The 922,746-nt window shown below is 43.9% G+C and carries 883 protein-coding genes, 5 tRNA genes, 3 rRNA genes, 2 other RNA genes, 62 pseudogenes and 2 riboswitches (2 of these 957 only partly in view); of the genes and pseudogenes, 551 read left to right on the forward strand and 404 right to left on the reverse strand.

What is annotated here, in order from left to right; genetic code table 11:
• The 3 genes from ACUN2T_RS02780 to ACUN2T_RS02790 form a co-directional block, all read left to right on the forward strand.
• On the forward strand, positions 1-575 hold the 3' portion of the coding sequence (locus ACUN2T_RS02780; protein WP_445496136.1) for an integrase. The gene continues 1,417 nt to the left of window position 1, outside the view; only the last 575 of its 1,992 coding nucleotides appear in the window; the start codon falls outside the window, past its left edge; it ends in the stop codon at positions 573-575.
• Between the two features lie 25 nt (positions 576-600).
• Entirely contained in the window at positions 601-1,005 is a 405-nt protein-coding gene (locus tag ACUN2T_RS02785; RefSeq protein WP_445496137.1) for a hypothetical protein, read from the forward strand.
• A 185-nt stretch (positions 1,006-1,190) separates the two neighbouring features.
• The gene (locus ACUN2T_RS02790; protein ID WP_445496138.1) at positions 1,191-2,402 is read left to right on the forward strand and encodes an AAA family ATPase; all 1,212 of its coding nucleotides are present in this window, start codon (positions 1,191-1,193) and stop codon (positions 2,400-2,402) included.
• A gap of 257 nt (positions 2,403-2,659) precedes the next feature.
• On the opposite strand, the gene ACUN2T_RS02795 is transcribed toward ACUN2T_RS02790, so the two are convergent.
• Positions 2,660-3,421, reverse strand: a complete 762-nt coding sequence (locus ACUN2T_RS02795) for an IS5 family transposase (RefSeq protein WP_445496139.1) — start codon at positions 3,419-3,421, stop codon at positions 2,660-2,662.
• 96 nt (positions 3,422-3,517) lie between these two features.
• Between ACUN2T_RS02795 and ACUN2T_RS02800 the strand changes: the two genes are divergently transcribed.
• A complete protein-coding gene (locus tag ACUN2T_RS02800; protein ID WP_445496140.1) occupies positions 3,518-4,633 on the forward strand; it encodes an AAA family ATPase in 1,116 nt (371 codons plus the stop codon).
• A gap of 479 nt (positions 4,634-5,112) precedes the next feature.
• The gene (locus tag ACUN2T_RS02805; protein WP_445496141.1) at positions 5,113-5,295 is read left to right on the forward strand and encodes an AbrB/MazE/SpoVT family DNA-binding domain-containing protein; all 183 of its coding nucleotides are present in this window, start codon (positions 5,113-5,115) and stop codon (positions 5,293-5,295) included.
• 282 nt (positions 5,296-5,577) lie between these two features.
• Here ACUN2T_RS02805 and ACUN2T_RS02810 read toward each other — a convergent pair whose 3' ends face one another.
• The 4 genes from ACUN2T_RS02810 to ACUN2T_RS02825 all read right to left on the reverse strand — a co-directional run bounded on the left by ACUN2T_RS02810 (position 5,578) and on the right by ACUN2T_RS02825 (position 8,720).
• Positions 5,578-6,003: a hypothetical protein gene (locus ACUN2T_RS02810; RefSeq protein ID WP_445496142.1), complete on the reverse strand. Its 426-nt coding sequence runs from the start codon at positions 6,001-6,003 to the stop codon at positions 5,578-5,580.
• Positions 6,004-6,266: 263 nt separating this feature from the next.
• Complete coding sequence (locus tag ACUN2T_RS02815) at positions 6,267-6,938, reverse strand: PP2C family protein-serine/threonine phosphatase (protein WP_445496143.1); 672 nt, start codon at positions 6,936-6,938, stop codon at positions 6,267-6,269.
• Positions 6,925-7,812, reverse strand: coding sequence for a nucleotidyl transferase AbiEii/AbiGii toxin family protein (locus tag ACUN2T_RS02820; protein WP_445496144.1), 888 nt, complete (start codon positions 7,810-7,812; stop codon positions 6,925-6,927). Before ACUN2T_RS02820 ends, ACUN2T_RS02815 begins: the two co-directional genes overlap by 14 nt.
• 14 nt (positions 7,813-7,826) lie before the next feature.
• The gene (locus ACUN2T_RS02825) at positions 7,827-8,720 is read right to left on the reverse strand and encodes a type IV toxin-antitoxin system AbiEi family antitoxin domain-containing protein (protein WP_445496145.1); all 894 of its coding nucleotides are present in this window, start codon (positions 8,718-8,720) and stop codon (positions 7,827-7,829) included.
• A 680-nt stretch (positions 8,721-9,400) separates the two neighbouring features.
• On the opposite strand from ACUN2T_RS02825, the pseudogene ACUN2T_RS02830 reads away from it, so the two are divergent.
• Positions 9,401-9,721 (forward strand): annotated as a pseudogene (locus ACUN2T_RS02830) (deoxygluconate dehydrogenase); the annotation flags it as partial.
• Between the two features lie 176 nt (positions 9,722-9,897).
• On the opposite strand, the gene ACUN2T_RS02835 reads toward ACUN2T_RS02830, so the two are convergent.
• Positions 9,898-10,659: an IS5 family transposase gene (locus tag ACUN2T_RS02835; RefSeq protein WP_445496146.1), complete on the reverse strand. Its 762-nt coding sequence runs from the start codon at positions 10,657-10,659 to the stop codon at positions 9,898-9,900.
• A gap of 295 nt (positions 10,660-10,954) precedes the next feature.
• Here ACUN2T_RS02835 and ACUN2T_RS02840 point away from each other — a divergent pair, with 295 nt between their 5' ends.
• The 3 genes and pseudogenes from ACUN2T_RS02840 to ACUN2T_RS02850 form a co-directional block, all read left to right on the forward strand.
• Positions 10,955-11,104 (forward strand): hypothetical protein, encoded by a 150-nt coding sequence (locus ACUN2T_RS02840; protein WP_445496147.1) that lies wholly within the window; start codon positions 10,955-10,957, stop codon positions 11,102-11,104.
• Between the two features lie 150 nt (positions 11,105-11,254).
• Complete coding sequence (locus ACUN2T_RS02845) at positions 11,255-12,169, forward strand: Rpn family recombination-promoting nuclease/putative transposase (RefSeq protein ID WP_445496148.1); 915 nt, start codon at positions 11,255-11,257, stop codon at positions 12,167-12,169.
• Positions 12,170-12,527: 358 nt separating this feature from the next.
• Positions 12,528-12,617 (forward strand): annotated as a pseudogene (locus ACUN2T_RS02850) (IS1595 family transposase); the annotation flags it as partial.
• Positions 12,618-12,663: 46 nt separating this feature from the next.
• On the opposite strand, the gene fghA reads toward ACUN2T_RS02850, so the two are convergent.
• The 6 genes from fghA to eptB all read right to left on the reverse strand — a co-directional run bounded on the left by fghA (position 12,664) and on the right by eptB (position 21,981).
• Entirely contained in the window at positions 12,664-13,512 is an 849-nt protein-coding gene (gene fghA / locus ACUN2T_RS02855) for an S-formylglutathione hydrolase (protein WP_445496149.1), read from the reverse strand.
• 117 nt (positions 13,513-13,629) lie between these two features.
• Entirely contained in the window at positions 13,630-14,739 is a 1,110-nt protein-coding gene (locus ACUN2T_RS02860) for an S-(hydroxymethyl)glutathione dehydrogenase/class III alcohol dehydrogenase (RefSeq protein ID WP_445496150.1), read from the reverse strand.
• Between the two features lie 96 nt (positions 14,740-14,835).
• Positions 14,836-15,168, reverse strand: coding sequence for a hypothetical protein (locus ACUN2T_RS02865; protein WP_445496151.1), 333 nt, complete (start codon positions 15,166-15,168; stop codon positions 14,836-14,838).
• Between the two features lie 564 nt (positions 15,169-15,732).
• Positions 15,733-17,553 carry a hypothetical protein gene (locus ACUN2T_RS02870; RefSeq protein ID WP_445496152.1) on the reverse strand — a complete coding sequence of 607 codons (1,821 nt, stop codon included), beginning with the start codon at positions 17,551-17,553 and terminating at the stop codon, positions 15,733-15,735.
• On the reverse strand, positions 17,550-20,075 hold the full coding sequence (locus ACUN2T_RS02875; protein WP_445496153.1) for an AAA family ATPase: 2,526 nt from the start codon (positions 20,073-20,075) through the stop codon (positions 17,550-17,552). Before ACUN2T_RS02875 ends, ACUN2T_RS02870 begins: the two co-directional genes overlap by 4 nt.
• Before the next feature lie 241 nt (positions 20,076-20,316).
• On the reverse strand, positions 20,317-21,981 hold the full coding sequence (eptB, locus tag ACUN2T_RS02880; protein ID WP_445496154.1) for a kdo(2)-lipid A phosphoethanolamine 7''-transferase: 1,665 nt from the start codon (positions 21,979-21,981) through the stop codon (positions 20,317-20,319).
• A 261-nt stretch (positions 21,982-22,242) separates the two neighbouring features.
• On the opposite strand from eptB, the gene ACUN2T_RS02885 reads away from it, so the two are divergent.
• The 5 genes from ACUN2T_RS02885 to ACUN2T_RS02905 all read left to right on the forward strand — a co-directional run bounded on the left by ACUN2T_RS02885 (position 22,243) and on the right by ACUN2T_RS02905 (position 28,173).
• Positions 22,243-22,995 (forward strand): sulfite exporter TauE/SafE family protein, encoded by a 753-nt coding sequence (locus ACUN2T_RS02885; protein ID WP_445496156.1) that lies wholly within the window; start codon positions 22,243-22,245, stop codon positions 22,993-22,995.
• Positions 22,996-23,107: 112 nt separating this feature from the next.
• Positions 23,108-24,265 (forward strand): MFS transporter, encoded by a 1,158-nt coding sequence (locus ACUN2T_RS02890; RefSeq protein ID WP_445496157.1) that lies wholly within the window; start codon positions 23,108-23,110, stop codon positions 24,263-24,265.
• A gap of 485 nt (positions 24,266-24,750) precedes the next feature.
• Entirely contained in the window at positions 24,751-26,097 is a 1,347-nt protein-coding gene (locus tag ACUN2T_RS02895) for an NCS2 family permease (protein ID WP_445497790.1), read from the forward strand.
• A gap of 271 nt (positions 26,098-26,368) precedes the next feature.
• Positions 26,369-28,018, forward strand: coding sequence for a Na+/H+ antiporter (locus ACUN2T_RS02900; RefSeq protein ID WP_445496158.1), 1,650 nt, complete (start codon positions 26,369-26,371; stop codon positions 28,016-28,018).
• A gap of 32 nt (positions 28,019-28,050) precedes the next feature.
• Positions 28,051-28,173, forward strand: coding sequence for a hypothetical protein (locus ACUN2T_RS02905; protein WP_445496159.1), 123 nt, complete (start codon positions 28,051-28,053; stop codon positions 28,171-28,173).
• Positions 28,174-28,211: 38 nt separating this feature from the next.
• On the opposite strand, the gene metR is transcribed toward ACUN2T_RS02905, so the two are convergent.
• Positions 28,212-29,168, reverse strand: coding sequence for an HTH-type transcriptional regulator MetR (gene metR / locus ACUN2T_RS02910; protein WP_445496160.1), 957 nt, complete (start codon positions 29,166-29,168; stop codon positions 28,212-28,214).
• Between the two features lie 109 nt (positions 29,169-29,277).
• Here metR and metE point away from each other — a divergent pair, with 109 nt between their 5' ends.
• Both metE and ACUN2T_RS02920 read left to right on the forward strand, forming a co-directional pair.
• Positions 29,278-31,554, forward strand: a complete 2,277-nt coding sequence (gene metE, locus ACUN2T_RS02915; protein ID WP_445496161.1) for a 5-methyltetrahydropteroyltriglutamate--homocysteine S-methyltransferase — start codon at positions 29,278-29,280, stop codon at positions 31,552-31,554.
• A gap of 240 nt (positions 31,555-31,794) precedes the next feature.
• Positions 31,795-32,634, forward strand: coding sequence for an intradiol ring-cleavage dioxygenase (locus tag ACUN2T_RS02920; protein WP_445496162.1), 840 nt, complete (start codon positions 31,795-31,797; stop codon positions 32,632-32,634).
• 243 nt (positions 32,635-32,877) lie between these two features.
• Here the strand turns inward: ACUN2T_RS02920 and pcp are convergent, their stop codons facing one another.
• Entirely contained in the window at positions 32,878-33,534 is a 657-nt protein-coding gene (gene pcp / locus ACUN2T_RS02925) for a pyroglutamyl-peptidase I (RefSeq protein WP_445496163.1), read from the reverse strand.
• 783 nt (positions 33,535-34,317) lie between these two features.
• Here pcp and udp point away from each other — a divergent pair.
• From udp to hemB, 11 genes are all read left to right on the forward strand, one after another.
• Complete coding sequence (udp, locus tag ACUN2T_RS02930) at positions 34,318-35,073, forward strand: uridine phosphorylase (protein WP_445496164.1); 756 nt, start codon at positions 34,318-34,320, stop codon at positions 35,071-35,073.
• 93 nt (positions 35,074-35,166) lie between these two features.
• Positions 35,167-35,949: a tyrosine-protein phosphatase gene (locus ACUN2T_RS02935; RefSeq protein ID WP_445496165.1), complete on the forward strand. Its 783-nt coding sequence runs from the start codon at positions 35,167-35,169 to the stop codon at positions 35,947-35,949.
• A gap of 74 nt (positions 35,950-36,023) precedes the next feature.
• Positions 36,024-36,554 carry a DedA family protein gene (locus ACUN2T_RS02940; RefSeq protein WP_445496167.1) on the forward strand — a complete coding sequence of 177 codons (531 nt, stop codon included), beginning with the start codon at positions 36,024-36,026 and terminating at the stop codon, positions 36,552-36,554.
• 150 nt (positions 36,555-36,704) lie between these two features.
• The gene (rmuC, locus tag ACUN2T_RS02945) at positions 36,705-38,015 is read left to right on the forward strand and encodes a DNA recombination protein RmuC (protein WP_445497791.1); all 1,311 of its coding nucleotides are present in this window, start codon (positions 36,705-36,707) and stop codon (positions 38,013-38,015) included.
• A gap of 72 nt (positions 38,016-38,087) precedes the next feature.
• On the forward strand, positions 38,088-38,843 hold the full coding sequence (gene ubiE / locus ACUN2T_RS02950) for a bifunctional demethylmenaquinone methyltransferase/2-methoxy-6-polyprenyl-1,4-benzoquinol methylase UbiE (RefSeq protein ID WP_445496168.1): 756 nt from the start codon (positions 38,088-38,090) through the stop codon (positions 38,841-38,843).
• A gap of 1 nt (position 38,844) precedes the next feature.
• The gene (gene ubiJ, locus ACUN2T_RS02955; RefSeq protein WP_445496169.1) at positions 38,845-39,495 is read left to right on the forward strand and encodes a ubiquinone biosynthesis protein UbiJ; all 651 of its coding nucleotides are present in this window, start codon (positions 38,845-38,847) and stop codon (positions 39,493-39,495) included.
• Positions 39,482-41,122 carry a ubiquinone biosynthesis regulatory protein kinase UbiB gene (gene ubiB / locus ACUN2T_RS02960; RefSeq protein WP_445496171.1) on the forward strand — a complete coding sequence of 547 codons (1,641 nt, stop codon included), beginning with the start codon at positions 39,482-39,484 and terminating at the stop codon, positions 41,120-41,122. The genes ubiJ and ubiB overlap by 14 nt, the downstream gene beginning before the upstream one ends.
• A gap of 83 nt (positions 41,123-41,205) precedes the next feature.
• Positions 41,206-41,466 carry a Sec-independent protein translocase subunit TatA gene (tatA, locus tag ACUN2T_RS02965; RefSeq protein ID WP_445496172.1) on the forward strand — a complete coding sequence of 87 codons (261 nt, stop codon included), beginning with the start codon at positions 41,206-41,208 and terminating at the stop codon, positions 41,464-41,466.
• A 3-nt stretch (positions 41,467-41,469) separates the two neighbouring features.
• On the forward strand, positions 41,470-41,913 hold the full coding sequence (gene tatB / locus ACUN2T_RS02970) for a Sec-independent protein translocase protein TatB (RefSeq protein ID WP_445496174.1): 444 nt from the start codon (positions 41,470-41,472) through the stop codon (positions 41,911-41,913).
• Between the two features lie 21 nt (positions 41,914-41,934).
• Positions 41,935-42,711: a Sec-independent protein translocase subunit TatC gene (gene tatC, locus ACUN2T_RS02975; protein ID WP_445496175.1), complete on the forward strand. Its 777-nt coding sequence runs from the start codon at positions 41,935-41,937 to the stop codon at positions 42,709-42,711.
• 109 nt (positions 42,712-42,820) lie between these two features.
• Positions 42,821-43,834 carry a porphobilinogen synthase gene (gene hemB, locus ACUN2T_RS02980; RefSeq protein ID WP_445496177.1) on the forward strand — a complete coding sequence of 338 codons (1,014 nt, stop codon included), beginning with the start codon at positions 42,821-42,823 and terminating at the stop codon, positions 43,832-43,834.
• Positions 43,835-43,883: 49 nt separating this feature from the next.
• On the opposite strand, the gene rfaH is transcribed toward hemB, so the two are convergent.
• On the reverse strand, positions 43,884-44,372 hold the full coding sequence (rfaH, locus tag ACUN2T_RS02985; RefSeq protein ID WP_445496178.1) for a transcription/translation regulatory transformer protein RfaH: 489 nt from the start codon (positions 44,370-44,372) through the stop codon (positions 43,884-43,886).
• 491 nt (positions 44,373-44,863) lie between these two features.
• On the opposite strand from rfaH, the gene ubiD reads away from it, so the two are divergent.
• Positions 44,864-46,336 (forward strand): 4-hydroxy-3-polyprenylbenzoate decarboxylase, encoded by a 1,473-nt coding sequence (gene ubiD, locus ACUN2T_RS02990; RefSeq protein WP_445496179.1) that lies wholly within the window; start codon positions 44,864-44,866, stop codon positions 46,334-46,336.
• A gap of 10 nt (positions 46,337-46,346) precedes the next feature.
• Complete coding sequence (gene fre / locus ACUN2T_RS02995) at positions 46,347-47,048, forward strand: NAD(P)H-flavin reductase (RefSeq protein WP_445496180.1); 702 nt, start codon at positions 46,347-46,349, stop codon at positions 47,046-47,048.
• Between the two features lie 90 nt (positions 47,049-47,138).
• On the opposite strand, the gene fadA is transcribed toward fre, so the two are convergent.
• The gene (gene fadA / locus ACUN2T_RS03000; protein WP_445496181.1) at positions 47,139-48,305 is read right to left on the reverse strand and encodes an acetyl-CoA C-acyltransferase FadA; all 1,167 of its coding nucleotides are present in this window, start codon (positions 48,303-48,305) and stop codon (positions 47,139-47,141) included.
• An 11-nt stretch (positions 48,306-48,316) separates the two neighbouring features.
• Positions 48,317-50,503: a fatty acid oxidation complex subunit alpha FadB gene (gene fadB / locus ACUN2T_RS03005; RefSeq protein WP_445496182.1), complete on the reverse strand. Its 2,187-nt coding sequence runs from the start codon at positions 50,501-50,503 to the stop codon at positions 48,317-48,319.
• Between the two features lie 274 nt (positions 50,504-50,777).
• On the opposite strand from fadB, the gene pepQ reads away from it, so the two are divergent.
• The 14 genes from pepQ to gntU all read left to right on the forward strand — a co-directional run bounded on the left by pepQ (position 50,778) and on the right by gntU (position 66,742).
• On the forward strand, positions 50,778-52,112 hold the full coding sequence (gene pepQ, locus ACUN2T_RS03010; protein WP_445496183.1) for a Xaa-Pro dipeptidase: 1,335 nt from the start codon (positions 50,778-50,780) through the stop codon (positions 52,110-52,112).
• Positions 52,112-52,723 (forward strand): IMPACT family protein, encoded by a 612-nt coding sequence (locus ACUN2T_RS03015; protein ID WP_445496185.1) that lies wholly within the window; start codon positions 52,112-52,114, stop codon positions 52,721-52,723. Before pepQ ends, ACUN2T_RS03015 begins: the two co-directional genes overlap by 1 nt.
• Before the next feature lie 38 nt (positions 52,724-52,761).
• Positions 52,762-54,213, forward strand: a complete 1,452-nt coding sequence (trkH, locus tag ACUN2T_RS03020; protein WP_445496186.1) for a Trk system potassium transporter TrkH — start codon at positions 52,762-52,764, stop codon at positions 54,211-54,213.
• Between the two features lie 23 nt (positions 54,214-54,236).
• Positions 54,237-54,773, forward strand: coding sequence for a menaquinone-dependent protoporphyrinogen IX dehydrogenase (hemG, locus tag ACUN2T_RS03025; RefSeq protein ID WP_445496187.1), 537 nt, complete (start codon positions 54,237-54,239; stop codon positions 54,771-54,773).
• Positions 54,774-55,149: 376 nt separating this feature from the next.
• A 16S ribosomal RNA gene (locus ACUN2T_RS03030) occupies positions 55,150-56,694 on the forward strand.
• Between the two features lie 82 nt (positions 56,695-56,776).
• Positions 56,777-56,852, forward strand: a tRNA-Glu gene (locus ACUN2T_RS03035).
• Between the two features lie 190 nt (positions 56,853-57,042).
• Positions 57,043-59,953 (forward strand): 23S ribosomal RNA (locus tag ACUN2T_RS03040).
• A 121-nt stretch (positions 59,954-60,074) separates the two neighbouring features.
• Positions 60,075-60,190: ribosomal RNA gene (gene rrf, locus ACUN2T_RS03045) — 5S ribosomal RNA — on the forward strand.
• The 16S, 23S and 5S rRNA genes sit together here with 1 tRNA gene alongside, the layout of an rRNA operon.
• Before the next feature lie 580 nt (positions 60,191-60,770).
• Positions 60,771-61,073 carry an IS66 family insertion sequence element accessory protein TnpA gene (tnpA, locus tag ACUN2T_RS03050; RefSeq protein ID WP_445496188.1) on the forward strand — a complete coding sequence of 101 codons (303 nt, stop codon included), beginning with the start codon at positions 60,771-60,773 and terminating at the stop codon, positions 61,071-61,073.
• Entirely contained in the window at positions 61,067-61,402 is a 336-nt protein-coding gene (tnpB, locus tag ACUN2T_RS03055; protein WP_214089177.1) for an IS66 family insertion sequence element accessory protein TnpB, read from the forward strand. Before tnpA ends, tnpB begins: the two co-directional genes overlap by 7 nt.
• 63 nt (positions 61,403-61,465) lie before the next feature.
• The gene (tnpC, locus tag ACUN2T_RS03060; RefSeq protein WP_445496189.1) at positions 61,466-62,971 is read left to right on the forward strand and encodes an IS66 family transposase; all 1,506 of its coding nucleotides are present in this window, start codon (positions 61,466-61,468) and stop codon (positions 62,969-62,971) included.
• Positions 62,972-63,702: 731 nt separating this feature from the next.
• Positions 63,703-64,698: a gluconate operon transcriptional repressor GntR gene (gntR, locus tag ACUN2T_RS03065; RefSeq protein WP_445496190.1), complete on the forward strand. Its 996-nt coding sequence runs from the start codon at positions 63,703-63,705 to the stop codon at positions 64,696-64,698.
• 167 nt (positions 64,699-64,865) lie between these two features.
• On the forward strand, positions 64,866-65,405 hold the full coding sequence (gene gntK, locus ACUN2T_RS03070; protein ID WP_445496191.1) for a gluconokinase: 540 nt from the start codon (positions 64,866-64,868) through the stop codon (positions 65,403-65,405).
• Positions 65,405-66,742 (forward strand): gluconate transporter, encoded by a 1,338-nt coding sequence (gene gntU / locus ACUN2T_RS03075; protein WP_445496192.1) that lies wholly within the window; start codon positions 65,405-65,407, stop codon positions 66,740-66,742. Before gntK ends, gntU begins: the two co-directional genes overlap by 1 nt.
• Before the next feature lie 160 nt (positions 66,743-66,902).
• Here the strand turns inward: gntU and ACUN2T_RS03080 are convergent, their stop codons facing one another.
• The 13 genes from ACUN2T_RS03080 to ACUN2T_RS03140 form a co-directional block, all read right to left on the reverse strand.
• Complete coding sequence (locus ACUN2T_RS03080; protein WP_445496193.1) at positions 66,903-67,826, reverse strand: GNAT family N-acetyltransferase; 924 nt, start codon at positions 67,824-67,826, stop codon at positions 66,903-66,905.
• 207 nt (positions 67,827-68,033) lie between these two features.
• Complete coding sequence (locus ACUN2T_RS03085; protein WP_445496194.1) at positions 68,034-69,254, reverse strand: SGNH/GDSL hydrolase family protein; 1,221 nt, start codon at positions 69,252-69,254, stop codon at positions 68,034-68,036.
• On the reverse strand, positions 69,241-70,377 hold the full coding sequence (locus ACUN2T_RS03090) for an SGNH/GDSL hydrolase family protein (protein WP_445496195.1): 1,137 nt from the start codon (positions 70,375-70,377) through the stop codon (positions 69,241-69,243). Before ACUN2T_RS03090 ends, ACUN2T_RS03085 begins: the two co-directional genes overlap by 14 nt.
• The gene (locus tag ACUN2T_RS03095; protein ID WP_445496196.1) at positions 70,364-71,785 is read right to left on the reverse strand and encodes an MBOAT family O-acyltransferase; all 1,422 of its coding nucleotides are present in this window, start codon (positions 71,783-71,785) and stop codon (positions 70,364-70,366) included. The genes ACUN2T_RS03090 and ACUN2T_RS03095 overlap by 14 nt, the downstream gene beginning before the upstream one ends.
• Positions 71,786-71,980: 195 nt before the next feature.
• A complete protein-coding gene (locus ACUN2T_RS03100) occupies positions 71,981-72,769 on the reverse strand; it encodes a protein bax (RefSeq protein WP_445496198.1) in 789 nt (262 codons plus the stop codon).
• A gap of 1,275 nt (positions 72,770-74,044) precedes the next feature.
• Positions 74,045-75,124: a fimbrial protein gene (locus ACUN2T_RS03105; RefSeq protein ID WP_445496199.1), complete on the reverse strand. Its 1,080-nt coding sequence runs from the start codon at positions 75,122-75,124 to the stop codon at positions 74,045-74,047.
• Positions 75,125-75,135: 11 nt separating this feature from the next.
• On the reverse strand, positions 75,136-77,610 hold the full coding sequence (locus tag ACUN2T_RS03110) for a fimbria/pilus outer membrane usher protein (RefSeq protein WP_445496200.1): 2,475 nt from the start codon (positions 77,608-77,610) through the stop codon (positions 75,136-75,138).
• A gap of 22 nt (positions 77,611-77,632) precedes the next feature.
• Positions 77,633-78,334: a fimbrial biogenesis chaperone gene (locus tag ACUN2T_RS03115; protein WP_445497792.1), complete on the reverse strand. Its 702-nt coding sequence runs from the start codon at positions 78,332-78,334 to the stop codon at positions 77,633-77,635.
• Between the two features lie 67 nt (positions 78,335-78,401).
• The gene (locus tag ACUN2T_RS03120; protein WP_445496201.1) at positions 78,402-78,980 is read right to left on the reverse strand and encodes a fimbrial protein; all 579 of its coding nucleotides are present in this window, start codon (positions 78,978-78,980) and stop codon (positions 78,402-78,404) included.
• Positions 78,981-79,787: 807 nt separating this feature from the next.
• A complete protein-coding gene (locus tag ACUN2T_RS03125; RefSeq protein ID WP_445496202.1) occupies positions 79,788-80,909 on the reverse strand; it encodes a DUF4056 domain-containing protein in 1,122 nt (373 codons plus the stop codon).
• A complete protein-coding gene (locus ACUN2T_RS03130; RefSeq protein WP_445496203.1) occupies positions 80,906-82,051 on the reverse strand; it encodes a BamA/TamA family outer membrane protein in 1,146 nt (381 codons plus the stop codon). Before ACUN2T_RS03130 ends, ACUN2T_RS03125 begins: the two co-directional genes overlap by 4 nt.
• On the reverse strand, positions 82,051-83,037 hold the full coding sequence (locus ACUN2T_RS03135; RefSeq protein ID WP_445496204.1) for a hypothetical protein: 987 nt from the start codon (positions 83,035-83,037) through the stop codon (positions 82,051-82,053). Before ACUN2T_RS03135 ends, ACUN2T_RS03130 begins: the two co-directional genes overlap by 1 nt.
• 147 nt (positions 83,038-83,184) lie before the next feature.
• A complete protein-coding gene (locus tag ACUN2T_RS03140; protein WP_445496205.1) occupies positions 83,185-84,378 on the reverse strand; it encodes a benzoate/H(+) symporter BenE family transporter in 1,194 nt (397 codons plus the stop codon).
• Positions 84,379-84,649: 271 nt separating this feature from the next.
• Between ACUN2T_RS03140 and ACUN2T_RS03145 the strand changes: the two genes are divergently transcribed.
• Entirely contained in the window at positions 84,650-85,318 is a 669-nt protein-coding gene (locus ACUN2T_RS03145) for an epoxyqueuosine reductase QueH (RefSeq protein ID WP_445496206.1), read from the forward strand.
• Between the two features lie 73 nt (positions 85,319-85,391).
• On the opposite strand, the gene ACUN2T_RS03150 is transcribed toward ACUN2T_RS03145, so the two are convergent.
• On the reverse strand, positions 85,392-85,508 hold the full coding sequence (locus tag ACUN2T_RS03150; RefSeq protein ID WP_081704206.1) for a DUF3761 domain-containing protein: 117 nt from the start codon (positions 85,506-85,508) through the stop codon (positions 85,392-85,394).
• Positions 85,505-85,714: a hypothetical protein gene (locus ACUN2T_RS03155; RefSeq protein WP_445496207.1), complete on the reverse strand. Its 210-nt coding sequence runs from the start codon at positions 85,712-85,714 to the stop codon at positions 85,505-85,507. Before ACUN2T_RS03155 ends, ACUN2T_RS03150 begins: the two co-directional genes overlap by 4 nt.
• Positions 85,715-86,714: 1,000 nt before the next feature.
• On the opposite strand from ACUN2T_RS03155, the gene ACUN2T_RS03160 reads away from it, so the two are divergent.
• Together ACUN2T_RS03160 and ACUN2T_RS03165 are read left to right on the forward strand one after the other, a co-directional pair.
• On the forward strand, positions 86,715-88,319 hold the full coding sequence (locus ACUN2T_RS03160; protein WP_445496208.1) for a toxin: 1,605 nt from the start codon (positions 86,715-86,717) through the stop codon (positions 88,317-88,319).
• Positions 88,320-88,410: 91 nt separating this feature from the next.
• Positions 88,411-88,545 (forward strand): hypothetical protein, encoded by a 135-nt coding sequence (locus tag ACUN2T_RS03165; protein ID WP_445496209.1) that lies wholly within the window; start codon positions 88,411-88,413, stop codon positions 88,543-88,545.
• On the opposite strand, the gene ACUN2T_RS03170 is transcribed toward ACUN2T_RS03165, so the two are convergent.
• The 6 genes from ACUN2T_RS03170 to ACUN2T_RS03195 all read right to left on the reverse strand — a co-directional run bounded on the left by ACUN2T_RS03170 (position 88,514) and on the right by ACUN2T_RS03195 (position 96,552).
• Positions 88,514-88,675, reverse strand: coding sequence for a hypothetical protein (locus tag ACUN2T_RS03170; protein WP_445496210.1), 162 nt, complete (start codon positions 88,673-88,675; stop codon positions 88,514-88,516). The two genes, ACUN2T_RS03165 and ACUN2T_RS03170, sit on opposite strands and share 32 nt — an antisense overlap.
• 63 nt (positions 88,676-88,738) lie before the next feature.
• Positions 88,739-93,205, reverse strand: a complete 4,467-nt coding sequence (locus ACUN2T_RS03175; RefSeq protein ID WP_445496211.1) for a SpvB/TcaC N-terminal domain-containing protein — start codon at positions 93,203-93,205, stop codon at positions 88,739-88,741.
• A 136-nt stretch (positions 93,206-93,341) separates the two neighbouring features.
• Positions 93,342-93,467, reverse strand: coding sequence for a hypothetical protein (locus tag ACUN2T_RS03180; RefSeq protein ID WP_445496212.1), 126 nt, complete (start codon positions 93,465-93,467; stop codon positions 93,342-93,344).
• A 508-nt stretch (positions 93,468-93,975) separates the two neighbouring features.
• Positions 93,976-94,563 carry a hypothetical protein gene (locus tag ACUN2T_RS03185; protein WP_445496213.1) on the reverse strand — a complete coding sequence of 196 codons (588 nt, stop codon included), beginning with the start codon at positions 94,561-94,563 and terminating at the stop codon, positions 93,976-93,978.
• A 649-nt stretch (positions 94,564-95,212) separates the two neighbouring features.
• Complete coding sequence (locus tag ACUN2T_RS03190; protein WP_445496214.1) at positions 95,213-96,232, reverse strand: fucose-binding lectin II; 1,020 nt, start codon at positions 96,230-96,232, stop codon at positions 95,213-95,215.
• Between the two features lie 92 nt (positions 96,233-96,324).
• A complete protein-coding gene (locus ACUN2T_RS03195; protein WP_445496215.1) occupies positions 96,325-96,552 on the reverse strand; it encodes a fucose-binding lectin II in 228 nt (75 codons plus the stop codon).
• A gap of 122 nt (positions 96,553-96,674) precedes the next feature.
• Here ACUN2T_RS03195 and ACUN2T_RS03200 point away from each other — a divergent pair, with 122 nt between their 5' ends.
• The 14 genes and pseudogenes from ACUN2T_RS03200 to ACUN2T_RS03265 all read left to right on the forward strand — a co-directional run bounded on the left by ACUN2T_RS03200 (position 96,675) and on the right by ACUN2T_RS03265 (position 111,751).
• On the forward strand, positions 96,675-97,880 hold the full coding sequence (locus tag ACUN2T_RS03200) for an MFS transporter (RefSeq protein WP_445496216.1): 1,206 nt from the start codon (positions 96,675-96,677) through the stop codon (positions 97,878-97,880).
• 391 nt (positions 97,881-98,271) lie between these two features.
• On the forward strand, positions 98,272-98,706 hold the full coding sequence (locus ACUN2T_RS03205) for a hypothetical protein (protein ID WP_445496217.1): 435 nt from the start codon (positions 98,272-98,274) through the stop codon (positions 98,704-98,706).
• Between the two features lie 740 nt (positions 98,707-99,446).
• Positions 99,447-99,678 (forward strand): annotated as a pseudogene (locus ACUN2T_RS03210) (type VI secretion system tube protein Hcp); the annotation flags it as partial.
• 160 nt (positions 99,679-99,838) lie between these two features.
• The gene (locus ACUN2T_RS03215) at positions 99,839-100,021 is read left to right on the forward strand and encodes a hypothetical protein (RefSeq protein WP_445496218.1); all 183 of its coding nucleotides are present in this window, start codon (positions 99,839-99,841) and stop codon (positions 100,019-100,021) included.
• 370 nt (positions 100,022-100,391) lie between these two features.
• Entirely contained in the window at positions 100,392-101,168 is a 777-nt protein-coding gene (locus tag ACUN2T_RS03220; protein WP_445496219.1) for an SDR family oxidoreductase, read from the forward strand.
• Positions 101,169-101,170: 2 nt separating this feature from the next.
• Positions 101,171-101,884: a 4'-phosphopantetheinyl transferase family protein gene (locus ACUN2T_RS03225; RefSeq protein ID WP_445496220.1), complete on the forward strand. Its 714-nt coding sequence runs from the start codon at positions 101,171-101,173 to the stop codon at positions 101,882-101,884.
• Entirely contained in the window at positions 101,877-102,704 is an 828-nt protein-coding gene (locus tag ACUN2T_RS03230) for a cyclase family protein (protein ID WP_445496221.1), read from the forward strand. The genes ACUN2T_RS03225 and ACUN2T_RS03230 overlap by 8 nt, the downstream gene beginning before the upstream one ends.
• 475 nt (positions 102,705-103,179) lie before the next feature.
• The gene (locus ACUN2T_RS03235; protein WP_445496222.1) at positions 103,180-104,466 is read left to right on the forward strand and encodes a beta-ketoacyl-[acyl-carrier-protein] synthase family protein; all 1,287 of its coding nucleotides are present in this window, start codon (positions 103,180-103,182) and stop codon (positions 104,464-104,466) included.
• A complete protein-coding gene (locus ACUN2T_RS03240) occupies positions 104,459-105,568 on the forward strand; it encodes a beta-ketoacyl synthase N-terminal-like domain-containing protein (protein ID WP_445496223.1) in 1,110 nt (369 codons plus the stop codon). Before ACUN2T_RS03235 ends, ACUN2T_RS03240 begins: the two co-directional genes overlap by 8 nt.
• A gap of 33 nt (positions 105,569-105,601) precedes the next feature.
• Positions 105,602-105,850 carry an acyl carrier protein gene (locus ACUN2T_RS03245; protein WP_445496224.1) on the forward strand — a complete coding sequence of 83 codons (249 nt, stop codon included), beginning with the start codon at positions 105,602-105,604 and terminating at the stop codon, positions 105,848-105,850.
• Positions 105,851-105,873: 23 nt separating this feature from the next.
• Complete coding sequence (locus tag ACUN2T_RS03250; RefSeq protein WP_445496225.1) at positions 105,874-107,418, forward strand: ANL family adenylate-forming protein; 1,545 nt, start codon at positions 105,874-105,876, stop codon at positions 107,416-107,418.
• The gene (locus ACUN2T_RS03255; protein ID WP_445496226.1) at positions 107,418-108,860 is read left to right on the forward strand and encodes an SRPBCC family protein; all 1,443 of its coding nucleotides are present in this window, start codon (positions 107,418-107,420) and stop codon (positions 108,858-108,860) included. Before ACUN2T_RS03250 ends, ACUN2T_RS03255 begins: the two co-directional genes overlap by 1 nt.
• A gap of 19 nt (positions 108,861-108,879) precedes the next feature.
• The gene (locus ACUN2T_RS03260) at positions 108,880-110,031 is read left to right on the forward strand and encodes an alpha/beta hydrolase family protein (RefSeq protein WP_445496227.1); all 1,152 of its coding nucleotides are present in this window, start codon (positions 108,880-108,882) and stop codon (positions 110,029-110,031) included.
• Positions 110,032-111,049: 1,018 nt separating this feature from the next.
• Positions 111,050-111,751, forward strand: coding sequence for a helix-turn-helix transcriptional regulator (locus ACUN2T_RS03265; protein WP_445496228.1), 702 nt, complete (start codon positions 111,050-111,052; stop codon positions 111,749-111,751).
• 682 nt (positions 111,752-112,433) lie between these two features.
• On the opposite strand, the gene ACUN2T_RS03270 is transcribed toward ACUN2T_RS03265, so the two are convergent.
• The 3 genes from ACUN2T_RS03270 to ACUN2T_RS03280 all read right to left on the reverse strand — a co-directional run bounded on the left by ACUN2T_RS03270 (position 112,434) and on the right by ACUN2T_RS03280 (position 114,581).
• Complete coding sequence (locus ACUN2T_RS03270; RefSeq protein ID WP_445496229.1) at positions 112,434-112,778, reverse strand: hypothetical protein; 345 nt, start codon at positions 112,776-112,778, stop codon at positions 112,434-112,436.
• A 1,331-nt stretch (positions 112,779-114,109) separates the two neighbouring features.
• Entirely contained in the window at positions 114,110-114,400 is a 291-nt protein-coding gene (locus tag ACUN2T_RS03275; protein ID WP_445496230.1) for a hypothetical protein, read from the reverse strand.
• 16 nt (positions 114,401-114,416) lie between these two features.
• On the reverse strand, positions 114,417-114,581 hold the full coding sequence (locus tag ACUN2T_RS03280) for a hypothetical protein (protein ID WP_445496231.1): 165 nt from the start codon (positions 114,579-114,581) through the stop codon (positions 114,417-114,419).
• 220 nt (positions 114,582-114,801) lie between these two features.
• Between ACUN2T_RS03280 and ACUN2T_RS03285 the strand changes: the two genes are divergently transcribed.
• Positions 114,802-115,260, forward strand: a complete 459-nt coding sequence (locus ACUN2T_RS03285; RefSeq protein WP_445496232.1) for a hypothetical protein — start codon at positions 114,802-114,804, stop codon at positions 115,258-115,260.
• Between the two features lie 86 nt (positions 115,261-115,346).
• On the opposite strand, the gene lhgO is transcribed toward ACUN2T_RS03285, so the two are convergent.
• The 10 genes and pseudogenes from lhgO to ACUN2T_RS03335 all read right to left on the reverse strand — a co-directional run.
• Positions 115,347-116,537, reverse strand: coding sequence for an L-2-hydroxyglutarate oxidase (gene lhgO / locus ACUN2T_RS03290; RefSeq protein WP_445496233.1), 1,191 nt, complete (start codon positions 116,535-116,537; stop codon positions 115,347-115,349).
• 169 nt (positions 116,538-116,706) lie between these two features.
• Positions 116,707-117,807: a DegT/DnrJ/EryC1/StrS family aminotransferase gene (locus ACUN2T_RS03295; RefSeq protein WP_445496234.1), complete on the reverse strand. Its 1,101-nt coding sequence runs from the start codon at positions 117,805-117,807 to the stop codon at positions 116,707-116,709.
• Between the two features lie 16 nt (positions 117,808-117,823).
• Positions 117,824-119,038: an MFS transporter gene (locus tag ACUN2T_RS03300; RefSeq protein WP_445496235.1), complete on the reverse strand. Its 1,215-nt coding sequence runs from the start codon at positions 119,036-119,038 to the stop codon at positions 117,824-117,826.
• On the reverse strand, positions 119,035-121,095 hold the full coding sequence (locus tag ACUN2T_RS03305) for a glycosyl hydrolase family 65 protein (RefSeq protein ID WP_445496237.1): 2,061 nt from the start codon (positions 121,093-121,095) through the stop codon (positions 119,035-119,037). Before ACUN2T_RS03305 ends, ACUN2T_RS03300 begins: the two co-directional genes overlap by 4 nt.
• 206 nt (positions 121,096-121,301) lie before the next feature.
• Complete coding sequence (locus ACUN2T_RS03310) at positions 121,302-122,348, reverse strand: NAD-dependent epimerase/dehydratase family protein (RefSeq protein WP_445496238.1); 1,047 nt, start codon at positions 122,346-122,348, stop codon at positions 121,302-121,304.
• A gap of 9 nt (positions 122,349-122,357) precedes the next feature.
• Positions 122,358-123,008: a hypothetical protein gene (locus ACUN2T_RS03315; RefSeq protein WP_445496239.1), complete on the reverse strand. Its 651-nt coding sequence runs from the start codon at positions 123,006-123,008 to the stop codon at positions 122,358-122,360.
• A gap of 14 nt (positions 123,009-123,022) precedes the next feature.
• On the reverse strand, positions 123,023-123,505 hold the full coding sequence (locus tag ACUN2T_RS03320) for an adenylyltransferase/cytidyltransferase family protein (RefSeq protein ID WP_445496240.1): 483 nt from the start codon (positions 123,503-123,505) through the stop codon (positions 123,023-123,025).
• Positions 123,506-123,515: 10 nt separating this feature from the next.
• Entirely contained in the window at positions 123,516-124,013 is a 498-nt protein-coding gene (locus ACUN2T_RS03325) for a GNAT family N-acetyltransferase (RefSeq protein WP_350307414.1), read from the reverse strand.
• Positions 124,003-125,322 (reverse strand): aspartate aminotransferase family protein, encoded by a 1,320-nt coding sequence (locus ACUN2T_RS03330; RefSeq protein WP_445496241.1) that lies wholly within the window; start codon positions 125,320-125,322, stop codon positions 124,003-124,005. Before ACUN2T_RS03330 ends, ACUN2T_RS03325 begins: the two co-directional genes overlap by 11 nt.
• A gap of 726 nt (positions 125,323-126,048) precedes the next feature.
• Positions 126,049-126,198 (reverse strand): annotated as a pseudogene (locus tag ACUN2T_RS03335) (IS630 family transposase); the annotation flags it as partial.
• A 1,169-nt stretch (positions 126,199-127,367) separates the two neighbouring features.
• Here ACUN2T_RS03335 and ACUN2T_RS03340 point away from each other — a divergent pair.
• The 4 genes from ACUN2T_RS03340 to ACUN2T_RS03355 are packed head-to-tail and all read left to right on the forward strand — an operon-like array spanning position 127,368 to position 133,126.
• Entirely contained in the window at positions 127,368-128,498 is a 1,131-nt protein-coding gene (locus ACUN2T_RS03340) for a LuxE/PaaK family acyltransferase (protein ID WP_445496242.1), read from the forward strand.
• A gap of 1 nt (position 128,499) precedes the next feature.
• A complete protein-coding gene (locus ACUN2T_RS03345; protein WP_445496243.1) occupies positions 128,500-130,905 on the forward strand; it encodes an acyl-CoA reductase in 2,406 nt (801 codons plus the stop codon).
• 29 nt (positions 130,906-130,934) lie between these two features.
• The gene (locus tag ACUN2T_RS03350) at positions 130,935-132,206 is read left to right on the forward strand and encodes a phenylacetate--CoA ligase family protein (RefSeq protein WP_445496244.1); all 1,272 of its coding nucleotides are present in this window, start codon (positions 130,935-130,937) and stop codon (positions 132,204-132,206) included.
• Positions 132,203-133,126 (forward strand): GNAT family N-acetyltransferase, encoded by a 924-nt coding sequence (locus ACUN2T_RS03355; protein WP_445496246.1) that lies wholly within the window; start codon positions 132,203-132,205, stop codon positions 133,124-133,126. The genes ACUN2T_RS03350 and ACUN2T_RS03355 overlap by 4 nt, the downstream gene beginning before the upstream one ends.
• A gap of 562 nt (positions 133,127-133,688) precedes the next feature.
• On the opposite strand, the gene ACUN2T_RS03360 is transcribed toward ACUN2T_RS03355, so the two are convergent.
• On the reverse strand, positions 133,689-134,654 hold the full coding sequence (locus ACUN2T_RS03360) for a GlxA family transcriptional regulator (protein WP_445496247.1): 966 nt from the start codon (positions 134,652-134,654) through the stop codon (positions 133,689-133,691).
• A 242-nt stretch (positions 134,655-134,896) separates the two neighbouring features.
• Here ACUN2T_RS03360 and ACUN2T_RS03365 point away from each other — a divergent pair, with 242 nt between their 5' ends.
• The 5 genes from ACUN2T_RS03365 to ACUN2T_RS03385 all read left to right on the forward strand — a co-directional run bounded on the left by ACUN2T_RS03365 (position 134,897) and on the right by ACUN2T_RS03385 (position 146,650).
• Positions 134,897-136,336 carry a beta-ketoacyl synthase N-terminal-like domain-containing protein gene (locus ACUN2T_RS03365; RefSeq protein ID WP_445496248.1) on the forward strand — a complete coding sequence of 480 codons (1,440 nt, stop codon included), beginning with the start codon at positions 134,897-134,899 and terminating at the stop codon, positions 136,334-136,336.
• A 110-nt stretch (positions 136,337-136,446) separates the two neighbouring features.
• Positions 136,447-136,857, forward strand: coding sequence for a CorA family divalent cation transporter (locus ACUN2T_RS03370; protein ID WP_445496250.1), 411 nt, complete (start codon positions 136,447-136,449; stop codon positions 136,855-136,857).
• 36 nt (positions 136,858-136,893) lie between these two features.
• Complete coding sequence (locus ACUN2T_RS03375; RefSeq protein WP_445496251.1) at positions 136,894-137,721, forward strand: hypothetical protein; 828 nt, start codon at positions 136,894-136,896, stop codon at positions 137,719-137,721.
• 56 nt (positions 137,722-137,777) lie between these two features.
• Complete coding sequence (locus ACUN2T_RS03380; protein WP_445496252.1) at positions 137,778-145,628, forward strand: aminotransferase class III-fold pyridoxal phosphate-dependent enzyme; 7,851 nt, start codon at positions 137,778-137,780, stop codon at positions 145,626-145,628.
• On the forward strand, positions 145,628-146,650 hold the full coding sequence (locus ACUN2T_RS03385) for an arylesterase (RefSeq protein ID WP_445496254.1): 1,023 nt from the start codon (positions 145,628-145,630) through the stop codon (positions 146,648-146,650). The genes ACUN2T_RS03380 and ACUN2T_RS03385 overlap by 1 nt, the downstream gene beginning before the upstream one ends.
• A 78-nt stretch (positions 146,651-146,728) precedes the next feature.
• On the opposite strand, the pseudogene ACUN2T_RS03390 reads toward ACUN2T_RS03385, so the two are convergent.
• Positions 146,729-147,161 (reverse strand): annotated as a pseudogene (locus ACUN2T_RS03390) (DDE-type integrase/transposase/recombinase); the annotation flags it as partial.
• A pseudogene (locus tag ACUN2T_RS03395) lies at positions 147,161-147,642 on the reverse strand (tyrosine-type recombinase/integrase); the annotation flags it as partial. The pseudogenes ACUN2T_RS03390 and ACUN2T_RS03395, both read right to left, overlap by 1 nt.
• Before the next feature lie 95 nt (positions 147,643-147,737).
• Here ACUN2T_RS03395 and ACUN2T_RS03400 point away from each other — a divergent pair.
• The 7 genes from ACUN2T_RS03400 to ACUN2T_RS03430 all read left to right on the forward strand — a co-directional run bounded on the left by ACUN2T_RS03400 (position 147,738) and on the right by ACUN2T_RS03430 (position 153,558).
• Positions 147,738-149,174, forward strand: coding sequence for an ATP-binding protein (locus ACUN2T_RS03400; protein WP_445497793.1), 1,437 nt, complete (start codon positions 147,738-147,740; stop codon positions 149,172-149,174).
• Between the two features lie 7 nt (positions 149,175-149,181).
• Positions 149,182-149,517, forward strand: coding sequence for a hypothetical protein (locus tag ACUN2T_RS03405; RefSeq protein ID WP_445496255.1), 336 nt, complete (start codon positions 149,182-149,184; stop codon positions 149,515-149,517).
• Positions 149,514-150,776 carry a group II intron reverse transcriptase/maturase gene (gene ltrA / locus ACUN2T_RS03410; protein WP_445496256.1) on the forward strand — a complete coding sequence of 421 codons (1,263 nt, stop codon included), beginning with the start codon at positions 149,514-149,516 and terminating at the stop codon, positions 150,774-150,776. Before ACUN2T_RS03405 ends, ltrA begins: the two co-directional genes overlap by 4 nt.
• Positions 150,777-150,800: 24 nt before the next feature.
• Positions 150,801-151,838 carry an ATP-binding protein gene (locus tag ACUN2T_RS03415; RefSeq protein ID WP_445496258.1) on the forward strand — a complete coding sequence of 346 codons (1,038 nt, stop codon included), beginning with the start codon at positions 150,801-150,803 and terminating at the stop codon, positions 151,836-151,838.
• Positions 151,838-152,461: a condensin complex protein MksE gene (locus tag ACUN2T_RS03420; protein ID WP_445496260.1), complete on the forward strand. Its 624-nt coding sequence runs from the start codon at positions 151,838-151,840 to the stop codon at positions 152,459-152,461. The genes ACUN2T_RS03415 and ACUN2T_RS03420 overlap by 1 nt, the downstream gene beginning before the upstream one ends.
• The gene (locus tag ACUN2T_RS03425; RefSeq protein ID WP_445496262.1) at positions 152,461-152,982 is read left to right on the forward strand and encodes a hypothetical protein; all 522 of its coding nucleotides are present in this window, start codon (positions 152,461-152,463) and stop codon (positions 152,980-152,982) included. The genes ACUN2T_RS03420 and ACUN2T_RS03425 overlap by 1 nt, the downstream gene beginning before the upstream one ends.
• A 72-nt stretch (positions 152,983-153,054) precedes the next feature.
• Positions 153,055-153,558, forward strand: a complete 504-nt coding sequence (locus ACUN2T_RS03430) for a DUF7281 domain-containing protein (protein ID WP_445496263.1) — start codon at positions 153,055-153,057, stop codon at positions 153,556-153,558.
• 50 nt (positions 153,559-153,608) lie between these two features.
• Here ACUN2T_RS03430 and ACUN2T_RS03435 read toward each other — a convergent pair whose 3' ends face one another.
• From ACUN2T_RS03435 to ACUN2T_RS03445, 3 genes are read right to left on the reverse strand one after another with little or no spacing between them, the layout of a single operon-like run.
• The gene (locus ACUN2T_RS03435; RefSeq protein ID WP_445496264.1) at positions 153,609-155,804 is read right to left on the reverse strand and encodes a DEAD/DEAH box helicase; all 2,196 of its coding nucleotides are present in this window, start codon (positions 155,802-155,804) and stop codon (positions 153,609-153,611) included.
• On the reverse strand, positions 155,801-157,117 hold the full coding sequence (locus ACUN2T_RS03440) for an ATP-binding protein (RefSeq protein WP_445496265.1): 1,317 nt from the start codon (positions 157,115-157,117) through the stop codon (positions 155,801-155,803). Before ACUN2T_RS03440 ends, ACUN2T_RS03435 begins: the two co-directional genes overlap by 4 nt.
• A 3-nt stretch (positions 157,118-157,120) precedes the next feature.
• The gene (locus tag ACUN2T_RS03445; protein ID WP_445496266.1) at positions 157,121-159,274 is read right to left on the reverse strand and encodes a tellurite resistance TerB family protein; all 2,154 of its coding nucleotides are present in this window, start codon (positions 159,272-159,274) and stop codon (positions 157,121-157,123) included.
• A 36-nt stretch (positions 159,275-159,310) separates the two neighbouring features.
• Here ACUN2T_RS03445 and ACUN2T_RS03450 point away from each other — a divergent pair, with 36 nt between their 5' ends.
• Positions 159,311-159,529 (forward strand): hypothetical protein, encoded by a 219-nt coding sequence (locus tag ACUN2T_RS03450; protein WP_445496267.1) that lies wholly within the window; start codon positions 159,311-159,313, stop codon positions 159,527-159,529.
• Positions 159,530-159,619: 90 nt separating this feature from the next.
• On the opposite strand, the gene ACUN2T_RS03455 is transcribed toward ACUN2T_RS03450, so the two are convergent.
• Positions 159,620-160,378 carry a nucleotidyl transferase AbiEii/AbiGii toxin family protein gene (locus ACUN2T_RS03455; protein WP_445496268.1) on the reverse strand — a complete coding sequence of 253 codons (759 nt, stop codon included), beginning with the start codon at positions 160,376-160,378 and terminating at the stop codon, positions 159,620-159,622.
• Positions 160,379-160,404: 26 nt separating this feature from the next.
• Here ACUN2T_RS03455 and ACUN2T_RS03460 point away from each other — a divergent pair, with 26 nt between their 5' ends.
• A complete protein-coding gene (locus ACUN2T_RS03460) occupies positions 160,405-161,760 on the forward strand; it encodes an aminotransferase class III-fold pyridoxal phosphate-dependent enzyme (protein WP_445496269.1) in 1,356 nt (451 codons plus the stop codon).
• A complete protein-coding gene (locus tag ACUN2T_RS03465) occupies positions 161,750-161,992 on the forward strand; it encodes a hypothetical protein (protein WP_445496270.1) in 243 nt (80 codons plus the stop codon). The genes ACUN2T_RS03460 and ACUN2T_RS03465 overlap by 11 nt, the downstream gene beginning before the upstream one ends.
• Here the strand turns inward: ACUN2T_RS03465 and ACUN2T_RS03470 are convergent.
• Positions 161,961-162,722 carry an IS5 family transposase gene (locus ACUN2T_RS03470; protein WP_445496146.1) on the reverse strand — a complete coding sequence of 254 codons (762 nt, stop codon included), beginning with the start codon at positions 162,720-162,722 and terminating at the stop codon, positions 161,961-161,963. The genes ACUN2T_RS03465 and ACUN2T_RS03470 overlap by 32 nt on opposite strands.
• An 88-nt stretch (positions 162,723-162,810) precedes the next feature.
• Between ACUN2T_RS03470 and ACUN2T_RS03475 the strand changes: the two are divergent.
• A pseudogene (locus ACUN2T_RS03475) lies at positions 162,811-163,014 on the forward strand (GNAT family N-acetyltransferase); the annotation flags it as partial.
• A 462-nt stretch (positions 163,015-163,476) separates the two neighbouring features.
• Here ACUN2T_RS03475 and ACUN2T_RS03480 read toward each other — a convergent pair.
• The 3 pseudogenes from ACUN2T_RS03480 to ACUN2T_RS03490 form a co-directional block, all read right to left on the reverse strand.
• Positions 163,477-165,316 (reverse strand): annotated as a pseudogene (locus ACUN2T_RS03480) (toprim domain-containing protein).
• A gap of 224 nt (positions 165,317-165,540) precedes the next feature.
• A pseudogene (locus ACUN2T_RS03485) lies at positions 165,541-165,742 on the reverse strand (helix-turn-helix transcriptional regulator).
• A 61-nt stretch (positions 165,743-165,803) separates the two neighbouring features.
• Positions 165,804-166,133 (reverse strand): annotated as a pseudogene (locus ACUN2T_RS03490) (tyrosine-type recombinase/integrase); the annotation flags it as partial.
• A gap of 401 nt (positions 166,134-166,534) precedes the next feature.
• On the opposite strand from ACUN2T_RS03490, the gene ACUN2T_RS03495 reads away from it, so the two are divergent.
• Complete coding sequence (locus tag ACUN2T_RS03495; RefSeq protein WP_445496271.1) at positions 166,535-167,677, forward strand: Fic family protein; 1,143 nt, start codon at positions 166,535-166,537, stop codon at positions 167,675-167,677.
• A gap of 90 nt (positions 167,678-167,767) precedes the next feature.
• Here the strand turns inward: ACUN2T_RS03495 and ACUN2T_RS03500 are convergent.
• Positions 167,768-168,448: pseudogene (locus ACUN2T_RS03500) on the reverse strand (IS3 family transposase); the annotation flags it as partial.
• A gap of 17 nt (positions 168,449-168,465) precedes the next feature.
• Here ACUN2T_RS03500 and ACUN2T_RS03505 point away from each other — a divergent pair.
• Positions 168,466-169,410 carry a tyrosine-type recombinase/integrase gene (locus ACUN2T_RS03505; protein ID WP_445496272.1) on the forward strand — a complete coding sequence of 315 codons (945 nt, stop codon included), beginning with the start codon at positions 168,466-168,468 and terminating at the stop codon, positions 169,408-169,410.
• 777 nt (positions 169,411-170,187) lie between these two features.
• On the opposite strand, the gene ACUN2T_RS03510 is transcribed toward ACUN2T_RS03505, so the two are convergent.
• Positions 170,188-171,117 carry a nucleotidyl transferase AbiEii/AbiGii toxin family protein gene (locus tag ACUN2T_RS03510; RefSeq protein ID WP_445496273.1) on the reverse strand — a complete coding sequence of 310 codons (930 nt, stop codon included), beginning with the start codon at positions 171,115-171,117 and terminating at the stop codon, positions 170,188-170,190.
• A complete protein-coding gene (locus ACUN2T_RS03515) occupies positions 171,104-171,886 on the reverse strand; it encodes a type IV toxin-antitoxin system AbiEi family antitoxin domain-containing protein (RefSeq protein WP_445496274.1) in 783 nt (260 codons plus the stop codon). The genes ACUN2T_RS03510 and ACUN2T_RS03515 overlap by 14 nt, the downstream gene beginning before the upstream one ends.
• A gap of 148 nt (positions 171,887-172,034) precedes the next feature.
• Here ACUN2T_RS03515 and ACUN2T_RS03520 point away from each other — a divergent pair, with 148 nt between their 5' ends.
• From ACUN2T_RS03520 to ACUN2T_RS03530, 3 genes are all read left to right on the forward strand, one after another.
• Positions 172,035-172,904: a hypothetical protein gene (locus ACUN2T_RS03520; protein ID WP_445496275.1), complete on the forward strand. Its 870-nt coding sequence runs from the start codon at positions 172,035-172,037 to the stop codon at positions 172,902-172,904.
• Positions 172,905-172,944: 40 nt separating this feature from the next.
• Positions 172,945-173,307 (forward strand): hypothetical protein, encoded by a 363-nt coding sequence (locus ACUN2T_RS03525; RefSeq protein WP_445496276.1) that lies wholly within the window; start codon positions 172,945-172,947, stop codon positions 173,305-173,307.
• Positions 173,308-173,594: 287 nt separating this feature from the next.
• Positions 173,595-173,744, forward strand: a complete 150-nt coding sequence (locus ACUN2T_RS03530; protein ID WP_445496277.1) for a hypothetical protein — start codon at positions 173,595-173,597, stop codon at positions 173,742-173,744.
• 80 nt (positions 173,745-173,824) lie between these two features.
• On the opposite strand, the gene ACUN2T_RS03535 is transcribed toward ACUN2T_RS03530, so the two are convergent.
• The 8 genes and pseudogenes from ACUN2T_RS03535 to aspA form a co-directional block, all read right to left on the reverse strand.
• Complete coding sequence (locus ACUN2T_RS03535) at positions 173,825-174,010, reverse strand: DUF3732 domain-containing protein (RefSeq protein WP_445497794.1); 186 nt, start codon at positions 174,008-174,010, stop codon at positions 173,825-173,827.
• 112 nt (positions 174,011-174,122) lie between these two features.
• On the reverse strand, positions 174,123-175,916 hold the full coding sequence (locus tag ACUN2T_RS03540) for an AAA family ATPase (protein WP_445497795.1): 1,794 nt from the start codon (positions 175,914-175,916) through the stop codon (positions 174,123-174,125).
• A gap of 201 nt (positions 175,917-176,117) precedes the next feature.
• A pseudogene (locus tag ACUN2T_RS03545) lies at positions 176,118-177,358 on the reverse strand (tyrosine-type recombinase/integrase).
• A 163-nt stretch (positions 177,359-177,521) separates the two neighbouring features.
• Positions 177,522-177,597, reverse strand: a tRNA-Phe gene (locus ACUN2T_RS03550).
• Positions 177,598-177,726: 129 nt separating this feature from the next.
• Positions 177,727-178,299: a division control transcriptional repressor DicD gene (dicD, locus tag ACUN2T_RS03555; protein WP_445496278.1), complete on the reverse strand. Its 573-nt coding sequence runs from the start codon at positions 178,297-178,299 to the stop codon at positions 177,727-177,729.
• A gap of 16 nt (positions 178,300-178,315) precedes the next feature.
• Complete coding sequence (locus ACUN2T_RS03560; protein WP_445496279.1) at positions 178,316-180,043, reverse strand: protein-disulfide reductase DsbD; 1,728 nt, start codon at positions 180,041-180,043, stop codon at positions 178,316-178,318.
• 179 nt (positions 180,044-180,222) lie between these two features.
• Complete coding sequence (locus ACUN2T_RS03565) at positions 180,223-181,524, reverse strand: anaerobic C4-dicarboxylate transporter (RefSeq protein ID WP_445496280.1); 1,302 nt, start codon at positions 181,522-181,524, stop codon at positions 180,223-180,225.
• A gap of 224 nt (positions 181,525-181,748) precedes the next feature.
• Positions 181,749-183,173: an aspartate ammonia-lyase gene (gene aspA / locus ACUN2T_RS03570; protein WP_445496281.1), complete on the reverse strand. Its 1,425-nt coding sequence runs from the start codon at positions 183,171-183,173 to the stop codon at positions 181,749-181,751.
• A 377-nt stretch (positions 183,174-183,550) separates the two neighbouring features.
• Between aspA and ACUN2T_RS03575 the strand changes: the two genes are divergently transcribed.
• From ACUN2T_RS03575 to ACUN2T_RS03595, 5 genes are all read left to right on the forward strand, one after another.
• Positions 183,551-184,042, forward strand: coding sequence for an FxsA family protein (locus ACUN2T_RS03575; RefSeq protein ID WP_445496282.1), 492 nt, complete (start codon positions 183,551-183,553; stop codon positions 184,040-184,042).
• Between the two features lie 197 nt (positions 184,043-184,239).
• On the forward strand, positions 184,240-184,533 hold the full coding sequence (locus ACUN2T_RS03580; protein ID WP_011148251.1) for a co-chaperone GroES: 294 nt from the start codon (positions 184,240-184,242) through the stop codon (positions 184,531-184,533).
• 49 nt (positions 184,534-184,582) lie between these two features.
• Positions 184,583-186,229, forward strand: a complete 1,647-nt coding sequence (gene groL, locus ACUN2T_RS03585; protein ID WP_445496283.1) for a chaperonin GroEL — start codon at positions 184,583-184,585, stop codon at positions 186,227-186,229.
• A 722-nt stretch (positions 186,230-186,951) separates the two neighbouring features.
• The gene (locus tag ACUN2T_RS03590; protein WP_445496284.1) at positions 186,952-187,824 is read left to right on the forward strand and encodes a LysR family transcriptional regulator; all 873 of its coding nucleotides are present in this window, start codon (positions 186,952-186,954) and stop codon (positions 187,822-187,824) included.
• Positions 187,825-188,609: 785 nt separating this feature from the next.
• Positions 188,610-188,954 (forward strand): DUF4156 domain-containing protein, encoded by a 345-nt coding sequence (locus tag ACUN2T_RS03595; protein ID WP_445496285.1) that lies wholly within the window; start codon positions 188,610-188,612, stop codon positions 188,952-188,954.
• 59 nt (positions 188,955-189,013) lie between these two features.
• On the opposite strand, the gene epmB is transcribed toward ACUN2T_RS03595, so the two are convergent.
• Positions 189,014-190,042, reverse strand: a complete 1,029-nt coding sequence (epmB, locus tag ACUN2T_RS03600) for an EF-P beta-lysylation protein EpmB (RefSeq protein WP_445496286.1) — start codon at positions 190,040-190,042, stop codon at positions 189,014-189,016.
• 39 nt (positions 190,043-190,081) lie between these two features.
• On the opposite strand from epmB, the gene efp reads away from it, so the two are divergent.
• Both efp and sugE read left to right on the forward strand, forming a co-directional pair.
• Positions 190,082-190,648, forward strand: coding sequence for an elongation factor P (gene efp, locus ACUN2T_RS03605; protein WP_021324340.1), 567 nt, complete (start codon positions 190,082-190,084; stop codon positions 190,646-190,648).
• 249 nt (positions 190,649-190,897) lie between these two features.
• Positions 190,898-191,212, forward strand: coding sequence for a quaternary ammonium compound efflux SMR transporter SugE (gene sugE / locus ACUN2T_RS03610; RefSeq protein WP_445496288.1), 315 nt, complete (start codon positions 190,898-190,900; stop codon positions 191,210-191,212).
• 423 nt (positions 191,213-191,635) lie between these two features.
• Here the strand turns inward: sugE and frdD are convergent, their stop codons facing one another.
• Genes frdD through frdA form a run of 4 tightly spaced genes read right to left on the reverse strand, consistent with a single transcriptional unit; the run spans position 191,636 to position 194,935 of the window.
• Positions 191,636-191,989: a fumarate reductase subunit FrdD gene (frdD, locus tag ACUN2T_RS03615; protein WP_445496290.1), complete on the reverse strand. Its 354-nt coding sequence runs from the start codon at positions 191,987-191,989 to the stop codon at positions 191,636-191,638.
• A gap of 19 nt (positions 191,990-192,008) precedes the next feature.
• Positions 192,009-192,401, reverse strand: a complete 393-nt coding sequence (gene frdC / locus ACUN2T_RS03620) for a fumarate reductase subunit FrdC (RefSeq protein ID WP_445496292.1) — start codon at positions 192,399-192,401, stop codon at positions 192,009-192,011.
• A gap of 16 nt (positions 192,402-192,417) precedes the next feature.
• Complete coding sequence (locus tag ACUN2T_RS03625; RefSeq protein WP_445496293.1) at positions 192,418-193,152, reverse strand: succinate dehydrogenase/fumarate reductase iron-sulfur subunit; 735 nt, start codon at positions 193,150-193,152, stop codon at positions 192,418-192,420.
• Positions 193,145-194,935, reverse strand: coding sequence for a fumarate reductase (quinol) flavoprotein subunit (frdA, locus tag ACUN2T_RS03630; RefSeq protein ID WP_445496295.1), 1,791 nt, complete (start codon positions 194,933-194,935; stop codon positions 193,145-193,147). The genes ACUN2T_RS03625 and frdA overlap by 8 nt, the downstream gene beginning before the upstream one ends.
• Before the next feature lie 1,173 nt (positions 194,936-196,108).
• Here frdA and ACUN2T_RS03635 point away from each other — a divergent pair.
• From ACUN2T_RS03635 to epmA, 3 genes are all read left to right on the forward strand, one after another.
• Positions 196,109-196,522 (forward strand): fascin domain-containing protein, encoded by a 414-nt coding sequence (locus ACUN2T_RS03635; protein WP_445496296.1) that lies wholly within the window; start codon positions 196,109-196,111, stop codon positions 196,520-196,522.
• A 291-nt stretch (positions 196,523-196,813) separates the two neighbouring features.
• The gene (locus ACUN2T_RS03640) at positions 196,814-197,011 is read left to right on the forward strand and encodes a hypothetical protein (protein WP_445496297.1); all 198 of its coding nucleotides are present in this window, start codon (positions 196,814-196,816) and stop codon (positions 197,009-197,011) included.
• A 243-nt stretch (positions 197,012-197,254) separates the two neighbouring features.
• Positions 197,255-198,232, forward strand: coding sequence for an elongation factor P--(R)-beta-lysine ligase (gene epmA, locus ACUN2T_RS03645; RefSeq protein WP_445496298.1), 978 nt, complete (start codon positions 197,255-197,257; stop codon positions 198,230-198,232).
• Positions 198,233-198,269: 37 nt separating this feature from the next.
• Here the strand turns inward: epmA and glpQ are convergent, their stop codons facing one another.
• The 4 genes from glpQ to ACUN2T_RS03665 form a co-directional block, all read right to left on the reverse strand.
• Entirely contained in the window at positions 198,270-199,346 is a 1,077-nt protein-coding gene (glpQ, locus tag ACUN2T_RS03650; RefSeq protein WP_445496299.1) for a glycerophosphodiester phosphodiesterase, read from the reverse strand.
• Between the two features lie 183 nt (positions 199,347-199,529).
• Positions 199,530-200,882 (reverse strand): glycerol-3-phosphate transporter, encoded by a 1,353-nt coding sequence (glpT, locus tag ACUN2T_RS03655; protein ID WP_445496300.1) that lies wholly within the window; start codon positions 200,880-200,882, stop codon positions 199,530-199,532.
• Positions 200,883-201,262: 380 nt separating this feature from the next.
• Complete coding sequence (locus ACUN2T_RS03660; RefSeq protein ID WP_445496302.1) at positions 201,263-202,363, reverse strand: glycerol dehydrogenase; 1,101 nt, start codon at positions 202,361-202,363, stop codon at positions 201,263-201,265.
• Between the two features lie 248 nt (positions 202,364-202,611).
• A complete protein-coding gene (locus ACUN2T_RS03665; RefSeq protein WP_445496303.1) occupies positions 202,612-203,286 on the reverse strand; it encodes a 7-cyano-7-deazaguanine/7-aminomethyl-7-deazaguanine transporter in 675 nt (224 codons plus the stop codon).
• Between the two features lie 185 nt (positions 203,287-203,471).
• Here ACUN2T_RS03665 and tusA point away from each other — a divergent pair, with 185 nt between their 5' ends.
• The gene (gene tusA, locus ACUN2T_RS03670) at positions 203,472-203,726 is read left to right on the forward strand and encodes a sulfurtransferase TusA (RefSeq protein WP_021324325.1); all 255 of its coding nucleotides are present in this window, start codon (positions 203,472-203,474) and stop codon (positions 203,724-203,726) included.
• A gap of 189 nt (positions 203,727-203,915) precedes the next feature.
• On the opposite strand, the gene ACUN2T_RS03675 is transcribed toward tusA, so the two are convergent.
• Positions 203,916-206,189 carry a zinc/cadmium/mercury/lead-transporting ATPase gene (locus ACUN2T_RS03675; protein WP_445496304.1) on the reverse strand — a complete coding sequence of 758 codons (2,274 nt, stop codon included), beginning with the start codon at positions 206,187-206,189 and terminating at the stop codon, positions 203,916-203,918.
• Positions 206,190-206,766: 577 nt separating this feature from the next.
• On the opposite strand from ACUN2T_RS03675, the gene ACUN2T_RS03680 reads away from it, so the two are divergent.
• Positions 206,767-207,957 (forward strand): MFS transporter, encoded by a 1,191-nt coding sequence (locus ACUN2T_RS03680; RefSeq protein WP_445496305.1) that lies wholly within the window; start codon positions 206,767-206,769, stop codon positions 207,955-207,957.
• Positions 207,958-208,076: 119 nt separating this feature from the next.
• Here the strand turns inward: ACUN2T_RS03680 and ACUN2T_RS03685 are convergent, their stop codons facing one another.
• Positions 208,077-208,340, reverse strand: coding sequence for a DUF1145 family protein (locus tag ACUN2T_RS03685; RefSeq protein WP_445496306.1), 264 nt, complete (start codon positions 208,338-208,340; stop codon positions 208,077-208,079).
• Positions 208,341-208,363: 23 nt separating this feature from the next.
• Positions 208,364-208,948 carry a 16S rRNA (guanine(966)-N(2))-methyltransferase gene (gene rsmD, locus ACUN2T_RS03690; protein WP_445496307.1) on the reverse strand — a complete coding sequence of 195 codons (585 nt, stop codon included), beginning with the start codon at positions 208,946-208,948 and terminating at the stop codon, positions 208,364-208,366.
• A 227-nt stretch (positions 208,949-209,175) separates the two neighbouring features.
• Between rsmD and ftsY the strand changes: the two genes are divergently transcribed.
• From ftsY to ACUN2T_RS03715, 5 genes are all read left to right on the forward strand, one after another.
• The gene (ftsY, locus tag ACUN2T_RS03695; RefSeq protein ID WP_445496308.1) at positions 209,176-210,702 is read left to right on the forward strand and encodes a signal recognition particle-docking protein FtsY; all 1,527 of its coding nucleotides are present in this window, start codon (positions 209,176-209,178) and stop codon (positions 210,700-210,702) included.
• Positions 210,703-210,707: 5 nt separating this feature from the next.
• The gene (gene ftsE, locus ACUN2T_RS03700) at positions 210,708-211,373 is read left to right on the forward strand and encodes a cell division ATP-binding protein FtsE (RefSeq protein ID WP_445496309.1); all 666 of its coding nucleotides are present in this window, start codon (positions 210,708-210,710) and stop codon (positions 211,371-211,373) included.
• Complete coding sequence (gene ftsX / locus ACUN2T_RS03705) at positions 211,366-212,340, forward strand: permease-like cell division protein FtsX (protein WP_445496310.1); 975 nt, start codon at positions 211,366-211,368, stop codon at positions 212,338-212,340. Before ftsE ends, ftsX begins: the two co-directional genes overlap by 8 nt.
• A 247-nt stretch (positions 212,341-212,587) precedes the next feature.
• A complete protein-coding gene (gene rpoH, locus ACUN2T_RS03710; protein WP_445496311.1) occupies positions 212,588-213,445 on the forward strand; it encodes an RNA polymerase sigma factor RpoH in 858 nt (285 codons plus the stop codon).
• Positions 213,446-213,559: 114 nt separating this feature from the next.
• Positions 213,560-214,699, forward strand: a complete 1,140-nt coding sequence (locus ACUN2T_RS03715) for a glycerate kinase (protein ID WP_445496312.1) — start codon at positions 213,560-213,562, stop codon at positions 214,697-214,699.
• Here the strand turns inward: ACUN2T_RS03715 and panM are convergent.
• On the reverse strand, positions 214,687-215,085 hold the full coding sequence (panM, locus tag ACUN2T_RS03720) for an aspartate 1-decarboxylase autocleavage activator PanM (RefSeq protein ID WP_445496313.1): 399 nt from the start codon (positions 215,083-215,085) through the stop codon (positions 214,687-214,689). The genes ACUN2T_RS03715 and panM overlap by 13 nt on opposite strands.
• A gap of 388 nt (positions 215,086-215,473) precedes the next feature.
• Here panM and ACUN2T_RS03725 point away from each other — a divergent pair, with 388 nt between their 5' ends.
• The 5 genes from ACUN2T_RS03725 to livF all read left to right on the forward strand — a co-directional run bounded on the left by ACUN2T_RS03725 (position 215,474) and on the right by livF (position 220,331).
• A complete protein-coding gene (locus ACUN2T_RS03725; RefSeq protein WP_445496314.1) occupies positions 215,474-216,586 on the forward strand; it encodes a branched-chain amino acid ABC transporter substrate-binding protein in 1,113 nt (370 codons plus the stop codon).
• Between the two features lie 61 nt (positions 216,587-216,647).
• Positions 216,648-217,574 carry a high-affinity branched-chain amino acid ABC transporter permease LivH gene (gene livH / locus ACUN2T_RS03730; RefSeq protein WP_445496315.1) on the forward strand — a complete coding sequence of 309 codons (927 nt, stop codon included), beginning with the start codon at positions 216,648-216,650 and terminating at the stop codon, positions 217,572-217,574.
• Positions 217,571-218,857 (forward strand): high-affinity branched-chain amino acid ABC transporter permease LivM, encoded by a 1,287-nt coding sequence (locus ACUN2T_RS03735; protein ID WP_445496316.1) that lies wholly within the window; start codon positions 217,571-217,573, stop codon positions 218,855-218,857. Before livH ends, ACUN2T_RS03735 begins: the two co-directional genes overlap by 4 nt.
• The gene (gene livG / locus ACUN2T_RS03740; protein WP_445496317.1) at positions 218,854-219,627 is read left to right on the forward strand and encodes a high-affinity branched-chain amino acid ABC transporter ATP-binding protein LivG; all 774 of its coding nucleotides are present in this window, start codon (positions 218,854-218,856) and stop codon (positions 219,625-219,627) included. The genes ACUN2T_RS03735 and livG overlap by 4 nt, the downstream gene beginning before the upstream one ends.
• A gap of 2 nt (positions 219,628-219,629) precedes the next feature.
• Positions 219,630-220,331 carry a high-affinity branched-chain amino acid ABC transporter ATP-binding protein LivF gene (gene livF, locus ACUN2T_RS03745; protein WP_445497796.1) on the forward strand — a complete coding sequence of 234 codons (702 nt, stop codon included), beginning with the start codon at positions 219,630-219,632 and terminating at the stop codon, positions 220,329-220,331.
• A 521-nt stretch (positions 220,332-220,852) separates the two neighbouring features.
• Here the strand turns inward: livF and ACUN2T_RS03750 are convergent.
• Together ACUN2T_RS03750 and ACUN2T_RS03755 are read right to left on the reverse strand one after the other, a co-directional pair.
• Complete coding sequence (locus ACUN2T_RS03750; protein ID WP_445496318.1) at positions 220,853-221,332, reverse strand: helix-turn-helix domain-containing protein; 480 nt, start codon at positions 221,330-221,332, stop codon at positions 220,853-220,855.
• 131 nt (positions 221,333-221,463) lie between these two features.
• Positions 221,464-222,243, reverse strand: coding sequence for an AraC family transcriptional regulator (locus ACUN2T_RS03755; RefSeq protein WP_445496319.1), 780 nt, complete (start codon positions 222,241-222,243; stop codon positions 221,464-221,466).
• 104 nt (positions 222,244-222,347) lie between these two features.
• On the opposite strand from ACUN2T_RS03755, the gene ACUN2T_RS03760 reads away from it, so the two are divergent.
• From ACUN2T_RS03760 to ACUN2T_RS03775, 4 genes and pseudogenes are all read left to right on the forward strand, one after another.
• On the forward strand, positions 222,348-223,511 hold the full coding sequence (locus tag ACUN2T_RS03760; RefSeq protein WP_445496320.1) for an MFS transporter: 1,164 nt from the start codon (positions 222,348-222,350) through the stop codon (positions 223,509-223,511).
• A 464-nt stretch (positions 223,512-223,975) separates the two neighbouring features.
• Positions 223,976-224,587 (forward strand): papain-like cysteine protease family protein, encoded by a 612-nt coding sequence (locus tag ACUN2T_RS03765; RefSeq protein WP_445496321.1) that lies wholly within the window; start codon positions 223,976-223,978, stop codon positions 224,585-224,587.
• A 9-nt stretch (positions 224,588-224,596) separates the two neighbouring features.
• On the forward strand, positions 224,597-225,205 hold the full coding sequence (locus tag ACUN2T_RS03770; protein WP_445496322.1) for a hypothetical protein: 609 nt from the start codon (positions 224,597-224,599) through the stop codon (positions 225,203-225,205).
• A 309-nt stretch (positions 225,206-225,514) separates the two neighbouring features.
• Positions 225,515-225,875, forward strand: a pseudogene (locus ACUN2T_RS03775) (Arm DNA-binding domain-containing protein); the annotation flags it as partial.
• Between the two features lie 55 nt (positions 225,876-225,930).
• On the opposite strand, the pseudogene ACUN2T_RS03780 reads toward ACUN2T_RS03775, so the two are convergent.
• Positions 225,931-226,956: pseudogene (locus tag ACUN2T_RS03780) on the reverse strand (IS630 family transposase).
• A gap of 470 nt (positions 226,957-227,426) precedes the next feature.
• Here ACUN2T_RS03780 and ACUN2T_RS03785 point away from each other — a divergent pair.
• The 9 genes and pseudogenes from ACUN2T_RS03785 to ACUN2T_RS03825 form a co-directional block, all read left to right on the forward strand.
• Positions 227,427-227,885: pseudogene (locus tag ACUN2T_RS03785) on the forward strand (Hcp family type VI secretion system effector); the annotation flags it as partial.
• A gap of 289 nt (positions 227,886-228,174) precedes the next feature.
• Positions 228,175-228,819 carry a hypothetical protein gene (locus ACUN2T_RS03790; protein WP_445496323.1) on the forward strand — a complete coding sequence of 215 codons (645 nt, stop codon included), beginning with the start codon at positions 228,175-228,177 and terminating at the stop codon, positions 228,817-228,819.
• A complete protein-coding gene (locus tag ACUN2T_RS03795) occupies positions 228,753-229,346 on the forward strand; it encodes a hypothetical protein (RefSeq protein WP_445496324.1) in 594 nt (197 codons plus the stop codon). Before ACUN2T_RS03790 ends, ACUN2T_RS03795 begins: the two co-directional genes overlap by 67 nt.
• 89 nt (positions 229,347-229,435) lie before the next feature.
• Positions 229,436-229,750: a hypothetical protein gene (locus tag ACUN2T_RS03800; RefSeq protein ID WP_445496325.1), complete on the forward strand. Its 315-nt coding sequence runs from the start codon at positions 229,436-229,438 to the stop codon at positions 229,748-229,750.
• A 577-nt stretch (positions 229,751-230,327) separates the two neighbouring features.
• Positions 230,328-230,732, forward strand: a complete 405-nt coding sequence (locus tag ACUN2T_RS03805; RefSeq protein ID WP_445496326.1) for a DUF6201 family protein — start codon at positions 230,328-230,330, stop codon at positions 230,730-230,732.
• A 122-nt stretch (positions 230,733-230,854) separates the two neighbouring features.
• Positions 230,855-231,459, forward strand: a pseudogene (locus ACUN2T_RS03810) (phage major capsid protein); the annotation flags it as partial.
• A gap of 101 nt (positions 231,460-231,560) precedes the next feature.
• A pseudogene (locus ACUN2T_RS03815) lies at positions 231,561-232,136 on the forward strand (terminase large subunit domain-containing protein); the annotation flags it as partial.
• 25 nt (positions 232,137-232,161) lie between these two features.
• On the forward strand, positions 232,162-232,293 hold the full coding sequence (locus tag ACUN2T_RS03820) for a hypothetical protein (RefSeq protein ID WP_445496327.1): 132 nt from the start codon (positions 232,162-232,164) through the stop codon (positions 232,291-232,293).
• A gap of 22 nt (positions 232,294-232,315) precedes the next feature.
• A complete protein-coding gene (locus ACUN2T_RS03825) occupies positions 232,316-232,651 on the forward strand; it encodes a helix-turn-helix domain-containing protein (protein WP_445496328.1) in 336 nt (111 codons plus the stop codon).
• 344 nt (positions 232,652-232,995) lie between these two features.
• Here ACUN2T_RS03825 and fis read toward each other — a convergent pair whose 3' ends face one another.
• From fis to ACUN2T_RS03855, 6 genes are all read right to left on the reverse strand, one after another.
• Positions 232,996-233,292, reverse strand: a complete 297-nt coding sequence (gene fis / locus ACUN2T_RS03830) for a DNA-binding transcriptional regulator Fis (RefSeq protein ID WP_010847912.1) — start codon at positions 233,290-233,292, stop codon at positions 232,996-232,998.
• A 25-nt stretch (positions 233,293-233,317) separates the two neighbouring features.
• Entirely contained in the window at positions 233,318-234,283 is a 966-nt protein-coding gene (gene dusB / locus ACUN2T_RS03835; RefSeq protein WP_387465424.1) for a tRNA dihydrouridine synthase DusB, read from the reverse strand.
• 282 nt (positions 234,284-234,565) lie between these two features.
• On the reverse strand, positions 234,566-235,456 hold the full coding sequence (prmA, locus tag ACUN2T_RS03840; protein ID WP_445496329.1) for a 50S ribosomal protein L11 methyltransferase: 891 nt from the start codon (positions 235,454-235,456) through the stop codon (positions 234,566-234,568).
• Between the two features lie 40 nt (positions 235,457-235,496).
• On the reverse strand, positions 235,497-236,942 hold the full coding sequence (gene panF / locus ACUN2T_RS03845) for a sodium/pantothenate symporter (protein WP_445496330.1): 1,446 nt from the start codon (positions 236,940-236,942) through the stop codon (positions 235,497-235,499).
• Positions 236,932-237,174, reverse strand: a complete 243-nt coding sequence (locus tag ACUN2T_RS03850; protein WP_445496331.1) for a YhdT family protein — start codon at positions 237,172-237,174, stop codon at positions 236,932-236,934. Before ACUN2T_RS03850 ends, panF begins: the two co-directional genes overlap by 11 nt.
• Before the next feature lie 155 nt (positions 237,175-237,329).
• Entirely contained in the window at positions 237,330-237,500 is a 171-nt protein-coding gene (locus ACUN2T_RS03855) for a deaminase (protein WP_445493764.1), read from the reverse strand.
• A 1,420-nt stretch (positions 237,501-238,920) separates the two neighbouring features.
• Here ACUN2T_RS03855 and ACUN2T_RS03860 point away from each other — a divergent pair.
• The 4 genes and pseudogenes from ACUN2T_RS03860 to ACUN2T_RS03875 all read left to right on the forward strand — a co-directional run bounded on the left by ACUN2T_RS03860 (position 238,921) and on the right by ACUN2T_RS03875 (position 244,535).
• Positions 238,921-240,583 (forward strand): annotated as a pseudogene (locus ACUN2T_RS03860) (ShlB/FhaC/HecB family hemolysin secretion/activation protein).
• 48 nt (positions 240,584-240,631) lie between these two features.
• Positions 240,632-243,519: pseudogene (locus ACUN2T_RS03865) on the forward strand (two-partner secretion domain-containing protein); the annotation flags it as partial.
• A complete protein-coding gene (locus ACUN2T_RS03870; protein WP_445496332.1) occupies positions 243,479-244,273 on the forward strand; it encodes a DUF4258 domain-containing protein in 795 nt (264 codons plus the stop codon). The pseudogene ACUN2T_RS03865 and the gene ACUN2T_RS03870, both read left to right, overlap by 41 nt.
• On the forward strand, positions 244,263-244,535 hold the full coding sequence (locus tag ACUN2T_RS03875) for a hypothetical protein (RefSeq protein WP_271868210.1): 273 nt from the start codon (positions 244,263-244,265) through the stop codon (positions 244,533-244,535). The genes ACUN2T_RS03870 and ACUN2T_RS03875 overlap by 11 nt, the downstream gene beginning before the upstream one ends.
• Before the next feature lie 46 nt (positions 244,536-244,581).
• On the opposite strand, the gene ACUN2T_RS03880 is transcribed toward ACUN2T_RS03875, so the two are convergent.
• Positions 244,582-244,809, reverse strand: a complete 228-nt coding sequence (locus ACUN2T_RS03880; RefSeq protein WP_011147858.1) for a SymE family type I addiction module toxin — start codon at positions 244,807-244,809, stop codon at positions 244,582-244,584.
• A gap of 72 nt (positions 244,810-244,881) precedes the next feature.
• Complete coding sequence (locus ACUN2T_RS03885) at positions 244,882-245,244, reverse strand: helix-turn-helix domain-containing protein (protein WP_011147857.1); 363 nt, start codon at positions 245,242-245,244, stop codon at positions 244,882-244,884.
• 132 nt (positions 245,245-245,376) lie between these two features.
• On the opposite strand from ACUN2T_RS03885, the gene ACUN2T_RS03890 reads away from it, so the two are divergent.
• From ACUN2T_RS03890 to ACUN2T_RS03905, 4 genes are all read left to right on the forward strand, one after another.
• A complete protein-coding gene (locus tag ACUN2T_RS03890; RefSeq protein ID WP_445496333.1) occupies positions 245,377-248,691 on the forward strand; it encodes a CHC2 zinc finger domain-containing protein in 3,315 nt (1,104 codons plus the stop codon).
• Entirely contained in the window at positions 248,678-249,808 is a 1,131-nt protein-coding gene (gene xerC / locus ACUN2T_RS03895) for a site-specific tyrosine recombinase XerC (RefSeq protein WP_445496334.1), read from the forward strand. Before ACUN2T_RS03890 ends, xerC (ACUN2T_RS03895) begins: the two co-directional genes overlap by 14 nt.
• An 860-nt stretch (positions 249,809-250,668) precedes the next feature.
• On the forward strand, positions 250,669-251,436 hold the full coding sequence (locus ACUN2T_RS03900) for a DUF4258 domain-containing protein (protein ID WP_445496335.1): 768 nt from the start codon (positions 250,669-250,671) through the stop codon (positions 251,434-251,436).
• Entirely contained in the window at positions 251,426-251,698 is a 273-nt protein-coding gene (locus ACUN2T_RS03905) for a hypothetical protein (protein WP_271868210.1), read from the forward strand. Before ACUN2T_RS03900 ends, ACUN2T_RS03905 begins: the two co-directional genes overlap by 11 nt.
• A 46-nt stretch (positions 251,699-251,744) precedes the next feature.
• Here the strand turns inward: ACUN2T_RS03905 and ACUN2T_RS03910 are convergent, their stop codons facing one another.
• The gene (locus ACUN2T_RS03910; protein ID WP_011147858.1) at positions 251,745-251,972 is read right to left on the reverse strand and encodes a SymE family type I addiction module toxin; all 228 of its coding nucleotides are present in this window, start codon (positions 251,970-251,972) and stop codon (positions 251,745-251,747) included.
• A 72-nt stretch (positions 251,973-252,044) separates the two neighbouring features.
• Positions 252,045-252,407 (reverse strand): helix-turn-helix domain-containing protein, encoded by a 363-nt coding sequence (locus tag ACUN2T_RS03915; RefSeq protein ID WP_011147857.1) that lies wholly within the window; start codon positions 252,405-252,407, stop codon positions 252,045-252,047.
• 132 nt (positions 252,408-252,539) lie between these two features.
• On the opposite strand from ACUN2T_RS03915, the gene ACUN2T_RS03920 reads away from it, so the two are divergent.
• On the forward strand, positions 252,540-255,857 hold the full coding sequence (locus tag ACUN2T_RS03920) for a CHC2 zinc finger domain-containing protein (protein WP_445496336.1): 3,318 nt from the start codon (positions 252,540-252,542) through the stop codon (positions 255,855-255,857).
• Positions 255,844-256,974, forward strand: coding sequence for a site-specific tyrosine recombinase XerC (gene xerC / locus ACUN2T_RS03925; RefSeq protein WP_445496337.1), 1,131 nt, complete (start codon positions 255,844-255,846; stop codon positions 256,972-256,974). Before ACUN2T_RS03920 ends, xerC (ACUN2T_RS03925) begins: the two co-directional genes overlap by 14 nt.
• Before the next feature lie 356 nt (positions 256,975-257,330).
• Here xerC (ACUN2T_RS03925) and ACUN2T_RS03930 read toward each other — a convergent pair whose 3' ends face one another.
• Positions 257,331-257,546 carry a hypothetical protein gene (locus ACUN2T_RS03930; RefSeq protein WP_445496338.1) on the reverse strand — a complete coding sequence of 72 codons (216 nt, stop codon included), beginning with the start codon at positions 257,544-257,546 and terminating at the stop codon, positions 257,331-257,333.
• Between the two features lie 399 nt (positions 257,547-257,945).
• Here ACUN2T_RS03930 and ACUN2T_RS03935 point away from each other — a divergent pair, with 399 nt between their 5' ends.
• The 8 genes from ACUN2T_RS03935 (at position 257,946) to ACUN2T_RS03970 (ending at position 265,614) form a co-directional block, all read left to right on the forward strand.
• Positions 257,946-258,470 carry a hypothetical protein gene (locus ACUN2T_RS03935; RefSeq protein WP_445496339.1) on the forward strand — a complete coding sequence of 175 codons (525 nt, stop codon included), beginning with the start codon at positions 257,946-257,948 and terminating at the stop codon, positions 258,468-258,470.
• Between the two features lie 538 nt (positions 258,471-259,008).
• Positions 259,009-260,229 carry a multidrug effflux MFS transporter gene (locus tag ACUN2T_RS03940; RefSeq protein WP_445496340.1) on the forward strand — a complete coding sequence of 407 codons (1,221 nt, stop codon included), beginning with the start codon at positions 259,009-259,011 and terminating at the stop codon, positions 260,227-260,229.
• Positions 260,222-260,560 (forward strand): hypothetical protein, encoded by a 339-nt coding sequence (locus tag ACUN2T_RS03945; protein WP_445496341.1) that lies wholly within the window; start codon positions 260,222-260,224, stop codon positions 260,558-260,560. Before ACUN2T_RS03940 ends, ACUN2T_RS03945 begins: the two co-directional genes overlap by 8 nt.
• Positions 260,561-260,605: 45 nt before the next feature.
• Positions 260,606-261,160 (forward strand): hypothetical protein, encoded by a 555-nt coding sequence (locus ACUN2T_RS03950; RefSeq protein ID WP_445496342.1) that lies wholly within the window; start codon positions 260,606-260,608, stop codon positions 261,158-261,160.
• Positions 261,157-261,900, forward strand: coding sequence for a hypothetical protein (locus ACUN2T_RS03955; protein ID WP_445496343.1), 744 nt, complete (start codon positions 261,157-261,159; stop codon positions 261,898-261,900). The genes ACUN2T_RS03950 and ACUN2T_RS03955 overlap by 4 nt, the downstream gene beginning before the upstream one ends.
• Positions 261,897-264,062: an isocitrate/isopropylmalate family dehydrogenase gene (locus ACUN2T_RS03960; protein WP_445496344.1), complete on the forward strand. Its 2,166-nt coding sequence runs from the start codon at positions 261,897-261,899 to the stop codon at positions 264,060-264,062. The genes ACUN2T_RS03955 and ACUN2T_RS03960 overlap by 4 nt, the downstream gene beginning before the upstream one ends.
• A complete protein-coding gene (locus ACUN2T_RS03965) occupies positions 264,062-264,739 on the forward strand; it encodes an RraA family protein (RefSeq protein ID WP_445496345.1) in 678 nt (225 codons plus the stop codon). Before ACUN2T_RS03960 ends, ACUN2T_RS03965 begins: the two co-directional genes overlap by 1 nt.
• Positions 264,736-265,614 carry a DUF6282 family protein gene (locus ACUN2T_RS03970; protein ID WP_445496346.1) on the forward strand — a complete coding sequence of 293 codons (879 nt, stop codon included), beginning with the start codon at positions 264,736-264,738 and terminating at the stop codon, positions 265,612-265,614. Before ACUN2T_RS03965 ends, ACUN2T_RS03970 begins: the two co-directional genes overlap by 4 nt.
• A gap of 1,268 nt (positions 265,615-266,882) precedes the next feature.
• Here the strand turns inward: ACUN2T_RS03970 and accC are convergent.
• From accC to acuI, 4 genes are all read right to left on the reverse strand, one after another.
• Positions 266,883-268,232: an acetyl-CoA carboxylase biotin carboxylase subunit gene (accC, locus tag ACUN2T_RS03975; RefSeq protein ID WP_445496347.1), complete on the reverse strand. Its 1,350-nt coding sequence runs from the start codon at positions 268,230-268,232 to the stop codon at positions 266,883-266,885.
• 12 nt (positions 268,233-268,244) lie between these two features.
• The gene (accB, locus tag ACUN2T_RS03980) at positions 268,245-268,715 is read right to left on the reverse strand and encodes an acetyl-CoA carboxylase biotin carboxyl carrier protein (protein WP_445496349.1); all 471 of its coding nucleotides are present in this window, start codon (positions 268,713-268,715) and stop codon (positions 268,245-268,247) included.
• Between the two features lie 29 nt (positions 268,716-268,744).
• On the reverse strand, positions 268,745-269,197 hold the full coding sequence (aroQ, locus tag ACUN2T_RS03985) for a type II 3-dehydroquinate dehydratase (protein WP_445496350.1): 453 nt from the start codon (positions 269,195-269,197) through the stop codon (positions 268,745-268,747).
• A 208-nt stretch (positions 269,198-269,405) separates the two neighbouring features.
• Entirely contained in the window at positions 269,406-270,383 is a 978-nt protein-coding gene (acuI, locus tag ACUN2T_RS03990) for an acrylyl-CoA reductase (NADPH) (protein WP_445496351.1), read from the reverse strand.
• Between the two features lie 646 nt (positions 270,384-271,029).
• Between acuI and mreB the strand changes: the two genes are divergently transcribed.
• The 8 genes from mreB (at position 271,030) to tldD (ending at position 282,137) form a co-directional block, all read left to right on the forward strand.
• On the forward strand, positions 271,030-272,073 hold the full coding sequence (mreB, locus tag ACUN2T_RS03995; protein WP_445496352.1) for a rod shape-determining protein MreB: 1,044 nt from the start codon (positions 271,030-271,032) through the stop codon (positions 272,071-272,073).
• 110 nt (positions 272,074-272,183) lie between these two features.
• On the forward strand, positions 272,184-273,218 hold the full coding sequence (gene mreC / locus ACUN2T_RS04000) for a rod shape-determining protein MreC (protein WP_445496353.1): 1,035 nt from the start codon (positions 272,184-272,186) through the stop codon (positions 273,216-273,218).
• Entirely contained in the window at positions 273,218-273,706 is a 489-nt protein-coding gene (gene mreD / locus ACUN2T_RS04005; RefSeq protein WP_445496354.1) for a rod shape-determining protein MreD, read from the forward strand. Before mreC ends, mreD begins: the two co-directional genes overlap by 1 nt.
• A gap of 216 nt (positions 273,707-273,922) precedes the next feature.
• Complete coding sequence (locus ACUN2T_RS04010) at positions 273,923-274,510, forward strand: Maf family protein (protein ID WP_445496355.1); 588 nt, start codon at positions 273,923-273,925, stop codon at positions 274,508-274,510.
• Positions 274,507-275,976: a ribonuclease G gene (gene rng, locus ACUN2T_RS04015; protein WP_445496356.1), complete on the forward strand. Its 1,470-nt coding sequence runs from the start codon at positions 274,507-274,509 to the stop codon at positions 275,974-275,976. The genes ACUN2T_RS04010 and rng overlap by 4 nt, the downstream gene beginning before the upstream one ends.
• 42 nt (positions 275,977-276,018) lie before the next feature.
• Positions 276,019-279,831 (forward strand): AsmA2 domain-containing protein YhdP, encoded by a 3,813-nt coding sequence (gene yhdP, locus ACUN2T_RS04020; protein ID WP_445496357.1) that lies wholly within the window; start codon positions 276,019-276,021, stop codon positions 279,829-279,831.
• A complete protein-coding gene (nit1, locus tag ACUN2T_RS04025; protein ID WP_445496358.1) occupies positions 279,828-280,679 on the forward strand; it encodes a deaminated glutathione amidase in 852 nt (283 codons plus the stop codon). Before yhdP ends, nit1 begins: the two co-directional genes overlap by 4 nt.
• Before the next feature lie 12 nt (positions 280,680-280,691).
• Positions 280,692-282,137 (forward strand): metalloprotease TldD, encoded by a 1,446-nt coding sequence (gene tldD, locus ACUN2T_RS04030; protein ID WP_445496360.1) that lies wholly within the window; start codon positions 280,692-280,694, stop codon positions 282,135-282,137.
• Positions 282,138-282,247: 110 nt separating this feature from the next.
• Here tldD and yjgA read toward each other — a convergent pair whose 3' ends face one another.
• A complete protein-coding gene (gene yjgA / locus ACUN2T_RS04035) occupies positions 282,248-282,787 on the reverse strand; it encodes a ribosome biogenesis factor YjgA (protein WP_445496361.1) in 540 nt (179 codons plus the stop codon).
• A gap of 201 nt (positions 282,788-282,988) precedes the next feature.
• On the opposite strand from yjgA, the gene pmbA reads away from it, so the two are divergent.
• Positions 282,989-284,329 (forward strand): metalloprotease PmbA, encoded by a 1,341-nt coding sequence (gene pmbA / locus ACUN2T_RS04040; RefSeq protein ID WP_445496362.1) that lies wholly within the window; start codon positions 282,989-282,991, stop codon positions 284,327-284,329.
• 151 nt (positions 284,330-284,480) lie between these two features.
• Here the strand turns inward: pmbA and ACUN2T_RS04045 are convergent.
• A pseudogene (locus tag ACUN2T_RS04045) lies at positions 284,481-284,630 on the reverse strand (site-specific integrase); the annotation flags it as partial.
• Positions 284,631-285,119: 489 nt separating this feature from the next.
• Here ACUN2T_RS04045 and dinQ (ACUN2T_RS04050) point away from each other — a divergent pair.
• On the forward strand, positions 285,120-285,191 hold the full coding sequence (dinQ, locus tag ACUN2T_RS04050) for a damage-inducible type I toxin DinQ (RefSeq protein ID WP_445497797.1): 72 nt from the start codon (positions 285,120-285,122) through the stop codon (positions 285,189-285,191).
• A gap of 469 nt (positions 285,192-285,660) precedes the next feature.
• On the opposite strand, the pseudogene ACUN2T_RS04055 reads toward dinQ (ACUN2T_RS04050), so the two are convergent.
• Positions 285,661-285,929 (reverse strand): annotated as a pseudogene (locus ACUN2T_RS04055) (helix-turn-helix domain-containing protein).
• A gap of 68 nt (positions 285,930-285,997) precedes the next feature.
• On the opposite strand from ACUN2T_RS04055, the gene ACUN2T_RS04060 reads away from it, so the two are divergent.
• Complete coding sequence (locus tag ACUN2T_RS04060) at positions 285,998-286,348, forward strand: hypothetical protein (protein ID WP_445496363.1); 351 nt, start codon at positions 285,998-286,000, stop codon at positions 286,346-286,348.
• Between the two features lie 120 nt (positions 286,349-286,468).
• Here the strand turns inward: ACUN2T_RS04060 and ACUN2T_RS04065 are convergent, their stop codons facing one another.
• The 13 genes from ACUN2T_RS04065 to ACUN2T_RS04125 all read right to left on the reverse strand — a co-directional run bounded on the left by ACUN2T_RS04065 (position 286,469) and on the right by ACUN2T_RS04125 (position 295,360).
• Positions 286,469-286,657 (reverse strand): hypothetical protein, encoded by a 189-nt coding sequence (locus ACUN2T_RS04065; RefSeq protein WP_445496364.1) that lies wholly within the window; start codon positions 286,655-286,657, stop codon positions 286,469-286,471.
• Positions 286,658-286,800: 143 nt separating this feature from the next.
• Positions 286,801-287,211, reverse strand: coding sequence for a nucleoside diphosphate kinase regulator (rnk, locus tag ACUN2T_RS04070; protein ID WP_036842109.1), 411 nt, complete (start codon positions 287,209-287,211; stop codon positions 286,801-286,803).
• A gap of 186 nt (positions 287,212-287,397) precedes the next feature.
• Positions 287,398-287,670 carry a PTS phosphocarrier protein NPr gene (gene npr, locus ACUN2T_RS04075; RefSeq protein ID WP_445496365.1) on the reverse strand — a complete coding sequence of 91 codons (273 nt, stop codon included), beginning with the start codon at positions 287,668-287,670 and terminating at the stop codon, positions 287,398-287,400.
• Entirely contained in the window at positions 287,670-288,521 is an 852-nt protein-coding gene (gene rapZ, locus ACUN2T_RS04080) for an RNase adapter RapZ (protein WP_021323560.1), read from the reverse strand. Before rapZ ends, npr begins: the two co-directional genes overlap by 1 nt.
• Positions 288,522-288,598: 77 nt before the next feature.
• On the reverse strand, positions 288,599-289,066 hold the full coding sequence (gene ptsN / locus ACUN2T_RS04085; protein ID WP_445496366.1) for a PTS IIA-like nitrogen regulatory protein PtsN: 468 nt from the start codon (positions 289,064-289,066) through the stop codon (positions 288,599-288,601).
• Positions 289,067-289,189: 123 nt separating this feature from the next.
• Complete coding sequence (gene hpf, locus ACUN2T_RS04090; protein WP_015835763.1) at positions 289,190-289,477, reverse strand: ribosome hibernation promoting factor; 288 nt, start codon at positions 289,475-289,477, stop codon at positions 289,190-289,192.
• A gap of 23 nt (positions 289,478-289,500) precedes the next feature.
• Positions 289,501-290,940 (reverse strand): RNA polymerase factor sigma-54, encoded by a 1,440-nt coding sequence (rpoN, locus tag ACUN2T_RS04095; RefSeq protein WP_445496367.1) that lies wholly within the window; start codon positions 290,938-290,940, stop codon positions 289,501-289,503.
• A gap of 27 nt (positions 290,941-290,967) precedes the next feature.
• Positions 290,968-291,693 carry an LPS export ABC transporter ATP-binding protein gene (gene lptB, locus ACUN2T_RS04100; RefSeq protein ID WP_445496368.1) on the reverse strand — a complete coding sequence of 242 codons (726 nt, stop codon included), beginning with the start codon at positions 291,691-291,693 and terminating at the stop codon, positions 290,968-290,970.
• A 6-nt stretch (positions 291,694-291,699) separates the two neighbouring features.
• Positions 291,700-292,233, reverse strand: coding sequence for a lipopolysaccharide ABC transporter substrate-binding protein LptA (lptA, locus tag ACUN2T_RS04105; protein ID WP_445496369.1), 534 nt, complete (start codon positions 292,231-292,233; stop codon positions 291,700-291,702).
• On the reverse strand, positions 292,214-292,792 hold the full coding sequence (lptC, locus tag ACUN2T_RS04110) for an LPS export ABC transporter periplasmic protein LptC (RefSeq protein WP_445496370.1): 579 nt from the start codon (positions 292,790-292,792) through the stop codon (positions 292,214-292,216). Before lptC ends, lptA begins: the two co-directional genes overlap by 20 nt.
• 20 nt (positions 292,793-292,812) lie before the next feature.
• Positions 292,813-293,376 carry a 3-deoxy-manno-octulosonate-8-phosphatase KdsC gene (gene kdsC / locus ACUN2T_RS04115; protein ID WP_445496371.1) on the reverse strand — a complete coding sequence of 188 codons (564 nt, stop codon included), beginning with the start codon at positions 293,374-293,376 and terminating at the stop codon, positions 292,813-292,815.
• 17 nt (positions 293,377-293,393) lie between these two features.
• Positions 293,394-294,362 carry an arabinose-5-phosphate isomerase KdsD gene (gene kdsD / locus ACUN2T_RS04120; RefSeq protein WP_445496372.1) on the reverse strand — a complete coding sequence of 323 codons (969 nt, stop codon included), beginning with the start codon at positions 294,360-294,362 and terminating at the stop codon, positions 293,394-293,396.
• 23 nt (positions 294,363-294,385) lie between these two features.
• Positions 294,386-295,360 carry a calcium/sodium antiporter gene (locus ACUN2T_RS04125; protein WP_445496373.1) on the reverse strand — a complete coding sequence of 325 codons (975 nt, stop codon included), beginning with the start codon at positions 295,358-295,360 and terminating at the stop codon, positions 294,386-294,388.
• 228 nt (positions 295,361-295,588) lie between these two features.
• Here ACUN2T_RS04125 and mlaF point away from each other — a divergent pair, with 228 nt between their 5' ends.
• The 7 genes from mlaF to murA all read left to right on the forward strand — a co-directional run bounded on the left by mlaF (position 295,589) and on the right by murA (position 300,366).
• Entirely contained in the window at positions 295,589-296,392 is an 804-nt protein-coding gene (gene mlaF, locus ACUN2T_RS04130) for a phospholipid ABC transporter ATP-binding protein MlaF (RefSeq protein WP_445496375.1), read from the forward strand.
• 10 nt (positions 296,393-296,402) lie between these two features.
• Positions 296,403-297,185, forward strand: coding sequence for a lipid asymmetry maintenance ABC transporter permease subunit MlaE (gene mlaE / locus ACUN2T_RS04135; protein WP_445497798.1), 783 nt, complete (start codon positions 296,403-296,405; stop codon positions 297,183-297,185).
• Between the two features lie 4 nt (positions 297,186-297,189).
• Positions 297,190-297,705 (forward strand): outer membrane lipid asymmetry maintenance protein MlaD, encoded by a 516-nt coding sequence (gene mlaD / locus ACUN2T_RS04140; RefSeq protein ID WP_445496376.1) that lies wholly within the window; start codon positions 297,190-297,192, stop codon positions 297,703-297,705.
• Positions 297,706-297,727: 22 nt separating this feature from the next.
• Positions 297,728-298,357, forward strand: coding sequence for a phospholipid-binding protein MlaC (gene mlaC / locus ACUN2T_RS04145; RefSeq protein WP_445496377.1), 630 nt, complete (start codon positions 297,728-297,730; stop codon positions 298,355-298,357).
• 1 nt (position 298,358) lies between these two features.
• Positions 298,359-298,652, forward strand: a complete 294-nt coding sequence (gene mlaB / locus ACUN2T_RS04150) for a lipid asymmetry maintenance protein MlaB (RefSeq protein ID WP_445496378.1) — start codon at positions 298,359-298,361, stop codon at positions 298,650-298,652.
• Between the two features lie 142 nt (positions 298,653-298,794).
• Positions 298,795-299,049, forward strand: a complete 255-nt coding sequence (gene ibaG / locus ACUN2T_RS04155; protein ID WP_011148158.1) for a BolA family iron metabolism protein IbaG — start codon at positions 298,795-298,797, stop codon at positions 299,047-299,049.
• A 51-nt stretch (positions 299,050-299,100) separates the two neighbouring features.
• On the forward strand, positions 299,101-300,366 hold the full coding sequence (gene murA, locus ACUN2T_RS04160) for a UDP-N-acetylglucosamine 1-carboxyvinyltransferase (protein ID WP_445496379.1): 1,266 nt from the start codon (positions 299,101-299,103) through the stop codon (positions 300,364-300,366).
• A gap of 176 nt (positions 300,367-300,542) precedes the next feature.
• Here murA and degS read toward each other — a convergent pair whose 3' ends face one another.
• The 5 genes and pseudogenes from degS to zapG form a co-directional block, all read right to left on the reverse strand.
• On the reverse strand, positions 300,543-301,604 hold the full coding sequence (degS, locus tag ACUN2T_RS04165; RefSeq protein WP_445496380.1) for an outer membrane-stress sensor serine endopeptidase DegS: 1,062 nt from the start codon (positions 301,602-301,604) through the stop codon (positions 300,543-300,545).
• A 1,189-nt stretch (positions 301,605-302,793) separates the two neighbouring features.
• Positions 302,794-302,913 (reverse strand): annotated as a pseudogene (locus ACUN2T_RS04170) (VapC toxin family PIN domain ribonuclease); the annotation flags it as partial.
• Entirely contained in the window at positions 302,910-303,140 is a 231-nt protein-coding gene (vapB, locus tag ACUN2T_RS04175) for a type II toxin-antitoxin system VapB family antitoxin (protein WP_445496382.1), read from the reverse strand. The pseudogene ACUN2T_RS04170 and the gene vapB (ACUN2T_RS04175), both read right to left, overlap by 4 nt.
• Positions 303,141-303,488: 348 nt before the next feature.
• Positions 303,489-304,865, reverse strand: coding sequence for a serine endoprotease DegQ (degQ, locus tag ACUN2T_RS04180; protein WP_445496383.1), 1,377 nt, complete (start codon positions 304,863-304,865; stop codon positions 303,489-303,491).
• Between the two features lie 241 nt (positions 304,866-305,106).
• Positions 305,107-305,511 carry a Z-ring associated protein ZapG gene (gene zapG, locus ACUN2T_RS04185; protein WP_132355377.1) on the reverse strand — a complete coding sequence of 135 codons (405 nt, stop codon included), beginning with the start codon at positions 305,509-305,511 and terminating at the stop codon, positions 305,107-305,109.
• Between the two features lie 220 nt (positions 305,512-305,731).
• Between zapG and zapE the strand changes: the two genes are divergently transcribed.
• The 5 genes from zapE (at position 305,732) to sspB (ending at position 309,398) form a co-directional block, all read left to right on the forward strand.
• Positions 305,732-306,862, forward strand: coding sequence for a cell division protein ZapE (gene zapE, locus ACUN2T_RS04190; RefSeq protein WP_445496384.1), 1,131 nt, complete (start codon positions 305,732-305,734; stop codon positions 306,860-306,862).
• A 254-nt stretch (positions 306,863-307,116) separates the two neighbouring features.
• Positions 307,117-307,545: a 50S ribosomal protein L13 gene (gene rplM, locus ACUN2T_RS04195; RefSeq protein WP_445496385.1), complete on the forward strand. Its 429-nt coding sequence runs from the start codon at positions 307,117-307,119 to the stop codon at positions 307,543-307,545.
• A gap of 15 nt (positions 307,546-307,560) precedes the next feature.
• Positions 307,561-307,953, forward strand: coding sequence for a 30S ribosomal protein S9 (gene rpsI, locus ACUN2T_RS04200; RefSeq protein WP_445496386.1), 393 nt, complete (start codon positions 307,561-307,563; stop codon positions 307,951-307,953).
• Positions 307,954-308,243: 290 nt separating this feature from the next.
• Entirely contained in the window at positions 308,244-308,885 is a 642-nt protein-coding gene (gene sspA / locus ACUN2T_RS04205) for a stringent starvation protein SspA (protein ID WP_021323579.1), read from the forward strand.
• A gap of 3 nt (positions 308,886-308,888) precedes the next feature.
• On the forward strand, positions 308,889-309,398 hold the full coding sequence (gene sspB, locus ACUN2T_RS04210; RefSeq protein ID WP_445496387.1) for a ClpXP protease specificity-enhancing factor: 510 nt from the start codon (positions 308,889-308,891) through the stop codon (positions 309,396-309,398).
• A 50-nt stretch (positions 309,399-309,448) separates the two neighbouring features.
• Here sspB and ACUN2T_RS04215 read toward each other — a convergent pair whose 3' ends face one another.
• From ACUN2T_RS04215 to gltB, 3 genes are all read right to left on the reverse strand, one after another.
• A complete protein-coding gene (locus tag ACUN2T_RS04215) occupies positions 309,449-309,961 on the reverse strand; it encodes a hypothetical protein (protein WP_445496388.1) in 513 nt (170 codons plus the stop codon).
• Between the two features lie 226 nt (positions 309,962-310,187).
• Complete coding sequence (locus ACUN2T_RS04220; RefSeq protein ID WP_445496389.1) at positions 310,188-311,606, reverse strand: glutamate synthase small subunit; 1,419 nt, start codon at positions 311,604-311,606, stop codon at positions 310,188-310,190.
• A gap of 9 nt (positions 311,607-311,615) precedes the next feature.
• Positions 311,616-316,073, reverse strand: a complete 4,458-nt coding sequence (gene gltB, locus ACUN2T_RS04225; RefSeq protein ID WP_445496391.1) for a glutamate synthase large subunit — start codon at positions 316,071-316,073, stop codon at positions 311,616-311,618.
• A gap of 745 nt (positions 316,074-316,818) precedes the next feature.
• Here gltB and arcB point away from each other — a divergent pair.
• The 3 genes from arcB (at position 316,819) to mtgA (ending at position 320,781) form a co-directional block, all read left to right on the forward strand.
• The gene (gene arcB, locus ACUN2T_RS04230) at positions 316,819-319,161 is read left to right on the forward strand and encodes an aerobic respiration two-component sensor histidine kinase ArcB (RefSeq protein WP_445496393.1); all 2,343 of its coding nucleotides are present in this window, start codon (positions 316,819-316,821) and stop codon (positions 319,159-319,161) included.
• Between the two features lie 236 nt (positions 319,162-319,397).
• Positions 319,398-320,051 carry an isoprenoid biosynthesis glyoxalase ElbB gene (elbB, locus tag ACUN2T_RS04235; protein ID WP_445496394.1) on the forward strand — a complete coding sequence of 218 codons (654 nt, stop codon included), beginning with the start codon at positions 319,398-319,400 and terminating at the stop codon, positions 320,049-320,051.
• Between the two features lie 4 nt (positions 320,052-320,055).
• Entirely contained in the window at positions 320,056-320,781 is a 726-nt protein-coding gene (gene mtgA, locus ACUN2T_RS04240) for a monofunctional biosynthetic peptidoglycan transglycosylase (protein WP_445496395.1), read from the forward strand.
• 147 nt (positions 320,782-320,928) lie between these two features.
• Here the strand turns inward: mtgA and dolP are convergent, their stop codons facing one another.
• Genes dolP through ACUN2T_RS04260 form a run of 4 tightly spaced genes read right to left on the reverse strand, consistent with a single transcriptional unit; the run spans position 320,929 to position 324,313 of the window.
• A complete protein-coding gene (gene dolP / locus ACUN2T_RS04245) occupies positions 320,929-321,504 on the reverse strand; it encodes a division/outer membrane stress-associated lipid-binding lipoprotein (protein WP_445496396.1) in 576 nt (191 codons plus the stop codon).
• Between the two features lie 10 nt (positions 321,505-321,514).
• Complete coding sequence (gene diaA / locus ACUN2T_RS04250) at positions 321,515-322,105, reverse strand: DnaA initiator-associating protein DiaA (protein WP_036842149.1); 591 nt, start codon at positions 322,103-322,105, stop codon at positions 321,515-321,517.
• A gap of 24 nt (positions 322,106-322,129) precedes the next feature.
• Positions 322,130-322,510 (reverse strand): YraN family protein, encoded by a 381-nt coding sequence (locus ACUN2T_RS04255; RefSeq protein WP_445496397.1) that lies wholly within the window; start codon positions 322,508-322,510, stop codon positions 322,130-322,132.
• Between the two features lie 60 nt (positions 322,511-322,570).
• Positions 322,571-324,313: a penicillin-binding protein activator gene (locus ACUN2T_RS04260; protein WP_445496398.1), complete on the reverse strand. Its 1,743-nt coding sequence runs from the start codon at positions 324,311-324,313 to the stop codon at positions 322,571-322,573.
• A gap of 63 nt (positions 324,314-324,376) precedes the next feature.
• On the opposite strand from ACUN2T_RS04260, the gene rsmI reads away from it, so the two are divergent.
• Positions 324,377-325,243, forward strand: a complete 867-nt coding sequence (gene rsmI / locus ACUN2T_RS04265) for a 16S rRNA (cytidine(1402)-2'-O)-methyltransferase (RefSeq protein WP_445496399.1) — start codon at positions 324,377-324,379, stop codon at positions 325,241-325,243.
• A gap of 76 nt (positions 325,244-325,319) precedes the next feature.
• Positions 325,320-325,694: RNase P RNA component class A (gene rnpB / locus ACUN2T_RS04270), an RNA gene on the forward strand.
• A gap of 43 nt (positions 325,695-325,737) precedes the next feature.
• Here rnpB and ACUN2T_RS04275 read toward each other — a convergent pair.
• Positions 325,738-326,439, reverse strand: a complete 702-nt coding sequence (locus ACUN2T_RS04275) for a pirin family protein (protein WP_445496400.1) — start codon at positions 326,437-326,439, stop codon at positions 325,738-325,740.
• 110 nt (positions 326,440-326,549) lie between these two features.
• On the opposite strand from ACUN2T_RS04275, the gene ACUN2T_RS04280 reads away from it, so the two are divergent.
• Positions 326,550-327,446 carry a LysR family transcriptional regulator gene (locus ACUN2T_RS04280; RefSeq protein WP_445496401.1) on the forward strand — a complete coding sequence of 299 codons (897 nt, stop codon included), beginning with the start codon at positions 326,550-326,552 and terminating at the stop codon, positions 327,444-327,446.
• Between the two features lie 1,244 nt (positions 327,447-328,690).
• Here the strand turns inward: ACUN2T_RS04280 and ACUN2T_RS04285 are convergent.
• The 6 genes from ACUN2T_RS04285 to ACUN2T_RS04310 all read right to left on the reverse strand — a co-directional run bounded on the left by ACUN2T_RS04285 (position 328,691) and on the right by ACUN2T_RS04310 (position 331,642).
• Positions 328,691-329,086 (reverse strand): DoxX family protein, encoded by a 396-nt coding sequence (locus ACUN2T_RS04285; RefSeq protein WP_445496402.1) that lies wholly within the window; start codon positions 329,084-329,086, stop codon positions 328,691-328,693.
• A 204-nt stretch (positions 329,087-329,290) separates the two neighbouring features.
• The gene (locus tag ACUN2T_RS04290; protein WP_445496404.1) at positions 329,291-329,563 is read right to left on the reverse strand and encodes a YqjK-like family protein; all 273 of its coding nucleotides are present in this window, start codon (positions 329,561-329,563) and stop codon (positions 329,291-329,293) included.
• Positions 329,556-329,957 (reverse strand): phage holin family protein, encoded by a 402-nt coding sequence (locus tag ACUN2T_RS04295; RefSeq protein ID WP_445496405.1) that lies wholly within the window; start codon positions 329,955-329,957, stop codon positions 329,556-329,558. The genes ACUN2T_RS04290 and ACUN2T_RS04295 overlap by 8 nt, the downstream gene beginning before the upstream one ends.
• Before the next feature lies 1 nt (position 329,958).
• Positions 329,959-330,264 carry a DUF883 family protein gene (locus ACUN2T_RS04300; RefSeq protein WP_445496406.1) on the reverse strand — a complete coding sequence of 102 codons (306 nt, stop codon included), beginning with the start codon at positions 330,262-330,264 and terminating at the stop codon, positions 329,959-329,961.
• Between the two features lie 192 nt (positions 330,265-330,456).
• A complete protein-coding gene (locus tag ACUN2T_RS04305) occupies positions 330,457-331,128 on the reverse strand; it encodes a DedA family protein (protein ID WP_445496407.1) in 672 nt (223 codons plus the stop codon).
• Between the two features lie 304 nt (positions 331,129-331,432).
• A complete protein-coding gene (locus ACUN2T_RS04310; protein ID WP_445496408.1) occupies positions 331,433-331,642 on the reverse strand; it encodes a hypothetical protein in 210 nt (69 codons plus the stop codon).
• A gap of 90 nt (positions 331,643-331,732) precedes the next feature.
• Here ACUN2T_RS04310 and ACUN2T_RS04315 point away from each other — a divergent pair, with 90 nt between their 5' ends.
• Positions 331,733-332,695, forward strand: a complete 963-nt coding sequence (locus ACUN2T_RS04315; protein WP_445496409.1) for a TerC family protein — start codon at positions 331,733-331,735, stop codon at positions 332,693-332,695.
• Between the two features lie 289 nt (positions 332,696-332,984).
• Positions 332,985-334,232, forward strand: coding sequence for a serine/threonine transporter SstT (gene sstT, locus ACUN2T_RS04320; protein WP_445496410.1), 1,248 nt, complete (start codon positions 332,985-332,987; stop codon positions 334,230-334,232).
• A 129-nt stretch (positions 334,233-334,361) separates the two neighbouring features.
• On the opposite strand, the gene ACUN2T_RS04325 is transcribed toward sstT, so the two are convergent.
• The gene (locus ACUN2T_RS04325) at positions 334,362-336,383 is read right to left on the reverse strand and encodes an oxidoreductase (RefSeq protein WP_445496411.1); all 2,022 of its coding nucleotides are present in this window, start codon (positions 336,381-336,383) and stop codon (positions 334,362-334,364) included.
• Positions 336,384-336,652: 269 nt separating this feature from the next.
• Here ACUN2T_RS04325 and ACUN2T_RS04330 point away from each other — a divergent pair, with 269 nt between their 5' ends.
• Positions 336,653-337,240, forward strand: coding sequence for a GNAT family N-acetyltransferase (locus tag ACUN2T_RS04330; protein ID WP_445496412.1), 588 nt, complete (start codon positions 336,653-336,655; stop codon positions 337,238-337,240).
• Between the two features lie 59 nt (positions 337,241-337,299).
• Here the strand turns inward: ACUN2T_RS04330 and ACUN2T_RS04335 are convergent, their stop codons facing one another.
• Positions 337,300-338,226 carry a VirK/YbjX family protein gene (locus ACUN2T_RS04335; RefSeq protein WP_445496413.1) on the reverse strand — a complete coding sequence of 309 codons (927 nt, stop codon included), beginning with the start codon at positions 338,224-338,226 and terminating at the stop codon, positions 337,300-337,302.
• Between the two features lie 409 nt (positions 338,227-338,635).
• Between ACUN2T_RS04335 and idi the strand changes: the two genes are divergently transcribed.
• Complete coding sequence (gene idi / locus ACUN2T_RS04340) at positions 338,636-339,082, forward strand: isopentenyl-diphosphate Delta-isomerase (protein WP_445496414.1); 447 nt, start codon at positions 338,636-338,638, stop codon at positions 339,080-339,082.
• A gap of 163 nt (positions 339,083-339,245) precedes the next feature.
• On the opposite strand, the pseudogene ACUN2T_RS04345 reads toward idi, so the two are convergent.
• Positions 339,246-339,454: pseudogene (locus ACUN2T_RS04345) on the reverse strand (transposase); the annotation flags it as partial.
• Between the two features lie 162 nt (positions 339,455-339,616).
• Here ACUN2T_RS04345 and ACUN2T_RS04350 point away from each other — a divergent pair.
• Positions 339,617-339,789 (forward strand): annotated as a pseudogene (locus tag ACUN2T_RS04350) (type II toxin-antitoxin system HicA family toxin).
• 53 nt (positions 339,790-339,842) lie between these two features.
• Entirely contained in the window at positions 339,843-340,253 is a 411-nt protein-coding gene (locus ACUN2T_RS04355) for a type II toxin-antitoxin system HicB family antitoxin (RefSeq protein WP_445496415.1), read from the forward strand.
• Positions 340,254-340,600: 347 nt separating this feature from the next.
• Here ACUN2T_RS04355 and ACUN2T_RS04360 read toward each other — a convergent pair whose 3' ends face one another.
• The 5 genes from ACUN2T_RS04360 to ACUN2T_RS04380 all read right to left on the reverse strand — a co-directional run bounded on the left by ACUN2T_RS04360 (position 340,601) and on the right by ACUN2T_RS04380 (position 343,599).
• A complete protein-coding gene (locus ACUN2T_RS04360; protein WP_445496416.1) occupies positions 340,601-340,870 on the reverse strand; it encodes a helix-turn-helix domain-containing protein in 270 nt (89 codons plus the stop codon).
• The gene (locus ACUN2T_RS04365; protein ID WP_445496417.1) at positions 340,867-341,097 is read right to left on the reverse strand and encodes a hypothetical protein; all 231 of its coding nucleotides are present in this window, start codon (positions 341,095-341,097) and stop codon (positions 340,867-340,869) included. The genes ACUN2T_RS04360 and ACUN2T_RS04365 overlap by 4 nt, the downstream gene beginning before the upstream one ends.
• Positions 341,098-341,700: 603 nt before the next feature.
• A complete protein-coding gene (locus ACUN2T_RS04370) occupies positions 341,701-342,738 on the reverse strand; it encodes a phage integrase (protein ID WP_445496418.1) in 1,038 nt (345 codons plus the stop codon).
• A gap of 32 nt (positions 342,739-342,770) precedes the next feature.
• Complete coding sequence (locus ACUN2T_RS04375) at positions 342,771-343,010, reverse strand: hypothetical protein (RefSeq protein WP_065823419.1); 240 nt, start codon at positions 343,008-343,010, stop codon at positions 342,771-342,773.
• A gap of 4 nt (positions 343,011-343,014) precedes the next feature.
• Positions 343,015-343,599, reverse strand: coding sequence for a phage repressor protein CI (locus ACUN2T_RS04380; RefSeq protein WP_445496419.1), 585 nt, complete (start codon positions 343,597-343,599; stop codon positions 343,015-343,017).
• A gap of 150 nt (positions 343,600-343,749) precedes the next feature.
• Between ACUN2T_RS04380 and ACUN2T_RS04385 the strand changes: the two genes are divergently transcribed.
• From ACUN2T_RS04385 to ACUN2T_RS04425, 9 genes and pseudogenes are all read left to right on the forward strand, one after another.
• Positions 343,750-343,983 (forward strand): regulator, encoded by a 234-nt coding sequence (locus ACUN2T_RS04385; protein WP_445496420.1) that lies wholly within the window; start codon positions 343,750-343,752, stop codon positions 343,981-343,983.
• 30 nt (positions 343,984-344,013) lie between these two features.
• Positions 344,014-344,524, forward strand: a pseudogene (locus ACUN2T_RS04390) (phage regulatory CII family protein).
• Positions 344,525-344,670: 146 nt separating this feature from the next.
• Entirely contained in the window at positions 344,671-345,024 is a 354-nt protein-coding gene (locus ACUN2T_RS04395; RefSeq protein ID WP_445496421.1) for a DUF5347 family protein, read from the forward strand.
• Between the two features lie 79 nt (positions 345,025-345,103).
• On the forward strand, positions 345,104-345,307 hold the full coding sequence (locus ACUN2T_RS04400; protein WP_445496422.1) for a DUF2732 family protein: 204 nt from the start codon (positions 345,104-345,106) through the stop codon (positions 345,305-345,307).
• Positions 345,300-345,530 (forward strand): TraR/DksA family transcriptional regulator, encoded by a 231-nt coding sequence (locus ACUN2T_RS04405; RefSeq protein WP_445496423.1) that lies wholly within the window; start codon positions 345,300-345,302, stop codon positions 345,528-345,530. Before ACUN2T_RS04400 ends, ACUN2T_RS04405 begins: the two co-directional genes overlap by 8 nt.
• Positions 345,523-345,786: a hypothetical protein gene (locus ACUN2T_RS04410; RefSeq protein WP_065390416.1), complete on the forward strand. Its 264-nt coding sequence runs from the start codon at positions 345,523-345,525 to the stop codon at positions 345,784-345,786. Before ACUN2T_RS04405 ends, ACUN2T_RS04410 begins: the two co-directional genes overlap by 8 nt.
• Positions 345,737-346,039 carry a DUF3850 domain-containing protein gene (locus tag ACUN2T_RS04415; protein ID WP_445496424.1) on the forward strand — a complete coding sequence of 101 codons (303 nt, stop codon included), beginning with the start codon at positions 345,737-345,739 and terminating at the stop codon, positions 346,037-346,039. The genes ACUN2T_RS04410 and ACUN2T_RS04415 overlap by 50 nt, the downstream gene beginning before the upstream one ends.
• Before the next feature lie 25 nt (positions 346,040-346,064).
• Positions 346,065-348,080, forward strand: coding sequence for a replication endonuclease (locus ACUN2T_RS04420; RefSeq protein WP_445496425.1), 2,016 nt, complete (start codon positions 346,065-346,067; stop codon positions 348,078-348,080).
• Positions 348,077-348,283: a hypothetical protein gene (locus ACUN2T_RS04425; RefSeq protein ID WP_445496426.1), complete on the forward strand. Its 207-nt coding sequence runs from the start codon at positions 348,077-348,079 to the stop codon at positions 348,281-348,283. Before ACUN2T_RS04420 ends, ACUN2T_RS04425 begins: the two co-directional genes overlap by 4 nt.
• A gap of 281 nt (positions 348,284-348,564) precedes the next feature.
• On the opposite strand, the gene ACUN2T_RS04430 is transcribed toward ACUN2T_RS04425, so the two are convergent.
• The 3 genes from ACUN2T_RS04430 to ACUN2T_RS04440 are packed head-to-tail and all read right to left on the reverse strand — an operon-like array spanning position 348,565 to position 351,700.
• Positions 348,565-348,834 carry an ogr/Delta-like zinc finger family protein gene (locus tag ACUN2T_RS04430; RefSeq protein ID WP_146748120.1) on the reverse strand — a complete coding sequence of 90 codons (270 nt, stop codon included), beginning with the start codon at positions 348,832-348,834 and terminating at the stop codon, positions 348,565-348,567.
• 35 nt (positions 348,835-348,869) lie between these two features.
• Positions 348,870-349,922 (reverse strand): phage portal protein, encoded by a 1,053-nt coding sequence (locus ACUN2T_RS04435; RefSeq protein WP_445496427.1) that lies wholly within the window; start codon positions 349,920-349,922, stop codon positions 348,870-348,872.
• Complete coding sequence (locus tag ACUN2T_RS04440) at positions 349,922-351,700, reverse strand: terminase large subunit domain-containing protein (protein ID WP_445496428.1); 1,779 nt, start codon at positions 351,698-351,700, stop codon at positions 349,922-349,924. The genes ACUN2T_RS04435 and ACUN2T_RS04440 overlap by 1 nt, the downstream gene beginning before the upstream one ends.
• 158 nt (positions 351,701-351,858) lie before the next feature.
• Here ACUN2T_RS04440 and ACUN2T_RS04445 point away from each other — a divergent pair, with 158 nt between their 5' ends.
• The 23 genes from ACUN2T_RS04445 (at position 351,859) to ACUN2T_RS04555 (ending at position 368,962) form a co-directional block, all read left to right on the forward strand.
• Positions 351,859-352,689: a GPO family capsid scaffolding protein gene (locus ACUN2T_RS04445; RefSeq protein WP_445496429.1), complete on the forward strand. Its 831-nt coding sequence runs from the start codon at positions 351,859-351,861 to the stop codon at positions 352,687-352,689.
• Between the two features lie 32 nt (positions 352,690-352,721).
• The gene (locus ACUN2T_RS04450) at positions 352,722-353,753 is read left to right on the forward strand and encodes a phage major capsid protein, P2 family (RefSeq protein ID WP_445496430.1); all 1,032 of its coding nucleotides are present in this window, start codon (positions 352,722-352,724) and stop codon (positions 353,751-353,753) included.
• Complete coding sequence (gene gpM / locus ACUN2T_RS04455; protein ID WP_445496431.1) at positions 353,753-354,457, forward strand: phage terminase small subunit; 705 nt, start codon at positions 353,753-353,755, stop codon at positions 354,455-354,457. Before ACUN2T_RS04450 ends, gpM begins: the two co-directional genes overlap by 1 nt.
• 119 nt (positions 354,458-354,576) lie before the next feature.
• Positions 354,577-355,029: a head completion/stabilization protein gene (locus ACUN2T_RS04460; RefSeq protein WP_445497799.1), complete on the forward strand. Its 453-nt coding sequence runs from the start codon at positions 354,577-354,579 to the stop codon at positions 355,027-355,029.
• Positions 355,026-355,523: a phage tail protein gene (locus tag ACUN2T_RS04465; RefSeq protein ID WP_323840738.1), complete on the forward strand. Its 498-nt coding sequence runs from the start codon at positions 355,026-355,028 to the stop codon at positions 355,521-355,523. Before ACUN2T_RS04460 ends, ACUN2T_RS04465 begins: the two co-directional genes overlap by 4 nt.
• Positions 355,520-356,197, forward strand: coding sequence for a hypothetical protein (locus ACUN2T_RS04470; RefSeq protein WP_445497800.1), 678 nt, complete (start codon positions 355,520-355,522; stop codon positions 356,195-356,197). The genes ACUN2T_RS04465 and ACUN2T_RS04470 overlap by 4 nt, the downstream gene beginning before the upstream one ends.
• Positions 356,198-356,217: 20 nt before the next feature.
• On the forward strand, positions 356,218-357,342 hold the full coding sequence (locus tag ACUN2T_RS04475) for a DUF2586 domain-containing protein (protein ID WP_445497801.1): 1,125 nt from the start codon (positions 356,218-356,220) through the stop codon (positions 357,340-357,342).
• Entirely contained in the window at positions 357,339-357,794 is a 456-nt protein-coding gene (locus ACUN2T_RS04480) for a phage protein (protein ID WP_065390430.1), read from the forward strand. The genes ACUN2T_RS04475 and ACUN2T_RS04480 overlap by 4 nt, the downstream gene beginning before the upstream one ends.
• Before the next feature lie 12 nt (positions 357,795-357,806).
• Positions 357,807-358,100: a phage holin family protein gene (locus tag ACUN2T_RS04485; protein WP_046975131.1), complete on the forward strand. Its 294-nt coding sequence runs from the start codon at positions 357,807-357,809 to the stop codon at positions 358,098-358,100.
• Positions 358,097-358,435, forward strand: coding sequence for a M15 family metallopeptidase (locus ACUN2T_RS04490; protein WP_445496432.1), 339 nt, complete (start codon positions 358,097-358,099; stop codon positions 358,433-358,435). The genes ACUN2T_RS04485 and ACUN2T_RS04490 overlap by 4 nt, the downstream gene beginning before the upstream one ends.
• Positions 358,432-358,824 (forward strand): hypothetical protein, encoded by a 393-nt coding sequence (locus ACUN2T_RS04495; protein WP_445496433.1) that lies wholly within the window; start codon positions 358,432-358,434, stop codon positions 358,822-358,824. The genes ACUN2T_RS04490 and ACUN2T_RS04495 overlap by 4 nt, the downstream gene beginning before the upstream one ends.
• Positions 358,745-358,942, forward strand: a complete 198-nt coding sequence (locus ACUN2T_RS04500) for a hypothetical protein (RefSeq protein ID WP_323840742.1) — start codon at positions 358,745-358,747, stop codon at positions 358,940-358,942. The genes ACUN2T_RS04495 and ACUN2T_RS04500 overlap by 80 nt, the downstream gene beginning before the upstream one ends.
• Positions 358,926-359,195 (forward strand): putative phage tail assembly chaperone, encoded by a 270-nt coding sequence (locus ACUN2T_RS04505; protein ID WP_445496434.1) that lies wholly within the window; start codon positions 358,926-358,928, stop codon positions 359,193-359,195. Before ACUN2T_RS04500 ends, ACUN2T_RS04505 begins: the two co-directional genes overlap by 17 nt.
• 50 nt (positions 359,196-359,245) lie before the next feature.
• Positions 359,246-359,386, forward strand: coding sequence for a DUF6890 family protein (locus ACUN2T_RS04510; RefSeq protein WP_323840655.1), 141 nt, complete (start codon positions 359,246-359,248; stop codon positions 359,384-359,386).
• Positions 359,383-361,488, forward strand: a complete 2,106-nt coding sequence (locus ACUN2T_RS04515) for a phage tail tape measure protein (RefSeq protein ID WP_445496435.1) — start codon at positions 359,383-359,385, stop codon at positions 361,486-361,488. The genes ACUN2T_RS04510 and ACUN2T_RS04515 overlap by 4 nt, the downstream gene beginning before the upstream one ends.
• Positions 361,481-361,828: a DUF2590 family protein gene (locus ACUN2T_RS04520; protein WP_445496436.1), complete on the forward strand. Its 348-nt coding sequence runs from the start codon at positions 361,481-361,483 to the stop codon at positions 361,826-361,828. The genes ACUN2T_RS04515 and ACUN2T_RS04520 overlap by 8 nt, the downstream gene beginning before the upstream one ends.
• The gene (locus tag ACUN2T_RS04525) at positions 361,806-362,990 is read left to right on the forward strand and encodes a baseplate J/gp47 family protein (RefSeq protein WP_445496437.1); all 1,185 of its coding nucleotides are present in this window, start codon (positions 361,806-361,808) and stop codon (positions 362,988-362,990) included. The genes ACUN2T_RS04520 and ACUN2T_RS04525 overlap by 23 nt, the downstream gene beginning before the upstream one ends.
• The gene (locus tag ACUN2T_RS04530; protein ID WP_445496438.1) at positions 362,983-363,639 is read left to right on the forward strand and encodes a phage tail protein; all 657 of its coding nucleotides are present in this window, start codon (positions 362,983-362,985) and stop codon (positions 363,637-363,639) included. Before ACUN2T_RS04525 ends, ACUN2T_RS04530 begins: the two co-directional genes overlap by 8 nt.
• A 9-nt stretch (positions 363,640-363,648) precedes the next feature.
• Complete coding sequence (locus ACUN2T_RS04535; protein WP_445496439.1) at positions 363,649-365,457, forward strand: phage tail-collar fiber domain-containing protein; 1,809 nt, start codon at positions 363,649-363,651, stop codon at positions 365,455-365,457.
• Entirely contained in the window at positions 365,457-366,077 is a 621-nt protein-coding gene (locus ACUN2T_RS04540) for a tail fiber assembly protein (protein WP_323840649.1), read from the forward strand. The genes ACUN2T_RS04535 and ACUN2T_RS04540 overlap by 1 nt, the downstream gene beginning before the upstream one ends.
• Positions 366,077-366,805 carry a hypothetical protein gene (locus ACUN2T_RS04545; RefSeq protein WP_445496440.1) on the forward strand — a complete coding sequence of 243 codons (729 nt, stop codon included), beginning with the start codon at positions 366,077-366,079 and terminating at the stop codon, positions 366,803-366,805. The genes ACUN2T_RS04540 and ACUN2T_RS04545 overlap by 1 nt, the downstream gene beginning before the upstream one ends.
• A complete protein-coding gene (locus ACUN2T_RS04550) occupies positions 366,777-367,313 on the forward strand; it encodes a baseplate complex protein (RefSeq protein WP_445496441.1) in 537 nt (178 codons plus the stop codon). The genes ACUN2T_RS04545 and ACUN2T_RS04550 overlap by 29 nt, the downstream gene beginning before the upstream one ends.
• Positions 367,313-368,962 carry a hypothetical protein gene (locus ACUN2T_RS04555; RefSeq protein WP_445496442.1) on the forward strand — a complete coding sequence of 550 codons (1,650 nt, stop codon included), beginning with the start codon at positions 367,313-367,315 and terminating at the stop codon, positions 368,960-368,962. The genes ACUN2T_RS04550 and ACUN2T_RS04555 overlap by 1 nt, the downstream gene beginning before the upstream one ends.
• Before the next feature lie 256 nt (positions 368,963-369,218).
• Here ACUN2T_RS04555 and ACUN2T_RS04560 read toward each other — a convergent pair whose 3' ends face one another.
• On the reverse strand, positions 369,219-369,431 hold the full coding sequence (locus ACUN2T_RS04560; protein ID WP_445496443.1) for a hypothetical protein: 213 nt from the start codon (positions 369,429-369,431) through the stop codon (positions 369,219-369,221).
• Here ACUN2T_RS04560 and dinQ (ACUN2T_RS04565) point away from each other — a divergent pair.
• Positions 369,424-369,495, forward strand: coding sequence for a damage-inducible type I toxin DinQ (gene dinQ / locus ACUN2T_RS04565; protein WP_369293964.1), 72 nt, complete (start codon positions 369,424-369,426; stop codon positions 369,493-369,495). The two genes, ACUN2T_RS04560 and dinQ (ACUN2T_RS04565), sit on opposite strands and share 8 nt — an antisense overlap.
• A gap of 481 nt (positions 369,496-369,976) precedes the next feature.
• On the opposite strand, the gene ACUN2T_RS04570 is transcribed toward dinQ (ACUN2T_RS04565), so the two are convergent.
• Positions 369,977-370,246 (reverse strand): helix-turn-helix domain-containing protein, encoded by a 270-nt coding sequence (locus tag ACUN2T_RS04570; protein ID WP_323840890.1) that lies wholly within the window; start codon positions 370,244-370,246, stop codon positions 369,977-369,979.
• A 30-nt stretch (positions 370,247-370,276) separates the two neighbouring features.
• Positions 370,277-370,402 (reverse strand): hypothetical protein, encoded by a 126-nt coding sequence (locus ACUN2T_RS04575; protein ID WP_323837047.1) that lies wholly within the window; start codon positions 370,400-370,402, stop codon positions 370,277-370,279.
• Positions 370,403-370,460: 58 nt separating this feature from the next.
• Here ACUN2T_RS04575 and ACUN2T_RS04580 point away from each other — a divergent pair, with 58 nt between their 5' ends.
• Complete coding sequence (locus ACUN2T_RS04580) at positions 370,461-370,757, forward strand: hypothetical protein (protein ID WP_445496444.1); 297 nt, start codon at positions 370,461-370,463, stop codon at positions 370,755-370,757.
• A gap of 147 nt (positions 370,758-370,904) precedes the next feature.
• Here ACUN2T_RS04580 and ACUN2T_RS04585 read toward each other — a convergent pair whose 3' ends face one another.
• The 5 genes from ACUN2T_RS04585 to rpsU all read right to left on the reverse strand — a co-directional run bounded on the left by ACUN2T_RS04585 (position 370,905) and on the right by rpsU (position 375,923).
• Positions 370,905-371,201, reverse strand: coding sequence for a helix-turn-helix domain-containing protein (locus tag ACUN2T_RS04585; protein WP_445496445.1), 297 nt, complete (start codon positions 371,199-371,201; stop codon positions 370,905-370,907).
• 210 nt (positions 371,202-371,411) lie between these two features.
• A tRNA-Ile gene (locus tag ACUN2T_RS04590) sits at positions 371,412-371,488 on the reverse strand.
• 331 nt (positions 371,489-371,819) lie between these two features.
• Entirely contained in the window at positions 371,820-373,670 is a 1,851-nt protein-coding gene (rpoD, locus tag ACUN2T_RS04595; protein WP_445496446.1) for an RNA polymerase sigma factor RpoD, read from the reverse strand.
• A gap of 170 nt (positions 373,671-373,840) precedes the next feature.
• Positions 373,841-375,586 (reverse strand): DNA primase, encoded by a 1,746-nt coding sequence (gene dnaG, locus ACUN2T_RS04600; RefSeq protein ID WP_445496447.1) that lies wholly within the window; start codon positions 375,584-375,586, stop codon positions 373,841-373,843.
• Positions 375,587-375,707: 121 nt separating this feature from the next.
• Positions 375,708-375,923, reverse strand: coding sequence for a 30S ribosomal protein S21 (gene rpsU / locus ACUN2T_RS04605; RefSeq protein WP_001144069.1), 216 nt, complete (start codon positions 375,921-375,923; stop codon positions 375,708-375,710).
• 307 nt (positions 375,924-376,230) lie between these two features.
• On the opposite strand from rpsU, the gene tsaD reads away from it, so the two are divergent.
• Positions 376,231-377,244, forward strand: coding sequence for a tRNA (adenosine(37)-N6)-threonylcarbamoyltransferase complex transferase subunit TsaD (tsaD, locus tag ACUN2T_RS04610; protein ID WP_445496448.1), 1,014 nt, complete (start codon positions 376,231-376,233; stop codon positions 377,242-377,244).
• 70 nt (positions 377,245-377,314) lie between these two features.
• Here the strand turns inward: tsaD and plsY are convergent, their stop codons facing one another.
• Entirely contained in the window at positions 377,315-377,965 is a 651-nt protein-coding gene (gene plsY, locus ACUN2T_RS04615; protein ID WP_445496449.1) for a glycerol-3-phosphate 1-O-acyltransferase PlsY, read from the reverse strand.
• Positions 377,966-378,071: 106 nt separating this feature from the next.
• Between plsY and folB the strand changes: the two genes are divergently transcribed.
• Together folB and bacA are read left to right on the forward strand one after the other, a co-directional pair.
• Positions 378,072-378,422: a bifunctional dihydroneopterin aldolase/7,8-dihydroneopterin epimerase gene (gene folB / locus ACUN2T_RS04620; RefSeq protein WP_445497802.1), complete on the forward strand. Its 351-nt coding sequence runs from the start codon at positions 378,072-378,074 to the stop codon at positions 378,420-378,422.
• 180 nt (positions 378,423-378,602) lie between these two features.
• Complete coding sequence (gene bacA, locus ACUN2T_RS04625; RefSeq protein ID WP_445496450.1) at positions 378,603-379,421, forward strand: undecaprenyl-diphosphate phosphatase; 819 nt, start codon at positions 378,603-378,605, stop codon at positions 379,419-379,421.
• Positions 379,422-379,514: 93 nt separating this feature from the next.
• On the opposite strand, the gene ACUN2T_RS04630 is transcribed toward bacA, so the two are convergent.
• On the reverse strand, positions 379,515-380,741 hold the full coding sequence (locus ACUN2T_RS04630) for a multifunctional CCA addition/repair protein (RefSeq protein ID WP_445496451.1): 1,227 nt from the start codon (positions 380,739-380,741) through the stop codon (positions 379,515-379,517).
• 14 nt (positions 380,742-380,755) lie between these two features.
• A complete protein-coding gene (locus ACUN2T_RS04635; protein ID WP_445496453.1) occupies positions 380,756-381,376 on the reverse strand; it encodes a TIGR04211 family SH3 domain-containing protein in 621 nt (206 codons plus the stop codon).
• 269 nt (positions 381,377-381,645) lie between these two features.
• Between ACUN2T_RS04635 and ACUN2T_RS04640 the strand changes: the two genes are divergently transcribed.
• The 3 genes from ACUN2T_RS04640 to hldE all read left to right on the forward strand — a co-directional run bounded on the left by ACUN2T_RS04640 (position 381,646) and on the right by hldE (position 386,965).
• A complete protein-coding gene (locus ACUN2T_RS04640) occupies positions 381,646-382,596 on the forward strand; it encodes a CYTH domain-containing protein (RefSeq protein WP_445496454.1) in 951 nt (316 codons plus the stop codon).
• 16 nt (positions 382,597-382,612) lie between these two features.
• Positions 382,613-385,456, forward strand: a complete 2,844-nt coding sequence (gene glnE, locus ACUN2T_RS04645; RefSeq protein WP_445496455.1) for a bifunctional [glutamate--ammonia ligase]-adenylyl-L-tyrosine phosphorylase/[glutamate--ammonia-ligase] adenylyltransferase — start codon at positions 382,613-382,615, stop codon at positions 385,454-385,456.
• An 84-nt stretch (positions 385,457-385,540) separates the two neighbouring features.
• Positions 385,541-386,965, forward strand: coding sequence for a bifunctional D-glycero-beta-D-manno-heptose-7-phosphate kinase/D-glycero-beta-D-manno-heptose 1-phosphate adenylyltransferase HldE (hldE, locus tag ACUN2T_RS04650; protein ID WP_445496456.1), 1,425 nt, complete (start codon positions 385,541-385,543; stop codon positions 386,963-386,965).
• 412 nt (positions 386,966-387,377) lie between these two features.
• Here the strand turns inward: hldE and ACUN2T_RS04655 are convergent, their stop codons facing one another.
• From ACUN2T_RS04655 to ubiK, 4 genes are all read right to left on the reverse strand, one after another.
• Positions 387,378-387,521 carry a hypothetical protein gene (locus ACUN2T_RS04655; protein WP_445498002.1) on the reverse strand — a complete coding sequence of 48 codons (144 nt, stop codon included), beginning with the start codon at positions 387,519-387,521 and terminating at the stop codon, positions 387,378-387,380.
• A 36-nt stretch (positions 387,522-387,557) separates the two neighbouring features.
• Positions 387,558-388,703, reverse strand: a complete 1,146-nt coding sequence (locus ACUN2T_RS04660; RefSeq protein WP_445497803.1) for a DUF3396 domain-containing protein — start codon at positions 388,701-388,703, stop codon at positions 387,558-387,560.
• A 15-nt stretch (positions 388,704-388,718) separates the two neighbouring features.
• Positions 388,719-390,068 carry a VRR-NUC domain-containing protein gene (locus ACUN2T_RS04665; RefSeq protein WP_445496457.1) on the reverse strand — a complete coding sequence of 450 codons (1,350 nt, stop codon included), beginning with the start codon at positions 390,066-390,068 and terminating at the stop codon, positions 388,719-388,721.
• 618 nt (positions 390,069-390,686) lie between these two features.
• On the reverse strand, positions 390,687-390,974 hold the full coding sequence (ubiK, locus tag ACUN2T_RS04670; RefSeq protein ID WP_350305373.1) for a ubiquinone biosynthesis accessory factor UbiK: 288 nt from the start codon (positions 390,972-390,974) through the stop codon (positions 390,687-390,689).
• Between the two features lie 135 nt (positions 390,975-391,109).
• Positions 391,110-391,287, forward strand: a riboswitch (FMN riboswitch).
• A 153-nt stretch (positions 391,288-391,440) separates the two neighbouring features.
• Between ubiK and ribB the strand changes: the two genes are divergently transcribed.
• The 4 genes from ribB (at position 391,441) to ACUN2T_RS04690 (ending at position 394,588) form a co-directional block, all read left to right on the forward strand.
• Positions 391,441-392,094, forward strand: coding sequence for a 3,4-dihydroxy-2-butanone-4-phosphate synthase (gene ribB, locus ACUN2T_RS04675; protein ID WP_445496458.1), 654 nt, complete (start codon positions 391,441-391,443; stop codon positions 392,092-392,094).
• A gap of 194 nt (positions 392,095-392,288) precedes the next feature.
• On the forward strand, positions 392,289-393,074 hold the full coding sequence (gene ygiD / locus ACUN2T_RS04680; RefSeq protein ID WP_445496459.1) for a 4,5-DOPA-extradiol-dioxygenase: 786 nt from the start codon (positions 392,289-392,291) through the stop codon (positions 393,072-393,074).
• A 435-nt stretch (positions 393,075-393,509) separates the two neighbouring features.
• Positions 393,510-394,175, forward strand: coding sequence for a hypothetical protein (locus ACUN2T_RS04685; RefSeq protein WP_445496460.1), 666 nt, complete (start codon positions 393,510-393,512; stop codon positions 394,173-394,175).
• Positions 394,176-394,240: 65 nt separating this feature from the next.
• A complete protein-coding gene (locus ACUN2T_RS04690) occupies positions 394,241-394,588 on the forward strand; it encodes a hypothetical protein (RefSeq protein ID WP_445496461.1) in 348 nt (115 codons plus the stop codon).
• A gap of 38 nt (positions 394,589-394,626) precedes the next feature.
• On the opposite strand, the gene ACUN2T_RS04695 is transcribed toward ACUN2T_RS04690, so the two are convergent.
• From ACUN2T_RS04695 to ACUN2T_RS04705, 3 genes are all read right to left on the reverse strand, one after another.
• Positions 394,627-395,106, reverse strand: coding sequence for an Hcp family type VI secretion system effector (locus ACUN2T_RS04695; protein ID WP_445496462.1), 480 nt, complete (start codon positions 395,104-395,106; stop codon positions 394,627-394,629).
• A 114-nt stretch (positions 395,107-395,220) separates the two neighbouring features.
• Positions 395,221-396,381, reverse strand: a complete 1,161-nt coding sequence (locus ACUN2T_RS04700) for a glutathionylspermidine synthase family protein (protein WP_445496463.1) — start codon at positions 396,379-396,381, stop codon at positions 395,221-395,223.
• A 6-nt stretch (positions 396,382-396,387) separates the two neighbouring features.
• Positions 396,388-397,104 (reverse strand): DUF1190 family protein, encoded by a 717-nt coding sequence (locus tag ACUN2T_RS04705; protein ID WP_445496464.1) that lies wholly within the window; start codon positions 397,102-397,104, stop codon positions 396,388-396,390.
• 428 nt (positions 397,105-397,532) lie between these two features.
• Between ACUN2T_RS04705 and ACUN2T_RS04710 the strand changes: the two genes are divergently transcribed.
• On the forward strand, positions 397,533-397,934 hold the full coding sequence (locus tag ACUN2T_RS04710; RefSeq protein ID WP_445496465.1) for a DUF2628 domain-containing protein: 402 nt from the start codon (positions 397,533-397,535) through the stop codon (positions 397,932-397,934).
• Positions 397,935-398,056: 122 nt separating this feature from the next.
• Here ACUN2T_RS04710 and tolC read toward each other — a convergent pair whose 3' ends face one another.
• Complete coding sequence (gene tolC / locus ACUN2T_RS04715; RefSeq protein WP_445496466.1) at positions 398,057-399,448, reverse strand: outer membrane channel protein TolC; 1,392 nt, start codon at positions 399,446-399,448, stop codon at positions 398,057-398,059.
• A 217-nt stretch (positions 399,449-399,665) separates the two neighbouring features.
• Here tolC and nudF point away from each other — a divergent pair, with 217 nt between their 5' ends.
• The 7 genes from nudF (at position 399,666) to ftsP (ending at position 408,859) form a co-directional block, all read left to right on the forward strand.
• Positions 399,666-400,307: an ADP-ribose diphosphatase gene (nudF, locus tag ACUN2T_RS04720; RefSeq protein WP_445496467.1), complete on the forward strand. Its 642-nt coding sequence runs from the start codon at positions 399,666-399,668 to the stop codon at positions 400,305-400,307.
• Between the two features lie 99 nt (positions 400,308-400,406).
• On the forward strand, positions 400,407-401,246 hold the full coding sequence (cpdA, locus tag ACUN2T_RS04725; RefSeq protein ID WP_445496468.1) for a 3',5'-cyclic-AMP phosphodiesterase: 840 nt from the start codon (positions 400,407-400,409) through the stop codon (positions 401,244-401,246).
• Positions 401,247-401,377: 131 nt separating this feature from the next.
• Positions 401,378-401,986 (forward strand): esterase YqiA, encoded by a 609-nt coding sequence (gene yqiA / locus ACUN2T_RS04730; RefSeq protein WP_445496469.1) that lies wholly within the window; start codon positions 401,378-401,380, stop codon positions 401,984-401,986.
• A 72-nt stretch (positions 401,987-402,058) separates the two neighbouring features.
• Positions 402,059-403,954, forward strand: coding sequence for a DNA topoisomerase IV subunit B (parE, locus tag ACUN2T_RS04735; protein WP_445496470.1), 1,896 nt, complete (start codon positions 402,059-402,061; stop codon positions 403,952-403,954).
• Positions 403,955-403,997: 43 nt separating this feature from the next.
• A complete protein-coding gene (gene parC / locus ACUN2T_RS04740; protein ID WP_445496471.1) occupies positions 403,998-406,259 on the forward strand; it encodes a DNA topoisomerase IV subunit A in 2,262 nt (753 codons plus the stop codon).
• Between the two features lie 55 nt (positions 406,260-406,314).
• Complete coding sequence (locus ACUN2T_RS04745) at positions 406,315-407,058, forward strand: 1-acylglycerol-3-phosphate O-acyltransferase (protein WP_445496472.1); 744 nt, start codon at positions 406,315-406,317, stop codon at positions 407,056-407,058.
• 379 nt (positions 407,059-407,437) lie between these two features.
• A complete protein-coding gene (ftsP, locus tag ACUN2T_RS04750; RefSeq protein ID WP_445496473.1) occupies positions 407,438-408,859 on the forward strand; it encodes a cell division protein FtsP in 1,422 nt (473 codons plus the stop codon).
• Between the two features lie 77 nt (positions 408,860-408,936).
• On the opposite strand, the gene dkgA is transcribed toward ftsP, so the two are convergent.
• The 5 genes from dkgA to metC all read right to left on the reverse strand — a co-directional run bounded on the left by dkgA (position 408,937) and on the right by metC (position 413,845).
• Positions 408,937-409,800 carry a 2,5-didehydrogluconate reductase DkgA gene (gene dkgA, locus ACUN2T_RS04755; protein WP_445496474.1) on the reverse strand — a complete coding sequence of 288 codons (864 nt, stop codon included), beginning with the start codon at positions 409,798-409,800 and terminating at the stop codon, positions 408,937-408,939.
• 290 nt (positions 409,801-410,090) lie between these two features.
• Positions 410,091-410,762 (reverse strand): DedA family protein, encoded by a 672-nt coding sequence (locus ACUN2T_RS04760; protein ID WP_445496475.1) that lies wholly within the window; start codon positions 410,760-410,762, stop codon positions 410,091-410,093.
• A gap of 185 nt (positions 410,763-410,947) precedes the next feature.
• Positions 410,948-411,868 carry a nucleotidyl transferase AbiEii/AbiGii toxin family protein gene (locus tag ACUN2T_RS04765; RefSeq protein ID WP_445496476.1) on the reverse strand — a complete coding sequence of 307 codons (921 nt, stop codon included), beginning with the start codon at positions 411,866-411,868 and terminating at the stop codon, positions 410,948-410,950.
• Entirely contained in the window at positions 411,861-412,397 is a 537-nt protein-coding gene (abiEi, locus tag ACUN2T_RS04770) for a type IV toxin-antitoxin system AbiEi family antitoxin (RefSeq protein WP_445496477.1), read from the reverse strand. The genes ACUN2T_RS04765 and abiEi overlap by 8 nt, the downstream gene beginning before the upstream one ends.
• A 254-nt stretch (positions 412,398-412,651) precedes the next feature.
• The gene (gene metC / locus ACUN2T_RS04775; RefSeq protein WP_445496478.1) at positions 412,652-413,845 is read right to left on the reverse strand and encodes a cystathionine beta-lyase; all 1,194 of its coding nucleotides are present in this window, start codon (positions 413,843-413,845) and stop codon (positions 412,652-412,654) included.
• A gap of 353 nt (positions 413,846-414,198) precedes the next feature.
• Here metC and exbB point away from each other — a divergent pair, with 353 nt between their 5' ends.
• Positions 414,199-415,170, forward strand: a complete 972-nt coding sequence (exbB, locus tag ACUN2T_RS04780) for a tonB-system energizer ExbB (protein WP_445497804.1) — start codon at positions 414,199-414,201, stop codon at positions 415,168-415,170.
• A gap of 3 nt (positions 415,171-415,173) precedes the next feature.
• Positions 415,174-415,599 (forward strand): TonB system transport protein ExbD, encoded by a 426-nt coding sequence (gene exbD / locus ACUN2T_RS04785; RefSeq protein WP_445496480.1) that lies wholly within the window; start codon positions 415,174-415,176, stop codon positions 415,597-415,599.
• Between the two features lie 95 nt (positions 415,600-415,694).
• Here exbD and ACUN2T_RS04790 read toward each other — a convergent pair whose 3' ends face one another.
• A complete protein-coding gene (locus ACUN2T_RS04790) occupies positions 415,695-417,035 on the reverse strand; it encodes an MATE family efflux transporter (protein ID WP_445496481.1) in 1,341 nt (446 codons plus the stop codon).
• Positions 417,036-418,131: 1,096 nt separating this feature from the next.
• Positions 418,132-418,563, reverse strand: coding sequence for a bleomycin resistance protein (locus ACUN2T_RS04795; protein ID WP_445496482.1), 432 nt, complete (start codon positions 418,561-418,563; stop codon positions 418,132-418,134).
• An 827-nt stretch (positions 418,564-419,390) separates the two neighbouring features.
• On the opposite strand from ACUN2T_RS04795, the gene tnaC reads away from it, so the two are divergent.
• The 3 genes from tnaC to mtr all read left to right on the forward strand — a co-directional run bounded on the left by tnaC (position 419,391) and on the right by mtr (position 422,340).
• Complete coding sequence (tnaC, locus tag ACUN2T_RS04800) at positions 419,391-419,489, forward strand: tryptophanase leader peptide (protein WP_071789441.1); 99 nt, start codon at positions 419,391-419,393, stop codon at positions 419,487-419,489.
• A 127-nt stretch (positions 419,490-419,616) separates the two neighbouring features.
• Positions 419,617-421,017, forward strand: a complete 1,401-nt coding sequence (gene tnaA, locus ACUN2T_RS04805) for a tryptophanase (RefSeq protein WP_445496483.1) — start codon at positions 419,617-419,619, stop codon at positions 421,015-421,017.
• A 78-nt stretch (positions 421,018-421,095) separates the two neighbouring features.
• Positions 421,096-422,340 carry a tryptophan permease gene (gene mtr, locus ACUN2T_RS04810; RefSeq protein WP_445496485.1) on the forward strand — a complete coding sequence of 415 codons (1,245 nt, stop codon included), beginning with the start codon at positions 421,096-421,098 and terminating at the stop codon, positions 422,338-422,340.
• A gap of 396 nt (positions 422,341-422,736) precedes the next feature.
• Here mtr and ACUN2T_RS04815 read toward each other — a convergent pair whose 3' ends face one another.
• The gene (locus tag ACUN2T_RS04815; RefSeq protein ID WP_445496486.1) at positions 422,737-423,951 is read right to left on the reverse strand and encodes a Tm-1-like ATP-binding domain-containing protein; all 1,215 of its coding nucleotides are present in this window, start codon (positions 423,949-423,951) and stop codon (positions 422,737-422,739) included.
• Between the two features lie 238 nt (positions 423,952-424,189).
• Here ACUN2T_RS04815 and ACUN2T_RS04820 point away from each other — a divergent pair, with 238 nt between their 5' ends.
• On the forward strand, positions 424,190-424,810 hold the full coding sequence (locus tag ACUN2T_RS04820) for a TetR/AcrR family transcriptional regulator (protein WP_445497805.1): 621 nt from the start codon (positions 424,190-424,192) through the stop codon (positions 424,808-424,810).
• A gap of 114 nt (positions 424,811-424,924) precedes the next feature.
• Here the strand turns inward: ACUN2T_RS04820 and ACUN2T_RS04825 are convergent.
• The 9 genes and pseudogenes from ACUN2T_RS04825 to ACUN2T_RS04865 form a co-directional block, all read right to left on the reverse strand.
• Positions 424,925-425,143, reverse strand: a pseudogene (locus ACUN2T_RS04825) (transposase); the annotation flags it as partial.
• 1 nt (position 425,144) lies between these two features.
• A pseudogene (locus ACUN2T_RS04830) lies at positions 425,145-425,375 on the reverse strand (IS630 family transposase); the annotation flags it as partial.
• A 168-nt stretch (positions 425,376-425,543) separates the two neighbouring features.
• On the reverse strand, positions 425,544-425,801 hold the full coding sequence (locus ACUN2T_RS04835; RefSeq protein ID WP_445496487.1) for a bacteriocin immunity protein: 258 nt from the start codon (positions 425,799-425,801) through the stop codon (positions 425,544-425,546).
• 67 nt (positions 425,802-425,868) lie between these two features.
• Positions 425,869-426,912 carry a ferric ABC transporter ATP-binding protein gene (fbpC, locus tag ACUN2T_RS04840; protein WP_445496489.1) on the reverse strand — a complete coding sequence of 348 codons (1,044 nt, stop codon included), beginning with the start codon at positions 426,910-426,912 and terminating at the stop codon, positions 425,869-425,871.
• A gap of 15 nt (positions 426,913-426,927) precedes the next feature.
• A complete protein-coding gene (locus ACUN2T_RS04845) occupies positions 426,928-429,006 on the reverse strand; it encodes an ABC transporter permease (RefSeq protein WP_445496491.1) in 2,079 nt (692 codons plus the stop codon).
• Between the two features lie 131 nt (positions 429,007-429,137).
• Positions 429,138-430,169 (reverse strand): ABC transporter substrate-binding protein, encoded by a 1,032-nt coding sequence (locus tag ACUN2T_RS04850; RefSeq protein WP_445496492.1) that lies wholly within the window; start codon positions 430,167-430,169, stop codon positions 429,138-429,140.
• A 17-nt stretch (positions 430,170-430,186) separates the two neighbouring features.
• A complete protein-coding gene (gene uhpC / locus ACUN2T_RS04855) occupies positions 430,187-431,518 on the reverse strand; it encodes an MFS transporter family glucose-6-phosphate receptor UhpC (protein WP_445496493.1) in 1,332 nt (443 codons plus the stop codon).
• 88 nt (positions 431,519-431,606) lie between these two features.
• Positions 431,607-433,151, reverse strand: a complete 1,545-nt coding sequence (locus ACUN2T_RS04860) for an MASE1 domain-containing sensor histidine kinase (RefSeq protein ID WP_445496494.1) — start codon at positions 433,149-433,151, stop codon at positions 431,607-431,609.
• Entirely contained in the window at positions 433,148-433,780 is a 633-nt protein-coding gene (locus tag ACUN2T_RS04865) for a response regulator (protein ID WP_445496496.1), read from the reverse strand. The genes ACUN2T_RS04860 and ACUN2T_RS04865 overlap by 4 nt, the downstream gene beginning before the upstream one ends.
• A gap of 272 nt (positions 433,781-434,052) precedes the next feature.
• Here ACUN2T_RS04865 and ACUN2T_RS04870 point away from each other — a divergent pair.
• Positions 434,053-434,130: pseudogene (locus tag ACUN2T_RS04870) on the forward strand (bacteriocin immunity protein); the annotation flags it as partial.
• A gap of 74 nt (positions 434,131-434,204) precedes the next feature.
• Here the strand turns inward: ACUN2T_RS04870 and ACUN2T_RS04875 are convergent.
• From ACUN2T_RS04875 to ACUN2T_RS04890, 4 genes and pseudogenes are all read right to left on the reverse strand, one after another.
• Entirely contained in the window at positions 434,205-434,342 is a 138-nt protein-coding gene (locus tag ACUN2T_RS04875; RefSeq protein WP_445496498.1) for a hypothetical protein, read from the reverse strand.
• A gap of 14 nt (positions 434,343-434,356) precedes the next feature.
• Positions 434,357-434,536, reverse strand: coding sequence for a hypothetical protein (locus ACUN2T_RS04880; protein WP_445496499.1), 180 nt, complete (start codon positions 434,534-434,536; stop codon positions 434,357-434,359).
• A gap of 27 nt (positions 434,537-434,563) precedes the next feature.
• Complete coding sequence (locus ACUN2T_RS04885) at positions 434,564-434,761, reverse strand: hypothetical protein (RefSeq protein WP_445496500.1); 198 nt, start codon at positions 434,759-434,761, stop codon at positions 434,564-434,566.
• 57 nt (positions 434,762-434,818) lie between these two features.
• Positions 434,819-434,968 (reverse strand): annotated as a pseudogene (locus ACUN2T_RS04890) (hypothetical protein); the annotation flags it as partial.
• A 45-nt stretch (positions 434,969-435,013) separates the two neighbouring features.
• Between ACUN2T_RS04890 and ACUN2T_RS04895 the strand changes: the two are divergent.
• Positions 435,014-435,793, forward strand: a pseudogene (locus ACUN2T_RS04895) (reverse transcriptase domain-containing protein); the annotation flags it as partial.
• A 334-nt stretch (positions 435,794-436,127) separates the two neighbouring features.
• Positions 436,128-436,376, forward strand: coding sequence for a hypothetical protein (locus tag ACUN2T_RS04900; RefSeq protein ID WP_445496501.1), 249 nt, complete (start codon positions 436,128-436,130; stop codon positions 436,374-436,376).
• A gap of 186 nt (positions 436,377-436,562) precedes the next feature.
• On the opposite strand, the pseudogene ACUN2T_RS04905 reads toward ACUN2T_RS04900, so the two are convergent.
• Positions 436,563-437,057 (reverse strand): annotated as a pseudogene (locus ACUN2T_RS04905) (peptidase T); the annotation flags it as partial.
• 393 nt (positions 437,058-437,450) lie between these two features.
• Between ACUN2T_RS04905 and ACUN2T_RS04910 the strand changes: the two are divergent.
• From ACUN2T_RS04910 to ACUN2T_RS04935, 6 genes and pseudogenes are all read left to right on the forward strand, one after another.
• On the forward strand, positions 437,451-438,122 hold the full coding sequence (locus tag ACUN2T_RS04910) for a CsgG/HfaB family protein (RefSeq protein ID WP_445496502.1): 672 nt from the start codon (positions 437,451-437,453) through the stop codon (positions 438,120-438,122).
• 21 nt (positions 438,123-438,143) lie between these two features.
• Positions 438,144-438,503, forward strand: a complete 360-nt coding sequence (locus ACUN2T_RS04915; RefSeq protein ID WP_445496503.1) for a DUF4810 domain-containing protein — start codon at positions 438,144-438,146, stop codon at positions 438,501-438,503.
• Positions 438,500-439,174, forward strand: a complete 675-nt coding sequence (locus ACUN2T_RS04920; RefSeq protein WP_445496504.1) for a DUF799 domain-containing protein — start codon at positions 438,500-438,502, stop codon at positions 439,172-439,174. Before ACUN2T_RS04915 ends, ACUN2T_RS04920 begins: the two co-directional genes overlap by 4 nt.
• Positions 439,175-439,393: 219 nt before the next feature.
• Positions 439,394-440,278, forward strand: a pseudogene (locus tag ACUN2T_RS04925) (IS5 family transposase); the annotation flags it as partial.
• Positions 440,279-440,946: 668 nt separating this feature from the next.
• Positions 440,947-442,701, forward strand: coding sequence for a GH39 family glycosyl hydrolase (locus ACUN2T_RS04930; protein ID WP_445496506.1), 1,755 nt, complete (start codon positions 440,947-440,949; stop codon positions 442,699-442,701).
• Between the two features lie 269 nt (positions 442,702-442,970).
• Complete coding sequence (locus ACUN2T_RS04935) at positions 442,971-444,719, forward strand: GH39 family glycosyl hydrolase (RefSeq protein ID WP_445496508.1); 1,749 nt, start codon at positions 442,971-442,973, stop codon at positions 444,717-444,719.
• A 137-nt stretch (positions 444,720-444,856) separates the two neighbouring features.
• Here the strand turns inward: ACUN2T_RS04935 and ACUN2T_RS04940 are convergent.
• From ACUN2T_RS04940 to rdgC, 3 genes and pseudogenes are all read right to left on the reverse strand, one after another.
• Positions 444,857-445,322 (reverse strand): annotated as a pseudogene (locus tag ACUN2T_RS04940) (Fic family protein); the annotation flags it as partial.
• Between the two features lie 129 nt (positions 445,323-445,451).
• A complete protein-coding gene (locus ACUN2T_RS04945) occupies positions 445,452-446,303 on the reverse strand; it encodes a class I SAM-dependent methyltransferase (protein ID WP_445496510.1) in 852 nt (283 codons plus the stop codon).
• Between the two features lie 499 nt (positions 446,304-446,802).
• The gene (gene rdgC / locus ACUN2T_RS04950) at positions 446,803-447,714 is read right to left on the reverse strand and encodes a recombination-associated protein RdgC (protein WP_445496511.1); all 912 of its coding nucleotides are present in this window, start codon (positions 447,712-447,714) and stop codon (positions 446,803-446,805) included.
• A gap of 211 nt (positions 447,715-447,925) precedes the next feature.
• Here rdgC and ACUN2T_RS04955 point away from each other — a divergent pair.
• The 16 genes and pseudogenes from ACUN2T_RS04955 to ACUN2T_RS05030 form a co-directional block, all read left to right on the forward strand.
• Positions 447,926-448,237 (forward strand): annotated as a pseudogene (locus ACUN2T_RS04955) (ROK family protein); the annotation flags it as partial.
• Between the two features lie 214 nt (positions 448,238-448,451).
• Positions 448,452-448,625: a hypothetical protein gene (locus ACUN2T_RS04960; protein ID WP_445496513.1), complete on the forward strand. Its 174-nt coding sequence runs from the start codon at positions 448,452-448,454 to the stop codon at positions 448,623-448,625.
• A 171-nt stretch (positions 448,626-448,796) separates the two neighbouring features.
• A complete protein-coding gene (locus ACUN2T_RS04965) occupies positions 448,797-450,752 on the forward strand; it encodes a bifunctional 2',3'-cyclic-nucleotide 2'-phosphodiesterase/3'-nucleotidase (protein WP_445496514.1) in 1,956 nt (651 codons plus the stop codon).
• Between the two features lie 86 nt (positions 450,753-450,838).
• Positions 450,839-451,609, forward strand: coding sequence for a ribonuclease T2 family protein (locus ACUN2T_RS04970; RefSeq protein ID WP_445496515.1), 771 nt, complete (start codon positions 450,839-450,841; stop codon positions 451,607-451,609).
• Positions 451,608-451,833, forward strand: a pseudogene (locus ACUN2T_RS04975) (bifunctional metallophosphatase/5'-nucleotidase); the annotation flags it as partial. The gene ACUN2T_RS04970 and the pseudogene ACUN2T_RS04975, both read left to right, overlap by 2 nt.
• A 332-nt stretch (positions 451,834-452,165) precedes the next feature.
• On the forward strand, positions 452,166-452,771 hold the full coding sequence (locus ACUN2T_RS04980; protein WP_445496516.1) for a DUF1062 domain-containing protein: 606 nt from the start codon (positions 452,166-452,168) through the stop codon (positions 452,769-452,771).
• A 50-nt stretch (positions 452,772-452,821) separates the two neighbouring features.
• Positions 452,822-454,300 (forward strand): MFS transporter, encoded by a 1,479-nt coding sequence (locus ACUN2T_RS04985; protein ID WP_445496517.1) that lies wholly within the window; start codon positions 452,822-452,824, stop codon positions 454,298-454,300.
• Positions 454,301-454,945: 645 nt separating this feature from the next.
• Positions 454,946-456,262: a condensation domain-containing protein gene (locus ACUN2T_RS04990; RefSeq protein WP_445496518.1), complete on the forward strand. Its 1,317-nt coding sequence runs from the start codon at positions 454,946-454,948 to the stop codon at positions 456,260-456,262.
• Between the two features lie 156 nt (positions 456,263-456,418).
• Positions 456,419-458,170 carry an SDR family NAD(P)-dependent oxidoreductase gene (locus ACUN2T_RS04995; RefSeq protein ID WP_445496519.1) on the forward strand — a complete coding sequence of 584 codons (1,752 nt, stop codon included), beginning with the start codon at positions 456,419-456,421 and terminating at the stop codon, positions 458,168-458,170.
• A gap of 113 nt (positions 458,171-458,283) precedes the next feature.
• On the forward strand, positions 458,284-461,562 hold the full coding sequence (locus ACUN2T_RS05000) for a non-ribosomal peptide synthetase (RefSeq protein ID WP_445496520.1): 3,279 nt from the start codon (positions 458,284-458,286) through the stop codon (positions 461,560-461,562).
• A complete protein-coding gene (locus ACUN2T_RS05005; RefSeq protein WP_445496521.1) occupies positions 461,555-465,628 on the forward strand; it encodes an SDR family NAD(P)-dependent oxidoreductase in 4,074 nt (1,357 codons plus the stop codon). Before ACUN2T_RS05000 ends, ACUN2T_RS05005 begins: the two co-directional genes overlap by 8 nt.
• Before the next feature lie 42 nt (positions 465,629-465,670).
• On the forward strand, positions 465,671-467,371 hold the full coding sequence (locus tag ACUN2T_RS05010; protein ID WP_445496523.1) for a beta-ketoacyl synthase N-terminal-like domain-containing protein: 1,701 nt from the start codon (positions 465,671-465,673) through the stop codon (positions 467,369-467,371).
• A 50-nt stretch (positions 467,372-467,421) separates the two neighbouring features.
• A complete protein-coding gene (locus ACUN2T_RS05015) occupies positions 467,422-469,170 on the forward strand; it encodes an aminotransferase class III-fold pyridoxal phosphate-dependent enzyme (RefSeq protein ID WP_445496524.1) in 1,749 nt (582 codons plus the stop codon).
• 129 nt (positions 469,171-469,299) lie between these two features.
• Complete coding sequence (locus ACUN2T_RS05020; RefSeq protein ID WP_445496525.1) at positions 469,300-469,794, forward strand: hypothetical protein; 495 nt, start codon at positions 469,300-469,302, stop codon at positions 469,792-469,794.
• An 82-nt stretch (positions 469,795-469,876) separates the two neighbouring features.
• Entirely contained in the window at positions 469,877-470,740 is an 864-nt protein-coding gene (locus tag ACUN2T_RS05025; protein WP_445496526.1) for a dihydroorotate dehydrogenase, read from the forward strand.
• Between the two features lie 23 nt (positions 470,741-470,763).
• Positions 470,764-471,510 (forward strand): creatininase family protein, encoded by a 747-nt coding sequence (locus ACUN2T_RS05030; RefSeq protein ID WP_445496527.1) that lies wholly within the window; start codon positions 470,764-470,766, stop codon positions 471,508-471,510.
• A gap of 275 nt (positions 471,511-471,785) precedes the next feature.
• Here the strand turns inward: ACUN2T_RS05030 and ACUN2T_RS05035 are convergent.
• From ACUN2T_RS05035 to sbcD, 3 genes and pseudogenes are all read right to left on the reverse strand, one after another.
• Positions 471,786-472,382: pseudogene (locus ACUN2T_RS05035) on the reverse strand (transposase); the annotation flags it as partial.
• A 735-nt stretch (positions 472,383-473,117) separates the two neighbouring features.
• On the reverse strand, positions 473,118-476,804 hold the full coding sequence (locus tag ACUN2T_RS05040; RefSeq protein ID WP_445496528.1) for an AAA family ATPase: 3,687 nt from the start codon (positions 476,802-476,804) through the stop codon (positions 473,118-473,120).
• Complete coding sequence (gene sbcD / locus ACUN2T_RS05045) at positions 476,801-478,036, reverse strand: exonuclease subunit SbcD (protein ID WP_445496529.1); 1,236 nt, start codon at positions 478,034-478,036, stop codon at positions 476,801-476,803. The genes ACUN2T_RS05040 and sbcD overlap by 4 nt, the downstream gene beginning before the upstream one ends.
• Before the next feature lie 261 nt (positions 478,037-478,297).
• On the opposite strand from sbcD, the gene phoB reads away from it, so the two are divergent.
• From phoB to brnQ, 3 genes are all read left to right on the forward strand, one after another.
• Positions 478,298-478,987 (forward strand): phosphate regulon transcriptional regulator PhoB, encoded by a 690-nt coding sequence (gene phoB, locus ACUN2T_RS05050; protein ID WP_445496530.1) that lies wholly within the window; start codon positions 478,298-478,300, stop codon positions 478,985-478,987.
• A 23-nt stretch (positions 478,988-479,010) separates the two neighbouring features.
• The gene (gene phoR / locus ACUN2T_RS05055) at positions 479,011-480,348 is read left to right on the forward strand and encodes a phosphate regulon sensor histidine kinase PhoR (RefSeq protein WP_445496531.1); all 1,338 of its coding nucleotides are present in this window, start codon (positions 479,011-479,013) and stop codon (positions 480,346-480,348) included.
• Positions 480,349-480,697: 349 nt separating this feature from the next.
• Positions 480,698-482,029 (forward strand): branched-chain amino acid transport system II carrier protein, encoded by a 1,332-nt coding sequence (gene brnQ, locus ACUN2T_RS05060; protein WP_445496532.1) that lies wholly within the window; start codon positions 480,698-480,700, stop codon positions 482,027-482,029.
• A gap of 159 nt (positions 482,030-482,188) precedes the next feature.
• Here brnQ and ggt read toward each other — a convergent pair whose 3' ends face one another.
• The 3 genes from ggt to ACUN2T_RS05075 form a co-directional block, all read right to left on the reverse strand.
• On the reverse strand, positions 482,189-483,952 hold the full coding sequence (gene ggt / locus ACUN2T_RS05065) for a gamma-glutamyltransferase (protein WP_445496533.1): 1,764 nt from the start codon (positions 483,950-483,952) through the stop codon (positions 482,189-482,191).
• A 265-nt stretch (positions 483,953-484,217) separates the two neighbouring features.
• Entirely contained in the window at positions 484,218-484,820 is a 603-nt protein-coding gene (locus ACUN2T_RS05070; protein WP_445496534.1) for a peroxiredoxin C, read from the reverse strand.
• Between the two features lie 157 nt (positions 484,821-484,977).
• Positions 484,978-485,598, reverse strand: a complete 621-nt coding sequence (locus ACUN2T_RS05075) for an acyl carrier protein phosphodiesterase (RefSeq protein WP_445496535.1) — start codon at positions 485,596-485,598, stop codon at positions 484,978-484,980.
• A 104-nt stretch (positions 485,599-485,702) separates the two neighbouring features.
• Here ACUN2T_RS05075 and queA point away from each other — a divergent pair, with 104 nt between their 5' ends.
• From queA to ACUN2T_RS05165, 18 genes are all read left to right on the forward strand, one after another.
• Positions 485,703-486,770 carry a tRNA preQ1(34) S-adenosylmethionine ribosyltransferase-isomerase QueA gene (gene queA, locus ACUN2T_RS05080; protein ID WP_445496536.1) on the forward strand — a complete coding sequence of 356 codons (1,068 nt, stop codon included), beginning with the start codon at positions 485,703-485,705 and terminating at the stop codon, positions 486,768-486,770.
• Between the two features lie 59 nt (positions 486,771-486,829).
• A complete protein-coding gene (gene tgt, locus ACUN2T_RS05085) occupies positions 486,830-487,954 on the forward strand; it encodes a tRNA guanosine(34) transglycosylase Tgt (protein WP_445496537.1) in 1,125 nt (374 codons plus the stop codon).
• Positions 487,955-488,048: 94 nt separating this feature from the next.
• Positions 488,049-488,381, forward strand: a complete 333-nt coding sequence (gene yajC / locus ACUN2T_RS05090; protein ID WP_021323460.1) for a preprotein translocase subunit YajC — start codon at positions 488,049-488,051, stop codon at positions 488,379-488,381.
• 27 nt (positions 488,382-488,408) lie between these two features.
• Positions 488,409-490,256, forward strand: coding sequence for a protein translocase subunit SecD (gene secD / locus ACUN2T_RS05095; protein ID WP_445496539.1), 1,848 nt, complete (start codon positions 488,409-488,411; stop codon positions 490,254-490,256).
• A 10-nt stretch (positions 490,257-490,266) separates the two neighbouring features.
• Entirely contained in the window at positions 490,267-491,235 is a 969-nt protein-coding gene (secF, locus tag ACUN2T_RS05100; RefSeq protein ID WP_445496540.1) for a protein translocase subunit SecF, read from the forward strand.
• A gap of 114 nt (positions 491,236-491,349) precedes the next feature.
• A complete protein-coding gene (gene nrdR, locus ACUN2T_RS05105) occupies positions 491,350-491,799 on the forward strand; it encodes a transcriptional regulator NrdR (protein WP_445496541.1) in 450 nt (149 codons plus the stop codon).
• A gap of 6 nt (positions 491,800-491,805) precedes the next feature.
• Complete coding sequence (gene ribD, locus ACUN2T_RS05110) at positions 491,806-492,915, forward strand: bifunctional diaminohydroxyphosphoribosylaminopyrimidine deaminase/5-amino-6-(5-phosphoribosylamino)uracil reductase RibD (protein WP_445496542.1); 1,110 nt, start codon at positions 491,806-491,808, stop codon at positions 492,913-492,915.
• A gap of 122 nt (positions 492,916-493,037) precedes the next feature.
• Positions 493,038-493,508 (forward strand): 6,7-dimethyl-8-ribityllumazine synthase, encoded by a 471-nt coding sequence (gene ribH / locus ACUN2T_RS05115; protein WP_445496543.1) that lies wholly within the window; start codon positions 493,038-493,040, stop codon positions 493,506-493,508.
• A 26-nt stretch (positions 493,509-493,534) separates the two neighbouring features.
• Positions 493,535-493,951, forward strand: a complete 417-nt coding sequence (gene nusB, locus ACUN2T_RS05120) for a transcription antitermination factor NusB (RefSeq protein WP_445496544.1) — start codon at positions 493,535-493,537, stop codon at positions 493,949-493,951.
• A 102-nt stretch (positions 493,952-494,053) separates the two neighbouring features.
• The gene (gene thiL, locus ACUN2T_RS05125) at positions 494,054-495,043 is read left to right on the forward strand and encodes a thiamine-phosphate kinase (protein ID WP_445496545.1); all 990 of its coding nucleotides are present in this window, start codon (positions 494,054-494,056) and stop codon (positions 495,041-495,043) included.
• Positions 495,036-495,527 carry a phosphatidylglycerophosphatase A gene (pgpA, locus tag ACUN2T_RS05130; protein ID WP_445496546.1) on the forward strand — a complete coding sequence of 164 codons (492 nt, stop codon included), beginning with the start codon at positions 495,036-495,038 and terminating at the stop codon, positions 495,525-495,527. The genes thiL and pgpA overlap by 8 nt, the downstream gene beginning before the upstream one ends.
• 23 nt (positions 495,528-495,550) lie before the next feature.
• Entirely contained in the window at positions 495,551-496,147 is a 597-nt protein-coding gene (locus tag ACUN2T_RS05135; RefSeq protein ID WP_445497806.1) for a hypothetical protein, read from the forward strand.
• A gap of 51 nt (positions 496,148-496,198) precedes the next feature.
• Positions 496,199-497,383 carry a cysteine desulfurase family protein gene (locus tag ACUN2T_RS05140; RefSeq protein WP_445496547.1) on the forward strand — a complete coding sequence of 395 codons (1,185 nt, stop codon included), beginning with the start codon at positions 496,199-496,201 and terminating at the stop codon, positions 497,381-497,383.
• Positions 497,384-497,412: 29 nt separating this feature from the next.
• Entirely contained in the window at positions 497,413-498,606 is a 1,194-nt protein-coding gene (locus ACUN2T_RS05145; protein WP_445496549.1) for an MFS transporter, read from the forward strand.
• Positions 498,607-498,858: 252 nt separating this feature from the next.
• Positions 498,859-499,734 (forward strand): JmjC domain-containing protein, encoded by an 876-nt coding sequence (locus ACUN2T_RS05150; protein WP_445496550.1) that lies wholly within the window; start codon positions 498,859-498,861, stop codon positions 499,732-499,734.
• 7 nt (positions 499,735-499,741) lie between these two features.
• Complete coding sequence (locus tag ACUN2T_RS05155; protein WP_445496551.1) at positions 499,742-500,542, forward strand: JmjC domain-containing protein; 801 nt, start codon at positions 499,742-499,744, stop codon at positions 500,540-500,542.
• Positions 500,543-500,567: 25 nt separating this feature from the next.
• Positions 500,568-501,242, forward strand: a complete 675-nt coding sequence (locus ACUN2T_RS05160) for an MFS transporter (protein ID WP_445496552.1) — start codon at positions 500,568-500,570, stop codon at positions 501,240-501,242.
• 8 nt (positions 501,243-501,250) lie between these two features.
• On the forward strand, positions 501,251-501,754 hold the full coding sequence (locus ACUN2T_RS05165) for an MFS transporter (RefSeq protein WP_445496554.1): 504 nt from the start codon (positions 501,251-501,253) through the stop codon (positions 501,752-501,754).
• Here the strand turns inward: ACUN2T_RS05165 and ACUN2T_RS05170 are convergent.
• The 4 genes from ACUN2T_RS05170 to xseB all read right to left on the reverse strand — a co-directional run bounded on the left by ACUN2T_RS05170 (position 501,737) and on the right by xseB (position 506,804).
• Complete coding sequence (locus tag ACUN2T_RS05170) at positions 501,737-502,762, reverse strand: IS630-like element ISPlu3 family transposase (RefSeq protein ID WP_445493927.1); 1,026 nt, start codon at positions 502,760-502,762, stop codon at positions 501,737-501,739. The genes ACUN2T_RS05165 and ACUN2T_RS05170 overlap by 18 nt on opposite strands.
• An 855-nt stretch (positions 502,763-503,617) precedes the next feature.
• A complete protein-coding gene (gene dxs / locus ACUN2T_RS05175; RefSeq protein WP_445496556.1) occupies positions 503,618-505,483 on the reverse strand; it encodes a 1-deoxy-D-xylulose-5-phosphate synthase in 1,866 nt (621 codons plus the stop codon).
• Between the two features lie 120 nt (positions 505,484-505,603).
• Entirely contained in the window at positions 505,604-506,521 is a 918-nt protein-coding gene (gene ispA / locus ACUN2T_RS05180; protein ID WP_445496557.1) for a (2E,6E)-farnesyl diphosphate synthase, read from the reverse strand.
• A gap of 4 nt (positions 506,522-506,525) precedes the next feature.
• A complete protein-coding gene (gene xseB, locus ACUN2T_RS05185; RefSeq protein WP_445496558.1) occupies positions 506,526-506,804 on the reverse strand; it encodes an exodeoxyribonuclease VII small subunit in 279 nt (92 codons plus the stop codon).
• A 195-nt stretch (positions 506,805-506,999) separates the two neighbouring features.
• Here xseB and thiI point away from each other — a divergent pair, with 195 nt between their 5' ends.
• Positions 507,000-508,448 carry a tRNA uracil 4-sulfurtransferase ThiI gene (gene thiI, locus ACUN2T_RS05190; RefSeq protein ID WP_445496559.1) on the forward strand — a complete coding sequence of 483 codons (1,449 nt, stop codon included), beginning with the start codon at positions 507,000-507,002 and terminating at the stop codon, positions 508,446-508,448.
• Positions 508,449-508,525: 77 nt separating this feature from the next.
• Here thiI and panE read toward each other — a convergent pair whose 3' ends face one another.
• Positions 508,526-509,437 carry a 2-dehydropantoate 2-reductase gene (panE, locus tag ACUN2T_RS05195; protein WP_445496560.1) on the reverse strand — a complete coding sequence of 304 codons (912 nt, stop codon included), beginning with the start codon at positions 509,435-509,437 and terminating at the stop codon, positions 508,526-508,528.
• 134 nt (positions 509,438-509,571) lie between these two features.
• Here panE and ACUN2T_RS05200 point away from each other — a divergent pair, with 134 nt between their 5' ends.
• Positions 509,572-510,063, forward strand: coding sequence for a YajQ family cyclic di-GMP-binding protein (locus ACUN2T_RS05200; RefSeq protein WP_445496562.1), 492 nt, complete (start codon positions 509,572-509,574; stop codon positions 510,061-510,063).
• A gap of 151 nt (positions 510,064-510,214) precedes the next feature.
• Here the strand turns inward: ACUN2T_RS05200 and ACUN2T_RS05205 are convergent, their stop codons facing one another.
• The 9 genes from ACUN2T_RS05205 to ACUN2T_RS05245 all read right to left on the reverse strand — a co-directional run bounded on the left by ACUN2T_RS05205 (position 510,215) and on the right by ACUN2T_RS05245 (position 519,962).
• A complete protein-coding gene (locus ACUN2T_RS05205; protein WP_445496564.1) occupies positions 510,215-511,573 on the reverse strand; it encodes an MFS transporter in 1,359 nt (452 codons plus the stop codon).
• A 156-nt stretch (positions 511,574-511,729) separates the two neighbouring features.
• The gene (cyoE, locus tag ACUN2T_RS05210) at positions 511,730-512,614 is read right to left on the reverse strand and encodes a heme o synthase (RefSeq protein ID WP_445496565.1); all 885 of its coding nucleotides are present in this window, start codon (positions 512,612-512,614) and stop codon (positions 511,730-511,732) included.
• 13 nt (positions 512,615-512,627) lie between these two features.
• The gene (locus ACUN2T_RS05215; RefSeq protein ID WP_036842421.1) at positions 512,628-512,960 is read right to left on the reverse strand and encodes a cytochrome o ubiquinol oxidase subunit IV; all 333 of its coding nucleotides are present in this window, start codon (positions 512,958-512,960) and stop codon (positions 512,628-512,630) included.
• On the reverse strand, positions 512,960-513,574 hold the full coding sequence (locus tag ACUN2T_RS05220; RefSeq protein ID WP_036836957.1) for a cytochrome o ubiquinol oxidase subunit III: 615 nt from the start codon (positions 513,572-513,574) through the stop codon (positions 512,960-512,962). Before ACUN2T_RS05220 ends, ACUN2T_RS05215 begins: the two co-directional genes overlap by 1 nt.
• The gene (gene cyoB, locus ACUN2T_RS05225) at positions 513,564-515,555 is read right to left on the reverse strand and encodes a cytochrome o ubiquinol oxidase subunit I (RefSeq protein WP_445496566.1); all 1,992 of its coding nucleotides are present in this window, start codon (positions 515,553-515,555) and stop codon (positions 513,564-513,566) included. The genes ACUN2T_RS05220 and cyoB overlap by 11 nt, the downstream gene beginning before the upstream one ends.
• A 4-nt stretch (positions 515,556-515,559) precedes the next feature.
• Positions 515,560-516,486 (reverse strand): cytochrome o ubiquinol oxidase subunit II, encoded by a 927-nt coding sequence (gene cyoA, locus ACUN2T_RS05230; protein ID WP_445496567.1) that lies wholly within the window; start codon positions 516,484-516,486, stop codon positions 515,560-515,562.
• Positions 516,487-516,849: 363 nt separating this feature from the next.
• A complete protein-coding gene (locus ACUN2T_RS05235) occupies positions 516,850-517,611 on the reverse strand; it encodes a nucleoside-specific channel-forming Tsx family protein (RefSeq protein ID WP_445496569.1) in 762 nt (253 codons plus the stop codon).
• A gap of 241 nt (positions 517,612-517,852) precedes the next feature.
• A complete protein-coding gene (gene ampG, locus ACUN2T_RS05240) occupies positions 517,853-519,331 on the reverse strand; it encodes a muropeptide MFS transporter AmpG (protein WP_445496570.1) in 1,479 nt (492 codons plus the stop codon).
• A gap of 52 nt (positions 519,332-519,383) precedes the next feature.
• A complete protein-coding gene (locus ACUN2T_RS05245) occupies positions 519,384-519,962 on the reverse strand; it encodes a lipoprotein (RefSeq protein ID WP_445496571.1) in 579 nt (192 codons plus the stop codon).
• Between the two features lie 244 nt (positions 519,963-520,206).
• Between ACUN2T_RS05245 and bolA the strand changes: the two genes are divergently transcribed.
• From bolA to ACUN2T_RS05290, 9 genes are all read left to right on the forward strand, one after another.
• Positions 520,207-520,518: a transcriptional regulator BolA gene (gene bolA, locus ACUN2T_RS05250; RefSeq protein ID WP_445496572.1), complete on the forward strand. Its 312-nt coding sequence runs from the start codon at positions 520,207-520,209 to the stop codon at positions 520,516-520,518.
• Positions 520,519-520,894: 376 nt separating this feature from the next.
• A complete protein-coding gene (gene tig, locus ACUN2T_RS05255) occupies positions 520,895-522,199 on the forward strand; it encodes a trigger factor (RefSeq protein ID WP_445496573.1) in 1,305 nt (434 codons plus the stop codon).
• Positions 522,200-522,472: 273 nt separating this feature from the next.
• Positions 522,473-523,096: an ATP-dependent Clp endopeptidase proteolytic subunit ClpP gene (gene clpP / locus ACUN2T_RS05260; RefSeq protein ID WP_445496575.1), complete on the forward strand. Its 624-nt coding sequence runs from the start codon at positions 522,473-522,475 to the stop codon at positions 523,094-523,096.
• Positions 523,097-523,233: 137 nt separating this feature from the next.
• Positions 523,234-524,505 carry an ATP-dependent protease ATP-binding subunit ClpX gene (clpX, locus tag ACUN2T_RS05265; RefSeq protein WP_445496576.1) on the forward strand — a complete coding sequence of 424 codons (1,272 nt, stop codon included), beginning with the start codon at positions 523,234-523,236 and terminating at the stop codon, positions 524,503-524,505.
• Positions 524,506-524,714: 209 nt separating this feature from the next.
• Positions 524,715-527,069, forward strand: a complete 2,355-nt coding sequence (lon, locus tag ACUN2T_RS05270) for an endopeptidase La (RefSeq protein ID WP_445496578.1) — start codon at positions 524,715-524,717, stop codon at positions 527,067-527,069.
• 230 nt (positions 527,070-527,299) lie between these two features.
• Entirely contained in the window at positions 527,300-527,575 is a 276-nt protein-coding gene (gene hupB, locus ACUN2T_RS05275) for a nucleoid-associated protein HU-beta (protein WP_445496579.1), read from the forward strand.
• A 177-nt stretch (positions 527,576-527,752) separates the two neighbouring features.
• Positions 527,753-529,624 (forward strand): peptidylprolyl isomerase, encoded by a 1,872-nt coding sequence (gene ppiD / locus ACUN2T_RS05280; protein WP_445496581.1) that lies wholly within the window; start codon positions 527,753-527,755, stop codon positions 529,622-529,624.
• A 150-nt stretch (positions 529,625-529,774) separates the two neighbouring features.
• Complete coding sequence (locus ACUN2T_RS05285; RefSeq protein WP_445496583.1) at positions 529,775-530,149, forward strand: ComEA family DNA-binding protein; 375 nt, start codon at positions 529,775-529,777, stop codon at positions 530,147-530,149.
• A gap of 153 nt (positions 530,150-530,302) precedes the next feature.
• Entirely contained in the window at positions 530,303-530,710 is a 408-nt protein-coding gene (locus ACUN2T_RS05290) for an acyl-CoA thioesterase (RefSeq protein WP_021323860.1), read from the forward strand.
• Positions 530,711-530,738: 28 nt separating this feature from the next.
• Here ACUN2T_RS05290 and queC read toward each other — a convergent pair whose 3' ends face one another.
• Together queC and ACUN2T_RS05300 are read right to left on the reverse strand one after the other, a co-directional pair.
• Positions 530,739-531,437, reverse strand: coding sequence for a 7-cyano-7-deazaguanine synthase QueC (gene queC, locus ACUN2T_RS05295; protein ID WP_445496584.1), 699 nt, complete (start codon positions 531,435-531,437; stop codon positions 530,739-530,741).
• Positions 531,438-531,469: 32 nt separating this feature from the next.
• The gene (locus ACUN2T_RS05300; protein WP_445496586.1) at positions 531,470-532,522 is read right to left on the reverse strand and encodes a PLP-dependent cysteine synthase family protein; all 1,053 of its coding nucleotides are present in this window, start codon (positions 532,520-532,522) and stop codon (positions 531,470-531,472) included.
• A 126-nt stretch (positions 532,523-532,648) separates the two neighbouring features.
• Between ACUN2T_RS05300 and ACUN2T_RS05305 the strand changes: the two genes are divergently transcribed.
• The 5 genes from ACUN2T_RS05305 to amtB all read left to right on the forward strand — a co-directional run bounded on the left by ACUN2T_RS05305 (position 532,649) and on the right by amtB (position 538,565).
• Positions 532,649-533,110, forward strand: coding sequence for an Lrp/AsnC family transcriptional regulator (locus tag ACUN2T_RS05305; RefSeq protein ID WP_445496587.1), 462 nt, complete (start codon positions 532,649-532,651; stop codon positions 533,108-533,110).
• 86 nt (positions 533,111-533,196) lie between these two features.
• The gene (locus tag ACUN2T_RS05310) at positions 533,197-534,966 is read left to right on the forward strand and encodes a SmdA family multidrug ABC transporter permease/ATP-binding protein (RefSeq protein WP_445496588.1); all 1,770 of its coding nucleotides are present in this window, start codon (positions 533,197-533,199) and stop codon (positions 534,964-534,966) included.
• Positions 534,959-536,743, forward strand: a complete 1,785-nt coding sequence (locus ACUN2T_RS05315) for a SmdB family multidrug efflux ABC transporter permease/ATP-binding protein (protein ID WP_445496589.1) — start codon at positions 534,959-534,961, stop codon at positions 536,741-536,743. The genes ACUN2T_RS05310 and ACUN2T_RS05315 overlap by 8 nt, the downstream gene beginning before the upstream one ends.
• Positions 536,744-536,920: 177 nt before the next feature.
• Complete coding sequence (gene glnK, locus ACUN2T_RS05320; protein WP_445496590.1) at positions 536,921-537,259, forward strand: P-II family nitrogen regulator; 339 nt, start codon at positions 536,921-536,923, stop codon at positions 537,257-537,259.
• A gap of 22 nt (positions 537,260-537,281) precedes the next feature.
• Positions 537,282-538,565, forward strand: coding sequence for an ammonium transporter AmtB (gene amtB, locus ACUN2T_RS05325; protein WP_445496591.1), 1,284 nt, complete (start codon positions 537,282-537,284; stop codon positions 538,563-538,565).
• 72 nt (positions 538,566-538,637) lie between these two features.
• Here amtB and tesB read toward each other — a convergent pair whose 3' ends face one another.
• A complete protein-coding gene (gene tesB, locus ACUN2T_RS05330) occupies positions 538,638-539,501 on the reverse strand; it encodes an acyl-CoA thioesterase II (protein ID WP_445496592.1) in 864 nt (287 codons plus the stop codon).
• 251 nt (positions 539,502-539,752) lie between these two features.
• Between tesB and ACUN2T_RS05335 the strand changes: the two genes are divergently transcribed.
• Both ACUN2T_RS05335 and ffs read left to right on the forward strand, forming a co-directional pair.
• Positions 539,753-540,199 carry a YbaY family lipoprotein gene (locus tag ACUN2T_RS05335; protein ID WP_445496593.1) on the forward strand — a complete coding sequence of 149 codons (447 nt, stop codon included), beginning with the start codon at positions 539,753-539,755 and terminating at the stop codon, positions 540,197-540,199.
• 130 nt (positions 540,200-540,329) lie between these two features.
• Positions 540,330-540,426: signal recognition particle sRNA small type (ffs, locus tag ACUN2T_RS05340), an RNA gene on the forward strand.
• A gap of 79 nt (positions 540,427-540,505) precedes the next feature.
• Here ffs and ACUN2T_RS05345 read toward each other — a convergent pair.
• The 4 genes from ACUN2T_RS05345 to ACUN2T_RS05360 form a co-directional block, all read right to left on the reverse strand.
• Positions 540,506-540,709 (reverse strand): HHA domain-containing protein, encoded by a 204-nt coding sequence (locus ACUN2T_RS05345; protein ID WP_011147992.1) that lies wholly within the window; start codon positions 540,707-540,709, stop codon positions 540,506-540,508.
• A 204-nt stretch (positions 540,710-540,913) separates the two neighbouring features.
• Positions 540,914-540,988, reverse strand: coding sequence for a hypothetical protein (locus ACUN2T_RS05350; RefSeq protein WP_445497807.1), 75 nt, complete (start codon positions 540,986-540,988; stop codon positions 540,914-540,916).
• A gap of 778 nt (positions 540,989-541,766) precedes the next feature.
• Positions 541,767-544,916 carry an efflux RND transporter permease subunit gene (locus ACUN2T_RS05355; protein ID WP_445496594.1) on the reverse strand — a complete coding sequence of 1,050 codons (3,150 nt, stop codon included), beginning with the start codon at positions 544,914-544,916 and terminating at the stop codon, positions 541,767-541,769.
• An 18-nt stretch (positions 544,917-544,934) separates the two neighbouring features.
• Positions 544,935-546,125 (reverse strand): efflux RND transporter periplasmic adaptor subunit, encoded by a 1,191-nt coding sequence (locus ACUN2T_RS05360; protein WP_445496595.1) that lies wholly within the window; start codon positions 546,123-546,125, stop codon positions 544,935-544,937.
• Between the two features lie 129 nt (positions 546,126-546,254).
• Between ACUN2T_RS05360 and acrR the strand changes: the two genes are divergently transcribed.
• From acrR to ACUN2T_RS05380, 4 genes are all read left to right on the forward strand, one after another.
• Positions 546,255-546,896 carry a multidrug efflux transporter transcriptional repressor AcrR gene (gene acrR, locus ACUN2T_RS05365; protein WP_445496596.1) on the forward strand — a complete coding sequence of 214 codons (642 nt, stop codon included), beginning with the start codon at positions 546,255-546,257 and terminating at the stop codon, positions 546,894-546,896.
• 415 nt (positions 546,897-547,311) lie between these two features.
• Positions 547,312-547,986 carry an energy-coupling factor ABC transporter ATP-binding protein gene (locus ACUN2T_RS05370; RefSeq protein WP_445496597.1) on the forward strand — a complete coding sequence of 225 codons (675 nt, stop codon included), beginning with the start codon at positions 547,312-547,314 and terminating at the stop codon, positions 547,984-547,986.
• Entirely contained in the window at positions 547,983-548,612 is a 630-nt protein-coding gene (locus tag ACUN2T_RS05375) for an energy-coupling factor transporter transmembrane component T family protein (RefSeq protein WP_445496598.1), read from the forward strand. The genes ACUN2T_RS05370 and ACUN2T_RS05375 overlap by 4 nt, the downstream gene beginning before the upstream one ends.
• A 40-nt stretch (positions 548,613-548,652) precedes the next feature.
• On the forward strand, positions 548,653-549,201 hold the full coding sequence (locus tag ACUN2T_RS05380; protein WP_445496599.1) for a biotin transporter BioY: 549 nt from the start codon (positions 548,653-548,655) through the stop codon (positions 549,199-549,201).
• 74 nt (positions 549,202-549,275) lie between these two features.
• Here ACUN2T_RS05380 and ACUN2T_RS05385 read toward each other — a convergent pair whose 3' ends face one another.
• Positions 549,276-550,040, reverse strand: a complete 765-nt coding sequence (locus tag ACUN2T_RS05385; protein WP_445496600.1) for a 2OG-Fe(II)-dependent halogenase WelO5 family protein — start codon at positions 550,038-550,040, stop codon at positions 549,276-549,278.
• 129 nt (positions 550,041-550,169) lie between these two features.
• Between ACUN2T_RS05385 and ACUN2T_RS05390 the strand changes: the two genes are divergently transcribed.
• Entirely contained in the window at positions 550,170-550,607 is a 438-nt protein-coding gene (locus tag ACUN2T_RS05390) for a DUF1284 domain-containing protein (protein ID WP_445496601.1), read from the forward strand.
• A 118-nt stretch (positions 550,608-550,725) separates the two neighbouring features.
• On the opposite strand, the gene rsmS is transcribed toward ACUN2T_RS05390, so the two are convergent.
• Complete coding sequence (gene rsmS, locus ACUN2T_RS05395) at positions 550,726-550,893, reverse strand: pleiotropic regulatory protein RsmS (RefSeq protein ID WP_323834899.1); 168 nt, start codon at positions 550,891-550,893, stop codon at positions 550,726-550,728.
• Between the two features lie 21 nt (positions 550,894-550,914).
• Positions 550,915-551,457: a primosomal replication protein PriC gene (gene priC, locus ACUN2T_RS05400; RefSeq protein WP_445496602.1), complete on the reverse strand. Its 543-nt coding sequence runs from the start codon at positions 551,455-551,457 to the stop codon at positions 550,915-550,917.
• Positions 551,458-551,601: 144 nt separating this feature from the next.
• On the opposite strand from priC, the gene apt reads away from it, so the two are divergent.
• The 16 genes from apt to ACUN2T_RS05480 all read left to right on the forward strand — a co-directional run bounded on the left by apt (position 551,602) and on the right by ACUN2T_RS05480 (position 569,558).
• The gene (gene apt, locus ACUN2T_RS05405) at positions 551,602-552,153 is read left to right on the forward strand and encodes an adenine phosphoribosyltransferase (protein ID WP_445496603.1); all 552 of its coding nucleotides are present in this window, start codon (positions 551,602-551,604) and stop codon (positions 552,151-552,153) included.
• A gap of 96 nt (positions 552,154-552,249) precedes the next feature.
• Positions 552,250-554,235 carry a DNA polymerase III subunit gamma/tau gene (gene dnaX, locus ACUN2T_RS05410; protein WP_445496604.1) on the forward strand — a complete coding sequence of 662 codons (1,986 nt, stop codon included), beginning with the start codon at positions 552,250-552,252 and terminating at the stop codon, positions 554,233-554,235.
• 55 nt (positions 554,236-554,290) lie between these two features.
• Complete coding sequence (locus tag ACUN2T_RS05415; RefSeq protein ID WP_445496605.1) at positions 554,291-554,620, forward strand: YbaB/EbfC family nucleoid-associated protein; 330 nt, start codon at positions 554,291-554,293, stop codon at positions 554,618-554,620.
• Complete coding sequence (gene recR, locus ACUN2T_RS05420) at positions 554,620-555,225, forward strand: recombination mediator RecR (protein ID WP_445496606.1); 606 nt, start codon at positions 554,620-554,622, stop codon at positions 555,223-555,225. Before ACUN2T_RS05415 ends, recR begins: the two co-directional genes overlap by 1 nt.
• A gap of 282 nt (positions 555,226-555,507) precedes the next feature.
• Positions 555,508-557,400: a molecular chaperone HtpG gene (htpG, locus tag ACUN2T_RS05425; protein ID WP_445497808.1), complete on the forward strand. Its 1,893-nt coding sequence runs from the start codon at positions 555,508-555,510 to the stop codon at positions 557,398-557,400.
• A gap of 184 nt (positions 557,401-557,584) precedes the next feature.
• A complete protein-coding gene (gene adk / locus ACUN2T_RS05430; protein WP_445496607.1) occupies positions 557,585-558,229 on the forward strand; it encodes an adenylate kinase in 645 nt (214 codons plus the stop codon).
• A 177-nt stretch (positions 558,230-558,406) separates the two neighbouring features.
• Complete coding sequence (gene hemH, locus ACUN2T_RS05435; RefSeq protein WP_445497809.1) at positions 558,407-559,390, forward strand: ferrochelatase; 984 nt, start codon at positions 558,407-558,409, stop codon at positions 559,388-559,390.
• 169 nt (positions 559,391-559,559) lie between these two features.
• Complete coding sequence (gene wzz(fepE) / locus ACUN2T_RS05440) at positions 559,560-560,666, forward strand: LPS O-antigen length regulator Wzz(fepE) (protein ID WP_445496608.1); 1,107 nt, start codon at positions 559,560-559,562, stop codon at positions 560,664-560,666.
• A 97-nt stretch (positions 560,667-560,763) separates the two neighbouring features.
• Positions 560,764-562,074 carry an inosine/guanosine kinase gene (locus ACUN2T_RS05445; protein ID WP_445496609.1) on the forward strand — a complete coding sequence of 437 codons (1,311 nt, stop codon included), beginning with the start codon at positions 560,764-560,766 and terminating at the stop codon, positions 562,072-562,074.
• Between the two features lie 626 nt (positions 562,075-562,700).
• Complete coding sequence (locus ACUN2T_RS05450) at positions 562,701-564,251, forward strand: amino acid adenylation domain-containing protein (RefSeq protein WP_445496610.1); 1,551 nt, start codon at positions 562,701-562,703, stop codon at positions 564,249-564,251.
• The gene (locus ACUN2T_RS05455) at positions 564,241-564,492 is read left to right on the forward strand and encodes a phosphopantetheine-binding protein (RefSeq protein WP_445496611.1); all 252 of its coding nucleotides are present in this window, start codon (positions 564,241-564,243) and stop codon (positions 564,490-564,492) included. Before ACUN2T_RS05450 ends, ACUN2T_RS05455 begins: the two co-directional genes overlap by 11 nt.
• 26 nt (positions 564,493-564,518) lie before the next feature.
• Entirely contained in the window at positions 564,519-565,460 is a 942-nt protein-coding gene (locus ACUN2T_RS05460) for a chlorinating enzyme (protein WP_445496612.1), read from the forward strand.
• Positions 565,461-565,479: 19 nt separating this feature from the next.
• On the forward strand, positions 565,480-566,163 hold the full coding sequence (locus ACUN2T_RS05465) for a hypothetical protein (RefSeq protein ID WP_445496613.1): 684 nt from the start codon (positions 565,480-565,482) through the stop codon (positions 566,161-566,163).
• A gap of 88 nt (positions 566,164-566,251) precedes the next feature.
• Entirely contained in the window at positions 566,252-567,061 is an 810-nt protein-coding gene (locus tag ACUN2T_RS05470; RefSeq protein ID WP_445496614.1) for a DMT family transporter, read from the forward strand.
• A 1-nt stretch (position 567,062) separates the two neighbouring features.
• On the forward strand, positions 567,063-567,776 hold the full coding sequence (locus ACUN2T_RS05475; RefSeq protein WP_445496615.1) for a thioesterase II family protein: 714 nt from the start codon (positions 567,063-567,065) through the stop codon (positions 567,774-567,776).
• A 1,311-nt stretch (positions 567,777-569,087) separates the two neighbouring features.
• Positions 569,088-569,558: a LysE family translocator gene (locus ACUN2T_RS05480; protein ID WP_445496616.1), complete on the forward strand. Its 471-nt coding sequence runs from the start codon at positions 569,088-569,090 to the stop codon at positions 569,556-569,558.
• Positions 569,559-569,765: 207 nt separating this feature from the next.
• Here ACUN2T_RS05480 and ybaL read toward each other — a convergent pair whose 3' ends face one another.
• Both ybaL and ACUN2T_RS05490 read right to left on the reverse strand, forming a co-directional pair.
• Entirely contained in the window at positions 569,766-571,472 is a 1,707-nt protein-coding gene (ybaL, locus tag ACUN2T_RS05485; RefSeq protein WP_445496617.1) for a YbaL family putative K(+) efflux transporter, read from the reverse strand.
• 241 nt (positions 571,473-571,713) lie between these two features.
• Positions 571,714-572,931 carry an MFS transporter gene (locus tag ACUN2T_RS05490; RefSeq protein WP_445496618.1) on the reverse strand — a complete coding sequence of 406 codons (1,218 nt, stop codon included), beginning with the start codon at positions 572,929-572,931 and terminating at the stop codon, positions 571,714-571,716.
• Between the two features lie 251 nt (positions 572,932-573,182).
• Between ACUN2T_RS05490 and ushA the strand changes: the two genes are divergently transcribed.
• Entirely contained in the window at positions 573,183-574,841 is a 1,659-nt protein-coding gene (gene ushA, locus ACUN2T_RS05495) for a bifunctional UDP-sugar hydrolase/5'-nucleotidase UshA (RefSeq protein ID WP_445496619.1), read from the forward strand.
• A gap of 70 nt (positions 574,842-574,911) precedes the next feature.
• Here the strand turns inward: ushA and ybaK are convergent, their stop codons facing one another.
• On the reverse strand, positions 574,912-575,388 hold the full coding sequence (gene ybaK, locus ACUN2T_RS05500) for a Cys-tRNA(Pro)/Cys-tRNA(Cys) deacylase YbaK (RefSeq protein WP_445496620.1): 477 nt from the start codon (positions 575,386-575,388) through the stop codon (positions 574,912-574,914).
• 183 nt (positions 575,389-575,571) lie between these two features.
• On the reverse strand, positions 575,572-576,384 hold the full coding sequence (locus tag ACUN2T_RS05505) for a TraB/GumN family protein (protein ID WP_445496621.1): 813 nt from the start codon (positions 576,382-576,384) through the stop codon (positions 575,572-575,574).
• A 293-nt stretch (positions 576,385-576,677) separates the two neighbouring features.
• On the opposite strand from ACUN2T_RS05505, the gene ACUN2T_RS05510 reads away from it, so the two are divergent.
• A complete protein-coding gene (locus ACUN2T_RS05510; protein ID WP_445496622.1) occupies positions 576,678-576,995 on the forward strand; it encodes a type II toxin-antitoxin system PrlF family antitoxin in 318 nt (105 codons plus the stop codon).
• A complete protein-coding gene (locus ACUN2T_RS05515) occupies positions 576,995-577,444 on the forward strand; it encodes a type II toxin-antitoxin system YhaV family toxin (protein ID WP_445496623.1) in 450 nt (149 codons plus the stop codon). The genes ACUN2T_RS05510 and ACUN2T_RS05515 overlap by 1 nt, the downstream gene beginning before the upstream one ends.
• A gap of 180 nt (positions 577,445-577,624) precedes the next feature.
• On the opposite strand, the gene copA is transcribed toward ACUN2T_RS05515, so the two are convergent.
• Positions 577,625-580,360 carry a copper-exporting P-type ATPase CopA gene (gene copA / locus ACUN2T_RS05520; RefSeq protein WP_445496624.1) on the reverse strand — a complete coding sequence of 912 codons (2,736 nt, stop codon included), beginning with the start codon at positions 580,358-580,360 and terminating at the stop codon, positions 577,625-577,627.
• A gap of 140 nt (positions 580,361-580,500) precedes the next feature.
• Here copA and cueR point away from each other — a divergent pair, with 140 nt between their 5' ends.
• Positions 580,501-580,902 carry a Cu(I)-responsive transcriptional regulator gene (gene cueR, locus ACUN2T_RS05525; RefSeq protein ID WP_445496625.1) on the forward strand — a complete coding sequence of 134 codons (402 nt, stop codon included), beginning with the start codon at positions 580,501-580,503 and terminating at the stop codon, positions 580,900-580,902.
• Here cueR and ACUN2T_RS05530 read toward each other — a convergent pair.
• The 5 genes from ACUN2T_RS05530 to tesA all read right to left on the reverse strand — a co-directional run bounded on the left by ACUN2T_RS05530 (position 580,896) and on the right by tesA (position 584,693).
• Positions 580,896-581,351: an NfeD family protein gene (locus tag ACUN2T_RS05530; protein WP_445496626.1), complete on the reverse strand. Its 456-nt coding sequence runs from the start codon at positions 581,349-581,351 to the stop codon at positions 580,896-580,898. The two genes, cueR and ACUN2T_RS05530, sit on opposite strands and share 7 nt — an antisense overlap.
• 2 nt (positions 581,352-581,353) lie before the next feature.
• Complete coding sequence (locus ACUN2T_RS05535) at positions 581,354-582,274, reverse strand: SPFH domain-containing protein (protein ID WP_445496627.1); 921 nt, start codon at positions 582,272-582,274, stop codon at positions 581,354-581,356.
• A gap of 22 nt (positions 582,275-582,296) precedes the next feature.
• Positions 582,297-583,154, reverse strand: a complete 858-nt coding sequence (locus ACUN2T_RS05540) for a co-chaperone YbbN (RefSeq protein WP_445497810.1) — start codon at positions 583,152-583,154, stop codon at positions 582,297-582,299.
• A 70-nt stretch (positions 583,155-583,224) separates the two neighbouring features.
• A complete protein-coding gene (locus ACUN2T_RS05545; protein ID WP_445496628.1) occupies positions 583,225-584,010 on the reverse strand; it encodes an SDR family oxidoreductase in 786 nt (261 codons plus the stop codon).
• Positions 584,011-584,060: 50 nt separating this feature from the next.
• Entirely contained in the window at positions 584,061-584,693 is a 633-nt protein-coding gene (gene tesA, locus ACUN2T_RS05550; protein WP_445497811.1) for a multifunctional acyl-CoA thioesterase I/protease I/lysophospholipase L1, read from the reverse strand.
• Here tesA and ybbA point away from each other — a divergent pair.
• Together ybbA and ybbP are read left to right on the forward strand one after the other, a co-directional pair.
• Complete coding sequence (gene ybbA / locus ACUN2T_RS05555; protein WP_445496629.1) at positions 584,664-585,350, forward strand: putative ABC transporter ATP-binding protein YbbA; 687 nt, start codon at positions 584,664-584,666, stop codon at positions 585,348-585,350. The two genes, tesA and ybbA, sit on opposite strands and share 30 nt — an antisense overlap.
• Positions 585,347-587,779: a putative ABC transporter permease subunit YbbP gene (ybbP, locus tag ACUN2T_RS05560; protein ID WP_445496630.1), complete on the forward strand. Its 2,433-nt coding sequence runs from the start codon at positions 585,347-585,349 to the stop codon at positions 587,777-587,779. The genes ybbA and ybbP overlap by 4 nt, the downstream gene beginning before the upstream one ends.
• A 105-nt stretch (positions 587,780-587,884) precedes the next feature.
• Here ybbP and ACUN2T_RS05565 read toward each other — a convergent pair whose 3' ends face one another.
• Genes ACUN2T_RS05565 through ACUN2T_RS05575 form a run of 3 tightly spaced genes read right to left on the reverse strand, consistent with a single transcriptional unit; the run spans position 587,885 to position 591,219 of the window.
• Positions 587,885-588,943, reverse strand: a complete 1,059-nt coding sequence (locus ACUN2T_RS05565) for an LLM class flavin-dependent oxidoreductase (protein ID WP_445496631.1) — start codon at positions 588,941-588,943, stop codon at positions 587,885-587,887.
• Between the two features lie 58 nt (positions 588,944-589,001).
• Entirely contained in the window at positions 589,002-590,276 is a 1,275-nt protein-coding gene (locus ACUN2T_RS05570) for an MFS transporter (protein ID WP_445496632.1), read from the reverse strand.
• Between the two features lie 55 nt (positions 590,277-590,331).
• Complete coding sequence (locus tag ACUN2T_RS05575; RefSeq protein WP_445496633.1) at positions 590,332-591,219, reverse strand: outer membrane protein OmpK; 888 nt, start codon at positions 591,217-591,219, stop codon at positions 590,332-590,334.
• 836 nt (positions 591,220-592,055) lie between these two features.
• On the opposite strand from ACUN2T_RS05575, the gene ACUN2T_RS05580 reads away from it, so the two are divergent.
• Positions 592,056-592,679, forward strand: a complete 624-nt coding sequence (locus ACUN2T_RS05580) for a riboflavin synthase subunit alpha (protein WP_445496634.1) — start codon at positions 592,056-592,058, stop codon at positions 592,677-592,679.
• A gap of 102 nt (positions 592,680-592,781) precedes the next feature.
• Here ACUN2T_RS05580 and purK read toward each other — a convergent pair whose 3' ends face one another.
• From purK to ppiB, 4 genes are all read right to left on the reverse strand, one after another.
• Positions 592,782-593,849: a 5-(carboxyamino)imidazole ribonucleotide synthase gene (gene purK / locus ACUN2T_RS05585; RefSeq protein ID WP_445496635.1), complete on the reverse strand. Its 1,068-nt coding sequence runs from the start codon at positions 593,847-593,849 to the stop codon at positions 592,782-592,784.
• A complete protein-coding gene (gene purE / locus ACUN2T_RS05590) occupies positions 593,846-594,376 on the reverse strand; it encodes a 5-(carboxyamino)imidazole ribonucleotide mutase (RefSeq protein WP_445496636.1) in 531 nt (176 codons plus the stop codon). The genes purK and purE overlap by 4 nt, the downstream gene beginning before the upstream one ends.
• 147 nt (positions 594,377-594,523) lie before the next feature.
• The gene (gene lpxH, locus ACUN2T_RS05595; RefSeq protein WP_445496637.1) at positions 594,524-595,246 is read right to left on the reverse strand and encodes a UDP-2,3-diacylglucosamine diphosphatase; all 723 of its coding nucleotides are present in this window, start codon (positions 595,244-595,246) and stop codon (positions 594,524-594,526) included.
• Between the two features lie 10 nt (positions 595,247-595,256).
• Positions 595,257-595,751 (reverse strand): peptidylprolyl isomerase B, encoded by a 495-nt coding sequence (gene ppiB / locus ACUN2T_RS05600; RefSeq protein WP_445496638.1) that lies wholly within the window; start codon positions 595,749-595,751, stop codon positions 595,257-595,259.
• Between the two features lie 269 nt (positions 595,752-596,020).
• Between ppiB and cysS the strand changes: the two genes are divergently transcribed.
• On the forward strand, positions 596,021-597,406 hold the full coding sequence (cysS, locus tag ACUN2T_RS05605) for a cysteine--tRNA ligase (protein WP_445496639.1): 1,386 nt from the start codon (positions 596,021-596,023) through the stop codon (positions 597,404-597,406).
• 69 nt (positions 597,407-597,475) lie between these two features.
• On the opposite strand, the gene ybcJ is transcribed toward cysS, so the two are convergent.
• Complete coding sequence (gene ybcJ / locus ACUN2T_RS05610; RefSeq protein ID WP_445496641.1) at positions 597,476-597,688, reverse strand: ribosome-associated protein YbcJ; 213 nt, start codon at positions 597,686-597,688, stop codon at positions 597,476-597,478.
• Entirely contained in the window at positions 597,688-598,563 is an 876-nt protein-coding gene (folD, locus tag ACUN2T_RS05615) for a bifunctional methylenetetrahydrofolate dehydrogenase/methenyltetrahydrofolate cyclohydrolase FolD (protein WP_445496642.1), read from the reverse strand. Before folD ends, ybcJ begins: the two co-directional genes overlap by 1 nt.
• Before the next feature lie 196 nt (positions 598,564-598,759).
• On the opposite strand from folD, the gene ACUN2T_RS05620 reads away from it, so the two are divergent.
• Positions 598,760-598,836, forward strand: a tRNA-Arg gene (locus ACUN2T_RS05620).
• Positions 598,837-598,851: 15 nt separating this feature from the next.
• On the opposite strand, the gene ACUN2T_RS05625 is transcribed toward ACUN2T_RS05620, so the two are convergent.
• The 18 genes from ACUN2T_RS05625 to ACUN2T_RS05710 form a co-directional block, all read right to left on the reverse strand.
• Positions 598,852-600,015, reverse strand: coding sequence for a tyrosine-type recombinase/integrase (locus ACUN2T_RS05625; protein WP_445496643.1), 1,164 nt, complete (start codon positions 600,013-600,015; stop codon positions 598,852-598,854).
• Between the two features lie 256 nt (positions 600,016-600,271).
• Positions 600,272-600,535 carry a hypothetical protein gene (locus ACUN2T_RS05630; RefSeq protein ID WP_445496644.1) on the reverse strand — a complete coding sequence of 88 codons (264 nt, stop codon included), beginning with the start codon at positions 600,533-600,535 and terminating at the stop codon, positions 600,272-600,274.
• A gap of 446 nt (positions 600,536-600,981) precedes the next feature.
• Positions 600,982-601,533 carry a phage N-6-adenine-methyltransferase gene (locus ACUN2T_RS05635; protein ID WP_445496645.1) on the reverse strand — a complete coding sequence of 184 codons (552 nt, stop codon included), beginning with the start codon at positions 601,531-601,533 and terminating at the stop codon, positions 600,982-600,984.
• The gene (locus ACUN2T_RS05640) at positions 601,530-601,799 is read right to left on the reverse strand and encodes a hypothetical protein (RefSeq protein ID WP_445496646.1); all 270 of its coding nucleotides are present in this window, start codon (positions 601,797-601,799) and stop codon (positions 601,530-601,532) included. The genes ACUN2T_RS05635 and ACUN2T_RS05640 overlap by 4 nt, the downstream gene beginning before the upstream one ends.
• A complete protein-coding gene (locus ACUN2T_RS05645) occupies positions 601,792-602,406 on the reverse strand; it encodes a hypothetical protein (RefSeq protein WP_445496648.1) in 615 nt (204 codons plus the stop codon). The genes ACUN2T_RS05640 and ACUN2T_RS05645 overlap by 8 nt, the downstream gene beginning before the upstream one ends.
• Positions 602,399-602,848: a zinc-finger-containing protein gene (locus ACUN2T_RS05650; protein WP_445496649.1), complete on the reverse strand. Its 450-nt coding sequence runs from the start codon at positions 602,846-602,848 to the stop codon at positions 602,399-602,401. Before ACUN2T_RS05650 ends, ACUN2T_RS05645 begins: the two co-directional genes overlap by 8 nt.
• Before the next feature lie 57 nt (positions 602,849-602,905).
• Positions 602,906-603,295 (reverse strand): DUF1317 family protein, encoded by a 390-nt coding sequence (locus ACUN2T_RS05655; RefSeq protein WP_445496650.1) that lies wholly within the window; start codon positions 603,293-603,295, stop codon positions 602,906-602,908.
• Positions 603,286-603,969: a YqaJ viral recombinase family protein gene (locus ACUN2T_RS05660; protein WP_445494631.1), complete on the reverse strand. Its 684-nt coding sequence runs from the start codon at positions 603,967-603,969 to the stop codon at positions 603,286-603,288. Before ACUN2T_RS05660 ends, ACUN2T_RS05655 begins: the two co-directional genes overlap by 10 nt.
• Positions 603,956-604,720 carry an ERF family protein gene (locus tag ACUN2T_RS05665; protein WP_445494630.1) on the reverse strand — a complete coding sequence of 255 codons (765 nt, stop codon included), beginning with the start codon at positions 604,718-604,720 and terminating at the stop codon, positions 603,956-603,958. Before ACUN2T_RS05665 ends, ACUN2T_RS05660 begins: the two co-directional genes overlap by 14 nt.
• Before the next feature lie 16 nt (positions 604,721-604,736).
• Positions 604,737-605,084, reverse strand: coding sequence for a hypothetical protein (locus tag ACUN2T_RS05670; RefSeq protein ID WP_445494629.1), 348 nt, complete (start codon positions 605,082-605,084; stop codon positions 604,737-604,739).
• A 209-nt stretch (positions 605,085-605,293) separates the two neighbouring features.
• Entirely contained in the window at positions 605,294-606,196 is a 903-nt protein-coding gene (locus ACUN2T_RS05675; RefSeq protein WP_445494628.1) for a hypothetical protein, read from the reverse strand.
• Between the two features lie 69 nt (positions 606,197-606,265).
• A complete protein-coding gene (locus tag ACUN2T_RS05680; protein ID WP_445494006.1) occupies positions 606,266-606,661 on the reverse strand; it encodes a hypothetical protein in 396 nt (131 codons plus the stop codon).
• 3 nt (positions 606,662-606,664) lie between these two features.
• Positions 606,665-607,288 (reverse strand): Nmad5 family putative nucleotide modification protein, encoded by a 624-nt coding sequence (locus tag ACUN2T_RS05685; RefSeq protein ID WP_445494007.1) that lies wholly within the window; start codon positions 607,286-607,288, stop codon positions 606,665-606,667.
• Between the two features lie 174 nt (positions 607,289-607,462).
• Positions 607,463-607,654: a hypothetical protein gene (locus ACUN2T_RS05690; protein WP_445496651.1), complete on the reverse strand. Its 192-nt coding sequence runs from the start codon at positions 607,652-607,654 to the stop codon at positions 607,463-607,465.
• A 4-nt stretch (positions 607,655-607,658) separates the two neighbouring features.
• Positions 607,659-607,919, reverse strand: coding sequence for a transcriptional antitermination N peptide (locus tag ACUN2T_RS05695; RefSeq protein ID WP_445496652.1), 261 nt, complete (start codon positions 607,917-607,919; stop codon positions 607,659-607,661).
• Between the two features lie 616 nt (positions 607,920-608,535).
• Complete coding sequence (locus ACUN2T_RS05700) at positions 608,536-609,291, reverse strand: DUF1828 domain-containing protein (RefSeq protein ID WP_445496653.1); 756 nt, start codon at positions 609,289-609,291, stop codon at positions 608,536-608,538.
• Entirely contained in the window at positions 609,288-609,848 is a 561-nt protein-coding gene (locus tag ACUN2T_RS05705; protein ID WP_445496654.1) for a hypothetical protein, read from the reverse strand. The genes ACUN2T_RS05700 and ACUN2T_RS05705 overlap by 4 nt, the downstream gene beginning before the upstream one ends.
• Before the next feature lie 151 nt (positions 609,849-609,999).
• Positions 610,000-610,365, reverse strand: a complete 366-nt coding sequence (locus tag ACUN2T_RS05710; RefSeq protein WP_445496655.1) for a hypothetical protein — start codon at positions 610,363-610,365, stop codon at positions 610,000-610,002.
• Positions 610,366-610,459: 94 nt separating this feature from the next.
• On the opposite strand from ACUN2T_RS05710, the gene ACUN2T_RS05715 reads away from it, so the two are divergent.
• The 12 genes from ACUN2T_RS05715 (at position 610,460) to ACUN2T_RS05770 (ending at position 617,124) form a co-directional block, all read left to right on the forward strand.
• The gene (locus ACUN2T_RS05715; protein WP_445496656.1) at positions 610,460-610,687 is read left to right on the forward strand and encodes a transcriptional regulator; all 228 of its coding nucleotides are present in this window, start codon (positions 610,460-610,462) and stop codon (positions 610,685-610,687) included.
• A gap of 165 nt (positions 610,688-610,852) precedes the next feature.
• Positions 610,853-611,179, forward strand: a complete 327-nt coding sequence (locus tag ACUN2T_RS05720) for a CII family transcriptional regulator (protein ID WP_445496657.1) — start codon at positions 610,853-610,855, stop codon at positions 611,177-611,179.
• A complete protein-coding gene (locus ACUN2T_RS05725; RefSeq protein ID WP_445496658.1) occupies positions 611,176-611,556 on the forward strand; it encodes a hypothetical protein in 381 nt (126 codons plus the stop codon). The genes ACUN2T_RS05720 and ACUN2T_RS05725 overlap by 4 nt, the downstream gene beginning before the upstream one ends.
• 276 nt (positions 611,557-611,832) lie before the next feature.
• Complete coding sequence (locus ACUN2T_RS05730; protein WP_445496659.1) at positions 611,833-612,303, forward strand: helix-turn-helix domain-containing protein; 471 nt, start codon at positions 611,833-611,835, stop codon at positions 612,301-612,303.
• A 72-nt stretch (positions 612,304-612,375) separates the two neighbouring features.
• Positions 612,376-613,914, forward strand: coding sequence for a DEAD/DEAH box helicase family protein (locus tag ACUN2T_RS05735; RefSeq protein ID WP_445496660.1), 1,539 nt, complete (start codon positions 612,376-612,378; stop codon positions 613,912-613,914).
• Positions 613,877-614,848 (forward strand): primase-helicase zinc-binding domain-containing protein, encoded by a 972-nt coding sequence (locus ACUN2T_RS05740; RefSeq protein ID WP_445496661.1) that lies wholly within the window; start codon positions 613,877-613,879, stop codon positions 614,846-614,848. The genes ACUN2T_RS05735 and ACUN2T_RS05740 overlap by 38 nt, the downstream gene beginning before the upstream one ends.
• Position 614,849: 1 nt before the next feature.
• Entirely contained in the window at positions 614,850-615,170 is a 321-nt protein-coding gene (locus ACUN2T_RS05745) for a phage protein NinX family protein (RefSeq protein WP_445496663.1), read from the forward strand.
• Between the two features lie 14 nt (positions 615,171-615,184).
• Positions 615,185-615,628, forward strand: coding sequence for a YbcN family protein (locus ACUN2T_RS05750; RefSeq protein ID WP_445494615.1), 444 nt, complete (start codon positions 615,185-615,187; stop codon positions 615,626-615,628).
• Complete coding sequence (locus ACUN2T_RS05755) at positions 615,625-615,819, forward strand: ClpX C4-type zinc finger protein (RefSeq protein WP_445496664.1); 195 nt, start codon at positions 615,625-615,627, stop codon at positions 615,817-615,819. The genes ACUN2T_RS05750 and ACUN2T_RS05755 overlap by 4 nt, the downstream gene beginning before the upstream one ends.
• Complete coding sequence (locus tag ACUN2T_RS05760) at positions 615,779-615,970, forward strand: NinE family protein (RefSeq protein WP_445496665.1); 192 nt, start codon at positions 615,779-615,781, stop codon at positions 615,968-615,970. The genes ACUN2T_RS05755 and ACUN2T_RS05760 overlap by 41 nt, the downstream gene beginning before the upstream one ends.
• Complete coding sequence (locus ACUN2T_RS05765; protein WP_445496666.1) at positions 615,942-616,541, forward strand: recombination protein NinG; 600 nt, start codon at positions 615,942-615,944, stop codon at positions 616,539-616,541. Before ACUN2T_RS05760 ends, ACUN2T_RS05765 begins: the two co-directional genes overlap by 29 nt.
• 196 nt (positions 616,542-616,737) lie before the next feature.
• On the forward strand, positions 616,738-617,124 hold the full coding sequence (locus ACUN2T_RS05770; RefSeq protein ID WP_445496667.1) for an antiterminator Q family protein: 387 nt from the start codon (positions 616,738-616,740) through the stop codon (positions 617,122-617,124).
• Positions 617,125-617,282: 158 nt separating this feature from the next.
• On the opposite strand, the gene ACUN2T_RS05775 is transcribed toward ACUN2T_RS05770, so the two are convergent.
• Genes ACUN2T_RS05775 through ACUN2T_RS05785 form a run of 3 tightly spaced genes read right to left on the reverse strand, consistent with a single transcriptional unit; the run spans position 617,283 to position 618,844 of the window.
• The gene (locus tag ACUN2T_RS05775) at positions 617,283-617,678 is read right to left on the reverse strand and encodes a hypothetical protein (protein WP_445494024.1); all 396 of its coding nucleotides are present in this window, start codon (positions 617,676-617,678) and stop codon (positions 617,283-617,285) included.
• Positions 617,675-617,917, reverse strand: a complete 243-nt coding sequence (locus ACUN2T_RS05780) for a hypothetical protein (protein WP_445494025.1) — start codon at positions 617,915-617,917, stop codon at positions 617,675-617,677. Before ACUN2T_RS05780 ends, ACUN2T_RS05775 begins: the two co-directional genes overlap by 4 nt.
• A gap of 24 nt (positions 617,918-617,941) precedes the next feature.
• Positions 617,942-618,844: a hypothetical protein gene (locus ACUN2T_RS05785; RefSeq protein WP_445494026.1), complete on the reverse strand. Its 903-nt coding sequence runs from the start codon at positions 618,842-618,844 to the stop codon at positions 617,942-617,944.
• A 338-nt stretch (positions 618,845-619,182) separates the two neighbouring features.
• Between ACUN2T_RS05785 and ACUN2T_RS05790 the strand changes: the two genes are divergently transcribed.
• The 23 genes from ACUN2T_RS05790 to ACUN2T_RS05900 all read left to right on the forward strand — a co-directional run bounded on the left by ACUN2T_RS05790 (position 619,183) and on the right by ACUN2T_RS05900 (position 635,909).
• The gene (locus ACUN2T_RS05790; protein ID WP_445494027.1) at positions 619,183-619,518 is read left to right on the forward strand and encodes a phage holin, lambda family; all 336 of its coding nucleotides are present in this window, start codon (positions 619,183-619,185) and stop codon (positions 619,516-619,518) included.
• Entirely contained in the window at positions 619,505-619,930 is a 426-nt protein-coding gene (locus ACUN2T_RS05795) for a lysozyme (RefSeq protein WP_445494028.1), read from the forward strand. The genes ACUN2T_RS05790 and ACUN2T_RS05795 overlap by 14 nt, the downstream gene beginning before the upstream one ends.
• 29 nt (positions 619,931-619,959) lie before the next feature.
• A complete protein-coding gene (locus tag ACUN2T_RS05800) occupies positions 619,960-620,184 on the forward strand; it encodes a hypothetical protein (protein ID WP_445494029.1) in 225 nt (74 codons plus the stop codon).
• A complete protein-coding gene (locus tag ACUN2T_RS05805; protein WP_445494030.1) occupies positions 620,181-620,630 on the forward strand; it encodes a lysis protein in 450 nt (149 codons plus the stop codon). The genes ACUN2T_RS05800 and ACUN2T_RS05805 overlap by 4 nt, the downstream gene beginning before the upstream one ends.
• A 164-nt stretch (positions 620,631-620,794) precedes the next feature.
• Positions 620,795-621,373: a BRO-N domain-containing protein gene (locus tag ACUN2T_RS05810; RefSeq protein ID WP_445494031.1), complete on the forward strand. Its 579-nt coding sequence runs from the start codon at positions 620,795-620,797 to the stop codon at positions 621,371-621,373.
• A gap of 261 nt (positions 621,374-621,634) precedes the next feature.
• A complete protein-coding gene (locus ACUN2T_RS05815; RefSeq protein WP_445496668.1) occupies positions 621,635-621,820 on the forward strand; it encodes a hypothetical protein in 186 nt (61 codons plus the stop codon).
• 182 nt (positions 621,821-622,002) lie between these two features.
• Positions 622,003-622,485 (forward strand): DNA-packaging protein, encoded by a 483-nt coding sequence (locus ACUN2T_RS05820; protein ID WP_445496669.1) that lies wholly within the window; start codon positions 622,003-622,005, stop codon positions 622,483-622,485.
• Positions 622,466-623,689 (forward strand): PBSX family phage terminase large subunit, encoded by a 1,224-nt coding sequence (locus ACUN2T_RS05825; protein WP_445496670.1) that lies wholly within the window; start codon positions 622,466-622,468, stop codon positions 623,687-623,689. The genes ACUN2T_RS05820 and ACUN2T_RS05825 overlap by 20 nt, the downstream gene beginning before the upstream one ends.
• Positions 623,689-625,062 carry a phage portal protein gene (locus ACUN2T_RS05830; protein ID WP_445496671.1) on the forward strand — a complete coding sequence of 458 codons (1,374 nt, stop codon included), beginning with the start codon at positions 623,689-623,691 and terminating at the stop codon, positions 625,060-625,062. The genes ACUN2T_RS05825 and ACUN2T_RS05830 overlap by 1 nt, the downstream gene beginning before the upstream one ends.
• On the forward strand, positions 624,971-625,834 hold the full coding sequence (locus ACUN2T_RS05835) for a phage head morphogenesis protein (RefSeq protein WP_445496672.1): 864 nt from the start codon (positions 624,971-624,973) through the stop codon (positions 625,832-625,834). The genes ACUN2T_RS05830 and ACUN2T_RS05835 overlap by 92 nt, the downstream gene beginning before the upstream one ends.
• 2 nt (positions 625,835-625,836) lie before the next feature.
• The gene (locus ACUN2T_RS05840; RefSeq protein ID WP_445497812.1) at positions 625,837-626,997 is read left to right on the forward strand and encodes a DUF2213 domain-containing protein; all 1,161 of its coding nucleotides are present in this window, start codon (positions 625,837-625,839) and stop codon (positions 626,995-626,997) included.
• Between the two features lie 2 nt (positions 626,998-626,999).
• On the forward strand, positions 627,000-627,485 hold the full coding sequence (locus ACUN2T_RS05845; RefSeq protein WP_445496673.1) for a structural cement protein Gp24: 486 nt from the start codon (positions 627,000-627,002) through the stop codon (positions 627,483-627,485).
• A 1-nt stretch (position 627,486) separates the two neighbouring features.
• On the forward strand, positions 627,487-628,458 hold the full coding sequence (locus ACUN2T_RS05850; protein ID WP_445496674.1) for a DUF2184 domain-containing protein: 972 nt from the start codon (positions 627,487-627,489) through the stop codon (positions 628,456-628,458).
• A 14-nt stretch (positions 628,459-628,472) separates the two neighbouring features.
• Positions 628,473-628,835: a DUF4054 domain-containing protein gene (locus tag ACUN2T_RS05855; protein WP_445496675.1), complete on the forward strand. Its 363-nt coding sequence runs from the start codon at positions 628,473-628,475 to the stop codon at positions 628,833-628,835.
• Positions 628,832-629,407 (forward strand): hypothetical protein, encoded by a 576-nt coding sequence (locus ACUN2T_RS05860; protein WP_445496676.1) that lies wholly within the window; start codon positions 628,832-628,834, stop codon positions 629,405-629,407. The genes ACUN2T_RS05855 and ACUN2T_RS05860 overlap by 4 nt, the downstream gene beginning before the upstream one ends.
• Positions 629,400-629,735, forward strand: coding sequence for a hypothetical protein (locus ACUN2T_RS05865; protein ID WP_445496677.1), 336 nt, complete (start codon positions 629,400-629,402; stop codon positions 629,733-629,735). Before ACUN2T_RS05860 ends, ACUN2T_RS05865 begins: the two co-directional genes overlap by 8 nt.
• Positions 629,707-630,153, forward strand: a complete 447-nt coding sequence (locus tag ACUN2T_RS05870; protein ID WP_445496678.1) for a phage neck terminator protein — start codon at positions 629,707-629,709, stop codon at positions 630,151-630,153. The genes ACUN2T_RS05865 and ACUN2T_RS05870 overlap by 29 nt, the downstream gene beginning before the upstream one ends.
• A gap of 2 nt (positions 630,154-630,155) precedes the next feature.
• Positions 630,156-631,667: a DUF3383 domain-containing protein gene (locus tag ACUN2T_RS05875; protein WP_445496679.1), complete on the forward strand. Its 1,512-nt coding sequence runs from the start codon at positions 630,156-630,158 to the stop codon at positions 631,665-631,667.
• 8 nt (positions 631,668-631,675) lie between these two features.
• Positions 631,676-632,110 (forward strand): phage protein, encoded by a 435-nt coding sequence (locus ACUN2T_RS05880; RefSeq protein ID WP_445496681.1) that lies wholly within the window; start codon positions 631,676-631,678, stop codon positions 632,108-632,110.
• On the forward strand, positions 632,110-632,505 hold the full coding sequence (locus ACUN2T_RS05885; protein WP_445496682.1) for a phage tail assembly chaperone: 396 nt from the start codon (positions 632,110-632,112) through the stop codon (positions 632,503-632,505). The genes ACUN2T_RS05880 and ACUN2T_RS05885 overlap by 1 nt, the downstream gene beginning before the upstream one ends.
• Before the next feature lie 144 nt (positions 632,506-632,649).
• A complete protein-coding gene (locus ACUN2T_RS05890; RefSeq protein ID WP_445496683.1) occupies positions 632,650-634,635 on the forward strand; it encodes a phage tail protein in 1,986 nt (661 codons plus the stop codon).
• A 68-nt stretch (positions 634,636-634,703) separates the two neighbouring features.
• The gene (locus tag ACUN2T_RS05895) at positions 634,704-634,991 is read left to right on the forward strand and encodes a DUF6694 family lipoprotein (RefSeq protein ID WP_445496684.1); all 288 of its coding nucleotides are present in this window, start codon (positions 634,704-634,706) and stop codon (positions 634,989-634,991) included.
• Between the two features lie 111 nt (positions 634,992-635,102).
• Complete coding sequence (locus tag ACUN2T_RS05900; protein WP_445496685.1) at positions 635,103-635,909, forward strand: OB-fold protein; 807 nt, start codon at positions 635,103-635,105, stop codon at positions 635,907-635,909.
• Positions 635,910-635,919: 10 nt separating this feature from the next.
• On the opposite strand, the gene ACUN2T_RS05905 is transcribed toward ACUN2T_RS05900, so the two are convergent.
• Positions 635,920-636,195: an Arc family DNA-binding protein gene (locus ACUN2T_RS05905; RefSeq protein ID WP_445496686.1), complete on the reverse strand. Its 276-nt coding sequence runs from the start codon at positions 636,193-636,195 to the stop codon at positions 635,920-635,922.
• Between the two features lie 116 nt (positions 636,196-636,311).
• Here ACUN2T_RS05905 and ACUN2T_RS05910 point away from each other — a divergent pair, with 116 nt between their 5' ends.
• The 12 genes from ACUN2T_RS05910 (at position 636,312) to ACUN2T_RS05965 (ending at position 644,596) form a co-directional block, all read left to right on the forward strand.
• Positions 636,312-636,485 (forward strand): hypothetical protein, encoded by a 174-nt coding sequence (locus tag ACUN2T_RS05910; protein ID WP_262978437.1) that lies wholly within the window; start codon positions 636,312-636,314, stop codon positions 636,483-636,485.
• 172 nt (positions 636,486-636,657) lie between these two features.
• Positions 636,658-637,416 carry a BRO-N domain-containing protein gene (locus tag ACUN2T_RS05915; RefSeq protein WP_445497813.1) on the forward strand — a complete coding sequence of 253 codons (759 nt, stop codon included), beginning with the start codon at positions 636,658-636,660 and terminating at the stop codon, positions 637,414-637,416.
• Positions 637,417-637,654: 238 nt separating this feature from the next.
• On the forward strand, positions 637,655-637,804 hold the full coding sequence (locus tag ACUN2T_RS05920) for a Hok/Gef family protein (protein WP_350304896.1): 150 nt from the start codon (positions 637,655-637,657) through the stop codon (positions 637,802-637,804).
• Between the two features lie 127 nt (positions 637,805-637,931).
• Complete coding sequence (locus tag ACUN2T_RS05925; protein ID WP_445496687.1) at positions 637,932-638,651, forward strand: phage baseplate protein; 720 nt, start codon at positions 637,932-637,934, stop codon at positions 638,649-638,651.
• On the forward strand, positions 638,648-638,986 hold the full coding sequence (locus tag ACUN2T_RS05930) for a phage baseplate plug family protein (RefSeq protein ID WP_445496688.1): 339 nt from the start codon (positions 638,648-638,650) through the stop codon (positions 638,984-638,986). The genes ACUN2T_RS05925 and ACUN2T_RS05930 overlap by 4 nt, the downstream gene beginning before the upstream one ends.
• Positions 638,961-639,806 carry a phage protein gene (locus ACUN2T_RS05935; RefSeq protein WP_445496689.1) on the forward strand — a complete coding sequence of 282 codons (846 nt, stop codon included), beginning with the start codon at positions 638,961-638,963 and terminating at the stop codon, positions 639,804-639,806. Before ACUN2T_RS05930 ends, ACUN2T_RS05935 begins: the two co-directional genes overlap by 26 nt.
• A complete protein-coding gene (locus tag ACUN2T_RS05940) occupies positions 639,781-640,452 on the forward strand; it encodes a Gp138 family membrane-puncturing spike protein (RefSeq protein ID WP_445496690.1) in 672 nt (223 codons plus the stop codon). Before ACUN2T_RS05935 ends, ACUN2T_RS05940 begins: the two co-directional genes overlap by 26 nt.
• Positions 640,449-640,808, forward strand: a complete 360-nt coding sequence (locus ACUN2T_RS05945; RefSeq protein ID WP_445496691.1) for a hypothetical protein — start codon at positions 640,449-640,451, stop codon at positions 640,806-640,808. The genes ACUN2T_RS05940 and ACUN2T_RS05945 overlap by 4 nt, the downstream gene beginning before the upstream one ends.
• On the forward strand, positions 640,792-641,925 hold the full coding sequence (locus ACUN2T_RS05950) for a baseplate J/gp47 family protein (RefSeq protein WP_445496692.1): 1,134 nt from the start codon (positions 640,792-640,794) through the stop codon (positions 641,923-641,925). Before ACUN2T_RS05945 ends, ACUN2T_RS05950 begins: the two co-directional genes overlap by 17 nt.
• Positions 641,918-642,574, forward strand: a complete 657-nt coding sequence (locus tag ACUN2T_RS05955; RefSeq protein ID WP_445496693.1) for a DUF2612 domain-containing protein — start codon at positions 641,918-641,920, stop codon at positions 642,572-642,574. Before ACUN2T_RS05950 ends, ACUN2T_RS05955 begins: the two co-directional genes overlap by 8 nt.
• Positions 642,561-643,970, forward strand: a complete 1,410-nt coding sequence (locus ACUN2T_RS05960) for a phage tail protein (RefSeq protein WP_445496694.1) — start codon at positions 642,561-642,563, stop codon at positions 643,968-643,970. Before ACUN2T_RS05955 ends, ACUN2T_RS05960 begins: the two co-directional genes overlap by 14 nt.
• Complete coding sequence (locus tag ACUN2T_RS05965) at positions 643,970-644,596, forward strand: tail fiber assembly protein (protein ID WP_445496695.1); 627 nt, start codon at positions 643,970-643,972, stop codon at positions 644,594-644,596. The genes ACUN2T_RS05960 and ACUN2T_RS05965 overlap by 1 nt, the downstream gene beginning before the upstream one ends.
• 29 nt (positions 644,597-644,625) lie before the next feature.
• Here the strand turns inward: ACUN2T_RS05965 and ACUN2T_RS05970 are convergent, their stop codons facing one another.
• The 32 genes from ACUN2T_RS05970 to ACUN2T_RS06125 all read right to left on the reverse strand — a co-directional run bounded on the left by ACUN2T_RS05970 (position 644,626) and on the right by ACUN2T_RS06125 (position 668,284).
• The gene (locus ACUN2T_RS05970; protein ID WP_445496696.1) at positions 644,626-645,828 is read right to left on the reverse strand and encodes a phage tail protein; all 1,203 of its coding nucleotides are present in this window, start codon (positions 645,826-645,828) and stop codon (positions 644,626-644,628) included.
• Positions 645,829-645,838: 10 nt separating this feature from the next.
• Entirely contained in the window at positions 645,839-646,495 is a 657-nt protein-coding gene (locus ACUN2T_RS05975) for a DUF2612 domain-containing protein (RefSeq protein WP_445494449.1), read from the reverse strand.
• A 2-nt stretch (positions 646,496-646,497) separates the two neighbouring features.
• Positions 646,498-647,685, reverse strand: coding sequence for a baseplate J/gp47 family protein (locus tag ACUN2T_RS05980; RefSeq protein WP_445497814.1), 1,188 nt, complete (start codon positions 647,683-647,685; stop codon positions 646,498-646,500).
• Positions 647,682-648,035, reverse strand: a complete 354-nt coding sequence (locus ACUN2T_RS05985) for a hypothetical protein (RefSeq protein ID WP_445494451.1) — start codon at positions 648,033-648,035, stop codon at positions 647,682-647,684. Before ACUN2T_RS05985 ends, ACUN2T_RS05980 begins: the two co-directional genes overlap by 4 nt.
• The gene (locus tag ACUN2T_RS05990; RefSeq protein WP_445494452.1) at positions 648,032-648,790 is read right to left on the reverse strand and encodes a phage baseplate assembly protein V; all 759 of its coding nucleotides are present in this window, start codon (positions 648,788-648,790) and stop codon (positions 648,032-648,034) included. The genes ACUN2T_RS05985 and ACUN2T_RS05990 overlap by 4 nt, the downstream gene beginning before the upstream one ends.
• Positions 648,791-648,850: 60 nt before the next feature.
• Positions 648,851-649,213 (reverse strand): hypothetical protein, encoded by a 363-nt coding sequence (locus ACUN2T_RS05995; protein WP_445494453.1) that lies wholly within the window; start codon positions 649,211-649,213, stop codon positions 648,851-648,853.
• Entirely contained in the window at positions 649,206-649,637 is a 432-nt protein-coding gene (locus ACUN2T_RS06000) for a hypothetical protein (RefSeq protein ID WP_445496697.1), read from the reverse strand. The genes ACUN2T_RS05995 and ACUN2T_RS06000 overlap by 8 nt, the downstream gene beginning before the upstream one ends.
• On the reverse strand, positions 649,634-649,894 hold the full coding sequence (locus tag ACUN2T_RS06005; RefSeq protein WP_445496698.1) for a hypothetical protein: 261 nt from the start codon (positions 649,892-649,894) through the stop codon (positions 649,634-649,636). The genes ACUN2T_RS06000 and ACUN2T_RS06005 overlap by 4 nt, the downstream gene beginning before the upstream one ends.
• A 173-nt stretch (positions 649,895-650,067) precedes the next feature.
• A complete protein-coding gene (locus ACUN2T_RS06010; protein ID WP_149616212.1) occupies positions 650,068-650,253 on the reverse strand; it encodes a hypothetical protein in 186 nt (61 codons plus the stop codon).
• A 61-nt stretch (positions 650,254-650,314) separates the two neighbouring features.
• Positions 650,315-650,734, reverse strand: a complete 420-nt coding sequence (locus ACUN2T_RS06015) for a type II toxin-antitoxin system YafO family toxin (protein WP_445494386.1) — start codon at positions 650,732-650,734, stop codon at positions 650,315-650,317.
• 2 nt (positions 650,735-650,736) lie between these two features.
• Positions 650,737-651,321, reverse strand: a complete 585-nt coding sequence (locus tag ACUN2T_RS06020) for a hypothetical protein (protein ID WP_445494388.1) — start codon at positions 651,319-651,321, stop codon at positions 650,737-650,739.
• A 138-nt stretch (positions 651,322-651,459) separates the two neighbouring features.
• Positions 651,460-652,584, reverse strand: a complete 1,125-nt coding sequence (locus tag ACUN2T_RS06025; RefSeq protein WP_445496699.1) for a hypothetical protein — start codon at positions 652,582-652,584, stop codon at positions 651,460-651,462.
• Positions 652,585-652,607: 23 nt separating this feature from the next.
• Positions 652,608-653,669: a baseplate hub protein gene (locus tag ACUN2T_RS06030; RefSeq protein ID WP_445496700.1), complete on the reverse strand. Its 1,062-nt coding sequence runs from the start codon at positions 653,667-653,669 to the stop codon at positions 652,608-652,610.
• A 9-nt stretch (positions 653,670-653,678) separates the two neighbouring features.
• The gene (locus ACUN2T_RS06035; protein WP_445496701.1) at positions 653,679-653,984 is read right to left on the reverse strand and encodes a phage baseplate plug family protein; all 306 of its coding nucleotides are present in this window, start codon (positions 653,982-653,984) and stop codon (positions 653,679-653,681) included.
• On the reverse strand, positions 653,984-654,598 hold the full coding sequence (locus tag ACUN2T_RS06040) for a phage baseplate protein (protein WP_445496702.1): 615 nt from the start codon (positions 654,596-654,598) through the stop codon (positions 653,984-653,986). Before ACUN2T_RS06040 ends, ACUN2T_RS06035 begins: the two co-directional genes overlap by 1 nt.
• The gene (locus ACUN2T_RS06045; RefSeq protein ID WP_445496703.1) at positions 654,598-656,610 is read right to left on the reverse strand and encodes a lytic transglycosylase catalytic; all 2,013 of its coding nucleotides are present in this window, start codon (positions 656,608-656,610) and stop codon (positions 654,598-654,600) included. Before ACUN2T_RS06045 ends, ACUN2T_RS06040 begins: the two co-directional genes overlap by 1 nt.
• Entirely contained in the window at positions 656,600-656,752 is a 153-nt protein-coding gene (locus tag ACUN2T_RS06050) for a DUF6889 family protein (protein ID WP_149616278.1), read from the reverse strand. The genes ACUN2T_RS06045 and ACUN2T_RS06050 overlap by 11 nt, the downstream gene beginning before the upstream one ends.
• A 35-nt stretch (positions 656,753-656,787) precedes the next feature.
• Positions 656,788-657,213 carry a phage tail assembly chaperone gene (locus ACUN2T_RS06055; RefSeq protein WP_445496704.1) on the reverse strand — a complete coding sequence of 142 codons (426 nt, stop codon included), beginning with the start codon at positions 657,211-657,213 and terminating at the stop codon, positions 656,788-656,790.
• A gap of 2 nt (positions 657,214-657,215) precedes the next feature.
• Positions 657,216-657,656, reverse strand: coding sequence for a phage structural protein (locus tag ACUN2T_RS06060; protein WP_445494399.1), 441 nt, complete (start codon positions 657,654-657,656; stop codon positions 657,216-657,218).
• A gap of 9 nt (positions 657,657-657,665) precedes the next feature.
• A complete protein-coding gene (locus tag ACUN2T_RS06065) occupies positions 657,666-659,129 on the reverse strand; it encodes a DUF3383 domain-containing protein (protein WP_445496705.1) in 1,464 nt (487 codons plus the stop codon).
• 3 nt (positions 659,130-659,132) lie between these two features.
• Positions 659,133-659,678: a phage neck terminator protein gene (locus tag ACUN2T_RS06070; RefSeq protein WP_445494403.1), complete on the reverse strand. Its 546-nt coding sequence runs from the start codon at positions 659,676-659,678 to the stop codon at positions 659,133-659,135.
• Entirely contained in the window at positions 659,668-660,057 is a 390-nt protein-coding gene (locus ACUN2T_RS06075) for a head-tail adaptor (protein WP_445496706.1), read from the reverse strand. Before ACUN2T_RS06075 ends, ACUN2T_RS06070 begins: the two co-directional genes overlap by 11 nt.
• The gene (locus ACUN2T_RS06080) at positions 660,044-660,562 is read right to left on the reverse strand and encodes a hypothetical protein (RefSeq protein ID WP_445496707.1); all 519 of its coding nucleotides are present in this window, start codon (positions 660,560-660,562) and stop codon (positions 660,044-660,046) included. The genes ACUN2T_RS06075 and ACUN2T_RS06080 overlap by 14 nt, the downstream gene beginning before the upstream one ends.
• Complete coding sequence (locus ACUN2T_RS06085) at positions 660,559-660,969, reverse strand: DUF4054 domain-containing protein (RefSeq protein WP_445496708.1); 411 nt, start codon at positions 660,967-660,969, stop codon at positions 660,559-660,561. The genes ACUN2T_RS06080 and ACUN2T_RS06085 overlap by 4 nt, the downstream gene beginning before the upstream one ends.
• Positions 660,938-661,333 (reverse strand): STY1053 family phage-associated protein, encoded by a 396-nt coding sequence (locus tag ACUN2T_RS06090; protein ID WP_445494411.1) that lies wholly within the window; start codon positions 661,331-661,333, stop codon positions 660,938-660,940. Before ACUN2T_RS06090 ends, ACUN2T_RS06085 begins: the two co-directional genes overlap by 32 nt.
• Positions 661,334-661,371: 38 nt before the next feature.
• Positions 661,372-662,319 carry a DUF2184 domain-containing protein gene (locus ACUN2T_RS06095; protein ID WP_445494413.1) on the reverse strand — a complete coding sequence of 316 codons (948 nt, stop codon included), beginning with the start codon at positions 662,317-662,319 and terminating at the stop codon, positions 661,372-661,374.
• 11 nt (positions 662,320-662,330) lie between these two features.
• Positions 662,331-662,837 (reverse strand): structural cement protein Gp24, encoded by a 507-nt coding sequence (locus ACUN2T_RS06100; protein WP_445494414.1) that lies wholly within the window; start codon positions 662,835-662,837, stop codon positions 662,331-662,333.
• 10 nt (positions 662,838-662,847) lie between these two features.
• The gene (locus ACUN2T_RS06105) at positions 662,848-664,104 is read right to left on the reverse strand and encodes a DUF2213 domain-containing protein (RefSeq protein ID WP_445494416.1); all 1,257 of its coding nucleotides are present in this window, start codon (positions 664,102-664,104) and stop codon (positions 662,848-662,850) included.
• Between the two features lie 15 nt (positions 664,105-664,119).
• Positions 664,120-664,653 carry a phage head morphogenesis protein gene (locus ACUN2T_RS06110; RefSeq protein WP_445494418.1) on the reverse strand — a complete coding sequence of 178 codons (534 nt, stop codon included), beginning with the start codon at positions 664,651-664,653 and terminating at the stop codon, positions 664,120-664,122.
• Positions 664,654-664,723: 70 nt separating this feature from the next.
• Positions 664,724-666,199: a DUF1073 domain-containing protein gene (locus tag ACUN2T_RS06115; protein ID WP_445494420.1), complete on the reverse strand. Its 1,476-nt coding sequence runs from the start codon at positions 666,197-666,199 to the stop codon at positions 664,724-664,726.
• Positions 666,200-666,201: 2 nt separating this feature from the next.
• Positions 666,202-667,725: a phage terminase large subunit gene (gene terL / locus ACUN2T_RS06120; protein WP_445496709.1), complete on the reverse strand. Its 1,524-nt coding sequence runs from the start codon at positions 667,723-667,725 to the stop codon at positions 666,202-666,204.
• A complete protein-coding gene (locus tag ACUN2T_RS06125) occupies positions 667,679-668,284 on the reverse strand; it encodes a terminase small subunit (protein ID WP_445494422.1) in 606 nt (201 codons plus the stop codon). The genes terL and ACUN2T_RS06125 overlap by 47 nt, the downstream gene beginning before the upstream one ends.
• Positions 668,285-668,538: 254 nt before the next feature.
• Here ACUN2T_RS06125 and ACUN2T_RS06130 point away from each other — a divergent pair.
• Together ACUN2T_RS06130 and ACUN2T_RS06135 are read left to right on the forward strand one after the other, a co-directional pair.
• A pseudogene (locus ACUN2T_RS06130) lies at positions 668,539-668,640 on the forward strand (hypothetical protein); the annotation flags it as partial.
• On the forward strand, positions 668,624-668,692 hold the full coding sequence (locus tag ACUN2T_RS06135) for a KTSC domain-containing protein (protein WP_445497815.1): 69 nt from the start codon (positions 668,624-668,626) through the stop codon (positions 668,690-668,692). The pseudogene ACUN2T_RS06130 and the gene ACUN2T_RS06135, both read left to right, overlap by 17 nt.
• Before the next feature lie 50 nt (positions 668,693-668,742).
• On the opposite strand, the gene ACUN2T_RS06140 is transcribed toward ACUN2T_RS06135, so the two are convergent.
• Genes ACUN2T_RS06140 through ACUN2T_RS06150 form a run of 3 tightly spaced genes read right to left on the reverse strand, consistent with a single transcriptional unit; the run spans position 668,743 to position 669,928 of the window.
• Positions 668,743-669,195 carry a lysis protein gene (locus ACUN2T_RS06140; protein WP_445494423.1) on the reverse strand — a complete coding sequence of 151 codons (453 nt, stop codon included), beginning with the start codon at positions 669,193-669,195 and terminating at the stop codon, positions 668,743-668,745.
• A gap of 6 nt (positions 669,196-669,201) precedes the next feature.
• The gene (locus ACUN2T_RS06145) at positions 669,202-669,606 is read right to left on the reverse strand and encodes a structural protein (protein WP_445496710.1); all 405 of its coding nucleotides are present in this window, start codon (positions 669,604-669,606) and stop codon (positions 669,202-669,204) included.
• Positions 669,596-669,928 carry a phage holin, lambda family gene (locus ACUN2T_RS06150; protein WP_214085827.1) on the reverse strand — a complete coding sequence of 111 codons (333 nt, stop codon included), beginning with the start codon at positions 669,926-669,928 and terminating at the stop codon, positions 669,596-669,598. Before ACUN2T_RS06150 ends, ACUN2T_RS06145 begins: the two co-directional genes overlap by 11 nt.
• A gap of 150 nt (positions 669,929-670,078) precedes the next feature.
• On the opposite strand from ACUN2T_RS06150, the gene ACUN2T_RS06155 reads away from it, so the two are divergent.
• The gene (locus ACUN2T_RS06155) at positions 670,079-670,264 is read left to right on the forward strand and encodes a YdiH family protein (RefSeq protein ID WP_445494426.1); all 186 of its coding nucleotides are present in this window, start codon (positions 670,079-670,081) and stop codon (positions 670,262-670,264) included.
• Here ACUN2T_RS06155 and ACUN2T_RS06160 read toward each other — a convergent pair.
• From ACUN2T_RS06160 to ACUN2T_RS06180, 5 genes are all read right to left on the reverse strand, one after another.
• Positions 670,254-670,463 carry a hypothetical protein gene (locus tag ACUN2T_RS06160; RefSeq protein WP_445494427.1) on the reverse strand — a complete coding sequence of 70 codons (210 nt, stop codon included), beginning with the start codon at positions 670,461-670,463 and terminating at the stop codon, positions 670,254-670,256. The two genes, ACUN2T_RS06155 and ACUN2T_RS06160, sit on opposite strands and share 11 nt — an antisense overlap.
• 25 nt (positions 670,464-670,488) lie before the next feature.
• The gene (locus ACUN2T_RS06165) at positions 670,489-670,953 is read right to left on the reverse strand and encodes a hypothetical protein (RefSeq protein ID WP_445494428.1); all 465 of its coding nucleotides are present in this window, start codon (positions 670,951-670,953) and stop codon (positions 670,489-670,491) included.
• Positions 670,954-671,350: 397 nt separating this feature from the next.
• Entirely contained in the window at positions 671,351-671,770 is a 420-nt protein-coding gene (locus ACUN2T_RS06170) for an antiterminator Q family protein (RefSeq protein WP_445494429.1), read from the reverse strand.
• A 368-nt stretch (positions 671,771-672,138) separates the two neighbouring features.
• The gene (locus ACUN2T_RS06175) at positions 672,139-674,388 is read right to left on the reverse strand and encodes a VapE domain-containing protein (protein ID WP_445496711.1); all 2,250 of its coding nucleotides are present in this window, start codon (positions 674,386-674,388) and stop codon (positions 672,139-672,141) included.
• A gap of 2 nt (positions 674,389-674,390) precedes the next feature.
• A complete protein-coding gene (locus ACUN2T_RS06180) occupies positions 674,391-674,567 on the reverse strand; it encodes a Cro/CI family transcriptional regulator (RefSeq protein WP_149617097.1) in 177 nt (58 codons plus the stop codon).
• A 115-nt stretch (positions 674,568-674,682) separates the two neighbouring features.
• Here ACUN2T_RS06180 and ACUN2T_RS06185 point away from each other — a divergent pair, with 115 nt between their 5' ends.
• The 13 genes from ACUN2T_RS06185 to ACUN2T_RS06245 all read left to right on the forward strand — a co-directional run bounded on the left by ACUN2T_RS06185 (position 674,683) and on the right by ACUN2T_RS06245 (position 685,323).
• Positions 674,683-675,387 (forward strand): S24 family peptidase, encoded by a 705-nt coding sequence (locus ACUN2T_RS06185; RefSeq protein ID WP_445496712.1) that lies wholly within the window; start codon positions 674,683-674,685, stop codon positions 675,385-675,387.
• A gap of 474 nt (positions 675,388-675,861) precedes the next feature.
• Entirely contained in the window at positions 675,862-676,485 is a 624-nt protein-coding gene (locus tag ACUN2T_RS06190) for an Nmad5 family putative nucleotide modification protein (RefSeq protein ID WP_445496714.1), read from the forward strand.
• Positions 676,486-676,488: 3 nt separating this feature from the next.
• Entirely contained in the window at positions 676,489-676,899 is a 411-nt protein-coding gene (locus tag ACUN2T_RS06195) for a hypothetical protein (RefSeq protein WP_445496716.1), read from the forward strand.
• 160 nt (positions 676,900-677,059) lie between these two features.
• Positions 677,060-677,194 carry a hypothetical protein gene (locus ACUN2T_RS06200; protein ID WP_445494434.1) on the forward strand — a complete coding sequence of 45 codons (135 nt, stop codon included), beginning with the start codon at positions 677,060-677,062 and terminating at the stop codon, positions 677,192-677,194.
• Between the two features lie 14 nt (positions 677,195-677,208).
• The gene (locus ACUN2T_RS06205; protein ID WP_445494435.1) at positions 677,209-677,934 is read left to right on the forward strand and encodes a hypothetical protein; all 726 of its coding nucleotides are present in this window, start codon (positions 677,209-677,211) and stop codon (positions 677,932-677,934) included.
• A 2-nt stretch (positions 677,935-677,936) separates the two neighbouring features.
• On the forward strand, positions 677,937-679,211 hold the full coding sequence (locus tag ACUN2T_RS06210) for a DUF2800 domain-containing protein (RefSeq protein ID WP_445494436.1): 1,275 nt from the start codon (positions 677,937-677,939) through the stop codon (positions 679,209-679,211).
• Between the two features lie 19 nt (positions 679,212-679,230).
• Positions 679,231-679,782, forward strand: coding sequence for a DUF2815 family protein (locus ACUN2T_RS06215; protein ID WP_445494437.1), 552 nt, complete (start codon positions 679,231-679,233; stop codon positions 679,780-679,782).
• Positions 679,783-679,831: 49 nt separating this feature from the next.
• Positions 679,832-681,889, forward strand: a complete 2,058-nt coding sequence (locus ACUN2T_RS06220) for a DNA polymerase (RefSeq protein WP_445496717.1) — start codon at positions 679,832-679,834, stop codon at positions 681,887-681,889.
• A 115-nt stretch (positions 681,890-682,004) separates the two neighbouring features.
• The gene (locus tag ACUN2T_RS06225; protein ID WP_445496718.1) at positions 682,005-682,847 is read left to right on the forward strand and encodes a phosphoadenosine phosphosulfate reductase domain-containing protein; all 843 of its coding nucleotides are present in this window, start codon (positions 682,005-682,007) and stop codon (positions 682,845-682,847) included.
• 28 nt (positions 682,848-682,875) lie between these two features.
• Entirely contained in the window at positions 682,876-683,091 is a 216-nt protein-coding gene (locus ACUN2T_RS06230; protein ID WP_445494440.1) for an ANR family transcriptional regulator, read from the forward strand.
• 4 nt (positions 683,092-683,095) lie between these two features.
• Positions 683,096-683,365, forward strand: coding sequence for a VRR-NUC domain-containing protein (locus ACUN2T_RS06235; RefSeq protein ID WP_445494441.1), 270 nt, complete (start codon positions 683,096-683,098; stop codon positions 683,363-683,365).
• Complete coding sequence (locus ACUN2T_RS06240; RefSeq protein ID WP_445494442.1) at positions 683,365-683,763, forward strand: dATP/dGTP diphosphohydrolase domain-containing protein; 399 nt, start codon at positions 683,365-683,367, stop codon at positions 683,761-683,763. The genes ACUN2T_RS06235 and ACUN2T_RS06240 overlap by 1 nt, the downstream gene beginning before the upstream one ends.
• A 168-nt stretch (positions 683,764-683,931) precedes the next feature.
• A complete protein-coding gene (locus tag ACUN2T_RS06245; RefSeq protein WP_445497816.1) occupies positions 683,932-685,323 on the forward strand; it encodes an SNF2-related protein in 1,392 nt (463 codons plus the stop codon).
• A 438-nt stretch (positions 685,324-685,761) separates the two neighbouring features.
• On the opposite strand, the gene ACUN2T_RS06250 is transcribed toward ACUN2T_RS06245, so the two are convergent.
• Positions 685,762-686,313: a recombinase family protein gene (locus ACUN2T_RS06250; RefSeq protein ID WP_445496720.1), complete on the reverse strand. Its 552-nt coding sequence runs from the start codon at positions 686,311-686,313 to the stop codon at positions 685,762-685,764.
• A gap of 84 nt (positions 686,314-686,397) precedes the next feature.
• Between ACUN2T_RS06250 and ACUN2T_RS06255 the strand changes: the two genes are divergently transcribed.
• Entirely contained in the window at positions 686,398-687,237 is an 840-nt protein-coding gene (locus tag ACUN2T_RS06255) for a phage tail protein (RefSeq protein WP_445496721.1), read from the forward strand.
• A complete protein-coding gene (locus tag ACUN2T_RS06260) occupies positions 687,237-687,863 on the forward strand; it encodes a tail fiber assembly protein (RefSeq protein ID WP_445496722.1) in 627 nt (208 codons plus the stop codon). The genes ACUN2T_RS06255 and ACUN2T_RS06260 overlap by 1 nt, the downstream gene beginning before the upstream one ends.
• A 34-nt stretch (positions 687,864-687,897) precedes the next feature.
• Here ACUN2T_RS06260 and ACUN2T_RS06265 read toward each other — a convergent pair whose 3' ends face one another.
• On the reverse strand, positions 687,898-689,115 hold the full coding sequence (locus tag ACUN2T_RS06265; protein WP_445496723.1) for a tyrosine-type recombinase/integrase: 1,218 nt from the start codon (positions 689,113-689,115) through the stop codon (positions 687,898-687,900).
• A 95-nt stretch (positions 689,116-689,210) separates the two neighbouring features.
• Between ACUN2T_RS06265 and ACUN2T_RS06270 the strand changes: the two genes are divergently transcribed.
• The 4 genes from ACUN2T_RS06270 to ACUN2T_RS06285 all read left to right on the forward strand — a co-directional run bounded on the left by ACUN2T_RS06270 (position 689,211) and on the right by ACUN2T_RS06285 (position 691,396).
• Positions 689,211-689,301 (forward strand) — tRNA-OTHER (locus ACUN2T_RS06270).
• 165 nt (positions 689,302-689,466) lie between these two features.
• The gene (locus ACUN2T_RS06275; protein WP_445496724.1) at positions 689,467-690,681 is read left to right on the forward strand and encodes a tyrosine-type recombinase/integrase; all 1,215 of its coding nucleotides are present in this window, start codon (positions 689,467-689,469) and stop codon (positions 690,679-690,681) included.
• 224 nt (positions 690,682-690,905) lie between these two features.
• Positions 690,906-691,121, forward strand: coding sequence for a helix-turn-helix transcriptional regulator (locus ACUN2T_RS06280; RefSeq protein WP_046973901.1), 216 nt, complete (start codon positions 690,906-690,908; stop codon positions 691,119-691,121).
• Positions 691,121-691,396 carry an AlpA family phage regulatory protein gene (locus ACUN2T_RS06285; protein WP_445496725.1) on the forward strand — a complete coding sequence of 92 codons (276 nt, stop codon included), beginning with the start codon at positions 691,121-691,123 and terminating at the stop codon, positions 691,394-691,396. Before ACUN2T_RS06280 ends, ACUN2T_RS06285 begins: the two co-directional genes overlap by 1 nt.
• 201 nt (positions 691,397-691,597) lie before the next feature.
• On the opposite strand, the gene ACUN2T_RS06290 is transcribed toward ACUN2T_RS06285, so the two are convergent.
• Entirely contained in the window at positions 691,598-691,789 is a 192-nt protein-coding gene (locus ACUN2T_RS06290; protein WP_071880964.1) for a hypothetical protein, read from the reverse strand.
• Positions 691,790-691,838: 49 nt separating this feature from the next.
• Between ACUN2T_RS06290 and ACUN2T_RS06295 the strand changes: the two genes are divergently transcribed.
• From ACUN2T_RS06295 to ACUN2T_RS06360, 14 genes and pseudogenes are all read left to right on the forward strand, one after another.
• Entirely contained in the window at positions 691,839-692,033 is a 195-nt protein-coding gene (locus ACUN2T_RS06295; protein ID WP_071880965.1) for a hypothetical protein, read from the forward strand.
• Positions 692,023-692,430, forward strand: a complete 408-nt coding sequence (locus tag ACUN2T_RS06300; protein WP_445496726.1) for a hypothetical protein — start codon at positions 692,023-692,025, stop codon at positions 692,428-692,430. Before ACUN2T_RS06295 ends, ACUN2T_RS06300 begins: the two co-directional genes overlap by 11 nt.
• A 2-nt stretch (positions 692,431-692,432) precedes the next feature.
• The gene (locus tag ACUN2T_RS06305; protein WP_445496727.1) at positions 692,433-694,847 is read left to right on the forward strand and encodes a primase-like DNA-binding domain-containing protein; all 2,415 of its coding nucleotides are present in this window, start codon (positions 692,433-692,435) and stop codon (positions 694,845-694,847) included.
• A gap of 525 nt (positions 694,848-695,372) precedes the next feature.
• Positions 695,373-696,338 carry a hypothetical protein gene (locus ACUN2T_RS06310; protein ID WP_445496728.1) on the forward strand — a complete coding sequence of 322 codons (966 nt, stop codon included), beginning with the start codon at positions 695,373-695,375 and terminating at the stop codon, positions 696,336-696,338.
• Positions 696,335-696,730, forward strand: a complete 396-nt coding sequence (locus ACUN2T_RS06315; RefSeq protein ID WP_445496729.1) for a DUF1240 domain-containing protein — start codon at positions 696,335-696,337, stop codon at positions 696,728-696,730. Before ACUN2T_RS06310 ends, ACUN2T_RS06315 begins: the two co-directional genes overlap by 4 nt.
• A gap of 124 nt (positions 696,731-696,854) precedes the next feature.
• Entirely contained in the window at positions 696,855-698,009 is a 1,155-nt protein-coding gene (locus ACUN2T_RS06320; RefSeq protein ID WP_445496730.1) for a phage major capsid protein, read from the forward strand.
• A gap of 44 nt (positions 698,010-698,053) precedes the next feature.
• The gene (locus ACUN2T_RS06325; protein ID WP_445496731.1) at positions 698,054-698,602 is read left to right on the forward strand and encodes an HK97 family phage prohead protease; all 549 of its coding nucleotides are present in this window, start codon (positions 698,054-698,056) and stop codon (positions 698,600-698,602) included.
• Between the two features lie 2 nt (positions 698,603-698,604).
• On the forward strand, positions 698,605-699,822 hold the full coding sequence (locus ACUN2T_RS06330; protein ID WP_445497817.1) for a phage portal protein: 1,218 nt from the start codon (positions 698,605-698,607) through the stop codon (positions 699,820-699,822).
• Positions 699,819-700,151 carry a phage head closure protein gene (locus ACUN2T_RS06335; RefSeq protein WP_445496732.1) on the forward strand — a complete coding sequence of 111 codons (333 nt, stop codon included), beginning with the start codon at positions 699,819-699,821 and terminating at the stop codon, positions 700,149-700,151. Before ACUN2T_RS06330 ends, ACUN2T_RS06335 begins: the two co-directional genes overlap by 4 nt.
• Entirely contained in the window at positions 700,151-700,453 is a 303-nt protein-coding gene (locus ACUN2T_RS06340) for a head-tail connector protein (protein ID WP_445496733.1), read from the forward strand. Before ACUN2T_RS06335 ends, ACUN2T_RS06340 begins: the two co-directional genes overlap by 1 nt.
• Complete coding sequence (locus ACUN2T_RS06345) at positions 700,453-700,875, forward strand: HNH endonuclease signature motif containing protein (protein WP_445496734.1); 423 nt, start codon at positions 700,453-700,455, stop codon at positions 700,873-700,875. Before ACUN2T_RS06340 ends, ACUN2T_RS06345 begins: the two co-directional genes overlap by 1 nt.
• 128 nt (positions 700,876-701,003) lie before the next feature.
• Positions 701,004-701,357 (forward strand): phage terminase small subunit P27 family, encoded by a 354-nt coding sequence (locus ACUN2T_RS06350; RefSeq protein ID WP_445496735.1) that lies wholly within the window; start codon positions 701,004-701,006, stop codon positions 701,355-701,357.
• Complete coding sequence (locus ACUN2T_RS06355; protein ID WP_445496736.1) at positions 701,354-703,015, forward strand: terminase large subunit; 1,662 nt, start codon at positions 701,354-701,356, stop codon at positions 703,013-703,015. Before ACUN2T_RS06350 ends, ACUN2T_RS06355 begins: the two co-directional genes overlap by 4 nt.
• A gap of 274 nt (positions 703,016-703,289) precedes the next feature.
• Positions 703,290-703,433: pseudogene (locus ACUN2T_RS06360) on the forward strand (helix-turn-helix domain-containing protein); the annotation flags it as partial.
• Positions 703,434-703,453: 20 nt separating this feature from the next.
• Here the strand turns inward: ACUN2T_RS06360 and ACUN2T_RS06365 are convergent.
• The 3 genes and pseudogenes from ACUN2T_RS06365 to ACUN2T_RS06375 form a co-directional block, all read right to left on the reverse strand.
• Positions 703,454-703,927 (reverse strand): annotated as a pseudogene (locus ACUN2T_RS06365) (IS1634 family transposase); the annotation flags it as partial.
• Between the two features lie 15 nt (positions 703,928-703,942).
• Positions 703,943-705,208, reverse strand: coding sequence for an IS4 family transposase (locus ACUN2T_RS06370; protein ID WP_323840803.1), 1,266 nt, complete (start codon positions 705,206-705,208; stop codon positions 703,943-703,945).
• Positions 705,209-705,317: 109 nt separating this feature from the next.
• Positions 705,318-706,466 (reverse strand): annotated as a pseudogene (locus ACUN2T_RS06375) (IS1634-like element ISPlu4 family transposase); the annotation flags it as partial.
• Positions 706,467-706,600: 134 nt separating this feature from the next.
• Here ACUN2T_RS06375 and ACUN2T_RS06380 point away from each other — a divergent pair.
• Positions 706,601-706,735, forward strand: a pseudogene (locus tag ACUN2T_RS06380) (helix-turn-helix domain-containing protein); the annotation flags it as partial.
• A 239-nt stretch (positions 706,736-706,974) separates the two neighbouring features.
• Here ACUN2T_RS06380 and ACUN2T_RS06385 read toward each other — a convergent pair.
• The 5 genes and pseudogenes from ACUN2T_RS06385 to ACUN2T_RS06405 all read right to left on the reverse strand — a co-directional run.
• Positions 706,975-707,979: a hypothetical protein gene (locus tag ACUN2T_RS06385; RefSeq protein ID WP_445496737.1), complete on the reverse strand. Its 1,005-nt coding sequence runs from the start codon at positions 707,977-707,979 to the stop codon at positions 706,975-706,977.
• Between the two features lie 157 nt (positions 707,980-708,136).
• Positions 708,137-708,757: pseudogene (locus ACUN2T_RS06390) on the reverse strand (SIR2 family protein); the annotation flags it as partial.
• A gap of 481 nt (positions 708,758-709,238) precedes the next feature.
• The gene (locus ACUN2T_RS06395; protein WP_445496738.1) at positions 709,239-709,904 is read right to left on the reverse strand and encodes a CoA transferase subunit B; all 666 of its coding nucleotides are present in this window, start codon (positions 709,902-709,904) and stop codon (positions 709,239-709,241) included.
• Positions 709,904-710,566 (reverse strand): acetate CoA-transferase subunit alpha, encoded by a 663-nt coding sequence (gene atoD / locus ACUN2T_RS06400; RefSeq protein ID WP_445496739.1) that lies wholly within the window; start codon positions 710,564-710,566, stop codon positions 709,904-709,906. Before atoD ends, ACUN2T_RS06395 begins: the two co-directional genes overlap by 1 nt.
• A gap of 497 nt (positions 710,567-711,063) precedes the next feature.
• Positions 711,064-711,955: pseudogene (locus ACUN2T_RS06405) on the reverse strand (RNA-guided endonuclease InsQ/TnpB family protein); the annotation flags it as partial.
• 509 nt (positions 711,956-712,464) lie between these two features.
• On the opposite strand from ACUN2T_RS06405, the gene cspE reads away from it, so the two are divergent.
• Positions 712,465-712,680 (forward strand): transcription antiterminator/RNA stability regulator CspE, encoded by a 216-nt coding sequence (cspE, locus tag ACUN2T_RS06410; protein WP_323834810.1) that lies wholly within the window; start codon positions 712,465-712,467, stop codon positions 712,678-712,680.
• A 310-nt stretch (positions 712,681-712,990) separates the two neighbouring features.
• Here cspE and ACUN2T_RS06415 read toward each other — a convergent pair whose 3' ends face one another.
• The 23 genes from ACUN2T_RS06415 to sctN form a co-directional block, all read right to left on the reverse strand.
• Positions 712,991-713,383 carry a CesT family type III secretion system chaperone gene (locus ACUN2T_RS06415; protein ID WP_445496740.1) on the reverse strand — a complete coding sequence of 131 codons (393 nt, stop codon included), beginning with the start codon at positions 713,381-713,383 and terminating at the stop codon, positions 712,991-712,993.
• Positions 713,380-714,315 carry a YopT-type cysteine protease domain-containing protein gene (locus ACUN2T_RS06420; RefSeq protein WP_445496741.1) on the reverse strand — a complete coding sequence of 312 codons (936 nt, stop codon included), beginning with the start codon at positions 714,313-714,315 and terminating at the stop codon, positions 713,380-713,382. Before ACUN2T_RS06420 ends, ACUN2T_RS06415 begins: the two co-directional genes overlap by 4 nt.
• A gap of 287 nt (positions 714,316-714,602) precedes the next feature.
• Positions 714,603-715,214, reverse strand: a complete 612-nt coding sequence (locus tag ACUN2T_RS06425; protein WP_445496742.1) for an HrpE/YscL family type III secretion apparatus protein — start codon at positions 715,212-715,214, stop codon at positions 714,603-714,605.
• Positions 715,193-715,819 (reverse strand): Yop proteins translocation protein K, encoded by a 627-nt coding sequence (locus ACUN2T_RS06430; protein ID WP_445496743.1) that lies wholly within the window; start codon positions 715,817-715,819, stop codon positions 715,193-715,195. Before ACUN2T_RS06430 ends, ACUN2T_RS06425 begins: the two co-directional genes overlap by 22 nt.
• A complete protein-coding gene (gene sctJ, locus ACUN2T_RS06435) occupies positions 715,819-716,514 on the reverse strand; it encodes a type III secretion system inner membrane ring lipoprotein SctJ (protein ID WP_036842581.1) in 696 nt (231 codons plus the stop codon). The genes ACUN2T_RS06430 and sctJ overlap by 1 nt, the downstream gene beginning before the upstream one ends.
• 48 nt (positions 716,515-716,562) lie before the next feature.
• The gene (gene sctI, locus ACUN2T_RS06440) at positions 716,563-716,901 is read right to left on the reverse strand and encodes a type III secretion system inner rod subunit SctI (RefSeq protein WP_445496744.1); all 339 of its coding nucleotides are present in this window, start codon (positions 716,899-716,901) and stop codon (positions 716,563-716,565) included.
• Entirely contained in the window at positions 716,901-717,467 is a 567-nt protein-coding gene (locus ACUN2T_RS06445; protein WP_445496745.1) for a YopR family T3SS polymerization control protein, read from the reverse strand. The genes sctI and ACUN2T_RS06445 overlap by 1 nt, the downstream gene beginning before the upstream one ends.
• On the reverse strand, positions 717,460-717,813 hold the full coding sequence (locus tag ACUN2T_RS06450) for a YscG family type III secretion system chaperone (protein WP_445496746.1): 354 nt from the start codon (positions 717,811-717,813) through the stop codon (positions 717,460-717,462). The genes ACUN2T_RS06445 and ACUN2T_RS06450 overlap by 8 nt, the downstream gene beginning before the upstream one ends.
• 2 nt (positions 717,814-717,815) lie before the next feature.
• Complete coding sequence (gene sctF, locus ACUN2T_RS06455; RefSeq protein ID WP_445496747.1) at positions 717,816-718,070, reverse strand: type III secretion system needle filament subunit SctF; 255 nt, start codon at positions 718,068-718,070, stop codon at positions 717,816-717,818.
• Entirely contained in the window at positions 718,054-718,275 is a 222-nt protein-coding gene (locus ACUN2T_RS06460) for an EscE/YscE/SsaE family type III secretion system needle protein co-chaperone (protein ID WP_445496749.1), read from the reverse strand. The genes sctF and ACUN2T_RS06460 overlap by 17 nt, the downstream gene beginning before the upstream one ends.
• On the reverse strand, positions 718,272-719,543 hold the full coding sequence (sctD, locus tag ACUN2T_RS06465) for a type III secretion system inner membrane ring subunit SctD (RefSeq protein ID WP_445496750.1): 1,272 nt from the start codon (positions 719,541-719,543) through the stop codon (positions 718,272-718,274). The genes ACUN2T_RS06460 and sctD overlap by 4 nt, the downstream gene beginning before the upstream one ends.
• Positions 719,540-721,390 carry a type III secretion system outer membrane ring subunit SctC gene (gene sctC / locus ACUN2T_RS06470; RefSeq protein WP_445496752.1) on the reverse strand — a complete coding sequence of 617 codons (1,851 nt, stop codon included), beginning with the start codon at positions 721,388-721,390 and terminating at the stop codon, positions 719,540-719,542. The genes sctD and sctC overlap by 4 nt, the downstream gene beginning before the upstream one ends.
• Positions 721,378-721,800 carry a YscB family type III secretion system chaperone gene (locus ACUN2T_RS06475; RefSeq protein ID WP_445496754.1) on the reverse strand — a complete coding sequence of 141 codons (423 nt, stop codon included), beginning with the start codon at positions 721,798-721,800 and terminating at the stop codon, positions 721,378-721,380. The genes sctC and ACUN2T_RS06475 overlap by 13 nt, the downstream gene beginning before the upstream one ends.
• A gap of 14 nt (positions 721,801-721,814) precedes the next feature.
• Positions 721,815-722,651, reverse strand: coding sequence for a T3SS regulon anti-activator ExsD domain-containing protein (locus tag ACUN2T_RS06480; RefSeq protein ID WP_445496755.1), 837 nt, complete (start codon positions 722,649-722,651; stop codon positions 721,815-721,817).
• A gap of 114 nt (positions 722,652-722,765) precedes the next feature.
• On the reverse strand, positions 722,766-723,584 hold the full coding sequence (locus ACUN2T_RS06485) for a helix-turn-helix transcriptional regulator (protein ID WP_445496757.1): 819 nt from the start codon (positions 723,582-723,584) through the stop codon (positions 722,766-722,768).
• Positions 723,585-724,416: 832 nt separating this feature from the next.
• Positions 724,417-725,472 (reverse strand): type III secretion system export apparatus subunit SctU, encoded by a 1,056-nt coding sequence (gene sctU / locus ACUN2T_RS06490; RefSeq protein ID WP_445496758.1) that lies wholly within the window; start codon positions 725,470-725,472, stop codon positions 724,417-724,419.
• Positions 725,469-726,254, reverse strand: coding sequence for a type III secretion system export apparatus subunit SctT (gene sctT / locus ACUN2T_RS06495; protein ID WP_445496760.1), 786 nt, complete (start codon positions 726,252-726,254; stop codon positions 725,469-725,471). The genes sctU and sctT overlap by 4 nt, the downstream gene beginning before the upstream one ends.
• Positions 726,251-726,517, reverse strand: a complete 267-nt coding sequence (gene sctS, locus ACUN2T_RS06500; protein WP_021323784.1) for a type III secretion system export apparatus subunit SctS — start codon at positions 726,515-726,517, stop codon at positions 726,251-726,253. The genes sctT and sctS overlap by 4 nt, the downstream gene beginning before the upstream one ends.
• A gap of 2 nt (positions 726,518-726,519) precedes the next feature.
• Positions 726,520-727,173 (reverse strand): type III secretion system export apparatus subunit SctR, encoded by a 654-nt coding sequence (gene sctR / locus ACUN2T_RS06505; RefSeq protein ID WP_445496762.1) that lies wholly within the window; start codon positions 727,171-727,173, stop codon positions 726,520-726,522.
• Positions 727,170-728,090 carry a type III secretion system cytoplasmic ring protein SctQ gene (gene sctQ, locus ACUN2T_RS06510; protein WP_445496764.1) on the reverse strand — a complete coding sequence of 307 codons (921 nt, stop codon included), beginning with the start codon at positions 728,088-728,090 and terminating at the stop codon, positions 727,170-727,172. Before sctQ ends, sctR begins: the two co-directional genes overlap by 4 nt.
• Positions 728,087-729,487: a type III secretion system needle length determinant gene (locus ACUN2T_RS06515; protein WP_445496766.1), complete on the reverse strand. Its 1,401-nt coding sequence runs from the start codon at positions 729,485-729,487 to the stop codon at positions 728,087-728,089. The genes sctQ and ACUN2T_RS06515 overlap by 4 nt, the downstream gene beginning before the upstream one ends.
• 10 nt (positions 729,488-729,497) lie before the next feature.
• The gene (locus ACUN2T_RS06520; RefSeq protein ID WP_445496768.1) at positions 729,498-729,959 is read right to left on the reverse strand and encodes a type III secretion protein; all 462 of its coding nucleotides are present in this window, start codon (positions 729,957-729,959) and stop codon (positions 729,498-729,500) included.
• The gene (gene sctN, locus ACUN2T_RS06525; RefSeq protein ID WP_445496770.1) at positions 729,956-731,281 is read right to left on the reverse strand and encodes a type III secretion system ATPase SctN; all 1,326 of its coding nucleotides are present in this window, start codon (positions 731,279-731,281) and stop codon (positions 729,956-729,958) included. Before sctN ends, ACUN2T_RS06520 begins: the two co-directional genes overlap by 4 nt.
• Positions 731,282-731,602: 321 nt before the next feature.
• On the opposite strand from sctN, the gene sctW reads away from it, so the two are divergent.
• From sctW to ACUN2T_RS06610, 17 genes are all read left to right on the forward strand, one after another.
• Positions 731,603-732,475, forward strand: a complete 873-nt coding sequence (gene sctW, locus ACUN2T_RS06530) for a type III secretion system gatekeeper subunit SctW (protein WP_445496772.1) — start codon at positions 731,603-731,605, stop codon at positions 732,473-732,475.
• A complete protein-coding gene (locus ACUN2T_RS06535; RefSeq protein ID WP_445496774.1) occupies positions 732,456-732,743 on the forward strand; it encodes a TyeA family type III secretion system gatekeeper subunit in 288 nt (95 codons plus the stop codon). The genes sctW and ACUN2T_RS06535 overlap by 20 nt, the downstream gene beginning before the upstream one ends.
• Positions 732,740-733,111 carry a type III secretion chaperone SycN gene (gene sycN / locus ACUN2T_RS06540; protein WP_445496776.1) on the forward strand — a complete coding sequence of 124 codons (372 nt, stop codon included), beginning with the start codon at positions 732,740-732,742 and terminating at the stop codon, positions 733,109-733,111. Before ACUN2T_RS06535 ends, sycN begins: the two co-directional genes overlap by 4 nt.
• The gene (sctX, locus tag ACUN2T_RS06545; RefSeq protein WP_445496778.1) at positions 733,108-733,473 is read left to right on the forward strand and encodes a YscX family type III secretion system protein SctX; all 366 of its coding nucleotides are present in this window, start codon (positions 733,108-733,110) and stop codon (positions 733,471-733,473) included. Before sycN ends, sctX begins: the two co-directional genes overlap by 4 nt.
• A gap of 2 nt (positions 733,474-733,475) precedes the next feature.
• Positions 733,476-733,805, forward strand: coding sequence for a type III secretion system chaperone SctY (gene sctY, locus ACUN2T_RS06550; protein WP_445496780.1), 330 nt, complete (start codon positions 733,476-733,478; stop codon positions 733,803-733,805).
• The gene (gene sctV / locus ACUN2T_RS06555; protein ID WP_445496782.1) at positions 733,802-735,919 is read left to right on the forward strand and encodes a type III secretion system export apparatus subunit SctV; all 2,118 of its coding nucleotides are present in this window, start codon (positions 733,802-733,804) and stop codon (positions 735,917-735,919) included. Before sctY ends, sctV begins: the two co-directional genes overlap by 4 nt.
• Positions 735,916-736,350: an LcrR family type III secretion system chaperone gene (locus ACUN2T_RS06560; RefSeq protein WP_445496784.1), complete on the forward strand. Its 435-nt coding sequence runs from the start codon at positions 735,916-735,918 to the stop codon at positions 736,348-736,350. The genes sctV and ACUN2T_RS06560 overlap by 4 nt, the downstream gene beginning before the upstream one ends.
• 40 nt (positions 736,351-736,390) lie before the next feature.
• Entirely contained in the window at positions 736,391-736,669 is a 279-nt protein-coding gene (locus tag ACUN2T_RS06565) for an LcrG family type III secretion system chaperone (protein WP_445496785.1), read from the forward strand.
• Positions 736,670-736,679: 10 nt separating this feature from the next.
• Complete coding sequence (locus ACUN2T_RS06570) at positions 736,680-737,642, forward strand: virulence-associated V antigen (protein WP_445496787.1); 963 nt, start codon at positions 736,680-736,682, stop codon at positions 737,640-737,642.
• A gap of 9 nt (positions 737,643-737,651) precedes the next feature.
• Positions 737,652-738,161 (forward strand): SycD/LcrH family type III secretion system chaperone, encoded by a 510-nt coding sequence (locus tag ACUN2T_RS06575; RefSeq protein WP_350305453.1) that lies wholly within the window; start codon positions 737,652-737,654, stop codon positions 738,159-738,161.
• Entirely contained in the window at positions 738,142-739,338 is a 1,197-nt protein-coding gene (gene sctE / locus ACUN2T_RS06580; protein WP_445496789.1) for a type III secretion system translocon subunit SctE, read from the forward strand. Before ACUN2T_RS06575 ends, sctE begins: the two co-directional genes overlap by 20 nt.
• 11 nt (positions 739,339-739,349) lie before the next feature.
• Positions 739,350-740,222, forward strand: a complete 873-nt coding sequence (locus ACUN2T_RS06585; protein WP_445496791.1) for a YopD family type III secretion system translocon subunit — start codon at positions 739,350-739,352, stop codon at positions 740,220-740,222.
• A 412-nt stretch (positions 740,223-740,634) separates the two neighbouring features.
• Positions 740,635-741,078, forward strand: a complete 444-nt coding sequence (locus ACUN2T_RS06590; RefSeq protein WP_445496793.1) for a type III secretion system chaperone — start codon at positions 740,635-740,637, stop codon at positions 741,076-741,078.
• Positions 741,075-741,308 carry a T3SS regulon translocated regulator ExsE family protein gene (locus ACUN2T_RS06595; protein WP_445496794.1) on the forward strand — a complete coding sequence of 78 codons (234 nt, stop codon included), beginning with the start codon at positions 741,075-741,077 and terminating at the stop codon, positions 741,306-741,308. The genes ACUN2T_RS06590 and ACUN2T_RS06595 overlap by 4 nt, the downstream gene beginning before the upstream one ends.
• Positions 741,305-741,694 (forward strand): YscW family type III secretion system pilotin, encoded by a 390-nt coding sequence (locus ACUN2T_RS06600; protein ID WP_445496796.1) that lies wholly within the window; start codon positions 741,305-741,307, stop codon positions 741,692-741,694. The genes ACUN2T_RS06595 and ACUN2T_RS06600 overlap by 4 nt, the downstream gene beginning before the upstream one ends.
• Before the next feature lie 127 nt (positions 741,695-741,821).
• On the forward strand, positions 741,822-742,706 hold the full coding sequence (locus tag ACUN2T_RS06605; RefSeq protein ID WP_445494444.1) for an IS982 family transposase: 885 nt from the start codon (positions 741,822-741,824) through the stop codon (positions 742,704-742,706).
• 475 nt (positions 742,707-743,181) lie between these two features.
• Entirely contained in the window at positions 743,182-743,628 is a 447-nt protein-coding gene (locus ACUN2T_RS06610; protein WP_445496797.1) for an alpha/beta fold hydrolase, read from the forward strand.
• A gap of 13 nt (positions 743,629-743,641) precedes the next feature.
• Here ACUN2T_RS06610 and ACUN2T_RS06615 read toward each other — a convergent pair whose 3' ends face one another.
• Positions 743,642-746,881, reverse strand: coding sequence for a Tn3 family transposase (locus ACUN2T_RS06615; protein WP_445496799.1), 3,240 nt, complete (start codon positions 746,879-746,881; stop codon positions 743,642-743,644).
• Between the two features lie 351 nt (positions 746,882-747,232).
• Positions 747,233-751,057 (reverse strand): YobI family P-loop NTPase, encoded by a 3,825-nt coding sequence (locus ACUN2T_RS06620; protein ID WP_445496801.1) that lies wholly within the window; start codon positions 751,055-751,057, stop codon positions 747,233-747,235.
• Between the two features lie 169 nt (positions 751,058-751,226).
• Between ACUN2T_RS06620 and ACUN2T_RS06625 the strand changes: the two genes are divergently transcribed.
• The 3 genes and pseudogenes from ACUN2T_RS06625 to ACUN2T_RS06635 all read left to right on the forward strand — a co-directional run bounded on the left by ACUN2T_RS06625 (position 751,227) and on the right by ACUN2T_RS06635 (position 753,928).
• A protein-coding gene (locus ACUN2T_RS06625; RefSeq protein ID WP_445496803.1) for an IS1 family transposase occupies positions 751,227-751,924 on the forward strand; the annotation gives its coding sequence in 2 pieces (ribosomal slippage) (positions 751,227-751,476 and positions 751,476-751,924; 699 coding nt in all).
• Between the two features lie 49 nt (positions 751,925-751,973).
• A pseudogene (locus tag ACUN2T_RS06630) lies at positions 751,974-752,937 on the forward strand (condensation domain-containing protein).
• Between the two features lie 196 nt (positions 752,938-753,133).
• Positions 753,134-753,928, forward strand: a complete 795-nt coding sequence (locus ACUN2T_RS06635) for an AMP-binding protein (protein ID WP_445496804.1) — start codon at positions 753,134-753,136, stop codon at positions 753,926-753,928.
• A gap of 4 nt (positions 753,929-753,932) precedes the next feature.
• Here the strand turns inward: ACUN2T_RS06635 and ACUN2T_RS06640 are convergent, their stop codons facing one another.
• The gene (locus tag ACUN2T_RS06640; RefSeq protein ID WP_445493697.1) at positions 753,933-754,973 is read right to left on the reverse strand and encodes an IS630-like element ISPlu16 family transposase; all 1,041 of its coding nucleotides are present in this window, start codon (positions 754,971-754,973) and stop codon (positions 753,933-753,935) included.
• Between the two features lie 165 nt (positions 754,974-755,138).
• Complete coding sequence (locus ACUN2T_RS06645) at positions 755,139-755,309, reverse strand: deaminase (protein ID WP_445493764.1); 171 nt, start codon at positions 755,307-755,309, stop codon at positions 755,139-755,141.
• A gap of 219 nt (positions 755,310-755,528) precedes the next feature.
• Between ACUN2T_RS06645 and ACUN2T_RS06650 the strand changes: the two genes are divergently transcribed.
• Positions 755,529-756,893: a non-ribosomal peptide synthetase gene (locus ACUN2T_RS06650; RefSeq protein WP_445496805.1), complete on the forward strand. Its 1,365-nt coding sequence runs from the start codon at positions 755,529-755,531 to the stop codon at positions 756,891-756,893.
• A 95-nt stretch (positions 756,894-756,988) separates the two neighbouring features.
• On the opposite strand, the gene ACUN2T_RS06655 is transcribed toward ACUN2T_RS06650, so the two are convergent.
• Positions 756,989-757,597, reverse strand: coding sequence for a pentapeptide repeat-containing protein (locus ACUN2T_RS06655; RefSeq protein WP_445496806.1), 609 nt, complete (start codon positions 757,595-757,597; stop codon positions 756,989-756,991).
• Between the two features lie 327 nt (positions 757,598-757,924).
• Here ACUN2T_RS06655 and ACUN2T_RS06660 point away from each other — a divergent pair.
• The 10 genes and pseudogenes from ACUN2T_RS06660 to ACUN2T_RS06705 form a co-directional block, all read left to right on the forward strand.
• A pseudogene (locus ACUN2T_RS06660) lies at positions 757,925-758,405 on the forward strand (IS701 family transposase); the annotation flags it as partial.
• Positions 758,406-758,570: 165 nt separating this feature from the next.
• Positions 758,571-758,756, forward strand: a pseudogene (locus ACUN2T_RS06665) (transposase); the annotation flags it as partial.
• Positions 758,757-758,817: 61 nt separating this feature from the next.
• Positions 758,818-759,515 (forward strand): IS1 family transposase gene (locus tag ACUN2T_RS06670; RefSeq protein ID WP_445496807.1). Its coding sequence is split into 2 segments (ribosomal slippage): positions 758,818-759,067 and positions 759,067-759,515, totalling 699 coding nucleotides; the frame shifts between segments, so codons are not numbered across the junction.
• 72 nt (positions 759,516-759,587) lie between these two features.
• A complete protein-coding gene (locus ACUN2T_RS06675; RefSeq protein ID WP_261440460.1) occupies positions 759,588-760,532 on the forward strand; it encodes an Rpn family recombination-promoting nuclease/putative transposase in 945 nt (314 codons plus the stop codon).
• Positions 760,533-760,566: 34 nt separating this feature from the next.
• Positions 760,567-761,181, forward strand: coding sequence for a DUF2913 family protein (locus tag ACUN2T_RS06680; RefSeq protein ID WP_445496808.1), 615 nt, complete (start codon positions 760,567-760,569; stop codon positions 761,179-761,181).
• A 37-nt stretch (positions 761,182-761,218) separates the two neighbouring features.
• A complete protein-coding gene (locus tag ACUN2T_RS06685) occupies positions 761,219-761,779 on the forward strand; it encodes a hypothetical protein (protein WP_445496809.1) in 561 nt (186 codons plus the stop codon).
• 123 nt (positions 761,780-761,902) lie between these two features.
• Positions 761,903-763,000: a hypothetical protein gene (locus ACUN2T_RS06690; protein WP_445496810.1), complete on the forward strand. Its 1,098-nt coding sequence runs from the start codon at positions 761,903-761,905 to the stop codon at positions 762,998-763,000.
• A gap of 156 nt (positions 763,001-763,156) precedes the next feature.
• A complete protein-coding gene (locus ACUN2T_RS06695; protein ID WP_445496811.1) occupies positions 763,157-763,933 on the forward strand; it encodes an MBL fold metallo-hydrolase in 777 nt (258 codons plus the stop codon).
• Positions 763,934-763,948: 15 nt separating this feature from the next.
• Positions 763,949-764,938, forward strand: a complete 990-nt coding sequence (locus tag ACUN2T_RS06700; RefSeq protein ID WP_445496812.1) for a GlxA family transcriptional regulator — start codon at positions 763,949-763,951, stop codon at positions 764,936-764,938.
• A gap of 8 nt (positions 764,939-764,946) precedes the next feature.
• Positions 764,947-765,348 carry an ester cyclase gene (locus ACUN2T_RS06705; RefSeq protein ID WP_445496813.1) on the forward strand — a complete coding sequence of 134 codons (402 nt, stop codon included), beginning with the start codon at positions 764,947-764,949 and terminating at the stop codon, positions 765,346-765,348.
• A 108-nt stretch (positions 765,349-765,456) separates the two neighbouring features.
• Here ACUN2T_RS06705 and ACUN2T_RS06710 read toward each other — a convergent pair.
• Positions 765,457-765,774 (reverse strand): annotated as a pseudogene (locus tag ACUN2T_RS06710) (recombinase family protein); the annotation flags it as partial.
• A 62-nt stretch (positions 765,775-765,836) separates the two neighbouring features.
• Between ACUN2T_RS06710 and ACUN2T_RS06715 the strand changes: the two are divergent.
• Positions 765,837-766,532: pseudogene (locus ACUN2T_RS06715) on the forward strand (IS1 family transposase).
• A 27-nt stretch (positions 766,533-766,559) separates the two neighbouring features.
• Here the strand turns inward: ACUN2T_RS06715 and ACUN2T_RS06720 are convergent.
• A pseudogene (locus ACUN2T_RS06720) lies at positions 766,560-766,889 on the reverse strand (recombinase family protein); the annotation flags it as partial.
• Between the two features lie 167 nt (positions 766,890-767,056).
• Between ACUN2T_RS06720 and ACUN2T_RS06725 the strand changes: the two are divergent.
• Positions 767,057-767,356 (forward strand): annotated as a pseudogene (locus ACUN2T_RS06725) (DUF4158 domain-containing protein); the annotation flags it as partial.
• 10 nt (positions 767,357-767,366) lie between these two features.
• Here the strand turns inward: ACUN2T_RS06725 and ACUN2T_RS06730 are convergent.
• Both ACUN2T_RS06730 and ACUN2T_RS06735 read right to left on the reverse strand, forming a co-directional pair.
• Positions 767,367-768,749, reverse strand: coding sequence for an IS4-like element ISPlu9 family transposase (locus tag ACUN2T_RS06730; RefSeq protein WP_445496814.1), 1,383 nt, complete (start codon positions 768,747-768,749; stop codon positions 767,367-767,369).
• Positions 768,750-768,802: 53 nt separating this feature from the next.
• On the reverse strand, positions 768,803-769,042 hold the full coding sequence (locus ACUN2T_RS06735) for a hypothetical protein (protein ID WP_445496815.1): 240 nt from the start codon (positions 769,040-769,042) through the stop codon (positions 768,803-768,805).
• A gap of 108 nt (positions 769,043-769,150) precedes the next feature.
• Between ACUN2T_RS06735 and ACUN2T_RS06740 the strand changes: the two genes are divergently transcribed.
• The 6 genes from ACUN2T_RS06740 to ACUN2T_RS06765 all read left to right on the forward strand — a co-directional run bounded on the left by ACUN2T_RS06740 (position 769,151) and on the right by ACUN2T_RS06765 (position 772,421).
• Positions 769,151-769,390, forward strand: coding sequence for a hypothetical protein (locus ACUN2T_RS06740; protein ID WP_445496816.1), 240 nt, complete (start codon positions 769,151-769,153; stop codon positions 769,388-769,390).
• The gene (locus ACUN2T_RS06745) at positions 769,387-769,638 is read left to right on the forward strand and encodes a hypothetical protein (protein WP_445496817.1); all 252 of its coding nucleotides are present in this window, start codon (positions 769,387-769,389) and stop codon (positions 769,636-769,638) included. Before ACUN2T_RS06740 ends, ACUN2T_RS06745 begins: the two co-directional genes overlap by 4 nt.
• Before the next feature lie 6 nt (positions 769,639-769,644).
• A complete protein-coding gene (locus ACUN2T_RS06750; RefSeq protein WP_445496819.1) occupies positions 769,645-770,082 on the forward strand; it encodes a hypothetical protein in 438 nt (145 codons plus the stop codon).
• A complete protein-coding gene (locus tag ACUN2T_RS06755; protein WP_445496820.1) occupies positions 770,075-770,548 on the forward strand; it encodes a hypothetical protein in 474 nt (157 codons plus the stop codon). The genes ACUN2T_RS06750 and ACUN2T_RS06755 overlap by 8 nt, the downstream gene beginning before the upstream one ends.
• 295 nt (positions 770,549-770,843) lie before the next feature.
• A complete protein-coding gene (locus ACUN2T_RS06760; protein ID WP_110147515.1) occupies positions 770,844-771,095 on the forward strand; it encodes a helix-turn-helix domain-containing protein in 252 nt (83 codons plus the stop codon).
• A 3-nt stretch (positions 771,096-771,098) separates the two neighbouring features.
• Entirely contained in the window at positions 771,099-772,421 is a 1,323-nt protein-coding gene (locus tag ACUN2T_RS06765) for a type II toxin-antitoxin system HipA family toxin (RefSeq protein ID WP_445496821.1), read from the forward strand.
• A 2-nt stretch (positions 772,422-772,423) separates the two neighbouring features.
• Here the strand turns inward: ACUN2T_RS06765 and ACUN2T_RS06770 are convergent, their stop codons facing one another.
• Positions 772,424-773,308, reverse strand: coding sequence for an IS982 family transposase (locus ACUN2T_RS06770; RefSeq protein ID WP_445494444.1), 885 nt, complete (start codon positions 773,306-773,308; stop codon positions 772,424-772,426).
• 194 nt (positions 773,309-773,502) lie between these two features.
• On the opposite strand from ACUN2T_RS06770, the gene ACUN2T_RS06775 reads away from it, so the two are divergent.
• The 18 genes from ACUN2T_RS06775 (at position 773,503) to ACUN2T_RS06860 (ending at position 786,645) form a co-directional block, all read left to right on the forward strand.
• Positions 773,503-773,775 carry a hypothetical protein gene (locus ACUN2T_RS06775; protein WP_445496822.1) on the forward strand — a complete coding sequence of 91 codons (273 nt, stop codon included), beginning with the start codon at positions 773,503-773,505 and terminating at the stop codon, positions 773,773-773,775.
• 40 nt (positions 773,776-773,815) lie between these two features.
• A complete protein-coding gene (locus ACUN2T_RS06780; RefSeq protein WP_445496823.1) occupies positions 773,816-774,205 on the forward strand; it encodes a hypothetical protein in 390 nt (129 codons plus the stop codon).
• A gap of 185 nt (positions 774,206-774,390) precedes the next feature.
• The gene (locus tag ACUN2T_RS06785) at positions 774,391-774,744 is read left to right on the forward strand and encodes a hypothetical protein (protein ID WP_445496824.1); all 354 of its coding nucleotides are present in this window, start codon (positions 774,391-774,393) and stop codon (positions 774,742-774,744) included.
• Between the two features lie 214 nt (positions 774,745-774,958).
• Positions 774,959-775,486, forward strand: a complete 528-nt coding sequence (locus ACUN2T_RS06790; protein WP_445496825.1) for a hypothetical protein — start codon at positions 774,959-774,961, stop codon at positions 775,484-775,486.
• Positions 775,486-775,824, forward strand: coding sequence for a hypothetical protein (locus tag ACUN2T_RS06795; protein ID WP_445496826.1), 339 nt, complete (start codon positions 775,486-775,488; stop codon positions 775,822-775,824). Before ACUN2T_RS06790 ends, ACUN2T_RS06795 begins: the two co-directional genes overlap by 1 nt.
• On the forward strand, positions 775,814-776,122 hold the full coding sequence (locus ACUN2T_RS06800; RefSeq protein ID WP_445496827.1) for a hypothetical protein: 309 nt from the start codon (positions 775,814-775,816) through the stop codon (positions 776,120-776,122). Before ACUN2T_RS06795 ends, ACUN2T_RS06800 begins: the two co-directional genes overlap by 11 nt.
• A 553-nt stretch (positions 776,123-776,675) precedes the next feature.
• Complete coding sequence (locus ACUN2T_RS06805) at positions 776,676-776,960, forward strand: hypothetical protein (RefSeq protein WP_445496828.1); 285 nt, start codon at positions 776,676-776,678, stop codon at positions 776,958-776,960.
• Positions 776,961-777,081: 121 nt separating this feature from the next.
• On the forward strand, positions 777,082-777,252 hold the full coding sequence (locus tag ACUN2T_RS06810; protein ID WP_445496829.1) for a hypothetical protein: 171 nt from the start codon (positions 777,082-777,084) through the stop codon (positions 777,250-777,252).
• A 174-nt stretch (positions 777,253-777,426) separates the two neighbouring features.
• Entirely contained in the window at positions 777,427-777,666 is a 240-nt protein-coding gene (locus ACUN2T_RS06815) for a hypothetical protein (RefSeq protein ID WP_445496831.1), read from the forward strand.
• A 61-nt stretch (positions 777,667-777,727) separates the two neighbouring features.
• On the forward strand, positions 777,728-777,949 hold the full coding sequence (locus tag ACUN2T_RS06820) for a hypothetical protein (RefSeq protein ID WP_445496832.1): 222 nt from the start codon (positions 777,728-777,730) through the stop codon (positions 777,947-777,949).
• Between the two features lie 163 nt (positions 777,950-778,112).
• On the forward strand, positions 778,113-778,451 hold the full coding sequence (locus tag ACUN2T_RS06825) for a hypothetical protein (RefSeq protein WP_445496833.1): 339 nt from the start codon (positions 778,113-778,115) through the stop codon (positions 778,449-778,451).
• A gap of 949 nt (positions 778,452-779,400) precedes the next feature.
• A complete protein-coding gene (locus ACUN2T_RS06830; protein WP_445496834.1) occupies positions 779,401-779,616 on the forward strand; it encodes a hypothetical protein in 216 nt (71 codons plus the stop codon).
• Positions 779,617-779,753: 137 nt separating this feature from the next.
• Entirely contained in the window at positions 779,754-780,911 is a 1,158-nt protein-coding gene (locus ACUN2T_RS06835) for a hypothetical protein (protein WP_445496835.1), read from the forward strand.
• 161 nt (positions 780,912-781,072) lie between these two features.
• Positions 781,073-781,624 carry a hypothetical protein gene (locus ACUN2T_RS06840; protein WP_445496836.1) on the forward strand — a complete coding sequence of 184 codons (552 nt, stop codon included), beginning with the start codon at positions 781,073-781,075 and terminating at the stop codon, positions 781,622-781,624.
• Between the two features lie 206 nt (positions 781,625-781,830).
• Entirely contained in the window at positions 781,831-783,024 is a 1,194-nt protein-coding gene (locus ACUN2T_RS06845; protein ID WP_445496837.1) for a hypothetical protein, read from the forward strand.
• Between the two features lie 94 nt (positions 783,025-783,118).
• Complete coding sequence (locus tag ACUN2T_RS06850) at positions 783,119-784,771, forward strand: AAA family ATPase (protein WP_445496839.1); 1,653 nt, start codon at positions 783,119-783,121, stop codon at positions 784,769-784,771.
• Positions 784,758-785,375 carry a hypothetical protein gene (locus ACUN2T_RS06855; protein ID WP_445496840.1) on the forward strand — a complete coding sequence of 206 codons (618 nt, stop codon included), beginning with the start codon at positions 784,758-784,760 and terminating at the stop codon, positions 785,373-785,375. Before ACUN2T_RS06850 ends, ACUN2T_RS06855 begins: the two co-directional genes overlap by 14 nt.
• Before the next feature lie 49 nt (positions 785,376-785,424).
• Positions 785,425-786,645 carry a hypothetical protein gene (locus ACUN2T_RS06860; protein WP_445496841.1) on the forward strand — a complete coding sequence of 407 codons (1,221 nt, stop codon included), beginning with the start codon at positions 785,425-785,427 and terminating at the stop codon, positions 786,643-786,645.
• 113 nt (positions 786,646-786,758) lie between these two features.
• Here the strand turns inward: ACUN2T_RS06860 and ACUN2T_RS06865 are convergent, their stop codons facing one another.
• The 4 genes from ACUN2T_RS06865 to ACUN2T_RS06880 are packed head-to-tail and all read right to left on the reverse strand — an operon-like array spanning position 786,759 to position 790,725.
• A complete protein-coding gene (locus ACUN2T_RS06865) occupies positions 786,759-789,809 on the reverse strand; it encodes a Tn3 family transposase (RefSeq protein ID WP_445496842.1) in 3,051 nt (1,016 codons plus the stop codon).
• Between the two features lie 31 nt (positions 789,810-789,840).
• A complete protein-coding gene (locus ACUN2T_RS06870; RefSeq protein ID WP_023043805.1) occupies positions 789,841-790,155 on the reverse strand; it encodes a type II toxin-antitoxin system RelE/ParE family toxin in 315 nt (104 codons plus the stop codon).
• A 5-nt stretch (positions 790,156-790,160) separates the two neighbouring features.
• A complete protein-coding gene (locus ACUN2T_RS06875; protein WP_338885770.1) occupies positions 790,161-790,439 on the reverse strand; it encodes an arylsulfatase regulator in 279 nt (92 codons plus the stop codon).
• 25 nt (positions 790,440-790,464) lie between these two features.
• Positions 790,465-790,725, reverse strand: a complete 261-nt coding sequence (locus ACUN2T_RS06880) for a type II toxin-antitoxin system Phd/YefM family antitoxin (protein ID WP_023043807.1) — start codon at positions 790,723-790,725, stop codon at positions 790,465-790,467.
• A gap of 200 nt (positions 790,726-790,925) precedes the next feature.
• Between ACUN2T_RS06880 and ACUN2T_RS06885 the strand changes: the two genes are divergently transcribed.
• Both ACUN2T_RS06885 and ACUN2T_RS06890 read left to right on the forward strand, forming a co-directional pair.
• Positions 790,926-791,507, forward strand: a complete 582-nt coding sequence (locus ACUN2T_RS06885) for a recombinase family protein (RefSeq protein ID WP_445496843.1) — start codon at positions 790,926-790,928, stop codon at positions 791,505-791,507.
• A 25-nt stretch (positions 791,508-791,532) separates the two neighbouring features.
• Positions 791,533-792,285 (forward strand): annotated as a pseudogene (locus tag ACUN2T_RS06890) (ISKra4 family transposase); the annotation flags it as partial.
• A 28-nt stretch (positions 792,286-792,313) separates the two neighbouring features.
• Here the strand turns inward: ACUN2T_RS06890 and ACUN2T_RS06895 are convergent.
• A complete protein-coding gene (locus ACUN2T_RS06895) occupies positions 792,314-795,280 on the reverse strand; it encodes a Tn3 family transposase (RefSeq protein ID WP_445495555.1) in 2,967 nt (988 codons plus the stop codon).
• A 259-nt stretch (positions 795,281-795,539) separates the two neighbouring features.
• Between ACUN2T_RS06895 and ACUN2T_RS06900 the strand changes: the two genes are divergently transcribed.
• Positions 795,540-796,589 carry an SIR2 family protein gene (locus ACUN2T_RS06900; protein ID WP_445495556.1) on the forward strand — a complete coding sequence of 350 codons (1,050 nt, stop codon included), beginning with the start codon at positions 795,540-795,542 and terminating at the stop codon, positions 796,587-796,589.
• Complete coding sequence (locus tag ACUN2T_RS06905; RefSeq protein WP_445495557.1) at positions 796,586-797,107, forward strand: hypothetical protein; 522 nt, start codon at positions 796,586-796,588, stop codon at positions 797,105-797,107. The genes ACUN2T_RS06900 and ACUN2T_RS06905 overlap by 4 nt, the downstream gene beginning before the upstream one ends.
• Here the strand turns inward: ACUN2T_RS06905 and ACUN2T_RS06910 are convergent.
• A complete protein-coding gene (locus tag ACUN2T_RS06910) occupies positions 797,021-798,286 on the reverse strand; it encodes an IS4 family transposase (RefSeq protein WP_445497818.1) in 1,266 nt (421 codons plus the stop codon). The two genes, ACUN2T_RS06905 and ACUN2T_RS06910, sit on opposite strands and share 87 nt — an antisense overlap.
• A gap of 106 nt (positions 798,287-798,392) precedes the next feature.
• Here ACUN2T_RS06910 and ACUN2T_RS06915 point away from each other — a divergent pair, with 106 nt between their 5' ends.
• The 3 genes from ACUN2T_RS06915 (at position 798,393) to ACUN2T_RS06925 (ending at position 800,674) form a co-directional block, all read left to right on the forward strand.
• Positions 798,393-799,745 carry an ATP-binding protein gene (locus ACUN2T_RS06915; RefSeq protein ID WP_445495558.1) on the forward strand — a complete coding sequence of 451 codons (1,353 nt, stop codon included), beginning with the start codon at positions 798,393-798,395 and terminating at the stop codon, positions 799,743-799,745.
• Positions 799,739-800,296, forward strand: coding sequence for a recombinase family protein (locus tag ACUN2T_RS06920; RefSeq protein WP_445495559.1), 558 nt, complete (start codon positions 799,739-799,741; stop codon positions 800,294-800,296). Before ACUN2T_RS06915 ends, ACUN2T_RS06920 begins: the two co-directional genes overlap by 7 nt.
• A 126-nt stretch (positions 800,297-800,422) precedes the next feature.
• Positions 800,423-800,674 carry a hypothetical protein gene (locus ACUN2T_RS06925; RefSeq protein ID WP_445496845.1) on the forward strand — a complete coding sequence of 84 codons (252 nt, stop codon included), beginning with the start codon at positions 800,423-800,425 and terminating at the stop codon, positions 800,672-800,674.
• 153 nt (positions 800,675-800,827) lie between these two features.
• Here the strand turns inward: ACUN2T_RS06925 and ACUN2T_RS06930 are convergent, their stop codons facing one another.
• The 5 genes from ACUN2T_RS06930 to ACUN2T_RS06950 all read right to left on the reverse strand — a co-directional run bounded on the left by ACUN2T_RS06930 (position 800,828) and on the right by ACUN2T_RS06950 (position 802,723).
• The gene (locus ACUN2T_RS06930; protein ID WP_445496846.1) at positions 800,828-801,328 is read right to left on the reverse strand and encodes a GNAT family N-acetyltransferase; all 501 of its coding nucleotides are present in this window, start codon (positions 801,326-801,328) and stop codon (positions 800,828-800,830) included.
• A 4-nt stretch (positions 801,329-801,332) separates the two neighbouring features.
• Positions 801,333-801,611: a type II toxin-antitoxin system TacA family antitoxin gene (locus ACUN2T_RS06935; protein WP_445496847.1), complete on the reverse strand. Its 279-nt coding sequence runs from the start codon at positions 801,609-801,611 to the stop codon at positions 801,333-801,335.
• Positions 801,612-801,692: 81 nt separating this feature from the next.
• Positions 801,693-802,073, reverse strand: a complete 381-nt coding sequence (locus ACUN2T_RS06940; RefSeq protein ID WP_445496849.1) for a type II toxin-antitoxin system VapC family toxin — start codon at positions 802,071-802,073, stop codon at positions 801,693-801,695.
• Positions 802,073-802,276 carry a type II toxin-antitoxin system VapB family antitoxin gene (locus ACUN2T_RS06945; protein ID WP_445496851.1) on the reverse strand — a complete coding sequence of 68 codons (204 nt, stop codon included), beginning with the start codon at positions 802,274-802,276 and terminating at the stop codon, positions 802,073-802,075. The genes ACUN2T_RS06940 and ACUN2T_RS06945 overlap by 1 nt, the downstream gene beginning before the upstream one ends.
• A 186-nt stretch (positions 802,277-802,462) precedes the next feature.
• On the reverse strand, positions 802,463-802,723 hold the full coding sequence (locus ACUN2T_RS06950) for a type II toxin-antitoxin system Phd/YefM family antitoxin (protein WP_023043807.1): 261 nt from the start codon (positions 802,721-802,723) through the stop codon (positions 802,463-802,465).
• 160 nt (positions 802,724-802,883) lie between these two features.
• On the opposite strand from ACUN2T_RS06950, the gene ACUN2T_RS06955 reads away from it, so the two are divergent.
• The 3 genes from ACUN2T_RS06955 to ACUN2T_RS06965 are packed head-to-tail and all read left to right on the forward strand — an operon-like array spanning position 802,884 to position 806,441.
• Positions 802,884-803,039, forward strand: coding sequence for an arylsulfatase (locus tag ACUN2T_RS06955; RefSeq protein WP_445496853.1), 156 nt, complete (start codon positions 802,884-802,886; stop codon positions 803,037-803,039).
• A gap of 5 nt (positions 803,040-803,044) precedes the next feature.
• Entirely contained in the window at positions 803,045-803,359 is a 315-nt protein-coding gene (locus ACUN2T_RS06960) for a type II toxin-antitoxin system RelE/ParE family toxin (protein ID WP_023043805.1), read from the forward strand.
• A 31-nt stretch (positions 803,360-803,390) separates the two neighbouring features.
• Positions 803,391-806,441, forward strand: a complete 3,051-nt coding sequence (locus tag ACUN2T_RS06965; RefSeq protein ID WP_445496855.1) for a Tn3 family transposase — start codon at positions 803,391-803,393, stop codon at positions 806,439-806,441.
• A gap of 13 nt (positions 806,442-806,454) precedes the next feature.
• Here ACUN2T_RS06965 and ACUN2T_RS06970 read toward each other — a convergent pair whose 3' ends face one another.
• A complete protein-coding gene (locus ACUN2T_RS06970; protein WP_445496857.1) occupies positions 806,455-806,619 on the reverse strand; it encodes a hypothetical protein in 165 nt (54 codons plus the stop codon).
• Between the two features lie 161 nt (positions 806,620-806,780).
• Between ACUN2T_RS06970 and ACUN2T_RS06975 the strand changes: the two genes are divergently transcribed.
• From ACUN2T_RS06975 to ACUN2T_RS06995, 5 genes are all read left to right on the forward strand, one after another.
• Complete coding sequence (locus ACUN2T_RS06975) at positions 806,781-807,410, forward strand: recombinase family protein (protein ID WP_445497819.1); 630 nt, start codon at positions 806,781-806,783, stop codon at positions 807,408-807,410.
• A gap of 61 nt (positions 807,411-807,471) precedes the next feature.
• Positions 807,472-807,660, forward strand: coding sequence for a hypothetical protein (locus tag ACUN2T_RS06980; protein WP_445496859.1), 189 nt, complete (start codon positions 807,472-807,474; stop codon positions 807,658-807,660).
• Positions 807,657-808,070 carry a regulatory protein RecX gene (locus ACUN2T_RS06985; RefSeq protein ID WP_445496861.1) on the forward strand — a complete coding sequence of 138 codons (414 nt, stop codon included), beginning with the start codon at positions 807,657-807,659 and terminating at the stop codon, positions 808,068-808,070. Before ACUN2T_RS06980 ends, ACUN2T_RS06985 begins: the two co-directional genes overlap by 4 nt.
• A 796-nt stretch (positions 808,071-808,866) precedes the next feature.
• The gene (locus ACUN2T_RS06990) at positions 808,867-809,568 is read left to right on the forward strand and encodes a hypothetical protein (RefSeq protein ID WP_445496863.1); all 702 of its coding nucleotides are present in this window, start codon (positions 808,867-808,869) and stop codon (positions 809,566-809,568) included.
• Positions 809,569-809,769: 201 nt separating this feature from the next.
• Positions 809,770-810,747, forward strand: coding sequence for a hypothetical protein (locus ACUN2T_RS06995; RefSeq protein ID WP_445496865.1), 978 nt, complete (start codon positions 809,770-809,772; stop codon positions 810,745-810,747).
• A gap of 293 nt (positions 810,748-811,040) precedes the next feature.
• Here the strand turns inward: ACUN2T_RS06995 and ACUN2T_RS07000 are convergent.
• Positions 811,041-811,574 (reverse strand): annotated as a pseudogene (locus tag ACUN2T_RS07000) (Tn3 family transposase); the annotation flags it as partial.
• A gap of 64 nt (positions 811,575-811,638) precedes the next feature.
• Positions 811,639-812,949, reverse strand: a complete 1,311-nt coding sequence (locus ACUN2T_RS07005; protein ID WP_445495243.1) for an IS4 family transposase — start codon at positions 812,947-812,949, stop codon at positions 811,639-811,641.
• 74 nt (positions 812,950-813,023) lie between these two features.
• Between ACUN2T_RS07005 and ACUN2T_RS07010 the strand changes: the two are divergent.
• Positions 813,024-814,016 (forward strand): annotated as a pseudogene (locus ACUN2T_RS07010) (Tn3 family transposase); the annotation flags it as partial.
• A gap of 20 nt (positions 814,017-814,036) precedes the next feature.
• Here ACUN2T_RS07010 and ACUN2T_RS07015 read toward each other — a convergent pair.
• A pseudogene (locus ACUN2T_RS07015) lies at positions 814,037-814,249 on the reverse strand (DUF4277 domain-containing protein); the annotation flags it as partial.
• Between the two features lie 344 nt (positions 814,250-814,593).
• On the opposite strand from ACUN2T_RS07015, the gene ACUN2T_RS07020 reads away from it, so the two are divergent.
• The 3 genes from ACUN2T_RS07020 (at position 814,594) to ACUN2T_RS07030 (ending at position 818,362) form a co-directional block, all read left to right on the forward strand.
• Complete coding sequence (locus tag ACUN2T_RS07020; RefSeq protein ID WP_445496867.1) at positions 814,594-815,805, forward strand: hypothetical protein; 1,212 nt, start codon at positions 814,594-814,596, stop codon at positions 815,803-815,805.
• Between the two features lie 205 nt (positions 815,806-816,010).
• Positions 816,011-816,589 carry a hypothetical protein gene (locus tag ACUN2T_RS07025; RefSeq protein WP_445496869.1) on the forward strand — a complete coding sequence of 193 codons (579 nt, stop codon included), beginning with the start codon at positions 816,011-816,013 and terminating at the stop codon, positions 816,587-816,589.
• Positions 816,590-816,718: 129 nt separating this feature from the next.
• Complete coding sequence (locus ACUN2T_RS07030; protein ID WP_445496871.1) at positions 816,719-818,362, forward strand: hypothetical protein; 1,644 nt, start codon at positions 816,719-816,721, stop codon at positions 818,360-818,362.
• Positions 818,363-819,226: 864 nt separating this feature from the next.
• Here ACUN2T_RS07030 and xerC (ACUN2T_RS07035) read toward each other — a convergent pair.
• A complete protein-coding gene (gene xerC / locus ACUN2T_RS07035; protein ID WP_445497820.1) occupies positions 819,227-820,261 on the reverse strand; it encodes a site-specific tyrosine recombinase XerC in 1,035 nt (344 codons plus the stop codon).
• A 715-nt stretch (positions 820,262-820,976) separates the two neighbouring features.
• Positions 820,977-823,841, reverse strand: a complete 2,865-nt coding sequence (locus ACUN2T_RS07040; protein WP_445495251.1) for a CHC2 zinc finger domain-containing protein — start codon at positions 823,839-823,841, stop codon at positions 820,977-820,979.
• 113 nt (positions 823,842-823,954) lie between these two features.
• Between ACUN2T_RS07040 and ACUN2T_RS07045 the strand changes: the two genes are divergently transcribed.
• From ACUN2T_RS07045 to ACUN2T_RS07055, 3 genes are all read left to right on the forward strand, one after another.
• A complete protein-coding gene (locus tag ACUN2T_RS07045) occupies positions 823,955-824,347 on the forward strand; it encodes a helix-turn-helix domain-containing protein (protein ID WP_271867415.1) in 393 nt (130 codons plus the stop codon).
• 77 nt (positions 824,348-824,424) lie between these two features.
• Positions 824,425-824,745, forward strand: coding sequence for a SymE family type I addiction module toxin (locus ACUN2T_RS07050; RefSeq protein ID WP_445495252.1), 321 nt, complete (start codon positions 824,425-824,427; stop codon positions 824,743-824,745).
• A 14-nt stretch (positions 824,746-824,759) separates the two neighbouring features.
• Positions 824,760-824,951, forward strand: a complete 192-nt coding sequence (locus ACUN2T_RS07055) for a DUF7706 family protein (protein WP_445495253.1) — start codon at positions 824,760-824,762, stop codon at positions 824,949-824,951.
• A gap of 58 nt (positions 824,952-825,009) precedes the next feature.
• Here the strand turns inward: ACUN2T_RS07055 and ACUN2T_RS07060 are convergent, their stop codons facing one another.
• Both ACUN2T_RS07060 and ACUN2T_RS07065 read right to left on the reverse strand, forming a co-directional pair.
• Entirely contained in the window at positions 825,010-825,465 is a 456-nt protein-coding gene (locus tag ACUN2T_RS07060; RefSeq protein WP_149617355.1) for a hypothetical protein, read from the reverse strand.
• Positions 825,465-825,830 (reverse strand): toxin C-terminal domain-containing protein, encoded by a 366-nt coding sequence (locus ACUN2T_RS07065; RefSeq protein WP_445496873.1) that lies wholly within the window; start codon positions 825,828-825,830, stop codon positions 825,465-825,467. The genes ACUN2T_RS07060 and ACUN2T_RS07065 overlap by 1 nt, the downstream gene beginning before the upstream one ends.
• Here ACUN2T_RS07065 and ACUN2T_RS07070 point away from each other — a divergent pair.
• Entirely contained in the window at positions 825,824-828,640 is a 2,817-nt protein-coding gene (locus ACUN2T_RS07070) for an RHS repeat-associated core domain-containing protein (RefSeq protein ID WP_445496875.1), read from the forward strand. The genes ACUN2T_RS07065 and ACUN2T_RS07070 overlap by 7 nt on opposite strands.
• Positions 828,641-828,678: 38 nt before the next feature.
• Here ACUN2T_RS07070 and ACUN2T_RS07075 read toward each other — a convergent pair whose 3' ends face one another.
• Complete coding sequence (locus ACUN2T_RS07075) at positions 828,679-829,989, reverse strand: IS4 family transposase (protein ID WP_445493835.1); 1,311 nt, start codon at positions 829,987-829,989, stop codon at positions 828,679-828,681.
• Positions 829,990-830,407: 418 nt separating this feature from the next.
• Here ACUN2T_RS07075 and ACUN2T_RS07080 point away from each other — a divergent pair, with 418 nt between their 5' ends.
• The 7 genes and pseudogenes from ACUN2T_RS07080 to ACUN2T_RS07110 all read left to right on the forward strand — a co-directional run bounded on the left by ACUN2T_RS07080 (position 830,408) and on the right by ACUN2T_RS07110 (position 835,395).
• Entirely contained in the window at positions 830,408-830,668 is a 261-nt protein-coding gene (locus ACUN2T_RS07080) for a type II toxin-antitoxin system Phd/YefM family antitoxin (protein WP_023043807.1), read from the forward strand.
• Positions 830,669-830,693: 25 nt separating this feature from the next.
• Complete coding sequence (locus ACUN2T_RS07085) at positions 830,694-830,972, forward strand: arylsulfatase regulator (protein ID WP_338885770.1); 279 nt, start codon at positions 830,694-830,696, stop codon at positions 830,970-830,972.
• Positions 830,973-830,977: 5 nt separating this feature from the next.
• A complete protein-coding gene (locus ACUN2T_RS07090) occupies positions 830,978-831,292 on the forward strand; it encodes a type II toxin-antitoxin system RelE/ParE family toxin (RefSeq protein ID WP_023043805.1) in 315 nt (104 codons plus the stop codon).
• Between the two features lie 31 nt (positions 831,293-831,323).
• Positions 831,324-834,374, forward strand: a complete 3,051-nt coding sequence (locus ACUN2T_RS07095) for a Tn3 family transposase (protein ID WP_445496877.1) — start codon at positions 831,324-831,326, stop codon at positions 834,372-834,374.
• Positions 834,375-834,431: 57 nt separating this feature from the next.
• Positions 834,432-834,734, forward strand: a pseudogene (locus tag ACUN2T_RS07100) (ISKra4 family transposase); the annotation flags it as partial.
• A gap of 149 nt (positions 834,735-834,883) precedes the next feature.
• Positions 834,884-835,108 (forward strand): type II toxin-antitoxin system RelB family antitoxin, encoded by a 225-nt coding sequence (gene relB, locus ACUN2T_RS07105; protein ID WP_445496879.1) that lies wholly within the window; start codon positions 834,884-834,886, stop codon positions 835,106-835,108.
• Positions 835,109-835,119: 11 nt separating this feature from the next.
• Complete coding sequence (locus ACUN2T_RS07110; RefSeq protein ID WP_054481487.1) at positions 835,120-835,395, forward strand: type II toxin-antitoxin system RelE family toxin; 276 nt, start codon at positions 835,120-835,122, stop codon at positions 835,393-835,395.
• A gap of 303 nt (positions 835,396-835,698) precedes the next feature.
• On the opposite strand, the gene ACUN2T_RS07115 is transcribed toward ACUN2T_RS07110, so the two are convergent.
• From ACUN2T_RS07115 to ACUN2T_RS07135, 5 genes and pseudogenes are all read right to left on the reverse strand, one after another.
• Positions 835,699-836,703, reverse strand: a complete 1,005-nt coding sequence (locus tag ACUN2T_RS07115) for an IS110 family transposase (RefSeq protein WP_445496880.1) — start codon at positions 836,701-836,703, stop codon at positions 835,699-835,701.
• A 206-nt stretch (positions 836,704-836,909) separates the two neighbouring features.
• Positions 836,910-837,725 carry a hypothetical protein gene (locus ACUN2T_RS07120; RefSeq protein ID WP_445496881.1) on the reverse strand — a complete coding sequence of 272 codons (816 nt, stop codon included), beginning with the start codon at positions 837,723-837,725 and terminating at the stop codon, positions 836,910-836,912.
• A gap of 109 nt (positions 837,726-837,834) precedes the next feature.
• Positions 837,835-838,260: a hypothetical protein gene (locus ACUN2T_RS07125; protein ID WP_445496882.1), complete on the reverse strand. Its 426-nt coding sequence runs from the start codon at positions 838,258-838,260 to the stop codon at positions 837,835-837,837.
• A 289-nt stretch (positions 838,261-838,549) separates the two neighbouring features.
• Positions 838,550-838,852: pseudogene (locus ACUN2T_RS07130) on the reverse strand (ISKra4 family transposase); the annotation flags it as partial.
• Positions 838,853-838,909: 57 nt separating this feature from the next.
• A complete protein-coding gene (locus ACUN2T_RS07135) occupies positions 838,910-840,172 on the reverse strand; it encodes a Tn3 family transposase (RefSeq protein WP_445496883.1) in 1,263 nt (420 codons plus the stop codon).
• A gap of 286 nt (positions 840,173-840,458) precedes the next feature.
• Between ACUN2T_RS07135 and ACUN2T_RS07140 the strand changes: the two genes are divergently transcribed.
• The 3 genes and pseudogenes from ACUN2T_RS07140 (at position 840,459) to ACUN2T_RS07150 (ending at position 842,095) form a co-directional block, all read left to right on the forward strand.
• On the forward strand, positions 840,459-841,625 hold the full coding sequence (locus ACUN2T_RS07140) for an ISAs1 family transposase (protein ID WP_445494376.1): 1,167 nt from the start codon (positions 840,459-840,461) through the stop codon (positions 841,623-841,625).
• A 47-nt stretch (positions 841,626-841,672) separates the two neighbouring features.
• Positions 841,673-841,873: pseudogene (locus ACUN2T_RS07145) on the forward strand (recombinase family protein); the annotation flags it as partial.
• Positions 841,847-842,095, forward strand: a complete 249-nt coding sequence (locus tag ACUN2T_RS07150; RefSeq protein WP_445497821.1) for a helix-turn-helix domain-containing protein — start codon at positions 841,847-841,849, stop codon at positions 842,093-842,095. The pseudogene ACUN2T_RS07145 and the gene ACUN2T_RS07150, both read left to right, overlap by 27 nt.
• Here ACUN2T_RS07150 and ACUN2T_RS07155 read toward each other — a convergent pair.
• The gene (locus tag ACUN2T_RS07155) at positions 842,073-842,690 is read right to left on the reverse strand and encodes a DUF4158 domain-containing protein (RefSeq protein WP_445496884.1); all 618 of its coding nucleotides are present in this window, start codon (positions 842,688-842,690) and stop codon (positions 842,073-842,075) included. The genes ACUN2T_RS07150 and ACUN2T_RS07155 overlap by 23 nt on opposite strands.
• Before the next feature lie 183 nt (positions 842,691-842,873).
• On the opposite strand from ACUN2T_RS07155, the gene ACUN2T_RS07160 reads away from it, so the two are divergent.
• The 3 genes and pseudogenes from ACUN2T_RS07160 to ACUN2T_RS07170 form a co-directional block, all read left to right on the forward strand.
• Positions 842,874-843,704 (forward strand): KilA-N domain-containing protein, encoded by an 831-nt coding sequence (locus ACUN2T_RS07160; protein ID WP_445496885.1) that lies wholly within the window; start codon positions 842,874-842,876, stop codon positions 843,702-843,704.
• 7 nt (positions 843,705-843,711) lie between these two features.
• Positions 843,712-844,329 (forward strand): recombinase family protein, encoded by a 618-nt coding sequence (locus ACUN2T_RS07165; RefSeq protein ID WP_323839596.1) that lies wholly within the window; start codon positions 843,712-843,714, stop codon positions 844,327-844,329.
• A gap of 55 nt (positions 844,330-844,384) precedes the next feature.
• Positions 844,385-846,622 (forward strand): annotated as a pseudogene (locus ACUN2T_RS07170) (Tn3 family transposase); the annotation flags it as partial.
• A gap of 35 nt (positions 846,623-846,657) precedes the next feature.
• Here the strand turns inward: ACUN2T_RS07170 and ACUN2T_RS07175 are convergent.
• Positions 846,658-847,077 (reverse strand): type II toxin-antitoxin system VapC family toxin, encoded by a 420-nt coding sequence (locus ACUN2T_RS07175; RefSeq protein WP_445496886.1) that lies wholly within the window; start codon positions 847,075-847,077, stop codon positions 846,658-846,660.
• On the reverse strand, positions 847,074-847,307 hold the full coding sequence (gene vapB / locus ACUN2T_RS07180; protein ID WP_445497822.1) for a type II toxin-antitoxin system VapB family antitoxin: 234 nt from the start codon (positions 847,305-847,307) through the stop codon (positions 847,074-847,076). Before vapB (ACUN2T_RS07180) ends, ACUN2T_RS07175 begins: the two co-directional genes overlap by 4 nt.
• Before the next feature lie 582 nt (positions 847,308-847,889).
• Between vapB (ACUN2T_RS07180) and ACUN2T_RS07185 the strand changes: the two genes are divergently transcribed.
• The 5 genes from ACUN2T_RS07185 to ACUN2T_RS07205 all read left to right on the forward strand — a co-directional run bounded on the left by ACUN2T_RS07185 (position 847,890) and on the right by ACUN2T_RS07205 (position 851,180).
• On the forward strand, positions 847,890-849,194 hold the full coding sequence (locus ACUN2T_RS07185) for an IS4 family transposase (protein WP_445494738.1): 1,305 nt from the start codon (positions 847,890-847,892) through the stop codon (positions 849,192-849,194).
• Positions 849,195-849,302: 108 nt separating this feature from the next.
• The gene (locus ACUN2T_RS07190) at positions 849,303-849,620 is read left to right on the forward strand and encodes a hypothetical protein (RefSeq protein ID WP_445496887.1); all 318 of its coding nucleotides are present in this window, start codon (positions 849,303-849,305) and stop codon (positions 849,618-849,620) included.
• Positions 849,621-849,983: 363 nt separating this feature from the next.
• Positions 849,984-850,316, forward strand: a complete 333-nt coding sequence (locus ACUN2T_RS07195) for a phage holin, lambda family (RefSeq protein ID WP_046973759.1) — start codon at positions 849,984-849,986, stop codon at positions 850,314-850,316.
• Positions 850,317-850,319: 3 nt separating this feature from the next.
• Complete coding sequence (locus ACUN2T_RS07200) at positions 850,320-850,721, forward strand: structural protein (protein ID WP_445497823.1); 402 nt, start codon at positions 850,320-850,322, stop codon at positions 850,719-850,721.
• Positions 850,722-850,727: 6 nt separating this feature from the next.
• On the forward strand, positions 850,728-851,180 hold the full coding sequence (locus ACUN2T_RS07205; RefSeq protein WP_445496888.1) for a lysis protein: 453 nt from the start codon (positions 850,728-850,730) through the stop codon (positions 851,178-851,180).
• A 76-nt stretch (positions 851,181-851,256) separates the two neighbouring features.
• Here the strand turns inward: ACUN2T_RS07205 and ACUN2T_RS07210 are convergent, their stop codons facing one another.
• Positions 851,257-851,652 (reverse strand): VOC family protein, encoded by a 396-nt coding sequence (locus ACUN2T_RS07210; RefSeq protein ID WP_445496889.1) that lies wholly within the window; start codon positions 851,650-851,652, stop codon positions 851,257-851,259.
• Between the two features lie 691 nt (positions 851,653-852,343).
• Between ACUN2T_RS07210 and ACUN2T_RS07215 the strand changes: the two genes are divergently transcribed.
• From ACUN2T_RS07215 to tehB, 4 genes are all read left to right on the forward strand, one after another.
• Positions 852,344-853,489 (forward strand): polysaccharide export protein, encoded by a 1,146-nt coding sequence (locus ACUN2T_RS07215; RefSeq protein ID WP_445496890.1) that lies wholly within the window; start codon positions 852,344-852,346, stop codon positions 853,487-853,489.
• The gene (locus ACUN2T_RS07220) at positions 853,489-853,917 is read left to right on the forward strand and encodes an arsenate reductase/protein-tyrosine-phosphatase family protein (RefSeq protein WP_445496891.1); all 429 of its coding nucleotides are present in this window, start codon (positions 853,489-853,491) and stop codon (positions 853,915-853,917) included. Before ACUN2T_RS07215 ends, ACUN2T_RS07220 begins: the two co-directional genes overlap by 1 nt.
• A 71-nt stretch (positions 853,918-853,988) precedes the next feature.
• Positions 853,989-856,130 (forward strand): polysaccharide biosynthesis tyrosine autokinase, encoded by a 2,142-nt coding sequence (locus tag ACUN2T_RS07225; protein WP_445496892.1) that lies wholly within the window; start codon positions 853,989-853,991, stop codon positions 856,128-856,130.
• Between the two features lie 237 nt (positions 856,131-856,367).
• Positions 856,368-857,225: an SAM-dependent methyltransferase TehB gene (gene tehB, locus ACUN2T_RS07230; RefSeq protein WP_445496893.1), complete on the forward strand. Its 858-nt coding sequence runs from the start codon at positions 856,368-856,370 to the stop codon at positions 857,223-857,225.
• Between the two features lie 120 nt (positions 857,226-857,345).
• On the opposite strand, the gene ACUN2T_RS07235 is transcribed toward tehB, so the two are convergent.
• Entirely contained in the window at positions 857,346-858,935 is a 1,590-nt protein-coding gene (locus ACUN2T_RS07235; protein ID WP_445497824.1) for an FGGY-family carbohydrate kinase, read from the reverse strand.
• A gap of 535 nt (positions 858,936-859,470) precedes the next feature.
• On the opposite strand from ACUN2T_RS07235, the pseudogene ACUN2T_RS07240 reads away from it, so the two are divergent.
• Positions 859,471-860,109: pseudogene (locus ACUN2T_RS07240) on the forward strand (alanine/glycine:cation symporter family protein); the annotation flags it as partial.
• Between the two features lie 11 nt (positions 860,110-860,120).
• Here the strand turns inward: ACUN2T_RS07240 and ACUN2T_RS07245 are convergent.
• Positions 860,121-860,962, reverse strand: a protein-coding gene (locus ACUN2T_RS07245) for an IS5 family transposase (RefSeq protein WP_445497825.1) whose coding sequence is annotated in 2 segments (ribosomal slippage) — positions 860,121-860,620 and positions 860,620-860,962 — 843 coding nt in all. Because the reading frame shifts where the segments join, the coding sequence is not laid out codon by codon here.
• A gap of 66 nt (positions 860,963-861,028) precedes the next feature.
• Between ACUN2T_RS07245 and ACUN2T_RS07250 the strand changes: the two are divergent.
• Together ACUN2T_RS07250 and ACUN2T_RS07255 are read left to right on the forward strand one after the other, a co-directional pair.
• A pseudogene (locus tag ACUN2T_RS07250) lies at positions 861,029-861,760 on the forward strand (alanine/glycine:cation symporter family protein); the annotation flags it as partial.
• Between the two features lie 106 nt (positions 861,761-861,866).
• Positions 861,867-862,016, forward strand: a pseudogene (locus tag ACUN2T_RS07255) (type VI secretion system contractile sheath domain-containing protein); the annotation flags it as partial.
• Positions 862,017-862,341: 325 nt separating this feature from the next.
• Here ACUN2T_RS07255 and ACUN2T_RS07260 read toward each other — a convergent pair.
• Positions 862,342-862,713: a helix-turn-helix domain-containing protein gene (locus ACUN2T_RS07260; RefSeq protein ID WP_445496894.1), complete on the reverse strand. Its 372-nt coding sequence runs from the start codon at positions 862,711-862,713 to the stop codon at positions 862,342-862,344.
• A 294-nt stretch (positions 862,714-863,007) separates the two neighbouring features.
• Between ACUN2T_RS07260 and ACUN2T_RS07265 the strand changes: the two genes are divergently transcribed.
• Complete coding sequence (locus ACUN2T_RS07265) at positions 863,008-863,277, forward strand: hypothetical protein (protein ID WP_445497826.1); 270 nt, start codon at positions 863,008-863,010, stop codon at positions 863,275-863,277.
• Between the two features lie 518 nt (positions 863,278-863,795).
• Positions 863,796-864,242, forward strand: a complete 447-nt coding sequence (locus ACUN2T_RS07270) for a helix-turn-helix transcriptional regulator (protein WP_445496895.1) — start codon at positions 863,796-863,798, stop codon at positions 864,240-864,242.
• Between the two features lie 386 nt (positions 864,243-864,628).
• Here the strand turns inward: ACUN2T_RS07270 and ACUN2T_RS07275 are convergent, their stop codons facing one another.
• Together ACUN2T_RS07275 and ACUN2T_RS07280 are read right to left on the reverse strand one after the other, a co-directional pair.
• Positions 864,629-866,113: an aldehyde dehydrogenase family protein gene (locus ACUN2T_RS07275; protein ID WP_445496896.1), complete on the reverse strand. Its 1,485-nt coding sequence runs from the start codon at positions 866,111-866,113 to the stop codon at positions 864,629-864,631.
• A 331-nt stretch (positions 866,114-866,444) separates the two neighbouring features.
• Positions 866,445-867,581, reverse strand: a complete 1,137-nt coding sequence (locus tag ACUN2T_RS07280; protein WP_445496897.1) for an ABC transporter substrate-binding protein — start codon at positions 867,579-867,581, stop codon at positions 866,445-866,447.
• A 506-nt stretch (positions 867,582-868,087) separates the two neighbouring features.
• Here ACUN2T_RS07280 and ACUN2T_RS07285 point away from each other — a divergent pair.
• From ACUN2T_RS07285 to ACUN2T_RS07310, 6 genes and pseudogenes are all read left to right on the forward strand, one after another.
• A pseudogene (locus ACUN2T_RS07285) lies at positions 868,088-868,552 on the forward strand (hydroxylamine reductase); the annotation flags it as partial.
• A 226-nt stretch (positions 868,553-868,778) separates the two neighbouring features.
• Positions 868,779-869,105 carry a DUF6694 family lipoprotein gene (locus ACUN2T_RS07290; RefSeq protein ID WP_445496898.1) on the forward strand — a complete coding sequence of 109 codons (327 nt, stop codon included), beginning with the start codon at positions 868,779-868,781 and terminating at the stop codon, positions 869,103-869,105.
• Between the two features lie 165 nt (positions 869,106-869,270).
• A riboswitch (M-box (ykoK) riboswitch) is annotated at positions 869,271-869,442 on the forward strand.
• Positions 869,443-869,516: 74 nt separating this feature from the next.
• Positions 869,517-870,587: a magnesium transporter gene (locus tag ACUN2T_RS07295; protein ID WP_445496899.1), complete on the forward strand. Its 1,071-nt coding sequence runs from the start codon at positions 869,517-869,519 to the stop codon at positions 870,585-870,587.
• Positions 870,588-871,398: 811 nt separating this feature from the next.
• On the forward strand, positions 871,399-871,644 hold the full coding sequence (locus ACUN2T_RS07300) for a hypothetical protein (protein WP_445496900.1): 246 nt from the start codon (positions 871,399-871,401) through the stop codon (positions 871,642-871,644).
• Between the two features lie 224 nt (positions 871,645-871,868).
• The gene (locus ACUN2T_RS07305; RefSeq protein WP_445496901.1) at positions 871,869-872,363 is read left to right on the forward strand and encodes a CesT family type III secretion system chaperone; all 495 of its coding nucleotides are present in this window, start codon (positions 871,869-871,871) and stop codon (positions 872,361-872,363) included.
• Between the two features lie 33 nt (positions 872,364-872,396).
• A complete protein-coding gene (locus ACUN2T_RS07310) occupies positions 872,397-873,695 on the forward strand; it encodes a phospholipase (protein WP_445496902.1) in 1,299 nt (432 codons plus the stop codon).
• Positions 873,696-873,776: 81 nt separating this feature from the next.
• Here ACUN2T_RS07310 and ampC read toward each other — a convergent pair whose 3' ends face one another.
• On the reverse strand, positions 873,777-874,934 hold the full coding sequence (gene ampC, locus ACUN2T_RS07315; protein ID WP_445496903.1) for a class C beta-lactamase: 1,158 nt from the start codon (positions 874,932-874,934) through the stop codon (positions 873,777-873,779).
• Between the two features lie 399 nt (positions 874,935-875,333).
• On the opposite strand from ampC, the gene agaR reads away from it, so the two are divergent.
• The 10 genes from agaR (at position 875,334) to ACUN2T_RS07365 (ending at position 884,958) form a co-directional block, all read left to right on the forward strand.
• Positions 875,334-876,107: a transcriptional repressor AgaR gene (gene agaR / locus ACUN2T_RS07320; RefSeq protein ID WP_445496904.1), complete on the forward strand. Its 774-nt coding sequence runs from the start codon at positions 875,334-875,336 to the stop codon at positions 876,105-876,107.
• Positions 876,108-876,172: 65 nt separating this feature from the next.
• Positions 876,173-877,468, forward strand: coding sequence for a D-tagatose-bisphosphate aldolase, class II, non-catalytic subunit (locus ACUN2T_RS07325; protein ID WP_445496905.1), 1,296 nt, complete (start codon positions 876,173-876,175; stop codon positions 877,466-877,468).
• A complete protein-coding gene (locus ACUN2T_RS07330; RefSeq protein ID WP_445496906.1) occupies positions 877,465-878,646 on the forward strand; it encodes an AgaS family sugar isomerase in 1,182 nt (393 codons plus the stop codon). Before ACUN2T_RS07325 ends, ACUN2T_RS07330 begins: the two co-directional genes overlap by 4 nt.
• A 2-nt stretch (positions 878,647-878,648) precedes the next feature.
• Complete coding sequence (agaV, locus tag ACUN2T_RS07335) at positions 878,649-879,131, forward strand: PTS N-acetylgalactosamine transporter subunit IIB (protein ID WP_445496907.1); 483 nt, start codon at positions 878,649-878,651, stop codon at positions 879,129-879,131.
• 11 nt (positions 879,132-879,142) lie between these two features.
• Positions 879,143-879,928 (forward strand): PTS N-acetylgalactosamine transporter subunit IIC, encoded by a 786-nt coding sequence (agaW, locus tag ACUN2T_RS07340; protein WP_445496908.1) that lies wholly within the window; start codon positions 879,143-879,145, stop codon positions 879,926-879,928.
• Entirely contained in the window at positions 879,918-880,811 is an 894-nt protein-coding gene (locus ACUN2T_RS07345) for a PTS system mannose/fructose/sorbose family transporter subunit IID (protein ID WP_021323155.1), read from the forward strand. Before agaW ends, ACUN2T_RS07345 begins: the two co-directional genes overlap by 11 nt.
• Before the next feature lie 21 nt (positions 880,812-880,832).
• A complete protein-coding gene (gene agaF, locus ACUN2T_RS07350) occupies positions 880,833-881,267 on the forward strand; it encodes a PTS galactosamine/N-acetylgalactosamine transporter subunit IIA (RefSeq protein WP_445496909.1) in 435 nt (144 codons plus the stop codon).
• A gap of 9 nt (positions 881,268-881,276) precedes the next feature.
• On the forward strand, positions 881,277-882,131 hold the full coding sequence (locus ACUN2T_RS07355) for a tagatose bisphosphate family class II aldolase (protein ID WP_445496910.1): 855 nt from the start codon (positions 881,277-881,279) through the stop codon (positions 882,129-882,131).
• A 58-nt stretch (positions 882,132-882,189) separates the two neighbouring features.
• Positions 882,190-884,082, forward strand: coding sequence for an enterotoxin (locus ACUN2T_RS07360; protein ID WP_445497827.1), 1,893 nt, complete (start codon positions 882,190-882,192; stop codon positions 884,080-884,082).
• A 336-nt stretch (positions 884,083-884,418) separates the two neighbouring features.
• A complete protein-coding gene (locus tag ACUN2T_RS07365; protein WP_445496911.1) occupies positions 884,419-884,958 on the forward strand; it encodes a cysteine hydrolase family protein in 540 nt (179 codons plus the stop codon).
• Between the two features lie 130 nt (positions 884,959-885,088).
• Here ACUN2T_RS07365 and speD read toward each other — a convergent pair whose 3' ends face one another.
• The 3 genes from speD to ACUN2T_RS07380 form a co-directional block, all read right to left on the reverse strand.
• Entirely contained in the window at positions 885,089-885,883 is a 795-nt protein-coding gene (speD, locus tag ACUN2T_RS07370) for an adenosylmethionine decarboxylase (protein WP_445496912.1), read from the reverse strand.
• 28 nt (positions 885,884-885,911) lie between these two features.
• Positions 885,912-886,775, reverse strand: coding sequence for a polyamine aminopropyltransferase (speE, locus tag ACUN2T_RS07375; protein WP_445496913.1), 864 nt, complete (start codon positions 886,773-886,775; stop codon positions 885,912-885,914).
• A gap of 111 nt (positions 886,776-886,886) precedes the next feature.
• Entirely contained in the window at positions 886,887-887,234 is a 348-nt protein-coding gene (locus ACUN2T_RS07380) for a YacC family pilotin-like protein (protein ID WP_118986483.1), read from the reverse strand.
• Between the two features lie 208 nt (positions 887,235-887,442).
• Between ACUN2T_RS07380 and cueO the strand changes: the two genes are divergently transcribed.
• The 4 genes from cueO to hpt all read left to right on the forward strand — a co-directional run bounded on the left by cueO (position 887,443) and on the right by hpt (position 891,173).
• Positions 887,443-888,987 (forward strand): multicopper oxidase CueO, encoded by a 1,545-nt coding sequence (gene cueO / locus ACUN2T_RS07385; protein ID WP_445496914.1) that lies wholly within the window; start codon positions 887,443-887,445, stop codon positions 888,985-888,987.
• A 264-nt stretch (positions 888,988-889,251) separates the two neighbouring features.
• Positions 889,252-889,476 (forward strand): hypothetical protein, encoded by a 225-nt coding sequence (locus tag ACUN2T_RS07390; protein WP_445496915.1) that lies wholly within the window; start codon positions 889,252-889,254, stop codon positions 889,474-889,476.
• Positions 889,477-889,482: 6 nt separating this feature from the next.
• Positions 889,483-890,256: a hypothetical protein gene (locus tag ACUN2T_RS07395; RefSeq protein ID WP_445496916.1), complete on the forward strand. Its 774-nt coding sequence runs from the start codon at positions 889,483-889,485 to the stop codon at positions 890,254-890,256.
• Between the two features lie 380 nt (positions 890,257-890,636).
• Positions 890,637-891,173 (forward strand): hypoxanthine phosphoribosyltransferase, encoded by a 537-nt coding sequence (gene hpt / locus ACUN2T_RS07400; protein WP_445496917.1) that lies wholly within the window; start codon positions 890,637-890,639, stop codon positions 891,171-891,173.
• Positions 891,174-891,336: 163 nt separating this feature from the next.
• Here hpt and ACUN2T_RS07405 read toward each other — a convergent pair whose 3' ends face one another.
• The 3 genes from ACUN2T_RS07405 to can form a co-directional block, all read right to left on the reverse strand.
• The gene (locus ACUN2T_RS07405) at positions 891,337-891,678 is read right to left on the reverse strand and encodes a type II toxin-antitoxin system ChpB family toxin (protein ID WP_445496918.1); all 342 of its coding nucleotides are present in this window, start codon (positions 891,676-891,678) and stop codon (positions 891,337-891,339) included.
• Positions 891,678-891,932 (reverse strand): AbrB/MazE/SpoVT family DNA-binding domain-containing protein, encoded by a 255-nt coding sequence (locus ACUN2T_RS07410; protein WP_036782605.1) that lies wholly within the window; start codon positions 891,930-891,932, stop codon positions 891,678-891,680. Before ACUN2T_RS07410 ends, ACUN2T_RS07405 begins: the two co-directional genes overlap by 1 nt.
• Before the next feature lie 290 nt (positions 891,933-892,222).
• A complete protein-coding gene (can, locus tag ACUN2T_RS07415) occupies positions 892,223-892,876 on the reverse strand; it encodes a carbonate dehydratase (RefSeq protein WP_445496919.1) in 654 nt (217 codons plus the stop codon).
• A gap of 188 nt (positions 892,877-893,064) precedes the next feature.
• Between can and ACUN2T_RS07420 the strand changes: the two genes are divergently transcribed.
• The gene (locus ACUN2T_RS07420) at positions 893,065-893,991 is read left to right on the forward strand and encodes an ABC transporter ATP-binding protein (RefSeq protein WP_445496920.1); all 927 of its coding nucleotides are present in this window, start codon (positions 893,065-893,067) and stop codon (positions 893,989-893,991) included.
• On the forward strand, positions 893,988-894,758 hold the full coding sequence (locus ACUN2T_RS07425) for an ABC transporter permease (RefSeq protein ID WP_445496921.1): 771 nt from the start codon (positions 893,988-893,990) through the stop codon (positions 894,756-894,758). The genes ACUN2T_RS07420 and ACUN2T_RS07425 overlap by 4 nt, the downstream gene beginning before the upstream one ends.
• 98 nt (positions 894,759-894,856) lie before the next feature.
• On the opposite strand, the gene panD is transcribed toward ACUN2T_RS07425, so the two are convergent.
• The 8 genes from panD to sfsA form a co-directional block, all read right to left on the reverse strand.
• Entirely contained in the window at positions 894,857-895,237 is a 381-nt protein-coding gene (panD, locus tag ACUN2T_RS07430; RefSeq protein WP_133814230.1) for an aspartate 1-decarboxylase, read from the reverse strand.
• Between the two features lie 79 nt (positions 895,238-895,316).
• A complete protein-coding gene (gene panC, locus ACUN2T_RS07435; protein ID WP_445496922.1) occupies positions 895,317-896,171 on the reverse strand; it encodes a pantoate--beta-alanine ligase in 855 nt (284 codons plus the stop codon).
• 53 nt (positions 896,172-896,224) lie between these two features.
• On the reverse strand, positions 896,225-897,016 hold the full coding sequence (panB, locus tag ACUN2T_RS07440) for a 3-methyl-2-oxobutanoate hydroxymethyltransferase (protein WP_445496923.1): 792 nt from the start codon (positions 897,014-897,016) through the stop codon (positions 896,225-896,227).
• 67 nt (positions 897,017-897,083) lie between these two features.
• The gene (folK, locus tag ACUN2T_RS07445; RefSeq protein WP_445496924.1) at positions 897,084-897,599 is read right to left on the reverse strand and encodes a 2-amino-4-hydroxy-6-hydroxymethyldihydropteridine diphosphokinase; all 516 of its coding nucleotides are present in this window, start codon (positions 897,597-897,599) and stop codon (positions 897,084-897,086) included.
• A gap of 6 nt (positions 897,600-897,605) precedes the next feature.
• Positions 897,606-899,108: a polynucleotide adenylyltransferase PcnB gene (pcnB, locus tag ACUN2T_RS07450; RefSeq protein WP_445496925.1), complete on the reverse strand. Its 1,503-nt coding sequence runs from the start codon at positions 899,106-899,108 to the stop codon at positions 897,606-897,608.
• A gap of 151 nt (positions 899,109-899,259) precedes the next feature.
• Positions 899,260-900,183 (reverse strand): tRNA glutamyl-Q(34) synthetase GluQRS, encoded by a 924-nt coding sequence (gluQRS, locus tag ACUN2T_RS07455; protein ID WP_445496926.1) that lies wholly within the window; start codon positions 900,181-900,183, stop codon positions 899,260-899,262.
• 27 nt (positions 900,184-900,210) lie between these two features.
• Positions 900,211-900,666 (reverse strand): RNA polymerase-binding protein DksA, encoded by a 456-nt coding sequence (gene dksA, locus ACUN2T_RS07460; RefSeq protein WP_445496927.1) that lies wholly within the window; start codon positions 900,664-900,666, stop codon positions 900,211-900,213.
• Positions 900,667-900,858: 192 nt separating this feature from the next.
• Complete coding sequence (sfsA, locus tag ACUN2T_RS07465) at positions 900,859-901,569, reverse strand: DNA/RNA nuclease SfsA (protein WP_445496928.1); 711 nt, start codon at positions 901,567-901,569, stop codon at positions 900,859-900,861.
• 91 nt (positions 901,570-901,660) lie between these two features.
• On the opposite strand from sfsA, the gene hrpB reads away from it, so the two are divergent.
• The 4 genes from hrpB to ACUN2T_RS07485 all read left to right on the forward strand — a co-directional run bounded on the left by hrpB (position 901,661) and on the right by ACUN2T_RS07485 (position 908,065).
• A complete protein-coding gene (gene hrpB / locus ACUN2T_RS07470) occupies positions 901,661-904,102 on the forward strand; it encodes an ATP-dependent helicase HrpB (RefSeq protein WP_445496929.1) in 2,442 nt (813 codons plus the stop codon).
• A 92-nt stretch (positions 904,103-904,194) separates the two neighbouring features.
• The gene (gene mrcB / locus ACUN2T_RS07475) at positions 904,195-906,657 is read left to right on the forward strand and encodes a bifunctional glycosyl transferase/transpeptidase (protein WP_445496930.1); all 2,463 of its coding nucleotides are present in this window, start codon (positions 904,195-904,197) and stop codon (positions 906,655-906,657) included.
• A gap of 538 nt (positions 906,658-907,195) precedes the next feature.
• Complete coding sequence (locus tag ACUN2T_RS07480; RefSeq protein ID WP_445496931.1) at positions 907,196-907,339, forward strand: hypothetical protein; 144 nt, start codon at positions 907,196-907,198, stop codon at positions 907,337-907,339.
• 48 nt (positions 907,340-907,387) lie between these two features.
• Positions 907,388-908,065 (forward strand): O-methyltransferase, encoded by a 678-nt coding sequence (locus ACUN2T_RS07485; RefSeq protein ID WP_445496932.1) that lies wholly within the window; start codon positions 907,388-907,390, stop codon positions 908,063-908,065.
• Positions 908,066-908,540: 475 nt separating this feature from the next.
• On the opposite strand, the gene ACUN2T_RS07490 is transcribed toward ACUN2T_RS07485, so the two are convergent.
• On the reverse strand, positions 908,541-909,128 hold the full coding sequence (locus ACUN2T_RS07490; protein WP_445496933.1) for a beta-class carbonic anhydrase: 588 nt from the start codon (positions 909,126-909,128) through the stop codon (positions 908,541-908,543).
• 328 nt (positions 909,129-909,456) lie between these two features.
• Here ACUN2T_RS07490 and ACUN2T_RS07495 point away from each other — a divergent pair, with 328 nt between their 5' ends.
• Together ACUN2T_RS07495 and ACUN2T_RS07500 are read left to right on the forward strand one after the other, a co-directional pair.
• Complete coding sequence (locus tag ACUN2T_RS07495; protein ID WP_445496934.1) at positions 909,457-909,717, forward strand: antitoxin; 261 nt, start codon at positions 909,457-909,459, stop codon at positions 909,715-909,717.
• Positions 909,714-910,112 (forward strand): type II toxin-antitoxin system VapC family toxin, encoded by a 399-nt coding sequence (locus ACUN2T_RS07500; RefSeq protein WP_350305216.1) that lies wholly within the window; start codon positions 909,714-909,716, stop codon positions 910,110-910,112. The genes ACUN2T_RS07495 and ACUN2T_RS07500 overlap by 4 nt, the downstream gene beginning before the upstream one ends.
• Before the next feature lie 160 nt (positions 910,113-910,272).
• On the opposite strand, the gene hemL is transcribed toward ACUN2T_RS07500, so the two are convergent.
• Positions 910,273-911,556 (reverse strand): glutamate-1-semialdehyde 2,1-aminomutase, encoded by a 1,284-nt coding sequence (gene hemL / locus ACUN2T_RS07505; RefSeq protein ID WP_445496935.1) that lies wholly within the window; start codon positions 911,554-911,556, stop codon positions 910,273-910,275.
• Between the two features lie 51 nt (positions 911,557-911,607).
• Positions 911,608-912,405: a DUF1460 domain-containing protein gene (locus ACUN2T_RS07510; protein WP_445496936.1), complete on the reverse strand. Its 798-nt coding sequence runs from the start codon at positions 912,403-912,405 to the stop codon at positions 911,608-911,610.
• Between the two features lie 243 nt (positions 912,406-912,648).
• On the opposite strand from ACUN2T_RS07510, the gene erpA reads away from it, so the two are divergent.
• Complete coding sequence (gene erpA, locus ACUN2T_RS07515) at positions 912,649-912,993, forward strand: iron-sulfur cluster insertion protein ErpA (RefSeq protein ID WP_445497828.1); 345 nt, start codon at positions 912,649-912,651, stop codon at positions 912,991-912,993.
• A gap of 79 nt (positions 912,994-913,072) precedes the next feature.
• Here the strand turns inward: erpA and btuF are convergent, their stop codons facing one another.
• Positions 913,073-913,900, reverse strand: a complete 828-nt coding sequence (gene btuF, locus ACUN2T_RS07520) for a vitamin B12 ABC transporter substrate-binding protein BtuF (protein WP_445496937.1) — start codon at positions 913,898-913,900, stop codon at positions 913,073-913,075.
• A 109-nt stretch (positions 913,901-914,009) separates the two neighbouring features.
• Positions 914,010-914,711, reverse strand: coding sequence for a 5'-methylthioadenosine/S-adenosylhomocysteine nucleosidase (gene mtnN / locus ACUN2T_RS07525; RefSeq protein WP_445496938.1), 702 nt, complete (start codon positions 914,709-914,711; stop codon positions 914,010-914,012).
• A 126-nt stretch (positions 914,712-914,837) separates the two neighbouring features.
• Here mtnN and dgt point away from each other — a divergent pair, with 126 nt between their 5' ends.
• Positions 914,838-916,364 carry a dGTPase gene (gene dgt / locus ACUN2T_RS07530; RefSeq protein WP_445496939.1) on the forward strand — a complete coding sequence of 509 codons (1,527 nt, stop codon included), beginning with the start codon at positions 914,838-914,840 and terminating at the stop codon, positions 916,362-916,364.
• Here the strand turns inward: dgt and ACUN2T_RS07535 are convergent.
• Entirely contained in the window at positions 916,348-918,699 is a 2,352-nt protein-coding gene (locus ACUN2T_RS07535) for an ATP-binding protein (protein ID WP_445496940.1), read from the reverse strand. The genes dgt and ACUN2T_RS07535 overlap by 17 nt on opposite strands.
• Before the next feature lie 53 nt (positions 918,700-918,752).
• On the opposite strand from ACUN2T_RS07535, the gene rlmD reads away from it, so the two are divergent.
• The 3 genes in view from rlmD to mazG are tightly spaced (at most 26 nt apart) and all read left to right on the forward strand, a layout consistent with a single transcriptional unit that may run on beyond the window.
• Positions 918,753-920,084, forward strand: a complete 1,332-nt coding sequence (rlmD, locus tag ACUN2T_RS07540) for a 23S rRNA (uracil(1939)-C(5))-methyltransferase RlmD (RefSeq protein WP_445496941.1) — start codon at positions 918,753-918,755, stop codon at positions 920,082-920,084.
• A gap of 26 nt (positions 920,085-920,110) precedes the next feature.
• A complete protein-coding gene (gene relA, locus ACUN2T_RS07545) occupies positions 920,111-922,342 on the forward strand; it encodes a GTP diphosphokinase (protein ID WP_445496942.1) in 2,232 nt (743 codons plus the stop codon).
• Positions 922,343-922,365: 23 nt separating this feature from the next.
• Positions 922,366-922,746 carry the 5' end (the start) of a nucleoside triphosphate pyrophosphohydrolase gene (gene mazG / locus ACUN2T_RS07550; RefSeq protein ID WP_445496943.1) on the forward strand. 405 nt of this gene lie beyond the right edge of the window, so the window shows 381 of its 786 coding nt (coding positions 1-381); its start codon is at positions 922,366-922,368; its stop codon lies beyond the right edge, outside the window.

The following is a 922,746-nucleotide window of genomic DNA, read 5'->3' on the forward strand; positions in this document are numbered from 1 at the left end:
GGTCTGGACGAACCAATATCCATCAAAACCGCACCTATAACCATATTTCTGAATATGAAGTATTGGATAAGGTGAAAGCTATTCCTAGTGTTGTGGCTATGATGGGCCCACTCGATAAGGTGAAAAGCCATATACCCGTGACCCTCATGGATCTGGATGCTATTGGAGAGGGCATTGCCCATGTCACGAAATATGGGTTTTGTGTTCATGATTTTTCAATGATTCCTTGCCAGAAGCATCTCGACTGTATCAATTGTACTGAGCAAGTATGTGTAAAAGGTGATAGAGAAAAACTTAATCGTCTCATAATGCAAAGAGATAAGACCATAACCCAGTTAACGAAAGCGTCTACAGGAATGGTAGAAGGTTTTTATGGAGCTGGACGATGGTTTGAGCACCAAAAGAGAACTTTAGAACGAACGGTGGAATTGATCCGACTTCTTGAGTCAAATCATATAGAAGACGGTTCCGTGATTCGTTTACGCAATGAGACAGAGTTTAGCCCGTTAAAGCGCGAGTTGGATGCAAAAATTACGCAGCAGAAATTAGAGTCTGAAGTGCGGATTAAAAATTAAATGAGAGCTCTTTTGGGAGGAGATTTTGGCTAAGCATTTAACCCAATTAGATATAGAGAAAATCCTTGGAGCCTTGGACGGTTGGCAAGGTAAACTGACATGGGACACCCTTTGTGATGCTATAGTTAAGCACATTGGCAAACGTCCAACGCGGCAGTCACTCAATTCTAATAAACAGATTAAACTGGCATTTCAGAATAAGAAATCAAGGTTGAAAGGCGACCCCGAGGATATAAAGATACCGCCTTCATTGGCTATCGCGGGTCAGCGTATAAAGCGTCTTGAAGAAGAAAACTCTAGGTTGAGAGCAGAAAATTCCCGGCTTCTTGAAAAATATATTATTTGGCAATACAACGCATATCGACATGGTTTAACTGAAGAAAATCTAAATATGCCCTTGCCCGCGATAGACCGTGAGAGTTCCAAATAATTTTTTAATCTTGTGAGCTTTATCACCTTTTTACTGTCATCTTTAGATTCAAATATTACATAGCATAGTTTAGACATTAATTCGAAAATGTTATTAATAATGGGGATTAAGATAATAAGTAAGAATTTTACGATACATCTTAAAATCCCAGTTAGGTCCTGGATAATATATAGTGAGGGAGTGAAATGCTAAAGAAATTCAACCACATTAAAAAACTGGGAGTATTCGATAACTTCATTTGGGATACTCAGGTTTTAAGTAAAGGAGGTGCAGTTCAAAGCTTTGTCGATATTAATATAATATATGGTAGGAATTACTCAGGAAAAACAACACTTTCCCGCATTATTCGTGCTTTAGAAAAGGGAGAGATTTCTAATAAATATGGCACGCCTTCATTTAATTTAAAATTCGCAGACAATGTTGAAGTTACTAATCTTAACTTATCAACACATGATAAAAAAATACGTGTTTTTAATGAGGACTTTATTCGAGATAACTTGCGATTCATCAGTAATCCTGAAGAGAGTATTGAGTCTTTCGCTATCCTTGGTGACGATAATAACAAAATAGAAATGGAAATATTGGAATTAAATTCTGAATTAGGAACAAATGAAGAAGGAAAAGAAACAGGTCTATATGCAAGAAAAAAAACGGCAACTGTAACCTATGATACTGCTTTTATGAAGCATAAAAGTGCTAGCGATAACTTGGATAAGCAGCTAACAAATAAGGCTACAGGAAAAGATATTGGAATAAAATACAAACCAGAACGTTTTGGTGACCAGAATTACACTATAGTAAAGCTTAAAAATGAAATTGCGGAAGTTAATAAAAGTAGTTATAAACCACTAACAGAAGAACAGTTGGTACAATACGATAAGTTGATTACAGAGCGAGTATTGCCAAATTTGCCTCAATTTAAACCGCCTACTCTTAATCTCAAATCATTTGAGATAGACGCTGAGAAACTAATTACAAAAATAATTAGTGCGTCTGATAAGATTGAGGAATTAGTTAAAAATGCAATCTTAAATAGATGGGTGAATGAAGGTCGAACACATCATAGAGATCACCATGATAAATGTGCATTTTGTGATAATGTCATTTCGCAGGAACGATGGATAAAACTAGACAAACATTTTGATGAAGAGTCAGAACAACTGGAAAAAGATATTGATGTTCTGACCAAGAAAATTGCAGAAGAAAGAAAATCAATAAAAACGGTGTTGTCAGTCAATAAATCGTTCTTTTACTCTAGGCTGTGTCCCGCAATTCATTTGGACTGGCTGAAGGTGAAGAGAAAACGTCAATCTCGTTCATTTTTTGAACCATTAATCTGCATTTTTGCTATCAATCACCGAGAAAACTGCATGGTTTTCCACTGTGCAGACAATTGAGGGACACAGCCTAGGTTTCATAATGAATTAGATGAATTAGATTTAAATCTTGAAACTGCCGGTAAAAATTATGAGGTATCGCTGGATAGTCTTATTCAGCAACTTCATGATAGAAAGAAGGATACTTTAAATGCCAAAAAATTTGATATTCCTCTCGACTCTACATCTGAGTTGATTGATGTATGGGACAAGTATTTAGATATTTGTAGTAAGAATGATACATTTACTAGGGGCTGTTGATGTTTTAAAGTCATTATTCAATCAACCCACATCGGCAACCAGACAATGATGAATGCGAGTGCCACCATACTGGTATAATTCTGTTCAAGTTTATCGTATCTCGTTGCTATTGCTCGAAAATGCTTAATTCGAGCAATAGCATTCTCGACTAAATGGCGATAACGGTATAAGCACTTATCAATACCCTGGTCTGTTTTTCGACTATTTTTACGATAAGGGAGCACTGGAGTCGCATCCCGTTGTTTAATAAACATCCTGAAACGCTGACTGTCATATCCTTTATCAGCAATAACTGCTTCGGAAGTGGGAGACTTGGAAATAAGGCTTTCTGCGTGAACACTGTCATGAACCTGCCCCCCCGAAAGTTCAAAATGAACGGGCAAGCCTCCGCTGTCTACCGCTAAATGGATCTTGGTTGAACGTCCACCACGACTTTTGCCTATCGCCTCGTCGTTATCTGAAGCAGCTCCAGCACTATGTTGATGAGCCCGAACGATAGTCCCATCAATGAACAACCACTCTGTATCTGCAATCGCAGATAACCCTTTGAAAATAATCTGTAAAATACCTCTCTTTGACCAAGCGTTGAAACGCGAAAAGACCGTATTCCATTTGCCGAATTCTGTGGGTAAATCGCGCCAGGGGATGCTTGTTCTCATCCGATAAATAATGCCTTCCAAGGTCAAACGGTGTTCAGGTTTATCATAAATCCAACCGGTGTGTTGCATGAATGCGGATAGCTTATTCCAGTAGAGATCTGTTAACATTGTTCTCGGCATGATGGTGAGGTCTGGTTGTTTTTTGGCGAAAGTAATTATATCAAATCATCATGCTGTCTAATAATCCCCCGAAAAACATCAACAGCCCCTAGTTCCTTGAGTTCTGAAAAAACTAAGGCGATGAAACTCCTTAGATATAACGAGGTTTTTAATTATCTAATTACGATAGATTACCAAAATCTGACCAGTTCAATAGCTGGATTGAAAAATAAGTCCGATGAAGCAAGTAGTGAACTTTCACTCATTACCGGGATGATTTCTCAAAAGCAATCATTGATCATTGAAAAGAAACGTGAGTTAAATGATGAGGAAAAAGGGGCAAAAAAAGTTAATGAATATTTAAATAATTTTTTTGGTCATAAGTTTCTATCTCTTGAAGCCCAAAAAGGTCAGAACGATGATATAAACTCCACTAAAATTCGATTTGAAGTAATGAGAGATGGAAAAAAAGCTTACCATCTCAGTGAAGGTGAATGCAGTCTTTTGGCATTTTGTTATTTTCTTGCAAAATTGGACGATATTGAAACACGTGATTCCAAGCCAATTATTTGGATTGATGATCCAATTTCCTCACTTGATGGTAATCATATATTTTTTATTTATAGTTTGTTAAATACTGAGATTGTATCTACTGGAATATTTAAACAGTTATTTATCTCGACACATAATTTGGATTTTTTGAAATACTTGAAAAGGTTGAAAGACAGCTTTATTGATAATGTTGGCAGGAAAATTAGTTTCCAAAAATCTTACTTTATTGTTGTAAGGAGTGAAAAAACGTCTACTATTCAAATTATGCCATCGTATTTGAAGGAATATGTTACTGAATTCAATTATCTTTTTCATCAAATATATAAATGCTCTACTATTGATGTCATTGATGATACTAATTACATTACGTTCTATAATTTTGCTAATAACGCTAGAAAGTTCTTTGAGATATATTTGTACTATAAGTACCCTGACCAGGGTATGAACGAATCAACACTCAATTTATTTTTTGGGGAAGACAAAATTCCGGCCATTCTATCTGACAGAATTAATAACGAATACTCACATTTGTGTGGTGTATTTGAACGAGCTGCAACGCCTGTGGAAGTGCCTGAGATGAAAACAGCAGCATGCCAAATAATCGAAAAGCTTAAGGAAGATGAAGGCCAGTACTCAGCACTGCTTAAAAGCGTTGGAGAGTATATAGAGCAAGAGGAATAAATAATTTCTATTTAATTATTTTAATATAACAATTTTATTTTTCATTGCAGACCCGAGAGGAAGAGAAATAGTGTGTCATTCCTATAATTTATTCTAAAAAGGAATGATACTCGTCTCAATTCTTAGATATCTATAATGCACTGAAAACGCTACAGAAGCTGGTTATTCCTGATTATGAATGGATCACATACGGGTGTAGCTGAGCAGGCGAGAAGCCCTGCTGTAAGTACCCCGCTACAGCACATCAACGTTTGGTATTCAGTTTTAGTTAAAAATATATTTTAATCAATGATATGTGAGCATTCTTGTACAGATGTGCTGGAGAGGGATCCTATATGACTTTTAGTCCAGTGATTCAGCTCACTGCTGCACCTGCAAGATTATCGAAACTCTGTATACGGATACCCATGAGGAGTTATAATGGTTCGTAATATTGAAAATGGAGGAACAGTTCGGTGGTTAGAGTCCCGGAGTTTGGTATGAAAAAAGTTGGCTTAGATGCAAATGATATTATTGATATTAAAGACCAATATGGTTGCATCATCATTGGCCATACGGAACTAAAAATGTATTCCTTGGGTACTCTCTTGGAAGGAATTTCCGCAGTTAATCTTCACCAAAAAATTGGCTTCGGTTTACCAACAGGTAAAGAGCAGCTCTAATTTTTTCACGCTGTTCCGAAAGCTTTTTATGTTCTTCCAACCTGCTGAAAATTTAGAAGGAGGGGCAGAGAATCCAGCACTGAGTGTGGTCGGCAATTGTCATCATGCGTTAATCATTTTATGTACAATAACATTGAACCGCGTTCATTCAGATATTCGTAGCGAAACGTTCGTTAAAGCTCTCAATACACATATTATGTGTCGGCTTACCGGGATGCTTACAATTTAATTAACCACTTTATTTGTAATGGTATTTTGCTCTCAAGACTCAATATTTTCCTTCTAATTTACAGTGGAAGTTTCTTGAAAAACCTTGGTGTACGCTGGTTCATTCGAGACCCATTCTCGTTCACCTCGCGTAATGAAATCTGCGATAGCAGATTCAATGACGTCGCGGCTCAAAACGTCAACATCAACGATGATCTGTAAACCAATACCATTTGCATAGCCGGGTAGGATACGATAACCACTGTGAACTACTGGTGGGTTTTCTCGGGCTATTTCCTGTTCTCGCTTCTCAAGATATTCCATCCATGTCAGCCCTGCGAATTGGGAGAGTGCTGGTTTATTGCACAAATCACAGAGCCGTTCGCCATCATCCAGCATCGACCATGCTTCATTGAATGCGATTGATTCGGCTCTATCACTAAATTCTACACTGGCCGTAATTATCTCCGCATTCCAGAAAACCGCAGAGTCACTTCCCAAGAAAAGTATGTCGCTATGATGCAATAAACCGGTTAATCGCGAGCGGCAGCTCCTGGAGCCAAGTACAGAGGGTTCTTGGCTGTAGCAGGGTGACGATCAGCAACGCGGTTAAACTTAAACAATGTGGCAATGGGAAGACATCGGGTAAGGTGGAAACGTAGGAATAGTTAATTTTTGTCCGTTCAGCGTGCTGTGCTAATGTCCGTATACATTAGCACCAGCAGGCCCGTTTCTCACTCGATACGTAGGATGCGCTGCAGCTGCTACAGGGCTGGGGCTGACCGTAAAAGCACAACGGAAAGATTATCTGCCAGCGGTGTAGTCATAACTTGATCGAGCAGGCGTGTTAGACCAGCATTGTCTGTAATCCTGAAGATATCCTTATCGTCCAGCTGGCTCCAGAAGCCATCCGAGCAGACAAGAATGCATTCATTATTGCTCACAGGTTTGCTTTCCCAGTCAGGCAAATACTTTAATCCTTGGCCAGCATGCCGTGTGAGTTTATTGCGATAGGGGTGGAAGCGAATTTTTTCTGCGATACAACGCCCGCTTTCTACCGAAAATTGTGCAATAGAGTGATCTTCCGTACGGAGATTTTCTGCAGGCCAGTAAATTCGCGTATCTCCCAGTGTGGTATATCGATAATTCGCCGCATCCGATACGACAAAGGCTAGGCTGGCTTTACCCGGATAGCAGTCAGTTTGCTGCAATAACCGGACGATCTCATCGCAGATATCATCACAGTCAATCCCGGAATCCTTCAGCAGTGAAAGCTGTTCCGTCAGCCAGTCTACATAGTGTGGTTTTGCTGAACAGCTGGAATAACCATCTGCAAGCATAAAAAACCTGCAACGGCCTGTTTCTACAGCAATATAACGATCAAGCTGCTCTTCCCGTGATCCTTGATTACAGTAGAAAAAATCAGTGCTGAACATTCTGCCACCCGGAGACTATATCCCACGGTAGTGAAGCATAAAACGCACGCAGTCGATCGTAAGCCTGGTTGAAATCCGGGAGCTCTCCCTCTATTTCATCTATAAGACGCTCATATTCTTTCGACGACCGTTCCCGAATGTCAGGATTGTTTAACGTGTCTGGATTCACAGTGCCAGCAGGAAGACGACCTACTGATTTATCCAGTAAAGTGGTCAAAATGGTAAGTTTTTCTTTTTCATCTGGGGTAACGGTTTTCAGAAGCAGATTGAGATCATAAACGTCCTGTCGGCGTGCGCGGTTACGCTCAACCTGCTGGATGACAGAACGGATTTTCTCGGCAACCAGATCTGTAAAACTGTAGGCCTGGATTTCTTCCTCGTCTGTCAGCGTGATGTGATCAACTGCGTGGCTGTTCTCATTGAAGCTATAGTCAATTTTGACCGTATTAGGTGATTGTCCGTTTTTGAAACGGTTCATTTCGGCTTCATAAGTGCGGCGTGCATATCCGATTGTTAGTTTAAAAGAGGGGAATGTGGCGTTTTCGACATCCTTTGGCTGTATTGCAAGTTTCTGCACGCCGCAGATTACCTGGTAAGGCAGTTCGTCAGAAGCAATCTGCAAGGCTTCTTCCAGTTCTTGACGAAAATGAGCTTCATCAATATCGGCATAACGCATGCTGGTCGAAAAATCGATGTCTTCAGTAAACCGCGAACTCTGATAGCGTAGACCTAACAGCATACCGCCTTTCATGATCATACGAGGTTTCAGATATTCACTTGAGGCAATGGCCTGTAGCACGATATGTACTGCCTGACGAAACGTTACACGATCCTTGGGCGCAGCAGCTATCCAGTCTTCAATTGAATATTCCATAGTACTTAATAAAGTCAGTTGTTAATTGAGATACACCATATCTCGGAATATTCATTTTTGTAAGGATTTGACGCTACCAACTTTCTACTTCCTCCACGCTGTACGCTAGCCTTCCAGCTATCAATAGTCCGGTGCGACAAGCTGCATATCTCTTCCAGTACATAGCCGGTTCGTGCCTTATCGATACTGGTTCCTTTTTTATCCACGGTTTTGACAATCACTGGTAAATGTTCTGCCGCATATTCCTGAAAAATGTCCTGTACGTGTGCATATCCGCCACACATATCTGGCTCACGAAGCATATCGAGAAAGGTCTCGCCAATAGTGGTAACTCGTATTCCTCCGGAAGCATGAAGATCAGCCCTGAGTCGGTAATTTCTACGGGTATGCTGATGCAACTCCTTACCGTCAATTTTTTCGTGCGAAGTGAATCCGCGAACCATTAAAGGTTGTTCGTTCTGCAGATCGGGAAACTTTTCCTTCAGTTGCGTCAGCTGCTGATTTCTGGCCGTACTCAGTGGAGCCTGAATAAGGTGAAGGACATGAGGAATACGGTCAGTGATCCCATGCCATTCCATTGCTGAAAGATAGGCAAGATGTGACCACGGAGTAAGGTTGCAGACGATCTGCTGCGCGGTAGCCGCATCCCGGTTACTCAGCTGCCAAACGTAGCCTGAAATAACAGGTGAGAGGATGCCCTGCTCGATGATACCCGCCAGATTATCTGCAAGCACACGGGAATCTGGCTCGGGTGACTGTATTTTCCCAATCCTGCTACCTTCAAATGTTTTGTCACGGTACAACGCATAAAGATAAGCATTGAACTCATGGAGGGCGATGACAGGTTTAGGATGATGGTTTAACAGCGTCAGCCTCATGGCTTCGCGTAAAGAAATTGTTTTGCTCATGATGTATCAGCCAATGTATAAGTCCTGAGGACTTATACATTGGCTATGGTGTATTGTCAATGAATTTTTGAGCATAGTTGTAGATAACTTACTGAATTGAGAAGTCTAAAAAATTAAGCTTGACAACAAGTAGCTGTCACCATAACAATGTCCTTAGGACATTGTTATGGTGACAGTTATTGGTTTTTATTTTAATAGAACAGTAGCAACTCATATCACCTGACATTGATATCAAAATCTCCCGCCGTAAATCAGGTCGTCGCATCAGTGGTTTATTGAGTCTTTCTTGCAGACTTTATCAGGGTGAGAAACAAGGAGTCTGAAGTCCAAACTATGAGCAGCGGTGGGAACGGCAGAAACAAGGAATAGCCAGAGCAAGGAAGGAAAGTATAGGTCGTCAGCCCGATCAGTCCCGGTACGATGCAATCAATGAACTGCTTATTGGCCCAATGGGAGCGAAGCTGCGATTTGCGACATTTTAGCCCTGTCCGCAACCGGACGGTATCGGACAGCCATAATGATACCGTCCGAAACTAAGCAAAATGACTTTCGGACGCACCATCCCATTCGTACACCATTTTCGGACAATTAAGTGTCTCAAACGAAATATGACTAAAATTTAGTTATAACAATGAGTTGTTATAGATGTCGCATTTTTCAGCTTCGCTCCCACTAGGCCATGTGGGATTCCGAATTTTACGGATTCAATTGCACATCCCACTTTTTTCGCAAGCAAACATGGGCTTAGCGGGTTTACAACTAAGCTGTCCCAGCAGTTGTCCGAAGAAAACATACGTGTTACTGGGCTGTACCCACCGGATTTCGAACTTACTGGGTTAGATACAATTGTCGATAATCAATCCAGAATGGGGGAGCATCTGATGAATGGGCGATCGGTCTGCGAAACGATTCGTTTTGTGCTGGCTCAACCTCGTAGTTGCCATATAAGTAGCATCTACTTTCAAGGCCCAACGCGCGAAGACCTGAATGTTAGGGGCTGAATCTGGTGACGTTGAACAGAATAGTCAACGTCCGCTCCTCGCTCAATGCGGACCATCAACGACCGAAGAAGAGAAAAGTAAAGTTTGGCGTGCTTAGTTGACGAATTTTTTACGATAAATTTTACGAAAAGAATCCTGACAATTACTAGGGGCTGTTGATGTTTTAAAGTCATTATTCAATCAACCCACATCGGCAACCAGACAATGATGAATGCGAGTGCCACCATACTGGTATAATTCCGTTCAAGTTTATCGTATTTCGTTGCTATTGCTCGAAAATGCTTAATTCGAGCAATAGCATTCTCGACTAAATGGCGATAACGGTATAAGCACTTATCAATACCCTGGTCTGTTTTTCGACTATTTTTACGATAAGGGAGCACTGGAGTCGCATCCCGTTGTTTAATAAACATCCTGAAACGCTGACTGTCATATCCTTTATCAGCAATAACTGCTTCGGAAGTGGGAGACTTGGAAATAAGGCTTTCTGCGTGAACACTGTCATGAACCTGCCCCCCCGAAAGTTCAAAATGAACGGGCAAGCCTCCGCTGTCTACCGCTAAATGGATCTTGGTTGAACGTCCACCACGACTTTTGCCTATCGCCTCGTCGTTATCTGAAGCAGCTCCAGCACTATGTTGATGAGCCCGAACGATAGTCCCATCAATGAACAACCACTCTGTATCTGCAATCTCAGATAACCCTTTGAAAATAATCTGTAAAATACCTCTCTTTGACCAAGCGTTGAAACGCGAAAAGACCGTATTCCATTTGCCGAATTCTGTGGGTAAATCGCGCCAGGGGATGCTTGTTCTCATCCGATAAATAATGCCTTCCAAGGTCAAACGGTGTTCAGGTTTATCATAAATCCAACCGGTGTGTTGCATGAATGCGGATAGCTTATTCCAGTAGAGATCTGTTAACATTGTTCTCGGCATGATGGTGAGGTCTGGTTGTTTTTTGGCGAAAGTAATTATATCAAATCATCATGCTGTCTAATAATCCCCCGAAAAACATCAACAACCCCTAACTATTTAATAAATAATGGTTTATCATCTTTGTGATGCCTAAGAGGTGGTTATAACCTTTTTAAGTGCGCCGTTTTGCTTTGTAAATCAAGTGGTTAATTCGAGTTGTTGAGTTAATCATAGGCTGTTGGAGTGCCTATTGCAAGCCTGACTTATCCTTATCCAGTAATGGGTTTGAACCTCGAAAGAGGGAGGGGAGTGTAGCATGTCAGGAAAAGGCTGGTTGCGGGGAAATAACCTACTTTGCGTTAAGCAGCCTTTAACTCTTCCACGATTAGCATGCCAGCAAGCGTGGCATGCTAGGCGAGAGGGCGATCCGGCATTGCTGGTTGTGTGGGGCCATACTGACGTGTAGCTAATCAACCTGAACTTCACTAAAGAAGGAAATTAAAGTACCTGAGGCGCGATCAACGTTTTTGTCAAAGAACATTCAAGACATTGCAGTCTGCTCGATTTTTTGCTTAATATTCCTTCAGTATAAAAAAAAGTATGTTACCATTCGCCAATGAAGAGAAAAAATACACCAACGCCCCATGATGCTGTTTTTAAACAGTTTTTAAGTCATGTTGATACTGCCAGAGACTTCCTGGAGATACATTTGCCTGCTAAATTACGGGCCGTTTGTGATCTGGATACACTGCGGTTGGAATCAGGGTCGTTTATTGAAGACAATCTGCGTGCGCATTATTCCGACATTTTATATTCATTGAAAACGGCACGGGGTGACGGTTATGTGTATTGCGTGATAGAGCACCAAAGTTCCCCGGACAAGATGATCGCATTTCGATTGATGCGTTATGGGATTTCAGCAATGCAACGGCATCTGGAACAGGGACATGAAAAATTGCCGCTGGTCATTCCGGTGTTGTTCTATCACGGGAAAATACAGCCGTATCCCTGGAGTACCAATTGGCTCGACAGCTTCGATGATCCGGCCCTGGCGAAGGAGATCTATTCCGGTCCCTTCCCGCTGGTCGATGTGACGGTCATTCCTGATGATGAGATCCTGACGCACAAACGGGTCGCGCTACTGGAAATGGTGCAAAAGCATATCCGGCAGCGAGATATGGCGGAGCTGCTGCAAGAGTTGGTCATACTGCTGACGTATGATTACTATACAGATGAACAGTTAAAAAGCGTGCTAAACTACTTATTACAGGCGGGAGATACCGCCGATCCAGAGGGTTTTATCCGGCGACTGGCAGAACAGTCCCCAAGGTATGAGGAGGTACTGATGACAATAGCACAAAGATTGGAACATAAAGCCCGTCAGGAAGGGCGTCAGGAAGGATTGCAGGAAGGCGAAAAACGGGGGGTTCTGAAAGTCGCGTGGGCGATGATGGACATGGGTATCGACCGTGAAACGATAATGAAAACGACTGGGTTGAGCCAGAACGAGCTTGAGCAAATACGCCACTAAACCCGTGCTGAGAGTTCTTAATCAGCATTCAACGATCCGTGTTAAAGGTAATGCTCCGTTCTAGATCCTGGACGCGAAGCACGATGTGATCAATGTGTTTTACAGTAAATGGTCTCATGGGTGCCCTCTTGATGTGGGTTTCCTTTTAGCCAGCAAGGTAAGACGATTCTGGCTTCAACTATGAAAAGCAGTGCTTATCGAATCGTTAGGATGTCGATAGGCACTAAGTTTGATACTCAGGTGAGTTGGATGAAACGCCCCCTGGCTACTTCACTTTGTCGAGTAGTTTCGGTGTATTGCCCGAGAAGTCAATCCAAGGATTGGTGTTAAGCCATTGCGCGTGAAGGACGCTGGGCTCTTTCTCAAGGAATGTGAGTGGAGATTTAACACACCATATGTAAAAGACAAATTTAATATTATAAAACAGATAGTTAAATGGAAAATATAATCTTTATCTAGGACAGCCCCAACATATTAATGGATTCGTATGTGATTTATTTATTATCAGAACAAATTCCCTGCAATACCTTGGCATGATACGCGATATGCTCGCCAATAAAACTGGCGACAAAATAATAGCTATGATCATAACCGATGCGCAGGTTCAGTGTATAGGAATGCCCAGCGTTTTCGCATACATCTTTCAGCAGTTCAGGACGTAGCTGCCCTTCAAGAAACGGGTCATCAGCCCCGATATCAATTAACACATGCAATGGCTCGGCGCTATTAGCCAGCAGCTCAACTGTATCATAGGCTTTCCATGTGTCAGGATCTTTGCCCAAATAAGCGCGAAAAGCTTTTTCTCCCCAAGGAACTTGAGAGGGAGCAACAAGTGGTGAAAAGGCTGATACGCTGCGGTAACGATCTGGATTGCGTAGTGCGATCGTCAGTGCGCCATGACCACCCATAGAGTGACCACTAATGGCCCGGGCGGCTGTTACCGGGAAGTGTGCTTCGATCAGTGCCGGTAGCTCTGACACCACATAATCGTACATATGATAGTGCTGTACCCAAGGCTCCTGTGTTGCGTTGAGGTAAAAACCGGCCCCCTGACCCAAATCATAAGCGTTGTCATCTGCAACGTTCTCTCCTCGAGGGCTGGTATCTGGGGCGACAAGGATAATGCCCTGTTCGGCAGCGTAACGTTGAGCCCCCGCTTTAGTGATGAAATTCTGTTCATTGCATGTTAGACCTGAGAGCCAGTACAGCACCGGTAATTTCTGATGTTCAGCCTGAGGAGGAAGGTAGACAGCAAAATTCATGGTGCAGCCAAGTACGGCCGATTCGTGCTGATAAACATCCTGCCATCCTCCAAAACAAGCGTGGCGTTCAATCCTTTCCATTCTTTTTCCTCTCTGTAAAACCTATGGATTCACTCATTTCACGGTGAACCCGGCCAGCGTTTCCTGTGTTGTTAAAAACCGTCTGTCACAGCACGGTTTTAACTCCCGCAAAACAGCTTAGTAATGGATGACCGTGCGAATGGATTTTCCCTCATGCATCAGTTCGAATGCTTCATTGATGCGCTCAAGCGGTAAGGTGTGAGTAACAAAAGGTTTTAATTCAATTTTACCTCCCATTGCCTCTTCCACCATGTTAGGCAACTGACTGCGGCCTTTAACACCACCAAAGGCGGTGCCTCGCCATGAACGGCCAGTGACCAGTTGAAATGGTCGGGTTGAGATTTCCTTTCCTGCACCCGCCACACCAATAATCACTGATTGCCCCCAGCCACGGTGTGCACTTTCAAGCGCGGCACGCATCACATTGATATTACCAATACATTCGAAAGTATGATCCACTCCCCATTCTGTCATCTCGATAATGACCTGTTGAATAGGTTTGTCGTAATCATTCGGGTTCAGGCAGTCGGTTGCTCCGAACTGTCTGGCCAGCTCAAATTTTGCTGGATTTGTATCAATGGCAATGATCCTACCCGCTTTTGCCTGACGAGCTCCCTGGAGCACGGCAAGACCAATGCCGCCGAGTCCAAAGACGGCGACAGAATCACCAGGTTGCACTTTCGCGGTATTGTGCACTGCACCAATGCCAGTTGTGACACCGCAGCCCAGCAAACACACCTCTTCATGGTTTGCTGCCGGGTTGATTTTTGCCAGAGATACTTCGGCCACCACTGTGTATTCGCTGAATGTGGAGCATCCCATATAATGGTAAATAGGCTGTCCTTTGTAGGAAAAACGGGTTGTGCCATCCGGCATGATACCTTTCCCCTGAGTTGCCCGCACGGCCACACATAGGTTGGTTTTTCCTGATTTGCAGAACAGGCACTCTCGGCATTCTGCGGTATAGAGAGGGATAACGTGGTCACCGGGTTTGACGCTGGTGACGCCGTCGCCAACTTCAACGACGACACCTGCGCCTTCATGCCCGAGTACGGCAGGAAAAATGCCCTCTGGATCATCCCCTGACAGGGTGAAAGCATCTGTATGACACACACCGGTATGGCTGATTTTGACCAGTACTTCACCGGCTTGGGGTGGGGCAACATCGATTTCAACGATTTCAAGGGGACGGCCCGGCCCGAATGCAACAGCGGCTCGTGATTTCATATTTCTCCTTAATGCATAACCGCTCTAGGATTTACCGTAGGCAGGAAAAGTAAATATTTAGCCTATAAGGCCCTGCTTTTGCAGGGCCTATATGTATTACTGTATAACATCGATTAAGCCAAGATCATTATTTAATGTTGTACCACTGATCATATAGTTGGCAATCGCTTGACTTCCTTTTTTGTATGAAAAAACTTGATGAGCTTCATTATCACGCCCCCATACTACAAACACATGCATATAAACCATCGCTCCATCAGGAACCCCAAGATCGCCTGGATCAATAGTCTTTGTTACGCCAAGAGTAATATCATCACCTTGCTGACTTAAAAATTTTTCACCATTGTCATCAATATAACTAAATTGGATTCTAGCAACAAATCCGCCTGAGTTTTTAAGGCTCATTTGTCCAATTTTTTGATATTCCATAATAATTTCCTCTTAAGAAAAATACTAATGATATTTAAATATGCAACTACACAAATCGCCCAAGATTTTATAAATAAAAATAAACCCTAGTGGGTGAAAATAAATAACATCTTAAAACAACCAGGGCAAATAAATATTATGTGTGTTTTTGGAGTGACAGAGTTATCATGATAAGCATCAAGAATATATGGTTTGTTTATTTTTATTTTTTGAGATATTTAATATAGTTACTGTTTTTTCTTTGAAATATAATTCGGTGAGATATCTGTTTTTTATTATATAATAACGATTTTATTGTTTTTATATTGTTTTTATAATTATCATATATTGTTTTTATTGAGAATGATTTCAATTTGCAATGTTTTTTTGTTGAGTGATTAAAATTAAAAACTTAATCCAGAAATAAATGTCTTTTTCTTGGGTGATTTCCTAATGATTCGTTATTTTCAAACATAATATCATAGCGGAAAGAATATGGAAGATTTAATTAAAATAAAAATTTTTATATTGTTAATGTCTGTTATCCTATTATAATGATTTTATTAAAGCTATTATTTTACGCAATTAGGATTTATTCTTATTATCCATAATTTCTTTAAGTGCAATAAAGTGCTCGATTAATATATTCTTTTCATTAGGTTTAACTGAAATAGCAATTGATTGTGGTAAAACTGGAAACTGACCATTGATACAATGCTGTGGGGCAACTGTTCTGATAACGGTTTCTTCAGAATTGTGTGCAAATAGAATAAATAGCATCTTTACCGGAGACATTCCTAAAGCCATATTTTCATTAACTTGATGTATATTAAGTAAATACTTTCTTGTTAATTCATTAATATCATATTCTTTTATTGTTTTTGCATCTTTATATTTTGCATCAAGTATTATAATTAGTGGATTTTTCCAACTTTTTGAGCTTACTTTCACGATAAAATCAGGGCGAAAATGGTGTTTTCCATATTTATTAGAGTCATTGCTGTTACTCGTATTAACAATGTCCCCTTTTTTACTGTGGGCGCTTAAAGGGAAAATTTTTGCTTCATAAAATAATTCAATGTCATAGTTTTCATTTTTAAATAAGAAGTAATTATTAATTTCATTTATTGGTCTTTCTTCTTTTACTCCACCGAAAGGTAATTCTTCCGAATGCAGTCTGTAATTCTGTTCAATAAGTTGAACTTTATAACTTTCTTGAATAATCTCATGTAATAAAATCAATACGGTAGTTTCATAAATTATTGAGAGGTTTTTTAATCCCGAAAAAAGTTCTTTGCCAATGAAAGAAGGTGTTGGCGCATGGTGATATTGTTCAATAAGATAAAAGGTTTTTCTGTAATGATTATGTTTGGCAACATAAGGTGTGACTTTAGGAACAATATTTATTGGCGCTGTTGAGGGTATCTTTTTATTAAACAATAATCTTGTTTTTTCTAAAGTGCCAATTAAATTTTCAATTTTTTTAACTTTATTTCTTAAGGTTAAATCTGCATATTTTGACATTGTATGGTTAAATTGGATAAATTCATTTTTTTCTAAAGATTGGCTTTTATCTTTAGGGTAACTCAGTGATTCTTTATGCATCATCAGGAAGACATTAGCTTGTTTTAGAAAAGCGTGGATGACTTTGTTTTCGTAAATATCTGTATTCTCTTTTAGTGTTTCTTTAGGCAGTTCATTGAAAGAATATCCTCTGTTATTATAGAAAATTTTGGCGTCTTCATTATTAGCAGGAGATAATTGGTCAAGATTGTATAATACCCACATAATTGAATCTGGACCGGTTGGCTGCCCTTGTTTTGATAGAGTTAGTTTTGTTTCTAAAACGTGTCTATGTTCTATAATAAATAATGGAAAATGTTGAGTCAAATAATTAACTGTTTCTTTTATTATTTCGAATTTATTGAAGTTAAAAATGTTATCTTCATCAAATGATGCAATTTTCCTGCTTTTTGAAAAACAAATGGAAACAATATCTTCTAAGTTTTCGGTTAAATATTCTAGCATAATGTTTGCTAAGGCGGCGTTTTCTCGTCTTGCCAGAATATCAAAGGTAACACTATATATAGGACCATGTTGATCGCCTAAATATAGAGAAACTTGGCTTTCTCCAAAAAAATTATAAAAATATCTTGAACGATGTGAATTTAGTGGTTCTATTGATGTATATATTTTTTCGCTATTTTCATAGTGAGAAAAAATTAATTCCAGAGATGTATCTTCTATGATTATGATAGGAGTGCCATTTTTTTTAACATCATCTTCCGATAAAGAAACTCGAAACAGAATATGATCTAATTCTGTAATTTGATATTTGTTGTTTATTCTGAGATCAACAACGTCTTCATTAGAAATTGAATTGATAAACATTTCCCAGCGGATCATATATTGGCCCCATAACAGAACATATTTTGGTTTCCGGTGTTAATAATTTTTTTCAGCAGTTTATGTGAGCGTTCCATTTCGTCAGGTAAATTATCTAATAGAGTACTTAATCGATTGCCAAAATTCTGTCCATAGCCGTTTAAGAGAGGTAATATATGTTGAGCTACAGCGTAATCTAATGCTTTGTATTTACTTTCGATATACATCATTGGGCCCGCTACATTATGGTATGAGCGAATAGCTTTTATTTTTCGATATGAAACAATAACGGGAGTTCCGAATTCTGGGTTATCATCGCGTAAAGTTTCGATTATTAATTGCAGAATTCTATCGATATCTGGTGTCATTTCTAAAGATCTTGGAAGGAAAATATCAATGAATTTATTTCCAGTAATGGGGGAAATGTTTAAATCTTTATGGGTATTTGATTTTACTACACTCAAATCATAGTCTTGTTCAAAATCATCAAAATTGATTATCGCAGCCCTGTCTAACAATCTGGGAGTAAGGGATTGAACAGATTCGTCTTGATTGATAGTGCCTAAAAAACGTAAATAGGTGGGTACCTGGAAATGTTGTTCCTCTGGATTGCCAGTTAAAATTATTCGCTTGGACTCAGGATCGGCCATTTCAAGGAACGGGCTGAAGTAGTGTTCCGGTTGTGAAAGGTTAAATTCATCAAGTAAAATAATAGCGGGAGCGGCTGATTCAATTTTCTCTTTCATTTCGTAATGAAGATGTCTAATTAAATCAAACAACCCAGTAGCGGAAGGTATAAAGGATTGGGATAAAGCATTATAGAAACCTAATACATCTCTTGATGAAGTCCAACCTCGCGCAATAGGGATATTTAATAAGCGATTTTGTAGCCCCAGACTGGCTGCGAGTATTTTTGCCAGCGATGTTTTCCCCGTTCCAGGTAATCCGCTAAATAATGTAAACTGACATTGTGCTATCGTTGTCAGAATATTCGCAACGGTATAATAATCTGTTTTACGACCTCGATTATTTAAAGCATCAAGGACGCTATTGATTAGATTTTCACGGGTATCTTCATCACTTTCAGTTGCTGGAATTTCCCTTGTTATGACATTATAATCCAATGAGCTCAATACTGCTTTTGGTTTTAAACCACATAAAGCATCCACATCGGGTTTAAGCTGAACTAATCTGCTGGTTAATATTTCATTACTTTCTCTCAGTTTTTTCGCAACATCTTCAACCTGCTCTTCCATTTGCCTTTTTCTGTCTCTATATCTGTCGCGTTCACGTTCCAGATCATCTATTTCATTTTTTAAGTCTTCGATTTTTTTAAAACGACTATGTTTTTCTTCTAAAACTTTTACTTCTGCGGTTAAAGTATCTAATTCTTTACGCTGGGAAGATAGTTTCTGTTCAATCTTATTTTTTTCTTCTGCCGTAATGGTGATTGTTGATATCTGCCCGCCATTGAATTGAAACAGCTCTCTTGCTCGCAGCATTTTGCGGATATCAGCTTCTACTTGTTCTTTTTTATTGACTAATTCATTAAATGCTTGCTGCTGATTTAATTTATCTTCTTGTAATTTCTTTAAAAAAGATTGTTTCTCTTCCCGAAAATATTCTTCTTTATTTTCGTCGATATATTTTTTTAAAATTTTTCTTCCTCTATCAATTGAAAGAAAACTATCCATCAAATCTTTCCTGGTATTATCCCAACTTTCTGCCATTTCTAAACTTTGAAATAGCCTATTAAATCTTTCAGGGAAAGTTCTGAATTCTTGTGAGGACGTGTAGCATTTACGAATTTGTGCTATTGTTCCTTTGTTGAAGCTTCTTATTTCAGAATTTTGTGCAATTCTATTTCCATAGGTTGAAATGATTTGATCGTTAGTTATATAATCAATGGTGTCATCTATGTTTTCAAATATTCTTTTTATATTGCATAAGAAAGTCATATGTGAGTAATTACTTTGTGATAAATATGCGATACATTTCTGGATGCCTATTTTTCCAATATGAAATTGCTGGATTTTATTTAATGGAGTACTTATGGATTTTAGATTTAAAATATATTGATTTGTTGCTGGGTCTATTTCATCAGCATAATCGAAAGGCCCATAGATATAGCTGTTATCTTGGATTAAGATTGTTTTTGTTAAGGGTTTTTCTGTTAAAACAATAACGGCTTCGTTAACATCAGGAAATGGAAGATCGTAAACTTGGCAGGCTAAAAGCCCTTTGATGTCTTCGCAAAAGTTTGCTTTGGTGATATATTGGCAGTTCCCCTCTTTTTTTTCAAAGTTTGTTGGAACACAGGTTGCTGCAAAAAGTGAGGAGCTGTACTTTTCACGTAATTCGCTATACCCTGAAGTAACGAAAACCTGTTCAGTTTCACAAAATAAACTTTCTTTATTAATCGGTACAATTTCACCATTACTCAAAATCTCAAAATATACTCTGAGCTTCCCTAGTTGATCTTCTTTTTCGTAGGAATATCCTTTCTCTATAGTGCATAGTACTTTTCTTTCGTTTGTTTGCATCTTGTCTCTCGTGGCTTAAGTAGTGTCTGAAAATGAATCATAACATATCGTAAAATATATTCACCTATGATTTAATTTAGCCAAAGTTGGTTTATAGAGTTCTTAGTTTTTCTATTATTGAAAATATCTAACTACAATCGATAAAATGAATGACTATATTATCCATTGAAGTATAAAACGGATTAACTAAGTATTCATTTTATAAGTGAGTGCCGATGTATTTTAGGACTGGAAATATTCCTCAATCACTGCACAGATTATTACTTGTCATAATTCCGCCATCTGGTGAGGTATAGCCGAGGCAACCGAGAATGGTGTCATATAGTTCAACATGGCGATAGGCATTACCTGTTTTGGCCTGTGTTCTGAGGTTTTCAAAAGCCTGAGTATTATTTTGGGCATCCAGGAATTTATCTGATGCCCAAACTATCAATGGCACACGGAATTGTTCCGGTGGAGCTATATGCCGTGGTGTGCCGTGTAGATGGGTATCATCGCTGATCGATTCGCCGTGGTCTGAGGTGTAAAATACCAGCGCTTTTTTATTCCGTACTTGGTCGATGACGTTTTTGATAAAGTAATCGGTGTATAAGATGCTGTTATCAAATGCGTTGATGAGCTGTGCTTTGCTACAGTTATCATCGACGTTCACGCATTCCGGCTGATATTTAGCAAAGTTGCGCGGATAGCGTTGTGAATAGAGATAGTGAGAGCCTTTAGTATGCAAGATGACCAGATGTTTGCCGCTTGGATGATGTTCCAGTGATTCTTTTAATTCATTAATTAACATCATATCGTCAACAGGCTTGCCAGCGTTGCGGTTCTCAGAGGCGATCAGTTCGCGAAAAGAAAAATTGTCCACTTCGGTCTTGTTATAAAACCAGACTTCACTTTGCATTGAGAAAAGTTCTGAGCTGAACCCCAATTTATGCATAACTGAGAATATGTTTTGCTCTTTCAGTGTGCGCTGGTCGTTATTTTTGGTGCCGCCTTCGCGTACAAACATACAGCGCAGGGAAAGTTTGGTGGCGGTGTCGCAGGATTCACCACGGAATGCAACCAGATTTGGTTCTTTGCTCAGAAGTGGGGTTGTATCGCGTTCATATCCCAATATTCCCATATGATCCCAACGCGCAGTTTCACCAATGATAAATATCATGTAGGTATCATTAATGCCTTGTGGAGCGATGTAAGTGAACTTTTGTGTCGGATCAAACAGTTCATTCTGATTCAGATATTCATCTGTCGCAGTAGTGATATATAGCCCCAGTGCAGTCAGCCAGTTAGAAGGTAAGTAAGAGTGTGCAACCACACCGCCATAGCTTGGCATATCGACATTATTGAGCACGTCGTTAGCTTTTTGCTGAGTGTTCATCCAATCCAGCGGAACCCATACTAGTAATGCAGCTATCAGCATGACTGCCAGTGATTTTATTCGCTGGCCGGGCATTCGCAGTTGTTCAAGCAGAGTATTGTGTAAATGACTCGACCAGATAAGTAGTAATGGCAATATATTGAGTAAAATTAGCCAGATGATAAAGTTGTAACCCACAACTTCAACGGATAAATCAATATCTGTAGTCAAAACTGAAGCAATAATGCCGTAACCAATAACGACATTAAAGAAGGTCATGTAATAGCTGGCGGCAACCGAGAATAGAACTAATAAGCTGGCAGTAATGCGGTAGAACCAGCGTCCGCCTAAGGAAAGAAGACGTAACAGAAAAAAGGTGAATAGAACAATGGCGAGAGCTTTAATACTACCGGTAATCAACTTAGAAGTGTGAATACCAACATGAGTCTCTTCAAAATGACGATAAAAAACTGATAGATTGAGAAAAATACCGATATAGATCGCCAGTAATAGCGCTTGTATAGGATGTGGCAGAGATTTTATTTTTTTCATTAGCTTAGGAACCTTAGTAAACTTAATTTGAGAAATGAGGCAAACGGGTAGATCATTCATTACTTAACGAATATTTGTGGTTATTTACAATTCTGGCTCCTTCATTTTTTCCACGATTCCATTACCCGTACATTTGTTCATAAAGTGTGTCTTTAATTTCTGTGCTTATTTTTTGCAGATTGTTCTGACAAACGACAGTAAAAGCTATTAGTATTGAGACAATGATCACTCGGATTGATAACTATTTTCAGGGAAATATCAATGTTACATGTACTGACATGGGCCGATCTGTTTATTTGTATTTTTGCAGTTTTTTTTGCTTATCTGGTTTTTGGCATGGCTGGGTTTGGTTCTGCACTTATTGCTAGCCCGATTCTGGCGTTTTATATCCCTGTAGTGAAAATTGTTCCTCTACTTGCGTTGATAGATTTAACCGCCGCAGTGATTAATGTTGCCAGAGATGGCAAAAGAGCCGAGTTTAGTGAGCTCAGGCTAATTGTTCCGTTAATGATTATTGGTAGTTTGATGGGTGCCGCCATTTTATTGATGGCCCGACCCGATGTTTTGGTCTTGGTGTTAGGATTGTTTGTTGTTTTCTATTCACTTTATTCATTATTTTCTGGTAAAGCCTATCGTCAATTCCCGGTTAAAGCGGCGATTCCGTTTGGTTTGGCGGGCGGTGTTTTCAGCGCATTATTTGGTAGTGGTGGTTTTCTGTATGCCATCTATTTGGCTGGGCGGATACCCGATAAGGAAGCTTTCCGGATTACTCAGACGACTTTAATTGGCTTCAGTACTCTGACAAGAGTGATTATTTTTATTGTCCTGGGTATTTATCTGGATAGTTCATTCTTGTTATTAATACTGGCATTTATCCCAGCCATGTTATTGGGCGTTTATTTAGGCCGACAGGTGACACTGAAAATCTCCAGAGAAACATTCCTGAAATTTATCAATATCATTGTGCTGGTTTCGGGGTTGATGCTGATATGTCGTTATATATTTACTCTTTAAAATAGTAACTATTAAAAATTTATTTATTTCGTATAATACCATTAACTTGTTATTTTCGATTCATTTCGCATTTATTTTCTCTGTTTTTTGCTGGAGGGGTGGGCATAAATAAATGAATAGCCGTCATTACAGGAATAGCCGTTTCTTCGCTATTTTTGCTATTACCAGTAGTATCGCTGTCATTGGTATTGTGATTGGTTTGACTATCCCAATGGTAGCGTTGCGCCTGAATAGCCAGGGCATTGATGAGCTGTACATTGGTTTAATTTCTGCGGCTCCGGCATTGGGTGTTTTGTTGAGTGCCCCGGTAGTCCAGAAAATTGTGGTCTTGATAGGTAAGAAACACGCTATGCTGATTGCGACCGTGGTTTCAGCTGTCAGTTTGCTTCCTCTGCTGAGTTCGTTACCGATGACGTTACTTTTTCCTTTGCGGCTAATCACTGGTGCTGCTAGCGGGTTAATGATCTGCCTGGGGGAAACCTGGATTAATGAACTTGCTGAAGAGAATATACGGGGCAGAATACTGGCTGTTTATACGACGACTTTTACTGTCAGCCAGTTGCTTGGTCCTTCTATTATCGCTTTGTATGGTGTAGCAGATAAGACACCGATATTGATTTGTACTCTGATCCATCTCATCTCTGTGGTGCTTTTTTTAATGATAGATCAGAAGCAGGGGGATAAGTTGCCGAAACATAGCAAAGGATCCAGTTTCTCTATTGTTCAGTTTGTGAAGGTTGCACCGGCGATCTGTGGTGGGGTGCTGTTTTTTTCTTTTTTCGATGGCACTATTCTTTCTATGTTACCCATCTACGGAATGAGTTGTGGGTATACCGAAGCGGTAGCGGCGCTGATGATAAGTGCTATTCTGGCTGGTGATGCATTGATGCAAATCCCATTCGGTTGGCTGGCAGATCATATGAATCGTATGCGTCTGTACCGAATTTGTGGTGCGGCAACGCTCGGAGCAAGTGTTTTACTGCCGTTCACTATGACACATCATTATTTTGTCTGGCCTTTGCTGATTGTGTTGGGTGCGACTGCCGGGGCTATTTACACCATTGCATTGGTACAGATTGGTCAGTATTTTTCAGGAAATGACTTGATAGTCGCTAATGCTTCTGCGGCTATGTTATGGGGAATCGGGAGTTTGTTAGGGCCATTGCTTGCAGGTGTGGTGAGTTCAGTGGCGCCGTCTGGTCTGCCTGTTCTACTCGTGATTATTGCAGCGCTATTTTTGGTTTCGACAATGGATCGGTTTAATTCATAGAGTGAGAGCGGTTGAGGTGTTCAGCTGGATAGTTTTAGCGTAAGTTTTATCGCCATTTTGATTTGTCGGTTATCTAACTCATTGAGTTTATTTCTTAATATCCGTAACGCATCAGATGGGGAGGTATCTGGAATTTTTTTATATCATCTATCAGTTTGGTTTTGGTGCTCATGGTTTACCTCCTGTTGGTGGCTTTATCAGCAATTATGTTTTTATTAAGTTTTTCACGAGAAAAACGTGACAATTAACAGGCAGATTTTTTGTGCCAAAATAATACTGTTAACTCTTGATTCCTACACCATGATCACTGGATAATCTTTCGCCTCAAATTCGCTCACCGTTTTTTATTCTGAAAGCCAAACGATTGCTTTTATGGTTTGTTAAACCGATTGGTGCAATATTTATTATTGTTATTAAGCAAGGTAATCGTTTTCGTTTGGCAGGAAGCGGAGAAATACATGAATATAATGCAGGGGAACAACATGATGTCCGGCACTCAGGCACCAGCTAAATGCAAGCTGGATAAGTTTTTTAAATTGACCGAACGAGGAACAACGGTACGCCGTGAAATTCTGGCAGGGCTCACGACTTTCCTGGCGATGGTTTACTCAGTCATCGTTGTTCCGGGTATGTTAGGGCAGGCCGGATTTCCTCATACTGCTGTCTTTATTGCGACTTGTTTGGTTGCCGGTTTTGGCTCTTTGTTAATGGGGCTTTGGGCTAATTTGCCAATGGCAATTGGTTGTGCAATTTCACTGACTGCATTTACCGCTTTTAGTTTGGTTTTGGGGCAGCAAATCAGTATTCCGGTTGCGCTTGGTGCGGTATTTCTGATGGGCTGTTTGTTTACTGTGATTTCTGTTACCGGTATTCGCTCCTGGATTTTGCGCAATATACCCATGGGTATTGCGCATGGTGCGGGGATTGGTATTGGGCTATTTTTGTTACTGATTGCGTCAAATGGTGTTGGTTTGGTCATTAAGAACCCGTTGGAAGGTCTGCCTGTTGCTCTGGGTTCGTTCACCTCTTTTTCAGTTATGATGACTTTGCTTGGTCTGGCGGTTATTTTTGGCCTGGAAAAATTGAAAGTGCCTGGTGGTGTGCTGCTGGTGATTGTGGTGATTTCTGTTATCGGGCTGATTTTTGATCCGGCGGTGAAATATCAAGGATTCTTTAAAGTACCCAACCTGGGAGATGACGGCCTGTCTTTGGTTTTTAGTATGGATATTATGGGGGCTTTACAGCCGATTGTATTACCCAGTGTGCTGGCATTGGTCATGACCGCCGTATTTGATGCAACCGGCACAATCCGCGCAGTGGCGGGGCAAGGGAATCTGTTGGATAAGGGCGGGCAGATTATTAATGGCGGTAAAGCGCTAACTGCCGATTCTGTCAGCAGTATTTTTGCAGGCGTCATCGGTGCTTCTCCGGCTGCGGTATATATCGAATCAGCGGCGGGTACTGCCGCAGGGGGTAAAACAGGTTTAACTGCAACAGTTGTCGGCATCCTGTTCCTGTTAATTTTGTTCCTTTCTCCACTTTCATATCTTGTACCCGTGTATGCGACCGCGCCGGCGCTGATGTATGTTGGTTTGCTGATGCTGAGTAATGTCAGAAAGCTGGATTTCGATGATTTTGTTGGAGCAATGTCCGGTATGCTCTGTGCGGTCTTTATTGTTCTGACTTGCAATATTGTCACTGGTATTATGCTGGGTTTCGGTTCTTTGGTTATTGGCCGTGTTTGTTCCGGTGAATGGCGTAAGTTGAATGTCGGTACAGTAGTGATTACGATCGCTTTGGTAGTATTTTATGCTGGTGATTGGGCTATTTGATTGATTAAAAAGTGCGTAAGGTGTATCCATGCCTGCGCACTTTGCCATTTCTTGCGATTACTTTTAAATTCTCAATTATTTCACCGCTATTTATCTGATTAGTTTACAATATTCCTGCAATTCTTTCGGATACGACTCAGCATGTATCTACCTTTTTCGATTGATTCAGTTATTTTAGCATTAAGATCTATTCTCACTGTTTTTGTTTTGACGGGAAGAAAAAAGTCTCAATCTGTATATCAACGGTTCTCAGGTAAATTGTAAGGGCAACATGGAAATATTCTTTACTATTCTGATCTTGATTTTGGTGGTTTCAGTCTCTGGTGTTTTGGCTAAGGTGATTCCGTTCCGCATACCTCTGCCGTTAATGCAAATTGCAATGGGTGCATTGCTGGCCTTGCCGCATTTTGGCTTACATGTGACTTTCGATCCTGAGCTGTTTCTTGTCTTGTTAATCCCTCCTTTGTTATTCGTTGATGGTTGGAAAACGCCAACTAGAGAATTTTTCCAGTACGGAAGGGAAATTTTCATACTGATGCTGGTATTGGTGCTGGTTACTGTTATCGGTATTGGTTATCTGATTTACTGGCTGATGCCAGGCATTCCATTAATTGCTGCCTTTGCCCTTGCCGCTGTGCTATCGCCAACGGATGCGGTGGCTTTATCATCCATTGTCGGAAAAGGGCGCATGCCTAAGCGCATGATGAGTGTGATGGAAGGGGAAGCGTTAATGAATGATGCTTCCGGTCTGGTGGCCTTAAAGTTCGCTGTCGCGATAGCGATGGGAACGATGGTATTTACTGTTACCGGTGCGACTATCGAATTCTTCAAAGTTGCTATCGGCGGTTTGTTATCTGGTATTGCGGTGACCTGGTTGTACAGTAAATCCTTGCGTTTGATGAACAGCTGGAGTGGTGGTGATCCGGCGACTCAAATTGTTTTCATGCTGCTGCTGCCCTTTGCTTCTTATTTGATTGCCGAACATATTGGTGTTTCCGGTATCCTTGCTGCCGTCGCTGCGGGTATGACTATCAGTAAATCTGGCGTTATCCGTAACGCGCCGTTGGCGATGCGTTTACGGGCCGATAGTGTCTGGTCAATGCTGGAATTCGTGTTTAACGGTCTGGTATTTATCATGTTGGGCCTGCAATTACCGGGGATCTGGGAAACGTCCGTTGTGCAGGCAGAACTTGATCCAACGGTTGAAACCTGGATGCTATTTGCTGCGGTAGCTGTGATTTATGTTGCGCTTTTACTGCTGCGTTTTTGTTGGTTGTGGTTGATGAAGAATATCAGCAAAACCTTTATGAAAAAAAATCCACTGGATTTTGCTAATTATACCGCCCGTGAGTTATGGTTGGCGTCTTTTGCTGGTGTTCGTGGTGCAATCACACTCGCTGGTGTTCTGTCTGTTCCTTTGTTCCTGACTGATGGTACGCCATTCCCGGCTCGTTATCAGCTTATCTTTATTGCAGCAGGTGTCATCCTGTTTTCTCTGTTAATTGGGGTTATCTCTTTGCCATTCCTGTTACGGGGAATTAAAGCTTCCGATAAACAGGCAAATATCAGTGAAGTGCGAATGGCGCGGGCAGCAATGGCAGAAGTGGCTATCGTCAGTATGAATAAGATGGAAGAACGCCTTTCTGTCAGTCCAGAAGAGCAATTGGATGCTGAGGTTATTACCGAAGTTGCTTCCAGGGTAATTGGTCATTTGCGTCGCCGTACTGTGGGGCAGGATGAGATAGAACATAACTTGTTGGTGGAAGATTTGGAGCGTCGTTTCCGTCTGACTGCGTTAAGAGCAGAACGCGGTGAGTTATATCATCTGCGTGCAACCAGAAAAATCAACAATGAGACACTTCAGACTTTGTTGCATGATTTGGATTTACTGGAGGCTTTACTGGTAGAGAAAGATCACTGATTCTCTGTGATTCACGGGCTGTCACGACAATCTTGTCGATTGTGCCATTCAACCTGATTGGTGGATATCTCACCTGTCAGGTTGATAGCTCATTTGCTTGGTTTGCTGGTGTCTGGCTGACGGTGTTGGTTTTCCTACCGGAACCTTGGCAATGATGGAGAGTATCTTGGTTCCGGTGGGGTAGCTGATAAATTTACCATTGGAGAAAGTTTGGTTGATGAGTTGTTCTTGGTTCACCAACACTTGATCTTGAAATGCCCTTCACGAATGGCAGGTTATCCATTGCGTGCTGGCGTGCGGAATGGATAAATGCGTCAATCTCAGGCTGGTATTGTTCGCCTTCCCGGACGGCAGCATACAGCCTGCTCCATAAACCTTCTCCCAGTGTTTTCGTTACGACTAGCCCTTGTCGTTCAAATGTTTCAACAACCCAGTGTGGCAGAGCAGCGATCCCCATACGGGCAGCGACCATTTGAATCAGTAATAGCGTGTTATCCACATTTTTCAGTGTGGGGATGACGCCGGCGGGTTGCAAGAAACGTCGCCAGATATCAAATCGTTGGCGCTGAACGGGATAGATCATCAACGTCTCGTCAATTAAATCCTTTGGCTGAATGTGCAGCTTATTTGCCAGAGGGTGATCTGGGGCGATAATCAATTTGACCTCATAATCAAATAGTGGTGTGTAGTGCAGATCACTATCAGGAAGAATATCTGATGTCAGAACGACATCTAATTCTCGTTGCAGTAGTGCCGGTTGTGGATCAAAAGTGACGCCGGATTTGAAATCCACATTGACTTGCGGCCAGGTTTCGCGGAAATGTTTGAGTGCGGGGGTCAGCCATTGAATACAACTATGGCATTCAATAGCGATACGCAGATTGGTCTGGCCCGGTTCCTTGCATTCGCGCAGTGCGTTTTGGACCAGCGGGAGCACTTGTTCTGCCAACCGTAATAAAACTTCACCCTGTGGTGTGAAACGAAGTGGTTGACTTTTACGGATAAACAATCGGAAACCAAGACGGTGTTCAAGATCACTGAATTGATGAGACAAAGCGGATTGTGTCTGATGCAGGTGATTAGCCGCTGCTGCTAATGAACCACAATGACTCAATGATTGTAATGTTTTTAAGTGTTTTATTTCGATCATGAGAAACCTTCAGGATGATAATGAATAAATTGCGCTTGTGGTTTATACCTTACCTGTTGATTATGGATGTGTAAACATCTAGACGGCTAAAAATGACGGGATAATGAATATGACGATTATTAATCACACACTTGGCTTTCCACGTATTGGTTTGAAAAGAGAATTAAAAAAAGCTCAGGAAAATTATTGGGCAGGGAAAATTTCTCAGCAAGAATTATTGGAAACTGGCCGTGAGTTACGTGCCCGTCACTGGGAACAACAGAAGCAGGCTGGTGTTGATTTAGTGCCGGTTGGTGATTTCGCTTGGTATGATCATGTTCTGACCACCAGCTTATTGCTGGGTAATGTACCACCGCGTCATCAGAATGCAGATGGCATTATTGATCTGGATACACTATTCCGTATTGCCCGTGGTCGTGCACCGACTGGTGAGCCTGCTGCTGCCGCAGAAATGACTAAATGGTTTAATACTAACTACCATTATATTGTGCCGGAATTTCAGCAAGGCCAGGAATTTAAACTGAGTTGGACTCAGTTACTGGAAGAAGTGGATGAGGCCCTAGCTCTGGGTCATAAAGTGAAACCCGTTTTACTGGGACCGGTGACTTACCTGTGGTTGGGTAAAGTGAAAGGTCAGGTGTTTGATCGACTCTCTTTACTGAAAGACATTCTTCCTGTTTATCAGCAAGTGTTAGCTGAGTTGGCTAAACGTGGTATTGAATGGGTTCAGATTGATGAACCTGCTCTGGTACTGGAATTGCCGGAAGAGTGGCTGGCAGCTTATCCGGTTGCTTATCAGGCACTTCAAGGGCAAATTAAATTGTTGCTGACCACCTACTTTGATAGCATTGGTCACAACCTGGAAATCATTAAATCGCTGCCTGTACAGGGGTTGCATGTGGATCTGGTTGCCGGCAAAGATGATGTTGCGCAGTTGCATGAGTCACTGCCAAAAGAGTGGCTGCTTTCCCTGGGTGTAATTAATGGCCGTAACGTATGGCGAGCTGATTTAACCGCTAAATATCAGTTGATTAAACCACTGGTAGATAGTCGTACACTATGGATTGGTTCATCTTGTTCTCTGTTGCACAGCCCTATCGATCTGAGTGACGAAACAGCTCTTGATGCAGAGGTGAAAAGCTGGTTTGCGTTCGCATTGCAGAAATGTGAGGAATTGGTTCTGCTGGCAGCGGCGTTGAATCAGCCAGAAGGCAGTAAACAAGCAGAATTGGATGCCTACAGTGCACCAATCCGTGGCCGCCGTGAATCTAAGCGGGTGAATAATCAGACTGTTACACATCGCCTTGCCGCTATTGAGCCACAGGATAGTGAACGTAATCAACCCTATCCACAGCGTGCGGAGGTACAGCGTCAGCGTTATAACCTGCCATTGTGGCCAACAACAACGATTGGATCATTCCCGCAAACAACGGAAATCCGTGGCTTGCGTCTGGATTTCAAAAAAGGCCGGGTAGATGGTGCCAGCTATCGCACCAATATTTGTGAACATATTAAGCAGGCAATCAACGAACAGGAACGTTTAGGATTGGATGTATTGGTTCATGGTGAAGCTGAACGTAATGACATGGTGGAATACTTCGGTGAACACTTTGACGGCTTTGTTTTTACGCAGAATGGTTGGGTTCAGAGCTATGGCTCCCGTTGTGTTAAGCCCCCGGTGATTATTGGTGATGTCAGTCGCCCTGAAGCTATCACTGTAGAATGGGCTAAATATGCTCAATCGCTGACGGATAAACCTGTCAAAGGGATGTTGACCGGGCCGGTGACTATCCTCTGCTGGTCATTCCCAAGGGAAGATGTCAGCCGTGAGACTATTGCTAAACAGATTGCATTGGCACTGCGTGATGAAGTGGACGATTTGCAGAAAGCCGGCATTGGTATCATCCAGATTGATGAGCCGGCATTGCGTGAAGGTTTACCACTGCGCCGTGAAGAGTGGCAGGCATATCTCGATTGGGCTGTAGATGCCTTTAAATTGAGCGCTGCAATTGCCGAAGATGACACACAGATTCACACTCATATGTGTTATTGCGAGTTCAATGACATCATGCCTTCCATTGCGGCACTGGATGCGGACGTGATTACCATTGAAACTTCCCGTTCAGATATGGAGTTGCTGGATTCATTCGAAAACTTCTCTTATCCGAATGAGATTGGACCCGGTGTTTATGATATTCATTCACCTAACGTACCTAGTGTTGAATGGATTGAAGCATTGTTACGCAAAGCGGCTGATCGTATTCCGGTTGAACGCTTGTGGGTTAACCCGGATTGCGGCCTGAAAACCCGTGGTTGGACTGAAACCCGTCAGTCACTGGCAAATATGGTACAGGCGGCGAAACGTCTCCGCGAATCAGTAAAATAACTCAATCCAGTAATTTGCCCATCACCTTTATTGGTGGTGGGCTTTTTCATAAATAATATTTTTCTTGGGGATATTTGTCGCTTAATGGAGCCTATTCTGTAATCAAACTTTTTATGACTTATATATATATTCCATATTGATATTGGAAAAAATACGTTTTATTAACAAAATACCCGCGACGTAACAAAATGGGATCTGGAAGCATTGTAATAGAAACTAAATAATTAAAGAGAGGATTATATGGATGTAAATAATTTGCAAGGTAAGAAAAGTAGCTCTCGAAGAGATTTTTTAAAAGGTAGTGCTGCTATCACGGCAACGGCTGCACTTGCTCCAATTGGCCTTGCACGTGCGGAAGGCAAGTTATTGTCACAGAATGGAAATGGAATAGGTGTGTGTACCCTTGCCCCAGAGCAGATATCAGGGCCATATTTTCGGAATAGTAAAATTGTCAGGAGGGATATTACTGATTCAGAAGCAGGAATACCTTTTTTATTAAAAGTAACTATTATGGATGAGAAAACGTGTAAGCCTGTTGATAAATTATTTGTTGATATTTGGCACTGTAATAGTCGGGGGAAATATTCTGGTTGGAGTTATATAAGTCCGGATATACCACCTGAAGTTGGTGAAATATCCGGTATCAACAGAACTGATGATAAAGTTTTTCTAAGAGGGGCTCAACAATCGGATAAAAATGGGGTGGTCAATTTTACCACTATTTACCCAGGATTTTATGTTGGCAGAGCAACTCATATTCATATTGCAATTAGACAAATCAGCAAAGATATAAATGAAGAAGAACATTTTGCCTTTGTTGGTCAAATGTATTTTCCGGAAGAAGTCAATACAGAGGTCTATAAATATGATTTGTATTCAAAGCGGAGGGTAATCAGAACAAAAAATCATGAGGATAAATATTTCAAAAATATGAATGGCCATCTTTCAGAAATAAAAGTAACAAAAATAGACGAATCTGATATTAATCGTGGGATACTGGGTGAAATAATTTTGTCAGTAAACTTGGAAAACATCTCTAATCTCATAACTAAAGATGATTTATATTCACATACAGTATGATCGATTTTGTTGAATAAATTAAACTTCAATATAATAACAGTCGAAATTATAAAGTAACCTATGTAACTGGAGTAAGTGAAAGCAGCCAACAAAGCAGCAACTTGAAAGATGAAGGATATAGTTACATACGGACATTGTGCAGGCACAGAGCGGATTATCTTTGCAACATTATCCAGTAGATCATATTTCTCTGTGCCTGTCACTTTTGTGGAGAATTTTTAACTGTGCGAGCAGAATATCAAATTAATGAGTTGCACCTCCACTGATGACGATATCCTCACTGTTTTTTAATGCTTCATCAATGGCGATTTCCAATGCTGTTATTACTGTTTCCAGTGCCATACTCGGTGTGCCAGAGTACCGCACTGCCTGCTCAGGCAGATAAGGGATATGGATAAAACCCCCGCGTATTTCAGGATTGGTGTACGTCAGATGATGCAGCAAGCCATACATGACATGATTACAGACGAAAGTACCTGCGGTCTGTGAAATTGAAGCTGGGAGTCCTGCTTCATGTAAACCTTTGACCATTGCATTGATTGGTAACGTAGCAAAATAGGCAGCGGGACCAGTTGCTACGATCGGCGTATTGATAGGCTGGTTACCTTGATTATCAGGAATGCGTGCATCGTTGATATTAATCGCCACGCGTTCCACGGTGATATCAGCTCTACCGCCCGCCTGTCCTACGGCAATCACCAGATCAGGTTGGGCATCATGGATAGCAGAATATAAGCAAGTCAGGGAGACGTCGAACACGCATGGAAGTTGGCGTGCTTCTATACGCGCTCCACACAATTCGCGCCCTTGTAACTGCTTGACTGCTTCCCATGATGGATTAATCGTTTCATTGCCGAAAGGCTCAAAACCTGTAATTAAAACTATTTTCTGTCTTGCCATAGGTAGTGCTCCTGTATGATGGAAAGGTTCTGATATGTTTAAACAATATGTATCCTATTAAAGGGTGACGGTGATATCTATATTTGGTAATTGTTTTATTTTTGTTGAAAATATAAAGAGAATATGGTGAAAAATAATAAATAATATTTCCTCGTTAATTATAGGGTGAAATGCAGTTGATTTTTAAATATGTTTTTCATAGGAGAAAGTTACTGTAAAAATCATTCGGATCATTGTGCTGTTGCTTTTAAGTATTATGACATAAATTTTAATAATAGTGGCTATTTTTATTTTTGGAAATTAACGGTTATTGGGGTGTATATTTCTTTATGACTAGAACGATATTTACTGCTATCAATTCTCTGGATAGAAAATTTCGATGAGATAGTCATTTTTTTCGTCTTGACAATTAATAAATCAAGTTAGCCATTTGGATATATTCTGTTCCCAATATTGTTCAAATCATAAATATAATTAAATAATTGGCTGTTTGCTCTATAATATGAGCGTATTCAGTTTAGCTTATGGTAGAAAGGAAACGCCCAGTTCTTTATTTTTGAGTTTGTGATTACTATTTAGGCATGTGTTAATTTTTTTCTTTATAATAGTCCGCTTATTTTGACTCATTTTATGATTGTTTTGTGACTTGCATCTCAAAATAATGTACGTTTTTCTTTTTTATCTTACTTTGAAGTGATATTTATCACTAAAAGATGTCTAAATGCTCAATACAGTAGATTTCAACTAATTTCGTTATAAATTCTTCCCTTTGAGGAGTCTGATATGTCTGATGTATTTCACCTAGGTCTGACCAAAAGCGACCTGCAAGGCGCAACTTTAGCTATTGTTCCAGGCGATCCGAAACGTGTGGAAAAAATTGCAAGATTGATGGATAACCCAGTTCATCTTGCTTCTTTGCGTGAGTTCACGTCGTGGCGTGCAGAAATTGATGGTAAAGCGGTTATTGTCTGTTCCACGGGTATTGGTGGCCCGTCAACTTCCATTGCTGTTGAAGAATTAGCGCAATTGGGGGTTCGTACTTTCTTGCGTATTGGGACAACAGGCGCAATCCAGGAAAATATTAATGTTGGTGATGTGCTGGTAACCACGGCCGCTGTTCGTTTGGATGGCGCTAGCTTGCATTTTGCGCCAATGGAATTCCCGGCGGTTGCCGATTTTGACTGTACTACTGCACTGTATGAAGCCGCAAAAGATTCCGGTACAACGACACATGTGGGTGTAACGGCCTCTTCCGATACTTTTTATCCTGGTCAGGAACGCTACGATACCTATTCCGGCCGTGTTGTGAGCCGTTTTAAAGGCTCAATGGCGGAATGGCAGGCGATGGGTGTCATGAACTATGAAATGGAATCTGCAACTTTGTTGACTATGTGTGCAAGCCAGGGGCTGCGTGCAGGCATGGTTGCCGGTGTTATTGTTAACCGTACTCAGCAGGAAATTCCTGATGTTGAGTTACTTAAGAAAACAGAAAGTAACGCATTGGGGATTGTAGTCGAAGCTGCTCGCCGTTTGTTGTAAATAATACTTTTTGGGCCGGAGTATTCCGGCTCACTCTTCTTTTAAACAGAAATCTGTTAATGTTTTAAAATTTACAACTAATTAAGAGTCATCATGATTACAACATCTTTATTGCACCCATCAGTACTTCCCCTTCATGGCGGGATTAATTTTCGTGATTTAGGCGGTAAAACGGTAGCCAATGGTGGGAAAGTTAAATCAGGTTTACTTTTTCGCTCCGGTGCTTTGGATCGTTTAACGGAAAAAGACCAATCTTTTCTGACAAATAAAAACCTCTTTCAAATCATAGATTATCGTGACATAGGTGAAATAGACGATAAGCCTGATCAGATATGGCATGGGGCTAATTATCATCATGCTCCTGCCAATCCATTATCTAAGGAAGTGAATGCGAATCTGGAAAAATTGACATCAGAGATGTTGGAACAATTTGATCCGCAGTCATTTATGTTCCGTCTTTATAAATTACTGCCTTTGAATAATGAGGCCTATAAGATATTAGTTAAGTTGCTGCAACAGCCAGAAAAGGGCGGGATAGTACAACATTGTGCGGTAGGTAAAGACAGAACCGGTGTGGGTTCTGCACTGGTGTTGTTTGCACTTGGAGCCGATTTAGATACGGTAATGGAAGATTATTTGGTGACGAACGCCACACTGGCACCTTACCGTGAGTATTTGTTAAATGAACACGCGAAAACCATGAGTGATGATATGGTTGAGAAATTCGCTTATGTTTATTCCGTCAGAGAAGAATTTTTAATGGCGGCACTAAACAGTATTAACCAGAATTATGGCAGTGTAGATGTATGGCTGGAGAAAGATCTTGGCCTTGATTTTTCTGCCCGTCAGAAATTACAAGGTTATTTCCTTGAATAAGAAGTTGGTTTAATTCTGGTTAATACAACAGTGGTTAAATTGAATGTGGTATTAATCAATACAGGAATTTGAATTTGAGCCTTCATGAAATAGTTGAATTGGTAGTCGCTTTTGTTAAAGCACACGATACCTGGATCATGCCGATTGTTTTCTTACTTGCTTTTGGTGAATCTCTGGCTTTTTTCTCCTTGTTATTGCCTGCAACGATCATTTTGCTTGGATTAGGTGCATTAATAGGTGAAAGTGGCCTTAACTTCTGGTCAATTTGGTTGGCCGCCGCAGTAGGGGCTTTTTTGGGCGATTGGGTATCCTATATCGCTGGTGCGCATTTTAAAGGTGATGTTGGTAAAATTTGGCCTATTTCCCGTAAACCACAATTGCTGACACGAGCGCATAATTTCTTTGAGCGCTGGGGTATTTGGAGCATTTTCTTTGGTCGGTTTTTTGGGCCATTCCGGGCAATTGTGCCATTGGTGGCAGGTATTTGTACCATGCCGTTGCGTTACTTCCAGATTGCCAATATCTGTTCCGCACTTATCTGGTCTTTTGGGGTATTAGCTCCGGGCGCTTTTGGTTTGCAATGGTTATCTCAATGGATAAGTTAATTGAGAGCGGCTTCGCAGGCTGAGACACTTGTGTAAATCAACCTGGACATTTATACAGTGTTAATTTAACTTAACAGGTCGAAGAATATAACAGAGGAAATACAAGTGGATATCCAGTTGTTATATACGTTGATTGGCGTTCTTGGTGGCCTGTTGGGCGGTGGGGCTCTCGTCTGGCTTTTCATTCATCAACGTATTCAGCAGCAGGAACTGGAGTTACGGGAACTGAGTAGTCAGCTTGCAGTTGCCAATGAAAAACTTGAGCAGTCTGTTTACTGGCGGGTTGAATGTGAGCAACTGAACCAAGAATTACGGGCTCAGAGAGAAATCAATAACGTGCAAGAATCTGAGTTGCGGGAAGTGACTACACGTCTGGAAGAGAACCGTCTTGCTGCCGAAGAGAAACAGCGGTTATTGATCAACAGTGAACTACGCCTGAATACCCAATTTGAAAATCTGGCTAACCGTATTTTTGAACAAACAGGCCGTCGTACTGATGAACAAAACCGGCAGAGTCTCAATAGTCTTCTGGCACCATTTCGTGAACAGCTTGATGGTTTTCGCCGTCAGGTACAGGAGAGTTTTGGTCAGGAAGCCCGTGAACGGCATACTCTTGCACATGAAATCCGTAACTTGCAGCAACTGAATGTTCAAATGGCGAAAGAAGCAGTCAATCTGACCAATGCACTTAAAGGTGACAACAAAATTCAGGGAGATTGGGGGGAAGTGGTGCTGGCGCGTATTCTGGAAGCGTCCGGTTTACGGGAAGGACATGAATTTCGCACTCAGGTGAATATCAAGGCAGAGGGTAACAGCCGCTTCCAACCCGATGTGATTGTTCATCTGCCGCAAGGGAAAGATGTGGTGATTGATGCCAAAATGTCGCTGGTCGCTTATGAGCGTTATTTTAATAGTGAAGATCAGCACCAGCGGGAATCAGCCCTTCAGGAGCATATTAGCTCAATTAAAGGTCATATCCGTGGTTTGAGCCGCAAAGATTACCAGCAGTTGCCCGGGTTGAAATCGCTGGATTATATACTGATGTTTATTCCGATTGAACCTGCTTATTTGGTTGCGCTCAACAGGGCGCCTGAGCTGCTTGATGAGGCACTTAAACACAATATTATGCTGGTTAGTCCATCAACATTATTAGTTGCTGTACGTACTATTAATAACTTGTGGCGCTATGAATATCAAAGTCAGAATGCGCGTTTAATCGCGGATAAGGCATCCCGTATGTACGATAAGATGCGTTTGTTTGTTGATGATATGCAAGGCTTAGGGCAAAGCCTGGATAAAGCTCAGATGAGTTATCGGTTGGCAATGAACAAGCTCACTGAGGGGCGTGGTAATCTGATAAGCCAGGCAGAAGGGTTTCGTAAGTTAGGGGTTGAGGTGAAACGTTCTATTGATCCCGAATTGTCTAATAAGGCTAACCAACCCTCCTGTGCTAATGATTAACGCCAGGATAGGGTTTTATCTGAAAGGCTGATACACTTTTATAACAGTTTGAATAAAAAACGGGCAAATAACATGGTAGACCAAACGAAACAAACCACACATTTTGGTTTCCGCACCGTAGCCAAAGATGAAAAAGAAGGTATGGTAGCCGAAGTATTTCATTCCGTTGCGGCAAAATACGATTTAATGAATGATTTGATGTCGTTTGGCATTCATCGTGTTTGGAAACGTATGGCTATTCATGCCAGTGGTGTTCGCCGAGGCCAGAGAGTCCTTGATTTAGCTGGCGGTACCGGAGATTTGGCCGCCAAGTTTTCTCGTATAGTTGGTGAAACGGGTGAAGTTGTTCTTGCTGATATTAATGAGTCTATGTTGAAGGTTGGGCGTGAGAAATTACGTGATACCGGTATTGTTGGTAATGTCAGCTATGTGCAGGCTAATGCGGAAGCGTTGCCTTTCCCTGATAACTATTTTAATTGCATCACTATCTCTTTTGGTTTGCGTAATGTAACTGAAAAAGAAAAAGCCCTGCGTTCTATGTTTCGGGTTTTGAAACCGGGTGGGCGCTTATTGGTACTTGAGTTTTCTAAACCGTTGCTCGCACCATTAAGCAAAGCTTATGATGCATACTCTTTTCATGTACTGCCAAAAATTGGGCAGGTTTTTGTCCAGGATGCTGACAGTTATCGCTACTTGGCGGAATCCATTCGTATGCATCCTGATCAGGAAACACTTAAAACCATGATGGAAAATGCGGGTTTCGAACAGGTGACTTATACCAATATGACCGGCGGTATTGTTGCGCTACACAGAGGTTTTAAATTCTAAGATGGAAAGACCATCATTGAGTACAGCTATTAATTCCACACTTATGCCGGTCTTAACCGCAGTGATGGAAAGATCGTTGAATCACCTGTTGTACCGCGAACCTGTATTAAGGCCCGCCCGTATGCGGCTGGTGGGCAAAGTTTTGTCGATTGAACTGCAAGAAATGAATACACCACTCACATTAGTATTCAGTGAAAAACAAGTGGATGTATTAAGTCAATGGGCTGAATCTGCCGATTGCACGGTTAAAACTAACTTTGCTGCTTTGCTTACGCTACGGGATCGACAACAAATTTCCAGGTTGCTTAATAGTGGTGAAATGGTTATTGAAGGGGATATGCAGGTTGTTCAGCAATGGTCTGCTTTGTTGGATATGGTTGAATGGGATTTGGCCCATTATCTTTCCCCTTATCTCGGGGATATCGCTGCTGAAGGCATCAGTCAGGCCATTAAAAAAGGATTTCAGTTTGTTTCCAGCTCAATAGAATGTCAGAAAAATTATCTGGTGGAAACATTAACGGAGGAATGGAAACTGGCACCAAATGCGCTTGAAGTGGCTTATTTCAGCGAAGAGGTCAGCGTGTTGACTAAAGATATCAGTCAAATAGAACAACGATTGACAGTATTAGAGGAAAAATATGACTCCAGGTGAATTAAGGCGCCTTTATTTGATCATACGGGTTTTTCTTTCTTACGGGTTGGATGAGCTGATTCCTCGGATTCGCTTGACTTGGCCTCTTCGTTTTGGACGTTATTTGTTGTTTTGGATCCCGAATAGACATAAAGATAAATCGCTCGGGGAGAGGCTGCGACTTGCCTTACAGGAGTTAGGTCCTGTCTGGATTAAATTTGGACAGATGCTTTCAACACGGCGTGATCTTTTTCCTCCGGCGATAGCTGATCAACTGGCGTTGTTGCAAGACCGAGTTGCCTCTTTCGACGGTGCTCTGGCTCGTCAATATATTGAAGCCTCTTTAGGGGGGGCGCTGGAAATCTGGTTTGATGATTTTGAATCTGTAGCTTTGGCCTCTGCTTCAATTGCGCAGGTACATACTGCCCGGTTAAAAGAGAATGGTCAGGAAATTGTTATCAAAGTGATCCGCCCTGATATTCTGCCGGTTATCAAAGCGGATATTCGGTTAATGTACCGCCTGGCTAATTGGGTACCTATGTTGCTGCCTGATGGGCGTCGTTTACGCCCTCGTGAAGTGGTGCGGGAATACGAAAAGACGTTGATTGATGAGCTGAATTTACTGCGTGAAGCTGCTAATGCAATTCAGCTTCGCCGTAATTTCGAAAATAGCTCAATGCTTTATGTACCGGAAATTTATTCTGATTATTGCCGTGAAAATGTTTTGGTGATGGAACGGGTTTATGGTATCCCGGTTTCTGATATTGCAGCACTGGAAGCGCAGAACACCAATATGAAATTGCTGGCTGAACGGGGAGTACAGGTCTTTTTTACTCAAGTCTTTCGTGACAGTTTTTTCCATGCGGATATGCATCCTGGGAATATTTTTATCAGTTATGAGCATCCTGAAGATCCGTTTTATATTGGTATTGATTACGGTATTGTGGGTTCGCTTAATAAGGATGATAAACGTTATCTGGCGGAAAATTTTATCGCTTTCTTTAATCGTGATTACCGGAAAGTTGCTGAACTTCATGTGGATTCAGGTTGGGTTCCCAGTGATACTAATGTTGAAGACTTTGAATTTGCAATCCGTACAGTCTGTGAACCAATATTTGAGAAGCCACTGGCGGAAATTTCGTTTGGTCATGTTCTTCTGAATCTATTTAATACTGCCCGCCGTTTTAATATGGCAGTGCAGCCTCAGTTAGTGCTTCTGCAAAAAACGCTTTTGTATGTAGAAGGATTAGGACGACAGCTCTATCCGCAGCTTGATTTGTGGAAAACAGCAAAACCATTTCTGGAGGAGTGGTTACATAGCCAGGTTGGATTGCCGGCTGTTATTCGGGCGCTGAAAGAAAAAGCACCTTATTGGGCAGAAAAGTTGCCGGAACTACCTGAATTAGTGTATGGCAGTCTTCAACAGCATAAACATTTGCAAGCCAACATTGAGAAGCTATCAGATCAGTTAAAAGGGCAGCAGATAAAACAGCGACAGTCACAGTATTTGTTCGGTGTTGGTGCGACACTATTTCTTTGTGGGAGTTTGTTTTTGTTGTCTGGCTTAGTCAATATTCCTTGGTTGTTTATGGGTGTCGGTGTCGTTTCATGGCTGTTTGGCTGGTGTCAGTTAAGTAAAACAAAGTAAAATTTGTCTTCGGTATTTTCGAGTATATAGTTCGTCATATAGTGAGCTATTAATGATAATCCCTGTTAAAGAGGTAAACCAGAATGGGCGGTATAAGTATTTGGCAATTACTCATCATTGCTGTCATCGTAGTACTGTTATTCGGCACAAACAAACTCCGTACTTTGGGGTCTGATCTGGGAGCGTCTATTAAAGGTTTTAAAAAAGCGATAGGGGATGATAATCCGCCTCAGCAAGCTCAGAAAACCAGTAATGATGCTGATTTTGAGACTAAAAACATTGCTGAAAAGCAATCTGTAGCTCAATCTGAATCATCTGAGAGCAAAAACAAAGAGCAGGTATAAACCGTGTTTGACATTGGTTTTAGTGAACTGCTGTTGGTTATGGTCATTGGCTTGGTGGTTCTGGGGCCAGAACGGTTACCGGTGGCAGTTAAAACGGTTGCCGGCTGGATCAGAGCATTACGCTCTTTAGCAGCTAACGTCCAAAATGAGCTTGCTCAGGAGCTGAAATTGCAAGAGCTCCAGGAAAGCCTGAAAAAAGTCGAAGAAGAGGCGGGGTTACAGAATTTGTCCCCGGAATTAAAAGCTTCGATGGATGAGCTAAAAGAAGCGGCTGAGTCTTTGAAAAAGGCATACCAAAATGAGCCTGATGTAGGGAATATGAAAGCATCAGAAACAGATGCGGTGGCCCCAAAGCCAGCAGCGTCTCAGATTGTGGCTTCGCCCATATTATCTTCTCCGGTGGATGATAAAGCGGTTTCTGAAACGAAGAAAAAAACTTCTGATTAAGTTAATGGTGAACACGAAAACATGGCTGTTAATGATACTCAACCACTTATCAGTCACCTTATTGAACTGCGTAAGCGAATTCTAAACAGTTTACTTACTGTATTAGTGGTTTTTTTAGCGTTGGTCTATTTTTCTAACGATATCTATCAGATGATCTCTGCACCTTTGATTAAGCAATTGCCTCAAGGTGCCAGTATGATAGCGACGGATGTTGCCTCTCCCTTTTTTACACCAATAAAGCTAACCATTATGGTGTCTATATTCGTATCTGCACCTATGGTTCTCTATCAGGTATGGGCATTTATTGCACCCGCGTTATATAAGCATGAACGTCGCTTGATGATCCCTTTGCTCGTTTCCAGTAGCCTGTTGTTTTATTTGGGGATGGCATTTGCTTACTTCATTGTATTTCCGATTGCTTTTGGATTCTTTGCTAAGACAGCTCCTGTAGGGGTTCTGATTGCAACGGATATTAGTAATTATCTGAGCTTTGTCATGGCACTATTTATGGCCTTTGGTGTCTCTTTTGAAGTCCCGGTTGCCATTATTTTGTTGTGCTGGAGTGGAGTAGTTACACCTGAATCCCTGAAGAAAAAGCGGCCGTATATTTTGGTAGGTACTTTTGTTGTTGGCATGTTATTGACGCCGCCGGATGTTTTCTCACAAACCTTACTCGCTATTCCTATGTATCTGCTGTTTGAATTGGGGATTTTACTTTCCCGATTCTACACTGGACAGCGCAAACTGGGAGATCGTTCAGAAGAAGAGCAAACATCAGAAGCAAATACGGAAAGGTGATAATAGTAATCTTAACATGTTGTTCTGTAGTGCTAAGATAATTAACTCAAAGCGATAGCATATTAATTAACCCAGCGTCTATGTGCTGGGTTTGAGTTAGGAGAGCTATATGAGCTATGCATTTCCAGGAACTTTCCCTGGTCGCCGTATGCGCCGAGTGCGCCGTCATGATTTTTCCCGTCGTCTGGTTGCTGAAAATCAATTAACTGTTAATGATTTAATCTATCCGGTGTTTGTGATGGAAGGCACTAACCGTCGTCAAGAAGTACCTTCTATGCCAGGAGTGTATCGTCTGACAGGGGATCTTTTGCTGAAAGAAGCTGAAGAGATTGCCCGACTGGGTATTCCTGTTTTGTCTCTGTTCCCTGTTATTGAAGCAGATAAAAAATCTTTGGATGCGAAAGAAGCGTATAGTCCTGATGGACTGGTTCAACGCACGGTTCGTGCGCTGAAAAATGCTGTTCCTGAATTGGGATTGCTGACTGATGTAGCATTAGACCCATTCACTACACATGGTCAGGATGGGATCATCGATCAAGATGGTTATGTGATTAATGATGTAACCAAAGAAATTTTGGGCAAACAGGCTCTGTCACATGCAGAGGCTGGGGCTGAGATTGTCGCACCGAGCGATATGATGGATGGACGTATTGGTGCAATCCGCGAGTTGTTTGAAGCGGAAGGCCATGTAAATACTCAGATTATGGCCTATTCTGCTAAGTATGCTTCGGGTTATTATGGCCCATTCCGTGATGCGATCGGTTCAAGTAGTCATCTGAAAGGGGGTAATAAAAAAACCTATCAGATGGACCCGGCTAACAGTGATGAAGCATTGCAGGAGATTGCACAGGATTTGCAGGAAGGTGCTGATACTGTAATGGTTAAACCGGGTATGCCTTACCTGGATGTTATCCGCCGGGTAAAAGACACCTTTGGTGTGCCGACCTTTGCTTATCAAGTATCTGGCGAATATGCTATGCACATGGCTGCGATCCAGAATGGTTGGTTGCAGGAGCAGGTCATTATGGAGTCCTTGTTATGCTTCAAGCGTGCAGGAGCGGATGGTGTACTGACATATTTTGCAAAACAGGTTGCTCAACAGTTATATGAGCAGAGGTTTTAATATTTGATTAAAAACGGGTGAATGTGAATTCTGCCCGTTTTTTTTCTGATTAAAGCTTCACAAACTGTTTGTTATCAAGTGCTTTAGGTAATTGTTTATTCAGAATATTCAGTAATAGAATAGAGCGGGTTTCTCCATCTGGCTCATTGTAGATAGCCTGCAATCCTTCAAATATTCCTTCTGTGATTAATACTGTATCACCGGTCACAGGTGTATTTGGTGATACATATTCTTGTTCTGTTGCAGACATGATTTCATTAATAAGAGCGTCCGGTACGATAGCCGGGCGTATACCAAAACGGACAAAATGGCTAACGCCGCGTGTTGAATGGATAGTCGTGGTATGAATAACTTCTGGGTCAAACTGAACAAATAGGTAATTAGGAAAAAGGGGTTCTGTATTCACAGTACGTTTACCGCGAGTTATTTTTTCAATTTTCGCGGTAGGAGTCAGGCAGGCAACATCCTGTCGTTCCAGATTTTCTATTGCTCGTGAAATTTGCCCACGCTTACAGTAGATGAGGTACCAGTTTTCCATGTTTATTTAACCTTGATCCAATGACTATTAAGCATAGCAAAATAGGAAAGGGCATTACAGGAATTATCTTAGTGATAATTATTTGATGATAGATATTTATTGTTATGAGTGGAATGGGTACTGCGTTTCTTTGTGAAAATGCTGTAAGTAATATCATGGTAAGCCATGAGTAAAGCGAAAAATATAATATTGGTGATTCTTTCTGCAATTAATATAAGGAAAAGAAAGAGAGAAGTATTTCTGCTGAGTAATAGCAAACTTTTAGGTAATCCGAATTGGTTGAGTTAGGCGAAAGCGCTGACACTAAGGTATTCACTAATTTGGGTCTCATTGTGTTGTATTTGGCTCTGAGGTCGCAAGGTTGAGTAAAATCCATTGCTTTTTAGTAAGTTATTGGTTTAGTTTTGTAGTCTTCCGATAAAAACATAAAAAAAGCGCAGTGGGATAGCTTATAATGTTTTTCCCCTTAAAAACCGGCATGAATGGATAGTATGAAATACCGTGACTTAAGAGATTTTCTAACCTTGTTGGAGCAGAAAGGTGAGTTGAAACGCATCAGTCTCGAAGTTGATCCTTATTTAGAGATGACTGAAATTGCGGATCGGACCCTTCGTGCTGGTGGACCTGCTTTGCTGTTTGAAAATCCCAAAGGTTATTCAATGCCTGTATTGTGTAATTTGTTTGGTACTACTGAGCGTGTTGCTATGGGGATGGGGCAGAAAGATGTTAAGGCTTTGCATGATGTAGGTAAGTTGCTGGCTTTTTTGAAAGAACCCGATCCTCCGAAAGGCTTTCGTGACTTGGTGGAGAAGCTACCGAAATTTAAGCAAGTTCTTAATATGCCGACCAAACGGCTTAACAGTGCGCCTTGTCAGGAGCAAGTTTGGGCTGGTGACGATGTAGATTTAACCCGCCTTCCTATAATGCACTGTTGGCCAGAAGATGCTGCTCCGTTGATTACTTGGGGGCTGACGGTAACCCGTGGTCCGAATAAAGAGCGGCAAAATCTTGGGATTTATCGCCAGCAAGTGCTGGGTAAAAATAAACTCATTATGCGCTGGTTATCTCATCGTGGTGGAGCCCTTGATTTTCAGGAATGGTGTCAGGCACATCCAGGAGAACGCTTCCCGGTAGCTGTTGCGTTAGGTGCCGATCCGGCAACAATATTGGGGGCTGTGACACCCGTTCCTGACACGTTGTCGGAATATGCATTTGCTGGGTTATTACGAGGATATAAAACAGAAGTTGTGAAATGTCTTTCAAATAATTTGGAGGTACCAGCAAGTGCTGAGATCATATTGGAGGGATATATTGAGCCTGGCGAATTAGCTGCAGAAGGGCCATATGGTGACCATACGGGTTATTATAATGAAATCGATATGTTCCCAGTGTTCACCGTAACGCATATTACTCAGCGTCACGATGCCATTTATCATTCTACTTATACTGGTCGCCCGCCAGATGAACCTGCTGTGTTAGGGGTTGCACTGAATGAGGTGTTAGTCCCGATTTTACAAAAGCAGTTTCCTGAAATTGTCGATTTTTATCTGCCGCCGGAAGGTTGCTCCTATCGTCTTGCCGTTGTGACCATGAAGAAACAGTACGCAGGTCATGCCAAGCGAGTCATGATGGGAGTTTGGTCATATCTGCGGCAATTTATGTATACAAAATTTGTTATTGTTTGTGATGATGATATTAATGCCAGAGACTGGAACGATGTCATTTGGGCAATAACTACACGAATGGATCCGGCAAGAGATACAGTATTAATGGAGAATACACCAATCGATTATCTCGATTTTGCATCACCAGTCTCAGGATTAGGATCGAAAATGGGAATGGATGCAACGAACAAATGGCCGGGGGAGACGCAGAGGGAATGGGGACGCCCTATTGTGATGAGTGAAGAAGTGCGTACCCGCGTCAACAAGATTTGGGATGAATTAGATATTTTAGGACCATAAGAGGGAACGCATGACAACACTGAGCTGTAAAGTAACCTCTGTAGAGGCTATTACGGAGACGGTTTATCGGGTTCGGTTACTTCCCGATTCTCCGTTCTCATTCCGCGCCGGTCAATATCTGATGGTGGTGATGGATCAGAGAGATAAGCGTCCGTTTTCAATGGCATCAACACCTTCAGAAAAGAAGTTCATTGAATTGCATATTGGTGCTTCTGAACTGAATTTATATGCGATGGCTGTGATGGATAGAATTTTGGATCAGAAAGTGATCAATGTTGATATCCCTCATGGTAAGGCTTGGTTCCGTCAGAGTAGCACGAATCCGCTGTTATTGATTGCGGGAGGGACGGGTTTTTCTTATACCCGTTCTATATTGCTGACAGCGTTGGAAGAACAACCTGAGCGCCAGATCTCTATTTATTGGGGTGGCAGAGAATCACAACATTTATACGATCTTGCTGAATTACAATTGCTTACAGAGCGTTACCCTAATCTGATGGTTGTTCCGGTTGTTGAACAGTCGGAGAATGGATGGTGTGGACGTACTGGAACCGTGCTCAAAGCAGTATTAGAGGATTTTGGCAGCTTAGCCAATCATGATATCTATATTGCAGGGCGATTTGAAATGGCAAAAATTGCTCGTGAGCGCTTTTGCAGTGAGCGTGATGCTTCTGCTGACAACATGTATGGCGATGCTTTCGAATTCATTTAAAATAATAATAATAAAAAAACCCGCCCCTGACAGGCGGGAATTACGGCAACAACGACTCAGTTATAATAATATTTTTTTACAGATAAGTTCTTAATCCATTCTTTCTATAATAGTGGCAATACCTTGGCCTAAACCGATACACATGGTTGCCAGCCCAAACTGAACATCGCGGCGCTCCATTAGATTCAACAATGTTGTTGTAATGCGAGCACCTGAACAGCCTAATGGGTGCCCGAGAGCGATTGCTCCACCATTAAGGTTCACTTTGTCATCCATGCGATCCAGCAAATTCAGACCTTTCATGCAGGCAAGTGATTGAGCGGCAAATGCTTCGTTTAGTTCAATGACGCCAATATCATCCAACTCTAAACCTGCTTTTTTGAGAGCCTTCTGTGTAGCAGGGACAGGGCCATATCCCATAATGGAAGGATCACAACCAACAACTGCCATAGAACGGATACGGGCGCGAGGTTTTAGCCCCAGATTTTTAGCATAGCTTTCACTGGTTACCAGCATTGCCGATGCACCATCGGATAAGGCAGAGGAGCTGCCTGCTGTAACCGATCCTGTTACTGGATCGAAGACAGGACGCAGAGCTGCCAGATCTTTCAGATTGGTATCTGGACGGATAACTTCATCGTGATCAAACAGTTTTAGTATGCCATCGGCATCGTGACCATAAATTGGTGATATCTCATTGGAGAATGCACCTGATTGCGTTGCTTGTGTTGCACGTTGGTGAGAGCGAAATGCAAATTCATCCTGCATTTCACGGCTGATATGGTGAATCTTTGCCAGCATTTCGGCGGTTAAACCCATAACTCCTGCGGCCTTGGCGACACTCAGGCTCATTTTAGGATGGAAATCCACACCATGAGTCATCGGAACATGACCCATATGTTCTACACCACCAATCAGTGTGACACTGGCTTCTCCGGTCATAATCATGCGGGCACCATCATGCAGCGCTTGCATTGACGAACCGCATAGCCGGTTAACGGTCACGGCAGGTACAGAGTGAGGGATATCAGCCAGTAGGGCAGAATTACGGGCAATGTTGAAGCCTTGCTCCAGAGTTTGCTGAACACAGCCCCAGTAGATATCATCTACTTTGTGTTTCTGTACTGCCGGGTTACGTTTAAATATCTCTTTCATCAGGTGAGCAGAGAGATCTTCAGCCCGGACCTGACGGAATGCACCACCTTTTGAGCGCCCCATTGGGGTGCGGATGCCATCAATAATGACTACATTTTCCATGTTTCCAGACCTCACGCTGTTGTTCCGGTGCTGACAGCAATCGTTGCTGCTGTAGGGTAGTAACTTTCATTACGTTCAGCTTTGGCTTTCAAACCAGGTGGTACCTGATAAAGAGCACCGAGGTGAGCATAATTCTCAGCCATTTTAACGTAATTTGCTGTTCCCATTGTTTCCAGATAACGGAAAACACCACCGCGGAACGGAGGGAAACCAATACCATAAACTAGGGCCATATCAGCTTCTGCCGGGCTGGCAATGACACCTTCTTCCAAACAACGGACAACTTCATTGATCATGGGGATCATAGTACGGGCAATGATCTCTTCACCGGAGAAATTATTCTTCGGTTGGCAGATGGTTGCCAACAGTTGATCTGTTTGCTCGTCCTGCTCTTTCTTTGGTTTGCCTTTCTTATCCTGTGTGTACTTATAGAAACCGATACTGTTTTTCTGTCCGTAGCGTTGATTTTCATATAGAACGTCAATAGCATCTTTATAATCACGCTGCATACGATCCGGGAATCCTTGAGCCATGACTGACTGAGAATGATATGCAGTATCAAGACCAATGACATCAATAAGATAAGCAGGACCCATCGGCCAGCCAAATTCCTTTTCCATAATTTTGTCTATCTGGCGGAAATCACCACCGTCACGCAACAACATACCGAAGCCAAGGAGATAAGGGAGCAGCACCCGGTTGACAAAGAATCCTGGACAGTCGTTAACGACAATAGGTGTTTTACCTATTTTGCTGGCGTAAGCAACTACAGTTGAAATTGTTTTTTCAGAGGTTTTTTCACCACGGATGACTTCAACCAGTGGCATACGATGCACCGGGTTAAAGAAATGCATACCACAGAAGTTTTCTGGGTTTTTTAGGGACTTAGCTAATTCTGAAATTGGAATTGTTGAAGTATTGGATGCTAGAACACACTCTTTATTAACTAGAGTTTCAGTTTCTGAGAGTACAGCTGCTTTGATCTTAGGGTTCTCTACTACGGCTTCAATCACTATTTGAGCCTGTTCGATACCGGCATAATTTAATGTAGGTTGAATAGAAGAAAGGGTTCGCGCCATTTTTATGGCATTCAGACGGCCACGTTCAAACTGTTTGTTCAGCAGTTTTGCAGCTTCATTCATACCTAATTCAAGGGCCTGTTGATTGATGTCTTTCATCATGACAGGAACCCCTCTACGGGCAGACTGATAGGCGATACCGCCACCCATAATCCCTGAGCCCAGAACTGCGGCATACTCAGGTGTGGTGACTTCTTTCAGATGTTTTTTCGCCAGTCCTTTTATGTACTGGTCATTAAGAAAAATACCGACTAAAGCACGGGCAACATTTGTCTGTGCCAGAGTGATAAAGTTGGTGGCTTCCACTTTCAGTGCTTCATCACGGCCAAGTGTAGCGGTTTTTTCTATGGATTTAACTGCGGTAATCGGTGCAGGGTAATGAGGACCGGCAACTTTCATCACCATACCTTTTGCCACGCTAAAACTCATGCCACGTTCAACTTCATTGAGTTTCAAAGGCTCTAACTTTGGCTGGCGTGCTGCTTTCCAATCAAGGTTCCCTGCAATAGCCTGTTCCAGCATTGATATTGCAGAATTAATCAGTTTTTCACTAGCGACAACGGCATCAATCAGGCCATTTTTCAATGCTTCTTCTGCACCAATGTCTTTACCAGCAGCAATAATATCCAGTGCGTTATCAGTCCCGATTAGGCGTGGAAGGCGAACTGAGCCGCCAAAACCAGGCATAATACCAAGCTTGGTTTCTGGCAGCCCAATGCGCACATCGGGGGAGGCTATACGGAAATCTGTAGACAGAACACATTCACAACCGCCACCAAGGGCATAACCATTTATCGCTGAAATGGTTGGGACGGGTAAATCTTCTATCCGGTTAAAAATGCTATTTGCGAAATCAAGCCACTCTTGCAATTTTTCTACAGGTGCATCGAATAAAGAGAGAAATTCAGTAATATCTGCACCAACAATAAATGCAGCTTTATCAGAGCGTAATAAAACGCCTTTTAATTCAGTTTGTTGCTCCAGACTGGCGACAGCCTTATCCAGAGATGCAACAGTTTTGGTATCCAGTTTATTAATAGCGGCGGGGGCATTGAAAACCAGTTCAGCAATGCCATCTTTCAGCCAGCTTACTTGAATTGTTTCACTTTGATAGAGCATGTCGTTCTCCTAAATGAGCGCATACCATCTGGTATGACCAGATAGACTTGATTGTGGTTATTATGTTAAGTAAATGCAAATGAGTGATTAGTTTTTTGCAAGGGTGATCACAAGTAAGATTTGTATCTCATTGACGGTAATTGTTTTTATATTTTTATAAATAAGGAGTTAGCAGGATCCGATAAATTGGGATGATTTTTGCGTGATACCTGCAAATATCAATGGCTGTGATAAGCTAATGGTTCAGCCATAAAATAAAAAAAGGTCAATTGAAATGGAAAAGTTGGCATCTCTGTACCACGAACATATCTCTACATTGCAACAACGTACCCGCGAAGTACTGGCCCGTAATCAATTGGATGCTCTGCTTATTCACTCCGGTGAATTACAGCGTATTTTCTTGGATGACAGAGACTATCCTTTTAAAGTTAGTGCTCACTTCAAAGCTTGGGTACCCGTAACGAAAGTACCTAATTGTTGGTTATGGGTAGATGGTATTAATAAGCCTAAATTATGGTTTTATTCACCGATAGATTATTGGCACAGTGTAGAACCGTTGCCAACCAGCTACTGGACTAAAGAAGTTGAAATGATTCATCTGGCAAATACCGGAGATATCAATTCAGAGTTAAGTACTTATGTGAAACAGAATGTTGCTTATATTGGTTGTTCACAACCAAGAGCAAAAGAAATTGGTTTTTCTGAGCATAATATCAATCCGAAAGCTGTTCTGGATTATTTGCATTTCTATCGTTCATATAAAACAGACTATGAACTGGTCTGTATGCGTGAAGCGCAAAAAACGGCTGTTGTCGGGCATCTGGCAGCTTATGAGGCATTTCAGGCTGGAATGAGTGAATTTGATATTAATATATCTTATCTGATGGCAACAGGTCATCGTGATACAGATGTGCCTTATGACAATATTATTGCTATAAATGAAAATGCGGCTGTTTTGCATTACGCCGTATTGCAGCACAATGCACCTTCAGAAGTGCGTAGTTTCCTAATTGATGCTGGCGCTGAATATAATGGCTATGCAGCAGATATCACCCGTACTTATTCAGCAAAAAGTAATAACGAATTTGCTGCTCTGATTAAAGATATGAATGCTGAACAAAAAGCGCTAATCAGTACGATTAAAGCAGGAGTTTGCTACACCGAATATCATATTCAGATGCATCATAGGATTGCTAAGTTGCTGAAAAAATACGGTATCGTGAAAGATATCAGTGAAGAAACTATAGTTGAAAAAGGGCTGACAACGCCATTCTTTCCACATGGTATTGGTCATCCTCTTGGATTGCAGGTCCATGATGCGGCAGGGTTTATGCAGGATGATACAGGTACACATTTAGCAGCTCCGGCCATATATCCATATCTGCGTTGTACCCGTATTTTAGAGCCCCGTATGGTGCTAACTATCGAGCCGGGCCTTTATTTCATTGAATCGTTGCTTGCACCTTGGCGTGAAAGTGAGCTCAGTAAGCATTTTGACTGGAATAAAATTGGGATGCTTAAACCATTCGGTGGTATTCGTATCGAAGACAATATTGTTATCCATGAAAATAAGGTGGAAAACATGACTAGGGATCTGCAACTGCCATAATGAAGCCTTATTTGATACCCACGGCTCCAGTGAGTTTGACTGAAGAGATTAAAAAAAGTCGCTTTATTACCCTGCTGGAGCATACCTGTGGGGTAGATGAAGCTAAGGCATTTATCCAGCAAATCAAAGCTCAATACCCTGATGCCCGGCATCATTGCTGGGCGTTTGTTGCTGGTGCTCCGGATGATTCACAACAATTGGGTTTTTCTGATGATGGAGAGCCTTCTGGGACCGCAGGTAAGCCGATGCTATCCCAGCTTATGGGAAATAATATCGGTGAAATAACCGCAGTTGTTGTCCGTTATTTTGGCGGAATAAAATTAGGTACCGGTGGATTAGTAAGGGCATATGGAAATAGTGTTCAACAGGCGCTGAAATTACTGGAAACAAAATATAAGGTTCCACAGAAAATCTGCTCCTTGCAGTGTGAATATGCCCATATCTCTATGATTGAACAGTTATTACAGAAATCAGAGGGGCAGATTATTGCCAGTGAATATGCAGAGAGTGTTACTCTGCGAATTTCACTTCCAGCTACCCTGGTGGGTGAAGTCGGTGATAAATTACGTGATCTGAGTCGTGGTGTACTGTATTTAACACCTGATCTGTAAATTTTCTCTATTAACTGGATTTTTAAGGAACCAGCTGAATGCATTTTCGTGCCATAACCCGTATTGTTGGGCTGCTTGTCATTCTTTTCTCTGTTACCATGATTATTCCAGGGTTGGTAGCACTAATCTATCGTGATGGCGCTGGGCGTGCATTTAGTCAGACATTTATTTTTGCTTTAGTTATCGGTTTAATGCTTTGGATACCAAACCGGGAACAAAAACATGAATTAAAGCCTCGGGAAGGGTTTCTTATCGTTGTTTTGTTTTGGACGGTACTGGGTAGTGTCGGGGCTTTACCTTTCATCTTTTCTGAGCAGCCAAATCTTTCTATTACAGATGCATTCTTTGAATCTTTCTCTGGTTTAACAACAACGGGTGCTACAACACTTATTGGGCTTGACACCTTGCCTAAAGCAATTCTCTTCTATCGGCAGATGTTGCAATGGTTGGGGGGGATGGGGATTATTGTGCTGGCTGTTGCAATACTGCCTCTACTTGGGGTCGGAGGAATGCAGCTTTATCGGGCTGAAATGCCAGGGCCTTTGAAAGATAATAAAATGCGTCCACGAATTGCTGAAACAGCAAAAACTTTGTGGTTGATTTATATGTTACTGACAATTGCCTGTGCTCTGGCGTTATGGGCGGCAGGTATGTCAGTTTTTGATGCTATTTCCCACAGCTTTTCAACCATTGCAATTGGTGGATTTTCTACGCATGATGCCAGTATTGGTTATTTTAATAGCCCAGTAATAAATACTATCATTGCGATTTTTCTGCTGATTTCTGGTTGTAATTTTGGTCTGCACTTCGCGGTGTTAACGGGACGCAGTTTGACAGTGTACTGGCGGGACCCAGAATTCCGTATGTTCATCTCTATTCAATTAGCACTGGTGATTATCTGTACTTTTATCTTATGGCACTATGCTGTTTATACATCGGGGATGGAGACACTGAATCAAGCTTTTTTCCAGGTTGTTTCAATGGCGACAACGGCTGGGTTCAGTACAGATAGCTTTGCCCGTTGGCCATCATTTTTGCCAATACTGTTGTTGTGTTCTGCTTTTATCGGCGGTTGTGCGGGTTCGACGGGGGGGGGACTGAAAGTCATTCGTATCTTATTGCTATTCCTCCAAGGTTCTCGTGAGTTGAAGCGGTTGGTTCATCCGAATGCGGTTTACACCCTAAAATTAGGGCGAAGAGCATTACCTGAACGTATTATTGAAGCTGTTTGGGGATTCTTCTCTGCTTACGCTTTGGTATTTATCATCAGTTTGTTATTACTTATCGCTACTGGTGTAGATGAACTTTCTGCTTTTTCTGCGATAGCCGCTACACTGAATAATCTAGGGCCTGGGTTGGGTGTTGTTGCTGATAACTTCACTGCAATGAACCCTACGGCTAAGTGGATATTAGTTATAACGATGTTGTTTGGTCGTTTGGAAGTATTTACTTTGTTAGTTTTATTTACTCCGACCTTCTGGCGTGAATAATCTATTGGAAGAAGGATGTAGCTATGAACTGCTTATTGCTTTACTCCAGCCGGGATGGGCAGACTAAGAAAATTATTACCCGCATTGCTGAGAATCTACGCAGAGTAGGACAGATATGTGATCTCAGAGATTTGGCAATAGCAGAAACAATCGATTTGAAATCTTATGATAAAGTTATGATTGGAGCTTCAATCAGATATGGTCATTTTAGTTCAACACTGAAAAAATTTGCTATTCGTCATCAACAACAGCTTAATAAAATGCCAACTGCATTTTTTGGTGTGAATCTGACAGCAAGGAAACCCGAGAAACGTACACCTGAAACGAATGTGTATGTTCGTAAATTTCTGCTTAATACCCCTTGGCAGCCAGATATGTGTGGTGTTTTTGCTGGTGCGTTACTTTATCCTCGTTATCGCTGGCTTGATCGTGTAATGGTTAAACTGATCATGAAGATGACAGGTGGGGAAACTGATACAACGAAAGAAATTGAATATACTGACTGGCAGCAAGTCGATCATTTTGCTGATGATTTCCTTGGAATAGTGAGTAAAAAATAACTGATTTGTTCTTTTTTTCAGTGTTTAGTTGAAAAAAAACGCGAATGACAGTTTTTTTTAAATAAACGCTTGCCAGCGCCGAAGAACTCCCTATAATGCGCCACCACTGACCGACACAACGCTGACAAAACGTGTGAGGCCAGGCAGAGTAAAGTGAATAAGCGCTTGACTCTGCGGGCGAAAAGCGTAATATACGCAGCCCGGCTGAACGAGAATATCAATTTTTATTTCAGCCTGCTCTTTAACAATTAATCAGACAATCTGTGTGGGCACTCACAAGACCGTATCACAAAAAAATACGTTTTAAAGTCTTGAAGAGTGAACAACAGTGAATTCATTACGAATGAACAGTCAGTTTCTTTGAGCATCAAGCTTTTAATAGAAGAGTTTGATCATGGCTCAGATTGAACGCTGGCGGCAGGCCTAACACATGCAAGTCGGGCGGTAACAGGAAAGTGCGTGCACTTTCGCTGACGAGCGGCGGACGGGTGAGTAATGTCTGGGGATCTGCCCGAGGGCGGGGGATAACCACTGGAAACGGTGGCTAATACCGCATAATGTCGCGAGACCAAAGTGGGGGACCTGAAAAGGCCTCACGCCCACGGATGAACCCAGATGGGATTAGCTAGTCGGTAGGGTAATGGCCTACCGAGGCGACGATCCCTAGCTGGTCTGAGAGGATGACCAGCCACACTGGGACTGAGACACGGCCCAGACTCCTACGGGAGGCAGCAGTGGGGAATATTGCACAATGGGCGCAAGCCTGATGCAGCCATGCCGCGTGTATGAAGAAGGCCTTCGGGTTGTAAAGTACTTTCAGCGGGGAGGAAGGGTATAACCTGAACAGGGTTGTATTTTGACGTTACCCGCAGAAGAAGCACCGGCTAACTCCGTGCCAGCAGCCGCGGTAATACGGAGGGTGCAAGCGTTAATCGGAATGACTGGGCGTAAAGCGCACGCAGGCGGTCAATTAAGTTAGATGTGAAATCCCCGGGCTTAACCTGGGAACGGCATCTAAGACTGGTTGACTGGAGTCTCGTAGAGGGGGGTAGAATTCCATGTGTAGCGGTGAAATGCGTAGAGATGTGGAGGAATACCGGTGGCGAAGGCGGCCCCCTGGACGAAGACTGACGCTCAGGTGCGAAAGCGTGGGGAGCAAACAGGATTAGATACCCTGGTAGTCCACGCTGTAAACGATGTCGATTTGGAGGTTGTTCCCTAGAGGAGTGGCTTCCGGAGCTAACGCGTTAAATCGACCGCCTGGGGAGTACGGCCGCAAGGTTAAAACTCAAATGAATTGACGGGGGCCCGCACAAGCGGTGGAGCATGTGGTTTAATTCGATGCAACGCGAAGAACCTTACCTACTCTTGACATCCTCAGAATTTGCTGGAGACAGCGAAGTGCCTTAGGGAACTGAGAGACAGGTGCTGCATGGCTGTCGTCAGCTCGTGTTGTGAAATGTTGGGTTAAGTCCCGCAACGAGCGCAACCCTTATCCTTTGTTGCCAGCGCGTGATGGCGGGAACTCAAAGGAGACTGCCGGTGATAAACCGGAGGAAGGTGGGGATGACGTCAAGTCATCATGGCCCTTACGAGTAGGGCTACACACGTGCTACAATGGCGGATACAAAGTGAAGCGAGCTTGCGAGAGTGAGCGGAACACATAAAGTCTGTCGTAGTCCGGATTGGAGTCTGCAACTCGACTCCATGAAGTCGGAATCGCTAGTAATCGTAGATCAGAATGCTACGGTGAATACGTTCCCGGGCCTTGTACACACCGCCCGTCACACCATGGGAGTGGGTTGCAAAAGAAGTCGGTAGCTTAACCTAAGGGAGGGCGCTGACCACTTTGTGATTCATGACTGGGGTGAAGTCGTAACAAGGTAACCGTAGGGGAACCTGCGGTTGGATCACCTCCTTACCTGAGATGCAGTTGAGTGCAGTGCTCACACAGATTGTCTGATAAAAGTAGAGCAAGACGCGTCTGCGAAGCCGGCCATTGTGTCCCCTTCGTCTAGAGGCCTAGGACACCGCCCTTTCACGGCGGTAACAGGGGTTCGAATCCCCTAGGGGACGCCACTTGCGGTGATGACGGGTGAAAGCCGTTGTCGTGTTATCGTTAAGCGGATTTGTGATGAAGTCGGCTTACCGATAAAAGCTCTTTAACAATCTGGAACAAGCTGAAAATTGAATACAGTCAATAACCTCCCCGAGGGGTTATTGATGAGTCTCTCAACAATCCGCAAGCCGAGACAGTTTCGGGTTGTGAGGTTAAGCGACTAAGCGTACACGGTGGATGCCTAGGCAGTCAGAGGCGATGAAGGACGTGCTAATCTGCGAAAAGCGTCGGTAAGCTGATATGAAGCGTAATAACCGGCGATGTCCGAATGGGGAAACCCAGTGCAATCCGTTGCACTATCGCTTGATGAATTCATAGTCAAGCGAGGCGAACCGGGGGAACTGAAACATCTCAGTACCCCGAGGAAAAGAAATCAACCGAGATTCCCCCAGTAGCGGCGAGCGAACGGGGAGCAGCCCAGAGTCTGCATCAGTGAAGGGGTGAGTGGAAGCGTCTGGAAAGTCGCACAGTAAAGGGTGAAAGTCCCGTACACTAAACCCTCTTCACTGTGAGCTCAACGAGTAGGGCGGGACACGTGGTATCCTGTCTGAATATGGGGGGACCATCCTCCAAGGCTAAATACTCCTGACTGACCGATAGTGAACCAGTACCGTGAGGGAAAGGCGAAAAGAACCCCGGCGAGGGGAGTGAAACAGAACCTGAAACCGTGTACGTACAAGCAGTGGGAGCCTTCATTTATGGGGGTGACTGCGTACCTTTTGTATAATGGGTCAGCGACTTATATTCTGTAGCAAGGTTAACCGTTTAGGGGAGCCGCAGGGAAACCGAGTCTTAACTGGGCGCATGAGTTGCAGGGTATAGACCCGAAACCCGGTGATCTAGCCATGGGCAGGTTGAAGGTTGGGTAACACTAACTGGAGGACCGAACCGACTAATGTTGAAAAATTAGCGGATGACTTGTGGCTGGGGGTGAAAGGCCAATCAAACCGGGAGATAGCTGGTTCTCCCCGAAAGCTATTTAGGTAGCGCCTCGTGAATTCATCTTCGGGGGTAGAGCACTGTTTCGGCTAGGGGGCCATCCCGGCTTACCAACCCGATGCAAACTGCGAATACCGAAGAATGGTATCACGGGAGACACACGGCGGGTGCTAACGTCCGTCGTGAAGAGGGAAACAACCCAGACCGCCAGCTAAGGTCCCAAAGTCATGGTTAAGTGGGAAACGAGGTGGGAAGGCTCAGACAGCCAGGATGTTGGCTTAGAAGCAGCCATCATTTAAAGAAAGCGTAATAGCTCACTGGTCGAGTCGGCCTGCGCGGAAGATGTAACGGGGCTAAACCATGCACCGAAGCTGCGGCAGCGACACTAAGGTGTCGTTGGGTAGGGGAGCGTTCTGTAAGCCGTCGAAGGTGTGCTGTGAAGCGCGCTGGAGGTATCAGAAGTGCGAATGCTGACATAAGTAACGATAAAGCGGGTGAAAAACCCGCTCGCCGGAAGACCAAGGGTTCCTGTCCAACGTTAATCGGGGCAGGGTGAGTCGACCCCTAAGGCGAGGCTGAAAAGCGTAGTCGATGGGAAACAGGTTAATATTCCTGTACTGAATGTGACTGCGAAGGGGGGACGGAGAAGGCTAGGCCATCCGGGCGACGGTTGTCCCGGTTTAAGCGTGCAGGTGGGCAGGACAGGCAAATCCGTTCTGCTGTAACACTGAGGCGTGATGACGAACCGCTACGGCGGTGAAGTGGTTGATGCCCGGCTTCCAGGAAAAGCCTCTAAGCATCAGGTGACATTGAATCGTACCCCAAACCGACACAGGTGGTCAGGTAGAGAATACTCAGGCGCTTGAGAGAACTCGGGTGAAGGAACTAGGCAAAATGGTGCCGTAACTTCGGGAGAAGGCACGCTGGCAGCAGGTGAAGGAAGAAACATCCGGAGCCGAAGCCAGTCGCAGAGACCAGCTGGCTGCAACTGTTTATTAAAAACACAGCACTGTGCAAACACGAAAGTGGACGTATACGGTGTGACGCCTGCCCGGTGCTGGAAGGTTAATTGATGGGGTTAGCGCGTAAGCACGACGCTCTTGATAGAAGCCCCAGTAAACGGCGGCCGTAACTATAACGGTCCTAAGGTAGCGAAATTCCTTGTCGGGTAAGTTCCGACCTGCACGAATGGCGTAATGATGGCCAGGCTGTCTCCACCCGAGACTCAGTGAAATTGAACTCGCTGTGAAGATGCAGTGTACCCGCGGCAAGACGGAAAGACCCCGTGAACCTTTACTATAGCTTGACACTGAACATGGAGCCTTGATGTGTAGGATAGGTGGGAGGCCAGGAAGTGTGGACGCCAGTCTGCATGGAGCCATCCTTGAAATACCACCCTTGAATGTTCGATGTTCTCACCCAGTTCCGTGATCCGGAACGGGGACAGTGTCTGGTGGGTAGTTTGACTGGGGCGGTCTCCTCCCAAAGCGTAACGGAGGAGCACGAAGGTTGGCTAATCACGGTCGGACATCGTGAGGTTAGTGCAAAGGCATAAGCCAGCTTGACTGCGAGAGTGACAGCTCGAGCAGGTACGAAAGTAGGTCTTAGTGATCCGGTGGTTCTGAATGGAAGGGCCATCGCTCAACGGATAAAAGGTACTCCGGGGATAACAGGCTGATACCGCCCAAGAGTTCATATCGACGGCGGTGTTTGGCACCTCGATGTCGGCTCATCACATCCTGGGGCTGAAGTCGGTCCCAAGGGTATGGCTGTTCGCCATTTAAAGTGGTACGCGAGCTGGGTTTAGAACGTCGTGAGACAGTTCGGTCCCTATCTGCCGTGGGCGTTGGAAGATTGAAAGGGGCTGCTCCTAGTACGAGAGGACCGGAGTGGACGCACCGCTGGTGTACGGGTTGTCATGCCAATGGCATAGCCCGGTAGCTAAGTGCGGCAGAGATAACCGCTGAAAGCATCTAAGCGGGAAACTTGCCTTGAGATGAGTCTTCCCTTGACTTTAAGGTCACGGAAGGAACGTTTAAGACGAAGACGTGGATAGGCTGGGTGTGTAAGTGCAGCGATGCATTGAGCTGACCAGTACTAATGAACCGAGCGGCTTAACCTTACAACACCGAAGGTGTTTTGGTGAGAGAGACGAAAAGAATTTTAGCTTGTTGACCGGATTGGTTCTGATGGTGGTGCGAGCTGTTAAAGGCGGGTATCACGGTTGGAATGGAATGAATTTGCCTGGCGGCGATAGCGCGGTGGTCCCACCTGACCCCATGCCGAACTCAGCAGTGAAACGCCGTAGCGCCGATGGTAGTGTGGGGTCTCCCCATGTGAGAGTAGGGAACTGCCAGGCTTTGCATTAAGCGAACCCCCTCAGCGTAAGCTGGGGGTTTTTGCATTTTGGGGGATGCTGTTATTGACAGACTGGCCTATTGACCGGCTTCATCCGATGTGCATTTTCTTGAAGAAACAGACCGTTGGTTCATCAATTTGTGAATAATCAAAATACGCTATAGCAGTAGCAGACATTAAAAATAACTTAAACAGTATCTTAAAACTGATAGAAAAGAAAATGAGTCACGATATTTTAAGTTCTGCTCGTTATGATGGAAATTTTCCAATATATTCATAATATTCATAAGTCTAACTCATATGCAGATAATGAGCCCGGATATCTGTTTTAGAATGACCAAAAATTTTCACCTCTCCATTATCACAGTAATAACTCTTGATCTGCATCTCTTTCGTTAGCGGTTAGACTTACTCATGCAGTGGGGATCATGTATGCGTTATGTTTATATCATCTAATAACATTCCACCTTTATATCATTATGAATATAACTGTAATGTAAACGTCCGGTCATCTCACCTTGTTCTTCCTCTCCGGCCCATGCACGCTACCGCTTCCCTATCTTCATTTGGAGACTGACACCATGAGCCGTAGTCGATATACCCCGGAGCAAAAACAACACCATGTGACCCAATGGCGCCACAGTGACCTGACTCGAAAACAGTATTGCGAACAGCATCAGCTGAGTTTTTCCGCTTTTCGCGACTGGATTGCCGACAGTCACAAAATACGCCAACCTCTCAGCCAGACACTGCCCGCCCTCTTGCCAGTTTCACTCCAGCCTGACGACGCGCGCACCGTTACCCTGTATACCCCAGACGGCTATGCCATCGCCTGTCCATTGACGCTGTTGCCTGACGTGATGCGGGTACTGGCCCGATGCTGAAACCGCAACAGCTCTTTCTGGTGCGAGAGCCCGTCGACATGCGCCGGGGCATTGATGCCCTGACCCGGCACCTGGAGGGACTGAATTTGCGCTGGCAGGACGAGGCCGCTTTTGTTTTCTGCAACAAGGCCCGCTCCCGTCTCAAGGTGTTGCGCTGGGACCGACACGGCGTCTGGCTGTGTACCCGCCGTCTGCACCGGGCCCATTTTGTCTGGCCGAAGCAGGGCGAGCGCAGCTGGGTGATGACGCCCGCCCAGTTTGACTGGCTCATCCGCGGCATTCACTGGCAACAAGTCGAGGGAGATGACCTGTCCGGCTGGCGAAGCTAATTCCGCTACCCCGGTCACACTTTTACCGGATAACGACGGGGAATTATCCGGTACACTGTCGGCATGACGCTCAATGACTTAATCGCGCTGGATGACCCCGGCCAGTTCCGCCTGCGGGCACTGGCGCTGCTTCAGCAACAAGGTGATTATATTCGCCAGCTGGAAGACGCCCTGAAACAGGCGCAACGCTGGCGTTTTGGTGCGCACAGCGAAACCCTGCCTGCCGGTCCCAAACGCAGTCAGTTTGAGGAAGATGCCGATACCGATATCGCGGTGCTGGAAACCCGGCTGTCACGCCTGCATATCAAGGAAAACGCGCCCCCGGCCCAGCCTAAACGTCAGCCTTTGCCGGCGACATTACCCCGTGAAGATATCCGGCTGGTGCCGGAGACGGAGAGCTGCCCGGATTGCGGTCATGCCCTGCGCTTTTTGCGTGATGAAATCAGTGAGCGACTGGAATACTGTCCGGCCACGTTTATCGTCCGGCGTTATGTCTGTCCGCAGTACAGCTGCGCGCGCTGTCAGTGCGTGCATGCTAAAGCCCAACCCGCCCACCTGATTGAAAAGGGCATTCCAGAGCCGGGGTTGCTGGCTCAGGTGGTGGTCGCCAAATATCGTGACCACCTGCCGCTCTACCGTCAGCAGAAAATCTATGCCCGCAGTGGTGTAACCCTGGCCCGCAGCACCCTGTCGGACTGGGTGGGGCAGGTGGCTGTGGCGTTGCAACCGTTAGCCGATGCCCTGAAGCAGACGCTGCTGACGTCCCCGGTGCTGCATGCCGATGAGACCCCGTTGCCGATACTGGCCCCGGGAAAAGGCCAGACCCAGCGCGCCTATCTGTGGACGTATGTCACCGGCCCCGATACCTCGCCGGCAGTGGTGTACTATGAGCTGCATCCCGGCCGCAGTGGCCGTTATGCCCAGAGCCTGCTGAAAGACTGGTCGGGCGGCATGTTGGTGACGGATGATTATGCCGGTTACAACGCGCTGCATGCCCGGGCGGATATCACCGAAGCGGGTTGCCGGGCTCACGCCCGCCGCAAATTCTTTGACCAATACAAAGCGAGCCAAAGTCCGGTGGCGAAACAGGCGCTGGATGGCATTCGCGACCTGTACAAGCTGGAGCGAAAAATCAAACACCGGCCGCCGGATAAACGGCGTCAGTGGCGACAGCGTTATGCCCGGCCGTGGCTGAATGAGTTCCGGTCCTGGTTGCAGACGACTCAGGCCCAAACGGCCCCGAATTCCGGGTTACGCAAAGCGATAGATTACACGCTGAAGCGCTGGCCGGCGCTGGTGTGTTATCTGGATGACGGGCGGGTGCCGATAGACAACAACCGGGCGGAGAATGCGGTCCGGGGTGTGGCGCTCGGCCGAAAGAACTGGCTTTTTGCGGGTTCACTGGCCGCGGGGCAACGGGCGGCCATGATAATGAGCCTGCTGGAAACGGCCAAAGCCAACGGACATGAGCCCTGGGTCTGGTTACGTGATGTCCTCAGTCGGCTGCCTGTCTGGCCGAACAGTCGGTTGAATGAGCTGCTGCCCTGGCCTGAGAATCCCTTCCGTTAACATCCCATTTTGTTGTTATCTGACAACGCAAGGTGAGTTCACCGGAACATTACACTGTAATCAGCCCTGGGCGATAATTAATTACTTATTTTTCCATTTACATCACAACTAAAACTGGAATAATCAGTCTTGTCATTACTATGGTTATGTAAAATAGTATGATTGATTAGAATAGTATTTAGAAATACAGTTGTATTAGTACTGACCGATATTTTGGGTTGAATACTCTTTTTAATGCGGGTAAATGACGGTAATTAGGCATAGAAAATAGGAATCCGTCACTATTTAATTATATTTGCCAGTTAAAGCATACTGATTATGAGCATTGCGGTAAATGGGGGTATCATTTCTCTTGCATTTTATGTTGTTACCGTTCTCGTATTAGTACCCGTAATGGTGTTTTTCTGGGAGATAATTTCAATAGCAGGTAGTAGTAAGTTAATTAGTAGCTTAGTACTTTAATTCTATCTGAGGTTAACCGACAAACACTATAGAAAACATTGCCTGTTAAATTTTACATTTTTGCTGGAATTGTAGATAAATGTTATCGTTGTATTTCACATTATATATTGACTGAAAATTGTTCTACAGAGTCTGAATAGATAACAAATCGGGATCACGCTTCCACTACCAGACTAAATTCGAAAAAAGCGTATCCTGATAGTGTATAAATATGTCATAGCACTGTGTTTATTATCCTAAACTTTACTAATTTTGTATTGCATTGAAATATGAAGAAAAAACGTCCTATTTTACAAGATGTGGCTGATCGTGTTGGCGTTACAAAAATGACGGTAAGTCGTTTTTTGCGTAACCCCGATCAAGTTTCTGAGCCATTGCGAAAGAAAATAGCTGATGCTTTGGATGAATTAGGTTATATCCCGAACCGAGTGCCGGATATTCTTTCTAATTCTACTAGTCATGCTATCGGTGTTTTGTTGCCTTCTTTGACTAACCAGGTTTTTGCGGAAGTTATCCGTGGTATCGAATATGTGACAGATCGTAATGGTTATCAAACCATGCTGGCTCACTATGGTTACCATTCAGAGAAGGAAGAAGAACGTTTAATTTCCCTGCTTTCTTACAATATTGATGGCTTGATTCTTTCTGAACGTACTCACACACCGCGAACCTTGAAGATGTTGAAAACGGCCGGGATCCCCGTCGTTGAGCTGATGGACTGTGTTTCTCCTTGTTTCGATACGGCAGTCGGTATTGATAACTTTGAAGCAGCCCGACAGATGACAATGGCAATGATTGAGCGTGGTTGTCAGCGGGTGATTTATCTTGGCGCAAGGCAGGATGAAAGGACCATTATTCGTCTGGAAGGTTATGAGACTGCAATGAGAAGCGTAGGTTTAAAGCCAGGTAAGGTCATGACACCTGACAGCTCTTCTTATACCTTAGGGGGGCAGTTACTGAATGAAGCGCGAACAAAGTATCCTGATGTGGATGGTCTGTTTTGTACCAATGATGACCTCGCTATTGGCGCGATTTTTGAGTGCCAGCGTCAGGGGATAGCTGTACCGCATGATATTGCGATAGCTGGTTTTCATGGTCACGATGTTGGTCAGGTGATGACACCAAAACTTGCCAGTGTGTTGACACCTCGTGACTTAATGGGACGGAAGGCTGCTGGATTATTGATGGCACGGCTGAAAGGTGAACATTTACCACAGAAAATGATCGATATCGGTTTTCAGTTATCCTTAGGAGAAAGTATTTAATCGGTTGATTGGATCCACATTTTTTGAATTTATTTGCGATAAACATCACATTTTCATTTCTTGAGTATTCCGTGTTGTTGCGAAACTTACCTCTACTTCTGATAATGTTACCGATAATAGTTACCGGTAACATTTTGTGGGTGAAATATCTGCGCTAAGGAGTTGATATGAGAGATACCCAGCATTCGAATCATGTTTTTGTGCTTATGGGGGTATCCGGCAGTGGTAAATCTGTTGTTGCCAATGCCGTGGCTTATAAACTGGACTCCGCTTTTTTAGATGGTGATTTTTTACACCCAAGATCTAATATTAATAAGATGGCTAAAGGCTATGCACTGAATGATGAAGATCGTAAGCCTTGGTTGAAATCACTAAATGATGCGGTTTTTGCCATGCAACGCACAAATCCGGTTTCCCTGATTGTTTGTTCTGCTTTAAAAAAGCATTACCGGGATATGTTGCGTGATAATAATCAGGATCTGTCATTTCTTTATATGAAAGGTGACTTTGATTTAATTGAAAATCGGTTGAAAGCACGTAAAGATCATTTCTTTAAACCTCAAATGTTGGTATCTCAATTTGAGGCATTAGAAGAACCGGGTAGTGATGAAAAGGATGTTTATCTGATCGATATTAGATCGTCTCTTGATGAAGTGATTAATCACTCAATAAGAATAATTAATAGTGTCATTTCAGGGGAAAAATAATGAGTACTTTGACCTTAGTGCTGACAGCAGTTGGCTCTGTTCTTTTACTACTGTTTCTGGTGATGAAGGCCAGAATACACGCTTTTGTTGCGTTAATACTGGTTTCTATGGGGGCGGGTGTTTTTTCTGGTATGCCATTGGATAAAATTACCGAAACAATGCAAGAAGGAATGGGGGGAACATTAGGTTTTCTGGCGATTGTTGTCGCACTGGGTGCGATGTTTGGTAAGGTGCTGCATGAAACCGGTGCTCTGGATCAGATTGCGATTAAATTACTAAATAGTTTTGGTGAAAGCCGTGCGCATTATTCATTGGGGATTGCTGGTCTGGTTTGTGCTTTACCGCTGTTTTTTGATGTAGCGATTGTTTTATTGATTGGTGTAGCATTTGCAGTCGCGCGCCGTACTGGCGGTAACGTAGTGAAACTGGTTATTCCTTTGTTTGCCGGTGTTGCGGCAGCCGCAGCGTTTCTGTTACCCGGCCCAGTTCCGATGTTGTTGGCTTCACAGATGAATGCTGATTTTGGCTGGATGATCCTGATTGGTATCAGTGCAGCGATTCCGGGGATGTTACTGGCCGGTCCAATCTTTGGTAGTTTCGTCAGTCAATATGTCACCTTGGATTTACCCGCTGATATAAGTGAACCAAGTCTTGGTCAAGGTAAAATGCCATCTTTTGGTTTGAGCTTGTCGCTGGTTTTGCTCCCTTTGGCTTTGGTTGGTTTAAAAGCTGTTGGTGAGAGTTTTGTTGAACAAGGTTCTGAATTGTATTTGTGGCTTGAATTCATCGGTCACCCATTCTCTGCGATTCTGGTTGCTTGCCTGGTTGCCATTTATGGTCTGGCAATTCGTCGTGGGATGAGTAAAGAAAAAGTGATGGATATTTGCTCTTCGGCTATTCAGCCGGCTGGAATTATTTTGTTGGTTACCGGGGCCGGTGGTGTATTCAAACAAGTGTTGGTGGATTCTGGGGTTGGCCCTGCGTTGGGCAATGCATTGATTGGCGCGGGTCTGCCAATTGCATTAGCGTGTTTTATCCTTGCTGGTACCGTACGTGTTATGCAAGGGTCTGCGACCGTTGCCTGCCTGACAACCGTTAGTTTGATCCTGCCAGTTGCCGATGTATTGGAATATTCTGGGGCCCAACTGGCTGCCCTTTCAATCTGTATTGCTGGGGGGTCTCTGGTATTGAGCCATGTTAATGATTCCGGTTTCTGGTTGTTCGGTAAATTTACTGGCGCGACAGAATCTCAAACACTGAAAACCTGGTCAATTATGGAAACTATTCTTGGAATAACGGGAGCTGTGGTTGGGATGGTTTTCTTTGCCATGATGTAATGCCCTTGCTGGGTTTTTAAGGTGCTGTTACAAGATGAGAAGATGAAGCTTTTAAGAGCTAAAACGTAAAGTACTTTTTGGGGATGTTAAATTAATGCCGTTTTCTATGAAAACGGCCATATAAGCCATATAAGTTAGTTGTGTAAGGATATTGATGAAACTAGAATAAGCTCCTTACTAATGGATGACGATTGCACCAGCGATCTTTATAGCTAAGAGAAGGCCTGCCAATAGAATAACGCATAGTTTTTTGATGTTGCTGGCAGAGGTCTGAAGCGTTATGAATATTTAACCACATTAAAATACTGCCAACACTGAGATTGGAATATTCAGGATCGAGCCCACCGTCTACTGCGTCAAATGAAATCCACTGGGGACTGTCTGCTTTTATGACGAGATCGTAAGCTACCGGGGTGCCATTGATAGTTAAGACGTTCCCGTACAGATGTTGTTTGAGCTCGGTATATAATTCAATTAATTTTTCTTTTTCTTCTTCATTGTGCGTTTTATATGTCCAGCGTTTTTCGTACAGTGTAGTGTAAATATTGACGAACTCTTGACAGGTAAAATCGTTAATTTGATGTATTTCCCCACCAGAACGCTTAAATTTGTTAATTTCATTACTTCGATTTCTTCTTGTTTTATAAGAAAAATTATCTTTAGCAAGACAGACTGTTCGTTTGTTTAACCGACCATAACAAACGTTGATAAAATTTTCTTTGTGCAGGAGCGAAATGGCTTTAGATTTCCCTGGGATTAGGGTTTTTAGATGCTTGGCGATAGGAAAGATAATTTCATCATAAGTGAAGAAATGGTAATTTTTTTGATGACTTGCTGCCAGATGATGATCTTTGCATGTAAAGTATGCACCTTCGATAACATTTTCTGTTTTTGGGTTTTCTTTAACGTAAAAGATAAAATTATTCCCAAATTTTTTGTTTAAAAAACTTACAATATTGGGGTGAGTAGATATTCCACCGCCATAAAGAGAATAGGCTTGTTGGTAACGTTCAAAACTACATTCTTTCCAGCCGGAAATGAATCTTCTTATAGAACCTTTAGGATATTTTTTTGAAAAAATCATATTTTAAATACTCTTTTTAATGCTATGTGTTACAGATGGCATAAACTTATTTTTTATTGCATTCAATATAGTGAAAAAGATAATTTATCTTTAATTAAATTGATACCTTGTGAACTTGCTCATATTGTCGTTCACAACTCTAAGATTTTTTTGCCCTAAATACAATACGGGTATTTAGTCCGATTCCCAATGAAGCTTCATTGTTGCTTATTGATCGAGAATACTTATTAATTGCTGATATAAAGCTTTAGCACTGCGCTCATAGCCTGTGGCTGAAAGGTGAACATAATCTGGGCGTGCAAGATCTTGTTGTGCCCAGGCTCTAATTGAACACTCTCCACCCATATATTCACGCCAGTTCCAGAATAGCGTGTGCTGCTCTTGAGCGACTTCCTGCTGAATACGGATGACATCATTCAACATTGCTGGTTGTTGTGTTGTACAATTTGCTGCTTGACTGTTTTTCAAGGAATCACTTGGACCGATAATAAGGATAACTGTTTGTGGTAAATGATTACGAATTTGTTTTACCTTGGTTTCCAGTTGCTGATGATAATTTGATAAGTCTAGAGAATCATTAAATGCTTCATTGGTGCCATAAGCGAGGATTACCATATCGGGGCGCATTTGCGCTAATGTATTAATCCATTGTGGCTGCCACTTATCGATCGTATTAATGGTTGCGCCATTAATACCTAAAGAGGACAACATAACACCTGGTTGTTTACGTTGGATAAACCAGCCACCTAATTCTAACTGATTATTTTGTATCGCCATAATATTAACCGGGAATGTGACCGATTCTTCGGTAGAAAATTGCCATTGACCGTGAGTTGCCGGTAATTTAAGTATTCTCTTGGTTGCAGACTGAACCTGAATCTGAGAATCATCAGTTGCCTGATATAGCGTTTTAAGTTGATAGCGATCTCGAGATGATGCGAACAGTTCCAAAATTAATTGACTTGTTTGGCTATCGGGTTCTGCAATTGCACCACCGAGAGGGAAATCGGGCCGATTATCTTTGCGACTGGTCGTGAGTTCCCATTGTCGTTTATTACCTGTCATACTGATTATCGCGTTACGTTGGCCAGGCACATTTATTGGGCTGATAAAGCCAATACCTGCATCGCCAAAACGTTTCTGTAATAGAGAACGGAGTTTGCCAGTAAAAAAGTCTGCGGCAGTGTGAGAATCACCTATCTGAACAAAATGCAGTTGATTATGGCGGCTGTTGTGAAGTTTATCTGCCAGTAAGGTGATATTGGGTTCACCAAAGTCTGTTAACTGCTGGTTTGCTTTTGCAGGCTGTTGCGTTGGCAACGGCTCTGGTCTTTGCTTATGGCATGATATCAAACTTAAAGAGAGCATGATGACCAGACCAAGGCCGATAGAGTGATATCGCCGGCGGCGTTGTTTAAATCTTTCCATTTTGTTTGTCTGGTTCCTGAATAAATTCAAGTAATGAGAATATATTGTCTGAGATAGTTTGTTGGCCTTTCAAGCTAAAATGTATCCCATCGCCGCTTCTGAGTTTAATTTTGTTACTATTGTCGCCAATATAATCAGAATAGTCATCCGTATGGTATTTAAAAATATCATTAACAGAAACATAGATTTCCCCGGCTTTCGCCACTTCTGATTGATACAGTGATCTCAGATATTCCATATTAGCAGAGAGTTTTTTCTGTCGCATATTGGGAGGGCCAATCCAGATAACATCAGCACCGTGGTTACGTGTTTCGGTAAGGATCATGTCGATACGTTGGCGATAGAGGTTTTCCCAATCAGAACTTGCGAATTTCAGGTAGGTGCTTCCATGTTTTGGTGGCATATCCCAGGGGTCATTTGGCCCTAGGAAGATAACAACCAGTTTGATATCGTGGTTAGCTTCCAGCGCTTTATCGATAGTTTCCGGCCAGTTAAAAAAACTGGGATAAGCAAGCCCGGTACTTTGTTTGCTGAGATTAATACTTGAAACACCGTAATCCTGATAGAGCCGACGTTTCAGATGCGGGGCAATGCCCTGCATCATTGAGTCTCCGGCAAAAAGCACTTTATCTTTGGCGGTTAGCGTCACATTGGTTTTGGTGATAACGATACTGGAATGAACACTATTGCCTGAATTGTGGGGCACCGATGAACCGACAGAATTAGTATGAGGGGATTTTTGTAATAATTCAGGGAAAGTGGCAGGAAGATTTGCAATAGGAGAGGTATAACCCCCCAGGAGCTTCAGCCCGATCTGAAAACCTGCGGGAAGGGTGATATTCGCTTCTAGGGGAGCTTGCTGATGATTGTCACTGTTATTGCCAGTGGTATGTAAGACGAATGCTTCTCCCGCAGCGAGTACAGCTTGTTCCAGATTATCCCCTAAATCCCAGAGTGGATTATCGTGCAAGGCTGCCCACGGGCTTTGCTGGTGGTATTTCTGTTGCCAGAATCTATCCAGTGAACGGTGATTCAGCCAGATTAACAGCAGGCTGGTTAATACCACGATAAAAATGACTTGCCCGGCAGTTTTTAAATTAGATTTGAATTCAGAAGTTAGCATAGATGAATCCTGGCATTCCTTGCGGTGAAAGCATGAATACTAAAGTCAGAAGGATTGCTAATGGTATTGGGTAGTATATCCATGAAATCTGAGAGTGAATTTTCTCAACGGCTATTTTTAGATTAATCAGCCATGGATAAATAATAAAGAGTCCCCAAAACATCAGTAACAACCCACCGCTGGCTATTATCGAGTGAAATAAATCTGGTGATATCAATTGATTTAATAGTGTCAGGGCATCATCCAGAGTAGGGCAACGGAAGAAAACCCATGCCAGACAGACAAAGTGGAAAGTGATAATTCTGGATAAAAATGAAGTCGCCCGATTTTTAGATGTACTTTCGTTTTTTTTGTTTTTTGAAGAAAACAACTGATATTTGACATTGAGGATGATTAATCCTAATCCATGAATAGCTCCCCAGATAATGAAGTTAATTCCGGCGCCATGCCATAAACCGGAGATGACCATAGCGGCGAACAAATTAAGATTTTTACGTACAAACCCTTTTTTATTACCGCCAAAAGAAATATAGACATAATCACGAATAAATTCAGATAAGCTGATATGCCAACGGTGCCAGAAGGCTTGTAAGTTTTCCGCCAGATAAGGGGCATTAAAGTTTTCAGGTACTCTGAATCCGAGGAGTAGCGCTAATCCGGTAACAAGATTGGTATAGCCAGAAAAATTAAAATAGATATGCCAGGCATAGGCATAAATACCAACCAAGATTTGCCCTGCATTGTAGCTGGTAGGATCATCAAAAACTGGGTTTACATAATTTTCGGATAGATAAGAGCTGAACAGGAATAGTTTGGTTATTGCCAATGCAATCAGCAATATTGCTCTTAATGGTTCAATGATCACTCTTGATGAAATCTGGATTTGAGGTAAGAAATCTTTAGCTCGGTTTATCGGTCCGGCAACAATACTGGGAAAAAAGCAGAGATATAAAACGACATCAGGGAATGATGCCCGGGGGATTTCTTTTCTTGTGACAGAAACGACATAACTGACGGAATGAAATGCATAGAAAGATAAACCCAAAGGCAGGAGTAGTGTCAGTATGGGTAAATCTATGGATAAACCAAATTTGGCAAATGCTTGTTGCAGGTTTTCTTGAAAGAAAGAGTAATATTTGAATGCGGTGAAACATCCCAGAATACCTATCGTCAGAATGGTAAATGTGATGCGTTCGGATAGAAATTTGCCAGCTATGTTTGTTAAAAGATAGATAAATAGCGTATAGCCAAATAAGATACCGGCGAAAAGTGGATTAAAAGAAAAGACAAACAGATAACTTGCGATTATCAACAAGTAGTTTTGTGCTTTCGTACTTTTTTGTAGTATCCAATACAAGAGAAAGAGGGCAACAAAGGACCCTAGAAACTCAAAAGAAAAGAAATTCATATTAAACTCTGGCTAATCATTTCGTCGCAGTACAAGGGTAATAATGAGCGATATTATAATATCTAATCTAAATATTCTATCAATGAGAAAGACACGCTGGTGAACGTAAAAAATCATCCGCTTCATACCTTTGTTATGAAGCGGATGATACGGGTTGTTGGGGCTACATATGCGGGTTCATACTTATTGAGCACCTTAGTTAGGGTCGTTTTTAGCGAACTCTTGTGCTTGGGTAATAAGCCCTTTGTTACTGTTAAACACTTTATGCAGGTAGCTGTTGTAAGTAGAACCTAATTGTGAATATCCTTCAAGATTATCAATCAGTTTGCTAGTATTCAGCGATTCCTGGCTGTTTCTCTGTTTAGCGCGTGAAACACGTAATGATTCATAAGCGTTGTGGGTATTCATATTTCTCATATAGGCTTCGACAGAATCATTGATAGTCGGATAAGAGGAATAACCTTTTATCTTACCTTGGGTCCTCTTACAGCTGTTACCGCAACGCATACCAAACAAGTTGTTATTTTGTTGTGCAAGCTTAGATGTTCCCCAACCAGATTCTGTTGCCGCCTGAGTCGCGACAAAATGGGTTGGGATGATGTCAACACGGCTCAGTAGCTTGTTCCAGTTAACTTTTTTAGGCGAGCTGCTACAGCTCACGTTGTAGTTTTTGCAAATACGTTGCAGGAACCTGATATCCTGAGTGGACCAACGTTTGGCTTTCTGGTGTTCCAGTAACCATTTCCGTTCCTGCATAATTCGTTGATTGTGTTTATCAATTACAGGGACAACAACATTTAAAAACGCTTTCTTACGTGGGATGCCTGAAGGGTATTTTCGCAAATCTGGCAAATTGCTTTGTGCGCCATTGTGAGAATACTCTATGCTTTTAGCGGTGCTGGTTGATGCGTGACTAAAAGCGGAAAACAGTAATGAAATAAAGAAAGCGAAGATGGCGGTTGTCCTCGTCGTTTGAGAGGGCATTGCTTTTCCTCGTTTGCTCTGAATAAAAAACAATCTAAATGCTAGCAAAATAAATCCAGCATAGCCAGAGTTATTAGTAATTCATAAATATATTTTCTGTAATGAAAGTTGTTATGTTGCTAATTTATTCTATAGTTTTTTATTAATTTATAGACGGTTATCTGTCATTGTTGTGCAAAACGTTGCTTTCATGGACTGAGCTATTCATCAGGTGTAATAATGATTTTTTTGTCCATTTCATGCCTGAAAGGTTTTTTCTAAAAGAAACATGATCTGTAAATTAGCTGGTAGAGTATCCAAAATTATTGAACTCAGTTCGAGCCATTTATTTATAGTACTGCTAATCGTAGAAACACCGCAGCGAGTAATAAACTAATTGATATTAATATTGCCGCTATAAGAATAAGTATCATTTTCATAAAAAGGTAACCTGTTACCGATATGGTTTTTCCTCTGTGAGTTAAAATTGAACTGTATCTGTCAGATCTGAGTTGATTTTATAATATACCCATTATCAGTTGGCTTGGCGCGGTGCAGGATATTCGATATGGTTCTAAATGTTAAGTTAAAATAAGTAACAATGTGTTACAATTATCTATTTTGGATAGATGTTATAATAACACAATAATATGGGTGTATATAAAAATAATAGTTTTTTAATAATTTGTTTGTTTATAATATAAATGTTTATCTCTTAGTTTATATATGATCAGTATTTTTTGAATATAAGTTATATTTGATTTGTTATTGAGTAAGTTGTGTTTGTTATATTATTGTATCTCATAGAAATATATTAACGTCTAATAACTTGTTTTTACTTATTTTATACTTGTCTTTATATCATTGATTTTTAACTGATTATTTTATTTTTAAATATATTTAATTGAATGTTTATTTTGTATTTTTTCATTGTTATTTATATTGTTTTTACCTGATTGTTATCCATTTTATATATTTAAATGTAAAGTTTATTATGATATTTTATATTTTTAATAAAAATATAAAATATAGATTTTGCATTGTTTCTTTATGTTATTAATAAGTGATGACGTGTTTTTTATGTTTTTAAAATAATTGAACTATTTTATTAGAAAATTAAGCGAGTATGCGTGATTATTTAATATTAGAATTATCATTACCTTACATTCATTTCGAGTAAGTTGTAAATGTAAATGGATTTTTTTGTAGAAACACTTTGTTACACATTGTTACTCATTGAAACATAAATTTTTGGTTGAGCTGAAAGAAATAGAGGACATTGCCCTTGCCTCTTGGTTAATTGTATTCAAAGTTCAGAACAGACGTTGCTTTCAATTCCCCTGCTATGATGTTTTGGGGATCATAAACGTAGTAGTAGGCATTAAAATCGATTGTAAAGTGTTTATCGATAACGTTGCCGGCATTTTTGCTGAATAGCTGTGTTGCTCCACGAGAGGAAGACTGCGAAGCGCTGAACGTTATGGGTGTTGAATTACCTGGTTGAGAGACACGGATACCAACGCCTTTAGCGGCACCTGCTTTGCTATCGATTAACGTTTGGTTGTCGTTTGGTCGTAAATTATTACTGCTTAGGTAGGCTTTAACTGAACGTGAGGTTTTACCGTTTTTGAGATAATCGCATGCAAAGTTGAGTGTAAAAGGTGTTTCTCCTCTATTTGTTCCGTTAAGCAGTGTTGCGCGGTTAACTTTTGGCAGGTTCACTGTTAATCCCGCATTTGAGAAGTTACAGGTTGTTTCTTTACGATCAAAAATCATGGTGATCGGTTGATAATAGATATCCTCAGAATGAGTTGGCCACACCCAGGTGAGAATAAAAGTCAGGAAATCTGTAGCAAAACGAACAATGGCGTCAAGGATCCCTAGATTAGTGGTGTCCATCGCAATAACAGCTGTTTTTAATGTTGCATTATTGCCGGAAAAGACGTGAATGTTATTACCTCCGGGTCTGCCATTCAGTAGCTTAACATTAAGCGTAAATTGGGCCTGTAATTTGCTGGCCGGATAGGTTGTATTACTGTTTCCCAGACTAATCGTGCCGCTAGGAGAAAGATCTGTGATAGCCACTTCGACATAATCTTTACCGCCATTGAACCCCAAAACAACCTTGTTTCTGGTAAAAGGAGAGCCATTAGCCACAGAGTTTTGTTTCCACAATGCGTTTCTGGTGCATGTAAAATAGCCGGAATACCGGGTGTTCAATAGCCAAGTTTCATTACTGTTCAGATAGAGATTATCTGTCATATCAATTGTGATTGCTGGTGCGGTTATCGCATGATTGGGTTTACAGTCCGCATAAGTGATACTGCTGCCACCCAGACTGATTAAAGTCGCCAGATACAATAGCTTAAGTTTCATTATCTTCTCCCTTAACGGCAAACATTGGCGGTTGAGTCCATTTCAGGCTGTGGATCGTTTATTATGCAGCTCTTTTCGCCTGACTGACCGATACGGACATAAATTTGCTGTGGTAATTTCTCTACTCGCAGGAAAACCATACTGCCCTGACCAACATATCCCAGGCTGTGACCTCCTGAATCGACAATTTCAGTACCAAAAGGTAGAGGTTTACCCTTGGCTTGAGTGGCGTAGAAAATAAAAATTTTCCGCTGGTCTGTTTTAAATCGGAGATGCGCAATGGCACCGGAATACGGCGCAATGTCTCTGATGTTACCGATAAGTTCAGCCGCCCCTTCCGGCATTTCACTGGTATCTAGCATGATGGCGTTTTTACGGTAAGGAGAAAGATAAGGTATCAGCAATTTACCGCTGTTATTGGTTACCATGCTTTTATCACCATTCAGAGAAGCGTTAACTGTGCCTGGCGCGTCAATGATTGCAAAAGTTTCCCCGACTTGGTTAGCGGCCAGAATTCCACCCCGATAAGCGACTAAACTGCCTGTTGCACCCAGCCCCATTTGGCGATAACTCTTGGATTGGCTATAAGAGCTATTCAGTGTGGAAACGGGTGTTTTATAGGTCAGATTTGCACTGGTTGTTGTGGAGCCACTTTTCTGATCTGAAACGTTGAAGTGGTAATTCAGACGGTTGTTCTGGCCTGCGCTGCCACTTAATCCCAAATCACTGTTGTTGTAATGTTTGTCATTGATTGAGACATGACTTGTCAGATAGGCTGGAGAGTCAAACAGCTCAAAAGGAACAGAGAGTGTCAGATAATAGCGTTGCTCCTCTTTGTTTTCTGTTTCATTGATATTGTATCGGACACGGCTTGCCGTCAGGGTATAATTGATTTTGCCCAGACTGTTGGAATACCCCATTTGATACTCTCTGTTTTTGTTCTTTGTTCCCCAATAATCACGGAATGTCCCTGAAAGAAAAAGTGAACCCGCACCGTTACCAAGACTCTGGTTCAAATTGATATTGAACGTGTTTTTCTGGTGAGAATAGTATTGTTGGTTATATCCGTTGCTCATCCAGTCATGTAGATTAATGGCATCGAGCAGGTTCAGGTATTTTTTAGTGGAATAGCGATAAGCCGCCAGAGAGAAGTTCGTTCCTGTTTGTGGAATATAGCGGCTATAAGACATTTTGTAGCTCTGGCCTTTCATCGCTGGGCTATTATCAAACTTGGCACTGGATCGTGAAATATCAAGTGAGATAGCGCCAATTGGTAGATTAAAGCCACTGCCTAACAGTAATGAGTAATAATCTTGACTGATGATGGTACCGGTATAACCCGTCAGGACATTATTAAAGCCATATTGATAGCTGGCTTGGAAAAAGTTTGGTTTATAACGACTGTTGGCAATTTGTGTTTTACCTGCACTGATATCGTATTTGCCAAGACCTTCTTTCATCATATTAGGAACAGACGAAAAGGGAACGGTAAAGCTATTGGTACGCCCTGTTGCTTCTGTGACTTCGACAAATAAATCTCCACCCGAACCTGTTGGTAAAATAGTATCGATAGCAAAAGGTCCCGGTGGTACATTGCCTTGATAAATAACAACATTGTTCTGGGAGATTTTTACCAGAGCGTTAGTTTGCGCAACTCCCCGGACGATAGGGGAAAACCCTTGCCAGGCATCGGGGTACATGCGCATATCTGTTTTCAGGTTGATACCCCGGAAACGGAAAGAATCGAACAGATCACTTGATGTATAGCTATCACCAATGCGAAGTTCTGCGTTAATTGATGAAATGCCCCGTTGCAGATAACGGGTATTATTACTCCATTTATTGCCACTTGAACGCGTATAGTAATAAGAGGATTGATCACGTAATTGCCAGCCAAACAGGTTCAAACCGCTATTAAGTGACACGTAAGCATTATCTTCATTCTCATAGTTACTGTTCTGTTGATTCCTGTTTTGAGTATGGTAATAGTTGGCATGATAGGAAAGCATAGCGCCGGGAATTCCTCTGTCCCAGAAGGCAGGATCGATATAGCCTTTTAGTTCATTTTTAATATAAGCCTGAGGAACGACCAGATGCAGGCTGAGTTTAGAAACATCAAGATTAGCGGTTCCCTCATGTATTACGTTAGTCAGAAGAATTTCACCTTTGGATAAATTTTCTGCTGGTAATTGATTTATATCACTTTTTATCCCCAGTCTTGGCAGATCTTCAGTGAATAAGTAGATGTCTTTGCCATCGTTCAGGATATTAATATCAAATCGACCTTTCCAGTCATTATTCAGATATATATCAATACCGTAGCGGCCGGCGGGTAATTCTGAGGTAGACGAAAATCGGGATAAATCTGCTTTTGCAGATTCACCGGCTAGAAAATCAGTATTAAATGTTGCGGCATAACATAAGCCATCTGTATACAGAATAGTGGCTATTATCAGAGTTAACGGGCTAACTTTTTCTCGTATCATGTTCTACGCTATGCCAGTAATATCACTGTTGAAGTGGTAAAGTGAATTTATTTATAGCACCAAAATCATCAATAATAGCCAGAGTTAATTTATCTCCCGCTTTTACTTTTTCATTGGTACTGAATGAATGAGAAGAAAACGGTTTGATGATGGTTCCTTCGTTTAATAAATTAGGTTTCGCATTGGAAGATTTAAGACCGACGATATTCAGGATATAGGGTGATGAATTTTCCAATTTTAATTGGTTGCCATCGCGTTTTAATGCAACATGCTGTTCGATCTGCTTAGGTGAAATAGAGAGCTTTTTAGGCCGGTAGAAAAATTTGATCCGGGTATGAATAGCAATCTGCATGACGTTTTTATCGGCACTGTTTTCTGTAATGGGGGGAATATCCATCACATTTAAATAAAACAGCGATTCACGATCAGTAGGTAGGTTGCTATTAGTGTACTTTATTCTCAATTGCTGGCCGTTATTGCCGTCAACTTTGACTACTGGAGGCGTGAGCAGAAAGGGAACTTTAGCTGTCTCCGGTGTTGAATTAGGATCGCCATCATCTATCCAAGATTGTACCAGAGAGGGTTGATTGCCCGTATTTAATAATTGAACGGATACTTCTTTATTATCGGCTGGATAAATAACCCGTGTTGTATTAATAACAATGTTGGCATGTGCAGATAAAGCTGTTGCCGAGAATAATGTAGCTAGAAATAATTTTTTCATAACGTTATTTTTGTCAAAGTAAATAAGCCTATTTGGATAAATAGGCTTTATTTGTTGTAGTAAATGATTATAAGTAAGCAACGTGATAAGTCACCATCGTTATTACTTTACCGGGTTCCGCATCAGCAGTGCCTACTTTATAATATTTCGCATAGAAATCGACAACCTCAGGTGCTGGAGTCGAGCCCTTGATTCCCGTATCAAAAGCTTTATTCAGCATGAGCGGGGTATTTTCTTCTTCATATTTAACAATAGCGATACCTACGTTTTTAGGTTTGCCATTTGCATTCAATTCTTGGTTCATCAGGTATTTACCATCGTTAGCAATGGCGTGTGCTGATGAGAAGTGGATTTTCAACATGGAGGTTGCTGGGTCGAAGCCAACAGCGTTGGACTGGCAGTTAGAAAATTCCAGTGAAAACGCTCTTTTACCAAAATCAACCAAGCCTTCCTTTTGTCCGGCTTGGGTGACTGAGATAGGTTCCAATACTATTGTCAGATTAGTTGCGGCACCACCGTTAATTGTACAAGTGGCGTCAGTAACTGCACCTGAGAAATGTAATGTACCGCCGGCAGAATTATCAGCCGCAACAGCAGAGCCTGTAAAAATAAGAGCGATGGCAGTGGATAATGCTAGTTTATTCATTTTTCCTCTCCAGGAGTAGGGACATCTTTAATTGATCTTATCAGGGGGTGAAGAAAGGGGCCCTGAATCCCCAATACATTAGAAAGATTTAAAAATAATATCTGTATCTATCGATAGAATGAGTTTGATTTTATAAGTTTAAAATGTAAATCAATATATTATATGGTTGAAAATAATTTGGTAACTTAAGCCAGCTTGAATGAATTTAAATATTTCCGATGTAAGTTATTATTTTGTCTACTTAGATGAAGCTGATATTGTTCATGCATGTTTATAACTTGGAAATATACATTATAGACAGGTTGTACTTATTTAAGAAGGTATTTGCATTGTTTAAGTTAAATTAAGAGTAAACCTCTTGTGTCATCGAAAAAAATAACGAAAATACTCTATTTTTGATGTTTAAAAAGGATTAAAAACTAAGTATTTTGTTATTTTTGAATTTTATTTCTGTTGGTGTTTGTTTTGTTGGCTAATGTTTTTGTGATTTTTTTATTTATTCTTTAAATGTTGTTTAATATTAATTATTTTATATCAGTTGGTTATTGATTTTTTATCTTTGTAAATATTTTAATACGATTTTTTATCCTGTGAAATAATGTATTGGTAATATGGGTTTTTCTTTGTTGGCTGTAATTGGCATAGTTTGGTTTTATTATAGATGATGATAAGTTTATATTGTGATGTGACATTATGAGAATGATAAGTAATAATCAATTATAGTTAAATGGGATTATTATTTTAGAAATAGTCATCTAAGATTTTCTTCCTCTCTGTGAAGAGGAGCAGTCAATAGAAATATATGAGTCAATGACTCTCTTGCTGCTCTTTCGCTTTTTCTGCTAATTGTGGGAAATCAAGAACAGTCCAGTAGCGTTCTGGCACTGGAAGCTCTTTCATTTGATGGCTGGGCCACAATTGTAATTCGGCCAATTCAGATAATGTGTAGCCAGAATATTGTTGTGGCAAAGTAAGCCTGAGTGGATGTTGCTGCTCTGTCGGCACCATATTCGGTGTACGATCGCTGTGAGTATGATAATCACGTTGAAGAACCAAGCGCTTATCTGGCACACGACGTTTACTGTCCCACCAGATACCGTCGATCTGTTCAAACATTTTTCGGGTTTCATCAGAGGAAAGGGCTTTCAGTTTATGCAGTGCAGGCGGCAGAATAGCTTGCATTGATAAGCTGTATTGCTTCATTGAAGGTACTTGTCCTGCCAGTATCAATGAAAGGGAAAGACGCGCTCCCAGTAAATTAGAGTAAAGATCTTCAGGAGAAAACGCAGAGACTTGTTCAGAAAATCCCGGTACAGATTGGTAACCATACCATTGGGCAATTTCATGCCATGCGGCAAGCTCAAAAGCCAGTTTTACCGCCAGATAAGCGCTTAGGGTATAACGTTGTTCTATCGCAGCTGGTGGCGTGAATTGATAAAACTGGATGCGGCGTGATGCTAATTCGTTGCCTAATTCTATTTGCCACTCTTCCCCAAGACGAGGCCAAATTTGACTGAACAGAAAAACGGCATTATCAGCTGTATCCCGCACATGGGAAATATCAATGAACCCACCTCTGCGAGTATATATTATCCCTACTTTTTCATTACTGATTCCTGTTAATGAAGCCACGGTGCCAAAAAAGCTATTGTTATAATGATGTTTGCCAAGATCATCGGCATCCAGCACATTAGCTATTTGATAAAAAGGGATTGGAATAGCCAATAGTTGTGTTTTCAAATCATAACCAAAAGCACAGCAGGCTCTTAATCCTTCGGGAGAGCGGATTGGGTCAAGAGCAGGCCATGCACGGGTTGCTTCGGCAGTTGTTTCACTGTTTAGATCAGGTTGTACGGGTACAATTGGTGAAAAAGTTACCTGACATCCTGCAACTAAAGTTAGAGCAGCAATCCATAAACGCAATTTCAAAAAGCCTCTCCCACCTGAAAATAAAATCCGTTGCTTTTTTTACCGATACCAAAGTCCAGTCTTACATTCATTTTAGGTTTGAATTCAAAGCGATATCCTGCCCCTACGGTGGGGAGCCAGTTTCCTGAGCCAATATCTTCGGCGTAATGGCTCATGGTGCCGGCGCCCGCCCACAAGACAAATCCGTGTCGCCAGTCCAGTTTGTGTCGATATTCCAGTTGGGTGCTGATAACATTTTTGTCCCGGTACCTGCCTTCATAATATCCACGCATCCGGTTACTGCTACCCAGCATCGACAGCCTATTCCACGGTACCTGACCATCAGTGAAACGGCCATGACTATCGAATGCCAGTACCGATTTTTCATTTAATTGGTAATAGGCGCTGTATTGCAGATCAACGGTGTTAAACCGGCGGTCGCTGCCTAATGCCGGGGAAAAATGGGTGTAAGTAAGATCAAGAACTTGTCCCCGATGAGCGTTAGGCAGAAAATCCCGTGTATCATAACTGAAATAGGCACTGACACCTGAACTTAATATGGATTGTCCGTCCTTTTCTGCGGCGAATAGTTTTTTCGCGCCATTATCAGGATCTTTGGCGTATAGCGATGAAAAATCCCAGCCAGCGCCCAAGTAGGTGGAATCAGCAACCCGATAGAGAACTCTGGGTTGCAGGCGCAGTTCCTGTGATCGGTATTTTTCTTTATTATCATCTACCTTACCTGCGTCATAACCGCTTCCCCAATAATAGGTGGGAACGTTATTCAGTGTGCCGGAAAGGAAAAAACGCCATTGATCATCAGCAAAAAAACTGTAGTTATCAAATGTGAATCCAAAAGCACCTGTTGAAGAAGCAAATCCATTCAGGGAAAGGGAAGAGATTTGGCTGGTATGGTCGTGATCATCTGGCCGGTAAAGCCCAATTACGGCAACACCGATGCCAGCGCCTAATTCAGGGGTATAAAAAGGGCCAGGCAAAACGCCCCAGTCAATGGCTTTACTGCTGTCATAGGTATTACTGCCGCCTAATTTTTCCAGCCAGCCGTCGATTTTTTCCCTACTAAGTGGCAATTGACCATATGAGAAATCAGAAATAAAAAAGCTGGCTAAAGCCAGCCCATATAAAGTACAGCGGATTTTCATTAAAAGCGGAACTCACCTGAAATATAGAAGCTGTTACGTTTGTTAAAGCCAACTTCCGTCAGTAAATTGAAATTGCGTGTGACTTCCAGCCTTGCCCCAACAGTATTATTCCAGCGGGATGCAACATGCTGTTTTACTTTGAATTTCATACTATCGTAATCATCGAATGCACTTACTATTTTGTCAAACATGGGGGGTAAATTCAGATTACTAATATTACCTTCAAATTCCTGAGTAATTCTCTGGTACATACCGCCGGTCCATACCTGCAATTTGGTATTTCCCTGTCCGGGGATGATTGGCTGGAATGTAAACTCATAACCAATACGTGGGGTGACAACCAAGGCACTGATTTTACCATCCAGAATATCCAAATTGGTGTAGGTATAGTTGGTATCAAGGGTACCAAAGAATTGATCATAACCCCCTGCCAGAGTAAAACCGGCACCATAGGTTTTACCTTTAAAATCCAGTGCGAAGGGGATATCTTTTATTCCTTTAATAGGAGAACCACTAAAGCTAATTCCCTCAATATTGGTTTTTGATGTGCCCTTTGTCCAGCCATAAACGCCATAAACATTCAGAAAAGGCAGAACCCAAGTATCCAGCTTGAGCATATGCGATTCATTCTTTTCTCTGGTTTTGCCTGTTTGAATGCCCAGTGTATCTTCAAATCCAGGGGTGTTCGGTATAATAATTTTAATCTCGTCTACGACGATATTTTGGCGCATATTCATATAACCGTAACTGGCGCCAAAGGGCTCAGGTAAGTCATAGCCTCTGGCTCTGGCCTCATCACCCCAAAGAGGAAGTACACGTGATTCCTGCTTATTTGGTTTTCTGGATAAACTACCATCAGCAGTCGTTTGGCTTCCACCGGACTGGCTGACAGAAAGAGAAAGAATTGGGCGATCATCTGCATAGCTATAAGGCATTGCCAGACATGATGAAATAACAGCTAACTTACTAATATCAAAAAGTTTCATAATGGAAAACTCGGTTTGCGAGTAGAGAGATTAAGGTTGTTAATGTCTCATCATAATTTTCAGAGTACAGAAGCAGCGGCAAACTATCACAAGTTTTATAGATAATAAATATCATAAGGTGCTGAAAATTATAATTTTACTGTGTGTTTAATGAGCGATCTTGTTTTTTCCGGGCAATGATAAAAGAATCATGGTTATTACACCACCGATTAATCCCCAGAATGCAGCACCTATGCCAAGTAGTGTTACGCCAGAAGCCGTGATTAAAAATGTGATTACTGCGGCATCCCGTTGTTTTTCATTCTGTAATGCCTGGAGCAAGCTACCGGAAATGGTTCCAAGCAATGCTAATCCGGCGATGGTATGAATAAGGGCAGTGGGCAGTGCGCTGAATAACATGCTGATTGAGCCACCAAACAGGCCCGCGATCAGGTAAAACACACCCGCTGCGGCAGCGGCCATATAACGGCGGTTAGGGTCGGTGTGGATTTCCGGACTCATACAAATAGCGGCTGTAATGGCAGCAATACAGACGGAAAAGCCACCGAAAGGTGACAAGACCAGTGCGATCAGCGCCGTCCAGCTGATCAATGATGAAACCGAGACTTGATACCCTGCGGCTTTCAGTGTGGCGATGCCGGGCGCATTCTGAGAGGCCATCGTGACAATGAAAAATGGGACGCCTACACTCAATAATGAAGAGAGTGTGAAACTAGGCGAAATAAATTCAGGAATAGCAAAGGCGACAGCTGATTGTTGTTCAAAATGAATATCGCCTTGCAAAGAGGCGATAATTAGCCCTGATAACAGTGTGAAAATAATGGCATAGCGGGATAAATATCTGCGTGCCAGTAGATAAGTCAGACACATTCCAGCAGTCAGTACAAAATTGACAGAAAACGAGGAAAAGGCGTCAAGGCCAAAACGTAACAGAATTCCGGCCAGCATTGCTGCGGAAAGTGCCTGTGGAATATAGTTCATTAATCGTGCAAACAGGCCGGTAATACCACATAACAAGATCAGGGCAGAAGCAAAGATAAATATCCCAATGGCTTCATTGATTGATGTTCCTGGCATGGTTGTCGCCAGCAGCGCTGCGCCTGGTGTTGACCATGCAGTCAGGACCGGCGTTCGGTAATAAAGCGAGAGCCCCAGAGAACTGATGCCCATCCCGAGCCCCAGCATACTCAGCCAGCCACCGATCTGTATGGTTGTGGCTCCAGCGGCTTCCGCAGCTTGAAAGATAATTGCCGCCGAGCTGGTGTACCCAACCAGAACAGCGACAAATCCGGCTATGATTGCCGGAAAAGAGAGGTCTCGCAGGGAAATTGCATGGCGCATCGTGGTCTCCATATTAAATTATTTTGGTTAAAAGAATCTGAATTTGTCTATAATTTGGTTAACTATCAGCGTAAAACAAATTTATCTATAGTGAACTTGTTGGTGCAAACTTGGATTACGACGATATAACGGTGGAACCTGTCAGAATTTCAAGTAATTTAATACCACCATAGAGACAAGTAAGCTATCGGATGAATTCCTTGTCGAAAGATTTGCCGCTAAAATAACTATTATTGTAATTAATTCTTATACTTATTATGGAGCATGCCCAATGGAAAACTTTGTTCGTCCTGTTTTAACGTTACCGGATAGTGTGGAACGATTATTATTGCACTCTTGTTGTGCTCCTTGCTCCGGTGAAGTGATGGAAGCATTGCATGCCTCTGGCATTGATTACACTGTCTTTTTCTATAACCCGAATATTCATCCAAAACGGGAATATTTGATCCGCAAAGAAGAGAATATCCGCTTTGCAGAACAACACAATGTGCCATTTGTGGATGCGGATTATGACAGCGACAATTGGTTTGAGCGCGCTAAAGGCATGGAATGGGAGCCGGAAAGAGGTGTTCGCTGCACGATGTGTTTTGATATGCGTTTTGAGCGCACGGCTTTGTATGCTTATGAAAACAATTTCAGCATGATCTCAAGCTCTTTAGGTATTTCCCGCTGGAAAAATATGCAGCAGATAAATGATTGTGGAAAACGGGCTGCAAGTCAGTATCCGGGGGTTAACTATTGGGATTACAACTGGCGTAAGCAAGGTGGCTCCGCCCGGATGATTGAAATCAGTAAACGGGAAAGATTTTATCAGCAGGAATATTGCGGTTGTATCTATTCATTGCGTGACAGTAATAAACACCGTCAGTCTCAGGGGCGGGATATTATCAGGATTGGTGTGAAATATTATGGTGATGACGATACCGAAGGTGCTTGTTAAACCATTGACTTTAATATGTTGAGGGGGGATTTGTCCCCCCTGAATTTACGACTATTACACTATCAAACCTGTGTTATAACCATTTATCGACACCGCCATGATGGGAACAAGTCCCTCTACGATGTTGGCTGTAACTGAAAGAACCGTCTCTACAGCGCGCGGTTGCCTCAGATAAGATGGGCGAACTCAGTGGGTTTTCTTTGCTTCTTTTGTCGCCTTATGATGCGAATGTTGTTTGCCTGCTTTAGAAGCGGCTTTGCCTGATTTAGTTTTCTCCACATGGGAAGATGTAACCTTGGTATCCGAAGATTGGGTTGCAGATGTGGTTGGTGCGGCTAATACTGCGCCAGAGAACAACAGTGATAATGCAGTTATAGATAAGCCTAAACGTGTCATGATAATTTTCCTGTGTTTTAACTTTGTTGTTTCATTTGCTGGGATACATTTTTAGTGCCTAATAAGCTACTTGATATTCCAGATTTTTTTAATGCACAGTGAGTATACGGCTGTGATCATTAATTCAGCAAATTTAAGATAATACCTTTTTATGGTTTTTTATAATTTGTTGAAGAATCGTTGAAGTTTTTTGGCATGATTTACCTGACAACTGGCCGCGTTGATTTAATAGCAATGGTTTTCAGTGGTTAATTAATGAGCGATTATTTCAGGCGATGTGGTTAATGACCGGACATTCATTGGCATAGCTAATGTGGTATGGTTTGTCTCTCAGTATCTTGTGCTAGTGAATTATAGAGAATAGCCATGTTTACGAAGAAGTAGTTCATTGCCATACTTTCAAAGAAAAATGCCAGACTCTTATTACGTGTACACTATGGGAGATATATTTAATATTCTTATTGAAAATGGAATAAACGTAATATATTTATATTCTGTATGAAATACATTATTGATTGATTAAATGTATTTTTATTTTATTATGTTTTTATGAATATTGCTATTAATGAATTTAAATTTAAAATTATAATTGCTTGGATTGGAATTTATATATAATGACAAATGCCATTCAATTGTTGAAATTAAATAATTGTCTCCAGGCGGTTATTTCTGCAATGATTAATTAAAATAAATGTAATTTAATGGAATTATCCTATAGTAATGTTTTTTATTTAGACAGGGTGAAATATTATTACAACTAATTCTATGCCCTTTGTGGACAACGGTGAAAACTATACTATTATGAAATTGATGCATTGAAATAATTAATACAAATTTAGCCGTTCAGTAACTACATCACAGTCTATAATAACACACTGAATATATTAACGCTCTATTTAGGGAAAAACTTATACAGTTCATGATGAAAAGGCAATGAGGTGTCATAACAACTCATTGGCTATAGTCAGGAAAATAATGTTAACCAAGTGGAGATAGATGTATGTCTAAATATAAATTAAACCGATATATATTAACAAGCGCTGTATTATTCTCTTTCATATCAGGAAATGTTATCGCCGCCAACCCTAAAATATCTGCATATTATCTGAGTGGACCTGCTGCGCAGGCGGATACTCAAGAATATTATGCTAGCTTGGATAATTTTAAAAAATTAAGCAGAAATATTGCTAAAAACAAGAGTAACTTTAATACGCTGGTATTGTCTTTTGTCCAGCCTAGTTTTGTTAACTATGAGAAAAACAGCCTGAAATGTTCAGGATTGTTTGGTTATACCTGCACCTCTGGTCAAGTCATTAGCGCAATAGAAGCTCAAAATGCCAGATCTGATTTTGTAGCATTAAAAGGCATTATTGCTGATTTAAAATCTCATGGAGTGGGTACTTATATTGCTGTCGGTGGATGGAACTTTAGTTGTTATCCGAAAATTTATGATATAACCGCCAACAAAAAAGACGCTTGTGGCAATGAACCGGGTGCGGTTTATGATATTTTCCCTAACCCAATGACTAAAATTCCCCGTTTTGATAGTAGTATTACGGGTAAGGCGGCAGAGGGTGTATATAGAAATATTGTTAATTTGGCTGCCGATTTAGATGTAGCGGGGATTGATGTGGATTACGAAGAGTTTTGGCATGCTGATATTAATGCAAAAAGCTGGAAATTAACGCCTGACTCAATCAAGGTTCCCTCTAATAACAGTGAAACTCTTATTACATCAACGTTAATAGCAAAGGGGTTAGGTGGTTATGTTTATGATGCGTCAATGAATATTGTCCCTGGCGCAGAAAGAATTCCCCGCGCGATGCCTGCAACTGTGGATAAATTCGCCGCTATTTTAGAGTCTTTTTACACTTCAATTAATGCAGTTAAACCGTCGCTTCAGTTAAGTACTGCCGGTCCTGCAACTGGGGGTATCCCGAATATGTCTGCTAACTGGGGAACCAACGCGAGGAACAGTGATATTTATGGTGGTGCCTGGTGGGGGGGAAATCTCTATGGTTTGATTTATAATACCGCGCTGAGTTACCCCAAAATTATCAACCGACTCAGCTATATTGGTGTGATGACTTATGATTTGAGTGAAAAAGACTGTGGATTGATCGGGGGAGGGCAAACTTATATTCCTTGTGACCTGCCCGGACAAGTTAAATATTATTATGGTCAATATATTAACTGGCTTAAGTCAGGTAATGAAGTTGTGACTTTCCATGTCAAACTGAAAGGAGCGCGTAATTATGCTCAGGCATCAGTTCAACCGCGAAAATTATTGGTTTTGCCGCCGATTACAGTGGGATTTGAAGTTGGTAAACCTGCAACTGGCAATTTACCGCTCACGAAAGCCAGGCTCAACAGCATATTAGAGGGTACGATCAAATACGGTAAAACGGGTCTTATTATGTGGGATCTGTTTAAGAAGGAACGTTATGACGGAAATAACTGGAAAGATGAGTGGGCAACACCTCATGATGTTTTGTCTACTGCCTGTAAAAAAATAGGGCTGACAGGAGAGCATTATCATTGTGATAGTCCGGTTCCGACACCTGAGCCTGTTTCGGCTTTTGCCGGGGAAAAAAATGAGGGTTGATATTTTATCTTTAATTCTGGTGGGAGGCAGGTTTCCTTGAAAGGAGACCTGCATTATTAAAAAGATGGGTGGAACATACCGGAAATGCTGAATGTCCGTATTTGCAACGATGCCAGCTCAAACTTTTTGGGATGAGCTGGCGATTTTGTTATCGTCTGCTGTGCAGCAGTGGCTGGTGGGTAACCTGAGAGGGTTTATCCATAAGCATCGTAATGATGACGGGTGATACGGGTATCGGTATCACCTCCTGCTGTAGTGCGGTGAAAACTGATTTCACGGATAGTCAGGCCACGGTTGTCCCGAATGCTGACGGTAGGAGTACCGGCAAAGGTTGCCGGATTAAAAAAGGATGTCATATTTCTATTCCTCATCATGTTGATAGATACTGCCCCGCTATGTACTCGGGGCAATGGGTAAAATTATGGGTTTCTTGACGCGGTGTCGTTTTCATCCTCACTGACGACAAACCACGGGGTGTACTGTTTTTCCCGCAGGTATTTCTTCGCGGTGATGACTTTGTATTCACGTCCCAATGGATCATAAATGTGGGTATCGGCGAATAGGTCATCGCGTGCACTGTCGTCACTGACATAGCGCCAGTCATTTAGAAAATAGGGTTGATAAGTGCGCACAGGCTGACCTTTATCATCATATTCCGTGCGACCGGAAACGGCCCAGCGGGTGTCTGTTGATGCGCTGACCCGCGCCCCATAAGCATCCACTATCAGCCCGCCGTCCTCTTGCCGTTGCCAGGCATCACCGGATTCATGGCGGACTGAACTCTGGAGTAACCGACCAAAACCGTCGCTGAAACTCACCGTTTGTTGGTGCTGCTGCTGTGGTTCGCTGTCGTAACGGTCAGTGGTGATCATCAGCCCATGTGGAGGTAAACGGGGAATATCTGCCAATAAGGAGGCTTCATGCACAGTCAGTTTCTGGCTATCTGTCGCACGTTTCCAGCCCAGTGCATACACCTTCCCATCCTCGGTGACTACCTGGGTGGTACGAAGTTGCTTCCACCGGGTTTCGGCCTCTTCTTGTGATCCGAAAAGCTGAGACGGGGATAGCGATGGCATCCAACTGTCAACGGCATAAATTATGCATTGAGCAATGGGAAGTACATCTGTTAGCGCCAGCGCTTTATCAACGGAATTTGGTGGCGTAAAGGGTTTCTCTTCTGGTGTTGAATAACCTGTGGCTTGTTCGGACTCTGTGCCCCAGAACCGGCTGGTGGTCACGCGGCCTAGCGCATCCAGTGTCACAATGTGTTGATTATCATTAACATCTGACAGTTGTACCGGCGTCAGGAAACGATAATCGTAACGGGCTTGCGTCGTTAATCCTGCGGCGTCCTGAGTTTGAGCGACGACACAATGATGGGTATCCCAGCTCAGGGTTGTTTTTCCTGTGAGTAATGAGTTGCGTTGAGCCTGAGGCCGCCAGAACTTGGCAGCATCACCGTAATCGGTATATCCCTGATGTGCCACCCATACAGGGCTTTCTGATCCGGTCTTAAACAGCCGTGGTACTTGCTGATAGCCGGCCTGTGTCAGTGCGGTATTCAGCTCCTGTTCTTCCATGACGTCTTTGTAAGCCTGCAATGAAGTTTCGTCCAGCATGGCAGTTTCGCTGAATGCTACCAATGCCTGAAGCGTTGGTTTTTCCAGCGGTGTTTCTGATTGACCTGCGGTATAAAATGTTCGTTGCTGTCCCAGATAAACAGCGGCTTTCTCATCTGCCAGCAAGCCATCTTCTTTCAGCAACACTTCGAGAGAAATCCCTTCTGCTGGAATTTGAGTCTGGTCATAGGTATAAACATCACTGCGTTGCGCATCAGGTAAACCCAGCCGCCAGTTTTCTCCGTCAGTCAGATGATGCCAGCGATTTCTTTGCTGAACCAGACGCAGTAGCTGTTGCTGGTCATCATAACTGCTGTCGAATAGCGTATCTGGCAGTGTTGGCGGGTAGGGATTTTTAGCGGGTTTTACCCTGCGCGGCCAGGCAATATCAACGCCTTGCAGCGGCTGACCAAAAATATCTTGTTGCAGTTGGATACGTTGGGTGAGCTGTGGATCACTGATAATACGCTCATAGTGATAGTGGCGGTTTTCAATGGTGGTGACCCAAACGGCTAATTCAGTTTCTTTATTGACGGGAATAGACCGTGCCTGATAGCGCGACTCACTGACGGTATAAGGGATTGTTTGATTATCTGTTCCGTCCAGACCATAGACCTCATTGCGTAGTCGCCGGCCTTTAAGTGCTCTGGTCAGCCAGTTACGCTGTGTGTCATTGGGGGTGAACACCTTGTCTGTTTGGCTGGCATTGTCCCAGGCGGTATAGCGGGTTTCAAATCCGGTGTAAGCCTGGGTATCTCCCTGCCAGTATTCTGCCACTAACTGGCTGTCTACTTCATCCATCCCGGTGGCAAACCAACTGATGCTCAGTGACGGTGCAGCCTGTTCCGGTGCGGTGCCGTGAGAAAACGTCGTGATATCTGTCTGTCTGACACAACCAAATCCTCTGAACTCGCGCTCTTTACCGTCCCAGACGCCGTGGCTGTAGCTGACGTCACTGGTGAGCCGGTTACCGCTGATTTCATCCTGAATTTCGGTATGCCATAGCAGATGCATTGGGAACGGCAGGTAACAAGCCTGCGATTTGCCCGCTTTCGTGAGCTGTAACTTCTCATCCAGCCAGAATTGGGCAGAACTGCGATAATGCAGGGTGTGATGTGCGCCCCGGTTATTGTTCATCACATTTAACAACCAGGGTTTGGTCAGTGACAGGTCACAACGCCAGTGATGCGGTGCCCTATGAGGCACGGTCAAAATCAGGCTGGCGACTCCCAGTCCCTGGATATCAGCAACCTGTAGCTGACAGGTGTTATCGAACTGTACCCCTTCCGGCAAAGCCAATGTGAGTGGGTCATCAAACTGATTACCGCTTTGGTTGAGATAAATCAGCAGGGAGCTGGATTGAGCATAGATAAGATCGGTGGTGCCGGAGCCGTCAATATCGGCCAGAAACAACTGTTCAGGATTAAAGCTATTTTCGGGCTGGCTGAATCCAGGCAGGGTCAGTGGCTGGCCGAAACGGCCATGCCCCAGATTGGGCCAGCAGGTGACGTTGTTAGCCCGGATTTCCACCAGATGTTGCTGACCGGAACCGAGCATGTCACTAAATGCCACCAGTTTACGGGCATCGGTTCCGGTGATTGGCAGGGTGATACCTGCGGATTGGGGGACATCCTGACCTTTGCGCCAGCCATCCCGCTGGTTCGCGTACAGACGTACACTCTTCGGCCCGATTAACACCAAATCGGATAATCCAGCCCCGATAAGATCGGCGAATTGGGCGCTTGGATGGAAATATTCCACCGGCAAGGCATTGATTGGCGTAAAGTGTGTCCATTTACCGTCGGGCTGCTGGCTGTGGTATCCCCGGACACCAGAAGCGGTGACCACCCAATCCAGTTGACCATCCCCGTTGATGTCCATCAATGAGGCATTCTCCTGCAAATTGGGCAGGGTGGGCAACGGCGCTATTTTGCTGTAGACCACGGCATTACTGTCTTCGCCCTCCTGGCGTTGCGGGGCTTTATACCACCAGGCACCGCGTTCCTGATATAACATGCCCGGCAACCCTTCCCCCCGCAGGTCAACCAGTTGGTAACGTTGCTGGGGATTGAAGTTATCCAACGCATCGAACCGCTGCCAGGCGGGTATTTTTTCATGGTCGAATCGTTGCCAGGCTAACTCCAGAGGGGGAAGGGTGATGGGGCTGCCGTCGGGTTCGTGATTTAATTGACGGGCGGCAGTCAATGTGGCGATGCCAGCATTTTTGTCATAGTCCAGTATCAGGCGTCCGACCAGCTCCGGTGTATCATTTGCGCCGGCTTTTCCGGCCAGCAATACGGTGCGGTGAAACATCAGTATTTGCTGACACAGGCGGCGGGTACGCACTTCAAAACCGTATTCATAGCGGGAGAAAGTATCTGGGCGTACAGACCATTGCGCTGTACCTGTATCCCATGTTGGTACGGCATAAAGTGAAGTGTCCCGTTCACCGTGGTCAAAGACCAGATGAAACAGCCATTCTTCTGGGGTGAGTGGGGTGTTATCCAATACAAACAGGCTGGTTTGCGGTTTGATATTCCCGTAATTTACCTGCACCAGATAGCGTTGTGCCGTGGTATTCGGGTGGCGTGTTTTTTCGTTATCGTCGCAATTAGCCTCATCTTCGGCCCGGTACTGGTAGCTGACATGCTCACCAGTCGGCGTCACCGTTTCTTCCAATAACCACTGGGCGATTTGCTGGTCATTTTGCGGATTAGCCAGGCAAGCCTGTGCTGTTTTTCCCAGAATATGCAATTGTCCGTCCGGCGATGATATCAGCCAGAACGCGCGTCCTTCCTGACCCGAAGTTGGTTGCCAGTATTCGATTTTACTGAAATCCTGTATTTGGCGGGGCTGATAGCAGGTCACGGTATAGGCAACCGGCAGGGTAACGCCTTGCAGCGTCTTAACGTCCTGTCGCATATCGGGTTGCCCCTGATCATTCAGGGCGATATTCATCACCTCGCCGCTTGGGGATAAAAATGCGTCGTTATTATCGTACTGTGGAATGCCGTGTTGAGTACGTCGGCTAATGGTCGTGACGCCGCATTGCCAGCCGATACCGAAAGGCCCGTTACCTGCACTGCTGCTATAACTCAGTGATAACCCAGGAGCAGTACCTCGCCCGGCGGAGAGCGGTAACGGTAGGGAGAGAGTTGCGATTCCATCAGGACCGGCGGCGTTAAGTGCTTCTCCCATACCACTGATAGCGCCACCGCCTTTGGGGAGTGACAGTGTTGTAACCGATACTTCTGATGAATCCTGCATAAAATACTCCTTATGACAAGCCCCTTTCAGGGACCTGTGATAGACAAAGAAAAGAAATTTACGCGTCTATAATGAGGTAATTCAGATACACAATGATGTCATTCAGGTTGGCAACCAGATCATGTTGTGATCCTTCTTAACTGGCATGGGAAATATTGAACGCCAGCATGCCGATTGTCGCCTCTCTGCCTTCAAAAGGCAGGAAACGGCTGTCGTTGAAGTCGGTAACAAACCAGCCATCGTCATTCAGATTGTGTGACAATTCATAAATATTCCTTTTTGTTTTTACTTATTTATTACTAATTCATTTAATGTGGTACATGGATGAGTAAACTGATCAGCAAGAGAAAACTTATCCAATATGCTTATCGCAAAAGGTGTTAAAAAATTGATGTATAATAATGGACTAATCCATGATTTATCTTAGGTATTAGGCTTATTTTACTATTTGATAAGTTTTTCTAATTTATATAGGGATAACTTTATAGTGTGGGGGCTTATTATGTTAAGCTCATTTTTTATTAATCTAGGAATAAAAAATTCATTCAATGGTGGCAGTGGAGGAGGAGGAACCACGTAACGGTTTGAGGCTGACAATAATCAGGCTTGCATTTATTGAGGCGTTTTTGATCTTCTGTTAGCCAATTTATTGATAGTTTTTAAACAGTTCGTGAATGAATACCCTCGTTGTCTATTTGCTGGCTAAAACGTACAAAAGCCGGTTTTATTCCCTTTTGCCAGCTTCATTTGAGTTATAACGATGCTTGTTGTTACCGCATCTTGCGCCACAATGGCATGATATTGGTTAATACATCAGGGGGAGGGCAAGGATCATTCACCTTTGCCATTTTCCACAAACCGGTATGACTTTTACGGGTCGCATTATTGGACATAAATACTTGATATAACGAACCTGTGTCTCCGGCATGATTATGGGTATCAAGAAAACCTTTGTTTCCCCATCGATTATAGAGAGAGAGGCTATCGCCTTCTCTGATGTTTCCATTTGGCAACGTAGTTTCACAATAAATAACCCATTCCAAGGTTGATCTTTTACGGATATCTGAGGTGTAGACTTGGTGTACCTCCGTTGATTGCTCATATTGATCCACCACATTATAGTACCGTAAGTAACCGCCATCACAGTAATACAGGTTGTGAAGTAAGATAATATCATTATTCATTATCTCACTACCGGCAGGTTTTTCTGTTGCTGACTCAATTCTCCATGCCCCGCCATAAATAGCTAAAGATGCATCTACTGTTACAACGGCATATTTGGTGCCGGGTTTATTACCGTTGCCAAATACACTGAGATATCCACCGCTCCAGCTCTTATAGCTATTTAATATTGTCACGGTATCTCCATATTTAAGTACATTCTCCATCATTTCCTCGGCAAGTATGTTATTTTTCTCTGAATAATTGATACCCCCCTGAAATTACTTTCCATTCGATAATGCTATTTCTTGCATATATTCTTGGCGTCATTTCCGGGTTTGGCTATCGTAACAAGCGGGTTATCTCACCTTTTCTATGATCCCTTGAGGGCCTGAAATAGGGTCGAATTCCTGCATCACTGAATATTCATAGCAATGGGAGATAGAGAAAGAAAAGTTAAAAAAGTTAATTTTTATCGAATAAGGGGTTATTTGGTGGATTGCAGGTTATTTTCCGGTTATTACGTTACCTAAAAGTTGAAATATTATTTTTTCTGTTTATCACAGTGCACTATCGCCGTAAAGGAAGTCTCTTTTTACTGATATATCTATCGTGGAGCACAACAAAAAGCGACATAACGCCGCTTCAATTGACAGATAAATTTCATCTCTACTGGCATTGCTGGATTTGCCAGGACGATATACCCTTTATCTTGCAAGTTGCCTCTTTGTTGGTTGCACTCACTCACCCCGGTCACATCGTTATCTATGCTCCCGGGGATTCGTTCCCTTAGCCGTCGCGATGCATCTTGAAATCTATAGGGTATATATTTTTACTTTTTGTGATTCACGCCTGCGGCCAGATCAACACCACTATGCTGTCGTTATATTTATTGGTGGTACCATTTTCAGCACCGATAAGGGTTGTTCCTGGTTTTACGTCAAGGGGATTATTGGCATATCGCAACTTACAGGGTTTGCCATCTCCTGCAATTTCGATGCGGATTTTGCCTGTACCTGACGAGTAAGTCTTAAAGCCCAATACGCTATTTACGCCTTTACCGGTTAATGTATCTGCCAGTTGGTCGTCAATGTACACCTTTATCGTTTGCTGATGGATCTCCGTATTAACGTAAGCAGACAGGCCGAACTTTATATTGAGAGGTAACTGGATGCAGTGTTTACCGGTGCTGTTGGTACCGCATATTCCGCCACAGTTTCCACTGCTGTTACTGCCTAATAGATCGGTATCAACCGATACCGCCGCTTGAATTTTATTGAAAGTCACGCCATGCCAATAAGTTTGCATGGCGGTAGGTCCACCATCAATAGCATTCAATTGCGTGTTATATTGGATATAGCGATTGCCTTTGAAAAGATAAATTATCGAGCCGGCAATATTCTGCCATAAAATAACCGCATCCAGATTTTCACTGAATTCTGAGTATTTCTCTGTTGTTCCCCATCTATCTGAGATAGTTTTCTTATTGGCTGTATGTGAACTCATTGTATAATCGATGCAATCTTTGCCTTTAAAAAAACAAACGGTATTTGTTGTCAATTCTGTGGCGGCATCTATGCTGTTTTCAAATCCAGTACCTTTCAACCCGGGCCATCCATCCACAATGGGTTTTGGGCCATCGATTATTTGTGCTTTTGCCGTGTCGAATTTAAGATATTGCGATCCTTTGAAAAAATATAATGAGCCGTTTAAGTTAATCACATCATCAATATTCTTTTGGAACTCGATGGGCAGGTTGGGCCAGTCATTACGGATAGGCTGGGGAGTATCTCCTTTGTTTATTTGAGGATCATCATAATATTTAATGTTTTCTGTATTAAGAAAGAAGTAGGTATTGGTATTCATTAGTGTGTATCCTTAATAATAGTTGAGTTAAACATTATTTTGGTGATTTCTTAACTTTCTGCTTTCAGATATAACAGCGATACATTTTTGTCTTATGATAATGACCAATTCAACACTACCACACTATTGTTGTAATTGTTATTGGTTCCATTGCTGGCATTGATAACGATTGTTCCCGGTTTTTCGTCGAGTGGGTTATCGGCATACTTCAATACATTATCCATACCTTCTCCAGAAAGTTTGTCACTTGTTTCTAACAATGAATAGTCCTGTGAAGCTATCGCTGCTTGATTATTCTGCTTTGTCGTTATCAGCTTCATCTCAAACCTGGTTTTGCCAGAAGTTCACTATGATGATACGCAGCGCTTTTTTTTAATCTGTGCGTGAGGTAAATTGATGACTGCATAGATGAAATTTACGCCAACTGGAATTAGAATTCATAATGTCAAAGTTAATTGAAAATAATCAGATAGTTATTATTGCGATAGTTGTTGCATTAGTTCAGTTTATTAATGCGTTAGAGTACATGATGGTGACTCCACTTTTTGTGTATATGTGCGATGATTTTCACATGCCTGTGACTATGGCGGGAGTGATTGCCAGCACTTATGTTCTTGCCTCCGTCTTCTCTGGTCTGGCATCCTTTTTCTTTCTCGATCGCTTTAATAAAAGAAAGGTTCTCATTTTAAACACGTTACTTCTTGGCCTGATTACTTTCCTGACAATTTTTGCCTCAGAGCCATACCAACTTATTCTGCTCCGTATGATTGCGGGTCTGTTTGGTGGCGTGACATTGGGAGTAGGGATTGGGATTTTATTGAATAATTCCCCAGAAAATATGCGGGGAAGGGTATTGGGGATTGCGTTTTCATCTTTTTCATTCGTGAGCATTTTAGGTATGCCGCTGTGTTTATATCTGGCGACGAGTTTTACCTGGAAAATTCCTTTTTTATTGATCGTTATTTTATGCATCGTGAGTTTGCCTCTGATCCTGTGCTTTATTCCAGGAACAGAGAAGGTAAAAAATAGCCAGAATAAAATTGTGCTGACCAAAAAAATAGCATTGGCCGGGTTAGCAAGCGGTGTCAGTAACTTTAGTCCCTTCATGCTGATTCCGATACTTGTTCCGCTATTAACAAATGTGTTTTATGTTCCAGAAGAGCGGGTTTCACTGGTATTTTTTATTGGTGGTCTGGCGTCTTGGTTGGGGACTTATTTAACTGGAAAGCTGTGTGATAAATATCCTCCTCAGAAAATTACCATTGCGGCGGCTGTTTTGTTTATCGTTAATATCCTACTGGGATTGATGGGCAAAATGAATGGATATATATTCTTTGCCTTTTTTATGTTCGCGACTTATGTGCAGGTTATGGCGGCCAACGTACTGGCTTCTTATGCTTCGACGCCGGAAAATCGTGCCGGCTTTGGTGCCCTTCAGATGGCGTTATCCAATCTGGGTGCCGGTGTTGTGTTCTTCTTCTCCTCCATCTTCTTAAGTGGTAAAGCAATTACGGCTAAAAGTGTACAGCCTATTTTCATATTGTCTATGGTCAGTGCTCTAATATTACCTATATATGTAAGAAAGTTAGCTCAAGTGTTGAAAAGAGATGCTAAGAGTTTAATGAGTAATTCTTGCCGTAATAATTAAAGGAAAATAACGATAGATATGTGATCTAGCCTTAATGGTAAAATAGCAGTTTTGAGCTATATTTAAGTTTAAGGCTAATCATTGATATAAGATCATTGGCGTGATTAATAAAAATGGAATGTTGTTGAAAGTATAATGTCACTGGAGGAAATTAACATTATATACCCTATGGATTTCAAGATGCATCGCGGCGGCAAGGGAGCGAATCCCTGGAAGCATAGATAACTATGTGGCCGGGGTGAGTGAGTGCAGCCAATAAAGAGGCAACTTGAAAGATAACGGGTATAGAATAATTCGGGTCAATGCTGGGTGAGAGTGTACGAAAGGATAAAGTTATTATAAGTCCTATCATGATTATTATTGAACTTATTAATTAATATAGGTGAATAAAATGGAAGAGAAATTAATTGACACTAAGAATAAACCAGCTGTTAATATTATCGCGGGCGTGACAAATATTAAATCCATTTATAATAAAACGCCTTGTATATTTGTCATTGAGCATGGGTATATTGCCAGGAAAAAATTTACTGTGGATAAGATGTCTGAATGGCATGGTGATTTATGGGCTCCCTGGATAGGTGATAAGTATGAACCCAATAAGGCCATTCATCTTTATACCGGCAGAGAATGTAAATCTGAGATTAATGTTTGGATATTTCAGGATTATTGGAATCCACCGAATGAAAATGCGGTTAAGTGTTCTTTAAATAGAGTATTCAGTTATGATGATGCATTAGAGATCCCTGGCAATAATCGAGGCGGAGGCAATAAGATACTGACTTTAGAACTTAATGATAATAATATTGATTTGAAAATAATATAACATTGCATTATAAAATATTGAATATAACGGATAAAATATTGTATCCATATATATTCATTGGAAGGGAAATATTTCTCCGCGTGTTGTTTAGTGTTTTTGATTTTCCTGCTTATGATCTAGATTTATTGATTATTAGGCAGGTTCCTGTTCGAGTCAATGGTTAACTGATTAGAATACCGATACGCGTAGAAATCATTTCACTGTCTTAAATAACCTATTTTATTAAGCTGTTTTATTTCCCCTTATTTGTAATAAAGAACGAATCTGGAAAAAAATGGATGAAGCAAATGATTCCTCGCGTGCAGCGTACATAGTTGTATATCTGTTAATTACCCATTCATAACTATCTGATTCAGTGTGTTATTTCTAAAATTTATTATGAAATGACCACTATATTCTTATTTTGTTCTTTATCGAGGAGTTATCAATGACTGCGAGTTTTCAAAATGAAGTGCCTAAATCGCGTATCTTTCGCCGGAAGCTGGAGCATATTTGAAATGTTGAGCGATTGAATAGAACAAACCAGCGATATGCTGCTGGCTTGTTCTATCGCAAAAGAGAAGGGTGCAACGCGGCCGATCGTTACCAATACAACCCCTGTGGGACGTGCTGCCAACCATAGGGTTGAAACCAGCCTAATACCGAGCGCAGTCGCCTGCCAGCGATTGCAAAAGGTTCCAGGTTCTTCATCAACATCGCCGGTGCAGGCGACATGACACAATTAAAACAGGAGTAATATTATGGCGATCCCCGCTTATTTGTGGCTGAAGGATGACGGCGGTACAGATATCAAAGGTTCTGGGGATGTTCAGAGCCGTGAAAGCAGTATCGAAATCGTCGTGCTGGAACATGCTCTGCATATCCCGACTGATAACAATACTGGCGAACTGACCGGTACCCGCGTGCACTCTCCACCAATGTTCACTAAAGAAGCTGATTTTTCAAGCCCCTATTTGTATAAAATTGTCATTTTTGGTCGAATTTTAAACTATTTCGACATCAAATGGCACAAAATGGATAATGAAGGCGTGGGTATTGCTTCTGTAAATCAAATAATAAAAATCGCATAGATTAAGAAACTGAATATTTGCCATCAAATTGGAACCAGAGAGTTATACCTGATGATACTCGGATGCTGGGGAATAATTGGCTGAATGTCGGCTATTTTATAGGTCTTATTGTGCCTTCTGTTGTGGTTCCGCATGAGAATAACCTACTTGTTAATCTTCAGCATCCTAGCTTTCGACCTTCCTTAAATAGTGTGATTATCACTGATCATTTATTTGATCCCCGGTTAAATAACATTTCTAAGTAGTGACTCCCCTATTTTATTTATTTTTTATAATCAATATTGATATGCATGATATTCGTTTGCATACCTGTTTTTTAGATTAAGTGGTTATACTTCTATGAATGTAAGTATTAATCAATAGTGAAGCATAACTATAAAAGACTATTTTAGTTAAAAAAATAAGATGGATTTATATAATCACATAGTGGAATATGATGATATTATGAGTTATTGTAAGTATAACGTTAATTTATTATTGATATAAATGGGTGGTTGTGAATATTTTTTGTTAATGCTGACAGAAATTGTCACTGAATTGTGAATAATACTTATGAAGGGTAATCGTAGTTTTTTGTAAATAAAAAAAATATAAATAACGATAGGAATAATTCAGATGAAATATGCCTTTATTACTGGTGCGACAGGAGATATTGGTTTCGCAATTACAGAAAAACTCTCTGAGGATGGTTTTGAGCCAATATTATTATCACGCACTTCTGATCGTCTTGATAATGCAATTGGTAAACTACGCAATAAATATGGTAATCAATTTGCAAAAAAAATAGTTTGTGATGTCTCTGATCATGAAGATGTCAGCAAAGCTTTTGACCAACTTGAACTTGAGAATAATAAGCTATCCGTACTGGTGAATTGTGCAGGTATTTCCGGTGGTGGAATTACCGCTGAAATAAGCCCTCAAACTTGGCAAAATGTAATAAACGTTAATTTAAATGGCACTTACTTTGTCATACATGAAGTTTTGACAAGAAAGCTAATGTTATCTGGTGGAAGAATTATCAATATTGCGTCAACCGGTGGTAAGCAAGGTGTTATTTATGGTACACCATATTCCGCTTCTAAACATGGTGTTGTCGGTCTCACCAAATCCTTGGGGCTTGAATTAGCGCGTAATGGTTCAGGCGTCACTGTTAACGCAGTATGCCCTGGGTTTGTTGAAAGTGATATGGCTGTGCGTGTCAGAGAGCATTACGCCAAGATTTGGGGTACCGATAAAGAAGAAACGAAAAGAAGAGTAGAAGAACGTGTTCCTATCGGAAGATATGTTGAACCTAATGAAGTTGCTGAAATGGTTTCTTATCTCGCATCCCCGCTCGCTGGGGCAGTAACTGCTCAGGCGCTTAATGTGTGTGGTGGATTAGGTAATTACTAATTATGGGAAATATTTCTTTATCATCTGATTTTTTTGATCTTTGGATTATAAAAATCGATGATATTGATTTAACGTCTATTGAACAGTTAGTTTATAGTTCTGATATTGTTCGCCATAATCAGATCTGTTTAGCGGATAGAAGGAAAAAATTTATATTTAGAAGGGTTGCGTTGCGTTATGTTTTAAATCAATATTTATCGGATTATGAAATAATAACGAATGATAACGGAAAGCCTTATATATCCACGGAGAAAGACTTAAGATACTATTTCTCACTGAGTGCTTCAAGAAATTATTGTGTCATTGGCCTTAGTGCAAGAGAGATGGGTGTTGATGTTGAAGTTACGCCTTCTAAGATAAAAATCTCAGAAATTGTTGAGTATTTTATTAAGGATGAGAAACTGGAATATATGAAAGGTATCCTGTTAAAACAACCATTAGGTGTTAGCTTGGGATTTAAGAGTTATTATCATTTAACATTATTATATTATTGGGTTAGACTTGAGGCATATATTAAATTATTTGCTTCGACTTTGCATGAAGAGTTATTGGTTAATAGTGCTGTTTCTGTGAAAAATATGAGAGAACTGGAGGAAAGTACATTGCTAATTCATCATCAGGAATTTGTTTGTGCTTTGTCTCAAAAGAAGATAATTTCCACTCCGAATGTTAAGAGAATAAACTATTCCGACATGATAAGGAACAAAGATGAATAATATTATTGATTTAAGTGTTCCTATAGATTGTGATTTTTGGGAGCCTGAAAAAGTCACGAGGGAAATAGTCGATCATAAAGAAGGCGCCAATAAATTAGGTGAGAGTTATTTGTATTTCCATACCAGTTCATGGTGGAAAAGAGTCTTTGTAAAACGCTTCAAACGCAAAAAGTGGATCATTGATCATAATGATTTCCCTGATGGTATGGGATTATCACTTATGTATTATCGACTGACAACGCATACCGGAACACATATTGACTCACCTTATCACTATGGATGGCATAAAGAGCAAGAGCAGCCGGCAACAATTACCGATATTCCTTTGGATTGGTTTTATAGTCATGGTGTATTACTTGATTTTAGCCAAAATGATCAGTTAATTGATAAACAGGCAGTAGAAAACCAGTTAAAAGAAATTAATTATAAAATAAAAGAAAATGATATTGTTCTTATAAGTACTGGCGCTGATAAATTAATAGGCTCAAAATCCTATTTTACTCAGTATAGAGCGATTGAAAGCAGTGCTGTCCAATGGTTAGTAGAGCAAGGCGTAAAGATTATTGGAACAGATGCATTCAGTTTTGATCGGCCATTTATAGAGATGATTAACGATTACAAAAAGACAGGGAATAAAGCTTGCTTATGGCCTTCTCATTTTATCGGACGGGATCATCCTTATTTGCAAATAGAACGACTTTGTAATTTAAACAGTATCCCTAAACCTTATGGATTTAAAGTGTGTTGTTTTCCAATAAAATTAGAGAAAGCGGATGCTTCATGGAGTCGGGTTGTTGCAATATTTGATAATAATATATAAGGTTATATAAAGAAGCGAAAAATAGATGATCTTTGCTATGTTTTATTATTAGCAGCCATATCAGCTCTATTGTAATAAATTTGTCATATCCTTTCTGGATGATTTTTAAGAGTAAATTGGGCTATTAAGAAAAGGCTGAATTATTCTTTGTAAAGATCGAATGGAATTAACTTAATTTGGTTTAATCTGGGATATTCATGCCATTCTTGTATGTTTGGTAGATGATAAGTCAGAGAGAGACGCAAATTGATATTTAAAGGGAATTATGGTTGGGCTTGGTGCTCATTCTCAAGAGTTTTGGTTAGGAGATAAAGATCAAAGATATATATGACAAATATTAATTTAAAGCTAATCAAAGTAGTTTGAGATAACTACTTTCAGATAGGGGTTTTCTTAAGTAAAAGGGGGTAAATTTTATGTAAATAAAACTTACCTGACAATAATTCTGTATTCTATTTCTATCGAGATAACTATTGTGATAATAAATAACAGAAATGAATCTCAAACACAGAGAGTGGTGGTGACAGGGTTAGGTATTATTTCACCAACAGGTATTGGCATTAATGAATTTTGGGACAATATTCATAATGGGAAATCGGGGGTCAGTGAATATACGTGGGGAAGAAAAAAATTCGGATTTAAAAGTGGAGCTATAGGAAAGGTTGGCGATCTTGATATCGATAACAAAGAATATGTTTTGCAAAATGAGCATAAATATCTGCGGTTTGCTTTGGATGCTTCCGAGATGGCAATGCAAGATGCAAATTTAACGCCTTCAGAAATTGACGGTAAACGCTTTGGTGTTGCAATAGCAACCGCTATTGCCGATGCTGCTGGAATGGAAGAGTGTTTGCTCAGAATTACCCATGGAGGCAAAGAAGAGATCAGCCCTGATTTAATTCAACCAGAGGATTACGATAGCTTTGATTTCAGCTCTGCGGCAACCTCTGTGGCGAAAAAGTATGGTGCGTCCATGTCGGTGAGTAATATATCAACGGGATGTGCGGCAGGGCTTGATGCTTTAGGAATGGCTCTTGAACATATTCGTAATGGAAGGGCTGATGTCATGCTGGCCGGTGCAAGTGAAGCTCCGCTTTGTCCACTGTCTATTGGCTCTTTTGAGGCTTTGGGGGCATTGTCATCAAGAGAGCTGGAAAATCAGCAATCGGCAACCTGTCCTTTTTCTCTTGAACGTGATGGATTTGTTATTGCAGAAGGGTGTGGAATATTAGTTTTAGAGTCTTATGAACATGCGAAGAAGCGTGGAGCACATATCTATGCTGAATTGGTAGGATATGCATCAGTCAATAATGCTTATCATATGACGGATTTACCCGCTGATGGATTGGCAATGGCCCGGTGCATTGATATGGCATTGAAAGATGCCAAGATCGCCCCATCAGCAGTAAATTATATTAGTGCACATGGAAGTTCTACGGCTCAAAATGATATTAATGAATCAAATGCAATTAAATTTATTTTGGGAGAAAAAGCATTTGATATTCCCATTAACTCATTAAAGTCAATGACAGGTCATGCTTTAGCTGCCGCCAATGCGATAGAATCTGTCGCATTATGTCTGGAAATAGAAAGACAATATATTCACCCAACAATTAATTATCAAACCCCGGATCCTGATTGCGATTTAGATTATATCCCTAATCAAGGTTGCGCATATCCTATTGACACTGCGTTAAAATTATCCAGTGGTTTTTCCGGTATTCACAGTGTTATTGTTATGAGGGCAATTAACAATGCGTAGAAGAGTTGTTGTTACCGGTGTTGGCGCAATACATCCTGATGGCAAGGATGTGACATCCATCAAGTCAAATCTGATTCAGAAGTTCTTGGGCCAAAATTCAATAAATAATATGTCCTCAAGCCCTGTAATACGGACATTGAGTGATCCCGATGAAAAAAAATATATCAATAATCGCTTAAAGCGCAAAATTGATGACTTTTCTATTTATGGCATTGTCGCTGTCGAGATGGCATTAAAAGAGAGTAAATTAGATTTAGACAAAATTGATCCTAATCGCGTCGGGATATATGTTGGAAATTGCTTTGGTGGATGGAAACATATTGAAGACGAAGTGAAAGCGCTCCATATTGAAGGAATTCAGGGAATGGGGCCTTATGTCGCTACGGCATGGTTCCCTGCTGCACTCCAGGGGCAGTTATCACTTCTTTATGGTTTTAGTGCACAATCTAAAACGTTTTCTACATCGGATGTGGCAGGGATCCAAGCAATAGGTTATGCGGCCGAAGCTATTTCTAATGGTGTAGCGGAAGTGATGTTATGTGGTGCGTCAGAACATCTTTCGAGCCCATTAGTTAAAAATTTACTGGAGCAGAAATCAATACAGAGAAACTCTGAAATATTTGGCGAAAAATTACCAGAAAATTTCTCGGAAGGGGCTGCATTTCTGGTTATAGAAGAAATGCAACATGCTTTAGAACGTGGCGCTTCGATATTATGTGAATTAACTGGCTTTATTGATTATTTTTCACCTGATAAAAACACAAGAAGTGACACCTTAAAATACACTGCTGAACTATTCAGCCATAATGAGAATTCTGCATTTATTATGGACGGAATATATGATGATGAAAAGGAAATGACGAGTAAAGTATTTTCAGATAAAGATATAAAAACATCTTTTGTAAATCTGAGACCTTATTTAAATAATCAATTTTCGGTCAGTGGCGTGATTGATTCAGTCCTGGCTTCATCATTCTTATCAGAAAATAATGGAGAACAACAGCCTGTTACAATAAATGAATTTTCAAATACTAATCAAATAGTCATTCAGCGACTCAGTAACAAAGGTCATGTGTGTGCGTTGAGTTTTTCAGCTATTTAATCTCTAAAATATTTAAATGTGCGAGTGTAATATATGAATAATAATCCAGAAGTAAAAATAAAAACTATTTTGTCATCTTTTGTTAATATTGATTTTGATGATTTCAATATGGATGCAGATCTTGCTCAAGCTTATGATATGGATTCTACTGAATTAGCTGACTTAGCAAAAGAAATTGGGAAAGAATTTGGTATTTCTGTGACCAAAAGTCAATTCAGTAATTGGGAAACAGGAAGAGCTGTTCTTGATTTCGTCTCAGCAAATTTAAGTGATAAAAATTAATTGTTAACCAATGGGAAGCAGAAATGAAACTAATTTCTATGTTGTTACATTCAGTGCGTGATAATTTAAATGACGATTGTATTATCACTAAGGATTCTCATTATACAAGAAAGGAGGTAATATTTTCTGTTTCCCACATAATTGATAATTTATGCAATAGAGGAATTCATAAAGATAATAAAGTTATTGTTATATTTGAACATGATGAATTAGGTATTTTCTTCTTGGCTGCGGCCAGTGCTATGGGATTGCATTTGTTAATGCCCTATAATTTATCATCAGCGACAATCGATGAATGGATCAATTTTACCAATGAGGTTCAATACGATTTTGTTGTTTATCTTAAAAAAGATAAATATATTGTCGAAAAATTAAAAGAAAACGGCATCAATGTTATTGATTTTTCAGATCATGAGATCAGCATTCATGGCATAGAAGAAACTCCTGTTATCACGTATTCACCACAATCTATTACTAACTTTATTGTACTTTTCACAAGTGGAAGTACAGGGAAACCGAAAGCAATTAGTATTTCAGAATCCTTAATATGTCAGCGAATTTGCACAGTAACAGAAAAATTAAAGTTTACTCAGGATGCTAGAATATTCATGTCAGGCTTATTGAATAATACTACCGGTGTGATTTTCTCTTTCGGTGCATTATTACATCAGTCAATACTTTTTATACCAGAAGACAGGAATATAGAAAAATGGCCTGGCTATATTTCCCGCGATAAAATTACGCATATTATGTTACGCCCAGAATCGATGAAATTATTTGTTAAATCGGCAGAAGAAGATGATATCGATCTAACTTGCTTACACGTTGTTGCTTATGGGGCTGCGGCTATGCCGCCCAGTGTACTTGAGAAAGGGCGTAAATTAATAGGCTGTGAATGGATGCAGGGATACGGATTAAGTGAAACTTATGGTCCGTTCTGCTGGGTGGATGAGCAAGATCATCGTGATAAAAGGTATCTCAACTCAGTTTATTGTGTTGGGAAGATTGATAATACATTGGAAGTTGCTATTAAGCCTATTATGGGCTCATCTGATAATATTGGAGAAATTATACTAAGAGGTAAAAGTATGATGGAAGGGTATTATGATGTGATTTCTGGGAAAGTCACTCCGCCTGAAAAGTGGTTTGCTACCGGTGATTTGGGTTATATCGATGACGATGATTATTTAATTTTAAAGGGACGTAAGCAAAATACATTTATGAGTGCTAACGGACATAGGATTTACCCTGAAGAAGTTGAATCTATTTTATCAAGAGTACCCAATGTGAATGTTGCTACTGTTGTTGGTTTTTCTTTCCATGAAAATGGTATTGCTATTAACCAACCTGTTGCCTGCATGAGTGGAGATATTTCGAAGAAATCATTACCTGAAATTGAAAATATTCTTTCATCATTTCTGAGCGCTAAATTAAGTCAGGAAAAATGGCCTGATTGGTTCTATGTTACGGGTGAGTCATTTCCGAAAAGCCATAACGATAAGATACTAAAATCAGCGTTAATTAAATCAATCGATCCTAAAAAATTATTTAAATTAAGGTGTCAATAATGAATTATTCAGAATCACACTCCATTATCTGTAATACTCAGGCAGAAAAGGTATATCAAGTTATTGTCAATTCTGACAAGTGGCCAGAAATATTTGAGCCTTGTCAGGAAGTAAAGGCTATCTTTAGAGATAAAGACAGTGAAAAAATAGAAATTAAAGCGTTAGTTAACGGTATCATCATGCAGTGGGTATCGGAGCGTAAATTTCATGCAGAAACATTCAGTATAAAATCAAAACTGACCAAGCCAATGACATTAGTCAACGGGATGGAAACATCATGGCGGGTTATTAAGATCAATTTTCAACAATGTATGCTTATGTTAGAGCATGATTATGATATTGAGCCAGAAATAACAGGATTAGTTGATGGTGTTGAAACAACGCAGCAGGCCCATGAATTTATTAGTAAAGGAATTGATCTTAATTCAGTTAAGGAGCTCAATAATATAAAGAATATTGTAGAAGCAAATGAAGGATCGAGGGGGGAATTAAACGGAAATTTGACTCATTCAATAATATGTGAGGCACCGGCAAAGGATGTATATACTTTGGTTAAAGATGTCTCTTATTGGCCTGATATTTTCTCATTTTGTGAAGGTGCTGAGGTATTAAATAGAATAGATGATTCAGAGCTTGTTGAAATTAAAGCAAGACAGAATAATAACACAGTAAGCTGGCAAACACAGCGATATTATTCTGATTCTATTTATAGAATTGATTATGTCCTGCTTAAACCTATGCCATTATTAAAGAAAATGAGTGGGAGATGGCAAGTTATTCCTATTAATGATCAACGTTGTCTTCTGACAATACAGAGGAATTGGTCTTTATTAGATGATATTATTGGTATTATTGATGATGTTGATAATCATGATCAGGCTAATTTCTTTATTATCTCATTTATTAATGACAACACTCAAATGGAGATGGATAGTATAAAAAATAAGGTGGAAAGTAATAAAAAATCAGAATTATTAACTTTCACCGCTGGGTATTCTGTTCCTCATCAAGTTGATGATGTTTACAATATCTTTTTAAATATCAACGATTGGAGTCAGATATTACCGCATTGTGATTCAGTGAAAATAATTCACAACGATGATAGGCACCAAGAGTTTAATATGGCAGTGTCAACGCCAAATGGAAATGAGACTTTCCGGAGCATACGATTCTGTGATAGAGATAGTTTATCGATTGAATATTTTCAACCAGAGCCTCCATTAGTATTAAAATCTCATAGCGGTTCATGGCGTATATTTAGCAGCGGAAGTGGTTCGTTCGTTGTTTCTAATCATAGTGTTGAGTTAGACCATAATTTATGTGCAATTAAGTTTGGTACAGAAGATAAATTAATACAACAAGAAATAGTGAAGAATGCTATTTCAGAAAATAGTAAGAAAATGGTTTTTGCCTGTAAAGAGTGGTTAGACGCTCGTATTTAGTAAATTAAAGGAAGATACAATGAATAATAAGCATAAACCAAATAGAATTTCGACAGCACTTTTTTCTACTTGTGGTTATTTTATGCCAAGACTTTTTTTCTTAAATTCTCAATATGCGCCTCAGGTTCATTGGGGGGATGTGGTTGAGGCATTGAGTCATTTTCAGGAGGAAAACTTAGACTTATCATCTGAAAAATTCTGGCAGGAGTGGATGATTAATTGGTCTCAAGTGGGTGATAATTATATCAGCATCGCTAATTCTGCCAAAAATGAAGTCAGTTATGTTCGTGCTCTGAAGAGTGCTGCTGCTTGTTATCATTGGGCTGAATTTATGTATTTCAGTGATAAAAGCAGAAAGATCCAGCTCAGAGAGTATATTCGTTCATGTTTTTTATCCGGTATAAAGTATAGTGATTTACTGGTTGAGCATCAGTATATTGTTGTTGATAAATTTCATATGCCGTTCTTCCTTATATTTCCTAAAGGATATAAAGAAGAAGAGAATAATCCTTTACCTTGTGTTATTTTATCCAATGGATTGGATTCAATGACTGAAATTGAAATATTATCTTTAGCTGAGTTTTTCTTAGAAAAGGGTATGGCGGTAGCTATATTTGATGGGCCAGGGCAAGGAATAAACCTTGGGAAATCGCCGTTGGCTATTGATATGGAATTATATGTTACCTCTATAATTAAATTATTAGAAGATGATGCTAGAATTAATAGTAGCCTTCTCTGTTTCTTAGGAATTAGTTTCGGAGGTTATTTTGCTTTACGTCTTGCACAAAAAATTGGCGACAAATTTTGCTGTATCGTTAATTTATCGGGTGGGCCTGAAATAGCCGATTTTGACAAATTACCCAGAAGACTTAAAGCAGATTTTCAGTTTGCCTTTATGCAAGATAATCATATGCAGTCTCTTTTTGATGAAATAAAATTAGATGTATCTTTAACTTGCAAAACAAAGGTTTTTACTGTCCATGGCGCATTGGATGATATATTTTCTATTGATAAAGTTAGAGAGTTAGATCACTTATGGGGTGATGATCATAAATTATTATGTTATGAATCAGAAGCTCATGTTTGTTTAAATAAAATAAACGAATATATGATACAAGTTTTGGATTGGGTTAATGAACAATTCAAACTAAATAGCGCTAAGAAAAATTAACTTATTTTACACTTAGCACCTATTTTAGTTGGTGTAATTATTGTAAGCGTTCTTATAAATGAATAGTGAACAAGGACAGCGCACAGGATCTATATCGTACATATAATACGTGAGGATGACTCGTTTTTTGCCCTTTGGCTGCTGCATTAACGTGTATTCAAAAGTTAACGCTTTTGCCTAAGTACTGTCTTGGTTCGCTGTTTATTATAAAGGATGGAAAATAGTATATTTTATAGAATGTTATCCTTTAACGTTAGGTATTTTATACCAAATAAAAATTTAAATTAAATATTAATTACCTTACCTAAATAACATTTTTTTAATGGTCGTGAAGGTAAATTTTATTTTAGTTATATCTTTTAGTTGAATTGTTCCTTTACTATAAGTTACATACCCTATGGATTTCAAGATGTATTGCGGCGGCAAGGGAGCGAATTCCCGGGAGCATAGATAACGATGTGATCGGGGTGAGTGAGTGCAGCCAACAAAGAGGCAACTTGAAAGATAACGGGTATAAAATGAAATCATCTTCATAAACATGACGAAGCGAAATTTCCGAATAATAAGTTCATATTTCTACTGCTTAAATATTGACTGGTAGCATGAAACTTGACTTTAACATTTAAGTTTTCTTATAGTGTCAATACATAGTAAGTTTACTTATTGAAGACTAATATTATTTTTTGTATTGATTATCGCTATATATATTTTAAATGTTTACTCTATGATTCCACACTTACCTCTACCGTGGCTTCAATGTAATGTATCGAGCATTTACTCTTGATAGGGTAGAGTAATTATGAAAGGCGAAAATATTATTTTAGTTAACTCAGATAATTTAGAGCTATATTAAATATAAGATTTCCAGTTGATAGTTTTATGGTGAAGTCTCGACATTGTTCAATTAATCAATGACTAAGAGTGAATGGTTCTATTGGATAGTTGGTTAGTAACTCAATATTATTTATTTAATAGAGATTTTCCTATTTGATTTTTTATTAAAATAAGGAGTACGGAAATGTCAAGAACCGAAAGACTCATAGCATTACTGCAATACTTAAGACAAAGAAGATATCCTGTCAGTGGTAAGTTACTGGCTGGCGATTTAAATGTAAGTTTGCGGACTCTTTATCGAGATATTGCTTTGCTAAATAGTCAGGGAGCAAATATAGAAGGTGAACCAGGTTTAGGTTATACATTAAGACCGGGTTTTATGTTACCTCCTTTAATGTTTACAATGGATGAAATTGATGCCTTAGTTTTAGGTAATAAATGGGTTATTGAACAAAATGATGTTGTTTTGGCTAAGTCTGCTCATAGTTTCATATCCAAGATCGCGGCAGTACTTCCCGAAGAACAACGCGCTCAACTATACTGTTCGCCAATGTTTGTAAAAACAGAAGGTTATAGTAAAGTTACTGATAATAATTCGATATTATCTGATATTAGGAAAGCGATATATCGTAAAGAAAAGATAGTGATAACTTTCTTTGATTTAAATAATGAACGTATAGTGAAAACTGCTTGTCCATTGTCAATTTTTTTCAATAACGAATTTTTTTTAGTTTCTTGGTGTGAATTTAGTCATGAATTTCTCAAGTTACAAGTAGAAAAGATAGAGAAATTAGAAGTGTTACCGGAAAAATATATACAAGATCGAATATTATTGTTAAAAAAATGGGGCGAGAAGGAAGGATTGTCTGAGAATTTTTTATCTTGATAAATGATTATTATTAAACAATTTATATGGATGTTTATCTAATGCAAGAGTGAGAGTTCTTTTTATTGAATATCTAGTTGCAAATATATATTTGTGTCTTTAGTGGGTTTTGATGATTATCTGAACTTTCTGCTTTCATTTAAGCTGTAAGATTAAAAAGTTTAGTTGTTTCCTCAGATTTACCGAAAGTTGATTTTGTTTTTTTAAGTCCAGAAGCGAGAGCGATTCTTTGGAAAAGCAAGCCCTGGAGCGCCGATTGTGAATGTCAGAATAAGTCACGATTTGGTAATCTGGGGCAATTGATAAAAGAGCATTACCTTGAAATTATGGGTAATAGCTTTTATATATTGTAATGACAGACCATATTGTTTGTTATTTTATCAATCAAACAAAAATTGAATTCTGGATATTGTTAAAATGACACGTAGAAAGTATTAAATATTATAGCAGACTAAAATCCAGTGTTTTATTATGATTGAGTGTCGAATTTATTAAAAAAATATAAGGTATTAATGTAGGTGGGTTATATATTTGAGTCCATAATTATCATATTTTAAGCCGGTTCAACAAAAATCATGATTTTTGTTGAACCGGCTTCATATTATATCTTAAGGCAGAGACTAAAACTCGTATTCTCCACATGATTATTTTTACTTATATAAATAATTCAATGGAATAAAAACTACCATTTCCATGTGTCTGGGCTGGTTCCAGAAGGTAATACACCGATTCCATAATCACTAATGACAACGGCAACATATATATCATTGTCATAACAATCTAATTGATATTTTCTTCCTCTTTTAGTCCACTGCCAATAATCAGTTTTCCCGCTTTCAGGATAGAACTCTTGAAGAAGTGAGGCTGTTGCTGGATATAACCCATCGATATTGAGTACACTCGTATTTCCAGAGTTATTCCAAACCACATCACCGGTTAAAATTTTATTGGTTAGATTAACAACGAAAAAGGAATGGCTATTAACGCCAAGCATTTTACCTTTTTCTTTTTTCTCAATTTTTTTCATCTTATGCTCCTGAACGAATGGATAAAGCTGCTAATAATTATAGAAATAACCATAGTTTCTCTGTAATTTCTATTTTTACTGCTATAAATTCAATAGCCATGACGATAGTTACAGTGGAAATAGATACAAAGTAAGTCTATTTTTACACTTCATTATTTTAACTTGGATAGGTTTCTCTTAAAGAATATATTCGCCACGACATGTTATGAATGTTCTAGGTAATCTATTGTTTATAATTTAATTATATTTATGAACGCGGATAGAAAATGATATATCAGATATTTTTATAGTAGCGTAAAAATACGGAATGTAAAGTATATCGTCATTATGTTTTACCTGAATACCACAGAAAATCGAGTCAGTAATTTTGGGGCGAGCTGAAATTGCTGGTGAGAACCTGAAAAACGTGAGTGGGTGAATCGGGTGGTGGTTTTTCTCGTTCACTTTTTGAATCGGTAATTCCAACCTGAACGTCGAAGTTCAAGTTGGCAACGAACTATAAAAGAGATTCTTGGCCTGGAAAAACTATTTCTGATGAAAATTGGTTTGTAAAAGTCTGGATGGATGCAGTTTCATTTGCTGCTAACGACACGGAACTGGATATATTTTCGAATGAGTGTATCCGGAGTTTGACATCGATATTATCATCGGCGTTTTATCCGGATTAATCTTCATGTGTTTTTTATCGTGAGTGCTGATTTTAATAAAAAGTGGTTGCAATATAGAGTAATATTTGAGTTGTTGAAGATGTATAAGTTTCTGACCAAATATCTTCTTACTTCTAGGGAGGGAACCATAAATACTTTGGCTTGGAACTGGTATGTTTTAGTTTATTTCTTTAGTGGACTATGTTTTATATGTTCATAATCTAAAATATCTCAGAATATAATCACATCAAATGTATGTATCAGTTATATCATATAGTATCCGATATTTATTAAATGAGGATAGTCACCCCATTGGGGTATCTGAAAGACCTGTGGTAACAGGGGTTCAGGAGGTAAATGGGAATGACCTCATTCAAAGGCGAGTTGCTTGAGGGCTTGTTGCTGCAACTCAATAACAGTAGCAGGCACTGGTTAATTAATGCGAGTATCAGCAACTTTTTTGGCTCTCTCCATTAATTCACGAAAATCGTTATTATCACCGATGCTACAGGGCAGATTTTGTTGAAGGGGAACTGATCAAGATGCTGGTTTATTGTTATTCAGTCTGGTGTCAATTAATGACGACAGACTAGCGGATGTTTCAGGTGATCGGGTCAGGCAGATATTCCAACGAGAATCACCATGCTTTTCGCGGGAAGCCCCTTCCATTCAGGTTATAGGTATCTACACATCGTCGAACTGACCCAACACACTTGCGGCTAGCTGGGTCAGTTCCTCTGCCGAATATTCCGACAACAACTGTAACGTGTTTAGCAGCAGTGATAAGTCCGCCAGAATGGACGGCGTGCTTTCTCGTCGCCCCCGTTTCTGTTGACGTCCCGATAAGCGATACAATAATCGCCTTGCCCTGACGTTCTCTTCATCCGCTCCTCTCGTTGTAAGCGCTATGCCAGTACACAGGCTATACTCGCAATTAAAAGCTGGCGTAACACCGCTCTCGCACAGGCCAGCCATCTGCCAGATGGTTGGCTTACAGCTTCTGCACGGCTTCTGTGATAGTGGGTGCCTTGCAGACTGTCAGTGTACTTTCTCGTTGATATATATCATTAATCAGGTCGGTGACCTGCGCGGTAAAAACGTCTTCACGTAATGCAGCGCAAGTTTTATTCGGTATCGGTAAAAAAATCGGGTTCATGATGTGTTTTCCTTGAATTAACGTCAGATAAAGAAAGCCCCCGCCCAATATCGGGAAGGTGTTTTTGGCTCCTCGTTCAGGGGCCTGACGAGTTTCAGGATGAACGCCTCATTATCTTGACGTAGTGTGATTTCTCCTTTTTTCAATGAATACGCCTGCTGTCAGGCGAGTGTGTTGAGAGATAAACCCGATAGTCGCGGAGCGATTGTCGGTAAACAGGATGTTCAGATGGGTGTCATTGAGTAATGCGGGGTTCAAATCGGTTGTTAAGCCAGGTCGGACATTCGCTGGACGTTGGCCGCCTTGGTGGCGTCACTTGGTAATCGCGGCGCTGTTACGTAAGTGGCGCCAAGCAGCAAGGACGTTTATCATGATGGATTCAAAACGTGGGGTTAGTGCCATACAGATTAAAACGGTATCGATTAAAGTAAGACAGAGTGTGTTCTGCCCATATTGCGTGGGTAAGCCGGTATCACAAAAGAGACTGGAAAACTTTTATCGCCAGACGGCGGGTTATTTTTCCGACGATATCTGCTGCCAAAAGTGCGCAGATGTACCGCATTACGATGCTCTCTCTTTCAGTTTACGTAAGTTTTGTTTTCGCCACCCGAAGATAATTCTTGCAGGCGGTGGATCATTGATAATTACAATCAAAGATGTTAGCGATTGTGTCAGATAGCTCAACTATTTGCTTAATATTTGTTACCCATGTAGGCTAAGTAAATTATGAATACAAAATATCAGCAATTCCTCGTGGCTATCTTTTCAAGGCACTGAAAAATACCTTCGGACAATCTCCCGCCCAATTGCCATTGATGCTGTTGCTGCTGGTGATGGTGCGTTGCAAATATGCAATGAACGACGACCGACCAAAAAGTGAAAATCATCTACTAGTTTGCCATCAGCTGTCAGCGCTTGAGCGCGAACTCCGGCTGCTCCTAGAGTAATATCTTCTGGTTGTAAATCAGGGATAAGCCGACGAGCATCGTCGGTAAAAAGCTTGTGCGAAAATGAACGCCGTATTTCTGCCATACCTTCGCTAAAATAGCGTGTAGCAATCTTCCAAAATCCTTTATAAGTGAGGGTTTCCGCCAGATCACGCAAGGAAAAATCTGTCTTGCGATACCCCTCGCGCTTAAAAGCCAATACCGCATTGGGACCAACATCCCGTTTGCCATTGTACATCCGAGTGAAATGAACACCAAGGAATGGAAAATCAGGATTAGGGACGGGGTATATCAGATGATTGACCAAATAATTTTTATTGCTGTTCAGAACATAATACTCACCGCGGAATGGAACAATTCTCATTCCAGTCTCATAACCTGCCAACTTGGCAATTCTATCGCTATGCAATCCCGCACAGTTCACAAGCTGTTTAGTTTGATAACTCGTTTGCAGGGTTTGTACTTCAACATACTCAGCATGTTCATGAATAGCATGCACATGTTGCTGATAATAAATATTACCGCCTCTGCTTTGAATGATTTCTGCCAATTTTTCTGCAATCTCTGGATAATTCACTATCCCTGCATCTGGCACTAAAATTGCCTCAAGTCCATTAACATAAGGCTCACGTTCTTTCAATTCTGCTTGTGACAATCGACTAATTTCAAGCCCGTTCTGTAATCCCCGCTGATAGATATTCTCTAACAAGGGAAGCTCTTTCTGTTGAGTTGCCACAACTACTTTGCCACAGCGGTCATAATACAACCCATGTTCCTGACAAAATTGATAGGTAGTTCGGTTGCCTTGTTTTGCCAGACGTGTTTTCAAACTGCCGGGAGTATAGTAAATACCAGAGTGGACAACATTACTGTTATGGCCGCTTTGATGGGCAGCCACACCATTTTCTTTGTCCAGCACTAACAGGCGCAATAGAGGATTATGTTCCTGCAAAGCGTTGGCAATACCCAGCCCCACCAATCCCGCTCCAATGATGATAACGTCATACATTTTTTAGCTTTTTCCTCATCATGAGCTGGAAAAATAACTTTTCCAGCTAATTTGTTTTTTCAAGCTCAAGATAATCATTAAATAACAACTAATACCTGAATTCTTTAATCTCATTGTGGGTTGCTTTGCCCTATTGCGTTCCCTATACGATGAGCTCCATTTTCTTCTATCAAATTTTAAGTGAATCAAACTGTTTTATCGTTATAACAATTCTCTCAACATCACTGTCCGAAAGATGATGGTGACAAGGAATAGTCAGTATTTCTTGCGATAAACGTTCTGTATTGGGAAGAACTATGTGAGGCTGACTACTCAGCCATGCATGTTGCTGATGAATAGGCTTCGGATAGTGGATTGTTGCTTCAATATCGTTCCTGCCGAGATGTTGTTGTAATTTATCCCTGTTTTCTGATTTCACAACATAGTGATAGTAGGAGTTACCCGCCCTTCCTCCCCCGAGATCCGTTCCAGTCGTGGCGTTGGATAACTCTTGATTATAAAAGGTCGCTATTTCCTGACGACGTTGAAGCCACTGATCCAGATATTGAGTCTTAATATTTAATGCGGCTGCCTGCAAGGTATCAAGGCGTGAGTTGATGCCGAACAAAACAGATTCGTTGCGAGTCTGCAATCCATGATTACGTGCAAGTTTTGCATATTCGGAGATATTCGGGTTAGTTGTGATAAGAATACCACCATCTCCGAAGCAGCCGAGAGTTTTCAATGGGTGTAGTGAGAAGGCCGCCGCATCAGCCGATGTACCGACTTGCTGACCATTTATGGTCGTTCCAATAGCCTGAGCACAATCTTCGATAACAAAGACTCCCTTAGCACGACACAACGAGACAATCGGGTCAATAGCTACAGGCCGTCCACGTAAATAAACAGGTATAACAGCCTTGGTTCGATCGGTTAGCAGCGGAGCAATGGTATCAACGTTGATGAGTTCATCATCTCCTACGTCAGCAAGGATAGGTGTAGCACCGGCAGCAACTATTGTCCCGACGGTTGCTACAAATGTATTCGCACAAGTTATGACCTCATCGCCCGGCCCTATTCCTAGAGCTTGCAATGCGAGCAGTAAAGCATCAGTACCGGAGTTAAGTGATACAGCATATGCTCCTCCGCAATACTGTGACATCCATTCTTCGAATCTTGAGACTTCTTCACCTAGCACAAAATCACCAGCCGCCAGAACATCTCGCCACTGCTTGAAGATAAATTCGGATAGGTCTAGCGCCTGCTCTTGGATATTGTTGCATTTGATCATAATGTCGTTGCCTTTTTTAGGTTCTTCGAGTGATAGCTACAAGTACGATGACAGCAATTCCCACGGCACTGACAATCGCGGTTATTGTCAATGTTTCAGAATATCCGACCATCGCACCAAATATTCCTGCGCCAAGATAGATGAATGGATGTGCACCACTGGTCACAAAGGTATCGACGGCAACAACTTTTCCAAGATCTTTTTCCGGGGAAAGTGTTTGCATCGCAGTTGCCCAACCCGTCAGCCACGACGCCTCAACAATCCCGATAAACGTTGCCCCCAGAATGACCATCCAAGCAAAACTGCCCATTCCCAACAAGAGCATTGCGCTACAGAGAAATAGGCCGCAGATCACGGCAAGTAATATTAGACGCTGATGGCCGGAAGTCAGTACCGTAATGACTGAGCCGATACAAGCGCCAGCTCCCGATGCAGCCAGACAAAATCCCCACATTGTATCGCTGAAACGATCACTGATTGCATATGGTGCGACAACCAAAAAGATGGGAAAACACAGGACATTCAGGATCAACGTCGCAGTAAACCCAAGTGACAAAACAGAGTTGCCAGTAATAATCGTGATACCATTTAATACCTCCCGTAAGGAGAATTTATCGTCTGAACCACGCACCCCGATATCGGGTATCAGCGCAGTGAAAAAGGCTGCGGCGAAAAACGTTATCCCATCCATGAGTATTCCCCATACAGGATCCCACAATATGATCACAACACCGACTGTGGCAGGAAAAACTACGGCCACAAAGTTGTCGATAAAATTCATCGCACCATTTCCGGCGACTAACGCCTGCTTGGGGAGCAGATTCACTAGCAAAACTTGGGCGCATGGACGAGAGACTCCAATACCAATGCCAAAGATGAGGTAGGTAAGGACTAACCCCCACCACGGAGCACTTGACATGATTAATACAGTTGCAGCAACTTGCGCCAATCCCCTGGCGGTGTCTGTCGCGATAAGCACATGTTTCGGTGACTTTCTGTCTGCCAGAACTCCGCCGGCAAGAGCACCAATCACCGTACCTACCCCTACCGCAGCCATTATAATTCCGAAAACATCTGCACTAAGTTTGGCATGGATCAGGGCAACGGGCAGAGCCGCCAGACAGACGGCGTCGCCAATCATTGACAACCCTTGACCAATCAGTAACTTTCGAAAGGATGAGGAGCGTAATACCTCGGAATAAGGTAATGCGCGTTCAGAGAATGGGGTCATTCTGTTTCTCCGCAAATAGATATGCGCCCGTCTGAGCAGTATTCAGCCGCCAGTTTCTTCTCACCGCTATAAATGTCGACTATGCCATCTGCAAGTATCGTGATCAGCAGTCGTTTTCCTCGAAAATAGACTGTGAATCGATAGGAGTTCCAATGGGATGGTAATTGGGGACGAAAATAAAGTCTTTCACCGTCAACGCGAAGTCCGGCCAAGCCTTCAACAAGCCCTTGCCATGCTCCGGCATAAGCTGACAAATGCAATCCATTGTTGTAATTTGAGATAGGAGTGAAATCTAGATTATAGCGACTTGCACGTGATATAAAATCGGCACAATTGTCTGCCTCACTGATGTCTGCTGCAAGCATTGCATGAGGGCCGTAACTCAATGATGATTCATGAACAGTACGAGGTTCGTAGAATTTGAATGCAACTTGCTTCACTTCATCTGAGAAATCATCAGGAAACATAGACATGAGCAGAACGACATCAGCCTGCTTTATGGCTCCGGAAGTGAAATTCTCCAATTTTGCGGCAGAAAACCGTTCATTTTCATCCATAAACTGTGGCCCTCGCTTCTTTTCATTCCTCAGCCCAGTTTCCTCAAGAGTTGCATATCCATCGAATTCTTCAGGAATAGAAACACCATCAATCATCATCCAGGGAAGATATACGTTGTTGCTAATTGCTTTCCAATTTTTCATCTCGGTTACGGAAATTTCGGGGAAAAATTTACAATCAATCAGTGAAAGAGCAAATTTGATGCACCATCTGAGAAGATAATTCGTAAAGAAGCTATTATCGACATGATAATGATATTCATCCGGTCCCATCACCGAGTTGATGACATACGCCTGTTTTTTATCAGACCACGTGAAAACAGATGCTGCAAATCTTGCACATTCAGCGATGATCTTATAACCGCGCATGTTCATATAAGTATCATCATTGGTTGCCGACCAATATCTGTATAAGGCATAACAGACATCAGCAGAAATGTGTAGTACTTCATCGACACTCCATTCTCGTACCATGCCAGCATCAGGATAAGACAGCACATAATGAGGCCCATTCTCTGTTCCACGATCATTCGAAGCCTCAGGAAAACGAGCACCGGAAAATCCCGTGGATTTTGCGAATTCAATCGCTGCTTCCATACAGTGATATCGGTAATCAATGAGTGTTTTTGCGACTTGCGGATCATTCCAGATCCAAAATATGCATTTGTGAAGTTCTGTATCAAAGAAAGTTGCCCCTGAATGATAGGGGCTAGTCAGGCCGCGTGCCGGAGAAATAGAACCCAGCATATGGTTATATGAATCAATACCGTGCTGTAAAAGCTGAAAAATTGCATACTTAATGCCGAGTTCTATTGATTCATCGGATGCATTGATTGTCACATCATGCTCTTCCCATAGTGTTCTCCATTGAGTTTGGTGCTCACTTTGGCAAGCTGTAATATCAAATGGAGAAGACGATATTCCAAGCCCCAAGCTGTCCGCTTCTGAACGTATCTGCCAGTGTGTGAATAGCTGATGACATTCGTTCATAGAAAAATCGAAAGTCACTGATGTGGCGCAGCTCTTCCCTGAGTCTGCCCATGTAGTTGCGAAGCCAGAAGAGAATGACTGTTGCCTGAATTGGATGTCGTAGCATAGACGTCGTTCTGCTGTTGTGACAATAACGCTAAAACCGCCTTCACTAAAATGGCACTGACCAATACCATAATGACGGGCGGTTAGCCATGGAGCTGTGCCTAAATACTCATTAACTGCGGAAGCATCAAGGCCGTAGTCCAGCCGCAATTGACGTGGCTTTCTGGTGGTGCCGATGTTTATCTGACGCAATTCTATAATGGTTGAAACTTCAGTTTTATTGGGAACATCAATAAACTGCGTCACTATCAACTCGAACGCCTCTCCTCTGACATGTAAATATTCGGTGCTAGTGACAGATGCCGTGTCGATAGATAAGGTAATTTTTGCCGTTTTCCCGTCTTGATAGCTTGCTGGTTCACCGGTTTCTACATCATAGAGTCGGAGAATTCTTGGTGCAGGCAATGATACTATCTCACGTGAGACTCCAATCCCTGACGCATATACCCTGTCCATAAGTAGCTGTACTCTCTGCGTCCGTTCAGATGATTTTGGTACATGTGGACGTAGACCAATAAGGCTATTAGCCAACGTTGTAATACATGAAATAAATGTAGACGAGTCTGGGCTGATTTCAGTCACTATTTCATGTTTTTTTCCATAAGAGATGATCAGCACGAAAAACTCCTTGACGAGTTGAAAGACCAATCTGCACATTTCATATTCAACATATTATGGTAGCGAGAGTCTTTGAGGATATCAGTGCTGTCAATAAACTTTCCTGATTGCCACTTCTCACATATTTCTAAAACAGCATCCCTGATTGTATAAACAAACTGAAACCCAAGTTCTTTCTGCACCAAACTAGAATCAAGTCGGTAAGATCTCACATCATCAGAGGATGTCGTTGTGATAGGTACATCAGTAGCAAAATAGCGGTCAACAACTTCTTTAACTTGTTGTGCGATGTCGGTTACAGTGTGGTTCTCATAACCGACATTAATGGCACGCCCGCAGAGTGAACCAAGAGAATCACCTCGAACAAGTGTTGTATATAGACGAGTTAAATCGCCAATATGAACATTGGGTCGGTATTGGCCCCCGCCAAAAACGGTAATTTTACCTTGTGAAAGCGCACTCGCAGTCAGAATATTGACAGTCAGATCCAGACGCTGCCTAGGCGACCAACCACAAACTGTCGCCGCTCTGACTGCGATGGTTTCAAAGTTCGCATCTGTCAGGTCAAAAAGAACTGCTTCACCTTCTGCCTTATATCGGTTGTAGTCAGTAATGGGAACACACGGTTGGTTTTCGTCGACGATAGGTTGATCATTGATTCCATAAACACTCGCTGATGAGGCATAGATAAAACGTCGGCATCCCTGACGCTTAGCACTTGTCATGAGATGAGGAAGACACCCAATATTTATAGATCGGCTCACTTCTGGGTCGGAGTTAAAGCTAGGATCGTTTGCAACCGCAGCAAGGTGTATTACTACTGTGACTCCCTGTAATACATTTTCGACGAGCGTTTGGTCACGAATATCACCTTTAATGAATTCCAAATGAGGATGATCAAGAAAGAGGCTCAGTCCGTTGGGGAAGAACTGGGCATCTAGCACTTTGACCTTGTAGCCAGCAGCTAATAGTTTAGGCACTAACCGCGACCCTATATATCCTGCTCCGCCTGTTACAAGAATAGTTGAGTATTGAGTCATATCATTTCCTTATATTGTATCAACAATCGGAATTGTGATGTTATCAAGTGATCGAAGGATAAAAACGCGTGGGTCAGTAGCTACAGGCAGAAGTTCATTACGGTGGAGTTGATAAGCTCGAATGCCAAGATTACAGGCTACATCGACAGAATGTGGAGAATCATCAATAAGCGTGACACCTTTTGAATCATGCTCTTTGATGAGCTCTAAGAATAACCCCTCTCGAGTCTGATCTCGCTTTTGCTGCACTACGTTTTGTTGATTGAGAGATATGCCAGCCTTACGTAGCATGGAATCGAATAAGCAAGATGCGTTTTGCGAGGCTGTATAAAATTTGACATACTGTTGTGATAGTTCGAGCCGTTTTAATAGCCGCAGTGCATCATCAAAAAACTGGGCGTATACAGAAAGTCGGAGGAATTCAATCTGTTTAATTTCCGCTAATGCACTACTACTATTTATATCAACGGACAGGCTATCCCTTTTCAGTTCCAGAAGCCGGGATGCACCTTCCAGGCGAGGCCGTCCAGCTATATTGACAAGATATTCTTCATGGGTAAGTTCTTTGTCTCCGATTTGACGTGCAGTGTTACGCCAAGCTTCGTAGTGTGGAGTGTCAATAAGAGTTCCGTCGAGATCAACCAATAGAAGTGTTTGCATTTTGTCCCCACTGTTCACATGCTTTCGTGCATGATTATGTTTGCAATTCGCGATGTCGAATCCATCACTTTGTCGTCAGTGAAAACTATCCGTCCCCCATTGCTTTCGACCAGTTCTTTTTCTGCATATAGTCTCGGGTCTGTGCTGGCACCATAATCTGCACCTTTAAAAAACACATCGGGGTGGAGAGTCGTGAGCATAAATTCAGCGGTCGGTGAGTGGTTCACTATCACATGATGACAGTACCGAATTGATGCGATGAATTTGGCACGATGACTGTCAGAAAAAATGGGTCGATCAGAACCCTTGTTGATGTACTTATCAGTGGTAATTGACACGAAAAGACGATCAACGAGTAAACTTGCCTGTTGTAGATGGTGTATATGTCCAATATGGACGATATCAAAGCATCCGTGACACAGTCCAATTGTCAGACCATCTGCTCGGTAATCTTTAGCGAGATCTTTTAACTCGGTGATGCTGTTAAGAACGGCCATACAGCGCCTCCTATGAAATAAGATGTTTTGCCATTATGTTTAGGTGTTCGGACTTTCCCCAATAGTCAGGAATTTGCCCGACTATCTGGAATCCGTTGCGAAGATGGAATAGATATGCAGCACGTTCTTTGTCGATGTTGCCAATATCTAGGCACAGGTATTTTTTCTCAAGACTTAACGCGAATGCCTCAATTTCGTCATAGAGCAAGGAGGCAATACCGTATCGGCGATAGCTTTGATCAACAACCAACCAGTCAGCCCAGAGAGCGTGCTTTGATGGTATCGATCCAAGGCCACATCCCATTGTTCCAATTAACAAATCTCCTTCAGTTGCGATAAACCGTGCCTCCTCATAATGGGGATTATCTAGTTCACGCATAAATTGAGTGCGCGCAGACTGGACTAGATCATCTGTAGACTCAATTTGTGAAATAAGTTTAAGGACATCTTCCATATCAGAGACATTAAAGCGTCGAATAAGAGTCATGCGTGTATCTTTAATTATCATGGTATTCCAACCTCGTCAGCGCGGAGTCCAGACGATCACATGCACTATCTATCATCTCCGCAGTATGCAAAGCAGATAGTGTCACTGGTTCTGGGCAATAAGTCAGAGGCAATAAAAAGCCGTATAAGTTATATTCTGTTGACAGCAGACGGAATAATTTATGTGCGAACTTCACAGGGTAAGTTTGTTCTATATCCTTCATTGTTTTTGGGCGCATTGAAGTCCCGATATGGACTCCAACTCTGCCACCATAACCATCGATATGGCACGGAATGTTGTGCTTATTAAATATTTCCCTCAGATTTTTTATCAGTTGACTTTCCAAACCTGCAATATGTTGGTAAGCAGCGCCATCTTCTAAATGTTCAATAACCGCCAAAGCAGCAGAAACAGACAGATATCGACCTGTATTTGTTCCACTTATCTGCACAGGTCCACGTGGCGCAATCACATCCATGTACTCAGCTTTACCAGCGATCCCCGCTATCGGCATTCCACCGCCGAATGCTTTACCATATGTTGCAATGTCGGGAATAACGCCATAATCTTTTTGGGCACCGCCAATATTCGCTCGGAATCCTGTTAATACTTCATCAAAGATCAGCAATGCCTTATGTTTTGTCGCGAGCATACGCAGATTTTGGAGAAACCCTTCATCTGGTTTAATACAACCGATATTCAGAGCTATAGGTTCAAGAATGATCCCAGCGACATCATCGGAGTAAGTTTCGAATGCCTTTTGCACTGCATTTAGATCGTTCCATGGCAATGGTACAGTGAGTTGGCCCAGTTCAGGGGGAATGCCGACAGTACCTTCAAGGCGTTCTAGTTCACCGCTACCATTTGAGAGCATTGAGCCACTTCGTGGAGAAGAATCAATATTCCATGTCAGGGTGTCATTTAAGCCATGAAAGTGACCTTCAAACTTGAAAATAATGCGTTTACCTGTCACGGCTCGAGCTATCCGTGTTGCATACATCGTGGCTTCTAATCCCGAATTTACAAGACGCAATTTCTCTGCACACGGAATTGCGGCACAAAAGCGCTCACTTAACAACTGATGCTTTTCAGTTTCATATTGCTGAAGAAAACCGCGTGACAGCGCATCAGTGATAGATTTTCGGATAACGGAGCTATCGTGACCAAGGAAACATGATCCCCACCCCATGATATAATCATCGTACCATTCACCTGATGATAACTGTATTCGGGAGCCAGAAGCATTTCTGATCTGTATTGGCCCTATAACAGATAAGTGATTCCAACCAGCTAATACGTTACCTACACGTGTTTCGTTAAACTTTATCATTATATTTCCTCATAAACGTCGCTAAATAATTCTTCAGAATAGAGTGCCCGTGTTATGAATATTAATTAGGATTCAATTTAGGTCTGACAAATGAAAATAATCAATCTATATACCGGTCATTCCACACTTAATTAATGGCTCGCTCATTATAATAACAATCGAAAATTTGTGAATAAAACAATTAAATTAATTATAAATTAGTTTTCGGTACTTTTATTCAGTTAAATTATTCCTTTTCTTCATCAAGAAATCATCACACTATCATTACAGAGGCAACCATAGTTTATTCCTGAATAACTATTTCCCAGAAATTCTACATTTCCAAATAATTTCTGAAATCCGAAAAACGCCATGCTCATGCAACCATTTTCAGCGAAACAAATCCTCTAAACATGTTTTAAATGTCAGATAGATAAATTAGTTATCACAGATATGGTCAGATGTATTTTTCCAATAGGTCAATAACTTAAATTTAATACTTGGTGGATCACTCATATTCTCACCCTGCTCCACTCCATATTTTCCTCTAAATAGGTATCAAAAAATTATGCAAAGTACTCTACTATTTTAAATCCGATTATTAATTAGGAATTTTATTATTTATATTTATTATAAACAACTCTATAACATAATGAATTTAACTTATAATTCAGGGGGTAATAAAAAGTTAATATTATAATTCACTCTGTCAACTAAAAATTAAACGCATTATACCCGCTTAACTTGAAGACGCAGGGCCTGAGCGATCATCACTGAACTCCAGCCCTCAGAGGCCGGCAGAACCGCTTTGATGCGATCACACTCTCTTTTATCACGGCAGGTGTGATGGAGGTGTTCAAGTTCGGCTTTTTGTTCATCGGTAATGAATATTTCCATGACTGATACCATGATCCTCATTTTGGGAAAAATCAAGCATCTTCAATGATTACGGGTATATAAGGTAATTTTTATATTTTATTATAGTGTTTTTTATAAATGCCAGAATTAGTAAATAATAGAATAATCACATAGGTGAAAGTAAACTAATGTTCATACGGTGAATTATGAAATAGATCTTAATTAATTTGCTATTGTTATTTTTTCGGTGTTAATAATGTTGGGTTGTAATTCTGGATTAAATTATGAAATAAAGTGGTAAATGGTAACAGCATTTAAAATATAAGCAGTATATTGTGTATCTTTGTGATTTTACCATAGTAAAAACTTTTAGTTTTTTATTGAAATATAGTTATATATGGTATAGCTTATTAATGATTCTTATTCGGTTGTTATTTGTATATTTTATTTCTTGCTGGAGATGATAATAGTTTATAAAGAAATTTTAACGTAAAAAATTAATAAAGTAAGTAAAGTAATTATATAAGAGCAGATTTCTATCGTGTGTATAGGAATATGTTTTTTAATGGATTTTTATGGTTTTAAAAAAATTGATTGGTATTAGTCATAGTATGAGTAGCTTGTTTTTTAGGCGATGAAAGTATCGATAATAGAAACGCAGATTGAAAACATGTGTTTTTTATACTGTTGTAAGTAATTCAGCCTATTTCTCATTATTGGATAGAAACAGACTATATGATACTTCTCTTGAATTGACTTAATTATTAAAAGTAAAAATACAATTTATTTTATTTTGATGGTTATCTTTCTGGTAAAGATATTTTTTTCTATTGGTGAAATTTACTGGAAAAATAACGCTGTTGATTATTGTTTTAACGATTAATTATGTGTAAATATCGTGTGGCGTATAAGCAATTATGATTAGATTCGATGATAAGGTTATTAAATATAAGCTCGTTATTACATTGGTCTTAGTTAAATCATAGTTGTTGTATTTGTTCTTATTTTCTTTACAAGGAATTAACAAGTCTAGATATTATTTTTCACAAAATGGTGACTCATTTTCATTTGGTTAAGTAGTTGTATTCAATATATGGTCATTTTTTTCGGTGGGATATTAGTTATTTTACTTGCCGGATGATGAAACAACTCACTTATTATATTAAGGGAGTAAATCCCCCTTCTTTCTTTATTTCTGGAGATGACTTTTGACTTCTCTTGCTTATGTTGACGCCCTTTGCGCGCTTGATCATCCTTACCGTGCCGATAGTGCTTGCGACCAACTGTTTGACGCGGCCATGCGCGAGCTGACGCGGTACCATTGTGAACACACTCCCGGTTATCACCAGTGGCTGAGGGCGAATGGTCTGGACGATCAAATACTGGAAAAAATGAACGATTGGTCGCGTTTGCCGCCCATTTTCGCGAATTATTTTAAACATCAGTTGCTGCTCAGTACCACCGGTCAGGATGCACTGGAATTGACCTCATCCGGGACAACCGGTCAAAAAAGCCGTATGCGTTACGATACACGCAGTATACATGCAGCCCAGAATATGGTTGAGCGGATTTTCGAGTATTACGGCTGGTATACGCCGCAACAGCCCTGTAATTATTTGCTGTTGAGCTATGAACCCGCCGGAGCGATAACGCTAGGAACCGCCTATACCGATCAGTATCTGTGTAAATACGCGCCAGTGAATCAAGTCTGTTATGCACTGCGCCATAATGGAAAAAGCAATGAGTTTGATCCGTTTGGTGTGATCCGATCTTTGCAGGCGTTTGCTGTGCAAGGGTTGCCGGTGCGTATGCTGGGCTTTCCGGCATTCCTGTGGTTCGCACTGGAACGGATGCAGGAAATGGGCCTGCCGCCGATACAGTTACATCCTGAGTCACTGGTATTTTTAGGGGGGGGCTGGAAAACACACGCCGATAAAGCCATTCCAAGATCGTTGTTGTACCAGCGTTTGGGTGAACAACTGGGGATTCCTGACGAGCGTTGCCGGGATGGTTACGGTTCGGTTGAACATCCGGTGCCTTATGTTGAGTGTCGGCATCACCATTTTCATGTGCCAACTTATGGCCGTGCCTATATTCGTGATACGGCTAATATGGCGGTTCAACCCTATGGTAAGCCCGGTTTTCTGCATCTGGCATCGCCTTATATCACCTCCAGCCCGGCACACAGTATCGTGGTGAGCGATTTGGCAGTGCTGCATTCTGCCGCTGAATGTGGCTGTGGGTTGGCTACCGACTGGTTTGAGTTGCTGGGTCGTGCCGGTACAAGTAAAAGCCGCAGCTGCGCGATTGCGGCCTCTGAGTTGATAAAGGAGTCCTGAAATGTATTTAGTTAATGGCAAGATGATATCTGACTTGGAGCCCGTCGCTGTATTGGCCGAACTTAAAAGCAGCCTTGCGGATACGCTGGCTTGTCCCCCAAGTGTACAACAAGTATTGGACTGTGCCGGGCGCTTTGCCGACAGTCTCGATACTGTCGCTTCTGAGCTTGCACTGAATACAGCGACAATCGCCGCTTTACGCAGCTTTTGTCATCGTGGTTCGCTGGAGGCAAAGTTACGGCACGAGTTGGGCGAACATCCCTTTTCCTTGCGTCGTTTTGACTATACACAGCCCCGTTTTGAAACCTGGCAACCTCTGGGGCTGGTGGTGCATATCACACCGGCTAATGCTCCATTGTTGCCATTTATGGCGGTGCTGGAGAGTTTGCTGGTAGGTAATGTTAACTGGCTACGTCCCAGTAGCAGTGATCACGGCCTCAATGCACAGTTATTGACGGAATTCCTGCGCCATGACCTGAGTGGCAAGTTGGCTCCTTATGTATCTGTATTACCTTTACCATCTGATCAACTGTCAATGTTGCTGGAGTGTGCTGATGCCGTGTCAGCTTGGGGGAGTCATACCGCATTGACCGCTATCCGTAGTCAATTACAGCCCGGTTGCCGCTGGATCGATTGGGGACATCGTATCAGCTTTGCCTATCTGGATCGGGCGTCTGCCGCCCATGCTGATTACGACGCTTTGGCTGATGATGTTTGCCGGTTTGATCAACAAGCTTGCTCCAGCCCACAGTGTTTGTTGGTAGACAGCACCGACGAGAACGTTTTGCGGGAGGTGGCGAGTGCCGTGGCTGCTGCGTTGGCACGACGGGCACCAGTATGGCCGGCCTTACAGCCTGACATACAGGAAGCGGCTGAAATCAGCAGCCAGATGGCATTTTTGCAGTTAGATCACACTTTTGCTGGTCTGACTGGTTCGGTAGAAGAGGGTGATGGATGGCGGGTAGCTTGGGTGCAACGTCAGGAGCTTGCGCCATCGCCATTGTATCGTACCCTGCAAATTCGCCCGGCACCGCGTGCGCGACTGGTGGAAATTTTGTTGCCGTGGCGCCCCTATTTGCAAAGTTGTGCTTTGATAGCCGAAACAAATGAACTGCCGATGTTGAGCCGCCAGTTGCTGGCCGCAGGTGTCAGCCGGGTCTGTCAGGCTGGAGCGATGCACGATGGTTATGAAGGTGAGCCACATGATGGTGTTTATGCATTAACCCGGCTTGCACGGCGTGTGTCAGTCAGCTTGAAAGCGGAACAATTGCCGGGCCATGTCACACTGGATAAATTGGCGGTCAATCCTCCAGAACTGGCTGGGGTTCCAGTGATGGATAAAGAAAAGTTTCAGCAAGATGGGGTGACATCGAAAGCACAAGTGTTTTTTCGCAGCGGTGGCAGTAGCGGTACGCCGAAACTGGCGGGTTTCAGTCACAGAGATTATCACAGTCAGATGCAGGCAGCGGCGGATGGTCTGTTTTCCGCCGGTTTAGATCCGGCACAGGACCGGGTAATGAATTTGTTGTATGGCGGTAACTTGTATGGTGGTCTGCTGAGTTTCTTCACTATTCTGGATAAATTATCCGTGCCGCATTACCCGATGGGGGGCCCAATAGACGATGATTTTAGCCAAATCAGGCATTTTATTGTCACTCAGGGGGTCAATACGCTGGTAGGGATGCCAAGCACTATGTATCAGCTGTTTGAACGTGAAGAAGCGGCGTTACGTGCCTATGGTGGTGTGTGTAAAATTTTCGCTGGTGGTGAGCATATTAGTGAAGAGCGTCGTCAGTTTTTATCCAGTTTTGGCATTCAGGTGATTCGATCGGCAATTTATGGCTCCGTTGATGCCGGTCCATTGGGCCATGCTTGCGCCTGTTGCCACGATGGGGAATTCCATCTGTTATCTGATATTCAGTGGCTGGAAATATTGGCTCTGGATAGTGATCAGCCGATCCAACACGGCGAGACTGGTCGGTTAGTGTTCACGCCTTTGGCGCGGGAAGGGCAGGTGATTCAACGCTATGATTTGGGTGATTTGGGCCATTGGTTACCCGGTCTTTGTGCCTGCGGGTTGCCGGCGCCGCGTTTTAGATTGGTAGGCCGTCATGGGACATTGATACGGGTAGGTTCTATTTTTGTCAATCCAACCGAATTGTCAGCAGGTTTGGTGTTTCCGGTGCAGTGGCTGATAGGGAATCACGCTGGTGGTGGCGAATACATCCATGTGTTAGCGGATGGTGATGTTAACCCGGTACGCGGGCATCTTATGCGACATAGAATGCTGAATCAGGTTGTCAGTGGTGGAATGCTTCAACTGGAAATTATCCCTACGCCAGTCGGACAGTTCCACCGTCACCCTCAAAGTGGCAAAACGCCGCTGGTGCTGGATAGCCGAATTTGAGACCCATAATATTACTTTTTGAGTAAATCATGACATTATCATTACACGATTTGGTTGAATATGCCCGCAATCATGCTCCTTTCTTTAGGGATCTTTATTGTGATCTGCCTCGCTCTGGTTGGACGTTGACTGATCTACCATTAATCGATCCTACTGACTACTGGCAGCAGTCGCAACCACTGGCAAACTGGCCGGTATTGACTGGTCCTATCAACGGAGGTCATGTTTTCAAAACCGGTGGCTCTACCAGTGAAGGTAGGATGTCGGTGTTCAGTTGCAATGAATGGCGTGCTTTTGTGCGCGCATTTGGTCAAGGGTTGGCACAGCAACTACAGCCTGGTGACCGCGTTGCCAATCTGTTTTTTGCCGGTGATCTGTATACTAGCCTGTTATTTATTCACGGTGCTTTGTCCTATTCACCGGTGCCGGTGGTGGAGTTTCCGTTTACCTGTTCAGTTGATGATCGGGCGTTGGCTGACGCGATTGTCAGCTTGGGGATTAACGTTCTCGCTGGGGTGCCGGCGCAACTGTTACGTTTTGCCAGTACCTTACAGCAGAGCGGCCAGACCATGCCAGGTATTGAGCGCTTGTTGTACGGCGGTGAAAGCCTGTTTCCAGAGCAGTTGACACTATTGGGTCATGTATTCCCCCATGCACGCATTGGCTCAATTGGTTGTGCCAGCGTTGACGCCGGTCTTATTGGTGCGGCTTCTCCCGATTGTGGTCACGGGGAACATCGGGTTTTTGATACGGATACGATGATTGAAATCATTGATGAATCCAGTGGTCAGCCGATTACCGTGTCAGGACAAAACGGCATGTTGGTTGTTACCAACCTGCAACGGCGTCTGATGCCGGTTATCCGTTACCCTACTGGTGACCTGGCCTGTTGGTGTGAAGAACCTGGGCGGCCACGTCGCAAGTTCGCTTTACAGGGGCGGGCGGGCAGTGCTCACCGGGTACGGGTTGGTACGTTATCCCTTTTTCCTGACCATATTGCGCATTTACTGCGACAGCAAGAGGGAATACTGGCCTGGCAGCTATTACTGAGCCGTCAGGATGGTATAGATAAAATAAAACTCTTGTTAGCCAGCGACTCGTCACCGATGCCGCTTGCGACGGTAGTACATCAGGCGTTGCTGGCGGCACAACCCGCGATGGCAAAGTTATGTTGTCAGGGATTGCTGCATGTGGAAGTCACTTACTGCGCTTTGGAAAATATGGTCACGCATCCACGTTCCGGTAAGTTGATGCGGGTGGTTGATCATCGTGGTTATCGTGCTGAAGAGAAGGCAGCATGAGTATAAATCCAGTAACACCATTGATTCGATTATTCCGGGAAGAGGATTCTACCAGTGTCAGTGCTTTGTTTCGGGTTGTTTACGGCGAAGATTATGTTTACCCGGAAGTCTATTTGCCAACCATGCTTGGCCGCTATAATGCGGCAAGACACTGGTATTCTGCTGTTGCGGTACAGGATGGACAGGTGTTGGGGCATGCGGCGCTATGGCAGGATAAGCGCTGTCCATTAAGCGCTGAACTGGCACTTATCGCGGTGCATCCACAGGCGCGTGGTCAGGGGATTGCTACTGCACTGGGGAGATACTTGTGTGATCAGGCCAGGGAAATGGGGTTAAGCATACTCACTATTAAGCAGGTATCGTCACATAATCACAGCCAGCGTCTGGCTCAAAACTTGGGTTTTCACACCACGGGGTTGCTGCCGGATTATGTCACCTCGCCATTTGATCAGACACATCCGGAAAGCATCGTACTGGGTTGCTTGCCTCTGCAAAGCTGGCCCTTTCCAGAGTTACACTGGCCTTCAGGTTGGCAAAATTGGCTGAACTCGGTGACTCAAGTGTTTGGTCAAGAGCCTTTACAACCGGAAGAGCCGGTTGATGCCGATATCAGCATGACCAATCATGGACGCCGGCTGGAAGTGTGGGTGGAAAAGCAGACAATTGAGCGGGTAAAAGAGGTGGCGGAGTTACCCACTCATAAACTGGTATATGTGAAACTCCCGGTGGGGGAAGGTACACTCCAGGCTATGGAAATTTTGCAGCAAGCGGGATTTGCCTGTACGGGATTTGTGCCCGGTCATCATCATCGTTGGGAAGCTTTACTGGTTCGGGGGCATAGCAAAAAAGAACTGACCTTAAGCTGCCAGTTTGCCCACAATCTACACCAGCAAAGTATGTTTGCCTGTGCAGGCGGGTAATTATTTGATTGGTTTAGTAAAGCTCGTCAGAACCTGAACAACTTTGCCGATTAATGACAAAGTGTTGGTCTTTTGGTCAGCACTTTGAACGGATTGTGGGTACGTAGCAAAAAATGATCTGACTATTATTCGAAAAAACCTGCTTTACCATCCTGTCAATCCGACACAGGAACGACATTGTCTGTATTTCGCTCAATTTCGCGTTCAAGGGAAGTATTTAGAGGTTCTCTAACGATTATAATCTCTCTCAAGATCTCCCTTGCAGGTTACGGGAGTTTTCGTTCGCCACCCTAAGGCTGATCCTTGCAGGCGATAGGATCATTGATAACAATTAAATACTTTATTGGTCGGGTCAAGTGGGGCCAAATTTTTGTTTGATGATGGAGTATAGATAAAAATTTCGTTATTTTTTATAAAACAATGTTACCACGATTCATAACCTTAACAGGCTTGCGAGACATCCTGATTTTACGAATTACTACAGTCCTTCTGGAACTTAGTGCATCAGAGAAAAGATGGCACTGTTTGCAATTGAAAAAAGGAGGCCATTCATCATATTAGTTTAACTTGTTACAATATGGAACATCTTGGCACGTACGGTTTTGCGATAATCGCCAGGAGAAACGCCGATGAGTCGTTTGAACTGACGATTGAAGTGCGCAATATCCTGATAGCCAACCAGCACAGCTATTTCCTGGATGCTGAGGTTGGTCAATTGCAACATATTGATTGCCGCTTCAATTCTGGTATTTAATAAATATTGCAACGGGGAAAGGTCGGTGGCGTTTTTAAAGCGACGGTTAAAGTTGCGCAAACTCATTCCAGCCATATCTGCCAGCTTTTGCATAGGCAAATTGGTTGTACAGTTCTCTTTTATCCAAGTTTGTATCTGAATAATATCTTCGTCTGGGTGGGGCTTATTTTCGCCACGATAGCACTGACGCTCAAAGTTGCTGCGAATTTCATGGAAAAAAGTGCGTTGTGTATGATTGGCAACCTGCTTTCCGTAGACGGTTTCAATAAAATGAACGGTAAGATAGGAAAGTGCTTTAACACTGGCGGCACAAAAAATCGTGTCTGATTGGGTAATGAAATACTTGGTTTTTAAATTAACGTTCGGATAGTCGTGGGCAAACTGTTCGAAATAATGCCAATGGGTAGTGGCGGGTTTTCCATTGAGCAGATGGGCCTCAGCAAGGAAGCAGCAGCCGGTACCAACGGCGGCGATACGCGTCCCTTTCGCGGCCTGAGCCACCAACCACTCGGTGAAAGCCGCGTGATTTCTGACAACGGGACGTGGGTTCCGCCACAGTGCAGGGAGGTAAATGATGTCATAGTCTGCGTCATCTTCTAGCGTGCTATCGGCAATAAGGCTAAAGCCGCTATGGGTGGGTATAGGATTTTTATTAATCCCAAGCGTTCTGACCGTAAGGAGCTTGTCAGGTTTACTCAATTTAAAAGTATATTTCCCTTGCTGATCCTGACTTTTTTTTGCTCTGCTAAATAACTGTTTGCTGCTGATTTCCACATTTCGATCGGTAAGCTGAGGCCGGAACTCAGCATGTGCTCACACAATATAAACCCTATCTTTGTATTTATCATTTTCCAATCAATGCCTGATTTATTATTAGATTATAAATATCTAAATTGTCTTGGCCAAAAAATTCAGTTTTTTGGCCGGATTTGCATATTAACTTTTGCTAACGATTTGTAAACTATTATCTAAAGTAAGTGATGGATATTGATTTCACAGAAAGACTAGGAAGCACTATGGCTAAGTTACCTGTCATCACTGCATTTGGTGGCTATGGGCCAGCTGGCCTGAGTTCTTCACACCATGCGTTTCGTCGCATGGTGATAGATTCTTTGCACGAGGAACAGCAGCAAGAGACGATATTATCATTAGCCGTGTTGATGAGATTGCTTAAATATGATCAGGATGGTTATTATCATCTCCATGGGGAAAGATTATCGGCCGTTCAGGCCGCCGCAGAGATAAAAGAGGCGGCGCTGGAAGGTTCGTTAATCAGAAAGATTACCAAAGACTATTTTGATGTTGATGCAATAACCCGTCATGCCAAATTATCGATGGCGGCAGATGCAGGTGTGTTTAGTTTTGATATATTCACGCGGCAAATACCCAATCCTTTGCCACAAGGTTGGTCAGTGGCACTGTTAACGGACGATCAGGGGTTTGGCGGCATGCTTCAATCCCGTCTGAAAGGTGGTCGGGTCAGTGCAAAACAGTGCCCATTAGGTTTAAACAGCATGTGTGCTGACTTCTTAAATGCCTATGTTTTGGGAAGCGTGGGGCACACCAGTGCAACATTGGGTGCTTGTGGCACGTTTCTCTATAACCTGAATGCCGTTGTGGAAGATGTCAAGGCTGGCCGGATCCGGGTAGCCATTGTTGGGAGCTCTGAAGCGCCAATTCTACCGAAAGTCATTGAAGGCTTTGATGCGATGAGCGCTTTGGCAACAGAGAGCAAACTCAAGCGTATGGATGAAAGTGACATCGCTGATTGGTGCAGCAGCAGACCGTTTGGTAATAGCTGTGGCTTTGTAATAACAGAATCAAGTGTGCAAAAAGCCTCATTTATTCAAGCCTATGGTTCAAGTACGCCAAAGAACTGCGTCTCCGAAGCGGACATTTTTGACCGCGTTGCTGAGGTGTTTTCCATCAGTGAATGGCCTGTCACTGCCGTTAAATCCTATTTGGGCCACTCATTGGGGCCTGCCAGTGGTGATCAGTTAGTCAGCTGTCTTGGCACCTTTAAATACGGCATTTTGCCGGGAATCAAAAGTGTCTCCCAGATTTCGTCACAAGTGAATAATGTCCGTTTATTGATTCCGACCCAGGATCGGGCGTTACTTCAAGAGCAAGCGCAGGTGGCGTTTATCAATTCCAAAGGGTTCGGTGGTAATAACGCCACAGAGGTGGTTTATTCCCCACTACTGATGGCACAATGGTTGCATAGACGGCATGGCGAGCAGGCTTTTGTCGATTACCAGCAGCGGAATCAACAAGTCAAAGCAAGGATGATTGCCTATGATACGGCAGCATCACGTGGGAAATTGAACGTTATTTATAAGTTTGGGTTGCATGACGTGAATGAAGATGAGGTTAAGATTGATATGAACGGCATAACAATGCCAGGATTTGAACAACCAATTCGTTATTCTAAAACAAAAAAATTCATAGATTTCTAATTATATTTTTCAAAGTTTATATAGTTAATTTTTAAAGCGGTTTTTTATAAAGGTACTTACAATACCGTAAATACCTTTTCTATATGTTAATAATTATCAGGAGAAATGAAGTGGCTAACCTCAGTGAAATACTGATTGTCTTTGGTTGGGGCGGTATTATTGTCGGAATTATGATGGGCGGGTTAATGGGAATGTATGCTTTTAAAGGGCCATTCAGGGCACCTAAAGGTCATGAGAATTATACTGACTTAAACCGCAGGATGCTCAGGTTAGCGCATATTGCTTTTATTATGTTGCCGCTGATTTCTATGTTATATGGTATGAATATTGACGATTTACAGGTTCCTTATATTTACAAGTATTATGCAACAATATGCATGATGATTCTTTCTATCGGAATCCCTGTATTATTGATTGCCTCGTGTTTTTATTTACCGTTCAAATATGTTCAGGTTATTCCTTTTAGCTGTGGAATGTTTGCATTAGTTGTAATGGCTGTGGGCAGAGTGTTAGCCCTGTAATTTATTAATCGTAATCTTTATATTGAGATTTTAATCATGGAAAAATTACTGAGTGCACGTCAACTCGGCAGGGATGCTATTATTGCAACCGTCGAAAATAACCAATATCAACGCAATCATCAGCTTGCAAAGCGATTGATCAACCGCGTCGAATCGCACCCTCTGATGAGAAACCCAATTTTGTTAAAGATGAATAGCGGTGAGTTCGACATCAGCCAGATGAGGATATTCCATTTGGAGTTTTATCACGCCTTTGCCCAAGTATTTACCGATGCAGTGATCGAAGCATTAAGCTCAGCAAAACAGCTGGAAGGGCGTCTGGGCGCGCGGGCAAAAATGGCAGCCCGTTTTTTGCTGCAAATTAATCTGCTAGATGAGTTAGGTTTCCACCCAGGAACAGGCACTGACAGTGGTTATAACGGGCAACCAGCACTGGCTCATTATGTGCAATTCTTCAACATCATTGAGCAATTGGGGATGAGTGAGAATGAGGTGAAAGCTTGGTTTCCGATGTCCAGTTCAGTGGCATGTCGCGCGACATTTGAAAATGCTTACGGTGACTACCCTCAGTTGGTGACACTATTAGCTGTTGCTGAAACAGTGTTCCACGACTTTGCTACTCCTTGGGCGAAAAGCGTGGGTGTAGCGACAGATATTGATGTGTCTACCGGTTATCATAGTATTCACGTAGAGACTGAAATCGGTGAATCAATTGAAGACGGTCATTCTGAGGATGCTTGGATCTTATTCTGTCAGGCGATTACCGAAGAACGCTTTAATGAAATAGAACAAAAAGTAGATTTGTGGCTAAAAGTATGGAATGACTTCTGTAACGATCTGCTGACAGTCTGTGCTGCAAAATAAAAATAATTTTAGTTTGATTTAACTTTTCATATATAAAAAATAAAGAGCTAATCATTATGCCGTCCCACCAGTTGTTTAACAGGAGATTTAATTCTTTCAACCAGCTATTGCCCGAGCTTGCTGTTCAACATACTGACAAGACGGCATTTGAGTTTTCACGAAGTGCCAGGGAAATACAAAATCAAAGCTACGGACAATTGCATCAGCGTGCCGCATCATTAGCGAGTGCACTTCAACAATATGGCCAGCGCGGTGATAGGGTTATTTTACTTTATCCGGATGGCGAAGACTTTATCGGGGCCTTTTTTGGCTGTCTTTATGCGGGGATGATTGCTGTGCCGGTTCCTATGCCAGCGAAATCTTCAGGAAATGCGTGGGAGCGTTTTGTTGGTGTTTTGAGAAGTGCGAAAACGGAATTTGTTGTAACGACAGGAAAAGGAACCGAAACATTAATACAGCTGGCTTTACTGTCCCCCCCACTTATTTTTACTTTTGATAAACCGGAAGCCATATCACTGCCTGCCGGATACCGCCTTCATTATGTGGATCGCTATTTTTCCGGGGCATTTAATCCTGCTCAAGTGACTGACGCCGATCTGGCATTTTTACAATACACCTCAGGTTCCACAGGAGCGCCAAAAGGAGTGATGGTTACCCACGGCAATTTGTGGGCAAACTCACAGGCAATTCACCACTATTTTGGTCACCATAGTGAAAGCCGCGGCATGATATGGCTGCCGCATTTCCACGACATGGGGCTTATCGGTGGACTGTTACAGCCCGTGTATGGGGCGTTTCCATGCCGGGTGATGTCACCAATGATGCTGATGAAAAATCCGCTTAACTGGTTAAAACAGATCTCAGAATATCGTGCGACCACGTCCGGAGGGCCGAATTTCGCGTACGACCTTTGCGTACGCAAAATTAGCCAGCAACAGGCTGAATGTCTAGATCTTTCCAATTGGGACGTGGCGTTTTGCGGGGCTGAGCCTATCCGTCCTGCCACATTACGCCAGTTCGGGGAGCATTTTGCCCATGTGGGCTTCTGCGCCAAAGCATTTTTATCCTGCTATGGAATGGCGGAAACCACGTTGATCGTTACCGGCATGGATAAAGGCCAAGGCATCGTCGTTACCGCAGAAAATGGAAAAGATCCCGGCGTTGTCAGCTGTGGCCAGGCATTGCCAAATACTGAGGTACGCATTATCGACCCTGTTAGCCTGCATGCGCTTGAAGATGGGCTAACGGGAGAAATCTGGTTACGTGGGCCCAGTATTGCATGCGGTTATTGGGATAATGCGGTTGCGACAGAAGCCACTTTTCAGGCTCAGATTGAGAATGAATCGGCGCATTGGTTACGCAGTGGTGATTTGGGGTTCCAACAGCAAGGCGCTCTATACGTTATCGGGCGTGTGAAAGAGCTCCTGATTGTCAATGGTCAGAACCATTACCCAACGGATATTGAGGAAACGATTCGGAGTGCTGATACTGTGTTGGCTGATGCCACCGTCTGCGTTTTTGCCAGTGATATTGCGCAGACAGAACAGGCCGTTGCCTTGTTGGAGATCCCTGAACGCTCCAGGGAGTCTGTTGATACGGCGGCGTTAAACGACCGCTTGAGAGCGGCAGTGGCGGACCGACATGGCATAACGTTGGGTGAGTGGGTCTGGGTTGGCCGCCGGGCGATTCCGCGCACGACCAGTGGTAAACTGCAACGAACGCGTGCCAAGGCAATGTACCAACAAGATGAATTAGTGGTGCAATGGCGTAGCCGAGCGGTCCAATCACAAACGGTTTCTACAACAAATTGTGGGATGTCTCTCAGTGTGCCGGCGCTGGCGTCGTTTATTGCAGGTCTTATCAGTACGGCGGTTAACAGAAACGTTAACGAACAGCATTGGGATGATGCGTTCACAACTTTTGGGTTGAACTCACTGCAGGCCGTTGGCGTGATCGGCGAGTTGGAACAGCATCTGGGTCGTGAGCTTTCGCCATCGCTGATTTACGACTATCCGACTATCAATAAACTGACTGCGTCACTGTTGCAGCCTGAGGAACCAAAAGCTGCGGCGGCGTTGGCTATCACTGATGATGCGATTGCGGTGATAGGGATTGGGGTTGAATTGCCAAGGCACAGCGGCGTTCAGGCATTATGGTCCTTACTACAAGAAGGACAACGTACGACTGGGGATATTCCGGCTCACCGTTGGGCTGGTTCGGCGTTAAACGGTTTTAATCGTAAAGGCAGTTTCTTTGACACAGTAAGTGACTTTGACGCCGGCTATTTTGGGATTTCGCCGCGTGAGGCGGAGTATATTGATCCGCAACATCGTCTGTTGTTAGAAACCGTGCAGCAGGCATTAACCGATGCAGGGTTAAAGGCTTCTACCCTGCGGGGAAGTGATACCGGGGTGTTTATCGGTATCAGCGCCAGTGATTACGCTTTGCTCTCGGGCGATCGAGTTTCTGCCTATAGCGGGTTGGGTAATGCGCATAGCATTGCGGCTAACCGCATTTCCTATATTTATGATTTCAAAGGCCCAAGTGTCGCCATTGATACAGCCTGCTCCTCTTCCCTGGTCGCGATTGACGGGGCGATACAAAGTCTGCGTTCGAAGCGTAGTACGCTAGCTATCGCTGGCGGCGTCAATCTGGCGCTGACACCGCATTTACAAACTGTTTTTACACAGGCGCATATGTTGGCACCCGATGGTCAGTGCAAAACCTTCGACACGCGGGCCGACGGATATGTGCGTGGCGAAGGGTGTGGAATTGTCATTTTAAAACCGTTGGCGCAAGCACTGGTCGATGGTGACCGAGTTTATGCCACTCTGGTAGCAAGTGCTATCAATCAGGATGGTCACAGCAATGGGATCACTGCGCCGAATGGCCCATCACAACAAGCGGTTATTGCACGGGCGCAGGCCGAGGCGGGCATCAATAGTAACCATATCGATTACGTGGAAGCACACGGTACCGGTACGGCATTGGGCGACTTGATTGAGTTTCAAGCTCTGGAGGCAGTGTTCGCGCAACGCCATCAACCCGCAGCGGTACAGGTGGGATCGATCAAGACGAACATTGGTCATCTGGAAGCAGCCGCAGGCGTGCTTGGGGTTGTGAAAGTGGCCTTGATGCTGCACTACCAACAGCGTGTACCCCATTTAAATTTCCAACAAATCAATCCTCATATTGCCGCCATTAGCCGTCGGGTTTCGGTAGAGGGAAGCAACAGTTGCGCATGGGAGTCGGCTGCGGGCCAACGCTATGCAGGCGTCAGCAGTTTTGGTTTTGGGGGAACCAATGGTCACGTGATCCTACGTGACTGCCCGCAGGTGGAAAAAGGTGAAGAGGGTGCGTTACCATTAACGTTGCTGCTAGTGGCATCTCATGAAGAACAGGGGCTTAACGCTCAGCGTGACGGTGTATACCGCAGCTTGCAGTTGCAGCGTGATGCTGACGTATCGGCGTGGTGCCGCTTGGTCAATACCCGTTATGACCACCCACGCTACCGTGGGTTTGCCTTTGGAGTCAACCGCCAGCAATTGGCCGAGAACCTGATGCAAATCACCGGTATGAAAGTGGGCAAAGCGCAACCTCAGGTCTGGTTATTCCCCGGGCAGGGAACGCAACAAATTGGTATGGGGGCTACCTTGTATCAGTATCTGCCGTATTACCATACGTGCTTTGACCAACTGGCTGATACGGTTTTACAACGTTATCAAATTGATATCCGCCAGGTGCTGCATGCTCAAGACGACAGTTGGCAGCGCTGCGCTAAAACTTGTCAACTGGCCCTGTTTGCGTGCAGTTATGCCATAGCAGAGAGTTTGATGCAATTTGGATTACGCCCAGCGGCTGTAATTGGTTATAGTTTGGGTGAATATTGCGCTGCAGTTGTTGCCGGCCAGATGTCGTTGGAGCACGGGCTAGCAATGGTTCATCAATGCGCTCACTTGATGGCCAGTCTGACCCAGCATGGCGCGATGGCTGTGGTGTTCAGTGGTGAAGATGAGGTCCGTCGCTACATTGCCCCGTGGGCGGCAGAGGTTGCCATTGCTGCGTTTAATACGCCGACGCTGACAACCATTACTGGGAGTACCGCCGCGATTGAAGCCTGTCTGAAAGACATTTCTGGACTGGGCGGTCACGCCCGTCGCATTAAAACCACTAACGCATTACATTCCCACCTGATTGATCCCATCCTGTCAGAATATCGACTGTGGATAACTCAATGCATTGATTTTAAAGAGAATGGTGTTCCTTTCTACAGCAACCTTGACGGTAAGGTACGCCAATATACGACGTCTGACTACTGGATCCAGCAAATTCGGCAACCGGTGCACTTCTTGCAGAGCATACAGGCACTGCTTGGAGAAGGAAATTATACGTTTGTGGATCTGAGTGCAGACAGTTCGCTAGGTAAATTTGTTGTGGCGACAGACTGCGGGCAACAGGTATTGGCTGCCGCTGACTATCGACATGAATACCAATCACTGCTGACGTTGCTTGGCTCATTGTGGCAGCAAGGGTATGACATCGAGTGGCACAGGCTGTACCGCTCAATGGGCCGTGAGGCTCTGACGCTGCCAGCTATCCAATTTTGTAAAAAAAACTACTGGTTGGCAGATGAAAAGCCAATGCAGCCACCATTTTCACATGAGGACGTTATGTCACAAAAACACCCATTACGGGGCGAAATAAAAGCGATTATTGCAGGGTATCTTGGGGCGCAGCCTGAGGATCTGGATGACGATCTGTCTTTCTTGGAAATGGGCGCGGATTCGTTGGTTCTGTTGGATGCAATCAATACCATTAAAGATCGTTACGGAGTCGTGATCCCTGTACGCTCACTATTTGAAGAGTTAAATACGCTGGATAGGGTGATCCACTATGTAATGGAGCATGCTCAGGTGTCGGAGTCCGTTGCTCCGGCCAATGAAAACCTCGGCGCTATGCCCGTTGGGCCACGTGCAGAACTCACGGTAATACCTTCATCGGAACACGAGATACCAGCACCAATTGTGGCTCCTGAAGCACTGCAAGACTTGATTGCACGGCAGTTAGAGGTTATGTCACAACAGCTTAACTTACTCAATGGCGGCACTGTTAAACCAGCTCCGGTACCGCCCGCTGTAGTGGCTAGTGCACCGGCGGTGGCACTCCCGCAGCCAGTTGCGGCTAAACCGATGGTTACGGATAAGGCACCGATCAATGTAACATTACCTAAAGCCCATGCGCACAACAGTTGGTTTAGAAAGGAAACCAAAAAGGTTTCCTTGGGGGCTGAACGTGACAGACATATTCAACAACTGGCCGAACAATTTGTCAGAAAAACGGTAAGTTCGAAACATCATGCCCAACAATTCCGCGCCGTCCTGGCCGATAACCGGGCATCTGCGGGCTTCCGTTTGTCCACGAAAGAAATGCTCTATCCTTTGGTTGGCGAGCGTTCACAAGGTGCCCGTATCTGGGATGTGGATGGCAATGAATACATTGACTTCACCATGGGATTTGGTGCCAACCTGTTAGGGCATGCGCCGGAATGCGTGCAGCAAGCCGTTGCAGCGCAGTTGTCTCAAGGCATGCAAATTGGGCCACAGAGCGCCCTTGTCGGTGAGGTGGCAACGTTGATCGCAGAGCTGACGGGTCAGCAGCGTGTAGCTTTTTGTAATTCTGGTTCTGAAGCGGTGATGAGCGCTGTGCGCTTGGCGCGCGCTGTGACAGGCAAAAATAAAGTGGCGCTGTTTAGTGGTTCTTATCACGGCGTGTTTGACGGCATTTTGGGACGCCAACAGGGGGGAGGAACGCCAGAACGCTCGGTACCTATTGCTGCCGGTACACCAGCGTCACTGGTAGAGGATCTGTTGGTACTTGAGTATGGCAGTGAAGAGAGCCTGGCGCTGATTGCTAAATATGCCGATCAATTAGCGGCGGTCATCGTCGAGCCGGTGCAAAGCCGATATCCCAACCATCAACCGCGCGAATATTTGCATACGCTGCGTAAGTTGACAGTTGAACACGATATCGCCTTGATGTTCGACGAGGTGATTACCGGTTTCCGTTTGGCTGCTGGTGGTGCACAGGCGTATTACGGCGTGAAAGCAGATATTGCTACCTATGGGAAAATTGTCGGTGGCGGTATGCCAATTGGTGTTATTGCTGGCTCTGCACGCTTTATGGACAGTATCGATGGTGGCTTCTGGCAATATGGCGATGAGTCTTGGCCACAGGCCGAGCTGATTTTCTTTGCGGGGACGTTCTCCAAACACCCGCTGACCATGGCTGCGAGCAAAGCCGTACTCGAATATATCAAGAACCACCCTGGGCTCTATGACGATATCAACCAGAAAACGCACGACCTCGCACAAACGCTCAACACATGGTTTGCGACAACGGGAACTCCAATCGAGATTGTTTCCGCTGGCAGTTTGTTCCGTTTCAAATTTAGCGGTAATTACGACATTTTGTTCTATCATCTCATGTTGCGCGGCATCTTTATTTGGGAAGGCCGTAACTGCTTTGTGTCCACTGCGCACACTACACAGGATATTGAGCTGTTTATTGCAGCAGTTAAAGAAAGCGTTAATGCTATGCGTACCGATGGTTTCTTCGGTGAGGATGGTTTGCAACCCAATACGTCTTACCCTGCCACTGACCGCCAGCAGCGTTTTACACTGCTGGCCGCTGAGGGGGAATTGGGGTTACGTGCGGGTAACATTGGTTGCGTCATCGAAACGGCTCGTCAGATCGACGGTTCCATGATGCGCCAAGCTTGGACTTTATTGAGTGAACGACATGAAGCATTGCGTATGCAATTCAACGGCATCGGTGAGTTGCAGGTTATGGCATCTTGCGTAGGTGGCGTAGATTTTACCGAAGAATGCAGTGAACAGGCAGAAGATAATGCCCGATTGGTGGCGTTTGCGGCTCAACAGTTCACTTTGTTAACTGCTCCATTGGCTCGTGTATTACTGTTACGGCATGTCGGAGGCTCAACGCTGGCTTTGGCAGCGCACCATACAGTTGCAGATGGTTGGTCATTTATAGTAATGCTGCGCGAATTACTCCATATATATGATTCCATTGTGGCAGGGTACTTGCCTGAACTGGCAGCAGCACCAAGCTATTTGCGCTTTATACATGCGGAAAAGACGGCAAATACTGCCCTGATTGCCCAGCGCTTAGCTGAATTACCCGCACAGCGTTTGAATCCTGCGCATGCGTTACTGGTTATCCAGCAAGTAGCGCCATATCAAGGTAAGCGCCTAAAAGGGGGCGTGGATTACCCAAGATTACAGTCTCATTTACGCAAAGTTGCCACAAAGCTACGGGTAACTCGTTTTGTGATATTGAACGCCTTGTTTGTGTTGACCTTAGAGCGGTTTATTGGCCACTCTTTGCTGCCTGTTGCCGTACCGGATGCTGGTCGGGATTTTGAACAGAGTGAAGGGCTTGTGGGGCAATGTGTCCGTTTGATGTCGTTTTGTTTTGACAGCTCAGCCAGCTCGTCATTGTCTGAATTTGTTACTGCGATACATCAAGCTGTGTTGGCTCAGCGTGATGCGCCAGCATTACCAGCTCATTGTTTCCATGGAGAAGGCGCGCAATTCCCTTTGCTGGCCACGTTCAATGTTGAACCCCATGCACCGTTGGCCGAAATGCGACAGTGGCAAGCTAGTCTGTCAATGCTGCCTATTGGTGCAGTTGAGTTCCCACTAATGGTGAATATAGTGGAAATGGCTGAAGGGTTGTCAATCGAGCTGGGCTATCAGGAGCGTTACTTCTCTGCGCATATAGCTGCTGAGCTGCTGGAACATTACCTAGCTGTGATCAATGTTCTGGCAGAGCAGGGCGTGGATGCAGTGAGTCAGCAATTTTATTCGCCTGCTGTAGTGGAAGCCTGATGAAAAAGCTGATAGGTATTGCACTGGTTATTGCCGCGTTGGCGTATGCGATCAATCTACTTTTTGATGCGGGCGTTTTCTACAGCGTTCAAGATATTCACGTGCAGCAGTGCAGAAAAGTGACAGGTGTCAGCGGGGCTGAAGATATCGTCCCGTTGCAAGATGGCGGGGCGTTAATTAGTAGTCTTAACCGCCACGGTAATACACCGGGAGCCCTCTATTACTTACAACTGGGGCAGACTCCCCTGCTGCTGCCAGGCGATTATCCAACGGAATTTTTCCCGCATGGTATAGACGTATGGCAGGAGGAGGGAAACACTTGGGTTTACGTGGTGAACCACCGTTATCAAGGGGATCGTATTGACGTTTTCCGTTTTGATCGTGCAGCAATGCGGTTGGTTTATCAACCTGCGTTGTCACGCAGTGTTGGAAAAAATATAAATGATATCAGCGTTATTGATAAAACCCGCTGGTTGCTAACAAGGGATCACGCTTATTCCGGCCTGCTCGGCCGTATTGAAGATTATCTGCGTTTGCCACTCTCACACGTGTTGCTGATCGATGATTCAGGGGTGCACACATTGCTCGATGGGTTGCACTTTGCGAATGGTATTTACTATGACCGACAACGGAAGCGGCTGTATGTGGCGGAAACCACAAGCGGTGCCGTGAGCAGTTGGGCATGGCAACAGGGAGGGGCGGCACCGACGTTGCTGAGTCGGATAACCGGCTTGCACGGGGTAGACAATATTATGCCTGATGAGAAAGGGGATGAGTTATTGGTGGCCGCACACCCACAACTGCTGAAACTGGCAGCGTACCAAAAGGATGCGAAAGCACGTTCACCATCGCTGGTCTGGCAGTTGGCGATAGCCCCAAATGGGGAAGCAGAACACGCTCAGGTGATTCACCAAAGCCATGGTCAGATGTTGGCGGCAATCAGTGTCGCGGCACCGTTGGCTGGTCAAGTTGTGATGGGCAGCGTATTTGATGATGGGCTGCTGATGTGTGGGGGAAACTAGCATGTTGAAAAAATGGTTCACCCGTCGTTCGACCTTCACCGGCACGTTAGCAAAAATCGCCGTAAGCCCTTGTTGTGGTCAATAAAAATTGGTCATTAACTTAGCGTTTTTCCCAAAATAATCGGTCTGATCCGTTGGGTGTCAACCCATTGTTGTACCAATGGGGCCGAAGCTGACTATAATAACCTGTTATATAATTCGTGATTGAGTGAAAGGCTTCTCTAAAATCTGAATATCCTTCTTCAGGAACCCATTCACTTTTTAAGCGCCTGAAAAAACGCTCCATTGGGCTATGATCCCAGCAATTACCCCGGTGGCTCAGGCTTTGTTTGATGCCATAATGCCACAATAACCGTCTGAACGTTTTGCTGGTATAGTGGCTACCTTGATCACTGTGAAACATGACACCTTGTGGCTTCCTCCTTGATTCAAACGCCATTTCCAACGCTTTCTTGGTCAATCCAGAGTTTGGAGAGAAAGACATCGCCCAACCCATGGGCTTACGGGCAAAACTGCCTGATGGCTCAGGGGCACAATGTGATCCGTTTTCATTTTCATGCCGTGCTCTGAGAATCGAACGCCTTTGATGGTTGCCTTGTGGCGGGAATTTTCCACACGGCGTTTTCAAGGTCAATTTCCTGCCAGCGGGAGAATCTCAGCTCACTGGGGCGGATAAATGTCAATAGCGCCAGTTCTACTGCGATTTTGGTCAGTAATCGCCCGCGATAGGCTGATAAGCGAACCAGAAAGTCAGGCAAATCTTCATGCGGCAGCACGGGATGGTGACGGGATTTCGTTATAGTGAGTGCGCCTGCCATATCGTTAGCAGGATTGGATTCCAGAATGTCATTCTGGACGGCATAACGCATGAGGGCGGTGACACGTTGCCGTAATCGCTGTGCAATATCGTGTTTACCCTGTTCATCAATGGTTTTGACTGGCGCTAAAAGCTGACTGGTGCGCAGTGTGGTAATATCGCGCGCGCCGATATGATGATCAGCTAGCGGTTATTTCACGCGATCAGACGGCTATTAGTATTGAGCTTAAACATTCTCAGTTAACCGCTGAAGAAAATGAGGCGCGCCAGATTGCCGAATTGCGCATTGAGCAGGCACAGGAATGTTTACGACAACAGGCCGATCGACGGCAGAATGCACAGACAAAGCTATCCGAGGCCCGCAAACAGCAAGATAGCGCAGAGAAACAGCTGCACGATGCCCGTGCCAGCTTGCATCAGGCTGAGGAACAATTGCAGCAACTGCATCGCCAGTTGGATCCTGAACAGGGGGCATTACGGCACTTCTTGCGTTCACGTTACGAGGGCTGGGAACAGAATTTGGGCAAGGTCCTGAATGAAAAACTGCTGGAACGTAAAGATTTGCAGCCTGATGTAAGGGAGCTGTCGGAATCTCTGTACGGCCTGCAACTTGAATTAAACGTGCTGGATATGCCGGATTTTGCGCTGGATGAGGCTTCAATCCGACGTCGCCTTGATAAGGTGGAACAAATTAAGGGGCATGCTGAAGAAGCGAAGAAAACGGCTGAAACCAACTTTCAGGAGCATCATCGGGACGTCAAGCGCCTGAAATCACAAGCGGACGAGTGTGAAAGACAATATCAACACCAAAACCGGGAAGTTGACTACGCCCGTGATGCCCGTACCCGTTTAATTGCAGAGCATGATGCGCTGGAGAAAAAACGTTGGCAGGAAAAACGCGCCCGCTTAAGCGCATTAGAAAAAACGCATACCGAATTAACGCAGCAGAAAGTACAAGATATCCGCGCGTTGACGGAAGAACACAATGCGCAAACGCTACAATGGAGTGTCGACCTTCAAAGTGAGCTGCAGCAAATTGACGAGAAGGTAGAAGAACTGTCCCGGCAGATAAATAAAAAACGCGCCGACATGGAAGAACGGATAAGAATATTCCAGCAGGCTCTGGACGATGATTTAGCGAAAAAGGGAATTGATCCCCGCGAAGTCAAAATACTTCGGGAGCGTATTGAAACGCTTAAAAAAGAGATTCAGGCGGTAGAAGAACGTCGAGATGAGCTGATCGAATGGCAGCGTTTTATCAACGTTGACTACGGGCCGTTGCGCCTGGAGCAACAGAAAAAGGAAAGCGATCTCTCCCAGCAGAATCGTGAACTGTTGCAGTCAGAACGTCAGTTAAAAGCAGAGTATCAGAATAAAAAAGACAGGCTTTATGATGAGAGAAAACAGTATGATGCGTTGATGCGACAGGCCGGCGAGCTTGTCGGGCAGTTAAAAATATTGCTGGATCGATTATTACCTCTGCCTTTGGTCGAAATGGTTCCGGCTTATGTGTGCCACGAATGCACCCTGTGGCAAATAAGGGTGCAATGCTGTGCGAGAGATGAGGGTCGGCCCCTCGGAGGCGGTGTCCAGACGCAGCCTTCAAACTACCCTGAGCTGCTGCCGTTAAGAGCGGTGGTGGTGAGCGTCAGGGAAAAGGCGCAGTCAGATGCGTCATGTATGTGTTGTGAAGATGAACGAGAGTGAACTGTAGATGCAGTGTCGAAAGGAACAAGATGATGTCAAAAACGCGCTTTCTAAGCGGCGTGTGATAAGTCCAGCGGTTATCTGGTTACTGGCTGGGCGGCATCCGGCATATAGACAGCATGAGCACAACACAGGCTCTGGCATGGAACGTGGGAACCTGTCGTCCCGATGTGAAGGGAGCGGCGTCAAGCAGAAAACCTGCAAGCGCCTGAGTACCGAGGCGGGGCACAGGGGCAGATGGCTCCGTAGTAGTGATGAAGCGTCTGTAATGGACGTGGAGCGAAGGGGGCCAGTCGTTGGGGTTGTATTACGGGTCAACCGCACAAGTGGGAGGAACCTGTGAGCCAGTCCAAACCGTTTGCGTTATCCAGACAGTCTGTCTGGAAAGCGTACAAGAAGGTAAAAGCCAACAAAGGTAGCGCTGGAATCGATGGTCAACCGATTGAGGAATTTGAGAAGAACCTCGCGGGGAACTTGTACAAACTCTGGAACAGAATGGCCTCGGGCAGTTATATGCCGCCAGCGGTTCGGCGTGTTGAGATACCAAAGGCGACGGGGGGAACGAGACCACTGGGGATACCCACGGTAGCGGATCGCATCGCGCAGATGGTGGTCAAAGACAGGCTGGAGCCGATTCTGGAGCCACAATTCCACGTTGACTCCTATGGCTACCGCCCGCACAAATCTGCGCACGATGCCCTGAGAGTAGCCCGGCAACGATGCTGGCGCACTGACTGGGTGCTGGACGTGGACATCAAGGGGTTCTTCGATAACATCGATCATGAACTCCTGATGAGGGCGGTGCGCAGGCATACGGATTGCAGATGGGTGTTGCTCTACATTGAGCGATGGCTAACCGCGTCGGTGTACATGCCGGATGGAACGGTGCAGATAAGGGATAAGGGGACTCCTCAGGGAGGGGTCATTAGTCCGTTGCTGGCCAATCTGTTCCTGCATTACGCATTCGATATGTGGATGAAACGGGAATTTTCCGTCGTCCGGTTCGAGCGGTACGCTGATGATATAGTCATCCACTGCAAGAGTCATGCGCAGGCAATGATGTTGCGTGGCAAGCTCAGAAAGCGTCTGGCTGAGTGTAAGCTGGAGATGAGCCCGGGTAAGACGAAAGTCGTCTACTGCAAGGACAGGGAAAGAACGGAGACATATCCTGAAATCAGCTTTGACTTTTTGGGCTACACGTTCAGGCCAAGAAAGTCGGTCTCGAAAGAAGGAGAGCTATCGGTGAATTTCCTGCCAGCAATGAGTGCCAGAGCTGCGAAGGCAATCCGGCAGACAGTACGGGGCTGGGATTTGAGTCACAAAACACCGCTGTCGCTGGAAGCAATGGCACGATGGCTCAATCCCATGTTACGAGGCTGGGTCAAGTACTATGGGCGCTTTTATCGGTCAGCAATGGATCGTATAGCCAGTCATGTCGATTTGCACCTTGCTAAATGGGTTACCCGCAAATATAAGCGGGTGCACGGTAGCCTGGCTCAGGCATATGAATGGTTAGGCAGGATAAGGAGTGTTAAGCCTGGTCTGTTTGCACACTGGGAAATTTGTACGCGGCGCGAACGGTCAACGGCAAGAGCCGGATGACGGGAGACTGTCACGTCCGGTTCCGTGGGAGCGCAGGGGGGAAGTTCCCTTGCGCGACCCGATATTGATTCAGCCGCCGATATTAATGAACGGATGTTGCGTACCAGCGATATGCTGGAGCAACACTCCAGCTTAATCCGTGCGCTGGAGAGCAAACTGAATGAGTTTAAGTCACGCTTTAATCAGGATGCGGATCCCACTTTCCTTGAATTATTGGATTCTGAGATAGATAAATTACCCGATCCTTCAAGGACTCGGCAGCAGTTGCCAATACTTGAAAAACTACTACAGCTTCTTAAAGATAAACAGCAGCAATTGCTGGAGATAGGTGAAAATATCGGTGGTGATCTGAAAAAATTCTTTGATGTTTTCAGTGATATCAATCGCCGGATTTCGCAACAAAGTCGGCGGTTGAGCGATGCGGTTACCGACGATTTGCAACTGGAAGGCATCAATAAATCAGAAGTTCGTATTTTATCGACCATCGACCAATTACGATTCTGGAAACCATTAAAGCGCTTTGCTAAAAACTATAGTGACTGGCGCTCGTCTGGTCAGCAACTTCCTCCCGAAAGCTATTTGAATGCCCTTATGGATGTGGTTGAACTGCTTAATGCCGATGAGCGTTTCACTATGGAATCGTTATTAAATCTTGAACTTCATCTTAATGAAGGTGGGGAAGATATTGTTATCAAAAACGATCGCCAGCTACTGGAAGCGTCAAGCCACGGTATGGCCTATCTGATCTTATGCAAATATCTTTTGGCGTTCACGCGTTTGTTAAGAGGCAAATCAGACGCCGTTATTCACTGGCCTATTGATGAAATCGGCACGCTGGCCTACCACAATGTGGAGAAATTATTTATTGCCTGTAGCCATAATAATATTGTGATTGTAGGCGCTTTTCCGAATGCGGAATCTGATGTGTTAATGCTGTTTAAGCATCGTTATTTGCTTGATGCCGATCAACTAGAGCCGACTCAGCGCAGGCTGAAAAGGATCCAGCCGAAAGTGAACCGTCTGGCGGTCCGACTGGCGCAGATGGAACAGGAGGCAATGTAATGCTGGAACATGGTCCTTTAATCAAAAGGCTGCTGACAGGGGAATTTATTTGCCGTATCAACGACCCGGATGCTTATCGTCATTTACAGGATGATAATACCCGGCAAGCAATTGATAACTATTTGTGCCCTCTTAACTACAGAATTGTCAGTAATGAAACGCAAACCGTCTATTATGCGGGCTTTTATGAGATGAATCGCGATGCCCGCAGTCAGCTTATGAATCAGTTTAAGGATATCATCTCTTCTCTGCTGCCTCTGCTTGAATGGTTACAACTCATACAGGAGACGCAAGGGCAGGAGAGTACGCTGACAGCAGGTGACTATATCAGGTTGTCGGAAATAATGACGCGTGTAGAGGATAATCAGAGCCTGCAACAGCGTCTGAATCAGCTTTCCAGCGATCGTTTTTTCAATTGTAAGAGTGATTCCATTGATCTTCAGCTCAAACAAATTTTCCGGCGTTTGAAAGAGCATGGCTATGTCAGACAACCCAACGCCGAGCAGCAGATATTTATTGCCACGGGGAAAATTGATTATTTGATTGACATGATCCGCTTTATCCGTGATGAAGAGCATTTACCGGTTGAAGACACACCGCCTGTTCAGCAGGAGCTTCTATAATGGTGCAGGAGATTTCTCCGATATCCGGTCTGTTTAAAAACGGCGCTGAACGGTTGGCATTATTGGGAAAATACCATCACGCCTTAATGAAGGGTTATGTCGATGGGTTTATTGATGAAACGGCTTTTAGCGAACAGACATTAAAAAAGCTGATCGCTGCGCGTATTGTATGGCGTGCTGATGAGCAACAGCCGCTGATGCTACGCCCGTTGGTGAGCGAACTTATCGCCAGCATGGTTGCTGATGAGAGCCGACGACAGATTAACGCGGATGTGGCAGAAAAACTGGAGCAGATCCGCAATAAGGTGCAGGCCTGGCGCGATGCTTATTATAAAGGTGATTACAGTATTGCTGAACGACAAATGCAGAGGTTGACTGAGCTCGTTCACGATCTCAGCGGGCAGTTTGAAGAGGCTATCGACAGCCTCTGGCATCGACTGAATAATGATTTCGGTTTCGTCAGCAGTCTGAATGAAAAAATTAATGAGAATGCGCGGGCGCAAAAACAGGTTCGTCGGTAGATTAAAACAGCAGGAATACGACCACAGCAGCATCGGGTACTGCTCCGTCTTAATCTGCCCTTAGTCAATGAGTTGGGGATGACTATTGAGGTTGTCGATACTGATTGGCGTAATATTATTCTGACGCAGTTTGATGTTCTTATCGCGGTAGAAAATCAGGATTGTTTCTACCATCTGGCGCTTTTTGATTATTCCCAATGCGATTTCCATTCGCCCCTGATTATTTACCGTGGTGATCGGGCATATAGCAAGGGGGCTGTTGCATTGAAGAGTTGCTGGTTGAAAACAGGGAAAACTGCGATCTATTTTGGCGATTTTGACCCGAAGGGCGCCAGCATTGCGACGAATGAAGGTTATCATTTTATGTTATTACCTTCACCAGACGTGGTGATAAAAAAATCCTCTTCAGCGATGTTTCCTGATGCGCAGTTAAAGTTTTTACCTGAATTATTAAGAGGTGAGGTACATTCCCATTTTCGTGACTATCTGTTGGTTTTGGAAAAACATCAGGCGCTGAGACAGCAGAAAATGCAGGGCAAAATTTTAAAAATGGTTATGTTAAAAGCATCGGATTAAAATATTTTGTGGCTGGTCGTGTATTTTTATCTGATGAGCAGGTCATTATCCTACAAATGCCCCCGCAACCACTCCGTCACGCGCTCAACATCAAAAGCACGTAACCCATACTCCTGCGTCAGCAACGCTTCCGGTAAGTACTCATCATATTTTTCGAGGCACTTTTCAGCGATGCTTTCGGCGAGACGGGACTCGGATGGCAAACCTTCCTGAAGCGCGCTGGCTAACGTCTGCTTAACTTCCGTGACCGTGGTTTTTTCAACTTCAACCACACCCGCAAATGAGCTTGCCTTAAAACCGCGCTGGATAAGTAATGCCGACAGCGTGTTTACGGTTTGATCGCCCAGCCAGGGGAGAATGTAGACATGCTGCCCCTGCTGAATAAAACATTCAGAAGCCAGATTATTGTTGCGAAAACAGCGTAGCCCTTCATCAAACAGGCTTCTGGCAGTGGCGTCGGCAAAATCGGCTTTACGATCGCCAACGGTGATGCGGTAGTCGCCTTCCCGATAAATGGTGAGCATTTCCTGGCGGACGACATCATGAATGGACATCCCTTGTCCGCCGAATAACGGTGGCTGCCCGCCCTTTGTCGCCTCGACATAGATGACTTTTTTATCGCCATCGATATCGGTCACTTTCCAGCGTCGACCGCCGAAAATAATATGCTGGTCAGGCATCAGTGGAGAATCAACGGGAATAGAGCCCAACGTTTTGCTCCCCGCCACAATACGAAACTCTTCCGGTGTGCTGAATACGGCGTAGAAGGTGTATTGATTCACCTGACGCTCGCCCTCGACGCACAGAACGAGTTCACCGCTTGATAGCTGGGTCAGAAACTGGTGTTCCCCCATATGCTTCAATAACGTTTTGAAGTCATCAATTCTGACTTTCTGGAATGGCCCTTGTTGACATAGCTGCGACCAGATCTGATCCGCACGTACGCCTCCCCATTGTGCAACAATCGCCAGAATCTGATGGAACAGCGTGGAATAGTGCATCTGCCGGGTATCGGCTGGTTCAAACCACTTGCTGCCGATAAGTAAGCGGATCATGGCCAGCGACTGAACAAGCTGGAGCCTGAGTTGGTCGACAATGCCTGACGTCGGCGTCAGTTCGTGTTCGGCAATCAACATTCTCAGTACGGCAGGGGAGTCGCGCCTGCCGGAACGTCCCATACGCTGGCGCAGGCTAGCAACGGAATGAGGGGCCGTAACCTGCACTACGGAACTGACTTTGCCGATATCGATGCCCAGTTCAAGGGTCATGGTACAAATGGCGGTGGTAGGTAAGTTGCCTTTCTGAAGCCGTTGTTCCAGCGTTTCACGCAGATCTCTGGACAGCGATCCGTGATGGGGGAAGAACTCGTTAGGAACGATGTTCATTTCACTAAGATCGCTAAGCGTAGCGGCAATGCTTTCGGTCCGCTTGCGACTGTTAGCGAACACCAGATGGGAATCACCACGACAGAGGCGAAAGATATCATGGCAAATTTGCGTCTCTGCCGACGGTGGCGGTTGCTGGCCTGAGGTGGTCAGAGGTTCCTGATAACCTTTAATCTGCACTTTTAGCGTGGCGTGAGTCTGGCTGTCGGTAATAATGTCGCAGGGCAGACGTTGATTTGGCCGCAGAGATAACGGCACCCGTTCCAGTTCTCCCAGCGTTGCGCTGAGTGCGACCCGGGGTACTGGATTGTTGATTCTTCCCAGCAGGTGATCGATCCGATTTAACAGGGAGAGAAGCTGCATACCCCGCTCAGAACCGATGAAGGCATGGAATTCATCAATGGTGATATACGCTAGGGGAGCGAAAGCCTGCTTTAACCAGCCCGCATTGCGGATCAGCATCGCTTCCAGCGACTCCGGGGTAATAAGCAAAATACCGGCAGGATTTTTCTTCGCTTTTAGTTTTTTGCTCTGCGCAACATCGCTGTGCCAGGGCGTGACCGGCATCTCCAGCGCATCGCCGAGGCTTTCCAGTCGTCGATACTGATCGTTAATCAGGGCCTTAAGCGGGCTAATATATAAAATACCGAAGCCGCTCTGAACATCCGTGATAGCAGAACAGGCGGGTAGGAAAAACGCTTCCGTTTTACCTGCGGCAGTAGCGGCGCTGATCAGTACATCCCGATCGCCCGCTAATATCGGTGGAATGGTTTTTTTTTGCAGTTCCCTGAGATCTGCCCATCCCTGCCGGTATATCCACTTCTGTATGCGTGGATCCAGCCGTTGATATTCATTCATCATAATCTGAAATCAGCCAGCCCGTCCTCATCGGCATCTTCTGTCGACGTCATTTCATCCATATCGCTGGGTTTTTCTTCCTCGATCGCGACATCGGCAATTAACTGTGACCATTGAATGGACGGGTTTTGTTCCAGTACGGCAAGCATATCCAGGAAGGCTTTTATTGTGTTTCGTGGCGTACGGAAATAGGCATCACCGATAGTATTGCTACAGTGGCGTAAGAATGCCGTCAACGCATCATCGGGAACCAGATAGTTATCCGCATCGCCGCCGGAATAAACGTGACGAAGGTTTTTCAACAGAATATAGAGCTCTTCCGGCGTCAGGCTGGCTAAATGCAGGGAAGGGGATGAGTAATCAATTACACCAGCCCGCTGAGCAAAGCTGTTTTCTGCCAGTCGTGACTGGAGCGCTTCGTAGCTGTACAACCCTTTACGCGGATCGAACAGGAACTCCGGCGTGCCGCCAAGTAAAAAGCCGATATATTCAGCCGTTCCTTGCAGGCAATCATTCAGAATACGCAGTATTTGTTCATAGTTAGCAACCCGAGCCTGCGTATTGCTAAGTTTGTACAGATTGACCATTTCATCCAGATTCACCAACAGACCCGCGTATCCGGCTTGGCGGACAAACAGGCTCATCAGCTTTAACGAATCGTAGAAAGAGGCGTCAGAGATAATCGTACGCACTCCGAGATCGTTACGTGCGTCAGTTTTCGTTGTGTATTCACCTCTCAGCCAGCGAATGGCATTCGATTTTAATGTCTCGTTATCCTGCTCGTGGCCCTGCCAGTAGCATTCAATGACTTTAGCGAAATCATAACCGCCAACCATATCGGACAGGGCGGCGAGCTTGTGGTGAATAATCGTCGGAACGGGTGTATTTGTACTTTCTGCTTCTTTTCTGGCTTCTGTAATAAAACGCTCAACTAGGCTTAATAAAGCATTGCCATCCGGCTTATTTCGAGTAGATAGATTTTTCATGAGCTCAGAATAGAGGTTTCGCGCCTGCCCGCCCGTCGCGTGGATGCGGCGATCCGGGGATAAATCGGCACTGATTGTCACCAACTTTTTTTCTAACGCAATTGAGCGCACAACACTTAAAAAGAATGTCTTACCTGAACCGTATTCCCCGATAATCAGTCGGAACCCCGCACCACCATCAGTGATCCGCTCAATATCCTGATACAACGCTTTTATCTCGTTGACCCGGCCAACCTGAATATGCTGAATGCCAATTTTAGGCGTGACGCCTGACTTCAGTGACTGAATAATGGCGTCTCTTTCTTTGAGACGAATACGAATGCCAGACATAAGTTATCCTTTGAGTTCTTGTGCAATTTCCAGGTCAACGTAAATATCATCGTCATCATCAAGTACCGGTGCGTCAACCTGTTCGAAAGACCAGTCATTAATCGCTTCAATCGCGCCACTCAGCATCAAATTAAGCTGCTGGCATAGCTCAGTGACTTCGTTACGCGCCCAACGCTCTTTTTCCAGCAAACGTTGGTAAAGCTGGTGATGTGCTTCATCAAGACCCGCGCCAGTACGTGACGGGATCTCTGCTGGTGGTTCGTCTGCGGGTTCATCTTCGGCAAAGATGGTGCTCAGTAACTGACGTACGTCTGTTGTGTCGGATTCATGACGGGCAAGGATCCGTTCATCAAGAGAAAACGTGCTGCTCGTCTCTGATGAGGTTTGTAACGTAGCCGTCGAGGTTGTTTCTGCGGTTGACAGACGGTGGATATCGCTGGTGACGGTACTGCTGTCCAGACCGAGGCTGACGTAGATTTTTTCCAGTTGCTTAATTTCAGCCGGGTCGATTTTTCCATCTGCGCAGGCGACGCTAATAATAACGTTGCCAATAGCGGATTTTTCTTTATTGCTGAGTTGCTCAATTTTGCCTTTCAGACCGGCCTGACTTGCAGGCGTATTGAGCCGCCAGGTAAGGTAGGCGTGCAGCGAACGTTTTTCAGTTGGTGACAACGCATCGTTATGACCAATCGTTCTCTCCAGTGCGGCCTGTTCAGCAACGTCCACACGCTTGTCCATTTGTGCAATCATGGCACCCAGTCGAAGTGCCACGGAGACTGACGTAAATTCTGCAGACGGTATGTAGAATTCAGCGTGTCCTTCGGGAAATAAAACAAGATGACCTTTTGGCTCTGGTCTGGCAAGGTGATAGCGCATATCTGGCGCAATGCCGTAACCTGCTCGTCTGGCGAAGTTTTTCATCAGCTCGGCTTCTCTCTTATTGATCTTATCCGGTGCAGGCATACCCAGTCTGGCCCAGAAATCAACAACTGTTGCCAACCCTGAGTTCTCACGGATCCGCTCATCTGCCCAGCGTTTGAATTCAGCGAACATCTGTTCTGCATCTTCGGTCAGGATTTCATCAGGGAGAAGCATGATGGCGGCGACATCGCTTCCTGAGGCATCTTTTTTACCGAGATAGCGGCTATAGGCATCCAGCGCGTTGATGCAGGATTCTGCGATGGGGATCAATTTCTGAACCGGTGCTTTTAAAACGCTGGGATCGGGAAGGTCGATCTGTTTTTTGACCTGGATCTCCCGAAGCGTACTGCTGGCGGGTGTATAGCTTAAATGCAACCGTGTTTTATTGGGTTTGACGACAATACCGTCACCATATTTTTGGGTATAGCGCCGTTTGAATAACGCGGAAAATTCAGAATGACATCGACGGGCTGGCGTGCGCAGTGTGTAATCAGGAAAAAAGTGTATCCATGCCAGTGCCAGATCGGCGGAAACAGGTTGTCTTTTATCAACCACAGTCGCCAGATTCAGTCTGAACAGTAATGAACTCCTCGAAGAGAAATACTCGTTTTCGCTGTGCATCGAAAGCAGCTTCGGTCTGAGAATGATCATCATTTCCAGCAACTGTGTTGCATAATATCGGAAAGAGCCGTTCGCCTGAAATACGGTTCTCAGGCGCGATATCTCTTCGAATAAGGCTTTGAATTCATTGTCATAAATGGCTTCTTGTGTGCCATCTGCCAGTACGCGGCGTTCAAGGCCGTAAAAATAGATAAAAACATAGCCAATAGGACAGCTCGCATCGCTTCGGTCGCTTGCCAGCCAGTCAAGATAGGCACCACGGCAACGAGGAGAGAGTGTGGCAAAGCTGGGCCAGTATCTCAGCGACTCATCATAGTAATGTCTTGAAATAGACTCGATGGATAAAGCGTCGTTAACCAGAGAAGCGTCGGAACCATCGTTATAAAGATAGCCATATTCCCCTGATGAATGTGTTTTTAACTGCCCACCGAAATAAAAATTGCCATGATTAATGACGATGTTTTGAATTGTGACGCTTTCTCCGGGTTTGACCCATCGTGCTGGCGTGGTATTGCGCCGGGCAGCGGGTTCTCGCATGGTGCCGTATTCAACTGTCAGCTCATTAACGAAGGTAAAGGTTGCCAGTTCATCATCATCGGATGCCTGAGAATTCATACTTGCTGCGCTATTGATTGGTTTATTGAGAGATTTTTGTTGGGGCGTATTATTTATTGGGGTGATGTTTTTGCTGTTTATTCTGGGGGAGGGCGATTTTTTCTTTTTGGAAAAAAGAAGCCAGATAATAGCCAATGCAATAACAAATATCCAGAAGCCCATTCCGTGCCCTTAATCGCTGATAATGCTTCCCGGCATTGTTCAACTATCGGCAAAGGCGGTAAGCATAAAACTGGAAGACAGATCGTAAAATGATACCGCGAATGGGCTGGAATACAAGCATAAAAACCATATTATTCAAAAGGCTTATGCTATATGGCTGGGCGATCTATTGGCAAGACCAGGTTATATCTGTGAGTCGCGCATAAAACGATTGATTTCATCTTGCGCATGACGAAGACGGTCAGCAATTGCAGCAAAGCCGTCAGGCTCGCGAAAGAACATCCCGCCTTCAACGGCTGTCTGATGATCCCCAGCGATGGCTGCGAACCGTTCAGCGTTGTCAGGCAACAACCGCAAACTTCCAACAGCGACCTGAGCAAAATCCACGCCCGGTACAGGCCAGCGGCGTTGCTTCATCTCAACCACATTACACATAGCCTCCTGCGTTTCATACGGGCTGGCGAAATTATTACGCAGCAGACAATCCACATCATACCAGTGGCGTGCCAGTCGGGCCGGGTTTGGCGCTTTGGTTTGCGTACAAAACTGGTGCAGTGCCGTCAGTTTTTCCCAAAGAATATAACCGGTGTTATAAGCGTTTACGGTTGCGGTGGGTAACTGAAGTGCATCCATTCCGGCAATTCCGGACAGGTAGCTCACAACAGGCATCCGAGCGGTTGGCTCGCCACGATTTCGGCCGCCAAATTCCAGCAGAATATGATCGCGTTGATAGGCCATACTGTCTTCTTTCACCCGAGGGAAATAGATATCTACTTTTTCGCCACTGCTGTTGGTTTCCATTTCTGCTTCAAGGCCCTGAATTTCATAGACCTGAAAACGTTGGTTTAACTGTTCTACCAGCGCGCTTGTCCATTCTGTTAAGCGCTCTTGCTGCTGCTCTCTGAACCGGCGATTCTGGCTATTATTTAGCGTGCTTGTCATGTTAATAACATGAGCAGGCTTTTGAAGTGTCCGAGATCCTTATACCACTACACTTGGGAAGAATTGGAAAAGATGCACATACAAATGAAACGCCCAGCGCTCAATTTTTCTATCAAGGATTTTTTGCATCTATGACTTTATTACTGAGTGATTATGGAAATTATGTAAATAGAGGGTGGATAGAAACACTGAATGATCTTGATATATCATCAATTTTTCAGCGTGCAGAAAGCGATCGGCTTTATGATACAGAAGGAAACACTTGGTATGACTTTATTGGTCATTATGGTGCTACACTATTCGGTCATTACTATCCTCCACTATGCAATGCATTACAATCAGCACTGAGTACTCAGCCCCCGATTGGAACTCCGTTAGGGATCTCTGAACGTGCACCTTTGTTAGCACTAAATTTATTCGACAAATTAGCCTTGCGAGGAGAATGGAATAATTGGACCCTGACTACTGGTGCTGAAGCTGTCGAAGGCGCATTAAAAATAGCTGTTACTGTGACTAAGCGCCATCGAATTTTAGCCAGATCCCAATCATTCCATGGACTCAGTGCCCTAACATTGCAGCTTAATGACGAAGCTTCTTGGTATAAAGGATATGAAACACTGGTAGATAATAATAGAGTTGATTTTTTTCATGATATCAATGAAGCAGTCAATTTAGTTGCTACCAATGATTACGCGGGTGTAATTATTGAGCCAATACAAGCAATTGCTGGAGGTCGACGGGTTACGGCTCATGAGGCAGCAATGCTTTGCCAAGCATGTGATGATAATGATACTTTGCTTATTGTCGATGAAATATTTACTGGTATGGGGCGCTGTGGCCATTATAGCGCTATGCAAGCACTAGATTGGGTAATTCAGCCCGACATCATTTTGCTATCTAAAACCCTCACTGGAGGGTTACTTCCATCTTCACAGTTAGTGGTGCGTAAAGATTACTTTGACATATTTACCACACGACCGGGTTGTGCTCGTCTTATTGCATCAACATTTTCAGGAAACAGCCTTGACCACATAGTAGCATTAGAATCAATAGTTCAATTATCTCAAGCCCTAGATGATGATATCTTACGAGTACGTCAGTATGAATTTGCACGTTCTCTAAACAATCTTGTGCATCAATATCCTGAGCTTATACAACAAATCGATTCGCTTGGTTCATTACATTTCTTACATTTTATATCACCTGAATTCGCTTGGGATATCTGGAAATATCTACATAACAACCGGATTCTCACTCTTTTATGCACTCATAGCCCAAACACATTAAAGTTAATTTGCCCCATTAATCAGGCTACCGAGGCTCAGTTAGCTATTTGTAATGCTATCAACTATCTTTGTGACGAGGCTCAATATGCAAGCTAATCAACATCATGTGTTGTTACTTGGTCCAATAGATGATTGTATAAAAAAAGTACAATCATGTAATATAACAGCAACAATCCTTACCGAACTCACTCGATTAACACCATGGCAGAAAACACAAAGGAATACTGTATTATTGGCTGATTTACATGATATTCCAGCAATTTTACTAGGGGCTGTTGATGTTTTAAAGTCATTATTCAATCAACCCACATCGGCAACCAGACAATGATGAATGCGAGTGCCACCATACTGGTATAATTCCGTTCAAGTTTATCGTATTTCGTTGCTATTGCTCGAAAATGCTTAATTCGAGCAATAGCATTCTCGACTAAATGGCGATAACGGTATAAGCACTTATCAATACCCTGGTCTGTTTTTCGACTATTTTTACGATAAGGGAGCACTGGAGTCGCATCCCGTTGTTTAATAAACATCCTGAAACGCTGACTGTCATATCCTTTATCAGCAATAACTGCTTCGGAAGTGGGAGACTTGGAAATAAGGCTTTCTGCGTGAACACTGTCATGAACCTGCCCCCCCGAAAGTTCAAAATGAACGGGCAAGCCTCCGCTGTCTACCGCTAAATGGATCTTGGTTGAACGTCCACCACGACTTTTGCCTATCGCCTCGTCGTTATCTGAAGCAGCTCCAGCACTATGTTGATGAGCCCGAACGATAGTCCCATCAATGAACAACCACTCTGTATCTGCAATCTCAGATAACCCTTTGAAAATAATCTGTAAAATACCTCTCTTTGACCAAGCGTTGAAACGCGAAAAGACCGTATTCCATTTGCCGAATTCTGTGGGTAAATCGCGCCAGGGGATGCTTGTTCTCATCCGATAAATAATGCCTTCCAAGGTCAAACGGTGTTCAGGTTTATCATAAATCCAACCGGTGTGTTGCATGAATGCGGATAGCTTATTCCAGTAGAGATCTGTTAACATTGTTCTCGGCATGATGGTGAGGTCTGGTTGTTTTTTGGCGAAAGTAATTATATCAAATCATCATGCTGTCTAATAATCCTCCGAAAAACATCAACAACCCCTAGAAGAATATCAAAAACAAAAATTGGGTCGCTGGTTAATGGAGTGCTGTCATTCGCATCCTGCTCTAACTCAATTAAGACGTATTATGCTTGTCACATCAACAGCTCCTTGGTTATACGAAAAGATGGGTTACACACCAGTAAATCGCGAGAACTTTGTTTGGAACATTGTGCGCCAAGATATCTATAAGCATAAAGTATAAAAAATAATAATTATAACCCTACGAGAATTTAGTAATTTAATTAATGCAACAGACTCAAACTGTACTGACGCGCTGCGCTTGCCTTCTCTGAGTTACCGGACTAATGTATTAGCTCGGTAACTCAGAGAGCTGAAAAAACACCTGCCAGAGAAAACTTTTTTGCTTACCCCCTCCGTATTAAAGAAATAGGGATGAAACTGTTCACCCTGTTCACCTTTATATATTTTCATTTAAATTCATATCGTTAAATGATGATGACTTAAAATTGAACTCATCACTACTCTTCACCCAACCGTTCACCTCAAATCTGAAAAAAGGTGAACAGGGTTGAATAGTTGTGAACAGTTTAAAAATAACTATTCACCCTATAATAGATTGATATATCTGGTTTAAATTACAGGGTAAACAGTGGTGAACACTTTTTTATATTTCTTTGAAAGTTATCAGCAATAAAGAAAAAAATTATTCTTCTGGCAGGTTATCCCTTATCAGTTTTGGCATCCATTCGATGGCAGTATCAATATCGAGGCTCAAGTTGCTACGAATGCCGTGTTTGCTTTTCTTGCGCAGGTAGTGCTGGTTATACTCTGCCAGCGCTCCGGGCATATCCATCCCAAAACGAGTCACAGAAACCGGTTTATTCAGGTTATTGCCTTTCATATAAGCAAGATAGGCATGATAGAGATATTTGCGGGGATTAAACGGCATAATTTCCGCATTACCGATGAGCAGGGCATCAGCTTCATCGGATGCAATCAAGTAGCCGCAGAAATCAACCAGTGGATCTGTGCCACGTTTGATATCCAGTGCTTCTGCGGATTTTTGTTGCGCTGCCAGTAAACGCCTTGCGGCTTGTGGGTCACCGAACCGATGCAGCAGATGCCGGATAATCACAGGCAATTCTGTTGCAATCTTCTCCCGTAGAAGTGGATCACGTTCGTTTTCTGGCACAACTTTGGAAAAGTTGAAAATCACCCGCCGCCGTGACACGCCACCACTGCGATCACTGAAACTCATGGCATTATTTTTACCGCCAATACCACAGCAGGAATACGGGTGGAATAGGGCTGCTTATGCTTCGGATCGATAGCAACTGCATCCCCACCTGTAATGGCTTTGATACCGGAACCATCGCCCACATAGCAGAGCTGATGCCTTGCGGTGAGTACGGCAGTTTTTCTTCCATAAAGGCTGCCACCATTTCCCGCTTTAAATCGCGGTTACTGACCGGATGCCAGACAATACCGTCATAGTGATGAACGCTTTCCGAAGAGCCATCCAGTGCCAAATTTCCGTCATAACGCGCCAGTAATACTTCCCCGCGCTGGCTGGCTCCCATCTGGCATAATGTCAGTTTTGAAGGCTCCCCATCATTGAGCTGAATGGCTGCTGTTTTCTTGCTTGATGTAGGTTGATAAAGCCCCTGAACAAAGGCCAGCTTTGCTATTTCCATACCATATTGTTGGCGGTAATCGTCCCAGTCAGCTTTGTGCTCTGTCGGTGGTAACGTAATCCAACCATTAACCGCAAGAGCTGCTTTTTCTGCTGGGATTTTGCCAATATTCGTTTTAGGTTTGCCGTTCTTATCCAGATCACTGGGGCTATGCCAGTCATTATCTGCTGCAATAATGATTTTCGTGTCCGGCCAGCGTTCCCTGGCTGATTTGGCAACGGAGGGCAAATTGCCTGCATCCAGAGCCGCCAGAACAGTGCCTTTACAGAGTTGGTTAACCGTGAGTGCAATGGCGTAACCTTCGGTAATGATTACTGTGTCGGGGTGTTCTTCCAGCTCTGATAACGCAATAAATGCGCCTTTTTTCTGGTTGCCAGAGAGTAATTTTTTCTCGCCATTGGGCTTGACGATCTGCACACCTGTTACTTTTTTATCCAATGTTGTCAGTGCCAACACTGCCGAATTATCGGGTAACAAACGCTGATTAGGATAATGCAGCCCTTTTGTCGTCAGATGGGGGGATTGCCCGGCGACAGTTTGCGCCATCAGTGCTGCGACTCTTTCGGCAATGGATTGTGTTGGATAGATGGCTTCTTTGGCGGGCTTGAGTTCCGGTAAAGGCAATGCCTGCACGTTAGCAACAACTTTTGCTGCTTCAAGAATTGAGATCCCGTTGGTTTTTGCGACTAAATCCAGTCCATCACCATAGTTCGGGGCGTCACACTGGCGACAATGCCAATTGCCATGATGGTGATCGTCGGTAAAGTGAAAACGGTCGGTGCCGCCACAGACCGGGCAGGCGCCATGTTTACCTTTTGCTGGCACATCAATGCCACAGGCAGGTAACAGATTTGACTAGAAATACATCGCTGATGTTTTCACGGTTTGAATAAGATCAAGTGGTTTTTGATTGCCCGATGTTTTTGGGGCTGTAAATTCAGGGCGAGTTTGGGTATGCTGTGTATCAGCCATCGTTTTTTACCTTACTGAATGGTTAGTTAGATGCCCCGACAGTGTTTGCACCACTTCGGGGCGTTATATTTTATGTTTCTTATTTCATATTCTTTTCTGTGTTATGCCGCGCGTGATTCCGCAATACGCTGGGCGATCCAGTTATCAATCTCTGCTTCAATAAAGGCCACTGAACGCGGACCAATTTTGACCTGCTGTGGGAATTCCGTCGCTAATCAGTTTATAGAGCCACGCTTTGCTGTAACCCGTTCTCCGCTGTACTTTCGGCAAACGAATAAAGTTTGTCTTTGCTGTCACTGTCATAATTAAATGAACAGCGTTAATTGTTTTTCTCACGATGAAAATTAACGGGTTACAAATTGTACTAACGGTTCTTTTTGTCGCGCAGCGGTTTGGCGAAGTCATACGGTGTAATGGCCTTTTCCCGGTTTGCATCCAGATAATCCGCCCACCACTGCACCATCAGCCGCCGCTCGTCCAAGTGTTTAGACGTGTGAATATAGGCTGCCCGGACGTTATTTCGTTCGATATGGCTTAACTGGCGCTCGATGGCATCATCGCTCCACAAGCCGGATTCGCCCATTGCGCCCCGCGCCATTGTGCGGAAACCGTGCCCGCAGACGTCGGACTGAGTATCGTAGCCCATATTGCGTAGCGCACTGTTAACAGTGTTTTCACTCATGACTTGCGCAGAACCATGATCACTGGGGAACATCACGTCACAATTACCGCTCAGTTTGTGCAAAGCAGTAAACAGCGCCCCCACGAAAGCCCCCATAAAAAATCACTTTGTTTTTGTGATGATTGTCACGAAAAATCGGTGTTTAGCGAATAGGGCTTCGTTATGTGTGGAGTTAGGTCCACATATAACGCCCAGAACTCCACACATAGCGGCGGTAAAAAATCCATACTGCATTATGCAGGCAAAGCCCCGTCCCCTTCGCGTTGAACATCTTTCAAACTTACATTTGATATGTTGGAACAACGGTTTTTGAGATAATCAGAAACGGTGTTCTTTCTAATTTATAGATTCTATTAGTATTTTTGCTATACTTTTGAGATACCGTCATGCACCAGTTGAGATAACTAAACATCATGGCTCAATTTAATCACTTTGAACTCTCGCTTCTGAACCCCAGCTTTGACTCTCCTTTGGTTGACGCGCTGACGGAACTCGAGTTACTCCGGCATCTACGGTTGGAAACCGATGTTCACCCTATCTTGTTTGCGCAGTTGAAGGCCGTTTTCCACATGCTGGAGAGCCTTGGCTCTGCAAGGATTGAGGGAAACCACACTACGCTTGCCGATTATGTTGAAAGCAAGGTTGAAGGAACGCAGGGTTCGACGGACCAGCTCAAAGAAATCAACAATATTGAAGCTGCGATGGAGTTCATCGACGAATACCTGAACAATGGCGATGACATAACAGAATATTTTATCCGCGAGTTGCATAGTCTGGCGGTAGCCGGGCTGCAACAGGAAGGCGACAGAACTCCTGGCGCATATCGGCAACATAACGTCAGCATCGCTCAGTCTGACCATTTACCGCCGGACCACATCCGCGTTCCTGATTATATGGCGGAACTGACCGCCTTTATTAATCGTGCCGATAAGCCAAAGTACGATCTGATGAAGATTGCGCAGGTGCATCACCGCTTTGGCTGGATACATCCCTTTGGCAACGGTAATGGCAGAACGGTCAGGTTGCTGACCTATGCGTTACTTATCAAGTATGGTTTTAATGTTCAGGCTGGTGGCCGGGTTCTCAATCCGACAGCGGTATTCTGTAACGATCGTGAACGCTATTACGCCATGCTTTCGTTAGCTGATAAAGGAACAGAGCAGGGGCTGGAAGAATGGTGCTTATATGTGCTCTCGGGGATTTCCTCTGAGCTGAAGAAAGTCGATCAACTGACAAACCACGCTTTCCTGAGCGAAAAGATTCTGTATCCGGCCATCGATTTTTCGTCGGAGAGAGGACTGATAAACCCACTGGAATCGAAGGTTCTGAAACGAGCTGTTGAGCTGGGGACGATAAAAGCGGGCGATCTACGCACTGTTTTACCTGACCTGAAACCGACGCAGGTGACTTATCAGCTTGGTAAGCTGATTGAGCGGGGATTGATCCAGCCAGTAGAAGAAGGTGCTCGTACCTATACGGCGAAGTTTTCTAACTCGTATTTGATTCGTGGTGTGATTAAGGTTCTGCGGGACGAAGGGTTTATTCCTGGTTTGTGATTTAAATATTGTCTGCTGTAGAGCTGGGGAAAATACTTGATCTTAATGCACTATGTCATTTGTATCAGAAAGTAAATATAACTGTTCTGCTCAAGAAAAATCGGACATTTTTACGAAGGCCATTTCATATTCCACGGGGGTTAAGTCATTATTAGCCGTGTGTAATCGCGTTAAATTGTAATAATGCAGATAATCCAGCACATCTTTTTTCATCTCCTCCTGATTTTCATGATGCGTTTTGAAGAGCCAATCATGTTTTAAACTGCCAAAGAAACGTTCAACGACAGCGTTATCCCAGAAAGCCCCAACATCCGCCTGACTCGCTCTCATATCATAACTGTCGAGTAGGTTCCGATATTGCAGGCTTGTATATTGACTCCCTCTATCACTGTGAAAAACACAGCCTTTTGAGGGCTGGCGTAAGTGATACGCTTTCATTAGAGACTGACTGATCAGCATCGTATCTATCTCCGTCGACATCTGCCATCCGACTATTCGGCGCGAGTATAAATCCATCACGATGGCCAGATATAACCAACCTTCGGGCGTTTTGAGATAGGTAATATCTCCTGCCCAAACTTCATTCGGGGCCAACGGATTAAAGTTCCGGTTAAGCAGGTTACAGGCCGTTGATAGGGCTTTGCCTTTGCGGGGAGCCCGGTAGCTTTTACATTGCCTGACGGATAATCTGAGCTGCTTCATGAGCTTTCGGGTCCGATAATCACTGATAGTAAAGCCTTTTTTGCGTAATTTTTTCGCCAACATCCGATTGAAATGAGGAAATAGAGATGGACAGTATGACCTGGGATAACCTGCTGGATGAGTATTTTTTTGCCAGAATTTTGCGGCCGGATACGGAGTCAAGTTATCGCAAGGTGGTGAATACCTTCCAGGTGTTTGCAGGTGTCAACAATCGGCCTGCTCAAGTGACCCGACAGCAGGTCCTGGCATGGCGCAGATATGTGTTGCATCAGCACGGACTGAAAGGTGTGACCTGGAACAGTAAGATTGCGCATATGCGGGCGGTGTTTAATTTTGCGATAGAAGAAAAAATACTGCCCCAAACGGAAAACCCCTTTAATGGTGTGGTGGTCAATGCGAACAAAAATAAAAAGAAAACATTGACCAAAAAACAACTGACAGCCTTGTATCTCACGATGGGGCAATTTGAAGAGCGGGAGCGAAAGGCAGGGGATAACCATCGTGCCCGCTGTGCATTATATCCGACCGGGTACTGGCTGACGGTACTGGATACGTTGCGTTATACCGGGATGCGGCAAAATCAGTTATTACATATCCGGTTGAGGGATATTGACCTGGATGAGCGTCGGATTATTCTTTGCTCCGAGGGAAGTAAGAACCATTATGAACATCAGGTGCTGGTGGTGAAATGGTTGTATCCGCGACTGGAGATTTTGCTGGAACGTGCTCAGGCTGCTGGTGCAAAAGAAACCGACCAGTTACAGACGATAAAATCATTCTTTCGGCGCTTATCAAAAGAGTGTGGATTTGATGTGGGCCCACACCGTTTCCGGCATACCCTGGCAACTGCACTGATGAAAGCGCCTGATCGTAATTTGCAAATGGTGCGCGGGTTACTGGGGCACCGTAGTATTGCCACGACGATGGAATATATTGATATCAATCTGGAGACTGCCGGGCGCACGTTGGAGCGTGAATTAATGCTGTATATCGATGCTGAGCCAGAGAAAGGCGAAATGTTAATCGGATAAAACAGAATATTCCCGTTGTTGTCCGAATCTGTCTTTTTCTACATAAATCATTCCCTGTCGCAAGATGGGGAATTTTTTTGAACCGATGCAATCTCCCATCACTGACCTTTTTCTGATCAATTGGGAAGTCTGGACAACCGATATACAACATCGTGTTAATTAATTCATTGATTTTAGTGTGGATGGCTTGACAGTTGCAATAGAACTTGTAAATATTTCGCTCGAAAGAAAAAAAGACATCTGATTTCTCAGATATCCTGAATCTAGAACCCCTTTAATTAACATCGAAATATTGCATGATTGAATAATGCCACACGATGCATTTTTAGGTTCCAGTATCGAAACGCCCGTTAAACTTTTATCTCCCAACAAGCGCGCTTTGAATTGGTGCCGGACTCGGAATCATATCCACGATTAAGATGCTGTTTGTCATTGGTTTTGATGACATTTCTTGTAAACAGCGCCCCCACGAAGGCCCCCACAAAAAATCGCTTTGTTTTTGTGAGGGTTATCACGAAAAATGGGTGTTTGAGGGTAGGGAGCTTCGTTATGTGTGGAGTCAGGTCCACATATAACGGCGTGAAAAACATACTCACCTCGCTCGTAGGTGTTTCGTTACCCCTGAATTGAGCTTTAGGCGCTTTTGAGATAATATTTGACGGTGTTGATTATTATTTATTGAATTATATAAATATTTTTATCTGTATTTGAGATATAGCCATGAGGCAGTTGAGATAACCAAACATCATGGCTCAATTCAATCTCTCAGAACCAGAGCTAAAAATACTGCTCCAGAACCCCCTCTAACTTGCTTACCGCCGCCGCATACTTGGCCGGATTCTTATCATTCAGCACTGCTAGGTTACGCTGCTTCCAGCGAATAGCCGGTAGGTGTTGAATTTCAGGATAGCGATACAGCGACCAGTCAGGGGTATTTTGCTTATAGCAGAGCAAGAACTGGCGATCCCGATCCGTAAGGTGCGATTTCAGCGCTTTTGGTAGTAAAGTCGTTACTGACAAAAGAGACTCCAGCGACGTTTTCTGTTGCGTCATCCCTGAGAATTCCTGCGCGTACAGCGTGGCGATCCGCGCTGTATCCCAGTTTGGTGCCAGCAGCTCGGCAATAGGGCGGGGATGGCCTGCCAGATAACACAGAAAACCATCAAAAATCTCGCGCGTCAGGCCCGGTTTCTCCAGCATATTCAGCACGTCAAACAGATCCCGTGGATGCTGGCGGTCAAGCACGGCGCAGATTTTACCGCCGTAAAGATCCGCCGGTGAGACAATATTCATGGTGGTGAAGCCATACTCTATTTCCACCTGCTCGCATACCGGCATTTCTGTTGGCGGTAACAGCAATCCGCGCCATACCGGGCTGACTTCAATCTTTATCTGCGCATCGGCGGCGTTAACGATGATGCGTTTTTCATCCGCTTTATTCTCCTGCCGGATAGCCGTGATCCCCGATCTGTTGTTCAGCGATTCAGTAATTCGCATCAATGCATCATTGATGGCCACCAGATCGGTATCGCGATCTGCAAAGCTTTTATATGCCAGATCGATATCCACCGACAGGCGAGGGAAATCCTGTACAAACAAATTGATTGCCGTGCCGCCTTTCAGCGCGAAACAGGACTCCTTTGCCACATGCGGCAGGGCGGTCATTAATAGCCTGACCTGTCGGGCATAAATATCACGCAGATCCATCTTCGACTCCTTCCGGTTTAAATGCGCGGGGAACGGTGATTTGATAATCCGGTTCCAGCCAGCCGCCGGATACAATTTGCCGCTTTCCCGTACCTGTTTCTATACCGCTTTGATCGAGATACTGAAAATAAGGATGCGCATTGCGTTGGGCAAGGTAGAGCAGCACCCGGTTGGTTTTAACCGAATGACTGGCGCAAAGCAGCGCCTGTAATTTACGCGGGCTGAGAAGGTTCATCCCCTGAAACAGGGCGTCGGCATGTTCGAACGAGATCAACGCAGGAACGCCGCAGGCGATCTCATACGCGGCCAGTTCCGGGACACTGCCCACTAACTGCCGGTCGCCGATATTCAGTTTTGTCGTGAATGGTGTTATATCGACGGTGAGGCCAGAGGTATACTGCGTGACAAACGTCGCGGATTGTTCAAAGGCGACAAACCATCCCGGCAGTTTGACGTAAGCCGGGAGTGCGAGCCAGATTTGTTGTTTGCCCGGTTCGGTATAGTGAGCGTGGCCCTGTAGCGCAAGGCTGGTCAGCCCCGCCACGCGAACCGGTTTTTCCCACTGCGTTTGCAGGCAGTAAACCGCGTCCACCCAGTCCGGCTCACGGCCCGTCCGGCAGTATACGCCGTGTGCGATCCGCCTGAGCCAGCCATTCTGGACATAGAGGTAAGAGAGCTTACGGTCTATGCCGTTGCGGGTCAGCCATGACTGGAGCAACACCTGACCGGGTTGGGTGTTCTGCATTAGCCAGTTTAGATAGTTTGGCAAATGTCGCCTCTTGATGGACAATTTTGAAAATTATTAAACCATTATAGGTCTTATTTTCAGACTGGTACAGGCATTTGACTAAATAGTTATAAGTCCTTTAGGAGACTTAGTTGTATGATTTATACAGATTATTTCTAGTGGAGCAATCATGCATATCATAACTAAAGATTTTGTACATAGAATTGACGACAAGTTGATAGCCGCTGATGTCGCGCTTCATGCTCGCCAATTTTGTGTTGTAATTGAATGGATGAAAGAAAAAAATATCACTGGCGATATATTGGATAAGGGGATATGGGAACCAGTGATGAGGATTTACAAATCTCTTTACCCAAAAGGCAATTTTTCTATTCCATCATTAATGGTTGGCGGTGTTGCTCTGCGTGATGTGATGTATCCTGTGCATATTAATGTCGCTTATGGTTCTTTTAGTATTGAGCCACTTAAATGTATTGATATCTCGCAAAGCGAATTAGAATTTATTTTTCAGCATTATCCAGAACAAGGTTGGAGGGCCTTTTATGGGGTCTGTGACCTTTGGGATTTTGGATATGGCATTGACGATCTTATTAATATGGGATCTCCAGCAAAGGAACTTTTATGTAATGCGAGGTCATCTGCTGTTGCGACCCCCCGTATTTTATCTGGGACAGATCCTGATGCTGCTGTTCAAACGGCATGTTTGATGGCTGAATTATCAATTAAAGCTTCACTAACTCACTTAGGATGGACTGGTGACCAACTAAAAAAATTGTCACATCATTTACCCAAACTAGCCGCTGAATTAATTAAGATTAGACCTGCACGCAATGATGAGCGGTTGTTCCATGCATGCTCAAATTTTCCAAATTATGTAGAAAGCCGTTATGCCTCTCATGGTATGACTCGCCTTGAACTTATGGCACTTTCAATGCGTGCACTATTTGTTGCTTCTGAAGCGATCCGTCGCATATCTCAACGTAATATGGCTAACGAGATGGAAGATCGATCTGATTGTCCTTCCCGACCAGTGCTCTGATGGGATGAAAGAATAATATTAACTTATTGAAGGGTTATATATGGATAAGTGCAGATTATGTGGGAGAGAAACAGTATTAGAACTTAGTCATATTCTTCCCAAGTTTATATTTAAATATGCAAAATCAACCTCATTGACAGGGCATATAAGAGCAACAGAAAATCCGAATCGAATAGTTCAGGATGGAAAGAAAGTTCCATTTCTTTGTAAGGAGTGTGAGACTTTGTTTAGTGGTTGGGAGAGCTATTTTTCTCAAAATATTTTTCATCCATATCAGAATGATGAAAAAGTTAGCTTTAACTATGATTACCGATTGAGTAAGTTTCTTTCATCAGTAAGTTTTAGAGTTTTGTTATATTCGTTTGAGAATGACAAAGATGGTTTTTTGATAATCCTATTTTAAAGTATGCTCCTGTTGCTATGAATAATTTAAAAGAATATTTATTGGGCAATAATCCACATCCTAAAGATCAGCGACAATCTCTGCTTCTTCTTGATAAAACGTCGGATGAAATTAATGATAAGAATATGTATCTAACAAGAGCAATTGATTTCGATGTTATGACTACAGATGATTGATCATTTATCTATATAAAATATCTTAAATTTTTATAACTATGCCCCATAAAACTTAAAACTAACAGAGGGTGGCGTACAGCCAGGATCAGTAATGCAGCAGGAACCCTATGTATGAAAGATCAGGAATTACCAGATTATGTTTTAATGAAAGTGAACCAATCCATTAAATTAATAAAAAGTCAAAAATGTGAATTATCTTCTAATCAAAAAGATAAGATTGAGGAACGAATTATTAATAGTATTTTTGACCAATGCAATTAATATTAGTGACTTATTACTAAGATTACATTACCTGATTGGGTTGATGTAAGCTTAGTTTTATATAGGTTTAATAGTATAATTTATCTAATCCACTTTTGAGGGATGAGTCCATCTCCTTCATCTTTCCAGCAAGCCGATTCATGAGTATTATCAACTTGTCCCCATATTGAGCTATCAGCATGTTCAAGAACGATAATCTGGAAATTTAGATTATTATCTTTAATTGCTGATGATAATCTTTCAAATATGCATCTTGTAGCAGTAATATCATCTTTTCTATTTTTGACTTTTCATAAATACTTACTTTTGCGTCGAAGTAGAGGGGAATGGTAGCCCATTTTAAGGCTACCATAATGTCGTCATATCTTATGATTATAGTTATGCTGGCTCGGCTACTAGATCTGGTGAAATTTCAGTTATTCCCATCATTAATTCATAATGGCCATTTTGTTTCGCTTTTGTAAATATATCTTTAAATACTCGCAAATAGGTCTCATTTGTTCTTTCTCCATGATTAATATATAAATCATCATGTATTGAATGAGAACCATCGTTTACCCAAGAAAATAATGACTGACAGATTAGTCTGTCTCTACCATCGAATAATTCACATATGGTATCTTTTGACATTCCACCCCACATCGTGAAGTAGTTTTCGATAATGCGACGCAAAGTATTTTGTAATGTCATACTGGTAGGGTTAGGTTTTTTGACTTCTTCCCATAGTAACTCATAGGCGGATTTTATTGGGTTACAGTTACATTTTTCTATATAAGAGGTTTCTGCCTGTTTTTTTACCATCCAAAAAGTTTCTTCTGAGAGAGTGTTGTCATGAGGGCGTTTTGGATGATAACTTATTTCTTTGTGGAAATAAACATTGTGCGTCATTATAAATACTTGCTTAATATATCCTTTGTTGTTTCTTATTTCATCAAAAATACCTTTAATCAGACTGCTGACAATATATAAGATATCACTATCTAAGCTGGATATAGGATCGTCAAAAACAACGACTCGGGATTGAATTATCCCGGATGACTCCTGTGCACCTTTAATTAATGAATAGAAATATAAGAAGGTAATAAATGTTTTCTCACCCTCACTTAATGAACGGCTAGCATCATCTCCGTTGTGACGACATATTTTATAATGACCTTTTTCGTCTACAACATCTATGTTGAATGAAGTGAAACCAAATGAACTAAGTAAAGAATTGATTGCGTCTTTGGTGGGGAGTATTGAGGTTGAATTATTTTCTTGCTCTTTAATTTTCTGATCAAGAAGTTTCCGTCTACTTTCCTTATCCTCTAAACTGGTTTCCATTCCATTAATTGTTTTTTGTAGCCGAGTCTTGTTGGTATCATAAGTATCGAAATGAGATTTTAACTCTTCCAGAATGAATCTCCAGATCTGAGATGTAAGTTGTTTTTTCTCAGCCTGTAAGTTATCAACTGTGAGGTTATGTTGGTTTATGGCTGTATTTGCTGTATTGATTTGGTTGCATAATGGTGTTAAAAATTCATTGAGGGGCGCAAGAGTTATTCTTCGACTGGGTTCTTGTTGTTTAGCTTGAATCCGTTTTAGATTGCTCTCCATACGTTCTTTTAATGCACTGGCAGAAATATCGAAACGTGCGTAGTCTAAATAAGTAGACTGCATGCTACTTATTGTTTGAAGAGTTGATAAGAATTTTTCAATTGCATCTTGATAAGAAACTATTAATTGCGTTATTGCATGTAATTCAGTTTCATAGGCATCGTTAAAAAAATAGCTGAGACTTTGAGCTAATTCTTTATTAGTGGGTTGTTGGCAAAAAGGGCAGATGTCATCATTATTATTATGGAAGTGTATTCCTTGTTTTACCCAATCGCTATTACTCAGCTTATTGATCATTGCGGCAATATCAACATCCTGACTACCAACTATTATTTTTTGTAAAATATCGGATGATGCCATATCGATCAGAGGTTGAGCATTAATTAGTGATATTTTTTCTATTTTTTCTGGTTTTTTTGAAAAAATAGTGGTGGATCTTTCTATAAGAATGTTAATGTCGATAAGTTCTTCATTATTTGAAGATTTTTCTATTAATACTTTTTGCTTGAATTTATCAGCACTATTACGAACACCAGTAAAAGCTTGTTGAAAATGAATGTCATATTTTTGTTTCATTTTCCAACATTGAGACTGTAGCGTGCTTTCTAATTCTAAGAGTTCGTTCCTTTTAATGCCGCCACGGACTTCACCGTACTGGCTGACCACGGCGAAAACTTCGCCGAAACCCTGATGGAAAACGACGATCCGGCCCTGAAAATGGCGCAGCCCGGTGTTTATCCGCTGAGATCTGCTTTCCGGTGTGACTCGCTGAATGGCTCAGGCCACCTGAACCTGCCTGTCATACCGATATGGCGCAACAAACTTCTGCCGACAGGCGTCGAGATAGTCCGACCACCACTGCATCATCTGCGTGCGCTCGTCGAGGTGCTCCGCCTTGTGGATATACGCGGCGCGCACGTTGTTGCGCTCCTGATGGCTCATCTGCCGCTCCACGGCGTCTTTCGACCAGCGCCCGGATTCGATCAGCGCGCTACAGGCCATCGTGCGAAAGCCGTGACCGCACACGTCCACCTTTGTGTCGTAACCCATCACCCGCAGCGCCTTGTTAATGGTGTTTTCACTCATCGGCTTGCGCGGATCGTGGTCGCCGGGAAACAGCAGTTCGCTATTGCCGGACAATAGCTTTAGCTGTTTCAGCACCGTGACCGCCTGTTTTGACAGCGGCACCAGATGCGGCGTTTTCATCTTTGCGCCGCGCTCCGAGTAACGCACGCCCGGAATAGGCTCACGCTGCGCGGGGATCGTCCACATTGCGCCATCCAGATCGATCTCCGTCCAGCGGGCAAAGCGCAGCTCGCTGGAGCGGATAAAGATCAGCAGGTTAAGCTGTACCGCCAGTCGGGTTAACAGCCTGCCGGAATAGCCCTCGAAGCGCTCCAGTAATTCCGGCATTTTCTCCAGCGGCAGGGCGGGGTAGTGGTTTTTCGGCGGTGGCGCGATGGCGCCTGTAAGATCGTTCGCCGGGTTGCTGGCAATCAGGCTCTCCTGCACCGCGTAGCGCATGATCGCCGTGGGGCGGTCTCCAGATTGCCTTTTCTCTCCGCCACCCGCAGCGGGATCAGCAGATCGGCGGTTTTCAGGTCGGTAACGGGAATTTTGCCAATCAGCGGGAAAACGTGCAGCTCCAGCGAGCGCAGGATCTTCGCCGCGTGATGCTCCGTCCAGCGGATATTGCCTGCCAGCCACTTACGGGCGACTTCCTCAAAGGTATTGCCGCTTTTCTTTGCCAGCTTCTCCTGCTGCTTTTTCACCCCCGGATCGTCGCCTGCGCTGAGTACGGCGCGGGCTTCTTCACGCAGCTTACGCGCATTCGCCAGCGTTACGGTCGGGTAAGCGCCAAACGCCAGCTTCTTCTCCTTGCCGCCAAAGCGGTACTTGAGTTGCCAGAGTTTAGAACCGTTGGGCTTAATCAGCAGGTAAAGACCCTGCGCGTCGCTGAGCTTGTAAGGTTTATCGAGAGGCTTTACATTGCGGATGGCGGTATCGATGAGTGGCATGGCGGGGGCTCCGGAGTGTATCGAACCAACAGATCCCCAATTAATCCCCCAAAAACTCTGGATGTCAAAAAACCTGACGGAAATTTTCAGTACCATCAGGTTTCTTTAACTTACTGATTTTCTAACGTTTCAGGACTTATAGGAACGCCATGAAACTAAATTTTGGTGCCCGGACTCGGAATCGAACCAAGGACACGAGGATTTTCAATCCTCTGCTCTACCGACTGAGCTATCCGGGCAACGGGGCGAATTAAACCGTATTCAGCCTAAGTCGTCAATGCCTTTCTGATAAAAAATGATAGAAAGACGATTGGTTGCTGACTTTTTGCCCCAAACTTGTGTGGTTATTCATCTTGGGCGGATTTTTATTAGCTTAATGCACCATTTTTGCGGCACTTGGCGATAGCCAATACATCTTCTGCCAACAGTTTTGCCGTCGCGATATCATCAATATCCCGTTTGATCAGTAGCTTACTCAGGCAACCTTCCAAAATCAGTTCCATCTGTTTGGTAATCAGTTCACAATCTTCGATATCCAGTTGATGTAATAGCTCGGTGGTGTAATGGGAAGAAGCCTGTTTTTGCAATTCAGCTAATTGATGGATAGGGTGGTCAGATTCAGGGAATGTACTACAGGCCGCGATAAACAGGCAGCCTGGATAGCGTTTCTCTTTTACTTTTTCACCAAGCGCTGTATAACGAGCCAGTAGCTTTTGCTCTGGTGTCAGATTTTCATCCAATAACATCTGTCGTTGCCAGACTTCAATCTGTTGACCGTGATAACGCAGGCTGTCATAAAGCAGCGCTTCTCGATCAGGCCAGAACTGCTTTAGATATTCCATATCCATGTTAAGTGAACCAAGGAGCATCTCAGTTGTGGCGGATAAGCCATGTTGCTCCAGCAAGTTTAAGACATGACTAAGAACTTGTTCTCGTTGCACGGTGTTCTCCCTCAGATCATTTTTGCAGATGTTGCAAATGCTCGTTAAAGCGGGTTGCATTCATAAAACCATTTACCCGTGAATTGGGGATCTCTTTTCCTTGAGAGTCAAAAAACAGAATAGCCGGTAATCCCCGAACATTCAGTTTTTTCAACAGTTGTTTTTGCTGTGGGCTGTTATTTGTGACATTTGTCTGTAACAGCAAGGTATCACGTAGTTGTGACTGAACCTGTGGATCACTGAAAGTATATTTTTCAAATTCTTTACATGCGACACACCAGTCAGCATAGAAATCAAGCACGACGGTTTTATGATTGTTTTGTGCCATTAGGTGTTCCAATTCTTGCCAGTTATTTATCTGGCGGAAATTGAGGCTGTGTTGCGATTGGTGTGTAACTGCCGTGCCCCAAAACCAATCCTGCAATGGGCGGGTGGCTATCAGCGTCAGAACTAACAATATCAGTTGTATGACTCTCATCCAGCCATTTTGGCTTCTGAGTGTCAGAGCAAATCCCCATCCCAAGAAGCTGACCGCCAGCAGGCTCCATAACCGTATTCCCCATACATCACCGATTACTCTTTCCAGCAGGAAAACAGGCAGTGCAAGGATAATGAAGCCAAAAGCTTCTTTGACATATTGCATCCAGGGACCGCTGCGTGGCAGGAGTTTATGGCCAAACAGGGTGACGGCAATAAGCGGTAATCCCATTCCTAAAGCATAAAGATAAAGGGTTACGCCCCCTGCTACTGTATTACCACTTTGGGCAATGTAAAGCAGTATGGCGCTTAAAGGCGCGGTAGTACAAGGGGAGCAAATTAATCCCGCTAATGCACCCATCGCGAATACACCAAAGAATGAGCCACTTTTTTGCTGGTTACTCCAGCTGACCAGGCGGGTCTGAACAGAGGAAGGCAGTTGCAGGGAATAAAGGCCGAACATCGATAGTGCCAATAGAATAAACAGTATCGACAAACCAATCAGCACATATGGATGTTGCAATGCGGCCTGAAATTGTAAACCCGCAGCCGCGACAATCAATCCAAGTAAGGTGTAGGTGATTGCCATTCCCTGAACATAGCTCAGTGCCAACCAGAAGATCTGTTTCAGGTTTTTAGGGTGTTGGCTACTAAGAATAATGCCGGAAATCAGTGGATACATCGGCAGTACACAAGGTGTAAAGGCGATACCAATGCCAATCAAAAGCGCCCAAAGTGGTGAAAAAGGTAAATTCTGCTGGTCATTTGATGCACTTTCTGGCGCTTTCTGAACCGGTTCGGTGGGTATTACGTTAGTTGTTTTTGATGGGATAACTGTACTTAATGGAACAAGGCGGGTTTCCGGTGGGTAGCAGTATCCTGCTGCGGCGCAGCCCTGATAAGTGACGACGATATTGGATTTATCATTCGCCGCTGTAATAGGAATATTTACCGCGAGTTGTTGGAAATAAACCTCCGTTTCACCAAAGAATTCATCCTGATGAGCCGTACCTTGTGGCAACGTAATTTTACCTAGTGTGGTCTGTTGTGGTTCAATACGAAGTTGTTTGCGGTAAAGGTAATAACCCGGTTTGATTTGCCAATTTAGTGTCAGTTTGTCGCCTTTTTGCTGAAAATCAAACATGAATGCCTGATCTGCCGGCAAATACAGGTTTTGCCCCGGTTGTTCAAACAGCGCATTCGCTGCCTGTGGGGTAAACATCGCACTGCAAAGCAGTAAAAACAATATCAGAGTACGTTTAATCATAAGGTTAATGATCGCTAATAGAATAGAAATATTCAGCACTATAACCGAAGGCTGTCAGACCAGAAAGTGTTCTGGTTAAGATTAAGACAATAATCAAGGTCTTTTAGAGAAAAGAGCATCATTTCAGAGAAGAGTTCAGGGGCGGTGTATGCCCCTGAATTAGGTTGTTATTGACGGAATTAGAGGATCATACCGCCGAACAGGAAGCCAAAGGCAACAGCCAGAGCAACCCCGATGGTGCCGGGAATAAAGAACGGATGGTTGAAGACGAAACGGCCGATACGGGTAGTTCCAGTGTCATCCATCTGAACTGCGGCAACTAGGGTTGGATAGGTAGGCAGAATAAACAACCCGGAAACTGCGGAGAAAGAAGCGATTGCCGTCAGTGGTGTGACGTTCAGAGCCAGAGCCATCGGCATCAGCGCTTTTGCTGTTGCAGCCTGTGAATAGAGCAGGGCGGAACAGAAGAAGAAAATAACTGCCAGCAACCAGGGTTGAGATTGGATTAAGCCGCCGGCAGTGCCTTTGATCCAATCAATATTCGCCTGTACAAAAGTGTCACCTAGCCATGCAACACCCAGAATACAGATACATGCGCTCATTCCTGCTTTAAAGGTACTGGAATTCAGGATGGCGTCAGTATCAACTGCGCAGGACATCGTCGTGATAGTTGCGACACTCAGCATAATGATCAGAATAGCGTGAGTGGTGTTCATCAGTGGCTCTTCAACCAGACCGATACTTGGACTATTGACGATAGCGTAAATAACAACACTGATAACGCCTGCTAAGAACAACAGAACAGAAGCCTTAGCCCTTGGTTTAATGTCAATCTGTTTGCTGCCACGCAGAGTCACCAGGTTTTCTGCCAGACGTTTCAGATAAACAGGGTCATCAGACAGTTTTGAATTAAACAGCCAAGAGATGATGAAGGACATCAGAACGATAGCCGCGAACGTGGATGGCAACAGGACCATCAGCAGATGAATATAACTGACACCGTGGCCTTCCATCAGAGAAGACATATAAACGACCGCAGCGGAGATTGGCGAGGCGGTGATACCAATCTGGGCTGCGACAACCGCAGTGGAAAGTGGACGGCATGGTTTAATGCCTTGTTCTTTTGCAACCTCAGCAATTACTGGCAGGGCTGACAGAGAGATGTTACCTGTACCTGCAAACAGTGTCAGGAAATAGGTAACGATAGGCGCGAGGATCGTGATGTATTTTGGATTTTTACGCAGCAATTTTTCAGTTTGTTGAACCAGATAATCCAGACCACCGGCAACTTGCATTGCAGAGATTGCTGCGATGACCGCCATAATGATGGAAATAACATCGAATGGAATATGCCCCGGTTTAACTCCAATTGCTGACAGTACCAAAACGCCAAGACCACCGGCAAATCCAATGCCGATCCCCCCTAATCTTGCACCTAGGAAGATGACCAGCAGAACGATAACCAATTCTACGGCTAACATAATATTTACTCCTTGAAATAATTAAAAATTTGAAAATTTTAGGTTAATACTTTGTGCATGTAGGGAAGTAAAAAGGCACGCTATCCAATTGGAGTTGCGTGCCTTATTGCTAAGAGCTATTTTTTATTATATTCAACAAATTATCACCATTCTCATTAGGCTGTTTTATTGGTCATTCTTTGCCGTTAAGAGCGGCCTGCAACAATAACGCCTACTCGATAGGTTTAATCATCACAACGTCTTGCTTTATAAGCCGGACGTTTTAAGTTTTCTACACAGAAAATATCATCCAGCTCAGTTTCAGTCAGTAAGCCACGTTCCAGCACGACTTCACGAACACTCTTACCGGTTTCAGCACAGATCTTACCGACAATATCACCATTGTGGTGACCAATGAATGGGTTCAGATAAGTGACGATACCGATCGAGTTGAATACGAAGCTTTCGCAAACTTCTTTGTTCGCCGTGATGCCGTTAATGCATTTTTCTACCAGGTTGCGGCAAGCGTTGCTTAACAGGGAGATAGATTCAAACATGGCCTGACCAATAGCGGGTTCCATTACGTTTAGTTGTAACTGGCCGGCTTCGGATGCCATAGTAACACAAATGTCGTTGCCGATGACCTTGAAGCAAACCTGATTCACAACTTCTGGAATAACAGGGTTAACTTTTGCCGGCATGATAGAAGAACCTGCCTGCAATTCGGGCAGGTTGATTTCATTCAGTCCGGCGCGAGGACCGGAAGAGAGCAAACGCAAGTCATTACAGATTTTAGACAGTTTAACCGCCAGGCGTTTCAACGCGCCGTGAACCATAACGTAAGCACCGCAGTCGGAAGTTGCTTCAATCAGGTCTTCGGCTGGTATGCAAGGTAAACCAGTGACCTCGGCCAGTTTTTCAACAGCCAATTTTTGATAACCCGGTGCAGTGTTCAGACCGGTACCGATAGCAGTAGCACCAAGGTTAACTTCCAATAACAGTTGAGAAGTCCGATTCAGGTTTTTAACTTCTTCTTTTAGCAGGATTGAGAATGCGTTGAATTCCTGTCCCAGCGTCATAGGAACTGCGTCCTGTAACTGGGTGCGACCCATTTTCAGAATGTCATCGAATTCTTTGGCTTTTTTATTGAAGCCGGCGATCAACAGTTCAAGAGACTCGATCAGTTTCATGATGGAGTTATAAACTGCGATGCGGAAGCCGGTTGGATAGGCATCGTTAGTTGATTGGCTTTTATTCAGATGATCATTGGGGTTCAGGTACTCATATTCACCTTTTTTATGGCCTAACAATTCCAGACCGATGTTTGCCAGAACTTCGTTGGAATTCATGTTGAGTGAAGTACCGGCACCGCCTTGAAACACGTCAACGGGGAACTGGTCCATACATTTGCCAGTATTGAGCACTTCGTCGCAGGCTTTGATAATGATATCCGCAATTTTTTTTGGAATGGTTTGTAATTCCTTGTTAGCTAAGGCGGCGGCTTTTTTTACCATCACCATGCCACGGATAAATTCGGGTACATCATTAATGGTGTTGTTACTGATGTAGAAGTTTTCAATCGCACGTAAGGTGTGAATACCGTAATAGGCTTCAGCGGGGATTTCTCGTTTACCTAACAGGTCTTCTTCGATACGAATGTTGTTTGACATGAGAACCTTCTTATTAGATTACGTTTTTACTGTCTAATTATGCGTTTGTTAAATAATTATGTTGCCAACAGCAATAGTTATGATATGAACCCTTCATCACCAGATTGCTGGCGTGATCATATGCTGGTTAGCAATAAATGCATTGAATCTGGATCACTTTATAGTGGTATTTGCTTAACGTGATTTGATATATGTGATGTTTATCACAATTATGAGCCTAATCAGTAAGATTTTCAGAGGATTGAAAACGATGGCTGTGACCCCAATCATATCTCTAATAAGCTGAAAAAATGTTAATTTGGTTGTTCCTTGGATTTTGTTGATATGATTTATTCAGGATACAACCTTTTCATCCACATCAATTGAAGGAGCACCAAGTGCGTTGGTTGCCATTGATCCTGATATTTTTGCTTGTCTACATTGAGTCAACCTTATTTGTACGTGTTGCCTCTGAATTAGGTGTGTTATTAACTCTGTTACTGGTGCTGTTTACTTCTTGTGCCGGTATCTCTCTGGTACGTAATCAGGGAATAAAGAATTTTATCCAGATCCAGCAAAAGCTGGTTGCCGGGGAGAGTCCGGCGGCAGAAATGGTAAAAAGTGTGTCTCTTTTGCTGGCAGGTTTCCTGTTACTATGTCCTGGTTTTTTTACTGATTTCCTTGGCTTGCTGCTGTTACTGCCGCCGGTTCAAAAAACATTAATGATGAAACTGATGCCACATATCAATTTCTATCGTCCTCATAATAGCAGTGGGTTCAAACGGGAGAGTAATACCTTTGAAGGGGAATACGAGCGCAAGCAAGATGACCCCTCCCGTAAGTTGAACGATGCTAAACCTGATGATAATGATGAACATAAGCCTCGTTGATAAGAGGTCATCTTCTGAATGTTTTGTTAAATCATCGGTTTTTTTCTGTAGGTAAGAAAAAAGTAAAATATTTTTTTGCCTGCCCTTGAAGTATCATAAATAAGTCCCCATTTAATCTATTATGATACTAGTTCAATGAAAGCATACTGGTATCAATCCTCTTACCTGATATGGACTTTCTTATAGGAGAGCTATCAATGAATATTCGTCCATTGCATGATCGTGTAATTGTCAAGCGTAAAGAAGTTGAATCAAAATCTGCTGGCGGGATTGTGCTGACTGGCACCGCTGCGGGTAAATCCACTCGTGGTGAAGTTTTGGCTGTAGGTAATGGCCGCATCCTTGAAAGCGGTGACGTAAAAGCACTGTGTGTGAAAGTTGGAGATATCGTTATTTTTAACGATGGTTACGGTGTTAAGTCAGAGAAGATCGACAACGAAGAAGTGTTGATCATGTCTGAAAGCGACATTCTGGCAATTGTTGAAGCGTAATTGTTGCGCTTAGATCTTCTTAACTGAACGAATTTAAAGGAAAGAAACAATGGCAGCTAAAGACGTAAAATTTGGTAGCGACGCTCGCGTTAAGATGCTACGTGGTGTGAATATTCTTGCTGATGCAGTAAAAGTAACCTTGGGCCCTAAAGGCCGTAACGTTATTCTGGATAAATCTTTTGGTGCACCTTCAATCACTAAAGATGGTGTTTCTGTTGCTCGTGAAATTGAACTAGAAGACAAGTTCGAAAACATGGGTGCCCAGATGGTGAAAGAAGTTGCCTCTAAAGCGAATGATGCTGCGGGTGATGGTACAACCACTGCAACTGTATTGGCTCAGTCTATTGTTACTGAAGGTCTGAAAGCCGTAGCCGCTGGCATGAACCCAATGGATCTGAAACGTGGTATTGATAAAGCCGTGATTGCCGCAGTTGCAGAACTGAAAAAGCTGTCCGTACCTTGCTCAGATTCCACCTCTATTGCTCAGGTAGGTACTATCTCCGCTAATTCCGATGAAACTGTGGGTAAATTGATCGCAGAAGCGATGGATAAAGTCGGTAAAGAAGGTGTAATCACCGTTGAAGAAGGTACAGGCCTGGAAGATGAACTGGATGTCGTTGAAGGCATGCAGTTTGACCGTGGCTACCTCTCCCCTTATTTCATCAACAAACCAGAAAACGGTTCTGTTGAGTTAGAAAATCCATATATTCTTCTAGTCGATAAAAAAATCTCCAATATCCGTGAACTGTTACCCGTTCTGGAAGGCGTCGCTAAGGCAAGTAAGCCTTTGCTGATTGTTGCTGAAGATGTTGAAGGTGAAGCACTGGCAACTCTGGTTGTTAACACTATGCGTGGCATCGTAAAAGTTGCTGCGGTTAAAGCGCCTGGCTTCGGTGACCGCCGTAAAGCTATGTTGCAGGATATCGCTGTTCTGACTAGCGGTATCGTTATCTCTGAAGAGATTGGTTTGGAACTGGAAAAAGCCACGCTGGAAGATCTGGGTCAGGCAAAACGTATCGTTATCAACAAAGATACCACAACGATCATTGATGGCGTTGGCGAAAAAGTTGCAATTGATGGCCGTGTTTCTCAGATTCGTCAGCAGGTCGGAGAATCCACTTCTGATTACGACCGCGAAAAACTGCAAGAGCGTCTGGCTAAACTGGCTGGCGGTGTTGCAGTTATCAAAGTGGGCGCTGCAACAGAAGTTGAAATGAAAGAAAAACGTGCCCGTGTTGACGATGCTCTGCATGCAACCCGCGCAGCAGTGGAAGAAGGCGTAGTAGCTGGTGGTGGTGTTGCACTGGTTCGCGTTGCTGCTTCTATTGTTGGCCTGAAAGGCGACAACGAAGATCAAAACGTAGGTATCCGTGTTGCAATGCGTGCAATGGAAGCACCTTTGCGTCAGATCGTTGACAACGCAGGTGAAGAACCATCTGTTATCGCGAACAACGTGAAAGCAGGTGAAGGCAACTACGGTTATAACGCGACTACTGAACAGTATGGCGATATGATTGCGATGGGTATTCTGGATCCAACCAAAGTGACCCGTTCTGCACTGCAATTCGCAGCATCTATTGCTGGCCTGATGATCACTACTGAATGTATGGTGACTGATTTGCCTAAAGATGATAAAGCTGATTTAGGTGCAGCAGGCGGTATGGGTGGCATGGGCGGTATGGGCGGCATGATGTAATGTGACAAGAGTCACATTGCTTTGATGTAGCTATACGTCTTTAGTGTGAGCAGGTTAATCCTGCTCACACGCCCTCTGATAGAAAACGTACCACAAGATGAATAGTTGTGTGGTGTTTCAATTCAAACTCAAAATAAGTCACTGGCTGTGACAATAACGATTTTCCCCACTGCGAAGTTGCAATCCACGGTTATGGGGATTCTTGGTGGTCCAAGTCAGATATCTTGATACTTTTCTTATAGAGTACCTTACCTTAATTGTGAGCTAAGATTAAGGGAGGACATCTTCAACAAGTTCATCAAGTACTCAAGCAATAGGTTGATCGAATGCCTCAGGCGCATCCTAGGTGGTCAACTCCGATAGTGTAGAGTTCTTGTAAGTCGGCAATTAAAGGTTTCCGGTCTATCGTTGCTTCAAATCGGTACGGGATTGGCGGTAAGATGCCAAATTCAGATAGTAGCTGTTTTCCTCGCCGTACTTTGTGCAAATAATCCACCGACTCTCACAAAGAATTTCCTCTTTTCTCAAAACTAACTCCCATAGGAGGAAACTCAACGAGTCGATCCCCGGTGGCGAATCCCTTTGGAAAGGGCAGGCATTGAAGCTGCCGAGCTGTCGTAGTAAAAATATACCCTTCGTCTTTCAAGTTGCCTCTTTGCTGGCTACGCTCGCTCACCCCGGTCACATAGTTATCTATGCACAAATGCAATAGATCTACAGAAATGGCTGTATTTGTTCAGGTAGTTGAGTCGGAAAGCCTCTCTGCTGCTGCTTGCAAGCTCGGCATGACGCCATCAGCAGTCAGTAAGCTTATTAATCGACTAGAGATACGACTCGGTGTACGGTTGCTGAATAGAACGACACGTAAGCTTCAATTAACACCTGAGGGCTCTGTTTTCTATGAGCGCAGTATTAGGATTTTGGAGGACATCGTAGCCGCTGAACAAGAAGCAAATCAGGGGGCGGCACCTCGTGGACGAATACGCGTGCATTGCCATGTTGCATTTGGAAAACACTGCTTGATGCCTTTGCTACCGGATTTTCTGCAACGTTACCCAGAGATCACACTCGATATCTCATTATGCGACTTGGTAGTGGATTTACTTGATGATCGTAGTGATGTGGCGATTCGCGTCGGTCCTCTGGACGACCTGCGTCTTATGGTGCGGCGGTTGGGTTCAAGCCGAATGGTTGTGGTAGGAGCTCCTTCATACCTTGAAAGAATGGGGATACCTTCTACGCCTGGAGACCTCGGCCGCTACAATCGGCTCGGTTTTGGCTTTACCCGCCATGTGAAAGCCTGGCCTTTCATTGATTCAGAAGAGCGGGTGCAACAACTGCCTTCAGGAAATTTGTTGCTCGGTGATGGAGAAACCATGCGTAAAGCTGCGATAGCCGGACTTGGTTTAGCATGTTTCCATGTGAATGCTGATATTCAGGCTGGTCTACTGGTACCTATACTTGAAAATTATAATCCTGGTGATGAGGAAAAAATATATGCAGTTTTTGTTGGCCCAGGCCGTCAATGCCCATCACGAGTTCGAGTATTTCTGGACTCTCTGACAGAGAATATCCACATTGGTGATGAGGAGTGATAATTGCAAAAGATGACATAATGAAAACGCTGGGTTGGGCGTTATCATGGTGTCAATGGATACTATTTTCAGTATTTCTACTGAATGAGACGCTTCTTCTTTAGCCCATATTTCATGTTTGTGAGTGGCTGTTAATAATCACTTTTGTATTCGCTATCAATAGTCCCTTATATAATCGTGTATCCAATATCTTTTGTTGATCCAGTGATATATCAGCTGTCAGTGTGACAATTGTAAAACAGAAATTATTCGGGTGATTAATAGAAAAAATACCATTATATTTAATTTTTTAGAGTGGTGATTAAAAATTTCGTGATTTTTTAAATAGAATTAAATCCATGTGAAACTTAGATGAATATAATATCTAAATCTCTTAATAGGTGGATTTCCATAAGATGTAATGTCATATAATTTCTCGATAAAAAATGAAGTAGAGTTAATTGGATTATCACGATTTATTATTTTTTAGCATTTTTATTAAATTTTTTTATTTACGCTATGAATGGAACGTAATGAGTGTCACTTATCTTTTCTATTTCCATACGATATAAGATAGTCGATGCACTAACTAGCCAATTAATTTTCATGAGATAAATGATTTGTCCATATTGTTTATTCGGCTATTTTCTCTATTTTTTGCGGAATTCATACTGGTGTAAAAAGTTTCTGACTTAAAAAACCTCACCTTAAGGGTTCCTTTATAAATTATTTGTTTTGCGATATTGGTGTACAACAAGGTATATTGATGATTAGTTGTGAAATTCCAACGATAAATGGGGAAAGACATGCGAATTAAAGTTTTGCTCAGTGCTTCAGCGTTGTTACTGTTAGCAGGGTGTACAGTCACAAATCAATTAACTTCCGGTGGTTCACTGGTTCGTTTTGTTGATACTAAGCCAGGTAGTGAGTGCCAGTTATTAGGTGAAGTGGCGGGTACTCAAAGTAACTGGATGACTGGTGTCAGTTATGAGAGCAGCTCAATGCGTGGTGCGGCTAATGATTTACGCAATAAAGCCGCAGCTATGGGTGGAAATGTGATTTATGGTGTAACTAGCCCAAGTGAAAGCCTGTTATCGAGCTTTGTTCCACTGGACAGTAAAATGGTTGGTCAAGTCTATAAATGTCAGTAATTGTATTCTGGATTTGAATGACATGCCCGGCTGAAAAGTATCCGGGCATGAATTTTCTGTTAATTTTGCCTTAGTCCCAAATCTAACGGCGTTTTACTCGGTTCTCCGCCGATCTCCCTTGCCAGACGTGGCACCAGATAGCCTGAAATTTTTGTCAGTAATTCCCGGATAAGTCCTCTGGCTTCCTCATCACTGACCATAAAATGAGCGGCGCCTTGTACCTTATCCAGTACATGAATGTAATAGGGCAGAATACCCGCATCAAATAGAGCGTTGCTCAGATCAGCCAGAATATCAGAGTGATTATTGACACCGCGTAATAGCACACTTTGGTTTAGTAACGTGACACCTGTTTGTTTTAGCATCATCATACTACTCCGTAAGGATGAGTCGATCTCATTGGCATGATTGATATGCGTCACCATGATCACGTGTAATCTCGATTGTGATAGCCGATCACAAAGCGTTGTTGTGATCCGGGCAGGGATAACCACAGGCAAACGGGTGTGAATACGTAGTCGTTTGATATGGGAAATCTTTTCCAGGTTACTGATCAACCAGTCCAGTTCATGATCTTTTGCCATTAACGGATCGCCGCCAGAGAAGATAATCTCATCAAGCTCAGGATGTTGTTGAATATAATTTAGCGCTTGCTGCCAGTTGCGCTTATTACCTTTATTAGCTTCGTATGGGAAATGACGGCGGAAGCAGTAACGGCAGTTAACCGCGCATCCTCCTTTAACCAGTAGCAGTGCGCGGTTACGGTATTTATGCAATAAGCCGGGAACGGCACTGAGTTGTTCATCCAGAGGATCGGTGGAAAAACCAGGTGTAAGCGTAAATTCTTCTGGTGTTGTTATGACCTGTAGTAACAATGGATCATTAGGATCGTTGGCTTGCATGCGGGCAGCAAAAGCTCTGGGTACTCGTAGTGGAAATAGGCGACGTGCGCCACTCCCTTTGGTTAATTCCGGGTGTTCATGTAACGACAACAATTGTAATAATTCGTCAGGATCGGTAATAACATCTGTAAGTTGTTTCAACCAGTCTTCTCTGATGAGGATCTTTGGGGTTATAATATGCGCCATTTTTTGGCTAAGCCATTTTGTTTAAATTAGAGGGTCTCCATGGCTACTTATAGTACCAACGAATTCCGTTCAGGTCTTAAAATCATGTTAGATGGCGAGCCATGCTCTGTTATTGAGAGTGAATTTGTTAAGCCGGGCAAAGGCCAGGCGTTTGCCCGTACTCGTATTCGTAAGCTGATTTCCGGCAAATTACTGGAAAAAACGTTCAAGTCTACTGATTCTGTAGATGCTGCTGATGTCATGGATATGAACCTGACTTACCTGTATAACGATGGTGAGTTTTGGCACTTTATGAACAACGAAACCTTCGAGCAGTTAGCTGCCGATGAAAAAGCTGTTGGAGAGAATGCGAAATGGTTGGTTGAGCAGGCTGAGTGTATCCTGACGCTGTGGAATGGTCAGCCTATCTCTGTAACACCACCAAACTTTGTTGAACTGGAAATCATTGAGACTGATCCAGGTCTGAAAGGTGACACTGCGGGTACAGGGGGTAAACCAGCAACTCTGAGCACGGGTGCTGTGGTAAAAGTACCTTTGTTCGTACAAATCGGTGAAGTGATTAAAGTGGATACTCGTTCTGGCGAATATGTTTCCCGCGTAAAATAACTGCTGGTTGTATTCGGTAAAAACCGCCGTTCTGGCAACAGGCTGCGGTTTTTCTTTTCTAAGCGGCTGTCTACAATATTGATGTACAAGGCAATAAGCTATTTATGTCTTCAGGTCACCGTAATATTATTCTATTGATACCACAATCTTGCACGATTATAATTTGCCTTCATTTCTAATAGTTATTCGGGACGACCTGGATATACTTTGGTTTTTCGGGGACGGCCCCACAACTCAATGGGCGTTGATATGTCCTGGTTTATTCTTATTATCGCAGGTTTATTTGAAATCGTCTGGGCGGTTGGCCTGAAATACACTCATGGTTTTACCCGTTTGACACCAAGTCTTATTACTGCTGGTGCTATGGCTATCAGTGTAGGGATGCTCGCTTATGCAATGAAAGGCTTACCCGTTGGCACAGCCTATGCTGTGTGGACGGGAGTCGGTGCAGTGGGTACTGCCATTTTTGGCATTATGGTGTTGGGTGAATCAGCAAGCCTTGCCAGAGTATTTAGCCTTGCCCTGATTGTTGCTGGTATTATCGGCCTGAAACTGACTAGTTAATTTTAAACCGCACTCCAAAGGTTAAATATAGCGTCTTACCGGTTGGTAGTGCGGTTTTTTATGAAATATCCTTTAGCAAAGAATACTGGCCTTTTGCGGTAGCTGCATATGATTGGGCGGGGCACAAACAAGCAATCAGAAAGTCCAATATCAGAGCAGTATGATTTAAAACTCATCCAGATGATTGTCGCCGTGCATTTACTTATGAGTTTTTACGCTGATAAGGACTCTTGGCTCGAGTTAGTGGTGCATTTGTTCAGGCATTGATCCGAAGAGGGAATGCTACGGGTACGGGATAGGTTAAAGACCGGATGGACCGGCCTTTAAAGGTATTTCTCGGCGTGAAAAAGGTGCGAGGATGGGTTTTCGACAACATTGATCAGAGTGGAGTGTCGTTATAACCTTAAGCTCGTTACTGTTTGATTACAGGGTGAAAACAGCGATGATAGTGATGACATTCAAGATCGCTGCCAGGCCGTAGAAAACCCATTTGCCTGCCGGGACATGAATTTTCAGGTCATGCATACCGTGATGAATACGGTGTAAACCGCACCATAGCGGCAGAGTAATCATGAGTAATAAGAAAGCCCGACCAATCAAGCTCTGACAGAAAGTCAGAATCCGTTCATAGTTTAACGCTTCCGGTGCGGCTCCCAATGGTAAAAGGATGGTTACCAGTAAGATAATGGCTGGAGCCACAATTGCGCCCCACATACCTCCGGCACCAAATAATCCCCAGAAAATCGGTTCATCGGAACGTTTAGGTATTTGATTCATCAGATCCTCCTGATTGGGGCTAAAGTAAGGCTATGCCTAAGATAATGGCGGTGACAATAATGGTGACGGCCCATAACAGCTTGATCACGGGTTCAGGTCCCATTTTTTCACCTTTTATCACGACGTTCGCTGCCTTTGGTGCCAGTTCAAACCATGTTTTGGTGTGTAGCAGAGCGCCCAGTAAAGTGACGATGTTAATCAGCAGAATAACTGGGTTTTGCAAGAAGGTGACGAATCCATCCCAGCTTTGTGTACCACCTTTTAGAGCGAACACACCGTATATCAGCAAGATACTGAACCACACAGTCGTAACCGCAGTACTTTCACGCAGAATATAGAAGCGGTAAAAGCTCAGTTTCTGCCACCAGTTGGGGGCCATGCTGCGAACATAAGGTTTACGTTTGGTCGTCATTGCGCTATTTCTCCCCTTATTGTGGTTTCAGCATGGCGATCATGAAGTCTTTTGCACTTTCGATCTTGCCTTGTTGAATAGCGGCAGCCGGATCGACATGTTTTGGGCAGACTTCAGAACAATAGCCGACGAAAGTACAGCTCCATACCCCATTCTGACTGTTAAGTTGTGGCATACGTTCTTTCTTACCGTGGTCACGATTGTCAAGATTGTAACGATGAGCCAGAGTAATTGCTGCCGGTCCGATAAACTCGGGGTTCAAACCGAACTGAGGGCAAGCGGCGTAGCAAAGGCCACAGTTGATACAACCGGAAAACTGATGATATTTGGCCATCTGTGCCGGAGTCTGCATGTTCGGACTTTCAGAAGGTTTACGGTCATTCCCGATAATGTATGGTTTGATAGCTTCCAGACTTTCAATAAAGTGAGTCATATTCACTACTAGGTCACGTTCAATAGGAAAGTTAGCCAGCGCTTCAACTTTCATACCGGGTGAATAATCACGCAGGAAGGTTTTACAGGCCAGTTTCGGCACATGGTTAACCATCATGCCGCAAGAACCACAGATAGCCATCCGGCAGGACCAGCGGTAAGAGAGGTCGGGGGCCAGATTGTCTTTAATGTAGCCTAACGCATCAAGCAACGAAGTTTGCTCATCGTAAGGAACCTCATAGGTTATAAAATGAGGTTCAGTGTCATTTTCCGGGTTGTAACGCATAACCTCCATTCCTAGCGTTTTCATATCAACCATTCACCTGCTCCTTTGTTTCTTGTGCTGCGGCTTCGCCGCCGTATACGCGTTTTGCTGGAGTGGACTGGGTAATTTTTACGTCACTGTATTCCAGACGAGGTGCACTTTCAGAGTGATAGAAAGCCAGCGTATGTTTCAGGAAATTTTCATCATCGCGTTCGGTACAACCTGTATCCAGACGTTGATGTGCGCCACGGGACTCTTTACGGTTTATCGCAGAGTGAATCATACATTCGGCCACATCCAGACCAAAGCCAAGCTCAATGGTGTACAGCAGATCAGTATTGAAAACACTAGTGTTATCAGTGATCTTCACATGTTTGAAGCGATCTTTCAGCTCAGCAATCTTATCAACCGTTTTCTGCATGAGTTCAGGGGTACGGTAAATACCGCAGCCTTCCTCCATAGAGATACCCATTTCATCACGGATCTTCGACCAACTTTCCGTTCCTTCCTGTTTGAGCAAGTGATTCAAACGCGTGGCTACATCATTTGTCTGGGCATCCAGTGCGCGGTCATTGACAGGTTTGGCTTGCTGAACATGTTTAACCGCTTCTTCACCAGCCAGACGGCCAAAGACCACCAGTTCAGCCAGCGAATTGGATCCAAGACGGTTTGCACCATGCAGACCAACAGAGGAACATTCACCGACAGCGAACAGACCTTTAATGCGGGTTTCACATTTCTGGTCAGTTTCAATACCACCCATAGTGTAGTGTGCGGTAGGGCGGACCGGAATGGGCTCTTTAACCGGGTCAACACCTACATACGCTTTTGCCAGTTCACAGATAAAGGGCAGACGCTCAAGTAATTTCTTCTCGCCCAGATGGCGCAGATCCAGATAAACCACGTCGCCACGCTGAGTGGAAATGGTACGACCGGCACGCGATTCATGCCAAAAAGCCTGAGAAACTTTGTCACGGGGACCCAGTTCCATATATTTGTTTTCAGGTTTGCCCAGTGGGGTTTCAGGGCCGAGGCCATAATCTTGTAAATAGCGATAACCGTTTTTGTTGACCAGAATCCCACCTTCACCACGACACCCTTCGGTCATCAGGATACCGGAACCTGGCAGGCCGGTTGGATGATATTGAACGAACTCCATATCACGCAGTGGTACGCCGTGACGGAATGCTATGCCCATACCATCACCGGTCACGATACCGCCGTTGGTATTGTAACGGTATACGCGACCTGCGCCACCGGTTGCCATAATAACGGCATTAGCCCTGATCTGAATTTTGGTACCTTCCATCATATTCAGCGCCACCAGGCCACGCGCTTGTCCTTCATCTACCAGAATATCGAGAACAAAATGCTCATCAAAGCGTTGAATTTGAGGATACTTAAGGGAGGTTTGGAATAGCGTATGCAGCATGTGGAAGCCAGTTTTATCCGCAGCGAACCAAGTACGCTCTATCTTCATACCACCAAAACGACGCACGTTGACGGAACCATCTTCTTTACGGCTCCACGGACAGCCCCACTGCTCTAGTTGGATCATCTCTGTCGGGCAATGTTCGACGAAATATTCAACAACATCTTGCTCACATAACCAGTCACCACCGGATACCGTGTCGTTGAAATGGAAGTCATAGGAGTCGTGGGTTTGGGTGACTGCGGCTGATCCACCTTCCGCTGCCACAGTGTGGCTACGCATTGGGTAAACTTTTGAGATCAGAGCAATCTTCATCTGAGGATTAGCCTCAGCGGCGGCAATTGCGGCTCGTAGGCCCGCGCCTCCGGCTCCGATAATCGCGAGATCGGCATTAAAGATTTGCACTGTGCTTCTCCATTGTTTGAGTGAAATTAATGAGTAAACAAAATCGTCGTAACTTTCCTAAATGTTGTTGTTATTTTTCATATGCGAAATTCTGTAGGCAAAATCCGGCGTTTTAACGATTAAGGGAAGTTATTTATGACTATTTGTATTGAGTTAAGTATAGCGGGTTCCAAATGAGGTAAATTTGATATGAAAGGGTATTTTGTCAGATTTAGTCACTAAAACATGATCTGAGACAGGAATTAGTTATTCTTTTCTTTCGTTCATCCCGATCTGGGTAGCAAGATTACCTTTTGGGGGAAATGATAGTGTGTCATGGTAGGGATGAACACTCAGGCTGTGTAGTGTGAATTTAACTTATCTGATATTTTTTCGGTATTAGAAATTGTGTAAGTTCAGTGAGATTCAGATGATTTTCGTCTTTGATAATATTGTAGTTAATAATCTTAAATAATTTTTTTCTATGGTTGTTTTTAACTTAAATATAAAAAAACCTCTGTCTTTTTGTGAATGTTATAATTGAATGTAAAATAATTATGTCATTAAAAATAGGTGTGTTGTATATTTTTTATTTGATTTTAATGACATGTATTTAGTAAAGGCGTTTTGTTTTTATAGGTATAAGTATAAGTGGTATTTAAATGGTTTTTCATGATTTAACTTATTTAACTTATTTAACTTAAGAGGTGAAAATATATTTAAATAGGAGGTTTTCATGGAATTTTAGAATATCATTATTGCATTGAAAGCAGATGATAATCTCTATCTTATATTGTTTTATTAAATAATAATGTTAATGGGTTAATATGTAGATAAAATAAATTTACCATTTTGAAGTAATTGCTTATGATGTGTTCTTGGTGTCATAAATAATTTTATATTTAATTATGTCGAATTATTTTACATTGTTTATAGTGTCTTATTTTTTAATTTAAATGCAATAATTTATTATAATTATTTGATAAATTATCGTAAAATAAAAAAATAATCATATCTATCATTTTTAGTAAAAAGAAAAATATATTTTATTATTTAATGATGATGTTAATCGTATATATTTAAAAAGGGGGTTTTTACAGAAGCAGTGAATAAATACAGTTTTTAAATGATATTCTATAAGTAATGTAACGTAATCAATTTAAGAAATTAAATATATCTAAACAGGAGAATATTATGGGATTTCTAAATATTACTATCGCGTTACAGGCAGATAATGGGCTTTATTTAGGGAGAGTCACTCAAGGAGGCGTTAATTATATCCAGGCTGAGAAATCTGCTATTGATGTTTTTTCTAGATATACTGTAATACAACTTAGTTCCAATACGATAGCACTTCGTGCGGACAGTGAGCTTTATTTGAGTCGGATCAATCAAATTGATGGTGATTTTATTGAAGCAGAGAAACCAAGTATTGATGTTTTTTCTATTTTTACAGTGGAAGATGTCGGATTAAATGTGGTAGCTCTGCGTGCAGATAATGAAAAATACCTAAGTAGGGTTTGTCTGGACGGTATTAACTATATTAAGCCGGAGAAGGATGATATAGATGACTGTTGCCTATTTAAAGTGACAACACTCATCGGATAAACAGTGATTTTTTCTGACATTGGCTTTGTTGTGGTCAGATAAATCTGGCCACTATTTATTAATGTTATTTATAATACCATAATTAATCATATTAAATGACTTATTTTGATTTTATAGTGTCTTATTGCTCTAATTTAAATATGAAAATGAATGGCGGATTCGACTAATAAGTGCAATAATTCAAAGTCAGGGAACGTATATTCTATTATGTAATGATAATCTTGTGTATTCAATAAATGTATTTTATTTTTACAGGCATAGAGAGTAGAGATAGTGTTTAAATGATATTCTATGAATAATTCATTTAAGAAATTAAATATGTTGAAACTGGAGGGTATGATGGCATTATCAGAGCACACTATCGCATTGCAGGCAGATAATGGAAAATATCTGAGTCAGATTAACATCAGTGGTCTTAATTATATTAAGCCGGACAAGACCGATATAGACGTTTTTTGTCAATTTAAATTGATAACATTGTTCGAGTAAATAGTGATTTTGGCTGGCATTGGTTTTGTCGTGATTAAGCAAAATCGACCACAACTTTAGTATTTATTTGACAGTAATATTTTGGCAGATAGCGAATAATAATATATTCGGCAGTAGTAAATCTGCGATTAGCCTTGATGCAAGACAAGCTAAGTTGTTCCGGGATGATCAGGCGGTAATAATTTGTCTGATATGTGTGATGCAGGTAGACTGCATGTTTTGTTTTATTTTGGAGTCATTTACATGAGCGAAACAGCAAACTGGCAGCCAAGTGCACCTATCGCCAACTTGTTGAAACGGGCGGCTATTTTAGCGGAAATACGGCGCTTTTTCGCAGAACGCGGGGTACTGGAAGTTGAAACACCTGCGATGGGGCAGTCTACAGTGACTGATATTCAATTGTTTTCTTTTCAGACAGAGTTTGTTGGTCCAGGCGCCGCAGATGGCATGACTCTATATCTGATGACAAGTGCGGAATTTCACATGAAACGCCTGCTGGCGGCAGGAAGTGGCCCTATTTATCAGATCAGCCGCTGCTTCCGTAACGAAGAAGCGGGTCGTTATCATAATCCTGAATTTACCATGCTGGAATGGTATCGGCCTCACTATGATATGTATCGTCTGATAAATGAGGTTGATGACTTACTTCAGCAGATTTTGGACTGTGAAAGTGCAGAGTCACTCTCTTATCAGCAGGCTTTTCTGCGTTATCTGGATGTTGACCCGTTGTCCGCAGAGAAAGAAAAATTGCGTGAAGTCGCTGCTAAACTGGATCTGAGCAATATTGCTGATACAGAGGAAGATCGGGATATTTTGTTGCAACTTTTGTTTGCTGTCGGTGTTGAACCGCATATTGGTACTGAAAAGCCAACTTTTATCTACCATTTTCCCGCGTCTCAAGCTTCTCTGGCGGAAATCAGTAAAGAAGATCATCGGGTTGCAGAGCGCTTTGAAGTCTATTTCAAAGGTGTTGAGCTGGCAAATGGTTTCCGTGAACTGACTGATGGTGATGAACAACGCCAGCGTTTTGAACAGGATAACCGTAAACGTGCAGAACTGAGTTTACCTGTCCGGCCGATTGATGAAAACTTGATTAGTGCTCTGAAACAGGGGATACCTGAATGTGCAGGTGTAGCACTTGGTGTTGATCGTTTGGTGATGCTGGCTTTAGGTGGAGAAAGGCTCAGTGATGTCATTGCCTTTTCGGTAAACAAGGCATAAAACAACAGGGCGCTGATTAAGGCGCCCTGTTTGTATCTCACTTATGTTGATGTTTTTTTTGTAGAAACTTCACACCCAAATCAGGAAAATCGGTAAATACGCCGTCTACACCCGCTTGGTTATAAATAATATCGAAAAGTTGATCGCTGTTGGTGGCATATTTAGGCAGTGCATCAACCCGAATGGTGTATGGATGGACTTCCATATTATTAGTGTGGGCATCTTTCACCATACCGGTTAACTTAATATTGGTTGGTGTGGAATCTTCCGCCACAATCATATGGTAATCAGGGCCAATGCCATCGGCATACTGTGCCACTTCTTTCATTGCACCCGGTTTGAACATCCAATCGTAGCTGTAATTTACCCATTTGCCGTTTGGATGCTTTTCATAGGTTTCATTCCAGTTGGTATAGGCGATAAGTTGAATCAGTTTCAAATCTATGCCCAGTTTAGGTTCCAGCTCGTTTTTAATGCGTTTGAGTTCGTTGGCATCAAAACATTGCAGATAAATTTTATCGCTTTTCTTGGTGTAACCATATTCTTTCAACACCGTCAGCACTTGAGTGGAAATATCTTTGCCTTCTTGCTGATGGAACCACGGGGCTTTGATTTCAGGGTAGATGCCGATATTTTTACCCGTTGATTTATTCAACCCTTGAACAAACTCAATTTCTTCCTGAAAAGTGTGGATACGGAAATCAGATTTCCACATTGGGAAACGGCCAGAGAAGTTCTGTTCCTGTCTGTCATTTTTAATATCGAAACCTTCCGTGAATTTTAGTGACTTGATTTCAGGCAAGGTAAAGTCGATGGCATAGTAGCGTCCGTCCTGACGGGCTCGGTCAGGAAACTTATCCGCAACGTCAGTCACACGATCAAGGTAATGATCATGTAATACCACCAGCTCGTTATCTTTAGTCATAACCAAGTCTTGTTCCAGATAATCGGCACCTTCGGCATAAGCCATAGCTTTAGCTGGCAGGGTGTGTTCAGGCAAATATCCGCTTGCGCCGCGATGGGCGATAACAATCTTATCTGTTGTCTGCGCGATGCTCGACATAGATGATGCTAAGATAATGCCCACTACCATTGTTTTGATTGGAGTTTGCATATGTGTTTTTTCTCCGTTTTAGCGATGAGATAAAAATCAATCCTATCAAGCTGTTTGTCTTGTTATATGAATAACGCCTATTGGTATAATCTCTTAGTTTAAACATTGAAAAAAGCCGCAACATAAATAATGCCGCGGCTTAATTGATATTATCAGTGGTATATCACAGTTTAGTGATAATGATTAGCCATACTGACGGGCCAATTCCTGTTTATGTTTGTTTTCTGTGATCATGACAATCAGTAATAGAATAACGGCCAGGATACTACCGCCAATCATCACCATAAAACCGGTGTCCCAGCCGAAGAAGTCAACGGTGTAGCCGACGATAGCACTTGCCGCAACGGAGCCACCTAAGTAGCCGAATAAGCCAGTGAAGCCAGCGGCTGTACCAGCCGCTTTCTTCGGCACCAGCTCAAGAGCGTGTAGACCTGTCAGCATAACTGGGCCGTAGATAAGGAAGCCGATAATCAACATACAAGTCATATCTACCGTTGGATTACCGGCTGGATTCATCCAGAATACGACGGTGGCGATAGTGACTAATGTCATAAAGAATACGCCTGTTGCACCACGGTTACCTTTAAATACTTTGTCTGACATCCAGCCACACAGTAATGTACCTGGGATACCGGCATATTCGTACAGGAAGTAAGCCCATGAAGATTTATCCAGTGCGAAATGCTTGACCTCACGCAGATAGGTTGGTGACCAATCAAGAACACCGTAACGCAGCAGATAAACGAACACGTTAGCCATAGCGACCATCCACAGGAGTTTGTTCGGTAATACATACTGCATGAAGATCTGCTTGGCTGTTAATTCTTCTTCGTTTTTCTCTGTATAATCAGACGGATAGTCGTTTTTATGTTCTTCAATTGATGGCAAGCCACAGGATTGTGGTGTGTCACGCATTAAGGCAAAAGCGATCAGTGCAACGAGAATTGCGGCGAAAGCTGGCATATAAAGGGCGGCTTTCCAGTCATTAAACCACGCCATGCCCAGCAGGAATAACAATGGAGGTAAACCACCACCGACATTATGCGCACAGTTCCAGACGGAGACGATCCCGCCACGTTCTTTTTGTGACCACCAGTGCACCATAGTACGGCCGCAGGGAGGCCAACCCATACCTTGGAACCAACCACACATGAACAGCAGCACAAACATAACCGAGATACTGGAAGTTGCCCAAGGTACGAAACCCATAAATAGCATGACAGCCGCAGCGAGAATCAGACCGGCGGGTAAAAAGACCCGCGGGTTAGAACGGTCGGATATGGAACCCATGATGAATTTGGAGAAGCCGTATGCGATAGAGATCCCTGATAGCGCTAAACCAAGCTCACCTTTGGAAAAACCTTGTTCAATTAGATAAGGCATTGCGAGTGCAAAGTTCTTCCTTACTAAATAGTAAGCGGCATAACCAAGGAAAATCCCCATAAAAATTTGCCAGCGTAGGCGGCGATAGAGTGGATCTATCTGTTCTGTTGGCAGCCGGGGCTTATGAAGCGCCGGCTTGAAAATACTTAACATATTTTGCCTCCGATGGCTTTTTTGGTTATGTGAACAACTCACCGGTTGACAAATGCCACCGGATGGGAAAGTGAGAGGTTTTGTAAGTGATTATTTTCCATAACGAAAATTATGATAGTCGAAATAACCCAACCTATCTGTGAGACAAGACTCAGTTGTTAAAATCGTTTTGCCCTAGTGGTGATTTTGAGTGATTTGCTAACTTTTTAAAACGTACTTTACCAATGAAATTGTGACTATCGTCACAATAACGAGCTTTACTTAATTTTTGGTGAGCGTTTCTGGTTCGTTTTTGTTCTTTATCAAACAAAAAACCCAGTTTTTGTACATATTCTATTTAGAAAAAATAAGAGCGGGACGTTTCCCCGCTCTTTTCTGGTTTAATACAGCCAGTCGCGCCCCATCCGATCAGCAGTAAGAATAGCGGCATACACTTTTTCCGGTGTCACTTCAAAAGGCAGATTGTGAATAGTTTCGCCTTCAGCACAACTGGCTTCCGCCACTGCCATCACTTTCTCTTTCAGCTTTTCACCATCTTTTACGCCAAGCTGATCTAATGTAATCGGTAGCCCGACCTGCACGCAGAAATCAAGTAAAGTATCCAGTTCTTCATTTGTGCTATTTTCCAGCACTAGCTGAACCAATACCCCGAAAGCGACTTTTTCGCCGTGATACATATGGTGGCATTCTTCCAATACGGTAAAGCCGTTGTGTATGGAATGAGCGGCAGCTACACCTGTATTTTCAAAGCCCAGGCCACTCAAATAAGTAATGGCTTCGATAACATTTTCCACCGCTGGTGTACTGACTCCTGCCTCAACAGCCAGTTTTGCTTTATAACCTTCTTCCAATAAAGTGTCGTAACAGAAATGGGAAAGCGCCATTGCGGTGCGGGATATTCCACCACCGGTCATTCTAGGCTTATGACCCGCATGACAGACGCGTGCTTCGAAGTAAGTTGCCAGTGCGTCGCCAATTCCGGCAATCAGGAAGCGGGTTGGGGCTTTAGCAATAACACAGGTATCAATCAGTACAATATCTGGGTTGGTTGGGAAAAACAGATAATCCTCATATTCGCCGTCATCAGTATAAACAACAGAGAGCGCACTGGTTGGAGCGTTAGTAGAGGCGATAGTTGGTGCAATCAGAATAGGTAATTTGGATTCGTGAGCAACTACTTTTGCGGTATCTTGTACTTTTCCTCCACCGATACCAATAACCGCTTGGCATTCGTGCTTTTTAAGCATGTCAGACAGGCGCTGAATTTCATTACGGCTACATTCACCGCCAAACACTTCAAAATGGCTGGTAACATCAGATTCTTCCAGGCTGCTATGGACAGTATCTCCCACTAATTTCATAGCAGAGTTACCGATAATAACAAAAACATGGTCGGCGATAGTTTTTGTGTATTTACCAATATGGAGCAGGGCATCAGGCCCCTGAATATATTTGGCTGGGGATTGAATAATTTTCAGCATAAAAATACTCCTTTTGTGGAAACTCAATGTCTGTTTGCCGTATAAATCTTCCTGACAAACAGGGAGCAGAATGTGACAGACCAGGAAATTGGCTTCGGATGAAAAAAGTACTTAATGACTTAACAGACTAACACCGTATGATAAAAAGTAGTGGTTGATTATGGATAAATAAAGTTGTTATACCCGTTTTATCGCGGGAAATATGCATTTTTTTGATCTGTGCCCGGTATCTGCCGGGCAGATGATAATCAGCGAACCTGGATATGAGCATTGCCAGCCGGGTAAGCGAAAAAATATTTCAGGATCAGATTCAGTGAAATGCCGTAAGCTGGTAGAAAAAAGATCAAGCATATTAATAGCTTAAAACAGTAATCCACTAACCCAATCTCGACCCAGTTAGCGGCCATGAAGGCATCGGTACTGCGGTAGAAAGCGATAAAGAAGAAGGCCAGAGTATCAAGCAGATTGCCAAAGAACATCGCGACGGCGGGCGCGATCCACCAGTTACGTTTTTGGCGCAAGCGGTTAAAGACGTATACATCCAGTATTTGCCCAAGTGAATAGGCCATAAAGCTGGCACAAGCGATACGGGCAACAAATAGATTGAATTCAGACAGCGCTGTAAACTTTTGCCATATTCCCTGGAAGAAGAGAGTTGAAATAATATAAGTGATCAGTAGTGCAGGGATCATAACAGTAGTAATGATTTGCCTTGCCAGTGGTGCGCCGTAGATACGGACAGTCAAATCTGTTGTAAGAAAGATAAATGGGAAAGTAAAAGCTCCCCAGGTGGTATGAAAACCAAAAATAGAGACAGGTAATTGCACCAGATAATTACTGGAGATGATAATCAGGATATGGAATAACGAAAGCCAAATCAAAGCAGTCGTTCGCTGCCGCGTAGTTGTAGTTAATAAAAGCATATTGTACCTTTTTGGATAATGGGGTGAGGGAACCCAATGAAATAGCTGCCGCTTTAGCTGGCGGCGCTTCGTATGATACGTCTGTTGCCTGAAAAATCAAAATGTCTGCCTGTAAAGTTAATTTTTGATAGCGTTTTTATAATATAATCCACCGTCATAAATTGCCTGAAATTACAGAGATAGTTATGCCAGATGTTTTTGCCAATCCAGATAAGACTCTTGATACACAAGGACTTCGTTGTCCTGAACCTGTGATGATGGTACGGAAAACCGTACGTCATATGGAAGCAGGGCAGATGTTATTAATTCTTGCTGATGATCCGGCAACCACGCGTGATATTCCCGGTTTCTGCCGTTTTATGGAGCATCAGCTTGTTGCGCAAGAAACGGAACAGACACCTTATCGCTATCTGGTGCGGAAAAAAGAGAGTCAACTCTGAACATACCTATAGATGATGTAAAAGGGGATTTCTATTGTGTGGATCGTATAGACAACACCAAAACAAATGCGCTCTTGAGGGATTAGGCCTCATGACGGGATATTGATATGGGTCGACCTTTTGGAATACGACCCATATCCTCAATTGGTATTACAGTGATCACTGGCGGTAATAGCTAAACAGTTTTTGTCATTTCACCTTAATTCTCAGTAGCCTGACCGCGTTTGCAGTCACAAGGGCGGTAGCGCCAGAGTCCGCCAGTACTGCCATCCACAGGCCAGTAATACCTAACAGACTGGTGACAAGGAGGATCCCTTTTAGCCCCAGTGCAATAGCAATGTTCTGACGGATATTATTGTGAGTGGCGCGAGAAAGGGCGATTATTTCCGACAAACCGGTCAGACGGTTGTGAGTCAATGCTGCATCTGCGGTTTCCAGCGCAACATCAGTACCACTTCCCATTGCCACACCGATACTGGAAGCTTTCATTGCAGGTGCGTCATTAATGCCGTCACCGACCATCATTGTGCTGTGATCTTTGTTCAGCGTCATAACAGCTTTGACTTTATCTTCCGGCATTAATCCAGCGCGGAAATCTATTCCTAACTGACCCGCAATTGCGGCCGCAGCACGCGGGTTATCACCTGTTAGCATTACTGATTTTATACCCTGATCTTGCAGTAAACGAATGGCATCTATTGCATCCTGACGCAATGTATCCTGCATAGCGATAAGGCCGGTAAATTGCCCATCATGCATCACGGCAACAACGGTTTTACCGTGATCTTCTAATTGAGCAATTTTCTGTTTCCAATGATCGGATAACGCGCTTTCTGGCAGTTTTCCGGGCGCACTGACTAGAATGCGTTTGCCGTCTAACTGACCTTCAACACCAATACCAGCGAGCGCCTTTCGATGATCAGCTTCAGTGACATTAATGCTTTTCCTTTCCGTATGTTGCAGGATAGCTTTGGCCAGTGGGTGATGGGAGCCACTTTCTACTGCGGAGGCCAGAGCTAATAGCTGAGATTCGTTGATATTTTCTACTGGTTGTACATCAGTGACTCGTGGTTTACCGGCTGTCAGTGTACCTGTCTTATCAAAGGCGATGGTTGTGATTCGGCCCAGTTGCTCCAGTGCTGCACCACCTTTAATCAGTGCACCCCGGCGGGTTGCAGCTGCAAGTGCTGAGGTGATTGCGGCTGGTGTGGAAATCACCAGAGCACAAGGGCAACCAATCAGTAGCAAAGTCAGGCCACGGTAAATCCAGGTTTCCCATGGCTGGCTGAATACAGTGGGTGGAATGATAATAACCAATGCAGAGAATAGCATAATTAGCGGCGTGTAAATCCGGCTGAAACGATCAATAAAGCGCTCAATCGGTGCGCGGCGTTCTTCTGCTTCTTCAATCATTTGCAGGATGCGGTCAATGGCGTTGTTACCCTGTTCGGACAGCACTTTCATCTGTGCTGAACGATCCACAGACAAACAACCCGCCGGGACTTTTTCACCCAGCATTCGTTCAACAGGAATGGATTCACCGGTCAGAGCACTTTCATCAAAGCTGGCGAATGAACTGAGTAATTCAGCATCAGTCGGTAAACGTCCACCTGGTGCAACCTCAATAATATCTCCGGGGCGTAGATCTGCGACCGGGACAGTTTTTTTCTCACCATTTTTTACCAACAGCGCTTCTTCCGGGACCAATGCCATCAATGCACTTACCCCCCGACGTGCACGGCCAGCGGCGTAGGATTCCAGCATTTCACCAAGCATAAACAGCAGCAGAACCATTGCCGCTTCGGCGGTGGCATCAATAAATAGCGCACCGATTGCTGCAACGCTCATCAGTGTTTCAATAGCGAATGGTGTGCCTGACCGTATTAGCCGCCACGCTTTGCTGGCAATAGGCACCAATCCAATTACGGTGGTGATAATAAAAGCAATGCGGCCAAGTGGAGCGTTAACATTAGAGATTCCCCAGCTTGTCAGCATCATAAGTGAAAGAATGATGATCGGTGCAAATTCTTTCCAGCGACGGCTTTTTGGCACCTTCTGATTTGAATCTGGGTTGTGTAGGTCAAATCCAGCCTGATTAACGGCTTGGATAACGGCCGAACGTATATCTGTATCGGCATCCACGACCAGTTTTTCAGTTGCAAATAGCACTTTGGCTTGCTTCACTTCTGGAATTTTACTGACTGCCGTTTCAATTTTGCGCGCACAGCTTGGGCAATCCATGCCATTAACAATCCAACTAAAACGCTGGTTTGCTAAAAGCTCAGGCGCTTGTGTCTCTTGTGTATTGTGAGAATGGCTGTGTTCATGTGAACAGGCTTCACCATGTTCGTGATTATGTGAATGCTCACTAACGGTTTTTGCCTGATCTGTGTAGGCAGTAGAACCACAACAGCTTCCATGCTGGTGGCTATGTTGGTGAGTGTTATTTTTGTTTGAGTGCATGGGCTCCCCTTAGCAGAGTCAACTCAACGATAATGACTGAACTCTACACTTTGGAGCCCACTCCAGAGTCAAACAAAAAAGAGAAAATAAGTTGGTAAATGGTGCGACTGAGTGTTGATACTGATTTTCATCTGCAAGATCGGTTTCATGATGCAAAGTTCTTTGGTGAGTGTATCTTGGTGTTGAGAAAGGTAAGTGCAGTTATTAGTCGAATCCGCCGACTTATTTTTTATTGTGTGAATAAATAAATTTCTGTGAGTTTTTTAATGAAATTAATTAGCATCCTTATTTTGGGAGGGGCAAAATGATTAGCACCGCTTCTAGCTAATTATATATCAATAATTATTATATCTTATGCCGTGGAAGATTATTCCTAAGGTATAGTACCAACATATAAAATCGAGGGCTGTTTATGGTTATAGAAAAATCTGACCTTTTCATTGTGTCTGCCGATACGCCATTTGAATTGATTGGGTGGGTATGGTGAAATACTTAGCAAGAATAGAAGAATTGGAATTCACTCTCGTAAAATAAAAATAGAAACACAAGAAATACCTAAAAATGAAAGGTGTAATATATGTGGTCTTCAACCAAAATAATAATAACATATTCTGTTATTTTTAATTCTTTGAGGATGCTCATTGGCGCTACTTCATCGATTTATCTTTTAAGCAAAGGCGTATCTCTTGTCGATCTTGGTTTAATGAAGACCATGCAGGCCAGCGTTTTTTTTATATTGGATATACCAACGTCTTATCTTGCTGACAGGATCAGCCGGAAATATGCGATATCTCTTTCTGTCTTCTTTGGTGGAGCTTGGCTTGTTTTAACGGGTGTTTCATCCCACTTATATGGTTTTTATCTGGCTGAATTTTTCAACGCGATCTCTTTGACGATAATAGGTGGAACATATAATTCATACTTGATTGATGTATATAAATCAGAAGGTGGTAAAGATACTCATCAAATACTGGGAATTAACGGTAAACATCATTATATGTCTATGTCTATGGCTATTGCTATTGCCGCTGCAATAGGTGATGTAGATTCACGATGGATATGGATTCTTGCCGGAACCGGTAGTTTTATATTGATGTTTTTTTCCTTTTTGCTTCCTGAATCAAAGGTTAAATCAGTAAATGGGAAAAAATCAGGGTTAATAAATGATATAAAAGAAATATATTCTCTTTTAATTAAAGGAAGTAAAGATTTCTTATTCGTGTTTTTCGCTGTTGTTTCAAATATAGTGTACTTTCAAATATTACTTCAGTATTGGCAACCTTATGCTTTTTATGGGTTTTCTGGTGGAGTTAACGACTCCTTGTCATATGGAGTATTATTTGTTTTTATTCTTATGGCTCAATCTGTCGCAGGATGGATCATTAGTAAAATCAGTGATAATAAGAAACTGATTTGGTTTGGCTTCCTTTTGATGTTTATTTCCACCGGAATATGCCTGTTAGGAAGGGAACGTTATCCATATTTAATACCTGTGGCTTTAATTTTTATGTTTGGTAGTAATCAATATCTAACAATGGGGCTGAGAGCTGTTTATCACGACTATTTTGATGCCAGTTTGAGGTCAACATTTGACTCTTTATTATCGACATTTTCTCGTTTAATCGTTTTGATACTTTTTCCGGTGGTTGCATATCTTACGGAAACTTTTGGATGGCAAATAATGTCATATTCACTCATTATCTTGTCTTCGATAGTTATTTCTTTTTATGTGTTTAGCCTGAAATTATCGTTCAGGCAAACACACTAAGGATCTCTTCCAACGCAGAGTAAGATAAGCGGGCGGCTATGAATGAACGGTGGCATCTATGCTTATTCGTTTTCGCCAGTTTGCCTGTGACTACAAGTGAGCATTTCCCGCTAATTGGTTTATTTTTTTTGCTGTTTTTTCTGCATTGACAGCAGTTCAAAAACACCAAAAAAGAAAATTTTGGTTTGCATCAGGCCAGAGAGTTTTTGGTCTTTGGGTTGACCGGCTTTCAGAAGCAACATCTGAAATGCGTGCATTACCACCATGAAAATCATGGCGACATCGATAAAATACTTCAACGGTTTAGGAAATGGATTAATTAAGTTAAATATCAAAAATCCCCAAACACAGACCATTAGCAGTTTGCCCAGTTGAATAAACATCAGTGTGTACTCCAAGATAATAATTATGCGGGTAAGTAGCGGATATAAAGCCGATATGCCACTTGCCCGGCAATTTTTTCGCGATGAAGTTGCCAGTTAACAGGCACATCAGTCGCCGCTGATTCAGATTCAGCCTCAACATAAATCCAGCTTTCATCTGCCAGCCAATGCCGTTCTTCCAACAATTTTATTGTTTCGGCAAGCATTCCTTTACGGAAAGGTGGATCAAGGAAAACGACATTATAGGGTGTTCCCAGTTGAGATAAATAGCTTGACGCACTGTCGTTAATAACTTTGGCATTTTGAGCGCCGAGCAGAGCCAGATTAGCGGAAAGTTGTTTTGCTACATTACGTTCATATTCGATAAGTGTAGTTTGTACTGCATAACGGGAAAGTGCCTCTAATCCAAGCGCTCCGCTTCCTGCATAGCAATCCAGGCAGCGTGCTTCCTGAATAACTGGAGCCAGCCAATTAAACAGGGTTTCTCTGACGCGATCGGTGGTTGGACGTAACCCGGGGCTGTCCGGTACAGGCAATTTCCGGCCTCGCCATTTTCCACCAATAATGCGGATTTGTCCTATAGATTGCCGTTGTGGTTTTTTTGCCATATTTTACATAACTTAATAATTAGTCATCAGATAGTGCTGCATAACCGAGACATATTTTTGAAAATGTCAGATAAAGGAAATACGCGTTAAGACTTACTGGCATTAATTTACCATGAAATACATGATTGATATGTATTGCGTTACTACGAAAATGTTAGACTGCATCTAATTTCGTTATTATTCACTGTTATAACGCCATGATTTAACCTTGAGGAGTGTAGTGGCTAATGGCAAAAGAGAAAAAAAGAGGCTTTTTTTCCTGGTTCGGGCGTGGCCGTCAGGAAGAACAGCAAAAAGAAGAACAATTGGCAGCAGAGCAGACGGAACAACAACGTCTTGCTGAGGAAACTGCAAAATTGGCGGTGGAGCAAGCAGAACAACAACGCCTTGTTGAAGAAGCAGCAAGATTGGCCGCGGAGCAGGCAGAGCAACAGCGCCTTGCTGAAGAGTCGGCAAGATTAGCCGCAGAGCAGGCGGAACAACAACGCTTTGTTAAAGAAGCAGCAAGATTGGCCGTGGAACAGGCAGAGCAACAGCGCCTTGCCGAAGAGTCGGCAAGATTAGCCGCAGAGCAAGCGGAACAACAACGCCTTGTTGAAGAAGCTGCAAGATTAGTCGCAGAGCAGGCAGAGCAACAGCGCCTTGCCGAAGAGTCGGCAAGATTAGCCGCAGAGCAAGCGGAACAACAACGCCTTGTTGAAGAAGCAGCAAGATTAGCCGCAGAGCAGGCAGAACAGCAACGTCTTGTTGAAGAAACCGAAAGATTAGCTGCACAACAGGTACAAGCTGAACAGTCAAAACCAGCTATATCAAAAGAACAAGAGCGTCCCACTAAAGAGGGCTTTTTTACTCGTTTGAAACGCAGTTTGGTTAAAACTCGTCAGAATCTGGGTTCCGGCTTTCTTCGCCTGTTCAGTGGTAAAAAGATCGATGATGATCTGTTTGATGAATTGGAAGAGCAGCTATTGATTGCGGATGTTGGGGTTGATACTACCCGCAAAATCATTGGCAGCTTGATGGATCATGCCAGCCGTAAAGAGTTAAAAGATGCGGAAGCATTGTATGCCAAATTGAAAGAAGAGATGTCTGGCATTCTGGCTAAAGTTGATAAGCCGCTGGATATCGAAGGAAAAACACCGTATGTCATTCTCATGGTTGGTGTTAATGGTGTTGGTAAAACGACAACAATTGGCAAGTTGGCACGTCAGTTCCAGGCGCAAGGTAAATCGGTCATGTTGGCGGCCGGGGATACTTTCCGTGCAGCTGCGGTTGAACAGTTACAAGTGTGGGGGGATCGCAACCATATTTCGGTGGTGGCGCAGCATACTGGTGCTGATCCCGCTTCCGTGATTTTCGATGCTATTCAATCAGCTAAAGCTAAAGGTGTAGATGTACTGATTGCAGATACCGCCGGTCGTTTGCAAAATAAATCTCACCTAATGGAAGAGTTGAAGAAAATTGTCCGGGTGATGAAAAAACTGGATGAAGATGCACCACATGAAATTATGCTGACATTAGATGCCAGCACCGGCCAGAATGCGATAAGTCAGGCTAAATTGTTCCATGAAGCTGTTGGGTTGACAGGTATCTCACTGACAAAACTGGATGGGACTGCCAAAGGTGGGGTGATTTTCGCCATTGCGGATCAATTTGAAATTCCTATTCGTTATATTGGTGTCGGTGAAGGAATTGAAGATCTGCGACCATTTAAGGCAGATGATTTTATAGAGGCACTTTTTGCCCGAGAGGATTAATTACCATGATTCGCTTTGAACAGGTCAGTAAAGCTTATCTGGGGGGACGGCAAGCCCTGCAAGGGGTGAATTTTCATTTGCGCCCTGCGGAAATGGCATTTCTAATTGGTCACTCAGGGGCAGGTAAAAGTACCTTGCTGAAACTCATCTGTGGCATTGAGCGACCTAGCGCCGGACATATCTGGTTTTCAGGCCATGATATCAGCCGGTTAAAGAGTCGTGAGGTGCCTTTCCTGCGTCGCCAGATTGGTATGATTTTCCAGGATCACCATTTGCTGTTGGATAGGACGGTATACGATAACGTGGCAATGCCACTGATTATTTCAGGTGCGAGTTCTGAAGATATCCGTCGCCGGGCTTCTGCGGCATTGGATAAAGTGGGTCTGCTGGACAAAGCGAAAAATTTTCCGATTCAGCTTTCGGGGGGTGAACAGCAACGTGTCGGTATTGCCCGGGCAGTTGTGAATAAGCCAACTGTTTTGTTGGCGGATGAACCGACCGGTAACCTTGATGGTGAATTGTCAGAGGGCATTTTACGGTTGTTTGAAGAGTTTAACCGGGTAGGCGTGACGGTGCTGATGGCAACCCATGATATGGCACTGATTGAACGACGGAAATATCGTATTCTGACTCTGAGCCAGGGCCGTATGGCGGGAGAGCATCATGGTTAAAAATGTGCGTAAGGCCGCGGGGAAAGTAACAAGATCGAAAAGTAAAGCGCTGCAAGGGGGATGGCGTGAACAGTGGCGCCATGCCTGGATGAATGCGCTGACAGATATGTTGCGTCAGCCACTGGCAACTCTGCTGACGATTATGGTTATTGCAATATCTCTGACATTACCAAGCGTTTGTTATATTGTCTGGAAGAATGTCAGCCAGGCTGCGGAAAAATGGTATCCCACCCCTCAATTGACGGTGTATCTCGATAAATCACTGGATGATAACAGCGCTGAAAAATTAATAAGCGAACTGAAAGCACTTGATGGTGTGGATAATGTTAACTATCTCTCGCGTCAGGAAGCGATGACAGAGTTCCGCACTTGGTCTGGTTTTGGCGGTGCGCTGGATATGCTGGAAGAGAATCCACTACCCGCCGTCGCTATCATTACGCCGAAAATTGATTTTCAGGGCTCACAGACGTTGACTACGTTGCGTGACCGGGTTTCTCAGGTCAAAGGTATTGAAGAAGTTCGAATGGATGATAGCTGGTTTGCCCGTTTGGCGGCGTTGACGGGGCTTGTTGGTCAGATTGCGGCAGTGATTGGTATTCTGATGGTCATGGCGTTGTTTTTGGTCATCGGTAATAGCGTGCGTCTCAGTATTTTCAGCCATCGTGATACGATTAACGTGATGAAGCTGATTGGCGCGACTGATGGTTTTATTTTGCGTCCATTCCTCAATGGCGGCGCTTTGTTAGGGGGGCTTGGTGCGATGTTATCATTGATACTCTCTGCCCTATTGGTATGGAAGCTCTCTGATGTTGTTACACAGGTTGCCAGCGTGTTTGGTACGACGTTTAATTTACATGGGCTTTCATGGGATGAATCCCTGTTGCTAGTTTTGATCTCCGCAATGATTGGTTGGGTAGCTGCCTGGTTGGCGACAACTCAGCATTTGCACCACTTTACGCCAGAATAATTGAATTAATGTTTGTTATGGCGGGTACACATAAAGTTACTTGCATAAATATAAAACAATCTGTTATTTTTTGTTCCGTGATCCCACGGTGGATGTTATCTGTACTGAAATTATTACAGCCTCACGCATCTGTAACTTGAATATGCACATTCTGGTGATAGACTGTACCGCTGTATGTTGAGCATTGGTTTATAAACACTGATGTAATCTGTACTAACGACTTGAGCCCTAATTTGAGAGGATTTGAATGGCCAAAGAAATGCAAACCTTAGCGTTAGTTCCTCAAGGAAGTCTAGAGGGCTATATTCGTGCCTCTAATACCTACCCGATGCTGACAGCGGAGGAAGAGAAGGAACTGGCTGAAAGGCTGCATTACCAGGGAGATCTGGATGCAGCTAAGAAGCTGATTCTGTCTCATCTGCGCTTCGTTGTTCATGTCGCTCGCAGTTATGCTGGTTATGGCCTGCCCCAGGCGGATTTAATTCAGGAAGGGAACATTGGCTTGATGAAAGCAGTACGTCGTTTCAACCCGGAAGTGGGGGTGCGTCTGGTTTCTTTTGCTGTTCACTGGATTAAAGCTGAAATCCACGAATATGTACTGCGTAATTGGCGTATTGTTAAAGTTGCGACAACTAAAGCACAGCGCAAGCTGTTCTTTAATCTGCGTAAAACTAAACAGCGTTTAGGTTGGTTTAATCAGGACGAAGTGGAAATGGTCGCCAAAGAACTTGGTGTGACCAGTAAAGATGTGCGTGAGATGGAATCTCGTATGTCAGCGCAGGATATGGCGTTTGATATGTCTGGTGATGATGATAGTCAGGAAGGCTTGCCGGTTGCCCCAGTTCTGTATCTTCAGGATAAAGCTTCTGATTTTGCAGACGGCATTGAAGAGGATAACTGGGAAAACCATGCCGCTGATAAATTATCGGTAGCGATAGAAGGCTTAGATGAGCGCAGTCAGGATATTATCCGTTGCCGCTGGTTGGATGATGATAACAAATCTACCCTGCAAGAGCTGGCTGATAGATATGGTGTTTCTGCGGAGCGTGTACGTCAGCTTGAAAAGAATGCCATGAAAAAACTGCGTGTAGCAATTGAAGCATAAATAAAGTGATTTTGCGTTAACGCATTCACAATGAAAATGAATAAGTAAAAAGGGCGATAATGATTTATCGCCCTTTTTGTTCCTTCTTTCAGCGTTTTCAACCAAGCTAATCCGATGAAAATTGTTATTGCACCTGATTCATTTAAAGAGAGCCTTAGTGCCTTGCAGGTTGCTGAAGCGATAGAACAGGGATTTCGTGAAATTTATCCACGAGCTGAATACATTAAACTGCCGATGTCTGATGGTGGTGAAGGTACGGTTGAATCAATGGTGGCAGCCAGCGATGGGCAAATTATCCACTTGCCGGTTACCGGCCCGTTAAATCAGCCAGTGGATAGTTTTTTTGGCGTGCTGGGTGATGGAAAAACTGTTGTTATTGAAATGGCGGCGGCTTCTGGCTTACATCTGGTTCCGATGGAAAAGCGTAATCCGCTGATAACCACGACGTATGGTACTGGAGAGCTGATACTGTCTGCTTTAGATAAAGGTGTCAGTAAGATAATCCTCGGTATCGGTGGTAGTGCGACTAATGATGGTGGTGCCGGTATGATGCAGGCACTGGGTGCTCGTCTGCTTGATGATTGTGGTGAAGCGCTGAAGGCTGGCGGGGCCGCCTTAAGTCAGCTCGCTGAAATCGATCTCTCTGGTTTGGATCCTCGTTTGAGTCAGACTGAGATTATCGTTGCCTGTGATGTGACTAACCCGTTATGTGGTGAGTTTGGCGCATCTGCCATTTTCGGGCCTCAAAAAGGGGCGACCCCAGAGATGGTGAAAGCATTGGATGCTGCTTTGCGTCATTACGGTGAAAAAATTGAATTCCTGACAAAAGTGAAGGTTATGGATGTACCTGGTACGGGAGCCGCAGGTGGTATGGGGGCTCCTTTACTTGGTTGGCTTAAAGCGAAATTAAAACCGGGAATTGATATTGTTATCTCCACGTTGGAATTGGAGAAAGTGGTACAAGGTGCTGATTTGGTTATTACTGGGGAAGGCCGGATGGATAGCCAGACGGTTTACGGTAAAACACCAATCGGCGTTGCTCGTATCGCCAAAAAGTATGCTATTCCAACCATTGCATTGGTTGGTGGTATGAGTCAGGACTATAACGTCGTTCATGAGCATGGATTGGATGCTGTTTTCTCAATTATGCCCGGCGTTTGTTCTCTTTCTGATGCTCTTGCTTGCGGGCATCAGAATTTGCGGGTGACAGCCCGCAATGTGGCTGCCGTCTGGAAGATGAGTCAGCCCAAGTAATAGTTTGAAGTGGTGTCATAACGAAAACCACAGGCATTCATAAAACCTTTTAACGCCGGTTCGTTGGCATCTGGGAAACTCGCGAGACTGAGCTTCCACTGTTTAACCGCAGGATGCCGGGCCTTTAATTCATTTACCAGATATAAACCCACCCCCCGACGACGTGTTATTTCGCGAACACATAAATCTTCAAGCAAGCCGGATTGATGACTGAAAGTGATTTTTACTGCGGCCAATAATCTGTCATTGAAACGGGCGGCGAACAGTTTATTGCCGTTTTTTAGATGGATTTGCCATTGTTCTGGCGTTTGCTGAGGCCAGATCTTCCCCAAATCAACCATATCTTGTGCTGATAAAACAGTCAGTTGTTCAATAGTTAACTTCATGGTTTTTCCATATCCATTGTCGATGAATAAACAGTCAGAATGTTGTGTGACCATTTTTATACGTTACTGGAAAAAATGTTTTTAACGCGATCGATCTTTCGAGTTAAAGATTGCTTTACTAAGATTTAACCAGAATATCACACCATGATTAGTCTAAATTACACCCCTTTCTGGCGGTATTTTATTCTGTATTTGATGCTTTTTGCTGCCTTTGCAATTTGATTTTAAGCATGAAATGCTATTTTAATAACATGAAAAATAAAATCATATCAATAAAAATCACTTTATCTAATCATTAATCACAAACGGTCATGATTTCCAGCCAGATAATGAAAGACCTTAAAGGCAAATACAATCAGCAGGCCAATAACAATACGGGGATAAATAAATGAAAATCGTAACAGGTAAAGCATTATTAACCGGTTGTATTGCCATGGTGATGAGTTATTCACTGTGGGCAAAGGAGATTAAAGTAGCGATTGTGGGGGCGATGTCTGGCCCGGTTGCTCAGTATGGAGATATGGAATTTACTGGTGCACGTCAGGCGATTGCGGATATTAATGCCAAAGGTGGTATTAATGGCGATAAGCTGGTGGGTGTTGAATATGATGATGCCTGTGATCCAAAACAGGCTGTTGCAGTTGCTAACAAAGTGATTAATGACAACATTCGTTATGTTATCGGTCATCTTTGCTCTTCATCGACTCAGCCAGCATCTGATATCTATGAAGATGAAGGTGTCATTATGATTACACCTGCGGCAACTAATGCTGATCTGACAACTCGTGGCTACCAAATGATTCTGCGTACCACTGGGCTGGATTCTGATCAGGGCCCAACGGCAGCGCAATATATTGTTGAAAAGATCAAACCTCAACGGTTGGCAATTGTTCACGATAAACAGCAATATGGTGAAGGCTTGGCACGTTCCGTTCTCGATAAACTGAAAAAAATGGGTGTCAATACGGTATTGTTTGAAGGTGTTACTGCCGGTGATAAAGATTTCTCAGCACTGGTTGCCCGTCTGAAAAAAGAAAATGTGGATTTTGTCTATTTCGGCGGTTACTACCCTGAAATGGGACAAATTCTGCGTCAGGCTAAACAAGCGGGTTTGAATATCCATTTTATGGGACCGGAAGGTGTCGGTAACTCTTCGTTGTCTAATATTGCCGGTGCTGCTTCTGAAGGAATGTTGGTAACACTGCCTAAACGATACGATCAAGTTCCGGCAAACAAAGCTATCGTTGATGCAATCAAAACTAAGAAAGAAGATCCAACGGGCCCATTCGTCTGGACAACCTATGCCGCCCTGCAATCTCTGACAACGGCAATGAACCGTACCGGCAGTATGGAGCCTGCTGATTTGGTGAAAGACCTGAAAACTAATCCGGTCGATACCGTGATGGGAACACTGAACTGGAATCAGGCTGGTGACCTGAAAGGGTTCGAGTTCGGCATTTTTGAATGGCATGCAGACGGTTCTTCTACATCTGTGAAGTAAAGCCATCCGAATAGCCGTCAGCCCCTGCTTGACAGGGGCTGCTATTCCAGAGGTACAAGATATGTCAGAGCAATTTCTCTATTTTTTACAGCAGATGTTAAACGGGGTTACCTTGGGTAGCACTTATGCCTTGATTGCCATTGGCTATACGATGGTTTACGGCATTATCGGGATGATTAACTTTGCTCATGGTGAAGTTTATATGATTGGCAGCTATGTCTCCTTTATTGTGATTGCTGCTCTGATGATGATGGGAATTGATCTGGGCTGGTTGCTGATTACTGCTGCTTTTTTAACATCAATTGTGATTGCCAGCGCTTATGGCTGGAGTATTGAGCGGGTGGCTTACAAACCCGTTCGCCATTCCAAACGCCTGATTGCGCTGATTTCTGCAATTGGGATGTCTATTTTCCTGCAAAATTATGTCAGCTTGTCACAAGGTTCCCGCGATCTGGCATTGCCAAGTCTGATTACCGGGCAGTGGCTATTGGGTGAAAGCGATGGGTTTTCTGCCAGTATTACCGCAATGCAACTGACTATCTGGATAGTGACATTTCTTGCCATGTTGGTACTGACGATATTTATCCGTTATTCCCGTATGGGGCGTGCCTGTCGTGCCTGTGCGGAAGATCTGAAAATGACCAGTTTGCTGGGGATCAATACTGACAGAGTTATTTCTTTAACCTTTGTGATCGGCGCTGCAATGGCAGCGGTAGCGGGTGTTTTACTGGGGCAGTTTTACGGTGTGATAAATCCGTATATCGGTTTTATGGCCGGCATGAAAGCATTCACTGCGGCTGTATTGGGAGGCATTGGTAGCATTCCGGGGGCGATGATTGGCGGTTTGATCTTGGGCGTTTCTGAAGCCCTGACTTCTGCTTATTTGAGCACAGAATATAAAGATGCGGTCTCTTTTGCTCTGCTTATCGTTGTGCTGTTGTTTATGCCTACCGGAATTTTAGGTCGTCCAGAGGTAGAAAAAGTATGAAATATGCCAATTGGATTAATGCCATTATTGCTTCAGCCGCTTTATTTGTTCTGGCTGTTTTTATGATGGGGATGCAGTTGTCACTGGATGGTCCGAAGTTGGTTGTTTACCGTGCCGATGAAGTCCGATGGCTATGGATTGGCATCGGCTGTACGGTTGTTTTCCTGTTCCAGCTATTGCGTCCCGTTGTTCAGCAGACGATAAAGAAAGTGCCAGTAAAAAGCTGGGCGTTGCCGGATTTCGATGGTTCAAGTAAAGGACAAAAACTACTGGCAGCATTGATTATTGTTACCGCGATTGCCTGGCCATTTATTGTCTCCCGTGGCAGTGTCGATATCGCGACACTGACATTAATTTATGTCATGTTGGGGCTAGGGTTGAATATAGTCGTTGGTTTGTCAGGGTTGCTGGTGCTTGGATATGCAGGTTTTTATGCTATCGGCGCTTATACCTATGCCTTACTAAGCCACTATTACGGGTTAGGATTTTGGCAGAGCTTGCCGTTGGCGGGATTAACGGCTGCTTTATCGGGGCTGTTGTTAGGTTTTCCGGTATTGCGATTGCGAGGTGACTATCTGGCAATTGTCACACTCGGTTTTGGCGAGATTGTTCGCATTCTGCTATTGAATAATACCGAAATAACGGGTGGCCCGAATGGTATCAGCCAGATTCCAAAACCCACTTTCTTCGGGCTGGAATTTAACCGCAACGTGAAAGAGGGCGGTTGGGATACTTTCCATAACTTCTTTGGTCTGAAATACGATCCAAGTGATCGGGTTATTTTCCTCTATTTGGTCGTATTGTTGTTGGTGATACTGACCGTATTGATTATCAATCGGTTACTGCGTATGCCATTAGGCCGCGCGTGGGAAGCACTGCGTGAAGATGAGATTGCCTGTCGTTCTCTTGGGCTGAGTCCAACCCGTATTAAACTGGCTGCGTTTACTATCAGCGCTGCATTTGCCGGTTTTGCCGGAACCTTGTTTGCTGCCCGGCAGGGTTTCATCAGCCCAGAATCCTTCACTTTTGCTGAATCTGCTTTCGTGCTGGCGATTGTGGTACTGGGTGGAATGGGTTCTCAGACTGCGGTAATTCTCGCGGCCATTCTGTTGGTGGTTTCCCGTGAGATGATGCGTGATTTGAATGCCTATAGCATGCTGCTGCTGGGGGCCCTGATGGTGCTGATGATGGTTTGGCGTCCGCAAGGATTGCTACCGATGAAACGCCATAATGTTAAATTTAAACGGCAGGAAAGCCAACCTCAGGGAGGAGAATCGGCATGAATGCAACACCATTATTGCAGGTTTCCGATCTGACCATGCTCTTCGGTGGTTTGCTGGCGGTTAACAATGTTGCCCTGATATTAAATCAAAGCGAAATTGTCTCTCTTATTGGGCCTAATGGTGCAGGGAAAACCACGATCTTTAATTGCCTGACAGGATTTTACCGTCCGACCTGCGGCACAATAAAATTGCGGGAAAAACATCTGGAAGGGTTATCTGGGCAGGCTATTGCCCGTATGGGCGTTGTCAGAACATTTCAGCATGTGCGATTGTTCCGTGAGATGACGGTGATTGAAAATCTATTAGTAGCGCAGCATCAGCATTTGAAAAGTGGTTTTTTTTCCGGGCTTTTCAAAATGCCGGCATTCCGCCGTGCGGAATCTGAGGCTGTAGATCGAGCGGTCATTTGGCTGGAGCGGATTGGCTTGTTACCACTGGCAAACAGACAGGCGGGTAATTTGGCCTATGGTCAACAACGCCGTCTGGAGATTGCTCGCTGCATGGTAACACGCCCGGAAGTTTTGATGCTGGATGAGCCTGCTGCGGGCCTGAACCCGAAAGAGACAGCAGAGCTTAATGTCTTAATTGCTGGACTGAGAAAACATCATCAGGTTTCTGTGTTGCTGATTGAGCACGATATGAAACTGGTGATGGGGATTTCTGATCGTATTTATGTGGTTAATCAGGGAACACCTTTGGCGCAAGGGCGACCGGAAGAAATTCGCAACAACCCGGACGTTATTCGGGCATATTTGGGAGAGGTGTATTAATGATGTTGGAATTCAAACAGGTATCTGCCCACTATGGCGAAATTCAGGCGCTGCATCAGGTGAGTCTGAATATTCAACGGGGAGAAATTGTCACTTTGATAGGTGCAAACGGCGCAGGAAAAACGACGCTGCTCAATACGTTATGTAATGAACCCAGAGCGACTGAGGGCGCTATTATTTTTCGTGGCAAAGATATCACACAATGGCCGACCGCACGTATTATGCGTGAGGCCATTGCGATTGTTCCTGAAGGGCGCAGAGTCTTTGCCCGTATGACAGTGGAAGAAAATTTGGCAATGGGCGGCTTTTTTGCTGACAAAACTCAGTATCAGCAGCGCATTGAACGGGTTTATGATTTATTTCCCCGGTTACAGGAAAGACGAGATCAGCGGGCTGGAACGATGTCCGGTGGTGAACAGCAAATGCTGGCAATAGGTCGCGCTTTGATGAGCCAGCCACAGTTATTATTGCTGGATGAACCTTCACTGGGATTGGCACCGATAATTATTATACAGATTTTCGATACCATTCAGCAGTTGCGGGAAGAAGGGATGACAATCTTTCTGGTTGAGCAGAATGCAAATCAGGCGTTAAAACTGGCTGACCGGGGATATGTCTTGGAAAACGGCAAGATCGTACTGGAAGACAGCAGTGCGGCGTTATTGGTTAATGAAGCCGTGAGGAGTGCGTATTTGGGAGGGTAATATCTTTCTCAGCCTAAAGGCGAGTGTTATGTGCATTGGTAAACAGTGCTGGAAAAGTTATTTCTCCCAAGGTGATGGTTCCATTAATAATGCCTTAAGCTTGATATTATCTGGAATTGGGGTAACTAGTGCGGCTATTGGTTAATAGGGCGTGCAGATTAGGTTAGACGCACGTATTAATAGAGGCTGTTTTGGAGATAAGTCAATTACTTTTGTATATCTATTTGATATACGTTGTAGTGTGGCTAATCATTATAGATAGGCTTATATTATTTGCGACCCATTAGTAACATTCTCTCCTGAAAATATGCTGTTAATACCTGAAAATGTAATGAAAAGTGGGGTGGAAGGCTCTTCTCTGTTTGAATTGAATATGATCTGATTTTTCTGTAAGAGAATGACTTTTCGACCAATAAATTATTTAATTCTTGGTTTAGATGTCAGTTAATTATTAAATAATATAGCCAGAAGAATCATTCTCTTTTGGCTTTAAAGTTAAAATTATTATTTTAGTATAATGATTATTTGTTGATTAATTTATTGGTTCTTTTGTTTTTCCATCTATTTATATATTTATGAATAAAGAAAGTTTTCAGCCAACGATTAAGGAGTAATACACCCAATATTAAAATAATAATACCAGACCATGAAATAGTATAATTAATTACCCAATTGATTAACAACAGGATAATGCTGATAATAATAAACCTCACTAAATGACGATAAAATTTTGCCTCCAATGCAACTTGTTGCTGAATTTCATCTCGCTTTTTATCAATGGATTTAGCTTGTTCTTGGGTGATTTTGTCGGTTTCTGGGGAATAGAGATCTGTCACTTTTATATTAAACGCGGATGCTATTGCGGCTAGCGTTTCTAAACTTGCTTTTTCGCCATTTTCCAGACGTTGTATGGTCCTGACACTTAAAGATGATAATTCAGCAAGTTGCTCCTGTGACCAGGCTCTGGATTGCCGTAATTCTTTAATTTGATATCCACTCATTTTCAATACCCTCTTTAGCATTCAAAAGTGAATCTATCATAAAAGAAGTATAACAACAGGAACACGACAGATACCAGACAGGAAACTGACACTTGGCTGCCAGATGCCTATTTAGCATCATGGGTGTTATCTCAATCATTACCTTCCTTATAAGCAGACATATATTCTCTTGGTGGTTGCCCGGTCATTTTCTTGAAAAAGATGATAAAGGCGCTGTCACTGGAAAATTCTAATTCATCAGCGACAAATGATAAATTACCCTGTTTCGCCAGTAATTCTATAGACTTGATCAAACGCCACTGTTGTCGCCATTGTTGATAACTGAGACCTGTTTCCCGGCGAAATATCCGGCTGATAGTTTTCTCACTGGCGCCGATATTCATTGCCAGTATTTTGAGCGGTGGTGGAAGTGTTGTCATAGGGATGCAGGCCAAACGACGATCGAAAGGGAGTGGTAATAATGTAGGTTCTCTTTTTGCCAGGCGAATTTCGTCAAGGCAAACTGCTAATAGGTTGGCAGCAGGCCCATGTAACCAGTCTGTGCTAAAAGATGACTGCGCTATTCGTTCCAATACTGCTCGTAGCAAAGGTGTCACGTCCAGTATTTCAATGTGTTCTGCCAGACACCCGATCTGATTGATATCCAGATAAATCGAGCGATATCCGACAGATTCTCTTATCTCTGCTCTATGAGAAATACCCGGTGGGATCCAGGCAACCCGGGTTGGTGGAAGTATGCATAAGTGATCTGCCAGGGTGATACTGATACACCCTTGCTGGGTAAATAATAATTGTCCCATCTCATGTTGATGAAATCCTGAATCATGCTGGCCTAGTTCAGCGGCGATCCCAACAACCGGTACTCCGAGGCTATCGGGATCAAAACTATCATCGCGGGAAAGCCATGCCATATTAATGTCCTATTTAATAAATAAATTGTCTTTATTATTATAATAAGACAATTGAGATCATGCTAACTTATGCTTATCGTCTAATTGAATCAGGCAAAATCACAATGCAACGTAAACTTGGGCTTATGTTGGCAACAGCGCTAATGATGTTTCCACAAATTGTAGAGACCATTTATAGCCCAGCATTAACCTATATTGCAAAGGGATTTAAGGTGAATGCTGAACAAGCAGCTCAAACTTTATCTTTATATTTTTTTGCTTTTGCTATTGGTGTGGTTATTTGGGGGCGCATGTGTGATCTCATAGGCAGACGTCCAGCGATATTGAGTGGGTTGCTGCTCTATAGTGGTGCTTCATTAATGGCATTATTCAGTAGCCAATTTGAGTTATTACTGGTTGCCAGAATGTTATCTGCATTTGGTGCCGCAGTCGGTTCGATAGGAACTCAAACAATGATGAGAGATTCTTATCAGGGGAGCGAATTAGCACAGGTGTTTTCCGTCATGGGCATAGCCTTAGCGGTAAGTCCGGCAGTTGGCATGATGAGTGGTGCTGTTTTGGTGTATTTAGGGGGATATAAAGTCGTCTTTTTCGGTTTGTCTCTGCTTGCGGTATTACTGTCAGGTTGGTCTGCCCTTTATTTGCCTGAAACCCGCCCGGCGACAGTGGTAATAACACCGCTCACAAGTACTTTAATTATGATGTTCAAGGATGTGGCAATTTGGCGTAATGCTCTGTTGATAGCACTCTTTAACTTATGTTTATTTAGCTATTATCAATTAGCTCCGTTCAATTTTGAACGGTTGGGATTCTCTTCTGAGATGTTGGGTTATACCGGGCTGCTTTTGGCGCTAGGGGCAGGTATCGGTGCTTGGTTAAATAACTTCTTGTTAAACAAAAAATGGCGTTCATCAAATGCAGTATTATTTGCTGCTATTATCCTCCTGATGGGAGGAGGAATGATAATGGCTCTGGAAGCCACTTGCTTTTTTATCCTGCCGATGATTTTGATTGTTGTGGCTTACGGAATCGCTATTCCCAATATCTTGGCTGCTGCGTTGATTGATTATACGGATAGATTGGGAACAGCAGGAGCATTGTTAGGTTTGCTGTATTATTTGATATTGGGAGGGGGATTGGTGTTAGCAGGCTGGAACCAACGTCTTGGTGTTGTCTTGGTATGCTGTGGTTGTTTTATTCTATTGTTGGCGGTAATTAATTATTTAATATTAATAAAATCAGAGAGTAATATATCAATTACGGAATAATATGATGTTGGAATAATTCTGGGTTATCGGCAATTAGTTGACAGGTTAATAATATCTGAAAATGACAGCAACAAAGTATATTTATAATAATAACTTCTTTAAATAAATGGTCGCATTTGAAAAGTGCTGAAAATTTCTTATTTGCAACAATGCATTCCTGCAATGGGATGATGAAATTATATGAAAGCATTAGGAAATTAATATATGAAAAAGCGTAGTTAAAAGAAATTTCCGCTATAAAATCCGATTAAAAATAACAAATTAATCTCTTTCTGAAATAAAAATATAGCTTGATTTGCGGTTTTTGAGTGAAAAAAAATTTAAATATCTTGTGCTATACTCTCTAAGTGACAAATTGAAGTGAGCAAACTACGTAGCTAACTCATTAATAGTCTGGTCATTGTCCTGAATTATCTGAATATTTAATGGATATTCGGCTAAATAAGAATTATGGAGAACTGATTATGTCACGTTCTAACGATGTGTATGTAGCAAGTCGTGATTCAGATTCGAAAAATATCTTTCCGAAATGTTTATCTGGAAAGCACATCACTCCAATAGCGCTAGGAAATTTGGACTCTTCATCAGAATCTATCCTTTTTTTTAGAGAATTACCGTTTAACATGCAGCGGCAAATTCAGAGTAATTGGTGCTGGGCAGCTGTGCCTGTATCTGTTGGGCTTTATTTCAACACAGGTTTCTGGACGCAGTGTGATGTCGCTGACAAGCAACTGAAAAGGGCGACATGTTGTCGTTTTCCGGGGCCATGTAATGTTTACGGCTATTTGGATCAGGCTCTTATGTATACAAGAAGCTTGGCAAATTTTTATACCAATTTGATGAAGATGTCAGAAATTAAAGCTCAAATTGATGCCAGGTGTCCGATCTGTTTGCGTTGTGCCTGGTATGGCGGAGGTGCCCATTTTCTGGCTATTATCGGGTACAACCCTGTGACTGAAAATATATCTGTTACTGATTCTATATATGGTAACTCTATCCAATCATTTAGTTTATTTCCTTTCTCATACAATGGTGGTGGGAACTGGACTCATACTTATCTCACTCGAAAAAACTAGGGATGCATCATGAAAATTGTATATCCTGAGGCGCCTCTGGGTGGAGTAGAAGTTATAATTCCTGTGCTTCAAGAGGCATTACAAACGGCTCGGAATAGGCCAACCAGTCCTTTTTCAAATAGAGATCCGAACAGCCTGATTATCTCAGATCCTTATCGTTGCTATTCGTTGGGTATTGAAAACCTGGTCAATGGTGAAGTTTTGAATAATGCCACCCCAGGTAATTGGCGCTATTTTATTTTATCGGATGGTAAAACAATTGCTGATCTGGAATTAAGGGAGGTTGACGGTGAAGTTAAATTTTCGTCTTTAAACGAAGGTCCTATTGCTTTATCTGCGGTTAATGCACTACGTTTGGCCGAACGCTCTACCAAGTATGAGGGAAAAATGTATGAACTCAGAATGCTACTAGTTTCTGGATTACACTTTGTATCAATATGGCTTCATGCGATAGATAAAGGGCTTAGTGATGCGGTTATTCCAACGAAACCAACACCAGCGGATCTGGCAGGTATGAGATTGTATGATGAGGTAGAAATAATAAAGTTGCTTCATATTGCTGCAAAAAAGGCAAAAGAGAGACTTGATGCAGATGATTCAGAATTGCTAGGCAACTAAATAATCTGCATTTTGTCGCGTAAGGTCCTCAAAATTCAGCATTACTTTTCTTGATTTGGTAAAAAAGGCACTTTACCAAAAGGTAAAGTGCCTTTTTTAATGAACTAGTTGATAGCGATTAGTTCATGCCGTATAAGAGGAATTTATGTTTTCGTGTTTTTCTGTGATTTAATTAAATGATTATAAATCAATAATTTACATAATTATTATACTGTGTATTTTTCCAGTGCTTATTGACGTTTTACCACTCTTACATCAAACTGTGGGGTAATCCGAGACAATGTGAACTCACTCTTTATGGATATACACATGGCTGAGCTAAATAAATCAACTGATAAAAAACTCAGAGCGTTACATGGAACGGAAAGAGATAAGTTAGTAAAACTTGCTGATGGTGCAGGGTTGATGATTCGTGTCACTAAAAAAGGCGCTATCAGTTGGTTTTTTAAGTATAGAACTGGCGGATGTGATACAGAAGCCGATATCATCACGCTTGGACGTTATCCTGATATGAGCCTTAAAGAAGCCCGTGAAGTTCGTGATAAATGTAGGAATTGGCTCTCATTAGGTAAAGATCCAACTTAATCTGACTATGCAGGAATCTTTAAATCCAATCACCGTAAAGGAATCTATAGAGTATTGGATTGATAATTACGCTAAAGATAATAGGAAAAATATAGATAAACACATATCTCAACTAGAGAAGCATATATACCCAAGAAACTTCAAGATGCAGTTTTTAGCACCTGAAAATGGTCGTTAATTCTAGACATCAGCGAGTCCGCTATATCCGGTAGCGTTGTGGTGAAAAATTTGAAGACTTTGTCTCGAAATTCATGTTTATCAGCGAAATAACGGTTATTTCGAACCTGTTCATTCATGACCTTCCATAATCGCTCTATCGGGTTTAAATTTGGGCTGTATGGAGGAAGGTAATGTCACTCAATATTGCTAACATAAGCCCACTCCTTCACGAGATGAGCTTTGTTGTCACCCGCCCCATCTACAATAAGATGAATTTTTTGATGATAGTCAGGATAAGACTTCCTTATTTCATTGAAAAAACAGCAAATGTTGTAGTCATTGAGGGTTTGATATTCCTGGAACACCGTACGACCAATGGCATTCAGGTTGAGCGCGCCCAATATATTCAGGCGAGTTCGGCTTCCTGTTGTTTTGACTGTTTTTTTCTCGCCTTTTCGCATCCAGCCATAACCGAGTTTGGTGCCTTGAGTCGGGTGAACAGCGTCAAGAAAAAGGATGGGTTGGTCTTTCGCTGTGATTTTAAGATTTTCATCATATTCAATAAATTGTCTCTGTTTTTCTGCCTCGAATTTATGAGGGACGCCACAAGGTTTTTTATAAGAAAAACCCTGATGGTGTAGCCATTTATTCATGCCGGGAATGCTAAAGGTCATATTCCAGAGCTGAGCAACATAGGCCACGATTTCATGGGTGTGATGGAAAAGATGTTGAGATAAGTGATTGATTAAAAAATCAGTTTGTTCTTGAGAAAGTCAACTATCAGACCCCCCATTATCAGATTGAAGTTTCCCCTGATTGAGGTAATCACCGATATGGCGGTCAACGGTGGTCTGATGGAGTCGTAATGCCTGGGCTATCATCACAGAACTCCACCCTTCAGAAGCCAGAAGGATCGCTTTTATTCTGTCTCGTACCTGACCATCACGAGTGGTGTCGTGAAGATGTTCAAGTTTGATTTTTTGTTCTGATGTAATAAATATTTTCATAGCGAGGATAATGATCTCCATTTCGGATAAAATCAAGCATCTTCAATGATTACGGGTATAGTTATTTTTTAGCTATACACTAACTATACATTCTCTTCATTCATATAAAAAAGGAGTGAACAGGTGATACAGTGAATGAATATCGTATTAATTACGACAAACCCAGATATAGCAAGGCTTTGAGGAGAATGTGAAGAAGGTGCATAACTGAGAGGGCGAAAAAGATTTATAGGGGGGTATCTCTGGCAGGTAAATAAGAGCCTGATAAATCAAAAGATGTAAAATACGATATCAGCCTGATTTGGTGCTACCAGAAATTTAAGCGATGTAATCTTCTGATTTACTTTAAAAACAGAGATTAATCACAAATTCATTGCTGCGCTTTCACTCAATCTGGAATAGATAAATAATCCTGTTGTATTCTGCTTCATTTATTCGGTATTTTCGGAAGTCAGATCACAGGAGACAAGATGTCACATATCATCTATTTGTCGTTAAAAGGTAAGAAGCAAGGTTTAATTTCAGCCGGGTGCTCAACGCCTGAATCCATTGGAAACCGCTATCAGGCAGGCCGGGAAGATGAAATACAGGTATTGAGTGTCAGCCATTCAGTGAACCGCGACCAGAACGCACATCATCACCCCGTTAGCTTTACCAAGCCTATTGATAAATCCTCGCCGCTCTTAGCGATGGCAATTGATGGTAACGAATTGTTATAAGCTGTTTTTTTGTGCTATCGCACCAGCCAGTTAGGACAATTAGAAGCCTTTTATGAAATCAAACTAACAGGAGCAACCATTGTTGATTTTACCTGTCATTATCCCCATTCGATAGACAGTAATGACCAGATCCCGTATGAAACGGTGCAGATTGATTATAAATCTATTTCATGCAGGCATCTTACCGCCGGAACATCGGGTTATAGCATTACACAATTATCCGGGCGCGAAGAAGGCAGGCCGTTATTATCTGGGTTCACGAATGTTAAACCACTTAAGAAGCCGCTGGTTGAAGAGACTCCGGCAAAACCTGCTAAACATCATGCTCGCTACCGTTGTGTAGATGATGAAGGCAATCTTTTAACCGAACGCAAGTATCGGGTTTGTCTGCCAGATGGTCAGATAAAAGAAGGGAAGACCGATAAACAAGGTTATACCCAATGGCATCTCACTGATGATAAAAAGAACCTGAGTTTTCATATTGTAAAGGATTAATACCATGCCGACCTATACCGTTTACACAAAAATAGAATCAAATGTACCTGCCGAAAACTTGCTGTATGATTTAATCATTTATCGTAAGGACGTAAAAGGAAACCATCATATATTGCTTGATATTTTTCAGGCACAATTACAGAGCAATTATGAAACTCAACAGCATGTCACTGAAGAAACAGACGATGACCTTTCCGTGATTTATATTATGCAAATCATGCTTTATCGCAAACATGGTTCAAATACGATTCAGGCATTGCAAGCCCCTTTTAAAAAGATGTATACACTGGGTGAGTTTGTAGCAGGTAAAGCCTGTTCAGAAAAGAAACGGGAAAATGCGTGTTATTTTGAAAGCACGATTGAAACAAAACCGGTCAGCGATGGGGATAATACCGTTGAATTAAAAATTACTGTTCCTGAAAGACCCTTTATTGCTAAAGAATATCCAATTGGTCACAAAGATGATCCATTTGAAAAAAGTAAAATTGAATCACAAATTCAGGATAGGCTATCTAAAAAAATTATCCAATTCAGGGTGATGCAAGTTTATGTGGTCCTGCTGCATTTTTTTATTGTTTACAAATGGACAGACCGGATATTTATGAACAAGCCGCTTATGAGTTATGGAAATATGGCAAAACTAAAATAGGCCAATTAAAAATTAAGCCGGGTGATGGTTGTCTTTACCCTAAAGGTTCTTTTTATGACCAATATGGTTCAAGAATATCAGGATTAGATTGGATCACACTGGCGAGCTTAAGAGACTCAGAAAATATGATTTTTAGCTATGATGAAGTTGATGATCAGGCTGCTGGTGTGACTATGTGGGGGAAATTGACTGAGTGGTTTGAAAAAGCGGGCTATGAAAAAATATTTAGTAATATTAGTTTGATGCATAGTAATAAAGAAGACATTGAAACACTGAATGGTTATATTGATCAAGGTTATCATGTGGTTTCCTTAATTTCTGCTGGTATGTTAGAAAATATGGAAGAAACATCAGGAAAAAATCACTGGATTTCTTGGAGAAGTAAAGCAGAAAAAGATGCGAATGGGTGTGTAGATATCATATTATTTTCATGGGGAAAAGTTAAACCTTGGATGAAAATTAACTCATCGTATGATTACTTTATTGAACATACTTTTGGAGGATTGGTTTTTAAGCCACTTAAGTAAAAATGAAAAAAATAATATTTTTAATTTTTATTATATTGACTGCATCATGTAGCTCAGTTTCGGTATCTATCTATCCCGAAGGGAACTACTTGCCTGATGCCACTGTAGGTAAAAATTACCATGCTTCTATACATATAAAAGGAGGTAGTGCATATGTTATAGAAGGAACACCAGTCACCATAGAACCGGCTAATTCAGGAATAACATGGAGTCCTCTTAAAAGAAAATTTTTACTTGATGGTAAAGAAGAAATATCAGAAAATTTTAATCATCTAATAATAAGCGGTAAACCATCGAAAGTAGGCGATATACACATAACAGTAGTAAGCAGGGTTAATGGAGCAATGTTTACAAGTGGAGGAGGAGTCCACAAAACTTATATTATAAAAGTAAAAGATAAATAACATAATCAGAATGGCGATTTAATTCGCCATTCATTATGGCTTTAACTTAAAAAGCATAATAAAACAGAGTAATTTTTTAAAAATTACGAATATTAAATAATAAAATAGGAGTGATGGTGAATAATATTAACAATAAAAAACAACGATATGTTTTTTTGTTACGTTATTTTTATATGGTACTTATTTAATAGGCGGATTCGACTAATAAGTATAATTTTTCAGTTTTTTTTATTGCTTGCTTTTATTATTGCGTGGGTCATTTTCTCCCCACTAATTAATTGGTTAATTGGGTTTTTCTCTAACTTTATTCCTTTTCATTGGATTGAAAATATCAATAATAATTCTTTCGTAAAATTATCTAATAAATAAATGTATATTCTTGTGATCATATTAACTTTAACTATCCCAGTTGTTTATATAAGCGATCCATTACTTAATATAGCTCTTAGAATAGACGCTTATGCGATATCTGATTGTGGAGGAACAAAGACAAATACAGCCTATTTAAGGAAAAATAATAAAGCGTGCTATAAGTTTTATCCATACTTTAGTTTTGTAAATCCCAGCGTTATACCAAGTGAAAAAGGTAAATAATTGTAAATTCTCTTTTAGAAAGCCATGGTTAGTTTTGTTTTTTATCATTATTTTTATAATGTGGATGTTATTTCCATCAACATTGTTCTTCGGTAATTGGAATAAGTATTTTGAGGAGAAGGGTGAAGATGGTCAATATACCGCAGTGGTATATAAAAAATTACTCATATCTCCATATGCAATGTGGAAGTATGTCATTATGGGAGACAAATATTTTATTGTTTTATATGATAATAAAAACAGAGATATCTGGAAGAGTTCTCCTTTTACGTCAATATCATATGGGGCATTTTCTGCCTCATTTAGCCTTCCAACCGCTAATAAAGATGCTTTTATCTATCCAACAAATGACGGATATGAAGTCATCTATGTAAATGAATTAAAATAATTTTTTGTAAATATTCTGTTTCCACGTTTCCTCTTGTTTAGCCTCTAAATAATAGAGGCTTTTTTATTATTTTTATGGTGTTAAATAGTATTTTAAAGAAAATAACTATTCCGAAAAACACCATGAAAAAACGACTCGAATTACGTCAGCAAAAAGCCGATTTAACCCATCAAATGCGTTCGCTTCTTACCAAAGCCGAAGACGAAAAGCGCTCACTCAACGCCGATGAAGCCAAACAATTTGATGAGCTGCGCAATCAATCTGATGCACTCAATTCTGAAATTGCCCGTTATGAGGCTTTATCTGATGAAGAACGTAATCAAGCAAAGAACTAGCCGACCAGTGGCAAACTCAGCAACGACGAATTGGCCACTATATCCTGACCGGTGAAACTGGCATCCTGTCTACAGGTATCCCCTCAGATGGTGGCTATACCGTTATCCCTGAGCTGAATAAACAGATCATGCCGCAACTGACTGATGAGTCGGTCATGCGTCAAATCTGTACAATCAAGACCACACGCAGCAGCGAGTACAAACAGCTTGTTTCTGTCGGTGGTGCAGTGGTAGCCCACGGGGAAGAAGGTAAAGCACGCGGTGAGACTGCCACGCCGAAGATGGAAGAAGTCCGCATTAAACGGTTCCCTATCTACGCTTACCCCAAGACTACCCAAGAAATTATCGATTTTAGTGATGTAGATATCTTAGGCTGGCTGACCGCCGATATTGAAGTGCTCGGGTTCGCGGTGGAAGGTTCACGCGGCGCAGCAACCAGTAACCCGTCATGCTGAAAGCGAAAGCTGATGCAGAAAAAATCATGATAAAAATGTCGTCACTGCTTGGCTTCAAGGTGAAAGCGACCGGATGCCGGAAATACCGCAGCGCCTATATTCAGGTGCCACGAAAAAATGCCAAATCCACCGTTGCTACGATACTGGCGAACGGGTTCTTGGTCATGGAACAGGGACAGCAGGATATTTACATCGCCGCCGTGAGCCGGGATCAGGCGCGTATTGTGTTTGATGATGCCCGCCAGATGTGCCTGTTATCGAGACCCCTTAAGAAACGGGTAGCTGTCCAGCAACATAAAGTGACTTATGCAAAGAGTGACAGCCTGCTAAAGCCACTGGCAGCCAAAACCTCAACGGTTGAAAGCACTAACCCCAGTCTCGCCATTGTCGATGAGTACCATTTGCACCCCGATAACGCGGTTTACTCTGCCCTTGAATTAGGGATGGGTGCACGTCCTGAAAGCATCCTGTTTGCCCTGATCTACGAACTGGACGACGAGAACGAGATTGATGATGAAACGCTTTGGATTAAGGCCAATCCGAATCTGGATGTATCGGTAGACAGCGCTTCACTGCATGACACGATACAGAAAGCGCGAGGCATTCCGTCACAACGGCGATCCGGTGCTCTCATGGGTGATGGAAACGGAAGCAAACGCTAATATCAAGCCGAACAAGAAGAAATCGGCGAACAAAATTGACCTTGCTAGTGCGTTCCTGATGAGCTTTGGCATATGGCAGGCCCCTATTTCAGGTCTGCCTTCTTCATAGAAGAAAATTAATATAAAAAAATATGACTGATTCTCAAAATAACAAATCGATTTCACAATCTTCATTTTCAATCCCATCGGACATTGATCCTAATAAAGACAGTTACGTAATTAAAGGTGGAGCAGGATTAGCTGTTGTTCATGTAACAAAGCCATCAGATGAAGTTCTTTCAGTGCGTATCCGAGCAGATGGAGAATTTCGCGAAATGGTATATTTTAACCCTTCACAGCTAGCGGTTGACGAACGCAGGCATCTTGAACGTGAACTATATGAAAAAGGGCATACTCATGCAGATATAGCTGATCTAGTCGGTGTATCTCAACCGATGGTAGCGTATCTTTTGAAAAGAATCAGATAATTTATTTCAAAAATACTATATTTTTTGAATAGCTAATCCTCACTTTAAGATCGCCGGGAAGATAGGTAACGGGATATCTTCTCACTGGTAATAATATTCGTTCCTATCACCCCCAATAAATTTCGACGAAATCTGTTGAAACCTCTTCATACAAGATTGATGAAGTTAAACATACCGACCTACCACCGATAGCACTTCATATCAGCATGATTGATGTTCTCGTCTTATACCGCGCTTATAGATCCGTTCAGAGAACTATGCATAAACATTTGTATAAACATAAATAAAAAAGCACTTCCTCAAACGAGAAAGTGCTTATTCAACAACATGTTAGCTGACTAGGATCAGTTCATGCCATATTTTTTCAATTTCTTACGCAGTGTGCCACGGTTGATGCCCATCATCAGGGCAGCACGTGTTTGGTTGCCACGGGTGTATTGCATCACCATGTCCAACAATGGCTGCTCCACCTCAGCCAGTACCAACTCATACAGGTCATTAACATCTTGACCATTTAGTTGAGCAAAATAGTTCTTCAGTGCTTGTTTAACTGAGTCACGCAAAGGTTTTTGAGTAACCTGATCTTGTGAATTTACAGTAGCAACGGTTAGTACGTCAGAATTTACGCGTTGTTCGAACATAGTTCTGTCAGCTCTTTTCTTTATATTACGCAAAATTTTCGAAATATGCCTTCAACACCTCCAGCTGTTCGCTGGCATCCTCTATGGTGTTGAATGTGCGCCGGAACTGGTCATCAGGAGCATGTTCCCGGAGATACCAAGATACATGCTTACGTGCGATACGGGCTCCCTTGCCTGGACCATAAAAGTCGTGCAATTCCCGTATATGCTCGTTCATTAAATGCTGCACTTCGCCAATCGGCATCGGTGGTAGCAATTCCCCTGTTTCCAGATAATGCTGGATTTCCCGGAAGATCCAGGGTCTTCCCTGAGCAGCACGGCCTATCATCAGGGCATCAGCCCCGGTGTATTCAAGCACTGCTCTGGCCTTAAGCGGGTCAGTTATGTCACCATTGGCAATAACCGGGATGGCAACAGTCTGCTTAACTGTCCGAATATTGTCGTACTCTGCTTCTCCGTTAAACAAACAGGATCGCGTCCTGCCGTGAATCGTCAGAGCCTGAATACCACAATGCTCGGCCAATTGGGCAATCTTTACACAATTTCGTTCTTCTGGCGACCATCCAGTGCGGATTTTCAGCGTAACAGGAGCATCTACTGCATTTACAACCGCGGACAGGATCTTTTCGACCAATTCCGGGTAACGCAATAAAGCTGAACCTGCCAGCTTACGATTCACTTTCTTGGCTGGGCACCCCATGTTGATATCAATGATCTGAGCACCATTAGCGACGTTAATCTTCGCTGCCGCTGCCATTTCATCAGGATCATTGCCGGCAATTTGCACGGAACGAATTCCCGGTTCGTCACTGTGAACCATACGTAGCCGGGATTTGTCTGTCTTCCAGACCTGTGGGTTGGAAGATAGCATTTCCGATACTGTCATACCTGCACCCATTTCGTAACATAGTGACCGAAACGGACGGTCAGTTATGCCAGCCATTGGGGCCGCAATAAGACAGTTTTTCAGCTGGTATTGTCCGATACGCATAGACGAGAAAGAGTGGCCATACTGTGACTGCAAGGGCGCGTATATTACGCATTTTTCGCAAAATATGAAAGGCCAAACTTTGAGCAAATCGACATTTGTTACAATTTTTTTCCAGCTTTCCTTCTGGGGTGAATATAATTATTCATAAATAACATAGTGTTATATGTCATCGGTAAAGTTTATCACTCAGGATTTTTCTATCAGCCAGTTTGTCGATAGCACGGATTATCATCAGTGAGTGATCAAAAATTACTCTCGGCATCATAACAAAATACAATAATTCTAACTTGCTGCTATTTTTACCCCAGATATCCGACACCATTCTTCCTGTTCCGCAACAGGATCGATCACGAATTTATCAGTATAGGCTTGAATAACACTTTCTGCCTGACTTGCTAAAATACCGGATAAACCCAACAGACCACCTGGTTTTGGTAATGCACCAATGATAGGTGCGAGTTCACGCAGAGGGCCTGCTAGAATATTAGCAATTACTACATCAGATTCAAGATCGTTTGGCTGATCTTTCGCCAAATATAGCGTTAAACGCCCCAGAACGCCGTTACGCTCTGCGTTATCGCGGCTGGCCTGAATAGCCTGCGGATCGATATCGATGCCGATAGCGTGTGCGGCACCGAGTTTTAACGCTGCAATTGCCAATATGCCAGAGCCACAACCAAAATCAATGATGGTTTTACCTTCCAGATTGAGGCTATCTAGCCATTGCAGGCATAACGATGTGGTTGGATGGGTACCTGTACCAAAAGCCAGCCCAGGGTCCAGCATGACGTTAACGGCAGCGGGATCAGGAACATCACGCCAGCTTGGGCAGACCCACAAACGGTGACCAAAACGCATTGGGTGGAAGTTATCCATCCATTCTCGTTCCCAGTCTTTGTCTTCTAATTGCTCGATCTTATGAACAAATCCTTGACCTAACTGAGGAACTTTTTCAAGCAGGCTGATAACGGCTTTCATATCCGTTTCAGCATCATAAAGTCCGATGACATCTGTATCTCCCCATAAACGGGTTTCACCTGGTAGGGGCTCGAATACAGGGTTATCGTGGCTGTCTTGAAAGGTGATTGATACTGCCCCACTTTCCATTAGATTATCTCCCAGGGATTCTGCCAGCTGTCCTGTGGTATTTAATCGAAGTTGTATCCAAGGCATAAAAATTCTCTTTAATTAAAAATAGGTTAAAACGATCCGCTTAATAAAGCTTGACCACCCGTTGCGGCAACCGGTGGCCGATGGTATTACCAATCCCGAAAGCCAACAGGCTGAGTAGCAGTGATGGTACGATCGGATGAAAGTCTAATAGATAAATATCGAAACTGGCGAGCAGAGTGTAACTTGCTGCCCCTGTAATCATCGAACTGACAGCGCCATATGCATTGGCTTTTTCCCAGTACAGTCCCAGCACCAATGGCCATAGGAATACGGCCTGTAAGCCACCGAAAGCCAGTAGATTCAACCAGATAATCATCTCTGGTGGGTGCCAGGCGGCTAACAGCAGTAACAAACCGAGAATCAGGGTTGAGAAACTGGAAATCCGGGCCAGTTTTTTCTCCTGTACGATTTGTTGTGGAAACAGGTTGAGGTAGAGATCTTTCACGATTGTTGCAGAAGATTGCAACAGTTGTGCATTAATCGTTGACATAATTGCTGCCATCGGTGCGGCCAGAAAGATTCCGGCAGCGAATGGCGGCAAGACAGTGATCATCAATGTTGGGATGACTTGATCGGGAATGGCCAGATCAGGAATAATTGCCCGGCCAAGTGCTCCTGCCAGGTGCATACCAAACATAAGGATTGTCATGGCGATGGTACCGATGATAATCCCTTGATGGACAGCTTTGCTGTCGCGGTAGGAGATACAACGAACGGCGGTATGTGGTAGCCCAATGACACCAAAACAGACCAATACCCAGAATGATGCCATGAAAGGCCCGCTGAGGATATGGTCCGCTCCTTGCGGGGAAACAAGTTCAGGATTGATCGCCCGTAGTGTGTCAACCGCTTCCGCCAGACCACCTGCTTTATAAATAATTGCCACTAACAGCAGAACGGTGCCTAACAGCATGACCAGCCCTTGTAGGGCATCATTGAGGACACTCGCTCTGAAGCCACCAAATGCGGTATAGAGTGCGATAGAGACACCGAAAATCATTAATCCGGTGCCATAAGGGATACCTGCGGCAGTTTCCATCAGGCGTGCACCGCCAATAAACTGAACGGTCATCGCACCAACAAAAGCGACTAAAAGACTCAGGCTGGCAAACCAAACCAAGAGGCGACTGCCATAACGGGCATACAACATGTCATTAAGGGTGACGGCATTATAGCGACGAGCAAGAATGGCAAATTTCTTACCCAACACACCAAGAGAAAGCCATATTGCCGGTAACTGAATCAGCGACAGTAACACCCATCCCAGACCATATTTATAGGCTGCTCCTGGCCCGCCAATAAATGAGCTGGCACTGATATAGGTGGCGGTAATGGTCATTGCCAGTACAAAGCCACCCATTGAACGGTTACCAAGGAAATACTCAGTCAGGAAAGCGCCTTTCTTGCGGTGCCGGTAAGCGTAGATTGACAGAAGAAATACCAGCGCAAGATAGCCTAGCAGAGGTAAGATAACGTCACTTTGCATTCTCATCCTCCAGCGGGACTTCTTTGAAAATAAACTTCACCATTAACCAGCAGAGGATGATAAAGACTACGGGTAGTAACAAACATGCCATTTCAAACCAACGAGGTAAGCCCGTGACACCTGGGGCATCACTGGGTAAATAGGCTGTTATCAGCCAGCCAACGAGATAAGCAAGCGTCAAGAACACAGCCCAGCGTGCTTCTTTATAGGATTGAACAAATCGTCTGTCCATTCGTTCTTCCGGTAATTAAATAAATGAGATGGGAAAGGCGGAATTGTACGGCAAGATGCGGGTTTATTCAGGAAAAATATGATATGTAGTTAATAGCCTGAGTTTTGTTTAAAAATAGCAACGGACAAAGAAAGAGAGAATCTGTTTTCACAGACTCAGAGCGAGCCTAGGCACATAGGGCAGGGGCAGGTGAGAATGTAAATATCGCAGTCGGTCAGGTGCTCGGTCCCGAGCTTCTTGCACGCTTCCCGTACGGCCAGGATTTCCGCGTGTGCGGTCGGATCTCGGGTCTGTGCTACCAGGTTCGGGCTTTCAGCGAAAAGCATGGTGAGGACATTCTAAACGATGTTTGTTACGTCTACCGAGTATCAAGCTTCAATTATTCAAATGTCAATCAAGCGGACAAACTGTAGCACTATTATGAAAGGTTATTTAACAGAGAGCAAAAATAGTGTGGAAAATAACGATATAAATTGATTTTAGCGTTAAATCACTATAAAGGTATAAAAAGAGGAACGGTTTAATCAAACCGTAGAAAAGCTATGCTATTGGCGATTTAACATAGTGTAAAGCCAGTTTAAATTACAGTATCGAGTAAAACGATTCTCATGTAATAAAGAGTTTTCACTGAGCCATTTTTTTTAAACCTAATGGTTTTTTCCATTTCCCAATCCATCGTTAATTTCGCTATTTTCATTAAACTGATACTGAGTTTTTTTGTTTTTCCTTTTCTTGTATTTAGTTTTCAAGTTTTAAAATCAGAGAGGGTAACAGGTATGTGAATGATATAAAGATTAACACCCATTTCTTTAACTGTTTTTAATGTGACTAAATAAATTTTTTATTCTTCTTTTTCGTTTTTAATCCCGTTAGCCTAAAGGTTTATCGGTGTTCTTTAATGGTTGTCTATAATTTTACGTGAAATTTTTACGGTGTTTTCCTATACCGAGTTTTCGAAGATGATGATTTAATTAGTTTATGACAAAGTGTATGTTTGGTTGAGAACGTTATTAAAGCTATCTGCTTTTGGTAAATATATCACCTTATTAACCTGTTTATATTATTATTTGTCTTTTTTTAGGGGGGTATAAGATCAATAAAACCAATTTTTATTTTTCGTTTTCCATTGGTAAATTTGTGAGAGCAGGTTTTAAACGATTATTAAAAGTCATTGTTTTAACTCCTGATTATCTCGCTATTATCGGATGTTGATTAATATTGTATTTTTATTTTACGGTGTTAACTGAATTAAACCAGTGATCACCTTTTCAAGGTACTGACGAGGGCAACCCAAATTTACCCGGATAACCCCTTTTCCCCTATCGCTAAAATTCCATTCCATTGAAACGGTCAGCACCAGGAGTCAGTTCATCTCCTTAATAATCCGAATTATCCGCCAGCGGCTGCGTTACAGGAATAACAAAAATCAGAGTCTTTTCGGTGTCTTTTTGCGCAGTAAAATTAATTTATGTGATATAAATCACAAAAATAAATAAAAAACAAAATTATTTTGAAATTATTACCATTGGTTATTAAATGATTAATATTAATCTGTTTTTTATATGATTTGTAACATTTTAATAACATTGGTTTATTTTTTGTGTAAAAATATAACGCCTTGTTTTTGTTATTATCTTATTGAATCAATCCCCAATTTAGTTGCCCAGTTGATTATCAACCACAAATATTGATCACTAAGTGCAATGGGTGGTTAATACCGCTTCGACATTGTGGAATAGAAAGTCAATGAAAAGCAGTATTTTAGTGTTTGCGGTTTTTTGTAGCGTAGTCTCAGACAGTCAGGCCGCCGACATTGCAGATCAACAGCTGATCCATCAACAGGCGCGTCAGCAAGCGCTGGAGGCGCAATTGGCTCCACCCCCTGCGGAGGTTCGCCTGTCGGTACCCGAAAAAGCGGTGTCATCCCCATTCCCAGTGGAAACCCCGTGTTTTCCCATCACCCGCGTCATCCTGGCAGGGACCGAAAATTTCCCGCACTGGTTACCGTTCAGGCATGTTGCCCAACAGGGCGAAAACCATTGCCTCGGTGATAAAGGCATTAGCCGGCTGATGACCCAATTGCAAGATCAGCTCATCAATCATGGCTATGTCACCAGCCGGGTTCTGGCTCCTCGTCAGGATCTGCATACCCAAACCTTAAAACTGGTGATGATACCGGGAAGGATCCGGCATATCCGCTATACCCCTGACAGCGGGAAATATATCCAGCGGATAACGCCTTTTCCCGCGCGTGAAGGAAAACGGCTGGATTTACGGGATATTGAGCAGGGACTGGAAAATCTGCAACGTTTTCCGACGGTTCAGGCCAATATGAACATTGTCCCGGCAGAGCAACCGGGGGAGAGCGATATTGTGCTGGACTGGCGTCAGTCACGGCACTGGCGAGTCGCCACGTATCTGGATGATACCGGGTCCAAAAGTACCGGGCGTTATCAGGGCGGATTCACCTTTTTTCTGGATAATCCTCTGGCGCTCAGCGATCTATTTTATCTCTCCGCCGGGCGCGATATTCACGCGTCTGCCGGAAAAGGCAGCCAAAACAACACGCTCTATTACTCCCTGCCCTTCGGCTACTGGATGGCGAGCGTGACGGCCAGCCATTACGATTATACCCAGACGATAGCCGGGCTGAATCAGGCGATCCAATACCGGGGCAAAAGCCAAAAACTGGCGGTCCAGCTCAGCCGGGTGCTGCACCGTAACGCCGATCAGAAAACTCTGCTCAACAGTGAAATTTATCGCCGGACTTCGCACAATTTTATTGATAACACGGAAATCGACGTTCAGTGCCGGGAAACTGCCGGCTGGAAGCTGGGGCTGTCCCATCACCACTTTATCGGCAGCGCGACGCTGGATACTAAGGTGACTTACCAGCAGGGCATGCGCTGGTTTGGCGCGCAACCTGCGCCGGAAGAGTCCCGCAATGAAGGGACCGCCTTGCCTAAAATCACCCAATTCTCGGCGACGCTTGCCGGGCCGTTAACCCTGTTTTCTCAGCCCTTTTCTTATCAGACCCAGTATCTGCGTCAGATAAGCGCCAGCCCATTGACGCCCCAGGATCGATTCTCAATCGGTGGCCGCTGGACGGTGCGCGGCTTTGATGGCGAGCTGACCTTATCCGCGTCGGGGCTGGTACAGCCGGAACGAACTGGACTGGCAAACCCCGCTGAAAGGGCAATCGCTGTATCTGGCAATGGATTATGGCGAAGTGGGCGGACGGGGCAGTGACGCCCTGCTCGGTAAACACCTGGCGGGGAGTGCCCTGGGCTGGCGCGGCAGCCTGAAAGGGGTGAGCTACGACCTGTTTGTTGGTGTCCCGCTGTCCAAACCCGCCGGTTTCCAAACCTCCCCCGTTACGGCCGGATTCAACCTGTATTGGCAGTACTGATTCAAATAGCAAAACTGCCGGTGGGTAGTGTTGTGTGGAGTAAAAATCATGAACAAGCAGTTATATCGTATTATCTTTAACCAATCTCGCCAGATGTGGATGGTGGTGGCCGAGATAGCGCGGGCCGGACGGGGAAGAACCGGACGCCGCGCTCATCACCCCTCTTCACCACAGCATCGTTGCCGACTCACTGCGCTACGGTTTGGATTGTTGTTAGCCTTTGGCGGGATTTCGCTCACCGCACAGGCGGCGATTGTGGCCGATGGACAGGCGCCGGGGCGCCAGCAACCGACCCTCGTTCGCAGCGCCAACGGCACGCCGCAGGTCAATATCCAGACGCCGGGCGCCGACGGCGTTTCCCACAATACCTACCGTCAGTTTGACGTGGATAAACAAGGCGTTATCCTCAATAACAGCGCTAACACCACGCAGACGCAACTCGGTGGGATGGTGGCCGGTAACCCGTGGCTGGCGAAAGGGGAAGCCAGCATTATCCTCAATGAAGTCAACAGTCATGACCCCAGTCACCTTAACGGCTGGATCGAAGTGGCTGGCCGCAAAGCGGAAGTGGTTATCGCTAACCCCGCTGGTATCACCTGCAACGGCTGTGGGTTTATCAACGCGCATCGTACCACGCTGACCACTGGCGAGGCGCTGATGGAACAGGGCCGGTTAAAAGGGTTTGATGTCAATCAGGGGGACGTGCGGATTGACGGGCACGGCATGGACAGCACACAGCAAAGTTACACCGATATTATTGCCCGCGCCGTCGCGATTAACGCCAAATTACACGCGCAAGACCTGAAAGTGACCACCGGACGCAATATTGTGGATGCCGCGCATCAGCAAATTGAAAAAAAATCGGCTGACAATAAAAAGTCCCCGGCGTTTGCGTTAGATGTAGCGGCACTGGGCGGCATGTATGCCCATAAAATTAGGTTGACAGGCACCGAAGCGGGTGTGGGGGTGCGTAACGCCGGTAACCTCGGTGCGACGGCGGGTGAAGTGCATATTACCGCCGATGGGTGGATTGGGAACAGTGGCACCATCAACGGCCGTGATGCGTTGCAATTAACCGCTTCCGCTAATATCTCGAACACAGGCAAATTGCTGTCACAATCGACGGTGAATTTACACGCCAAAGGGGCGCTGGATAATCAGGGCCGGGTGGAAGCGCGTGGTGATACCACCGTCACCGCGGACACGATACACAGCAGCCATGACAGTGTGTGGGCCGCAGGGCTGGATGATAACGGCAACACCACCCGACCCGGTTCACTGACCCTGACGGCGCAGCACGTTCAGGCCGGCGGGAAAAATCTGGCGACAAATGCCCTGACGGTTCAGGGGCAACAGATTGACCTGAGCGGCAGCCAGACCGTAGCCAATCAAATTCAATTGACTGCCAGCCAACAGGGGATAAGTACTGCTCACGCTACCGTCAACGCCGACCGTTTGACGGTGAAAACCCCGGGCCGGTTTAACAACAAGGGCGGCCAGTTAGTGGCGCGGGCAATCCACCTCACGACCCCGGATATCGCTAATCAGCAGGGAAAAATTAACCAGACGGGGAGCGGTGAGCTAACGCTCAACACCCACACCCTGAATAACGGTGAGGGCACTTTGTTCAGTCAGGGAAAATTGACGCTCACTGCGGACCAGCTTAACAACCGTCAGGGCACTATTGCCAGTCAGGGCGAGGACCTGCATCTGACTGCGCATCAGGTGGATAATACTCAGGGCACGGTACAACTGGCGGGCAACGGGAAACTGTCGCTCAACACCCAACGATGGCTGGGCAATCAGGGTAAATTGCTCACCCATGGCGCCCTGACGATACAGGCGGTGTGATGCAACAACGGGGTAAGGATGACTTGTCCCTCACCACCCGACGACTGGATAACCAGCACGGCACCATTGCGGGCAACGGCAACCTGAACCTTGAAGCAACGACCGTCGATAATCATCACGGCAATATCGTGGCCGCCGAAAAAGGCTCGTTGAAGCTGACCGTCAGTGACACGCTGGACAATCAGTCGGGTCGGCTGGAAGCGGGCAACGCGCTCCAGCTCAGGGCGGCCCAACTGAATAATGGTCAGGGCAGCATTGTGGCAACCGGAGACAGCGCTACCCTCACCGTTGGCAAAACTATTCAAAACGTTAACGGTCATCTTGAAGCCAAAACCCGGCTGACCACCACCAGCCAGACCCTGGATAACACGCAGGGCGTGTTGCTGGCGCAACACATTGACAGCCAGACCACCGGCCATCCCTTCACCAATACCGCCGGACAGGTGATAGCCGAAGACACCCTGACGGTCAACAGTGGCGAACTGGATAACACGGCGGGGTTGCTACAGGCGGGTCGCGAGATGGCCATTGATACCCACGGGCATAAGCTCACCAATACCCGCCATGCCGACCAAAAAGCAGGCCGGGTGTTAAGTGGCGGGCAGTTAACTTTGCGCACCGGCGATATCAATAACACCGGCGGCATAATCGCGGCGGACGGCAAAACCGTACTGACCAGCACCGCGCTCAATAATACTCAGGGCCAAATAGCGGGGAATGGCGGGCTGAACATGCACAGCCAGCAACTGATAAACCGCGAGGGCACTTTACAATCCGCCGACGCCCTGACGCTGGAGACTGACGGGCAGTTGCTGGATAACCAACAGGGCCAGATTATTGGAGAAGGAAAAACCACAATCACCAGCGGCCCACTGGACAATCGCCACGGTCACCTTCAAGGCGGACAGGTGGTTATCGACACCCGACACGCCGCGCTGGATAACCGGGACGGCAAATTGTTGTCGACAGGGACGCTCAACCTGACAACCCAGCGGCTCGATAATCGTCACGGTCAGGTGCAGGCGGTGGGCGACACTCAGCTTGATGTTGACACTCAAACCGATAACACCGGCGGCCTTATCCGTGATTGAGAATAACTTTTTGAGCGCGGAGCAGATAGATGACTTTGCGGCCAGAGCCAAAGGGTGTGAGGGACGCGGCGACTGCAAACAGATCACGAAGGAAATGGAAGATCTGAGCCTCAAGCAGCAAAAAGAGCTGATCGCGGTGTGTTCTTCCAATCCCGCCGCCTGCAAGGAAAAATACGGCGATATCCCGGCTAATGGTATGCTGGTACGTCAAGCCATCGATCGCGTACTGGGTGACGATGTGCCTTCACGGATGAAGAATGACATGTCTTCTCTGTTGGCCCAGCAGATTGAAGCTGAAGGCGTCGTTTCGAGTACGGAATTTGCGCATCAGTTGCAAAGCCGCTACGGTATCGACAAGCAGCAGGCAGAAATCTTAGCGGGCGCTGCACTGGGTGCTGTAACTGGAGGATTGGGTAAAGGTAAATCTGGAAACTCTGCAAATAATACAAATTCTGGGGCTACCCTCCCTATGGGAGGTAAACAGAAGCAGATGAATCAGCCTAAGAATCCCTCTTATCAACCCGTAAGGAATGAACCTGCGACTATTAATAACAGAGAGTATTCCGGTCATGCCTTGGATCGTATGCAAGATCGCGGAATTACTCCATCTGTTGTAGAAAATACCATCAAAAATGGAATATCAACCCCGAGTAGAGGGGGAACGACTGTTCATTATGACCCAATGAATAATGTATCTATTGTTACTAATGAATCAGGTAAAGTGGTAACGGTGAAATATGGAAAATAAAGAATCCTTGATAAAAGATGCGGTTAACTCATTAGATGACTTAATGGTGTTCTCTAGGTTCATTCATTCATCAGAGGATCTGTACGATGATGAGCGATATCAGAAAATATGGTTTGAATTAGAAATAATTAATGCTGTTGCTTTAGCTGAATGGGAAGATCAAGGTCGACCAAGTGATTGGACTAAAGAATGGAGCATTAAATTTAAAGAAGAAGCCACTGAAGTGATGGCTTCACTTATTAATCGAATAAAAGAATCTTAGTAAAATTCCCGGCTTTATGAATTGACCAAGATCTTTCTTTTAGCTGTTAGTCATTTTCAGCCAGTTGAATGATTAACTGTCCGGCTTCGCTGGTAATAGTGATCGGCTTCCCTGTGGTAAAGCCCAACGCAGCCAACCAACGTCCCTTAATGGTGAGCTGCGGGTACGGATTGGGCTTGCCCCGGTTAGGCCGGTAGCCCACGGTGTAATGCCGTGGCTTTACAGCCTGCACTTTAGTTGTAATGGTTTTTGCTTTAGAATCGCATTTAGCCATGATGAACTACCTCTGATAGTTGGTGATGGTTAGCGGCGCTGGAGTGTTCCCGCACTTCAGCGCCGTGCTGTGTTAACTCTCTTCCTTCGCTGTTGTTGAAATACAGGCCATTGTGCCGGCAATCTGAGTTTTGATGATCATTGCATCCAGCAACTCCTTAATAACCTCCTGCTCATACTGCGGCATACGAGAAATTGCCTCAAATTGATAGCGCAGCCGCTCACTAGGCCCGCGCTCCTGTTCATCAAAAACCAGCATATCCGCACTGACACCGAGCGAAATAGCCAAGCGACGTATTACCTCTAAGGTAGGTTGTGCTGAGCCTCCCTCATAACGCCGGATCTGTAAAACTGCCACACCAGCCATATCAGCCAGCGCCTGCTGAGTGAGCCCGCGTTCCTTGCGTAATGTGGTAAGCCGTTCAGGGAACTGCATATCGAGAAACCAGGTTGTTGAACTTGATATCACTATATATCCCCCTTTTAAAAAGCTTGTTTTTGGATATCTTATCAGATATGTTTTAAATATCAATATAGCATCTTGACAGGTTTTTACAGGAGGTCATTGATGACCCGCGTTCCCGACACCGATTTAGTCCACTTAAAGCAAACCGTCTCGTTACTGGGGCTGGCGCGTAAGCAAGGCCGTCCGATGAAAAAACGCGGTGAGGATTATGTGCTGCGCTGTCCGTTCCATAACGAGAAAACGCCCTCAATGGTGATATCGCCGGCCAAGAACCTGTATCACTGCTTTGGCTGTGGCGCAGCGGGATCGGTGCTGGACTGGGTGATACAAACGGAAGGGGTGACGCTGAAAATCGCTATCCGCCGGCTGCGGGAGCTGGCCGGGTTGCCGGACATGGACAATGCGGTTGTGGCCGCTTCTTCTTTAGCCGCCCCGCCGGGATCACAGGCGGCCCCTCTGCCGCGCCCGAAACTGGCCGATCTGGACGATGACGGGCAGGCGCTGTTGCATCAGGTGATTGATTTTTATCATCAGCACTTACTGGCGTCACCGGAAGCCAAAGCCTGGCTGGCACGACGCGGGCTGAATCATCCTGAACTGGTGAGTCACTTTAAGCTGGGGTACGCGGGCCATCACGGGATCGGCGGTTCAGCGGGCTTATTACCGTCCAAGAGCAGTCAGGAAGGCCAGCAACTGCGCGACAAGCTGTCGGGGCTGGGCGTGTTGCGTACTACCACCCGTCAGGACCACTTCCGGGGCTGCGTCGTGGTGCCGGTGATCGGCTGGGCCGAATCGGCCAGTGTGGCCAGCCGCGGGCGGGTGCTGCAACTGTATGGCCGCCGAACCCAGCCGGATTACAAAGTGCTGAAAGACAGCCCGAAGCATCTGTATCTGCCGTCACCGCTAGCCGGGGTCTGGAATGAGGAAGCGATGAAAGCCGCTTCGGAAATTATCCTGTGCGAAGCGCTGATCGATGCCATGACGTTCTGGTGTGCCGGGTTCCGCAACGTGATCGCCGCGTTCGGGGTGAACGGGTTTAACCGCGAGCATCTCGGAGCCTTGCCGTATCACGGCGTGAAACGGGTGCTGATTGCCTTTGACCGGGACGAGGCCGGAGACCGTGGCGCGGCTCATGTGGCGGCTGATTTACTGGAAGCCGGTATCGAGGCATGGCGGGTGCAGTTCCCGCCGGGCATGGATGCCAATGACTATGCGCTGAAAAGCGGCAACGCCGAACATGCGCTGGGGCTGGCCTTGCAACAGGCGGTCTGGCTGGGACAGGGAACCGCACCGGGCGCGGTGTTCAGCCATGAGCGGCCCGTCTCGCCGAGTGTGACGGAAAAGCCCCAAAGTGCCGGGGTGGCTAAATCTTCTTCTTTAGCCGCCCCGCCGGCGCTGACCGTTGCCCCCGTGCCCTGTGAGCGCATGGCCTCCGGTGAACTGCTGATGAAAAGCGGCCCCCGGGTCTGGCGGATACGGGGAATGAAAAAATCCCCGGTGCCGGATGTGATGAAAGTCAATGTGCAGGTGCGGGATGAAACGTCCGGCCTGTTCCATGTGGATACGCTGGACATGTACCATGCGCGGCATCGTCAGCACTACATCAGCACGGCGGCGCAAGAGCTGGCATGCGAGCCGTCGGTGATTAAACGTGAAGCCGGGCGGGTGCTGCTGATGCTGGAGCAGCAACAGGATGCTGAGCAGCAGGCGGAGGCCGAAGCCTCAGGGACAACGGCGGTGACGGTCAGCGCGGAAGACGAAGCCGCCGCGCTGGCGTTGCTGACATCGCCGAACTTAACAGAACAGATTATCAACGATATGGCCGCTTGTGGGGTGGTCGGCGAATCGACCAATCTGCTGACCGGGTATCTGGCGGCAGTCTCGCGCAAACTCGATAAACCGCTGGCCGTGCTGATACAAAGCAGCTCGGCGGCCGGGAAATCTTCCCTGATGGAGGCAGTGCTGAACCTGATGCCGGAAGAGGAGCGTATCCAGTACTCGGCAATGACCGGGCAGAGCCTCTACTATCTTGGGGAAACCAGCCTGCAACACAAAATACTGGCGATAGCCGAAGAGGAAGGCGTGCGGCAGGCGGCCTACGCCCTGAAACTGTTGCAGTCCGACGGCGAGCTGAAAATCGCCAGTACCGGCAAGAACGAACAGAGCGGCGAACTGGTGACGCGGGAATACAAGGTACAGGGACCGGTGATGCTGATGTTAACGACGACGGCCATTGATGTGGATGAAGAACTGCTGAACCGCTGTCTGGTGCTGACGGTCAACGAATCGCGCGAGCAGACGCAGGCTATCCACGCCATGCAGCGACACCGCCAGACGCTGGCCGGGTTACTGGCTGACTCGGAGAAAGGCTATCTGACGCAGTTACACCAGAACGCCCAGCGCCTGTTAAGGCCGCTGAAAGTGGTCAATCCTTACGCCCATCAACTGACGTTCCTGTCAGACAAAACCCGGATGCGGCGCGACCACATGAAATACCTGACGCTGATACAGGCCATTGCCCTGCTGCACCAGTATCAACGTGAAGTGAAGAAAACGCCCCACCGCGGACAGGTCATCGAATATATTGAAGTCACCCAGGACGATATTGCCCTCGCCAACCGGCTGGCGCATGAGGTGCTGGGGCGCACGCTGGATGAAATGCCGCCGCAGACGCGCAAGCTGTTACTGCTGATACAAGAGATGGTGAACGAACAGGCGCAAATTCAGCACTGCCAGCCAAACGAAGTGCGCTTTACCCGGCGGGATATCCGCGCCTTTACCCACTGGAGCGACAGCCAGCTCAAAAACCACTGTCAACGACTGACGGAAATGGAATACCTGCTGTTGCATGGCGGCAGCCGGGGGCATCTGCTGCATTATGAACTGCTGTGGGACGGAGAAGACAACGGCGCAGCCCACCTGTGCGGCCTGCTGGATGTCGGAGAAGCGGACTCAGAAACCGCCGGCAGTGAACGCAAGTCTGACCCGGAAGGTCATAAGTCTTCCCCAAGTCCGGGGCAAGTCTGGCCTGAGTCTGGGGAAGAAAAACCCGCGTCAGCCCGGACAGCACAAGAGCCAGCGGGTGCACAAGTCCGGGCAGATGAAAACGCCGTTATCAGGGAAAATAATCACGGAGACGCATTGCCTGTACCCGACAGGAATAAACCGCCGGCAGCCGTCCCGACAGGTCATGAGAGCAAGTCTGACTTAAATGAACACCCGTCTGCCTCAAGTCTGGGCCAGGTCCGGGCTAAGTCTGGGGTGAAAAAATCCCTATCCGGGCAGGCAGAGCACGGGTTCAGCGTGCCGCAAGTCGGGGTAACGGAAGACACAGTGATAAAAGGAAAAAAGAAAACGCGCCCCTTGTCTGCGCCCGCCCCTCAATCTCAACCGGAGGTCAATCATGGCAAACCGTAAACCGCGCAAAGGAAGTCTCCTGACCGTCAATGACGTCTACCGTCAGCCTGTAGGGCCGGCACATGACCCGAAAAGCCTGTATGCACTGCTGCTGCGCTTCGTGGCCTGGCGGCAGGAACGGAACTGGTCGGAAACCACGCTGAAAGTGCAGACCCATCACACCTATCACTTTATCCTGTGGGCCACGGACCGGGGCCTGTACTATGCCGCGGATATCACGCGGCCGATACTGGAGCGTTACCAGCGCTACCTGTACCAGTACCGCAAGACCAACGGAGAGCCGCTGAGCATCCGCACCCAGCGCACGCAGTTGCAGCCGTTACAGGTGTGGTTCAAATGGCTGACGAAACAGAACCTGATACTGGCGAACCCGGCAGCGGACATTGAGTTGCCGCGGGAAGAAAAACGCCTGCCGCGGTATATCCTGAGCATTGATGAAATCGAGCATATCCTGTCGCTGCCTGACCCGAATACGTTGCAGGGCGCGCGCGACCGGGCCCTGATGGAGCTGCTCTGGTCAACAGGGATACGACGCAGTGAAGCGGCCCGGCTCGATATCTACAGCATTGACGGGTCACGCAAAACCGTGACCATCCGGCAGGGCAAGGGGAATAAAGACCGGGTATTGCCCCTCGGCGAACGGGCCTTAAACTGGCTCCAGTTCTATCAGCAGCAGGTTCGCCCGCAACTGCTGGTCACCCCGGACATCCAGTCGCTGTTCGTGGCAATGGACGGTCTCGACGGATTGCAGCCGAACGGTATCACCCATGCCGTGAGCGGTTATATCCGGGCCGCCGGCATTGAGAAAAAAGGGGCCTGCCACCTGTTTCGGCACGCGATGGCGACCCAGATGCTGGAGAACGGCGCGGACCTGCGCTGGATACAGGCCATGTTAGGCCATGCCAGCGTGGGATCCACCCAGGTGTATACGCAGGTCTCTATCCGGGCCTTGCAGGCGGTGCACGCCAGTACGCATCCGGCGGAGCAAATGGCCGACGAAAAAGTCCGCGACGCCGATGAGGTGGGTTTACTGGCCGACCTGTACGCCGACGATAACGCCGGCACGGACACGCCGCCGGACAGTTCAGAGCCGACCTCAACCCCCGATAGCCGCTGAGCGTCCGCACGCCCCCGTTGAGTTGGGCGGGTTCGGTGTGGGGGCAGACCGTGGCCGGACTGCCCGTTAGCCTCGGCGCACGCGGGGGTAAATAGTCGTCAGGCGGCTCAACCACGAGCGTCCCCGTTAAGCCGGTCCAGGCCGCCCAACGCCTATTCAACATAATGCGGGGGAATTATACGCACTGCGCCGGTGAGCCCGGGCAACCGCCTGAGCATTGATGAGCGGCTTAATGCGTATAATTGGCATTATGTCTTGCGCCCCCGCGGGTCGGCATTGCGGGGAGTGGCGCACAAGGCTGACGCCTTCTGCTGTCAGCCGTTGAGCCGGCCATCGGCAAAAACCCGTGTTCTTCTTTAGCTGCCGTGCCAACGTCCGGCCAACAACCCTGAAGGCAGGTCGGCCTGACGGCCTCCGTTATTTACTTCCCCCCGCCCCAACCCCGCTGCACTGGCTGCGCGCGGCTCGCAGTCGCAGGCTCCTTGCTCGTTACCGTGCTCGCCATCGCCGCCCCGTGCAGCCCCCGGGGGCTTCCCTGAACAAAACAAAACCGCGTGGTCATGCAAGGTCATACGCAAACCGAAGCCACAGTGCCTCAGAGCGTCGCAGGGGCGCCGCTTGCGGGCTCTATGCCGCCCGCGCCCGCAGAACGGGCGTCCGCCGCCCAAGCGAGTTGGGCGACGTTCGCCCGTTGCCGAAAAAGGCGCTACACTGACAATGGCACGGCGGGAAAAACCGGCCTTTGGAGGCGAAAAGCGCGTCAGGGGGTTTTGGGTCCGGCGGTGAACGCACATTGGAAAAAACGGGTGGTAACTGGCTGAGGGCATTAGGAAAATCGGCGTTCGGTCATCAACGTCGCAATGGAATGCGTTGTTATTGAGAATAACTTTTTGAGCGCGGAGCAGATAGATGACTTTGCGGCCAGAGCCAAAGGGTGTGAGGGACGCGGCGACTGCAAACAGATCACGAAGGAAATGGAAGATCTGAGCCTCAAGCAGCAAAAAGAGCTGATCGCGGTGTGTTCTTCCAATCCCGCCGCCTGCAAGGAAAAATACGGCGATATCCCGGCTAATGGTATGCTGGTACGTCAAGCCATCGATCGCGTACTGGGTGACGATGTGCCTTCACGGATGAAGAATGACATGTCTTCTCTGTTGGCCCAGCAGATTGAAGCTGAAGGCGTCGTTTCGAGTACGGAATTTGCGCATCAGTTGCAAAGCCGCTACGGTATCGACAAGCAGCAGGCAGAAATCTTAGCGGGCGCTGCACTGGGTGCTGTAACTGGAGGATTGGGTAAAGGTAAATCTGGAAACTCTGCAAATAATACAAATTCTGGGGCTACCCTCCCTATGGGAGGTAAACAGAAGCAGATGAATCAGCCTAAGAATCCCTCTTATCAACCCGTAAGGAATGAACCTGCGACTATTAATAACAGAGAGTATTCCGGTCATGCCTTGGATCGTATGCAAGATCGCGGAATTACTCCATCTGTTGTAGAAAATACCATCAAAAATGGAATATCAACCCCGAGTAGAGGGGGAACGACTGTTCATTATGACCCAATGAATAATGTATCTATTGTTACTAATGAATCAGGTAAAGTGGTAACGGTGAAATATGGAAAATAAAGAATCCTTGATAAAAGATGCGGTTAACTCATTAGATGACTTAATGGTGTTCTCTAGGTTCATTCATTCATCAGAGGATCTGTACGATGATGAGCGATATCAGAAAATATGGTTTGAATTAGAAATAATTAATGCTGTTGCTTTAGCTGAATGGGAAGATCAAGGTCGACCAAGTGATTGGACTAAAGAATGGAGCATTAAATTTAAAGAAGAAGCCACTGAAGTGATGGCTTCACTTATTAATCGAATAAAAGAATCTTAGTAAAATTCCCGGCTTTATGAATTGACCAAGATCTTTCTTTTAGCTGTTAGTCATTTTCAGCCAGTTGAATGATTAACTGTCCGGCTTCGCTGGTAATAGTGATCGGCTTCCCTGTGGTAAAGCCCAACGCAGCCAACCAACGTCCCTTAATGGTGAGCTGCGGGTACGGATTGGGCTTGCCCCGGTTAGGCCGGTAGCCCACGGTGTAATGCCGTGGCTTTACAGCCTGCACTTTAGTTGTAATGGTTTTTGCTTTAGAATCGCATTTAGCCATGATGAACTACCTCTGATAGTTGGTGATGGTTAGCGGCGCTGGAGTGTTCCCGCACTTCAGCGCCGTGCTGTGTTAACTCTCTTCCTTCGCTGTTGTTGAAATACAGGCCATTGTGCCGGCAATCTGAGTTTTGATGATCATTGCATCCAGCAACTCCTTAATAACCTCCTGCTCATACTGCGGCATACGAGAAATTGCCTCAAATTGATAGCGCAGCCGCTCACTAGGCCCGCGCTCCTGTTCATCAAAAACCAGCATATCCGCACTGACACCGAGCGAAATAGCCAAGCGACGTATTACCTCTAAGGTAGGTTGTGCTGAGCCTCCCTCATAACGCCGGATCTGTAAAACTGCCACACCAGCCATATCAGCCAGCGCCTGCTGAGTGAGCCCGCGTTCCTTGCGTAATGTGGTAAGCCGTTCAGGGAACTGCATATCGAGAAACCAGGTTGTTGAACTTGATATCACTATATATCCCCCTTTTAAAAAGCTTGTTTTTGGATATCTTATCAGATATGTTTTAAATATCAATATAGCATCTTGACAGGTTTTTACAGGAGGTCATTGATGACCCGCGTTCCCGACACCGATTTAGTCCACTTAAAGCAAACCGTCTCGTTACTGGGGCTGGCGCGTAAGCAAGGCCGTCCGATGAAAAAACGCGGTGAGGATTATGTGCTGCGCTGTCCGTTCCATAACGAGAAAACGCCCTCAATGGTGATATCGCCGGCCAAGAACCTGTATCACTGCTTTGGCTGTGGCGCAGCGGGATCGGTGCTGGACTGGGTGATACAAACGGAAGGGGTGACGCTGAAAATCGCTATCCGCCGGCTGCGGGAGCTGGCCGGGTTGCCGGACATGGACAATGCGGTTGTGGCCGCTTCTTCTTTAGCCGCCCCGCCGGGATCACAGGCGGCCCCTCTGCCGCGCCCGAAACTGGCCGATCTGGACGATGACGGGCAGGCGCTGTTGCATCAGGTGATTGATTTTTATCATCAGCACTTACTGGCGTCACCGGAAGCCAAAGCCTGGCTGGCACGACGCGGGCTGAATCATCCTGAACTGGTGAGTCACTTTAAGCTGGGGTACGCGGGCCATCACGGGATCGGCGGTTCAGCGGGCTTATTACCGTCCAAGAGCAGTCAGGAAGGCCAGCAACTGCGCGACAAGCTGTCGGGGCTGGGCGTGTTGCGTACTACCACCCGTCAGGACCACTTCCGGGGCTGCGTCGTGGTGCCGGTGATCGGCTGGGCCGAATCGGCCAGTGTGGCCAGCCGCGGGCGGGTGCTGCAACTGTATGGCCGCCGAACCCAGCCGGATTACAAAGTGCTGAAAGACAGCCCGAAGCATCTGTATCTGCCGTCACCGCTAGCCGGGGTCTGGAATGAGGAAGCGATGAAAGCCGCTTCGGAAATTATCCTGTGCGAAGCGCTGATCGATGCCATGACGTTCTGGTGTGCCGGGTTCCGCAACGTGATCGCCGCGTTCGGGGTGAACGGGTTTAACCGCGAGCATCTCGGAGCCTTGCCGTATCACGGCGTGAAACGGGTGCTGATTGCCTTTGACCGGGACGAGGCCGGAGACCGTGGCGCGGCTCATGTGGCGGCTGATTTACTGGAAGCCGGTATCGAGGCATGGCGGGTGCAGTTCCCGCCGGGCATGGATGCCAATGACTATGCGCTGAAAAGCGGCAACGCCGAACATGCGCTGGGGCTGGCCTTGCAACAGGCGGTCTGGCTGGGACAGGGAACCGCACCGGGCGCGGTGTTCAGCCATGAGCGGCCCGTCTCGCCGAGTGTGACGGAAAAGCCCCAAAGTGCCGGGGTGGCTAAATCTTCTTCTTTAGCCGCCCCGCCGGCGCTGACCGTTGCCCCCGTGCCCTGTGAGCGCATGGCCTGCGGTGAACTGCTGATGAAAAGCGGGCCACGTATCTGGCGGATACGGGGAATGAAAAAATCCCCGGTGCCGGACGTGATGAAAGTCAATGTGCAGGTGCGGGATGAAACGACCGGCCTGTTCCATGTGGATACGCTGGACATGTACCATGCGCGGCATCGTCAGCACTACATCAGCACGGCGGCGCAAGAGCTGGCATGCGAGCCGTCGGTGATTAAACGTGAAGCCGGGCGGGTGCTGTTAATGCTGGAGCAGCAACAGGATGCTGAGCAGCGAGCAGAGGCCGAAGCCTCAGGGACAACGGCGGTGACGGTCAGCGCGGAAGACGAAGCCGCTGCGCTGGCGTTGCTGACATCACCGAACTTAACAGAACAGATTATCAACGACATGGCCGCCTGCGGGGTGGTCGGCGAATCGACCAATCTGCTGACCGGGTATCTGGCGGCGGTCTCGCGCAAACTCGATAAACCGCTGGCTGTGCTGATACAAAGCAGCTCGGCGGCCGGGAAATCTTCCCTGATGGAGGCAGTGCTGAACCTGATGCCGGAAGAGGAGCGTATCCAGTACTCGGCAATGACCGGGCAGAGCCTCTACTATCTGGGGGAAACCAGTCTGCAACACAAGATACTGGCGATAGCCGAAGAAGAAGGCGTGCGGCAGGCGGCTTATGCCCTGAAACTGTTGCAGTCCGACGGCGAGCTGAAAATCGCCAGCACCGGCAAAAACGAACAGAGCGGCGAACTGGTGACGCGGGAATACAGGGTACAGGGACCGGTGATGCTGATGTTAACGACGACGGCCATTGATGTGGATGAAGAGCTGCTGAACCGCTGTCTGGTGCTGACGGTCAACGAATCGCGCGAGCAGACGCAGGCTATCCACGCCATGCAGCGGCACCGCCAGACGCTGGCCGGGTTGCTGGCTGACTCGGAAAAAGGCTATCTGACGCAGTTACACCAGAACGCCCAGCGCCTGTTAAGGCCGCTGAAAGTGGTCAATCCTTACGCCCATCAACTGACGTTCCTGTCAGACAAAACCCGGATGCGGCGCGACCACATGAAATACCTGACGCTGATACAGGCCATTGCCCTGCTGCACCAGTATCAACGTGAAGTGAAGAAAACGACCCACCGCGGGCAGGTCATCGAATATATCGAAGTCACCCAGGACGATATTGCCCTCGCCAACCGGCTGGCGCATGAGGTGCTGGGGCGCACGCTGGATGAAATGCCGCCGCAGACGCGCAAGCTGTTGCTGCTGATACAGGACTGGGTACGGGAAACCGCCGGACAACAGGCGGTCAGGGTCGATGAACTGCATTTTACCCGGCGGGATATTCGGACCGCTCTGCACTGGGGCGATACGCAACTGAAAGTGCATCTGGCGCGGTTGCTGGAAATGGAATACCTGTTGCTGCATCGCCGCGGGCTGACCTATGAATATACGCTGTTGTGGGATGGTGAAGATACCGGGCAACCGCATCTGTGCGGGTTACTGGAGATGACTGAATCCCGGTCAGAAATGACAGGCAATGCGTTCCGGTCGGGGTCAGAGGATATTCAGTCGGGTGCTGGTCGGGGCATGGTCGGCAGTCAGTCGGTCAGTCAGAATCCAGCCTCAGGGCAGGCAACACCAGACCTGTCGGCGGAAGTGGCCGGGGTAAAGCAAAAAGCAGTTATCAAGACAGAAAAAAAACCGGCTTCAATCCCCCTGCCCGAAGAAACAGAAATGACGAATGACGCTGTTGCGGGCAAGGCGTTCCGGTCGGGGTCAGAGGGTGTTCAGTCGGGTACAGGTCGGCCCCAGGTCGGTACACAGCCGGACAGACAAAATCCGGCCTCAGCACAGACAGCACAAGGCTTAACAACAGAACCGGGCGGAGCCGGAAAGAAAACGGTTAACAGACATAAAACGCAAAAGGCCCCACCGCCCGCTGCCTCAGCCGCCCATCCCCAATCCGAAACGGAGGTTAATCATGGCAAACCGTAAACCGCGCAAAGGAAGTCTCCTGACCGTCGATGACGTCTATCGTCAGCCTGTAGGGCCGGCGCATGACCCAAAAAGCCTGTATGCGCTGCTGCTACGCTTCGTGGCATGGCGGCAGGAACGGAACTGGTCGGAAACCACGCTGAAAGTGCAGACCCATCACACCTATCACTTTATCCTGTGGGCCACGGACCGGGGCCTGTACTATGCCGCGGATATCACGCGGCCGATACTGGAACGTTACCAGCGCTACCTGTACCAGTACCGCAAGACCAACGGAGAACCGCTGAGCATCCGCACCCAACGCACGCAGTTGCAGCCGTTACAGGTGTGGTTCAAATGGCTGACGAAACAGAACCTGATACTGGCGAACCCGGCAGCGGACATTGAGTTGCCGCGGGAAGAAAAACGCCTGCCGCGGTATATCCTGAGCATTGATGAAATCGAGCATATCCTGTCGCTGCCTGACCCGAATACGTTGCAGGGTGCCCGAGACCGGGCCCTGATGGAGCTGCTCTGGTCAACAGGGATACGACGCAGTGAAGCGGCCCGGCTCGATATCTACAGCATTGACGGGTCACGCAAAACGGTGACCATCCGGCAGGGCAAGGGGAATAAAGACCGGGTATTGCCCCTCGGCGAACGAACCTTAAACTGGCTCCAGTTCTATCAGCAGCAGGTTCGCCCGCAACTGCTGGTCACCCCGGACATCCAGTCGCTGTTCGTGGCAATGGACGGTCTCGACGGATTGCAGCCGAACGGTATCACCCATGCCGTGAGCGGTTATATCCGGGCCGCCGGCATTGAGAAAAAAGGTGCCTGCCACCTGTTCCGGCATGCGATGGCGACGCAGATGCTGGAGAACGGCGCGGACCTGCGCTGGATACAGGCCATGTTAGGCCATGCCAGCGTGGGATCCACCCAGGTGTATACGCAGGTCTCTATCCGGGCCTTGCAGGCGGTGCACGCCAGCACCCACCCGGCGGAGCAAATGGCCGACGAAAAAGTCTGCGACGCCGATGAAGTGGGTTTACTGGCCGACCTGTACGCCGACGATAACGCCGACACGGACACGCCGCCGGACAGTTCAGAGCCGGCCTCAACCCCCGATAGCCGATGACTGTTCGCACGCCCCCGTTGAGTTGGGCGGGTTCGGTGTGGGGGCAGACCGTGGCCGGACTGCCCGTCGGCATCGGCGCACGCGGGGGTAAATAGTCGTCAGGCGGCGCAAGCCCCGGTGTCCCCGTTGAGCCGGTCCAGGCCGCCCAACGCCTATTCAACATAATGCGGGGGAATTATACGCACTGCGCCGGTGAGCCCGGGCAACCGCCTGAGCATCGATGAGCGGCTTAATGCGTATAATTGGCATTATGTCTTGCGCCCCCGCGGGTTAGCCCTGGAGGGTGTGGCGCACAAGGCTGACGCCTTCTGCTGTCAGCCGCTGCGCCAGTCCTCGGCAAAAACCCGTGTTCTTCTTTAGCTGCCGTGCCAACGTCCGGCCAACAACCCTAAAGGCAGGTCGGCCTGCGGCCTCCGCTCATTGACTTCCCCCCGCCCCAACCCCGCTGCACTGGCTGCGCCCGGTTCGCAGTCACCGGCTCCTTGCTCATTCCCGTGCTCGCCATCTCCGCCCCGTGCAGCCCCCGGGGGCTTCCCTGAACAAAACAAAACCGCGTGGTCATGCAAGGTCATACGCAAACCGAAGCCACAGTGCCTCAGAGCGTCGCAGGGGCACCGCTTGCGGGCTCTATGCCGCCCGCGCCCGCAGAACGGGCGTCCGCCGCCCAAGCGAGTTGGGCGACGTTCGCCCGTTGCCGAAAAAGGCGCTACACTGACAATGGCACGGCGGGAAAAACCGGCCTTTGGAGGCGAAAAGCGCGTCAAGGGGTTTTGGGTCCGGCGGTGAACGCACATTGGAAAAAACGGGTGGTAACTGACTGAGGGCATTGGGAAAATCGGTGTCCGTCGGTCAACTTCGCAATGGAATGGGTTGTTATTGAGAATAACTTTTTGAGCGTGAATGAGCTGGACAATTTTGCGCATCAAGCCCGCACCTGTGAAGGCGAAAGCTGCAAACAAGTGATCAAGGAGATGGTTGATACCAACATCCGTAATCAGCAGGAAATGGTGGACTTTTGTAACCACAACCCGACCCAGTGTGCGCAGAAGTATGGTTATCTGGTTGATCAGTGGCCGGTGTTTGAGCGTACCCTCAAAAATATGGACCGGGATGGCACATTGCCGGTTGAGTTCAGAAATTACCTGTCGGCGGTGAATACGTTAGGTCAGGCGGCCACAGGCAAGGTAGGCGAACTCGGCTGGACAAAACGCTTTGAAGCGATGGGCATGAGTCAGGAGACTGCCGCTGCAATGGCGATGACGCTGCCTATTGTGATGGAGGGAGCCAAAGGGCCGAAGTCGTCACCAAAATCATCGCAAAATAATGCTGGCAAAGATGCTCAGCCTAAGTTAGTAGGGAAAAACACAAGTGGTGCGGAAAATGCGGCAACTTATCCGAAGTTAAAAGAAGACTTGGTGCAACGAAACCTCAGTCATATTGCTTCGCAAGACCCAAGGTTGGCGGCTGTAGTTAAAGTAAAAGTTTTTGTTCTCTGATACTCAGATGAGGTTGCCTTGCTGGGAATGATGTTCAGACTGCATTGTGCTTGGTACAAAAAGGGCAAGTACATGTTCGTGCTGGAATCTCAAAATGACTTTTTAGTATTATATGTTGTGATTTGTGTTTTTTTTATTCATTTTTGAACTTAAATTCTGTGTTTTTTTGTTTGCTAAAAGTGATGTTGGTGTTACTATTTTTTCAATTGATATTTATATGAGTTTATTTTTTTGAAAGTTAATTATTGAATAAGTTGTGTAAAAGTATCTCAATATTTGGAGGGGTTATTTATAGAGTAAGAAATTATTCATCTAAAGTGTGGGTGGGATTTTGTCTTTATGTTGTTATAAAGAGCTCTCAATTCTCGCAGTATAAGATAATATGCAAAGTAATTTGTTGTTTTTACATGCAAGGTGTTAATTTTTTCATTAAATAAGTGATTTTGTGCATTTAATGTAAATTTAACTGGCATGTGACTTTTATTTTATACGGAATTTATTTGGGATAATATTTATTATATTGATTGGTTAATGGCCCATGAACAATAAATCTTCATCTTTATTATTTATCGTTTTAATGGCTTTTCTTTCTATGGGGGGATTGGTTTCATCGGATATATTTCTACCCGCCTTGAATAAAATGGAAAGCTATTATCACGTTAGCGAATCTAGTATACAAAGTGCAATAGCTATATTTCTATTTGGTATAGCCTTTTCTCAACTTATTTATGGACCGTTAAGTGATTGTTTAGGAAGAAAAATGGTTCTTATTTCTGGGATGATTATATGGCTGATTTCAACAATCGGTATTTTTTACAGTACGCATATTAGTGAGTTGCTATTATTGCGTTTATTCCAGGGAATAGGCGCTTGTGCTGGTATTACATTAAGTCGTGCTATTATTAGTGATCTGATGGAGAAAGAAGAGGCAGCCAATTTGTATCTGATTATTTTCCCTTTTGTGGGAATGTCACCCGCTGTCGCACCAATGATCGGAGGTATGTTAAGTGAATATTATGGCTGGAAAGCCTGTTTTTTATTTCTTACTTTATTTATAACAGTCACGCTTATATTGTGCTTACTAGTGTTGAAAGAGTCACTACCAATAGATAAACGCCAAAAATTGAGTGTTAAAAATGTATTAGTCAGTACTTACCAAGTGATAATAAATAAAGAGTTTCTTTACTATGCAGCAATACCTTGTTTTGCTTATACGGCATATTTTTCTTATTTGATTGAATCTCCATTTATTCTTACCGCTCTGGGATTACCAGAAAAATATGTTGGTTACACCTATATAATGCTCTCTTTAAGTTATGTGTTGGGTAATCTTACCGCTAAAAAATTAAGTCGCCAGCAGGGTGTGAGAAAGACAATTTCTCATGGCTATCTCATCTTTGCTGTTGGAGGTATTGCTTTCACGATACAAATGTTTTTTAGTTCCTACCCATTGATAACTTCTGTGCTAACAATCTCAGTATTGACTTTCGGTAATGGTTTTTTATTGCCACTAGGTACTGCATCGGCAATTGCCACTCATTCTCAAGCCGCTGGGGCAGCTTCCGGCGTAATGGGAACATTGCAATTAGGTAGTGCAGGACTGGCGTCATTGCTTATTGGTTATATATCTAACCATGAACCTATTAAAGTGGCATCTATCATCACAGTTGTTTCTTTGGTCGGTAGTATTATTTATATAACGGGTAATAGAGGTGATAAAGAAACAATAGAAACTAAAATAGGAATGAAAAATGGTTAATAATATAGATGTCACATTACGTGATGGTGGATACCTGAATAATTTCAACTTTACAACAGAATACGCTATAAAGCATGTTGAGGTATTGACTAAAAGTGGCGTGGAATGGTTTGAAATCGGTTATCGCAATGGCTCTTTTAAACCTATCTCTAATATTGGTCTAACAGGTATGTCTCCGGATAGTTATATCCGAGATATTCATCAATCGGTACCTGAGGCAAGATTGGTAGTCATTGCTCATCCTCACAATATCAATGCTGATGATATTTATGCAGTGAAGATGAATGGAGTTAGTTTGCTTAGGTTATGTATTAAAGTTGATAACCCGTAGCCATGCTTAGAGTTGTGCGAGATTGCTCGATCTACTGGAATGGCTGTGGGTATTAATTTTACACGAGCGAGTCAGCTCTCTATCAGTAAAATTATTGAGATTGCCAAACAGTGTGAACAAGCGGGTGCTGATATTATTTACCTGGCGGATTCAAATGGTAGTTTGTTCCCTGAACAGGTAGCGCAGATGTTTTATAGGTTAAAATCTGCCACGCAATTGCAATTGGGATTCCATCCTCATGATAATCTGGGTCTTGCCACAGCGAACAGTATTGAAGCTATGAGAGCTGGAACCAATTTTATTGATAGTTCTCTATCAGGGATGGGAAAAGGTGCCGGAAATCTCAATTTGGAAAGCTGGCTATCATTTCTCAATCTGAGCCAAAATAGTAAACAATATGACCTTGAACGAGTATTTAATCAACTCAATGAACTGCAATCCCATTGTTTTTTTGCCGCCTCTAGGCGTGATCTTATCGATATAATGATGGGTGTGTACAATTTGAGTGTAGAGAATAAAACAGCCCTCGAAGAAGGGTTGAGAAATGGTATTCATTATGCGTTTCAGGTTGTTAAATCTTTGCGAGGAGCAACGACATGACACGGCCTAATAACCATGCTGGATGTTTCAGCCTCGAAGCGGTAATTCTCGCACCTGTGATGCCGCTTTGGGATCATGGCGATTTTTGCACTCCATTGTGCATATTATTAAAGAAAATGGGATATCAGGTGTCTATTATTGATACATTATCCTTAATTAATTCATCTGATCCCGACTACGCTATTAATATTATTGAGTCTGAACTCAATCAACGTTTTTCCCAGCCTTATTTGCTTATCGGTTTTGCGATGTCAGGTACTCTGGCGCAATTGCTTGCGTCGCGCTTGAAAAACCTCACGGGAGTAATCTCAGTGAGTGGTCCTGGATATGCTGATTCGTTACTGACCAATAGGCTGGAGCAATTAATAGCATTACTGAATAGAAATCAGCTAGATGAAGCGATTTCTGTGTTACATGGCTTTGTTATTCCTGAAGGTGGGACTCCACTTCCTAAAATGCCTGCGATACCTGACCATTTAAGAAATACTGCTCGGGAACGTATGATAGTGGGATTTTCACTGTTGCTACAACTAGATGCCAGAGCAATATTGTGCAATTACAAAGGAAAATTTCTGAGCATAGTTGGCGGACGTTCGCGATTAGCCACAGAATGTAATCAGGTGGTCAATACTAATCCTATGCACTGTTTTGTTGTCGTGGATGGAGCAGGAATGCGGCCTTGGGAAGATAAGCCGTCATTTATTAACAGTGTAATTAACGATTGGCTAAAAACCTTATGAATAAAAAAATTCTTATTTTACCTGGGGACGGTATTGGTCAGGAAGTATGTGATGCTGCTCTTCCCGTTTTTCAGACCCTAAATCTTCCTGTGACATTGGAAATTGGGGATATTGGTTGGACTTGTTGGGAAAGAGAAGGTAACTCAGTACCTGCCAGTACTTGGGAAAAAATAGCTTCAGTAGATGCGGTGTTACTCGGCGCTATTACTAGTAAAGGTAAAGAAGAAGCACAACAAGCGTTGCCACCACATCTGCGTGTGAAAACGAGAAATTATGTGTCACCTGTTATCCAATTACGTCAGCGTTTGGGATTATATGCAAATATCCGACCAGTACGTTATGTAGAAGGGGACCGTAAACCATTTCGTTGCTGTGTTATCAGGGAAAACACCGAAGGACTATATGCAGGGTTCGATTTTAAAGGAATTCCCGCTACTGCAACGACTTGGTTACAGCATCCAAATATAGATAAATATGGTCCTGAAGAAGCTGCATGGACAGTCCGTCTACAAACCCGTTTTGGTTTAGAACGTTTGTTTATCACTGCATTTGAGTATGCAAAGGAAAATAACTACTCCCGTGTAACCTTTGCGGATAAACCAAATGTAATGCGGGAAAGTGGGCACTTTGCAAAAGGTATTTTCGATACTGTTGCGGCACGTTACCCTGAAATAAAAGCGGATATCCACAATGTAGATGCAGTAGCTTTATGGATGGTAAAGAAACCGCATGAATTTGGTGTCATTGTCTCTGAGAATATGTTTGGTGATATTTTGTCTGATTTGGCAGCGGGTGTAATGGGAGGGCTTGGTTTAGCGCCTAGCGCTAATATTGGTAGTGATATTGCATACTTTGAGCCTGTACACGGTAGTGCGCCTGGTATGGCAGGTAAAAATAAAGCCAATCCGGCAGCGATGTTTTACACAATAGCATTACTACTGGAACATCTTGGCTTTGCTGATGCAGCACAGCAAATTAACTGTGCAGTAGATAATGTGATACGTGAAGGACGAGTTGTTACTTATGATCTGGGTGGTAGCGCAACAACCCAACAAATGGCGCAGGCTATTATTAGTACTCTAAGTAAAAAATGCACTAGCTATTCTGCATCGGTTATTACTATTGGTGATGAGCTCCTGAGTGGAAAATATCCTAATACTAATCTTCAGGATATTAGCGAATATCTCACGGAGCAGGGATATAAAGTGAAGCAACATCAGGTTTGCGCTGATGATATTAACCAAATTGCTACCGCAGTGGTTCGTAGGCTGGGGCAGGATACTCTCATTGTTGTGTGTGGCGGTCTTGGCCCGACACCGGATGATAAAACCCGTGAGGCGATAGCAAAAGCGGTAGGAAGTCCTTTGGAAATACGTGATAACGTCTGGGTGGAAATACAGAAACAGCTGGAAAAACTGGGAGTATATTGTGATCCCTCGAATCGATTCCAAGCCATGTTTCCGTCCGGAGCAAAGGTTATTTCCAATGTTGCAGGTACAGCTCTTGGTTTCAGTCTTAATGTTGATGGTAGCAAAATAGTTGTGTTGCCAGGTCCTCCGTCCCAAATGCGATTAATGTTGTCGGAAGAGCATTCTATCCCTCCAGTAGCTGGCATGAGAGAGCGAAACTACCATTGGACACTAATCGGCGTTAGTGAAAGTAAAGTCGGTACGATGGTGAATGCATTCTTTGATGGTGTTGAGTGCGATATTCACTATCTGTGGAAGGCGCCTTATGTAGTAGTACAAGTTATTACGCCTGCTGATGCCCCTCTTTCCGTACAGCAATTGACTAACTTTGGCGCCATGTTTGAAAACAAATTGGTTAGTGATTGTCAGATGACAGCTATGGAAAAACTCAGTGAACAATACTGTATTAACTGGTTCACAGATGATGATGAATTAAATACATATCTACACACAACATATGCAGTAAATAGTCCTTCAAAATCTCTTTCGGTGAATATTACTGCTTTTCCTTCTATAAGTTCATTTTTGTCTGGTGAAGAAATGCTTGGACAGATGACCCTGACAACCATAGATGATGAAGGACGACAACATTCGGTGGATTTTCCATGTAATAAATTGCTACTGCAACAATCTATACCAGAATATGCCGCCTGGAGTGTCCTGCGCACACGTGCATCGAAAGAGGAAATGTAATGCAAACTACACAAATTGATCAAATCAAAAAGCGCTTAATGGAGCTTGACAGCGCGGCCATATCGGATGCAATGGATAGTCTGCATATTCCTGCTGGACTGGCTGGAATTGTGCCACGTAGTAATGTCGGGATTAAAATGGCTGGACCCGCTTTTACTGTGCGCTATGAACCTATTATTCTGGAACAGGGCAAGTTTCTTAATGCTGGAAACTACATTGATGAAGTACCTGCTGGATATGTAATAGTGGTTGATAATCAGGGGCGTACGGATTGTACCAGTTGGGGCAATATCTTAACTTTTAAAGCTGTACAAAAAGGAATCTCAGGCTCTGTAATTTATGGGTCAGCCAGAGACTTGTCTGAGGTTCGCAGATTGGAATATCCCTTATTTACGACGGGGGTTTATATGGTATCCGGAAAGAATCGTGCCAAGGTTGCTGCAACACAATGCACTTTGGATATTGGCGGTGTAGTGATATCTCCAGGAGATTGGATTTTTGCCGATGATAATGGCGCGTTAGCCATCCCGCAGCAGCATTTGTTCACCGTTATTGAGCGTGCGGAAAATGTTGACAAAACTGAACAAGCTATTATTGAGGCTATAACTAACGGAGAAGATCTGGTTAACGCCCGCGAAAAACTGGGATATGCCGTACCTTGGAAAACTGTGCAATGAGTCTGTTTATAGAATACTGGGAGAGAAAACTTCGTTTTCTGGATGTACATTATCATGCTCGTCCCGATAGTTACATTCGGCGGTACAATGTACTTGAAGCTGGAAGGGAATATGCCCGACATGGTGGTGGGGTTGTACTTAAAAACCATCTGGGGAGTGTTACTGCTTTGTCGTCACTGGCTCAGGAAGCAGGACTTCCGGTTTTTGGTTCGGTAGTATTGAACGCAACCTCTGGAGGGCTGGTAATTAACTCTGTTATTCAGTCACTGAGTCAGTACCAGTTCTGTAGAGTTCCGCGGCTGCTGGTTCATCTGCCGACGATTGTCCCTACAAGCCATAAAAGTGTAATGAAGCGTTCTTGGGCAAATGCTTTCGCGCAAACTTTAGCACAGCAACCTTTGTCTGTTGTCGATAGCAATGGGCGGTTGCATAACGAGATCCATGAGTTAATTAGTTTTGCGCAGCAGCATAATGTTGTGCTGTCATCAGGCCATGCTTCACGTTATGAAGTTATGCAACTTATTGATGCGATTACCGCTGCGGGTGGTTGTAAGTTCATGCTGAACCAACCTGCCAGTCCTATGACAGGATTAAAAGCGAAAGATCTTAAAGCGTTGGGTAAACATGATTGGCTTTATGTGGAGCAAACGGCATTAACTGTTTATCTTGGTTATCAGACAACTGAGGATTTTTTTGAAGTGTTATCGGAGGTGAATAATGTTGTCTATAGCTCCGATCTTGGGCAGCCAGTTCAGCCAGATGTTAAGCAATGGTTGAACGATAGTGAACACTGGTTTAAAACCGCTGGCCTTGGTGAAGAACACATCCGAGATATCTGTTTACTGAATCCACTGCGGATGTTGGCTCCGGATTAGATATTATATTCATCGACTGAAAAGACAATAATGATCCATTGTTGGTTGAATATGGAAAGTTGCAACAAAGATCTATGAAACTAGCTGAAATTATTTGACTACAACACTACTAGAACATGACCATGCTCGCGCTTTGAAAAACGGTATAGCAATATCCAAATCATTTGTGAAGTTGGCGGGCAATGGTTTTTATAAAGAGGAACGGTTTAATCGAACCGTAGAAAAGCCATATTACATGCTCTCCCACTTTGAGTTTTATCATGAGCAGGTTTTAAACTGTTATTTAAAGTCACTGTTTTAATTTAGGGTTTTAATCAGTATAAGTGTTTTGATGGTTTGTGGTCACTTTTACCACCTGATTTTTATTACTATAGGATATCTATTTTACGTTAAATCAACGTTAATCATACCCTTTACTGACGCTGTTTTACCGGCAGTTCTGAGTAGTTTTAATAAATTACTACCCTTGATGTTTTTTCAGATAATTACCCATTTTTTCAGGGTGTTAACCCTCATTTTGAAAAGTTGTATGTATTTAGTTAAATCCGCCTTTTATATAAAAGTTTTAATATCTCTGTATTTTCGCTTTTAAATGGAGTATAGCATCGCTGATAAATGTATTAAATATGGCGGGAAGTAAACAGTTTTTTAGTCATTCTGTCTTGCTTAAAAATCTGGTATTAATCGGAACCTATTTTTTTAACCTTTGTCTGATGGATAACTGAGTTAATCACCTCTAAAAAGGTACTTGCGATCGCCAAAAAAGGAAAATAGCTAATTTCTTTAATCATCTTTAATGCTTTTAAACGTTTTTGTTCTTTTTTTCATTTCTAATCTAAAAGCTTATCAGTTTTTTTAACGATTATCCTCATTTTTCGTAAACTTCTTTCAGGAATGCGAAATATTTTGTTTGAGAAAATTTTCTTAATGCGGTTAATAGATTTAAAAGCTGTTTTTCCTGATGTTTTCTCTTCCAATATCAGTATAGTACTGAGTTTTTTACCTGCTTTAAAAAATCTTTAATGGCTTTCGGTTTTATCTTTAATGATTAACGTTTTTACCGGTTTTTTCGTGATACGTTTGCCCTTTTTACAGATTCTAAAATCATACTGATTTTACCTCAAGGTAGGTTTTAACGTGGTGGTAAACTCCGTTTGGCGAATAGAACTTGACTAAAACAAAGTGTCGGCTAAAAAGCGGCGCTTTGTCAGTAATCTGAAGGAGCGTTTATACGCTCCTTCAAAGATATTGATGTCATTAAACCAGTCTTACGTTTCCTGTAATCCCAGTTTTTTCTCCAGATAGTGAATATTGGTGCCGCCATTCTGGAAGTTTTCATCATTCATAATCGTCTGCTGAAGCTCGATATTCGTCTTGATGCCATCAATGATCAGTTCTGCCAATGCATTTTTCATGCGGGCAATGGCGTTATCACGATTTTCACCGTAAGTAATTAACTTACCAATCATGGAATCATAGTAAGGTGGTACGGTATAGCCGGCATAAATATGCGATTCCCAACGTACGCCAAATCCACCCGCTGAGTGGAAGCGGGTAATTTTACCCGGGCTTGGCAGGAAAGTGCGCGGATCTTCGGCGTTGATACGACACTCGATGGCGTGACCACGAACAATAACGTCTTTCTGTTTAATTGAAAGTGGCATACCGGCGGCAATCCGCAATTGTTCTTTAATCAGATCAACACCGGTAATCATTTCTGTCACTGGATGCTCAACCTGAATCCGGGTGTTCATTTCAATGAAATAGAATTCGCCGTTTTCATACAGGAATTCGAAAGTACCGGCACCGCGATAGCCAATTTCAATACATGCGTTGGAGCAGCGTTCACCAATGCTGCGACGCATTTCTGGTGTGATGCCTGGAGCCGGGGCTTCTTCAACCACTTTCTGGTGACGGCGTTGCATAGAGCAATCACGTTCAGCCAAATAAATTGCTTGACCCTGACCATCGGCCAGTACCTGGATTTCAATATGACGCGGGTTTTCAAGGAATTTTTCCATGTAAACCATATCGTTATTGAAAGCAGCTTTTGCTTCCGCACGGGTCATGTTGATTGATTGTTCCAGATCTTTATCACTGCGGACAACGCGCATACCACGACCTCCGCCGCCACCGGATGCTTTAATGATCACAGGATAGCCGATGCGTTTAGCAATGGCTTTGTTTTTCTCTGTGTCATCAGATAACGAGCCATCAGAGCCAGGTACACAAGGAACGCCTGCTTTTTTCATCGCATTGATAGCGGAAACTTTATCACCCATCAGGCGGATCGTTTCTGCTTTTGGGCCAATAAAAATAAAGCCAGAACGTTCAACTTGTTCAGCAAAATCTGCGTTTTCTGACAGGAAACCGTAGCCGGGGTGAATAGCTACTGCACCCGTGATTTCTGCCGCAGAAATAATTGCTGGGATATTCAGATAGCTTTTTGCAGAAGCTGCCGGGCCAATACAGATAGTTTCGTCTGCCAACAGTACGTGTTTTAAGTCACGATCCGCAGATGAATGTACCGCAACAGTTTTTATCCCTAGCTCTTTACAAGCTCGCAGGATACGCAGGGCGATTTCACCACGGTTAGCAATTACAATTTTATCAAGCATGGGAACGCCTCGTTATTCGATGACGACCAATGGCTCGTCAAATTCAACGGCTTGACCGTTTTCCATAAGAATGGCTTTAACCACACCCGCTTTGTCAGCTTCAATCTGGTTCATCATTTTCATGGCTTCAACGATGCAGAGGGTGTCACCTATATTGACGCGTTGACCGATTTCGATAAATGGTTTCGCATCTGGGCTGGGTGTACGGTAGAAGGTCCCCACCATTGGAGAACGAACAACGTGACCACTGATTGCTGCCGATCTTTCGCTGATTGTTTCCGGCAGAGCTTGAGAAGGAGCAACAGCGTTAGCCAGAGCAGGTTGTTGAGCTTGAGCGGGAATATATTGTTGAGCTGCCGGAAAACTCTGGGGGGCTAATGCGCGGCTGATGCGCACTGACTCTTCCCCTTCAGAAATTTCCAGTTCAGAAATGCCAGATTCTTCAACCAGCTCGATCAGTTTTTTTATCTTACGAATATCCATGAGTGTGATTCCGTACTCTTCTGTTTCATTTAGTTGACTTTTGACAAGCGGTTTACCGCTGCCTGTAATGCAAAGCTATAGCCATCTACCCCTAAACCGCAGATTACACCAACAGCAAGATCTGAAAGATATGAGTGATGACGAAATGGCTCGCGCGCGTGAACATTGGAGAGGTGGATCTCAATAAATGGGATCTTCACCGTCAGCAATGCATCACGCAATGCCACGCTGGTATGCGTGAATGCAGCAGGGTTAATTAAAATAAAATCAGTATTACCCTGTGCAGAATGAATTCTATTTATCAGCTCAAACTCTGCATTGGATTGCAGGTGACTGAATTTAACGCCTGATTGATAGGCCTCTTCAGACAATTTGCTGACGATGTCATCAAGTGTTAAGTTGCCGTAGATATCCGGCTCCCTGGTTCCTAACATATTCAGGTTAGGGCCGTTAAGGAGTAAAATGTGAAATTTGTCTGCCATTGTGCTGGTATCTCCGGCAATTTGTCAACAATTGCCCAACATAATCCTATATTAACGATTTGTCATCTTTTTATAACAGCCATAAGTTCATTTCGGCGATAAAGCCCGACATTATAATGATATCGTAGCATTTAGCAGCTAAATACTGGTCTTATCAGAGAAAATGTCAAGAATAAAGCCACCGTACTTTAGAGGCTAGTCACAATTCTTAACGAATTCTTACCAATGTACGTCCTGTAACTTGGTTAGCTATCAATTTATTTGCGTATTCCACGGTTTGGTCCAGTGTTATCTCAGTCGTTGCCTGCTGGTAAAAAGAAGCAGGTAGCAGTTTTTGCAAGCGTTGCCACACAGCAGATCGCTTGGTGGATGGAACCGTGACAGATTCTACGCCTTGCAAACGTATGTTCCGTAAAATAAATGGCATGACTGTTGTTGGCAGATTTGCACTACCAGCGAGCCCACAGGCTGCAACGGTACCGTTATAGTGAGTTTGGGCCAGTATTGTCGCCAGTACATTACCGCCTACAGTATCAATTGCTCCAGCCCAAAGTTGTTTTTCCAATGGGCGGGGGGGTTGGCTAAGTTCATTACGTGGCAAAACTTTTTTTGCCCCAAGGGATAACAAATATTCGTGATTTTCCGGTCTGCCGCTAACGGCAACAACAGAATAGCCAAGCTGTGAAAGAAGTGCTATCGCAGTACTTCCTACACCACCGCTGGCACCGGTTACAATAACATCACCGCTTTCTGGCTTAACGCCGCCTTGTTCCAGCGCGATAGCACACAGCATTGCGGTAAAGCCGGCAGTACCAATGATCATTGCCTGCCTGCTATCCAAACCGGTTGGTAAAGGTGTCAGCCATTCTCCTGAAACGCTGGCTTGTTCTGCCAGGCCACCCCAATGATTTTCTCCTACACCCCAGCCGGTTAACAACACATGCTGACCGATATGAAAACGGGGATCTTCTGTATTGTGCACAATTCCAGAGAAATCAATACCCGGTATCATTGGGAATTGCCGGATAATTTTCCCTTTACCTGTGATGGCTAATGCATCTTTATAGTTTAGGGTTGACCAGTGAATATCGACGGTAACGTCTCCCACGGGAAGGTGAGAAGCATCAACGTCTTCTATGGACGCTGATAGTTGATTCTGTTGTTGTTTAAGTAGCAGAGCTTTCATTAGATGGTTCCGTTCTCTAGTAAGTCATTTTGTTATTAAATAAGAATAGATAAAAATTGGCAGTTTACATAAAGAATATAAGAAAAAATAAAGTATTGATGGATTATAAAACAGAATCTGTTCGCCTTTTTCCGGTGATGCCAGTGTTAGGTTTCAGTCTCAATATATGGCAAGCCATTTCAGAAAGTTCTGTTTTTTTATTATTTTATAGCAGAAGATACTGTATTTTAGTCACAATTTATTACATTATTAACTTGGTCACGACATAGACTGATACTTACAGTTAACTATCGGAAATAGTGAGCAGAAGTGTCGATCGTAAGTGAACTTACAGGAATAGCGACTGGTCGAAATAGAGATAAGCGGATGGGTTGTGACGGTAACGGTGGCACTATAACGTTGAATTATGCAAAACCGAGTGGTTCCTGCACTTCGTTATGGAACAATTGGTAAAATTAACCCATTTTTATGCAGTTTTTTTCTGCTCCGTTTGGAAAAAGTAACGTAGAATATTGCGTTGTTGATATGAATAACGTAGCCACTTTTTTATTGAAGCAGGTGCTTATGCGCCTTGTCCCTGCTTCATGTGGTTGGTAGAGTAGACGGGTTTTGTTCCGTCCCCAGCTTGCAGGATTATCCTTTCGCTATGTTTAAAAAATTTCGTGGCATGTTTTCCAACGACTTGTCTATTGACTTGGGTACCGCCAATACCCTTATTTATGTCAAAGGTCAGGGTATTGTATTGAATGAACCTTCTGTCGTCGCAATCCGTCAGGATCGTGCAGGTTCATCGAAAAGTGTTGCTGCCGTTGGGCAGGAAGCAAAGCAAATGCTGGGTCGTACACCGGGTAATATCGCGGCGATTCGTCCGATGAAAGATGGTGTCATTGCCGATTTTTATGTTACAGAGAAAATGCTGCAACACTTTATTAAACAAGTTCATAGCAACAGTTTTATGCGCCCAAGCCCGCGAGTTTTGGTTTGTGTGCCAGTCGGCGCAACTCAGGTTGAACGCCGGGCCATCCGTGAATCCGCGCTCAGTGCCGGAGCCCGCGAAGTGTTTTTGATTGAAGAGCCTATGGCGGCGGCTATCGGTGCCGGCCTGCCTGTTTCTGAAGCAACAGGTTCAATGGTCGTGGATATTGGCGGCGGTACTACAGAAGTCGCGGTTATCTCTCTGAATGGTGTGGTTTATTCATCATCTGTACGCATTGGTGGTGACCGGTTTGATGAGGCTATTATCAACTATGTCCGCCGTAATTATGGTGCGCTAATTGGTGAAGCGACGTCTGAACGTATTAAACATACTATCGGTTCAGCCTATCCTGGCGATGAAATGCTGGAGATTGAAGTTCGTGGTCGTAATTTGGCTGAAGGCGTACCGCGGGGTTTTACCCTTAATTCCAACGAAATTCTTGAAGCGTTGCAAGAGCCGTTAACGGGTATTGTCAGTGCTGTCATGGTCGCTCTTGAACAGTGCCCGCCAGAATTGGCTTCCGATATTTCAGAACGTGGCATGATCCTGACCGGTGGTGGCGCACTACTGCGTAATCTTGATCGTTTACTGATAGAGGAAACCGGTATTCCGGTCATCGTTGCGGAAGATCCGCTGACGTGTGTTGCCCGTGGTGGTGGAAAAGCGCTTGAAATGATCGACATGCATGGTGGTGAGCTCTTCAGCGAGGAGTGAGTATTAACTTGCAAGTGGGGGAGGGATGACGGGTAGATCAGACCTCCTTGCTATTGCTGTCTGGGAATTCCATTGTTTATGAAACAGCACAGTTTGGAATAGCGCAGCTTATGAAGCCAATTTTTAGCAGGGGGCCTTCCCTGCAATTACGACTTTTCTTCGCTGTTATTGTTGCCATTACTCTGGTTGTGGCAGACAGCCGCCTTGATGCTCTCAGTAAAGTCCGTAACTATATGGATACGGTAGTCAGTCCATTTTATTTTCTTGCCAATGGCCCGCGTCAAGTACTTGATGGCGTGTCAGAAACGCTTGCCTCCCGCGAACAACTGCAATTAGAAAATCGTGCCTTACGCCAAGAATTATTGGTTAAAAACAGTGAGATGCTGCTATTAGGGCAACTTAAACAGGAAAATTCCCGCTTGCGTGAACTGTTGGGATCACCTTTGCGTCAGGATGAACACATGATGGTGACACAGGTGATTTCCGGTAAGGCTAATCCTTATAGTGATCAGGTGGTCATTGATAAGGGCTCAAGAGAAGGCGTTTATGAAGGGCAACCTGTTATCAGTGATAAAGGCATTGTGGGTCAGGTTGTCGCTGTCAGCCAGTTTACCAGCCGGGTATTACTGATTTGTGATACGACCCATGCTTTGCCAATCCAGGTTTTACGTAATGATATCAGGGCCATTGTTGCGGGTGCAGGCTGTGCTGATGATTTGCAATTTGAGTCATTGCCAAGTAATACCGATATTCGGGTTGGGGATGTGCTGGTCACTTCTGGGTTAGGTGGCCGTTTCCCGGAGGGTTATCCGGTAGCGGTGGTATCGTCAGTTAAAGTCGATAATCAACGGGCCTATACTGTGATTCAGGCTCGGCCAACCGCAGAATTACAGCGTTTGCGTTATTTGCTGTTATTGTGGGGGGCGGACAATAACCCATCTGAACCATTGCCTCCATCAGAAGTTTATCGTGTAGCTAACGAGCGCTTAATGCAGATGATGCCTCAGGTATTGCCACATGCAAATGAAATGGGGCCGCCAGCCCCGTCTTCTGTTTCTAATGAAATAACCAAAACGACAGGAAGAGTGGAAAATTCTAAACCGGTAGTAACATCTGCTAAATTTATAAATGCGGGAAATCGTTAATGAATCAATACCGGAGTCATGGGCGTTGGATCATTTGGTTATCTTTCTTGATTGCGATGGTGCTGCAAATTATGCCGTGGCCGGAGCAAATTTATATGTACCGGCCTACCTGGTCAGCACTATTACTCATTTACTGGGTGATGGCATTGCCTCACAGGGTCAGTGTTGGTACGAGCTTTGTATTAGGGATCATTATAGACCTGATTCAGGGGGCAACGCTGGGTGTCAACGCCTTAGCTTACAGTCTTGTTGGTTATTTGGTGTCATTTAAGTTTCAATTATTCCGTAATATGGCACTTTGGCAGCAGGTTTTGGTCGTCGTTGCTTTATCGGTGCTGATGGATCTCAGTGTTTTTTGGGCAGAATTTTTGTTATCAAATGTTGTTTTTCATCCAGAAATATTCTGGAACAGTTTGGTCAACGGTATTCTTTGGCCGTGGTTATTCCTGTTAATGCGAAAAATCCGTCGTCAATTTAATGTGCATTAGTGGTTGGATTGCGGTTTTTAATGTCCCGGCTAAGAGCTTATTCCGGTAGACGTTATTGAAAGCAGGCTATGCTTGCCGATAAATCGTGGATACGGACAGCGTACATAACCTGAAACGTACATAATAGTATGTGAGGATGATTCGTTTCGCTCGCCCTTATGACAAGAACGGCAAATAAAAAGCCCTAATGAGATAAGTAGTAAGGATAATATCATCATGAAAACCCTCTATCTGGCTTCCGGCTCACCAAGGCGGCGTGAGCTGGTTGAGTTATTGGACTTTAAATTTGAAATTCTTTCTCCTCAGGTAAAGGAGCAATGGCAAGAGGGTGAAACTCCGCGTCAATATGTCAGCCGATTAGCAAAAGATAAATCTCTGGCGGGGGGAGTTATTGCGCCAGAGGATTTTCCCGTGTTGGGAGCGGATACTATTGTTATATTAAATGATAGGATTTTGGAAAAACCCCGTAGTAAGCAACATGCCGTTGAAATGCTCAGTGCACTTTCCGGGCAGTGTCATCAGGTAATTACAGCTATTGCTTTATCAGATAGTCAGAGTACTTTAAGTGATATAGTCGTTACAGATGTGACCTTTCGCCAGTTATCCACGCAGGAAATTTTGGATTATGTAGCAACCGGTGAGCCAATGGATAAAGCGGGTGCTTATGGTATTCAGGGAAAAGCGGGTTGCTTTGTCAAAACGCTGAATGGTAGTTATCACTCAGTAGTGGGTCTGCCATTAGTGGAAACGCATGAATTAATCACAAAGTTTTTCGCGTTGGTTGATGGAAAGAGGAACACATGACAGCAGAGTTATTAGTCAATATAACACCATCAGAAACGCGCGTTGCCTACATTGATGGTGGGATTTTGCAGGAAATCCATGTCGAAAGGGAAGCTAAAAGGGGCATTGTCGGCAATATTTACAAAGGTCGTGTAAGCCGGGTGTTACCAGGGATGCAAGCGGCCTTTGTTGATATTGGGCTGGAAAAAGCGGCTTTTCTTCACGCTTCAGACATTATGCCCCACACGGAATGTATTGCTGGCGAAGAACGCAAGAACTTTAATATCAGAGATATTGCTGAATTGGTTCGCCAGGGGCAGGATTTGATGGTTCAGGTAGTGAAAGATCCCCTTGGCACCAAAGGAGCCAGGTTAACTACGGATATTACATTACCTTCCCGCTATCTTGTATTTATGCCCGGTGCTTCCCATGTTGGGGTTTCACAACGTATCGAAAGTGAAGAAGAGCGTAATCGCCTGAAAAATATTGTTGCTGACTATTGTGATGAGCATGGTGGTTTCATTATCAGGACGGCTGCCGAGGGCGTTGGTGACGAAGAGTTAGTTCAGGATGCGGCTTTCTTGAAACGATTATGGATCAAGGTGATCGAGCGTAAAAAGCGCAATATCACTAAAAATAAACTTTATGGCGAATTGGCTCTGGCTCATCGTATTTTACGCGATTTCGCCGGAGCAGCCCTTGATCGTATTCGTGTGGATTCTCGTCTGACGTTTAATCAGTTACAGGAATTTATTAGTGAATATATTCCTAAAATGACAGCCCGATTGGAACTTTATAATGGTAATCAACCTATTTTCGATCTGTTTGATGTAGAAAATGAGATCCAACGGGCACTCGATCGTAAAGTTGAATTGAAATCAGGTGGTTATCTGATTATTGACCAAACAGAAGCGATGACCACAATTGATATTAATACCGGCGCATTTGTTGGGCACCGTAATCTGGAAGAGACTATCTTTAATACTAATATTGAAGCGACGCAGGCTATTGCCAGACAATTAAGGTTACGTAATTTGGGGGGGATTATCATTATTGATTTTATTGATATGAATAGTGAAGATCACCGCCGACGGGTACTCGCTTCTCTTGAACAGGCCTTGAGTAAAGATCGTGTTAAAACAACGATTAATGGTTTTTCACAACTCGGGCTGGTGGAAATGACGCGTAAGCGGACCCGTGAAAGTATCGAGCATATACTTTGCGACGATTGTCCTACCTGTCATGGAAGGGGGACCGTAAAGTCTGTTGAAACTGTCTGTTATGAAATTATGCGTGAAATTGTGCGTGTTCACCGGGCAGTTGATGCAGATCGCTTCCTTATCTATGCCTCACCGGCGGTGGTTGACGCGCTGAGAGGGGAAGAATCTCATGCACTGGCAGAAGTGGAAATTTTTGTCGGTAAGCAGGTAAAAGTTCAGACAGAACAGCTCTACAGTCAGGAGCAGTTCGACGTCGTTATGATGTAATTTGTCTGGTGTGCTGGCATAACAGCGCTGGCAACCAAGGAGATGCGTGTGAGGCGACTGCCGGGAGTATTATTAGCGACAGCCGCAATAGTCATTATTATTATGGCTTTGCTTGTCAGTGGGTTACGTTTTCTACTGCCGCATATTAATGGCTATCGCCCGCAATTGCTCGCTACAGTTGAGTCAATTGCTGGTGTACCTGTTGATGTCGGATATATTGCAGGAAAATGGGAATCCTTCGGGCCTGTTCTTGAATTACGTGATATCAATGTGAAAACTGCCAGTGCAGATGTGAAAGCAAAAAAAATCACGGTGGCATTGGATATCTGGTTATCTTTGCTGAGAATGCGCTGGAATTTTCGTGATCTGACTTTTTATCAATTACAGGTGGATTATCATCAACCGTTGTTTGATGATCAACGCGGTAATCTGTTTTCCCAATCAGATACGCTTTCTAATCTGTTTCTAGAACAATTTGATCATTTTAATCTGCAAGATAGTCACCTTACTTTTCTTACCCCCTCCGGTGAACGGGCTAATCTGTTGTTACCACAATTAACTTGGCTGAATAAAAATGACCGTCACCGTGCTCAAGGGGAAATTAGCCTTTCTTCTATTAATAATCAGCATGGAAATGTACAGGTTAAATTTGATTTGCGTGACACCCATGGCGTATTAGATAGCGGCACTATTTATTTACAGGCAGATAATGTTGATATGCATCCGTGGTTGAGCCATTGGTTGCAGGATAATACTGGGCTGAAAGATGCTGAATTTAGTTTGTCTAGTTGGATTACGCTCAAAAATGGGCGAATTGATGGCGGTCAACTGCAATTACGTCAGGGAGAAGTTAATTGGAAAGTTGCTGACAAATCTCACCGTCTTTCTGTCAGTGATCTGGTGTTACGGATGCGCCGTCAGGATAATGGTTGGTTGTTTGATGCGCCTGAATTGGCAAGCCTGGCCACTGACGGTCAGCAATGGCCGTCAGGCAAGGCGTCTGTGCTCTATCTGCCGGAAGCTAAGAAGTATGATGGTAAAGATCACTGGCGTATCCGGGCGAAGAATATTCAACTCGAACGGTTGAGCAGTATTTTACCCACTTTCTCTTTTTTGACTCCTGATGTTGTCAGAGATTGGGAACATCGCCAGCCGCAAGGATTAGTAAATCATCTTGCTCTCGACATAACACCGGAAATTACAGATGATTTCCTAATGAGTATGCAATGGCAGGATGTGAGTTGGCAGCGCTGGCAGGGGCTGCCTTCTATTGATAATTTCTCTGGTTCTCTCAACGGTAGCTTGCAGCAAGGCGCACTTAACTTTGCTTTGAAAGGTAGCGTAGCTGATTATCGCGATATGTTCCTGGCGCCGTTTGAGATATCCCAAAGTCATGGAGAAATATTCTGGCGGCAGGATAAGCGAGGTTTACAACTTTGGAGTCAGGGGTTGGATTTGCAGGCGAAATCATTGTGGGTCAATGGTGATTTTCGTTATCAACAGCCAAAAGAGCAGCCTCCGGCGCTGAGTATTCTGGCGGGAGTACGGGTTTATGATGCGAGTGATGCCTGGAGATATTTTCCTGAGCCTTTGATGGGGACATCTCTGACTGACTATCTGACCGCTTCAATTATTAAAGGGCAAATAGAAAACGCAACTTTTGTTTTTCAAGGCAATCCCAAAGATTTCCCATTTGTAAATAATAATGGTCAGTTTCAGGTTTTCGCTCCACTGCGTCATGCTACTTTCCAGTATCAACCTGATTGGCCTGCGCTGCTGGATCTTAATATTGATCTTAATTTTCATAACAACGGTTTGTGGATGCTGGCTGCGCAAACTGCGCTTGGCAAAGTGAAAGCGAATAATGTTTCAGCGGTAATTTCTGATTATAGTAGAAAGAAATTGTTCATCGACGCTAATATTCTGGGAGATGGTAAAGATATTCATGAATATTTTACCCATAGCCCGTTAGCGGATTCTGTTGGTGAAACGCTTAATACATTACAGATTGGTGGTCAGGTTGCGGGTAATTTGCATTTGGATATTCCGCTCAATGGCGGCAATGTGGATGTCAGTGGTGAGGTCACTTTAAAAGATAACCATTTGTTGATTAAGCCGCTGGGCAGTGAAATGAAAAATGTCAGTGGCCGGTTCCGCTTTGATAATGGTAATTTACAAAGTGACAAATTATCAGTGCAATGGTTTGGACAGCCTGTTACTGTTGATTTTGCTACTAAGAACTTATCAAAAAACTATCGGGTAGATGTTGGTCTGAATGCTCATTGGGCTGCTGCAAAATTACCTGAACTACCACCAGCAGTTGCCAAAACGCTTTCTGGTTCTGTTGACTGGGAAGGGAAAGTGGGTATTAGTTTACCGTTTCAGGGTAAGGCCCAATATGATGTGAAAATCGACGCTGATTTGTCACAAGTAGATAGCCATTTATCTGTCTTGAGAGCAGATGAACTGCGTAAACTGAAAACGCTTCATATTCTGGCTGATGGTGATATGGATCAGTTGCGGGTAAAAGGGACGTTAGGTAAGCAGTATGCGTTTAATACTCAATGGAGTTTGGCAGAGAAAAGTACTCAACTGTCACGGGGAATTTTACAAAGTAACGGTGACGAAATTCCTGACTTACCTGAAAAATCGTTATTGGAATTGAATCTTCCGGCAATTGAGGGTGAAGAGTGGTTAGGGCTAATTGCGCCTTTGACTTCAAATTCTTCATTGGCAGGAAGAGCTCTGTTGCCACAACATCTGCGTGTGTCGCTTCCGTCACTGGATGTGGGGGGACAGCGTTGGAATCAGTTATTGTTAGATGTAGAACAACAGTCCTGGGGAACACAGGTTAGTGCTGATAGTCAGGAAATCAACGGTAAGCTTAATATTCGTAATAGTGGCCCGTGGCAGCTGAATTTGAGCCATCTTTACTATAATCCTCTGCAATATAGTCCTCAGCAGCCTGAATCAGATTTATCTAAGCAATCTCAAACAGGTACAACTCAGCGTTATTCACTGAACCAATGGCCTTCATTAGATATTGTCTGCTCTGAGTGCTGGATTATGGGGTTGAAACTTGGGAAGGTGTCTGGTTCCCTGATACCAGAAGGTCATTCGCTTGTATTAAGAGATGGAATGGTGGACAACAGCGTCAGTAAACTAAATTTGACAGGTCGTTGGCAAGAAAGTGCTGGAGAGAATAATACTCATCTTATGGGACAATTCTCCGGTGAAAAATTTGATGAGATGGCATCTTACCTTGGTATTGTCGTGCCAATTGTTAAGTCGCCGTTTAACTTCTATTTTGATTTTAACTGGTTGGATACACCGTGGAAACCCGATTTACAGACACTGAATGGCAATTTTAAAAGCGATTTAGGCAAAGGCGCTATCGAGAAATTGGGCGGGGGAAGTGCCGGTCAGCTACTAAAACTGGTCAGTTTTGATGCTTTGTTGCGTAAATTGCAGTTCGATTTTAGTGATACTTTTAGCCAGGATTTTGAATTTGATTCAATCCGTGGCGATGTTTCAGTAAATAATGGGATACTCAAGACTAAAAATTTACGGATCGATGGGCTGATTGCTGATGTGATAACGAAAGGAGAGATTGATCTTGTTCGCCAACAGATCAATATAGAAGCTATCGTCACGCCGGAAATTTCTGCTACTGTCGGTGTAGCAACGGCTTTTGTTATCAATCCGGTAGCAGGTGCCGCGTTATTTGCGGCAACCAAGGTCTTGGGGCCGTTATGGAATAAAATATCGGTTATTCGTTACCGGATTACCGGTAATCTTGATCAACCGAAAATTGATGAAGTCCTACGTCAACTTAAGGAGAATAGAGGAACATGAGAAACGTCAATGTTGCACTCTTACAGTTATGTAGCGGTGAGAATATCAAACATAATTTGGCGCAAATTGAACAACAAATTAAGCAGTTGCCGGATACGATCAAGCTTGTGATGACCCCGGAAAATGCATTGTTGTTTGCTAATGCTGTCAGCTATCGTCATCATGCAGAACCGCAGGGAAAAGGGCCTTTGCAGCAAGCTGTCAGTGAGATCGCTCGTCGTTATGGTGTCTGGTTATTAATTGGTTCTATGCCGCTTATCAGTCGTGAAAATCCTGAACGGATCACCAGCAGCAGTCTGTTGTTTGATGATCAGGGTGAGATCCGCGCACGTTACGATAAAATACATATGTTTGACGTCAATATTGATGATGAACATGGATCATATAACGAATCGTCTGTTTTCCAGCGCGGGGAACATATTACTGTCGTGGATACACCTGTTGGTCGTCTTGGTATGACCATATGTTATGATCTGCGTTTCCCAGGGCTGTTTCAGGCTTTGCGTGAGCAAGGCGCTGAGTTGATATCTGTGCCTGCGGCGTTTACCCGTTTAACAGGAAAAGCACATTGGGAGCCACTGTTACGGGCCCGCGCTATTGAAAACCAGTGTATTCTGTTGGCACCGGCTCAGGTTGGTGTACATGGAACCCGTCAAACATGGGGCCACTCAATGGTCGTAGACGGTTGGGGGAAAGTGATTAAGAAAAATCCAGATGCAGTCAGTGCATTACAACTGAATGTCAGGGCGGATAGCCTGAAGATTATGCGTGAGCAGATGAAAGTGGTGAAACATAACCGCTTCCGGCCGCAGTTGACGTCCCTGATTGAAAAGAATACAGCAAATTAAAGAGTATCCATTATGAGTTTAACTTCTGTCAGTGAACATTTACTGGCTGCAAATAAATTAAGCCATCAAGATCTGTTTTCAGTACTTGGTCAACTGGCTGAACGTCGGCTGGATTATGCCGATCTCTATTTTCAGTCCAGCTATCATGAATCTTGGGTGTTGGAAGATCGGATTATTAAGGATGGTTCCTATAATATTGATCAGGGCGTTGGTGTTAGGGCTATCAGTGGTGAAAAAACCGGTTTTGCTTATGCGGACCAGATCACATTGAATGCATTGCAACAAAGCGCACAGGCTGCCCGCAGCATCGTCCATGAAACAGGAAATGGTAAAATCCATACCTTTGGAGAAGTGGCTTACTCTCAACTTTATGCGGCCATCGATCCGCTGCGAAGTTTCTCCCGTGAAGAGAAAATCGCATTATTGCACCGAGTGGATCAGGTCGCTCGTGCTGAAGATCCGAGAGTGCAGGAAGTGAATGCCAGCCTGACAGGGGTCTACGAACAGGTATTGGTTGCAGCGACCGATGGGACTTTAGCGGCTGATATTCGTCCTCTGGTTCGCTTATCTGTCACGGTGCTGGTGGAAGATAATGGTAAGCGTGAACATGGGAGCAGCGGCGGTGGTGGCCGTTATGGTTATGAATATTTTCTGGAAATGATGAGTGGTCAGATCCGTGCAGAACAATTTGCATGTGAGGCTGTTCGTATGGCGCTGGTAAATCTTTCCGCTGTTGCTGCCCCGGCTGGTACTATGCCGGTTGTTCTGGGGGCGGGTTGGCCGGGTGTGTTGTTGCATGAAGCTGTTGGTCATGGGTTGGAAGGCGATTTTAACCGCCGTGGTACCTCCGTATTCTCGGGTCAGATTGGTGAGAAAGTCGCTTCTGAACTTTGTACGGTGGTTGACGATGGCACGATAAAAGGTCGTCGTGGTTCATTGGCAATTGATGATGAAGGTGTTCCTGGGCAATACAATGTATTGATTGAGAATGGCATTCTCAAAGGTTACATGCAGGACAAAATGAATGCACGTCTGATGGGGGTTGCGCCGACGGGCAATGGCCGCCGTGAATCGTATGCCCATCTGCCTATGCCTCGTATGACTAACACCTATTTGCTGGCGGGTCATTCCACACCGGAAGAGATCATCGGTAGTGTAGAAAATGGTTTATACGCGCCAAATTTTGGCGGTGGTCAAGTGGATATCACTTCCGGTAAATTCGTGTTCTCGACATCTGAAGCTTATCTGATTGAGAACGGCAAGATTACCAAGCCGGTGAAAGGTGCGACCCTTATTGGTTCCGGTATTGAGGCTATGCAGCAGATCTCTATGGTAGGAAACGATCTTGAACTAGATAAAGGTGTTGGGGTTTGTGGCAAAGAGGGCCAGAGCGTACCTGTTGGTGTTGGTCAGCCTACTTTGAAACTGGACAACTTGACCGTTGGAGGAACAGCCTGATTTTTGGCTGGTTAATACTCTTGTTTGAAGACGTGGAAGAGGAACTGGAAGGGGAACTGAGTTTTAAAATTTTCCCCTAACAGAATTAGCGTTTTGTCTGTTTTAGATAGTTAGGTTGATTCGGCCATATCTTTAAGATACTGGAAAATCTGACGATAAGATTTAGGTGGCTTATTAGCCGCCTTTTCTTTTTTAGCATTGCGGATCAGTGTGCGCAATTGCTGGCGATCGGTTTGTGGGAATAATTCCACCACTTCATCGATAACATCATCATTGCCATCAATCAATTTATCACGTAATTCTTCCAGCTTATGGAACAGAAGGATTTGCTGATTGTGACGATTTTTTAGTTTATCGATTGCAGTGGTAATGGGCTCGACATCCCGGGCACGCAGCATTTTACCAATTAATTGTAATTGGCGACGGCGCCCCTCTCTTTTGATCTTCTGTGCAAGTTCAATGGCTGCCAGCAGATCCTCATCCAACGGAATGCGTTCAAGCGCATTTTTGCTGAGATCAACCAATTCTGCACCTAGCTTTTTCAATGCCTCTGCATCACGTTTAATTTCGCTTTTACTGACCCAAATTATCTCTTCTTCTTCCTCTTCGGCAGGATAATCATTGAGCCAATCTTCAGGCTGCTTTGCCATGGTGGTTTTCCTTTTAAAAAGGCCGGATCTGGCAGGTTAATTTTTGGTGCATGACCTGTAGCCCGGTGGGTGTTAACATCCTAATATTGGGTATTGTAACTGGGAAAAACGCCTGATTACCACTCGGCATTACTTTTGTGGATAAAATGGTTCTGTTTTCCTGACAGATTTTCCCTTTATTCATCAAATTACGGGTAATTAATGAAAATCACTGATCAAATCGCGGAACAACGCAAACAACTGGAAAATGCAGTTTCACAGGCATTAGAACTGGCAACAGCGGGTTGTGACGCCGCAGAAGTTGCTGTTAATAAAACAACGGGTATTGGTGTCAGTACCCGCTTTGGTGAGATAGAAAATGTAGAATTTAATAGTGATGGTGCGCTAGGGATCACCGTATACCATCAGCAACGTAAAGGGAGTGCATCATCAACAGATTTAAGTCCGGATGCTATTGCCCGTACTGTTCAGGCTGCGATTGATATTGCCCGTTATACTTCTCAGGATCCCTGTGCTGGCCCGGCGGATAAAGCGTTACTGGCATTTGATGCGCCGGATCTTGATTTGTTTCACCCAACAGAATTGGATACGGATAAAGCAATTGAACTGGCTGCCCGCGCGGAACAAACGGCATTACAAGCAGATAAACGTATTACCAATACTGAGGGTGGTAGTTTTAATAGCCATTATGGTATCCGGGTGTTTGGCAACAGTCACGGTATGTTGCAAAGTTATTGCTCTAGCCGTCATTCGATGTCGAGCTGTGTGATTGCTGAATTTAATGGCGATATGGAGCGGGATTATGCTTATACCATTAGTCGTCGTATTGAAGATTTAAAATCGCCAGAATGGGTTGGGCATGAGTGTGCTCGCCGTGTGTTATCCCGTTTATCTCCGCGTAAATTACCGACCATGAGAGCGCCTGTGCTGTTTGCCGCAGAAGTTGCAACGGGTCTTTTCGGACATTTGGTTGGCGCTATTAGTGGTAGCAGCATTTACCGTAAATCCTCTTTCTTGCTTGATCATCTGGGCAAACAAATCCTGCCATCATGGCTGACGATTGAAGAGCGTCCGCATTTGCTGGCAGGGTTGGCATCTTCTCCATTTGATAGCGAAGGTGTGTGCACCAGTGACAGGGATATTATTAAAGATGGCGTATTACAGACCTGGCTTCTGACAAATTATTCTGCCCGTAAATTGGGAATGGCAAGTACAGGCCATGCTGGTGGGATCCATAATTGGTGCATTGCAGGGCAAGGTGAGGATTTTGCAGGTTTACTGCGTCAGATGGGAACGGGATTAGTGGTTACTGAACTGATGGGACAGGGTGTTAGCGCAGTAACTGGCGACTATTCCCGTGGTGCCGCCGGTTTCTGGGTAGAAAATGGGGAGATTCAGTATCCTGTCAGCGAGATTACTATTGCGGGTAATCTGAAAGATATGTGGGCCAATATGGTCACTATTGGGAATGATATTGAAACTCGCAGTAATATCCAATGTGGTTCGGTGTTACTGCCGGAAATGAGTATCGCTGGTCAATAAGGGATACTCAGATTCGGTTACAGTGGCCAGCCCTGTTCAAATGGGCTGGCTGAATTAACGATGGAGCTCACCGGCAGCTTCTAGTTGGTAAAGCAATTCTAATCCTGTGAATACCATAAGAAAATAAATTAAATACATATTTATCAATGAATTATGAAACGGCAAGTGCTGATGAACGCTGAGGTTTTAAGTTCTCTGCCGCCACCTTGTCGCCATTTTTTAACTGTGATAACGGGTTGTATATCAAGGCATCATTCAGATGGTCAGGTGCAAAATGTGCGTATCGCATTGTCATGTTAATAACATTAGCAGGCTTTTGAAGTGTCCGAGATCCTTATACCACTACAGTTTTTTACTCCGCACCCTAGGTTGATATTTTATGCTATAGGCATTAGACTGGTTATGTCAGTTAAGGAATATCGCGCTAGGACTGAGGCTACCAATCTCGGTAATAGCACAAAAGATACCCGCGCCCTGTATGGGTAAAACAAAAAAGCCAACCTCACCAGTTGGTTTTTTTGTTTTTACCAACTCACCATTTTAATTGATTGAATCATCTGAAAATAAACCTATAATCAACGGCTGTTAGTTTTGGGTAGCGTTCTGGCCTGTGTATCTCTGACGCAAGTTTTCGTAAGTCCTGGCTGAAGGACAGGTGGTGCTGCTTCAGTGCCTCGGTCAGAGCGCGATATTCCTTAACTGACTGGATGGAAGTCAGCCGGACAGGCAGCGTAAAGGTAATGGCTGGTTAAATCGTGCTCCTAACTGGAGCAAACGGGTGAAAGCATTTATTGACACTGCTATCATCGTTCTCAAAGCGTTAATCGCGTTTTTAGAGCTGATCCGTGCATTTCTGAAATAGATAACGGAAACGTAGCTAAGGCCATCGGAGTAACCTCCCGGTGGCCTTTAACATTTACCGCCTTTGATCAAGCAAACCACTCTTGTTTAAGTGGCCCAATATACTGATCTAAAAGTTAAATTTGGTCATCCCGACTGGACTTGAACCCGAGTTCAAGCGGTTATTGCTTCGGTAGTATGGGAGAATAGCCAACAGATTAGTGTCGTTTACCGCGAGTCATACACATAATAACACTAGAACGCCTTTTTAAATACGGTATCAATTAGCGCTACGGGTTCGTGTTCTAATGGTCTGAAATACAATTATCTCGCCCGCAGTATGCGGGCTTTTTTACACTTTCATAGAACTTGAATACAATTCTGATATTAAAAGAATGGGCAATAAGTGTAATAAAAAACTGATAATTCAGCGTGTTATATTAGCTTAGTGATTTAAAAGTTGTCGTTACTTTTTCGGATATAGAAATAACTTATGTGACATCAGAATTGTTTGGTAAATCATTTCGGGCGGTTCGTTTGATCGGCTGCTTATTTTCGTCAAAATACCGACTGGGCCATATTTCAGCAGGGTGACATCAATTTCCTGAGCAATCAGTAATTCCCCTTTAGGCCAGGGGCGCGTTAAAGCATTTGCTAATGTTGAAGCACTTAAGCCGTGCTCTCTGGATAATGATGCCAGCGTTTTATTCTTCTTACGTATCGCAGCGATAATATCGGCGGTATGCCAGTCTTTTTTCATATTCCTGCTTCCCTCTTTGGTGGTGGCGATAGCAGGCACACTGGTAAGAAAATAACCTTACCAGTGGGATGTTCGTTCAAGGCTGCGATCCCCTGACCATCGGATTTTGCCAATGGCAGTGCTACTTTAACCGATTGTATTATCTGACTCAAGAATCAAATAAACACTCTGGTGGCGGTTTGTCTCACTGCGCTTATGACGAAATAAATGGGCCTATGGTGAAAACGGCACTACACTGCACCCGCCTGCACGTTTTGGATCAAAAAATTTTTTCAGTTTTAAAATCCTACAAGGCAAACAGCCAAACCGTGCCAGCACTGGCGGAGTGGGAGAAATCACAAACTGAAATAATTGAAAAGATTTTCAGGAAATTTCAGTTTTCGGGTCAAAAGCGGATCACGGGAAAAATATCAATATAATGATATTAAAGGAAAAATTCTATTTTACGTGGGAGATAGGATCATGACCAGAAGCCGCGCTGATTTTAAGAATTCAAGTAGGACACTGCCTTACTGAACACATAGAGCTGAAATTAGTTGTTAAGGAATGAAACCTAATAAAACTGAGTGAATAGGATAGTTATCTGGACTTATACCACTTGTAGCAGAAAGTATTATCCAGCCTCCTTGAAGATATTGATTTACTGATTCATCTATATCAGAGCCAATGAATATTTTAGTGTCTCTTACTTCTTTAAGAATTGACAGATTGTTATTATTTCCGATCATTATAATTACCTCATAATATATAGTGGTTAGTTGAAAAGTAATTGAAGATATAAAATTCCTGTCGCCATTTTATCGCCATTTGGCTATCAAAGATAAAAAACCACTTGTGCGATAGTGGTTTTTTATCTTGATTTAATAGGGTTTTATCTGTGATATTCACCGGCAGCTTCTGGTTGGTAAAGTAATTCTAATACTTTGACCCGGGTTTCTTCGCCATTTGGCAATTTCCAACTGATTTCGTCGCCGATACGAAGGCCCAATAATGCCGCTCCCAGAGGAGCCATAACAGAAAGCTGGTCTGAACTGTCTTGCAGTGACGCAGGGTAAACCAGAGTGCGCACTCGCTCTTCACTGCTTGTCAGGTCAAGGAAACGAACCCGGCTATTCATAGTCACAACATCTGATGGAATTTCTGCTGGAGGCACAATCTCTGCACGATCCAGCTCCTCATTCAAAGCGTCAGCGATACTAGTATCTGCAAACGCTGGCTGTTCCAACAGGGAATCTAAACGTTCTGCGTCTAATTCGTTGATGATAATTGCTGGTTTAGTCATACCACACTCCAAATGGAATCCAATACAAAATAACACCCCGCACCGTGAGGAGGGGGGTGTTATTTAAAATGATTAACCTGATAGTAGGCTGTTCTTACTGGAAAAGAAAGAGATCATGATCACGAACTGTTTTGTGTTGCTAATGAAAGCAGTTAAGAACATGATAAGCTGGAGGAGTCGGTGGCGTTATTCTTCGTCAAATCCTGAATCAAATAGCTTAATGATAGCGGCAAGAGCCTGTTCTTCATCTGGGCCACTGGCTTCAACTTCAATATAGCTGCCTTTTTCTGAATCCAGCATCAGCATGGCAATCACGCTGCTGGCTTCAGCTTCAACATGGCTATCATTGCGCAAGACAACATGAGATTCAAAGAGCTGTACCAAATCATACAGCTTCATTGCTGGCCGGGCGTGCATTCCCAGCCGGTTTTTGATTTCAAGTTTCTGCTTGGCTGTCATTACTTTCGCTTTTCGAGAGTACGGTGGCGCGACTGTACGTTTTTGCCACGGGAGCGGAAATAGTCAGCCAACTGCTCTGCCACATAAACAGAACGGTGTTTACCGCCGGTGCAGCCAATCGCCACGGTCAGATAACTGCGGTTATTGGTTTCAAGCATGGGTAGCCAGAGTTCAAGATAACTACGGGTCTGATAGATGAAGTTATGCACTTCCGTATGGCGGTCGAGAAAAGCGGCTACGGGACGATCAAGACCTGTCATTGGCCGCAACTTTGGGTCCCAGTGCGGGTTTGGCAGGAAACGTACGTCAAAAACATAGTCGGCATCAATTGGAATGCCATGTTTGAAGCCAAAAGATTCAAAGACCATTGTCAGCTCACGTTCCCGTTTGCCCAGCAGACGGGTTCTTAGCATCTCAGCCAATTCATGGACTGACATTTCGGAAGTGTCAATAATCAGATCTGCTCTTGAACGAAGTGGTTCCAGCAGATCGCTTTCTTGATCAATCGCGCTTTCCAGAGAAAGGTTTTTGCTTGATAGTGGATGCAGACGGCGGGTATCGCTGTAACGGCGAATTAGCGTATTACGGTCAGCATCAAGAAACAGTAATTGCGGTGAGAAACTGGCGGGTAGTTTAGTCAGGGCTTCTTCGAAAACTTCGGGGGATTCCGGCATGTTTCTTACATCAATACTGACAGCAGCAGAAATATCGCGATCAGCCAGCGTATTTGCTAATTCCGGCAGCAACACTACCGGCAAGTTGTCTACACAATAAAAACCCATATCTTCCAGTGCGCGCAAGGCAACGGATTTACCCGAACCGGAACGGCCACTGACTATCATCAGCACCATGAGGCGACTCCCCTTAATTTCTCAGTGGTTATTATTATGAGCCACTGTTATCTGTTGCTCTCCATTCATTGCAACAGCTATTCAGTGATAATTGCGTAAAGTTCTTGATCACTTTGTGCCGATCTTAAACGACGGCAGAGATTTTTATCTGCAAGGCGTTTGGCAATCAATGACAATGTGTGTAAATGTGTTTGGCATTGATCGTTTGGAACCAGTAAAGCAAACAGCAAATCGACTGGTTGATTATCAATGGCATCAAAAGCAATGGGTTGTTCCAGATTGAGGAAAACGCCAACAGCGTGATCTGAGCTTTCTTCATCCAGCTTACCGTGAGGGATAGCAATACCACTGCCAATTCCAGTAGTGCCTACTTTTTCTCTGGTCAATATTGCTTCGAATACGATATTCTCGGGTAATTTAAGCCGCTTAGATGCCAGCTCACTGATAATCTCTAAAGCCCGTTTTTTGCTCGAACAATGTACATTGTTGCGCGTACATTCGAGGGAAAGTACAGAGCTTAGTCGTAAATCTGCTTGGTTATTCATTTTTCTATTCGCTTAGGTGCTTATTGATACCGGATGCCATAGGTTAGCTGTGGCATCCGGTATTTGTGCACTGTTTTACAGCAAAACTCCGCTGTTTTTATTACAGCTATCGTTAAATAACTGTTAATGTTGTCTCAGTTTATCTTTATGTTTGGTTAACTGACGAGCCAGTTTATCAACCAGTCCATCAATGGCTGCATACATATCTTCATGTTCTGAGGATGCGTGCAACTCGCCTCCGTTAATATGTACCGTGGCTTCGGCGATTTGTTGTACTTTTTCCACACGGAGGATTACCTGAGTCAGGTTGATCCTGTCGAAATATTGATCCAGCTTGCTGCATTTCGCAGTGATAATGTCGCGTAATGCATCAGTAATTTCAATATTGTGGCCAGTTATTTTGAGTTGCATATTGTCTTCCTTCTCTGTTCATTTCAAACCAGACGCTTACGTTGGTTTGATGGCGGAATGGATAACGACTCTCGATATTTTGCGACAGTCCGTCGGGCAACCATAATGCCTTGATTGGCTAGCATGCTCGTCAGTTTGCTGTCACTTAATGGTTTGGCGGAGTTCTCCGCTGCTACCAGTTTTTTCACCAAGGCCCGTATTGCAGTTGAAGAGGCTTCGCCTCCACTTTCTGTATTAACATGGCTGGAGAAAAAATACTTCAATTCAAAAATACCCCGTGGGCTGTGTAGGAATTTCTGGGTAGTCACCCTGGAAATGGTAGATTCATGCATATCAACCTGGAAGGCTATGTCTGCCAAAACCATGGGCTTCATATGTTCTTCGCCATGTTCAAAAAATTCCTGTTGCTGCTCTACAATGCAGCGCGTAACTTTCAGCAGAGTATCATTTCGGCTTTCCAGGCTTTTGATAAGCCATTTAGCTTCCTGTAGATTATTGCGGATAAATTGGCTGTCACTTTCATTGTGTGTATGTTGCCCAAGTTCCGCATAATGCTGATTAATATGTAAACGGGGAATGCTATCTGTATTTAATTCTACTTGCCAGTGTTCACTTTCTTTTCGAACCAGCACATCAGGGATGACATACTCTGATTCACCTGTGTTTATTGCCAAACCAGGCCTTGGTTCAAGTGACTGGATTAAATCAATCACTTCTTTCAGGGTATCTTCTTTCAAGCGACTTAAACGGATTAAGTTGCGGAAATCCCGATTACCCAGTAATTCCAGATGTTCGCAGACGATCAATTTCGCTTCTTTCAGATAAGGTGTTTCTGGTGGAAACAGGGATAGCTGGATCAGGAGACAATCTTTTAGATCACGGGCAGCGACACCGATAGGATCAAAATGTTGTACCCGTTTGAGCACGGTTTCCACTTCTGCCAGAGTCAGTTGACCGTCGCCAATGCTGGCAAGGATATCCTCCAGTGGTACAGTAAGGTAGCCTGTATCATCTACGGCATCAATGATTGATGTGGCAATTGCTGCATCTGTTTCTGTAAAAGGGGTCAGTCCTGCCTGCCACATCAAATAGTCTTGCAGGGTTTGGACTGTTTCACCTTGGTAAAGTGGCAGGTCGTCATCACTATAGTCATTACGTGTACCGGAAGGTGTACCAGCTGTATAAATTTCATCCCAGCTGGCATCCAGTGGCAACTCATCCGGCATATCCTTTTGTTGTAGGGCATCAAGCGTATCCATAACGTCAGTTTCGTTGTCAGAAGATTCCTGGTTACTGATTTCTTGATGATCTTCATCCTGCTCAAGCAAAGGGTTCATTTCTAACGCTTGCTGTATTTCCTGTTGAAGTTCAAGCGTAGAAAGTTGCAACAAACGAATGGCTTGTTGGAGCTGTGGTGTCATAGTCAGTTGCTGACTGAACCTGAGTTGCAAACTTTGCTTCATAGCGTTAAATCAATTCTCCTGGCTGAATTAGAGCCGGAAACCTTCGCCTAAATAAACGCGCTTCACCTGTTCATTATTAAGGATATCATTCGGTGTGCCGTGAGCAATCAACTGCCCTTGGCTGACAATATAAGCACGCTCACAGACATCTAATGTTTCACGGACGTTATGGTCTGTGATCAGGACGCCCAGCCCGTAATCTCTCAAATGCTGAATAATTTTTTTGATATCGATTACTGAGATGGGATCTACCCCGGCGAAAGGTTCATCCAGCAAAATAAATTTAGGATTGGCGGCCAGTGCGCGGGCAATCTCTACGCGGCGACGTTCACCACCGGAAAGTGATTGACCCAGATTGTCCCGTAGGTGGCTGATATGGAACTCCTCCATCAGCTCTTCGGCCCGTTCCTTCCGTTGTTCCTGAGTTAGATCCTGACGGATTTCCAATACGGCCATCAGATTGTCGAATACATTCAGACGGCGGAAAATAGAAGCTTCCTGAGGCAAGTAGCCAATACCACGGCGCGCCCGTTCGTGAAGTGGCAGCAGGCTGATATCTTCGCCATCAATGGTAATTATTCCTGCATCCCGTGCAACAATACCTACGACCATATAAAAAGTCGTGGTTTTCCCTGCACCGTTAGGGCCAAGTAGGCCAACAATTTCACCGGAGTTCACGTTTAAGCTGACATTTTCAACGACCTTACGGCCTTTGTAAGCTTTCGCCAGGTTTTCTGCGTTTAGTATTGCCATATCTCGTTATTTACTCTTGTTGTTAACCGCAGGGCTTTCTTCTTGTAACTGGGAAGGTAACAGAACAGTTGTCACTCGTTTACCTTTGTCACCGAACGCTTCCATTTGCTGGGTTGGGACCAGGTAAGTGATACGGTCGCCTTTTATATTGCTGTCTAACTGTTCCAGATAGGCGTTGCCAGTCAGTGTAATCAGCTCCTTATCCATTTCGTAACGCATTTTGGCACCGCGGCCCTTGATTGGTTTGCCGTTGTCCTGTAGCTGATAGAAAGTTACCGGATTACCAAATGCTTCAACAACCATTTTTTTAGAGTCGCCATCCGGGCGGGTCACAACAACTTTGTCAGCGTGGATATCAATAGAGCCTTGTTTAACGATCACGTTTTCTGTAAATGTGGCAGTGTTCCCAGTCATGTCAAGGGATTGCTTGGCAGAATCAATAGAAATGGGTTTCTGTGTGTCATCTTTCAGTGCCAGAGCCGGAAGACTGACTGTAAAAATGGCACTGGCAATAAGAGCATTACGGATTCTGTTGTTCATGTTGGATTTCATAGTAGGTGTTAACCTTTTCAATCAGTTCAGCGGTTTTGTTCCGCAGGTTGCCACGCATTTTCATACCGACGGACTTCAATCCTACGCCAATCAGTGTGACCTGATCGTCGGATGAAACATCCTGAGTGACCAGATTGACGATAGCATTTTCTGTGGTAATACGCTGTAATTGTGCCGTATCAGTCAGATTGTCAACCTGCACATCTCCGTAAAGATAGAGCATTCTGTCGTTGGTCAGTTTGGCTTTTTTCGCACGAACTGTCCATGTAGCAATGGCGTTTGAGTCATATGTCGTTAATACCGGCTTGGTAAACCAGGTAAGTTTTGATTCAGCATAATTTTGGACGTCATCAGCGACCAGTTTATACGTCAGCTTACCCGTAGGATCATAAACAAAGGTTATGGTTTCCTGACTTTGGTATGTTGGCTGACTGTTATCTGTGTCAGAAGATGAGTTAGTCTCGTTTGAATCAGATAAGTTCCAGCCAATTAACGCCAGGGTAATTAACGCCAGTATTATAGCCAGCCAGGATTTGATTTTATCCATTCTCGTTTCGCTTCAACCTACTATATTGATAGTCCTTTGGCCTCTTCCAGCTTATTCTGAGCGAAAAGCACCAAATCACAAAGTTCTCTTACCGCGCCGCGTCCCCCTGCAATCTGGGTGACATAATGCGCTTTTGGTAGTAGTAATGGATGTGCATCTGCCACAGCGACAGATAAGCCCACTTGTTCCATGACTGGCCAGTCAATCAGATCATCACCGATGTAAGCAACCTGTTCTGGTTTTAGTCCCAGTTTATCTAACAGTTCTCTATACGCCAAAACCTTATCACTTTGTCCTTGGTAAAGATGTGTAATGCCTAGGGTGTTTGCTCGATCTTCCAGCAATTTTGCCTTACGGCCGGTAATAATAGCGACTTCGATTCCTGAAGTGATCAGGCAGCGAATCCCGTAGCCATCACGAACGTTAAACGTTTTCAATTCTTCGCCGTCATTGCCCATATATATCAGGCCATCAGACATCACACCGTCAACGTCGCAAATCAGCAGACGGATTCTACTGGCTTTTTCAATAATGTCTTTATTCACTGGGCCATAACAGGTGTCCAGATAAACTAATTGGCTCATTAAGGTGTTCTCTCAGGTTAAACTACACCAGCTTGTAGCAGATCATGCATATGCAATACACCAAGTAATTTATTTTCCTCGGTAACCAGTAAGGACGTGATATGGCGTGACTGCATTAAGTTCAATGCATCAACGGCAAGGGCATTCGGTTTGATACGGATACCGCCAGTTGTCATAACAGCTGAAATTTTGACATTGTACAAATCAATTCCCATATCAAACACTCGCCGCAAGTCACCATCGGTAAAAATACCATCAATATACATATTTTCATCGCAAATGACGGTCATACCCAGTTTTTGGCGGGTGATTTCGACGAGTGCTTCACGTAAAGAGGCATCGCGATTCACTCTTGGGATATCATCACCTGTATTCATTAAATCACTCACCAGTAGCAGAAGTTTACGCCCAAGTGTACCGCCTGGATGTGATAGTGCGAAGTCTTCAGCGGTAAAGCCACGAGCCTGGAGCAATGCAACCGCTAAAGCATCACCCATAACCAATGTTGCAGTAGTACTGGTTGTCGGTGCTAAACCTAGTGGACAGGCTTCCTGTGGGACTTTGATACACAGGTGAATATCCGCAGCTTTTCCCATGCTGCTGTTGTAATTGTTAGTCATGCAGATAAGCGGAATTTTTTGGCGTTTCAATGCGGGGATCAATGACAGAATTTCATTGGATTCCCCCGAATTTGAGATGGCCAAAACGATATCTTTAGGTGTAACCATACCGAGATCGCCGTGGCTGGCTTCTCCCGGATGAACGAAAAAGGAGGGTGTACCCGTACTGGCGAAAGTTGCGGCAATTTTACACCCGATGTGGCCGGATTTGCCCATCCCCATGACAATAACCTTACCTTCGCAGTTGAACATCAGTTCACAGGTGCGGGCAAAATCTTCATTGATATAGTGTTCAAGTTCTGCCAACCCATCACGTTCTATCTGTAAAACTATCTTACCCGCTTGCTGAAAATCAATCTTAGGCATTTCTTTTTCCTACTAATTCGTGTTTATTCAATATTGTAATTGAAAATAAACAGCACGATAAAATAAGCGATAAAGCAGCTTAATAACAGGACACCTTTAAATCGGTTTAACCGGTGTTTACCACCCAGACAAAATGCAGCAAATATTGTGCTGGCTACCATCATGACCCAAAAATCACGGTGGAAAGATTCAGGTGAAATGGCTGCTGGTGAGAGTAATGCGGGAAGGCCCAAAACAATTGATATATTGAATATATTCGAACCTATAATATTCCCGAATGCAATATCGTCTTCTCCTTTGAACGCGGCTGCAATAGCGGTTGCCAGTTCTGGCAGGCTGGTGCCGACCGCAAGCACAGTAAGTCCGATAACTAATTCACTAATACCATAAATGCGGGCAATAACAGTTGCATTATCAATAACCATACGAGTCGCCATAGGTAAAATAATCAACCCTAATAGTATCCAAAGCAGGGCAATGCGTTTATTGCCTTCGAGCGGTAATTCAGAAACTTGCTCTTGTGTGTAAATATCAGCTTCGGCACAGCGTGGCAGAGCCGCCATTTTTATCATCAGTAATATATACGCAATGGCAGAAGCCAGTAATACTAACCCGTCCATCCGGCTGAGATAGTTATCACTCATCAAATAACCACAGAAAGCAGTGATCAACAGCATTAAAGGCAGTTCCTGCCGCAGCATATCTGATTTTACTTCCAGAGGGCGAATAAATGCGGCGGCACCGGTTATCAGCAGCAGATTGGTAATGTTGGAGCCAATAACATTACCAACAGCCATATCGGGTTGGCCGTCCAGCATGGCAGTAACGGAAACCATTAATTCGGGCAGAGACGTTCCAATGCCAACAACGGTAACGCCAATAATAAAGGGAGGCAGTCCCAGAGTACGGGCAAAAATTGCAGCACCATATACTAATCTATCGGAACCATATACCAGTAAAATCAACCCGGTAATTAAGAGTAAAAAGGTCAGAAGCATGAAGCGTCCTTTGTAAGGTATATTCCGAATTTAATATTAACGTTGGTTGATTTCTTAAACAAAAATTGTTTGTTTAGTTAGATGGGGTATATTCTGACGGCGGAGGGTGGAAAAGTAAAATTTGTCACAACTTTAGTGGCGAAAATTCTCCAACTTTTTTGTAGTATATGTGATTAATATATGAACCAAATATAAAGCCAATTTATTAACCGTTAAGGTCTATCAATAATGAGTCAACAAGCAGCAAATCTCATCGAGATCCGTGGTATGTATTTTACCCGTGGTAACCGGCCGATTTTTGCTGATATTAATCTGGCGGTGCCCAAAGGAAAAGTCACTGCAATCATGGGGCCTTCTGGGATAGGGAAAACAACACTATTACGATTGATTGGCGGTCAGTTGCGTCCTGAACGAGGAGAAATCTGGTTTGATGGCGATAATATGCCTGTTTTATCCCGTTCTCGTCTGTATGCTGCCCGCAAGAAGATGAGCATGTTGTTTCAGTCCGGGGCATTATTTACTGATTTGAATGTTTTTGAGAACGTCGCTTTTCCGCTGCGTGAACATACGAATCTGCCTGAAGAAATTATACAGACGACTGTAATGATGAAATTGGAGGCTGTTGGATTACGTGGTGCCGCGAATTTGATGCCTTCTGAACTTTCCGGTGGTATGGCAAGGCGTGCTGCTCTGGCTCGTGCCATTGCACTTGATCCTGATCTGATTATGTTTGATGAGCCTTTTGTTGGTCAGGACCCGATTACGATGGGGGTTTTGGTAAAACTCATAGATGAACTGAATAAGGCACTTGGTGTGACCTGTGTGGTTGTTTCCCACGATGTGCCGGAAGTTCTGAGCATTGCAGATTATGCTTATATTATGGCTGAACAACAGATTATTGCAGAGGGTACCGCTCAACAGTTGCAGTCTAATTCTGATCGGCGGGTACGGCAATTTCTTGATGGCATTGCTGATGGGCCGGTACCTTTCCGTTTCCCGGCAGGGGATTATAAAACTGAGTTATTAGGATAGTGGAATGTTGATGTTAATACAGGCGCTGGCGGCACTTGGCAGGCGGGCCATTGAGGTGTTCGCCTCTTTTGGCCGTGCCGGTTTTATGCTTTTTAGCGCGATAATTGGCAAGCCAGAACCTGCCAGACAATGGCCATTACTCCGACAACAGCTTTACAGCGTAGGTGTTCGGTCATTGTTGATTATCATGGTTTCAGGGCTATTTATTGGCATGGTGCTCGGCTTACAGGGGTATCTGATACTGACAACATACAGCGCAGAAGCCAGTCTTGGCATGATGGTGGCGCTGTCTCTATTACGTGAACTGGGGCCGGTTGTCACTGCCTTGTTGTTTGCCGGCCGTGCAGGATCAGCGTTAACCGCAGAAATAGGTTTAATGAAAGCCACGGAACAAATTTCCAGTCTGGAGATGATGGCGATAGATCCATTACGGCGTGTGATCGCACCCCGTTTCTGGGCCGGGTTTATCAGTATGCCGTTATTATCTTTGATTTTTGTGGCTGTAGGCATTTGGGGTGGCGCAGTGGTTGGTGTTGATTGGAAGGGGATCGACAGCGGTTTCTTCTGGTCTTCAATGCAGTCTGCTATAGAGTGGCAGAAAGATTTACTTAACTGTTTTATTAAAAGCGTTGTTTTCGCCATTACCGTGACCTGGATTGCTTTATTTAATGGTTATGATGCGATCCCCACTTCAGAAGGGATCAGCCGGGCAACGACCAGAACAGTGGTTCATGCGTCGTTAGCCGTTTTAGGTTTGGATTTTGTGCTGACAGCACTCATGTTTGGGAATTAAGTCAATGCAAAGCAAGAAAATTGAAATTTGGGTTGGGTTTTTTATCTTGATTGCACTAGCTGCAATCGTCTTTTTATGCCTGAAAGTGGCAGATATTAAATCGGTCGGTAACCAACCGACTTATCGTTTGTACGCAACTTTTGACAATATCGGTGGTCTTAAAGTGCGCTCACCGGTAAAAATTGGGGGGGTGGTGATTGGTCGTGTTGCAACTATCTCTCTTGATGAAAAAACTTATACACCGCAGGTGGCACTGGATATCATGAAGCAATATGACCGTATCCCTGATACCAGTTCTCTTTCCATCCGCACTTCTGGTCTATTGGGTGAGCAATATATTGCCCTGAATATGGGGTTTGAAGATCCAGATATGGGAACCCATATCCTGAAAGAGGGAGACCGCGTGCAGGATACCAAATCAGCGATGGTACTTGAGGATCTGATTGGTCAGTTCTTGTATAAGGGGGGCGATAACTCCCAGAGTGGAGCAGAACATACTCCAGCACCAACCCGCAATTGAATATCATTAAGAGGAACCAATTATGTTGAAGAGATTATTAATGGTGGCGCTGTTGGTGGTTGCGCCATTAGCGAGCGCAGTTGATCAGACGAGCCCTTACAAGTTGATGCAGGATGCGGCAGAAAAGACGTTTACCCGTTTGAAGAATAGTCAGTCCCAGATTCGTCAAAATCCAGATTATTTGCGCCAAGTAGTGAAAGAAGAATTACTGCCCTATGTACATATCAAATATGCTGGGGCATTAGTTCTGGGGAGCTACTATAAAGATTCGACGCCAGCGCAACGCGAGGCTTATTTTACCGCATTTGAATCTTACCTTGAGCAGGTTTATGGGCAGGCTCTGGCAATGTATCACGATCAAACTTATCAGATTGATCCTGAAAAACCATTGGGAGACAACAATATCGTTGCGATTCGTGTCACTATCATTGATTCGAATGGCCGCCCGCCAGTTCGCCTTGATTTTCAGTGGCGTAAAAACAGTAAAACGGGTCATTGGCAGGCGTACGATATGATTGCTGAAGGCGTCAGTATGATTACAACTAAGCAGAGTGAATGGGCTTCTATCTTACGTCAGCAAGGTATTGATGGTTTGACTAAGCAACTTGAAATCAGTGCCCGGCAGCCTATTACGCTGGAAGAGAAAAAGTAACATGAATGAGAGTCTGAGCTGGGAAAAAACAGGGCAAACATTGATCCTGAAAGGTATTTTGGATCGTGACACTTTGCTGCCTCTCTGGCAGCAAAAAGAAAAATTACTGGCCGGTATCAATGGCGTCAATGTGTCACAGCTTGAGCATGTGGATTCTACCGGGTTGGCTCTTTTAATCCGTTTTAAACATCATATGCGAAAGGACGGGGTTAAACTGCTCTTTTCTGGCGTCAGTGAACGGCTTGGCACCTTGATTACGCTTTACGATCTGCAAGAAATTATCATTGATAGCTAGCCGATAATCTCATCATTATCTGTATAATCAGCGCCTTTGTAAGCAGAAATGTTACAAGGACGTTTTCATTGTTTCAGAGTCAGTCGGATTCTATTAGGATAGGTGGCTGTCTAATGATGTCTAACTACAGAATTGAGCAATTATGGATACCAATGAGATTAAACAAGTGCTGATGGATAAATTAGCACTGGATGAAGTCATCGTTAACGGAGATGGCAGCCATTTCCAGGTTATTGTGGTTGGTGAAATGTTTGCCGGCATGAGCCGGGTAAAACAGCAGCAAGCCGTTTATGCGCCTTTGATGGAATACATCGCTGATAATCGTATTCATGCCCTGTCAATCAAAGCTTATACACCGGATGATTGGAAGCGGGATCGTAAGCTCAACGGTTTTTAATGCTGTTTGCCTCGCCGCGAACAGCAAATTATATAAAGAGAGTCGTCACAGATGGATAAATTTCGTGTGAAGGGGCCAACTCGTCTGTCGGGTGAGGTTTCTATTTCCGGGGCAAAAAATGCTGCACTGCCAATCTTGTTCGCCGCATTGTTGGCTGAAGAGCCTGTTGAGTTGCAAAATGTTCCAGAACTGAAAGATATTGACACTACGATCAAATTATTGAATTGCCTTGGGACCAAAATTGAGCGTAATGGTTCAGTCTTTGTGGATGCCCGTAGTGTGAATCAATATTGCGCGCCTTACGATCTGGTAAAAACGATGCGTGCCTCTATTTGGGCGTTAGGTCCTCTGGTCGCGCGTTTTGGTCAGGGGCAAGTTTCTTTACCTGGTGGTTGTGCTATCGGTGCACGCCCGGTTGATCTGCATATCAGTGGCCTGGAACAATTAGGGGCTGAAATTGTTCTGGAAGAGGGCTACGTTAAAGCTTCCGTTAATGGGCGTCTGAAAGGGGCTTGCATTGTGATGGATAAGGTCAGTGTTGGGGCGACAGTCACGATTATGACGGCGGCAACACTGGCTGAAGGGACAACGGTTATTGAGAATGCGGCACGTGAACCTGAAATCGAGGATACTGCTAATTTTCTCAACACCTTGGGTGCAAAAATTACAGGTGCTGGCACTGACCATATCATCATTGAAGGCGTAGAACGTCTTGGTGGTGGTGTATACCGGGTATTACCTGATCGCATTGAAACAGGTACCTTTCTTGTTGCGGCTGCCATATCGGGTGGTAAGGTCGTTTGCCGTCATGCTCAACCTGATACGCTGGATGCTGTATTGGCTAAATTGCGTGAGGCGGGTGCTGATATTGAAATTGGTAAAGACTGGATAAGCCTTGATATGCACGGTAAACGACCTAAGGCTGTGACATTACGTACTGCTCCCCATCCCGGTTTCCCGACAGATATGCAAGCACAGTTCAGCTTGCTGAATTTGGTTGCGGAAGGGGTTGGTATGATCACCGAAACTATTTTCGAAAACCGTTTCATGCATATCCCTGAATTAATTCGTATGGGGGCTCATGCCGAAATTGAAAGTAACACCGTGCTTTGTCACGGTGTTAAAAAGCTTTCTGGTGCTCAGGTCATGGCGACTGATTTACGTGCATCAGCAAGCTTGGTTCTGGCGGGTTGTATTGCGGAAGGTGTGACTGTCGTTGACCGCATCTATCATATTGACCGTGGTTATGAGCATATCGAAGATAAACTGCGCGGGCTTGGTGCGGATATTGAACGGGTGAAATCAGCGGAAAAATAATTTTGTTTCTTTCATTTGGAAACAGGAAGCGGTGTAGTTTAGAAAACCAGGTTGATGATGGGTAGAGAAGTGAAGTGTATCCGTAGGGTGCACGACTCAAGCCGATAAAAGATATTTATGTGCTATTACGATCTACCCATCATTACGACTGTGATTGAAAGATTTTTACCGGATAATTAATATTCATCAAATTCTGCAATCGTCACTTGCAGTGACAGCATCTTCCCATTACGCAATAAAGTGACAGGAACAATGCTGCCGGGGCGTATTTCAGCCACTTGATCCATTGTTTCAACAGCAGAAATAGCAGGTTTATTATTGACACTGATAATGATATCACCCACTTTAATACCGACTTTTTGGGCGGGTCCATTTGGGGTAACCTGAAATACTCGTAACCCCTGAATTTGATTAATATTGCCGTTATAAGAGTGAATGTGTGGGAGTTCCTGCGACGCTATACCGATAAAGCCCCGGATAACCCGCCCGTCACGGATAAGTTTCTGCATAATCGTTGTGGCGAGTTCAGTAGGAATAGCAAAACCCAACCCTTCTGGTGTTTCACCATTTTCACTTTTATCAAATGATAATGTATTAATTCCCACCAGTTCGCCAAGGGTATTAATTAATGCGCCACCAGAATTACCTTGATTAATAGAAGCATCAGTCTGGAGAAAGTTTTGGCGTCGGGTGGGGCTTAATCCAACGCGACCAGTCGCGCTAATAATCCCTTGGGTAATGGTTTGCCCCAAATTGTAAGGGTTACCGATGGCGAGAACGACATCTCCCACATGGGCCACTCTATTTGGGTTAATCGTAATGACAGGCAGGTTTGCGGCATTAATTTTCAGGACAGCAAGATCCGTTAAACTGTCAGAACCTATGACCAAGGCTTCATAAAAATGACCGTCTTGTAGTGCAACAATAATTTGTCCTGCATTATTAATGACATGTTTATTAGTGAGGATATAACCCTTATCACTCATAATGACGCCGGAACCGAGAGTATGGTTTTCTCTGCCTTCATGAGAAAAACTCCCCATGTTGCTGCTGTAGACATTAACCACGGCGGGTGCCGCTCTGCGGACACCTTGATTAAAACTGAATGGAACTTCGTCATTACTGTTGCTGGTAATGGCAGATATCAGTCCGGTAGGGCGCAGTGATGGAACGGTAACCAGCATAATGATAGCTACAAGTAATCCTAAGAAAGCAGAACGAAGCAATTTAGTAATCATGGGTATTATTCAGTATGAGTTAATGAGTCATTGCAGGATAACATAGATATTAATAGACACAGCATTATGCTGTGTCTCAGATTGTTGACTTTTCATCAATGATAAAACGAAAAATTTTATACTGGCAGTTTACATTGGCATTAAACGCCTTTTCATCGCATTTTGCTGCAATTAGATGGATTTTAACGCTGTTTTAACCTTGTGGTTTAGTGCTTTTTATTTACTCCGTGGATCCCGATTTGCTCAGGTTAAGTTATGTGGATTGTCGTTTTTCGTGTCATTTGAAAGTAAAGGGTTATAGAAACTTTCACTCATTAAGGTAAGATGAGATGCACTTTATCTGATATGTGATAAACAGCTTTTAAGAAAAACCATTTTTATCTGTCAGTGTGGTTTTAAAATCTAGAGAAAATGGTAATCGTATCATGAGAAAAATAGGTAAAAACTTTAATCATTAAAGGTAAAAATAAGTGATTAAGGATTTTTAAAGTGGGTAAAAAATCTGACGTTATATTGATATTGGAAGAGAAAACATTAGGGAAAATGGGTTTTAAATTTATTAGTAGGGTGATAAATTTATAGAATTGAAAAACAGTATTATATAAAAACAATTAACGGCATTAACGGCACAGGGCGGGATTCCATTCATTTGATTGTTAAAGGCACAGTTTTAACTTTTTAGCAATATATTTATTTTATACTTGGATTTTTTTATTATTTTATGGTTTTTGTCTTTAATAAAATGGCTGTTTTAGAGTAATAAATGGGATGTGAATTTAGTGAATTTTATTTTTGAAGAGTTTTGATTGTCAAAATAAAATCGTTTATTTATTAAAATAGGATATTCATATGATTTTCACTTAACGCCATCCACTTATATCTGTTTAAATCGAACGGTAAATTAATTTAGTAACGATTTATTACATCAACAATAGTGGAAATTATCGAAGATTAATCAGTCAGAAAGGTTATAATGATTAAATGGGTATTTAAGCGTTAAATCACATTAACGGTATAAAAAGAAGAATGACTTTTATACCATAGAAAGGTAATGTTATTGGGCTGGATAAAAGAGTATAAAACAAGTTTAAATGGGTGTGTTTAATGTGTTACATGATAAATGCAACATAATAACGTCGAAAATAATCTAGTTCGTATTCAGTTAAATCATTTATTTGCAGATTCTGTTATTAATGACAATTTGGTGATTGCCCAGAACGCACTGCTGGAGCCGATTAACCACTTCCTCTGGTTGTTCCCGCATAATGAAGGAACAGATGTTCGTATCCAGCATATATGTTCTTTTCATAACTTAATGCGCCCTTCTTCCACAATATCCGACCGTTCCGTTAAAAAGTCAGCGTCAGCTTTTTCTTGTTGCAAAAAGGAATTCCAATTGGGTTTAGCTGGTCGCAGAATAATGGTATTGCCTTCACGAGTAATCTCCAATTCGTTCACTCCTTCGAAATCAAGGTCGCGAGGTAAACGTATAGCAGCCCGGTTATTACCATTTTTAAATACGGCTACAGTTCTCATGTTGAGTCCTCCAGGAAAACAGACTTATGGATAGTATATGTACAGCATATGTAAACATATGTATGCAATGACTTCATGATATGGACTATTCGCGTAAGTGGGGGATTTACCCATGGCAAGCCGCAGGATTACAAGATCTGTCCATAGATTGAAAAACTGATTTACAAGACCACCTGTCGCAAGGGATATCAGCAGGTGAGTAAATTTGATTAATAAGGAAAATGGACCAAAACATTTTTGCTAATGGGAAAAACAAACCCCATTATTTTAAATGAGGTTTGTCAACAACCGGAGATACAGCATCGCGCTGTGTCTTAGATGGAATTAGATCGATTTTCGCTAAAAATATCAATTTCTCAGTAACAGATAGATACTTTCTTCACCGCGAAGAATGTTCAGCGCGATTACTGGAGGTTTAGAATCAATAACTTTGCGCAGTTCGTTAATGTTCTGTACTCGTTCATTATTGATCCCAACAATCAGGTCACTTTTCTGTAAACCAGACATCGCCGCAGGTGAGTTTTGCATGACACTATCGATTTTCACACCGAGAGTCCCTTTCACTTCGCCATTACTGAGAGTTGCGCCTTGCAGGGCAAGTGTTAGGTTTCCCGCTTTGGTGGTTTGACCTTCACTGTTTTCCAGAATAACGGAAACCTCCATTGGTTTGCCTTTACGCAATAAGCCAATTTTAATTTCTTTACCTGGTACGGTCGTACCAATTTTGGCTTTCAGTTCAGCAAAGCTATTGATCTTCTTACCGTCAACAGAAACCAGAATATCACCGGATTTAATGCCTGCTTTCGCTGCCGCGGATTTTGGCAATACTTCACTGACAAATGCACCGCGCTGGGCATCAATATTGAATGCCTTGGCAATATCGGCATTCATTTCAGTACCTTTGATACCGAGAATACCGCGTTTGACTTCACCATGAGCGATAAGCTGCTCACTCAGGGTTTTTACCATATTACTTGGGATGGCAAAGCCGATACCGATGTTACCGCCGCCTGGAGCCAGAATTGCTGTGTTGATACCAATCAACTCGCCATTCAAATTAACCAGCGCACCCCCGGAGTTACCTCGGTTTATAGAGGCATCGGTTTGGATAAAGTTTTCCAGCCCTTCCAGATTCAGGCCGCTGCGTCCTAACGCCGAGATAATTCCCGAGGTTGCAGTTTGACCAAGACCGAATGGATTACCCACCGCGATAGCAAAATCACCAACCCGAAGTTTATCGGAATCGGCTATTGTAATTGCCGTTAAATTTTTGGCATCTTTCAGTTGCAGCAAGGCGATATCAGTTTGAGCGTCGCGACCTAACAGTTTAGCTTCATATTCACGCCCATCGTTCAATTGCACACGGATTTTATCCGCATTTTCAATAACGTGATTGTTGGTCAATATATAACCTTTGGCAGCGTCAATGATGACACCTGAGCCAAGTCCCTGAAACGGGCGGGTGCTTTCACGGCCCATTGGCAGATTTGGGCCAAAGAAGAACTTGAACTCTTCAGGTATATTCTGCTCCTGTTGTACTTGAGTACCGGAAACATGCACGCTGACAACCGCTGGCAATACTTTTTCAAGCATCGGTGCAAGGCTTGGCAGCGCCTGACCAGCAATAGCAGCAGGCAAAGCAGCGCTACTGATAGCAGGAGCGGAAGCGACGGATAACCCGATACTGATTGCTAACGCACTGAGGAATAAGTTTTTTCTTTTCATCTAATTTCTTTCTCTTGTCTATCTAAGCCAGAAGGCTAATAAGTTAATTTGGGCAAGTTGCCATGATTACTCTATGACTATTAATTATTAAGTAAAGTTCATCTGGCAAACAGATTTAGTACACTTTTTTACAGGTATTTACATGATGGAAGAATAAAAAAACAAAACTTTTTGCAGGTAAAGGAAAGATCTTGCGTTTGGAATTAATGCTGTAGCACAAAACATGCCACAGCAGAAATATTTACTGGTTTTTTTCATTAACCGGGCGGAACAAGCCGGAAGCGCCATCAGAGTAATCTCTTGGTGGCATTTTAACCGGAGCCTGATCGTTATCTGCTTCTGATTCAGTCAGTCGATAATTGAATGGGTTTTCTTGTACTGGCATATTCGGCATCAGCTCGTGAGAGCTTTTGGCCATATGCTGATACAACTGACGATAATCGCGGGCCATATTATCGAGTAATTCTGCACTGTGGGCAAAATGGCCGACTAATTCTTTACGATACTCTTCCAGTTCTGATTTATTATTCTCCAGTTCAGTTTGTAAGGCTCCCTGCTGGCGCAGCTTAGTGTTACCAAAGCGCATGACTAGCGCTCCGATAACAAAGCCAACTACTAATCCAATCAGTGCATACTCCCAAGTCATAGCTACTCCTTCATCAACATCGTTGTTCAGCAGAATGTTTCACTTAATTATCGTCACTATAACCGTTAATCTAGTTAGAATGGAATATTGATCATGATTTACATATTGTTTGTAGACCTTATTCTGAACCTTATTGTAGACAATTGATCCAGTGATAAGGTCAATCTGAATCATAAAAACGATAAAAAACGGGCAATTATTTTTTAAGGATTTTTTTGTCATGCCATCATTGATTATCCCTTCGTTATTCTATCAGAAAGCCCTTTCTAAAGGGGAATATCAGCCGGATGATGTCCAACGTCGTGTCGTCGCTCAATTGGATGTTATTCACTATGCCCTGATTAATACTTCTCCCGACATTCCAGCGAAGCGAAAAAGCTTGAAAGGACGACTGAGTAAACTATTAGGCAAGCAGATTTCAACGACCTGTACACCTGTTCAAGGGCTCTATATGTGGGGTGGTGTTGGCAGAGGGAAAACGTGGTTAATGGATATGTTTTACCAGAGTTTGCCGGGTGAAAGAAAACTGCGTTTGCATTTTCATCGCTTTATGCTACGGGTGCATGAGGAATTAAAGGCGTTACAAGGGCATGAGGATCCGCTGGATATTGTGGCGGATGGTTTTAAAGCAGAAACCGATGTGCTCTGCTTTGATGAATGCTTTGTTTCTGATATTACGGATGCCATGATTCTTGGCACATTGTTGGAGGCTCTATTTGTCAGGGGGATCACGTTGATTGCAACGTCGAATATTCCTCCTGATGAGCTCTATCGTAATGGTTTACAGCGAGCTCGATTTTTACCTGCTATTGAGCAGATTAAAAAATATTGTGACGTCATGAATGTGGATTCAGGTATTGATTATCGTCTGCGTACTTTGACACAGGCTCATCTCTATTTCACACCGTTGAATGAAGATAATGAGCGGGCTATGGACCGAATGTTTATCCGTTTGGCGGGTAAAAGCAGTGAGCAAGCACCGGTGTTGGAAATTAATCATCGGCAGATGCTGGCAATTCGTAGCGCTGATGGTGTGTTGGCAATTGGATTTAAAGTTTTGTGTGAAGATGCCCGTAGCCAGATGGACTACATTGTTTTATCAAAACTTTATCACACCGTTTTGTTATATCAGGTTCCGGCGATAATGTCCGGTAATGAAAACGCCGCCCGACGTTTCTTGGCGCTGGTTGATGAATTCTACGAACGTCGGGTAAAACTGATAATTAATGCCGCAGTACCGATGGAACAGATTTACCAAGGGGTTTTGCTGACTTTCGAATACCAGCGTTGCTTGTCCCGTTTGCAGGAAATGCAAAGCGAGGAATATCTGAAATTACCTCATTTGCCTTAATCTTGTGCTTATCCTGTCTATTTCGGACTAAAGTTGATTTTAAATAATTCAAATTGGGGTCGATTTTTATTTGTGACTTCTCTATAATCTTGCGACCCCACGTTACAGCAATGTTTTTTTTCCCAAAAAACTTGCATAGTGCCGGCATAGGCTATTCGAAGGGGTAGGTTTGCTGGACAAGAGTCGTGTGAACCTCAGCAGTTTATGAACCTTGAGTGTTCACCAACGTGTAACTTATTATTGGGTAAGCTTTAATGAAAACTTTTACAGCTAAACCAGAAACCGTAAAACGCGACTGGTATGTTGTTGACGCAGATGGCAAAACTTTAGGCCGTCTTGCAACTGAAGTGGCTTGTCGTCTACGCGGCAAGCATAAAGCGGAATACACTCCGCACGTTGATACCGGTGATTACATCATCATTGTTAACGCAGAAAAAGTTGCTGTAACCGGTAACAAGCGTTCTGATAAAATTTACTATCACCACACTGGTCACATCGGTGGTATCAAGCAAGCGACCTTTGAAGAGATGATTGCCCGCCGTCCTGAGCGTGTAATTGAAATCGCGGTTAAAGGCATGCTGCCAAAAGGGCCACTGGGTCGTGCAATGTACCGTAAACTGAAAGTTTACGCAGGTAGCGAGCACAACCACGCGGCACAGCAACCGCAAGTTCTGGACATTTAATCGGGATTATAGGCAATGGCTGAAAATCAATACTACGGCACTGGTCGCCGCAAAAGCTCTTCCGCACGTGTCTTTATTAAGCCAGGTAGCGGTAACATCGTAATCAACCAACGTAGCCTCGAAGTTTATTTTGGCCGCGAAACAGCACGCATGGTTGTTCGTCAGCCACTCGAGCTGGTTGATATGTTGGGTAAACTTGATCTGTACATCACCGTTAAAGGTGGTGGTATTTCTGGTCAGGCAGGCGCAATCCGTCACGGTATCACCCGTGCACTGATGGCATACGACGAAACTCTGCGTCCTGAGCTTCGTAAAGCTGGCTTCGTTACGCGCGACGCTCGTGAAGTTGAACGTAAGAAAGTCGGTCTGCGTAAAGCACGTCGCCGTCCACAGTTCTCCAAACGTTAATTTTTTGTCTTTATGGCAATTAGTTAATGTTAAAACCCGTCTTTATGGCGGGTTTTTTACTTAATTACCCATACACTTCCCCCAAAATGTACAAAATCTGGTAAACTAGTGCCAATTTTTGCCTCATCCATTTATCTGCCTACTATCTGAACGATAGCCATTGTGTCGAGTAGCGCATTCCGTATTCACCGTTGCGGCGCAGAAACATAAGGGGTGAGAATGAGTGAGTAGGAATAGTCGTTATAGCGTGGGACTATTCATTCCTTTTTTAGATAAACTTGGAGGTTTTCATGGCTGTCGCTGCCAACAAACGTTCGGTAATGACTCTGTTTTCAGGCCCGGCCGACATTTTTAGCCATCAAGTGCGAATTGTACTGGCGGAAAAAGGTGTCAGTGTTGAAGTTGAACAGGTTGAGGCAGGTAATTTGCCACAGGACCTTATCGATCTGAACCCTTATCAGACAGTTCCGACTTTGGTTGACCGTGAGCTGACGCTGTATGATTCCCGCATCATTATGGAATATCTTGATGAGCGTTTTCCTCATCCGCCATTAATGCCAGTGTATCCGGTTGCCCGTGGTTCCAGCCGTTTGATGATGCACCGCATTGAGAAAGACTGGTATTCCCTGATGCACACTATTGAGAAAGGTAATTCTCAGGAAGCCAATGCTGCCCGTAAACGATTAGCAGAAGAATTGCTAGCAGTGGCACCAATATTTAAAGAAATGCCATTCTTTATGAGTGAAGAATTCAGTTTGGTTGATTGCTATCTTGCCCCTTTGCTATGGCGTTTACCTGAACTGGGTATAGAGCTACCGAGTTCTGGTACCAAAGATTTACAAATTTACATGCAGCGTGTCTTTGAACGTGATGCATTCTTGGCTTCATTAACCGAAGCTGAACGTGAAATGCGCTTGCAATCCAGGAACTGATTTATGGAGCTGTCTCAAATGTCTCCTCGTCGCCCTTATTTGTTGCGTGCTCACTACGAGTGGTTACTCGATAATGATATGACTCCATATCTGGTTGTAGACGTGACTTTACGTGGAGTCAATGTACCAATGGAATATGCCCGTGATGGGCAAATTGTGCTGAACATAGCGCCGAGAGCTGTTGGTAATCTTGAGTTAACCAATGATGAAGTACGTTTCAATGCCCGTTTTGGCGGTATGCCCCGTCAGATTAATGTACCAATGGTGGCGGTTCTCTCTATTTATAGCCGTGAAAATGGGGCAGGAATGATGTTTGAGCCTGAAGCAGCTTATAAAGATGAATATCTTTTTGAGTCTACTCCAGGGCATGATAAAGCTGGCGCTTCTGTGGCAGATAACTTGGTATTAGTTACGGATACCCTCCGCGATGCTGAAGATAATAGTGGAACTTCACCTGATGATGAACCACCAAAACCGACAAAAGGGCGTCCTGCTTTACGGGTAGTAAAATAAGCGCTAAATAAGGGGGCTGAGATTGCCTCCTTATTTTTCAAGTTTATTGATTAAAATTCCACATTGTAGGCTTTCTCTAACTCCCAGAAACATTCTTCTACTCTGTTTTTAGCTTCGTAGTCTGTGATGGACCCTAAACTCTTTCTGACTTTATTGACAAATTCTATTTTATTCTCTCTAGTCTTAAGTTCTGGCGGGATTGTACAGATATCAGCTAATGATATGTTGTTTTCTTTACCGGCAGTAGCAAGGACATCAACGGGATTATTAATTAATGCCATAGAGAGTGAGTAACGTATCTCTTTGGAGAAATCCAGATGTATACTTTGAGTTAATTTAAAAGCCAGTTTTATCCAGTCATGGTCACCAGTCGTAATTTTGTGAGTGATTTCTTGTCTGGTTCTTGTTTCCCCTAATTCTGCAACGACAGAGTTGATACCTCTATTGATAATCTCTTTATTAATATTATCGGGTGTAACGTTTCGTGGCAACGCAAGCACCGAAAGACTGGTACCAGCAAGCAACGCCAAAGACAACAAAATTAGAGTTTTTATTAATTTCATTAATATTTCCAAGACTTATAGTTGAATAAGCATAGTGCTATCTTAGCTGGGTAGTTGGTAAAATCCACGCTGATAAGATGAAATACACATAAATGTTAATTATGGCAGAAGCAAGTACGGAATGTTCATTAAATACATTCACTCTTCATATAAAAATAGTCCGGCTAATATAAATTATAGAGTCGATAATAGGAAGGTATGGGAGCTGGAAAGCTCCCTTTGTTTATTAGATATTGAGGTGGTCGAGAATGCCTTGTGCGGCTTTACGTCCTTCGGCAATGGCTGTTACAACCAGATCTGAGCCGCGAACGGCATCTCCGCCAGCAAATATCTGAGGATTGCTGGTTTGGAAAGGAGTGTCTGAAAACTCTGGTGCAACGATACGCCCCTGTTTATCCAGCGCTATTTTATGGTCATTTAACCAGCTCATTGTATGTGGTTTAAAACCAAATGCCATAATCACGGCATCAGCTTTGAGCAGATGTTCGGAACCGATAATAATTTCAGCTTGGCAGCGTCCATTTTCATCAGGTTGACCTAATTGAGTCCGTACCATTTTTATGCCACAAACTTGACCTGAGCTGTTGATTTCAATGCTGAGAGGTTGCAGATTAAACAGAAATTCTACACCTTCTTCCCTGGCATTTTTCACTTCGCGGCGGGAGCCTGGCATATTAACTTCGTCACGGCGATAAGCACAAGTAACTGAAGCCGCTTTTTGGCGAATAGACGTTCTGACGCAATCCATCGCCGTATCGCCACCCCCGAGAACCACGACCCGTTTACTCTGCATATCAATGAAAGGCTGTGATTGCAGGGGGGGATACCCCATCAAGTGCCGGGTATTGGCAATCAGAAATGGCAGTGCATCATAAACGCCATCAGCATCTTCATTTGCCAGTCCCCCGCGCATTGACTGATAGGTTCCTACACCAAGAAATACGGCATCAAACTGCTCTGTCAGTTCAGATAGGGCGATATCTTTGCCTATTTCAGTATTGAGCCGGAATTCAATTCCCATCTCAGAAAAAATTTTACGGCGGCGTACCATCACCTCTTTTTCCAGTTTGAACGCAGGTATGCCAAAAGTGAGTAATCCACCGATTTCTGGGTGGCGATCAAAAACGACTGCTTGTACACCATTACGGGCCAATACATCAGCACAGGCCAGCCCTGCGGGGCCGGCACCAATAATCGCAACTTGTTTGCCTGTTGGCTGAACTTGTGACATATCGGGCTTCCAGCCCATAGCAATCGCTTTATCGTTGATGTAGCGCTCGATATTACCAATAGTGACTGCACCAAACTCATCATTCAGGGTACAGGCACCTTCACAAAGGCGATCCTGTGGACAAACGCGGCCGCAAACTTCCGGCAGGCTGTTCGTCTGATGGGATAAATCAGCGGCTTCCATGATGCGCCCTTCATTGGCAAGTTTAAGCCAATTGGGAATGTAGTTATGAACAGGGCATTTCCATTCGCAATAAGGATTACCACAGGAAAGGCAGCGATCTGCCTGGGTTTGTGCCTGAATTGCTGAAAATGACTCATAGATTTCCACAAATTCTATTTTGCGGATCTTCAGCAGCTTTTTAGGCGGATCGACGCGTTGTAAGTCGATAAACTGATATACATTCTGGCTCATCTGGGTTCCTTACTGTGCTTGAATTCGCAACTCTGCGGAAGAACGACTGCGATGTCCCAGCAGGGCTTTTACATCACTGGATTTTGGTTTCACGAGTGCAAATTTACTCAACCACTGTTGCCAGTTAGCAAGAATATCTTCACCGCGTTGGGAACCGGTCAGCAGAACGTGTTCAGTGATAAGTCCTCTCAAATGTTCTTCGTGGATAGCTAAGGTCTCTACTGCCAGAACTTCTACCAGCTCTGGGTTGACCCGTTTGCGGAAATCATCATTTTCATCCAGAACATAGGCAAAACCGCCGGTCATTCCTGCACCAAAGTTTATTCCGGTGCGTCCGAGAATGCAGACGATACCGCCTGTCATATATTCACAGCCATTATCTCCGATACCTTCTACAACCGTAATAGCACCTGAATTGCGAACAGCAAAGCGTTCTCCGGCACATCCAGCGGCGTACAGCTTGCCGCCTGTTGCCCCATACAGACATGTGTTACCAATGATGGTTGCCTGGTGGCTTTTGAAGGCAGAACCGACAGGGGGGTGTATTACGATGCGGCCACCGGTCATACCTTTACCAACATAATCATTGGCATCACCGATAAGTGTCAGCTCCAGACCGCCAGCATTCCAGACACCAAAACTTTGACCGGCAGTACCATTGAAATGAATTTTTATTGGAACAGCTGCGACGCCCTGATTACCATATCGGGCAGCGATAAAGCCAGAAAGAGAAGCCCCGACTGAACGATCGGTATTACGGATATCAAAATAGAAAGTTTTACTTTGTTGGCTCTCAATGTAACTGGAGGCTTGAGATAATAAGTTTTTATTCAATGTGCCATTATCAAATGGCGGGTTATTTTCAGTGCAATATAACGTTTTGCCCTGATGGGGTTCAGCTGTTGCTAAGAGCGGCTCAAGATTTAATTTGCTCTGTTTTGCTGAAATGCCTTCCAATACTTCCAGCAGTTCAGTTCGGCCTATTAAGTCAGTCAGATTTCTGACCCCTAATTCCGCCATGATCTCTCTGGTTTCACGGGCGATAAAACGGAAGTAATTCATTACCCTCTCAGGCAATCCGTGGTAATGGTCGCGGCGTAATTTCTCATCTTGCGTTGCAACACCGGTCGCACAGTTATTCAGGTGGCAGATGCGCAGATATTTGCATCCAAGGGCAACCATGGGACCGGTGCCGAAACCGAAACTTTCAGCACCAAGAATGGCCGCTTTGATAATGTCCACGCCTGTTTTCAATCCACCATCTACTTGTAAACGGATCTTATGGCGCAACCCGTTGGCAACCAGAGCTTGTTGGGTTTCTACTAATCCTAATTCCCAGGGGCATCCGGCATATTTCACCGATGACAATGGACTGGCACCAGTTCCGCCATCATAACCTGCGATGGTGATTAAATCGGCATAAGCCTTGGCAACACCCGTTGCCACAGTACCAACGCCTGGTTCTGAAACCAGTTTTACTGAGATCAGCGCATTGGGATTGATCTGTTTTAGATCGAAAATCAACTGAGCCAGATCTTCAATAGAGTAAATATCGTGATGCGGTGGTGGAGAAATAAGTGTTACGCCTGGTACGGAATAACGTAGTTTTGCAATATACGGTGTGACCTTATCACCCGGTAATTGCCCGCCCTCCCCGGGTTTAGCACCTTGGGCCACTTTAACCTGAATCACATCAGCGTTGACCAGATAAGCGGGTGTCACACCGAATCGGCCGGAAGCAACTTGTTTGATACGGGAAACTTTTTTTGTACCATAACGTGCGGGATCTTCTCCACCTTCACCGGAGTTGGAAAAGCCACCCAATGTATTCATTGCTTCAGCCAGAGCTTCGTGTGCTTCAGGGCTTAATGCCCCAATCGACATTGCCGCAGTATCAAAGCGTTTAAACATCGCTTCGGCGGGTTCTACTTCTTCAATGGGGATAGGTTCATCTTTTGTTTTTATCGCCAGCAAATCACGGATTGTGGTCACTGGGCGCTGATTAACCAAGCGGCTATATTTCAAATAATCGTTGTATTCGCCACTGTGAACCGCAGATTGTAGAGTGCTTATGACATCTGGGTTATAAGCGTGGTATTCGCCGTTATGCACATATTTCAGTAACCCTCCCTGATCAACTGGATGGCGGGGAAGCCATGCGCGTTTGGATAAGTTTCGCAGATCCTGTTCAAAATCGCTGAAGTTAGCACCACCAATCCGGCTGACAACACCATTGAAGCAAAACTCAGTTAATTCAGCGTGTAATCCGACAGCTTCAAACAGTTTAGAACAGCGATAGGAGGCGATAGTCGAGATGCCCATTTTCGACATGATTTTATATAGCCCTTTATTGATACCATTGCGGTAGTTGAGCATGACATCAGCATAAGGTTTATTAATCGTGCCATTATCGACCATTTTGGCCAGTGATTCGTAAGCCAGATAAGGATAAATCGCTGTTGCACCAAACCCCAGTAATACAGTGAAATGATGTGGATCACGGGCACTCGCTGTTTCTACTATCAGGTTGGTATCGCAGCGCAGGCTTTTTTCTACCAAACGGTGCTGAATGGCACCAACAGCCATAGGGGCCGGTATGGGTAACTTCTCCGGTGTAATATTGCGGTCAGACAATACCAGCAATACTGCGCCATCTCTGGCGAGTTGTTCGGCTTGGTCACACAATGCAAACAGCGCATTTTGCAGATGAGTTTCCTGCGCATTGAAAGTTAAGTCTAATCGTTCTGCACGATAGTGTGGGCTCTGTTGCGTTGTTAATTGATGAAAATCAGAGTAAAGCAGAATAGGGGATTTAAAACTTAGACGATGTGCCTGTCCTTCTGCTTCACAGAATACGTTCATCTCCCGTCCAATACAGGTAGTGAGAGACATAACATGCGCTTCGCGTAATGGATCAATTGGTGGGTTAGTGACTTGAGCGAATTGCTGGCGGAAATAGTCATAAAGAATCCGAGGACGGCTGGAAAGTACAGCAAACGGCGTATCATCACCCATTGACCCTGTGGCTTCCTGACCATTCTCTCCCAGGCCTCGGATAATTTGATCCAACTCTTCATTACTGTAAGCAAATTGTTTGTGATAGACCGCCAGTGATTGATCGTTCAGATCCCGGTGGCCGGCTTGAGCTTCCAATAATTCGTCAAAGGGGATCAGGCGCTTGACGTTTTTATCCATCCATTCTTTATAGGGATGGCGGCTTTTCAGGTCATTGTCTGTTTCTTCTGCATGGAGGATACGGCCTTGTCGAGTATCAATCACCATGAGTTCACCGGGGCCGACTCGTCCCTTTTCTACTACTTCATCGGGCTGATAATCCCAGATACCGACTTCGGAAGCACAAGTGATCAGCTTATCTTTAGTGATGACATAACGTGCCGGGCGCAAGCCATTACGATCCAGATTACAGGCAGCATAGCGGCCATCTGACATGACAATACCGGCAGGACCATCCCATGGTTCCATGTGCATAGAGTTGAAATCAAAGAACGCTCGCAGATCCTCATCCATATCAGGGTTGTTTTGCCACGCAGGCGGGACTAGCAACCGCATAGCACGGATTAAATCCATTCCGCCATTGAGAAACAGCTCCAACATATTATCCAGCGAGCTGGAATCTGATCCTGTTTCATTGACAAAAGGAGCGGCAGATTGCAGATCAGGAATAAGTGGGGTTTTGAATTTATAGGCTCTTGCCCGCGCCCATTGACGGTTACCGGTGATGGTATTTATTTCACCATTATGAGCAAGATAGCGGAAAGGCTGTGCCAATGGCCAGCGTGGGACGGTATTGGTTGAGAAACGCTGGTGGAATAGGCAAATGGCTGATTCCAACCGTAAATCAGCCAGATCAGGATAGAAACGGGGCAAATCTGCCGCCATGCACAGTCCTTTATAGATAGTCACCAGATTGGACAAACTGCAAACATAAAAATCACTGTCGCTGATGCGTTTTTCTATTCGGCGGCGGGCAACGAATAAACGGCGTTCTAAATCACAAGCGCGCCAGCCAGCAGGAGCATTAACAAAAATCTGTTCGATACGGGGGAGGCTGGAAAGGGCTATTTCGCCCAGAATATCCCTATTAATTGGTACTTCACGCCAGCCAACGACTGATAGCGTTTCATTTTGCAGTTCCTGTTCGACTATTTCCCGGCAGTTTTGGGCAATCTGAGGGTCCTGGCTGAGAAATAGCATACCGACTGCGTAATTGCGGGCTAAACGCCATTCGTGCTCCTGTGCGACCATCCGAAAAAAACGGTCGGGTTTTTGCAGTAATAAACCGCAACCATCGCCGGTTTTACCATCTGCCAGGATTGCACCACGATGTTGCATTCGTGCCAGTGCATGGATAGCGGTACGGACTACTTTGTGGCTTGGCTCCCCTTCAATATGGGCTATCAGTCCAAAGCCACAGTTATCCTTTTCTTGAGATTTGTTATATAGCATAGTGTGAACCTCCCCAGGTTCTGTCCGACTCTCACAGAAACTCACAGAAATTTGTGAGATGAATATTTTTACAGGCGTCTGAATTGCGCCCTCAATCAACTGCCACCTGTCTATTTCTATGAACAGGCGGTACTGAAATAATATTATGTCACTGCATAATTATGGTTCAGATGAGGATCTGACGGATGATTTCTAGTGACTTCCCAAGTTAACGAGAAATGTAGATTAGGTCAAATATAGCCGGAATACGATAAATGTAGGCGATAAAATGATATAATATCATGATTTTTAAATAAAAAAATCAATATGGAAGTTGTGTGATATAGATCATGTTAGGATTTTAATGTGAGTCATATCACTAATATTAGTGTAATATCTGTTTTATATATACTGTTAAATGTTTATTTGTTGGTTTCAAATTCCGACAAATATAAACTAAATAGAATAAATATATATATTTATTTCTTTATAAGAATAAAGTTTTATCTTTTTGTGGTTATCAAAAAGAGTGAAAAGAATTTTATGCTTAATTTATCAATGAATTTGATTATTTATTCACGCTTGGATTGTGCGAAAAGACCGGCAGGGGTAAAAAGCCAGAATAATGTTTGGGAAGTCATAATCAAAACCATTAAATAATACTATTGTTTTACCCGATCAACAATTTCTGTATTCCTTCAACGAAGTAGCGGGCTTTTTACGGTATGATTTGGATTGGTCATATTTAACGGGAGTCTTTAATGAAATGAAGCTGCTTAGGGGCCTGGCCCAATATTATGTTGATTTAATGATGAAATTGGGGTTAGTACGCTTCTCTTTACTGCTTGCATCTGCGTTAGTTGTTCTTGCTATGGGTGTACAGATGGTGGTCACTTTTCTGCTTCAGGGAGGAGTGCAAAGTATTGATTTGGTTCGCTCAATTTTCTTTGGTTTGCTGATTACTCCTTGGGCCGTCTATTTCCTTTCGGTTGTTGTTGAACAGCTTGAAGAATCCCGCCAACGATTATCCAAATTAGTTGAAAAATTAGAAGTGATGCGTCAGCGTGATCGGGAACTTAATCAGCAACTAAAAGACAACATCATCAAGCTGAATCAGGAGATCTCAGAAAGAGAAAAAGCTGAACAGGCGCATCTGATATTGTTGGATAAACTAAAAGAAGAGATGAAGCACCGTGAGCAGACTCAGATTGAATTGGAACAGCAATCTATATTACTGAAATCTTTTCTCGATGCTTCTCCTGATTTGGTCTATTACCGTAATGAAGATAATGAATTCTCTGGTTGTAATCGGGCGATGGAATTGCTGACGGGTAAAAGCCAGAAACAACTTGTTGGGTTAACACCAAACGATGTTTATGACAAAGAAGTTGCCCGCAAGGTGATGAAAACGGACGAAAAAGTGTTCCGTCATAATGTTGCCCTGACTTATGAACAATGGCTGGTTTATCCCGATGGACGAAAAGCTTGTTTTGAACTGCGGAAAGTCCCTTTTTATGATCGGGTAGGGAAAAGACACGGGCTTATGGGGTTTGGGCGCGATATAACGGAGCGTAAGCGTTATCAGGACGCTTTGGAGAATGCGAGCAGGGATAAGACGACTTTTATCTCAACGATTAGCCATGAGCTTCGTACGCCTTTAAATGGCATTGTTGGTTTGAGTCGTATTCTGCTCGATACTGAACTGACCTCTGAACAAAATAAATATCTGAAAACGATTCATGTCAGTGCTATCACGCTTGGCAATATTTTCAATGACATTATTGAAATGGACAAAATTGAGCGGCGTAAAGTCCAGATTGATAATCAGCCAATTGACTTTACCGGTTTTATGTCCGATCTGGAAAACCTCTCCGGGCTGCTGGTACAGCCGAAAGGGATTAAATTTGTGATGGAACCAGAGCTGCCATTACCTGCCAGAATCATGACAGATGGTACTCGCTTGCGCCAAATTCTGTGGAACTTGATTGGCAATGCAGTGAAATTTACTCAAAAAGGCGAGATTAATGTTCGAATCTGGTATGAAAAGGGTGAGCGTTTGTTGTTTGAAGTCACGGATACGGGGATTGGTATTCCACTTGATGAGCAAGAGAAGATCTTTGCAATGTATTATCAGGTGAAAGGCAGTCATGGTGGTTGTCCGGCAACGGGAACCGGTATTGGACTGGCTGTATCCAAACGTTTAGCTCAAAGTATGGGAGGCGATATTTTGGTGGAAAGTGAGCCGGGACAAGGTTCTCGATTTACACTCTCTATTATTGCTCCTGCTATGGAAGAGAGTCTGCCATGCAGAGAAGATACAGAAGATTGCCCACTTCCGGCTTTGCATATTTTGCTGGTAGAAGATATTGAGCTGAATGTGATCGTTGCTCGTTCAGTACTGGAAAAATTGGGTAACAGCGTAGAAGTCGTTATGAATGGTAAGGATGCTCTGGAAGTGTTCAAGCCAGGGGAGTTCGATCTGGTATTACTTGATATTCAGTTGCCTGATATGACCGGATTAGACATCGCTCGGGAATTACGTGAGCGATACGCCAAAAAGGATCTGCCCCCACTTATTGCGCTGACTGCAAATGTTTTAAAGGACAAAAAAGAATATCTGGATGTGGGCATGAATGGCGTGTTGAGTAAACCGCTGTCTGTGAATGCCTTAACTGCCATTATTGAACAATTCTGGGGAGAACAGTCTGTGCATCATATGAAGCCAGAAGAAGAGGAGTCAGGATTGATGAAAGATGAAGATTTACTTGATATAGAAATGCTTAATCAATATATCGAGCTGGTTGGACCTCAATTGATTCGCGATAGCCTGAGTGTATTTGAGAAGATGATGCCGGGATACCTATCTGTGTTGGAATCGAATATGACAGCTAAAGATCAGAAAGGCATCACGGAGGAAGCACATAAGATAAAAGGTGCGGCGGGGTCGGTTGGATTACGTCATTTGCAGCAACTGGCTCAACAGATTCAATCACCTGATTTACCTGCATGGTGGGACAATGTTCAGGAATGGGTTGATGAGTTAAAGCAAGAATGGAGAAACGATACGGAAATTTTAGGGGAATGGTTGGCAGGCGCCGAAAAAAAATAACCCCAACCGAGGTTGGGGTGCGCGAATACTGCGCCAACACCAGGGAAAACTTTTTACACGCCTATCTAATGCATCTTTGTTGCGGCGAGTAAATGGGGAATTCTCCGTACATCATACAAGTACCAACATAGCAAAGATAAGATTTTTTGTTACAAGATTCATTAAAATCTGTGATGAAGATTGGTGTTTAACCCCCTAAAGGGTTAAGCAATAATCGACTACAAATGGAGTGAGCTATGAAATCAGTTGCGGTTGTCTTAAGTGGATGTGGTGTATTCGATGGCAGTGAAATTCATGAATCAGTATTGACTATGCTTTCTTTAGATCGTTTAGGTGTTAAAACGAGCTTTTTGGCACCTGATGAGCCACAACGTCATGTTATTAATCATATTAGCGGTGAAGGAACTGGCGGAGAACGTAACGTCCTACAGGAATCAGCCCGTATTTCAAGGGGAAAAATCGAGTCTTTGTCTCAAGCAAATGCAAATGAGTTTGATGCCCTGATCATTCCTGGGGGATTTGGTGTTGCAAAGAATTTATGTGACTTTGCTGCTAAGACAGTTGATTGCGAAATAAATAAAGATTTATTAAGTTTAGTGAGGGCTATGCATAAACAACATAAACCTATGGGGTTTATGTGTATTGCACCGGTTATGTTGCCAAAACTACTTAATACACCGGTGAAACTAACTATTGGTAATGATCCTGAAACTGCGGCTCAAGTGGAGGCAATGGGAGGCGTTCATATCGTTTGCCAGGTAAATGATATTGTTGTTGATTTGGAAAATAAAATTGTTACAACTCCAGCCTATATGCTTGCTGAATCTATTTCTCAGGCGGAGGAGGGAATTGATAAACTTGTCAGAAAAGTATTGGAAATGACTGAGTAACTGGATGAGAAATCCTTTGCAATTTTTATGGTGCTGGCTTAAAAAAATCGTAATCTCAGTTATTATCTTATGGATAGTTTCTGTTGTTGCGTTTTCATTCTTGCCAGTGCCATTTTCTATGATTATGGTTGAGCGCCAAATTAACGCTTGGTTATCAGTTAATTTTTCTTATGTATGTCATTCTGCCTGGGTAGGGCACGAACAAATATCCCCAAATATCGCATTGGCTGTTATTGCTGCTGAAGATCAAAAATTTCCACTGCATTGGGGATTTGACTTTGATGCTATTGAAAATGCCCTTGAGCATAATCAAAATAACTCTGGTAGGTTGAGAGGGGCTTCAACGATTTCTCAGCAAACGGCCAAAAATTTATTTTTGTGGGATGGACGTAGTTGGTTGAGAAAAGGATTGGAAGCTGGAATGACCTTTGCTATTGAATTGGTATGGTCAAAAAGCCGAATTCTGACGGTTTATCTTAATATTGTAGAATTTGGTGATGGTATTTTTGGTGTTGAAGAGGCATCCAGATACTATTTTCATAAATCAGCCAGTAAATTGACTGCATCAGAAGCTGCTTTACTCGCTGCTGTATTGCCTAACCCGCACCGCTATAAAGTTAACGCCCCTTCGGCTTATGTTTTACAGCGTCAACAATGGATTTTGCGACAAATGCGGTTGTTGGGCGGCGTGAATTACCTTAAGAAAAACGAGTTATTGAAAAATAATTAAGGGAAGAATGGCAGGTTACCCAGTTTTATGTTGGATATTTGACGTCGGATAGTAAAAAAGGGAAAGCGTCCGCGTCAAAGAATGACGCGGCTTAATATATCCAGGGTAGATTTATGGTGCTATCCCCCCCTCAGTAATATGCTTAGCTTAATTCAGATAAGTAAACGCAGTTGTTACCCGCTTAACACCATCAGTTTCGCTGGCAATTTTCGCAGCGGCGTTACCTTCTTGTTTAGTCAGAATACCCAGTAAAAAGACCTCACCGTTTTCTGTAACGACTTTTATGTTGGAAGACTTAACAGAATCACTGGTCAGAATTTTTGAGCGTACTTTAGTGGTAATCCAGGTGTCTTTAGAAGCCGTACTTAATTCAACAGGTTTCCCCTGACGAATTTCATTGTACACAATATGAGCTCCATCAACACGCGATGCTATCTGTTTTGCACGGTCTGAAAGGTTTGAGTCCGGGCTTTGGCCTGTCAGCAAAACTTTCCCTTGATAGGCGGTGGTAATAACACGGATACGCTCTTTGATCTGCTTATCTTTGTTAAGTGCATTACTGACACGCGCTTCCAGCGTCCCATCGTCAACCTGTTGACCAATAGTACGGGGGTCGGTTGCGCTTTTAGTCGCTACAGCGGCAGAACCTACCACAGCTGCACCAATACATCCTTGTAGCATTACTGCGGCACAAACCGTAGCTAATAGGGAGAAAAATCGCATTATTGGCTCCTTAGTCATCCTGATGGGGAAAGAGTGTATTATCGATTAAGTCACACAGGCAATTAACGGTCAGCATATGCACTTCTTGAATTCGGGTGCTGCGATGAGATGGGATACGAATCTCCACATCTTGTGGCCCTAACAAGCCAGCAAGTTCACCACCATCATAGCCGGTAAGGGCGACAATCGTCATATCGCGGGTTACAGCCGCTTCAACGGCTTTAACAATATCCCGGCTATTTCCATGAGTGGAAATAGCCAATAACACATCGCCTGGCTGACCTAATGCTCGTACCTGTTTAGCGTAAATTTCATCATGTTGTTTACTACTTGAAATCGCTGTTATCACCACATTATCTGCGTTAAGCGACAAGGCAGGCAGACTTGGGCGTTCAGTTTCAAACCGGTTGATCATATTGGCAGCAAACCGCTGGGCAGTTGCAGCAGAACCACCATTACCACAGCAAAGGATTTTGTTACCATTCAGCAATGACTGAACCATCATTATTGCGGCCCGGGAGATAGCATCAGGTAATGCTTCTGCGGCTGCAATCTGAGTTTGAATACTTTCTGTAAAACAGACTTTAATTCTATCCAGCACGTTTATAACCTACCCAGTATCATTTTAGCGAGCGAACTCATTTTGATTGAAAGCATTTGGCAACCATATAAATTGTTGACCAGTAATAGCACAAATATCAAAGCGACAAGAAGTGGTTTCAAAACATTCACCACGTTGAAACAGCCATACTGCGGCAGCGTGTAATAATTTTTTACGCTTGCTGCGGGTCACTGTCGCCAGTGCATCACCATATTGCTCTTGTTTGCGAAAACGAACTTCAATAAAAACCCAGGTCTGTTTGTCTTTCATAATCAGGTCAATTTCACCACCATGAACTTTTACATTCGCAGCGATAAAAGTTAGCCCCTGTTTTTGCAAAAACAACTTTGCCTGCGTTTCATAGTTACGTCCCAGCAAATAACTTGTTGGCTTTTTTATTTTCATCCTGAAAAGAGTTAGTTGAATTTAAATGCCGCCTGATAACAAGCGGTAATTAATGCTTAATTAAATGGCAGTGATTTGGCCTTGATGATATTGCATCCATGAAAGCTGCCGAAAAATTGCGCAGTTCTCCTGAACAGACAGCATCCCTGAGGCACCATTGAGATGGAAATCACTTTGAAGTTGAACCTGATTGAACTGATTTGCTAATGACCAGGCATCAATACCCATAGCGTAGAGACGCATCAAAGAGTAATCATTGGCAAATTTACCGGCTGCTTGTTGCATCAGTGGCAGGTTAGCGCCAGCGATTAATGGAATGTCGCTGAATTGCATTCCTTCCATCTCCAGACGGAAATCAGGACCAGCGCCAGCCTGATTACTGCGGGAACTTGCATAAAGGGCCGGTTTGTTGCGGGAACTGATTGCCATATCAATCATTGGCTTAATCAGAGTCAGTTCATCCAAAGTGGAAATAATATAAACTGCGTCCACTGAACCGCCGGCAGAAGTAGGAACAGCATCTGTATTTATCTGGGGAATTTCCAGATCACCAATAGTGGTTGATACAGGTTGATTGTTTGTTGCACTAATGGCTGTTCCAGTCAGGCGAATACCTGTACCTCGATTAATTAACTGTTTCAGTTCGGCGGAAGAACCAAAGGTTTGTTGCAGAACGGTATGCCCACCTTGTTTTTGCCATTCTTGTGCAAATGCCTTGGCGATCCGGTCACCAAAAGTACCTCGGGGAACGAGTATCAGAGGATTCTGTTTTTGTTGCTGCCAAATATGTTCTGCGGCATTTTTCGCTTCATCTTCTGGTGACAGAGAGAAATAACAGATATTGGGCCGGGGTTGCGCATTATCTAACTCGTTCAGCACTAGCATGTTTAATGGTGTATTCATCTGAACCAGTTTAACCACATCTGGTTTAAGTAACGGCCCGACAACTAAATTCACACCGTCTTGTTCAGCCTGAATCAATAAATTTTCCAATGGCTGGCTCGTTGTGTCATAGATTTTGACCTGTTGTGTGTTAACCGGCACATTGGCTATGACACGCGTTGACTGAACGGCTGGTGGTGTTGATTCAACGGGAACCGCTGCATTTGACAGGGCATCGGCAGAAACCACGGTATCTGACGTATTATCGTTGGTTGCTGTAGATAAATTTTCTGGGTTTTCTGTTGGCAGTAATGGGGTTGGCAAACCAGCCTGAGCATCAAGAAAGCCCTGACGGATTGCTTCACCGAATACTTTTGCCTGACCGCTTAATGGCAGGAACAGTGCAATACGGATGTCAGTACCTTGCGATTGGATGGCGGCGGGTTGTAACTGGGTTGGGAGTGACTGCGTGGCTGGGTTTTGTGGATAACGAATTTTCCAGTCACGGATAGCTGCTTGTAGTTTGTCAGAGTCCTGTTTGTTATCCTGATAGGTACTGAGTAAGTCTAGCCAGCCTTGCAGAATATTTTCATCAGCGTTGATGACCAACCCACTGCGATTTTGTGGTGAAAGACGGGTTAGCATTTGCCAGGTATCATCAATATTTTTTTGATGAGCGGCATTGTCTTTCAGAAGTGGTTCCTGAGCGATATAAGCACGGATGACATCCAGAGAAGGTTCGCCACTAGCGGCATCAATGATGGATTGATAACGGGCGATTTCTGTACTGACTTTGTCCTGAGTTTGCAAAGGTTGTTGTCCCTGTTGGTCAGGCACGGTACACCCTGCGATGATCATAACTGCCAGCATAGCTGAACAGACTAAACCAGTTTTGATACGCACAAAAATTGAGGAAAGCATACTGTATCCAGCGATGTTTTTTTCAAAGATGCTCAATTTTAAATCGGTCATTCGGATGAAACAATGAATCAACCCAATCGAGCAGTGGTTACGACATCCACGCTATATGTTGTGCCAACCCCCATTGGAAACCTGGGTGATATCACTCAGCGTGCGCTTGAAGTTCTTGAGCATGTCGATCTGATTGCGGCCGAAGATACGCGACATACCGGCTTGTTGCTTCAACATTTTGCCATTAATGCGCGCATGTTCGCACTTCATGATCATAATGAACAGCAGAAAGCAGATCAATTAATTACGAAACTTCAGCAGGGGCAGAGTATTGCATTAGTCTCTGACGCGGGAACGCCACTGATTAATGATCCTGGTTATCATGTGGTTCGCCGTTGCCGTGAAGCGGGTATCCATGTTGTTCCTCTACCAGGGCCTTGTGCGGCTATAACCGCATTATCTGCTGCGGGCCTGCCATCAGATCGTTTCTGTTACGAAGGATTTTTGCCGGCTAAGCGTAAAAGCCGGAAAGATACTTTACGGGCTTTGGAGCAGGAATCGCGGACGTTAATTTTTTATGAGTCCACTCATCGTCTAATCGAGAGTTTAGAAGATATGGTTGACGAGTGGGGAACTGAACGTTACGTCGTTCTGGCCCGGGAATTAACAAAAACTTGGGAATCGATTCATGGTATGCCGGTAGGTGAGCTTCTGGCATGGGTTAAGGAAGATGAAACCCGTCGCCGTGGTGAAATGGTGTTGATCGTTGAAGGTGATAAAAAACCGGATAACGAAGCTTTACCTCCAGAGGCATTAAGAACGTTGGCGCTCCTTCAGCAAGAGCTGCCGTTGAAAAAAGCGGCTGCTCTGGCGGCAGAGATCCATGGTGTGAAGAAAAACGCGCTTTATCGCCATGCTCTGGGACAGCATGAAGAGTAACAACAGTTGTTGATAAACAGGCAGATAATGAGTAAACGCCTATACATCGTTTGTTAAACCTCTTATAATCTGCTGCGGAGTTGACTAGACAGTCGCTGCTTTGCCATCGTCCTTTGGACGATAGGTAGAGGAGAGGAAAGTCCGGGCTCCACAGGGCAGGGTGCCAGATAACGTCTGGGGGGTGAAAGCCCACGACCAGTGCAACAGAGAGCAAACCGCCGATGGCCTGCTTATGCAGGATCAGGTAAGGGTGAAAGGGTGCGGTAAGAGCGCACCGCGCGGCTGGTAACAGTCCGTGGCACGGTAAACTCCACCCGGAGCAAGGCCAAATAGGGGTTCATTAGGTACGGCCCGTATCGAACCCGGGTAGGCTGCTTGAGCCAGTGCGTAAGTGCTGGCCTAGATGAATGATTGTCCACGACAGAACCCGGCTTATCGGTCAACTTCACCAATTTAACCCCATCAGGTTTAGCCTTGATGGGGTTTTTATTTTCTCAAGCGGCTAGATCAATTAACAACCCTTGGAACTCAGTATCTGCTTTTAACACCAGACGATTTTCTTCATGAATAAAAGCGCCATCTCCACATTTAATCAAAGCATTATCCTTCGAATTGCCTGTTATTTTGATATTGCCGTTCAGGGATTGCAGATAAGCATTTTTTCCTTTCAATTGCAGATGATGAGCTTGATTCTTATTAAGAGAAATATGATTTACCCATACTTGCTGACGCAATTGCATACTGCCATCTTCTGCGGTTGGAGAGGCAAGCATAGTTAATGGCTGTTCTGGTAACGCCATCCGTTGCAATGGTAAACTTTCCTGTTGCGGGAAGGCATTTAGCCAAAGCTGCAAGCGGGTCAGTGGCTTATTAGCACTGATATTATGTTCACTGTAGCTGATTCCTTGGCGGGCAGAAAACAGTAAACATTCTCCCTTGTAAGCTCTGACATGATTGCCTTCGCTATCGCGATATTCGACTTCGCCTTGCAGAATAATATTCAGTATATCCACATGGGGATAAGATTTAGGCTGGAAAGCGGCTTTTGGTGCGATAACCTCCTGATTCAGTACACGTAGAGCGCCATAACCCAAAAACTTTGGATCAAAATAGTGACCAAATGAAAATGTATAACGGGCTTGTAGCCAACCATAGTCAGCTTTTCCACATTGCTTTGTTGTTCTATTTATAATCATGATGGCGGTTACCTTCAAAAAACACACACTAACAATAGTAATTATCTGGACGGCGAAATGTTAGCCAGTTAATCTGGTCACCATATTCAAATTTCCTGATTGAGAAAAATATGAGCAAAGAACGAGCGCTTACACTGGAATCTCTACGGGTCATGGATGCGATTGACCGGCGGGGAAGTTTTGCTGCGGCAGCTGATGAGCTTGGCCGTGTTCCTTCTGCACTGAGCTATACGATGCAAAAGCTGGAAGAGGAGCTGGATGTAGTGCTGTTTGACCGTTCGGGTCACAGGACCAAATTCACCAACGTTGGCCGTATGTTGCTTGAGCGTGGACGTCAATTGCTTGAAGCTGCGGATAAATTAACCGCTGACGCAGAGGCATTAGCGCGGGGTTGGGAAACTCACCTGACAATCGTTTGTGAGGCACTGGTCCCTGCTTCTTTATTGTTCCCCTTGGTGGGCAAACTTGTTCAGAAATCGAATACCCAGCTCTCTCTATTGACTGAGGTCTTGGCGGGGGCATGGGAGCGGTTGGAAACAGGCCGGGCAGATATTGTTATTGCGCCAGATATGCATTTCCGCGCATCGGCAGAAGTGAATTCACGTCAGCTTTACAGCATTACCAATGTCTATGTTGCCAGCCCTGACCATCCTATTCATCAAGAGCCGGAGCCTTTGTCTGATGTAACGAGGGTGAAGTATCGTGGTATTGCTGTGGCAGATACCGCAAGGGAACGCCCGGTCTTGACGGTTCAGTTATTAGATAAGCAACAACGTTTAACGGTGAGTTCGCTGGAAGATAAACGTCGGGCTCTTTTAGCCGGGTTAGGGGTTGCTACGATGCCTTATCCTATGGTGGAGCAAGATATTACGACGGGCCGTTTACGGGTGATTAGCTCTGAATACAGCCACGAGACAAATGTCATTATGGCATGGCGACGAGACAGTATGGGGGAAGCTAAATCCTGGTGTTTGCGGGAAATCCCTAAATTGTTTGCGCACCGCTAAGATAGATGAAAAAGCCGGAAAAATCCGCCATGATCTTCCGGCTTTGTTATCTACTGTGAGAATATTCTTGCCAGGCCAGAATGATATTATTGTATTATTAATATGATATGGGGTGTTTTAAGTATATACCCGTCATCTTTCAAGTTGCCTCTTTGTTGGCTGCACTCACTCACCCCGGTCACATCGTTATCTATGCTCCCGGGGATTCGCTCCTTTGCCGCCGCGATCCATCTTGAAATCCATAGGGTATAGTAGTTATTATAATCTGTTATTCTCGATATTCATTTTTCAACTTGCGAATAAGTTAATAATATAATTGCATGGTGATTTAACTGATATGTTTCTATATCTTACATTTATAGATCTAAAATAAAACATCTATGCTTTTATAAGTAATTTATATAAATTTAAGATTTTTATTTCTGTCAGTAAGATAAAATAGTGAAAATATATTATAAAACCTTTTTATTACTCTATAGATGATGTGGGGTTAAATGTAGTAATACGATAGTATTTATTAAGATAAATAGATTATTGGATAATTAAGGCTAAAGTATGATTGTAAAATTTAATAATAAAAATTTTGTATGGTTATGGTTGCGATTATTCGCCTTTAATGGGTTATAAATTAATTTTTTAATGTAATCAATTTGTTAGGTTTTGTTTATTCGTTTTTTAGCTGTGTTAAATGATGTGTAAATGGCAAGTCATATTCTTGTTTTTTATTTTATAATGATTTTTATTTATTTAAATCCCATAGTAAAATCATGAGGTTATTATGGGATTTAACGTAATGTAAATTCTGTTTTTATTATATTATTAAAATGTTTTTATTTGTTTTTCAATAATTTAAAAATATATGTTTTAAGATATTTTTATTAATAATTTTAATTCAAATTCAGATATATTTTTATTTTAATGTATTTTGTGAAAAAATGCATTGAATAATGTTGTTATGGGGTTAATATATAAATTTATTGAGATTTTAGTGTTATTGTTTAACTTGATTGCGCTTTTTGTTATTGTCATTAATATTTTGGCGAAATGTATCATGTTTTATCGGAGCTACGATGCTTTAATAAAGCAAACCGAAAAATCTGTTAGATTTTCCGGTCAGCTATTTATCTTGAAACTTAATATGAAATCGTTATCTAATAGGATAGTTGAGCAAAGTGGGCGTTTGATGGTTTTACTCTTTACCTAAAAATGTTATTTCTCAGATTCAGAACAGCAACAACAGTATATTACCAATTTTTATTCATCAAGCGGTCAATACTGAATTTACCTGGACCGATGATAGCCAGTAACAGGTAGCCACCGCCGATAGTCAGGTTTTTTAGAAAAATAGTCTGGTTCATACCTTCAGCAAAATTGCTGTGGAAAAGTAAGGCAGTCAGAATACAGAAACCAAAGGTAAATAGTGCTGTTGTACGGGTTAAGAAACCGAACAGAACGGCTAGGCCGCCACCCAGTTCAAGCAAGATAGTCAGCGGTAATAAAAAGCCAGGAACCCTCATCGCTTCCATATATTGTTGAGTGCTAACATAGGCATCGCCTAATTTTCCATAACCTGCAACGATAAACAGGATTGACATTAAAATACGGGCTAATAGCAAGGTTCTATCTTCAAATTTTTTCATTAACAACTCCAGGGATACAGGTAAAGTAGTGATGATTAGTCGGTACTAACTTGAAATAGCACAATTTGCTAATCATTAAGGAATGGAATGTATATTAAAGAGAGGAGAGCTTAGTTGTAAGCAAGGATTATTAACAATTTTATACAAAGTTTTTGAATGTGAGTAATGTTGTTGATAATCAATAAGATATATTATGAAGAATTATTACTTCTTCCTTTTTAGTATCTTCAATGCACCAATGACTCGGCGGGTCCAGCGATAGAATTTCACTGGGTGACGAAGACCATATAAAGAGAGGGTACTGGCCCCGAGTAGCAGATAAGATTTTAATGACAAAAGCTTTTGCCAGCCTTTGTCATAGGGGTCAGTGATATTTCGCCAGTGCTGAGTATCGTTAGAAAGTATAATTCGTTGTAACAGGATGCTTTTGAGTAATTGCTGTTTTTTTAGTTTTCTTTTTTGGCTCTGTTTACTCATTACTGTGATCCTCCAGCATCTCTCTATCAATCCTTAATTGCTCGCGGGTTGCGTTGAGTAATGTTGAATGACGGGATTTCCTGATGGTCCATATCAGGCCAATGAGCGCCAGGGTCAGCAAAGTACCTGTGGTGATGGCTAATGCAGTAAGACGCCAGGCTGGATCGACAGCCCAAAAAATCAGAACAAGTAGACACATCAGACCAAAAGCGGTAAACAGCAATGTCAGACCGACCATTAATATCAGTTGTATCAGGGTTGCTTTTTCTTTTTCCAGTTCTACAACGATCAGCTGTAAGCGGGTTTCTACCATCCTGATAATGATGGTGGCAATGCGTTGAAGAGAATCAAGGACCCCTTTACCGGGGCCTTGAGATTTGGATGGGTGGTTCATATTAGCGTTTAGCCAATAACACACCTAATACGACAGCCGTTACTGCACCGATGCCGATACTTGTCCACGGTTTTGCGTGAACGTAATCATCAACATGACGAGCCATCTCTTTAGTTTGCATAACGACTTTATCACTGACAGTGCCAAGTTTCATGCGAGTTTCTTCGAGCAGGCTTTCTACTTTGTTGCGGATTTTTTCCAGTTCGGTATCGGATTTATCACCGGAATTTTTGATCACTTCCTCTAGTGTTTTCGATAGGGATTTTAATTCAATGCGTAAGTCTTCAGCAGTTTTGTTATGTACCATGTAAATTACTCCTTATGTAGGTGTGTATATTTGACTTAGTCGGTCGATTTTCCAGACGCTGGAAAAGACTATGATTAAATATAGCTTATATTTTAGAAGGTGAATGAAAAACATTAGCGTTATTTTACTATCCTGCCGCAAACGATACTTTTGTTTGCGGCATGGGGAGATTTAAGGGTTTTTCAGAAGGAATTACTTTTTTTGAGGGGGTTGGCACGTTTTTTTACGTAATACAACTAACAAACTGCCGCTAAAACCAATAATTAGTAAAGCAAGTGGCAGTAATATCAGGAAATTCATTACCAGATCTTCATACTGACGAAAAATGGGGGTTTTACCGAGTGCATAGCCCAAAGAGGTTAGGATAACGACCCACAGGAAACCACTGAGCCAGTTAAAAAACTGGAAACGACTATTTTGCAGACCCGTCAGGCCCGCAAGTGTTGGCAGCAAGGTTCGTATGAATGCGAGGAAACGGCCAATAAGTAAAGCAGACAGGCCGTGGCGGTGAAAAAGACTGTAAGCTCTTTGGTGATAATGAGCCGGCAAGTGAGAGAGCCAACCTTGTACTATCCTGGTATTTCCTAACCATTTCCCCTGAAGATAACCGACCCAGCAACCTAAGCTTGCTCCGGTGGTTAATATAACAAGCGTTACTGGGAAACTCATCGCACCTTTGGCAATTAATACGCCAACCAATATAAGTAAACTGTCTCCAGGTAAAAATGCTGCGGGAAGCAGGCCATTTTCAAGGAAGAGGATCAAGAATAGCATGATATAAATGGCCCATAGTAGGGATGGATTGGCCAGAGTTTCATAATCCTGGTGCCAAAGTGCATATATAAGTTCTTTTACTATTTCCATCAGGTGTTCCTAAAATGCCTTTGTTTGTTCATCCTGAAAGCATGGGGCTAAACTGATTAAATTGCATCCTGTTGTAGTTATTTGGCCGGTTATAACGCCTTTTCAATCCGTTGAAAGAGGAAAATGGCATGGCCTGCGACACTGTAACAAAATCAAGAGTGACTAAACAGAAAATTTTGGCGATCAATTGAACATTGATTGAAATGGAATAATAAACTTGTTTGATGCGATTAGTTTATTGGATTTTTAATTTAAATTAATCGCTATTTTCTCACTATTTTATTTGCGGTTTATTGGTTACTGTCTATGAGTCAATATTTTTTGCGGTGGTAGATTGATTCTTGTGTGAATTTGATTTACTTTTCACCACAGCAAAGGGGAGTAACTTCCTTGCCGGTTTATCGTCATTACGATGCAATAGCATCCGGTAGCCGGGCAACCTTGAACTGATACCTGGTGGTACATTTTCTGTGTTGTAAGTGAGACCTTGCCAGAAGGCGAGGGTTGCTTGCAATACATCCACCTCCATTGCGTGGGGAAGAAATATAGCAACGGCTGGCGTCTTCTGAGACTTCGGCCGTTTTTGTTTATGTAGAGAAAGAAAATGAACTCAGTGGGTAGTCCTGTCTTATGGGGAAGTTTCGCCGTTTTAATTACGATTATGCTGTTACTGGATCTGCTCTTACAAGGGCGTAAGAAAGAGCAGGCAATGTCATTTCGTCAAGCTGCTGTCTGGAGCGTAATTTGGGTAAGTCTGTCGCTCTTATTTGCATTAGGATTATGGTGGTATTTCAGAGAAACTGTGGGGGAAACTGTTGCCAATAGTCAGGCAATGGCTTTTCTTACGGGTTATTTACTTGAAAAAGCACTTGCTGTTGATAACGTGTTTGTCTGGCTGATGTTGTTCAGTTATTTTGCTATTCCGGCAAATTTGCAACGCCGGGTGCTTATTTACGGTGTCTTAGGTGCAATTGTGCTGCGTACTGTGATGATCTTTGCAGGGAGCTGGCTGGTTTCTCAATTCAGTTGGATACTCTATCTGTTTGGCATCTTTCTGCTGGTTACCGGTGTTAAGATGGCGTTGGCAAAAGAAGATGACGCTCTAGTCGGTGATAAACCTTTTGTCCGTTGGTTAAGATCGCGTATTCGTATGACGGATAATCTGCACGGAGAACGTTTTTTTATTAAAGAAAATGGTTTGTTATACGCGACACCATTGATCCTGGTTTTGATTATGGTTGAAATCAGCGACGTTATTTTTGCTGTAGACAGCATTCCAGCTATTTTTGCAGTAACAACAGACCCTTTTATTGTTCTGACTTCTAACCTTTTCGCTATCTTAGGATTACGTGCAATGTATTTTCTGTTGGTCGGTGTGGCAGAGAAATTCACAATGTTGAAATATGGTTTATCAGTCATTCTGGTATTTATCGGTATTAAGATGCTGTTAATGGATGTTTATCATATTCCTATGGGCGTTTCTCTGGGGGCTATTGCGAGTATTTTGACAATAACAATGATTATTAATGTTTGGATAAATAAGTATAAAGCTAAAGAGATCCAGTAATCAGGTAACTATTTTTTAACAGATAACCCTATTTTCCTGAACGGGAATATAGGGTTTTTTCTGGTCTTAGGTTACTGAAAAATGGTTAAACATAAAAATAAATAATTGTGCTCTGTAAATGTGTAAATTGCCGTTTTGATCACACAAATGTGAATGTATTGTTAATAAGTGCTGGAAGGGTTGTATATTTTAACTGTTTCTGCTTTTCACCCTTCTTGGTTTCCCTATACTGAGGCAGCAAACACAGAAAATACAATTTTAGTAGAACAGTTAATAAAATGGGTCAGTTATGGAAAAACAAAAGCGTGGCTTCGTGCATTACATTGCACAAGGGAGCTTGGTTAAACAAATTTTGATCGGTTTAATTGCAGGGATACTGTTAGCGTGGTTGGCACCTTCGGCTGCTAAGTCAGTCAGTTTGCTTGGGACGTTGTTCGTTGGTGCCTTGAAAGCAGTTGCCCCGGTATTGGTATGGATTTTGGTTATGTCTTCTATTGCTAACCATAAAGAAGGCCAGAAAACCAATATTCGTCCAATTCTTGTCCTCTATATTCTGGGTACTTTTTCCGCCGCTTTAGTTGCTGTGGCCGGTAGTTTTATGTTTCCGTCACAACTGGTGCTGGTTGTCAATGATGCTCAGATGTCTCCTCCTGAAAACATAATGGAGGTGATTAAAGGGGTATTGGGCAATGTTGTCGCTAATCCGGTGAATGCGTTACTGAACGGTAATTATGTCGGTATTCTTGCCTGGGCTATTGGTTTGGGGATCGCACTGCGTCACGCGAAGGATTCAACTAAATCTCTGATTCATGATATGTCTGAAGCGGTTACTCAGGTTGTTCGGGTCGTAATCCGTTGTGCACCTGTTGGTATCTTCGGTCTGGTATCTTCAACTATCGCAGAAACCGGTTTTAATACTTTACTGGGATATGTCCAACTGTTGGTTGTGTTACTGGGTTGTATGCTGGTTGTCGCATTTGTTGTAAACCCGCTGATTGTTTACTGGAAAATTCGTCGTAATCCTTACCCACTGGTATTTGCTTGCTTGCGTGAAAGTGGCGTGACGGCATTTTTCACTCGCAGTTCGGCTGCGAATATTCCGGTGAATATGGCTATGTGCCGCCGGATGAATTTGCATGAAGATACTTATTCGGTTTCCATCCCGTTGGGGGCAACGGTCAATATGGAGGGCGCTGCGGTGACTATCACCATCCTGACGCTGGCTGCGGTCAATACGCTTGGTATGCCGGTTGACTTGCCTACGGCATTGTTGCTAAGTGTGGTGGCTTCAATTTGCGCATGTGGTTCTTCTGGTGTGGCGGGAGGTTCCTTACTGTTGATCCCTCTGGCCTGTAGTATGTTTGGTATTTCCAATGAAATTGCTATGCAGGTTGTGGCAGTTGGTTTGGTTATTGGTGTATTGCAGGATTCGGCGGAAACGGGTCTAAACTCTTCTACCGATGTATTGTTCACCGCCGCCGTTTGTCAGGCTGAGGATGACCGTCTGGCGTCGGATCAGCTAACTCGGCGTAATTGATTGAAGTTTTCCGGTTGAAGTCAAAAAGGCAGTAATAGGTAAGAAGAATAAAACGCCCGCGCCAGTAATGGCGCGGTTTAAGTGTTTACTGCATCTTTATGGTCTGCTTGTGATTGGCATTACTTATTGTCAGATTTTAAGCCCCAATCGGGTGCCCTGATTGATAGCCCGTCGGGCATCCAGTTCAGCAGCAACATCTGCGCCACCAATAAGATGTACGGTTTTTCCTGCTTGTTGTAACGGCTGATACAATTCTTTCAGTGGCTCTTGTCCGGCACAAATAATGATGTTATCTACGGCAAGACAGCTCTGTTCCCCATTACAGCTGATATGTAATCCCTGATCATCTATTTTCAGATATTGCATATTGTTGAGCATTTTCACGCCACGCATGTGCAGACGGGTTCTGTGTACCCAACCTGTTGTTTTGCCTAACCCTTCACCCACTTTGGTTGGTTTACGTTGTAACAAATAAATTTTTCGGGGGGAGGGTTCTGGTTTCGGGCCTGTAGGAGATAAACCACCACGATGTATCAGATTCTGGTCAATGCCCCATTCTTCGCTGAAAGCGGTACGATCAAGGCTAGTACGCTTTTCTGGTTGACTCAGATATTCTGCGGTATCAAAACCAATTCCACCTGCGCCAATGATAGCCACACGCGGACCGACATTTTTCTTATCCCTGAGTACATCTAAGTAGCTCAGTACTTTTTCGTGATGAATTCCATCAATAGTGAGTTGGCGGGGCGCAATGCCACTGGCGATGATCACTTCATCGAAATCGGCGAGTATTTCTGTTGTTGCGGTTTGGCTCAACCGCACATCAACATGATGGATTTCTAATTGACGCTGAAAATAACGTAATGTTTCATGAAACTCTTCTTTACCGGGGATCTGTTTGGCAATATTGAATTGCCCGCCAATCTGCCCATTACGTTCAAACAGTGTGATGTGATGACCACGGCTGGCAGCCGTCACGGCAAATGATAGTCCAGCAGGTCCTGCACCAACAACAGCCAGTCTTTTCGGCACGGTAACCGGTTCGGCTGCCATTTCTGTTTCGTGGCAGGCGCGGGGATTAACCAGACAGGAGGCGATTTCACCGACAAAAATCTGATCCAGACAGGCCTGATTACAGCCAATACAGGTGTTTATCTCATCAGCTCGTCCTTGTTGAGCTTTCTGAACAAATTCGGCGTCCGCCAGAAAAGGCCGCGCCATGGAAACCATATCCGCACAACCTTGTGCCAGCGCTTGCTCTGCAATTTCTGGATCATTAATTCTGTTTGTTGTGATCAATGGGATTGAAATTTTCCCCATCAGCTTTTGCGTTACCCAACTGAATCCGGCGCGGGGAACCATAGTCGCAATAGTTGGAATTCGTGCCTCGTGCCAGCCGATACCCGTATTGATAATAGATGCTCCTGCTTGTTCAATGGCGACGGCTAATTGCTCGATTTCCTGCCAATCAGAACCCTCTTCAACTAAATCCAGCATTGAAAGCCGATAAATTAGAATAAATTCCCGTCCGGTTGCTTGACGGACCGCTTTGACAATTTCCACGGCAAAGCGCATTCGATTTTCAAAACTTCCACCCCATTGATCTTGGCGGTGATTGGTGCGGGTAGTCAGAAATTGGTTAATCAGATAACCTTCAGAGCCCATAATTTCTACACCATCATAACCTGCTTGTTGTGCTAGTTGCGCACAGTGAGCGAAGTCAACAATGGTTTGCTGAATGTCTTCTTCTGTCATTTCACGGGGTACAAATGGGTTAATCGGCGCCTGAATGGCCGTAGGGGCGACAAGATTCGGCTGATAGCTGTAACGGCCGGTATGCAGGATTTGCATGGCAATTTTTCCACCAGCCTGATGAACCGCATCTGTAATAACTTTATGATGGACAAGGTCTTTTTTATCTACCAGAAATGCTGTGCCTTTTCCTATAACACCTTGTTTATTTGGAGAAATTCCACCTGTGACAATCAATGCTACGTCTCCGGCTGCCCGTTCAGCATAAAAGCGGGCAAGCCTCTGGGCGCGATCGGGATGTTCTTCTAATCCGGTGTGCATTGATCCCATCAGAATGCGGTTTTTCAGTGTGGTGAACCCCAGGTCTAAAGGGGTGAATAGGTGAGGATAGTGGCTCATTGCAATCTCCGTCGGGTGTTTGTCAATCATAACCAGATTATTGTTATTGTGTCCGAAACCACGGGATAAAAACATTAGGTGGTCGGATGAGATGGTGGTTCAAATCTAGACGGAATAAGGTTAATTGGGAAAAAAATGTTAAACGAATGTGATGTATATCATAAAATCTCGCTCTGCTATAGAGTTGATAACGAGAGGGGGAGAGGATAAGGTGATGTCTACTATCCTTAATTTATTTGTTAACACCAACGGTTATTATGAAAAAACAAATGACGGAATGGGTAACTTTGGGAGGAAAAGGGGTTACTCTTGAACCTTTGACGCATCAGCGGCATGATGAATTTGTACAGGAAATTGAAGAGGGTGAGTTACATAGATTATGGTACACCCATGTTCCTTCACCGGTTGATTTGAGTAAAGAAATTGATCGCCGCTTATTTTTGCATGAGAAAGGTACTATGCTGCCTTTTACTGTTGTTGACCATCGGACAGGCACAGCAGTTGGAATGACCACGTATATGAATATTGATTCTCATGCCTACCGGGTGGAAATCGGTTCTACTTGGTATGCGCGTTCTGTCCAGCGGACACATATCAATACAGAAGCGAAATATCTGCTATTGAAATATGCTTTTGAAGAATTGGGTTGCATCGCCGTAGAATTTCGTACTCATTTTCTTAATCACCAGAGCCGGAAAGCGATAGAGCGGCTGGGTGCGAAACTTGATGGAGTTTTGCGGAGTCATGTTTTATCTAAAGATGGTAGTGTCAGAGATACTTGTGTTTATAGCATTATCAATTGTGAATGGTCTGCGGTTAAAAGCCATCTTGAATGGCAGATGGTTAAACCAAGATAGAAGCCATTTTAAGATCAGGCTATGCCACACTGGGTGGCGGCCTGATTCTGAATTCTGATTTAATTTGAAGGCAGAGAATCCCGCATTCCATTATCCAGTTCATCCAGTAATTGATAACGGCGACGATATTCGGCTCGCTTCTTACTGGCGATATCTTCAAGCGTTTTTCTTTCAATGGCTAATGGCAGATGGAAATCTTTATTTTTTCCCCTTGCTCCACCTAATGACTCCCAGAAAGAGTCGTAATCAGCCACTAATTTATCTTTCTTTTTATGCCAATAGCGCAGGCTTTTATAGATGTGTGTATCATTGCTGGCAGCCAGAATTTGCTGACAACCAAAGTGGGCAGCAAAACGGCAAACAGATTCAAGCAGTAAGCGTTTTGGAAATAATCCATAACAATCTTTCGTAGCATTGCGGATAACTTCAAGGGTTGTATCTTCTTTAGAGCCCTGTAGCCCACCAATAAATAGTGTTTTTTTGCCGGCAATCGTCAGTAATGTAAAGGCACATCTTGCCAGAGTTTTATTATCCTCTGTCCCAATAAATAAGGTAAGTTCGCCCTCTTTGTTAAAACAGTCCATGGAATCTACAAAAATAGTGTAAGTTCCACTCTTACCATGGATAACCGCTAATGGATATGCATTGGAACAAAATATTTTATTAATAATAGACTTATTTAGCCCGGTAAATAACAACTGATAATGTTCATTTATTGCGCGTAGTGTTTGCCCTTTGTTGAAGTTAATACTCAGATAAGGGCGATGTAGTTTAGAAGGCAAACAAGGTTGTTTCTTCAAAATATCCAGATAAAACGGTGTATTAACTATCTGATTTAATAGCTTTAGCGTCGATATTGGCATCAGAGCGCTACGTAAAGCAAATTTAGTGCGATTCTGTGCCGAATACCAGTGAGGACTGGGACTGATTTTTTTTCCGACTAAGTCTGTGAACAGTCGAATGCCTGAGTTGGCGGGTTGATACATATATTCCATTTCTTTAATCTAGTTCTAAAAAATACAGGAGGGAAGATGATTTAAACTCGCTGAGTATACTCCTTTGGTATTAAACGATACTTCAACAGATGTATCTTTATATTTTTTTAAGATAAAAAAACAATGGTTTTTTAATAAATTTTTAGCAATTAATGATATTTTTCTTGTTTGTTTATTATTTGTTTGGTTTTCTGTGACGTTTTGTAGTTATAAAAGTATGCAAAAGAATATGGAGGGAGACGCTATGGCCTGGTGTGATACATGTTTTATGACAAATTCAACAACCCCTAGTTATATCATTTTATTATGAAATTAATTTGATACTTGCAGGGTATGTATTTCGATTTTATGATTAATTAATATTTATGTTTTAGTTTGCTTCACAAAAAGGTCATTAATAATGGATGAGATGCTTATTCTTGTTGATAAATATCACAATCCCATTGGTTCAGCGGGAAAAATGGATGTTCACCAGAAAGGTATGTTACACCGGGCCTTTTCTATATTTATTTTTCATAACAAAGGAAATTTACTACTACAAAAACGGGCAACAACAAAATATCATTCTGCCGGGCTTTGGACCAATAGCTGTTGCGGTCACCCTCGGGTTGGTGAAGCACTGGATACCGCAGCACACCGGCGTCTTGGTGAGGAGATGGGTTTTGATTGTCCATTGAAAAAAGTTTTGTCATTTATTTATCATGCCACACTCCCTAATACTTTGATTGAATACGATCATATTTTTATCGGGCAATTTGATAAAGAACTGAAAATTAATTCTGACGAGGTATCCGATTACAAATGGGTTAATCCACTAAAATTGAGGGATTTAAATAACGTTTCATAATTCTGCTACACATGGCCTTCTTCAACCCATTGTTATACATGGAATTATGAGTAGTATAAGATGTAGCACTATTTTGGAATCTTATTTAATTAATAAGGTTCCTGGGGAATATCCAGTTTGGTTTAAAAAAATCATTGATGGCCTTTCGAATCAAGATTCGATTTCGTCCGACATCAAGAGAGCGGTAGCCTTTTTTAATATAACTTTCTCCCGCTCTAACCGATTAACTCTGGCCTCCAGCTCTTGAATGCGCTGCTGCTCTGGCGTCAGGGCTTTAGCCTTCGGTGTCACACCACCTCGTTCTTGGTCAAGTACCAAACTAGCAGCATCACGCTTAAACTCTGTAGAAAACGTACGACGTTGTCTTGTCATTGAACACCTCTTTTAGCTAACGTGGTAATTTTACCACCTAAATGGGGGGCCGGTTTTATTAGACCACTACAATTTTTACCTTTTCTATGTGGTAAACAAAAGTGTTGATATGGTAAGCATAAATATTTACTGTGTTTGTGTGTTCAACAGAATGGAGGAGTGGTGAAGCAAAGCGAGTTTAGACGGTGGCTGGAAGCTCAAGGCGTCGAAGTTTCAAATGGGACAAACCATCTGAAACTGAGATACTAGGGGAAACGAAGCATTATGCCGAGACACCCTAGCAAGAGATCAAAGAGCCACTGAGGAAAGCAATCATTAAGCAATTAGGATTGTGATAAAAACCCGCCTCGCAAGGGGCGGGTTCTCGCACAGGTTCATCATTAAAAATATGCGATATCCAGTCACACTAGAGCCAGTAGAAGAGTGCGGTTATTTCGTCTCATTCCCGGATATCCCCGAAGCTTTAACCCAGGGGGATACACGGGAAGAGGCGCTAGAGATGGCACTCGATGCGCTAATAACCGCTTTTGAATTTTACTTCGAAGATAATGAAAAAATCCCGCTTCCTGGCCCCGTAGGGCAGGATTATGTTGATGTGCCCTTAAGCGTGGCCTCTAAGGTGCTTATGCTCAATGCGTTTCTTGATTCCAAGTTAACGCAAATTGAATTAGCCAACCGTATGGGGGTGAAAAAGCAGGAAGTGACCCGTATCTTTGATTTACGGCACTCAACTAAAATTGATACGGTGGGTAAGGTCGCATCGGCTATCGGACATCAGTTAACTTTGTCCATTGAATGAAAATCATCATTAATTAACAGGCTGCGTTAATACGTGGCCTTTTTTATATCCTGATAAACTGCGACCAGATGCATACAGCACTGTTATCAATCAAACCAATACGTACCAGGTCAATAATGTGGTATCAATCAGCGCTACGGGTTTGTGTTTTTATGGTCTGAAACACATTATTGATTAATTATCTCGCCCGCAAAATATGCGGGCTGTTTTACATCTTCATAGGGCTATGAATACAATTTTGATATTAAAGAATGGGCAGTAAGTGTAATAAAAAAATGATAATTCAGCGTGTTATATTAGCTTGGTGGTTTAAAGGTTGTTGTTACTTTTTCGGATATAGAAATAACTTATGTGATATCAGGATTGTTTGGTAAATCATTTCGGACGGTTCGTTTGATAGGCTGCTTATTTTCGTCAAAATACCGACTGGGCCATATTTCAGCAGGGGTGACATCAATTTCCTGAGCAATCAGTAATTCCCCTTTAGGCCAGGGGCGCGTTAAAGCATTTGCTAATGTTGAAGAGCTTAAACCGTGCTCTCTAGATAATGATGCCAGCGTTTTATTCTTCTTACGTATCGCAGCGATAATATCGGCGGTATGCCAGTCTTTTTTCATATTCCTGCTTCCCTCTTTGATGGTGGCGATTCAAACAGGGTTTGCAGACCGGCGTTCATTTCCGGCGAGGTGTTAACCTCCCCTGCCTGAACCGCCATAGAGGGGCGATAGCAGGCGCACTGGTAAAAACTTCTTACCAGCGTCCATGAACGCAAGGCTGCAAAACCTTGGTCACTGGATTTTGCCAATGACAACACTGCTTTAACCGATTGTATTATCTGACTCAAGAATCAAATAAACACCCTGGTGGCGGTTTGTCTCGTTGCACTTATGACGAAATAAATGAACTTATGATGAAAACGGCACTACACCGCACCCGCCTGCACGTTTTGGATCAAGGGAGGATCATGGCAGAAAGGTTAACACAATGATAATAAGGAAATATTTCTATTTTACGTAAGAAGTAAGATCACGAAGATAAGCCGAAGGAAATTTCAAAACACAGTACTAGCGCGGTCTTGTGGCTATTAGAAAATTGAAATCAACTAAGTTAAGTAAATATATTTTTATTGGCAGAAAATTTTTTTCGCGTTTGGTTCGTTCGGTCAAAAAATAATCTTCCTTGTGTATGAACAATGGCACAACAGGGACATGAAAATTTTCTCAGGGGACAAAAAGGGGGCACTGACTAAAAGACATAAAAAAACCACTCTTGCTTGAGTGGTCTATCTATCTGTTTTCACAGCTAAAATCTGGTGGCCCCTACTGGACTTGAACCAGTGACCAAGCGATTATGAGTAGGAATCTAGGGGTAATAAAATCAATAAATTATCTTATTTATCAATTTGTTATATTATCATTCATAACGAATGATGCTGAGGGTTTTGATCCTATGCCGCCATCCTGTCGCCATTTTTTATCAGTTCTAACGGGTTGAGGGTTATAGCCTCATTCAGATGGTTTGGTGAAAAATGAGCATAGCGCATGGTCATTTTTATATCAGTGTGACCAAGTATTTTTTGTAGTACTAAAATATTACCTCCAGCCATCATAAAATGGCTGGCAAATGTATGCCGCAGAACGTGGGATAACTGCCCTGCTGGTAGCTCTATTTTTGCTCTTTTTATTGCTGTTCTAAATGCAGAATAGCATGAATTGAAAAGAGGCTTTGAGCCTTTCGCTTTTGGCAGTTCAGCGGCTAATTTAGGGCTAATTGGTATAGTACGGTTTTTCTTTCCTTTCGTTTTAGTGTAGGTAATCAGGTTATTATTAATCTGGGCACCTTTCAGGCGTTCGGCTTCTGACCAACGCGCGCCTGTAGCTAGGCAGATTTTAACAACATGAATTAAATCAACTGACTTACTGTTTTCACATTCTCGCAATAGACATCTAATTTCATCCTCGTTTAAAAAAGCCATTTCCTGTTCATCTGTTTTATAGGGACGAACTTTTAAAAGTGGATGTTCATTCTTCCACTCGTCAAGGCGAATGAGCTCATTAAACATTGCGCGGAAATAGGCAAGCTCTAAGTTGACCGTCCGAGGTGCAACAGCCTTTTTCCTATCAGTGCGGGTAATATCACCACTTAACCGTTTTTCACGATAGGAAGAAAAGAGCTTTGCGCTAAACTCTGTGGCTAAAGGGTCGCTCATTGCTTCACAGGCAAAATTCATTGTTGCTTGTCTTTTGCCTCCATCACTTAAGGTGACGCCATGTGCGCGATACCAAGTATCAACAAGTTCGGTTAGTTTACGTTTATCCTGTTTTTCACCAATCCAAGGTTTATCCTCTGTTTGTTCTAAGATAAAACGTTCATAGGCAATTGCTTCACCTTTAGTTGTGAATTGCTTACGGATTCTACGCCCTGTTCTGCCATTTGGATAAAGTTCAACTAGCCATTTACCGCTGGTTTGTTTGTTTATTGCCATGAGTATCTATACCAACCACATTAGTTAACCAATCATGAAAATAATATTTTTTGTAACCCTCTGATGAAATCATTGTTATTATTCTTTCCTTTTCTACGGGATAACAAAATCCAGCGATAAAATAAAGCAATCACTAGTAAAGGTAGATAAATAGCAGCAGCAAGAGTTGATACGCCATTATTAATATTTATAGAAATAATAACAAGGATCAATAGTAAAAAAGCAAGAGTGGCTACTTTTACAGAAGTTAGAATTATATTTGATAGCTTCATGATGTTATTGAAGGCAAATAATTACAACACGACCTAATATTTTAATATCTTCTAGGTCACAATCAAACGCCATACCAACCCCAGAAACGCGGACGCGCTTAATAGGAATTCGAGTTAATTCACGGATGCTGATTTTTTCCTCAATTTCAACCAGCCACTTACCGTCGTAAATGTCGGTAAATTTACGATCAATGATGTAGTTAGTTTTGTTATCCAGAACACAAATAGGATCAGAAGGTGAGGGAACTCCAGCAGTAAACATTAGCTTGTCGAACATAACGCAACCAGACTGATACAGTTTCCCGTCTACCAGCTTATGGTTCGGCAATTTTATGATGTTCAGCTCATCATCAGCAAATTTTTTTCCTTGACCAGTTGCTAACCACTCAAGTGTTGCTCCTGTCTCTGCCATACAGCGGACGACCATATCGGCAGGAAAAATATTCCGTTTATATCTTCCAGCTAAACTACTTGATGCCATATCAAAGTGATGGGCGAGCATAAGTTTAGAAGTAAATCCATAAGCTTCTATTATGCGATCTAGTACTGGAGTGCTTTCTCCAGCCATATCAATGTTTAGTACTGTCATAGTAAATTAACGATTTTACGTAAAAAGCGATAGCGTCTGTTGACGTGTAGCTAAATACGATATAATCTTAGCCTTAAGTTGTAGTTTTTTACGATAATTGACGAATGTAAACTGATAAAACCGAGATAAAAATATAGAGGATTTTGCCTTATGCGCCCTAACATTACAATCGCCATTACTGATCCTTATGTGACAATAGAAGAATTCTGTCGCCGTAGTTCTATACCTATGTCTACTGCTCGCGACATGATCAGAGATGGCCGCTTACCAGTTCGCGAAAAATCTAGTGATATGAAACGCGGCAAGGTGTTTATCAATATGGTGGCCTTAACGTTGGAAGCAGTACAAGCGAGTAATATCGCTAATATTTTGCTTGCTGCGTAAATAATTCTTCGCTTTTGGAGAAAAACAGCAATGTTTGATTATCAAGTTTCCAAACAAACACACTTTGATCATGCTTGCCAGGCATTTGCCAACGTTCATAGGGGCAACTTAGCTCAAATTTCGGGAGTTATCGGAATGAATCCGCAAATGCTGCGTAACAAGCTAAATCCTGAACAGCCTCACATACTGACTTGTGTTGACTTAATGAAGTTAACCGATGTAACGCAAGACGCATCTATTTTGGATGGATTACTGGAGCAGTTGCGGTGTCAGCCATCGGTACCGGTGAATGAGATTTGTGATTCCAACATGTCGAATTATTTGTTAGGTGTAACGGCAGAAGTGGGAAAACTGGCAAGTGCTGTTGTTTCGGGAGGTCATTTCAATCATACCCGTGTGGCTGAGTTTAAGAGGACGGTTAATAATGCGATCAGATTATTAACTTTAGTGGGTATTACCATTTCATCAAGATTGCATTCTAATGCCTGCGTCTAGTTCGGTGGTTGATGTTGTTGCAGGTATTGGAGCATTGTTAGTGTGAGGTCAGCATGAACGCATTAAAGCAACAAGAACACCAATATAAATTGACTGGTGAATCATTTAAACCCCAAAAAGATAGGTTTATCTATCCAATCGTTCTATGTGCTTTTGCTTATTTTATTCTGTTCCTGATTCGATGAGGTTTATATGAACACGGAATATCAATTTGAATCAAGCGAACAACGTGCATTCTCAATATCTTTTGAAACGCGGGTTAATGGATTAAATAAAGTTGCTCAAGTCAGGACACAATATTTCAAATCTGATAATAAAGAGTTAAGTGTCTTTATTAATGAGATGAGAGATAAACGTAGCGAAAACTATGTGGATAATAAACGCGTGTTAGCTGCCATTTTCTACATAGCACGTATACCAACCAATAGGCATGAACTGGCATTGAATGAATTAACTCGTGAAGAAATGATTAGTCTGATACGAGCAATAAATATTATCAAGGAAACGAGTGTATTATTACCCAATAATTTATCGTTGCCGAACTAAATAAAAATAACTACCGTTCTAATTTTAATGGCGCTAACACGTCAGGGATTTTTATTACCAAAAACAAGGAAATTAATAAATGAAAGCTACAGGTATTGAGCAGTTAATAAAAAAGGTGCGGGAGGATGAACGTAAACATTATGCAGATTTATTTTCATTCCGTTTAGCAAAACTGTCCGTTCATGTTTTGAGAAATAAAATGGATCATGCGGCCAGTGCAGCGCTTTTGCAAAGTGAATCTGAGAACGTCGAGCGTCAGGCTCAGGAGTGGTACTATGTTTGATGTTATCGACCGTGCCTGTCAACATGCAGAGGAAACATTGGAACGCAGAATCTTAAGGCATATAAACCGCCCTGTTAGTGTTTCTGCGTTTGAATGTGAAGATTGTGGGGAATTAATCCCAGCAGAGCGACGGATGAAAGTCATGGGTGTTACCCGTTGTGTTTCCTGTCAGGAAGTTTTCGAGATGGAACAGAAACATTATCGGAGTGTATGGGATGACTAGATATCATGATCTAACAACTAAAAATTTTGATTGCATTGTGTCAGATAGTCAGCTTTGCATTGATGTATCGGTATTTATGCCTGTAATTGAGGAAAACGATATTGTTATTTTACGTGAATATAAAGGCGTTAGAGTTAAAACCTTTATCGTTAATTCTGTCATAAGAGATGATGTTAGCTGTGATTATTCATATGGAAATATCAGATATGAGCTTACATCGCTATCACCGAATTTTTTCTTTCGTGAGGGTGAATAATCATGAAAGTGAAAAACAAAACTCATCATTAAAAAATAGTTTTTTTATAGCCATTGATAACGGAAAGAAAAAATCAAAATTTAGAGTAAATGATCAAGAATATAAAACAGGTGATTTTCTTGCATTGAATAAAATTGGTGACAATGGAAATTTCATAGGAAGATTGATTTCAGGAAAAATAACAAATGTAACGGTAATGAATAAAGATTTGTATCCGCAGAGAGCGGAAGAATTTGTTTTGCTTTTATTCTAATTAATTCCCGTTAATTTTTTGTCACATGAATATTGAAAGAAAAGAAGAAAATAACGGCGATGCACTGCGTTCAATGTATCGCCAGAGTATAGAATTTCAGCCAGGGTTGCCGAATGATGCAACTCTGGCTGAACGTATTATGTGGGAGGCGAACCCTAACGATTATGCATGGCGGCATCAATATCTTGAGAATGTGCCGCATTCACTGGCGATCTACCTTGCAACACGTTACGCCAATATTTTCGATCAATCTGGTCGCCGCCGGGCTAATACGTTTTTACGTCAGTTCTGCGAGAACGTATTACCACGGTTAAAATTGGTCAATGAACAATACGAGTTCCAGCATATTGTATCTGGTGTTATGCCGTTCCCGTTTATCGAATCACTGGAACAATTGCCAACATTAGGACGTAAAGAAATAAAACAGCTTGCGCATGAGGTTGCGCGGTTTATGGCTGAGAGTTACGACCAATATGTTGAACAGGCCCTACAGAATGAGCAGGACGCTTACTGTAGATTAATTCACGTCTATACCTGTTTGGCTAAATTGACACAGCAAGCGGGAACGATAGCCCCATATTGGCAGCAATTTGCAAAAGGTCGAATTAAACCGACAGAAGACCAACTATGTGCGGGATTGCTGCGCATGATGTCAGATCAATGGTGGTACATCCGTTTAAAGCGGATACGTGATATTCGTGCCGAACATATTGCAATTGCTGTCGGACAGGTACAAAAAGCGGTTTCATCCTATGTTTCACGTCAGACTTTACATGAATGGATAGAGCAGAAGCGGCTAAATTGGGAGTTTCTGCAATCGTTCGATTTAGAGAATGAAGATGGAAAGCGAGTTTCGTTAAGCGATAAAGTCTTGGGCAGTATTGCAAACCCTGCCGTTCGCCGTTGTGAACTCATGATCCGTATGCGCGGATTTGAGGACTTGGCTAACGAAATGGGCTGTGTGGGAGATTTTTATACTATTACAGCCCCTTCTAAATATCACTCTGTACATAGTGGTGGCGGTTTTGTGAAAAACTGGAACGGTGTGACTCCAAAGGATACACAAAAGTATTTGTGTAAGGTCTGGGCAAAAATCCGGGCGGCTTATTCCCGTGCGGGGATCAGTGTATTCGGTTTTCGTGTGGTAGAGCCACATCATGACGGTACACCGCATTGGCATATGCTGCTATTTATGCGCCCTGAGCATGTCGATGAAATGCGCGACATTATGTGTTATTACGCCCGGTTGGAAGATTCAGAGGAATTACAGGGACAAAAGGCACTCAAGGCGCGTTTCCATGTGAAGCCTATCGATAAGGCAAAAGGTTCGGCCACAGGCTATATCGCCAAGTACATCTCCAAGAATATTGATGGTTACGCGCTGGATGGCGAAAAGGATGGGGAAACAGGGCAAAACCTTAAAGATATGTCCCGTTCGGTTTCTGCTTGGGCAAGCCGTTGGCGCATCCGTCAATTCCAGCAGATTGGCGGTGCTCCGGTTTCTGTCTGGCGTGAACTGCGTCGCTTATCTGGTGATGAACAAATTTTACCTGATGCGGATATGGATAATGTCCGATTTGCTGCGGATATTGGGAATTGGTTCGCTTATACCGAATTTCAGGGGGGACCGCTGGTTGCACGGAAAGATTTAACCGTGCGGCTGTCCTATGAAATCACCGAACAAGGCAACGCCTACGGTGAGGATGTCCAGCGTATTTTAGGGGTTTACTCGCCCCGTTTGGGCGATTCTTCTGCTTTTATTACTCGTACTGTTAAATGGAACATTGTTCCCAAATCCAGCCCGGTATCTGCGGGCGAGGGGTTGGTTTTTTCTTCCTCTTGGAGTTCTGTCAATAACTGTACGGAGGCACGAAATACGGTTAGTCAAGGAAGTGATCTGTATTTAGCTGAATTCTATTACGGTTGGCATCAAATGAGTGAGAAGGAAAAAATACAGCGAGTTCATGAATCGGCAAAATTACAGAGTTTGGAGATGAGTGATGTGTTGGCTCGTTCGTTACTGGAGGGGGGGGAAGCATGACCATAGATGGACAGCGTTATTGTTTATCTATGTTTGGTTATCTACATAAAGTTAAAAAAACGCATACTGAAACAACAAAAATGATAATGAGTAGGTTAAGTGAAAAATTGGGGGTTGATATTTCCGGGATATTCCGTGATCCAAAAGGTCATTATTTGACTATGTTGCGAAAAATTAACCAAGGGCCGATTGAGGTCACATAACTAATTATTTCTCAATGAAATTGATGCATTTGTTAATTATATTAAATTAAACTGTATATAAATACAGTAAATGGAACGGTAAAAATATGATGTCAGATTATCTGGATAAGTTGGCCGTGTTGGAACGGATTGAATTGATTGTTAAAGTTGGTAATTCAGGTATTTGCACTAGTCGAGAACGGCAAGTCGCATTTGATTGGATTGCAGAACTGGCTGAGCAGGTCAGAAAAGAAATAATCTCAAATGTAAAAACTAAAAGGCCACTAAGTAGTGGCTCAGAATTACGCAGTAGGGCGAACTTTTAATAAATCCAATGCCATTTGACGCTGTTGCGGGTTGAGGTTGTTAATCACGGTCTGCAACAGTTGATCACCTGTTTTTGCGCTGGGACTTAGCGTGTGCGAAAACGTCAAATTCATAACAAATGTATAACCACATTCAACACTGGAACACGCGCAGTACAGATCAGCAATTTCACGGTGCTTCCGATTCGTCTTGCGAATAACCGCCTTAGCGCCGCACTCAGGGCAGATAATTTTTAATACGCGCATATTCCTCATTCCCAAAGTATCCATTTTCGGTAATTTTACCTGTTTTTTGCGCATTTTGCACCCAAACTTACGCGATCTTGTTTAAAACGGATATGTAATATTTCGGGGATATCATGGGTATTTATCGCATTCGTGAACATATTTTGAACGGGGATAACTTCATCCTGACGATAGACCTCACGGGCTTTTTCCGGATCACCTAACCCGCCGATATTGGTTGGGATAATACCAGCTAATCCCGCCGGGAATCGGTGAGCGGTCAGCACATCTTGTGAACTGATACTTTTTACATTGGCAAATTCATCATTGGCTGAGATATCACCAACCGGAATAAATTTGATCCCGTCAGGGTCGCCGTTGGGAATGTTCACGAACAGGGTTTCAAAGTTGCCAATACCTTTGCTTTGGTGCAGCTTGCGTATGATTTCCTCTTCGGTCTCGTCAGAGATATTCGGGTCATTGGTGTAAATGATACCGCCAGTGTGAGCGCCATTGTGGTAATAACGACGACGGAAAATGGTGGCTTCAGCGTTGAGCAGTGCGGCATGAATACCGCCAATATAATCCGGCAATCCGTAAACTTGCTGTTGCGGGTCATACTGCTTAATGAAAATGACTTCTTCCGGTGAGTAAACCAGTGGTTCACCCTCCTGCAAGACCACAAAATATTTATCCTTACGGCGACGTAGGTATAGGGAAGGCAAGACCTCCAGTGCAACCACATCACCCCAGAAGTTACGGACTTTCAGAATGGCGACATCACCGAAAATCAGGAAATTAATCACGGCTGACTTGAATTGTTCATGACTCACTCCGCCGCGAACGCCGAAATAGTCCGAGGCAATCATATTGTGACGAGCATAGAGTACACCGCCGTGTTGACCGTTCATGTTGGTCAGTTGTGCCAGGGCTAAACGGTCAATCGGTAGTGTGTAATGGTCATAATCATTGTCATACCAGATATTTTGATAATCCGTCCTGGTGGTGAGTATCGGTTCAGGTTTGCCCAACGTGATTAAGCTCATTTGCCGTTGGCGGTGGTTTGTGCGTGGGGAATGTGCACGGGTTTTCCTTAACTTTTTCTTCATTATGCAGCCTTTGCAAATGTGTATTTAGAGGTGCGTTTCTTGTCGTAATTTAACGGCTCATTCATCAGGGCATGAGCGATTGCCCAGAAGACGTCAGCGTGTCCGGTTTCCCGCGAACGGTCAGCGACAAAGGTCATGCTGCCGCCTTTTTTCGTCGTGGTGTGTCGAATAGCCAGAAATGAGGCCAGAATTTCCTTTTGTTCCACATCCCATTCGATACGCTCCTCACTGACCACATCAATCATTTTCATGACCAGTTGGTTTTTGCTTTGTGGGTTGTAGTGGATAGCGTGGGCTTGTCGGGGGGCGAAGTCCTGCACCATTTCATAGACACCGTGACCAATCCCCGTGGTATCAATACCGATATGAGTAAATTTGTAGCGTTTGAAGAGATCTTCAATCAGTTTCGCCTGATGTTTCCAGTTCATGCCTTGCCAGTAGAACGTTGCCAATACCCGAAAAACTTCGGGTACCATCATGGGCGGGGCAATAATCACAAAGGTTGAAGTATCGCCAGAGCGGGCCGGGTCGAAGCCGCCCCAGACTTCGCGATCCCCAAAAGGACGCGGTGCATTGGGATCATGGTCTTCCCAGAGATGGATATCCGCACCGCATTTTTCCAGTTGGTGATATTTGAAAACAGATGCGCCACTATCAACAAACACACACAGATACAACATGTTAAATGTGTCTGGGTTATAACGGTTCCGCAGTTTTTCAATGGATGCCAGGTTGAATCCGCCCTTAATGGCATCTTCCAGCGTAATGACGTAACGCCATTGACCATCCGGGCAATCACGACCGCCATCACGCAATTCATCAAATGAGGGAAATTCAACAGGTTTGCGTTTTGGATCATTGCCGCGCCATTCATCACCTATCCAAAACGGGTAGGCGGGATGGGTTTTGGCGCTGGGGGTTGAAAAATACGTGGTGCGCCATTTATCATGTGTCGCCATTGCCGACGCCACTTCATTGAGGCGTTTAAAATCAGGTACCCAAAAATATTCGTCACAATACAAATGGCCGGAATAGGATTGTGCCGTGTTTTTATTGGTTGACAGGAAACGCAGTTCGGCACCGTTGCTGAGCCGAATAGGGTTACCGGTCAGTGTCACACCGAAGAAGTGTTCAGCAATATTGACGATATACGAGCGGAAAACTTCTGCCTGTGGTTTTGAGGCGGATAAAAATATTTGAGGATCGCCGGTTAACACGGCATTTTCGAATGCTTCAAAGGCGAAATACCAGGTTGCACCGATTTGCCGACTTTTGAGAATATTTCTGATCTGTTTTGCCAGACTATTGCGCAAATGTTTTTGATAGCCGAAAAGCGTCTCATCGACAAACTGCTGGAAATCTTCTTTAGTCAGTGTCGAAATATCATTTTTACGATAGCGTTTCTTTTTTTTGGGTTCACCCTCACTGGAGGGGATATCATCACCGCCTGATTTTTCTTGCGCCTTAATGTCGGCCAGCTTTTCTTTATGCTTATTTTCCTGTGCCATCAGTTTTATATGATGTGCAATTAATCGGTCGAGTTCGTCTAATTCCAGCGTGGTTTTATTGCTGCGCTCACTGAGCACGGCAATCCGGCGGTTAATGGCCTCGATAACACGTTCATGGTTGAGCATATCCGCCCAATGCCATTTTTCCGCCCAATAGTAAATGATCCGCCGATTCGGCAGATTTAACTCATGGGCAATTTCTGCCGGAGTATATCGCCGCAGGTATAAAGAACGGGCGACATTGATTAGTTCATCAGAGTATTTAGCCATAGTCATCATATTATGCCGGGCTAAATATATCCTGACGTTCATTCAATTTCGGCATGAATGGGTTATGGCGTGATAGCCGAATTCATCAGAATTAAACCGTTCGCGGCACTTTATTGAATCCGCAATACTGTATTTGATTCAAATGGAAGGAATTAAATATGTTTCAGTTAATGACTAACTGGATATGTATTGCCACGGAGGGCGACACGGTTGATGGCCGAGTGATGGAACCTCAATGGATTTTAGAGGCTGCCGAACTCTATAACCCGGAGTTGTACACCGCCCGCATTTGGCCGGAACATGAACGTGGGTTCGGTGCAATGGGCGAAGTGTTAGCCGTTAAAGCAGCGCGAGATGATGACGGGGTTTTACGCTTATATGCGCGACTGCGACCCAATCATCATTTGTTACAGGCCAACCGAGAGGGACAATTATTGTTTACCTCTGTTGAACTGACGTCTGATGGCAATTTTCGCGGAACCGGCAAAACATATCTGGAAGGGCTGGCAGTGACTGACTCACCCGCCAGCGTGGGCACAACGCGTCTGCAATTTAAAAAAAGGAACAAACATCGTCGATTCGGTGCGTATAAGCCACTGGTGATTGATGAGGTTAAACACATTAAGGATAACGGCATGGCAAAAGCCAAAAAAGGATGGAAAAGCTTTTTTAATATTGAAGAACCCGAAGAAACTGAGTCAGCACCCTCAAGCGATGATGCGTTGCAGGCGCTGGCCCAGGCTGTAGCCGATTTGGAAGCACGAATGACCGCGCTTGAGGGTAAGCAGGCGTCGACCGAGCAAGAAGTTGCAGACGTTCAGGAAGATGTCGAGACAATGAAAGCGGTTGTCGATACCGAAGCATTTGCGCGTTTACGTGACAGTTTGCCCGATATTCTAAAAAAGTTTAACAAATTGGACGGTATTGCTACCCGCTTACCATCGCGTAACCCAAAAGGCGACAAAAACGCGCCTTTTAAATTTCTGTAATTCCATGATGGAAAAAGGCAAAGGGAAGAGCTATGCAATTGAATCATCGGGCGCGGACATTTTTGCAGAAATATGCGGCGGGGTTAGCTGAATCTTATGGGATTGAAGACACATCACGTTACTTTTCACTGACTGACCCAAAAGAAACCGCCTTGCGCAGCGCGTTGTTGGAATCCGTGGAATTTCTCAGCATGATCACCTGTGCGGATGTGGATCACCTTTCCGGCCAGGTTGTATCAGTCGGCAACCCAGGGTTATTCACCGGGCGTAAAAAAGATGGCCGCTTTATGCGTAAAACGGGGGTTGATGGCAATAAATACCGCTTAGTTGAAACCGATTCCGGTGCTGCCTTGCCCTGGGATTTGTTATCTGTCTGGGCGAACTCAGGTTCAGAAAGTGAATTTTTCCAACGTATGCAGGCATTCACTCATGAATCCTTTGCACTGGACATGATCCGGGTGGGTTTTAACGGCCAGCGCGTGGCGGAGACTACTGATCCAGAAGCCAATCCGAATGGTGAAGATGTGAACAGGGGTTGGCATCAAATCGCCAAAGAATGGAATAATGGCAAGCAGGTGATTACGACACCGGTGAAACTGGATGAGCACGGTGATTTTACCTCACTGGATGCGATGGCGTCAGACCTGATTAACGCCTGTATTCCGCAGCAATTCAGGCATGATCCGCGCTTGGTGGTGCTGGTCGGTGCTGACTTAGTGGCGGCTGAACAATATCGACTGTATCAGGCGGCAGATAAACCGACTGAAAAAATCGCGGCGCAAATGTTGGGGAGTTCCATTGCTGGCCGTCCGGCCATGATACCGCCATTTATGCCGGGTAAACGTATGTCAGTCACTATGCTGTCTAACCTACAAATTCTGACACAGCGTAATACACGCCAGCGTAAGGCGGAATTTGTGGATGACCGTAAACAGTTTGAAAATAAATACCTGCGCAATGAAGGTTATGCGCTTGAAACCCCGGAATTGTACGCCGCCTATGATGAAAGTGCCGTCACTATCGGTACCGTGGCTGAACCTGCTGAAAAACTGGATACAGAATAGTGCTGTCGCCTGCTCAACGACACCGGGCCGCGGTTGAACTTCGCCAGAAACTGGCGCGGCAACAACCGGTTGCGATTGCAGAGGGGGCGAGTATGCACCTGCAAGCTCGCGCCATTGAGCAGGATATTAAGCGGTTACGCCAGTTGGCGTTAACGACGGAACGCGTAGAGATGAAAAAGCGGGAATTGTTGCCTAATTATCTGCCCACGGCGGAACGCTACATCGCCGAGGGAGAAATTTACCGAAACCCGATTTTTGCTTACTGCGTGATCTGGTTATTTGATATTGGGGATTTTGCCAAAGGATTGGATTGGGCGGATATCGCCATTGAGCAAGGGCAGCTCACCCCTGACAATTTTCGCAGTAGCTTTCCGGCCTTTGTTGCTGACACGGTTTTACTCTGGGCACAGGTGGAAGCTGACACCGGGAATAGTATTGAACCCTATTTTTCAAGGACATTTCAGAATGTCACGGGCAAATGGAAAGTACACGAAAAAATTAAGGCCAAATACTACAAATTTGCTGCCTTAAACCTGCTGAAAGGGGATAACGCCGAAATTAAGGTGAGTTCGGTTGATAGGTTGGATGTGCTGGAGCAGGCGGATATCTGGTTATCAAAAGCGCATCAGTGCAACCCGAAAGCAGGCGTAAAAACTTATCGGCAACGGATTGCCGCCCGTTTACGGGCATTGACAACCCAATAGCGATACCACGATAAACAATGACTACCGCAAGCCGGAGCGGGCACGGTGGAGGCATGGCAAGGATTGCTCATGGCCGTGGAAACCGGGCTGCCCGCTTTTTTATGGATGAGAGAGGCGAGATGTTTAGTGGCAACCCCCTTGATTATCGGGATGAACCGTTGACCAATGACGGTTTTTGGCCGGATTTGAATCTGCGCGAATTTCAGGTGAACCGCAATATTCCGGCTGACTTAGATAATGACCTGTTAGCCTATGCCCTGCTGGCAAGTGCCGCTGAAATCAATCTTGACTTACAGCGTCTGAAAGTCCGATTGCAGGCAAAAGGCTATCAGAAAGCGGCCAATGTGCCAGGCATTGCTATCAATGGCGTTAATGCGTTAGTGGGTCAGTATAAAAAGGCGGTTTATGCCAGGGCAAAAGCGGATCTGTTGGGGGAATACACAGCTATTGTTAGTCGTGCCCCTCATCCGCCACAAGAAAGTTCTGAACTACGTCCCCGTTTATTAGCAGAAGCGGCTTTTGTTATCCGCAATATGAAGGGATACGGTCGCACAACGGTACGCATGATATGAGCAAATTACATCATTTAACGGCATTTTTGCGGGAAAACCTGCCAGAACGTCTCTGTAAGATAGAATTTACCAGTGAAATGGATGAAATTCGTTTCATTCCTGCGCAACGGGATTTAGGTCTGGGGCAATACCAGATGTTTATCCAGCAGTATGAGGCGGTGATTGCCTGGGGGCGTTTCCCATACCGAGAGTTTGATCCGCGATATGTCCCATTGTTAATAGATGTGTGGCTGACTGAGCAGGGCAATGATTTAGGGGATGCCAATCTGGAGCCGGAACGGCCAGCGATGACCGTTGAAGTGGATGAGGAAACCGCTGTAGTTGTGGTGTCGTTGTCACTGTCAGAGCCTGTTGTCATGCGTGAAGATAAAAACGGCATCGTCCCCTTTGAGGGTAAGCGCTGGAGGCTGGCTGATACTGAAATCTGGTTTGCTGAAAAGGGTGTTGTGCATAGTGTGAATGAGTCAGGGGCACCCGTTGGACAAAGCCAATAATGATGCAGGGGCAGTTAAACCGAAATCAGTTTAAGGCACTGCAAAACGCACTGAGTGACCTTGAACTACCCTCGAAAAAGCGCCAACGCCTGTTATGGCGGATTGCGAAATACGGGGTGATCCCGGCGGCAAAACGCCATGTGCGCAATCAGCAATCACCGGATGGCGGGCGATGGACGGCCAGAAAAAGCCCGTGGCGCAAGAAAATGCTCAGGAACATGCCGAAGCTCTTGCATATTCGGGAAATGCCGGAAAATAACGCCGTGCGCATTTACCTGCAAGGCGGGCATTACCGGAATGGAAAACAACAAGTTCCTGCGGGTGTTGTGGGGTATGCACAGCAAAACGGGATGCGTATTCAGGTCAGTCGGCGGCAAGTACAAAAGCGCGTTGATCGTGAGCGCATGGCAACCATTAAGCAGGCGAAAAAACTGCGGGATTTGGGTTATCAGGTTAAGAAGGGTAAACGCTGGCGTAAGCCCCCGATAAAGGAAATTACCGCCAATATGAAATTTATTCAGGCAGGGGTATTGATCCGCGAACTGAGCGGCGGGACGGTTAAACGTTCATGGACGATTGAAGTTCCTGCCCGTAAGTTCTTAGGTATTAATGATGAAGAATTCAGTCAAGCGCTGGTTCGCCAGTTGCAAGGCATGGGATACGGTGTGGGTTAAGCGCATTGATAAGGGATTAAATTATGTGGCCACATGTTCAGGTTAACCAGGTTAATCAATTGCAAGGCGAAACCAGGGAAATTGAGCGAGTCTTGCTTTTCGTTGGGACGGGAAAAACCAACGTAGGTAAAACTATTGCGGTTAATACCCAGACGGACTTTGATTCTGTACTGGGAGCGGCACAAACCGTCCTCAAACGTCATGTACTGGCCGCAATGGCAAATGCGGGGCAAAACTGGTCCGGGTATATCCATGTATTGTCGGAATCAGAGGATGAATTGGCGTTTGTTGGGGCGGTGACGTCGGCGCAGCGTATAGCCAGTATTGAGGGCTATACGCTGACGGTCGGCGCAACCAAAGCCATCATTAAAGCCGCGAAAACTTTGCGAGCCAACACGATGGCTAAATTTGGTCGCTGGCAGTGGGCCATTCTGGCGGTTGATGGCACACAGGCAAAAGAGATTTGGGCGGATTATGTCACTCGCCTGGCAGAGCTACAAAAGGGCGAAGCCGTGGCATCGGTGCAACTGGTGCCGTGTTTGTGGGGCAATGAGGCGGGCGTGCTGGCCGGGCGATTATGCAACCGCGCCGTCACCGTGGCGGACAGTCCCGCACGGGTACAAACCGGGGCGTTGATGGATTTGGGTTCAACCGATTTTCCAAAAGATGGCACAGGTCAGCCGATTGATCTGGCAACCTTGCAGGCATTGGAAAAACTGCGTTTCAGTGTGCCGATGTGGTATCCCGATTATGATGGCATGTATTGGTCAGATGGCCGCACATTGGACGTAGAAGGCGGAGACTACCAGAGTATCGAAAACTTGCGGGTTGTCGATAAAGTAGCGCGTCGAGTGCGCTTGCAGGCTATCGCTAAAATTGCCGACCGTAGCTTAAACAGCACGCCGGGCAGTGTCGCAACGCATCAGGCATACTTCGCCCGTACCTTGCGTGAAATGTCGCGCAGTACCGAGATTAACGGCGTGACTTTTCCGGGGGAAGTGAAATCGCCGAAAGATGGAGATGTGGTGATTACATGGCGCAATAAAAACACGGTGGAAATTTATATCACTGTCCGCACTTACGAATGTCCGAAAGGGATCTCCGTCAGTCTGTTGCTGGATAGCAGTCTGGAGAAAATCGCATGAGCAAACGTATTTCAGGCCAGTCGGTTGATTTTAATATGGACGGGGATCTGGTTCATGCGGAAAAGGTCAATCTGTCCATTACGGACAACACCGCCGCCGCCCAAACACAGGGTGTACCGGATGGCTATATTTCCGGTGATGTGGCGGCAGAAGGGGAGATTGAACTCAGTACCAAATATCTGGAGATTGTGACCGCTAAAGCGCGCACGGTGGGTTCATGGCGGGGTATTCAGCCCGTCGATTTGATGTGGTATGCCAAGGCCGGTAACGAAGAAATCAAAGTTGAGGCTTACGGCTGCAAGCTAATTGTCAGCGACATTCTGGACGTTGATCCGAAAGGCGGCAGTGTCATGACGCATAAAGTGAAATTTGTGGTGACCAGTCCCGATTTTGTGCGCATTAATGGCATTCCCTATCTGGAAGCAGAACTGACACAAAGCCTGATAGGGTAAAGAGGGGTGTTCATGGAAGAACATGAGAAAACCTTTGTGACGCTGGTGTTATTGGGGGCACTGATTGCGTTAGGAAAGATGCTAACAGGCGATGAGCCGATCACCCTGCGGCTTTTCATTGGCCGGATTATTTTAGGGTCGGCTGTGTCAGTGATGGCGGGGGTATTGCTGATTTGGTGGCCGGGCATCAGCCCGATAGCGGTGACAGGGATAGGCAGCGCATTAGGGATTGCTGGCTATCAGTTAATTGAAGTTTGGCTACGCAAGCGCGGCAGCGCTTTGTTAACAGGAAAGTTGAAGAAATGACACTGAGTGAAAAACAGCAATTATTTGCGGTACTGGTCGCACAATTGATCTTATGGGCGGACGAACGCGGTTATCGCCTGACTTTAGGCGAGGCTTATCATACACCAGAACAAGCGAAGTTAAACGCTCAGATAGGGAAAGGCATTGCCAATAGCTTGCATATTCAGCGGCTGGCGATAGATCTGAATTTATTTATCGGGTGCGAGTACCAGACAAACAGTCATGCTTATTTACCGTTAGGAGAATATTGGGAATCTCTTGGCGGCACGTGGGGTGGGCGATTTTCTCGACCAGACGGCAATCATTTCTCACTGGCGCATAATGGGGCGAAATGATGTTCAATACCCGGATGCTGTATTTGACTTTCCTTGCATTGGCATTCTGTGCAGGCTGGCGAGTAAACCATTATTACCGTGACAGTCTGGAACTGAACATCACGCGGGCAGCGGATGCTACAGGGGAAAAAATTCGGCAGGAACTGCAACACATTTCCAGTATATCCGCCCGACAATTGGAAAATAAGCTAGAAGGGATAGCCCATGCCGCCCCACGAGAGATTCATACTGAAATGGTTCGGCCTGTTTTTACTCATGTGTGTGTTAGCCCTGAATTTGTCAGGATGTACAACGATACAGCCGAAAGTATTGAACGAACACTATCAGGAAAACTTACTGACAAAATGTCAGGACAGATTACCCCGGCTGACGGGAACAACCGGAAATAATCTGGCAAATGTTATAATGGATTACTCCAAATTATATGGTCATTGCGCCGCACGGCATAATCAATTAGTGGATGAAATTAATAAAAGAAAGGAATTAATCTATGAGCAAAGAAAATAAAGTCATTACTTTAATTGTCGGTGAAAATGAAATTACATTCGAGCCGAATATTGTTGCTTATAATAGTATGATTAACGATATGGCAATGGATAATAAGGTTGTCCCCATTGTTACCTATTTGCGCCGTATTGTTCAGCCCGAGTCTAAATCAATTTTAGATGAATGGTTAAAAATACCTGGTGCCGCGATGCAAATCGTTGAAAAAGTCAATGCCGAATATGCGCCAAAACTGGAAATTGAAATAAAAAACTAAATACGCGGGTTAAATCCATTGATAACAGCCTGTTTGAACAAGCGTTAATATTGCGCTGTCATTATTTACCGAATGAGAACGATAATACGGACAATTTAGCCCGTGCAATTTGGCTGGATAATCGTTATTGGGAAAATATGCGAATCGCCACCGCGAATGGTATTGCATTGGCATTAAAGGGTGAACCATGAGGCAATTGGATTTTACATTAAGCCTAATTGATAAACTGACACAACCGCTTGCCAGTGCGAAAGCGGCTGTTTCTGGGTTTGCCAAAGCATCACAAACGGCGTTTGAAAAAATTGCAGTCGGCGGCGCAGGGTTAGCGGGGACATTTTGGTCAATTAAAGGGGTTCTTGATCCGGCTATTCAATGGGATGATGCGATGACAGAGGCATCACTTCAGGGGGTTGATAGTGGTGTGATGGCGAAAGTGGCGGCGGATGCCATGAAGTTCAGTTCATTGTATGGCAAGTCATCGATTGAATTTGTGCAATCAACGGCGGAAATCAGTAAGAAGATTAGCGAACTGTCACAAAATGACTTACCGCAGATGACTCACATCACCAATATCACCGCCGCCGCCCTGAAATCCAGCGCGGCAGATACGACTAAATATATGGGGCAGATGTTTTCGAATTTTTCCAGTCATGCCAAAGCCGTAGGGAATATTCAGTTTGCTGAGGAACTGGCGGGAAAAGCCATCATCATGTCGAAAACATTTGGTGCCAGTATGGAAGAAATTGCGGATTTGATGGAGGGGGCCCGCGCAGCAGGAACGCATTTTGGGGTAGGTATTGATGAACAATTGGTGGTATTGGGGGAATTGCACCGTTCATTGGGTACAGAGGCCAGTAGTGTTTATGAATCGTTTTTGACCGATGCCGCTGAGGGTGCGAAAAAACTTAGCATCAGCTTTGTTAATGTTTCTGGTCATATGCTAACCCTGCCGGAAATGTTGGAAAAGCTACAGGCCAAATATGGCAAAAGTATTGAGGGCAACCTTAGGGCACAAAAGGAAATTGAGGAGGCGTTTGGCGATTCCGCCATTGTCGTCAAACAATTGTATGGAAATGTGGATATGCTGCGTAAGAATATTTCGGCGTTAGGGGCCAATGATGGTCTGAAACGTGCTCGCGAAATGGCCGAGCGGATGGCGAACCCGTGGGCGCGGTTACACGCTATTTGGCAGAATATCCGCATTGCCGTAGGCTCAACAGTGCTCCCGGTTATCTCTTCACTGGTCAATAGGCTTGCCAATGCCGGTCAATTACTGGTGCGCTGGCTGAAACTGTTTCCCAATATCGCCCGCTGGATCGGTTATATCACTCTCGGTATTCTGAGTTTTGCCGCTGCGGGGGCTGCCGCCAATCTCGTAATGGGCGTATCTAAATTTATCTGGATTGGCCTTAAGGGGATTTGGGTGGCCTGTACGCTTGTCATGAAACTGGGTACGGCGGCGGTGTGGCTCTATAACGCGGCTATTATTGCATGGAACACCACATTACGCGTGTTACACGGGGTATTGCGGGCTGTCAGGATTGCGGCCTTTTTAGCGGGTATTTCATTCAGCTTCATGACCTGGCCGATCTTGCTGATTATTGCTGCTATTGCGTTGCTGGCTGTTGGCATTTATCTGCTTATCAGGCATTGGGATGCCATCAAAGCGGCCCTGATGAACACGACCGCCTTTAGGATGGTGGCGGCGTATGTGAAATGGGTTGGCGGGATATTCAGTGCGGTTTGGGGCGGGATCGCCGAGGGCTGGAATAACCTGTGTAACGGGTTTAGCCGTTTTTCACTGGCGGATACCTTTTCGGGCATTGTGGAGAATATCGGCAATATTTTCGGCGGCTTATGGGATTGGCTGATGAACTCCTTTTCCGATAGCTACCATTGGATTATCGATAAATTAAATAATATTCCCGGTATCAATATTGAAACCCAGGCTATTGAAAAAACAGTCGCTGAACCAATGGGAAAAGCGACGGTTCCTAATATGGGCATAGGAGAAAATCCCCCAAAATTGATGACGCAATCCAAGGGTATTTTTCAGGGGCAACCTCAATCCATGATCCAGCCTGTGCAAGCGATTAAACCGCCAGAAAACGAGCGTGTATTAACGGGCGGGAAAAAGCAGGGTATCGGCAAGCATGGCCTGATAAAAGGGATAACAACCCATTCACAGACCATCAATGATAACAGTCGCCGAATTGAAAATGTGACGTTGAATATTTCCAACGGCATGACACCGGAGCAATTAACGGAATGGGAGCAAGTGGCATATGGATGAGCCGAAATACATTGATTTGTTCATTAACGAGCGCAATTTCACACTCAATTCAGGGAATGAGCCACGTTTCTGTCATAACCGTGTTTCCATCGGTCAGGATTGTGTACACGCCATTATTGAAAGTGGTCTGGCAACGAAACTTATTGCCGAACGCAGTCCAACGCTACGGGCAGACATTCACACACAGATAGGCATACTGGTCGAAGACGATGAGCGGATTATTCCGGGAACCGTCATCATTAATGAAGAATCACCCATTAAGTTATGGATAACCGCCGAAACTTATGATTTTGGCCGTATTAACGTGAGTGTGAGCAGTGGAAACGAAACCGACGATTGATTATGAAAAGGTCTTACGTGATAGCGGGATGCCAACCACGGAAGCCGATATCAGCACGGCATTCGCTAAAGTGGTCGATGAAGCCGGGTTGGTGACCAACACCTCGCGGATGTCCCCGTTTTGGCGGCTGATTGACACCCTAGTGATACGCCCTGTGTTATGGCTGAAAGCGGTGTTAATCCATGTCACCTTAAAAAATATGTACTTGGCGACCGCATCGGGCACATGGCTGGATATGTTTGCGTGGGGCGTCAACCTGAAACGTAAACCCGCATCCGCTGCGCAGGGTGTGCTCCGCTTCTATAAAACCGCAGGTGCATCGATGGTGACCGTGCCCGCCGGAACGGTGATCCAGACCGAACGCATTAATGGCGAAATCTATCGCGTCAGCACCACGGAAAGCGTAGTGATGGCCGATGATGTGTCCAGTGCCTTATTGCCTGTCAGAGCAGAAGCCGCAGGCGGTGCTTTCAACCTGGCCCCCGGTTATTTTCGTCTCCTGCCCGTGGCAGTGTCCGGCATTGAGCGAGTACAGAATGAAGAGGGGTGGCTATTGATGCCCGGTTCAGATGCCGAATCCGATGATGATTTGCGCGACCGCTGCCGCAACCAATATAACTGGGTGGGCAACTATCATACTGATGCGGTTTACCGTGGCATGATTGCCGCTGTGGCAGGCTTAAGCATTGACCGCATTTTTTTCCTGCATGATGCGCCTCGCGGCACCGGAACGGCAAACGCCTATTTGTTGCTGGATTCTGGGATCATCAGCCAGCCCTTTATTGAGGCAGTGAACGATTATATCACCCATCAGGGGCATCATGGGCATGGGGATGATATGCAGTGTCTGCCGATGCCTGAAACGCACCATGAATTATTGGTCACGCTGTTTGTAGCAAATCTGGCGAACTACAGCCAGGAACAGGCAACAACATTAAAAACGGATGTTGAAAACCTGATCCGCTGCGCCTTTCGGGAAAATAGGGAATATCACGTGAAAAAAACCTGGCCGTATGCCCGATTTTCCTTTTCCAACCTGGGGCGAGAAATACACCGTGAATTTGCCGAGATTGAATCACTGACTTTTTCATTGGGTGACATTCTGAGTGATTTAAGTGTGCCCAGGCTGCAATCACTGATAATTGAGGTGAAGCATGTCTGAATTCAGGGAACGACTCAAGCGGCTGGCCTTGCCGTCATGGATGGATAAGGGAGAACCCGCCAAACTGCTTTGGGCCGCGCGTGAGTTCTGGTTAATGATTTACCGCTGGCTGACATGGCCGTTAGCTCAATTGGACGCGGAAACTTGTTCGGCGGAATTACTGCCGATGCTGGCCTATCAGCGGGATATTCAGCGCTTTAACGGTGAACCGCTGACATTATTTCGTAAACGGGTGAAATACGCGTTTATTAATGCCAGAGAGGCGGGCAGTGTCGCGGGATTTATCGCTATCTTTGAACGTTTAGGTGTCGGCCATGTTGAAGTACTGGAACGACAACCGGCGATAGATTGGGATGTGATTATTTTGCGCGTCAGTGACGGACAAGTCGCTGAAAATCCTGATTTGCTGATGAGCATCATTCGTCAGTATGGCCGTACTTGCCGCCACTACCGTTTTGAAGTGATGGCGAATAATAAACTGTTTATGCGTGTGGGCAGTTTAGGCGCGGAATATTGCTGTTATTACGCGGCCATGCCCTCGCCGTCCCTGCTATTAAAAGTGGGTTACATGTCGGGTGAGTCCGTTTTTGATAGTGCCAGTTTAAAGGCGATTACCGTATCTAATATGACCTACGGTGCATCATTATAAGGAAATAATATGGCGTCAGTGATTACAGTAGACTTTGAAAAATGGAAAGCGCAGCAGGCCGCGGCGGGAAAGCCCGTGGTTTTGGATGAGTTTGTTTTTGCTTATGTGCCGGATTTAGATCCCGCTCTTGCCATCAATCGCGATGAGACATTACCCGCAGAAAGTCATATTGTGCATCGTCAGGCTGTGAACAAAACAGGGTTAGCGAGTGAAAACGCGGTAGCCTACAGTGTCACATTGGGAACGGAAGTCGGTCATTTTGATTTTAACTGGATTGGCCTGATAAATAAGGCTTCTGGCATTATTGGCATGCTTACCCATGCCCCAGCTCAGAAAAAAATTAAGACCGCGAACGGATTACAGGGAAATGTGCTGACTCGCTCTTTTTTACTGGAGTTTGAAGGGGCAGCTAAAGAGACCGCTATTACGACCACGGCGGAAACCTGGCAGATTGATTTTACCGCCCGTTTATCTGGCATCGATGAAATGCAGCGCCTGATGAATACTGACAGTTACGGTGAGGCGGCGTTTTTCGGTGATGGGTTTTCCGTGGTTCGTCGTGGTGACCGGTACACGGTCAAAAGGGGGCTGGCTTATATCGGCGGGTTGCGGGGTGAGTTGGCGTTTGACCAAACATTTAACCGCCTGCGCGATACCCGCGTTTATGCGGATTTTAGCTATCAAGGCAATGTGGTCAGCCAGTGGAAAACCGTTGTTCATATCACCGCCGCCAATGATCTTAAAAACTACATCGATGCGGCAGGGTATCCGCATTATGTCTTTGCGGTTGCGGGTATTGATGGTCACGGTGATGTGCTGGATTTGCGCATTAACGGGTCATTGAATGACCGTGATATTGCCGCTATTCATCAAGAGATTGATAGCGTGAAACGGGAATATGCGACTCAGCAGGCATTGGAAAGTGGTCTGCATGGGAAACAGCCGAAAGGGGACTATGCCACTAGTGCAGCATTAACCGTTGTCAGCGAAAACGCCAATAGTCGCCTGGCTAAAAACCAGAACGGCGCAGATATTCCCAATAAGAGTGAATTTGTCAAAAATATCGGTTTAGTGGAAACCGTCGAACAGGCAATGAATGCTGTACCGAATGACAGGAGAATTAACGGGAAATTGCTATCGTCTGATATCAGTTTGATGGCGAGTGATGTTGGTGCCTATCACCAGACTACCTATATGACTGAGCTACCTGGCAGACATTATTCAGGGCCATTTTCTTGTGGTCGGGAAAATGGATGGGCCAAAGGGGTGAGTATCGGTATAGGGGGTGACACGGGGCAAATTTGGATTGATGCCGATGCACAGTTGCACACCAGATTTCTCAATGCTAACGGTGCCGTAGAGCAAAAGATTACGATAGGTATCCCGATTGGCGCTACTATCGAATGGCATGCGGCTGCGCCGATACCTGCCGGATATGAACCCAATGAGGGGCGCTCATTCCGGGCGGCAGATTACCCTGAGCTTGCCAAAATTTTTCCCGACCTGAAATTACCCGATGACAGGGGGCTGTTTAAGCGTGGTTTAGATAGAGGGCGGGGACTAGATTCTGGTCGTTCGCTAGGGAGTGTTCAGGGGGACGCGATCAGAAATATCACGGGATCATTAGGTAATCCCACTATTGAGAGCGGGAGCAACGCCTCTGGTGCATTCAGTTACCAATATAAGGCAGGCGGTCGCGCAGCCGGTGCCGGTGGTGGGGTGATTTCATGGACATTTGACGCATCCAGAGTGGTCCCGACCGCAAATGAAAACCGGCCTGTCAACAAGTCAGTGATTTATATTACGAGGGTAAAGTAATGACTAAATACAGCGCAGATATTCAAATGGCCCGGTTTGATGAGGATGGGTTAGCTATTGTTAGCGGATGGGTTGCGGTTTATCGTTGTCATCCTGAAACACGGGAATATATTGGGGCCGATATGGATCGCGTGTCACGCGGTTTTTCTGTTGCGGCTAATGCGTATCTGGATGCGCCTGAATTACCTGACACGCATGATGTTGCGATTTGTCGTAGCATAGATGAAAAATCCTGGCGACATGTGCCTGACTATCGGGGTAAAACGGCGTATGCAACCGATACAGGCCAGCCGATCAATGTTACCGCCCTCGGCGCGTTGCCAGATAATCTTACCCTGCAATCACCCCAAACCCCCTTTGATAAGTGGCAGAATAAGCAATGGGTCACAGATAAATCAGCCCTAAAATCTCATCAAATTGAACAGGCTGAACAGCAAAAAATCGCGCGACAGCAACAGGCAGATGCGGCAATTAAACCCTTACAGGATGCCATTGATCTGGATATCGCCACGGATGCCGAAAAATCAGCGCTCGTGGAATGGAAAAAATATCGTGTGCGGGTGAACAGAGTAGACTTTTCTACTGCCCCCGATATCAACTGGCCTGAGCAACCCGCGTGATGAATTGGCAACGGAAAATGGTGCGCATCTCCCCGAATATGATGGGGATGCATTGCGCGATGTTGTCCGTTCATCCGTTCGTATACGGTATCGGACAGAAAGCGGACAGCGGTCACTACCTGAGTCCGGCAAACGCTATCAATTATCTGGCAAATAAAATCCGGGGAACGGGAAACATGAGCGCGGTGGTACTCATGATCTGCGCGAAGACGCATAATGAATTTATCCAGCATTTAACCCAATTTTCAGCGGTGTTGCCGTTGCCGGTATTTTCTCAGGTCACCCGTATGGCAAAGACAGCGGAACGTCTGGCGATCACCAGAATGCAATTGCCTGGGAAACCGGGCAGCGGTTTGCCTCCGTTGCAACCATTTTCAACATCAACCAGCCGCATAGCTGTGAATGCGCAATTGATTGCACAGGCTAAAACACAGGTTAGTGTCGGCAGCAGCATTGCGGGATTGAAATCACAATTAACAAACTTCACGACGGCAAGACAGAACGCCTTACAACACGTTACTGCCGCTCTGAATGGCGTCAGGAGCAAATCGGCCCGTGTCTGGGCATTCTCAGGGAAAGGGAATGCCGCATTACTGGCCGAAAAACTGCGTCAGGATATCCCCGAACAGGACGCCGTTTACACGCTGGCGACATTATTTGCCGGGGACGATATTCGCGCATTAGAAAGGATGCTACACAATGAGCCAAATTATCACACTGGCCCTTGATGGCGAGGCCATCCCATTAAAAAGTCTGATCGTAACCCCGTCGGTGGTATTTCAGGACACAGACCAAAGCGGCCAGTCATCCAGTACCGCCGTAGCGGAGCAAGGCATTAAGCCCAAGGAGTTACGTGTTACGGGGATCATTCCGTTTACTGAGCAAAAAACGCTGTCACGCCTGTTTGCACTGGCGGAGACCAAAGAGAAGGGAAATCTGAAACGTTATCGTGTCGCTAACCTGACCGCAGGTGCTATCAACTTTCGTATCGGGACATTCACCCATACCATTGATGCCAGTAAGATCGACGGTAAACAGGCATGGCAGGTCACATTTACTTTACGTGAACATTTATCCGTTGCTGAGAAACGTGATGCCCGCGCTGCCGATAATATTCAGGCCAGAAAGCAAACAGGTCAGGGGGCAGCCGCAGCAAAAGAAGCGCCGGAAAAATTAAGCTGGTTTGAAAGCAAAGTCCTGAAGCCCATCAATGACAAAATAGGACCGGCTAAATAATGACACCGATTAACCGGCTCTATCTTTCCGGTGATGAAATTCACCTGGTTGACGCCAATATTATGTTGGAACTGGCATCCTGTGGTCGTGGCTTTATCACGGCGGAGACGACAACGGACTACACCGGAAAACTGGTGCGGCTGGACGTGGGTTACACGGATTTGGTATTACGCTGGTTTACGGGTTATGTGGCACGCTCACAGCCAGCCCAAAACGGTTATCAGCGTCTTTTTGTGCGTGAACTGGTTGGTGTGTTTGACCGATTATGGTCGTGTTCATTTCAGCATCCAACACTGAGCCAGATTGTGGATTGGTTGCAGGAGTACAGCGGACTCACCTTCACATTGCCGGATGCCCCTTATACAGAGACACCTATCCCGCATTTTACCCATCATGGTACCGGCTATCAGTTGCTGGCTAATCTTGAGCAGGTTTTTTCGATTGAGGATTATCTCTGGTATCAGTTGCCGGATGGTTCGGTTTATGTGGGCAGCGGGGCGCATTCGATGTTTGCGGGGAAACCGGTCGATATTTCGAATGCATTTAGCCAGCGTCAGTCCGCGGGCAATGCGATGACCATTCCCATGATCCCATCGTTGCGCCCAGGCGTGGTGATCAACCAGCACCGGTTGAACAAGGTCAATCTGAACAATGAAAACATGGTCATTACATGGGAAGCCGTCAACAAACTGACCGGTCAGTCGCAGACCAAAACGCCAATGCAGCGTCAGATTGATGCCGCTTACCCCGAATTATCGGCAGGGCTGCATTTACCCAAATTTGCCCGCATTGAGGCACACCCTGAAAACACGGTCAGCGGCGATATCTCCGACCCATTCCGGCCACGCTATGCGGTTGATGTGCAATTATTGGCTGATGATGGTCAGGATGCCGCGGTTCCTGTTTACCACGCGGTTCCGCTGCCTTTGCCGATGGCGGGCAGTGAGTCCGGTATGTTCCAATATCCGCCAGTCGGAACGGTGGTTGAAATCGCCTTTGAGGCAGGCAGACCGGATAAGCCCTTTATCCGGCAGACATTAAGCCAGGGTAATACCTTGCCCGATATCAAGCCAGGCGAACAATTGCAGCAGCAGCGGGCGGAAGTCTCGCAGAGAGTGACTCAGGAAGGGCATTGGATCCGTCAGACTGACCAAACTATTGATGAATCGTCCATGCACCGTGAAGTCAGGGCAGACACGGAAACACGTAACGTCGTTGTACGGGAAACCACAATACAGGCCACGGATAAAACCACGGTTTTGGGCACGTCTACGCTATTGGCGGGCACCGTTCAGCAAATTGCAGACGGTGACTATAGTATGGCGACCTCATCAAATTTCGTTGCCAGTGTAGGGAAAGAGGCCAATATTGAAGTCGGGCAAAAGCTGATAGAGAAGATTGGTCTGCTTAAGCAGAGCATCGCCGGTGCCAGGCAAGAAATCGTCGCGCCCGTGGTTTGGGTGGGCAGCCAGCAAATCAATGTCATGACCTTGATGTTAGAGACGTTGGATGTGGTTAAAGCACTGGCGGAACAGACTGCCGCCCATACTCACCACAACACAGGTATGCCGGAGAACGCCAGCGCGATAAGGAACACGGGCTATAAATCGGATGGGCTGAAACAGAAGTATTCACCTGTGATTGGTTGAATATCATTCCATTTGTATGAGCTTTTTTACGCTATGACATAGGTTGATAACACCTTTTTTAAGGTGTAGACTGATTATGTTAGCAGGAGAATGTCGCGCTAGAACCGAGGCTACCAATCTCGTATAGCACAAAGACAAACTGCCCTATCCAAGGGTTAAAATAAAAAACCAACCTCACCAGTTGGTTTTTTATTTTTATCTACTCATCATTTTAATTGATTGAATCATTTGAAAATAAACCTATAATCAACGGCTGTTAGTTTGGGGTAGCGTTCTGGCCTGTGTATCTCTGACGCAAGTTTTCGTAAGTCCTGGCTGAGTACAGGTGGTGCTGATTCAGTGCCTCGGTCAGAGCGCGATATTCTCCTGCTAACACAGATGAGGGCCAGCCGGACAGGCAGCGTAAAGGCAATGGCTGGTTAAGTTGTGCTCCTAACGGGAGCAAACGGGTGAAAGCATTTATTGACACTGCTATCATCGTTCTCAAAGCGTTAATCGCGCTTTTAGAGCTGATCCGTGCATTTCTGAAATAGATAACGGAAACGTAGCTAAGGCCATCGGGGTAACCTCCCGGTGGCCTTTAACATTTACCGCCTTTGATCAAGCAAACCACTCTTGTTTAAGTCGCCCAATATACTGATCTAAAAGTTAAATTTGGTCATCCCGACTGGACTTGAACCTGTGTTCAAGCGGTTATTGCTTCGGTAGTATGGGAGAATAGCCAACAGATTAGTGTCGTTTACCGCGAGTCATACACATAATCACATTGGGACGCCTTTTTAAATGCGGTATCAATCAACGCTACGGGTTCGTGTTCTGATGATCTGAAACACATTATTGATTAATTATCTCGCCCGCAAAATATGCGGGCTGTTTTACATCTTCATAGAGCTATGAATACAATTCTGATATTAAAGAATGGGCAGTGAGTGTAATAAAAAACTGATAATTCAGCGTGTTATATTAGCTTGGTGATTTAAAAGTTGTCGTTACTTTTTCGGATATAGAAATAATTTATGTGATATCAGAATTGTTTGGTAAATCATTTCGGACGGTTCGTCTGATAGGCTGCTTATTTTCGTCGAAATACCGACTGGGCCATATTTCAGCAGGGGTGACACCAATTTCCTGAGCAATCAATAATTCCCCTTTAGGCCAGGGGCGCGTTAAAGCATTTGCTAATGTTGAAGAGCTTAAACCGTGCTCTCTGGATAATGATGCCAGCGTTTTATTCTTCTTACGTATCGCAGCGATAATATCGGCGGTATGCCAGTCTTTTTTCATATTCCTGCTTCCCTCTTTGGTGGTGGCGGTTCAAACAGGGTTCGCAGTACCGGAGAGTAACCATTCCGGCGAGGCATAGCCTCCCCTGCCTGAACCACCATAGAAGCGATAGCAGGCACACTGGTAAGAAAACAACCTTACCAGTGGGTTACTCATTCAAGGCTGCGACCCCCTGACCATCGGATTTTGCCGATGGCAGTGCTACTTTAACCGATTGTATTATCTGACTCAAGAATCAAATAAACACCTTGGTGACGGTTTGTCTTGCTGCGCTTATGACGAAATAAATGAACTTATGGCGAAAACGGCACTACACCGCACCCGCCTGCACGTTTTGGATCAAAAAATTTTTTCAGTTTTAAAATCCTACAAGGCAAACTGCCAAACCGCGCCAATACTGGTGGAGTGGGAGAAATCACAAACTGAAATGATTGAAAAGATTTTCAGGAAATTTCAGTTTTTGGATCAAAAGAGGATCACGGAAAAATCCCAATGCATTGATATTAAATGAAAATTGTATTTTACGTGAAAAATAAGCTCACAAAGAAAAGCCGTGCTTTATCATAGAAATCAGATAGAGCGCGGCTTTACAGGATATACAGAACTGAAATTGTTTTCTCCTTTTGCATTATGACAAGGAAGAAAGTGAAAGTATTAGTTAACGTACTTTTAATTCATTAATAAGCGTAAGGCTACGTTCAAGCATCTTAAGTAGTTTCAGTGATGAACCAGAAGGAATGCGGCGGTGTTGTTCCCAGCTTTGAATTAGAGACGCAGAAACGCCAATAACTTCGGCGAATTTACTTTGTTTTAAACCAAAGGTTTCACGTAAGTTTTTTACATCAGGCAGGCGATGGTAATGGATATTTTCATCAGGAACAGAAAGTCCGCCTTTTTCAATGGCTACCATCTGATTCATGCTTTCAACCAGATCGTTAAAAAGTTTTTTGTCCATAGTCTCTCTGTTGTATGAACATTATCACATATCTACACGGTGTTGATTACTGTAATTTGCGCCCAGAAATTGAAGCTGGCTAGTGTGTTTTCATCTAGGCAATGGCTTTATGAAAAAATCTCTGTCGCCATTTTGTCGCCACTGACTACCAGAAACAAAAAAGCCACTCTTGTTTGAGTGGCCTAATGTACTGATTTAACAGCTAAAATCTGGTGGCCCCTACTGGACTTGAACCAGTGACCAAGCGATTATGAGTCGCCTGCTCTAACCAACTGAGCTAAGGGGCCGTTGGATGGGAAGGATTATACGTACAGTTTTGCTCGCGGTCTAGCTTTGTAAACTCGTATGATCACTTTGTATACAAAATTAAGTTTTTATTAAGTAGTAGAAGGGGATAGCGGTATATATTGGTCGTTTTTATGGCTTATTTAACGTTTTTATAAATCATTGGATTAGTTTTTAATAAGATCTTTGGTATTATCGAGTCATATTATTATCTTGGTGATCAATATATTTTTATATGTGATTATATTAATACTAATCATCTCTCTTTATAAAAAAACAAAAGCGTCCGCCGAAGCAGACGCTTTTCAGTTAGCATGACTTGAAAATTACTGATTATTCATCAAGGAAGCTACGCAGCACTTCAGAACGGCTTGGGTGACGCAGTTTACGTAATGCTTTCGCTTCGATCTGGCGGATACGTTCACGGGTGACATCGAACTGTTTACCGACTTCTTCCAGTGTATGGTCAGTATTCATATCGATACCGAAACGCATGCGCAGCACTTTTGCCTCACGGGCGGTCAGGCCAGCCAGAACATCGTGGGTTGCTGAACGCAGGCTTTCTGAAGTTGCAGAATCCAGCGGCAGTTCCAGCGTTGTATCTTCAATAAAATCACCTAAATGTGAATCTTCATCATCACCAATCGGGGTTTCCATTGAGATAGGTTCTTTGGCGATTTTCAGTACCTTACGGATTTTATCTTCCGGCATTAACATCCGTTCTGCCAGTTCTTCCGGTGTTGGTTCACGTCCCATTTCCTGCAACATCTGACGGGAAATACGATTGAGTTTGTTGATTGTCTCAATCATATGAACGGGAATACGAATGGTACGAGCCTGGTCGGCAATTGAACGTGTAATTGCCTGACGTATCCACCATGTAGCGTAAGTTGAGAACTTATAACCACGACGATATTCAAATTTATCAACCGCTTTCATCAGACCGATATTACCTTCTTGGATCAGATCCAAGAATTGCAGACCACGGTTGGTATATTTTTTGGCGATTGAAATAACCAAACGTAAGTTGGCTTCAACCATCTCTTTTTTCGCACGGCGGGCTTTTGCTTCACCGATGGACATCCGACGGTTGATATCTTTCACTTGTTCAATGGTTAAACCGGTTTCTTCTTCAATCTGACGAAGTCTGTTCAGACTACGTTGTATTTCTTCTTCAACTTCAAGTAATTTTTCAGACCACGGCTTGTTCATTGCTTTTGCAGCGGTGAACCAAATGTCACTGGTTTCATTACCGGAGAACAGAGTGATGAAGTTCTTCTTCGGCATTTTGCACTGCTCAACACACATTTTCATGATTTGACGTTCTTGAAGACGAACGCGATCCATCATAGAACGCATGTTGCTGACCAGATAGTCAAACTGTTTTGGCACCAGACGGAACTGTTTGAAAACTTCTGAGAGCATTAAGATTTCGGCAGCCGTATTTGGATGGTCACGGCCATTTTTCTTAATTTCCTGACGGGTGATCTCATATTGTTCTTGCAGTTCTTGGAATTTCTGGCGAGCTAATTCCGGATCGATGCTGTTGTCATCATCACTATCGCTATCTTCGTCACTGTCTTCATTTTCATCGTCTTCATCATCATCAAGTTCTTCCTGTGGGAGCTCAGAACCAACGTGAGTGGCGGTAGGCGCGAGGTCTTCTTCTGCGTTCGGGTCAACAAAACCGGTAATAAGATCTGACAGGCGGGCTTCACCTGCTTCGACCCGATTATACTGTTCCAGTAAATAGGTGATTGCCTCAGGGTATTCAGCAACAGAGCACTGTACCTGATTGATGCCATCTTCAATGCGTTTAGCAATGTCAATTTCACCTTCCCGGGTCAATAATTCAACAGTACCCATTTCACGCATGTACATACGTACCGGGTCGGTGGTACGACCGATTTCAGATTCAACGCTAGACAGAACTTGCGCAGCAGCTTCCACAGCGTCTTCATCTGTGTCGTTAGTGGTTTCTGCTAGCATCAGATCATCGGCATCAGGTGCTTCTTCCATTACCTGAATGCCCATGTCATTGATCATCTGGATGATATCTTCGATCTGATCGGAATCGACGATATCTTCCGGCAGATGGTCATTGACCTCAGCATAGGTCAGATAGCCTTGCTCCTTACCACGGGTGACAAGTAGCTTTAGCTGTGACTGCGGGTTTTGCTCCATAAGACGGTATCCACACTTCAGAGTATTTGGGTTGGTGTCGGTCGGCGAAACTAATCTGCCAACAATAACTTTTAGGGGCGTTTTCGTTGTATTGCCGCTGCCCACTTATAGCGGCAAAATGTAGGGTTGCTTCCCTACCTAATGCGGCACTTAAGCCGTGAATTCAGTATTTACTTTCTGGCACGCGATTCATTAATCAAGCGAACTTCTTCGCGCTCTTCCGGTGTCAGGCCTTCGGTTCTTGCTCTGGCGATAAGAATATCTAAACGTTCTTCCAACGCTGAATCAACGAGATGATCCAACGCGTCACGAAATGTATTTTCTGCTATTTCTTCTATTTGTATATCGTTCCATGCAGCTAATTTTTCAAGTTGTTTACTAAATTTATTGTCACGATATTGTTCTAGCAACTGTCCAGTTGTCAGCCCTGGCTGAGTAAGACAAACCTCTACAAGCTCCATAAACAATGGCAAGCCTGCAATTTTGGCCTGCATAATTCCCTGTAGTGGGGGAACTAAAGCGGCTAAGTGTGGGTTTTGTATCAACAGTCCTATAAGTATACGCATAGTTGTCGGTTTTAGCTGCGGCATCTGATAATTATTCCCACTTTCCAGACGCTGCGGTAATAAACGTTCCAACTGTACTGCATCGGGAATACCTAACATATTGCCAAGTTCTTGCCTCATATAGAGACGCAGAGTTTCTCCCGGGATCTGGTTAATCAATGGTACAGAAAGTGAACTGAGTTTTGTTTTTCCTTCAGGATTACTCAAGTCAACTTGTGGCAGTAACGATTCAAACAGAAATTCAGACAACGTGTGAGATTGTTCCATTCTTTGTTCAAATGCTTCACGGCCTTCTTTACGAACTAGTGAATCAGGATCTTCGCCATCAGGCAAAAACATAAAACGTAACTGCCTACCATCATTAAGATAAGGCAGTGCTGTTTCCAATGCTCGCCATGCTGCGTCACGCCCCGCTCTGTCGCCATCGTAACAACAGATAATGTTGTCAGTAGCACGGAAAAGTAACTGAATATGTTCCGATGTCGTCGAAGTACCTAACGAGGCAACGGCATAATCAATACCAAACTGTGCCAGAGCTACCACATCCATATAACCTTCAACCACTAATAACCGTGAAAGGTCATTGTGATTTTGTTGTGCTTCATAGAGGCCGTATAGCTGGCGGCTTTTATGGAAAATGTCAGTTTCTGGTGAGTTGAGATATTTTGGGAGTGCGTCTCCCAGAACTCTTCCACCAAATGCAATCACACGCCCCCTGCGGTCACGGATTGGAAACATGACTCGTTCACGGAAACGGTCGTAAGTACGGCCATTATCATTTGATACCAGCATACCGGCGTCATTTAACTGTTGACGATCTTCCGTACTGCGGGCAAACCGTTTCAACGCGTTATCCCAGCCAGCGGGAGCGAAGCCAATTGAGAAACGGTGGATAATCTCTTCACTAAGTCCACGTTGAGCCAGATATTGCCGGGCTTGTTGTGCAGCGGAGCTACTCAGTGAATTCTGATAGAAGCTGTTGAGCTTATCCATCAGCTGATAAAGATTTTGTCTTTGGTGGCGTTCTATCTGACTGCTGCCGGAACCTGCTTCATAAGGGACTTCCTGCCCATGCATAGCGGCCAATTCTTCAATAGATTCGACAAACTCAAGTCTATCGTAATTCATCAGAAAATCGATAGCGTTGCCGTGAGCGCCACAACCAAAGCAATGATAAAACTGCTTATCGCCATTAACAGTAAACGAAGGCGTCTTTTCATTATGAAACGGACAGCACGCGTGGTGATTTTTACCCTGTTTTTTAAGTGGCACACGAACATCGATCAGGTCGATAATATCGGTACGAGCTAATAAATCATTGATAAATGCGCGCGGAATTCGTCCAGCCATAAGCCCTTTTTACGCCTGTTGATGAACGACAATAAGCCGCGCTCCCTTTCGGAAAGCACGGCCTTTATCTGCAACTACTGTTGTCTGCAAATTCAATCACTATGCGGATCAACCGCAAGGATTAGTACAGACGAGTGCGGCGTGCGTTTTCACGAGCCAGCTTTTTAGCGTGACGTTTTACAGCAGAAGCTTTAGCGCGTTTACGTTCAGTCGTTGGTTTTTCATAGAATTCACGACGGCGAACTTCTGCTAACACACCTGCTTTTTCACAGGAACGCTTAAAGCGACGCAGTGCTACGTCGAATGGCTCGTTTTCACGTACTTTAATTACCGGCATGTGCCTCTCACCTCAATAGAAATCGGTCTTGCTGGCGTGGGATGCCAGCCATCTTAAAATGGTGCGGAATTTTACTTCAATGAACATGGCTTTGTAAAGCGCCGCAGCAAATTGAAACAACAACATTACTATGGTGACTTGCAGCGAAATTTGCCAGTCAGTTCCGTAAATATTGATGATAACCACACAGGGATTTTACGTAGGGTGCTGATTATAGACTAAACAGTAAAAATAGTCAGCATGTAAACCGCGCAAATTATCTTATTAATGATAAACTGACTCTCTTCTGTGGAATATAGGTAGTGTAATGCGAGTTTTAGGTATAGAAACGTCTTGCGATGAAACCGGAATCGCAATTTATGACGATCAAGCTGGTTTATTAGCAAATCAATTATACAGTCAGATTAAATTGCATGCTGATTACGGCGGTGTTGTGCCTGAACTGGCTTCACGTGACCATATCCGCAAAACGGTTCCCTTGATTCAGGCTGCTTTGAAAGAGGCGAGATTAACCCGTAAAGATATTGATGCAGTGGCTTATACTGCGGGTCCTGGTCTGGTTGGCGCATTATTGGTGGGGGCGACTATTGGCCGTTCTCTGGCATTTGCCTGGGATGTTCCTGCGATACCTGTTCATCATATGGAAGGGCATTTATTGGCTCCGATGCTGGAAGATAATAGCCCTGAATTCCCGTTTGTGGCTTTGCTTGTGTCCGGTGGTCATACTCAGCTTATTAGCGTAACCGGTATTGGTGAATATGAGTTACTTGGTGAATCGATAGATGACGCCGCTGGTGAAGCATTTGATAAAACAGCTAAATTACTGGGTCTGGATTATCCGGGAGGTCCGTTGCTCTCCAATATGGCTCAGAAAGGAGAAACCGGGCGTTTTGTGTTTCCTCGTCCGATGACAGATCGCCCTGGGCTGGATTTCAGTTTCTCGGGACTGAAAACGTTTGCATCTAATACGATTCGCAGTAACAGTGATGATGAGCAGACCAGAGCGGATATTGCCCGCGCTTTTGAAGATGCGGTTGTTGATACATTAGCGATTAAATGTAAAAGGGCGCTTGAGCAGACCGGGTGCAAGCGGTTGGTAATGGCAGGCGGCGTCAGCGCCAACTTCACGTTACGTACCAGAATGAAAGAGGTCATGGCAAAATTGGACGGCGAAGTATTTTATGCACGTCCTGAATTCTGTACAGATAACGGCGCTATGATTGCGCTTGCCGGTATGATCCGCCTGAAAGGCGGAGTCAGTGACTCTCTTGGCGTGACGGTTAAAGCCCGCTGGCCCCTGTCTGAATTACCTGCATTATAAATCTTTATATAGTGAAAATAATAAAACCAGTCACTCAAATCAGTAACTGGTTTTTCATTTGGCGATGTTGTTAATCTTCTTTTTCTTGCTCTGCCTGAATTTTTTCTTTTTCAGTCATCTCTTTTTTCTTTTTGAGCTTGTTCCAGATACGACTTTCCTGGCCGCGCCACAGGCGCTGGATATTATCATGGTGACGGAGCAATACCAGACAGCAGAGCATGGCAACTGGAAAAGTAAATTCAGGTTTAAACCACCAGACATAGAAAGGTGCTATCAAGGCGCTGACAATTGCGCCTAGAGAAGAATAACCACTCAGTAATACTGTCAACAGCCAGGTGCCTGTCATCAAACCCATCAGATCCCAGCCAATTGCGGCAATAGCACCAAAAGCAGTTGCTACTCCCTTACCGCCTTTAAAATGGAAAAAGATCGGATAAATATGGCCGAGACAAGCAGCTATTGCCGTAATTCCCAGATAGAAAGGGGGAACATTAAGCTGATAAGCCAGCCAGACTGGGACCATACCTTTCAGAACATCACAAATCAGTACCACTGCCGCAGTACTGCGACCACCAATCCGTAATACATTTGTCGCGCCTGGGTTACCTGAGCCATGCTGGCGGGGATCCGGCAATCCAGCCAGACGACAGATAAGTATTGCGCTGGAAATTGAACCGCAAAGATACGCGAAGATAATCATGCCAAGCGCGATAGCACTCATAATGTCTCTCCAATAATAATGGTCGTTTTCTTAGCCTAGTCATGGATAATACGCATATTTAGTCGGAAGTGGTATCCGACAAGTTGAAAAATAGGAAAGCGACGTGATGGATATCGTATTTATTGAGGAATTAGCTGTCATCACCACCATTGGTGTTTACGACTGGGAACAGACCATTAAACAGAAGTTAGTGTTCGATATCGAAATGGGATGGGATAATAAACGCGCATCTTCCAGTGATAGTGTCGAATATTGCCTGGATTACGCCGAAGTTAGCGAAGCGATTATCAACCACGTAGGAAATCAGAATTTTGCTCTGGTTGAAAGAGTCGCAGAAGAGGTGGCTGATCTGCTATTAAACCGCTTTAATTCGCCGTGGGTACGGATAAAAGTCAGTAAGCCGGGGGCGGTGGCACAGGCTCGTCAGGTCGGTGTTATTATTGAGAGAAAAAAATAATCCGATCAGCAGTGAATTCAATTGTCATATTATTGTCATTATTCTTGCATAGGCTGGCATGCATCATTGGCAGGTGTGATAATTTTATGTCAATTGATTAATGGTAATGGAAAAATGGTAGCTGGATTCATCTGTGCTACCTGTTTTGGCGATTTGTTTAATGGAGTGCGATCTCTCTATATGACTGACCTTTCTACCTTGTTTCATGCATTTATTCTTGGTGTTGTTGAAGGGCTGACCGAGTTTCTTCCTGTTTCCTCAACTGGTCATATGATCATTGTGGGTCATTTGCTGGGGTTTACCGGCGATAAAGCTGAAACATTTGAAGTTATCATCCAGCTTGGATCGATTCTTGCCGTGGTAGTGGTATTTTGGCGTCGTTTGCTTGGATTAATTGGTATTCACTTTGGTGAAGTTCCTCACGAAGGTAAAACCAACGGCAAGCTGAAACTGAGCCACATTCTTTTGGCGATGTTACCTGCGGTGACGCTTGGACTGCTGTTCCACGATACGATTAAATCGCTGTTTAACCCACAGAGCGTTATGTACGCCTTGATTATTGGCGGCATGTTACTGATTACCGCAGAAATTCTGAAACCTAAAACACCGAGAGCAGAAGGGCTGGATGATATTACTTATCGTCAGGCTTTTATGATTGGTTGCTTCCAGTGTCTGGCATTGTGGCCGGGATTCTCCCGTTCAGGCGCGACAATTTCGGGTGGAATGCTGATGGGGGTGAACCGTTATACCGCATCAGAGTTCTCGTTTATTCTGGCTGTACCGATGATGATGGGGGCGAGCGGGCTGGATTTATATAAGAGCCTGCATTTTTTGACTGCTTCTGATATCCCAATGTTTGCTGTCGGTTTTATTACTGCATTTATTGTCGCATTAATCGCAATTAAAACCTTCCTGGCATTGATTAAGCGTATGTCTTTCATCCCATTTGCTATCTACCGCTTTATTGTCGCCGCCGCTGTTTACTGGGTATTTATGTAGTGAACGATTCCCCTGATATCGATTTAATTCAGATATCATCCAACGTTTGATATCAGGGGATGCACAGAATATTTGATCTTTCAGACCACAGTATTAATCTTGTTGTTGCTTCCATTCAGTCAACGTTTGCTGACGCTGGCGTCGCAACTCATCACCAATATCTGCACCACGCAAGCCGCTGTCTACAATACTTTTCACCTGGACCTGGCTGGCAACCTTAAATGCCTGTCGCAGATAATGACCTTGTGGATAGGGGGTATCTTCAAAACCGGTACGACCCCGCGCATCGGCTTCACTGATGATAATCAACTGATCTATTCGCTGAGGTTTACGCCACACATCAACAGCATCAAACAATTTAAGTAATGTTTTTGGTCGCAATTGATCGACGGTATGCACTAAATCATGATATTGAGCGGCCAGTTTTGCCAAATCACGGGCAGAATTAGGCACACGCAGACGTTGGCATAATTGATCGACTAACTTAACGCCTGCCGGACCATGCCCATAATGATGAGGCCACTGTTCTGGCGGTGTCAGTCCTTTGCCAAGATCATGGCATAGGGCAGCAAAACGGCTATCTATTTCGTCTGTCAGATCAGCGGCAACTTTCAGCACCATCAATGTGTGAATACCGGTATCAATCTCAGGATGCCACTTCTCCGGTGCGGGAACGCCAAACAGATTATCAATTTCAGGAAACAGTAGCACTAATGCACCACAATCACGTAAAACCTGAAAAAAAACTTGCGGTGAATGGGTGGAAAGGGCTTTTTCTGTCTCTTTCCAGACACGCTCCGGTATGAGCGCTGATAACTCTCCGTTAGTTGCCATTTTTGACATTAACGTTAATGTTTCTGGTGCGATGGTAAATCCCAAATGGGCGAAACGGGCGGCAAAACGGGCTACTCGTAATACTCTCAGTGGATCTTCAGAGAAAGCATCGGAAACATGGCGCAAAATACGATTATTTAAGTCATCAACCCCACGGTACGGATCGACAAGTTCGCCTTCGGATGTTTGAGCAATTGCGTTAATGGTCAGATCACGGCGCAGCAAATCATCTTCCAGTGTGACATCCGGCGCGGCGTAACAGGTAAAACCCGTATATCCCGGACCGGATTTTCTCTCAGTGCGTGCCAGCGCATACTCTTCATGGTTTTTGGGATGCAGGAATACCGGGAAATCTCTGCCAACCTTTTGATATCCTTGAGACAATAGTGCTTCCGGTGTCCCGCCAACAACAACCCAATCCCGTTCTTTCACAGGAAAATTGAGTAGGCGGTCGCGTACTGCACCGCCGACCAGATAGATTCTCACCTGAATATTCCTTATCAACTCATCCAACGGTCATTACGCTTACGACGCGGAACCATATGTGGCAGTAACAGCCCTAAAATTAAACCAGCACCTGCAACACCACCGCCGTACATAAACCATTGCAGAATGATATTGCGTTGTTTGTCATCAAGTTGCAGATTCGCCGCATCAAGTTTTTTCTCTGCCACAATCAGTTTATTTTTCAAATGCTCATTTTCTTTTTTCAGCCCTGCAATAATGTCACTGCTGTTTGAAACGTTTTGTTGCATGTCGGCAGTGCGTTGATGCCAGCTATTGTCTATATTGGCTAACTTATTCGTCAGTATTTTGACTTCTTGCTCCATTTCCGGGAGGCGGGTACGTAAGCTCGGCTTATCACTGAGCTGGTTAACGGGCAGCCAGACAATACGGCCTTTATCATCTTTCACCTGAGCGTAATTACTGTCCCGGTTGATGCTTATCAATGTGACTTCATCCCCGGCATTCAGTGTGCCGGAAATGCGATATTTGCTACCGGGTCCAGCGTGCGTGTAGGTAGATAGTTCATCAGATACGTAGCGTTTTTCTTCCGCGTGGGTAGTAAGCGAAAAGCTTAGGCTCAATAGCGCCGTAAGAAGTAAAGGTAATTTTCGCATTGTGATTTCAACTATTCTTTATCTATGGTGAGTTTAGAATTTGATAGTAAAGAGTTAAGTTTGCTAGAGCAAACAGTAAACCAAAATAGGAACTATCTTATATGGGCACGAATACAGTATTTACGGGTTGTTTGTTTAACAGAACGTTTTTTGTCAATTACTATCATAACTTTCAGAAAAGAGAAAATTTTAATTTTTTCACGCAGTCGTAGAAAAAAGAGAAATCGGGGTAAGATGATGACCAAAAATTGCCATCAATGGTGCAGATAATGAGTGTAGAAATTGAATTAAAACTTATTGCCAGACCGCTGGCTATTCCTGTAATTCGTCAGCAATTATTGTTATTTCCTCATCACTACGTTGCTCCTCAGAAACTGACCAATATCTATTTTGAAACAGAGGATAACCAACTGCGCGGTCTTGATATGGGGTTGCGTATCCGTGGTTTTGACGATCAATATGAGATGACCATCAAAACGGCTGGTGAAGTGATCGGCGGGCTGCATCAGCGACCGGAATATAATGTGCCATTGTTAAAGCCGGAACTGGCGTTGACGCTGTTTCCACCTCATATCTGGCCTGAAAACTGTGATGTGGAAGTGTTGCAATCCCGTTTAAATGCGTTATTCAGCACTGATTTTATGCGAGAGAAGTGGGTGGTGACTTACGGGAAAAGTGAGATTGAAGTTGTGCTCGATCGGGGAGAAATCATCGCGGCAGGTCGCAAAGAACCCATTTGTGAATTTGAATTGGAGCTGAAACAAGGAACTGTAGCGGATATATTAGCGTTGGCTATTGAGTTAGCAAAATCAGACGGCTTGCGTCAAGGAAATAAAAGCAAAGCTGCCCGTGGTTATCAGTTAGCCCAAGGAAAAACAAAGGCAGTTTTACCTTCAATTCCGGTAGAAATTGACATGCAGCAGCCATTATCTTCTGTACTTTCGTCAATATTAACTTACTGGCAGGAGCAGGAAGAGCGTTGGCTGGCAGGTTTGTCAGAAAGTCGGGATGGTGTGCAGCAAGTATTGAGGTTAGTTCAGCAAGCGCTTGAATGTTGCAATGAACTGGCAGGCTGGACGGAACCGTTGGATGAGCAATTAGCGGCGATCAACCAGGAATTATCAGTAGCGGAAACCGTGGCTGAAACGCTGTGTTACAGCTCGTGCTATTTGCAATGTAAGTTAGCACTGACTATGTGGTTAGTTCATTTCTCTGCTTGAATAACAGGAATTCTCTATGTTGCCACTTTCAACCCCGCTTTTGGCTCAGTTACCGAGTGTGACTAAGCATTTTCAGGCACTGGCTTTGTGTGTTGACGTTTTTGCTCCTCATGAGCAGGCGGTGTTATCACTGAGTGATTTTGTTGCTGAAAACCTTAAAATTCACCCTGAATGGTTAGCCGAAATCCGCCAGAATCCACCGCAAGCGCGGGAGTGGCATCAATACGCCGAATGGCTGCAACAGGTACTTTCATCAGCAGAGGATGAAAATACCCTGATGCGGGTTTTACGTCAGTTCCGTAACAAAATTCTGGTCAGAATCGCCTGGTCACAGGTGCTGCACAGCAGTACGACTCAGGAGACGTTGCAACAGCTCAGTATGTTGGCTGAAACGCTGATTATTGCTGCTCGCGACGGGTTGTATCCGCGTTGTTGTCAAGATTGGGGAACCCCTTGTAATGAGCAGGGCGAACCACAACCCTTGTTAATTCTGGGAATGGGGAAACTGGGTGGTGGCGAGTTGAATTTCTCTTCCGATATTGATCTGATTTTTGCCTATCCTGAAAACGGTATTACTCGCGGTGGCCGCCGTGAAATGGATAACGCTCAGTTTTTTACCCGCCTGGGGCAGCGTCTTATCAAAGTGCTTGATCAACAAACGGTGGACGGCTTTGTTTATCGGGTTGATATGCGTTTGCGCCCATTTGGTGACAGTGGGCCACTGGTATTCAGTTTTGCCGCATTGGAGGATTATTATCAGGAACAGGGTCGTGATTGGGAGCGTTATGCGATGGTTAAAGCGCGAATTATGGGCGCTGGCAGCGAATCGTATTGTGAAGAATTACGCCGGATGTTAAGGCCGTTTATCTTCCGCCGTTATATTGATTTCAGTGTGATTCAGTCCCTGAGAAACATGAAAGGGATGATTGAACGTGAAGTTCGTCGCCGTAGTTTGAAAGACAATATCAAATTGGGTGCGGGAGGTATCCGTGAAATTGAATTTATCACTCAAGTATTCCAGCTTATTCGTGGTGGACGTGAATTGTGTCTGCAATCTCAGGCTCTGTTGCCAACGCTTCAAGTAATAGAAAAACTGGAACTTTTACCGTCATCACAAGTAGAACAACTTGTTGACAGCTACCTCTTTTTGCGGCGGCTGGAAAATCTTTTACAGTCAATTGACGATCAGCAAACTCAGACGTTGCCGGAAGATGAGCTGAACCGTTCACGGTTGACGTGGGGAATGGGATTTGAACGTTGGGATGAGTTGATGATTGCATTGAATAGCAAGATGGGTGCTGTTCGGGTTATTTTCACGCAATTAATTGGTGATGACAGTGATAATAATGAAGAAGAAGCGGGTCATGTGCCATTTAAGAGCTTATGGCTGGAAAATCTCGAAAAAGAAGAGTTAATCATACTGGCTCCACATCTGGATGAATCGGTTGCACAGCAGATATTACATGTCATTGCTATATTCCGTCAGGATGTGGGAAAAAGAACCCTTGGCCCTCGTGGACGTGATGTACTTGATCACCTGATGCCACGTTTGTTGGCAAAAGTCTGTTTGCGACAAGATACCAATACAGTGCTGGCGCGGGTTATTCCGTTGTTGTTGAGCATTGTCAGCCGTACAACTTATCTGGAACTGATGTTGGAATCGGAAGCGGTACTGACGCACGTTATCCGGCTGTGTGCCGCTTCACCGATGATTGCCACTCAGCTTGCTCGTCACCCTTTGTTGCTGGATGAATTGCTTGATCCCCAATTTCTATATAAACCCCTGCCTCTGAATGCCTATAAAGATGAGCTGCGGCAATATTTGTTGCGAATACCGGAAGATGATGAAGAGCAGCAATTAGAGGCTCTTCGCCAGTTTAAACAGGCGCAATTACTGAGGATTGCGGCGGCGGATATCACTGGGGTGTTGCCGGTGATGAAAGTGAGTGATCATCTCACTTATTTGGCAGAGGCAATTATTGAGGCGGTGGTTCAACAGGCGTGGGGACAAATGGCAAAACGTTATGGTATTCCATCACATCTGAATCAGCGGCAAGGGTTGGGATTTGCCGTGATTGGTTATGGCAAACTGGGGGGATGGGAACTGGGTTACGGCTCCGATCTTGATTTGGTTTTCCTGTTAGATTGCCCGATGGATGTCATGACTGAGGGTGATCGGTCGATTGATGCCCGGCAATTTTATTTGCGTCTTGCCCAACGCATTATGCACCTGTTCAGTGCCCGAACTTCCTTTGGTGTGTTGTATGACGTAGATGTTCGCCTGCGACCGTCGGGCGAATCAGGAATGTTGGTCAGTACCATCGGAGCGTTTGCTGATTATCAGCAGAATGAGGCGTGGACTTGGGAACATCAGGCATTGGTACGCGCCCGAATGGTATTTGGTGATGAAAATTTGCATCAGGATTTTGACCGGATACGCCATCAGACACTCTGCACGGGACGAGAACCCGCTTTATTACGTCAGCAAGTCAGGGAAATGCGAGAGAAGATGCATAAACATTTAGGCAGCGTTCATTCAGATCAATTTGATATTAAAGTTGATCCGGGCGGGATCACGGATATCGAATTTATTGCTCAGTATCTGGTACTGCGTTACGCCCCTGAAAATGAACGCTTGACGCGCTGGTCGGATAATGTGCGGATTTTTGAGTTAATGGCGGCTTATGGAATTATGGATGAAGATGAAGCGGCTGCATTGACTCAGGCTTATGTCTCCATGCGTGATGAATTGCATCATTTAGCGTTACAGGCGTTTTCCAGCCGGGTATCAGCCAATTGTTTCAAAAAGCAGCAGGAGCGGGTAGGTCATAGCTGGCAGCAGTGGTTGGGTGAACAATAACGGGTTATAGCGGTTTGGTGCATGGATTTTACTGGCTTATGATAATATTTGGTCCCAGTTGATATCTGATATTTGGAGCAAAGGATGAAAGTGACACTCCCGGATTTTCACCGTGCAGAAGTTTTAGTTGTCGGTGATGTAATGTTAGACCGCTATTGGTATGGACCAACCAGCCGGATTTCACCGGAAGCACCGGTGCCTGTCGTTAAAGTCAATACCATCGAAGAACGTCCGGGAGGGGCGGCCAACGTTGCTATGAATATTGCTGCCCTTGGGGCGAATTCACATTTAGTTGGTTTAACAGGGATTGATGACGCGGCGCGTGCGTTGGATGAAAAACTGAGTAGTTTTAAAGTGCGCTGTAATTTTGTTGTTGTGCCGACGCATCCGACAATTACCAAACTGCGGATACTTTCCCGTAACCAGCAATTAATCCGCCTGGATTTTGAAGAAGGTTTTGATAACGTCGATGCGCAACCAATACTTGAGCGCATTGAACAGGCGTTACCTCACATCGGCGCGCTGATTTTATCTGACTACGCCAAAGGCGCATTAAGCCAGGTTCAGAAGATGATCAAACTGGCAAACGATGCTAACGTGCCGGTGTTAATCGATCCGAAAGGGAGTGATTTTGAGCGCTATCGTGGAGCAACGTTGCTAACGCCGAATCTGTCTGAATTTGAAGCGGTGGTAGGCCACTGCAAAGATAACGACGAACTGGTTGAAAAGGGCACTAAACTGATTAACGACTTGGATCTTCAGGCATTACTGATCACCCGTTCTGAACAGGGGATGAGTTTGCTGAGTGTTGATCATCCACCACTGCATTTACCAACACTGGCGCAGGAAGTGTTTGATGTTACTGGTGCCGGCGATACGGTGATTGGTGTGCTGGCAACGGCGATTGCGGCTGGAAAGCCACTGAATGAAGCCTGTTTCCTGGCGAATGCCGCCGCGGGTGTTGTGGTTGGCAAATTGGGGACTTCAACGATTTCGCCGGTTGAATTGGAGAATGCTGTTCGTGGCCGTGCTGAAACGGGGTTCGGTGTTATGAACGAATTTCAGCTTAAACAGGCAGTGGCTCATGCTCGCCAGCGTGGCGAAAAGATTGTGATGACCAATGGTTGTTTCGACATTTTGCATGCCGGTCATGTCTCTTATCTGGAGAATGCCCGAAAATTGGGTGATCGGTTGATTGTCGCCGTTAACAGTGATGCATCAACTAAGCGGTTGAAAGGTGAAACTCGTCCTGTCAATCCACTGGAACAACGAATGATAGTGCTATCGGCGCTGGGGGCTGTGGATTGGGTTGTTCCGTTTGAAGAAGATACGCCCCGCCGTTTGATTGCAGATGTTCTGCCGGATGTATTGGTGAAAGGTGGAGACTATAAGCCTGAAGAGATTGCCGGTAGTGAAGAAGTTTGGGCGGCGGGTGGTGAAGTCAAAGTGCTGAACTTTGAAGATGGTATTTCAACAACCAATATCATTAAAGCGATTAAAAAACAGTGAATAATGCTTTATAAAACAGAGCTTGCTGGGAAATAAGGTACTGGCAGGGGGATGCCGATTGGAGTGAAGAATTAGCGATACTCCAACGGCATGGTTTTGTGAACAGGGACAGTAAAATTTTTCAGAAAGGGAGTTAATTGCATTTAATCGAAAATCATTAACCATTAAAAGAGAGTTGAAAAAAATTTCACGTAAAAGGATATTATCCGAACAGATAGGTATTTAAATGCTTTCTCGCTGGTTATTTTATGAAGAAAACCTTAAAAATAATACAATAAAAAAGGAATAAAACAGTTAATGCGGCAGGATTTAAATCCTGAAAAAGGAGGTGATTATCGGAAAAACAGAAAGGGACATTTTTATATCATCAGGTTATTTATTGGTTGATTTATGAAGACAAAATCAAGATGTATTATTTTTTCTCCCGGGTGTAGCCCTGTTTAAAAAATAGGGTAATTGAGAGACCCAGGCGGGAAACAGTCAGTTCATCGCCATTGATAAAAAGAAAAGAGGTCAGTTGGGATTTTAACTGGGAAAAGTAATCTACAGTTCCCATATTCTCTCCGTTCATGATGAGGTAATGGATAATCCGTTATTCCCACATATTTTTTCCTTCCCGTATCAGGTGCCAGATCGTTGTGCCCGTTTCCGCGCCCTGAATATCAAAAGCCATCGCGCCCTGCGCAAAGAAATACTGCTTGTCAGGGATGCTGTCGGTTCGCCAGAATCCACTGACTAGCGCAGGATTGCCGCCTCTCAGCGGGGTCACATGCAGAGGTCCACGGTCATAACGGGCATACCAGGCCAGCGTGGAAATATCATCAAAATGACCCTCGCCATAGAAGTGCAGAGAATGGCCTTCACGAGGGATCACCCGTATCGGGCGTATCAGCTGGTTAATGGCAAAATAACTCTCCGGCACGCTGCCCGGTAGCGGTGTCAAGTCTGGGTATTTGCCTGCGCGGATTATCAGACCATCGCGGTAAGAGCTAATCACCACATCTGTGTAGCGGGCCAGCATTGTACGTATCCAGTGTTCCCCACCCAATTGTCCTACAAAACGTTTGGACAGCAGGGTGATCCAATTAATACCGCGGATGGAATGTTCATACTGTAATACCGCAGTATGAACCGCCGAGTTCACTTGCAAGGAAGGGTAACGTTGCGCTAGCTGGTACTCTAAGGGGAAATAGTCATGGTAATCTCTGGGGATGACCAGGCTGTAGCCACAATCTCCACTGTCCGGTTCGAGTTGTTCGCACAGAAACTCCAGCCAGGCCATAAATTTGGTCATGCCGTCTTGCTCTTTCAGATAATCCCAAGGAAGTGTCAGGCTTAGGTAAGAGCTACTGTCATCACCATCAATTTCTCGGGAATCCAGGTAACGCATCAGATAATGAGGGGCTTCATAAATATTTTTAGCGTCACTGACTACCCAACTAGAAAGCTGGTTTTTTTTCCGATTAAGAATACCTTCTTCGACTTTGGCAATATTTTCTGGGGAATATTTTTTTAATCCCTTCAGTGAATGACGATGAAAACGCAGGTGGGTACCAAACTCTTCGCGAAAACGGCGATAGCAGGCCAGAATGCATTGCTTTTTCTCTTGAGTGTAGCCCTGTTTAAAAAACAGGGTTATCGAGAGACCCAGACGGGACACAGTCAGTCCATCGCCATTGATAAAAAGAAAAGAGGTCAGTTGGGATTTCAATTGGGCAAAGTAATCATTAGTATCCATCATTTTCTCCGTTCATTATGAGGCGGTGGCGAATGTCACACTCGCCAACATTGCCAGGATGGCGGCTAATGCCGCAGCGCTTACCGCAGCAGCAGCGATTAAAATTTCTCCCAGTTCAATCAGCGCGGCAGCGACGGCAAGGGTGACGAGGATAACAACGGCAACTTCGGCAATAATCACAACCACTTCCAGCATTCCTTCACCCACCTCTTTTAATATTTGCATCCAGCTCATGTTTTTTAGATCTTCCAGGGTGATATCTGAACCCTGTTGCACAGTCTGCCACCGGGCTTTTATCTCACGCTCAGTCCAGGTCACGATTTTTCCCGTTTGTTCATTAACCCAGGAAAAAACGTAGCTGACCTGATGGCTTATCGGGTCAATAATTTCTTCACACACCCACTTGCCGGCTTGATTGAACCAGGTACCAAACTGGGCAAGGAGCTCCCGGGTACTGTCGCGGACATAACTCAACCCATTTTCGGCCAGACCAGCCACTTCCTGTCCGAGGATAACCCAGTCTTCATAGCTGGGTAAGAAAGACCAACGGGAAGTGCTGAGAAGTGGTGGATTTTTTGTCAGGGGTTGCGGGATCGTACCCGGCACGCCCTCTTCGGGAGGTACGGGTAAAGCTTCATCATCAGGAGGCGAACCGGGTGGCAGTGGTATAGGATTTTTATAGTGTTGGGAACCGGGTTGGTAATGTTTTCGCCACGCTTCATCGTACTGCTTTTGCTCCTCTGTGCGATTATCCATGACACGCATCACGCCAAAGCGTTTTTCTGTCGCAATTAGCATATAATCTTGTTCTTGCTCGTCAGAGAGATCATCCCCCGGAAATTTCACCTCAATCAACATCTTCAAATTATCAGGGTGAACAGAACCATCGAAATAGGTGGCATTTCTGCCCGGCCAGCGGAGAGCGTCCTCTTTGACTAGAATAATATCGGGGCGGCGAATACCAACAACCCCAAATTTTTCCATATCGTCAGCAGAAGGCCTGGCAAACGGGTTACTGGATTGCGGTAGATTATCACCATAACGCTGCTTAGAGACTTGACTGGTCGCCAGCATAGGCAGAGGAACGTCCTTTTTCCCTCGGATAGCAAACACCACTTCTGCTTTATAGGACCATAAAAAATTATGTTTAAGCTCTTCAACCTTAATCAACCCACTCATAATGATTTGATTAAGAAAGCGGATCGCCCCCTGTTTAGTCACAATCATCGCAGGCAGACGCAGGGCATATTCAGCTTTTTCCGCCAAATAGCAGGGGTCTTCATCGGCCGGAAAGACCCCGATTTCCATCGTACAGTTAATTGAGGTGACGGCCGGGCACATCTTGCCGCTGTTGGATATTGCCATACTTATTTCTCCTTAAACTCCATAATATACTTTACCAGCGTGTTACTGCTGGCCCGGTACAAGGTTTTCTTCGATGGGGGCAGGTAAAGACTAATCCATCCATATTTGAAACCTTATATAATGATTGAACCCTAATCCTGAAACGGCGTCATGACGATAGAGGCCATTAAACGAATAATCACGTTCTGTTCTTTTAAATAGCGCCGTGCAGCGCTTCTTCATATTACCGAGCCAGTGTTTCAATTTTGTGGCTCTGAATACGTGGCATTTGAGAGAACAATAAACAGCGTCCAGCTGAGTAGAGTAGAAATGAATTACAGAGAATTTCGCCCTCTGAATTTTATGACTACAAGATCATGATATTTATCATATGAATATGTTAAAGTGTGATGCACATCACAAAAATAGTTAATTAATCACTACCCATCATATGGAGTGAATAAAAATCGCCGTACATTTTCACCAGATACGGAAGAAATATAAAATCATAAAAGCGTCAAGATATATGCTTTAAATATTTCTATTACTGAATTCGGTGACCGTCTTAACGATCACCTTTAATTGAATAGTAATGAGATAAAATGGTGTGCAGAATTAATTGAGCAACTAACTGACCAATTACTCTTCCTTTACCGTGTTATCAGCAGATGGCGTATTCTTATCTTCAAGCTTCGCCTCCAATTCATTTAAACGCTGCTCCATCGCCGTTAATTTTTCACGGGTACGCAGCAGAACCTGAGTTTGAATATCAAATTCTTCGCGGTTAACTAAATCAAGTTTGCCAAGTTGGGATTGCAAAATCATCCGTAATTTTTTCTCTATATCGTCACCAAACTCTTTCACTCCCTTTGGCAAGGAATCCTGGATTTGGCGGGCAATTTGTTCAATTTTTTTGGGATCGAGCATGATGCATCCTTTTTATGACATAAATAATCTCTGATAGTGTAATACCAGATAGTAAAACCACAAACCATTGTGAGCCAGGTTTCACATCTGATTTTGTTGATTGCCCCCGGTAAATATTAGCGTTATAGTTTGCTGGCTTATCTCAGGGCGGGGTGAAAGTCCCCACCGGCGGTAAACATCAGGTCATCTTTCGGGTGGCTGGGTGAAGCCCGCGAGCGCTCCGTTTGTGGTTATCTTTATGATAAAGCGGAGGTCAGCAGATCCAGTGTCATTCTGGAGCCGACGGTTATAGTCCGGATGGGAGAGAATAACGGCATCTGTCGGGCTTTTTGCCCGCCTGTTGTTCCGGCTATGGCATGCGAACATTATATTAATAATATTAATGTTACGATGTGGTGTCATAGTGAGAACTCCTCAAGACTGCCCTGATTCTGGTAATCCATAAATTTTAACGAGGTTTTTTACCATGAATCAGACGCTACTTTTTGAATACGGCACATCATCAGAACGTGTTGAACGCGCTATTGACGCTTTACGTGATGGCGGCGGTGTGATGGTGCTGGATAATGAAGATCGTGAAAATGAAGGTGATATTATCTTTGCGGCCGAAACGATGACCGTAGAGCAGATGGCACTGACTATCCGTCATGGCAGTGGTATTGTCTGCTTGTGCCTGACAGAGGATCGCCGCCAGCAATTGCAATTGCCCATGATGGTGGAAAATAATTCCAGCCCGTTCCAGACGGCTTTTACTGTAACCATTGAGGCTGCTCAGGGTGTGACAACTGGCGTTTCTGCGGCTGACCGTATCACAACTATTCGTGCAGCGATTGCGGATCATGCGAAGCCAAGTGATTTGAACCGTCCGGGGCATGTTTTCCCACTGCGCGCGCAGCCAGGTGGTGTTCTGGTCCGTCAGGGGCATACTGAAGCGACAATTGATTTGGTTAGTTTGGCCGGTTTCAAGCCAGCAGGTGTATTGTGTGAATTGACCAATGATGATGGTTCAATGGCCCGTACTCCTGAGGTGGTGCAATTTGCGAAATTGCATAATATGCCGGTAGTAACCATTGAAGATTTGGTGGCTTATCGTCAGGCAGTAGATCAGAAAGCCAGTTGAAATGTAATCATCTGATCATCGGCTGAAATATCGGTTATAACACACATACATTTATCCAAACCACAGTTCGCACAAGCTGTGGTTTTCAGTTTTTTTGAATAACTCCATCACCTTTGGCACACTGTTTTGCCTGTCTGAAAGGCGTAATCTCTCTGCAAGTATTAAAATTACCTATATTTGGTATGGGAGGTTGTATGAATATTTCCAGAATGCCAGCCCTGTTTGTTGGTCATGGCAGTCCAATGAACGTACTGGAAGAAAATCGTTATACCAACGCTTGGCGTGAGCTTGGCGAAAGGCTGCCTGTCCCCAGAGCGATTTTGGTGATTTCTGCTCATTGGTACACCAATGGCACCGCTGTAACGGCCATGACTCAACCGAAGACTATCCACGATTTTCGTGGTTTTCCACAGGAATTGCATGAAACTCAGTATCCGGCTAAGGGGTTACCTGAACTGGCTGCTTTAGTGCAGGAAATACTGGAGCCTGTGGAGGTTTATGCCGATCACCATCAATGGGGATTAGATCACGGGACTTGGGGTATTCTGATTAAGATGTATCCTCAGGCCAATATCCCTGTGGTTCAGCTGAGTATAGACGACGCTAAACCCGCGACGTATCACTATGAGTTGGGGAAAAAGCTGGCTGCTTTGCGAGATGAAGGTGTGTTGATCCTGGGAAGTGGTAATGTGGTACACAATCTTCGTGCCACGAAACGGCAGGAACCTAATGCTGAACCGTACCCTTGGGCAGAAACATTTAACCGTTATGTGCGTGATAACCTTATCAGCAATGAGCAGCCTTACCCTTTGGTTCATGCATTGGATAGGGAAGATGGTCAGTTATCCAATCCATCTCCTGAACACTTTTTGCCATTGCTGTATGTCATGGGAACGTGGGATAGAAAAGAAGTGGTTTCTATTCCTGTAGATGGCATTGTGTCCGGGTCATTGAGTATGCTGTCTGTGCAAGTTGGTTAAATAGTCAATTTTTGTGCCGTATTGGTTGAAGTTTTTTACCCTTTTGTTAGGACTACCGGTGGCGAGATCATCGCCACCTTGTCTGCGGAAAGGGCTGCAATCTTGATTCAACCTAAAAACTTCATCTTTATTTTCTCCTTCACCATTCAGAATGGTATTAATAACGGCTGGATTCTTTGCTTTTTAAAGTATGATTAGGTGACAGATATGACAGGGTTTTGCTTGCCTATTACGTGAAAATGTAATGATGCCACCAAAAATTTCATTGGCTCAATTATCTCTGTGTTATATAAAAGAATCGGTTTCGTGAGCAGATTAATAGAATGAGATCGATAAAAGCTGTAAAGTGGATATATTGATTTTTAGCGTCAAAAAAGATGAGCAATTGTAGCTATAATTTTAATATTGCTAAACATTATATAGGTGGATCAACTAATGACTGTTAGAAAAGATATAAAGGATGACAAATTAATTTATACGGAGGATTTGGGATGGATAGATCTTGGTCATGCTAGTGGTCATGATTCTAAAATGTTATGGGAACAGTTGATTACTGAGAAAAGTAGTTCTCCTTTTATGAAAGGGTACTTTCTGGTTAATTATGCTCAAGGCATGAGTAAATATATTTTTAAATCATCAATTCATGCTCAATGGATGGTAAAAAAAGGATTGCCTATTGAAGTGAAAAAATCCATTGCATTTTCAATGATGTATTGTGTGTCGTTGGAGTTCGAAGAGTTACAGTCAAATTTTGTTTTTTCAAATATTACGGACAGTGGGTTTAGTTGTGAAGATTTAATTTCAAACTTATTAGGTTATTATAAATCAGTGCAACCAAGGGATTATATGTCTTTAATAAAACCAAAATCTAAAGAGTATGCATATAAAATATGGGATTATTACGGTCCTGTAGGTAAGTATAAGAATAAAGAATTAAGACCTTGGATTTTTCCTGATCCAGAGAAATACCCTAACAATGCTTTTCCGTATAAGAAGAATTTGCCATATTATTTAAATACAATTAAACCTTTTTCTTCTTATGAGAAAGATATTGTTATAAGTCATGTAAAGCCAATAGCTTCTTATGAGGTTAAGTTGTGAGAATATTATTTTTTTTCGTATTTTTTTTATTCGTTCTTATTTTTTGGGGGTGGTGGTTTTTATCAATGCCTAATGTATTTTATAGTGAGAAAGATTTTTTTAAATATAATTTATTAACATATATTGAGATAAGGAATTCTCCCCGTGTATCAGAAAATTATGTTTTCGAATACTCGCCGAATGATGAAACATCACCACAAAGAAGCACCATTTATTTCTGTGATTTAAAAGATATAAGCTCCAGTTATAATGAGCTGATTCATTATATAAATAAAAATGGTTTTTTTATATCAAGAAACAATTCGTTGTTATATAAAGATAGCTCAAGAGATGATGTATATTTTATCTTGGATAAAGTGATTTTTAATAAAAAGGAATGTTTAGAATTGATCTTTTCAAAAGAAATAAAATGATCTGAATTATTTGGGGATTTCTCCCCAAAATATTAATTTTAACTAACCCTTTCATCCCATATGCTATATCCTGATGTACCTGCGGTATGGTGTTTCCAAGTTATACTTCCATAGGCAATGGATATAATCTCATAGGGCTGTGCATCATTATGGGTAAGTGAATTGGGATAATGGGTGGATATATTGGTTATCGATGCATACATGATTTCAATTGAATAATATTTCTCTTGAGAACCATTATTTGATGTCCTATAGAAATCTAATCTGCAATTTATTGATTCGTTTTCTGATATTGCTATGCCTAATAGAGGCGATGATTTGTCTATTGGCTTAGTGATTGAAATAGGTGAATGATTAACATTTTGTTCTCGGCTGATATCATGGTCAAATGAATAAACATAAATTTCATTTTCATGACCCGTTTGATATTTATTACCGATGGAATCATAGGTAGAACAACCACTGGATATAAGCCCTTGCTTTTTACCTGTGATGGTTAAATATATTGTGTTCGCCATATTATTTATCCTTTTTTTATAAGCTTATAAGGGGACAACGTTTTTTCATCGGATTTTTAAGGGAGGAATTTTGGGCGTTTTTACGATCTTCCTCACTCCTCCCTTGTCTGGATATTAATCCGAAATAATGTGCGGATAGAAGCGGGATAAATCTTGAGTTATGAGTTCACGATCTTCACGCAAACCAATACCACAAGGCTGATCATTGACCAGCCAGCTACCAATCAGTGTATAACTGTCACCGAATTTTGGCAGTGTATGGAATTGCTGAACGATCATGCCTTCTTTACCGTAAGGACCATCAGCACTAGCAATTTCCTTACCATTCTCAATGATGCGGATATTCGCCCCTTCCCGTGAAAACAGCGGCTTAATAACATAGCTGTCCATTGCTGGATGGTTATCATCAGCAAAATAAGCGGGTAACAGGTTTGGATGATTCGGAAACATCTTCCACAACATTGGCAGTAATGCTTTGTTGGAGATAATGCTCTTCCAGGCAGGTTCTAACCAGCGAACGCCGGCATCTTCCAGTTTGGTAGCGAAAATCTCACGGAACATCATCTCCCAAGGGTAGAGTTTGAACAGATTGCTGATCACCTGGTCTTGTAAATCAGTAAACTGGCCTTTCTCACCCAAACCGATCTCTTCGATAAACAAGAATTCAGTTGGAACACCGGCTTCCAGCGCACAATCCTGTAAATATTGAATGGTACCGCGATCTTCTTGGGTATCCTGACAGCAGGTCATGTGCAATAAGCCAAAACCATATTCATCACGCAATTGAGCAAAACGTTCAATCAACTGCTCTTGCATGCTGTTGAATTGATCGGCATGCGTTGGCAACAAACCGGCATTCATCTGATCTTCCAACCAGATCCATTGGAAAAAAGCAGATTCATACAGTGAAGTTGGCGTATCGGCATTATTTTCCAACAATTTTGCCGGGTTTTTACCATCGTAAGCCAAGTCCAAACGAGAATAGAGTGACGGCTGGCTGGTAATCCAGGAACTGCGGACAAAGTCCCAGCAATGTTTTGGGATCTGGAATTGGGTCAACAGCTCTTCACTATCGACGACTTTCTCTACCACCTGCAAACACATCTGATGCAGCTCGGCAGTGGTATTCTCGATTTCTTCAATTTGAGCAAGAGAAAACTGGTAATAAGCATCTTCACACCAGTATGGTTCGCCATGCATGGTGTGAAAATTAAAGCCATATTCTGTTGCTTTCTCGCGCCAGTCCGGGCGCTCAGTAATCGCAATGCGTTTCATCCGCGATTAGCCCCCCATTGAGCGTGAAGTAGAACTAGAAGAGGAACTACGTTGCATGGTTGACTGTTTTGCAACAGAGTTACCGAAGCCGCCGCGGGTGATGGTTGTCGTCGTGGCGGGTTTTGGCGCCATAGCGGTTTTAGGAACCGTCATAGAACGGCCACCGGCAGTAGCAGGGCCATAGCTTTTACCCGTCGCATCAACAAATTTACCGTTTGCCGGGCTGGTGGCAGATTTGGAGCTAAACAGCGGTTGTGAAGGTGCCGCGCCACCGCCCATCAGACGGCCCATCATAAAACCGGCCATCAGAGGCATCCAGAAGCTGCCACTTTGCTGCGGTTGGGCTTGTGCATTGCTATTCGCAACTGTGCTGGAGCCATCCATGGTAGATGTGCTGCCAAGGCCCGCCTGTGCCGGAGCTTGAGTACATTGTGCTTCACCAAACTCAGCGATACAGTCTTCTTTGGTCGCATATTTAGGCGCTGTTTTTTCCGCTTCTTTCAAAGCGTTGTTGTAAGTCAGATTACATTGTTCACTTTGTGATGGGTTTGTCTGAGAACAATCATCTGCATTCATGTAAAGAGAGACGGTTTCATCACTCTGTTCACAGGCAGATAACATGAAAACTGCACTGACAGCGATTGCCACAGGGGCAAGGCGATAGTTGCGCCAAGCCTTACGGAATGCGTCGTGATTAATATTTTTGGTCCGCTTTATTGTCATAGTCGTATACCCAGATTTTAGGTGTCTGTGATTCTTTAATGAAATAGCTCTAAGGATAGGGGAAAGATGAGCAAAATTAAAGCATAAACCTTCGAATTGATAACCTAATTTTTTGTCTGACAAAGTGGCTGCCGGATATTGATTGTCTGGTATTCCACTTAGTTTGGTTTTAATGCTGTAAAATATATATGGATTTTAAAAATTAGTGCTGTAATTGATATTTTGTGGTATTAATTCCACCCGCATAAGTTCCGGTAAATTAAGGATAACTAAACGGGTAACGTTATGATGTAAATAAATCTGCTAATTACAGTATCTGCCGTTTTAGCGCTAGAAAATAATCTCGGCAATATAAGTTTAAATTAGTAATCAATTGTTATTATATTATTTGTGTTGTATTTTCTATTTTAATTAAGGAATTCAGTAGGATGGATAAAAGTCAATATTCAGAAAAATGGCAAGCGCGTTTTACATTTTTTGAACAGCACGGCGCTCCTAAGGCATCTGAGCATAAAGCTGCCATGAAAGCAGAACCATTTGGGCGCCGTATTTTGTTGAACATGAATTTTATCGCCTTCTTTTTTGGTTTTATTTACTTCTTTGTTTTAGGTTTATGGCGAAAAAATCTGATTTTATTCGGCATCGCGGTTGTTATAATAATGCTATTAGGGGTCATTGAAGGTGTTCTGGGTATTGAGATCCCTCCAGCTGCTGACAAGGGGATTAGCTTCGCTTTTGCGGCAATATGGGGAATGACTGCTAACTACGCTTACTATTTGAAAGAAACAGTGAATAGCCAGAGCTGGAATCCATTTGAAGGATTTTTCTGATTTATATATTTTCTGCATTAAGATAAATACCGGGTTTTCTTTCGGCTCAAATTGTCGTTGGGCCGGAAATAAAACAGCCCGCTTTCCGGCGGGCTGCTATTAGTGAAGGTAGAAGAACTGAATTAGTTACGGCCAGATGTTACTGGCGCGTTTATTTCCCGAACAATACTGCTGGCTGACGTTGAGATCTGTTTATCTAGCGTATTATTCAGCGCTGCTAAATCGTTCTCATTAAGCGTGCCAAGCGCATGCTGAATATTCAGTTGATTAATCAGATAATCATAGCGAGCATTGGACAGTTTTTGTTTGGCATCGTACAACGTTGTCGTTGCATTCAGCACATCAACAATGGTACGTGTACCGACCTGATAACCTGCTTCCATTGCATCCAGTGAGCTTTGCGCGGAAACAACAACCTGCTTGTAGGCGTTGATACTGCTGATGGAGGCAGATATGTTGTTAAAAGAAGAACGGACAACCTGTATTACATTGCGATAGGTGCTTTCCAACTGTTCGCTAGCGCTGACAAAACCATATTGTGCCTGCTCAACGCGGGAACTGGTTGCTCCACCGCTGTAAATTGGCAGACTGAGTGTCAGACCAACACTGTTTTCGCCATTATAGGCATTGCCGGGTTTTTGGTTGGACTCATAGCCGGAGCCGTGAGACTGGATGTTTGAGACGCCGGTAGAGGCGCTTAGATCAATTGTTGGCATATGGCCGGTTTGTGCTGCTTTGATTTGCTCACGAGCCAGGTCCTGACCTAAACGGGCGGATAACAGGCTTAGATTACGTTTCTCCGCCTCTTTCACCAGAATATCCACTGCTTCTGGTTTATGTGTATTGAAGCGATCAATGTTCAGCGAGGATAACTGAGGGTAATAAGTACCGGTTACCTGACGCAGAGCTTCTAACGCATTATCCAGATCATTGCGGCCAACAACTTCCTGAGCGAGTACGCTATCGTAGTTAGCTCGGGCGTTCTGAACATCGGTAATGGCGACCAGACCGACATTAAAACGCTGAGTGATTTGATCCAACTGGCGGTAAACCGCTGCTTTCTGCGCTTCAATGTAGGAGAGTGAATCAATTGCGCGCAGGACTTTGAAATAAGCCGTTGCACTATCCAAAATCAGTTTTTGTTCACTGCTCTGGTAGGTAACGTCGGCAATACCCGCCGTTTTTTCTTGTAAGTTCAACTGGCGCCATTTAGACATATCAAAAATGGTTTGAGTCAGCTTAAGCGTTGCGCTCAAAGCATTGTTTTCTGTGTCGCGTGTATCGCGGTAACCACTGTTGTAGGTATATCCCGTATTTAATCCCAACTGAGGTAATAATGGACTACGGGATTCATTAATTTTTTCAAAAGCTGCATTACGCTCAGCCATTGATTTACGTAGTTCAGGATTACTTTCTTTTGCTTGCTTATAAACCTGCAAAAGATCTTCAGCCTGACTGACAGAGCTAAATCCCGCTAGGCTCATAGCGATAAAAAGGGAGAGCAGTTTCTTCATTTGCATTCCTTGTTGTGCAGCTATTTTGCTTGTTGCCTTGATGAAAAACGAAATATCACTGATTCTAGCAGAGTATGCTATCAGTCGAAGGTAGCCGTTTGTGCCATATTGCCTTAATTTAGCTTAACTTTACACCATCAAAAGATGAATTTTTTAACTCTGCTTGATTAATATCATTTAGTGGCTAGCAAATAAGGAAGTATATCAGGAGAATTTCATGAATAAAAAACCGTCCATGCCAGTTATGCTGAATAAACAGGATGTGGAAATTATAGCGAAAAAGAGTCTGTACAAAGGATTCTTCAAACTGACAAATTACCGCTTCCGTCATCGTCTGTTTGCTGGTGGCTGGAGTGAAGAGGTCAGTCGCGAAGTTTTTGAACGAGGACATGCGGGGGCGTTGCTACCTTATGATCCACGTCGTGATGAAGTTGTGCTGATAGAACAGATCCGAATTCCGGCGATAGAGACTAAAGCAACGCCGTGGTTGCTGGAAATTATTGCCGGTATGATTGAAGAGGGCGAGGATGTCGAGCGTGTAGTGCGCCGCGAAGCGATGGAGGAGGCGGGAATTGAAGTTAAACGCTGTAAACCAGTGTTGAGTTATCTCTCCAGCCCTGGAGGAACAACGGAACGTATCTCCGTGATGGTGGGTGAAGTGGATGCCACTAAAGCTGCCGGTATTCATGGATTGTCGGGTGAACATGAAGATATTCGGGTACATGTGGTCAGCCGTGAGCAGGCTTATCAATGGGTGGAAGAGGGCATTATTGATAATGCCGCTTCAGTGATTGCGATACAATGGTTAGCATTGCACCATGAAAAGTTAAAAAAAGCGTGGAATTCAGATAATTCCTGATTTTTAACTGAGAAAAGGGAAGTGTGTGCCAGTCAGCAGATCTCTTGCGTTAAAGCGGGTTATGATGCTCGCCAATGATTTATAGGACAAGGAAACCATTTGGAAAGCCAGTTTAAACTGCCTGTGGTAGAAGGAACCACAGCCAAAATATTACAAATAACAGATACGCATCTTTTTGCCGGCAAAGAAGAGACTTTGTTGGGTGTTAATACTTATCGCAGTTACCACGCGGTGCTGGATGCCATCCTCAAACAAAATGCTAATATTGATTTAATCGTTGCGACAGGTGATTTAGCACAGGATCAGTCGCTGGCAGCCTATTGGCATTTTGCCGCTGGTATTGCCCGTTTGCCAGCACCTTGTGTCTGGTTGCCCGGTAACCATGATTACCAGCCTGCGATGGTGGATGCCCTGGCGGCTGCGGGCGTTTCTCCGTCGAAACAGATTTTGGTCGGTGAGTACTGGCAACTCCTGCTGCTTGATAGCCAGGTATCGGGTGTTCCGCACGGCGAGTTGTCGGAATATCAGCTTGAATGGATGAAAAAGTGCCTGGATATATATCCTGAACGTTACACGGTGATCTTGCTTCATCATCATCCATTACCATCGGGTTGCACCTGGCTGGATCAGCACAGTTTGCGTAACTCACACATTCTGGCTGAGTACCTGCAAGGTTATTCACGGGTTAAGGCGATGCTTTGCGGGCATATCCATCAGGAGATGGATCTGGGTTGGAATGGCATTCGTATGATGGCGACACCATCAACAAGCGTGCAATTCAAGCCACACTGCACTAATTTTACGCTCGATACCGTCGCGCCGGGATGGCGTTATCTCGAATTGTCTATTGCCGATAATGGTGAATTTAGTTTGACAACTCAGGTCCATAGACTGGAGAGCCATGAATTCTGCCCTGATTTAGATTCGGATGGATACTAGGTTGTGTTTGTCTCTTTGTGCCGCTGTGTTACTCTCTGCTTATTGGGTCTGCCAAGCCTCACCATTTGTGGCTTATCGCACAGGAACGTAGCGGCCAGTCGTATTTACGCACAATTGAGGGACACAGCCTGATGTCAACGTTACTCTATCTGCATGGTTTTAACAGTTCCCCACAATCCGTAAAAGCGAATGCCCTGAAAAAGTGGCTGCATCAACATCATCCTGAAATTGATATATTGGTGCCTCAGTTACCGCCTTATCCTGAAGAAGCGGCTGAACTGCTGGAAAATCTGGTGATGGAACGTGCCGGGGATAATTTGGGTATTGTTGGCTCTTCTCTGGGCGGTTATCTGGCGATATGGCTTTCACAATGTTTCAGTTTACCCGCAGTTGTTGTCAATCCGGCGGTTCGCCCGTTTGAGTTACTGCGGGATTATCTTGGGAAAAATATTAACCCCTATACCAATCAACGGTATACTTTGGAACAGCGCCATATCCATGATCTCAAAATCATGCATATCGAACCGCTAGAGTCACCGGATCTTATCTGGTTATTGCAGCAAACTGGGGATGAGGTGCTGGATTATCGTCAAGCCGTTGCCTATCTTATATTATGTAAGCAAACTATTGAATCTGGTGGTAATCACACCTTTATCGGGTTTGAGCACTATTTCCCGCAAATCATCAACTTTCTTGGGTTTTCCAGTGATGGCGAGAAAAAACTTGCCAAAAATGTTTGAACGACTGGTATTATCAACAGTATACAAAACTGATTATCCCTTTAATCAAGAAGCAACCGACAGAATTACAACATGACTCAATCTAGTTACAACGCAGATGCCATTGAAGTTCTCAGTGGTCTGGAACCGGTTCGCCGTCGTCCGGGAATGTACACTGATACAACGCGTCCGAACCATTTGGCACAGGAAGTGATCGATAACAGCGTGGATGAAGCTTTGGCGGGTCACGCTAAACATATTGAAGTGATCCTTCATCGCGATCAGTCACTGGAGGTCATTGATGATGGCCGTGGTATGCCGGTTGATATTCATCAGGAAGAAGGGGTTTCAGCGGTTGAACTGATCCTGAGCCGCTTACATGCCGGTGGTAAATTTTCTAATAAAAACTATCAATTTTCCGGTGGTCTTCACGGTGTGGGGATCTCTGTGGTTAATGCTTTGTCCAAGCGGACTGAAGTCACCGTCCGACGTGACAGTCAGGTGTACCAAATCGCTTTTGAGAATGGCGATAAAGTGCAGGAGCTGGTGGTGATCGGCCGTTGTGGTAAACGCAATACCGGTACCAGTGTTCATTTTTGGCCTGATGAAAGTTTCTTTGACAGCCCACGTTTCTCAGTTTCCCGTTTGGCGCATTTGCTGAAAGCGAAAGCAGTTTTGTGTCCGGGGGTGGAAATTGTTTTTAAAGATAAAATCAACGACACCGAACAAAAATGGTGTTATGCCGATGGTCTGACCGACTATCTGATGGCGGCGGTTAATGGCCTGATAACATTGCCGGAAACTCCTTTTGTCGGGACTTTCAGCGGTGAAACCGAAGCGGTTGACTGGGCACTGCTCTGGTTGCCGGAAGGGGGAGAACTCCTGGCTGAAAGTTATGTGAACCTGATCCCGACCGTACAGGGCGGTACGCATGTAAATGGGTTGCGTCAGGGGCTACTGGATGCCATGCGTGAATTTTGTGAATTCCGCAATATCCTGCCACGCGGTGTGAAGCTTTCTGCCGATGACATCTGGGATCGCTGTGCTTACGTTCTGTCTGTAAAAATGCAGGACCCGCAATTTGCCGGTCAGACGAAAGAACGTCTCTCTTCCCGCCAATCTGCTGCCTTTGTTTCTGGTGTCGTTAAAGATGCGTTCAGTTTGTGGCTAAACCAGAATGTACAGGAAGCAGAGCAATTGGCTGAACTGGCGATCGCCAGTGCACAACGCAGAATGCGCGCCGCGAAAAAGGTTGTGCGTAAAAAACTGACCAGCGGCCCTGCGTTACCGGGAAAATTAGCTGACTGCACATCACAGGATCTGAATCTCACCGAATTATTTCTGGTGGAAGGGGATTCTGCGGGCGGTTCGGCGAAACAGGCCCGTGATCGTGAGTATCAGGCGATCATGCCGTTGAAAGGAAAAATTCTGAATACCTGGGAAGTCTCTTCGGATGAAGTGTTAGCGTCACAGGAAGTTCATGATATCTCAGTTGCTATTGGCATCGACCCGGATAGCAACGATCTCAGCCAGTTACGCTATGGTAAAGTCTGTATTCTGGCTGATGCCGACTCAGATGGCTTGCATATTGCGACGCTGTTGTGTGCATTGTTTGTCCGCCACTTCCCAACATTGGTTAAGAACGGCCATGTTTATATGGCAATGCCGCCTTTATATCGTATTGATTTGGGTAAAGAAGTGTATTACGCACTGGATGAAGAGGAAAAGAGCGCGGTGCTGGATCGCCTGAGCCGCAAACGGGGTAAGCCTAACGTACAGCGCTTTAAAGGGTTAGGTGAAATGAACCCGCTGCAACTGCGTGAAACGACGTTAGACCCGAATACCCGCCGTCTGGTGCAATTGACTATCAATGATGAAAACTATCAGGAAACCTTCTCTGTGATGGATATGTTGCTGGCGAAGAAGCGTTCAGAAGATCGCCGTAACTGGCTGCAAGATAAGGGTGATACTGTGGAAATTGAAGTGTAACGCCCACAGGGATAGTCAAAGAAGATTCTGAGGAAATTAACGAATGAGTGAGATAACTCACGATGGCGTGGAGCGTTTACCGCTCCACTCGTTTACTGAAAATGCTTATCTGAACTACTCCATGTACGTCATCATGGACAGGGCGCTGCCCTTTATCGGTGACGGTTTGAAACCGGTTCAGCGCCGTATTGTTTATGCCATGTCAGAACTTGGGCTGAACAATACCGCTAAATTTAAGAAATCCGCCCGTACCGTAGGTGATGTATTGGGTAAGTACCATCCACATGGTGATGGTGCCTGTTATGAAGCGATGGTGCTGATGGCGCAGCCATTCTCTTACCGTTATCCGCTGGTGGATGGGCAAGGGAACTGGGGGGCGCCGGATGATCCTAAATCTTTCGCCGCGATGCGTTATACAGAATCCCGTCTGTCCAAATATGCAGAGTTGTTGCTGACGGAATTAGGTCACGGCACGGTTGACTGGGTACCGAATTTTGACGGCACGTTGCAGGAACCGAAAATGCTGCCGGCGCGTTTGCCAAATATTTTGCTGAATGGCACCACCGGTATTGCGGTAGGCATGGCGACAGATATCCCGCCTCATAACGCCCGTGAAGTGGCTAATGCACTGATAACGCTGCTGGATAAGCCACAAAGCTCCCTTGATGAGCTGATGGAACATGTTAAAGGTCCTGATTATCCGACCGAAGCGGAGATCATCACGTCGCAAGAAGATATCCGTAAAATTTATAAAAGTGGCCGCGGTTCGGTACGAATGCGTGCAGTTTGGTCAAAAGAAGATGGCAATGTGGTGATCACTGCGCTGCCACATCAGGTTTCTGGCGCTAAAGTGCTGGAACAGATAGCCAACCAGATGCGGGCTAAAAAATTACCTATGGTTGATGATTTACGTGATGAATCTGATCATGAAAATCCAACTCGATTGGTGATTGTTCCCCGGACAAACCGGGTGGATGTGGAGCAGGTAATGAACCACCTGTTTGCGACAACCGATCTGGAAAAGAGTTATCGCGTCAACCTGAATATGATCGGATTGGATAACCGCCCGACCGTAAAAGGTTTGGTTGAGATCCTGGCCGAATGGCTGGTATTCCGCCGTGAAACTGTACGTAAGCGTTTGAACCATCGTCTGGAAAAAGTTCTTAAACGCCTGCATGTGCTGGAAGGTTTACTGATCGCGTTTCTCAATATTGATGAAGTCATCCATATTATCCGTAGCGAAGATGAGCCAAAACCGGTGTTAATGGAACGTTTTGGTTTAAGTGAGACTCAGACGGAAGCCATTCTGGAACTGAAATTACGCCACTTAGCTAAACTGGAAGAGGTGAAAATCCGTGGCGAGCAGAATGAACTGGCGAAAGAGCGTGATAAGTTACAGGCAATTTTAGGTTCTGAGCGCAAGCTGAACACGTTATTGAAGAAAGAGATTATTGCTGATGCGGCGACTTATGGCGATGAACGTTGTTCTCCAATGAGAGTACGTGATGAAGCCAAGGCCATGAGCGAGCACGACATCACACCTTGTGAACCGGTGACCATCGTATTGTCAGAGATGGGTTGGGTGCGCAGTGCGAAAGGTCATGATATCGATCCGGCCGGGCTGAATTACAAAGCGGGCGACAGTTTCCGTGGCGCGGCTCGTGGTAAGAGCAATCAACCGGTTGTTTTTATTGATACAGCGGGTCGCAGCTACTCTCTTGATCCGCGGGATATGCCTTCTGCCAGAGGTCAAGGGGAACCACTGACGGGTAAATTGACTCTGCCCGTGGGTGCAACAGTAGAACATGTACTGATGGCATCTGATGAACAGAAATTTTTGATGGCATCTGATGCTGGTTACGGTTTTATCTGTACTTTTAGTGATCTGGTCGCCAAAAATCGGGCGGGTAAAGCACTGATTACATTGCCGGAAAATGCTGGCGTCATGACGCCGCTGGAAATAAATAACGCGCAGGATGATATGCTGCTGGCAATCACCAGTGCAGGCCGGATGTTAATGTTTCCGGTTGCGGATTTACCTCAGCTTTCCAAAGGGAAAGGAAATAAGATCATCTCTGTTCAGTCAGCGTCAGAAAATGATCTATTGAGTTGGTTATTGATACTACCGCCACAATCGTCAATTACACTTTACTTTGGTAAACGTAAACTGACTCTGCGTCCTGAGGATTTACAGAAATTCCGTGCAGAGCGTGGGCGTAAAGGAACATCTCTACCTCGTGGGTTGCAACGTATTGAGCGGGTTCAGGTTGATACACCACCCTCTGCTATTGGTGTAACTAAATAGTGGAATTAAATGAAACTAACGGGTTTGAGCGAGGCCCGTTAAACAAGAGGCAGCTATGTTAGCTATTATTCGTGGCATTATTGTTATTCTGTTTTCGATTGTGGTGTGTGTATTCGGTGGTATTTACTGTTTATTCAGACCCCGTAATCCAGACCATGTCATGGTATTTGGTAATATGTTTGGCCGGTTGTCGAAAATATTTGGCATCAAAATAATTGAGCGTATTCCTGCTGACGCCAAAAATTATGGTCCGAGTATCTATGTAGGCAACCATCAGAACAACTATGACATGATAACCATGTCCAATGCGGTTCAGCCGGGTACGGTGACGGTAGGCAAAAAAAGTCTGGTGCTAATCCCGTTTTTTGGTCAGCTTTATTGGCTGGCAGGTAATATCCTGATTGATCGAAATAACCGTGCTAAAGCACACGGCACTATTACCCAGGTTGTCGAGCAGATTCAAGAACGCCGTATTTCTGTCTGGATGTTCCCGGAAGGAACGCGTAGCCGTGGCCGTGGCTTGTTGCCGTTTAAAACCGGTGCTTTCCATGCCGCTATCTCTGCGGGAGTGCCGATTGTCCCGGTCTGTGTCTCTTCCATCACTAATGGCAATATTAAGTTGAATCGCTGGAATAATGGCACCGTCATTGTGGAAATGTTGTCGCCCATTGATACTTCCGGATATACCAAAGAGCAGGTGCGTGAATTGGCAGAGTATTGTCATCAAATGATGAAAGACAAAATAGACGCACTGGATGAGGAATTAGCTGCAATGAAGAAGCCGGGCCAGTACTCATAATCGGTTATTTTGTTTGCTGTCTTTCTTTGTATTAAGAGTGGGCCTGACAAAAGCGAACGTACTTTAATCCTCACATACCGGGTGTATGTGAGGATTTTTGCCTGTTGCCCGTGTCCACAATGTATTGATAGAAATGATATGTACTGATCGCTTACAGAGATAGATTCGTGTAATGCATTCGGATAGTTTAATTCCCGGTCTATTCGCGTTATGATGAGCGCTTGATAAATAATGTTTTTGTTAAATGCAATCAAAAGGATAATAAACTTTAATAACTTCAATAATGAGTTATTAGCCTCCAGGTGAATGATTGCAATATTTCAGGTATTTCTGAAGCACATCATACCTGGAATTTAATTAGGCTTGTCGCGGAGAAAATATGTCATTTAGTCGGCGCCAATTTATTCAGGCATCAGGCTTGGCAATGTGTATCGGAGCCGCTCCTTTTGTGGTTGGGGCCAGCAAAAAGCTGCAAACTGCTTTGCCGATCCCCCCTTTATTGGAATCTCGTGGTGGACAGCCACTATTTTTGACTTTACAAAAAGCGCACTGGACTTTTGATGGGCAATATAAAACCAGTGTGTGGGGGATTAATGGTCAATATCTTGGCCCGACGGTACGGGTTTATAAAAACGATGATGTCAAACTGATATACAGTAATCGGTTGGCAGAACCGGTTTCGATGACCGTCAGCGGATTGCAATTACCGGGAACGCTGACGGGGGGAGTTACCCGTCAAATTTCTCCGGGGGCTGACTGGTCGCCGGTGTTGCCTATTCGTCAGCAGGCGGCGACTTGCTGGTATCATGCCAATACACCTAACCGGATGGCACCCCATGTTTATCACGGTTTGGCTGGCATGTGGCTGGTGGAAGATGAAACCAGCCGTAATTTGCCGTTGCCAAAACATTATGGTGTGAATGACTTTCCGGTTATTTTGCAGGACAAGCGGCTGGATAATTTTGGTGTTCCTGAGTATCAGCCTGTCGCGGGTGGTGGGTTTATCGGTAATACATTATTGGTTAATGGCGTACAGAATCCTTTTATTGAGGTCTCTCGTGGTTGGATCCGTCTGCGTTTACTGAATGCATCCAATGCTCGCCGATATCAGCTCCAGATCAGTGATGGCCGTCCTTTCTATATGATAGGCACCGATTTGGGGCTGTTACCTGCGCCGGTAGCGGTTCCGCAACTGTCCCTTGCGCCAGGTGAACGGCGTGAAGTATTGATTGATATGTCTGAAGGGGATGAAGTTTCTGTTACTGCGGGTGAATCAGCCGGCATACTTGACAAGCTGCGTGGGTTGTTTGAACCATCGACTACGTTGATTTCCAGCACTGTTCTGACCATAAAACCGACAGGTCTGTTATCTTTGGTGACAGATGCCTTGCCATCCCGTTTGGTCGATGATGTTATGCCGGTTGCTAATGCAATCCGTAACCGGGAAATTTATCTTGATGATAATACGCCGGGAATTAACGGTGTGTTGTGGGATATGAACCGGGTAGATATTACCAGCCAGCAGGGAACATGGGAGCGTTGGATCGTAAATGCAACCTTCCCACAGCCGTTCCATATTGGCGGTGTGCAGTTTAAAGTGATTAATCACAATGGTGAGACACCTCAGCCACAGGATTATGGTTGGAAAGATACCGTCTGGGTTGATGGGCGAGTGGAATTACTGGTTTATATGAACCAGCCATCTTATGAACACTTCCCATTCCTGTATTACAGCCAGATCCTGGAAATGGCCGATCGCGGTTCTGTGGGGCAGCTAGTGACCATCCCTGCCAATCAGTGAATCAAAATTTGGTGCGCGGTATTAATACCGCGCACGTTTGGGTTCTTCTGGTCTATTATCGTTATGTGAATTCAGCATTAATCATTGGAATCAAGAAGATGACTGAACTCACTGAAATCAACGAATGTCTCAGGGGTTGGTCCCAGACGTTTGCCGATATCCAGTGTCGTCATAGCGGTCAGATCTTCTTTGTCCAATTTGAAGTCGAACACCTCAAAATTCTCTCTGAGTCTTGATAACGTGGTTGATTTTGGGATCACAATCATACCGTTATCAATGTGCCAGCGGATAACTATCTGAGCCGGTGTCTTGCTGTACTTTTGCGCCAGATGTTGAACCAATGGATTATCAAATACACCTTCACCACCTTGTGCCAGCGGACTCCAGGATTCGGTAACAATATTGTGAGTGGCGTTCCAGGCATGAAGCTGGCGTTGTTGCAGTAATGGGTGTAATTCGACCTGATTAATCACGGGGTGAACGCTGGTTTCATTGAGCAGCCGTTGAAGGTGATCGGTATGGAAGTTAGAAACCCCGATACTGCGGATAAGCCCCTCTTTCTGTAATTCAATAAATTGCTGCCAGGCTTCTACATATTGATCCTGCGGTGGTGCAGGCCAGTGCATCAGATAAAGATCAATATAATCCAGTTGCAACTTTTCCAGACTTTCTGTCAAAGCGGCGCGAACATCTTGATGCCTGTCATTCCACAACTTGGTTGTAACAAAGATATCTTCACGAGGGATATCTGTTTCTTGCAACGCTTTACCTACTCCTTTCTCATTATTGTAAATAGCGGCGGTGTCAATTGCCCGATAACCGATATCCAGAGCGGCATGGATTGTGGTAACTACCTGTTGATTATCTGCGGCCCATGATCCAAGCCCCAATTGTGGCATATGGTTTCCATCAGCGAGTCTGATGATTGGTTGATTGTTCATGACTACCTCCTAAAAGATAGATTTAAAATATCAGCTAAAATTAATAATGTAGCCTCATAACAGGGTGGTTGATATTAAGTTGATGTTAAAGGTAATTGAAGAAAGTAATACGACAGGCGTGATCTAAGCCATGCATTTTAACTAAGATATGGCTCAATACATGAATTGACCGGTTTTATGGAGCAGCGACACCAAGAATATCACCCATTGACTGGGCCGCAGTCCACATAATATTGACGCATTAAGCTAAGAATAAAAATCCTGTTGCGGCTTGTAAACCCTAATGACTTTTATTTACGTTTTACCGCAGTGATTCTCCTGTGGCGCCAGTACATCAGCAGAGAGGCGATTAAACCACTTAACAACAGCACGATGGGTAAAATGATCAAAATGTTTATCACCAGATCCTGGTGGTTTTTAATAAACGGGATCTGATTGAGGAGATAACCAAAACCGACCATGATGACGACCCATAGTAAGCCACTCAGCCAGTTAAAAATTTGAAAACGTTTATTGTTGAGTCCAGATATACCTGCCAGTGTCGGTAACAGAGTACGGACAAAAGCCAGAAAACGGCCAACCAGCAAAGCGGCCAGACCATGTTTGAAAAACAGCATATCGGCCCGTTGTCGGTATTGAATGGGAAGTTGCGCCAGCCAACCTTTAACCCGTTTAGTATCACCAAGCCATCTTCCTTGAAGGTAGCCGAGCCAGCAACCGATACTTGCCGCAGTTGTCAGTATGAAAACAGTTGGGATAAAACTTATTACCCCTTTGGCAATCAACGCACCGGTGAGGATTAAGAGTGTATCACCGGGCAGAAAAGCGGCGGGCAATAAACCATTTTCCAGAACCAGTGTTACAAACAGAATGCCATAAATAATCCAGAGAACATCGGGGTTGGCAAGTTTGGAAAAATCATGCTGCCATAATGCTTGCATGATCTCGTTTAGTACTTCCATTGCTGATCCTGTGACTGTTATAAGTCAATCTATTTCATTTGCATATATAAAGTCAGTTTACCGTAAAATCTTAACCATGGCTTGCTTGATCCTTGATTAATGGCTTTATTGGTTTACCACGACAGCTTTGACAAGAAACCAGAACAACATGAAAATTTATCTGCACATAAATATAATTAACTTATCTACATATTGAACTCGTTCTCGGATGTTAAGCTACGGTTTAATACATTTTGTACTTGTTGTAGCAGGTCAGTAATTTCAGTCGTTAAAAATATAAAAAACTTTTCTTTGTGCAGCGTACGTTCTTGCACATCATGAGGGATAAAACGCATCATTTCATTACGAAAAGCATCACCTTTAATGATTTCAGGTAAATGTGTCAGTATATTGGCTAGCTTTGCCGGATAGTCATTAATACGATAGTCCATAATCTTGTTGTTCACCCAATCCATACGTAGGCTGGCTCCTTGCTGTTTTAGCCAGCGCAAATCCCAGATATCACGGTGGCGTACATAGCGTTGTGTATTAACCAGAGAAACCAGTTTATCCGCCATGATTTCATCCAGTGATTCTGTTAAGACCAGTGTATCGGTGTAGCCATCAGGTAAGAAGTTGTAGTTAGCCATCAGAGCCTTTGGTTCCCGTGAATAAGAGGGGATATTGGCAACTTCAATTTTGATTTTCTGTTTGGGGAGATCTTTGCGTTTAGGCGCAGTGACAATGGAAACTTGCCACTTATCTACATTAAGACCTGCATATTCAGGTTCGTTTCTTAAATCGGCTGGTTCTTTAACTGAAACTTCAAAACCGTAACGTTTGCCAATGTAGTGTTCCAAACACGTTTTCATGGCCTGTAATTGATTACGGTTAAAGTCAACACCGCCGGAAAAGTCCAGATCTTCACTAAAACGCGGAGCGCCGTGACACAAACGCAGAGATGTGCCGCCTTGGAAAGTCAATTGATCTAACAGTCCATCAGTATCAAGGCCATAGAGAATATCGTAATGCAGCAGTTCCTTCTCAATAACTGGTCGCATATGGGAGCGTCCCGGTACCTGCATTGCCAGTTCGGTAAGTTGGGTAAAATTCGCTTTATTAACCATGTATGAGTTCCTGTTTATTGACTAAATGGATATTGCGACCAACTCGCTTTAAGTCACGTAGTGCACATTCAGGTTTGGCGAGTCTTAAAGGGCGGCCTGTTTGCGTGATACTGGCTAAAATATCTTCCTGTTGGCGTTTAGTATGAGTGAATTCAATAGTGCCAAGTGGCGTGTAATAAACACCTTTCCTGCCTGTTGTCATCACGGTGAGTCTGTCGATAGGGATCTGTGAAATGATCCCATATTCACTTAATGCGGATTCAAGGCTAACGTAGTTGTACTCACCGCGTCGTAGTGCTTTGGCGATATGTTCAATGGTGTAACTATCGCGGCTGTGAGCAAAGTTAAATAGATAAACTCCGCGTACAGGCCGCGAGAGCACCGATTCTTTAACCAGGCGATTTAAGCCTGCCTGAAGTGTTTTAGTGCCATCTTCAGGAAAGATTTTTCTGAGATCGGCAAGGGTGAAGATATATCGTCCTTTTTTGTCCCAGTCAGTTAATCGATAAAGTGCAGTGGATCTATTCATTAGTAGATAGCAGCTCTATGTATTCGTGGTCTTAATATCTACTTAATTAACGATAGCTTTACTTTAAGTAGACATTAAAACTACATGATTATAGTGTTAACGTCCACTTAATGTGCTTGCTCAAAAATAGTAAAGAAGATTCGTATTTCACTAGCGTAGTTAAATTATTCCAATAACCAATTGATATTTAATAAGATATTATAAGGGGGTTTTCTCTGTTAACTAAACTTAAATGCAACATGAAACCAATAAGATTAATCAGCAAAAATTCGACTAAATCCCTCAGCTAAGTCATCAATCAAATCCTGAACATTTTCCAGCCCGACATGCAAGCGGAACAGGGTGCCTGTTTTTTGTGGGGTATCGTACTGGCGCATTGTTTTGATCTCTTCTGGTTGATAACCCAAGATCAGCGATTCGAAACCACCCCATGAAAATGCCATTTTAAAATGGTGAAAATTATCCAGATAATTTGAGAATTGCTGGTGTGTTAACCTTTCTTTCAATTGAAAAGAGAACAGGCCATTACTGCCGCTAAAATCGCGGATGAAATTGTCGTAGCCGGGGCAGGAGGGTAAGGCCGGATGATAGACCGCTGCAACCTCGGATCTTTGTTGCAGCCACCGTGCTATCTCGATACTGCTTTTTTCATGCTGTTTCAGGCGAATTGCTAAAGTCCGCAAGCCGCGACTTGCCATATACACCGTATCGGCATCCGCCATTTGTCCCATTAAATAGGAGCTTTCCCGCAGTTGCGCCCAGCAGCGTTCATTTGCGACGGCAATACCTAACATGGCGTCTGAGTGACCAACAATGTATTTGGTGCCGGATTGAATAGAAATATCGATGCCGAACTCCAGTGCTTTAAACAGCACACCGGCGGCCCAGGTATTATCTATCATAATGACAATATCTGGATTGACTTGCCGTACCGCGCGGACAATTGCGGGAATATCCTGTACTTCCATGGTGATTGAGCCTGGGGATTCAAGAAACACCACTTTGGTATTGGGCTTAATCAGTTCAGCAATCTCCTCACCAATCATCGGATCGAAATAATCGGTAGTCATATTCATCCGTGACAATATCTTGTCACAAAAGCCTTGTGTCGGATCGTAAGCTGAACCTGTTAACAGGATATGATCGCCAGTGGCGACAAAAGAGAGAATGGCATTGCTGATCGCGGCGGCACCAGAAGGATAAAGCGTACAACCAGCGCCCCCTTCCAATTCAGCCATGGCTTCCTGAAAAGAGAAATGGGTTTGTGTGCCACGCCGGCCATAAAACAGTTCGCCATTGGCGCAGTTGTGTGTTGCCTGCCTTTTGGATGCGACAGAATCGAAAATCACAGATGATGTTCGTTGAATGATCGGATTGACTGCGCCTTGAGTAAATTTACGGCTTCTGCCCGCATTGACCAGTGAAGTTTCCAGTTTTTTTTCTGTCATGATCCATTGTCACCTTCATTTCAAAGTTTGAAATGGTGTAAAAAAATAGAGTTAACACGTTAAAATATTTAGGCCTTTTTGTACAAAAGGATTAGACCAACTTGACGAAAATTCATCTGATTACCGGTGTGTGAGGTTTCTTTGACTTTATTTTGTGAAGAGGTAACACTTTTTTATTAAACAATAATGATAATTACTATCAAATCGCTTAATGTTTGATATCATCAGCCTTCATTTTCATTCAATTTGTTGAAGATGAGTTAAGACTCAGCGTAAATAAGGTTAGTGAGATGACGAAAGGTAATTCACTGCTAAATAACAAGGTTTATAAGAAAGGGAGTAAAAGCCAACTGATGCGTAATTTGACTGCTTCAATTATCTTAGCGTTTGGGCTGACCGGTTCAGCGTTGGCTGATACAACACCAGCATCTGCAACAGATAACAGCACCACGACAAAAACCGCACAGATTACAACATCTGCTCCGGCGGCTACCTCAACAACTTCGGGCACAACTACACAGTCGGCAAATCAGGTTGCGCCACAAACTGCACCTGCAACAGACTCTCCCCAAGTGATTCCGGTTGCCACTGATATTGCTGTGCCTACCGTTTCAGCTGATGAAACCAATCTTTCCAGTGGTTTTGCTACCGATTTGTCCATCTGGGGTATGTATAAGAACGCCGACATTGTTGTTAAGACCGTGATAGTTGGCTTGGTAATTGCCTCTGTTATTACTTGGGCGCTATTCTTCTCAAAAGGAACTGAACTGTTGGCTGCCGGTCGTCGTTTACGTAAAGAGCAATTGGCTCTGGCGGAAGTTAAGAGTCTTGATCAGGCTGCGGAAATTGCAGAAGGTTTCAGCAAATTCAGTATCAGCCGTTTACTGTTGAGTGAAGCACAGGCAGAACGCCAGTTATCTTCTGAGAGTACTGATCTGAATAGCATAAAAGAACGTGTCTCTTTCCGTCTGGAACGCTCAGTTGCGGCTATCAGCCGTCATATGGGGCGTGGTAACGGCTATTTGGCGACTATTGGCGCGATTTCTCCTTTCGTTGGTCTGTTTGGTACGGTGTGGGGGATCATGAACAGCTTTATCGGTATCGCACACTCACAGACAACTAACCTTGCCGTTGTGGCGCCGGGTATCGCGGAAGCGTTGTTAGCGACAGCGCTTGGTCTGGTCGCGGCGATTCCGGCTGTTGTGATTTATAACATCTTCGCCCGTATGATCGCGTCTTACCGTGGTCAGGTTGGTGATATGGCGGCACAGGCATTATTACTGCTTGGTCGTGATCTGGATTTGGCAAATAGCAAGACAAGGTGATTTATGGCAATGCGTCTTAATGAAGATTTGGACGATAGCGGCGAATTGCACGAAATCAACGTCACACCATTTATTGACGTGATGTTGGTGCTGCTGATTATCTTCATGGTAGCGGCACCACTGGCAACCGTTGATATTAAAGTGGATTTACCCGCATCGTCGGCAAAACCGCAACCTCGTCCTGAAAAACCGGTATTCCTAACGGTTAAGGCTGATCGTCAGCTTTACGTCGGTGATCAACAGGTCGATCATGATACTCTGGCAGCGGTATTGGATCAGACAACTCAATCCAATAAAGAGACAATAATTTTCTTTCAGGCTGATAAAACCGTGGATTATGAAACACTGATGAGTGTGATGGATGCTTTGCGTAAATCGGGCTATCTGAAAGTGGGATTGGTGGGAATGGAAGCAGTTTCATCGGGTTAGAGATTGTGATCCTTCCATTAAATAACCGCGCTGAAAAGCGCGGTTGAGATTAAAGGGTAATTAAGCGAATATCTCAATTATCAACAACCTGTTGATTAAAGATCTAATCGCTTGGTTTGCCATTTTTTAGATTTCCAACGCCAAGTATTAACCAATCCCCGCAGCCATTCATCACAGAAGAAACCGATCCAAATACCTAAGATCCCCATTTCCATCTTGATGCCAAGGAAATACCCTACTGGAATAGCAATACACCACATAAAGAACATTGCAGTATATAACGGGAAACGGGCATCACCGGAAGCGCGTAATGCGTTCACCATAATGATATTAGCGGTACGGACTGGCTCCAGAAAAACAGACAGTAAGAATAATGGCAACAACAGTTTGATAATGGATTCATCTTGCGTCAGAAAATGCAGAATCGGTACTCTGAGCAGCCAGAAGGCGGCGACAACACCGATGGTCACGATACAGCCAATTTTCAGACTATTAAAGCCACGAATATAAGCATCTTCAAACCGTTTGGCACCGACCAGATGACCAACCATAATTTCGTTACCAATGCTGGTGGCAATACCAAACAACATGACAAATAGTGATAGTTGGAAATAGAGTGTTTGTGCTGCCAGTGGAATTTCACCCATCAATCCAATGAATGCTATGGCGGTCATATATTGCAGGACCCACACCATGTTTTCGCCCGCAGCGGGTAAACCGATATGTAAAATTTTGCCCAATATACTTTTTGACCAGAGCAGGAAACCTGTCAGTTTAAATTTAATCCGCAGGCCATAACTTAGCAGACAGAATAACAGGATAACAGCAACAATTCGGCCAAAGACGGTAGACCAGGCAACACCTTCCAGACCATATTGAGGCAATCCGAAAAAGCCATACAGGACGATCATATTACCCAGCACCGTTAGCACGTTAGCAATCAGCGTAACATACATCGCCGGTTTGGATTTTCCATAAACCCGTAAACAAGTCGCCAGGATAATCGAAATGGCTTCCGGGATCAGACAGATCCCCAGAATGTGCAGATAGCTGAAACCATCTTTCATCAGGTGTTCTGGCATATTCATGATATGCAAGATCTTATAGCCGAAGAAGATGGTAATCAGCGCACAACTAAACCCAAGTAAAAAATTGAATGCAATAGAAATATGGATCGCCTGACTGGCCTTATCCCGTTTACCGGCACCAATGTATTGCGCAATAACAACACTGCAACCGACACTGATAAAGCTGAAAATAGTGATAAACAGGTCAAAGACCTGATTACCTACTGCCATAGCAGCCAGGTAAGAAGTAGAAACATGGCTCACCATATAAGTGTTAATTAATAAAGTGGCCAGATGGAGGAGAATATCAATAAAAATCGGCCAGCTTAACGAAAAGAGCGAGCGCTCAGTAACATCAGTTTGATGCATTTGAAAAACCTGCTTATTGAAAAAGGTAAATATAAATAGTTTTTTGAGATGCGGCGTACTCAGAAAATATTCATGTATTGTACATGGTTTATTCATTTGTTAATAGAGAGAGGATAAGAATAAAAAGGTGAGTGCTATTTTTCAATTTGTTTGTATCTGAATGTTGGTTATGGTGCCTGGCTGCCAATCTATGATACCAGGTCGATTAGTGAATAATTTCGGAACTATATCAAATCAAGCAAATTGTTGTCTGATAACAGCGGGAAGTGGGAAATTTTATATGTTTTGTTTAATTGTTTTAGTGATTTTATCATATAATTAATGCTAATGTATAAATTAGTGAAAATTAGGGGGTCGTGTTTTTGTGTTTGGGTAATATTTAAAGTTTAATTTATCTAAATAATTTTATTTCTTCATTAAAACTTAAACGCTTCATCAACAAAAAGATAAAAGAACTTGTTTGGTTAAATTTTGTTCTATAATGAATTGAAGGAGTAAAATATATGGAAATAAAAATATACCATTTAACGAGGTGATATGATGATAAATAGATTACAGCGTCGATTTATAATAACTATTTTGATGTTGACTTTTTTTTCTACTTTTTCTGCATTTACCTATGCTTGTGTATTAAAGCCACATTTCCCTATATGTGCAATAAAATGTGTCATTTTTTCATCCCACACTGCGACATGTCTTATCGGTTCTGATGGTCATAATAGTTCAACGCCTGATCAATCAACCCCTATTGTATTTAAGAATAAATAAGTAATCGAGGCTGGAATGCATTGATTTTCAGATGGCGCAGTTATTGTGCTATACAAAATGCTATTTCTGTTATTTCTATTCCGCCCTTTAATAAGGGCGGATTTTTATAAATGAATTAAACGTTAAGGTGTCCTATTTAACCTAATGAAAATAATCTAAATTAGTTTATTTTAGATGTAAGTAATTAAACCGATTTATTAAACTGAAATATAATTGATCAATAAAAATAAATGTGTTTGTTGGTATGTTGTTTATGTTTTTCAGCGTCATAATAGTATTTAGGCGTCAAAAAAGTGAAGGAACTGTCGGGAATAAAAGAATATACCGTTCAATATGTCATTATGTTTTCTATGAATTGGCTGAAACGTAGCAGATAGCCATCGGGATCTTGTACCAGGAATTCTCTTTGGCAGGCCAGTACTTTATCAACGCGGTAATGATTATCTTTAACTTCTCGGTATAATGTTATGCCATTAGCTTTTAAATTGTTAAGTAGAGGCGTTAAATCATCAACTTCAATTTGAAAATTCACACCTCTTCCCAGAGGATAATTTAGTGAGGCAGTATTCCAGCCATCATCATGTAGTGCTTCAAGCATTAGCTGTGCTTCGCCTAATTCTAGATACGCGAAATCTGGGGTATTGCGACGAATAAGTAATTTGAAGCCAAGAATTCTTTGGTAAAAATCTAAAGATCGAGAAAAATCAGTGACGGTGAGCTCTGGCACCATACGATTCCAATAGGGTTTATGTTGGTTCATACATTATTCCTTTGTCTTGTGATATTTGTTCTATTATATCAGTATTTTTCATTCCATGAATTGTTCTATTTTCCTGCCAATCGTGTAGCGCTTGCTTTTAGAAAATGTATATATAGCGCTTAAGCAGGTCAAATTTATGAAGTTTATTAATTAATAGTGAAAGTAGGATGAGTTTAACTTACGGCGCTATTTTTTATATGTATCGTGAAAATTATTCTTCATCTTAACGTAATAATGGATCAATTTCACACATCGATAATCATAGTTGGTATTTTATTTCTGGGGCTAGGTTCGAATGATCTAACTTGACCAAGTTTTTTGAGCCTTTTGATGTAGTTCGTCGTATGGAGAAGGTAACTAGTATTCGTGATAAATAAATCTTTTAAGCCTACATCAATGCCAGCCATTTTTGGGATGACTGGCAGTATTTAGGTTTAAATTCACACAATCAGAAAATAAAATATCATCTGGTGGCATTTTAGGTTCTGGATAATCGAGGGAGAAATGGTAAAATAAAGATATTTTCATAGTGAGTTATATTAATTAATTCATTATGTTAACTGTGGAATTTTTTTATTTATTAATAATATTCTTATTGTGTTAGCATGTTGCCTTATTAATTGATCTTAATTGTGTGGTTATAATCTTCATGTTGGTTTTTATACGTCACTTGTTAATTTGTTTTTTAGGTAATATAATCAATTTACTTGATTGTATATAAACATTTACTTTTTATGATTTTTATTTTTTTGCGTGATTGGTCACAGATAATTTAAAGATTATCTATATCTTAGTGACGGGTTTTAACTGTGGAATAAATTCATTATATGACTTCTATATTCTTACATTATCATTTTATTTATTCTTGTAATATACAGGCATGGTTTAATGTCGATCACCGTATTTCTAACTATTTCCCTAATTAATTCCTCTAATTGTATCTCTAGTTAAATCTTTATTTTTAATCACTGCATTTATTGTGGCGTATTTTTGTGTGTTTTTCAGGGTTTTTCCTGAATTACGCAGTATAGACAATTATTGGATAAAATATTCATGAAACGTATTCCAGAACCTTTCCGTATTAAAATGGTAGAAAATATCCGTATGACGACGCGTGCGGAACGTGAAAAAGCATTAGAGGAGGCTGGATATAATCCATTCCTGTTACCAAGTGATACTGTTTATATTGATTTGCTGACAGATTCCGGTACTGGTGCAATGAGTGATCGCCAGTGGGCGGGAATGATGATGGGCGATGAGGCGTATGCGGGTTCCCGTAACTATTATCATTTATGTGATAAAGTTAACGAGCTGATTGGCTATCAATATACCATTCCAACTCATCAAGGTCGTGGTGCAGAACAAATCTTATTCCCGTCATTGATTGCCCGCAAAAAAGCGCAAGGGGGCGCAACACATCCGGTCTTTATTTCTAATTTCCATTTTGATACCACGGCTGCCCATGTTGAACTAAATGGTGCGAAAGCGATTAACGTTGTTACGCCAAAAGCTTTTGATACAACTACGTATTACGACTGGAAAGGCGATTTTGATATTGATGAATTGAAAAAAACGATTGCGGAACAGGGGGCTGATAATATTGTGGCAATTATCACAACCGTGACTTGTAATAGTTCAGGTGGTCAACCTGTCTCTATCGCTAATATGAAGTCTGTGTATGAGATTGCGAAGCAATACGATATTCCTGTAGTGATTGATTCGGCTCGTTTCTGTGAAAATGCTTGGTTTATTAAGCAAAGAGAAAAAGGTTACGAGAATAAATCAGTCAAAGAAATTGTCAGAGAAATGTATCAATATGGTGATATGCTAACCATGTCAGCTAAAAAAGACCCGATGGTCAATATTGGTGGTCTTTGCTGTTTCCGTGACGATGAAGATTTATTTAACGAAGTGCGTACCCGCTGTGTGCCAATGGAAGGATTTGTCACTTACGGTGGTCTTGCCGGGCGTGATATGGAGGCTCTGGCAATTGGTTTGGAAGAGGGTATGAATGAAGATTATCTTGCATATCGTATTAATCAGGTGGCTTATTTAGGCAACAGATTAAGAGATGCTGGCATTCCTATTCAGTATCCTACTGGTGGTCATGCTGTATTCGTTGATGCTAAATTATTATTGCCACATATTCCAGGAGAGCAGTTCCCTGCTCATGCATTGAATAATGAACTGTATCTGGATGCGGGAATAAGAAGTGTCGAAATTGGTTCTTTATTGTTAGGTCGTGATCCGAAAACAGGAAAGCAAAAAGAATCACCAATGGAACTTTTGCGTTTAACTATTCCTCGCCGGGTATATACCAATGATCATATGGATTATATTGCAGAGGCTTTTATATCCCTGAAAGAGAGAGCGACTCAAATCAGAGGATTAACATTTACTTACGAACCTTCAGTATTACGGCATTTTGTTGCAAGATTAAAGCCAATTAAATAATAAAAATGGGGTGCTTCCTATCTGAAAGCATCCCACATTTTATTTCGTATATTATAAAGCCACGCGAGGATCACGCACATGGCTACTTTACCAATAAAAAAATCGTCTCCATCTTTACTTGGTGGCGCAATGATCATTGGCGGAACGATTATTGGCGCAGGCATGTTTTCCTTACCCGTTGTAATGTCAGGAGCATGGTTTTACTGGTCAATCGCTGCTTTGGTTTTTACCTGGTTTTGCATGCTACACTCAGGGTTAATGATATTGGAGGCCAATCTTAATTATCGGATTGGCTCAAGTTTCGGGACGATAACAAAAGATCTTTTAGGCAATGGTTGGAATATCATTAATGGTATTACGATTGCATTTGTTTTATATATTTTGACTTATGCTTATATTTCTGCCAGTGGATCGATTATTCAGCATGTCATGCAGGAAATGTTGATAGATTTTTCGCCGCAACTTGCCGGTTTTTTGTTTGCTTTTGCTGTTGCATTTATTGTCTGGTTAAGTACGAAGGCGGTCAGCCGGATAACCTCTATTATTCTTGGCGCCAAAATATTAACTTTCTTTATGACTTTTGGTGGCTTGATTTATAACGTTGAATCTGCTGTTTTATTTAATACCGCTGAGATTAATCCGACTTATTGGCCTTATGTATTAGCAACCTTACCTTTCTGTCTGGCTTCTTTTGGATATCATGGCAATGTTCCTAGCCTAATGAAATATTATGGAAAAGAACCACAAAAAATAAAGAAATGTTTATTCATTGGGACGTTAATGGCGTTAGTTCTTTATCTGGTTTGGTTGATTGGAACAATGGGGAATATTCCCCGGTCTGGTTTTATTAAAATTTTGGAACAAGGGGGTAATATTGATGTTCTGGTCCAATCATTAAGTGGAGGCTTAAATAGTTCAACACTGAATTTATTGCTGACCCTTTTTTCTAACTTTGCTGTTGCCAGTTCATTTTTGGGTGTCACGCTGGGGCTGTTCGATTACTTGGCTGACTTGTTCAAATTTGATGATACCAAACTGGGGCGTTTTAAAACCGCACTGGTAACGTTTCTTCCGCCAATGGTTGGTGGGATGATTTACCCGAATGGTTTTATTTATGCGATTGGTTTCGCTGGCCTTGCTGCGACGGTTTGGGCAGCTATCGTTCCTGCTTTACTTGCCAGAGCATCCCGTAAACGGTTTGGTAGCCCGGCCTATCGAGTTTGGGGTGGCAATGCGATGATCGGCTTGATTTTGTTGTTTGGCGTATTGAATGTCACAGGCCATATCTTATCAAGTTTTAATCTGCTGCCCGTTTATTCATAAAAAAACTCCTGCGGTGGGTGCCGCAGGAGCCTGGTGTTGACGGAGATAAGCTCCGAAAAGGAAGATAACAAAGCAGGTGTATTTATTTTTTAATTTAATTTGTTAACTTCCAACATCTTACAGCAGGGTTATTAACAGGAAGTTCTTATGGCTTCCCTTTAGAACACACAGCACTTGACTGCTTTATTTAGTACAACATCTCGACAGATACGTGAGGTTGTGACTGATAGAACAATAGCATCAGCATGCACTATTTTGACAACTTTTTGCCTAGTCATTAATTAGTTGTATACAATCTTTCATTGTCAGTACTGCTTCTAAACCGGTATTATTGCTGGTGTTCAGGCCCATTAATATCTGCTCCTGCTTCAATGGTTGTTTACATTGAACCAGAACTTAAGTTGTCATCATCTGCTGGTATTCGCTAATCACCTGTTGGCAGAATTCAGGTGAATTCACATGATGAGGGCTTTTAATGAGTTGTCTGTTTTCCGTTTCTATAAATGTAGACTCAAAAGCGTTGATAAAGGCTTGAGTCGCATCAGGATTCCAGAAGGGGCCACCTTCAATGTCCAGAGCGGAAAAACCGCCTTCGGGAATAATAAATTTTACGTTTCCTTCGCACCGATTAAGCTTTTCAGCAATCCAAATCCCCATTTGGTGGTTTTCTTCAGGTATGGTGCGCATTAATGTTACTTGAGAATTGTGGCGGTAAAATTGCCGGTATTTGTAACGTTCCGGGATAGTATTCAGATGCCCGAAATTTACCATATCCAACGCGCCGCAGGAGCCGATATAAGGTGTTTGCGTGCGGGCTATTGCACCTAAACGGTCGGCATCACAGGCCAGAACGCCACCAAACAGATAGTCACAAACTTCAGTTGTGGTGATATCCAGCAGGCTATTCAGCAGACGGCTTTCGGCCAGTTTTTCCATTGTTTTGCCGCCGCTACCGGTTGCATGGAAAACCAGACAGTCATACTGTTGCTCCAGCTCTTTGGTCAGTAATTGTATGCAAGGTGTTGTGACGCCAAACATTGTCAGACCGATAGCTGGCTTATCTTCAACATTGTTCTCTTGGTAGAAATAAACTGCGCCTGCAATTTGGTTGGCCGCGTTTTTCAATACCTGACGGGAGATACGGTTAAGGCCGGACACATCAGTGACTGAATAGAGCATGGCGATATCACTGACTCCGACATAACTTGAAACATCACCGGAAGCCATAGTAGAAACCATCAGTTTTGGTATACCTACAGGCAAAGATTGCATTGCGGGTGTAATCAGTGCTGTCCCGCAGGAGCCCCCCAGACCCAGAATCGCTAAAACATCAGTTTGACTTGATAAAAAAATATTAAAAGCGACTGACATTGCGGATATCGCTTTCCCCCTATCATCACAGAAAACAGCATCTTTGCCTTGTGGATGATGCTCTGCTACTGTTAATGCAGTGATGTCCGCACCTCTTTCGAGCGGGCCAGACTTAGTAGTTAAATCCACAGTACGAACGGCAAGGCCAGCTTTTTCTATCAGATCCTTGACGTAGAAGATTTCTGCGCTCTTGGTATCAAAAATAGTGGCGATATAAACACAGCCTTGGCTTTTTTTCATTATAATTATGAATGCTTCTCTGGTGCTGACGGCTAATTCATGGACAGATTATAGACAAGATGAGACGCTAGTATCACTATTATATTACCAAATTGAGACTATCATCTCATTTTACCCATAAATAAACTGAATCAATTTGGGTATTTTGTAGATAATTAAGTAGGGTGATGATAGCGAAGAAGAATTTTAACCATAAGCTTTATCTAGAGATTTCTATTGTGAAAGAGTTGTGGCAATGATGGATTTGAATACTAAACCTCACTTTACCGGGACTCGGAAAAAAACGTATGCATTGCTGATAAACGCTGCACTGGAACTTTTTGAGCAGAGAGCGATACCTTCGGTTTCCGAATTGGCACTGTATGCTGGTGTTTCCAGAGCAACGGCATACCGCTATTTTCCGACCCAAAGCGATTTAATTGACGCAATTGTTGGTGCTAGCCTTGGGCCAATTCTCACTTGGAAGCCTTCCAGTGAGAAAACCGAAGAGCGGATTATTGAGCTGTTGGATTTTGCCTATCCCCGTATGTTTCAACATGAAGGTGCATTGCGGGCGGCTCTGTTGGTTTCTTTACAGCAATGGGCTCAGGGGCGTGATTTGTCTGCGTATAAGCAGGAAAAGAAACTGGTGCGCGGGCATCGTAAGGAGATCCTTGCAACGGTTGTTGAACCACTAAAAGGGCATTTCCCACCGGAGGCTTTGGAAAATGTCATTCGCTCTTTTTCCCTGATTTATGGCTCTGAAGTTTTTCTGGTAATGAAAGATATTTGGAATATGGATAACGAGAAGATTATTGAAATCACTAAATGGATGGCAAAAGCCATTGTTAATCAGGCGTATAGAGATTTTGAGCTCTAGTTGCTGCTTTGTTGGCTGCTTTCACTTACCCCAGTCACATAGTTATCTATGTGACTGGGGATGCGTTCACTTGCCGCCGCGCTGCAACTTGAAATCTATTGGGTATATACCCGCTTAACTTGAAGATGCAGGATTCAAAGCCTGGAAGTTGTCATTAATACGGCATGACAGGTTCCCGGCAAGGTCCGGTAATATTTCCGTAAAAAAGTGATGTATTGTCTGCCTGAACAAAGCCGTTGAGGCGAAATAAGGGTTATTTCTGACCGGTTCATTCATCACCTTCCACAGCCTTTCTATCGGGTTCAGATCCGGGCTGTATGGCGGTAAGTCATGTTTTGCTGAGAGGGCTCTGAGAGCCGCCATTTTCGGGCTTGAGTTTGCGGTGATTAAGGTAATCGCTGATGTGACGATTAACGGTCATTTCATGAAGACGCAGGGCCTGACGATCATCACTGAACGCCAGCCCTCTGAGGCCAACAGGACCGCTACACTCCCTCTTATCACGGCAAGTGTGATGGCGGTGTTCACGTTCGGTTTTTTGTTCATCGGTAATGAATATTTTCATGACTGATACCATGATCCTCATTTTGGGAAAAATCAAGCAGTTTCAATGAGCACGGGTATATTGACATATGTAATTTCGAATCATTATTTCATAAAATAATAACCGGACTTGTTCGATTTTATCTATCTACGTGAATAGACCGGTTAAAGTCATAATTTGAATTTATTGCTAATTTTTAAAGTCAGGCTTGCCATTTTTAGCTCGCCATTCTTTTACCACTTTAAGTACACCTTCGGGGCTATCTTCGGTACCATCTTCTGGATAAAATAGCAAATTTGTACCGCTAGGATATTCTGAGACTTTCACAATGTTGTTTACGATTGCATCGTGTTCTATCTCTGAAGAATATTTTCCTTCGAAAACCATGTTAATTAATTCTAAAAATTCGGCTTCGGTATAATCTTCTAACTTTTCTTTTAACTTCATCTTATTTCCCTTTATTTGAATGGATTTCGTACTTTGCTTGATTTCCAACATGTTCTTAACTTTTGCTTTATTCTTCCAACATAAACATCCCAAATGGATGGATCTCCAGATAATAATTATCGCCAACATTAGGCTGTAATTGGGTCGCATTAATCTGTAACAGCAGAGTTTGATCTTGCCAGTTTACCGTGACGTCATATTGTGGCCCCATATAAGCCACATGGCTGATGGTACAACGCTGGCTCGCATTTCCGTGACGGCTCAGGGTAATGGCTTCCGGTCTGACGCCGACAGTTACCGATTGACGGTGGGCGGTAAAGTTTTCTGGCCGTGGCAGGCGATAGTGGAAAATTTCCACATAATCAGAACCCAGAGTGGCAGGGAAGATATTGGCATCTCCCATAAAGCTCGCCATAAACTCAGATGCAGGCTGGCGATAGAGCGTTTGTGGTGCGCCAATTTGCATGATTTTGCCTTTGTTCATCACCAATACGGTATCGGAAACCGCAAATGCTTCACTCTGATCATGAGTGACATATAACGAGGTGATATTGAATTGTTGCTGCAATTCACGGATCTTTTCACGCATACTGCGGCGCAGGTTAGCATCAAGGTTACTGAGCGGCTCATCAAAAAGCAGGACTTTTGGCTTAAGGATCAGCGCGCGGGCAAGTGCAACACGTTGCTGTTGACCACCGGAGATCTGATCTACATAACGATCTTCAAAACCAGCCAGGTCTACCTGTTCCAATGCTTCTTTAACCCGCTCGCGTATCTCTGCTTTAGGTCGCCGCAGCATTTTCAGTCCATAACCAATGTTTTCTCCCAGCGACATATGCGGAAACAGGGCGTAGGACTGAAACACCATACAGATATCCCGCTGCTGAATAGAACGATCTGTAACATCCTCACCGTCAATGAAAATTTTACCTTCGCTGGGTTTTTCCAGCCCGGCAACCAGACGCAATACGGTGGTTTTACCACAGCCGGATGGCCCTAACAGCGTGACCATATGCCCTTGTGGGATAGACAAATCCAGATTATCGATCACGGTGTTGCTACCGAACCGTTTGGTTACATTTTTCAGTTCGACAAAATTGTGTTGTGTCATGTCGTCACTCCGTGATTACTGTGCATTTTTGGCTTTGGTACGGGAAACCCGTGCTTCGCCAATCAGATAGTCAAATAGGAAAATAATGGCCAGCATGACCACAATCAGGGTAGAGCCGTAAGCGATAGCGACGCCATATTCACCATCTTCCACCCGGTTCAGGATGTAAGCGGTCGCCACGCGGGTTTCTGGTGTGACCAGAAATACAATAGCGCTGACGGTGGTAATGGCGCGAACGAAGCTGTAAATCAGGGCAGATAGGATTGCCGGGCGCAATAATGGCAACAGAATATGGAAGAGGGTTCTCATCGATCCGGCGCGTAGGCTCAACGAAGCTTCATCCAGTGATTTATCAATCTGCCCAAGGCCGGCAATGCCTGCACGGATACCTACCGGTACGTTTCGCATAGTCATAGAGATAATCACGATCGCCGCAGTGCCGGTGAGGTAAAAAGGTGAATCATTGAAGGCCAGAATGTAGGAAACCCCGGCAACGGTACCCGGTACGGCAAAGCACAGCATGGTGGTGAATTCGATCGTTTTCTTACCACGGAATTCCTGACGTACAACGATATAAGCGATAAGCAGGCCAAGGATAGCGGTGATGGGGGCGGCGATACCGGCGTAGAGCAGGGTATCCAGTAGTGAAGGCCATGCGCCATCATGCATCCCCTGACCAAACAGCTTGATAAAGTTGTCCAGTGTCAGTGTGTAATCCACTCCCCAGTTTACGGTGAAACTGCCGTAGAAAATGCTGCCGTACAGCAGAACGTTGAACACAACCCAGATAAACAAAATGGCACAGACACCCCAAACCAGCGAAATCGGCAGCGGCTGTACATCACCACGATAGGATTTACCGGAAACAGTGACATAGGAGCGTTTACCAATCCACAGATACTGAACGCAGAATATCAGCAGGGAAAAAACCAGAAGCGAAGCGCCCAGCGTACTGGCTGCCGGATAATCAAGCTGGGAACCGGTGATATAAAAGTAAATCTGGGTCGCGAGTACATCAAAGCTACCGCCCAGTACCAATGGGTTACTGAAATCCGCCAGCGATTGAACAATCACGATCAGGAAAGCGTTTGCCAATGCAGGTTTCAACAGCGGAATAAAAACATGGAAGAAAGTTTGATAGCGATTGGCGCGCAGAGTATAGGCGGCTTCTTCCAGTGAAGGATGGATAGTTTTAATGGCACCCTCAAGGATCATAAACGCCATTGGTGTAAAGGCCAGGACCTGAGCCAGCCAGATCCCGGTAAAGCCATACAGCCAGTTGGTATTGGTGAGGCCAAACCAGGTTGCCATAAACTCAGTCATATAACCGGAACGGCCCATCATCAGCGTGACGCCTAAGCCGACAACAAACGGTGGTGTGACGATGGGCAAGATAGAGAATACTCGGCCAATAATGGCGGAGCGCCGTGCGATTCTGGAGGTATAAATTGCCAGAACCAGCCCGAAGAAGGTACAGCCCACGCCCACTGCCAGCGAAAGCAGAATGGAGTTAGTGATAACCTGAATAATATGTGCCTGTCCCAAGATCGAGATAAAGGCAAACGGAGCAAATTGACCGGTATCATCCGTAAACATCGGTATAAAGATGGCGATACTCGGATAAAGGATAAACGCCCCGATCAGGACAATAACCGCAACCAGTGAGCCGATAACAAAACGATCACCGCCCAGCCATTCAAGGCGGGTCAGGGCGAGAGTAATAATTGCGCTCAGTGAGATAAACAGAATAATCGTCGAGTAGCCCAGACCACGACCGATAATGGCCGCACTGATAATGACAAACAAGGCACATAATAAGGCGTAACCCGCATCAAAATAGTGCCGGTTACGCTGATTGCGGTTTGCTGGTGTGAGTGGGCGCAGTAACAGCGCCGATGGGAGCAGGAACCACAGTAAGCTGATGTTGAATCCGTTCCAGCCATAGGCGGTGAAAATTTCATCTTGAGTGGAGTCGAAAAGGCCGTAGTCCAGGCTCCAGGATGGCAAAAGGGCGAAAGCCAGCCATGTCAGGGCAATCCACCAGAACACCGCATCCCGCTTTTGTCTGGTAGGCAAAGTAAGCGTGTAAGACATAATTTCCCTCTTTTATTATTATCGTGAGGTAACAACAGTAAGAATCTATCCTTGTGGCGTTATTAATACAGGAAGACAAGATAGTTCGATGGATAGTTTCTAAGGGCGGTGTTATCCGCCCTTGATCGACTTTATTTAGCCATCTTCACATCTGTCACCCATTCGGTGATGAGTGCTTTGCGCATATCATTGGAACCAAATTTATCCATGTCGTAATTGATCAGTTTCAGATCGGACAATTTAAGTGCCAGAGGAGACGTTTTTGCCGTAGTATTGGTCAGGATCTGATAGGCTTTACCTTTCTTCCAGCTCAGTTCTTGTGCTTCTTTGGACAGCACCCAGTCAATAAACAGTTTAGCGTTGTCCATATTGCGGGCATTTTTGATGATACTGGCACCGCCGATTTCATAACCGGTACTTTCGCATGGTGCGATAAGTTTCAGTGGTGCGCCATTTTCCACTTCCAGAGAGTAATCGTGCAGGAAGCCGATGCCGATGGTGGATTCACCACGGGCGGCGTTACGTGCGGGTGCGACACCAGATTTGGTGTACTGGGAAATGTTGGCGTTCAGTTTTTTCAGGTAATCAAATGCCTGATCTTTGCCCCATAACTGCACAAAAGTTGCCAGTGCGGTGTAGGCGGTACCTGAACTTTGAGGATCAGCGATCTGGATTTCACCTTTATAAATCGGTTTGGTCAGATCTTTCCAGCAGGTTGGAACAGGGATCTTTTTCTCTTTCAGACGTTCGGTATTGACGCCATAACCAAGAATTCCGACGTAAACCGCAGAGGTGTAGTTGCCCTTACGTTTGGCCGGATCACGGAACTGTGGCATGATTTGCGCCAGATTAGGGGATTTATATGGGGCCAGCAGATCCATCTCACCCGCCTGAGAGTGTGGGTCTAGCGTGCCGCCGTACCAGACGTCAGCTTGTGGATTGCGTTTTTCCGCTTCAATTTTCGCCAGAGTACTGCCTGAACCGTTACGGACAAACGTGGTTTTTACATTATATTTTTCACCGAATGCTCTGGTTTCAGCTTCACACAAGGCGTTAGTCGCACTGCAATAAACGATCAAGCGTCCGGCGGCCTGAGCACTGTGGGTAAATGCAGCAACGACCAGACCTGCTGCGATAAGTGTAGAGAGAGGTTTCAGTTTCATTATTTTGTCCTTTGTATTCAGAACTTCTTATCATTAGAAAGTAGCGATGCTACCCCTGCCATATGTTCCCTTTTACTGACGTCTGCCATTAACAGTGGCATCAACAGCAAACCCATCATGGCGGCTGCGAGGGTGAGCAGGGCAAACATCCCTGACCAGCCATAGTGTGCAACGACCTGACTTAGCGGCCAGCCTGCCATTGCAGCGCCCAGGTAGGCGTACAACCCCAGATAACCAGTGACCGTTCCGGCGGCTTGTTTATGGCAATATTCTGTTGCCGCCAGCCCAATCAGCATTTGCGGGCCAAATACAAAAAAACCGATACTGAAAAAACAGACTGCCAACAGCGCATAGTGATGAATGGGCATTAGCCACAATGCGGTGACAGAGATAAACAACCCCAGAGCAAACAGTAAAATCATCGGGGCGCGTTGACCACGGAACAGTAAATCAGCTCCCCAGCCGGAAAAAAGTGCGCCTGTCAAACCGCCCAGCTCAAACAGCGAGAGTGTTGCGTTGGCACTGAGCAGATTGGCGCCATGTGTTTCTGACAACCACAGATTTCCCCAGTCATTAATCGCCATTCTGATGAGGTAGACCAGAATGTAGGAGAGTCCTAATAACCAGATAGTTCTGTTAATCAGTATTGTGTCCCGCAGTATCTGCATCATCGGCATCGGGGGCGATAGCTGCTCGTGCCGAAGCTCCAGTGAATCCTGCCGCCAGTGCCCTACACTGGGTAAATTTTGCCTTTGTGGTATGTCGCATAATTGATGGCAGAGCCAGATACCCAGTAAAATACCGATAATTCCCGGCATCATCAGCGCCGTTTGCCAGCCGTAAGTCGTCGCCAGAAAAGCTGACAGCATCGGGACAGTGACACCGACGACATTGATGGAGATATTCCAGCATCCCCACCAGAAACCCCGTTCATTGCGGGAGTACCAGTGTGTCAGTAATCTGGCACAGGGCGGCCATCCCCAGCCCTGAAAGAAGCCGTTCAGGGTCCAGATAATCAGTAGTGCAGGAAATGATGAACAAAAAGCGAAAATAATGTTCAGCACGCCCGTCATCACTAATCCGGTCCCCATAAACCCGCGATAGCCGGTGCGATCATGGAATACACCGGAAACAAATTTTGAGCCGCCGTAAGCCAGATAAAACAGACTGGTTATCCAGCCGATATCCCCTTTATCCAGCCCCAGTTCCAACTGCATGACCGGCATAACAAAGTTGAAGCTTTTTCGTGTCAGATAAAATGCGGCATAGCCAATAATCATGGAAATCAGCAAACGGCTGCGCCAGTAGCGATAACGTTGTGAAACTTGTTCCTGGCTGGTGGTTTGCATATGCGGCTCCTCCATGAAAAGGGAATGTAAAGAAATATTAATGAAAATGAATGGGATAAGGTTTTAGGTAACTAGGAGTAATTCTTAGTTATGCTTGATTTTCATCAGAATTTGTGGGCAGGTTAACAATTATGCGAGAGCCGTTATCGTTGTTTAACTGCCAGTCTCCGCCTAGTGCCCGGATACGCTCTTCAATCCCCTGGAGGCCAAATCCGCCTTTCCTTTTATCTTCAGTGATACCGATGCCGTTATCACTGATTCTGAGTTCGATCACATCCTTGCGTTGCCGCAGCGTGATATTGATGCGGGTCGCTTTGGCATGTTTGCTGATATTGTTCAGTAACTCCTGAATTAAGCGATAAAGGGTAAAGACCACCGTTTCATTCGCTGGATTTTGGGGAAGTTGATAATTCAGCTGACAATCAATCCCCTGCTGTTGAAAAGCAAACTCATTGATTAAATGGTGGAGCGCTTTTTCTAAAGACATCTCTTCCAGCACTGGCGGTCGCAATTGGCGCAGTAATTGACGGGTGGATTGATGGATTTGTTGGGCAAGATGATTGATTTGCTCTGCGATCATTGCTATTGCCGGGGTGGTGGCAGTGCGTTTTACCAGTGTTGCCTGAATTTGGATAGCAGTAATATTTTGCCCAATTTCGTCATGTAACTCGCGGGCAATACTTTTGCAAATATCTTCTTCTGTGTGAACCAGTTTCTGCATCAGAATATGGCGGGCGGTTAACTCCTGCTCCAATAATTCGCGGTAGCGTTGCAGGTTTTCAGCGAGTTGTTGTTGACGGCTGATGGCTATTCCAAGCCCTATTCCTAATAGCGCCTGAATGGTCAGGAACATCTCCAATTCGCGTAAATCGTGAAAAGCGCCACTGAATTGCCGGGCTGACGTTATCATCAAGCTGCCCAGTAACGCTGCCAATACGCCACCTTGCCAGCCATAGCGATAGGCCATAAACACATTGGGAATAAATATTAGGATCACCAAAAGCCGCTCAATTTCCGGTGACATAAAGATCTGAGCGCTCAACCCCAGCAAGCAGAACAGACAGCACCACATCAGCAGTGAAGTACGTAACTGTGGATCCGGATGGTCAGGTTCCAGCATATTTCTCAGATGTTGCTGACGCAGATATTCATAGATCAGATAAACAAAAGGTGATAGTAAAACACCGCCGGTCAAAGAGGTAAGAAACAGATGGCTGGCACTGGCAGTCAGAGAAAATCCCAGACAGGCAGCCTGTAACACACTATTGGCGGCTACGGCTGCCAGCAAAATAGAGAGCCGTTGCCAATACAAGGTATAGCGCCACCAGATCCGCTGTACCATAAAGGCAGGTATCAGGCTGAGAAATGGCGATAACAGAATAATATTGTGAGTAATAAGCTGCTCGCTATCAAGCCATAGCAAGATGATAACCTCGGTTGCTAACAGGGTTGGCAGGTAGCGACGTCCCAGCAGAACAAGCAGCGCCAGCCGTAACCCTTGTGGCAGCAGCAGTGCAGCCTGTTGCCCATTGTCATTCAGGTAGAAGCTGATGGTCCACAGAGCAAGCCAGCTCAACGAATAAAAAATCAGCAGGAATAGTGATAACAGGCCAAATCGTGATCCTCCGTTCATGCGTTACCTGTCAGAATCTGATGTTGCAGGGCGTAATGAACCAGCTCGATCGTGCTCTCGCACTGCAATTTGCCAAGAATATTGGCACGATGAACATGAACAGTTTTATGACTGAGATTAAGTTGTTCGGCGATAGCTTTAACCGTGATGCCATTGATGAGCAGATCAAATATCTCCCGTTCTCTGGGCGTCAGGGTTTGCAGTGCTTTAACTTCTTGTGGTGTCTGACGCAGGGCTTTCAGGGCATCAGCACACAGATAGAAACCGCCTTTATGTACCGAGCGCACTGCCTGTACCAACTCTTCCGGGCCACATCGTTTGGTGAGATAGCCGCAGGCTCCGGCATCCAACGCGCTTTGTACAAATGCGGTGGTGTCATAAGTGCTGAGAATAATGGTGCGAAAATCAGGCCGTTTTTGCCGTAACCGGGCGAGCAGGTGCAAACCGCTCTCATCCGGCATAGCGATGTCCATCACCGCCACATCAATCGGGTTTCTGAGTAAATCCAACCAGGCCTCGCTGGCACTGGCGTATTGCCCGGCAATTTCAAAATCATGTTCAAGCGTTAGTAATTGGGCAAAGCCGGAACGGACGACTACATGGTCGTCAATAAGTGCAACTTTAATCATAGCTTTTGTTAAGAAGTCATTATTAATACAATAAGTTCCATGATGTGCAGGAAAGGCAGGTTGTGCAAATTAATCAACTCAATCTGTAAGAAAGCTAACAGATTTAGCAAATTGTAGGGTGATAATTAAGTAGATAAGTGGAAGGGATTGTTTGTTAACTATGCGTTTGTGATCAACTGATAAATAGAGTGCGGGCAAATTCCTGCTATTTCAGGCCAGTTGCTTTGCGTATTGCTTTAACATCAATTTCGATGAAAGTGTGAATAGGTACCGAAGATAGCCCCGAAGGTGTACTTAAAGTGGTAAAAGAATGGCGAGCTAAAAATGGCAAGCCTGACTTTAAAAATTAGCAATAAATTCAAATTATGACTTTAACCGGTCTATTCACGTAGATAGATAAAATCGAACAAGTCCGGTTATTATTTTATGAAATGATGATATCAGCGACAGTGCCTTGATTCTCGCCTGCCGCAGTCATCAAGCCAATGACAACCTCTTGCTGTCCTTCCAGCACGGAGAGATAACCTGCAATTTTTTCAAATTCTGTGAGTTCTTTTTTCATGTTTGCCTCTGCGGTTACCGACTAAAACCCCGCCCAGGGGAGTGATGTTGGCGCTGTTGTGGTTTCTTTTCCTGCTCGGCACGTTGTCGCACCTGCCGCTCGTGTTCTAGCTGTTGCTTGTTCAACAACCTTGCCCGCTCTTCCAGCTGTTTTTGCTCTTCAAGGCGCTTTTGTTCTTCCTGCGCCTGCCGCAATTTATCCTGCTGATAATTTTCTTTAAATTACCTAATTCCATTGAAAATATCGTATTTACACTGAAAATGAAGCATGTCTCGGGTAATTTCAGGTGAATACTCTATTTTGTCTTGTTTTTCCATCAGTTGAACAACCTGCTGGCTGTTTATCTGATCACGGCGGATATGCCGATATTCAATGATGGCATTACGCTCTTTCGGTCTTCGCCATTCACTGGGCAGCATTTTTTTCTCCGACACAAGATCTAACCCCTGCTTGGCATAGCTGCGCATATCGACACGCTCAGGACGCTGAGCCAGCGCCAGATGGTGATTGCAAGTTTCTTCCCAGCGCTCACGCAGGGCAACCAGCTGCTCTTTCCTTGTCTTGTAGACAGCGAAGTATCCGAGCCGAAACCGAATGGTGAACGTGATACCCCCGAAATTGAACAGATTGTGGAAGCCGACAGGTTGCTCAACTGGCCGGCAACAGGTTTCCGGAAGAAAATATCAGATCGCCGTTTTCTCAGGCTGATTGAAGTGCTGATAACCGCACCCGTTCTGGAAGATGGTAAATCACACAGTAATGATATCGGCTGTCCTCAGGGTTCCATATTGTCTCCGGTACTTGCCAATATCTACCTTCACCATGTGATAGATGAATGGTTTGCTGAAATCAGCCGTTCGCATATTCGGGGGAAGGCAGACATGGTCAAATATGCAGACGATATGGTATTTACTTTCGAGTACCAGCATGAGGCTAAACGCTTTTACAGCGCGCTGTGGAAAAGACTGGGCCGGTTTGGCCTCGAACTTCACGAAGACAAATCGCAGCTTCTCGCTGCGGGTCACGTGGCGGCGATGAGGGCAAATCAGAGGAGAGAACGTCTTCCGACGTTCAACTTTCTGGGGTTTACCTGCTACTGGGGAAGAACACGCAAAGGGTACTGGCGGCTGAAATATACCAGTCGGAAGGACCGCTTCGCGGCCAAGCTGGAAGGCCTGAGAGACTTCCTGTGGAGGAACCTCAGCACCAACAGAAGGCAGATCCTGAACACAGTTATTCGGGTAGTGCGTGGGTGGATTAATTACCATGGTATCTCAGATAACAAAAGACGTGTGGGGCAGTTCATCTACCAGAGCAGGCGGATCATCTACAGGTGGTTCACCCGTAAAGGTGGCCGACACCCAATGACATGGGAAAAGCTGGATCTGATCCTGAAAATGCGGGGATATCCATCGCGATGGAGAACTCAGTCAATGTTCCAGACTTGCTGAATATGTGTGGGGGCACTGATCTGTCGGGGGCCGGATGCGGTAGTTCCGCAAGTCCGGTTCTGAGGAGGGGCCCGTCCGGGTAACCGGCGGGTCTACTCACCTCAGATCCCTAATATTGTTTTATTATTATGTTATGAAATTGTTGGCAGCAAGATTGCGATATATTTGAGTTAGAAGCTCGTGTTGCAGCGCACGCCAATCCCCTTTTATTTCTGGATCTTAGCGCAACAGCTAGAAATGCAAGAGCGTAAAAAAGTGCGTTAGTTGAAACTGGCCCACAAACTTTCAGAGCTAATTCCTTAAATATTCAATTGGCGCTTACGAACAATTAAAGATGAAAGCCGAAAGTCGGAAACTACAAGCCATCATGGAAGGCGCTGGTTTTGACGGCGTTAAGCGGGTTAACCCGTTTGACGGCTTCCCACCCCCTTTTGACTTCTTTGGGCGCTCAATCGAAGAGACTCACGCGATGATGAGCCGTCTCTATGTGAGCGATGCCTACAACTCGCTATCTATCGAAGGTTACAAGGTTACGCCAGAGTTAATCGAGCGCTTATCTTCGGTGGATACCCCTGGACGGTGATTAAGCTTAAAAATAGAACACAGTATCTATCGGCGCTGGAATCGGCTTCGGTAGGAAAGAACGTGAAACCATTTGCAGAATTTGTGAAGCAATCTATGCAGGAGATAGCCGGGTAGCAGCACTTGCTCCCGGCTTTCGGTATATTCAGGGGCCTCACCTCCTGGCAACATGGCAATGTATTTGTGTGCCATGTTTAACATCAGGATTTTGCCGGAAGTATTGCAACATGTTCACAATGGCGGCTAGAGCGGCTTTATTATCTGCACCCAGTAGGCTGGTGCCGTCAGTCACAATAATATCGTCACCAATGTAGTTTTCTAACTCAGGGAATTTACTTTGGCGCAGGTAAATATTCAGCTCGTTATTCAGGCAGAGATCGCCACCGTTATAGGGTAAGACTTGCGCTTTGGTATCATTGGTCAGCTCGGCACTGGTATCAAGGTGACCGAAAAATGCGATTGTCGGGACGAAATAGTCCACATTGGTGGGCAGAGTTGCAGTGACAATTGCGGTATCACGTACAATAATATTCTGTAATCCCAGTTGTTCGAGCGCTTTCCCTAATTTTTCGGCTAATACCTTCTGACCTTCAGAGGAGGGCATAATACCTGCTGCCCCTTGCTTGCTATTGGTAGTGGTATTGATTTTGGTATAAGAAATAAAACGATCAACAATATTCATGTTTTTCTCCATTATGTTGGTTATGTACAGAGATATTCCTGTTTTACTTGTTTTACTTAATTAATTGATTATTTTTGAACGATATTTCATCATCAACAAATAGATGTTTTTGATATCAAATGCCAATAATTTCATTAACAGTATAAATATTAATAAAATATTTAAATTATAATTTAAGTTAATGTGACTTTATTCGCTAGGAGAATAAAATTTAATAATGAAAGTGTGATGTAACGAATGGTTTTTTATTTTTTTAGCATAAAATTCTGGTCACATAGCTCAAGCTTATTCATAATAATTTTTGATATGAATAAATTTTTAATGGAATGTGTCATCTTCCTATTTTTGTATTTTAGGCGGATAGACTAATCATTTTTCGAAGGAATAGGTTTTATGCAGAGTAAGTTGGTTTTATCTTCAATTTGTTTGGCTTCGGCAATATTATCAGGGTGTGCAACGGAATCTTCCAATACCGTTCAGGTGCAAAAAGTGAATTCTTATAACACCGTATATCAAGGTGTGCGCAGTCCAATTGCTATCGGTAAGTTTGAAAACCGTTCCAGTTATCAAAACGGGATTTTTTCTGACGGCGTTGATCGTCTCGGTAATCAATCTAAAACGATTTTAATCACACACTTACAGCAGACCGGGCGCTTTACTGTTCTGGAACGTACTAACATGACGGAACTGAAAACAGAAGCGGGTTTACAAGGTAAATCACAGAAGCTGAAAGGGGCTACCTACGTTATTACCGGTGATGTGACTGAATTTGGCCGTAAAGAAGTTGGCGATCATCAGTTATGGGGCCTGTTGGGGCGCGGTAAATCACAAGTGGCTTATTCTAAAGTCATGTTGAATGTGGTGAATGTGGAAACTTCTGAAGTAGTTTTCTCTGTGGCAGGCGCAGGTGAATATAAATTATCCAACCGTGAAATTATCGGCTTTGGTGGAACTGCCAGCTATGATTCCACGCTGAATGGTAAAGTGCTGGATCTGGCAATTCGTGAAGCGGTAAACAGCCTGGTTGAAAATATTGAAACGGGTGCATGGAAACCTTCTAACTAAGAAACATAGGGATATATTCTCATGGTATTAATGAAAAAAGCGGGCTTATTGTTGGCAGCTATGGCCCTGGCGGGTTGTGCGACTCAGCCAAAAACGATTTATGAATGGGATAAGTACGAACCTACAGTTTATCAGTATTATCAGCAGGATAAGATGGGGTTTGAGGAGCAGTTACAGGCTTTGCAGCAAGTGATTGAAAAAGCAAAAGCGAAAGATAAACCTGTACCGCCTGGGTTGCATGCACAGATGGGCTTGCTGTATAGCAAAACTGGTCGTGTTTCAGACGCGTTCCATCAGTTTGAAGCAGAGAAGAAACTGTTTCCTGAATCAGCGCCATTTATGGACTTTTTATTAAGTAAAAATAAAGGAACTATGCAATGAACCGTATTCTCGTGGCGTTAAGTCTATTGGCTGCGTTTGTGCTGACTGGGTGTAGCAATAAATCTGTTCCTTATGATTACACCGCATTTAAAGAGAGCAAGCCAAAATCCATTCTGGTATTGCCGGCAGTGAATAAATCTCTGGAAGTCAAAGCAGGTCACAGCCTGATATCTCAAGTGACTTATCCATTGGCAGAATCGGGTTATTATGTTTTTCCGGTTGCTGTGGTGGAAGAGACATTTCAGCAAAATGGGGTGACAGTGGCGCAGGATGTTCAGAATATCAGCTATAAAAAACTGCATGATATTTTTGGTGCAGATTCCGCCCTATATCTGGATATTGAAGAGTACGGCACGCAATATCAGATTATCAACAGTGATACCCGTGTAACGGCTTCGGCCAGGCTGGTGGATCTGCGTAGTGGCAAGCAACTGTGGAGTGGCATGGCCATTGCTTCATCAACTGAAAATCAAAATAACTCGAATAATGGCCTTATTGGAATGTTGGTGTCTGCGGTTGTTTCACAAATCGCCAATACGATTATGGATAAAGGTCATGAGATTGCGGGCATTACAAGTCATCGCTTACTGACAGCCGGCGGAAGTCGCGATTTACTTTATGGTCCCCGTTCTGAGAATTATGGTAAAGAAACGCATTTGATCTCTAATTAGTGTGAATGGTAATAATGGGCAGGTATAACACCCTGCTCACTATTATATTTTTATTTAAGTTGTTTTCCAAAAACACCCATATTTCTTTAATTTTCGGTTTCTATTTCTGAGCGCGGTTATACCAGACGTTTCGTGCCAAACAGAACCAAAATAGTTGCTAATAGTGCGCATCCGCCGCCGCTGAGAGCGACACCACTCCATGAAAAATGCCAAGCTGCTATTGCTCCCAAAGGCGGGCGCCCACCGTTCCCGACTGAGGTGATGGTTCGCATCATTATCCTGAAACATTTCCATAATCTTTCCGATGAAAAGATGGAATATCAATTACTTGACCGAATGCGCTGGCAACGTTTTTGTCGTCTGACCGATGTCATTAATATTCCAGACCGTAACACGATTTGGTGTTTTGAAAAACGGATTGGGCAAGCCGGTGCCAGTGCATTGTTTGAAGAAGCGAAGCATCAACTTTCGGCACAGGGATTCATTCCCAGAGGGGGACAAATCATTGATGCCACGTTGCTCCCCGTGCCTAAGCAGCACAATAAGAAGGAAGAGAATAAACAAATCCGTCAGGGTAAAACCCCGGATAACTGGACGGCAAACAAGCGATGTCAGAAAGATACCGACGCAACCTGGACGAAAAAGCACGGTAAAAGCTATTTTGGCTATAAACTCACCATTAATATCGATGTAAAATATAAAGTGATCCGTCACATCGCGACAGGAACGGCGGCTGTCCATGATAGCCAATTTTTTGAAACTGTTTTGGATAGGTCAAATACCCGTCGGGATATTTACGCGGATAAAGGGTATGCCAGCCAGATGCGTGAACGGGCACTGAAAGAACCGGACTATCGTGTCCATATTCAGAGGAAAGCATCACGCAATAAACCGTTATCAGACTGCCAAAAAGGGCGAAATAAGAAAATAGCAAAAACCCGGGCACGGGTAGAACATATCTTTGGTGCTTTCGCTCAGATGGGTGAAAAATGTATCCGAACGGTAGGCCAGTTACGAGCCAATTTTGTGATGACGCTAAAGGCAACCTGCTATGATTTACAGCGTTTAACTTATTTTGGAAAATCCGGCATTCATGCCTTTTAATCCTTGAAAAAGTCAGAATGCATCGCGTTCAATAAGGTCAATTTTATTACGGATGGGGAAAAAATTGATTTTGTTTTTTTGAGGGGTTTTTAGAGGTTCCCCTCTCTATACCTTTCGAAATTATTCATCATAGAATATGACAATTCCTTTTGGGATAGGTTCTTAGTATTGCAATTATTATGAATATAGTCATTTGTTTTTATTTTTTTAATATTGCTTAGTAATAGATAATTTAAAACCGCAAGGGGTTTTATTAAATAACTAATATCCAAAGTATATTTACAGCATGTATTAATGACTTGCAATTATATATTTATTGGTAAAATCTAATGGCTATATTGTTTTACTTTATGCTATTTTATTATGATTATTATCAATTTCTTACTGGGAACTTTATTTTTGTGATTATTTTAACTCTGATATTATCAAGTAAATTATAGTGTTGTTCTTATTATCGTTGATAATTATATCAATGTAATTAATTGGTTAATGAAATAAATTTAAATTAATAGCTGATAACTTTAATGCGTAGTTAAAAGAGATATTTAACTATTATCTAAGTATTCGCTTCATTTATTATTATTGAATTGTCAGAGAGATATATTTATTCTTTGATATTGTTTTTGATTTATAAAAATATAAGATATTAATTAATATAGAGGTTTATTATGACTAAAATTTTTTCTTTTAATAAGAATCGTCGAGATTTATCTGCGGGGCATAACTCATGTCTTAAGGAAGTTAATGGTATGAATGGGCTGCCTAAATCTCTGGCACCTGGCTTCCCTGATTTAGATGATCAGTTTAATCAGATGGGAATCAAACATCTCCGGCTTCATGATGGTTTTGGTATTGGTGATATGGATAATTATTTTCAAGTGGATAGGAAAAATAATCAAAATCAAATGATTATCAATGTTCCAGAGGAAAATCATCCAGCGGCTAAAAAACTTGTCTCTGATATTGCAAATGTTAGAAGTATTTTTCCCAATGCTGCTATTGGAATGAGAAATCATGATGTTAATCTTGCATTAAAAGAGGCTAATTATGAAATGACGGATGCTTATTTGCGCGATATTTTGAATAATCAAGCAGATCTGAATCCAGATAATATTCAGCGCCAAATCATGTTTCGTATTGGGCGTTCTCTTGATGGCGGTTATGAAATACCAGAAAATTTTGATATTTATGCGATATTAGTGAAAGCTTTGGTGAATCGTTATGCTATAAACTATGCTAACATTGGACTGCCGAAAAAAATAATTTATTGGGAGGTTTGGAACGAGCCTGATTTACTGTTTTTCTGGAATAGTGATGATCCACAAAAATATTATCTATTATATGAAAAAATAGTGAGAGTGATTAAGGCTGTTGATCCTGATGCTAAAGTCGGTGGTGCTGGCATTTCGTTTAGTAATAATGCAGGAGGTGATTATATTGATGGTTTTTTTCGATATTGTAAAAATAATAATGTACCATTAGATTTCTTTTCTTGGCATGGATACGTTGATACTGGAGACCCGCAAAACATTATTGATATGGGGAATACGATTCAGAAAAGTTTGCATACTTATGGCTTTACCAAGACAGAAAGTATTTGTACTGAGTGGAATTCCAGTCCTTTTGGGTCGAGAAATACATTTACAAAAGTGCAGAGTCCTAAAAATGCAGCATATATTGCTTCGTCGCTTATTTATATGCAATATACGAAAGTTGACCTGGCGCATTATTACCGGGGAGATGGCTTATCTTTTGGCTTGTTTAATGATCAACCTAACCCTAACAATACAAATGTCAGAAATTTCTGTACCTATTCAGCTCAATCTTTTGGTCTTTTTGCTAAAATGTTAAAAACACCTTATATATTGAGTGGTTATAAAGATTTTTCAACAGGTTTAACGGTTTTGGCGACCGAGAATGAATCAGGTAATAAAATTAATATTCTTGCAGCAAATTATAAAGTGGACAAGCGTTTTTCAGATAGTAATGTTGCGCCCGTTCCTGCGGATTTATATCGACAATACTATTTTGATAGCAGCCGATCATTGGACCAATTAACGGATACCTATAGTAAAAATAAATGGTTTGGTGGTGTTAATCCTACAACAATTCATCCTAATAATGCAGTAGTGCAAAATGATCCGGTACAGCAGATTCCGCTTGATACTCTTTTGAGACCTAAAAGCCGTGATTATACTGATAGTGATCAAGGTGTTACTGTGGTGATTGATCATATCGGTTGTAAAAAAGTTAAAGTTAAAGCATATCGTATTCAGGAAGGCGGATCTTTGGAACGAATGAGACCACCAGAGGTGACTAACCAAATTACCGTATCTATATCTAATAATAAATTAACATTAGTGGATAAAATGGCAAAACCTTCAACGGTGACATTATATTCATTAGAACTAAGTCATCATTAGCTCTTATGGAATTAAAATATTATAGTAAGCTATTTATTCTTTATTATATTGTTAAGTGGAAAATAAAATAATTATAGTTATGTGTCAGATGTTTATTTTAATTAATAAGGCTCTGGAGTGAGCCTTTTTTAATAGTAAATAGTTGTCATGAATATATTTAATCCAGAACACATATAATGATTACTATTGAGAGTTTGCATGTTTTTTTATATTAAATTATTGTTTTTGATTTATAGAATGTAATTTCTTAATTAATCTATAGGTTTATTATGACTAAAATTTTTTCATTCAATAAAAATTATCGAGATTTATCGGCTGGGCATCACTCATTGCTTAAAGAGGTTAATGGCTTGAATGGTGTGCCTAAATCTTTGGCACCTGGTTTCCCTGATTTAGATGATCAATTTAATCAGATGGGCATTACGCATATACGGCTTCATGATGGTTTTGGTATTGGCGATATGGATAACTATTTCCAGGTGGATAGACTAAGTGATCAGAGTCAAATGATTGTTAATGTCCCAGAAGAAAATAAACCCGAAGCTAAAAAATTATTTACTGATATTTCAAATGTCAGAAGCATTTTTCCCTATGCTGCTGCCGGGATGAGAAGTCATGATATTAGTCTTGCATTAAAAGAAGCTAATTATAAAATGACTGACGCTTATCTGCGCGATATTATGAATAATAAAGCAGAGCTGAATCCCTATAATATTCAGCGACAAATCATGTTTCGTATTGGGCGTTCCGGTGAGGGGGGGTATGAAATACCACAAGATTTTGATATTTATGCAATATTAGTGGGTACCTTGGTGAATCGCTATGCTGTAAACTATGCCAGAATCGGCTTGCCGAGAAAAATAACTTATTGGCAAATTTGGAATGAACCTGATTTACTTTATTTCTGGAATAGTGATGATCCTCAAAAATATTATGAATTATATGCAAAAATTGCAAGAATAATTAAAGCTGTTGATCCTTCTGTCAAAGTAGGTGGTGCTGGTATTGCGTTTGTTAATAGTAAGATTGAAGATTATGTGGATGGATTCTTACGATATTGTAAAGATAATGATGTACCGTTAGATTTCTTTTCCTGGCATGGATACGTTATAACTGGAGACCCACAAAACATTATTGACGTGGGGAATGCGGTTCAACAAAGTTTGAAAGCTTATGGTTTTACCGATGCAGAAAGTTTCTGTACTGAGTGGAATTCCAACGCGATTGGGACGAAAAATACATATACAAAAGTGCAGAGCCATAAAAATGCGGCATATATTGCTTCCACGTTTATTTATATGCAATATACCAAAGCCGATAGAGCTTATTATTATCGGGGTGATGGCTTATCTTTTGGTTTGTTTAACAATCAATCTAGCCCTAAAAATCCAAACATTAAAAATTTTTGTACCTATTCAGCTCAATCCTTCTATCTATTTTCCAGAATGTTTGAAACACCTTATATCTTAAGTAGCAATAAGGATTTTTCAACAGGATTAACTGTTTTGGCGACTGAGAATGCAGTAGGTAATAAAGTTAATATCTTAGCTGCAAATTATAAAGTTGATAAGAATTTTTCAGATAGTAATTCGGCACCTGATTATTTATATCAACAATATTATTTGGATACTAGCCGATCACTTAATCAATTAACCGATACATCGAGCAAGAATAAATGGTTTGGTGGCATTGATCCGACGACAATTCATCCTGATAATGTGGTAGTGCAACATGATCCTGTTCAGAAACTTCCGGATGATAATATGTTGAGAGCTAAAAGTCGTGATTATATGAATAGTGACCAAGGCCTTACCGTGGTGATTAATCAGATAGGTTATAAAAAATTTAAAGTTAAAGCGTACCGTATTCAAGAAGGTGGAGGGTTGGAGCAAATTTCACCACCAGAGGTGACCAACCAAATTAATGTTTCTATATCTAATAATAAGCTAACGCTGGTAGATAAAGGAGCAACTCCTTCGACGGTAACATTATATTCATTAGAGTTCAGTTATCATTAGTTTGATATAAAATGGAAATGTTATGGCAAGTTTTTTCCTGTTTGGTTAATAAGTTAAATCAAGAAATAAAATTATTTTAACCTGTCAGGCTCTGAGAAGAGCCTGTTTAATAATAACGAATAGTTTGGAGAGTTAATTTATTGTTGTTTTAAATGCAACCCTTTTTCTGTCAAACGATAACGTTGTAATGGACTGCTGGTTTTTTCTGGGTGACTCATTTCAATCAATCCCGCTTCCAGTGCGGGTTGCAGATAGCGTAGACGGAATGAGCTACGATCTTTTAATCCAAGCGCTAATTGAAGTTGCTCACGATTCATTTCTCCTGCCAACGCTATAATTAATTGTCTAACTTGGTGGGTAACCTGATGGGTGGATTCCAGAATTGCGTCACGTATCATGTTCAACATAAATTCAATAAAGGGTGCACAATCAACTTGTTGGGTACTGAGATTCATTGCTTGATAGTAATCAGCCTATTCTGCCGTTACCATCAGCAAACGGGTGAATAAATTTAAATTCATAATGGAAGATACAACTGGCAATAAGTGGATAAATATCCGTAGAGTTCAGCCAGTAAAGAAGATCCGCTATCAGTTTTGGAACCCGGTTTGTCTGTGGAGGTAAAGATGGTAAATAGCTTTAATTCTGTTATTGGGTTTTGAAAGACGTCGGTATTATCGCCAGTAAGGTGATAGTGAGCAACAGACTGGCGATTGTCACACGGATTGTCGATTATTTTCCTGCTAGCACACCATACATCAGCGGTATACGAGGCATTCCTTCCGGTTGTACCATTTTGCCGCCACCGATATTACGCATTCCTTCAAATCCACCCCATCCATTCGAGTAAGGGTATTCATTAAATTGTTCAATTCGTAATCCTGCTTGTATCAGAGCGTTTAGCACTTCATTGATTCCCCAGTAAAATTCATAACTGCGGTGAGGATTTTGGAAATCTTTAACACCTTCTTCTATTATGCCTCCTGGACAGAGAGTTTCGGTGGATTCAGCAACATAATCGTGAACACCATTTTCTTCCATTATTGCGCCTTCCCTGAAATAGTCATAGTGGGGCTTCCATTGTGCATTAAAATAGAGGGCGAACGGATGAAATTCAATTAGTACAAATTTCCCTTCTGATGTTAATAATTGTGAAATAAGTTTGGCCCAGTTTTTCAGATCAGAAATCCAAACCAATACACCATATGAACAGAAAACCCGATCAAATTTCAGATTTTCTGTAATGGCTTGTTCCATCCAATCAAAAATATCAGCCCGGTGAAATTGAGCCGGAATGCCGCTGTCGGCGGATAACTGACGGGCGAAATTAATCGCTTCATCAGAAATATCGACCCCGGTTACATTGGCGCCATGGTGCGCCAAACTTAAAGTATCCTGACCGGAATTACATTGCAGGTGTAAGATATTTAGACCTTTTATATCACCCAGGAGTGATAGTTCTTCTGAATAGAGTGTATTGCCTCCTTGCCTGAAAAAAGCGGCCTGATCACCTTTATGACTGTTATGGGCAACAGTAGCGGCATTCCACGATAAACGGTTTGCTTCATGTAATTCTTTATTCATCTGTTTTTACCTATGTTGACTGATAAGAAAAATATTACAATAAAAAATCAGGATTATTATATTTATTTTAATGGTAATTAAAAACGCTGTTTTGGGAAAATTATCAGTGAATGTAAATTCAGTTACATGTTATATTTAATAATGTCATTTACTATGGTTTCTTATAGAAATAATAGCGGTTCAAACTGAGAGGGCGATATTAAGTCATTGTTAGGTTATACAGTAAGTATCGTTGTTATTTTTTTAGTGAATCCAATGAGTTATACCTGAAAATACATACATTATACTTACTGGAAAATGCGCTATTTAATCAGTTGTCAGAACTTATACCACTCTGGTGTCGTTAGCTTAATTCCCTGATAATCTTGCCAAACCATATTAATATGGCTGAGGGAATTTTGAATTTATTTCTCTCAAAATTAAAGTATAAAGTTAAGAAAGGCATAAAAATGCCGCTCTGAAAAATAATCCAAAGCGGCAGATAGCTTAAGGGCTGCTGTTATTTTTCCGCTTCGCCACCCAGCGCTTCAAGGGTGTTTTTAATCAGCGCACTTAATTCACCGGCCATTAAAATAAAGTCAGCATCAAACCGTTGGGCATAATCTTCCCGATCGATATCGTCATTTTGTTCGCGCAGGGTATCACTGAATTTTATGCGTTTGAAAGTACCATCATCTGACAACATAAACTGAATACGTTCTTCCCAGTCGAGAGCTAGCTTGGTAACACATTTTCCGGCTTCAATATGGGTGGCGATTTCATCAGAAACCAGATCCTGTTTTTTACAGCGGATTACCCCACCTTCTTCCAGAATAGCTTTCAGTTCGGCTTCATCCATTAAAGCAAAGCCCGCCGGCAGATCACCGGAACGTACCCATTCTGTCAGGGTTAATTCGATTGGATCTTTAAATGTCAGAGGAACAACAGGTAAAGAACCGAGGCTTTTTCTCAGTAATGCCAAATTATCTTCGGCCCGTTTAGCACTGGCGGCGTCAACAATGATGAGATTATTGGCTATATCGATCCAGATATAAGTTTGGCTGAAACGGCTAAATGCTCGTGGCAGCAGGGTGTGCAATATCTCATCTTTCAGAGAGTCTTTCTCTGTTTTTTTAAGTTTGCGATGTTGCTCTCCTTCCAGTTTTTCAATCTTTGCCTGTAGCGCTTGTTTGATAACTGGTGAAGGCAACATCTTCTCTTCTTTACGGGCACAAATCAGGATTTGATTATTCGCAACATGGGTGAAAGCGTCGCTGTGAGAACCCATTGGCGGTACCCAGCCTGTTTTCGCCATATCCTGACTGCCACATGGGGTGAACGCTAACGGACTTAATTGTTTTTCCAGTTCATCCGCAGAAAGTGAAATTTCCCGGTTTAAACGGTAAATCATTAAATTTTTGAACCACAACATTGAAGTTACCCCATATTTTTGCTCATTTAATCGGTGAGCATCTCAAACATAAGTCCGCATAATAACGAATCACAGAGGTAAGCCCTAGTCTCTTGTGTCAATTTATCCTGAATATAATCCAGGTAATCTAGCCTTGATGGTCTGTTTAACTCAGTCAATGATGCGGGTAATGAATTGTTTCAGCCAAAATATCAGAATAAAAAGTGAGTTAATGTGTATAGGTGTAGATTTGGGTGGCTCGAAGATTGAAGTGATTGCTCTTGGCGAGCAGGGGAAAGCGCTTTTTCGAAAACGGGTTGATACCCCCAGAGATAATTATCAGAAAACATTACAAGCTATTGCCGGTCTGGTGACTGATGCAGAGCAGGCAACCGGACAGAAAGGCTTGGTTGGTATCGGCATTCCAGGCGTGATTTTTCCTTTTAATCAAAAAGTGAAGAATGCCAATTCTGTCTGGCTTAACGGGCAGGTTTTGGATAAGGATATTTCCGCTCTGCTTGGACGGGAAGTGCGGGTGGCGAATGTGCCACTCCGATCAGGACAGCGGTTCATGGGGACTCGAGTGGTGTGCGAGGTGCTGCTTGGTTTAATATTGTTGTAGATGATTTTTTATTAATTGTTAATTGCAGGTCGTTATAATTGTTATTTTCTTATAAAAAACATGAAATCTTTAGCCAATTTGATTGATTAACTCATTGTTTCAGGAACAGCGAATACAGTATTGGCCGCAGTCACTTTTGTCATGTTTTTTTAAACCAGAGAAAGCGGCACGATTTTCATGGTACTGGAATGGCATCGAAATTAGTGTGTGTGTGTGTGCGGGTTACTATCTGCGTGATAGAAATGCAAAGACCTTTAACTATAAAAAACAGGCTTACGCCGTTGGTTTAGATAAACGTTTTGCAGTTTAATAGCCGGCGTTTGTTCGTTGAAGTGGCATAGGATGGCACACACAGCGACAAATCCAGCTTATGAGAATAAAAAACAGACTATTCTGGAAACAGGAGCTCGTCTGTATTGCTAAGTTGAAAGTGATAAGGGGAGCTGAGGTTCTCTTTAACTAGCCTAAAAAGGGGTGTGAAATGGTTAAGAATGTGTTGAAAGTCTCCACATTAGCCTTATTGGTCGCATTTAATGTCAATGCTGCAACGGTTGACTTGCGGGTAATGGAAACATCTGATGTTCACAGTAATCTGATTGACTTTGATTACTTCAAAGATAAATCCACCGAGCAATTTGGTTTGGTACGTACCGCGAATTTAATTAAAGCGGCCAAAGCAGAAGCCTCCAACACTATTCTGGTCGATAACGGTGACCTGATCCAAGGTAGTCCGCTGGCAGATTACATGGCGGCAGAGGGACTTAAGAACGGGGAATCTCATCCAGCACATCAATTAATGAACACAATGGGTTATACCGTGGGTAACTTTGGTAACCACGAGTTTAACTTTGGTTTGGATTATCTGAAAAAAGTCATTGCTGGGGCGAAATTCCCTTATATCAATGCCAACATAATGGATGCTAAAACCGGTAAGAATTATTTCACGCCTTATATTATCGTTGATACGCCAGTGAAAGATCGAGAGGGTAAAGATCACACCATTAAAGTTGGCTATATCGGTTTTGTACCACCACAGATTGCTATCTGGGATAAGCCCAATCTGGATGGGAAAGTTGTCGTTAATGATATTACTGAAACCGCGAAAAAATTTGTTCCTCAAATGAAAAAAGAGGGCGCAGATTTGATTATCGCTATTCCTCACTCTGGCTTTGCCAAAGAACCTTATAAGGCAATGGCTGAAAACTCGGTGTATTACCTGAGTGAGGTTGAAGGTATTGATGCGATGATGTTTGGTCATGCGCACGGTGTGTTCCCAAGTAAGGAATTTGCAGGCATTAAAGGTGTTGATGTTGCCAGAGGTACGGTTAATGGTATTCCGGCCGTCATGCCCGGTCAGTGGGGTGATCATTTGGGTGTTGTTGATATGGTTATCAACAATGATGGCGGGATCTGGAGGGTGGCGGAAGCAAAAGCGGAAGCACGTCCGATTTATGACAAAGTGGGTAAAAAAGCACTGGTTGGGCGCGATAGCGAGTTAGTGAAGATTATCGAGAAAGCTCATCAGGGAACCCGGGGTTTTGTCGGTAAATTGATTGGCAAAGCTTCTGCCAACATGTACAGCTATCTTGCCTTGATCCAAAGCGATCCGACAGTCCAGATCGTGAATGATGCACAGGCAGATTACGCGCGGCATTTTATTCAGGGTGATCCGGATTTAGCGGATATTCCTGTTCTGGCAGCGGCGGCACCTTTCAAAGTCGGTGGTCGTAAGAATGCCCCCGCAGACTTCGTTGAAGTTGAAAAAGGTGATTTGACGTTCCGTAACGCGGCGGATCTCTATCTATATTCAAACACACTGGCTGTTGTGAAGGTAACCGGTGCTGATGTGATTGAGTGGTTGGAGTGTTCTGCCGGCATGTATAACCAGATCGATCCAAATTCAACTCAACCTCAGTATCTGTTGAACTGGAGCGGTTTTCGTACTTATAACTTCGACACGATGAGTGGCGTGAATTATAAGATTGATCTGACTCAGCCCGCTAAATATGATGTTGATTGTCAGGTCATCAATCAAGAGGCGAACCGTATCAAGGAAGTGACTTATCAGGGGAAGCCTATCGATCCTCAAGCTAAATTTCTAATTGCTACCAATAATTATCGTGCATATGGCGGTAAATTCGCCGGTACAGGCGAAGATAACATCGCATTCGCATCACCGGATGAGAATCGCGCTATCCTGGCTTCTTACATTGTGAACGTGTCTAAAGAGAAAGGTATGGTAGCGACCAAGGCTGATCATAACTGGTCGATTATGCCAATCAAAACTGATAAGAAACTGGATATTCGTTTCGAAACTTCTCCCAGTGAGAAAGCAGCGAAATTCATTAAAGCGTTCTCTCAGTATCCAGTGAAATATTTGGAAAACGATGATATCGGTTTTGCGGTGTATCAAATTGATCTAACTGGAAAAAAATAATCTTATTTTAATAGTCGCCTGCCCTTGTTTGGGCAGGTTTTTGTTTGTTTACCTTTCAACAGGGAAATAGTTTCCCATGAGGAACGATGATGCGCTTTTCTAACTTATTACCGGCAGTATGTGTTTTATTGGTTGTCGGCTGTGCGAAGCAACCACAAATGATTGATTCTTTTGAACCACAACCGAAAGACGCTATTTCCTGTTTATTGCCCGCTAATCCACCAGCAAATTATGACTACGTTGCTAAAAATGACCGTTATGGTCAGAACGCTAAAGCCTCTACAGATTACTTCAAACTGGCGATTAATTATTCTCCGGCATTTTGTAAAAACAAAGAGAATGAGATTAATAAACTGAAAAAGAATAACCAAATTGCCAAAGCGCAGCGTGAATATGAAAAGTTTTCATTGCAATGTTTCTCAGAAAACAAATTTGGCTGGATAGTTCATGGCCTGTGGGCGCAAACCTGTGATGGTAAATCAATGAATCAGTGTCGTGACTGGTCTGATATCCGTAAACATCCACGTTTGTGTAAGGGTGATTTGCCATCACTGGATTATCAGGCGATTAAACCTTATCTGTGTACTTCTCCAGGTGTAGATCTGCTGCAAGCCGAGTGGGAAAAGCATGGCGCCTGTGCGTTTGAAACTCCAGATCAATTTTTTAGTAAACAGCAAGAACTGTTCAACGGATTGGTATTGCCAAAGGATCGTCTGTCTAACGAGCAGTTGATTAAGTTCCTTCAGGAAAATAACCCGTCATTAAAAGGTAAAACCATCCAGATAAATCATAATGAATTTTACATTTGCTACAGCAAAGATTTCGACGTGATTGACTGTCCGAAACGTGAGTTATAAAGGTAAAGACGAACTGTTGCGTAAACAGAATGGGGGTTGCCATCCGGTGACGGGTTGTCAGGGATCAAACCCATTTACTGGTGCGAAGTTTCAGTATCTGGCAGCAAACGTAACAGTTAACGAAAACAGGTAAGACTCTGTTTCCTGAATATGTCATCAAAGAATTTAAGGGCATTCCGGTTGCCTTTATTGGCCTGACTCTGGAAGGTACGCCAGAGATTCTAAACAAGCTCGCATTGTTGATGTGAATGAAAAATAACCCAACAACCTACTTTTGTTGGGTTATTTCGTTAATAATGTCAGATGATATAGTTTTAAATGAATTGTACCTCTGGCTTATTGAGCGGGATGTAGAAATGGGGAACGGATGTTCTACCGTACCACATCCCGATTCTTCCTCGTTTTATCCACAGCTCCCTGAAATAAAAACACTAAAGTCACCTAAGCAACGAATTGATAAATAGTTTCAAGATCTGATGTTATAGAATATCATCAAATTTAGATTTTAAATTGACCAACTTAGCCGTAACTTAACCAATTAAAACGTGGATCTATCATGACAAATAGAAATGTTACATGGTTAGTGAGGCCTGTAGGCTATCAGGCCATTTTGAAACGTTGCCCTGGCTGTGAGGTGAAAAAGGAGTTTTATCCAGCAGGTACATTCAGGGTTAATGCGCAAAAAAAAGTGTTGGATGTGTGGAGCATCTATAAATGCGAAAAGTGTGATTACACTTGGAATATTGATATTTTTTCAAGGGTCAATGTCAATAAATTGGATGGCGACTTGTATGAACGATTTTTGCACAACGATCAAGATGAAATTCGGCGATATGCCTTTGATTATCGAATATTGGCAAAAAACAGAGCTGAACTTGGCGATTCCCCTGACTTTATTATAGAAGGTAAAGAACTTCGGGATCTGGCTCAAACACAGGCCGTACAAATTACGATTCAGCTTGAATATCCCATTCCCATCAGACTTATCTCAATTCTGACGAAGAAATTTTTGTTGTCACGTAGCCGAGTGACTAAGCTCGTTGATCAAGGCGCTATTCAGGGGGTAACAACCGTTGAATTAAATAAAAAGCTCAAGCGTGATATCACTCTTAGCATCAATGTTAACGATTTATTGCAAGAGTCTGATAATAATTTTGTCTGAATTAATCTGGTTTTCCGGAGATGACATAAAAGTAAGAATGGATGAGTGAAATGAATATTATAAAGAAATGGTGGGTGCTCTCTACTGTTTCAGCGGCGTTATTGCTGGTTGCTGTCGATATGACAGTGTTGTATACCGCGCTTCCGAGCCTGACCCACAGTTTGGGCGCGAGCACAACGGAGAAGTTATGGATAGTAAATATCTACCCTCTTGTCGTCTCTGGGTTGTTGTTGGGTGCGGGTACTTTGGGGGATCGCGTCGGGCATAGACGGTTGCTGGTTTGTGGTCTCATAATATTTGGATGCTCATCGTTGGTGGCAGCCTACTCTTATTCATCGGAAATGCTGATTGTTTCCCGGGCATTGTTAGGGTTAGGGGCGGCAACGATGATGCCTGCTACACTGTCGATTATCGCCTTAACATTCGATGATGAAGACGAGAAATCATTTGCCATTGGGATCTGGGCAGCAGTTGCCTCTGGAGGCGCGGCAGTAGGGCCACTTATAGGAGGCTTATTGCTTGAATATTTTTGGTGGGGATCGGTATTCCTCATCAATGTTCCTATTGTGATTTTGGCATTAATCTTGTCGTGGTTGTTTGTCCCAACGTCTAAGACAGATTCGTCTCATCCGTGGGATCTTGTTGGTTCATTGCAGATCATGGTTGTATTGATCAGTTTTGCCTATGCCATCAAGGAGCTCGCCAAGCGAGATCCCTCCTATATCGGGATACTTGTTACTTTCACTCTGGTGATAGGTTTTCTGGTGTTATTCATTCGACGCCAGAAGCGAAGTGTGCATCCGTTGATTGATTTCGACATTTTCAAAAGCCCGGCTTTTTCGTCGGCAGTCATTGCCGGGTTGGTGGCTTCCGCCTGTTTGATGGGGATTAATCTGGTTTTAAGCCAGCGTTTGCAGCTTGTATTGTCATTAACACCTTTGCAATCTGGGCTCTATTTTCTGCCATTTTCATTGGGCGCGATTGTCGCAAGTCCAGTGAGTGGTTGGATTCTTCCTCGTTTGGGTAGTGCTCGATTGCTCATTTCCTCTTTGTTGATGTATGCCTTTGCCATACTTGCACTCATGGCCAGTTTTTCAGCTCCTCTGTTTTTGCAGGTAATTTGCTTTTTTGTGCTGGGAACATGTCTTGGGGCAACAATGACCGCTGCGTCCAGTACTATCATGCAGGCTGCACCACCCAATCGGGCAGGTATGGCAGCGTCCGTTGAAGAGGTTTCCTATGAGTTGGGCGGTGGATTGGGCATTGCGATAATGGGGAGCATCATGTCGGCTGTCTATAGTTATTCCCTTGAACTTCCGGCTGATTCTCCCGTTAATGATGTTGCCAGAGAGGGTATTGATGGCGCTTTACTCGCTGCGGAAGGAATGGCACCTGATGCTGGAGTGGCTCTTGCAAACCTTGCCAGGTCAGCGTTCGACGATGCCGTTTTTTCTGTGATGGGGGCCTCATCCCTGTTTCTTATCGCGATGGCTGTGTTGGTATGGTTCAATTTTCGCCGGGCCTCCTGAGTGACTTCTCTCATGCTTCGATTCGTAGTCGGTATAATAGAATCAAAGCGGAGGGGATGTAACTTGGTGAAATAGGTGAATAGATTGGTTTCGCAGATTGCTTTTTAACAAAACTGCGGAATTCTCCCACTTCAATTCTCATTGAGAGTGCAGCGAACTTTTAGGATTAGGCGGGAGATGGATAGTTAACAGCCTAAAGGGCTGTCAGCGGTTTGAAGCCACATTTTTGTGGCTTCTTCTCTTCTGATCGGTGAGTGTGCTTCGATGTCTAGGGGGGGTCTGACTGGCTGATTAGCTCATCACTCGTTTTTATTAATAAGAATACTTATTTAATAGTAATAATATCTTAATTATTTTAGCTCAGTTCAAATATTTGGATTGATTTGTGGAGGTTTCTTTTTTTATTGCTACTTTTAAAACCGTCACTATGTTGTTTATTACTGTAGCAAATGGCGCTAATGATCATTCTATACAGGGTAGGTAAGCTATCGTTTCTCGTTTTTACTCTGCCTGTTCGCTTTCTCTGGTAGTCAAAAGTAAACGCTGTGTTATCCAACTAGCTTGTATGCAGGATAGTATGGAGCAGGCACAACGTTTTAATTTTCGTCTCCGCCCGTTAGGGCTTGCAATGAAAAGGTGAAGGTTATGCGTGTTCAGTTAGGGCAATTATATGACTTGCGATATTCACTGAGAATTGATCAGTTATGTGTCGGTGAAGTATTAATGCCCTTGGAGCGATTGGCGCCTGAACATCTTAGGGTGGCGATTGAATACCTGTTGAATAAGTATGCTGTTTTGAGGGCACGATTTATCGGTAATGGCATGAATATGGAAATGGACTTTGTGCCTCCCAGCAGTGAATTTTTGCACCAGGTTTTTGAAGTCAGAGAGCTAACAGGCAGTCAAGATGATCGCCGGCGTTTAATATCAAATTATATCGCTGAGGTTAGAGCCACGATGAATGTGGCAACGCCTCCACTGTTGCGTTATTGCCTGTTTGATGGCGATTGTGCCCGTGAGCAGAGGCTGGTATTGATATTCAATCATCTGGTATGTGATGGCATTTCCAGCCGGATTTTATGGCGGGATCTCTCAAAGGCGTACAGAATGTCTGTGAATGGTCAGCCTCTTGCTCTTGAACATGCCACTAATTATGAGCAATTTTGCGCCGAGCTGTATGAACGGCATAAGCAAATTGCAAAAGCGGTTATCCCCAATACTGAACGAGCGATTGAAAAGACTACACTTAATATTCTCGGTGAGCAGTGTGTTGAGTCACTTCCCATTAGCAGATTAGCGGAGGCCGTTACAGAATTCAGGCAGCTTGATGATGAGGTGTTAAAGAGGATACGCTGGTTAGCCCAGCAACGTCGTGTCAGTGTTGCAGATTTGCTGCTTGGTAGTTGGTTAAAGGCTCTGGCGGTTGTCTTCGGGAAAGGCAGTTTGGATATGTTGATGTGGGTCAGCCCTCATTTTGTTGGTTATTGGGAAACCTCAGTTTCTAATCTTGTCGGATCAGTATCATTTCCGATCACCGTTAAGTTTCATCTTGATCCGAATCTATCACTGGATAGTACCCTTCAGCACATGGCACAAGAATTGAATGGCGCGATGGAAAAAGCGGCAGATTATGCCGCCACCTACTTTGTGTCTGATTCTTCATTTGGCTGGCCAGAACTTCCTGCGATTTCTTTCAATTTCGTTGGTGATCAACGGCGATCGCCTCATGTTATCGGCTATGAACTGGCCCCTGAAAAAATACGTATTGGCAAGCCGGATGAAGATGCGCAAGACATACCATTGAGCATGGATATAGAGATATATGCCAGTACAATGGATGTCACAATTTCTTCCAGGCCAGATTGTAATCTTCAGTTTTTACCATCCCGTTTGATGGCTCTTTGGTTGGAAACAATCGGTGAGTCTGGAGTTGAACTGCCGTTTTACTCTGGTTTTCAATAGCATACCCTACCGTTTTTCGTCTTTTATCGTTTCATCAGTAGCACGGCTGTTCTCTGGATCTGATCGTTATTGAGAGGATTTTGATATGGATGCATTGCCTGGTTATTTGAAGCGTTGGCGTTGTTCGCTAACACGTTTGAGTAAGGGGAAATATTGATGAGTCAAGAAATTCACGGGCGTGAAGTGTCACCGAGCCAACCCGTTATGCGTGATCCCTTGTTTCCTGATTTGGACGAGAGTGGCATTCAACTGTTCAATCTGAATTGGGTGAAATGGCATGCCGTCTTTCCAAACGCTCCGTTATTAACTAAATGTACGGTTATTAGCAGAAATACCGATTTTGCTCACAATGTGAAGGGATTGTTTGAGGCTAAGGGAATTGATGTTGTCACCATTGATCTTGATGCAGATTTGGCTTCCCAACTTGACGCGATAGAAGCCACAGACACATTGCTCTATTTAGCCGGCCACGAGAAGCTCTTGAGCGCTTCAGACATTGTGGCTCATGAGTTACACGAATTCGAAAGTTTACGTCTTATTGCTAACAAAGTTGCTGAATGCCGTCATGAGGCAAAATCGCAACTCTGGATCCTTACCCAAGGTGTACAGGTGTTTGGCGGGCAATTTGATGCGGTAGGTTTGTCTGGTAGTGGTTTATGGGGATTAGGCCGTGTGATGGCGAAAGAGTATCTTTCAGTTGAAGTCAGCCTGATTGATTTACCTGTTGAACAGATTGGGGACGAAGAGATCGTCTCGGCTCTTACCATCATGACACAGGCGAGTGGGAAGAGGGAGTTTCTCATTGATGATCAGGGCATTTTGCAGCGTCAGGTTGGATCTGTAGCCCTTAGCCATGAAAAGACCGAAATAAAGCAGGATGCAAACTATCTTATTACCGGAGGGTTTGGCGATACCGGGCGTATGCTGACCACGAATCTTTTTGCATCAGGGGCAAGGCATGTAACGCTGATGGGACGCTCTGCTCCGCCAGCTAATTTGATTACCGAATCTGAGCAACTGAAAGCGCAGGGCTTCAATCTCTATTTGTTCCAGGGGGATGTAGCCGATATTGAGGATGTCAAGGCGGTGTTGCGGCGTATCGATAGAGCGGGTCCCCCCTTGCGGGGAATCTACCATCTGGCAAGTGTTGCAGAAGATGGAATGCTTGCCACATTAAGCCGCCGTTCGGTTGAAAAAGTTTTCCGTCCGAAAATTGCCGGAATCTGGAACTTGCACCTGGCTACCCAAAGGTTAAGCCTGGATTGGTTCATCGCATTTTCTTCATTAGCAGGGACTATTGGCATTGCGGGGCAGGGGCCATATGCCGCCGCAGACTCATTTGTGGACTCTTTAATGCGGTATCGGCTGGCGACTGGGCTTCCCGGTACGGCTATCGCGTGGGCACCCTGGCGTGGTGGGATGACTACACGTCTTAATCCGTTGCACCTTAGCAGACTTGAAGCAATGGGATTGTCGCTCCTTGATATCAAAGATGTCATGGATATCGTTACCAGAAAGCGTATTCATCACTATACAGGGCTGATTGCCGGAAACTTTAGCCGTGTTGCTTTGGAGAGGCTGATTGACTCTCAAGATCCTGTGAATGATATAGAGACCGCTTTGGATTCTGCCCGAAGTGATGACGCTATGGTCGCGTCTGGTCAACCTTCGCATGAGGAGCAACGCCATGCGATGACGGAAATAGTGATAGAAGAGCTGAAAAAACTTGTTGCAGGAGGCGAAGTCACCGCCGACACGAAGTTGAGTGACATTGATATGGACTCCATGTCAGCGGTTGCGATTGTTCAACGATTGCGAGGAAACATTGGGAAATTAGTCCCCATATCACTCTTTTTTGACGACTGTAGCATTGCCGAAGTTGTTGAAAAGTTGAAGCGCTATTTCTGACGAGCCGTTGGCTGATGCAGTAACACCAAGCACAAACCTTGCCCTTTCCGTGACGAGGCTGGCGTAGCCGGAGGGTGGGGATACTGTTTAGTATTGATGGAGCTTGACACGTTATGTATAAAGATTGCCCACAGACTGGTGATGCAGAGTTGTTGTCCATGCAGCAGAGAGCTTTATGGTTCATTGCCAATTATGCTCCTGACGATGCCAGATATAATATTGCTCAGGCTTTTCGTATTCACGGATCGTTTCAAATTGATGCTTTTCGCTATGCGGTTAATCGACTGGTTTCCAAAAATGCCACATTGAGAAGCACGTTCGTGAACATGAACGGCGAACCAAGGCTTGTTATTAACGAACACTTGCCGCCGGCATTGGCGGTTTTCGATGCAACGGAATGGAGCCAGAATGCCCTCAAACAGGCAGTTCAGGATTTTCATGCTATTCCTTTTAAGTTAGAAGAAGAGTCATGTCTGCGTTTCGGTATCTATGTGATCAGTGCCGAAGAGCACGTTTTACTGATGTGTGTGCATCATATTGTGTCAGATTTTACTTCACTGGGTCTGATGTGGGATCAACTTGAGCATTTTTATCTGGCTGAACTTGGTGAAGATTGTGATGCTTGGTTACAGCCAGCCGAAGTTTTCAAGGATTATGTCTCTCGGGAACAACAGTATTACCAGAGTGAAGCGGCGGCGGAATCGAAAACTTATTGGAGTGAGTGTCTAAAGAAACCGCCGGCAATACTGCAATGGAATAGTTTTTGGCGAAAAGGCCATAGTGGTCAGTCGTCTGTGGTTTTTAATCTCGGTGAAGAAACCACCAAAAAAATAAAGCAGCTTGCGGCGCAAATAGGCGGATCGGTCTTTACTGTCATGTTAGCGGCATGGGGGGCTTACATCGTCAAGGAGACAAGAACGTCAGACGTTGTGATGGGTGTGCCGGTGTCGATGCGTGACTCGGTTCATCAACATATTATCGGCTGTCTGTTTAATGTATTACCTATACGTTTGTCCGTTGATCGAACATTTCATCATCTGTTATTAGCTGCAAAAGAAAGATCGTTATCGGCCCTTGATCATCGAAATTTTTGTCTTAGCCAAATGCTTGATCACCTTGCTGTGGAGCGGCATGAGGGGCGTAACCCGTTGTTTCAGACCGCCGTGAATATGCTGGGACACGTAGGGCAGTCGCGTTGGTTGAAGTTGGAGCTGGCGATGGCTGAGGAGGCTGTTTCGGTTTTATGGGCGGGGCGGGCTATTTCCCCATTCAGGCTTTGTCAGCAGGAAGGGCAGGTTGATATTGAACTGTTATTTTTGGATGCTGATTGCCAATTAAGATGTGAGCTCAAAGGGGACAAACATTTTTTCTCACATTCAGGTCTTCAGATATTTGCAGAGCGCTTCGAGAAAGTGGTTGAAATGCTGATTGCGGAGCCTGATAGGGAGATTAGCGCTTTGTTGGCACCAAAATCAGAGGATTATAATCTTCCATCCGGTCCGCTTAATACGGATAGGCTGCCTGAGATACCGAACCGAACCCTCGTTTCGCTTTTCGATCAACGGGTTGTGCAACAAGCGGCGTCCGTAGCAATTCGTTGTGGTGTCGATAAATTAACTTATCTGGATTTGCAGCGTTGGTCATTGGAAGTCGCTGCCCGGCTTATGCAAAATGGGGTCGTGCCGGGCGATCGGGTGGGGGTCGCATTATTGCCTTCACTGGAAGCCGTGGTGACGATGCTTGGGATTATGCGTATTGGCGCAGGGTATGTACCGTTAGATCCCAGGCTGCCACAGAAACGTCTGGAGAGGATTGTCGAACAATCAGAGATGAAGCTCATTGTTGTTAACGCGGATGTTGACTCAGATTATTCGTTTATGGCTAATCTGATGATAATGACCGCGATGGAACCACAATGTGCTGTAGAGAGGGTTGATTATTGTACATTTTCTTCGATTGCATATAGTGTTTTCACGTCAGGCTCTACGGGTACCCCTAAAGGCATTGATGTTGAACACCACAATGTCATTGCCTTTCTCAATGCAATGGACCACTACCTGGCACCGGTGCCAGGAGAGATATGGACCTGGTTCCATGCCGCCAGCTTTGATTTATCTGTGTGGGAGATTTGGGGTTCCCTCTGCTCTGGTGGCACTTTAGTCATTGTGCCTGATGACATACGTAGCCAACCTGACAAGCTTCTGGATCTTATAGCAGCGGAACAGGTAACTATCGTCACACAGACGCCGGCCAGTTTGAAAAACCTGCTATCTGAGTTTCAGAGTCAGCCAAGAGCTTATGCGATAAAACATTGGGTCATTTGTGGTGAAGCACTTCTCAGTGCCACTGTCCGGCCTTATTTGAATAGCCAGTGGACAGTGTGGAATATGTATGGTCCAGCGGAGGCAACAGTTTACACCACAGTGGAGAAGGTCACTGAAGCACTGACCGACTACAATGTGATCCCGATTGGTAAACCGTTAGGTTTCGCAACTGTCTATCTTTTGAATACCTCAATGCAAACACCTCCGATGGGTGAGGTCGGCGAAATTTACATTGGCGGCCGTGGTGTCGCCAGGGGATATGTTGGTCTCGAACAGTTAACTGCTCAATGTTTCACTCCCGATCCCTATATTGATAATGGACGTATTTATAAAACCGGTGATTTGGCGTATTGGGACGGGGAACGAATTCATTTTTGTGGTCGCGTGGATAATCAGGTCAAAGTTGCCGGTTATCGAATTGAGATTGCAGAGATTGAGGATTGTCTCAATCGCTATCATGCTATTGCGGATGCTGCCGTTATCGTTGAATCTCACGAGGACACAGATCGTTTAGTGGCAATATTGGTACCGGCGAGTCAGCGCAATTTACCCGAAGAGTCTGCCATTCGTGATCATCTCAGAGCTTATCTCCCCATCTACATGTTGCCCGGCAGGATTATGCTGGCTGATGAATTGCCATGTAATCCCCATAACAAAGTTGATCGAAGAGCGTTAAATGATTTGATTAAAGCGGGGAAGTTGACGGATATCAGTTCGTTAAGACCTGTCCCTGTGTTACCTGTTGACTCGGTTTTCGCCGAGATTTCGAAGATTTGGTGTGAGGTGTTGGGGAGAACCACCGTCGGACTGGATGACGCATTTTTTGATATTGGGGGTAATTCATTGGCACTGATGCAGATTCATGCGCATGTCGTACAATTACCGGGATGCAGTGCATTGCTCCCTTCAGATTTATTCCGCTTTCCGACTATCCGCCTGTTGGCTAATGACCTTTTGCGTCCTCTGCAACTGATAACACTGGCAGAAGTTGCAGATAAATCTTCCCAAACGCGACGTCAGAAAACACTGAATTCAAGAAGATCATTGAAAGGGGAACAAGATGTCTGAGAATGCAATCGCTATCATTGGCGTCACTTGTCGGTTACCTCTGGCTAATAGTTTGGATGTGCTATGGGATAATCTTGTCGCGGGCCGAATTCTGGCAAAAAGATACAGCCGGGAAGAGCTTGCCCGTTTTGGCGTCGCCCAGCATATCGTCACTGCAAAAAATTATGTGCCTGTCGATTCATGTTTGCCGGATATCGATCTGTTCGATCCGGATTTTTTTTCGATAAGCCAGCGAGAGGCTGAATTACTCGATCCTCAACACCGGATTCTTCTTGAGTGTGCATGGGAGCTGGCGGAAGTGACTGGCTATGGTCATCCTTTCCGCCGCCCCCGTATCGGTGTTTTTACCGGCAGTTCAATGAATACTTATTTACCCAATGTCATTGGATCTGAATGTGATCTGGCTTCGTTAATGGGGACAGAGCTCATGCTGACAAATGATAAGGATTATCTACCGGCACGAATTTCATACAAACTCGGTTTTGACGGGCCGAGTATGACGGTTCAGACGGGCTGTTCGACATCATTGACGGCGGTTCATACCGCGATACAAAGCCTCTTGCTTGGCGAGTGTGAGATTGCTTTCGCCGGTGGGGTTTCTGTGCATGCTTATTCCCGACCGGGCTATTTTTATCAGCGTGATATGATCTTCTCAGAGGATGGATATTGCAGACCATTTGATGAGAAGGCATCGGGCACTTTCTTTGGTGATGGGGCTGGACTTGTGGCTCTTCGGCCATTAGATGAGGCTATGAAAAATGGGGATACCATTCATGCCGTGATCCTTGGCTCCGCAGCGAATAATGATGGTTCTGCCCGGGTAGGTTTTGCCGCGCCGGGTGTTGATGGACAACGAAAACTCATTTTGGATGCTCAGATGATTGCAGGGGTTGAGCCGGATGAATTAGGAATGATCGAGGCACATGGTACTGCGACGCCACTTGGGGATTCGGTCGAATATGCCGCGCTTTGTCAGGCTTTCCGTCAGGGTACTGACCGTGAGGGATTTTGTGCGTTAGGATCGATCAAAGCTAATATTGGTCATTTGGCGGCTGCCGCAGGATTTGCGGGGTTGGCAAAGACGATTATGGCACTGAAAACCGGCACGATTACCCCACATCCGACTTTTAGCAGAGCCAGCTCTGTGATGAACCTTGAACACAGTCCTTTCATTATCAACACGACTCCCATCGACTGGCCTGTGAAAGGGCCACGACGGGCGGGAGTCAGCTCTTTTGGTGCCGGTGGCAGCAATGTTCATATGATTTTGACACAAGCGCCGGCACGAATATCAGGCAAAAGTAAACTTGGTTGGCGAGCTATTCCGTTGGGAGGGCGTAGTGCCAATGCGTTGGATACATTGAGTACAAGTTTGGCGAACATGCTGGAGGCTAAACCTGATACGCATATTGATGAAGTGGCTTTTACCTATGCGGAAGGACGCGCAGCGCAGCCATACCGAGCCTGTTTGTATGCTAAAGATGTGAAAATGTTGATCGACAGCATCAGAAGCACGGATCTCACCGTCACCGCACAAGTTTCTGAACCGCAACGCTTGGTGATTGCGCTTGGGGCGGGTATTCGCTCCGCTTTATCCGTGAAGATGCCTGGCTATTGGCAAGAAGTGGATAGGTTACTCGCTGAATTACCGGCGGATCTTTCCTATGACATCAATAGCATTGACATCACTGACATGGCAGAAAGTGATGGTAACAAGGGGAAGGTTGCCAATATCGTGGCGGTGATCGCGGCTATCCATTGTTGGCAGAGAATGATGTCGACGCCGATATTTATCAAATCCGATAGCCGCTATGATCTTGCCGTTGCCTGCTCATTGGGCATGCTGACATTGCCTGAAGTCGTTGATAAGTTGCTGGGAAATGTGTCACGGCATGTCACTCGGGAGCGTGTGGTATTGCCCGGAGGTTTTTGGTCCAGGCATCATGGGGTGGTTGATGGGAATAATGTAAAAGCCATCTTGATGGATGGAGCGCTTCCGATCTTACGGCAAGAGAGTGAGGTTATATCTGCAAACGATGTGATATTAGATTTTAGCCATTCATCTGACCGTTTCTCTGAAATAGTTTCAAACGCTGAAAATATTATTCGTTTGGATGCCGTTCGTGAAGAGGATGACAAGGCTTTAGTCGAGCTGATCGGAAAGTTATGGCAACGTGGCTTGGTTATCGATTGGTCTGTATTAAGAGGCGGGGAAGTTGTTTCACGTATTCCGCTTCCGGTTCAACCTTTGCAACGTCGGCGGTGCTGGTATACAGGTTCAGCAGAGACAGAGCACCAGCAACAACTTTATGTTGATCAGCCAGTGGCAAGCCCTGAAATTGTTGACGGCTCCGTCGGTGTTTATGTTGAACGCTGGAAACGAACGTGGCGTTTATCGCCTGTATCATCAGTAGATAAGCGTAATTGGCTGATTTTATATGATAAAAGCTGTAACGAAGTTTGTCCGATCGCTGATGTTCTGCGTGATCTGGGACAGAGCGTGTTTGAGGTGCATGAGAACCGTGTCACGCCTTTCGATGAAACAGAGCTCACAGTCAACTTTGGCGATACCGCAAGTGTGCAGCATTTAATGCTCACGCTAAAGAAACCGCCAGCGGATACACCCGATCATATCCTCTTCATTTTGGGTGATATCCCGCCAGATTGTGACGTGCGGACAGAGGAAGATCGTTTCCCATTTACGCTATTTAATAGGGTAAAAGCGTTTTCCCAAGTTGGCAATAAAGCCATTTCGTTGACATTGCTGGGACACGGTTTTATCGATATTACTGGCGGCGAACCACGGGTTATCGAACGGGCCACTGCGCTTGCATCCATCTCTGCGATCAGTCAGGAATTGCCAGGCATGATGGTGAAAGTGATAGACATACCTGGTGAAGAAATTGGCCGTCTTAATCATGCCCAACATATCGTGGCTGAACTTTTCACTGCCGGTGACCAGCAAGTCGTTGGGGTACGTCAAGGCTGGCGGTGGGAGCGCTATTTTGAGGTTGTCAGCCCATCAGTCAGCCGGGCAATTTCACCTGGAATGATCTGTTTAGTGACGGGGGGATTGGGTACGGTTGGTTTTGGTATTGCGCAATATCTTGTCACGCAGTTTAACGCGAAACTTATCCTTCTCGTTCAGACACCCATAGATTCCACCAAGTCTGATACGTTGCAGCGTCAACGATTAGCGGAATTGCGAAATATTGGCGCTAGCTTTGAAGTTATTACCGCCGATGTGACAGACAAAACGGGTGTGCTTGCAGAACTTTCCCGGGTGGAACCCATCCTGGGTGAAGCGAATTGTTTTGTCCATGCTGCCGGGCTTTCTGGTCAGGCCGCGATCCAGTGGTTGCAAAATTCGGACCATCATGACTGGGAAAAACTAATGCATCCAAAACGAAAAGGGGCGGTTGTTTTGCATGAAATATTTGCTGATCGTCTTCTGCGATTCGGTTGTTTTATCTCGTCTCTATCGGTTTTCGCTGGTGGTTTGGGTCTTGCTCCTTATGCCGCTTCAAACGAAGCCTGTGCGGCATTTTCTTCAATGCACAGTGTGGATAAACCCTATTTCTCAATTGATTGGGATGGATGGGAGGGTTGGGAGGCGTCAAATAGCTTCAAATACAGCGTAAATCGTGCTCGTCCCTTACGTGATACCGATGTCGTTAATGCGTTGAATATTATTTTTGCCGCATGCCATGCAGAGCCCCGTTTTGCTGTTTCTACCATACCTTTAAACGAACGGTTGCACGAGATTGTGAAAATGCCACTTCAAGGCGATGCAGAGAAGCCTGTCATGACGTCTCCTGCGACATCAGACGAAGCCATTATCGATGATATGACGGCTATTTGGTGTGATGTACTGCGTTGTCCTGTTGATCATGAATCGAACTTTTTCGATTTAGGGGGCGATTCATTGGTGGGAGCTGAATTGGTGCGACAGGTTAACACTCATTTTAATGTTGTTGTATCTATGGTTGATCTTTTCGAATCCAGCACCGTGGTATCTCTTGCGATGCAGGTAAAGAAAAAGCGAATTGAAGGTGGTGTGCTGTAGCTTAAATCGGCAAGAACAACTTGTTCGGGAAAGGTAATTAGAATGAAGTCAAAAACACAAATACGCTATTCAACAGATATCGCGATTACCAGCATCGCTGGGCGTTTTCCTAATGCGGATTCGAGTGAAGAGCTTTGGGACGCAATCTTAGGGAAACGGGAACTGATTTCTGGTTATACCCATGCAGAACTTCATGATAGGGGCGTTAATGCGGAGGCAAGAGAATTGCATTACGTTCCGCGTGGTGCGTACCTTCAGGATCCAGAAAAGTTTGATTATGGCTATTTTCAACTAATGCCAAGGGAAGTGTCGAAAATGGATCCCCAACAACGGATTTGCTTGGAGGTTTGCCATGAGGCGCTTGAACGGAGCGGTTATTCAAGCGGTGCGGACGCGGGACTCTGTTCAGTTTTTGTGGGTTCTCGCCAAAGTACCTGGCACGCAAATGTGCCGACGCTGAACAATTCTCCGGCTGACACAATGCTGCTGTTTGGGGGAAGTTCTATTGATGCCTTGGCAACTCGTGTCGCGTACAAGCTCAACTGCTTAGGACCGGCTGTGAGCGTAGGAACTTTTTGTTCAGGCTCGCTTGTCGCTGTACACATGGCTTGTAACAGCCTGCTGTTAGGTGAAAGTGATATGGCTCTGGCTGGCGGTGTTTGCGTCAGGTATCCCGCTCATGTTGGATATATTTACCATGATGGCGGCATATTGTCTCCGACAGGACGCGTTTGTGCGTTCGATGAGAGAGCTGACGGGACGATTTTCTCTGATGCGACGGCATTCGTGGTATTGCGCCGTCTGGAGGATGCTCTGCTCAATGGTGAACCTATTCTGGCGGTTCTCAAAGGATCGGCAATAAACAACGATGGCGCTGTTAAGGCGGGTTATAGTGCGCCGGGGGTTTCAGGGCAGGAACAGGTGATCCGTCGTGCGCTTGCTGCTGCTGATGTACGGGCCGATCAGATTGGTTTGATCGAAGCGCACGGAACCGGTACGCCAGTGGGTGATGCGATTGAGTTACGTGCGTTGGGGCGAGTGTTTGAAGGCGTCTCTGCCAGAGCTTGTGCTTTAGGCTCGATTAAATCCAATCTTGGTCATGCTGATTGTGCATCGGGTATCGCCGGACTGATAAAAGCCATCTACGCTGTTAATTCAGGCATTATTCCTCCTTCAATTAATTGTGAATCTCCCTGCGCTGAACTTCGAGATCCTGAATCCCCGTTTTATGTCCCTACCGAATCCACGATCTGGAATAGTGATGATTCCGCCAGAATTGCCGGGGTTAGCTCATTTGGAATCGGTGGCACAAATGTTCATGTTGTGGTTGCCGGGCCACCGGCGAGAAAACCTGATATGCCTTCCCTTGAGGCGGCCCATCTGATCCCGCTGAGTGCACGTACTGAGGCGGCGTTAGCGCACAAAATCTTGGATCTGGCGAAATATCTTGAGCAGTGCCCAGAGGTGAATATCGCTGATGTTGCATTTACCTTGCAGCGGGGCCGACGACATTTATCAAGACGAAAGGTGATTGTCGCCCGTGATATCCATGAACTGCTATCAGGTCTGTTAGATAAGGCGATTGTGGTGGCTCCCGAATTGATCGAACTGCAAGATGCCTATATTTCGCCTGCTTCTGCCTGGCAAGCTGGGGAAAATATCAATTGGAATATTTTTTACCAGAACGAGCATCGCAAACGGCTCCCGCTTCCGACTTATCCATTTGAAAGAATGGTAATTTGAGTTGTAAACACGGTAGAGATCGTCTTCATTTTAAGGAAGGTGAGGTTGATATGAGTGATATTGAAATTATTCAGAGAGACATAATAACTATTTTTGCAGAAACATTTGGTTTACCGAGAGCAGAGATAAAACTGGAAATACCGTTGGTTGAATTGGGTGCGGAATCACTCTTATTATTTGAAGTGCTGGATCCCATCCATAAACGATTTGGTATAAGACTTTCAGTGCGGCAGTTTTTTGCAGAATTACAAACGGTTCGTCAACTCAGTGAATATGTGTTGATGGCAGATAAAAAAAGTGCCGGGGGAGATAATGATTCGGCAATTCAACCCCAAAAAGTGTTGGTTGACCAAGAAATAACGCTTGATCAGGCAGATGCGATAGATATTCCACAGGTTAAGACAGAACGCATTTTCCAATGGATGTCGAGAAGTGCGCCACCTATCGAATCTGAGGAGAGAAGAAAATATCTGGCTTCATTCATATCTAGGTATAACGAGCGAACGATTCAATCAAAAACGCATTCGGTAGCGGTACGTAAAAATATTGCAGATAGCCGTTCTGGTATTGGATTTAAACCCTCCATAAAGGAGCTTCTTTACCCGATTGTATGCACTAAGTTTGAGGGGGCGGTTGTCCAGGATATTGATGGTAATGATTACATTGATATGACGATGGGATTTGGAGCACATTTGTTTGGGCATAGCCCATCCTTCGTTACTCAAGCGCTCACTCAGCAAATAAGCAACAGTTTTGGTTTGGGAACCCGGCATGAGATAGGTTTGGAAGTGGCTGAACTTATCAAAGAGATGACTGGCATGGATCGTGTTGCTTTTGTGAATAGTGGAACGGAAGCGGTCATGAATGCGGTTCGGGCAGCAAGGGCGATCACTCGTCGAAATCACATCGTGCTTTTTTCCAGCAGTTACCACGGGCATTGGGATGCAGTACTGGCTAAAGCCAGTGAATATGATGAAGTCAATGTCACAAAACCCGTTTCGGTGGGCATACCTGAGAATATGGTTGCTGATGTTTCGGTGTTTGAATTTGGTTCCAATGACGCTATTGAGTTTCTCAAAGTTAATCGCAGCAGAATTGCGGCTGTGCTGGTAGAACCTGTACCAACGCGTGACCCTGGTCTCAGTAATCCAGATTACTTGAGACGTTTGCGCCAAATGACCCGTGACTTAGATATTCTGTTGATATTAGATGAAATCGTGACGGGTTTCAGATCTCACCCTGCCGGTATCCAAGGGTTATTTGGGATTGAGGCTGATATTGTGACTTATGGCAAAACGATAGGGGGTGGAATGCCGTTGGGAGTGATTACTGGCAGGGGAAATATGCTTGATTCGATTGACGGTGGAAACTGGAATTTCAACGATGACAGTTTTCCGGCAGCGGAACCGACATTCTTTGGTGGAACATATTTTCAACATCCACTTTCCATGGTTGCAGCGAAAGCCACTTTGCTGGAGATCAAGAGGAGAGGGGAATCTTTTACTCAGGCACTGACGCAGCGTACTGAATCGTTTGTTCTACGTTTGAATCGTCTGTTCTTAAGTCGCCAGGTTCCCATTGAGGCAAGATCGTTCTCTTCATTTTTTAGATTAATTCATCGTGACAACCTGGATTTGCTTTACTACAACCTGCTGATGAGAGGTGTTTATATCTGGGAGTGGCGATGCTGGTTTATATCTGATGCACACGATGACACCCATCTGGAAAAAGTTTATTTGGCATTTGTGGATAGCTTAGATGAACTTGAGGAAAATCACCTTCTTCCACGATATAGCTAGATCAAACGAGATTGTTGTAAGCGATAAATTATCGAATTGTGAAGCATCTTACCCTCTGGCTGTGCTGAGTTTGATGCTCTGAAACAATTGCTCATAGTCTGTTGGATAACGAAAATTAAAGAGGGTGTTATGCCGTTGACAAACAAGAGTGTTTTCATTGGTGGGCCTATTCAGTCCGCGATTTATGATGGTGGTTTTCATGAAGAGTTGAGGATGACTATCCAATTGGCGGTTAAGACAGTAACGGCACTGAATGGCAATGTATTGTCGGCACATTTGACTGAGAAATTTGGCATTGACACACCCAATTATACGCCGGAGATGGTATCGAAACGGGATTTCCAATGGATGCAACAGTGTGATTTTTTCATGCCGATTCTTCCGGTTCAAAGTGGTGAGGAGCTATTGCGTACTGATGGCACACATATTGAACTTGGTTGGGCCTCCGCTCTGAAACGGCCTGTACTGCTGATCACTCAACTGCCGATTGTGCGCGGTGGTAGCCATTTGTTAAAGGGATTGGAGCATGTTTGCAATTTGTCGAAATTGGACATTCACGATTTTCGTAATAATCCGTGGCAGATTGGTGAGATTTTCAGAAACTTTCAGTTGAGCAGTTATTGATCCCTTTTTGGGGACACCACCTGCTCTATTGGGGGCTGGTTAATAGCGAGTTTGCTTGAATGCGTTAATTCATGGAGTTGCGATGGAAAATCAAGTTGTCAAACAAACCTATGATGTTTTGGGCATGAAGATAAAAAATCCAATTATTGTTGGATCGGGTCTGCTTTCTGATCAGGATAAATATATTCGCCAGTTTGTCGTCCATGGCGCAGGGGCGGTCGTGACAAAAACCATTTACCCAAATTCGGAAAAATTGCATACAGAAAAGACCTATTCCATCAGTACCGGGATGTTGAACAATACGACTTACTCGAAGAAAACAGTTGAACATTGGTTGACCATTCTCAGTGAATTCAAGAATGAACAGCTTCCAGTGATAGTCTCCATCCATGCAGAATCGCCTGAGGAGCTGGGTTTATTGGCTGCTCGTATCTCAGCGGTAACCGATGCCCCGTTGGAATTGGGCATTTCGTGCTTGCATGCAGATGATTTTACGGAAGATACGCCAGAACGTGTATTCAACTACACAAAAGCGGTGAGAGAGCGAGTGGATACCTCTTTTTCTGTCAAACTCGCGCTTGGTGACAATTTGTATGGGCGTGTTCAGGCGGCCATAGAAGGCGGTGCTCATTCGATAACGTTGAGCGATACCATTTCGGGGATCGTATTTGACGGGGTGAGTGGCAAGGTTTTACTTAATGGGGTTTGCGGATACTCAGGGCCAGGGATAAAACCGTTGGTGCTTGCTGCTATCTATAACCTGCGCAAGCGAGGGCTGACGATCCCGATACTGGGATCGGGAGGTGTGCAAGATGGTAATGACGTTCATGAGTACATGCTTGCCGGTGCGAATACTGTGCAAGTTTACACTGCTCTTCATCGGCATATGTACAAAACACTACGGCGTATCGTTCTTGAGCATGCCCAGATCACGATGTCAAAATAAGGTATTAAAAAAGGGACAATATCATGAGCAATCAAGTAAGAGAATTTGCAGAACTGACCAGTGAGCAGGTTTTAACTGAGGTTGAAGGTAAGACTTTGATATGGCCGATTGGCGGTATTGAGCAGCATGGACCTCATCTGCCGTTGAACGTGGATACCGTGATCCCGGAAGCATTTGCCCGCGTGTTGGCAAATGATATTGCTGGGTTCACATTGCCGGTACAGCCATTAACGGTAAGATCATTGCCACAGAGTGGGGGGGGACTGGAATTCCCTGGTACGATTTACATTGATGGACCAACATTTACAACTTATATGGGTCGGGCAATTAAGAGCTTATGTTCATTACCTTTCAAGCAACTTGTGATTATTAATGGCCATTACGAGAATGAAGGTTTTATTTTCGAGGCGGTAGACGAATTACGGACAGCGGGTCACTTTAAAGATCGTTCCGTTATCGTGTTTAGCTGGTGGAGTTTGGTGTCTGATGTCTGGACTCGTGAACATTTGACAGATTTTCCCGGCTGGCATGCTGAACATGCCGGGATAACAGAAACAAGTCTGATGCTTCATTTGCGCCCAGATTTGGTTAGAGCGGAGCGGGTTGACCATGAAAACCCCCCGCGAGCAGGGATCTATCAGATACCGATTAAAGAAGAATTTTCAACGAGAGGGGTTCTTTCTAAAACATCCGGTGCGAGTGCAGAGATCGGCTCACTCATTTTCGAGCATGTCAGACAGCAAATATTGGAACTTGTTACTGCGGATTAACCTGATATTACTGAACTTTTTCGGTTTTACCTTGGTTACTTGGAAAAGAGCCTATCGTTTTCATTAATGGTGGGCTTTTTCCGGTAACAACTACAGGGAACCTCTAAAAACCCCTCAAAAAAAACAAAATCAATTTTTTCCCCATCCGTAATAAAATTGACCTTATTGAACGTGATGCATTCTGACTTTTTCAAGGATTAAAAGGCATGAATGCCGGATTTTCCAAAATAAGTTAAACGCTGTAAATCATAGCAGGTTGCCTTTAGCGTCATCACAAAATAGCTTTTACCGTGCTTTTTCGTCCAGGTTGCGTCGGTATCTTTCTGACATCGCTTGTTTGCCGTCCAGTTATCCGGGGTTTTACCCTGACGGATTTGTTCATTCTCTTCCTTCTTATTGTGCTGCTTAGGCACGGGGAGCAACGTGGCATCAATGATTTGTCCCCCTCTGGGAATGAATCCCTGTGCCGAAAGTTGATGCTTCGCTTCTTCAAACAATGCACTGGCACCGGCTTGCCCAATCCGTTTTTCAAAACACCAAATCGTGTTACGGTCTGGAATATTAATGACATCGGTCAGACGACAAAAACGTTGCCAGCGCATTCGGTCAAGTAATTGATATTCCATCTTTTCATCGGAAAGATTATGGAAATGTTTCAGGATAATGATGCGAACCATCACCTCAGTCGGGAAGGGTGGGCGCCCGCCTTTGGGAGAAATAGTTCGTGGCGCGACACGGTCTACGGTGTCTGCCAGTGCGGAGAAATCAACATACTTATCAAGAACAAGGAGCGGATCACCTAATGCATCAATTTTTCGACGGTGATATTCAGCGGCCAGCTTGTCTTTTTTTAACGCGGAACGAATCGGTATCATGATGGCGCTACCTTACAGAGATGTACCGTGCCTACATTTTACTCAGTTTTGTGGCGGTGAAAAGTTTTTAGAGGTTCCCTACATAAAGTGGAATCTTGCCCTGCTTTTTATTGAATTTAATCATTATCGGATATCGTGTTTTACCTTTAACGAAGGTTAATCATACCCATTTTTTATCTTTATTGACTCTGTTTTACTGGCAATCCTGGGTGGTTTTCATCAGTTATCCCCTTTTTATTTTGTTTTCGTAAATCAGCAAGTAAAATGGCCTGATGAGATAAGAATACCCCTTGCTGTTTTTTAGGATAATTATTCCTCCTTTTTCAGTGCTTAAATCCTGCCAAATTAATCGTTTTATCCCTTTTTTAATTGTGTTATTTATAGGGTTTTCTCAGTAAAATAACCGGCGAGAAAGCGTTTTAATACCTATCTGTTCGGATAATGTTATTTTACGTGCAGATTTTTTTCAATTCACGATTAATTGTTGATGGTTTTCGATTAAATGCGATTAACTCGCCTTTTGAAAAATTGTATTTATTGAGTTAAATCTGCTTTGATATAAAGTGTTTAATACTTCTGTATTCTCGCTTTTAAATGATTATGGTAGGTTAGGTAAATATAAAATAAGCAAAATATAGAACCGCTGTTAAATGAATTAAACATGGCAGGATAAACAAAGTGGGCTCCTGCCATGGCGCTTTCATTTTAGTGATGGCTTTTTATTATTTTCCGCTATTGTTTGTTATAACGAAACTCAGATGAGAGTTTACTTATTCCAAGTCCATTAACTTTTTTAACTTTAATCTGTACTGGGATCCGTTCTTTCATGGCTTCGACGTGGCTTATAACACCAATGGTTTTCCCAGAAGCATTCAGATGATCCAGAGCGTCGAGTGCAATATCAAGAGTTTCTGGATCAAGTGTGCCAAAGCCTTCATCTAGGAACAGCGAATCAATACAGGTTTTATTGCTGACTAAGTCAGACAAAGCTAAAGCCAAAGCGAGGCTGACCAGAAAACTTTCACCACCGGAAAGCGTTTTGGTATCACGAATGGCATCGGCTTGCCAGGTATCAACGACTTGCAGTTCAAGACCATCACTGTTTTTGCGTTGCAAATAATAGCGTCCGTGAAGTTTTCCCAGCCGTTGATTGGCAAGATGAACCAGATGATCCAGTGTGAGCCCTTGGGCAAAACGGCGGAATTTAGCGCCATCGGCTGAACCAATCAGGTTATTAAGGTAACTCCAGTCATCATAATTTTGTTGGCAATGGTTGATCTCTTCCAGCAAGGATTTTTGTTGTTGGCGGCGTACTGCGTCATTACCAAGCAGGTTTCTTAATTCTCCTTGTTGTAAGGTGTTTCTTTTCAGCTTATCAGTGATGTTTTCCAACTGTTCAGTCAGTTGTGATTTTGAATGTTGAGCAAGTAACTCAGGGCGATTTTTCAGATGTTGTTGCAGGGTTTCTGCTGCTTTTTGACACAAGACTTTGACCTGCATCTGTTGTTGTTCGAGCCGTTCTTTAAGTTGTTGCAGCTCCTTACGTTGCTCTTGTGATAATAGGGCTGCTTCAAAGGTACTTTGATCGGTAAATATACTTTCAGCTAATGCAGAGTTGAAATGCTGTTCTGCCTGCTGTTTTTGTTGTTCAGCTTGGTTGCTGTTTTTTTCAGTCTCATGCATTGCGCCGGTAAGCTGGCTGATACTGGATTGTGCTTGTTGCAGATGTGACAGTGCCTGTTTGTACTCTTCTTCCCGCTTCTGAGATTGTTGCTGTAATGCCTGAGTAATTTTCGCAACCGACTGTTCACCAAATAGTTTTTGGCGCTGTTGTCGCGTATTTACGAGTTGCTGTTTCTGCTGCTGCTCTTTTTGCTCAAGTGTGTTTAAACGGGATACATATTCTTCTTTTTGTTTACTCAATGATTCAATCTGATTTTGAACGATGGCTTGTTCTTTTTGAATCTGTTGCCAATTTTCACGGCAGTTTTGATATACCTGCCACTCATTTCTACGTTGTTGCAGCCAGTTTTCAGCATCATTCAGGATTGGCAGTGATAAGTCATATTCCTGTAATTCAGAAGTCATTTTTTCGATAATATCAGCCAGTTTACTCTGCTGTTGCTGTATCTCTGGTTGCAGTTCAGACTGGTGTTTTTTCAGGGCATTGTATTGTTGTTTATTCAGTTCAATTTGTTGCTCAATTTTTTTAATTTGTTCTTTATGCACTGTTAGTGCTTTTTCTGTTTTTTGATGTTCTTTTTCTGCCAATTCAAATTCGGTTAATTGGGTTAGACAAAGCTGATAAGCCAATTGGTTCTGTTGTACAAATGCGTCAAGTGCCGGTTTATCTGAGGGGGAAATTTCAATTTGTAATGTTTCGCAGGTTTGCAGCCATTGCTGAGCTAATGAATTCAATTGTGGCTCAGCATCAGCAATTTCTTGCAAAATATGGTTGTATTGTTGTTGTTGAAATTCGTTTTTATTAACTAACGATATTCTGGTAGTTTGTAGTTCTTCAAATTCTTGACGTAAATCTTTTAGCCGTTGTTCTGATTTTGGTAATTCAATCTTTTGATAAGCTTGAATAGCCGGATGATGTTCAGAACCGCAAAGTGGACAAGGAACGCCTTCTTTGAGTTGTGCGCGTTCTTTTTCCAGGTGGACAATTTTTTGTTCTAACTGAATACGTTGAGCAAGATCGGCTAAATGTTGTTGTTTGTCTGAGAGTTGTTTATCAATAGATCCAATTTGAACAGGCAGTTCCTTTAATAATTTTTCCGGTTGTTGTAAACGAACACGATTACTGGCAACTGTGGTTTGTAATTGCAGGATCTGCGGGGACAGTATTTCCAGTTTATGTTGTAGTGGCAGTCGTTCCTGATATTTAGTTAATTGTTTTTGTACTCTTTCCGGAGAATACTGTTTTTGCAGACTAAAAAATTGCTGTTCTGCTTGTTCAAATGCCAGTTTCAGCGGTTGGTTATTTTCAATCTGTTGTTTTAGGCCTGCTTCTTGTTTATTCAGGTTGTCGCTAAGTTGTCTGGTTTCGGCGTTGAGTTTGTCAATTTTTTGATTTTGGTGATCAATCTGTTGCTGTTGTTCTTGCCACCAGGAGAATTGGTATTGCCAGAAAGTAATTTTTTCACCGAAATATTGATGGTAAGTCTGTTGTTCGAAATAGTCTTCCAGTTGTTTTCTTTGACTGGTTAATGATAGGACGTGCTGGTTTGCCGCGTTATATTGCTGATCATTGTTTTCAAACGCTATTTTCTGTTCGCCGATTTGTTGCAGTGTAAGATTAAGATCTTTAATCTGACCATCAATCTGATGATCCAATGGGATCACCTGTTCTGATATCAGTTTTTCTTGTTGTTGCCGGTGTTGTTGATGTGCTTCTCTGGCAGAGTCGGCATCAGTCACTTTTTGTTGTATTGGCGTGAATGTTTGCTGCTGTTGATGAAGTTGCTGACGCATATCTTCCAACTGTTTATTGACTCTCTGATGTTCATTCTGAGTTCGGTTTTTGTCATCCAATAATGGACGAAGTATTTCTGCTGGTTCACTGTTGGTCAGTTTTTGCAGTTGCGGTTCTGCATGGGTAAGCGCGTTTTCTGCCTGTTGTAAAGCAACCTGATTTTCAGTAGCAACTTGTTGAAGTTCTTCCTCTCGAATCAGCCATTGCTCCGAATGTTGCAGGGTTTTTATTTGTTGATTCAGTCGTGATTCAGAATCAGCGAGTTGTTGCTGTTGTTCGAGATATTGTTGATGCTGCTCTGCCGTTAGCAAATCAATGGCAGAGGCTCTGGCTTGCAGAATACCCAGCTCTGATTGGGCCTCTTTATGTTGCTGGTAAATTTGCTGGGATAAAATACCGTAAATTTCAGTACCGGTTAATTCTTCTAATAAATCAGCCCGTTCATTGGGTTGGGCATTGAGGAAAGCAGCGAAGTCTCCTTGGGATAACAGCATGGACTTAGTGAAACGACCGTAATCCAATCCGGTGATTTCGATAATTTTCTCTTTCTTATCCTGGATCTTATCTGCCAGAATTTTGCCGTTACTGCTGAATGCGAGTTCCACTTTCGGGGCTTGCAGATTGCCGTCCGGCTGGTTGCGCGCTCGCCGTTGGCTCCAGAAAGCGCGGTAAGCGACACCTTTCACTTCAAACTCAACCTCGGCCAAGGACTCTGCTGTGTGGCGGGTCATCAGCTCATTTTGTGATGCTGAAACGGTCAGGCGTGGTGTTTCGTGATAAAGGGCAAGGCAGATGGCATCCAATAATGTGGTTTTACCCGCACCGGTAGGGCCGGTTATTGCGAACAGACCATTGCTGGCAAACGGCTCTGTTGTGAAGTTAATCTTCCATTCACCTTGTAATGAATTAATGTTTTTCAGCCGCAGACTCAGAATTTTCATGCCTGTTCCTCCTTATTTTTATCCTGATAGATATTATTCAGTGTTTGTTCGAAAAGGGTGGTCAGACGTTTTTTGTGTTCTTCATCTTCAAGTTCTGATTGTTCCAGCCGCCGGGTAAAAACCTCGTTAACGCTGAGTTCTGTCAAGGTTTCGCTGTTTTCTTGTGCCAGCATATTTTGTCGCTGTGTTTTACTACGCCGCAGTAGAATGACTTCCACAGGAAGTTTTGCAACCATCAATTGAATTCTTTTCTGGATATCGTGGAGATAATCTTGTGTGGCAACTTCAATATCTAACCAGACGGGTTGCTCGCCTTTATAGTCATTAAAAGTCTGTAACTGTTGCTCAATTTGTTGCAGATCCCCCCTGATAAGTTGCATGGGCTGATATTGAGGAATGGGTAAAAGTGTAATGGATCCCAGTTTGTCTTGGGTAAATTCCACCAAACAGACACTTTTTTCCTGCCCGACTTCATCAAAACTGAGTGGTATGGGGGAACCGCTGTAACGGATATGTTCAGATTTAGCCACGATTTGCGGCCGGTGAATATGCCCAAGTGCAATATAGTCCGCCGGTGGGAAAGCTTGCGCCGGGAAGGCATCAAGTGTACCAATATAAATATCCCGGACTGACTCTGTCACCGTGGCGCCAACGGTGGTCAGATGCCCGGTGGCAATAACAGGTAAGGGCAAATTCAGTTCATCACGTAATTTACATGCTTGCTGATAGAGTTGATCATAGTGCTCTGCAATCGCTGTCTGTAATGCCAGTTGTTTTTGTTCTCCTGATTGGCCTGCCTGGCTGGTCATAATATCTCTTGGCCGCAGAAAAGGGATTGCGCAGAGGATGGCACCAGCTTGTCCTTCCCTAGTGTTAAGTGTTTTTATCTGTCTTTGCGGATCTTCGTCAGCATTTGCAATGACGGTGGTATTCAGGCAGGAAAGCAGTTCCTTTGATTCATTCAACGTTGCCACGGAATCATGATTACCACCCAGGATAATTAACTGACAGCCAGTAGGTTGCAGTTCGACGATAAAGCGATTATATAACTCGCGGGCGTAACTGGGTGGTGAGCCGGTATCAAACACATCTCCGGCAACAATTAATGCATCGACCTGGTAATTCTCAACTTGTTTAATCAGCCAACGCAGAAAATGTTGATGTTCAGCAGCCCGGCTTTTTGTAAAAAAATATTGACCAAGATGCCAGTCTGAAGTGTGAATAATACGCATAATGCCACCACAATGGGTTAAAGTGAATGATGATTATAATGGCTATATTCTGGATGTCGCTTGTAAATCTGCTTTCATGAATATATCTCCGAGCTGCTTCGCATTCATGATGAAATGTGACAGTTGTTTAAATTAATTATTGCGAAACAGATTGCAGGTGAAGGATAACCGAGGCAGGATTTCATAAATCTGTCATAAAGCTGACGCATAATGCTTTTCAAACTAAGTCGCGTTTTTCTCAATATATTAACAGGATTAACCATGACAAGACGTATTCTGGTTGTTGAAGATGAAGCTCCGATTCGTGAGATGGTCTGTTTTGTACTGGAAAAAAATGGCTATCAGCCGGTAGAGGCGGAGGATTATGATTCCGCCTTGGCATGTTTATCTGAACCCTATCCTGATTTGGTGTTATTGGATTGGATGATCCCCGGTGGTTCTGGTTTGCAAATAATCAAGCAAATGAAACGGGATAATAATGTCCGTGATATTCCGGTGATGATGCTGACGGCACGTGGTGAAGAGGAAGATCGGGTTCGTGGCCTCGAAGTTGGGGCTGATGACTATATAACCAAGCCTTTCTCTCCTAAAGAGCTGGTTGCCAGAGTCAAAGCGGTATTGCGGCGCATTTCACCTATGATGATGGAAGATGTCATTGAAATGGATGGCTTGGTTTTGGATGCGACTTCCCACCGCGTGACCAGCCAGGATCTGGCGCTGGATATGGGGCCGACTGAATTTAAATTACTTCATTTCTTTATGACTCATCCTGAGCGGGTCTACAGCCGTGAACAGTTGCTCAATTATGTTTGGGGAGCCAATGTTTATGTTGAAGACAGAACTGTCGATGTACATATTCGCCGTTTACGTAAAGTATTAGAGATTGGTGGTCATGATAAAATGGTGCAGACTGTTCGTGGGACTGGTTATCGTTTTTCTACCCGTTACTGAATCTGCGCACCGGAGAACCTGATGTGTTAGAACGTTTATCCTGGAAAAAACTGGTTTCAGAACTGTTTCTTTTTTGTTTGCCTGCATTAATTCTGTCGATGTTTGTGGGGCATTTATCCTGGTGTTTGTTTGCTGCGGTATTTTTGGCGCTGATATGGCATGGCTATAATTTGCTGAAACTTTCGGATTGGTTATGGTTAGATCGCAGTATGTTACCACCGTCGGGAAGAGGCGGGTGGGAGCCGATTTTTTATGGTATTCACCAGATGCAGCAACGGAATAGGAAACGGCGTCGTGAACTGGCGCTGTTGATCAAACGGTTTCGTAGTGGTGCTGAGTTATTGCCGGATGCCATTGTTATGATGACAACCGAGGGTAATATTTTCTGGTGTAACCGTTTGGCCCAGCATTTATTGGGGTTCCGTTGGCCTGAGGATAATGGGCAACCTATTTTTAATTTACTTCGCTATCCTGATTTTAATCGGTACATGCTTTCCAGGGATTTTGCACTTCCGTTATCAATAGAATTAAATAATGGTTTTACTGTTGAGTTTCGGGTTATGCCGTACTCTGAAGATCAATTATTAATGGTTGCCAGGGATGTGACGCAGAAACGGGCCCTGGAAAATGCCCGCCGTGACTTTTTTGCCAATGTCAGCCATGAAATGCGGACCCCTTTAACGGTATTGCAGGGTTATCTGGAAGTTATGCAGGATCAGGAAGTGTCTGGTTCGCTGAGTAATAAGGCACTGAATACGATGCAGGAGCAAACCCGGAGGATGGATAGTCTGGTGAAGCAATTATTGCAGCTTTCCAAAATCGAAGCGGCTCCTCAGATTAATATGAATGAAGTGGTTGATGTGCCTCTGATACTTAAGGTACTGCGTCAGGAAGCTGCTGCGCTTGGTAATGAATGCTATAAAATTAATTTTGATATTGGTGAGAAACTGAAAGTTTTCGGCAATGAAGAGCAGCTTCGTAGTGCAATGTCTAATCTGGTTTATAACGCGGTTAATCATACCCCAAAAGGCACTCAGATTGATGTCAGTTGGAAAAAGAACTCTCACGGTGCCGAGTTTACCGTGAAAGATAATGGACCGGGTATCAGTGCAGAACATTTACCCCGTTTGACCGAACGTTTCTATCGGGTAGATAAAGCACGTTCCAGACAAACGGGTGGAAGCGGTCTTGGTCTTGCTATTGTTAAACATGCCTTACATCATCATCATTCCCACCTTGAAATCTCCAGTGAAATAGGACAAGGGACAACTTTTAATTTTACCTTACCGTCAGGACTGATTGTACCGATTAGAATAACCAGTAAAAGAGATAAGGATAGTTTGATTAAAAGTAATAATTAATCTTCGCAATTAATCATTAACTTTACAGGTTAAAAAAAACGCAAATCATATAGTGTGTATTCAATGATAGCTAACAGCAATCACTGGTTTTGAAAAAGAGTACAGTATATGACTCTGCATTCTGGTTTATCTATTGCCTTCTGGCGCTATAAAAGTTTTACTTGTGGGCAGTTGCTGGCGATTATATCTATGATAACCACTATAATTCTGTATTGGACAGGTATCAGTGAATATTATTTTGATAATAAGTCGTTAAATTAGGGTTCAATATTGTCAATGTGGGGTTAACTCTTGGCAGTATTTATATTATTCAAGCCATTAAAATGGTAACAAAATATTAATAATCATTATGACACATCGTTTATCATCTAAGGATATTTGGGCGTTAGGGTTTATGACTTTTGCCCTGTTTGTAGGGGCGGGAAATATTATTTTTCCTCCTATGGTGGGATTACAATCGGGTGAATATGTTTGGGTGGCTGCATTAGGCTTTCTAACCACTGCGGTTGGTTTACCGGTAATGACAATCATCGCGTTGGCAAAAGTAGGCGGTGGTATTGAAGAACTGAGTTCACCCATTGGTAAGGTTGCGGGTTTGCTGTTGGCGACGGTTTGTTATCTGGCTGTTGGTCCTCTATTCGCGACTCCACGTACTGCAACGGTTTCTTTTGAAGTGGGGATTGCTCCCCTTGCCGGTTCGGGTGCATTACCGCTCTTTATTTACAGTCTGATCTATTTTGCTCTGGTGATTGCTGTCTCGCTTTATCCTGGTCGTTTACTTGATACCGTCGGGCATGTGCTGGCACCCATTAAAATGCTGGCGTTAGGTATACTTGGTGTTGCTGCTCTACTTTGGCCTGCGGGTAGTTCGATTCCTGCAATTAATGCTTATCAGCAAATTCCATTCTCCAGTGGTTTCGTTAATGGCTATCTGACGATGGATACCTTGGGTGCTATGGTATTTGGTATTGTTATTGTTAATGCAGCGCGTTCAAGAGGAGTTGTTTCATCTTCATTGTTGACTCGTTATGCGATGTGGGCAGGGGTGATTGCCGGGTTTGGTCTGGTGCTGGTTTATCTGTCTCTGTTTAAACTGGGTTCTGGCAGTGGTGCACTCATTCCTCATGCGGAAAATGGTGCTGTCATTTTGCATGCCTATGTTCAGCATACTTTTGGCGGTGTTGGTATTCTTTTCCTCGCTGCGTTGATTTTTATCGCCTGTATGGTAACGGCGGTTGGATTAACTTGTGCGTGCGCTGAGTTTTTCAGCTGTTATCTGCCTTTGTCTTACCGTTCATTGGTTCTGATCTTGGGTTTGTTCTCCATGCTGACTTCTAACCTTGGTTTGAGTCATTTGATCAAGATTTCTATTCCGGTACTGACTGCGATTTATCCACCTTGTATCGTTTTGATTGTTCTGAGTTTTACTCTGCGCTGGTGGAATAATTTCAGCCGTATTTTGGCTTCGGTTATGTTAATCAGTCTGCTGTTTGGCATTTTAGATGCTATCAAGTCATCAGAAACCTTGGTGCATTTATTACCAAACTGGGCAACTCGTTTACCATTGGCTGATCAAGGGTTGGCTTGGTTAACGCCATCCCTGTTGGTTCTGGTTGTGTTTGGTATTTATGACCGTATTTGGGGACGTTCTGACACACAAGAAAGTCAAAGTCATCAATGATAGTGGTCTGTTTATTTGACCGTTTGTCATCGTCAGATAGCTAGATAAGGTACGGGATGGCGCGCCTGAGAAAGGTATTCCATCCCGCTATCTTGATCTTCTTCTATATATGTTCTTCTATAATATATATAGTTTGCTGGTTTCCGGAACTATCAGTCATTAGTAACCAATAGCAGCACCTGCCGGGCGTCGAACATCATTGGCACCATAGAAATAGTTTTCACGAACTTGACCAGATACGGCTGCATCATTACCCGAAGAACCTGTATTTGAAGCGCCAGCGGTTTTTGGTAAACCAACCATAATCAACTCAGCTGCGCCCCACGGTGTTTGTTCCACCATCTTATACCCCATTTTTTCCAGCAAGTTCAGTGAGTCTTTAGAAATACCACGTTGCTCATAATAAACTTCATCTGGTAACCATTGATGGTGAATGCGGGGGCTATTGACCGCTTCCTGAGGAGGCATACCGTGATCAATGATGTTTAAGGCCGTTTGCAGAGTGATAGAGATAATACGGGAGCCACCGGGAGAGCCGAGAACAAGGAATATATTATTGTCTTTAGTGACGAGTGTCGGGCTCATTGATGATAGTGGGCGCTTACCGGGGGCGATAGAGTTAGTTGCACCCTGAACGAGCCCATACAGATTTTTCTCACCAATTTTTGTCGTGAAATCATCCATTTCATCATTGAGGAAGAAACCGGTTCCGGGTGCGATGACGACAGCACCGAAAAGGCCATTGATTGTATAAGTAGTTGAAACCGCATTACCTTCTTTATCTACAATGGAGTAGTGTGTGGTTTCTGGTTTCTCATGTGGTTCCATACCCGGCTGAACATTTTCTGATGAGGTTGCTTCTCCTGGTTTTATTTTTTTACGCAGAGATTCGGCGTAGCTCTTACTCAGTAAACGGTCGATTGGATTTTTGACAAATTCGGGATCACCAAGGTGAGTATTTCTGTCCATATAGGCATGACGCATCGCTTCCGTCAGTGTGTGGATATAGTTAGCCGAGTTGAATCCCATTTCTTTAAGGTTGTAACCTTCCAGAATGTTCAGAGTTTCACACATTGTTACTCCTCCTGAACTGGGTGGCGGTGAAGAAATAAATTTATAACCGCGATAACTACAGGTGATCGGGGCTGTTTCTGAGATTTTATAACTGGCAAAATCCGCTTCGGTAATAATGCCGCCTGATTTTTTAGCTGCTTCTGCAACTCGTTTAGGAATATCCCCATGATAGAACGCTTCTTGCCCTTTTTGGGCAATTGATTCTAGTGTATTTGCCAGATCGGTTTGTATCAACTTGTCGCCCGGTTGATAAGGGGAGCCATCTTTACGCAGGAAGATGCGGGCTGCTTCTGGATCTTTGCGGAAACGTTTGATTGAAGTGTCCAGAATATCTGTGTCTGCACGGGTTAATATATAACCTTCGCGTGCCAGCTTAATCGCGGGTGCCATGACCTGTTCACGACTGAGTTTGCCATATTTTTTTAGGGCACTGTCCAGTCCCATCACGGTTCCGGGCACACCGGCAGCCAGGTAGCCATATAAACTGGCTCCTTTAATAATGTTGCCTTCTTTGTCCAGATACATATTGGCACTTGCCGCATTTGGTGCGGTTTCGCGGAAGTTAATAAATGTATTTGTGCCATCGGCCAGATGAATGGTCATAAAACCGCCGCCGCCGATATTACCACAGCATGGGTTTACAACGGCTTGAGCGTAGCCAACAGCAACGGCTGCATCAATCGCATTTCCACCTATTTTGAGGATATCTACACCAACTTGTGAAGCAAGGTGTTGGGCTGAGACAACCATGCCATTCTTAGCTTCAACGGCGGGTTCTGAAGCGGCATAAAGATGGGAAGAGATGAGTAAGGATATTATTGCCAGTAATGTTTTCCATGTTTTCAACATGTTGTGAACTCCTGTCGTTTTGCGGGATGATTTGTATAAAGTGGAACTGCTTGTTTTATTGACACGAATTTTAATGTTAACCAATTGTAAGTTTAATTATAAGAGGTGATAACTATTTAGCAAAAACTGCCGTAAACCCTCGATAGGGCCGGGAGTAGTCACAAAGGTTTATTTTTTTGTGTAAGGTTGCAAAACGAGGAATTTCAGCGATAAAAAAACCAGTTGGAAGAAGCCAACTGGTCTGAATTATTGGTAACGTTTGAGGTTACAGTTTAGATGCGTTCTGAGACAGGTACTTAGCTACGCCGTCTGGAGACGCGTCCATACCTTCTTTACCTTTTTCCCACTGTGCAGGGCATACATCGCCGTGCTCTTCGTGGAATTGCAGTGCGTCAACCATACGCAGCATTTCGTCAATGTTACGGCCCAGTGGCAGATCGTTAACAACCTGGTGACGGACAACGCCGTTTTTGTCGATCAGGAAAGAGCCACGCAGAGCTACGCCAGCTTCTGAGTGCTCAATACCGTATGCCTTTTGAATTTCACGTTTAGTATCAGCAACCATTGCATATTTAACTTCGCCGATACCACCGTTATCGATAGGAGTTTTACGCCATGCGTTGTGGACGAATTCAGAGTCGAAAGAAACACCAACAACTTCAACATCGCGTTTTTTGAACTCTTCGTAGCGGTGGTCGAATGCGATCAGCTCAGAAGGACATACGAAAGTGAAATCCATTGGCCAGAAGAAGATAACGGCTGGTTTACCGTTCAGGTGTTTTTTCAGGTTGAAATTCCCAACTATTTCGCCGTTGCCGAGGACAGCTGCTGCTGTAAAGTCAGGGGCTTGACGAGTTACCAGAACCATGAGTTACTCCTGTAGTTTTAACCGGGGTTTATGTGAAAATTGGATGTAGAATAAGGAATTAGCGTACATCAATAAAGGGTAAAATACTAATTTTTGCAATAGATTTTACCTATCAATACTTTATTTTTATTTTCTTTACTGTAACGCTTTACCCGCGTTAATTGGATGAGGTTTCCAGTTTCATTTGGGGGAGATTATAAAAATCTTTATTTTCTGCTTTTTCCATCATATAGGGATAAAATTGCCAGAATAACGCTTCGAGGTCAGAATAATGTTGTTCTATATCTTGGAATGATCCCGATAAAGCCGATAATCTGGGATGTCTTCGGGCCATTCCATTTAATACATTTGAGATAAATGCAAGATCCGCATAGCGGATCAACCAGTTTTGTGACCATAAAAACTCGTTCATTTCCTGAAATTTTTCGGGAGTTTTATAAAGATAAGGTTCTATCTGATTGCGGGCACGATGAATAAATGCCGGTAATGAGTCATCGGGAACCAGTTTATCCCAATATAGGGAAAGGAAGTGATCCCAAATAATATCCAATGTAATTGGCGCAACCCGTCGATATTGGTCACTGAATAGGTGACGGGCTTGAGTAACCAACGGGTGGGTATCTGTTAATACATCAACCCGTCGATGCATGCGAATGCCTGCAACCACGTCAGCGCTGTATTGTCCCTCTGGATTACCGCGAACAAAATCCGCCATCAGGTTCCCTAACAGGGAGCTTTCAGCCAGAGTAGCTAAATGAAGGTGAGCGAGAAAATTCATCCAGCGATTATAATATAAATTAGCGAAGTTATGTGCTTATTTGTTGCACCCTCAGAGCTGCGGCACTAGACTAGTCCGCCTGTTTTTCTGAATGATTAAATACAATGCGAGTCTCCGATTTTACTTTTGAACTTCCTGACGAAATGATTGCTCATTATCCTCAACCACAACGCAGTGGCTGCCGTCTGCTCTCTCTTGATGGTGAAACGGGGGCGTTAACGCATGGTGTTTTTACGGATGTTCTCGATAAGCTGAATACTGGGGATTTGCTGGTTTTCAATAATACCCGAGTCATACCCGCGCGTATTTTTGGCCGGAAAGCCACCGGGGGTAAACTGGAAGTTCTGGTTGAACGAGTGCTGGATGATAAGCGAGTACTTGCACATGTGCGCGCTTCCAAAGCGCCAAAAGCGGGGGCAGAGCTGTTGCTGGGTGACAGTGAGAACGTTAAAGCGACGATGATGGCCCGCCATGACTCGCTGTTCGAAATACGTTTTGATGATCAGCGTGATGTGCTGTCCATTCTGGATGATGTCGGCCATATGCCTTTGCCGCCTTATATTGCTCGTCCTGATGAAGAGGCGGACCGCGAGCTGTATCAAACGGTATACAGTGAACGCCCAGGCGCAGTAGCCGCACCAACGGCGGGCCTCCATTTTGATGAGCCATTATTGGAAGCCCTGCGTGAAAAAGGGGTGGAAATGGTTTTTGTGACATTGCATGTCGGGGCCGGTACTTTCCAGCCAGTGCGTGTAGAAACCATTGAAGACCATATTATGCATGCTGAATATGCTGAAGTGCCGCAGGATGTGGTTGATGCTGTCTTGGCATGTAAGGCCCGGGGGAATAAGGTTGTCGCTGTTGGAACAACGTCAGTCCGTTCGCTGGAAAGCGCAGCAAAAGCTTGCCAAAATGGATTAATTGCGCCATTTTTTAATGATACGCAGATTTTTATCTATCCGGGGTTTGAATATCAGGTTGTTGATGCGCTGATTACGAATTTCCATTTGCCGGAATCGACACTTATCATGCTGGTTTCTGCATTTGCTGGTTATAAAAATACCATGAGCGCTTATAAAGAGGCGGTTGCGGAAAAATACCGTTTCTTTAGTTATGGTGATGCCATGTTTATTTGCCGTAATTCTTTGGCTTTCAAGGAAAAAGTTTCCTAATTTATTGTCATAATGTATGAAATCAGCATCAGACTGTTTATCTGATGCCTGGAGGTTAAGTGAAATTTGAATTACAAACTACCGATGGTCAGGCTCGGCGCGGTCGTCTGGTTTTTGAACGTGGTGTTGTAGAAACGCCGGCGTTTATGCCTGTGGGTACTTACGGCACAGTAAAAGGAATGACACCGGAAGAAGTAAAAGAGACCGGTGCGCAAATCCTGCTTGGCAACACTTTCCATCTGTGGTTGCGTCCGGGGCAGGAAATAATGAAGCTGCATGGCGACTTGCATGGATTTATGCAATGGCATGGCCCGATTTTAACGGATTCAGGCGGTTTTCAGGTATTCAGCCTCGGCGCGATGCGTAAAATCAAAGAGGAAGGTGTACATTTCCGCAACCCAATTAATGGTACGCCTGTTTTTCTCAGCCCGGAAAAATCAATGGAAATCCAGTATGACCTAGGTTCTGATATTGTGATGATTTTTGATGAATGTACGCCATATCCTGCCGACTGGGATTATGCGAAACGTTCGATGGAAATGTCTTTGCGCTGGGCGGCTCGCAGTCGTAAGCGTTTTGATGAATTACAGAATAAAAATGCTTTGTTTGGTATTATTCAAGGAAGCGTTTACGAAGATTTACGTGATATCTCAGTAAAAGGTCTGGTAGAGATTGGCTTTGATGGGTACGCTGTAGGCGGTCTTGCGGTTGGGGAACCTAAAGAAGATATGCACCGTGTTCTTGAACATGTTTGCCCGCAAATCCCGCAGGACAAACCACGTTATCTGATGGGGGTAGGAAAACCAGAAGATTTGGTGGAGGGGGTTCGCCGCGGCATTGATATGTTCGATTGTGTAATGCCAACCCGTAATGCCCGTAATGGTCATCTTTTTGTCACCGAGGGTGTCATTAAGATCCGTAATGCCAAACATAAAGAAGATACTTCGCCGCTGGATGAGCAATGTGATTGCTATACTTGTCGAAATTATAGCCGGGCGTATTTGCATCATCTTGATCGTTGTAACGAAATTCTCGGTGCAAGGCTGAATACTATCCATAATTTGCGGTATTATCAGCGTCTAATGGCTGGGATCCGTAAAGCCATCGAAGAAGGTAATCTTGAACAGTTTGTTGAAGATTTTTATCAGCGGATTGGTAAACCCGTTCCGCTATTAAATATTTGACTTGAATGGTGATTGACTGACCTCAGTGTGTATAGCATATTGCGGTTGGTTTTTTGATTACTATCGATTTTGATAACAATGAGGGAAAAGTTTAATGAGTATTATTTCTGAAGCAACGGCATCTGCTGGTGCACCGGCAGCTCAGGGAAGTCCATATTCTCTGATCATCATGTTGGTTGTTTTCGGTCTGATCTTCTACTTCATGATCCTGCGTCCACAACAGAAACGTACGAAAGACCATAAAAAACTGATGGATTCTATTTCCAAAGGTGATGAGGTTCTGACCAATGGTGGTTTGATTGGTCGTGTAACTAAAGTTGCTGATACGGGTTATGTCGTTTTAGCACTGAATGACACCACTGAAGTGACTATTAAACGTGATTTCGTCGCTGCCGTTTTACCGAAAGGTACAATGAAGGCTCTGTAATTTCTGATTTTCCCGAAGGGAACTGCCGTGCTAAACCGTTATCCTTTGTGGAAGTATCTGATGCTGATCGCTGCGATCCTCATCGGTTTGCTTTATGCACTTCCCAACCTTTATGGTGAGGATCCGGCTGTACAAATCACTGGCGCGCGAGGCATTGCCGCCAGTGAGCAAACGCTGGACCAAGTCCGTAATGTTTTAGAGAAAGATCAAATCACGAGTAAATCTATTGCGCTGGAAAATGGCGCGATTCTTGCTCGTTTCAATAATTCTGATATTCAGCTTCGTGCCCGTGAAGCCCTGATGTCTGCATTGGGCGATCAGTATGTGGTGGCATTGAATCTGGCGCCAGCAACACCAACTTGGCTGGGTAAGATTGGCGCAGAGCCAATGAAACTGGGCCTTGACCTGCGTGGTGGTGTGCACTTCCTGATGGAAGTGGATATGGAAACCGCATTAGGCAAACTGCAAGAGCAGAATATTGATGGCCTGCGTACTGATTTACGTGAAAAAGGTATTCCTTATTCCACTGCCCGCAAAATTGATAATTATGGTGTAGAGCTCCGCTTCCGTGATGAAAAAGCCCGTTCTGATGCGGAGAGCTATCTTACTCATCGTCACCGTGATTTAGTGTTCAGTGTTGGAGCCAATAATACCCTGAAAGCGGTGATGAGTGATGAGCGCCAGCGTGAAGCCCGTTCTTATGCGGTACAGCAAAATATTACCATTCTGCGTAACCGCGTTAACCAACTGGGTGTGGCCGAACCGTTAGTTCAGCGTCAGGGATCTGACCGTATCGTGGTGGAATTACCGGGTATTCAGGATACTGCCCGCGCTAAAGAAATTCTTGGCGCGACAGCAACCTTGGAGTTCCGTTTAGTTAACTCCAGCCTTGATGTGACAGCCGCTGCGTCAGGTCGGGTACCGGGTGATTCTGAAGTGAAAAATACCCGTGATGGTAGCCCGGTTGTGTTATATAAGCGTGTTATTCTGACCGGGGATCATATTACAGATTCAACCTCTGGTACGGATGAATATGGTAGTCCAGAGGTAAATATTTCACTGGACAGCGCCGGTGGCGCTGCGATGTCTAATTTCACCAAGGACAACGTTGGTAAGCCAATGGCAACGCTGTTTGTGGAATATAAAGACAGTGGTAAGAAAGATGCTAATGGTCGTGCTGTGTTAGTCAAAAATGAAGAAGTGATTAACATCGCCAATATTCAGGTTCGTCTGGGGAGTAATTTCCGTATCACCGGTATTTCCAATGCAACTGAAGCCCGTCAGTTATCCTTGTTACTGCGTGCTGGCGCTCTGATTGCACCGATTCAGATTGTGGAAGAACGTACCATTGGGCCAACCCTTGGTCTGCAAAATATTGAGCAAGGTCTGGAAGCCTGTTTGTGGGGCCTGGTCGCATCAATCCTGTTTATGGTGATTTACTACCGTAAATTCGGTTTGATTGCGAGTAGCGCGCTGTTGGCTAACCTGGTGCTGATTGTCGGTGTTATGTCTCTGTTGCCGGGGGCGACGCTAACCATGCCGGGGATTGCAGGTATTGTTCTGACGCTGGCAGTGGCAGTCGATGCTAACGTGTTGATAAACGAACGTATCAAAGAAGAGCTGCGCAATGGACGTACCATACAGCAAGCGATACATGAAGGCTATAAAGGCGCTTTCTCCAGTATTATCGACGCCAACCTGACTACGCTGATTACTGCGATCATTCTTTACGCTGTTGGTACAGGGTCAATTAAAGGCTTTGCAATAACAACGTCAATTGGTGTTGTTACTTCTATGTTCACTGCTATTGTCGGTACCCGGGCTATCGTGAACCTGCTATACGGCGGTAAGCGTATTAAGAAGCTGTCAATTTAAGGAGCACGTTGTGGCACAGGATTATACTGTTGAACAATTGAACTACGGTCGCAAAGTCTATGACTTTATGCGCTGGGACAACGTTGCTTTCGGAATTTCGTTGCTACTGTTGGTGGCTTCTGTTTTTGTGATGGCAACCCGCGGGTTTAACTGGGGATTGGATTTTACCGGTGGAACGGTAATTGAAATTAAACTCAGTAAATCGGCTGAATTGGATAAGATGCGTGATAGCCTGGCGAAAGCGGGTTTTGAAGATCCTCTGTTGCAAAATTTCGGTAGCAGCCGTGATGTGATGGTGCGTATGCCACCGTTGATGGGTGCTGCGAATGAGGAACTGAGTAAAAAGGTTATTAAGGTCATCAATGACTCCGTTGATAAAGACGCGAGTGTGAATCGTGTTGAAATTGTTGGGCCTAGTGTCGGTGCTGAACTTGCCCAAAATGGGGCGATGGCGTTATTGGCGGCGCTTATCTGTATCTTGATTTATGTTGGATTCCGTTTTGAATGGCGTCTGGCGTTGGGGGCAGTTCTTGCACTTGCGCATGACGTCATCATCACGCTCGGGGTTCTGTCGTTGTTTCGTATTGAGATTGACCTGACAATTGTGGCGTCACTGATGTCCGTTATCGGTTACTCATTGAATGACAGTATTGTGGTTTCTGACCGTATCCGTGAAAACTTCCGTAAGATCCGCCGAGGTACGTCGTATGAAATTATGAACGTCTCTTTGACTCAAACATTGAGCCGTACCATCATGACTTCTGCGACTACCTTACTGGTGGTGCTGATGTTGTATATTTTCGGTGGTGCAATGCTGAAAGGCTTCTCTCTGGCGATGTTAATCGGTGTTTCTATCGGTACGATATCTTCTATCTATGTTGCTTCCGCATTAGCGTTGAAACTGGGTATGAAGCGCGAACATATGCTCCAGCAAAAGGTTGAGAAAGAAGGGGCTGATCAGCCATCTTTATTGCCTTAATTATTTTGCCTTAATGCTGTTTAAACACCCTGTGAGTATCCGGCTGGCAGGGTGTTTTTTGTTTAGATTAAGGTAAACTGTAAACTTAGTTCGGACTAACTACCAGGAAGTGATATGCATTGCCCATTTTGTGCCGCTGTTGATACCAAAGTGATTGATTCCCGTTTAGTGGGGGATGGCTCGCAGGTACGCCGGCGTCGCCAGTGTCTTGAGTGTCATGAACGATTTACCACTTTTGAAATGGCTGAGTTAGTTATGCCGAGAGTGATAAAAAGTGATGATATCCGGGAGCCATTCGATGAAGAAAAACTGCGCCGAGGTATGCAAAAAGCATTGGAGAAACGTCCGGTCAGTTCTGATGATGTGGAAGTAGCGATTAGTTATATTAAATCTCAGTTACGTGCTACCGGTGAACGGGAAATTCCATCTAAAATGATTGGTAATCTGGTGATGGATGAATTGAAGAAATTGGATAAAGTCGCCTATATCCGTTTTGCTTCCGTCTACCGAAGCTTTGAAGATATTCGTGAATTTGGCGAAGAGATTGCTAGATTACAGGATTAATAAGTAGTGAATAACGATGAAAAATATATGACGCGGGCTTTCGAATTGGCGCGTCAGGGATGTTTTACCACATCACCTAATCCTAATGTCGGTTGTGTGATTGTGCGTGATGGGCAGATTGTTGGGGAAGGTTTTCATTTACGTTCTGGTGAGCCACATGCTGAAGTCCATGCTTTGAGGATGGCCGGAGATAAAGCTAAAGGCGCAACGGCTTATGTTACTCTTGAGCCATGCAGCCATCACGGTAAAACACCGCCTTGTGCCGATACTTTGATCGCTGCCGGTGTTAGCCGTGTGATTACTGCTATGCAGGATCCTAACCCGCAGGTAGCGGGGAGAGGGCTTTATAAGCTGCAACAGGCGGGTATTGAAGTTGAACACGGGCTGATGATGCCGGCGGCGGAATCCCTCAACAAAGGGTTTTTGAAGCGGATGCGTACAGGCTTCCCGTATATTCAGTTGAAGATGGCGGCTTCTCTTGACGGACGAACGGCGTTGGCTTCTGGAGAAAGCAAATGGATTACCTCATCCCAAGCCCGTTATGATGTGCAAAAATTCCGTGCTCAGTGCAGTGCGATTCTGAGTTCCAGTAGTACTGTTCTGGCTGATGATCCTAGCCTGACTGTTCGCTGGAATGAATTGGATGCAGAAACTCAGGCGATTTATCCTGAGGAAACACTTCGTCAACCAGTGCGTGTTATTGCTGACAGTCAGAACCGTGTTACCCCGCAGCATCAGGTCATACAACAACCCGGTTATTGTTGGCTGGCCCGTACCAAAGCGGATGAACATGACTGGCCTGAAAATGTAGAGCAGATACTGCTGCCTGCTCATGGTGCTGGTGTAGATTTAGTGTCACTGATGATGCAATTGGGTAAACGTCAGATTAATACTGTCTGGGCCGAATGCGGTCCGCTGTTGGCGGGTGCATTACTGACTTTGGGGCTGGTAGATGAGTTGATACTTTACGTTGCGCCAAAAGTCCTGGGTGATACTGCCTGTGGTTTGTTTGCCATTCCTGAACTTAAAAATCTGGCGGATGCGCCGGAATTTAACATTTTTGATGTACAGCAAGTCGGGCCTGATCTTCGTTTGCGTCTGCGGCCAGTATACTGACTGAATATGTAAGTATGGGTTAGCCCTATTTTTATGCTCTGTTGCTAAATCGGCAGGCGCGGCTAACGAAAGAATATGATAGAATCCGCCCCCCGCGGATATGAACAGATATGAGGAAGGCTATGAACGTCATCAAAGGTATTGTTGCGGCTCCACAAGCTCGTGTGGCGATTGCCATTGCACGTTTTAACAGCTTCATTAATGATAATCTGTTAGAAGGCGCGGTAGATGCACTTGAGCGTATCGGTCAGGTTGCCTCGGAAAATATCACTGTTGTCTGGGTTCCTGGTGCATATGAATTACCGTTGACGGTAAAAACATTGGTCGAAACCCAAAAATATGACGCAGTTGTCGCGCTGGGTACCGTTATCCGTGGTGGTACCGCTCACTTTGAATACGTTGCTGGTGAATGCAGTTCCGGTTTGTCTAATGTGGCAATGACCAGTAAAATCCCAGTGGCATTTGGTGTTCTGACTACAGAAAGCATTGAACAGGCGATTGAACGTGCTGGAACCAAAGCGGGCAATAAAGGCGCAGAAGCTGCGTTAACCGCACTGGAAATGGTCAATGTAATTAACGCCATTAAAGGCTGATTTTAGTTTTAATTAAGGGGAATCTTGTGAAACCTGCTGCTCGTCGTCGTGCTCGTGAGTGTGCTGTTCAGGCTATATACTCATGGCAATTATCTGGCAATGACATTGCTGACGTTGAATTACAGTTTCTGTCGGAGCAGGACGTCGCTGGTGTTGACGTAACCTATTTTCGTGAATTGCTGTCAGGAGTCGCTGTGAACGCAGTGAAGCTGGATGCTTTGATGGCTCCTTATCTTTCCCGTCAGCTTGAAGAGTTAGGTCAGGTAGAAAAAGCCATTTTGCGTATTGCTATGTTTGAACTAAGTTATCGTGATGATGTCCCTTATAAAGTGGCTATTAACGAAGCTATCGAATTGGCAAAAGTTTTCGGTGCTGAAGATAGTCACAAATTCGTGAATGGGGTACTGGATAAATCTGGCCCAGCAGTACGCAAGAAAAGATAGTTCTCACTGCTTGACGGGTTTTTCCCACCGTAGACGATGATTTGTAAGGCCGGGATACCGGCCTTATGTTCGTAATCATCAGTAACTTTTTGGGATTCTATTATGGCATGTGGCGAATTTGACCTCATTGCGCGTTATTTTGATCGCCAGACGACTAACCGGCGTGATGTAAATCTGGGTATTGGTGATGATTGTGCGCTGATGACGCTGGCCGATAAACAGCAATTGGCTGTCAGCACGGATACCTTGGTTTCAGGCGTTCATTTCTTACCTGATATTTCTCCTGAAGATTTGGCTTATAAATCTCTGGCGGTGAATCTGAGTGATCTGGCTGCTATCGGTGCTGATCCTGCCTGGCTTTCACTTGCATTGACATTACCGGAAATAGATGAGCGTTGGCTAAGTGGTTTCAGTGATAGTTTGTTTGAACAACTGCACTATTACGGTATGCAACTTATTGGTGGTGACACCACCCGTGGCCCGATGAGCCTGACGTTGACGATTCATGGTCTGGTTCCCGTAGGTAGAGCATTGCGGCGTACCGGCGCAAAAAATGGTGATTGGATTTATGTAAGTGGTTCGTTGGGTGACAGTGCGGCGGGTTTGGCTCTGTTACAAAACCGTTTGCAAATTTTTGATCCAGTGTCCCGTGATTGGCTGATTCAACGTCATCTCAGGCCGCAACCCCGTATTTTGCTAGGGCAGGCATTGCGTGACCTGGCAACATCAGCAATTGATTTGTCTGATGGCTTGATTTCCGATCTGGGCCACATACTGAAAGCCAGCCGATGTGGAGCCAGAATAAATCTGGATGCGATCCCTTACTCTGATGCAATGAAACAATACGTTGAACCGCAACAGGCGCTTATGTGGGCTTTGAGCGGCGGGGAAGACTATGAATTATGTTTTACTGTCCCGGAAAGAAATCGTGGCGCGCTGGAAATCGCTTTGGCTCATACCGGCGCTGGTTTTAGCTGTGTCGGACAGATTATGCCGGAATCAGAAGAGATCCGTTATTACAGCAAGAATAAAGAGATTAAATTGGATCTGAAAGGGTTCGATCACTTTATTACCGAGGAAGCACATGGATGAGGCAAAACGCCGTTTACGGATGAGTAATCCCTGGCATTTATTAGCGACAGGTTTTGGTAGTGGGCTATCGCCGGTAATGCCAGGAACAATGGGATCTGCTGCTGCTATTCCATTCTGGTTATTACTGATTCAGTTTCCAGAATGGATTTGCTGGTTGGTGATTATTGCCGGAATGTTGTTCGGGATAATGATTTGCCAGCGTACTTCTGATGATATGAAAGTTCATGACCACGGCAGTATTGTCTGGGATGAATTTATCGGTATGTGGATCACATTGATGGTAATACCTGTCGTTAACTGGCAGTGGGTTTTAACGGGTTTTATTGTGTTCCGTATTTTGGATATGTGGAAACCGTGGCCGATTCGTTGGTTTGATCGTTATATTCACGGCGGATTAGGTATCATGTTAGATGATATTATCGCGGCTATATTTTCTTTCGTCATTATTTGGTTATTGGCGTTTTATCAGATTTTGACTTTCTGATATGCGGTGTGTTTGATTATTAAATAAATAGGAATTCTAACCCATCATTGGTTGAATTACCGAGGATATCCGTGGCGTTCGATCATCATGGGATATTCCGCCTCCAATTCCTGACAGAGAACCTCTCTAATTCTCAAAAAAGGAATCCCCGTCTGAGCCATCTCCACGCCTCGATCATGAATGTCTTCTTGCCCGTAGCTGAAAAACATCAGATCCCGCTCAGTGAAATACGCGTTATTCACGAGGATTCAGCCAGGCAGCACCTCGTCCACATTCTCGCCTCCGGGGAAATACCCGAAACCATCACACGGCGGATGGTGTCCAAAACCTTCGCTGACGGAAAACCACCGACATCAGATGCTGCCTACGAAGAACCGACTCAGAAACTCACTTGTGCGGCAATTACGAAGGAGTATTTTGAGAAAGCCGCTGGCGATCACAAAGGCTTAGACGCTATTCTGGAGGTGTTTTTTGAGGACTGCGCGTGGTCGAGAGCCCTGGCATATGTGCGTGGGCTTCAACTCAGCCACATGCTCGGTGTTTCAACCGCCATTCGTCTCAATCTTGTTAATGAAGAGGGATATGTGAGTAAAGGCGATTTAATTACTGTCCAGATATAGCCAAGATAATAAGAAAATAATCTTCATCTTTATTTGTTGAGGGAGAAAATTATGTACAGTTTAGCCCAGCCGATATACTTGGATAATAACGCTACAACGGCATTAGATCCCGATGTGCTTCAATCTATGATGCCCTATTTTACCAGCGCTTATGGCAACGCTTCCAGTAATAACCATGTATTTGGGTGGAAAGCGATGGAAGCTGTTGATGGTGCGCGAAAAGTGATATCGACATCGATAAATGCAGCGAGTCATTCCGATATTATATTCACGTCTGGCGCGACCGAGTCGATCAATCTTGCAATCGCGGGCCTTCAACATCTGGGTAAAAGGGGTCATGTCATCACATCGACAATTGAGCATAAGGCCGTTCTTGATTGTTGCCGTAGGCTCGAATCAATGGGAGCGGAGGTGACCTATTTACCGCCGCAAAGCGACGGTGTCGTATCCCCAGATTCAATATCTCGTGCAATGAGGGATGATACCTATCTCGTCTCGATCATGGCCGCTAACAATGAGATTGGCTCAATACAAAAAATTGAAGAAATAGGCGCGATCTGTAAGGAGCGTGACATTCCGCTTCATACAGACGCTACGCAAGCGCTCGGCAAAATAGAATTTGATGTACAGCGCATGAACATTAGCCTTGCCTCATTTTCCGCGCACAAAATATATGGACCAAAGGGGATCGGTGCACTTTATATTAATTCACGTAATAAACATATGACACTCGCCCCTATTATCGTCGGAGGGGGACATGAGCGAGGCTTACGCTCTGGAACCCTTAACGTCCCAGGGATCGTAGGTTTCGGGCGTGCCGTTGAACTATCTGTTAAAAACTTGGCCGCTGAGACGATGAGGTTACGTTATTTACGGGATTTGCTTCGGCTGTATATTACCGAGCATGTAGCTGACGTTCGGATAAACGGTCATCTCACCGAATGCCTTCCCGGTCTGTTAAATGCCTCCTTTGACGGTGTAGATGCTGACTCGCTTTTGCTGGAGCTTTCTGAGGTTGCGCTGTCCTCTGGGTCTGCATGTACATCCGCTAACAGGGCACCTTCACATGTACTGAAAGCAATAGGGGCCAGTGATGCACAGGCTCAAGCCAGCGTGCGCTTTGGACTGGGTAGATTTAACACTGAAGACGAGATACGGTATGTTTGTCTCCGTCTGGAAAAAGCGGTGAATAAACTGAGGTCGATGGCGCCAAAGTCATTCTGTACCCAATACTAATGAAGAATAATTAAGATGGAGTTTGATTCATGCGAACAATGTCGGCACTTTTTCTCCTGTTCGGAACCCTGCTCACTGCGGGGGGATATGGAGCCACCTTCCTTATTTCCGCGTATTTTCGGTCACAAGGAGGGAGTGACATTGACACCGGGACGACTCTCAGCGTGGCCTTGGTCGGCACCTTGATTGGTGTTCCTTTGGTTGGATGGTTTGCCGGGCAGTTGGAAGCATCCCGGCTTGCCGCCCTTGCGGCGCTGGCGATGTCTTGTGGCTATCTTCTTTTAGGCGGCTTCAGCGGTGAACTGGGTTATATTCCGCGTATCGCGGCGTTTTTGATTGGACTCGGGTGGGGAATGTTCTATATCAGTGGGCCCATGGCGTTGTCGGAGCGTGTCACCGATGCTGACAGGGGCCACTGGTTTACCCGCTTCAGTGCGTTTCAAATGGCTGGGATTTGCGGCAGTCCCATCCTCCTTACCGCAGCGGTTGAACAGGCGGGAGTGCCCATCCAGACAACGTTTCTCTTTGTTGGCGTCGCTGGCACTCTCGCCTCACTGCTTCTGGCGACCTTTGGTATCAAGGAGCCGCATGGTCAACGGGAATTATCACTGAGACCCTGGGTGAAAAAAATAACGAAGATCGCTACAAGTAGCGCGATCCGCCCCATTGTGATGGTAGGTCTGGGAGGCTGTGTATTCTCTGGAATGATGTCGTTCCAGAGTTCACTCGTCGAAGGGACGCGTGCAAATGCAAGTACATTCTTCGCTGTACATGCTGCGACCGTGGTTGTGTCGCGGCTTTTGTTGGCCCGACGTTTATCGACGATGTCCCGTATCCCGTTAGTCACTGCGCTGATGTTATTCTTAATCGTGGGCATTTTGGCCTTGCTAGGCATACCGGCTCATCCCGTGTTCCAGATTGCGGCGGCCATGTTAACGGGGATAGGGTATGGATTGGTGTATCCCGTCATTCAAACATGGGCAATAAACGACTCTGCTCTTGAGAATCGTCATGCGGCCCTCACTTGGTTCGTTGTCGCCTATTTTGTGGGTATCTTTGGATTTCCGGCGATAGGTGGATGGATATTAGTTGGCGCGGGCAAGGCCATGTTTATCCTTGTCCTGGCCGCAATAGCTTCTCTTGAACTTGTAATGGCGTTATTGGGAGGGCGGTGGTTTTGTCGTATTAAGGACAGGCTGACGGTACCGAATAAAGCATGTTAACGGTCTCTTGATAATGCATTCGACAGACGCTCATTGGATAGGCGGCAGCGATAGGAACGTTGCCCGCCTGAGATTAAAAAATCCCTAGCAGAGTTATTGTTGAGGCTATGAATGAGGCGAAAAGCGCAATGAATGCGCGTTTTAACAATGCTGATGATTAGTTGATACTTTTGTCCACTAATTGTATTTAATTAGGTGATTGGGACAGTAACACTGCCCAATCACAATTTACATACAACTTCGGATAGTAATATGAATATTTGGCTTAATAGTGTTTTAAATAAAGACTTCATTGATAATATATTCGATGCTAACAGTAAGTTATATAGTAAGTCATCATTATTACATTTCCAATTTAACTCTCAACAGGTTGAACAATATTTAATTTCACACGAAGGAGAACTTCACAAATATGTAATGATATATGATCAAACAGAAAATTATCATGTCCATGCAAATACAAAGTTTTCCCAAAAATCTCAGGTTGATACTATACGAGAACGTTTTCAATATGATGCAACCCTAAAAATTGAACAATTAGAACGACGGCAACAAGAAATCAGCGCCATTTGTTGCAAGTTAGAAACTTTTTTTGGTGGGACAACTTTTGTAAAAGTTTTTTGGACGCCAGCAAATAAAAAAGGATTAAAAGTACATTTTGATCCTGTTTCTGCTTTTATCATCCAACTAGAAGGTGAAAAGAAATGGTTTCTTTGGGATAAATTAGAACATAACCCTACACAACAAATGTCAAAAGTTCTTGATGAAGAAACAATTGGATCACCAAGAGAAGAATTACTTCTAAAGGCAGGTGATGTTTTATACATTCCTGCTGGAATGCCACATCGTGCAGAATGTACTGATACTTCATCTCTTCATATAACAATAGGGCTATCTGTATGTAAAGTTTTTGATTTACTACATTTCGCAGTTGAACAACTCTCTCATAAAAATGCTATCTTTCGCCATTCAATTACTCCTGATTTGCCAAACTGTGAGTTTATAAAAGCTCAGTTAGATACAGCAATAAATCAATTAAATAACGTGAATGCTGAACAACTTATAAAATCTTATACGTTGGCAGTGAATGCTTCTCGACCAAATATTCACAATCCATTGCTTTTGTGATACAACAGTGAATGTATTTATAAGCACTCAAGAGAGTCAACCTAGTCCGCTACATTATGACTATCACGATCTTGTTAATATACAGCTTCTAGGTGAAAAAAACTGGCAAATTTTTAGTGTTGCAAATGATGTAACATATCCTCTAACCGGTTACAAAATAACAGAGAATACGGCTAAAAAAAGTATATTTAATGGGAGAGTTAAAGTAGGTACTTTATTTACTATACCGAAAGGTTCAGCTCATATAGTAAGTACTGCAAGTGATATTTCTATTCATATTGCAATAGGATTGAGATACAAATCAGTTGCTGATTTGATTTTGCGATTACTTAGCCATAAACTTGCTGATTATAAGGAGCCTATTTTATCAATTTTAGATAAATTACCACAAGAAATAGATATAATAAAATTGTTAGATCTTTCACTTTCTGAAATTAATGATGATAATTTAATTAATCAGGTATTATCACTACAAAGATTACTACCATTATCTTCTATCAAAGAGTCAGAAAAAATAAATAGACTAATATTTGATCGCGGTGTATTCTGTTTCCAGAAAAAAGGAGATTTCCTTAATATTAAGCTACCACTGATTTTGAATCGGACAGTGACGATAGAAGAAAATATTTTTAACGCTGGCTTATTAAGGATTCCCATTGAGCTTGAAAATATAATAAAGGGTATTTTTGAATACGGAGAAATAAATAGAGACAGTATTCTTAAAGAATTTGATGATGAATCTGCATCAGAAATTATGAATATTCTATATAAAACAGGTCTCGCATCAAATTCCACTTCAAGAGATTAACTAAATAATTACATAAGTGTTTTTTATGAATATAAAGCTTAAAAATATTCTTTTCGGGTATTGCACATCTTCATTAGGTTCATGGATTGATTTTATTACAATTCTAACTTTATCTGCTTACCAATTCAATGCATCTCCATATGAAATGGCGGTAATCAGTGCCTTAAGTTTACTTCCGGGGATCATTCTTACAAAAAATCTTGGACAGTTGTTGGAGTCAGGATCAGTTATATTGATTTTGATACTATCTTTACTCTTAAGAATAGGAGCAACGGTTGGGATAATTTTATCCCAATCAATAGAGATTTTTATTATATTCGTAGCTTTGCGTTCAGTATTTAACAGTGTTATGCAACCAGCTATCAATGTACTGAGTATCCAAATGTTAAAAGGAGAAAACGCAACAAAATTTTATTCACTCATGAATATGATCAATAATATTTCGAAATTGATAGTTCCTATATTAGGGGCTGTATCAAGCTCAGTTATAGGCGAAAGAGCTATTTTATTAGTTTCGATTGGTTTTACTTCTATATCACTATTATCTTTCTTATTACATCATAAAAACAGTGAAATCAGTATTGACAAAAAAATGCAGGAAAAATACCTCCAGGAGGAAATTTATCAAAAAAGAAGCCTAACACCATGCTGCCTTTACTCTGGTGTGTTGCAACTTATTTTTTCTTTGTTTTTATGTTGAATAATCAAATGGCTATTATACTTATGTATCTGCAATTTGATAAATCAGCATTAGGGATGTTGATGTCTTGTTCTGCTGCTGGAAATATCTTATCGGGAATAATGACTGCCAAGTTTAGTATAAAGTACCCAATTACAGGAAAGTTATCTGAGTTAATGATACCTGGTGCAAGTACTGCCGTAGGTTTTGGATTAATCGGTATTACTTTAAATCTACCACAAAGTTTCTCACTTTACATATTACTATTAGTTTTCTTTAGTGTTGGAATTTTTAGTGCTCGCTTTGCCATAGCTAGTAATGTTTTTGTTAGCTTAAATTACTCCCAATTTTCTGGTATCGCTTCTGTGCGATTACAATCGATACAAAATATAAGTATACTTATTGCCCCTTCAGCTGGTGCATATATACTCAGTATTGCAGGTGCCAAGACACTATTCTTTATATCAAGTATTTTGGGTTTAGTTTCATTTTTATTTTTATATACCCAAGAAACTTCAAGATGCAGTTTTTAGCACCTGAAAATGGTCATTAATTCTAGACATCAGCGAGTCCGCTATATCCGGTAGCGTTGTGGTGAAAAATTTGAAGACTTTGTCTCGAAATTCATGTTTATCAGCGAAATAACGGTTATTTCGAACATGTTCATTCATGACCTTCCATAATCGCTCTATCGGGTTTAAATTTGGGCTATAGGGAGGAAGATAATGTAACTCAATATTGCTAACATAAGCCCACTCCTTCACAAGATGAGCTTTGTTGTAACCCGCCCCATCCACAATAAGATGAATTTTTTGATGATAGTCAGGATAAGACTTCCTTATTTCGTTGAAAAAACAGCAAATGTTGTAGTCATTGATGGTTTGATATTCCTGGAACACCGTACGACCAATGGCATTCAGGTTGAGCGCGCCCAATATATTCAGGCGAGTTCGGCTTCCTGTTGTCTTGACGGTTTTTTTCTCGCCTTTTCGCATCCAGCCATAACCGAGTTTGGTGCCTTGAGTCGGGTGAACAGCGTCAAGAAAAAGGATGGGTTCATCTTTCGCTGTGATTTTAAGATTTTCATAATATTCAATAAATTGTATCTGTTTTTCTGCCTCGAATTTATGAGGGACACCACAAGGTTTTTTATAAGAAAAACCCTGACGGTGTAGCCATTTATTCATGCCGGGAATGCTAAAGGTAATATTCCAGAGCTGAGCAACATAGGCCACGATTTCATGGGTGTGATGGAAAAGATGTTGAGATAAGTGGTTGATTAAAAAATCAGTTTGCTCTCGAGAAAGCAAACTATCAGACCCCCCATTATCAGATTTAAGTTTACCTTGATTAAGATAATCACTGATATGGCGGTCAACAGTGGTCTGATGGAGTCGCAATGCCTGGGCTATCATCACAGAACTCCACCCTTCAGAAGCCAGAAGGATCGCTTTTATTCTGTCTCGTACTTGGCCATCACGAGTGGTGTCGTGAAGACGTTCAAGTTTGATTTTTTGTTCTGATGTAATAAATATTTTCATAGCGAGGATAATGATCTCCATTTCGGATAAAATCAAGCATCTTCAATGATTACGGGTATATCTTTATTGTTATTGGATAAAAATAGTTAGTGTTTTTAAAAAGATAGTAGGGAATGTTTTTAGATAAATATCGCGGTGTTGCATAATAAATGCAACATAATAACGATAAAAATAATCCAGCTCGTATTTTATTAAATCATTTGTTTGTGGATTTTTTATAAATTATCATTTAACTGGTTGATAAAAAATTTAATCTACAGTTGAAAAGGTTATTAAAATAGGTTGATTTTTTAAATATATTATCTTGCTAACCTATTTTATATTCTTATTTGCCTCTTTTACGGGGTACATAAGCATTAATAAAGCCAATTCTTTTTCTCATTTTCCACTGATAATTTTGTTATGGGCAGGCTTTAAATTGTTATTAAAAGTCACTATTTTAGCTCCAGGGTTTAATCGGTATAAAGTTTTAATCGTTGTTTTCACCACTTTGATTGTCTGATTTTATTAAGTTTAATCATCATAGGATGCTGTATTTTACGTTTAATCAATGTTAATCATATCCGATTTATCTTTGATGATATAAAAATATCCTTCTATGATTTTTCAGATAACCTTATCTTTTTTCAAAGTTTAAATCTTGCCAAATTAATCGTTCTATCCCTTTTTTGTTGCATTATTTTTTATGGTTTCTTCGCAAAATAACATTGAGAAAACACAATAAATATCAGTTTTTTCGGATAATTTTTTTCCTGATGTTTTCTCTTTTAAGAAAAATTTAACAGTGATAGTCGAAATGCTAAAAGTCAGTAAGCTGAAGGATAATAGGATAAATATCCTATTATCCCTATACACTCAGGAAAATAGCCTTTTATTGATGCTATTTTGAATACCTGCGGCATCAAGCCCTAATTCCGCTCTCATTTCTTCCTGACTACCTTGTGGCACAAATTGGTCAGGCAAGCCAATATTTAGAATTTGCACCAAGCGACCTTCCTGCATTAGTAGTTCATTAACGCCACTTCCGGCACCGCCCATAATGGCATTTTCTTCCAGTGTGACCAATAAATCATGGTCATCGGCCATTTCTAATATTAATTCTTTATCCAGTGGTTTGACAAAACGCATATCAATAACGGTCGCATCCAGCGATTCTGCTGCTGTTATTGCATCAGGTAACAGAGTACCAAAGTTCAGGATCGCTACCTTCTTACCCTGACGGCGAATAACACCTTTACCAATTGGCAATTGTTCAAATGGTTGACGTTCTGCGCCAATTCCTGCTCCTCGTGGATAGCGCACTGCTACCGGGCCTTGCTGGTAATGATAACCGGTATGCAGCATTTGGCGGCATTCGTTCTCATCACTCGGTGCCATAATCACCATGTTGGGAATGCAACGAAGGAATGAGAGATCAAAGGCGCCTTGATGTGTCTGACCATCTGCGCCAACGATGCCACCGCGATCTATTGCAAACAGCACAGGCAGATTCTGGATTGCGACATCATGAATAACCTGGTCATAAGCACGTTGCAGGAATGTTGAGTAGATAGCGACAATTGGCTTATAGCCACCAATTGCCAGACCAGCGGCAAAAGTCACGGCATGTTGTTCTGCGATAGCGACATCAAAGTATTGATCTGGATATTCGCGGGAGAATCGCACCATACCGGAACCTTCACGCATAGCCGGAGTGATCGCCATCAGTTTCTTATCGTTAGCGGCTTCTTCACATAGCCAGTCTCCAAATATTTTGGAGAACGTCGGGCGGTTGTCTGAACTCTTGGGTAATGTACCGCTAGCCGGATCAAATTTAGGCACAGCATGCCAACTGATGGGATCTTTTTCGGCTGGCGCATAGCCACGGCCTTTTTTGGTCATGACATGCAGAAGTTGTGGCCCTTTCAGCTCGCGCATGTTTTTCAGCGTCTGAGTTAACGTCAGCACATCATGTCCGTCAATCGGTCCTATGTAGTTAAAGCCCAATTCTTCAAACATCGTGCCGGGAATGACCATCCCTTTGATATGTTCTTCGGTTTTTTTCAGTAATTCTTTAATGGGTGGTAGGTTAGAAAAGACTTTTTTTCCACCTTCTCGCAGAGTGGTATAAAGCTTACCCGAAAGAAGTTGAGCCAGATGGTTATTTAACGCTCCGACGTTCTCTGAGATAGACATTTCGTTGTCATTAAGAATGACTAGCATATCCGGGTCGATATCCCCCGCGTGGTTCATCGCTTCAAAGGCCATACCCGCCGTTATCGCGCCGTCACCAATCACACAGACTGTGCGGCGGCCTTTGCCTTCGTGCTGAGCGGCGATTGCCATACCTAACCCTGCACTGATAGAGGTAGATGAGTGCCCGACACACAAGGTGTCGTATTCACTTTCATCCCGCCAAGGGAAGGCATGAAGCCCATTTTTCTGACGAATAGTATCAATACGATCCCGGCGTCCTGTCAGGATCTTGTGCGGATAAGCCTGATGACCAACATCCCATACTAGTTTATCGAAAGGTGTTTTATAGACATAATGCAATGCCACAGTCAGCTCAACGGTACCAAGACCGGAGGCAAAATGACCACTGGAGCGACTGACACTGTTTAGCAAGAATTGCCGAAGTTCATCACATAACTTCGGCAAGCTCTCTTTTGGCAACATACGAAGTTCTTCAGGATTTTCCGCTAATGCCAATGTTGGGTATTTGGCTATATCAATGCTCATTTGATGCTCGTTAAGAAGTGTTTATTAATAGAGCTGCTGGAGGTCAAATTTACCAACAGACCTTAGAGCCCATCCCATTAGGCTATTTTATGTAATGATAATGCCTATTGGGATAGGCAATTAGTTGTTACGTTCAATGATAAAGCTGGCAAGTGCGCGCAGCATTGTTGTGTTATAGGATTTTTCTTCCAGTTTATTCAATGCTTCTAGCGCTTCTTGATACAGCTCGTGCGCTTTTTTCTGTGCTTGTTCTAATCCCAGTAATGCCGGGTAGGTACTTTTTCTTAATTGCTGGTCACTGCCTTGACGTTTTCCGATCATTTCGGTATCGCCAATGACATCAAGAATATCGTCATGAACCTGGAAAGCGAGGCCAATAGCCTGGGCATACTGATCCAATTCAGGTAAGGCGTTATGTCCACTCTGGCCTGCGCCATAGGCTCCCATTCTGACAGCGCAACGGATAAGAGCACCTGTTTTGTGGCGATGAATTTGTTCTAGTGCATGAAGATCAATGTGTTTGCCTTCCGCTGCCAAGTCTAGGGCTTGGCCGCCACACATACCGGCGATACCACTGGCTGTTGCCAGCTCAGAAAGCATTTCAAGGCGATCAGCCGTTGTCACATCTGGCATGTCTCTTTTAGATAAGATTTCAAATGCCAGAGACTGTAATGCATCTCCCGCCAAAATAGCGTGAGCTTCACCAAATTTGATGTGGCAAGTTGGTTGCCCACGGCGTAAATCATCGTTATCCATTGCGGGTAAATCGTCATGAATTAATGAAAAAGCATGAATACATTCAACCGCTGCGGCTGGTGCATCCAGATTATTGGTAGATAATCCGAACATGTTACCTGTGGCATAAACTAAAAATGGACGCAGACGTTTGCCACCAAGTAAAGCGCCATGCTGCATTGCCTGAACCAGTAGTCTATCTGCAAATGTCAATGAAGATAATGTGCTTGTCAGAACGTTATTGACGCGTTGTTGACAGGTTTTAAGCTGTTCTTTGAATTGAATTGGGTTTTGTTCAGACATAGGCTCACTCAGTATCCGGGGAGAAGTTATTTAGCGGAGATTGGGCGTCATCGTTAAGAAGAATTTGCACCCGCTGTTCTGCTTGTTGCAAAGTCTGTTGCCCTTGACGGGCTAATTGAATACCACGCTCAAACTCGTTCAAGGCTTCTTCCAGTGACAGTTCACCGGATTCCAGACGGACGACAATGCGCTCCAACTCTTTTAATGAGCTTTCAAATGTCATTGCTGGTGTGGTTTCTGGTGTACTGCTTGGGCTTTCTGATGTTGCGTTTTTCTTTGGCATAATCTTTTTACTATTTAGAGTTCGCCTGAGGGTTGCAGACTATCCTATTATGCTGGTGCAAACAAATCCTTAACTGGTTTTGTATTTTTTGCGCGCTATGTCTGAGATAGTGCTATACTCCGCAGCCTGATTTGACTACCAGATCATGATGTCAGTTTCATTTACCAAAACTCCTAACGACTACTATAACTCACTATGAAGTTTATTATTAAATTATTCCCAGAAATCACGATTAAGAGCCAAACTGTCCGTTTGCGCTTTATTAAAATTCTTGCCAGTAATATTCGCAATGTGCTCAAAACCTTGGGAGATAATATTGCCGTAGTTCGCCATTGGGATAATATCGAAGTTCGTACTAAAGATGAAAACCTTGGCGCTCAAATTTGTGATGTGCTGACACGTATCCCCGGTATCCACCATATTCTGCAAGTAGAGGAACGTGAATTTCGTGATATGCATCATATCTTTGAACAAGCTTATGAGGCTTATGGCGAATTGCTCCACAACAAAACATTTTGTGTACGGGTTAAACGCCGTGGTAAACATGCGTTTACTTCTAATGAAGTAGAGCGCTATGTCGGTGGTGGTTTAAACCAGCACATTGAATCTGCGAAAGTAAAACTGACTCATCCTGATGTTACCGTTAATCTGGAAATTGAGCAGGATACACTGATTCTGGTGAAAGCCCGTTATGAAGGCATTGGCGGTTTTCCTATCGGAACGCAGGAAGATGTGCTGTCTCTGATTTCCGGTGGTTTTGATTCTGGTGTTTCCAGCTATATGTTGATGCGCCGTGGCTGCCGTGTTCATTATTGTTTCTTCAATCTTGGTGGTTCTGTTCATGAAATTGGTGTAAAGCAGGTTGCTCATTATCTTTGGAACCGCTTTGGCCGTTCCCATAAAGTCCGTTTCGTTGCCGTGGATTTTGAACCTGTTGTTGCTGAAATTCTGGAAAAAGTTGATGACGGCCAAATGGGTGTGGTGCTTAAACGAATGATGGTAAGGGCGGCATCTAAAGTTGCAGAACGCTATGGCGTACAGGCTATTGTGACCGGTGAGGCATTGGGACAGGTTTCCAGCCAGACGCTGACCAATCTGCGTCTGATTGATAATGCATCGGATACTTTGATTCTGCGGCCGCTGATTTCTCATGATAAAGAGCACATTATCAAACTGGCACGTGAAATTGGCACGGAAGATTTTGCTCGTACTATGCCTGAGTTTTGTGGCGTTATTTCAAAAAGTCCGACTGTAAAAGCGGTTAAAGCCAAAATTGAAGCAGAAGAGGCTAATTTCGATTTTGATATTCTGGAAAAAGTCGTCAGTGAAGCTCAGAATATTGATATCCGCCAGATCGCAGAACAAAGCAGTGAGCAAGTCGCCGAAGTTGAAACAGTCACTGAATTCGCGCCAACTGATGTATTGCTGGATATTCGTTCACCTGATGAACAAGATGCTCGGCCATTACAGATGAATAGCGTGGAGATCAAATCACTGCCGTTCTATAAATTAAGCAGCCAGTTTGGTGACTTACCTAAAGAGAAAACGTATCTGCTCTATTGTGAACGCGGAGTGATGAGCCGTTTGCAGGCACTTTATTTGTGTGAGCAGGGGTTTGATAATGTGAAAGTTTATCGGCCTTAATTACGATACTTAGAGGCTTCCCATCAGGGGAGCCTCAATGATGAGTCTGAAGCAGGGCGCTTTTGTTTACGTTTTCACTACCATGAACCAGGCAAATGAGTGCTGAATGGTTCATAATCACTTTCCTTACATTTTATCAGGTTATATATACGGGTATTCTCAGGAGCAGGTAGGCCATGAGTACGGGCCCGGCGCAATAGATATCCAGTGATATAGTCAATTTCAGTGTGACGTTTTGCGCGGATATCTTGCAACATTGAAGAGTAGTTTTTTGCTGTGTGCTCAATAACATCGTAGATATAGGCAGTTAGGTTACTGATGGAAGTATGTATATTTTCTCGTTCCATAACCTGAATGATTTCTTCACACAAAACATTTAATTGTTCCGGGTAGCGAAGCAAATCTCCATTCCGGCATTCATAAATCGCAGTAAGTGGGTTTATGACACAGTTAGCTGCGAGTTTTAGCCAACTAATAGAGAGAATTTCATTATGCCATGCAACGTCCGGTAAAGCCTGATGCAGAATATCGGCCAGAGAGCTAAGTGCAGTTGCATTTGATGTTGCAGAGCCAATATGTGTTAGTCCAGAAGCTGTATGATAAACCTGTTGGTTATTCTGATATGCGCCGTGAGTTGTGATGCCAAGGAGTATTGGATTAGGCGCAGATAACAATTCTTCTTGGGAACCCATACCATTGTGTAGTAATAAGATTGGGCAATCAGATGAAAGTTTGGGCAGTAGATTATTAACTGCATCAGATAATTGCCAGGCTTTCAGGCAGACAATCAGTAATTCGCTGTTGGCAAGGTGGTCATTGTCATTAGTTGGGATCGGCTGGTCAAATGCCTCTCCATTAATTTCGTCAATATGAACAGGTAAATCAGGCTGGGGGATCTTTAGCCAACCTTGTACCTGGTGTTTTCGTTGTGATAATGCTGCCAGCCACAGTTTTCCTATAGCGCCACAGCCAAGAACGGTTATCTTCATAATATACCCTCGTTGCAAGACGCTGTAATATTGAATGGAAATAGCAAGATCCCGCTAATCTGAGTATAGAGCTTTTGCTGATAATGGAAAGCGGTTATCATGCCAACTTATTGATTATCAGGAGGTCACGGATAATGCCATCTTTCGATATTGTCTCAGAAATTGATATACATGAAGTTCGCAATGCGGTAGAAAACGCACAGCGTGAGCTTGCTACACGCTGGGATTTCCGTAATGTCAGTGCCAGTTTTGAATTAAATGAAAAAAGTGAATCTATCAAGATTGCCAGTGAGTCAGATTTTCAGGTAAATCAGTTGGTTGATATTATACGTGAAAAACTGTCTAAACGTGGTATTGATGGAGCTGCACTAAATATCCCTGATGATATGTTGCACAGTGGTAAAACTTATAGCGTTGAAGCGACTTTGAAACAGGGGATTGATACCCCTACAGCGAAAAAGATCGTGAAGCTGATTAAGGATAGTAAATTGAAAGTGCAGGCTCAGATTCAGGGTGAGCAGGTGCGGGTAACCGGTAAAGCGCGTGATGATTTGCAGAGTGTTATGGCATTGGTTCGTGGAGCAGAATTAGGACAGCCATTCCAGTTTACTAATTTCCGGGATTGATTTTTTTCGTATTGGCTAACTAGCTTCGCTTAATGCATTAACATATCTGGTCTAATGTGGGGTGGGATATTCCTGAGTGGGAATCCCATCCCCAGTTTCCCTTCAATATCTAACCGGAATGAGAGGTTTTTGTTAGCGAAAGCCGCTGAAGTTATGCTATCAATTGCTCAAGTTGTGCTCTGCTCGTCTGCTTAATATCTACTTTTATGTAAGCGCTAGACTCTTCTGGCACAATAACAACTTCGCGAACACCGGGTTGAACAAGAATTTTTTGTTCCAGCAATGTCTTATTTACGATATTTTCTGGCAGCGAAATTCTGATACTACTGACATAAGGGGGCTGTTTCATTGTCGTGCTGATAATAAACCAAATAATTGTCAGAGCGATACCTGCCATAAATACCAGCGATGCTCCCTTTAATTCATATAACCAGCCACCAAGGCTACCACCCAAAGCTACACCTAAAAACTGGCTGGTGGAGTAGATTCCCATTGCTGTACCTTTATAACCCGCCGGCGCTTCTTTGCTGATAAGTGATGGCAGAATAGCTTCCATTATATTGAAAGCAATAAAGAAAATTTGTATGCCAACAAAGATTGTCCACAAATGGTGCCCCGCTGACCACAATACAATTTCGGCGATAAATAGCAGTGTGATACACAATAGAAACACTTGTTTCATGCGGCGCTTTTTTTCTGCATAGATAATGAAAGGCAAAACAGATAAGAATGAAATCAGCATGGTGATCAGATAAACCTTCCAATGCTGTTGGGCTGGGAATCCAGCTTGTTGCATAACCAGAGGCAGGGCGATAAAGCTTGCCATGAGCAAAGCGTGCAAACTGAGAATGCCAAAGTTAAGTTTTAGCAGTTGGCTATCAGTTAAAACTTTATGGAAACTGTGACGAACAATGTCTGATTCACGGTTAAGAACGTGTTTATCTGTGGAAGGAACAGCAAATAATGTTATCAGAATGCCACAACCGGCTAGAACGGTAATGCCCCAAAACAGGCCATTTAAGCCAATGGCATGAGTAAGAATTGGGCCAAGTACAATTGCTATGGCGAAAGTGACTCCAAAGCTAATGCCAATAAATGCCATTGCCTTAGTTCGGTTTTGTTCGCGGGTCAAATCAGAAAGTAGAGCCATAATTGCGGCGGATATAGCCCCGGTGCCTTGGATCGCTCGTCCAACGATTATGCCCCAGATAGAATCACTGAGAGCAGCCGTGATACTGCCAAGAACGAAGAGTAGTAGTCCACCAACAATTAAGGGCTTACGGCCAATTTTGTCAGAAAGCAAGCCAAAAGGGATCTGGAAAATTGCCTGCGTTAAACCATAAATGCCAATAGCGATGCCAATAAGTGCTTCGGTAGAACCTTTTAGATCAAGACCATAGGTTGTTAAGACAGGCAGGACCATGAACATGCCCAGCATACGCAAAGAAAAAACTGAACCTAAGCCCCATGTCGCCCTAAGCTCAAGTGGCGTCATTTTATTATCGTTCATGGTTACCTCGAAATATTTAGATGTGCCATTGTAGATAGGTTTCTGATAAGCGGTAAATAGTTAATTGAATTAATAATATTGAAGTATAAGGGGAGAGGGGGAGGATATGAAAAGGAAACTGATGGCAGAGGCGTATGCCACTACCATCAGGGAGAATTACCGGATGTAAGTTAGAAAGGTTTCTGAGGATACATTTGGGTCAACAGACATCATGACGCTCAGGGAAGTGATTGCCACAATGGAAAATACAAATAACTTACGGGCCCAAACGCGGTCATTAGCCGTTTTATAACCGGATAATGCCATTCCCAGCCACCAGATGCTGACTGCTGCTGCAACAATCAGATATTTGTAACCAGCGTAACCGCTGATTGTCAACATGAGAGTTGCAATCATAAATGCCAGGATATAAAGGATAATATGGTTTTTCGCCACAGATATGCCTTTAATCACGGGTAGTACAGGGATGTTCGCTGCTTGATAATCCTTGAAACGGAAGATAGCAATGGCATAGGAGTGCGGCATTTGCCACAAACTGAAAATCAGTAACAGGATCAACGCGCCCATGTCAAACTGACCAGTTACCGCACAATAACCGATAACCGGAGGTGCAGCGCCGGACAAACTGCCGATCAACGTGCCATAGACAGATTTCCTTTTCATGTAGAGGCTGTAAACCCCTACATATACGACAAAACCGATAATCGCTAATTGCATTGCTAAGGCATTGGCTGCTACATAGAGCAGCACCATGCCAGCAATACCCAGAATTGATGCATAAATCAGGCTGATTTTCGGATCAATAAGCCCTTTTACAAGGACGCGGTTTTTTGTTCTTTCCATGATCCGATCGATGTCACGGTCAATGTAATTGTTAAATACACAACCAGAAGCCACGACTAATGAGACGCCGAGCAGAGTCGAGAGGAACAAAGGGTAATCAATCACCCCTTTCGAGGCGAGTAGAAAACCACCGATCACAGAAATTAAATTGCCGAAAATAATTCCTGGTTTAGTTACTTGCAGGTATTGCTTAATCATAATATGCAGCTCTTTAATCAACCATCATATTAATGTTGAGGTTGTACATGATCCATAGCGAGCCAACAACAACAATACCGATAATCAAAATAGTGAACAGCAATGCTACTAAATTCCAGCGCTCTTCTGATGAAGTGTTCATGTGCAGGAAGTAGATAAAATGAACAAGAATCTGCACAACAGCCAGACCGACTACCGTTGTCAGGATAGTGGCATGGGAGGCGGAACCATCCATTACCATCCAGAACGGAATCACTGTTAGGATGACGGAAAGAACAAAGCCGATAATATAAGATTTCAGGCTACCGTGGCTAGCTCCAGTATGAGCTGTATTTGAATGACTCATTACATAGCTCCTAACAGATAAACAACGGTAAAGACACAGATCCACACCACATCAAGGAAGTGCCAGAATAAGCTCAGGCAGTTCAGCCGGGTTTTATTAACATCGGTTAAGCCGCGGCGTGTTACCTGAATTATCATGATGATAATCCAGACCAGACCACAGGTAACGTGGATACCGTGAGTGGCGACCAGTGCGAAGAATCCAGACATGAACGCACTGCGGTCAGGGCCGTAGCCGTCTGCAATCAGATGATGGAATTCATACAGTTCCATTGCCACGAAGCCAAGGCCGAACAGGAAAGTCATACCGAGCCAAGCGTTAACCTGGCCGATTTTGCCTTTGTTCATACCCAGCATGGCAAAGCCATAAGTGATACTACTGAATAACAGCAGGAAAGTTTCAACCAGTACAAAAGAGAGGTCGAAAATTTCTTTCCCAGATTTGCCGCCTGCGGTTCCGTTAACCAGCACTGCATAAGTCGCAAACAGACATGCGAACAAAATACAGTCACTCATCAAGTAGATCCAGAAACCGAATACCTTAGTGGCTCCCGCATCGTGGTGCCCATGATCTTCATGGGCATGATTATGGTTAGTCATAGTTTCAGTTGACATGGTTCAGACCTGCCTTGCTAATTTGTTCATGGTGTTGATTCTCAATTTGCTCAACTTCAGCAACGGGTACGTAGTAATCAACATCGTCATCAAAGCTTTTCGCAATCCAAGTGATAATCATGCCGGCGAAGCCTGCGATAGCCAGCCACCAGATATGCCAAATCATAGCGAAACCAAAAAGCAAGCTGAAGCCAGCAATAATCACACCTGCACCGGCATTTTTAGGCATATGAATTTCTTCATATTTAGCAGGACGCTTATAAGCTGTGCCTTTTTCTTTCATATCCCACCATGCATCACGGGTTTGAACATGTGGAACGTCAGCAAAGTTATAGAATGGCGGTGGAGAAGATGTTGCCCACTCCAGAGTACGTCCGCCCCAAGGGTCGCCAGTCAGGTCACGGTTTTGGTCACGGTCACGGATACTGACGTAGAATTGAATGACTTGACACAGGATACCAACGGCAATCAGAGCAACACCGATCGCGGAGACAACCAGCAAGGTGTGGAATTCAGGGTTGATATCCTGGCTGATACGACGGGTCATACCCATGAAGCCGAGTGCGTAAACTGGCATAAAGGCGATGAAGAAGCCAATGAGCCAGAACCAGAATGCGCGGACACCCCATTTTTCATTTAGTGTGAAACCAAATGCTTTCGGGAACCAGTAAGCAGTACCCGCGAAACAACCGAAGACAACACCGCCGATGATAACGTTATGGAAGTGTGCGATCAGGAATAGACTGTTATGCAGAACGAAGTTTGCACCCGGAACCGCCAGCAGAACCCCAGTCATACCACCGATCGAGAAGGTGACAATAAAGCCAACAGTCCACAACATCGGGGTTTTATACTCAATACGGCCCTGATACATCGTGAACAGCCAGTTGAAGATCTTAACTCCCGTTGGAATCGAGATAATCATGGTGGCTATACCGAAGAAAGCATTAACGTTCGCGCCGGAACCCATTGTAAAGAAGTGGTGTAGCCATACGATGAACGACAACACGGTGATGGCAATGGTTGCCCATACCAGAGAGGTATAGCCAAACAGTCGTTTTTTCGAGAACGTCGCAGTAACTTCAGAGAAGACACCAAAGACCGGCAGTACCAGAATATAAACCTCAGGGTGACCCCAGGCCCATATCAGGTTGATGTACATCATCATGTTGCCGCCCATATCATTGGTAAAGAAATGGGTGCCCATGTAGCGGTCGAAAGTCAGCAGGGCAATGGTAACAGTCAGTATCGGGAATGCTGCGATGATCAGTACGTTAGTACACAGTGCTGCCCAAGAGAATACAGGCATTTTCATCATTGACATGCCGGGGGCACGCATACGCAGGATCGTGGCAAAGAAGTTAACGCCTGTCAGTAACGTACCGATACCAGATATCTGGAGACTCCATATCCAGTAATCGACCCCAACGCCAGGGTTATACTCTATACCTGACAGTGGAGGGTAGGCTAACCAGCCAGTTTGAGCGAATTCACCCACACCCAGCGAGATGTTAATCAGCGCGACACCAACGACGAAGAACCAGAAACTCAGTGAGTTCAGGAATGGAAACGCAACGTCACGGGCACCGATCTGTAGTGGAACCACGATGTTCATCAGGCCGACAACGAAAGGTGTTGCCATGAAGAAAATCATGATGACGCCGTGGGCGGTAAAGATCTGGTCATAGTGATGTGGCGGCAGGAAACCTCCTGCGTCAGCGGAGGCGACAGCCTGCTGACCACGCATCATGATGGCATCGGCAAAGCCACGGAGCATCATGACCAGTGCCACGACGATGTACATAATACCGATTTTTTTGTGGTCAACGCTGGTTAACCACTCGCTCCACAGCCATTTCCATTTTCGGAAATAGGTCAGGGCTCCAACAACTGCGAGCCCTCCGAAGAGAATCCCTGCAAGAGTGACCATGATAATGGGCTCATGCAATGGGATTGCATCAAGTGTTAATTTTCCCAACATTACTTTATTCCTCAACTCCGGCATGAGCAGTTTCACTCATGTTCATGTTATGACCTGTTGTTGCACCGTGGCCGCCATGCATATTCATGTCGCCCATAAATTTGGCAATAATGTCTTGATACAGGTTAGGCTTAACGCTTGAGAAGTATTCAACCGGATGGTTCTGGCTTTGTTTGGCTAACTCATCAAATGCCTGCATGGTATCCAGGGTTTTGGGAGAGGCTTTTACTTTTTGGACCCATTGTTCAAAACCTTCACGATCTGCGGTAGCTGTGGCAGTAAATTTCATGCCGGAGAAGCCGTGCCCGCTGTAGCTGCTGGACAAACCTTTATAAGTGCCAGGTTCATTGGCAATTAAGTGAAGTTTCGTCTGCATACCTGCCATTGCGTAAATTTGACCACCTAACTGCGGGATGAAGAATGAGTTCATCACAGAATCAGAGGTGATTTTGAAGTTAACAGGAACACCAGTAGGGAAGGCAATTTCGTTAACTGTAGCGATACCTTGCTCCGGGTAAACGAATAGCCATTTCCAGTCAAGAGAAATTACTTCAATAGTCACTGGTTTTTCGTCGCTGACCAGTGGCTTATATGGATCAAGCTCGTGGGTTGTTTTCCAAGTAATAGTTGCCAAAATGATAATGATAATGATAGGAACCGTCCACACTACCAGCTCAATTTTATTTGAGTGTGCCCAGTTAGGGCGATAGGTAGCGTTTTTGTTGGCTTCGCGGTAACGCACGGCAAAGGTAAATGCCATGATGATTACCGGAATAACAATGATAAGCATCAGGCCAATAGCTGTGAGTATTAGCGTTTTTTGTTCAGCGCCGATAGCGCCTTTAGGATTCATCAGTACCATATCACAACCATTCAACATAAGAATGGCTGCCAGTAATGACAATATCCCAATACTTTTATTGTATTTCATAAGTCTAACGACTCCAAATAACAAAAGCTCTATTGTCGTTTCATCAGTGTGGGCATTCTACGGTAAGGCCACAGGAGTGTAAACATTTGTAATAGTTAGTTGATAGGTTGTTGACCCTTTATGTTAGTGGGATCACATGTAAATGGAAGATGCAGCAAGAGCTAGCTTGAAAAGGTTATTTAAGCTTAACGAGGTGTGACTGAAATGTGATGGAAATATTAATTTATATTAAAATATTTCTATATTTTTCAGCGGAAGGAAAAATATAAAAATTTACTTTAAAGATTTCTATGACGGCAATTTTATTTAAGAATTAAATTAACTGGAGCTACCCCAGAAGTAGCTCACAGTTAACATCAATAATTAGAAATTATATTTGATGGTGTAGACAATCCCATCCTGCCAGAACCCTTCACCTAATTTATGATCGGCATATCGATATTGAACGCCGGTTGTGAAAGAGGGGTGAGGTGTCCACCACAATGCCACTGCACCGTTAACACCGTCCCGTCCGCCATTGCCATAGCGCTCATTCCGGTTAAGTTCTATTTCATTCCAGTTAGTTATACTGAATTTTTCTTGCCAGAGCTGAAAATCATAACCTGCCACCCAGCCGACAACATAGCCGTTATTACCAGAGTAGAAAGTTTGATCAACATAATGTAATGCAACGAATGGTTTGAACCAGACACCGGCGATGTCAGTGTTGTAACCAATACCATACAGGGTATTTACCTCATGGAAATTTCCACCATGTGCTTTTCCTGGGAGGGAATAAGTACCGTAAACATGACCGTAAAGATTGAAACCAGTATCAGCTAGATAGAAGCGGCCGGTTGTTTTAAAGGTATATCTTTGGTTATCCCCTGGTTGAGCATGCTTACTGTTGAAAGCATTTTCCAGATCAAAGAACCCATATAATTCACCCCAGTCAAATCCGGTTCCGCCTTCCAGTTCCACATAGGCAAAGTCGTCTTTATGAGAGGTTTGCCCTGATTTATGCGTGGTGTGGCTGGTCCAGTCGAGGTAGTTCATGCTGATATTAGCAAAGCCCCCTTGATATTCAGCATAAGCTGGAACTGAGACAGTAGTAAATAAGGCAGTAGCCAGAATTGTTTTTCTCATAAATTTCTCTAACGCATCCATGAAAAGAGGTTTTTAAGTTTTAACGCTATATAGTAAGCCTTAAAATGGTAGTCTGATTTTACGTGGATATGAATATTGAACAATCCAATAATGACTCAAAAATAGCACTTTTAGATAAATGACTATCCAAAATGTGATCTTTATCACTTAGTTTTTTGCCGGATATAAAAAGGCTGACAGTAGTCAACCTTTAATAAATTAATTTAATGCTTTCACTTTCTTAAGCCAATTTGTTCCTTCTTAATGCAAGATAATCTAGAACGCTACCTAAAATGATGCCGGCGATACCGAATTGCACTCCCAACAAGAGTAATTGTTCGGACAAATTAGGTGCATTGGTCCAGTTGAGAGCATTGGTGATTATGGTAAATAACCAAAATGTAAGAAGGATACTTGCTAATGATAGCAAGCCAAGTGCCAGACGATAGAAATTTCCGAACTTAGTACGTGGCATAAAATCATTGGTTCGGTGGGTGTAAGCCAGAGTCTGGCGGCAGATAAATAGTAGTAATAAACTTGGAATAGAGGCTGCTATAGAAAACAGATAGAAGTTTGACCAGCCATGTAATTCAACGAACCAACCAGCAATCGGGCCGACGTATACTCGTCCAACAGCCGATAAGGCAGATAATAAAGCAAACTGTGTTGCGGAGAATGCTTTGTGACATAAAGCCATAAGCAAGGCAACAAATGCCGCGGTTCCCATTCCACCACAGATATTTTCCAGAAAAATGGCACTGCCCATAGTGTAAATACTTTTGTCAGTGATGGATAACAGCCAGTATCCAGTATTAGAGATGGCCTGAAGAATGCCAAATATCATGAGTGAGCGAAATAAACTCCATCGTTGCATCAAATAACCACCATATAATGCACCGAAGATAGTTGCGGCTAATCCCAGTGTTTTGTTGACCATACCGACTTCACCAGCATCAAAACCCATACCACGGATGAGAAATGGGGTGCTGAGACTGGCAGCAAAGGCATCGCCTATTTTATACATGACAATTAATAGCAGTATCAGCCATGCGTTATTGCGACTGAAAAAATTGACCAATGATTCTATTGCGGCCTGATGAAGTGTTTTGGGTGGGGGGATCTTAACTTCAGGTTCTCTGGCTCTTAAAGTTGCATAGATGCCAATCAGCATCAATCCAGCCATCAACCAGTATGTATGTTGCCAGCCTATATAGCGGTCTGCGATCCATAATGCTAACCCGCCTGAAACTAACATTGCTAACCGATAACCAAGTACCGAAATAGCAGCACCTACACCCCGTTCTTCGCTACTGAGTAAATCTGCTTTATAAGCGTCAAAGACGATATCCTGCGATGCAGAACAGAAAGAGACGGCGACTGCTAGGGCGGCTAGCCACCATAAATGTTGAGATGGCTGGAGAAAACCCATTGCAGCAATACTGGCTATCAGTAATAACTGTGTAACAAGCAGCCAGCCACGGCGGCGTCCAAGGAAAGAGGGGGTATAGCGGTCCATAAAAGGGGACCAAAGAAATTTGAAAACATATGCCTGACCGACAAGAGAAAAGAAGCCAATAGTTTTAAGATCGATGTCTTCAACGGTCATCCACGCTTGCAGGGTGCCGGCGGTCAGTGCGAGAGGTAAACCAGAAACAAAGCCAAGTAAAAGCAGGATACGTGAGTTATGTTGTGTAAAAACAGTGAGATAACGATAATGCATGAGCCTCCCAAAACTCTGTCCTCAGCGGACAGAGTAAGTAATTAATCCTTAATTAGCGGGCATTTTGTTTGATGAAATTACTGACGGAAGGATCTTGAGCCATATCTGCGATGACTTCAGATAGTACAGTATTTACTGCATCAGCAATTTTCTCATTGGTTGCTCCGAGAGGACCTTGCACATTGTAGCTGGTACGGTAGTTTTTAACTTGTTTACTTCCGTTTTGTGCTGCACTGATGATGGAAATATCGACTTTTGTTGAAATATTATGGCGTAAGCTGCCTTCTTTAACATCTGCATATAGGTTGTTTACAATAATTTGCAGATTAGCATTGGCTGGCGAACCAATCATATAACCACGAGCGGCCATTTGTTTTTCCAGGATTTCCTGGAGTAGAAAGCGCAGATCACGGGACGGTTTCAGTATTTCCAGCTTTGCATTACGGTTAACTTGAGCGAGTGTCTGAGATTGGCGATTGTCGGCACCACTGATGCTGATGGTAATAGCCCCCATAGTTGGGTCTGCTGTTGGCAGCGTAATTTTAGGTTCGATGGTCAGGGAATTGCTGGGAACAGCACAACCAGCAAGAAGAAAAAGGGCAATAAGCGGGAATAATATTTTTTTCAACATGTTGATTTTCTCATCAGTGATAAGGATGTCCAGTAATACTTATCAATAAGCATAAACTACGCCAATAATAGCACTGCCTTTGATCATGGCATATCCCTGATGAGGTAAACGTGTATAAAAACCTTTTGATGTGGGGTTTGATTAAAAGGTATTTTAATATGCTAGTGCTATAACTTATGAAGAATAGACTAAAATCATTAATATGGTTGGCAGTACGATTGCTGTGTGGTTAAGGAGAATGGTTATGGTGTACCAGGATATAGAAGAGAAATTACAGGCTGCATTTAACCCATCATATCTTGAGGTTATTGATGAAAGTTATCGTCACAATGTACCCGTAGGTTCTGAAAGCCATTTTAAGGTTGTAATCATCAGTAATAAATTTGTTGGTGAACGTATGCTGAATCGCCATCGTTCTGTTTACGGCATATTATCGGCAGAACTGGATGCAGGTGTTCATGCTTTAGCGTTGCATACCTATACCGAAAAAGAGTGGGATGAATTGCAGGATACTGTTTTAGCTTCACCGGCTTGTCGGGGTGGTAATGTGGCTTGAGTACTGAGTTGGGACATTCTCCTGAAATTGCGATATCAAAATAGAATGGACTCGATTGACGGCCTTTGGGCCGTTTTTGCGTTTTATATGTGGCACATTTTGAACGCAATTCTGATAGCTAAAAAATTGTTGTTGCATGAAATTGATGAATACTTCGGGCTTTTGTTCGCAATTCTCGACTCACACCGTCTGCATCGCTATAATGCTGCGTCTAATTTTTAGAATGGTTTCGGGATGCTTCTGACATCAGGGATTCTCGGTTTTTAAATGCGACCGCCCCGGTTCTTAGAGAGTGTTGCGATTGGCACATAGAACATCTGCCGGTTGTACGGTCTCTGGAGTTGACCGAGCACTATGATTTTTTTGAGGTAAAAAGATGCAAGTTTCTGTTGAAACCACTCAAGGCCTTGGGCGTCGTGTGACAATCACCGTTCCTGCTGCCGATGTTGAAAAGGCAGTTAGCAGTGAGTTGGTCAATGTAGCAAAAAAAGTTCGTGTTGATGGTTTCCGTAAAGGCAAAGTGCCTATGAACATCATTAAACAACGTTATGGTGCTTCTGTTATTCAGGATGTTCTGGGTGATCTGATGCAACGTAACTTTATTAATGCAATCATTGAACAAAAAATCAATCCTGCGGGTGCACCAAGCTATGCGCCAGAGCAGTTCAACGACGGCGAAGATTTCACTTATTCTGTCGAGTTTGAAGTTTATCCAGAAGTTGAGTTGAAAGATCTGGAAGCCATTGAAGTTGAAAAACCCGTTGTTGAAGTAAAAGACGAAGATGTTGATGCAATGCTGGAAACATTGCGTAAGCAGCAGGCTGACTGGAAAGAAACCGAAGAAGCTGTGAGTGCAGAAGATCGTATTACTGTTGACTTCAACGGTTCTGTTGATGGTGAAGAGTTTGAAGGCGGCAAAGCTTCTGATTTTGTTCTGACTATGGGTCAGGGTCGTATGATCCCAGGTTTCGAAGAGGGCATTGTTGGTCATAAAACTGGTGAAGAGTTCATTATTGATGTGAACTTCCCAGAAGATTATCATGCTGAAAATCTGAAAGGTAAAGCCGCTAAGTTTGCGATCACTTTGAAAAAAGTGGAACAGCGTGAATTGCCGGAGTTGACTGAAGAATTCATCAAACGTTTCGCTATTGCTGATGGCACAGTTGACGGCCTGCGTGCAGAAGTACGTAAGAATATGGAACGTGAACTGAAAAATGCAGTTCGTAACCTTATTAAATCTCAGGTTATTGATGGCTTAGTTAAAGCTAACGAAATCGAAGTTCCGGCCGCTGTTGTTGATGGCGAAATTGATGTTCTGCGTCGTCAATCTGCCCAGCGTTTTGGTGGCAATGAAAAACAAGCGTTGGAATTGCCTCGTGAACTGTTTGAAGAACAAGCTAAACGTCGCGTTGTTGTTGGCCTGTTATTAGGTGAAGTTATCAGTAGCAATGAGCTGAAAGCTGACGAAGAGCGTGTTAAAGGACTGGTTGAGGAAATGGCTTCTGCTTATGAAGATCCTCAGGAAGTGATCGAATTCTATGGTAAGAACCAGGAATTGATGAGCAATGTTCGTAATATTGCTCTGGAAGAACAAGCTGTTGAAGTTCTTTTGGGTAAAGCAAAAGTTTCTGAAAAAGAAACAACTTTTAATGAGTTAATGAATCAGAATCAAATGGCATAAGCGTTGGCTTTGCTTGAGATAACGAATTTATCATCTCTGTGAAATTGAACCCGCAGATTTATCTGCGGGTTTTTTTATGAATAAAAGGCAAAATTTTTCTTGAAAAAAGTGGGTTTAACCCCAGATCCTTTTTTACATTATGTATATGATTACAAGATTTTTCAGGGGTAATCCTCCTTTGATTGATTAACTTTTGAATCATGGTCATCATCGCTTATCTCAAGTAGAATCGGTTATGAATGGCACCAACATGAATTCTATTAGGAGACGGAAATGTCATATAACGACAAGCGGGATCAATATGTGCCTCATATGGCTTTGGTGCCGATGGTAATTGAACAGACTGCACGTGGAGAACGTTCGTTCGATATCTATTCACGCCTGTTAAAAGAACGTATTATTTTTCTGACCGGTCAGGTTGAAGATCATATGGCAAACCTGATTGTGGCTCAAATGTTGTTCCTTGAGGCAGAGAATCCGGAAAAAGATATTTTCTTATATATTAATTCACCAGGTGGTGTGATTACTGCGGGCATGTCCATTTATGACACGATGCAGTTTATTAAACCGGATGTTAGCACCATTTGTATGGGGCAGGCATGTTCAATGGGGGCATTCTTGCTGACTGCCGGCGCAGAAGGAAAACGTATCTGTCTGCCAAATTCCCGGGTCATGATCCATCAACCATTAGGTGGTTTCCAAGGGCAGGCTACAGATATTGAGATCCATGCCCAGGAAATACTTAAAGTTAAAGCGCGTATGAATGATTTGATGGCAAAACATACGGGAAAAACCCTTGAAGAAATCAAGAAAGATACAGAACGTGATCGTTTCTTGTCAGCAAGTGAAGCCGTAGAGTATGGGTTGGTTGATAAGATTTTCACCCATCGCGATTAATTTATTATTCCCGGAAGCTATAATATAAATATTCGCCTTACTATTTGGTAAGGTTATGTCGTTCGGGGTAATAGTAGAATTTCCTGCTTTGCCAGATGAATCTGGGGTGGCAGTTGATTAAAGTGAGGTTGTGACTGATGACAGATAAGCGCAAAGACGGTTCAGGAAAGCTGCTGTATTGCTCTTTCTGCGGGAAAAGCCAACATGAAGTGAGGAAATTGATTGCTGGCCCGTCAGTGTATATCTGCGATGAATGTGTGGATTTATGTAACGACATCATTCGCGAAGAAATTAAAGAGCTTGTACCACATCGTGAGCGTAGTGCATTACCAACTCCTCATGAAATTCGTCAGCATCTGGATGATTATGTTATTGGCCAGGAAACGGCGAAAAAAGTGTTAGCAGTTGCTGTTTATAATCACTACAAGCGGTTACGTAATGGTGATACTAGTAACAGTGTTGAATTAGGTAAAAGTAATATTCTGCTTATTGGGCCGACAGGGAGTGGTAAGACACTGCTGGCTGAAACATTGGCCCGTTATCTTGATGTTCCCTTTACTATGGCGGATGCGACTACGCTGACTGAAGCGGGATATGTGGGCGAAGATGTAGAAAACATTATTCAGAAGTTACTGCAAAAATGTGACTACGATGTGCAGAAAGCTCAGCGCGGTATTGTTTACATTGACGAAATTGACAAAATTTCACGTAAGTCTGATAACCCGTCAATTACCCGGGATGTTTCAGGGGAAGGTGTACAGCAAGCGCTGCTGAAATTAATTGAAGGTACAATTGCAGCGGTTCCTCCTCAGGGCGGGCGTAAACATCCACAGCAAGAGTTTTTACAGGTAGATACCTCTAAAATCTTATTTATCTGTGGTGGGGCGTTTGCCGGTCTGGATAAAGTGATTAGCCAGCGTCTAAATACCAGTACTGGTATTGGCTTTGGTGCGAAAGTCAAAGGTGAGTCAGAAAAAGCGACTGAAGGCGAATTGTTTGCGCAGTCTGAACCAGAAGATCTGATCAAATTTGGTCTTATCCCTGAGTTTATTGGGCGGTTACCTGTTGTTGCTACGCTTACTGAACTGAGTGAAGAAGCGTTGATTCAGATTCTAAAAGAGCCTAAAAATGCGCTGACTAAGCAGTATCAGGCTCTATTTAACCTTGAGGGTGTCGATCTGGAGTTCAGAAATGAAGCTCTGATCGCTATTGCTAAGAAAGCGGTGCTTCGTAAGACAGGGGCCCGTGGTCTGCGCTCTATTGTTGAAGGCGCATTGCTGAATACGATGTACGATCTGCCATCAATGGAAAATGTTGGGAAAGTTGTTGTAGATGAATCTGTTATTAATGGTCAATCTGCACCATTACTGATTTACAGCAAACCGGATGCCCAAGTTTCTGGTGAATAATTGAGGCCAGGACAGGGAATTCACTAAACGAGATATTATTGAATAAAATGAGGGGGTTGCCCTCATTTTGTTTTTAATTAAAGTATCATACCATTGAATGTCAAATTCCTGTCCCCATATATTTTATATTCTATGAAGTGAAACTCGTGAAAACCGTGTTTCACGAGATTCCTTAAAAATTGGCGAAAGCTAAACGAAGAGAGAGCTCTATGAATCCTGAGCGTTCCGAACGCATAGAAACCCCTGTATTGCCTCTGCGCGATGTAGTGGTTTACCCGCATATGGTGATCCCTCTGTTTGTAGGGCGTGAAAAGTCTATTCACTGCCTGGAAGCAGCAATGGATCATGACAAACAGATCATGTTGGTTGCGCAAAAAGAAGCTTCAACTGATGAGCCAGGGGTTAATGACCTTTTTTCCGTTGGTACAGTAGCTTCTATTTTACAGATGTTAAAACTGCCAGATGGCACCGTAAAAGTGCTTGTCGAAGGGTTGAAACGTGCCCGTATTACGACTCTGACTGACAATGGCGAGCATTTTTCTGCTCAGGCTGAGTATCTTGATTCACCAATTGTTGATGAGCGTGAGCAGGAAGTTCTGATCAGAACGGCTATTAATCAGTTTGAAGGTTACATTAAGCTTAATAAAAAAATCCCGCCGGAGGTTTTGACCTCACTGCACAATATTGAAGATGTCGCTAAATTAGCGGATACAATCGCTGCTCATATGCCATTGAAACTCAGTGACAAACAGACTGTTCTGGAAATGTCTGATGTTGTTGAGCGCCTTGAATATCTAATGGCAATGATGGAGTCAGAAATTGATCTGTTACAGGTAGAAAAACGCATCCGTAATCGCGTGAAGAAACAAATGGAAAAGAGCCAGCGCGAGTACTACCTGAATGAACAGATGAAAGCAATTCAGAAAGAGTTGGGTGAAATGGATGATGCGCCTGATGAGTATGAGACTCTCAAGCGCAAAATTGAAGCGGCAAAAATGCCAAAAGAAGCCCATGAAAAAGCGGAAGCTGAATTACAAAAGCTGAAAATGATGTCTCCTATGTCGGCGGAAGCGACGGTTGTCCGTAGCTACATTGATTGGATGGTACAGGTCCCGTGGGTTGTCCGCAGTAAAGTTAAAAAAGATTTGGTTAAAGCCCAGGAAACTTTGGATACCGACCATTATGGTTTGGAGCGCGTGAAAGAACGTATCCTTGAGTATCTGGCAGTACAAAGTCGGATCAGTAAAATTAAAGGACCGATTTTATGTCTGGTTGGGCCTCCAGGTGTGGGTAAAACTTCTTTAGGACAATCTATCGCACGAGCAACCGGACGGAAATATGTGCGTATGGCACTGGGCGGAGTTCGTGATGAAGCGGAAATCCGTGGTCATCGCCGTACCTATATTGGCTCTATGCCGGGTAAATTGATTCAGAAAATGTCCAAAGTTGGGGTGAAAAATCCATTGTTCCTGTTGGATGAAATCGACAAGATGTCATCTGATATGCGTGGTGATCCAGCTTCTGCCTTATTGGAAGTTTTGGACCCGGAACAGAACGTGGCATTTAACGACCATTATCTGGAAGTCGATTATGATTTGTCAGATGTCATGTTTGTTGCAACATCCAACTCTATGAATATTCCAGCACCATTGCTGGATCGTATGGAAATTATTCGTCTTTCCGGTTACACCGAAGATGAAAAACTAAATATTGCCAAACGTCATTTGCTGCCTAAGCAGATTGAGCGTAATGCCCTGAAAAAAGATGAATTAACTATTGATGACAGTGCCATTATTGGCATTATCCGTTATTACACCCGTGAAGCCGGGGTGCGTAGTTTAGAACGAGAAATTTCTAAACTATGCCGTAAGTCGGTGAAAACATTGCTTATGGATAAGAGCTTAAAACACATTGAGATCAATGCAGATAATCTGAAGGATTATCTGGGTGTTCAACGTGTGGATTATGGTCGTGCGGATACAGAAAACCGTATTGGTCAAGTCACAGGACTTGCATGGACTGAGGTTGGTGGTGATTTATTGACCATTGAAACCGCATGTGTTCCAGGGAAAGGTAAGCTGACCTATACCGGTTCATTAGGTGAGGTTATGCAGGAATCCATTCAGGCTGCATTGACCGTTGTTCGTGCCCGGGCTGATAAACTGGGTATCAACTCTGATTTCTATGAAAAGCGGGATATTCATGTCCACGTTCCGGAAGGCGCAACACCAAAAGATGGCCCAAGTGCAGGTATCGCTATGTGCACAGCATTGGTTTCCTGTCTAACAGGTAATCCAGTTCGGGCTGATGTTGCTATGACGGGTGAAATTACTCTGCGTGGTTTAGTTCTGCCAATTGGTGGTTTGAAAGAGAAACTATTGGCTGCGCATCGAGGTGGTATTAAAACAGTCTTGATTCCGGAAGAGAATAAACGTGATTTGGAAGAAATTCCTCAAAACATTATTGCGGATCTACAGATCCATCCGGTTAAGCGTATTGAAGATGTTTTAGCTATTACATTGCAGGATCCTGCGTTTGGTGCGGAATTAGTGTCAGTTAAATAGTATAAAAATAGTGAACGATCTTAAGAGCTATGGATGAAATATAGGCTGGTAAGTGAATTCAGGCTTACCAGCTTTTTTTATATCGTTAACTTGGATGAGTTGTCGAATAAATATTTTGCTGTTTTATGATTTCTTGCCAATATCGGAAAGGATTGATATAACGGCACTGCTATCGGGTTATCCGTTAGGATTCTGATGCGATAGTAAAATACTATATGGGGATGATAAGAGTGAATAAATCACAACTGATCGACAAAATTGCTGCTGACTCTAATATTTCCAAAGCAGCTGCAGGGCGTGTAGTAGATGCATTCATTTCTTCTGTAACTGCTGCATTAAAAGATGGCGATGATGTTGCTCTGGTGGGATTCGGTACTTTTGCTGTTCGTGAACGTTCTGCACGTACTGGTCGTAACCCTCAAACAGGGGAAGAGCTCAAAATTGCTGCGGCTAAAGTACCTGCTTTCCGTCCAGGTAAGGGTTTGAAAGACGCGGTTAATGAGTAATACAAACCAAATATTCTTTGTCAACGTCTGCTATATTGGTAAACATAGACTGACGAGACAGATTTGGTAAGCTAAAATAGAAGCGCATCAATTGATTGGTGCGCTTTTTTTCTCTTAACGCTTGAATTAGCGTAAGATGGCGTTTTCTATTTCACCAAAGCGGAGTTTTGCCTCTTTATGATGGACAACCTACGCACGGCGGCAAACAGTCCTGTGCTTAAAATCGTGCTGGTTCTCATTATCCTGTCTTTTTTACTGACGGGGGTTGGGGGCTACTTGACAAGTGGAACGGGTAGTTATGCTGCCGAAGTGAATGGTCAGACTATCAGTCGTGCTCAATTGGAGCAGGCGTTTCAGCAAGAGAGAAACACGTTGCAAGAACAACTGGGAGATAAATTCTCTGTGTTGGCAAGTGACGAACAAAGTATGAAGCAGATTCGTAGCCAGGCTTTAGAACGTCTGATTAATAACGCGTTGATTGATCAATATTCCCGTGAATTGGGTTTATCTGCCAGTGATGAGCAAGTTAAGGATTCTATCCGAAATACCCCTTATTTTCAGACAAACGGCAAATTTGATAACAACAAATATCTGGAATTGCTCAACCGTTTCAGCATGAGTCCGGATATTTTTGCTGAACAAACACGCCAGAATTTAATTAATCAGCAATTAATTATGGCTTTTTCTGGTAGTGAAATAGCATTGCCTGGTGAAGCAAAACTCAATGCTAAATTGCTTTTGCAAAAGAGAACAGTCCGTCTGGCTACACTGGAGCTGAAGAAAATTCAGGCGCTGCAAGAGGTGACAGATAAAGATTCACAGGATTATTATAATCTAAATAAGAACAGCTTTATTGCTCCTGAAGAAGTGAAAGTCAGCTATATAAAAATGGATGCTGTAGATGAAATGGATAAAGTTTCAGCCACATCCGCTGATATTGATACTTACTATGAGCACAACTTGAAGCGTTATACTCAATCAGAGCAGAAAAAATACAGTTTGATTCAGCTTGCAACCGAAGCTGAAGCCAAAGCAGTGCTTGATGAGCTGAATAAAGGCGCTGATTTTGATAAATTGGCGACTAAAAAATCCACAGATAAGTTTTCAGCGAAAAATCATGGTGATATTGGCTGGATGGAAGCAGATTCTCTTCCGGAAGAGATGAAAAAAGCTAACTTAAAAGAGAAAGGCCAAACTTCTTCTGTGATTAAAGTTCCTAATGGTTTCGCCATTTTTCATTTAGATGATGTTAAGCCCCAAATAATTAAGCCTTTGTCTAAAGTTCGCCCTGAAATTGAGAAAATCATTAAGCAGGAAAAAGCGGTAGATGCTTTCTATGCTCTGCAACAGAAGGTCAGTGATGCGGCTACCAGCGATAATGAATCTTTAGCTGCTGCTGAGGAAGTTTCAGGTATTAAAGTTGTGACGACTAATTGGTTTGATCGCAATAATGTGCCGACAGAGATTAACTTTAGTTCTGTTATTCATGCAATTTTTGACGGTAATCTTGTTGATGGGCAAGGGCCAACAGGCACTAACTCTGATGTTATCTCAGTTGAAGGTGATCGTGCGTTTGTTCTGCGTGTAGATAATTACAAACCAGAAACAGTGCAGCCATTTGAGAAAGTTAAAGAACAGGTTATCGAACGAGTTAAGCGTCAGAAAGCTGAAAAACAGCTTCAAATTGAAAGTGAGAGATTACTTGTTGCCTTAAAAGAAGGTAAAGGTGAACAAGCTCTGAAAGACGCAGGTATTCATTTTGGTGAATCTCAGGTTATTCAGCGTATACCTCAGAATAATGTGTTGGTTGATGCGGTATTCGCTTTACCGCAGCCAAAAGAAGCTAAGGCAGAGTATGGTTTAGCAAAAAATAATTTGGATGACGTTGTTTTGATTCAATTGGATAAAGTGACTCCAGGTGTTGTATCCGGAGAGCAAATTAAAAGCATGACTGATGGTTACCAGAGTGAGATGGGTAACGCGATGTTGGAGTCGTTACTGATTAGCTTGCGTGAAAAAGCTAAAATTAAGTTAGGTCATGTCGAATAAAAATTTGCGGGGAGTATCGCAAATATCCTTGTAATTATCTTGTTCATAAAGGCCGCTTTCGCGGCCTTTCGCATATCTGATACTCGTCTATTGTGCTCAAATTTATCTGTGGCAATCTTTTTTACGCGAATAAAACACGGAGGAATGAGTATGAAAAAATCGGGAATTTTATCTGTTTTGCTTGCTGGCTTGCTTTATACGTGTGGAGGGCAATTTGCAATCGCCGCTGAGCAAGTAAAAGACAAAGTAGCTAAAACAGCCAGTACTATAAGTAATTCTTCATCAGAAAAGCAGTTACAGCAGCCAGATGCTTTGAAAGTAGAAGAAAAGGGAAAGGTGAATATCAATACTGCAACTGCAGAAGAGTTAGCAAAAGCACTGAATGGTATTGGGGTAAAAAAAGCTCAGGGAATTGTTGAGTATCGTGAAAAACATGGCTCATTTACTGCTGTGGAACAGTTACAGGAGGTTCAAGGAATAGGGCCAGTTTTTATTGAACGAAACAGAAGTAAGTTGAGTTATTAGTAGTCATCCAGCATCCTCATTCATGATTTATTTTGTGAGCGGGGATGTTGTGATCGGAGTTGCAAATAAATCACTTTAATTCGTGTAAATTTTTTGTTTTGCTATTGTTAACCAAGTCTGGTCAGATGAGTGACGTTAACGTTAGGAAATATTATGAGTTCAATTATAAAAGTTCATGGTTATCATATCGATTTATTTCAACATGTAAACAATGCCCGCTATTTGGAATTTATGGAAAGTGCCCGATGGGAATGGCTATATAAGCACTCTGTAGTGGAATGGATACAGAAAAATAATGTTGGGTTTGCGGTGGTTAACATGAATATTAATTATCGTAGTTCAGCTGTTCTTGGTGATGAATTGGAAGTGGATTGCCGATTGACTGAGTTGAGAAACAGAAGTGGTGTATTTTCGCAGGAAATAATACGCAAGAGGGATAATCAACTCATCACAGATGCTAAAACCACATTTGTGTGGATTGATAGGAAAACGCAAAAAGCATTGTCTATTGAAGGTGAATTACGTGAAATCATGGGAGCTTTGATGAAAACGGGACAATGAGAGGAGAATGTTCTCATTGTCCTTTAAGTTAGGCTAAATGTGTTTTTGCTTTCATTTCAGTCATTATTTTCTCAGGCGCATTCAGATATTGCTCCAGTCCGCTAGCTCTGAGATGACAAGCTGCACATGTACCACACCCATTACCTTGGATGCCGTTATAACAAGTCAGTGTCTGGCTACGGACAAAATCTAAATGCTGATAGTAGTCGGACAATGCCCAGGTTTCAGCTTTGTTGAGCCACATCAATGGGGTTTCAAAGTGGATATCACGGGCAACGCCAAGGCTTACAGCTTTATTCAGTGCCTTAACAAATTCATCACGGCAATCAGGGTAGCCAGAGAAATCAGTCTCGCATACACCAGTGATAACTGTTTCAGCTTCAACTTGGTAAGCATATATAGCAGCCAGTGTCAGGAACAAAATATTACGGCCAGGGACAAATGTACTGGGTAGGGTGCTTTTTTCACTTTCACTATAGTTAGGGACAGGGATGTTATCACGAGTCAGACTGCTGAGAGCCAGTTCGTTAAGTAATGTGACATCAATTATCTTATGTGCAATAACACCAAGAGAATGGCTGATATCACATGCAACATCAATTTCGGCACGATGGCGTTGACCATAATCAAAAGTGACACAATGTACTTCATCATATTGATTAATTGCCTGAATCAGGCATGTAGTGGAATCTTGCCCACCACTGAATACAACAACAGCTCGTCTCATTGTAACATCCTCATTGGAATAAAACGGTTATGTTACTTATAACCTTGGAGATTGGGTAGCTGCTTGAGGTAAGGTGAGATATCGCCGATATTATTTTTTACCCAATCTGGGTTGTAATAAGTGTCGAGATAACGTTCACCACTGTCACACAGTAAGGTGACTATTGCTCCTTGTTCTCCACGTTCATGCATTTGATTGGCAAGCAGGAGTGTACCCCAAACATTGGCCCCCGTAGATGCTCCAACTTTTCTGCCCAGTAATTTTTCCAGCCAGTAAATCGTTGCAATGCTGGCGCAATCTGGTATTTGTATCATGTCATCGATAACTGTAGGAATAAAAGAAGGCTCTGCCCGGGGACGGCCAATACCCTCAATTTTGCTGCTGTAATTGCCACGAATATCACAACAATTTTGACGGAAGCAGTCATAAAATACAGAGTTTTCTGGATCAACAACAATCAGCTTGGTGTTATACCCTTGGTAACGGATATAGCGCCCTAATGTTGCGGAAGTCCCGCCAGTGCCAGCGCTCATAACGATATAATCTGGCTCAGGAAATGGTTCCATTTGCATCTGGCGGAAAATACTTTCAGCAATATTATTATTACCCCGCCAGTCTGTTGCACGTTCAGCATAAGTGAATTGATCCATATAATGACCATTTAATTCTTTCGCTAGTCGTTCTGATTCGTCATAAATTTGCGCTGGATGGTTAACAAAATGGCATTTACCGCCGTAGAATTCAATTTCTTGAATTTTACGTTTTGCGGTATATGAGGGCATAACAGCAATAAAAGGTAATCCAAGTAGACGGGCGAAATAGGCTTCGGATACAGCAGTACTACCCGATGAGGATTCAATAATTGGAGTATCTTCCTTGATCCAGCCATTGATAAGTGCGTAAAGGAATAAAGAACGAGCAAGCCTGTGTTTTAGACTGCCGGTTGGGTGGGTACTTTCATCTTTCAGATATAAATGGATACCTGGAAAAGCCGGTAAATTAAGGCGGATGAGATGAGTATCAGAACTGCGTTGGTAATCTGCCTGAATCTCTTTGATTGCCTTGGTTGTCCAGCTGTGCGACATAAATTGTTAACTCTTAATTAGAATATAATTGATGATGAGTAGATTAACTTTATACTGGGAGAAATGGATTGTTATTTTTTTCAATATGTGGTTTCTTTGTGGAAAAATTTTCTATAAGAGGTGGCTATGTTAGATAAAACAGACCGCAAGTTGCTTAAGTTACTACAGAAAGATTGTAGCCTGTCTCTGAATGCGTTGGCGGAAGCTGTTAATCTTACCTCTACCCCTTGCTGGAAACGTTTAAAACGGCTTGAAGACGAAGGCTATATCGTTGGCAAAGTGGCTTTGCTTGATAGTGAAAAATTAGGGTTAGGATTGACAGTGGTTGTTATGATCAGAACTCAGCAGCATAACAGTAGCTGGTATGAGGAATTTGTTGCATTTATAAAGCAAATGCCAGAAGTTTTGGCTTTTTACCGTATGGCCGGTGAATGTGATTATCTGATGCATGTAGAAGTTGTGGATATGAAAAGCTATGATCTCTTCTACAAGCGCATGGTTAATGGTGTTTCGGGATTGATTGATGTTACATCCAGCTTTGCAATGGAAAAAATCAAGTACACTACAGCATTACCGATACCAGATTAACTAATTATTAATCAATGAATTAACTTCATTATTATGAATGTTGTTCAACATTCACACTATCTATTTTTATTTCAGGATATACGCGTGTGAGATTATTTTCTCAATTAAGCTGGTACTTCCGCAGCGAGTGGCGTCGCTATCTTGGCGCAGTGATTCTGCTTATTATCATTTCTATTCTGCTACTGGTTCCTCCATATCTGGTAGGTGTTATTGTTGACGGCATCCGTGCTGGTTCTATGTCATCTCACCAACTGATGGTGTGGATTGGTGTTATGCTAGTCATTGCATTGATTGTTTATATTCTGCGTTATATATGGCGCTTGTGGTTGTTTGGGGCGTCATATCAATTAGCGGTTAAATTACGGAATAATTTTTACCGGCAACTTAGCCGACAAACCCCTGAGTTTTATCTGCGTCACCGTACGGGTGATTTGATGGCCCGTGCTACTAATGATGTGGACCGTGTGGTATTTGCTGCGGGTGAGGGGGTGCTCACTTTAGTTGACTCGTTGGTTATGGGTTGCGCAGTGCTGATTATGATGAGTGTACAAATTAGTTGGCAGTTAACTTTATTGTCTTTGTTACCTATGCCGATTATGGCAATTATCATTAAACGATATGGTGATCAACTTCATCATCGCTTTAAATCTGCACAAGGTGCCTTTTCTGCTCTGAATAACCAGGCTCAGGAAAGTCTGACCAGCATTCGCATGATCAAGGCGTTTGGTCTTGAAGATCTGCAATCAAATCAGTTTGAACAGGTTGCTGTGGAAGCGGGTCGTAAGAATATGTATGTTGCCAGGGTGGATGCCCGATTTGATCCGACAATTTTTATTGCTATCGGTATGTCAAACTTTCTGGCTATCGGTGGTGGTAGCTGGATGGTGCTGAATGGTGTTTTGACTCTTGGGGAGCTTACTAGCTTTGTGATGTACCTTGGCCTGATGATTTGGCCAATGTTAGCGTTGGCATGGATGTTTAATATCGTTGAACGGGGAAGTGCTGCATATAGTCGTATCCGTAGCTTATTGCAGGAGCCTCCGGTTATTGCGGATGGTAACCGTCATTTATCTCCTGAGCGTAGTATTCTGAATGTGAATATCAAAACGTTTCATTATCCGCAAAGTAACAAAACTATTCTGAGTCAAATTAACTTCCGGTTATCACCCGGACAGTTACTGGGGATATGTGGCCCAACGGGTTCCGGTAAGAGCACACTACTTGCGTTGATACAGAGACAGTTTGATGTGACTGATGGGGAAATTCTTTTCCAGTCGATTAAAATTGCAGATATCCGGTTAGATGAATGGCGAGCACGGTTTGCTGTTGTCAATCAAACTCCTTTTCTATTTTCAGATACCGTTGCCGGGAATATTGCTTTGGGGCATCCAGAGGCAACACAGGAACAGATCGAAGAAGTTGCCCGTCTTGCCAATGTTCATGAAGATATTCTTCGTTTACCTGAAGGGTATCAGACGGAAGTGGGCGAGCGTGGAGTGATGCTTTCTGGTGGGCAGAAGCAGCGCATCTCTATTGCAAGAGCATTGCTTTTAGATGCAGAGATTTTGATTCTGGATGACGCTTTATCTGCGGTTGATGGGCAAACTGAACACAATATCTTACAAAACCTCAACCAGTGGAGACAACAACGTACGGTTATTATCAGTGCCCACCGCCTGTCTGCATTAACTGATGCTGATAATATTCTGGTGATACAGCAAGGTTCTGTTATACATCATGGACGGCATCAGCAACTGGCGGAGCAGCCAGGATGGTACCGTGATATGTATCATTATCAGCAGCTCGAAGCAGCATTAGATGACGAGGAAGCCACTGAGGGAGATAAAGATGACTAAGGTTCGTCGATTGTGGCCGTCTCTGAAACGTTTGCTGGTTTATGGAAAAAATTATCGTAAGCCGTTGGGAATGGCGGTACTGATGCTGTGGGGGGCCGCAATTGCGGAAGTCAGTGGCCCGATTCTGATTAGCTACTTTATCGATAATATGGTTGCAACGGGTAATATGCCAATAGGGGTGATTATTGGGCTGTCTGTAACCTTTATTGCTCTGCAATTGATTACGGCCGCATTACACTATTTCCAGGCTTTATTGTTCAATCAAGTGTCAGTTGATATGGTTCAGCAACTTCGTACTGATGTGATGAATGCAGCATTACGTCAGCCGCTGAGTGCTTTTGATAATCAACCGGTAGGGCAGTTGATTTCCCGTGTAACGAACGATACTGAGGTCATTAAAGATCTTTATGTCAATGTGGTTCCTACGGTATTCCGTAGCATTGCATTGATTGGTACGATGCTGATTGCTATGTTTGTGTTGGAATGGCGTATGGCATTGATTGCCATTCTTATTTTTCCTGTCGTGTTGATTGTCATGGCGATATATCAGCATCTAAGTACGCCAATTGTCCGGCGGATACGCAGTTATTTAGCTGATATTAATGATCATTTTAATGAGGTCATCAATGGAATGAGTGTTGTTCAGCAGTTCCGGCAGCAGGCGCGTTTTGGTGAACGTATGTTGTCAACAAATCGTGCTCATTTTAAAGCGAGAATGCAGGCGCTGCGATTAGATGGGATTTTGTTACGTCCATTACTGAGTTTATTGTCTACTATGGTGTTGTGCGGTCTCATTGTGTTGTTTGGGTTCAGTGGAGCAGGAGTGATCGGTGTCGGGGTATTGTATGCTTTTATCGATTATCTTGGGCGGTTGAATGAACCACTAATCGAACTGACTTCTCAGCAATCAATCCTGCAACAGGCTGTAGTTTCTGGTGAGAGGATATTTGAATTAATGGATAGCCCTCAACAAGGTTATGGTATGGATAGTCAACCCTTATCCAGTGGTCGAATTGATATAGAAAATGTTAGTTTTTCCTACCGTGATGACAAAATAGTTTTACAAGATATTGACTTACAGGTTCCGGCTTATGGTTTTGTGGCTTTAGTTGGTCATACCGGTAGTGGGAAAAGTACGCTGGCAAATTTACTGATGGGATATTACCCGTGGCAGAAAGGGGAGATTTACCTTGATGGTAGGCCTGTATCATCTTTGTCTCATTCGGTATTGCGTAATGGTGTGGCAATGGTTCAGCAGGATCCTGTCGTTCTTGCTGACTCTTTCTTTAACAATGTTACGCTTGGTCGGAATATTTCAGAAGAGAAGGTTTGGCAGGTACTGGAAACTGTGCAATTAGCTAAGTTAGTGCGCACGTTTCCTGATGGCCTTCATACTATCTTGGGAGAGCAGGGCAATACGTTGTCAGCCGGCCAAAAACAATTGCTTGCTATGGCGAGAGTGTTAGTGCAAGCACCGCAAATTTTGATCCTTGATGAAGCGACAGCAAATATTGATTCTGGTACGGAACAAGCGGTACAACAGGCTTTACGATTGATTCGTCAGCAAACAACACTGATCGTGATTGCTCACCGTCTGTCCACTATTGTGGAGGCTGATACTATTCTGATGCTGCATCGTGGTGCAGTTATTGAACAAGGACGCCATCAACAATTATTGGTAAGACGTGGACGTTACTATCAGATGTATCAGTTACAACAAGTAAGCGATACATTAAATGAATGTGGCACAATCTCTGAGAAAGAGATGTTGATTTAATCGAATTTGCACTAATTTGGTGCGCTAACGGGAGAGTACATTCGTTGCTCTCCTCTCTTCTTCTCTCCGTGGTTTTTATTTACTCTATTATTACTTGATTTTTATATATTTTTAATTTCTGGCACACCTCTTGCTATTTCCTTATTGCAAACACAATAGCCGGATGGCGGGGGATATATGAAGCTCATTACGACAATTATAAAACCATTCAAATTGGAGGATATTAGGGAAGCTCTCTCTGATCTTGGTGTTCAAGGGATGACTATAACAGAGGTAAAAGGATTTGGTCGTCAGAAAGGACATGCAGAGCTTTATCGTGGAGCTGAATATAGCGTCAATTTTTTACCTAAAGTAAAGATAGATATTGCTGTAGCAGATGAGTTAGTTGAGGAGGTAATTCATGCAATTCAGCAATCGGCTTTCACCGGAAAAGTTGGCGATGGTAAAATTTTTGTCATCGAATTACAACAGACGATCCGTATCAGAACAGGTGAAACTAACGATGCGGCAATATAAGTCACTGATAGGGAATATATATATGAAAAGACAATTATCTGTGGCTACCGGTATTGTGGCCAGTTTTTTACCCTCATTATCTCAGGCAGCGGAAGGCGTTGCTGATAGCGCTGATAATGCTTTTATGATGATTTGTACAGTACTTGTTCTGTTTATGACAATTCCGGGAATTGCTCTATTTTATGGTGGATTGTTACGGAGCAAAAACGTTTTATCGCTGATGGCGCAGGTTATGGTGAGTTTTGCTCTGGTATGTGTATTGTGGGTGATTTACGGTTATAGTCTGGCTTTTGAACCTGGGAATGGTTTTTTTGGTAGTTTTAGTCAAATGATGTTAAAGAATTTGGCAATTACGAACTTAAGCGGCAATTTTTATCAGTTAATTCATGTGGCATTTCAGGGCTCTTTCGCTTGTATCACTGTTGCTTTGATTATTGGCGCGTTAGGGGAGCGTATTCGTTTTCCGGCTTTGTTAATTTTCAGTGTGCTGTGGTTAACGTTTTCTTACTTACCCATGGCACATATGGTTTGGGGCGGAGGTGTTCTTTCACAGGATGGTGCGTTAGATTTTGCTGGTGGTACAGTTGTACATATTAATGCTGCTGTAGCTGGATTGGTTGGTGCTTACTTACTGGGAAAACGTACTGGTTTTGGGAAAGAGGCATTTAAACCGCATAACTTGCCGATGGTCTTCATCGGTACTGCTGTGCTCTATATCGGTTGGTTTGGTTTTAATGCGGGTTCTGCTGGTGCGGCTAATGAAATCGCGGCTCTGGCATTTTTGAATACAATTGTGGCGACTGCCGCCGCTATTCTGTCATGGGTTTTTGCAGAATGGCTTTTCCGTAATAAACCTTCTCTTTTAGGGGCATGTTCAGGTTGTATTGCTGGACTGGTTGGTATTACACCTGCTGCGGGAATGGTTGGTGTTGGTGGTGCACTAATTATTGGCTTAATCGCGGGTTTTGCCGGGCTTTGGGGCGTGGTGGCCTTAAAGCGGTGGTTACGTGTTGATGATGTGTGTGATGTATTTGGTATACATGGCATATGTGGGATCGTGGGTTGTCTCCTAACTGGAGTTTTTACAGCGAAATCATTGGGCGGAACCGGTTATGCAGAGGGTATAACCATGTTGGAACAAGTGAGTATTCAGGCTTTTAGTATATTGATCTGTGTGGTTTGGTCGGTAATTGTTTCTTTTATTGCTTTTAAAATAGCAGATCTGCTGGTAGGGCTGCGGGTTACTGTTGAAATTGAAAGAGAAGGTCTGGATATTAATTCCCATGGAGAGAGTGCTTATAATTAATCTGTGATATAAACAGGCAGCAATAAGACCGTAAGTGTGATGCTGGTTTCTTATTTGCTGCCTTTATTATTTTTATTTGTTCCGTTTCCTGATTAGCCCTTCTTGTACAGTGGAAGCAACAAGTACACCTTCATGATTATAAATCTGCCCACGAACAAAACCACGGGCTCCAGAAGCTGATGGACTATCTATAGCATAGAGTAACCAGTCGTCTAGTTTAAACGGACGGTGGAACCACATAGAGTGGTCAATAGTTGCTATCTTAATATCTTTCTCAAGGAACCCAACACCATGTGGCTGCAATGCTGTTGGTAGGAAATTAAAATCAGAGGCGTATCCGAGCAGATATTGATGCATAAAAGGATCAGCAGGCATGTCGCCATTACTGCGGAACCAAACATAGCGTACAGGTTCTTCTGGTAGGTAATTGAATGGACTGTAATATTTTACTGGTCTCATTTCCAACGGGCAGGGGTGAAGAAAAATATTCTGCATCTTCTGCGGCAGCAGATGCGACATTTTTTTCGCAATTTCGTCCTGAGGGATAAGTTCTTCTGGATAGGGGACATCCGGCATCATATTCTGGTGTTCAAAACTTTCTTCATGACTTTGGAATGAGGCGGTCATATAAAAGATAGGCTTACCATTCTGAATCGCACTGACTCGCCGGGCACTGAAACTTCCTCCATCGCGTAGGAGCTCGACATCATAGACGATGGGTTTGCTACTGTCACCGGGGCGTAAGAAATAGCTATGGAAAGAATTGCTCATCCGGTCATCAACAACGGTTTGTTTGGCAGCATAAAGTGCCTGGCCAATCACTTGTCCCCCGAAAACCTGAGGAAAGCCCAAATCTTTACTTTGCCCCCGGTAAATACCTTCCTCAATTTTTTCTAAGTTCATCAAATTTATCAGATTCTTTAATGCCTTGCTCATAATATACCTTTGTTTTCTATTTGGTTATCAGAGAGTACAAGAGATGATTATTGTCCCATTAATAAATGATAAATAAATAACTAAATTGTAAACGTTTTAAGTCCTGATAGTAGTGCAATAAAGAATATGAGAATAATTGGAGTTTTATATTCAAGTTTTTAATCTATAATCCAGGCGGTTTAGATTTAACGGTTTGATATTTCAATTTATTTTATTATTCATATAGATTAGTGAATAGTGGAGGAATGTGTATGAAATTATGGCAGTTCCTTGCGAGCGTATTACTGGCGGTTGCTTTGGTTGGGTGTAATGGTAAAGGTCCTGAGATAGTAGATACTCAGGTGGAAAAGATTGAAAATCCAGTAAAACGCTCTTTTGTTGAAGGCAATATTAATATATTGCAGCGTATAGCGTTGCCAGCGGATGCGGTTCTGACAGTGACTTTATCTGATATATCTTTGGCTGATGCGCCTTCAGTTACTCTGTCCAAGAAGGTAGAACGTTTAGGTGGGAAACAATCACCTTTCCATTTTGTTCTGCCTTACCGGCCAAGCGAAATTAAGCCATATGCACGTATTGTTGTCAGTGCTTCTGTTTCGCTGCATAATCGTTTGATGTTTGTTACAGATACTTCATATGAGGTGATTAATAATGGACAGACTAAAGATATCGAAATTACGTTGAAAGATGTCAGATAATACATTTCCTTGTGTATTTACTTGTAATGTGCAATAAAGCATCATTTGGGCCTGCTTGTCTTGCTATTTAGATAGGTATGAATGATAATGGTGTCGCTTTGAAGTTAAAGCAACACGTCAATGGGGGCTCTGTTGGTTCTCCCGCAACGCTAACTTGTTAACTTGGTCAGGTCCGGAAGGAAGCAGCCATAGCAGGGGATGTGTGTGCCGGGATGTCGCTGGCAGAGCCCTCACCAATTATTAATAATCCAATAAGCCGATAGCACTTTACCGGCCCGGATCACTTTCTACCTGATGAAAACTATTTTAGCGAACGTATTTCCACACAGAAGGTGGAATTCTGTCATACAGTTTATTCATGGTCAGCTCAGCTAGTCGGTGATCCGCAGCAGAGTAGAATAGTTCAAGTTCGTCTCCTGAAAGTTCATATTTGTTCTTTTCAATCACACGTTCCAGTGTATCAATTGTGGTGCATTTTCTTAAACGCATCAGATAATCAGTTTTAGTCATAGTCGCCTTTCTTATTTAAGATATATAAAAAATTATTTAGTAAAATATTCAATCAAATTTTGCTCAGGGAGCAATTTAAATCGTGTAACAGGATACTGGTTAAACATTCATTAGTTTTTTACCATTCCGTAAGTTTATAAAAGCTAATCTTCTTCGTTTCCAAAAAGAAGCATAAGTATATGTATTATAAAAAAATTTATCAATTCAAGTGAGATGGCTGAAATCATCAGAATATTTTATTTTAAAGCGCTGAACTAAAGTTGATATGTACTCAATCAATTCATTTAGCTTTAAATTATTCTGTGACGTAAGAATTATTTACACAACCAGTCTCAATGTACTCTGTCACTAGAGGTGCTTCTTGCCTTAGATTCTCACATCAGCATTTTAATTCAGCAATGTCATGTCATCCTAGTGAATATTCATCCATGCTATGTATCTCTCCCGTATATGTATGGTATTACTTAATTTGAGTCAAACACTAAACATATGCACATATTATAGAAATTTTTTTCAAGAGATTATTATTATGTGTCTATAATCGTTCTTTGGGATTATTTATCTTTTTTACAGGAAACCCTGATTTGCTTTTAGTAAATCAGAATCACCTCTTAAACAAAAACTCACACCTTAACGTAATAAACTATAAATATGGCTGGTATATGCGAGTTAATATATGGGCTTATATAAAACAGTATTATCCTCAGGTACCCATAACAGCAGATTATAGCCTGATGGCTACAATAATCAATGAATATAACATCATTATTACATAAGTCACTATGTGCTGGTATTGTTTTTTGTCATTTAGTGTAAAAAAAGATAAAGCAGCTTTTGTCCAACAATTTTCCCGTTAATTTTATTAAAGTCAGTAATGCTTGGATTTTTAAAGATATTTTTTACTCATAAGTGGTGATTTTAATTAAATTTAAATGAATTTATGTAAGAATTCAGCAGTTAGATTAATGATCGGAATCTTGCCTGATGCAGGCAACTATTATATTTAAGAAGGCCGTTTTAACGGCCTTCTCTGATTATTTTTTAGTTGCATTAGTGATTAGCGAGATTCTGACGCGGGTTCAATCTCCTCTGCTTTCTTACTAAAACGTCGTTTGATAACGACAAAGAACACAGGTACGAAAAAGATAGCTAGCGAGGTTGCAGCAATCATTCCGCCCAATACCCCAGTACCTACTGCATTTTGAGAGCCGGAACCTGCACCATTACTCAGTACCAGAGGGATAACACCCAGCATAAATGCCAATGATGTCATTAGGATTGGGCGAAGACGCATTCTTACGGCATCTAGCGTAGCTTCTATCAACCCTTTTCCTTCTTTTTCCATCAGGTCTTTAGCAAACTCAACGATTAGGATTGCGTTCTTTGCCGATAAACCGATGGTAGTCAGCAAGCCGACTTTAAAGTAAACATCGTTATCCAAGCCTCGGAATGTTGTTGCTAACAAGGCTCCAACGATACCCAGTGGTACTACCAGCATAACTGAGAATGGAATTGACCAGCTTTCATACAGTGCAGCCAGACAGAGGAATACCACTATCAATGACAGTGCATAAAGAGCAGGTGCCTGATTACCTGACAGGCGTTCCTGATAAGACATGCCTGTCCAGTCGAAACCGATTCCATTTGGTAACTGGGATGCTAATTTTTCCATCAGAGCCATTGCATCACCGGTACTTTTACCTGGAGCTGCTTCACCCAGAATTTCCATGGATGGCAAACCATTATAACGTTCCAAACGTGGCGAGCCATAGGTCCATGGTTCTTTAGACATATCTGCAAAGGCAGATAATGGAACCATTTCACCCTGTTTGTTACGAACATATAGTTTGTAGATATCACCTGGCAGCATACGATAAGGTGCTTCTGATTGAACATAAACTTTTTTGACACGACCACGGTCGATAAAGTCGTTCACATAGTTGCCACCAAACATCGTGCTTAGTGTCGAGTTGATATCAGAGATAGAAACACCTAAAGCTTCTGCCTTTTCCTGATCAATTCTAACCCGATACTGAGGGGTATCTTCCTGACCATTAGGGCGAATACCCACTAACATATTTGGATGTTTTTGTATCATGCCAAGCAATTGGTTACGAGCTTCGGTCAGTTTATTATGTCCAAGGTTTGCTTTGTCAATTAATTCGAAATCAAAGCCGGTTGCTGAACCTAACTCTACAATTGCCGGGATGTTAAACGCAAAAACCATACCTTCTTTGATTTTCTGGAAGTGAGCACTTGCCCTGGCAACAATAGCAGGTACTTTGCTTTTAGCATCAGAACGCTCACTCCAGTCTTTCAGGCTTATAAATGCCAGACCAGTGTTTTGCCCCTGACCACTGAAACCAAAGCCACTTACTGTAAATACAGAAACCACAAGATCTTTTTCTTCTGTATCGAAGTAGTCACTTATTTCATCCAGAACTTTCTGTGTCTGTTCCTGTGTTGCACCTGAAGGTAATTGAACCATTGTCAGCAATACCCCTTGATCTTCTTCAGGAAGGAAGGAGGATGGCAGACGAGTGAACATGACAGCCATACCAGCAACCAGCAATACATAAATCACCAGATAGCGGCCTGTATTGCGCAGAATACGGCCGATACTGTCAGTATAGTGGTGGGTACTTTTATCAAATATGCGGTTGAACCAACCAAAGATCCCAGTCTGTTTACCGTGGCTGCCTTTAGCAATAGGTTTCAACATGGTGGCGCACAGAGCCGGTGTTAGGATTAATGCCACCAGTACAGACAGTACCATTGCAGATACGATGGTGATCGAGAATTGACGATAAATCGCACCGGTTGAACCGCCGAAGAAAGCCATTGGGACAAATACAGCAGACAGCACCATGGCAATACCAACCAGGGCGCTTTGGATTTGCCCCATTGATTTCCTGGTTGCTTCTTTCGGCGATAGACCCTCTTCTTGCATAACACGTTCAACGTTTTCCACCACAACAATGGCATCATCTACCAGTAAGCCAATCGCGAGAACCATGGCAAACATAGTTAATGTATTTATTGAATAGCCAAATGTGGCGAGTATTGCAAATGTTCCCAGCAGTACGACTGGAACCGCAATGGTTGGAATAAGTGTTGCTCGGAAGTTTTGTAGGAATAAGTACATAACCACGAACACCAGCATAATTGCTTCAACCAGTGTTTTCACTACTTCGTTAATAGAGATTTTAACGAATGGCGTGGTGTCATATGGATAGACGATTTTCAGCCCATGCGGGAAGAAAGGCTCCATATTTTTTAGCGCTTCTTTTACCGCTTTTGACGTATCCAGAGCGTTAGCACCTGTTGCCAGTTTGACACCGACACCAGCAGCGGGTTTACCGTTAAAGCGGGCAATTATATTGTAACTTTCTGCCCCTAACTCCACTTTTGCCACATCTTTTAGACGGATCTGAGAACCATCAGTATTAACGCGCAGAAGAATATTGCTGAACTCTTCCGGTGAAGTCAGACGTGTTTGGGCAATAATCGAAGCATTCAGCCGTTGACCTGGAACGGGAGGGGTTCCCCCTAACTGACCGGCGGCTATTTGGTTATTTTGTGCTTTGATTGCATTTATTACATCCAGAGTCGTCATTTTGTAGTCAACGAGCTTGTCAGGATTCAACCAAATTCGCATTGCATATTGGTTACCAAACAGCATTGCATCACCCACACCAGTTACACGGCTTAACGGGTCTTTGACGTTTGCACCAACATAGTCAGCGATATCCTCCTGTGACATGGATCCATCATCAGAAATGAACCCTGCAACCATTAGGAAAGAACTCGTGGACTTATCCACATGTATCCCTTGCTGCTGTACTTCTTGTGGTAACAGAGGCATAGCCAGTTGTAGCTTGTTCTGTACCTGTACTTGTGCAATATCAGGATTAGTACCCGCTTCAAAAGTTAGCGTGATATTCATGTTGCCAGCAGAGTCACTGTCGGAAGACATATAAACCAGATTATCGATACCATTCATATTCTGTTCGATAACCTGAGTAACTGTGTTTTGCACAGTAGTGGCATCTGCGCCGGGATAAGTTGCGGAGATAGAAATCGCCGGTGGTGCGATAGTTGGGTACTGCGCCACGGGTAATTTCATAATTGCCAGCAGCCCAGCCAGCATGGTAATAATTGCGATTACCCATGCAAAGATTGGCCGATCTATAAAAAACTTAGGCATGAATCACCGACTCCTTAATTAAGACTTTTTTGCAGGCTCAGCTTGGTTCGTAGCAGGTTTTGCATCTAAATCCACTTCTTCTGCCTTAACTGGTATGCCAGGTTGAATTTTTTGCAAACCAGTAACGATAACCCGATCACCTGTTTTCAGACCGGAAGTTACCAGCCATTTGTCACCAATAGCCTGGCTTGCCGTGATAATGCGTGGTTCGACTTTTTCGCCTTTACCGACCACCATGACTGTAGCTTCGCCACGAGGTGTGCGGGTAATTCCTTGCTGAGGAACCAGTATTGAATCCCGACGAATACCTTCTTCCAGTTTTGCGCGAACAAACATACCTGGTAGCAATTTTTCATTTGGGTTAGGGAATATTGCACGGATGGTGATAGAACCGGTTGTTTCATTTACAGTGATATCGGAAAATTCCAGATAGCCTGTTTCACTGTAATTTTTACCATCTTCCATAACTAGGTGAACTTTGGCTTTACCTTCTTTCTGTACGATACCTCTGGTGATTTCATTTTTAAGACGTAGATAGTCATCACTTGACTGAGTGACATCCACATAAATTGGATCCAACTGTTGAATGGTTGTCATTGCTGTTGGTTGACCAACAGAAACCAGAGCTCCTTCAGTTATAGTCGATTTGCCGGAACGACCGCTAATTGGTGCTGTAACTTTGGTGTATGCCAAATTAATGCGGGCAGTCTCTACAGCCGCTTTTGCCGCTAGTACCGCAGCATTCGCCTGTGCAGAGTCAGCACTGGCCTTATCAAACTCCTGCTGACTAACATAGTTTGTACCTAACAGTGGTTTATAACGGTTCACTGTCAGGCGTGCTATTTCCGCATTAGCCTGAGTTTTAGCCAAATCAGCTTTAGCACTATCATAGGCAGCTTGGTAAGTTGCTGGATCTATCTGGTATAAAGAAGTCCCCTCTTTTACATCGCTTCCTTCTTTATAGTTTCGCTTCAGAATTATACCACTGACTTGTGGACGAACTTCTGCAATACGGAAGGCTGATGTTCGGCCTGGCAGTTCAGTTGTGACCATCAGAGGTTCAGTTTTCAGCGTCACGATACCGACTTCAGGAGCCTGTTGATTTTCAGCAACTTGCTGAGAGTCTTTGTCGTTACATCCTGAAAGAGCTAAGCTGCCTGAGAGTACCAGTACTGTAGTCAGAGGCAAAACTCCCCTGTTTATTCGCATAAGTAAACCTCAATATTTTTAGATGTTGACCTTTCAATCCGTAAAACCACTACTCCATTAATAGCAGCATGCTATAATACAAACATACATGAATGTATGTAAATCAGCTTCAGGTTAAAAACAGAGTATATGGCACGAAAAACTAAACAACAGGCTGAGGAGACCCGGCAACAGATTATAGACGCAGCTATAAAAGAGTTTTCTGAGCGCGGTGTCTCTGCTACTTCACTGACAGATATTGCCACAACGGCTGGAGTAACCCGAGGTGCAATCTACTGGCACTTTAAAAATAAAGTAGACCTGTTTTCCGAAGCTTGTAGAATAACAGATTCTAAGATTGACGAATTAGAAAAAGAGTATCAAGGAAAATATCCCAATAATCCACTCCTGATTTTAAGAACTTTAATAATTCATATCCTGACGTCGGTCATTGACGATCCGAAAAACCGGCTATTGATGGAGATTTTTTTCCACAAATGTGAGTTTGTTGGTGAAATGTCTGCTTTGGTGGCAGTTCGTCAAGAACTGTGTGTTGCAGACTATGTTCGTATTGAAGAGTCACTTTCCGACTGTATTGCCTCAGGTCAGCTTCCTTGTAATCTTAATCTGCGGCAAGCCGCTATCATGCTGAGAGGGTTGATAACTGGTTTACTGGAGAATTGGTTATTTGCACCAGACAGTTTTGATATTCAGAAAGAAGCTGAACCGTTAGTGGATAGTTTTATCGATATGCTTAAATATAGTGAGCATATGAAAGTCACAGAAAAATGAAAAACCAGAATAATAGAGGTAAATTCTATTTTGGTAATTGCTAACAATGCGGCTAATGGTCAACAGTCATTATCTTATGCTCTTTGTTTATTTACTGCTATATACAAGGAATAAAACTTAGTCACTGAGCCGAAATTATTTCTAATATCGGGTATTTCTGCTGCTGGCCTTGTAGGATAGTGACCAAAGAAAAACTATAACTTAAAACAAATTCCGAAGATTCTGTCTGAGAAAAATGTATTATTTAAATTCGGAAAAATGGGTTAAATTATTTAATATCAATAAGTTATGTTTATTTGATGGTGTGGAGATCATTACGTTGGTTGAATTTGCCCTACGGATTTTGCAGTCAGATAGAGTGCTAAGTTGATACCGTGTTTTGTAGCTAGTCACAATTGTTGAGGGATAACCATCTATGCTGGAAATACGAAATGTAACGCATGCTTACGGCGAGCGTGTGGTATTGAAAGACTTAAATTTGCAATTGAAGGAAAAGCGAATTGCCGTCATAGGTAGCAACGGTTGCGGCAAGAGCACATTTGCGCGTCTTCTTAATGGATTACTGGTACCGAAATGTGGTGATGTTTTGGTGGAGGGTCTGAATACCAGAACGGAGGGTAAAGCGATCCGGCGCAAGGTTGGTTTTGTATTCCAGAATCCTGATAATCAGATTGTCTTTCCAGTTGTTGAAGAGGATTTGGCCTTTGGAATGAAAAATCTCGGTTTTACCAAGGAGACAATTCAGCAAAGAACGCAGGAGGTACTTTCACGATATGGTTTACTTCAGTTTAGGGAGCATCCAGCCCATCTTTTAAGTGGCGGTCAGAAACAACTCTTGGCAATTTCTGGTGTTCTCGTGATGGAACCTGCTTACATAATTTTCGATGAGCCTACGACTTTACTGGATTTACGCAACAAGCGTCGTGTTGCTGAAGCAATCGATAACTTATCTCAAACTGTGATCATAGTTTCTCATGATCTTGAGCTTTTGGCGGGGTTTGATCGTGTGCTCGTTTTTGATGATGGTCATGTGGTTGTCGATGATATTCCCTCTGTTGCTATTCCTGAATATGTAAGGATGATGTCATGAGCTTGTCTGGGTATGATCTTGGTTCATCACTTGTGCATCGAGTTAGCCCTGGGTTCAAAATTATTTCTTTGCTCATTTTGGGGACATTACTCTTTATCGTTCCGCGCATCGATCTTTCTATTGCAGCGTTGGTAGGTATCGTACTTTTATACTCATTAGCCAGAATCTCATTAAGAGCTGCCTGGGCGCAACTACGACCTGCTATGTGGATCTTCGTGCTTATTTTTATAGTCCAGGTGTTTCTACATCACTGGACTGCCGGTGTACTTGTAGTCGTTCGTCTTGCCTCACTTTTGCTGTTAGCCTCGCTTGTCACCCTTACTACTCGTTCCTCCGATATGATCGATGCATTGGAAAAGGGTCTTTGGTGGTTGTATTATTTTAGAATCAATCCAGGAAAAGTGAGCCTGGCTCTATCTCTTGCCTTGCGGTTTATTCCTGTTCTCGCGTCAATTACAGAAGAAGTACGGGAGGCGCAGAAAGCAAGAGGTCTCGATAAGAGTGTCATAGCAATTGCCGTACCCGTTATCGTGCGAACTCTCAAAATGGCAGATGATATTTCTGCTGCTATTGAAGCCCGGTCTTACGATCCAGGGTTTGAGAGAAAGAAATCAAGCAGCAAATAAAACCTAGTTTGTGGCTTTATCGAAAAAATGAGGGGATTAAATGTCCACGAAAGATATTGTTTATATAGCACTATTTGCTGCGCTAACCGCAGCACTGGGTTTATTCCCACCATTGGCGCTTCCCGTTATAGGCGTTCCGATAACAGCCCAATCAATGGGAGCGATGTTTGCCGGCGCTATTGCTGGTGCGAAACGAGGTGGATTAGCATTATTGCTCTTTTGTGTTCTTGTTGCAGTTGGATTACCGGTAATGGCGGGAGGTATGGGAGGATTGGGGGTATTTTTCAGTCCAAGTGGTGGTTTTGTTTTGGCGTGGCCGATTGCCGCTTTTGTTATCGGCTACTTGTATGAGTGGAATCTTGCAAAACTAAGCACCTTTAAAGAGGCTATATTTCTTGTCTTTGGTGGAATTGTGATTGTCTACGTGATGGGTATTCCATGGGTTGCGGCATTTGCCAATATCAGCTTCTGGCAAGCAGCCATAGGTTCGATGGGATTCATTCCGGGTGACATTATCAAAATCGTACTGGTTATCTTAATTGCGAGAACTGTTCGCCGGGCTTACCCGACTCTTGAACCACGCTCTTAAATTGCTGATCTTGGCGGCGTGAGGACCAAAATTATCCTGGTCAGGCTGACTGTAGCACCTACTAGCATGATCTATCACGACCATAAGATCAGATTTTTCTCATTTAACAGACCGATGAAGGAACCGGTTGCAATCCGATTGCCATTCGCAGGCAGGACGATGTGAGGATTACAGGTGTTAAAAATGACGACAGAACCAACTTGAGGCCGGAAAGTGAAAGATTCGCAATCACCCAATAGCGAACTATCATATGGTTTATAGATCTTATCAATGGCAGTACTCTTGAATGGTTGATTATAGATTATTGTTTCCCCTCCTTGTGAGGGAGACAAAACATAGAGGTTCCAGGCGAGCTGAGTTGATATATCTCCGATAGATAAATTGCCTTTCGCAAAAGTGGGGGCGTAGTCCACATGTAGATCTGAACCACCGGAGATAATACGGACGATACCGGCAAAGTAGGGACCAAACCCCGGTTCTTCCGCGATCGAAATGCTGAAATCTGTATCGTGATTGATGTGTCGTATGAACCGAACAATTGGATCAAAAGCTTGATTGAGCACTTGAGTACGCTCTTGTTCAGCGGCGTTAACTTGAGAAAAATACTCTTCTTTTGGGCGATCACGGTAATGAGAGAGTGGATTTCCCAAGTAAAATCCTGGCCTGCCGAATTCATATTGCTTTGCTTTCATGCTCAGTATTGCTGCAGAAAGCTGTACTGATTCCTCTGTAGTTGCAAAATCATCTATCATTACCGCCGGAATCTTGTTGTCTATGATTGCCTGCAAGCTTTCTGATGATAATTTGACAAGCTCTTTTGATGCCCACCTTGACGACATGATTGCCGATTCCTAGTCTATTTTCTTTATATTAGAAAAATTGATCTATTGAAGGTCAGTGTCAATCGTATAACATTGTTTGTATAATAATGCAATACTTGGTTGCACTCCATACTCAGGAACGCAATAATGACAATATCTCTGAGAGGTCATCACCTCCTGTGTATTCTTACTTACGCGGGCAACGGATATTCCCCTGGCTTTATTGAAAACTACAATAAGATTATTCCGCGAATTCAGAACGAAGATATCCTGATTGTGGAAGGACCAGATGATATTTGTGCTCCTTTGCTTGGAGAAGATGATCCTCATTGTTTGGGCAAGAGTGTCATTGTCCGGGATAGCCGTGCTTTGGAGGCTGTTGGTGCTCTTATGGGCCGACCAGTTGAAGTGGGACATACACTGAGACTCGACGAAACCTATTTAATACAGGCTCGATGGGCTTTTAACCGCAGGATCGTAAGATCTGCCTGTGTAGGCTGTGAATGGGAGCAGCTTTGCACTCGAATCGCTGCGGACGATTATGCTTCAACGTTTCTTAAACTCAGCAATGGAAAGAATGAATGACGACATCAAGCCATTTTGCAAAGGTTGATCGAATGCGTGCGAGAAAATTCTAAGACTAACTAATGTAGATCTTTTATGGTATCGACAAAGTATCTATGAAGTGTTTGTAATAAATCGCTCAATATTCCTTCGTAGATTGTGACTGCTCCGCTAACTTTGCTTGATAATCATGTTTGACTATTTCCAGTGCAGCGAGTGCAATTTCGGGCGCGATTTCATTGCATTCCAATAGATAGATCAGATCAACCGCAAGCTGAACTTCAGGTGGTGCGTGTTCGACTGACATAAAACTTCCTCATCTGAGTCATTAATCCATGTTCTCTTTATATTCGATTGATTTTTCAATTCGCGTCAGAGATTGGCGGCAACGTGCTAGTCTTCCGGCTAATGCTGCGATTTCTTTCTGTATTTTTTGCTGATTACTCAGTGTAGTTTGTTGATTCAATTTTAGCTCTCGATCATTGCTCATGGTGAGCAGACGTCGTTCATAATCTTGATGTTCAGCCAGCTTGTGATACAGATCAGTAGCTTGTTGTTTATGTTCGAACTTGCTCTCTTTTTTTCTCAGTGATTGAGTGGACAATTCACGCTTTAATGCTTCCATTTGAGCAACTAAACGTTCGGTCAGAAATGCGACTTGCTCCGTTCGGTTATCCTGAACACACTCTTTAAGTTGTTCCATGTTATGCCTGACTTCTTGCAGATAACCACGGAGTTTATCACTGCGCCGATTAAATAAAGTTTGATCAAACCGGGCAGTAGAAAATGGGATATCTGCCAGAGGTGTGAGCTCTTCCGCCAGTATATTGATTTGCTTTTCGAGTAAATTTAATAACGGTTGCGTACTCATTTATACCCTACAATGATTATGCGTTGCGAAGCAGGATTAACCTGGAACGACAAAAAATTAGGTTGATGTATGTTCATCGGTTGCTTTTTTTTATCAGTTTGCATAGATTTTAGCACTCTCGTGTTCTACTCACTGGCACCGATTATGACTGCAAACGCTCAGCAACTGCAATTTATTAAAGACAGTATTGAAACTATCCCTGATTACCCTAAACCGGGGGTCCTTTTTCGTGATATTACGACCTTATTGGATAACCCTCTTGCCTACCAGGCAACAATTAATCTTCTGGTAGAACGATATCAGGACAAAGGCATTACAAAAATTGTGGGCACTGAAGCGCGCGGTTTTCTATTTGGAGCTCCAGTTGCGTTGCGTCTCGGTGTTGGTTTTATCCCTGTCCGTAAAGCAGGCAAATTACCTCGTGAAACATTGAGTGAAACTTACGATTTAGAGTATGGCACTGATACACTGGAAATACATAAGGACAGTATCAAAGAAGGTGATAAGGTGCTGGTTGTTGATGATCTGCTGGCAACGGGTGGCACTATTGAGGCAACTGTTCGCTTAATCCGTCATTTAGATGGTGAAGTTTCTGAAGCTGCCTTTGTTATTGGCCTGCCTGATTTGGGAGGGGGTGAGCGTCTGCAAAAACAAGGCGTGAACAGCTTCACGCTATTGGAATTCCCTGGTCATTAATCTGCTTATTTTCGTATTACTGACATATCGGCCTCGCTGTCTGTAGTGGGGCTGTGTTAGCATGGTACCCAATTATATTTAATTTTCTCGGTATCAATGAGCTATCAGGTACTTGCCCGTAAGTGGCGCCCACAAATATTTTCTGATGTGATTGGTCAGGAATATGTCCTGACTGCGCTGGCTAATGGTCTTTCCCATGGCCGGCTCCATCATGCCTACCTGTTTTCCGGCACTAGAGGTGTCGGGAAAACGACGATTGCCCGTTTGTTTGCCAAAGGGTTAAATTGTGAAATAGGTATTACTGATAAGCCTTGTGGTAAGTGTGCTAATTGCCTTGAAATTGAGCAAGGGCGATTTGTCGATCTCATTGAGATTGATGCGGCTTCCCGTACTAAAGTTGAAGATACGCGCGAATTGCTGGATAACGTGCAATATGCTCCAGCTCGTGGGCGTTTCAAAGTCTACCTGATTGATGAAGTGCATATGCTTTCTCGCCATAGCTTCAATGCATTATTGAAAACGCTGGAAGAGCCACCTGAGCATGTGAAATTTTTATTGGCAACCACTGATCCGCAAAAATTGCCGGTAACTATCCTTTCCCGCTGTTTGCAGTTTCACCTCAAAGCGCTGAATGTTGATCAGATAAGCGGTCAGCTCGAACATATTCTTAAAGCTGAACATCTGGAGAATGACAGCCGTGCCCGTCAGCTTCTGGCCCGTGCTGCTGATGGTAGTATGCGCGATGCGTTGAGTCTGACAGATCAGGCTATTGCGATGGGGCAAGGCCAGGTAACAACTGAAATAGTCAGCTTGATGTTGGGAACATTAGATGATGAACAGCCGTTATCAATTATAGAATCATTGATTCGGGCTGACGGTCAGCAGGTTATGGCATTGGTGGAACAAGCCGCTTCACGGGGGGCTGATTGGGAGAATTTGTTAGTAGAGATTCTTTCATTACTGCATCGTATTGCAATGATCCAGCTATTACCTTCTCAACCAGAAATTGCTGCTGCTTCCATTGAAGGCCGTTTGAGAATATTGGCAAAAGCAATTTCACCGGAAGATTTACAACTTTATTATCAAACTCTACTGATTGGTCGTAGAGATTTGTCGTATGCACCGGAACGCAGGATGGGTGTTGAAATGACGCTGCTCAGAGCTTTGGCATTTCACCCAAAAACAGTCATTGAAGAGGTTGCTAAACCGGTTGTGCATGGACATCCTGCGGCTATCCCATCAATTGCAGCACAGCCACAACATAATCATCAGGGCAATACGCCATCTGATTACCCTATTGATGAGCCAGTACCGGTGGGCAGCGTTTCTCAGCCGGAACCTCAGATACCCCAGGCACTTGCATCAAGCCCAACAGCGCAGTTGCTGAAAGCAAGGCGTGTGTTATCCCGGCAACAAGAGCAAACGCCACCAAAAAAGCCTAAACCGGCTACGCCTGTTAAGGCGAGGCCGGCGGCAACCTCGGCACTGGAGCGGATTGTCGCAGTGTCAGGGCCGCGATCTCAGTCATCAATAGCTAAAATGCAGGAAGAGAAACCTGAGAAAAAAGAGGCTTATCGTTGGCAAGCCAAGAATATTGAAAAAAAACCAGAAAGTTATGTCGCTACACCAAAGGCGTTAAGAACGGCTCTAGAGCATGAGAAAACGCCGGAGCTGGTAGAAAAATTAGCTGAAGAATCCAAACAAAGAGATGCATGGGCAGCAGAAGTTGATAAACTTAAAATTCCTAAACTGGTGCAACAATTAGCATTAAATGCGTTTAAAGAGCAGATCAGTGTTAATAATATCTGTTTACACCTGCGTTCGAGTCAGTGCCATCTTAATTCCGCTTTTGCACAAAAATTATTAGCAGAGGCTTTAAGCGAGTTGTACGGTGTAACGGTTGAATTCAGCATTATTGAAGATGATAATCCGGAGGAGAAAACTCCACTGGAGTGGCGACAAGCCATTTATGAAGAAAAATTGGCACAAGCTCGCCAATCAATTATTGCGGATAAGACTATTCAGACATTGCGGCAGGTATTTGATGCTGAACTGGATGAAGAGAGTATCCGGCCGGTCTAACCGCGCTGCAATCTGTACCTGTTGTACGATGTAGCCATAGCGAAGAGAGAAAACTATGTTTGGTAAAGGTGGTTTGGGCAATTTGATGAAACAAGCCCAACAAATGCAGGACAAGATGCAGAAAATGCAGGAAGAGATCGCTAATCTGGAAGTGACAGGTGAATCTGGTGCAGGCCTGGTTAAAGTGACTATCAATGGTGCGCATAATTGCCGTCGTGTTGAGATTGATCCAAGCTTGATGGAAGATGACAAAGAGATGCTGGAAGACCTGATTGCGGCTGCATTCAATGATGCCGCCCGTCGCATTGAAGAAACTCAGAAAGAGAGAATGGCAAGCGTTTCCAGCGGAATGCAACTGCCCCCAGGCTTTAAGATGCCATTCTGATGCAAACCAGTCCTCTCCTTGAATCCTTGATGGAAGCATTACGCTGCTTGCCAGGAGTTGGCCCTAAATCTGCGCAGCGGATGGCTTTTCATTTGTTACAGCGTGATCGCAGTGGTGGAATGCGCTTAGCTCAGGCATTGACGAGGGCGATGTCGGAAATTGGACACTGTAAATATTGCCGGACTTTTACTGAGCAGGAGCAGTGCACGATCTGTGCTAATTCACGTCGTCAGCAAAATGGTCAAATTTGTGTGGTTGAAAGCCCTGCGGACATTCATGCTATTGAACAGACTGGGCAGTTTGCCGGGCGCTACTTTGTGTTGATGGGGCATTTATCTCCATTGGACGGCATTGGCCCGATGGATATTGGTTTGGATTGTCTTGAAGAACGCCTCTCCACTGAAGAGATTTCAGAGGTGATTTTGGCGACTAATCCGACAGTGGAGGGAGAGGCAACGGCCAATTATATTGCAGAAATATGCGTTCAGTATGGTGTAACAGCAAGCCGCATTGCTCATGGTGTACCGGTTGGTGGTGAGCTTGAAATGGTAGATGGTACAACTTTGTCGCATTCACTTGCTGGGCGGCAGAAGATTACTTGTTGATTTTCTGTCAATGTCTAGTCGTTTTATCTGACTGGAAAAGAATACAGCTGTATACCCTGTATGGATCAAATCGTAAAGATGTTGAGGCGCTGCATTTATGTGGCGCTCGCCTTTGAATTCATTCCGCTATGGTTATAACCTATTTAAATATCTAACTTATTTGCGTTATTTGATACTCTTTTGAATAATCAAACTTGAAACCCGGCTTATTTATCCCCATCTGCATATTATCGTCTGATTTTATCTGTCTGAACTGGATTGAGATTGAGGTAACAAATGAGTATGAAAGGTCAGGAAACCCGTGGATTTCAGTCTGAAGTAAAACAACTTCTGCAATTAATGATCCATTCACTTTATTCCAATAAAGAGATTTTCCTTCGTGAGTTAATCTCAAATGCTTCCGATGCTGCTGACAAATTACGTTTCCGCGCATTATCTGCTCCAGAACTTTATGAAGGTGATGGTGAAATGCGCGTTCGCCTCTCTTTTGATAAAGAAAAGAGAGCTATCACGATCAGTGATAATGGTATTGGTATGACCCGTGATGAAGTCATTGATAATCTTGGCACTATCGCTAAATCAGGAACAAAAGCTTTCCTGGAATCTATTGGTTCAGATCAGGCTAAAGACAGCCAGTTAATTGGTCAATTTGGTGTTGGTTTTTACTCTGCCTTTATTGTATCTGATAAAGTCACGGTACGTACCCGTGCTGCCGGTGCTTCAATTGATCAAGGCGTATTCTGGGAATCCGCTGGTGAAGGTGATTACACTGTCGCTGATATTGAAAAAGAAACTCGTGGTACCGAGATCACCCTTCATTTACGTGAAGGGGAAGATGACTTCCTGAATGACTGGCGTTTGCGTTCTGTTATCAGTAAATACTCTGACCATATTGCTCTGCCAGTTGAAATTGAAACTAAAAATAAGAGCGAAGAAGAGGGTGAAGAAGATACAGTAACCTGGGAAAAGATTAATAAAGCTCAGGCCTTGTGGACTCGTGGTAAATCTGAAATTACAGATGAAGAATATAAAGAGTTCTACAAACATATTTCTCATGATTTTACTGATCCGTTGATCTGGAGCCATAACCGCGTAGAGGGTAAACAGGAATATACCAGTATGCTCTATATTCCCTCTCAGGCACCGTGGGATATGTGGAACCGTGAGCATAAGCACGGGCTGAAATTGTATGTCCAGCGCGTGTTTATCATGGATGACGCAGAACAGTTTATGCCAAACTATTTGCGCTTTGTTCGTGGCCTGATTGATTCCAATGATTTGCCACTGAACGTTTCCCGTGAAATTCTGCAAGATAATTCTATTACCCGTAATTTACGTAATGCGTTGACCAAACGTGCATTGCAGATGTTGGATAAGCTGGCGAAAGATGACGCGGAAAAATATCAGCAATTCTGGCAGCAGTTTGGGCTAGCGATGAAAGAAGGCCCGGCAGAGGATAATACGAATAAAGAAGCTATCGCTAAATTGTTGCGTTTTGCCTCTACTCATAATGACAGTTCTGCGCAAACAGTTTCTTTGGAAGAGTATGTCAGTAGGATGACCGCAGGTCAGGATAAGATCTACTATATCACTTCAGACAGTTATGCTGCGGCAAAAAATAGCCCTCATTTGGAACTGTTCCGTAAGAAAGGTATTGAAGTTCTGCTGCTGTCAGAGCGCATTGATGAATGGATGATGGGGTATCTTACTGAGTTTGATGGTAAGAAATTCCAGTCAGTCAGTAAAGCTGATGAATCTCTGGACAAACTGGCAGATGAAGACAAAGTTGAGCAGGAAGAAATTGATAAGCAGCTGGAACCGTTTGTTGAGCGTGTGAAAACACTACTTGGCGATCGGGTCAAAGAGGTTAAATTGACTCATCGTCTGACAGATACTCCGGCAATTGTGACAACAAATGTGGATGAAATGAGCACTCAGATGGCGAAATTGTTTGCGGCGGCGGGTCAACAAGTGCCGGACGTTAAATACAACTTTGAACTGAATCCTGATCATCAATTGGTAAAACTGGCTGCTGATATCAGTGATGAAGCTCAATTCGCGGATTGGGTTGAACTACTGCTCGATCAGGCATTGTTTGCTGAACGTGGCACATTGGAAGATCCAAACCAGTTTATTCGTCGTATGAATCAGCTATTACTGCCTGAAAAAGCTTGATTTAATTATTTCTTGGTAACGATTGTAAACCACGCCTCCGATAGTGAAATGGGGCGTGGTTTATTTTTTGCAAAAAAATATCACGAAATCGTTTTCCTGTTTTCTTGAGCGAACCCCATACCAGATGGTATGGTGACTCGTTTTCTTACAAATATAAAAACTAACTAGCAAGGGGATTTACGCAATGCGTATTATTCTGCTGGGCGCTCCGGGCGCCGGTAAAGGGACTCAGGCGCAATTTATCATGGAGAAATATGGGATCCCTCAAATTTCTACCGGTGATATGTTGCGTACTGCAGTTAAGGCTGGCACAGAATTGGGCTTAAAAGCAAAAGAATTGATGGACAATGGCAAGCTGGTTACTGACGAGCTGGTCATTGCTTTGGTAAAAGAGCGTATCAAACAAGATGACTGCCGCAATGGTTTCTTGTTGGATGGGTTCCCGCGTACCATTCCTCAGGCTGATGCAATGAAAGAAGCCGATATTCATGTTGATTATGTCCTGGAATTCGATGTTCCTGATGAACTGATTATTGAACGTATCATTGGGCGCCGTGTACATGCGCCATCTGGCCGTGTTTATCACATCTCATTTAATCCACCGGCGGTGGAAAATAAGGATGATGTTACTGGTGAAGAACTGACTATTCGTAAAGACGATCATGAAGATATCGTGCGTAAACGTTTAGTTGAATATCATCAACAGACTGCTCCTTTGGTGTTTTATTACCAGAAAGAAGCTGAAACAAGTGATACCCAATATTTCAGAATTGATGGTATTCGCAAGGTATCTGAAGTTAGCGAAGAATTAGTCAAAATTCTGGATTAATCAATCTTAGTGATGTTTAAAAGGCGGCTTATAAGCTGCCTTATCTTATATTGTTTCTTTACTGCTTCAGGTAAACCTGTTGGTTTTTATTTATTGTTTCGATGGATAAACATGATTTTCATCTGTATTTTATTGTGTTAGGGTTCTCACCAGAGAAGACAATAGGGAATCGGCATGATGAGCAGCGGTAAATATGGCGTTTTATTAGTTAATCTTGGCACTCCTGATGAGCCGACCACTGTGGCTATAAAACGTTACTTAGCTGAGTTTCTGAGTGATCGAAGAGTTGTCGATTTTTCCAGCTTGATCTGGAAGCCAATATTATATGGCGTTATTTTGCCTTTTCACTCTCCACGTGTGGCAAAGTTATATCAGAAAGTCTGGACTGATGAAGGTTCTCCCCTGTTAGTATATAGCCGTCGTCAGCACAAATTGCTGGCGGAAAAACTAGCAGATATTCCTGTTGAATTAGGCATGAGTTATGGTTCTCCATCTCTTGAACAGGCAATTGATAATCTGCTTAAGCAGGGTGTTGAGCAATTGGTTGTTTTACCACTTTATCCCCAGTACTCCTGTTCTACTTCTGCGGCTGTGTTTGATGGTGTCAGTCAAATATTGCAGAAATACCGTACTATTCCTGGGATTCACTTTATCCGTAGCTATGCTGACCATCCTGCTTATATTTCTGCATTGAAAGAGACCATTGAACAGAGTTTCTGTGAACATGGTAAGCCGGACAGATTACTCTTTTCCTTTCATAGTATTCCGCAGCGTTTTGTTGATACGGGTGATATTTATTCTGAACAGTGTGAGTTAACAACTCAATTGCTAAAGCAAACAATTAACTATCCAGCAGATCAGGTGATAATGACTTATCAGTCTCGGTTTGGTCGTGAGCCTTGGTTAACGCCATACACAAGTCAAACCATGAAATCATTGCCTAATCAGGGAATAAAGCATATTCAGGTTCTTTGTCCTGGCTTTTCGTCCGATTGTCTGGAAACGTTGGAAGAGATAAAACAGCAGAATAAAGAGATATTTCTTAATGCTGGTGGGGAGAAATTTGAATATATTCCTGCGCTTAACGACAATAGTAATCATATTTTTCTACTGGAAGCATTGGTTAACAGGTTTGCCGGAAGTGAAACAAATAGTATATAGGATTAATCTATCATTAGGATTAAATGGCTCTTTAATGATATATTCTCATGCGGGAGCCTATCTATCCGAACGGTTGCACTCGGCTTTTCTGGATATTAGCTAAAGGCTCAGTGGGATGATGTTTTGTAGAATAGTTAGTAACAGTCATATTTGAATTTGGACATAAATAATGAGTATTAAACCGATTAAAAGTGCTAACTCCAGTGAAGAATATTTTAATTATTACAATTCAAAGCAAGACGATGAAATTGATTTGTTTGAGTTATTCTCTGTTTTATTTCAATCAAAGTTATTGATTATTGCTGTTACTATCATTTTTGCTGTTATTGGTTTTACAGTAGCATCTTGGATGCCACAAAAATGGACCAGTTCAGCTTCAGTTATTCAACCTCAACTTGAAGAAATACAGCCAGTTAAAAATATCTTGACTAGGCTAGAGGTTTTAAGCTTGCAACCATCGGTAACTTCATCGTCACTGTATGATAATTTTTTAAATAATTTTAATTCACGGGTTTTACGAGAAGAATACTTGGTTAATACAGAGTATTTTAAAAATCTAGTAACTAAATCAGATGATCATTCACCACTTGCAAAAAGAAAACTTATTGAAAAGATTATAAATGATAATATTTCATCTTCTTCAAAAGGGGAAAAAGGTGATGAAAATAGTGGTGAAACTAAACTCACTTTCAGTGCCGGAACCGCTGAAGATGCATATAGCCTGCTAAATGGCTATATCAGTTATGTGTCGTCTGTTGTCCGTAAGCAGATGCAAAGTGAATTGAGTGATATGGTGAAACAGAAGCTTGCCTACTCCGAAGGCTTGTATGCAGTTGATTTGAACCGTGTTCATAATATACAGAGAGCTAATATTGAGCGATTGAAATATTCATTATCTATCGCCAATTCCGCGGGAATTAAAAAGCCTATTTCCAGCGAAGGAGCAATGATCAAAGATGATCCGGATTATTCCATTGCTTTGGGCGCTGATGCATTACAACGTAAGCTGCAAATTACCGAAGAGATCAAAGATCCATCCTTGATTGATGGTGATTTACGTAACCGCATGTTCTATATAAACGAACTTAAATCACTTACAATAGATAAAGTTAACTTCCAGCCATTTAAATATATGCAGGCTCCTTATGAACCAACGGCGAAAGATTCGCCTAAGCGTCTGCTTATTCTGGTAGGCAGTGCCTTTATTGGTTTGATCCTGGCGGTGATGTTTGTTCTGATTCGTCACGTGGCGCGCAGTCGTCAGAAAGTGGCTTAATCTCTTTGGCAGCCGGTGTCGCAATGACACTTGCTGCCTGTCAGTTTTTATTGTGCTAATATGCTGCATCTTTTCCGCGTTATAGCATCAATCAAATATGAAATTCCCTGGTAAACGTAAATCAAAACACTATTTTCCCGTCAGTCTGCGTGATCCTTTACTCCAGCCAATTAAAGAAATGATGTATGGTGAGAATAACCGAGCTTATATCGTTGGTATCGATCAGATATTAGTGGATATTGAGGCGAAAGTAGATGAAGATTTTATCCGGCGTTACCACCTCAGCCAGGGACACTCATTAGTTATTGAAGATGATGTAGCTGAAACCTTGTATAGAGAACTGACGGATAACAATCTTATCAGCCACGAATTTGCCGGTGGCACGATTGGTAATACCTTGCATAATTACTCAGTGCTGGCCGATGATCGTTCCGTTTTACTGGGCACAATGTGTAACAACATTCAGATTGGCAGCTATGCTTACCGCTACTTATGTAACACCTCCAGCCGAACTGATCTAAATTATTTACAGGGTGTGGATGGCCCAATTGGCCGCTGTTTTACACTGGTAACAGAAAATGGTGAACGGACTTTTGCCATTAGCCCTGGACAAATGAATCAACTAAAACCGGAGAGTATTCCAGAACAGATTATCGCTGAAGCTTCAGCTTTGGTATTGACTGCTTATTTGGTTCGTTGTAAGCGAGGAGAGCCAATGCCAGAAGCAACAATGAAAGCCATCGAATATGCAAAAAAACACAGTGTACCTGTCGTTCTGACTTTGGGGACAAAATATGTTATTGCTGAAGATCCACAATGGTGGCGCGATTTTCTGGTTGAGAACATTTCTGTTCTGGCAATGAATGAAGATGAAGCTTATGAGCTTACGGGTTTCAGTGATCCGTTATTGGCGTCAGATATGGCTCTGGATTGGGTTGATTTGGTTTTGTGTACCGCTGGTCCTGCGGGATTATATATGGCAGGGTATACGGAAGAAGATTATAAGCGTCAGACAACTCACCCACTGCTACCAGGTGCTATTGCTGAATTTAACCGTTATGAATTCAGCCGTGCTATGCGAAAATCTGATTGCCAAATCCCAATGAAAGTTTACTCCCATATTGAACCTTATATGGGCGGACCAGAAAAAATTATGAATACCAATGGTGCAGGTGATGGTGCTTTATCTGCTTTATTGCATGATATAACCGCTAATAACCATCACAGAATGAATGTGCCTAATTCCAGTAAGCATACTCGTAATTACCTGACATACTCATCACTTGCTCAGGTTTGTAAATATGCAAACAGAGTGAGTTATCAGGTATTGAGTCAGCATTCGCCACGATTAAGCCGGGGTTTACCAGAAAAAGAAGATAGTTTGGAAGAGTCTTACTGGGAACGGTAATTATTAAATAATATCAACTCATTATATTCATCATTGAGTAATTTAATACGGTTGTAGCTTACAGCCGTATTTTTTTCTAAACGGAATAGATTACACTGATCATTAACATACGTAATGGCATGAAAGAAAATGACTGACTTCTTTAGGAGCGTGTAATGCTAAAGAATATTTCTCAGATAGAATATTAAAGACATCATGGCCGTCAGTTTTTTGCTGGGGAGAGCACTAGGATTGATAACTTATACGTTATTTAGGATAGCTTCTTAATTATTTATTATTGTAATAGTTGTATAAATAACGTTTCATAATTCTGCTACACATGGCCTTCTTCAACCCATTGTTATATATAGAATTATGAGTAGTATAAGATGTAGCGCTATTTTGGAATCTTATTTATTGTAATTTTATGTCTTATTAGTAAGTGGTTTTTGTTTTAGGATGAATAGTTTTTTTTAACATTATCACTTCTTTTATAATGATTAAACTTAATGTTATTTTTTTATTTTCAATAAATCAATAGCTTTATTATAATATTTCATTTTGTTATTCTAAATTAACATAAAAAACACATTTGTTTGTTTTGATTTTTTACTGTATTGTTAACTTAATAAAAAGGAGATGTTGTAGTGATACAATCATTGATAAATCCTCAGCATAAATGCACGATGCTGAGTCGTTTTTTTTACATTACTCAAAAAAATAAACACCTGACAGCGGTGAAATATAGAAATCAGACAGTTTCTTATGGGCTTTTAAACCAATGGGTTGGAAAGATTGCATCTTATCTTTCATTAAATGGTGTTAAGCCGGGAGATTTTGTCGCTGTAGAGTTAACACCTTCGGCAGAGTTAATTGCATCATTGTTGGCTGTTCAGGCTTTGGGGGCAGCCTATGTACCTTTGGATAAAAAGGCACCCATAGAAAGAAACCAACTGATTTTGGAAGATGTTCAACCTGTATTCATTATCGGGGATAAGGATAACTTTCATCAGGAAGATTACCCCTTTTGTGATATTTATCATTGTATTCAGCAAATGGATATATCCCAGTCAGTGAGCGATTCATCGCAGTTGACTGGTGTTGCATATGTTATTTATACCTCCGGTACAACGGGTAAGCCTAAAGGGGTACCAATAACGCATAATAACTTGAGTGCCCTGTTCGAAATTACGGAAAGTTTTTATCAGTTTAATTCCAGAGATGTGATTATGTTATATCACTCTTATGCTTTTGATTTTTCCGTATGGGAAATATGGTCTGCTATCGCCTATGGTGGGACGTTGTTAATACCAGATGATGAGACACGAATTGAACCTGAAAAACTCTCACAGCTAATAAAAAATGAAAATGTAACAGTATTAAATCAAACACCAACAGCTTTTTCTATTAATGCACCTAAATTGATGGGTTTTAATCGTTCGGAACTAGCGTTACGTTTTATTATTTTTGGAGGAGAGCGCCTTAACTTTCAGGCATTGAAGCTGTGGGAGAAAAAATTTGGTTTAGATTCTCCATTACTCATTAACATGTATGGTATTACTGAGACTACTGTTCATGCGACTTTGCATGTAGTTAAAAAAAATGATCTCGATAAACCAGAATCTATTATTGGTAAAGTATTACCGAGTTTTAATTATATACTTAGGAAGCTCCAAGATTCATCGCCTTCTGATAATGGTGGCGAATTACTTCTTTCTGGAAGACAGGTTACTGAAGGATATCTGAACAGCGATAACACTTCATCACGAAAGTTCATCGAAATAGAGAATAATAATTTATCAAGAGTCTATTACTGTTCTGGTGACATAGTAAAATGTAACGATAATGGAGAATTAATCTATCAGGGTAGAATTGATCAACAAGTTAAAATCAACGGTTATAGAATTGAAATTGGTGAGATTGAATCTATTATGGCTCAACTTGATGAGATTGAAGATGTTTGCGTTATAGCATTAAGATCTAAAATGCTTGGGGACTACCTGCTTTGCTGTTTTTCTTCTTCTATAGAGTCTGATGTTACATTGATAGAAAGATTTAAAATATTGGCTAAAGATAAACTTCCTGTTTATATGAGACCTCTGAAATATAAAAGGTTAGATAGAATCCCAAGAACTGTTAATGGAAAGATAGATAAATCTGCGATTATACATTCACCGGAGTTAGCATATGTTAGTTGATGAATTATCTGAAAGTAATATAAGAGATGATAAGGTAAAAGCCTTAAAGGATTATATAACATGGTTGCAAGATATCTTGGAAGTGTCTGTAACAGAGGACGATAACTTTCTTGATTTGGGTGGACATTCAATGATTGCAGTCTCGTTGAATGAACGTATTAATAAACAATATGGTTTTTCTATCTCAATGGAGAGGCTTTATAACGTGTCATTAATCGAAGCCTTCTCTCAGGCCAAATAATCTTAATTTCAAGTTGATAATATATTATGAATAAAGAATCATTTTTGACTGAACAACAGTTGTACGATTTTAATAAAAATGGTTTTATTGGTCCTTTGACAATCTATACCCTGGAAGAAATGGCCGAGATATGGAATAATGTAAGAAGAGCATTACCTGATAGAAGCTATGCGGCGTATTTTGCTGATTCTTACAGCGCAGCAACGAATATCTCAAATTATGATCGTCACTTAGATATTGAACTATTAAGCAAGCATATTACCAACCCGCGTATTGTAGCGCCTGTATCAAGTATTTTGGGTAATGATGTTTTATGCTGGCGTACAGAGTTTTTCCCTAAATACCCTGGAGATGAAGGTACTGATTGGCATCAAGCTGATACATTTGCTAATGCCAGTGGGAAGCCTCAGATTTTATGGCCTGGAGAAACGGAGAATAGTTTTGGTAAGGGGACATTAACTGTCTGGACTGCATTTACGGATGCTACTATTGAAAATGGATGTCTGGAAATTATACCAGGCACACATCATAAAATGAATTATGATGAAAAAAAATCAATGGACTATCAGACCGATATTGTTAATGAGCTTGAGAAAGAGGGCAAAAAGCGCGGCTTTTTTGGCTACGATTATCGTAACTTGCAAATAGACCCTGATTGGAAACCTGATGAAAATCAGGCTGTGCCTTTGGTAATGAAGGCGGGGCAGTGCGTAATATTTTGGTCGACACTGATGCATGCGTCTTACCCAAATAGTACGGAAAAGGATTACCGTATGGGATTTGCGACGCGTTATGCGCCAAGCTACGTTGACATTTATCCTAATACAGATACTGTGCATGAATATGGAGGAAGCATTCCTCTGGATAAATTTGGTAATGTTATCGTGGCAGGTAATAGTAATAACCAAAATAATAAAATTGCAACGCATAACCTGCGAGGCTACAAGTTTAATACATTATTAGTGTAATAACCGCGGTGGAACGATTATGACCCAGCATCAATGTTATATTAGTGATACTTATTGCTTTCATTTAGTCAGCTCTGTTTTAGTAACGGGCAATGATGAATGTGGTCACTGGATTGCGCTAGAGGAGAACATTTTTCATCCTCAGGGGGGAGGACAACCGGCAGATAGCGGCTGGGTTAATAATGTTCCGGTTAAAGTAAAAAGGCAACCTTCAGGATTGATTGTCCTTTACCCTGAAAGAATATTGGATATGGTGCCTGGGGAAAAAGTTGAAGCATCAGTGTCCCAGTCAGAGCGTTTATTAAATACGGCGCTGCATAGCGCCGGTCATTTGCTTAATTGGGAACTGCGCCGGTATGGGTGGTTGGCGAAAACCGGGCACCATTTTCCAGGGGAGTCGAGGGTTGAATTTACAGTAATGGGTTCAGATACAGTTCCCGTAAGCGAATTACCGCTTGCAGGAATTGAAACTTCGATGCAAGAGAAGATAAAAGCGAATCTGCCGGTTAAAACTTGGATAGAAAATGAAATACGCTTCTGTTTGATTGAAGGAACTGAAGCTATGCCTTGCGCGGGAACACATGTTAAGACATTAGGAAGTATCGTTGAATTTTCAATCAAGGCTGTGAAGCTTAAAAAGAGCACACTAAGGATCAGCTATGATGCCACCCATGGTGATTTAAGGTCTGACTATGTTGAATGATACCTTGCGTCCACCAAGAGCACGACTTTATCTGATCGATATTGGTTTGATTGCTGTTGCCCTCTCATGGGGGGCAAGTTATTCTCTGATGAAATTAATCATTCAGGCCGGTGTTGCCGTACCACTGTTTTTAATGCTGCGCTTTGCTTTGTCTGTTCCTTTTATGTTTATGGGGACGCGGATTAATTTTGCCAAAATACGGCAGGGTGAAGTGGTAAATGGTGTTATCTTTGGTGTTTTACTGTATGCAATTCTGACCTTTGAAACTTTAGGTGTTAAGTATACAACTGCATCAAATGCGGGATTTCTAATTGCTCTGTCGGTTATTCTTGTTCCAATTTTTGAACGAGTGATTGGTAAGAAACGGCAGAGTAATATGGTCTATCTTATGTGCCTGCTCTCTTTGGTTGGCGGTGGATTACTGAGTTTTTCCGATAGCAGATTTTTTAGCTTTAATAGTGGAGATATACTGATTTTACTTGCTGCATTGATCCGTGGTTTCCAAATATTTATGTTTGGACGGCAAACAGTAGGGAAAGATTATTCATTGGTGCATATTACCTTAATTGAATTGGTGACGGTGGCGGTATTGGGCTTGGTAGGTGTATCGCTATTTTCTCCATCATCGTTTAGCATGATTTTACATATTCCATACCATATATGGGGATATATTTTATTTCTCAGTTTGTTTGCTACGGCATTTGCATTTTTAATGCAGTTATACGCTGCTAAAGTTACAAGCCCGACTCGTGTTGGCCTAATCATTTCTCTTGAACCGGCATTTGCGGGGATGTTTGCTATTATCATTATGCAAGAACACATTGGGTTACTGCAAAGTATAGGTGGCGGAATTATTCTATTTGCTGCACTTGTGGGGAGAATGATTGAGGGAAAATGATATGAATGATTCTCATGGCTTTCATGCTTTGTTATTTCCTCATGCTGGAGGAAGCGCCGCCGTAATGCATGATTTCTCTGCGACTCTGAAAAAATATTTTTCGGTTCATACAATGGAGTTACCTGGGCGTGGGAAACGTCGTAAAGAGCGGCTTCTTTATAAGATTGATGATGCTATCGCCGATTTTGCTACGAAGATACCATCGCAGGGGGCACTAACTTTTATTGGACATAGCTTGGGAGCTTATTTGGCCTATATGATGGCTAATTATGTACGATGCCGTCAACTTGGGCGTCAGGTCAATCTGGTTGTTATTTCAAATCTGCCGATACATTTACGCAAGTGCTTTTGCGAAATACGACAGGGAGAAACATCAGAGGATAAACTCCTTGATTTTGCGACTTATGCTGGCGGGTTCCCTGCCTGGTTAAAGGATGAACCTGAGCTAAAATCGCAATTTTTACAAGTTTTGGCGGCCGATCTTTCAATTGCGGATTCTATTAATCAAAATAGGCAGCTGGAAAATATTCCTTTATTCGTCATATATGGAAATAATGATCCTCTTTTAGATGAGAGAGTATTGGAGTGGAGCCAATATAGCACCGGAATTTTTAAAGTATTAAGTTTATCTGGAGGACATTTCATCTTGTCAGATAAAGGTGAGGAGATTGCTCATCAGATTATAAACTTCGTTCATTCACAAAAAATTAATTGAGAAAGTGTTTTAAGCTACTTTTTTGCAGTATTTATGTTTGGGGAGTTAACATCTTTATTCTTCCATATGAAAGGTTAAAACCACCGACTTTAGTCGGTGGGTTAGTGAGTTAAATTTATCACCTTAATCTTACTACTTATTTTAGAGGGGATTATCTAAAGGTGAGTCTTAACTAAAATCACAATTTTTAAAATTCTTAGTGGCTGATCTTTTCAATTATTTATTTCACTAATTAGAATCAAAATAATCGGATAGTAATTATTCCTTTTTTAGTTATATATACCTAATAATTTATAAAGATCATTCAGGTAAATATTTATTTCCCGCCGTAATTATTTGACTTTTCTGCCGATATTTTGACAAGGTTTTTAGTCTCATTTGTTGTTTAATCGGAATTATTCCATTGAGAGGTATCTGAATATATATTGAGATTATTAGCATTTGAACAAAAGATGAAGTTAATAGCTGCTAAGAGAAAATAAAGCATATAATGACTATAATTTTATATTGTTAATTTTATAAAAATAATTATATGATGGAATTTTTATTAAGTATTTTATATATAATTTGAATGATGGGTTATTATCCAATGATATTATTGGGAATTGTTTTTATTATATTGAAATTGACCATGTGAATATTGTTTGATTGTTTTTTCAGGGATGATAAATATCTTTTTGGTATTGGTTAATTACTGGGGAGAGAAAGTGATAGGATTTAATGATCATGATTTTGTATTGTTAATTTGAAAGAAAAGAAGTATATGATAGAACTTGTACCAAGGATTTTCTATATACGCTTTGAATGATGAATTATTATCTAAGGATACTATGAGGAGTTATTTCGATTATGTAAAAGTTTCCAGCATGGTGACTATAAGCTTAGTTATGTCAAGATTGAGAAATACCATTTTGGTATTAACTAGGTATTCATATGATTTTGTCATGACATTCAGTCTGATATATCTGGCTATTTACATTGATATTGAAAATAGGCTTGAAAAAGATGAGCTTAATAACGGTTAAGAGAAGGAGATAGTATTTAATGACTGTGGTTTTATATTGTTAACTTTAGAGTAAATAAGTTCCGGAGTTTTTATCAAGGATTGTTTATATACATTTTTAATGATAAATTATTATCTAAGGATACTATGAATAGTTATTATGATTATGTGAAAATTGCCGGCATGTTGACAATGGTCTTAATGATGCTTGGGCCGACAAATACCCTTTTAGTATTATCTGGATATTCACATGGTTTTATTAGCACACTTAGGCTGGTATTGGCTGGTATTGGCTGGTATTGGCTGAGATGTTGGGTTATCTAACAGCAATTAGTTTATGGGGATTATTGTTATCCATAATTCCTCAGACTTTCATATGGTTGATATTAGTTTTAAAGCTTTGTGCTTCAACATACATCGCTTATCTGGCTTTTAAAGTCTGGCATTTTTCATTAAGTAAAAATGGGGTGAAAGTCTGTTTCAACGTTGTATTATTTACCACTTTGCTTAATCCCAAAGCATTTGTCTTTGCTACATATGTATTGCCTTTTACTGCGTTCACTCAGTGGGTAAATTATATTTTTTCCATGACGACTTTTGTTTGTGCATTGTTACCCGTTTCCCTGATTTGGACGGGGGTGGGAAAAATATTATATCGGGAAGGGCAGGAAGTTGGTCGTTTAAAACCTAATCTATTTTATCGTTTTGCTTCTTTAGTACTATCTGTTTTCTCATTCTCAATGTTTTACTCCTCAATCAAGGGTATTTTATATCTCTGATGTAATATTGAGATTTGATATTGTTTTGCTATTAGTTTCCCAAGTAAAGAAGATTTATCCAAAAAGATACTGGAGACTGTCGAATTCGTGTTTGATTTTCTCTGTTCTAAAATTGAGTAAAATGGGTCATGGGATATCTCATATGATAAAAATCATGACCCAGCTCGGTTATGAATAGGAAATTATTCCATTATCAGCGGTATTTCCTCAAAGCGATGGAGAAAAGGGCGATACTGGGGGAGGTTCAACCGGGTAACCTTGTTCACTGTTTATCAGCACACTTGCCATTGTTTTGGCAATTTCGTGTTCGCCAATAATGACATGGCTAGCTCCACGTTCTGTGATATAGGCAACTTCGTCATCATAGTCAGCACGGACAATAATATTAATATCCGGGCGGATTTCTCTTGCGCTGGCGATAATTTCACCTGCCTCATAACCATTAGGGATTGTCAGTAACAGGGAACAGGCACAGTCCAGGCGCGCCAGTGACATAATATCTTTGCTGACGGCGTTACCCATGACTGCACTGATACCTTGTTCACCCAGTTCCTCAAATTTGGCTCTGGTATTTTCAATAACAACCAGAGGGAACTCATTTTCCTGTAAGCGTTGGCATAGTAGGCTACCAGTGCGTCCGTAGCCGACAACAATAGTGTGGCCACAGATATTGACAGGAATTTGCGTCTCTTCTTCCAGCGTTTCTTCCAATAATTGTTCTTCGATTGTTTCTGTTTTTTCCAGATAACGATCTAGCAAGCTAAACAGAACCGGGTTTAGCATAATAGAAACAATCGCACCAGCCAGAACAAGGTTACGGGCATTCCCGTCAAGCAAGCCAAGTGCAACGCCAAGACCAGCCAGAATAAAGGCAAATTCACCGATTTGTGCCAGACTGACCGAAATTGTCAGCGCAGTACGGCGTGAATGGCCGAACATCTTTACCAGCAACATTGCAGCGGCAGATTTACCGATAATAATAATTGCCAGCGTTGCCAGTATCTCGAGCGGTTGCTGAATCAGTACCATTGGATCAAACAGCATACCAACGGATACGAAGAATAGAACAGCGAAAGCATCTCTGAGTGGCAATGTATCTTGAGCAGCCCGGTGGCTGAGTTCTGATTCGTTCAGTACCATACCGGCGAAGAATGCACCTAGAGCGAATGAGGCATCAAATAGCGTAACGGCACCGTAAGCGATACCCAGCGCGATAACCAGTACGGCAAGGGTAAATAGTTCTCTGGAACCGGTACTGGCAGTTTTTGCCAGTACCCACGGAATGAGACGGCGGCCAACAACAATCATCAGCAGAATAAACGCGATAACTTTTCCGACGGTAATAGCGAGCTCCATAATTAACTGCCCGGCATTGGCTTCCTGATTACCCAGAATACCGGCAGCAGCGGGCAGTAATACCAGCGTCAGTACCATTGCCAGATCTTCAACAATCAGCCAGCCGATAGCTATCTGACCTCGCTGGCTATCGATCAGTTGACGCTCTTCCAGCGCTCGTAACAGAACGACAGTACTGGCAGTGGACAGGCAGAGACCAAAGACGATACCGCTAAATAATTCCCAACCCAGTATTGCTGATAGCCCTACACCAAGTAGTGTTGCTACCAATATTTGCGCAATAGCACCGGGGATAGCGATGGATTTTACTGCCAGCAGATCTTTGAGTGAAAAATGCAGCCCGACACCAAACATTAATAGGATAACACCAATTTCTGCCAGTTCCGGTGCCAGTGATGCGTCAGCGACAAAACCGGGGGTAAAAGGACCCGCGAGTACACCGGCGGTAAGATAACCAACCAGTGGTGAGATTTTCAGGCGTTGTGCCAGCATACCAAGCAGATAAGCGAGGATGAACCCGCCAACGAGAGTGGTGATAAGTGGTGTCGAATGCTCCATTAAGACTCCTTCTTACTGAGGCTATTAAATAGAATAGTGAAGAGGTAGGTGTAACCGTATTTTATAGGTAATTCGAGGTAAATTCGCTAAAAAAATGAATAAAACATCAAAAAATATGGATTGAAAGGATTAAATTACCCGTAACATCGATTTGTATTGATTTGTTTGCGCATTTGTGAGGTATATAAAGGTTATGCCCACATAAAAAATAACTTTTATGTGGGGTTGTTTGGCGATTTTTCTAGTTGTTATCTTCTATATTAGGTAATAGTGCGGTAAATATTCCAAGTAACGGCAGAAAAGCACAAATCTGATAAATCAGCTCAATACTTGTTCTGTCCGCAATGTAACCCAATACCGCGGCGCCAATACCTCCCATACCAAAAGCCAGTCCGAAAAACAGGCCGGATACCATCCCGGTTTTACCTGGAATAAGCTCCTGAGCATATACCAGGATTGCAGAAAACGCGGATGCCAGAATCACACCAATAATCACTGACAGAATGCTTGTCCAGTACAGAGAAGCATAAGGCAGAATCAATGTAAAAGGTGCAACGCCAAGGATTGATATCCAGATAACGTACTTTCTGCCGATTTTATCACCAAGCGGTCCACCAATGATGGTCCCTGCCGCCACTGCGAATAAAAAGATGAACAGATGAAGCTGGGCGTTTTGTACGGAAATGCCAAACTTGTGCATTAAGTAAAAAGTGTAATAACTGCTGATACTAGTGAGATAAAAATATTTAGAAAATACTAAGATCAACAGAACAGCCAGAGAACTGAACACTGTTTTTCTTGATAAAACTTTAACAACAGGGGCAGTTTTGGCTTGATTTTTTTTGGTATGATTTTGGGCCTTATACCATTTACTGACTTGCAACAGCACGATAATTCCCAGTAATGCAGCCAGAGAGAACCAGCCGACATTGCCTTTACCATAAGGCGCGATAAACGCAGCCGCCAGCAAAGGCCCGAGGGAAGTGCCAAAATTACCGCCGACTTGAAAAAGAGATTGAGCCAGCCCGTGGCGCCCACCGGATGCCATGCGTGCTACGCGTGACGATTCAGGGTGAAATACCGAAGAACCAGTGCCAACGAATGCAGACGCTAATAAGATTATCGGGAAACTTTCAGCATAGGCCAGCAGTAACAGACCTAATAAGGTAAAGCCCATCCCAATGGGTAATGAATAGGGCTGTGGATGTTTATCAGTATAAAGACCTATCAGTGGTTGTAATAAAGAGGCTGTAATCTGATAGGTTAGTGTGATCATACCAATCTGCACAAAACTCAGGTTGAATTCTGATTGCAGCAAAGGATAAATCGCTAGAATCAGCGATTGCATCATATCGTTCAGTAAATGTGAAATACTGATCGCGCCAAGAATAGTAAAAACGGTATTTCTGGTTTTTTTTGCATGAGGTGGAACTATGGTGGTGTTACTCTGTTCGCTCATATTGACTGCCAGCCTGTCTTATTTGGACGTAAGTTCGTTGGTTATTTGTTGCACTTCAATACATATTAGGCTGATAGTTGATTTTTTACTATCCCAGATAATAGTTTGATAAGATGCTAAAAAAGATGAAACGAAGCATGTTCTAATAATCGCATCACTAACCTATTCCATAGAATGATCAGTTAATCCCGCCTTGTTAGCTTATGAAGCTGTTTTTGCATGGCAATTCACTAAAAACATGGAGATATACCATGAGATTTTCGTTTAAGACCTCAGCTTGTGCTTTGGTTGTTTCTATGACACTACTTCCAGCAATGGCAAATGCATGGGAAAAAGACAAAACCTATGACATTACTATCTTGCACACGAATGACCATCATGGTCATTTTTGGCATAACAACTACGGCGAATATGGTTTGGCCGCTCAGAAAACGGTAGTTGATGAAATCCGTCAGGAAATTGCCAAAAAAGGCGGTAGTGTGTTACTGCTCTCCGGCGGAGATATTAATACTGGTGTACCAGAGTCCGATTTGCAAGATGCGGAGCCTGATTTTAAAGGTATGAACCTAGTGGGCTATGATGCAATGGCGTTGGGTAACCATGAGTTTGATAATCCTTTGCAAGTGTTGCGTCAACAGGAAAAATGGGCAAATTTTCCATTCCTTGCGGCTAATATTTACAAGACAAGCACCGGTAAACGTTTGTTCAAGCCTTATACCATTTTTGATAAACAAGGTGTGAAAATTGCGGTTATCGGGTTGACGACTGATGATACGGCGAAAATCGGCAACCCTGCTAATTTCCCAGATGTTGAATTTCGTGTTCCCGCTACAGAAGCTAAAATGGTGGTTGAGGAACTGAAGAAAAATGAAAAACCAGATGTCATTATTGCGGCAACGCATATGGGACACTATGACAACGGCAATCATGGTTCCAACGCACCGGGTGATGTTGAAATGGCACGCAGTTTGCCAGCGGGTTATCTGGATATGATTGTAGGTGGTCACTCACAAGATCCGGTCTGTATGTCTGCGAAAAATAAAAACGACAAGCAGATCGATTACGTACCAGGAACGCCATGTTCGCCTGATCGCCAGAATGGCACCTGGATTGTTCAGGCTCATGAGTGGGGCAAATATGTTGGTCGTGCTGATTTCCAGTTCCGTAATGGTGAATTAAAGCTGACTCACTATCAGTTGATCCCCATTAATCTCAAGAAGAAAGTGCAAAAGGAAGATGGTTCTGCTGAACGTGTTTACTACACTCATGAAATTGCTCAAAACCTGGAAATGATAAAGTTGCTGACGCCTTATCAGGATAAAGGTGATAAACAACTTGGCATAAAAGTGGGTTCTGTTGAGGGTAAATTGGAAGGAGATCGCAGCAAAGTTCGTTTTGTTCAGACTAATCTGGCCCATGTTGTTCTTTCTGCCATGATGGAACGCGCTGATGCTGATTTCGCGATTATGAGTGGTGGTGGTATTCGTGATTCAATTGAATCAGGCGACATCACTTATAAAGATGTGCTGAAAGTGCATCCATTTGCTAACACATTGGTTTACGTTGAGATGAAAGGCAGCGAAGTTGAACAGTATCTGGCGACGATTGCGAATATGAAAGTTGACTCCGGTGCTTATGCTCAGTTCGTGAATGTCAGTTTGGTTGCTGATGGTAAACATGTTAAAGAGGTAAAAATTGGTGGTAAGCCATTGGAACCAAATAAAATTTACCGCATGGCAATGCTTGACTTTAACGCTATCGGTGGTGATGGTTACCCACATATTGATAATTACCCAACCTATGTCAACACCGGTTTTGTTGATGCAGAAGTTCTGAAAGGCTATATTGAGCAGCACTCACCACTGGAAGCGGCCGATTATGAGCCAAATGGTGAAATTGTTTATCAATAATCCCTAATAAGGTGATAATAAGGTTATAAATTGAAAGGGCTGCCAATCTGGCAGCCCTTTTTTACTGGGATTAAGCTTTTGCTATATCGGCAAAAGTCCCATTCAGCAAACGACACAGATCAGCAGGTGCCAGTTCAATATCTAATCCCCGTTTACCGCCAGAGATAAACATTGTCGGGAACTGTTGCGCCTGGTTATCAATAACTGTTGGCAAGTGTTTTTTCTGTCCTAACGGGCTGATCCCTCCGACCAGATAACCCGTGATTTTTTGGGCTATGTATGGATCAGCCATATCTGCTTTTTTGGTTTTAAAGACTTTGGCGACCTTTTTCAAATCCAGTTGACCTGAAACGGGGGTGACGGCGACTACCAAATTTTTAGCATCACCATTAAGTGCGACCAGCAATGTTTTAAACACTTGCCTGGCGTTTAATCCTAATTTCTCAACCGCTTCATCACCAAAGTTATGTTCATTGGTATCATGTTTATAGGTGTGAAAAGTAAAGTTAACTTTTTGTTTTTCTAAGAAAATGATCGCTGGTGTCATAATTTCATTACAGAGGATAATTTTGTAATCTAGGATAACGGATGAAATAAAATTGTGAAATTGATATTCTGGTTTTGCGGTTTTGTTGCCTGTATACAAACAGGTAATACTCCGAATAATAAGAATAACGAAAATAATAGGTTATTCCTCTTTTGACTGGCCAATAGAAATATTGGCCTTTTTTTAACGCTGCTCTTCCATTAACATCTGAGGCAAATTACCTTCACCATATAAGTGCAAAGCCCCGACAGCGATTAAATACCGGCCGGCAGGTAATTCCCGTAGGCGCTGATTCCATTGCTTATTACGTTCAGTCATCAGCAGTTGATATATTTCTTTACTGAAAGTTGTTGGTAAAGCATGTTTTTGCTGTTTAGGTTGATAATCCATCCACCAACTTATCATCGTTTGTAAAGCGCGGGCATTGGCGTGCCAATGGACTAAGGTATCTTCCAGTAGTGGTAGGCCGTTATTTGGTATTTGATTAAGTAACTTAACCTGTGAGTCAGCACTTTCCAGTTCGATAATGGCTTTCCCTTGTGCTTTAGCTGCATTCAGTAGCTGATAATCGATACCATAGTGAGGGTACAATCCAAGATTTTGCGCTTGTTCAGCCTGTAAAATTAAAGCGATTTGCCATGAGGGTAATAAATTGAGCCATTCTTCCTGCTGTCGGATTTCATGGCAGCAGTGCTGAAAATCTTGATACATTTCAGAAGATAGACGTTGTTCAATACGGGAATACAATTGAAGCTTGTCATGAAATGGGAGACTTGCCTGAGTAATATCGGCTTCCACGATTAATGTATCGGCTTGATTAAGCTGCTCCATTAATATCTCTGAAAGCGGAAACATGTTTTCCGTGCCCATATGAATACTGCCTACCAGATGCAGATATCGGTCATCTGCCAGTGTAATATCACAAGCTGGATAAGGATAACGGCGGGAAGAATTCAGCCCCAGTATATTGGTAAGGTGTTTAATCAGTTGTCCCATTTGAACTCCAGTTCAGCATTTATTTTTTAGGCTAACTATTTTCAGGTTAATATTACAGCTGTATCTTTATTCATTTCTATTGAATGTTTCTTTACTACTATCAGTATACAAGGATATTTTCCTTCATGGCGGCACTTACCTTTGCCAACTCTTTAGTAATCCACAATCTTTCAGGTATGAGCATCAGCCAGTTGGTATTTAACGTTAGATAGAAATGAACCAAAATTAGATTGCCTTGACTTGGTAAGGAATATTCCTTACTGTGTGGTTGAAATAATAACTGGAGATTTGTTATGTCAACCATCTATGAACTTGCAACATTGACTTCTAAAGGTCAGATCACGTTACCTAAGTCTATCCGCCAGGCATTAGGTGTTAATACAGGTAGTAAGCTAGCCTTTGAGTTGCGTGATGGTGAGGTTGTCGTGACTCACGTAGGAGTTGAGCATGAAGACCCGGTGATTGTGGCATTCCTTGACTTGTTGTCTGCGGACATTCAGGACGGGTATCATGTGAGTAGTTTACCCAAGGAACTGGACGAGGCTATGCAGTACAATGTTGGTCAGATTATCGATCTGAATGAGAACATTGATGGAAATGTGGTGATTTGATGCAGAGACATGGATGGACACTGTTGTATCACTCATGTGTTATACAACAGCTTCAGAAGCTGCATGAGGCAGTAAAAAGGGCTGAGAAAAGTGATCCATACGGGTTCGAGAGCAATGCTAGTGTCAAGCTATTTCGGGCGTTGAGCAAATTGATTCTGGATGTGGTGCCAAGTGATCCCTCCCGGGACGAGTATCGGCAAGGTAATACTCTAGGATCAGCCCGTCGCCACTGGCGGCGAGCCAAGATTGGTCGAAGGTTCCGTTTGTTCTTCCGTTATGATTCCAGGGCTAGGGTCATTGTGTATGCTTGGGTTAACGATGAGGAGACCTTGCGTTCGGAAGGTAGTAAATCTGATCCTTATACGGTCTTCGAGAAGATGCTAGGACGAGGAAATCCTCCCGATGGCTGGGCTGCATTGATCGCAGCCAGTCGGCAGAAGTGGTCATAACCGAAGTAATCAGAAATAGAGAGTGACAAAGGTAAATGTAATCCCTTGCTTAAGTAAGCGAGAACGCTTTGGTCGCGAATTTGCGAGGGATGATGGGGTAGAAGCGTAAAGTATGATCATGGATATGCATTTTTACGATCCACCCCAGCAGCATCAAAGCAGACTCATTTCTCTGGTGATTCAGAATTTTGGCTTAAACCTCAGTAATCGGTTAGCGTTACTTACCACCGTAATTGAAGAGAGCGCCATAGCTGCACCTGCTACCACCGGATCTAACAATGTTCCGGTAAAGGGATAGAGCACGCCAGCGGCAATGGGAATCCCTAATGTGTTGTAAATAAATGCGCCCAACAGGTTCTGTTTCATATTGCGCAGAGTTCCTTTGGACAGTTCAACCGCATCAGCCACACCATGCAGACTGTGACGCATCAGGGTTATTGCTGCGGTTTCAATAGCGATATCACTACCGCCGCCCATCGCTATCCCAACATCAGCTTGTGCCAGTGCGGGTGCATCGTTAATACCATCCCCCACCATAGCAACCTTGTGGCCTGTTGCCTGAAGCTTCTGAATAGCTGCGGCCTTGCCATCGGGTAGTACACCTGCGATCACCTGATCAATACCCGCCTCTTTGGCAATTGCATTGGCAGTAACCGGGTTATCTCCGGTCAGCATCACTAAACGGTAGCCTTGATGATGTAATCGTTTCAGTGCGCTAAGGGTGTCTTCACGCAATGGATCACGAATTGACAGCACTGCCGCCGCTTTGCCCCCTGCCGCCAGAATAACCGGCGTGATGCCTTTTTCTGCCTGTTGAGCAATCAGGGGTTTTAATTCCTGTGTATCAATTTGGTTTTTTTCCAGCAATGCCTGATTGCCCAGCAACAGAGTTGTGCCATTCACTTCACCACTGATACCCAGCCCAGCCAGAGTGTGGAATTGTTCAACTTGCGGTAATTCCAGTCCTTCTGCTTTGGCAAGAATTGCTTTGGCTAATGGATGGTTAGAACCACTTTCCAGTGCGCCTGCCCAAATCAATACATTTTGTTCACTGTATCCGTTGAAAGTATGGATATCAGTAATTTGTGGCATACCTTCAGTCAGCGTACCGGTCTTATCGAAAACAAGGGTGTCCAGTGCGCTTGCCTGTTGCAGGGCATCGGCATCCCGTACCAGAACCCCGAATTCTGCGGCACGGCCAACACCCGAGATAATCGACATCGGGGTCGCCAGCCCAAGAGCACAAGGACAGGCAATAATCAGCACCGTGGTAATAATGACCAATGAATACATAATCTGTGGCGCCGGGCCAACGAAATACCAAATGGCGCCTGCCATCACGGCAATCGCCACAACAACCGGAACAAACACGGAGGAGATTTTATCTGCTAACTGACCCATCTCAGGTTTACTGCTTTGTGCCTGACGTACCAGTTTGATAATTCGTGCTAATGTCGTTTGGCTGCCGACTGCGGCGGTAGTAAACAGTACGGCGCCATCCTGTACAGTTGTACCCGCGTGAACGTTATCGCCTCTGGATTTCTGCTGTGGAATCGGCTCACCGGTCAGCATTGCTTCATCTAGCCAGACTTCACCCTGAATGATTTCACCATCAACCGGAACACGATCACCCGTCGTCAAACGTAATGTCATTCCCAGTTTAACATCGACCAGAAGTATCTCTTTTTCGCCATCTTCTGTCATCACACGGGCGGTTGGTGGTGTCAGATCCAGCAGGCGTTCCAGTGCTTTTGAGGAGCGCTGGCGGGCACGCTGTTCCAGAGCATGTCCCAGGTTTATCAAACCGATAATCATGGCACTGGCTTCGTAATAAAGATGACGGGCTTGTGGTGGAAAAATATCCGGCCACAGGTTGACACTGATGGAGTAAAACCAGGCTGCACCTGTTCCTAATGCCACCAGTGTGTCCATTGTGGCACTGCCATTTTTCAGGCTTTGCCACGCGTTATGGTAGAAGTGACCACCGGCAAAAATCATCACGGCAAGCGTGATAATCCCGATAGTCAGCCAGATGTTATGGTTTTCCGGGGTGAGCACCATATTATTGCCCATCATGCCCCATACCATCACTGGAATACCGACGACCAAGGCTAATGCCGATTGCCAGCGGAAACGGCGCATATTGGCTTCAGAAACTTGTTGTTGGCGTTCACGACGCTCAGTTTCGTCCTGAATCAGTTCTGCTCCATACCCGGCTTTTTTGACGGCCTGAATCAGCGCGTTGGGTGATGCGTTACCGGTAATCAAAGCGCTGCGTTCAGCAAGGTTCACTCTGGCATTTTCCACACCATCGACACTTTGCAAGGCTTTCTGAACCTTGTTCACACAACTGGCACAAGTCATACCATCCAACAGTAACTGGATACTGTCATCACTGTCACTGACCAGGAATGCATCAGTTTTTTCGACCGGAATAGAAGAAATTGCCGCCGCCAAAAGTTCCGGTCTGTTTGAAGCAGGTATTGTCAGCGGCTTAGATTTTGGGGAGTTTTGACCAACAGCCAGTTTTGCGTGATAACCAGCCTGCTCAACGGCGGCAATCAACGTATCGGTATCGGCTTTACCGTAAACTTTAGCGGTTTCAGTATTCACATCTGCGGCGATAACACCATCTACGGCTTCCAGTGCTTTACGTGTAGTACCTGCGCAATGCATACAACGCAGGCCAGAAAGTTCCAATTCGACATCAGGCTGGCTGGCAATGGCGGCTTCGTAACCTACTTCTTCAATTGTTTCGATTAAAGATTCAAGAGAGGCTTCGCCGGTTACTTTGGCATAATCAACAGTAATATCTGTTTGCTCCACATCGGCACGATTTTCCAGTGCTTTTTTCACACGGTTAACACAGTGCATACAGGAGAGCCCCTGTAATGTTAAGATAGTGGTATGTGACATAAAAAACCTCCTAACATAGAGTGATATCATTATTCTTCATATCGGATGATAATTGATGATGATATCTACACAGTTCAAGTGAATTTCTGACTTGTTGCGAAGGTTAAACCTTCCCGCAAGGGTAAGGTCAAGGGGAAAAAATGAACATCAGTGAAATTGCCCAAAGAACCAGCCTGACCAGTAAAGCTATTCGGTTTTATGAAGAAAAGGATCTGATCACACCACCGGAGAGAGGTGATAATGGCTATCGTTATTATCAGCAGAAACATATTGATGAATTAACGCTGTTGCGTCAGGCGAAACAGATCGGTTTTACGCTTGAAGAGTGTCGTGAGTTTTTAATGTTATTTCGAAATCCTAACCGTCACAGTGCCGATGTAAAAGCGGCAACATTGCATAAAGTGGCTGAGATAGAAAAGACGATTAAAGAGTTACAGGAAATCAGAAGTAAGTTGTTATCTTTGGCGGAAGAGTGCCCAGGAGATGACGGGGCTGCGTGCCCCATCATAGATCATTTGTCTGGTTGCTGTTCTCGTCAATGAGAATCGACGGGTTTTACTTTCAGTGTAATGCCATCAACTGCGATGACTTCTACTTCGGTATTGGCGGGTAATTCTCTATCACAGTGAATTCGCCAGCTTCCATCTGCAAGCTTGATCCGGCTGTAACCATTTTCGGTATCCGCAGTCAGTTTAGCTTGGGTACCGATGAGCTGGTGGTCTTTCTGGTTCAGTGTATCGCTGCCTTTTGGCGGGCGGCTACGTAACCAGTAGCGCCATAGCACCGCAGAGAGCAGCGTCAGAGTTGCAAACAGAATACCTTGCAATTCCCAGCCCATTCCTGGTAGTAACCAGGTGATAAACGCAACAACGATAGCAGCTATACCGGTCCATAACAGGTAGCCGCCGGTTCCCAGAAGCTCTGCGATTAACAGTAAACCGCCGAAAGAGAACCAAAGCCAAGTTGTTTGAGCCGCAAGTTGTGCAATCATGGTTATTTACCTTTTTTGCTTTCGCCAATCAGTTCAGCAATACCACCAATAGCACCCATCAGATTACTGGCCTCCAGAGGCATCATAATCACTTTGCTGTTATCGGAGGCACCAATGCTGGTCAGCGCATCGGTATATTTTTGGGCAACAAAGTAGTTAATGGCTTGCATATTACCGTCAGAAATCGCGTCAGAAACCATTTTGGTTGCGCGAGCTTCCGCTTCGGCGGCACGTTCACGCGCTTCTGCCTGAAGGAATGCGGACTGACGTTCCCCTTCCGCTTTCAGAATCTGTGACTGTTTTTCCCCTTCGGCTTTCAGAATCGCCGCCTGACGGATACCTTCTGCTTCCAGAATATCAGCACGTTTGGTACGTTCTGCTTTCATCTGGGCGTTCATGGCAGAAATCAGTTCCTTCGGTGGGCGCACATCACGGATTTCAATACGGGTAATTTTCACGCCCCACGGGTTAGTGGCTTCATCAACAATATGCAATAGACGGCTGTTGATGGAATCACGCTGCGACAGCATTTCGTCCAGCTCCATTGAACCCAGAACGGTACGGAAGTTCGTCATAGTCAGGTTGATGATAGACAGCTCAAGGTTGCTGACTTCATAGGCAGCCCGAACAGGATCGACAACCTGAATAAAGCAGACCGCATCAATAGTCACATTGGCGTTGTCGCGGGAAATCACTTCCTGTGAAGGAATATCCAGCACTTGTTCCATCATGTTAATTTTACGACCAATGCGATCGATAAAAGGGATAATAATATGCAGGCCCGGTAATAAAGTTCGGGTATAACGGCCGAAGCGTTCTACTGTCCATTGATAACCCTGTGGCACTGTTTTTACGCAAGTAAATACAACCACCACTGCAATGAATATCAGAATAGGGACGGCACCAAAAGCGAATAAGTCCATAGCAATTCCTTAATTAAATAAATCAGTAAAGTAGTGAATAAACCTGACGACGGTATTTCGACGCCAGAGCATTACCGGTTCCCATTGCAGACATAATATCCATTATTGTTTTCCGTACTGCACCATTAGCGGCAGAAAGATCCTTTTTCAGGAAGCCCAGTAATAATTCCAGAGCTTCTTCGTTACGATTTACTTCGTGCAGTTTCAGAGCCAGCTTAACAGCCAGATCTGCATTTTCCGGTTGAGTGGAGAATTCCTGTTGCAATTGCTGGATTTCCGGTGTGTCCGCCGCTTGCTTTTGTAACTCAATTTGAGCCAGTAAACTATGATAATCCGTGTCTTGATCCTGTAATGGGATAAGATTCAGAATTTCCTGAGCTTCTTCTATATTATTGAGCATAATTTGCACTTTGGTCAACGTTAGTGCAATTTCACTGTTTTTAGGGGCTAATTGCCAGGCTTCTTTCAACAGAGGTAGTGCTTCCTGAGGTTTCCCTTCCTCGATAAGTTCCTCGGCCTGAGCGGCTTTCAACTCTTCCGGCTTGGGCAATACGCGGGAAAGCATCTCTCTGATCGCATTTTCAGGTTGCGGCCCCTGAAAACCATCTATTGGCCGGCCTTGTTGCAGCATATAAACAGTAGGAATGGCCCGTAAACCAAACTGTGCAGCGACCTTTTGCTCTTTATCGCAATCGACTTTTGCCAATATAAATTGATCTGCATATTCTGCTGCCAGTTTATCCAGAATTACGCCCAATTCCTGACAGTGGGGGCTATGTTCAGACCAGAAATAAAATAAAACAGGTACAGTCATAGACTGTTCAACGGTTTGATGTAGGTTACTTTCGTTAACGTTAATTCCAGTAGTGGTTGATAGCATCATATAATGAGTCTCTTAAATTCGGTTGTTGTAGTGTCTTATTAAACAGATGAGGTTATTTTCCTGACTTTCAAGCTGTACCGCTCTGTTTACTCAGTATTTTATCCATTAATCTTCCCGGTAAAACCCGGCGCATAATGGTTACAGCATGAGTTATCCAAGTGACCGGATAGCGTAATTTAGGATTCGGACTTTCCAAAGCATGAATCAATTTGCGCACAACGGCTTCAGGGGTCAGGGTGAAATGGCGGGCTATCCTGGAATTTACGACGGGTTTATCGCGTTGAGTCTGATTCACATTTTCTGCAAAACGTGTTTTTATCGGGCCAGGTACAATCAAACAGGATTTAATTCCTGTTCCTGTTAATTCCATTCTTAATGCGTCTGACCATGCTTCCAAAGCATATTTACTGGCAGAATAAGCACCGCGGCCTGGGGTTGAAATTAGCCCCATGACTGAACTGGTTTGGATAATACGGCCTTCACCATGAAGCTGCATTGCCGGGAGTAATAAACAGGTAAGTTGATGTGTACCAAACAGATTGGTAGAGAATTGGCGTTCCAGTTGTTCACGGCTGATAGTATTTAGCGGGCCATAAATACCAAAGCCGCCATTATTAAACAGTCCGTAAAGGCGACCATTGGTTAGCCGGATAACTTCGGCAGCAGCACGTTCGACACTGATTTTATCATCAAGATCCAATTCGATAGGTTCTAGCCCCAATTCGCGCATATGTTGTAAATCCTTGGGCTTCCGGCAGGCTGCTAATACTCGGTAGCCCCGTTGATGGAGTGTTTTAGCCGCTACCAGGCCAATCCCACTGGAACAGCCGGTGATAAGAACTGACTTTTGCATAACTTTACCTGCTTATATACATCAATTTGTAAAAACTGATGGTTTACTACTTAAGAATGATTAAGGTGTACTAATAATATGTCAGATATCCAGTCGGCGATAAACGGTTGAGCGGCCAGATTGGGATGTAATCCATCCTGTTGTACCCATTCTGGCTTAATAGCGACTTGTTCCATGTAAAACGGGAGCAGGGGAATTTGATTGTGTTCTGCCAGTTTGGGGTAAATCTTGGCAAAAGATTCGGTATAACGGCGTCCATAGTTTGGTGGCAGACGGATTTGCATCAATAAAGGCTGAATATTGGCCTGTTTCACTAAAGTGATGATCTGTTGCAGATCCTGTTCTGTTTGTTGTGGAGGAAACCCGCGTAATCCATCATTGGCGCCAAGTTCTATCAGGACCCAACGGGGTTTATGCTGTTTAAGTAATTCAGGCAGCCTTCCAAGGCCCTGAGCTGCGGTATTACCGCTGATGCTGCCGTTGATAACCGTGATCTTATTGCCGGATTTCTGCCACTTTTTGTCCATCAAAACAGGCCATGACTGCTCAACTGGCAGATGGTAACTGGCGCTGAGGCTATCACCCAGAATCAAAAAAGTATCAGCGGCAGTCGCTCTGGCGCTGAATAGCACCACCAGTAAAAGGAAGAGTAAATGGTAAAGGGGAGTATTCTTGAAGTTCAGCATCTTAGTAAGCACGTTGGTCAGGGGGAACATAGGATCACTATATTGCAGGGAGTTGGGTTGGTTGTCGAGCCTGCACAGACTATTGCTCTGGTGGGTGAATCGGGTTCGGGTAAATCCACGTTGCTCGGCATTATTGCCGGGTTGGATGATGGTAGTGACGGTGAAATTCGGCTGTTAGGGCATAATTTAAGCCAGATGAATGAAGAACAAAGGGCGCAACTACGGGCTGAAAATGTCGGTTTTGTCTTTCAGTCATTTATGTTAATTCCGACGTTAAATGCATTGGAGAATGTCCAGCTTCCTGCTTTATTACGCGGAGAGTCTGAAAATAGTAGCAAGAAACGGGCGGTTGAATTACTTGAACAATTAGGATTGGGGAAGCGTTTGAAACATATGCCCGCACAACTTTCTGGTGGTGAGCAACAGAGGGTGGCGTTGGCACGGGCATTCAGCAGCCAACCCAAAATTTTATTTGCTGACGAGCCAACAGGGAATCTGGATCGGCAAACGGGCGATCGTATTGCTGATTTACTGTTTTCTCTCAATCGTGATTACGGCACAACATTAATTTTGGTCACTCATGACAGCCAGCTTGCTGCCCGTTGCCAACGCTGTTTACGATTGGTTGATGGCAAATTGAGGGAAGAAAAATGATTTGGCGCTGGTTTTGGCGCGAGTGGCGCACCCCTTCTTTATTGATAGTCTGGCTATCTCTTACGCTGGCAGTGGCTTGTGTGCTGGCATTGGGAAGGATCAGTGATCGTATTGATCAAAGTGTTCATTACCAGAGCCGGGATTTTCTGGCCGGTGATTTAGTTCTGCGAGCCTCTTACCCGGTAGATGAAGAGTGGTTACAACAGGCGGGAAACCTTGGGTTACAGTTGAGCCGCCAGCTCTCTTTCTCCACAATGACTTATGCCGGGGACGTTCCTCAACTTGCCAGTGTCAAAGCTGCGGACAGTCGTTATCCGTTATATGGTGAGCTGGAAACCAATCCACCGGGTTTGAAAGCAGAGAAAGGCACGGTTCTGGTAGCACCACGTTTGCTTGAACTGTTGAAAATTAAAGTTGGCGATAATCTGGATGTGGGTGATACCACACTCAGGGTGAGTGGAGAATTAATTCAGGAGCCAGACAGTGGTTTTAATCCATTCCAGATTGCGCCACGGATTTTGATCAATCTTGATGATGCGCAATCTACCGGCGCGATTCAGCCTGGCAGCCGTCTGACTTACCGTTATATGTTTTCTGGTGATAAAGAAGTGGTTTATCAATATCAACAGCTAATTGATCCTCAACTTAAGACTGATCAGCGTTGGAATACTTTGAAGCAGGATAGTGGCGCGCTGGCAAAATCTATTGATAGGGCGCAGCAATTCTTGCTGTTATCGGCTTTGCTTACATTATTACTTGCTGTCGCGGCGGTAACGGTATCCATGACTCACTATTGCCGTAGCCGCCATGACTTGATTGCGGTGCTTAAAACACTTGGTGCGGGACGTTGGGCGTTACGTAAATGGGTGATTGGTCAATGGCTGGTGATATTGAGTGCGGCAGCGCTGGTGGGGGCGATTCTTGGATTGATGTTTGAATATCTGCTGGTGCAGATTCTGGCGGCGATGTTACCGAAGACGTTACCGCAAGCGGGATTCTGGCCGTGGGTATGGGCGTTAGGGGCATTATCTGTTATCGCTTTGCTGGTGGGGGTACGTCCATATAAACAGTTAATGGCAACCCAACCATCAAGGGTACTGCGTGATGATATTATCGCGCCTATCTGGCCGTTACGCTATTACCTGCCGTTGGTGATGCTGGTGGTGATGAGCGGGCTGAGTCTGTTGGCTGGAACTAAACCGATGTTATGGGCGTTACTTGCTGGCATGATGATTGTTGCGGTATCATTGGCTGTGCTCGGTTGGGGGGGATTGTGGCTATTGCGTCATCTTAAATTCCGCCAGCTCAGTTTTCGTCTGGCGGTTAACCGATTACTGCGGCAGCCATTGCAGACGGTAACGCAATTGGCAGCTTTCTCTTTATCATTTATGTTATTTGCTTTGTTGTTAGCGGTCAGGGGAGATTTACTTGATCGTTGGCAACAACAACTGCCAGCGGACAGTCCTAACTATTTTCTGATTAATATGACTGGGCAGCAAATTTCACAGGTAGAAAATTTGCTAGCTCAGTATCAGGTTAAACCGGCGGAATTCTATCCGGTGGTATTGGCCCGCTTGACTGAAATTAATGGTCAATCAGCGATAACGTGGGCTGATGCCAGAGAACCGGACAGCAACACGGTGAGACGGGAATTGAACTTGACATGGAAAGAGGAATTGCCGCCGTTTAATACTCTGGTTGAGGGGAACTGGCCACCTAAAGAGGATGAGGTTTCTATTGAGAAGGGGGTTGCTGAACGTTTGGCAATCAAAATCGGCGATAAACTGACATTCAGTGGCGATACGCAGCAATTCAGCGCCACAGTAAGCAGCATCCGGCAGGTAGATTGGGAAAGTTTTCGTCCAAATTTCTTCTTTATTTTCCCAAAACGGGCATTGGAAAATCAGCAACAAACCTGGTTGACCAGTTTCCATTATCAAGGAGATGGCCGACTGCTAACCAGCCTTAATCGTCAGTTTCCAACATTGAGCTTGCTTGATACCGGTGCGATTATCAAGCAAATTCAGGGGATTTTGCAGCAGGTAGGCCGGGCGTTGGAGGTTATGGTTGGATTAGTCATGGTATGTGGCACATTACTCCTGTTGGCACAGGTTCAGGTAGGGATGCATCAACGACGGCTTGAATTGGTGGTTTACCGTACCTTGGGAGCCAGTAAATCATTACTGCGCCGTACTCTCTGGAGTGAATTTGCTTTGCTTGGGTTAATGGCGGGTTTTACCGCAGCATTAGGCGCTGAAGTTGCGCTTTGGTTGTTGCAGACGAAGGTGTTTGATTTTCCATGGCAACCGGAGTGGAAAATGTGGTTCTTATTGCCAATCGTCAGTAGCCTGCTACTGTCGTCGTGTGGTAGTTGGTTAGGGATCCGGCTGTTACGGGGTACGGGATTGCACCGGCGGGTGCAGGGGTAAAAAGGCGATATTTGTAACCTCCGAGGAATGGGTAAGATCGCCGATACGGGTGAACCCATTCCCAGGGAGATAAGCCATATTATTTGCTGATCTGTTTATCGCTGTTTAGGCAAATTCGGCTCTGAGTTGTGGCAGGATTTTTGCACCGAAAGTCGTGAGACCTTCGACATAATCAGGAAAGATCAACATAACTCCATCCAGCTCGCATTCACGCAGCAAATCTGACAATTGTCTGCTACAAGTTTCTGGATTGCCGATAGCCGTGTGGGTCATAAAGGCATTTTGGGATCTTTCAACCATAGCATTGCTTTTTTCACCAACATCGACGCCGAAACTATGCATCATGCTTTTAACTGCGCCGATATCCAGGCCATCACGATAGAACTGAGCTAGAGTTTCAGCTTCTTCATCTGTTTCGGCGCAGATAATCGTACACATACAAAAGGTCTTGGTGGTTGTACCGTATTCTGCCGCAATACGTTTGGCCATTAGGCTTATTTGCTGTGTCTCTTCTTCATCCTTGCCACCAATGAAACATACATCAGTATTACGTACACTAAAGTGCAGCCCACGTTCTGATTGACCGGCACAGACTAAATAAGGACGTGGAACGGAAACAGGTTTCGGTTCAGAAACACACTTCTTCAAATTAAAGAACTTTCCTTGGTGATCAACCTGCTTCTCGCACCAAAGCCGTTTGATTAATTGGGTCCATTCTTCAGTCATTGCATAACGCTGATCGTGATCTAAATCACTATCCCATTCTCCCATTTGTTCAAATTCGTCTTTGAATGAACCGGAGACAATATTCAACCCGGCGCGTCCATTACTAATCTGATCCAATGTGGCGATCATCTTGGCCGTCACGGCAGGATTATGCAGCCCGGCGTGCATGGTCGCGATAAGTTTGGCATGATGAGTCACTTCGGCAATGCCAGCCATCATCGTGACGGATTCCAGCGAACAATCCCAATGTTCCGTTTCACCGCCAAAACCACGCCATTTACTCATCGACATAATGAAATCTAGACCGATTTGATCCGCCAGAATAGCCGCTTCACGGTTTTGCTGATAAGAAGCATCCAGTGGCGGTGTATTTTTAGAAATAATCCACCCACCTTTGGCTATGGGCAGAAATACACCGAATTCTTTTTTTGCCATCATTAATTCCTTGTTTTTGTGTTGTAAGGAATACCTTTTCAGGTCCATTTTGTTTTTAAATTCAGTTAAGCAATGTACTGTTATCAGAGTGTTTCTTCACTATTTGTGAAGGTGGTTGCATCGTGAATGTGACAATCAGAATGGTAAACACGGGTATGGCAATAATGAAGAATGCGGGTGTAAAACTACCTGAATAATCTTTAATCGCCCCCACCAGGAAAGGGGCGAAACACGCGACAGTAGAGATCAAGTTCACCACCGAGAATAATTCCAGGTAAGGTTTACGCCCAAAGTAATTGAACAGTAATAGGCTGGATGCCAGAAAGGTCATGCCATAACCAATGCCAATACATAAAGTATACAGGATTAAAAATGTCCATGAAGAGGCAGCACTTAGTGCGATAAGACCACAGATAATTATTGACAGACTGCCAATAAGAAGCTTTTTGGGATCGAGCCATTCACCAACAGCTCCTCCGGCAAATCTTGAAAATGCATTGATAAAAGCCAAAATACTGAGCGAAAAAGCCGCAACAGACTCACTGAATCCATTTTCGGTGATATGGGCTACAGCAAAACTGTTAACGGTTATTCCGCACAGTAAGAAAGAGGTATAAGCTGCCGCAATGGCATAGAATTGCCAGGTGCGCAGTGCTTGCCGGGCATTCCAGATTTCCTTGGTGCGATAGATGCTGGAAGGGGTTTGATCTTGTTGATTTTTACTGACTTGTGCAGCATGGGCATTTTCCTTTTTGCCTTCGCGCATCACTAAAACAGTCAACAGGCTGAACAGGGTTAGTAATACCCCGGAGATTGCCCAGTGCATGCGCCAGCTTCCCCAGAATACTGTTGCTAGGAAATAGATCCATGGGCCAAGTACACCACCTAATCCACCAATGGTGAAATAGATACCAAAGGCCAGCGACTGCTTTTCAAAAAGCCGGCTAATGACATAAGTTCCTGGAACGGTAGCCATAAGGCTAAAACCGATCCCCAGCAGCGTTGTGCCGGTGAAATAGGCGGTGATACTGTGGGTGTTGTAGAGGATGTAAAAACCGGTGATGAAGATTAACGTACCGATCAGCAAAGTAGCCCGGACACTCGTGTGGCGAATAAGCATCGCAGGAAGGTAACTGGACAGCCCACATGACAGGCCAAGTAAAGTGAATCCCAAACCTGCGTCAGTCCAACTCCAGTGTAATTCCTTGATCATGCTGGGTAACACAACGCCCAATGAGGTAAATGTCGTTGCGGTGACCAGAAAATAAACCAGACCCAAAAGTATCAGTAGGAGCCACTGATAAGTACGTCCGAACCTGTCATGTTGAATGGGCATCTTGACTCCATAATGGATAAAGGTCATCAAAAATTCCTGATATTTTATTTCGGTATCAGAAAAAACTATATCGAATAAAGATCCCGTAGCTAAATTGATCCGTTCGATAATAAGGGGTATCTTTTATTTTGTATTTATTTTTTATTGGGTTCAGGACGATGCCAGTCCATAAGTGACCTGGTTGATTGCCTAGGAATTTTCCTAAATCATAGTGCAACTCGGGTTTGAAATCGATAGTTTTGGGTTGTCCGTGTAAGCCTAATGTATAATCGAAAGTCCCGACAACCCGGAAATCACCTAAACGGTTATTGAAGGGAATTCCATAGTCAATATGAATTCGCTGATCGTTCCAGCTCCCTTTGGCGTTATTCTCAAAATAAAAAATTGTCCGTAACCAGCTAATCCAGTCTGCTTGCCAGTCAATGCTGATACCTGGGAAGTAGTCGTAATCTATCCCTTTGGTTTTAGCAACCCACTGAGCGAACAGAATATCTTTCAGCGGCCCAAAAGAAATGTCATTACCAGTCACTTTACTAAAGCTCACTCTTGGTACAATTTTATAATAGTAGGTGCTTTTATCACCTGTATAATCGCTTTGCAGTGAGTTTTGCCAAATACTATAGACATACATATCTCCAACACTGTAGTCACCGAAAGCCTCTAAAATGGGTGAGATCGTTTTTCTGGGATCGACCCGGTTTTCAAATTGCATATAAAGGCTGGTATCAACAGATTGAAAATTAACAAAATCACTTGCCTGAGCTTGATTGATTGCCGATAGTAATAACAATATTGAAGATAATTCTCTCTGTTTTAATCTGGTGCTGATCCAATACCAGGCCATTACCAGATAGCCGGCATAAGAAAATGGAGAAGAGAGCCCTAAAGTGAAAAAAAACTGTGGGCAGCTTTTAGGATTGTGGGCTTTCCCGGCAAATAACACGAGGGTTCCCCTTTTCATACGTTATCGGACTAATAATATTGATAGCATTGATCTAATGAGACGGTTTTGTCAAAGGAAGATTTGATTTTATTGATAAAATGGTGAACAGTGTAGAAAGATAAGATTATTCTAACTTTAGTTATTTTTTAGTATCGCTAATATATTGATTATTTAATTAGCGATGGTTTTTATTTAACGTTCTGTTCTATAACAGAAAGAATATTGTTAATTTATTGTTGCGTGGAAATGTTTATGCAATTGTGACTTAGATCACTGAATTTTATTATTTTATTTATATTAAGAAATAGTCATAGAAATGACAACAATGAATTAATATTTCTATGTCATAGTGGAGCGAAGGTTAAATAATTCTTCTACATGTGAAATTATTTAACTCATTGTTTTATATGTAATTATTGTTGGTATAAGATGTGGCGCTATTTTGGAATCTTATTTAGTTGTGAATTACAATTTAAATATTGTAAATTGCTATATAAAATATTTTATAAGATGTAGTCTGTTATTATTTTTTAAATATATAGATGTGGATTTTAGAATTATCATTATAATTAATTTAAATTATAAACCTTATTTGGTATTTAATTGTTTGTTTAACAGTAAAAGAGAATAAATTTAATTTTATTAAAAAAATTATGTTGAGTGATTAATTAAGTTTTTAATTTATGATATTTTTATATATTAAAATAATAAATGTATAAAAACGTGATAAAATAATTCGTGAAAATACCATTGAATAGTTCTTTACCGTAAATATATTTCAAGATAGTATAAAGATTATTATTCAATGGTTTTTTACTTAATATAATGGGGTGATTATGTATACTGGAATTGTGCAAGGAAAAGAAACAGTATTATCTCTTGATAAAAAAAATGGATTTAGCACATTGACTATAAGTAATATTAACCATTTCTTTGACGATGTTTCTGTGGGTGCAAGTGTTGCTATTAATGGCACATGCTTGACTGTGACACAATTTAAAAATGATATTGTTTATTTTGATATTTCAGATTTTACTTCTGACGTGACGACATTAAAGTTTTTAGATATGGGGGATAAAGTTAATATTGAAAGATCACATCAAATGCATAAAGAAAATGGCGGGCATAGCCTGTATGGGCATATTGAAGGCGTAGCAAAAGTCGTTGATTTTATCGAAACTGGAGAAACCTATCGATTAATTATTAATATTCCTGGAGATAATATCAAATATTTTTTCCATAAAGGTTTTATCGGTCTTCATGGTTGTAGTCTAACAATAAATGGCATAAATGAAGAAAATAAAACTATAGAATTGAATTTAATTCCAGAAACATTAAGAGCGACTAATCTTAGTGATATTAAAATTGGTGATTTACTGAATTATGAAGTAGATCAAACAACGAGAACTATTGTAGATACTGTATCCAGAGCTATTAATGCTAATAAATTAACACAATAATCAAAGGAATATAAAATAATTCGGAAAGAGTGGGAATGTGGAGCGATAAATTATTTTATTTCCGCTTCCACATTTAACTTAAGGCTATTGGATAATAAACAGCTAATGTAATTTTTTCTGCACCCACTCCAGACCGCTCTGATATTCAGGTGGCAGCATTGGGATTAGTTTTTGCAACGTATCTTTTAATTTGTTTTTATCTGAATGAGAAAGATTAAGGTGACCGACTTTACGCGCTGGACGAACGTCTTTCTCATACCAATGCAAGTGTACTAATGGCAAACTGAGCCATTGATTATTGACATTTGTGCCAATCAGATTAACCATGACTGACGGTGCAGTAACTTCTGGGTGAGGCATAGGTAAATCCAGAATAGCGCGAAGGTGTAATTCAAATTGGCTGATGGAAGCACCGTTCTGAGTCCAGTGACCACTATTGTGAACCCGTGGTGCCAGTTCATTAATCAGTAAATGATCATCGACGATAAAACACTCCATGGTCATTACGCCGACATATTTCAGCTCATGCATAATGGCTGACAACATGTTCTGGGCTTGCTGTTGTAACTGGCAGTTTTCCTGAGGAAAGGCAATGCTGGCCCGCAGAATGCCATCTTGATGCAGATTGTGAGTCAATGGATAGAACACACACTCACCACTTTCATTGCGTGCACCTACCAATGACACTTCACCAGAGAAAGGAATCGCCTGTTCGGCAATACATTCACCATAAATATCGGTCGGTAATTCTGTTTCATCTCCGGGGCGGATGCGCCATTGTCCACGGCCATCGTAACCGCCGATACGGCGTTTAACGATGACGAAATGACCGAGTTCTGCAAATAGTTGCGGCCATTGGCGGATATCAGACAGTAATTGCCACGGAGCAGTTGCAAGCCCAAGGCTATCTATTAATTGCTTTTGTGGCAGACGATCTGCCAGGCGGGGAAAAATATCCCGATTAGCAAAAGCCTTATGGCGGGCGAGTTCTTGGGTAAGGGCGGTTTCCGGCCAGCGCTCAATTTCGGCGGTGATAACACTATTTTGGTAAGGAACAGCTTCGGGTTCTGCATCCAGGCCAACCGGATAAACTGTGATACCTAAAGGCTCACCTGCCTGACGTAACATCCGGCCGAGCTGACCGTTACCTAATATACAAACTGGCTTCATGCTTCCTCCCGCGGATCGGGATTATCGAGTACATCCTGAGTTTGTGTTTCACGCCAACAGATAAGGCGTTTTAGCAAATCTTTATCATGACGGGCTAGAATCTGTGTTGCCAGTAAGGCTGCGTTTGCCGCACCTGCTTTCCCAATCGCAAGTGTGCCGACAGGAATACCTTTTGGCATCTGTACGATTGAATAGAGGCTGTCTACACCATTAAGTGCCGCACTTTGAACGGGTACGCCCAGAACCGGTACTAGCGTTTTAGCCGCCAGCATTCCGGGTAAATGGGCAGCACCACCTGCGCCAGCGATAATGACATCAAAACCATTTTGTTCAGCTTGTTCGGCAAAACTGAACAGCTTATCTGGTGTACGGTGGGCAGAAACAATTTCAACATGGAAGGAGACATCAAGGGAGGTGAGAATATCTGCCGCGTGCTGCATGGTCGCCCAGTCGCTTTTGGACCCCATAACGATGGCAATTTTGGCGTTGTGTTGAGTTGTTCCTACTGAATCAGGCCGGGCAGTCATAAATCAAATGCTCCTGTGTTTTAACGTCCACCAGAACGAAAATAGCGCTTTAAGGCCGCAGATCATATCATGCTCGCAAGCTAAGGAAAACGATTGCGTTGCTTTATACTTTGATTGTGCTGCTTGGGTTTGAGTGCTCCCCATCAATCAGAATGGGAAAAAGATAAGATCTGTTGATTCGCCTGTGACTTTGAACATTGATCCCTGATGGTGCCATGCACCAAGCACACCACGGTAGTATATTTTGTTATGCAGAGGAATTTCATGTACAGCCGGGCGGTGAGTATGCCCATGTATTATCCAGTCAGCTTGATATCGCTCAAAAACATCGATAACGGCTTGCTGGTTGACATCCATGATTGCTTCGGATTTTCTGCTGTTGACAGATTGGCTGTTTGCCCGCATTTTTTCGGCGATTTTCTGACGGATAAACAGAGGTAATAATAAAAACAGGCGCTGAATCCACGGAGTATGTACCCGTTTACGATATTGTTGATAACCTTCGTCATCAGTACACAAAGTATCTCCATGTAAGATAAGCACCCGCTTACCATACAGTTCCACTATTTTTTCCTGTGGTAACAATATCATTCCGCTTTCTTCAGCGAAGCGGGAGCCGATCAGAAAATCACGGTTACCATGAATAAAATAACAGGTAACACCTTGTTGCTTTAATGTTTTTAATGCGGCGGCAATTTCATGGTGGAGAGGATTGTTATCATCATCGCCAATCCAGTAATCGAACAGATCACCGAGAATATAGAGACTATCCGCCTGAATAGCATCTTTACGCAGAAAGCGTAGAAAACCGGCAGTAATTGCCGGTTCGTGTTCGCTGAGATGTAAATCTGCGATAAAAAGTGTGCACATATGTAGTCAATTACTCGCTGACGGTCACTTTTTCGATGATAACGTCTTCACGTGGTACATCTTGGTGCATACCGCTGCGGCCGGTGGATACGTTTTTGATTTTATCAACAACATCCATACCTTCGACCACTTCTGCAAATACGCAGTAACCCCAGCCATCAGGACCCTCAGAACGGAAGTTCAGGAAATCATTATCAACAACATTGATGAAGAACTGCGCAGTCGCGGAGTGTGGATCGTTGGTACGCGCCATAGCCAGAGTGCCACGGTTGTTTTTCAGACCGTTATTGGCTTCGTTTTTGATAGCCTCTTCAGTCGATTTTTGTTTCATACCAGGTTCAAACCCACCACCTTGAATCATGAAACCGTTAATAACACGGTGGAAAATAGTGTTATCGTAGAAGTTATTGCGGCAGTAGTTCAAGAAATTTTCAACAGTTACAGGAGCTTTGTCAGCGAAAGTATTAATTACGATATCGCCAAAATTGGTATGGAAAGTCACCATAATTGAAATCCTAATAATAGTTTTGATTAACCCGGTTTAGGGCATTTGGACCAGGCGGCTTTTATATCACATCTACTATAATGAGTCAGTACCTATTAATTTCAGCAAGCTATATTGATCGCTAACCTTGCAAAGCGCTTAATATCAGGTTTCAATATCTTATTGGACTATGCCATATCGAGTATTTATTTATGAGATAAAGACATAAATCCAGAATTATCAATTCGTTATTTTTAATCACACGTACAGTGAATTTACGGAAAATCCCGATGCTAAAAATTTTTAATACCCTCAGTCGCCAGAAAGAAGAATTTAAGCCAATCCATCCAGGGAAAGTAGGGATGTACGTGTGTGGTATCACGATTTATGACTTGTGCCATATTGGTCACGGCAGAACATTTGTTTCCTTTGATGTAGTTGCCCGTTACCTGCGCTATCTGGGATACGATTTGAACTATGTGCGCAATGTGACCGATATTGATGACAAGATCATCAAACGTGCAGCGGAAAATCATGAAAATTGCGATGATCTGACCGGCCGTATGCTGGCAGAAATGCATAAAGATTTTGATGCGCTGAATATTTTACGTCCTGACTTGGAGCCACGAGCGACCCGTCATATCCCAGAGATTATTGAACTGACAGAATCGTTGATAAAACGTGATCATGCTTATGTGGCAGATAATGGCGATGTCATATTTTCCGTCGAGAGTGATCCAGATTACGGATCACTTTCCCGTCAGGATCTCAGCCAGTTACAGGCAGGTTCACGAGTAGAAGTAACCGATGTCAAGCGTAACCCAATGGATTTCGTATTGTGGAAAATGTCTAAGCCAGGTGAACCAAGCTGGGAATCGCCGTGGGGAGCTGGTCGTCCTGGTTGGCATATTGAATGTTCAGCAATGAACAACAAACAGCTAGGTAATCATTTTGATATTCATGGTGGTGGTGCTGATCTGATGTTTCCGCATCATGAAAATGAAATTGCACAGTCTACTTGTGCTCATGATGGCCCGTATGTGAATTATTGGATGCATTCTGGAATGGTGATGGTGGATAAGGAGAAGATGTCTAAATCTCTGAACAACTTCTTTACTATCCGAGACGTACTGGAATATTACGATGCGGAAACGGTACGTTACTTCTTGTTGTCAGGCCATTATCGCAGTCAGCTTAATTACACTGAAGAAAACTTGAAACAGGCGCGTACTGCGCTTGAACGTCTATATACTGCTCTGCGTGGCACCGACGCTTCTGTATCGCCGGCAGGTGGTGAAGTGTTTGAGGCGCGTTTCAAGGAAGCGATGGATGATGATTTCAATACGCCAGAGGCTTATTCGGTACTGTTTGATATAGCACGTGAAATCAACCGCTTGAAATCAGAAGATATAGCAGCGGCGAAGGGTTTGGCGGCTGAGTTACGTAAACTGGCAGGGATTTTAGGCTTGTTGGAACAAGAGCCGGAACAATTTCTGCATAGTGGTGTTCAGGCTGATGATGAAGAAATTGCCAAAATTGAAGCACTGATTAAACAGCGTAATGATGCCCGTAAAAACAAAGATTGGGCGCTGGCAGATTCTGCCCGTAATCAGTTGAATGAGATGGGGATTGAGCTGGAAGACGGCCCGCAGGGAACGAGTTGGCGTCGTAAATAAGTTAGATATATTTTGAGTCACTGAGGTGGCTTTATAAAATAGGCTCCCTTTTGGGGGAGCCTATTTTAGTTATTCTTTGATGCAAACAGAGTCACCGTTGAAGGTAACAACCTGTCCGGCAGTAATTTTGCAACGTTTGCGCGTCTCTGTCTGACCATTGACTTCAATCAGACCTTCAGCAATAACGGCTTTGGCGGCAGCACCGCTTTCACTCCATCCTTGAAACTTTAGCAGATCACACAGTTCCACATAAGGATGGCTTTCTAAATAAAAAATTTCCATTAACAACCTTCAGTTTTTTCCACGTTGTGGTATTCCTCGCAGGCTTGCAAGGTGTTCTGGATAAGAGTGGCTACAGTCATTGGTCCAACACCACCTGGAACAGGCGAAATCCAGCTCGCTCGCTCTGATGCGGTTTCAAAATCAACATCACCAATGACCTTGCCGTCTTCCAGACGGTTAATGCCTACATCAATAACGATAGCGCCTGGTTTAATCCATTCGCCGGGGATAAAGTTTGGTTTACCGACAGCCACAATGAGCAGATCCGCATGTTCCACATGGTGGCGTAAATCTTTGGTAAAGCGATGAGTCACCGTGGTAGTACAGCCAGCCAGTAGCAGTTCCAGACTCATTGGGCGACCAACAATATTTGAAGCACCGATAATGACGGCATTCAGGCCATAAGTATTGATTTCGCAGCGTTCAAGCAACGTTGCGATACCGCGCGGAGTACAGGGGCGCAGTTTTGGAGCACGTTGACACAGACGGCCGATATTATAGGGATGGAAACCATCAACATCCTTATCAGGTTGGATACGCTCCAGGACTTTGACATTGTCGATACCGGCAGGTAAAGGGAGCTGTACCAGAATGCCATCAATTTCTGAATCGTTATTGAGCTGATCGATAAGATTCAGTAACTCTGCTTCACTGGTAGTATCTGGCAGATCATAAGAACGGGAGACAAATCCGACTTCTTCACAGGCACGGCGTTTGCTTGCGACATAAATCTGAGAAGCGGGGTTTTCCCCTACTAAAACAACGGCAAGACCGGGAGCACGTTTTCCCGCTGCGACACGTTGTTGAACACGTTCTGCGACTTCTCTTCTTATTGTCTGCGCAATCGTTTTCCCGTCAATAATTTTTGCTGGCATGTACTAATAAATCCATAAATCAAACATTGGGATATCGTCTATTTTGTCAGAACATGAGCGTGCTGTCAGTTTTATTGATAATCAGAAAATAGACAGATGAAGATTTATAAGCAGAAAAGCCATTGACTCAAGGGCTTGTCCCCGTATAATCTCACCCCGCATCAAAGCATTATAGATGCAGCACATCTCCCAAGATGCGCCCTTAGCTCAGCTGGATAGAGCAACGGCCTTCTAAGCCGTAGGTCACAGGTTCGAATCCTGTAGGGCGCGCCATTATAAATCAATAAGTTAACCATGATTTGTAAATTTCACTTCCTCTGATTGGGCCGAATTTGGGACGCAAGCGTCAAAAACCGCATCAATTTGTTTAGCATGTTCAGTTAAATGATTAGGTGCTAAATGCGCATAACGCCTCACCATTTCAATTGATTCCCATCCTCCCATCTCTTGCAATATAGATAATGGAACTCCGGATTGAACTAACCAACTTGCCCAAGTATGTCTTAAATCATGAAAGCGGAAATTTTCTATCCCTGCCCGCTTTAACGCAGAATTCCACGCAGTGTTATTATCTACACGCATTTTTCTGACTTTAGATGTTTCCGTTCCATCCGGTCTTTTTGCAGCTTTCGTGTGGACAAAAACCCATCGATTATGATTTCCTATCTGATCACGTAATACCTTGCAAGAGGTTTCATTCAGGGCCACCCCTATGGCTCTGGCTGACTTGCTTTGATCTGGGTGTATCCACGCGACCTTTCTTTGCATATCAATTTGAGACCATTCAAGATTAATGATATTTGACCGCCTTAAGCCTGTTGCCAGAGCGAACTTGACGACTGACTTTAGCGGTTCGGGGCATTCATCAACTAGTTTTTGAGCTTCATGAGGTTCCAGCCATCTAACGCGCTTATCTCTGACAGTTGGAACCTTAATCACTGGCGCTTTCTCTAACCACTTCCAATCTCGCTCAGCCGACCTTAGCAAGGATTTCATCAATGATAAATGCTTTGCTTTAGTTGCTGTTGAGACCGAAACTTCTTTATATGCAGGGATTTCCTTTCCTTTTTTCTGCGCAGCTTTTACACGGCTTTCCCAGCGTTCCTTAGCCTTGCGATTTTTCATCTTGCTAATCGCTGCATAAATACTAGCTTCTGTTATATCCTTTAACCTAAAACCCTCAAAATGTGCCAGCCAAAACTCTAAGCGTCCTTTATCATCATCCAGTGATTTTTTGTCCGCCTTCTCTTCAATCCAGCGTAAACAAGCTTCTTCAAAAGTGACATCAGGGAAGTCACCCAAGCGATCTATACGCCAAAACTCGGCCTTTCGCTTGTCGTGCAACTCCTGAGCTTGCTTTTTGTCCGTTGTCCCAAGAGACTCTTTAATTCTTTTGCCGCTCGGCGTCGTGTAGTTCCCATACCATGTATTTCCTCTACGGAAGATTGACATTGCTTATCTCCTTTTTCTGTCACATCCACCGTGCTCACTGGCACAGTTTTGATCGAATTGTTGATTGCCGCAATACATGCGACACGTGTAAATAAATACGGTGAGTTTGGTTTGGTGGGATTTTTCTTTGTATAGGCTATCTTACCTATCTTGCACCATAATGATAATGTGTCTACATCAATCCCTATAAAGGCTGCTGCTTTCTTCCTAGATAGGGTTACGCTTTCTATCCCATCGTTGCTAGTGATGAGTTCCATTATTTTATCTCCTTTAATTTCTCTGCAAAATCACGAGCGATCAATTCAATTCTGTCACTGAGTTGTTGCAACGTTTTTATATCGGCACGATTGACATCTAGCATTATTATTCTGTTTGTTAATTCGTATACCGTTGTATACTGAGCAAAGTTGACTAGTCTTTCTTTCCCTTTATGTGGTCCATGTATCAATATTCGTTTTGTATTTAAATAAAATCGGTTATCGCGATATGTAATAACATATTTCCCTAAATCAATTCTCATATCTCCTTCCTTATATCCCGAACATAATAAGAAATCCAGATTTTCGGACTGGCTTTTCTCATCTTATGCTCATTCAGAATTAATTTGAATTTCGGTGTATATTTATCGAGTATTTCCGTGACTGCTTTATCGTCGTATTTGTTAAGAGCTGTCAGCTAGCTTAAGCATTCCCTTGCTATTTTGCGACGTCCGTTTTCGTATATCTGCTCTGACATCAGACTTGAACTAATGTTTCTCTCCAGTCGATACTTTCTAAATCGACGCACGCGACTGGCATACAAAAAGAATCAAATTTAGATGCAAGCCATGCCACATCGTTTAATCTCGGCGCTCCGCGATATGCGTATATAAACCCATCTTCATCAGTTGCAAGACATTCAACAATTCTTAGAACTGTTAATTGGATTCCGAAGTAGTCAACAGTCTTTGTCTCGATCGGGAATGATTTAATAAGCTTCATGTGATTTTATTTCCTTTAATATGTTTGAGCCAGTTGATATTAGTTCATCTCTATCAATTGTAGTGAATATACAACGAGAATTGATAAATGGTCGCCATATTAATAATAAACTTCCTTTGTTATTTCCGTTCACTGGTTTTCCAGTGTTAGCATTAATAAATGAAATGCGACCGCCTGTTATTAATCTCACTTCATCAATGCTTTCCATAGCTAATTTAAACCAGCCGACTGATGTGTCGGCGGGAACTAACATAACAACAGTCTGTAATTGCTTCCTGCATTGTTCTGCTGCCTTTTCTATCCACGGGCCAATATTAGAATACGGAGGGTTACACCAGATTGCTCCGTAACTTATCCAATCACATTCAAGTGCATTATCTCGTTCCGTGAGATAATGAGCACATAGTGTATTTTGAATATCAGCAGCAGCATCTAAATAAAATCCGAATTCTAGGTCTAATGCTGTAAATATCTCAATCGGGGTTTGCCATTTATCGCGCAACTCTTTCGGTGTATTGCTTCCTCCAAAGTCAGTCATTTAATCCCCTCATTATCCTCTTTTTTAATTGCATAAAAGATTGGTTCATATTCAAGGCTAACATTAAATACACTCAAGATTTTCCCGTTAATATAAATTTCTAAATCGACCGGCCATTCCGATCCCCATCCGTCATGATTATCATAGTAATCTTTTGCGGCATCTTCTGTTAAGCGTGCTGGATAATCTTCATTCCACTCTGATTCAAACTCATAAGCATCGTCGGGATATTTATCGCCACTCAGTACATATTCGTATTTATCCATTATTTACCTCGTCACTTATAATTACTGCAATATTTCCCTGCGACCACGACAGCGGCCCACAATTTCTAATTGCTATATTTAATATGTCAAATGCGCGTTGTAGTTCAGCCGGTAATTCTCCGTCGTCCGGTAAGTCATTACGAAAATAATACTCTCCGTCAATTTCATCTGGAAAATTCGGCTCACAAATAACAAGCTTTAATTCTTGCGGACTTACATTGTTTTCATCGCAATATTCTAATAAATCACATTCATTCCAGAGATATTGATCGGTATTAAAAATTACGATAGGTGTTTCCCAGTTCCATTTTTTGCGTTCCATTGCGTTAAATTCCTCGTTATTTTTTTCCTCACGACAGATGCTACAATAATCGTTTCTGCGAAATATTGGGTGTTCAGGATTATTTTTGCATTTGCGATGAGTAGAACCCGAATAACGTGCAGTGTGCTCATCATCGCCCCAAAAGCTACCATTCTTTGCAACCCATCCGGTGACTGTTTTAATACTCGCAGCTTCTTCTGAGTCGTACATAATTATTTTTTCATTACTTGCTACTCTTGCTAATTCGTGACATGCAGATATTAAAACTTCTGTGTTTTTAGTCATGATAATTACCTCTCTTAATAATCATATTTTCGCAAATTTCTTTAGCTCGATGACAGGTGTCAATATCGAACCAACCGAAGTGACATTCACTTGTCTTAATTCCAAGTCGATTTGCTAGCCATTTATACGCGTCAGTGCGTGTTAGTTTTCCCGATTGCCATATTTCTTCAAAATATCGTTTACTGCTTAATCTTGCATTCCGAGTCGCTTTATCAGCCAAAGTTCCAAGTGGGATATCTGTGAACGGGTGCATGCCGACATATGCGCTACATCCGGTGCAAATATATAGCCACGGCCATTTGTTATAATCTCTCCCGAATACCTCCTTGTGATTAGCTATTGTTACTTGCTCATTGCAATATCTGCATTTCGTCGGAATTGGGAGCGGGTCTTTAACCCGCTGAATAGCTCTTGCGTCAGGGTTCCGGGGTGTTTTCTCCATAATAATCCTCCCGCCTCATAGCGGCTGGTTATTGATTAATGGGTGGGTTATATAGTGCTATTTACATCTTTCAGGATTTCCAAGAATAAATACGCTATGAGTGAAATCGTTGGGATTGACTTTATTTCTACTCTCTCGCTTGCGCTTTTTGACTTTCTTTTCTCTGTTGCTCTGACATTCAGTACAGCTACCATTAGACACGTATCTTAGCGTGTGCCCCCGCGGGCACGGATCGCCATTAAATTTTTCACCGTACACTAAATTATCCTTATTTAACTCATCTTCAAGAGACTTAAGATAATTGTTTTTATCCTCAGCAGCATTACATGCTGTAAAAGGATTTCTGGTTATTTTCCCTCCTGGAATTAACCACCCTTTATGAAAATTAGAATATGGACAATAAACCCTCCCAACTTGGATATCATCATGATTGTGTTTCATTTCCATTGATCGCCAAATTTGAAACCGATTTCATATAATGATTCGTCCATTTTTTCTATGAAATCGGGAACAAGGTCGTCGAATTGCTGCATGAAATCCTTATCACGCTCAACGACGACATAATGAATTCCTTCTCTTGTCATGCGTGGATCATAATTAGCGAAGTACCATTCATTTTTGCCAGTAACCCACATGCTGAATTGAATTTGTGACATATATTCAGATTTAATAGCATCAAAACCACCCAGTCTAAATTTCATAAATACGGCAGTAGTGAAGGGGCATTTAAGTTCAAGCCCCTGCCCATCACTGCAAATTCCATCCGGGGAGCATGCAGTTCTGAGTGATTCATCTTTGAATAAAATAGATGTTTCGATCACATTTACATCAGCTACAAATTCAAAAGTTGCTCTTGCTGATTCTTCGTAATTTTTTCCCCACGCCAATGCTTTTGCATTTACTTCCGGCGCACCGCCTGTACATATTTCACCGAGTAACGTATAGAAATATGTCAGCTTTGTGTCAGTCCATTTTGTGCCACTGCGCGGTTTTGATATCACTTTTCCGGCTTCCGATGCCGTTATTACTCCCAATCTTAACCTCTGCCAGTCATAACTTCCCTGTTCGGCTGTGAGTAAATTAATCCCAGTTTTGCTCATCACTAACTCATGACTGACCATTTTTAGCCGCCTTTTTTTTCAAAAAATCTAGTGCCTTTATTGCTTCTGATTCTGATATATCAGCAACGGCAATACATTCACGATTAAATATTTTTGAGCACAAGGGCAATAAATCGTCTCTCCATGTTTTACCCATCGACTCTAAGTACATATCAATATTTTCCTTTGTTGCTTGAGTCAGTTCGTCGGATTTCTGCCCTGGCAAACGACCGTCGATATCTTCGTCTGCTGTTGCTATTCCCAATGCTCCAGTCAGCGTATATCGTCGCAAATAAGTGATAGCTGATGCTGATTGCTGAATATTGTTTTTGCCGCCTGACGCATCAGGAGTTGATGACATTTCACACGACTCTTGATGCCCAGAGCGTTGGCTAACAATACATTTAACTGTTATCACTCCATTTTCCATTTTTTGTTCAAAGCGATACGAAAGTCCATGTTGTTGTAAATAGGGCTTTATCTGCTCTGAAATATCATCGAGTGATGCATATTTATATTTGGCTTTTCCGTTGCCAAAGTCAGCGCTTTTTAGTTTCTTAATTGTGGGGACCGCGCTCTGGAATGATGCCATCGCATCTAAAAATTCTTTTCTTGATTGCCCAGCTTCCCATTTTGTTTGTAGTTCCAAAAGTTTTTCTAGTTTATCAATATCAGCATTTGAAGATACCGCCATTTCAATTAATTTCATCGGGGCATTAGATACGTTCGCCACTTCGTTATATTCGCTGCGTACTAACTCTTGTGTCATCATTAAGTCTCCTTGTTAATTAAAGCCATCCGCTGGCATTATCTAATTCCCATTCCGCGGGGTCTTGTTCTTGACTCAATTCGAGATAACGCTCAATCATTGAAATCCTTTTCAATATTTCCGTTTGAGTGTCATATAAATATTCGTCAATAAAATCAGAGTCAGCTAATCCACTCAAATCATCATTGCTTAATATCATTCCACAAATCCGTGCGTCTATGATAACCCTTTTAAGCGAAGTTAAAGTTAATTCATTTCTTTTGCATTCGATTTTATATTCAATAATCTCCTTTTCTAAAGGATTGTTGAATAATATCTTTTCATAAGCTGATAATCTTTCATCAGCTATTTGACCACGAGTTTTCATATTATTTATCTCAAAAAAATTAAAATTAACGTCGCGAAGAGAATTAAACACGATGGATATAACATAGCGAAGAGCCACTCTTTAATCATCTTCATATGCCAATCTCAAGTATTGCATGGCTATAAACCACTCTATTTGACATTCTATTCTGAATGCCACCTTTGCTTTAGACTGAGCTAAATTGAAAAATTGTTTGTTTATTTTCATAATTAATAGATGATTTTTAAGTGAGATGTTTTGCCTGCTGCAATGGCTTTAATGCAGTTCATTGCGCATTCTTTCGTGATTCCGGCTTTAATTAACTCTTGCAGAGATTCATTGTTAATACGTTTACGATGATCAATGTCAGCCCGCCGCCGCATCTCTTCATCTTTCTGACGCTGAATTTTAGCCAGACGAGCTTGCTCAGCTGCTGCTGCTTTGCGTCGCTCTGCTTCAATTGCGGCTTGTTTCTCACGTTCAGCGTGTTCTAATGCTTCCAGTTTTTCACGCTCGGCACGTGCTGTAGCTGCTTTTGCTTCTTCCTCGCGTCGTGATGCTGCTTCGATTTCAGAGCGTGCTTTTTGCTCTGCATCAAGCCTGGCCTTTTCTGCTGCCTGCTGCTTAATTTCTTCTTCACGAGCAATGCGTAGACGTTCTTCAGCGGCTTTCTTTTCTGCCAAATCTCTATCAAATTTTTCATTCATTAACAGAGCAATTTCATGATCAGTTTCGATTTGCTTTGCCAGTTCCTGTGCTGCTATTCGTGCTTTTTCTTCACGAACAATGCGCTCTTGTTCGGCTTCCCAGTCAGTAAGCGGCTTACGAACTTCATCGCGTAGCTCATTGCATGCATCAACAAAGCGCTTAATTTCTTGTTCAGCGGGCTTTACTGCATTTTTGAGTCGCTTAAGGTATTCACGTCCCGGTTTTTCTATTGCTGTTTTGCTACGTGAAACCTGTGCAGCTAATGACGCAATTCTGTCACGGCCTTTTTTTGTTGTTAAATCAGGAACCTCATTTGCTGATTCTCGGATTTTATTTAAAAACTTATCAAGCCCATTTTCAACATAAAGAGTTGGAGCCTGTTCTGGTTTTATATCAATAACAACCAATTCATTTTTATCTGACATATTTTATTACCTCTGTTATTTTCATGATATATCTCCGCGCCATCCACTGGCGTCATAACTCCGTATGTATTAAAACTCACCTCTACTTATTTTAATTAATGCATCACAATGTTGCTGAGCAGCTTCTTTTGTTAAATGAATCTGACCTCTTTTTAATAAACGCATATCAGTGTCACCGGCATCCCAGTGATATATATAACAATCCCAATCAGCCACCCAGTACCCCGCACCTGTTTTTAATTCATAATCAACAGGCTTCGGAAAACTGACTTTTCCGACTGTTATCATCTCGGGCTTGCGGCGATATTCATAAAAATCGATCCATTTTGGATTAGAACCGCATTTTAGCCATCCATCACCTTTTTGCCTCCATTCATATAGCTCCCAAGGTTTATCAGTCTTCGAAGCATCTATCGCATATTCCATCATTAACTCAGCGTGCACGTGTCTTTTATTGTCTGACATTGTTTAATCCTCGCCTTTAGATATACCAATCATTTTGTTTAAGTCTTCAACTTTTACTGACAGTGAAGTGTTTATACTTCTGATTTCCTCAGATGGAATTAAATCTTTCGCTTCCTGCCAGACTTCAATAAGTCGCTTTGTTGTAGTGACTGAATTTAAAATAGCGTAAACGTTATTTTTTATTTCCTCTTTCTTATTGTTTAGCTCACTGACTTTTTTTTCTATCTTCGTAAATCGAACAGAGAGTTCATTGTCCGCTGGAAAACGACAATGTTTCCGCTCAGGTGTTATTAACTTAATGTCTTTTCCCAGTTCATCTTTGCCGTAAGGTAATCTTCCCGACTGTAACCCACCAAACGCCGCACATATCCCGTAATCTGTTGCCTTATAAATATGAATATCGCTGTCAATATTAACTTGAAACTCTTTAATAGCTTCAAGTGCCTTATCATATATGAGATTGTAATGTTTGGATTTTTCTTCTCCGCCCAACGCCGCAATTCGGACGTCTTTTGCGAGTTGGTACTTTTCTTGCCCCAATTGTACATATGATTCAGAAATCCCGGCTAATGACAACGCATTATTGACTATTTCTTTCTTTAAATCTTTTGTTAATTTCTTTGACATTGTTTAGTCCTCTCATTTAATTTAATAGTGGGCTTCCCTGCCAGTAATTCCCTGTTGTTTTCCCGGTAAAGAAGGTGCTGTATTTAACAAGGGAAGCAATTTGACTTTCATTTAGTTGTACCTTTTGCATATTCATACCCTTAATGAGCTGTAATTAGTTAATTGAAATAAACTTCAATTCGACAAATGAAGTGGATAGATAACGTCTTCGTATATTTTCATGCACTTTGCTGCTGCAACACATCCTGATAATATTTTTAAACATTTCTCCTTGTCTAAAATATTAATTTCTTCTGCACGCAATAACGCTTCAATACTTTCTATAATTCTTTTAAGTCCGTGTTCAGATAAATTTTCAATAGTCATTTTATTAACCCCTCGCTGTAATATCTTTGCTACTTTTCTTGCCGACTGAGAAAATATACGAGTCGGGTAAACATCTGTTATTAAATGATTCCACTGTCTTATTTTGTGTGATAGCAGATAGTGAGACAGCTTTTAATGTTTTTGTTGAACATCCTGTTAAAGTCATGACGATCTTCCTTTCTAACTTTCTGTCAGCTTCAATAAGCTTTTGTTCTTTCATGCGCTGGTTTTTGCGACGTAACTTACAACGTTGTTTCGCATTCATATATACCTCGTTGTTTTTGCCACACTCTCGCAGTGACCGCGCCGCAAAGCGGTGGAGTGTTATAGCTTACTTATGCGTTAACCGGGCGCTAACCGGAACTCAGTGATGCCTTAAGCTTCTTTTCCCGCACTGCGTCGCCGTGGGAACTCGACCTCTTCACCGTCGTCGTGTGCCTTGTCAGGCTGGTGGCGGTATAACCGCGTTACTAAACCATAATGATGCCCTCTGTGGTTAAAGTATGTACACCTCGCGGCATACTTGTCATATTGTTAAAGAGCGGAACTTCCTTTTAGTTACTGCTTCCTGTTGTTACCGGTACTACGTTGTTTCTAGCACTTGCGAATCATCCCGATATTCGTGCGCCTCGGGCGGCTACTTCGTGGGCTTTCCTGCCTTTTCGCTATCTTGTGTGCCTTTGATGTGATTAAGTTTAATAAACAATAAACATATTCGTCAAGCAAATACTAAACTAATGTTTAGTAAAATTAAGTACCTCATTGATTTTTCGATTAATTTATTTTGAAAAAATTTTTCTGAGGTGGGGTTTGGCTAGTTTGGTGGGGAGAGGGTATAAAAAAGCCCTCACGGGGAGGGCGATATGATGCTGATAAGTATGTTAAGCTACTAGCCGATGAATCCATGCTTCTTTTCTAGCAAATGGTAAAATATGACTAGTTTCATTAAACAATAATGATAACTGTTGAATTTGATCTCCTATAGAATCGTCATCAACAACAACATATCTATTGTTCAGATCTATGTTGGCGCTCTTTAGGTCGATTAGCTTACCAAGCAGGGAATAGGCACTATTCCAACTACCACCTTTTTTCACACTGGATGTGAAAACATACTTGGGTGTTGGTGTATTGATTGTCATAGGTATAACTATTTGGTGTCCACTCATACCCACAACCGAACTCCGCAAAGAAATAATGTCTTTTAGTTCAGTACGATATAGAAAGTTTATAACTTGACCTTCAAACTTTTCTGTTTGTACTGGTTGGTGCCAATCTTGTGACAAAGTTGATGCCAAGATCCCAGCGCGAATAACATCAGACGTTACGGAGCCAACAGTATCTTCTGTTGCCCAACCAATAATTTCACCTCTTTCATTTAATTCAGAGCCTTGATTCTTTAGAAAGGCTCTGATTTCCTCAATTCTTTTTTTTGTAAGTGAAATTCCTCTGGCTTCCATGTTCATTAAAGCATCACACTTATCACTTATTAGATATTTACCATTTATCTCTTTGACAAAGGCACCAACATGCTCCCCATCATCACAGTATGTGAACGGGCTAATTATTCTCAGTAGTTCAGACCCAATTGGGTGGCACTCGAACCCGAGATTTGATATCACAGTTGAGCACATCATAACGGTAATCCTATTTGTCCAGAATCATTTTCTAAAGGTAATGGCAATTTCCCTATATAAGTAATATTTAGTTTCTTACAGAAAAAATCCCAATAGCCAAGCAGGTCATCTGGTTTTATGCTGCTTTTGATTGGAAACCCTATATCACTATAGTTCCCTGCTTCTTCGTAGTAAACATGATAATGAGCGCCTAATACATACTTTTTAAAGTCTGGGTGATCTATTACGTAACGATTTGTATGTCCATCAAATGGATATGTATCAACAGCAAAAACTCGTTTTTTATTGTATAAGGCTACAATATTTATCTTTGGATAAACCTGACCCCCTTCCTGTTTAGGTTCATGATCAGGTTTCCATTGGATAAGGATGGATAGCCCTTGAATAGGTATACCATTAGAGTCAGTTGGGATCCGGTTCATTTGTAACCATAAAAAAGGTCTATTTGGAGGCGGTTTCTCTCCCCAACTAGCACCAGTAAAATCGACCTGTTTTTTACAGTAAAGCACATTATCAACTTCTGCCTGATTAGGCAGATAATCTGTAGATTTTGTCACTGTTAACTATCCATTTCCAGCATATCTATATGATTCCTAAAGTTAAATAGTGCTGATCCATCTCCACCCCGCAGGGAACTCATTTCTTTACCGAACGAACACACGGTTCATCCCCTCAAACGGGGAGCGCTTTGGTTATTAAAAAAATTCCTTATGCTTTCTTTTTGCTCTTCTTTTGTGATAGTTCTTCTAGTAATTGATTGTAATACCGTTTTTTTTCTTCAAGAGTTTTTAAAAGTTCGTCAGCTTCGCTGTCTGGGAGTTCATCAAACAGTTCAAGAAGAATTTTTTGTCTCTTTGATAACTCTGTACATTGAGAAACCTCGTCAGTGCTTGTATCTGAGTCTAAGTATCCGATCGGCATGTGATAATCACGTTCCAAACGCCGAGCCGCCCTCTCTCCGAAAGAAGCTTTACCGTTGATAAGTTGCGACAAATAACTCTTCTCTTTTTCGGGAAGAGCCTTGGTAGAAAACCATTCTTTAAGGCGTTTTTGCCTGATGCTTTTTATGTCCATTCTTTAATTTTGATTAGTATTGACTAAACAAGCAAATGCTTGACGTTTAGTTTAGTGTTTAATAAACTCATGTTTGGGACTTAAGGAGTGAAACATGGAACTAAAAAAATATATCGATTCACTTGAGCGTGGTGGAGCCAAAGCATTAGCAAAAAGATTAAATGTATCGGCATCTTACTTATCTCAAATGGCGTCAGGGCAATGCCCTATTTCCCCATCTCGTTGCGTAGAGATAGAGATTGAAACGAGTGGCAAAGTCACACGTAGAGACTTACGTCCTGAAGACTGGGAAAAAATTTGGCCTGAATTAAAAGCAGCATAACAATTAAAACCGCGCGAGCCGGTATAGCTCGCATGCTCTTTAACAATCCGCCCCCTACGCTGAAAAGTGTAGATCCCTGTTTAAGCAATAGGGATTCCTCGTTAATCGGGGAGCGTAGCCCTTGGGCTATTAACTTTATTTTATTTTATTTAGGAAATTTAACAGATGAATATCGCAATGGAACGCAAGTTTCGAGAAATGGAAAGTAAATTGATTAAAAAACTGGTGCTAAAAGGTGCAAGGAATGTCGCTGAAACTGTTGGGATACATGAATCTCAAATTGCACGCTGGCAACGACCGCAGCGAATTGATGACATTAGTTTCATTGAGAAAATGGCTCGTTTCTTAGTTGCAATTGAGTATGACGCGAAAGATGAATCAGTTGTGATCACAGGAGAGGATGCCAGGGCGCTATTAGCTGCTTTAGAGCATATCAGAGAACCGAAAGAAAAAGCCCCGGCTGCGTCAACAACTGAGGCTAATCAAATATGAGTCAAAGGGGGAGCTCTCATTTCCCCTATACCACTAGCGAGGTGATTATGGACAGTTTCGACTATCACGTCAATGTCTTGATGCCGGCGAATTTCTTTCGTGATGATGAAAAATGGATTCGAGAAATGTTGTTACAACTCGATCCGTCTACTCGCGGAAAAATCACGGTCCGGTATGCCGAGGTTTATCAATCAACGTGGGATGAAGAACCAGTTTCATATCGGAAAGATAACAGGGCAAGACATGCAGCAAATATCCGGTTGAGGGAGTTTGTCAGGAAATACGCTGCCTTTAGTCAGGGGTATGTAACAACACCCAATGAGCTGCTGAAAACAGGCACTAGCCAGAACAACCAGCTTATGCCGGATGTCGCTTAAACACCGGTGCCGAATAAAACACAGTGGAAGGTGCTTTTCTGGTAAGTGCTGAAAGTCAAAGTTTGCACAAAGCCAAAACCCGAAAAATAAGGCCAAGGTCAACGGCGGATCGAGTCACAGAATCTGACATATAGAATCATAGAAGGGACGACTTAAAAATATGTTTAAAATCAATGAGTTAAAAATGCGTTTTTCCCACAGTATGGGACAATTTGTCCCACAGTATGGGAAAGTCTTTAAAAACAGTGGGTTATAAGTAATTTGGCGGGTGAGGTGATGACTAAACAGTCAAAAATACACGATGTTGAAATTATACCCAATCATGAGACTAAAGGCCATATATTCATTCAGGCATACGATAAAGGTATTGATTTTATTACTAAATGTGCACAGGAGAGAGATAACGCAACAATAATTTTGTATCTGAGAATGATCAAGGACATGGACAAAGAGACGGGCGCATTGATGATCGATGCGTCAACGCTCATGTCACAGACCGGCTTATCAAAAAGTGCGGTGTACAGATCGATAAAAACCCTGAAAGAGTCAGGGATGATACGCAGCAGGTATAGCAAAGTTTATGAAATAAACCCGGACGGGTTTTGGAAGGGCAAGCGAGAGTTACGAGATACCGCGCTGTTTTTTGCTGAATCAAACCGGGCAAGAAATGTGAAGTACAGGCTAAATCCGGCTAGCGCTTCTACAGATTCATTCACCGTTCCAGCCACGTTTGAAGAGGAAACGTAGCGAAATCATCAATAAAAACCGATTCGGAAAACTTTGGCGAGCGACTCCGAACCGACTTCTAAGGAAATTAACATGCTAAATATAACACCGAAGCTTAAGCAAGTCACAGCACTTAACATGCTTCGTCACGACTGGAAAAAGCACCGGACGTTTTTATTATCAGCGAGTGTAGGCTTTGGAAAAACGGCGATAGCGGCGTTTATCACAGACGGATTTGTTTCTCGCGGAATGCGGGTGATGTTCGTTGCACCGTATACCGTGTTACTGGATCAAACAGCAACCCGGTTTGTTGAGTACGGACTGCCAGCGGACCAAATTAGCTATGTTTGGCGAAATCACCCGCTATATGACTCAGAACGACTAATTCAAATTGCGTCGGCTGACACGCTTATCCGTCGTGAATTTCCTGACAACATCGATCTGTTGATCATCGATGAAGCCCACATGAAGCGGCGCAAGTTGCTTGAAATTATCAGAGATAGCGATATTCGCGTCGTCGGTTTATCAGGAACGCCATTTGCGGCATGGATGGGTAAATATTACGAGAAACTGATTAAGCCGACGACGATGAAAGAATTAATCAGCATTGGGGATCTGAGTCAATACGAGTTCTACGCACCCGACCGGCCCGATTTAACAGGCGTGAAAACAACCAGCTTAGCGGCATTTGGTAACGACTATAACGAGGAGCAACTAGCCGAAATTATGGGTGATTCAACGCTGGTGGGCAATCTTGTCAGGAACTGGCTGGAGAACGGCGAGGACCGGCCAACTATCTGTTTTTGTGTGAATGTTAAGCACGCTAACTATGTCACGATGGAATTCAACAAGTCTGGTATTAACACCGAAGTGATGACAGCAGAGACGCCACATGATGAACGGCAGTTGATCATCAATCGATTTGAGAGCGGGGCGACAAAAATCATCGTTAACGTGGGTGTGTTAGTTGCTGGGTTTGATAGTGATGTCCGGTGCATCATTTACGCCCGGCCCACCAAATCAGAGATCCGCTGGGTCCAATGTCTCGGTCGCGGATTGCGCACTGCAACGGGCAAAGACAAATGCCTTATTTTCGATCACTCCGGCACTGTCCATCTCCTCGGCTTCCCGGATGAAATCGAATATGACGAATTGCCGAGCAAGAATGACGGTATGAAATCTTCATCAAGTTTTAGCGAGAAAGTGAAACAAGAGAAGATCCCAAAGGAATGTCCCGGCTGTCATTACATGAAACCGGCTGGCGTCTATGTCTGCCCGAAATGCGGCTTTAAACCGCTGATGGGCGAGAACGTTGATGTTGATGAGTCACGTGGCTTAAAAAAATTGGGGAAAGGCGACAAGATTTACTCGAAAGAGGAGAAACAAAGCTGGTGGTCACAAATTAAATATTATCAGCGTGAGCGGACCAACCAAGGCAAGCCTATTTCAGATGGCTGGTGTGCTCATACTTACAAGAAAAAGTTCGGTGTTTGGCCGAATGGCTTAAGCGATCACTTAATTGAAATCTCACCGGAGGTTTACAATTTTATTCGTTCTAAACAAATCGCATGGGCCAAGATGCAGGAGAAACAGAATGCGAACGGTGGAAGCAGTGAAAGGGCGGTGGCCTGAAATATTCGAATACTACGATTTACCGCCCGTGACAGGAAAAAAACATTATGCAGGAGAGTGCCCGGCATGCCAGCGAAAAGGGAAATACAGATGTGATGACAAGAATGGGACGGGATCGTGGATATGCAGTTGTGGGGCGGGAGATGGGTGGAAGTTACTAGAATTAACTCAAAGAAAAGATTTCAAGACGCTGGCAAGGGAAATTGATTCACTAATCGGAAACAGTTACAACTACAAAGGAGGTCATGATAAGCAGCAGCCAGAGACCCAAACAACTCGCGTAAAAGTCGTCAGCAAGTTTTCAACATTACTCCCCCTCAAAGATACACTAGCCCAGGACTATTTATTCAGTCGCGGCATATTTGAATTGCCGTCAGGGCATATTCGTTTCAATACGGAAGAAAAAACGCCGTTTGGAAGTAAACAGGCTATTTGGTCAATTGCTACAGATGACAAGGGGGCGGGTTGTTATCTTCATAGAACCGTACTAGACGGAGAAAAAAAAGCCGATTTTGATGGCAATAAGCGGATGCTGAAATTACAGGAAGACAACTATCTTAACTTTGCTAATTCCATCGCTATTCGCATGTTTCCGGTCTCATCAACGTTGGGTGTCGCAGAGGGAATAGAGACAGCATTGTCATGTAAACAGATATATGGCTGTAACACATGGTCAACGCTAAATGCCGGGTTTTTACGTAAGTTCCGCGCCCCAAAGGGAGTTAATCATTTGATTATATTTGCTGACAGAGATAGTAACGGTACGGGATTAGCGGCGGCGTTTGAGTGTGGTAATAAAAATATTCTGAGTAACAACGACGTTGAATTAGTCAGTATTAGGTGGCCGGAAATTGGCGATTTTAATGATATGTTGATTAATGGTGCAAAAGTATTTCAAGAACAATTACAGAGAGAAAACAGGAAGGACTTTTAATATGAAAATAAAAATAGAAAATTTGACAGGCCGTGGATTAGATTATGTTGTTGCTATTTGTGACGGGTGGGGTGTTGATTATTTAGATAAGAATCATGATGCTATACCTGAATACTCAACAGACTGGAGTGAGTGCGGTAATTTAATTAATGAATATGCAATTGAATTTATATGGATTAGTGATGCAACAATTGAGGCTCATTCTTATTTGCTAAATGATGCACGTGGATGTGGATATAATCACTTAGAAGCCGCTTGCAGAATGATAGTGATTGCCAATTTTGACAAAGAAATAGAGATACCAGATGAGCTATTAGAATAAATAAAGGGGGCTAGATGGAAGCTGATTTTTGTTTTCACGAATCGAATAAATCCCAAGCGTGGGAAATATTAAAAGAAACACTCCAAACAAAACAGCCGCACCGCATTATTATTAAGCCGTGGAAAGATATTCGCTCAATTCCACAAAATAACACTTTTCATTTGTGGTGCGGTGAAATAAGCCGTTATTTAAATAAGAATAACGCTAAATTAACGCCGGAGGATGTTAAAGACGCACTTAAACATACATTTTTGGGTTATGAAGTCATAGAGGCTATTGATCTCACTACTCAGCTTACAGAGCGCGTCAGAACGCTGAGAAAGACGTCAAAATTAGACACGGGTGAAATGTTCTATTTTATGGCGCAAGTTGAAAAGTGGGCTTTTGACATTGGTTGCTTAGTGACTATTCCAAATAATTCTCAATATATGAAATTAAAACAGGAGCAAGATAAATGATAGCAGGTAATAAAAATTGGTGTAACTTCTGTGGTAAATCACAAGATGAAGTTAATCATTTAGTCTCAGGAATGAATAACAGTGATATTTGTAATGAGTGTATTATCCAATGCGTTAATGTATTAATCAATAGAAAGTCGGATGAAATAAATGAGTCAACAAACATCACAGACTCAGCGAGTCATCAATAATCTAATCTATAAAGTCCCATCTAATAGAAAATCAAAGCCAGTTCCCACAGAGTCCGAAGTTAAAACGTTTGATTACGTTCATGAGCTTCTGCGTGCAAAGTGGGACAGACGGAGAAACAGAAATGAAAAAACCAGCGAGGCGGAAATGTAAAATATGCTGCGAATGGTTTATGCCAAAGTTCAATAATATATATTGGTGCAACCCGGAGCATGGCGATGAATTAGCAATCAGAAAAAGAAACAGGGACCGGGAAAAATTAGAGCGGGAACTTAAAAAGAAACAGCAACAAGAGTTAGCAGAGAAGAAAGATAAACTTAAAGTCCGTAAGTTAGCAGTAAAACCATTGTCATATTTCAAAAATCAGGCACAGCAAGCGTTTAATGCGTTTATCAGGGAAAGAGATAGAGACCTTCCGTGTATTAGCTGCGGGCGATTTCATGATGGGCAATATCACGCAGGGCACTATCTAACAATTAAGGCTCATCCCGAGCTGAGATTTAACGAGGATAATGCTCATAAGCAATGCGCCCCATGCAATAATCACTTATCGGGAAATATCATTAATTATAAACCGGGTCTGATTGAGAAAATTGGGCAAGAGCGATTTGATAAATTGATGTCTCATCATGCTTTGCAGAAATGTAAACGTGATGATTACGAGCAGATCCGGGATTATTACAAAGATAAATTCAAGAGATTAAGCAATGACAATCTTCACTGATATTGAAGCAGCAATAGAAGAAGCCAGATTTTTACGACATGAAACAAAGCATCATCATGTTGTTACTCAAAAACGAAATGGAACTCTCGTAGTTAGACAAGAAGTCGGAATAAATAAAGAGAGTCGTCTACGTAAAGCATATAGCACTCGTTACGATTGTCGTATAGCAACAGTATTGAAATAGCTGGAGAAATATATGCGTGATATTCAATTGGTACTGGAGCGTTGGGGCGCTTGGACGGCTGATAATAGAGAAGATGTTTATTGGTCGCATATTGCTGCTGGGTTTAAGGGACTGATACCCAGTAAGGTTAAATCGCGGCAACAGTGTTGTGAGGATGACGCTATTGTTGTTTCTAGCTGTATGGCAAAGCTGAATCAAAAGAATGACGATATCCACGATTTGCTATTTGACTACTATGTGTTTGGTAAAACATTTATGCAATTAGCTTGTGACCATAAATGCTCTGACGGCCATATCGGTAAAAAATTACAAAAAGCGGAGGGTGTTATTGAAGGAATGCTGATAATGCTAGATGTAGAACTGGAAATGGATAAATATGTTCAAAAAATTGCAGCTTAATTTGATAAAAGAGTTTACGTACGTAAAAAACCGAATATCATGATAAGAGTGATAGCTATGTCACACAACTTATCGAATTAACAAGCCTCGTTTCCGCGGGGTTTTTTCATATATAGGGCTACGCATTGCGTGGCTTTTTTTTGTTGCGGTGTAAGGAATTAGTTTAGCTCTTTTTCTTCTAATTCAGCTTTTTGAAGATTACTAGATGATTCAATCTGCATATTTTGGAAGTCTAGCTCTTTAATATCTAAATCTTCCAATTTTTTATTCAGTAATTTTTTATGTTCCTCTGATGGTGAATTATTAATCATTTTTTTCAAAGCAGTCCTTTGCTTTTTTACTGATATTTTAAACATCATCGCCGGAAGACTTGGCACGTTAATTAAGACCAATAACAGAATTATTACGTGCGCGATACCCACGGATATTCCTGGCAAGAAAGGAAGAAGACTATCTAAAGTGACTAGATATGCTTTAATTAACTTACTAAGTATATGGTTGATTATTGGAATCAACCAAGCTTGCATCAACAGGTACTTAGAACCACCAATCAATTGGAGTGTTCCTTGTTTTGAGTATTTTTCTTTATCTCACTAAGTGTTGCGGCAAGCTGCTCTGCATCCTCTTCTCTGAGAGATATTTTTTTGGAATGTTTAGTTCCATTCCTGTCAGTGTAAATTACATTCACATATTTACTTGGGAAAAAAAATGCCAGCAGGTAATACACCCCAAATCTTGCGAATTGGAATGAGATCACCAGTACTGTTATTAATATCATGATATTCATGAACATGTTGGCATCTTCTTCTCTATGTGATTACACAATTTTTCTGTCGTTTGCGGCTCGATGGCGCATAACCTGTTCAATTGAGTATCTTGGATTACCCACCAGAACACCATCGGTTTTGGTCTGAGTTTTAGTATACTTCACTTGGAATAAATCATCTTTGCTGAACGATGCTTTATTCAGGTTTATCCTTTCAATGAAAGCAGCATCATTCATTGAAATCGAAACCTCTTCCCCATCGTGGAACATCATTTTCCAACCGGTTTTCTTGGTGAAATTAACACTGGTTATGTGGACTTCACTGGTATGAGTTTCTGAGTCTTTCTCAGATTTGATAGGAGAACGGCTAAGTTGAAAAACATTTTTTTCCGTTTTCTCTATAGTCTCAAGTGGCAAGTCGTCCTTTATGAATGTCACGCTGGATATTTCGTCATCAGTCAAAGGAGCGTATACGATATCATTCACTCCTCTCATAACGATGTCTGATGATATGAGTTTTTTAACGGTCTCTGTGCACTCAATCTTTTCGTTATCTTTTGTTATCAAAGAATAAGTATCTGTATCCGCATCATATTCGCTGTCAGCAACTTTACGGCCTTTAAGCCACTTGATTACCCCAAACAAACTACCGATGGTTGCACCTGTGGCGGCTGTTTTTGTCAATCCAATGACATCAAGCACATCAACATTTGACATGTCTTGGGCAATGGAAAGCAGTAATTCAAACGATCCTTCTTTATGTGCTCTGACATCTATGTGAATCTCTGATGATTCGCCATTGATTATTTTGTTGGATTGCTCGATTAAATCGCATAAAGACACCATTGATGTCCCCAGTAATCGAGCGTCAATTTGGTGATTTAATGGGCCATTTTCAGTGTCACCGTCATATTTTATTCCAAAATTTATAACGTTTAATTCTTCCTGCTCCATGACTATGTCTCATAAAAAAAATATTAATAGGCCACTAAAAATATACTATAGATGAATGAATGTCATGTGAATGAATTCGTACTGATATACAAATCACAGTGTACATATCGAGGCTTTTTACTGGCAACAACAAGAGCATTGGAGCGTGACAGACTCGGCCGAACGCATCGCTCACATAGGCAGGACCACAGTTTAAATTCAAAAACCACGTGGGATAACACCCGCTAAACATTACACATTGCGTATCCGCCGTCGCCAGTTCGGGGCGGCATCCTATTAACTCATTCACGGGGCGAACATAGCTCACCCCCACGGACGCCCATTTTATGGGGGTGGAAATGAAACTCATGGACAAGCAGCCTGATATATGGATGCAGCTATGGTTATGGCTGTTATCAGTCAAAGAGCAAGGTTTAGGCGCGGCACTGGCTGCAACAATGGCATATCTCAGAGGCCGATATAACGGCGGTAAATTTTGGAAGACAATGATTGATGCGCTGATGTGTGCACTTATCGCATGGTTCATTCGTGACTTACTCGTCTTCTTAAATCTGAGTACCGACTTAGCATATATCGGCAGCGTCATTATTGGTTATCTGGGCACTGATTTTTTCGGCCAGTTGATGCGTGGGACTTTGAATCGTAAAGCGGGGGTATCAGATGCAAATCAGTGAAAAGGGTTTAAAAGCACTCAAAATCTACGAAGGGTGCAGTCTGATGGCGTATCGCTGTCCCGCGGGTGTCTGGACAATTGGCTATGGTCATACATTGGAAGTAGAGCCAGGTGATGTAATCACAGATGAGCAAGCTACTCAGTTCTTGCTTGATGACTTAGCCCCGGTTTACATCACTTTGGAAAACTCAGCCAAAGTGCCACTGACTCAGGGCCAATTTGATGCTCTGTGTTCATTTATCTTCAACTGTGGTGTCAGTGCTTTCGTTCGTTCTACGTTGCTGAAAAAGCTTAACGCGGGTGACTACAAAGGGGCAGCAAATGAGTTTATGAGATGGAATCAGGCTGGTGGGCACGTCTTACCCGGTCTTGATGCGCGACGGGCATCTGAAAAATTGATGTTTTTATCATGAAATTCAACCAAGTTATAAGGAATTGAGTGATGAGCATTATTCAGATTCTGGTTCCGGTAATTTATTTTGTCGTTGTGATTGCGGCATTGATTATTTTTACATTGATAGAAAAACAATCTAATTACCCGGCGGAATTTGGGTTAATTATGTTTATGTCAATCATATGGCCGCTATGGGTTATTTTGATGCCAATTGTTGTTGGATTCGTTTTTTTTAACGAGAAATACAATCAATTTGTTGGCAGGCGGTCATGAAATTCAACGCTCATTACTACACGATACTCGCATTAATCGTTATCTCTCTGACAGCGTATTACTATCACTCTGAGTTACAGAGAGAGCAACGAATTACAAAGCAGCAGCAATCAGAAATTCAGCAACTCACAGACACTATCAACTATCAGAACTCTCACATCACGATGTTGAACGAGCTTGATGTGAAACATACAAAAGAGCTTGCTCATGCCAAATCTGAAATTGATGCTCTTCGTGATGATGTTGCCGCTGGCCGCCTCCGGTTGCGTATCGCGGCAACCTGTAATCAAAGTGAAACCGGTTCCTCCTCCCGCCTGGGCGATGCAGGAACCCCACGATTTAACCCGGCAGCTGAACAAGATTATTTCGCTCTCCGAAGAATGATTGTTGAGAACGAAAAGCAAACTAAATACTTGCAGGAGTACATCAAAACTCAGTGTCAGTAACAGCCTCGTTTAATTCGGGGCTTTTTATTATCTAGCGCATTCACACGCGCATCTATTTCTAAACGCAGAGCCTTACAGAAAGCGAACCTGAGAAAAACGTTAAATGGTATTTCTGCGGGCGGTATTTCTGTGTGAACAGGTTCGTCTTTCTATAGGGTAATACCATGAGCACATCATTAACTTTCAAAAATCACACTATTGTCCCGTTCGATAATCATGACGGGAAAACCTGGTTCACGAGTAAGCATCTTGCAGAGTTGCTTGAATATAAAAATGAGAAGTCTGTAACTAACCTTTTTAACTCAAATAAAGATGAGTTCACTAGCGATATGACAATGGTCACTGAATCAATGACCATTGGAATAAACAATAGCTTACGTAAGAAGAAGGTCAGAATTTTCTCTATCAGAGGCTCTCATTTACTTGGCATGTTGGCAGATACAGAAGCCGCCAAGCAACTTCGTCGGTGGTTACTTGATTTGGCAGACAAGGAGAGTCAGACAGATCTCTCTTTGATGGACATGGAAAGCTTAAAGTCACTGACACTTAGTGAGATGCAGAATCGAGTAGTTGCCGCTGATAAGTGGTCTTATAGCAACTTTGGTAGACCCGGTAGTGAAATGATGAATCTTCGTAAGCGTCATCTAAAGAAACTACGCAAGGCCAGGCAAACCATTCTGGAATTATCGCAGCTTACGTTGCCCGGCTTTGATGACTTCTCTGGCGGAGAGCCGCAAACATGAATCATGAGCAATTCATAGCGAATAACATACAGGCCGAGTTAGTTAAGCTCGGCTTTTCTTCATCTATTTCAGGAATGGCAAGTGACAAAGCACTCGATCACTATCGAAGAGCTTCATCAGCGAGTCGTAAGGGCAAGATGTACGATGACTGTCTTCATATAGCCAGGGCGTGGGCGAGTAAATACAGTTCAGTCAGGCCATCCCCAAAGTGAGGACCTCGGAGAAATCAATGAGATGTCTATCAGAAACAGGAAAAATCAAATGTTCAGATATAATTTAAAGCAGGCTGTCAAAATCAACATCAGCGGTGAAGTGGGTGAGATCAAAGGCCGGGCAGAATATATAAACAACCTCAATGACTATTTGATTAGTTATAGGGCTTCAAATGGTTGCGCATCTGAGAAATGGTTCGATGAAAGTGAGATTTCATCAGCAGATGAAGAGTAGTCATTCATTCAGAGCATTCTGCTGATAGAGTGCTCGATAGTAGTGATTCAATCCGAGACGGTATTTAAAATGCCGGGGATTTATCAGACTGAAAAGTAGAAAGTTCTGATTACAACTGTTTTCGGGTCGGGAAGGGTTCAACATGGTCGCTTCGGTGGCATTTTTACTTTGAGGGGAATAAAATGGCGGCTCCAAAGAGCAATAGATTTTGGGAGGCCCGAAGCAGTCATGGGCGGAACCCGAAGTTTGGTTCGCCTGAGGAACTGTGGCAGACATGTTGTGAATACTTCGCATGGGTAGAAGATAATCCCCTGCATGAAACCAAAGCCTTTCATAATCAGGGCGAAATCGTTTATGCAGCATTGGCAAAAATGCGGGCTATGACAATATCAGGTCTGTGTATTTTTTTGGATATATCACGCTCAACATGGACAGAATACACAAAGCGCGAAGATTTTTCGTACATCACTACACGCGTGGAAGACATTATTTATAACCAGAAGTTTTCGGGTGCAGCGGCTGACTTACTTAATGCCAATATCATTGCACGTGATTTGGGATTGAAAGAGCAAACCGTTAACGACCATCTTTCTACTGACGGCTCAATGTCCCCCGCCAAGATAATATTGATACCCGGAGGTCAGAGTGACGACAGCGAGGATTGAACTCCCGCCTAAACTCATTCCGGTATTCAGCGGCAATTATCGTTACCGTGGTTCATATGGTGGACGGGGATCGGGTAAGACCCGCTCATTTGCTAAGATGAGTGCCGTTCGGGGTTACATGTTCGCGGAATCAGGGATCGAGGGAGTTATCCTTTGTGGGCGTGAATTCATGAACTCGTTGTCAGAGTCGTCGATGGAAGAAGTTAAGCACGCTATCAAATCAGAACCGTGGCTTGATAATTACTATGAAATTGGCGAGAGCTACATCCGCACGCGTAACCGTCGAGTTTGGTACGTATTCACAGGGTTACGTCACAACCTAGATAGCATCAAATCCAAAGCCCGCATTCTGATAGCGTGGATAGATGAAGCAGAATCAGTTTCCGAAACTGCATGGCGAAAGTCGATCCCCACGGTACGTGAGGAAGGCTCAGAAATTTGGGTAACGTGGAACCCGGAAAAGGATGGTAGCGCAACGGATAAGCGCTTTCGCAAGACACCGCCTGATAGTTCCTGCATTGTCGAAATGAACCATGACGATAACCCGTGGTTTCCTGATGTGCTTGAACAAGAGCGGGTTAATGACCAAACCAGACTGGATGCTTCTACTTATGCGTGGATTTGGGAGGGCGCTTATCTTGAGAACTCAGATAAACAAGTATTAGCGAATAAATACAAGATTGAATCATTTTCTGACGACTTGTGGCAGAAGGCTGACAGGCTATTATTCGGCGGGGATTTCGGTTTTGCCCGGGACCCGAGTACGCTACTTCGCATGTTTATTCTTGATAACTGTTTGTATATCGAGTACGAAGCTTATGGCATCGGGGTAGAACTCGACCACATGCCCGCGTTTTATGACAACGTGCCGGAGTCTCGTAAGTGGCCTATTAAAGCCGATTCAGCCAGACCGGAAACCATCAGTTATCTTAAGCGACAGGGATTCAATATCTCTGCTGCTAAAAAGTGGCAAGGTAGCGTAGAAGACGGGATCACTTTCTTACGCGGATTCAAGAAAATTATCATTCACCCGCGCTGCAAAGAAACAGCAAAAGAGGCTCGTCTTTACTCATACAAAGTGGATCGTATCACTGGTGAAGTGTTACCCGTCATTGATGATGCGCATAACCACTGCTGGGATGCGGTTAGGTATGGGTTAGATGGATACATCAAAGGCAGAACAACGGTTTGGGACATCATGTGATGACGAAAAAAACGATGATTGGCCGTCTTACTGATGGTCTTCACAGTATGTTGACTTCGCTCGGTGAGCGGGTGGCAGCAATAAAATATGCGAGCAATGGTAAGGCTGATGTGCCTGATAAAGAGTTGCTCGCAATGTATAAAAACTCATGGGTGGTCAAGAAATACATAGATAAGACCGCTGATGATATGTTGAAGCTACCCCGTGAGTTGTCAGGTGATATTGATAGCTCCCTGATTCAACGTATCAAAGACACAGAAACAGCACTAGCCGTCTATAAGATATTCCGCGACGCTTTAACTTGGGCTTCATTGTTGGGAGATTCATTGATTATTGCAATAACTGATTGCTCTGATGAGATGATCGGCGAACAACTGAGATTGCAGGATGAAGATATCGTTAAATTTCTTGTTCTTAGAAAAGGTGAATACACGCCGGCTAGCAACGTGATCTCTGATATTGCTTCACCGCATTTTGGACAGCCACAGACATATCAGATAGACATTGGTAATAAACAACTTAAGTTTCATCACTCACGCTGCCACAGAACAAAGCTGGGTGAGCATAGCTTAAAAGATATGCCAAGGTTCGGTACGTCTGACATTCAAGCGCCTTACGACGCTATCAAAATATTTGACGCCGCAATTGTCAGCACTGGGGACACAATCCAAGAGGCCAATGTTGATGTGATTTTTCTGCCGGGTCTAAACGCACAGATTGACGCGGGCCAAGAGACTCAAGTCATTGAATACGCTCGCGTGATGAAACAGACCAAATCGTCGACAGGTTTGATGTTAATGGATGCAGGTGATAGCACAATGCAGAGCCGCTATGAGCAAAAAACAGCACAATTCTCAGGGCTGTCTGACGTTATTACAAAGATGGCAAATGTCTTAGCTGGTGCGCTTGATAGGCCAATCAATATTTTGTTCGGACAATCAGCTAGTGGTTTTAACTCCGGTGAAGAAGATAACAAGTCGTATTACGAAACAATCAACGGTTTGCAAGAAACGCGGTTGCGACAAATGCAAGACTTTGTTGATCAATTCATTCTCGACAAACTGGCAGCGAGCATCGACGTAATCAGCTACGAATATCAATCGATTGACAGCATCAACGAAGCTGACGAAGCAACACGATTTACTCAGTATGCAACAGGATTCACTTCTTTAGTTCAATCTAGCGTAGTTACAGAAGATATTGCACTGCGTGAAATGCAGGCAAAGGGGGTGCTGACGACTGTAACTAATGATGAAATAGAAGCTATGGCAGGGGTGAATAATGGACAGTGGTATCAGTCTGAAACAGATGCTGGAGCGCAAACAGGGGCGTTTGAAGGCTCGCAACCGTTTAATGCGTCCGCCGACGCCTAGCAAACGAACGGAGGTTTGGTATCGCGACAGGCTCATTGAGTTTATTAGGATGATGCAAGATGTTGTGATAGAAGACCTAAAAAAGCCAATATTAAACGACGCTTCAAATACACCCCTTCTTTCCATCACTTCAAGACTTTCAAGAGCAATCCAAAAACTGGCTAATGCGTCCATTGCTGATATGGCAACGCACTTGTCATTCGGCATGGTCAAGCGTGCTAATGATCAAAACAAAGATCAAACACAGAAAACCTATAAATCGGCGTTTGGCATTGATTTGACGGGCATGCTCGGTGATGAGGTAGTGAAAAAACAGATTGATGATGCTGTGAAAGAAAACGTTGATTTAATCAAGTCGATACAGACTGATTTTATCAATGATATCGGCTCAAAAGTATTCACAAATCTGTTTGATGGCGGGCGTCACGAAAATCTTATTCAGCTTATCAAAGAGCGCGGGCAAGTAACAGAAAGCCGGGCAAAGCTTATTGCGCGTGATCAGACGGCCAAGCTGAATTCGGCACTGACAGAGACGAGGCAAAAAGCGCTTGGCATCGACTTGTACGACTGGGGTGGTGCGGGTGATGAGCGAGAGCGTGACAGTCATTTCGTATTAAACAACATGACATGCAAATACTCGGACCCTACTGTCTATTCAGACGATGAAGGAAAAACTTGGAAGAAGCGTAAAAGCATTGGGGCGTTTGAAGGCAAGCCCGGCGACGATTATCAATGTCGCTGCGTTGCCCTTCCGAAAATATCTTGGGATTAATTATGGCATGGAAAAAAACTCCGCAGGGGTATGTTGTGACCTCGGCGCAGATAACTCGTGCTGGCCCGGTTGAATATTATGGGCATGAAGTCGGGTTAACCGGAAAAGATATCAACAAAAAGATCACGATTCACCGCACTATCGAAGAACTTTCAAAACCCGAAACGCTGAAATCATTTGAGGGATTACCCGTCACGCTAACGCATCCGCCCCGCGGTGAAGTCAATGCTGACGAGTGGAAAGATAAAGCAATTGGACACATACAGAACGTACGCATAGAAGGCGATTACGTTGTTTGTGATGTGTATCTGAAAGATGCAAAGGCGATTCAATTACTTGAAGAAAAAGGCATTCGAGAGCTCTCGGTCGGTTATGAGCCCACTGAGATAGTCAAGAAAAACGGTGAATTACATCAAGTTAATATTCTCGGCAATCACGTTGCCGTTGTATCAGAGGCGCGCGTCGGCGCTGATTGTAGACTAAACGATAAAAAAGGTAGACCAATGAAAAAACTCTCATTGAAAGATGTCATTGCGTTGCTTAAGGGTAAACGCGCTAACGATGCTGAGGGGCAACCTCTAACAGAAGAAGAATTGATCGGCATGATTGCCGCATTAGAGAAAACTTTGCAAGAGCTGGAGGGCAACGCAACACCAGAGGCCACAGCTAAAGCACAAGAAGTTATTGCGCAATTGGGAGAACTTAAGGCTCAGCTTGAACAATCAAAAGTGGCTGGAGCACCGCCACCCAATGATGCCGATCCCGATCCTGCTGGTGGCGGTGATGACAAAGACGCGCGTATTGCCGCGCTTGAGGCAGAAAACGAGCAACTGAAAGCAGAGAACCAGGCGCTTAAAGAAGAGCTTGAAAAACTGAAAGGCGAAAGTGATACAAGCACAACATTGAACGACGCCAAAGCACGTTTCCCTAAAGTGAAGTTTAATGATGCGAAATGTGCGCGTGATGTGCGCATGCTCGCATTGTTAAGCACGGGGGCATTCAATGATTCACAAGTAAAAGCCATGTCGGATGATGAAATTCGGGCTGCTTATGCTGCGGCTAGTGCGCTAAATAAACCACGGAGCAATATCGGCTCAATATTGTTGAATGACTCTTCAGCGAAAGCGAAGAAAACAGCTTCTCAGCGTTTAGGGGGTAAATAATTATGGCATTTGGATTTACAGATTGGGATGCCGTCACCGGCACAATCAAACCCGGATCAATCAGACGGGCTTCAAGCTCAAACGACAAGGTGTGGGGCGAAGAAAACCGCACTGAAACTGATTTGTTATACGGTACTTTTGTAGCAGTAAACCCAGAGGGCGGAGTGAAGCCTATCACGTCGGCAAGCGACGTTATCCACGGCATTGTCGTTCGCGACATTTACGGCGACGCCGCTCCGCATAACAAACAAGTCAACGTAGGGCACTTTTCGCACGGTGATTGCGTGGGAGCGCTGGCGGTTGAAAAAGACACATTCACTCGTGGGGATAAGGTTTATATCGTTGCGACGGGTAAAGATGCAGGCAAAGTGACCAGTACAGCAAAAGGCAACATCGATCTGGGCTATTGGGCTGAAGAAGTTAGCGCGGGCAATCACTGCGTAGCTATCACTTTGGGTTATATCAACACTCAAAAAGTAGGAGAGTAAGATGGCTATGGAACCAGCATACTTCGAAGAAGTATTACAGGAAGCGCTGACAGAGCGCGACAAACAGTTACAGGAAAAGGAACTGCCCGAAATTAATATCGGTGAAGCATTGCCGATAACAGATGGGTTAGACTTTTCCCTTGAATACGTCGATTTCGGCGTAACTGATTCGGTCGGCTCTCTGAAAGACGGCATTATCGGCAACAAAACGAACTCACTGAAAACTATTGATAGTGATATTGAGTGGCTCAAAGCGCCGGTTGGACAGTGGGGTAAGTCAGCGACATGGACACAGCAAGAGTTAGAGAAAATTGCTCGCTTGAATATTAACTTGCAAACAAAAAAACAAGATGATCTGTATGCCAACGCAACGGCAACTATTCAATATGCAGGTTATGTCGGTCATGAAGTTGTAAAAGGGCAAGAAGGGCTATTAACTGGCTCTAAAGTGCAGTTACTTGCAGAAGTAACAGGCAAAACAATCAAAGACATGTCTGCAGAAGAATTCATTAACATGGTTCTTAATGCTTATAACGTCGCATGGGCTAAATCGGGTTATCGCATTCAGCCAACCCACGTGGCGATGGATGCGTCTGATTTTATGCTGGCAATGCAGAAGTTCGACACTAATAGCGTGATTGTGGGTGTTGATTTGCTGCCTGTTTCGGCCATGGATCGCATTATGGCGGCACTGCGTAAAGCATCAAACAATGATTCATTCAGCATTACTTTTGTAAAAGTCCCGTCCAATTTTGCTAAAAACATTGTTAAAGGGAAAACGCGTCTGGCGATTTATACTTACAGCGAGGACTACATCGAAATGAAGGTGCACATGCCTGAATTACTGCCAGTCCGTCAGCGTGACCTGCTGACATACGAATGCGGTTATCGTGCCGCTTTCGGCGGGGCAATGTGGAAACAGCCTCAATCCGCTGTCTACGTCGATTACAAATCTTCACCGACTTCGCAGTAACTGCAGGGGGTAACATGGAATTTCTCACTCGGTACCCTGAATTTGCTAAAGTTGACATATTGCGTATAGAGATAGCCTTGCAAGATGCTGCTAATCAAATGAGTAGCAAGGTGTGGGGTAAGCTTTATGAGCAAGGACGGCAGGTTCTTGCGGCTCACCTTTTGTATTCATCTGGTGCATTAACTAAATCAGGCAATAGCAACGGCAAGCCCGTACAAATAGCGACAAGTAAGTCGGCTGGTGGATTATCTATCGGCTACTCTGCGCCTGATGCGGGATTTGGTGCTAATCATGATGGTTATGCATCCAGTGCTTATGGGCAGGAGTATTTGCGCCTGCGTAAGTTGGTCTCCCGGCATATGTTGGTGGTGAAATGATTAGAAACTCAGGTAGATTCAGCGGCGCGGGACTCAAAGCACTAGAAGCCCGCATTCGCGAGATGGGTAAGAAAAAAGTGGTTGTTGGTGTACCTGCGGCGACTAATTCTCTTCGTGATGATGATTTAAGCAATGTAACCATTGCGGCGGCGCATGAGTTCGGGGCAACAATCAAGCATCCTGGCGGTACACGGTACGATAAAAGCTCTAACGGGAGAGCAAAGTTCGTCAGCAATTCATTTGTTGGGCCAGTGTGTGGGGTTACCAGTGCGCATGAGATAGTTATCCCTGAACGATCATTCCTGCGGTCAACGTTGGACGAAAACAAGGAGAAAGCGGCGAAATTATTGGCTAATAGTATCCGTGAAACTCTATTGACGGACGGTGATAAAACAGCGCCGTTTGCGTTGGTTGGCGAAAAAATGGCAGGTGAAGTTAAGCGGAAAATTCAGGCGGGTATTAATCCAGCGCTAAATCCGAAAACTGTCAAACGCAAAGGCTCTTCCAAGCCGCTGATTGATACAGGTCAGCTAGTCCAGTCCATTACTTATGAGGTGCGCGAAGATGGATGATTTTGTCGATGATATTTTCGATGATGAATTCTTTCGGCAGGAACATGGATTCACGTCCCCTGATGGTAATAGACGAACACTGGTCTGTATCGTTTTTCCAGCCGGAACGGAAGATTTGCAAATCCTGCCAGAGGGTGATCGCTATAACCCTACCATTAAGGTACTGACACAAGAGGAAGTGAAAGCAAAAGACCTGCTCTTCTGGAATGGCTATCGCTGGCGCATTATCAGTAATGCACATTGGAATGACTATGGATACTACGACTCTCTCGCAACTCGATATGAGGGCAGTCAGACAGATGATAGCGACGGCTTTGAAATTACCTGAGTCTCATGTTTTAGATGCTGACGGTGAAACCGATGTGTCTGATATGCAATCATTTATCACTGTGAATCGTGTCACATCGGAATCAATGGGTGAAGAATATAAGTTCAATGCAAAGAAAGAAATTGAAATTATCACTGTCACCCGCGAAACCCTTATCTCTGTCAACGCCTTCGGCAATAACGCTTATCTTATTATCGAAAAACTCGCCAGTGTCTTAAGCACGAGTTACGCGCAAACACTTTTTAAACGCATCGGCGCTGGCATAGTTCGAAAATCCCAGGTCCGAAATCTGCCGACTGCAATTGCTGGTGGCAAAGAACAACGAGCGCAAATTGATTTAACTCTCTCTCATATTCATCGTATTGAAGCGCCTGTTAACAGAGCTGAGGCGGTCGATATTACAATTTATAAGGATTAATAATGAGCTTATCTATTAATCAGGTAGTCAATGCTCAGATCATGCCGCAGGCCATGGCGGCACAACGCCGCGATTTGAGCGTGATAGCTATTTTTACGCCAGAAATTGGCACATCGTTCACTGATGCGGATACGCGCTATATCATTGTGTCTAGTGCACAAGATGTAGCAAATTTATTCGGTACCAAATCAGAGACGTACAAAGCAGCACAAGCGCTTTTCTCAGTACGCCCAACACCTAAACGCGCTCTCGTTGCTCGATGGGCGAAAGAGAAACAAGAAATTCCGGCAACAGCCAACTCGCTTAAGGGATCAACTATCTCTGTGGGTATCAATGCATTTAAAGCCATCACTGATGGTTCGTTAATGCTCAATGTCGGCGGTAAAGATGTTCCGCTCTCCGCTTTGGATTTCAGTAAAGTAATTGATTTCACTGATGTTGCGAGTGTTCTACAGGCGGCATTACCGAAAGAGAGTAATTTAAAGGCTGTCTGGGATACTGTCGGCCATCGTGTCATTATTCAGGCACAAACAGCGGGGACGTACCCTGCTACCAAATTGGGTTATGTCATGGAACCGGACGCCGGTACTTACGTCGGCAAGATACTGAAACTGGAAGACGGGCAGGCAACGATTGCTGTTGGTAAGGCCGCTATCACTGTTGAAAAAGAATTGCCCTCTGAAGCCCTGCATAAATTGCAGAACATCTACCAGGACTGGTACGGAGCTTATTTTGCATCCGCAATTACAGATGAGCAATTGGACGATATACATACGTGGGTAGCCTCCGCTGACATGAAAGTCTCTGCTTATACGGCATTGCGTGACGAACAAATCGAGTGGAGCAACGACAATATCATCAAAAAGTTATATGACAAAAACAGTGGACGTTTGATGTCTCAGTACAATAAGACCGGTGATGATCATGCTGCCGTAGCGTTACTGTCTATCGCATTGTCTACCAACTGGAATGCGCAGAACTCCGCTAAGACTGTCAAGTTTAAGCAGCAAACAACCGTTCGTTCTGATGACCGGATTACGCAATCAGAAGCAGAAAAATGCAAGCGTCTGGGTGTTAACTTTTATACCGACTATGACGGCGTGAGTATGCTTGCAGAGGGTACGATGATCGGCGGTCAGTTCATTGATGAAATTGCTGGACTAGATGCATTCATTGATGCCTGTCAGAAACAGGCATTCACGACATTACAAGCCAACCCGACGAAAATCTCACAAACGGATAAGGGGCAGGCTATGTTGATTGGCGCCCTGAATGTTATCGGCGCTGAATTTGTGAGGAATGGTTTTCTGGCTGGTGGTATCTGGCGCGGCAATGATATCGGTGAGCTGACATACGGTGACAGGCTGGATGAGGGATTTTATTTCTACTCTGACAGTTACGACTTGCAGTCTATTGCTGACAGAGAAGCGCGTAAGGCTATGCCGATTATGTGCGCAATCAAATTAGCCGGTGCCATTCACTCCGTTGATATATCAATTCAATTTAATCGATAGGTATAAGTATGTCTCAATACAATCATGCAAACTCTATTCTGACTATCTCGGGTTATGAGATATCGGGTTATGAAAATGCGGCTGATGCCCTCAATTTTGCACCCGTGGGTGATGATGGGGATATTACTTACGGGGTGGATGGCGATGGCGTTTATGTGGCTTCGTGTAATAAAGGATTAATTATTACAATAAAGCTTTTGCAACATTGCGAATCTAATGAGTATTTGAATAACTTACGTAATACTCAAATCAATATACCGAAAGCGTACACTCCTGCTTATATTTACTATAAAGACGTCATTAATGGTGATGAAATTATCGCAGAGCGCTGTTTTTTCACCACTCCACCCACTATTACACGCGGCACCGCCCACAACACAATGACGTGGACACTGAAATCAACAAAATCAACAATGAAACTCAAAAAGGGAGTTTATAACTGATGATCATCGATAATATAAGTTACGAGCATCGTTTATCTAATTTCATCGAAGCCAAAAATCATGCCTTAAAACTGGTTGGTTTACTGAAAGGCTGCATCAGGTTGGACGGTGATAAAGTTGATATCGATGTTGGCGCCATTGTTTCCAATGTCGGTTCACCAGAAATGCAGGGCATTGAACAATTTATTTTGAAATATGTCACCGTGACGGGTGCGGATGGTAATACCGTATTGCTGCAAAAACCCGATGTATTTAACCAGCATTTCAATACGTATCGCGCTCATTATTTCCAGCTAATCATTGATGGACTTAAATTTCACTTTGCGGATTTTTTGCCCGGTGGGGTCGCGTCTGTTGTAAATACCAACAGTTTGGCGGCTCTGAATCTACAGTGAGTGACGTTGACTGGATAGTGTGGACGCCGATCATGAGAAACATGTGTACTCTGCATGAGCTCCGTACTGTCTATTCACTTTCTGATGTCATTGATATGCATGAAGCAATAGCCGAAACGCTATTGTCTGAGAAGAGGGCTAGCGATGGAAATCGACGAACTACTCGTTAGCGTCGGCGTAGACACGTCACAAGCTGCGAAAATCAAAGATGTCATTGTTGCTCTCGGTGCTGCGGCGGTGCAGATCGCGAATGAGGCTAACGGGGTCAATAAAATCCTTGACGGTGTTGGCGAAGAGTCAGTTAAAAGCACTGAGCAGGCGGCTCAAAAAGCGGAAGAGGCTGGCTCATCAATCAGTAAATTAAAATTGCTTGCTGTCGGCGTTGCTGCTGCTGTCAGTGTTGCGACTACCAAAGTGCTTGGCTTTATCAACAGCTCGATTACCGGAGCTAAGGACCTGGCGAAGGAGAAAGGGCTGCTTTATAAGATATCAGACAGAGAGCTAAAACAGTCCGATGAGTACGAGAGATCCATGAAAAAAATGGGGCTATCTGTCGACTCGGTTAAGACAAAGATAGCGCTCAATCTCGTTCCATCAATGACCAAGGCTGTTAATGGCATCAATAACTGGATCGCTTCAAACAAAGAGCTGATTACCGACGGTTTAACAAAGATTATCAAAGTGGGCGGTAAAGTCATTCAGGTTATTGTTAACTCAGTCCGTGCGATAAACAAAATTGTCACGTCAACTACCGGCTGGAAAGCGGCAATCATGCTTATCGTCGGCGCGTTAGCAGTTCTTAAGCGCTCAATGATAATGGCATTCATTGCTAACCCGGTGGTGTGGGTCATTGCGGCAATAGCGGGCCTGCTTCTCTTGCTTGATGATCTGATGGTCTATTTAGATGGCGGCGAGTCATTATTCGGGGCGTTCTGGGGGCCTGCTATTAAGTGGGTTAAAGATGTCATCAAGTGGGGACAGGACTTTTACGCTAAATACAAGGGGATTATTGATAACCTTGTGTCGATTTGGAGTCAGTCATTTAAAGCTATCTGGACCATCTTCAGCGGAGTTTTCCAATATATCTGGAATGTCATTAAGTTGTTTGTTGGCCTCTTTACTGGCGATATGGATCTCGTTAGTGAAGCATGGGCCGGAATGACCGCCTCACTGATGAAAATATGGAATGGGCTGATTGCCTATCTCAAAGCCTTCTTTGCTTTCTTTGGGGCAATGTGGGATATCGCAGGAAAGCTGGCAGGCAACGCATGGAATGTGATGAAGAAACTGGCAGGCAAAGCTTTCGACTGGATAAAAGGCAAGGCTAAAGGTTTTGTAAGTAGTATCGGTTCTATATTCAGGAAAGTCTGGGGTCACATTACCGCGCCATTCAAGAAAGCGTTTAAGTTCGTATTGGGGCTGTTTGGTGTGAGTGAAAAGGATGCTGATAAATATATCGATAATATCGGTAAGGCGTTTGATGCGGTATTTGGGTTCATTACTCAGCCGTTTAAGAACGCGTTTAAACTGGTTAAATCGCTCATTGATATTGCCACCAATGACAACTTAACCTTTACTGAAAAAATCGAGGAAATTTTCGGTGCCGTGTGGGGTTTCATCACATCACCATTCAAGAAAGCGTTTAAGTTCGTGCTGGGCTTATTTGGGGTGAATGAAAGTGAGGCCGACAAGTATGTGTCTAATATCGGCAAGACCTTTGATAATGTCATAGAGGCTATCAAAGCTCCGTTTAAAGCCGCGTTTGACTGGGTTGTGGAGTATTACGATAAGACCGTTGGGAAGGTGATAGGGGCGATAAAAGATTTCTTCATTGGAAACACAAAGTCAGAAGAAGCTACATTTGGTTTTAGTGATGATGATCTTAAGAATATTCAATCTTCTGTTGTGGCTGGCTCCGGTGATTTTATTGGCGGAGCTATCGCTAATACTACAAATACCACTAATTCGTCACAAACAATGACAAGTCATGGTGATGTAAACATGAATGTATCTATAACATCACCATCACCGGAAAAAGCCGCGCAATATTCTGCAAATGAGTTCAATAAAGCATTAAAAATTGCCGGTTACAATACAAAGGGACAGTTTTATAACGGCGCTGGTGGTTAGTTTGCTTTCTCTTGCGGCCCTTAAGTGATTTAATTGGCAGTGGTCTTAACTGCTGTGAGAAAAAGTTTATGAAAAAATTAATATTACCAATTGCGTTGGCTATCTTTTTGGTTGGATGTGGAGAAAAAGATCTGACGATTGATGCTTCAAGCTCTGAGGCTTTAAAGTCTTCTACGCAAGAAATTTATCGCTCTCTTAATAAGGATGATGCAGCAAAATTTAAGCAGGCCGTCCTTAATGTCGGCTTGGCCGCTAACATAGTAACAAACAACGAAGAGGATAAGATAAAGGCAATCAACAAGCTGATAGGCGGCAAGACTGCAAAAGAGATCATTGCACTAGACGAGAAGAAGTAAAACAGCCCCTTGCGGGGCTTACTGGTTAAAAAATCAGTAACAAAATTTAATGTTAAGTGCTTAAATATATAGGTTTAAACATTAGTTAACTAAATACATATAGGCACTTAAATGAAAAAAGTATTGAAATGGATAGGAATAATATTTGTAGTTTTAATTGTCATTGGGATCATTGCCGACAATGACGATGAAAAACCAACGGAAAAAGTTTCTGTTTCCTCCGGTGAGTCAAAATCAAACAAATCAATTTCTTTGTCACAAAAAGAAGCTGAGTTTATTAATGTTGCTATCGAAGATGATGCGAATGTAGCCTTTGAAGGTGGAGACTCTATGTTTAAGCCTGACATTATCTTCGTGACAGCTAGCGAATTACAAAATGACTATTCCGCCAACGAGGCAAGAGGTGATAAAACCTACAAAGATAAGAACCTCGTCATTACTGGTATGGTGTCATCTATTGATTCCAGTATTGGTGACATCCCTGTTGTTACTTTAAAAACGAACGATATGTTTAACAGAGTTCATGTTAGATTTAAAAAACAATACAGGGATGCCGCCATTGATTTGAATAAAAACCAAAAAATTGCTTTTTTCTGTAAAGGTGATGGCGTGATAATAGGATCACCTACGGTAAGTGACTGTACTCCTGTTGATGTAGCGAAAAGCGATTTTATCAACCAGCAAAAGCAGTATGTTAATAAGGCTATTGATGGTGATAAAAGCGTACCAAATGATATAAAAACTATCATCATGTTTGCAAAAGTTGCAGGGGAAAAAACTAACGACTTTGCTAATTGCAGCAAGATAGATAAGAAATGTGTTAATTCTGTAGGGCCGCTGATGCAAAAAGTATTGAAAAGTAAAGAAGAAACTCCGATCATGAAAGAGTTAAAGGAAAAATTAAGTATAAGTAATTAAAAAAAGCCCCTTATGGGGCTTTTTTGTTATCTGACTGATTTTGCTTATCTTTCATCTCTTCGATAGATTCAGCCAGGGCAATGATTTTATCCATCAATTCATTGCTGAGGGAAACCGTTGGTTGAGTCTCTGGAGACTTTCTATCTAAACAGTCCTGTATCATTTGGACTATTTCAGAGTTCATCGAGCGGCCATTTTCTTTGGCTCTTTCGGCAATAGCTTCTCTCATACCATCGGGCAATCGAAGCATGAATTTATCTTGTGCTGATACTGGCTTATTAGTCATCTGCATTAATCGTTTAGTTGAAACAGAAAAATAATACTAGCATATTGACATCATGTAAATGCGTGTCATAATGCTATCATGTCATTATGACATCATTAATAAGGAGACAAGATAATATGATAAACCTAGATAACAGAAAAAAGAGTGCACAAATGCAACTGAGAACAACAGAGTTCATGAAGGAGCAAATTTGTAAATTGGCAGATAAAGAGGGGATTTCTCAGAACGCAGTTCTGAATCAGGCTTTGGCTTGGTATATGAATGAAAGGGCAAAAAATGCAGCACAATAATAGCGAAGCCCCAGTTGCACGAACAACTAGGGCCTCTGAGTGTCATTTACTACGTGAGATAAACGACTCAGCCATTGTAACGAATGGTGAATCAATTTTCCAGAGTACTAAAACGGAAAACCAGCAGTTTGCCGCTGCTGGTATCCAAGTTGATATACCACCGGAGAGATATATGAAGTCAATTATCAAACATTTTAAGTTTAAGTCAAGCGATGACCAATTGGTAACCATCTCAGGCTTGAAATATAAAGATAAGCCTGTGTTTCTTGCGGTTGAATTGGCGCAGGCATTAGGCTATTCAGATCCTCACGATGCACTTAAGAAACACTGTAAGTCGTTGATAAGACTTAATTCCGGCGAAACGCAGGAATTAGGGTTTGGGTTTAAGCCGAAAGGTGTCATTCTCGCTGGTCAATCAGATATGTTCCGGCTCGTCATGAAAAGCGCGTTGCCGTCTGCGGAACGTTTGCAAGACTGGGTGTGTGAAGAAGTGCTGCCGTCCATTATGGAAACTGGTAGTTACTCCATGCAACAAAGTAAGTCCGGCTTGCCTGAGTATAGAAAAGCCAGAACCTTGAAAATGTCAGTTGATGCGATCAGTAACCTGTTTGAGCTTATGCCTAATTTGAGTAATGAGGCAAAACAGTGTGCAGCAGCTAACATTGTCAACCCGATAGTTGGTTTTGAAGCTGTTCCTCTCCCTGCACTGGAAGAGAAATATTACACAGCCGGTGAGGTAGGAAAGATGCTGGAATTGTCAGCTAACAAAATCGGGCGGATTGCTAATGATAACAATCTGAAAACCGAGCAATACGGGAAGTTCTTCCTGGATAAATCCGCCCACTCTAATAAACAAGTTGAGGCATTTCGTTATAACGAGAACGGCATCAAGGCATTTAGACATTTGATCCACGGTGTTGAAGTAGCTTAACGGATTTAGAGCCACGGACGGCTCTGTAAATAAATTCAGTATCGTAATGTAATATTATGGATATATATATTTTGCTTTGATATATTTTTGGCGGGCGCTTGGGACTATCTGTCTCTGGCGTGCTGGAGCAGATAGAAGAAAGCCCCAAATGATCTTTCAATCAATTTGAGGCCAATTCTTTATGCATAGCAACATAAGATTAGCCTCTTACACGCCGAAAGGCAAGGAGACGCTAACCATGAAACAGCAAAAAGCGATACTTATCGCCATCGTTATTTGCATTGCCGCTTTAGCGGTTGTGCTGGTCACGAGGAAGGACCTCTGTGAGGTTCGCATCCGAAGCGGCCAAACGGAGGTTGCTGTTTTCATGGATTACGAACCCAGGTAAGAGCAACGGCGGGGAGCAATCCCCGCCATCTCTTGTTGTTGAGTATGGCTCTCAAGCGCCCTTTTTAATTTCTTAAGTAGTAATCGATAAACCCGTCTTTGAGCGGGTTTTTTATTGCAGGTACTGTATGGACTTACTCAGTGGCTTTAATACTACAACGACAGCCTCAGTAATAACCCGCTCAGTCGGTGAGTTTCAGTTTGACTGCGTGACCATCGAGGGTCACGAGTCTAGTTTACGCATTACTGAAAACCCGATTGAGTCGGGAGCGGCAATAGCAGATCACGCCGTTCTTGAGCCGAAAGAAATCACAATTACGGGGGTAATGGTTGGCTATGAACCACCGCAATATTCAAAAGATATTACGGGTTTTGATTCTGACGTGATTGATACTTTTCCCTTACCTGTTGAAATCCGCGCTCAAACAAAACAGGCCGAAGCCATGGTAAACCGCTATATCTCTGTTGCTGATAGTTTTATTGAACAATCTCAGCGAGCAATAGCACCGTTTTTACCCGATTATCAGGGGCTGTCGGGTGACTCTTCACCGACGCTTGATAGGGTTGGTAAAGCATATAACGACTTGCTTAACTTACAGAAAAAAGGCGAAACAATCACTGTCCAGACAGGCTTAAAACAGTATGAGAACATGATGATCGTAAGTGTTAGTGTTTCTCAGATGTGCGATAGTTCTGCCGAGTTTTCTCTGATATTGCGCGAGATATTCATTGTCGAAACTCAGAAGGCAAAAGGGCTGAATGTAAAAAAATCACCTAAAAAGAAGCAGATGGGTAAAACGCAGCCGAAAGAAAAACAAAAATCAGCGATTAAGGAGTGGCTCGGATGATTTACGAAATCCCGTTATCTACAGAAGAAATCCAAGAGCAATCATTCAGTCTATTTAATATGAACCTTAGATTTACTCTGCATTTCAATAGTATATCTAGCGGCTGGCAGTTTGATTTACTTGATACAAATACAGATCAGTACATTGCTCAAATGTACGGACTCGCAGTTAATAGCCCGGCGCTGATAACAAAGAACTTACCATTCGTAATAGTAATGAGTGATGGCTCTGGTTTTGGCCTAAATTCTATTAGACGCTCTGAGTTAGGAACCAGATTAAAAGTGTATTTTATTGATAAGGAGTTGTGGCATGAGGCAATTCGGACGACAACTTAAACTCAGCATTGGCAATGAAAAAGAAAGCATTGAAATTACTAACTTAAGAGTTGCGTTCGAAGTATCCAAAACCATCACAAGTGAACCGAACGCGGCAACAATCCGAGTCTATAACCTCAATCAGTCACACCGCAATCTGATCACCAGTAAAACCTATAACAAGGTATCACTAGCTGTTGGCTATGAAGAACTGCGAGTGATTTATACCGGCGATATTATCGAAGCAATTACGATTCATGATGACATGGATTTTATTATCGAACTGACTTGCGGGGATGGATATGAAGCCTATACCGGTGCACTGGTGAACAAAACGCTAAAAGCTGGTGCGACTGATGCTGATATTCTGTCTGAAGCTAAAAAATCAATGAAAGTCGGTAACGGGGTGGTTGATTTACCAAAAGATCGGCAATTACCGCGTGGCAAGGTCTTAACGGGTAACGCTCGTGACATCATGCGCAAGATAGCCCGTAACAATGGCGCTGAGTGGTCTGTTCAAGATGGAAACATGATTGTGTTACCAAAGAGCAAAGTACTGGCAGATAACGAGGGTTTTGTGTTGTCACAAGAAACCGGAATGATCGGCAGCCCTGAGAAAACCGATGATGGATTATCTGTCACCTGCTTGTGTAACCCGGCGCTAAGAATCGGCGGCCTAATTCGAATTAAGTCAATTATTCCCGAATACAACGGTGACTATAAAATCACTGAATTAGAGCATGCAGGTGATTTCATGTCAGATGATTGGAATACGCTGATAACGTGCACAGGTGGAAAATTTCAAAAGGTGAATAATGAACAAAAATCCAACTCTGCTTGATGTTATTGACAAAAAAGCAGAAAACGAACGCTTAGATATTCACACCGCATTACCCGCCCGCGTTGTTTCATTCAACGGCCACACAGCAACAATTGAACTAATGATCACGCAAACACTAAGTAACGGTGAAAACATTGAATTACCTCCTCTGGTAGATGTTCCTGTTCAGTTTCCGCGGGCGGGTGGATTTTGTTTCACGGTTCCAGTGAAAGCGGGTGATGAGGGACTAGCGATATTCTCCGAGCGTTGCATTGATGGTTGGTACGCTACAGGCAATAAATCCGCGCCTCTTGATGCTCGCTTGCATGACTATTCTGACGCATTTTTTATCCTCGGAGTTTGCAGCCAACAAAAGAAAATACCCGATTTCTTTCATAGTGGCGCATCAATGCAGACCGATGATGGTTCAACATTTATCCGGCTCTCCGAAGGAAGAATACATATTAAAGGGGAGATTTTTCACGAGGGGAATAGTAAACAGGTCGGACAACATGAACAAGCTGGAAACTGGAACCAGATAAGTGGCAATAGTGAATCTAGCGGAACTGTGAGTGCTGCAAAAGTTGTCGGCGGGGGCATTGACCTACAAACCCACATACACGGCGGCGTACAGTCAGGTGGCAGCAACACAGGAGCGTCAAAATGAGAGTAAGACGCCTTGATAATCACGACTGGACATTTGGCAATGGTCGCAGTGATTATGCAACTAAATCAGAAGCTATCGCCCAGTCGGTACAAGCTCGGCTTTTATCTTTACGCAATGACTGGTTTCTTAATCCCGATCATGGGGTGAGATGGCTTGACTATTTGCGGAAAAATCCAAATTTGATGCAAATGGAATCAGAATTGAAAACTACAGTTCTGAAGACTGATGGGGTGACAGAAATTACCAATTTTGACATTCAAATTGATAGAGATAGCAGAAAATCACTGGTAACTGTCACTTATATTGACATTTACGGCAATAAAAAAGAGGTTAATGCAGATGCTCCAAATTACTAAGACAGGAATAGTCATTGACCAACTTGCAGATATTCACCAGCGTCTTTCAGATGGCTTCAGGCGTATTTATGGCGAAGATATTAACTTAGATGCTGATACACCGGACGGCCAGATGATAGGGTTGTTTTCGCAAGAACTAGCCAACATTAACAAAGTGATTGCTTTTATCGGGCAGATGTTAGATCCCTATCAATCTACCGGTTCATGGCTGGAACAGCGAGCTATGTACGCAGGAATAATACGCCGTGGTGCAGAATACAGCTATCTTGATGATGTGGTGATAACTGGTAATGCTGGGGCAAGCGTACCGAAAGACACAGTTTTGACCGATGATAACCGTGTTAAGTGGGTAACGTTAGATGACATAAAACTTAATAACCAGGGATCGGCTCGTGTAAATTTACGCAGCAATGAATTAGGTGCTTTCTCTCTGCAATCAAATAAAGAGCTACAGACTGAAACAGTGATTGTTGGTATAGAAAAAGTTGTTACAACAAAACCCACCAAGCAGGGCGCTGATGAAGAAACGGACGGTAATTTGTTACTTCGTTTTATGCAATCACATTCAGTAAATAACTATGATGATAGAGCGGGTATTAAAGCGGCCTTATTATCGCTGCCAGATGTCAGACAAGCAGAAGTTTACGAAAACTACACAGGCCAAACAGATCCTGTTACCGGCGTTCCTGCGCATTCAATGAACGCTGTCGTCATCAGCGGCAATAATAAAGATATTGCGCTGATGTTAATTAAGAAAAAAATCGGCGGGTGTGCATTTTTTGGTAAACAAACATGTGAAATTAACTTCGCTGGAGCGAACAGAAAAGTTAATTTTGATAGAGCTGAAATGATTGATATCAATATTGATGTTGCGTTAGTCAGAACTAGCGAATTTCATGATATTGATATAGATGGCATTAAATCAGCATTGACAGCCACTAAATTTAACATCGGCGAATCAGTTTATGCCATGCGTCTGACATGCCAAGTTAATTCAATAGCAGGCTTCTATATCAAATCAATTACAGTCAATGGCTCTGACAAAGCAAATATTGGCCCTCGACAATGCGCAGTCATAAAACACGAAAATGTGAATGTGGAGGTGTTGATTGAGTAAAAAACCAGAGGATTTTTTGATATGGCAGTACAGAGGAAAACCTAAGGCCCGGCGAACAGTCGGGCTTTTGCTTTCTGAGAGCGCTACAGTTTTCAAATCAGCAGTTAAGCTGACTGAAATACTCGATATTAATAAATCAGAAAATTACGGGCTAGATTTAATCGGTCGGCATGTTGGCATTAGTCGAACAATGAAATCATTTGTCCCGAAAGACTATTTTGGTTTTCTGGGAATAGAAAGCGCACTTGGTTTTAACGCCGGTGTTTTCTATAGATACGGGGACTCTCTGAATGATTCAACAAATCTTGATGACAAAGATTATCAGTTTTTTATTAAAGCCAAAGTTATCAAAAATTACCAACGCCCGACGCTTGGAAATATAACATTATCGATTTCTTACTTGCTTGGAGATCAAGCATTCATTATCGATAATTACGATATGACAATGAATATTGTTATTCCTTCAAGCTATTTAACTCCCTTTAGGCTGCATGCGATAAAAAAATTGGACATATTATCCCGTCCAGTTGGCGTGCAATATAAATACATAGTAATCACAGATCATTATCCATTCGGGTGGGCTAATGATCCCCATGCGTTCGGTTTTGGTGACGGAAAATTCACGAGGATTGTAGATGTCAATAATTAACAAACCAGACTACAAAGTTTTTGCTCAAGACGCCAAATCCGGCGAGATTGAAACATTTCCTGATGTGCTCAGAGGATGGGGTGTCACACTTGATAGAACGGCGGGTAAGCCCCCTTTGGAGTGGTTCAATTCTGCGGGTAAGCGAGTAGATGAATGGCTGATGTACCTGTCGCAACGCGGGTTAGCGGAGTGGGATACAACTGTGGATTACCCTCAATACGCTGCTGTTCAGCATTCTATGAAGTTTTATGTAGCACTCAAACAAAACATAAGCCAACAACCTGATAGATCACAAAATAATTGGCAGTTGATGACTGATTTCTTGGGTGCTCCAAAATCTGTTCTCGACGCTTTAAACACAAAGCAAGACAAGGGAGACTATGCTACAAACACTCAGTTAAATAGCGTGTCTACTGAACTGAACAAGTCAATCAGTGCAGCAAACACTAGTGCCACAAACGCAAACAACAACGCCAACACTAAGCTCTCAAAGAGTCAAAACGGCGCAGACATCCCCGACAAAAACGCGTTTGTGAAAAACCTCGGATTGGTGGAGACGGTGAGTAAGGCCAATAATGCGGTACCGGGCAGCAGGAAAGTGAACGGTAAGGTGTTGACTGGGGATGTCAGTTTGAATGCCGGGGATGTGGGGGCGTACTCTAAACCGGAGTCTGACAGTCGATTTATTCAGTTAAATACGAATACAAAAACATCAGGCTATATATTAACTAAAACAGCAAATTATTTTGATGATCCTAATTCCCGCAATCTTGGCCGTTCAGGTTTTCTTAGACCGAATGGATTAGATAATCTTGGAGACTTAGCAATTCATATCGCTCATCCGGGCAGTGATGGACCATCTTGGGCACGCGGCATTTCTTTTAGCTATGGCAACGATTATGGCAACTTTGACATATCAACTTACGCTTTCGATGGAGATGGAAAATTTAAAGGTAAAAAGAGAATTTTGACGGAAGATGATGTTAATACGCCAGTTGGCCCCCCCATCCCGTGGCCGCAACCCAATCCCCCATCAGGTTACCTGACGTGCAACGGCCAGGCATTCAATAAATCCCTATATCCGCAATTGGCGGCAGCATACCCATCAGGAACACTGCCCGATTTGCGTGGTGAGTTTATTCGGGGGTGGGATGATGGGCGTGGTGTGGATAGTGGTCGCGGGATTTTGTCTTATCAAGAAGGGCAAGCGCCGGTATCGGCGATTAAGGGTTATTGGGACAACAACTGGAACAATGGTACACGTCGAGATACGGGGTTTTCAGCAGCGACGGGAACAAATAACGGCAGTTTTCATACTATCATCCAAGAATATGAAAATCAGAGAGAAACCCGCCCCCGCAACATCGCATTTAACTATATAGTGAGAGCAGCATAATGACAGAACAAAAATACTCTTTAGAACATGAAACAGCCGTATTGGGTAAAGATGGTTTGGCAATTCAGGCAGGGTGGATAAAGGTTTATCACTCGAATCAAATCACACGAGAATTCACGAGCTCTAATATTGAATATGTGATGCTCGGTGTCAGCTTATCAGCCGGTGCTTATCCCGATGCCCCGGAACTCCCTTCATCTCATGATTTTGCTGTCTGTCGTAGTATAGACTGCAAGTGTTGGGAAATCTTATCTGACTATCGCGGAAAGACCGCTTACGATACGAAAACTCGCGCTCCGACTGAGATAACGGAAATGGGGGAGCTATCCGATACGCTCACATTCAAGAAACCGCCCACAGATTTTGACACGTGGAACGGCAAAGAGTGGGTAGTTGATAAAGACTTACTCAAGTCTCATCAAATCAATGAAGCAAAACAACAGCAAGCAGCGCTGTTACAACAAGCAAATGAAACACTCTCATTGCTACAAGACTCTGTTGACTTAGAAGTCGCGACAGATTCAGAGAAAGCCGCATTGCTGGAGTGGAAAAAGTATCGTGTGTTACTCACTCGTGTAGATGTGAATCAAGCGCCGAATGTTGAATGGCCGGAGATGCCGAAATAAATAAAAACAGGGCCGTTTGGCCCTTTTTATCACGCCGCCCTGACGATATAGTTAAATGCTATATTGCGTGGTCTAGTCTCGTTACCGCCTGTGCTACCAGTGTTTTTCTGATACATTTTCCCGCCAGTTCCTCCTGCCCGACCCTGACCCGGTTCATCAATTGTCTGATAACTGTGTGAATGTGCTTTTAACTCATCTGCCTGCAAACTCAAAATCACTCGACCGCTATCAACGTCACGCGCACCAGCCCACCCTCGAATAAATTCCCCTCTTAAATCAGGCAACACCCCAGATGGATAAGCAACTGCCAGCTGTGGATATTTAGATTTTTCAAATGCTTGCCCGCTACATATGATATAACCATCAGGAGCGTTTGGTAACGGCCACGGTATAGGAGCACCGACTGGATAAGCATTAACAATACCGCCTCTTGCATTCCCGTTACTGTTTAAGAAATATGCGTGTAGCTCGCCGAGCGGAGTGATATATACTTGGCCCACATCTCCACCCGCAGAACCTACGTTAATACCCTTCAACCAGCCACCGCCTTCTCCCACAGAAAAAGGCCCTACATATGATCTAGCAGGGATAGAATTAAACCACGTCACCCCCGGAAAAGCCCCCACGTCCCCGGCACTCAAACTAATATCCCCAGTCAACACCTTGCCATTAATTCTCCTGCTATTAGGCACCGCATTATTGGCCTTATTCACCGTTTCCACTAAACCGAGGTTTTTCACAAACGCGTTTTTGTCGGGAATATCTGCGCCGTTTTGACTCTTTGAGAGCTTAGTGTTGGCGTTGTTGTTTGCGTTTGTGGCACTAGTGTTTGCAGTGCTCGCTAAGTCATAAGCATATTTTACGGCCCGTGGAGTAGCGGCAAGTCTCTCACTTGTGCTATCTGTAGCGTTACTTAACTGTATTATACCTTTTTCTGTGAGTGTAGCGTCCCGTACTTCCGGCAATGCATTTTTAATTGCTAATGCCATGTTACTTTTCAGTGCGTCGATATTCCCATCATCCAGAACATCATTACCCGATTCTTTTGCGATAAAATCAGCAAGAATATGGGTAATAATAGATGACTGACGCCACGCTTTATTTAATTCACGTGACTTGGCAACACCCGCACTAAAACCATTAACCCTTGCCGCCAATGCCGCATACTCTTCATTTGATAATACGTTAGCACCCTCGGCAATACCGAAAGTTAAAAATTCATTCTTCGCCATTATTTTACTCTTAATTTAATAGAATGGGCCAACCGCCTACATCGAATCCGGCGATATATTTACTGTCTGAATCGAAACCAAAAATAACTCCCTGATTTTCCGAATTAGTATAATTATTAACTCTGACTGCGCCGGGCTTAATATTTAAATACCCTTGTTGAATTACAGCTTTGACGACTTCGGGCACGACTCCCCCGGTGACATAAACGTCCATCGACATATCTTGATTATCGACGAAAAATATTAATACTGACTCGTCAGGAATAACGCCCTGATAAATTTCAGCCAACATTTCATTTGTACCGTCCCAGTGATTTGCACGAATTTTTGAACGTAATATTGTTCTGTAAGTTTCGTCGTCAAGTTCAGTAAAGCCAGAATCAGAGTCATGTTGTCGTTTCCAGCTGCCTTCATCTAATCCTACTCCTTCCATATCAAACGCAAAATACACACCGACAATCGGCGTTTTAACATAACGAGATATGCCAATCCATTCACCCACAGCATCTAATTGAACCCCTACAGCTTCATCAATTGAAAACTGACTGTTCAGGCGCTGTGCGGCGTTAATAATGTCAGATAGTGGACGGGTAATTAAATCGATGTGAGTAACAAATTTATTTGCGGTTCTGTGCTGAGAGGTAATCAGTGATAAATAATCTCTCATCTTCACCTCGCTATTAATTTAATATGCTCTGGTTTACAGGTAACCGCTTCATCAAATGTCACAATTAAATTACTTGGTGATATATCATCTTCGGACCTGCCTATTTGAATTTCGAAAATGTCATAAGTTAAGCCTTCTTCATCACGCAAGTTTGCGGGGGAAAATAAACGACTCAAATAAACATTATCACCAATTAATTGCGCATCGATATAACTCGCTATTGCTGACCGAATTCTGTCGCCCACCAGTGTTGTATATCCCTCGAATGCAGTCAAAGTTATTTCAACGAAGACAGGAACATCTTTCGGGCGTGAGAAATGAATCGGGTGAAGAATGCCATAGCTATCCGCAACTTTTATCTCAGTATCGCCAAACGTGCCTGCTCCCGGTCCTTTTTTCGTTTCGATAGTTTGAGCGATTAACTTGGCATCACCCCCATCAACGATCATTGCTATAGAATGAGGCGGAATGCCGTTGTTGTCAGTCACGTTTGTATCATTCTCAAACCCACGCCGACGAACAACACCGGGTATCAGGCTAATGGCGCCTTGGATCCCGTCTAGCACGGTTCTTGATGGCAGCGCTACAGATTTCCGTTGCCGTTCTCGCAGGACCACATCCGACTCAATCGGCTGACCTGATGTTGCAACTGACGGATTTGTAACACTTTGCCAGCCCTGCGTTGGAGTGCCAATGATGGAAACATCCCCGACTAATGCCGTAACATTTCCCTTTGTTTGACACGCCGCAGTAGCGATAACAAAGCCGTGTATCCCAACAGCTACACTTGCGGGAAGGCTCCAGCTATAGCCGTTGATATCCCGCACTATGCCATTTTTTACAACCGTTCCAACAGTGCCAATGAGCTTAACATCAACCGTCGAATACGTGGATTTGTGCCGGGTTATCCCGTTAATTCTTACGTTGTTAGATAACGCTGCGCCGGTTGCTGATGCCGGGCTAAACGAATTGTAAGCAGCAATCACAGCATTGTTCGCGTCATGTATCGCTAGCGCATAAATTGCCAGCATCTGGCCGTCTTTACTGTCTGGCTCAAGGTATGCATCAGCACCGTATATCTGACGGGCAAACTCAGTGATTTTACTCAGGATTGCTTGGTAATCAGGCGCACTGATGCCGCTCGCAGTCACTGAGGCCGCAAGCCCTAAAGTGTCAAGATTTAACATTATGCCTCGCTTGTTACCGTAATTTGTCCGTAAAGCGTGTCAATAGTGGCGGTGAAGGTGAGGCGGCGCGTCGTACCATCGTTGCGTGTATCAAATGAAAGGATCGACTTAACACCTTTAGTTTTCAGGATACGGTCACGAACGGCAAGGATATAAACGTCAGATCGCTGCTTTCCCAAAACTGACTGTACGTAAGGGGTGCCTTCTTTCATATCTAAGAACCAATCCCCACGCCATAGCGCCAGCCGGGTTTTGACTGCCAGCGCAACAGCTTCGGGCGAATTCGTCAGAAACGTATTATCCCCCTGGCCGAAACTGTAATCGCCATCGGGATCATCACGTCGGTATCTCACTGGGGACCTCCCGTTTTACTACCGCCCGATTGCACGCCACTATGCACATGATTTTTAAGGCTTATACCTGCTGCTGTCACATCGTTACTCACGGTGACCGGACCTTGCATCATTGCGGTTCCTCCACCCGCACCCATGCCCTGTGATAAGTTGCCGTTAATGGTGACGTTGCCGTTCAGGGTGATTTCAGGTGAAGTGATTTCAGTACCGCCATGTGCAGTTGCAATAAGTTTTGCAGGTGTGATAACCGTGACGTTATGGCTACCGGGATCGAGTTCGATATAAGCCGCGCCATCATCACTTCTCAGTTGCGCGGTGCTTGTGCTGATATTAGATATTTTTCGCTGTTGAGACTGAGGACCAACAATCGCAAAAGCATCAGACAAACTGTGCTGGCGGTCGTCTGCTGGTTCTTGTACGCCGCCAGATTGCCACCAGAAATCAATACAGCGATCAGCAAAGACGACTAAGCATTCATCACCGGCTCTTATCGGAAAGGTTAACGTCACGCCACCGCCCCTTGGGAAGATAACCGGCACGTCCACCAGCAGGGGCAAGGATACCGAGGTAGTTTTCCCCTCAGCATCAGCAACACTGCTCTTAATCGCGGGCTGAACAACACACGTTACCGCATCAGCGTTAAAGGACTGAATAATGCCGGGTACCGCTACTCTGAGCTGAGAAGAAAGAGAATGGTTTATGGCTTTCAATGTTTCGGATAAATCGCCGGTTCTTGATTCGGTTGATACGGGCATGGGGAAACTCCATAAAAAAAACCGCAGTTAAGCGGCTTAGTAAATAATAGGGTTGTTAAATTAAATCCAGTGAAATCCTTTAGCCATTAAACCCGCTAATCCAAGCGCCACGGCAATTATCGCACCAAATAACAAGCGGAAATCTGAACGTGCGTCTTTTCTCATTTCCTTAAAATCTGTGCGTGTATCTTTTTTCATTTCCCGTACGTCAGCTTTCACCTCGTCTATAGATTTTTTGATATGCTCAACGTCTGATTCGAGACGAGCTACACGGGCCTCCATATCTTCACCTCCACCGTTTCCGCCACCCTGTTTGAATGATGAACCATTATCATGTGAATGTCTACTTGGTGGCGTATCGGTAGACGACCACCGTCCATCAGAAAATCGCATACCATCAATGACAGAATCGTCACTACCCATTACGCGCCTCCGATAAAATCATTCTAAAGTGGGCTTCTGATTTATGAATAATCTCGTCAGGCGTATCAGCACGGGCTATAGAACATTTTATTACATAAATCCCAGCATTTATTACCTTAATCGAAAGCGAAGCACTCAAAAAACCCGGCACGTCTGTTGGTTCTGCTTCAAGATCATCAGCGGTTACTGATACCTTTGCGGGTATATCTTCTGTCCGACCGTGTAGAATTGTTGTGCCATTGCTGTCAGTAATATCGATAGAAATTAGATAGTCTTTAGATTGGTGAAGCCCAACAAAAGCGGCAGCAATAAGAATTTTCGTCTCAACAGGCAATGCTGGACATCGAAAACTGAGGATCGGTTCTTCCCTATCTCTGGCGTCTTTTGTAGCGGGAAAAATGAAAGCTATTTTCTCTGAACTCATTCAGACCTCTTGTGTGTTCTTGCTGCTGTTTCACAGCCGATACATCGGATTAATCCGCCACTTATCACTTTTACGTGTGCAAGAAAGGCTTCTTGAGCTTCTTTATTATTTGGATTTAACGATAAGTTTCCGTTCTCATCAACGATTATCTTTCCATTACCTGCCGTGGTTCCGTGAGCGGAGGTTTTTGTGATCCGCATTAGAATTTCATCAGGAGGCGCATTAAAGTAACGCAGCACTCTTGCTAATCTAGTCATAACTCCCTCCTAACTCGCTATGGTGATAATAGTTCGGTTGAACTGCTAGTTCAACGCATTTAACAATCAAAGTTGTATTCTTATTGTTCTGTGATGTATCAAAATGTTTCAGATTTGCCACCCTTGACCTGTGTGACCTCGCAATAAAAAACCGCACATAGCAGCATAGCTGATCAAATATCAGGATTTTCAAAAGAATTGACTGACGTATATTCATTATGCTTTACCAAAGTCCCTTCGATAGTCAGCGTAGCTTTTTCATTGAAAATAAGAATGCTGATAACTCTCAGCAAAGAAACAATCACTCTTAATTTACTGGCATAGGAGCCATTAAACGTTATGTCTAAACCGGTATTCACAATAAAACCCCATAAAAAAACCTGCCGAAGCAGGTCTATATTTTTTTTCTTGGTAAAAGGATTATGCGCTGACATGATTAAGCAATTTCAATTCTTGCTCACTTAGGCACTGGAAAGAATCTTCTACCATGCGAATAAGTCTACTCATGAGCTTATCAATACGTGCGTGAGCATCAGGTATCACCACGGCGATAACTTGATAATGATTTTCGTAATACCAATGTTGGGCATAAACCAGATAATTGTCACTTTTCCTGTTGTGTAACATAACTTTCGCCGGCCACGGTTTTTCATTTAAGGGGCGAATATGTAATTTCCATATCCCTGATTCCATAGCCTTCATGTTGAACTCAAAACGTCCCTGACACCCAAGCCAACCCGAAACCTCTTCTGCATCGCTCAGATATTTAGCTAACATGGACGCGTAATCATAAGCGGCTGCGTTGAAAAGCAGATCTTCTGCCACACTGACATAGACCATGCTTAACCCCATGTAGGTAATGTGATACCAAGCTTTTTATGCGAGAGATTCACCAATTCTCTATAGCTTTCCGCGTCAGCTTTCGGTGTGTACTCACTTGCATTAACTGGCAGGTACTGTTTTAACGTTACTGCAATACGCAATAAAACGTTTCTGTTGTTTGCAAAAACCCGCAACATTTCCTGAGAATGTGTTTGGAATAGCTTGACGTGCGGCCCCCATGCGGGTGAAGATTCCGCAAGAATACAGCTTAATTTCAAGAGATGAAGTTGACTCGTAACGATTTTTGCAGCAGATTCGTAACGCTCAACGACATCACGAATATTTATACCGGACTCGATCCCGTCACGGTCAATAGTATCAAGTAACTCAAGGCTAATTTGGGCATTCTCTTTCAGGTAGGCAAGCGCCATTTTAGACTCAGATAAATATGACATAACTTCTTGAGCTGTCAGTGTCTTTTGCCCTGATCTATCCTGTACCAGTTGCGTAATCGGCGCAGAAAGATATTCTGGCAATTTTGCTAACTGATTAGTATCAGGGAGCGGCGTTAGCAACATTACTAACGTTGTCATTCCTACGGCCATGTGAACCCCCTTATGAAACAAAATAGTACTAAAGAAGTACAGTATACTCACTTCCCGTATCACCGATAAGCTTATCTTTTATTTAATCCGCCACTTTCTTACACGGAAACGAGCCGATGATCTTCGGTGCAACTATCCTTAAAACCCCCTTGAACTATAAACACGAGCCATACCTGCCCAGTGTGAGAACAATATTTCGTTATCAAGGGGACTATATCGATTATTTCCATCAATTGCACCAGCGAACCACGCTCTATCCGAAATGGATTTATCGCGTGCCGTCGCGCCCCATTCTTTAATGCCCTGAGCAATACCCGCCACGCACGCATTATTTACAGACCTTGAGTCTGTGTACGCCCCAACTTCGTAACATCTCTGAATGGTCATTTTTATACCATTTATGAAATCAATGACATCAAAATTCCCAGTAGGATATATCTTTCTCCCTTCCACGTAATAGGTATATGTCGTAGCCAAATTCCCGTATTCATCAACAGATCGCTTTTTCGTGAAATGAAGATGGTCAAGTTGTTCTTTAATGAATTTCTCACTGGTTGAAGAATTTGGACCAAAATCAGGATAAATACGTATAGCGGGTAAACTCGCTTCAATCTCTGATTTACGTTTGGCCCCTTCTTTACGGATACGCTCATTTTCCTGCGCATTTATTCTGGTGCGTTCCTGCATTGCTTGGCTGTATTGAACTACAATCGAATCCTTCTGGGCTGCAAACTTACTTAAGCTGACCTTGAAGCTCTCTTCATCAACATTATTAAGCCCCATACTCCAGCGATCAGTTTTAAAATCGGCGTATATTCCTTCAACTATCGACTTATGCGAAACATAATCAGCAATGCGGCTAAAAATATATAGCATGCGGGTATAATTTTTGTCATTACGCATAGCGTAAAAATCATCATCAGACAACTGCCCAACACCTGCTCTACCATATTCATGATAAGACGCATAAAAAATAGGGATAATATGGGGATTCGAATTAACAAGGTCAATCAACTTATCGGTAGTGCATGGGGAGTTCCCCCAATCGAAAAGCCCTTTACCATTAGATTTGAAAGTCTGACAATCATCATTTGACAACTTTTCTATGACACTCCAGCCCGGGCGTTTTTTATAGTTATCATTTTTCTTAATGTGAAGTTCTGTAAGTACTTTGTCTGGATCAATCTTTCCATATGTGCACCCCATAAGTGAGGTAGTAATGATAAAAACAGCAGAAACCTTAACAACCTTGAGTATCAGCATAATGATAACCGTAATATATTATTTCATGGCATTCTTGCAATAGCCGAGCCGCTTAATAAATCCTTAGCCCCACGCGCCTCACACATCATTTCCTGGTACCACGCATTGCCGCGAGTGTCGCCAGTATACATAATGCCCCGGACGATATATACACCATCAGTAGCTATGCTTGCTGGAGGATTAGACACCCCGCTGACGTGAAGGTTCCCGTTATCGTTTTCATCCGTCAGCCGTCCGCCTGACATCTGTATATCGGAGTTAGGTAGGGATGTTCTATATACCGAACCTTCGTCTAATTTAATCAGGCCGTTGACTTTGATATTGGGGTTGATCAAACACTTCACATTAACGCCCGCCCCAATAGTCTGTTGCGGCATGCCAATCAACCCGGTCCGGCTGTTCAGGACAATAGCATCGTGTACCGACATCTCATCTGAAACCATCTCGCGTTTGCCGTCCACAAACTGCCACGTCGCCTTACATTGCCCGGCGATATTATCCATCACATCCCGTGACATCCCAAAAAGTACTTTCCCTCGCGGGAATACGGTAGTCGGCATCGCCGGCGTATGCCCCTCAGTAATCCCATAAGGGGCGAACGTGCGCATCGTTAATTCGTTGATATCAGCAACGGTATAACCCGCTGCCACAGTTTGATTGATAGTGGCGTAAGCAAACGCCTCCTGGCCGTCACAGGCCTGAATTTGGGTATAGGTATCAGTCGGGTTGTCACGGCCAGTCAACGTAAACCGGATATCTCCGCTAAAGATCTCCCCGTAATTTTGGCCGTCACGCTGTCCCGTTGTACCCGGCTCAACCGGTCGGGCTTTGCCGACTTCACTCTCAGGAACGGTAGGCGTGATGCCGTCATAGCCCACGATAATTTTTATCTTCGAGAACTCGCTGCCAAGAATACGATTACTGGTGTCTTTTGACAGATTGTAAATTTTTAACGTCGCCACTCGCGGGAAACTAATCGTGAACCACTCAATATTAAATATGACTCTAAAATCCGATAAAACGATCCCTTTACCCTGATCGTCTAACAGCATTAATTCAAAATGACGCAACCAATTCTGACTCATATTTTTGCCTTATTGTTGTATAAAATAAAGATGACTGGACAACCCAAGATTTGTATCTGTCGGATATTCAGCACTGTCTGCATCACTGGCGATAACTAACATGCCGCTGATCCCCAAATACGGATATTGTTCCAATAAGTTAATACCGGGTATGAGCGGTGCGCCCACCAGCAGATCCACCCCCGATTTATCCTGAATATCCATTACCCAGCCGGCGCTATCCCTGTAAATCAGGCGCATTTTCACATTCTGATCACCCAGCTTTATTGCAAACATTTGATTGCTTGCAGTTAGTGGGATTTCCGAGACTTGCATCAGCCGCCTCCTTTTACATAGCTTTTAAACGCATTAACAAAAACCCCTTTTGTTTCCGACAAAACAGATTCATTGACGGGTTGCGTGGCCTTGGTGCCTGAGTTCTCAACGGCCGATGTGCTCACCCCGGTTTTCATGACCTCTTTTTCTGCTACTTGTACAACCTGGGTAGACGAAATAATCACTTCACGTAATGTCAGGGTACATAACAGCACGTTCTCGCTATGCCGGTCGGTGGTGACTTCAATCGCTTTGATTAGCATGTTTTCATAAGTACGCTTACCCGTAATAACATTGAAGGGTTCTCGCAGCTCTTGAAGATCCAGTATCTTCTGATAGGTCTCTTTCGGGCTTAAGCCCATGCTCAGGCCAATCTTTGACGTATCAACAAAGTCGAGAAGCGAGCCGCCACCCGCAAAGCCCAGTTCCATCGTAATTTCCGAGGGTTTTTTGTAGGCATGGTCACTCACCGCAGCACCGATCTCTACCGGATGTTCAGTAATTTCCAGTGCATCTGTGTGCTTTTCAGCAATAACGACGCTCGGCACAAGTAACATACTTTCAGTGCCAAACGACCGGGTTTGTTGCTGAAAAATGGCAGATAAAATATCCATTAGCTCACCTGCTTTTGAAGTTGTATCAGCCGGGCATTCACGCCATTTTGCTTATTGGCAATCTCATCCGCCGTGGCTTTTGCATCGGTTGCCCCGTGCACGGTAATGTTGGTCGTTTGCTGAACGCCGCCACTGCCTGCTATCGCGGCTTTACCCATCAGTTCGCTGTTGTACGGGTTACGACCGTTTTCGCGCTGAATGATGCCGTTCATCATCGCTGTCAGGGTTTGCGGGTCCTGTAAATTTAACTGGGCGTTCGGATCAACGCCGAGCCGTTTTGCAAGGAAAGCAATGTAGTCTTCGGTGTCATTTTCCTCAGGGGGCGCATATTTCGTGATAATGTCACGGACTGTGGTGAGACCACGTTTTGCGTATAACGTTAACTGTCGTGAGAGCGCACGCAAGCCGTCAAACGCGGTTTCAAATCGGGCAAATCGCCCCTCTCCATTTTCCCTTGTCGCCCCGCGTTGCCCCACAAAGTTCAGGTTGCCGGGATTATTGTTACGCAATCCTCTTTCACTGTATTCGGGAGAGGGCGGTGGAGTCGGTGCGCCAGGCATGCCGGGGATATCAGCCGTGACAGGGTTCGGCAAACCACCCTGGTGCTTATTGGCCCAATCGTTATCGATACCCAGCCATTGACCAAAGTCCCCGATCCCGCGTTTTATTTGCCGGGTATTGTAGTCCCATGACGTCGCGGCACTTTGTTTGATATTGTCCCAGTCACTGTATAAGTATCCACCATAGGCTACTAAACCCAAGAGTGGGGCGAGGCGAGCCAGTAAGGGGGTTAATGCCGCAGACACTTTCGCGAATCCCGCGAGCATTTTTCCCGCCCACGTAGTTGCAACAATCCCGCCGAGAATTAAGAATGCATTTTTCCAGCCGCCAATCGTTTTAACGCCTTTTTTAATCCACCTCCCGATTTCCTTAAACGCACTAATCGCGAGATCGATTTCTTTTTCCCATTGACCCCAGTCAATCAGACTTTTGCCACCCTCTTTCCATGTCTTGTAGTCGTCGTAGAGGAGGAGAAGGGCACCAATTAACACGGTGATCATGCCAATAGGCGACATCAGGAACGCACTATTGAGTAAACGCCACGCGACAACAATAGCCCCAAACATAGCAATGAGCATCTTGCTGCTTTCATCCAGTCGCTTCCACCAGTCTATAACATCTCCAATGCATTGAACTACACGGTAAACCATCCTGCTAAAGACCTCAGCAAACCCTAGAATGCCTTTGATAATCTTGGTGAGGGTGGCTTCAATTTTTGGGAAGTTATCCAGTATCTTCTGACGTAACGAGTCGAAGGAACTCGCTAAACCACCCGCAAGATTGGCCCCAATCTTATCCCGAAGGATACCCAGTAACGCGTTAAAACCGTGTAGTGCCGTGGTAAATTTATTCGCCTGTTGCGCGGCTTTATCCGCATTGAACCCGGTTTTCTGCAACATCATTTGATAGTCAGCAGTAAACCCAGCCAACCCGCGCCGCATCGCCATCAGCGTATTTTCATCGATACCGAGCATTTGGGCATACTGATTGGCACGATAATACGGCATGTTACTAAGCCGCTGGCCGACACCCGCCAGTATGCTCGCAGCATCCCGCATTTGGCCTGACGAATCGCGAGTCTGAACACCGAGCCGATTAAGCCAGCCCTCCGCGCCGGGATTGTTACGCATAAACCGCGCCATGTTTTCAAGCGCACCCTGCGCAGCTTCTGCGCTGCCTCCCATTTGTGCAACGGCATAGCTCAACGCTTTGATGCCCTCAACCGTAGCGCCGGTACGCTGTGACTGCCAATAGAGCTTATCGAGGCCATTTGCAATTTTAGTAGTAAAACCGACGATGGTAAGTGCTGCCCCTTCAACGGCTGCCCCCACTTTCAGCACGTTGGCGGTAACGCCTTTTAATACGGCATCAAATTTACCCCGGCCTTTTTCGTCTACATCAAACCCCAGACTGATAAGGAAGTCTTTAATTGTGTCAACATTACCGCTCATGGGCATCTCTCCAGCGTGCTATACGGGCCTCGTTATCGGCTTTTAAATCTAACCAGTCGTTCATGCGGGCGATATCAGCCAGGTCAACAACGCCGCTTAAGAGATCGGGATATTGGATATAGCCGGCGTCAACGGGGCGCATCAGATAATCTTCCCCGTCAGGCAGGCAATCGAGCACTAAGCCGCTGGCGGGAGTGGCGTCCCGTTGTCGGGGAGTGCGTGCAAAAAATTTCCTAATGAATCCCCGATCACTCTCGCGACTAGCTGCAACAATGTTGGCAGGTCAATGTCATCGAAGTGCAATACCCCCTGCGAGAATACAGCAGTCCACCCTTTGCCATGTTGCCGCGATACAACTGATAAGCAGGGGTAGAGGATCGCATTGCAATCTTCGTCGCTTAAGTCAGAAACGGCTTGTGCGATTTTAGGCAGCGCCTTCTCTAAAGCGCCCTCCATGTTTTTGTCTTGCGCCATTGTCTGTACGGCGCGAATATCAGACACTAACCCGGCCAGAACAGGCAGCAACTTACGGGATACTTTGAGTTGATCGAACACGCTCAGCTTTGCCGTACGATACTGAATACTGTTAATTTCAAATTCCATTATTAAAACTCCCCTAACACTTGATCGATTTTGATGCAGTCAAACGCCCACGCGACGGTACCGCCGTCTTTTGCGTTTGTATAATCGGGTTGTTTCTGGAAAGCACCGCCCCGCGCTGTCGTGATTTCCCCTGATACGTGGTTTCGAATAACAATCACGTTATTACCCCATGTACTTGAAGACAGTGATTGCGCGTTATACGCCAGTGACAACTTTTTATTGGTCGGTGAGGTTTTCAATAAAGTCACTGTGATGGTGCCGGATTTGCCCGCATGTAACGAGTGCATCCCTTCCCCGTCTGCGCCAATCGTCATGGTGTTCTTGGCTTCGGTCATCGTGATTGTGATCCCCTCTTCCGAAGTGGCTGAACCATACCCCATATCGATAACCCCGGTTGGGCCGGTCAAAGATGCCGAAACATCCATAAATGAATAGGTTGACATGTTTACCCCTTATCGAACGACATTAATCAGTACATCTGCATAGTGGACAGCACCCGCTAACTTGATAGCGCACTGGATAACCGGTGCTTTTCGGGCTTCCCTGTCTGCCTGCGCTTGTGTCGCAATTGCTGGTGCGTAGACGTAATACCCTTTAGTTAAGGTATCACCCGACTGGATTTGTCCAATGCTCCCGCCGTTCCAGATACCCGGTGCCACCAGCCCGTTGGTGACGGCCTGATCAAGGGATTGCTCAACGTTGGTCAGTAAACGCGTGACACCCGCATCCGTCTGGGGGATCTTGCCAGTACTGGTGTAAAGCAGGTTATAAAGATTGTTCTGCACGTAGTTCTGTAACCAGTCCAGCCCGTGGCGCTCATCAATGAAATCCCCGTTTGCCATGACGCCTTCCTGAATAATGGCCGTGTCGTTGTTGTATTTAACGAAAACATTGCCGTTTTTCGTCTTCAAGGCGTTAGCTTGGGTTGCTGTCAGGCTTTCCGCCGTCACAGCCGGTTCTTGTTTGAATTTCAGGGTAATGGTGGTGTTATTGCCATTGAAATTGACGGTAAACATCCGTCCCATCAGAGAAGCGGCGGTATACGGTTTACCCGATGAATATTGCCAGAGCGTGCGCTGATAGTTGCCCGCTTTCAGTTTTGAACCGATATCAGTAGCAACGTCAGCATCCAATACCTCTGTTTTCTGTACTGTATGCCCATAGATACGAGAAACCGATGCAGATTCGATGTAGTCGGCAACAGACAAAACATCTTCATCCGTCAATGTACCCTCAGCAACCACCAGCCCATACCAGCCACTTGACGTAGCACCCAGTGTTGCCACCGCCTCAGCAAGGGTTTCTGCTTTGGCCGGTTCGATAGCGGTAGCGCCCGATCCCTGATTCAGCTTTAACAGGTCACCAATATAAGTCCCGGTAGTTGCCAGTGAGACATAACCCACCGTCCCTGATGCTTGCAACGAAATCACAAAACGGGAGGTATCCCACGTCACCGCGCAATCTTTCAGCTTTTCCGCAATTCGTTGGGCCACACCGTTCAGATTGGTTTCTTTACTCAAATCAATGCCGCTGCATACCGCTTCTTTACCGTTAATCACTAACTTAAAAGAGCCATCCGTAATGGTAGTAAAAATGCTAATGGCTTGCTGTTGCTTCGTCAGTATTGCCCCTCTTAAGACAGCAAACGACTGATCTTTTACCCATCGGCCGATATATAAATCAACCGGGCGGGGTGACTGGGAATAATAAAGTGCCGCCGCCTGATACTCTGGGGTATCCAGACCAAAATCAGCTCCGACGCCATCAATATCGGAATACAGACGTAAACGTTCTTGAGTATCAATCACATTGCTTGCACCCACAATGAGTAGTGAGCCAAAGTTTCGGGATTGCGCGGCACGCGGGGCCATGTTTATCGTGACATTGACGATATTTGAAACAGGTAATCCCTGCATAATTTAATCTCCAAAGAATTTAACCGGCGCGTCCACCAGCGATTTAACACCGTATTCACGCTCGACTTTTCGCCGTAAGGTGACCGTCATGTCATAGCGACGCACCCACTGGTTATTGATAAGTTCGGGCGCTGAAAAAATACGGCTGTAGTTGCTGAGTGACAGACCGATTCGATTTAATTCTGCGTTGTTGGGGCTGAGCGTGATCCCATCCCGAAATTGCGTGCAATGATGTTGACCTGACGGACCATAAAACGAGATAAGGCATTCGATTTTCTCATGTCGCCACAATTCGGTACTTTCATCCGTTTGATTAACGAAAGCGGGCGTATCATCGGAAACTATCGATGAAATCCCGAACGCACACCAGTTAGTATCGTGACTGGGAAAAACTCGCGTTTCATCATTAGGTTGCCATTTTGGGAACATCATCTTCCCCATCAAGCCACTTACTGAACTTATCCAGCGTGACAGCTTTCGCTCTATCTCGCGGTCATAGTCTGGGCCTGACAAGGGTGTGAGCCAGCCCGGTTGGGTGCTATTGCTCAATGGGTACCCCTCCATCAAATGGCAATAGCTCACAATGCGCCTGCACGAACCCGGCCCCGTAAGCTGTATACGGATCAACGGATTTGACTAAGTAATCCCGGTTTTGATACGTGACCACATCGCCCGTTTTATCGGTTTCGCCTGCTATCAACCGTGTTGCTGTAATAATCAGAATATTACCGCTGACGACTTGCCCGGCTATTCTCATCTGAGCCTCGAGAGAGCGGTCAACGGTCACTACCCCGGCAAAACTTTTTGTAGTTTTTTCCGAAGTGGCAAACCCATCATCATCGACAATGACTTTGCGGCGTGTATATTTCAGCGACGTATCGCAGAAATCGGGATCAAATAAAACCTCAGTGACATCAAGAAGTGGCATTTTTATTCCTCACAACATAGTTGATAGAACGCAGCAAGTAACCGTGAGCGTATAGCGGTTTGTCGCCGGGTATCCCCTGCCTGCGCCGAGCCTCTTTTGTCGCGTCAGCAATTGGCGTCAGTCGATCACCGTCACCAATGACTTTCTTGGCGCCGTCACGCGCAATCTGTCCAGCCCGTTCCAGCTCACGGACAGCCGCATCCTGCTTACCATCAAGAGCCAACTCTGCCGCCGCTTTTAAATACAAGGTTGTGCGGTCCTTGGTATCCTCAATACCAAGTTCAAGAAAAGGTCGGGGATGGAGCGTGACAGTTTCGCCATCAAGCTCCACTGTCGCCCCGGTTGACTGTAGATAGCCAATTTCTGCGTTGTTCAGCGCTTCCCCTTCTTCACGCGTAGCATTTTCGGCCGGGATACCCACCAGCACGTCCATATCTGATAGCTTTTTGAGGGATTCCAGTATTGCCGCCGCATTGTCCGCCTTGATAGTCAGACCACTTTTCATAACAGTTGTCTCCCACCCGCGCCGAACATGGACCACCACCAAAAGAATTCTCTTCCGTATGCCGTATTGTTCCAAAAGCCCGCATCGGGATTGATAATCCCTGATGTGTCGTAACTCATTGAAACTTTGTCTACCGATTTCGACGTCAACACACCACCGCCCGCCGTATTCACGCTGCCGCTGATAGAGGCACCCGCAATAGTTTTCCCTCTCAGCTCAACGTAATGCGCGGTGAACAACTCACAGAGATAGACGAACTGGTCACCGTGTACGTTTTGGTCAAGTAGCTTATCCGCCTGGCTGAGATAGAAATTGATTGCAGTGTCGGGATAGTGAGTGCTGTCGGAAAATTCAGGGAAGTCGGTGCGGAATTGATCAACTGTCGGCAGAAGACTGTTTTTTGCCATTGCCAGCCCCCGGTTTCTTTTCAGTATTGTTTTCTGTCAGGGTTTTGTCAGATTTAACGTCGACCTGAGCCTTCATTTCCTCTAAGACTTTATGCATTTCGGAAATGGTCACGTCTTTAACGGCTATCTGAGACTTAAGATCTTCATTCTCAGTAACCAATTTCTCAATCACCTCTTCCAGAAAGGCCGAAGAGTCATTTAAGTCCTTTTGTTTCAGCTCGTTTTCATCAATTGGCTGGGCATGAGCTGAGAATGCCCAATGGTTAATAACTTCATCGGGAAAGCTGCTAATGCCCGGTTGCAGTTCTATTTGAGTACCGTCTGCAAAACTCAGGATCGCTTTCTTTGATACGAGGTATTTCATGTCAGTCTCCATGAAGGCGGAGGCGTCCCCGCCATTAATTAAGATACCGGAACATCCAAATAGGCAATGGTATTCGCATACGGCGTTTCAACCTGCCCCAGTCGGCCATAATAGGTTGTCAGTTGCCATAGTCCGCGATATTCCAGCGGGGTATTCAACAGGGGTACCAACGGAAAACGGATATATCGCTCTTCTTGTGTATAAGCGACCATTCTGTGCGCACCCCGTGCGCCACGCTTAGAGGCCCATTTCATGGAAACGATTTCCAGCGGTTCGCCGTTCTCCTGGAATGCAATGCAGTTTATTTTCACGTATTCCAGTACGGAAATATTTCCGGCGTTAGATACTTTCTTGCTTGAAAGCAACCCAAACAATTCAGGCGCTAAGCCAACTTTGCCGGGACAAATCGCGTAGCCGGACGATACCCACGCGTCAGTGAGGAGAATATTAAAGTCCTGAACGATAACGTCCGGGTCTGTCGTCGCCGTCCATGGGGCCGCTGCTGCACGCGGGATAACTTGCGGGATATTCAATAACCCGCACATCCCCTTTTCTGCATCACCGATGTATACCTGCTCGTCAACATCCATGTTGTATTTTAGCTTCATCGCGTCATGCTTCTGGCTGTCAATGGGGCGCCCCACTTGCATAGCCGAAGCCAATTCGGTGACGGTATAACCCACTTCCATCCCCCACAGTTCGAGCGCTTGAGCCGTACGTTCAATATTTAGGATTGGCCCGGAATTCGCTGTTGATGTTGTGCTGATCCAGTTCTTACCGTTAGGGTTTGATCCCCCCGCCGCCGCAAGTGAGGTGTTTGTGTAGGAAGACACTTCATCGGCGATAGAAACGTCAGTACGAAGTGGCATATCACGTGACCACTTGGTCGACACAAGCGGCATGTTCAGTGTCTGGTCCCTGCGCTCCAGCTCACCAATAAGAAACACGCCGGTTGAATCTCTTGTGGCTTTATCGATAGTAAACATAGCGTTCCTTATTAAATGTTGTATGCGATTTCAATGTTGCCGTTAGCATCACTCGGCCCCATCACTTCGGCGCCCGGCAACGCCGGTGTATTTTCCCCTGTAACATCCTGTATCAGCACAAATGACCCAACCGGGCTATCGGCTGTCGCCCCGGCGACGCGCACATAAACCGGATTGCCTTTGCTGGCGCTAACACTAGCAGCGGATACACCCACCGCCACGCAGATATAACCCCGTTTCAGATTGTCGGCGGCGGATCCTGCTTTAACCCCAAGATAAGCCAGATCTGTCTGTGACTGGGTAGGGTAGGGACGAACGAGAATACCTTTCACTTCGTCTACCGTATCACCCTCCTCAAGCGGGACAAATTTCCCGTTCGAATATTTCCCCACCAGCCCATATGCGCTGAACAGTTTCTTAGGATCGACGGTTTCAGGCTGAATAGTCAGGTCACGGGGACGAGTTACAGAACCCGGAATGCCCAGCGGCATCCGGTCAAGATAAGAAATTCCACCCATTGTATTTACCTTATTTGTTACGTTTCCAGAGGTTAGCGTACAACTCATTCAGTTGCGCCGGCGTAGCGTGCTTTGATCCCACTGCCGAACCAGCAGCATCAACAGTTTGAAAAGTGATAGGATTGAGTCGGTTCTTTTGCCGGTTAATTTCTACCGCAGCGTTAAATACCGCATCAACGGTTGCCTTTGGTGTTTTGGAAAAATCACTGATGCCAAAGGATTTCAGGCTATCACCGGTACGCATTGCATGACTGAGCACTTGCCGCTTGAGGGACTTATCCCCTGTGGGTTTAAAGCCCGGACAAATAATCTCCGCGTCAGCAATGATGTTGCGACGGTATGCAGCATCACCCGTCACTTTAGCGTCGTCCTCTTCATCTTCGGGGTTACCGTCCGCCGTTTTCCCCTCCAGCGTATCTAAACGCGTTGATATGGAATCCATAAACTTTTGAGCCCATTCCGGTACCGCGTTATCCTCTGTTTTGTTTTCAGTGTTGTTTGGCTTGTCATCAACCGTCGTGCGCTCCGCCGTCGGTAATGCTGTTGCTTGTGCTGGCGTATTCATGTTGATTGTCACTCCAGGAATGGAGGCCATCCCATCAGATGGAAGGTCCGGCGCTTCATCAATGAGTTTCGCTAGCGCGTCGTCGTCTCTTGTTTTAACGGCTTTCGCCAAATTTTTAAGCCATGACATAACCGGCTTCTCCTTCTTGAATTTTGGGGCTGAGTCCCCGATTGCACAACGGGAACCCGCCCGGCCATTTTTGACAATGGCAAGGTGATTTCCTGTGATTTGGTATTGCCTGCCCTTGCCGGGCGCTATCTGCTTGTATTGCGTGTCATAGCCGCAACTGACATCGGTTATTCCTGCGTTTATTGCATCAATGGCCTCTTGTCGCTTAACCAGCACGTCAGCCACCAGCAAATCCGACTTATCGCCAGTGCCGCGTCGGACGTTCTGGATATGTCCGTGAGCCAGTTCGGAGAAATTGGAAGGATTAACAAAAACGACATTCCCTTCTTCGTCCTCGGGGTGATCTAGTGTGACGGCCACCCCCTCGAATGACGCCATTGTCTCCGGTGAGAAAACCTCATCTTCGGTGCGATAGACTGTGACCAATCCACTGGCATCAGGTTGTAAGTCAATTTCTTCGGGCAGATAAGTTTGTGTGCCTGTACGAGCAATGGGTACGTCTTTACACAGCAATGAGCTATCGGCTTGCAGATAGCGAGTCTCCCCAAGCCTTGTAGTAAAAAAATATTTCATTTCCTAAGCTGCCTGTCATTCTCTCGGCGGGGGAATATGCACTTCCGGCCAGCACTTACAGTTCGGCAGACACCCCGCATGGCCTGTCATTCCGTCCAAAGTGGGCGGATCTTCCCAGCGCACAAATTTATCTTTCATCTTTCCGTGTGAGGGTCGCGTGCCAGCCCCTTCGATACGCCACCAATAGCCCTCTGAGCCGACTGATAACGCGCGAGCCTGTGTAAGCGCCGTTGTCGCTCTGCCAATCTCCGTACGGGCTATCATCCTCGCCCGGTTCGCCGCGACATTCCCAGACTCCATTATCATTTGATAAAGTTCATCTGGCCGTTCGCCATTGATAACGGCCTGTATTGCCCTATCCTGAATCTCTTTAACACGTTCGGCAGCTTCGAGCGGCAGTGATTTCATCAGTTGAATCTGACGATAAACGATATCTTGAGTGACTTGCCCAATCGGAGTATTTCCCACTACATCGCGCAAGCCCGCCGAAATCTCTTGCGACACAGAACGCCACTGGCGCCATTCTTCACCCTCCACTTGCATGAACATTTTATGCGCGACGGAAGTAATCCAATCGTCAAGAACCTGCGAGTAGTCGATAAGATGACCCGCGGCGGTATCAGCGCTGGCTTGAGAACCATCGTAAGAGCCCGTGATGATTTGATTTATTTGGCTGACTATCGCCTGTAGGCTTTTGTTGTATTGAATTTCCGAACGTCGGCGGAGGGCGGGTTTCAGATTCAGACTCCGCCCAGATCGCTTTTGCGCTTTCAATGTCTTCATCTGTAATTGAACCTCCAATACCGATGATGTCAGCCATGTTACGTAAATCCGTCATTGCCGCATGAATAGGCAGGATCTGCCTGTCCACCAGCGTCCCTATTGCAGAAGCCACATTGTTCGCCATTGTTGATCTATCCGTGTCTGACATTTCCCAAAGTTTGTTGAACTCGAAAGTGAAATCATTAGGAAGCGGCTCGCCGAATAGTGACCGATGCGAGATATCCAGCAACCATCTCAATGGGTGACGGAGACGTCTTTCTTGCAACGTGTTAACCCGACTGTAGTAGTTCTCTAAGTCACCGTCGCCGGTGCTAAACCCGGATGGCGATTGACCAAACAGACGCACTAGCGGGATACCGGTAGCCCCAGAGACTTGTTCAGCAAAGCGCAAGATGACATCAGCAATACCGGCGAACGAATAGCTATGAGTTTGGAATGCGTCCAACGCATCCATTAACGTCATGCCTTCAATTGTCTGGAATTCGCGGATCATGTCCATATGCTTCATCAGTGCGGCATATGCAGGACTTCCTTCGCCTGTCGCTAATATTTTCCTTAAGCCATCAATGCTATACGTCCGCAAGTGCGCTTTGTGAATGAGTTGCGTTGTCCCAACAGTGGCTGTATCAAACGCTTGGACACGCTCGAAAATGCGCTCTACCACCGACATCCCCCAGCCATTTTCTGTCTGTGCTTGCTGAAATGGCAATGTATCACCTTCCATCCTGATAACGCGCGAGTGATGAATCTTCCAGGGTGGAATTCCCTGCTGATTGATCACCACGTTATAGAATTGGGGTTTTCCGAAGTGCGGGCCGTACTCTTTGACTACGTCGCTGTCCGTCGGTTTGACCATCCACCGGTCAAGACACAAAGTGCCCTTGAACTGCCCCTCACCAATCGTTTCAAGGTTAAGAGGCGTTGACGGGTCTTGTCCGTCAATCAGTACCACCAGCAATGCCCCGCCATACAAACGAGACCATTTCAGGGTATTATTGAGTTCGTCCCAAATCCCGATATCTTCCCAAAACGTTTCCAGTCTTCCTTTAGCATCTGGCTTCATTCGTGAGCTGATCGATATGCCCTTGCGAGTCATATCATCAGCCATGGCGTCCACGCCCGCGCCAATTAAAAATGAACTGCGATAGCCAAACTCAATCTGTACTCTGTTACGTGAAATGTAGCCAGGTATGTACGTACCATTCGATTGAATGTTTGATGTATACCCGCCGAGTTTTGCAGTAAAGTTATTGTACCCGTCAGCAGTCCTAACGGGCTTTTTTGCGTCGTTACGACGATTTTTACGGGCCATTACTATTGTCTCCCTAATGCTTCCCATATACCTAGGTCGCCAGATTTCATGTCAGAAATAGCATCCATTAACGGATCGAGCTGGTCATCGTGCGTATTAAACTCTGGAGTGATAGCTTCCATTTCAGTGAGAAAATCATTTATCCATTCAGCCTCGGCGGGTAGATAAATGTAACCCGACTCAATATAGCCTTGAACATCCATCAGCCGCGTGAACTTATCCTTATCTCTCTGAATGGGTATCACCGGGCATAGGGCCTCTGTCTGGATTTCTTGGATTAGCCCGGTACCGGAAGCTTTATCTTCAATCTTCATCGAAATCAAAGAACCGCAATCTTTTCTGGCCTTACATTTCGTCCAAAAAGCGACTGCGCGACGTTTGAGTTCCTTGGATTCCCACTTTCCCCGGATCATGTCAATCAGGTACATCTTGCCGTCTTCACCCAAGCCCCACAGCTCAAAAACAGAGAAGTCATTGGCTTCTTTGATTTTTTGTGCTGTATCGCCATAGACCGTACTCCAGCGGATGGGCGGTAAGACCGTATACTCTTTGAACCACTCTGATTTGATTAAGCCGCCGCCTTTTGCCGTGGGTCTCTGTTGGTACAAAGCATTCCAGACCAGCGAGCCACGTTGCTTGCATTTATCAACAAAATCCTGTGGCATGCGTTCGGGGAACAGGATTTCACCCGGCTTTCTCAAGCGGTATGTTTTGCCGTTCAGAACGTGAATTTCTTCCTTTTCGGCTTCCATCGGAAAACTGACTACTCGCCATTGCTCTCCGCCTTCCTCTGCCAGCTTGAGTAGCTGGCCCGCTAAGTCATTCTGATGCCAGCGAGTGAGAATAATCACAATGCCATTCAGCTTCGGATCTGCGCGGGTGAAGAACGTGGTGTCATACCAGTCCATAACAGATTCTTGATAGACCGGGGATGAGGCTGTTTTGTAGTCCTTTGCCGGATCATCGATGATACCGATATTCATCCCCTGCCCAGTAATGCCCCCATTAACGCCCGCCGCACGATAAGAACCGCCGTGCAATTGACCTTTAGCGTCCAGTACTTCCCATAATTCCGCTGTACGAATTGCCCCACCCGCAAGCGTCCTAATGTTCGTTCCATTGAGCCGAGTGTTCGGAAACGCATCTTGATATTTTTTGGTATCAATAATGCGCTGCGTGTCGCGTGACATGCGATTAGCAAGATCAGACGAATATGAACAAGATATGATGTGCCAGTTTTGATGCTTGCCCAGCACGTAAGCGGGAAGCCGACGAGATGCCAATTCGCTCTTCCCTGAACGTGGAGGGGCAAATATCATTAGCCGGGGCATCTTGCCATTCTCAATATCACTCAGAAACTGATCGAGCTCTAAACAAAGTAACTCATTGAACCAACCCGTTTCATACCGTGAGTTTGTATAGAGCGTGAAATCCATCAGAGATGATCGGGCTTGTTCTATTGCTCTACACCGATAGGCTTCAAGAGTCTGTAAGTTTCTCATTGAGCTGACTTGAGCGACGGCCATAGCCAACCTCCTTTAGTCTCTCTTCAAGTTGCTCATCGGTTAAGTCAATTTGTACCGGCCCTCCATCTTTACCCGTTAATTCAGTCTTAACATTCTCACGGAACGCCTGCACGCCAACATGCTTACCCAGTAATTCAAGATTTTTAACCTTATCAGGCCATTTGATTTTTTTAAGAATGCCGACAATTTCTCTATCCTCGCCTCGCCCCTCGAACATCTCTGCCAAGTCAAAGCCGCTAAGATAACGTCGCCAGGTTGTCGGCCACTCCTGTACAGATTTTAGGCTCATATCTGCGTGAAGAATATCGGCTATGTCCATCCTGTCGATCTCAACGAGTCTCATCAGTACATAGCCTGCGTCCACACCCAGTTGCTGAACGCGTTCTTGTTTGAGCTGTCCAATGTATTGATTAACGAGTGGATTCTTCAACAAGCTGTAGCCCATTTCAGAGGCCCGCTTTGGACTGTACCCGGCGCGGATAGCGGCTTGTGTAGCATTAAGATCGACAATGTACTCATGGCTAAACATCCGCTGCTTAGTGGTGAGTTTTTTTGTCATATATTTACCTGTATATAAACGTAAAAAGCCCCGGATTAAACGAGGCTCATTGATTAGGTATTCTTATTTTGCGGATAGTTTCACAAGATCTATAAAATCTTGACATAGTTCTAACTTATGTCCGTGATCGTCAACAAAGTTATATCTGTTAAAATATTCTAATATTTCCTCGGGACTTTTCCCATATAGAGGAGATTTAGAAAGTGAATTGAGTTCCTGTTTCATCTTCAAACCTTCATTCTGTTGGTTATAACCAAGCGACAAAAACATTGGAAATAGCTTTCCGTGATGGTGCGTTCATCAATCCTTGGTGTTCCTCCACAGATACACCAAGGATTGATGAACGCACCTTCTAAGGGGCGATATTTCAATAAGCATATCAAGGATGTCTATTCCTATCGTAAGTAAGATAGGTTGATTAATTCAGCGGGGCTATGCCTCGCTTTTCTGGCTTTCTGTTACTGACACTGAGTTTTGATGTAGTCCTGCAAGCCTAATACCTGCTGATTGATTACTGCTATTCGCTCTCTGAGGGTCCAATAATGCCGGATAGCGGTGTCATCAGGTCGGGCGGCTGTTGCATCATCCAAGCGGGAGGAGGAACTGGCTTCACTCTTTGGACATGTGGCTTTGACGAGCAGCCGACGACGGCCAGCGGCAACATCACCACGAAGAGCATCAATTTCAGATTTGGCATGAGCAAGTTCCTTTGTATATTGATTATCCAGTTCAGACAGGCGTTTTATCCTCTCCTGCTGACTGGCGATTTCATTCTGTTGCTCCAGCAACTCGCTCTGTAGCTGGACTGTCGTATCAAGCTGTTTAGTGTACTTACCGTAATAGTGATGAGCCACCAACGAGACAAGAACCAGGGCAACGAAGGTGTAACCGTGTAAGTTAAACTTCATCATATCGCCCTACAAAAGTGAAAAGGCTTTATCAATGACCTCGTTGTCATAGGGCTGACTACCATTCTCTACGGTAATAATGGCCTTAATCAGTTTTGTCATAAGTGCCTGATTAAACACATCAACAACCTGATCACGAGTAACATCGGTGTCTTTACACACACGATTAACATAACCCTCGGTATTATTCTCATTGGGCGGGGCCCAGCGTGAAATGATCCCCTTCACTGTTTTGAGACCATATTTTCTATTGTAATTATGTAAAATTTTAATCATGGCCCGAATACCATATTCAGGGCTGACAAACTGACAGAACGATTTATCGGTACGCTGTGATTCAGACGCCAAACCCAGCCAGTCATCACCCCAACGGATATTGCCGGGGTTATTATTTCGTATGCCTCTACTTTGCATCTGATACCCCCGCTTTACGATTCAAAGTCCCACGCATCAACTGGCCGAAAAAGTCCGTTCCCAGATAGCCAATAATCACACTGCCGATGTACGCTAAATCCGTGCTCAAATTTAAGAAGACGAGTAAGTCACGAATGAACCACGCAATCAAAGCGCACATCAGCGCGTCAATCATTGTCTTCCAGAACTTACCGCCGTTATATCGACCTCTGAGATAAGCCATTGTTGCAGCCAGCGCCGCACCTAAACCTTGTTCTTTGACTGATAACAGCCATAACCATAGCTGCATCCAGATATCAGGCTGCTTGTCCATGAGTTTCATATTTCCACCCCCGTTGGGGATTAAGTCCCCGCGATTACGGGCGTGAAAACAAAAAGGCCGCGCATTGCGCAGCCCTTGAAGTGTTGCCGGGTATTTCACGCCCGGCGCGTGGTATCATCTTTAGTCCCTACAACCAAAGAGGAATCTGTTATGACAGATGCGCAAACTCTTGCATTTGAATATTTACGCCGTTCTGACAAAAAACTTTCACCCGCTCAATATTTGCTTGAACTCAGAAAACTTGAAGCGGAATTTACCGAGCTATTACAGATTGATGATCTTGAGCAAAAATTGAAAGACGACTCCATGAAGACATGGAAAGCTCTTAGCTCTTAGTAAAAGTCAATGCGGAAACAATAGCTTCGGCTGTTGCTTTCGCATGTTTAGTCACTATCTCGATGTCTTCACCATTTTTTGAATGGTGAATGGCGACTTCACAGACTGCGGGTGCGATAACTTCGAGCAAATGGTATAGATGCTCTCGTTCTACCTCTTTTCCTGCAAAGATTACTGTTGAATTTTCTTTGTTTTCCATCCTGGTTTCTCCAGTTGTTTAAACGTTAGCGCACAGGCACGGAACCAGCCAGAAAAGCCATCAGCTTTTCATACCCTGTTAATTGAATGTCCGTTGGCCTGCCTAAAACCTGACTGGCCTGTAACATTGCCGGATACACTAGTGAGGCCCACGGTCTATTGTCATCCTCCTGAATGTCCACAAGCCTGTTTAGCAATTCTTCATCGGAGATGATCAGATGTGAAGTGTTGTAGAGCATCAAATAGCGTGCTGATTGCTTATTGGCGCGTTCTGATGTCACTTCGAATGAAAACATGATTTTCATTGTCGCAATGGCAGTGATTAACAACCCTGCAAATACCGTATAGTAATCCCCGATAATAGCGATTGTTGAACCGAGTAGTATCAGCAGGAAAGAAGATGTCCAATTAATCTTATCAGTAATGACACTCAACATATTCTCTAAGCAATATGAATAGTAAATCTGGTATAGCTGGTCTTCTCTGCTCATACATCCTCACTCAGTTAACATGAAAAAGTCCTACATCTTGGAGGTAATAGCTTAAGGCGATAATCACCCTATTCTCCTGAATAAAAGTGACATTTCTATTTTGGGGAATTAGGTGACATTTTAAACTTGCAATAACAGGGGTTCGGGTAAAAATCCGTGCCCGCTGAAATAGAACAGTTGAAACAACGTATTGCTGAACTAAGTTACAGGCTTGACCGGACGGAACCTGATCCTATGTTCGCAGATTTAGGCGTTCAAAGGGATGTGTACCCGTGTGCTAAATGCGGTTATGAAACTTTTAAGCAACACTCACTCAGCTAAGCGTTTTGTAAGGCGCAAAATGCAAAAAGCCTCGCGGAAAGAGCGAGGCTTTATTCAGGGTGCAAGAAACCATTTTTTACATAATAACACAGTTTTTGCGGGCCGCACAAGGCTTTTCCGTATTAACTTCATCGTCCATGTCAAGTTTAATATCGAGCATCTCAAGGCACCCGGCAATAAAGCTTTCAGCGACTTGCACCATGCGTCTGACTTCACGCTCGTGGCATTCCAAATGACGCGCAATGGAACGCTTTGACCAGCCATACATGTAGTACTGTTCGATACAATCCAGCTCGTCTGCGCAGTCAATCACGCGCAGTCGGGCGACGCACATGTCGATGATTAAACCGTCTGCGTCAGAGCACTGAGGCTCTCGTTGTGAATGCACAACACGTGGCAGACAGCTAAAGCCGGCAGCAACCGGCGACCAGTCTACGCCGGTGAAGTTATTCGCCCAGCATCCCCATCTTTCAAGTACTTGTTGAATATCTCGCATTGCTTTTCACCTGTAGTTTTATGTAGTTTTCTCGATGTGCTGCGGTTTAAATCGTCTTGCATGTGTAACCACCTCGCCAACCACCTGTAACCACCTTAATTTGTTTATTTTCAATGATATAACCACAATGTACCCACCGTAACCGCCATTTTCCTATTGTTATCCTTTAAACCACTTATATATATAATGGGGTTCTTCACTAAAAGGTGGATACGGTGGATACGGTGGATACAAACCGCTTACCACCTGCGCTACCGTGTAACCACCTCCGTTTTTAAGGTGGTTACACGGTAGCGCAGGTGGTTACGTCTATGCCAAAAACCTTTTTGAAAATTACTTTCACAGTAAAATTTCTCATTAAAAGGTGGTTACAGTGGATACGGTGGTTTCACAAGTTCCCAAACCTTACCAGTTTTCCCATCAACCCGACGCTGTATACGTTTGTAACCACAATTTTGTAAAACACCACTTACCCTCATTTCTTCGCGTTTGCCGATTCGCGAAGTGTCAAAGTTCAGTGCTTCTCGCAAAACGTCACTTGCGCGTAAAAAATCCCGGTCACGAGGCTTTTCCCCTGTCATTGCATCGGGTTCATCTAGCCAGCGCACGACCGTTTCTAACCACACATCCTTGATCATGTGTTGCTCGTGGACTTCGGTAGCGAGGCATTCCGCGGTTTGAAAAGCAACGCCCGACTGGTTGAATAGTTCTCGTGCTTCAGCCCAAAGTTGCAATCGGTCTTCGCGTATGGCACCGACATTGACTTTCTTTACTCTAACGGGAAGCCAACGCCTGTTACCGGTGTCATCTGCTAAAAACTCATCCTGATTGGTTGTACCGATGAACACAATGCGGCGAGGGAACTGGGTGGCAAATTCCCGGTACTTAGGTATCCAGTTCTCATGCGTGCGAGAGATAAACGCTTTGATGGCTTCCAATTCCTTTGTATGAAGTCCGCGTAATTCACCGATTTCACCGACGAGCCGGCCGCGCATTTTCCGCGCCAGGTCATCTTCTTTTTCACCTAAAGCTATTTCGGTGAAAAATTCAGGATCTGGCGATAACGCTGCAACGCCGGTTGACTTACCGCAACCCTGAGCACCCACGAGAATCGGTACCATATCGGCTTTGCAACCGGGAGCCATCACACGCCCGGCTAATGCTGTCCACATATACATTGAAACTGCTCTGGTATACTTCGAATCTTCAGCGCCGAAATGTGTATGGTAAAACTGCTCCACGCGGGGCACGCCGTCCCACTCAAGCGTATTCAGCCATGTAACAGCGGAATCAAAAGGATGTTCATCTGCGGTTAACAGCACGACATCCCGGATCAACTCCCGGCCAACCGGCTTAAAACTTCGTTGTTCTAAGGTAATGCGTAACCGTGAATAATCGGCATCACTAAAAGTCTGCCATTGCTCAACCCCTCTTGGCGTAAACATGATCTCATCCCGGAACTGGTCAAAACGAATTTGTAAGCCGCAAAAATCGGGCCGTGCTACGGCTTTTGCGACGTTATCAATCGTTGATTCGATTTGGCCGTACTTATCACGCTTTAGCGCAGGCAAGGGTGCGGGTTCATCGTCGTCCGCTTCAATGACGTCGAAATCCTGATCACCAACGGCAACAGGCATCCCGCGTTCTGACGCCGGGTTTTTCCAGCCTGCTTTTTGAGCCAGTGCAAAGATGGAGGTGAATTCGGTACGCTCCGCGCGTAGTGCGTCTGAATCCCATTTAGTGGCGGCGGAATCCGGATCTGAATTAGCTGCCGTAGCGGACCATTCAAGCCACAAATCACGCGCATGGTCTTCGTATTCCGTAAATTTGAACCATGCCAGCCGGTTACCCATGTCTACCCAACTGGGATAAGTTTCGGCATGGGTAAGTACAGAGGGGTGCCACAGCGCACTACGCAAATCGTCAAAGACATGATCATTAAGCTGATGTAATTTGACCTCCCTGTCAAAACTATCCAGCTCAGTAGGTTGCATAACGCGATTTTCGTCATGCGGTACAGATGCCAGTAAAACATCGACATCAACGGGCGCGCCCCGAAACGTCACACTTTCAGCGCGTTCATCGGGCAGAAACAAAATTTGAGAGGGCTGGTAAACGCGGCTATCCCATTTAACAGGTGCATCACAAATCAAATCGTAGCTGTCCATTAGTAACGCTTCAAAAGCACTTCCAACGCGCAACAGCTCATCGGGTAAAACGGCGCGAGATGTAGCTAACACAATCCGCCAGCGCTGTTTACCCTCAGCCATGTGATGTAAATGACTGGCCGTCGTGTAAGCAAAGCCCCGGAAGTCTGTAAGAAAAGCTTTTACTACCTCCCATCCCTCTTCAGTAGTCCCGTCTAAGTCGAGAGAAAGGTAGCAACATTCAGCAACGTTGGTTGCCACTCTGCCAACCGCGCTATCAATGGGATAACGCCAGATATACGGCAAGCGTTTCTTTTTCTTAATCAGTATGGCTTTGTCGTCGCTATCGTTGATACCAATGACTGTTTTATCCGTCAAAATGGTACGTTCAAACGTATCAAAATCGGGTACAGATAGCGGGATGGGCTGTACATCAATCGCATTCAGGCCCCGTGAGTAGCGTATCTGCATGCCTAAGCCTCTTTATGATTTAACAAGTGCTTTTTATTCTTTAGTAATTTCTCGATCTGTAATGCTCTTAATTCGGGGATATCCTCCCCCCACTGTGAAACAGCTCCTTTTGAGACTTTTAGCAATCGCGCCAATTTGGCTTTACTACCCGCCAGCGCTATAGCGTCTATTTTCTTCATCACGGCTTCCTTGGAATGTTTAGTCAAATGTAAGGTTAAGAAAACTAAACGAACAAGTCAAGACAACGTTACAACATTTAAGTTAAGCTATCTAAACTAATTATGAGGCAATGACATGAAAAACGAACGAATACGTCAGTCAAGACTGAAACAAAAAATTACGCAAGAAGCCCTAGGAAAGCGAGTCGGCGTAACAAAAGCGACAATCTCACAGTGGGAATCCGGTGTAACTGCACCAAATGGCAAAAATCTAGTTAACCTCGCTAAAGAGTTAAGTGTAACAGTGGGTTGGTTACTTGAGGGAGTGGATACCAATGTAAATAATTCCCCTGAAATCGTTGCGAATGCAAGTGTAATCGCTGCATTTGATTGCATGAGTGACGAGGAAACACAACTCAATGAGGATGAAATAGAAATGCCATTTTTCAAAGAGATATCATTATCAACGGGAAAAGGAAGTACCGTTGAACTTGATCACCGAGGAAACAAATTACGATTTGCTCGCTCTGCGCTTCTCAAAGCAGGCATTAATCCAGAGCACGCAGCATGCGCATATATCACTGGTGACAGCATGGAACCCGTATTACCAGACGGCGCAATTGTAGGTATTGACACTACGAACACAACTATCAAAGACGGTAACATGTATGCCATAGAGCATAGTGGTATGCTCCGTGTGAAAATTCTATATCGTGTCCCTGGTGGGATACGCATTCGTTCGTATAATCGTCGCGACTATGCAGATGATGAATGTATAGGTGAAAAAGCGAACGAAATTCGTATCATAGGCAGAGTATTTTGGTACACGGTTACTCTCTAATTCTTTCCAACTGAATAAGCCCGTTTACATAGCGGGTTTTTCTTCATCTCAAAAAAAATAAATTCATTTATCTTAACTTTCTTCTTGACAATTCATGTTTAGATTGCTTAACTTTAATGGCAAAGTTAAGAATACTTATCTTGACCACCTAGAAGCAATACCGCTCTTTAACAATTTGGACCGCACGACAGGCAAGTCGGATAGTTTCATAGCTGAAAAGCGCCGGAATAGGAACGAAGGCAAACGGGTTCGCGTGGCGATCAAAGCTCGTATAGATGAAGCCCCGGTATAGCTGATAAGTCGTGCAAAAAAATTCAACCACAGGAGGAACATATCATGTAATCACAAAGCGAAGTGCATTTATAAAGCGCCTTATTTGAGACGCTTTATTAAGTTTATTTTGCCACACAGGGAAAACAACAGGGAATTACTGGCAGGGAAGCCCCCTATTAAATTAAATGAGAGGACTAAACAATGTCAAAGAAATTAACAAAAGATTTAAAGAAAGAAATAGTCAATAATGCGTTGTCATTAGCCGGGATTTCTGAATCCTATGTACAATTGGGGCAAGAAAAGTACCAACTCGCAAAAGACGTCCGAATTGCCGCGTTGGGCGGAGAAGAAAAATCCAAACATTACAATCTCATATATGATAAGGCACTTGAAGCTATTAAAGAGTTTCAAGTTAATATTGACAGCGATATTCATATTTATAAGGCAACAGATTACGGGATATGTGCGGCGTTTGGTGGGTTACAGTCGGAAAGATTACCTTACGGCAAAGATGAACTGGGAAAAGACATTAAGTTAATAACACCTGAGCGGAAACATTGTCGTTTTCCAGCGGACAATGAACTCTCTGTTCGATTTACGAAGATAGAAAAAAAAGTCAGTGAGCTAAACAATAAGAAAGAGGAAATAAAAAATAACGTTTACGCTATTTTAAATTCAGTCACTACAACAAAGCGACTTATTGAAGTCTGGCAGGAAGCGAAAGATTTAATTCCATCTGAGGAAATCAGAAGTATAAACACTTCACTGTCAGTAAAAGTTGAAGACTTAAACAAAATGATTGGTATATCTAAAGGCGAGGATTAAACAATGTCAGACAATAAAAGACACGTGCACGCTGAGTTAATGATGGAATATGCGATAGATGCTTCGAAGACTGATAAACCTTGGGAGCTATATGAATGGAGGCAAAAAGGTGATGGATGGCTAAAATGCGGTTCTAATCCAAAATGGATCGATTTTTATGAATATCGCCGCAAGCCCGAGATGATAACAGTCGGAAAAGTCAGTTTTCCGAAGCCAATAAGTGAAGCCCCTGCCCTCGATACTTTATGTTATGTTGTTGCTATATGCACCGATACTGATATTCATAGTATCTTCTGGCATAACAGTTCACTGATGTTTAGAAGTTTCTTAAAGCAAGGGCTTCTTCATTTAACTGAAGATGCCGCTCAGCAGCATTTAGAAGCCTTAATTAAGATAAATAAGGGTGAGTTTTAAATCCCAATTTTACACTACTCAATTTCATTATTTTTCGTTCTGTGCGTTACTCCTTATTTGCCCCAATATTGGGGCACCTTTTTTCTTATTTTAAAGTACATCCAACTAACCGAATATACTGGCGAGTGCGCTTTAAAATACGAAAAGGAGGCATAAGCAAATGCAAAAAGTAAAACCTGTCCCACTAGAAAAAATGCCAACAAATAACGCCGTTCGTCGTTTACGTTGGTTACGTAAGCGTTATTTGTTGGAAAAAAACCCGAACGTTACTTTTCCACTTAATTTATATGTGTAGCGAGGTACCTTTCTATGAGTCTTGAATCAAACTTAGCGTTGAATAATGAACTGTTATCGCAACAGAACGTGTTGTTAACGCAATTATTAGCCGCACTCAGCAACAATAATACCCCCACCCCGAATACTCAACCAACACCAGCGAAATTTAAAAATACCAAAAACAAATCGGAACAACCGATTACTGATACGGAAATTACAATTAAAGATGTCAATATTGACACCTTGGATTTAGAGACGGTAGTCGCTCTTGCAGTGTTGTTTAAAGACGATGCGCATACCCTGACTAACGATAAATACCAAGCCGCCCGGAAAATCATAGACGCGGTGGGTGATACTCGGAACGGGCGGGCAGATGCACTGCATTCAGCATTAGCGGGTTTATCAGAACTCAAAGGGAAAAATAACTCGGTCATTCTCGACCTGTGTTTAGAAATACTTGCTAACTGGGCGGATATCCCCGGCATTACAGAACGCCGAGAGTTCGCTCTCGAACTGTTAAGTGAGGGAAAAATTCACACGGAAGCTGACGACGACGAAGCGCAGGAACCCGAACCTGTAATTGACACAAAAGCGCTTCTTAAAGAGGCTGAAACATTAATTTTACAGCTCGTTAAAAATGGGTATCGTAGTGAAGCCGTTGATATTTTAGCAAAATTTGACGCTAAAAAATTAGGCCAGGTTGCAGAAAAACATCTCCCGGAAGTCGTAGCCTTAGCTAAAGCTGCAATGGAGGGGTAACCATGCCTGAACTTCATGCGAAACTCTCTCCGTCCAGCGCACACCGCTGGCTTAATTGCTCCGCTGCATTGGCGATAGAACAGTTTGAACCTGATACAACAACGTCTAACGCACAAGAAGGTTCTGCGGCACACGCATTAGCGGAATGTGTACTTAGAAACCGTCTTCAAGCTGCAACTCACGGTCTGAGCACTGCCGACTACTTAGGTACCTATCCATTACTGAAAGCCGGAACGCCACAAGTCGATCAAACAATGGTTGAGTATGTTGGTGAGTATGTCGAAACTATCTGGAACTTAGCACAAGATGGCGATCTTTTCATCGAAGAGCGCGTTGATTTTTCAAACGTAACGGATGTTGAAAATTCATTCGGTACCGCCGACGCCATCATTATTAAGAATGACGAGCTGCAAATTCACGATCTTAAGTACGGCTATGAAAAAGTCGATGCATTTGAGAATCCGCAGTTGATGCTGTACGTGCTGGGGGCTATTAACCAATTCGGTTTATTGTACGATTTTAATAGCGTTCGAATGTTTATTCATCAGCCGCGAATTAATCACGTCAGTGAGTATGCATGCAGTATCGACAATCTGAATGAATTCGGGCAAAACGTGAAAAGCATTGCGGCGAATGTCCTTGCCATTGCAGAACAAGCTGCGGTATTTGGTCAAGACAGTATACCAACTACCGCGTTCCAACCCGGTGAAAAAACCTGTCGTTGGTGTAAGCGACGCGGTAAATGCCCGGCTCAAGCTGCATACGTCTCTGCATCACTGTTAAACGATTTCGATGTCATCGATGACCCCGTGCCTGTTGCTGATGCTTTACAAATCGCGCAACAGCAACTTGCAAAAGCCGACAGTCAGTATCTTGGTGAAATGCTGCACGTAGTTGATGAAGTTGAAGCCTGGTGCAAAGGGGTACGTGATGCCGCATTTACTACGCTACAGAACGGCCTGCATATTCCCGGTTTTAAACTTATTGTGGGTAAACCTGGTAACAGGACATGGAGCAATGAAGCGGATGCCGAAGCACTTTTTAAGAAACTGAAAATTAAAAAGGATGAGATGTATCAGCGTAAGCTGCTGACTCCACCTCAAGCCGAAAAACTCCTTAAAAAATCAAACCTTGCAAAGTGGGAAAAACTCGAAGGATTGATTATACGTCCCGATGGCAAACCCACAATAGCACCTGAATCTGACCCTAGAGAGTCTTTTTTCACGAACCTTTTCAACGATTTTGAAGATATCGAAGCCGCTGAATCCCTCATCTAAATAAAAAAGGTATTTCAACATGAAAGTGAAATTAACTAACGTTCGTTTAGCATTCCCCGATTTATTTGAAGCAACTCAGGTAAACGGCCAGGGCAACTTTAAGTTCCGCGCCACATTTTTAATCCCTAAAGCCGATAAAGCGCTAATCGCGAACATCGAAACCGCGATCAAAAAAGTTGCCGAAAATAAATGGGGCGCTAAAGCCGATACCGTTCTCAAAAGTATTCGCGGAAACTCAATGCGGTTTAACTTCCGCGACGGCGATGAAAAATCCGACTATGACGGGTATGAGGGCAGTATGTACATCAGCGCCAACAACAACGCACGCCCGCTCGTCATAGACAGAGACCGCACCCCGCTGACCGCACAAGATGGACGTCCTTATTCCGGCTGTTATGTAGACGCTTCGATTGAAATTTTTGCTTATGACAACCAGGGTAAAGGCATTTCGGCGTCGCTGGGCGGCATTCAGTTCAGAAAGGATGGGGACGCATTCGCTGGCGGTGGCGTTGCCTCAGTCGAGGATTTTGATGATATCAGCGCCGGAGCGGATGCCGAAGCCCTGATTTAAACCAACTGACCCCGGCCCCGTGCCGGGGGTGTTTTATCAGGGAACCACTATGACAACACTCTGGCTGGATTTGGAAACCTACAGCGAAACCCCCATTAAAAACGGCGTTCATGCCTACGCTGAACACGCAGAAATTATGCTCTTTGCCTGGGCAATTAATGATAGTCAAGTGCAAGTGTGGGATTTAACAAGTGATGTACAAATGCCTGATGCTCTTCGAGCGGCGTTAACAGATGAAAGCGTACTGATTTTTGCTCACAATTCGCACTTCGACAGAACTATCTTACGACATACAATGCCAGATATCGTACCAAAAATTTCGAGATGGCGGGACACAATGGCCCAAGCGCTGGCACACGGTTTACCCGGCGCGTTAGGCGCTTTATGTGAAGTGTTGAACGTTCCGCAGGATAAAGCCAAAGATAAAGAAGGCAAAACGTTTATCCAGCTATTCTGCAAGCCACGTCCGAAGAATTCTAAAGTGCGCCGGGCGACTCGCGAAACCCATCCCGATGAGTGGCAACGTTTTATTGAATACGCGGGCCTTGACATCGAAGCCATGCGCGAAATCCATAAAAAGTTACCACTCTGGAATTACCACGGCGCTGAGTTGGCATTGTGGCATCTTGACCAGCACATTAATGATCGCGGTGTTGAGATGGATATCACGCTTGCCAACGCCGCTATCGCGGCTGTTAATCATGAGCAAAAACAGCTCGCAAAACGTACTCGAATATTAACGGATGATGACGTGCAAGCAGCAACGCAGCGTGACGCACTGTTGCGGCATATCATTACGGGCTATGGCATTGAACTGCCAGACATGCAAGCCAGTACATTGCAACGTCGGATAAACGATCCGGATTTACCGTTTGAACTCCGTGAACTGCTCTCAATTCGTTTACAAGCAAGCACAACAAGTACAAGTAAGTACAAGACTTTGATAAATGGGGTAAACAGGGACGGACGCTTGCGCGGTACGTTACAGTTTTGTGGAGCGTCACGTACAGGTCGCTGGGCCGGGCGCTTATTCCAGCCTCAAAACCTCCCACGGCCCGTACTAAAACAAGATGTCATCGATTTTGGTATCGACGCGCTAAAAGCCGGTGCCGCAGATTTGTTATTCGATAACGTTATGGCGCTGACCAGTTCCGCGTTGCGCGGTTGTATTATCACACCGAAGTATAAAAAACTGGTTGTGAGCGATTTGTCAAATATCGAGGGCCGCGTACTTGCCTGGCTTGCCGGTGAAGACTGGAAAATTCAGGCGTTTCGGGATTTCGACGACGGCAGCGGTCACGACCTTTACAAGCTGGCCTACGCACGTGCCTTCAATATCCAGCCGGATGAAGTCACGAAAGACCAGCGGCAAATCGGAAAAGTCATGGAATTGGGTTTGGGCTACGGTGGTGGGGTTGGTGCGTTTCTGACGTTTGCCGCTGCATATAGTTTAGACTTAGAAGCCCTCGCCGATGCTGCTTTAGCTAACATCCCGATTAACATCCAACGAGAGTCGTTGAGTTGGTATAAGAAATCGGTTGAACAAAAAAAGACCTACGGTTTAACTGAGCGTGTTTTTATCACTTGCGATTCGCTTAAGCGGATGTGGCGCAACGCGCACCCGGCTATTGCGTCCTTTTGGTATGAACTGGAAGAAACTGTAAAGCGTGCTATCGCAAATCCCAGCTTCACACTACTGTGTCGTAAGTTAAAAATCAGGCGGGACGGTAATTGGCTACGTATTCAGCTACCGTCTGGCCGGGCAGTTTGCTATCCCTCCCCCAACGATGACGGCAAGATCAGTTATATGGGGGTAAATGCCTATTCTCGTAAATGGCAACGACTCCACACTTACGGCGGGAAATTAGTAGAAAACGTGACGCAGGCTACGGCTCGTGATGTCCTTGCATCTAACATGCCGCGCATTGAAGACGCAGGGTACAATATAGTGTTGACTGTACATGATGAAGTATTAACAGAAGCACAAGATACCCCAGATTTTACACATAAGCATTTAAGTAGCCTGCTTTCAGCTAACCCAGATTGGGCTTTGGATTTACCATTTAATGCGGGGGGATTCGAAGCTTATCACTATCGTAAGGATTAATATAAATGAACGTCAAAGAAAGAACAAAATGATGTGATTTCCAAGTATATTTCTAACAATCAATTTCATCATTATTTCATTAAAGCCAAATAAAGCCAACATATAGGATAATATCATGTTTAATGTCATCAGCATCTCCGGTGGCAGAACGTCAGCTTATCTTGTCTATTTAATAGAGCAATACAGGAAAGCCGGTAAGATTAAAAATGTCATCTATGTGTTTATGGACACTGGGTGCGAACACCCACTGACCTATCGTTTTATCAGAGATATCGTAAAATTCTGGGATATTCCGCTAGTAATATTGCAAGCTGAAATGAACCCCGAACTTGGCGCATCGAACAGTTATACTGTGTGGGAACCGAAAGATATTCAAACGCGAATGCCGATATTAAAACCATTTCAAGACATGGTGAAAAAATATGGAACTCCATACATCGGTGGTGCGTTTTGTACTGACAGACTTAAATTGAGGCCGTTCAGAGATTATTGTAATGATAATTTCGGAAAAGGAAACTATCACACGTGGATCGGAATACGCGCTGATGAACCCCGACGATTAACTCGCAAGGATGGAGTTAGTTATTTGGCTGATATTAGTGATTTTGATAAACATGATGTTTTAAAATGGTGGAAGAAACAGCCATTTGACTTATTAATACCCGAACATTTGGGGAACTGTGTTTTTTGTATAAAAAAGAGCAGTAAGAAAATTGGCTTGGCATGTCAAGATGAACCGGGTTTGAAAATAATATTCGAAGAATGTTGCATTAATGATAAGCAAGTTCGCGACGGGCACAGGAAGACTTCTAAAGAAATAATGTATCGCGGCAATATGTCGTTAGATGGAATAGCTAAGATGTACTCAAATGCAGATTATGAAAATCTATATCAAGAGATGATAGCGGCTAAACGATTTGATACCGGTTCTTGCTCTGAATCATGTGAAATATTCTAGTTAGACTTACACAGCGGAGGATATAATTATGGCATTTAAACATCGTGACAGCCCGCTTTATTTACGGGCTGCGCATGAAGCTGCACAGCTTGAACGAGGGGGTGAGTATAGACAGGCTGTTCAAGCCTGGTCTAAAGCTAATCGCTTTTCTCGCAACCCTATGAATCAAACATGGAGCGAACACCGCACCGACTTTTGTCTGATGCAAATTGAAAGGGAAAAACTCAAAAAGAAAAAGAGGTGATGTTATGGCATATATCCGTGAGGACCGTATTGAAAAGCATCTCATCAAAGCCGTTCAGCAAGCCGGGGGTATTGCTTATAAATTTGCGTCCCCCGGTCGGCGTTCCGTACCTGACCGACTTATTATACTTCCTGGTGGCCGCATCATATTTGTTGAATGCAAAGCCCCTGGTCAACAACCACGACCAGACCAGCTACGCGTACATGAAAAACTACGTGCGCTGGGTTGTGAGGTCTTTGTACTCGATTCTAAAAACTTAGAAGGAATTTGCTGATGATTAATGCAATATGCCCGATTTGTAAAAAGCGGGAACATAGTCAAATTCAACCAACCTCTCATGTTAAAGTTTGTAGCTTTTGCAGCACTCGAATTTTTAAGGCATACGATAAAAATGACGCAGGTAAATATCGGTTTAGTCTATTACCTTTACAACCGATAATAGAAACCCTACGCGTTTTGGAATTTGGAGCCAATAAATATTCACCTAACGGCTGGAAATATGTTCCCGATGGAATAACCCGATATTTCGACGCGTTAATGCGGCATCTTTTCGCGTATCGTTCAGGTGAAAAATTCGATCCCGAAAGCAATCTTTCCCATCTTGCACACGCGGCGTGTTGCATCCTATTTTTGATGGAATTAGACGACCTTATAACTGAGAAACAAAAATGAGTAAACCACTCACTGTTGACACGCTTATTTCTCAATTACAACAACTGAGTAAAAAAGGTAAAGATAATTAATCGAGCATTACGATCCCATTCTTAAAGTAATAAAAGCCTTATCCTTCCCCTTAGTACCTTTATTTAACTGCCACATGTATTTGTGAGACTTACATATATGCGAAAAGCATTTCACGCTCGACCGTACCAAGACCTCATAATGAATCATGAGATCGACATCCCGCGTTCAAATGTCTGGGCCGGGATGGGGATGGGGAAAACCGTTGCAACATTAACGGCGCTAGAAAATCTGTATATGGCAGGTTCAGAAACCCACCCATCGTTAGTCTTAGCGCCACTTCGCGTGGCGCAATCAACATGGCCCGATGAAGTCGATAAGTGGGACCATTTTAGGAATATCGAAGTGCAAACAATTACAGGCATGGCTAAAACACGCGCTCTTGCTTTACAAAACACAAATGCCAGTGTCTTCACGACCAATTACGACAACCTAGTTTGGCTTGTACAGACCCTGGGAAACAAATGGCCGTTTGGTACCGTCATTGCTGATGAGAGTACAAGACTTAAGTCATTCCGCTTGCGGAATGGGGGTAAACGTGCGGCAGCGTTGGCAAGGGTCGCTCACAAATTTGTAAGCCGTTGGGTGAATCTGACAGGCACCCCATCCCCTAACGGCCTCGTAGACTTGTGGGGGCAAGCCTGGTTTTTAGACCAAGGGGAACGCTTAGGGCGTACGTTCGGTGCGTTTACTTCACGTTGGTTTAACAGTATTCCAATCGGTAGTACGGGTATTAACCGAATTGAAGCCCGGCCCTATGCGCAAGAACAAATGCAAGACGCATTGCGCGACCTGACAATCTCACTAGATGCCTCTGATTGGTTCGATATCAAAGAGCCGATACATAACGTAATCCGTGTGGACATGACTGATAAAGCTTTCAAGCAATACAAAGCAATGGAAAAGGAAATGTTTTTAGAGATTGGGGGTACCGACATAGAAGCGCCGAACGTAGCGGCCAAGACCATGAAATGTTTACAAATCGCCAGCGGGGCAATCTATACCGACGATACCGGTAATTGGTCAGAACTGCACGACGCTAAATTACAGGCACTTGACAGCGTTATCAATGAATCCGGTGGAACACCTGTTTTAGTGGCTTACCACTGGAAGCACGATTTAACACGGTTGCTCAAAGCATTTCCGCGTGGACGCCATCTTGATGACGATCCCAGAACTTTAAGAGACTGGAACGCCGGAAAGATCCCAGTTTTGTTTGCTCACCCGGCGAGCGCAGGGCATGGCTTAAATTTGCAAGATGGCGGCAACATTCTAGTGTTTTTTTCCCACTGGTGGGACCTGGAGCAATATCAGCAAATCATCGAGCGTATCGGGCCAACCCGCCAGGTGCAGGCAGGTTACAACCGGCCAGTATGGATACATCACATTATTGCAATCGGCACAATGGATGAAATGGTCATGGAACGGCGCAATTCAAAACGGGAAGTACAGGATATCTTATTAGAAGCAATGAAGAAAAAGAGAATATGATTAATAAGGAATAAGTAAATGGCGACAAGATATATTGGATTGAAAGAGATGTGCAAGCTAACAGGAAAAAGCCATCCCACGTTGTGGCGCATGTGGGCCAAGAGGAAAGAATTCCCCAAACCTGAAAAAACCCCAGGTGGAACATTTCTTGGATGGCCCGAAAGCGTATATGAAAAATGGGTACGGGAGCAAAACCTTAACGACACCCGTTAGAACACCTGCTTTTCTAACGACACCCGCATAAATGCGGGTAACTCTTTGATTTTACTGGTACGCCCTACAGGATTCGAACCTGTGACCTACGGCTTAGAAGAGAGTAGAACTACTTTTCAAATCAACTAATTACCACATCTATCAGTGCTCACATGTCCCACCTTACCCAAAGTTACCTATTGTTACTTTGGCTTACCCTGCGATACCCGTCCCATCTATGTCCCATCAATTCACAACAGGAAAATACTTATACACAGTAGAAAGAGAAGCATTGTAAATTAACGCCAATTCTTTCCGACTATGGCCTTTCGCTAGCAGTCTTTTTGCCTGTTGCCGCTCTAATAACGTCATTGAAACCGGTCTTCCTCCCACTCTCCCCTGAGCACGAGCTGCTATCAACCCAGCATTCGTCCTTTCAACGATCAGCTCCCGTTCCATTTCAGCCAGCGCACTCATAACATGAAAGAAGAATCTCCCCATAGCGGTGCTTGTATCGATACTGTCAGTGAGGCTTTGAAAGTGAATGCCACGTTCGCTTAAGCCAGAAATTAAGTCTACTAAGTTCTTTACACTTCTCCCCAGTCGATCCAATTTCCAAACGACTAAAGTATCGCCTTTTTTAAGTTGTTTTAAAGCCCTCTTTAAGCCCGGCCTGTTGGCTGTTTTACCACTGATTTTATCTTCAAAAATATGCTCGCAATTTATACTCATCAAGGCATTTCTTTGTAAATCGATGTTTTGGTCATTTGTTGATACACGGATGTACCCTACTTTCATTGCTTTTTATCCTTGCAAAATGATGAAAATATGAAAAATGGGGGCTGATATGGGTTTATAAAAAACCTCGGTTTAGTGGAAACGGTGAATAAGGCCAATAATGCGGTGCCTAATAGCAGGAGAATTAATGGCAAGGTGTTGACTGGGGATGTCAGTTTGAATGCCGGGGATGTGGGGGCGTACTCTAAACCGGAGTCTGACAGTCGATTTATTCAGTTAAATACGAATACAAAAACATCAGGCTATATATTAACTAAAACAGCAAATTATTTTGATGATCCTAATTCCCGCAATCTTGGCCGTTCAGGTTTTCTTAGACCGAATGGATTAGATAATCTTGGAGACTTAGCAATTCATATCGCTCATCCGGGCAGTGATGGACCATCTTGGGCACGCGGCATTTCTTTTAGCTATGGCAACGATTATGGCAACTTTGACATATCAACTTACGCTTTCGATGGAGATGGAAAATTTAAAGGTAAAAAGAGAATTTTGACGGAAGATGATGTTAATACGCCAGTTGGCCCCCCCATCCCGTGGCCGCAACCCAATCCCCCATCAGGTTACCTGACGTGCAACGGCCAGGCATTCAATAAATCCCTATATCCGCAATTGGCGGCAGCATACCCATCAGGAACACTGCCCGATTTGCGTGGTGAGTTTATTCGTGGCTGGGATGATGGGCGAGGTGTTGATAGTGGTCGTGGGATTTTGTCTTATCAAGCCGGGCAAGCGCCGGTATCCGCGATCGCCGGATATTGGGATAATGATAACTGGAAAAACGGTAAACACAGAGAAACTGGATTTTCGGCAGCAACAGGAACCAACAATGGTGGCTGGCATAACATTATTCAAGAATATGAAAATCAAAGAGAAACCCGTCCCCGCAACATCGCATTTAACTATATAGTGAGAGCAGCATAATGACAGAACAAAAATACTCTTTAGAACATGAAACAGCCGTATTGGGTAAAGATGGTTTGGCAATTCAGGCAGGGTGGATAAAGGTTTATCACTCGAATCAGATAACGAGAGAATTCATAGCATCGGATATTGAATATGTGATGCTCGGTGTCAGCTTATCAGCCGGTGCCTATTCCGATGCTCCAGAGCTGCCGAAATCCCATGACGAGGCTGTTTGCCGAAGCATAGACAGCAAGTATTGGGAAATCTTACCGGACTATCGCGGAAAAATTGCTTACGACACGTTAACACGAGCATCGACTGAGATAACCGAAATCGGGGAGTTACCCGATACCCTGACATTCAAAAAGCCTGATACTGATTACGACAAGTGGGATGGTAAAGAATGGGTCGTTGATAAAGACTTACTCAAAGCTCATCAGATTAACGAAGCAAAACAACAGCAGGCAGCACTGTTACAACAAGCAAATAACACACTCTCATTGCTACAAGACTCTGTTGACTTAGAGGTTGCTACCGATGCAGATAAAGAAGCTCTGTTGGAGTGGAAAAAGTATCGTGTGTTACTCACTCGTGTAGATGTGAATCAAGCGCCGAATGTTGAGTGGCCTGATGTACCGAAGTAAGAAGTAATAAGCAGGGCCGTTCGGCCCTTATTACTCACAGCGATAGCAGCTTACTTTCCCACAACTCTATAATTTCTCTCTTCTCTTTCAGATAGTCGTAGCGATCATAGTGCTTTGTTGAAACACCTGGTTTCTTGTGATTTTGCAACTTATCCCTCATCTCAGAACTAATTCCCATTGCTCCCGCAAGTGTTTTAAATGTGCGCCGGATATCTCTAGGGGTAAAACTAGCAAAATCATTACGTGAGCAAAATTTTCGTAATTGTTTGGCATACTCGGCAGGAAGAAGATGCCCTTCTTTCGTGTTGCCGGGAAAAAGAAAAGGCGATTCTGGATATTGTTTTTCTTGGCGATCTAAAACTTTTGTAGCTGATTCACTTAATGGTATTACATGATAATCGCCATTTTTAGAAATGTGAGGTGGAACTGTTAGTGTATTGTTACTTTTGTCCCAATTATCACGTGTATTTGTCATTATTTCCCAAGGACGTTGACCACCACTAAAAATACACATGAGAAGCAATTGAGCGTAATCAGGATTCATTGGGCATGCAACATCCGGCACTTGAATAAGTTCAAATAGATTGTAAAGTTCATTCCACGAGAGAAAACGGTCTAATGCTTTGTCAGCCCCTTCTTGGCGTGGAACTACCCCAACTGGGTTTCTATCTAATCCATAGATGACTTTTTCATTTATCTTGGCTGGGTCGTTGTCGGCAAACAGACCAAAATTAAATACAGCATGAAGGTTTGAGCGGACTTTATTTGATCCCGCTACCGCACCACGCGAAATAAATTCTGCTAGTACCCGTTTAATTTGATCTGGAGTAATATCTTTTGCGGGTGCATCTTTGTTTATATGCTTACTGTTTAATACTTGGTTAAGCCTATTCTCCGTCTTTTCATATGAGCGCTTTCCCCTTTTCTTTTGATCTGCGATATAATCATCAAAGAGTTGTTTGACAGTAGCGTGCTCAAAAATGGCTTTTTCAGGCACGGAAATATTAACTAACGCATTTTGTGCCTTTACGGTTGCTTCGGCTAATGTTAATGAAGGGTAATCGCCAAGAGTTAAAAATCTGCGGGAACCATCTTTATGGTATTTATACACGAACACCTTGCGTCCAGATGGATAAATCTTGATCCCTAGTCTACCGGTTCCGCGCGTTGCTGATGCTTGCCACACATAGTAAGCCTGATCTTTTGGTTTAATGCCTTTAATCTTGCTATCAGTGAATAATATTCCTGCCATAATGGGTGCTCTAACGGGTGTCTTAGTAATGAAATACTATGATATGGCATGAAATCATTCAACATGATAAATTCTTTTAAAATCATACAAATGAAATGCTTTGAAATAGCAAGAAATCGTTAGAAATCATATATTTTCGGCCTTCTAAGCCGTAGGTCACAGGTTCGAATCCTGTAGGGCGTACCATCCTTTCATATCTTAACGTCTTCCGAAGTCTACAAAACCCCATTAAATCCACAGTATTGGCCTTTTCTTGTTCTCCTGTAGTCTAGTCAGGTATGTTGAAATCTACGATCTTATGGGGGTATATTTAGGGGTATGTTCAGGTTCAATAAAGTGAGATACCCCCAAATGAAGCTAACAGCCCGACAGGTAGAAACTGCAAAGCCTAAAGATAAACCTTATAAACTTGCAGATGGTGGTGGATTATATCTATTGGTTAACCCTAATGGCTCTCGTTATTGGCGGTTAAAGTATCGGATCGCAGGCAAAGAGAAATTACTCGCATTGGGGGTATATCCTGATATCTCTCTCGCAGAAGCAAGAAATAAGCGAAATGAGGCAAGGCGAACACTATCAGGTGGTAGTGATCCGCTTGAGGAAAAGAAAGCTGAAAAAGTCGCCAGAGTTTTTGCGGTCAATAATAGTTTTGAGTCCATCGCCGTTGAGTGGCACGAACATAAGCGCCCCAATTGGTCAAAAGGATATGCCGAAGACATTCTGGAATACCTGCGAAAAGATATTTTTCCCTATGTTGGGAAACGTGCTATTACTGATATTAAACCCGCTGACATGTTAGCCGTTCTCCGAAAGATGGAGCAACGCGGCGTGTTAGATAAATTGAAAAAAACCAGACAAGCATGTCGGCAAATTTTCACATATGCCGTTATTACAGGACGAGCAGAATTCAATCCCGTTACTGATCTTGCCAGCGCGCTTAAGGCACCAAAGCAAAAACACTTCCCACACCTTTTAGCAGATCAAATGAATGACTTCCCGATAGCCTTGAATGATTATAGTGGAAGTAAGGTTACTCAATCAGCTACATGTTTGCTGATGCTTACTGGAGTGCGTACCATCGAATTGAGAGAATCAGAATGGACTGAATTCGATTTAGATAAAGATATCTGGCAAATACCTGCCGAACGTATGAAGATGCGCCGTCCTCACATCGTACCGCTATCAAATCAGGTTAAAGCTATTCTTATTAAGTTACACGCTATTACAGGGCGCGGGAAATATGTTTTCCCTGGTCGTAATGATGCGGGTAAGCCAATGAGTGAAGCCGCCATTAATCAGGTTCTTAAGCGTATTGGTTATGATGGCAGGGCAACAGGCCACGGATTCCGCCACACTATGAGTACAATTTTACATGAACAGGGGTATAACTCAGCTTGGATTGAAACGCAGCTTGCTCATGTGGATAAAAACAGTATCCGAGGAACTTACAATCATGCCCAATATTTGGATGGTCGTAGGGAAATGTTGCAATGGTATGCCGACTATATGGATGTACTCGAACAAGGCAAAAATGTATTACATGGCGAATTTAAGAAGCGCGCTTAACTGGGTGAATAAACAACAATAGTTGTCGTTCAATATATAACTACTTAAGGTTATTTTTAGTCATAAGTAGTTATGTCTGTAAACTGTAAGGTATATTACATTCTTTGTATGAAGTAAGTTACTATTCCAACGTGATGATCTCACATTATAAATTCGGTTTAATTACTCCTGTTCTAATAACATCCAGAAACATCAAATATGGACAAACTAACAGGGGAAACTATATGTCAACAATTACCACATCTAAAGAAAGTCTTATTCGCTTGTCCGAGGTTCAACGCAGAACGGGTTACAGTAAAGCGTGGATTTACAAACTCATTGAAGAAGATAAATTTCCGAAGCAAGTCAAAATTGGCACTCGCTCAATAGCTTTTATTGAGTCAGAAATTGATAGCTGGATAGCTCAACGTATCGCTGAATCTCGCGGTGAGATGATGTAATGAAAAAATACATCTCACCACCCGACGAACAGAGGAAATATATTCTTTCTGCTTATGGTGAATCTGAAAGAAGAATAAGGGAAACAGAACGCAAAAGATTAACGAGTATATCAAGGGGACATTGCTATAAATTAGAAGCCTTGGGTTTATTTCCTCCACGTTGTCATTTTGGGCGTAATTCCTGTGCGTGGCTTTTAAGTGATATTTTATGGTGGATACGCAATCCTCCAAAAGTAGAAAATGTAAACAACCCATATAGCCGAAAAGCACAGTAAATAAAGAAAAATCATGAAAAATAAAAAGACGGATAATAACCGTTACGGGTATCCCTACGCTAAAAATCAGGAAAGTGATATTTCAATTAGTTGTATGGTGATTAGCTGGGTGAAAAAAGGCGGGGATAGCACGGTGAATGCTACCCTTAACTTACTTGCTTTTAGCGAGTTAGTTAACCACCGGATTTATTGTCGGTTAGTTCAACCTTTTGGCTCTATGCCTAGCTGTTCTAATTCTTTGCGGCCTAATGTTTTTAACCAGTTGCCTAAAGTCATTCCAGCATCGGACGCAGCGTCTTCAAACTGTGCTTTTAGCTCAGGTGTTATTCTGATTTGGAAAGTGGGGGACAAGCCTTTTCCTTTTTCAGTTTTATCTCTTTTTAATATTGACATGTACGTACGTAACCTTATAGCATGTGATTTATTACGTACGTACTTTATCATGGTGCACGTACAAAAAGAAACGCCCCCGAATGATATTGGTCGTATCAAACGAGGGCTAACCACCAACGATAACGACAATATCGAGGTAGCTATGTATCAATATACCTTTCTCATCGGAAAGGGCAAAGCCCGTTTGCCTAAAATCCTCTCTATGCGCTTTACCTCCATTCAGGGGGTATACTATGAGCAATAAACCTATCTCATTAAAACAGGCGCTATATCGCGCAGGTCTGGGAATTTCACTTTTCGCGTACATTACCCAAAAAGCCAAAGATGAATGCGAAACCAATTTAAATAACCTGATTGCACTGGCGCATGGTATTCATCAGGAAGTTCACCGCGACCTGTTGAAACACGTCCCGCAGAACCCGGTGAATAAATTAGTCAATTGCATTGTACGCAGGGAAATAGATCCATTAGGTCAGTCCTCGTTTCGCGCGGGCTTATGCACTTCTTTATATGAAATCCTTCTTGAGCAGGCCAGCCAGCACTGTTCCGAAGAATTACATGATTTGCTTTCACTGGCCTGTGATATCAATCAGGAAATTTACTATTCGCTTTATGCGGCGGTTAATGGCGAGGACGAGTGATCATGAGTCAGGGAAATAATAACCAGAAAGGCCGCCCGTTAGATGTTATCCGTGCAGTGAAGCAATCCGCCGCCAATCATTGGCAACTTTTGTTGCCCACCTGTGGTATTGACGTTCCGTTAAAGGGTAAGCATGGGGCTTGCCCGATATGCGGTGGCACTGACCGCTTTCATTTTATCGATGATAACCATAACAGCGACTGGCATTGTCGCCAGTGCGATGAGCCGAATCATGGTGATGGGCTGGATTTAGTAGCGAGAACCAAGGGGATCACGGTTTATGCAGCGGCTAAGTTGGTGGCGGATGTGTTGGTAATGCCTTTGCCCGAACCCAAAACCGTCAAAGAACAACCGCGAGCAGCCAAGCCGATTGCTGAACGCATCGCGGCACTGGTTGCCACGGTTGTTAAGGGCGAATCTCAATATCTGGTGAAAAAGGGGCTGCAATGCCCCAATCAACGATTATTGCAAGATGGCTCGTTATTACTGGTGGTTCAAACACTGGACGGCACAATCACGGGCGCTCAGACCATCAAGCCAAATGGCGAAAAGCGTCTTGTTTCCGGTACGCAGAAAAAAGGCAGTTTTATCCCGGTATCTGAGATAACCGGAACGCCGGACACTTTCATCATCACCGAAGGTTATGCCACCGCTTTAACGGTCAGCCAATTACATAAGGGTGTAGTACTGGCGGCCATTGATGAAGGGAATTTGCTTGCCGTTACTGAACAGGTTAGAACGCAATGGCCAACGGCTAAAATCATCATTGCTGCTGACAATGACTGGCATGAGCTGGGAGAACGGAACAAAAACGGCAGGCTAAAAAAGAACGTCGGCAAAATTGCCGCAGAAAAAGCCGCTCAATCTATTGGGGGATGGGTAACGCTTCCGCCCACAGAATTTAAAGCCGACTGGGACGATTATCGCCAGCATCACGGCATTAAGGTAGCAAAACGGGCATTTAATAATGGGTTATATCAGGTTGGGGAGAAAATACGAATGGAAGCAGAAGCAGTGGTGATCCACGAAGCGAAGCCAAAAAAAGCCAATAACAATCTGGCGCAAATGGCAGCCAGTCAGCGCGGGGCACTGTTGGTTGAACGTTACGGCAAAGTAGCGGTTAATCCTGAGAGCGAAATGGTTTACCGCTATAACGGTGTAACATGGGAAACTGTATCAGATAACGTGCTGCGCCGCGCAATGGTAGCAATCTTCGACCAGTACGAAACACCTTACAGCCCGAACGGGATCAATAACGCTATCTATGCCATGAAATTACAAGTGCCTGTTATCGGCGAGCAGCGGCAGGATTTAATCGGGTTTCGTAATGGCGTGTATGAATTATCGACACAACAATTTACTCCTCATCAGTCGGAACACTGGTTAATGAACCATAACGGCATTGCATTCACCCCGCCTGCTGTCGGTGAAAATTTGCCAGACCATGCCCCAGATTTTTACCGCTGGTTATCTCATGCGGCAGGAAACAATGAAAACAAAATGAATCGCATTAAAGCCGCCCTGTTTATGATCCTGGCAAATCGCTACGACTGGCAGCTATTTATTGAAGTCACGGGCGAAGGCGGCAGCGGAAAAAGCATCTTTACCTATATTGCGACCTTATTAGCGGGAGAACACAATACCGCCAGTGGCAATATGAGGGCGCTGGATGAAGCGAGAGGCCGTTATCAGTTTGTCGGAAAAAGCCTGATTACGTTGCCCGATCAGGTTAAATATGTTGGTGAAGGTGCTGGCATAAAAGCCATTACAGGCGGCGACTTAATCGAAGTCGATGGGAAATACGAAAAACAATTTTCTACAGTAATCAAAGCGGTTGTATTAGCCACCAATAATGAACCGATGAGCTTTACAGAACGTAATGGCGGGATTGCACGGCGGCGGGTGATATTCCCGTTTAATATTCCGGTCAAAGAATCAGAAAAAGATCCTGAATTATCGGAAAAAATCAGCCGGGAACTGCCTGTGATTATCCGCCATTTATTAAACGAATTTGCCGACCAGAACAAGGCTAAAAAGCGGCTACAGGCGCAACGCGATTCTAACGAAGCACTATTAGTGAAAAGTAACTCCGATCCTCTGTATAATTTCTGTGCTTATTTGGTGTCAGTCAATGATGCAACAGGGATGAAGATGGGCAATAAGAACATCAGCCCACGCGCACCGAGGCTGTATTTGTATCATGCTTACCTTTCTTTTATGGAAGCGCACGGCTTTGAACGCCCGCTCACACTGACCAAGTTCGGCGAATCTCTGCCTAAAATTATGCTGGAATACAAAAAGGAATATCGGAAAGTGCGAACCAATAAAGGCTATTCTTATCACGTTGAGTTGTCAGAAGAAGCCGAAGAGTGGTTGCCGTCCGTACCTGAATGCCGGGACTTTAAATCCCCGCTATAAACTTTTTATGTTTTAGTCTGCATTCCATACATCATTTTAAATATCTATCTGTATTTAAAGGAAAATAATAGATGTATAGTTATTTCTTAGCTATACATCAAATATACATTCTCTTCATTAGGATAAAAAAGGGGTGAACAGGGGTTACAGTTAATGAATATTATATTAATTGCCAAAAACCCAGATGTAGCAAGGCTTTCAGGGGAATGTGCAGAGGGTGCATAACTGAGAGGAGAAAAAAGATTTATAGGGGGTATCTCTGGCAGGCAAATAAAAGCCGGATGAGTCTGGGATAATAAATTTAGTGCATAATTTTTTTATTATGGTGTGACTGAAATTAAAATTAAGTAATTGTCTGATTTTGCTTAAGAATAGAGATTCATCACAAATTTAAAGGTGGATCTTTTCCATGCTGGAATGGGTAAGCATTGTTGTTATATCCTGCTTAATTGATGCTACATCGGAAATCTTGACACAAGTCAATCAATTATTAATTTGATATTGAGTGCTACGGAGAATTGAGGAATGACACATAAAAAATATAATCCCACTTGGGATGGTTATATGGGCGATTTTTTAAGGGGTAATGTAGGGATTAATCAGCTAAAACCCCAGCATGAATTTTTTGATGCCATTGGGTTAGAAAAAGTATTGAGTGATAATACCCAATATCACTTTGTTCTCACATTAGCGCAAGCCAAAAGCATTATTGAGGATATCAGTCCCTCCCATCCACAAACCCCAAGTCATGGAGAAGCATTTGCAAGAGGTACGGAAGCAGAAAATCTAAGTTACGGAGACGAATTTGCAAGAGGCGCGGAAGTAGATAACAAGAAAAAAAATCCTATGGCGTATGTATTTTCTGTCACAGATCCTATTTCCACCTATGCGGGAAATATTTATGATTCACATGGGTTTTCTGATGTTTGCCGGGAATTTAAGAGGTTAAGTATTACTGCAAAAACCTATGTGGGAGAAAATGGGAAAAAATATATTCATCTGTCAGGTCATGCTGGTCTTAGGCGTCTTGTCAGGGGAACCCGATACGGTGCTAGCCACCCTCAAATGTTAGCTATGGGGATAGGACAGCAGGGTCTTAATGCTAGTATTATCAAAGGTGTTAGATTCTGTATTGTCTTTTCGATTGGCTATAGATTGATAGAAAGTATTTTTAAGGATGAATATACTTTAGCCGATTTTATCGGCAACATAACAATGGATATGGCTAAAACTGCTATTATTGCTGCTTCCTCTTGGATTGTAGGATCACTTTTAACTGCCACTGTTTTGGTAGGTGGAAGTATTATTGTTGTTGCGGGAATAGTTTTAGCTGTTGGAATTCTAGCGGCTATCGGTTTAGATCTTGTTGATAAGCAATATGGAATAAGCGAAAAATTAATAGCACTTTTGAAAGAAGAAATGAAGAGAAAGCCAAGAACACCGGAAGCAGACTTACAATATTTTTTTAATACGATGGGAAGAATTAGGTGAATAGCAAATATTTAAAAGCCTTGGGTGGAGTAATATTGTTATTATTCCTTACATTTCTGATGTGCTTCATTATTAAATCTGCTGTTTCATTAGTATTAATGAAAGATGAAATAACATTCTCCAGCGCAGTTATTATAAGTATTCTATCTTTCCCTATAATATTTTACTCTTTATCAGGTTCTGTTTTTTTCTTTATATTTGATAGATTACCTAAATACAACAAGATACTTGTTAAGTACCTGAGTAGATTGATGATTGCATCATTTGTCATTAGCTTACCTATCTCTTTTTATGTTGATTATAAGTTAAAAAATGATGGTTATTTGACATGTGATAAAATATCGTGGATGTCACCAACAACCTACGTAAAAAATTTATTACTTTGTAAATGAAAAGTTTTGTAAATATTTCGTCTTCATGTTTCCCCTTGTTTAGCCTCTAAATCACAGAGGCTTTTTTATTATTTTTCACGGTGTTAAATAGTGTTTTAAAGAAAATAACTATTCCAAAAACACCATGAAAAAACTACTCGAATTACGCCAACAAAAATCCGATTTAACCATCCAAATGCGTTCACTTCTCACCAAAGCCGAAGACGAAAAGCGCTCCTTGACTGCCGATGAAGCGAAACAGTTCAACGAACTGCGCAGCCAGTCTGATTCTCTCAATACCGAAATTGCCCGTTATGAGGCGTTATCTGATGAAGAATGCAGTCAGGTTAAGAATCAGCCAGCCAGCAACAAACTCAATAACGACGAGCTGCGCAGTTATATTCTGACTGGCGAAACTCGCTCGTTGTCTACAGGCGTCCCGGCAGACGGTGGCTATACCGTTATCCCTGAGCTGAATAAACAGATTATGCAGCAATTGGCTGATGAATCTGTTATGCGTCGAATCTGTACCATCAAAACCACACGCAGCAATGAATATAAGCAGCTTGTTTCAGTCGGTGGCGCAGCGGTTGCACACTCCGAAGAGGGCAAGGCTCGCGGTGAGACGTCTACGCCGAAAATGGAAGAAGTGAGCATTAAGCTGTTTCCTATCTACGCTTATCCCAAAACCACACAGGAAATTATCGATTTTAGCGATGTTGACATTTTAGGCTGGCTGACCTCAGAAATTGCAGACACTTTTGTCGATACCGAAGAAACGGATCTCATTAGCGGTGACGGCAGCAAGAAAGCAAAAGGCTTCCTGTCTTATCCTCGTGACACCCAAGCCGATAAGGTTCGCGTATTCGGTACGCTGCAAAAACTGGAGGCTGCCAAACTGGAAGCCGATAGCCTGATTGATCTGAAATTCTTGCTCAAGAACAAATACCGTAAAAATGCTGTTTGGGTGATGAATTCCACAACAGCGGCGCAGGTGCAGAAGCTGAAAAACGGCAACGGCGATTATATCTGGCGCGAACGCCTGCAAGCGGGTGATCCTGATATGCTGCTGGGCTTGCCTGTTCATTATCTCGAATTTATGCCGGATAACATTATCGGCCTGGGTGACTTCAAGCGCGGTTACTTCATCGTTGACCATCAAACGGGCACCCGTACCCGTCCTGACAATATCACCGAACCGGGATTCTATAAGGTACATACCGATAAATATTTAGGCGGTGGGCTGGTGGATTCCAACGCAATCAAGGTGCTGGAAATCAAAGGCACGAAAGCGGATTAACGATAAGGGGCAATGCGCCCCTTTAACGTCTTGGAGTCTATCGAATGAGAAATGATTTTGAAATCCGCACCGCTTCCCTTTCTGCCAGTGATAAGAAACTGACAGGCTATGTGATTAAGTGGAACAGCCGATCCCAAATCTTGTGGGATGAGTTTGTCGAGCAGTTTGCTCCGAATGCCTTTAGCGCCAGCTTAACCACAGGCGCAGATATCAGGGCACTTTATGAACATGATCATATGAACCTATTAGGCCGTACCACGTCCGGTACGTTGCAACTTAGCGAAGATGCCACCGGGTTACGTTTCGAATTAACCCCGCCTGATACCCAATTAGGGCGCGATGTATTGACGTTGGTTGAGCGTGGCGATATTGCCGGAATGAGTTTCGGATTCAGGGCACTTAAAGACCAGTGGGATACAGGGCAAACTCCTTATATCAGGACGGTAATAGAAGCGGAATTGCGGGAAATTACTATTACCAGTTTACCCGCTTATCCTGAGAGCGGCGTGGAGATCGCCAAGCGTTCGCTGAATGTGACTAAACCCAGCAATGTAGATTTGCGTCATTACTGGCTGCAACTGTCTGAGGTGTGATGATGTGGCCTTTTAAGCGAAAAACTCCTGAAACCCGAAGTATGACCATTGATGAGTTTCTTTCTCTGGCAGGTATCCCGAATACCAAATCAGGCGAACATGTTTCACCCTTGACAGCCGAAGGTCTGCCCGCCGTGATGAATGCCGTCACGGTGATTAGTGAAGCGGTGGTGACTATGCCCTGTTACCTTTATCGGGTTCAGCACCAGAACGGCAAAGAGTCCCGCGAGTGGTTGAGCGATCACCCCGTGGATTATTTGCTTAATGAATGCCCGAACGATTGCCAGACTCCCTTTCAGTTTAAGCGAACCTTAATGCGCCATTGCCTGCTGAATGGTAATGCCTATGCGGTGATTGTCTGGGGCAAAGACGGACAGCCACAATCCTTGCATCCTTACCCGCCGTCAGCGGTTGTACCTCTGCGTTTATCAGATCACCGGTTCGCTTACACCATTACCGAACCTTATAGCGGCAAGGTGAAAACTTACCTACAGGAAGAAATCTTACATTTACGTTATGCCACCGAAGACGGCTTTCTTGGTCGTTCACCTGTCACTATTTGCCGTGAAACTCTGGGTTTAGGGCTGGCACAACAGCGCCACGGCGCAAGCATTATGAAAGACGGCATGATGGCGGCGGGGGTGATTAAGGCGGCTGATTGGCTGGATGGCATCAAAGGTAATAAGGCACTGGAAGCCCTCGAACGTTATAAAGGTGCGCGCAATGCCGGAAAAACGCCCATTCTTGAAGGCGGGATGGAATACCAGCAATTAGGCATGAGTAACCAAGATGCGGAATGGCTGGCCTCTCGCCGTTTCACCATCGAAGATATTGCCCGAATGTTCAACGTCAGTCCGATCTTCCTGCAAGAGTATTCAAACAGCACTTACAGCAATTTTAGCGAGGCATCCCGCGCTTTTCTGACGATTACCATGCGCCCGTGGCTTGCCAACTTTGAGCAACAAATTAAATCGGCTTTGCTGGTGGCCTCACCAAAAAGCGGCATTCGTTACCAAGTCGAATTTGACACCGCCGACCTGCTTCGCGCCAATCCGAAAGAACGCTTCCAGAGTTATGAGACTGCCATTAAATCCGGTGTCATGTGCCCGAATGAAGCCCGTGAACGGGAAGGATTATCACCCCGCGCAGGTGGTGATGAATTCAGTCAGGCATGGAAGCAAACGGTGGAAATCAAACAAGACAAGGAGAGTAACGATTGAGAGCAGGCAGATTACGGCATCGGGTGACTATCCGAAAAAATGAAGCCAGCCGAGGTAAATTTGGTGAAGTACTCAACAATTGGGTGGATGTTGCCACTGTCTGGGCAGAAGTGAAAGCGATTAGTGGTCGGGAGTTAATGGTATCCGGTGCGGTTTTCTCTGAGGCCACTGTACGTATCTGGCTGCGTTATCGTGCGGATGTGACCACAGCGAACAACATTACCTATCACGGCGTAAACACCAGAAGGACGGAATTCGACATTGTGGCGGTGATCCCCGATGCGAAACATATCCGCTTAGAGCTGCTTTGTAAGGGCGGTGTATTCTGATGAACCCGATTGAAATTCCTCTGAACGAAATCAAACAGCATTGTCGATTGGAAGAGGATTACACCCTTGATGATGCTTTGTTAATGGCTTATGCCGAAGCTGCGCTGGAAGTCTGCCAGCAACATATTGGTAAGCGGTTTGGTGATGATCTGGCTTTTAGCTCAGCGATTAAAGTCGGTTGCCTGCTCTATATCGGCTTGTTGTATGAGAATAGGGAAATGGCAACAGATGTTGAGCTAAAAAAAGTGCCCTTTACCATCAAATCGTTGTGGTCTGTTTATCGTGATGTGGGGATCTACTGATGCCGTGGCAACCGTTGAAACGCTGTAGCTATCCCGGTTGTAGGCAACGGGTAAAGTCCGGTCGCTGTGAAGAACATCGGCGGGAACAGAACAAGCAGCGTGGCACACGTACCGAGCGTGGCTATAGCAACCGCTGGGGCAGATACAGATTGATGTACCTGAAAGCTAATCCTCTCTGTGCCCACTGCTTGCAGCAAGGTAGCTACACACCTGCAATCATTGTGGATCACATCATCCCGATACAGAGTGAAGCTGATGTGCTGTTCTGGCCTGCATCCAATCATCAAGCACTATGCCACTCTTGCCATAACCGTAAGACGGTACAGACAGACCCCATCACCAAAGCACAGCGCAAACAGGGAGCTTATTGGGAGCAGGAGATTGAGGCTGCAAGGTATCGTGATTGGTTCGTCGCAGAATAATAAATCAATGAAATCATGGGTGGGGGCATCAAAAATGACAAATGCCCCTCTGAGCAGAACCGCCCACCCCTCAAATTTTTATGCACCGCAATTTTTTGGAAAATAAAACGACAAGGAATATAAAAACGATGGCAAGAGCACCTAAACCTCCAACTTATTTAAATGAGATTGCGACCAGCCAATGGAAAGCCAAAGCAAAAACTTTAAGCGAACGGGAAGATTTGAACGCCGCCGATTGGAACAATTTAGAACTCTATTGCGTCAATTACGCCATTTACCGAAAAGCCGTGGCAGATCTTGATATCCGGGGCTTTAGTATCGTTAACAGTCAAGGCAGCGAAAGCCGCAATCCATCACTGAGCGCAAAGGCGGATGCTGAAAAGATCATGATAAAAATGTCGTCATTGCTGGGCTTTGATCCGGTATCACGGCGTAAAAACCCGATAGAAACCGAGGAAGAGGACGAGCTAGACCGCTTATGAACGCATGGGAGCAGTACGCTTTTGATATCGAAAACGGTAAAATTCCGGCCTGTAATCGCTTAAAACAGGCGGTAAAACGCTATTCTAACGACCTGAATAACCCGCTTTATACGTTTGATTCCGAGATTGTAGAGCGTTTTATTGGCTTTTCTCGCCTCTGCCCGCACGTCAAAGGCCACTTGCGCGGTAAACCGATTGTATTAGAACCGTGGCAGCAATTCACCTTTGCTAATCTGTTCGGCTTCAAAGTGAAAGCGACCGGACGCCGCAAATATCGCAGCGCCTATATTCAAGTACCCCGCAAAAATGCCAAATCTACGGTAGCGGCAATGCTGGCGAATTGGTTTCTGGTGATGGAGTCAGGCCAGCAGGATATTTACACCGCCGCCGTGAGCCGCGATCAGGCGCGTATTGTGTTTGATGATGCCCGCCAGATGTGCCTGTTATCCAAACCACTCAAGAAACGGTTAGCGATTCAGCAACATAAAGTCACTTATGCTAAGAGTAACAGTCTGTTAAAGCCGCTGGCAGCCAAAGCCTCGACCATTGAGGGCACAAACCCCAGTCTCGCAATTGTCGATGAGTACCATTTGCACCCGGATAACGCCGTTTACTCTGCCCTTGAGTTGGGGATGGGCGCACGTCCCGAAGGTATTCTGTTTGCCATTACCACGGCAGGCAGTAATGTAATATCCGCCTGTAAACAGCACTATGATTATTGCTGTCAGATACTGGCAGGCGAAGAGCAGAACGAATCCTTGTTTGCTTTGATTTACGAACTGGACGACGAGAACGAAATTGATGATGAATCACTTTGGGTTAAGGCCAATCCGAATCTGAATGTGTCGGTAGACAGCACCTCATTGCATGACACTATCCAAAAGGCGCGTGGTATTCCCTCACAATGGACAGAGATGTTAACCAAACGCTTTAATATCTGGTGTCAGGGCGAAACGCCGTGGATGGGTGATGGCGCTTGGAAAGCCTGCCAGACAGAATACGATGAAAACGATCTTAAGGGACTGGAGTGTTACGCCGGACTGGATTTGTCTTCAACAGGCGATATCACCAGTATCTGTTACACGTTCCCCGTGGATAATGAACTGTTATTACTGACCCGCCACTATTTACCCGAAGCCCAGCTACAGAACTCAGCAAACAAGAACCGGGCAACCTATCGTCAATGGGCGCAACTGGGCTGGATACGCACAACACCGGGCGATTGCATTGATTATGATCGTATCCGTGATGATATTCTCAAAGACAGTCAGCAATTTGATATCAAGCTGGTGGGCTTTGATACATGGAACGCCACTCACTTAAGAACGCAATTACAGGGGGCTGGGCTGGATGTTGAGCCGTTCCCGCAAACCTACATGCGTTTTAGCCCTGTGGCTAAATCTGCCGAGGTGTTTGTTAACCGCAAAATCATTCGTCATAACGGCGATCCGGTGCTCGCTTGGGCGATGTCCAATGTCGTGATGGAAACGGACGCGAACGCTAATATCAAACCGAACAAGAAGAAATCCGCGAATAAGATAGACCCTGCAATCGCGTTCCTGATGAGCTTTGGCACGTGGCAGATTGAGCATGAAGAGTTTGCATTTACCTTAAGTGAAGAACAGCAGCAGCGCCTTAAGGTGTTTAATGGGATATAGCGAAAAAAGTTAAGCGTTTATACTGATTCGCTTATTGAGTCAGATAAACCAATCGGTTAAAGTAGCCCAGCCATTGGCAAAATCCAATGGTCAGGGATTTGCAACCCTGTAGACACTCCACTGGTAGGATGTTTCTACCAGTGTGCCTGCGTTCGCCTTTTCTATGGCGGTTCAGGCAGGGGAGGCTTCGGCCTTGCCGGATGAGTGTCCCGGTATTGCAAACCCTGTCCGAATCGCCACCATCAATGATCAATTAATGGAAGGGGTAGCAGGAATGAATAACGTTAGAAATGACTGGCATCAAGCTGACATTATTGCTGCATTACGTAAGCGTGGTACGACCTTAGCGGCTGTTTCCCGTGAAGCGGGACTCAGTTCATCTACACTAGCAAATACTCTCAGTCGGCCTTGGCCTAAAGCCTTCATTCCGCACCTAATTCAGGAATAAACCGCTTTATATTGTGCGCCTAATAAACTCAAAAGCTCATGGTGGTAAGATTGCATTCCTGTCACCATTTTATGTTCTTGAAATTCAAAGGTGCTGATCCCTTCAAAGGCCAGAAACACCCAACGCGCGGTGGGGGATTGTGTCGGTTTGTTCTTCATATCGGGGAAAAACGGCACACTTTGTTTCAATTCATGGCGAATTTTATGTTCCAGCGCCGCATAAACCATGAGACAACATGTCATCACCATTAACAGCGCTTCTATCCGCTCTGGTTTTTTCAGGAAAATAGCAGACGTCAGGAATTCCGGACTTTTCAGGAAGCGAAAACCCCGTTCCACCTTTTGTTGTGCCTTATAATTAGCCAGTAACGCCGCCATATCAAGCCGTCCTTCATCCCGTTCATTGGTCGCTAAAATAAACCTCCCGACCCGCAATCTGGCCTGCTTCACCTTGTCTAACCGGGTATCATATACAGGATCTTAAGAATTAAGTCGTTCAAAACACGCATCCAATGTTTTGTTTTTAGACGACTTTCTTTGCGGTGTTTTGAATGCATTCTGGGATAAATAGGCTTTGGCTTTTTCCAGCCAAAAACACGTTTCCGACCATGCCCTTTGGAGGAGATTTTCTATTATGGGTTTTAACCAGATCTCCGTATTTTGGGCCGCTTTAAGCAGTGAAACCGCTGGGAATAATCGCCTTGCCAGCGAGCGTCTGAGCAACAACGCTAATAAGCTCAGCCAGATAAGCCCCGTGACCAACGTTTCTTTTCGTGTCGTAAACCGGTGCCAGTTCGTGTGTGATTTGAGTTCTTTAAACAACAGTTCTATTTGCCAGCGGCAACGATAAATATCCATGATGTCATTGGCTGTAAATTCCTCGACTGATAAGTTAGTCAGCCAGAGACAGAAACGTTTTTCTTCAGCAAACCAACGGCGGATCAGGCGAAACTCATAGCCATTACGCCGACAAATCAGATCCAACACCTCAGAACGATTCGTTCTGCGTGTCACGGATTTCAGGGGCTTATCGGACAGCTTCGATAAGATTTTTCCCTGACCATTGCGTGCCCTGATTATTTGGGGATTAAGCGATTTACCGCCCCGCACAATAAACGAACCGCCTGAGCGTGAGAGTTGTTCAAAATACTCAAAATCGACATAACCGGCATCCGCTAATAATAATTGGTCATGCAATGTTGCCGGAATAGGCAGGTGAGTCCGCTCAGAGGCGGTATCTGCAGTAACAGCCATTTTCACGGGAGACTGGGTTAATAATGACAAGGTCATGTGACATTCCACTGCCGCTGCGGTTGCCTGAAATCGACAAGGAAAAACATCAGCCAGTGCCGAATGGACTTTAAATGAACTGCCATCCTGTAAAATAACATTTTGAAATTTGGCGAGTTTTTTGGGCAGGACGAGGTGCTTTTCAGCCCATTGTGCCATGGCAAACCTGACCAATATTTTGACAAATTCAACAAAAGCCGCTTTCCGTAGCTGATTATAAAAAGGACGGTAGCTAACGTGTTGTTTTTCATCGGGGCACAGGCCATTAAATTTTTGGTGTAGCTGAGCTATAGACGTCACTTTCCCCGAACTGAGCGCTGTGATAAGACTGAGAATAAGCGTATGAGGCTCGATATTTCTCACGCGCTGAATAAACCCGCAGCGAAGCGCCATTTTTTGCAAAGAAACGTCACTGAAGAATTGCATTAATTGGTGTTTTATAGCGATAATCGTCACAGGCTTCATCCGTGGTTTTGGTATTAGTTTGGCGACGATTATCAGATCATAAATGAAGCCTTTTTTCTATCTAAAATATACAGTTACTGCTTAAGAGCCTGTATATGAACCGGGTATAAACCTGACCGGCTAATTGATAATGAACCGATTTGGGGTGTTGATGCTTGCCGGGTTTCCCGCGCCCCGCATAGACGGTAATCGCCTGAATTTCCGGCGAGGCGATGCCGATAAACTGGCATTGAGACTCAAAATCATGCAGTGCCTGTAAGGCATCTTCCCGGCAGGCAAAGGATTTTTTGCCCAGTTTGTCGAACTGTTTAGACTCATTTTCTGTTTCCCTGAGTGTGTTTTTCCGGAAAGTCTGGTTTTCACGTTTTTCAGCCGCCGTACTGTTCACCAGTAACCAACGCTGAGGAACGCCGCCATACGATGACGTCACCCAGCAGCCTGAATAGCCCTCACTGATGGGGCTGAATTGCTCCGCTGTCACGTTCAGGAGAGACTGTTTAGCTTCCTTGATCGTCAGGGGAACACGCGTAATAAATCGTTGTTTTTGCTGATGAAGCGAAGCGATCGCGGCTTCAGTATAAAGGGCAGCATCGGCCACAAAGTAGCGGCTGTTTTGTGCCGCTTTCAGACATTGAATATGGGTTTTGATCGTCTGGGCAAAGGCTTTGGCATCATTCGTATTCCCGCTCATAGCCTGCATATAGACAGGGATGCCTGCCTGATTTTCGCAAATCAGTTCAAGGACAACCTGGTTCAGTTCAGGCCGGTGATCCCGGCTATAACCCGGCACCAGTGCAATGCGTTTTGTGTCATCTCCCAACGCGCTGTCATAGTCACCATCGACATGAAAACTCGTGATATCCAAATGAACGGAATCGGGCTTCAGCCCCAATTTATCAACCACTTGCTCAGCAAGCACCTGATAAACTTCCGACACCCCCGCTTCATATAAGGCATCCAGTGTACGGCCGAGCACATCATCATTAAGGTGTTCAGCTTCAATGTCAGCGCCAATTAAACGCGCAATCGGCTTATGTTGAAAAAAGCCGGAAAACATGTGCAATGTCCGGCTGTGAAACCCCAGCCCGTTAAGGATCATCGCCAGAAAAGCGTCGGCGTGAGAGACGGTATGCGATGAATATTTTGGGATAATGGCATCAATCATGCGGGGTAAACCGGCTTCATGACAAAAAGCGGCGATAAGGCCAGGATGATCGAGACGTTTAATGGCAGGTATGGGTGTGGACATATTCGCTTTCCGGCAAATAAAAGTAATAGATCAAAATTAGCGATTACCGTCAACCCCACCGATGTCATCAATACAAAAAACCTGTGTAAGATCACATTATTTTTAAATCAGAAATACGGTGCGGAATGACGGCTAAAGGAGAGTGGATTATTGCTAACTATCTTGAAATACACCCATCTGAAATTTGGCCTAGTCGCTATTTTGATATGTACGGTCAGCTTATTGAGCGAAAGGCTAGAAAAAATCCGACTAATAGTAGCCTAAGTTAAACAGATATTTTCTTGTGGGGGACTAAGCACCCCACTAAATAGCTTTCCATAATACCGATACACTTGTACCTTTTGTTTTCTTTTTGAACAATGTTGGTTCTGTAGCCTATCTCACTGATTTTACGGATCGCTTAGATGAAAAGGCTGTATGTTTTGGTATTCAAGGGTTGGTTGGAAGTGGAGCATAATTATGAAATCTTATTTAGATATTTAGATATTTTCTTTTAATTAAGAATATTTCAGTCACCTTGCGTTAAGAAATCTAAACTTACATCTCCATACATTAATAGATCAAAAGCTAAAAATAACTTTCTTAAGTCTGATTTTAAATTATCATTTTTAAATAATGGAAAAGCTTTTTCTTGAATATATTTCTTTAATTCATCTTTATTTATTGATTTTATATTTTTTATTATAACCAATAACTCTTTTTTATTTAATAAATTCTCGGATTTTATATCTTCGATTGAGCTAAACCCTCTCTTTGAGAATGTTTTATCCAGATGGACGGATTTAACTAATTTGTCTATTTTTCCATGTTCTTTTATTCTTTTTTCTATTTTTTTTATTTCTTTTTTTGATATATTAATATTGTGAAAATCACAAGATTTTATTAATTTAGAGAAAGGGGTTCTAGCATGAGGAGAGTAGTCGATAAGAAATTCAAGAGCTGATTTGTTGGGGATTTCATTTTTTTCAAATATATAATCTTCTAAATATCCAATTTCTTTCACTCTAATATAAACAAGTTGTTTATCACCTAATGCTACGACTAAATTTTTACCAGAATTAGCATATTTTTCTAATTCATCCAAATCAGAAGGCGTGACTAATAAACTACCTAGATTTCCTTTCTCCCCTTCTTCTAGAATAAGTTGCTTTATTACCCTTTGATATCTAAGGATATCATATGGTGGCAATCCTTCATCTATGTTACTTATTTCATCATATATTTTTTTATAATTATCTGTTTCTATAGATGTATACGTTATTTGTGATTTATCATCTGTCCTATGTGTTTTTAAAATATCCATTTCATTTTTTTTGAATTCAATAAAAATAATTCTTTCAGCGGATTTTCTTTTATCTTCTTTTGGGAGCTGTGAAGAAAAATCAGTCAGTAGCTTTTTTACATTTCTATCTGTTAATGAATACCCAATAAAAATTATATAGCTTTTTATCATGCTTGATAATATTTTTGCACTAATGATTATCGATTTGTTATCATATAAATAACTTTTCATAATACCGATACAGTTGGTCTATTTGATTAATATTCAATCAGTGCAAGTCTGGTGCCTGATAGGCTGCACTAACTCATCGCTCTGCTATGCATGGCACACAACCCCTGCTACACAAGGTGTTGTACGAAGTGTAGCACTATTTTGGAAAGTTATTTATTTCATAGTCATAACTATTAATTACTATTGAATTAGGTAATTCTATATCTCCGTGTATTTTATATAGTTCACTCCATCCAACAGTATCATCAAAAAAACCTTCATTACCAATATACATTTTAGGTTCAACACGTTGTTCTGATAAAAGTGTTTCAATAAATGAATCGTAATTTGTTGTAATAATCATTTTTGCATTTTTTAAAAATTTCTTAAATGATTCAAGTTCATCTTTTTTAATGTTTTGTTTTAAATTATTTTGCTTAAATCTTTGACATAAAGAATATTTGAACGGTGATATATCTTCATCAAAAACTCTTTTTGATGTTAATCCATCCAATGATATTTTTCCTGAGTTAAATAATCCATTAAATTTTTTTTCAATGTAAGTTGCCGCGTCAGCATATACTTTGTGATTTAAATCAGAGTCATTTTGTTCTTCTTTATATTTATCCTTTATTTCCGATAAGTAATTATAAAAATCCTGACCATTATTATCAATTTTATTCCAGTATTCTTCCAGCAAATCAGACCATGTTGGAGAATTTTCCAAGTATCTTTTAGACATTCCAGACCCAATAAATACTATTGGGTAATTTTTGAAGTTAAAAATAGAGTCAGACATTTGAAGCCCTTTTCATAAAAATTAGCCGACCACTGGGATACTGCATATAGTAAAGCATGCCAGATCACTTTTTCTAATACTTTGATCGTATCTTACTTAATTTGTGAGATATGCAGATGTCCAAAAAATAACTTTCATTATTATTTTTATTGATTATATTTTATTTGTTATGATTTTATTAGGTATAGTAATCATTAGTTAATTTTATAGTATGCTTTATTGACTCTGATAAAGTAATACTACAATGATACCATTACGACAAAGTTAGATAATAAGGAGAAAGAGAAAATTTTTATTGGAGGAGATATCAATTCACGGAAAGATGAATTTAAAAGATAACAAAAGAATATGGGGGTATAGCAGATAATTGAACCAAATAAAATCATTTAAAAACAATTAACTAATTGTTTTTATTGAATCCTGTAGGGCTAAAAAAAGAGAAGAATTTATCACAACATCTCATTATTGGGAGCATGACCAATCATATTCCACCTTTCTGCATTGGAATAGGCATGGCTTTGAGATCATGTGCGACGCTGAATTCTGCTTCGGTTTTTTCTCTTAGAGTTTCTAATGTGATGCCCGGTGCATATTCTTTCAGGATTAACTGGTCCTGCTCAAAGTAGAAGACGCCCAGTTCGGTGACGATCATCTTGACTTTATTGGCGGCGGTTAGCGGCAGGGTACATTGCTTGAGGATCTTTGTGGATCCGTCTTTGGTACAGTGTTCCATTGCAATAATCACTTTTCGGGCACCCGTGACGAGATCCATTGCACCCCCCATACCGAGCACCATTTTCCCCGGTATCATCCAACTGGCCAGATTGGCATGTTGGTCAACTTGCAGAGCACCCAGCACACAAGCATCTATGTGACCACCGCGGATCAGGGCAAAAGAGAAGGCACTGTCAAACATGGCGGCACCGGGCAGGATGCCACAGGGTTTTCCTCCGGCATTGACCAGATTCGGATGGGGCTCTGTAACGGGGCCAAGGCCCAGAAAACCGTTTTCTGATTGGAGAGTAATATGAATGTTATCAGGCAGATAGTTCGCGACTAGCGTGGGAATACCGATGCCGAGGTTAACAACGTCGCCGTCTTGTAGCTCAAGTGCGATACGGTGGGCAATAAGTTGTTTGGCGTTCATTATGAGTTTCCCTCTGGATAAACTATATAGTCAATTAGTGTGCCAGGTGTCATAACGCAGTCCGGTGCAATCTCACCTACTTCAACCAATGTATCTGGCTCGGCAATTGTGATATCCGCTGCCAGAGCGATAACTGGGTTAAAATTACGGGCGCTTAACTGATAGGTCAGGTTGCCCTGATGATCGGCAAGATGAGCTTGAATCAACGCCAGATCTGCGCGTAGTGGGAGTTCCAGTAAATAGTCTATTCCATTGAGGGTTATTTTTTGTTTCCCTTCTTCTACAAAGGTACCGACTCCGGTAGGGGTCAGGAATCCGCCTAAACCTGCTCCACCGCAGCGAATACGTTCGATCAATGTTCCCAGAGGAACCAGTTCCACCTCTATTTCTCTAGCAATCATTTGGCGTCCAGTTTCTGGGTTAGTGCCAATATGCGAGGTGATAACTTTTTTCACTCTGTTATTAACGATAAGAGGGCCGATGCCAAAGTCGACACGGCTGGTATCGTTGGCAATCAGGGTCAGATCTTTTACACCCGCCTTCAGTAATGCAGTGATTAAATTAGGGGGAGTACCTACTCCCATAAAACCACCTACCATGATGGTCATTCCATCATAAAAATGCTCGGCGGTTTGCTGTATGCTAATGAGTTTATTTTTCATCAGTTAGCCTCTGGGAAATCCTGTCTTTCTGGGAGGGAAGGAGGCAGTTTTCCGGTTAGAACGGTTAATTTTTTCATTTTCCTATAGGGTATCCCTTTTTTCGATTTCAGCTAAATAGACAATGATAAGTATAGCTAAAGAGATTGTCAGTGCAGATTGCATGATCATCTTTATATGCAGAGTATGTCGTGAGAGCTTGTTAATGTATTGCGCAAAACCGGTAAAGACTGGGACATAGAGACCAGATCCTTAGGGATAACAGGTACTATTTGACAGTAAGACCGTTATTTTGAGTATAAATTGTTGCAGAGTCGGGGCAAAGGGCAAAATGACTTAATGTGAAGAACATCTAATGAGTTTGGTTCGTTTTAGCCTTATGGGTGTATGGAGTGGGACTGATTTATTAATGCCAAGAGGTACGGCATCGTATTTAACGGCGTACCTTATAATCTATTCAGTGACTGCGCCCCACCGTAAACCGCAAGGCTTCCCACTTCTCAAGCCGAAACTGTCGATATGACGGATTGACGCTGGCCTCCGTGGGCAGAAACGACGAGTCCCGCCGCCTGTAATTCTGTTGTGCCCTTGTGCTGTATGTTGATTGCCGCATTGATATCGCGGTCATGTTTGATACCACAGAAAGAGTATTGCCAGATCCGCTTATGCAGCGGCATTTCCGGCTCTTTGTGACCGCAGCCATGTCAGTTCGCATCCCCGATAGCGCGAGCAATGGGGTGATTCTTCATCATATTTGCCGATTGCAGCGTCTCAACAATGACCGCTTGGTTTTCGTCAACCATTGTCCGGGAGAGTTTGTGTTGAAAATCGGAGCGAACATGGGCTATCCGCTTATGGACTGCTGGCAGACGTAATCGGGCCTTGCCGCAGTTAACGCTGCCCTTTTGTTTGAGGGAGAGCGATTTCTGCTTACGACTCAGGTTACGGGTGGCGTTGATAAGGTGACGAGAGTTATTCACCTTCTCCTTGGTCGACTGGATAAGATAGTGGGATAAACCCATATTACACCCTGTCACGCGGGTGATAACGCCCGGCTTTTCCGGTGTATCCCTGCCATCGCCACAAAGGATAGCGGCGAAATATTTTCCCGTGGCTGTTCGGGATAGCGTAATACTCTTCACTTTCCCTGTGTATGCGCGCTTCTATCGGTGACAATTTTGGGATCTTCACCGCATCATCCCGCACTTTCACCCCAACACAGTGATAGCTGGATTGCCAGCCCTGTTTGCGTTTGAACGTGGGAAATTTGGCGCTCAACTTAGGATTGAAGAAATGATCAAACGCGGTATTCAGATTGATCACCGCCTGCTGTAACGCAATGGCGTTATATTCCCTGAACCAGGCGTACTTGTGGGATTTCTCCGCAAAGGCATAGCGTAAGCAAACAGGTTGTGCATTTGATATTCATTGACAAAGTCCCGTCGAAAGCGCTTTGATGGACGGATGATAAACCCGTTACGTGAAGCATCACGTGTAGGCAGTGTATGTTTCAATTCCAGTAGTTTGCCAAGTGAGTCATCTAATCTTCGGCGTTCCAAATATGGTTTTAGGATAAGAACTTTTTATAATTAGTCAGTTATAGTGTTGGCGGTGCTATGCAGCATGCATAAATCAGTAACTTGGGAAAAGGGAAACATCTAATAGGAAAAAATAAATGAAATTAAAATTTGCTAAATGTCAGTATATGTGATTTAATAGCTTCACTGGTTTGGAAGTACAGACCTACTTTATGAAAAGCAAGTTAAAGCAGTTCACCATTTAGCGTTATCCACGATACCACTTCATTGCGAATTCCTTCTAATTAGTACCCATAAGTAAAACTGAAAAACAGACCTAACATGCCTTATATGGCAACTTAAATAAAATTAAAGGAAAATCCTATGTCTAATGCAATGACTGGTGCAGTAAAATGGTTTAATAACGATAAAGGTTTTGGATTTATTTCTCCGAAAGATGGTAGCAAAGACGTTTTTGTTCATTATTCTGCAATTCAGAGCAATAATTTCAAAACGCTGGAAGAAGGACAAGAAGTTTCATTCTCTATTGAGAATGGCGCTAAAGGTCCATCAGCGGTAAATGTTATCGTATTATCTTGATTTAACTTAACTGCTTAAATCCATTAATGACTTTACGATAGCGATGAAGGTGAGAACCTGAGCAGTTAAAGTTGTTAATAGTAGAAACCCGCTTAATGGCGGGTTTTTCGCATGTGTACCCGCCAAAATGTTACATGCTATTCCCAGCCTATTATAGAAAAATCCGGCACAAGAAATGTATACCGGATTATCCTACGGGCATAGAATCGTTCAATATCTCTCTCAAACGATCAGCACGACCTTTTTTGGTAGCTTAGGGTACCAAATCTTGAGGCCTCCATTGAACTTATAGCTCGATAGCCGTCCCTTTTCAGACCCGTATCAGGGAAGGAGGGGGCAGATCTTTGGGCTGGTGGATGTCAGGTGTAAGGCGTTGTTCAATATCGTCAATGAAACGCTCTAACCAAGCCTGTAGTTCAACCATATCCACTTTGGGCAAAGGGCGTTGTGACCACAGGATTGCTTGTCCATCCAGATCGCCCTGGACATGGGCGGGCCAATGTTGTCCAAAAAGGTTGTTAGAGCGGCTAACTTCGGAACCTAGTTCGCAGAACAACTGTAGCCAGTCATCGTGATAGAGGCCAATCAGTACCTGAAAACGTCCATTGACCTCCAAAGTGTAGATGTCATCGTCGGCAGGGAACGCCGGGAGGCCAAGTTTGGAGAACAGGGTTTCTATTAGTTGGTGGTAGTCGTGTGTCATTGTGTTTTAGGCTCGTAGTTAAGAACTTGGAAATGTTGTCCCAGACCGATTTCCTTGTTATACATGGACTTGGACCAGAAATCCTGAGTAAACCAGTTGGAGAATGAGGTTTTATCAGGGAAGTTGAACTCGCCGAAGTTAGGATCGAAGAAGGTGACCCCTTTTTGGTCATCTACATAGGCTGCTACTGTATGTCCAGCCATCTTTCCGTCAAAACTGATCTTCTTATAGCCCGATCCTTTGTCACTTGTGTCCAGGATGGCGTTTAGTAGATCTTTTGTGCCTTTGTTGCCAGTTTCGCCGCTTACTTCAAATGGGCTTCGTGGTTGGATGCCATTCTCACTGAGCCAGGATTCGGTTATTTTGGCTTGCTCGGCATATGGATCTATGCCATCCATCTGCAATTGTTTGATGGAAACCAGAGAGTCGATATGGAACTGACCTTTCTGATCCCCAACATAGAGTTGGTCAAAGACGCTCTCACCTTTGGCATGGGCGCTTATCCAGTGGGCGGATATGGATTCACAGACGCCACCGGCGGTGTCTTTGTGTTTCATGATTTGGTCCAGAAAGGCACCTTTGGTCTGGGCAAATTTGAAGGTGACTTCGCCGCCATGCTTACCTGCGGAATCCCGGACACTCCCCAGCTTAGTGCTGACTGCAAAGTGAATGATTCTGTCCATTATCATGCTAAAAGCGAAGCGGCTCTCCTGGTTTTTCTTGCCATCAGTCGTCAGTTGGCGATCGAGCATGGAGTGGCCTGGCAGGTTGCGTTGAATAGTAGCTGAGAGGCGTTCCAGCAACCCAGGTCTGGGGGAAGAGACTTTCAGGAATCGACCAGAGAGTTCGCCCTGTGGCTGATTAACGGCTGTGGTGTCGAGTTGTTGGGTAGGCAATATTCTTTGGTGATTAATACCTGAGATGGGAGACAATGGCTACTCCTTGAATAGTTTTTTGCAGGATTATTCCAGGGAATGGGAACCTGGATATCAGATAGAGTGAATCATAATGTTTTGTCGAAATAGAGAATATTAATAACGGCAGAAGAAATTTTCACTTTCCGTCGAAAACCAGTTGTATATCTGGAATGTTGTAAAACTCTCATTCCAGAAAGGTTCCAACTCTCTTTTTTATGGATGTTGCAGAAATAACGAATTTCCTGGTTATTACGTCAGGAATGTCTGTTTTTTTATCCATTTGGGTGGCGAAATAATCAACTCTACCATTGATTGTTAATGGCGGACATGAGTGCGTCGAGTTGGCTATCTAAGCTGGCATCAATGATCCCGACTTCTGTTTCCAGAATGCAGCCGCCCTGATCGAGGCGATCATCCGCCGTGACTTCTAAGTAGCCGATCTCAGGAAAGTCTTTATGTACTCGGGATATCTGTTCGCGTACTGTTGCGGCTTGTTCAGGATTAACCCGCAGGATGACTTGCTTTTGGTTGCTGACTAATGAAAGGGCTTCACGAACCACCTGTAAGGTAAGGGAAACTTGGTCATAATTCTTCAGGATTTTACGAACAGCTTGCAATACTACATTGCTCATTTGTTGCTCGATTTGTCGGTAATATTGCTGACATTGGAGCTGGGTTTGGTGAATCAAGTTGGCTTGTTCTGCGCGGGCGGCATCAATACCGGCCTGCCAGCCTAACTCTTTTTGTTGCTCATAAACGGTTTGGGCTTCACGTTCAATTTCCTGAGCTTGGATCTGAGCGGCATCAAGCAGAGACTGGGCACTGAGACAGGTTTGATAGTCTGCTTTACGCAATATCAGAAGTTCAGGAGAAAATTGAAGATGTTCTTTTGTTATTTTAATAAAAGGTAACATTCTGTATTCACTTGTTTGGCTAATTTGAGACACAATGCCTGTGCCAGTGGTCGTTCTGCCTGGCTGACAGGCCAGTCCGGGGGATTGTCATGAGGGGGAAGTCGCAAGCTCAGGCGTTTGGCGAAATCGGCAGGAAGAGGTTCCATAGCCATTAGCCAGAACTGTAAGGCACTGGTACGGAAATAATTCGCATTGATTACTGGTGGCAATGAGCGTTGCCAACCAGCCGGCCAGTTGCCGATAATGATGTCGAGGTACTTTAAGCAAAAGTGATGCCCTTCTCTCCCAAGTGAGTCATGTAAATGGCGAAGTTCTGTCGCTAACAGGCAATGGCGAATAGCTTGCCCGTGTAGTAAGGCTCCCAGCCAGGTAAGAAGTTGTTCTAAGTATGATTGCTCCAGCAAGGCAATGTTTCCCAACCCGGCAGGCAACTCATAATCTACATTCAGGTCAAATTGAGTCAACAGTAGCCCATTGACTCTGGGAGAGCTACGCCATTCAGGAAGGGAGGACAAGACTGAAAGCCAATCTGGTGATAGATGGTCCGTATGAATATAACTGGCAGGGCAAAACCGAAATTGGTAGGGCGTTAATGCTGTTGCCATTATTGCATCCTGCTTCGGTGCCACAGGAACTGAGCCAGATTGCTGATGAATAACAAAGCTAACAATAAAACCAGAATTCCGATCAAGCGGCCTTGTGATTCCTCCGTGACCTGGATAGAAAATAGCGTGGAATAGCGCGGTGCTAACGGCACCTGACGCACGCCTGCCGCAGGAACTAATACGACGCTGATGCGGTCATAACTCAGTCCTTCGATGCTGTTATTGACCAGTTGCTTTATCTGGGGAATATAAGTATCGAGTTGAACGTCAGCCGCGTGTTTGATAAACACAGAAGAAGAGGCTGGCGATAACTTTTTACCCAGTCTGTCTTGTTCCTCCGGCAAGACCACATGTACCCGTGCTACGAGTACGCCATCAATCTCAGAAAGCGTTCGGGCAATTTCCTGTGCTTTGGCGAAGTTGAGCCGCGCCCGTTCTTCTACCGGTGAGGAGATCAGGCCGTCTTTAGGGAAAACATCTTGTAAAGAGGAGAAGTTCTCCCGTGGATATCCTTTACGTTTTAGTACCTCAACAGCTTGTGCAACATCAGATTCTTCGACCAATAGCTTGATATTGTCATCTTTGTCTGGCTGCTTATCCGAGGAAATTCCTGCTTCCCTGAGCAAGGCCAGCATTTCATTGCCTTCTTTTTGGCTAACTCCAGTATAGAGTTCGATTTTACATCCTGTTAGCATGAAGACAGCTAACAGGATGCAGATTATAGGGTGTTTCTTCACAGTTCCTCACTGGGCTTTCATTAGGGTTTCAATGTTTTGGTTCAATCGTCCTACTGTTTTGGCAATCAGCTCTTCTTGCAGGGTGATACGCATGAGAGACCATTGCATTTGCATCAGGCTATTGGGATCACTGCCGGGGACTGCCAGCTGTGCTTCCAGCTCTTGTTTAGCCTGAGTAAGTTGTTGTCTGTACTGGCCTAGTTCGCTGATCAGGTTGTTTCCAAGCCCCTGATCTTGATTGGACATAGCCAGTTCAAAATGTGCAACATTTTCGGCACTGGCCTGAGGTGTGTTGAGTTCATCCAGGCTGGTTATCAGTGTCTCGCTTATTTGTGGCAGGTCCATTATTCCTCCAAATCGAGTTTGTGTGAGTTTCGTATCAGGTTATCCACCATACCGTTACGGGGGATCAGCGTTTTCAACTCACTTCGGATTAGGTCACTCAGGTACTCATTACCGTCTAGAGATTTAATCTCGCCGAGTACTTTGAGAAGGACAGTTTCTTGTTGTCGACCTGTGGGCGCGAATTCACGAACAATTGCTCTGAATTCTGGCAAATCCAGTTGTGGCTTGATGGGCAGGGTCAGACCACCAAACTGCGACCACAGATGTTCTTGCACTGGGGCAATAAGTTTGCCCTCTAACTGAGCACGTTGGGAGGGCTGGCTATCAGTTGATAAGGTCTGATGCCATTGCCAGACGATTTTTCGCTGGGTCGCCGGATTGAAGTCACCTAAAACTTCCTCCAGAGATTCCCCCCGTATCCAGCGTTGTTGTCTCTCTTTCAGCGTCTGCTGATCAGGCATGAGTTCCAATGCCTGGTCAAAGTCCTGCTTGTGTTTGGCAGTGATTGAAGGCTGTGTTGTTGGTTGTGACAGCACATTATAGGATGGTCCTTCGATCCTATTCATGAGCTAGTTGTTCCCGCATACCGTCAACAAAGGAGAGTAATTGTGGATCGTTGCTATTAGCCATCCGCATCAGTCTCTGCTCTAGGGCTGATGCCAGTCCCAGACGCCATTCACACAAAGCCAACCAGGGTTCCAGACTGGGCCAAGGAAGATCCCGTCCAAAATTCAGAGCCTGTTGATATTTGCCTTGGTTCGTCAGAGAAGAGAGCCGAATTAGGTTTGCGGCTTCTTGCCCTTCCTCGTTTAATATCAGCCAATCGGCAATAACATTGGCTTCGTCATGGCAGTGATGGCCGCTTCCAACCAGAGCAATATCTGCCAGTAGTCCTTTGAGTGAACGTGTCATGATTAGATCTTCTGTAATATGCCCTGCATCAGGTCCTTCATGGCCCGGGTGACAGTAGAGTTAATGTTGTAGATGACTGACCACTTGTTAATCTTGTGTTGTAATTCAGCTAGCAAGGCGGGGTTATCTGGACCGTTTTTTAGTGCGGTGATTGCTTTACTAACGTCGGTGTTTGCCTCGTTGGCTTTCTCATTAAGTTGAGTAGCAACCTGATCGAGTGTATTGACTGTGCCTGTGTGTTTAAAAATCTGAGCCATGATGGTCTCCTTCTGTTGTGTTAAGTATTGTGATTGCAGCTTGAATGGCGTCAGCCTCCTGCTGCCATTGTTGGTATTCTTGTACAGAACCGCCACGTCTCAGGCATTGTTTGATATCGTTCAGCGCCTGAGAGAGGCGGTGTTGAATTTCGTTGACATAAGTGGGGTCAGCACCAAACAGTCGTGCCTCCAGGGATGTCATCATAAAGCTGGGCTCCTGTTAAGTTTGACGATAAATTGCTGCTCACCTTTGATAATAACAATAGCGTCTCGACGGATAGCTTCGATCCTCAAACCATTTTCTGTTGTTGCTCCGACGGGATAACGCAGGTTATTTTTTAGTACCACGTAAGGTACACGTCCCAGAGAAACCGCCCGGACGTCGAAATTGAGTTCATCATTGCGGGAGAGCCGGTTGTTATTCAGCAATACCAATGTTGGTCGGTTGCCGAATTCTTGCTTAAATACCTGCTGTAAGCGGTAGAAATTATGAGTCTGGAGCTCATCTAGGTGACCTGTGAACTCGATACGATCGCTTTTATCCTGATAGGTCAGCGAGTTGGGTAAATCATGTTTAGCCAATAACATATCCAGTCGCTTGAGATGGCCGCCGGTCAGACGCGTCTGGTTCTCTATACCGAGTAGGCCCGGAACATCACGTTTGAGCAGTGATTCAATGTCATTCCATTGCTGATCAGGATCAGTTAATTCTCCTGTAAGGCGGATCCAACCGGGTAGTTTGCCATCGCCACTCTGGACCTGGGTATAGCCTAATTTTTGTAAAATGAAATCCACCCCCTGACGCAATTCCTCCATGGTACGTAACTCCAGCCGATAATTGAGGGAGTGAGTATCAAGATACTGTTGCAGTGTTAATCGTTGGTGGTTGAAGTTCACATAACCTTTGAGCAGCAACGGCTCATTATTGGGCATCATTTGTACATTAACTTGACGATAGGCCGAATCGTCATTAAGGAAACGGCGTAGTTCCTGTTCGGCCATACCATGGGATGGGTTGTGCCTTTGCCACCCTTCATGTCCAAGCAGTGCCAGAAAGCCGAGTGCCAATACCAAACAGAGTATCAGCATCCCGCCGGCAGCCCAGCTACGATTTTGCCGGGTAGGACGCTGGTGTGGTGTTACCACCGGTTCAGCGAGTTGATTTGGGAATGCCTGTTGTTGGTCACAGAAAGCCCATAGTAACGGCCCCGCCTCCTGGCGAGCTAGTGCTTGCAGTGAAACCCCCGGTGACAGAGGTTCACCATTCTGACTTGGTGTTGTTTCACTGGCCCATTCCAACAGGCGGATTGAGTCTGATTCTACTTCTAAGACGAGGTGTACAGGGGCAACATCTTCATCCACCAGAACGATATCTGCCTGTAAGGGATCCGAACCGATGGCTAAACGTCCTTCAGCTAAATTGACCTCAATACTTTTATTCAGTCCGCGGTAGAAGCGAATTTTCCAACTCATCTGATCGCCTTATCTTGCGCACGAACACACCAGGTATCCTTTAGTGAACATTGTTGCTCAATGACTCGCCATCCATAAGTCTTGCCCATTCGGCATGAGGCCAAAAATGAGCTTTTACCTGCTTGCCGTAGCGTTTCTTGTACTTGGCGTGCTGGGGGTAAAGGTTGGCATTGTGCACCACTCAGCACTTTACTCAGAGAAACGCTCTGATTAGAAATATCTTGTGTTGCCAGTAACCGATGGCGCAGATCTTGCCCGTTACCAAGAGCCAGATAATGCGCTATCCCACTATCAATGAGCCGTGGTTCAATAATGAACAATCGTACTGAACGCCGAACCTGCTCAGTGGTACTGCGGAATAAAACACCTAGGTAGGGGATATCGCCTAAAAATGGCACTTTGCGTTGGGTTTCACTCATCTCGTCACGGTAGATGCCGCCGATTAGCAAGCTTTGCCCATGCCCAACCCGGGCAACGGTGTCGACAATGGTTCGGCTGATGGTAGGAATGCCATCTGGGCCTGAACTGTTGGGCTTCTGGTTACCGTCTTCAATATGTAGACTTAAACTGATTTCAGCAGAATCCCCGATTTGGATGACTCTGGGCGTCATACGTAGCATGGTGCCATAGGTGAGGCTCTTGAGCTCGGCGACCCGTTCACCATTAACTTTTACGTAATAGGTTTCATTGTGGTCAATGACCGCTTGGGTGTTCTCCTGAGTCAGAAGCGTCGGACGGGAAACCACCTGAGCGCTGCCTTTGCTCTCTAACAGGGTTATTTTTGCCAGCAGGTAATCCAGGCCACGGCGATCAACTAAGCTACCCAATGCAGCTGAACCGATGCTCTTTCCCTGATCTTTGTTCTCCCTTTTTTCCCCAGTGGAGGTGGTGATATCAATATGATGACGCGGCCCGGTGTTGATACCCACCTGCCAGTCGACACCCAGTTCTGAAAGGTTGTCGGCGTTGATGTCAACGATGGAAAGTGCGACTTCAATACGAGCAGAGGGTTTGTCCAGTGCGTTGATTAAATGTGCGTACATGGACATTCTTTCCGGGGTGTCCCGTACAATGATTGCGTTTAGGGACGGTTCTGCCTGTACAACAGCACGGCTTGAATGGCTTCCGCCCATAGACGATGCTGTTTCACCGGTGACAGTTGTCACATTAGCATCACTGAGCAGGCGGGAAAGAATAGTGGCAATGCCAGGTGCCTCAATATTACTATCACGATACTGGATCTGACGGTCTGTAACTGAGGCGTATTTAAGAGGGAAAATTTCCACTGTTAACGCCCCAGTTTTTTCGCTACGCAGCAGTGATTGCTGTTCCAGCGCGGACGCAGTTTGATCGACCAGTTCAAGATAACGGGGAGGGCCTGATACGTAAACCAGTTGGTTACCTGCATCTGGACGCCAGCCAAAGCGGGGTTCCCAAATACCGGAACGTTTTAGGGTTTGTTGTAGTTCTGTTGCGTTGGTTTGTTCAAGCTTAAGGAGACGCGATTGTATTTCGCTGTTTTTGAATACATAAAGCACACTCCCATCGTAATACCAGACCAGGTTATAGAGAGAGGATAAATGTTGCAGGAATTCCTGAGGGCCATTCTGTTCAAAATGACCGTTAACTTGATCGGTCACCTTATCACTGACAACCACTGATGCGTCATAGTTAGCGCCGAAATTAACCAGCACATCCCGCAGGCTTTCTCCTTTTGCCAAATAGTCATAAGGCGTGGGCAACCAATCCAGATCTTGGCTGAAAGCCGAGGGGAGCATCACGCTACTGATACTCAACGACAACAGTAAGGAACGGCAAAGCCGTTGGAACTGTTTCATGGCTGCCATATGACTTGTTTCCATTGAGGGGAAGATTGCGTTTCCGATAATAAATCCATGATTTGTTCCAGTAGATCGACATGTATAGCTAGCATCTGTTCCAGGATTTGCACATCCAGACTGTCAGGATCAAGGCGAGCCTCCAGAATAAGATTCTCTGATTCATCCAAGGTCAGTGCGTGGGGAGCATGGCGCCCCCAACGAGTGACCTGTTGCAGCAGTGTCTTCAATAGTTCAGTGCCTGATGGATCTTTTGGGCTATGGTGCCAGTTTAGAGTGCTGGATAACACAAGTTCAGTTCCTTGTTGGCGAAGGAATAGGTTGTAGTTATCAATGTGCAGATGGTAATGCCCTTGTCTGTCGGAAACAAAAGGCTTCTGGCCCAGGCGACTGGCCAAATGATTGAGTAGAGTTTGCATGTTTCCTCTAATGATTAGGTCGTCGTCGATTGCCAATAAAAACTATCCTGTGGCAAGCACAGGGCACGAGTGCAGAGCCATTGTTGCAAGTGGATAGCAGCCGCACTGTCGTATTTTAAGGTGGATAACCATGTCCAGCAGAGTGACAGCGCTTCTGGAACTGGTGTGAAAGCTGTCAGATTGTCGTCGGTCTGGAGTGTATCCAGCCCGGTAAACCAGTTGGGCCATGCTTCGTGGGCCTGGGTTTCCGCTGCCAACAGCTGTTTTTCTAATAGTTGCTTGCGTTGGTTGAGCACTGTTTGCAAGGATATAACCTCTTGATGATGTTGTTCCCGGCATTGATATGATACGTTTTCAACCTGTTGCCAAAAATGCGCCTTAGCTCGCAATTGCCGTTCTTGAATCTGTAACTGATCAAGTTCGATGAACCAGAGTTCTATCTCTGGTTCTAATAGGCGGAACCACCAGTCAAATAGTGGCTGTAGTACCCAATACTGTAAAAGATGCCTGTCAGCCAGGTTAATGTGGTCACCCAGTACCGTGTCCCAGTCACATTCTGATTTTGCCGCCGCTCTGATCAGCTGTTGCAGGTCATTACGTTTCAAAGCTTGCCCACAATTTAGCCGTCTGCGAAACCAAACAGATTTCATTAAGCTTTCCAGAAGATGTCTGGGCAAAAGGCGTTGTAACAGAACAAACTGTTGGTTATTGATAATGTCTCTATTCTGGTACTGAATAGCCGATGATTTTCCGAGTATCTGCTCTCGGCTCGGAATCCCAGACTGCATGACAGAGATCTTGCGGCCGAGAAACATGCTGGTTCGAGTCTGATAATGGTCTTGCTGGCTCATGCTATGCTCATCTTGCGGCTAGTCACTCTTGTCGATTGGATTAGGAATGGCCTTATTTTATCTGTCAGGCCAATGGTTAACTTGTAAAAAACGTCAGATTATTTTAGCCAATCGTTACTCTTTGCCATACCTGGCTCGACTGGGTGTGCAATCAAAGCGTCTTCGATAGCTTTGAGTAAAGTAGGATTGGCTGGAGAATCCGGCTTCCATTGAGATATCAACAATACTCATCTCGCTATTGAGTAGCAGCTGATGTGCATAAAGAATACGGCGCTCACTGATCCAGGCTCGTGGTGATATGCCGTATACGGAGCGGAATAGCTCCTTGAACGTAGTTAATCCCATGCCGAATTCTTTAGAGAATTCGCTGAGTTTCCACTCTTTGAGGTAGTGATTTTCCATAAAGCTCTGTAAACGTTCTACCTGGCGATTGCTCAGTTGTCGTAATACTGACATGAGCAAAATCCCTTGTTCCCCGAAACAAATTAACAATAACAGTTCTTCTGTTCTTAATTGACCCAAGGCTGCGGGGTAATCATGAGCCAATAGATCGACCAGCCCGCTAACACTTTGGGATAGTAGCGGAGATGAGGTAAATGCAATCAACTCGGGTGTTGGCACATTATGTCGCTCGACTTCACTGAGCAGAGTACCAAAACGTTGCAGAAAACCGTGAAGGAAAGTTGTACTCAAGGGTAACCAGAGCAGCTTGCAGGTATCACTACGAGTTTTTGCTGCGTAACTGCCACGACGAACAAAAAGCAGTTCATTATGAGAGAGATCGTAGGTATTGGTACTGTCCTGCCATGTCATCTCACCTTCGAGCAGGATATATATCCCTTCCTGATGATGTTCTATAACGTTGAAGGCAGGCATGCTACGCTGGAATAGAGTGATATCCATTCCCTTCCCTGATGTTGTGATGCCGTTCATTTTATTGTCCTGGATCTATTGGTGTTGTCTTAAAAAAATATAAATCACGTTATTCTTATTGATATTAAATATATGTTTTCTTTGGTTTTACTACCTGAAATAGACAGGAAGAATAGTTTTATGTGTATAACTGGATAGTGAGTTGTAAGGCCTTTTAATTAAACGGTTTTTCTTCTGGTGGCATATTAATGTTCTCGATCCGAATAATAGTATTATTCTCACATTTTATAAACGACAGATGAAAAGTGATCAATTTTTTTTCACATAGTAAAGATTGCCTGTAGATTCCTCATTCTGAATCATAAGTTGAGCTTTTTATACTGCCTCAATTATTCGTTTTCTCCTTAATGTATGGATGATTCAGAATACGTCAATTATTGTCATGGTTAGCTGAGTATTAATTGATTACAAGGTACAGAAGTCAGTGTGCAGCCAGATCTAATAGCTAAAATAACCCTTGCATAATAGTAGATCACTTGATAAGAAATTCAAATCTGGTTTGAGCGATTTTATCAATTGATAAAAATAAAGAATCAACCTAACCGAATGGGATTGTTTATTATAATATCGGTTAAGGGACACTTAGCTATCAGTCGCCATCTTTATTTATCTTAAATTTGTTGCAATTATGTGGTTTGGTCGCAATGAATTAAGAAAAGAACCTGAGTCGAGTTTTTATCAAGTTGCTTCGTAAAGGTGGTTCAATACGCTATAAACTGAATAAATCTTAAATACCGAATCGCCGGGAATGATCGAAATATAGCGAACATTGACTTATAGCGCGGTCAGCATAGCGCATCTTACACCTCAAGTAACGCTATTTGAAAGCAAGTTACGGTTCAGGAGAGCGATCTTGCCACTGTTCTAACCAGCGTAAAACTTCTGCGGTGGCTTGGATCAGATCAGCAGGAATATAGTGGTCGATGAGGCCATCCTGATAAAGTGCCCGAGCGAGAGGAATTCGCTGTAACACGGGAATACCTTCCTCTTCGGCAATACGCCGGACTTGCAGGGCCTGCGCATCAGTGAACTTGAGCGTAATAAGAGGTAAAGGTGTCTCTCCTTTCTTATAGCGGATACCGACTGCAATATGAGTTGGGTTGGCAACGATCACCGATGAATTTTTGACGCTAGTGCGCATATTGCTTGATTGTAATTCTTGGTGAAATTGGCGTCGCTTGCTTTTGATCTCCGGGCTGCCTTCACTCTCTTTATATTCACGTTTGATCTCATCTTTGCTCATTCTGAGTTGCTTGATATGTTGGTAGTGTTCGAAAGCGTAATCGGCAATAGAAATCACGATAAACCCGATACCACACACGGTCATTAGCTGGGTTAACATCATACCGAGTACAGGGATAATACATCTTGTCCCACACTCCGGCAGGTACAGCAGCGCCTGTAGATTACCTTCCAGGGTAACCCAGACCAGGATACAGAGCAGTGTCACTTTGAGTATTGATTTGACGAATTCCATCAGGCTCTTAATAGAGAAGATTCTTTTGGCCCCTTCAACAGGATTAATCTTTTTGATGTCAGGCTTGATGGAATTCCCACTCAACAGGAAGCCGTATTGGGCAAGGTGTGATGCTAACGATAGCAAAGCGGAAACGCTCAGAATTGGCAGGCAGAGGTAAACCAGCTCCTGCATCAGGTTTTCAACGACATGATTGAAGGCTTGGGGAAAGGGTTTCTCCAGCAAACTAGCCGGGATTAGCATCAGTTTACTCAGATGTTCCAAATAGTATTCGGACATGACCATTATCATGCCGATCAGCCCCAAGATTAAGGAGGTTGATACTACTTCGTTGCTTTTGGTTACCTGGCCCTTCTTACGGGCATCTCTGAGTTTCTTGGGTGTAGGTTTTTCGGTTTTTTCTCCACTCATGGTGCCTCCAGGATAGGAATTAACATGCGCACTGGAGAAAGCGTTAATAACACCTTGTCATAAGCATGATGCATCAGTAATCGGGTATAGATAACCAGTAACAGGCTGGCAATTGCGCTCTTGATCGGCATCGCCAATACAAAAACATTGAGAGACGGGGCGAAACGGCTAATCAGAGCCAGCCCGAACTCTGCAAGAAACATGGCAATTAATAAAGGGGCAGCCATCAGGGCGCAAAGTTGCAACAGATAGCTGAATTGGCCGTAGAAAAAACGGATCCATTGGCTGGTAATGTGGGGGAAAAACTGAGCCACCGGCCAACTGTTGTAACTCTGAAATAAGGCACCAAGCAGACTAAGAAAAGCGCCGCCGGAGAAAAAAAGCGTGATCAGAGTTTGAGTCAATAGCAAACCCGTGGGTGAAGTTTGGCTTCCCAGAGATGGGTTAAGTACCGAAGCCATTGTTGCTCCCCGTTGGTTATCTATAATAAAGCCGGTAGCTTCCATGGCCCAAAATGGGATAGAAGCGATAAAGCCGATTAGCAGACCAAGCAAAACTTCCTTACTGAGCAACAGCGTCAATTCCAGGCTACCAAATGCTGGTAGGGGGGTACCTGCTACTGTTGGGTAAGCATAGAGGGCCAGTGAACAAGCCACACCGTTGCGAATCAGTCCACCGCCCAGCATCTGTTTGCTAAGTACAGGAAATATCACAAAACAGCTCATGATGCGGGGTAACAGCAGAGTATAAGCAAGGATTTGTTGCTGGAGCTCTTGTATCATTTGATCAATGGTACCTTGAGAAAGGCCATATTGGCGAAGCTGTAGAGCTCGTTGCCAAGCCAGGTAGCCGTGGCGAACAGGGTAATAATGACCGCAATTAATTTGATGACAAAACCCAGCGTTTGTTCTTGTATTTGGGTGAGTGCTTGGATCAATGAAACCAATGTTCCTACCGCAGCAGCCATCAGTACCGGTGGTAGGGAAAGAATTAACACCAGCCAGAGGGATTGGCTGGTGAAGTGCAGAATATCAGCATTACTCATATTCAGGCTCCATAACTGATGACAAGGCCGTGTGTCAGGCGTGTCCAGCCATCAAGCAGGACAAATAGCAGTAACTTGAAAGGAAGAGAGATGGTCATGGGAGAAACCATCATCATCCCCATCGCGAGCAGAATATTAGAAATAATGAGATCGATTGCAATGAACGGCAGATAAAGAAGAAACCCAATTTCAAATGCGCGGGTTAATTCACTGACTGTAAAGGCTGGCAGCAGGATCAGCAGGCTATCTGGCTCCAACCGGTCAGCATACTGGCTTGGCCAAATCTGTCGGGTGCTATCAATAAAGAAAGTGCGCTCACTGGGCTTAATATGTTGTTTGAGAAAGTTCCGGTAAGGTGCTATTCCTTCTTCCATAAATTTTTCTACCGATTCAGCGTTGCTGAATGAAACGTCATTCTGTCTCAGATAATCTTGAGTAGCGAAACCCACCGGGGCCATGACGTAGATGGTGAGGATAATTGCCAATCCATACATAGCCATGTTGGGGGGGATTTGTTGTACTCCCAAGGCGTTACGCAGCAAAGAAAATACCACCGCCAGTTTGAGAAAAGAGGTGGCCATCACCGCAATAAAAGGGAGCAGAGCCAATAAGGCCAGCCCGATGATAAGATCCAACTCGTTTGGTAGTTGGATCATGATTGTTTCTCCGTAAAGAGGTGTTCAACTCTTACACCCAAACGTCCCTGAATGTCCACCAACCGCCCGGAACCGAGGCATTTCTGATTGACAAGGATACGTACCTCACCGTCTGGCGGAACACCAAGGTCGAGTAAGGAACCGGGTTGCAGACTGGTAAGTGTATGTAAATCCAAGGTCTGACGGCCAACTTCGAAACTGACATGAACCTCCAGGCTGTTTAAGTCCGTTACCGGCAGAGTACTGTCAGGAGAGAGAGTGTGCATAGTGATTAACTCCAGTTTATGTTCATGGTATTTAAAGTAGGCCCAAGGTTGCCCTTCCAGATGTGCTAACAGAAGGGCATCTGGTTGTTGCTGTGGGGGCAGTAGCAGTACATCTCCTGGTTCTAGGGTGTGAAACTCGTCTAAAGTCAGGCTTATTGCCCCCCATTGCAGAGACAGTTGTAATGGAATGGGCAGATATTCGCCAGGTTGACGTTTTGGCAATATGGCAAGAAAGGGAGAGGATTCTGCTAACCAGAGTGGCAATGTGGCACCTGGCCGCTCAAGGCGTAGTAATAAGCAGGTTGATAAAGAGAGCTCTGATGTGGTTCGCAGCGCGGACCATGATAGATCTGGTAGTGCTTTGCTTTGGTATTCTATCAGTGCCAGCAGTAGATCCTGAGGAAGTGAGGTTAGATCCGCTTGTTGTAAATCGGGGGCGAGCCACAGAGTCAGCTCGGCTGAATGGCAGAAAAAAGAGAAAGTATGTCCTTTCCAGTGGGCGATTAGCACCTTGTCCAGTGTTTGGGGAGGAGAAACGACATCCAGAGTGAGATGACCATTAGCCCAGCTAAATTGTTGCTGATGACGGCTCAGGGTTTGACGCAGAGTCAATTCTGCCAATGAGACTTTGGGTAGGGTCAGGCTATTCATGCGTCGTTTTTCCATTCTTCATATACGCTGCGACTCTGGCGTGATCCGTGCTCGCTATCCGTTTGAGATGGGAGAGAGAGTTCGACAGTTTGTGTTGGATAAAGGAGCTGTAGACGTTCAAGTAGCTCAAAACGTGCCTGTTTCAGTTGTTGTTGGGCTGCCGGGCTCGCCAAAATCTCTATTTGAAGTTTGCCATTCTCATTGGTTAGTTGAATCTCAAGAGCACCTAGGTTAGGGAGTGTCAGATGTAATGTTGGCGGACGTTGCTGCCGTGTTAGTTCGATACTGATCTCCACACCCAATTTATCGATCAGCGCCTCCAAAAGTGGGGAAATAGTTGAGGTTGCTTGCATTGTAGCGAGTATGCGTTCACCTGGGAGGAGTTGTGTTTGTGGGAATAAGGGCATTTTCCCGTCTGATTCACTAGGATAGGAGGGCTGAATGTCAAACTTTTTTGGCTTTGATGCCAATAAATGGTATGTCTCGATTTCAGTAAGAATCTTTTTTTCCGTGATGCTGATTTCATTCGCATGGGGAACAGGAAAAGCCAGACCTGCCTGCTGGCGGGGACGTATGTCTTGCTCTTGTGTATCTTGCTGAGATCTGGATATGCTGGGCATTGTTTGCGCCACTGCATAATATACCGGTTCATCGTTTGCATCTTTCTGTGCAGGAATAGCTGCTGTGTCAGGGTAGGCCACAACAGAGGATATAATATCAACCGGCTTTAGGTCAGCAGATAGCGTGTTCAGAGCGGGTTGGCTCGTCAGGATACCGGGTGTTGACAGAGACTCTTTTATCTCTATAGCGATCTCATTGAGACGATCAACAGAGGCCAATAAGCTTTTCTTCTGATTTTGAGGTTGTACGGGTACATATTGGCCTGGTAATGGATGAGGCATAACCTCAGGTGTCGTGTTGACCGACTCAAGATTGGGAGCGTGTACTGGGAGGTCAGGTGTCGCCAGAGAGTTTGCTCTTATATCATGTTCCTGGGACTCTTTTATCTCAGTGGTGATCTCAATAGGGCGGCGGGCAAATTCTGCTAAGGCTTCTTTTTGCTCCGGATTAGCTTGGTTCTTTTCTCTCTTATGTGAAAAAGAAGAGGTGCTATGCAGTGGTAAGGCGTGTTTGTGCGGGTCATCAGTGGCTTGGTGCGTGGAGGCGAATGGAGGAAGCTCCTCATTTGCGTCATGCGTGGAATGTAGATCCGCTGTTTTGCTATTTCTGGTTGTGTCGGTTAATGGTTGATTCACCCGCCGTGCTGTTGACTGACGCGTATTGGTGGTGTGAGAGGCGATAGCCAGTTCGAAACGGCGCTGCAAATCTGCGTCCGCCGCTTCAGGGGACGTTGGGAGGGAGGGAACACTTTTGCCGATAGCTGTCAGTGGATTCATGCTCTTCTGTTTACACTCTTTCTTGGCGATGGAACTCTTCTTGTTCCAATTCTTCTAGGTATTCACCTTGGGTGCGGATCGCCTCTTGTTCCTGGCGACCCAATTCGTTAAATTTTTCCTGCTGCTGACGTGTGTGGTGCAGTACACGTTGGCATTCTTGTAATTGGCGGAGTTCCAGCTCCACTTTTTCGGTCATTTCAGCGATTTTCTTTTCCAACTGAGCTTCATTTTCACGCAACAGGGCAATTTGTTGTTGCCAGCGCTCAAGGCCTTTGCGGTCAATAGGTTGGCCCTGACACAGTTCAAAAAGACGTTGCTCTTCTGCTATTCGCCATTGACAGTAATCTTGCAAGGTTTGCAAGGCCTGTTGATGGTGTTGATGAGCCGTTTGAAGTTTCATTTGTTGCAGGGACAAATGTTGTTCAGCGCGTTCGACCCGTAATGCTTTTATGCGTTGTAAACGGCCAATCATTGTTTCGTTATCTGCTGTAAGAGCGCTAAAGTTTGTGGAAAATCACTGGGTTCGTGAGTGCCTTGGCGCAACCAGTTACGTATTGCTTCAATGTGCGCAATGGCATTATCAGCAACAGGATCTTGCCCCTTTTTGTACTCTCCAATCTGTAACAACAGCTCAACTTCTTCATACTTAGCCAGCCAATGACGTAACAAACCAGCCTGAGCCCGGTGTTCAGGAGAGATAATCTGGTTCATCACCCTGCTGGCGGAACGTAACACATCAATGGCGGGATAATGGTTAGCCGCAGCCAGCTTGCGTGACAAAATAATGTGACCATCAAGGATAGAGCGGGTTTCATCTGCCACAGGTTCTGTCATATCATCCCCTTCCACCAATACAGTGTAGAGGGCAGTAATTGAACCCTTGTCAGATTGACCAGCACGTTCCATTAACCGCGGTAAAGCTGCGAAGACTGACGGCGGGTAACCTCGTCGGGTTGGCGGCTCGCCGGCAGCCAGACCTATTTCTCGTTGTGCACGGGCGAAACGGGTCACGGAATCCATCAGCAAGAGTACACGTTTACCTTGATCACGGAAGTATTCAGCGATTGAGGTCGCCACAAACCCTGCCTTAGCTCTCTCCATCGCGGGACGATCTGAGGTAGCGACTACCAGCACTGAACGTTTCAGACCTTCTTCACCCAGATCCGATTCGATAAATTCCCGCACTTCGCGGCCACGTTCACCTATGAGTGCCAGCACGGTAACATCAACTTCGGCGCTACGAATCAACGTAGATAACAGCGTACTCTTGCCGCCGCCCGCAGCGGCAAAAATGCCCATACGCTGACCTTCACCACAGGTCAGCAAACCGTCAATAGCCCGCACGCCGAGTGAGAGCGGGTGTTCAATTCGTTTACGACTCATGGGGGCCGGAGCATCCCGATAAACCGGATACAAAGCTTGTGGTTCCGGCAACTGTCCGCCGGAAAATGGATTACCCAGTCCGTCAAGGACTTGCCCTAACAGGTAATCACCCACACCAACCTGATGCATGGCTCCGGTTGGACTCACTTCAGTATTTGAAGAGATGCCAAACATCTCACCAAGTGGCGTCAGCAGGGCTTGATGTTGTTGGAACCCAATCACCTCTGCCAGGAGGGACAGTGTATTGTCAGGATTGCGTAAATGACAAAGTTCACCTATCCGCACACCGGGAATGACAGCCTTAAGTAATGTACCCGTGACTTGAGTAACCCTGCCGCGAATCTGAATTAGTCGACATTCATTAATAGCATGGCGCATTTGGCCGGGAATATGGTCAAGGGAAAGCTTCATGATTGTTTATATAACCTCTGCTGCGAGTACTATAAAGAAGGGAAAGGGGAAGGGATTGCAACCTGAGTCGGGAGTTTTTAGAAAATGGTTGGAGTTTGCGTAGCTGTTCCCAGTTTTGATCAGTGAAGCTTCCCTATTCACGGTTGCTGCTTATGCTTGATGTATCTTGCATCAGCTTCAGTGGGCAGATAACGATGAATCCTGTCCTCAGCGATAGTTTAGGCGGATTTTGCTAAAAATTCACGGCTGATTTTGGCATAGGCATCGGGACGGTATCTTTATAATTTGTCCATTATTAACTCTGATATGACAGGATAGGCTATGGATATTATCCAGAATCATCTTCATTCGATAACTTTGTCAGAACCTGATGCCGGGATTACAGCACAACAGGAGCAGACCAGGGTCGGTCAGTTTCAGGGAGAGAAAGTGGTACTGGTTACTGCATCCCAGTCTTTTGCTGACGCAGCCGAAGAGCTTACTTTTGCATTTTCGGAACGCAAAGATATGCCGCTCTCCAGACGGAAAGTTAGCGATGGACATGCCAGAGTGCGGGAAATTGAGGCGTTGGTGGGTGAATACTTGCAGAAAGTGCCGGATCTGGAGCGTCAACAAAAGGTTAAGGCGTTGATTTCTCATTTAAATAGCAGCCAACTAACTAATATTGCTCAGTTGCAGGCTTATCTGGAAAGTTTCTCTGGCGAGGTGAGTGAACAATTCTATGCGTTGAGTCAGGCCCGTGATGCGTTGGCCGGCAGGCCAGAGGCACGGGCCATATTGACATTAGTTGAACAGGAATTGTCGCGTTTAGCGCAAGAGCAGGGTATTGCTATCGAGTTAGGAGCTCGCATTACGCCTGATGCCACTGCCGCCGCCAGAGATGGGGTTGGTAATTTACAGGCATTGCGTAACATCTATCGTGATGCCGTTATGGATTATCAAGGGCTATCAGCGGCCTGGCGAGATATCCAGGCCAATTTTAAGAGCAGTTCCTTGATGGAAGTGACAGGATTCATCATGAAAGCCCTGAGCGCTGATCTGGACAGCCAACCGCGACAACTCGACCCTATTAAGCTGGAACGTGTGATGAGTGACATGCATAAGCTCCGTCTGCTTAACAGTTTGTCGGTTCAGGTTGAGCAGTTATGGAAAAGCGTGGTAAAGGGGGAGAATCATGGCATACGGGCCTTCTGACCTTATGGGTGATGTCGTTTCTCTGATTGAGAAACGCTGGGCCAATGTGCGGGATGTTGAAATGCTCGGTCATGCTTTGGGATTGCAGAATAGTCAAACTCAAATTCATTTCTACCGGGAGTTGAAGCGATTGATTCGATTGATTCCGGTGGAAGTGTTCAGTGATGAAGAACAGCGGCAGAACCTGCTTAATTCTTGTCAGCTGGCGCTTGATACAGCAATTGAGAGGGAAGAAGACGAATTGTGGTCAGGAGAGGGAGCATCATGAACTGGATAGAGCCACAATTGCTCCAGTTTTGTCAGGATTTGGGGATGGAGATGTCTGATGCTTCCAGTTCCTTGATCCAAATCGATTTTGAATATTCTGGCACGTTACAGATTGAGCGCTATGGAGGATCATTAACGCTTTGGCTGGCCCGTGAAATTCCCTGGCATCAGGGGAGAGACGCGATGGTTAAGGCGATGTTACTCACTTTCAGCGGTCAGGGGCCCGAACTGCCCTTGCGTTGTGGTTGGCTGGGGGAAGATCGCCTGTTGTTATTTGTGACATTAGATGAACGGCATATAACGTTGCCTTTGCTGCATCAGGCATTTCGCTCTTTGCTAAGAGTACAGCGTGAGGTGCTCGCTTCGTGAGCAAAATTGCTGCCGCCCATATAGGAATTGAGCAACTAACGGCGATCAGTCGGGAAGAGATAGAGGTTAGTTTACCCGATCGCTACGCGTTATTGCCCGATGGCCAATCCGTTGAGACTCACACCGCACGTCTTTATCCGGCCAACAAGGCTGATCAGGCTTTGTTGGCTTTTGCTTGCCCGCAAGATGGGTTTCACTCTCTGTTGCGTCCACATGATTTTCGTCAGGCTGTTAGTGCTCTGCGTACAATTTTGCAACAAGGTAATGACATTAGGGTACAGCATGCTGTCTCCCTGTTGGAAAAAATGAATCAAGATGAACAGTTGTTGCAGATGGCTCTGCACCTGTTGCACAAGGTATGACCATGACTCTCAGTGCTAAACAGCAGAGCGCTCTGTTGCTGCTCGGCTGGCTTCAACTGCAATACGGTCATCCTGACCGAGCTCGTATTTTATTGGATGCATTACTGGCTTTGCACCCTGAACATCAGGAAGGACGCCGTGCTTTGGTGGTTTCATTACTTAAACTGCAACAGGGGAGCATGGCGAAAGAACATTGTGCTCTCTTACGGGATCAAGGAGAACAGAGTGAAGCTCTTTGGCTTTGCGTCAGCCGCGCCTGCCAACAGGAAGGGAACCTAGAAGAAGCACGCAGTGCTTATCAGCATTATCTCTCTCAAGGGACCGTATTATGAATCGCGGGCTTGAGTTATTAAGCCGGATAGGCGAGCGCAAAGATATTATGCTGGCAATACTATTGCTGGCGGTTGTCTTCATGATGATTTTGCCACTTCCTCCTTTCCTGCTGGATATTCTGATCGCCATTAATATGACCATCTCTATCGTACTAATGATGATGGCGGTTTATATAAACTCCCCCTTACAGTTTTCTGCCTTTCCTGCGGTATTGCTGGTGACAACCCTGTTTCGTCTGGCACTTTCAGTCAGTACCACCCGGATGATCCTCTTGCAGGCTGACGCTGGGAAGATTGTTTATACCTTTGGTAATTTTGTGGTTGGTGGAAACCTGATCGTGGGGATAGTGATCTTTTTGATCATCACCATCGTACAATTTATTGTCATTACTAAAGGTTCAGAGCGTGTGGCTGAGGTTAGTGCGCGTTTTTCCCTTGATGCTATGCCCGGCAAGCAGATGAGTATCGATGGAGATATGCGTGCTGGCGTTATCGACGTCAATGAGGCTAGGGAGAGACGCAGCACTATCGAGAAAGAGAGCCAGATGTTTGGTTCGATGGATGGTGCGATGAAATTTGTTAAGGGTGATGCTATTGCCAGTCTGCTCATCATCTTTGTCAACATTCTGGGTGGGATAACCATAGGCGTCACTCAGAGGGGGATGTCAGCATCTGATGCATTGCAGCTCTACGCCATTTTGACCGTGGGTGATGGCATGGTTTCTCAGGTTCCGGCACTGCTGATTGCCATCACGGCGGGTATCATTGTTACCCGGGTTTCGTCGGAAGACTCCTCGGATCTGGGTAATGAGATTGGCGAACAGGTCATTGCTCAACCAAAGGCGCTACTGATTGGTGGTGTTTTATTGGTGTTGTTTGGCCTTATTCCCGGATTCCCGACATTAATCTTTTTTATGCTTGGGTTGGTGGTGACTGGTGGGGGGTATTTTCTGTTCCAGCGTCAACGGCAAGCCAACGTGAGTCAGCAAGCTGATCTTCCCAGCCTGTTGGCCCAAGGAGCCGGTGCCCCGGCAGCCAAATCTAAGCCTAAGGTTGGCAGTAAAGTTAAAGGCGGTAGGCTCGGCGAGAAAGAGGAATTCGCGATGACGGTTCCTTTACTTATTGATGTGGATGCCGGATTACAGGCTGAGTTGGAAGCCATTTCGCTTAACGATGAATTAATACGGGTACGGCGCGCCCTCTATCTGGATTTGGGAGTACCCTTTCCAGGTATCCACTTACGCTTCAATGAAGGCATGAAGGCGGGTGAATACCTGATCCAACTGCAAGAGGTGCCCGTTGCCCGTGGTCGATTGCGTTCATCTCATCTGCTGGTGCAGGAACCGGTTAGTCAGTTGGAATTGTTGGCTATCCCTTATGAAGAAGGAGAACCTCTGTTACCTAATCAACCTACTTTGTGGGTAGCCGAAGCACATCAGGAGCGTTTGGCTAAGTCGGGGATGGCGGTTTTGTCGATGTCTCAGGTGATCACTTGGCATTTGTCACATGTGTTGCGGGAGTATGCCGAAGATTTTATTGGTGTGCAGGAAACCCGCTATCTTCTGGAGCAGATGGAAGGTAGTTATGGCGAGTTGGTCAAGGAGGCCATGCGCATCATCCCGTTGCAACGGATGACGGAGATACTGCAACGTCTGGTGGGAGAGGATATCTCTATTCGCAATACACGCGCGATCCTTGAAGCTATGGTGGTATGGGGGCAAAAGGAGAAAGATGTAGTGCAGTTGACGGAATATATTCGCAGTAGCCTCAAGCGTTACATCTGTTACAAGTATGCAAATGGCAATAACATCCTGCCTGCTTATCTGTTGGATCAGCAGGTAGAAGAGCAGATCCGGGGAGGTATTCGCCAGACGAGCGCAGGGAGTTATTTGGCATTGGACCCGGCGGTGACGCAAAGTTTCCTTGAACAGATGAAAAAAACGGTAGGCGATTTAACGCAGATGCCGAATAAGCCGGTGTTGATTGTATCAATGGATATTCGTCGTTATGTCCGTAAGTTAATTGAAGGCGATCATCACGGCTTACCTGTTCTCTCGTACCAGGAGTTGACTCAACAGATCAATATTCAGCCTCTTGGCAGGGTTTGCCTATGAATCATGATCCGCTTACTCCCTGGTTTGAGGATCGCGGTTATTCGGTGCAGCCTCACTGTATGGGGAATAGTCCAATTCCTCTTGGCTGGCGTGTGTGGTGTGAAGGTTGTGAAATAGCTTGGCGTTATGATGCACCGCGAGTTTGGATTGTCATGTTACGTCGTACCCGGCAGCGCCGGGGACTTGCTAATCCATTTGCTCCCCTTTATCTATTGGCAACAGCCGCTATAGAAGTGCTTGGCGTGGGTAGTCGGCTTTATGGTCAAGTGAATACCTTGGCTGACTCACCTCTTAATGATGAACGCTTGGCCCGCTTTTATTGCCGTTGGACAGGGGCGAGTGAGGTGGTGCCTGGTTGGTTCGAGTTAGATGTCAGTCGCGTTATCTCGTTACATCAGATGAGAAAACAACAAAAAAAAGCCCAACGCTGACAGGAAGAATCAATATCTGTCTTTATTATAGGAGTCACTAATGCAAGAGGAACCTAATGCCAAAGTACGGCATGCTGCTGAGGAAGCCATTAAGGACAGTGATTACAGACTGCAATTGTTACAGGAGATGTGGCAGTCTCTTGGCATCAACCCAAATATAGGTACAGCACTGTTTGGTCATGCTGATACTTCTTTGGTTCAAGATGCCGAGCAGGAGCTGTTAACAGAAGTTAATCGCTTACGAAGCAGCCATCCTCACCCTTTGGAAGAGGGAAAGCGTCTTCGCCGTCCACCTCGTATGCGTGGCATTATTGTATAAGGATTTAAAGATGGAAATTAGGCCATATCAAAATGATCCACAGCTTTTCTTAGCAGATCTGGAGAAGGTTTCTCTGCAAGAATTACAAGGTTCAGGATCTTCAGAGCTTGATAAATTAGTTGGGCTTATTAGTAAAAATAAGATCAAGATTGAAGCAAAATATGATCCGGCTAGGGATACGGTAAAGTTTGATACAAAGACTATTACTGACGATGAAGAGCTCCTGAAAAAAGTGATCGCTTATTTCTTGCCGACGGATGCTGTTGTTAAGGATGGTCACTTCGATAGCCAAATAAAAAATGGGATCGAGAATCTTAAATCCTTTTTGGATAATCCGACGAATAAATTAAGAACTTGGGTATTAAGGGATTTCCTAGCTGCGGTTCATTTTAATTTAACGCCGGATCGTCTTGATGATGATGTCACTGAAGTATTTACCTCTGTCATGTTAGGTCATGATAAAAAACGACTCGAATTGCGTGATGAACTAGCTGCATTGACTGCGGAGCTAAAGGTTTACAGTGTTATTCAATCGGAGATTAACGCGAAATTAGCAGCTAATGGGACTCTCAAGATTAATGATAGTGAATCCTTCAACCTGCTGGACTATGAGAAATATGGTTTTAGTGATCAGGACACTTTTAAGAAGAGTGCTGAATATAAGTTGCTAATCAAGATATCTACTAATGGATCACCAAACCTCTCCATTCAGACATTTCTAGCAAGCCCCAACAAGCAAAGTGGGGCTATGAGTGGTCTGAAGAATGAATATAAATATGATAAGGATAATAATCCCTTGGCTAACTTTTCTACTTCGGTCAACGATCGCGTAAATCCACTAAACAATACTGTCCAAGAAAAAACAACGCGTTTAAATGATGTTAGCTCTCGCTACAACGCCGCTATTGAAGCGCTAAACCGTTTTATTCAGAAATATGACAGCATAATGCGCAATATTCTCGGCGCAATTTAAGGAATGATTATGGAGCACCAAGAAACATCTACCACTTCTGATCAGTATGCACAAGAATTGGAGTCCTTTCTTCACGACGGCGGTACCCTTGCCATGTTGAAGGATGTCTCCAGTGATACGCTGGAGCAGCTTTATTCATTAGCGTTCAATCAGTACCAGTCAGGCAAATGGCAGGATGCGCATAAAATATTCCAGGCTTTATGTATGTTGGATCACTATGACTCCCGGTTCTTCCTCGGATTGGGTGCGTGCCGTCAGGCAATGGGACAATTGGAACAGGCGATCCAAAGTTATAGTTATGGAGCGATGCTTGATATTAACGAGCCCCGTTTTCCATTTCATGCTGCCGAATGCCTCTTGCAATTAGGAGAGCTTGATGGGGCCGAGAGTGGCTTCTACTCGGCTCAACAGCTTGCGGCAGCTTTGCCGGAACAGGCTGCTTTAGCTGCCAGTTCTAGCGCAATGTTAGAAGCCATCACAATAAAAAGGACTCAGGAAGATGACTCTGATAGCAAATGAACACCGAGCTCCTCTATTGCGGGCCGGTTTTCAGGTTGATGATATCCCTGTAGCTACACCCCCTAAAGAGGATTATCGCGTTACGCCTAGCCAGGCTGGTAATGTATCGTCTGATGTCGCTAAGTCACGAAGGGTATCATTGCCGGAACCATTAGCAGTGAGTAATACTCGTCTTGATGTTCAGCAACAAGGGAAAATAGCTAGTCTGGTCGCATCAGTTACGCAAGGCGCTGCGTTGGCAGCAGGGCTGACAACAAAGCTGACAGCAGAATTGAAAGAAACTTCGCGGTTGGCCTCTCTGGCGTTATCCTCATCTGCGGAATTGGAAATTGAACTGGGCAAACTGACCAGTGAGATCGAGCGTACTCAAACGAAGCTCAATATCCAGAATATCCAGCGGGCGCGTCAGGAAAGCTTGCAGAAAATGGATGAGAACCAGCAGAAGATCAAAGAAGCAGAAAATTCTGCCAAAGAGGCGCAAAAATCTGGGTTATTTTCCAAAATCTTCGGTTGGATCAGTGCGATTACCTCAATTGTGGTCGGGGCGATCATGGTTGCTACCGGGGTTGGTGCGGTAGCAGGCGCTATGCTGATTGCCGGAGGGGTAATGGGTGTAGTGTCTCAGGGGCTGCAACAAGCGGCTCAAGACGGTTTAATCAGCAAGGAAACCATGAAGTGGTTGGGGCCAGTAATAACTGCGATTGAGGTTACGATGGCTGTGGCAGCAGCGGCAGTCAGTTTCGGTGGTTCAGCCGCTGGCTTGATAGCCAAAATGGGCGCGAAGATGGGCACTAAAGTGGCTGAATTGACGGCTAAGATGGCGGTAAAGGCGGCAGAGTTTTCGGCAAAAGTCGCCGGTACAGCAGCTAATACAGCTAATACTATGTCTCGTAGCGTGAAAGTAGGTATTCAGGTGAGTGACGTGGTTGTTGATTTAGCTAATGGCGGTGCTCAAACTGCCAATTTTGCGTTCCAGAGTAAAGCGGCTAATCGACAAGCAGATGTACAACTTTCACGTAGCGAATTAACGGCATTCAGGGCTGTTATGGATAAGCTTAAAGAGGAGCTGTCCCAGATGGTGGAATCTTTCCAACATGTCATGGAAATGGTCTTTCAGATGCTCAATGCCAGGGGTGACATGATGAACAATCTTGCCAGCCAACCGCATAAAATTTAGGGAATAAAAAGATGAATACTATTGATAGCTTCAACGTTTCTCAGGCGATCACTTTCAGCAACACAACTGATGTTGTTATTGATAAAAATTCTGCGGTAACAATACATGAAGCAGCTATCCAGCAGTCGGAAAAAACCGGGCGTATGGATAAGGTTGATTTGATTGCACCACGACAGAGACTTGATTTCAGTCGGTTAGATAATGTCAAGCAAGAATTGACTGGCACACTGGATATGATGTCGCTGCTTTTTGAGATTGCCAGGAAGATGCGTGAATTGGGTATCTTGCAGCGTGATACTGAAAACAAGGCAACTATTAATGCTCAGAAGTCACAAGTAGATGAGATGCGTCATAGTGCCAAGCTGACGATTGCTATGGCTGTTGTTTCAGGTGTAATGGCATTTGGTTCAGCATTGATAGGGGGCTTCTCTGCTTTTAAAAATAGTCAGTCGATTAAACAGCAGAAGACGCTGGACAATAATATTGCTGGCCGTAAAGAATTAATCGACGTCAAGATGCAACAGTCAGGTAAAAGTAGTGATGCAGATCGGGCAGCGATTGGTAAAGTATGGGATACAGCGCAAGATGCTGACAAGAATGCTCTGAAATCTCTTACACTGGTTTTTGATAATCGTAACAGCAAGCAGCAGATCTCCAGTTCGGTGATGAACGGTTTAAGAGATATGTCTAATAATGCAGTGCAGGTAGAACAAGGACTTTCTCAGGCCAAAGCCAAGGAACATGAAGTCGATGCGTCTGTTGCCCAGCACGAAAAACAAAAGAGTGAAGATCAGATCTCATTGAATAACAACTTTATGAAAGATATTTTGCAATTGCTGCAACAACTCTCTCAGAGTGAGGTTCAAGTATTACGTACGGTGTAATGCTGGTAGCAGATAAATGTTGATATTGTAGATATGAGCGCCCTAGGAAGGGGCGCTCAAGCTATTAATAATGCTTTGGTTTTTGGATCAGGGCTTTGATTTACCAAGGTTAGTGTAAAAATAAGCTGACCAAGAAAACTTATCCCACGATAGTATTTCATTTGAAATGGTTATCTTCGTAGGACATCTTACAGAGCAAAATGTGTTACAGAAAAAGTATCCATTTATGATCCGGTGTTTGGTTTTTGATAATCACTGGGGTGACCTTTTTATTAAAAGAACTGCCTTTTAGTGACAGAGGTACAAAAGATGATAATAGTAAACTAATCCCCTTTTCTGCGGGAGTAACCCGTTTGCTTAACCGCGCGGTAACTTCGAGTTTACCTGATTTCCTTCTCTGCGGGAGTAATCCATGGATGTGATAGCTATCATCAACCAAGTTTTGGCTGACTTTGCTGCCAAATTTGGCTTGCCACACTTAGCGTTAAATCATGAAGGTGTGGCTGCTCTCTGTTTTGATGAGCATCTTAACCTCTCTTTGATCTTCATTCCTGAACGTGACCAATTCGTTTTACAGGTAGATGTTGCTGATATCACTGCGGTCGGGGAGGGAATTTTTCGTCAATTAGCCAGTTTTAATCGTCATTGGTATCAGTTTGATCTTCACTTTGGTTTTGATGAGTCTACTCTGATGGTGCAGCTTTATCGGCAAATGTCAGCCAGTCGGCTGAATCTGGCTGCTTTTGAAGAGAGCCTTTCGAGTATGTTAGATCATGCCGAGTTTTGGCAGGAGTTATTGCAGGCTCAACTTCCGACTGACTCTCAACTGAGTAACTCTCTGGGAATGCGAGTATGAAAATTGATAATTCATTGCCTATGCATTTAACAAACGTATCTCATGAGAATGACAATCTTTGTTGCGGTCGCCGGGTTATACCTGGACATGTACCGCAAAATGTTCATGAACCGCTTGCTGTGGTATTGAGTAGAGGTCTTGTAATAGAGTTGGAACATGAGACAGCATTACAGCGTTTGTTGGATGGGCAGCATACCCCATTATCACAACGTAGAATCAGCTTGTTATGATCAAAATAGGGCTGGCATTGCTGTGTTTGCTGATTACCGGATGTGTCAGTGAGGTAATCAAGAATGACGCATCACCGCTGATTGAGGGGGATGTAACCATGCCAATTTCTCTGCCCAGAACAGCAAACGTTGAGCTGTCATTGCTTACGGTTGTTGAAGGAAAAGTATTGACAGTGGGTGAGATGAACTATCGCCTGGATATGTTACCTTTCACTTTTTCTATGCGTTTAAATCCACAATTTTCCCATGATAAGTTGTTTCTAAGAGCTCGCCTACGTTGGGATAGGAAACAAGCCGTACAGGCAAAGAGCCAACAACGAATCGTGGCAGGAAAAAGAATTGTAGTGCAATTGTCTCCTTTATTTTGTTATCCAGAGTGTCTATAAGCCTGAGTAGTCAATATCTTGGGCTATTTAATTTAACCTGAGCTTCGCTTAAGGGAAGGGAACTAAAGTGCCTGAGGCACGATCAAAGTTTTTGCTAAAGAAAACAAAATCGTGGAGACCCTCAGGCATGGTTAATTTAGAAGAACTTTACTGCTGCGTCGATGACTTTTGCCAAAAATTTATTCCTCTCTGGCATCAACAACTCATTGAACATGGATTACGTAAACGACACCGGGAGGCATCTCTTTCTCTCAGTGAAGTCATGATGATCCTCATTTTATTTCATATGAGTCATTATCGTGATTTTAAAACATTTTATATTGAACATGTAAAACAATATCTTACAGCCGATTTCCCCGGATTAGTCAGCTATACGCGTATCCTCACCCTGAAAAAAAGGGCGCTTATTCCTTTATGCGCTTTTCTTTCATCACGTAAGGCACAAACTCAAGGAATTGCTTTTATTGATTCCACCAAAATTGCTGTTTGTCACAATCGTCGTATTCCTCGTCATCGCGTATTTGAAGGGATGGCACAACGAGGTAAAACGAGCACAGGCTGGTTTTATGGCTTTAAACTTCATTTGGTTATCAATGATTGCGGTGAATTGTTAGCCGTGAAACTCACCGCAGGAAACCAGGATGATCGTCAGCCAGTCAGCGCGTTGACAAAAGGACTCACAGGCTGTTTGTATGGGGATAAAGGGTATTTGTCCCAGGCTTTATGCGATGAGTTAGAAGCGGAAGGTGTCACGTTAATCACCAATGTCCGGAGTAACATGAAAGCCAAAGCATTATCTCTCTGGGATAGGTTGATGTTAAGACGGCGATTTTTGATAGAAACGGTCGTCGACCAGCTCAAAAATATTTCTCAGATAGAACATTCAAGGCATCGCAGTCAGCTCGGTTTTTTGTTAGAAGTTGCTGCCGGTCTTATTGCTTATACATTCCAGCCTAAAAAACCGAGCTTGAATCTACGGGATAATGAGATCGCTATCTTTAAACGAAGCTGAGGTTAATTTACATTATTTTATGTTGAATAATTTTATGGGATATTTTTTGTCTATATAATTTAGTTGATTTTCGAGGTTAAATATTTATAAGGTAATGAATTTTATAATTTTACGATAAGAATTTAATAGCCCCACCCCTAATATATTGTGAAATCCATTTAATCAGAGATGGGATAAGAATAGTCGCTGTAATAATATATGATGCTGAGTTCTATATGTTAAATAAATTCATGAATTGGTGACTACGATGTTTTGAATGCCAATTGTTCTGACTTAATCACTTGGTTGCCTCATAATTATTATGGTAAATAACTCGACATCTAACGTTGATGGTGAGGATTATATGATTAATGTATCAAACGGTTATTAGTGTAGCATTGTTCATTTTTTGTTATCATTTGGTATGTAAATTGCGTACAACACTGAAAAAGAAACCCAGAATGGTATCTATAATCTCTTTACTGAGGATAGGATTATGAGTCAATTTCACTGCAATAATATAACAATAGATTACAATGACACTGGCATCGGTCCAATAACATTACTACTGCTTCCTGGATGGTGTGAACCTAAAACGGTTTTTCTTCCATTTGAAGTGTTATCTGCGGAAACTTTCAGAGTAATTAGTTTGGATTGGCGTAATCATGGATTGTCCTCACAATCGGCATTGCCATTAACACCAGAGATGTTGTTAAATGATGTTGTTTCTTTTATTAATTCATTAGATATAGAACAGCTTATATTGGTCTCAGTTGCTCATGCCAGTTGGATTGCTACCGATATAGCAGAGATAATGCCAGAGAGGGTATCTGCACTTGTATTTCTTGATTGGATTATGACTAATCCTGATCCTGCATTTTTTCAGTCAATTAGCGATATACAAGGGGTTCTGTGGAACACCCCCCAGATCTGTAAACTTTGAGAGAAAATCCTGATTAGTCATCCCGCCAAAAATGTTGTTTCAGGTGAGATTCCAATATCCTTGCCATCGCTTCTACATCAATTTTCCCGTGATTTCTCTTAAAATTGTATCGTCCCGTGAACAACGTGTGTGTCCAGGCAATCGGCGAAATTCGCGTAAACTCATCAATAATTTCTTGAGGGACACCGTTGGCCTGCATCTTCTGGTAGACCGCATTCAGGATCATACTGTTGTAGGCAATAATGCAGTTGGCAACCAATCTGGCCGCATGGGCACTGACCCGGTTTTCAACGATTTTTTTGCCCTTGAAGATACCGTTGTAAGTTTTTCGGATGTTACTTTGGAGCTGATGATAGGCTTCCGTGCGGTTTCGGGCACTTCGGATCGCTTTTCTGAGTGCCATATTATCAATCAGATTGAGGACATGAGTGCTCTTGAAGATGGCATTATATTCAAACAACGCCGCTTTTAATCTGGCGTAACGGGCATGAGAGTTCAGTTTGCGGATGATATTGCTCTGGGTATTTTCCTGCATGATCAATGAAAGCAAGATACGCAGAACGCCTCGCCGCTGAGAGCGGATACGTTCGACATCAATCACCCCTTTGGGCTTAAGGATACCGGTATCGTAATCCAGGGAGGTAGCTGAATAAATATCGTCAGCGGCGTGACGCACATTCTTGATGCTGGGTACATAATCCACATCAATGGAATCCAGCGTGACAAAATTCAGCTTGTTCAAGGAGTGGTTATCTCCTGTCACCATATGGATATCAATCTCCGTTTTATTGTTGTAAATCATGTCGTACAGCGAATGGCCTTCGTACTCGTTCAGGCCGATATTTTTCGCATTCACCGCCACGTAATTGGCGAGCAGTGTGTAGAGCGAGATACCACGGCCTTTACCCAGATACTTTCTGGAATAACGGGATTGTATCGTACTGTCCGTGGTCGCAAACTTTTGCCCGTCTGCATCAGCCAATAGTTTGTTATCCATGAGGTTCCACTGTTTGAAGATTGCCAGTGAATGAATATGATTACTGACGATTTCATTGGCCGCACAAAGTGTATCAACCCGGATAAAATCCTCTCGTACAGCGCGAAGCTGGCTGAGTTCTAAATCTGACATATCGGCCATTTTCAACGCACCAAACCCAAAGGCTTCTGACAGCAAACAGGCATTAATTGCCAACGGTAGCGGTTTTTTCCGCTTGGTATAGCGATCTTTCAGGTGAGTAAATCCACGCCACAGATCAGTCAACTCACCGATGAACATGACAATATTAGCAATATCGACTTTGGGTAAGTTTTTGAAAAAAGCATCGTCCAGTTTTTCAACGCTGTCATAGCGCAGGCTCCAGTGTTGTTGTCCGGTTTTGGTTTCACGAACATAAAAGCCGGGATTGTTATTTGCACGAATATTGTGGGTCGTTCTCTCCCAGGCTTCATTCAGTCCCTGTAGCGCTTCATCAAGACGCTGGTCACAGTAAACAGGGAGGCGGGAATAACCAAACTCCACCGCGATCTTTTCAACGTTATCGACCAGCGCATCGTCAACCAGATCGGTATCAATATCACAGTACGAGACACTGTCATTGCAATACAGACGGCCCCGCTCAATCTCATGGAGAACCTTTAAATAGACAAAAAATTCAAATAAATACGGATCAATTCGGGTGTCCGAGGGTTTCCGCTTCAGGTAGATATTCATACTTTTGGGAAGGGTGAATCCCAGCTCATCACAGATTTTTAAAGCGGAGGGACTTTTACCGCTGGCATAATGTGTTTTCAACATAGGAATCAGTTCGCCGATTTCACTGTTTTTCTTGTAATATTCAAGTTTTACCCGGGTAAATATCGGACGCAGATACAATGAGAGCAAGCGGGAGGACTTACCGTAGTATTCCCACAACGCTGCCTTCTTATCAAAAGATTTACCTTCCAAAAATTCTGCCATGACTGAAAATTGTTCTTTAGGGAGCATACTGAACGCCACTTCATCCAGTTCAGCCTGACTCATGTTTGGGTTCCGCTCTGGAAACCATTTCAGAAACTTTGCCAGTCCGGGAAAGTCCGTGACAACTTTGGCACTGTGCTCCATGTGGGCTATCGACGCATAAATTTTACCCGCATCCATGATAGCCCGCGTGTGATAACAAAAACTCACAATCAGATTATCCATGATCTGCTGATAGCGGTGATAGACGAAACACAAGGCCTGTAGCCATTGTTGTGTTTTGCTCAGTCTGCGCAACCGGGAAGCAGCATATTGTTCGGCTATTTCCGCATAGTAACGGATGGCATTTTTTGACAACATAAGAGAAGGCAGAAAGTCTCTGGCAAACCGATAAAGATCTTCAATGCGTAATGCCTTGTCTACTTCCATTCTGACGGCGGTGTACTGAAAATCCTTTTGGTCGGCACGGATAATATTGAGGACGGTGATACCGTCATCCCGCTGTACTAACGCGGAAAGTTGCTCAGTAATTGCGGCAGGCAACAAGGAAACTGCTGCATTCAGGCGATTTTCCTCCACAATAAAGGCGTGGCTGAAAATATCCTGGAGTATTCGGTAGGACGGGAGCATCAATTTTTGATGCTCAAAGTATGCCAGCAGTTGACGAAACGCACTGTGCCCTTTGGGATAGTAACGCAACAAATAAGCGAGATGAGATTCTATTTCAGCTGTATATTGCGGAGACCAGTTTCGGTAACCAAAAAGCGAGAGTATAGCCTGCCGCTGGCTGCGCCTGTATTTTCGGGAGAGTGAACCTGTGAACCGGGCCGCATTAGTATCGCTATAATACGTGGTCACAATATACTGAACATCCTGGCTGACCTTATCAAGTGATAGGTTGAAAAACTGTTGTTTCGCCTTGAAATAGCCCAGTTGCAGGATGAAATGGATACGAGTCTGGGTATTGCGAAACTGTTCGAGAACAACCCGTTCTGCCGGGCTTAAGGAAAAATACAGGATTTGTTCGTGATCATTGAAAAACACATCGGCCGGTGTCAGCGCCAGCGCTTCATTGATGCGGGCGCCGGTATTCCACAACGTCTCGATCAGCATGCGCTGACGCAGATCGGGCAGGTAGTCGAGCAGCACCGCAATTTCCGGCGCCAGCAGGTAGCGGGGCACATCCAGATCGGCGGCAATGGCCATTTCGCGTAGCCGGACGGCACGCGCAAAGCCGCCAGGCAGACTGATCGCGCTACGTGAATTCTGTCCCATCTCGAGGGGGATGATACTCAATTTTTCATTCTCCGCACTCTGTGCACTTTCCAGCCTTCAAAAGCCACCCTCCGGCCGAACCGGCCAGGGTTTTGCCTTGGCTATCGCCTCAGACCACTATTGTGCCGTGCTGGCAGCGGCGCAGTGAAGCCGAATAAATCGGTGATCGGTCAGGACAGCATCGCATAAAAATTGGGTAAAAAACGAAATGTGCGTAAAAAACGCATCTTATACCGACGCCTGTTTGCACTGGCTTGACTTAAGGGAAACGGAGATTTGCACTAACCTTCTGTTATCAGAGGGTAAATCAGGCGAACAGCGGTCGGGCAGGGTGGTTGGGGAGTCCAGCGGAAATCCCCAACCAGACAGGTATCAGCTGTTGCCTGTTTCCTGACGCGATTTTTTGCGACAGATAACAGAATACTTTCCATCTTGACGGGACGACCATTCGACGATGAGTTCACTCTCCTGCAAGGCCAACATAAAGGACTCTGCTTCCTTATTGTTACTCAATGTCAGGGTGGCTGTCTGCTGGCTGAATAACTTCCTGTATTCGGTTTCATCTAACTCAGACACCATGTCTGCAATATCAGCCCTGCCAATGTCTTTGTACATGAGAAGCCTGATTATAAGGCTGATTTTCAGACTATCGCTAGGTGATAGTTTAACCATCATCTTAATCACGTCACTGGATAGTTTTAAACTATCCAAGAAAGAGTCACTATACGTAGTGTTATATTTTAACAGTAACTCTGCCTTTTCCTTCACGCTAAAATCAGACGAACTGCATATTTCTGACAGCAAGTCTTCAAGTAAGACGGCGTCATCATCAGCACGAAGATAAAAGTCCGTGTTACTCAGAAACTCATTTTTATACTGTATAAACCAGCACAGGAAAGTTCTGCACTCCGAATCATCCGTTAGTACGTCAAATAGGCCTATTACTTTATTGAAGGACTCATGATTTAAACAGACTTTGTTATTTACCACAATTCTATGGAAATTACTGAAACTCAGCCTTTCATCCCACCATTTCTCGTTAATTATTATGGAAGTTAAAATCGACGCATAAGCATTATCACTGATATCATCATTGCAGATAACTTTCATATAAAGAAGATCGTACTTATCCCCGTCAACCAGATCAACATGCTGATTACTCAGCTCAGTCGCATTTTTATTGATATAGTTGGACAGTACGGAAATATTACATTCTTCATAGATATAGGCCAGAAGAGGTTTCCAGTCAGGCTCGACATGATCATACTGGTAGAATAAATCGTGCCAAGAAACCCCCTCCAGTCCAACGTCTACTGCTTCATTAAACAAGTGCAGGTCAGGCAAAGTAAACTGTATTTTTTCCAGGATCTTAACCTTTACCTTATTACTGAGAGAAGGGTACTGGAGCAGGCCGACAATTGTTTCGCTTTTCTCTTCTGAACCGATAAAAATCTCCAGTGCAAATGCATCTGTATTATCTTCAATAGCGGCTTTAACATTTGACAACTTATAATCAGCAACCAGTGAAAGTGGATGGGCATCAACACTCTCACAGGTAACTTTATCATCCTCAATCAAACCTGCTACCACGGTTCTGAAATTGGCTTTGTCAAAGCGATACATTTCATTATCAGCAACAAAGCGTAAAGCATTGTGCTCCAAGAGTGTGACCGGAAGGGTAACATGATCGTAGACCACACCGAGCTTCAGAATGTTGTCCATAAATGGTTTGAACGTTTCTGAGTTTAGTTGTGAGACCAGCTTATATCCGCTGTCTTCAACAAACTTCCTGTATTGTTCGCGATCCTCTGAAGTATTTATATCCACAAACGCAACCATATTTATAATTATTTTTGTCTGTATTTCGTCTGATTCCCTGCCTTCAATAAGGGATAGCATCCTGTCAAGATAACGGTTCTTTTCCATAGAGACAACAATAAATGATTTAAATGATTCCTGCTGAGTGAATTTCGAATCCAGTATATCGAAAATAGAAATAACCTCATCAGAATTTCTTTCGAAAATCTTTGAAATTATACCGGAAAGATGACGCTCATTTACTGTATTCTGCTTATTCATCATATAAGTCACAAGCTGATGATGAATGGCACCTTCACGGTAAATGTAATTCTGTTCTATAAGTTCTGAAAGAACTTCCTTTTCATCATCAAGTGAAAAACTGTCATTAACCTCTTTACAACCTGTAAAACGACCGACTGCTTTGATGTAGTCATTATCATTAACAGAAATAGTTCCTTCATGAAAGATGGACCGGAACATCATGTAGTCCTGCATGATGTAACCATTCGTCAGCAGGTAGTAAAGAGCCTCAAATCCACCACGCCGAAAACCTGTACGAACCGTCTCCAGTTGCTTCTCATCAAGGATATCTGGATCTTTGCATTTCTCGATGTAATCTTGAGCTATTACTTTGAATTTTTCCTCGCCTATCATTGTTATTAAATCAGCAATGGTGATAGAGTTCCTTATTCTTATCTTCTCTTTAACCTCATTCAGCTCAACTGCTGTTCTTTTGTATTCTTTTATTCTATCTGTAGAAACAAGTTTAGCGCGCTCATTATATTCATCGATTACATTGTCTGCTTCTGCTCTATAGTAATGATAGTTCCCGTAGTTCTGATTATGATAGCCTATATACACGGAATAATCTGAACCAAAGAATTTTAAAAAACAATCTTCACTTTCATACAATTGTCCTGGTTGACAACTATCTGTTCCTTGGCGACCACCATATTGATCATGTGCAAAGTTCAATATGGGCCATAATGGCTTTGAAATATATCGGCAAATAATTTCCAATCTAACATCAGCAGCAGATGACGCTGATTCTTTTTTTAACCGTTCAAGTTTAGCATGAAGATCATCCTTATCTTCATCCAAAGACTTAAAATACTCTTTATGAAGTTTTTTCAGTCGGTAATCTCTTACGATTGAATACAGAACCCCTGAATTTTTATCAGTTAAGTTATAATCCTGAGCATAAATATTCTTGTAAAATATAATCGCAAAAATTTTAGCTTCATTTTTATTTTCATCAACTATTCGTCTGAATAGGTTAAATTCATTGGCAATATTTTGTAAAGACCTCATATCACTTATATAAAGTGACGTCTGCTTAAGAAGAACATCATGCCTGATGGGGAAATTTTTTAGTATATTTTTCAGATGGGTATAAGCGTTTCGCGCATCCAGCACGGGAACGACCGGAAGAATGAAATCAAAAAACTTGGTCCGGATGTCAGAGCCAAGAAATATATCATCTCTGCATGCATAGACAAATCTGACGGGATTGTTCCTTAGATTGTTATTAACTATTTGGTTAATCTCACGAAGTTTAACGAAAACTTCAGTATTACCAAGTCTATCCAGATCCTCAAACACCACAATTTTGTTATTTGAACGAGAAAAGAAATAGACTATTTCATCAAGACAGTTATTAAGCAGTGAGGAGGATTCCTGCTGAGCCACCTCGGCACTAGCCTGAAGAAAAGCTAACTTGCTTAACTTTAATTTCTTATCAAAGATACCAGCCTTTGAAGCAACCCGGACGATAAAAAAAAGAGTTATAAAAGCCAGTATTATACTACACCATAAACGCTCTGGATAAGCATTATTCACAAGATAAATGATTGAGTCACTAGCGCCGAAGGATGATAATATCCTTTTCGGAAAAACTGACAGACAGAATAAAAATAATGGGAATGCTATGCTGGCTGATGTTACAAAAAGCGAAACGACGTGATTTAAATCCCTGCTTTGAATTCTGTCAACCCGTGAGTCAGGAAGATTATCTTTATTTTCTTTATACAGGATTTGCTGAAGAATACTTAATTCAATTTCAGCATTCTCTGGCGGCTTTTCATCTTTTTTCCCCGATATTGAAAAATCTGCTAAAGAGACATTTATATAGTCTTTTTTAAGTTTAGCAGTCAGGTATGAAAGTATAACCGTACTTTTACCAGCCCCGTAGGGTCCCGTTATGGCAATGTTTTTTACATCTCTCTTTGAGAATGCGAAATCCAGCGCCTTGAAGTACTCATCCATACGGCTATCAGTTATTATTTTTGGTGTCAGCGAACCATAGACTTCCTCGCTCTGATTTTTCGTTCCAATTATATCGTGCAGATTACTTTTCAAATCACTAAATATTTTTTTTAAACGTTCCAGTATTATCATTCCCGCTCCTTACTGCTGGCAGATATTCTGTACGACTCTATAAAAAATGTCTGTCTTCATTAACCATCATATATTTTTTTTCGGGTTAATTCAGAAGCTGCTCATGGTGGTCATGCTCCCAATGATTAGATATTGTGGTAAACTCCCCGCTTTTTATTATGGGTGAGATATGGCTAAAGTGGATGTGGTTTGCCGTTACTGTCACAAAGCGGAAGAGGTGAAAGGACATGGAAAAGGGCGTACTGGGCATCCCCGCTATCACTGCTATGGGTGCCGTAAAACTTTTCAACTGGACTACACCTATCAAGCCTGTCACCCCGGCATGAAAGAGCGGATTGTGGATATGGCCATGAATAACTCGGGGGTTAGGGACACCGCTCGCGTCCTGAAAGTCGGCATTAACACGGTCATTCGCACATTAAAAAGCTCACGCCAAGAAACGTAACCATACTGCCGCTGGCGGGAAGTGACATTCAGATTATCTGTGAAATAGACGAGCAATGGGCATTTGTCGGTAGCAAGAAGAATCAGCGCTGGCTCTGGTACGCCTGGGAACCCCGTATGAAACGGATAGTGGCGCATGTGTTTGGTGATCGCAGCAGGAAAACGCTGGAAAAATTACTGGCGTTTCTGTCCCCTTTTAATATCCGGTTTTACTGTACAGATGATTATGCTGTTTACGATAGCCTTCCTGAAGGAAAACACCTCACCGGAAAGAAATTTACCCAACGTATCGAGAGAACCAATCTCACCCTCCGTATCCGCCTAAAAAGGCTGAATCGAAAAACGATAGGTTATTCCAAATCCGAAAAGATACACGATAAAATGATAGGAACGTTCATTGAAACAGAATACTACTTTTTCTAAACGATCTAACTATTGGGTTCATGACCGGAATTGTAATGTTTCATTTTCTATGTATTTCGAAGGTGCTAATTTTTCTATTGACAATATGAAATCTGCCATTGATTTATTGATATTACGCCATGAGTTAATGCGAACTTCATTTAAGACTCATGAGAATAAAATAGAACTAATACGAAATATAAAAAATGAAGTATCTATTGAACTTTCCGTACAAGATATAAAAGAAAAAGATATTATTGAATATATAAAAAGTCATGCGAACTGTCCCATTGATATAATTGATGACTTTTTGATTAAATTTAGTATATTGCGTATAAATAAATCAAAACATATAATGGTAGTTTGTATTCATAAAATAATTTCAGATAGCTTATCTATAAATATAATAATTAGAGACTTGCGTGAATTATATTATTCTATATCAAATAATAAAAAAGATAAATTACCTCCTTTAATTTTTCAGTATTCTGATTATGTTGCTATAGAACAAAAAAAATTATCTTGAAGATATATTATATTGGAATGAACAAATTTCTGGTTATCAAAATAATTTATCTCTTCCTTATGACCATGTACATACCTCTGCTAGAGTGTGGCGTTCAGCCACTTATCATTACTCATACTCATGCAAATTAAAAAATACTGTTAAAAATTTTTGTTTGTCAAACAATACGAATTTATTTATAGGATTAATGACTAGCTTAACTATAGTCTTATATCAATATAGTAAAAAAAATGATATTTTCATTGGTACGACAGTTACAGGTAGAAAATATGAAGAATTAAAAGATATAGTGGGTTTTTTTACCAATATACTACCTATAAGATTAGATTTTTCTAATAAATTGACAATTAAACAGTTATTAGAAAAAACTCATAAGGTAGCATTATGTAGTTTTGAACATCAAGAGTTAGTATTTGAACGTATAATTGAAGAGTCTAACAAAAAAAGAAATAATAACCATAGGTCATTAATTCCAATAATTATTTGCCTAAATAACTTTCCAAAATAGTGCTCCACTCCGTACAACGCTTTGTGTAGCAAGGGCTGTGCGCTATGCATAGCAGAGAGATAAGTTAATGCTGCCTATCAAGCATCAGACTTGCACTACTCGGACATTAATCAAATAGACCAACTGTATCGGTATTATGAAAAGCTATTTAGATACCACTTCTATATCTAACAATATAAATTGGTCAGATAATCTTATGATGAATAAAATTATCTTCAATAAAAATAAATTTACTGAGCATGAGCTTAACTGGAAGTTCTCTGAATGTTCAGATTCATTAGAATTAACTCTAGAATATGCAACAGATTTATTTACTGAAGAAACAATTAAACGAATGGTAAAGCATTATGAATTGGTTCTTGAGTATTTGGCGTTATTTTCTGATTTTTGTATTGATAATATAAATATGTTAAGTAATCAAGATAAAAAATTACTTACTTCAATCAATGGATCAGAAAATAAAATAGCAAAAAATAGTTTAATTAAACATTTCGAATTACAATCAATACATAATTCTGATAAACCATCATGTATCGGAACTACTATGATGGATTCTAACAAACTTTATAACAAAACATTGAGTTATTTGCAGCTCAACTCGCGTGCTAATCAAGTAGCTAGATGGTTAGTAGCTATGGGAGTAGAACGAGAAACAAGAGTAGCCGTCTATTGTGAAAGATCTATTGAATTAGTTATAAGTTTAATAGCTATTTTAAAGATTGGTGCTTGTTATGTTCCTGTTGACCCTCAATACCCATTAAGTTATAGAAACCATATCCTTAATGATGTTTGCCCAAAAGTTATTTTGACTATTGATTGCCTTACTAATGATATAGTAGAGATTAAAAAGAATAAGTTAACATTAGACTTAGATAAGAATGGTGTTTTTTTTAATATGGAACTATCCACCTTATCAGAAAATAACTTAGATATTATAGATATTATAGATATTATAGATATTATAGATATTATAGATATTATAGATAAATAAGATTTCATAATTGTGCTACACCCATTTTTTGTCTTCCTGGCTTTTGCTGTGATGAAAACGATGCCAAAAAGGCATCAACATAATTCAGTAACTGCCACATAAATTGACAACAATGATTTCGCGTTATTGTCTCATGGAGCGATTGCCATAACCGTTCTATTTTATTTAGCCACGGTGAATAGACCGGTAAAAACAACAGGGTAAATTTTGGATGTCGTGCCAGCCAGTCCTTTACCTTCTGACTTTTATGAATACAGTAGTTATCTAAGATTAATGTGAGGGTTTCCGCATGGGGATATTGATGATTCAGTTCATCTAACATTTTGATAAATAAATCAGAATTCTTTTTTACTCCTTTAACATAGGTGATTTGCTCTGTTTGGGCATTAAGGCAGCCCGCAAGGTAATGTTTTTCGTTTTTTCCCGGGGTGATAACCCGTTTTTGTTGTCCTTTGAAGCACCAGTCCGCGCCGATTTTCGGGTTTAAATCAATATCCACCTCATCTTCATAAAAAACGGGATGTTTTTCTGAAATGTTCGCTTTGGCTTCCGCGATCTTTGCCATTTTCTCATCGTATTCGGGATCAGGTTGTTTCACTGTGGGTGCCGCTCTACGCCAGACAATCCCCACCTGAGCAAAGTAACGATAAAGGACATTTTGCGTCAGAGAGAGGTTGAGTAATTCATTGAGGGTATGAGTCATGAGTTCAAGGCTCCAGCGAGAGCGGAGATAGCCTAACTTTTGGGGGGATTGCTGTAATAAGAAAAGTAAGAGGTTATAGAGCGGGGAGAGATCCCAGACAACAGGTCGGCCAACGGGTAAACTTTCGAGTCCTTCCAGCCCATATAATGTAAACCACTGAACCCAACGATTGACGGAAGAGCGTGCGGCATGAAGGGTCTTGGCGACATAAGTCACTGTCAATCCTTCATTGAGCATCAATAACGCCGTTAATCGACGGGAATAGTTCTTATCACGGGTTTTATGGATAAGTTTTCTCATTTTCTGGCATTCATCTTGAGGTATAGGTGCTATGATAGGCATCACTCAGTCCGTGTTGGGGTTTGGGATTTTTCGCAATTGATCAGATCGCAAAAATCGGACTGAGTTCCCTCCAAGTGATCTATTATTTTGAAAAGTTATTTAATAGCCTGAGTTTTGTTTAAAAATAGCAACGGACAAAGAAAGAGAGAATCTGTTTTCACAGACTCAGAGCGAGCCTAGGCACATAGGGCAGGGGCAGGTGAGAATGTAAATATCGCAGTCGGTCAGGTGCTCGGTCCCGAGCTTCTTGCACGCTTCCCGTACGGCCAGGATTTCCGCGTGTGCGGTCGGATCTCGGGTCTGTGCTACCAGGTTCGGGCTTTCAGCGAAAAGCATGGTGAGGACATTCTAAACGATGTTTGTTACGTCTACCGAGTATCAAGCTTCAATTATTCAAATGTCAATCAAGCGGACAAACTGTAGCACTATTATGAAAGGTTATTTATTATAGATATTATAGATATTATAGATATTATAGATATTATAGATATTATAGATATTATAGATATTATAGATATTATAGATATTATCAATTTATCTCAAATTGCCTGTATTATGTATACTTCAGGATCAACGGGAAAACCAAAAGGAGTTATGATTCCATACGCACAACTTCATAATTGGATTGAAGCTTCCTGGGAACGTATACCGTTTAGTGAATCAGAAGTTATGTTACAAAAAACTCCAATTATATTTGCTGTATCGGTAAAAGAATTATTAAGTGGCCTACTCCAAGGAATCCCATTAGTATTAGCGAATGATGTGCTAACTAAGGACATAAAATCATTATCAAAAATAATAAATTATTGGAGTGTGACTCGACTTTATTTAGTTCCTTCACATTTAGAATCACTACTTGATTATGCATTGATAGAGAGATTTTTATTACAATCGTTACGTTATGTGATTACTGCCGGAGAACCGTTATTACAAAGTTTGAAAGATAGAACAATGACACAACTACCGCAAGTTAGCATATGGAATAATTATGGCTGTACAGAATTAAATGATGTGACTTATTGTGAACCTTATGATTTTAGAACTGGTAGTCGTTTTGTTCCTATAGGTTTTCCAATATGGAATACTGAAGTTTATGTATTAGATGAGCAATTACGTCAAGTACCTATAGGAGTTATAGGAGAATTGCATGTGTGCAGTGTAGGTATGGCTTTAGGATATCTTGGTCAACCTAAACTTACTGCTCAAAAATTTATTGCTAACCCATATAGCAATATGCTAGGTGCTAGACTTTATAAAACAGGTGATTTAGTTCGTTATTTAAGTGATGGTTCACTGGAATTTATGGGACGTGATGACTTTGAAATAAAGGTTAGAGGGCACAGAATAGACATACGTCAAGTTGAGTCTATTGCTAATAATTATGAATGTGTAAAACAGGCAGTGATTGTAGCTTGGCCACCTAGTTTAAATCCAACTAAACTTGTAGCTTTTTTGTCGCTTAACAAAAATTCAATTGATATTACTGATTTTTCTCTATATATGTCTAAACACTTGCCATCTTATATGGTTCCATCTTTATATAAAATTTTGGATAATTTTCCAACACTACCCAATGGTAAACTTGATAGGTCTAGTTTACAAGCATTTGATGTTAATACAATGAGATATAAAAAAAATATTTCTGTGCACTCAAATATAGAAATGCAATTAGAAAAAATATTTGGACAAATATTACATTTAAATAACATTGAACTGTCTGATAGTTTTTTTGAACTTGGCGGAAACTCATTACTTGTGATGCACCTAGTATCAAAAATACAAAGTGTATTTAATGTTACACTCCAAATAAATAAAATTTTTGAGTCACCAACAATACTCGAATTATCAGAACTTATTTTTCGTTTACAGCAATCAAACCAAGAAAAAAATTTTATTGACATTAATGGATTGTTTTTTTAAAAAAATATAACCATTGGATTGAAAGTTTTTATTTAAGGTATTTAATTTACGGTAAGGTCAGTTTTTTGATACTTACCGTTTTGATTCATTTTCTATTAATCAACCAGGTTGATGTCCAAACAATCTAATAGCCCTAAAGCGTCAAAACGAGTAAATGTCGCCCCTGTAATATTATTTTTATATATATCTATGAAATAATTTTGAGCTTCGCTGAAATTGGTTTTTGCTAAGTTAGTATTATTAAATAGAGACCTTGAAAAATTACTATAAATGAAATTTGACGAACTAAAATCTCCCTCTCTGAAATCTACACCTTGGGCGCTACATTCTATCAAATTTAACTTTTTTAAAATCAAACCGTAAAAAGAAGAGTCATTCATTTTACACTTTTCAAATTTTAATTGAGATTCAAATGAAAATTTTGGGAAATTTGCTTTTGTCCAATTTATTCCAATCATTTTACATTCATAGAATTCCACATTATTAAATATGGTTTTATCTATATCCATTAAACTTAGATTACAGTTTTCAAATTTACAATCTATAATTTTACAATTTTTAAGCGTAGAGCTGCTAAAATTACAATTTTGAAACTCACAGTCATAAATTTTTGTGTTTTCAATTTTTTTTTCGGATTGTATTAAGCTATTAAATATTTCTGCCTGAATTTCTCTTCTCATTTCCAGTTCATTTTTTTTTGTCATGGATTATTCCTATAATTTTTTTATTCTATTAAATTAGAAAGTCCTACGATTATAAGATACTTCTAAATACTTTTCCATCCGGTTAACGAGAAAGGTGAACCGCGTTCGCTCGATTAACACAATAAGTGCAATGTACGTCTCGTATAGGCTTTGATGGGTGTCAATCCATTTAAAACCTTTCTTGGTGTCATATCTAATCTTCATTCCAGATCACTGATATCCAGCTCCATTAGCGAACTAAAAGCTGTTCCCTTAGTACTACAGCCGTAGCCCGCATTGTGTCATGATAGTTCTCTTCCTTCTTCCTAATTCTAAGGGAGGTGCCATATGGCCTCATCGGTCAATCTCTGGGAACAGGCGCTCCTGACCGCCCATTCCCGTCTGACTCCGCTATTTCACTCTGCCAGTTCTCAACAACGTTGTCTGGACTATCTTCGAGGATTACTCAGCGATGTTGAACGTAAAAACGGCTGGCAACTGGCTGAATGGCTGGGGGAACGCTCACCAGACGGCATTCAATATTTTCTGGAACGGGCCCATTGGGATGCTGAAGTCGCTCGCGATATCTTACGCGATGTATGTGATAGCGCATCTGGGTGATGAGCAAGGTATTCTGATTATCGATGAAACCAGTTTTATCAAAAAAGGCACCCATTCTGCCGGAGTACAGCGTCAATATAGTGGGACCGCGGGACGGGTAGAAAACAGTCAGGTCGCTGTCTTCCTGTGTTACGCCGGCAACGGCGGTCATGCCTTTATTGACCGGGCTTTATATCTGCCCAAACAGTGGACGGAAGATCGCCCCCGCTGTGACCTGTCTTTTAGTCACATCTCAAATTACGAGCAAATGACCGCAATTTGTTAAATATACCCAACTGATTTTAAAGGAAATATTTTCCAATACTGTCTCTATAAGTTTAAAATAATTCATATAAAAAACAGCAGGATACAAAGTTGTGTATAAGAGACAGGCTGTGACGCCGCCGGTATTCCTGACGCGGTGAGTTTTGCGACCAAACCTCAGCTCGCCCGGCATATGTTGGCGCGGGCATTCCAGGCCAATATCCCCTGTCGCTGGGTCACTGCCGATGCGGTCTATGGACAGGATCGCCGCTTGCGATGCTGGCTGGAATCCCAACATCAACCGTTTGTCTTAGCGGGTCATGCTCCCAATGATTAGATATTGTGGTAAACTCCCCGCTTTTTATTATGGGTGAGATATGGCTAAAGTGGATGTGGTTTGCCGTTACTGTCACAAAGTGGAAGAGGTGAAAGGACATGGAAAAGGGCGTACTGGGCATCCCCGCTATCACTGCTATGGGTGCCGTAAAACTTTTCAACTGGACTACACCTATCAAGCCTGTCACCCCGGCATGAAAGAGCGGATTGTGGATATGGCCATGAATAACTCGGGGGTTAGGGACACCGCTCGCGTCCTGAAAGTCGGCATTAACACGGTCATTCGCACATTAAAAAGCTCACGCCAAGAAACGTAACCATACTGCCGCTGGCGGGAAGTGACATTCAGATTATCTGTGAAATAGACGAGCAATGGGCATTTGTCGGTAGCAAGAAGAATCAGCGCTGGCTCTGGTACGCCTGGGAACCCCGTATGAAACGGATAGTGGCGCATGTGTTTGGTGATCGCAGCAGGAAAACGCTGGAAAAATTACTGGCGTTTCTGTCCCCTTTTAATATCCGGTTTTACTGTACAGATGATTATGCTGTTTACGATAGCCTTCCTGAAGGAAAACACCTCACCGGAAAGAAATTTACCCAACGTATCGAGAGAACCAATCTCACCCTCCGTATCCGCCTAAAAAGGCTGAATCGAAAAACGATAGGTTATTCCAAATCCGAAAAGATACACGATAAAGTGATAGGAACGTTCATTGAAACAGAATACTACTTTTTCTAAACGATCTAACTATTGGGTTCATGACCGCTCATGGTAGTATAGAAAGAAGTAATGTACAGAGGCTATCAGCCAATGAAAAAAAAGAACAGTACACCAACGCCTCATGATGCCACATTCAGACAGTTTTTGACTCAACCTAAAGTTGCGCGGGATTTTATGGAGCTGCACCTCCCCGCAGAGATCCGCAACATCTGCGATCTCAGCACACTGAAGCTAGAATCCGGTTCGTTCGTTGAAGATGACCTCCGCCAGTATTTCAGCGACGTGCTCTACAGCCTGAAAACCACCACCGGCACTGATGGTTATGTTCACGTACTTATCGAGCACCAGTCCAGCCCGGATAAGCACATGGCGTTTCGTCTCATCCGATATGCTGTCGCCGCCATGCAGCGGCACCTAGAGGCAGGCCATAAAAAATTACCACTGGTGATTCCGGTACTGTTCTACACAGGTAAACGCAGCCCCTACCCGTACTCCACCCGGTGGCTGGATGAGTTTGACGATCCGGGGCTGGCAGGTAAACTTTACAGCAGTGCTTTCCCGTTGGTTGACGTTACCGTCATTCCGGATGATGAAATCGCTTCACACCGCAGTATGGCCGCACTGACATTACTGCAGAAACATATTAACCAGCGGGACCTGGCAGAACTGGTTGACCGGCTGGCACCCATTTTGCTGGCAGGATATCTGTCTTCATCGCAGGTATTATCGCTGGTACACTATATAGTACAGGCTGGCGAAACATCCGACGCCGAAGCCTTTGTACGCGAACTGGCACAGCGTGTGCCGCAACACGGAGACGCACTTATGACCATCGCACAACAGCTTGAACAGAAGGGGATCGAGAAGGGCAGGGCTGAGGGGCTGCAACTCGGTGAGCAACGTGGAATTGAAAAAGGCGAGCGAGAAGCCACCCTTAAAATTGCACGAACCATGCTCAATAACGGTATCGACCACAATACCGTCATGAAAATGACCGGTCTGACCGCTGACGACCTGGCGCAGATCCGCCACTAATCCTTTACATCTACGTCGACGGGCAGGGTAACCATTGACAGATAAAGCCATATCCGTTCCCCCGGGAAACACCACCTCAGCGCTCAGTCACCTGGCGTTCTGCGCCCTGGCGGCGTTGGGGCTGGCGCGTCAAGATGGCATCGCCAGCACGCCGTATGCGGAAAATTTGTTCCTTATTCGCTGGCTGGCCACCGCCCAAAAGCAGAAGCGATTTCCCAAAAGCGTCGCCCTCGACATCAATTGGCTACTTGAACGCGGGCGTAAGCACGGGCCAGCCGGCAAACTGCGCCAGCACCTGGACTACCTGTGGCGCTCCTGCAGTGGCAATCTGGCCGCACAATCAGATCTGTTCCGGCTCACCTACGCCTCAGAAACGCTGAAAGACCAGGGCTGGGACAATTACGTGATGGATGCACGGGAGTGGAAATCCGGAGTTACCCTGACGCCCTCACTTAACAACGGCTTCTATGTCGAAAAAATGGCGCAGAATGCGGCCTTTACCCAGGACGGACGGCACCTGCACCCCATACCCTTTCGCATTATTGGTGACACCGTCACCTTCATTCGTGTCATGACGGAATATGGCCTGAACGCGAGGCTTGTCGACAGCACCCCAGATCACCATACGGTCGCGCTGGAGCCCGCGTAGCATTGCTCCCTGCCAAACCGGTAAAAAGGAAACACCGATGACAATGGCCGATTTTCGCCGAATGGCGGCAAAAATGGATCAGCATATGCAGCAGTTGGACGTGCAAGGCGTCAGGGAGCCGCACCAGGTGATTAACCGCATGATGGGCTACACCCCCGAGTTGCATCAGATTTGGACTGGCACCACGGATAAAGAACTGATGACGTTAACCCAGGAATATCCGGGGTTTTACCGTTACGCCCTCATCATGGAAACCGCGTTCGAGCAGGAGAGCCAGAAGTCATCCCAAGCTTATGACGGCACGCCTGAATTCTCAGCAGCCCATAAACACAGCATGGAACAGATACTCACCACGGCCGCAACGCTGGAACGGGGATACCTCGCTTATCAGGGCAACACCCTAACGGTGTTTGATGAACAAATAATCCGGCTAGGCCAATCGTTCAAATTATGGCAGGAATGCGTAGAAGACTTCAGGAAAGGGCTGAATGCCGATGAGAACGTTACCCCCATGCAGCGTGACTACGTTCATGCGGGGCTAACACGGATTTCAGATCGGCTTATCGATTTACAAACGAAATTCCAGCATAAAAAATGACGTGTGAAATGAACCACGGTGCTCACCTGCCAACACCGGTAATATTTGATGTTGGCTGACTCAATGTTCGGTGGTTCCGGCGTTTAACCCTTGACGGTTTTATTTTATAGACAGGATAAAGTAATGACTCACGAGACAGTAACTCCGCTAAACTACACACAGTCCGCAATTGAGGATCTCAGCACTCTCGAACAAGCGTGTCTACGGGAAGCACCATATTCCGCACACGTTCTACGGAACGTCATAGACCTTTTAGAGAATAGCGTAAAATTCATTCTACCGAACTGCGCCGATTTTATTGCCCCTGAAGATATCCGACAAACACATCTAGACCTTGCCAGACTACCTTATCCTGTTGTTACCTTCGAAATTCCCTGGGAGAAGGATGTTCCCCTGGAACAATATTCCGACATGCCGGTACTTCTTTCAACAAAGCGGATTGCGCTCTGCTGGGAGCTAAACAAAGAAATAGAACCCATTCCTGGTATCGTTAATCAAGTCACTGAAGTCTTCTCTGGTGGAGGAGTTTTCGTTTGCCCCATTTATTGGGCTGACAATGAGAGTCGCTGGCAGATGAGTTATGGCGGTATATTTTATCCCTATGACAACACGCTCAATATGACGGCGGATTTAAATAAACGGCCAACGGCCACGATACTCGCATTTGAATCGTTAAAAGAAGCTGGGTTAATAACAAAAACACATACAAAACAATATGTAGCCGAGCCATTCATTACACTAAAAGAATTCGCCGATAAGGCAGAAATGATATTGGGCAGTCGTGATAAACTTTTTGCGGATATCATTATAAACAGCCGGGACGAACTACAGGCATTCATTAACGCTTGCAGCATCCTGAATTGTGCCAACGTCATCGTGGATACACTCACCCCAGCAAAAACAAAAAAATCCGTGTTTGTCAGGGGGAAACGTGTGAAGCCCCAGGAACTGGTTACGAAACCCCGCTTCACCTACAAAGTATTGCAAATATCCGATGAACAAAAAACCGGGATTAATAGCAGTAGTGTAAATCTGGGGTCGCATACTAAACGCATGCATCTGCGCCGTGGGCATATAGGGCTCCGTTTGGGAAACGGAAAATATTGTACGTTAAGCTCAAATTTTAACCTGCAATGCACTGATAAATTGCAGCGTGCCTCAGCTCCCTGCTCTAAAGAAGTAGCTCATCCATGCGTCGGATCTATACCCGACTTCGGCTGACATATTTTCTGAAACCTGAGAGCCAGAAGAATGGCCCGATAACATCCAAATATGGCATTATTTCAGTGGCAGGCAGGCCTGATTTAATCATAATTATCAAATAAGGCCATCATGATATGGCTCTGATGGTTATTAACCAATACAGGACTTGCTAAAATGAAGATCATCCAGGTACGTAACGCCACACAACTCATTTCTTACGCTGGTAAAAAATTTCTTGTCGATCCGATGCTTGCGAAAAAAGAAGCCTATCCGGGATTCGAAGGGACAGCTCGGTCAGATATCCGGATCCCGATGACTGAGCTGCCTTTTGACCTTGATGTGCTGCTGGATGTGGATGCCATTATTGTCACCCACACGCACCCTGACCACTGGGATGAAGCGGCTGTGGCGCACATCCCGAAAGATAAACTGATTTATGTTCAGAATGAACATGATGAAAAGATCCTGCGTTCTCAGGGCTTCCACAACCTTGTTATTCTGTCTGACAAAAGCACATTTGGCGAAATCTCACTTATTAAAACCGTTTGTCAGCATGGTTCGGACGAAGCCTATGCTAACCCACAACTCGCAGCAATCCTTGGAGATGCCTGTGGGGTGGTCTTCCAGCATCCGTCCGAAAAAACGCTCTATCTGGTCGGGGATACCATCTGGATCAAGGCGGTAGAGGATAATTTACGTCGGTTCAATCCTGGCGTCGTTATCATGAATACGGGCTGGGCGCATGTTCTCGGATTCGGCCCCATTATTTTCGGCAGGGAAGATGTCCTGAAAGCCCATCGTATCGTGCCAGAGGCACTGATTGTGGCAACGCACATGGATGCCGTAAACCACTGTCTGCTGACCCGTAAGGAACTGCTGGAATATGCCCGCGATAACCAGATCCAGGCGTCAGTTGCCGCTCCTGCTGATGGTGAATCCGTTACGATTTAACCCGGAGGCCAGGGCATGTCCACCATCACTGTCGCGATAGTGATCACCGAAGGGTTCAGTACATTTCATGTCTCTGTTCCACTAATCCTGTTCGGGGAGATACTGGAAGGGAGGGCTCTCTTCAGCCGCCGGGTATGTGCGGAAGAGCCTGGGCTTATCTGGTCTGCCGAGGGTTCAGCGGTAAAGGCAGAATACGGGCTTGACGTGCTGCCAGAGGCCGATATCGTTATTATCCCTTTCTGGAAACACATCCATGAAAGGCCTTCTGAAACCCTGCTAAGTGCCTTGGTTGCAGCCTGGAAAAATGGAGCTCAGGTGGTGGGGCTGTGCCTTGGGAGTTTTGTTCTGGCTTACACAGGTCTGCTGGACGGTAAACGGGCGGCCACGCACTGGGAGGCTGAACGGGATTTCCAGATGCTTTTTCCGGCGGTTCATCTGGATGTGAACGTGCTTTATGTTGAGGACGAGCGGATTATCACCTCTGCCGGTACAGCCGCAGCACTGGACTGTTGTCTCCATGTGATCCGGCAGCGCCTGGGCAGCCATACGGCTAATCAAATCGCCCGCCGGATGGTTGCTCCTCCTTACCGGGAAGGCGGACAGGCACAGTACCGGCAACTGCTTCTTCCCAAAAGTACGTCCGATAACCGCATAAACCAGCTGCTGGAATACCTGTCCGCTAATCTGGGGTTACCGCATGATATTGACACCCTGGCCCATTTAGCATCCATGAGCCGAAGAACGCTGACACGCCATTTTCATGCGGCCACGGGGATGACGGTCTGGGAGTGGATCACCGCAGAGCGTCTCCGGCGGAGTCAGGAACTGCTGGAAAGTACAGATATTGCAGTGGAGCAGGTTGCCGAACTGGCAGGCTTTCAGTCCACCATTACTTTCCGGCAGATATTCCGGCAGCGGATGGGAGTCAGTCCCAGTGAATGGCGAAAAACATTCAACGGAACGCCGGAAGACAATATTCCGGCAGGTAAAGAAACTGAAAAATGAGGTGCAATATGTCTGTTGAAGAAAATATCAAAACAGTTCAAAAGTTTTATCGTCTGATTGAAGAAAATAAATATGATGAGGTGAAAAACCTCTGCCATCCGGATTTTAAATTCTATTCTCAGGTGGATACACCGCTGAACAGCGAGCAGTTTATCGTACAGGAGAAAGGTCATATGGATGCTTTTCCGGGATTTACCATGCGTATCCACGAAATCTTTGCCAGAGACGATAAAGTCGCCTGCTATCTTATCTTTGAAGGAGTTCAGTCCCGTGAATTCCTTGGGCATCCGGCCAGCGGCAGGAAAGTGCGCTTTTCACTGATGTTTATTATCACCCTGAAAGACGGAAAATATATAGAAAAACGTGCTCATTATAATACAGCGGATATCATCCGACAGTTGTCAGCCTGAGTGGCAACACGGTGCCCTGTCTGTATTATTACAGGCAGAGCTGCGTACCTGACAGGAGCGATGAGCTCAGCCTGGGAAACGTAATCCATTGAACGCCAAGGCTACTTTTTATTCAGATTCAGGTTCTCTATAAAGAGCCTGAATGCGGCATATCTGAGAGAGGCTGTATCCTGTCGCGTCTGCCGTTTCACGGATGCTCAGTTTCTTAACCTGCCGGTAGTACAGGACTTTCTGATGTCGCTCCTGATCGGCCTGTTTACCCCGGTATTTTCCCAGTGTATGCGCCCGTTCAATTCCCTGCTTTTGTCGCTGGCGGCGGCTCAGCCAGTCCTTATGCGACATCGCGGCCATCAGGTCGATAAGCATGTTATTGATGGCAGTTATCACGGCGCGGGTGATCGGGTCAGCCTGTGAAGGGTCTTTATCTGGTCATGCTCCCAATGATTAGATATTGTGGTAAACTCCCCGCTTTTTATTATGGGTGAGATATGGCTAAAGTGGATGTGGTTTGCCGTTACTGTCACAAAATGGAAGAGGTGAAAGGACATGGAAAAGGGCGTACTGGGCATCCCCGCTATCACTGCTATGGGTGCCGTAAAACTTTTCAACTGGACTACACCTATCAAGCCTGTCACCCCGGCATGAAAGAGCGGATTGTGTATGGCCATGAATAACTCGGGGGTTAGGGACACCGCTCGCGTCCTGAAAGTCGGCATTAACACGGTCATTCGCACATTAAAAAGCTCACGCCAAGAAACGTAACCACACTGCCGCTGGCGGGAAGTGACATTCAGATTATCTGTGAAATAGACGAGCAATGGGCATTTGTCGGTAGCAAGAAGAATCAGCGCTGGCTCTGGTACGCCTGGGAACCCCGTATGAAACGGATAGTGGCGCATGTGTTTGGTGATCGCAGCAGGAAAACGCTGGAAAAATTACTGGCGTTTCTGTCCCCTTTTAATATCCGGTTTTACTGTACAGATGATTATGCTGTTTACGATAGCCTTCCTGAAGGAAAACACCTCACCGGAAAGAAATTTACCCAACGTATCGAGAGAACCAATCTCACCCTCCGTATCCGCCTAAAAAGGCTGAATCGAAAAACGATAGGTTATTCCAAATCCGAAAAGATACACGATAAAGTGATAGGAACGTTCATTGAAACAGAATACTACTTTTTCTAAACGATCTAACTATTGGGTTCATGACCCTTTATCTGACAGTGCCTGCCATGAGGTGGGCACATCCAGGCTGACAATCCGCAGCTCGTGTTGCTCGATCTGCTTTTTCAGCGTCATCCAGTCGCTGTTGCTCAGACGCGTCAGACGGTCTATCTGTTCGACCAGTAAAATATCATTGCGATGACTGTCCATCAGTAAGCGCCCCAGTTCCTGGCGGTCAAGTTTTGTACCGCTGATGTTCTCCCGGTAATAACTCGCGATTTTATGCCCCCGCTCCTGAACGAACTGCTCCAGCATCTCTTTTGCCCGATCGGCGAACTGATCTTCCGTCGATGCTCTCAAATAAGCTCTGATGAACATTTTTTCACCGTGTTATCGCATTTAGGTTATTGCATTTATTCTATCGCATATAGGTTATGTCATTCATCGTGTTGCGTCACGTTTTGGTTATGGCGTCAGGGTGTACCCTTATGCGATAACAATTTTTGTTAAAAATACCGCATCGAATAATTTATGAAGGAAACTATATGGCAAGGAGGCAGATTCTTTCGCTGTCGGAAAGAGAATCGTTACTGGCATTACCAGAGGATGAGTTAACGCTGACCCGAATGGCGTATTTCAGTGAGCAGGATCTGGCATTTATTAATGCTCACCGTAAACCTGCCAGCCGGTTTGGTTTTGCCGTCCTTCTTTGCTATCTGAAAAATGTAGGCTTTGCCCCGGATAAAAAATCGTCCCCATCCGCAGAATTGCTCAAAATTATCGGTTCCCGACTTAAACTTTCAGCAGGACTCTGGCAGGAATATATTTCCGGCCGTGATACAACCTGTCTCTTGATCAGATCTCCAAATCAACTGATTTAGCCAGCAAATAGCCGTCTATCAGGGTTTGCAGCCGAAACCAGCCTTCCCAAAGTCGTTCCCATCCGACTCGACCCGTGCGTTTGGAATCGTACCAGCCGGCCAGTTTTCCCAGATTGATGAAGGCCCAATGCAAACTCGGGGCTTTTTTCGGCACACGGCGTTTTTCTTGTTTTGACCACAGTAATTTCCACGCCAGGGGGCTTAATACTGTCTCACAGCTCTCTTTCTCTGCCTCTTCTTTGTTCAGACCCATAAAACGCAGCTGGTGTATTCGTACCGCAATAAAGGCCAGCAGCACTATCATGCGCTCCAGATTATCTTTGCTTTGCATACGCAGCGCTTCTACCTGCGTGCCGCCCGTTTTCCACGCTTTGTGAAATTCTTCTATCAGCCAGCGGCGCTCGTAATAACTGAATATTTTATGGGCGTCTTCCTGACTGTTGACGGGTTCGGAGGTCAGAAGATGCCAGCAAAGCCCATCCTCCGGACCTTTTTCGTAGCAACCGACATAAAATATCCGCACCGCCTCACCGCTTTTTCCTTCGGGGATTTTCAACGTCACTTCGGCATAACTGATATCACAATGCGCGACACGCGCCTGACGCCCGCCTTTCTGTCTGACCTGAACTAATCGTTCTCCAGCACTCTGTAACCGGCTGATAAAATCATAAAGTTTATCCTGACTTTCCTCTATACGCCGGTTTTGCATCGAACGGATGACGAAACGTTGTTTTTGGCTCGTTTTATCACGCAGATATTCGATGATATCGGCTTCACGGTCACAGACAGAAATCACGTTGGCCATCTGCTCCCCTAACCGGCTGTCGACGGCTTGTGAGGCCCGTTCCCACTTATAACTCTCTTTCCCTTCATAAGGGCGTGTATCGCGTTGTCGGCTTTTGCCATAATCACTGACATCTCGACACCAGCGCTGTTGCTCTATCAACCCCACGACCTGTTGTTCTTCAGGCGCAAATAACAACACCAAGTGTGCCTGCATGCCCCGGGATTTTTCCTTTGAGGTGGTATAGCCGAGTTCATCGGCGACCGACGCATGGGAAAATGACAGGGTTGTCGTGTCTTCCAGCGCTAACAGGCAATGATAACGTTGAGCGTGAGCGACGGTGGCGGTAAATCCGGCTTCGGCGATGGCCTGAGGCGCAATGGCGGAATTTCGGGTCAGTCGGTAGGCCGCTTCAACATCGGCAGGAGAGTCAAGAGATTGCACGAGCGATTGTCCTCTATGGTTAGCCAACGAACAGGCCACTTTCACCAGGCGGTTGGTACGGCGTTTATCACCTAATTCCGCATGTTGAAACGTGTCATTTGCCCATTGTTCGGCGCAGGTTGAAAACATAAAGATTACCTCAAGTCGTGTTTTTTATTGAGATCAATCTATGAGGGAAAAGTTCAATAACGCGGGGGCGGGTTAAAATATTTGTGTAGGAAAGACAGATCAATTTCACCGACGAGCAGGTCCGGGCTATCCGCAGCGGCCATAAGGTGCAAACCCGCCAGCTGATCAAAGAAATCTGCCTCGATACCTTCCCGGAATCCCTGACTAAACGGCAGCGTGCGTTGGTGGATAAGGTTTTGCCACCCAAGTTTGGGCCGACGTTTTTCTGCCGTTTCGGCCAGGTAGGTGAGCAATTTTGGGTTCGTGAAACCTATGGCGACTGCGGTGTGCGGCTGGTCTATCGGGCTGACCTGGACGATGGCGCAGCCTATAAAGTAAAACGCTAGTTCCCGGCGCAGCAAATGACGCAGTTTGAGTCGCGGATCACGCTGGAGATTACGGGGGTACGTATTGAGCGCCTCCGCGACATCAGTGATGCCGATGCCCTGAGCGAAGGGTGCTCAATCACGGATTTACGCAGTGGTGAATGCCTGGCCGATGTGTTCGCCCGCAAGTGGTCGGCGATCCACGACGTTGATAGCTGGAAAGCCAATCCGATGGTTTGGGTGATCGACTTTAAAATCGTGGAAGATGCCCGATGAGCCGCCTGGTTATTGTGACTTTGCTGGAAGACGGCGGGGAAGAGCATGTTCACTTGCCTGCGGGTGAATTGGACGCTGGTGGATACACAACGCTGTGTGGCCTTGATGGTGGCCTGAGTGACACGGCGATGGAAACCAAACCCGCACCCCGTGGCGCAAAAGTTAACTGCCCCAATTGCTGGGCAATATTCAATACCTGCCGTTCGTTCCGGGCAACCGACTTCGATTCGGCTGTAAAGCAGGAGTAATACCCGATGCGGGAAAAAGACATCGTTCACGAGAACGGAAAATTCTGGGTGTTGCGCGATAAAGACGCTTACTGCGTGATGAAGTCCGGCGTAACCCACGCGGTGGGTGATAGTGCCTATGCTCTGAATGAAGATGGTCTGAGCATTGCGATCACGCGCTGCGACTACCTGGCAGGCCTCGTTGAAACGACTGAGCGGGTGGGTTTCGCCAAGACTCTGCATTTCTACATGACTGAAGCTTCTGCCTGGCTGTTGGAAGAGCGCCGGGAATACATCCAGCGCGTGATAGTTAAAAGGCTGGTGGACGGTATTGCGGATATAGCTGTGCTCTCACCTGAATCAGCAACCAAACCGAGCTCAATCGAGCTGAAGCAACTATATGTCGATGCTTTGGTGTTTTTCGCTGAAAGAGGTTTCATAACCAACGGAAGAGAAAATGACTGATGGCGACATTGGTACAGATGACCTGGAAGAAATCAAAATCGGGCTGAGGGCTGCGCTATGCAATATCACCACTCCGCCAGCGCCAGCAGGTGAAGTGGTGGTCACTCGCAACGAACGCGGTGATATAGTCGCCGTCACTCGGCAGGATGGCGAAGGCCGGGTAGTTGAGGTCATCGCGGAAAGCAATGCGCCGCCTGCGCCAGCGGTGCCGGATATGGACACTATAGCCCTTGAGGCGGCCAGGTTGGTTGTGCATGACGTTGACCGCAGGGATGATCTAGGAATTAAAATGAAAGTAGAGCTGACAGAAGATGGATACACACCGGACCGTATGTGGAGATTGGTTCCAGTAGAGCCTTCATCAGAACAGAGGCTGGCAAGCAAAAGATATCGCTCAAAGAACAAGATTCCCACTGGCCCTGGTATATATAAAGCCATGATAGGCGCATCACCTAAGCCTGATTGATTCTAAGATGATCATTCAGCAAGAAGTGAATCCAACCAACTGAGATGCTGGCCCACCTGTCCTTCCTTTTCAACTCCCACCAGCAAGCCCGGCTTATGTCGGGTTTGTTTATATTTAAAATTTACCCTCACGTTATACGCCAATCCGTATACGGGTTATTTATACCCCTAAGCGTATACTTGTGTTTTATACTACTTAGCGTATATGTTGACATTATCCGCTTTAGCGTATATATTAATTTTATTCGCTATGGCGTATATACTTGACGGGATGATTATCACTGTGGGGGGAGGGAGTGAAGATTACAACACCAAAGATGCTTGCTGCTGCAATGCGCGAGCAACGCAAAAAAAACAAATTAACCCAAGCGCAAGCCGCAGATCAAGTCGGTCTCAGGCAAGCGACAGTTTCTGAGTTTGAGAACACACCTGAATCAACGAAACTCGAAACATTTTTCAAAATTCTTGCCTCTTTGGATCTGGAACTACATGTAGTAAAGCGTGGCTCTACACTAAATGAAGGTAAGGTTTGGAACAAGGAGTGGTAAGTGATGAGGGCTCAGATACTGTCTGTTGCTATGAATGGTGATTTGGTTGGCAAACTAACCAAAAATACTGATGGTGGGATGTCATTTCAATACGCAGAAGAATGGTTAGCAGAACCAGGGGCGCGGGCAATCTCATTATCACTTCCTTTACAACGTGGACGCATAATCGGTAGCGCGGTTTACAATTTCTTCAGCAACCTTTTGCCTGATTCTGACGCAATTATTGATAGAATGCAGGTTCGTTTTAAGGTAAAAACAGACCATCCTTTTGATCTGCTCGCCGCTGTGGGTCGTGACTGTGTTGGCGCAATCCAGTTATATTCTCCTGATGCTGAAATTCCATCGGTGATGGAAACCCATGCCGAACCTCTAAATGAAAGCCAAATCGAAGAACTTTTAGACGGCTATCAAACCGCACCTCTTGGAATGGACGAGGATGTGGACTTTCGGATCTCCCTCGCAGGGGCTCAAGAGAAAACAGCATTACTTTGGTATCAAGACTGTTGGCAGCGGCCACAAGGCAGTACCCCGACAAGTCATATTTTCAAATTACCCATAGGCCTGATTGAACACCATAACATTGATCTGCGCGAAAGCTGTGAAAACGAATGGCTATGCTTGTGTATAGCAAGAGAATTTGGATTTCCAGTCACCAACGCTGAATTGGCAATGTTCGGCCAGAAAAAGGTACTGATCGTAGAGCGTTTTGACCGAAAATGGTCTTCATCTGGAGACTGGCTGTTGCGCCTTCCTCAGGAGGATTGCTGTCAGGCTTTGGGTATTGCACCTGCATTAAAATATGAATCTAATGGGGGGCCAGGTATTGAATCTATCATGACGTTGCTTCTGGGTTCACAAAAAGCAATCGACGATAGAGAAATGTTCTTTAAATCACAAATCCTGTTTTGGATGCTGGCTGCGATAGATGGGCATGGGAAAAACTTTTCCATCTTCATTGAATCAGGAACGTCTTTTCGTTTAACCCCTTTGTATGATGTACTGTCCGCTTTTCCTATCTTTGAGTCCAGAGGCATAGAGACCAAAAAGGCAAAAATGGCTATGGCATTACAAGGGAAAAACAAACAATACCATTTTTCTATGATCCAACCGCGTCATTTTATCAGTACCGCTACACAGGTCGGGTTTTCGACGAAAATGGCAACGCAACTGATGCTTGATATGGCCGAAAAGACAGATGCTGTTATAGCTGCCATATTACCTCAGCTACCTGAAGATTTTCCTGAGCACATTAGCAAAGCCATATTTGCTGGGTTATCAAAACAAGCTGATAAGATTAAAAGATGGGCCTCCTCACAAACTAACTAACCTCAGCTTCGTTTAAAGATAGCGATCTCATTATCCCGTAGATTCAAGCTCGGTTTTTTAGGCTGGAATGTATAAGCAATAAGACCGGCAGCAACTTCTAACAAAAAACCGAGCTGACTGCGATGCCTTGAATGTTCTATCTGAGAAATATTTTTGAGCTGGTCGACGACCGTTTCTATCAAAAATCGCCGTCTTAACATCAACCTATCCCAGAGAGATAATGCTTTGGCTTTCATGTTACTCCGGACATTGGTGATTAACGTGACACCTTCCGCTTCTAACTCATCGCATAAAGCCTGGGACAAATACCCTTTATCCCCATACAAACAGCCTGTGAGTCCTTTTGTCAACGCGCTGACTGGCTGACGATCATCCTGGTTTCCTGCGGTGAGTTTCACGGCTAACAATTCACCGCAATCATTGATAACCAAATGAAGTTTAAAGCCATAAAACCAGCCTGTGCTCGTTTTACCTCGTTGTGCCATCCCTTCAAATACGCGATGACGAGGAATACGACGATTGTGACAAACAGCAATTTTGGTGGAATCAATAAAAGCAATTCCTTGAGTTTGTGCCTTACGTGATGAAAGAAAAGCGCATAAAGGAATAAGCGCCCTTTTTTTCAGGGTGAGGATACGCGTATAGCTGACTAATCCGGGGAAATCGGCTGTAAGATATTGTTTTACATGTTCAATATAAAATGTTTTAAAATCACGATAATGACTCATATGAAATAAAATGAGGATCATCATGACTTCACTGAGAGAAAGAGATGCCTCCCGGTGTCGTTTACGTAATCCATGTTCAATGAGTTGTTGATGCCAGAGAGGAATAAATTTTTGGCAAAAGTCATCGACGCAGCAGTAAAGTTCTTCTAAATTAACCATGCCTGAGGGTCTCCACGATTTTGTTTTCTTTAGCAAAAACTTTGATCGTGCCTCAGGCACTTTAGTTCCCTTCCCTTAAGCGAAGCTCAGGTTAACTAAGACTGAACAAGAGCCCAGATTACTGGGCTTTTTTTTCGTCAACCGACGAACTGCTCGCATAATGAAAGCACCTTTTTCACGATCGAGTCACCATAATGACTAACCTCATCTGGAAACCGAGCGAAAGCCGGTGGAACCAAGGCGAGCAACTCTATCTGGGCCAATTTAAGATCGGGTCAGCTTACTACGATGCGACGCATACGCGTGGGCAAGAGTCTTATGCTACCCGTTGCAGCCTGCCTGGCCTTAAGGGCGATCTGGGTCATTATCCTGATATGGCCGCAGCCAAAGAAGTCGTAGGGAAGGCAGTAACTTTCTGGCTTAAAAAAGCTGGGTTACAATTCACCGAAGTCACCAGTAAGTCGTAAACCAAAAGCAGAGTATCGCTGTCAAAATCGAGAGGCAGTAATGACGTCTAAACGAGGTACCGAATTACCCAAGGGGGCAGGTGTTGCCTTCTTATTGTTGCTGTTCTGCTCTGGAGTGGCATTGCTCTTTGGGGTTGGGTGGCTGATTACAGCAGTTATGAACTGGCTTGAGCTTTTCCCTTATAAGCTCCGGGGATTTTCATGCCAATGGCAACCCGAACCAGGTTGCCTGACAATCATTGACGCCCCAACGTCGTTTTTGGGTTACCTTGTTACGGGCGTGGCTGGATGCATCGTATTGCTATTCTCCTGCGTTTTCATTGGTATAGCTATTGCAATGGTTTATGAGCTAGCAAAAGCCATTGACAAGCACTGCGGAGGGCTTGATAAGTATGGCGCGACGTTATTCTCACGCATATTCAAAAAGTAATTTCTGTGATAGCTGGTCTTCTTCATCAGCAAGCGCAAAGAGCCCGGCAATGTCCGGGTTAGAGGACCCGGACGATGAGCTTTAAACCCGATGACCTGGAACAATTACTTAACGCAGCGCGTAGGGGAGAGCAAGCTCGCGCATCAGGCTGCGACGGTGAAATCATTGAGGCCTCGGCCGAGTTAATGAGCCAAGTTGATGCTCTGGGCGGTATCTCGGCGGTTATCACTACGCTGGTGGAGATGATTACCGCCAAGTCTTCGAAAGGAAATAAGGAATCTTTGCGGAAACGTGTCGTTATGTCTTTGCAGACCCCGAAGGAAAAGGCCGCAGAACTGACGAAGTCGGATCTGGATGCGCTATGGAGTTTGCCGGAGGGCTGGTTTAAGCCATTTAACCTGTACATCCTGCGGCCGCAGTATCGGTGCGAACGTCTTTATGAAGCGGGGGTGCTTGAAAGCCGTATGAGCGGTGAGTACCCCGACCATTACAGAGAGTACCGCGTGAAAGAAGGGTGTCGAGAAAAACCAAAGTCATAGACAGCCACCAGCATAAGCCCGAACACTTCGGGCTTTTTTTCGTCACAGGAATGACCCGCCGGATAATGGAGTCTCAATAAACCCACAGGAGGTCACAGTGGCAAGCGAAGAAATCCTAGAGGTTACACGTATTGGACGTGCCGATGGACAGTGGGGCTGTAAATGCCCTCACTGCGGCCGTGCTATGTTCTTTTCTGAGGACACCATTGAAGAGGTGAGAGGAAGCCAGTACCAACATACTGCACGCCTATCTTTCATCTCTGAGCAACGCTGCAACGGCCGGTTGGAAGTTTCGACCACCGCCAAATATTCACGCATCATGTTTGATCAAGGGGGAAGAGTGATGCTTTCTGTTGAACGTATGGATGAAATTGCCCGCTTGGTTATTCACCTCAATCACATCAAAGGCTTTGCTGCGGTAACCAGTAGCGGTGAAACTGTTATGGATCATACGCTGGTGGAGCAGATCACTACCGCGTTGCAAGACCTTACTGCACAATTGCAGGCTGTATCTTTAAACAGCACAGGGCAAATTAACGAACTTGAGGCTTTCAACGCCATGCTGGCTTCTGACTATTCCTCCGACAAAAGCGGGGCTGTCACTGAAGCGGACGAAAAAGCTTTCATTGCTGGGCTATGGCGTGTATGGCAGGCGCGTGCCGAGTTGGCGCGTCCAGCGATCCCATTGTTTGCCGTGCCGGAAGGGTTCATGCTTGCGCCTACGAGATGGGGTTTGCCGTGATGGCAGGGGTTCACCCGGACGACTATGCAGCCATGATGGCGCAGGCTCCTCGTATTAACGTGGAGTGTGAGCATGTTGCGTATGTCACTAAAGACCGTCGGCACATGATCTTCAAAGACAGCCCGAACATGCTGCCCGATGATATCTCCGGTCTGGACAAGCTGGTGGTGTTGAAAGCGGCGGTGCCTGCGCCACAATACAAGGCGATGCCGCGTGAAATGACCGATGAGATCGGTGAGGCAATCGCGAATGAAGCGCGTTGCTGCGGCGGGATAGCGTTGTCCATCTATGAAGCGGCACTGGATGCAGAACCAGAAGGGAAGGCCAATGAAAAGTGAAGGCATAGGCGAAGAGCAGTTGATCGACATCTTCAAGTACGAACCTGAAAACTCACCGCTACGCATCATCGCCGAAGAGCTCCTGGCGCGCCGGAAAGACGATAAGGAAACTTCTCCCGAAAGCGTAGTGTTAATGTGGGACAGTGTCAAAGCTATGGACAAAGAGCTACTGCTTAACCTGTTGAGTTCTATTTGCCGCAAATACATCAAGCTGTACGGCCAGCACACCGAAGCCACTCGGCGTGCTCGCGAGCTATCCGCAAAGCTGGTGGCTATACAGGGGGAAACCGATGAGTGAAGCCAGTGACAAGGCCGATCTGCACCGGCAGCTAGTCCGCCTGGGCGATATGATGGGAGATGGTCTCCATCACGAGCCAGACGGCAAGGATCAGCAAGGAGTATCGCCGCGTAGCCAAGGCATTAGGTTACGACATGCCAGCGGTAAAGCGACAGCCGGACCCGGCGCGAGAACAACGAACTGAAGCCATCAACCAACGGATGCAAGAGCGTGTCCGTGATGTGCCCTGCCAAAAGTGTGGTGGCGCATTGAAGCAGGTCCGTTCCGGCTCAGTGAAAGCTAACTGCGAGCCTTGCAGCATCCGGTATACGTTGCTCATCGTCCAGAGAAAAAAATCTCGTTAATCTTTCAGGTCGCTCACATATGGGGCGACCTCATTTCCATATTTCGTCACCGCCAGGTCAACCTCTACAATCAGGGTATTCATTCCTTTCAAAATGGCATCAAGATGCTTTTTCCCTTTTTTATAGACGGCATATCAGGGTTTGTTTTCATGGTTTTGATAGCCATCTCTTTCATCCTCGCGATCTGGGTCAACCAATAAGGAATTACTATGCCTGAAGCTCCAAATCACGGTGCGGGAACTATTACAACATCCGATCTGTATTTTCGCTATACAGCATATTCGGGGCGTCGTCATACTCTCAAAGTCACAGCATTCAATTTTGACGGAGGGGCCTATGTTCAGGAATTCCCTACAGTGACGATCCCTGCGGATAAAATCAGGGTGCTACGCTGCACTTGCGGGGCAAACAATTGGACGGATGACGGCCGATATATTAACGACTATTGCTGCGGGTCCTGTGGCGTATACGTAACTATTTGCGCGGGTAAATAACCATTTTCAAATCCGTACTTTGTTTTTGAAAATACCCGCCCTTTGCGCCTTCGTCAGCGGTTGGGGGTAACGGAAACTAATTGCACAAGATATGAAAACTAAACAGCAATTAGGAGTCAGCATGAAAGCTCAAGCCGTTCGAAATCGTTCTGTCGATGCATTCAAAGCCCGTACAGCCAATATTATTAACGCCGTTGTCATGCATGACGCCACGAGCGCCGTTCTCTTCAGCCTGATTGTATTCGGCCTGGTTTACTGCGGCGTCCTCTTCGGTGTTCAACCTCTGAAGTAATCCAATCCCAAGGGGTCGGGCGAGAAACCCGACCATTACTGTCAGGTGCGACCCTGATGGTGTTTTAGCCCCTACTTATAGGGGCTTTTTTTTACTCTGAAGATCATAGGTTATTGCGCAAAATTCAGCCTTGTGTTTTCATTCGCCAACTAAGGGGTTCATTTTGGCTGCACGATGACTGATTCTGTTTTCAAAAAAGCACTGGCTGCGCTGGAGGGAAGGGGACTAACGCTGGCGGAAAGCGTTAACCGGATATTCCTGATCCTACCAGAGTATGGTCGTTTAAACGTAGCTGTTATAAACCAAGCTGGTGAGCCCGATACAGCTACTCTGACCGTTCAGCCTGATGGTCAGGTGAGTTGTCGGCTGTCTGGCGAGCCAAGAGACAATTCCCCCGTCAGGAAGGAATGGTGACATTCTTCGTCAGCTGTACTGCTGAAACGATAATAGGCTCTCAATCACAAAGGGGGTCTCAATGTATAGCGATGACATCAAAGCTAAAATCAAGAACAATCCTGATCTGGCAGCAACATTACTCGCGAACTGCCATCACCGGGTAACTTACAAAAACGGCCTGGACATGGACAAAATGAACCACGTTAATGCGAGCCTTGTTCGTAGTGCGGTCCGTGCCGTAGAAGGCGCACCTCTTCCGGTAAAAGCCAGCCCATCGGTCGTAAAACGCAACCAAAAATAATCACGCACCCTCGAATCAAAACAGAGAGTTCCAGTCAGTCTGGAGCTCTTTTTTTCATGCAAAAAAAGATGTTTTTTGACCAAAAAGCTTCGCCAGATCTGCGAGTGTGAGATAATTATCTTAGTTAAACAAACACACTTTTTCAGATTTGGAGGGCACAAAAATGGCATTCAGCATCACTGACCTGTTCCGTCGTACTCGTAAAGCAGTGGCACATGACATCGTATTTGTGCCCGGTAATCCAACTGATTTAGAAGACGAAGAACCAGAATTCTTCACCCAGGAAGAGCTGGAAGACATGGAAAACGAGCAGTACGCTAAACAGGTTGACTATTACTATGAAGATGACTTTGACCATGAAGTTGAATTCATCAAAGTAAACAAAAAGATTAACATCAGCGGCATGAAGCTGATGAACCAGTTCACAGAACAGGTTATTTTCGACCAGACTGTTGGCAGTCATATCACTCCGGGTGGTTTCTACGGTTGTGGTACGTTTTAATTCAGTGTGTAAGGAGGGCTTAGGCTCTCCTTTTTTGAATCTTTTCCTGCCAAGCCGCCCTTTACCTCATAGTTCACGATCAAAATAAGCGCCGCAGGGCGCGTTCACAGCAGGTTGCATAAACCAGATGTCCGCGAAAGGATGCCACAGCAGCCAGGACGAGCCCCCGCGAGGCCAACTTGTACGCCAGGATAAGACAGGGACTGGATTATCAGGCGGCTCACCAAGCCCATATGGGCACAGGCTGACAGAGGGAGGGGTTTAAACACCCCCTGACCGATGTGAGTAAAGGATCATCCAATGGTGGTTTTCCCATTTTCGGGATAACGGGGCCGCGACCGCCACCAAACACACCACCTATGCGAAAAAGGACCGCAATTCGCAGACCTTTTTTCTTTGTCGGCCAATTGAGTTAAGAGAAGATACTTAAGTCAAACGGCAGAGGTGGATCCCGCTATGCGCAGGGGCCAGTATCGAAGTCTTCTTTACTCCTTTGAAATAGCGAGTTGACTTGATACGATCAACTCACTGGGAGGCACCCAGCACCGCTGTCGCCATAGCTGGTTTTTTTTATTAAAATCTCCTAACCGAAAACTCCGCTTTAACGTCTCTCTGAATAGAGAGAATAACAACGCGAGCGGCTTTGGTATTGGCAGCGGATGGTAATTAAAAAGCCATTTTAACGTAGAGTCATCGCAGGGCCAGCACTTGTTGCTGGCCTTTTTTCTGTCTGAAATTTCGTCAGTTGATTAGGTTGAGAGATAATTAGGTTGTGCGGTGAATCTCACTCAGCGCTGAGACCAGTATCAACAGTGTATAAAGACAACTTCGGTTTCCCCTTTTTATTATGTTAAAACACTGGGTAGTACGGAGAGGCGGGCCAGCTTGATACGACAGGTTCACTGGGAGGCACCCAGCACCGCATTATCTATCACTTTCAATTGAGGTCATGATGAGCCAGAAAGAATTTGCGATCGGTGATGAAGTCACCTGGACCAGTCAAGCACAAGGCTATGAGCGTGAAAAGAAAGGAACAATTGTTGCTGTTCTGAAACCTCATGCCCATTTCACTAACAAGCATCAGGAGAGTTTCCCTGATTTGTTTAAAAGCTCCGGCGTCGGATACCCACGCGACGAGATCAGTTACGTGGTTCGCGTTCCGTAAGGCAAAACCAAAGCATTACTGGCCGCGTACATCTGCACTGAAAGCTGCTAAGTAAACCATCAATACATCAAAAATAAAGGCCGGGATTCGGCCTTTAAAATTCCTAATCATACAGAGTATGAATAAAGATGAAGTGTATGCGCCGAGTGTCCATTGGGTTGTTTGTTTTGCTGGTAACGGTAATAAACTACATATTTGTATATAATTACGCGTTCAAGCAAGTGAGACAGTTTGAAGGTAATGAGCGCGAATTTAAAGCGCTCCACGGGAACGGACTGGCTAAAAACCAGGATGGTCAATTTGATATTAAAATGCTTTCGCATCGTTTGATTGCGTTGGATAGAGAGTTCGCAGCCGCTGATGAGCGCGCGGCGGGACAAGCTATCGTTAACGTGAATGCCTACTTATCTGCTGTTCGCGCGAAATGTACTACCAACGGAAGCGATGAGGGGAACGCCGCATATGTGGCCTGTGCCGGGAACCAGATCGGTCAGCATTTTTATTATTTTTCCAGTACGGAAACTACCAGCAATTATGCTCAGCACCGCTCAGGAAGTGAAACCAACACCTATTTGATGATCGACGCTACAAATCATCTACCCATCTCTGCTTCTATCGTGTTCTCGCCGGGCCATGCCTTCTTTGCCTGGAAAGACAGCTTCGGGGAGTACCAATACTGGGAAACCACGGCCAATAACAACTTAGGGGAGTTAGCTGACCTACAAGATCCCCTGTACGTGAAAAACCCAGACCGGACCTATTACACGCCGCTTCAAGGTTCGACAATTGAAGACGTGTACTTGGCCGAAATCTATGAGGCTGCTACCAATAAGCCAGATCTGGAGCGTCTGTATCAACAGAACTTCGAGAATATGCGTATAGCTGACGTATACTTTGATCAGAAATCTCGAAATTTTGCGGTGCCGAGTAGCGACGTCGAAATGACAGAACACGATGCACACTATCTGCGTTCACTGCTTCAAACCGATGTTTCAAGTGCAAGCAAGCGCATTGCGTTGGCGCGCTACTACCTGCACTCCGGGGACCAAAAGCGGGCACTTAAAATCGTAGACGACATTAATCCATACGTATGTTTAAGCGACTGTTACGCAATAGCAGTCGAGGCAGGTAAAACCACCTATGCCGTGTTAGAGCCGGTTTATCGATGGTTCGACGAACATAGCCAGGCGCGCGGATACGCGCCAAGTGCTGGCGATTTTCTAAGTACCGTTTTTCTCTTCAACACATTTCTCGTCCTTCTTGCTTGTTGGTGGTTCATTTTCATTCGAAAATAACGCAAAACGACATGAAAGCCCGCGAAGTGCGGGTTTTCTCTTATGCAGAAAACTTAATAAAAAAGTAGTTTTTTCATCTTAGCTGTTTGTCAGCGGTTATGGCTGGGTGATACTGGATTCTCAAGAGGTAAACAAAACGAATAACTCAATGGGGATTTACAATGACTCAGCAAATCACGCAGACTCGTATCACTTTGACTTCTTTGAAGGTGCATTCATCCGTAAGCCACGAAGGCTGGTGTTTTGAAACCAATGTCAGTTTGGACGGTAAAGTCATTGCCACTTCATACAATAGCGGCACTGGTGGCTGTACCTTCATCCATGCTATGGACGGTAAAGGCAAGCAACTGGAAGAAGCTGAAGCCTTTGCTAAGAGTCTCCCTGCGATTGAGTCTGATTTCAACGACCCTAAGACGGGCAAAAAAATGATGCATGACATGGATCTGGAGTTTTTGATTGAACTGCTGGTTTCCGATATGCAGCACGAGAAAAAGCTGCGTACCCGCTTTAAGCGCGAATTCCCTAAGAAACTGCTCTATGTGAAAAATGACGCGTTGTACGGTATCAACGGCGTGGATATCAGCAAGGCCAAAGACAAAGCCGCGCTTTTTACGGGGTGCCGTGAACATAACGGTAAAGACATCATCATTCTGGCGGAACTGCCTGAAGCAAAGGCTTGGGAACTGTACAAAAGAACTATGGGTACTAAGTAAGTCACCTCAGCCCGCTTCGGCGGGCTTTCATCGTTAACATATAGCCAAAAATTAGGGGAATAAATCGAAAGGGCTTAGGATCTGACTGGTCCCCCAAGGGACATACTGAGGGCGAAAAAAAAACCGGTCTGGTGAACCGAGTTATTTTTCTGTACCGAACGCGGTTGGTGTCCGCGAATCGGAACGATTATGCCTATAATTGCAGCATGAAAATACTCGTTGCTCTACGCCGCACCCCTTGGATCTACAAACTCTGCCAGTTTGTGTTGATCATTTATTCTCTTTCCTGTTCCGGGATCATCATCTACAAACAGGCTTTTCCGGCAAGCCGGGCGCTGGACGTTAACACCCGCGAGTTTTACAACAAATACCAGCCCCCTTCTGGGCGGGATACTACGTTCACCCCATCCCTTATCTCTCACCGCATAATTGCGATGGATGCCGATGATGGAATAATCGGAGCTGTGGCTACCAGTGATGCGCTGGCAAACGTTAATAATTACCTCTCGGATGTTACTAGCCGCTGCCATTATGCACCGAGGGGTAAGGCCGCCTCAGAGTTTCTGAACTGCGCTAACGGTGTACTGCATGACCATTTTTATTACCACTCTGCCGATGATGCTGGTCGGGGATATGCGGATCATAATTCTGATTGTGATGCCAATGTCTTCCTGCTCATGGATGCAGCGAAGGAGGCTGGCCTTCCGACCTATATCGTTTACGCTCCCGGCCATGCGTTTATTGCGTGGAAAGATGATCATGGCAGTTTTCGTTATCACGAAACGACGGGGGAGAACAACAAAGGCAGACCCTTCGATTTCAGGGATAGGCTGTACAAAAAGACAATGGACAGGACGTATTATTCCCCGCGAGCGTATGACGATCCTGAAGTTTTTGCGACCTATCGGGCATTAACGTCGTCGGTATCAGGGCGCGGTGGGGAACTAGCGTCGCTGTTAAAGCGTTACCCTGACAACACCTTGATATTGAGTGCGTCGTTGCGCTGGAAGCGCCAACATGGAACCATTTCACCTGACGACGTTGAACGTATAGAAAGCACCCTTATAACCGATGTCACTGATTCTGGACTGTATCTGTCACTCACCGACGTTTATCTCAGGGCCGGATTACGAGAGCGAGCGCGAGAAGCTTTCGACCACGTACCGGCCCGTGACTGCGATGATGAGTGTTACGGTTATGGTATCCGCCTCGGGATCGCGAAATTCAGACTGATGAACCCAATATGGAAACCATATTCTGCATACATGAGCGACCACGGTGTGAGTGCGAATACATGGACGTTTTGGGGAGTATGGCCGAAACTGCTTACCCTGCTGGTGGTACTGGCGTTTATCATTCACTGGGTATTGACCGCAAAAAATCCAGAGCAGGAATACTGACCGCTGAAACCTTCAAAACCCGATTCTGTGGGCTTTCTTTGTTAACCGAACTTCCTTCTTTATAATCCCTAAACAACCTTCATCGGGAGCTTTCATGGCTATTACCATCACATATGGCATTTTGCGTAATGCAACGCACGAAGAGTTAACCAACAAAGCATACTCTACCGCAAGCAACGATCAGGAAATTGATATAGACGCTGATAAGCTGAGTGAAGAGGCAGTTAACGACCTGCGGCAAACCTGCGAGCAAATGGGGCAAAAGAAAATTGTCCGTATCATTGACTCGATCGTTGCCGCAAAGAAAGGGGATTTCACTAAGCCTGTTGCAAGCTTTCAAGCTTTTGATAGCGTCCTGACCGAATACCTGCGGCATGAGGCAAAAGACGGTTGGATATACCGCCGTGGCAGCGACGGTAATTTGTATGCAGCGCTGGTGACCTCTGTCAAACACAATACCAGCGGCAGCTACAGAAACCCGCCACCGTCTGTCGATATCAATATTACATGGTACGGCTACGGCGATAATTCGAATCGTAATAAGCCCTACGCTGTCCATACTGGCAGCATCAAGTTTTATGCCCAAGAAGTTGCTCGCCGTCATGTTTCAAAAATCCTGGCAGAGCAAAGCCTGTTCAAGGAAACGCCTGAGCTGCGCGCTGAATACGATGAACAACTAAAACGGTATCACGATTTGGTGCAAGGTCAGTTCCCTCGCCAATTCCGTGCTATCGGCGCAGCAAACAAAATGGAAGGGTATGGGAGTAATGATCGCAATTTAAATATTGCGGGTCACAAGCTAATCCACGATCTGCCCGCCAGCGAGTGTGGGCCGGTCAGTGAAATGGTTGAAACCGACCTGCTGGGTACTGATGATATTGAAGGTTTCGGCGTGTTGCCAGAAGCCACCGCAGTCCGTTTCTTCGACCTGTCACTCCATCAATTTGTCTGGGTGCATTCGAATAATGTCGAACCATACCAGTACGACAAAAACCTACGCAACAAAATGATATTGCCAGAGTCGCATAGCGATCTGTTGGACGTACTGACCACAGATATCACCGCCTTTACCAGCGACATTATCGAAGGGAAGAGTGCGGGGAATATCATCATGTGTGTAGGTAAGCCAGGGCTTGGAAAAACCCTGACTGCCGAAGTGTATTCGGAACTGACGGAAAGGCCGCTGTACTCCATCCATGCTGGCACATTGGGCATTAACGCTGAAGAGATCGATGAGAACCTTAAAACCGTTCTAATGCGCGCCCGTCGTTGGGATTGTGTGTTGCTTCTGGACGAAGCGGATGTGTTCGTAATGGTTCGCGGGATGGATATGGTGCATAACGCCGTGGTAGCTGAATTCCTGCGCACAATGGAGTATTTCGACGGGTTGATGTTCATGACGTCGAATCGTGAAAACGACCTGGATGAAGCCATCATCCCTCGTTGTGCTGCGATCATTCGCTATGACGTACCTACGATTGATGACGCCAAGAAGATTTGGCAGGTGATGGCAGACAACTTTGGCGTCGAGCTTAGCGCTGATCTGCTAAACCAGTTGGTGAACCGTTTCCCGACGATGCCCCCACGCGACATCAAGATGTTGTTACGTTTGACCCTTCGCATGTGCCGTGCCAAGCATGGCGATGAGGCTACGCCAGACATTGAAATGTTCCGCCGCTGCGCGATGTTCCGAGGTGTTCAGATCCGCTCGAAAAATGAAAAGGAGCATGAACATGTTGGACAATGAAAAACGTACTGATCAAACCTTGTCTGTGCATACCGTATCCTTGCCGGATGGCCTGCATAATGAGAGCAAAAACCTGGTTTTGAAAACAGCTGAAATCGTCGCTGAAAAAATGCGAGCCACCGAACTGAAGCGGGGGCTCACGAACGAATGGGCAAAACCCGATTGGGAATCGGCTTGCGTCAACGATTTGCTCATGCACATCGATAAAGGCGATCCGAGAGACATCGCTGTCTACGCCAGCATGATGATCCACCACGGTTGGACAACGAAAGACGCGGTGAAAAACGTTATCAGCCATGTTTTCGAACAAGCCAGCCAAGAGCTGCGTCAAGAGCTGGAAGCCTTAACGTTACTTCGTGGAGTTTTTGTTGATGCAGGCTTAATCCCACCCGAAGCCACGGTTGATGGGCCTAAAATGCTGATGCTGGTCGAGGATCTCAAAGCTGTGCTGCGTCAGTCTGTAGTCCTACCTGAGTTGAATTTAGACCACGTCAAGGCATTCCATCACGCATTTAATAATTTCAGCGACGAACCGCTTGGGCCTGAAGAGGCAGACGATATTTTGACAGGCCTAAAAGCCGTCGTAAATCTTCTGCAACGTTAACATACCATCTGCCTTGCCTGGGCGGAGTATTTCAAAAATAGGAGGCTGCATGTATCAAATTGTTCACGACGAGCTCGGGAGTACCTTTGGTTATGCCAAAGACAGTTTAAGAAAAATACTCCGTTCGGTGGAAGGCATTCCCGCAGTGCAGTACCTGGTCAAAGACGGAAAAGTCTTTGTATTTGAAAAATTGGTTGCGCTGATGAGCCAAGAAAAATCCACCGATCCGCTTAAAGCATTGGAACTGCTTGAACAGGCTTATGTATCTCCAATGCAAGCGGTTGCCGACTGGAAAATTGTGCCATACCCCTTTGAAGTGAACAGTAACGACAATGGCAACTGCGGGTGGTTGCATCACACCAAATTCGATGCCGTGATCCCGAAAAAATTCGATACGCTCGCCCAGCTGCAAGAAGCGATGGCTGATTTGCTTATTGGGCGCTCTATTACTCCGGACGCCTTAGAGCTGATGGATCCTAACCTGTTCTACTTCGAAAAGCAGGTTTACAAAAGCATCGTCAGCCTGGCCGACCTCCCGACCGATCCACTGGAAGAGTGGGACGACATGACAACGGACAGTGTTGAAATGCTAGCCGTTGATCAATATCACCCCGGACACCCACTGTTAACAGAAATCGTGTTTAAGGGGATCAGAGAGGTTTCAGGTAAATGGCAAGGTAAACTTGACTGGATGCACTGCGCTGCCGAACACGATGATCAGGCCATCTCCAGCATCTCATTCCTGCCACTTGAGCGTCTCAACGCCGATTATGCAACGACCTGGGTGCCCGAAGAAGATGACAAACAGGTCATCGCTGCTTTGCGGAGTCATTATCCCGAACTGTCTGGCGTTAGCGATGTCGCGCTCTATTTCCTGTACGACGAATTTCAGATGGCGTGTAACCAGGTTTCCGGCGCAGAGCCTATCCGCGATACTGATTTTCTGTTCTATGCGGCGGGTACCGCGCTGGGCGTCGATGATGAAGGGACCGCTGTTCGCGATGCAGGGAAGATCGTGGTTTATCTGCTTTCCGAAAATACGCCAGCTGACGTGGTGGCGAAGAAAATCCAAGAGTATGTTGCACGCGACAAATCCATCCGGCAGTTGGCACTCTGGCGCTGGAATGTATCGAAGTTTCTGGAAACATTTGCCCAGATCGAAAACGGTGCAGGACAGCCTATCGTGGTGTTTTCCGATCTGATGAAAATTGGCCGTAAATATGGGGGGGCTGCCGTGACGATAACGCAGTCACGGTCTGACTTTTCCTGACTTTGTCGGCCGTTACGGTCGTGTAACACTGTCTCTGTGTTGAATGCGCCTGCACCTACGAGGGGTTCTGTGGAACACCCCCCAGATCTGTAAACTTTGAGAGAAAATCCTGATTAGTCATCCCGCCAAAAATGTTGTTTCAGGTGAGATTCCAATATCCTTGCCATCGCTTCTACATCAATTTTCCCGTGATTTCTCTTAAAATTGTATCGTCCCGTGAACAACGTGTGTGTCCAGGCAATCGGCGAAATTCGCGTAAACTCATCAATAATTTCTTGAGGGACACCGTTGGCCTGCATCTTCTGGTAGACCGCATTCAGGATCATACTGTTGTAGGCAATAATGCAGTTGGCAACCAATCTGGCCGCATGGGCACTGACCCGGTTTTCAACGATTTTTTTGCCCTTGAAGATACCGTTGTAAGTTTTTCGGATGTTACTTTGGAGCTGATGATAGGCTTCCGTGCGGTTTCGGGCACTTCGGATCGCTTTTCTGAGTGCCATATTATCAATCAGATTGAGGACATGAGTGCTCTTGAAGAGGGCATTATATTCAAACAACGCCGCTTTTAATCTGGCGTAACGGGCATGAGAGTTCAGTTTGCGGATGATATTGCTCTGGGTATTTTCCTGCATGATCAATGAAAGCAAGATACGCAGAACGCCTCGCCGCTGAGAGCGGATACGTTCGACATCAATCACCCCTTTGGGCTTAAGGATACCGGTATCGTAATCCAGGGAGGTAGCTGAATAAATATCGTCAGCGGCGTGGCGCACATTCTTGATGCTGGGTACATAATCCACATCAATGGAATCCAGCGTGACAAAATTCAGCTTGTTCAAGGAGTGGTTATCTCCTGTCACCATATGGATATCAATCTCCGTTTTATTGTTGTAAATCATGTCGTACAGCGAATGGCCTTCGTACTCATTCAGGCCGATATTTTTCGCATTCACCGCCACGTAATTGGCGAGCAGTGTGTAGAGCGAGATACCACGGCCTTTACCCAGATACTTTCTGGAATAACGGGATTGTATCGTACTGTCCGTGGTCGCAAACTTTTGCCCGTCTGCATCAGCCAATAGTTTGTTATCCATGAGGTTCCACTGTTTGAAGATTGCCAGTGAATGAATATGATTACTGACGATTTCATTGGCCGCACAAAGTGTATCAACCCGGATAAAATCCTCTCGTACAGCGCGAAGCTGGCTGAGTTCTAAATCTGACATATCGGCCATTTTCAACGCACCAAACCCAAAGGCTTCTGACAGCAAACAGGCATTAATTGCCAACGGTAGCGGTTTTTTCCGCTTGGTATAGCGATCTTTCAGGTGAGTAAATCCACGCCACAGATCAGTCAACTCACCGATGAACATGACAATATTAGCAATATCAACTTTGGGTAAGTCTTTGAAAAAAGCATCGTCCAGTTTTTCAACGCTGTCATAGCGCAGGCTCCAGTGTTGTTGTCCGGTTTTGGTTTCACGAACATAAAAGCCGGGATTGTTATTTGCACGAATATTGTGGGTCGTTCTCTCCCAGGCTTCATTCAGTCCCTGTAGCGCTTCATCAAGACGCTGGTCACAGTAAACAGGGAGGCGGGAATAACCAAACTCCACCGCGATCTTTTCAACGTTATCGACCAGCGCATCGTCAACCAGATCGGTATCAATATCACAGTACGAGACACTGTCATTGCAATACAGACGGCCCCGCTCAATCTCATGGAGAACCTTTAAATAGACAAAAAATTCAAATAAATACGGATCAATTCGGGTGTCCGAGGGTTTCCGCTTCAGGTAGATATTCATACTTTTGGGAAGGGTGAATCCCAGCTCATCACAGATTTTTAAAGCGGAGGGACTTTTACCGCTGGCATAATGTATTTTCAACATAGGAATCAGTTCGCCGATTTCACTGTTTTTCTTGTAATACTCAAGTTTTACTCGGGTAAATATCGGACGCAGATACAATGAGAGCAAGCGGGAGGACTTACCGTAGTATTCCCACAACGCTGCCTTCTTATCAAAAGATTTACCTTCCAAAAATTCTGCCATGACTGAAAATTGTTCTTTAGGGAGCATACTGAACGCCACTTCATCCAGTTCAGCCTGACTCATGTTTGGGTTCCGCTCTGGAAACCATTTCAGAAACTTTGCCAGTCCGGGAAAGTCCGTGACAACTTTGGCACAGTGCTCCATGTGGGCTATCGACGCATAAATTTTACCCGCATCCATGATAGCCCGCGTGTGATAACAAAAACTCACAATCAGATTATCCATGATCTGCTGATAGCGGTGATAGACGAAACACAAGGCCTGTAGCCATTGTTGTGTTTTGCTCAGTCTGCGCAACCGGGAAGCAGCATATTGTTCGGCTATTTCCGCATAGTAACGGATGGCATTTTTTGACAACATAAGAGAAGGCAGAAAGTCTCTGGCAAACCGATAAAGATCTTCAATGCGTAATGCCTTGTCTACTTCCATTCTGACGGCGGTGTACTGAAAATCCTTTTGGTCGGCACGGATAATATTGAGGACGGTGATACCGTCATCCCGCTGTACTAACGCGGAAAGTTGCTCAGTAATTGCGGCAGGCAACAAGGAAACTGCTGCATTCAGGCGATTTTCCTCCACAATAAAGGCGTGGCTGAAAATATCCTGGAGTATTCGGTAGGACGGGAGCATCAATTTTTGATGCTCAAAGTATGCCAGCAGTTGACGAAACGCACTGTGCCCTTTGGGATAGTAACGCAACAAATAAGCGAGATGAGATTCTATTTCAGCTGTATATTGCGGAGACCAGTTTCGGTAACCAAAAAGCGAGAGTATAGCCTGCCGCTGGCTGCGCCTGTATTTTCGGGAGAGTGAACCTGTGAACCGGGCCGCATTAGTATCGCTATAATACGTGGTCACAATATACTGAACATCCTGGCTGACCTTATCAAGTGATAGGTTGAAAAACTGTTGTTTCGCCTTGAAATAGCCCAGTTGCAGGATGAAATGGATACGAGTCTGGGTATTGCGAAACTGTTCGAGAACAACCCGTTCTGCCGGGCTTAAGGAAAAATACAGGATTTGTTCGTGATCATTGAATTCGGGGCAGGCATAAAGTTCTTCGATTTCGGTATTGGATAATAAGTGAATACGCTTGATATTTTCCATTGTGAGTCCCGGATTCAATGAGGCCAGACAATCAAATCATTTCGCGTCCGTCCAGATGATTTGCCGGCACCATTCGTTTGTGCAGCACACCAAATATCACCGGTTGCCGTTCGTGGATGAGGTAATAAATGACATGACTGACATAAGGAAAACTCAATACGCCCGATCCGACGTCTGGCCTGTCTCTTCCCAGTGCAGGGGTAGAAGCCAGCAAACGAAAGGTTTGTTGAAGTCCTGACAGGTATTTTTCTGATTGCACCTCACCCCATTGTTGTACAGTAAAACGGCGAATTTCAATCAGATCGGCCTGGGCATCAGGCGTTAAACGGTAGTGTGATATGTCCATGATGGTTAATGATCCCTGGGAACGTCGATAATGCCCTCAGCAATACCCTGAGCCAGCATTTCCATTAGTTTGGCGAACCGGAAAAAACCGGTGTATTGCTGACAGATACCATCCAGCTGGGCAATTGATGCACTGTCTATCACCTGTTTGAAGGTATCCATATAGTCGTAACAGGTTTTCCGTAATTGCGCATCACCGGTTTCGGTTAGGGGAAAACGGGCAGCATAGTCATGTATACGTTTCACCCACCGTAATTGTTCTGCGCTAAGTCCGGCTACAGACATTTTTTTCTCCTCAATAGGTGAAATTCTAATCGTACTGACCTGATATCAGTTCATTAAAAAAAGCTTCGCCATCGAGGGTGTTACCGGATTCAATATCAACTCTGGCCTGTTCAGCTCTTGACTGCAATAATTTTAACCGGAGTGTTTCAATACTTTCGTATTCATCCATTGAGATAACCACCGCAACGGGTTTTCCGTTTTTATTGATTTGGATTGGGGCACGTTGTGCTTTGAGTAGCATGTCGCCAAACTGGGTTTTGGCTTCATTGGCAGAAAGAGCATCCATAATAGTCCTCTCATTGAATCATAGCATGATTCAAACAATATAAACGAATCGAACGACTCGATCAAATTTAAAGCTATTAAAAAGTATACCTTTTCATCCGTGCTGAAAACAAGGTTATAACTCTCTATAAACCTTGAAAACGTCAATTTTATAGAGTATTCTACAAATCTTTATCAGGTTTAAAGACTTTTGAGGGTAGTATGCACTATGCCTATATCCGGGTGAGTTCGGTTGACCAGCACGTTGATCGCCAGAAAGAGGCGCTGTCTGCATCCGGTATTAAAATTGACAAAATCTATATCGAACAGGCCAGTGCGAAAAACATCAACCGGCCACAGCTTCAGGACATGCTTCAACAGGTCAGAACCGGCGACACGATAGTTGTTCACTCCATCGATCGGTTATGCCGCAATATGATGGATATGTGTACCCTGACCCTGCGTTTACGTCAGCAAGGCATTACACTGATCTTCTTAAAAGAACAGCTCACATTTAGTGCCAACGCGAGTACGCCGATGCAAGAACTGCAGCTGCACATGATGTCGGCCTTTAGTCAGTTTGAACGGGCATTAATTCGGGAAAGGCAAGCCGAAGGGATTGCGGCGAAAAAACAACGTGGAGAACGGACAGGCAGACCGCCTGCGGAGATCAGTAAACTGCCTCAAATAGACGCACTCAGGGCAAAAGGTATCAAATTAAAGCTGGCCTGCGATAACGTGGGATTAGGCGTTTCTACGTATTATAAATTGCGGCACCAGCTCAAAAACGGGGAAATACCGTAGCCATAATCTCCGGGAGGACAGCATCATGCAATTCACTATCCAAATCACGATGATCGATAAAGCCGGTCATCGTCATACCGAAAAACTCTGCACGATAGAAAAACAGGCTGATGCCCCCAATGACATCGGGCTTTCCCTGTCTGAATCTAAGGTGCTTTTGAATACTATCCAACAATCAGTGATCCAGAAGCAGGCAGCTGAATATCTGGATGAACATCGCGCTTGCCCTTGCTGCCAGCGAAACCGGCGGATAAAAGATAAACAAATTATCCAGTACCGAACCTTGTTCGGCATTATTCCGGTCGAGGAGCTTCGGGTTTACCGGTGTGCTTGCGAGAAACAGGCAACCCAAACCGTCAGCGTGCTTAATTACTGGTGTGATTCGCATACGCATCCGGAACTCAGGTATATCGAAACCCGGTGGGCGTCACTGATGTCTTATGGATTAACCGCCAGTCTGCTCAAAGACGTTTTGCCCGTAGGGGAACACTGTAATGCCGCGACAGTCAGAAATCATCTCTGTCAGATCGCCAAAAAACAAGAGGCAGAATTAGAGGAGGTGCCAGATTTTCTCCCCGGTGATCCCCGTGAATGGGCGGAATTACCCAAACCGGGAAAGCCAATAACAGTGGGGATAGATGGCGGATACGTCAGAAACCGGGACGACAGAAAACACCATTTTGAAATCATCGCCGGAAAATCATTCGCGGCTCATGTGCCGACCAAACGCTTTGGTTTTGTACAATGTCTGGAAAATCACCCCAGAAGAAAACTCATTGGACCAGCGGGAGCATTTGAACAGAAACTTACGGTTTTGCCTTTTCGGTAGGCTCTGTACCGTAAGGTTCCCCATCAACAAAATAAGTGCCATTGGGTAATACGTGTTTATAGGGTAGTAAAGATATATGGGCTAATACGTCATCATCAATAACCTCACCATTTTCACGTAACCCTTCAACAATGTTGCTTATTCTTGATGTGTTCCAGTACAGGATTGCATTAGATACCAGACTCAGGGCGCTGGCTTTATTCATGATTTCTTCGTAATCACCAGTCGTGAATTCGCCCTGATTTGCAAAAAAGATCCATCTGGGTAACTTATGTCGGTATTCGCCTTTATTGAGCTGAAGCTGAACCGTACGACGCAAATCCTGATCGGTCATATAGCGCAGAATATATTCCGTCTTAATAATTCGCCCCAGATTGGTAAACGCCTTAGAAAGACGATCAGATGGAAAACTGTTGGTGAGCCTCTCTACGATGACATGGGCCGGTGCTGTACGTTCTTTGAGAGATTGCGATACATGGATCATCGCATCCCATTGCTCCTCAATGATGTCCAGATCTGCCGTTTTATTCAGTAATGGTGTGAAAACGCCATAATTAACCGTACGGTCAACCCGATAAAGTTGTTGATCTTTCAAATCTTTTATCCGTGGCATAAAATAATAACCAAGCAGATAACACAGCGCGAAAATTATTTCGGTATAACCGTGGGTATCTGTAGTATGTTCGCGAATTTTCAGGATTGTGTTATTTTCCAGAATCCCGTCAAGTACATATAAGGCTTCTCTTGGATTACAGGAAATCGCTTTGGTGCTGTACACCGAATATTGATCTGATACGTGCGTATATATCCCAATCGCCTTTTCGTAATAACCATAATAGCGGGGGTAATAGGCTGCAAGGAGGCTGTCTGCTCTGATTCTGAAACGCTGTGCATCAGAAGACGACAATTGCCCCGAACCGTGTACCTGACTGAAAGGAAGTTGATGATGCTGATTTACAATTTCTGCACTGGCGGCTTTAATCGTGTCTTCCCGGACGTAAAACTGCAATACATGCCGCAACATGTCGACGCTGATATCGTTAACGCTGGTACTCATAGCCACCACGCCAAGATTGGTTGCCTGTGATATCAGTGCGGAGATGAGAGTCTTATAAAAATGTTTTGGTCTGCTGTTATGCTGCTGATCGGGAATGAAATGCCTGCTGAAGTGAGTTTGCTGATCAACTTCCATGAGTAATTGCTCTATGCGAATAGAGGGCATACTGGCATCTATGACTTTTTGTAGGCGGGTGACTGACTCAGGAATTTCGGCTTTATCGTCCCGTTGAAGCCTCAGGTTTCCCCCTTTTATTTCGGCAAAAGAGTCAAGTTCGAATCGTTTTTCAGCCTCACCAACTATCTGATGGAATTCAAGTATCAGTGCTGTCTTAACGTTTTCCTGAGTTGGCTGTTGCAGCTCTGTATAAGCCGCTTCACGGGTTGCCTGCCAGTGATGTTGATCCAGCATCAGATCCCAGAACGAGACATGTTGTTTGCTCTGAGGGACAAAGAGATCGCCAGAACGAAGCGCATCCTTCATGGCGATAGCTACACCAAGCTCCCATGCGTTTCGTTGTACTTTTCCATCCTTCCTATTCAGTATCCGCTGTAGCTCGTATGGAACAAAATATGTAGGGACATTACCAGGCAATTTTTTGATTTCACCACTATCAAGCTGGCGCAGGAGCATAATAGCGTCCAGGAGTGATTCTGTTCCTGCTTTTGCCCTGAATGGCAACCGAAGAAACTCAGAAAAGTATTTACGGAGTCCTGGATAACGGGCAACCAGAATATCACCAAGACCACGCTCCTCAAGACGTTTAAAAGCATGCAGGTCGTCCACTGACCCCAGTAGTCTTTTTTCGTTAACAGATTGCCAGAGATCTTTTTTAAATAATGGCCCGTCATCCTGACTACCCAGAAGCCAGTTTGTTACCTCAAGTATTGTATCGATTGCTTTTTTCTGTCGTTTACGAAGCTCACGATGTTTCTGTTCATGAAGACGTTTTCCGTGACGTAATAAGTCCATAATAAACTGGTCGTGCATTTTCACCAGGTTATCGAGTAATACCTTCCGGGTTTCCAGCAAAAAACATAACATCAGAGAATAGCGCTTTGGTGCCTTAAAACGCTTAATATCTCTGGCAGAGTAACGACACGCCAGTTTATAGAGGTAACTCATAAACGCGGGATCAACAACAACCGAACTGATAGTATCGAGTTCACAATTATCAAGCACATAATATCGTTTCATATAGCGCTTAATTGACGTGACTGTGGCTGATGGCGGGGACTCCTTGAGCAGATAGAACAATGAGCGTTGATCTCCTGGCAACGTTACCAGCAGATCATCGATAGCCAGCTTAATCCCGGCAGAAAGCTGGTTATGCAGAGTTTCGAACATTCGCTCATGTACCTGAGCACAGATGCTGATAATTAGACGCTCAATTACTGTTGGTCCTGGCAAAATTACCCTGGCAGAAAGTAAATATTGCCCGGCCCGAAGAAACAGATCGTCCGGTAAAAAACCTTTCTCAGCCTGTTTTACTAACCAGATTTTAAGGTCCGACTGAATGTTTTCGTCATAACGGATAAAGCCCAGATAGGTCAGTATATTTTTACGTTGTTCAGCAAGTGTCGCTTCTCGCTCAGGTGAAGCAACGCTCAGTGATGGTGGTAAGGCAAGCTGGTTATTCAGGTAGCTCACAATGCGTGGTGATACGCTACCTATGTCCTGGATAAATCTGCCATAAAGACGGACTGCGCAAATCTGAATGGCGATAAACAGACGGGAACGGGCCCGGTAGCGACCAATTTCCTGTTGATCGGATGTGGTTAGCGTCCAGTCCCTCGCCATTTCCTCGTCAGAGAAATCCTGTGGCAACGTAACCGGCTGGTAACGTTGTCGCTGAGTCAGAAATCTTTCGTTTGCTGACACCGTCACCACCTCCTGAAGTTTACCGTCCCGTTGATATGTTTGTGAGGAACATGGCCGCACTCACACAGTAAAGAAAACCCTGGTTTGTGAGAATCGAATGTGTCGCTTTTCGCATGACGCAGTTTCAGAGTTTAGCGATTCTCGAAATCCATTCTTGAAACTCTATTCTTAATTCACTATGCTCACAATGAGTTTCGATAAAATAAATATTGATATGCTCAGCCGCGCCGATTGGTACCACAATAAGTCAAGGTAAATTGATACTATGGAACACATGGCACTCGATACCATCAAGAAGCATCTTCAGGAGCATTTCAGTGATGGCTTAGTGATGATCGTGGGGTCGGGTCTGTCTTGTGCTGAAGGACTTCCTGGTATGGGAGAATTGGCTAGGCACTTATCTACCGAGTTGGGTGCAGGGCTTTCCGTACCAGATATAGAACTGTGGAATAGAATCCAACCTCGTTTAGCAACTCAAGGACTCGAGGCCGTACTACTTGAAATAGCACCAAGCGCAACACTTGAAGCCGCAATAACGGCCTCAACCGGGGCACTTATAGCCAATAGAGAGAGGCAGGTAGTGTCTGAAGTTTTTAATGGTGGAAAGACGCTTCGATTAACCCGGCTTCTTGCTCATTTACTGAAGCCCCCATCTGGATTACCGATCATAACAACGAACTATGACAGGCTTGTTGAAATTGCGGTTGAAGAGGCTGGGATTGGCGCAGATACAATGTTTATTGGAAGATTTGCTGCTTCTCTGAATGAACGAGAGAGTAAACTGAGTTTTTGCCATAAAGTTACCTGGAAAAAGCCAAACATAACTTATCACTATCGCCAAAGGGCTTTAATCTGCAAACCTCATGGGAGCCTTGATTGGTATCTTCGCAATGGGGGCCCCGTGGCCTACCCTGGTGAATTGGATGAGGTAATACGCCTTATCATTACCCCAGGACAGAACAAATTCAGGAACGGTTATGCAAGTCCATTTGATCATCATCGAAACAAAGCGAATGACTCGATCGATAGGGCAAGTAGATTTTTGATTCTTGGCTATGGGTTCAACGATGATCACTTGGAAACCCATCTGATTCCAGCGATAAAAAACGGCAAGCCTACCCTTATTTTATCCCATACGCTGACGCAGAATGCGGCGAATTTGGCGCTGACATATATGAATGTCACAGCTATTGAAAGTCATACCGAAGCGGGTGTTATCGGAACAAGATTAACGATAAACAAAATGCAGCAGTTTATTCCACACCTGGAAATCTGGGATGTTCACAAATTTATAGATGAGGTTCTTGAACCATGAGCGAAAATTTTGCAGCTCTTCAATTCTCTGATACTGAACAACTAGGTAAGGTTGCTGCGGTCGATACCAGCCGTGTCACTATTGATGTTTCAAATTCCGTTCTTCTAACTCGCCTTGGGATCGGTAATTTGATCGCGATTAGGGGCAGCACCGAAAGGGAGTATCTGATCGCGATGGTGGAACGGGTAACCCGTAGTATGCGTGATGAATTACCCGATGAGCTACCGGAAGAAGGCGAAGATGGAATACTGGTATCTATGCCCACAGATCTGGTTCGGGGGGCTTTGATTGGTACCTTTCGCACAGTTGATGGTGATAAGAAAAATACGTTCAAACGTGGAGCTGATACTTTCCCTCAGATTGACCGTGATTGTTTCGTTATAGACGCGGCAAATTTACAGAGGTTTATGGGTATCTTCATATACAGGATCTTAAGAATTAAGTCGTTCAAAACACGCATCCAATGTTTTGTTTTTAGACGACTTTCTTTGCGGTGTTTTGAATGCATTCTGGGATAAATAGGCTTTGGCTTTTTCCAGCCAAAAACACGTTTCCGACCATGCCCTTTGGAGGAGATTTTCTATTATGGGTTTTAACCAGATCTCCGTATTTTGGGCCGCTTTAAGCAGTGAAACCGCTGGGAATAATCGCCTTGCCAGCGAGCGTCTGAGCAACAACGCTAATAAGCTCAGCCAGATAAGCCCCGTGACCAACGTTTCTTTTCGTGTCGTAAACCGGTGCCAGTTCGTGTGTGATTTGAGTTCTTTAAACAACAGTTCTATTTGCCAGCGGCAACGATAAATATCCATGATGTCATTGGCTGTAAATTCCTCGACTGATAAGTTAGTCAGCCAGAGACAGAAACGTTTTTCTTCAGCAAACCAACGGCGGATCAGGCGAAACTCATAGCCATTACGCCGACAAATCAGCTCCAACACCTCAGAACGATTCGTTCTGCGTGTCACGGATTTCAGGGGCTTATCGGACAGCTTCGATAAGATTTTTCCCTGACCATTGCGTGCCCTGATTATTTGGGGATTAAGCGATTTACCGCCCCGCACAATAAACGAACCGCCTGAGCGTGAGAGTTGTTCAAAATACTCAAAATCGACATAACCGGCATCCGCTAATAATAATTGGTCATGCAATGTTGCCGGAATAGGCAGGTGAGTCCGCTCAGAGGCGGTATCTGCAGTAACAGCCATTTTCACGGGAGACTGGGTTAATAATGACAAGGTCATGTGACATTCCACTGCCGCTGCGGTTGCCTGAAATCGACAAGGAAAAACATCAGCCAGTGCCGAATGGACTTTAAATGAACTGCCATCCTGTAAAATAACATTTTGAAATTTGGCGAGTTTTTTGGGCAGGACGAGGTGCTTTTCAGCCCATTGTGCCATGGCAAACCTGACCAATATTTTGACAAATTCAACAAAAGCCGCTTTCCGTAGCTGATTATAAAAAGGACGGTAGCTAACGTGTTGTTTTTCATCGGGGCACAGGCCATTAAATTTTTGGTGTAGCTGAGCTATAGACGTCACTTTCCCCGAACTGAGCGCTGTGATAAGACTGAGAATAAGCGTATGAGGCTCGATATTTCTCACGCGCTGAATAAACCCGCAGCGAAGCGCCATTTTTTGCAAAGAAACGTCACTGAAGAATTGCATTAATTGGTGTTTTATAGCGATAATCGTCACAGGCTTCATCCGTGGTTTTGGTATTAGTTTGGCGACGATTATCAGATCATAAATGAAGCCTTTTTTCTATCTAAAATATACAGTTACTGCTTAAGAGCCTGTATATGTGGGTATCTTAGGAGCTGAATATCCTGAAAACGAACGTTTAAAGTTGGGGAATTTTGTTGCGGACAGAAAGGCAGAGGCCGTCATTAGTGGGGACAAATTCTTCCAGCGCCACGCCGCTATTTTAGGTAGCACCGGCTCAGGTAAAAGCTATGCAGTAGCTCTTATCTTGGAGCGAGCATCGAAACTAAAATATCCGAACATCGTGGTGTTCGATATGCATGGTGAATACGCTCCCTTGGCTAATACCGAAAAAGGTGGTTTTGCGACACGTTTCCGTATTGCTGGACCAGGGGACCTGGAAAACCCGAAGGGTGATGCTCTTTTTCTCCCTTATTGGTTACTCAACCGGGATGAAATGCTTTCAATGATCCTTGATCGAAGCGATCAAAATGCCCCTAATCAGGCATCACGTTTTACTCTCCATGCCCGGGCTCTGAAACAACTGACGCTAGAAAAAGAGGGGAAAGTCGACGTTCTTAAAACATTCACAGTAGACTCGCCTGTACCATACTCACTTGAGGGACTACTAGAGTTGCTTCGAAAGGACAATGTAACCAAAGGTGTTGGTAAAAATGGTAGCCCTATAACAGGCGAATGGGAAAATAAATTAACACGTTTCATTTCCCGACTTGAAGCCAAGCTCGACGATCGCCGATATGGTTTTATGTTCGCTCCTCCATCAGCAGCGAATGAATACGGATGGCTCGGTACTCAGGTACAACGATTACTTACATCTGATAGTGGTCAGGGAATAAAGATCATTGATTTTTCTGAGGTTCCCTCTGATGTATTGCCTGTTGTTACAGGAACTCTTGCACGGCTTTTGTATGATGTACAATTTTGGACAGAACCTACCAAACGGTCGCCAGTCACACTTTTATGCGATGAAGCCCATTTGTACCTGCCGGTACGTAACGACGCGGATGCAGTACAAAAGCAGGCATTAGGCGCGTTCGAACGCATCGCTAAAGAAGGACGAAAGTATGGATTCTCCCTTTTGGTAGTGAGTCAGCGACCATCGGATGTTAGCAAAACTATTCTGAGTCAGTGCAATAATTTCCTGTCTTTACGCCTTACCAACGATTCAGATCAAGGAGTGATAACTCGTCTGATGCCTGATTCGCTGGCCGGACTCACGAGTATCCTGCCACTTCTTGATACTGGTGAAGCATTGATGTTAGGTGATGCCGTATTATTGCCATCACGGATCCGACTGGATAAGCCTGTAATCACTCCTGATAGTGCTACCCGGGATTTCTGGAAGGAATGGGGTTGCCAACCAGCTAATACCGAAGCTATTAATCTTGCAGTTGAAGCATTGCGCAGCCAGACGCGAGACAAGCCATGTTAATCGGTTACGCGCGGGTTTCAACACAGGACCAATGTCTTGATTTACAGAAAGAAGCTTTAATAAAAGCAGGGTGCGAAAAAATATTTGAGGACACCGTGAGTGGTATGCGCTCCGATCGTCCCGGCCTAGCTAAGGCAATGGAAATATTGCGTAAAGAGGATACTTTGGTCGTCTGGAAGCTGGATCGTCTTGGCCGAAGCGTTAAACAACTGGTAGATATGGTTGGAAATCTGCACAAACAAGGTATCCAGTTTAAGAGTCTCACTGATGCTATCGATACAGGCACGCCATCAGGGCGTTTTTTTTTCCATGTAATGGCTAGTCTTGCTGAAATGGAGCGCGAACTGATTGTGGAACGTACTCGTGCCGGACTAGAAGTTGCCAGGCAGTTAGGTCGTAAAGGAGGACGGAAGCCTAAAATGACCAGCAGCAAAATTGAATCAGCCAAAAAACTACTGGCCGGTGGTATCCCTCCCAGAGATGTAGCTAAAAATCTCGGTGTCTCTGTACCAACGTTATACCGTTGGCTACCGGCATCAAAGCATTCTTAGATTGCATACACATGCAGGAATTTACGGTTTAAATACTCCACAAAAAGTGAAACCGTAAGTTTCTGTTCAAATGCTCCCGCTGGTCCTAAGAGGAATGTAATTCATCAATCACAAAAAGGATTTTCGATGATGAGTTTACTATTAAATAAGGTGAAATATGCTTTGTTGATGGTGATTGCGATAGTTTCAACCTTACTGACTGCTTATGGACTGGGTAGCCGTTCAGCTCGAAAAGCTTATGAATTGAAACATGCACAAGATGACCGAGATCGCTTATATAAAACTGTAGTCGTCAAGAATGAGGTCAAGGATGATATTAATAAAATGTCTCCCGGCGTGGCTCATAATGAGCTTAATGATCACTGGATGCGCCAGTAATAATACGGCTATTACCCCGTTATTTTGTGAGATAGCCGAGCCTATTTACATTGGACAAGAAGATGTGTTGACCGACATAACGGCTCGCGGAATTCTCACTCACAATTTAATCGGTAAACGTCTGTGTGCTTGGACGCCCAATGCCAAATAACATCAATCCGTTATATTAAAAGTCGCCTTTAAATCCTTTAACGTGATCATTAACGTCATCGGATTTAAAGGTGAATCATTAAAACCCACAGATTTATAAAATTCTTTTGCATCTTCCGAGATAGCATGAACAATTAATCCTCTGACACCGACTAAATCTGCCGCTTGAGCGACACGTATGGATGCATCTTTAATTAAATATCGGCCAAATCCTTTCCCTTGATAATTTTTATCAACTGCCAGACGGGCTAAAATAATGACTGGGATAGGATTAGGCATATTACGTTTAAATTTACTTATTGCTTCCTCTGACATTATTGAACCAGTCGCCAATGAGTAATAGGCAATAACATTTTTATTTTCGCTTACAACGTATGTTCGCGAAGCATTTTCTTTCTGATTTTTTAATGCCCTGTCTATTAACCAATTATCAAGGGTGTCAACGCCTGAATTAAAATTATCTACACTGTGATCGTCTGTTAATAAAGTTGGGTCGTTAATCATGTTATCACCACGGTTTTGTCATATTCGCCGTTTTGATAAGACGCTCATTTGGGGTAACCGGAGCATCGAGTTTAGAGATAAAAGCATCGAAAATTTCTGGAGAAACAACCATAAATGAATGTTCCAATAAGGTGTTTTCAGCATCACGTTTAATTGTATCAAGGACATATTCAGTCACGGTTTTCCCTTTTACTTTTGCCGCTCTATCGATTAAATCTCGATCCTCTTGCCTAATCCTCAAATTGAGCGTTCTATTTTTACGACTATCAATTGTGACATTCATTTCAAATTCTCCTTTAGCTGTATTGGTACAAATAATAGACCAATGTAACGCCGCTGTCATTACACTTTAATGAGTTTCCGGTCAATGAATCGGCTGATAACTCACATTAAAACGTTTAGCCAATCTTTCAAGTCGCTTATCCAATGTCCAAAATCTTGCTCCTGGCGTTATTAAGGCTGATGATGCCAGCAACGTAATATCAATAAAACCACATCCAAGCCCGTACAGTTTTTCGTTTTCAATAAACGCCATCACTTCGGCAATACTGGCCTGATGGCTCGGTGGTAAGAGACCTAGATCACTAAGTGTTCGCAGTCTTGGAGCCGGAGGGGTACCACATGCTATCTCTGCCAATACCATTGGATGAATCAGAACCAGACCCCGACTTAGCAACTGAACCAACCCGTCATTCCGGTTTTTGAAATGGTCAACCCAGACGGATGTATCAACCAAAATAGTCATTATGAAGATGGTTCCTCGCGGCGGCGGGGAATCATCTGCATTTCAGGCGATGTACCGCCGAGCGAAGCGAGCCGCTTTGCCGCTTGCACCTGAACAAACGTTTTCACCGCTTCCCGGAAAATATCAGCTTTGTCCATGCCAGGATCGGCCATTTCCAGCGCCTGTGCATACAGCACATCATCAATCGTGACAGTAGTTCGCATTTGATTACCTCATTGATTCAGATATTGATGCAATATTGCATCAATATCTGAATCAATGCAAGAGCTTGACATCCTCTTCAGGAAGGGGTTTTACGGCGCATCGGATAAAGTATACGTTTCACCCACCGTAATTGTTCTGCGCTAAGTCCGGCTACAGACATTTTTTTCTCCTCAATAGGTGAAATTCTAATCGTACTGACCTGATATCAGTTCATTAAAAAAAGCTTCGCCATCGAGGGTGTTACCGGATTCAATATCAACTCTGGCCTGTTCAGCTCTTGACTGCAATAATTTTAACCGGAGGGTTTCAATACTTTCGTATTCATCCATTGAGATAACCACCGCAACGGGTTTTCCGTTTTTATTGATTTGGATTGGGGCTCGTTGTGCTTTGAGTAGCATGTCGCCAAACTGGGTTTTGGCTTCATTGGCAGAAAGAGCATCCATAATAGTCCTCTCATTGAATCATGGCATGATTCAAACAATATAAACGAATCGAACGATACGATCAAATTTAAGACTATCAAAAAGTATACATGACTATGCTGCCCGTTTTCCCCTAACCGAAACCGGTGATGCGCAATTACGGAAAACCTGTTACGACTATATGGATACCTTCAAACAGGTGATAGACAGTGCATCAATTGCCCAGCTGGATGGTATCTGTCAGCAATACACCGGTTTTTTCCGGTTCGCCAAACTAATGGAAATGCTGGCTCAGGGTATTGCTGAGGGCATTATCGACGTTCCCAGGGATCATTAACCATCATGGACATATCACACTACCGTTTAACGCCTGATGCCCAGGCCGATCTGATTGAAATTCGCCGTTTTACTGTACAACAATGGGGTGAGGTGCAATCAGAAAAATACCTGTCAGGACTTCAACAAACCTTTCGTTTGCTGGCTTCTACCCCTGCACTGGGAAGAGACAGGCCAGACGTCGGATCGGGCGTATTGAGTTTTCCTTATGTCAGTCATGTCATTTATTACCTCATCCACGAACGGCAACCGGTGATATTTGGTGTGCTGCACAAACGAATGGTGCCGGCAAATCATCTGGACGGACGCGAAATGATTTGATTGTCTGGCCTCATTGAATCCGGGACTCACAATGGAAAATATCAAGCGTATTCACTTATTATCCAATACCGAAATCGAAGAACTTTATGCCTGCCCCGAATTCAATGATCACGAACAAATCCTGTATTTTTCCTTAAGCCCGGCAGAACGGGTTGTTCTCGAACAGTTTCGCAATACCCAGACTCGTATCCATTTCATCCTGCAACTGGGCTATTTCAAGGCGAAACAACAGTTTTTCAACCTATCACTTGATAAGGTCAGCCAGGATGTTCAGTATATTGTGACCACGTATTATAGCGATACTAATGCGGCCCGGTTCACAGGTTCACTCTCCCGAAAATACAGGCGCAGCCAGCGGCAGGCTATACTCTCGCTTTTTGGTTACCGAAACTGGTCTCCGCAATATACAGCTGAAATAGAATCTCATCTCGCTTATTTGTTGCGTTACTATCCCAAAGGGCACAGTGCGTTTCGTCAACTGCTGGCATACTTTGAGCATCAAAAATTGATGCTCCCGTCCTACCGAATACTCCAGGATATTTTCAGCCACGCCTTTATTGTGGAGGAAAATCGCCTGAATGCAGCAGTTTCCTTGTTGCCTGCCGCAATTACTGAGCAACTTTCCGCGTTAGTACAGCGGGATGACGGTATCACCGTCCTCAATATTATCCGTGCCGACCAAAAGGATTTTCAGTACACCGCCGTCAGAATGGAAGTAGACAAGGCATTACGCATTGAAGATCTTTATCGGTTTGCCAGAGACTTTCTGCCTTCTCTTATGTTGTCAAAAAATGCCATCCGTTACTATGCGGAAATAGCCGAACAATATGCTGCTTCCCGGTTGCGCAGACTGAGCAAAACACAACAATGGCTACAGGCCTTGTGTTTCGTCTATCACCGCTATCAGCAGATCATGGATAATCTGATTGTGAGTTTTTGTTATCACACGCGGGCTATCATGGATGCGGGTAAAATTTATGCGTCGATAGCCCACATGGAGCACTGTGCCAAAGTTGTCACGGACTTTCCCGGACTGGCAAAGTTTCTGAAATGGTTTCCAGAGCGGAACCCAAACATGAGTCAGGCTGAACTGGATGAAGTGGCGTTCAGTATGCTCCCTAAAGAACAATTTTCAGTCATGGCAGAATTTTTGGAAGGTAAATCTTTTGATAAGAAGGCAGCGTTGTGGGAATACTACGGTAAGTCCTCCCGCTTGCTCTCATTGTATCTGCGTCCGATATTTACCCGAGTAAAACTTGAGTATTACAAGAAAAACAGTGAAATCGGCGAACTGATTCCTATGTTGAAAATACATTATGCCAGCGGTAAAAGTCCCTCCGCTTTAAAAATCTGTGATGAGCTGGGATTCACCCTTCCCAAAAGTATGAATATCTACCTGAAGCGGAAACCCTCGGACACCCGAATTGATCCGTATTTATTTGAATTTTTTGTCTATTTAAAGGTTCTCCATGAGATTGAGCGGGGCCGTCTGTATTGCAATGACAGTGTCTCGTACTGTGATATTGATACCGATCTGGTTGACGATGCGCTGGTCGATAACGTTGAAAAGATCGCGGTGGAGTTTGGTTATTCCCGCCTCCCTGTTTACTGTGACCAGCGTCTTGATGAAGCGCTACAGGGACTGAATGAAGCCTGGGAGAGAACGACCCACAATATTCGTGCAAATAACAATCCCGGCTTTTATGTTCGTGAAACCAAAACCGGACAACAACACTGGAGCCTGCGCTATGACAGCGTTGAAAAACTGGACGATGCTTTTTTCAAAGACTTACCCAAAGTTGATATTGCTAATATTGTCATGTTCATCGGTGAGTTGACTGATCTGTGGCGTGGATTTACTCACCTGAAAGATCGCTATACCAAGCGGAAAAAACCGCTACCGTTGGCAATTAATGCCTGTTTGCTGTCAGAAGCCTTTGGGTTTGGTGCGTTGAAAATGGCCGATATGTCAGATTTAGAACTCAGCCAGCTTCGCGCTGTACGAGAGGACTTTATCCGGGTTGATACACTTTGTGCGGCCAATGAAATCGTCAGTAATCATATTCATTCACTGGCAATCTTCAAACAGTGGAACCTCATGGATAACAAACTATTGGCTGATGCAGACGGGCAAAAGTTTGCGACCACGGACAGTACGATACAATCCCGTTATTCCAGAAAGTATCTGGGTAAAGGCCGTGGTATCTCGCTCTACACACTGCTCGCCAATTACGTGGCGGTGAATGCGAAAAATATCGGCCTGAATGAGTACGAAGGCCATTCGCTGTACGACATGATTTACAACAATAAAACGGAGATTGATATCCATATGGTGACAGGAGATAACCACTCCTTGAACAAGCTGAATTTTGTCACGCTGGATTCCATTGATGTGGATTATGTACCCAGCATCAAGAATGTGCGTCACGCCGCTGACGATATTTATTCAGCTACCTCCCTGGATTACGATACCGGTATCCTTAAGCCCAAAGGGGTGATTGATGTCGAACGTATCCGCTCTCAGCGGCGAGGCGTTCTGCGTATCTTGCTTTCATTGATCATGCAGGAAAATACCCAGAGCAATATCATCCGCAAACTGAACTCTCATGCCCGTTACGCCAGATTAAAAGCGGCGTTGTTTGAATATAATGCCCTCTTCAAGAGTACTCATGTCCTCAATCTGATTGATGATATGGCACTCAGAAAAGCGATCCGAAGTGCCCGAAACTGCACGGAAGCCTATCATCAGCTCCAAAGTAACATCCGAAAAACGTACAACGGTATCTTCAAGGGCAAAAAAATCGTTGAAAACCGGGTCAGTGCCCATGCGGCCAGATTGGTTGCCAACTGCATTATTGCCTACAACAGTATGATCCTGAATGCGGTCTACCAGAAGATGCAGGCCAACGGTGTCCCTCAAGAAATTATTGATGAGTTTACGCGAATTTCGCCGATTGCCTGGACACACACGTTGTTCACGGGACGATACAATTTTAAGAGAAATCACGGGAAAATTGATGTAGAAGCGATGGCAAGGATATTGGAATCTCACCTGAAACAACATTTTTGGCGGGATGACTAATCAGGATTTTCTCTCAAAGTTTACAGATCTGGGGGGTGTTCCACAGAACCCCAAGAAGTGTGTCATTCAGGGCAAAATATTCTTCACGTTCTGTCTGACTGAATTCTGGGCGGCGATACAGCTCATCAATTTCATCGGTTTTAAGAATTTGTATCCGGCTTGGGCGCGTCGGCTGCATGTTTTTCCTTGATAGATCTTTTTGCCAAAAAAGGTTGTCAAAAACGTTCACGGAGAGTGCTGGTAGGGTGTACTCTTAATACACTGGCGAAATGCGGTGCAGAAAATAACCCAAAGCAATGTATAACGCACCAAAATAATGACACCATGTGTGGTGCACTGATGAAAACCAATATGCGGATCTACGGATACCTGAGAGCATCAACCGATGAACAGGATGCATCCAGAGCAAAAAGCGAACTGCTTGAGTTTACAAATGGGAAGGGAGTCAAAATCGCTTGCTGGTTTGAAGAAAATGAATCGGGTGCTCGTCTCCATCGCCCAGAACTCTTCCGTTTACTTGATGTTGCCATGCTGGGCGATGTTATCTTAGTTGAGCAAGTTGACCGTCTTAGCCGGCTGAATACAGCTGACTGGGAAAAGTTAAAATATATGATTAATCATAAGGGGCTGAAGGTAGTTTCTTTAGATCTCCCAACCAGTTACCAGTTCATGAAGAATACAGACGAATTCACTGAACGTATGCTCACAGCACTCAACAATATGATGCTTGATATGCTTGCGGCAGTTGCCAGAAAAGATTACGAAGACAGGCGTCGTCGTCAGGCTCAGGGTGTAAAGAAAGCCAAGCAGGAAGGTAAGTATAAAGGCCGCCCGATAGACAAGAAACTGCACCAAAAAATCGAAGGTCTTCTCAGGGAACACAAAAGCTATAGCTATATTGTTGACTTGCTCGGTTGCTCTAGACACACAATATCTAAAGTATCAAAAGAGATTAAATTAATAGAATAAATTTAATCATAATGAATTGAATTTAATAAATTTATTTTCATTCGTGGAACTTTTCGCTGAATTGGGCACAATACCCCATTACGGCGAAGGTCTGGAAGATTGCCCTCAGCTTCAGGAAACAGAGGACTACCTCAGAACTCTCTACGAACAACATAAACGTAAAACCGCACTCTGGCCGTTGATGGCAGATAAAATCAAAGGATTATCCGTAGGAAAGGACGGTATCCGTTATAGCGGAGATGTCTCATGACATCACAGGAACTGTATGACTACGCGGTGTCACTGCTGGCAAGGCGGGATTACGCATCCGGTGAGTTGGCCCGGACACTGAATAAGATGACGGAAAACAGAGAGAATATCGACAAGGCGTTGTCGAGGCTGGTTGAGTGTGGTTATCTGGATGATCACCGCCTGATAACACACCTGATTGATAAATATGTTCGAAAAAAACATGGCCTGGCCAGAATCAAACAGGAGATCAGACAAAAAGGCTTTTCTCAGGAGTTGGTCGAGCAGGTGCTGGAGAAAGTGGATGTGGACTGGTATGCCATGGCAAGGGAACTGAAAGTCAGTAAATTTGGTGATGAGGTGGCATCAGAAGCCAAAGAAAAAAACAAACAGATTTGCTACCTCCATACAAGGGTTTTTCGATGGACATGATATTTGAGGCGTTAAGCTGATCATGGTTTGCTGTCAGAGCTCCATCCGAGACAAATGTCGTCATATTGTAGCTTCGCTCCCATTACCCCACTTTAAAGATAGGCGTGCAGTGGAGCAAATACAAGGCGGCGAGAAATTTTTTTTATAAATAACTTATATGGACACCGACTCAATTCAAGTGGGTGTCCATATAAGTTATTTATGTGACTCAAATCTAAAAAGAGAAAATTTCTAATTCTTGCATGCTTTATTATTAATTGTCAAATAAAGTGATTATCTAACGAGGATTTTATCGGGGAAAATTGTACTGACTACTCTAATGAATTATAGATACTAAAATAATTGAAAAATTAATTGCAAATGTACCTGAATGTGACGATTTTTGGGATGATTAATTTTATTATAAAATAATAATAAGCATGACATAATATTATCCTTTTTATATTGTTCATCGATGCTCAGAGAAGAGTAATTCACCAACTCTATTTTTTAATCAAAATAATTATATGGATTTTCCATGTCTCAACATGAAGGTTAATAGGATGTTGTTAAATAATTTTAAAATTCAGTGGACAGGAATATATTTTTAGCTATATTTAATTAATGACATGATAAATAAAAATAGTAGTTCCTTTTTGAAAAAAAGGATGAAATTCATCATCAGCAGTCAACTTAAAATTTAACAAGGTGAGAAAAGATTAGCTCATTAATTTATTAGATTTTTGAGCGCAAAGTTAAAATCAATTAAATTAAATTGTTAATTAATTTACACATTACAATTGAAAAGGATAATAACATGACAGAAGTACTATCATACAATTCACCTATTACGATAAAAAATGAAACAGGAAAAGACATATTAAGCGTCACTATTTATTTCATTAACAATAAATATAAATCCGAGTTAAAAACTAACAATGTTATTCCAAAAGATAGGAAATATGTACCCCTAAACAATACAAAGTCGTTAAGATTAGAATTTAACGGAGGGAGTAGTTGGTGGCTTATAACATGGATAACTGCTGAGAAAGATGAACAAGGTAATTATGTCTCATATGAAATGTATGCCTCAGACCCCGGCCCTTACGCAGGATGGTTAGATACACTAAATCGGACGGCAAGCGACATGACAAGCCCTATTGCAAGTGCAGCTACTGCCCTAATGAGTGGGACTCTTACTGCAAAAGCTATGGCAGCTCTAGCCGGGTTTAGTGTTGTTAGCGGCGTCACAATTTCCGCTGCAGCATTTGCAGCTGCAGCCACTCTTATAACTTCATTTGCAATAAATTATATTACCCAGAATAAAGATATAGAAGTTAGTAACTATGAAAGACATAATATGCCACACGGTAGCACTAATACATTTATCACCATACATGATAAAAAAGTTGAAATTAAAACAGTGACACCATGTACATCGTTGTCAAGTCCCCAAAAAGATGGTAAATGCTATAGTACTTCAGAACCATCCGTTAAACCCATAAAGAAAGTCGCTTAAAGTAAAACGCAAGGGAGAGCATAAATCTATGGTCCCCCGTTTTTGCAACACTGATTTTGACTAATTAATTAGGTCTTTAATTCGGGAGTTCATTGCACCAATATCAAATGGGGAGGCTGCATTTTCCTAAAATTAAAAGGCAACAACAATCTGCTTTAATAAATATTAAGGATCAAAACTTTAACATGAAAGAGGTTCATTATGGGCAAGACTAACTCAATCAAAGAAAAAGAAAAACGCAACCAAGCATTCAAAGAGTTCATGGATAAGTTGGACAAGGAATCTGATGCCGAAAAAACAAGGCTTTACGAAGAGGTTAATGAGGCCATTAAACACCATTACGAAAGCAACAAATGGAGTTATGCGCGCTTGTTCGGCGATCGCCGAAGCGATTATCAGAATTACAGCGACTGGAGCCTTGACCGCGTCAACACAATTATTACCCGGATCGGGAATGCGCTTCGTGGGGGAGACTATCCTTCTGACAAGGTTCCTGAATCGGAGAAGGCTGATCCGTCTACGGTAAAGAAGGCCAAAGAATTTATGGGCTTATTCGCCGGTGATTACACGCTCATCCTGGCGCGAGTTCAGGCGTTGTTATCGGGAGTGATCGCCCAGTTTTCGGTAAAGTCTGATGTGATCCGCAAGTCGGAACTACGCGACATACCTCTCTCAGGCGGTTTACATCTCTTCTTTGCGTCATCAGGCAAGCTTTACAAGGAAGAGAACTACTTTACTAATGAATTTATCGGATCATTTCAGATCGTGTTCGAGGCATACATGAGTGCCGACGAGGGACGAGTCATTGGTCTCAAGCAGATCCTCACCACTACTGAACATGAACTAGCCATCCTCGACAAGCTCATCATAGAAATTCGCCAAGAGCAGGCAGAAAGCCTCAAAAAGATTATTAAAGATTCTATTAAGGATTATACGTCGACAAAAGCCGCTTATGATCAGGCGTTAAATGAAACCAAAAAAGATCGAGAGAAGGTCTTCGAACAGTACACCAAATACAAGGGAGTCACTGATACTGTCGATCGGCTGTTCGATCAGATAAACCTGACGACATTCGGCCACCCTACAGAAGGTGAGGATCTGCTCATGGTCGAACATCTGTTCAACCCTTGGGAGGCTGAACTGGCCAGTCGCTACATCAAAGAACGGCTCACTACGTAATTTGTATTAGTCGCGACTTAATCTGACACTGAGACTTGAAAGGTTGAGAGTTACCGATTTTGATATAGGTGCTAAATTCTTATACGAAACACGAGGTAACTCTCATGCTCTCCTGTACATTTTAAATGAACTGACGAAGCACATCGGATGTTATCTGATGCGCTAGCATGCCGCACGATGTGGCTGTATTTAACTGATATTCATGCAGGAATGGTAGGGGTTTCGGGAGCAATGGAACAGTGAACGCCGTTAAGTGGTCAATTTAAATAGCCATTTAATTATAAATCAATAGATTAATTTTCTTCATTGAAAGGTCTTAACTCACCTCTGTTGACAGCATCTGGAACCGTAAAGGTGTAACGCCCCTGCATGTTAATGTGTTCACATAGTAGTGGAGACAACCTCTTCACATCTTCGTCATGAACCGGATATCCCTCTTGCCTGAGTTGTTGTACTGCGGCATCCATGTAAATCGTATTCCACAGTACAATCATATTTAGCACTAATCCTAACGAACCTAATTGATCTTCCTGCCCTTCACGATAGGCCTGCCTCAGCTCACCACGTTTTCCATGAAATACATTTCTAGCTACCGCGTGTCGTCCTTCACCACGATTAAGCTGCTGTAATGTCTTACGTCGTTTGTTTTCATCATCGAGGTAAGTCAGTATATGGATAGTTTTGTCTGCACGACCGATCTCCGCTATAGCCTGCGCCAAGCTGGTTGGCCTATCGCCCGTTTGTAAGGTTTTCATGATCGATAAAACGTTCAGACGTCCCAGTTTGAGTGAAGCAGTCAATCGTAAGACATCATCCCAGTGCGGGACAACTTTTTTCTCAAAATTCAGGCGATGTGAGGATAGGGGTTCTACGCCGGACAATGGCATTCGGTTAACCTCTTGCTGGGGCATCAAAAGAGTTCCATCGGGTTCTGGGACGCATAGATTTTCGTGGATAGTGCCTCCCAGGCCTCACCCGTTGAGTCATTCCGGCAAGTCCCTCTGAAAGAGCACAATAAAATGATTTTAAATGTTTTTTTATCCCCTGCATCAGCAAAGACAAGTGTTTTACAACGAGAAACAAACAGTTTTTGAAATTCAATTTCTGTTTATTTTCTCTGCTATCAATGCAGTCGCTATCGTTACCTCTGTGATTAATATCATTTTCCGATATCCTTGCCAGGTTCAGTAATAATATATGCGCTTGGATTTCTTGTCTGACACCTTTCTCACTCTGTGAATGGAAATCCTCAATGCAAAGGATTGACTTTGACAATTTATATAACTCTTCTATATTCCATCGATGATGATATAAATCATGAAAGGCTTCGGCTTCATAATATCCTTGTTCAACAAGAGTAGTGGCAAGAATATATTCACCATTTCGGTCAGTATGCTTTATTAGTCTTAATGTTAAGCATGGGAATTCTGAAAGAAGCTTTCTCTTTCTAAGATCTGACTTTACTGCTTCCGATGGCGTATAACTAACAATAAGATCATCTGAATTACTGTCAGAAAAATCTCTAATAGCCTTATTCCTGTTTCCCTCCTGTACTCTGAATACTGCATTCAGATTGTTTTGCATTACTTGATATAACAAGTAATAGCTAAAGTATCCCCGATCGAAGATCACGATAGCATTGCTATCTAAACACTGGAGATGCTTTTCGACACAAGCCCTCTCATTATTATGGTTAACAAAATCAACGTCATATATGATCGAATTCAATACATCATAGAGACAACTCATCATTGCATAGGGATAATGTCGTGATGTGTTTTTGGGTGTTTTATATCCATTTTCCAGCAACCCTCTGGGAATGTTTAATTTTGAGCCATCTATAGCAAACAGTCGATGTCCTTTCCATGTTTCGGGATGGGTATTATCTTCCCATACAGAAACGATATTTTTGTTTATGGTTTTTATTGCATCATCAGGTAATTTCATTCTGGCTTCGCACATTGATGAAGCCGAGACGGGCTTATGCTGAGGTAACGGTATTTTTTCACGAATGCACTCAGCCCATATTTCATTAATAATATAAGAGTATCCGTGGTTATTTTTCCCTGATATGATTTTCATGAGAAATAGAACAATCAATTTTGTGTCTATTGACCTTTTTCTTTTTCGCCAGGATTTGTCAATTTTTGAGCATGAATCAAAAAAAGTTTTGTTCAGAAAATGATATATATCCATCAGCATACTCTCCGGGGAAACTTAGATTTTTATAGCATAGTTGTTATCTTAACCGAATGCCATTGTCCGGCGTAGAACCCCAGCTTGAGGATGAAAGCCGCAGTGTGGCTAAACAACTTATGGCTGATGTGCAGGAAAAACACCGACGGGAAACGTCTAAAATCGGACGCCTGTTATCGCTTTATGTTGACGATAGCGTACCGGACCCCACAACCTTTGGCGAAGTCCGCCGTCGCGCCTGGAAAATAATGCCGCGGGAGGCACTGAAAACCACCGCACAGCGCATGAGTGTAAAACCCGTCAGTAAACTGGCTTTGCAGTGGCAGGCCGTGGATGGTATGACGGCATTAATCCGGCGTCACCTGCGACCATTATATCTGTCACTTGACCTCACCAGCGTGGTTCAGGACAGCCCGTGGACTGAGGTGCTGAGCTGGCTCAGAATGGTGTTCAGCAAAAAACAGACGCTTTCGCAGCGGCCACTGGCGGAATGCCCGCCGGAAACGTTACCAGCACGGCTGCACCCGTATCTGCTGGAGTTCGGCGAGGATGGCAAGCCCACAGGCCTGAACCCCGGGCGCTATGAATTCTGGCTCTATCGTCAGATAAGAAAGCGTTTTCAGTCGGGTGAGTTCCACCTCAATGACAGTCTCCGGCACCGCCATCTTTCGGATGAACTGGTACCGGAAGGAGAACAGGCCGCGGTGCTGGCTGAAATGAACATTCCCTTTCTGCAGAAGCCGATTAAAACGCAGCTGAAGGCGCTGTCGTCCGAACTGCACCGGCAGTGGAAAGCGTTCAACCGCGAGCTGAAGCAGGGGAAGCTGAAACACCTGGAATACGATAAAGAAACGCAGAAGCTGACCTGGCATAAATCGGTGGTCAGCCGTCATAAGGCTCAGGAGAAGCGATTTTACGAGCAACTGCCATTCTGCGATGTGACCGACGTCTTCCGCTTTGTTAACGAACAGTGCCGGTTTCTGCCCGCAATGAAGCCACTGCAACCCCGTTACGCCAAAAAGGAAGCCGATGCAGACAGCCTGATGGCGGTCATCGTTGCTCAGGCGATGAACCAGGACCCGATAACCCCATGTTGAAAAAAGCCGGAAAACATGTGCAATGTTCGGCTGTGAAACCCCAGCCGGTTAAGGATCATCGCCAGAAAAGCGTCGCCATGAGAGACAGTATGCGATGAATATTTTGGGATAATGGCATCAATCATGCGGGGTAAACCGGCTTCATGACAAAAAGCGGCGATAAGGCCAAGATGATCGAGACGTTTAATGGCAGGTACAGGTGTAGACATATTCGCTTTCCGGCAAATAAAAGTAATAGATCAAAATTGGCGATTGCCGTCACTCCCACTGATGTCATCAATACAAAAAACCTGTGTAAGATCACATTATTTTTAAATCATAAATACGGTGCGGAATGACGGATTATAATTGAAATAGATATATAACATACACCAAGTTAATTTTAATTTATGTGAATATTTATAAATTGAATAGATATAAGTATCTAATGGAAAGCATAAATATCACAGTTTTGAATAAAAAATGGATGATATGGCAGCTTAAACTCTAAAGAAGATACTATTCAAAAAAACTTGGGTGGCTCATTTTTTCTAATGTAAAAGAGGAAGTATCTATGAGTGATTTGATTTTTAATGCCCAGACACAAGCGACAAAAGACAAGATGGATGCGGAAAAATATACCGTCGAGACCTTTTATATCGAATACCCTGAATCCCATGGGCACGAAGCAAAAATATATGGCAATGGCAGAAATGCCGTTCATATTCGTGTGCATATCAAACTACTTAACCAAGACGGGACACCGGTACAAATATCTTTGCATAAGATGCGTGAATATCTTCATTTGTACGACAGTGTGAGCAAAAAAATTATCTGGAACGTACGTGGCATGTCAGGAAACAATGTTAGTGGCAGTCCTCCGTCAAATAGAATTTATTCTGATGATATGGTGGCTTTCGAGCAACCAGGCTATTATAGCGCTGGACGTTATCCAAACTTTGGGGAAAGTGAAGTACAGAATTATACAGCAGTGTCATTAGATGCGATGACCTTGGATTATTATGTTCAGTCAGCTAAAGAGCTTCAGTCGCCAGTGCACCTTTCTCTCTCTGGGTATTTCTCTACCACCACAGTACTGCCTGATGCCAAGTCCATCACAACCAGTAACAACAATAAACCACCTCTAAAATTGACTGTGGAATCGTCCATTCGCTACAACGATCCCGCTCTCTGGGTCTTAACAACACTTGATGAGCAGATAAAACTCGTCAATGCCCCAGACATTAAAGTGCATAACATTCAGCGTCAGCATGTGCAGGTCGCCTATCAGCGATACCTGCTGATTCACCATGATGTATCCGCTAGTCTTTCAGGTAACAAAATTTCTACATTTATTAGGTCACCTTCAAGGTCCCCCAATATTTTTGGGATGTGGCCGTCTCCCAGTGGACAAGCATTTTCTGATGGTGTCAAGGAAAAAATAGCCTACGCTCAGGCAATGGCTTGGGTGCTTCCCGAGCACCATGGGAGCATTAATATCAGTGGTAGTGTGATGATTGGCTCCGTGGAAGATACGAATAAGTACGTTGTCGATTTTAACAGGAACCTTGAATTATGTTCTGTGCAACCCAGCGAACATGCTATTACAGTGGTGTGCGCGAAACTTATTGTAACGGATGAGCCTCACTTCAAATTGTCAGGTAATCAGGAGTCAGGCTATGTGGAACAGACACAGTCAACAGTCTGGATTGAAGATAACTTCGGGCATCAACAAAAAGTGAATATTTCATTTAACAAAAGTACAGAGCTCCCCTCTGTTATCTGATATTCCATAATTTTCTGCTCATAAACTGTACCGAACAACTATCTTTGGTGCAGTTTAGTTTGTCTTTGTCCGCGAATCCGAGGAAGAAGGTAACAGCCTTCTTGAATATCTTATGAAAAATGTGCAAACTCAGGCGCATAATTTTACCAGCGCTGCCCAGGCGGGTGTTGACCCCCGCACTGGTATTTTCAGCTTTGGCCTCCCGATGGCCACGCTGTCAGGACACCAAAATCAGGGACCGTTCCTTGCTCTGCGGTTAAATTACTCCCCCTTGCAGCCTCAGGACGCCTTCGGGCTTGGCCGGGGCATGTCATTTGGTTTGACCATCTATGACGCTTCCACCAACCCTGGGTACCTGCAGCTGGCATCTGGGGAACAATATCGTGTCAACCACAATGTAGCCGGGACGCATTTGACACTGCGTCAGTGCAGACGCCCGCCAACACTGACGATTGAAATGCAGACTTCCGGAGAGAACTCGCGATGCGTGGTACGTCATAACACGGGTATGGTGGAGATCCTGAAAAAATATGCTCAGGAAATGTGGCTGCCGGTTCAGATAATGTCACCAATCGGCCGAAGTCTGCATCTGGAATGGAATGACAGACATCGACAGGGGGTTTATCTTCTGACTCGTATCACTGGCGAGGCAGGTAACGTATTGTGTAAGTTTGACTATAACTCTTATCTTTCCATCACAATTTGGCCGGATACCCTCGAAACCGTGACCTTTAATCTGTTGAAGGCCAACGGTTACCTGCGCAAGATCAAAAATGTCAGTTAGCCGGCCACACCGCTCACTTGGTCGCTGGACTATGACCCGTCTATAATATTTCCCGGCGATGTCAATCCGCTTTCGTATCTTGTGACACCGGCTGGGTTGACCCAAAAGGTGGACTATGCAGCCAGACAGATGCTTTACAACACCAGTCACGGTCAGGGCGGGCTGCCGGCGGTAACCCGGAGTTTACTTTTACCTGGACTGAAGCAGCCCTTGCTACAGATAACCTACCGTTACGGCAGTAACAACTATTTAGGACATGGGGCACAGTTTCAGGATTTTAATGAAAACGATGAAAACCTTTTTTCTGTGCCAGGTAGTCATTATACCTACTGGACCGAAGAGCGAGTACACCATCCTGATGGTGGCGAGCAGGTTACCCGGCGTACCTATAACAAATTCCATTTGCTGACGGAGGAACGATTTACCCAAGGGGATTGCACACATACCAAAACCACCCGCTATTATGCTGATGAAAATAAGCCGTTTTCGCAACAGCTATCGACTTATCAGTTTCCGAAACAAAACCTGTCGCATTGGCAAAAAGGAAGCACTACCTCTCCGATGTTATCGACATCAATGAAATACGATGAGCAGGGCCATCAGACATGCCAAGTCGCAGCGGATGGCACCATTGTGAAAATGCAATGGTACCCGGCTATCGGTGAACCCGGCAGGTGTCCGGCTAACCCTAGTGGTTTTTCGTGCTTTATCAAGAGTCGTACAGTATACCCGCCTCAGACATTCAAAGACGAACCGATTACCCGGGTTGAATACACTTATATCGATATCGCCGAAAAGGCGAAACATCGTCGTCAGGCGGTTATCATGCCACTGACGGAAACGCATTTTCTGTATTCACGGGAAAGTGAAGCACATCTGGTGCGGCAGAACGTTACTTATGCTTACTATTGTGACGATGTGTCGGCCAGCGACTTTGGGCGTCTCAAACGAAAGACTACCACTTTCCGTAATGACAACTCGCCGGCACATCCTTATGTGCAGCACACGGACTATGCCTTTGTTTTCAAAAACCATCGGTTAACTCGCACGGTGACACTGAGCACCCAAGCCAATGCTGCCGACCCAGATTATGGCAAGATGATACGGATTACGTCGGATACCGTATCCACGCTCAGCGGCCTCATGCAAACCCAAACGGACAGTGCGGGAAGTACCCTCCAAAACCATTTTAATGCACTGGGACATCAAACCGGCATGGTACTGCACCCGGATGAGACCGAGTATCGTCAGGAGACACGGATTGACTGGCAACCGGCCAGTGCCTCGTCGCCTGCCCAAGTCACGAAAACTGACCCTTTGGGTAATCGGATACGGATATCTCATGATGCGCTGGAGCAGGTTCTGGCGTCTGAAATTCAGGACAGTGACGGCCCGGCATCAGCCCGTGACGTGTGGCATATGATGTTGCAGCATACTCGAGATTCATGGGGAAGGGTCACAGAAAGCGTGCAGACAGATTATCTCCGGGCTCCTGGAACCGATATTGTCGCTCCTGCTCCTCTGGGGGAGCGAATTGAGATCCGAACAGCCCTGACTTATGATCATTGGGGGCAAGTCAGCACAATTACCGGCAGTGACGGGATTGTGCACCATAGTCTGGCGGACCCGATAGCCTGTACTGTGACGCACTGGACCACTGACCGAACCGGCAAGGACACGGCCCATATTGTCACCCACCACGCCAAACACACACATCTTAGGGACTATCCCGACGCCATCATACGGCTGAGCGGACCTTTCCCCCTGATTTAGCCGCCTTTTTCTTCGCCGGCTTTTCCCACCCTGTTAAAGAACATATCAACTCGCCCCGACGGGCACTTTCCCGATGTTAGCGCATTTTTCCCCCAACGTCAGTGCCGGGTTTCGGCCCGCTTTGCCTGCCAGAACCGGGTTTTATCGGGAACCCGTGGCGGCGGGGCAGCTTGTCTGCGCCGCTGACGCGGGTTGGCCGGGTGCGGGCTGGCGAAGCCCGCTTATCGACGGGGTTCAGCGGGGAGCCCCCGCCCGCGGGGGCGGACGGGGCGGAGATGGCGAGTACGGGAACGAGCAAGGAACCTGCGACTGCGAACCGGACGCAGCCAGTGCAGCGGGGTTGGGTGGGGGCAATAAACCGCGGCCAGCTTGCTGGCCTGCCTTCAGGGCCGTTGACCCTGACGGCCTGACCGGCAACGGCTTAAGGCAGATGTTAACACCGGAGCCGCCAGGGAGGGCGGCGACTGCGGCGGTGGGATTTTGCACTGCGGCTGACAGCGGAAGGCGTCCGCCTTGCGCGCCTCTGCGACTGAGAGGCCCCACCCGGCGGCCAGCCGCGCACCGGGGCTGAGGTAACCGCGCAGCGCCCTTGGGTGGGCGGCGCCGACATAATGTACCATTAAGCGTTGTGGGCCGTTCAGGCCCATTTCGCTTAATGCCACATTATGTTGAATGGGGGTTGACCGGCAACCGTGTTGACAGAGAACACTTGAGTTGAGGGCCGGGCGGCCACCATTTACCGCCGGCACTCCGAAGGTGGGCAGGCAGTCTGTGCGCAGGGAGGCGCGCAGTCTGCCTTTCACTGCACCCCACGCGCTCACAGGGAACCGGCTAACATTAAGATTGTCCGGCAACACAGCGCGTTCAGACCGGCTTCGGGCTGTCCGGCTGGTCGCTATTTGCCTGCTTATCCTCTGGCAGCGTTGCCTGCTTTGACTGCCGTTCTGCCGGGTGGGTCTGCTCATGCACTTCCTTTAAGTGACCGATAGCCACCCGGGTATAGATTTGGGTGGTTTCCAGCTTCTCATGCCCCAGTATCGCCTGGATGTGCCGGGTGTCTGCGCCGTTCTCTAACATCTGCGTCGCCATTGAGTGGCGGAACAGATGACAGGCCCCCGGTTTAGCCAGTTGCGCCTGTTTACGGATGCTGTCGGCGGCTATCTGGGTTAACGTGCCTCTGGCCAGTCCCCGGCCTTTCCTGGTGATAAACAGGTGACCGCTGTCCTCCCGCCGCGTTAACTCGGGCCGGACGCTGAGCCAGCGACTTAACCAGTGCAGCGCCTGTTCGCCGATGGGCACCACCCGGTCTTTACCGCCTTTACCCTGTCTGACCAGCACCACCCCGCGCCCGAAGTCCACCTCGCTTAACAGCAGGTTGGCTACTTCCATCCGCCGGATACCGGTACTCCACAGTACTTCAAGGATAGCCCGGTTTCTCAGCCCGGTTGGGGTGTTGATATCCGTTGCGGCTAAGACCGTGTGGGTTTCGTCTTCATTCATCACCTGCGCCGGCAGCCGTTTTTCTTCTCTTGGCAATACCATGTTATCCGTCGGGTTATACAGGATATGGTGACGTTGCAACAGCCAGCGGAACCACTGACGTAAGACACTCAGGCGGTCCCGCTGACTGCCCGGGCTGTAGGGTTGACCGTTCGCTTTACGGGAGCTTCTCAGCCAGCGCTGGTAACTTTCCAGTAACGGCAGGCTGACCTGCGGTGCCGTCATCACGCCACGCGCTTCGCACCAGTTGATGAACGGCAACAGCCGTTCTTCATAGGACTCCTGAGTCCGTTCGCTTAAGCCCTGTCCTCGTACGGCTTCCAGCCAGGCGGCCAGATGCTGGCGTAAGGTGGCGAAGCGGGCCGGTATGGCGTCGGGTTGACCGTGGGTCTCCGTCACCGAGGGACGTTTTTTTCTGTCTGGCGAGGCCAGTGTTGCCGCCGGGCTGGTCGGGATAGCGTGCTGTTGCTGCAACCAGTCGAACCACAGGCGTAAGGCGCGCAGGCGTCGGCGCTGACTGTCCGGCGGGTAGGGCTGACCGTTGGCTTTGCGGTACCGGGTCAGATGCTGCTGCCAGTTTTCCAGTAACGGTTCGGTGACCTGAGCCGCGGATATTACGCCCTGTTCCTCACACCAGTTGACGAACGGTGACAGCCGTTCATGACGGGCGGACTGGCTCTTTTGACTCGCCCCCTGCAACAGCAGGTTATCCAGATACGCGTCCAGATGCTGGCGCAGGGTCAGCGGGCGGGAGTTGGATTGATGTTTAGCGGGTGATGACATGATGGGATTTCCTGTAGGGAACAGCGGTTAATGGTTATCGGTGTGTGATGCATCACGACGGTACGATGGCTTGATTGTTAAGTGGCCGGAACAGTCCTTTTCTGTCTGCCCAGACTTGCGAGTCATTCAGCCCTGTGCTACTGCGGCTTGCCGCCGGTTTTGGCGAACCAGACTTGACCCCGACTTGGGGCAGACTTGACCCTGACTTGCCTTCATTTGAGCCAGACTTGCACCCGTCATATTCACACTTTCCTTTCTGGCTTTCAGGTTCGTTGATGAAGGGGCAGTACGGTACGACGGCCTGATTTTTAGGGGGCCGGAACAGTCCTTTTCAGGCTGTCCCGACTTGCGAACCGTTCAGCCCTTTGTCACTGCGGCTTGCCGCCGGTTTTGGCGACCCAGACTTGGCCCTGACTTGGGGCAGACTTGACCCCGACTTGCCTTCATCCGGGCCAGACTTGCACGAGTCATATACACTATTGGCAGCCTGATTTTCCGGTTCAATCAGACCGCACAGGTGAGCCTCCTCCGCTTTATCGCCATTCCAGAGCAGTTCATATTGCAACAGATGGCCGCGACTGCCGCCGTGTGTCAGCAGGTATTCCATGTCACTCAGGCGCTGACAGTGGAGCTTAAGCTGGCTGTCACTCCAGTGGGTATAACTGCGGATATCCCGGCGGGTAAAGCGGATATCTTTCACCGGGCGTTGTTGCGCTGCCGCTGTGTCTTTCACCATTTGCTGTATCAGCAGCAACAGTTTTCGGGTCTGGGGCGGCATCTCATCCAGCGTGCGGCCTAATATCTCATGGGCCAGCCGGTTTGCTAAGCTAATATCGTCTTTGGTCACCTCGATATATTCAAGCCGTTTGCCCCGGTGTTCCGCGGTCTTCACCTCGCGCTGGTGCTGATGCAGCAGGGCGATACTTTGTATCAGGGTGAGATATTTCATGTGGTCGCGCCGGGTGCGGGTTTTATCGCTCATGAACGTTAACTGTGAGGCATAAGGGTTAACCACATTGAGCGGGCGCAACAGCCGCTGGGCGTTTTGATGCAGTTCGGTGATATACGCCTTTTCATTCTCGGCCAGTAAGCCTTCGAGGGTTTGCTTATGGCGCTGCAAGGCGTGGATAGCTTCGGTCTGTTCCCGCGATTCGTTCACGGTCAGCACCAGACAGCGGTTTAACAGCTCTTCATCGACATCTATCGCGGTGGTGGTGAGCATCAGCATCACCGGTCCTTTCACCGTGTACTGTTTGGTGACCAGATTCCCGCTGGCATCGTCTTTACCGGTGCTGGCAATGGTCAGTTCGCCGTCGCTTTGCAACAGCTTAAGCGCATAGGCGGCCTGCCTGACGCCTTCCTCTTCGGCAATGGCTAAGATTTTATGCTGGAGATTGGTTTCCCCCAGATAGAACAGACTCTGGCCGGTCATGGCGCTGTATTGCAGCCGTTCCTCTTCCGGTATCAGATTGAGGACCGCATCCATCAGTGAGCTTTTCCCGGCGGCACTGCTGCTTTGTATCAGCACGGCCAGCGGACGGTCCAGCTTGCGACTGACGGCGGCTAAGTAACCGGCCAGCAGGTTAGTGGATTCGCCCACCACGCCACAGGCGGCTAAGTCAGTGATGATGCGCTCACTCAGTTTCGGCTCTTGCAGCAACGCCAGCGCCGCAGCCCGCTGGTCCCCGCTCAGTTCGGGAACCGGTGGGGTTTCGGTTTGTTCACCAACACCGGCCTGTTGACACTGCTCCAGCACCAGTAACAGCTGCCCCAGTGAACGCCGTAAGTCGCCTTCGGCCAGCCCCAGTTCGGTGGCGGCCAGTCGCGCATACCCGCCCCGGCTGCGGGCGTTCATCATGTCCACGCTGTCCGCGAACATCACGCCGCTGTCGGTATCAACGACCTGAACATTGACTTTCATCACCGCCGAACCTGGTTTCACCTGAGTCAGCCCGCGCACCTGCCAGCACAGCGCACCCAGTGTAACCCGCACTGCTCCGTGGGCGCCTTTTTCCCACACCACACCGGGCATAGCCGGCTGTGCCGCGGTTAAGGCCGGCGGAGAGGTCGGTTCTGCCGCCGACTCAGTGGCTGTGTCCGGCGCCTGCATCGGCACCGCCCCGTCAAGTAACAGCCCGAAGGCCCGTTCCGGCTCGGCCACCTGACACAGATAGCCGTTGGCATCCATGCCCTCGGGGAACACCACCCGGAAAGTGACCACGCCATCAGAGGCTAATGAAGAAGCCAGTTTCACCGCCGCCTCATTCCCGGCGGCGTCATTATCGAAGGCAATCAACACCTGTTTAACGCCATGCTGCCGGAACGCCTGTCGTATCGCATCGGTGAAGCCATGCACCCCATAGGCGGCGGTGACGTGGCGATAACCGGCCACCCAGAATGACAGGGCGTCGATGAGCGATTCGCACAGGATGACCACGCCTGAACTGACCAGTGCCGCTTCATTCCACACACCGGCATGGGGGCCGGGCAGATACAGATGCATCGGCGTGCCGGCGCGCAGCCGGTCGGTGATTTTTCGCCCGTACAGCTCATGCACCTGCCCTTGTTTGTCGATGACCGGTATCACCAGCGAGCCGGCAAAGTGTTCATGCCCGGACTCACGCATGATGCCAATCGCCTGTAACCGGGCCCGGATATCAGCGCCGGCTTTGAGTTTCCCGGGGGGCAAACGATAGGCCAGCGTCCGGTTGGCAAAGCCCGGTTTAAACTGGGCGACTAATTCCGGATGGTTGAGCCGGCGTTTTTCCAGATAGGCCAGCGCTTCGGGGGCGTTCAACAGCGTATGATGGTAGAACTCGGTTACCCGATGCAGCAACGCCTGCCGACCGGCTTCGTCTTCGGTCAGCATGGCCGGTTCATCCGGTTGCACCAATGGCACCACCGACGGGTTATCCCCCAGTTCCCCGCGTAACCGTTCCACCGCCCGGCGCAGACTTAAGCCCTCGGTTTTCATCACCCAGTCGAGCACTGAGCCGCCGGCATCACAGCCGAAGCAGTGATAGAGGTTCTTTTTAGGACTGAGCACCATTGACGGGGTTTTCTCCTGATGGAACGGGCACAGCAGTACGTAATCTTTACCGTGTTTAACCAGCTTTCGCCCCTGTTGCTCAACGACGGCCACTAAGGAGACGGCGGCTTTCAGGTGCTGTAATTCGGTTTCGGGAATGCGGGCCATAAATTTGTTCCTTCAAAAACATGTCAAGACGCAAAGAGTAAAAATAACTCTGTTGCAGAGTACTCCAATATGGAGTATTGTCAACTGCAATATTAAAAACAGGGAGTATCCTCATGGCAACATTAACGCAACGACAGATACAGGCCATGAATACGAAGGATGAACAGTTCTTTAAAGAGTTAGGCGCCCGGATTGCGCTGGCGCGTAAAGAGCAACAACTGACACAGCAGCAACTGGCGGAGCAACTGGGGATTGCACAGCAGACGATGGCGCATTATGAGGGTGGCCGATTAAAAGTATCCGCCGCGCTTTTACCGCTATTAGCTCAGATACTTAATCTTTCACTGGATGAGCTTCTGGGTTTACCGGTCGTCAGAAGGACGGGCAAACGGGGGCCAAATTCACGACTGGAACAACAAATTGAGATTATCAGTCAGTTGCCGAAAGCCAGACAGAAGTTTGTTTCGGAGATGCTGGATACGGTAATTGGTAACAACAGAGATTAAACAGAAAGATAGCGCGACTGAGACAGGTTGGCCCCTGTAACAGCCGCTCACCACAGCAACTAATAGGAGTAGTGACTATGGCTAAGGCGCATTCTAAAGCAGAAGCGGCGGTAAATAAAGCCGCGAAAACAGAACGTTATTACACGGTGGGCTATGTGCCGAACGGGAACAGGGTTAGCAACGCCACCCCGGCGATACATCTTAAGGGGCAGTGGCTGAGACAGGCGGGATTTAATACTGGCGGCCAGATTACGGTGAAGGTGATGGACGGCTGTCTGGTGCTCATTCCTGACAGTGAAGCCACGCAACAGCAGCATCAGCAATACCGGCGGCAGCAGAGCCAGCTCAATGAGATTAAGCAGCAGATGCAGGCGTTGATAACCGGTTTTGCGGGTTAAAGGGAGAGCATGAGATGACGATTGAACATTTACAGGACATTCAGTTAACCCACATTGAAGCACTGGCCTTAGCACAACTGGTTAAGCGGCTGTGCTGGGCGGAGATACGGGCCTGTGCCGTGAATGACGAGGAAGCGTATCAGATTAAAGATGCTGTCGGTAAGCTCCAGTCGGCGCTGGCTTACCGTGGCTATTCGCCCCGGTAAATCATGAATAAGGCCGGAAGATCGCAGGGATCTTCCGGTTTATATATTCTTTTAGGTATTATTTATCTAAATATGGGGATTTATATTTTTGTACTGTAAGTTCAGTAGCTATCTTAGCAATACATTCATGTGGATCTATTTTTGATACGAAATACATATAAAAATCATATCCAAAATGAAATTCACATTTATCTGATATAAGCTTGCACCAAATGTCTTCTCTCAATATTGATTTAATTACATCACCTAATTGGTTGATATATATAGATTGCCCCTCGGAATAAGAAATTTCGTCAGCGAAAATATCTAAGCCATTGATTATAATGCAATTAATTCTCAGGCAATTGCATAGATTAATAACATAATCTACGTATTGATTCTCAATCCTTTCATATTCACTTTTTTCTACTTTTTGACCAATGTCAAAAAAGCTAGTCCATTCATCAGGACGAGAAAAAACATCACCATTTTCATTGATGTTAGTATATTTTATTATTCTGTATGAATATTCCATTAATCACCTATTCTATTGAGGTCAGCATCATAAGTTCCCGATCTTGTTCGTCTACTGCCTAGATTTTTCACGTTATCAGCAGCTTTCCAAACACCACCATTATGTTGATCAACATCTGGCGTAATATATTTTACTCTGCTAGGTGCTTTTTTATTCGTATAAACCGGTTGTCCATGAGAACGCTCATTAACTTTTGTATATCCAAGTTCTTTAGCTTTATCTGAATGGCTACATCTCATTAATCCAAGCGGATCAATCCAACTCATCGGATTAGGGGCATAAGTGTATAAGTTCAGACCCCCTGCTAATCCTATCGGATCAGGTAGTGAAAATGGAAGTGTTTGCGTCTGCAGACGCTTTGGCACATAACACTCCCTATAGTGTTAGTCACCAAGAATGGGATGGGGCCGGACGTTTGCGTACCGTCACTGATGCACTAGGAAGTGTCACCCGGTATGAATACGATGTGTTTGGGCGACTGTTGCGTACGGTCTTGGCGGACAAAACCCAGATTATCCGGCGGTATGCCCGCTTCAGTAGCGCCAACCTGCCCGTTGCAGTGGCCGTGATGGCACCAGGTGAGACAGTAGAGACGGTGCTGGGTGAACAACGATTCGATGCACTGGGGCGTCCAGTCAGTATGACTGTCGGGGGACGAACTACCACGTATACTCATGAGCTTAATCCGAAAGCTCGCCCCAACAAAAACAGCATCACTGAACCGGATGGATCGATACAGGATTACCTGAATGAGCCACGCCTGGGAGGGGCGCTGATGGCGGTCATGGCGACGCAGCCAGACGGTAAAAAAGTGCATAAAACGTACCGTTACACGCCAGGAACCGGTCATCTGCTTGATGCGACAGAAGGAAATTCAGTAGTGACAGCATTGTACGCGCCGTCAGGGCATACGGCAGGGGAGATCACGAGTGTGCACGGTGGCAAGGCGCTGTCCTCGCACCGTCTATATTCTCTGGCGGGACGACTGCAGCAGGAGCGCCGTGGTGACGGCAGTTGCTGGACTTACAGCTATGCCACTTCCGGAAACCAGGTCGGCCTGTTGACCCAGATGACGGACGGCAAGACGGTGAAAGTAGTGTTTGGCTATGATAGCCTGAACCGCGTTGCCCAAACGGTGACAACGGCCCTGCAGTCCCGGCATGTACTAAAAACCGACATCGAGCGCGATGCCTTCGGGCGGGAGGTGAAGCGTATTTTTAACAGCAATGCCCAAGACACCCGTATATTGCTACAGGAATACGATGTGGCCGGTCGCGTGGTCAGACGCACCCTACACAAGGGAGACCATCAGGGGGAGGTGCTAACAGATGAACAATTCACGTATGACCTACGCAGTCGCCTGAGTGACTACCGGGTCAGTGGCAGTCTGCTACCCAAGGATGCGTATGGTAACGCGATAGTACGACAAACCTTCATGGCAGACGCACTGGACAATATCACAACATGTGTTACGACGTTGCAGACGGGGGAGTGCAATACCGCTACCCATCACTATAAAAATGCAAAAGACCCCTGCCAACTAAGCTATGTAACAAATACACTGACTTCTAGGGGGTATCCATCGAAGATCCCACTACTGTACGACGGTGCAGGACGCTTAGTCAGGGATGAGGTGGGCCGGACATTACGTTACGATGCGCTTGGACGCCTAAGTCGGGTGGAAGGTGCAAAGCACGGCAGCGGTGACTACGGCTACGATGCCTTTGATCGCCTAGCCTGGCAACAGGGGGACGACACACGGCGCCTGCACCGGTTGTACTATGACAACAGCACGCTGACCAGTGAATGGGTCGCTGTGCCAGGACAAAACCAACAGGTGGACACTGTTATCCGGTATCTGGGCACAGTGGCCCAGATCACACTGGAGTCGCACGGGGAAGAGACGCTGCTACTGGGAACCGACCAGAAACAAAGCGTGATGGCGGTCTGTCGCGAGACTCTAGCCGACCAGACATATACCCCGTACGGGCTGAATACGCCCCTCGACAGCACTAAACCCCGCGCGGTCAAGGGATACAATGGAGAGCGGTGTGATCCGATAACCGGCACCACGCACCTGGGGAATGGCTATCGAGCCTATAATCCGGTACTGATGCGCTTTCACTGCCCGGACAGCTGGAGCCCGTTTGGCAAGGGCGGTTTTAATCCGTATGCCTACTGCGGAGGCGACCCAGTCAATCACGCGGACCCGAGCGGTCATGTCAACTGGTGGAGCGTGGGGTTCGGGGTTTTTGGGATAGTCGCTGCAGGGATAACGGCCGTGCTTTTGGCACCGGTGACCGGGGGAGCATCACTGGCCTTGCTGGCTGTTGTTACGGCATCGGCGGTGGCTTCTGGTGCACTGGACATTGCCAGTGGGGTGCTGGAAGACAGCCATCCCGAACTGAGTCGTAAGCTGGGGACGGCGGCATTGGTTGTGGGTATTCCGGCGCTGATAGACGGCGTGGCACGATTACCGGGTCTAGTGCGGTCGGGATACAATCTGGTACGTCAGGCACCGAAGTTATTACGTGAGGCGAATGAGCTGTATAATGCAGGCGTGAGGAGCCTACTGGCAGCGCGACATGCCGTGTTGAGGGGGCGTACAATAGGACAGGAAATGGGGCAAAGTATTAAGCTTGGATCTAATATACGGAATTTTAAACTGATTTCAGAACACAATAATTCTGGTGCATTAATCTTTGAAGATACATACCGTCATGAGAACAGATTAAATATTATTGCTCATGGTACAGTAAACGGTAATAGTTCCGGTCTTATAATTGAAGGTGAATATGTTTCAGCTCAAGATTTTTTTGAACAGGCATTAAATGAATATAATATGAATAACTATCAATATATTAGAACTCTCGCTTGTTATTCAGCAGAAGGAGGGAATAATTCTTTTGCTGGGCAATTGGCAAATATTACGGGTAAAAGTGTTAAAGGATTTGTTGGTGTCGTGGAAGTAAGCCATAATCCAGAAAAATTCACAGAAAATCTTAAGTTACTAAGCTCAAAAAAATTACCATCGTATATGGCGTATGAAGTTGCAGAAAATAGCGAATTCAGGTTTATGAGTAGTAGGGAAAATGCGAGACGATTTAATTATCCTGTTGGTTATAGAAATCCCATTTATATATTCGGTTATAAAATTAGAAATCCTCTATGGTAATCTGTATTAGGGGTTCTACGCCGGACAATGGCATTCGGTTAACCTCTTGCTGGGGCATTAAAAGAGTTCCATCGGGTTCTGGGGCGCATAGATTTTCGTGGATAGTGCCTCCCAGGCCTCACCCGTTGAGTCATTCCGGCAAGTCCCTCTGAAAGAGCACAATAAAATGATTTTAAATGTTTTTTTATCCCCTGCATCAGCAAAGACAAGTGTTTTACAACGAGAAACAAACAGTTTTTGAAATTCAATTTCTGTTTATTTTCTCTGCTATCAATGCAGTCGCTATCGTTACCTCTGTGATTAATATCATTTTCCGATATCCTTGCCAGGTTCAGTAATAATATATGCGCTTGGATTTCTTGTCTGACACCTTTCTCACTCTGTGAATGGAAATCCTCAATGCAAAGGATTGACTTTGACAATTTATATAACTCTTCTATATTCCATCGATGATGATATAAATCATGAAAGGCTTCGGCTTCATAATATCCTTGTTCAACAAGAGTAGTGGCAAGAATATATTCACCATTTCGGTCAGTATGCTTTATTAGTCTTAATGTTAAGCATGGGAATTCTGAAAGAAGCTTTCTCTTTCTAAGATCTGACTTTACTGCTTCCGATGGCGTATAACTAACAATAAGATCATCTGAATTACTGTCAGAAAAATCTCTAATAGCCTTATTCCTGTTTCCCTCCTGTACTCTGAATACTGCATTCAGATTGTTTTGCATTACTTGATATAACAAGTAATAGCTAAAGTATCCCCGATCGAAGATCACGATAGCATTGCTATCTAAACACTGGAGATGCTTTTCGACACAAGCCCTCTCATTATTATGGTTAACAAAATCAACGTCATATATGATCGAATTCAATACATCATAGAGACAACTCATCATTGCATAGGGATAATGTCGTGATGTGTTTTTGGGTGTTTTATATCCATTTTCCAGCAACCCTCTGGGAATGTTTAATTTTGAGCCATCTATAGCAAACAGTCGATGTCCTTTCCATGTTTCGGGATGGGTATTATCTTCCCATACAGAAACGATATTTTTGTTTATGGTTTTTATTGCATCATCAGGTAATTTCATTCTGGCTTCGCACATTGATGAAGCCGAGACGGGCTTATGCTGAGGTAACGGTATTTTTTCACGAATGCACTCAGCCCATATTTCATTAATAATATAAGAGTATCCGTGGTTATTTTTCCCTGATATGATTTTCATGAGAAATAGAACAATCAATTTTGTGTCTATTGACCTTTTTCTTTTTCGCCAGGATTTGTCAATTTTTGAGCATGAATCAAAAAAAGTTTTGTTCAGAAAATGATATATATCCATCAGCATACTCTCCGGGGAAACTTAGATTTTTATAGCATAGTTGTTATCTTAACCGAATGCCATTGCTACGCCGGAACCCCAGATTTTTCCGTTATCCCAGTTTCACGGGTCCTGTGGAAGAACCCCCAGATCTGTAAACTTTGTGAGAGCTACGAGTTATCAACGTGCTTAAATGTGTTCAAAACACGGTAGATGGTTGCTTCGCCTAGCCTTTGACCTGTTGAGCTGACCCGCGCATAACCAATTTTTGCCATAACCTATCATTATCCTTTAGACCATTTGATTGAGTACTTATGATAGGACTTTTAAGAGCTATTTCCAGCGACTATTAAAAAGTATACTTTTTAATAGCTTTAAATTTGATCGAGTCGTTCGATTCGTTTATATTGTTTGAATCATGCTATGATTCAATGAGAGGACTATTATGGATGCTCTTTCTGCCAATGAAGCCAAAACCCAGTTTGGCGACATGCTACTCAAAGCACAACGTGCCCCAATCCAAATCAATAAAAACGGAAAACCCGTTGCGGTGGTTATCTCAATGGATGAATACGAAAGTATTGAAACACTCCGGTTAAAATTATTGCAGTCAAGAGCTGAACAGGCCAGAGTTGATATTGAATCCGGTAACACCCTCGATGGCGAAGCTTTTTTTAATGAACTGATATCAGGTCAGTACGATTAGAATTTCACCTATTGAGGAGAAAAAAATGTCTGTAGCCGGACTTAGCGCAGAACAATTACGGTGGGTGAAACGTATACATGACTATGCTGCCCGTTTTCCCCTAACCGAAACCGGTGATGCGCAATTACGGAAAACCTGTTACGACTATATGGATACCTTCAAACAGGTGATAGACAGTGCATCAATTGCCCAGCTGGATGGTATCTGTCAGCAATACACCGGTTTTTTCCGGTTCGCCAAACTAATGGAAATGCTGGCTCAGGGTATTGCTGAGGGCATTATCGACGTTCCCAGGGATCATTAACCATCATGGACATATCACACTACCGTTTAACGCCTGATGCCCAGGCCGATCTGATTGAAATTCGCCGTTTTACTGTACAACAATGGGGTGAGGTGCAATCAGAAAAATACCTGTCAGGACTTCAACAAACCTTTCGTTTACTGGCTTCTACCCCTGCACTGGGAAGAGACAGGCCAGACGTCGGATCGGGCGTATTGAGTTTTCCTTATGTCAGTCATGTCATTTATTACCTCATCCACGAACGGCAACCGGTGATATTTGGTGTGCTGCACAAACGAATGGTGCCGGCAAATCATCTGGACGGACGCGAAATGATTTGATTGTCTGGCCTCATTGAATCCGGGACTCACAATGGAAAATATCAAGCGTATTCACTTATTATCCAATACCGAAATCGAAGAACTTTATGCCTGCCCCGAATTCAATGATCACGAACAAATCCTGTATTTTTCCTTAAGCCCGGCAGAACGGGTTGTTCTCGAACAGTTTCGCAATACCCAGACTCGTATCCATTTCATCCTGCAACTGGGCTATTTCAAGGCGAAACAACAGTTTTTCAACCTATCACTTGATAAGGTCAGCCAGGATGTTCAGTATATTGTGACCACGTATTATAGCGATACTAATGCGGCCCGGTTCACAGGTTCACTCTCCCGAAAATACAGGCGCAGCCAGCGGCAGGCTATACTCTCGCTTTTTGGTTACCGAAACTGGTCTCCGCAATATACAGCTGAAATAGAATCTCATCTCGCTTATTTGTTGCGTTACTATCCCAAAGGGCACAGTGCGTTTCGTCAACTGCTGGCATACTTTGAGCATCAAAAATTGATGCTCCCGTCCTACCGAATACTCCAGGATATTTTCAGCCACGCCTTTATTGTGGAGGAAAATCGCCTGAATGCAGCAGTTTCCTTGTTGCCTGCCGCAATTACTGAGCAACTTTCCGCGTTAGTACAGCGGGATGACGGTATCACCGTCCTCAATATTATCCGTGCCGACCAAAAGGATTTTCAGTACACCGCCGTCAGAATGGAAGTAGACAAGGCATTACGCATTGAAGATCTTTATCGGTTTGCCAGAGACTTTCTGCCTTCTCTTATGTTGTCAAAAAATGCCATCCGTTACTATGCGGAAATAGCCGAACAATATGCTGCTTCCCGGTTGCGCAGACTGAGCAAAACACAACAATGGCTACAGGCCTTGTGTTTCGTCTATCACCGCTATCAGCAGATCATGGATAATCTGATTGTGAGTTTTTGTTATCACACGCGGGCTATCATGGATGCGGGTAAAATTTATGCGTCGATAGCCCACATGGAGCACAGTGCCAAAGTTGTCACGGACTTTCCCGGACTGGCAAAGTTTCTGAAATGGTTTCCAGAGCGGAACCCAAACATGAGTCAGGCTGAACTGGATGAAGTGGCGTTCAGTATGCTCCCTAAAGAACAATTTTCAGTCATGGCAGAATTTTTGGAAGGTAAATCTTTTGATAAGAAGGCAGCGTTGTGGGAATACTACGGTAAGTCCTCCCGCTTGCTCTCATTGTATCTGCGTCCGATATTTACCCGGGTAAAACTTGAATATTACAAGAAAAACAGTGAAATCGGCGAACTGATTCCTATGTTGAAAACACATTATGCCAGCGGTAAAAGTCCCTCCGCTTTAAAAATCTGTGATGAGCTGGGATTCACCCTTCCCAAAAGTATGAATATCTACCTGAAGCGGAAACCCTCGGACACCCGAATTGATCCGTATTTATTTGAATTTTTTGTCTATTTAAAGGTTCTCCATGAGATTGAGCGGGGCCGTCTGTATTGCAATGACAGTGTCTCGTACTGTGATATTGATACCGATCTGGTTGACGATGCGCTGGTCGATAACGTTGAAAAGATCGCGGTGGAGTTTGGTTATTCCCGCCTCCCTGTTTACTGTGACCAGCGTCTTGATGAAGCGCTACAGGGACTGAATGAAGCCTGGGAGAGAACGACCCACAATATTCGTGCAAATAACAATCCCGGCTTTTATGTTCGTGAAACCAAAACCGGACAACAACACTGGAGCCTGCGCTATGACAGCGTTGAAAAACTGGACGATGCTTTTTTCAAAAACTTACCCAAAGTCGATATTGCTAATATTGTCATGTTCATCGGTGAGTTGACTGATCTGTGGCGTGGATTTACTCACCTGAAAGATCGCTATACCAAGCGGAAAAAACCGCTACCGTTGGCAATTAATGCCTGTTTGCTGTCAGAAGCCTTTGGGTTTGGTGCGTTGAAAATGGCCGATATGTCAGATTTAGAACTCAGCCAGCTTCGCGCTGTACGAGAGGATTTTATCCGGGTTGATACACTTTGTGCGGCCAATGAAATCGTCAGTAATCATATTCATTCACTGGCAATCTTCAAACAGTGGAACCTCATGGATAACAAACTATTGGCTGATGCAGACGGGCAAAAGTTTGCGACCACGGACAGTACGATACAATCCCGTTATTCCAGAAAGTATCTGGGTAAAGGCCGTGGTATCTCGCTCTACACACTGCTCGCCAATTACGTGGCGGTGAATGCGAAAAATATCGGCCTGAACGAGTACGAAGGCCATTCGCTGTACGACATGATTTACAACAATAAAACGGAGATTGATATCCATATGGTGACAGGAGATAACCACTCCTTGAACAAGCTGAATTTTGTCACGCTGGATTCCATTGATGTGGATTATGTACCCAGCATCAAGAATGTGCGCCACGCCGCTGACGATATTTATTCAGCTACCTCCCTGGATTACGATACCGGTATCCTTAAGCCCAAAGGGGTGATTGATGTCGAACGTATCCGCTCTCAGCGGCGAGGCGTTCTGCGTATCTTGCTTTCATTGATCATGCAGGAAAATACCCAGAGCAATATCATCCGCAAACTGAACTCTCATGCCCGTTACGCCAGATTAAAAGCGGCGTTGTTTGAATATAATGCCCTCTTCAAGAGCACTCATGTCCTCAATCTGATTGATGATATGGCACTCAGAAAAGCGATCCGAAGTGCCCGAAACCGCACGGAAGCCTATCATCAGCTCCAAAGTAACATCCGAAAAACTTACAACGGTATCTTCAAGGGCAAAAAAATCGTTGAAAACCGGGTCAGTGCCCATGCGGCCAGATTGGTTGCCAACTGCATTATTGCCTACAACAGTATGATCCTGAATGCGGTCTACCAGAAGATGCAGGCCAACGGTGTCCCTCAAGAAATTATTGATGAGTTTACGCGAATTTCGCCGATTGCCTGGACACACACGTTGTTCACGGGACGATACAATTTTAAGAGAAATCACGGGAAAATTGATGTAGAAGCGATGGCAAGGATATTGGAATCTCACCTGAAACAACATTTTTGGCGGGATGACTAATCAGGATTTTCTCTCAAAGTTTACAGATCTGGGGGGTGTTCCACAGAACCCCATGATAATAAAAAATCCTTGTCAAAACATCTCGATGAAATGTACACCTATATCGAAAATAACGACATGATGATCCCGAATTACGGTGAAATGTACCGATATGGTGAACCTATTTCCTCTTCATTTGTTGAATCGACGATCAATGAAGTGATTGCCAAACGGATGGTGAAAAAGCAGCAAATGCAATGGAGCCAGCAAGGTGCGCATTACTTACTCCAGACACGTACAGCCGTACTGAATGATGATTTGAAAACCCAATTTGAGCACTGGTATCCGGGCATAAAGATACCATTTTCCCATTACTATTAATTAGTAACTTTAAGCGGCCACTTCAATGGCTAAACTACCTGCAAGGTTACGCGATGTTTTAACAAAAAGGAAAGGGCATAAAGCCCCTTTTTTATTGACGCTCCTTATTTATCGCTATACATTGTATAACAATAAATAAGGAGGCGGATATGAACAAAAACCTGACAAAAGCAATTCGGTTGAATGACGAAGATTTTCACCTGTTTGAATCCTACGCGAACGGCAAAGGGATAACATTCAGCGAATTGTGCAAAAGTGCAGTAAGGGAAAAAATCGAGGACGAGTTAGATTTACAACTCGCCGCTGAAAGCTATGAGGACTATCTCAGTGATAAAACGACAATCAGCCATGACGAACTGTTTAAATCTGTTTGAGGTGGTGAGGCATGACACGCTACCGGACAGAGTACACAAAGCGGTTTGTCAAAGAGTTTAAGAAAATCGACGCGGTACACCAGAGAGTTATCCAGAAGTACATAGAGACGCATATTAACAACGCGGTGAATCCCCGCCTGATGGGTAAAATCCTGAAAGGTGATAAAGCCGAATTTATCCGCTGGCGCATCGGAGATTACCGTCTCATTGCCACGATAGAAGATGAAAAGCTGCTGGTCATTGCATTGAGCGTTGGACACCGCAAAGACGTGTACAAGAAATTTTAATCGGAAAGGGGCATAGCGCCCTTTTTTTCATGGAGAGCGTAAAAATCTATGGTCGCCCTCGTTTTTGCAACACTCATTTTGATGAATTTTGGGCTTGCTTAAATCTATCCGGCGTCACTATAGGCAAGGAACCTGCGCCTCGATGAGTTCCGCGCCTGATGAACCTTAAAAGTGTGTCGGCTTCAAGGAGCCAATTTTTATGCCAGGTTTCTCATCAGGCCGGTAGGCCGTTCATGTCATCAATTATCAGTCTTCGCAAAACCTGTGGGGTCTCGTTTCAAATTTGTTCACAATAGGCTTGATTTAAGCTTCAAATACCGTGTGTTTTGTCGTAATAGCCCAGGCTATCCGGGCAAGTTTATTAGCCAATGCACAGGCCACAATATTAGAATGCTTTCGTTCAAGTTGCTGCTTAACCCAGTCAGCCAGTTTGCCCTTTCTATGCTCAATATGCATTATGAATGTTCGGGCACAGAGCACCAACAGTTGCCGGAGTGTTTTGTTACCCCGTTTACTGATCCCCAATAAGGTTGTCTTTCCTCCGGTACTGTACTGGCGGGGCACCAATCCCGTCGAGGCTGAAAAATCCCGGCTGTGTGCGTATTGTTTCCTATCGCCCAGTTGTGAGGAAAGCACACTCGCCGTGATGGGGCCAATGCCGGGGATCGTCATCAGCCGTTGTCCGATATCATCCTGAGCAATCTCCTGTGATAGAGCAGTTTCAATTTCGGTGATTTGCTCAACCAGATAGTGATAATGTGCCTGTAACCGCAGTAATACCTGCACCAAATAAGGAGGAAGTTCATGTTCAGCCAGCACAGCAGAGAGCCGTTTTATCACGGCAATCCCCTTGGGCATGCTGAGACCAAATTCAAGCAGGAAAGCCTGCATCTGATTGGTGGTTTTGACTTTATCCCGGACCAGCGATTCCCGGACACGGTGCAGGGCGCGCATGGCTTGTTGGGCTTCTGTTCTGGGCTGAACAAAACGCATTGAGGGCCGTGAAGCAGCTTCACAGATAGCCTCCGCATCAATAAAATCATTCTTGTTACTTTTGACAAAAGGGCGGACAAACTGCGGTGAAATCAGCTTGGCCTCATGCCCAAAATCAGCGATCCGTCTTGCCATGAAATGCGCGCCCGCACAGGCTTCCATCACCACTATTGCCGGAGAGCAGCCAGCTAAGAATTCCATCAATTTAGTTCGGGTGAATTTTTTACGCAGCAACGCTTTTCCTGATTGATCCTGACAATGGATATGAAAGGAATGCTTGCCAAGATCGATGCCAATCAATGCGATAGTGTTCATGATGGTGGCCTCTTAAATAAAAAATAAATCACACGCTGTCAATATATCGCTAACAGGGTGAGGGCGGCCATCTCATTAATGTGGGGCATGGATTCAATGAAAGCTGGATAAAATAGTTTAACCACTCAGGTTACGGGGAATTGTGGCGATTGAGTGGTTCTCACCGCTATCTGATAAGCACGCTTAATTGCTTAATTTATAGTGAGTTAAAAAAGTGCCCCACATTTTTTTACGCTCTCCCAATAATAGCTATCCGAGTTGTTCCCATGCCATACTTTCCTGTACCAATGATAATCCCATGTTTCCTCATTATTGGGAATACCAGCAGCCAACCCTACTATCCACGCGGGGCTTTCATTGCTTCCGTTTACGGGATTCATCCCTTCTTCAAGGCGGATAATACGATCGTTTCTCACGCCTTCTAGAAGTTCTTCATTAGATTCTGGGATTTTGCTTTTTTGGCAAAAACCGGGGTGAGGCCAGCTGCTCTGAGTATTACCATCTGTCCTTACGTTGCATGCGTATGCGTAGCAATTATTGCCTCTCAAGTGTGCAGGGTCATTCCACCATGCGGAATTATATGTTGCATATTGGACGGTACTTCCGTGTGTCATACCACTCTTAAAATGCGTTTCTTGGGAATCGCGCCGGGCTTTATCTGAGGAATTATATGAGACATTTCTAAGCATTTGTCCGCAAGAATTGAATGTTTCGGATTCATTTGAAAGTGTTACTTCAGCCTCATTTAGAAGAAGTTGTCCCAATTTTCGGCTGGCTGATATGTCTTTTGCATGTCCATCAGAGACGTCAAAAACCATAGGCAGTCCAAATTTTAGCGCGGATGTATGGTCGAGAATCTCAACCGTAATCCCCACAAATCCGGGTAAGAGAATATTAGGAGATATATTTATGGCATCTTGATTGCTAGAGATATATTTTAGGATATTAGATGCCTGAGGCTCATGAATTATTCCGAATGGGTTATTTCTTCCAAAGAAGATATTTTTGGTTATCTTTAACATATATTTTCCTTTACAAACTCAGCTCTGAACAGCTACAAGTTGATTTCGAATAAAGCTCAAGGGGACAGAAGTCCCCTAAAGCACTAGAGAGGCCAGGACAGTAAAACTGTTACACCATTCTTTCTGGAATGTGAATTTCTTTTTGCTCATCTACGAAGATAAGCACTGATGGGTAAATCGATACCTCGCATCCACTAGAAGCTGAGAAAGTCACATACATTTCTTGAGTGGCTCCATCGATTCTCAATGTGACATTACCATTATCATTACTACCAATAGAACAATAGAAATTGTCTTTCATTGTATACAGCCGACCACTGGATGTAATAAACTTTACCCACCAATAATCATATGGCGAACCTGAACCTGTTTCATAAGTAACTTTCAGTACACTCTCAGCCGTTTCTCCTGAACGGATATTATTTAGCGTCTCTTGCTCTTGTTTATTTGGGTCATTGCTTCTACGATGGCGAATTGTAATGGAAGAAATATCTTCACCCCAATCATTTTTGAAAGTGACAATACCTGTGGACATATATAACCTCACTTATTGATTTAACTCGAAAAAATGCGCCCTGCATTGTGCGAAAACTTAAACAATCATACAATGAAATTATCCTATGTTTTTATTTTTTACTTTCAAAGTTCATTTTTTGAAGAATGTGTTTTATTATTTATAAGCAACGACTAAACGGGCAGTTCATTTACCAGAGTCGCCGGATAATCTACAGGGAGAGCATAAAAAAGTCTGGGGCATTTTTGTTAAAACATCGCGTAACCTTGCAGGTAGTTTAGCCATTGAAGTGGCCGCTTAAAGTTACTAATTAATAGTAATGGGAAAATGGTATCTTTATGCCCGGATACCAGTGCTCAAATTGGGTTTTCAAATCATCATTCAGTACGGCTGTACGTGTCTGGAGTAAGTAATGCGCACCTTGCTGGCTCCATTGCATTTGCTGCTTTTTCACCATCCGTTTGGCAATCACTTCATTGATCGTCGATTCAACAAATGAAGAGGAAATAGGTTCACCATATCGGTACATTTCACCGTAATTCGGGATCATCATGTCGTTATTTTCGATATAGGTGTACATTTCATCGAGATGTTTTGACAAGGATTTTTTATTATCATGGGGTTCTGTGGAACACCCCCCAGATCTGTAAACTTTGAGAGAAAATCCTGATTAGTCATCCCGCCAAAAATGTTGTTTCAGGTGAGATTCCAATATCCTTGCCATCGCTTCTACATCAATTTTCCCGTGATTTCTCTTAAAATTGTATCGTCCCGTGAACAACGTGTGTGTCCAGGCAATCGGCGAAATTCGCGTAAACTCATCAATAATTTCTTGAGGGACACCGTTGGCCTGCATCTTCTGGTAGACCGCATTCAGGATCATACTGTTGTAGGCAATAATGCAGTTGGCAACCAATCTGGCCGCATGGGCACTGACCCGGTTTTCAACGATTTTTTTGCCCTTGAAGATACCGTTGTACGTTTTTCGGATGTTACTTTGGAGCTGATGATAGGCTTCCGTGCAGTTTCGGGCACTTCGGATCGCTTTTCTGAGTGCCATATCATCAATCAGATTGAGGACATGAGTACTCTTGAAGAGGGCATTATATTCAAACAACGCCGCTTTTAATCTGGCGTAACGGGCATGAGAGTTCAGTTTGCGGATGATATTGCTCTGGGTATTTTCCTGCATGATCAATGAAAGCAAGATACGCAGAACGCCTCGCCGCTGAGAGCGGATACGTTCGACATCAATCACCCCTTTGGGCTTAAGGATACCGGTATCGTAATCCAGGGAGGTAGCTGAATAAATATCGTCAGCGGCGTGACGCACATTCTTGATGCTGGGTACATAATCCACATCAATGGAATCCAGCGTGACAAAATTCAGCTTGTTCAAGGAGTGGTTATCTCCTGTCACCATATGGATATCAATCTCCGTTTTATTGTTGTAAATCATGTCGTACAGCGAATGGCCTTCGTACTCGTTCAGGCCGATATTTTTCGCATTCACCGCCACGTAATTGGCGAGCAGTGTGTAGAGCGAGATACCACGGCCTTTACCCAGATACTTTCTGGAATAACGGGATTGTATCGTACTGTCCGTGGTCGCAAACTTTTGCCCGTCTGCATCAGCCAATAGTTTGTTATCCATGAGGTTCCACTGTTTGAAGATTGCCAGTGAATGAATATGATTACTGACGATTTCATTGGCCGCACAAAGTGTATCAACCCGGATAAAGTCCTCTCGTACAGCGCGAAGCTGGCTGAGTTCTAAATCTGACATATCGGCCATTTTCAACGCACCAAACCCAAAGGCTTCTGACAGCAAACAGGCATTAATTGCCAACGGTAGCGGTTTTTTCCGCTTGGTATAGCGATCTTTCAGGTGAGTAAATCCACGCCACAGATCAGTCAACTCACCGATGAACATGACAATATTAGCAATATCGACTTTGGGTAAGTTTTTGAAAAAAGCATCGTCCAGTTTTTCAACGCTGTCATAGCGCAGGCTCCAGTGTTGTTGTCCGGTTTTGGTTTCACGAACATAAAAGCCGGGATTGTTATTTGCACGAATATTGTGGGTCGTTCTCTCCCAGGCTTCATTCAGTCCCTGTAGCGCTTCATCAAGACGCTGGTCACAGTAAACAGGGAGGCGGGACAGGGGTTACGCATGAAAATATTTAGTGGATAATTCCTTCGTTTTTAGAGGAACGCTGATGAAAGAATTAGTGGATAATTCCTTCGTTTTTAGAGGAACGCTGATGAAAGAATTAGTGGATGTCTTTTCTGATTTTCCAGATCCACGTTGTCAGGGAAAGGTCAAACACCGTTTTATTGATATCTTAGTGATCGCGGTATGCGCTGTCATTGCTGGGGCTAACGCCTGGACCGATATTGAACAGTACGGCCAGCTAAAAAAGGATTGGCTGAGTTCATTTCTTCCGCTCAAAGGTGGTATTCCCTCACATGATACTTTCCGACGCTGTTTCAGTTTATTAAATCCCGACCTCTTTGAACGTTATTTTTATCAGTGGGTTTCTTGTGACATCTCTTCAGAAAAGCGGACGATCATTACGATTGATGGTAAAAGTTTACGCCATTCGTTTGATAAGAAAATTGAACAAAGCCCACTACATGTGGTGAGTGCATTCTCGGTTGAGAAAGGACTCAGCTTATGTCAGTGTGCAGTAGACGGAAAATCAAACGAAATTAAGGCCATCCCCACATTATTATCGATGCTTTCATTGAAAGGACATCTCGTGACGATGGATGCGATGGGTTGCCAACGCATGATTGCTCAGCAATTACGCGAGAGTGAAGCTGATTATATTTTGTCGCTTAAAGGCAATCAGGGGAAAACTTTTTCGGAAGCTGTTAACTATTTTCAACAACAACAGATAACCCAAAAACCTTATCTTAAACCTGACTATGATGAATTCGATGATAGTCACGGACGTACCGTCAGACGACGCGGGTGGGTTCTGCCGCTGACATCAGAAACAAAATACTTAAGTTCTTGGCCAGATATTCAGGCCCTTCTGGTAACGGAAACGATACGACAAGAACGCTATTCTGACACAGTGACCTCTTATTTTCGTTATTATTTAAGTAGTTGTCATGATTCTCCCGCCTTTCAACTCGGTGCCATAAGAAAACATTGGGCTATAGAAAATAGTTTACACTGGGTACTGGATGTCACTTTTCGAGAAGATGATTCACGGATGAGAGAGCGGATCGCCACAAGAATATTTGCCCAATTACGTAAAATGGCGCTCAATATCGTTAAACGAGATACCAACAGTAAACTGAGTTTAAGTGCCCGTAGGAAATCAGCCGGGTGGGATAATGGCTATATGGAAGCGCTGCTATTTAATCAATTTTAGCCTACCAAAATTTCATGCGTAACCCCTGCCCGCAATACCAAGCCTGTATGGATTACCTGCGTGAAGGTGATACTCTGATCGTCACAAAATTAGACCGGCTTGCACGTTCAGTGGATCATTTATCACAAATTTCTAGTCGCTTTTAGCAAGAAAATATTGATTTGGTCGTTCTGGATCAAAATATAGATACCCGAACTTCAACAGGGCGTCTTATGTTCAATATGCTGGCCACCATCGCGGAGTTTGAAAATGACTTACGCAGTGAACGCCAGGCGGAAGGGATCGCCAAAGCGAAAGAGAATGGTGTCAGATTCGGGCGCCCCGCTAAGTTAACCGAAGATATACGAAATGATATTTATCTCAAGCGTCAGTCCGGCATTACGATTGGTCAGTTAGCCAAGGAGTTTAAGCTAGGCGAAGCAACCATCTACCGTGTTTTGAACACATTTAAGCACGTTGATAACTCGTAGCTCTCACAAAGTTTACAGATCTGGGGGTTCTTCCACAGGACCCGTCACAGATACGCCTCCTCTCATCCGATAAACATCGTCCAATCAAATCCTGAAAAGTACTGTACACAGGGGGAATGATCTGATTTTTATTGAGGTGACTTAACAATGCCCGCAAGATAAACACAGGCTTAGCTGATCTTTTAACAACCCGTGCGGCCAGTTCAGCTAATTGTTCTGCCATGACACTGCCATAGCGTTGATAATTCAGATGCTGGCAAATAAGTCTTTGCAGTTGTATCCGGGTCGTCTTGCCTGGAACTTTTATATTGGCGGCAGAATGATCAGGGAAATGGCAAGCCAGAATATAAGAGATATCCGTGATGACATCTTCCAGCGTGTAGGTAAAGAATATTTTCCTGGATTTAAAATACCCAAGCATAAGAATAAAGTTCACCCTGGAGTTAACAGACCAACCTTGCGGTATTATCTGATGCTCCGTATCGGATAAGGTGAAATAGTATTCTCGTTCCTCCAAAGTAAATCGAGGCAGGCCAAAATAGTCCTGAATTTCAGGTTGAGTCAGTATAGTCAGGCGCTTTTTATTGGTATTCATTTTTTAATTCTTAATATGGCAGGGTGACATTGAGTATGTCACTTTATCTTTTCCTTACCACCTTTAATAGACATAGATTTATATACAGTTTATATTACATCTTTCCATCCGTATTTAGGCTAAAACAAGGCTGTCATTTAAACCTTCGTTTAACTGACACACCAAAAGCGAGAAAAAAGGTTTATGGCGCAAAAAATTGATGTTCGGGGTATAAAAGTCTCTGTCTTTTCCGACAAACAAGATGACTATATATCGCTATCTGACATCGCTAAGTACAAAGATGGCGACCGCGGTGATTACATTCTGCAAAACTGGATGAGAAACCGCAGTACCATTGAGTTTATCGGTTTGTGGGAACAGCTCCATAATCCCGATTTTAATTCCATCGAATTCGATGGATTTAAACATGAAGCGGGCGCAAACAGTTTCTCTCTCACGCCAAAACGTTGGATCACAACCACCAATGCAATCGGGATCATCTCGAAAGCGGGCAGATATGGCGGAACTTATGCACATCGGGATATTGCTTTTGAGTTTGCTTCCTGGATCAGCGCGGAGTTTAAGCTCTATCTATTAAAAGAATTCCAACGGCTCAAACAAGCAGAAAATGAACAGAAAAATCTGGAATGGAATGTTTCGCGCACTCTGGCCAAGGTCAGCTATCATATTCATACAGAGTCAATAAAAACGAACATTATTCCCGCCCTGGAGCTTAACCCAAAAGCAAGAAACTTTGCTTACGCTAATGAGGCCGATATATTGAATCTGGCTTTGTTTGGCAAGACAGCCAGCGACTGGCGTAAAGAGAACCCGGAACTAAAAGGCAATATACGGGACTATGCCACACTGGAACAGCTTGTCGTGTTATCTAATTTAGAAAGCTTTAATGCTGAACTTATCGAGCAAGGCCTCTCTGCAAACGACAGGTTTCAAAAGCTGAATCGCGTTGCGGTCAGTCAAATGAAGATCCTGATAGAAAACAAATCCATTGAAAAACTTAAACAATTAAAATAGGTCGTTCATGCGAATTGGGTATACCCGTGTCTCCAAATCTGATGGAAGTCAGGTGCAGGATCTTCAACTGGATGCTTTACTTGCTGCCGGTGTTAATAAAGAAAACATTTATCAGGATGAAATATCAGGGAAGTCAGACAAACGTCCTGGATTGGATGCCTGTTTGAAAGCCCTCAGGCCTGGCGATGTATTAATGGTATGGAAGCTTGACAGGCTTGGCCGAAGCTTAAAACACCTGGTGAATACTATCCATGATCTTGCGGATCGAAAAATCGGATTTAAGGTATTGACCGGGCAAGGTGCAGAAATTGATACGACGACAGCCAGTGGCAAATTGGTCTTTGGGATTTTTGCCGCGCTGGCCGAATTTGAACGGGAGTTGATCAGTGAACGAACAAAAGCAGGACTGGCAGCGGCCAGAGCAAGAGGACGTGAAGGCGGGCGTTCTTTTAAACTCACAAAATCTCAGGTTCGCCTGGCACAAGCTTCCATGAAGAGTAGAGATTGTAGCGTATCTGAATTATGTGAAGAGCTTGGGATTAGCAGACAGGCTCTCTATAAGTATGTAGGGCCAGATGGGGCACTCAGGGAACACGGCAAAAGAGTCTTAAAATCTGAGCGCTAACTGAGTACTTTTTTTCCTCATCAACTTTGAACCCTATCGGGGGATGGGCAAAAATAGCCGTTACGGTATTATTGCCCGCGACTCTCGTGTTTTACATGCACGTGAGATACAACGTCTGACGTCCGAACGCCGCCATGCCACGCTGGCAGCCTTTGTCATTGAAAAGCAGGCGGCAATTACCGATCTGGCTATTGATATGTTCTGCAAATTGATTGGCAGCACGAGGCGTAAGGCAGAGATAAGCCAGAAGGAGCGTCGACTGAAAGCTGCTGAAGTGCTCGAAATCGTGGCTCTGGATCATATAAAGCTGGGTCAGGCGCTTCTGGCAGCCCGTGACGGCAATACAGATTTTGCATCAGCGATAACCGCATCACTCGGCTGGGAAGGTTTGATCGCCAGTATGGCGGCCGCGGCTTCCGTAGCATCTCCCCATCGCAATACCGAATTTGATGAGCTTATAGGCCGGCAAAAATCATTACGTAAGCTGGGGCGGCTCATTTTTGGTACTTTTTCTTTCAGGGCGTTGCGCCCGAATGAGCCAGTTTTGCTGGCTGTCGGACATCTTCGGGCGCTCTATCGCGGACGAAAATCACCCAACCAGGTCCCGCTCGATTTTATGTCCCGTAAATGGCAGCGGCGTGTCAGCCCGGTGGGTAAAAATACAGATCTTCAGGCATGGGAGGTCGCCGTATTCGTTCACCTGCGGGATCGGCTGAAAACCGGTGACATATGGGTTGATGGCAGCCGGGCCTGGCGCAGTTTTGAGGATTATCTTCTGCCGCGTCATGTTTTCGACCAGATGCGGGCAGAATCCAGACTCGGACTTGCCATTCCGGACAATTTTGCAGAATGGCGGGCAGAGCGAACCGCCACGCTCAACACAAAACTTAAAGCGCTGGCAAAAGCCGCCGCTGATAATGCCATACCCGATGCAGAGCTTTCCGACAGAGGGCTGTCTGTGTCACCGGTTCGCGAGGAAGACAGCGACAGAATTACGACTCTCAGCCGTAAGCTTTACATGCTGGTCCCCCGCATCAGGATCACCAGCCTGCTGGCTGAAGTTCATAGCTGGACCAATTTTCTCGATTGTTTCACCCATTATCGCACCGGAGAACAGGCAGAAGACGAAGCAGCGCTTATGGCAGCGATCCTTGCCGATGCGACGAATGCCGGTGCAGAACGAATGGCACAGAGTTCACGTGGTGTCACCATTCACCAGATGATGGTAATGGTGGATCGTCATTTACGCGCTGAAACCTATGCGTCTGCAACCTCGGTTCTGGTCGATGCGCAGCAGGAACATCCTTTTGCCGCAATCTGGGGGGATGGTCATGTATCATCCTCGGACGGGCAGTTCTTCCCTGCCGGCGGACGTGGTGAAGCCAGCCTTGAATACAATGCAAAATACGGCAAGCGCCCAGGCGCGTCGATTTATGGCTTTCTGTCGAACCGGTTTGCGTCCTTTTTCTCCAGAATGATCCAGGCCTCTGAGAGTGAGGCGCCTTACGTACTTGACGGTTTGCTTCACAACGAAAGTTCAGTGGAAATTCATGAACATGCTACTGATACTGCCGGTGCGACTGAAACAACATTTTCGATGTTTCACTCCTTTGGTTACAGGCTCATTCCCCGTATTCGTAACCTCGGGAACCGCAGACTGTACGTCATTACTCCCTCTGAGGAGTACAGGCCACTTGATGCCCTGATTGCCGGAAGGGCCAGAATGGATGTTATCGAGCAACACTGGGATGAGGTACTGCGGCTGAAGGCTTCTATCGGAGCTGGTCTGGTGCCACCGTCGGTGATACTGAAAAAACTGGCGGCTTCCCCCAGACAAAACCGGCTCAACCAGGCCCTGCGTGAAATGGGACGCATTGAACGCTCTATTTTTATCTGTGACTGGTTGCTTGATACCCGCTTACGTCGCAGATCACATGCCATCCTCAACAAAGGCGAAAGCCGTCATGCGCTTGCCCGCGCCATTTTTCTTCACCAACTTGGCGAACTTCGTAACAGGGCGGCCGAGGCCATGGCTTACAGGGCATCTGGCCTCAACCTTGTTGTGAATGCAATAGTCCTGTGGAACACGGTCTATCTCAGCCGGGCTGTTGATTACGTTCGCAGTCAGGGGATCATCATACCGGAAGAGCTGTTGTCCAGCGTGGCGCCACTACCGTGGGGTCATATATCACTCACCGGAGATTACCTGTGGAACGAAATTGACCGCCCCCTTGAACGATACAGGCCAGTTCGCACTAAGCGCTTCAATCCAAAGAACTTCACTTTTCCTTAGCGGGTGTTATTGCAGAAATGACCACGGAACCCCTATTAGAGTTTAGTCCAGTCTTCGAGTTTAAGGCCTTCGACTCGTGAGAATTCACGGGTATTATTTGTTACCAATATTGCATTAACAGAGATTGCATGTCCTGCTATTGCAGTGTCATTATTACCTATTGGCATCCCAACACCAGATAAGCATTTTTTTATCATAACTGTTGCATCTATTGCTTCTTTATCCCAGGGTAGAACTGCATCAAGACGCTCACAAAAGGCATCAACCAAAACATTATGTTTAGGTGATGCCTTCTTTCCTATTGCCCCAAAGCGCATTTCTGAATAGGTAATTGCAGAAACTACAATTGTATGACCTTTCATTACATGGCTTTGTAATTTTAAAAGTAAAAAATCTGGTTGCTCTCTCATGATAAAAGAGCAAATATTTGTATCGAGCATATAGATTTTTTTCACAAAACTACCCGCCCATCCTCGATTACATCATTACGTTCAAGCAAAAAATCATTATCTGCTTTTTCTTCTTCTCTAAATGAAAGCCAGTTAGGTTTTATTGGGCGTAAAATAATGCGGTCACCTTCACGAGTAATTTCTAATTCATTAATTCCATCAAAATCAAAATCTCTAGGTAGGCGAATAGCCCTATTATTTCCATTTTTGAAAATTGAAACTGTTCTAGTTCTCATCATGCTCACCTTATTATCTCTTTCAATCTGATTTTTACATATGTTAAGCATATGCCTATTTTTTGGATATGTCAACATATGCTATAGCTATAAAAGCATGTACTCTAGCGTCCTGATTTTCTTGATTAACGCTAATGTACGCATACATTATCCTTAAGGGGGTCCGCTTGGAATTCGGAAAATATCCTACACTAAGACTATTTTTTAGCCAAAGTAGAATTGGTAACAACTTGAATTAGTTACCGTGTTGCTTATTCGTAGCTAAAGCGGCCGTTTAAGTACTGATTATAATGAACATGACAAATGAGTAATGATCTAAGGAATAAATAACAGGATTTTAGGCTATGACATTTGGGTAGACTTATTTGTCATGGTTTATTTTCAATATGTTGGTCTTACTGGGGGATTGGGTAAGTAGAACGTCTTATGTTCGATTGTACGAAAAAGGGCTTAACGTAGGATATTTTCCGAATTCCAAGCACATCCCTTAAGTTGCAAACGGAACTATCCGGCTCAGCAATGGCATTCGGTTAAGATAACAACTATGCTATAAAAATCTAAGTTTCCCCGGAGAGTATGCTGATGGATATATATCATTTTCTGAACAAAACTTTTTTTGATTCATGCTCAAAAATTGACAAATCCTGGCGAAAAAGAAAAAGGTCAATAGACACAAAATTGATTGTTCTATTTCTCATGAAAATCATATCAGGGAAAAATAACCACGGATACTCTTATATTATTAATGAAATATGGGCTGAGTGCATTCGTGAAAAAATACCGTTACCTCAGCATAAGCCCGTCTCGGCTTCATCAATGTGCGAAGCCAGAATGAAATTACCTGATGATGCAATAAAAACCATAAACAAAAATATCGTTTCTGTATGGGAAGATAATACCCATCCCGAAACATGGAAAGGACATCGACTGTTTGCTATAGATGGCTCAAAATTAAACATTCCCAGAGGGTTGCTGGAAAATGGATATAAAACACCCAAAAACACATCACGACATTATCCCTATGCAATGATGAGTTGTCTCTATGATGTATTGAATTCGATCATATATGACGTTGATTTTGTTAACCATAATAATGAGAGGGCTTGTGTCGAAAAGCATCTCCAGTGTTTAGATAGCAATGCTATCGTGATCTTCGATCGGGGATACTTTAGCTATTACTTGTTATATCAAGTAATGCAAAACAATCTGAATGCAGTATTCAGAGTACAGGAGGGAAACAGGAATAAGGCTATTAGAGATTTTTCTGACAGTAATTCAGATGATCTTATTGTTAGTTATACGCCATCGGAAGCAGTAAAGTCAGATCTTAGAAAGAGAAAGCTTCTTTCAGAATTCCCATGCTTAACATTAAGACTAATAAAGCATACTGACCGAAATGGTGAATATATTCTTGCCACTACTCTTGTTGAACAAGGATATTATGAAGCCGAAGCCTTTCATGATTTATATCATCATCGATGGAATATAGAAGAGTTATATAAATTGTCAAAGTCAATCCTTTGCATTGAGGATTTCCATTCACAGAGTGAGAAAGGTGTCAGACAAGAAATCCAAGCGCATATATTATTACTGAACCTGGCAAGGATATCGGAAAATGATATTAATCACAGAGGTAACGATAGCGACTGCATTGATAGCAGAGAAAATAAACAGAAATTGAATTTCAAAAACTGTTTGTTTCTCGTTGTAAAACACTTGTCTTTGCTGATGCAGGGGATAAAAAAACATTTAAAATCATTTTATTGTGCTCTTTCAGAGGGACTTGCCGGAATGACTCAACGGGTGAGGCCTGGGAGGCACTATCCACGAAAATCTATGCGTCCCAGAACCCGATGGAACTCTTTTGATGCCCCAGCAAGAGGTTAACCGAATGCCATTGGTTCCACAGAACCCCTACAAGATCCTGAAAATTGGATTCCAGCTAGAGATTCTTTATTTAATTTATGGATGGGGGGAGGAAATAATAAGATCATTATGAGTCATTTAATTAAAGAAATGTCACAAGTGGATTTCCCTGTGTGGGAAGCCGCCGGAAAGGCGATAGCGGGAGCATATAATAGATATGGTTCTCCTTTAGAACGATTGAAAGTTTTTTCCGGAGGGCATCAATGTATTCATATTTATTCTTTAGACAGAAGTGATAATTATTTACTTGAGCAGCAAAAATTTTCCTCCGAACATTCATTCTTCCAGGTTAAGAGATTGGAAAATTCCAAGACCCATTTAGGGATACTTGAACAACCTGAAGAGATTTATCGTGTATTGAAGGACTTTATATTAAAAGCACGGTAATAATCCTTGCCTTTTAATTTAAGGGTGCGATGCTGGAAAATTAATAAAATAAATTTTAAATTTGGTTTTTATAGAGAAATTAATAATGGTTGTCAGGGGTGATGTTATTTTGTTGGAATAGTTAATGCGTTAATAATTTATATATCTGTTAATTATTATCATTCCCTGATACATAATGATACACCCCTGGTATTTGTTGATAAGCCCGGAATTATACTAAATGTAAGTAATCACCTTACAAAATTTAAGGCTGCGCTATGTGTGGCCTTTTCTTATTCTACTGATTTCGCAGTATTCCTATTAACTCAAATTTAAGGCTACACGGCAGCCTGTGGATTCCCATTGTATCAATGGGAGGAAAGGATGAAATACATGGATAAACAGCCTGACATTTGGATGCAGCTATGGTTATGGCTGCTGTCAGTCAAAGAGCAAGGTATAGGTGCGGCACTGGCTGCTGCAATGGCTTATCTCAGAGGTCGATATAACGGAGGTAAGTTCTGGACGACAATTATGGATGCCATCATGTGCGCCATGATTGCCTGGTTTATTCGTGATGTGCTGGATTTCTTTGGTATGAGCACGGATTTGGCTTACATCGGCAGTGTCATTATTGGTTATCTGGGAACTGACTATTTTGGTCAGATCTTAAGAAAAGTGGTTAATAACAAAACAGGCAATAAGCAAAAGGAGTAAATGATGAGCAGAGGCATTCGAAACAATAACCCCGGCAATATCCGTTGGGGTGATGACTGGCAGGGTTTGGCGTCTGAATCACAGCGTACCGATAAATCGTTCTGTCAGTTTGTCAGCCCTGAATATGGTATTCGGGCCATGATTAAAATTTTATATAATTACAATAGAAAATATGGTCTCAAAACAGTGAAGGGGATCATTTCTCGCTGGGCCCCGCCCAATGAGAATAATACCGATGGTTATATTAATTGTGTGTGTAAAGACACCGATGTTACCCGCGATCAAGTTGTTGATGTGTTTAATCAGGCATTTATGACAAAACTGATTAAGGCCGTTATTACCGTAGAAAATGGTAGTCAGCCCTATGACAACGAGGTCATTGATAAAGCCTTTTCACTTTTGTAGGGCGATATGATGAAGTTTAACTCACACGGTTACACCTTCGTTGCCCTGGTTCTTGTCTCGTTGGTGGCTCATCACTATTACGGTAAGTACACTAAACAGCTTGATACGACAGTCCGGCTACAGAGCGAGTTACTGGAGCAACAGAATGAAATCGCCAGTCAGCAGGAGAGGATAAAACGTCTGTCTGAACTGGATAATCAATATACAAAGGAACTTGCTCATGCCAAATCTGAAATTGATGCTCTTCGTGGTGATGTTGCCGCTGGCCGCCTCCGGTTGCGTATCGCGGCAACCTGTAATCAAAGTGAAACCGGTTCCTCCGGCAGCATGGGCCATGCAGGAACCCCACGATTTAACCCGGCAGCTGAACAAGATTATTTCGCTCTCCGAAGAATGATTGTTGAGAACGAAAAGCAAACTAAATACTTGCAGGAGTACATCAAAACTCAGTGTCAGTAGCTGAGTTTTGATTATGTTATTTCACAATGTAAAACAAGGTAGGTGTGGGTTGGTTATCAGGCAAGTATGCTTAAAATTAAACAGGGGATACTGTGTTTTGTAACACAACCCGATAACCATCAATATCTTCAAATGTTTTACCATTAACATCCCAGTATGGATTGTAAGAAGGAACAGCGATAAAACCAGCGGTTTCCAGTAACGATGTTTGATGTAACCACTCTGAATGGTCTGATATATAGAAGGCCAGTAAATTATCTTGTGTGGGTGCTCTGCCTGCTGTTGTACCACGGTGATGTGTAAATTCGAGATGCCAGAGATGATCTGGATGCCCTAATATGATGCCATCAAAGTTTTCATGATTTTTAAATTCACCTAAAATAGTAAACCCTAAGCCTTGGCAGTACATGTTGGCTACCTGATTTAGGTTATCGGTTGGTCTGGCTATTCTCAGGATGGTTGATTTGTTCATGATAGTTCCAATTGATAAAGTTTTTGTTGAATATATTCAACTCTTAGATTTGCTACTTCTAATATAAAACAATCGATAATCGTGAAAAACACAAAGTGGTGATCTTGGCAATCATAACAATTTGAAAGTGTGATCGGTTAAATTGTCAGATTATTAGTCTGAAAGTAGCTAATACTACCGAGATATTATTTATGAAATAATTAAATTTAGTCTATTTGACAAATTCAATAGCTGTTTTTTGGTCTGTTATCATTATATAAATGACAAAATTACTTATGCGAATACCGACTTGATACAAGTTGGTGTTCATTTTTTGTCATCTAAAACATGTATCCAGTTTCGATAAACTCTGATGAATGTTCTTGTTATCCTGTAGTCGGAGGGAGTGGTTCTTACTTGCTGCTGGGAATAATATCTTATAAAATACATTCTATAATTAAATAGTTAATAAATATATTATTTGTCTGATTTATCTTTTACCTAATAGTTTGCGCTTCTCAAAGGTATTAAGTTGATTTTTATTGCTTTTATAAAGTGATATGACCAGTAACATAGAAAATTGTGATACTTAAGCAAAATTTTTATATTATATTATATCTTATTATATTATAATCTACTTTTCTTTGGGAGATTATAATTAATACTAATTGATGTATTTTTTTATTTATTATTTTTTAAGGATAAATTTCTGATGAATATTAAGGAATTAATTATAGTTCTGGCATCATCCTGTTCTATGTTATTAGGTGGTTGTACGGTTGCTCCTGGGAGTAGTCTTCCTGTTTATAATAAAGAAATAATCAATGATAATGATAGTAACTATGATATTAATAATTTGGTAAATGTTTATCCGGTAACACCACAGTTAATTGAAAAATTACGAGTAAATTCTGCTATTGCTCGACCTAATCCTGAGTTAGATAAAGAATTACAGCAATATGAGTACCGTATTGGTGTAGGTGATGTCATTATGGTTACTGTTTGGGATCATCCTGAGTTGACAATACCAGCGGGGCAATATCGTAGTGCCAGTGACACGGGTAATTGGGTGCATTCTGACGGAACGATTTTTTATCCATATATTGGCAAACTTCATGTGAAAGGGAAAACGGTCACTCAAGTGCGTACTCTGATTACAGAGAAATTATCAAAGTATATCGAATCTCCTCAGATTGATGTAAATATTGCTGCTTTCCGCTCACAAAAAGCCTATATAACAGGCGAAGTCGCCAAGTCTGATCAACAGCCTATTACCAATGTGCCTTTAACTATTATTGATGCGATTAACCATGCTGGTGGCTTGACCAAAGATGCTGATTGGAAAAGGGTTATTTTGACTCATAAGGGAAAAGAGACGATTATTTCTCTTCAGGATTTAATGCAAAATGGTGATCTGAAGCAAAATCGTCTGCTCTATTCCGGCGATATCTTATACATTCCTCGCAATGATGATTTGAAAGTATTCGTTATGGGGGAAGTCAGAAAACAGAGCACGTTACGTATGGATCGCAGTGGTATGACCTTGACAGAAGCATTAGGTAACGCTGAAGGTATGGATCAATTATCAAGCGATGCGAGTGGAATTTTTGTTATCCGTTCGTTGCGCAATGTGCCTGATAATAATGGGAAAATAGCAAATATTTATCAGCTCAATGCTAAGGATGCAACAGCATTAATCCTGGGAACTGAGTTTAATTTGCAACCTTATGATATTGTTTATGTTACCAGTGCACCAATTGTCCGTTGGAATCGGGTTATCAGTCAGTTGGTGCCAACGATATCAAGCATTAACAACCTGACTGAAACAACCCGATGGATTCGTACGTGGCCTAATTAATGTTTAATTCTATTCTGATCGTGTGTGTAGGTAATCTTTGTCGATCTCCAACAGGGGAGCGTTTATTGCGGCAGCTATTTCCTCAGAAAGAGATTTATTCTGCGGGAATATCGGCTTTGACGGGTAAACCTGCACATGAGCTCTCAAGTAAGGTTGCGTCCAGACATGGATTGTCTTTGGAAGGGCATACTGCACGCCAGCTAACCAGTGAATTATGTCAGCAGTCAAGCCTGATTTTGGTTATGGAAAAAAAACATATTGAGGCTGTAAACCGGATAAACCTAGGGGCAAGAGGGAAAACAATGCTTTTTGGTCATTGGCTAAGTGAAATGGAGATTCCTGATCCTTATAAATCCGATATCGAGGTTTATGAATATGTATATCAATTGTTATTTAAGAGTGCTAATGGTTGGTTAGGTAAATTATAACTTATAAGTATTTTTTGATTCTGGGTTTTTTATTTTTCATTACTTCTTAATAAAGTAATTATAGGCTTTTTATGACTACATCAGATAAATCAAGTCACACACATACAGATAGTGATGAAATTGATTTAGGCCGTCTTATTAGTGCCTTATTCGATTATCGCTGGGCTATTGGCGGAATCACTCTCTTATTCATGGTTATTGGTCTTGGTTATTCCTTAGTTGCTACACCTGTATACAAAGCGAATGCTTTATTGCAGGTTGAAAAGAAAAGCAGCGCACTATCTTTAGTCGGGGATATGACGGATATGCTGTCTGGAAGACAGTCAGATACATCAGCAGAACTGGAACTATTAGTTTCCCGAATGATAATAGGCAAGACGGTAAAGGATTTGAATCTGGATATTCAGGTTACAGCCGACTACTTTCCTGTGATAGGCAAGGGGATTGCTCGTCTTCGAGGTATGCCAAAACCTGACATTGTTATTAAAAATTTTACGGTATCATCAGAGTATATTGGTAAAGCTATAAAAATATATGTCGATGATTCAGAAAATTATCAGTTGGAGTTTGGTGATCAGGTTTTTCACGGGCAAGTGAACAAGGTACTTGATGCAGATGGCATAAATTTGCTTATCTCAAATATTTTAGCTTCTCCAGGGCAAAGCTTTACATTGGTTAAACGGCCCCGATTGGACGCTATTCGTTCATTGCAACAAGCTTTACGGGTGACGGAGAAAGGAAATAATACCGGCATTATCTCGCTTGAAATAGAAGGTGATGATCGTAAAAGAATAAAATCGATACTTGACAGTGTCAGTAAAAATTATTTGCAACAGAATGTGACAAGAAAAACAGAAGAGGCTGAGAGTAGTCTTAATTTTTTAAAGAATCATTTGCCTAAAGTTAAAATGGCGCTCAATAGTTCTGAAGAGCTGCTTAATCAGTATCGTCAGGCTAATGAATCTGTTGATTTATCACTTGAAGCAAAATCAGCTTTGGAGACATTGGTCCAGATTGAGAAACAGATCAATGAGTTGACTTTCAAAGAAGCTGAGTTACAGCAATTATATACCAAACAACATCCTGCTTATGTTGCTTTGCTTGATAAACGTAAGACGTTGGCTGATACCAAAAAGGAACTGAATCAGTCAATCAAACGGTTACCGAAAACACAGCAGGAAATTTTACGTTTAACCCGGGATGTCCAGGTTGGACAAGAAATTTATGTGCAGTTACTCAATAAACAACAGGAACTGAACATCCTGAAAGCTGGGACGGTTGGTAATGTCCGTATTATTGATAAAGCTGTTGTAGAAAGTTCTGCTGTAAAACCGAAAAAACCACTGATCATTGCTGCTATGACAATGTTAGGGCTTATATCGTCAATTGGTATCGTTTTATTAAGGGTAATGTTCCGTAAAGGAATTGAAAGCCCTGAACAATTGGAAGAAATAGGGATTTCCGTTTATGCAACTATCCCATTATCTGAGACCCAGGCTAAACTTGAACAGCAACAGAAAAAGAGAACACAACGTCAGAAATTGCGGTTATTAGCCATTCATGATCCTACTGATTTAGCTATTGAAGCATTGCGGAGTCTTAGAACAACCCTGCATTTTTCAATGATGGAATCCGCGAATAAAGTTATTCTTCTTTCTGGTTCGGCACCTGAATTGGGAAAATCTTTTATTTCGGTGAACCTTGCGGCAGTATTGGCATTAGGTAATAAACGCGTTCTTTTAATAGATGCAGATATGAGAAGAGGTCATTTGCATAAGGTGTTAGAAGTTCCTCAATCTCTGGGGCTTTCTGAATATTTGGCTGGTCAGAATCAGTTAAAGGAGGTTATTACCAGAACCTATCTTACTGAGCTTGATTTTGTCAGTCGGGGCGATATTCCACCTAATCCGTCAGAGTTGCTGATGCATAATAGATTCAAGGAATTATTATCCTGGGCAGAAGAGCATTATGATTATGTCTTGGTAGATACTCCACCTATTTTAGCCGTAACCGATGCTGCGATTATTGGGAGATATGCAGGAACTTCATTGTTAATTGCCCGTTATTATAAAACGAGAGTTAAAGAAGTTGATGTCGCTATTCGCCGATTTGAGCAAAATGGCACGCATATTAAAGGCGTATTGCTAAATGCGGTAGAGAAAAACTCCAGTCTCTATTATGGCGGACATTATCAATACAGTTATAAGGATTGATCTTTTTCTCCGGCTTTGGCCGGAGAAATTTTATCAACGAAATCTTACTATATTTTGTTTTCTGATAATTAATGAGTTCGCTCGAGTAAAAAGAAGATTAATCATTTTTTCTTTTATTTCGTAAGGATAGCTACGGTGAACCCGCCGAAATTTTTCTCCCATTACTTTATGTCTTTACAGTGACAGACGGTAACTATAAGATGCATTTAAAATACATTTTATTATCAGGGAACTCCTATGAGCGATCTTGTTTGCTATAAACAAATGCCAATCTGGCACAAAAACACCATTCCTGACATGTTCACGGAAAGACACAACACCAAAGAGGGAACGTATGCTTGTCTTGAGATCCTTGAGGGTGAACTTGAATTTGTGATTTTTGACGATGATCAGGAAGATGGTGCATATTTTAATGCGCAAAAACAACCTTCTATCATTCAGCCAGAAGTTTGGCATAAGATTAAATCGGTGAGTGATGATATTAAGTGCCAGCTCTCTTTCCTATGCGAACCTCAATATCTGTTTTATAAGCAAAATAACTTGTCATTGCCTCACTCAGAGATCAGGTATTTGGCAGATATTATTTCTCCTTGTAAAACATTGGATTTGGGATCCGGCCGTGGCCGGAATACTTTCTATCTGGCAGAAAGAGGTTATGCTGTTACAGCAGTGGATATTAGTCTGCAACATATTGACGCAATTAATGCTATTAAAGAGAAACAACAGGTTAAAAATATTCATACCTCTGTTTATGATATTAACTCACACAATATTATAGGAAAATACGATTTAATTATTTCAACTGTGGTGCTGATGTTCCTACAACGGGAAAAAATCGCTGATGTTATTTACAATATGCAGAAACAGACTAATGTCGGTGGGATTAATTTAATTGTTTGCCCGGTTGAAACAGATTCTGTACCATATTCATTACTACCATTTAAATGTTTCTTAAAACCAAGAGAATTGAAGCATTATTATGCTGACTGGGAAATGATTAAGTATAATGAAAGTCCTGGGCATCTTCATAAAACAGATGAAAATGGCAATAGAATAAAATTAAACTTCGCGACGCTTATCGCCAGAAAGCGGTAAAAAATTAAAATGAATATAATAATAGCAACGGTCGGTTCAACCGACTGTTGATTTATTTTATGAATTGCAATCAGGAGTGCGTGTTCTATTCTGCTATATTCCGGTTCTTATTATTCAAGATTAACCGCAGGCTTGCATGATTTCGTTATATTGTTGTTGGTCATGGTACATTTGCAGATAGACTTGATATTTAGCCTGATGGAATGAAAATGTCTCTTTTTCCGGTTTGATAATGCTGCCGTCACGTACCATCGATTTTGCTGCCTGAGTGAAGTTTTCAAAAAAACCGCAGGCAACAGCGCCAAGCAAAGCAGAACCAAGATTGACTGCATCTTCTTCCTGAGGCAGATGAATTTCACGTCCGGTGGCGTTGGCGTATTCACGTAGCCATAATGGGTTTTTAGTTGCGCCACCACATATAGCCAATCTGTTTATCTGATGTCCGGCTTCTACTAATGCATCAATAATGTGACGAGTGCCATAGGCGATAGATTGCAGGGTTGCCAGGTAATAGCGGGCCAAAGCATCACGATCATTTTCCAGCGTGAGCCCACTGACCATTCCCTTAGCGTTAGGGTTTGCCCTTGGTGAACGGTTGCCGTGATGGTCAGCTAAAATATGTAAATGAACAGTTGGGTATTTTTCTTGTTTTTCTAACCGCGCAACGGCTTCATTCAGTAGCTGGTAGTATTGATGACCAGATGCCTTAACTTCTGCTTCCAGCTCCTGCCAGTTGTTATGCTGACGAATTGACCACTCAATTAATGCACCCGCAGCGCTTTGCCCACCTTCGTTGAGCCAGTAATCGGGTAGCATTGCGCCGAAATAAGGTCCCCAGACACCGGGAATCATGACAGGATAAGCGCTGACAATCATGTGGCAGTTTGAGGTACCGCTAATAATGACCAGGTTGCCTTCGGGATATGCGCTGGCCAGTGCCAACCCGCCTGCATGTGCATCAATAATGCCACCGGCGACAATAACCCCTGTGTGTAGTCCAAAATCTTTAGCCACTTCAGCGGTCAGATAACCGGCTTTCTCGCCAAGCTCAAGAATGGTAGATGGAACTTTATTGGTTAACTCATCTAAACCCACCTTATGAAGTAGATCTTCGCTGAACTGTTTTTGATGAGCCAGATAGTTCCATTTGCAGGTAAGAGTACAGATACTGGCTACATCAGCGGCAGTGGCTTTCCATACCAAAAAATCAGCTAAATCAAAGAAACGCCATACATCCTGATAGCGCTGAGGGAATTGGTTTTTTAGCCACAGGATTTTCGGTAGTTCCATTTCAGGGTTGACTTCACCACCCGCATAGCATAGTGCTGGATCATTTGTCTGATTTATCGTGATGGTTTCTTTGATTGCCCGATGATCCATCCACATGATGATATCGTGCTCAGGATTACCATTTTCAGCGACAGAGAGCGGCTGTCCTTTGGCCGTTACAGAAACGAGTGAGCAGGTAGCATCGAAACCGATTGATTTAACATCAATGGGATTAATATTCGCCAATGTGACAGCTTCTTTTACTGTGACACATACTTGTGCCCAGATATTGGTAGAGGATTGTTCAACAAAATCAGCTTTTGGATAAAATTGTTGAATAGGGCGAACAGAGAATGCATGTCGTTTGCCGTATTGGTCAAAAACCGCAGCACGGACATTGGCTGAACCAACATCAACACCAATGAAATATTGTTGTTCCATCATGCGATCCTCCTCTTATTCGTTAACTTAAGCCGACAAAATGAGTTGAATAGAACAGTAATACAATGAGGTTATTCAATTATTGTGAAGCGGCTTGTGAAAGAGTTGGTAATTTTATGATGAAAAAAATATTACACGCATTTTTTTATTGCTTTGTTGGCGGGTGTAATAAATCTATTCCAGATAATGGTTTGTTTAAGAGGGAAAACACGATAGTAGAGAAAGAAATTTTCGGAAAAATCGTTGATAATTTTTACTGAACGGTTATTTATTTTAATTGGTTAAAAGAGTTAAATTTATCAGTAACTTATTAAGATTAAATAGAGATTAGTTCAGATGTGAAGATTGTGTGATGGGTTTGGTATAACAAATTTGGGGCATACTATCTTAAAATTCTATCAAGTGATATCACTCACAAGTATCAAATATTTTTCCCTTTTTACGAAATTTTTTCTCGCTTATTTTCTGTAAATATTCTTTATTTAGACTGCTGCGCGTATGTTGTTATTTTGTTATGGAATATGTGAGGGTATCTATGGGATTAATCACAGAATGGCTGAGTGCTATTAACGGGATCGTGTTGGGAATACCGATGATGGTCGGTCTTTTGGGGGTTGGTATCTTCATGCAGATCCGTCTCTCTTTTTTGCCTATACGTAAACTGGGAACGGGTTTTAAATTACTGTTTGAGCGTAATCATCAGCGGGGAGAGGGGCAGATATCGCCGTTTAACGCATTGATGACTGCGCTTTCTGCCACCATTGGTACAGGTAATATTGCTGGTGTGGCTACTGCGGTTGTATTGGGTGGACCGGGCGCACTGTTTTGGATGTGGATAACCGCATTAGTCGGCATGGCGACCAAATATTCAGAGGCTGTACTGGCGGTCCGTTTCCGTGAGGTTGATAAAAATGGTCACTATGTTGGTGGCCCTATGTATTACATAAAAAATGGTCTGGGTAAAAAGTGGGCTTGGTTGGGAACGCTGTTCGCCGTATTTGGCAGTATTGCTTGTTTCGGGATCGGTAATACCGTACAAGCGAATTCTGTTGCTGACGTACTGCAAAGTAACTTCGGTGTTTCTACCTTGGTAACTGCCATAATACTGGCGATTCTGGTTGGTGCAGTACTTATCGGTGGTATTAAACGTATTGCTGATGTGGCAGGTAAATTAGGTTGTGTCCCTTAATTATATAATCTCCGGCAAAAGAGTCGAATACAGCCTAATTTCACCATCGACAGATAGTTTCGTGCTGTTTTTTCATAGCGGGTGGCAATACGTCGATTACCTTTCAAAAAACCAAAACAGCGTTCGACAACATTACGGTCACAATAAGCCTGTTCATCAAATTGTGTACGACCATCACTATGCCCTTTTTCATTGATTTTATAAGGAATAATGCTCTTTATTCTCAATTTGCGCAGGTAACCGCGGAGTTTTCTTCCCGAATAGCCTTTATCTGCCAACACCGCTTTGCCACGCCGTTTCATAAAGCCATTCTTGCGTTGGACGCCAATGCCATCAAGCAAAGGAATAGCCGTTTGACTCTCATGGGCCTGGCCTGCCGTCAACATCAGGTTGAGTGGGAAGCCCTTTCCGTCAGTTGCCAGGTGGATTTTGGTGCCATAACCACCGCGTGAGCGACCCAACGCATGGTCGTCAGTGATATCGGGATGTTTTTTTTCGCGCCTGCCGCATCTTTACTCGCGCGAATATTGCTGCCATCCAGGCAAATTTCAGCCCAGTCAATCGAGCCTTTTTCATCCAGAATGGACAGTAACCGATTAAATATCTTGTTGATAATGCCCGAGTTTGACCAGCGATTAAATCGGTTATAGACCGTTTTCCAAGAACCATAGCGTTCAGGTAAATCACGCCACGGTGCCCCAGAGCACAAGACCCAGAACATTCCATTCATCACACGGCGGTGTTCAACATGTGGACGTCCTGCCCGCTCTGAATGGACCGGAGGTAAACAAGGTTCTATCACTACCCATGCGTCATCAGGAATGTCGTAACGTGCCATCATCTTTTTCCCATATTGAAAACAGTTTAGATGATAGTACTATCAATTTACATTAAGGGACACAACCTAGTACCATTTATGACAGTTGCCTACTTAGCTGCCGGGATCATTGTTTTGGGAATGAATTTCAGCGAAATTCCCGCCGCGTTTGCTCTAATTGTTAAATCTGCATTTACGCCTGTTGCCGCGCAAGGTGGCTTTGCTGGTGCGGCAGTATGGGCGGCAATTCGTTTTGGTGTGGCCCGGGGCATTTTCTCTAACGAAGCGGGGCTGGGAAGTGCGCCGATTGCTCATGCAACAGCAAAAACCCAAAACCCGATTCGTCAGGGGTTGATTGCTATGCTCGGGACTTTCATTGACACCATTATTGTTTGTTCTATCACTGGCTTTACTATCGTCATTACGGGGGGGTGGTTAACCGGTCAGACTGGCGCGACACTGACAGCGGCCTCTTTCTCTGCGGTGATTCCTGGTGGAAACTATATTGTAGCAGGCGCTTTGATAATATTTGCTTTTACTACGATTCTTGGTTGGAGTTTCTACGGTGAGAAATGTATTCAGTATCTATTTGGGCAGAAAGCCATTACACCTTTCCGTGTGGTATGGATTATTGCTTTAATGGTTGGTGCGACTCAATCGTTGGATTTCGTCTGGCTACTGGCCGATACATTAAATGCAATGATGGCCATCCCGAACCTGATTGCACTGGCATTGTTAAGCCCGGTTGTTTACCGGCTAACAAAAGAGCATATTAAAGATGTGAATGCAGATAGTATTGATATTAAAACAAAACTTTGAATAAAAGCCTTCCAGTCTGGAAGGCTCAGATGGCTGACAAAGTGCTGGTTTTTTCCGGCATTTTGTTTCAATTAAGTTCGGTTCACCAAACGGAGCTGGCCGTCATGTCAGCCGTCAGTTGGATATGGTGATGCATAATCCGGCATTCCAGCAAGTTGCATCCGTCTGGTGTGGCCTGAAATTTTTGGTTGATCGGACAGATTTTCGTCAAAACGTCAGCATTGACGTATTGGATGTGACTAAAGACGACTTACGGTAGGATTTTTACGATGTGCCGGAAATTGTGCAAAGCGGCGGCTTTCCCTGTTGTAGTAACTAATATTATTGCCTTTACACACTTTCCCCGTTTAAATCCCATTAACTTAAATTTTCTCATCAATCCTTTCCTCAATAATATAACCAATCAACAAGTCGTCAGGGATTATTTCACCTTTAATCTCAATGTTTTTATTCCTAATTGTTACGAGTAATTCATCATCACTACCCTTAAAAAAACGGCGAACAAATAACATCTCGCTACTAATATAATATGGTTTTTTATCTGATTCTAGCTTGATGCAAATGATGTTTCTTTCATGTGTTTAACAGTATGTGTTATCGCACTCAACGATTAATTGGCTAATTTTTCTTGAAAATTTTTTATGAAGTTGGCTTTCTTTTATGATGGGTACGCTTATCGGGTTTATGTTTCCGTCTGGATTATTCTCTGATTCTTCTATGGAAGCAATGTCGTGCTCTTCCAATAGTTTTACAGAAACGCCAAAGAAATTAGCAACTTTTTCTACTGTGCCTTTCTGTATGTTTTTTATCTTGCCATCAAGAATTTTATACACAGTGGATCTTGTTACACCTGACTTTTCTGAGAAAGATAATTTGGATTCTTCTCTGCTTTTTATTAAATAGTTAATGTTTTTGACTATATTATCTTTTGTTTTTTTGACAGGTAAGGACATTTTTCATTCTCTAATGAGTTTTGGCAATCCGGCAATCCTATTCTATTAAGAAACTATTTTAAAATCAAAAGGACTCATGAAAAAAGACAGTTTGTGTGTTTTTTTGTGTTTTAATCTGGTACGATTTCTATCGATAATTATTTTTCTTTATTTCAATTTTTCAATGTAACGTCAGACAACTCCCGACTGGTACGAGTTGGGCGGAAGAGTTGCCTGTCCTATAAGTTAAATCTGGGTAACTATATGAAATATTGTTATATTCTCTATCATCATGAACGCCATTCCTCTTCAATAATGAATACGCTCTCTCAAGGGGGAGTGGAATGTTATATGCCTGTCAGGGAATGCTTTGTTCCTCGTCCAGATCGTAAGTCATTGCGCAGGGCAAAACCCAAGGCTTTATTCCCTTGCTATATGTTTGTTTTTTTAATCCTGAAGAGATTCATACAACAAAAATATCGGCAATTGATGGTGTCATTGGGTTTGTCCGATTCGGGAGTTATCCCTGCAAAGTACCTGAAAGTATTATTGTTGAACTTAAACTTTGCCGCCCAGAGATGTTGAGTGCAAATAATGAATGCCTCGAATTCAGGAATCCTCCCGATATTTTGTCAGAGAACATCCACCTTCTAAGTACGGTTCTAGCAGGAAAATTAAAAAGGTAATCGAAATACCGGATAGACATCTACGCTTACACTGCTTGATCTTATTGGCAAACACACTAGGCTTACGGCCTGAGGCTTATGTAAGGAAATGCTTATGCGTGATATGTCAAAAATAGCAAGAGGTAGGCCAGTCAGTTTAGTTTACCTTCAATTATCTGTGCAGTGAAAAACCATGCAGTTTTCTCGGTGATTGATAGCAAAAATGTAGATTAACGGTTCAAAAAATGAACGAAATTGACGTTTTCTCTTCACCTTCAGCCAGTCCAAATGAATTGATATGCAAACAGGGTATTTATCAAAGTTAATCAACTCCCTAAAGATTTTGATGTTATCGGGTATTCTGAAAAAGAATTACTCACACCATTTCATGATTTTTCCCATTTGTTTGAAGAGCACGACAGTAAGGTCTTAAAGCATATGCAGCGAATATCAGCCATAGGGATTTATCCAGTAGGGAAAGGTAAACGATTTAGATCTTATTTTTATAACAAATCCCCATTAATGGATGAAAATAATCAATGTATTGGTGTGGTTTCTCATGCCAGAGAAATAGAGTATTTTGCAATGGCTCATTATATTAAACATCATATTTTTACCCCGGTTAAATTTGAGCCGCCGAACGATATATTAAAAGAGAACGAGTGGGTGGTTACTTTCCTGTTTTTCTGCGGTCTCAGTAATAAAGATATAGCGGTCAAAATGGGTATTTCATGCCGTACTGTGGAAAGATCTTTCGAAGATATCTATGAGAAACTTTCTGTTGGCTCAGTTATGGAGTTAAGAATATTTTGTAAAGAAAATGGTTATGATCTTTATGTTCCACCAAGAGATGATAAACCTATGGGCTATTTCTTATTAAATTAATATTATGATCTGCCAAGTTTTAGGGATTACAAATAAGAAGCTTGACTTGTCTATTAGTATTACCGTTACTAATTATCTAATGATTTCTGTGATTATTAGATAATATTATTATGGAATTATATGAACTTTCAGTAAAGGGTATTTCACTTGTGTAACGCTTGATTGATCGCCGCCCGCACAAGGGGTCGGTGGATAGCGGGGATATTCAGTATCGTCGGAGCTAAAATGGTGCTTGGGTGGGTGATCAAACCGGCTTAAGGGGGAAAAATGGACACAGCATTTTTCATTATGAAAAAAACCAACCTCATTATTTTGAATGAGGTTGGCCTGCGGTCTGAGCCTTCCAGATTAGAAGGCTTCTTTAAATCACTAATCACTGATTGAGATTATTCTTCACTGGTTTTGATGTAGATGTTCTTAACCTGAGTATAAGAATCCAGCATCATTTTGTGTGTTTCTCTGCCAAGGCCCGATTTTTTATAGCCGCCAAATGGTGCGTGAGCGGGTAGTTCATGGTAAGTGTTAACCCACATGCGACCCGTTTTGACAGCTTTGGAGACACGTAATGCGCGGTTGATATCTTGTGTCCAGACAGCACCACCAAGACCATAATCAGAATCATTCGCCATTCTGATCACATCGTCTTCTGTACTGAATGGAATGACGGTCAATACAGGACCAAAGATTTCTTCGCGTGCTACCTGCATTTCATTAGTGGCATTGATAATGATGGTTGGTTGAATAAAGAAGCCATCATCATAACCTTCGCCAGTAATCCGTTTGCCACCCGTCAGGATAGTTGCACCCTCTTTTTTCGCAATATCGACATAACTGAGAATTTTTTCCATCTGTTCTTGGCTTATCTGGCTTCCCATTTGGGTTTCTTTTTCCAACGGATCACCAACCCGGACAGATTCAAATTCTGTTTTCAGAGAGTTAAGGAATTCATCATGAATATCTTTATGCAGGAATAACCGGGAACCTGATTCACACGCTTGCCCTTGATTCAGCAAAATAGCTTTGGCCGCATATTTTACGGCTTTTTTCATATTGGCATCAGGGAAGATAATATTGGCTGATTTACCGCCAAGTTCCAGTGTGGCAGGGATAAGCTTTTTGGCCGCAGCTTCGGCTACGGTATAACCTACTCTGGTGGAACCCGTGAATGCCACTTTTTCGACATCTTCATGGTCCAGAATAGCTTGACCGACGACGGATCCCCGACCTGTAACAATATTAACCACCCCAGCCGGCAGGACTTTATTCAGTATCCGGCCCAATTCAAGCAGTGTGATGGGTGTCATTGTTGCTGGATTAATCACAATGGTGTTACCCGCCGCAAGAGCCGGAGCCAGTTTCCATGCCGCCATCAATAACGGGAAGTTCCAGGGAATAACCTGCCCGACAACACCAATGGGTTCACGGATCACCAGGCTGAGTGTGTTACTATCGAGAACTGAAGCTTCGTCAGTATGGGCACGGATCACGCCGGCAAAATAGCGGAACTGGTCAATGGAGGCGGGTAGATCCATATTCCGAGATTCATTTAATGGCTTACCTGAATCCAGTGATTCAAGAATGGCAAAACGTTCTTGTTCTACTTCCAGTAAGTCAGCAATTTTCAGTAAAACAGCTTGTCTTTCGATTGGGGAGGTTTGACTCCATGCAGAGAACGCTTTTTTCGCGGCGCTGACAGCAAGATCAACATCTTCGGCATTACCGGATGCATATTCAGCTAATAATTCACCTGTCGCCGGGTTATAACTCTTCGTTGTTTCTTTAGATACACTATCTACCCATTGCCCACCGATAAGCATTTTATAGGATTTAACAGGCAACATCTCTTTCTCAATATCATGTAATCGTTTCATTAACATACTCCGGTTACTTTGGTTTAAGAATAGTGACAATTAGAATCTATTTCATTAGGTTATTTTATTTTTCATGATGATTAATAACATTATTGAGATAGCCTCTTAATATAGTTTCATTATGTGAATATATTTGCACTTTACATTTATTACCTGATCAGATTTTTCTTGTTATGTTTTATATTTTTTAGTACCTGTATAGTAGAGTACAAAATAATGGATGTCTATTAGCATGTTATATAAGATATCACGCATATTAACGAGCGAAAATTATAAATAAATAGTGAAATTAAATATCCGTTGGAATATTCCAACGGATTGAAATGAAATATTATTTTGCTGTGACCCAAAATACTCCGCTACCATCAAGGGTTGTAAAGGTTTTATGCAGATATAGGCTGTCGGCTTGCGGATCGATATCTTCGAACAAATCCGGGTGCAGGAATTTCGCTATAACTTCAACGGCAATAATGTTAAACGGCGTATCGTAATATTGGTGATAGAGTGCGATTACCCGCTTTTCGCGGAATGCTCTTAATACGTTCAGTTTTGGTCGTGTCAGTAGTTTTTCCAGCCGTTCCTGTGATTGTTTTAGATTGCCGGTATAACCCAATGGTACTGAAAGGCTTTCTGGGCGAACTTTGTCCCAGTCTGCGGCGGTCATCAGATAAAATTCAGGATTGCTGACGATTAATTGTTCTTCGTTTACCTCTCCACCTATACTTGGAAACCAACGGGCACCAAGGTTATCACCCCCTGCGGCAGTAACAAATTCACCAAAATTGCTATTACCGAAAGTTTTACAGCAATGCTCCGCGCCAAACATTCCTGCATGGCGTTCGATAAACACAGGAGGTCGCTGTTCTTTACCCAGTGTACCAACTCGTTCATTAATTGTTTTCATCCTCTCCTGATAGAAAGCAATAAATTTTTGTGCGTTTTCTTCCTCGCCGAATACTTTCCCAAGTAGCGTCATACTGGGAATAGTATTTGCCAGTGAATATTGACGGAAATCGATAAAGATAACGGGAATACCGGCTTTCTCAAGTAAAGTAATGGTTCTGCTATCATTGAGTTTGGCTTGGAGGCCAATATCGAAAATAACCAGGTCGGGTTTATAAGTCAGTGCTTTTTCAACGCTGAAATCGCTTTGATAAGGGTTAGGAAATACGGGAATATTGCGTAACTGTGGAAAGTCTTTCCCATAAGCGGTTGCCAAGTCTGGCGATTTGATTTCCAGTGCATTATCCCAAGCGACAATCCCTTTAAGCGGATTATCGGGATGAAGAATATTAAGAGCAATCAATACCCGGCTGTCAGCCAGCATAACCCGATTGACCGGCGCATTAACGTTAACCTCCCGGCCAGTGACATCCTTGACGATAATTTCTTTTGCCTGAGTAAAGACAGGCAATAGTATCAATATGGCAGTCAGAAAATATTTTGCAGTACGATGGATGACTGACATTATTTCTCCTTTGTTTTGAGTTTTATCTGCTGGTTTTCAACATGAGATTTTGTATCAGAAGCTCATTGTTGCTTGAATAAAGAACGTTCTTGGTTGGCCGGTGTATTTGAAAATTGTGGTTGGCCGTGAAGTGCAACGGAAAGTCGTAATACGCTATCTATTAGAGTAGTTAAGTCAGGCGATAAACTCAGGTACGATTTCATCTGATTGGGACCACATCTGTTCATGCTAAACTCGGAATGATAATGATAACGATTTATATTAATCAAATGGTTTTAGTGTCTCTGGTGAATAATATTTTTATTTTTTACTATTTACTAATAATAACAATGAATTAAGTTATGGTTGCTATCCGGTTAATTGATGTTCCCGTCTTAAAATACCTCTGTATTTCGAAGTTTCGCCAGATCAAACAAAGGTTAAGTTGTAGATAAAATGCTTTTTTACAACAGGAAAAGTTGCAATTTTATACATGCATATTAAATATAATTTATAAGGAACACATCATGTTCTGGGTGCAATGTGAACAAACAATCCGAACTCCTGCCGGTAATGGTTGTACTTACGCGCAAGGGGTGTGTGGTAAAACGGCTGAAACTGCTGACTTACAGGATTGATTGGTTGCTGTTTTGCAAGGGCTTTCCGCTTGGGTAATAACAGCGCGGGAATTGAGTATTGTCGATCATGATATTGACAGTTTTGCTCCACGTATATTTTTCTCCACACTGACCAATGTTAACTTCGATACTTTGCGGATTATCGGTTATATCAAAGACGCTATTTATTTGCGGGAATCACTGGCAAATCGCTGTCGTTTGGCGAATTCTGCGATTAATGTTAATCATCCGATGGCGGCGTTGCAGCTGGCAGGAGAAGATATGCATGGTCTTCGTATGCTTTGCTTGTATGACCTGAAAGGTGCGGCGGCTTATATGGAACACACACATGTACTTGGGCAAATATTTAATGAGAAATTTGGTATGCTTCCAATCACCACTGTTGAGCAGGACTGACAGGATATTCTGACAGCTTGATAAATTGTTGTCAGGGAGTTTTGGTAAGGAGAAATTGTTTTGGAATAGAATAAATGGAAAATTTCATTTTATTTCTATTATTTATCAGTTTAGCTAATTATAAACGGTTTATTGTTTCTGCTTCTGTTATTATTCCCTTGTTTGATATTCTGCGGGGGTGAATATGAAAAAATTGTTAGCAATTTGTTTGTTAGGATCTGTATTAGCTGGCTGTGATAACCAGCCTAAAATTGACGCTTCTAATGAAATCGCGTTGAAAACGTCCATTGAGAAGGTAAGAGATGCGCTGCCTGGTGATAAAAAAGTTAAGTTTGATGAATCAATTCAGGCAGCTATGTTTAATAGCATCGATTTTAATGACTTGGCCAAATCAGGTGCTAATGGCGACATAAAAGAATTGAAACAAAAATTTTATAAATCCTTAGATGGTAAAACGGCTGACCAACTGATTACTGAGGCTGAAAGAGTTAGAGTTGAAGCTAAGAAATAAGAAAATAAATAATTCCTTTATAGGATTATTTGCACTAAACGGCAAAAGGTGAAGATCTGTGCCGTTTTTTTATTGTTGTCAGTAACTTAAATTAAATCTAAACAAACAGACTATTAATCTTGAATTATTTTGATTTTTGTTTATAATTTGCACCGCATTATAAGTGCAGTATCTCGTTAGGCGAGGCTCCTATACAAACACAGGTTGCTGATCTGACGACGTCGAGAGACGCCCAAGATTAGGACAGGATATATCGAACCAAGGTATATCCCCATGTAACTTTCTGAGAATTCAGGATACGTTGTATAGTGCTAAAACTGAGACGTGGAGATAGCTGTTGCATTCTCTCATCTGGTTTCGCCCCTATGTGAGTACTGTTTGAAGTTCACAACAGTAATAGGGACTAACATCATGAAAGTCACATCCCATGAAAAAGTGGATGTATTAGCTATGGCTAATCATTCCATTAATGAAAAAAACGCTGATCAGCGACAGAAACATCAATTGAAAAATGAAGATGCAACTGTCAGTGCATATATGAGCCAGTGTTTTATTTCTGTATCCGTTGCTGACTCTGTTTTATCAGTAAAAAGTAATCTGATTGATCAGCTTGAAGGAGAACAGATCCCAACCTATCTATATGTCGTTGATAATGAAGGCTATCTGAATGGCATATTACCGGTAAAAGTGTTATTGACGGTAGCTGATGATTTATTTGTATCAGATATTATGAGGCAAAGTTATTTTTCCGTATCACCGGAACAGCCGCGTCATGATGTTTATGGTTTGATAAATCACAGTGGCATGGATAGTGTACCAGTTATTCATTTTGGCAAATTAGTGGGAGTGCTGCGACCACAGGATATTGCTGAATTGATCGAAGATGAAAATACATTAGACGCTCATTTGCAAGGGGCAACCTTGCCTTTGGATAAACCTTATCTCAGCACCAGCCCGATAACATTATGGCGTAAGCGGGTTGGTTGGTTATTGTTATTATTTGTTGCAGAAGCCTATACCGGCGCGGTACTTAAAGCTTTTGAAGATCAACTGGAAGCGGCAATTTCTTTGGCGTTTTTCATCCCGTTATTAATTGGAACGGGGGGGAACAGTGGTACACAGATTACCTCAACATTAATCAGAGCAATGGCATTGGGGGAAGTGAGTTTGCGTAATTTGGGGGCTGTGTTACGCAAAGAGGTTTCCACTTCATTTTTAGTTTCTGTAACGATTGGTTTTGCTGCGCTTATCCGTGCTTGGGTATTAGGTGTAGGCATTGAGGTGACAATTGTTGTCAGTTTGACCATCATTGCTATTACCGTCTGGAGTGCTATTGTTTCTTCCATTATTCCGATGGTATTAAAAAGGTTTTCTATTGATCCGGCTGTTGTATCTGCGCCTTTTATTGCCACGTTTATCGATGGTACCGGCCTGATTATTTATTTCGAAATAGCTAAGTTAGTGATGACAGAACTGGCTTAATATTATCAATAAGATGCCCATAATAATTGGGCATCTTATTGGCTGGATGTGAGTTTTTTTATAATTTTTGGCAGTTAAAGTAATTTATTTATTTATTTTTAAGATGATTGTGGTATATTTTAAATGCTTAAATGCTTAAATGCTTAAATGCTTAAATGCTTAAATGCTTAAATGCTTAAATGCTTAAATGCTTAAATGCTTAAATGCTTAAATGCTTAAATGCTTAAATGCTTAAATGCTTAAATGCTTAAATGCTTAAATGCTTAAATGCTTAAATGCTTAAATGCTTAAATGCTTAAATGCTTAAATGCTTAAATGCTTAAATGCTTAAATGCTTAAATGCTTAAATGCTTAAATGCTTAAATGCTTAAATGCTTAAATGCTTAAATGCTTAAATGCTTAAATGCTTAAATGCTTAAATGCTTAAATGCTTAAATGCTTAAATGCTTAAATGCTTAAATGCTTAAATGCTTAAATGCTTAAATGCTTAAATGCTTAAATGCTTAAATGCTTAAATGCTTAAATGCTTAAATGCTTAAATGCTTAAATGCTTAAATGCTTAAATGCTTAAATGCTTAAATGCTTAAATGCTTAAATGCTTAAATGCTTAAATGCTTAAATGCTTAAATGCTTAAATGCTTAAATGCTTAAATGCTTAAATGCTTAAATGCTTAAATGCTTAAATGCTTATACCCAATAGATTTCAAGATGCTTCGCGACGGCAAGGGAGTGAATCCCCGGGAGCATAGATCACTATCGTGAACTGCGTTGGCTGTTGATTAGCTTGTTTTTGCGGTTGCGAAAGGAGGTATTGGCTACTGCATCTCCCGAAGTTCGTGATTATATTGATGGAATGACTGTCTATTACAGCGGTTGTTTATTCTGGGTTCAGACTTGTAAGCGCTATTGTTCCATCAATGGTCTTTCCCACGTCGGTGTATTTGAAGGGGGATTGTTCACTGATATTTTGCCCCTGGAGAGTTTCGAATCGCTAGGGCTTCCCTCTTTTGAATGGTGGTGGGAATACGATCCGGCCCGCAAAACTCATGTGCGTTAAGGGATGGTGAATGAAAAGGATTGCTTGTCAATAAAGTGATTGTCTGTATCTCATCACATCTGAGGCGTATGAGCCGTACTTTCACGGTGCAACCCGCCGATAAGTCGCTATTTCGACGTCGATATAAAAAACTTCGCCCCGGAGATAAATCATGGCTTGCCAGTGATTGTTAACATACTCCCACTTCCCACTTACGTGCGAAACCCTTCCGTTTGCAAGGGATAATGAGCGGAGAACATCAAGTGAAAGCATATCAGCAGACAGTATCGGAATGGCTGCGCCTTGTTGGTGAACGCCAAGGCGTGGCTTTGAGCCTCGGCAGCGATGGTCACTGTACAGCACCTTTCGGCCAAGGTGGAGAGTGCATCATTGAAGTGCCGGATAATGACGACGTTCAGGCATTTTATATCTATATTCCTTTGTTGCGATTGCCGGCAGATGAACCGGACCAGTTGATGCTGACCCGGGCTGCCCTTGAACTGAATATGTTCGGTCTCACCACGGGTGGCAGTCAGATCAGCCTGGACAGTCGTACCAATTATCTGGTGTTGAGCTTCTCTGCGTTGATCGAGATGTTCGATGAAACTGCATTTATGCAGACTCTGGGTGAGTTTCTCGATCTTGGGATCAACTTGCAGGCCCAGTTTCAGGTGATTAACTCTCAGCAGAATGGAGCATCTACACTGCATCCATTACCAGGTTCAGCCATCGTATGCTGAATGGCAGTCATCTTAATAACAAAGGAGAATAAGATGTCTATTCAAGGTCTTGGGCACACTCCCAGCGCCACTGCATTGTCGCCCCTTTTGAACGGGGAAGTACAGACACCATCTCGTAATAACAATGTTCATCATCATCTTGCCTCCCATTACACCAGTACTGCCCTTGGTACTTTGGTGTCACCGGGCAAGGTGCTGACTACCACACTGAAATATCTGACCCTGAGCGCCCCAGCCCGCAAGATTGGCACTGCCATACAGGGAGGGCATGACTCCCATGCACAGAGCGCCAAAGGTAAGGCGCGTTACTGGACCGGGGCTATTATCAAAGGATTAGCTAATATTACTGGTGGTGCCAGTAGCGTAACGAGTGGTGCAATTTCGGTCGGTGTGGCAGGCGTTAAAAACCTGGCGGAATCTACGGGGCGTTTGCTGGCATCTTCTGCTCTGGGGCTGGCTGGCGCGGGTATGAAGGGAATTTCGCATCTACCGCTTGGTGCGTCCGATCGTCTGCAAGCTGGAACCCATGCCGAACAATTGCTGAATACTGCTAAGGTGCTTGTCAAACCAACGTTTGTGGCTAAAGCAGAGCAAGAGCCGTTGAATGCGGTGGGAGCCCGGGCAGTGATGGATGCGGCCCAATTGGCGAGAGTCAGCTGCTCCAGTAGTTATCGGGATATGCCGGCAGGTTACAGTCATGCCACCTTGGCTGATATCCCGTCCTCAATATTGGCTCGTCGGGAGGACGGCAGTGGCGGGACGGGCAGTGAGTTGACCCTGCATGTTCGCCATGGCAAGGGGGAGAATGAGCCTTTAATCCTTGAGGGGGATGCCTGGTCTGCGCTCAAGGTTGCTGTCTATAAGCGTGATGATACCATGGTGCTTTCCTTCGTGGGCACCCAGCCAGCCAAGCGTCCTGGTACTGTGAAGAGTGATGTTGGAGCGGCTTTAGGGATCAAGGACAGCGCGTTTCAGGATGCTGACCGTTTGGTCAAGGCCTTTACCAAACAATATGGTGGCAAGGTTGAGGTACTGGGCCACTCCTTAGGCGGCGGGTTGGCGCAATATGCGGGCATCAAACATGGGATCAAGGTCACCGCATTCAACAGCATGGGATTGCATGTAGGATTGCGGGATCGGCTGGCCGACAAGCTGGATAGTGCCAACGTCACCCACATCAATACCAGTAGCGATCCGCTGAGTCAGAAAGCCGAACATGGTATTTTGGGACTGGATGCCTCTTCTCAGGTAGGCAAGCGTTATGTGATTGAGCACTCAGGCGGTCACCGCATGGAGGCGGTGACCGCTGGTCTGGAAGCCTTACTCGCTTAATCACTGGATATGTTATGGACAACGCCTCCTGCGGGAGGCGTTGTGGCTGTCAATAGACACTGTATTTAACGCAGTTGCGCGTTATTTCAGCGCATTGAGGATTTGCCAAGCTGCTTTGATGCGCGCCTCGTTGGGGTAGTTTTTATTGGCTAGCAGCACAATACCCATTTGCTCTTGCGGCACAAACGCGACATACACGCCGAAACCATTGGTGGAGCCGGTTTTATTGATAAAAAGCGCCTCCGTTGGCGGTTCAGGCGGCGACAATTCCGTGGTTTTGTTGGCCTGATAAGCGATCTGCGCCGAGTTGCCGCTCAGTACCTGCTCAAGGGTAACGGGCCAGTGATAAAGCTCCCAACCCAGCCCTTGCGTCATTTCCCCTACCCGGTAATAGCCGGTATGGGTTGCCCGAATGGCCTGTGCCAGCTTGCTATCACTTATGCGGGAAGGATCGATATTCGCATCAACGAAGCTGATCATATCCTGCGCACTGGCTTTCAGACCATAGGCTTCCTCATCCAGTACGCCGGCGTTTACGTGAATCGGTTTATTCTCTTTTGAATAACCCCAGGCATAATTCTTCATATCCTGCGCGGGTACGTTAAACTGGGCATGATGCAGACCAAGCGGTGAAAGAATCTGGTTTGTCACCAGCATTGAGTAAGGTTTTCCAAGGCGTTGGGCCGCGATATAGCCCGCCAGGCCAATGCTAGGATTGGAGTACTGGCGGTAGGTTCCAGGCGTATACTGCGGTTGCCAGTGCTGATACCAGTTCACCATTTTGCTATTGCTGTCGATCTCGTCAGGGAATTGTAATGGCAGGCCGCCTGCGGTATAGGTGGCAATATTCAGCAGGCTTATGTTGTCAAAGGCGCTGCCTGCAAGCGGTTGAAAATGCTGGCTGGCCTTATCGGAGAGGGAAATGGCTCCCGTCACTTGCGCCCAAGAAATTAGGCTGGCAGCAAAGGTTTTGCTGACTGAGCCTAATTCAAAGATCGTCTCTTTGGTGACCGGCGTGTTGTTCTCTTTTGACGCGTCACCGTATTGATAGAAAAAATGCTGACCGTGGAAAGTTACCGCAATCGCCATTCCTGGAATGTCATATTCCTGCATCAGGGAGTGTATGGTCTTATCAACAGTATTTGTCAGATGGGACTGATCGGGTGTATTCGAAGCCTGAGCGCCGAGAGAAGCGGCGAGCAATAACCCGCCAGTCAGCACCGAAAATCGTTTTGTCATGTGGTATGTCCTTAATATTACAGCGAGAGCGCTCAGTTCTGGATTCTATCAGTCTTTTCACACCCAATCACAAAATTTGTGATCTCTATCACCTGACAAAATAAAACTTTTCGGTTGCTGATTGAAAACCAAGGGCTTTCATTTTTTTATATCAATTTCTACTAAAAAAGCGGATGAAAGCTTATGTTGGGGCGAGTATCAGAAACGATAGAACTTAATATTCTCTTTCGTTTTGTTTTTAATCGAAACCTTTTTAACCTTATTTTGTCTATATAATAGACTGTAATACCGATCACAATTTCATTTCATTGCTTTTGTTGTAATTTAATCGAAAGAGAGAGAAAGCAATTCATCACAGGCGACGTGAACTTGTTGCTGAAATCTGAGGAGTATCACGGAATGGCAATGGACACTGTAAAAAGACGTGAACAGATTATTGACCTGCTGTGCCATGAGGGCAGTGTACGTGTTGAGCATTTGAGTTCCCGTTTTGGGGTTTCCAGCGTCACTATCCGTAATGACCTGCGTTATCTGGAGCAAAAAGGCTGTGCGCTGCGTTCTTATGGCGGAGCCATGTTGAATCAGCAATTCGCCTTTGATCGCCCCCTGCAAGATAAAGGCCGGATGAATCGCGATGTGAAATCACGTATTGCGGCCAGGGCGGCACAGTTTGTTAAGGATGGTGATGCCCTGATCCTTGATTCCGGTTCCACGACTACGCAAATCGTGCCATATCTTAAGGAGCGGCGTGATTTGGTGGTAATGACTAACGCGTTGAATATCGCCTATGAACTGGCGGGATTTGATCGGATGGAGGTGATGGTGCTTGGCGGGAGTGTGCGTCAGAACTCCTACTCGCTTTATGGTCCGGCGGCGGAACAGCAATTGCGTCAGTATCGCTTTAATACTCTGTTTCTTGGTGTCGATGGATTTGATCTGGAAGCAGGGATTACTACGCCCCATCCCGGCGAAGCTCACCTTAATCGCGTAATGTGTGAGGTGGCGCATGAAATTATCGCTGTGGCGGATGCCAGTAAATTTGGGCGCAGAAGCTTTTGTCTGATCCGTCAGGCTGGACAGATTCATCGGCTGATTACTGACAGCCGGATCCCCGATAACTACAAGCGGGCATTAACTGAACTCGGCGTAGATGTGGTTATTGCCGACGAATAACGCTTACGGCGATTAGAACCTGCCTAAGAGTTTATAAACGGATTTTTGCCCGCATGGGAGACACCATGCAGTCACTATTACAACTTATTCGTCGCCATAAATCAGGTGAAGCGGTGGGGATCTATTCGGTCTGTTCCGCCCATCCCTGGGTATTGGAAAGTGCTTTGCGCGTCGCTAAAGAGCGTAAGACGCCGATACTGATTGAAGCAACGTCTAATCAGGTTAATCAGTTTGGTGGTTATACCGGTATGCAGCCCACTCAGTTCCGTGATGCAGTTTGGCGACAAGCTGATCTTATCGGCTTGCCGCGTGATCGTGTTTGGTTGGGTGGTGATCATCTTGGGCCGAACGCCTGGCAGGATCGGACCGCAGCGGAAGCGATGAAATTGGCTGAAACGTTGATACACGATTATGTGGCCGCAGGATTTCGTAAGATCCACCTCGATTGCTCTATGTCTTGCGCCGATGATCCAACACCGCTTGGTGATAATGAGATTGCGGTACGTGCGGCGCGTTTGTGCCAGGTGGCAGAACGTTGCTGGCAACAGGTGGGGGGAGAATCACCGGTTTATGTGATCGGTACCGAAGTGCCGGTCCCGGGAGGCGCTAAAGAAGCGTTGGAAGGAATGCAGGTCACGACACCTCAGGCAGCGGCCACAACGTTGAATGTACATCAACAAGCCTGGCGATTGGCCGGGCTGGAACAGGTATGGCCGCGGGTGATTGCGCTGGTGGTGCAGCCGGGTGTGGAGTTCGATCACCATAATGTTGAACATTATCAATCGGGACGCGCAGCGGCACTGAGTCAATATATCGAATCTCAGCCTTACTTGGTCTATGAAGCGCATTCTACCGATTATCAAACTGCACAGGCTTACCGTGAATTGGTACGTGATCATTTCGCTATTCTGAAAGTCGGTCCCGCTTTGACTTTTGCCCTGCGTGAGGCGCTTTTTGCGCTAGATAGAATTGATGGTGAATGGAATGGGGAACAAAAAGCTGTGCATCTGTGTGCCACACTGGAACAGGTTATGCTTAAACAGCCGGAATATTGGAACCGCTATTACCACGGTACACCGCATCAGCAGCTTATTGATCGTCAATACAGTTTGAGCGATCGCGTGCGTTACTACTGGCCGCATCCACAGGTACAACAGGCAGTGAGTACTTTGATGGATAATTTGCGCCGTCATCCGGTTTCCCTTTCACTACTGAGTCAGTACCTGCCAGAGCAAGCGCAGGCAGTTAACGCGGGAAGGTTGGAAAATGACCCGCATGCCTGGGTGTTGGACAAGATTCGTTCTGTGCTCTTGAGTTATGCTCAGGCTTGTGAGTCTGAGGCACAAGGAGCTCTCGTATGAATGAGCTGTTTTTCTATACCGAAGCTTGGCTGCGTGAGCATCACGCATTGCATACCGCCAGAGAGATTCACCAACAGCCTGCGCTTTGGCGTCAGTTATATCAAAACCTGCAATGTGAGGAAGCGTTGTGGCGACCCTTTTTGCTGCCTTTGCTGTCTGATCCGCAGTTACAGATAGTGTTGTGTGGCGCAGGTTCATCTGCGTTTGTCGGGCGCGCGCTGGCTCCCTGGTTGCGTGAGCAGTGCGGGCTGAATGTGGTTGCGTACAGTACCACGGACATTGTGCCTTCTCCTTTGCAATACCTCGATCCAACACGTTCAACGTTGCTGATTTCTTATGGGCGATCCGGCAATAGTCCGGAGAGCGTGGCAGCGGTAAAACTGGCAGATCAGGTACTGTCACGCTGTTATCACCTGATGTTGACCTGCAATCCTGATGGTGAACTGGCACGTTATGCCGAAGGACGCGCTCATGTCTGTTCATTAAATATGCCGCAGGGTTCTCATGACCAGAGTTTTGCCATGACGTCCAGTTTCAGTTGTATGACGCTGGCGACAGCGTTGCTGTTAGGGCGGTTAACGCTGGAACAGAGTGGTGTGCTACTGATGGCGATGGCTGCATTGTGCGAGCGCGAGTGGAGACAGTGGCAGGTACAGACTAAGCGACTGGCTCGCAGCGGTTTTAAGCGCATGATGTGTCTGGGCTCCAGTTGTTTTACCGGTATAGCCGAAGAAGGGGCGCTCAAGATGCTGGAGTTGACCGCCGGGTATATCGCCACCCGTTACGATTCGTCGATGGGAGTGCGTCATGGACCGAAGTTTATGATCGAACGCGATACGCTGGTGGTCATGATGCTTTCTGCTGATAAGTATCGTCGTCGTTATGATCTCGATTTGTGGCATGAACTGAATCATGACGGACTGGCGCGTCAGGTTGTTGCTCTGAGTGGCACGCCGGGGGAAGGATTGACAGCGATTAACAGTGAACAAGATGATATCTGGCTGCTTTTTCCCTATTTGATGTTTTTGCAGATGTTAGCGTTTGAAACCTCGCTGGCGTTGGGTATCACGCCAGACAATCCATGCCCAACAGGGGAGGTCAACCGTGTGGTGAAGGGGGTGGAAATTTATCCTTATCTCCCATCTTATTCACAAAGAACAGCATGTAAGCAGGAGTGATTATGTCGATACCGAATATTTTAATGACCCGAATTGATAACCGGTTGGTGCATGGTCAGGTAGGTGTGACCTGGACCAATTCACTGGGGGCCAATTTAGTATTGGTGGCTAACGATCAAGTTGCCGGTGATTTGATGCAGCAAAATCTGATGGATATGGTGGTTTCCGATGGGATTCAGACCCGTTATTTCACGCTGCAAAAAACCATTGATGTGATCCATAAAGCGGCTGAACGTCAGAAAATTTTTATCGTCTGTAAAACACCGCAAGATGTATTGACGCTGGTTAAGGGAGGGGTACCGATCCGATTTGTTAACGTGGGCAATATGCATTTTGCCGAAGGGAAGCGCCAGATCCATAAGACTGTTTCGGTTGATGATAGTGACGTAGTGATATTTCGTGAACTAGAGCAACTGGGTGTTACCTGTGAGATAAGGCGGGTACCGGATGAAGCGGGAGAGCTTATCGATAAACTGTTGTTCTAAAGAGGTGAGTTATGCTGATTGATGCGATATTGATTGGATTACTGGCCGGGTTGGCGGGAGTGGATCTGTTTGACGGATTGACCCATTTTCACCGCCCAGTGGTGATTGGCCCGCTGGTTGGGTTGATTTTAGGGGATGTACAGACGGGTTTGCTGGTAGGGGGGACGCTGGAGCTGGTCTGGATGGGAATGGTGCCACTGGCTGGCGCTCAACCGCCAAATGTGGTGATTGGCGGGGTGATTGGTACCGCATTTGCCATTTTGACTCAGGCCGATCCTAAGGTGGCGATTGGTATAGCGGTACCATTTTCCATTGCGGTACAAGGCTGCATTACGCTGTTGTTTACCCTGTTCTCGCCCATGATGCATAAATGCGATCAGATGGTGAAAGAGCTGAATTGGCGCGGTGTGGAACGTGTGAACTATCTGGGTATCACTATTCTGTTTTGCTTCTACTTTATTGTGGCGTTTTTGCCCGTCTATTTTGGTGCCGACGCTGCCAGCGTCATGGTGCAGAAAGCGCCGCAGTGGTTGTTGGACGGATTGGCCGTTGCCGGCGGAATGATGCCTGCCATTGGTTTTTCCATGCTGATGAAAATCATGATGAAAAAGACCTACATAGCCTATTTCATTCTGGGCTTTATTTCGGTCACGTTCCTTAATATGCCGATTATTGCTGTAGCACTTGGCGCATTGGCGATCGCATTAATTGATTTCTTTAACCGTTCCCGTATAGAAGATGCAGCTGAACGCGGCGCACCTACCACCCAGTCTCAGGAGATGGAAGATGGCATTTAACGACACCGATGCTGCTATGGCAGCTAAAGCTGAGAAAAGGATGGCGCAGGCACTGGCAACCAGTCAGGTTGAGCAGGATGACTATCAGGATAGTACGCCGGGTGAAGAGCTGACTAACCGTGATCTGAATCGTATGGCGTGGCGCTCCCTGTTGTTACAAGCATCATTTAACTATGAGCGTATGCAGGCGGGAGGCTGGTTGTACACCTTGATCCCTGGGCTGCGTAAGATCCATAAGGATCCGCAAGATCTGGCGAATTCTATGAAGATGCACATGGAATTTATCAATGTACATCCGTTTGATGTCACCTTCCTGTCCGGGTTGGTGCTGGCAATGGAACGGAATAAAGAGAAAATTTCTACTATCCGTGCCGTGAAAGTCGCGTTGATGGGGCCGCTGGGCGGGATTGGTGATGCGTTGTTCTGGTTGACGCTGTTACCCATCTGCGCTGGGATTGGGGCATCTCTGGCGCTACAGGGCAGTCTGTTTGGCCCCCTCGTATTCCTGTTGCTGTTCAATATCGTACATTTTGGCTTGCGTTTTGGTCTGGCTCATTATGGTTATCGTACCGGAACCAGTGCGCTGGTATTGCTAAAAAAACATACCAAAAAGATCTCCCATGCGGCATCAATCGTCGGAATGACGGTGATCGGGGCATTAGTGGCTTCCTATGTTCATCTTTCGACACCGGTGGTGGTCAACGCCGGTAAGGCCAGTGTGGCGTTGCAGAAGGATGTGCTGGATAAACTGATGCCTAATTTATTGCCGTTATGTTTTACCCTGCTGGTATTTTGGCTGATGAAAAAAGGGTTTTCGCCGGTCAAGTTGATTGGCTTGACGGTGGTGATCGGCATTGTGGGTAAATTTGTTGGTTTTCTTTAACAAGCATACTGAGGGGATGACATGTTAGGTATTGTAATCACCGGTCATGGGCATTTCGCCAGTGGTTTGTTGCAGGCGGTGGAACAGGTCGTAGGACAACAGCCCCAATGTTGTGCTGTCGATTTTCCTGAAGGGATCAGTACTGAAAAATTGTTGGTGTTGCTGGAGGCAGCTTGCTCTGCCTGTGATAGCGGTGATGGTGTGATTATTCTCAGTGATTTACTGGGCGGATCACCGTTTCGGCAGGCGGCACAATTGGCGATAGCCAATCCACGTTATGAAGTTATCACCGGAACTAATATGCAGTTGATGGTAGAAATGATGCTGGACCGTGAAGATATGGCGCTGGAAACCTTTCGTGATATGGCGCTGGAATGTGGGCGGCGGGGATTGACCAGCCTGTGGCATGAACAACAGAAACGGCGATATGACAGCCTGAATCTGGATGGCATTTAAGGAGCTTATATGTACCTGATTTCCAGTCGTCAAATGCTGAAAAAGGCTCTGCGTGAAGGTTATGCGGTTCCTGCTTTCAACGTCCATAATCTGGAAACTATCCAGGTGGTAGCGGAAACCGCTGCCCGCCTGGCATCACCGGTTATTCTGGCGGGTACGCCGGGCACTTTCAGCTATGCTGGTACTGACTACTTGGTGTCGATCTGTCAGGAGGCGGCCCACCGCCATAATTTGCCGCTGGCGTTGCATCTTGATCATCATGAGGAATTGGCGGATATCAGCAATAAAGTGGCGGCGGGTGTACGTTCTGTGATGATCGATGGCTCGCATTTACCGTTTGAAGAGAATATTCGTAAGGTAGCTGAGGTGGTGCGATTGTGCCACCGCTATGATGTCAGCGTGGAGGCGGAATTGGGGCGACTGGGAGGTCAGGAAGATGATTTGGATGTTTCCAGTGCCGAGAGCTTCTTTACCGATCCGCTGGCGGCGAAAGCGTTTGTCGCCCGTACTGGTATTGATTCGCTGGCAGTAGCGATAGGTTCTGCTCATGGTTTGTATCATGGTGAACCCCATCTGGATTTTGAACGGCTGGCGGCGATCTGTGCACAGGTGGATATTCCACTGGTGTTGCATGGTGCATCGGGTATCCCTGAGGTGATGATTCAGCAGGCGATTGGTCTTGGTATATGTAAAGTCAATGTGGCGACTGATCTGAAAATTGCTTTTGCTGACGCGGTAAAAAGCTATTTCATTCAGCACCCGGATGCTAACGATCCACGTAAATATATCGTGCCGGGAAAACAGGCTATGCAGGCAGTGGTTGAAGAAAAGATCCGGATTTGTGGCAGTGCAGGTAAGCTGTAATAGTGAAGATTCTATTTTTTCGTTTATCTGATAGAAGGAAACCGCTGTGAAAATAAGAATGTTGAATAAAATCACGCTTGGCTTGTTAGCTGGTTCCGTGTTGTGTAGTACTTCGGTTTGGGCGGATAGCTGGCAACTGGAGGGCGAGAACTACCGTGTGGCTGTTAGCGACGAACTCGGTAAAGTCACGCAACTGAAATTTGAAAATCCGAAAAACCACGATCAAATTATCACTGCCAATCCGTTTGAAATAACCCTGAAATCAGGGGAAACGCTTGCGGCTAAAGATTTTCAGGTCACTGATATCAGTAAAAAGAACAATCGTATTATCGTCTCCCTGGAACATGGCGACATTCAGGTAAAAAATATTATTACCATGGAGGATAAAGGTAAGTATGGCTCGTTTGAAATCGCCATTACACCACAGAAAAACGCATTGGAGATACGCTCTGTTTTATTGATGCCGTTTCGCGCTAAAGCGCCTTTTATTCACGGGGCTATTACCAGTTCACCGATTATCAGCGACAGTTTTTTTGTTATTCCTGGCAATCCATTGATTAGCACTGAGGCTTATGAAGGCGGGATTGCGCAAAAAATTGCACTCTCCATTCCATTAGAGCCGGGGAAGACGCTGAACTATAAAACTTATGTTGGTGTCTATCAGGAAGGGCAGTTACGGCGCAACGTCAATGAGTTTCTTAACAACGCCCGTCCGCGTAAATACAGTCCTTACCTGCATTACAACTCTTGGTACGATATTGGTTTCTTCAATCCTTATACCGAACAAGAGGCGTTGACCCGTATCAGGCAGTTTGGACAGGAATTGGTGACTAAGCGCGGTGTGACGCTGAACGCTTATCTGTTTGATGATGGTTGGGATAACCTCAAAGGCAACTGGGGCTTTAGTCAGGCGTTTCCACAAGAGTTCAAGAACCTTAAACAGGCAGCAGATAAATACCATGCTCATTTGGGGATCTGGCTTTCCCCTTGGGGCGGTTATGGTAAACCCCGCGATCAGCGGGTTTCTCATGCTGCGGAGTTTGGTTATGAGGTGATCGATGGCAGATTCGCGCTCTCAGGCCCTAATTATTATGCCAATTTCCACAACAGAGTGCTTAACCTGATTCAACGACAGAATGTATCCATGTTTAAACTGGATGGTACCGGCAACACTGATCGTGTGATTAAAGGCAGCTCATTCACCAGTGATTTCGATGCGGCTATCCATCTGATTGAAGATATGCGCAGTGCAGGAGATGATCTGTTTATCAACCTGACGACAGGTACTAAAGCCACGCCTTCTTGGCTGTTTTTCGCAGATTCGATTTGGCGTAATGGTGATGATGTTAACTTTTACGGTAAAGGTTCTAAAGTGCAGCAGTGGATCACTTACCGTGATGCGGAAACTTATCGTAATGTCGTAAGAAAGGGGCCGCTGTTCCCACTGAATTCGTTGATGCTGCATGGCATTGTTTATGCTAAACAGGCTAAACATCTGGATAAACAATCACCCAAAGATTTTGCCGATCAGGTCTGGAGCTATTTTGGTAGCGGTACTCAGCTACAGGAGTTGTATGTGACGCCTGAGTTGTTGACTACAGGGGATTGGGATACGCTGGCGAGTGCGGCGAAATGGTCAATGAAAAACAAAGAGGTACTGTTTGATACGCACTGGATTGGTAAAGATCCGACTAATCTGGAGGTGTACGGTTGGGGAGCCTGGAGTTCGGAAAAATCAATTATTACTTTGCGCAACCCTTCTGATAAAGTGAAGAAATATTATTTGGATCTGCAAAGTGATCTTGAATTACCTGATAATCAACCTTCCGTGTATAACGTTAAGATAGACTACGGTAATAATAGCGCTGTACCGAGATTTATTAATCAAGCGGTACTGATTACCCTGCAACCGTTGGAGACGTTAACGTTTTCTCTGACACCATCGAAATAATGATAGTGTGATTAAACCGCCCTGGATAAATTATTTATTCAGGGCAGTTATTATTTAGGAAACTATTGTAACGGTATTTTTTTATTGTGGTATTTAGGCGAATTTCAGCGGATCAGATCACACTAATTGAAAAACATGATTTCATTATCTCTAAGATGCTTATATCCGTTATCTTTCAAGTTGCCTCTTTGTTGGCTGTGCTCATTCACCCCGGTCACATCGTTATCTATGCTCTCGGGGATTCGCTCCCTTGCCGCCGCGATGCATCTTGAAATCCATAGGGTATATATTTAAATATAATTGTTTTTGTACGAATAAACTGAAAAGGCAAAAATAATGAAAGCGTTGATCGTAATTGACATGCTGAACGATTTTGTTACAGGAGCACTCGCTAATGAAGTAGATGCGATGAAAATTGTACCGGTAATCAAGCGGCTGATTGATCATGCCCGGCCCCAACAGGGGTGGCTGGTGGTTTATGCTAATGATGCTCATCGAACGAATGATCGGGAAATGGGGATTTGGGGCAGGCATGCAATAGCCGGAACGCCGGGTGCTAACGTCATTGAGGCACTGGTTCCTATTGGGGCAGATCGTGAAATTGTTTCGCCCAAGCGATTTTATGGGGCTTTCGATGGCACCGATCTGGAAGATGTTTTTAAAGAATATGGTGTAACGGAGGTTGTGTTAACCGGCCAGCATACTCATTGTTGTGTCAGGCATACCGCCTATGGCGCGTTTATACGCGGTTATCGCATCAAGGTCCCGTCAGACGCAGTGTGTGTCTTTCCCGGTGTTGATCAGCAGGCGGCCCTTGATTATCTTAAAGCCATTTACGGTGCTGAAATTACAACGAGTACCGCGTTAGGTGTGTAATAGAGGATAAACTATTAATATAGTTAATTAATTTGGCTGTTATGGAAGAAAAAATTATAGCAGCTAAAAATTGATCTGGCAGATATCTGAAAATATTGGCATCTGCCAGTTGAATATAATTTAGTAAAATTTAAATGTCTGGTAAATTACGGCCGTAATAAATTTCTTGTATCTCTTTTTTTAAGAGATGGGTAATTTCCAGTTTTTCAGTTTCACTTAATTGCTCTGGTGTGGCATTAAATAAATAATCATTCAGGTCAAATTCTTTTAGCATCATTTTTGTATGAAATAAATTTTCTTGATAAATATTGACATCCATCATGTAATACTGTGATTGTACTTCTTCGGTCATATAATTCTGAATAGAACTGATTTCGTGATCAATATAGTGCTTCACGCCATTCACATCTCTGGTGAAACCCCGCACGCGATAATCCATCGTGACAATATCCGATTCCAATTCGTGGATCAGATAGCTCAGCGCTTTGAGAGGTGAAATAACACCGCAGGTTGAGACTTCAATATCAGCCCGGAAAGTGCATATGCCACCGCCCGGATGACTCTCTGGGTAAGTGTGAACACAGATATGGCTCTTATCCAAATGAGCAACGACAGAGTCGGGTAATGGACCGGGATTTTCAGTATTGTCCACATCCTTTGGATCCATTGGTTCTTCGCTGACGAGTATAGTGACACTTGCTCCTTGTGGCTCATAGTCCTGGCGGGCAATATTCAGAATATTTGCACCAATGATCGAACAGGTTTCGCTGAGAATTTCCGTTAAACGATTAGCGTTATATTGTTCGTCAATGTAGGCGATATAACTATCCCGATCGGCTTGGCTTTTTGCATAGCAGATATCATAAATACAAAAACTCAGGCTTTTTGTCAGGTTATTAAAGCCGTGCAATTTCAGCTTGTGCAATTTATTTCACCTCCTGGCTCATGGGTGATTATGGGTTCTTGGATAGTGCATCCAGCAGATATTGCGGTAGGGCAAAGCTACCTGCGTGAACGGCTGGGTTGTAGTAGCGGCAGGTAAAGCCTGCGGCATTAAAACGCTGTTGCAGTGTTGCCAGATCCACATGACGTAATGCCGGGTTCTGACTTGCCCATGCAAAGGTCATTATTCCGCCGTAATAGGTTGGGATGGCAGCCTGATAGAAACTGCTGTCGGCGAAATAGTTGCTCAACTTTTTATGGCTGGTTACCGCTTCATCCTGTTGCAGGAAACAGACACCATTCTGGGCAACAAAAATGCCACCTTCATTCAGACAGCGCCGACTACCTTGATAGAATTCAGATGTGAATAATCCTTCTCCAGGCCCGATCGGATCAGTGCAGTCAGAGATAATGACATCGAATTTCTGATCGGTGGTGTTAACGAAATTAACACCATCGTCAATGACTAGGTTGAAGCGCGGATCATCATAAGCACCGGCATTATGGTTAGGCAGATATTGACGGCAGAATTCAACTACGCTGGCATCAATTTCAACCATAGTAACGTTTTCAAGGTATTGATGACGACAGACTTCGCGTAGCATACCGCCATCACCACCGCCGATAATCAGCACGCGTTTGGCGTTCCCGTGGGCGAACAGAGGAACATGAGCCATCATTTCGTGGTAGATAAATTCATCACGTTCAGTCGTTTGTACTGTGCCATCCAGCGCCATGATGCGGCCTAACTCCGCATTTTCAAAGATAATCAAATCCTGATGCTCAGTTTTATCGTGATAAAGGACTTTATCAACCGAAAAATACTGTCCAAAATTGGCGTGCAGGGTTTCGTACCAAGTTTCTTTTTGTGACATGCTGCGGCTTTCCTCCACTGTGATGGCTGTGAAAATTGGGCTCCTATAATAGCCAACAATTTTCACAGTTGCACGGTGAAATTTACCCCTTAAGGGGTATGAGGAGAAGGACTATTTAACGTAGGCAAACAAGCTTAATGAATCTCTGGCGAGGGCATGGCACTTTATCGCATTGGAGAGGTAAATACCTTTCAGATCCTGGTAACTTTCTTCATTGAGTCTATCCATCAATTGGCTGTTGTAATTGGTCAAATCCCACTTATTACGCTGAGCGAAATAGATAATGGCCCGCTTAATTTCCCGGTCAGGGATTTGGCTGTAACCACAGTCATATTTCAGATAGATAAACACCGCTGTCAGATCCGCCAGATCTTCAGCTTCATTTTCTGTCAGTGCTTTTGCGGGGTGGGAAAAACCGAAAAGAACTAATATGTAAGTCAATAAGGCTAATTTTCGCATTTGTATTATTATAATGAATGAATTCATGTCGGCTTACGTTAACATATTAATATCTTTGTCCGGTAAAATTTATTTTTTAAAATTATTGTAAAGATCGATTTAAATCACATGCCCATTGCTTGACCTTCCTGTAAGGGGAACCTTTACGTTGCTGCTATGTGTTGTTTTTTTATTGTCTATTTTTTGCCGGTTTAATTAGGAAGTTAATATGCAACGACGTGATTTTATTAAATTAAGCGCTATTATAGGTGTCTCCGGTATGTTACCTGTATGGAGCCGTTTCTCCTTTGCTGAACCTTATCCTGCACTACCCATCCCTCCACAGTTAGAGCCCGATGCGGCAGGTAAAATTGCTATTGAAATCAAAGCAGGGCAATCCCGTTTGCGGGCGGGGTCGGTGACTCAGACCTGGGGTTATAACGGTGATTTACTTGGCCCGGCACTGAAATTAACTTCAGGTAAACCTGTCACTATTGATATTCATAATCATCTGCCGGAAGAGACGACTGTTCACTGGCACGGCTTGGAAATTACCGGGGAGGCTGATGGTGGTCCACATGCGATGATTGCGCCAGGTGGAAGCCGAACCGTTAGTTTTACCCTTGAACAACCGGAAGCAACTTGCTGGTTCCATCCGCATACACATGGTAAGACGGGTTATCAGGTGGCAATGGGGCTTGGTGGATTAGTACTGATTGAAGATGAGAATAGCATTAAAACGGGTTTGCCAAACCAGTGGGGGATGGATGATATCCCGTTAATTTTTCAGGATAAACGCTTGAGTAAAGAGGGCCAGATTGATTATCAACTGGATGTGATGAGCGCCGCAGTTGGTTGGTTTGGCGATATGATGCTGACCAATGGCGTTGTTTTACCCCAGCATATTGCACCACGCGGTTGGTTACGCCTGCGTTTGTTGAATGGTTGTAATGCCCGCAGCCTGAATATCGCTGCCAGTGATGGCCGAGAATTGTATGTTGTTGCCAGTGATGGTGGCTTATTAGCGGAGCCGGTTGCGGTTAATAAGTTACTAATACTGGCGGGAGAGCGTTTTGAAGTCGTGGTGAATACTTCGGATGGAAAACCTTTCGATCTGGTGACGTTACCGGTGGTTCAGATAGGCATGACATTACCGCCGTTCGATCAGCCATTGCCCGTTTTGCGCATTCAACCTCAGCTTTTTTCCAGCCGTACAATACTGTCTGAGCAGCTTGCCACTCTTCCTGTTCTACCTTCCTTAACGGGCTTGAATAGACGTAATTTGCATCTGGCGATGGATGGTCGTCTGGATATGCAGGGGATGATGCAGTTGTCTCAGCGCTATGGTGAGCAAGCGATGGCAGGTATGGGAATGCATCATGGGAATATGAACCACGGAGATATACATCATGGTGGTGAATTCAATTTCCATCATGCGAATACGATTAACGGATTGGCTTTCTCCATGGCAGAACCTGTTTTTGATGTTAAACAGGGGCAATATGAGCACTGGGTGATTTCGGGTATTGGCGATATGATGCTGCATCCGTTCCATATCCACGGTACCCGCTTTCGCATTTTGAGTGAAAATGGCCGTAAACCTGCCGCTCACCGCAGTGGCTGGAAAGATATTGTTCATGTGGAAGGTAAGGAGAGTGAAGTATTGGTTCAGTTCAATCATACGGCGGGAGCTAAACATCCATTTATGGCGCACTGTCATCTACTGGAACATGAGGATACCGGTATGATGCTGGGTTTTACTGTTAGTCAATAATCTTGCTAACAGATTGACTCTGACTTGGCTTATCAGGGGCGGCCTCATTGTGCCTTATAGTCCATAGTTATGTAGTCTTTTCAATGAATTATTGTTATAGGATGTACATGATAGAATAAAGGTTATACGCAATTGCTTCTATTATGGACTGGTGTCGATAGATGTTTAATCAGTAGTAAATGGACACAACAAAGTATTGTCAGTGATTACCGCAGGTATTAGACTATGATACAGTTGGTTGTTACTCAGTGAAGGAGAGGTAGAATGTCTAGTTTTTTCAAGAACATGGTATGTGCTCTTGTTTCTCCGGAAAGGGTGATGGCACGTCTCGTTGGCGCACATAAAGAAACGTGTTCTGATGCTGATCAGAAAGATGAAAAGTTCATCATTAATCGTTCTGGAACGGTTACTCTGAATCGTTGTAATCCTGATGTTCAACGGGCTTTCGCTTTAAACGTTGAGTGGTTGAGTACTAAAAAAGAGGGATAACCATCAATGTGGGCAGCTGTGGTTATTGTTGTTTTAGTCTGTGGTTATGTTTATACAAATAGTCATCTACCCTCTAGATTTAAGCAAAATAAGGCCATTGGTTGGAACGCTTACTTTGAAGTAGCACGACAAGGTGGCTTTTTTCTTCTCTCAGGTTTTTGTCTGGCTTTAACACTGAGTTGTTTAATCTTTGCTGTTATGATGCTACTGAACATCCCTGTATATTTTGGTGCAAAATATATCCCTTTTACTTTTGCGCATGATTTGTTCAACTCCCGGTTAGTGGGGTTGAGTGTTTTTTCTCTTCTTATCTTAAGTCTTACCGTGTTGATAAGTATCAGTGCATCCTATAACGCAGAGAAAGATTTTAGAAATCCTGAAAAGCGCAATGGTATTTTTAAAGAAATTGCATCTAACAGTGCTATTGAAAGCCTTCTTTTGGAATCAATTGAAAGTGGTCTGTTGTTGTTAATTACTTTAAAGTCGAGAAAAGTTTATGTTGGAATGGTTGATGAAGCGAGATTTCATCATTTGGATACCGATACTATCGTTATCATTCCTTTTATGAGTGGTTACAGAGATAAAGATACGCTGACATTTTGTGCCGAGCATAATTACGCTGATCATTACAGGAATGAAGGTATTACACTAACTTCAAAGCCTTTGAGTGTGTATCAGTTTCGCCATGTTCTTCCGCTTGAGCAGATAGAGTCTCTATCGCTTTTTAATCCTGAAACCTATGATAAGTTCCAGGAAGTTATTAAAGATAAATCTAATTGAGGTAAAACGTCTTAAATAGGTTTTGTAGTTCATCAGTCCGAAGAAATTTAACAAGATAGACTTGGTCGTCTCTTTTTCTTAATGTTGTTCGGTACATGGCAGATAAATATGGAAACTTTGCGTTTTCTATGAGTAAAGAATAGCAACAACAGCTGGTGTTACTTGGAGTATTTTAGTTTGTCATGGGCTATTGAATGATGGAGGCATCATGACTGAAAGGGGGCGTAAAGTTTCCTATTTCAATTTTATTTGTAATGATGCTTCTAAGTGTTATTTTATCCGTTCAAAAGAACGGCGTATCAATCGGTATACCAATAATCATGATTTTTACTGCGTTTTATCATGATTATTATTTTTAAAAACAATTGGTTATATTTATAATGAAACACACTGTAGAAATTATGATCTCCGAACAGGGGGTTAAGCAACGTATCGCTGAGTTGGGAAAACAGATCACTGAACACTATCGTGACAGTGGCAGCGAGCTGGTTATGGTTGGGTTACTGAGAGGCTCATTTATTTTTATGGCTGATTTGTGCCGTGAAATTCAGGTTCCTCATGAAGTGGATTTTATGACGGCTTCCAGTTACGGCAGTGGTATGAATTCCACCCGCGATGTAAAAATTCTTAAAGATCTGGATGAAGATATTCGTGGCAAACATGTGCTGATTGTGGAAGACATTATTGATTCAGGTAATACTCTGAATAAAGTGCGTGAAATTCTGGCACTGCGTGAGCCCAAATCACTGGCAATTTGTACTTTGCTTGATAAACCTTCCCGCCGTGAAGTTGATGTTCCGGTTGAGTGGATTGGTTACTCAATTGAGGATAAATTTGTTGTGGGTTACGGTATTGATTATGCGCAGCATTATCGCCATTTGCCTTATATCGGGCATGTGATTTTGTTGGAAGAGTAATTTTTACAGAATCTGAAAATGGTAGCTTTCGGGCTGCCGTTTTTGTTTCGTGATTCAGGAATGATATATAGGGCTGCGCCCCTATCTGCATTTCGGCATGGCACTTAATATGGCTTCCAGTCGTAGAACCATATCAGCAGATATCCCTGGTTAATAGCAGAATTTATTCCAATATGCTGGACGCCATGGCTAAAATTTCATTAACGACAAACGCCGGTGCCTCTTCAATTTTTCTTGCTTGTCTTGCATTTAGATTGATGGAACGAATGCCATTCGCTAATAGAATTCCTTGAGTCTGTGTTCCAGTGCCCATCAATGTCACGGCAAAACCTGCAAACCTAGCATAATTTCCTCCTTGTGTTATAAGAATAATAATTGTTAAACCTAATTTGTTAAAATTGTATGGACTTATTACTAAGCATGGTCTTTTGTCACCTTGCAGCTCTTGACCAGCGACTGGGTTTAAGCAAGCCTCAACAATATCCCCTCGTTGAAATATTGCCATTACACTTCATTCCCTACAGGTTTACTGGTATCCCATTCTTTTAAGATTTCAGGCATTGGTGCTTCTGAGTCACATAGAGCAAGTAGATCGGCTAATTTGTACTTGGGACGATGGTTTACCGCAGAGATCACGATTTTCCCTTGTTCTTCAACAATTGATAATTGGTCACCCTCTTTCAGGTGGAGGGATTTCAATAGTTGAGCTGGAATAATAGTACCAACAGAGTTTCCTATTTTTCTGACATGAGTAAGCATAGAACTTTCCTCGCAAGTAACGGTTATCACATTGTTGACACTTTAGAGTGGTTTTGCCTAAGTATCAACATTGTTATTACAGGTAATGCGATTCGATCTCCCATAAAAACGTTCTTTTTATTACCATATGCATACATTCGTAAAATAAAGAAATTAAAATAGATAATTGAGATTTAAATAAGTGGCGATTTAATAAAATGAAAATCTATATGAATCTTCGTTTAATTACACTGTAGAAGAGGTTAAATATAACCTTTTCTACAGCGTATTTTTGTTAGTTATCTGAAAACTTACTTTTTATTCGTCAGCTTGGACACGGTCTGGCGATAGGCAAGTTCCAGTTTTTCACGACTGTCAGCTGTCACTTCGAGATCCTGCAATTGACCATTATGGATACCGTAAACCCAGCCGTGGATCATCACTTTCTGTCCCCGTTTCCATGCTGCTTGCATAATAGTTGAGTGACCAAGGTTATAGACTTGCTCGACAACGTTGATTTCACACAGGCGGTTCAGGCGCTCATTGGGCGGTAATTCACCCAGCATAGAGCTATGTTTATACCAGATATCGCGGATATGCAGCAGCCAGTTGTTAATCAATCCCAACTCGGTGCCATCAATTGCGGCTTCGATACCGCCACAGCCATAGTGACCGCAAATAATGATATGCTCCACTTCCAGTACGTCGACTGCGTATTGAATAACGGAAAGACAATTTAAGTCAGTATGGATAACCAGGTTTGCCACATTTCGGTGAACAAACAGATCACCGGGGGCGGCATCAATTAGTTTTTCTGCGGGTACTCGGCTGTCTGAACAACCAATCCACAAGAAATGGGGTTTCTGAGACTTCGCTAATTCTTTGAAAAATTTTGGATTTTCTTCGTTAACCGATTCTGACCACTGCTTGTTATTGGCAAGTAACTCTTCTATTTTTTTCATCATGGTGAATAGCCTGATAGTGTTTATTTAAGATAGAATCATATACAACATCAATTGAAATTTTAATATTTTATTGTTGTTTGTTTTTCAACTTTCTCCTGTTTTTGCAAAAAAAATCAGGCAGGGAAGGCGCATTATATTTTCATATTGCACGCAAAAGCGGCCATGATAATAAAGGTGTTTTTTAATTTATGACTTATGCATTGGAATTAACGCAGCTTACCAAGACTTACGCTGGTGATGTTAAGGCGCTGCGTGGGATTGACCTGAATGTGGAAGCAGGAGATTTCTACGCGTTATTGGGTCCGAACGGTGCAGGGAAGTCCACCACAATCGGCATTATCAGTTCTCTGGTAAACAAAAGCAGCGGTAAGGTTAAGGTGTTTGGCTACGATATTGATACAGATATTGTGAACGCTAAACGCCAGTTAGGCCTTGTTCCGCAGGAATTTAACTTTAACCCGTTTGAGACGGTGTTGCAGATTGTGCTCAATCAGGCGGGTTATTACGGTGTACCGCGAAAAGTGGCTCAAGCCAGAGCAAAAACGTATTTGTCAAAATTGGAGCTGTGGGAAAAACGCGATCAACGGGCGATCCGCTTGTCTGGTGGCATGAAACGGCGCCTGATGATTGTACGTGCTTTAATGCACCAGCCTAAATTATTAATCCTTGATGAACCGACAGCGGGTGTCGATATTGAGCTGCGTCGCTCTATGTGGAGTTTTTTGAAAGAATTGAATGCACAGGGAACAACGATCATTCTGACTACGCATTATCTGGAAGAAGCAGAAATGCTGTGTCGCAATATTGGTATTATTCAACATGGTGAACTGGTGGAAAATACCAGTATGAAAAACCTGTTAAGTCAGGTGGAATCTGAAACGTTCTTCTTCGATTTGGCAACGAAAAGTCCAGCACCTGAACTTGCCGGATATAATTACCGGGTGATAGACACATCGACTTTGGAAGTCGATGTTCAGCGTGAACAGGGGTTAAATGGTGTGTTTACCCAGTTAAATGCTCAGGGAATTCAAATCCCAAGTATGCGTAATAAAGCGAACCGTCTGGAAGAGTTGTTTGTCAGTTTGGTGAATAACAAACAAGGAGATCGTAAATGATTCAGTTGTACTGGGTGGCGCTAAAAACGCTCTGGATTAAAGAAATTACCCGTTTTGGTCGTATCTGGGTACAGACTTTGTTACCACCGGTTATCACCATGTCACTCTATTTTGTTATTTTCGGTAGTTTGATCGGTTCGCGTATTGGCAAAATGGGCGGTGTGGATTATATGCAGTTTATTGTCCCTGGTCTGATTATGATGGCGGTGATTACTAACTCTTATGCCAATGTTTCTTCTTCTTTCTTTGGGGCGAAATTCCAGCGCAGTATTGAGGAATTATTGGTAGCACCGGTGCCAACACACGTCGTTATTGCAGGTTTTGTTGGTGGTGGTGTTGCCCGCGGTGTTTGCGTCGGTATTCTGGTGACACTGATTTCTCTGTTTTTCGTTCCGCTTCATATTCATGCGTGGTGGATGATTGTTGTCATTTTGCTGATGACATCAATTCTGTTCTCGCTGGCTGGTTTATTGAATTCGATTTTCGCTAAGACATTTGATGATATCAGCATTATTCCGACCTTTGTATTAACGCCTCTGACTTATCTTGGCGGGGTATTTTATTCGCTCACATTATTACCGCCATTTTGGCAAGCCGTTTCCAAATTAAACCCGATAGTTTATATGATTAGTGGTTTCCGTTATGGTTTTCTGGGAATTACGGATGTTTCTTTAACAGTAACGTTGGGTGTTTTGGCTGCGTTTATTGCGGTTTTTTATTTTGTCGCCTGGTATTTGATTGAAACAGGGCGGGGATTGAGGACTTAATTTGTAGGTTATTCTGTGATTAAGTGGTGGTGATGGGTAGGGGAAGTTTATTTATAATGTCTTCACGACCTACCCATGATTGATCATGTGGTTTGTATTCAGGCCACTTGAACCGGAACGGCCTTGGCAATACGGCTCATAATATTATCACCGTCAAAGTAAGCCATATTAGGCTTATGATGACGGGCATCTTCGTCAGAAATTTGTATATATGAGCAGATAATTAGTTTATGACCTACCTCAGCACGGTGAGCCGCTGCGCCATTGACTGAAATGATTCTGGAACCACGTTCAGCGGCAATAGCATAAGTGGAAAAGCGTTCGCCGTTATCCACGTTATAGATATCAATGGCTTCATATTCCAGAATACCGGCGGCATCCATAAAGTTCTGATCAATTGCACAGGAACCTTCATAATGCAGATCTGCCTGAGTGACTTTCACTCGGTGCAATTTCCCTTGTAGCATAGTGCGCAACATGGTTTTCTCCTGATTTGATGACAACTTAGAACCTGTTATTTTATTTTTCTGCGCCAATAACGTTTGACAGAACAGACTATTATTGAGTTAAATCGACCTGCTGATTATCGATCAATCGGGTTTGCCCTAACCAAGCGGCCATCAGAATAACCGCGTTTTTACTTTCGGTATTCAACGGTGCCAGAGTTTCGGCATCACGGATAAACAACTCGTCAGGCATAAAACCCGTTTCACGTAGCTGTTCGGCAGCTTGGGTGAGCAATTGTTCCGTGTGGCGTTCACCTTGTGCCATTTTTTCAGCGATAGATTTCATGATCTTGCTGAGTTCTGGCGCAATTCTATATTCATCGGTTGTTAAATTGCTATTACGCGAACTCAGCGCCAGACCATTTTTGTCGCGTACCGTCGGCACTGAAACCAAAGTAATATCATAAGCCAGATCGGCAAGCATTTTGCGGATAAGTTGTAATTGCTGAAAATCTTTCTCGCCAAAATAGGTTAAATCCGGTTGCACCAGATTGAACAGTTTGCTCACCACGGTTGAAACACCACGGAAATGACCAGGGCGGCTGGCACCTTCCAGCATGGTAGAAAGTTCAGGGACTTCAACATATGTCTGATGTTCCATACCATTAGGGTATATTTCTTGATCGGAAGGGGCAAAGACCAGATCGACACCATGTTGGTGAAGTTTCTCACAATCTTTTTGTAAGGTACGCGGATACCTTGCCAGATCATCCTGACGATTAAACTGCATCGGGTTAACGAAGATACTGACAATGACAATATCTGCCTGCCCTTTGGCCTCATCAACTAATGTCATATGGCCGTCGTGCAGGTTACCCATTGTTGGTACCAGTGCAATGCGTTTCCCTTCCTGACGCCAGCGGCGGATTTCACGGCGTAGAATCGGTACTGTTTCGACAATCAGCATTGCTTAATACTCCTTAATGTGTTCAAAGCCTTCGGGCTAACAAGGGTAATTTATTAATTAAATGAGTGTTCTTTCCCAGGGTAGGTGCCGCTTTCTACCTGTGCTTTATACAGGCGGATGGCGTCACGCATATTTCCTGCTTCTTCAAGGAAGTTTTTCGCAAATTTAGGTGGTCTGGCTGTAATTCCCAGTGCGTCATGCATCACCAAAACTTGTCCGTCAGTCATATTACCGGCACCAATACCAATCACCGGGATTTGTAGTTCATCGGTAATACGTTTAGCTAATTCAGTAGGGACACACTCCAGCACCAGCAATTGTATGCCCGCTTGCTCCAGTGTAATCGCATCTTTTATCAACTGATTAGCCGATTTTTCATCACGTCCTTGGACTTTATAACCCCCAAGAACATGAACAGACTGAGGCGTTAGCCCCAGATGAGCGCAAACAGGTACGGAACGTTCGGTAAGCATCTTAATGGTATCGCTCAACCAGCTGCCGCCCTCAATTTTCACCATGTTAGCTCCGGCACGCATAAGTTTGGCGGCGTTTTCACAACTTTGTTCCGGTGTGGCATAACTCATGAAAGGCATATCGGCAATAAGGAAAGTATAGGGCGCACCAGCACGGACGCAACGAGTGTGGTAGACAATATCTTCGACAGTCACTGGGATGGTGGTATCAGCCCCTTGTAATGTCATACCCAGTGAGTCACCAACCAGCATGACATCAATACCTTGCCCGGCAAATAGCTGGGCAAAGCTGGCGTCGTAAGCGGTAATCGTCGCGAATTTACGTTTTTCTTTTTTGAGCTGATTCAGATCAGCCATGGTGATGGGTTTCATTATCTATCTTCCTCCTGCAATTTTTCTTGTTATAGACAGAAATCGGCCACGGACTGAACTGAGATCCTTATCTGCAATGATTAGGATCTGAGGGCTGTGACAACTGCCAGAGTACCAGGCCGTTTTCCGGGATATGTTTCAGTCTTTCAGATAAAGCTTCCCCATCAGGAAATACCAAGTCAGGGGCGATTTCAGCCAACGGGTAGAGCATGAATTCGCGTTGTTTCAGTCCGTAGTGGGGCACGGTTAAGCGTTCGGTATTTATCACCTGATCACCAAATAACATGATATCCAGATCAAGTGTCCTTGGCCCCCAACGTTCATCTTTTCTTACTCGTCCCTGAGCCAGTTCAATCGCTTGAGTGTGATTGAGCAGCTCTTCCGGTGCTAGCGTGGTTTCCAGTGCTACCGCCATATTCAGAAAGTCAGGCTGATTTTGTGGCCCCATCGGTTTAGTTCGATATAACGAAGAGCTGGCAATAAACTCTGTTTCCGGTAAATCGTTTAATGCAGCAAGTGCATTTTTTACTTGCTGCACAGGTTCTGCCAGGTTGCTGCCAACAGCGATATAAACATGGGTCATGATGTATCAGCTGTCCCTGCTCAGTCTTGATTTATAGTGGCGGCGTGGTCGTGTGCGACGACGGACAATATCGCTGCCCAGCTCAGAAATCATGCTCCGTTGTTGTGATGCGTTGGATTGTTGAAATTCTCCCCACCAATGAGCAAGGTCTTTTAGCTCATTACGGCTTTCGACATTGGCACGCAGTTCCAGCAGGTCATAGGCGGCACGGAATTTAGGATGTTCCATCAGTTTGTTTGCGCGTCTACCATGGCGGCGCGGCAGACGTAACTGTAATTGCCAGATATCACGCATGATGGTTGTCAGGCGTTTAGGAATGGCGATAGAGTGGCACTGTTCGTCCAGAATATCATTCATCGCCAGGGCGAAGGAGTCGTAGTAAGTCAGACCACTTTCCTGAGACAGCTTTTCTGCATGTTCAACCAATGGATACCAAAGCATCACAGCGAACAGAAACGCGGGATTAACCCGTTTATCATTTTGTAACCGATAGTCGGTATTCTGCAAAACCTGATTGAGCATACATTCCATAGGCGAATCGTTATTTTCGGTGAAATAGCGTTGAACCAATGGGAATAGCGGTTGAAACAGGCGGTATTCGCGCAGAAGTTTATAAGTGCTGTAACCTTGACCTGTTTGCAACAGTTTTAACGACTCTTCAAACAGACGGGCTGGTGGAATATTACTCAGCAGAAAAGCCAGACGGGAAATAGGTTCGGCGGTATCTTCGCTGATTGTCATATTCAGTTTGCTGGCGAAACGGACTGCACGCAGCATTCTGACCGGATCTTCCCGATAACGGGTTTCTGGATCGCCAATCAGACGGATAACACCGGTTTCCAGGTCATGAAGGCCACCGGCATAATCACGCAGAGAGAAATCGTTGATGCCGTAATAAAGGCTGTTAATGGTGAAATCACGGCGCATAGCATCTTCTTCAATTGAGCCGAAGATGTTATCCCGTAACAACATACCACTCTGAGCCTGTTGTGACTGATTTTTATCATCAGAATCAGTCTGTTCATGTGGTCCACGGAATGTTGCGACTTCAATCACTTCCGGGCCAAACATAATATGGGCTAAACGGAAGCGGCGTCCAACCAGGCGGCAGTTGCGAAATAACTTACGAACCTGTTCTGGTGTTGCATTGGTTGCAATATCAAAATCTTTCGGTTGTGTGCCGAGTAGTAAGTCACGGACACCACCGCCGACCAGATAAGCTTCAAAGCCGGATTTATTTAAACGGTAAAGCACTTTCAGGGCATTTTCACTGATATCTTTGCGGGAAATATTATGCTGCTCCCGTGGAATTACCGTTATTGGTAAATCTAAATGAAGATTTTCCTGCTCAACCTCCCTTTGTGTTTTCACGTTGGATGAGGACTGATGGGGATTTTGGCGATTAGAGTGAAGAGTTATGTACTCTTCCTGAGTAGAACGGTCAGATATGGTGACTGGCCTTTCACTGGTTGCCTGTAGCTCGCGGTTAATTTTCCCCTCGCGGATCAATAAATTACGGCAGAAATTTGCTACTCGGTTAAAAATGGTACACCTCGATAAGTAACTGATCATATAAAACGAATAAAAAACAGCAGCTAATCATAGCCTACTGTGTATTTTTTGAGAATGGTTGTTATGACTAAGCTTAACTTTATTCACGTTACCTGTATATTTTACCTTGCCGTGGAATTCGATCCAGATCCCAATGTGCTGTTGCTTTTTGCAACAATTGATCGCGGGAAAGATCCTGCCAGTTTTTTATGACAGGCTGATTAAGGAAAGATAACGCTTCAATCAATAACGGCCGGGGATCATCCAATGGGATTGGCTGGGCGTGATTCTGTTTAGAAAGTTTATTGCGGTCCTTATTCAGAACCAGTGGCAGGTGAATGTAATCAGGTGGTTCGAGATTTAATTGCTGATAAAGTGCCATCTGGCGGACCGTTGGCTCAATTAAATCAGCGCCTCTGACTACCTCAGTGACACCTTGGTAATCATCATCAATAACAACGACTAAATTATAGGCAAATAGGCCATCACGACGATGAATAATAAAATCTTCTTCAGCCATGATAGGATCGGCGCTCAGGTATCCCTGCAACTTATCTTTAAAACCATAAACAGGGTTGCTTTGTTTTAGCCGGATTGCGGCGTGGTTGATAGGCAGATTCAGTTCACGACAGTTTCTGTCATAAAAACCATTAATTTGCTGAATACGTTGACGGGTACAGGTGCAATGATAGCTTAAGCCCTGTTGTTGCAACTGATTAAGTATATGACGGTAAGCCTCATGGCGCTGAGATTGATAGAGAATCTTATCATCCCAATGTAACCCATAATGCTCAAGAGTGTGGAGAATACGGCTGGCAGCACCGGGAACCTCCCTTGGCGGATCAATATCGTCAATTCGTATCAGCCACTTTCCCTGACACGCCTGGGCTTGCAAATAGCTGCCAATTGCCGTGATTAATGAACCAAAGTGAAGATCACCAGAAGGTGAGGGGGCGAAACGGCCAATATAAGCGCGGGGACGTTCAGGTTTTATCATATGGGGATTAGCGAGGGTTTGTCCATACGGCGCCATTAAGACGCCGTATCAGAACAGCATTAATTAGCCAGCCATCTGTTTTTCACGGATTTCGGCCAAGGTTTTACAATCAATACACAAATCTGCGGTTGGGCGGGCTTCCAAACGACGGATGCCTATCTCAACGCCACAGGATTCACAAAAACCGAAATCGTCGTCTTCGACTTTTTTCAGCGTTTTCTCGATCTTCTTAATCAATTTACGTTCACGATCACGGTTACGTAATTCAAGACTGAACTCTTCTTCCTGCGCTGCACGATCAACTGGATCAGGGAAGTTCGCTGCCTCATCTTGCATATGAGATACAGTACGATCTACTTCATCCCTGAGCTGATTGCGCCATGCTTCAAGAATTAGCTTGAAATGCGCCAACTGGGCATCGTTCATGTATTCTTCACCTAGCTTCACTTGGTAAGGTTCTACCCCAGCGATGGCGAGAATGCTTAAGGACGAGGTTTTACGTTTTTGCCCTTCTTGCATAATACTTCTCCTAACACACGCACTATCAAACGAACCCCTAGCGGGGAAAAAAACAGGCCGCTATAAATAGCAGATGGAGCATGGGTTGGCAATTGTTCCTGCTATTAGTTTCACAATGGTGTGAAGACAACCGTATTAGAATGCCTTTACACCCTGTACAACTTGACTGTAAATATTTGGCCCATCAATAAATTAACGACTTAATACGAAAGCTAACTTATCGTCTAAAACCATCCCTTTTTCTGTAATGCTTGCCTGGTAGCAGATAACTTCGACCCCAGAGTTTCGCGCTTGTTCCAAAAGAGATGAATAATTATGGTCAATATGTGCAGCCGCCTCGACTTGTCTGATGCCGGAGTGCAAAACTGCAAAAAATAAAACTGCTCTTTGCCCTTGTTCCGTTATGTGTTGCAATTCCCGTAAGTGTTTTTGCCCACGGATCGTGACAGCATCGGGAAAATAGCCACAATTTTCTTGGAGAAGTGTCACTGATTTCACTTCAATATAGCAGTTAACTTGCTGTTCTGCCTGTAACAACAGATCTATCCGGCTGCTCTCTTCACCATATTTTACTTCCCGGCTCACTTTTTTGTATTCAGAAAATTCTGAAATCGCATTCTGTTGAATCGCCTCGGCCACTAAATCGTTTGCTCTGAGTGTATTGACACAAATCCAGTGACCATCCTGTGTTTCGGTTAATTCCCAACTGTTGGGATATTTACGCTTTGGATTGTCAGATGTGGAATACCAAACGGTATCTCCTGGCGTAGCGCAGCCAGTCATCGCGCCAGTATTAGCACAGTGGATGGTCAATGTTTCGCCTTCCGGTGTGATGACATCAGCCAAGAAACGTTTATAACGACGAATCAGAGTGGCGGATTGTAAGGGTGGATGGAATTCCATAAAAACTCCTTAATGACTGATGGCATAAGATTGAAGTAGGCAATGCTACAATGTTGGTCGTTGAAAGTTAACTTTCTTTAATGGAGTGTTTGTGTCTTTACTGCCTGTATATGAGGTCGTCGAGTCTGTCCTGAGTGCGCTGAAAAGCTCACAGCAAGTGCTGCTTCATGCGCCTGCCGGTGCCGGGAAATCGACGGGTTTGCCACTGGAAATTCTGAAAAGAGCAGATTTTTCCGGGCGTATCATTATGTTAGAACCGCGGCGGATTGCCGCTCGCAGCGTTGCCAATCGTCTTGCGGTTCAACTGAATGAAAATACCGGTCAGACGGTGGGTTATCGGATGCGTTCAGAAACGAAAGTGAGCAAGGCTACCCGCCTTGAAGTGGTAACGGAAGGTATTTTAACCCGTATGTTACAGCAAGATCCGATGCTGGAAGGTGTTTCATTGGTGATTCTGGATGAATTCCATGAGCGCAGCTTACAGGCTGATTTAGCGCTGGCATTGTTGTTGGATGTACAGGCAGGATTGCGGGATGATCTGCGGATTTTGATCATGTCGGCTACGTTGGATAATCAGCGGCTCTCTTCTTTATTACCTTGTGCGCGGGTGATTATTTCCGAAGGGCGTAGCTTTCCTGTCACCAGAAATTATCATCCTTTACCTGCTCACCAGCCTTTTGAACAGAGTGTCGCCGCTGTTGTATTACGGTTATTCCAGCAAGAGCAAGGTTCTGTGCTGTTGTTTCTGCCGGGGAGTGGAGAAATTCAACGGATATTTGGACTGCTTAAAGGAAAAGTTTCTGCTGATACCGATCTTTGTCCGTTATACGGTGCTTTGTCATTGGCTGAACAGCAAAAAGCGATCGAACCTTCACCGTTTGGTCGCCGTAAAATCGTTCTGGCGACTAACATTGCAGAAACCAGCCTGACGATTGAGGGTATCCGGTTGGTCGTTGATAGCGGCCTTGAGCGTACAACACGTTTTGAACCCAGAAATGGACTAACCCGCTTGATCACTCAACGCATTAGTCAGGCTTCTATGACACAACGGGCTGGCCGTGCAGGGCGGTTGGAAGCCGGAATTTGCTGGCATCTGTTCAGCCAGGAACAGGCAGAAAGAGCAGCAAAGCACAGTGAACCTGAAATCTTGCATGCTGATCTCAGTAGCTTATGGCTCTCCTTATTGCAGTGGGGATGTCGTGACACTTCCCAATTACATTGGCTGGATATGCCCCCTGTGGCGTCGCTGGCGGTAGCCAAATCACTTTTATTACAGTTAGGGGCGGTAAGCCATCACAATCAGTTGACATCCAGAGGCAGGAAAATGGCGGAATCTGGCAGTGATCCGCGCCTTGCCGCGATATTGTGTGCCGGTTTGGAACAGGGAACCGATGCGTTGGCAACCGCCGCTGTGCTGACAGCGATTCTGGAAGAACCGCCTCGTGACGGTCAGGCGGATATCACTTATTGGGTTGAACAGTGTCAGCCTCAATGGTTACGGCGGGCAAAACAGTTAGTCAGAAATATGGGAGGGATTTTTGGAGAGCTTGCCCGTGGAGCAACTGCAATGTTATTGGTTCAGGGTTTCCCTGACAGAATAGCCAAAAACCGGGATAAGCATGGTCGTTTTCAACTGGCTAATGGTCTGGGTGCGATGATTGATTATGAAGAAAAGTTATCCGATGAATCCTGGCTGGTGGCACCTTCGCTATTGCAAAATAGTAGGAATCCTGATGCTCGCATTCTGCTGGCTTGTTCGCTGGATATTGAACAATTGGCACAGCAACAACCGGATTTATTCTGTGAACAGAGTGTCGTTGAATGGGATGACAATAAAGGAACATTGCGGGCATGGAAACGGCTGCAATGTGGGAATCTGGCAGTAAAAGCGCAACTATTGGCAAAACCTTCAGCTGAACAATTACAACAGGCCTTGCTAAACTGGTTACGAAGTGAAGGATTACAAGCGTTGAATTGGTCACCTGAGGCTATGCAATTATGTACCCGTATTCAATGTGCGGCTAAATGGCTGCCTGAAATACAGTGGCCTGCGGTAGATAATGATTCTTTGATGGATGCTCTTGATCATTGGTTAATGCCGTTTCTTATTGGTGTGCGTGATTTGAAAGGTTTGAAACAGATTGATTTGTTGCCGGCATTGGCAAGTTTACTGGACTGGCAACAGCGCCAATGTCTGGATAATGAGCTGCCCATTTATTACACTGTTCCTACCGACAGCCGGATAGCAATCAATTATTTCAGTGATAAACCACCTGTATTATCAGTGCGGATGCAGGAAATGTACGGTGAGCAGCAAAGTCCATCGTTGGCAAAAGGGCGGGTAGCATTGGTGCTTGAATTATTATCGCCGGCCCGGAGGCCATTGCAGATCACGCAAGATTTGGCTGCTTTTTGGCAGGGAGCATACCGGGAAGTGCAAAAAGAAATGAAAGGGCGCTACCCAAAACATCTATGGCCGGATGATCCGGCCAATACGGCACCAACCCGGCGGGTAAAAAAATATTCGCAGTAGAAATTTAACAACTTTCTTGCAGGCGAATAAATTCATTAAAAAAATATGAATACCCATTATTCAGCATTTGAATGGCTTTGGAGAATTTTGGAATGTCTGGTGAAGATCGTCGACCAATCGGACGTAAAGGCAAGAAACCGGTATCCCGTCGTGAACCTCTATCGAAAAGACGGCATCTGCTGGATGATGATGATAATGGCTATGAAGATGAGGAGTACGATGATGAAGAGGCTCAACCGATGACAAAGAAAGGAATGTATTCCCGTCCACCTAAGAAAAAGAGGCGTTGGTTCTGGTTGTTATTCAAGATATTCATTATTTTTGCCGTATTATTGGTGGCTTATGGTATCTATCTGGATGCCAAAATCCGCGATCGCATTGATGGAAAAGTTTGGGAGTTACCTGCGGCAGTCTATGGACGAATGGTCAATCTTGAGCCGGGTATGAACTACAGTAAAAAAGAGATGGTCCATCTGCTGGAAGGGATGCAGTATCGCCAGGTGACGAAAATTACCCGTCCTGGGGAGTTTTCTGTCCGAGGCGAAACCATTGAAATGCTGCGCCGTCCATTTGATTTCCCTGACAGTAAAGAAGGGCAGATCCATGCGCTGTTGACTTTCAGTGATAACCGTTTGGCAGGGATAGAAAATATAGAAAACCAACGTCAATTTGGTTTCTTCCGTCTTGATCCTAAATTAATTACCATGTTGCAGTCACCCAATGGTGAGCAGCGGCTATTTGTGCCGCGCGCTGGTTTTCCTGATTTACTGGTCAATACCTTGCTGGCGACAGAAGACCGTCACTTCTATCAACATGATGGTATCCGTATCCTTTCTATTGGGCGTGCGGTGCTGGCTAACCTGACGGCGGGGCGCACTGTTCAGGGGGGAAGTACCCTGACGCAACAATTGGTCAAAAACTTGTTCCTGACCAATGAACGTACCTTGGTGCGTAAAGCGAATGAAGCTTACATGGCGGTTCTGATGGATTACCGCTACAGCAAAGATCGTATTCTCGAATTGTATCTGAACGAAGTTTATCTGGGACAAAGTGGTGATGAACAGATCCGGGGGTTCCCGCTGGCGAGCCTTTATTATTTTGGCCGTCCGGTGGATGAACTGAGTTTGGATCAGCAGGCGTTATTGGTCGGCATGGTGAAAGGCGCTTCACTCTATAACCCGTGGCGTAATCCGAAACTGGCTCTTGAACGCCGTAATATAGTGCTTAAACTTTTGCAAAATCAGCAAATTATTGATGAAGACCTTTATAAACTACTGAGTGCTCGTCCACTGGGGGTAAAACCGAAAAGTGGTGTCATCACGCCACAACCTGCGTTTATGCAGCTGGTTCGTCAGGAATTGCAGGACAAACTGGGCGATAAAGTGAATGATTTATCTGGTGTGAAAATCTTTACGACTCTTGATCCGGTATCCCAGGATGCGGCTGAAAACGCAGTGGAGGAGGGAATTGCTAACCTGAGAAAAACCCGCAAAATTGCCGATCTTGAAGGGGCAATGGTGGTTGTCGATCGCATTAGTGGTGAAATCAGGGCGATGGTCGGTGGTTCTCAACCGCAATATGCCGGATTTAACCGGGCCATGATGGCGCGCCGCCCGATTGGTTCTCTGGCAAAACCCTCTACTTATCTGGCTGCATTGAGTGAACCTGATCAGTATCGATTGAATACCTGGCTGGCGGATGAACCTCTTTCCGTGAAACAGCTGAACAGCAAGGTTTGGGAGCCGAGAAACTATGACCGCCGCTTCCGTGGGCGTGTCATGTTGGTGGATGCATTGACTCATTCACTGAATATTCCGACGGTGAATCTTGGATTGGCTGTTGGTCTTGATCATGTAAGCAATACACTGATCCGGCTTGGTGTTCCGGTAGACGTTATCCAGCAGGTTCCGGCCATGTTACTGGGTTCTCTCAGCTTGACACCGCTGGAAGTGGCTCAGGAATATCAGACGATGACCAGTGGCGGCAACCGCGCAACGCTTTCTGCGTTACGTTCTGTCATTACAGAAGATGGCACTGTGATATATCAGAGTTACCCGCAGGCTGAACGGGCTGTACCGGCTCAGGCGGCTTACCTGACACTGTATGGTATGCAGCAGGTTGTGGCGAATGGGACTTCTCGTTCTCTGACGGGTAAGTTTGGCCGTTATAATCTGGCAGGTAAAACCGGTACAACCAATGATCTGCGTGATAGCTGGTTTGCCGGGATTGATGGCAAAGAAGTGGTGATTTCATGGGTTGGCCGGGATAACAACGATCCGACGAATCTGACCGGTGCCACTGGCGCGTTAAATGTGTATCGCCGTTATCTGGAAAATCAGACACCGCTGGTGCTGAACAACATTCCACCTGAGGGAATTGCAGAGATGGCGGTTAATCAAGATGGCAGCTTTAATTGTAGCGGTGGCAGTGGCTGGAGAACATTACCGGTTTGGACTTATGATCCACAGAGCTTGTGCCAGCAAACAGCCGTGTCAGAACCTGTTCAGCAACAAGAACAAGCGCCGGGCTGGTTACGGGAGATGTTTGGTCAATGATTAATATTTGATTCAGATTAATGACAAGGTGCTGATCTTTTGGTCAGCACTTTATTTTTGCGTATCTATTAAGTGTCTTGTTGACTCTTTCTTCAATCCATTACATTTTGCTCTAACCGTTTTTCGGCGGCGCGGACATGACGCCAGATAGATTTAAACAGGCTCACCATAAATCAAACATCTTCAATGAATACGGGTATACCAACAAGTTTGGGTCACCATGCTTTTCGCGGGAAGCCCCTTCCTTTCAGGCATAGGTATCTACACATTTATTGAAATCACGAAGATAAGAAGGTAGAAGTGTGGTGTAACCAAAGCACAATCTGTGTAAAACGCGATAGACAAAAATCGACATTGTTTAGCAGATGTTTGAACCGAGCATAACCGCCACTCATGTGGCACTAGACTGTATGGCATCAACGCCAATCTGCTGCTCAGGTGGCATAAGTATCAGAATTGCAGCCTGACGGCCGCAAAAGAGGTTGTTTTAGCATCTGATTAGCATCAGCCATTAAGCAGTTCCAAGGGATTCGTGAATATGATACCCAAGCCAGACAATGCAACAGCACGACAAAACCTGGTGGGAACATTACAACGAAACCCACGGCACAACACCCGGGTACGGTTTACCACAGGAGTACAGATGCCAGCAGGAATTGCTAATGTAAGAGCTAAAAAGTGATCTTATAATGTGGGGCCAAGAACAACTATACGGCAAAAGGGGAACAGTATGCAGCCAACATGGACAGCGGTCGATAATTATCTTAAGCAACATCTAGTGAAACCTGATGTTTTCTTGCAGCAAACACTGGCTTTCAATATCGATCATGGACTACCTCCCCACGATGTATCCCCTCTTCAAGGTCAGTTTTTGGGATTAATGGCGCAGATTTCCGGAGCAAAACAGATTCTGGAGATCGGTACTCTAGGAGGGTTTAGTACTCAATTTATGGCAAGAGCTTTACCAGAGGACGGCAAGTTAATCTCACTAGAAAAAAATGCCGCTTCAGCCGATATTGCTAGACAAAATATCAAGCGCAGCCATCTGGAAGATAAAGTGACCATTATTGTAGGGGATGCTGCGGATACGTTGCCGACCATGGAAGCATGGGTACCGTTTGATCTGATTTTTATTGATGCCGATAAACAAAACAGTCTGCTGTATCTAGACTGGGCGGTAAAACTGAGTCGTCTGGGAAGCTTGATCATTATGGATAACATTGTACGTGGTGGCACGATTATTGATGAGCAACGAGATCCCCACGCAGAGGGTATTCGCCAGGCGCTGAATGCAATCAAAAATAACGATCACCTGAGTGCTACAGCGTTTCAGACAGTAGGAGAAAAAGGGTGGGATGGTTTTGCTCTACTGCGAGTGACTAAGGTACCTACACAGTTAAGAAGTTAATCCCCAGAGAGGGATTCCTGCTGTTGTAAAGAGTCCTTATCGAGGCCTTAACCGCCGATACCCGATACGGGTTAAACAACATATGACTCCTTCAGACCCGCTCTCCTGTGCGATTAAAGATATCGTCAGCGCTCAGAAAACATCATTTGCGATGACACAAGCTGTCTGGCGCTTTCTCAATAATGACTGCATCCATATCAGGGAATGCGCCAAAAAGTGGGGGAGGTCGCGGATAAACTGACTTTTCGTATAGAAAATACCCGGGCCAGACAATGGATTTGCAGGCTCTCAGGCAGACAGTAAAAATAGGGAAAATGAGAGAATGCTCTGGCTCTTCTTGCGGGATTATCTGTGCTCTTAAACACACTCATGCTGCTATCGGAATATCCACCTGAAGAACTGACCCGATTAGCGGCGGGCATATTAGGTCAGTTCGAAGATGTGTGATACCTATGCTTTTAGGAAGGGGAGGATGTCACGACTCTGTATTTACAATGCTTGTTGCTTCAGGAATCTCAATTAATTTTCCTGACTTCACATCATAGATGTACCCATATATGGCGATACTTGCAGGTACAAGGGGGTGATTACGAATACGATGAATATCTTCAACTAAGCTATTAACTTGATTGTCAATGGTAAGCCATTTGATATATTTTCCCTCAGGTGAACCGGCGCTGGTGCCGACCTCTTTAAATCCCTCATCCGTCATGATTACACTTTCCAGGCTGCTTTCCAGTAGATCGCCCATGATATTGTCTGTAAAAAGCTCCATCCCACAATGAGTATGATGAATGACAAACAACTCTTTTGTTCCGAAAAGTTTGTAAGAAATGATAAGTGAACGAATAGCATCATCACTGGCTCTTCCGCCCGCGTTACGAATAATATGGGCATCACCTTCAGATAAACCTGCAAATTTTGCCGGGTCTAACCTGGCATCCATACAAGTTAATATGGCAAATCGTCTGACAGCAGGTAAACCAAGGTTTTTTTTATCATCACCAAAAGTTGCTGCATAGGCAATATTAGCATCACTTATTTCTTTGATAACGTTGCTCATCCTCTCTCCTTCATATTTTCTGGTTTAGTAAATTGTGATGTAAAACAAAAGTATAGAAAGAAAACTCAACTTCTTAATAAAGCCAGAATATCTACTCAATAAATGAATATGAGTCTGAAAATACGTATACATAAATAAAATTTATGAAAGATATATACTCGTATCCTTTGTACTGGTCAAATGAAACAGGGTGTTTTTTTGAAGGGCAACGGATTTATAACTTACCATTAAATCGATAGCTTTATAGTATCATGTTTGGTCTATATCTTGATATATATCAAGATGTGTCATATGCTTTGATATATACCAATCAATATCAGGAGGTTTTATGGGACATGTAGCTAAGTTGTTTATGAATGGGAGGAGTCAAGCGGTGCGTCTGCCAGCGGCTTATCGTTTTGATTCTGATGAGGTTTTTATTCGGAAGGACCCTGAGACCGGAGATGTAATACTGTCCCGCAAGCCACACGACTGGGATGGGTTTTTTGCAGCATTAAAGGGTACAAATATCCCTAATGATTTTCTGGGCAAAGAAGAACGGTGCCAGCAAGAGCAATCTCGTGATCCGTTCGAGGGATGGGAAGAATGAAACGTTATATGCTTGATACAAATGTGATAGGGCATTTAATCAGAGAGCACCATTCAGTTGTACAGCATGTTTTATCTGTACCGATGTCATCACTCTGTATTTCAGCTATCACAGAAGGTGAATTATTGTTCGGATTGGCGCGTCGTCCAGAAGCAAAGCGGCTTCATACGGCAGTAAGAGAATTTCTCCGGCGTGTTGATGTCTTACCTTGGGATAGTTCTATTGCCGAGTGTTATGGTACGGTCAGAGCTGAGATGGAGAGACAAGGCAGAATATTAGCACCGCTTGATTTACTCATTGCGGTGCACGCGATAAATATGAAGATGGTGCTGATTACAAATGATCATGCTTTTCAATATGTACAAGGATTACACATTGAAGATTGGACTGTTTAGCAGAATAAATCTGGCAGTTGCCTAACAGGGTTGGTTTACTCTATAGAATCTATCAGGTTATTTTACCTATTATTAACTAACCTCAATTTTGCTTAAGAAGAGCGAATTCAGACCCCCGTAAATTCAAGCAATACGGTGCTATAATTTGGTAGCGAAGAAATTATTTCAGCTTGGCAAAGCAACGAGCGGCTGCATCCACAGTACGCTGAATATCTTCATCCGTGTGCGCGATAGACATAAAACCCGCTTCAAATGCGGAAGGTGCCAAATAAACACCCTCGTCAAGCATTAGATGGAAGAAGCGTTTGAAACGCTCAATATCGCAATTCATCACATCTTGATAGCAACTGACTGTTTTAGCATCAGTAAAGAAAATGCCAAACATACCGCCGACATGGTTAACCACTAGCGGAATGTCGGTTGCTTTTGCTGCTTTCATCAGGCCAACAGCCAGATTATCGGTAAGTTCAATCAGGCGTTGGTGTACGCCGGGCTGAGAGACTTCTTTCAGGCAGGCAAGACCTGCGGCCATAGCAATCGGGTTGCCAGATAAGGTGCCAGCCTGATACACAGGACCGGTTGGCGCTAATTTTTCCATTACTTCATGACGTCCACCGAAAGCACCAACGGGCATACCGCCACCAATGATTTTGCCGAGGCAAGTCAGGTCAGGCGCTACATTGTAATAAGATTGCGCCCCGGATAAGGCGACGCGGAAACCTGTCATCACTTCATCGATAATCAGCAGAGCACCGAATTCATCACACAGTGCGCGCAGGCCGGGTAGAAATTCTGGCAGTGGCGGCACGCAGTTCATATTACCGGCAACGGGTTCGACAATAATACAAGCTATCTCTTCAGGATATTGTTCAAACGCTTCCCGCACTGAGTTCAAATCGTTATAGGTACAGGACAGTGTATGTTTGACGAAATCAACCGGAACCCCCGGAGAGTTGGGTTGGCCGATAGTCAGGGCACCAGAACCGGCTTTTACCAGCAGACAATCTGCGTGGCCGTGATAACAACCTTCGAATTTGATGATCTTATCGCGGTTGGTATATCCACGAGCCAGACGGATAGCGCTCATGGTTGCCTCTGTGCCTGAGTTAACCATGCGCACCATATCCATTGATGGCACCAGTTCAGTCACCAGCTGGGCCATTTCCACTTCGGCGGCAGTGGGGGCACCGAAACTCAATCCTTGCTCTGCGGCTTTGATGACTGCATTACGGATAGCGTTGTGGTTATGTCCCAGCACCATAGGGCCCCAAGAACCGACGTAATCAATATAGGCTTTACCATCAACATCATAGAGATAGGCACCGTCAGCGTGTTTGATAAACAGAGGTGTGCCGCCAACGCCATTAAATGCCCGTACCGGGGAGTTAACACCGCCGGGAATAAGCTGTTTGGCCTGAGAATAGAGGATTTCGGATTGGCTCATTAAAAGGCTCCTGAATGTATCTTTGAATGGGTTTATCGTTTGTCTCACTGATTATAATGGTCTTAGGACGATAATTCCGGATTTATTCTTTACATAATCAAGGAAGGGCGAATCGACCACTTTTTTATTGGCTGCAAGTGAAGATGCATTTCTAAACATTGGGCCATTATCTGTCATAATAAAAATCCCTGTATGCGTGACATCCAGCCCGGCAAGATGTGTGTATATTCCTATATAATCTCCTGTCTTTAAGTGTTTAATCACGGAATCATTCACCTTATTACCTGGAATATATTGAATATCTCGGTTGATAACGCTCAGTCCGGGGATATATTCGCCGCCATCTGCTTTTCTATTCAGACTTTTTGTGATTTTTATATAAGAAAGACTTATTTCATTCGTCACATCTTTGGCATTTAATTTTTCTCTGGTTGACCAATCTGTGAAGAAATGTTTTCTTTGTAAGAAACTGATTTTTCCGTCAATATACCTTGTCTGGATGAGATCCTTTATAAAATCCTGTTGGTCATTTGATGTCCTTAACGATTCTACGTAATCAAGAAAAGTAAAACAGTCCAGTCCGCTAAAATCTATAACTAATTTTTCAGGTTCAGTTGGGGAACCGACCAGTTTGTTCGCGACATAAGGCGTATTGAGAAATTGATAAGAGATATTTTTTATCATTTCACCGGGATTGCCTTTATTTCCCGGTTTTACCTGGTTTTCTATGATGTCATCAATTTTCTTCGAGGTATAACTATCCATATCCATATCCATATCGACTTGCTTGCTATGAGCTACGCAGCCTGCAAGTGTGACGGCCAGCATAAGTGGTAATATTTTTTGCATAAGAACTCCGCATGGTGACGTTAATAAATACTCAATAAAGTAACTAATAATCATGATAAATCAATAAATTTTCCTTTTTATATTAAAAGATGCTCAGACAACTTGTTAGCTATTCGTGGTTGCTGAAATGACAAAACTTGAACGAACTACCCAGGTATTAGATAATTCGAATTATTAATAAATCGGCAAATTTCTGTTGTCTTGTGAATGTCTTTGCCGGGTTCCGGTCTGGAGTAAAAAATGATGAGCGATGATATAGTATTACCTTTACAGTTTACTGATGCTGCCGCCAGTAAAGTGAAAATCTTAGTTTCGGATGAAGAAAATCCAAACCTGCGTTTACGGGTTTATATCACAGGTGGCGGTTGCAGTGGTTTCCAGTATGGCTTTACCTTTGATGATCAGATCAATGAAGGCGATATGACCATTGAGAAGCAGGGGGTTGAGTTGGTTGTTGATCCGATGAGTCTGCAATATTTGGTTGGCGGTTGTGTTGATTATACCGAAGGTCTGGAAGGTTCACGCTTTATCGTTACCAACCCTAATGCTAAGACAACCTGCGGTTGTGGTTCTTCTTTCAGTATCTGATTGTTTCCCGCAATGGGTCTGTGAACGATATGGCCCATTATCGGGGATTCCTGCAATTCCACTAAACTATTTTGTTTTATCAGGAACCCTTATCGTTCAATTGCTGGCATAGCTGCTCGGCGGCCAGAACAATACGAGGCCCTGAGCGATGAAACCAATCTTCATGCAATATAATCACTTTGGCCTTCAATTGAGGATGCCAGAAATTTTCAACTAATCTGGCTTGTTCCGGCCCACCACTGATAACAATCGTCTCAGGTTTCCGAGTGAGTACTTGCTCACGGCTTACCTGTGGCCAGGGAACGGGGCTGTCAGCAAAAATATTTCTGCCACCACAGATTGAAAGCACTTCACTTTGCAGTGTATGTCCTGAAGCAGTAAACAGAGACTGAGTGCCGAATTGTAAAAAGACCGGTTTTGGGGTGGCAGAGGCATATTTTTGTTTCAGAGCGGCAAACCGTTGACGCAGTTCAGTCGCGGATTTTTTTGCCTGCTCAGGATGGGGGCTGTATTCGGCCAGTCGTTCCAAATCCTGAGCTATCTGTTCGATGGTTTTGGGGTCGGAATAAAAGATGTTAATACCAAAAGAGGCGAGTTGTTCCAGTGGGCGTTGGGGATTACCACCACGCCATGCCAGAATCATATCGGGTTTCAGTGTGACAATGCGTTCCAGATTAATGCCTTGCCAATTAGCCACTTGCTCAAGTTTACTGGCTTGAGGCGGATAATCAGAATAAGCACTGGCCGCGATCAGATGGTCACCTAGCCCGGCAGCATAGGCTAATTCTGTGGTTGACGGCGATAAGCTGATGACCCGTAAAGGTGTGGCATACAAATAATGGCTGAAACCACTGAGAAACAGTAAAAGCGATAACCAAACTGAACCTGTACTTTTTATCCATCTCATGAAAGCATGCCCTTTAATATATAAATATATTGAATGTTTTAGGCGGGGTAGACACGCCCTTGATTTCTTCTGAAAGTATTAATCAGGGCGTGACTCTGTCAATAAAATATTATTTATCGTGACTCAGTGTTGCCAGCATTGCGCTGACCATTAATGTGGATTGGCGGGCTGCCACAGAAAGAAATTCATCAAAACTGAGATGAGATTCCTTATCTGCCACGTCAGAGATTGCACGCACAACAACAAACGGTGTGTTGTATTGGTGGCAGACGTGCCCTATCGCTGTCGCTTCCATTTCTACTGCGGTAACCTGTGGGAAAGTCGCCCGGATACGTGCCAGTGGTTCCGCACCGTTAATAAATGCATCACCGCTGCAAATCAGCCCACGTATCGCATTCAAACCCAGTGAGCGAATACATTTTTCTGCCAGTGCGATCAGTTGGTTATCCGCCAGGAATGCAGGGGGGCATTGTGCCATTTGACCTGGTTCATAACCAAAAGCGGTGACATCAGCATCATGATAGCGGACTTCGCTGGAAACCACGATATCACCGATTTGCAATTTCGGATCAAGGCCACCTGCGGAACCTGTGTTGATAATCACATCAGGCTGACAATGTTCAAGCAGCAAAGTTGTACCAATTGCAGCAGAAACTTTACCAATACCGGATTTTAACAGTGCGATCTCCACGCCGTTGAGCTTACCGGTATAGATTTCGCAGCCACCTCGTGACAGTGTCTGACGATCTTCGATTTGATCGCGCAGTAAAGTCACTTCTTGCTCCATAGCACCTATCACGCCTACTTTCATTGTGTCATACTCGCTGTTGATTAATTAATCATATAAAATCATTCAGTTCCTGAGTTTAACATTTAATGCAGAACAATCAGATAATCTGTGATGTAAAACAGTGCTATCTCACACGTCGGGGGATAAATGTCCGGGATAGACTTTAGTCAGAAGCTTAATTATCAACGTAAATACAGCCATTATGATGTTGATCCTAATGATGAAGAGCAAGTTATTCGCCAGTTTGAAAGTGATCGCGGGCGGATTATGAATTCAGCGGCTATTCGTCGTTTACAGCAGAAAACACAGGTTTTTCCTCTGGAAAATAATGCCGCTGTCCGCAGTCGCCTAACTCATTCATTGGAAGTGCAACAGATTGGGCGCTATATTTCGAAAACGATTATCAATGAACTGAAAACGCGTAATTTATTGGTTCAATACCGTCTGGATAAACGGCTGTTGTCATTTGAGAGCCTGATTGAAATGGCTTGTTTAATGCATGATATTGGTAATCCACCTTTTGGTCATTTTGGTGAAGCGGCAATTAAAGACTGGTTTGCCAAAAAGCTCGATCTTAATTTTGCCCTGGAAAATATTGAGCGAAAAGATCGATGTGAAATACCTGCATTGCGTTTGTGCGGGGATGTGAAAAAAGATCTTTTCCGTCGCCAGTTACGTAAAGATTTATGTCAGTTTGAAGGGAATGCTCAGGCTATCCGTATGGTACACAGCCTGTTAAAACTCAACCTGACTTATGCTCAGATTGGCTGCATTCTAAAATATACCTGTCCTGCTTTTCGTCTTGAAAAGGCGCTGGATCAATTTAACTACCTGATGAAAAAACCGGGTTTTTATTGGTCGGAAGAGAATTTTGTCCGTGAATTGCGCCACGAGCTTAAAATGGGGGAGTTCTGTCGTTTCCCACTGACTTATATTATGGAAGCCGCAGATGATATCTCTTATTGCATTGCTGATCTGGATGATGCTGTTGAAAAGGATATTTTTGACGTAGATACCTTGATGGAATATTTGGAACAGGAGTGGGAAGAGAACGGCGGTCATCGGTCTGGAGATCTGTTCGACGCTACGATCAGGAAAGCTTATACGAGAACGAGTGGCAACGAATTACGTCGAAGTCAGCAGGACCAATTTTTTATGTATTTGCGGGTTTATATTACCGGCAGGCTGGTACCTTACACTGCCCGTCGTTTTATTGATCATCTGCCTGCCGTTTTTGAGGGTTCATTTAATCAAGCGTTACTTGAAGATAAAAGCGAGGAGCATCGGTTGCTTAAAACGCTGAAGAACATTGCCTGTAAAAGAGTGTTTAATCATCCAGAAATTGAAGAGTTGGAATTGAAAGGGTATAAAATTATCAATGGGTTATTGGATTTTTATTGGCCGTTATTGACGATGTCCCGTCAGAGTTTTATGAAATTAAACCAGAACAATTTCCATCAAGATTATTTTATTGAAATCCGCTTGCTGCACAAACTTTCCACTAAACATCGCTTGGCTTATAACGAAGCGGTAGAAGGGATCATCGCCACTGATGAAGCTGAAAAAGACCTGATGGAATTCTACTACCGCGCCCGTCTTATTCAGGATTATATCAGTGGCATGACAGATAATTATGCTTATGAAGAGTATCGTAAATTTATTGTGTGTAACTGATATTTTGGTCGTTACTCAATAGCTTTTGGGCCGCGGCAAGGACATTGTCAATTTCATCTGCCAGCTCCAGCAACTCAGGTTCTATATCGGTTAATGGAACGTTTTTTTGTAATTGTTGTTCAATTAATTGGCAGAGTGCTTTAAGTTGTGGCACGCCGCTGTAACAGCAACTCCCGTGCAGCTTATGGATTTGCTGCTGATAATCGCTAACAATGTCCCCGGATAAAACTTTTTCTGTGATTGCTTTTATATCCGGCAGAAAATCCACCAGCATTTTTATCATTTCTTTAGCTAGCTGTTCTTTTCCTGCTGCTTGTTGCAGCGCTAACGGCCAATTAACATGTTGCGATTCCGATGTTTTAATGTGACGGTTTAGCACCGTTCTCAGGCTATCTTCATCTAAGGGTTTGGTCAGAAAATCTTCAAATGGTGATTGATCTGCATCACTCTTTGACCGGCAAGTATAGGCTGTGACGGCGATAATCGGGGTATCTCGGTGTTGTGGTAGCTGGTGGATGCGTTCAGAGGTACAGATGCCATCCATACCCGGCATATGGATATCCATCAGAATGACATCAAAATGGTGGGATTTTGCCGATTGCAAAGCGTCTTCCCCATTACTGCATGTCACTGTTTTTTCTACGACGTCTTTCAGTAATGAGCTGATTAGTTTGAGGTTGGCTGGATTATCATCAACGGCCATAACGGTTATGGGTAAACGTGGGGATTGGATAATCGTTTTTTGTGGTACAACAGAGCTGGTTAGGTTGAAATCATCTTTTCCCAGCCACAAATCAAAACGAAAAACGGAACCTTTTTTCGGCTCGCTGGTAAAACTGATATTGCCGCCCATTTCGCGGATCAGTTTCCGGGTAATCACCAGACCAAGTCCGGTACCACCATAACGGCGGGAAATACTGGCATCTGCCTGATGAAAAGCTTGAAACAGATGGGGTTGCTGTGCAGGATTGATACCGATGCCGGTATCTCTGACTGTGATCTCTAAATTGATTTTATGGGATTGCTGTTGTTTCAGATTGATTTTTATTTCTACAAAACCTTGTTCAGTGAATTTAATGGCGTTACCGATGATATTGGTGAGTATTTGCTGGAGACGCGTAGGGTCGCCTATGATCAGATTCGGTATTTGAGAATCAACGTTGTGCGTTAGTTGAATGCCTTTATTTTTGGCGCTGGGTGTCAATAAAATCATGACCTCATCAATCGTATCCTGTAGAAGAAATGGAATATTTTCCAGTGTCAGCTTATCCGCTTCAAGCCGGGAAAAATCCAAAATATCATTGATAATATTCAGCAGATGATTGGCAGAACGTTCAATAATATGCAGATATTCAGTTTGCTGTACTGTCAGAGCGGTTTTCAGTGTTTGGCGGGTAAAACCAATGACGCCATTAAGCGGTGTGCGCAATTCATGGGACATATTTGCCAGAAATTCTGTTTTTATTCTGGCGGCTTCCTGAGCGCGTTTTTTCGCTATTGCCAGCTCAACGTTCTGAATTTCGAACTGCTCCATCGTTTCCCGCAGATCCGAAGTTGCCTGATCAATATCGTTCAGCATCTCTTCTTTATAGCTGGAAAGCGATTTTGCCATGGCATTAATGCCATTTTTCAGCGTATCCAATTCACCAAAATATTTCCCGTTGACACGACTGTTTAATTGCCCCCGGCGAATGCTATCAACTGTACTGACCATATCGCTGATAGGTTTTGTGATTTTGCGCACCAAATGGTAGGCAAACAGTGATGCCCAGCCAAGGCAAATCAGTAATAGCAATATAAAGATAACTATCTCTTTATATTGCTGTAAGTGAGCTGACCGTAAATCAAGATCAATAGCGATATAACCAATCGGATGGAGGGATGGGGCATCAGCGTTCTGCTGATTCTGAGATAAATGGCGCTCTGAGATAATTGGCATGCGTAAAATAATACTGTTTTTGACCTCCATTTTTGTCAGGATTGTTGGAAGTGGCGTTCCTGGTGCGATCTGGAGTTGAGCCGAGTTGTATTTATAGTTTGATATATCAAATAGCTGATTATCATCATTAAAAATGGCAATCGCCCGGACTATCTCAGAATTTCTGCGATGAAGTCTGGTTATCAATGAGTTGACGCGTTCACGGTTATGCAGATTTATCCCGATTTCACTGGCAATCGAAAGCGGTTCGATAATACTGATCCCGGATCGAACGATTTGGTTTTTTAGTTCACGATAGTGATAGCAGAGAAACGATATACTGAAAAACATGCCAACCAGTAAAATCGGAAGCAGGATCAGGCTCATCATTCGGAGGCGTAAGCTATATTTGGTCATAGGCGTCCATTGTGGGAAAATAAGAACTTGATAATTCATAGTCCGTAAGAATCATGGTGCAATTTTATTCCCCCAATCGCCGAACAGTAAACCGGCATATCATCACAGTCACTGCTGATAATCTGGATGCCCAGGGGCAGGGCGTAGCTCGTTATCAGGGTAAAACCATTTTTGTCACCGGATTATTGCCCGGTGAACAGGCACAGGTACAACTAACGGAAGAGAAGCGCCAGTTTGCCAAAGCAAAGTTGGTTAAGCGTCTATCTGACAGTCCATATCGTGTCAATCCCCGCTGCCCGCATTTTGGAATATGTGGCGGTTGTCAGCAACAACATGTTGCGTCTGATTTACAGCGTGAGAGCAAAGCTAATGTTTTGGAACATCTTATCAGGCGGGAAACCGGCATAACTGTCTCCGCCAAGCCGGTGATCTTCAGCCCTGAATATGGTTACCGGCGCCGGGCAAGGCTGGGTTTACATTATCAGATAAAGCAACGTCAACTGGTGATGGGATTTCGTCAGAATCAATCCAATGAATTAGTTGCAATAAAAACCTGCCCTGTTTTACAACCTGAATTGGAACGGTTATTGCAGCCATTATCTCAGTGTCTCAATGATCTGAAAGCGGTTAAACGGTTGGGGCATGTGGAATTGGTGCTGGCAGATAACGGCCCATTGATGATATTGCGCCATCTTGATCCCCTGAAAGGGGAAGATAAAGAAAAGTTATGCACATTTTCCGTACAACACAATGTGGGTGTCTATCTGGCGGCAGATGAAACTTCAATTGAATCACTGCATGAACAGCCAGAACCTTGGTATCAGGTCGGTGACCTGAAACTGGTTTTCAGTCCAAGAGACTTTATTCAGGTTAATGATTCGGTAAATCAACAAATGGTTGCTCAAGCGATAGCGTGGCTTGATTTACAACCGAATGACAGAGTGCTCGATCTGTTCTGCGGTATGGGAAATTTTACTTTACCTATTGGCCGAATAGTGCAGGCGGTGGTCGGCGTGGAAGGGGTTGCCACGCTGGTAGCGAATGGGCAATATAATGCCAGATTAAATAATTTGGATAACCTATCTTTCTTCCATGAAAACCTGGAAGCAGATATACATCGTCAACCCTGGGCGAAACTGGGGTTTAACAAGGTCTTATTAGATCCGGCGCGTGCTGGTGCGGCAGGAGTCATGTCACACATCGTCGAACTGGCCCCTGAAAAAGTGGTCTACGTCTCTTGCAATCCAACAACATTGGCGCGGGACAGTAAGATTCTGCTTGAGGCTGGCTATCATATTATCAGCGTGCGGATGTTGGATATGTTTCCGCATACAGGTCATCTGGAGTCAATGGCGCTATTTAGCCGCCAGGTCGTGGTTGGGTAGAGGCTGTGAAGTAATCGGGAGAGATTATGGTTGCGGTAAGAAGTGCTCATTTAACCTCTGCGGGAGAGTTTGCAGTAAATAAGTGGATCGCCAGTTTAAATATAGCGAACCTTCAATTGGGTGAAAAATTAGCCGAAACCTGGCGTTATTGTCACGAAAAAGCGCAAGATCATCCTGATTCAGAACTTCTGTTATGGCGCGGTGTGGAAATGGTTGAGATCCTTTCCACGCTGAGTATGGATAATGACAGTATGCGCGCTGCGCTACTGTTTTCGCTGGTTGACGCCAAATTGCTCGACAGTGAAACCGTCACAGAGGTGTTTGGCAGCGCGATTACCAATCTGGTGAAAGGTGTCATGGATATGGATGCTATTCGTCAGTTGAAAGCCACGCATAATGATTCGACCTGTTCTGTGCAGGTTGATAATGTCCGCCGGATGCTGCTGGCAATGGTAGAAGATTTTCGCTGTGTTGTTATCAAGCTGGCGGAACGTATTGCCCATCTGCGCGTCGTGAAAGAAGCGACTGAAGATGAGCGTGTACTGGTTGCTAAAGAGTGTTCCAATATTTATGCGCCACTTGCTAACCGCTTGGGGATTGGTCAACTCAAATGGGAACTTGAGGATTACTGTTTCCGTTATCTCCATCCAGATGAATACAAAAAAATTGCTAAATTACTGCATGAGCGCCGGATTGATCGTGAACAGTATATTGATCACTTTGTCAGCACATTGCGTAAATATATGCTCAAAGAGAGCGTAACAACTGAAATATACGGACGACCTAAACATATCTACAGCATCTGGCGCAAAATGCAGAAAAAATCACTGGCATTTGATGAGTTGTTTGATGTCAGAGCGGTGCGGATTGTGGTTGAACGCTTGCAGGATTGTTATGCAGCGCTGGGGATAGTACATACTCACTATCGTCATTTGCCTGATGAATTTGATGATTATGTTGCTAACCCGAAGCCCAATGGCTATCAATCCATTCATACCGTAGTGCTTGGGCCGAGTGGTAAAACACTGGAAATTCAGATCCGTACCCGTCAGATGCATGAAGATGCGGAATTGGGAATTGCTGCACACTGGAAATATAAAGAGGGTGCGACGGCGGTTGGTCGAGCGGGGTATGAAGGACGTATTGCATGGCTGCGTAAATTGATCGCATGGCAGGAAGAGATGGCTGATTCTGGCGAGATGCTGGATGAGGTTCGCAGCCAGGTGTTTGATGATCGGGTATATGTATTTACGCCGAAAGGGGATGTTATTGATCTGCCTGCCGGCTCTACGCCACTGGATTTTGCCTACCATATTCACAGCGATGTAGGACATCGTTGTATTGGGGCGAAAATCAGCGGTCGAATTGTGCCATTTAGCTACCAATTGCGGATGGGTGATCAGATTGACATCATCACGCAGAAACATCCGAACCCAAGCCGTGATTGGCTGAATCCAAATTTGGGGTATATCACCACCAGCCGTGGCCGGGCGAAAATTCATAACTGGTTCCGCAAACAGGATCGGGATAAGAACATCATTGCAGGTCGTCAGATGTTGGATAACGAACTGGCCCACTTAGATATCAGCCTGAAAGAAGCGGAAAAGCTGCTCATTGCGCGTTATAACGTTCATACCCTTGATGAAGTATTGGCGGGAATTGGCGTTGGTGACATCCGCATCAATCAGTTGACTCACTTTCTGCAAAGCAAACTCAATAAAACCACGGCGGCAGATGCAGATCGGGAAGCGCTTCGCAATCTGGAGAGCAAAACCCATCCGCAGCGTAGTTCTGCTAAAGATAACGGACGGATTGTGGTAGAAGGTGTGGGTAACTTGATGCATCACATTGCCCGTTGCTGCCAGCCAATTCCGGGGGATGATATTGTCGGTTTTATCACCCGTGGTCGGGGAATTTCCATCCACTGGGCTGATTGTGAACAGTTGGCGGATTTGCAGGCAAGTGCACCTGAAAGGGTGGTGGATGCGGTTTGGGGAGAAAGCTATTCTAGTGGTTACTCACTGATTGTGCGTGTGATTGCGAATGATCGCAGTGGATTACTGCGTGATATCACTACGATCCTGGCGAATGAAAAGGTGAACGTGCTTGGGGTGAGCAGCCGCAGTGATGTAAAGCAGCAGATTGCCACCATTGATATGAATATTGAGATTTATAACCTGCAAGTGCTGGGAAGGATATTGGCGAAAACCAATCAATTACCGGATGTCATTGAAGCTAAACGTCTTCATGGCAACTGATCGCAGGAAAATTGGGATAAAAGATGAAAACACCCGCTATAGAACGGTTACGGGGGATTATGGCGCAGTTGCGCCATCCCCAACAGGGATGTCCCTGGGATAAAGAACAGACATTCAAAACTATCGCACCTTATACATTAGAAGAGACTTACGAAGTCATTGATGCCATTGAACGTGGTGATTTTTCGGATCTGAAAGAAGAATTGGGCGATCTATTATTTCAGGTGGTGTTCTATGCTGAAATGGGCAAAGAGCAGCAGTTATTTGATTTTGATGACATCTGTAATGCCATTAGCGATAAGCTGGAGCGCCGTCATCCGCATATTTTCGATCAGCAGCAGAATATCAGCAGTGACGTGGCTATCAATGGCTGGGAAAAACGCAAGGCGCAGGAAAGAGCACAA

It is taken from the genome of Photorhabdus machadonis (assembly GCF_052657765.1).

Excerpts from the sequence above, each read along its gene's own strand:
- ACUN2T_RS02790 (WP_445496138.1), top strand. The coding sequence starts at position 1,191 with ATGCTAAAGAAATTCAACCACATTAAAAAACTGGGAGTATTCGATAAC.
- ACUN2T_RS02795 (WP_445496139.1), bottom strand. The coding sequence starts at position 3,421 with ATGCCGAGAACAATGTTAACAGATCTCTACTGGAATAAGCTATCCGCA.
- ACUN2T_RS02805 (WP_445496141.1), top strand. The coding sequence starts at position 5,113 with ATGAAAAAAGTTGGCTTAGATGCAAATGATATTATTGATATTAAAGAC.
- ACUN2T_RS02815 (WP_445496143.1), bottom strand. The coding sequence starts at position 6,938 with ATGTTCAGCACTGATTTTTTCTACTGTAATCAAGGATCACGGGAAGAG.
- ACUN2T_RS02820 (WP_445496144.1), bottom strand. The coding sequence starts at position 7,812 with ATGGAATATTCAATTGAAGACTGGATAGCTGCTGCGCCCAAGGATCGT.
- ACUN2T_RS02825 (WP_445496145.1), bottom strand. The coding sequence starts at position 8,720 with ATGAGCAAAACAATTTCTTTACGCGAAGCCATGAGGCTGACGCTGTTA.
- ACUN2T_RS02835 (WP_445496146.1), bottom strand. The coding sequence starts at position 10,659 with ATGCCGAGAACAATGTTAACAGATCTCTACTGGAATAAGCTATCCGCA.
- ACUN2T_RS02840 (WP_445496147.1), top strand. The coding sequence starts at position 10,955 with ATGTCAGGAAAAGGCTGGTTGCGGGGAAATAACCTACTTTGCGTTAAG.
- ACUN2T_RS02845 (WP_445496148.1), top strand. The coding sequence starts at position 11,255 with ATGAAGAGAAAAAATACACCAACGCCCCATGATGCTGTTTTTAAACAG.
- fghA (WP_445496149.1), bottom strand. The coding sequence starts at position 13,512 with ATGGAAAGGATTGAACGCCACGCTTGTTTTGGAGGATGGCAGGATGTT.
- ACUN2T_RS02860 (WP_445496150.1), bottom strand. The coding sequence starts at position 14,739 with ATGAAATCACGAGCCGCTGTTGCATTCGGGCCGGGCCGTCCCCTTGAA.
- ACUN2T_RS02865 (WP_445496151.1), bottom strand. The coding sequence starts at position 15,168 with ATGGAATATCAAAAAATTGGACAAATGAGCCTTAAAAACTCAGGCGGA.
- ACUN2T_RS02870 (WP_445496152.1), bottom strand. The coding sequence starts at position 17,553 with ATGATCCGCTGGGAAATGTTTATCAATTCAATTTCTAATGAAGACGTT.
- ACUN2T_RS02875 (WP_445496153.1), bottom strand. The coding sequence starts at position 20,075 with ATGCAAACAAACGAAAGAAAAGTACTATGCACTATAGAGAAAGGATAT.
- eptB (WP_445496154.1), bottom strand. The coding sequence starts at position 21,981 with ATGAAAAAAATAAAATCTCTGCCACATCCTATACAAGCGCTATTACTG.
- ACUN2T_RS02885 (WP_445496156.1), top strand. The coding sequence starts at position 22,243 with ATGTTACATGTACTGACATGGGCCGATCTGTTTATTTGTATTTTTGCA.
- ACUN2T_RS02890 (WP_445496157.1), top strand. The coding sequence starts at position 23,108 with ATGAATAGCCGTCATTACAGGAATAGCCGTTTCTTCGCTATTTTTGCT.
- ACUN2T_RS02895 (WP_445497790.1), top strand. The coding sequence starts at position 24,751 with ATGTCCGGCACTCAGGCACCAGCTAAATGCAAGCTGGATAAGTTTTTT.
- ACUN2T_RS02900 (WP_445496158.1), top strand. The coding sequence starts at position 26,369 with ATGGAAATATTCTTTACTATTCTGATCTTGATTTTGGTGGTTTCAGTC.
- metR (WP_445496160.1), bottom strand. The coding sequence starts at position 29,168 with ATGATCGAAATAAAACACTTAAAAACATTACAATCATTGAGTCATTGT.
- metE (WP_445496161.1), top strand. The coding sequence starts at position 29,278 with ATGACGATTATTAATCACACACTTGGCTTTCCACGTATTGGTTTGAAA.
- ACUN2T_RS02920 (WP_445496162.1), top strand. The coding sequence starts at position 31,795 with ATGGATGTAAATAATTTGCAAGGTAAGAAAAGTAGCTCTCGAAGAGAT.
- pcp (WP_445496163.1), bottom strand. The coding sequence starts at position 33,534 with ATGGCAAGACAGAAAATAGTTTTAATTACAGGTTTTGAGCCTTTCGGC.
- udp (WP_445496164.1), top strand. The coding sequence starts at position 34,318 with ATGTCTGATGTATTTCACCTAGGTCTGACCAAAAGCGACCTGCAAGGC.
- ACUN2T_RS02935 (WP_445496165.1), top strand. The coding sequence starts at position 35,167 with ATGATTACAACATCTTTATTGCACCCATCAGTACTTCCCCTTCATGGC.
- ubiE (WP_445496168.1), top strand. The coding sequence starts at position 38,088 with ATGGTAGACCAAACGAAACAAACCACACATTTTGGTTTCCGCACCGTA.
- ubiJ (WP_445496169.1), top strand. The coding sequence starts at position 38,845 with ATGGAAAGACCATCATTGAGTACAGCTATTAATTCCACACTTATGCCG.
- ubiB (WP_445496171.1), top strand. The coding sequence starts at position 39,482 with ATGACTCCAGGTGAATTAAGGCGCCTTTATTTGATCATACGGGTTTTT.
- tatA (WP_445496172.1), top strand. The coding sequence starts at position 41,206 with ATGGGCGGTATAAGTATTTGGCAATTACTCATCATTGCTGTCATCGTA.
- tatC (WP_445496175.1), top strand. The coding sequence starts at position 41,935 with ATGGCTGTTAATGATACTCAACCACTTATCAGTCACCTTATTGAACTG.
- hemB (WP_445496177.1), top strand. The coding sequence starts at position 42,821 with ATGAGCTATGCATTTCCAGGAACTTTCCCTGGTCGCCGTATGCGCCGA.
- rfaH (WP_445496178.1), bottom strand. The coding sequence starts at position 44,372 with ATGGAAAACTGGTACCTCATCTACTGTAAGCGTGGGCAAATTTCACGA.
- ubiD (WP_445496179.1), top strand. The coding sequence starts at position 44,864 with ATGAAATACCGTGACTTAAGAGATTTTCTAACCTTGTTGGAGCAGAAA.
- fre (WP_445496180.1), top strand. The coding sequence starts at position 46,347 with ATGACAACACTGAGCTGTAAAGTAACCTCTGTAGAGGCTATTACGGAG.
- fadA (WP_445496181.1), bottom strand. The coding sequence starts at position 48,305 with ATGGAAAATGTAGTCATTATTGATGGCATCCGCACCCCAATGGGGCGC.
- fadB (WP_445496182.1), bottom strand. The coding sequence starts at position 50,503 with ATGCTCTATCAAAGTGAAACAATTCAAGTAAGCTGGCTGAAAGATGGC.
- pepQ (WP_445496183.1), top strand. The coding sequence starts at position 50,778 with ATGGAAAAGTTGGCATCTCTGTACCACGAACATATCTCTACATTGCAA.
- ACUN2T_RS03015 (WP_445496185.1), top strand. The coding sequence starts at position 52,112 with ATGAAGCCTTATTTGATACCCACGGCTCCAGTGAGTTTGACTGAAGAG.
- trkH (WP_445496186.1), top strand. The coding sequence starts at position 52,762 with ATGCATTTTCGTGCCATAACCCGTATTGTTGGGCTGCTTGTCATTCTT.
- hemG (WP_445496187.1), top strand. The coding sequence starts at position 54,237 with ATGAACTGCTTATTGCTTTACTCCAGCCGGGATGGGCAGACTAAGAAA.
- tnpA (WP_445496188.1), top strand. The coding sequence starts at position 60,771 with ATGAGCCGTAGTCGATATACCCCGGAGCAAAAACAACACCATGTGACC.
- tnpB (WP_214089177.1), top strand. The coding sequence starts at position 61,067 with ATGCTGAAACCGCAACAGCTCTTTCTGGTGCGAGAGCCCGTCGACATG.
- tnpC (WP_445496189.1), top strand. The coding sequence starts at position 61,466 with ATGACGCTCAATGACTTAATCGCGCTGGATGACCCCGGCCAGTTCCGC.
- gntR (WP_445496190.1), top strand. The coding sequence starts at position 63,703 with ATGAAGAAAAAACGTCCTATTTTACAAGATGTGGCTGATCGTGTTGGC.
- gntK (WP_445496191.1), top strand. The coding sequence starts at position 64,866 with ATGAGAGATACCCAGCATTCGAATCATGTTTTTGTGCTTATGGGGGTA.
- gntU (WP_445496192.1), top strand. The coding sequence starts at position 65,405 with ATGAGTACTTTGACCTTAGTGCTGACAGCAGTTGGCTCTGTTCTTTTA.
- ACUN2T_RS03080 (WP_445496193.1), bottom strand. The coding sequence starts at position 67,826 with ATGATTTTTTCAAAAAAATATCCTAAAGGTTCTATAAGAAGATTCATT.
- ACUN2T_RS03085 (WP_445496194.1), bottom strand. The coding sequence starts at position 69,254 with ATGGAAAGATTTAAACAACGCCGCCGGCGATATCACTCTATCGGCCTT.
- ACUN2T_RS03090 (WP_445496195.1), bottom strand. The coding sequence starts at position 70,377 with ATGCTAACTTCTGAATTCAAATCTAATTTAAAAACTGCCGGGCAAGTC.
- ACUN2T_RS03095 (WP_445496196.1), bottom strand. The coding sequence starts at position 71,785 with ATGAATTTCTTTTCTTTTGAGTTTCTAGGGTCCTTTGTTGCCCTCTTT.
- ACUN2T_RS03100 (WP_445496198.1), bottom strand. The coding sequence starts at position 72,769 with ATGCCCTCTCAAACGACGAGGACAACCGCCATCTTCGCTTTCTTTATT.
- ACUN2T_RS03105 (WP_445496199.1), bottom strand. The coding sequence starts at position 75,124 with ATGAAACTTAAGCTATTGTATCTGGCGACTTTAATCAGTCTGGGTGGC.
- ACUN2T_RS03110 (WP_445496200.1), bottom strand. The coding sequence starts at position 77,610 with ATGATACGAGAAAAAGTTAGCCCGTTAACTCTGATAATAGCCACTATT.
- ACUN2T_RS03115 (WP_445497792.1), bottom strand. The coding sequence starts at position 78,334 with ATGAAAAAATTATTTCTAGCTACATTATTCTCGGCAACAGCTTTATCT.
- ACUN2T_RS03120 (WP_445496201.1), bottom strand. The coding sequence starts at position 78,980 with ATGAATAAACTAGCATTATCCACTGCCATCGCTCTTATTTTTACAGGC.
- ACUN2T_RS03130 (WP_445496203.1), bottom strand. The coding sequence starts at position 82,051 with ATGAAAATCCGCTGTACTTTATATGGGCTGGCTTTAGCCAGCTTTTTT.
- ACUN2T_RS03135 (WP_445496204.1), bottom strand. The coding sequence starts at position 83,037 with ATGAAACTTTTTGATATTAGTAAGTTAGCTGTTATTTCATCATGTCTG.
- ACUN2T_RS03140 (WP_445496205.1), bottom strand. The coding sequence starts at position 84,378 with ATGCGCCATGCAATTTCCCTGCGAGACCTCTCTTTTCCGGCAATCATA.
- ACUN2T_RS03145 (WP_445496206.1), top strand. The coding sequence starts at position 84,650 with ATGGAAAACTTTGTTCGTCCTGTTTTAACGTTACCGGATAGTGTGGAA.
- ACUN2T_RS03155 (WP_445496207.1), bottom strand. The coding sequence starts at position 85,714 with ATGACACGTTTAGGCTTATCTATAACTGCATTATCACTGTTGTTCTCT.
- ACUN2T_RS03160 (WP_445496208.1), top strand. The coding sequence starts at position 86,715 with ATGTCTAAATATAAATTAAACCGATATATATTAACAAGCGCTGTATTA.
- ACUN2T_RS03165 (WP_445496209.1), top strand. The coding sequence starts at position 88,411 with ATGTCCGTATTTGCAACGATGCCAGCTCAAACTTTTTGGGATGAGCTG.
- ACUN2T_RS03170 (WP_445496210.1), bottom strand. The coding sequence starts at position 88,675 with ATGACATCCTTTTTTAATCCGGCAACCTTTGCCGGTACTCCTACCGTC.
- ACUN2T_RS03175 (WP_445496211.1), bottom strand. The coding sequence starts at position 93,205 with ATGCAGGATTCATCAGAAGTATCGGTTACAACACTGTCACTCCCCAAA.
- ACUN2T_RS03190 (WP_445496214.1), bottom strand. The coding sequence starts at position 96,232 with ATGAATACCAATACCTACTTCTTTCTTAATACAGAAAACATTAAATAT.
- ACUN2T_RS03195 (WP_445496215.1), bottom strand. The coding sequence starts at position 96,552 with ATGAAGCTGATAACGACAAAGCAGAATAATCAAGCAGCGATAGCTTCA.
- ACUN2T_RS03200 (WP_445496216.1), top strand. The coding sequence starts at position 96,675 with ATGTCAAAGTTAATTGAAAATAATCAGATAGTTATTATTGCGATAGTT.
- ACUN2T_RS03205 (WP_445496217.1), top strand. The coding sequence starts at position 98,272 with ATGGAAGAGAAATTAATTGACACTAAGAATAAACCAGCTGTTAATATT.
- ACUN2T_RS03215 (WP_445496218.1), top strand. The coding sequence starts at position 99,839 with ATGCTGGGGAATAATTGGCTGAATGTCGGCTATTTTATAGGTCTTATT.
- ACUN2T_RS03220 (WP_445496219.1), top strand. The coding sequence starts at position 100,392 with ATGAAATATGCCTTTATTACTGGTGCGACAGGAGATATTGGTTTCGCA.
- ACUN2T_RS03225 (WP_445496220.1), top strand. The coding sequence starts at position 101,171 with ATGGGAAATATTTCTTTATCATCTGATTTTTTTGATCTTTGGATTATA.
- ACUN2T_RS03230 (WP_445496221.1), top strand. The coding sequence starts at position 101,877 with ATGAATAATATTATTGATTTAAGTGTTCCTATAGATTGTGATTTTTGG.
- ACUN2T_RS03240 (WP_445496223.1), top strand. The coding sequence starts at position 104,459 with ATGCGTAGAAGAGTTGTTGTTACCGGTGTTGGCGCAATACATCCTGAT.
- ACUN2T_RS03245 (WP_445496224.1), top strand. The coding sequence starts at position 105,602 with ATGAATAATAATCCAGAAGTAAAAATAAAAACTATTTTGTCATCTTTT.
- ACUN2T_RS03250 (WP_445496225.1), top strand. The coding sequence starts at position 105,874 with ATGAAACTAATTTCTATGTTGTTACATTCAGTGCGTGATAATTTAAAT.
- ACUN2T_RS03255 (WP_445496226.1), top strand. The coding sequence starts at position 107,418 with ATGAATTATTCAGAATCACACTCCATTATCTGTAATACTCAGGCAGAA.
- ACUN2T_RS03260 (WP_445496227.1), top strand. The coding sequence starts at position 108,880 with ATGAATAATAAGCATAAACCAAATAGAATTTCGACAGCACTTTTTTCT.
- ACUN2T_RS03265 (WP_445496228.1), top strand. The coding sequence starts at position 111,050 with ATGTCAAGAACCGAAAGACTCATAGCATTACTGCAATACTTAAGACAA.
- ACUN2T_RS03270 (WP_445496229.1), bottom strand. The coding sequence starts at position 112,778 with ATGAAAAAAATTGAGAAAAAAGAAAAAGGTAAAATGCTTGGCGTTAAT.
- ACUN2T_RS03275 (WP_445496230.1), bottom strand. The coding sequence starts at position 114,400 with ATGGCTGGCCTGTGCGAGAGCGGTGTTACGCCAGCTTTTAATTGCGAG.
- ACUN2T_RS03280 (WP_445496231.1), bottom strand. The coding sequence starts at position 114,581 with ATGAACCCGATTTTTTTACCGATACCGAATAAAACTTGCGCTGCATTA.
- ACUN2T_RS03285 (WP_445496232.1), top strand. The coding sequence starts at position 114,802 with ATGTTCAGATGGGTGTCATTGAGTAATGCGGGGTTCAAATCGGTTGTT.
- lhgO (WP_445496233.1), bottom strand. The coding sequence starts at position 116,537 with ATGTATGACGTTATCATCATTGGAGCGGGATTGGTGGGGCTGGGTATT.
- ACUN2T_RS03295 (WP_445496234.1), bottom strand. The coding sequence starts at position 117,807 with ATGATCAAATGCAACAATATCCAAGAGCAGGCGCTAGACCTATCCGAA.
- ACUN2T_RS03300 (WP_445496235.1), bottom strand. The coding sequence starts at position 119,038 with ATGACCCCATTCTCTGAACGCGCATTACCTTATTCCGAGGTATTACGC.
- ACUN2T_RS03310 (WP_445496238.1), bottom strand. The coding sequence starts at position 122,348 with ATGACTCAATACTCAACTATTCTTGTAACAGGCGGAGCAGGATATATA.
- ACUN2T_RS03315 (WP_445496239.1), bottom strand. The coding sequence starts at position 123,008 with ATGCAAACACTTCTATTGGTTGATCTCGACGGAACTCTTATTGACACT.
- ACUN2T_RS03320 (WP_445496240.1), bottom strand. The coding sequence starts at position 123,505 with ATGGCCGTTCTTAACAGCATCACCGAGTTAAAAGATCTCGCTAAAGAT.
- ACUN2T_RS03325 (WP_350307414.1), bottom strand. The coding sequence starts at position 124,013 with ATGATAATTAAAGATACACGCATGACTCTTATTCGACGCTTTAATGTC.
- ACUN2T_RS03330 (WP_445496241.1), bottom strand. The coding sequence starts at position 125,322 with ATGATAAAGTTTAACGAAACACGTGTAGGTAACGTATTAGCTGGTTGG.
- ACUN2T_RS03345 (WP_445496243.1), top strand. The coding sequence starts at position 128,500 with ATGTATTTAGTTAATGGCAAGATGATATCTGACTTGGAGCCCGTCGCT.
- ACUN2T_RS03350 (WP_445496244.1), top strand. The coding sequence starts at position 130,935 with ATGACATTATCATTACACGATTTGGTTGAATATGCCCGCAATCATGCT.
- ACUN2T_RS03355 (WP_445496246.1), top strand. The coding sequence starts at position 132,203 with ATGAGTATAAATCCAGTAACACCATTGATTCGATTATTCCGGGAAGAG.
- ACUN2T_RS03365 (WP_445496248.1), top strand. The coding sequence starts at position 134,897 with ATGGCTAAGTTACCTGTCATCACTGCATTTGGTGGCTATGGGCCAGCT.
- ACUN2T_RS03375 (WP_445496251.1), top strand. The coding sequence starts at position 136,894 with ATGGAAAAATTACTGAGTGCACGTCAACTCGGCAGGGATGCTATTATT.
- ACUN2T_RS03380 (WP_445496252.1), top strand. The coding sequence starts at position 137,778 with ATGCCGTCCCACCAGTTGTTTAACAGGAGATTTAATTCTTTCAACCAG.
- ACUN2T_RS03385 (WP_445496254.1), top strand. The coding sequence starts at position 145,628 with ATGAAAAAGCTGATAGGTATTGCACTGGTTATTGCCGCGTTGGCGTAT.
- ACUN2T_RS03405 (WP_445496255.1), top strand. The coding sequence starts at position 149,182 with ATGCAGTGTCGAAAGGAACAAGATGATGTCAAAAACGCGCTTTCTAAG.
- ACUN2T_RS03420 (WP_445496260.1), top strand. The coding sequence starts at position 151,838 with ATGCTGGAACATGGTCCTTTAATCAAAAGGCTGCTGACAGGGGAATTT.
- ACUN2T_RS03425 (WP_445496262.1), top strand. The coding sequence starts at position 152,461 with ATGGTGCAGGAGATTTCTCCGATATCCGGTCTGTTTAAAAACGGCGCT.
- ACUN2T_RS03435 (WP_445496264.1), bottom strand. The coding sequence starts at position 155,804 with ATGATGAATGAATATCAACGGCTGGATCCACGCATACAGAAGTGGATA.
- ACUN2T_RS03440 (WP_445496265.1), bottom strand. The coding sequence starts at position 157,117 with ATGTCTGGCATTCGTATTCGTCTCAAAGAAAGAGACGCCATTATTCAG.
- ACUN2T_RS03445 (WP_445496266.1), bottom strand. The coding sequence starts at position 159,274 with ATGAATTCTCAGGCATCCGATGATGATGAACTGGCAACCTTTACCTTC.
- ACUN2T_RS03455 (WP_445496268.1), bottom strand. The coding sequence starts at position 160,378 with ATGACAAGCACGCTAAATAATAGCCAGAATCGCCGGTTCAGAGAGCAG.
- ACUN2T_RS03465 (WP_445496270.1), top strand. The coding sequence starts at position 161,750 with ATGCAAGCTAATCAACATCATGTGTTGTTACTTGGTCCAATAGATGAT.
- ACUN2T_RS03470 (WP_445496146.1), bottom strand. The coding sequence starts at position 162,722 with ATGCCGAGAACAATGTTAACAGATCTCTACTGGAATAAGCTATCCGCA.
- ACUN2T_RS03495 (WP_445496271.1), top strand. The coding sequence starts at position 166,535 with ATGGCTCAATTTAATCACTTTGAACTCTCGCTTCTGAACCCCAGCTTT.
- ACUN2T_RS03505 (WP_445496272.1), top strand. The coding sequence starts at position 168,466 with ATGGACAGTATGACCTGGGATAACCTGCTGGATGAGTATTTTTTTGCC.
- ACUN2T_RS03510 (WP_445496273.1), bottom strand. The coding sequence starts at position 171,117 with ATGGATCTGCGTGATATTTATGCCCGACAGGTCAGGCTATTAATGACC.
- ACUN2T_RS03520 (WP_445496275.1), top strand. The coding sequence starts at position 172,035 with ATGCATATCATAACTAAAGATTTTGTACATAGAATTGACGACAAGTTG.
- ACUN2T_RS03525 (WP_445496276.1), top strand. The coding sequence starts at position 172,945 with ATGGATAAGTGCAGATTATGTGGGAGAGAAACAGTATTAGAACTTAGT.
- ACUN2T_RS03530 (WP_445496277.1), top strand. The coding sequence starts at position 173,595 with ATGAAAGATCAGGAATTACCAGATTATGTTTTAATGAAAGTGAACCAA.
- ACUN2T_RS03540 (WP_445497795.1), bottom strand. The coding sequence starts at position 175,916 with ATGAAACAAAAATATGACATTCATTTTCAACAAGCTTTTACTGGTGTT.
- ACUN2T_RS03560 (WP_445496279.1), bottom strand. The coding sequence starts at position 180,043 with ATGATTAAACGTACTCTGATATTGTTTTTACTGCTTTGCAGTGCGATG.
- ACUN2T_RS03565 (WP_445496280.1), bottom strand. The coding sequence starts at position 181,524 with ATGTTAGCCGTAGAATTGGTTATCGTTCTGCTGGTCATCTTCCTAGGT.
- aspA (WP_445496281.1), bottom strand. The coding sequence starts at position 183,173 with ATGTCAAACAACATTCGTATCGAAGAAGACCTGTTAGGTAAACGAGAA.
- ACUN2T_RS03580 (WP_011148251.1), top strand. The coding sequence starts at position 184,240 with ATGAATATTCGTCCATTGCATGATCGTGTAATTGTCAAGCGTAAAGAA.
- groL (WP_445496283.1), top strand. The coding sequence starts at position 184,583 with ATGGCAGCTAAAGACGTAAAATTTGGTAGCGACGCTCGCGTTAAGATG.
- ACUN2T_RS03590 (WP_445496284.1), top strand. The coding sequence starts at position 186,952 with ATGGCTGTATTTGTTCAGGTAGTTGAGTCGGAAAGCCTCTCTGCTGCT.
- ACUN2T_RS03595 (WP_445496285.1), top strand. The coding sequence starts at position 188,610 with ATGCGAATTAAAGTTTTGCTCAGTGCTTCAGCGTTGTTACTGTTAGCA.
- epmB (WP_445496286.1), bottom strand. The coding sequence starts at position 190,042 with ATGGCGCATATTATAACCCCAAAGATCCTCATCAGAGAAGACTGGTTG.
- efp (WP_021324340.1), top strand. The coding sequence starts at position 190,082 with ATGGCTACTTATAGTACCAACGAATTCCGTTCAGGTCTTAAAATCATG.
- sugE (WP_445496288.1), top strand. The coding sequence starts at position 190,898 with ATGTCCTGGTTTATTCTTATTATCGCAGGTTTATTTGAAATCGTCTGG.
- frdD (WP_445496290.1), bottom strand. The coding sequence starts at position 191,989 with ATGAATCAAATACCTAAACGTTCCGATGAACCGATTTTCTGGGGATTA.
- frdC (WP_445496292.1), bottom strand. The coding sequence starts at position 192,401 with ATGACGACCAAACGTAAACCTTATGTTCGCAGCATGGCCCCCAACTGG.
- ACUN2T_RS03625 (WP_445496293.1), bottom strand. The coding sequence starts at position 193,152 with ATGGTTGATATGAAAACGCTAGGAATGGAGGTTATGCGTTACAACCCG.
- ACUN2T_RS03635 (WP_445496296.1), top strand. The coding sequence starts at position 196,109 with ATGGGATTTCTAAATATTACTATCGCGTTACAGGCAGATAATGGGCTT.
- ACUN2T_RS03640 (WP_445496297.1), top strand. The coding sequence starts at position 196,814 with ATGAATAATTCATTTAAGAAATTAAATATGTTGAAACTGGAGGGTATG.
- epmA (WP_445496298.1), top strand. The coding sequence starts at position 197,255 with ATGAGCGAAACAGCAAACTGGCAGCCAAGTGCACCTATCGCCAACTTG.
- glpQ (WP_445496299.1), bottom strand. The coding sequence starts at position 199,346 with ATGCAAACTCCAATCAAAACAATGGTAGTGGGCATTATCTTAGCATCA.
- glpT (WP_445496300.1), bottom strand. The coding sequence starts at position 200,882 with ATGTTAAGTATTTTCAAGCCGGCGCTTCATAAGCCCCGGCTGCCAACA.
- ACUN2T_RS03660 (WP_445496302.1), bottom strand. The coding sequence starts at position 202,363 with ATGCTGAAAATTATTCAATCCCCAGCCAAATATATTCAGGGGCCTGAT.
- ACUN2T_RS03665 (WP_445496303.1), bottom strand. The coding sequence starts at position 203,286 with ATGCTTTTATTAACTACAACTACGCGGCAGCGAACGACTGCTTTGATT.
- tusA (WP_021324325.1), top strand. The coding sequence starts at position 203,472 with ATGCCAGATGTTTTTGCCAATCCAGATAAGACTCTTGATACACAAGGA.
- ACUN2T_RS03675 (WP_445496304.1), bottom strand. The coding sequence starts at position 206,189 with ATGCACTCAAACAAAAATAACACTCACCAACATAGCCACCAGCATGGA.
- ACUN2T_RS03680 (WP_445496305.1), top strand. The coding sequence starts at position 206,767 with ATGTGGTCTTCAACCAAAATAATAATAACATATTCTGTTATTTTTAAT.
- ACUN2T_RS03685 (WP_445496306.1), bottom strand. The coding sequence starts at position 208,340 with ATGTTTATTCAACTGGGCAAACTGCTAATGGTCTGTGTTTGGGGATTT.
- rsmD (WP_445496307.1), bottom strand. The coding sequence starts at position 208,948 with ATGGCAAAAAAACCACAACGGCAATCTATAGGACAAATCCGCATTATT.
- ftsY (WP_445496308.1), top strand. The coding sequence starts at position 209,176 with ATGGCAAAAGAGAAAAAAAGAGGCTTTTTTTCCTGGTTCGGGCGTGGC.
- ftsE (WP_445496309.1), top strand. The coding sequence starts at position 210,708 with ATGATTCGCTTTGAACAGGTCAGTAAAGCTTATCTGGGGGGACGGCAA.
- ftsX (WP_445496310.1), top strand. The coding sequence starts at position 211,366 with ATGGTTAAAAATGTGCGTAAGGCCGCGGGGAAAGTAACAAGATCGAAA.
- rpoH (WP_445496311.1), top strand. The coding sequence starts at position 212,588 with ATGGCCAAAGAAATGCAAACCTTAGCGTTAGTTCCTCAAGGAAGTCTA.
- ACUN2T_RS03715 (WP_445496312.1), top strand. The coding sequence starts at position 213,560 with ATGAAAATTGTTATTGCACCTGATTCATTTAAAGAGAGCCTTAGTGCC.
- panM (WP_445496313.1), bottom strand. The coding sequence starts at position 215,085 with ATGAAGTTAACTATTGAACAACTGACTGTTTTATCAGCACAAGATATG.
- ACUN2T_RS03725 (WP_445496314.1), top strand. The coding sequence starts at position 215,474 with ATGAAAATCGTAACAGGTAAAGCATTATTAACCGGTTGTATTGCCATG.
- livH (WP_445496315.1), top strand. The coding sequence starts at position 216,648 with ATGTCAGAGCAATTTCTCTATTTTTTACAGCAGATGTTAAACGGGGTT.
- ACUN2T_RS03735 (WP_445496316.1), top strand. The coding sequence starts at position 217,571 with ATGAAATATGCCAATTGGATTAATGCCATTATTGCTTCAGCCGCTTTA.
- livG (WP_445496317.1), top strand. The coding sequence starts at position 218,854 with ATGAATGCAACACCATTATTGCAGGTTTCCGATCTGACCATGCTCTTC.
- livF (WP_445497796.1), top strand. The coding sequence starts at position 219,630 with ATGTTGGAATTCAAACAGGTATCTGCCCACTATGGCGAAATTCAGGCG.
- ACUN2T_RS03750 (WP_445496318.1), bottom strand. The coding sequence starts at position 221,332 with ATGAGTGGATATCAAATTAAAGAATTACGGCAATCCAGAGCCTGGTCA.
- ACUN2T_RS03755 (WP_445496319.1), bottom strand. The coding sequence starts at position 222,243 with ATGGCATGGCTTTCCCGCGATGATAGTTTTGATCCCGATAGCCTCGGA.
- ACUN2T_RS03760 (WP_445496320.1), top strand. The coding sequence starts at position 222,348 with ATGCAACGTAAACTTGGGCTTATGTTGGCAACAGCGCTAATGATGTTT.
- ACUN2T_RS03765 (WP_445496321.1), top strand. The coding sequence starts at position 223,976 with ATGTCACGTTCTAACGATGTGTATGTAGCAAGTCGTGATTCAGATTCG.
- ACUN2T_RS03770 (WP_445496322.1), top strand. The coding sequence starts at position 224,597 with ATGAAAATTGTATATCCTGAGGCGCCTCTGGGTGGAGTAGAAGTTATA.
- ACUN2T_RS03790 (WP_445496323.1), top strand. The coding sequence starts at position 228,175 with ATGCCGACCTATACCGTTTACACAAAAATAGAATCAAATGTACCTGCC.
- ACUN2T_RS03795 (WP_445496324.1), top strand. The coding sequence starts at position 228,753 with ATGGACAGACCGGATATTTATGAACAAGCCGCTTATGAGTTATGGAAA.
- ACUN2T_RS03820 (WP_445496327.1), top strand. The coding sequence starts at position 232,162 with ATGGAAACGGAAGCAAACGCTAATATCAAGCCGAACAAGAAGAAATCG.
- ACUN2T_RS03825 (WP_445496328.1), top strand. The coding sequence starts at position 232,316 with ATGACTGATTCTCAAAATAACAAATCGATTTCACAATCTTCATTTTCA.
- fis (WP_010847912.1), bottom strand. The coding sequence starts at position 233,292 with ATGTTCGAACAACGCGTAAATTCTGACGTACTAACCGTTGCTACTGTA.
- dusB (WP_387465424.1), bottom strand. The coding sequence starts at position 234,283 with ATGCGTATCGGACAATACCAGCTGAAAAACTGTCTTATTGCGGCCCCA.
- prmA (WP_445496329.1), bottom strand. The coding sequence starts at position 235,456 with ATGCCTTGGATACAACTTCGATTAAATACCACAGGACAGCTGGCAGAA.
- panF (WP_445496330.1), bottom strand. The coding sequence starts at position 236,942 with ATGCAAAGTGACGTTATCTTACCTCTGCTAGGCTATCTTGCGCTGGTA.
- ACUN2T_RS03850 (WP_445496331.1), bottom strand. The coding sequence starts at position 237,174 with ATGGACAGACGATTTGTTCAATCCTATAAAGAAGCACGCTGGGCTGTG.
- ACUN2T_RS03855 (WP_445493764.1), bottom strand. The coding sequence starts at position 237,500 with ATGCTTTTCGCTGAAAGCCCGAACCTGGTAGCACAGACCCGAGATCCG.
- ACUN2T_RS03870 (WP_445496332.1), top strand. The coding sequence starts at position 243,479 with ATGTTGACACTCAAACCGATAACACCGGCGGCCTTATCCGTGATTGAG.
- ACUN2T_RS03875 (WP_271868210.1), top strand. The coding sequence starts at position 244,263 with ATGGAAAATAAAGAATCCTTGATAAAAGATGCGGTTAACTCATTAGAT.
- ACUN2T_RS03880 (WP_011147858.1), bottom strand. The coding sequence starts at position 244,809 with ATGGCTAAATGCGATTCTAAAGCAAAAACCATTACAACTAAAGTGCAG.
- ACUN2T_RS03885 (WP_011147857.1), bottom strand. The coding sequence starts at position 245,244 with ATGCAGTTCCCTGAACGGCTTACCACATTACGCAAGGAACGCGGGCTC.
- ACUN2T_RS03890 (WP_445496333.1), top strand. The coding sequence starts at position 245,377 with ATGACCCGCGTTCCCGACACCGATTTAGTCCACTTAAAGCAAACCGTC.
- xerC (WP_445496334.1), top strand. The coding sequence starts at position 248,678 with ATGGCAAACCGTAAACCGCGCAAAGGAAGTCTCCTGACCGTCAATGAC.
- ACUN2T_RS03900 (WP_445496335.1), top strand. The coding sequence starts at position 250,669 with ATGGAATGCGTTGTTATTGAGAATAACTTTTTGAGCGCGGAGCAGATA.
- ACUN2T_RS03905 (WP_271868210.1), top strand. The coding sequence starts at position 251,426 with ATGGAAAATAAAGAATCCTTGATAAAAGATGCGGTTAACTCATTAGAT.
- ACUN2T_RS03910 (WP_011147858.1), bottom strand. The coding sequence starts at position 251,972 with ATGGCTAAATGCGATTCTAAAGCAAAAACCATTACAACTAAAGTGCAG.
- ACUN2T_RS03915 (WP_011147857.1), bottom strand. The coding sequence starts at position 252,407 with ATGCAGTTCCCTGAACGGCTTACCACATTACGCAAGGAACGCGGGCTC.
- ACUN2T_RS03920 (WP_445496336.1), top strand. The coding sequence starts at position 252,540 with ATGACCCGCGTTCCCGACACCGATTTAGTCCACTTAAAGCAAACCGTC.
- xerC (WP_445496337.1), top strand. The coding sequence starts at position 255,844 with ATGGCAAACCGTAAACCGCGCAAAGGAAGTCTCCTGACCGTCGATGAC.
- ACUN2T_RS03930 (WP_445496338.1), bottom strand. The coding sequence starts at position 257,546 with ATGACCTTGCATGACCACGCGGTTTTGTTTTGTTCAGGGAAGCCCCCG.
- ACUN2T_RS03935 (WP_445496339.1), top strand. The coding sequence starts at position 257,946 with ATGGTTGATACCAACATCCGTAATCAGCAGGAAATGGTGGACTTTTGT.
- ACUN2T_RS03940 (WP_445496340.1), top strand. The coding sequence starts at position 259,009 with ATGAACAATAAATCTTCATCTTTATTATTTATCGTTTTAATGGCTTTT.
- ACUN2T_RS03945 (WP_445496341.1), top strand. The coding sequence starts at position 260,222 with ATGGTTAATAATATAGATGTCACATTACGTGATGGTGGATACCTGAAT.
- ACUN2T_RS03955 (WP_445496343.1), top strand. The coding sequence starts at position 261,157 with ATGACACGGCCTAATAACCATGCTGGATGTTTCAGCCTCGAAGCGGTA.
- ACUN2T_RS03960 (WP_445496344.1), top strand. The coding sequence starts at position 261,897 with ATGAATAAAAAAATTCTTATTTTACCTGGGGACGGTATTGGTCAGGAA.
- ACUN2T_RS03965 (WP_445496345.1), top strand. The coding sequence starts at position 264,062 with ATGCAAACTACACAAATTGATCAAATCAAAAAGCGCTTAATGGAGCTT.
- ACUN2T_RS03970 (WP_445496346.1), top strand. The coding sequence starts at position 264,736 with ATGAGTCTGTTTATAGAATACTGGGAGAGAAAACTTCGTTTTCTGGAT.
- accC (WP_445496347.1), bottom strand. The coding sequence starts at position 268,232 with ATGCTTGATAAAATTGTAATTGCTAACCGTGGTGAAATCGCCCTGCGT.
- accB (WP_445496349.1), bottom strand. The coding sequence starts at position 268,715 with ATGGATATTCGTAAGATAAAAAAACTGATCGAGCTGGTTGAAGAATCT.
- aroQ (WP_445496350.1), bottom strand. The coding sequence starts at position 269,197 with ATGGCAGACAAATTTCACATTTTACTCCTTAACGGCCCTAACCTGAAT.
- acuI (WP_445496351.1), bottom strand. The coding sequence starts at position 270,383 with ATGAAAGCTCTGCTACTTAAACAACAACAGAATCAACTATCAGCGTCC.
- mreB (WP_445496352.1), top strand. The coding sequence starts at position 271,030 with ATGTTTAAAAAATTTCGTGGCATGTTTTCCAACGACTTGTCTATTGAC.
- mreC (WP_445496353.1), top strand. The coding sequence starts at position 272,184 with ATGAAGCCAATTTTTAGCAGGGGGCCTTCCCTGCAATTACGACTTTTC.
- mreD (WP_445496354.1), top strand. The coding sequence starts at position 273,218 with ATGAATCAATACCGGAGTCATGGGCGTTGGATCATTTGGTTATCTTTC.
- ACUN2T_RS04010 (WP_445496355.1), top strand. The coding sequence starts at position 273,923 with ATGAAAACCCTCTATCTGGCTTCCGGCTCACCAAGGCGGCGTGAGCTG.
- rng (WP_445496356.1), top strand. The coding sequence starts at position 274,507 with ATGACAGCAGAGTTATTAGTCAATATAACACCATCAGAAACGCGCGTT.
- yhdP (WP_445496357.1), top strand. The coding sequence starts at position 276,019 with ATGCGTGTGAGGCGACTGCCGGGAGTATTATTAGCGACAGCCGCAATA.
- nit1 (WP_445496358.1), top strand. The coding sequence starts at position 279,828 with ATGAGAAACGTCAATGTTGCACTCTTACAGTTATGTAGCGGTGAGAAT.
- tldD (WP_445496360.1), top strand. The coding sequence starts at position 280,692 with ATGAGTTTAACTTCTGTCAGTGAACATTTACTGGCTGCAAATAAATTA.
- yjgA (WP_445496361.1), bottom strand. The coding sequence starts at position 282,787 with ATGGCAAAGCAGCCTGAAGATTGGCTCAATGATTATCCTGCCGAAGAG.
- pmbA (WP_445496362.1), top strand. The coding sequence starts at position 282,989 with ATGAAAATCACTGATCAAATCGCGGAACAACGCAAACAACTGGAAAAT.
- ACUN2T_RS04060 (WP_445496363.1), top strand. The coding sequence starts at position 285,998 with ATGTTCGTTCAAGGCTGCGATCCCCTGACCATCGGATTTTGCCAATGG.
- ACUN2T_RS04065 (WP_445496364.1), bottom strand. The coding sequence starts at position 286,657 with ATGATCGGAAATAATAACAATCTGTCAATTCTTAAAGAAGTAAGAGAC.
- rnk (WP_036842109.1), bottom strand. The coding sequence starts at position 287,211 with ATGACTAAACCAGCAATTATCATCAACGAATTAGACGCAGAACGTTTA.
- npr (WP_445496365.1), bottom strand. The coding sequence starts at position 287,670 with ATGACAGCCAAGCAGAAACTTGAAATCAAAAACCGGCTGGGAATGCAC.
- rapZ (WP_021323560.1), bottom strand. The coding sequence starts at position 288,521 with ATGGTGCTGATGATAGTCAGTGGCCGTTCCGGTTCGGGTAAATCCGTT.
- ptsN (WP_445496366.1), bottom strand. The coding sequence starts at position 289,066 with ATGAATAACCAAGCAGATTTACGACTAAGCTCTGTACTTTCCCTCGAA.
- hpf (WP_015835763.1), bottom strand. The coding sequence starts at position 289,477 with ATGCAACTCAAAATAACTGGCCACAATATTGAAATTACTGATGCATTA.
- rpoN (WP_445496367.1), bottom strand. The coding sequence starts at position 290,940 with ATGAAGCAAAGTTTGCAACTCAGGTTCAGTCAGCAACTGACTATGACA.
- lptB (WP_445496368.1), bottom strand. The coding sequence starts at position 291,693 with ATGGCAATACTAAACGCAGAAAACCTGGCGAAAGCTTACAAAGGCCGT.
- lptA (WP_445496369.1), bottom strand. The coding sequence starts at position 292,233 with ATGAACAACAGAATCCGTAATGCTCTTATTGCCAGTGCCATTTTTACA.
- lptC (WP_445496370.1), bottom strand. The coding sequence starts at position 292,792 with ATGGATAAAATCAAATCCTGGCTGGCTATAATACTGGCGTTAATTACC.
- kdsC (WP_445496371.1), bottom strand. The coding sequence starts at position 293,376 with ATGAGCCAATTAGTTTATCTGGACACCTGTTATGGCCCAGTGAATAAA.
- kdsD (WP_445496372.1), bottom strand. The coding sequence starts at position 294,362 with ATGCCTAAGATTGATTTTCAGCAAGCGGGTAAGATAGTTTTACAGATA.
- ACUN2T_RS04125 (WP_445496373.1), bottom strand. The coding sequence starts at position 295,360 with ATGCTTCTGACCTTTTTACTCTTAATTACCGGGTTGATTTTACTGGTA.
- mlaF (WP_445496375.1), top strand. The coding sequence starts at position 295,589 with ATGAGTCAACAAGCAGCAAATCTCATCGAGATCCGTGGTATGTATTTT.
- mlaE (WP_445497798.1), top strand. The coding sequence starts at position 296,403 with ATGTTAATACAGGCGCTGGCGGCACTTGGCAGGCGGGCCATTGAGGTG.
- mlaD (WP_445496376.1), top strand. The coding sequence starts at position 297,190 with ATGCAAAGCAAGAAAATTGAAATTTGGGTTGGGTTTTTTATCTTGATT.
- mlaC (WP_445496377.1), top strand. The coding sequence starts at position 297,728 with ATGTTGAAGAGATTATTAATGGTGGCGCTGTTGGTGGTTGCGCCATTA.
- mlaB (WP_445496378.1), top strand. The coding sequence starts at position 298,359 with ATGAATGAGAGTCTGAGCTGGGAAAAAACAGGGCAAACATTGATCCTG.
- ibaG (WP_011148158.1), top strand. The coding sequence starts at position 298,795 with ATGGATACCAATGAGATTAAACAAGTGCTGATGGATAAATTAGCACTG.
- murA (WP_445496379.1), top strand. The coding sequence starts at position 299,101 with ATGGATAAATTTCGTGTGAAGGGGCCAACTCGTCTGTCGGGTGAGGTT.
- degS (WP_445496380.1), bottom strand. The coding sequence starts at position 301,604 with ATGATTACTAAATTGCTTCGTTCTGCTTTCTTAGGATTACTTGTAGCT.
- vapB (WP_445496382.1), bottom strand. The coding sequence starts at position 303,140 with ATGAGAACTGTAGCCGTATTTAAAAATGGTAATAACCGGGCTGCTATA.
- degQ (WP_445496383.1), bottom strand. The coding sequence starts at position 304,865 with ATGAAAAGAAAAAACTTATTCCTCAGTGCGTTAGCAATCAGTATCGGG.
- zapG (WP_132355377.1), bottom strand. The coding sequence starts at position 305,511 with ATGACTTGGGAGTATGCACTGATTGGATTAGTAGTTGGCTTTGTTATC.
- zapE (WP_445496384.1), top strand. The coding sequence starts at position 305,732 with ATGCCATCATTGATTATCCCTTCGTTATTCTATCAGAAAGCCCTTTCT.
- rplM (WP_445496385.1), top strand. The coding sequence starts at position 307,117 with ATGAAAACTTTTACAGCTAAACCAGAAACCGTAAAACGCGACTGGTAT.
- rpsI (WP_445496386.1), top strand. The coding sequence starts at position 307,561 with ATGGCTGAAAATCAATACTACGGCACTGGTCGCCGCAAAAGCTCTTCC.
- sspA (WP_021323579.1), top strand. The coding sequence starts at position 308,244 with ATGGCTGTCGCTGCCAACAAACGTTCGGTAATGACTCTGTTTTCAGGC.
- sspB (WP_445496387.1), top strand. The coding sequence starts at position 308,889 with ATGGAGCTGTCTCAAATGTCTCCTCGTCGCCCTTATTTGTTGCGTGCT.
- ACUN2T_RS04215 (WP_445496388.1), bottom strand. The coding sequence starts at position 309,961 with ATGAAATTAATAAAAACTCTAATTTTGTTGTCTTTGGCGTTGCTTGCT.
- ACUN2T_RS04220 (WP_445496389.1), bottom strand. The coding sequence starts at position 311,606 with ATGAGCCAGAATGTATATCAGTTTATCGACTTACAACGCGTCGATCCG.
- gltB (WP_445496391.1), bottom strand. The coding sequence starts at position 316,073 with ATGCTATATAACAAATCTCAAGAAAAGGATAACTGTGGCTTTGGACTG.
- arcB (WP_445496393.1), top strand. The coding sequence starts at position 316,819 with ATGAAGCTGCTTAGGGGCCTGGCCCAATATTATGTTGATTTAATGATG.
- elbB (WP_445496394.1), top strand. The coding sequence starts at position 319,398 with ATGAAATCAGTTGCGGTTGTCTTAAGTGGATGTGGTGTATTCGATGGC.
- mtgA (WP_445496395.1), top strand. The coding sequence starts at position 320,056 with ATGAGAAATCCTTTGCAATTTTTATGGTGCTGGCTTAAAAAAATCGTA.
- dolP (WP_445496396.1), bottom strand. The coding sequence starts at position 321,504 with ATGCGATTTTTCTCCCTATTAGCTACGGTTTGTGCCGCAGTAATGCTA.
- ACUN2T_RS04255 (WP_445496397.1), bottom strand. The coding sequence starts at position 322,510 with ATGAAAATAAAAAAGCCAACAAGTTATTTGCTGGGACGTAACTATGAA.
- ACUN2T_RS04260 (WP_445496398.1), bottom strand. The coding sequence starts at position 324,313 with ATGCTTTCCTCAATTTTTGTGCGTATCAAAACTGGTTTAGTCTGTTCA.
- rsmI (WP_445496399.1), top strand. The coding sequence starts at position 324,377 with ATGAATCAACCCAATCGAGCAGTGGTTACGACATCCACGCTATATGTT.
- ACUN2T_RS04275 (WP_445496400.1), bottom strand. The coding sequence starts at position 326,439 with ATGATTATAAATAGAACAACAAAGCAATGTGGAAAAGCTGACTATGGT.
- ACUN2T_RS04280 (WP_445496401.1), top strand. The coding sequence starts at position 326,550 with ATGAGCAAAGAACGAGCGCTTACACTGGAATCTCTACGGGTCATGGAT.
- ACUN2T_RS04285 (WP_445496402.1), bottom strand. The coding sequence starts at position 329,086 with ATGAAAAAATTTGAAGATAGAACCTTGCTATTAGCCCGTATTTTAATG.
- ACUN2T_RS04290 (WP_445496404.1), bottom strand. The coding sequence starts at position 329,563 with ATGAGTAAACAGAGCCAAAAAAGAAAACTAAAAAAACAGCAATTACTC.
- ACUN2T_RS04295 (WP_445496405.1), bottom strand. The coding sequence starts at position 329,957 with ATGAACCACCCATCCAAATCTCAAGGCCCCGGTAAAGGGGTCCTTGAT.
- ACUN2T_RS04300 (WP_445496406.1), bottom strand. The coding sequence starts at position 330,264 with ATGGTACATAACAAAACTGCTGAAGACTTACGCATTGAATTAAAATCC.
- ACUN2T_RS04305 (WP_445496407.1), bottom strand. The coding sequence starts at position 331,128 with ATGGAAATAGTAAAAGAACTTATATATGCACTTTGGCACCAGGATTAT.
- ACUN2T_RS04315 (WP_445496409.1), top strand. The coding sequence starts at position 331,733 with ATGAACTCAGTGGGTAGTCCTGTCTTATGGGGAAGTTTCGCCGTTTTA.
- sstT (WP_445496410.1), top strand. The coding sequence starts at position 332,985 with ATGGAAAAACAAAAGCGTGGCTTCGTGCATTACATTGCACAAGGGAGC.
- ACUN2T_RS04325 (WP_445496411.1), bottom strand. The coding sequence starts at position 336,383 with ATGAGCCACTATCCTCACCTATTCACCCCTTTAGACCTGGGGTTCACC.
- ACUN2T_RS04330 (WP_445496412.1), top strand. The coding sequence starts at position 336,653 with ATGACGGAATGGGTAACTTTGGGAGGAAAAGGGGTTACTCTTGAACCT.
- ACUN2T_RS04335 (WP_445496413.1), bottom strand. The coding sequence starts at position 338,226 with ATGTATCAACCCGCCAACTCAGGCATTCGACTGTTCACAGACTTAGTC.
- idi (WP_445496414.1), top strand. The coding sequence starts at position 338,636 with ATGGATGAGATGCTTATTCTTGTTGATAAATATCACAATCCCATTGGT.
- ACUN2T_RS04355 (WP_445496415.1), top strand. The coding sequence starts at position 339,843 with ATGCGATATCCAGTCACACTAGAGCCAGTAGAAGAGTGCGGTTATTTC.
- ACUN2T_RS04360 (WP_445496416.1), bottom strand. The coding sequence starts at position 340,870 with ATGAAAAAAGACTGGCATACCGCCGATATTATCGCTGCGATACGTAAG.
- ACUN2T_RS04370 (WP_445496418.1), bottom strand. The coding sequence starts at position 342,738 with ATGGCAATAAACAAACAAACCAGCGGTAAATGGCTAGTTGAACTTTAT.
- ACUN2T_RS04375 (WP_065823419.1), bottom strand. The coding sequence starts at position 343,010 with ATGAAGCTATCAAATATAATTCTAACTTCTGTAAAAGTAGCCACTCTT.
- ACUN2T_RS04380 (WP_445496419.1), bottom strand. The coding sequence starts at position 343,599 with ATGACAGTACTAAACATTGATATGGCTGGAGAAAGCACTCCAGTACTA.
- ACUN2T_RS04385 (WP_445496420.1), top strand. The coding sequence starts at position 343,750 with ATGCGCCCTAACATTACAATCGCCATTACTGATCCTTATGTGACAATA.
- ACUN2T_RS04395 (WP_445496421.1), top strand. The coding sequence starts at position 344,671 with ATGAACACGGAATATCAATTTGAATCAAGCGAACAACGTGCATTCTCA.
- ACUN2T_RS04400 (WP_445496422.1), top strand. The coding sequence starts at position 345,104 with ATGAAAGCTACAGGTATTGAGCAGTTAATAAAAAAGGTGCGGGAGGAT.
- ACUN2T_RS04405 (WP_445496423.1), top strand. The coding sequence starts at position 345,300 with ATGTTTGATGTTATCGACCGTGCCTGTCAACATGCAGAGGAAACATTG.
- ACUN2T_RS04410 (WP_065390416.1), top strand. The coding sequence starts at position 345,523 with ATGACTAGATATCATGATCTAACAACTAAAAATTTTGATTGCATTGTG.
- ACUN2T_RS04415 (WP_445496424.1), top strand. The coding sequence starts at position 345,737 with ATGAGCTTACATCGCTATCACCGAATTTTTTCTTTCGTGAGGGTGAAT.
- ACUN2T_RS04420 (WP_445496425.1), top strand. The coding sequence starts at position 346,065 with ATGAATATTGAAAGAAAAGAAGAAAATAACGGCGATGCACTGCGTTCA.
- ACUN2T_RS04425 (WP_445496426.1), top strand. The coding sequence starts at position 348,077 with ATGACCATAGATGGACAGCGTTATTGTTTATCTATGTTTGGTTATCTA.
- ACUN2T_RS04430 (WP_146748120.1), bottom strand. The coding sequence starts at position 348,834 with ATGCGCGTATTAAAAATTATCTGCCCTGAGTGCGGCGCTAAGGCGGTT.
- ACUN2T_RS04435 (WP_445496427.1), bottom strand. The coding sequence starts at position 349,922 with ATGAAGAAAAAGTTAAGGAAAACCCGTGCACATTCCCCACGCACAAAC.
- ACUN2T_RS04440 (WP_445496428.1), bottom strand. The coding sequence starts at position 351,700 with ATGGCTAAATACTCTGATGAACTAATCAATGTCGCCCGTTCTTTATAC.
- ACUN2T_RS04445 (WP_445496429.1), top strand. The coding sequence starts at position 351,859 with ATGTTTCAGTTAATGACTAACTGGATATGTATTGCCACGGAGGGCGAC.
- ACUN2T_RS04450 (WP_445496430.1), top strand. The coding sequence starts at position 352,722 with ATGCAATTGAATCATCGGGCGCGGACATTTTTGCAGAAATATGCGGCG.
- ACUN2T_RS04460 (WP_445497799.1), top strand. The coding sequence starts at position 354,577 with ATGTTTAGTGGCAACCCCCTTGATTATCGGGATGAACCGTTGACCAAT.
- ACUN2T_RS04465 (WP_323840738.1), top strand. The coding sequence starts at position 355,026 with ATGAGCAAATTACATCATTTAACGGCATTTTTGCGGGAAAACCTGCCA.
- ACUN2T_RS04480 (WP_065390430.1), top strand. The coding sequence starts at position 357,339 with ATGAGCAAACGTATTTCAGGCCAGTCGGTTGATTTTAATATGGACGGG.
- ACUN2T_RS04485 (WP_046975131.1), top strand. The coding sequence starts at position 357,807 with ATGGAAGAACATGAGAAAACCTTTGTGACGCTGGTGTTATTGGGGGCA.
- ACUN2T_RS04490 (WP_445496432.1), top strand. The coding sequence starts at position 358,097 with ATGACACTGAGTGAAAAACAGCAATTATTTGCGGTACTGGTCGCACAA.
- ACUN2T_RS04495 (WP_445496433.1), top strand. The coding sequence starts at position 358,432 with ATGATGTTCAATACCCGGATGCTGTATTTGACTTTCCTTGCATTGGCA.
- ACUN2T_RS04505 (WP_445496434.1), top strand. The coding sequence starts at position 358,926 with ATGAGCAAAGAAAATAAAGTCATTACTTTAATTGTCGGTGAAAATGAA.
- ACUN2T_RS04515 (WP_445496435.1), top strand. The coding sequence starts at position 359,383 with ATGAGGCAATTGGATTTTACATTAAGCCTAATTGATAAACTGACACAA.
- ACUN2T_RS04520 (WP_445496436.1), top strand. The coding sequence starts at position 361,481 with ATGGATGAGCCGAAATACATTGATTTGTTCATTAACGAGCGCAATTTC.
- ACUN2T_RS04530 (WP_445496438.1), top strand. The coding sequence starts at position 362,983 with ATGTCTGAATTCAGGGAACGACTCAAGCGGCTGGCCTTGCCGTCATGG.
- ACUN2T_RS04535 (WP_445496439.1), top strand. The coding sequence starts at position 363,649 with ATGGCGTCAGTGATTACAGTAGACTTTGAAAAATGGAAAGCGCAGCAG.
- ACUN2T_RS04540 (WP_323840649.1), top strand. The coding sequence starts at position 365,457 with ATGACTAAATACAGCGCAGATATTCAAATGGCCCGGTTTGATGAGGAT.
- ACUN2T_RS04545 (WP_445496440.1), top strand. The coding sequence starts at position 366,077 with ATGAATTGGCAACGGAAAATGGTGCGCATCTCCCCGAATATGATGGGG.
- ACUN2T_RS04550 (WP_445496441.1), top strand. The coding sequence starts at position 366,777 with ATGAGCCAAATTATCACACTGGCCCTTGATGGCGAGGCCATCCCATTA.
- ACUN2T_RS04555 (WP_445496442.1), top strand. The coding sequence starts at position 367,313 with ATGACACCGATTAACCGGCTCTATCTTTCCGGTGATGAAATTCACCTG.
- ACUN2T_RS04570 (WP_323840890.1), bottom strand. The coding sequence starts at position 370,246 with ATGAAAAAAGACTGGCATACCGCCGATATTATCGCTGCGATACGTAAG.
- ACUN2T_RS04575 (WP_323837047.1), bottom strand. The coding sequence starts at position 370,402 with ATGAGTAACCCACTGGTAAGGTTGTTTTCTTACCAGTGTGCCTGCTAT.
- ACUN2T_RS04585 (WP_445496445.1), bottom strand. The coding sequence starts at position 371,201 with ATGGACAAAAAACTTTTTAACGATCTGGTTGAAAGCATGAATCAGATG.
- rpoD (WP_445496446.1), bottom strand. The coding sequence starts at position 373,670 with ATGGAGCAAAACCCGCAGTCACAGCTAAAGCTACTTGTCACCCGTGGT.
- dnaG (WP_445496447.1), bottom strand. The coding sequence starts at position 375,586 with ATGGCTGGACGAATTCCGCGCGCATTTATCAATGATTTATTAGCTCGT.
- rpsU (WP_001144069.1), bottom strand. The coding sequence starts at position 375,923 with ATGCCGGTAATTAAAGTACGTGAAAACGAGCCATTCGACGTAGCACTG.
- tsaD (WP_445496448.1), top strand. The coding sequence starts at position 376,231 with ATGCGAGTTTTAGGTATAGAAACGTCTTGCGATGAAACCGGAATCGCA.
- plsY (WP_445496449.1), bottom strand. The coding sequence starts at position 377,965 with ATGAGTGCTATCGCGCTTGGCATGATTATCTTCGCGTATCTTTGCGGT.
- folB (WP_445497802.1), top strand. The coding sequence starts at position 378,072 with ATGGATATCGTATTTATTGAGGAATTAGCTGTCATCACCACCATTGGT.
- bacA (WP_445496450.1), top strand. The coding sequence starts at position 378,603 with ATGACTGACCTTTCTACCTTGTTTCATGCATTTATTCTTGGTGTTGTT.
- ACUN2T_RS04635 (WP_445496453.1), bottom strand. The coding sequence starts at position 381,376 with ATGCGAAAATTACCTTTACTTCTTACGGCGCTATTGAGCCTAAGCTTT.
- ACUN2T_RS04640 (WP_445496454.1), top strand. The coding sequence starts at position 381,646 with ATGAGTGTAGAAATTGAATTAAAACTTATTGCCAGACCGCTGGCTATT.
- glnE (WP_445496455.1), top strand. The coding sequence starts at position 382,613 with ATGTTGCCACTTTCAACCCCGCTTTTGGCTCAGTTACCGAGTGTGACT.
- hldE (WP_445496456.1), top strand. The coding sequence starts at position 385,541 with ATGAAAGTGACACTCCCGGATTTTCACCGTGCAGAAGTTTTAGTTGTC.
- ACUN2T_RS04655 (WP_445498002.1), bottom strand. The coding sequence starts at position 387,521 with ATGGGAACTGTAGATTACTTTTCCCAGTTAAAATCCCAACTGACCTCT.
- ACUN2T_RS04660 (WP_445497803.1), bottom strand. The coding sequence starts at position 388,703 with ATGGATACTAATGATTACTTTGCCCAATTGAAATCCCAACTGACCTCT.
- ACUN2T_RS04665 (WP_445496457.1), bottom strand. The coding sequence starts at position 390,068 with ATGGCAATATCCAACAGCGGCAAGATGTGCCCGGCCGTCACCTCAATT.
- ubiK (WP_350305373.1), bottom strand. The coding sequence starts at position 390,974 with ATGCTCGATCCCAAAAAAATTGAACAAATTGCCCGCCAAATCCAGGAT.
- ribB (WP_445496458.1), top strand. The coding sequence starts at position 391,441 with ATGAATCAGACGCTACTTTTTGAATACGGCACATCATCAGAACGTGTT.
- ygiD (WP_445496459.1), top strand. The coding sequence starts at position 392,289 with ATGAATATTTCCAGAATGCCAGCCCTGTTTGTTGGTCATGGCAGTCCA.
- ACUN2T_RS04685 (WP_445496460.1), top strand. The coding sequence starts at position 393,510 with ATGACTGTTAGAAAAGATATAAAGGATGACAAATTAATTTATACGGAG.
- ACUN2T_RS04690 (WP_445496461.1), top strand. The coding sequence starts at position 394,241 with ATGCCTAATGTATTTTATAGTGAGAAAGATTTTTTTAAATATAATTTA.
- ACUN2T_RS04695 (WP_445496462.1), bottom strand. The coding sequence starts at position 395,106 with ATGGCGAACACAATATATTTAACCATCACAGGTAAAAAGCAAGGGCTT.
- ACUN2T_RS04700 (WP_445496463.1), bottom strand. The coding sequence starts at position 396,381 with ATGAAACGCATTGCGATTACTGAGCGCCCGGACTGGCGCGAGAAAGCA.
- ACUN2T_RS04705 (WP_445496464.1), bottom strand. The coding sequence starts at position 397,104 with ATGACAATAAAGCGGACCAAAAATATTAATCACGACGCATTCCGTAAG.
- ACUN2T_RS04710 (WP_445496465.1), top strand. The coding sequence starts at position 397,533 with ATGGATAAAAGTCAATATTCAGAAAAATGGCAAGCGCGTTTTACATTT.
- tolC (WP_445496466.1), bottom strand. The coding sequence starts at position 399,448 with ATGAAGAAACTGCTCTCCCTTTTTATCGCTATGAGCCTAGCGGGATTT.
- nudF (WP_445496467.1), top strand. The coding sequence starts at position 399,666 with ATGAATAAAAAACCGTCCATGCCAGTTATGCTGAATAAACAGGATGTG.
- yqiA (WP_445496469.1), top strand. The coding sequence starts at position 401,378 with ATGTCAACGTTACTCTATCTGCATGGTTTTAACAGTTCCCCACAATCC.
- parE (WP_445496470.1), top strand. The coding sequence starts at position 402,059 with ATGACTCAATCTAGTTACAACGCAGATGCCATTGAAGTTCTCAGTGGT.
- parC (WP_445496471.1), top strand. The coding sequence starts at position 403,998 with ATGAGTGAGATAACTCACGATGGCGTGGAGCGTTTACCGCTCCACTCG.
- ACUN2T_RS04745 (WP_445496472.1), top strand. The coding sequence starts at position 406,315 with ATGTTAGCTATTATTCGTGGCATTATTGTTATTCTGTTTTCGATTGTG.
- ftsP (WP_445496473.1), top strand. The coding sequence starts at position 407,438 with ATGTCATTTAGTCGGCGCCAATTTATTCAGGCATCAGGCTTGGCAATG.
- dkgA (WP_445496474.1), bottom strand. The coding sequence starts at position 409,800 with ATGAACAATCAACCAATCATCAGACTCGCTGATGGAAACCATATGCCA.
- ACUN2T_RS04760 (WP_445496475.1), bottom strand. The coding sequence starts at position 410,762 with ATGGAAGTACTAAACGAGATCATGCAAGCATTATGGCAGCATGATTTT.
- ACUN2T_RS04765 (WP_445496476.1), bottom strand. The coding sequence starts at position 411,868 with ATGGTTAATAAAGCGAATTTTACCCAACTTACCGAACTGGCAATGCAG.
- abiEi (WP_445496477.1), bottom strand. The coding sequence starts at position 412,397 with ATGAATAGATCCACTGCACTTTATCGATTAACTGACTGGGACAAAAAA.
- metC (WP_445496478.1), bottom strand. The coding sequence starts at position 413,845 with ATGACAGAAAAAAAACTGGAAACTTCACTGGTCAATGCGGGCAGAAGC.
- exbB (WP_445497804.1), top strand. The coding sequence starts at position 414,199 with ATGCGTAATTTGACTGCTTCAATTATCTTAGCGTTTGGGCTGACCGGT.
- exbD (WP_445496480.1), top strand. The coding sequence starts at position 415,174 with ATGGCAATGCGTCTTAATGAAGATTTGGACGATAGCGGCGAATTGCAC.
- ACUN2T_RS04790 (WP_445496481.1), bottom strand. The coding sequence starts at position 417,035 with ATGCATCAAACTGATGTTACTGAGCGCTCGCTCTTTTCGTTAAGCTGG.
- ACUN2T_RS04795 (WP_445496482.1), bottom strand. The coding sequence starts at position 418,563 with ATGAACCAACATAAACCCTATTGGAATCGTATGGTGCCAGAGCTCACC.
- tnaC (WP_071789441.1), top strand. The coding sequence starts at position 419,391 with ATGACTTCTATATTCTTACATTATCATTTTATTTATTCTTGTAATATA.
- tnaA (WP_445496483.1), top strand. The coding sequence starts at position 419,617 with ATGAAACGTATTCCAGAACCTTTCCGTATTAAAATGGTAGAAAATATC.
- mtr (WP_445496485.1), top strand. The coding sequence starts at position 421,096 with ATGGCTACTTTACCAATAAAAAAATCGTCTCCATCTTTACTTGGTGGC.
- ACUN2T_RS04815 (WP_445496486.1), bottom strand. The coding sequence starts at position 423,951 with ATGAAAAAAAGCCAAGGCTGTGTTTATATCGCCACTATTTTTGATACC.
- ACUN2T_RS04820 (WP_445497805.1), top strand. The coding sequence starts at position 424,190 with ATGGATTTGAATACTAAACCTCACTTTACCGGGACTCGGAAAAAAACG.
- ACUN2T_RS04835 (WP_445496487.1), bottom strand. The coding sequence starts at position 425,801 with ATGAAGTTAAAAGAAAAGTTAGAAGATTATACCGAAGCCGAATTTTTA.
- fbpC (WP_445496489.1), bottom strand. The coding sequence starts at position 426,912 with ATGACACAACACAATTTTGTCGAACTGAAAAATGTAACCAAACGGTTC.
- ACUN2T_RS04845 (WP_445496491.1), bottom strand. The coding sequence starts at position 429,006 with ATGTCTTACACGCTTACTTTGCCTACCAGACAAAAGCGGGATGCGGTG.
- ACUN2T_RS04850 (WP_445496492.1), bottom strand. The coding sequence starts at position 430,169 with ATGAAACTGAAACCTCTCTCTACACTTATCGCAGCAGGTCTGGTCGTT.
- uhpC (WP_445496493.1), bottom strand. The coding sequence starts at position 431,518 with ATGCAAACCACCAGCCAGGAACAAGTTTCACAACGTTATCGCTACTGG.
- ACUN2T_RS04860 (WP_445496494.1), bottom strand. The coding sequence starts at position 433,151 with ATGAACGGAGGATCACGATTTGGCCTGTTATCACTATTCCTGCTGATT.
- ACUN2T_RS04865 (WP_445496496.1), bottom strand. The coding sequence starts at position 433,780 with ATGATTAAAGTTGCACTTATTGACGACCATGTAGTCGTCCGTTCCGGC.
- ACUN2T_RS04875 (WP_445496498.1), bottom strand. The coding sequence starts at position 434,342 with ATGAAAAAAGAACTCACAGAATTTGAAAAAATTGCAGGTTATCTCTCC.
- ACUN2T_RS04885 (WP_445496500.1), bottom strand. The coding sequence starts at position 434,761 with ATGCTGCCCAGTGAATGGCGAAGACCGAAAGAGCGTAATGCCATCATT.
- ACUN2T_RS04900 (WP_445496501.1), top strand. The coding sequence starts at position 436,128 with ATGAAAGCCGAAAGTCGGAAACTACAAGCCATCATGGAAGGCGCTGGT.
- ACUN2T_RS04910 (WP_445496502.1), top strand. The coding sequence starts at position 437,451 with ATGCAGAGTAAGTTGGTTTTATCTTCAATTTGTTTGGCTTCGGCAATA.
- ACUN2T_RS04915 (WP_445496503.1), top strand. The coding sequence starts at position 438,144 with ATGGTATTAATGAAAAAAGCGGGCTTATTGTTGGCAGCTATGGCCCTG.
- ACUN2T_RS04920 (WP_445496504.1), top strand. The coding sequence starts at position 438,500 with ATGAACCGTATTCTCGTGGCGTTAAGTCTATTGGCTGCGTTTGTGCTG.
- ACUN2T_RS04930 (WP_445496506.1), top strand. The coding sequence starts at position 440,947 with ATGACTAAAATTTTTTCTTTTAATAAGAATCGTCGAGATTTATCTGCG.
- ACUN2T_RS04935 (WP_445496508.1), top strand. The coding sequence starts at position 442,971 with ATGACTAAAATTTTTTCATTCAATAAAAATTATCGAGATTTATCGGCT.
- ACUN2T_RS04945 (WP_445496510.1), bottom strand. The coding sequence starts at position 446,303 with ATGAATAAAGAATTACATGAAGCAAACCGTTTATCGTGGAATGCCGCT.
- rdgC (WP_445496511.1), bottom strand. The coding sequence starts at position 447,714 with ATGTTGTGGTTCAAAAATTTAATGATTTACCGTTTAAACCGGGAAATT.
- ACUN2T_RS04965 (WP_445496514.1), top strand. The coding sequence starts at position 448,797 with ATGGTTAAGAATGTGTTGAAAGTCTCCACATTAGCCTTATTGGTCGCA.
- ACUN2T_RS04970 (WP_445496515.1), top strand. The coding sequence starts at position 450,839 with ATGATGCGCTTTTCTAACTTATTACCGGCAGTATGTGTTTTATTGGTT.
- ACUN2T_RS04980 (WP_445496516.1), top strand. The coding sequence starts at position 452,166 with ATGACAAATAGAAATGTTACATGGTTAGTGAGGCCTGTAGGCTATCAG.
- ACUN2T_RS04985 (WP_445496517.1), top strand. The coding sequence starts at position 452,822 with ATGAATATTATAAAGAAATGGTGGGTGCTCTCTACTGTTTCAGCGGCG.
- ACUN2T_RS04990 (WP_445496518.1), top strand. The coding sequence starts at position 454,946 with ATGCGTGTTCAGTTAGGGCAATTATATGACTTGCGATATTCACTGAGA.
- ACUN2T_RS04995 (WP_445496519.1), top strand. The coding sequence starts at position 456,419 with ATGAGTCAAGAAATTCACGGGCGTGAAGTGTCACCGAGCCAACCCGTT.
- ACUN2T_RS05000 (WP_445496520.1), top strand. The coding sequence starts at position 458,284 with ATGTATAAAGATTGCCCACAGACTGGTGATGCAGAGTTGTTGTCCATG.
- ACUN2T_RS05005 (WP_445496521.1), top strand. The coding sequence starts at position 461,555 with ATGTCTGAGAATGCAATCGCTATCATTGGCGTCACTTGTCGGTTACCT.
- ACUN2T_RS05010 (WP_445496523.1), top strand. The coding sequence starts at position 465,671 with ATGAAGTCAAAAACACAAATACGCTATTCAACAGATATCGCGATTACC.
- ACUN2T_RS05015 (WP_445496524.1), top strand. The coding sequence starts at position 467,422 with ATGAGTGATATTGAAATTATTCAGAGAGACATAATAACTATTTTTGCA.
- ACUN2T_RS05020 (WP_445496525.1), top strand. The coding sequence starts at position 469,300 with ATGCCGTTGACAAACAAGAGTGTTTTCATTGGTGGGCCTATTCAGTCC.
- ACUN2T_RS05025 (WP_445496526.1), top strand. The coding sequence starts at position 469,877 with ATGGAAAATCAAGTTGTCAAACAAACCTATGATGTTTTGGGCATGAAG.
- ACUN2T_RS05030 (WP_445496527.1), top strand. The coding sequence starts at position 470,764 with ATGAGCAATCAAGTAAGAGAATTTGCAGAACTGACCAGTGAGCAGGTT.
- ACUN2T_RS05040 (WP_445496528.1), bottom strand. The coding sequence starts at position 476,804 with ATGAAAATTCTGAGTCTGCGGCTGAAAAACATTAATTCATTACAAGGT.
- sbcD (WP_445496529.1), bottom strand. The coding sequence starts at position 478,036 with ATGCGTATTATTCACACTTCAGACTGGCATCTTGGTCAATATTTTTTT.
- phoB (WP_445496530.1), top strand. The coding sequence starts at position 478,298 with ATGACAAGACGTATTCTGGTTGTTGAAGATGAAGCTCCGATTCGTGAG.
- brnQ (WP_445496532.1), top strand. The coding sequence starts at position 480,698 with ATGACACATCGTTTATCATCTAAGGATATTTGGGCGTTAGGGTTTATG.
- ggt (WP_445496533.1), bottom strand. The coding sequence starts at position 483,952 with ATGTTGAAAACATGGAAAACATTACTGGCAATAATATCCTTACTCATC.
- ACUN2T_RS05070 (WP_445496534.1), bottom strand. The coding sequence starts at position 484,820 with ATGGTTCTGGTAACTCGTCAAGCCCCTGACTTTACAGCAGCAGCTGTC.
- ACUN2T_RS05075 (WP_445496535.1), bottom strand. The coding sequence starts at position 485,598 with ATGAATTTTCTCGCTCACCTTCATTTAGCTACTCTGGCTGAAAGCTCC.
- queA (WP_445496536.1), top strand. The coding sequence starts at position 485,703 with ATGCGAGTCTCCGATTTTACTTTTGAACTTCCTGACGAAATGATTGCT.
- yajC (WP_021323460.1), top strand. The coding sequence starts at position 488,049 with ATGAGTATTATTTCTGAAGCAACGGCATCTGCTGGTGCACCGGCAGCT.
- nrdR (WP_445496541.1), top strand. The coding sequence starts at position 491,350 with ATGCATTGCCCATTTTGTGCCGCTGTTGATACCAAAGTGATTGATTCC.
- ribH (WP_445496543.1), top strand. The coding sequence starts at position 493,038 with ATGAACGTCATCAAAGGTATTGTTGCGGCTCCACAAGCTCGTGTGGCG.
- thiL (WP_445496545.1), top strand. The coding sequence starts at position 494,054 with ATGGCATGTGGCGAATTTGACCTCATTGCGCGTTATTTTGATCGCCAG.
- pgpA (WP_445496546.1), top strand. The coding sequence starts at position 495,036 with ATGGATGAGGCAAAACGCCGTTTACGGATGAGTAATCCCTGGCATTTA.
- ACUN2T_RS05140 (WP_445496547.1), top strand. The coding sequence starts at position 496,199 with ATGTACAGTTTAGCCCAGCCGATATACTTGGATAATAACGCTACAACG.
- ACUN2T_RS05145 (WP_445496549.1), top strand. The coding sequence starts at position 497,413 with ATGCGAACAATGTCGGCACTTTTTCTCCTGTTCGGAACCCTGCTCACT.
- ACUN2T_RS05150 (WP_445496550.1), top strand. The coding sequence starts at position 498,859 with ATGAATATTTGGCTTAATAGTGTTTTAAATAAAGACTTCATTGATAAT.
- ACUN2T_RS05160 (WP_445496552.1), top strand. The coding sequence starts at position 500,568 with ATGAATATAAAGCTTAAAAATATTCTTTTCGGGTATTGCACATCTTCA.
- ACUN2T_RS05165 (WP_445496554.1), top strand. The coding sequence starts at position 501,251 with ATGGCTATTATACTTATGTATCTGCAATTTGATAAATCAGCATTAGGG.
- ACUN2T_RS05170 (WP_445493927.1), bottom strand. The coding sequence starts at position 502,762 with ATGAAAATATTTATTACATCAGAACAAAAAATCAAACTTGAACGTCTT.
- dxs (WP_445496556.1), bottom strand. The coding sequence starts at position 505,483 with ATGAGCATTGATATAGCCAAATACCCAACATTGGCATTAGCGGAAAAT.
- ispA (WP_445496557.1), bottom strand. The coding sequence starts at position 506,521 with ATGTCTGAACAAAACCCAATTCAATTCAAAGAACAGCTTAAAACCTGT.
- xseB (WP_445496558.1), bottom strand. The coding sequence starts at position 506,804 with ATGCCAAAGAAAAACGCAACATCAGAAAGCCCAAGCAGTACACCAGAA.
- thiI (WP_445496559.1), top strand. The coding sequence starts at position 507,000 with ATGAAGTTTATTATTAAATTATTCCCAGAAATCACGATTAAGAGCCAA.
- panE (WP_445496560.1), bottom strand. The coding sequence starts at position 509,437 with ATGAAGATAACCGTTCTTGGCTGTGGCGCTATAGGAAAACTGTGGCTG.
- ACUN2T_RS05200 (WP_445496562.1), top strand. The coding sequence starts at position 509,572 with ATGCCATCTTTCGATATTGTCTCAGAAATTGATATACATGAAGTTCGC.
- ACUN2T_RS05205 (WP_445496564.1), bottom strand. The coding sequence starts at position 511,573 with ATGAACGATAATAAAATGACGCCACTTGAGCTTAGGGCGACATGGGGC.
- cyoE (WP_445496565.1), bottom strand. The coding sequence starts at position 512,614 with ATGATTAAGCAATACCTGCAAGTAACTAAACCAGGAATTATTTTCGGC.
- ACUN2T_RS05215 (WP_036842421.1), bottom strand. The coding sequence starts at position 512,960 with ATGAGTCATTCAAATACAGCTCATACTGGAGCTAGCCACGGTAGCCTG.
- ACUN2T_RS05220 (WP_036836957.1), bottom strand. The coding sequence starts at position 513,574 with ATGTCAACTGAAACTATGACTAACCATAATCATGCCCATGAAGATCAT.
- cyoB (WP_445496566.1), bottom strand. The coding sequence starts at position 515,555 with ATGTTGGGAAAATTAACACTTGATGCAATCCCATTGCATGAGCCCATT.
- cyoA (WP_445496567.1), bottom strand. The coding sequence starts at position 516,486 with ATGAAATACAATAAAAGTATTGGGATATTGTCATTACTGGCAGCCATT.
- ACUN2T_RS05235 (WP_445496569.1), bottom strand. The coding sequence starts at position 517,611 with ATGAGAAAAACAATTCTGGCTACTGCCTTATTTACTACTGTCTCAGTT.
- ampG (WP_445496570.1), bottom strand. The coding sequence starts at position 519,331 with ATGCATTATCGTTATCTCACTGTTTTTACACAACATAACTCACGTATC.
- ACUN2T_RS05245 (WP_445496571.1), bottom strand. The coding sequence starts at position 519,962 with ATGTTGAAAAAAATATTATTCCCGCTTATTGCCCTTTTTCTTCTTGCT.
- bolA (WP_445496572.1), top strand. The coding sequence starts at position 520,207 with ATGGTGTACCAGGATATAGAAGAGAAATTACAGGCTGCATTTAACCCA.
- tig (WP_445496573.1), top strand. The coding sequence starts at position 520,895 with ATGCAAGTTTCTGTTGAAACCACTCAAGGCCTTGGGCGTCGTGTGACA.
- clpP (WP_445496575.1), top strand. The coding sequence starts at position 522,473 with ATGTCATATAACGACAAGCGGGATCAATATGTGCCTCATATGGCTTTG.
- clpX (WP_445496576.1), top strand. The coding sequence starts at position 523,234 with ATGACAGATAAGCGCAAAGACGGTTCAGGAAAGCTGCTGTATTGCTCT.
- lon (WP_445496578.1), top strand. The coding sequence starts at position 524,715 with ATGAATCCTGAGCGTTCCGAACGCATAGAAACCCCTGTATTGCCTCTG.
- ppiD (WP_445496581.1), top strand. The coding sequence starts at position 527,753 with ATGATGGACAACCTACGCACGGCGGCAAACAGTCCTGTGCTTAAAATC.
- ACUN2T_RS05285 (WP_445496583.1), top strand. The coding sequence starts at position 529,775 with ATGAAAAAATCGGGAATTTTATCTGTTTTGCTTGCTGGCTTGCTTTAT.
- ACUN2T_RS05290 (WP_021323860.1), top strand. The coding sequence starts at position 530,303 with ATGAGTTCAATTATAAAAGTTCATGGTTATCATATCGATTTATTTCAA.
- queC (WP_445496584.1), bottom strand. The coding sequence starts at position 531,437 with ATGAGACGAGCTGTTGTTGTATTCAGTGGTGGGCAAGATTCCACTACA.
- ACUN2T_RS05300 (WP_445496586.1), bottom strand. The coding sequence starts at position 532,522 with ATGTCGCACAGCTGGACAACCAAGGCAATCAAAGAGATTCAGGCAGAT.
- ACUN2T_RS05305 (WP_445496587.1), top strand. The coding sequence starts at position 532,649 with ATGTTAGATAAAACAGACCGCAAGTTGCTTAAGTTACTACAGAAAGAT.
- ACUN2T_RS05315 (WP_445496589.1), top strand. The coding sequence starts at position 534,959 with ATGACTAAGGTTCGTCGATTGTGGCCGTCTCTGAAACGTTTGCTGGTT.
- glnK (WP_445496590.1), top strand. The coding sequence starts at position 536,921 with ATGAAGCTCATTACGACAATTATAAAACCATTCAAATTGGAGGATATT.
- amtB (WP_445496591.1), top strand. The coding sequence starts at position 537,282 with ATGAAAAGACAATTATCTGTGGCTACCGGTATTGTGGCCAGTTTTTTA.
- tesB (WP_445496592.1), bottom strand. The coding sequence starts at position 539,501 with ATGAGCAAGGCATTAAAGAATCTGATAAATTTGATGAACTTAGAAAAA.
- ACUN2T_RS05335 (WP_445496593.1), top strand. The coding sequence starts at position 539,753 with ATGAAATTATGGCAGTTCCTTGCGAGCGTATTACTGGCGGTTGCTTTG.
- ACUN2T_RS05345 (WP_011147992.1), bottom strand. The coding sequence starts at position 540,709 with ATGACTAAAACTGATTATCTGATGCGTTTAAGAAAATGCACCACAATT.
- ACUN2T_RS05355 (WP_445496594.1), bottom strand. The coding sequence starts at position 544,916 with ATGCCTAAGTTTTTTATAGATCGGCCAATCTTTGCATGGGTAATCGCA.
- ACUN2T_RS05360 (WP_445496595.1), bottom strand. The coding sequence starts at position 546,125 with ATGCGAATAAACAGGGGAGTTTTGCCTCTGACTACAGTACTGGTACTC.
- acrR (WP_445496596.1), top strand. The coding sequence starts at position 546,255 with ATGGCACGAAAAACTAAACAACAGGCTGAGGAGACCCGGCAACAGATT.
- ACUN2T_RS05370 (WP_445496597.1), top strand. The coding sequence starts at position 547,312 with ATGCTGGAAATACGAAATGTAACGCATGCTTACGGCGAGCGTGTGGTA.
- ACUN2T_RS05375 (WP_445496598.1), top strand. The coding sequence starts at position 547,983 with ATGAGCTTGTCTGGGTATGATCTTGGTTCATCACTTGTGCATCGAGTT.
- ACUN2T_RS05380 (WP_445496599.1), top strand. The coding sequence starts at position 548,653 with ATGTCCACGAAAGATATTGTTTATATAGCACTATTTGCTGCGCTAACC.
- ACUN2T_RS05385 (WP_445496600.1), bottom strand. The coding sequence starts at position 550,040 with ATGTCGTCAAGGTGGGCATCAAAAGAGCTTGTCAAATTATCATCAGAA.
- ACUN2T_RS05390 (WP_445496601.1), top strand. The coding sequence starts at position 550,170 with ATGACAATATCTCTGAGAGGTCATCACCTCCTGTGTATTCTTACTTAC.
- rsmS (WP_323834899.1), bottom strand. The coding sequence starts at position 550,893 with ATGTCAGTCGAACACGCACCACCTGAAGTTCAGCTTGCGGTTGATCTG.
- priC (WP_445496602.1), bottom strand. The coding sequence starts at position 551,457 with ATGAGTACGCAACCGTTATTAAATTTACTCGAAAAGCAAATCAATATA.
- apt (WP_445496603.1), top strand. The coding sequence starts at position 551,602 with ATGACTGCAAACGCTCAGCAACTGCAATTTATTAAAGACAGTATTGAA.
- dnaX (WP_445496604.1), top strand. The coding sequence starts at position 552,250 with ATGAGCTATCAGGTACTTGCCCGTAAGTGGCGCCCACAAATATTTTCT.
- ACUN2T_RS05415 (WP_445496605.1), top strand. The coding sequence starts at position 554,291 with ATGTTTGGTAAAGGTGGTTTGGGCAATTTGATGAAACAAGCCCAACAA.
- recR (WP_445496606.1), top strand. The coding sequence starts at position 554,620 with ATGCAAACCAGTCCTCTCCTTGAATCCTTGATGGAAGCATTACGCTGC.
- htpG (WP_445497808.1), top strand. The coding sequence starts at position 555,508 with ATGAAAGGTCAGGAAACCCGTGGATTTCAGTCTGAAGTAAAACAACTT.
- adk (WP_445496607.1), top strand. The coding sequence starts at position 557,585 with ATGCGTATTATTCTGCTGGGCGCTCCGGGCGCCGGTAAAGGGACTCAG.
- hemH (WP_445497809.1), top strand. The coding sequence starts at position 558,407 with ATGAGCAGCGGTAAATATGGCGTTTTATTAGTTAATCTTGGCACTCCT.
- ACUN2T_RS05445 (WP_445496609.1), top strand. The coding sequence starts at position 560,764 with ATGAAATTCCCTGGTAAACGTAAATCAAAACACTATTTTCCCGTCAGT.
- ACUN2T_RS05455 (WP_445496611.1), top strand. The coding sequence starts at position 564,241 with ATGTTAGTTGATGAATTATCTGAAAGTAATATAAGAGATGATAAGGTA.
- ACUN2T_RS05460 (WP_445496612.1), top strand. The coding sequence starts at position 564,519 with ATGAATAAAGAATCATTTTTGACTGAACAACAGTTGTACGATTTTAAT.
- ACUN2T_RS05465 (WP_445496613.1), top strand. The coding sequence starts at position 565,480 with ATGACCCAGCATCAATGTTATATTAGTGATACTTATTGCTTTCATTTA.
- ACUN2T_RS05470 (WP_445496614.1), top strand. The coding sequence starts at position 566,252 with ATGAAATTAATCATTCAGGCCGGTGTTGCCGTACCACTGTTTTTAATG.
- ACUN2T_RS05475 (WP_445496615.1), top strand. The coding sequence starts at position 567,063 with ATGAATGATTCTCATGGCTTTCATGCTTTGTTATTTCCTCATGCTGGA.
- ACUN2T_RS05480 (WP_445496616.1), top strand. The coding sequence starts at position 569,088 with ATGTTGGGTTATCTAACAGCAATTAGTTTATGGGGATTATTGTTATCC.
- ybaL (WP_445496617.1), bottom strand. The coding sequence starts at position 571,472 with ATGGAGCATTCGACACCACTTATCACCACTCTCGTTGGCGGGTTCATC.
- ACUN2T_RS05490 (WP_445496618.1), bottom strand. The coding sequence starts at position 572,931 with ATGAGCGAACAGAGTAACACCACCATAGTTCCACCTCATGCAAAAAAA.
- ushA (WP_445496619.1), top strand. The coding sequence starts at position 573,183 with ATGAGATTTTCGTTTAAGACCTCAGCTTGTGCTTTGGTTGTTTCTATG.
- ybaK (WP_445496620.1), bottom strand. The coding sequence starts at position 575,388 with ATGACACCAGCGATCATTTTCTTAGAAAAACAAAAAGTTAACTTTACT.
- ACUN2T_RS05505 (WP_445496621.1), bottom strand. The coding sequence starts at position 576,384 with ATGGGACAACTGATTAAACACCTTACCAATATACTGGGGCTGAATTCT.
- ACUN2T_RS05510 (WP_445496622.1), top strand. The coding sequence starts at position 576,678 with ATGTCAACCATCTATGAACTTGCAACATTGACTTCTAAAGGTCAGATC.
- ACUN2T_RS05515 (WP_445496623.1), top strand. The coding sequence starts at position 576,995 with ATGCAGAGACATGGATGGACACTGTTGTATCACTCATGTGTTATACAA.
- copA (WP_445496624.1), bottom strand. The coding sequence starts at position 580,360 with ATGTCACATACCACTATCTTAACATTACAGGGGCTCTCCTGTATGCAC.
- cueR (WP_445496625.1), top strand. The coding sequence starts at position 580,501 with ATGAACATCAGTGAAATTGCCCAAAGAACCAGCCTGACCAGTAAAGCT.
- ACUN2T_RS05530 (WP_445496626.1), bottom strand. The coding sequence starts at position 581,351 with ATGATTGCACAACTTGCGGCTCAAACAACTTGGCTTTGGTTCTCTTTC.
- ACUN2T_RS05535 (WP_445496627.1), bottom strand. The coding sequence starts at position 582,274 with ATGGACTTATTCGCTTTTGGTGCCGTCCCTATTCTGATATTCATTGCA.
- ACUN2T_RS05540 (WP_445497810.1), bottom strand. The coding sequence starts at position 583,154 with ATGCTATCAACCACTACTGGAATTAACGTTAACGAAAGTAACCTACAT.
- ACUN2T_RS05545 (WP_445496628.1), bottom strand. The coding sequence starts at position 584,010 with ATGCAAAAGTCAGTTCTTATCACCGGCTGTTCCAGTGGGATTGGCCTG.
- ybbA (WP_445496629.1), top strand. The coding sequence starts at position 584,664 with ATGGTAAAGGGGAGTATTCTTGAAGTTCAGCATCTTAGTAAGCACGTT.
- ybbP (WP_445496630.1), top strand. The coding sequence starts at position 585,347 with ATGATTTGGCGCTGGTTTTGGCGCGAGTGGCGCACCCCTTCTTTATTG.
- ACUN2T_RS05565 (WP_445496631.1), bottom strand. The coding sequence starts at position 588,943 with ATGATGGCAAAAAAAGAATTCGGTGTATTTCTGCCCATAGCCAAAGGT.
- ACUN2T_RS05570 (WP_445496632.1), bottom strand. The coding sequence starts at position 590,276 with ATGCCCATTCAACATGACAGGTTCGGACGTACTTATCAGTGGCTCCTA.
- ACUN2T_RS05580 (WP_445496634.1), top strand. The coding sequence starts at position 592,056 with ATGTATACTGGAATTGTGCAAGGAAAAGAAACAGTATTATCTCTTGAT.
- purK (WP_445496635.1), bottom strand. The coding sequence starts at position 593,849 with ATGAAGCCAGTTTGTATATTAGGTAACGGTCAGCTCGGCCGGATGTTA.
- purE (WP_445496636.1), bottom strand. The coding sequence starts at position 594,376 with ATGACTGCCCGGCCTGATTCAGTAGGAACAACTCAACACAACGCCAAA.
- lpxH (WP_445496637.1), bottom strand. The coding sequence starts at position 595,246 with ATGTGCACACTTTTTATCGCAGATTTACATCTCAGCGAACACGAACCG.
- ppiB (WP_445496638.1), bottom strand. The coding sequence starts at position 595,751 with ATGGTGACTTTCCATACCAATTTTGGCGATATCGTAATTAATACTTTC.
- cysS (WP_445496639.1), top strand. The coding sequence starts at position 596,021 with ATGCTAAAAATTTTTAATACCCTCAGTCGCCAGAAAGAAGAATTTAAG.
- ybcJ (WP_445496641.1), bottom strand. The coding sequence starts at position 597,688 with ATGGAAATTTTTTATTTAGAAAGCCATCCTTATGTGGAACTGTGTGAT.
- folD (WP_445496642.1), bottom strand. The coding sequence starts at position 598,563 with ATGCCAGCAAAAATTATTGACGGGAAAACGATTGCGCAGACAATAAGA.
- ACUN2T_RS05625 (WP_445496643.1), bottom strand. The coding sequence starts at position 600,015 with ATGTCAATCTTCCGTAGAGGAAATACATGGTATGGGAACTACACGACG.
- ACUN2T_RS05630 (WP_445496644.1), bottom strand. The coding sequence starts at position 600,535 with ATGAGAATTGATTTAGGGAAATATGTTATTACATATCGCGATAACCGA.
- ACUN2T_RS05635 (WP_445496645.1), bottom strand. The coding sequence starts at position 601,533 with ATGACTGACTTTGGAGGAAGCAATACACCGAAAGAGTTGCGCGATAAA.
- ACUN2T_RS05640 (WP_445496646.1), bottom strand. The coding sequence starts at position 601,799 with ATGGATAAATACGAATATGTACTGAGTGGCGATAAATATCCCGACGAT.
- ACUN2T_RS05645 (WP_445496648.1), bottom strand. The coding sequence starts at position 602,406 with ATGACTAAAAACACAGAAGTTTTAATATCTGCATGTCACGAATTAGCA.
- ACUN2T_RS05650 (WP_445496649.1), bottom strand. The coding sequence starts at position 602,848 with ATGGAGAAAACACCCCGGAACCCTGACGCAAGAGCTATTCAGCGGGTT.
- ACUN2T_RS05655 (WP_445496650.1), bottom strand. The coding sequence starts at position 603,295 with ATGGAAATGAAACACAATCATGATGATATCCAAGTTGGGAGGGTTTAT.
- ACUN2T_RS05660 (WP_445494631.1), bottom strand. The coding sequence starts at position 603,969 with ATGGTCAGTCATGAGTTAGTGATGAGCAAAACTGGGATTAATTTACTC.
- ACUN2T_RS05665 (WP_445494630.1), bottom strand. The coding sequence starts at position 604,720 with ATGATGACACAAGAGTTAGTACGCAGCGAATATAACGAAGTGGCGAAC.
- ACUN2T_RS05670 (WP_445494629.1), bottom strand. The coding sequence starts at position 605,084 with ATGAAAACTCGTGGTCAAATAGCTGATGAAAGATTATCAGCTTATGAA.
- ACUN2T_RS05675 (WP_445494628.1), bottom strand. The coding sequence starts at position 606,196 with ATGTCAGATAAAAATGAATTGGTTGTTATTGATATAAAACCAGAACAG.
- ACUN2T_RS05680 (WP_445494006.1), bottom strand. The coding sequence starts at position 606,661 with ATGTCAGACAATAAAAGACACGTGCACGCTGAGTTAATGATGGAATAT.
- ACUN2T_RS05685 (WP_445494007.1), bottom strand. The coding sequence starts at position 607,288 with ATGTCAAAGAAATTAACAAAAGATTTAAAGAAAGAAATAGTCAATAAT.
- ACUN2T_RS05690 (WP_445496651.1), bottom strand. The coding sequence starts at position 607,654 with ATGACTATTGAAAATTTATCTGAACACGGACTTAAAAGAATTATAGAA.
- ACUN2T_RS05695 (WP_445496652.1), bottom strand. The coding sequence starts at position 607,919 with ATGAATGCGAAACAACGTTGTAAGTTACGTCGCAAAAACCAGCGCATG.
- ACUN2T_RS05700 (WP_445496653.1), bottom strand. The coding sequence starts at position 609,291 with ATGATGTGCTCAACTGTGATATCAAATCTCGGGTTCGAGTGCCACCCA.
- ACUN2T_RS05710 (WP_445496655.1), bottom strand. The coding sequence starts at position 610,365 with ATGGACATAAAAAGCATCAGGCAAAAACGCCTTAAAGAATGGTTTTCT.
- ACUN2T_RS05715 (WP_445496656.1), top strand. The coding sequence starts at position 610,460 with ATGGAACTAAAAAAATATATCGATTCACTTGAGCGTGGTGGAGCCAAA.
- ACUN2T_RS05720 (WP_445496657.1), top strand. The coding sequence starts at position 610,853 with ATGAATATCGCAATGGAACGCAAGTTTCGAGAAATGGAAAGTAAATTG.
- ACUN2T_RS05725 (WP_445496658.1), top strand. The coding sequence starts at position 611,176 with ATGAGTCAAAGGGGGAGCTCTCATTTCCCCTATACCACTAGCGAGGTG.
- ACUN2T_RS05730 (WP_445496659.1), top strand. The coding sequence starts at position 611,833 with ATGACTAAACAGTCAAAAATACACGATGTTGAAATTATACCCAATCAT.
- ACUN2T_RS05735 (WP_445496660.1), top strand. The coding sequence starts at position 612,376 with ATGCTAAATATAACACCGAAGCTTAAGCAAGTCACAGCACTTAACATG.
- ACUN2T_RS05740 (WP_445496661.1), top strand. The coding sequence starts at position 613,877 with ATGCGAACGGTGGAAGCAGTGAAAGGGCGGTGGCCTGAAATATTCGAA.
- ACUN2T_RS05745 (WP_445496663.1), top strand. The coding sequence starts at position 614,850 with ATGAAAATAAAAATAGAAAATTTGACAGGCCGTGGATTAGATTATGTT.
- ACUN2T_RS05750 (WP_445494615.1), top strand. The coding sequence starts at position 615,185 with ATGGAAGCTGATTTTTGTTTTCACGAATCGAATAAATCCCAAGCGTGG.
- ACUN2T_RS05755 (WP_445496664.1), top strand. The coding sequence starts at position 615,625 with ATGATAGCAGGTAATAAAAATTGGTGTAACTTCTGTGGTAAATCACAA.
- ACUN2T_RS05760 (WP_445496665.1), top strand. The coding sequence starts at position 615,779 with ATGAGTCAACAAACATCACAGACTCAGCGAGTCATCAATAATCTAATC.
- ACUN2T_RS05765 (WP_445496666.1), top strand. The coding sequence starts at position 615,942 with ATGAAAAAACCAGCGAGGCGGAAATGTAAAATATGCTGCGAATGGTTT.
- ACUN2T_RS05770 (WP_445496667.1), top strand. The coding sequence starts at position 616,738 with ATGCGTGATATTCAATTGGTACTGGAGCGTTGGGGCGCTTGGACGGCT.
- ACUN2T_RS05780 (WP_445494025.1), bottom strand. The coding sequence starts at position 617,917 with ATGTTCATGAATATCATGATATTAATAACAGTACTGGTGATCTCATTC.
- ACUN2T_RS05785 (WP_445494026.1), bottom strand. The coding sequence starts at position 618,844 with ATGGAGCAGGAAGAATTAAACGTTATAAATTTTGGAATAAAATATGAC.
- ACUN2T_RS05790 (WP_445494027.1), top strand. The coding sequence starts at position 619,183 with ATGAAACTCATGGACAAGCAGCCTGATATATGGATGCAGCTATGGTTA.
- ACUN2T_RS05795 (WP_445494028.1), top strand. The coding sequence starts at position 619,505 with ATGCAAATCAGTGAAAAGGGTTTAAAAGCACTCAAAATCTACGAAGGG.
- ACUN2T_RS05800 (WP_445494029.1), top strand. The coding sequence starts at position 619,960 with ATGAGCATTATTCAGATTCTGGTTCCGGTAATTTATTTTGTCGTTGTG.
- ACUN2T_RS05805 (WP_445494030.1), top strand. The coding sequence starts at position 620,181 with ATGAAATTCAACGCTCATTACTACACGATACTCGCATTAATCGTTATC.
- ACUN2T_RS05810 (WP_445494031.1), top strand. The coding sequence starts at position 620,795 with ATGAGCACATCATTAACTTTCAAAAATCACACTATTGTCCCGTTCGAT.
- ACUN2T_RS05815 (WP_445496668.1), top strand. The coding sequence starts at position 621,635 with ATGTTCAGATATAATTTAAAGCAGGCTGTCAAAATCAACATCAGCGGT.
- ACUN2T_RS05820 (WP_445496669.1), top strand. The coding sequence starts at position 622,003 with ATGGCGGCTCCAAAGAGCAATAGATTTTGGGAGGCCCGAAGCAGTCAT.
- ACUN2T_RS05830 (WP_445496671.1), top strand. The coding sequence starts at position 623,689 with ATGACGAAAAAAACGATGATTGGCCGTCTTACTGATGGTCTTCACAGT.
- ACUN2T_RS05835 (WP_445496672.1), top strand. The coding sequence starts at position 624,971 with ATGGACAGTGGTATCAGTCTGAAACAGATGCTGGAGCGCAAACAGGGG.
- ACUN2T_RS05840 (WP_445497812.1), top strand. The coding sequence starts at position 625,837 with ATGGCATGGAAAAAAACTCCGCAGGGGTATGTTGTGACCTCGGCGCAG.
- ACUN2T_RS05845 (WP_445496673.1), top strand. The coding sequence starts at position 627,000 with ATGGCATTTGGATTTACAGATTGGGATGCCGTCACCGGCACAATCAAA.
- ACUN2T_RS05850 (WP_445496674.1), top strand. The coding sequence starts at position 627,487 with ATGGCTATGGAACCAGCATACTTCGAAGAAGTATTACAGGAAGCGCTG.
- ACUN2T_RS05855 (WP_445496675.1), top strand. The coding sequence starts at position 628,473 with ATGGAATTTCTCACTCGGTACCCTGAATTTGCTAAAGTTGACATATTG.
- ACUN2T_RS05860 (WP_445496676.1), top strand. The coding sequence starts at position 628,832 with ATGATTAGAAACTCAGGTAGATTCAGCGGCGCGGGACTCAAAGCACTA.
- ACUN2T_RS05865 (WP_445496677.1), top strand. The coding sequence starts at position 629,400 with ATGGATGATTTTGTCGATGATATTTTCGATGATGAATTCTTTCGGCAG.
- ACUN2T_RS05870 (WP_445496678.1), top strand. The coding sequence starts at position 629,707 with ATGATAGCGACGGCTTTGAAATTACCTGAGTCTCATGTTTTAGATGCT.
- ACUN2T_RS05875 (WP_445496679.1), top strand. The coding sequence starts at position 630,156 with ATGAGCTTATCTATTAATCAGGTAGTCAATGCTCAGATCATGCCGCAG.
- ACUN2T_RS05880 (WP_445496681.1), top strand. The coding sequence starts at position 631,676 with ATGTCTCAATACAATCATGCAAACTCTATTCTGACTATCTCGGGTTAT.
- ACUN2T_RS05885 (WP_445496682.1), top strand. The coding sequence starts at position 632,110 with ATGATCATCGATAATATAAGTTACGAGCATCGTTTATCTAATTTCATC.
- ACUN2T_RS05890 (WP_445496683.1), top strand. The coding sequence starts at position 632,650 with ATGGAAATCGACGAACTACTCGTTAGCGTCGGCGTAGACACGTCACAA.
- ACUN2T_RS05895 (WP_445496684.1), top strand. The coding sequence starts at position 634,704 with ATGAAAAAATTAATATTACCAATTGCGTTGGCTATCTTTTTGGTTGGA.
- ACUN2T_RS05900 (WP_445496685.1), top strand. The coding sequence starts at position 635,103 with ATGAAAAAAGTATTGAAATGGATAGGAATAATATTTGTAGTTTTAATT.
- ACUN2T_RS05905 (WP_445496686.1), bottom strand. The coding sequence starts at position 636,195 with ATGACTAATAAGCCAGTATCAGCACAAGATAAATTCATGCTTCGATTG.
- ACUN2T_RS05910 (WP_262978437.1), top strand. The coding sequence starts at position 636,312 with ATGATAAACCTAGATAACAGAAAAAAGAGTGCACAAATGCAACTGAGA.
- ACUN2T_RS05915 (WP_445497813.1), top strand. The coding sequence starts at position 636,658 with ATGAAGTCAATTATCAAACATTTTAAGTTTAAGTCAAGCGATGACCAA.
- ACUN2T_RS05920 (WP_350304896.1), top strand. The coding sequence starts at position 637,655 with ATGAAACAGCAAAAAGCGATACTTATCGCCATCGTTATTTGCATTGCC.
- ACUN2T_RS05925 (WP_445496687.1), top strand. The coding sequence starts at position 637,932 with ATGGACTTACTCAGTGGCTTTAATACTACAACGACAGCCTCAGTAATA.
- ACUN2T_RS05930 (WP_445496688.1), top strand. The coding sequence starts at position 638,648 with ATGATTTACGAAATCCCGTTATCTACAGAAGAAATCCAAGAGCAATCA.
- ACUN2T_RS05935 (WP_445496689.1), top strand. The coding sequence starts at position 638,961 with ATGAGGCAATTCGGACGACAACTTAAACTCAGCATTGGCAATGAAAAA.
- ACUN2T_RS05940 (WP_445496690.1), top strand. The coding sequence starts at position 639,781 with ATGAACAAAAATCCAACTCTGCTTGATGTTATTGACAAAAAAGCAGAA.
- ACUN2T_RS05945 (WP_445496691.1), top strand. The coding sequence starts at position 640,449 with ATGAGAGTAAGACGCCTTGATAATCACGACTGGACATTTGGCAATGGT.
- ACUN2T_RS05950 (WP_445496692.1), top strand. The coding sequence starts at position 640,792 with ATGCTCCAAATTACTAAGACAGGAATAGTCATTGACCAACTTGCAGAT.
- ACUN2T_RS05960 (WP_445496694.1), top strand. The coding sequence starts at position 642,561 with ATGTCAATAATTAACAAACCAGACTACAAAGTTTTTGCTCAAGACGCC.
- ACUN2T_RS05965 (WP_445496695.1), top strand. The coding sequence starts at position 643,970 with ATGACAGAACAAAAATACTCTTTAGAACATGAAACAGCCGTATTGGGT.
- ACUN2T_RS05970 (WP_445496696.1), bottom strand. The coding sequence starts at position 645,828 with ATGGCGAAGAATGAATTTTTAACTTTCGGTATTGCCGAGGGTGCTAAC.
- ACUN2T_RS05975 (WP_445494449.1), bottom strand. The coding sequence starts at position 646,495 with ATGAGAGATTATTTATCACTGATTACCTCTCAGCACAGAACCGCAAAT.
- ACUN2T_RS05990 (WP_445494452.1), bottom strand. The coding sequence starts at position 648,790 with ATGCCCGTATCAACCGAATCAAGAACCGGCGATTTATCCGAAACATTG.
- ACUN2T_RS05995 (WP_445494453.1), bottom strand. The coding sequence starts at position 649,213 with ATGGGTAGTGACGATTCTGTCATTGATGGTATGCGATTTTCTGATGGA.
- ACUN2T_RS06000 (WP_445496697.1), bottom strand. The coding sequence starts at position 649,637 with ATGAGTTCAGAGAAAATAGCTTTCATTTTTCCCGCTACAAAAGACGCC.
- ACUN2T_RS06005 (WP_445496698.1), bottom strand. The coding sequence starts at position 649,894 with ATGACTAGATTAGCAAGAGTGCTGCGTTACTTTAATGCGCCTCCTGAT.
- ACUN2T_RS06015 (WP_445494386.1), bottom strand. The coding sequence starts at position 650,734 with ATGGTCTATGTCAGTGTGGCAGAAGATCTGCTTTTCAACGCAGCCGCT.
- ACUN2T_RS06020 (WP_445494388.1), bottom strand. The coding sequence starts at position 651,321 with ATGGCCGTAGGAATGACAACGTTAGTAATGTTGCTAACGCCGCTCCCT.
- ACUN2T_RS06025 (WP_445496699.1), bottom strand. The coding sequence starts at position 652,584 with ATGCTGATACTCAAGGTTGTTAAGGTTTCTGCTGTTTTTATCATTACT.
- ACUN2T_RS06030 (WP_445496700.1), bottom strand. The coding sequence starts at position 653,669 with ATGAGTCAGAATTGGTTGCGTCATTTTGAATTAATGCTGTTAGACGAT.
- ACUN2T_RS06035 (WP_445496701.1), bottom strand. The coding sequence starts at position 653,984 with ATGCAAGTCTCGGAAATCCCACTAACTGCAAGCAATCAAATGTTTGCA.
- ACUN2T_RS06040 (WP_445496702.1), bottom strand. The coding sequence starts at position 654,598 with ATGGATATTTTATCTGCCATTTTTCAGCAACAAACCCGGTCGTTTGGC.
- ACUN2T_RS06045 (WP_445496703.1), bottom strand. The coding sequence starts at position 656,610 with ATGAGCGGTAATGTTGACACAATTAAAGACTTCCTTATCAGTCTGGGG.
- ACUN2T_RS06050 (WP_149616278.1), bottom strand. The coding sequence starts at position 656,752 with ATGCGCCCCGTTGACGCCGGCTATATCCAATATCCCGATCTCTTAAGC.
- ACUN2T_RS06055 (WP_445496704.1), bottom strand. The coding sequence starts at position 657,213 with ATGGAATTTGAAATTAACAGTATTCAGTATCGTACGGCAAAGCTGAGC.
- ACUN2T_RS06060 (WP_445494399.1), bottom strand. The coding sequence starts at position 657,656 with ATGTCAACCTATTCATTTATGGATGTTTCGGCATCTTTGACCGGCCCA.
- ACUN2T_RS06065 (WP_445496705.1), bottom strand. The coding sequence starts at position 659,129 with ATGCAGGGATTACCTGTTTCAAATATCGTCAATGTCACGATAAACATG.
- ACUN2T_RS06075 (WP_445496706.1), bottom strand. The coding sequence starts at position 660,057 with ATGCCACTTCTTGATGTCACTGAGGTTTTATTTGATCCCGATTTCTGC.
- ACUN2T_RS06080 (WP_445496707.1), bottom strand. The coding sequence starts at position 660,562 with ATGAAAAGTGGTCTGACTATCAAGGCGGACAATGCGGCGGCAATACTG.
- ACUN2T_RS06085 (WP_445496708.1), bottom strand. The coding sequence starts at position 660,969 with ATGGCAAAAAACAGTCTTCTGCCGACAGTTGATCAATTCCGCACCGAC.
- ACUN2T_RS06090 (WP_445494411.1), bottom strand. The coding sequence starts at position 661,333 with ATGAAATACCTCGTATCAAAGAAAGCGATCCTGAGTTTTGCAGACGGT.
- ACUN2T_RS06095 (WP_445494413.1), bottom strand. The coding sequence starts at position 662,319 with ATGTTTACTATCGATAAAGCCACAAGAGATTCAACCGGCGTGTTTCTT.
- ACUN2T_RS06100 (WP_445494414.1), bottom strand. The coding sequence starts at position 662,837 with ATGGGTGGAATTTCTTATCTTGACCGGATGCCGCTGGGCATTCCGGGT.
- ACUN2T_RS06105 (WP_445494416.1), bottom strand. The coding sequence starts at position 664,104 with ATGAAATATTTTTTTACTACAAGGCTTGGGGAGACTCGCTATCTGCAA.
- ACUN2T_RS06110 (WP_445494418.1), bottom strand. The coding sequence starts at position 664,653 with ATGTTCATGCAAGTGGAGGGTGAAGAATGGCGCCAGTGGCGTTCTGTG.
- ACUN2T_RS06115 (WP_445494420.1), bottom strand. The coding sequence starts at position 666,199 with ATGGCCCGTAAAAATCGTCGTAACGACGCAAAAAAGCCCGTTAGGACT.
- terL (WP_445496709.1), bottom strand. The coding sequence starts at position 667,725 with ATGGCCGTCGCTCAAGTCAGCTCAATGAGAAACTTACAGACTCTTGAA.
- ACUN2T_RS06125 (WP_445494422.1), bottom strand. The coding sequence starts at position 668,284 with ATGACAAAAAAACTCACCACTAAGCAGCGGATGTTTAGCCATGAGTAC.
- ACUN2T_RS06140 (WP_445494423.1), bottom strand. The coding sequence starts at position 669,195 with ATGATGAAGTTTAACTTACACGGTTACACCTTCGTTGCCCTGGTTCTT.
- ACUN2T_RS06145 (WP_445496710.1), bottom strand. The coding sequence starts at position 669,606 with ATGCAAAGTAGAGGCATACGAAATAATAACCCCGGCAATATCCGTTGG.
- ACUN2T_RS06150 (WP_214085827.1), bottom strand. The coding sequence starts at position 669,928 with ATGAAACTCATGGACAAGCAGCCTGATATCTGGATGCAGCTATGGTTA.
- ACUN2T_RS06155 (WP_445494426.1), top strand. The coding sequence starts at position 670,079 with ATGACAGATGCGCAAACTCTTGCATTTGAATATTTACGCCGTTCTGAC.
- ACUN2T_RS06160 (WP_445494427.1), bottom strand. The coding sequence starts at position 670,463 with ATGGAAAACAAAGAAAATTCAACAGTAATCTTTGCAGGAAAAGAGGTA.
- ACUN2T_RS06165 (WP_445494428.1), bottom strand. The coding sequence starts at position 670,953 with ATGAGCAGAGAAGACCAGCTATACCAGATTTACTATTCATATTGCTTA.
- ACUN2T_RS06170 (WP_445494429.1), bottom strand. The coding sequence starts at position 671,770 with ATGCGAGATATTCAACAAGTACTTGAAAGATGGGGATGCTGGGCGAAT.
- ACUN2T_RS06175 (WP_445496711.1), bottom strand. The coding sequence starts at position 674,388 with ATGCAGATACGCTACTCACGGGGCCTGAATGCGATTGATGTACAGCCC.
- ACUN2T_RS06180 (WP_149617097.1), bottom strand. The coding sequence starts at position 674,567 with ATGAAGAAAATAGACGCTATAGCGCTGGCGGGTAGTAAAGCCAAATTG.
- ACUN2T_RS06185 (WP_445496712.1), top strand. The coding sequence starts at position 674,683 with ATGAAAAACGAACGAATACGTCAGTCAAGACTGAAACAAAAAATTACG.
- ACUN2T_RS06190 (WP_445496714.1), top strand. The coding sequence starts at position 675,862 with ATGTCAAAGAAATTAACAAAAGATTTAAAGAAAGAAATAGTCAATAAT.
- ACUN2T_RS06195 (WP_445496716.1), top strand. The coding sequence starts at position 676,489 with ATGTCAGACAATAAAAGACACGTGCACGCTGAGTTAATGATGGAATAT.
- ACUN2T_RS06200 (WP_445494434.1), top strand. The coding sequence starts at position 677,060 with ATGCAAAAAGTAAAACCTGTCCCACTAGAAAAAATGCCAACAAATAAC.
- ACUN2T_RS06205 (WP_445494435.1), top strand. The coding sequence starts at position 677,209 with ATGAGTCTTGAATCAAACTTAGCGTTGAATAATGAACTGTTATCGCAA.
- ACUN2T_RS06210 (WP_445494436.1), top strand. The coding sequence starts at position 677,937 with ATGCCTGAACTTCATGCGAAACTCTCTCCGTCCAGCGCACACCGCTGG.
- ACUN2T_RS06215 (WP_445494437.1), top strand. The coding sequence starts at position 679,231 with ATGAAAGTGAAATTAACTAACGTTCGTTTAGCATTCCCCGATTTATTT.
- ACUN2T_RS06220 (WP_445496717.1), top strand. The coding sequence starts at position 679,832 with ATGACAACACTCTGGCTGGATTTGGAAACCTACAGCGAAACCCCCATT.
- ACUN2T_RS06225 (WP_445496718.1), top strand. The coding sequence starts at position 682,005 with ATGTTTAATGTCATCAGCATCTCCGGTGGCAGAACGTCAGCTTATCTT.
- ACUN2T_RS06230 (WP_445494440.1), top strand. The coding sequence starts at position 682,876 with ATGGCATTTAAACATCGTGACAGCCCGCTTTATTTACGGGCTGCGCAT.
- ACUN2T_RS06235 (WP_445494441.1), top strand. The coding sequence starts at position 683,096 with ATGGCATATATCCGTGAGGACCGTATTGAAAAGCATCTCATCAAAGCC.
- ACUN2T_RS06240 (WP_445494442.1), top strand. The coding sequence starts at position 683,365 with ATGATTAATGCAATATGCCCGATTTGTAAAAAGCGGGAACATAGTCAA.
- ACUN2T_RS06245 (WP_445497816.1), top strand. The coding sequence starts at position 683,932 with ATGCGAAAAGCATTTCACGCTCGACCGTACCAAGACCTCATAATGAAT.
- ACUN2T_RS06250 (WP_445496720.1), bottom strand. The coding sequence starts at position 686,313 with ATGAAAGTAGGGTACATCCGTGTATCAACAAATGACCAAAACATCGAT.
- ACUN2T_RS06260 (WP_445496722.1), top strand. The coding sequence starts at position 687,237 with ATGACAGAACAAAAATACTCTTTAGAACATGAAACAGCCGTATTGGGT.
- ACUN2T_RS06265 (WP_445496723.1), bottom strand. The coding sequence starts at position 689,115 with ATGGCAGGAATATTATTCACTGATAGCAAGATTAAAGGCATTAAACCA.
- ACUN2T_RS06275 (WP_445496724.1), top strand. The coding sequence starts at position 689,467 with ATGAAGCTAACAGCCCGACAGGTAGAAACTGCAAAGCCTAAAGATAAA.
- ACUN2T_RS06280 (WP_046973901.1), top strand. The coding sequence starts at position 690,906 with ATGTCAACAATTACCACATCTAAAGAAAGTCTTATTCGCTTGTCCGAG.
- ACUN2T_RS06285 (WP_445496725.1), top strand. The coding sequence starts at position 691,121 with ATGAAAAAATACATCTCACCACCCGACGAACAGAGGAAATATATTCTT.
- ACUN2T_RS06290 (WP_071880964.1), bottom strand. The coding sequence starts at position 691,789 with ATGTCAATATTAAAAAGAGATAAAACTGAAAAAGGAAAAGGCTTGTCC.
- ACUN2T_RS06295 (WP_071880965.1), top strand. The coding sequence starts at position 691,839 with ATGGTGCACGTACAAAAAGAAACGCCCCCGAATGATATTGGTCGTATC.
- ACUN2T_RS06300 (WP_445496726.1), top strand. The coding sequence starts at position 692,023 with ATGAGCAATAAACCTATCTCATTAAAACAGGCGCTATATCGCGCAGGT.
- ACUN2T_RS06305 (WP_445496727.1), top strand. The coding sequence starts at position 692,433 with ATGAGTCAGGGAAATAATAACCAGAAAGGCCGCCCGTTAGATGTTATC.
- ACUN2T_RS06310 (WP_445496728.1), top strand. The coding sequence starts at position 695,373 with ATGACACATAAAAAATATAATCCCACTTGGGATGGTTATATGGGCGAT.
- ACUN2T_RS06320 (WP_445496730.1), top strand. The coding sequence starts at position 696,855 with ATGAAAAAACTACTCGAATTACGCCAACAAAAATCCGATTTAACCATC.
- ACUN2T_RS06325 (WP_445496731.1), top strand. The coding sequence starts at position 698,054 with ATGAGAAATGATTTTGAAATCCGCACCGCTTCCCTTTCTGCCAGTGAT.
- ACUN2T_RS06330 (WP_445497817.1), top strand. The coding sequence starts at position 698,605 with ATGTGGCCTTTTAAGCGAAAAACTCCTGAAACCCGAAGTATGACCATT.
- ACUN2T_RS06340 (WP_445496733.1), top strand. The coding sequence starts at position 700,151 with ATGAACCCGATTGAAATTCCTCTGAACGAAATCAAACAGCATTGTCGA.
- ACUN2T_RS06345 (WP_445496734.1), top strand. The coding sequence starts at position 700,453 with ATGCCGTGGCAACCGTTGAAACGCTGTAGCTATCCCGGTTGTAGGCAA.
- ACUN2T_RS06350 (WP_445496735.1), top strand. The coding sequence starts at position 701,004 with ATGGCAAGAGCACCTAAACCTCCAACTTATTTAAATGAGATTGCGACC.
- ACUN2T_RS06355 (WP_445496736.1), top strand. The coding sequence starts at position 701,354 with ATGAACGCATGGGAGCAGTACGCTTTTGATATCGAAAACGGTAAAATT.
- ACUN2T_RS06385 (WP_445496737.1), bottom strand. The coding sequence starts at position 707,979 with ATGAAAAGTTATTTATATGATAACAAATCGATAATCATTAGTGCAAAA.
- ACUN2T_RS06395 (WP_445496738.1), bottom strand. The coding sequence starts at position 709,904 with ATGAACGCCAAACAACTTATTGCCCACCGTATCGCACTTGAGCTACAA.
- atoD (WP_445496739.1), bottom strand. The coding sequence starts at position 710,566 with ATGAAAAATAAACTCATTAGCATACAGCAAACCGCCGAGCATTTTTAT.
- cspE (WP_323834810.1), top strand. The coding sequence starts at position 712,465 with ATGTCTAATGCAATGACTGGTGCAGTAAAATGGTTTAATAACGATAAA.
- ACUN2T_RS06415 (WP_445496740.1), bottom strand. The coding sequence starts at position 713,383 with ATGACACACGACTACCACCAACTAATAGAAACCCTGTTCTCCAAACTT.
- ACUN2T_RS06425 (WP_445496742.1), bottom strand. The coding sequence starts at position 715,214 with ATGTTACCTTTTATTAAAATAACAAAAGAACATCTTCAATTTTCTCCT.
- ACUN2T_RS06430 (WP_445496743.1), bottom strand. The coding sequence starts at position 715,819 with ATGGCAACAGCATTAACGCCCTACCAATTTCGGTTTTGCCCTGCCAGT.
- sctJ (WP_036842581.1), bottom strand. The coding sequence starts at position 716,514 with ATGCTAACAGGATGTAAAATCGAACTCTATACTGGAGTTAGCCAAAAA.
- sctI (WP_445496744.1), bottom strand. The coding sequence starts at position 716,901 with ATGGACCTGCCACAAATAAGCGAGACACTGATAACCAGCCTGGATGAA.
- ACUN2T_RS06445 (WP_445496745.1), bottom strand. The coding sequence starts at position 717,467 with ATGAATAGGATCGAAGGACCATCCTATAATGTGCTGTCACAACCAACA.
- ACUN2T_RS06450 (WP_445496746.1), bottom strand. The coding sequence starts at position 717,813 with ATGACACGTTCACTCAAAGGACTACTGGCAGATATTGCTCTGGTTGGA.
- sctF (WP_445496747.1), bottom strand. The coding sequence starts at position 718,070 with ATGGCTCAGATTTTTAAACACACAGGCACAGTCAATACACTCGATCAG.
- ACUN2T_RS06460 (WP_445496749.1), bottom strand. The coding sequence starts at position 718,275 with ATGATGACATCCCTGGAGGCACGACTGTTTGGTGCTGACCCCACTTAT.
- sctD (WP_445496750.1), bottom strand. The coding sequence starts at position 719,543 with ATGAGTTGGAAAATTCGCTTCTACCGCGGACTGAATAAAAGTATTGAG.
- sctC (WP_445496752.1), bottom strand. The coding sequence starts at position 721,390 with ATGGCAGCCATGAAACAGTTCCAACGGCTTTGCCGTTCCTTACTGTTG.
- ACUN2T_RS06475 (WP_445496754.1), bottom strand. The coding sequence starts at position 721,800 with ATGCAAACTCTACTCAATCATTTGGCCAGTCGCCTGGGCCAGAAGCCT.
- ACUN2T_RS06480 (WP_445496755.1), bottom strand. The coding sequence starts at position 722,651 with ATGAGCCAGCAAGACCATTATCAGACTCGAACCAGCATGTTTCTCGGC.
- ACUN2T_RS06485 (WP_445496757.1), bottom strand. The coding sequence starts at position 723,584 with ATGAACGGCATCACAACATCAGGGAAGGGAATGGATATCACTCTATTC.
- sctU (WP_445496758.1), bottom strand. The coding sequence starts at position 725,472 with ATGAGTGGAGAAAAAACCGAAAAACCTACACCCAAGAAACTCAGAGAT.
- sctT (WP_445496760.1), bottom strand. The coding sequence starts at position 726,254 with ATGATACAAGAGCTCCAGCAACAAATCCTTGCTTATACTCTGCTGTTA.
- sctS (WP_021323784.1), bottom strand. The coding sequence starts at position 726,517 with ATGAGTAATGCTGATATTCTGCACTTCACCAGCCAATCCCTCTGGCTG.
- sctR (WP_445496762.1), bottom strand. The coding sequence starts at position 727,173 with ATGATCCAACTACCAAACGAGTTGGATCTTATCATCGGGCTGGCCTTA.
- sctQ (WP_445496764.1), bottom strand. The coding sequence starts at position 728,090 with ATGAATAGCCTGACCCTACCCAAAGTCTCATTGGCAGAATTGACTCTG.
- ACUN2T_RS06515 (WP_445496766.1), bottom strand. The coding sequence starts at position 729,487 with ATGAATCCACTGACAGCTATCGGCAAAAGTGTTCCCTCCCTCCCAACG.
- ACUN2T_RS06520 (WP_445496768.1), bottom strand. The coding sequence starts at position 729,959 with ATGATTGGCCGTTTACAACGCATAAAAGCATTACGGGTCGAACGCGCT.
- sctN (WP_445496770.1), bottom strand. The coding sequence starts at position 731,281 with ATGAAGCTTTCCCTTGACCATATTCCCGGCCAAATGCGCCATGCTATT.
- sctW (WP_445496772.1), top strand. The coding sequence starts at position 731,603 with ATGGATATTATCCAGAATCATCTTCATTCGATAACTTTGTCAGAACCT.
- ACUN2T_RS06535 (WP_445496774.1), top strand. The coding sequence starts at position 732,456 with ATGGCATACGGGCCTTCTGACCTTATGGGTGATGTCGTTTCTCTGATT.
- sycN (WP_445496776.1), top strand. The coding sequence starts at position 732,740 with ATGAACTGGATAGAGCCACAATTGCTCCAGTTTTGTCAGGATTTGGGG.
- sctY (WP_445496780.1), top strand. The coding sequence starts at position 733,476 with ATGACTCTCAGTGCTAAACAGCAGAGCGCTCTGTTGCTGCTCGGCTGG.
- sctV (WP_445496782.1), top strand. The coding sequence starts at position 733,802 with ATGAATCGCGGGCTTGAGTTATTAAGCCGGATAGGCGAGCGCAAAGAT.
- ACUN2T_RS06560 (WP_445496784.1), top strand. The coding sequence starts at position 735,916 with ATGAATCATGATCCGCTTACTCCCTGGTTTGAGGATCGCGGTTATTCG.
- ACUN2T_RS06565 (WP_445496785.1), top strand. The coding sequence starts at position 736,391 with ATGCAAGAGGAACCTAATGCCAAAGTACGGCATGCTGCTGAGGAAGCC.
- ACUN2T_RS06570 (WP_445496787.1), top strand. The coding sequence starts at position 736,680 with ATGGAAATTAGGCCATATCAAAATGATCCACAGCTTTTCTTAGCAGAT.
- ACUN2T_RS06575 (WP_350305453.1), top strand. The coding sequence starts at position 737,652 with ATGGAGCACCAAGAAACATCTACCACTTCTGATCAGTATGCACAAGAA.
- sctE (WP_445496789.1), top strand. The coding sequence starts at position 738,142 with ATGACTCTGATAGCAAATGAACACCGAGCTCCTCTATTGCGGGCCGGT.
- ACUN2T_RS06585 (WP_445496791.1), top strand. The coding sequence starts at position 739,350 with ATGAATACTATTGATAGCTTCAACGTTTCTCAGGCGATCACTTTCAGC.
- ACUN2T_RS06590 (WP_445496793.1), top strand. The coding sequence starts at position 740,635 with ATGGATGTGATAGCTATCATCAACCAAGTTTTGGCTGACTTTGCTGCC.
- ACUN2T_RS06595 (WP_445496794.1), top strand. The coding sequence starts at position 741,075 with ATGAAAATTGATAATTCATTGCCTATGCATTTAACAAACGTATCTCAT.
- ACUN2T_RS06600 (WP_445496796.1), top strand. The coding sequence starts at position 741,305 with ATGATCAAAATAGGGCTGGCATTGCTGTGTTTGCTGATTACCGGATGT.
- ACUN2T_RS06605 (WP_445494444.1), top strand. The coding sequence starts at position 741,822 with ATGGTTAATTTAGAAGAACTTTACTGCTGCGTCGATGACTTTTGCCAA.
- ACUN2T_RS06610 (WP_445496797.1), top strand. The coding sequence starts at position 743,182 with ATGAGTCAATTTCACTGCAATAATATAACAATAGATTACAATGACACT.
- ACUN2T_RS06620 (WP_445496801.1), bottom strand. The coding sequence starts at position 751,057 with ATGATAATACTGGAACGTTTAAAAAAAATATTTAGTGATTTGAAAAGT.
- ACUN2T_RS06635 (WP_445496804.1), top strand. The coding sequence starts at position 753,134 with ATGATGAATAAAATTATCTTCAATAAAAATAAATTTACTGAGCATGAG.
- ACUN2T_RS06640 (WP_445493697.1), bottom strand. The coding sequence starts at position 754,973 with ATGCCTATCATAGCACCTATACCTCAAGATGAATGCCAGAAAATGAGA.
- ACUN2T_RS06645 (WP_445493764.1), bottom strand. The coding sequence starts at position 755,309 with ATGCTTTTCGCTGAAAGCCCGAACCTGGTAGCACAGACCCGAGATCCG.
- ACUN2T_RS06650 (WP_445496805.1), top strand. The coding sequence starts at position 755,529 with ATGTATACTTCAGGATCAACGGGAAAACCAAAAGGAGTTATGATTCCA.
- ACUN2T_RS06655 (WP_445496806.1), bottom strand. The coding sequence starts at position 757,597 with ATGACAAAAAAAAATGAACTGGAAATGAGAAGAGAAATTCAGGCAGAA.
- ACUN2T_RS06675 (WP_261440460.1), top strand. The coding sequence starts at position 759,588 with ATGAAAAAAAAGAACAGTACACCAACGCCTCATGATGCCACATTCAGA.
- ACUN2T_RS06685 (WP_445496809.1), top strand. The coding sequence starts at position 761,219 with ATGACAATGGCCGATTTTCGCCGAATGGCGGCAAAAATGGATCAGCAT.
- ACUN2T_RS06690 (WP_445496810.1), top strand. The coding sequence starts at position 761,903 with ATGACTCACGAGACAGTAACTCCGCTAAACTACACACAGTCCGCAATT.
- ACUN2T_RS06695 (WP_445496811.1), top strand. The coding sequence starts at position 763,157 with ATGAAGATCATCCAGGTACGTAACGCCACACAACTCATTTCTTACGCT.
- ACUN2T_RS06700 (WP_445496812.1), top strand. The coding sequence starts at position 763,949 with ATGTCCACCATCACTGTCGCGATAGTGATCACCGAAGGGTTCAGTACA.
- ACUN2T_RS06705 (WP_445496813.1), top strand. The coding sequence starts at position 764,947 with ATGTCTGTTGAAGAAAATATCAAAACAGTTCAAAAGTTTTATCGTCTG.
- ACUN2T_RS06730 (WP_445496814.1), bottom strand. The coding sequence starts at position 768,749 with ATGTTTTCAACCTGCGCCGAACAATGGGCAAATGACACGTTTCAACAT.
- ACUN2T_RS06740 (WP_445496816.1), top strand. The coding sequence starts at position 769,151 with ATGACGCAGTTTGAGTCGCGGATCACGCTGGAGATTACGGGGGTACGT.
- ACUN2T_RS06745 (WP_445496817.1), top strand. The coding sequence starts at position 769,387 with ATGAGCCGCCTGGTTATTGTGACTTTGCTGGAAGACGGCGGGGAAGAG.
- ACUN2T_RS06750 (WP_445496819.1), top strand. The coding sequence starts at position 769,645 with ATGCGGGAAAAAGACATCGTTCACGAGAACGGAAAATTCTGGGTGTTG.
- ACUN2T_RS06755 (WP_445496820.1), top strand. The coding sequence starts at position 770,075 with ATGACTGATGGCGACATTGGTACAGATGACCTGGAAGAAATCAAAATC.
- ACUN2T_RS06765 (WP_445496821.1), top strand. The coding sequence starts at position 771,099 with ATGAGGGCTCAGATACTGTCTGTTGCTATGAATGGTGATTTGGTTGGC.
- ACUN2T_RS06770 (WP_445494444.1), bottom strand. The coding sequence starts at position 773,308 with ATGGTTAATTTAGAAGAACTTTACTGCTGCGTCGATGACTTTTGCCAA.
- ACUN2T_RS06775 (WP_445496822.1), top strand. The coding sequence starts at position 773,503 with ATGACTAACCTCATCTGGAAACCGAGCGAAAGCCGGTGGAACCAAGGC.
- ACUN2T_RS06780 (WP_445496823.1), top strand. The coding sequence starts at position 773,816 with ATGACGTCTAAACGAGGTACCGAATTACCCAAGGGGGCAGGTGTTGCC.
- ACUN2T_RS06785 (WP_445496824.1), top strand. The coding sequence starts at position 774,391 with ATGAGCCAAGTTGATGCTCTGGGCGGTATCTCGGCGGTTATCACTACG.
- ACUN2T_RS06795 (WP_445496826.1), top strand. The coding sequence starts at position 775,486 with ATGGCAGGGGTTCACCCGGACGACTATGCAGCCATGATGGCGCAGGCT.
- ACUN2T_RS06800 (WP_445496827.1), top strand. The coding sequence starts at position 775,814 with ATGAAAAGTGAAGGCATAGGCGAAGAGCAGTTGATCGACATCTTCAAG.
- ACUN2T_RS06805 (WP_445496828.1), top strand. The coding sequence starts at position 776,676 with ATGCCTGAAGCTCCAAATCACGGTGCGGGAACTATTACAACATCCGAT.
- ACUN2T_RS06810 (WP_445496829.1), top strand. The coding sequence starts at position 777,082 with ATGAAAGCTCAAGCCGTTCGAAATCGTTCTGTCGATGCATTCAAAGCC.
- ACUN2T_RS06815 (WP_445496831.1), top strand. The coding sequence starts at position 777,427 with ATGACTGATTCTGTTTTCAAAAAAGCACTGGCTGCGCTGGAGGGAAGG.
- ACUN2T_RS06820 (WP_445496832.1), top strand. The coding sequence starts at position 777,728 with ATGTATAGCGATGACATCAAAGCTAAAATCAAGAACAATCCTGATCTG.
- ACUN2T_RS06825 (WP_445496833.1), top strand. The coding sequence starts at position 778,113 with ATGGCATTCAGCATCACTGACCTGTTCCGTCGTACTCGTAAAGCAGTG.
- ACUN2T_RS06830 (WP_445496834.1), top strand. The coding sequence starts at position 779,401 with ATGATGAGCCAGAAAGAATTTGCGATCGGTGATGAAGTCACCTGGACC.
- ACUN2T_RS06835 (WP_445496835.1), top strand. The coding sequence starts at position 779,754 with ATGCGCCGAGTGTCCATTGGGTTGTTTGTTTTGCTGGTAACGGTAATA.
- ACUN2T_RS06840 (WP_445496836.1), top strand. The coding sequence starts at position 781,073 with ATGACTCAGCAAATCACGCAGACTCGTATCACTTTGACTTCTTTGAAG.
- ACUN2T_RS06845 (WP_445496837.1), top strand. The coding sequence starts at position 781,831 with ATGAAAATACTCGTTGCTCTACGCCGCACCCCTTGGATCTACAAACTC.
- ACUN2T_RS06850 (WP_445496839.1), top strand. The coding sequence starts at position 783,119 with ATGGCTATTACCATCACATATGGCATTTTGCGTAATGCAACGCACGAA.
- ACUN2T_RS06855 (WP_445496840.1), top strand. The coding sequence starts at position 784,758 with ATGTTGGACAATGAAAAACGTACTGATCAAACCTTGTCTGTGCATACC.
- ACUN2T_RS06860 (WP_445496841.1), top strand. The coding sequence starts at position 785,425 with ATGTATCAAATTGTTCACGACGAGCTCGGGAGTACCTTTGGTTATGCC.
- ACUN2T_RS06865 (WP_445496842.1), bottom strand. The coding sequence starts at position 789,809 with ATGGAAAATATCAAGCGTATTCACTTATTATCCAATACCGAAATCGAA.
- ACUN2T_RS06870 (WP_023043805.1), bottom strand. The coding sequence starts at position 790,155 with ATGGACATATCACACTACCGTTTAACGCCTGATGCCCAGGCCGATCTG.
- ACUN2T_RS06875 (WP_338885770.1), bottom strand. The coding sequence starts at position 790,439 with ATGTCTGTAGCCGGACTTAGCGCAGAACAATTACGGTGGGTGAAACGT.
- ACUN2T_RS06880 (WP_023043807.1), bottom strand. The coding sequence starts at position 790,725 with ATGGATGCTCTTTCTGCCAATGAAGCCAAAACCCAGTTTGGCGACATG.
- ACUN2T_RS06885 (WP_445496843.1), top strand. The coding sequence starts at position 790,926 with ATGCACTATGCCTATATCCGGGTGAGTTCGGTTGACCAGCACGTTGAT.
- ACUN2T_RS06900 (WP_445495556.1), top strand. The coding sequence starts at position 795,540 with ATGGAACACATGGCACTCGATACCATCAAGAAGCATCTTCAGGAGCAT.
- ACUN2T_RS06905 (WP_445495557.1), top strand. The coding sequence starts at position 796,586 with ATGAGCGAAAATTTTGCAGCTCTTCAATTCTCTGATACTGAACAACTA.
- ACUN2T_RS06920 (WP_445495559.1), top strand. The coding sequence starts at position 799,739 with ATGTTAATCGGTTACGCGCGGGTTTCAACACAGGACCAATGTCTTGAT.
- ACUN2T_RS06925 (WP_445496845.1), top strand. The coding sequence starts at position 800,423 with ATGATGAGTTTACTATTAAATAAGGTGAAATATGCTTTGTTGATGGTG.
- ACUN2T_RS06930 (WP_445496846.1), bottom strand. The coding sequence starts at position 801,328 with ATGATTAACGACCCAACTTTATTAACAGACGATCACAGTGTAGATAAT.
- ACUN2T_RS06935 (WP_445496847.1), bottom strand. The coding sequence starts at position 801,611 with ATGAATGTCACAATTGATAGTCGTAAAAATAGAACGCTCAATTTGAGG.
- ACUN2T_RS06940 (WP_445496849.1), bottom strand. The coding sequence starts at position 802,073 with ATGACTATTTTGGTTGATACATCCGTCTGGGTTGACCATTTCAAAAAC.
- ACUN2T_RS06945 (WP_445496851.1), bottom strand. The coding sequence starts at position 802,276 with ATGCGAACTACTGTCACGATTGATGATGTGCTGTATGCACAGGCGCTG.
- ACUN2T_RS06950 (WP_023043807.1), bottom strand. The coding sequence starts at position 802,723 with ATGGATGCTCTTTCTGCCAATGAAGCCAAAACCCAGTTTGGCGACATG.
- ACUN2T_RS06955 (WP_445496853.1), top strand. The coding sequence starts at position 802,884 with ATGGATACCTTCAAACAGGTGATAGACAGTGCATCAATTGCCCAGCTG.
- ACUN2T_RS06960 (WP_023043805.1), top strand. The coding sequence starts at position 803,045 with ATGGACATATCACACTACCGTTTAACGCCTGATGCCCAGGCCGATCTG.
- ACUN2T_RS06965 (WP_445496855.1), top strand. The coding sequence starts at position 803,391 with ATGGAAAATATCAAGCGTATTCACTTATTATCCAATACCGAAATCGAA.
- ACUN2T_RS06970 (WP_445496857.1), bottom strand. The coding sequence starts at position 806,619 with ATGCAGCCGACGCGCCCAAGCCGGATACAAATTCTTAAAACCGATGAA.
- ACUN2T_RS06975 (WP_445497819.1), top strand. The coding sequence starts at position 806,781 with ATGAAAACCAATATGCGGATCTACGGATACCTGAGAGCATCAACCGAT.
- ACUN2T_RS06985 (WP_445496861.1), top strand. The coding sequence starts at position 807,657 with ATGACATCACAGGAACTGTATGACTACGCGGTGTCACTGCTGGCAAGG.
- ACUN2T_RS06990 (WP_445496863.1), top strand. The coding sequence starts at position 808,867 with ATGACAGAAGTACTATCATACAATTCACCTATTACGATAAAAAATGAA.
- ACUN2T_RS06995 (WP_445496865.1), top strand. The coding sequence starts at position 809,770 with ATGGGCAAGACTAACTCAATCAAAGAAAAAGAAAAACGCAACCAAGCA.
- ACUN2T_RS07005 (WP_445495243.1), bottom strand. The coding sequence starts at position 812,949 with ATGCTGATGGATATATATCATTTTCTGAACAAAACTTTTTTTGATTCA.
- ACUN2T_RS07020 (WP_445496867.1), top strand. The coding sequence starts at position 814,594 with ATGAGTGATTTGATTTTTAATGCCCAGACACAAGCGACAAAAGACAAG.
- ACUN2T_RS07025 (WP_445496869.1), top strand. The coding sequence starts at position 816,011 with ATGGCCACGCTGTCAGGACACCAAAATCAGGGACCGTTCCTTGCTCTG.
- ACUN2T_RS07030 (WP_445496871.1), top strand. The coding sequence starts at position 816,719 with ATGCTTTACAACACCAGTCACGGTCAGGGCGGGCTGCCGGCGGTAACC.
- ACUN2T_RS07040 (WP_445495251.1), bottom strand. The coding sequence starts at position 823,841 with ATGGCCCGCATTCCCGAAACCGAATTACAGCACCTGAAAGCCGCCGTC.
- ACUN2T_RS07045 (WP_271867415.1), top strand. The coding sequence starts at position 823,955 with ATGGCAACATTAACGCAACGACAGATACAGGCCATGAATACGAAGGAT.
- ACUN2T_RS07050 (WP_445495252.1), top strand. The coding sequence starts at position 824,425 with ATGGCTAAGGCGCATTCTAAAGCAGAAGCGGCGGTAAATAAAGCCGCG.
- ACUN2T_RS07055 (WP_445495253.1), top strand. The coding sequence starts at position 824,760 with ATGACGATTGAACATTTACAGGACATTCAGTTAACCCACATTGAAGCA.
- ACUN2T_RS07060 (WP_149617355.1), bottom strand. The coding sequence starts at position 825,465 with ATGGAATATTCATACAGAATAATAAAATATACTAACATCAATGAAAAT.
- ACUN2T_RS07075 (WP_445493835.1), bottom strand. The coding sequence starts at position 829,989 with ATGCTGATGGATATATATCATTTTCTGAACAAAACTTTTTTTGATTCA.
- ACUN2T_RS07080 (WP_023043807.1), top strand. The coding sequence starts at position 830,408 with ATGGATGCTCTTTCTGCCAATGAAGCCAAAACCCAGTTTGGCGACATG.
- ACUN2T_RS07085 (WP_338885770.1), top strand. The coding sequence starts at position 830,694 with ATGTCTGTAGCCGGACTTAGCGCAGAACAATTACGGTGGGTGAAACGT.
- ACUN2T_RS07090 (WP_023043805.1), top strand. The coding sequence starts at position 830,978 with ATGGACATATCACACTACCGTTTAACGCCTGATGCCCAGGCCGATCTG.
- ACUN2T_RS07095 (WP_445496877.1), top strand. The coding sequence starts at position 831,324 with ATGGAAAATATCAAGCGTATTCACTTATTATCCAATACCGAAATCGAA.
- relB (WP_445496879.1), top strand. The coding sequence starts at position 834,884 with ATGAACAAAAACCTGACAAAAGCAATTCGGTTGAATGACGAAGATTTT.
- ACUN2T_RS07110 (WP_054481487.1), top strand. The coding sequence starts at position 835,120 with ATGACACGCTACCGGACAGAGTACACAAAGCGGTTTGTCAAAGAGTTT.
- ACUN2T_RS07115 (WP_445496880.1), bottom strand. The coding sequence starts at position 836,703 with ATGAACACTATCGCATTGATTGGCATCGATCTTGGCAAGCATTCCTTT.
- ACUN2T_RS07120 (WP_445496881.1), bottom strand. The coding sequence starts at position 837,725 with ATGTTAAAGATAACCAAAAATATCTTCTTTGGAAGAAATAACCCATTC.
- ACUN2T_RS07125 (WP_445496882.1), bottom strand. The coding sequence starts at position 838,260 with ATGTCCACAGGTATTGTCACTTTCAAAAATGATTGGGGTGAAGATATT.
- ACUN2T_RS07135 (WP_445496883.1), bottom strand. The coding sequence starts at position 840,172 with ATGTTCATCGGTGAGTTGACTGATCTGTGGCGTGGATTTACTCACCTG.
- ACUN2T_RS07140 (WP_445494376.1), top strand. The coding sequence starts at position 840,459 with ATGAAAGAATTAGTGGATAATTCCTTCGTTTTTAGAGGAACGCTGATG.
- ACUN2T_RS07150 (WP_445497821.1), top strand. The coding sequence starts at position 841,847 with ATGCTGGCCACCATCGCGGAGTTTGAAAATGACTTACGCAGTGAACGC.
- ACUN2T_RS07155 (WP_445496884.1), bottom strand. The coding sequence starts at position 842,690 with ATGAATACCAATAAAAAGCGCCTGACTATACTGACTCAACCTGAAATT.
- ACUN2T_RS07160 (WP_445496885.1), top strand. The coding sequence starts at position 842,874 with ATGGCGCAAAAAATTGATGTTCGGGGTATAAAAGTCTCTGTCTTTTCC.
- ACUN2T_RS07165 (WP_323839596.1), top strand. The coding sequence starts at position 843,712 with ATGCGAATTGGGTATACCCGTGTCTCCAAATCTGATGGAAGTCAGGTG.
- vapB (WP_445497822.1), bottom strand. The coding sequence starts at position 847,307 with ATGAGAACTAGAACAGTTTCAATTTTCAAAAATGGAAATAATAGGGCT.
- ACUN2T_RS07185 (WP_445494738.1), top strand. The coding sequence starts at position 847,890 with ATGGATATATATCATTTTCTGAACAAAACTTTTTTTGATTCATGCTCA.
- ACUN2T_RS07190 (WP_445496887.1), top strand. The coding sequence starts at position 849,303 with ATGAGTCATTTAATTAAAGAAATGTCACAAGTGGATTTCCCTGTGTGG.
- ACUN2T_RS07195 (WP_046973759.1), top strand. The coding sequence starts at position 849,984 with ATGAAATACATGGATAAACAGCCTGACATTTGGATGCAGCTATGGTTA.
- ACUN2T_RS07200 (WP_445497823.1), top strand. The coding sequence starts at position 850,320 with ATGAGCAGAGGCATTCGAAACAATAACCCCGGCAATATCCGTTGGGGT.
- ACUN2T_RS07205 (WP_445496888.1), top strand. The coding sequence starts at position 850,728 with ATGATGAAGTTTAACTCACACGGTTACACCTTCGTTGCCCTGGTTCTT.
- ACUN2T_RS07210 (WP_445496889.1), bottom strand. The coding sequence starts at position 851,652 with ATGAACAAATCAACCATCCTGAGAATAGCCAGACCAACCGATAACCTA.
- ACUN2T_RS07215 (WP_445496890.1), top strand. The coding sequence starts at position 852,344 with ATGAATATTAAGGAATTAATTATAGTTCTGGCATCATCCTGTTCTATG.
- ACUN2T_RS07220 (WP_445496891.1), top strand. The coding sequence starts at position 853,489 with ATGTTTAATTCTATTCTGATCGTGTGTGTAGGTAATCTTTGTCGATCT.
- ACUN2T_RS07225 (WP_445496892.1), top strand. The coding sequence starts at position 853,989 with ATGACTACATCAGATAAATCAAGTCACACACATACAGATAGTGATGAA.
- tehB (WP_445496893.1), top strand. The coding sequence starts at position 856,368 with ATGAGCGATCTTGTTTGCTATAAACAAATGCCAATCTGGCACAAAAAC.
- ACUN2T_RS07235 (WP_445497824.1), bottom strand. The coding sequence starts at position 858,935 with ATGGAACAACAATATTTCATTGGTGTTGATGTTGGTTCAGCCAATGTC.
- ACUN2T_RS07260 (WP_445496894.1), bottom strand. The coding sequence starts at position 862,713 with ATGTCCTTACCTGTCAAAAAAACAAAAGATAATATAGTCAAAAACATT.
- ACUN2T_RS07265 (WP_445497826.1), top strand. The coding sequence starts at position 863,008 with ATGAATACGCTCTCTCAAGGGGGAGTGGAATGTTATATGCCTGTCAGG.
- ACUN2T_RS07270 (WP_445496895.1), top strand. The coding sequence starts at position 863,796 with ATGCAGCGAATATCAGCCATAGGGATTTATCCAGTAGGGAAAGGTAAA.
- ACUN2T_RS07275 (WP_445496896.1), bottom strand. The coding sequence starts at position 866,113 with ATGAAACGATTACATGATATTGAGAAAGAGATGTTGCCTGTTAAATCC.
- ACUN2T_RS07280 (WP_445496897.1), bottom strand. The coding sequence starts at position 867,581 with ATGTCAGTCATCCATCGTACTGCAAAATATTTTCTGACTGCCATATTG.
- ACUN2T_RS07290 (WP_445496898.1), top strand. The coding sequence starts at position 868,779 with ATGAAAAAATTGTTAGCAATTTGTTTGTTAGGATCTGTATTAGCTGGC.
- ACUN2T_RS07295 (WP_445496899.1), top strand. The coding sequence starts at position 869,517 with ATGAAAGTCACATCCCATGAAAAAGTGGATGTATTAGCTATGGCTAAT.
- ACUN2T_RS07305 (WP_445496901.1), top strand. The coding sequence starts at position 871,869 with ATGAGCGGAGAACATCAAGTGAAAGCATATCAGCAGACAGTATCGGAA.
- ACUN2T_RS07310 (WP_445496902.1), top strand. The coding sequence starts at position 872,397 with ATGTCTATTCAAGGTCTTGGGCACACTCCCAGCGCCACTGCATTGTCG.
- ampC (WP_445496903.1), bottom strand. The coding sequence starts at position 874,934 with ATGACAAAACGATTTTCGGTGCTGACTGGCGGGTTATTGCTCGCCGCT.
- agaR (WP_445496904.1), top strand. The coding sequence starts at position 875,334 with ATGGCAATGGACACTGTAAAAAGACGTGAACAGATTATTGACCTGCTG.
- ACUN2T_RS07325 (WP_445496905.1), top strand. The coding sequence starts at position 876,173 with ATGCAGTCACTATTACAACTTATTCGTCGCCATAAATCAGGTGAAGCG.
- ACUN2T_RS07330 (WP_445496906.1), top strand. The coding sequence starts at position 877,465 with ATGAATGAGCTGTTTTTCTATACCGAAGCTTGGCTGCGTGAGCATCAC.
- agaV (WP_445496907.1), top strand. The coding sequence starts at position 878,649 with ATGTCGATACCGAATATTTTAATGACCCGAATTGATAACCGGTTGGTG.
- agaW (WP_445496908.1), top strand. The coding sequence starts at position 879,143 with ATGCTGATTGATGCGATATTGATTGGATTACTGGCCGGGTTGGCGGGA.
- ACUN2T_RS07345 (WP_021323155.1), top strand. The coding sequence starts at position 879,918 with ATGGCATTTAACGACACCGATGCTGCTATGGCAGCTAAAGCTGAGAAA.
- agaF (WP_445496909.1), top strand. The coding sequence starts at position 880,833 with ATGTTAGGTATTGTAATCACCGGTCATGGGCATTTCGCCAGTGGTTTG.
- ACUN2T_RS07355 (WP_445496910.1), top strand. The coding sequence starts at position 881,277 with ATGTACCTGATTTCCAGTCGTCAAATGCTGAAAAAGGCTCTGCGTGAA.
- ACUN2T_RS07360 (WP_445497827.1), top strand. The coding sequence starts at position 882,190 with ATGTTGAATAAAATCACGCTTGGCTTGTTAGCTGGTTCCGTGTTGTGT.
- ACUN2T_RS07365 (WP_445496911.1), top strand. The coding sequence starts at position 884,419 with ATGAAAGCGTTGATCGTAATTGACATGCTGAACGATTTTGTTACAGGA.
- speE (WP_445496913.1), bottom strand. The coding sequence starts at position 886,775 with ATGTCACAAAAAGAAACTTGGTACGAAACCCTGCACGCCAATTTTGGA.
- ACUN2T_RS07380 (WP_118986483.1), bottom strand. The coding sequence starts at position 887,234 with ATGCGAAAATTAGCCTTATTGACTTACATATTAGTTCTTTTCGGTTTT.
- cueO (WP_445496914.1), top strand. The coding sequence starts at position 887,443 with ATGCAACGACGTGATTTTATTAAATTAAGCGCTATTATAGGTGTCTCC.
- ACUN2T_RS07390 (WP_445496915.1), top strand. The coding sequence starts at position 889,252 with ATGTCTAGTTTTTTCAAGAACATGGTATGTGCTCTTGTTTCTCCGGAA.
- ACUN2T_RS07395 (WP_445496916.1), top strand. The coding sequence starts at position 889,483 with ATGTGGGCAGCTGTGGTTATTGTTGTTTTAGTCTGTGGTTATGTTTAT.
- hpt (WP_445496917.1), top strand. The coding sequence starts at position 890,637 with ATGAAACACACTGTAGAAATTATGATCTCCGAACAGGGGGTTAAGCAA.
- ACUN2T_RS07405 (WP_445496918.1), bottom strand. The coding sequence starts at position 891,678 with ATGGCAATATTTCAACGAGGGGATATTGTTGAGGCTTGCTTAAACCCA.
- ACUN2T_RS07410 (WP_036782605.1), bottom strand. The coding sequence starts at position 891,932 with ATGCTTACTCATGTCAGAAAAATAGGAAACTCTGTTGGTACTATTATT.
- can (WP_445496919.1), bottom strand. The coding sequence starts at position 892,876 with ATGATGAAAAAAATAGAAGAGTTACTTGCCAATAACAAGCAGTGGTCA.
- ACUN2T_RS07420 (WP_445496920.1), top strand. The coding sequence starts at position 893,065 with ATGACTTATGCATTGGAATTAACGCAGCTTACCAAGACTTACGCTGGT.
- ACUN2T_RS07425 (WP_445496921.1), top strand. The coding sequence starts at position 893,988 with ATGATTCAGTTGTACTGGGTGGCGCTAAAAACGCTCTGGATTAAAGAA.
- panD (WP_133814230.1), bottom strand. The coding sequence starts at position 895,237 with ATGTTGCGCACTATGCTACAAGGGAAATTGCACCGAGTGAAAGTCACT.
- panC (WP_445496922.1), bottom strand. The coding sequence starts at position 896,171 with ATGCTGATTGTCGAAACAGTACCGATTCTACGCCGTGAAATCCGCCGC.
- panB (WP_445496923.1), bottom strand. The coding sequence starts at position 897,016 with ATGAAACCCATCACCATGGCTGATCTGAATCAGCTCAAAAAAGAAAAA.
- folK (WP_445496924.1), bottom strand. The coding sequence starts at position 897,599 with ATGACCCATGTTTATATCGCTGTTGGCAGCAACCTGGCAGAACCTGTG.
- gluQRS (WP_445496926.1), bottom strand. The coding sequence starts at position 900,183 with ATGGCGCCGTATGGACAAACCCTCGCTAATCCCCATATGATAAAACCT.
- dksA (WP_445496927.1), bottom strand. The coding sequence starts at position 900,666 with ATGCAAGAAGGGCAAAAACGTAAAACCTCGTCCTTAAGCATTCTCGCC.
- sfsA (WP_445496928.1), bottom strand. The coding sequence starts at position 901,569 with ATGGAATTCCATCCACCCTTACAATCCGCCACTCTGATTCGTCGTTAT.
- mrcB (WP_445496930.1), top strand. The coding sequence starts at position 904,195 with ATGTCTGGTGAAGATCGTCGACCAATCGGACGTAAAGGCAAGAAACCG.
- ACUN2T_RS07480 (WP_445496931.1), top strand. The coding sequence starts at position 907,196 with ATGATACCCAAGCCAGACAATGCAACAGCACGACAAAACCTGGTGGGA.
- ACUN2T_RS07485 (WP_445496932.1), top strand. The coding sequence starts at position 907,388 with ATGCAGCCAACATGGACAGCGGTCGATAATTATCTTAAGCAACATCTA.
- ACUN2T_RS07490 (WP_445496933.1), bottom strand. The coding sequence starts at position 909,128 with ATGAGCAACGTTATCAAAGAAATAAGTGATGCTAATATTGCCTATGCA.
- ACUN2T_RS07495 (WP_445496934.1), top strand. The coding sequence starts at position 909,457 with ATGGGACATGTAGCTAAGTTGTTTATGAATGGGAGGAGTCAAGCGGTG.
- ACUN2T_RS07500 (WP_350305216.1), top strand. The coding sequence starts at position 909,714 with ATGAAACGTTATATGCTTGATACAAATGTGATAGGGCATTTAATCAGA.
- hemL (WP_445496935.1), bottom strand. The coding sequence starts at position 911,556 with ATGAGCCAATCCGAAATCCTCTATTCTCAGGCCAAACAGCTTATTCCC.
- ACUN2T_RS07510 (WP_445496936.1), bottom strand. The coding sequence starts at position 912,405 with ATGCAAAAAATATTACCACTTATGCTGGCCGTCACACTTGCAGGCTGC.
- erpA (WP_445497828.1), top strand. The coding sequence starts at position 912,649 with ATGAGCGATGATATAGTATTACCTTTACAGTTTACTGATGCTGCCGCC.
- btuF (WP_445496937.1), bottom strand. The coding sequence starts at position 913,900 with ATGAGATGGATAAAAAGTACAGGTTCAGTTTGGTTATCGCTTTTACTG.
- mtnN (WP_445496938.1), bottom strand. The coding sequence starts at position 914,711 with ATGAAAGTAGGCGTGATAGGTGCTATGGAGCAAGAAGTGACTTTACTG.
- dgt (WP_445496939.1), top strand. The coding sequence starts at position 914,838 with ATGTCCGGGATAGACTTTAGTCAGAAGCTTAATTATCAACGTAAATAC.
- ACUN2T_RS07535 (WP_445496940.1), bottom strand. The coding sequence starts at position 918,699 with ATGACCAAATATAGCTTACGCCTCCGAATGATGAGCCTGATCCTGCTT.
- rlmD (WP_445496941.1), top strand. The coding sequence starts at position 918,753 with ATGGTGCAATTTTATTCCCCCAATCGCCGAACAGTAAACCGGCATATC.
- relA (WP_445496942.1), top strand. The coding sequence starts at position 920,111 with ATGGTTGCGGTAAGAAGTGCTCATTTAACCTCTGCGGGAGAGTTTGCA.